The organism is Klebsiella pasteurii (assembly GCF_018139045.1).
Lineage (GTDB): Bacteria > Pseudomonadota > Gammaproteobacteria > Enterobacterales > Enterobacteriaceae > Klebsiella > Klebsiella grimontii.
This window is the reverse complement of the sequence record NZ_CP073236.1, coordinates 3,840,299-4,763,044: the sequence shown is the minus strand read 5'-3', so window position 1 is coordinate 4,763,044 and position 922,746 is coordinate 3,840,299. Positions and strand designations below refer to the sequence as shown.

At 55.0% G+C, this 922,746-nt stretch carries 826 protein-coding genes, 24 tRNA genes, 15 rRNA genes, 12 pseudogenes, 3 riboswitches and 1 other annotated feature (2 of these 881 only partly in view); of the genes and pseudogenes, 424 read left to right on the top strand and 453 right to left on the bottom strand.

What is annotated here, in order from left to right:
• From deoC to KCG39_RS22350, 10 genes are all read right to left on the bottom strand, one after another.
• Positions 1 to 558 carry the 5' portion of a deoxyribose-phosphate aldolase gene (deoC, locus tag KCG39_RS22395; protein ID WP_004128701.1) on the bottom strand. The gene continues 222 nt to the left of window position 1, outside the view, so the window shows 558 of its 780 coding nt (coding positions 1-558); its start codon is at positions 556 to 558; the stop codon falls past the left edge of the window.
• 414 nt (positions 559 to 972) lie between these two features.
• Complete coding sequence (locus KCG39_RS22390) at positions 973 to 2,250, bottom strand: NupC/NupG family nucleoside CNT transporter (protein ID WP_142467914.1); 1,278 nt, start codon at positions 2,248 to 2,250, stop codon at positions 973 to 975.
• Positions 2,251 to 2,395: 145 nt separating this feature from the next.
• Positions 2,396 to 3,175: a metal-dependent hydrolase gene (locus KCG39_RS22385; protein ID WP_142467915.1), complete on the bottom strand. Its 780-nt coding sequence runs from the start codon at positions 3,173 to 3,175 to the stop codon at positions 2,396 to 2,398.
• A complete protein-coding gene (locus KCG39_RS22380; RefSeq protein WP_004128693.1) occupies positions 3,172 to 4,245 on the bottom strand; it encodes a patatin-like phospholipase family protein in 1,074 nt (357 codons plus the stop codon). Before KCG39_RS22380 ends, KCG39_RS22385 begins: the two co-directional genes overlap by 4 nt.
• A 120-nt stretch (positions 4,246 to 4,365) precedes the next feature.
• Positions 4,366 to 4,527, bottom strand: a complete 162-nt coding sequence (locus KCG39_RS22375) for a DUF1328 domain-containing protein (RefSeq protein WP_003856556.1) — start codon at positions 4,525 to 4,527, stop codon at positions 4,366 to 4,368.
• A 123-nt stretch (positions 4,528 to 4,650) separates the two neighbouring features.
• The gene (osmY, locus tag KCG39_RS22370) at positions 4,651 to 5,262 is read right to left on the bottom strand and encodes a molecular chaperone OsmY (protein ID WP_004128691.1); all 612 of its coding nucleotides are present in this window, start codon (positions 5,260 to 5,262) and stop codon (positions 4,651 to 4,653) included.
• A gap of 217 nt (positions 5,263 to 5,479) precedes the next feature.
• Positions 5,480 to 7,069 (bottom strand): peptide chain release factor 3, encoded by a 1,590-nt coding sequence (gene prfC, locus KCG39_RS22365; protein ID WP_142467916.1) that lies wholly within the window; start codon positions 7,067 to 7,069, stop codon positions 5,480 to 5,482.
• Between the two features lie 92 nt (positions 7,070 to 7,161).
• Positions 7,162 to 7,839: a pyrimidine 5'-nucleotidase gene (gene yjjG / locus KCG39_RS22360; protein WP_004128688.1), complete on the bottom strand. Its 678-nt coding sequence runs from the start codon at positions 7,837 to 7,839 to the stop codon at positions 7,162 to 7,164.
• Between the two features lie 14 nt (positions 7,840 to 7,853).
• On the bottom strand, positions 7,854 to 8,300 hold the full coding sequence (gene rimI / locus KCG39_RS22355) for a ribosomal protein S18-alanine N-acetyltransferase (RefSeq protein ID WP_004128686.1): 447 nt from the start codon (positions 8,298 to 8,300) through the stop codon (positions 7,854 to 7,856).
• Positions 8,269 to 8,682, bottom strand: coding sequence for a DNA polymerase III subunit psi (locus KCG39_RS22350; protein ID WP_004128684.1), 414 nt, complete (start codon positions 8,680 to 8,682; stop codon positions 8,269 to 8,271). The genes rimI and KCG39_RS22350 overlap by 32 nt, the downstream gene beginning before the upstream one ends.
• Positions 8,683 to 8,840: 158 nt before the next feature.
• Between KCG39_RS22350 and rsmC the strand changes: the two genes are divergently transcribed.
• The 4 genes from rsmC (at position 8,841) to KCG39_RS22330 (ending at position 10,354) form a co-directional block, all read left to right on the top strand.
• On the top strand, positions 8,841 to 9,869 hold the full coding sequence (gene rsmC / locus KCG39_RS22345) for a 16S rRNA (guanine(1207)-N(2))-methyltransferase RsmC (protein ID WP_049114002.1): 1,029 nt from the start codon (positions 8,841 to 8,843) through the stop codon (positions 9,867 to 9,869).
• A gap of 165 nt (positions 9,870 to 10,034) precedes the next feature.
• Positions 10,035 to 10,121: transfer RNA gene (locus tag KCG39_RS22340), tRNA-Leu, on the top strand.
• 28 nt (positions 10,122 to 10,149) lie between these two features.
• Positions 10,150 to 10,236 (top strand) — tRNA-Leu (locus KCG39_RS22335).
• Between the two features lie 31 nt (positions 10,237 to 10,267).
• A tRNA-Leu gene (locus KCG39_RS22330) sits at positions 10,268 to 10,354 on the top strand.
• Positions 10,355 to 10,375: 21 nt separating this feature from the next.
• Here KCG39_RS22330 and KCG39_RS22325 read toward each other — a convergent pair.
• A complete protein-coding gene (locus KCG39_RS22325; RefSeq protein ID WP_004128679.1) occupies positions 10,376 to 10,615 on the bottom strand; it encodes a DUF1435 domain-containing protein in 240 nt (79 codons plus the stop codon).
• A gap of 104 nt (positions 10,616 to 10,719) precedes the next feature.
• Here KCG39_RS22325 and KCG39_RS28130 point away from each other — a divergent pair.
• The 3 genes and pseudogenes from KCG39_RS28130 to fhuF all read left to right on the top strand — a co-directional run.
• A pseudogene (locus KCG39_RS28130) lies at positions 10,720 to 10,785 on the top strand (hypothetical protein); the annotation flags it as partial.
• Positions 10,786 to 10,877: 92 nt separating this feature from the next.
• On the top strand, positions 10,878 to 11,924 hold the full coding sequence (locus KCG39_RS22320) for a GGDEF domain-containing protein (RefSeq protein WP_004128677.1): 1,047 nt from the start codon (positions 10,878 to 10,880) through the stop codon (positions 11,922 to 11,924).
• A 108-nt stretch (positions 11,925 to 12,032) separates the two neighbouring features.
• Complete coding sequence (gene fhuF / locus KCG39_RS22315; RefSeq protein WP_004128675.1) at positions 12,033 to 12,821, top strand: siderophore-iron reductase FhuF; 789 nt, start codon at positions 12,033 to 12,035, stop codon at positions 12,819 to 12,821.
• 47 nt (positions 12,822 to 12,868) lie between these two features.
• Here fhuF and KCG39_RS22310 read toward each other — a convergent pair whose 3' ends face one another.
• On the bottom strand, positions 12,869 to 14,212 hold the full coding sequence (locus KCG39_RS22310) for a PTS sugar transporter subunit IIC (RefSeq protein WP_142445038.1): 1,344 nt from the start codon (positions 14,210 to 14,212) through the stop codon (positions 12,869 to 12,871).
• 341 nt (positions 14,213 to 14,553) lie between these two features.
• On the opposite strand from KCG39_RS22310, the gene KCG39_RS22305 reads away from it, so the two are divergent.
• Positions 14,554 to 15,012 (top strand): YbaK/EbsC family protein, encoded by a 459-nt coding sequence (locus tag KCG39_RS22305; RefSeq protein ID WP_004128671.1) that lies wholly within the window; start codon positions 14,554 to 14,556, stop codon positions 15,010 to 15,012.
• 13 nt (positions 15,013 to 15,025) lie between these two features.
• On the opposite strand, the gene bglJ is transcribed toward KCG39_RS22305, so the two are convergent.
• From bglJ to pobA, 4 genes are all read right to left on the bottom strand, one after another.
• Positions 15,026 to 15,706, bottom strand: coding sequence for a DNA-binding transcriptional activator BglJ (gene bglJ / locus KCG39_RS22300; RefSeq protein WP_004128669.1), 681 nt, complete (start codon positions 15,704 to 15,706; stop codon positions 15,026 to 15,028).
• Positions 15,667 to 16,389 carry a helix-turn-helix transcriptional regulator gene (locus KCG39_RS22295; protein ID WP_087828597.1) on the bottom strand — a complete coding sequence of 241 codons (723 nt, stop codon included), beginning with the start codon at positions 16,387 to 16,389 and terminating at the stop codon, positions 15,667 to 15,669. Before KCG39_RS22295 ends, bglJ begins: the two co-directional genes overlap by 40 nt.
• Positions 16,390 to 16,668: 279 nt before the next feature.
• Positions 16,669 to 17,538 carry a helix-turn-helix domain-containing protein gene (locus tag KCG39_RS22290; protein WP_004128665.1) on the bottom strand — a complete coding sequence of 290 codons (870 nt, stop codon included), beginning with the start codon at positions 17,536 to 17,538 and terminating at the stop codon, positions 16,669 to 16,671.
• Positions 17,539 to 17,561: 23 nt separating this feature from the next.
• Entirely contained in the window at positions 17,562 to 18,746 is a 1,185-nt protein-coding gene (gene pobA, locus KCG39_RS22285; RefSeq protein ID WP_004128662.1) for a 4-hydroxybenzoate 3-monooxygenase, read from the bottom strand.
• Between the two features lie 284 nt (positions 18,747 to 19,030).
• Here pobA and KCG39_RS22280 point away from each other — a divergent pair, with 284 nt between their 5' ends.
• The 6 genes from KCG39_RS22280 to opgB all read left to right on the top strand — a co-directional run bounded on the left by KCG39_RS22280 (position 19,031) and on the right by opgB (position 24,768).
• A complete protein-coding gene (locus KCG39_RS22280) occupies positions 19,031 to 19,807 on the top strand; it encodes a threonine/serine exporter family protein (RefSeq protein ID WP_004128660.1) in 777 nt (258 codons plus the stop codon).
• Positions 19,798 to 20,271 (top strand): threonine/serine exporter, encoded by a 474-nt coding sequence (locus tag KCG39_RS22275; RefSeq protein ID WP_004134228.1) that lies wholly within the window; start codon positions 19,798 to 19,800, stop codon positions 20,269 to 20,271. The genes KCG39_RS22280 and KCG39_RS22275 overlap by 10 nt, the downstream gene beginning before the upstream one ends.
• A 108-nt stretch (positions 20,272 to 20,379) precedes the next feature.
• Positions 20,380 to 20,919, top strand: a complete 540-nt coding sequence (dnaT, locus tag KCG39_RS22270; RefSeq protein ID WP_142445036.1) for a primosomal protein DnaT — start codon at positions 20,380 to 20,382, stop codon at positions 20,917 to 20,919.
• Between the two features lie 2 nt (positions 20,920 to 20,921).
• Entirely contained in the window at positions 20,922 to 21,659 is a 738-nt protein-coding gene (dnaC, locus tag KCG39_RS22265; RefSeq protein WP_014227813.1) for a replicative helicase loader DnaC, read from the top strand.
• A 65-nt stretch (positions 21,660 to 21,724) separates the two neighbouring features.
• A complete protein-coding gene (locus KCG39_RS22260) occupies positions 21,725 to 22,219 on the top strand; it encodes a YjjA family protein (RefSeq protein ID WP_004128652.1) in 495 nt (164 codons plus the stop codon).
• Between the two features lie 257 nt (positions 22,220 to 22,476).
• A complete protein-coding gene (opgB, locus tag KCG39_RS22255; RefSeq protein WP_004128650.1) occupies positions 22,477 to 24,768 on the top strand; it encodes a phosphatidylglycerol--membrane-oligosaccharide glycerophosphotransferase in 2,292 nt (763 codons plus the stop codon).
• 53 nt (positions 24,769 to 24,821) lie between these two features.
• Here opgB and KCG39_RS22250 read toward each other — a convergent pair whose 3' ends face one another.
• The 10 genes from KCG39_RS22250 to KCG39_RS22205 form a co-directional block, all read right to left on the bottom strand.
• On the bottom strand, positions 24,822 to 25,760 hold the full coding sequence (locus KCG39_RS22250; protein WP_211811476.1) for an Rpn family recombination-promoting nuclease/putative transposase: 939 nt from the start codon (positions 25,758 to 25,760) through the stop codon (positions 24,822 to 24,824).
• A gap of 139 nt (positions 25,761 to 25,899) precedes the next feature.
• Complete coding sequence (locus KCG39_RS22245; RefSeq protein ID WP_004128647.1) at positions 25,900 to 26,910, bottom strand: SIS domain-containing protein; 1,011 nt, start codon at positions 26,908 to 26,910, stop codon at positions 25,900 to 25,902.
• 18 nt (positions 26,911 to 26,928) lie between these two features.
• A complete protein-coding gene (locus KCG39_RS22240) occupies positions 26,929 to 27,990 on the bottom strand; it encodes an SIS domain-containing protein (RefSeq protein ID WP_211811475.1) in 1,062 nt (353 codons plus the stop codon).
• A 12-nt stretch (positions 27,991 to 28,002) separates the two neighbouring features.
• Positions 28,003 to 28,854, bottom strand: a complete 852-nt coding sequence (locus KCG39_RS22235) for a PTS system mannose/fructose/sorbose family transporter subunit IID (protein WP_087828593.1) — start codon at positions 28,852 to 28,854, stop codon at positions 28,003 to 28,005.
• A complete protein-coding gene (locus tag KCG39_RS22230; RefSeq protein ID WP_004108505.1) occupies positions 28,832 to 29,611 on the bottom strand; it encodes a PTS mannose/fructose/sorbose/N-acetylgalactosamine transporter subunit IIC in 780 nt (259 codons plus the stop codon). Before KCG39_RS22230 ends, KCG39_RS22235 begins: the two co-directional genes overlap by 23 nt.
• 16 nt (positions 29,612 to 29,627) lie before the next feature.
• The gene (locus KCG39_RS22225; protein WP_024360411.1) at positions 29,628 to 30,098 is read right to left on the bottom strand and encodes a PTS sugar transporter subunit IIB; all 471 of its coding nucleotides are present in this window, start codon (positions 30,096 to 30,098) and stop codon (positions 29,628 to 29,630) included.
• Between the two features lie 14 nt (positions 30,099 to 30,112).
• A complete protein-coding gene (locus tag KCG39_RS22220) occupies positions 30,113 to 30,535 on the bottom strand; it encodes a PTS sugar transporter subunit IIA (protein WP_004128638.1) in 423 nt (140 codons plus the stop codon).
• A 99-nt stretch (positions 30,536 to 30,634) separates the two neighbouring features.
• On the bottom strand, positions 30,635 to 33,400 hold the full coding sequence (locus KCG39_RS22215; protein ID WP_142467919.1) for a sigma-54-dependent transcriptional regulator: 2,766 nt from the start codon (positions 33,398 to 33,400) through the stop codon (positions 30,635 to 30,637).
• A gap of 134 nt (positions 33,401 to 33,534) precedes the next feature.
• Entirely contained in the window at positions 33,535 to 34,980 is a 1,446-nt protein-coding gene (locus KCG39_RS22210) for a tagaturonate reductase (protein WP_142467920.1), read from the bottom strand.
• 11 nt (positions 34,981 to 34,991) lie between these two features.
• Complete coding sequence (locus tag KCG39_RS22205) at positions 34,992 to 36,014, bottom strand: zinc-binding alcohol dehydrogenase family protein (protein ID WP_004128635.1); 1,023 nt, start codon at positions 36,012 to 36,014, stop codon at positions 34,992 to 34,994.
• A 139-nt stretch (positions 36,015 to 36,153) separates the two neighbouring features.
• On the opposite strand from KCG39_RS22205, the gene KCG39_RS22200 reads away from it, so the two are divergent.
• Positions 36,154 to 37,068, top strand: a complete 915-nt coding sequence (locus KCG39_RS22200) for a GntR family transcriptional regulator (RefSeq protein WP_004128634.1) — start codon at positions 36,154 to 36,156, stop codon at positions 37,066 to 37,068.
• Between the two features lie 179 nt (positions 37,069 to 37,247).
• On the top strand, positions 37,248 to 38,609 hold the full coding sequence (locus KCG39_RS22195) for an MFS transporter (protein WP_004128633.1): 1,362 nt from the start codon (positions 37,248 to 37,250) through the stop codon (positions 38,607 to 38,609).
• 3 nt (positions 38,610 to 38,612) lie between these two features.
• Here the strand turns inward: KCG39_RS22195 and KCG39_RS22190 are convergent, their stop codons facing one another.
• Complete coding sequence (locus KCG39_RS22190; protein WP_142467921.1) at positions 38,613 to 39,449, bottom strand: GNAT family N-acetyltransferase; 837 nt, start codon at positions 39,447 to 39,449, stop codon at positions 38,613 to 38,615.
• A gap of 32 nt (positions 39,450 to 39,481) precedes the next feature.
• On the opposite strand from KCG39_RS22190, the gene KCG39_RS22185 reads away from it, so the two are divergent.
• Together KCG39_RS22185 and KCG39_RS22180 are read left to right on the top strand one after the other, a co-directional pair.
• Positions 39,482 to 40,015 (top strand): GNAT family N-acetyltransferase, encoded by a 534-nt coding sequence (locus KCG39_RS22185; protein WP_004128631.1) that lies wholly within the window; start codon positions 39,482 to 39,484, stop codon positions 40,013 to 40,015.
• A 70-nt stretch (positions 40,016 to 40,085) separates the two neighbouring features.
• The gene (locus KCG39_RS22180; RefSeq protein WP_004128630.1) at positions 40,086 to 40,949 is read left to right on the top strand and encodes a MurR/RpiR family transcriptional regulator; all 864 of its coding nucleotides are present in this window, start codon (positions 40,086 to 40,088) and stop codon (positions 40,947 to 40,949) included.
• On the opposite strand, the gene KCG39_RS22175 is transcribed toward KCG39_RS22180, so the two are convergent.
• The 5 genes from KCG39_RS22175 to KCG39_RS22155 form a co-directional block, all read right to left on the bottom strand.
• On the bottom strand, positions 40,946 to 41,548 hold the full coding sequence (locus KCG39_RS22175; RefSeq protein ID WP_004128629.1) for a 2-dehydro-3-deoxy-6-phosphogalactonate aldolase: 603 nt from the start codon (positions 41,546 to 41,548) through the stop codon (positions 40,946 to 40,948). The genes KCG39_RS22180 and KCG39_RS22175 overlap by 4 nt on opposite strands.
• Positions 41,535 to 42,407 (bottom strand): 2-dehydro-3-deoxygalactonokinase, encoded by an 873-nt coding sequence (locus KCG39_RS22170; RefSeq protein ID WP_142467922.1) that lies wholly within the window; start codon positions 42,405 to 42,407, stop codon positions 41,535 to 41,537. Before KCG39_RS22170 ends, KCG39_RS22175 begins: the two co-directional genes overlap by 14 nt.
• Positions 42,404 to 43,891, bottom strand: coding sequence for a sodium:solute symporter family protein (locus tag KCG39_RS22165; protein WP_087828588.1), 1,488 nt, complete (start codon positions 43,889 to 43,891; stop codon positions 42,404 to 42,406). The genes KCG39_RS22170 and KCG39_RS22165 overlap by 4 nt, the downstream gene beginning before the upstream one ends.
• Before the next feature lie 102 nt (positions 43,892 to 43,993).
• A complete protein-coding gene (locus KCG39_RS22160) occupies positions 43,994 to 44,386 on the bottom strand; it encodes a RidA family protein (protein WP_049114121.1) in 393 nt (130 codons plus the stop codon).
• Positions 44,387 to 44,396: 10 nt separating this feature from the next.
• Positions 44,397 to 45,836, bottom strand: a complete 1,440-nt coding sequence (locus KCG39_RS22155; RefSeq protein WP_211811474.1) for an N-acyl-D-amino-acid deacylase family protein — start codon at positions 45,834 to 45,836, stop codon at positions 44,397 to 44,399.
• Between the two features lie 200 nt (positions 45,837 to 46,036).
• Between KCG39_RS22155 and KCG39_RS22150 the strand changes: the two genes are divergently transcribed.
• Positions 46,037 to 47,251: an amino acid deaminase gene (locus KCG39_RS22150; RefSeq protein WP_087828586.1), complete on the top strand. Its 1,215-nt coding sequence runs from the start codon at positions 46,037 to 46,039 to the stop codon at positions 47,249 to 47,251.
• Positions 47,252 to 47,369: 118 nt separating this feature from the next.
• Here KCG39_RS22150 and hpaR read toward each other — a convergent pair whose 3' ends face one another.
• Positions 47,370 to 47,807 (bottom strand): homoprotocatechuate degradation operon regulator HpaR, encoded by a 438-nt coding sequence (gene hpaR, locus KCG39_RS22145; protein WP_004128621.1) that lies wholly within the window; start codon positions 47,805 to 47,807, stop codon positions 47,370 to 47,372.
• A 153-nt stretch (positions 47,808 to 47,960) separates the two neighbouring features.
• On the opposite strand from hpaR, the pseudogene KCG39_RS28125 reads away from it, so the two are divergent.
• The 12 genes and pseudogenes from KCG39_RS28125 to KCG39_RS22090 all read left to right on the top strand — a co-directional run.
• Positions 47,961 to 48,035: pseudogene (locus KCG39_RS28125) on the top strand (hypothetical protein); the annotation flags it as partial.
• Positions 48,036 to 48,090: 55 nt separating this feature from the next.
• Complete coding sequence (locus tag KCG39_RS22140; RefSeq protein ID WP_004128618.1) at positions 48,091 to 48,723, top strand: fumarylacetoacetate hydrolase family protein; 633 nt, start codon at positions 48,091 to 48,093, stop codon at positions 48,721 to 48,723.
• A complete protein-coding gene (locus KCG39_RS22135) occupies positions 48,720 to 49,484 on the top strand; it encodes a fumarylacetoacetate hydrolase family protein (RefSeq protein WP_004128617.1) in 765 nt (254 codons plus the stop codon). Before KCG39_RS22140 ends, KCG39_RS22135 begins: the two co-directional genes overlap by 4 nt.
• Positions 49,481 to 50,947: a 5-carboxymethyl-2-hydroxymuconate semialdehyde dehydrogenase gene (hpaE, locus tag KCG39_RS22130; protein ID WP_123828491.1), complete on the top strand. Its 1,467-nt coding sequence runs from the start codon at positions 49,481 to 49,483 to the stop codon at positions 50,945 to 50,947. Before KCG39_RS22135 ends, hpaE begins: the two co-directional genes overlap by 4 nt.
• Before the next feature lies 1 nt (position 50,948).
• Complete coding sequence (gene hpaD, locus KCG39_RS22125) at positions 50,949 to 51,806, top strand: 3,4-dihydroxyphenylacetate 2,3-dioxygenase (RefSeq protein WP_004128612.1); 858 nt, start codon at positions 50,949 to 50,951, stop codon at positions 51,804 to 51,806.
• Between the two features lie 12 nt (positions 51,807 to 51,818).
• The gene (locus KCG39_RS22120) at positions 51,819 to 52,199 is read left to right on the top strand and encodes a 5-carboxymethyl-2-hydroxymuconate Delta-isomerase (protein ID WP_004128611.1); all 381 of its coding nucleotides are present in this window, start codon (positions 51,819 to 51,821) and stop codon (positions 52,197 to 52,199) included.
• A 136-nt stretch (positions 52,200 to 52,335) separates the two neighbouring features.
• Positions 52,336 to 53,139, top strand: coding sequence for a 2-oxo-hept-4-ene-1,7-dioate hydratase (hpaH, locus tag KCG39_RS22115; RefSeq protein WP_049115400.1), 804 nt, complete (start codon positions 52,336 to 52,338; stop codon positions 53,137 to 53,139).
• A 10-nt stretch (positions 53,140 to 53,149) separates the two neighbouring features.
• Positions 53,150 to 53,941, top strand: coding sequence for a 4-hydroxy-2-oxoheptanedioate aldolase (gene hpaI, locus KCG39_RS22110; protein WP_049115401.1), 792 nt, complete (start codon positions 53,150 to 53,152; stop codon positions 53,939 to 53,941).
• Between the two features lie 69 nt (positions 53,942 to 54,010).
• Positions 54,011 to 55,387, top strand: a complete 1,377-nt coding sequence (gene hpaX, locus KCG39_RS22105) for a 4-hydroxyphenylacetate permease (RefSeq protein ID WP_049123204.1) — start codon at positions 54,011 to 54,013, stop codon at positions 55,385 to 55,387.
• A gap of 9 nt (positions 55,388 to 55,396) precedes the next feature.
• Entirely contained in the window at positions 55,397 to 56,287 is an 891-nt protein-coding gene (gene hpaA / locus KCG39_RS22100) for a 4-hydroxyphenylacetate catabolism regulatory protein HpaA (protein WP_142467926.1), read from the top strand.
• 361 nt (positions 56,288 to 56,648) lie between these two features.
• Positions 56,649 to 58,211 carry a 4-hydroxyphenylacetate 3-monooxygenase, oxygenase component gene (gene hpaB / locus KCG39_RS22095; protein ID WP_049112549.1) on the top strand — a complete coding sequence of 521 codons (1,563 nt, stop codon included), beginning with the start codon at positions 56,649 to 56,651 and terminating at the stop codon, positions 58,209 to 58,211.
• Between the two features lie 18 nt (positions 58,212 to 58,229).
• A complete protein-coding gene (locus tag KCG39_RS22090) occupies positions 58,230 to 58,742 on the top strand; it encodes a 4-hydroxyphenylacetate 3-monooxygenase reductase subunit (RefSeq protein ID WP_004128595.1) in 513 nt (170 codons plus the stop codon).
• A 78-nt stretch (positions 58,743 to 58,820) separates the two neighbouring features.
• Here the strand turns inward: KCG39_RS22090 and KCG39_RS22085 are convergent, their stop codons facing one another.
• Genes KCG39_RS22085 through KCG39_RS27815 form a run of 3 tightly spaced genes read right to left on the bottom strand, consistent with a single transcriptional unit; the run spans position 58,821 to position 59,884 of the window.
• Positions 58,821 to 58,985 carry a hypothetical protein gene (locus tag KCG39_RS22085; protein WP_185910491.1) on the bottom strand — a complete coding sequence of 55 codons (165 nt, stop codon included), beginning with the start codon at positions 58,983 to 58,985 and terminating at the stop codon, positions 58,821 to 58,823.
• A 54-nt stretch (positions 58,986 to 59,039) separates the two neighbouring features.
• Entirely contained in the window at positions 59,040 to 59,342 is a 303-nt protein-coding gene (locus KCG39_RS22080) for a hypothetical protein (RefSeq protein ID WP_142445031.1), read from the bottom strand.
• On the bottom strand, positions 59,339 to 59,884 hold the full coding sequence (locus tag KCG39_RS27815; RefSeq protein WP_228299424.1) for a hypothetical protein: 546 nt from the start codon (positions 59,882 to 59,884) through the stop codon (positions 59,339 to 59,341). The genes KCG39_RS22080 and KCG39_RS27815 overlap by 4 nt, the downstream gene beginning before the upstream one ends.
• A 158-nt stretch (positions 59,885 to 60,042) precedes the next feature.
• Between KCG39_RS27815 and KCG39_RS22070 the strand changes: the two genes are divergently transcribed.
• A protein-coding gene (locus KCG39_RS22070; protein ID WP_208431119.1) for an IS3 family transposase occupies positions 60,043 to 61,178 on the top strand; the annotation gives its coding sequence in 2 pieces (ribosomal slippage) (positions 60,043 to 60,289 and positions 60,289 to 61,178; 1,137 coding nt in all).
• Here the strand turns inward: KCG39_RS22070 and KCG39_RS22065 are convergent.
• From KCG39_RS22065 to KCG39_RS22050, 4 genes are all read right to left on the bottom strand, one after another.
• Positions 61,124 to 61,798 carry a ParB/RepB/Spo0J family partition protein gene (locus KCG39_RS22065; protein WP_185910490.1) on the bottom strand — a complete coding sequence of 225 codons (675 nt, stop codon included), beginning with the start codon at positions 61,796 to 61,798 and terminating at the stop codon, positions 61,124 to 61,126. The two genes, KCG39_RS22070 and KCG39_RS22065, sit on opposite strands and share 55 nt — an antisense overlap.
• Before the next feature lie 105 nt (positions 61,799 to 61,903).
• On the bottom strand, positions 61,904 to 62,122 hold the full coding sequence (locus KCG39_RS22060; protein ID WP_004128582.1) for a hypothetical protein: 219 nt from the start codon (positions 62,120 to 62,122) through the stop codon (positions 61,904 to 61,906).
• Positions 62,119 to 70,026: a two-partner secretion domain-containing protein gene (locus KCG39_RS22055; RefSeq protein WP_142467893.1), complete on the bottom strand. Its 7,908-nt coding sequence runs from the start codon at positions 70,024 to 70,026 to the stop codon at positions 62,119 to 62,121. The genes KCG39_RS22060 and KCG39_RS22055 overlap by 4 nt, the downstream gene beginning before the upstream one ends.
• Positions 70,027 to 70,114: 88 nt before the next feature.
• Positions 70,115 to 71,797: a ShlB/FhaC/HecB family hemolysin secretion/activation protein gene (locus tag KCG39_RS22050; protein WP_142445084.1), complete on the bottom strand. Its 1,683-nt coding sequence runs from the start codon at positions 71,795 to 71,797 to the stop codon at positions 70,115 to 70,117.
• Between the two features lie 502 nt (positions 71,798 to 72,299).
• Here KCG39_RS22050 and KCG39_RS22045 point away from each other — a divergent pair.
• The 5 genes from KCG39_RS22045 (at position 72,300) to KCG39_RS22025 (ending at position 76,945) form a co-directional block, all read left to right on the top strand.
• Positions 72,300 to 74,450, top strand: coding sequence for a carbon starvation CstA family protein (locus KCG39_RS22045; RefSeq protein WP_004128574.1), 2,151 nt, complete (start codon positions 72,300 to 72,302; stop codon positions 74,448 to 74,450).
• A 109-nt stretch (positions 74,451 to 74,559) separates the two neighbouring features.
• Complete coding sequence (locus tag KCG39_RS22040) at positions 74,560 to 74,763, top strand: YbdD/YjiX family protein (RefSeq protein ID WP_004108577.1); 204 nt, start codon at positions 74,560 to 74,562, stop codon at positions 74,761 to 74,763.
• An 11-nt stretch (positions 74,764 to 74,774) separates the two neighbouring features.
• Positions 74,775 to 75,731, top strand: a complete 957-nt coding sequence (gene yjiA / locus KCG39_RS22035) for a GTPase (RefSeq protein ID WP_004128572.1) — start codon at positions 74,775 to 74,777, stop codon at positions 75,729 to 75,731.
• Between the two features lie 348 nt (positions 75,732 to 76,079).
• Positions 76,080 to 76,625 (top strand): YfaZ family outer membrane protein, encoded by a 546-nt coding sequence (locus KCG39_RS22030; protein WP_004098290.1) that lies wholly within the window; start codon positions 76,080 to 76,082, stop codon positions 76,623 to 76,625.
• On the top strand, positions 76,625 to 76,945 hold the full coding sequence (locus KCG39_RS22025; protein ID WP_004128569.1) for a hypothetical protein: 321 nt from the start codon (positions 76,625 to 76,627) through the stop codon (positions 76,943 to 76,945). Before KCG39_RS22030 ends, KCG39_RS22025 begins: the two co-directional genes overlap by 1 nt.
• Positions 76,946 to 76,990: 45 nt before the next feature.
• Here KCG39_RS22025 and KCG39_RS22020 read toward each other — a convergent pair whose 3' ends face one another.
• Both KCG39_RS22020 and KCG39_RS28120 read right to left on the bottom strand, forming a co-directional pair.
• Positions 76,991 to 78,361: an NAD-dependent succinate-semialdehyde dehydrogenase gene (locus KCG39_RS22020; RefSeq protein WP_142467894.1), complete on the bottom strand. Its 1,371-nt coding sequence runs from the start codon at positions 78,359 to 78,361 to the stop codon at positions 76,991 to 76,993.
• 517 nt (positions 78,362 to 78,878) lie between these two features.
• Positions 78,879 to 78,956: pseudogene (locus tag KCG39_RS28120) on the bottom strand (Rpn family recombination-promoting nuclease/putative transposase); the annotation flags it as partial.
• A 29-nt stretch (positions 78,957 to 78,985) separates the two neighbouring features.
• Between KCG39_RS28120 and KCG39_RS22010 the strand changes: the two are divergent.
• From KCG39_RS22010 to mdtM, 4 genes are all read left to right on the top strand, one after another.
• Positions 78,986 to 79,801 (top strand): AraC family transcriptional regulator, encoded by an 816-nt coding sequence (locus tag KCG39_RS22010; RefSeq protein ID WP_049113054.1) that lies wholly within the window; start codon positions 78,986 to 78,988, stop codon positions 79,799 to 79,801.
• A gap of 46 nt (positions 79,802 to 79,847) precedes the next feature.
• Positions 79,848 to 80,510: a LysE family translocator gene (locus KCG39_RS22005; RefSeq protein WP_004128563.1), complete on the top strand. Its 663-nt coding sequence runs from the start codon at positions 79,848 to 79,850 to the stop codon at positions 80,508 to 80,510.
• Positions 80,503 to 81,792 carry a DUF445 domain-containing protein gene (locus tag KCG39_RS22000; RefSeq protein ID WP_004128562.1) on the top strand — a complete coding sequence of 430 codons (1,290 nt, stop codon included), beginning with the start codon at positions 80,503 to 80,505 and terminating at the stop codon, positions 81,790 to 81,792. Before KCG39_RS22005 ends, KCG39_RS22000 begins: the two co-directional genes overlap by 8 nt.
• Positions 81,793 to 81,955: 163 nt before the next feature.
• Positions 81,956 to 83,197, top strand: coding sequence for a multidrug efflux MFS transporter MdtM (mdtM, locus tag KCG39_RS21995; protein WP_004128560.1), 1,242 nt, complete (start codon positions 81,956 to 81,958; stop codon positions 83,195 to 83,197).
• Between the two features lie 10 nt (positions 83,198 to 83,207).
• On the opposite strand, the gene KCG39_RS21990 is transcribed toward mdtM, so the two are convergent.
• Together KCG39_RS21990 and KCG39_RS21985 are read right to left on the bottom strand one after the other, a co-directional pair.
• Entirely contained in the window at positions 83,208 to 83,834 is a 627-nt protein-coding gene (locus KCG39_RS21990) for an IbrB-like domain-containing protein (protein WP_004128557.1), read from the bottom strand.
• Complete coding sequence (locus KCG39_RS21985; RefSeq protein ID WP_004128554.1) at positions 83,834 to 85,045, bottom strand: phosphoadenosine phosphosulfate reductase; 1,212 nt, start codon at positions 85,043 to 85,045, stop codon at positions 83,834 to 83,836. Before KCG39_RS21985 ends, KCG39_RS21990 begins: the two co-directional genes overlap by 1 nt.
• Positions 85,046 to 85,418: 373 nt before the next feature.
• Here KCG39_RS21985 and KCG39_RS21980 point away from each other — a divergent pair, with 373 nt between their 5' ends.
• From KCG39_RS21980 to KCG39_RS21965, 4 genes are all read left to right on the top strand, one after another.
• Positions 85,419 to 85,658 (top strand): DUF2164 domain-containing protein, encoded by a 240-nt coding sequence (locus KCG39_RS21980; RefSeq protein ID WP_004128551.1) that lies wholly within the window; start codon positions 85,419 to 85,421, stop codon positions 85,656 to 85,658.
• An 82-nt stretch (positions 85,659 to 85,740) separates the two neighbouring features.
• Positions 85,741 to 86,892, top strand: a complete 1,152-nt coding sequence (locus KCG39_RS21975; protein WP_004128548.1) for a double-cubane-cluster-containing anaerobic reductase — start codon at positions 85,741 to 85,743, stop codon at positions 86,890 to 86,892.
• An 8-nt stretch (positions 86,893 to 86,900) separates the two neighbouring features.
• The gene (yjiL, locus tag KCG39_RS21970) at positions 86,901 to 87,668 is read left to right on the top strand and encodes a putative 2-hydroxyacyl-CoA dehydratase activator YjiL (RefSeq protein ID WP_142467895.1); all 768 of its coding nucleotides are present in this window, start codon (positions 86,901 to 86,903) and stop codon (positions 87,666 to 87,668) included.
• On the top strand, positions 87,665 to 87,919 hold the full coding sequence (locus KCG39_RS21965) for a putative Se/S carrier protein (RefSeq protein WP_004128543.1): 255 nt from the start codon (positions 87,665 to 87,667) through the stop codon (positions 87,917 to 87,919). The genes yjiL and KCG39_RS21965 overlap by 4 nt, the downstream gene beginning before the upstream one ends.
• A 59-nt stretch (positions 87,920 to 87,978) precedes the next feature.
• On the opposite strand, the gene KCG39_RS21960 is transcribed toward KCG39_RS21965, so the two are convergent.
• From KCG39_RS21960 to KCG39_RS21950, 3 genes are read right to left on the bottom strand one after another with little or no spacing between them, the layout of a single operon-like run.
• Positions 87,979 to 89,082, bottom strand: a complete 1,104-nt coding sequence (locus tag KCG39_RS21960) for a M20 peptidase aminoacylase family protein (protein WP_211811473.1) — start codon at positions 89,080 to 89,082, stop codon at positions 87,979 to 87,981.
• A 20-nt stretch (positions 89,083 to 89,102) separates the two neighbouring features.
• Positions 89,103 to 89,570: a YjiG family protein gene (locus KCG39_RS21955; protein ID WP_142467896.1), complete on the bottom strand. Its 468-nt coding sequence runs from the start codon at positions 89,568 to 89,570 to the stop codon at positions 89,103 to 89,105.
• Entirely contained in the window at positions 89,563 to 90,246 is a 684-nt protein-coding gene (locus KCG39_RS21950) for a nucleoside recognition domain-containing protein (RefSeq protein WP_004128538.1), read from the bottom strand. Before KCG39_RS21950 ends, KCG39_RS21955 begins: the two co-directional genes overlap by 8 nt.
• Positions 90,247 to 90,558: 312 nt before the next feature.
• Between KCG39_RS21950 and KCG39_RS21945 the strand changes: the two genes are divergently transcribed.
• The gene (locus KCG39_RS21945) at positions 90,559 to 91,473 is read left to right on the top strand and encodes a LysR family transcriptional regulator (protein ID WP_004098266.1); all 915 of its coding nucleotides are present in this window, start codon (positions 90,559 to 90,561) and stop codon (positions 91,471 to 91,473) included.
• Between the two features lie 2 nt (positions 91,474 to 91,475).
• On the opposite strand, the gene KCG39_RS21940 is transcribed toward KCG39_RS21945, so the two are convergent.
• From KCG39_RS21940 to KCG39_RS21925, 4 genes are all read right to left on the bottom strand, one after another.
• Positions 91,476 to 92,540: a DUF2955 domain-containing protein gene (locus tag KCG39_RS21940; protein WP_004128535.1), complete on the bottom strand. Its 1,065-nt coding sequence runs from the start codon at positions 92,538 to 92,540 to the stop codon at positions 91,476 to 91,478.
• Positions 92,530 to 93,597 (bottom strand): HlyD family secretion protein, encoded by a 1,068-nt coding sequence (locus KCG39_RS21935; RefSeq protein WP_142467898.1) that lies wholly within the window; start codon positions 93,595 to 93,597, stop codon positions 92,530 to 92,532. Before KCG39_RS21935 ends, KCG39_RS21940 begins: the two co-directional genes overlap by 11 nt.
• A gap of 6 nt (positions 93,598 to 93,603) precedes the next feature.
• Positions 93,604 to 94,068, bottom strand: coding sequence for a MarR family winged helix-turn-helix transcriptional regulator (locus tag KCG39_RS21930; RefSeq protein ID WP_004128530.1), 465 nt, complete (start codon positions 94,066 to 94,068; stop codon positions 93,604 to 93,606).
• Between the two features lie 217 nt (positions 94,069 to 94,285).
• Positions 94,286 to 94,450: a DUF1127 domain-containing protein gene (locus tag KCG39_RS21925; RefSeq protein WP_004098259.1), complete on the bottom strand. Its 165-nt coding sequence runs from the start codon at positions 94,448 to 94,450 to the stop codon at positions 94,286 to 94,288.
• A 177-nt stretch (positions 94,451 to 94,627) separates the two neighbouring features.
• Between KCG39_RS21925 and KCG39_RS21920 the strand changes: the two genes are divergently transcribed.
• The 8 genes from KCG39_RS21920 to KCG39_RS21885 all read left to right on the top strand — a co-directional run bounded on the left by KCG39_RS21920 (position 94,628) and on the right by KCG39_RS21885 (position 105,886).
• On the top strand, positions 94,628 to 96,040 hold the full coding sequence (locus tag KCG39_RS21920; RefSeq protein WP_087828879.1) for an aminotransferase-like domain-containing protein: 1,413 nt from the start codon (positions 94,628 to 94,630) through the stop codon (positions 96,038 to 96,040).
• A 27-nt stretch (positions 96,041 to 96,067) separates the two neighbouring features.
• On the top strand, positions 96,068 to 96,856 hold the full coding sequence (locus KCG39_RS27810; protein ID WP_224326212.1) for a hypothetical protein: 789 nt from the start codon (positions 96,068 to 96,070) through the stop codon (positions 96,854 to 96,856).
• A gap of 46 nt (positions 96,857 to 96,902) precedes the next feature.
• Complete coding sequence (hsdR, locus tag KCG39_RS21910) at positions 96,903 to 99,332, top strand: EcoAI/FtnUII family type I restriction enzme subunit R (RefSeq protein ID WP_087828880.1); 2,430 nt, start codon at positions 96,903 to 96,905, stop codon at positions 99,330 to 99,332.
• Positions 99,333 to 99,406: 74 nt separating this feature from the next.
• The gene (locus KCG39_RS21905) at positions 99,407 to 100,876 is read left to right on the top strand and encodes an N-6 DNA methylase (protein ID WP_004128518.1); all 1,470 of its coding nucleotides are present in this window, start codon (positions 99,407 to 99,409) and stop codon (positions 100,874 to 100,876) included.
• The gene (locus KCG39_RS21900) at positions 100,876 to 102,630 is read left to right on the top strand and encodes a restriction endonuclease subunit S (RefSeq protein ID WP_142467899.1); all 1,755 of its coding nucleotides are present in this window, start codon (positions 100,876 to 100,878) and stop codon (positions 102,628 to 102,630) included. Before KCG39_RS21905 ends, KCG39_RS21900 begins: the two co-directional genes overlap by 1 nt.
• A 215-nt stretch (positions 102,631 to 102,845) precedes the next feature.
• Positions 102,846 to 103,181 (top strand): endoribonuclease SymE, encoded by a 336-nt coding sequence (symE, locus tag KCG39_RS21895; RefSeq protein ID WP_032747749.1) that lies wholly within the window; start codon positions 102,846 to 102,848, stop codon positions 103,179 to 103,181.
• A 453-nt stretch (positions 103,182 to 103,634) separates the two neighbouring features.
• Positions 103,635 to 104,546 (top strand): acetamidase/formamidase family protein, encoded by a 912-nt coding sequence (locus KCG39_RS21890; protein WP_142467900.1) that lies wholly within the window; start codon positions 103,635 to 103,637, stop codon positions 104,544 to 104,546.
• Positions 104,543 to 105,886 (top strand): APC family permease, encoded by a 1,344-nt coding sequence (locus KCG39_RS21885; RefSeq protein WP_004128506.1) that lies wholly within the window; start codon positions 104,543 to 104,545, stop codon positions 105,884 to 105,886. The genes KCG39_RS21890 and KCG39_RS21885 overlap by 4 nt, the downstream gene beginning before the upstream one ends.
• A gap of 265 nt (positions 105,887 to 106,151) precedes the next feature.
• On the opposite strand, the gene KCG39_RS21880 is transcribed toward KCG39_RS21885, so the two are convergent.
• Both KCG39_RS21880 and KCG39_RS21875 read right to left on the bottom strand, forming a co-directional pair.
• Positions 106,152 to 106,595 (bottom strand): FosA family fosfomycin resistance glutathione transferase, encoded by a 444-nt coding sequence (locus KCG39_RS21880; RefSeq protein ID WP_049114456.1) that lies wholly within the window; start codon positions 106,593 to 106,595, stop codon positions 106,152 to 106,154.
• Positions 106,589 to 107,497, bottom strand: coding sequence for a LysR family transcriptional regulator (locus KCG39_RS21875; protein ID WP_142467901.1), 909 nt, complete (start codon positions 107,495 to 107,497; stop codon positions 106,589 to 106,591). The genes KCG39_RS21880 and KCG39_RS21875 overlap by 7 nt, the downstream gene beginning before the upstream one ends.
• 87 nt (positions 107,498 to 107,584) lie before the next feature.
• On the opposite strand from KCG39_RS21875, the gene KCG39_RS21870 reads away from it, so the two are divergent.
• The 21 genes from KCG39_RS21870 to trpS all read left to right on the top strand — a co-directional run bounded on the left by KCG39_RS21870 (position 107,585) and on the right by trpS (position 126,428).
• Positions 107,585 to 108,367, top strand: coding sequence for an NAD(P)H-dependent oxidoreductase (locus KCG39_RS21870; protein ID WP_142467902.1), 783 nt, complete (start codon positions 107,585 to 107,587; stop codon positions 108,365 to 108,367).
• A 147-nt stretch (positions 108,368 to 108,514) separates the two neighbouring features.
• A complete protein-coding gene (locus KCG39_RS21865; protein WP_049114454.1) occupies positions 108,515 to 109,099 on the top strand; it encodes a TetR/AcrR family transcriptional regulator in 585 nt (194 codons plus the stop codon).
• A 17-nt stretch (positions 109,100 to 109,116) separates the two neighbouring features.
• Positions 109,117 to 109,917, top strand: a complete 801-nt coding sequence (locus KCG39_RS21860) for a winged helix-turn-helix domain-containing protein (protein WP_049114453.1) — start codon at positions 109,117 to 109,119, stop codon at positions 109,915 to 109,917.
• Positions 109,914 to 110,432, top strand: coding sequence for a FidL-like protein (locus KCG39_RS21855; RefSeq protein WP_004098240.1), 519 nt, complete (start codon positions 109,914 to 109,916; stop codon positions 110,430 to 110,432). The genes KCG39_RS21860 and KCG39_RS21855 overlap by 4 nt, the downstream gene beginning before the upstream one ends.
• Positions 110,433 to 110,838: 406 nt before the next feature.
• Positions 110,839 to 111,117, top strand: coding sequence for a BMC domain-containing protein (locus KCG39_RS21850; RefSeq protein WP_004098239.1), 279 nt, complete (start codon positions 110,839 to 110,841; stop codon positions 111,115 to 111,117).
• Positions 111,118 to 111,134: 17 nt separating this feature from the next.
• Positions 111,135 to 111,419, top strand: coding sequence for a BMC domain-containing protein (locus KCG39_RS21845; RefSeq protein ID WP_004098238.1), 285 nt, complete (start codon positions 111,135 to 111,137; stop codon positions 111,417 to 111,419).
• 15 nt (positions 111,420 to 111,434) lie between these two features.
• Positions 111,435 to 111,713 carry a BMC domain-containing protein gene (locus tag KCG39_RS21840; protein WP_002442217.1) on the top strand — a complete coding sequence of 93 codons (279 nt, stop codon included), beginning with the start codon at positions 111,435 to 111,437 and terminating at the stop codon, positions 111,711 to 111,713.
• A gap of 53 nt (positions 111,714 to 111,766) precedes the next feature.
• Positions 111,767 to 113,368, top strand: a complete 1,602-nt coding sequence (locus KCG39_RS21835; protein WP_142467903.1) for an acetaldehyde dehydrogenase (acetylating) — start codon at positions 111,767 to 111,769, stop codon at positions 113,366 to 113,368.
• Between the two features lie 26 nt (positions 113,369 to 113,394).
• Positions 113,395 to 113,652, top strand: a complete 258-nt coding sequence (locus KCG39_RS21830) for a EutN/CcmL family microcompartment protein (protein WP_004098229.1) — start codon at positions 113,395 to 113,397, stop codon at positions 113,650 to 113,652.
• 15 nt (positions 113,653 to 113,667) lie between these two features.
• A complete protein-coding gene (locus KCG39_RS21825; RefSeq protein ID WP_004128484.1) occupies positions 113,668 to 114,822 on the top strand; it encodes a 1-propanol dehydrogenase PduQ in 1,155 nt (384 codons plus the stop codon).
• Between the two features lie 25 nt (positions 114,823 to 114,847).
• Positions 114,848 to 118,234: a choline trimethylamine-lyase gene (gene cutC, locus KCG39_RS21820; protein ID WP_142445096.1), complete on the top strand. Its 3,387-nt coding sequence runs from the start codon at positions 114,848 to 114,850 to the stop codon at positions 118,232 to 118,234.
• Positions 118,235 to 118,290: 56 nt separating this feature from the next.
• Entirely contained in the window at positions 118,291 to 119,238 is a 948-nt protein-coding gene (gene cutD / locus KCG39_RS21815) for a choline TMA-lyase-activating enzyme (protein ID WP_142467904.1), read from the top strand.
• A gap of 12 nt (positions 119,239 to 119,250) precedes the next feature.
• Entirely contained in the window at positions 119,251 to 119,679 is a 429-nt protein-coding gene (locus tag KCG39_RS21810; RefSeq protein ID WP_142467905.1) for a BMC domain-containing protein, read from the top strand.
• A complete protein-coding gene (locus KCG39_RS21805; RefSeq protein ID WP_014837302.1) occupies positions 119,676 to 120,296 on the top strand; it encodes a phosphate propanoyltransferase in 621 nt (206 codons plus the stop codon). The genes KCG39_RS21810 and KCG39_RS21805 overlap by 4 nt, the downstream gene beginning before the upstream one ends.
• 12 nt (positions 120,297 to 120,308) lie before the next feature.
• Positions 120,309 to 120,995: a hypothetical protein gene (locus KCG39_RS21800; protein WP_087828893.1), complete on the top strand. Its 687-nt coding sequence runs from the start codon at positions 120,309 to 120,311 to the stop codon at positions 120,993 to 120,995.
• Between the two features lie 19 nt (positions 120,996 to 121,014).
• A complete protein-coding gene (locus tag KCG39_RS21795) occupies positions 121,015 to 121,428 on the top strand; it encodes a DMT family transporter (protein ID WP_004128458.1) in 414 nt (137 codons plus the stop codon).
• A gap of 18 nt (positions 121,429 to 121,446) precedes the next feature.
• Positions 121,447 to 121,776, top strand: coding sequence for a DMT family transporter (locus tag KCG39_RS21790; protein ID WP_004108688.1), 330 nt, complete (start codon positions 121,447 to 121,449; stop codon positions 121,774 to 121,776).
• A gap of 241 nt (positions 121,777 to 122,017) precedes the next feature.
• Positions 122,018 to 122,113, top strand: a complete 96-nt coding sequence (tnaC, locus tag KCG39_RS21785) for a tryptophanase leader peptide (protein WP_004098218.1) — start codon at positions 122,018 to 122,020, stop codon at positions 122,111 to 122,113.
• A 122-nt stretch (positions 122,114 to 122,235) separates the two neighbouring features.
• Entirely contained in the window at positions 122,236 to 123,624 is a 1,389-nt protein-coding gene (tnaA, locus tag KCG39_RS21780) for a tryptophanase (protein ID WP_004128455.1), read from the top strand.
• Between the two features lie 333 nt (positions 123,625 to 123,957).
• On the top strand, positions 123,958 to 125,214 hold the full coding sequence (gene mtr, locus KCG39_RS21775) for a tryptophan permease (RefSeq protein ID WP_004128446.1): 1,257 nt from the start codon (positions 123,958 to 123,960) through the stop codon (positions 125,212 to 125,214).
• 206 nt (positions 125,215 to 125,420) lie between these two features.
• On the top strand, positions 125,421 to 126,428 hold the full coding sequence (gene trpS, locus KCG39_RS21770) for a tryptophan--tRNA ligase (RefSeq protein ID WP_004128443.1): 1,008 nt from the start codon (positions 125,421 to 125,423) through the stop codon (positions 126,426 to 126,428).
• Between the two features lie 151 nt (positions 126,429 to 126,579).
• On the opposite strand, the gene KCG39_RS21765 is transcribed toward trpS, so the two are convergent.
• Positions 126,580 to 127,977 (bottom strand): GGDEF domain-containing protein, encoded by a 1,398-nt coding sequence (locus tag KCG39_RS21765; protein ID WP_142467906.1) that lies wholly within the window; start codon positions 127,975 to 127,977, stop codon positions 126,580 to 126,582.
• 532 nt (positions 127,978 to 128,509) lie between these two features.
• Between KCG39_RS21765 and KCG39_RS21760 the strand changes: the two genes are divergently transcribed.
• From KCG39_RS21760 to KCG39_RS21750, 3 genes are read left to right on the top strand one after another with little or no spacing between them, the layout of a single operon-like run.
• Positions 128,510 to 129,577 (top strand): HlyD family secretion protein, encoded by a 1,068-nt coding sequence (locus KCG39_RS21760; protein WP_211811472.1) that lies wholly within the window; start codon positions 128,510 to 128,512, stop codon positions 129,575 to 129,577.
• Positions 129,574 to 132,303: a ribosome-associated ATPase/putative transporter RbbA gene (gene rbbA / locus KCG39_RS21755; RefSeq protein ID WP_004128431.1), complete on the top strand. Its 2,730-nt coding sequence runs from the start codon at positions 129,574 to 129,576 to the stop codon at positions 132,301 to 132,303. Before KCG39_RS21760 ends, rbbA begins: the two co-directional genes overlap by 4 nt.
• Positions 132,303 to 133,427 (top strand): ABC transporter permease, encoded by a 1,125-nt coding sequence (locus KCG39_RS21750; RefSeq protein ID WP_004128428.1) that lies wholly within the window; start codon positions 132,303 to 132,305, stop codon positions 133,425 to 133,427. Before rbbA ends, KCG39_RS21750 begins: the two co-directional genes overlap by 1 nt.
• 40 nt (positions 133,428 to 133,467) lie before the next feature.
• Here the strand turns inward: KCG39_RS21750 and KCG39_RS21745 are convergent, their stop codons facing one another.
• From KCG39_RS21745 to KCG39_RS21725, 5 genes are all read right to left on the bottom strand, one after another.
• Positions 133,468 to 133,785, bottom strand: a complete 318-nt coding sequence (locus KCG39_RS21745) for a hypothetical protein (RefSeq protein WP_004128418.1) — start codon at positions 133,783 to 133,785, stop codon at positions 133,468 to 133,470.
• A gap of 859 nt (positions 133,786 to 134,644) precedes the next feature.
• A 5S ribosomal RNA gene (rrf, locus tag KCG39_RS21740) occupies positions 134,645 to 134,760 on the bottom strand.
• Positions 134,761 to 134,961: 201 nt separating this feature from the next.
• Positions 134,962 to 137,868: ribosomal RNA gene (locus tag KCG39_RS21735) — 23S ribosomal RNA — on the bottom strand.
• A 190-nt stretch (positions 137,869 to 138,058) separates the two neighbouring features.
• Positions 138,059 to 138,133, bottom strand: a tRNA-Glu gene (locus KCG39_RS21730).
• Positions 138,134 to 138,220: 87 nt separating this feature from the next.
• Positions 138,221 to 139,760 (bottom strand): 16S ribosomal RNA (locus tag KCG39_RS21725).
• The 16S, 23S and 5S rRNA genes sit together here with 1 tRNA gene alongside, the layout of an rRNA operon.
• A 602-nt stretch (positions 139,761 to 140,362) precedes the next feature.
• Between KCG39_RS21725 and KCG39_RS21720 the strand changes: the two genes are divergently transcribed.
• On the top strand, positions 140,363 to 141,487 hold the full coding sequence (locus KCG39_RS21720; protein WP_004128415.1) for a ribosomal protein uL16 3-hydroxylase: 1,125 nt from the start codon (positions 140,363 to 140,365) through the stop codon (positions 141,485 to 141,487).
• A 68-nt stretch (positions 141,488 to 141,555) separates the two neighbouring features.
• On the opposite strand, the gene surE is transcribed toward KCG39_RS21720, so the two are convergent.
• Complete coding sequence (gene surE, locus KCG39_RS21715; protein WP_142468124.1) at positions 141,556 to 142,431, bottom strand: 5'/3'-nucleotidase SurE; 876 nt, start codon at positions 142,429 to 142,431, stop codon at positions 141,556 to 141,558.
• A 495-nt stretch (positions 142,432 to 142,926) separates the two neighbouring features.
• Between surE and KCG39_RS21710 the strand changes: the two genes are divergently transcribed.
• Together KCG39_RS21710 and KCG39_RS21705 are read left to right on the top strand one after the other, a co-directional pair.
• Entirely contained in the window at positions 142,927 to 143,706 is a 780-nt protein-coding gene (locus KCG39_RS21710; RefSeq protein WP_142468118.1) for a histidine phosphatase family protein, read from the top strand.
• 84 nt (positions 143,707 to 143,790) lie between these two features.
• A complete protein-coding gene (locus KCG39_RS21705) occupies positions 143,791 to 145,134 on the top strand; it encodes an OprD family outer membrane porin (RefSeq protein WP_142468119.1) in 1,344 nt (447 codons plus the stop codon).
• Positions 145,135 to 145,175: 41 nt separating this feature from the next.
• On the opposite strand, the gene KCG39_RS21700 is transcribed toward KCG39_RS21705, so the two are convergent.
• Positions 145,176 to 146,540 (bottom strand): MFS transporter, encoded by a 1,365-nt coding sequence (locus KCG39_RS21700; RefSeq protein WP_049113966.1) that lies wholly within the window; start codon positions 146,538 to 146,540, stop codon positions 145,176 to 145,178.
• A gap of 564 nt (positions 146,541 to 147,104) precedes the next feature.
• On the opposite strand from KCG39_RS21700, the gene KCG39_RS21695 reads away from it, so the two are divergent.
• The 6 genes from KCG39_RS21695 to KCG39_RS21670 all read left to right on the top strand — a co-directional run bounded on the left by KCG39_RS21695 (position 147,105) and on the right by KCG39_RS21670 (position 153,680).
• The gene (locus tag KCG39_RS21695; RefSeq protein ID WP_142468120.1) at positions 147,105 to 148,754 is read left to right on the top strand and encodes a signal transduction protein; all 1,650 of its coding nucleotides are present in this window, start codon (positions 147,105 to 147,107) and stop codon (positions 148,752 to 148,754) included.
• A gap of 144 nt (positions 148,755 to 148,898) precedes the next feature.
• Positions 148,899 to 150,350: an MFS transporter gene (locus KCG39_RS21690; protein ID WP_004117633.1), complete on the top strand. Its 1,452-nt coding sequence runs from the start codon at positions 148,899 to 148,901 to the stop codon at positions 150,348 to 150,350.
• Between the two features lie 52 nt (positions 150,351 to 150,402).
• Positions 150,403 to 151,506: a mandelate racemase/muconate lactonizing enzyme family protein gene (locus KCG39_RS21685; RefSeq protein ID WP_016809990.1), complete on the top strand. Its 1,104-nt coding sequence runs from the start codon at positions 150,403 to 150,405 to the stop codon at positions 151,504 to 151,506.
• A 23-nt stretch (positions 151,507 to 151,529) separates the two neighbouring features.
• On the top strand, positions 151,530 to 152,357 hold the full coding sequence (locus tag KCG39_RS21680) for an SDR family oxidoreductase (RefSeq protein WP_016809991.1): 828 nt from the start codon (positions 151,530 to 151,532) through the stop codon (positions 152,355 to 152,357).
• Positions 152,351 to 153,262: a dihydrodipicolinate synthase family protein gene (locus KCG39_RS21675; protein ID WP_004128393.1), complete on the top strand. Its 912-nt coding sequence runs from the start codon at positions 152,351 to 152,353 to the stop codon at positions 153,260 to 153,262. Before KCG39_RS21680 ends, KCG39_RS21675 begins: the two co-directional genes overlap by 7 nt.
• On the top strand, positions 153,249 to 153,680 hold the full coding sequence (locus tag KCG39_RS21670) for a GlcG/HbpS family heme-binding protein (protein ID WP_142468121.1): 432 nt from the start codon (positions 153,249 to 153,251) through the stop codon (positions 153,678 to 153,680). Before KCG39_RS21675 ends, KCG39_RS21670 begins: the two co-directional genes overlap by 14 nt.
• A 136-nt stretch (positions 153,681 to 153,816) precedes the next feature.
• Here the strand turns inward: KCG39_RS21670 and KCG39_RS21665 are convergent, their stop codons facing one another.
• Positions 153,817 to 154,830, bottom strand: coding sequence for a LacI family DNA-binding transcriptional regulator (locus KCG39_RS21665; RefSeq protein WP_004128387.1), 1,014 nt, complete (start codon positions 154,828 to 154,830; stop codon positions 153,817 to 153,819).
• Positions 154,831 to 155,040: 210 nt separating this feature from the next.
• Positions 155,041 to 156,072, bottom strand: a complete 1,032-nt coding sequence (locus KCG39_RS21660) for a DUF1176 domain-containing protein (RefSeq protein WP_142468122.1) — start codon at positions 156,070 to 156,072, stop codon at positions 155,041 to 155,043.
• Positions 156,073 to 156,545: 473 nt separating this feature from the next.
• Between KCG39_RS21660 and KCG39_RS21655 the strand changes: the two genes are divergently transcribed.
• The 3 genes from KCG39_RS21655 to KCG39_RS21645 all read left to right on the top strand — a co-directional run bounded on the left by KCG39_RS21655 (position 156,546) and on the right by KCG39_RS21645 (position 158,444).
• Entirely contained in the window at positions 156,546 to 157,250 is a 705-nt protein-coding gene (locus KCG39_RS21655) for a DNA/RNA non-specific endonuclease (protein ID WP_142468125.1), read from the top strand.
• Positions 157,251 to 157,539: 289 nt separating this feature from the next.
• Positions 157,540 to 157,863, top strand: a complete 324-nt coding sequence (symE, locus tag KCG39_RS21650) for an endoribonuclease SymE (protein WP_142468123.1) — start codon at positions 157,540 to 157,542, stop codon at positions 157,861 to 157,863.
• Positions 157,864 to 158,009: 146 nt separating this feature from the next.
• On the top strand, positions 158,010 to 158,444 hold the full coding sequence (locus KCG39_RS21645) for a VOC family protein (RefSeq protein WP_004128365.1): 435 nt from the start codon (positions 158,010 to 158,012) through the stop codon (positions 158,442 to 158,444).
• 341 nt (positions 158,445 to 158,785) lie between these two features.
• On the opposite strand, the gene KCG39_RS21640 is transcribed toward KCG39_RS21645, so the two are convergent.
• The 3 genes and pseudogenes from KCG39_RS21640 to KCG39_RS21630 form a co-directional block, all read right to left on the bottom strand.
• A protein-coding gene (locus tag KCG39_RS21640; protein ID WP_208431119.1) for an IS3 family transposase occupies positions 158,786 to 159,921 on the bottom strand; the annotation gives its coding sequence in 2 pieces (ribosomal slippage) (positions 158,786 to 159,675 and positions 159,675 to 159,921; 1,137 coding nt in all).
• A 100-nt stretch (positions 159,922 to 160,021) separates the two neighbouring features.
• Positions 160,022 to 160,372, bottom strand: a pseudogene (locus KCG39_RS21635) (Arm DNA-binding domain-containing protein); the annotation flags it as partial.
• 199 nt (positions 160,373 to 160,571) lie between these two features.
• A tRNA-Leu gene (locus tag KCG39_RS21630) sits at positions 160,572 to 160,656 on the bottom strand.
• Positions 160,657 to 160,890: 234 nt separating this feature from the next.
• Between KCG39_RS21630 and ahr the strand changes: the two genes are divergently transcribed.
• The 6 genes from ahr (at position 160,891) to KCG39_RS21600 (ending at position 167,067) form a co-directional block, all read left to right on the top strand.
• The gene (gene ahr, locus KCG39_RS21625) at positions 160,891 to 161,910 is read left to right on the top strand and encodes an NADPH-dependent aldehyde reductase Ahr (protein ID WP_142468504.1); all 1,020 of its coding nucleotides are present in this window, start codon (positions 160,891 to 160,893) and stop codon (positions 161,908 to 161,910) included.
• 190 nt (positions 161,911 to 162,100) lie between these two features.
• Positions 162,101 to 162,973: a carbohydrate ABC transporter permease gene (locus tag KCG39_RS21620; RefSeq protein ID WP_004128303.1), complete on the top strand. Its 873-nt coding sequence runs from the start codon at positions 162,101 to 162,103 to the stop codon at positions 162,971 to 162,973.
• A complete protein-coding gene (locus KCG39_RS21615) occupies positions 162,963 to 163,850 on the top strand; it encodes a carbohydrate ABC transporter permease (protein ID WP_032694864.1) in 888 nt (295 codons plus the stop codon). Before KCG39_RS21620 ends, KCG39_RS21615 begins: the two co-directional genes overlap by 11 nt.
• A 10-nt stretch (positions 163,851 to 163,860) precedes the next feature.
• The gene (locus KCG39_RS21610; protein WP_211811471.1) at positions 163,861 to 164,685 is read left to right on the top strand and encodes a phosphodiesterase; all 825 of its coding nucleotides are present in this window, start codon (positions 163,861 to 163,863) and stop codon (positions 164,683 to 164,685) included.
• Between the two features lie 5 nt (positions 164,686 to 164,690).
• The gene (locus KCG39_RS21605) at positions 164,691 to 165,764 is read left to right on the top strand and encodes an ABC transporter ATP-binding protein (RefSeq protein WP_112166587.1); all 1,074 of its coding nucleotides are present in this window, start codon (positions 164,691 to 164,693) and stop codon (positions 165,762 to 165,764) included.
• Positions 165,757 to 167,067, top strand: a complete 1,311-nt coding sequence (locus tag KCG39_RS21600; protein ID WP_142468503.1) for an ABC transporter substrate-binding protein — start codon at positions 165,757 to 165,759, stop codon at positions 167,065 to 167,067. The genes KCG39_RS21605 and KCG39_RS21600 overlap by 8 nt, the downstream gene beginning before the upstream one ends.
• Before the next feature lie 136 nt (positions 167,068 to 167,203).
• On the opposite strand, the gene iolE is transcribed toward KCG39_RS21600, so the two are convergent.
• The 4 genes from iolE to iolD are packed head-to-tail and all read right to left on the bottom strand — an operon-like array spanning position 167,204 to position 172,055.
• Positions 167,204 to 168,103: a myo-inosose-2 dehydratase gene (gene iolE, locus KCG39_RS21595; RefSeq protein ID WP_004098147.1), complete on the bottom strand. Its 900-nt coding sequence runs from the start codon at positions 168,101 to 168,103 to the stop codon at positions 167,204 to 167,206.
• A 24-nt stretch (positions 168,104 to 168,127) separates the two neighbouring features.
• Entirely contained in the window at positions 168,128 to 169,012 is an 885-nt protein-coding gene (locus tag KCG39_RS21590) for a sugar phosphate isomerase/epimerase family protein (protein ID WP_004098146.1), read from the bottom strand.
• A 41-nt stretch (positions 169,013 to 169,053) separates the two neighbouring features.
• Positions 169,054 to 170,067: a bifunctional inositol 2-dehydrogenase/D-chiro-inositol 1-dehydrogenase gene (gene iolG, locus KCG39_RS21585; RefSeq protein ID WP_004098145.1), complete on the bottom strand. Its 1,014-nt coding sequence runs from the start codon at positions 170,065 to 170,067 to the stop codon at positions 169,054 to 169,056.
• 47 nt (positions 170,068 to 170,114) lie between these two features.
• Positions 170,115 to 172,055, bottom strand: coding sequence for a 3D-(3,5/4)-trihydroxycyclohexane-1,2-dione acylhydrolase (decyclizing) (gene iolD / locus KCG39_RS21580; RefSeq protein WP_142468502.1), 1,941 nt, complete (start codon positions 172,053 to 172,055; stop codon positions 170,115 to 170,117).
• A gap of 525 nt (positions 172,056 to 172,580) precedes the next feature.
• Between iolD and KCG39_RS21575 the strand changes: the two genes are divergently transcribed.
• Entirely contained in the window at positions 172,581 to 174,494 is a 1,914-nt protein-coding gene (locus tag KCG39_RS21575; protein ID WP_004128291.1) for a bifunctional 5-dehydro-2-deoxygluconokinase/5-dehydro-2-deoxyphosphogluconate aldolase, read from the top strand.
• Between the two features lie 151 nt (positions 174,495 to 174,645).
• Positions 174,646 to 175,503, top strand: coding sequence for a MurR/RpiR family transcriptional regulator (locus KCG39_RS21570; protein ID WP_004098142.1), 858 nt, complete (start codon positions 174,646 to 174,648; stop codon positions 175,501 to 175,503).
• Positions 175,504 to 175,699: 196 nt separating this feature from the next.
• Here the strand turns inward: KCG39_RS21570 and iolB are convergent, their stop codons facing one another.
• Together iolB and KCG39_RS21560 are read right to left on the bottom strand one after the other, a co-directional pair.
• On the bottom strand, positions 175,700 to 176,509 hold the full coding sequence (iolB, locus tag KCG39_RS21565; RefSeq protein ID WP_123828531.1) for a 5-deoxy-glucuronate isomerase: 810 nt from the start codon (positions 176,507 to 176,509) through the stop codon (positions 175,700 to 175,702).
• Positions 176,510 to 176,527: 18 nt separating this feature from the next.
• Entirely contained in the window at positions 176,528 to 178,033 is a 1,506-nt protein-coding gene (locus KCG39_RS21560; protein ID WP_142468501.1) for a CoA-acylating methylmalonate-semialdehyde dehydrogenase, read from the bottom strand.
• 361 nt (positions 178,034 to 178,394) lie between these two features.
• Between KCG39_RS21560 and KCG39_RS21555 the strand changes: the two genes are divergently transcribed.
• A complete protein-coding gene (locus KCG39_RS21555; RefSeq protein ID WP_123828532.1) occupies positions 178,395 to 179,216 on the top strand; it encodes a TIM barrel protein in 822 nt (273 codons plus the stop codon).
• An 86-nt stretch (positions 179,217 to 179,302) separates the two neighbouring features.
• Complete coding sequence (locus KCG39_RS21550) at positions 179,303 to 180,805, top strand: helicase HerA-like C-terminal domain-containing protein (RefSeq protein ID WP_123828533.1); 1,503 nt, start codon at positions 179,303 to 179,305, stop codon at positions 180,803 to 180,805.
• 42 nt (positions 180,806 to 180,847) lie between these two features.
• On the opposite strand, the gene lptG is transcribed toward KCG39_RS21550, so the two are convergent.
• Positions 180,848 to 181,930, bottom strand: a complete 1,083-nt coding sequence (lptG, locus tag KCG39_RS21545) for an LPS export ABC transporter permease LptG (RefSeq protein ID WP_004128285.1) — start codon at positions 181,928 to 181,930, stop codon at positions 180,848 to 180,850.
• Complete coding sequence (lptF, locus tag KCG39_RS21540) at positions 181,930 to 183,027, bottom strand: LPS export ABC transporter permease LptF (protein ID WP_004128284.1); 1,098 nt, start codon at positions 183,025 to 183,027, stop codon at positions 181,930 to 181,932. The genes lptG and lptF overlap by 1 nt, the downstream gene beginning before the upstream one ends.
• A 393-nt stretch (positions 183,028 to 183,420) precedes the next feature.
• Here lptF and pepA point away from each other — a divergent pair, with 393 nt between their 5' ends.
• The 5 genes from pepA (at position 183,421) to KCG39_RS21515 (ending at position 190,131) form a co-directional block, all read left to right on the top strand.
• Positions 183,421 to 184,932 (top strand): leucyl aminopeptidase, encoded by a 1,512-nt coding sequence (gene pepA / locus KCG39_RS21535; RefSeq protein ID WP_004128283.1) that lies wholly within the window; start codon positions 183,421 to 183,423, stop codon positions 184,930 to 184,932.
• Between the two features lie 98 nt (positions 184,933 to 185,030).
• Positions 185,031 to 185,474, top strand: a complete 444-nt coding sequence (holC, locus tag KCG39_RS21530; protein WP_004098129.1) for a DNA polymerase III subunit chi — start codon at positions 185,031 to 185,033, stop codon at positions 185,472 to 185,474.
• Positions 185,474 to 188,329, top strand: a complete 2,856-nt coding sequence (locus KCG39_RS21525) for a valine--tRNA ligase (protein ID WP_112166581.1) — start codon at positions 185,474 to 185,476, stop codon at positions 188,327 to 188,329. Before holC ends, KCG39_RS21525 begins: the two co-directional genes overlap by 1 nt.
• Positions 188,330 to 188,452: 123 nt before the next feature.
• Complete coding sequence (locus KCG39_RS21520; RefSeq protein ID WP_004128281.1) at positions 188,453 to 188,956, top strand: GNAT family N-acetyltransferase; 504 nt, start codon at positions 188,453 to 188,455, stop codon at positions 188,954 to 188,956.
• A gap of 152 nt (positions 188,957 to 189,108) precedes the next feature.
• Complete coding sequence (locus KCG39_RS21515; protein ID WP_112166579.1) at positions 189,109 to 190,131, top strand: alpha/beta hydrolase; 1,023 nt, start codon at positions 189,109 to 189,111, stop codon at positions 190,129 to 190,131.
• Between the two features lie 40 nt (positions 190,132 to 190,171).
• On the opposite strand, the gene miaE is transcribed toward KCG39_RS21515, so the two are convergent.
• Together miaE and rraB are read right to left on the bottom strand one after the other, a co-directional pair.
• On the bottom strand, positions 190,172 to 190,930 hold the full coding sequence (miaE, locus tag KCG39_RS21510; protein WP_004128278.1) for a tRNA isopentenyl-2-thiomethyl-A-37 hydroxylase MiaE: 759 nt from the start codon (positions 190,928 to 190,930) through the stop codon (positions 190,172 to 190,174).
• Positions 190,931 to 190,982: 52 nt separating this feature from the next.
• Positions 190,983 to 191,408 carry a ribonuclease E inhibitor RraB gene (rraB, locus tag KCG39_RS21505; protein ID WP_004098122.1) on the bottom strand — a complete coding sequence of 142 codons (426 nt, stop codon included), beginning with the start codon at positions 191,406 to 191,408 and terminating at the stop codon, positions 190,983 to 190,985.
• Positions 191,409 to 191,507: 99 nt separating this feature from the next.
• On the opposite strand from rraB, the gene argL reads away from it, so the two are divergent.
• Together argL and argF are read left to right on the top strand one after the other, a co-directional pair.
• The gene (gene argL, locus KCG39_RS28115) at positions 191,508 to 191,603 is read left to right on the top strand and encodes a putative translational regulatory protein ArgL (protein WP_371320544.1); all 96 of its coding nucleotides are present in this window, start codon (positions 191,508 to 191,510) and stop codon (positions 191,601 to 191,603) included.
• Positions 191,573 to 192,577 carry an ornithine carbamoyltransferase gene (gene argF, locus KCG39_RS21500; RefSeq protein ID WP_004128276.1) on the top strand — a complete coding sequence of 335 codons (1,005 nt, stop codon included), beginning with the start codon at positions 191,573 to 191,575 and terminating at the stop codon, positions 192,575 to 192,577. Before argL ends, argF begins: the two co-directional genes overlap by 31 nt.
• 2 nt (positions 192,578 to 192,579) lie before the next feature.
• Here argF and KCG39_RS21495 read toward each other — a convergent pair whose 3' ends face one another.
• The 6 genes from KCG39_RS21495 to KCG39_RS21470 all read right to left on the bottom strand — a co-directional run bounded on the left by KCG39_RS21495 (position 192,580) and on the right by KCG39_RS21470 (position 199,038).
• Positions 192,580 to 193,305, bottom strand: a complete 726-nt coding sequence (locus tag KCG39_RS21495) for a GntR family transcriptional regulator (RefSeq protein WP_004128274.1) — start codon at positions 193,303 to 193,305, stop codon at positions 192,580 to 192,582.
• A gap of 84 nt (positions 193,306 to 193,389) precedes the next feature.
• On the bottom strand, positions 193,390 to 194,808 hold the full coding sequence (locus KCG39_RS21490; RefSeq protein ID WP_004128272.1) for a YfcC family protein: 1,419 nt from the start codon (positions 194,806 to 194,808) through the stop codon (positions 193,390 to 193,392).
• Between the two features lie 56 nt (positions 194,809 to 194,864).
• Positions 194,865 to 196,430 (bottom strand): amidohydrolase, encoded by a 1,566-nt coding sequence (locus KCG39_RS21485; protein WP_004128269.1) that lies wholly within the window; start codon positions 196,428 to 196,430, stop codon positions 194,865 to 194,867.
• 94 nt (positions 196,431 to 196,524) lie between these two features.
• On the bottom strand, positions 196,525 to 197,355 hold the full coding sequence (locus KCG39_RS21480; RefSeq protein ID WP_032742019.1) for a PfkB family carbohydrate kinase: 831 nt from the start codon (positions 197,353 to 197,355) through the stop codon (positions 196,525 to 196,527).
• An 11-nt stretch (positions 197,356 to 197,366) separates the two neighbouring features.
• The gene (locus KCG39_RS21475; protein WP_004128265.1) at positions 197,367 to 198,341 is read right to left on the bottom strand and encodes an SIS domain-containing protein; all 975 of its coding nucleotides are present in this window, start codon (positions 198,339 to 198,341) and stop codon (positions 197,367 to 197,369) included.
• 244 nt (positions 198,342 to 198,585) lie between these two features.
• Complete coding sequence (locus KCG39_RS21470; protein WP_004128263.1) at positions 198,586 to 199,038, bottom strand: YhcH/YjgK/YiaL family protein; 453 nt, start codon at positions 199,036 to 199,038, stop codon at positions 198,586 to 198,588.
• A 192-nt stretch (positions 199,039 to 199,230) separates the two neighbouring features.
• Between KCG39_RS21470 and KCG39_RS21465 the strand changes: the two genes are divergently transcribed.
• From KCG39_RS21465 to ridA, 5 genes are all read left to right on the top strand, one after another.
• Positions 199,231 to 199,335, top strand: coding sequence for a pyrBI operon leader peptide (locus KCG39_RS21465; RefSeq protein WP_009652331.1), 105 nt, complete (start codon positions 199,231 to 199,233; stop codon positions 199,333 to 199,335).
• Between the two features lie 36 nt (positions 199,336 to 199,371).
• Positions 199,372 to 200,307 (top strand): aspartate carbamoyltransferase, encoded by a 936-nt coding sequence (gene pyrB / locus KCG39_RS21455; protein WP_004098118.1) that lies wholly within the window; start codon positions 199,372 to 199,374, stop codon positions 200,305 to 200,307.
• A 12-nt stretch (positions 200,308 to 200,319) separates the two neighbouring features.
• Positions 200,320 to 200,781, top strand: coding sequence for an aspartate carbamoyltransferase regulatory subunit (gene pyrI / locus KCG39_RS21450; protein WP_004128261.1), 462 nt, complete (start codon positions 200,320 to 200,322; stop codon positions 200,779 to 200,781).
• 259 nt (positions 200,782 to 201,040) lie between these two features.
• Positions 201,041 to 202,495 (top strand): N-acetylglucosamine-binding protein GbpA, encoded by a 1,455-nt coding sequence (gene gbpA, locus KCG39_RS21445; protein WP_211811470.1) that lies wholly within the window; start codon positions 201,041 to 201,043, stop codon positions 202,493 to 202,495.
• A 154-nt stretch (positions 202,496 to 202,649) separates the two neighbouring features.
• On the top strand, positions 202,650 to 203,036 hold the full coding sequence (ridA, locus tag KCG39_RS21440) for a 2-iminobutanoate/2-iminopropanoate deaminase (protein WP_049114569.1): 387 nt from the start codon (positions 202,650 to 202,652) through the stop codon (positions 203,034 to 203,036).
• A gap of 67 nt (positions 203,037 to 203,103) precedes the next feature.
• Here the strand turns inward: ridA and mgtA are convergent, their stop codons facing one another.
• Together mgtA and mgtL are read right to left on the bottom strand one after the other, a co-directional pair.
• Positions 203,104 to 205,812, bottom strand: coding sequence for a magnesium-translocating P-type ATPase (mgtA, locus tag KCG39_RS21435; protein ID WP_004128253.1), 2,709 nt, complete (start codon positions 205,810 to 205,812; stop codon positions 203,104 to 203,106).
• 145 nt (positions 205,813 to 205,957) lie between these two features.
• Positions 205,958 to 206,011, bottom strand: coding sequence for a mgtA regulatory leader peptide MgtL (gene mgtL, locus KCG39_RS28110; RefSeq protein WP_219192905.1), 54 nt, complete (start codon positions 206,009 to 206,011; stop codon positions 205,958 to 205,960).
• 180 nt (positions 206,012 to 206,191) lie between these two features.
• Between mgtL and treR the strand changes: the two genes are divergently transcribed.
• The 3 genes from treR to treC all read left to right on the top strand — a co-directional run bounded on the left by treR (position 206,192) and on the right by treC (position 210,394).
• Positions 206,192 to 207,139, top strand: a complete 948-nt coding sequence (gene treR / locus KCG39_RS21430; RefSeq protein ID WP_004128250.1) for a trehalose operon repressor TreR — start codon at positions 206,192 to 206,194, stop codon at positions 207,137 to 207,139.
• A 128-nt stretch (positions 207,140 to 207,267) separates the two neighbouring features.
• Positions 207,268 to 208,686, top strand: a complete 1,419-nt coding sequence (treB, locus tag KCG39_RS21425; RefSeq protein ID WP_004128239.1) for a PTS trehalose transporter subunit IIBC — start codon at positions 207,268 to 207,270, stop codon at positions 208,684 to 208,686.
• 52 nt (positions 208,687 to 208,738) lie between these two features.
• Positions 208,739 to 210,394, top strand: coding sequence for an alpha,alpha-phosphotrehalase (treC, locus tag KCG39_RS21420; RefSeq protein WP_004128236.1), 1,656 nt, complete (start codon positions 208,739 to 208,741; stop codon positions 210,392 to 210,394).
• A gap of 123 nt (positions 210,395 to 210,517) precedes the next feature.
• Here the strand turns inward: treC and celB are convergent, their stop codons facing one another.
• The 3 genes from celB to KCG39_RS21405 form a co-directional block, all read right to left on the bottom strand.
• Complete coding sequence (gene celB / locus KCG39_RS21415; RefSeq protein ID WP_004128234.1) at positions 210,518 to 211,873, bottom strand: PTS cellobiose transporter subunit IIC; 1,356 nt, start codon at positions 211,871 to 211,873, stop codon at positions 210,518 to 210,520.
• A 26-nt stretch (positions 211,874 to 211,899) separates the two neighbouring features.
• Positions 211,900 to 213,207 carry a 6-phospho-beta-glucosidase gene (locus KCG39_RS21410; RefSeq protein ID WP_142468500.1) on the bottom strand — a complete coding sequence of 436 codons (1,308 nt, stop codon included), beginning with the start codon at positions 213,205 to 213,207 and terminating at the stop codon, positions 211,900 to 211,902.
• Positions 213,208 to 213,286: 79 nt separating this feature from the next.
• Complete coding sequence (locus KCG39_RS21405; protein WP_232391401.1) at positions 213,287 to 213,550, bottom strand: PTS sugar transporter subunit IIB; 264 nt, start codon at positions 213,548 to 213,550, stop codon at positions 213,287 to 213,289.
• Positions 213,551 to 213,855: 305 nt separating this feature from the next.
• Here KCG39_RS21405 and KCG39_RS21400 point away from each other — a divergent pair, with 305 nt between their 5' ends.
• The 3 genes from KCG39_RS21400 to nrdG all read left to right on the top strand — a co-directional run bounded on the left by KCG39_RS21400 (position 213,856) and on the right by nrdG (position 217,890).
• Positions 213,856 to 214,599, top strand: coding sequence for a MurR/RpiR family transcriptional regulator (locus tag KCG39_RS21400; protein ID WP_049113515.1), 744 nt, complete (start codon positions 213,856 to 213,858; stop codon positions 214,597 to 214,599).
• Between the two features lie 369 nt (positions 214,600 to 214,968).
• Positions 214,969 to 217,107 (top strand): anaerobic ribonucleoside-triphosphate reductase, encoded by a 2,139-nt coding sequence (nrdD, locus tag KCG39_RS21395; protein WP_004128226.1) that lies wholly within the window; start codon positions 214,969 to 214,971, stop codon positions 217,105 to 217,107.
• 318 nt (positions 217,108 to 217,425) lie between these two features.
• Positions 217,426 to 217,890, top strand: coding sequence for an anaerobic ribonucleoside-triphosphate reductase-activating protein (gene nrdG, locus KCG39_RS21390; protein ID WP_004128223.1), 465 nt, complete (start codon positions 217,426 to 217,428; stop codon positions 217,888 to 217,890).
• Positions 217,891 to 218,042: 152 nt separating this feature from the next.
• On the opposite strand, the gene KCG39_RS21385 is transcribed toward nrdG, so the two are convergent.
• The 12 genes from KCG39_RS21385 to pmbA all read right to left on the bottom strand — a co-directional run bounded on the left by KCG39_RS21385 (position 218,043) and on the right by pmbA (position 229,029).
• Positions 218,043 to 219,953, bottom strand: a complete 1,911-nt coding sequence (locus KCG39_RS21385; RefSeq protein WP_004128221.1) for a BglG family transcription antiterminator — start codon at positions 219,951 to 219,953, stop codon at positions 218,043 to 218,045.
• A 22-nt stretch (positions 219,954 to 219,975) separates the two neighbouring features.
• The gene (locus tag KCG39_RS21380; RefSeq protein WP_123828538.1) at positions 219,976 to 221,127 is read right to left on the bottom strand and encodes a lactonase family protein; all 1,152 of its coding nucleotides are present in this window, start codon (positions 221,125 to 221,127) and stop codon (positions 219,976 to 219,978) included.
• 154 nt (positions 221,128 to 221,281) lie between these two features.
• Positions 221,282 to 222,022 carry a 2-dehydro-3-deoxy-phosphogluconate aldolase gene (gene dagF, locus KCG39_RS21375; protein WP_049113511.1) on the bottom strand — a complete coding sequence of 247 codons (741 nt, stop codon included), beginning with the start codon at positions 222,020 to 222,022 and terminating at the stop codon, positions 221,282 to 221,284.
• A complete protein-coding gene (locus tag KCG39_RS21370) occupies positions 222,019 to 223,137 on the bottom strand; it encodes a DgaE family pyridoxal phosphate-dependent ammonia lyase (protein WP_087829733.1) in 1,119 nt (372 codons plus the stop codon). Before KCG39_RS21370 ends, dagF begins: the two co-directional genes overlap by 4 nt.
• Positions 223,121 to 224,254, bottom strand: a complete 1,134-nt coding sequence (locus tag KCG39_RS21365; protein WP_004128211.1) for an amidohydrolase/deacetylase family metallohydrolase — start codon at positions 224,252 to 224,254, stop codon at positions 223,121 to 223,123. Before KCG39_RS21365 ends, KCG39_RS21370 begins: the two co-directional genes overlap by 17 nt.
• 42 nt (positions 224,255 to 224,296) lie before the next feature.
• Positions 224,297 to 224,941: a DUF4310 family protein gene (locus KCG39_RS21360; RefSeq protein ID WP_004128208.1), complete on the bottom strand. Its 645-nt coding sequence runs from the start codon at positions 224,939 to 224,941 to the stop codon at positions 224,297 to 224,299.
• A gap of 12 nt (positions 224,942 to 224,953) precedes the next feature.
• Positions 224,954 to 225,730 (bottom strand): DUF4311 domain-containing protein, encoded by a 777-nt coding sequence (locus tag KCG39_RS21355; RefSeq protein ID WP_004098075.1) that lies wholly within the window; start codon positions 225,728 to 225,730, stop codon positions 224,954 to 224,956.
• A 21-nt stretch (positions 225,731 to 225,751) separates the two neighbouring features.
• Positions 225,752 to 226,051 carry a DUF4312 family protein gene (locus tag KCG39_RS21350; RefSeq protein ID WP_112166565.1) on the bottom strand — a complete coding sequence of 100 codons (300 nt, stop codon included), beginning with the start codon at positions 226,049 to 226,051 and terminating at the stop codon, positions 225,752 to 225,754.
• Between the two features lie 2 nt (positions 226,052 to 226,053).
• Positions 226,054 to 226,416, bottom strand: a complete 363-nt coding sequence (locus tag KCG39_RS21345; protein WP_004098072.1) for an SFCGS family glycine-rich protein — start codon at positions 226,414 to 226,416, stop codon at positions 226,054 to 226,056.
• 11 nt (positions 226,417 to 226,427) lie between these two features.
• Positions 226,428 to 226,766 carry a PRD domain-containing protein gene (locus tag KCG39_RS21340; protein WP_004128203.1) on the bottom strand — a complete coding sequence of 113 codons (339 nt, stop codon included), beginning with the start codon at positions 226,764 to 226,766 and terminating at the stop codon, positions 226,428 to 226,430.
• A 488-nt stretch (positions 226,767 to 227,254) separates the two neighbouring features.
• Entirely contained in the window at positions 227,255 to 227,641 is a 387-nt protein-coding gene (cybC, locus tag KCG39_RS21335; RefSeq protein ID WP_004128201.1) for a cytochrome b562, read from the bottom strand.
• 35 nt (positions 227,642 to 227,676) lie between these two features.
• Complete coding sequence (gene pmbA / locus KCG39_RS21330; protein WP_004128199.1) at positions 227,677 to 229,029, bottom strand: metalloprotease PmbA; 1,353 nt, start codon at positions 229,027 to 229,029, stop codon at positions 227,677 to 227,679.
• A gap of 94 nt (positions 229,030 to 229,123) precedes the next feature.
• Between pmbA and yjgA the strand changes: the two genes are divergently transcribed.
• From yjgA to KCG39_RS21310, 4 genes are all read left to right on the top strand, one after another.
• Positions 229,124 to 229,675, top strand: coding sequence for a ribosome biogenesis factor YjgA (yjgA, locus tag KCG39_RS21325; RefSeq protein ID WP_004128196.1), 552 nt, complete (start codon positions 229,124 to 229,126; stop codon positions 229,673 to 229,675).
• A gap of 616 nt (positions 229,676 to 230,291) precedes the next feature.
• Positions 230,292 to 231,803, top strand: a complete 1,512-nt coding sequence (locus KCG39_RS21320; protein ID WP_004128193.1) for a CoA-acylating methylmalonate-semialdehyde dehydrogenase — start codon at positions 230,292 to 230,294, stop codon at positions 231,801 to 231,803.
• A 204-nt stretch (positions 231,804 to 232,007) separates the two neighbouring features.
• The gene (locus KCG39_RS21315; RefSeq protein WP_004128190.1) at positions 232,008 to 233,150 is read left to right on the top strand and encodes an iron-containing alcohol dehydrogenase; all 1,143 of its coding nucleotides are present in this window, start codon (positions 232,008 to 232,010) and stop codon (positions 233,148 to 233,150) included.
• 325 nt (positions 233,151 to 233,475) lie between these two features.
• The gene (locus KCG39_RS21310) at positions 233,476 to 234,684 is read left to right on the top strand and encodes an aldose 1-epimerase family protein (protein ID WP_004128187.1); all 1,209 of its coding nucleotides are present in this window, start codon (positions 233,476 to 233,478) and stop codon (positions 234,682 to 234,684) included.
• Positions 234,685 to 234,847: 163 nt separating this feature from the next.
• Here KCG39_RS21310 and KCG39_RS21305 read toward each other — a convergent pair whose 3' ends face one another.
• Both KCG39_RS21305 and mpl read right to left on the bottom strand, forming a co-directional pair.
• Positions 234,848 to 235,393, bottom strand: a complete 546-nt coding sequence (locus KCG39_RS21305) for a GNAT family N-acetyltransferase (protein WP_004128185.1) — start codon at positions 235,391 to 235,393, stop codon at positions 234,848 to 234,850.
• 64 nt (positions 235,394 to 235,457) lie between these two features.
• Entirely contained in the window at positions 235,458 to 236,831 is a 1,374-nt protein-coding gene (mpl, locus tag KCG39_RS21300) for a UDP-N-acetylmuramate:L-alanyl-gamma-D-glutamyl-meso-diaminopimelate ligase (protein WP_004128184.1), read from the bottom strand.
• Between the two features lie 175 nt (positions 236,832 to 237,006).
• On the opposite strand from mpl, the gene fbp reads away from it, so the two are divergent.
• Positions 237,007 to 238,005 carry a class 1 fructose-bisphosphatase gene (gene fbp / locus KCG39_RS21295; RefSeq protein WP_004128183.1) on the top strand — a complete coding sequence of 333 codons (999 nt, stop codon included), beginning with the start codon at positions 237,007 to 237,009 and terminating at the stop codon, positions 238,003 to 238,005.
• A gap of 44 nt (positions 238,006 to 238,049) precedes the next feature.
• Here fbp and yjfF read toward each other — a convergent pair whose 3' ends face one another.
• The 4 genes from yjfF to ytfQ all read right to left on the bottom strand — a co-directional run bounded on the left by yjfF (position 238,050) and on the right by ytfQ (position 242,698).
• Entirely contained in the window at positions 238,050 to 239,036 is a 987-nt protein-coding gene (yjfF, locus tag KCG39_RS21290; protein WP_004128182.1) for a galactofuranose ABC transporter, permease protein YjfF, read from the bottom strand.
• A complete protein-coding gene (ytfT, locus tag KCG39_RS21285; protein ID WP_032742013.1) occupies positions 239,023 to 240,048 on the bottom strand; it encodes a galactofuranose ABC transporter, ATP-binding protein YtfT in 1,026 nt (341 codons plus the stop codon). Before ytfT ends, yjfF begins: the two co-directional genes overlap by 14 nt.
• Before the next feature lie 10 nt (positions 240,049 to 240,058).
• A complete protein-coding gene (ytfR, locus tag KCG39_RS21280; RefSeq protein ID WP_004098046.1) occupies positions 240,059 to 241,561 on the bottom strand; it encodes a galactofuranose ABC transporter, ATP-binding protein YtfR in 1,503 nt (500 codons plus the stop codon).
• A 180-nt stretch (positions 241,562 to 241,741) separates the two neighbouring features.
• Positions 241,742 to 242,698 carry a galactofuranose ABC transporter, galactofuranose-binding protein YtfQ gene (gene ytfQ, locus KCG39_RS21275; protein WP_004098043.1) on the bottom strand — a complete coding sequence of 319 codons (957 nt, stop codon included), beginning with the start codon at positions 242,696 to 242,698 and terminating at the stop codon, positions 241,742 to 241,744.
• A gap of 403 nt (positions 242,699 to 243,101) precedes the next feature.
• On the opposite strand from ytfQ, the gene ppa reads away from it, so the two are divergent.
• Positions 243,102 to 243,629, top strand: coding sequence for an inorganic diphosphatase (gene ppa / locus KCG39_RS21270; RefSeq protein ID WP_038636623.1), 528 nt, complete (start codon positions 243,102 to 243,104; stop codon positions 243,627 to 243,629).
• A 156-nt stretch (positions 243,630 to 243,785) separates the two neighbouring features.
• Here the strand turns inward: ppa and KCG39_RS21265 are convergent, their stop codons facing one another.
• From KCG39_RS21265 to tamA, 3 genes are read right to left on the bottom strand one after another with little or no spacing between them, the layout of a single operon-like run.
• Positions 243,786 to 244,130, bottom strand: coding sequence for a gamma-glutamylcyclotransferase family protein (locus KCG39_RS21265; protein WP_004098039.1), 345 nt, complete (start codon positions 244,128 to 244,130; stop codon positions 243,786 to 243,788).
• Positions 244,131 to 244,132: 2 nt separating this feature from the next.
• Positions 244,133 to 247,909, bottom strand: coding sequence for an autotransporter assembly complex protein TamB (tamB, locus tag KCG39_RS21260; protein WP_211811469.1), 3,777 nt, complete (start codon positions 247,907 to 247,909; stop codon positions 244,133 to 244,135).
• Entirely contained in the window at positions 247,906 to 249,639 is a 1,734-nt protein-coding gene (gene tamA / locus KCG39_RS21255; protein WP_211811468.1) for an autotransporter assembly complex protein TamA, read from the bottom strand. Before tamA ends, tamB begins: the two co-directional genes overlap by 4 nt.
• 209 nt (positions 249,640 to 249,848) lie before the next feature.
• On the opposite strand from tamA, the gene msrA reads away from it, so the two are divergent.
• The 5 genes from msrA to araC all read left to right on the top strand — a co-directional run bounded on the left by msrA (position 249,849) and on the right by araC (position 256,376).
• Positions 249,849 to 250,487 (top strand): peptide-methionine (S)-S-oxide reductase MsrA, encoded by a 639-nt coding sequence (gene msrA / locus KCG39_RS21250; protein ID WP_004128176.1) that lies wholly within the window; start codon positions 249,849 to 249,851, stop codon positions 250,485 to 250,487.
• 185 nt (positions 250,488 to 250,672) lie between these two features.
• A complete protein-coding gene (paeA, locus tag KCG39_RS21245; protein WP_004128175.1) occupies positions 250,673 to 252,016 on the top strand; it encodes a polyamine export protein PaeA in 1,344 nt (447 codons plus the stop codon).
• Positions 252,017 to 252,212: 196 nt separating this feature from the next.
• The gene (locus KCG39_RS21240; RefSeq protein WP_211811467.1) at positions 252,213 to 253,445 is read left to right on the top strand and encodes an oligosaccharide MFS transporter; all 1,233 of its coding nucleotides are present in this window, start codon (positions 252,213 to 252,215) and stop codon (positions 253,443 to 253,445) included.
• A gap of 18 nt (positions 253,446 to 253,463) precedes the next feature.
• Entirely contained in the window at positions 253,464 to 255,473 is a 2,010-nt protein-coding gene (locus KCG39_RS21235) for a beta-galactosidase (RefSeq protein ID WP_142468498.1), read from the top strand.
• 30 nt (positions 255,474 to 255,503) lie between these two features.
• Positions 255,504 to 256,376, top strand: a complete 873-nt coding sequence (araC, locus tag KCG39_RS21230) for an arabinose operon transcriptional regulator AraC (protein ID WP_142468497.1) — start codon at positions 255,504 to 255,506, stop codon at positions 256,374 to 256,376.
• A gap of 67 nt (positions 256,377 to 256,443) precedes the next feature.
• On the opposite strand, the gene KCG39_RS21225 is transcribed toward araC, so the two are convergent.
• Positions 256,444 to 256,650, bottom strand: a complete 207-nt coding sequence (locus tag KCG39_RS21225; protein ID WP_004128166.1) for a DUF1107 domain-containing protein — start codon at positions 256,648 to 256,650, stop codon at positions 256,444 to 256,446.
• Positions 256,651 to 256,972: 322 nt separating this feature from the next.
• Here KCG39_RS21225 and KCG39_RS21220 point away from each other — a divergent pair, with 322 nt between their 5' ends.
• Positions 256,973 to 257,530, top strand: a complete 558-nt coding sequence (locus tag KCG39_RS21220) for a YtfJ family protein (protein ID WP_004128163.1) — start codon at positions 256,973 to 256,975, stop codon at positions 257,528 to 257,530.
• Here the strand turns inward: KCG39_RS21220 and cysQ are convergent.
• A complete protein-coding gene (gene cysQ / locus KCG39_RS21215; RefSeq protein WP_004098019.1) occupies positions 257,520 to 258,263 on the bottom strand; it encodes a 3'(2'),5'-bisphosphate nucleotidase CysQ in 744 nt (247 codons plus the stop codon). The two genes, KCG39_RS21220 and cysQ, sit on opposite strands and share 11 nt — an antisense overlap.
• Before the next feature lie 191 nt (positions 258,264 to 258,454).
• On the opposite strand from cysQ, the gene KCG39_RS21210 reads away from it, so the two are divergent.
• On the top strand, positions 258,455 to 260,398 hold the full coding sequence (locus tag KCG39_RS21210; protein WP_004128158.1) for a bifunctional 2',3'-cyclic-nucleotide 2'-phosphodiesterase/3'-nucleotidase: 1,944 nt from the start codon (positions 258,455 to 258,457) through the stop codon (positions 260,396 to 260,398).
• Positions 260,399 to 260,450: 52 nt separating this feature from the next.
• Here the strand turns inward: KCG39_RS21210 and KCG39_RS21205 are convergent, their stop codons facing one another.
• Positions 260,451 to 260,828: a winged helix-turn-helix transcriptional regulator gene (locus KCG39_RS21205; protein WP_004098015.1), complete on the bottom strand. Its 378-nt coding sequence runs from the start codon at positions 260,826 to 260,828 to the stop codon at positions 260,451 to 260,453.
• Positions 260,829 to 260,918: 90 nt separating this feature from the next.
• On the opposite strand from KCG39_RS21205, the gene KCG39_RS21200 reads away from it, so the two are divergent.
• The 4 genes from KCG39_RS21200 to ytfE all read left to right on the top strand — a co-directional run bounded on the left by KCG39_RS21200 (position 260,919) and on the right by ytfE (position 264,464).
• Positions 260,919 to 261,767, top strand: a complete 849-nt coding sequence (locus tag KCG39_RS21200) for an SDR family oxidoreductase (RefSeq protein WP_142468496.1) — start codon at positions 260,919 to 260,921, stop codon at positions 261,765 to 261,767.
• 80 nt (positions 261,768 to 261,847) lie between these two features.
• Positions 261,848 to 262,672: an AraC family transcriptional regulator gene (locus tag KCG39_RS21195; RefSeq protein ID WP_004128154.1), complete on the top strand. Its 825-nt coding sequence runs from the start codon at positions 261,848 to 261,850 to the stop codon at positions 262,670 to 262,672.
• A gap of 75 nt (positions 262,673 to 262,747) precedes the next feature.
• Positions 262,748 to 263,719 (top strand): DMT family transporter, encoded by a 972-nt coding sequence (locus KCG39_RS21190; protein ID WP_004128153.1) that lies wholly within the window; start codon positions 262,748 to 262,750, stop codon positions 263,717 to 263,719.
• An 82-nt stretch (positions 263,720 to 263,801) separates the two neighbouring features.
• A complete protein-coding gene (gene ytfE / locus KCG39_RS21185) occupies positions 263,802 to 264,464 on the top strand; it encodes an iron-sulfur cluster repair protein YtfE (protein WP_142447056.1) in 663 nt (220 codons plus the stop codon).
• Positions 264,465 to 264,578: 114 nt separating this feature from the next.
• On the opposite strand, the gene cycA is transcribed toward ytfE, so the two are convergent.
• Positions 264,579 to 265,982, bottom strand: coding sequence for a D-serine/D-alanine/glycine transporter (gene cycA / locus KCG39_RS21180; RefSeq protein ID WP_004128150.1), 1,404 nt, complete (start codon positions 265,980 to 265,982; stop codon positions 264,579 to 264,581).
• 306 nt (positions 265,983 to 266,288) lie between these two features.
• Entirely contained in the window at positions 266,289 to 266,909 is a 621-nt protein-coding gene (fklB, locus tag KCG39_RS21175; RefSeq protein ID WP_004098007.1) for a BamJ family beta-barrel-assembly machinery protein, read from the bottom strand.
• 451 nt (positions 266,910 to 267,360) lie between these two features.
• On the opposite strand from fklB, the gene KCG39_RS21170 reads away from it, so the two are divergent.
• Positions 267,361 to 268,020 carry a LysM-like peptidoglycan-binding domain-containing protein gene (locus KCG39_RS21170; RefSeq protein ID WP_004128148.1) on the top strand — a complete coding sequence of 220 codons (660 nt, stop codon included), beginning with the start codon at positions 267,361 to 267,363 and terminating at the stop codon, positions 268,018 to 268,020.
• A 4-nt stretch (positions 268,021 to 268,024) separates the two neighbouring features.
• On the opposite strand, the gene KCG39_RS21165 is transcribed toward KCG39_RS21170, so the two are convergent.
• The 5 genes from KCG39_RS21165 to rpsF form a co-directional block, all read right to left on the bottom strand.
• Positions 268,025 to 268,978 (bottom strand): DMT family transporter, encoded by a 954-nt coding sequence (locus KCG39_RS21165; protein ID WP_004128146.1) that lies wholly within the window; start codon positions 268,976 to 268,978, stop codon positions 268,025 to 268,027.
• Between the two features lie 146 nt (positions 268,979 to 269,124).
• Positions 269,125 to 269,574: a 50S ribosomal protein L9 gene (gene rplI / locus KCG39_RS21160; RefSeq protein ID WP_004109068.1), complete on the bottom strand. Its 450-nt coding sequence runs from the start codon at positions 269,572 to 269,574 to the stop codon at positions 269,125 to 269,127.
• Between the two features lie 41 nt (positions 269,575 to 269,615).
• Complete coding sequence (gene rpsR, locus KCG39_RS21155; RefSeq protein ID WP_000135199.1) at positions 269,616 to 269,843, bottom strand: 30S ribosomal protein S18; 228 nt, start codon at positions 269,841 to 269,843, stop codon at positions 269,616 to 269,618.
• 4 nt (positions 269,844 to 269,847) lie between these two features.
• Positions 269,848 to 270,162, bottom strand: coding sequence for a primosomal replication protein N (gene priB, locus KCG39_RS21150; protein ID WP_004128142.1), 315 nt, complete (start codon positions 270,160 to 270,162; stop codon positions 269,848 to 269,850).
• 5 nt (positions 270,163 to 270,167) lie between these two features.
• Positions 270,168 to 270,563, bottom strand: coding sequence for a 30S ribosomal protein S6 (gene rpsF, locus KCG39_RS21145; protein WP_004098001.1), 396 nt, complete (start codon positions 270,561 to 270,563; stop codon positions 270,168 to 270,170).
• 337 nt (positions 270,564 to 270,900) lie between these two features.
• Between rpsF and KCG39_RS21140 the strand changes: the two genes are divergently transcribed.
• Both KCG39_RS21140 and KCG39_RS21135 read left to right on the top strand, forming a co-directional pair.
• The gene (locus KCG39_RS21140; protein WP_049115791.1) at positions 270,901 to 271,176 is read left to right on the top strand and encodes a YdgH/BhsA/McbA family protein; all 276 of its coding nucleotides are present in this window, start codon (positions 270,901 to 270,903) and stop codon (positions 271,174 to 271,176) included.
• 180 nt (positions 271,177 to 271,356) lie between these two features.
• Positions 271,357 to 272,550 (top strand): MFS transporter, encoded by a 1,194-nt coding sequence (locus KCG39_RS21135; protein WP_004128136.1) that lies wholly within the window; start codon positions 271,357 to 271,359, stop codon positions 272,548 to 272,550.
• Between the two features lie 60 nt (positions 272,551 to 272,610).
• On the opposite strand, the gene KCG39_RS21130 is transcribed toward KCG39_RS21135, so the two are convergent.
• From KCG39_RS21130 to ulaA, 6 genes are read right to left on the bottom strand one after another with little or no spacing between them, the layout of a single operon-like run.
• Positions 272,611 to 273,297 (bottom strand): L-ribulose-5-phosphate 4-epimerase, encoded by a 687-nt coding sequence (locus tag KCG39_RS21130; protein WP_142445972.1) that lies wholly within the window; start codon positions 273,295 to 273,297, stop codon positions 272,611 to 272,613.
• Entirely contained in the window at positions 273,297 to 274,151 is an 855-nt protein-coding gene (gene ulaE, locus KCG39_RS21125; RefSeq protein ID WP_049115772.1) for an L-ribulose-5-phosphate 3-epimerase UlaE, read from the bottom strand. The genes KCG39_RS21130 and ulaE overlap by 1 nt, the downstream gene beginning before the upstream one ends.
• A gap of 9 nt (positions 274,152 to 274,160) precedes the next feature.
• Positions 274,161 to 274,811: a 3-keto-L-gulonate-6-phosphate decarboxylase UlaD gene (gene ulaD / locus KCG39_RS21120; RefSeq protein ID WP_004128129.1), complete on the bottom strand. Its 651-nt coding sequence runs from the start codon at positions 274,809 to 274,811 to the stop codon at positions 274,161 to 274,163.
• Positions 274,812 to 274,824: 13 nt separating this feature from the next.
• The gene (gene ulaC, locus KCG39_RS21115; RefSeq protein ID WP_004128126.1) at positions 274,825 to 275,292 is read right to left on the bottom strand and encodes a PTS ascorbate transporter subunit IIA; all 468 of its coding nucleotides are present in this window, start codon (positions 275,290 to 275,292) and stop codon (positions 274,825 to 274,827) included.
• Positions 275,293 to 275,301: 9 nt separating this feature from the next.
• The gene (gene ulaB / locus KCG39_RS21110) at positions 275,302 to 275,607 is read right to left on the bottom strand and encodes a PTS ascorbate transporter subunit IIB (RefSeq protein WP_004109091.1); all 306 of its coding nucleotides are present in this window, start codon (positions 275,605 to 275,607) and stop codon (positions 275,302 to 275,304) included.
• A gap of 12 nt (positions 275,608 to 275,619) precedes the next feature.
• Entirely contained in the window at positions 275,620 to 277,020 is a 1,401-nt protein-coding gene (ulaA, locus tag KCG39_RS21105; protein ID WP_004128123.1) for a PTS ascorbate transporter subunit IIC, read from the bottom strand.
• A gap of 364 nt (positions 277,021 to 277,384) precedes the next feature.
• Between ulaA and ulaG the strand changes: the two genes are divergently transcribed.
• Positions 277,385 to 278,449: an L-ascorbate 6-phosphate lactonase gene (gene ulaG, locus KCG39_RS21100; protein ID WP_004128112.1), complete on the top strand. Its 1,065-nt coding sequence runs from the start codon at positions 277,385 to 277,387 to the stop codon at positions 278,447 to 278,449.
• Between the two features lie 106 nt (positions 278,450 to 278,555).
• Positions 278,556 to 279,311: an HTH-type transcriptional regulator UlaR gene (gene ulaR, locus KCG39_RS21095; RefSeq protein ID WP_004128109.1), complete on the top strand. Its 756-nt coding sequence runs from the start codon at positions 278,556 to 278,558 to the stop codon at positions 279,309 to 279,311.
• On the opposite strand, the gene yjfP is transcribed toward ulaR, so the two are convergent.
• On the bottom strand, positions 279,308 to 280,024 hold the full coding sequence (gene yjfP, locus KCG39_RS21090; protein ID WP_049115776.1) for an esterase: 717 nt from the start codon (positions 280,022 to 280,024) through the stop codon (positions 279,308 to 279,310). The genes ulaR and yjfP overlap by 4 nt on opposite strands.
• Before the next feature lie 197 nt (positions 280,025 to 280,221).
• Between yjfP and bsmA the strand changes: the two genes are divergently transcribed.
• Positions 280,222 to 280,530 (top strand): biofilm peroxide resistance protein BsmA, encoded by a 309-nt coding sequence (bsmA, locus tag KCG39_RS21085; RefSeq protein WP_004128104.1) that lies wholly within the window; start codon positions 280,222 to 280,224, stop codon positions 280,528 to 280,530.
• 137 nt (positions 280,531 to 280,667) lie between these two features.
• Positions 280,668 to 280,943, top strand: coding sequence for a DUF1471 family protease activator YjfN (yjfN, locus tag KCG39_RS21080; protein ID WP_014227626.1), 276 nt, complete (start codon positions 280,668 to 280,670; stop codon positions 280,941 to 280,943).
• On the opposite strand, the gene KCG39_RS21075 is transcribed toward yjfN, so the two are convergent.
• Positions 280,934 to 282,571: an isovaleryl-CoA dehydrogenase gene (locus tag KCG39_RS21075; protein ID WP_049115778.1), complete on the bottom strand. Its 1,638-nt coding sequence runs from the start codon at positions 282,569 to 282,571 to the stop codon at positions 280,934 to 280,936. The genes yjfN and KCG39_RS21075 overlap by 10 nt on opposite strands.
• A 105-nt stretch (positions 282,572 to 282,676) precedes the next feature.
• Here KCG39_RS21075 and KCG39_RS21070 point away from each other — a divergent pair, with 105 nt between their 5' ends.
• Positions 282,677 to 283,030: a hypothetical protein gene (locus tag KCG39_RS21070; protein WP_049115780.1), complete on the top strand. Its 354-nt coding sequence runs from the start codon at positions 282,677 to 282,679 to the stop codon at positions 283,028 to 283,030.
• 45 nt (positions 283,031 to 283,075) lie between these two features.
• Here the strand turns inward: KCG39_RS21070 and rlmB are convergent, their stop codons facing one another.
• The 5 genes from rlmB to KCG39_RS21045 form a co-directional block, all read right to left on the bottom strand.
• Positions 283,076 to 283,807 carry a 23S rRNA (guanosine(2251)-2'-O)-methyltransferase RlmB gene (gene rlmB, locus KCG39_RS21065; RefSeq protein WP_004109129.1) on the bottom strand — a complete coding sequence of 244 codons (732 nt, stop codon included), beginning with the start codon at positions 283,805 to 283,807 and terminating at the stop codon, positions 283,076 to 283,078.
• Positions 283,808 to 283,892: 85 nt separating this feature from the next.
• Entirely contained in the window at positions 283,893 to 286,340 is a 2,448-nt protein-coding gene (gene rnr / locus KCG39_RS21060) for a ribonuclease R (RefSeq protein WP_049115782.1), read from the bottom strand.
• A gap of 37 nt (positions 286,341 to 286,377) precedes the next feature.
• Positions 286,378 to 286,803, bottom strand: a complete 426-nt coding sequence (nsrR, locus tag KCG39_RS21055; RefSeq protein WP_004097980.1) for a nitric oxide-sensing transcriptional repressor NsrR — start codon at positions 286,801 to 286,803, stop codon at positions 286,378 to 286,380.
• A 151-nt stretch (positions 286,804 to 286,954) separates the two neighbouring features.
• Complete coding sequence (locus KCG39_RS21050) at positions 286,955 to 288,253, bottom strand: adenylosuccinate synthase (protein WP_123828550.1); 1,299 nt, start codon at positions 288,251 to 288,253, stop codon at positions 286,955 to 286,957.
• Between the two features lie 102 nt (positions 288,254 to 288,355).
• The gene (locus KCG39_RS21045) at positions 288,356 to 288,553 is read right to left on the bottom strand and encodes a DUF2065 domain-containing protein (RefSeq protein WP_004097978.1); all 198 of its coding nucleotides are present in this window, start codon (positions 288,551 to 288,553) and stop codon (positions 288,356 to 288,358) included.
• Positions 288,554 to 288,770: 217 nt separating this feature from the next.
• On the opposite strand from KCG39_RS21045, the gene KCG39_RS21040 reads away from it, so the two are divergent.
• Positions 288,771 to 289,058 (top strand): hypothetical protein, encoded by a 288-nt coding sequence (locus KCG39_RS21040; RefSeq protein ID WP_004128090.1) that lies wholly within the window; start codon positions 288,771 to 288,773, stop codon positions 289,056 to 289,058.
• Between the two features lie 67 nt (positions 289,059 to 289,125).
• Here the strand turns inward: KCG39_RS21040 and hflC are convergent, their stop codons facing one another.
• From hflC to nnr, 9 genes are all read right to left on the bottom strand, one after another.
• The gene (gene hflC, locus KCG39_RS21035) at positions 289,126 to 290,130 is read right to left on the bottom strand and encodes a protease modulator HflC (protein WP_004128087.1); all 1,005 of its coding nucleotides are present in this window, start codon (positions 290,128 to 290,130) and stop codon (positions 289,126 to 289,128) included.
• A 2-nt stretch (positions 290,131 to 290,132) separates the two neighbouring features.
• On the bottom strand, positions 290,133 to 291,389 hold the full coding sequence (hflK, locus tag KCG39_RS21030) for an FtsH protease activity modulator HflK (protein ID WP_004128085.1): 1,257 nt from the start codon (positions 291,387 to 291,389) through the stop codon (positions 290,133 to 290,135).
• 65 nt (positions 291,390 to 291,454) lie between these two features.
• The gene (gene hflX, locus KCG39_RS21025; protein WP_004128082.1) at positions 291,455 to 292,735 is read right to left on the bottom strand and encodes a ribosome rescue GTPase HflX; all 1,281 of its coding nucleotides are present in this window, start codon (positions 292,733 to 292,735) and stop codon (positions 291,455 to 291,457) included.
• 75 nt (positions 292,736 to 292,810) lie between these two features.
• The gene (gene hfq / locus KCG39_RS21020; protein ID WP_004097968.1) at positions 292,811 to 293,119 is read right to left on the bottom strand and encodes an RNA chaperone Hfq; all 309 of its coding nucleotides are present in this window, start codon (positions 293,117 to 293,119) and stop codon (positions 292,811 to 292,813) included.
• Between the two features lie 92 nt (positions 293,120 to 293,211).
• Positions 293,212 to 294,162, bottom strand: coding sequence for a tRNA (adenosine(37)-N6)-dimethylallyltransferase MiaA (gene miaA / locus KCG39_RS21015; RefSeq protein ID WP_049115784.1), 951 nt, complete (start codon positions 294,160 to 294,162; stop codon positions 293,212 to 293,214).
• Entirely contained in the window at positions 294,155 to 296,035 is a 1,881-nt protein-coding gene (gene mutL, locus KCG39_RS21010) for a DNA mismatch repair endonuclease MutL (RefSeq protein WP_049115785.1), read from the bottom strand. Before mutL ends, miaA begins: the two co-directional genes overlap by 8 nt.
• Before the next feature lie 10 nt (positions 296,036 to 296,045).
• On the bottom strand, positions 296,046 to 297,377 hold the full coding sequence (gene amiB, locus KCG39_RS21005) for an N-acetylmuramoyl-L-alanine amidase AmiB (protein ID WP_049115787.1): 1,332 nt from the start codon (positions 297,375 to 297,377) through the stop codon (positions 296,046 to 296,048).
• Positions 297,378 to 297,393: 16 nt separating this feature from the next.
• Positions 297,394 to 297,855, bottom strand: coding sequence for a tRNA (adenosine(37)-N6)-threonylcarbamoyltransferase complex ATPase subunit type 1 TsaE (gene tsaE / locus KCG39_RS21000; protein WP_004128070.1), 462 nt, complete (start codon positions 297,853 to 297,855; stop codon positions 297,394 to 297,396).
• Positions 297,848 to 299,359, bottom strand: coding sequence for a bifunctional ADP-dependent NAD(P)H-hydrate dehydratase/NAD(P)H-hydrate epimerase (nnr, locus tag KCG39_RS20995; RefSeq protein ID WP_176690202.1), 1,512 nt, complete (start codon positions 299,357 to 299,359; stop codon positions 297,848 to 297,850). Before nnr ends, tsaE begins: the two co-directional genes overlap by 8 nt.
• 13 nt (positions 299,360 to 299,372) lie before the next feature.
• Here nnr and queG point away from each other — a divergent pair, with 13 nt between their 5' ends.
• Positions 299,373 to 300,512: a tRNA epoxyqueuosine(34) reductase QueG gene (queG, locus tag KCG39_RS20990; protein ID WP_024360250.1), complete on the top strand. Its 1,140-nt coding sequence runs from the start codon at positions 299,373 to 299,375 to the stop codon at positions 300,510 to 300,512.
• 269 nt (positions 300,513 to 300,781) lie between these two features.
• On the opposite strand, the gene KCG39_RS20985 is transcribed toward queG, so the two are convergent.
• The 3 genes from KCG39_RS20985 to KCG39_RS20975 form a co-directional block, all read right to left on the bottom strand.
• A tRNA-Gly gene (locus tag KCG39_RS20985) sits at positions 300,782 to 300,857 on the bottom strand.
• 24 nt (positions 300,858 to 300,881) lie between these two features.
• Positions 300,882 to 300,957, bottom strand: a tRNA-Gly gene (locus KCG39_RS20980).
• Positions 300,958 to 301,042: 85 nt separating this feature from the next.
• Positions 301,043 to 301,118, bottom strand: a tRNA-Gly gene (locus KCG39_RS20975).
• Positions 301,119 to 301,404: 286 nt separating this feature from the next.
• Between KCG39_RS20975 and KCG39_RS20970 the strand changes: the two genes are divergently transcribed.
• Entirely contained in the window at positions 301,405 to 302,136 is a 732-nt protein-coding gene (locus tag KCG39_RS20970; protein WP_049112901.1) for an arginine ABC transporter substrate-binding protein, read from the top strand.
• 41 nt (positions 302,137 to 302,177) lie between these two features.
• Here the strand turns inward: KCG39_RS20970 and orn are convergent, their stop codons facing one another.
• On the bottom strand, positions 302,178 to 302,723 hold the full coding sequence (gene orn / locus KCG39_RS20965; protein ID WP_004128059.1) for an oligoribonuclease: 546 nt from the start codon (positions 302,721 to 302,723) through the stop codon (positions 302,178 to 302,180).
• Between the two features lie 94 nt (positions 302,724 to 302,817).
• On the opposite strand from orn, the gene rsgA reads away from it, so the two are divergent.
• From rsgA to mscM, 3 genes are all read left to right on the top strand, one after another.
• Positions 302,818 to 303,879 carry a small ribosomal subunit biogenesis GTPase RsgA gene (gene rsgA, locus KCG39_RS20960; RefSeq protein ID WP_004128058.1) on the top strand — a complete coding sequence of 354 codons (1,062 nt, stop codon included), beginning with the start codon at positions 302,818 to 302,820 and terminating at the stop codon, positions 303,877 to 303,879.
• 94 nt (positions 303,880 to 303,973) lie between these two features.
• Positions 303,974 to 304,936, top strand: a complete 963-nt coding sequence (asd, locus tag KCG39_RS20955; protein WP_004128055.1) for an archaetidylserine decarboxylase — start codon at positions 303,974 to 303,976, stop codon at positions 304,934 to 304,936.
• Between the two features lie 23 nt (positions 304,937 to 304,959).
• Positions 304,960 to 308,286 (top strand): miniconductance mechanosensitive channel MscM, encoded by a 3,327-nt coding sequence (mscM, locus tag KCG39_RS20950; RefSeq protein ID WP_004128051.1) that lies wholly within the window; start codon positions 304,960 to 304,962, stop codon positions 308,284 to 308,286.
• 119 nt (positions 308,287 to 308,405) lie between these two features.
• On the opposite strand, the gene epmA is transcribed toward mscM, so the two are convergent.
• Positions 308,406 to 309,383, bottom strand: a complete 978-nt coding sequence (gene epmA / locus KCG39_RS20945) for an elongation factor P--(R)-beta-lysine ligase (RefSeq protein WP_004128048.1) — start codon at positions 309,381 to 309,383, stop codon at positions 308,406 to 308,408.
• A gap of 275 nt (positions 309,384 to 309,658) precedes the next feature.
• On the opposite strand from epmA, the gene frdA reads away from it, so the two are divergent.
• From frdA to KCG39_RS20920, 5 genes are all read left to right on the top strand, one after another.
• Positions 309,659 to 311,449 (top strand): fumarate reductase (quinol) flavoprotein subunit, encoded by a 1,791-nt coding sequence (frdA, locus tag KCG39_RS20940; RefSeq protein WP_087829763.1) that lies wholly within the window; start codon positions 309,659 to 309,661, stop codon positions 311,447 to 311,449.
• Positions 311,442 to 312,176, top strand: coding sequence for a succinate dehydrogenase/fumarate reductase iron-sulfur subunit (locus tag KCG39_RS20935; RefSeq protein WP_004128039.1), 735 nt, complete (start codon positions 311,442 to 311,444; stop codon positions 312,174 to 312,176). The genes frdA and KCG39_RS20935 overlap by 8 nt, the downstream gene beginning before the upstream one ends.
• Positions 312,177 to 312,186: 10 nt before the next feature.
• Positions 312,187 to 312,582, top strand: coding sequence for a fumarate reductase subunit FrdC (gene frdC / locus KCG39_RS20930; protein WP_004128037.1), 396 nt, complete (start codon positions 312,187 to 312,189; stop codon positions 312,580 to 312,582).
• Between the two features lie 10 nt (positions 312,583 to 312,592).
• Positions 312,593 to 312,952 (top strand): fumarate reductase subunit FrdD, encoded by a 360-nt coding sequence (gene frdD / locus KCG39_RS20925; protein WP_004128035.1) that lies wholly within the window; start codon positions 312,593 to 312,595, stop codon positions 312,950 to 312,952.
• 140 nt (positions 312,953 to 313,092) lie between these two features.
• Positions 313,093 to 313,623 carry a lipocalin family protein gene (locus tag KCG39_RS20920; RefSeq protein ID WP_004128032.1) on the top strand — a complete coding sequence of 177 codons (531 nt, stop codon included), beginning with the start codon at positions 313,093 to 313,095 and terminating at the stop codon, positions 313,621 to 313,623.
• On the opposite strand, the gene sugE is transcribed toward KCG39_RS20920, so the two are convergent.
• The 4 genes from sugE to efp form a co-directional block, all read right to left on the bottom strand.
• A complete protein-coding gene (sugE, locus tag KCG39_RS20915; RefSeq protein ID WP_004128029.1) occupies positions 313,620 to 313,937 on the bottom strand; it encodes a quaternary ammonium compound efflux SMR transporter SugE in 318 nt (105 codons plus the stop codon). The genes KCG39_RS20920 and sugE overlap by 4 nt on opposite strands.
• Before the next feature lie 140 nt (positions 313,938 to 314,077).
• On the bottom strand, positions 314,078 to 314,224 hold the full coding sequence (ecnB, locus tag KCG39_RS20910; protein ID WP_004097935.1) for a lipoprotein toxin entericidin B: 147 nt from the start codon (positions 314,222 to 314,224) through the stop codon (positions 314,078 to 314,080).
• 163 nt (positions 314,225 to 314,387) lie between these two features.
• Positions 314,388 to 314,519, bottom strand: coding sequence for an entericidin A/B family lipoprotein (locus KCG39_RS20905; protein ID WP_004128026.1), 132 nt, complete (start codon positions 314,517 to 314,519; stop codon positions 314,388 to 314,390).
• Positions 314,520 to 314,591: 72 nt separating this feature from the next.
• Positions 314,592 to 315,158 (bottom strand): elongation factor P, encoded by a 567-nt coding sequence (efp, locus tag KCG39_RS20900; protein ID WP_004097931.1) that lies wholly within the window; start codon positions 315,156 to 315,158, stop codon positions 314,592 to 314,594.
• Positions 315,159 to 315,200: 42 nt separating this feature from the next.
• Here efp and epmB point away from each other — a divergent pair, with 42 nt between their 5' ends.
• The gene (gene epmB / locus KCG39_RS20895) at positions 315,201 to 316,229 is read left to right on the top strand and encodes an EF-P beta-lysylation protein EpmB (RefSeq protein ID WP_049112910.1); all 1,029 of its coding nucleotides are present in this window, start codon (positions 315,201 to 315,203) and stop codon (positions 316,227 to 316,229) included.
• Between the two features lie 155 nt (positions 316,230 to 316,384).
• Here the strand turns inward: epmB and KCG39_RS20890 are convergent, their stop codons facing one another.
• Complete coding sequence (locus KCG39_RS20890) at positions 316,385 to 316,942, bottom strand: winged helix-turn-helix domain-containing protein (protein ID WP_004128019.1); 558 nt, start codon at positions 316,940 to 316,942, stop codon at positions 316,385 to 316,387.
• 491 nt (positions 316,943 to 317,433) lie between these two features.
• Between KCG39_RS20890 and KCG39_RS20885 the strand changes: the two genes are divergently transcribed.
• The 8 genes from KCG39_RS20885 to yjeJ all read left to right on the top strand — a co-directional run bounded on the left by KCG39_RS20885 (position 317,434) and on the right by yjeJ (position 327,463).
• On the top strand, positions 317,434 to 317,994 hold the full coding sequence (locus KCG39_RS20885; protein ID WP_004128016.1) for a fimbrial protein: 561 nt from the start codon (positions 317,434 to 317,436) through the stop codon (positions 317,992 to 317,994).
• A 53-nt stretch (positions 317,995 to 318,047) separates the two neighbouring features.
• Entirely contained in the window at positions 318,048 to 318,740 is a 693-nt protein-coding gene (locus tag KCG39_RS20880) for a fimbrial biogenesis chaperone (protein WP_049112912.1), read from the top strand.
• Positions 318,741 to 318,777: 37 nt separating this feature from the next.
• Positions 318,778 to 321,321: a fimbria/pilus outer membrane usher protein gene (locus KCG39_RS20875; RefSeq protein WP_142468495.1), complete on the top strand. Its 2,544-nt coding sequence runs from the start codon at positions 318,778 to 318,780 to the stop codon at positions 321,319 to 321,321.
• Positions 321,322 to 321,337: 16 nt separating this feature from the next.
• Positions 321,338 to 322,351 (top strand): fimbrial protein, encoded by a 1,014-nt coding sequence (locus KCG39_RS20870; RefSeq protein ID WP_075208564.1) that lies wholly within the window; start codon positions 321,338 to 321,340, stop codon positions 322,349 to 322,351.
• Positions 322,352 to 322,687: 336 nt separating this feature from the next.
• A complete protein-coding gene (locus KCG39_RS20865; RefSeq protein ID WP_032742011.1) occupies positions 322,688 to 323,053 on the top strand; it encodes a hypothetical protein in 366 nt (121 codons plus the stop codon).
• Between the two features lie 118 nt (positions 323,054 to 323,171).
• Positions 323,172 to 324,458: an HlyD family secretion protein gene (locus KCG39_RS20860; RefSeq protein WP_142468494.1), complete on the top strand. Its 1,287-nt coding sequence runs from the start codon at positions 323,172 to 323,174 to the stop codon at positions 324,456 to 324,458.
• A complete protein-coding gene (locus KCG39_RS20855; protein ID WP_004128007.1) occupies positions 324,451 to 326,574 on the top strand; it encodes a peptidase domain-containing ABC transporter in 2,124 nt (707 codons plus the stop codon). The genes KCG39_RS20860 and KCG39_RS20855 overlap by 8 nt, the downstream gene beginning before the upstream one ends.
• A gap of 22 nt (positions 326,575 to 326,596) precedes the next feature.
• Positions 326,597 to 327,463, top strand: coding sequence for a YjeJ family protein (gene yjeJ / locus KCG39_RS20850; RefSeq protein ID WP_087829693.1), 867 nt, complete (start codon positions 326,597 to 326,599; stop codon positions 327,461 to 327,463).
• Positions 327,464 to 327,512: 49 nt separating this feature from the next.
• On the opposite strand, the gene KCG39_RS20845 is transcribed toward yjeJ, so the two are convergent.
• The 3 genes from KCG39_RS20845 to KCG39_RS20835 form a co-directional block, all read right to left on the bottom strand.
• On the bottom strand, positions 327,513 to 327,866 hold the full coding sequence (locus tag KCG39_RS20845; RefSeq protein WP_004097909.1) for a DUF4156 domain-containing protein: 354 nt from the start codon (positions 327,864 to 327,866) through the stop codon (positions 327,513 to 327,515).
• 131 nt (positions 327,867 to 327,997) lie between these two features.
• Positions 327,998 to 329,644: a chaperonin GroEL gene (gene groL, locus KCG39_RS20840; RefSeq protein ID WP_004128001.1), complete on the bottom strand. Its 1,647-nt coding sequence runs from the start codon at positions 329,642 to 329,644 to the stop codon at positions 327,998 to 328,000.
• Between the two features lie 42 nt (positions 329,645 to 329,686).
• The gene (locus KCG39_RS20835; RefSeq protein WP_003855929.1) at positions 329,687 to 329,980 is read right to left on the bottom strand and encodes a co-chaperone GroES; all 294 of its coding nucleotides are present in this window, start codon (positions 329,978 to 329,980) and stop codon (positions 329,687 to 329,689) included.
• A 234-nt stretch (positions 329,981 to 330,214) separates the two neighbouring features.
• Here KCG39_RS20835 and yjeH point away from each other — a divergent pair, with 234 nt between their 5' ends.
• Positions 330,215 to 331,453, top strand: coding sequence for an L-methionine/branched-chain amino acid transporter (yjeH, locus tag KCG39_RS20830; protein ID WP_049112919.1), 1,239 nt, complete (start codon positions 330,215 to 330,217; stop codon positions 331,451 to 331,453).
• A 40-nt stretch (positions 331,454 to 331,493) separates the two neighbouring features.
• On the opposite strand, the gene KCG39_RS20825 is transcribed toward yjeH, so the two are convergent.
• Entirely contained in the window at positions 331,494 to 331,970 is a 477-nt protein-coding gene (locus tag KCG39_RS20825) for an FxsA family protein (protein ID WP_004127994.1), read from the bottom strand.
• A 338-nt stretch (positions 331,971 to 332,308) separates the two neighbouring features.
• Between KCG39_RS20825 and aspA the strand changes: the two genes are divergently transcribed.
• From aspA to KCG39_RS20785, 8 genes are all read left to right on the top strand, one after another.
• A complete protein-coding gene (gene aspA / locus KCG39_RS20820; protein WP_004097898.1) occupies positions 332,309 to 333,745 on the top strand; it encodes an aspartate ammonia-lyase in 1,437 nt (478 codons plus the stop codon).
• A 118-nt stretch (positions 333,746 to 333,863) separates the two neighbouring features.
• Positions 333,864 to 335,165 (top strand): anaerobic C4-dicarboxylate transporter, encoded by a 1,302-nt coding sequence (locus KCG39_RS20815; RefSeq protein WP_004127992.1) that lies wholly within the window; start codon positions 333,864 to 333,866, stop codon positions 335,163 to 335,165.
• 94 nt (positions 335,166 to 335,259) lie between these two features.
• Complete coding sequence (gene cutA, locus KCG39_RS20810; RefSeq protein ID WP_004109254.1) at positions 335,260 to 335,583, top strand: divalent cation tolerance protein CutA; 324 nt, start codon at positions 335,260 to 335,262, stop codon at positions 335,581 to 335,583.
• Positions 335,559 to 337,328 (top strand): protein-disulfide reductase DsbD, encoded by a 1,770-nt coding sequence (locus KCG39_RS20805; RefSeq protein ID WP_142468492.1) that lies wholly within the window; start codon positions 335,559 to 335,561, stop codon positions 337,326 to 337,328. The genes cutA and KCG39_RS20805 overlap by 25 nt, the downstream gene beginning before the upstream one ends.
• 35 nt (positions 337,329 to 337,363) lie before the next feature.
• Entirely contained in the window at positions 337,364 to 337,939 is a 576-nt protein-coding gene (locus tag KCG39_RS20800; protein WP_004871181.1) for a transcriptional regulator, read from the top strand.
• A gap of 67 nt (positions 337,940 to 338,006) precedes the next feature.
• Entirely contained in the window at positions 338,007 to 340,094 is a 2,088-nt protein-coding gene (locus tag KCG39_RS20795) for a DUF1176 domain-containing protein (protein ID WP_004127983.1), read from the top strand.
• 115 nt (positions 340,095 to 340,209) lie between these two features.
• A tRNA-Phe gene (locus KCG39_RS20790) sits at positions 340,210 to 340,285 on the top strand.
• 195 nt (positions 340,286 to 340,480) lie between these two features.
• Positions 340,481 to 341,737, top strand: coding sequence for a tyrosine-type recombinase/integrase (locus KCG39_RS20785; RefSeq protein ID WP_211811466.1), 1,257 nt, complete (start codon positions 340,481 to 340,483; stop codon positions 341,735 to 341,737).
• Positions 341,738 to 341,873: 136 nt separating this feature from the next.
• On the opposite strand, the gene KCG39_RS20780 is transcribed toward KCG39_RS20785, so the two are convergent.
• Together KCG39_RS20780 and KCG39_RS20775 are read right to left on the bottom strand one after the other, a co-directional pair.
• Complete coding sequence (locus KCG39_RS20780; protein ID WP_211811465.1) at positions 341,874 to 342,380, bottom strand: DUF4431 domain-containing protein; 507 nt, start codon at positions 342,378 to 342,380, stop codon at positions 341,874 to 341,876.
• 138 nt (positions 342,381 to 342,518) lie between these two features.
• Complete coding sequence (locus KCG39_RS20775) at positions 342,519 to 343,328, bottom strand: BRO-N domain-containing protein (RefSeq protein ID WP_211811464.1); 810 nt, start codon at positions 343,326 to 343,328, stop codon at positions 342,519 to 342,521.
• An 853-nt stretch (positions 343,329 to 344,181) separates the two neighbouring features.
• On the opposite strand from KCG39_RS20775, the gene KCG39_RS20770 reads away from it, so the two are divergent.
• The 6 genes from KCG39_RS20770 to KCG39_RS20745 all read left to right on the top strand — a co-directional run bounded on the left by KCG39_RS20770 (position 344,182) and on the right by KCG39_RS20745 (position 349,180).
• On the top strand, positions 344,182 to 345,072 hold the full coding sequence (locus KCG39_RS20770) for a GTPase family protein (protein ID WP_211811463.1): 891 nt from the start codon (positions 344,182 to 344,184) through the stop codon (positions 345,070 to 345,072).
• A gap of 54 nt (positions 345,073 to 345,126) precedes the next feature.
• Positions 345,127 to 345,627: a hypothetical protein gene (locus tag KCG39_RS20765; RefSeq protein ID WP_211811462.1), complete on the top strand. Its 501-nt coding sequence runs from the start codon at positions 345,127 to 345,129 to the stop codon at positions 345,625 to 345,627.
• 33 nt (positions 345,628 to 345,660) lie between these two features.
• Positions 345,661 to 346,110, top strand: a complete 450-nt coding sequence (locus KCG39_RS20760) for a hypothetical protein (RefSeq protein ID WP_211811461.1) — start codon at positions 345,661 to 345,663, stop codon at positions 346,108 to 346,110.
• Positions 346,111 to 346,140: 30 nt separating this feature from the next.
• Positions 346,141 to 346,557: a hypothetical protein gene (locus tag KCG39_RS20755; protein ID WP_211811460.1), complete on the top strand. Its 417-nt coding sequence runs from the start codon at positions 346,141 to 346,143 to the stop codon at positions 346,555 to 346,557.
• 363 nt (positions 346,558 to 346,920) lie between these two features.
• A complete protein-coding gene (locus KCG39_RS20750) occupies positions 346,921 to 347,295 on the top strand; it encodes a GNAT family N-acetyltransferase (protein ID WP_228299423.1) in 375 nt (124 codons plus the stop codon).
• Between the two features lie 202 nt (positions 347,296 to 347,497).
• Positions 347,498 to 349,180 (top strand): YfjI family protein, encoded by a 1,683-nt coding sequence (locus tag KCG39_RS20745; protein WP_228299422.1) that lies wholly within the window; start codon positions 347,498 to 347,500, stop codon positions 349,178 to 349,180.
• A gap of 381 nt (positions 349,181 to 349,561) precedes the next feature.
• On the opposite strand, the gene KCG39_RS20740 is transcribed toward KCG39_RS20745, so the two are convergent.
• Together KCG39_RS20740 and KCG39_RS20735 are read right to left on the bottom strand one after the other, a co-directional pair.
• Positions 349,562 to 349,777 (bottom strand): helix-turn-helix transcriptional regulator, encoded by a 216-nt coding sequence (locus KCG39_RS20740; protein WP_211811459.1) that lies wholly within the window; start codon positions 349,775 to 349,777, stop codon positions 349,562 to 349,564.
• A 118-nt stretch (positions 349,778 to 349,895) separates the two neighbouring features.
• Entirely contained in the window at positions 349,896 to 350,519 is a 624-nt protein-coding gene (locus KCG39_RS20735) for an inovirus Gp2 family protein (protein WP_211811458.1), read from the bottom strand.
• A gap of 464 nt (positions 350,520 to 350,983) precedes the next feature.
• Between KCG39_RS20735 and KCG39_RS20730 the strand changes: the two genes are divergently transcribed.
• The 6 genes and pseudogenes from KCG39_RS20730 to KCG39_RS20705 all read left to right on the top strand — a co-directional run bounded on the left by KCG39_RS20730 (position 350,984) and on the right by KCG39_RS20705 (position 355,278).
• Positions 350,984 to 351,802, top strand: a complete 819-nt coding sequence (locus KCG39_RS20730; RefSeq protein WP_211811457.1) for a DUF932 domain-containing protein — start codon at positions 350,984 to 350,986, stop codon at positions 351,800 to 351,802.
• Between the two features lie 60 nt (positions 351,803 to 351,862).
• Positions 351,863 to 352,327, top strand: coding sequence for an antirestriction protein (locus KCG39_RS20725; protein WP_211811456.1), 465 nt, complete (start codon positions 351,863 to 351,865; stop codon positions 352,325 to 352,327).
• A gap of 21 nt (positions 352,328 to 352,348) precedes the next feature.
• A pseudogene (gene radC / locus KCG39_RS20720) lies at positions 352,349 to 352,819 on the top strand (RadC family protein).
• A gap of 42 nt (positions 352,820 to 352,861) precedes the next feature.
• Positions 352,862 to 353,188 carry a type IV toxin-antitoxin system YeeU family antitoxin gene (locus KCG39_RS20715; protein ID WP_211811455.1) on the top strand — a complete coding sequence of 109 codons (327 nt, stop codon included), beginning with the start codon at positions 352,862 to 352,864 and terminating at the stop codon, positions 353,186 to 353,188.
• Positions 353,189 to 353,212: 24 nt separating this feature from the next.
• The gene (locus KCG39_RS20710; RefSeq protein WP_211811454.1) at positions 353,213 to 353,539 is read left to right on the top strand and encodes a TA system toxin CbtA family protein; all 327 of its coding nucleotides are present in this window, start codon (positions 353,213 to 353,215) and stop codon (positions 353,537 to 353,539) included.
• Between the two features lie 695 nt (positions 353,540 to 354,234).
• Entirely contained in the window at positions 354,235 to 355,278 is a 1,044-nt protein-coding gene (locus KCG39_RS20705) for a DNA methyltransferase (RefSeq protein ID WP_211811453.1), read from the top strand.
• A 1-nt stretch (position 355,279) separates the two neighbouring features.
• On the opposite strand, the gene KCG39_RS20700 is transcribed toward KCG39_RS20705, so the two are convergent.
• Both KCG39_RS20700 and KCG39_RS20695 read right to left on the bottom strand, forming a co-directional pair.
• Positions 355,280 to 356,197 (bottom strand): hypothetical protein, encoded by a 918-nt coding sequence (locus KCG39_RS20700; protein ID WP_211811452.1) that lies wholly within the window; start codon positions 356,195 to 356,197, stop codon positions 355,280 to 355,282.
• 1,226 nt (positions 356,198 to 357,423) lie between these two features.
• Positions 357,424 to 359,646, bottom strand: a complete 2,223-nt coding sequence (locus KCG39_RS20695; RefSeq protein ID WP_049114396.1) for a glycosyltransferase — start codon at positions 359,644 to 359,646, stop codon at positions 357,424 to 357,426.
• A 99-nt stretch (positions 359,647 to 359,745) separates the two neighbouring features.
• On the opposite strand from KCG39_RS20695, the gene KCG39_RS20690 reads away from it, so the two are divergent.
• Positions 359,746 to 360,555 (top strand): polysaccharide pyruvyl transferase family protein, encoded by an 810-nt coding sequence (locus KCG39_RS20690; protein ID WP_004127977.1) that lies wholly within the window; start codon positions 359,746 to 359,748, stop codon positions 360,553 to 360,555.
• Positions 360,556 to 360,589: 34 nt separating this feature from the next.
• On the opposite strand, the gene KCG39_RS27805 is transcribed toward KCG39_RS20690, so the two are convergent.
• Both KCG39_RS27805 and KCG39_RS20680 read right to left on the bottom strand, forming a co-directional pair.
• Complete coding sequence (locus KCG39_RS27805; RefSeq protein WP_227631543.1) at positions 360,590 to 361,225, bottom strand: hypothetical protein; 636 nt, start codon at positions 361,223 to 361,225, stop codon at positions 360,590 to 360,592.
• Positions 361,226 to 361,478: 253 nt separating this feature from the next.
• The gene (locus tag KCG39_RS20680; protein ID WP_004127972.1) at positions 361,479 to 362,066 is read right to left on the bottom strand and encodes an NAD(P)H-dependent oxidoreductase; all 588 of its coding nucleotides are present in this window, start codon (positions 362,064 to 362,066) and stop codon (positions 361,479 to 361,481) included.
• Between the two features lie 115 nt (positions 362,067 to 362,181).
• On the opposite strand from KCG39_RS20680, the gene KCG39_RS20675 reads away from it, so the two are divergent.
• On the top strand, positions 362,182 to 362,778 hold the full coding sequence (locus tag KCG39_RS20675; protein WP_004127969.1) for a TetR/AcrR family transcriptional regulator: 597 nt from the start codon (positions 362,182 to 362,184) through the stop codon (positions 362,776 to 362,778).
• 33 nt (positions 362,779 to 362,811) lie between these two features.
• On the opposite strand, the gene KCG39_RS20670 is transcribed toward KCG39_RS20675, so the two are convergent.
• Positions 362,812 to 363,594 carry a DsbA family protein gene (locus KCG39_RS20670; protein ID WP_049114401.1) on the bottom strand — a complete coding sequence of 261 codons (783 nt, stop codon included), beginning with the start codon at positions 363,592 to 363,594 and terminating at the stop codon, positions 362,812 to 362,814.
• Positions 363,595 to 363,817: 223 nt separating this feature from the next.
• Here KCG39_RS20670 and KCG39_RS20665 point away from each other — a divergent pair, with 223 nt between their 5' ends.
• The 3 genes from KCG39_RS20665 to cbpM all read left to right on the top strand — a co-directional run bounded on the left by KCG39_RS20665 (position 363,818) and on the right by cbpM (position 365,871).
• On the top strand, positions 363,818 to 364,498 hold the full coding sequence (locus tag KCG39_RS20665) for a TerC family protein (protein ID WP_004127964.1): 681 nt from the start codon (positions 363,818 to 363,820) through the stop codon (positions 364,496 to 364,498).
• Between the two features lie 150 nt (positions 364,499 to 364,648).
• Entirely contained in the window at positions 364,649 to 365,566 is a 918-nt protein-coding gene (gene cbpA / locus KCG39_RS20660; RefSeq protein WP_004127961.1) for a curved DNA-binding protein, read from the top strand.
• The gene (cbpM, locus tag KCG39_RS20655; protein WP_004127958.1) at positions 365,566 to 365,871 is read left to right on the top strand and encodes a chaperone modulator CbpM; all 306 of its coding nucleotides are present in this window, start codon (positions 365,566 to 365,568) and stop codon (positions 365,869 to 365,871) included. Before cbpA ends, cbpM begins: the two co-directional genes overlap by 1 nt.
• A 145-nt stretch (positions 365,872 to 366,016) precedes the next feature.
• Here cbpM and proP read toward each other — a convergent pair whose 3' ends face one another.
• The gene (gene proP / locus KCG39_RS20650; RefSeq protein WP_004127952.1) at positions 366,017 to 367,519 is read right to left on the bottom strand and encodes a glycine betaine/L-proline transporter ProP; all 1,503 of its coding nucleotides are present in this window, start codon (positions 367,517 to 367,519) and stop codon (positions 366,017 to 366,019) included.
• 540 nt (positions 367,520 to 368,059) lie between these two features.
• Here proP and KCG39_RS20645 point away from each other — a divergent pair.
• The 13 genes from KCG39_RS20645 (at position 368,060) to cbrB (ending at position 377,381) form a co-directional block, all read left to right on the top strand.
• Positions 368,060 to 368,395, top strand: coding sequence for a zinc ribbon domain-containing protein YjdM (locus KCG39_RS20645; protein ID WP_004127949.1), 336 nt, complete (start codon positions 368,060 to 368,062; stop codon positions 368,393 to 368,395).
• Positions 368,396 to 368,567: 172 nt separating this feature from the next.
• Complete coding sequence (gene yjdN, locus KCG39_RS20640; RefSeq protein ID WP_123828559.1) at positions 368,568 to 369,011, top strand: VOC family metalloprotein YjdN; 444 nt, start codon at positions 368,568 to 368,570, stop codon at positions 369,009 to 369,011.
• A 204-nt stretch (positions 369,012 to 369,215) separates the two neighbouring features.
• Positions 369,216 to 369,941, top strand: a complete 726-nt coding sequence (gene phnF, locus KCG39_RS20635; protein WP_049114407.1) for a phosphonate metabolism transcriptional regulator PhnF — start codon at positions 369,216 to 369,218, stop codon at positions 369,939 to 369,941.
• Positions 369,942 to 370,394 (top strand): phosphonate C-P lyase system protein PhnG, encoded by a 453-nt coding sequence (gene phnG, locus KCG39_RS20630; protein WP_004097867.1) that lies wholly within the window; start codon positions 369,942 to 369,944, stop codon positions 370,392 to 370,394.
• Positions 370,391 to 370,975 (top strand): phosphonate C-P lyase system protein PhnH, encoded by a 585-nt coding sequence (phnH, locus tag KCG39_RS20625; protein ID WP_004127938.1) that lies wholly within the window; start codon positions 370,391 to 370,393, stop codon positions 370,973 to 370,975. Before phnG ends, phnH begins: the two co-directional genes overlap by 4 nt.
• A complete protein-coding gene (locus KCG39_RS20620) occupies positions 370,975 to 372,039 on the top strand; it encodes a carbon-phosphorus lyase complex subunit (RefSeq protein ID WP_004127936.1) in 1,065 nt (354 codons plus the stop codon). The genes phnH and KCG39_RS20620 overlap by 1 nt, the downstream gene beginning before the upstream one ends.
• Complete coding sequence (locus tag KCG39_RS20615; protein ID WP_004127934.1) at positions 372,032 to 372,880, top strand: alpha-D-ribose 1-methylphosphonate 5-phosphate C-P-lyase PhnJ; 849 nt, start codon at positions 372,032 to 372,034, stop codon at positions 372,878 to 372,880. The genes KCG39_RS20620 and KCG39_RS20615 overlap by 8 nt, the downstream gene beginning before the upstream one ends.
• Positions 372,877 to 373,635, top strand: coding sequence for a phosphonate C-P lyase system protein PhnK (phnK, locus tag KCG39_RS20610; protein WP_211811451.1), 759 nt, complete (start codon positions 372,877 to 372,879; stop codon positions 373,633 to 373,635). Before KCG39_RS20615 ends, phnK begins: the two co-directional genes overlap by 4 nt.
• Before the next feature lie 106 nt (positions 373,636 to 373,741).
• The gene (gene phnL, locus KCG39_RS20605; protein ID WP_049114409.1) at positions 373,742 to 374,428 is read left to right on the top strand and encodes a phosphonate C-P lyase system protein PhnL; all 687 of its coding nucleotides are present in this window, start codon (positions 373,742 to 373,744) and stop codon (positions 374,426 to 374,428) included.
• On the top strand, positions 374,425 to 375,561 hold the full coding sequence (phnM, locus tag KCG39_RS20600; protein ID WP_049114411.1) for an alpha-D-ribose 1-methylphosphonate 5-triphosphate diphosphatase: 1,137 nt from the start codon (positions 374,425 to 374,427) through the stop codon (positions 375,559 to 375,561). Before phnL ends, phnM begins: the two co-directional genes overlap by 4 nt.
• Positions 375,561 to 376,124 (top strand): ribose 1,5-bisphosphokinase, encoded by a 564-nt coding sequence (phnN, locus tag KCG39_RS20595; RefSeq protein ID WP_004127921.1) that lies wholly within the window; start codon positions 375,561 to 375,563, stop codon positions 376,122 to 376,124. Before phnM ends, phnN begins: the two co-directional genes overlap by 1 nt.
• 14 nt (positions 376,125 to 376,138) lie before the next feature.
• Complete coding sequence (phnP, locus tag KCG39_RS20590) at positions 376,139 to 376,897, top strand: phosphonate metabolism protein PhnP (protein WP_004127918.1); 759 nt, start codon at positions 376,139 to 376,141, stop codon at positions 376,895 to 376,897.
• 70 nt (positions 376,898 to 376,967) lie between these two features.
• A complete protein-coding gene (cbrB, locus tag KCG39_RS28160) occupies positions 376,968 to 377,381 on the top strand; it encodes an inner membrane protein CbrB (RefSeq protein WP_004127914.1) in 414 nt (137 codons plus the stop codon).
• Here cbrB and yjdP read toward each other — a convergent pair.
• Both yjdP and rpiB read right to left on the bottom strand, forming a co-directional pair.
• Positions 377,375 to 377,707, bottom strand: a complete 333-nt coding sequence (gene yjdP / locus KCG39_RS20580) for a DDRRRQL repeat protein YjdP (RefSeq protein WP_004127911.1) — start codon at positions 377,705 to 377,707, stop codon at positions 377,375 to 377,377. The genes cbrB and yjdP overlap by 7 nt on opposite strands.
• A 69-nt stretch (positions 377,708 to 377,776) precedes the next feature.
• Positions 377,777 to 378,226, bottom strand: a complete 450-nt coding sequence (gene rpiB, locus KCG39_RS20575; RefSeq protein WP_004127907.1) for a bifunctional allose-6-phosphate isomerase/ribose-5-phosphate isomerase RpiB — start codon at positions 378,224 to 378,226, stop codon at positions 377,777 to 377,779.
• Positions 378,227 to 378,590: 364 nt separating this feature from the next.
• Between rpiB and KCG39_RS20570 the strand changes: the two genes are divergently transcribed.
• The 6 genes from KCG39_RS20570 to alsK all read left to right on the top strand — a co-directional run bounded on the left by KCG39_RS20570 (position 378,591) and on the right by alsK (position 384,629).
• Entirely contained in the window at positions 378,591 to 379,478 is an 888-nt protein-coding gene (locus KCG39_RS20570; protein ID WP_004127904.1) for a MurR/RpiR family transcriptional regulator, read from the top strand.
• A gap of 60 nt (positions 379,479 to 379,538) precedes the next feature.
• Positions 379,539 to 380,474, top strand: a complete 936-nt coding sequence (gene alsB / locus KCG39_RS20565) for a D-allose transporter substrate-binding protein (protein ID WP_004127900.1) — start codon at positions 379,539 to 379,541, stop codon at positions 380,472 to 380,474.
• A 62-nt stretch (positions 380,475 to 380,536) separates the two neighbouring features.
• Positions 380,537 to 382,069 (top strand): D-allose ABC transporter ATP-binding protein AlsA, encoded by a 1,533-nt coding sequence (gene alsA, locus KCG39_RS20560; RefSeq protein ID WP_004127889.1) that lies wholly within the window; start codon positions 380,537 to 380,539, stop codon positions 382,067 to 382,069.
• Positions 382,048 to 383,028 (top strand): D-allose ABC transporter permease, encoded by a 981-nt coding sequence (gene alsC, locus KCG39_RS20555; RefSeq protein WP_004127887.1) that lies wholly within the window; start codon positions 382,048 to 382,050, stop codon positions 383,026 to 383,028. The genes alsA and alsC overlap by 22 nt, the downstream gene beginning before the upstream one ends.
• A gap of 10 nt (positions 383,029 to 383,038) precedes the next feature.
• Entirely contained in the window at positions 383,039 to 383,734 is a 696-nt protein-coding gene (gene alsE / locus KCG39_RS20550; protein ID WP_004127884.1) for a D-allulose 6-phosphate 3-epimerase, read from the top strand.
• Positions 383,718 to 384,629 carry an allose kinase gene (gene alsK, locus KCG39_RS20545; protein ID WP_004127881.1) on the top strand — a complete coding sequence of 304 codons (912 nt, stop codon included), beginning with the start codon at positions 383,718 to 383,720 and terminating at the stop codon, positions 384,627 to 384,629. The genes alsE and alsK overlap by 17 nt, the downstream gene beginning before the upstream one ends.
• Here the strand turns inward: alsK and KCG39_RS20540 are convergent.
• Positions 384,626 to 384,793, bottom strand: coding sequence for a hypothetical protein (locus tag KCG39_RS20540; RefSeq protein WP_157262004.1), 168 nt, complete (start codon positions 384,791 to 384,793; stop codon positions 384,626 to 384,628). The genes alsK and KCG39_RS20540 overlap by 4 nt on opposite strands.
• A gap of 93 nt (positions 384,794 to 384,886) precedes the next feature.
• On the opposite strand from KCG39_RS20540, the gene fdhF reads away from it, so the two are divergent.
• Together fdhF and KCG39_RS20530 are read left to right on the top strand one after the other, a co-directional pair.
• The gene (gene fdhF, locus KCG39_RS20535) at positions 384,887 to 387,034 is read left to right on the top strand and encodes a formate dehydrogenase subunit alpha (RefSeq protein ID WP_077598887.1); all 2,148 of its coding nucleotides are present in this window, start codon (positions 384,887 to 384,889) and stop codon (positions 387,032 to 387,034) included.
• Positions 387,035 to 387,238: 204 nt separating this feature from the next.
• Complete coding sequence (locus KCG39_RS20530; protein ID WP_004127875.1) at positions 387,239 to 387,922, top strand: tetratricopeptide repeat protein; 684 nt, start codon at positions 387,239 to 387,241, stop codon at positions 387,920 to 387,922.
• A gap of 36 nt (positions 387,923 to 387,958) precedes the next feature.
• Here KCG39_RS20530 and gltP read toward each other — a convergent pair whose 3' ends face one another.
• Entirely contained in the window at positions 387,959 to 389,272 is a 1,314-nt protein-coding gene (gene gltP / locus KCG39_RS20525; protein ID WP_004109428.1) for a glutamate/aspartate:proton symporter GltP, read from the bottom strand.
• Positions 389,273 to 389,683: 411 nt separating this feature from the next.
• On the opposite strand from gltP, the gene acs reads away from it, so the two are divergent.
• The 3 genes from acs to actP all read left to right on the top strand — a co-directional run bounded on the left by acs (position 389,684) and on the right by actP (position 393,785).
• The gene (acs, locus tag KCG39_RS20520; RefSeq protein WP_004127873.1) at positions 389,684 to 391,642 is read left to right on the top strand and encodes an acetate--CoA ligase; all 1,959 of its coding nucleotides are present in this window, start codon (positions 389,684 to 389,686) and stop codon (positions 391,640 to 391,642) included.
• A gap of 182 nt (positions 391,643 to 391,824) precedes the next feature.
• Positions 391,825 to 392,139 (top strand): DUF485 domain-containing protein, encoded by a 315-nt coding sequence (locus KCG39_RS20515; protein ID WP_004127871.1) that lies wholly within the window; start codon positions 391,825 to 391,827, stop codon positions 392,137 to 392,139.
• Entirely contained in the window at positions 392,136 to 393,785 is a 1,650-nt protein-coding gene (gene actP, locus KCG39_RS20510) for a cation/acetate symporter ActP (protein ID WP_004127868.1), read from the top strand. The genes KCG39_RS20515 and actP overlap by 4 nt, the downstream gene beginning before the upstream one ends.
• Positions 393,786 to 393,823: 38 nt before the next feature.
• Here actP and KCG39_RS20505 read toward each other — a convergent pair whose 3' ends face one another.
• The 7 genes from KCG39_RS20505 to KCG39_RS20475 form a co-directional block, all read right to left on the bottom strand.
• On the bottom strand, positions 393,824 to 394,921 hold the full coding sequence (locus KCG39_RS20505; RefSeq protein ID WP_004127865.1) for a type 1 fimbrial protein: 1,098 nt from the start codon (positions 394,919 to 394,921) through the stop codon (positions 393,824 to 393,826).
• A 22-nt stretch (positions 394,922 to 394,943) separates the two neighbouring features.
• Positions 394,944 to 395,510 carry a fimbrial protein gene (locus KCG39_RS20500; protein ID WP_004127861.1) on the bottom strand — a complete coding sequence of 189 codons (567 nt, stop codon included), beginning with the start codon at positions 395,508 to 395,510 and terminating at the stop codon, positions 394,944 to 394,946.
• A gap of 44 nt (positions 395,511 to 395,554) precedes the next feature.
• On the bottom strand, positions 395,555 to 398,143 hold the full coding sequence (locus KCG39_RS20495) for a fimbria/pilus outer membrane usher protein (protein WP_139528971.1): 2,589 nt from the start codon (positions 398,141 to 398,143) through the stop codon (positions 395,555 to 395,557).
• Positions 398,097 to 398,783 carry a fimbrial assembly chaperone gene (locus KCG39_RS20490; RefSeq protein ID WP_004127856.1) on the bottom strand — a complete coding sequence of 229 codons (687 nt, stop codon included), beginning with the start codon at positions 398,781 to 398,783 and terminating at the stop codon, positions 398,097 to 398,099. Before KCG39_RS20490 ends, KCG39_RS20495 begins: the two co-directional genes overlap by 47 nt.
• Before the next feature lie 60 nt (positions 398,784 to 398,843).
• The gene (locus tag KCG39_RS20485; protein ID WP_004127854.1) at positions 398,844 to 399,383 is read right to left on the bottom strand and encodes a fimbrial protein; all 540 of its coding nucleotides are present in this window, start codon (positions 399,381 to 399,383) and stop codon (positions 398,844 to 398,846) included.
• A 590-nt stretch (positions 399,384 to 399,973) separates the two neighbouring features.
• Entirely contained in the window at positions 399,974 to 400,663 is a 690-nt protein-coding gene (locus KCG39_RS20480) for an LrgB family protein (RefSeq protein ID WP_004127853.1), read from the bottom strand.
• Positions 400,656 to 401,066 (bottom strand): CidA/LrgA family protein, encoded by a 411-nt coding sequence (locus tag KCG39_RS20475; protein WP_004127852.1) that lies wholly within the window; start codon positions 401,064 to 401,066, stop codon positions 400,656 to 400,658. Before KCG39_RS20475 ends, KCG39_RS20480 begins: the two co-directional genes overlap by 8 nt.
• Positions 401,067 to 401,169: 103 nt before the next feature.
• Here KCG39_RS20475 and KCG39_RS20470 point away from each other — a divergent pair, with 103 nt between their 5' ends.
• Complete coding sequence (locus KCG39_RS20470) at positions 401,170 to 402,051, top strand: LysR family transcriptional regulator (protein WP_004127851.1); 882 nt, start codon at positions 401,170 to 401,172, stop codon at positions 402,049 to 402,051.
• Between the two features lie 45 nt (positions 402,052 to 402,096).
• Here KCG39_RS20470 and KCG39_RS20465 read toward each other — a convergent pair whose 3' ends face one another.
• The 4 genes from KCG39_RS20465 to soxR form a co-directional block, all read right to left on the bottom strand.
• On the bottom strand, positions 402,097 to 403,743 hold the full coding sequence (locus KCG39_RS20465; RefSeq protein ID WP_004127849.1) for a Na+/H+ antiporter: 1,647 nt from the start codon (positions 403,741 to 403,743) through the stop codon (positions 402,097 to 402,099).
• 146 nt (positions 403,744 to 403,889) lie between these two features.
• Positions 403,890 to 405,239 carry an NCS2 family permease gene (locus tag KCG39_RS20460; protein WP_004127847.1) on the bottom strand — a complete coding sequence of 450 codons (1,350 nt, stop codon included), beginning with the start codon at positions 405,237 to 405,239 and terminating at the stop codon, positions 403,890 to 403,892.
• A 388-nt stretch (positions 405,240 to 405,627) separates the two neighbouring features.
• The gene (locus KCG39_RS20455; protein WP_142468480.1) at positions 405,628 to 406,296 is read right to left on the bottom strand and encodes a glutathione S-transferase family protein; all 669 of its coding nucleotides are present in this window, start codon (positions 406,294 to 406,296) and stop codon (positions 405,628 to 405,630) included.
• Positions 406,297 to 406,554: 258 nt separating this feature from the next.
• Entirely contained in the window at positions 406,555 to 407,013 is a 459-nt protein-coding gene (soxR, locus tag KCG39_RS20450) for a redox-sensitive transcriptional activator SoxR (protein WP_004097815.1), read from the bottom strand.
• Between the two features lie 84 nt (positions 407,014 to 407,097).
• Between soxR and soxS the strand changes: the two genes are divergently transcribed.
• Positions 407,098 to 407,427 (top strand): superoxide response transcriptional regulator SoxS, encoded by a 330-nt coding sequence (gene soxS / locus KCG39_RS20445; protein ID WP_004097813.1) that lies wholly within the window; start codon positions 407,098 to 407,100, stop codon positions 407,425 to 407,427.
• On the opposite strand, the gene KCG39_RS20440 is transcribed toward soxS, so the two are convergent.
• Positions 407,412 to 409,016, bottom strand: a complete 1,605-nt coding sequence (locus KCG39_RS20440; protein ID WP_004127839.1) for an EAL domain-containing protein — start codon at positions 409,014 to 409,016, stop codon at positions 407,412 to 407,414. The two genes, soxS and KCG39_RS20440, sit on opposite strands and share 16 nt — an antisense overlap.
• A 544-nt stretch (positions 409,017 to 409,560) precedes the next feature.
• Between KCG39_RS20440 and KCG39_RS20435 the strand changes: the two genes are divergently transcribed.
• Positions 409,561 to 409,842: a YjcB family protein gene (locus tag KCG39_RS20435; protein ID WP_004097808.1), complete on the top strand. Its 282-nt coding sequence runs from the start codon at positions 409,561 to 409,563 to the stop codon at positions 409,840 to 409,842.
• 146 nt (positions 409,843 to 409,988) lie between these two features.
• Here the strand turns inward: KCG39_RS20435 and iraM are convergent, their stop codons facing one another.
• The 3 genes and pseudogenes from iraM to KCG39_RS20420 form a co-directional block, all read right to left on the bottom strand.
• A complete protein-coding gene (iraM, locus tag KCG39_RS20430) occupies positions 409,989 to 410,378 on the bottom strand; it encodes an anti-adapter protein IraM (protein WP_211811450.1) in 390 nt (129 codons plus the stop codon).
• A gap of 319 nt (positions 410,379 to 410,697) precedes the next feature.
• A pseudogene (locus KCG39_RS20425) lies at positions 410,698 to 411,426 on the bottom strand (BamA/TamA family outer membrane protein); the annotation flags it as partial.
• Positions 411,324 to 411,587: a hypothetical protein gene (locus tag KCG39_RS20420; protein WP_004127830.1), complete on the bottom strand. Its 264-nt coding sequence runs from the start codon at positions 411,585 to 411,587 to the stop codon at positions 411,324 to 411,326. The gene KCG39_RS20420 and the pseudogene KCG39_RS20425, both read right to left, overlap by 103 nt.
• A gap of 595 nt (positions 411,588 to 412,182) precedes the next feature.
• Between KCG39_RS20420 and KCG39_RS20415 the strand changes: the two genes are divergently transcribed.
• Positions 412,183 to 413,754: an MltF family protein gene (locus KCG39_RS20415; protein WP_142468479.1), complete on the top strand. Its 1,572-nt coding sequence runs from the start codon at positions 412,183 to 412,185 to the stop codon at positions 413,752 to 413,754.
• An 86-nt stretch (positions 413,755 to 413,840) separates the two neighbouring features.
• On the opposite strand, the gene ssb1 is transcribed toward KCG39_RS20415, so the two are convergent.
• A complete protein-coding gene (gene ssb1 / locus KCG39_RS20410) occupies positions 413,841 to 414,368 on the bottom strand; it encodes a single-stranded DNA-binding protein SSB1 (RefSeq protein ID WP_004097799.1) in 528 nt (175 codons plus the stop codon).
• Positions 414,369 to 414,614: 246 nt separating this feature from the next.
• Here ssb1 and uvrA point away from each other — a divergent pair, with 246 nt between their 5' ends.
• From uvrA to KCG39_RS20395, 3 genes are all read left to right on the top strand, one after another.
• A complete protein-coding gene (gene uvrA / locus KCG39_RS20405; protein WP_004097797.1) occupies positions 414,615 to 417,440 on the top strand; it encodes an excinuclease ABC subunit UvrA in 2,826 nt (941 codons plus the stop codon).
• Positions 417,441 to 417,572: 132 nt separating this feature from the next.
• The gene (locus KCG39_RS20400) at positions 417,573 to 417,983 is read left to right on the top strand and encodes a hypothetical protein (RefSeq protein WP_004127825.1); all 411 of its coding nucleotides are present in this window, start codon (positions 417,573 to 417,575) and stop codon (positions 417,981 to 417,983) included.
• 2 nt (positions 417,984 to 417,985) lie between these two features.
• Positions 417,986 to 418,297, top strand: a complete 312-nt coding sequence (locus tag KCG39_RS20395) for a hypothetical protein (protein WP_049115955.1) — start codon at positions 417,986 to 417,988, stop codon at positions 418,295 to 418,297.
• A gap of 8 nt (positions 418,298 to 418,305) precedes the next feature.
• On the opposite strand, the gene KCG39_RS20390 is transcribed toward KCG39_RS20395, so the two are convergent.
• The 6 genes from KCG39_RS20390 to dnaB all read right to left on the bottom strand — a co-directional run bounded on the left by KCG39_RS20390 (position 418,306) and on the right by dnaB (position 424,179).
• Positions 418,306 to 418,659 carry an MmcQ/YjbR family DNA-binding protein gene (locus tag KCG39_RS20390; protein WP_004127822.1) on the bottom strand — a complete coding sequence of 118 codons (354 nt, stop codon included), beginning with the start codon at positions 418,657 to 418,659 and terminating at the stop codon, positions 418,306 to 418,308.
• A 2-nt stretch (positions 418,660 to 418,661) separates the two neighbouring features.
• The gene (locus KCG39_RS20385) at positions 418,662 to 419,078 is read right to left on the bottom strand and encodes a secondary thiamine-phosphate synthase enzyme YjbQ (protein ID WP_004127820.1); all 417 of its coding nucleotides are present in this window, start codon (positions 419,076 to 419,078) and stop codon (positions 418,662 to 418,664) included.
• Between the two features lie 141 nt (positions 419,079 to 419,219).
• Positions 419,220 to 419,933, bottom strand: coding sequence for an acid phosphatase AphA (gene aphA, locus KCG39_RS20380; RefSeq protein WP_004127818.1), 714 nt, complete (start codon positions 419,931 to 419,933; stop codon positions 419,220 to 419,222).
• A 197-nt stretch (positions 419,934 to 420,130) separates the two neighbouring features.
• Positions 420,131 to 421,324, bottom strand: coding sequence for an aromatic amino acid transaminase (tyrB, locus tag KCG39_RS20375; protein WP_004127815.1), 1,194 nt, complete (start codon positions 421,322 to 421,324; stop codon positions 420,131 to 420,133).
• Positions 421,325 to 421,539: 215 nt separating this feature from the next.
• Complete coding sequence (alr, locus tag KCG39_RS20370; RefSeq protein WP_004127814.1) at positions 421,540 to 422,619, bottom strand: alanine racemase; 1,080 nt, start codon at positions 422,617 to 422,619, stop codon at positions 421,540 to 421,542.
• 144 nt (positions 422,620 to 422,763) lie between these two features.
• Positions 422,764 to 424,179 carry a replicative DNA helicase gene (gene dnaB / locus KCG39_RS20365; RefSeq protein ID WP_004097788.1) on the bottom strand — a complete coding sequence of 472 codons (1,416 nt, stop codon included), beginning with the start codon at positions 424,177 to 424,179 and terminating at the stop codon, positions 422,764 to 422,766.
• Positions 424,180 to 424,240: 61 nt separating this feature from the next.
• Between dnaB and KCG39_RS20360 the strand changes: the two genes are divergently transcribed.
• Complete coding sequence (locus KCG39_RS20360; RefSeq protein ID WP_112167064.1) at positions 424,241 to 425,224, top strand: quinone oxidoreductase; 984 nt, start codon at positions 424,241 to 424,243, stop codon at positions 425,222 to 425,224.
• A 304-nt stretch (positions 425,225 to 425,528) separates the two neighbouring features.
• Here KCG39_RS20360 and pspG read toward each other — a convergent pair whose 3' ends face one another.
• The 3 genes from pspG to KCG39_RS20345 all read right to left on the bottom strand — a co-directional run bounded on the left by pspG (position 425,529) and on the right by KCG39_RS20345 (position 427,502).
• Positions 425,529 to 425,771 carry an envelope stress response protein PspG gene (gene pspG / locus KCG39_RS20355; protein WP_004127810.1) on the bottom strand — a complete coding sequence of 81 codons (243 nt, stop codon included), beginning with the start codon at positions 425,769 to 425,771 and terminating at the stop codon, positions 425,529 to 425,531.
• 139 nt (positions 425,772 to 425,910) lie between these two features.
• Positions 425,911 to 426,909, bottom strand: a complete 999-nt coding sequence (gene dusA, locus KCG39_RS20350; protein ID WP_123828569.1) for a tRNA dihydrouridine(20/20a) synthase DusA — start codon at positions 426,907 to 426,909, stop codon at positions 425,911 to 425,913.
• A 104-nt stretch (positions 426,910 to 427,013) separates the two neighbouring features.
• Entirely contained in the window at positions 427,014 to 427,502 is a 489-nt protein-coding gene (locus tag KCG39_RS20345; protein ID WP_004127806.1) for a cupin domain-containing protein, read from the bottom strand.
• A gap of 192 nt (positions 427,503 to 427,694) precedes the next feature.
• On the opposite strand from KCG39_RS20345, the gene zur reads away from it, so the two are divergent.
• Complete coding sequence (gene zur / locus KCG39_RS20340; protein ID WP_004127803.1) at positions 427,695 to 428,210, top strand: zinc uptake transcriptional repressor Zur; 516 nt, start codon at positions 427,695 to 427,697, stop codon at positions 428,208 to 428,210.
• A 214-nt stretch (positions 428,211 to 428,424) separates the two neighbouring features.
• Here zur and KCG39_RS20335 read toward each other — a convergent pair whose 3' ends face one another.
• From KCG39_RS20335 to KCG39_RS20320, 4 genes are all read right to left on the bottom strand, one after another.
• Positions 428,425 to 428,634 carry a CsbD family protein gene (locus KCG39_RS20335; RefSeq protein WP_004137568.1) on the bottom strand — a complete coding sequence of 70 codons (210 nt, stop codon included), beginning with the start codon at positions 428,632 to 428,634 and terminating at the stop codon, positions 428,425 to 428,427.
• Positions 428,635 to 428,770: 136 nt separating this feature from the next.
• Positions 428,771 to 430,087, bottom strand: a complete 1,317-nt coding sequence (dinF, locus tag KCG39_RS20330) for an MATE family efflux transporter DinF (RefSeq protein WP_123828570.1) — start codon at positions 430,085 to 430,087, stop codon at positions 428,771 to 428,773.
• A gap of 72 nt (positions 430,088 to 430,159) precedes the next feature.
• Entirely contained in the window at positions 430,160 to 430,768 is a 609-nt protein-coding gene (gene lexA / locus KCG39_RS20325; protein ID WP_004097774.1) for a transcriptional repressor LexA, read from the bottom strand.
• Positions 430,769 to 430,890: 122 nt separating this feature from the next.
• On the bottom strand, positions 430,891 to 431,259 hold the full coding sequence (locus KCG39_RS20320) for a diacylglycerol kinase (protein ID WP_004127797.1): 369 nt from the start codon (positions 431,257 to 431,259) through the stop codon (positions 430,891 to 430,893).
• Positions 431,260 to 431,388: 129 nt separating this feature from the next.
• Here KCG39_RS20320 and plsB point away from each other — a divergent pair, with 129 nt between their 5' ends.
• Positions 431,389 to 433,812, top strand: a complete 2,424-nt coding sequence (gene plsB, locus KCG39_RS20315; RefSeq protein ID WP_004127795.1) for a glycerol-3-phosphate 1-O-acyltransferase PlsB — start codon at positions 431,389 to 431,391, stop codon at positions 433,810 to 433,812.
• A 91-nt stretch (positions 433,813 to 433,903) separates the two neighbouring features.
• Here the strand turns inward: plsB and ubiA are convergent, their stop codons facing one another.
• From ubiA to malK, 5 genes are all read right to left on the bottom strand, one after another.
• On the bottom strand, positions 433,904 to 434,773 hold the full coding sequence (ubiA, locus tag KCG39_RS20310) for a 4-hydroxybenzoate octaprenyltransferase (protein WP_004127792.1): 870 nt from the start codon (positions 434,771 to 434,773) through the stop codon (positions 433,904 to 433,906).
• A 12-nt stretch (positions 434,774 to 434,785) separates the two neighbouring features.
• The gene (ubiC, locus tag KCG39_RS20305) at positions 434,786 to 435,283 is read right to left on the bottom strand and encodes a chorismate lyase (RefSeq protein ID WP_142468477.1); all 498 of its coding nucleotides are present in this window, start codon (positions 435,281 to 435,283) and stop codon (positions 434,786 to 434,788) included.
• Between the two features lie 188 nt (positions 435,284 to 435,471).
• Entirely contained in the window at positions 435,472 to 436,404 is a 933-nt protein-coding gene (gene malM, locus KCG39_RS20300) for a maltose operon protein MalM (RefSeq protein WP_004097766.1), read from the bottom strand.
• A gap of 107 nt (positions 436,405 to 436,511) precedes the next feature.
• Entirely contained in the window at positions 436,512 to 437,798 is a 1,287-nt protein-coding gene (locus tag KCG39_RS20295) for a maltoporin (RefSeq protein WP_004097765.1), read from the bottom strand.
• Positions 437,799 to 437,969: 171 nt separating this feature from the next.
• On the bottom strand, positions 437,970 to 439,079 hold the full coding sequence (gene malK, locus KCG39_RS20290) for a maltose/maltodextrin ABC transporter ATP-binding protein MalK (protein WP_004097762.1): 1,110 nt from the start codon (positions 439,077 to 439,079) through the stop codon (positions 437,970 to 437,972).
• A gap of 370 nt (positions 439,080 to 439,449) precedes the next feature.
• On the opposite strand from malK, the gene malE reads away from it, so the two are divergent.
• The 3 genes from malE (at position 439,450) to malG (ending at position 443,276) form a co-directional block, all read left to right on the top strand.
• Complete coding sequence (gene malE, locus KCG39_RS20285; protein ID WP_004127785.1) at positions 439,450 to 440,640, top strand: maltose/maltodextrin ABC transporter substrate-binding protein MalE; 1,191 nt, start codon at positions 439,450 to 439,452, stop codon at positions 440,638 to 440,640.
• A gap of 186 nt (positions 440,641 to 440,826) precedes the next feature.
• Positions 440,827 to 442,371, top strand: a complete 1,545-nt coding sequence (gene malF, locus KCG39_RS20280) for a maltose ABC transporter permease MalF (protein WP_087829647.1) — start codon at positions 440,827 to 440,829, stop codon at positions 442,369 to 442,371.
• 14 nt (positions 442,372 to 442,385) lie between these two features.
• Positions 442,386 to 443,276, top strand: coding sequence for a maltose ABC transporter permease MalG (malG, locus tag KCG39_RS20275; RefSeq protein WP_004097756.1), 891 nt, complete (start codon positions 442,386 to 442,388; stop codon positions 443,274 to 443,276).
• A gap of 191 nt (positions 443,277 to 443,467) precedes the next feature.
• Here malG and psiE read toward each other — a convergent pair whose 3' ends face one another.
• On the bottom strand, positions 443,468 to 443,878 hold the full coding sequence (gene psiE / locus KCG39_RS20270) for a phosphate-starvation-inducible protein PsiE (protein ID WP_004097754.1): 411 nt from the start codon (positions 443,876 to 443,878) through the stop codon (positions 443,468 to 443,470).
• A 377-nt stretch (positions 443,879 to 444,255) separates the two neighbouring features.
• On the opposite strand from psiE, the gene KCG39_RS20265 reads away from it, so the two are divergent.
• From KCG39_RS20265 to KCG39_RS20240, 6 genes are all read left to right on the top strand, one after another.
• Positions 444,256 to 445,533 (top strand): L-cysteine desulfidase family protein, encoded by a 1,278-nt coding sequence (locus KCG39_RS20265; RefSeq protein ID WP_004127779.1) that lies wholly within the window; start codon positions 444,256 to 444,258, stop codon positions 445,531 to 445,533.
• A gap of 67 nt (positions 445,534 to 445,600) precedes the next feature.
• Positions 445,601 to 446,338: an AzlC family ABC transporter permease gene (locus tag KCG39_RS20260; RefSeq protein WP_004127776.1), complete on the top strand. Its 738-nt coding sequence runs from the start codon at positions 445,601 to 445,603 to the stop codon at positions 446,336 to 446,338.
• Complete coding sequence (locus tag KCG39_RS20255) at positions 446,331 to 446,651, top strand: AzlD domain-containing protein (RefSeq protein ID WP_112167074.1); 321 nt, start codon at positions 446,331 to 446,333, stop codon at positions 446,649 to 446,651. The genes KCG39_RS20260 and KCG39_RS20255 overlap by 8 nt, the downstream gene beginning before the upstream one ends.
• 25 nt (positions 446,652 to 446,676) lie before the next feature.
• Entirely contained in the window at positions 446,677 to 447,054 is a 378-nt protein-coding gene (locus KCG39_RS20250; protein WP_004127773.1) for a Rid family detoxifying hydrolase, read from the top strand.
• 110 nt (positions 447,055 to 447,164) lie between these two features.
• Complete coding sequence (locus KCG39_RS20245; RefSeq protein WP_004127761.1) at positions 447,165 to 447,674, top strand: GNAT family N-acetyltransferase; 510 nt, start codon at positions 447,165 to 447,167, stop codon at positions 447,672 to 447,674.
• A gap of 8 nt (positions 447,675 to 447,682) precedes the next feature.
• Positions 447,683 to 448,138 (top strand): acyltransferase, encoded by a 456-nt coding sequence (locus KCG39_RS20240; protein ID WP_123828573.1) that lies wholly within the window; start codon positions 447,683 to 447,685, stop codon positions 448,136 to 448,138.
• Positions 448,139 to 448,183: 45 nt separating this feature from the next.
• Here KCG39_RS20240 and pgi read toward each other — a convergent pair whose 3' ends face one another.
• Positions 448,184 to 449,833: a glucose-6-phosphate isomerase gene (gene pgi, locus KCG39_RS20235; RefSeq protein WP_004127757.1), complete on the bottom strand. Its 1,650-nt coding sequence runs from the start codon at positions 449,831 to 449,833 to the stop codon at positions 448,184 to 448,186.
• Positions 449,834 to 450,185: 352 nt separating this feature from the next.
• Positions 450,186 to 450,419: riboswitch (Lysine riboswitch) on the top strand.
• 180 nt (positions 450,420 to 450,599) lie between these two features.
• On the opposite strand from pgi, the gene lysC reads away from it, so the two are divergent.
• Positions 450,600 to 451,949 carry a lysine-sensitive aspartokinase 3 gene (gene lysC / locus KCG39_RS20230; protein WP_004127755.1) on the top strand — a complete coding sequence of 450 codons (1,350 nt, stop codon included), beginning with the start codon at positions 450,600 to 450,602 and terminating at the stop codon, positions 451,947 to 451,949.
• A gap of 39 nt (positions 451,950 to 451,988) precedes the next feature.
• Here lysC and KCG39_RS20225 read toward each other — a convergent pair whose 3' ends face one another.
• Complete coding sequence (locus KCG39_RS20225) at positions 451,989 to 452,777, bottom strand: nucleotidyltransferase domain-containing protein (protein ID WP_142468476.1); 789 nt, start codon at positions 452,775 to 452,777, stop codon at positions 451,989 to 451,991.
• Between the two features lie 5 nt (positions 452,778 to 452,782).
• On the bottom strand, positions 452,783 to 453,910 hold the full coding sequence (locus tag KCG39_RS20220; protein WP_142468475.1) for a slipin family protein: 1,128 nt from the start codon (positions 453,908 to 453,910) through the stop codon (positions 452,783 to 452,785).
• A 138-nt stretch (positions 453,911 to 454,048) separates the two neighbouring features.
• On the opposite strand from KCG39_RS20220, the gene KCG39_RS20215 reads away from it, so the two are divergent.
• The 4 genes from KCG39_RS20215 to KCG39_RS20200 all read left to right on the top strand — a co-directional run bounded on the left by KCG39_RS20215 (position 454,049) and on the right by KCG39_RS20200 (position 457,449).
• On the top strand, positions 454,049 to 454,252 hold the full coding sequence (locus KCG39_RS20215) for a hypothetical protein (protein WP_075208534.1): 204 nt from the start codon (positions 454,049 to 454,051) through the stop codon (positions 454,250 to 454,252).
• 105 nt (positions 454,253 to 454,357) lie between these two features.
• Positions 454,358 to 455,938: an RNA repair transcriptional activator RtcR gene (gene rtcR, locus KCG39_RS20210; RefSeq protein ID WP_142468474.1), complete on the top strand. Its 1,581-nt coding sequence runs from the start codon at positions 454,358 to 454,360 to the stop codon at positions 455,936 to 455,938.
• 111 nt (positions 455,939 to 456,049) lie between these two features.
• Positions 456,050 to 456,994 (top strand): ketopantoate/pantoate/pantothenate transporter PanS, encoded by a 945-nt coding sequence (gene panS, locus KCG39_RS20205; protein ID WP_004127747.1) that lies wholly within the window; start codon positions 456,050 to 456,052, stop codon positions 456,992 to 456,994.
• 182 nt (positions 456,995 to 457,176) lie between these two features.
• A complete protein-coding gene (locus tag KCG39_RS20200; RefSeq protein ID WP_004127746.1) occupies positions 457,177 to 457,449 on the top strand; it encodes a YjbD family protein in 273 nt (90 codons plus the stop codon).
• Here the strand turns inward: KCG39_RS20200 and rluF are convergent.
• Complete coding sequence (gene rluF, locus KCG39_RS20195; RefSeq protein ID WP_142468473.1) at positions 457,446 to 458,318, bottom strand: 23S rRNA pseudouridine(2604) synthase RluF; 873 nt, start codon at positions 458,316 to 458,318, stop codon at positions 457,446 to 457,448. The two genes, KCG39_RS20200 and rluF, sit on opposite strands and share 4 nt — an antisense overlap.
• 348 nt (positions 458,319 to 458,666) lie before the next feature.
• On the opposite strand from rluF, the gene KCG39_RS20190 reads away from it, so the two are divergent.
• The 8 genes from KCG39_RS20190 (at position 458,667) to KCG39_RS20155 (ending at position 465,427) form a co-directional block, all read left to right on the top strand.
• Positions 458,667 to 459,614, top strand: a complete 948-nt coding sequence (locus tag KCG39_RS20190) for a sugar-binding transcriptional regulator (RefSeq protein WP_004127741.1) — start codon at positions 458,667 to 458,669, stop codon at positions 459,612 to 459,614.
• Positions 459,615 to 459,684: 70 nt separating this feature from the next.
• Positions 459,685 to 460,488, top strand: coding sequence for an SDR family oxidoreductase (locus tag KCG39_RS20185; protein ID WP_142468472.1), 804 nt, complete (start codon positions 459,685 to 459,687; stop codon positions 460,486 to 460,488).
• A 9-nt stretch (positions 460,489 to 460,497) separates the two neighbouring features.
• Positions 460,498 to 460,905: a mannose/fructose/sorbose PTS transporter subunit IIA gene (locus KCG39_RS20180; protein ID WP_014227521.1), complete on the top strand. Its 408-nt coding sequence runs from the start codon at positions 460,498 to 460,500 to the stop codon at positions 460,903 to 460,905.
• Positions 460,905 to 461,399 carry a PTS sugar transporter subunit IIB gene (locus tag KCG39_RS20175; protein WP_004127734.1) on the top strand — a complete coding sequence of 165 codons (495 nt, stop codon included), beginning with the start codon at positions 460,905 to 460,907 and terminating at the stop codon, positions 461,397 to 461,399. The genes KCG39_RS20180 and KCG39_RS20175 overlap by 1 nt, the downstream gene beginning before the upstream one ends.
• 186 nt (positions 461,400 to 461,585) lie before the next feature.
• Positions 461,586 to 462,383 carry a PTS mannose/fructose/sorbose transporter subunit IIC gene (locus KCG39_RS20170; protein WP_087829627.1) on the top strand — a complete coding sequence of 266 codons (798 nt, stop codon included), beginning with the start codon at positions 461,586 to 461,588 and terminating at the stop codon, positions 462,381 to 462,383.
• A gap of 11 nt (positions 462,384 to 462,394) precedes the next feature.
• A complete protein-coding gene (locus KCG39_RS20165; protein WP_004127729.1) occupies positions 462,395 to 463,219 on the top strand; it encodes a PTS system mannose/fructose/sorbose family transporter subunit IID in 825 nt (274 codons plus the stop codon).
• 176 nt (positions 463,220 to 463,395) lie between these two features.
• Positions 463,396 to 464,625 carry an L-sorbose 1-phosphate reductase gene (sorE, locus tag KCG39_RS20160; RefSeq protein WP_004127726.1) on the top strand — a complete coding sequence of 410 codons (1,230 nt, stop codon included), beginning with the start codon at positions 463,396 to 463,398 and terminating at the stop codon, positions 464,623 to 464,625.
• Positions 464,618 to 465,427, top strand: coding sequence for a shikimate 5-dehydrogenase (locus KCG39_RS20155; RefSeq protein ID WP_004127723.1), 810 nt, complete (start codon positions 464,618 to 464,620; stop codon positions 465,425 to 465,427). The genes sorE and KCG39_RS20155 overlap by 8 nt, the downstream gene beginning before the upstream one ends.
• Before the next feature lie 31 nt (positions 465,428 to 465,458).
• Here KCG39_RS20155 and KCG39_RS20150 read toward each other — a convergent pair whose 3' ends face one another.
• Positions 465,459 to 465,776: a CcdB family protein gene (locus KCG39_RS20150; RefSeq protein WP_014837118.1), complete on the bottom strand. Its 318-nt coding sequence runs from the start codon at positions 465,774 to 465,776 to the stop codon at positions 465,459 to 465,461.
• The gene (locus tag KCG39_RS20145) at positions 465,776 to 466,069 is read right to left on the bottom strand and encodes a type II toxin-antitoxin system CcdA family antitoxin (RefSeq protein ID WP_004127718.1); all 294 of its coding nucleotides are present in this window, start codon (positions 466,067 to 466,069) and stop codon (positions 465,776 to 465,778) included. Before KCG39_RS20145 ends, KCG39_RS20150 begins: the two co-directional genes overlap by 1 nt.
• Positions 466,070 to 466,305: 236 nt before the next feature.
• Between KCG39_RS20145 and pepE the strand changes: the two genes are divergently transcribed.
• The gene (pepE, locus tag KCG39_RS20140; RefSeq protein ID WP_112167081.1) at positions 466,306 to 466,995 is read left to right on the top strand and encodes a dipeptidase PepE; all 690 of its coding nucleotides are present in this window, start codon (positions 466,306 to 466,308) and stop codon (positions 466,993 to 466,995) included.
• 194 nt (positions 466,996 to 467,189) lie between these two features.
• On the opposite strand, the gene KCG39_RS20135 is transcribed toward pepE, so the two are convergent.
• On the bottom strand, positions 467,190 to 468,821 hold the full coding sequence (locus KCG39_RS20135; RefSeq protein WP_004127714.1) for a Na/Pi cotransporter family protein: 1,632 nt from the start codon (positions 468,819 to 468,821) through the stop codon (positions 467,190 to 467,192).
• Positions 468,822 to 469,008: 187 nt separating this feature from the next.
• Entirely contained in the window at positions 469,009 to 472,692 is a 3,684-nt protein-coding gene (gene metH, locus KCG39_RS20130; protein WP_004127713.1) for a methionine synthase, read from the bottom strand.
• Positions 472,693 to 472,887: 195 nt separating this feature from the next.
• Between metH and iclR the strand changes: the two genes are divergently transcribed.
• Positions 472,888 to 473,715, top strand: coding sequence for a glyoxylate bypass operon transcriptional repressor IclR (iclR, locus tag KCG39_RS20125; protein ID WP_004127712.1), 828 nt, complete (start codon positions 472,888 to 472,890; stop codon positions 473,713 to 473,715).
• Positions 473,716 to 473,724: 9 nt separating this feature from the next.
• Complete coding sequence (locus KCG39_RS20120) at positions 473,725 to 474,129, top strand: ASCH domain-containing protein (protein WP_087829759.1); 405 nt, start codon at positions 473,725 to 473,727, stop codon at positions 474,127 to 474,129.
• A 13-nt stretch (positions 474,130 to 474,142) separates the two neighbouring features.
• Here KCG39_RS20120 and aceK read toward each other — a convergent pair whose 3' ends face one another.
• From aceK to metA, 4 genes are all read right to left on the bottom strand, one after another.
• Positions 474,143 to 475,885, bottom strand: a complete 1,743-nt coding sequence (gene aceK, locus KCG39_RS20115) for a bifunctional isocitrate dehydrogenase kinase/phosphatase (RefSeq protein ID WP_032742235.1) — start codon at positions 475,883 to 475,885, stop codon at positions 474,143 to 474,145.
• 53 nt (positions 475,886 to 475,938) lie between these two features.
• A complete protein-coding gene (gene aceA / locus KCG39_RS20110) occupies positions 475,939 to 477,243 on the bottom strand; it encodes an isocitrate lyase (protein ID WP_004127709.1) in 1,305 nt (434 codons plus the stop codon).
• 31 nt (positions 477,244 to 477,274) lie between these two features.
• Positions 477,275 to 478,876 (bottom strand): malate synthase A, encoded by a 1,602-nt coding sequence (gene aceB / locus KCG39_RS20105; RefSeq protein WP_142468471.1) that lies wholly within the window; start codon positions 478,874 to 478,876, stop codon positions 477,275 to 477,277.
• A gap of 259 nt (positions 478,877 to 479,135) precedes the next feature.
• Positions 479,136 to 480,065, bottom strand: coding sequence for a homoserine O-acetyltransferase MetA (metA, locus tag KCG39_RS20100; RefSeq protein ID WP_004109666.1), 930 nt, complete (start codon positions 480,063 to 480,065; stop codon positions 479,136 to 479,138).
• A 156-nt stretch (positions 480,066 to 480,221) separates the two neighbouring features.
• Here metA and KCG39_RS20095 point away from each other — a divergent pair, with 156 nt between their 5' ends.
• Positions 480,222 to 480,659, top strand: a complete 438-nt coding sequence (locus tag KCG39_RS20095; protein ID WP_142447077.1) for an acetyltransferase — start codon at positions 480,222 to 480,224, stop codon at positions 480,657 to 480,659.
• A 99-nt stretch (positions 480,660 to 480,758) separates the two neighbouring features.
• Here the strand turns inward: KCG39_RS20095 and rrf (KCG39_RS20090) are convergent.
• The 4 genes from rrf (KCG39_RS20090) to KCG39_RS20075 form a co-directional block, all read right to left on the bottom strand.
• Positions 480,759 to 480,874, bottom strand: a 5S ribosomal RNA gene (gene rrf / locus KCG39_RS20090).
• 201 nt (positions 480,875 to 481,075) lie between these two features.
• Positions 481,076 to 483,982 (bottom strand): 23S ribosomal RNA (locus KCG39_RS20085).
• A gap of 190 nt (positions 483,983 to 484,172) precedes the next feature.
• Positions 484,173 to 484,247: transfer RNA gene (locus KCG39_RS20080), tRNA-Glu, on the bottom strand.
• Between the two features lie 87 nt (positions 484,248 to 484,334).
• Positions 484,335 to 485,874 (bottom strand): 16S ribosomal RNA (locus KCG39_RS20075).
• 636 nt (positions 485,875 to 486,510) lie between these two features.
• Here KCG39_RS20075 and purH point away from each other — a divergent pair.
• Together purH and purD are read left to right on the top strand one after the other, a co-directional pair.
• Complete coding sequence (gene purH, locus KCG39_RS20070) at positions 486,511 to 488,100, top strand: bifunctional phosphoribosylaminoimidazolecarboxamide formyltransferase/IMP cyclohydrolase (protein WP_004127706.1); 1,590 nt, start codon at positions 486,511 to 486,513, stop codon at positions 488,098 to 488,100.
• Between the two features lie 15 nt (positions 488,101 to 488,115).
• Entirely contained in the window at positions 488,116 to 489,408 is a 1,293-nt protein-coding gene (purD, locus tag KCG39_RS20065) for a phosphoribosylamine--glycine ligase (protein ID WP_087828918.1), read from the top strand.
• Positions 489,409 to 489,558: 150 nt separating this feature from the next.
• On the opposite strand, the gene KCG39_RS20060 is transcribed toward purD, so the two are convergent.
• The 24 genes from KCG39_RS20060 to nudC form a co-directional block, all read right to left on the bottom strand.
• A complete protein-coding gene (locus KCG39_RS20060) occupies positions 489,559 to 490,212 on the bottom strand; it encodes a helix-turn-helix transcriptional regulator (protein WP_004127701.1) in 654 nt (217 codons plus the stop codon).
• Positions 490,213 to 490,288: 76 nt separating this feature from the next.
• Positions 490,289 to 490,987 (bottom strand): LuxR C-terminal-related transcriptional regulator, encoded by a 699-nt coding sequence (locus tag KCG39_RS20055; protein ID WP_224326587.1) that lies wholly within the window; start codon positions 490,985 to 490,987, stop codon positions 490,289 to 490,291.
• Positions 490,988 to 491,079: 92 nt separating this feature from the next.
• A complete protein-coding gene (locus KCG39_RS20050; RefSeq protein ID WP_077252540.1) occupies positions 491,080 to 491,622 on the bottom strand; it encodes a fimbrial protein in 543 nt (180 codons plus the stop codon).
• Positions 491,623 to 491,647: 25 nt separating this feature from the next.
• A complete protein-coding gene (locus KCG39_RS20045; protein ID WP_032742233.1) occupies positions 491,648 to 492,619 on the bottom strand; it encodes a fimbrial protein in 972 nt (323 codons plus the stop codon).
• 128 nt (positions 492,620 to 492,747) lie between these two features.
• The gene (locus KCG39_RS20040; RefSeq protein ID WP_004127687.1) at positions 492,748 to 495,303 is read right to left on the bottom strand and encodes a fimbria/pilus outer membrane usher protein; all 2,556 of its coding nucleotides are present in this window, start codon (positions 495,301 to 495,303) and stop codon (positions 492,748 to 492,750) included.
• Positions 495,304 to 495,391: 88 nt separating this feature from the next.
• The gene (locus KCG39_RS20035; protein ID WP_004127684.1) at positions 495,392 to 496,078 is read right to left on the bottom strand and encodes a fimbrial biogenesis chaperone; all 687 of its coding nucleotides are present in this window, start codon (positions 496,076 to 496,078) and stop codon (positions 495,392 to 495,394) included.
• A gap of 78 nt (positions 496,079 to 496,156) precedes the next feature.
• Positions 496,157 to 496,678, bottom strand: a complete 522-nt coding sequence (locus KCG39_RS20030; protein WP_004127681.1) for a fimbrial protein — start codon at positions 496,676 to 496,678, stop codon at positions 496,157 to 496,159.
• A gap of 1,589 nt (positions 496,679 to 498,267) precedes the next feature.
• On the bottom strand, positions 498,268 to 499,002 hold the full coding sequence (locus KCG39_RS20025; protein ID WP_049123130.1) for an SDR family NAD(P)-dependent oxidoreductase: 735 nt from the start codon (positions 499,000 to 499,002) through the stop codon (positions 498,268 to 498,270).
• Between the two features lie 3 nt (positions 499,003 to 499,005).
• Entirely contained in the window at positions 499,006 to 499,254 is a 249-nt protein-coding gene (locus KCG39_RS20020; protein ID WP_004127675.1) for an acyl carrier protein, read from the bottom strand.
• A 59-nt stretch (positions 499,255 to 499,313) separates the two neighbouring features.
• Entirely contained in the window at positions 499,314 to 500,129 is an 816-nt protein-coding gene (locus KCG39_RS20015; protein ID WP_004127672.1) for a MaoC/PaaZ C-terminal domain-containing protein, read from the bottom strand.
• A complete protein-coding gene (locus tag KCG39_RS20010; protein ID WP_004127669.1) occupies positions 500,126 to 501,388 on the bottom strand; it encodes a beta-ketoacyl-[acyl-carrier-protein] synthase family protein in 1,263 nt (420 codons plus the stop codon). Before KCG39_RS20010 ends, KCG39_RS20015 begins: the two co-directional genes overlap by 4 nt.
• A 15-nt stretch (positions 501,389 to 501,403) precedes the next feature.
• Positions 501,404 to 502,792 carry an efflux transporter outer membrane subunit gene (locus tag KCG39_RS20005; RefSeq protein WP_004127644.1) on the bottom strand — a complete coding sequence of 463 codons (1,389 nt, stop codon included), beginning with the start codon at positions 502,790 to 502,792 and terminating at the stop codon, positions 501,404 to 501,406.
• Entirely contained in the window at positions 502,789 to 504,735 is a 1,947-nt protein-coding gene (locus KCG39_RS20000; protein ID WP_049115703.1) for a MacB family efflux pump subunit, read from the bottom strand. The genes KCG39_RS20005 and KCG39_RS20000 overlap by 4 nt, the downstream gene beginning before the upstream one ends.
• Positions 504,728 to 505,888, bottom strand: a complete 1,161-nt coding sequence (locus KCG39_RS19995; protein ID WP_032742230.1) for an efflux RND transporter periplasmic adaptor subunit — start codon at positions 505,886 to 505,888, stop codon at positions 504,728 to 504,730. The genes KCG39_RS20000 and KCG39_RS19995 overlap by 8 nt, the downstream gene beginning before the upstream one ends.
• Before the next feature lie 26 nt (positions 505,889 to 505,914).
• On the bottom strand, positions 505,915 to 508,053 hold the full coding sequence (locus tag KCG39_RS19990; RefSeq protein ID WP_049115701.1) for a peptidase domain-containing ABC transporter: 2,139 nt from the start codon (positions 508,051 to 508,053) through the stop codon (positions 505,915 to 505,917).
• Positions 508,054 to 508,118: 65 nt separating this feature from the next.
• Positions 508,119 to 509,066 (bottom strand): lysophospholipid acyltransferase family protein, encoded by a 948-nt coding sequence (locus KCG39_RS19985; RefSeq protein ID WP_142445107.1) that lies wholly within the window; start codon positions 509,064 to 509,066, stop codon positions 508,119 to 508,121.
• On the bottom strand, positions 509,066 to 509,740 hold the full coding sequence (locus tag KCG39_RS19980; RefSeq protein WP_004127620.1) for a DsbA family protein: 675 nt from the start codon (positions 509,738 to 509,740) through the stop codon (positions 509,066 to 509,068). Before KCG39_RS19980 ends, KCG39_RS19985 begins: the two co-directional genes overlap by 1 nt.
• A 123-nt stretch (positions 509,741 to 509,863) precedes the next feature.
• Complete coding sequence (locus tag KCG39_RS19975; RefSeq protein WP_004127617.1) at positions 509,864 to 510,058, bottom strand: DUF4762 family protein; 195 nt, start codon at positions 510,056 to 510,058, stop codon at positions 509,864 to 509,866.
• Between the two features lie 830 nt (positions 510,059 to 510,888).
• The gene (locus KCG39_RS19970) at positions 510,889 to 511,581 is read right to left on the bottom strand and encodes a DUF1481 domain-containing protein (RefSeq protein ID WP_112167354.1); all 693 of its coding nucleotides are present in this window, start codon (positions 511,579 to 511,581) and stop codon (positions 510,889 to 510,891) included.
• 12 nt (positions 511,582 to 511,593) lie between these two features.
• Positions 511,594 to 511,866: a nucleoid-associated protein HU-alpha gene (gene hupA / locus KCG39_RS19965; protein WP_004097675.1), complete on the bottom strand. Its 273-nt coding sequence runs from the start codon at positions 511,864 to 511,866 to the stop codon at positions 511,594 to 511,596.
• Between the two features lie 186 nt (positions 511,867 to 512,052).
• Positions 512,053 to 512,643 (bottom strand): YjaG family protein, encoded by a 591-nt coding sequence (locus KCG39_RS19960; RefSeq protein WP_004097673.1) that lies wholly within the window; start codon positions 512,641 to 512,643, stop codon positions 512,053 to 512,055.
• Between the two features lie 42 nt (positions 512,644 to 512,685).
• Positions 512,686 to 513,357: a deoxyribonuclease V gene (nfi, locus tag KCG39_RS19955; RefSeq protein ID WP_004127613.1), complete on the bottom strand. Its 672-nt coding sequence runs from the start codon at positions 513,355 to 513,357 to the stop codon at positions 512,686 to 512,688.
• Positions 513,358 to 513,366: 9 nt separating this feature from the next.
• Positions 513,367 to 514,431, bottom strand: coding sequence for a uroporphyrinogen decarboxylase (gene hemE, locus KCG39_RS19950; protein ID WP_004127611.1), 1,065 nt, complete (start codon positions 514,429 to 514,431; stop codon positions 513,367 to 513,369).
• 166 nt (positions 514,432 to 514,597) lie between these two features.
• Positions 514,598 to 515,371, bottom strand: a complete 774-nt coding sequence (gene nudC / locus KCG39_RS19945) for an NAD(+) diphosphatase (RefSeq protein ID WP_004127606.1) — start codon at positions 515,369 to 515,371, stop codon at positions 514,598 to 514,600.
• Between the two features lie 95 nt (positions 515,372 to 515,466).
• Here nudC and KCG39_RS19940 point away from each other — a divergent pair, with 95 nt between their 5' ends.
• The 10 genes from KCG39_RS19940 (at position 515,467) to KCG39_RS19895 (ending at position 524,232) form a co-directional block, all read left to right on the top strand.
• Positions 515,467 to 515,964, top strand: coding sequence for an Rsd/AlgQ family anti-sigma factor (locus KCG39_RS19940; RefSeq protein ID WP_004127603.1), 498 nt, complete (start codon positions 515,467 to 515,469; stop codon positions 515,962 to 515,964).
• A gap of 54 nt (positions 515,965 to 516,018) precedes the next feature.
• A riboswitch (TPP riboswitch) is annotated at positions 516,019 to 516,132 on the top strand.
• A gap of 85 nt (positions 516,133 to 516,217) precedes the next feature.
• On the top strand, positions 516,218 to 518,113 hold the full coding sequence (gene thiC, locus KCG39_RS19935; protein ID WP_087828927.1) for a phosphomethylpyrimidine synthase ThiC: 1,896 nt from the start codon (positions 516,218 to 516,220) through the stop codon (positions 518,111 to 518,113).
• On the top strand, positions 518,113 to 518,748 hold the full coding sequence (gene thiE / locus KCG39_RS19930) for a thiamine phosphate synthase (protein ID WP_049115698.1): 636 nt from the start codon (positions 518,113 to 518,115) through the stop codon (positions 518,746 to 518,748). The genes thiC and thiE overlap by 1 nt, the downstream gene beginning before the upstream one ends.
• Entirely contained in the window at positions 518,741 to 519,496 is a 756-nt protein-coding gene (thiF, locus tag KCG39_RS19925) for a thiazole biosynthesis adenylyltransferase ThiF (protein ID WP_087828928.1), read from the top strand. Before thiE ends, thiF begins: the two co-directional genes overlap by 8 nt.
• On the top strand, positions 519,480 to 519,680 hold the full coding sequence (thiS, locus tag KCG39_RS19920; protein WP_004127593.1) for a sulfur carrier protein ThiS: 201 nt from the start codon (positions 519,480 to 519,482) through the stop codon (positions 519,678 to 519,680). The genes thiF and thiS overlap by 17 nt, the downstream gene beginning before the upstream one ends.
• Position 519,681: 1 nt before the next feature.
• Positions 519,682 to 520,452 carry a thiazole synthase gene (gene thiG, locus KCG39_RS19915; protein WP_004127590.1) on the top strand — a complete coding sequence of 257 codons (771 nt, stop codon included), beginning with the start codon at positions 519,682 to 519,684 and terminating at the stop codon, positions 520,450 to 520,452.
• The gene (gene thiH, locus KCG39_RS19910) at positions 520,449 to 521,582 is read left to right on the top strand and encodes a 2-iminoacetate synthase ThiH (protein ID WP_087828929.1); all 1,134 of its coding nucleotides are present in this window, start codon (positions 520,449 to 520,451) and stop codon (positions 521,580 to 521,582) included. Before thiG ends, thiH begins: the two co-directional genes overlap by 4 nt.
• A 318-nt stretch (positions 521,583 to 521,900) precedes the next feature.
• The gene (locus KCG39_RS19905; RefSeq protein WP_087828930.1) at positions 521,901 to 523,433 is read left to right on the top strand and encodes a sensor domain-containing diguanylate cyclase; all 1,533 of its coding nucleotides are present in this window, start codon (positions 521,901 to 521,903) and stop codon (positions 523,431 to 523,433) included.
• A gap of 217 nt (positions 523,434 to 523,650) precedes the next feature.
• Positions 523,651 to 523,911 (top strand): PTS sugar transporter subunit IIB, encoded by a 261-nt coding sequence (locus KCG39_RS19900; protein ID WP_009652762.1) that lies wholly within the window; start codon positions 523,651 to 523,653, stop codon positions 523,909 to 523,911.
• A gap of 3 nt (positions 523,912 to 523,914) precedes the next feature.
• Complete coding sequence (locus KCG39_RS19895; protein ID WP_004097651.1) at positions 523,915 to 524,232, top strand: PTS lactose/cellobiose transporter subunit IIA; 318 nt, start codon at positions 523,915 to 523,917, stop codon at positions 524,230 to 524,232.
• A 35-nt stretch (positions 524,233 to 524,267) separates the two neighbouring features.
• On the opposite strand, the gene dcuB is transcribed toward KCG39_RS19895, so the two are convergent.
• From dcuB to KCG39_RS19825, 14 genes are all read right to left on the bottom strand, one after another.
• Positions 524,268 to 525,608: an anaerobic C4-dicarboxylate transporter DcuB gene (gene dcuB, locus KCG39_RS19890; RefSeq protein ID WP_004127583.1), complete on the bottom strand. Its 1,341-nt coding sequence runs from the start codon at positions 525,606 to 525,608 to the stop codon at positions 524,268 to 524,270.
• Between the two features lie 407 nt (positions 525,609 to 526,015).
• The gene (gene rpoC / locus KCG39_RS19885) at positions 526,016 to 530,239 is read right to left on the bottom strand and encodes a DNA-directed RNA polymerase subunit beta' (RefSeq protein WP_004127580.1); all 4,224 of its coding nucleotides are present in this window, start codon (positions 530,237 to 530,239) and stop codon (positions 526,016 to 526,018) included.
• A 76-nt stretch (positions 530,240 to 530,315) separates the two neighbouring features.
• Positions 530,316 to 534,344: a DNA-directed RNA polymerase subunit beta gene (gene rpoB / locus KCG39_RS19880; RefSeq protein ID WP_004127579.1), complete on the bottom strand. Its 4,029-nt coding sequence runs from the start codon at positions 534,342 to 534,344 to the stop codon at positions 530,316 to 530,318.
• Positions 534,345 to 534,669: 325 nt separating this feature from the next.
• Positions 534,670 to 535,035: a 50S ribosomal protein L7/L12 gene (gene rplL / locus KCG39_RS19875; RefSeq protein ID WP_004097645.1), complete on the bottom strand. Its 366-nt coding sequence runs from the start codon at positions 535,033 to 535,035 to the stop codon at positions 534,670 to 534,672.
• Between the two features lie 66 nt (positions 535,036 to 535,101).
• Positions 535,102 to 535,599: a 50S ribosomal protein L10 gene (gene rplJ, locus KCG39_RS19870; RefSeq protein ID WP_004097644.1), complete on the bottom strand. Its 498-nt coding sequence runs from the start codon at positions 535,597 to 535,599 to the stop codon at positions 535,102 to 535,104.
• Positions 535,600 to 536,014: 415 nt separating this feature from the next.
• Positions 536,015 to 536,719 carry a 50S ribosomal protein L1 gene (gene rplA / locus KCG39_RS19865; protein WP_004097642.1) on the bottom strand — a complete coding sequence of 235 codons (705 nt, stop codon included), beginning with the start codon at positions 536,717 to 536,719 and terminating at the stop codon, positions 536,015 to 536,017.
• 3 nt (positions 536,720 to 536,722) lie between these two features.
• Positions 536,723 to 537,151 carry a 50S ribosomal protein L11 gene (gene rplK / locus KCG39_RS19860; RefSeq protein WP_004097640.1) on the bottom strand — a complete coding sequence of 143 codons (429 nt, stop codon included), beginning with the start codon at positions 537,149 to 537,151 and terminating at the stop codon, positions 536,723 to 536,725.
• Between the two features lie 153 nt (positions 537,152 to 537,304).
• Positions 537,305 to 537,850: a transcription termination/antitermination protein NusG gene (gene nusG / locus KCG39_RS19855; protein WP_002438628.1), complete on the bottom strand. Its 546-nt coding sequence runs from the start codon at positions 537,848 to 537,850 to the stop codon at positions 537,305 to 537,307.
• A gap of 1 nt (position 537,851) precedes the next feature.
• Positions 537,852 to 538,235: a preprotein translocase subunit SecE gene (gene secE / locus KCG39_RS19850; RefSeq protein ID WP_004097638.1), complete on the bottom strand. Its 384-nt coding sequence runs from the start codon at positions 538,233 to 538,235 to the stop codon at positions 537,852 to 537,854.
• A 232-nt stretch (positions 538,236 to 538,467) separates the two neighbouring features.
• Positions 538,468 to 539,652: an elongation factor Tu gene (gene tuf, locus KCG39_RS19845; RefSeq protein ID WP_004097636.1), complete on the bottom strand. Its 1,185-nt coding sequence runs from the start codon at positions 539,650 to 539,652 to the stop codon at positions 538,468 to 538,470.
• A gap of 116 nt (positions 539,653 to 539,768) precedes the next feature.
• Positions 539,769 to 539,844, bottom strand: a tRNA-Thr gene (locus KCG39_RS19840).
• A 5-nt stretch (positions 539,845 to 539,849) separates the two neighbouring features.
• A tRNA-Gly gene (locus KCG39_RS19835) sits at positions 539,850 to 539,924 on the bottom strand.
• A gap of 119 nt (positions 539,925 to 540,043) precedes the next feature.
• Positions 540,044 to 540,128 (bottom strand) — tRNA-Tyr (locus KCG39_RS19830).
• A 10-nt stretch (positions 540,129 to 540,138) separates the two neighbouring features.
• Positions 540,139 to 540,214 (bottom strand) — tRNA-Thr (locus tag KCG39_RS19825).
• Between the two features lie 438 nt (positions 540,215 to 540,652).
• Between KCG39_RS19825 and coaA the strand changes: the two genes are divergently transcribed.
• Complete coding sequence (coaA, locus tag KCG39_RS19820) at positions 540,653 to 541,603, top strand: type I pantothenate kinase (RefSeq protein WP_004127574.1); 951 nt, start codon at positions 540,653 to 540,655, stop codon at positions 541,601 to 541,603.
• Between the two features lie 25 nt (positions 541,604 to 541,628).
• On the opposite strand, the gene birA is transcribed toward coaA, so the two are convergent.
• The 11 genes from birA to pepQ all read right to left on the bottom strand — a co-directional run bounded on the left by birA (position 541,629) and on the right by pepQ (position 553,437).
• Complete coding sequence (gene birA, locus KCG39_RS19815) at positions 541,629 to 542,591, bottom strand: bifunctional biotin--[acetyl-CoA-carboxylase] ligase/biotin operon repressor BirA (RefSeq protein ID WP_004127571.1); 963 nt, start codon at positions 542,589 to 542,591, stop codon at positions 541,629 to 541,631.
• Positions 542,588 to 543,616 carry a UDP-N-acetylmuramate dehydrogenase gene (gene murB, locus KCG39_RS19810; RefSeq protein WP_142467960.1) on the bottom strand — a complete coding sequence of 343 codons (1,029 nt, stop codon included), beginning with the start codon at positions 543,614 to 543,616 and terminating at the stop codon, positions 542,588 to 542,590. The genes birA and murB overlap by 4 nt, the downstream gene beginning before the upstream one ends.
• 169 nt (positions 543,617 to 543,785) lie before the next feature.
• Positions 543,786 to 543,901: ribosomal RNA gene (rrf, locus tag KCG39_RS19805) — 5S ribosomal RNA — on the bottom strand.
• 201 nt (positions 543,902 to 544,102) lie between these two features.
• Positions 544,103 to 547,010 (bottom strand): 23S ribosomal RNA (locus KCG39_RS19800).
• Between the two features lie 178 nt (positions 547,011 to 547,188).
• Positions 547,189 to 547,264: transfer RNA gene (locus KCG39_RS19795), tRNA-Ala, on the bottom strand.
• Positions 547,265 to 547,372: 108 nt separating this feature from the next.
• Positions 547,373 to 547,449: transfer RNA gene (locus KCG39_RS19790), tRNA-Ile, on the bottom strand.
• Between the two features lie 72 nt (positions 547,450 to 547,521).
• A 16S ribosomal RNA gene (locus tag KCG39_RS19785) occupies positions 547,522 to 549,061 on the bottom strand.
• Positions 549,062 to 549,453: 392 nt separating this feature from the next.
• Positions 549,454 to 549,987, bottom strand: coding sequence for a menaquinone-dependent protoporphyrinogen IX dehydrogenase (gene hemG / locus KCG39_RS19780; protein ID WP_004127566.1), 534 nt, complete (start codon positions 549,985 to 549,987; stop codon positions 549,454 to 549,456).
• Positions 549,988 to 549,998: 11 nt separating this feature from the next.
• On the bottom strand, positions 549,999 to 551,450 hold the full coding sequence (gene trkH / locus KCG39_RS19775; protein ID WP_004097624.1) for a Trk system potassium transporter TrkH: 1,452 nt from the start codon (positions 551,448 to 551,450) through the stop codon (positions 549,999 to 550,001).
• A gap of 41 nt (positions 551,451 to 551,491) precedes the next feature.
• A complete protein-coding gene (locus tag KCG39_RS19770; RefSeq protein ID WP_004127563.1) occupies positions 551,492 to 552,106 on the bottom strand; it encodes an IMPACT family protein in 615 nt (204 codons plus the stop codon).
• Entirely contained in the window at positions 552,106 to 553,437 is a 1,332-nt protein-coding gene (gene pepQ, locus KCG39_RS19765; protein ID WP_004127559.1) for a Xaa-Pro dipeptidase, read from the bottom strand. Before pepQ ends, KCG39_RS19770 begins: the two co-directional genes overlap by 1 nt.
• A gap of 191 nt (positions 553,438 to 553,628) precedes the next feature.
• Here pepQ and fadB point away from each other — a divergent pair, with 191 nt between their 5' ends.
• The 3 genes from fadB (at position 553,629) to KCG39_RS19750 (ending at position 557,428) form a co-directional block, all read left to right on the top strand.
• The gene (gene fadB, locus KCG39_RS19760) at positions 553,629 to 555,818 is read left to right on the top strand and encodes a fatty acid oxidation complex subunit alpha FadB (protein WP_087828770.1); all 2,190 of its coding nucleotides are present in this window, start codon (positions 553,629 to 553,631) and stop codon (positions 555,816 to 555,818) included.
• 9 nt (positions 555,819 to 555,827) lie between these two features.
• Positions 555,828 to 556,991 carry an acetyl-CoA C-acyltransferase FadA gene (gene fadA, locus KCG39_RS19755; protein ID WP_004127553.1) on the top strand — a complete coding sequence of 388 codons (1,164 nt, stop codon included), beginning with the start codon at positions 555,828 to 555,830 and terminating at the stop codon, positions 556,989 to 556,991.
• A gap of 125 nt (positions 556,992 to 557,116) precedes the next feature.
• Complete coding sequence (locus KCG39_RS19750) at positions 557,117 to 557,428, top strand: hypothetical protein (RefSeq protein ID WP_004127550.1); 312 nt, start codon at positions 557,117 to 557,119, stop codon at positions 557,426 to 557,428.
• A 44-nt stretch (positions 557,429 to 557,472) separates the two neighbouring features.
• On the opposite strand, the gene fre is transcribed toward KCG39_RS19750, so the two are convergent.
• Together fre and ubiD are read right to left on the bottom strand one after the other, a co-directional pair.
• Entirely contained in the window at positions 557,473 to 558,174 is a 702-nt protein-coding gene (fre, locus tag KCG39_RS19745; protein WP_004127546.1) for an NAD(P)H-flavin reductase, read from the bottom strand.
• A 54-nt stretch (positions 558,175 to 558,228) separates the two neighbouring features.
• Entirely contained in the window at positions 558,229 to 559,698 is a 1,470-nt protein-coding gene (ubiD, locus tag KCG39_RS19740) for a 4-hydroxy-3-polyprenylbenzoate decarboxylase (protein WP_004127544.1), read from the bottom strand.
• A gap of 177 nt (positions 559,699 to 559,875) precedes the next feature.
• Between ubiD and rfaH the strand changes: the two genes are divergently transcribed.
• Positions 559,876 to 560,364, top strand: coding sequence for a transcription/translation regulatory transformer protein RfaH (gene rfaH / locus KCG39_RS19735; protein WP_004097595.1), 489 nt, complete (start codon positions 559,876 to 559,878; stop codon positions 560,362 to 560,364).
• Between the two features lie 6 nt (positions 560,365 to 560,370).
• On the opposite strand, the gene tatD is transcribed toward rfaH, so the two are convergent.
• The 9 genes from tatD to udp form a co-directional block, all read right to left on the bottom strand.
• Positions 560,371 to 561,165 carry a 3'-5' ssDNA/RNA exonuclease TatD gene (gene tatD / locus KCG39_RS19730; protein ID WP_177447649.1) on the bottom strand — a complete coding sequence of 265 codons (795 nt, stop codon included), beginning with the start codon at positions 561,163 to 561,165 and terminating at the stop codon, positions 560,371 to 560,373.
• A 30-nt stretch (positions 561,166 to 561,195) separates the two neighbouring features.
• Entirely contained in the window at positions 561,196 to 561,969 is a 774-nt protein-coding gene (tatC, locus tag KCG39_RS19725) for a Sec-independent protein translocase subunit TatC (protein ID WP_004107787.1), read from the bottom strand.
• Positions 561,970 to 561,971: 2 nt separating this feature from the next.
• Entirely contained in the window at positions 561,972 to 562,511 is a 540-nt protein-coding gene (tatB, locus tag KCG39_RS19720) for a Sec-independent protein translocase protein TatB (protein WP_142467943.1), read from the bottom strand.
• 3 nt (positions 562,512 to 562,514) lie between these two features.
• Positions 562,515 to 562,766, bottom strand: a complete 252-nt coding sequence (tatA, locus tag KCG39_RS19715) for a Sec-independent protein translocase subunit TatA (RefSeq protein ID WP_004127537.1) — start codon at positions 562,764 to 562,766, stop codon at positions 562,515 to 562,517.
• A 77-nt stretch (positions 562,767 to 562,843) separates the two neighbouring features.
• Entirely contained in the window at positions 562,844 to 564,484 is a 1,641-nt protein-coding gene (gene ubiB, locus KCG39_RS19710; protein ID WP_004127535.1) for a ubiquinone biosynthesis regulatory protein kinase UbiB, read from the bottom strand.
• A complete protein-coding gene (gene ubiJ / locus KCG39_RS19705; RefSeq protein ID WP_004127533.1) occupies positions 564,481 to 565,086 on the bottom strand; it encodes a ubiquinone biosynthesis protein UbiJ in 606 nt (201 codons plus the stop codon). Before ubiJ ends, ubiB begins: the two co-directional genes overlap by 4 nt.
• A gap of 13 nt (positions 565,087 to 565,099) precedes the next feature.
• Entirely contained in the window at positions 565,100 to 565,855 is a 756-nt protein-coding gene (gene ubiE / locus KCG39_RS19700; RefSeq protein WP_004127530.1) for a bifunctional demethylmenaquinone methyltransferase/2-methoxy-6-polyprenyl-1,4-benzoquinol methylase UbiE, read from the bottom strand.
• A gap of 70 nt (positions 565,856 to 565,925) precedes the next feature.
• Entirely contained in the window at positions 565,926 to 567,374 is a 1,449-nt protein-coding gene (gene rmuC / locus KCG39_RS19695) for a DNA recombination protein RmuC (protein WP_004127527.1), read from the bottom strand.
• A 138-nt stretch (positions 567,375 to 567,512) separates the two neighbouring features.
• Positions 567,513 to 568,274: a uridine phosphorylase gene (gene udp / locus KCG39_RS19690; protein WP_004127525.1), complete on the bottom strand. Its 762-nt coding sequence runs from the start codon at positions 568,272 to 568,274 to the stop codon at positions 567,513 to 567,515.
• Between the two features lie 267 nt (positions 568,275 to 568,541).
• On the opposite strand from udp, the gene KCG39_RS19685 reads away from it, so the two are divergent.
• Positions 568,542 to 569,354 carry a dienelactone hydrolase family protein gene (locus tag KCG39_RS19685; RefSeq protein ID WP_123828586.1) on the top strand — a complete coding sequence of 271 codons (813 nt, stop codon included), beginning with the start codon at positions 568,542 to 568,544 and terminating at the stop codon, positions 569,352 to 569,354.
• Between the two features lie 3 nt (positions 569,355 to 569,357).
• Here the strand turns inward: KCG39_RS19685 and KCG39_RS19680 are convergent, their stop codons facing one another.
• The 6 genes from KCG39_RS19680 to metE form a co-directional block, all read right to left on the bottom strand.
• Positions 569,358 to 570,047: a transporter substrate-binding domain-containing protein gene (locus KCG39_RS19680; protein ID WP_004127518.1), complete on the bottom strand. Its 690-nt coding sequence runs from the start codon at positions 570,045 to 570,047 to the stop codon at positions 569,358 to 569,360.
• A gap of 116 nt (positions 570,048 to 570,163) precedes the next feature.
• On the bottom strand, positions 570,164 to 571,459 hold the full coding sequence (locus KCG39_RS19675) for an anaerobic sulfatase maturase (protein ID WP_139529209.1): 1,296 nt from the start codon (positions 571,457 to 571,459) through the stop codon (positions 570,164 to 570,166).
• A 40-nt stretch (positions 571,460 to 571,499) separates the two neighbouring features.
• On the bottom strand, positions 571,500 to 572,222 hold the full coding sequence (locus tag KCG39_RS19670; RefSeq protein WP_004127511.1) for a GntR family transcriptional regulator: 723 nt from the start codon (positions 572,220 to 572,222) through the stop codon (positions 571,500 to 571,502).
• Positions 572,223 to 572,265: 43 nt separating this feature from the next.
• Positions 572,266 to 574,011, bottom strand: coding sequence for a sulfatase (locus KCG39_RS19665; protein WP_049114615.1), 1,746 nt, complete (start codon positions 574,009 to 574,011; stop codon positions 572,266 to 572,268).
• A 22-nt stretch (positions 574,012 to 574,033) separates the two neighbouring features.
• Positions 574,034 to 575,449 (bottom strand): PTS transporter subunit EIIC, encoded by a 1,416-nt coding sequence (locus tag KCG39_RS19660; protein ID WP_004127504.1) that lies wholly within the window; start codon positions 575,447 to 575,449, stop codon positions 574,034 to 574,036.
• 318 nt (positions 575,450 to 575,767) lie between these two features.
• On the bottom strand, positions 575,768 to 578,029 hold the full coding sequence (gene metE / locus KCG39_RS19655) for a 5-methyltetrahydropteroyltriglutamate--homocysteine S-methyltransferase (RefSeq protein ID WP_142445073.1): 2,262 nt from the start codon (positions 578,027 to 578,029) through the stop codon (positions 575,768 to 575,770).
• Positions 578,030 to 578,260: 231 nt separating this feature from the next.
• Between metE and metR the strand changes: the two genes are divergently transcribed.
• A complete protein-coding gene (gene metR / locus KCG39_RS19650; RefSeq protein ID WP_004127498.1) occupies positions 578,261 to 579,214 on the top strand; it encodes an HTH-type transcriptional regulator MetR in 954 nt (317 codons plus the stop codon).
• Here metR and KCG39_RS19645 read toward each other — a convergent pair.
• The 3 genes from KCG39_RS19645 to pldB all read right to left on the bottom strand — a co-directional run bounded on the left by KCG39_RS19645 (position 579,102) and on the right by pldB (position 581,926).
• Entirely contained in the window at positions 579,102 to 580,001 is a 900-nt protein-coding gene (locus tag KCG39_RS19645; protein WP_004127495.1) for a carboxylate/amino acid/amine transporter, read from the bottom strand. The two genes, metR and KCG39_RS19645, sit on opposite strands and share 113 nt — an antisense overlap.
• A gap of 88 nt (positions 580,002 to 580,089) precedes the next feature.
• The gene (gene yigL / locus KCG39_RS19640) at positions 580,090 to 580,890 is read right to left on the bottom strand and encodes a sugar/pyridoxal phosphate phosphatase YigL (RefSeq protein ID WP_004127491.1); all 801 of its coding nucleotides are present in this window, start codon (positions 580,888 to 580,890) and stop codon (positions 580,090 to 580,092) included.
• A 43-nt stretch (positions 580,891 to 580,933) separates the two neighbouring features.
• Complete coding sequence (pldB, locus tag KCG39_RS19635; protein WP_004127488.1) at positions 580,934 to 581,926, bottom strand: lysophospholipase L2; 993 nt, start codon at positions 581,924 to 581,926, stop codon at positions 580,934 to 580,936.
• Between the two features lie 109 nt (positions 581,927 to 582,035).
• Between pldB and rhtB the strand changes: the two genes are divergently transcribed.
• Positions 582,036 to 582,656: a homoserine/homoserine lactone efflux protein gene (gene rhtB, locus KCG39_RS19630; RefSeq protein ID WP_004127485.1), complete on the top strand. Its 621-nt coding sequence runs from the start codon at positions 582,036 to 582,038 to the stop codon at positions 582,654 to 582,656.
• A 24-nt stretch (positions 582,657 to 582,680) separates the two neighbouring features.
• Positions 582,681 to 582,873: pseudogene (locus KCG39_RS28005) on the top strand (ISNCY family transposase); the annotation flags it as partial.
• A 42-nt stretch (positions 582,874 to 582,915) separates the two neighbouring features.
• Here KCG39_RS28005 and rhtC read toward each other — a convergent pair.
• The 3 genes from rhtC to pldA form a co-directional block, all read right to left on the bottom strand.
• The gene (gene rhtC / locus KCG39_RS19625; protein WP_004127480.1) at positions 582,916 to 583,539 is read right to left on the bottom strand and encodes a threonine export protein RhtC; all 624 of its coding nucleotides are present in this window, start codon (positions 583,537 to 583,539) and stop codon (positions 582,916 to 582,918) included.
• 61 nt (positions 583,540 to 583,600) lie between these two features.
• Positions 583,601 to 585,427, bottom strand: coding sequence for an ATP-dependent DNA helicase RecQ (gene recQ / locus KCG39_RS19620; protein WP_142467944.1), 1,827 nt, complete (start codon positions 585,425 to 585,427; stop codon positions 583,601 to 583,603).
• A 67-nt stretch (positions 585,428 to 585,494) separates the two neighbouring features.
• Positions 585,495 to 586,367, bottom strand: coding sequence for a phospholipase A (gene pldA / locus KCG39_RS19615; RefSeq protein ID WP_049114613.1), 873 nt, complete (start codon positions 586,365 to 586,367; stop codon positions 585,495 to 585,497).
• Between the two features lie 155 nt (positions 586,368 to 586,522).
• Here pldA and yigI point away from each other — a divergent pair, with 155 nt between their 5' ends.
• Entirely contained in the window at positions 586,523 to 586,987 is a 465-nt protein-coding gene (gene yigI, locus KCG39_RS19610; RefSeq protein WP_142467945.1) for an acyl-CoA thioesterase YigI, read from the top strand.
• A 49-nt stretch (positions 586,988 to 587,036) separates the two neighbouring features.
• Positions 587,037 to 587,930, top strand: a complete 894-nt coding sequence (gene rarD / locus KCG39_RS19605; RefSeq protein ID WP_142467946.1) for an EamA family transporter RarD — start codon at positions 587,037 to 587,039, stop codon at positions 587,928 to 587,930.
• Positions 587,931 to 587,971: 41 nt separating this feature from the next.
• Here the strand turns inward: rarD and corA are convergent, their stop codons facing one another.
• The 9 genes from corA to pdxR form a co-directional block, all read right to left on the bottom strand.
• A complete protein-coding gene (gene corA / locus KCG39_RS19600) occupies positions 587,972 to 588,922 on the bottom strand; it encodes a magnesium/cobalt transporter CorA (RefSeq protein WP_004097564.1) in 951 nt (316 codons plus the stop codon).
• Positions 588,923 to 589,071: 149 nt separating this feature from the next.
• Positions 589,072 to 589,128, bottom strand: a complete 57-nt coding sequence (ysgD, locus tag KCG39_RS28105; RefSeq protein ID WP_349817343.1) for a YsgD/CorL family protein — start codon at positions 589,126 to 589,128, stop codon at positions 589,072 to 589,074.
• Positions 589,129 to 589,276: 148 nt separating this feature from the next.
• The gene (uvrD, locus tag KCG39_RS19595) at positions 589,277 to 591,439 is read right to left on the bottom strand and encodes a DNA helicase II (RefSeq protein ID WP_004127467.1); all 2,163 of its coding nucleotides are present in this window, start codon (positions 591,437 to 591,439) and stop codon (positions 589,277 to 589,279) included.
• Between the two features lie 77 nt (positions 591,440 to 591,516).
• A complete protein-coding gene (gene yigB / locus KCG39_RS19590; protein ID WP_004127464.1) occupies positions 591,517 to 592,233 on the bottom strand; it encodes a 5-amino-6-(5-phospho-D-ribitylamino)uracil phosphatase YigB in 717 nt (238 codons plus the stop codon).
• On the bottom strand, positions 592,233 to 593,135 hold the full coding sequence (gene xerC / locus KCG39_RS19585; RefSeq protein WP_004127462.1) for a tyrosine recombinase XerC: 903 nt from the start codon (positions 593,133 to 593,135) through the stop codon (positions 592,233 to 592,235). Before xerC ends, yigB begins: the two co-directional genes overlap by 1 nt.
• Positions 593,132 to 593,839, bottom strand: coding sequence for a DUF484 domain-containing protein (locus KCG39_RS19580; protein ID WP_004127460.1), 708 nt, complete (start codon positions 593,837 to 593,839; stop codon positions 593,132 to 593,134). Before KCG39_RS19580 ends, xerC begins: the two co-directional genes overlap by 4 nt.
• Positions 593,836 to 594,660 (bottom strand): diaminopimelate epimerase, encoded by an 825-nt coding sequence (gene dapF / locus KCG39_RS19575; RefSeq protein ID WP_004127458.1) that lies wholly within the window; start codon positions 594,658 to 594,660, stop codon positions 593,836 to 593,838. The genes KCG39_RS19580 and dapF overlap by 4 nt, the downstream gene beginning before the upstream one ends.
• 25 nt (positions 594,661 to 594,685) lie before the next feature.
• Complete coding sequence (gene lptM, locus KCG39_RS19570; protein ID WP_024360622.1) at positions 594,686 to 594,889, bottom strand: LPS translocon maturation chaperone LptM; 204 nt, start codon at positions 594,887 to 594,889, stop codon at positions 594,686 to 594,688.
• 149 nt (positions 594,890 to 595,038) lie between these two features.
• Entirely contained in the window at positions 595,039 to 596,514 is a 1,476-nt protein-coding gene (gene pdxR, locus KCG39_RS19565; RefSeq protein ID WP_032741999.1) for a MocR-like pyridoxine biosynthesis transcription factor PdxR, read from the bottom strand.
• 132 nt (positions 596,515 to 596,646) lie between these two features.
• Between pdxR and KCG39_RS19560 the strand changes: the two genes are divergently transcribed.
• From KCG39_RS19560 to cyaY, 4 genes are all read left to right on the top strand, one after another.
• A complete protein-coding gene (locus tag KCG39_RS19560) occupies positions 596,647 to 598,293 on the top strand; it encodes an amidohydrolase (protein WP_004127450.1) in 1,647 nt (548 codons plus the stop codon).
• A gap of 203 nt (positions 598,294 to 598,496) precedes the next feature.
• Positions 598,497 to 600,173: an MFS transporter gene (locus tag KCG39_RS19555; RefSeq protein WP_004127447.1), complete on the top strand. Its 1,677-nt coding sequence runs from the start codon at positions 598,497 to 598,499 to the stop codon at positions 600,171 to 600,173.
• An 86-nt stretch (positions 600,174 to 600,259) separates the two neighbouring features.
• Entirely contained in the window at positions 600,260 to 601,843 is a 1,584-nt protein-coding gene (locus KCG39_RS19550; RefSeq protein ID WP_142467947.1) for an MFS transporter, read from the top strand.
• A gap of 44 nt (positions 601,844 to 601,887) precedes the next feature.
• Entirely contained in the window at positions 601,888 to 602,208 is a 321-nt protein-coding gene (gene cyaY / locus KCG39_RS19545; RefSeq protein WP_142467948.1) for an iron donor protein CyaY, read from the top strand.
• A gap of 80 nt (positions 602,209 to 602,288) precedes the next feature.
• Here the strand turns inward: cyaY and cyaA are convergent, their stop codons facing one another.
• Complete coding sequence (gene cyaA, locus KCG39_RS19540; protein WP_211811449.1) at positions 602,289 to 604,838, bottom strand: class I adenylate cyclase; 2,550 nt, start codon at positions 604,836 to 604,838, stop codon at positions 602,289 to 602,291.
• 346 nt (positions 604,839 to 605,184) lie between these two features.
• Here cyaA and hemC point away from each other — a divergent pair, with 346 nt between their 5' ends.
• From hemC to hemY, 4 genes are read left to right on the top strand one after another with little or no spacing between them, the layout of a single operon-like run.
• Positions 605,185 to 606,126, top strand: a complete 942-nt coding sequence (hemC, locus tag KCG39_RS19535) for a hydroxymethylbilane synthase (protein ID WP_032741995.1) — start codon at positions 605,185 to 605,187, stop codon at positions 606,124 to 606,126.
• Entirely contained in the window at positions 606,123 to 606,863 is a 741-nt protein-coding gene (hemD, locus tag KCG39_RS19530; protein WP_049114611.1) for a uroporphyrinogen-III synthase, read from the top strand. Before hemC ends, hemD begins: the two co-directional genes overlap by 4 nt.
• Before the next feature lie 21 nt (positions 606,864 to 606,884).
• Positions 606,885 to 608,075 (top strand): uroporphyrinogen-III C-methyltransferase, encoded by a 1,191-nt coding sequence (gene hemX / locus KCG39_RS19525; protein ID WP_049114610.1) that lies wholly within the window; start codon positions 606,885 to 606,887, stop codon positions 608,073 to 608,075.
• A 3-nt stretch (positions 608,076 to 608,078) separates the two neighbouring features.
• Positions 608,079 to 609,275 carry a protoheme IX biogenesis protein HemY gene (gene hemY / locus KCG39_RS19520; RefSeq protein ID WP_004127430.1) on the top strand — a complete coding sequence of 399 codons (1,197 nt, stop codon included), beginning with the start codon at positions 608,079 to 608,081 and terminating at the stop codon, positions 609,273 to 609,275.
• Positions 609,276 to 609,867: 592 nt separating this feature from the next.
• Here the strand turns inward: hemY and KCG39_RS19515 are convergent.
• From KCG39_RS19515 to trxA, 17 genes are all read right to left on the bottom strand, one after another.
• A tRNA-Pro gene (locus KCG39_RS19515) sits at positions 609,868 to 609,944 on the bottom strand.
• 45 nt (positions 609,945 to 609,989) lie between these two features.
• Positions 609,990 to 610,076, bottom strand: a tRNA-Leu gene (locus KCG39_RS19510).
• A gap of 22 nt (positions 610,077 to 610,098) precedes the next feature.
• Positions 610,099 to 610,174: transfer RNA gene (locus KCG39_RS19505), tRNA-His, on the bottom strand.
• 55 nt (positions 610,175 to 610,229) lie between these two features.
• Positions 610,230 to 610,306: transfer RNA gene (locus tag KCG39_RS19500), tRNA-Arg, on the bottom strand.
• Positions 610,307 to 610,408: 102 nt separating this feature from the next.
• On the bottom strand, positions 610,409 to 611,794 hold the full coding sequence (gene thrP, locus KCG39_RS19495; RefSeq protein WP_004127426.1) for a bifunctional threonine/serine APC transporter ThrP: 1,386 nt from the start codon (positions 611,792 to 611,794) through the stop codon (positions 610,409 to 610,411).
• A gap of 240 nt (positions 611,795 to 612,034) precedes the next feature.
• Entirely contained in the window at positions 612,035 to 612,775 is a 741-nt protein-coding gene (wecG, locus tag KCG39_RS19490) for a lipopolysaccharide N-acetylmannosaminouronosyltransferase (protein WP_004127424.1), read from the bottom strand.
• 11 nt (positions 612,776 to 612,786) lie between these two features.
• Positions 612,787 to 614,133, bottom strand: a complete 1,347-nt coding sequence (wzyE, locus tag KCG39_RS19485) for an ECA oligosaccharide polymerase (RefSeq protein WP_004127421.1) — start codon at positions 614,131 to 614,133, stop codon at positions 612,787 to 612,789.
• Positions 614,114 to 615,208, bottom strand: a complete 1,095-nt coding sequence (locus tag KCG39_RS19480) for a TDP-N-acetylfucosamine:lipid II N-acetylfucosaminyltransferase (RefSeq protein ID WP_123828597.1) — start codon at positions 615,206 to 615,208, stop codon at positions 614,114 to 614,116. The genes wzyE and KCG39_RS19480 overlap by 20 nt, the downstream gene beginning before the upstream one ends.
• Complete coding sequence (gene wzxE / locus KCG39_RS19475) at positions 615,205 to 616,455, bottom strand: lipid III flippase WzxE (protein ID WP_142467949.1); 1,251 nt, start codon at positions 616,453 to 616,455, stop codon at positions 615,205 to 615,207. Before wzxE ends, KCG39_RS19480 begins: the two co-directional genes overlap by 4 nt.
• 1 nt (position 616,456) lies before the next feature.
• On the bottom strand, positions 616,457 to 617,587 hold the full coding sequence (rffA, locus tag KCG39_RS19470) for a dTDP-4-amino-4,6-dideoxygalactose transaminase (RefSeq protein ID WP_049115424.1): 1,131 nt from the start codon (positions 617,585 to 617,587) through the stop codon (positions 616,457 to 616,459).
• 4 nt (positions 617,588 to 617,591) lie between these two features.
• Complete coding sequence (gene rffC / locus KCG39_RS19465; protein ID WP_142467950.1) at positions 617,592 to 618,266, bottom strand: dTDP-4-amino-4,6-dideoxy-D-galactose acyltransferase; 675 nt, start codon at positions 618,264 to 618,266, stop codon at positions 617,592 to 617,594.
• A gap of 78 nt (positions 618,267 to 618,344) precedes the next feature.
• Entirely contained in the window at positions 618,345 to 619,607 is a 1,263-nt protein-coding gene (gene wecC / locus KCG39_RS19460) for a UDP-N-acetyl-D-mannosamine dehydrogenase (protein WP_004127406.1), read from the bottom strand.
• Positions 619,604 to 620,734, bottom strand: a complete 1,131-nt coding sequence (gene wecB / locus KCG39_RS19455) for a non-hydrolyzing UDP-N-acetylglucosamine 2-epimerase (RefSeq protein WP_004127395.1) — start codon at positions 620,732 to 620,734, stop codon at positions 619,604 to 619,606. Before wecB ends, wecC begins: the two co-directional genes overlap by 4 nt.
• 56 nt (positions 620,735 to 620,790) lie before the next feature.
• Positions 620,791 to 621,837, bottom strand: a complete 1,047-nt coding sequence (gene wzzE, locus KCG39_RS19450) for an ECA polysaccharide chain length modulation protein (RefSeq protein WP_032741993.1) — start codon at positions 621,835 to 621,837, stop codon at positions 620,791 to 620,793.
• Between the two features lie 21 nt (positions 621,838 to 621,858).
• The gene (wecA, locus tag KCG39_RS19445) at positions 621,859 to 622,953 is read right to left on the bottom strand and encodes a UDP-N-acetylglucosamine--undecaprenyl-phosphate N-acetylglucosaminephosphotransferase (protein WP_004127391.1); all 1,095 of its coding nucleotides are present in this window, start codon (positions 622,951 to 622,953) and stop codon (positions 621,859 to 621,861) included.
• 242 nt (positions 622,954 to 623,195) lie between these two features.
• Entirely contained in the window at positions 623,196 to 624,455 is a 1,260-nt protein-coding gene (gene rho / locus KCG39_RS19440; protein ID WP_002883293.1) for a transcription termination factor Rho, read from the bottom strand.
• 329 nt (positions 624,456 to 624,784) lie between these two features.
• Positions 624,785 to 625,114 (bottom strand): thioredoxin TrxA, encoded by a 330-nt coding sequence (gene trxA, locus KCG39_RS19435; RefSeq protein ID WP_004097507.1) that lies wholly within the window; start codon positions 625,112 to 625,114, stop codon positions 624,785 to 624,787.
• 341 nt (positions 625,115 to 625,455) lie between these two features.
• Here trxA and rhlB point away from each other — a divergent pair, with 341 nt between their 5' ends.
• Positions 625,456 to 626,721: an ATP-dependent RNA helicase RhlB gene (gene rhlB / locus KCG39_RS19430; protein WP_004127388.1), complete on the top strand. Its 1,266-nt coding sequence runs from the start codon at positions 625,456 to 625,458 to the stop codon at positions 626,719 to 626,721.
• A gap of 114 nt (positions 626,722 to 626,835) precedes the next feature.
• On the top strand, positions 626,836 to 628,332 hold the full coding sequence (gene gppA, locus KCG39_RS19425; RefSeq protein ID WP_162626108.1) for a guanosine-5'-triphosphate,3'-diphosphate diphosphatase: 1,497 nt from the start codon (positions 626,836 to 626,838) through the stop codon (positions 628,330 to 628,332).
• Positions 628,333 to 628,426: 94 nt separating this feature from the next.
• On the opposite strand, the gene KCG39_RS19420 is transcribed toward gppA, so the two are convergent.
• Positions 628,427 to 629,167 carry a GntR family transcriptional regulator gene (locus KCG39_RS19420; RefSeq protein WP_004127377.1) on the bottom strand — a complete coding sequence of 247 codons (741 nt, stop codon included), beginning with the start codon at positions 629,165 to 629,167 and terminating at the stop codon, positions 628,427 to 628,429.
• 220 nt (positions 629,168 to 629,387) lie between these two features.
• On the opposite strand from KCG39_RS19420, the gene KCG39_RS19415 reads away from it, so the two are divergent.
• From KCG39_RS19415 to KCG39_RS19405, 3 genes are read left to right on the top strand one after another with little or no spacing between them, the layout of a single operon-like run.
• The gene (locus tag KCG39_RS19415) at positions 629,388 to 630,404 is read left to right on the top strand and encodes an ADP-ribosylglycohydrolase family protein (RefSeq protein ID WP_142445060.1); all 1,017 of its coding nucleotides are present in this window, start codon (positions 629,388 to 629,390) and stop codon (positions 630,402 to 630,404) included.
• 18 nt (positions 630,405 to 630,422) lie between these two features.
• Positions 630,423 to 631,838 carry a purine-cytosine permease family protein gene (locus KCG39_RS19410; protein ID WP_049112506.1) on the top strand — a complete coding sequence of 472 codons (1,416 nt, stop codon included), beginning with the start codon at positions 630,423 to 630,425 and terminating at the stop codon, positions 631,836 to 631,838.
• The gene (locus KCG39_RS19405; protein WP_004127369.1) at positions 631,822 to 632,784 is read left to right on the top strand and encodes a PfkB family carbohydrate kinase; all 963 of its coding nucleotides are present in this window, start codon (positions 631,822 to 631,824) and stop codon (positions 632,782 to 632,784) included. Before KCG39_RS19410 ends, KCG39_RS19405 begins: the two co-directional genes overlap by 17 nt.
• 3 nt (positions 632,785 to 632,787) lie before the next feature.
• Here the strand turns inward: KCG39_RS19405 and rep are convergent, their stop codons facing one another.
• From rep to KCG39_RS19385, 4 genes are all read right to left on the bottom strand, one after another.
• Entirely contained in the window at positions 632,788 to 634,806 is a 2,019-nt protein-coding gene (gene rep, locus KCG39_RS19400; protein ID WP_049112508.1) for a DNA helicase Rep, read from the bottom strand.
• A 102-nt stretch (positions 634,807 to 634,908) separates the two neighbouring features.
• Positions 634,909 to 635,637 carry a nicotinamide riboside transporter PnuC gene (gene pnuC / locus KCG39_RS19395; protein WP_004127360.1) on the bottom strand — a complete coding sequence of 243 codons (729 nt, stop codon included), beginning with the start codon at positions 635,635 to 635,637 and terminating at the stop codon, positions 634,909 to 634,911.
• Complete coding sequence (locus KCG39_RS19390; RefSeq protein ID WP_049112509.1) at positions 635,637 to 636,386, bottom strand: nucleoside phosphorylase; 750 nt, start codon at positions 636,384 to 636,386, stop codon at positions 635,637 to 635,639. Before KCG39_RS19390 ends, pnuC begins: the two co-directional genes overlap by 1 nt.
• Positions 636,387 to 636,410: 24 nt before the next feature.
• Positions 636,411 to 637,115 carry a Crp/Fnr family transcriptional regulator gene (locus KCG39_RS19385; protein WP_004127355.1) on the bottom strand — a complete coding sequence of 235 codons (705 nt, stop codon included), beginning with the start codon at positions 637,113 to 637,115 and terminating at the stop codon, positions 636,411 to 636,413.
• 194 nt (positions 637,116 to 637,309) lie between these two features.
• On the opposite strand from KCG39_RS19385, the gene ppiC (KCG39_RS19380) reads away from it, so the two are divergent.
• Both ppiC (KCG39_RS19380) and ppiC (KCG39_RS19375) read left to right on the top strand, forming a co-directional pair.
• On the top strand, positions 637,310 to 637,591 hold the full coding sequence (gene ppiC, locus KCG39_RS19380) for a peptidylprolyl isomerase PpiC (RefSeq protein ID WP_004127352.1): 282 nt from the start codon (positions 637,310 to 637,312) through the stop codon (positions 637,589 to 637,591).
• 52 nt (positions 637,592 to 637,643) lie between these two features.
• Positions 637,644 to 637,925, top strand: a complete 282-nt coding sequence (gene ppiC, locus KCG39_RS19375) for a peptidylprolyl isomerase PpiC (RefSeq protein ID WP_004127351.1) — start codon at positions 637,644 to 637,646, stop codon at positions 637,923 to 637,925.
• 167 nt (positions 637,926 to 638,092) lie between these two features.
• On the opposite strand, the gene ilvC is transcribed toward ppiC (KCG39_RS19375), so the two are convergent.
• Positions 638,093 to 639,568: a ketol-acid reductoisomerase gene (gene ilvC / locus KCG39_RS19370; protein WP_142467951.1), complete on the bottom strand. Its 1,476-nt coding sequence runs from the start codon at positions 639,566 to 639,568 to the stop codon at positions 638,093 to 638,095.
• A 162-nt stretch (positions 639,569 to 639,730) separates the two neighbouring features.
• On the opposite strand from ilvC, the gene ilvY reads away from it, so the two are divergent.
• Positions 639,731 to 640,621: an HTH-type transcriptional activator IlvY gene (gene ilvY / locus KCG39_RS19365; protein WP_004127349.1), complete on the top strand. Its 891-nt coding sequence runs from the start codon at positions 639,731 to 639,733 to the stop codon at positions 640,619 to 640,621.
• A gap of 58 nt (positions 640,622 to 640,679) precedes the next feature.
• Here ilvY and ilvA read toward each other — a convergent pair whose 3' ends face one another.
• From ilvA to ilvL, 6 genes are all read right to left on the bottom strand, one after another.
• Positions 640,680 to 642,224 carry a threonine ammonia-lyase, biosynthetic gene (gene ilvA / locus KCG39_RS19360; RefSeq protein ID WP_087828788.1) on the bottom strand — a complete coding sequence of 515 codons (1,545 nt, stop codon included), beginning with the start codon at positions 642,222 to 642,224 and terminating at the stop codon, positions 640,680 to 640,682.
• A gap of 2 nt (positions 642,225 to 642,226) precedes the next feature.
• A complete protein-coding gene (gene ilvD, locus KCG39_RS19355; RefSeq protein ID WP_004097475.1) occupies positions 642,227 to 644,077 on the bottom strand; it encodes a dihydroxy-acid dehydratase in 1,851 nt (616 codons plus the stop codon).
• A gap of 61 nt (positions 644,078 to 644,138) precedes the next feature.
• Complete coding sequence (locus tag KCG39_RS19350) at positions 644,139 to 645,068, bottom strand: branched-chain amino acid transaminase (RefSeq protein ID WP_004097473.1); 930 nt, start codon at positions 645,066 to 645,068, stop codon at positions 644,139 to 644,141.
• A 16-nt stretch (positions 645,069 to 645,084) separates the two neighbouring features.
• Complete coding sequence (gene ilvM, locus KCG39_RS19345) at positions 645,085 to 645,342, bottom strand: acetolactate synthase 2 small subunit (RefSeq protein ID WP_004107599.1); 258 nt, start codon at positions 645,340 to 645,342, stop codon at positions 645,085 to 645,087.
• Positions 645,339 to 646,985 carry an acetolactate synthase 2 catalytic subunit gene (gene ilvG / locus KCG39_RS19340; protein ID WP_049112513.1) on the bottom strand — a complete coding sequence of 549 codons (1,647 nt, stop codon included), beginning with the start codon at positions 646,983 to 646,985 and terminating at the stop codon, positions 645,339 to 645,341. Before ilvG ends, ilvM begins: the two co-directional genes overlap by 4 nt.
• A gap of 139 nt (positions 646,986 to 647,124) precedes the next feature.
• Positions 647,125 to 647,223 carry an ilv operon leader peptide gene (gene ilvL / locus KCG39_RS19335; protein ID WP_001311244.1) on the bottom strand — a complete coding sequence of 33 codons (99 nt, stop codon included), beginning with the start codon at positions 647,221 to 647,223 and terminating at the stop codon, positions 647,125 to 647,127.
• 350 nt (positions 647,224 to 647,573) lie between these two features.
• On the opposite strand from ilvL, the gene KCG39_RS19330 reads away from it, so the two are divergent.
• Positions 647,574 to 649,094, top strand: coding sequence for a YifB family Mg chelatase-like AAA ATPase (locus KCG39_RS19330; RefSeq protein ID WP_004127345.1), 1,521 nt, complete (start codon positions 647,574 to 647,576; stop codon positions 649,092 to 649,094).
• 23 nt (positions 649,095 to 649,117) lie between these two features.
• On the opposite strand, the gene KCG39_RS19325 is transcribed toward KCG39_RS19330, so the two are convergent.
• Positions 649,118 to 649,456: a MaoP family protein gene (locus KCG39_RS19325; RefSeq protein ID WP_004097464.1), complete on the bottom strand. Its 339-nt coding sequence runs from the start codon at positions 649,454 to 649,456 to the stop codon at positions 649,118 to 649,120.
• A gap of 118 nt (positions 649,457 to 649,574) precedes the next feature.
• Between KCG39_RS19325 and hdfR the strand changes: the two genes are divergently transcribed.
• Positions 649,575 to 650,396, top strand: a complete 822-nt coding sequence (gene hdfR, locus KCG39_RS19320) for an HTH-type transcriptional regulator HdfR (RefSeq protein ID WP_004127343.1) — start codon at positions 649,575 to 649,577, stop codon at positions 650,394 to 650,396.
• Between the two features lie 81 nt (positions 650,397 to 650,477).
• Here the strand turns inward: hdfR and KCG39_RS19315 are convergent.
• From KCG39_RS19315 to btuB, 9 genes are all read right to left on the bottom strand, one after another.
• Positions 650,478 to 650,553: transfer RNA gene (locus KCG39_RS19315), tRNA-Trp, on the bottom strand.
• A gap of 53 nt (positions 650,554 to 650,606) precedes the next feature.
• A tRNA-Asp gene (locus KCG39_RS19310) sits at positions 650,607 to 650,683 on the bottom strand.
• A 55-nt stretch (positions 650,684 to 650,738) separates the two neighbouring features.
• Positions 650,739 to 650,854: ribosomal RNA gene (rrf, locus tag KCG39_RS19305) — 5S ribosomal RNA — on the bottom strand.
• Between the two features lie 201 nt (positions 650,855 to 651,055).
• A 23S ribosomal RNA gene (locus KCG39_RS19300) occupies positions 651,056 to 653,961 on the bottom strand.
• Positions 653,962 to 654,139: 178 nt separating this feature from the next.
• Positions 654,140 to 654,215 (bottom strand) — tRNA-Ala (locus tag KCG39_RS19295).
• A 108-nt stretch (positions 654,216 to 654,323) separates the two neighbouring features.
• A tRNA-Ile gene (locus tag KCG39_RS19290) sits at positions 654,324 to 654,400 on the bottom strand.
• 72 nt (positions 654,401 to 654,472) lie between these two features.
• Positions 654,473 to 656,012: ribosomal RNA gene (locus tag KCG39_RS19285) — 16S ribosomal RNA — on the bottom strand.
• Positions 656,013 to 656,391: 379 nt separating this feature from the next.
• On the bottom strand, positions 656,392 to 657,246 hold the full coding sequence (gene murI / locus KCG39_RS19280; RefSeq protein WP_087828809.1) for a glutamate racemase: 855 nt from the start codon (positions 657,244 to 657,246) through the stop codon (positions 656,392 to 656,394).
• Complete coding sequence (btuB, locus tag KCG39_RS19275) at positions 657,191 to 659,059, bottom strand: TonB-dependent vitamin B12 receptor BtuB (RefSeq protein ID WP_032742227.1); 1,869 nt, start codon at positions 659,057 to 659,059, stop codon at positions 657,191 to 657,193. Before btuB ends, murI begins: the two co-directional genes overlap by 56 nt.
• Positions 659,060 to 659,124: 65 nt before the next feature.
• A riboswitch (cobalamin riboswitch) is annotated at positions 659,125 to 659,306 on the bottom strand.
• Positions 659,307 to 659,423: 117 nt separating this feature from the next.
• Here btuB and trmA point away from each other — a divergent pair.
• Positions 659,424 to 660,524: a tRNA (uridine(54)-C5)-methyltransferase TrmA gene (gene trmA, locus KCG39_RS19270; protein WP_004127337.1), complete on the top strand. Its 1,101-nt coding sequence runs from the start codon at positions 659,424 to 659,426 to the stop codon at positions 660,522 to 660,524.
• 46 nt (positions 660,525 to 660,570) lie between these two features.
• On the opposite strand, the gene KCG39_RS19265 is transcribed toward trmA, so the two are convergent.
• Both KCG39_RS19265 and fabR read right to left on the bottom strand, forming a co-directional pair.
• On the bottom strand, positions 660,571 to 660,930 hold the full coding sequence (locus KCG39_RS19265; protein ID WP_004127333.1) for a YijD family membrane protein: 360 nt from the start codon (positions 660,928 to 660,930) through the stop codon (positions 660,571 to 660,573).
• A gap of 15 nt (positions 660,931 to 660,945) precedes the next feature.
• Positions 660,946 to 661,581 carry an HTH-type transcriptional repressor FabR gene (gene fabR / locus KCG39_RS19260; RefSeq protein WP_004107582.1) on the bottom strand — a complete coding sequence of 212 codons (636 nt, stop codon included), beginning with the start codon at positions 661,579 to 661,581 and terminating at the stop codon, positions 660,946 to 660,948.
• 196 nt (positions 661,582 to 661,777) lie between these two features.
• On the opposite strand from fabR, the gene sthA reads away from it, so the two are divergent.
• Positions 661,778 to 663,178, top strand: a complete 1,401-nt coding sequence (gene sthA, locus KCG39_RS19255) for a Si-specific NAD(P)(+) transhydrogenase (protein WP_004116922.1) — start codon at positions 661,778 to 661,780, stop codon at positions 663,176 to 663,178.
• Here the strand turns inward: sthA and oxyR are convergent.
• The 4 genes from oxyR to argC form a co-directional block, all read right to left on the bottom strand.
• Positions 663,161 to 664,078: a DNA-binding transcriptional regulator OxyR gene (gene oxyR / locus KCG39_RS19250; RefSeq protein ID WP_004127331.1), complete on the bottom strand. Its 918-nt coding sequence runs from the start codon at positions 664,076 to 664,078 to the stop codon at positions 663,161 to 663,163. The two genes, sthA and oxyR, sit on opposite strands and share 18 nt — an antisense overlap.
• Positions 664,079 to 664,345: 267 nt before the next feature.
• On the bottom strand, positions 664,346 to 665,719 hold the full coding sequence (gene argH / locus KCG39_RS19245; RefSeq protein WP_087828808.1) for an argininosuccinate lyase: 1,374 nt from the start codon (positions 665,717 to 665,719) through the stop codon (positions 664,346 to 664,348).
• Positions 665,720 to 665,796: 77 nt separating this feature from the next.
• Complete coding sequence (argB, locus tag KCG39_RS19240; RefSeq protein ID WP_109213033.1) at positions 665,797 to 666,573, bottom strand: acetylglutamate kinase; 777 nt, start codon at positions 666,571 to 666,573, stop codon at positions 665,797 to 665,799.
• A gap of 6 nt (positions 666,574 to 666,579) precedes the next feature.
• Positions 666,580 to 667,584: an N-acetyl-gamma-glutamyl-phosphate reductase gene (argC, locus tag KCG39_RS19235; protein WP_211811448.1), complete on the bottom strand. Its 1,005-nt coding sequence runs from the start codon at positions 667,582 to 667,584 to the stop codon at positions 666,580 to 666,582.
• A gap of 184 nt (positions 667,585 to 667,768) precedes the next feature.
• On the opposite strand from argC, the gene argE reads away from it, so the two are divergent.
• A complete protein-coding gene (gene argE, locus KCG39_RS19230) occupies positions 667,769 to 668,920 on the top strand; it encodes an acetylornithine deacetylase (RefSeq protein WP_004127321.1) in 1,152 nt (383 codons plus the stop codon).
• 254 nt (positions 668,921 to 669,174) lie between these two features.
• Positions 669,175 to 671,826: a phosphoenolpyruvate carboxylase gene (gene ppc, locus KCG39_RS19225; RefSeq protein ID WP_049113499.1), complete on the top strand. Its 2,652-nt coding sequence runs from the start codon at positions 669,175 to 669,177 to the stop codon at positions 671,824 to 671,826.
• A gap of 97 nt (positions 671,827 to 671,923) precedes the next feature.
• Here the strand turns inward: ppc and zinT are convergent, their stop codons facing one another.
• Positions 671,924 to 672,571: a metal-binding protein ZinT gene (zinT, locus tag KCG39_RS19220; protein ID WP_004127314.1), complete on the bottom strand. Its 648-nt coding sequence runs from the start codon at positions 672,569 to 672,571 to the stop codon at positions 671,924 to 671,926.
• A gap of 151 nt (positions 672,572 to 672,722) precedes the next feature.
• Here zinT and KCG39_RS19215 point away from each other — a divergent pair, with 151 nt between their 5' ends.
• The 9 genes from KCG39_RS19215 (at position 672,723) to nagE (ending at position 684,280) form a co-directional block, all read left to right on the top strand.
• On the top strand, positions 672,723 to 673,586 hold the full coding sequence (locus KCG39_RS19215; RefSeq protein ID WP_004127311.1) for an AraC family transcriptional regulator: 864 nt from the start codon (positions 672,723 to 672,725) through the stop codon (positions 673,584 to 673,586).
• Between the two features lie 205 nt (positions 673,587 to 673,791).
• Positions 673,792 to 674,454 (top strand): fructose-6-phosphate aldolase, encoded by a 663-nt coding sequence (gene fsa, locus KCG39_RS19210; RefSeq protein ID WP_142468534.1) that lies wholly within the window; start codon positions 673,792 to 673,794, stop codon positions 674,452 to 674,454.
• A 56-nt stretch (positions 674,455 to 674,510) separates the two neighbouring features.
• The gene (gldA, locus tag KCG39_RS19205) at positions 674,511 to 675,614 is read left to right on the top strand and encodes a bifunctional L-1,2-propanediol dehydrogenase/glycerol dehydrogenase (RefSeq protein WP_142468535.1); all 1,104 of its coding nucleotides are present in this window, start codon (positions 674,511 to 674,513) and stop codon (positions 675,612 to 675,614) included.
• Positions 675,615 to 675,748: 134 nt separating this feature from the next.
• Positions 675,749 to 676,498: a DeoR/GlpR family DNA-binding transcription regulator gene (locus KCG39_RS19200; RefSeq protein ID WP_004127304.1), complete on the top strand. Its 750-nt coding sequence runs from the start codon at positions 675,749 to 675,751 to the stop codon at positions 676,496 to 676,498.
• Between the two features lie 162 nt (positions 676,499 to 676,660).
• Positions 676,661 to 679,084 (top strand): glycyl radical protein, encoded by a 2,424-nt coding sequence (locus KCG39_RS19195; protein ID WP_142468536.1) that lies wholly within the window; start codon positions 676,661 to 676,663, stop codon positions 679,082 to 679,084.
• Between the two features lie 98 nt (positions 679,085 to 679,182).
• On the top strand, positions 679,183 to 680,097 hold the full coding sequence (locus KCG39_RS19190; protein ID WP_004127298.1) for a glycyl-radical enzyme activating protein: 915 nt from the start codon (positions 679,183 to 679,185) through the stop codon (positions 680,095 to 680,097).
• Positions 680,098 to 680,106: 9 nt separating this feature from the next.
• Positions 680,107 to 680,844: a glucosamine-6-phosphate deaminase gene (gene nagB / locus KCG39_RS19185; RefSeq protein ID WP_211811447.1), complete on the top strand. Its 738-nt coding sequence runs from the start codon at positions 680,107 to 680,109 to the stop codon at positions 680,842 to 680,844.
• 9 nt (positions 680,845 to 680,853) lie between these two features.
• A complete protein-coding gene (gene nagA, locus KCG39_RS19180) occupies positions 680,854 to 681,996 on the top strand; it encodes an N-acetylglucosamine-6-phosphate deacetylase (RefSeq protein ID WP_004127287.1) in 1,143 nt (380 codons plus the stop codon).
• Positions 681,997 to 682,264: 268 nt separating this feature from the next.
• Positions 682,265 to 684,280: an N-acetylglucosamine-specific PTS transporter subunit IIBC gene (gene nagE / locus KCG39_RS19175; RefSeq protein WP_004127285.1), complete on the top strand. Its 2,016-nt coding sequence runs from the start codon at positions 682,265 to 682,267 to the stop codon at positions 684,278 to 684,280.
• A 164-nt stretch (positions 684,281 to 684,444) separates the two neighbouring features.
• Here the strand turns inward: nagE and KCG39_RS19170 are convergent.
• The 3 genes and pseudogenes from KCG39_RS19170 to KCG39_RS19160 form a co-directional block, all read right to left on the bottom strand.
• Positions 684,445 to 684,748, bottom strand: a pseudogene (locus KCG39_RS19170) (EamA family transporter); the annotation flags it as partial.
• 107 nt (positions 684,749 to 684,855) lie between these two features.
• On the bottom strand, positions 684,856 to 685,743 hold the full coding sequence (gene metF / locus KCG39_RS19165) for a methylenetetrahydrofolate reductase (protein ID WP_004127280.1): 888 nt from the start codon (positions 685,741 to 685,743) through the stop codon (positions 684,856 to 684,858).
• Positions 685,744 to 685,909: 166 nt separating this feature from the next.
• Entirely contained in the window at positions 685,910 to 686,815 is a 906-nt protein-coding gene (locus KCG39_RS19160) for a LysR family transcriptional regulator (RefSeq protein ID WP_142468537.1), read from the bottom strand.
• A gap of 91 nt (positions 686,816 to 686,906) precedes the next feature.
• Between KCG39_RS19160 and KCG39_RS19155 the strand changes: the two genes are divergently transcribed.
• A complete protein-coding gene (locus KCG39_RS19155; protein WP_123828602.1) occupies positions 686,907 to 687,278 on the top strand; it encodes a carboxymuconolactone decarboxylase family protein in 372 nt (123 codons plus the stop codon).
• Positions 687,279 to 687,317: 39 nt separating this feature from the next.
• On the opposite strand, the gene KCG39_RS19150 is transcribed toward KCG39_RS19155, so the two are convergent.
• Positions 687,318 to 689,750, bottom strand: a complete 2,433-nt coding sequence (locus tag KCG39_RS19150; protein ID WP_004127269.1) for a bifunctional aspartate kinase/homoserine dehydrogenase II — start codon at positions 689,748 to 689,750, stop codon at positions 687,318 to 687,320.
• Positions 689,751 to 689,752: 2 nt separating this feature from the next.
• Complete coding sequence (metB, locus tag KCG39_RS19145) at positions 689,753 to 690,913, bottom strand: cystathionine gamma-synthase (RefSeq protein WP_004127265.1); 1,161 nt, start codon at positions 690,911 to 690,913, stop codon at positions 689,753 to 689,755.
• A 266-nt stretch (positions 690,914 to 691,179) separates the two neighbouring features.
• Between metB and metJ the strand changes: the two genes are divergently transcribed.
• Positions 691,180 to 691,497, top strand: coding sequence for a met regulon transcriptional regulator MetJ (gene metJ / locus KCG39_RS19140; RefSeq protein WP_004107547.1), 318 nt, complete (start codon positions 691,180 to 691,182; stop codon positions 691,495 to 691,497).
• Between the two features lie 94 nt (positions 691,498 to 691,591).
• Here metJ and rpmE read toward each other — a convergent pair whose 3' ends face one another.
• Positions 691,592 to 691,807, bottom strand: coding sequence for a 50S ribosomal protein L31 (rpmE, locus tag KCG39_RS19135; RefSeq protein ID WP_004107543.1), 216 nt, complete (start codon positions 691,805 to 691,807; stop codon positions 691,592 to 691,594).
• 241 nt (positions 691,808 to 692,048) lie between these two features.
• On the opposite strand from rpmE, the gene priA reads away from it, so the two are divergent.
• The 7 genes from priA (at position 692,049) to rraA (ending at position 700,203) form a co-directional block, all read left to right on the top strand.
• Positions 692,049 to 694,244: a primosomal protein N' gene (priA, locus tag KCG39_RS19130; RefSeq protein WP_142468538.1), complete on the top strand. Its 2,196-nt coding sequence runs from the start codon at positions 692,049 to 692,051 to the stop codon at positions 694,242 to 694,244.
• A 150-nt stretch (positions 694,245 to 694,394) separates the two neighbouring features.
• Entirely contained in the window at positions 694,395 to 695,423 is a 1,029-nt protein-coding gene (gene cytR / locus KCG39_RS19125; protein WP_004127258.1) for a DNA-binding transcriptional regulator CytR, read from the top strand.
• Positions 695,424 to 695,514: 91 nt separating this feature from the next.
• A complete protein-coding gene (ftsN, locus tag KCG39_RS19120; protein WP_071830616.1) occupies positions 695,515 to 696,489 on the top strand; it encodes a cell division protein FtsN in 975 nt (324 codons plus the stop codon).
• Between the two features lie 91 nt (positions 696,490 to 696,580).
• On the top strand, positions 696,581 to 697,111 hold the full coding sequence (hslV, locus tag KCG39_RS19115) for an ATP-dependent protease subunit HslV (RefSeq protein WP_004127251.1): 531 nt from the start codon (positions 696,581 to 696,583) through the stop codon (positions 697,109 to 697,111).
• A gap of 9 nt (positions 697,112 to 697,120) precedes the next feature.
• The gene (gene hslU, locus KCG39_RS19110) at positions 697,121 to 698,455 is read left to right on the top strand and encodes an HslU--HslV peptidase ATPase subunit (protein ID WP_004127247.1); all 1,335 of its coding nucleotides are present in this window, start codon (positions 697,121 to 697,123) and stop codon (positions 698,453 to 698,455) included.
• 243 nt (positions 698,456 to 698,698) lie between these two features.
• A complete protein-coding gene (gene menA, locus KCG39_RS19105; RefSeq protein WP_004127244.1) occupies positions 698,699 to 699,625 on the top strand; it encodes a 1,4-dihydroxy-2-naphthoate polyprenyltransferase in 927 nt (308 codons plus the stop codon).
• A 92-nt stretch (positions 699,626 to 699,717) separates the two neighbouring features.
• Complete coding sequence (rraA, locus tag KCG39_RS19100) at positions 699,718 to 700,203, top strand: ribonuclease E activity regulator RraA (RefSeq protein WP_004127241.1); 486 nt, start codon at positions 699,718 to 699,720, stop codon at positions 700,201 to 700,203.
• A 59-nt stretch (positions 700,204 to 700,262) separates the two neighbouring features.
• Here the strand turns inward: rraA and pfkA are convergent, their stop codons facing one another.
• From pfkA to cpxP, 3 genes are all read right to left on the bottom strand, one after another.
• Complete coding sequence (gene pfkA, locus KCG39_RS19095; RefSeq protein ID WP_004127238.1) at positions 700,263 to 701,225, bottom strand: 6-phosphofructokinase; 963 nt, start codon at positions 701,223 to 701,225, stop codon at positions 700,263 to 700,265.
• A 202-nt stretch (positions 701,226 to 701,427) separates the two neighbouring features.
• A complete protein-coding gene (gene fieF, locus KCG39_RS19090; RefSeq protein ID WP_142468539.1) occupies positions 701,428 to 702,324 on the bottom strand; it encodes a CDF family cation-efflux transporter FieF in 897 nt (298 codons plus the stop codon).
• A gap of 149 nt (positions 702,325 to 702,473) precedes the next feature.
• Positions 702,474 to 702,977 carry a cell-envelope stress modulator CpxP gene (gene cpxP / locus KCG39_RS19085; RefSeq protein ID WP_004127232.1) on the bottom strand — a complete coding sequence of 168 codons (504 nt, stop codon included), beginning with the start codon at positions 702,975 to 702,977 and terminating at the stop codon, positions 702,474 to 702,476.
• A 149-nt stretch (positions 702,978 to 703,126) separates the two neighbouring features.
• Between cpxP and cpxR the strand changes: the two genes are divergently transcribed.
• Entirely contained in the window at positions 703,127 to 703,825 is a 699-nt protein-coding gene (cpxR, locus tag KCG39_RS19080) for an envelope stress response regulator transcription factor CpxR (protein WP_004127228.1), read from the top strand.
• Complete coding sequence (gene cpxA / locus KCG39_RS19075; RefSeq protein ID WP_004107505.1) at positions 703,822 to 705,195, top strand: envelope stress sensor histidine kinase CpxA; 1,374 nt, start codon at positions 703,822 to 703,824, stop codon at positions 705,193 to 705,195. The genes cpxR and cpxA overlap by 4 nt, the downstream gene beginning before the upstream one ends.
• Positions 705,196 to 705,287: 92 nt before the next feature.
• On the opposite strand, the gene yiiM is transcribed toward cpxA, so the two are convergent.
• A complete protein-coding gene (gene yiiM, locus KCG39_RS19070) occupies positions 705,288 to 705,962 on the bottom strand; it encodes a 6-hydroxyaminopurine reductase (protein WP_139529983.1) in 675 nt (224 codons plus the stop codon).
• A gap of 71 nt (positions 705,963 to 706,033) precedes the next feature.
• Positions 706,034 to 706,654, bottom strand: a complete 621-nt coding sequence (gene sodA / locus KCG39_RS19065; protein WP_004127220.1) for a superoxide dismutase [Mn] — start codon at positions 706,652 to 706,654, stop codon at positions 706,034 to 706,036.
• A gap of 290 nt (positions 706,655 to 706,944) precedes the next feature.
• On the opposite strand from sodA, the gene rhaT reads away from it, so the two are divergent.
• Positions 706,945 to 707,979, top strand: a complete 1,035-nt coding sequence (rhaT, locus tag KCG39_RS19060) for an L-rhamnose/proton symporter RhaT (protein WP_004127216.1) — start codon at positions 706,945 to 706,947, stop codon at positions 707,977 to 707,979.
• 5 nt (positions 707,980 to 707,984) lie between these two features.
• On the opposite strand, the gene rhaR is transcribed toward rhaT, so the two are convergent.
• Together rhaR and rhaS (KCG39_RS19050) are read right to left on the bottom strand one after the other, a co-directional pair.
• Entirely contained in the window at positions 707,985 to 708,833 is an 849-nt protein-coding gene (rhaR, locus tag KCG39_RS19055; protein ID WP_004127212.1) for an HTH-type transcriptional activator RhaR, read from the bottom strand.
• Between the two features lie 74 nt (positions 708,834 to 708,907).
• Positions 708,908 to 709,744 (bottom strand): HTH-type transcriptional activator RhaS, encoded by an 837-nt coding sequence (rhaS, locus tag KCG39_RS19050; protein ID WP_004127210.1) that lies wholly within the window; start codon positions 709,742 to 709,744, stop codon positions 708,908 to 708,910.
• Positions 709,745 to 710,055: 311 nt separating this feature from the next.
• Between rhaS (KCG39_RS19050) and rhaB the strand changes: the two genes are divergently transcribed.
• The 9 genes from rhaB to rhaM all read left to right on the top strand — a co-directional run bounded on the left by rhaB (position 710,056) and on the right by rhaM (position 720,005).
• Positions 710,056 to 711,522 (top strand): rhamnulokinase, encoded by a 1,467-nt coding sequence (rhaB, locus tag KCG39_RS19045; protein WP_049113473.1) that lies wholly within the window; start codon positions 710,056 to 710,058, stop codon positions 711,520 to 711,522.
• Positions 711,519 to 712,778 (top strand): L-rhamnose isomerase, encoded by a 1,260-nt coding sequence (gene rhaA, locus KCG39_RS19040; RefSeq protein ID WP_004127202.1) that lies wholly within the window; start codon positions 711,519 to 711,521, stop codon positions 712,776 to 712,778. The genes rhaB and rhaA overlap by 4 nt, the downstream gene beginning before the upstream one ends.
• A gap of 136 nt (positions 712,779 to 712,914) precedes the next feature.
• Complete coding sequence (rhaD, locus tag KCG39_RS19035) at positions 712,915 to 713,745, top strand: rhamnulose-1-phosphate aldolase (protein WP_004127198.1); 831 nt, start codon at positions 712,915 to 712,917, stop codon at positions 713,743 to 713,745.
• An 85-nt stretch (positions 713,746 to 713,830) separates the two neighbouring features.
• Positions 713,831 to 714,817 (top strand): rhamnose ABC transporter substrate-binding protein, encoded by a 987-nt coding sequence (gene rhaS, locus KCG39_RS19030; protein ID WP_004127197.1) that lies wholly within the window; start codon positions 713,831 to 713,833, stop codon positions 714,815 to 714,817.
• A 96-nt stretch (positions 714,818 to 714,913) separates the two neighbouring features.
• A complete protein-coding gene (locus KCG39_RS19025) occupies positions 714,914 to 716,425 on the top strand; it encodes a sugar ABC transporter ATP-binding protein (protein WP_004127195.1) in 1,512 nt (503 codons plus the stop codon).
• Positions 716,425 to 717,429, top strand: a complete 1,005-nt coding sequence (locus KCG39_RS19020) for an ABC transporter permease (protein WP_087828799.1) — start codon at positions 716,425 to 716,427, stop codon at positions 717,427 to 717,429. The genes KCG39_RS19025 and KCG39_RS19020 overlap by 1 nt, the downstream gene beginning before the upstream one ends.
• Entirely contained in the window at positions 717,426 to 718,430 is a 1,005-nt protein-coding gene (locus tag KCG39_RS19015) for an ABC transporter permease (RefSeq protein WP_142468540.1), read from the top strand. Before KCG39_RS19020 ends, KCG39_RS19015 begins: the two co-directional genes overlap by 4 nt.
• Before the next feature lie 115 nt (positions 718,431 to 718,545).
• Positions 718,546 to 719,694 (top strand): lactaldehyde reductase, encoded by a 1,149-nt coding sequence (fucO, locus tag KCG39_RS19010; RefSeq protein ID WP_004127190.1) that lies wholly within the window; start codon positions 718,546 to 718,548, stop codon positions 719,692 to 719,694.
• A complete protein-coding gene (gene rhaM / locus KCG39_RS19005) occupies positions 719,691 to 720,005 on the top strand; it encodes an L-rhamnose mutarotase (protein WP_142447086.1) in 315 nt (104 codons plus the stop codon). Before fucO ends, rhaM begins: the two co-directional genes overlap by 4 nt.
• Positions 720,006 to 720,059: 54 nt before the next feature.
• Here rhaM and KCG39_RS19000 read toward each other — a convergent pair whose 3' ends face one another.
• From KCG39_RS19000 to KCG39_RS18950, 11 genes and pseudogenes are all read right to left on the bottom strand, one after another.
• Positions 720,060 to 721,424: a NosD domain-containing protein gene (locus KCG39_RS19000; RefSeq protein ID WP_004127187.1), complete on the bottom strand. Its 1,365-nt coding sequence runs from the start codon at positions 721,422 to 721,424 to the stop codon at positions 720,060 to 720,062.
• A gap of 97 nt (positions 721,425 to 721,521) precedes the next feature.
• Positions 721,522 to 722,910 (bottom strand): glycoside-pentoside-hexuronide (GPH):cation symporter, encoded by a 1,389-nt coding sequence (locus tag KCG39_RS18995; RefSeq protein WP_004127186.1) that lies wholly within the window; start codon positions 722,908 to 722,910, stop codon positions 721,522 to 721,524.
• A gap of 69 nt (positions 722,911 to 722,979) precedes the next feature.
• Complete coding sequence (locus KCG39_RS18990) at positions 722,980 to 723,990, bottom strand: LacI family DNA-binding transcriptional regulator (protein WP_004127185.1); 1,011 nt, start codon at positions 723,988 to 723,990, stop codon at positions 722,980 to 722,982.
• A 471-nt stretch (positions 723,991 to 724,461) separates the two neighbouring features.
• A pseudogene (locus KCG39_RS18985) lies at positions 724,462 to 725,250 on the bottom strand (carbohydrate porin); the annotation flags it as partial.
• A gap of 94 nt (positions 725,251 to 725,344) precedes the next feature.
• Positions 725,345 to 725,935, bottom strand: coding sequence for a DapH/DapD/GlmU-related protein (locus tag KCG39_RS18980; RefSeq protein ID WP_049113468.1), 591 nt, complete (start codon positions 725,933 to 725,935; stop codon positions 725,345 to 725,347).
• A 55-nt stretch (positions 725,936 to 725,990) separates the two neighbouring features.
• A complete protein-coding gene (locus KCG39_RS18975) occupies positions 725,991 to 727,256 on the bottom strand; it encodes an MFS transporter (protein ID WP_139529967.1) in 1,266 nt (421 codons plus the stop codon).
• 41 nt (positions 727,257 to 727,297) lie between these two features.
• Entirely contained in the window at positions 727,298 to 729,421 is a 2,124-nt protein-coding gene (locus KCG39_RS18970; RefSeq protein ID WP_211811446.1) for an alpha-galactosidase, read from the bottom strand.
• A 114-nt stretch (positions 729,422 to 729,535) separates the two neighbouring features.
• Complete coding sequence (locus KCG39_RS18965) at positions 729,536 to 730,531, bottom strand: substrate-binding domain-containing protein (RefSeq protein WP_004127172.1); 996 nt, start codon at positions 730,529 to 730,531, stop codon at positions 729,536 to 729,538.
• A gap of 106 nt (positions 730,532 to 730,637) precedes the next feature.
• Positions 730,638 to 730,832, bottom strand: a pseudogene (locus KCG39_RS18960) (MFS transporter); the annotation flags it as partial.
• Positions 730,828 to 731,241: pseudogene (locus KCG39_RS18955) on the bottom strand (DeoR family transcriptional regulator); the annotation flags it as partial. The pseudogenes KCG39_RS18960 and KCG39_RS18955, both read right to left, overlap by 5 nt.
• A 229-nt stretch (positions 731,242 to 731,470) precedes the next feature.
• Positions 731,471 to 732,019, bottom strand: a complete 549-nt coding sequence (locus KCG39_RS18950) for a helix-turn-helix domain-containing protein (protein WP_004127167.1) — start codon at positions 732,017 to 732,019, stop codon at positions 731,471 to 731,473.
• Positions 732,020 to 732,119: 100 nt separating this feature from the next.
• Between KCG39_RS18950 and KCG39_RS18945 the strand changes: the two genes are divergently transcribed.
• Both KCG39_RS18945 and KCG39_RS18940 read left to right on the top strand, forming a co-directional pair.
• On the top strand, positions 732,120 to 732,779 hold the full coding sequence (locus KCG39_RS18945; protein WP_004127164.1) for an AzlC family ABC transporter permease: 660 nt from the start codon (positions 732,120 to 732,122) through the stop codon (positions 732,777 to 732,779).
• Entirely contained in the window at positions 732,779 to 733,102 is a 324-nt protein-coding gene (locus KCG39_RS18940) for an AzlD domain-containing protein (protein ID WP_004127163.1), read from the top strand. The genes KCG39_RS18945 and KCG39_RS18940 overlap by 1 nt, the downstream gene beginning before the upstream one ends.
• A 90-nt stretch (positions 733,103 to 733,192) precedes the next feature.
• Here the strand turns inward: KCG39_RS18940 and KCG39_RS18935 are convergent, their stop codons facing one another.
• The 7 genes from KCG39_RS18935 to KCG39_RS18905 are packed head-to-tail and all read right to left on the bottom strand — an operon-like array spanning position 733,193 to position 738,012.
• Positions 733,193 to 733,747: a P-loop nucleotide/nucleoside kinase family protein gene (locus tag KCG39_RS18935; RefSeq protein ID WP_004127162.1), complete on the bottom strand. Its 555-nt coding sequence runs from the start codon at positions 733,745 to 733,747 to the stop codon at positions 733,193 to 733,195.
• Positions 733,744 to 734,181: a PTS sugar transporter subunit IIA gene (locus KCG39_RS18930; protein ID WP_004127161.1), complete on the bottom strand. Its 438-nt coding sequence runs from the start codon at positions 734,179 to 734,181 to the stop codon at positions 733,744 to 733,746. Before KCG39_RS18930 ends, KCG39_RS18935 begins: the two co-directional genes overlap by 4 nt.
• A gap of 9 nt (positions 734,182 to 734,190) precedes the next feature.
• Positions 734,191 to 734,460, bottom strand: coding sequence for a hypothetical protein (locus KCG39_RS18925; protein WP_004127160.1), 270 nt, complete (start codon positions 734,458 to 734,460; stop codon positions 734,191 to 734,193).
• 56 nt (positions 734,461 to 734,516) lie between these two features.
• Positions 734,517 to 735,359, bottom strand: coding sequence for a class II fructose-bisphosphate aldolase (locus tag KCG39_RS18920; protein ID WP_142444988.1), 843 nt, complete (start codon positions 735,357 to 735,359; stop codon positions 734,517 to 734,519).
• Positions 735,346 to 736,713, bottom strand: a complete 1,368-nt coding sequence (locus tag KCG39_RS18915) for a PTS sugar transporter subunit IIC (protein ID WP_004127157.1) — start codon at positions 736,711 to 736,713, stop codon at positions 735,346 to 735,348. Before KCG39_RS18915 ends, KCG39_RS18920 begins: the two co-directional genes overlap by 14 nt.
• Positions 736,706 to 737,020, bottom strand: coding sequence for a PTS sugar transporter subunit IIB (locus KCG39_RS18910; protein ID WP_004127154.1), 315 nt, complete (start codon positions 737,018 to 737,020; stop codon positions 736,706 to 736,708). The genes KCG39_RS18915 and KCG39_RS18910 overlap by 8 nt, the downstream gene beginning before the upstream one ends.
• Positions 737,021 to 737,031: 11 nt before the next feature.
• Positions 737,032 to 738,012 carry a 6-phosphofructokinase gene (locus KCG39_RS18905; RefSeq protein ID WP_049113461.1) on the bottom strand — a complete coding sequence of 327 codons (981 nt, stop codon included), beginning with the start codon at positions 738,010 to 738,012 and terminating at the stop codon, positions 737,032 to 737,034.
• A gap of 548 nt (positions 738,013 to 738,560) precedes the next feature.
• Between KCG39_RS18905 and KCG39_RS18900 the strand changes: the two genes are divergently transcribed.
• The 8 genes from KCG39_RS18900 (at position 738,561) to KCG39_RS18865 (ending at position 747,070) form a co-directional block, all read left to right on the top strand.
• On the top strand, positions 738,561 to 741,164 hold the full coding sequence (locus KCG39_RS18900; RefSeq protein WP_049123190.1) for a sigma 54-interacting transcriptional regulator: 2,604 nt from the start codon (positions 738,561 to 738,563) through the stop codon (positions 741,162 to 741,164).
• Positions 741,165 to 741,337: 173 nt separating this feature from the next.
• Positions 741,338 to 741,820, top strand: a complete 483-nt coding sequence (locus KCG39_RS18895; RefSeq protein WP_004127145.1) for a PTS sugar transporter subunit IIA — start codon at positions 741,338 to 741,340, stop codon at positions 741,818 to 741,820.
• Positions 741,817 to 742,995 (top strand): glycoside hydrolase family 88 protein, encoded by a 1,179-nt coding sequence (locus KCG39_RS18890; protein WP_004127142.1) that lies wholly within the window; start codon positions 741,817 to 741,819, stop codon positions 742,993 to 742,995. Before KCG39_RS18895 ends, KCG39_RS18890 begins: the two co-directional genes overlap by 4 nt.
• A 13-nt stretch (positions 742,996 to 743,008) precedes the next feature.
• On the top strand, positions 743,009 to 743,506 hold the full coding sequence (locus KCG39_RS18885) for a PTS sugar transporter subunit IIB (protein WP_004127139.1): 498 nt from the start codon (positions 743,009 to 743,011) through the stop codon (positions 743,504 to 743,506).
• Between the two features lie 11 nt (positions 743,507 to 743,517).
• A complete protein-coding gene (locus tag KCG39_RS18880) occupies positions 743,518 to 744,321 on the top strand; it encodes a PTS mannose/fructose/sorbose/N-acetylgalactosamine transporter subunit IIC (protein ID WP_004127136.1) in 804 nt (267 codons plus the stop codon).
• Complete coding sequence (locus KCG39_RS18875; RefSeq protein ID WP_049114736.1) at positions 744,314 to 745,156, top strand: PTS system mannose/fructose/sorbose family transporter subunit IID; 843 nt, start codon at positions 744,314 to 744,316, stop codon at positions 745,154 to 745,156. The genes KCG39_RS18880 and KCG39_RS18875 overlap by 8 nt, the downstream gene beginning before the upstream one ends.
• A gap of 52 nt (positions 745,157 to 745,208) precedes the next feature.
• Entirely contained in the window at positions 745,209 to 746,174 is a 966-nt protein-coding gene (locus KCG39_RS18870; protein ID WP_004127131.1) for a hydroxyacid dehydrogenase, read from the top strand.
• Between the two features lie 197 nt (positions 746,175 to 746,371).
• A complete protein-coding gene (locus KCG39_RS18865; RefSeq protein WP_049114737.1) occupies positions 746,372 to 747,070 on the top strand; it encodes an oligogalacturonate-specific porin KdgM family protein in 699 nt (232 codons plus the stop codon).
• A 48-nt stretch (positions 747,071 to 747,118) separates the two neighbouring features.
• On the opposite strand, the gene KCG39_RS18860 is transcribed toward KCG39_RS18865, so the two are convergent.
• The 3 genes from KCG39_RS18860 to fdhD form a co-directional block, all read right to left on the bottom strand.
• Positions 747,119 to 748,630 (bottom strand): glycoside hydrolase family 43 protein, encoded by a 1,512-nt coding sequence (locus tag KCG39_RS18860; protein WP_142468542.1) that lies wholly within the window; start codon positions 748,628 to 748,630, stop codon positions 747,119 to 747,121.
• A gap of 144 nt (positions 748,631 to 748,774) precedes the next feature.
• Positions 748,775 to 748,987 carry a YdgH/BhsA/McbA-like domain containing protein gene (locus KCG39_RS18855; protein ID WP_009653655.1) on the bottom strand — a complete coding sequence of 71 codons (213 nt, stop codon included), beginning with the start codon at positions 748,985 to 748,987 and terminating at the stop codon, positions 748,775 to 748,777.
• A gap of 128 nt (positions 748,988 to 749,115) precedes the next feature.
• Positions 749,116 to 749,952: a formate dehydrogenase accessory sulfurtransferase FdhD gene (fdhD, locus tag KCG39_RS18850; RefSeq protein ID WP_142468543.1), complete on the bottom strand. Its 837-nt coding sequence runs from the start codon at positions 749,950 to 749,952 to the stop codon at positions 749,116 to 749,118.
• A 156-nt stretch (positions 749,953 to 750,108) separates the two neighbouring features.
• Here fdhD and fdnG point away from each other — a divergent pair, with 156 nt between their 5' ends.
• The 5 genes from fdnG to KCG39_RS18825 all read left to right on the top strand — a co-directional run bounded on the left by fdnG (position 750,109) and on the right by KCG39_RS18825 (position 757,091).
• On the top strand, positions 750,109 to 753,159 hold the full coding sequence (gene fdnG, locus KCG39_RS18845; protein ID WP_087828789.1) for a formate dehydrogenase-N subunit alpha: 3,051 nt from the start codon (positions 750,109 to 750,111) through the stop codon (positions 753,157 to 753,159).
• Positions 753,160 to 753,171: 12 nt separating this feature from the next.
• Complete coding sequence (gene fdxH, locus KCG39_RS18840; RefSeq protein WP_004122548.1) at positions 753,172 to 754,074, top strand: formate dehydrogenase subunit beta; 903 nt, start codon at positions 753,172 to 753,174, stop codon at positions 754,072 to 754,074.
• Complete coding sequence (gene fdoI, locus KCG39_RS18835; RefSeq protein WP_004127119.1) at positions 754,071 to 754,706, top strand: formate dehydrogenase cytochrome b556 subunit; 636 nt, start codon at positions 754,071 to 754,073, stop codon at positions 754,704 to 754,706. Before fdxH ends, fdoI begins: the two co-directional genes overlap by 4 nt.
• Positions 754,707 to 755,048: 342 nt before the next feature.
• On the top strand, positions 755,049 to 755,978 hold the full coding sequence (gene fdhE, locus KCG39_RS18830) for a formate dehydrogenase accessory protein FdhE (protein WP_004127117.1): 930 nt from the start codon (positions 755,049 to 755,051) through the stop codon (positions 755,976 to 755,978).
• 195 nt (positions 755,979 to 756,173) lie between these two features.
• Positions 756,174 to 757,091 carry an alpha/beta hydrolase gene (locus KCG39_RS18825; protein ID WP_142468117.1) on the top strand — a complete coding sequence of 306 codons (918 nt, stop codon included), beginning with the start codon at positions 756,174 to 756,176 and terminating at the stop codon, positions 757,089 to 757,091.
• 17 nt (positions 757,092 to 757,108) lie between these two features.
• Here KCG39_RS18825 and fabY read toward each other — a convergent pair whose 3' ends face one another.
• The 5 genes from fabY to typA all read right to left on the bottom strand — a co-directional run bounded on the left by fabY (position 757,109) and on the right by typA (position 761,939).
• Entirely contained in the window at positions 757,109 to 758,050 is a 942-nt protein-coding gene (fabY, locus tag KCG39_RS18820) for a fatty acid biosynthesis protein FabY (protein WP_004127112.1), read from the bottom strand.
• A gap of 44 nt (positions 758,051 to 758,094) precedes the next feature.
• Positions 758,095 to 758,532: a D-aminoacyl-tRNA deacylase gene (gene dtd / locus KCG39_RS18815; RefSeq protein WP_004127110.1), complete on the bottom strand. Its 438-nt coding sequence runs from the start codon at positions 758,530 to 758,532 to the stop codon at positions 758,095 to 758,097.
• The gene (locus KCG39_RS18810) at positions 758,529 to 759,389 is read right to left on the bottom strand and encodes a virulence factor BrkB family protein (RefSeq protein ID WP_004127107.1); all 861 of its coding nucleotides are present in this window, start codon (positions 759,387 to 759,389) and stop codon (positions 758,529 to 758,531) included. Before KCG39_RS18810 ends, dtd begins: the two co-directional genes overlap by 4 nt.
• Entirely contained in the window at positions 759,383 to 759,982 is a 600-nt protein-coding gene (gene yihX / locus KCG39_RS18805) for a glucose-1-phosphatase (protein WP_004127106.1), read from the bottom strand. The genes KCG39_RS18810 and yihX overlap by 7 nt, the downstream gene beginning before the upstream one ends.
• Positions 759,983 to 760,115: 133 nt before the next feature.
• Positions 760,116 to 761,939, bottom strand: coding sequence for a ribosome-dependent GTPase TypA (gene typA / locus KCG39_RS18800; RefSeq protein WP_004127103.1), 1,824 nt, complete (start codon positions 761,937 to 761,939; stop codon positions 760,116 to 760,118).
• Between the two features lie 378 nt (positions 761,940 to 762,317).
• Here typA and glnA point away from each other — a divergent pair, with 378 nt between their 5' ends.
• The 4 genes from glnA to KCG39_RS18780 all read left to right on the top strand — a co-directional run bounded on the left by glnA (position 762,318) and on the right by KCG39_RS18780 (position 766,605).
• The gene (glnA, locus tag KCG39_RS18795; protein WP_004127100.1) at positions 762,318 to 763,727 is read left to right on the top strand and encodes a glutamate--ammonia ligase; all 1,410 of its coding nucleotides are present in this window, start codon (positions 762,318 to 762,320) and stop codon (positions 763,725 to 763,727) included.
• Between the two features lie 188 nt (positions 763,728 to 763,915).
• On the top strand, positions 763,916 to 764,965 hold the full coding sequence (gene glnL, locus KCG39_RS18790; RefSeq protein ID WP_004127098.1) for a nitrogen regulation protein NR(II): 1,050 nt from the start codon (positions 763,916 to 763,918) through the stop codon (positions 764,963 to 764,965).
• Positions 764,966 to 764,973: 8 nt separating this feature from the next.
• The gene (glnG, locus tag KCG39_RS18785; RefSeq protein ID WP_004107350.1) at positions 764,974 to 766,383 is read left to right on the top strand and encodes a nitrogen regulation protein NR(I); all 1,410 of its coding nucleotides are present in this window, start codon (positions 764,974 to 764,976) and stop codon (positions 766,381 to 766,383) included.
• A gap of 111 nt (positions 766,384 to 766,494) precedes the next feature.
• Entirely contained in the window at positions 766,495 to 766,605 is a 111-nt protein-coding gene (locus tag KCG39_RS18780; protein ID WP_004127096.1) for a YshB family small membrane protein, read from the top strand.
• Between the two features lie 36 nt (positions 766,606 to 766,641).
• On the opposite strand, the gene hemN is transcribed toward KCG39_RS18780, so the two are convergent.
• Positions 766,642 to 768,015, bottom strand: coding sequence for an oxygen-independent coproporphyrinogen III oxidase (gene hemN / locus KCG39_RS18775; protein ID WP_142468116.1), 1,374 nt, complete (start codon positions 768,013 to 768,015; stop codon positions 766,642 to 766,644).
• 188 nt (positions 768,016 to 768,203) lie between these two features.
• Positions 768,204 to 768,710, bottom strand: a complete 507-nt coding sequence (yihI, locus tag KCG39_RS18770; protein WP_142445133.1) for a Der GTPase-activating protein YihI — start codon at positions 768,708 to 768,710, stop codon at positions 768,204 to 768,206.
• 583 nt (positions 768,711 to 769,293) lie between these two features.
• Between yihI and yihA the strand changes: the two genes are divergently transcribed.
• A complete protein-coding gene (yihA, locus tag KCG39_RS18765; RefSeq protein WP_004127091.1) occupies positions 769,294 to 769,926 on the top strand; it encodes a ribosome biogenesis GTP-binding protein YihA/YsxC in 633 nt (210 codons plus the stop codon).
• 135 nt (positions 769,927 to 770,061) lie between these two features.
• Here the strand turns inward: yihA and spfP are convergent, their stop codons facing one another.
• Both spfP and polA read right to left on the bottom strand, forming a co-directional pair.
• Complete coding sequence (spfP, locus tag KCG39_RS28155; RefSeq protein ID WP_071892919.1) at positions 770,062 to 770,109, bottom strand: small protein SpfP; 48 nt, start codon at positions 770,107 to 770,109, stop codon at positions 770,062 to 770,064.
• Between the two features lie 165 nt (positions 770,110 to 770,274).
• Complete coding sequence (polA, locus tag KCG39_RS18760) at positions 770,275 to 773,064, bottom strand: DNA polymerase I (protein WP_049113225.1); 2,790 nt, start codon at positions 773,062 to 773,064, stop codon at positions 770,275 to 770,277.
• A 396-nt stretch (positions 773,065 to 773,460) separates the two neighbouring features.
• Between polA and KCG39_RS18755 the strand changes: the two genes are divergently transcribed.
• On the top strand, positions 773,461 to 774,360 hold the full coding sequence (locus KCG39_RS18755) for an acyltransferase (protein ID WP_142468115.1): 900 nt from the start codon (positions 773,461 to 773,463) through the stop codon (positions 774,358 to 774,360).
• A 49-nt stretch (positions 774,361 to 774,409) separates the two neighbouring features.
• On the opposite strand, the gene dsbA is transcribed toward KCG39_RS18755, so the two are convergent.
• From dsbA to KCG39_RS18740, 3 genes are all read right to left on the bottom strand, one after another.
• Positions 774,410 to 775,033, bottom strand: a complete 624-nt coding sequence (gene dsbA, locus KCG39_RS18750) for a thiol:disulfide interchange protein DsbA (protein ID WP_004127082.1) — start codon at positions 775,031 to 775,033, stop codon at positions 774,410 to 774,412.
• Between the two features lie 27 nt (positions 775,034 to 775,060).
• Positions 775,061 to 776,047, bottom strand: coding sequence for a serine/threonine protein kinase (locus KCG39_RS18745; RefSeq protein ID WP_004127079.1), 987 nt, complete (start codon positions 776,045 to 776,047; stop codon positions 775,061 to 775,063).
• 75 nt (positions 776,048 to 776,122) lie between these two features.
• Positions 776,123 to 776,392, bottom strand: a complete 270-nt coding sequence (locus KCG39_RS18740; RefSeq protein WP_004127077.1) for a YihD family protein — start codon at positions 776,390 to 776,392, stop codon at positions 776,123 to 776,125.
• 71 nt (positions 776,393 to 776,463) lie between these two features.
• Between KCG39_RS18740 and mobA the strand changes: the two genes are divergently transcribed.
• On the top strand, positions 776,464 to 777,045 hold the full coding sequence (mobA, locus tag KCG39_RS18735) for a molybdenum cofactor guanylyltransferase MobA (protein ID WP_211811445.1): 582 nt from the start codon (positions 776,464 to 776,466) through the stop codon (positions 777,043 to 777,045).
• The gene (gene mobB / locus KCG39_RS18730; protein ID WP_004127071.1) at positions 777,042 to 777,548 is read left to right on the top strand and encodes a molybdopterin-guanine dinucleotide biosynthesis protein MobB; all 507 of its coding nucleotides are present in this window, start codon (positions 777,042 to 777,044) and stop codon (positions 777,546 to 777,548) included. Before mobA ends, mobB begins: the two co-directional genes overlap by 4 nt.
• 124 nt (positions 777,549 to 777,672) lie before the next feature.
• On the opposite strand, the gene rrf (KCG39_RS18725) is transcribed toward mobB, so the two are convergent.
• The 3 genes from rrf (KCG39_RS18725) to KCG39_RS18715 all read right to left on the bottom strand — a co-directional run bounded on the left by rrf (KCG39_RS18725) (position 777,673) and on the right by KCG39_RS18715 (position 782,641).
• A 5S ribosomal RNA gene (gene rrf, locus KCG39_RS18725) occupies positions 777,673 to 777,788 on the bottom strand.
• 200 nt (positions 777,789 to 777,988) lie between these two features.
• Positions 777,989 to 780,895, bottom strand: a 23S ribosomal RNA gene (locus tag KCG39_RS18720).
• 206 nt (positions 780,896 to 781,101) lie between these two features.
• Positions 781,102 to 782,641 (bottom strand): 16S ribosomal RNA (locus tag KCG39_RS18715).
• A 482-nt stretch (positions 782,642 to 783,123) separates the two neighbouring features.
• Here KCG39_RS18715 and KCG39_RS18710 point away from each other — a divergent pair.
• Together KCG39_RS18710 and mdtD are read left to right on the top strand one after the other, a co-directional pair.
• Positions 783,124 to 783,834, top strand: a complete 711-nt coding sequence (locus tag KCG39_RS18710) for a FadR/GntR family transcriptional regulator (protein WP_004127068.1) — start codon at positions 783,124 to 783,126, stop codon at positions 783,832 to 783,834.
• A 3-nt stretch (positions 783,835 to 783,837) separates the two neighbouring features.
• The gene (gene mdtD / locus KCG39_RS18705) at positions 783,838 to 785,235 is read left to right on the top strand and encodes a multidrug transporter subunit MdtD (RefSeq protein ID WP_087828634.1); all 1,398 of its coding nucleotides are present in this window, start codon (positions 783,838 to 783,840) and stop codon (positions 785,233 to 785,235) included.
• Here mdtD and rbsR read toward each other — a convergent pair.
• The 7 genes from rbsR to kup form a co-directional block, all read right to left on the bottom strand.
• Positions 785,232 to 786,215, bottom strand: coding sequence for a ribose operon transcriptional repressor RbsR (rbsR, locus tag KCG39_RS18700; protein WP_185910500.1), 984 nt, complete (start codon positions 786,213 to 786,215; stop codon positions 785,232 to 785,234). The genes mdtD and rbsR overlap by 4 nt on opposite strands.
• Positions 786,216 to 786,227: 12 nt before the next feature.
• Positions 786,228 to 787,160: a ribokinase gene (gene rbsK, locus KCG39_RS18695; RefSeq protein WP_170100868.1), complete on the bottom strand. Its 933-nt coding sequence runs from the start codon at positions 787,158 to 787,160 to the stop codon at positions 786,228 to 786,230.
• Positions 787,161 to 787,258: 98 nt separating this feature from the next.
• A complete protein-coding gene (rbsB, locus tag KCG39_RS18690) occupies positions 787,259 to 788,149 on the bottom strand; it encodes a ribose ABC transporter substrate-binding protein RbsB (protein WP_004127061.1) in 891 nt (296 codons plus the stop codon).
• Between the two features lie 27 nt (positions 788,150 to 788,176).
• Entirely contained in the window at positions 788,177 to 789,142 is a 966-nt protein-coding gene (gene rbsC / locus KCG39_RS18685; RefSeq protein ID WP_004127059.1) for a ribose ABC transporter permease, read from the bottom strand.
• Positions 789,143 to 789,147: 5 nt separating this feature from the next.
• Positions 789,148 to 790,653 carry a ribose ABC transporter ATP-binding protein RbsA gene (gene rbsA / locus KCG39_RS18680; RefSeq protein ID WP_004127057.1) on the bottom strand — a complete coding sequence of 502 codons (1,506 nt, stop codon included), beginning with the start codon at positions 790,651 to 790,653 and terminating at the stop codon, positions 789,148 to 789,150.
• Positions 790,654 to 790,663: 10 nt separating this feature from the next.
• Positions 790,664 to 791,083, bottom strand: coding sequence for a D-ribose pyranase (gene rbsD / locus KCG39_RS18675; RefSeq protein ID WP_004127055.1), 420 nt, complete (start codon positions 791,081 to 791,083; stop codon positions 790,664 to 790,666).
• 184 nt (positions 791,084 to 791,267) lie between these two features.
• Positions 791,268 to 793,136, bottom strand: a complete 1,869-nt coding sequence (kup, locus tag KCG39_RS18670; protein WP_004127053.1) for a low affinity potassium transporter Kup — start codon at positions 793,134 to 793,136, stop codon at positions 791,268 to 791,270.
• Positions 793,137 to 793,353: 217 nt separating this feature from the next.
• On the opposite strand from kup, the gene ravA reads away from it, so the two are divergent.
• Both ravA and viaA read left to right on the top strand, forming a co-directional pair.
• Positions 793,354 to 794,853, top strand: a complete 1,500-nt coding sequence (gene ravA / locus KCG39_RS18665; protein ID WP_004127051.1) for an ATPase RavA — start codon at positions 793,354 to 793,356, stop codon at positions 794,851 to 794,853.
• Positions 794,850 to 796,298: an ATPase RavA stimulator ViaA gene (gene viaA, locus KCG39_RS18660; protein WP_049131988.1), complete on the top strand. Its 1,449-nt coding sequence runs from the start codon at positions 794,850 to 794,852 to the stop codon at positions 796,296 to 796,298. Before ravA ends, viaA begins: the two co-directional genes overlap by 4 nt.
• A 7-nt stretch (positions 796,299 to 796,305) precedes the next feature.
• Here viaA and asnA read toward each other — a convergent pair whose 3' ends face one another.
• The gene (gene asnA / locus KCG39_RS18655) at positions 796,306 to 797,298 is read right to left on the bottom strand and encodes an aspartate--ammonia ligase (protein ID WP_004127047.1); all 993 of its coding nucleotides are present in this window, start codon (positions 797,296 to 797,298) and stop codon (positions 796,306 to 796,308) included.
• A 152-nt stretch (positions 797,299 to 797,450) separates the two neighbouring features.
• Here asnA and asnC point away from each other — a divergent pair, with 152 nt between their 5' ends.
• The 13 genes from asnC (at position 797,451) to KCG39_RS18590 (ending at position 808,948) form a co-directional block, all read left to right on the top strand.
• Positions 797,451 to 797,909, top strand: coding sequence for a transcriptional regulator AsnC (gene asnC, locus KCG39_RS18650; RefSeq protein ID WP_004107306.1), 459 nt, complete (start codon positions 797,451 to 797,453; stop codon positions 797,907 to 797,909).
• Between the two features lie 91 nt (positions 797,910 to 798,000).
• Positions 798,001 to 798,441, top strand: coding sequence for an FMN-binding protein MioC (gene mioC, locus KCG39_RS18645; RefSeq protein WP_004127045.1), 441 nt, complete (start codon positions 798,001 to 798,003; stop codon positions 798,439 to 798,441).
• 381 nt (positions 798,442 to 798,822) lie between these two features.
• On the top strand, positions 798,823 to 800,712 hold the full coding sequence (mnmG, locus tag KCG39_RS18640; protein ID WP_049112496.1) for a tRNA uridine-5-carboxymethylaminomethyl(34) synthesis enzyme MnmG: 1,890 nt from the start codon (positions 798,823 to 798,825) through the stop codon (positions 800,710 to 800,712).
• A 112-nt stretch (positions 800,713 to 800,824) separates the two neighbouring features.
• Positions 800,825 to 801,448, top strand: a complete 624-nt coding sequence (gene rsmG, locus KCG39_RS18635; RefSeq protein ID WP_004127042.1) for a 16S rRNA (guanine(527)-N(7))-methyltransferase RsmG — start codon at positions 800,825 to 800,827, stop codon at positions 801,446 to 801,448.
• Positions 801,449 to 802,064: 616 nt separating this feature from the next.
• A complete protein-coding gene (atpI, locus tag KCG39_RS18630; protein WP_004127040.1) occupies positions 802,065 to 802,445 on the top strand; it encodes a F0F1 ATP synthase subunit I in 381 nt (126 codons plus the stop codon).
• A gap of 8 nt (positions 802,446 to 802,453) precedes the next feature.
• Complete coding sequence (atpB, locus tag KCG39_RS18625) at positions 802,454 to 803,269, top strand: F0F1 ATP synthase subunit A (protein ID WP_004127037.1); 816 nt, start codon at positions 802,454 to 802,456, stop codon at positions 803,267 to 803,269.
• Positions 803,270 to 803,316: 47 nt separating this feature from the next.
• Positions 803,317 to 803,556: a F0F1 ATP synthase subunit C gene (gene atpE, locus KCG39_RS18620; RefSeq protein WP_000429386.1), complete on the top strand. Its 240-nt coding sequence runs from the start codon at positions 803,317 to 803,319 to the stop codon at positions 803,554 to 803,556.
• Between the two features lie 56 nt (positions 803,557 to 803,612).
• A complete protein-coding gene (atpF, locus tag KCG39_RS18615) occupies positions 803,613 to 804,083 on the top strand; it encodes a F0F1 ATP synthase subunit B (RefSeq protein ID WP_004107293.1) in 471 nt (156 codons plus the stop codon).
• Between the two features lie 14 nt (positions 804,084 to 804,097).
• Positions 804,098 to 804,631, top strand: coding sequence for a F0F1 ATP synthase subunit delta (gene atpH, locus KCG39_RS18610; RefSeq protein ID WP_004127031.1), 534 nt, complete (start codon positions 804,098 to 804,100; stop codon positions 804,629 to 804,631).
• 12 nt (positions 804,632 to 804,643) lie between these two features.
• Positions 804,644 to 806,185, top strand: a complete 1,542-nt coding sequence (gene atpA, locus KCG39_RS18605; protein ID WP_004127029.1) for a F0F1 ATP synthase subunit alpha — start codon at positions 804,644 to 804,646, stop codon at positions 806,183 to 806,185.
• Positions 806,186 to 806,235: 50 nt separating this feature from the next.
• Positions 806,236 to 807,099 (top strand): F0F1 ATP synthase subunit gamma, encoded by an 864-nt coding sequence (atpG, locus tag KCG39_RS18600; protein WP_004127027.1) that lies wholly within the window; start codon positions 806,236 to 806,238, stop codon positions 807,097 to 807,099.
• A gap of 26 nt (positions 807,100 to 807,125) precedes the next feature.
• Positions 807,126 to 808,508: a F0F1 ATP synthase subunit beta gene (gene atpD, locus KCG39_RS18595; RefSeq protein ID WP_004127025.1), complete on the top strand. Its 1,383-nt coding sequence runs from the start codon at positions 807,126 to 807,128 to the stop codon at positions 808,506 to 808,508.
• 20 nt (positions 808,509 to 808,528) lie between these two features.
• Complete coding sequence (locus tag KCG39_RS18590) at positions 808,529 to 808,948, top strand: F0F1 ATP synthase subunit epsilon (protein WP_004107274.1); 420 nt, start codon at positions 808,529 to 808,531, stop codon at positions 808,946 to 808,948.
• 412 nt (positions 808,949 to 809,360) lie between these two features.
• On the opposite strand, the gene KCG39_RS18585 is transcribed toward KCG39_RS18590, so the two are convergent.
• Positions 809,361 to 811,532, bottom strand: coding sequence for a right-handed parallel beta-helix repeat-containing protein (locus tag KCG39_RS18585; protein ID WP_087828631.1), 2,172 nt, complete (start codon positions 811,530 to 811,532; stop codon positions 809,361 to 809,363).
• A gap of 345 nt (positions 811,533 to 811,877) precedes the next feature.
• On the opposite strand from KCG39_RS18585, the gene glmU reads away from it, so the two are divergent.
• The 10 genes from glmU to KCG39_RS18535 all read left to right on the top strand — a co-directional run bounded on the left by glmU (position 811,878) and on the right by KCG39_RS18535 (position 824,297).
• Positions 811,878 to 813,248 (top strand): bifunctional UDP-N-acetylglucosamine diphosphorylase/glucosamine-1-phosphate N-acetyltransferase GlmU, encoded by a 1,371-nt coding sequence (gene glmU / locus KCG39_RS18580; protein ID WP_049113666.1) that lies wholly within the window; start codon positions 811,878 to 811,880, stop codon positions 813,246 to 813,248.
• A 180-nt stretch (positions 813,249 to 813,428) separates the two neighbouring features.
• Positions 813,429 to 815,258: a glutamine--fructose-6-phosphate transaminase (isomerizing) gene (gene glmS / locus KCG39_RS18575; protein ID WP_142447105.1), complete on the top strand. Its 1,830-nt coding sequence runs from the start codon at positions 813,429 to 813,431 to the stop codon at positions 815,256 to 815,258.
• Between the two features lie 316 nt (positions 815,259 to 815,574).
• Positions 815,575 to 816,615: a phosphate ABC transporter substrate-binding protein PstS gene (gene pstS / locus KCG39_RS18570; protein WP_004127017.1), complete on the top strand. Its 1,041-nt coding sequence runs from the start codon at positions 815,575 to 815,577 to the stop codon at positions 816,613 to 816,615.
• A 135-nt stretch (positions 816,616 to 816,750) separates the two neighbouring features.
• Entirely contained in the window at positions 816,751 to 817,710 is a 960-nt protein-coding gene (pstC, locus tag KCG39_RS18565; RefSeq protein WP_004107261.1) for a phosphate ABC transporter permease PstC, read from the top strand.
• A complete protein-coding gene (gene pstA / locus KCG39_RS18560) occupies positions 817,710 to 818,600 on the top strand; it encodes a phosphate ABC transporter permease PstA (protein ID WP_004107257.1) in 891 nt (296 codons plus the stop codon). The genes pstC and pstA overlap by 1 nt, the downstream gene beginning before the upstream one ends.
• Positions 818,601 to 818,647: 47 nt before the next feature.
• Positions 818,648 to 819,421 (top strand): phosphate ABC transporter ATP-binding protein PstB, encoded by a 774-nt coding sequence (gene pstB / locus KCG39_RS18555; protein WP_004107254.1) that lies wholly within the window; start codon positions 818,648 to 818,650, stop codon positions 819,419 to 819,421.
• Between the two features lie 49 nt (positions 819,422 to 819,470).
• Positions 819,471 to 820,196, top strand: a complete 726-nt coding sequence (gene phoU, locus KCG39_RS18550) for a phosphate signaling complex protein PhoU (RefSeq protein ID WP_004107251.1) — start codon at positions 819,471 to 819,473, stop codon at positions 820,194 to 820,196.
• A gap of 469 nt (positions 820,197 to 820,665) precedes the next feature.
• Positions 820,666 to 822,312, top strand: a complete 1,647-nt coding sequence (locus tag KCG39_RS18545) for a carbohydrate porin (RefSeq protein WP_139529828.1) — start codon at positions 820,666 to 820,668, stop codon at positions 822,310 to 822,312.
• A gap of 41 nt (positions 822,313 to 822,353) precedes the next feature.
• Positions 822,354 to 823,520: an esterase gene (locus tag KCG39_RS18540; RefSeq protein WP_049113664.1), complete on the top strand. Its 1,167-nt coding sequence runs from the start codon at positions 822,354 to 822,356 to the stop codon at positions 823,518 to 823,520.
• Between the two features lie 54 nt (positions 823,521 to 823,574).
• On the top strand, positions 823,575 to 824,297 hold the full coding sequence (locus KCG39_RS18535; protein WP_004127007.1) for a glucosamine-6-phosphate deaminase: 723 nt from the start codon (positions 823,575 to 823,577) through the stop codon (positions 824,295 to 824,297).
• A gap of 56 nt (positions 824,298 to 824,353) precedes the next feature.
• Here the strand turns inward: KCG39_RS18535 and yieH are convergent, their stop codons facing one another.
• Entirely contained in the window at positions 824,354 to 825,019 is a 666-nt protein-coding gene (gene yieH, locus KCG39_RS18530; protein ID WP_004127005.1) for a 6-phosphogluconate phosphatase, read from the bottom strand.
• A gap of 167 nt (positions 825,020 to 825,186) precedes the next feature.
• On the opposite strand from yieH, the gene adeP reads away from it, so the two are divergent.
• The gene (gene adeP, locus KCG39_RS18525; protein ID WP_004127003.1) at positions 825,187 to 826,524 is read left to right on the top strand and encodes an adenine permease AdeP; all 1,338 of its coding nucleotides are present in this window, start codon (positions 825,187 to 825,189) and stop codon (positions 826,522 to 826,524) included.
• Positions 826,525 to 826,572: 48 nt separating this feature from the next.
• Here the strand turns inward: adeP and KCG39_RS18520 are convergent, their stop codons facing one another.
• The 8 genes from KCG39_RS18520 to KCG39_RS18485 all read right to left on the bottom strand — a co-directional run bounded on the left by KCG39_RS18520 (position 826,573) and on the right by KCG39_RS18485 (position 833,904).
• Entirely contained in the window at positions 826,573 to 827,139 is a 567-nt protein-coding gene (locus KCG39_RS18520; protein ID WP_004126998.1) for an NADPH-dependent FMN reductase, read from the bottom strand.
• 37 nt (positions 827,140 to 827,176) lie between these two features.
• A complete protein-coding gene (locus KCG39_RS18515; RefSeq protein ID WP_142447100.1) occupies positions 827,177 to 827,914 on the bottom strand; it encodes a 4'-phosphopantetheinyl transferase family protein in 738 nt (245 codons plus the stop codon).
• A gap of 147 nt (positions 827,915 to 828,061) precedes the next feature.
• Positions 828,062 to 829,021, bottom strand: coding sequence for an HTH-type transcriptional regulator YidZ (yidZ, locus tag KCG39_RS18510; protein ID WP_004126988.1), 960 nt, complete (start codon positions 829,019 to 829,021; stop codon positions 828,062 to 828,064).
• The gene (locus KCG39_RS18505; protein WP_123828624.1) at positions 828,990 to 830,171 is read right to left on the bottom strand and encodes an MFS transporter; all 1,182 of its coding nucleotides are present in this window, start codon (positions 830,169 to 830,171) and stop codon (positions 828,990 to 828,992) included. Before KCG39_RS18505 ends, yidZ begins: the two co-directional genes overlap by 32 nt.
• Positions 830,172 to 830,340: 169 nt before the next feature.
• A complete protein-coding gene (gene nanQ, locus KCG39_RS18500) occupies positions 830,341 to 830,805 on the bottom strand; it encodes an N-acetylneuraminate anomerase (RefSeq protein WP_004126981.1) in 465 nt (154 codons plus the stop codon).
• Positions 830,802 to 831,677: an N-acetylmannosamine kinase gene (gene nanK, locus KCG39_RS18495; protein ID WP_142468039.1), complete on the bottom strand. Its 876-nt coding sequence runs from the start codon at positions 831,675 to 831,677 to the stop codon at positions 830,802 to 830,804. The genes nanQ and nanK overlap by 4 nt, the downstream gene beginning before the upstream one ends.
• Positions 831,674 to 832,363 (bottom strand): N-acetylmannosamine-6-phosphate 2-epimerase, encoded by a 690-nt coding sequence (locus KCG39_RS18490; protein ID WP_004126973.1) that lies wholly within the window; start codon positions 832,361 to 832,363, stop codon positions 831,674 to 831,676. The genes nanK and KCG39_RS18490 overlap by 4 nt, the downstream gene beginning before the upstream one ends.
• Positions 832,364 to 832,413: 50 nt before the next feature.
• Complete coding sequence (locus KCG39_RS18485; RefSeq protein ID WP_004126970.1) at positions 832,414 to 833,904, bottom strand: MFS transporter; 1,491 nt, start codon at positions 833,902 to 833,904, stop codon at positions 832,414 to 832,416.
• A gap of 326 nt (positions 833,905 to 834,230) precedes the next feature.
• On the opposite strand from KCG39_RS18485, the gene KCG39_RS18480 reads away from it, so the two are divergent.
• On the top strand, positions 834,231 to 835,112 hold the full coding sequence (locus tag KCG39_RS18480) for a MurR/RpiR family transcriptional regulator (protein WP_004126967.1): 882 nt from the start codon (positions 834,231 to 834,233) through the stop codon (positions 835,110 to 835,112).
• A 147-nt stretch (positions 835,113 to 835,259) separates the two neighbouring features.
• Positions 835,260 to 836,150, top strand: coding sequence for a dihydrodipicolinate synthase family protein (locus KCG39_RS18475; protein WP_004126964.1), 891 nt, complete (start codon positions 835,260 to 835,262; stop codon positions 836,148 to 836,150).
• Between the two features lie 103 nt (positions 836,151 to 836,253).
• On the opposite strand, the gene KCG39_RS18470 is transcribed toward KCG39_RS18475, so the two are convergent.
• The 7 genes from KCG39_RS18470 to KCG39_RS28100 all read right to left on the bottom strand — a co-directional run bounded on the left by KCG39_RS18470 (position 836,254) and on the right by KCG39_RS28100 (position 841,048).
• Entirely contained in the window at positions 836,254 to 836,661 is a 408-nt protein-coding gene (locus tag KCG39_RS18470) for a GNAT family N-acetyltransferase (protein ID WP_004126960.1), read from the bottom strand.
• A gap of 143 nt (positions 836,662 to 836,804) precedes the next feature.
• Positions 836,805 to 838,169 (bottom strand): tRNA uridine-5-carboxymethylaminomethyl(34) synthesis GTPase MnmE, encoded by a 1,365-nt coding sequence (gene mnmE, locus KCG39_RS18465; RefSeq protein ID WP_142468041.1) that lies wholly within the window; start codon positions 838,167 to 838,169, stop codon positions 836,805 to 836,807.
• A gap of 194 nt (positions 838,170 to 838,363) precedes the next feature.
• Positions 838,364 to 840,010: a membrane protein insertase YidC gene (gene yidC, locus KCG39_RS18460; protein WP_004126953.1), complete on the bottom strand. Its 1,647-nt coding sequence runs from the start codon at positions 840,008 to 840,010 to the stop codon at positions 838,364 to 838,366.
• A 2-nt stretch (positions 840,011 to 840,012) separates the two neighbouring features.
• Complete coding sequence (gene yidD / locus KCG39_RS18455; protein ID WP_004871831.1) at positions 840,013 to 840,270, bottom strand: membrane protein insertion efficiency factor YidD; 258 nt, start codon at positions 840,268 to 840,270, stop codon at positions 840,013 to 840,015.
• A complete protein-coding gene (rnpA, locus tag KCG39_RS18450) occupies positions 840,234 to 840,593 on the bottom strand; it encodes a ribonuclease P protein component (RefSeq protein WP_004871829.1) in 360 nt (119 codons plus the stop codon). Before rnpA ends, yidD begins: the two co-directional genes overlap by 37 nt.
• Before the next feature lie 15 nt (positions 840,594 to 840,608).
• Positions 840,609 to 840,749 (bottom strand): 50S ribosomal protein L34, encoded by a 141-nt coding sequence (gene rpmH, locus KCG39_RS18445; protein WP_004871828.1) that lies wholly within the window; start codon positions 840,747 to 840,749, stop codon positions 840,609 to 840,611.
• Positions 840,750 to 840,967: 218 nt separating this feature from the next.
• The gene (locus KCG39_RS28100; RefSeq protein WP_418271147.1) at positions 840,968 to 841,048 is read right to left on the bottom strand and encodes a hypothetical protein; all 81 of its coding nucleotides are present in this window, start codon (positions 841,046 to 841,048) and stop codon (positions 840,968 to 840,970) included.
• Between the two features lie 323 nt (positions 841,049 to 841,371).
• Between KCG39_RS28100 and dnaA the strand changes: the two genes are divergently transcribed.
• The 4 genes from dnaA to gyrB all read left to right on the top strand — a co-directional run bounded on the left by dnaA (position 841,372) and on the right by gyrB (position 847,542).
• Entirely contained in the window at positions 841,372 to 842,772 is a 1,401-nt protein-coding gene (gene dnaA / locus KCG39_RS18440) for a chromosomal replication initiator protein DnaA (RefSeq protein WP_004126950.1), read from the top strand.
• Positions 842,773 to 842,776: 4 nt separating this feature from the next.
• On the top strand, positions 842,777 to 843,877 hold the full coding sequence (gene dnaN / locus KCG39_RS18435; RefSeq protein ID WP_004107206.1) for a DNA polymerase III subunit beta: 1,101 nt from the start codon (positions 842,777 to 842,779) through the stop codon (positions 843,875 to 843,877).
• A gap of 148 nt (positions 843,878 to 844,025) precedes the next feature.
• The gene (gene recF, locus KCG39_RS18430; protein WP_004126948.1) at positions 844,026 to 845,099 is read left to right on the top strand and encodes a DNA replication/repair protein RecF; all 1,074 of its coding nucleotides are present in this window, start codon (positions 844,026 to 844,028) and stop codon (positions 845,097 to 845,099) included.
• 28 nt (positions 845,100 to 845,127) lie between these two features.
• Positions 845,128 to 847,542 carry a DNA topoisomerase (ATP-hydrolyzing) subunit B gene (gyrB, locus tag KCG39_RS18425; RefSeq protein ID WP_004126944.1) on the top strand — a complete coding sequence of 805 codons (2,415 nt, stop codon included), beginning with the start codon at positions 845,128 to 845,130 and terminating at the stop codon, positions 847,540 to 847,542.
• Positions 847,543 to 847,574: 32 nt separating this feature from the next.
• On the opposite strand, the gene KCG39_RS18420 is transcribed toward gyrB, so the two are convergent.
• The gene (locus KCG39_RS18420) at positions 847,575 to 848,510 is read right to left on the bottom strand and encodes a LysR family transcriptional regulator (RefSeq protein WP_211811444.1); all 936 of its coding nucleotides are present in this window, start codon (positions 848,508 to 848,510) and stop codon (positions 847,575 to 847,577) included.
• Between the two features lie 110 nt (positions 848,511 to 848,620).
• Here KCG39_RS18420 and KCG39_RS18415 point away from each other — a divergent pair, with 110 nt between their 5' ends.
• From KCG39_RS18415 to KCG39_RS18380, 8 genes are all read left to right on the top strand, one after another.
• Positions 848,621 to 849,646 (top strand): zinc-dependent alcohol dehydrogenase family protein, encoded by a 1,026-nt coding sequence (locus KCG39_RS18415; RefSeq protein ID WP_087828625.1) that lies wholly within the window; start codon positions 848,621 to 848,623, stop codon positions 849,644 to 849,646.
• 115 nt (positions 849,647 to 849,761) lie between these two features.
• Positions 849,762 to 850,574: a sugar-phosphatase gene (yidA, locus tag KCG39_RS18410; RefSeq protein WP_142468042.1), complete on the top strand. Its 813-nt coding sequence runs from the start codon at positions 849,762 to 849,764 to the stop codon at positions 850,572 to 850,574.
• 243 nt (positions 850,575 to 850,817) lie between these two features.
• On the top strand, positions 850,818 to 851,507 hold the full coding sequence (gene dgoR / locus KCG39_RS18405; protein WP_004126932.1) for a D-galactonate utilization transcriptional regulator DgoR: 690 nt from the start codon (positions 850,818 to 850,820) through the stop codon (positions 851,505 to 851,507).
• Complete coding sequence (locus KCG39_RS18400) at positions 851,504 to 852,379, top strand: 2-dehydro-3-deoxygalactonokinase (protein WP_112167110.1); 876 nt, start codon at positions 851,504 to 851,506, stop codon at positions 852,377 to 852,379. Before dgoR ends, KCG39_RS18400 begins: the two co-directional genes overlap by 4 nt.
• Positions 852,363 to 852,980, top strand: a complete 618-nt coding sequence (locus KCG39_RS18395; protein WP_087828623.1) for a 2-dehydro-3-deoxy-6-phosphogalactonate aldolase — start codon at positions 852,363 to 852,365, stop codon at positions 852,978 to 852,980. The genes KCG39_RS18400 and KCG39_RS18395 overlap by 17 nt, the downstream gene beginning before the upstream one ends.
• Positions 852,977 to 854,125 (top strand): galactonate dehydratase, encoded by a 1,149-nt coding sequence (gene dgoD / locus KCG39_RS18390; protein WP_004126926.1) that lies wholly within the window; start codon positions 852,977 to 852,979, stop codon positions 854,123 to 854,125. The genes KCG39_RS18395 and dgoD overlap by 4 nt, the downstream gene beginning before the upstream one ends.
• A 179-nt stretch (positions 854,126 to 854,304) precedes the next feature.
• On the top strand, positions 854,305 to 855,642 hold the full coding sequence (locus KCG39_RS18385; protein WP_071846050.1) for an MFS transporter: 1,338 nt from the start codon (positions 854,305 to 854,307) through the stop codon (positions 855,640 to 855,642).
• 51 nt (positions 855,643 to 855,693) lie between these two features.
• On the top strand, positions 855,694 to 856,920 hold the full coding sequence (locus tag KCG39_RS18380) for a YidR family protein (RefSeq protein WP_142468043.1): 1,227 nt from the start codon (positions 855,694 to 855,696) through the stop codon (positions 856,918 to 856,920).
• A 1-nt stretch (position 856,921) separates the two neighbouring features.
• Here the strand turns inward: KCG39_RS18380 and KCG39_RS18375 are convergent, their stop codons facing one another.
• Positions 856,922 to 857,254 carry a YceK/YidQ family lipoprotein gene (locus KCG39_RS18375; protein WP_032742222.1) on the bottom strand — a complete coding sequence of 111 codons (333 nt, stop codon included), beginning with the start codon at positions 857,252 to 857,254 and terminating at the stop codon, positions 856,922 to 856,924.
• Positions 857,255 to 857,552: 298 nt separating this feature from the next.
• Positions 857,553 to 857,628 (top strand) — a sequence feature (ROSE (Repression Of Heat Shock gene Expression) occurs in the 5'-region of heat shock genes and acts as an RNA thermometer to modulate expression.).
• On the opposite strand from KCG39_RS18375, the gene ibpA reads away from it, so the two are divergent.
• The 4 genes from ibpA to KCG39_RS18355 all read left to right on the top strand — a co-directional run bounded on the left by ibpA (position 857,622) and on the right by KCG39_RS18355 (position 861,308).
• The gene (gene ibpA / locus KCG39_RS18370; protein ID WP_004126917.1) at positions 857,622 to 858,035 is read left to right on the top strand and encodes a small heat shock chaperone IbpA; all 414 of its coding nucleotides are present in this window, start codon (positions 857,622 to 857,624) and stop codon (positions 858,033 to 858,035) included. It overlaps the preceding feature by 7 nt.
• 118 nt (positions 858,036 to 858,153) lie before the next feature.
• On the top strand, positions 858,154 to 858,582 hold the full coding sequence (gene ibpB, locus KCG39_RS18365) for a small heat shock chaperone IbpB (RefSeq protein WP_004126915.1): 429 nt from the start codon (positions 858,154 to 858,156) through the stop codon (positions 858,580 to 858,582).
• 165 nt (positions 858,583 to 858,747) lie between these two features.
• Complete coding sequence (gene dinD / locus KCG39_RS18360) at positions 858,748 to 859,548, top strand: DNA damage-inducible protein D (RefSeq protein WP_228299438.1); 801 nt, start codon at positions 858,748 to 858,750, stop codon at positions 859,546 to 859,548.
• Between the two features lie 98 nt (positions 859,549 to 859,646).
• Positions 859,647 to 861,308 carry a putative transporter gene (locus KCG39_RS18355; protein ID WP_004126911.1) on the top strand — a complete coding sequence of 554 codons (1,662 nt, stop codon included), beginning with the start codon at positions 859,647 to 859,649 and terminating at the stop codon, positions 861,306 to 861,308.
• Here the strand turns inward: KCG39_RS18355 and KCG39_RS18350 are convergent.
• Positions 861,276 to 862,022 carry a GntR family transcriptional regulator gene (locus KCG39_RS18350; protein ID WP_004126909.1) on the bottom strand — a complete coding sequence of 249 codons (747 nt, stop codon included), beginning with the start codon at positions 862,020 to 862,022 and terminating at the stop codon, positions 861,276 to 861,278. The genes KCG39_RS18355 and KCG39_RS18350 overlap by 33 nt on opposite strands.
• 341 nt (positions 862,023 to 862,363) lie before the next feature.
• Between KCG39_RS18350 and KCG39_RS18345 the strand changes: the two genes are divergently transcribed.
• Positions 862,364 to 863,986, top strand: a complete 1,623-nt coding sequence (locus KCG39_RS18345) for an alpha-glucoside-specific PTS transporter subunit IIBC (protein ID WP_004126906.1) — start codon at positions 862,364 to 862,366, stop codon at positions 863,984 to 863,986.
• Entirely contained in the window at positions 863,983 to 865,305 is a 1,323-nt protein-coding gene (locus KCG39_RS18340; RefSeq protein WP_004126903.1) for a 6-phospho-alpha-glucosidase, read from the top strand. Before KCG39_RS18345 ends, KCG39_RS18340 begins: the two co-directional genes overlap by 4 nt.
• On the opposite strand, the gene KCG39_RS18335 is transcribed toward KCG39_RS18340, so the two are convergent.
• A complete protein-coding gene (locus KCG39_RS18335) occupies positions 865,302 to 866,195 on the bottom strand; it encodes a helix-turn-helix transcriptional regulator (RefSeq protein WP_004126900.1) in 894 nt (297 codons plus the stop codon). The genes KCG39_RS18340 and KCG39_RS18335 overlap by 4 nt on opposite strands.
• A gap of 175 nt (positions 866,196 to 866,370) precedes the next feature.
• Here KCG39_RS18335 and KCG39_RS18330 point away from each other — a divergent pair, with 175 nt between their 5' ends.
• The 5 genes from KCG39_RS18330 (at position 866,371) to KCG39_RS18310 (ending at position 871,039) form a co-directional block, all read left to right on the top strand.
• A complete protein-coding gene (locus KCG39_RS18330) occupies positions 866,371 to 868,086 on the top strand; it encodes a solute:sodium symporter family transporter (protein WP_004126885.1) in 1,716 nt (571 codons plus the stop codon).
• Positions 868,083 to 869,576, top strand: a complete 1,494-nt coding sequence (locus KCG39_RS18325) for a sulfatase-like hydrolase/transferase (RefSeq protein WP_142468044.1) — start codon at positions 868,083 to 868,085, stop codon at positions 869,574 to 869,576. The genes KCG39_RS18330 and KCG39_RS18325 overlap by 4 nt, the downstream gene beginning before the upstream one ends.
• A 236-nt stretch (positions 869,577 to 869,812) precedes the next feature.
• Positions 869,813 to 870,160, top strand: coding sequence for a YidH family protein (locus KCG39_RS18320; protein ID WP_004126880.1), 348 nt, complete (start codon positions 869,813 to 869,815; stop codon positions 870,158 to 870,160).
• Complete coding sequence (locus KCG39_RS18315; protein ID WP_004126877.1) at positions 870,150 to 870,512, top strand: DUF202 domain-containing protein; 363 nt, start codon at positions 870,150 to 870,152, stop codon at positions 870,510 to 870,512. The genes KCG39_RS18320 and KCG39_RS18315 overlap by 11 nt, the downstream gene beginning before the upstream one ends.
• The gene (locus KCG39_RS18310; RefSeq protein WP_049115575.1) at positions 870,509 to 871,039 is read left to right on the top strand and encodes a radical SAM protein; all 531 of its coding nucleotides are present in this window, start codon (positions 870,509 to 870,511) and stop codon (positions 871,037 to 871,039) included. Before KCG39_RS18315 ends, KCG39_RS18310 begins: the two co-directional genes overlap by 4 nt.
• A 53-nt stretch (positions 871,040 to 871,092) precedes the next feature.
• Here KCG39_RS18310 and dsdA read toward each other — a convergent pair whose 3' ends face one another.
• A complete protein-coding gene (gene dsdA / locus KCG39_RS18305; RefSeq protein WP_142468045.1) occupies positions 871,093 to 872,421 on the bottom strand; it encodes a D-serine ammonia-lyase in 1,329 nt (442 codons plus the stop codon).
• A 17-nt stretch (positions 872,422 to 872,438) separates the two neighbouring features.
• On the bottom strand, positions 872,439 to 873,776 hold the full coding sequence (gene dsdX / locus KCG39_RS18300; protein ID WP_004126868.1) for a D-serine transporter DsdX: 1,338 nt from the start codon (positions 873,774 to 873,776) through the stop codon (positions 872,439 to 872,441).
• A 223-nt stretch (positions 873,777 to 873,999) separates the two neighbouring features.
• Between dsdX and dsdC the strand changes: the two genes are divergently transcribed.
• Positions 874,000 to 874,929, top strand: coding sequence for a DNA-binding transcriptional regulator DsdC (gene dsdC, locus KCG39_RS18295; protein WP_004126866.1), 930 nt, complete (start codon positions 874,000 to 874,002; stop codon positions 874,927 to 874,929).
• Positions 874,930 to 875,054: 125 nt separating this feature from the next.
• On the opposite strand, the gene emrD is transcribed toward dsdC, so the two are convergent.
• The 4 genes from emrD to tisB form a co-directional block, all read right to left on the bottom strand.
• Entirely contained in the window at positions 875,055 to 876,239 is a 1,185-nt protein-coding gene (emrD, locus tag KCG39_RS18290) for a multidrug efflux MFS transporter EmrD (RefSeq protein ID WP_139529817.1), read from the bottom strand.
• Between the two features lie 314 nt (positions 876,240 to 876,553).
• Complete coding sequence (locus tag KCG39_RS18285) at positions 876,554 to 877,387, bottom strand: DMT family transporter (protein WP_004126860.1); 834 nt, start codon at positions 877,385 to 877,387, stop codon at positions 876,554 to 876,556.
• A 70-nt stretch (positions 877,388 to 877,457) separates the two neighbouring features.
• Positions 877,458 to 877,904, bottom strand: a complete 447-nt coding sequence (locus tag KCG39_RS18280) for a GNAT family N-acetyltransferase (RefSeq protein ID WP_087828618.1) — start codon at positions 877,902 to 877,904, stop codon at positions 877,458 to 877,460.
• Positions 877,905 to 877,974: 70 nt separating this feature from the next.
• Complete coding sequence (tisB, locus tag KCG39_RS18275; protein ID WP_004107126.1) at positions 877,975 to 878,064, bottom strand: type I toxin-antitoxin system toxin TisB; 90 nt, start codon at positions 878,062 to 878,064, stop codon at positions 877,975 to 877,977.
• A gap of 586 nt (positions 878,065 to 878,650) precedes the next feature.
• Between tisB and ivbL the strand changes: the two genes are divergently transcribed.
• From ivbL to ilvN, 3 genes are all read left to right on the top strand, one after another.
• Positions 878,651 to 878,746 carry an ilvB operon leader peptide IvbL gene (gene ivbL / locus KCG39_RS18270; protein ID WP_004107123.1) on the top strand — a complete coding sequence of 32 codons (96 nt, stop codon included), beginning with the start codon at positions 878,651 to 878,653 and terminating at the stop codon, positions 878,744 to 878,746.
• 102 nt (positions 878,747 to 878,848) lie between these two features.
• Complete coding sequence (ilvB, locus tag KCG39_RS18265; RefSeq protein ID WP_049113098.1) at positions 878,849 to 880,537, top strand: acetolactate synthase large subunit; 1,689 nt, start codon at positions 878,849 to 878,851, stop codon at positions 880,535 to 880,537.
• A gap of 3 nt (positions 880,538 to 880,540) precedes the next feature.
• Positions 880,541 to 880,831 (top strand): acetolactate synthase small subunit, encoded by a 291-nt coding sequence (ilvN, locus tag KCG39_RS18260; RefSeq protein ID WP_004107116.1) that lies wholly within the window; start codon positions 880,541 to 880,543, stop codon positions 880,829 to 880,831.
• A 51-nt stretch (positions 880,832 to 880,882) separates the two neighbouring features.
• On the opposite strand, the gene KCG39_RS18255 is transcribed toward ilvN, so the two are convergent.
• Complete coding sequence (locus tag KCG39_RS18255; RefSeq protein WP_049113099.1) at positions 880,883 to 881,755, bottom strand: DUF6708 domain-containing protein; 873 nt, start codon at positions 881,753 to 881,755, stop codon at positions 880,883 to 880,885.
• 327 nt (positions 881,756 to 882,082) lie between these two features.
• Between KCG39_RS18255 and uhpA the strand changes: the two genes are divergently transcribed.
• The 5 genes from uhpA (at position 882,083) to KCG39_RS18230 (ending at position 887,671) form a co-directional block, all read left to right on the top strand.
• Positions 882,083 to 882,676: a response regulator transcription factor UhpA gene (gene uhpA / locus KCG39_RS18250; RefSeq protein ID WP_004126848.1), complete on the top strand. Its 594-nt coding sequence runs from the start codon at positions 882,083 to 882,085 to the stop codon at positions 882,674 to 882,676.
• 17 nt (positions 882,677 to 882,693) lie between these two features.
• Positions 882,694 to 884,175 carry a signal transduction histidine-protein kinase/phosphatase UhpB gene (uhpB, locus tag KCG39_RS18245; protein ID WP_162626104.1) on the top strand — a complete coding sequence of 494 codons (1,482 nt, stop codon included), beginning with the start codon at positions 882,694 to 882,696 and terminating at the stop codon, positions 884,173 to 884,175.
• 9 nt (positions 884,176 to 884,184) lie between these two features.
• Positions 884,185 to 885,504: an MFS transporter gene (gene uhpC, locus KCG39_RS18240; RefSeq protein WP_004126845.1), complete on the top strand. Its 1,320-nt coding sequence runs from the start codon at positions 884,185 to 884,187 to the stop codon at positions 885,502 to 885,504.
• Between the two features lie 145 nt (positions 885,505 to 885,649).
• Positions 885,650 to 887,041 (top strand): hexose-6-phosphate:phosphate antiporter, encoded by a 1,392-nt coding sequence (gene uhpT, locus KCG39_RS18235; protein WP_004126843.1) that lies wholly within the window; start codon positions 885,650 to 885,652, stop codon positions 887,039 to 887,041.
• Between the two features lie 177 nt (positions 887,042 to 887,218).
• The gene (locus KCG39_RS18230; RefSeq protein ID WP_004126841.1) at positions 887,219 to 887,671 is read left to right on the top strand and encodes a DUF1198 domain-containing protein; all 453 of its coding nucleotides are present in this window, start codon (positions 887,219 to 887,221) and stop codon (positions 887,669 to 887,671) included.
• Between the two features lie 82 nt (positions 887,672 to 887,753).
• Here KCG39_RS18230 and KCG39_RS18225 read toward each other — a convergent pair whose 3' ends face one another.
• Positions 887,754 to 888,077 (bottom strand): helix-turn-helix domain-containing protein, encoded by a 324-nt coding sequence (locus KCG39_RS18225; RefSeq protein WP_004126838.1) that lies wholly within the window; start codon positions 888,075 to 888,077, stop codon positions 887,754 to 887,756.
• Positions 888,061 to 888,420 carry a type II toxin-antitoxin system RelE/ParE family toxin gene (locus tag KCG39_RS18220; RefSeq protein ID WP_004126836.1) on the bottom strand — a complete coding sequence of 120 codons (360 nt, stop codon included), beginning with the start codon at positions 888,418 to 888,420 and terminating at the stop codon, positions 888,061 to 888,063. Before KCG39_RS18220 ends, KCG39_RS18225 begins: the two co-directional genes overlap by 17 nt.
• 213 nt (positions 888,421 to 888,633) lie before the next feature.
• On the opposite strand from KCG39_RS18220, the gene nepI reads away from it, so the two are divergent.
• On the top strand, positions 888,634 to 889,815 hold the full coding sequence (gene nepI, locus KCG39_RS18215; RefSeq protein WP_004126834.1) for a purine ribonucleoside efflux pump NepI: 1,182 nt from the start codon (positions 888,634 to 888,636) through the stop codon (positions 889,813 to 889,815).
• A 120-nt stretch (positions 889,816 to 889,935) separates the two neighbouring features.
• On the opposite strand, the gene KCG39_RS18210 is transcribed toward nepI, so the two are convergent.
• The 4 genes from KCG39_RS18210 to KCG39_RS18195 form a co-directional block, all read right to left on the bottom strand.
• Positions 889,936 to 891,315: a carbohydrate porin gene (locus KCG39_RS18210; protein ID WP_142471540.1), complete on the bottom strand. Its 1,380-nt coding sequence runs from the start codon at positions 891,313 to 891,315 to the stop codon at positions 889,936 to 889,938.
• 102 nt (positions 891,316 to 891,417) lie between these two features.
• Entirely contained in the window at positions 891,418 to 891,720 is a 303-nt protein-coding gene (locus KCG39_RS18205) for a PTS lactose/cellobiose transporter subunit IIA (protein WP_004126831.1), read from the bottom strand.
• 108 nt (positions 891,721 to 891,828) lie between these two features.
• Positions 891,829 to 893,154, bottom strand: a complete 1,326-nt coding sequence (locus KCG39_RS18200) for a PTS sugar transporter subunit IIC (protein ID WP_087828375.1) — start codon at positions 893,152 to 893,154, stop codon at positions 891,829 to 891,831.
• Between the two features lie 11 nt (positions 893,155 to 893,165).
• Entirely contained in the window at positions 893,166 to 893,477 is a 312-nt protein-coding gene (locus tag KCG39_RS18195) for a PTS sugar transporter subunit IIB (protein ID WP_004126827.1), read from the bottom strand.
• 294 nt (positions 893,478 to 893,771) lie between these two features.
• On the opposite strand from KCG39_RS18195, the gene KCG39_RS18190 reads away from it, so the two are divergent.
• Positions 893,772 to 894,713: a LacI family DNA-binding transcriptional regulator gene (locus tag KCG39_RS18190; RefSeq protein ID WP_049115969.1), complete on the top strand. Its 942-nt coding sequence runs from the start codon at positions 893,772 to 893,774 to the stop codon at positions 894,711 to 894,713.
• Positions 894,714 to 894,735: 22 nt separating this feature from the next.
• Here KCG39_RS18190 and KCG39_RS18185 read toward each other — a convergent pair whose 3' ends face one another.
• On the bottom strand, positions 894,736 to 895,029 hold the full coding sequence (locus KCG39_RS18185; protein ID WP_004126821.1) for a YicS family protein: 294 nt from the start codon (positions 895,027 to 895,029) through the stop codon (positions 894,736 to 894,738).
• 210 nt (positions 895,030 to 895,239) lie between these two features.
• Here KCG39_RS18185 and KCG39_RS18180 point away from each other — a divergent pair, with 210 nt between their 5' ends.
• Together KCG39_RS18180 and KCG39_RS18175 are read left to right on the top strand one after the other, a co-directional pair.
• Positions 895,240 to 896,205 (top strand): Rpn family recombination-promoting nuclease/putative transposase, encoded by a 966-nt coding sequence (locus tag KCG39_RS18180; protein WP_004126818.1) that lies wholly within the window; start codon positions 895,240 to 895,242, stop codon positions 896,203 to 896,205.
• Positions 896,205 to 896,462: a hypothetical protein gene (locus KCG39_RS18175; protein ID WP_004126815.1), complete on the top strand. Its 258-nt coding sequence runs from the start codon at positions 896,205 to 896,207 to the stop codon at positions 896,460 to 896,462. The genes KCG39_RS18180 and KCG39_RS18175 overlap by 1 nt, the downstream gene beginning before the upstream one ends.
• A gap of 3 nt (positions 896,463 to 896,465) precedes the next feature.
• On the opposite strand, the gene KCG39_RS18170 is transcribed toward KCG39_RS18175, so the two are convergent.
• The 7 genes from KCG39_RS18170 to KCG39_RS18140 form a co-directional block, all read right to left on the bottom strand.
• Entirely contained in the window at positions 896,466 to 897,368 is a 903-nt protein-coding gene (locus KCG39_RS18170) for an EamA family transporter (RefSeq protein ID WP_004126812.1), read from the bottom strand.
• A gap of 251 nt (positions 897,369 to 897,619) precedes the next feature.
• Positions 897,620 to 899,053: a PTS N-acetylmuramic acid transporter subunit IIBC gene (murP, locus tag KCG39_RS18165; protein ID WP_142468048.1), complete on the bottom strand. Its 1,434-nt coding sequence runs from the start codon at positions 899,051 to 899,053 to the stop codon at positions 897,620 to 897,622.
• 24 nt (positions 899,054 to 899,077) lie between these two features.
• Complete coding sequence (gene murQ, locus KCG39_RS18160) at positions 899,078 to 899,980, bottom strand: N-acetylmuramic acid 6-phosphate etherase (RefSeq protein WP_004126810.1); 903 nt, start codon at positions 899,978 to 899,980, stop codon at positions 899,078 to 899,080.
• A gap of 161 nt (positions 899,981 to 900,141) precedes the next feature.
• A complete protein-coding gene (locus KCG39_RS18155) occupies positions 900,142 to 901,308 on the bottom strand; it encodes a multidrug effflux MFS transporter (RefSeq protein ID WP_004126800.1) in 1,167 nt (388 codons plus the stop codon).
• A gap of 50 nt (positions 901,309 to 901,358) precedes the next feature.
• A complete protein-coding gene (locus tag KCG39_RS18150) occupies positions 901,359 to 902,723 on the bottom strand; it encodes an efflux transporter outer membrane subunit (RefSeq protein WP_004126797.1) in 1,365 nt (454 codons plus the stop codon).
• 3 nt (positions 902,724 to 902,726) lie between these two features.
• Positions 902,727 to 905,834: a multidrug efflux RND transporter permease subunit EefB gene (eefB, locus tag KCG39_RS18145; RefSeq protein ID WP_123828635.1), complete on the bottom strand. Its 3,108-nt coding sequence runs from the start codon at positions 905,832 to 905,834 to the stop codon at positions 902,727 to 902,729.
• Positions 905,834 to 906,958 carry an efflux RND transporter periplasmic adaptor subunit gene (locus KCG39_RS18140; RefSeq protein WP_004126787.1) on the bottom strand — a complete coding sequence of 375 codons (1,125 nt, stop codon included), beginning with the start codon at positions 906,956 to 906,958 and terminating at the stop codon, positions 905,834 to 905,836. The genes eefB and KCG39_RS18140 overlap by 1 nt, the downstream gene beginning before the upstream one ends.
• A gap of 451 nt (positions 906,959 to 907,409) precedes the next feature.
• On the opposite strand from KCG39_RS18140, the gene KCG39_RS18135 reads away from it, so the two are divergent.
• Entirely contained in the window at positions 907,410 to 907,826 is a 417-nt protein-coding gene (locus KCG39_RS18135; protein WP_123828636.1) for a GNAT family N-acetyltransferase, read from the top strand.
• Between the two features lie 216 nt (positions 907,827 to 908,042).
• Here KCG39_RS18135 and KCG39_RS18130 read toward each other — a convergent pair whose 3' ends face one another.
• Entirely contained in the window at positions 908,043 to 908,690 is a 648-nt protein-coding gene (locus KCG39_RS18130) for a TetR/AcrR family transcriptional regulator (protein WP_004126785.1), read from the bottom strand.
• Positions 908,691 to 908,770: 80 nt separating this feature from the next.
• Here KCG39_RS18130 and KCG39_RS18125 point away from each other — a divergent pair, with 80 nt between their 5' ends.
• Positions 908,771 to 910,267 carry an MDR family MFS transporter gene (locus tag KCG39_RS18125; protein WP_004126784.1) on the top strand — a complete coding sequence of 499 codons (1,497 nt, stop codon included), beginning with the start codon at positions 908,771 to 908,773 and terminating at the stop codon, positions 910,265 to 910,267.
• Here KCG39_RS18125 and KCG39_RS18120 read toward each other — a convergent pair.
• The gene (locus KCG39_RS18120; protein WP_112166077.1) at positions 910,264 to 911,178 is read right to left on the bottom strand and encodes a LysR family transcriptional regulator; all 915 of its coding nucleotides are present in this window, start codon (positions 911,176 to 911,178) and stop codon (positions 910,264 to 910,266) included. The two genes, KCG39_RS18125 and KCG39_RS18120, sit on opposite strands and share 4 nt — an antisense overlap.
• Positions 911,179 to 911,280: 102 nt before the next feature.
• On the opposite strand from KCG39_RS18120, the gene KCG39_RS18115 reads away from it, so the two are divergent.
• The 4 genes from KCG39_RS18115 to KCG39_RS18100 all read left to right on the top strand — a co-directional run bounded on the left by KCG39_RS18115 (position 911,281) and on the right by KCG39_RS18100 (position 914,503).
• Positions 911,281 to 911,901, top strand: a complete 621-nt coding sequence (locus KCG39_RS18115) for a pyridoxamine 5'-phosphate oxidase family protein (RefSeq protein WP_087828382.1) — start codon at positions 911,281 to 911,283, stop codon at positions 911,899 to 911,901.
• A gap of 275 nt (positions 911,902 to 912,176) precedes the next feature.
• Positions 912,177 to 912,647 (top strand): nuclear transport factor 2 family protein, encoded by a 471-nt coding sequence (locus KCG39_RS18110; RefSeq protein WP_049113163.1) that lies wholly within the window; start codon positions 912,177 to 912,179, stop codon positions 912,645 to 912,647.
• 161 nt (positions 912,648 to 912,808) lie between these two features.
• The gene (nlpA, locus tag KCG39_RS18105; protein ID WP_032741986.1) at positions 912,809 to 913,618 is read left to right on the top strand and encodes a lipoprotein NlpA; all 810 of its coding nucleotides are present in this window, start codon (positions 912,809 to 912,811) and stop codon (positions 913,616 to 913,618) included.
• 24 nt (positions 913,619 to 913,642) lie between these two features.
• Entirely contained in the window at positions 913,643 to 914,503 is an 861-nt protein-coding gene (locus KCG39_RS18100) for a DMT family transporter (RefSeq protein WP_142468050.1), read from the top strand.
• Here KCG39_RS18100 and KCG39_RS18095 read toward each other — a convergent pair.
• The gene (locus KCG39_RS18095) at positions 914,495 to 915,049 is read right to left on the bottom strand and encodes an NUDIX hydrolase (RefSeq protein WP_112166073.1); all 555 of its coding nucleotides are present in this window, start codon (positions 915,047 to 915,049) and stop codon (positions 914,495 to 914,497) included. The genes KCG39_RS18100 and KCG39_RS18095 overlap by 9 nt on opposite strands.
• 169 nt (positions 915,050 to 915,218) lie before the next feature.
• Here KCG39_RS18095 and KCG39_RS18090 point away from each other — a divergent pair, with 169 nt between their 5' ends.
• Both KCG39_RS18090 and KCG39_RS18085 read left to right on the top strand, forming a co-directional pair.
• Positions 915,219 to 915,998: an MBL fold metallo-hydrolase gene (locus KCG39_RS18090; RefSeq protein WP_049113161.1), complete on the top strand. Its 780-nt coding sequence runs from the start codon at positions 915,219 to 915,221 to the stop codon at positions 915,996 to 915,998.
• A gap of 14 nt (positions 915,999 to 916,012) precedes the next feature.
• Positions 916,013 to 916,966 carry a GlxA family transcriptional regulator gene (locus KCG39_RS18085; protein ID WP_049113160.1) on the top strand — a complete coding sequence of 318 codons (954 nt, stop codon included), beginning with the start codon at positions 916,013 to 916,015 and terminating at the stop codon, positions 916,964 to 916,966.
• Here the strand turns inward: KCG39_RS18085 and KCG39_RS18080 are convergent.
• The 4 genes and pseudogenes from KCG39_RS18080 to KCG39_RS18065 form a co-directional block, all read right to left on the bottom strand.
• The gene (locus tag KCG39_RS18080) at positions 916,963 to 918,012 is read right to left on the bottom strand and encodes an NAD(P)-dependent alcohol dehydrogenase (RefSeq protein ID WP_142468051.1); all 1,050 of its coding nucleotides are present in this window, start codon (positions 918,010 to 918,012) and stop codon (positions 916,963 to 916,965) included. The genes KCG39_RS18085 and KCG39_RS18080 overlap by 4 nt on opposite strands.
• A 160-nt stretch (positions 918,013 to 918,172) precedes the next feature.
• Positions 918,173 to 918,475, bottom strand: coding sequence for a putative quinol monooxygenase (locus KCG39_RS18075; RefSeq protein ID WP_004126750.1), 303 nt, complete (start codon positions 918,473 to 918,475; stop codon positions 918,173 to 918,175).
• A 1-nt stretch (position 918,476) separates the two neighbouring features.
• A complete protein-coding gene (locus KCG39_RS18070; RefSeq protein ID WP_112166071.1) occupies positions 918,477 to 919,484 on the bottom strand; it encodes a zinc-binding alcohol dehydrogenase family protein in 1,008 nt (335 codons plus the stop codon).
• A gap of 112 nt (positions 919,485 to 919,596) precedes the next feature.
• Positions 919,597 to 919,683 (bottom strand): annotated as a pseudogene (locus KCG39_RS18065) (DUF3237 domain-containing protein); the annotation flags it as partial.
• 57 nt (positions 919,684 to 919,740) lie between these two features.
• On the opposite strand from KCG39_RS18065, the gene KCG39_RS18060 reads away from it, so the two are divergent.
• The 3 genes from KCG39_RS18060 to KCG39_RS18050 form a co-directional block, all read left to right on the top strand.
• Positions 919,741 to 920,346: a shikimate kinase gene (locus tag KCG39_RS18060; RefSeq protein WP_004126748.1), complete on the top strand. Its 606-nt coding sequence runs from the start codon at positions 919,741 to 919,743 to the stop codon at positions 920,344 to 920,346.
• Between the two features lie 963 nt (positions 920,347 to 921,309).
• A complete protein-coding gene (locus tag KCG39_RS18055; RefSeq protein ID WP_142468052.1) occupies positions 921,310 to 921,951 on the top strand; it encodes a hypothetical protein in 642 nt (213 codons plus the stop codon).
• A gap of 179 nt (positions 921,952 to 922,130) precedes the next feature.
• Positions 922,131 to 922,746, top strand: partial view of a hypothetical protein gene (locus tag KCG39_RS18050; RefSeq protein ID WP_228299421.1) — the 5' portion only. It continues 176 nt past the right edge of the window; only the first 616 of its 792 coding nucleotides appear in the window; it begins with the start codon at positions 922,131 to 922,133; its stop codon lies off the right edge, out of view.

Below are 922,746 nucleotides of genomic sequence, written 5' to 3'. Positions count from 1 at the left end.
CAGCATGATGCGCGCGCTTTCCGGGGTCGCGTTCACCGGAACTTTACCGGTAGAGGTTTTGATGAAGTCGGCGCCGGCTTTGATGGCGATTTCAGACGCTTTACGAATCAGCGCTTCTTCTTTCAATTCGCCGGTTTCGATAATCACTTTCAGCAGCACGTTTGCTGCCGCGCAGGCTTCTTTACAGGCTTTCACCAGGTCAAAACCGACCTGTTCATTGCCCGCAATTAGCGCACGGTAAGGGAACACGACGTCAACTTCGTCAGCGCCGTAAGCGATCGCCGCGCGGGTTTCCGCCAGCGCGATATCAATATCATCGTTACCGTGCGGGAAGTTGGTCACCGTCGCGATACGAATATCCGGGGTACCTTGCTCGTTCAGCGTTTTACGCGCGATCGGGATAAAGCGCGGGTAGATGCATACTGCAGCAGTATTCCCTACCGGTGTTTTGGCCTGGTGACACAGCGCGATCACTTTTTCATTGGTGTCGTCATCATTCAGGGTGGTCAGGTCCATCAGTTTCAACGCGCGCAGGCTGCTTGCCGTTAAATCAGTCATTTCATACTCCGACGGCGTAGTGCCGTTTTAAAGTTTGTTCACCTTGCGAGTCTGTTACTATTGTAACATTCCCTCGCCGCTACACTTCGATACACATCACAGTTAATGAAAACTAATTACTAATTTGCATTACTGCATAGTGATACAAATCACATAACAAAGACTAATCCGTGCTCTTCCAATGCCAGACTCTCTTTAAGCATAATCAGGAATCGCCACTCCGAATCAATGTTATTATTATAACACCGTCACGCAACAAGCCACGATACCGACACGGGCATTTTGTGCGAAAAAAGGCCATAAAGATCATTACATTTTGATAAATAAAGAATTATATAATGATAGGATTTTAACACTCTGAAGTGAGAACCCCACGACGGCAATGCCGCGGGGTTCTTAGCGTGCAAGAGGGCGTTACAGCGCGAGGAATACGCCCGCTATCGTGGCGCTCATCAGGTTAGACAGCGTCCCCGCCGCCACGGCCCGCATACCCAGCTGGGCAATTTCCTGACGGCGATTAGGCGCCATGCCGCCCAGTCCGCCAATCAGGATCGCAATGGATGACAGATTGGCAAAACCGCACAGGGCAAACGAGATGATGGCCTTGGTGTGAGTTGAAATCACCTGCAAACCGGCGGCAGCGACCTCGGCGTCGGCTTTCAGGTATTCACCGAAATTCATATAGGCCACAAACTCGTTGATAATCAGCTTCTGGCCGATAAACGAGCCGGCAACGGTGGCTTCATTCCACGGCACGCCAATCACCCACGCCAGCGGCGAGAAGACCCAGCCGAGGATCATTTGCAGCGACAGGTCCGGATGGTTAAACCAGCCGCCCACGCCGGAGAGAATACCGTTAACCAGGGCAATCAGCGCGATAAACGCCAGCAGCATCGCCCCGACGTTCAGCGCCAGCTGCATCCCGGAAGCCGCGCCAGATGCAGCGGCATCCAACACGTTCGCTGGCGCCTGCGGATCGGCGTCATTTTTATCCATCGCCGGGTTGTCCCGGGGCTGCTCGGTTTCCGGCACGATAATCTTCGCGAACAGCAGGCCGCCCGGGGCCGCCATAAACGAAGCGGCAATCAGGTATTCCAGCGGTACGCCCATCTGCGCGTAACCGGCCAGAACGGAGCCCGCAACCGAGGCCAGGCCCCCGCACATCACCGCAAAGAGCTCGGAACGGGTCATGGTGGCGATATATGGACGCACCACCAGCGGCGCTTCGGTCTGGCCAACAAAGATGTTCGCCGTGGCAGAGAGCGATTCCGTGCGCGAGGTTTTCAGTACCGCCCGCAGCGCCCCGCCGAGAATGCGGATAACAAATTGCATGATGCCGAGGTAATAAAGCACGGCGATCAGCGACGAGAAGAAGACAATGACTGGCAGGACGCGCAGGGCAAAAATAAACCCGCCACCGCCGAAGACTTCAAACATCTTGTCGGAAACCAGCCCACCAAAGATAAAGCCGATCCCTTCATTGCCGTAAGCAATCACGTTAGCAACGCCATTCGACATGGCCAGCAGCGCCGTGCGCCCGGCCGGCACGTAGAGAATTAACGCGCCGATCCCCACCTGGAGAATCCAGGCGCCGAGGACGGTACGCAGGTTGATGGCTTTTCGATTACTGGAGAGGAGCACAGCGATGGCTAACAACACCACCATGCCGATAAGTCCCATGATAATTTGCATACAGAGTCCCTGTGTATTGAGAGTTCAGCCTAAAACCCCGCGATTATAACGGCATGAAACCATCATGCTCATTTCAGCTCACACATTTTAAGCAAAACAATGAGATAAAAAGGCAGGAATGAGACACAGGTCACTCAACAAAGCGTTATGGGAGCGCAAAAATCGCCTTTGTATTATCAATCAGGGTATTAGCTATCTCTTCCGCGGGCTCCGGGCGTAGCTCACATAAGGTGGAGAAGACGCGAGCCGCCCGTTCTGGCCTGTTCGGCTGCCCCTGGAAACCGTTCAATGGCATATCCGGCGCATCGGTCTCCAGCAGCAGCGCCGAAAGCGGCAGCTGCGCCATCACATCGCGGGTCTTACTGGCGCGCGGATAGGTAATTGTGCCACCAACGCCAATCTTGTAGCCCAGTTGCACAAACCGCTCCGCCTGCTGAAGGCTACCGGCAAAACCGTGCACTACGCCGGTTCGCGGTAAAGCGTGCTTTTTCAGCAGCATCGCCAGCTTGTCGTGAGTGCGTCTGGAGTGGAGGATCGCCGGCAAATCGTAGCGTTTCGCCAGCCGCATCTGCGCCTCAAATACAGAAACCTGACGCTCAAACTGCGGATCTTCGCGATAGAGATCGAGACCGATTTCCCCAACCGCGACCAGCTTAGCATCGCGTTTCGCCAGGCAGGCTTCAAGCCGTTCAAGACTCTCTGCGCTATGCCGTTCAATCGCTATAGGGTGGAGGCCTAAGGCGGCGTAGAGCTCATCATATTTCCCCGCCAGCGCTAACACGCGGGCAAAGTTATCCGCTTCTGTCGCAGGTACCACGATCTGCGTCACGCCAGCCTCCGCCGCCCGGGCAATGCTGGCGCTTTCGTCGCCGGTGAAAGGGGGAAAATCGAAATGGCAGTGAGTATCAATAAATCGTAGGGTCACGCCAGGTCCTCATTTTCAAAGCTGGCATCATTGGCCTGCACCGCCGCGATGACCGGCGCCTGAGGGATCTCATTGGCCACCGGCGCTGGCGGAATAACGACCGTTTTCGGTACCGCAATACGCGGCGCGTGGCGCAGCAGCGGCGGTCTGTCGGCCAGCAGTTTACCGACGGTAGCGAGAAAGTAGCGCCCGCACTGGCGCCCGGTCTTGTAGTCCTCCAGCAACGCCGGAAGACGGCTGCCTAACGCCATACTCTTCAACGGCTTCTGCGGATAAATTTCCAGAATTCTCAGCTTACCCGGCGGTTTTTCAATGAACTCTTGCGTGGAGCGATAGGTAGTTTCGTGATGCTGCACCAGATTCACAAACGGCTGCAGACTACTTTCGCCAAGCCAGCGCTCCATCCGTTTAAACCACTGCGGGGTGTAGTACATCTGGGACGGAACGGTACGGATCACCACGATGGTTTGCGCCCCTCGACGGGCTGCCTCCTGGACGGGGATCGCATCGCTGACGCCGCCGTCAAGATAGCTCACGCCATCCAGCAGCACGCCGCTGCGGTAAAAACCGGGAATGGCGCTGGAGGCGCGAATCAGGTCAAGCCAGGTCTGCTGAGTGGGGGAAAAGTAGTTTGGCGTGTAATCATCGCCGCGACAGGCGCACATCCAGAACTCTTTGCCCTGGGCAAAACAATCTTCAGCATAGGCCATCGCCAGCGGCATCTTTTTCGAGGTGGTGTCGACCAGCCAGTCAAGATCGATAAGATTTCCGCCGCGCACAAAACGCATCGGGTCGAAAAACTCGCGGGCGGTGGTGTAGCGGGTGATCACTTTGCGGGCATAGCCGGGCTGGTTGCACAGATAGGCCGAGAGATTTTGCGCCCCGGCAGAGGTACCGAACATCATGTCGAACGGGTTGAATCCCGCGCGCATAAATTCGTCCAGCACCCCGGCGGTAAAAATCCCTCTCTGCCCCCCGCCTTCGCACACCAGTGCGAGCCTGCCCGGCTGGAAGGGTTTAACAGATAACGGCGTAATGTTGCCCAACGTAACGGGAATTCGCTGCCCCACCCTGCTTTCCTGTCTGGCTTATTATAAAAACAAAGGTAACGCAATTTTTAACGCCCTGAAACTGAGAAAGCCAGTCACATTGACTGGCTTTATGTAAGACGGTATTTCACGCGTTAACGTCTAGGGACGCCGACGGCCGGTAAACAGGCTGACCAGGAACAGGATAATACCGACAACGAAGACAATTTTCGCAGCCCAGGCAGCGGTACCCGCCAGGCCACCAAAGCCCAGAGCGGCGGCAATTAACGCGATCACCAGAAAAATAATGCCCCATCTAAACATACGTCTCTCCTTACCATAGTTAATGACGGTCGATTTTCTGCGCACTCAGGCCGCGCATACACAACCCTGTGGTGCTACACATCCTGCGGAAAGACCGCAGAATAAATTTTTTAGTGAATAGATTTATTTGACGCTAAGGTCATTCTTCACGCTTTTGACGCCGGAAACGGCTTTCGCAATACCTTCCGCCCGCTCCGACTGCTTACTGGACTCGACCGTACCGGATAAATGTACAACGCCATCGGTGGTCTCAACCTTCACGTTACGCGACGGAACGATATCGTCAGCCAGCAATTTCGCTTTGATCTCGCTGGTCACCGCCGTGTCGCCGGCATAGCCCTTCAGCGAAGCAGATTTTTCGTTCTGTACGCTAAGCTTGTCGTTAACGGAGGTCACGCCTTCAACCGCTTTCGCAACGCTAAGCGCCTGCTTATGCTGCTCTGAACTGTCAACCGTACCGCTTAAGGTGACGACTTTATTTTCAGTTTTCACAGAGATATCGGTGCTGCGAATATCTTTATGATCGATCAGCGCCGCTTTCACCCTGGCGGTGATGGTGCTGTCGTCCATAAAATTCCCGACTTTGTTCATCGAATTATCAACGGCTTGCCCGGCATTGCTTGCTGCGGATTTCGCGCTGTCTACGGTCGAGTTTTCCGCATACGCCGAAGCGCTGATTATTGCTGAGCCCAGGAAGAGGGCCAGGAGTGTCTTGCCGCTCTTAAGTCTTGTCATCGTTGTTCCTCGTTATATCTAAGCAGGTAAAGCAAAATAAGTAGACTATTAAGCCAGGATTCCAAAAATTACTTATTAAATGTAGTAGATACGCAGAAGAGTGCGGCATGATCGGGTAAAAAAGCGCGCAAAACGGTAAGAATTAAGAACTTTCCAGAAAGGGCAAACCGAGGGGAAAATGACGTGGAGCGCGGCGAAAACCGCGCTCCGGAGAGGATTAGTGCTCGCGGGTTTTACGGAACTGGACGTCAGGGTACCGTTCCTGCGTCAGGTTCAGGTTAACCATGGTCGGGGCGATATAAGTCAGGTTATCGCCACCATCCAGCGCCAGCTGAATTTCGTTCTTACGCTTAAACTCTTCGAATTTCTTCGCGTCGCTACATTCCACCCAGCGTGCGGTCGCGACGTTGACGGACTCGTAAATCGCCTCAACGTTGTATTCGCTCTTCAGGCGAGCAACAACCACATCAAACTGCAGCACACCCACCGCGCCAACGATCAGATCGTTATTGGCGATCGGACGGAACACCTGCACCGCCCCCTCTTCAGAGAGCTGAACCAGCCCTTTCAGCAGCTGTTTCTGCTTGAGCGGATCTTTCAGGCGAATGCGGCGGAACAGTTCCGGGGCGAAGTTCGGGATACCGGTGAACTTCATCATTTCACCCTGGGTGAAGGTATCGCCAATCTGAATGGTGCCGTGGTTATGCAGACCCAGGATATCGCCCGGATACGCTTCTTCCACGTGCGAACGGTCGCCGGCCATAAAGGTCAGCGCGTCGGAGATCACCACGTCCTTGCCGATACGCACCTGGCGCATCTTCATGCCTTTCTCGTATTTACCGGAAACCACGCGCATAAAGGCCACGCGGTCGCGGTGTTTCGGGTCCATGTTGGCCTGAATTTTAAACACGAAGCCAGTGAACTTATCTTCCGAGGCTTCCACCGTGCGGGTGTCGGTTTTACGCGGCATTGGCGCAGGCGCCCACTCCACTAAACCGTCCAGCATATGGTCAACGCCAAAGTTGCCCAGCGCGGTACCGAAGAATACCGGCGTAATTTCGCCCGCCAGGAACAGCTCTTTATCGAATTCGTTAGACGCGCCCTGCACCAGCTCCAGCTCATCGCGCAGCTGCTGCGCCAGATCTTCACCCACCGCGGCATCAAGCTCCGGGTTATCCAACCCTTTCACAATGCGTACTTCCTGGATGGTGTGGCCTTTACCGGTCTGATACAGGTAGGTTTCATCTTTATAAAGATGGTAAACGCCCTTGAACAGTTTGCCGCAGCCAATCGGCCAGGTGATCGGCGCGCAGCCGATTTTCAGCTCGTTTTCCACTTCATCCAGCAGCTCCATCGGGTCACGGATGTCGCGGTCAAGTTTGTTCATAAAAGTCAGGATCGGCGTATCGCGCAGACGGGTGACTTCCATCAGCTTACGGGTACGATCCTCGACGCCTTTCGCGGCATCGATAACCATCAGGCAGCAGTCAACCGCCGTCAGGGTACGGTAGGTATCTTCGGAGAAGTCTTCGTGCCCCGGGGTATCCAGCAGGTTAACCAGGCAGTCTTGATAGGGGAACTGCATCACGGACGTGGTGATGGAGATACCGCGCTGCTTTTCCATCTCCATCCAGTCAGATTTCGCATGCTGGCTGGAGCCGCGACCTTTTACCGTACCGGCAGTCTGAATAGCCTGTCCGAATAACAGAACCTTTTCAGTAATGGTCGTTTTACCGGCATCCGGGTGAGAAATAATGGCAAAAGTGCGGCGCTTAGCCACCTCCTGCAAATAAGGAGACAACGTCATAATTCAATCTTCTTAGTAAACGCGGCAACGCGCCGCGCATGTTGAATACGAAAAAATTGCGGCTATTTTACCCATCAATGGGGGGGAGGCAATCAGTGTTTACACAGGAGTTGCTCCAGTTCGCTTAAAGAGGTGACCGTCCAGTCCGGGCGGAGGTCCGCGGGCAGCTCGCGCTGATGGGGGTTGAACCAGCAGGTCGCCAGGCCGGCATTTACGCCACCGCGAATATCAGACTCAGCGGTATCGCCAACCATCAGCACCCGCGAACGATCGGGGTTGCCCGCCTGCGCCAGCGCATAGTCAAAAATACGCGCATCCGGCTTAGCCACCCCAACCTCTTCGGAGATAATCAACAAATCAAAGTGATCGCGTAAACCTGTACGTTCAAGACGCGTCTGCTGTAGCGAGGTAAAACCGTTGGTGATAATGCCCATTTTCACCTTCCCCTGCAGCGAATCGAGCAGCGATACGGCCCCCGGCAGCGGCGAACAGATCTCCGCCATCGCGTTCATAAATGCGGCGTTCAGCTCGCCGGGAGGGACGTTCAGGCGCTCCGCCCAACCGTCAAAGCGCTGATGCTGCAGCTGAAGCGAAGTAATGGCGCCGTTTTGATAATCCACCCACAGCGGCTTATTCACGGCCTGGTAGTCCTGAAAATCCTCTGCGGAGAACGTCACGCTATAGTCGAGAAACATCCGCTGTAGGCCGCTAAATGAGTCAAACGTAAATAACGTTTCATCGGCATCAAAGAAAATCCAGTCCCACTTCATCGTATCACCTTGTCTTACATACTGATTGGCAGTGCCATAATGATTGCGTCCTCACGTCCGTCGACCGTGGGGTAATAGTTGCGGCGAATCGTCGCCTCGTTAAAGCCTAAGCTTTCATAGAGCGCGATGGCGGCGACGTTAGACGCGCGCACCTCCAGCCACAGCGTGACGACGCCGCGTTTTTCGACCTCATCAATCACCTGTTCCAGCAGTTCCCTGCCCAGACCACGACGCTGAAAGGCAGGGTCGACGGCAATATTGAACAGCGTCGCCTCGTCGAGGATGATTTGCGTAATGGCAAAAGCCGCCATCACGCCGTCCACGGACAGTTGAAGATTCAGATAGCGCTCGCCCTGATTACTGGCAAACGTCTGTTCGCTCCACGGAAAAGCGTGGGCGCGCGTTTCAATTTGCCAGGCGCGGGGCAAATCAGCCGGGTTGAGGGTAGAAATCGTGTTCATGTGCGCAAATCTGTTGCCAGAGCGCCATGCGAGCAGGCGTGCTGGTCTGAAGTTCATCGAAAGCAGGCGTGGCGATCTGTGCGCCCGCCAGCGGTAGCGCCGCGTCGGTGCCCAGCCGCCAGCTATTACAGCGTGCGTCCTGAGGCAGCATCGCAACGCGCTCAGGCGTCAGCTGCATCACCTGCCCCGGCGTCAGGGCCAGCGCGCGCAGAATATCGCTGATAAGCGGTTCGCTCAGCGATGGCGGTTCTTCCGCTACCATCACCAGGCGAATGTGTCCAGGAAGCGAGATAGCGATTTCACCCTGTAACGCCCCAGGACGACGCAGCGACCACTGGGTAATGCCCAGCTGCTGTAATTGCCAGTCTCGTCGGGATGTCATAGCGAAACACTCCTGTTAATCAAGCGCGCAATATAGCAAATCCGTCGTATCTGCGCCAACAAACTACGCGGCGCTCGAAGCGCGTCCCACCGCCAACAAAGAGGCAGCCTGAAAGATAACGTGTATAATCGGCGCCAGTCTCAATGAAGGAGTGTTTCATGTCCGCTTTTACCCCGGCAAGTGAAGTCTTGCTGCGCCACAGTGATGATTTCGAGTCCGCCCGCGTTCTGTTTGCCGGTGACCTGCAGGATGACCTGCCCGCACGTCTGGACACGGCTGCCAGCCGCGCCCATACCCAGCAGTTCCACCACTGGCAGGTACTGAGCCGCCAGATGGGCGAAAATGCCCGCTATAGCCTGGTCGCAGAGGCTGGCGATGTCGCCGATTGCGATACGCTGATCTACTACTGGCCAAAGAATAAACCGGAAGCGCAGTTTCAGCTGATGAACCTGCTTTCGCTGCTGCCGACCGGTGTTGATATTTTCGTGGTTGGCGAGAACCGCAGCGGCGTACGCAGCGCCGAGCAGATGCTGGCGGAGTATGCGCCGCTGAGCAAAATCGACAGCGCGCGCCGCTGTGGGCTGTATCACGGTCGTCTGGAGAAACAGCCCGCGTTCGATCCCGAACAGTACTGGGGCGAGTATCCGCTGGAAAATTTGACGATTAAAACGCTTCCCGGCGTCTTCAGCCGCGACGGGCTGGATATTGGTAGCCAGTTGCTGCTTTCCACGCTCACCCCGCATACCAAAGGTAAAGTTCTGGACGTCGGCTGCGGCGCTGGCGTGCTGGCAACCGTACTGGCCAGCCACTCGCCTAAAGTTCGCTTAACGTTATGCGACGTCAGCGCGCCGGCAGTAGAAGCCAGCCGCGCTACGCTCGCCGCTAACGGCATCGAAGGGGAAGTGTTCGCCAGCAACGTCTTCTCTGAAGTGAACGGCCGCTTCGACATGATTATCTCCAACCCGCCTTTCCACGATGGTCTGCAGACCAGCCTGGAGGCCGCGCAAACCCTGATCCGCGGCGCAGTTCGTCATCTCAACAGCGGCGGAGAGCTACGCATTGTCGCCAACGCCTTCCTGCCCTATCCGAACGTGCTGGATGAGATCTTCGGCTTCCATGAAGTGATTGCCCAAACGGGCCGCTTTAAGGTCTACCGAACGGTGATGACCCGTCAGGCGAAGAAATAACCCCATTTTTCGGCGCCAGCAGCCGCTGGTCGCCGATGTTTCCCCTACCTGACCGCCCATTTTTGCAACAATCAATCCAACTGATACAATTAACTATTGACGAATAGCTGAAAACCACTAGAATGCGCCTCCGTGGTAACGATACTTTCATAGTGTCGATGGTATGCGAAGGTGGCGGAATTGGTAGACGCGCTAGCTTCAGGTGTTAGTGTCCTTACGGACGTGGGGGTTCAAGTCCCCCCCCTCGCACCATAATCCACATTGATATTGCTCGCACTGGGCGAAGGTGGCGGAATTGGTAGACGCGCTAGCTTCAGGTGTTAGTGTTCTTACGGACGTGGGGGTTCAAGTCCCCCCCCTCGCACCAACGAGGCGATATCAAAAATTAAGAATACTGTGCGAAGGTGGCGGAATTGGTAGACGCGCTAGCTTCAGGTGTTAGTGTCCTTACGGACGTGGGGGTTCAAGTCCCCCCCCTCGCACCAATATTCTTAACTCCTTCTGTTTTATCCCATCAGCTTTATATTCATTACAATCAGCATCATTCCACTGACTAACGCCACGCATGACGGCAGCAAAACAAAATGTCGTAGCTGACGGTGCCAAATCATGATCGCTGACATGAGCATTCCCAGCGCCACCAATGCGCGCCAGGCATCGACCGACAAATCGGCAAACCCGAGTGCGGCAATCAGTACGCCAGGGATCACCGCGCCCCATCCACTCCCTAAAGTTCGCTGCAACATGTTTTTGCCTCTAATAGCGATAATGATAACCAATATCATATGATAATTTTTATCATTTGTCATGTCAGGGAAACGGGAAGTCTTTATTCTTTACGTTTGCGGTAATGACATACATTCATGAAGGTGATAAATTAAGCAAAAGAAATTATATATTAAATAATCTGATTATTTCGTAAAAACCTTATTTTGCGCACTGTTTTTTATTATTCACTTCAAACTAATATCACATTGAATTTTAACGATTAATAATGACAACTCCGACATGACTGCACAATCCTGGCGCTCCCATTACGAACAGAAATATCAGTATTCCTTACGGCTATTTTTACTGCTTAATTTAGTTTCATCCGTCTTATCCCTTGTCAGCCCGCTCTTTACCGTCATCACTTTTACATTACCCTGTTTTCTGATAGTTGCCTGCAGCACGGTTCTGCTGCTATGGCACTGTAAATTCTCTCAGCACAAAATAAATATTCCGATTATTTCTCTGATATTTGGCCTGCTTTGGGCATGGCACGTTGCGCTAAAAGCATTGATGATGGGTCCGCCGCATTTTAACTACCTGGTAATCGCCTTATTAAGCGTGTTATTTATTGGCACTATTGCTTTTTCCAGCAATATCATTGGCTTTACTTTGCACTCTATACCAACCTACTTTACCTGCCTGATTCTGGGCGGCGGAGAACAGTGGTTGCGCATGTCCTGGTGCTTCTTGTTGCCTATTGCGGGCATCACCCTGCAAAGCTTAATTCAGAAACGCAGCGATATATTCACCCAGGGACTTATGGATAAGCTGCTGGAGGAACGTAATACCCTTAACGATCTCAGTATGTTGGATCCGCTTACCGGTTTGTATAACCGTCGGGGTTTGCAAAATCGTCTCGACACCGTCCTCTCTCTGGACAGCGCCGGACATTACGTCCTGCTGCTGGATATTGACCATTTTAAAGCCTACAACGACCACTATGGGCATATGATGGGCGACCAGGCATTGATTCAGGTTTCCGCCGCCATTCGTAACGCTGTGCGCTCACGCGATATCGTAGCCCGCTTTGGCGGCGAAGAGTTCATGGTGCTGTTGACCAGCAGCAGCGCAGAAAATGCTCTTCAGGCCGCAGAGCGGATTCGTCAGCGGGTCTATGATCTGAAAATCCCGCATATGTTTAACGAAAGCGTCGCGACCAATGTGACTATCAGTGTCGGTATGACGCCGCTGGTGGATGCTGATATTGACAGCGCCCTGAAACGGGCGGATAACGCGCTCTACGAAGCCAAAAATATGGGAAGAAACGTCATTCTCGCCAGCTAATCCTTTACCGCGCGGCAGAAGTCGCCGCGCGGACAAATCGCTTGCCAAGCCGGGACCACGGCATTAGTATCAGAAATCATTATCATTTAGATTTGTATCTGGCACTCGATGGCTTACCGTTCACTCGCATTCAACACTGAGATCATCTGGCGGGCACCGCTCCCTTCGGCTGACCGTGAACTGGCAAATTCAATACGCGACAAAATTACCGTGTTACGCCCCCATCTGCTGGATTTTCTCCGTCTGAATGAAGAAGCCCCTCCCCATGCGCTAACCCTGGCTGAATGGTCACAACCCTCGACGCTGAGTTCGTTCATCGCAACCTGGTCCGACCATATTTATCGTCACCAGCCCAGTCAACCCCGTGAGCAAAAACCGCTGCTGTCCCTCTGGGCGCAATGGTACATCGGTTTACTGGTGCCCCCTTTAATGTTGGCGCTGTTGAGCGAAGATCGAGCCATTAGCCTGGCGCCGGAACATGTGCGCGTCGAGTTTCATGAGTCAGGCCGCGCCGCCTGTTTCTGGATTGATATTCATTCAGCAGGTACTTCCCCGACAGAGCCCGCGCAGTCCCGGATAGAAAAGCTGGTCATCACGGCTTTACAACCCGTCGTGCAGGCGCTTGAAGCCACCGGCGATATTAATGGCAAGCTTATCTGGAACAATACTGGCTACCTGATTAACTGGTATCTGGGAGAAATGAAAACGTTGCTGGGAGATGAAAAAGTGGCCGCTCTACGCCAGCACTGCTTCTTCGAAAAACAGCTATCCAACGGCGAAGATAACCCGCTGTGGCGAACCGTGGTTTTACGTGAAGGGCAGCTGGTGCGCCGCACCTGCTGCCAGCGCTATCGCCTGCCGGATGTGCAGCAGTGCGGGGACTGCACGTTGAAATGATCTTTTGATAACGTCAACGGGCGGCTATTTCAGCCGCCCGTTTGCTTTTATGCCGTCTGCTGGCTCTCTTCCGCGATGCGCTGCGCCTCTTCGGCCTCTTGCGCTAACAGCTGTTTCTCATAAACCTTGAAGAACGGGAAGTAGATAATCGCGGAAACGCACGCGAGGACAACCACCAGAATCGCCGCCCGAAAATCCCAACCCAGCGCCCATGCGCCGCCAATCGGTGCCGGGGCGGTCCACGGCACAACCGAAATCACCCGGCCAATGAGATCCATCTTCATGGCGGCCCAGGCCAGCACGGCATTGACCATCGGCGCCAGCAGGAAGGGAATAAAGAACACCGGGTTCATCACGATAGGCGTGCCAAAAATGACCGGCTCGTTGATGTTAAACAGGCTTGGCACCACGCTCAGGCGGCCAATTGACCGCAGATGCGCGGAGCGGCTACGCAGATAGCAGAACACAAGCCCCATCGTCGCTCCAGAACCGCCAATCACAATAAAGAATGTCCAGAACGCTTCCATAAAGATATGCGGCAGTGGAGCACCCTGCGCCAGAGCCTGTTGGTTCATGCCGAGGTTAGTGAGCCAGAACATCTGCAGCATGCCAGAAACAATAGCCGCACCGTGGATACCCGCAAACCACAGCAGGTGGCCCACCAGGACCGCCAGTAAAATTGCGGGCAGCGAGTCGGCTGCGGAAACCAGCGGTTTAAAGATAGCCATAATGGCCTGAGGGATCAGCATATCAAAATGATGCTGAATAAGCAGGCTCAGGGGATACAGCGTCAGGACGACAACCAGAACCGGGATCAGCAGGTCAAACGAGTTTTTGATCATCGGCGGCACCTGATCCGGCAGGCGAATACCAATATTATGCGCTTTCAGGAAACGCATCATTTCAACGCAATAGACCGCCACAAGAATCGCCGTAAATATCCCGGTTCCTCCCAGGCTATCTACCGGCAGGTTGCCGTTCGTTTTTGGCGCCGCCACCAGCAGGAAGGCCATAATCGACAGCATGGCGCACATAAAGGGGTCGAGCTGATTGATTTTTTCGTAATGCTTACCGAGGTTATAGGCGATCGCGGCGCAAATATAGATCGACATAATACCCATCGTCATATCGAACGGCGTCAGAATTCGCCCTTCAAACTCTTTTGCCAGATCCAGCCAGGCGCGGGCAAATCCCCATGTGGTATCCGGTGAAAACGGCGGATAAGCGAATACCAATAGAAAAGAGCCGACAATCATAAACGGCATGGCGGAGATAAAACCGTCGCGGATAGCCATCACGTGGCGCTGAGACGAGATGCGCCCGGCGACAGGGCTGATGTAATTTTCTACGAAGCGAAATATCAGATTAAATGCAGCATGGTTAGCAGACATAGCAGCCCTCCTGACAGGCTAGATGAACAGGCCCAACAACGATTATCTTGCCGCTGTGATGAATCCGCTTCTGCGAGTGAGCGACCAGATTTGATAGCCCGCAGGCTTTAGTGCTCAGGTACGTTCGATTCATCTTCGGCTCTTTTGTTATAGGTGACGCAGGGAAGTTACCTTGTCAGTATTCATGTCTCTATGAATAACCGCAACCGGTTACAGTAACCGGTTGCGGCGAATGTGAAGGAGATCCAGAAATTAGAAAGAATCTTGATTATCAACGAGAGATATTTACACTTTGCGAAGCTTGTGACAGATTTTTAACAAGCCTTAATCAGGAGATTCCAATGAGTCTGCAGTCCGTGCGGCAGTTTTTTGCTGACCACGCCCCCGATATCGAAATCATCGAACTTACTCAGAGCACGGCCACGGTAGCATTAGCCGCAGCGGCGCATAACGTTGAACCCGGGCAAATAGCCAAGACCCTGTCTTTAAAAATAAAAGACAGGGTTGTGCTCGTTGTCGCAAAAGGCGATGCGCGCCTGGATAATAAAAAACTAAAGGAAGCCTTCGGCGCCAAAGCGCGCATGCTCAGCAGCGATGAGGTCATTACGCTAACGGGACACCCTATTGGCGGCGTCTGCCCCTTTGGCCTGGAAGTTCCGCTGGCGGTGTACTGCGATATTTCACTGAGGCAGTACCCGGAAGTGCTGCCAGCAGCAGGATCAATTCATAGCGCCGTTCGCATTTCACCCGAGCGGATGGCGCAGTTGACTGATGCTAAGTGGATTGACGTTTGTCTTTAATAGATCGTTGGCACTACTGAGCAAGGCGCATAACTCTGGCATCGTCATTATTCGCCGACAGGCGCATTAAAATGTCTGCCGCGCTCAGTAGTCCCATATCAGAACTGACGCCAAGCTTGGTCATGGCATTGAACTTATGGGCCCGAATCGTTTTAATATTTCTTTCCAGCTGTGTCGCTATTTCAGGTAAAGAGTAGCCATAAGACATATATCGTAGGATGGTATGCTCCGTTGGGCTCAAAATTTGGCCAGAAATGCTCTGCTTTTGACATACCGAGCCCTCATTGGTCTGATAGCTATGATCGAGAAGCTGAAGCAAATATTCCTGCAGCTGGATCCGACAGGCAGATTTATTCAGAATGCCGTGTAAGCGGGAGGGCGTCAGATGGCTAACCAAACGCATTTCCGCTTCATCATTCGCTAAGACAATTCTTTGCATTTCTGGGCAATAACGCGCGATCTCATGGAGAAAGAGCAAGCTTTCAAGACGGGACCTGCGATTACCTGAAAGTGAAAAAATAATCGCAGAAAAATCTTTAGACTGAAACTCTCGTTTTAATGCTTTAGTATCTTGAAAGAATTGAATACGATAATTCTTACCACTTTCATTAATTAAGATGTGGCGAAGAGCTACTTCCGTCATCGCACATTTCTCTACGATAGCGATATATCGTGTTGTGAAGTCTTTTTCCATTCCGTTTGATCTCCATAGGCTGAATAAATATTCAGCTCCTTCATTCCCTGTGCACTATTAATCCAGGCATACATCTCTGCATTACTACGTAGAGATAAGCGGCGCATAGCACTATTTTTCTGCGCACTTATGGTTTTATTGCTCTTCTTCAATAAAGCAGCAATTTGATTAATTCCCCATCCTTTTGCAAGAAGCCTCAATACTTTACGCTCGGAAAGAGTCAAAATGACCATTTTTTGCTGTTCTTCACCGATGCGTTCGACTTCAGGGGAGAACAACGTCTGGCTAATACGTTCGGCGGCAAGACCACCAGCGCGAACTACTTCGATAAGGCGTTTTACCGGTTCGCTGTCTGAAATTAACGTACTTTCAGGACGCATTAATAATTGAACGGCTAACGGAAAACAGGTGTTTCCTACCATAAAGACCCAGTGTATATCCCTGTATTGGGTCATTAAAGAGTAGTAGTGTTCACAAATGTTTCTAGGATGCTCTATTTCACCGGACAAGTCAGCGATAACCAGCACTGCGCGACGCAATTGCAGCAGGGTTAGCTCATCCTGAGAACGACAAAAATTCAATTCATAATCAGGGAGATGCTCCCCCACGATGGCCTTCAAACCGGACTGCATCACCGGTATTCTGCTGATAATAATGCCGAACTTACCCTGTCCTGGTAACATAAACCCTCCGCTTCCTGTCGAAGACTCACCGCCGGCGCAAAAACAATCGGATGAATAATTTAATAACCATCATAATTATTTTGCCAAAATGAATCTTTATCGTCCCTGGCGGGTACGCTATATCGTACCCTAAAACCAACTTATATTGTGAGGAGTAACATATTGCTGTTATCCATGCCAATGATTAACATTAACACAGGTGGTTGTCATCAATAAATTAGAAATGGTTAACATCGTCGTTAGATACGCTAACTTAAGATAAATTAAATAAAGATTTCTTTATTTAATTTTTTTCCTAAATGCTTTTGGGGATTCGCCGCTATAGCGACGAAAGAAACGAGAAAAATAGGCAGCATCATTAAACCCCAAGTAATCAGAAAGTTGCGCAATAGTCATGCTGGTATACAGCAGGTTGCGACGCGCCTCAAGCATCACCCTTTGATGTAAAACTCCCAGCGCACTGCAGCCATAAAATTCATGACACAAATAATTTAAATGGGTCGCGGACACACCCACCCGCCTGGCATATTCGGCTAAGGGCAGATGTTCGCGATAATGGCTTTCAATGAGACGAGAGAAATGGCGCATCACGCTACGCTTGCGTTCCGCTTTGTCCTCCGCTATCGGCTGTGGGCGATATTGCCGATTCAGCCAGACCAGCAGCGCTCCCAGCAGCGAATGCAGCATCATTTCACGCGCATCATACTCCTCACGGTACTCTTCTCGCAAAGCGGTAAACAGCGCCCGAATATGGCCCCGAGAGGCTTTTACCGGCACACACTGCGGCTGGCCGAGGAGATCCAATTGGCGGCCAAACTGATTCTCAACCCTCCTGAGCAGGGGTAATGCCAGGGATAAAACGTATCCTTCCGTGCCCGGCGAAAATCGAAATCCATGAATACAAAGCGCCGGAACAACCTGAATACAGGATTCCACCATCACGGTCGTTGTTCCTTCGATTTCAATTTCCGCCCGCCCTTTATGCAGGTACAACAGCTGCACCAGCTCAGCATGCTGATGCACGCGGATATGCCATTCATAAAGATGGCTGCGCTGGAGTATCGACTCACAGTGCAGAAGTTCGGGCGTTGGCCAGCCCTGCTCTTCGCCATACAGTTTGAAAACGGGAATGGTGCTCACTGCCTGCATCACGCCTCCGGATATTTTTGGTGTTACGCCACGCGCTCCATCGGCAGACCAACATAGTTTTCAGCGATAGTGGTTAAGCCGGCGCGTGATTGCAGATAATAACGACGATCCGCCGCCTGCATTTTTCTATCGAACTCGCTTTGCTGCGGAAAATCATGCAGCAGACGCGTCATAAACCAGCTGAAACGCTCCCCCTTCCACACCCGATCCAACGCCAAACGCGAGTAGCTGGCTAAGAGGTCAACGCGGCCATGGTGATAATACTCGCGCAGGATCCGCCATAAATAGTTCACGTCGGACGCTGCGAGATTCAACCCTTTTGCCCCGGTTGGCGGTACGATATGCGCCGCATCTCCCACCAGAAATAGCTTCCCGTACTGCATCGGCTCCACCACATAGCTGCGCAGCGGCGCGATGCTCTTCTCCAGTGAGTGACCCGTCACTAACTTGCCGGATAACTCATCAGGGAGACGCCGTTTAAGTTCATTCCAAAAGCGCTCATCAGACCAGGCCTCCACCTTTTCGCTAAGCGGTACCTGCAGATAATAGCGACTTCTGGTTAGTGAGCGCTGACTACACAGCACAAACCCGCGTTCGTGGTGAGCGTAAATAAGCTCCGGATTTACCGGCGGCGTGTCGGCAAGCAGTCCCAGCCAGCCAAACGGCCAGACGCTCTCGTACTCTTTCAGAACCCCTGCCGGAATACTCTGCCGGGACACGCCGTGAAAGCCGTCGCAACCGGCGATAAAGTCGCACTCCAGGAGGAGGTTTTCTCCGTTACAGGTAAAAGAGACCGATGGTCTATCGCTTTTGGCATCATTAATTGTGACGTCGCTAACCCCATAAATCGTCGGGGCGCCACATTCCGCCCGCGCCGCCATTAAATCCCGCGTCACCTCAGTCTGGCCGTATACCATCACGCTTTTGCCTTCCGTCAACTCCGTCAGCGCAACCGGTACGCGCTTGCCTTCAAACAGAAACTCGACCCCATGATGGATCAGGCCTTCAGCATCCATTCGCCGGGCCGCCCCGGCTTCGCGCAGCAGCTCTACCGTTCCGCTTTCCAGAATGCCCGCACGGATCCTCCCCAGCACATACTCGGGCGTCTGTCGCTCAAGTATCACCGTCTGAATCCCGGCGTTATGTAAGAGCTGCCCCAACAGGAGTCCGGACGGACCCGCGCCGATAATCGCCACTTGTGTTTTCATAGGATCGCCTCAGCAAGGTTAATTATTTGTTTGTTTTTTGTTTATTAAAAGTTTGAATTTGCATTTTTGATAAGTCTGCCGGGAAAAAGAAGGGAGAAAATGGCGCAAAAATTGTACTTTTCACCAATCTTGCGGAAGTGTGGCTGAGTTCAAATTTTCACAGAGCCCGCAGAGCGGGTGTTTTTTTACACATTGTTTGATCCTGACCGCTCAGAGAAAGCACGACTTCAGGTAAAAGTATCGCCAGACACTACGGCATCGGGCATCACGGACAGCAGGTATTTATGCAAGCAGATCGGGCAACCCAGCGCGCAATCACGCGCTTGTGCATTCAATGTGGTCTTTTCTTATTACAGCATGGCGCGGAAAGCGCGCTGGTTGAGGAGCTTTCAACTCGTCTGGGCCTGGCGTTGGGGATGGATAGCGTTGAAAGCGCCATCTCTTCCAATGCGATTGTGCTCACAACCATCAAAGATGGCGAATGCCTGACTTCAACGCGAAAAAACACCGATCGCGGCATCAACATGCACGTCGTCACGGAAGTTCAGCATATTGTGATTATGGCAGAGCATAAACTGCTGGATTATAAGGATGTCGAAAAACGATTCGCGCAAATTAAACCGCTGCGCTACCCACGCTGGCTACTGGTGTTAATGGTCGGCCTCTCCTGCGCCTGCTTTTGCAAACTTAACAACGGCGGCTGGGATGGCGCGCTGGTCACCTTCTGCGCCAGTACGATAGCCATGTATATTCGTCAGGTACTCACCCATCGCTCTATGCATCCGCAAATCAATTTCTGCCTCACCGCCTTCGTCGCAACGACCATCTCCGGACTGATGCTGCGCCTGCCCGCTTTCGCCAGCACGCCGACGATAGCGATGGCCGCCAGCGTACTGCTGCTGGTACCCGGCTTTCCGCTGATCAACGCCGTTGCCGACATGTTTAAAGGGCATATCAATACCGGCCTGGCGCGCTGGGCCATTGCCAGTCTGCTCACGCTCGCCACCTGTATTGGCGTGGTGATGGCGATGACGATGTGGGGGCTACGCGGATGGGCATAATTATGTATCTCTACGCGCTGGCGCAGGATATGGCTCTGGCAGCCATCCCCGCCGTTGGGTTCGCCATGGTATTCAACGTCCCACAGCGAGCGCTGCGCTGGTGCGCGCTGCTGGGGGCTATCGGCCACGGCTCGCGCATGGTCATGATGACGGCAGGTTTTAATATCGAGTGGGCAACGTTCATGGCCGCCCTGCTGGTTGGCAGCATTGGGATCCAGTGGTCCCGTTGGTATCTGGCGCACCCGAAGATTTTCACCGTAGCGGCGGTGATCCCGATGTTCCCCGGTATCTCTGCCTATACCGCGATGATTTCAGCGGTCAAAATCAGCCATTTCGGCTACTCGGAAGAGATGATGATTATGCTGCTGAGTAACTTTCTCAAGGCTTCATCCATCGTTGGCGCATTATCGATCGGTCTTTCTATCCCGGGGCTTTGGCTGTATCGCAAGCGTCCGCGCGTTTAATTCACCGCGCCGCCGGGTTACCTGCGGCGCTCCTTCCTGAGCGACCTCTATGCTACTATGTGTGCAGCTACCCCTCTCCTTTTAGTTGTTCAGAGTTGAGATTGATTTATGTCTTCACGAATATTAACTACCGATTTTAGCGGTCTGGATGACTTCATGCAGGATCACGCAGCGGTACTGGCAAAATCGGCCAGCGGCGCCGTCGCCGTATTTACCAACAATGCCCCCGCCTTCTATGCGCTGACGCCGGAGCGTCTGGCGCAGCTGCTGGAGCTGGAAGCCAAACTGGCGCGCCCCAATAGCGATATCGCCCTCGACGCGCAGTTTTTTGACGAGCCGACGGCGGTTCCCGTTGCAGTACCGATGGGCAAATTCCCGATGTACGCTGACTGGCAGCCGGATGCCGATTTTCAGCGTCTGGCTGCGCTGTGGGGCATCGCCCTAAGCCAGCCCGTTACGCCGGAAGAGCTGGCCGCATTTGTCGCCTACTGGCAGGCGGAAGGTAAAGTCTTTCATCATGTCCAGTGGCAGCAGAAGCTAGCACGCAGCGTACAGATTGGCCGGGCCAGCAACGGCGGCCAGCCGCGGCGTGACGTCAACGCGATTAGCGAACCCGAAAATCATATTCCACGAGGATTCCGCGGATGAGCATGAAAAATGTCGGCGATTTAATGAAGCGCCTGCAAAAGATGATGCCAGCCCATGTCGAACCCGCGTTTAAGACAGGTGAGGAGCTGCTGGCATGGCAAAAAGAACAGGGCAAGCTGCGGTCTGAAGCGCTGGAACGCGAAAACCGCGCCATGAAAATGCAGCGTACCTTTAACCGTTCCGGTATCCGACCGCTGCACCAGAACTGCTCGCTGGATAACTACCGGGTTGAGTGTGAAGGCCAGATGATTGCGCTTTCCCGAGCGCGCCAGTACGTCGAGGAGTTCGACGGCAATATCGCCAGCTTTATCTTTTCCGGCAAACCGGGCACCGGAAAAAACCACCTCGCCGCCGCTATCTGCAACGAACTGCTGCTGCGGGGCAAGTCGGTGTTGATTATTACCGTCGCCGATATCATGTCAGCGATGAAAGATACCTTCGGCAACCGGGAAACCAGCGAAGAGCAGCTTCTCACCGACCTGAGCAAAGTCGACCTGCTGGTGATTGACGAAATCGGGATGCAAACGGAATCACGCTACGAAAAGGTTATCATTAACCAGATCGTCGATCGTCGCTCTTCGTCAAAACGTCCCACCGGTATGCTGACTAACAGCACCATGGACGAGATGAACAAGCTTCTTGGCGAGCGCGTCATGGACCGCATGCGGCTGGGCAATAGCCTGTGGGTCAACTTCAACTGGGACAGCTACCGCGATCGCGTGACCGGCAAAGAGTATTAAGATATTTCTGAACACTGCCGGCGTTATAATCAGGATATTGTTCAGTCACGGCGAAGAGTATGTCTATGAAATCTGTAAAAACGTTATTCCGCACGGCGATGGTGGCCAGCGCTTTATTGACCTTCGGCGCTCACGCCACCTCCTGGCAGGACTCTCTCTCCAGCGCTGCGAACCAGCTCAGCAGCCAGAGCGGTAGCCAGCAAAGCGGCGGCATGTCCCTCTCTTCGCTGACCGGTTTGCTCAACGGCGGCAGTCAGTCGTTGACTTCCAGCAGCATGAATAATGCCGCCGGGATTATGTCTTATTGCGCGAAACAGAAACTGACGTCGGTAACCAATACCGAAAACATTAAAAACCAGGTTCTGGATAAGCTGGGTCTCAGCGCGCCGGAAAAACAAAAAGAAGATACCAATTATCTTGATGGCCTTCAGGGCTTGCTGAGTAGCAAAGACGGTCAGCAGCTGAATCTGAATAGCCTCGGCAGTAGCCCGCTGGCAGAAAAAGTGAAAACCAAAGCCTGCGACCTGGTATTAAAACAGGGCGTTAGCTTCCTCTCCTGATCCTGGCCGCATAATGCCGCGTTTGGCGCTTTACCCTGGCCAGCGCGGCCGCAACCTCTGTTTTTTAACATCTCTCCTTCTGAACCCCTGGCAGACAAGATGTGAAGCGGGTCAAAAATGGCGATTTATAAACCAATTCTGAACCACAGCACAAATTCATGACGATACAATTGCGGCAATATTGCGCTGCAATTACAGTGTAGCGTGGAAAAAGATCTATCTGGCCAGCCGACAGCTGGCGTGAATGAGGATGAGCTGTGTCAGAGTTGTTATCCATCGCCCTGTTTGTTGCTTCGGTGATGATTTATGCGTTAAAAGCCGGTCGTAATACCTGGTGGTTCGCCGCCACGCTCACGGTGCTGGGCCTGTTCGTTATTCTGAATATTACCCTCTACGCCAGCAATTACTTCACCGGCGACGGTATCAATGACGCGGTACTTTATACGTTGACCAACAGCCTGACGGGCGCTGGCGTGGGCAAATATATTCTGCCGGGCGTTGGGCTGGTCGTGGCGCTGGTCGCGGTATTTGGCGCACTCGGCTGGGTACTGCGCCGCCGCCGGCATCATCCTCATCACTTTGGTTACAGCCTGGTGGCGCTAGTCCTGGCGCTGGCGTCCGTGGACGCCAGTCCGGCCTTCCGCCAGATTAGCGAGTTGGTCAAATCCCAGTCCCGCGATGGCGATCCTGACTTTGTGGCTTACTACAAAGAACCGTCAAAAAGCATCGCGGACCCGAAACTGAACCTGGTGTACATCTACGGCGAAAGCCTTGAGCGCACTTATTTTGATAACGACGCCTTCCCGAACCTGACCCCGGAGCTCGGCAAGCTAAAAAGCGAGGGCCTGGATTTCAGCAACACCGCCCAGCTCCCCGGTACTGACTACACGATTGCCGGAATGGTCGCTTCCCAGTGCGGGATACCGCTGTTTGCGCCGTTTGAAGGCAACGCATCGGCTTCGGTTTCCAGTTTTTTCCCGCAGAATATCTGCCTCGGCGATATCCTGAAAAACTCGGGTTATGAGAACTACTTCGTACAGGGCGCTAACCTGCGCTTTGCCGGAAAAGACGTTTTCCTGAAATCGCACGGCTTCGATCATCTGTACGGCGCGGAAGAGCTAAAAACCACGGTCGCCGACCCAACCTACCGTAACGATTGGGGCTTCTACGATGATACGGTGCTTGATGAAACCTGGAAAAAATTCGAAGCGCTTTCACAATCGGGAAAACGCTTCTCGCTGTTTGCGCTGACGGTCGACACCCATCATCCGGATGGTTTTATTTCCCGTACCTGCCAGCGCAAAAGCTACGATATGGACGGTAAAAAGAACCTCTCTTTCAGCGCCGTTTCCTGTAGTCAGGAGCATATCGCGGCGTTAATTGAGAAGATTAAAGCGTCGCCGTGGTTCAAAAATACGGTCATTGTGGTCTCATCCGATCACCTGGCGATGAAAAACACCGCCTGGGAGTATCTGAATAAACAGGATCGCAGCAACCTGTTTTTCATTCTGCGCGGCGATAAGCCCCAGCAGGATACGCTGGCCGTTAAACGTAATACTATGGACAACGGCGCGACGGTGCTGGATATTCTCGGCGGCGATAACTTTATTGGTCTTGGCCGCAGCAGTCTATCCGGGGAGTCGCTTTCAAGCGTTTTCCTCAATATGAAAGAGAAGGTGCTGGCGTGGAAGCCGGATATCATCCGCCTGTGGAATTTCCCCAAAGAGATGAAGAATTTCACCGTTGATTCGCAGAAGAATATGATCTCCTTCTCCGGCAGCCATTTCCGCCTGCCGCTGCTGCTGCGCATCTCCGATAAGCGCGTTGAGCCGCTGCCGGAGAGCGAATACTCCGCGCCGCTGCGCTTCCAGCTAGCCGACTTCGCGCCACGCGATAACTTCGTCTGGGTCGACCGCTGCTACAAAATGGGTCAGCTATGGTCGCCGGAGCTGGCGCTCTCCACCGACTGGTGCGTATCCCAGGGTCAACTAGGCGGCGAACAGCAGGTCCAGCGCGTTGACAAAGCCCAGTGGCAGGGTAAAACCGCCTTTAAAGATACCCTTATCGATATGGAACGTTATAAGGGCAACGTCGATACTCTGAAGATTGTCGATAACGATATTCGCTATAAAGCCGACAGCTTCCTGTTCAACGTGGCCGGCGCGCCGGAAGAGGTGAAGCAATTCAGCGGCATATCTCGCCCGGAATCATGGGGGCGCTGGTCGAACGCGCAGCTCGGCAGTGAAGTGAAAATTGAATATAAAGAGCCGCTGCCGGAGAAATTCGACCTGGTGATTACCGCCAAAGCCTACGGGCCAAACGCCAATAAACCGATTCCGGTACGCGTGGGCAACAGCGAACAAACGCTAACGCTGGCCAATGATGTCACCACCACGACCCTGCATTTCGATAATCCGTCGCGCAGCAACACGTTGACGATTGCGCCGCCGGACCCGCAGTCCACGAACGAGGGTAATATTCTCGGCCATTCCCCGCGCCAACTGGGCATCGGCATGGTTGAAATCAAAGTGGTGAAAAGCGAAGGTTAAGTCATCGCGCCCGGCGACTTTTTGCGCCGGGCCATGGTTGTGGAGGCCGGGTATTAACAATGCAGCGGCTTGAGTTCATCCGCCGAAAGTCCGGTAATTCGCTGGACCGTTTCCTTATCCAAACCGTTCTGCAGCATACTGCCGGCAATGCGCAGCGCTTCCCGTCGGCTCCCTTCCTGCAGCCCTTCTTGCCGGCCCTCTAACCGCCCTTCCTGTCTTCCCTCTTGCCGACCTTCCTGCTTGAGCTTTTGAGCGATGGACATTAATCTCTCCTCATATTGTGGCAGACGGCAGGCCAACCGGCGGAGAAACACGCCTGGATCGGCGGAATTGCCGTACTGCAGCATATAATGAAACAGCACTCTCAACTGCCTGCGGTTAGTGTATCCCAGCATCACGAGGGTCGCCAACGACTCCGTAATCCCGCTGAGATCGCGCTGACGAATATGCTTTTGCATCAGCTCCAGCAAAGCGACCCGCCGATGCTGAACGATTTCATCATCCGGCATCACCGTTACGTCAACCGGCGGAAACGGGCAGGCATACAGCTTCTTCGCCATCTGCGGGTCGGCAAATTCATCCAGCCAGTTCAGGGAAAAGGGATAGGGACTGGCCGCACCATGATAAAAAAGCATCGGCACGACCAGCGGCAGCGCTTTATGCCCAGCGTCGAGATGCCGCTGCATCGCGGCAATCGCATAGCGCATCAGGCGAAAAGCCATATGGTTATCCGGCGAGCTCTGGTGTTCTATGACCACATAAACATACCCCGGGCCGGAGCGGGTTTGTACTGACCACAGCACGTCCGAATACCAGGCGCGCAAATCCTCATCAATAAAGCTCGCTGGCTCCAGCCGCAGCGTCGCAAAATCACACCGCTGGCGGATCGCCTGGGGAAGGTAGAGCGTGAGGAAATCATGCGCCGTCTCCGGGTGGCGAAGAAATCGTTTGAATACCGCATCGTGCGGCGTCGACGTCATCCGTTTTTTCATGGCCGTCCGCTTGCCTGAAAGTGAAGGAAAGCCGGACTCTACCACCGCTTTTTACCCGGTTGGTTTTGGCGATGATTTTCTGGGAAGCGCCTCGGAGAATAGCGCGGCGGCCAGCCAGGCTGGCCGCCGCAAGCAAGGCTTAGTAATCAAACTGACGGTAATAACGGCGAATATTGAGATCGTGCCCGGTGTGATGTTCAAAATGGGCCGCCAGCCTGTCCACCAGCAGGGTGGAAACCACGCACGGCGCCATAATCCAGCGGAAAGCATCATCGATGCCGTTCAGCGGGTAGTCGCGCGGGTCAATCACCACCAGATGGTCGGTGATCTTCTCAGCGAAGCGTTCAACGCGCTCATCCAGCCCCCGGCATTTACCCTCGCCTTTGACCAGAAACAGCGGAACCTCTTTCTCCAGCAACTCCAGCGTGCCGTGGAAAAATTCGGCGGAACTCACCGACTTGGTCCGCTTCCACTGCATCTCTTCAAGAATACACATCGAGAACAGATAGACCTCGCCCCACATTTCCGCGCCGCCAATCCACATCATATAGTCGCAGCCATGATATTGAGCGGCTATTTTATCCGCCTGCGGATCGAACCGGCGTTTGGCCTGCAGAAGATTTTCCGGCAGCAGTTCCAGCTGGCTGGCAAAACGATCGTAATCGGCAAAGTCGCCGTGACGATAAATAACACGGAAGAATAACCAGTACAGCAGCATATATTCATATTCCACGCCGTTTTTGTGGCACATCGGAATATGCCAGCTCGCCGCCTCAGCTAATGGCGAATCAGCGTTACGGGTAATGGCCACCACGCGAATCCCCTGCGCTTTGCACCATTCGGCAATGGCGACCGACTCTTTGGTATCGCCGGACTTGGATAACGTCACCACCACCGCATCTTTATTTAATTTTTTGTGCCCACGATGAATTAATTCCGCCGCCTGCTCAAGGTAAACAGGTACGCTGGTTAATTCTTTTGCAAACTCATTTATTGCCATCATCGGCGCCAAAGAACCGCCTACCGAGGCGAAAAATAACGCGCTACAGCCGCTGTGATAAATATCGTCGGCGACGGCTTCTGCCTGCTGACGCGCAGCGATGATCTCGCGAGCACTGGTCAGGTACTCGTCCTGATTAAAACCCAACATAGTTATTCTCCTGAATAATCAGATTTTACTTTTTAATACGCGGTCAAAATCGTCAAAAATACGTTTTGCCAGATCGATCCCTTTTAGTCGGGCGGTATGCCATGCCAGCATCTGGACCGGAACGATTAGCAGCAGCGGCGCCAGGTGATGGTCACACGGATAGTTCAGCGCCAGCGCCTGCTCATCCTCTTTATCGCTGAGCGTCAGCGTAAAGGCCCGGGCAATGGACGGCGCCATATAGTCCCGCAGCGCCCCGGTACGCGCATCCGGCGCATCTTCAATAAACAGCATCACGTGACGGGCGTTCGCCTCCAGATAGGGGCCGTGCATATAGGCCTCAAGTTCAAATCCACTAGAAGGGACCCGCACCGTCTCGGTAAATTTGGTTTCGAACTCCTTCGCCACGCCAACCAGCGCGCCATAGCCGATGGCGATAAATCGTTCGCCGCCCCGCAGCGCTTCGCCGTGCCTGTCGATAAAGCGCGAGGTGCGGGCGATAACATCCGGGATAGCCGCCGCCAGCCGCTGCAGCTCGTCAAGATAGCGCTGCTCCTCGGCCTCGCTGACTCTTCCCTGGACACGGGCAATCATCAGCGCCATCAGCAGCAAATTCAGTACCGTCGCGCTAAATCCGCGGGTGACAAACCCTACGCTCTCAATACCGGTATTGATATCCAGTACCCCGTCGCAATCGCGGGCTATCGGGCTTTGCGGGTCGGAGGTCAAGGCAAAAACCGGCAGATTCGCCGCCTGGACCTTGCGCATCGCCTCCAGCGTCGAGGCGCTTTTTCCGCTCTGCGAAATCGCCACCACCAGATCGGTATGCGGATCGACAGCCTCGTAATGCGTAAAGTTATACGGCTCTTTAATTTCAACCAACACGCCGAAGCGCTGTTCAAAGAAATAGCGCGCGCACAGTGCGGCGTTTAGCGACGATCCGGTCGCCAGCAGCAAAATACGGCGTACCGGATGCTGGCGGGCGAAATCCTCAATCGCCGCCAGCTTTTGCCGATAGTCGCGCAGGATCTGCGCCAGACAGGCCGGCTCTTCGCTGATATACGTCATCATTGTTGGTACCATTTTCGACTCCCGTTAAAACAAGCCAATCCACGAACCCAGAATGCCCACCAGCGCCATCCCGCCAATAATAGAAAGCGGTTTGACCTTACGCCCCAGCAGCCAGTAAACGATGCCAAAGCTCAGCAACGGCAGCATGCAGGGCAGAATGTCGTTGATAATGTCCTGTACCTGGGTTTTCGCCTCCCCGGCACCGAAAGAGACAGGGATAGTGATATCAATCATTGAGGCGGTCATCGCGCCCACCACCATCAGGCCGATAATCGACGCCCCGTAGGTCAGGCTCTCCATCATTCCGCTCTTCTGGATCCGCTGCAGCACCCCGGTGCCCAGCACGTAGCCCCAGCGGGTAAAGAACCAGCGCACCAGAATATGCGGTACGTTAAACACCAGCAGAAACAGAATGGGTCCGAGAACGTTGCCCTTTAGCGCAAGGCTGGTGCCGATGCCGGTGGCGATCAGCCGCAGCGTCCCCCAGAAAAAGGAGTCCCCCAACCCGGCCAGCGGCCCCATCAGCGACGCTTTAACGTTATCAATCGCGTTGGCGTCCATGTTTTTCTGCTGGCTATTTTTCTCCTCCATCGCCGTGGTGATCCCCAGCAGCAATGTGACGATATGCGGCGTGGTATTGAAGAACACCAGATGTCGTTTCAACGCTCCGGCCAGCTCCTCTTTGCGCGGATAGAGCTTTTTCAGCACCGGAATCAGCGCGTAAACAAAGGCGAGATTCATCTGCCGCTCATAGTTCCACGAGAACTCCATCTGGAAGGAGCGCCAGAACACCCGGCGTAAATCGCGCGGCGTAATACGGGTCTCTTCTTGCTCCTGCGGGCGCAGGGTCTCTTCAGAAATCATCTTCGTCGTCATCGCTGACTCCTTGTTCTGTCGTCGTACGAGGTGAGCTCAACGCGGTGACGTTAACCATGACCACCGCCACGATTGCGCCAAGAATGGCGATGCCGGTCACCGGGATTTTCAGGTAGGCCATCAGCACGAAGCCGAGGAAAAAGTACGGCGCGACTTTCTTGTTAATCAGCAGCCTGGCGAGCATCGCGAAGCCGAGAGCCGGAATGATGCCGGTAGCGACGCTGAGCCCGTGTTTGATAAATTCCGGGATGGTATCGAGCAGGGATTTCACCGCGTTGCTGCCGACCAGGAATGAAACGGTCACCACCGTGGCCAGCATCAGCGACAGCCCGAAGCCGGCAATCAGATGCATCCGCTCAATGCCCCGCGTATCCGCCCGTTCCGCGTAGCCGTCAGCCTTCTGGCTGAGCATCGGGATAAACATCCCCAGATAAACGTTTTTCAGGATTAGCGTCAGGGTGGCGATAGGCAGGCCAAGCAGCAGCGCCGTTTCCGTTCCCGCGCCGGAGGTAATGGCGAACGCCACCCCGAGAATGCCGCCGGTTACCACGTCAGGCGGTATCGACGCGCCGACGGAGAAAGATCCAATAAACGCCAGCTCGAGCGTTGCCCCCATGATGACGCCGGTCTGCACATCCCCCAGCACCAGTCCGGTCAGCAGCCCGGTGACGATAGGCCGCGAAATCAGCGACGTCCCTAATGCATATTCCGATTGCGCGATAAACGCCACCAGACCCAGTAAGAGAGCCTCTACCATAATCTGTCCTCCGGAATTAAACGCATTCCGCAAAAAGCTGTTTGCGATCGTTAGGGACCTGGCGGATCTCAACCTCGACGCCTTTCCCGACCAGTTGCTGCAGTTGCTCTATTTCTTCCGGGAGTAAATTAATCGCCTTAGAGATATTTTTGCTGCCCTCTTTAGCCTTAATCCCACCGAGATTAATACTTTTTATTTCCGCGACGGCGCTGGCAATACGCCAGGCGTCATTCACCGACTCCACAACGATAAAGAGATTATATTTATCCGTAACGCCGCTTTTTATCGCTTCTATAGCGTCGTCAATATTTTTAATCACCAGTTTTACCGAAGGCGGCTTGGCGAGCTTAATCGTGGTTTTCCGCAGCTCATCAGTGGGGACATTATCGTTGGCAATTAAAATGCAATCGGCCCCGACATACTGGGTCCAGGAAAAAGCGACCTGGCCGTGGAGTAATCGATGGTCTACCCTTAATAGCGTAATCATGGTGTTCCCTCATTTCAGAAGTCTTTATCAACGGTCATCGCACTGGCAATCGTCTGATTGCAGTACTGGATGCTCTCTTTGGCGCTTGTTAATGCTTCAGAAATTAATTTCTCGGTATTTTCTTCCCCTGCGGAAATAAGCAAATCAATAATCAGCGGCAAGTTTAAACCGGACAATAAATGAAAATTAGGACGCGATAAAAAACGCACAAACTCATTATTGACGCTACCGGCGAAAATATCCGTAATGACAATCAGCTCATCCTCAGCGGGAAAACGCGCCAGCAGCGTCTCCACCTGCTGCGTTAGATCGGCCTCCTCTTCGATATAGGCGCAGAGGGTATGAATATCCGGCTGCTTGCCGAGGATCAGCTCCACGGAGTTCAGCAGACCGTTAGCAAAGGTGCCATGGCTGGCAAAAATATAGTGTCGTTTCATCCTTACCTCGAAAGCGCATTCCACTGCTTTCTTAATTGCAACCGGCGTGCCAGAAACAGTGGCGCGCCGGTTAGCGCAAGGACCAACGGATGAAGGGAATTAAAACTCTTGATCTTCCTGAATAAATTCCGTTTCCCGAGTCAGGATATCGTGAATGTAATACAGCTCTACGGCGGGGATTTTGACACTATATCCGCTCTCAATGACACTAAAGGCCTCGCGGAGAATAACCAGCTCGCTCTCCGGACACTGCCTTCCGGAATAATGGGATGGCGACGCGTTGCGGATCAGTCGCTCAATCAGACAGCTGATATGTACGTACAGCGCCACCTTGCGATCGTTGGGCACGTCGCTGCCGGCCAGATGCTCATAGCGCAGTAAAAACTGCTCGACCTGATTGATGACCTTTGCGGTATCGAGGATTGTCACCGACTCGATCACCCGGCGCAGCGAGAAATTTTTCAGGAGCAGGTTATTAATTTCGCTGACCTGTTCAGAGGTGGCCAGCTCGCCGAAAATACGCATCAGCGGGCGGCTGCCCTGGCCGGAAATCAGCGAATCCAGCGAGATCCACGGCAGATCGGCAAGATGCGGGTCGAGTGTACCGACGATCGCTAACACCTCGTAGCGGCTGAGCATCGGCTCCCGCCGCGCGGGATCGGCGAGCGTTTCCACATCGCAGGCCACAATATCGATGCCGAGCGCTTCGGGAATACTGGCTTTTAACAGCGCCGACAGATTCGCCGCCGCCCCCAGGCCGGTGGCGCAGGTCGTGAGAATCGCCCGCGGTTTGTCCGCCTGCGGATAATAGAGCTGATGCTCAACCGCGAGGTCATCGCCAATCTCACGGACAATATCTTCCAGCATATCGCCCTGCAAAATCCGCTCTCCGACGTACATCGCCATCCCGGTCGAGACGTTATTAATAATCGCCACCGGCGTGGTCAGACGGCGGTTAAAGTGGCTGTGAATAGCGTTCAGCGATCCCATATCGACCAGGATGATCAGCCCGGAAGCCAGCGAGTGGCTCTCGATATAGGCCATCACCTGGTCGGCGATAGCCTCCGGCGTCACGTCGAGCGGCATATCGAATGACTCAAACAGCTGGCTTTTCAGCAACCGGTTCGCCACGTTGGCGATGCTGCTGGCGGTGGCGTAACCGTGGGCGAGAACGATCGCCCGGGTGACCTTCTGCTGGCTGATGGCGCCGTTTTTCTGTAACCACAACACCAGCAACAGCAGGTCAATGCGTCGGGGTTCAATATCCAACTTCAGCGCCAGCGCGGCGAGGATCTCTTCACAAAAGCGATACAGCAGCGGAAACTTTTGCGCCAGGAAATCCTCCAGCTGGCGGCTTTTCTCGTTGCTCATGGTGGAGTGCGCCTGGCGAGAACGATGTATCAGGTAGTGGCTGAGGGCGTAAATACAGTTGCCGTTAAACTGGATATTGAAGCGCTTTTCAAGGCGATAAAACTCTTCCCGCGCCTGATGGGTCAGCAGCAGTAGCAGATGCGAACTGCTGGCATCGTGATTATCGAAAATAAGCCGATCGAAGAGGGTTTCAATCTCTTCGCCCATTTTTTTTTGCGCCTCTTCCCAAACCGTTTTTTTACTCAATACCGCTTCATATAGCGCCAGAACGCGGCACTGAATATCGTAGATCAGCCCCTGAAGCGGATCGCGCGCGCGCAGCAGCCAAACCAGACTGGTCTGCGGTTCGATAAGCAGCGGCTCCTGCTGGCCCATCGGTTCGCTGAGCGCTGGCGTCGCGGCTATGATATTTTCCGGCAGATCGTGCAGCGTGACGTTAAGCCTCTCGCTGCCCGGGCACCTCGCCCAGGCCGACGCAACGGCGTACTTCACCACATTCTTCAGCTCACCGACGTTACCCCGATAAACATAGTGCGTCAGCACCTGTAGCAGCCGGGGCGTCAGCTGCAGCCGGGCGGCCAACGTGCGCGCCTCCTGCCAGAAAAACTGCAGCGTTAACGCTTCTTTTTCGTGGCGGCTGCGGTTTTGTAAATCAGGCAGGCTAACGAGGATCGGAATACGGCGAATAAAGGTGGTCAGAAAAGTGCTGTGAATATCTTCGGTGGTGGCAAACACCAGCCGCAGAGAAATCGGCATCCCCTGCGCCGTTTCCCCCACCCGATAAATCTCCTTGCGATCCAGCCAGGTGAAGAGCTTCTCCTGGCCCTGCGCATCCAGACGATGGACTTCATCGAGAAACAGCACGCCGCCGTTTGCCGCCTCAAACGCCCCGGCTTTATCCCCCTGCGCGCCGGTAAACGCGCCTTTAACGTAGCCAAACAGGTTGGCGGCCAACAGCTCCGGGTTACTGGCGTACTGGGCGCAGTTGAAGCTGACAAAGGGCGCATCGGGCGCCAGCAGTCCCTGGGCGATAGCAAACTCGTGCATCAACTCCGCCATATAGCTCTTGCCGGTACCGCTGTCGCCGGTGATCAGCAGCGGTAGCCCGCCGTTAGGATAAAACAGCGCGGTTTTCATCTGTTCGATAGGCTTGCGCAGGCTGCCGTCATGACCGGTCAGCAATGAGAAATGATCCGCCTGCTCCGGCTGTCGGTCGCTCTCCGCCAGCAGCTCCGCCATGCTGGCGTACTCGCTGCGGGAAAGGGGGAAAAACTGCTGGCAGAAGGCGGCCTTATGCAGGAAATAGACCGGACGGGTAATGATCTTCACCAGCACATCCTGGGCCACCAGCTGATTCAGATAGTGGCTGGCGGTGTTTCTTTGCATGGCAAAACGCCGGGCAAGGTAGCCGGCGGTGAAGACCTCGCTCAGGTTATCCGGATCAAAAAAATCGGTCTGATTTTGCAGAAAAGCCAACAGTTCCGTTTTACGCATCGCATCCCCCTCTCCGCCTGTCAGGGGCTTATGATGCGGGAAATCCGCCAGGCGTTGGCGCTTAATTCATTTTTTGCGGTTCAGAGCACAAAAAAAACGACGCCCAAATCCGCGGGCGCCGCACAACAAACCGGCTATAACCGTATCAGGGCCTCCCGCATCCCTTCGCTCAAAATCACTTCCAGATACCGCGTGACCTGTTCGGCAAGTCCGGGAATCGCCGTCAGATCCTCGCCCCAATGCGCGTTATCCTGCAAAATCTCCGTCACCAGCTCACCCAGCGGGCGGCCCTGGGCCACCTGCGCCCACCCTTCGGCAAAACGAGTTAACCAGACGTCATCATCCTGTAACGGATACGCTTGCCCGTCACGCTGGCCGCGGTAGAAGGCGATAAGCGCCGCCAGGGCAAAGGTTAAGCGCGGCGGAATGACGCCATGCTGGCGGATATTCGTCAGCAGCTGCGGCAGGATCCGGGTGCGAAACTTGGTCATCCCGTTCAGGGCGATGGAGAGCAGCTGATGGTGGATAAACGGGTTGAGAAAGCGTCCGGTAACGGCATCAGCAAACTGGCGTAGCTCATCGGCGGGCAAATCCAGCGCCGGGATAATCTCCTCGCCGATGGTCTGCTGCACATAATGGCGAATGGCTTCGTCGCGCATCGCTTCGCCGACGGTATCCACGCCGCACAGCCACGCCACCGGGACCAACGCGGTGTGCGCGCCGTTAAGAATGGCGACTTTGCGCTCTTTGTAGGGCCGGATATCCTCTACGATATGAATATTAAGCGGGCAGCGGTCAAGCCGTAGCTTTTCCGCCAGCGCCCGCGGTCCCTGGATAACAAACAGCCAGAAATATTCGGCGGTATCGAGGAAAGCATCATGGTAGCCCAGCTCCGCCTCCAGCTTTTCTGCTTCATCATGCGGGTAGCCGGTAACGATGCGGTCAACCAGCGTTGAACAAAACGTATTGGCCGTTTCAACCCAGTCGTGAAAAGCCGCGGGCAATCGCCACTCTTCGGCGTAGCGCAGCACCAGCGCCTTCAGCGCCTCGCCGTTATAATCAATTAGCTCACACGGGATAATCGTCCAGCCCTTATCCGCTGCGCCGTTGAAATGGCGGAACCGTTCGAGCAGCAGTTGGGCCAGCTTCGCCGGGAAGCTAACCGGCGGCTTATCGTCAGGCCGGTCTCCGGCGTGATAGCTGATGCCCGCTTCGGTGGTATTTGAAAATACGAATGCAATATCCGGGTTACGGGCCAGCGCCAGATAGCCGGCAAAATCCTGCCAGGGGTTAATTTCATTGTTTACGGAGCGAATAATCCGCGCCTCGCTCACCGCCTCCCCGTGTTCGTCCAGTCCGCGGATCACCGTGGTGTAGAGTCCGTCCTGGGTATTGAGCGACGGTGGAAACTCGGTGTTGATCGGGCGAACGATGGTGACTCCCGCCGCCAGATCGGTTTTCTCATTCAACAGATCCAGCTGCCAGTCGATAAACGCCCGCAGAAAGTTGCCCTCGCCGAACTGAATCGCGCGCGTCGGGTACTGCGGCCCGGGAAAATCTTGTCTGTTTAACGATTTCATGAGCTTACCTGCTAAAAATGAATGACGCCTTTGATCAGCTGGCGATTATTAATCACTTCGCTTTCGTAAATGTCCGCCAGCGACCTGAAATCGTAACGGTGGGTCAGCATCATCCTGGCGGTAATTTCCCCCTCGGCCATCAGCCGCCCGACTTTGGCAAAATCCTCTTCCGTCGCATTGCGGCTGCCCATCATGGTGGTCTCTTTCTTATGAAATTCTGGATCTGAGAACTGCAGTTCACCTTTAAACAGGCCAACGAATATGATGCTGCCGCCGTGGCGAATTAAATTCACCGTGTTGTTCATCGCATGCTGATTCCCGGTGGCGTCGATCACTTTTTGCGCCAGAGAACCGCCGAAGGCGGCGCACAGCTGTTCGATAAACTGCGGGTCGGAAGGATCGAGGGTGCTCAGACCGAGATGCTGCGCCACATGTTCGCGCCGTGCCGGACTGGTGTCCGCCACCACCACCTGCGCCCCGTCGGCTTTGGCGATAGCCGCCGCCCCAAGGCCGATGGGGCCCGCGCCAACTACCAACACCTGCTCTCCCGCCCGGATAGCGGCGCGACGCACCGCGTGGGCGCTGATGGCAAAAGGCTCAATTAGCGCTGCGGCTTCAGGATCGACGTCATCCACCACCAGCAGATTTTTAACCGGAACGCTGAGGTACTCGCTAAACCCGCCGTCCCGATGCACGCCGATAACCGAAATCTTCTCGCAGCAGTTTGTCCGGCCGCTCAGGCAGGCCGGACACTGGCGGCAGGCGACGTAAGGAATGACGGCAACCTGCTGGCCGCTTTTCAGATTAAGAATATTTTTACCAAGACCGATTATCTCGCCGCATATTTCATGACCAAGAACGCGCGGATAGCTAAAAAAAGGTTGATTGCCGCCCCATGCGTGAATATCGGTGCCACAAATCCCCACCGTTTTTATTTTAATGAGAACCTCATCGTCCCCGGGAATAGGAATCTGGCGTTTTTCCCAGTGAAATCTTTTGGGTTCCTGGCACACTAGTGTATTCATCGACGTCATAATAATTGCCTCCGTATTTGTTGGCTTAGATATCGATGAAAAACAGAATTGAGGTTAAAGTCATTGCGAAAATTGTGAAAGCTCGCGCACAAAAATGTTTTAAATCTGGTTTTAATAACGAAATAACAGGAGAACCATGATGAGCCGTTCACAAAACCTTCGTCACAACGTCATTAACCAGGTCATTAACGATATGGCGCGCGGCTTTCTTCCCTCGCCGCTGCCCTCTCAAAGCGCGCTGGCGGAGATGTACAACATCAGCCGCACCACCGTGCGCCACATCCTCAGCCACTTATGCGAGCGCGGCGTGCTGCATCAGGTCAAGCAGGATTACCAGATCCTCCGCCAGCCGGAGGTGCAGGACGGCTTCGATGGTTCCAGCGCCTCGCTGGCCGAACAGAATCGTCTCTTCGAACAGGCGTTTTTCACCATGATCAACCAGCGCCAGCTGCGCGCCGGGGAGATGTTCTCCGAGCTACAGCTGGCGCGTGCTGCCGGCGTCAGTCCGGTGGTGGTCAGAGAATTTTTGTTGAAATTCAGCCGCTACAACCTGATTGAAAGCGAAAAGCGCGGCCAGTGGAACATGAAGAAGTTTGAGCAATCCTGGGCGGAGCAGCTGTTCGAACTGCGGGAAATGCTGGAAACCCACGCGCTCCAGCACTTCCTCAACCTGCCGGATAACGACGCCCGCTGGCTGCAGGCCAGAACCCTGCTTGAGCGCCATCGCGCCCTGCGGGACAGCATCGGCGACAGCTTTCGTATGTTTTCGCAGCTCGATCGCGACTTTCATACGCTGCTGCTGTCCGCTGCGGAAAATATATTTTTTAATCAATCACTTGAAATCATTTCCGTGATCTTCCACTTTCACTATCAGTGGGATGAAAGCGACCTTAAACAGCGCAATATCATCGCCATTGATGAACATATGACCATCCTCAGCGCGCTCATCTGCCGCAGCGATCTGGATGCCAACCTGGCGCTGCGTAACCACCTGAACTCGGCGAAGCAGTCGATGATTAACTCGCTCAAACAGAGCGAATCCCTGGCTCATTAAGTACCGATTAAAAACAGAAAATGATTATCAGCAGCACAAATCTCAAAACATAAACTAATGCCGTAAAAAAGGTTATTTATGCTGAAAACAAGTCGACTTACTTTACTGTGAAATAGGTGGGTGGTGTTTAAACCATTCGGTGTCACTTGTCGTTCAAATAGAATAACCAGGAGTCAGGCGTGGAACAACGAAATATCACTATCGACCCGCAGACAACCTTTAAAAAAGGGAAAGCGGAGACGATTTCAGTTCCGTTAGATAATACGTTAACGCGTAGTACTCGCATTAAAAAAATTCAGACAACGGCAATGATCCTGTTATTTCTGGCGGCGGTGATTAACTACCTCGACAGAAGTTCATTGTCCGTCGCGAACTTAACGATTCGCGAAGAGTTGGGGCTGAGCGCCACCGAAATCGGGGCGCTGCTGTCCGTTTTCTCGCTGGCCTACGGCATCGCCCAGCTCCCCTGCGGGCCGCTGCTGGACCGTAAAGGTCCGCGCATCATGCTGGGGCTGGGCATGTTTTTCTGGTCGCTGTTTCAGGCGGTCTCCGGAATGGTGCACAGCTTTACCCAGTTCGTTCTGGTGCGTATCGGCATGGGGATCGGCGAAGCGCCGATGAACCCCTGCGGCGTCAAGGTGATCAACGACTGGTTTAATATTAAAGAGCGCGGCCGCCCGATGGGTTTCTTCAACGCCGCGTCGACTATTGGCGTCGCCATCAGCCCGCCGATCCTGGCCGCCATGATGCTGATGATGGGCTGGCGCGGGATGTTTATCACCATCGGCTTGCTGGGGATCTTCGTCGCTATCGGCTGGTATATGCTCTATCGCAACCGGGAGGATATCGCTCTCACCGCCGACGAGCAGGCCTACCTTAACGCCGGGAGCGTCAACGTTCGCCGCGACCCGCTAAGCTTTGCCGAATGGCGCAGCCTGTTTAAAAACAAAACCATGTGGGGAATGATGCTGGGCTTCAGCGGCATCAACTATACCGCATGGCTGTATCTGGCCTGGCTGCCGGGCTACCTGCAAACGGCATATAGCCTTGATCTGAAAAGTACCGGTTTTATGGCCGCCATTCCTTTCCTGTTCGGCGCCGCCGGTATGCTCATCAACGGCTACGTCACGGACTGGCTGGTTAAAGGCGGCATGGCGCCAATCAAAAGCCGTAAAATTTGCATTATTGCCGGGATGTTCTGCTCCGCCGCATTTACGCTTATCGTGCCGCAGGCCACTACCTCAATCGCCGCGGTGCTGTTAATCGGTATGGCGCTGTTCTGCATCCACTTTGCCGGCACCTCCTGCTGGGGATTGATTCACGTCGCGGTGGCCTCAAGGATGACTGCGTCCGTCGGCAGCATCCAGAACTTCGCCAGCTTTATCTGCGCCTCCTTCGCGCCGCTGGTGACCGGGTTTATCGTCGATACCACCCATTCATTCCAGCTGGCGCTGATTATCTGCGGCTGCGTGACCGCCCTCGGCGCGCTGGCCTATATTTTCCTGGTCCGACAGCCGATTAGCGACCCGCGTAACGGCTGAATCTTAACGCCCTGCTGGCGGCAGGGCGCTCAAGGTCGCGCTCATCTCATACTGTTTTAATGCCATGGGCGTATAGCCGGCGGCGTGAAACAGCGGCGTAAAGCGCTCCGGGATAGTCACCGACGTACCGAGGCCGGGAAACCGACGGGCGAGCGCCATCAGCATTTCCTGTCCCAGTCCGCGCCCGCGGGCGGCGGGATCGACCCATAAAAACTGCAGCTGCGGCCTGCTGGTTAAGGTCGCCAGCACGGCGAAAGCCTGCTGATGAAGGCTCAACGCCCGGCACGGGAGGGTGCTGAAGGTGAGCGGGTCCATCAGCCACGGCAGCTGACCGTTAATCTCGGCGCCGGCCCTGCGCGTCAGCGACAGCACGTTATACTCCTGCAATATGGATGACTCCTCGCTCGCGGCCTGCGCGCTCAGATAGCCGCACAGCCCGTGCCGCACCTCGAAGCCCAGCGATTGATACAGCGCCACCGCGGCATGGTTATCGCGGATAACCTCCAGCCACATCCGCCGTACGCCCTGTTCGCGCAGCGCGTCGATAAGCGGCGTCATCAGCCGGCGGCCAACGCCCTTTCCGCGATACGCAGGCCGCACCGCGAACGCCGCCAGTCGGGCTTCATCGCCGCGTCGGGCGACGACCGCCATCGCGGCGGGGACATCTCCATCCAGCCAGACGCGAGAATCCAGCAGGCTCAGCCCTTCGGCGCTAAAACGCTGGACAAAAACCTCCACCGACAGCGTGACGGGAACGAGGTAATCTTCGAAACAGTCGCTGAGGATCGTTGTCAGTTGCTCAATGCTGAACTGAGTGGCGGGAACGGCGGTAAGCTCCATACATTTCTCCCGGAGGCTGCTATGCTGAGGTGATGAAAACTAACACTATAACCGCCGCCGCGACGTTACGCCTGACTGAGGAGAACGATATTCCCCTCCTGCCCGCGATTGAGCGCTCGGCGGCCCAGGCTTTCCGCCAGATCCCGGCGCTGGCCTGGCTGGCGGAAAGCGATGTGATAAGCCCCGAGCGCCACCGGCTGTTTCTCGAAACGGACCACAGCCTGCTGGCCGTGGCCGATGACCAACCGATCGGCTTCGTGCTGACCGAACCGCTGGACGATGCGCTGTTTATCGTTGAGATCGCCGTCCATCAGGCGTGGCAGGGGCGAGGCGTTGGCCGCATGATGCTGGAACAGGTTATAAAGTCAGCCCGCCAGGCGGCGTATCCGGCGGTCACGCTCACCACCTTCCGCGACGTGCCGTGGAACGCGCCGTTCTACACGCGCCTCGGATTTTCAATGCTGAACGAGCTAAGGCTACCGGCAGGGCTGGCGGCGAAAAGAGATCTGGAGACGGAACACGGGCTGGCGCCGGAAACGCGCTGCGCCATGCGCTTAGCGCTGTAGCCTTCGGCGCTGCTTTCAGCGCCTGAATATGGTACAAAGTATCATTCCAAATTAACCCGTTGATACCCGTATGTCCTGGTCAATCGATATCATTTCCTGCATTACCGATCGCTTTGTTGAACTGACGGCGACCGAAAAGCGCATCGCGCAGTTTATTCTTGATGATGTCGCGGCGGCGGCGGAGCTGCCCATCGCCGAGATGGCGCGTCTGACCCATACCAGCCAGGCCTCGGTCACCCGCTTTGCCCGGGCGCTGGGCTGCAAAGACGTCCGCGAGCTGAAGATGAAGCTCGCGCAATCCCTCGCGGTCGGGCAGCGATTTATCCTCGATGTGCCGGACCTTGAAGGCGTACAGGGGATCTACGAGTCGATCATCGGCGTGCTGGAGACCAACCGGCGGGCGCTGGATCTTGAGGCGCTGAAACGCGCGGTCGGCTGGCTGAGCGACGCGCGGCAGATTCTGGCCCTCGGCATGGGCGGCGGCTCCACCATCTGCGCTCAGGAAATCCAGTATCGCCTGTTTCGCCTCGGCCTGCCGGTGGTCAGTCAGAACGACGGCCTGCTGGTGCGCATGATGAGCTCGGCGGTCACGCCAAAGGATGTGGTTATCGTGCTGTCCTTAGGCGGCTATACCCAGGAAATCATTGAAAGCGCGGCGATTGCCAGCCAGTACGGCGCGAAGGTGATTGCGATTACCCCTGCCGGGACGCCGCTGGCGGAGCAGGCAGATCTGGTTCTGCCGCTGCTGGTGCGCGAAAACGACTATATCTTCAAGCCCAGCACTTCGCGCTATGCGATGCTGGCGATGGTTGACGTGCTGGCCACCGAACTGGCGATGGCCAACAAGACCCAGGCAAAAGGCAGACTACGCCGCATTAAGCTGGCGCTCGACAGCCACCGCGGCGGCGTTGACCGCCAGCCGCTGGGCGATTAAGCGCAGCGGGCGGCGGCGATAAACCTCTCCGCCTGCTGACGGGTACGCTCCACGGCCTGCCCGGCGCGATAAAGATCGCTTCCCAGACCAGCGCCAGCGCATCCCGCTCGCACCCAGCTCGCCAGATTCTCCGGCGTCACGCCGCCGACCGCCAGCACCGGTACCTCCGGCGGCAGTACCGCTTTCAGCGCCCGAATGTAGTCCGGGCCGAATGCGGAAGACGGGAAAATTTTCAGCCACTGCGCACCGGCGTCCAGCGCGCTAAACGCCTCGGTCGCCGTGGCGCATCCGGCGCAGACCCGCATTCCGCGCGCCACCGCCCGGCGAATCACCTCCGGCTGAGTATTCGGCGTCACGATAAGCTTCGCCCCGGCGTCGGCCAGAAAATCGACCTGTTCAACCTTAAGCACCGTTCCCGCGCCAATCACCGCTTGTTCGCCAAAACGTGCGACCATCTGCGGAATGCTCTGCCGCCAGTCCGGTGAATTAAGCGGGATTTCAATATAGCGGAAGCCCTCGCCCACCAGCGTCGCAATATGCTCCGCCGCCTCAGCGGGGCGGATGCCGCGTAAAATCGCCACCAGTTTAATCTTGTCCATGCATTATCCTCGCCATGCCGTTCAGCAATGCCTCATCGCCGCTGCAGCTGTTAACCGTCATTCCACGCGCTATCATCGCCCGGCGATAGCGAGCGTTCAGCGCCGGGTCGCCAACCAGCGTGACGGCGGAGGTACGGTAACGCTGGCCCATGACGGCCACCTCCGCGCCAATCAGCAGACCGGAGAGATAGTCGCTGACCGAGGTCGCCGCCAGCGCCCCGAGTACCCTGGCCGCCCTGGCGACAAACAGTTCGCTCACCAACGACGGCTGCGCCAGCCCTTTTTCCAGCCCTCGCTCAAACACCGCCTCGTCCGTCTGCTGGGCCGGTAGCCCTTTGCCGAGCAGCGACTGCGCCATCAGCAGATGATGCAGTTCTCCGGTCATCGCCGTGGCAAAATGGCGCACCGCGCCGTCCTCCACCTGCACCCATTTACAGTGGGTGCCCGGCAGCACGTAACACTCCGCCGGCGCCAGCTGCCAGGCCCCCAGCAGCTGCGTCTCTTCGCCGCGCATCACGTTGTAATCCCCGGCCTGATCCATCTTGAGGCCGGGAATAATCCACACGCCTTCCGCCACGGCGCAAAGCTGCTGCCCCGGCGCGTCAATCGCCGCCGGGCAGGCAAGATAGGGCACCGATTGCCAGCCCGCATCGCTGCCGATCATCCCGGCCATCAGCACCGGCAGCGTCGCCGCGCCGCGCCAGGGCGCCAAATGCTCCTCGAATACGTCGGCGGGCGCCCGCCCGTTCAGGCGGGTGATGCCCAGCGGCAGCTGCTTCGTTTCGATGCACTGACCGTTGCGAATCAGCCAGCCGCGCAGCTGGGTGGACCCCCAGTCGACGGCAATATAGTCCCTCATTGCGCGTCTCCTGAGGCCGGCACCACCGTCGTTTTCGCCGGCGCCGCCTGCCCTTCCCGCTCCTGGGTAATCATCTCCAGCGCTTGCTGACGGCTGATTTTGCTGGCAGGCGTCATTAACGTGACAAAAACAGCGGAAACGAAGCTGCCGACGACGGACGGTATACACGGGTTGCCCCAGTAAGCCAGCCAGTCGGCCTTAATCAGAACCACAATAGAGACCAGCATGCCGCTCAGCAGCGCCGTTAACGCGCCCTGCCAGTTAAAGCGCAGCCAGAAGCGGCCCAGAATCGAACAGACGAACAGCCCGGACATCAGCATGGAGATCATTTTGGTGATATAGCTGATGATATCGTTCGAGGTCAGGGCGAAAATCATCGCCAGGCCAATCACGAACGCCAGCATCCAGCGGGAGAGGGTAATCGCCCTGTTCTCCGGCGGCATCTTGCCGGTAACGAGGGTATAGACATCGCGCATCATGATGGCCACGGCGGCTATCGCATCGGAGCTGGCCGAAGACATGGTGGCGGAAAGTCCGGCAATCAGCACCACCAGCCCCAGCGTCGCCGGCAGGAAACTGGTGGCGAACAGGAAGGCGTAATTGCTGTTCTCCAGATGGGGGTTCATCGTCCATGCCGCCATGCCGATAATCGCCGGCAGTACCGAGAAAAACAGATACAACACGCCGGTATAGACAAACGAGCGGCGTACCGAAGAGACATCTTTCCCCGAGTAGATACGCTGACGATAGGAAGGGGTCGCCAATACGCCGACGCCGATGACCATGGCCAGCGATAGCGCCGGTATCACCCCGAGCTTGTCGACGGCAAACAGGCTCATCGCCTTAGGATCCATCGCCTGAACAATGGCATCCCATCCCCCCACATGAACCACGGCCAGAATCGCCATCAGGATAAAACCGAAAAACAGAATTAATGCCTGAATGGTATCCGTCCACACCACCGCAGAATACCCGCCAATAATCACGTAAATCGCAAACGCCAGAGCGATAATAATTTTTGCCAGCGTCAGATTTATTCCTGTGGCCCAGGATAAATACATGCTGCCGCCGAGAATATGGGCCCCCAGCCAGCCAATCGAGGCAATAAATATCATTATACCGACGATATTTTTAATTAAATGGCTGCCGCCGGTATAATATGAGAGCTCTTCGCTCATGGTCATAAAACGGAGTTTACGCACCGGCGCGAAAAGCCAGGCCACCAGCAGAATACCGATGGCCCCGCCCACGCCGTACAGCATACCGGCCCAGCCGTTGCTGTAGCCGAAGCCTACGGCGCCCATGCTTGAACCGGTTCCCACCATGGTCGCCACGGTGGAACCCAGCGTCAGAAACAGCGGTAAGGAACGGCCGCCGAGTAAAAAATCTTCACCGCTTTTTTGATTACGCGACACGTACCAGCCAAGCCAAATCATGGCCAACGCGTAAATAATAAAGCCGACTAAAAAGACATGACTATTCATGATTCACATCCTGCCAGTTGAGTATGTAAAAGGTAAAAGGCTACGGAGCGCTGAATGAATTCAGCGCTCAAAATCCTGTTTATATTTCTGATGAATAAATTTTTATACGCGAGCCGCGTTATAACAGGTCACATCCACTTCGACTTTACAATCCACCACCAGGTCCGCTACGCAGCAGATACGGGCAGGCGGGTTGTCGCCAAAAAACTCGCGGAACACTTTGTTGAAAGACTGAAAATAGCGTGAATCGGTGAGGATCACTTTAACATGCACCACGTCGGCCAGGCTGTAGCCCGCTTCGCTCATGATATCCACGCAGTTCTGAATCGCCAGGCGCGACTGGTCGACAATCCCGCCTTCCACCACTTCACCGTCCTTCATCGGCGTCTGGCCGGATACATACAGCCAGCCCCCCGCCTCCACCGCGCGCGCGAACGGTAGATGCTGCCCGCCAGTCCCGGTACCGCCTTCCACGCCATAACGTTTAATACTCATCTTTCACTCCTCAGTTCATTTGGCGACGCAGGAAACGCCCCGCGCGCCCGATAATCTTTTTATCGCTGCCGTAGCTCATCACGCCGTTGACCATCACCGCCTCAATACCGTCCGCCGGTTGTTTCGGGTCGGAGAAGCTGGCGACATCGCGCACCGTCTGCGGATCGAACAGCACCAGATCGGCGAAGTAGCCCACTTTCACCAGCCCGCGATCCGCCAGCTGGAAACGCGCCGCCGACAGCCCGGTCATTTTGTGAATAGCGGTGGTCAGCGGAAACAGCCGTTCATCGCGGCTGTAGTGGCCCAGGACCCGCGGGAAAGCGCCCCACAGCCGCGGGTGCGGCATCGGATCGTTCGGCAGACCATCGGAGCCAATCATGGTCACCGGATAACTAAGTACCCGCCGTACGTCCTGCTCATCCATGTTGTAGTAAATGGCCCCGGCGGGCATCAGCCGCGCCGCCGCCTCATGCAGGCTAACCTGCCAACCGTCGGCAATTTGCTGCAGGGTTTTCCCGGCCTGTTCCGGTTGCGCTTCCGACCAGGTGATGACGATGTCGAACTCATCGGTCACCTGCTTCATATCCAGCGTCGATGAGCTGGCAGAGTACGGGTAGCAGTCGCAGGCGATCTCCTGGCGCTGGCGCATCTCATCGAAGAAAGCCAGCGTCTCCTTCGTGCGACCCCAGTTTTTCGCGCCGGCGCACTTATGGTGCGATACCACCACCGATACGTTACCGTGGCGGCCAATGCGGAACGCCTCGTCGAGCGCCTCGAGAATCGGTTCGAACTCCGAACGCAGGTGGGTGGTATAAATTCCCCCCTCTGTCGCCAGCTCCTCGGCCAGCGCCATCACCTCTTCGGTAGTGGATTGAAACGCGCTGGCATAGGCCAGCCCGCTGCTCAGGCCAAGCGCGCCCTGGCGCAGCGCGTCGCGCAGCTGCACCCGCATTCCGGCAATCTCGGTTTCCGTCGCAGGACGAAATAGATCGTCCATATGGTTATTACGCAGCGCGGTATGGCCAATCAGCGTGCCAACGTTTAATGAAGGCTTCGCCGCCTCCACCGCGTGGGCGTAAGCGTCCACGGTGGGATAAATAAAGTGCTCCTGCTCGCCCAGCAGATTCATCGGGTCAGGCACACCGTCGCGCAGGGTCGCCGTCGCCGCGCTGATCCCGCAGTTGCCGACAATCACCGTTGTCACCCCCTGGCTCAGCTTCGGCAAATACGCCGGCATACGGATGACGTTAATATCGTCATGGGTATGCACATCGATAAATCCAGGCGCCAGCACGCGCCCCTGCCCGTCAATCACCTGCTCCGCCGGCAGGTTTAGCGCCGGGGCCATATCCACAATCCGATCGCCCTTCACCGCCACGTCGCCGCGAAACTGCGGTCCGCCGCTGCCGTCAATGACCGTGACGTTTTTGAAAAGCCAATTAACTTTCATCGCAATTACTCCCTCTCAACTCTGTCGACAAGTTAACCATTTACAAGGCGGAAAAACAGTGGAAAACTACGCAAAAACCAGATCAAATTATGATACTTTTATTCATTAACGATAAAAACAAACAATAAAATTATTATTTTTCAACAAATTAACATTGATACTTAACTTAATCCGATCATAAACCCTAAAAGGATAGTGTTATGAAATACCATTCCGATACGCTTATTCCGCACAAAGCCGCCGTGATGTCCGAACCGGCAAATCTGCTGGCGGAAGATATTTGCCTGCCCGCCGCGTTGCTGAAAAAAACGGCGCTGGAAAATAACATCGCCTGGATGCAACGCTATGCCGACGCGCGCGGCGTCTCGCTGGCGCCGCACGGCAAAACGACGATGACGCCGTGGATTTTTCAGGCGCAGCAGCGGGCGGGGGCATGGGGGATCGGCGTAGGCAGCGCCTGGCAGGCCGGCGCGGCGATGGCCAGCGGCGTTGAGCGCGTGTTAATGGTTAATCAGTTGGTCGGTAGGGCGAATATGCAGGCGGTTTCGCGGCTGAAGGCGCATTACCGGGCAGCGGATTTTATCTGCTGCATCGATAGCCTCGCCAACGCCCGCGCGCTGTCGGCCTTTTTCAGCGAACGGCAACAAACGCTGGACGTGCTGATTGAGCTGGGCGTAGCCGGCGGGCGCTGCGGCTGCCGCAGCGTGGAGGATGCGCTGGCCCTGGCGCAGGCCGTCGCGGACCTTCCGGGGCTGAAGCTGCGCGGGCTAGAGCTGTATGAAGGGGTGCTGCACGGCGACGATCCGCAGCCGCAGGTGGAGGCTCTGCTGCGCCAGGCCGCCGATTTGGCCTGTCGGATGGCGCCGCTGGTGGAGGGCGAGTTTGTCCTTACCGGCGCGGGCACCGTCTGGTATGACGTGGTGTGCAATATCTGGCTGGCGGCGAAGAAACCGGCGCAGTGTCGAATCGTTATCCGCCCCGGCTGCTATATCACCCACGATCGGGGGATCTACGATGCCGCACAGAAAGCGCTGGTGGCGCGCGATCCGATCGCCTGCGATCTGGGCGGCGATTTAACCTCGGCGCTGGAGCTGATGGCGATGGTCCAGTCGGTGCCGGAAGCGGATCGCGCGGTGGTCAACTTCGGTAAACGCGACTGCGCCTTCGACGCCGGGCTGCCGCAGCCGATCGCCAGGTATCGCCACGGTGAGCAGCTGTCCGCGCAGGGGATCGAAAGCGTCGGGATCATGGATCAGCACTGCATGCTGCGCCTTGAACCGGGCAGCGACGTGCAGGTCGGCGATATTCTGGTGTTCGGCACCTCGCACCCGTGCCTGACGTTTGATAAATGGAAAACCCTGCTGCTGGTGGATGAGCAGTATAACGTGCTGGAAGAGCTCGATACCTTGTTCTGAAGGACGCTTTCTCCCGGAGGCGGCGCGCTGCGCCTGTCCGGGCTACCAGACTGTGAACCCGTAGCCCGGACAGGTGCGCCAGCACCGCCTCCGGGATGTTTTTCGCGCGGACAACGCATTACGCCTCTTCCTCTCCCTGCGCTCCATTCCCCAGGGCGATAAACTCCTCCAGCAGCGCGGTAAGCTGGCGCATTTTTTCGACGGTAAACTCGGCTTCTATCTGGCGATAGGCTTCTTCGACCTGGGCCTGGGCGCTTTCATACAGCTTCAGGCCCGCCGGAGTCAGCGAAACGTAGAGCTTGCGCTGATCGTTAACCGGCTTTAAGCGCAGCACCAGGCCGTCGCGTTCCATACGGGTCAGGATGCCGGTCAGGCTCGGGCGTAAAATACAGGCGCGAAAGGCCAGGTCGTGAAAATCCATCGACGGATTTTCGGCGAGGATCCGCACGATACGCCACTGCTGCTCGGTCAGATTGTGGCGTTTAACGATGGGCCGAAAGTGGGCCATCGCCGCTTCCCGCGCCTGCAGCAGCGCGATAGTTAACGAATCATGCATCACATACCTCTGAATGAAATCCCTCATCTGTTAATAAGTTAATAATTAGCCTTAATTGCCGCAGAAGGCAACCGGTTTCTGCCAGTGAAAAGTACCAGATGGTACAACTAAATTTCATTACCAATTGATTTAAAACGGATAAATTAAAAACCTGTAAATATATTGTTAATCCGATCACAAAACATTCACTTCTGTTTGCCAAACCTTCCCGCAAAGCATAAAAGATGATCATTAACATATTAATGAAATTTGTATTCCCAAATCTGTAGCAGAGGAGTGGTCAATGAAAGGCACCATCTTCGCCGTGGCGCTTAACCACCGCAGCCAGCTCGACGCCTGGCGCGAAGCGTTCCAACAGGCTCCCTATAAAACCCCGCCGAAGACCGCGGTCTGGTTTATCAAACCGCGCAACACCGTGATCGGCGACGGCGAGAGTATCCCCTATCCGGACGGTGAAACCGTGCAGAGCGGCGCTACCGTCGCCCTGATCGTCGGGAAAACCGCGCGTAAAGTCGCCGCGGAAGAAGCTGCCAATTATATTGCCGGATACGCGCTGGCCAACGACGTCAGTCTGCCGGAAGAGAGCTTCTATCGCCCGGCCATCAAAGCTAAATGCCGCGACGGCTTCTGCCCGCTGGGCGCCCTCGCGCCGCTCAGCAACGTCGATAACCTGACCATCATCACCGAAATCAACGGTCGCGAAGCGGACAGCTGGAATACCGCCGATCTTCAGCGCTCCGCCGCCGAGTTGCTGAGCGCCCTGAGCGAATTCGCCACCCTCAATCCCGGCGATGCGATTCTGATCGGTACGCCCCACACCCGCGTTACGCTGCGCCCCGGCGATCGCGTACGCCTTCTCGCCGAGGGTTTCCCGGCGCTGGAAAACCCGGTGGTTGCTGAAGGAGAGCTGGCATGAAACAGGCACGTATTGAGTGGCAGGGACAGCGGCACGATGTCCAGGTTAATGAACGCGGTCAGGTCAAGCTCGCTAACGGCAGTCTGCTTCAGGAAGGCGAGTTTCGCTGGCTGCCGCCCGCCGACGGCACCCTGTTCGCACTGGGCCTGAACTACGCCGATCACGCCAGCGAGCTGGCGTTTACGCCGCCAACGGAGCCGCTGGTATTTATCAAAGCGCCCAACACCTTTATCGGCCACCGCCAGGATTCGGTGCGCCCGGATAACGTCGAGTACATGCATTACGAGGCGGAACTGGTGGTGGTGATCGGCAAAACCGCGCGTAAGGTCGCCGAAGCCGACGCCATGGCGTACGTAGCTGGCTACACCGTCTGCAACGACTACGCCATCCGCGACTACCTGGAAAACTACTATCGCCCCAACCTGCGGGTCAAAAGCCGCGACACCCTGACGCCGATCGGCCCGTGGATCGTCAGTAAAGAGGCGATCCCGGATCCGCATAACCTGGCGCTGTGCACCTGGGTCAACGGCGAACTGCGCCAACAGGGCACCACCGCCGATCTGATCTTCAGCATTCCGTTCCTGATCGCTTACCTCAGCGAATTTATGACCCTGCAGCCGGGCGACATGATCGCCACCGGCACGCCTAAAGGGCTATCGGACGTAGTGCCGGGCGATGAAGTGATCGTCGAAGTGGAGGGCGTCGGCCGCCTGGTCAACCGCATCATCAGCCAGCAGGAATATGAGGAGAAGCTGTCATGAAAAAAATTAACCATTGGATCAACGGCAAAAACGTCGCCGCCGCGGAGTATTTCCATACCACCAACCCGGCGACCGGCGAAGTGCTGGCGGAAGTCGCCTCCGGCGGCGCCGACGAGGTGAATCAGGCGGTGGCCGCGGCGAAAGAGGCGTTTCCGAAATGGGCCAATCTGCCGATGAAAGAGCGCGCGCGCCTGATGCGTCGGCTGGGGGATCTGATCGACCAGAACGTCCCGGAGATCGCCGCCATGGAGACCGCCGATACCGGCCTGCCGATCCACCAGACCAAAAACGTGCTGATCCCGCGCGCCTCGCACAACTTCGAATTCTTCGCCGAGGTTTGCCAGCAGATGAACGGCAAGACCTACCCGGTTGACGACAAGATGCTCAACTACACCCTCGTGCAGCCGGTCGGCGTTTGCGCGCTGGTGTCGCCGTGGAACGTGCCGTTTATGACCGCCACCTGGAAGGTAGCGCCATGCCTCGCGCTAGGCAATACCGCGGTGCTGAAGATGTCCGAGCTGTCGCCGTTAACCGCCGACCGCCTGGGCGAGCTGGCGCTGGAAGCCGGGATCCCGGCTGGCGTGCTCAACGTGGTGCAGGGCTATGGCGCCACCGCTGGCGATGCGCTAGTCCGCCACCATGACGTGCGCGCGGTATCGTTTACCGGCGGTACCGCCACCGGCCGCAACATCATGAAAAACGCCGGCCTGAAAAAGTACTCCATGGAGCTGGGCGGCAAATCGCCGGTGCTGATTTTCGAAGACGCCGATATTGAGCGCGCCCTGGACGCCGCGCTGTTCACCATTTTCTCAATCAACGGCGAACGCTGCACAGCCGGTTCGCGTATTTTCATTCAGCAGAGCATCTACCCCGAGTTCGTTAAACGCTTCGCCGAGCGGGCGAACCGCCTGCGCGTCGGCGACCCGACCGACCCGAACACCCAGGTGGGCGCGCTGATTAGCCAGCAGCACTGGGAGAAAGTCTCCGGCTATATCCGCCTCGGCATTGAAGAAGGGGCGACCCTGCTGGCCGGCGGCGCGGATAAACCGACCGATCTGCCCGCCCATCTGAGAAACGGCAACTTCCTGCGGCCAACGGTGCTGGCGGACGTCGATAACCGCATGCGCGTAGCGCAGGAAGAGATTTTTGGCCCGGTAGCCTGCCTGTTGCCGTTTAAAGACGAGGCGGAAGGTCTGCGCCTGGCCAACGATGTGGAGTATGGCCTCGCCTCTTATATCTGGACCCAGGACGTCAGCAAGGTGCTGCGTCTGGCGCGCGGCATCGAAGCCGGAATGGTGTTCGTCAACACCCAGAACGTCCGCGACCTGCGTCAGCCTTTCGGCGGCGTGAAGGCCTCCGGCACCGGCCGCGAAGGCGGCGAATATAGCTTTGAAGTGTTCGCTGAAATGAAAAACGTCTGCATCTCGATGGGCGACCATCCGATCCCAAAATGGGGAGTCTGATATGGGAAAGTTAGCGTTAGCAGCAAAAATCACTCACGTGCCGTCGATGTATCTTTCTGAGCTGCCGGGTAAAAACCACGGCTGCCGCCAGGGAGCCATCGATGGGCATAAAGAAATCGGCAAGCGGTGCCGCGAACTGGGCGTGGATACCATCATCGTCTTTGATACCCACTGGCTGGTCAACAGCGCCTACCACATCAACTGCGCTGACCATTTCCAGGGCGTCTATACCAGCAACGAGTTGCCGCATTTTATTCGCGACATGACCTACGACTACGACGGTAATCCGGCGCTCGGCCACCTGATCGCCGACGAAGCGGTCAAGCTCGGCGTCCGCGCTAAAGCGCACAACATTCCGAGCCTGAAGCTGGAGTACGGCACCCTGGTGCCGATGCGCTATATGAACAGCGATAAGCATTTCAAAGTGGTCTCTATCTCGGCGTTCTGTACCGTTCATGATTTTGCCGACAGCCGCAGGCTGGGCGAAGCCATTCTTAAGGCGATCGAGAAATATGACGGCACCGTGGCGGTCTTTGCCAGCGGCTCGCTGTCGCACCGTTTTATCGACGACCAGCGCGCCGAAGAGGGGATGAACAGCTATACCCGCGAGTTCGATCACCAGATGGACGAACGGGTCGTGAAGCTGTGGCGCGAAGGCAAATTCAAAGAGTTCTGCACCATGCTGCCGGAGTACGCCGACTACTGCTACGGCGAAGGCAATATGCACGACACGGTGATGCTGCTGGGCCTGCTGGGCTGGGATAAATACGACGGCAAAGTGGAATTTATCACCGAGCTGTTCGCCAGCTCCGGCACCGGTCAGGTCAACGCCGTCTTCCCGCTGCCGGAAACGGCTTAAGGAGAGCGCAGAATGCCGCATTTTATCGCTGAATGTACCGACAACATCCGCGAACAGGCTGATTTATCAGGTCTGTTCAGCAAAGTGAACGACGCGCTGGCGGCGACCGGCATCTTTCCCATCGGCGGCATTCGCAGCCGCGCCATCTGGCTGGATACCTGGCAGATGGCCGACGGCCAGCACGATTACGCCTTTGTGCATATGACGCTAAAGATTGGCGCCGGGCGCAGCCTGGAGAGCCGCCAGGACGTGGGCGATATGCTGTTCACGCTGATCAAAGCCCATTTCGCCGCGCTGATGGAGAGCCGCTACCTGGCGCTGTCGTTTGAGCTCGATGAACTGCACCCGACGCTGAACTACAAGCAGAACAACGTGCACGCCTTGTTTACATAGCGTGCGCCCGGCCAGTCCCCCTCTCCTCTTTAGGGAGAGGGAGAAAACAAGCACTGCCACAAACCACAGGCCGGGTAAGACGCGCCAGCGTCGCCCCCCGGCGCAGCAGCACCGAATGACGTAACAGGAAGCGACTATGCTCGATAAACATACCCATACCCTGATCGCCCAGCGGCTAAACCAGGCGGAAAAACAGCGCGAACAGATCCGCGCCATCTCGCTGGATCACCCGACGATCACCATCGAAGACGCCTACGCCGTACAGCGCGAATGGGTAAATATGAAAATCGCCGAAGGCCGCGTGCTGAAAGGGCATAAAATCGGCCTGACCTCAAAAGCGATGCAGGCCAGCTCGCAGATAAGCGAACCGGACTACGGCGCGCTGCTGGACGATATGTTTTTCCACGACGGCGGCGACATCCCCACCGACCGCTTTATCGTCCCGCGTATCGAAGTGGAGTTGGCCTTCGTGCTGGCCAAACCGTTACGCGGCCCCAACTGCACCCTGTTCGACGTCTATAACGCCACCGACTACGTGATCCCGGCGCTGGAGCTGATTGACGCCCGCTGCCACAACATCGACCCGGAAACCCAGCGTCCGCGTAAAGTCTTCGACACCATCTCCGATAACGCCGCCAACGCCGGAGTGATCCTCGGCGGTCGCCCGATTAAACCTGACGAGCTGGATCTACGCTGGATCGCCGCCCTGCTCTATCGCAACGGCGTGATTGAAGAGACCGGCGTCGCCGCGGGGGTACTGAATCACCCGGCCAACGGCGTAGCCTGGCTGGCGAACAAGCTGGCGCCGTACGACGTCCAGCTGGAGGCCGGGCAGATTATTCTCGGCGGCTCCTTTACGCGCCCGGTACCGGCGCGCAAGGGCGACACCTTCCACGTCGACTACGGCAACATGGGCGCGATCAGCTGCCGGTTTGTCTAGGAGAAACATGATGAATAACGCCTTTAAAGACGCCTTAAAAGCGGGTCGTCCGCAGATTGGCCTGTGGCTGGGGCTGACCAGCAGCTACAGCGCCGAGCTGCTGGCCGGGGCCGGATTCGACTGGCTGCTGATCGACGGCGAGCATGCGCCAAACAGCGTGCAGACGATACTGACCCAGCTGCAGGCGATCGCTCCTTACCCCAGCCAGCCGGTGGTACGCCCCTCGTGGAACGACCCGGTGCAGATTAAACAGCTGCTGGATATCGGCGCGCAAACCCTGCTGGTACCCATGGTGCAGAACGCCGACGAAGCGCGGCTGGCGGTGAAAGCCACCCGCTATCCGCCCGCGGGTATTCGCGGCGTCGGCAGCGCGCTGGCCCGCGCCTCGCGCTGGAACCGCGTCCCGGATTATCTCCATCAGGCCAACGACGCGATGTGCGTGCTGGTGCAGATCGAAACTCGCGAAGCGCTCAACAATCTGCCGCAGATCCTCGATGTCGAGGGCGTGGACGGCGTGTTTATCGGCCCGGCGGATCTGAGCGCCGATATGGGCTTCAGCGGCAACCCGCAGCATCCGGAAGTGCAGGCCGCCATTGAGCGCGCCATCGCGCAAATTCGCGCGGCGGGCAAAGCGCCGGGGATCCTGATGGCCAGCGAACCGCTGGCGAAGCGCTACCTGCAGCTCGGCGCGCTGTTCGTCGCCGTCGGCGTCGATACCACCCTGCTGGCCCGCGGGGCGGAAGCGCTGGCGGCCCGATTTGGCGCGGAAAAAACCGCCGAGGGTTCGTCAGGCGTCTATTAACGCCAGGTGGCGCAGCGCCACCCGGCAACCCGCAGTACCCTACAAAATTCCCATTAGAGGAAAATGATAATGAGCGATACATCATCTGCCATCCCGGAAAAGTTCGATCCGGCTAATCAGCACAAACAGCTGACGGCGCAGCAGCAGTCGGTTATCAACAAGCTCTTTCGCCGCCTGATCGTGTTTTTGTTCGTGCTGTTTATCTTTTCGTTTTTAGATCGCATCAATATCGGCTTTGCCGGGCTGACCATGGGGCAGGATCTGGGCCTTAATGCCACCATGTTCGGCCTTGCCACTACCCTTTTTTACGCGACCTACGTGATTTTCGGCATTCCCAGCAACGTGATGCTCAGCATCGTCGGCGCACGACGCTGGATCGCCACCATCATGGTGCTGTGGGGCATCGCCTCCACCGCCACCATGTTTGCGACCGGGCCGAATAGCCTCTATATCCTGCGCATGCTGGTGGGGATCACCGAGGCCGGTTTCCTGCCCGGTATTCTGCTATATCTGACCTACTGGTTCCCGGCCTTTTTCCGCGCCCGCGCCAACGCGCTGTTTATGATCGCGATGCCGGTGACCACCGCGCTGGGGTCGATTGTTTCAGGCTATATCTTGTCGATGGACGGCCTGTTGAACCTGCACGGCTGGCAGTGGCTGTTCCTGCTGGAAGGCTTCCCGTCGGTGCTGCTCGGAATTATGGTCTGGTTCTGGCTGGACGATTCGCCGTCGAAGGCCAAATGGCTGACCGCAGAAGATAAAAAATGCCTGCAGGAGATGATGGACAACGACCGCCTGACGCTGGTCCAGCCGGAAGGGGCGATCAGCCATCACGCCATGCAGCAGCGCAGCCTGTGGCGGGAAGTGTTCACGCCGATCGTGCTGATGTACACCCTGGCCTACTTCTGCCTGACCAATACGCTCAGCGCGATCAGCATCTGGACGCCGCAGATCCTCAAAAGCTTTAACGAAAGCAGCAGCAATATCACCATCGGCCTGCTGGCGGCGATCCCGCAGATTTGTACCATTCTCGGGATGATCTACTGGAGCCGCCACTCCGATAAACACCAGGAGCGTAAGCACCACACCGCCCTGCCGTTCCTGTTCGCCGCGGCGGGCTGGCTGCTGGCGTCGGCCACCGATCACAACCTGATCCAGCTGCTCGGGATCGTGATGGCCTCCACCGGATCGTTTAGCGCGATGGCCATTTTCTGGACCACGCCGGATCAGTCGATCAGCCTGCGCGCCAGAGCGATCGGCATCGCGGTGATCAACGCGACCGGCAATATCGGATCGGCGCTCAGCCCCTTTATGATTGGCTGGCTGAAGGATGTTACCGGCAGCTTCAGCAGCGGTCTGTGGTTCGTCGCCGCCCTGCTGGTCATCGGCGCGGTAATTATCTGGGCGATTCCGATGAAAGGATCGCGTCCGCGCGCGACGCCGTAGGGAGCCGCTATGTGCCAGAGCCCTGTTACCAATATCGATATGAATAAAGAGTACGATGAGAGTCTGGGGACGGAAGAGGTGCATTATCAATCCTTTGCCCGGATGGCGGAGTTCTTTGGCCGTAATATGCAGGCGCACCGCCACGACCAGTATTTTCAGATGCACTTTCTCGATACCGGGCAGATTGAGCTACAGCTCGACGATCATCGCTATTCGGTGCAGGCGCCGCTGTTTGTCCTGACGCCGCCCTCGGTGCCGCACGCTTTTATCACCGAGTCCGATAGCGATGGTCACGTGCTGACGGTGCACGAGGATCTGGTCTGGCCGCTGCTGGAGGTGCTGTACCCCGGCACCCGGGAGGCCTTCGGCCTGCCGGGCATCTGCCTGTCGCTGGCCGATAAGCCCGAGGAGTTGGCGGCGCTGGCGCACTACTGGCGGCTGATTGAACGGGAATCGACCTCGCAGCTGCCGGGGCGGGAACACACCCTGACGCTGCTGGCGCAGGCGGTATTCACCCTGCTACTGCGCAACGCGAAGCTTGACGATCATGCGGCCAGCGGGATACGCGGCGAGCTCAAGCTGTTCCAGCGTTTTAACCAGCTGATCGATAGCCACTACCACCAGCACTGGACGGTACCAGATTACGCCTGCGAGCTGCATCTGACCGAATCCCGGTTAACCGATATTTGCCGCCGCTTCGCCAACCGACCGCCCAAGCGGCTGATTTTCGACAGGCAGTTGCGCGAGGCCAGGCGATTACTGCTCTTCTCCGACAGTACGATCGGTGAAATAGCCTGGCAGCTGGGCTTTAAAGATCCGGCCTATTTCGCCCGCTTTTTTAACCGCCTGACGGGCTGTTCGCCGAGCGCGTTCAGAATGCAAAAAGTACCGGTGTCTTAGGATCGTTCCCTGGACGGCGCGGCGAGTCGGCAGCCGTCTGAAAGGCGGTAGCCCGGGCAAGGCGCGCCAGGCGCCACCCCCGGGAGCAGAGCGCAGAGTCGCTGAATTTCCCGGAGACGAGGCCGCGCATCTGTCCGGGGTACAAATTCAAAACCCGCCCCGGCTTGTTGTCGGTTCACCGGGGAGCCAGGCAGGAAAATAGAAAAACCAACCCCGATCACATAACCCAACCCCGCCTGAAAAGTACCGACCGTTGACCTAAAAGTCTCTTCACGAAAGCCGCGTTAACCGCTTCAATTGAACAACAAAAACAAAACATAAATTTAACATCACATTCCGATTAATACTGAAGAGGTCACCTATGAAACCTGAAAATTTCCGTGCAGACGCTAAACGCCCGTTAACCAGTGAAGAGTACCTGAAGAGCCTGCAGGACGGTCGCGAAATCTATATCTACGGTGAACGCGTTAAAGACGTGACCACCCACCCGGCGTTCCGCAACGCCGCTGCCTCCGTCGCCCAGATGTACGATGCGCTGCATAAACCCGAGCTGCAGGATACCCTGTGCTGGGGCACCGATACCGGCAGCGGCGGCTATACCCACAAGTTCTTCCGCGTCGCGAAAAGCGCCGACGATCTGCGCCAGCAGCGCGACGCCATCGCTGAATGGTCGCGCCTGAGCTACGGCTGGATGGGCCGCACCCCCGACTACAAAGCCGCCTTCGGCTGCGCGCTCGGCGCCAACCCGGCGTTTTACGGCCAGTTTGAACAGAACGCCCGCAACTGGTACACCCGCATCCAGGAAACCGGTCTGTACTTTAACCACGCCATCGTCAACCCGCCGATCGATCGCCATAAGCCGGCGGACGAAGTGAAAGATGTTTATATCAAGCTGGAAAAAGAGACCGACGCAGGAATCATCGTCAGCGGCGCGAAAGTGGTCGCCACCAACTCGGCGCTGACCCACTACAACATGATCGGCTTCGGCTCGGCACAGGTGATGGGCGAGAACCCGGACTTCGCACTGATGTTCGTCGCGCCGATGGATGCCGAAGGCGTTAAGCTTATCTCCCGCGCCTCCTATGAACTGGTCGCCGGAGCAACCGGATCGCCGTACGACTATCCGCTCTCCAGCCGCTTCGACGAAAACGATGCGATCCTGGTGATGGATAATGTACTGATCCCATGGGAAAACGTGCTGATTTATCGCGATTTCGATCGCTGCCGTCGCTGGACGATGGAAGGCGGTTTCGCCCGCATGTATCCGCTCCAGGCCTGCGTACGTCTGGCCGTGAAGCTCGATTTCATCACCGCCCTGCTGAAGCGCTCGCTGGAGTGCACCGGCACCCTGGAGTTCCGCGGCGTACAGGCGGATCTCGGCGAAGTGGTAGCCTGGCGCAATATGTTCTGGGCGTTGAGCGACTCGATGTGCGCCGAAGCGACGCCGTGGGTTAACGGTGCGTATCTTCCGGATCACGCCGCGCTGCAAACCTATCGCGTGATGGCGCCGATGGCCTACGCCAAAATCAAAAACATTATTGAACGCAACGTCACCAGCGGCCTGATCTATCTGCCGTCCAGCGCCCGCGATCTCAACAACCCGCAGATCAACGAATATCTGGCGAAATACGTGCGCGGATCGAACGGCATGGATCACGTCGAGCGTATCAAGATCCTCAAACTGATGTGGGATGCGATCGGCAGCGAGTTTGGTGGTCGCCACGAACTGTACGAAATCAACTACTCAGGTAGCCAGGATGAAATTCGCCTGCAGTGCCTACGTCAGGCGCAGAGCTCCGGCAACATGGACAAAATGATGGCGATGGTGGATCGCTGCCTGTCCGAGTACGACCAGAACGGCTGGACGGTGCCGCATCTGCACAACAATACCGATATCAACATGCTGGATAAGCTGCTGAAATAACGGCAGCGGGAGGTCACAATGCAATTAGATGAACAACGTCTGCGTTTTCGCGATGCCATGGCCAGCCTATCGGCCGCCGTTAACGTCATCACCACCGAAGGCGAGGCGGGCCGCTGCGGAATCACCGCCACCGCGGTCTGTTCGGTGACCGATACGCCGCCGTCGGTGATGGTTTGTATCAACGCCAACAGCGCGATGAACCCGGTATTTCAGGGCAACGGCAAGTTGTGCATCAACGTGCTAAACCACCAGCAAGAGGAGATGGCGCGCCACTTCGCCGGCATGACCGGGATGACGATGGACGACCGTTTCGGCCTCAGCTGCTGGCAAAAAGGCGAGCTCGGCCAGCCGGTGCTAAAAGGCTCACTGGCGAGTCTCGAAGGCGAGATTAGCCAGGTGCAAACCATTGGTACCCACCTGGTGTATCTGGCGGAGATCCGCAATATTACCCTGAGCCCGCAAGGGCACGGCCTGGTTTACTTTAAACGCCGTTTCCACCCGGTGATGATGGAAATGGAAGTCGCGGTGTAATGGCTTCGCCTGCCTCTCCCCGGATAACGGGGAGGGGCAAAACAGATTCGCGTTAGCGTTCCTGCTGTGCAAACTGTGTCAGCGCTGCACCGCCTGCGCCATCGCATTGGCTTCCACATTCACCTTACCCGTCGCGCTGTCCGAGGCGTCAACAGGCCGAAGATGATCCAGTGGATCAAGGCATTTCCGGGGGCACTCAACGATACTGGCGATCTGCCAGTGATCAAGCGAGGCAAGGGACATTTTGGGTAAGGCTGATAGCGCGATCCCGGCGCGGTGGCCGGGATCTTTCTACGGTTAAAGAAAGTTTGGATCTATCCGACCTTCTGCTTTAAGGATTTCAATAAAACGCCTGTAAGTTTCTGGATCTCCCTCAACCAAGTCATCTAATATTTTTTCCGCTATGAGGGGCTTAAAAAAGATACCGTCTTCAAAAAAAATAAAGTCACCAGACATTGTAGGATCAGTGATTTCCACTTTATCTGCATTAAATACAGACAAGCCATAATCTTTGACTAGGCCATAAAAATATGTTTTCCCTTTTATCCAGTAAATAGCGTAGACATCTATTAGTGTTCCATCATTTTCTTTTATTTTCATTTAACAACGTACTTAATAGAATCAATCACCTTAGCTGGGTCACTGACATTTCTCTGCGGTGTGGTAATTTTCATATCATAAGCCTTAACAGTAAATGAATTATATTGATAATGTATTGTTATTGTTGAGCCATCAGATAATTTTTGCTTCGCTTCCATCTTCTGGAACCCCGCAGATGTTGGGAAGCGGGGAGCTTTGTTCATTCCCTTAAGTGGTTCTCCAGCAGAAGCCGGATTTGTCCGAACCTGATTCCACACGATTTTTTCATTCAGATCGCGCGGGAACGGGTTCTGTATTCCCTTAGCTGTCGTTATATATTCAGCATTCTTGATTAACTGCTGCTGTTCTCTTGTCAGACGCGATACTGGGCTGCTTGATGATGACCCGCCACCGACCAGCTCCATAATCATGCCAACCAGTGCACCTTTAGTATTATTGTACTGGTGCAGTTCCGTATTATTTGCTACCGGTTCAAGCTCGGATATTGAGTAAGCCACTAACTGCTGACATTGCGCATTACAGCCCGGTGACGCTTGCAGCACTTTCAGATTCGCAAGTTCCGCTTTCTGGTCGTTAACCGAAATCCCTGTTGCTAGCGCCTTGGACTGACCCCGCCCCGGTAGACGATCCTGCCCTATAGTTGGACTGACCCCGCCCCGGTAGACGATCCTGCCCTATAGTTTGAGCATAGGAGGAGCGTATGGGCACACCACGATTTACACCTGAATTTAAGGAAGAAGCCGTCCGTCAGATAACGGAACGCGGTTATTCCGTCGCCGAAGTTTCTGACCGGCTGGGCGTTTCAGCACACAGTCTCTATAAGTGGTTACGGGCTATTAAACCCGATAACAGCGAGCAGCATGCCCGTGATTTACTGGAAGCGAAAAGCGAGATCCTGAAGCTCAGGGCCCAACTGAAGCGCACTGAGGAAGAACGGGACATACTGAAAAAGGCCGCGCGGTACTTTGCAAGGGAGCCCGACTGAAGTACCGCTTTATCAATGAGCACCGCTCTGTATGGGGTGTCATGACGATGTGTCGGGTGTTGTGCGTTGCCCGGGCCGGGTTTTATGCGTGGCTGCATAACCCGGTCTCCGCGCGGGATAAAGATAACCAGCGTCTGCTGACGCTTATCCGTGACTCCTATTCACTGAGCGGAGGCGTATACGGTTACCGCCGGGTTCATGGCGACCTGAACGAAATCGGGGAAATCTGCGGTAAAAACCGGGTGGGCCGCATTATGCAACTGAACCGGATTAAAGCCGTGCGCGGCTATAAAGCTCCGCGTCGTATCGCTGGCCGACCTTCAGTGGTTGCGCCTAATCGTGTGCAGCGGCAGTTTACCGTTGTCCGGGCCAATCAGGTCTGGGTCACCGATATTACTTATATCCGCACCTGGCAGGGCTGGCTGTATCTGGCGGTGGTTATCGATCTCTTCGCCCGTAATGTGGTCGGTTGGTCGATGAAACCCACTCTCTCACGCGAACTGGCGCTCGACGCGCTGATGATGGCCGTGTGGCGTCGAAAACCGGACGGCGAGGTTATCGTACATAGCGATCAGGGCAGCCAGTACGGTAGTGACGACTGGCAGCGCTTCTGCCGGGCCAATAACCTGGCGCCGAGCATGAGCAGGCGTGGCAACTGCTGGGATAATGCGGTGGCCGAATCGTTCTTCAGTTCGCTGAAAAAAGAACGGATCAGAAAACGCATATATAAAACCAGGGATCTGGCCCGGGCGGATATCTTCGATTACATTGAAGTGTTCTACAACCGGACCCGGCGTCACAGCCACCTCGGCGGCGTCAGTCCGGAGGCCTTTGAACAGGCCTCGTCGTGAGGACAGGAAATGTCTACTGTTGTGGGGTCAGTCCACTTTTGTAACAGGGTGAACTCTGACGGGATATCTTTAATACCTGCCTTTCTTGCGACCTCGGCTCTATGATGACCATCGATAATGATCATTTTGCCGTTTACAATAGCGACATCAACGGGCTTATCAACTTTATAGCCATTTGCTTTCATATCCTTTGCAATGCGTTTTACCTGAGAACCTGACATTTCATTACTATTCTGTCGGCTTATTAATGAGCCAGGATTAACATTCTTAGTAACTACTTGTGTTGTTGATGCTTTAGCTCCTTTCGTTCCACTCATAGCTAATGGGAGAGTTGCCGCCATCGCCGTTGCGAATTCCTCCCTGATTCCCATCGCCTCAAAGCGTTTTTTCCAGCCCTCGCTCGCCTTGATGCCACCGGCTTCCTGACTCAGCGTATAAACTGGTGCCATCGCATACCTGAAATCATTCGGCAGCGTACCATCAGCAGCCATGCGCCTGATTGTGGCATCAAACACTTCCCACTGCTCAACCAAATAACCATACTTCTGTTGACATTGCTGAGGGTTGATTGAACACAGAGTTGCTATTTCTTGCTGCTGCTCTATGTTGAGGTTGATCATATCCCTGACAACGTTCTCGCAGCTGGCTGCCCTCGCAGTTTCTGGCTCTTTGCGCAAAACCATCAAGCTGATTCACACTCAGCGCATTATTCTCCACAACAACTATTAAAATCCTTTAACTTCAAAATGGCGAAGCAGAGCAAGTCCTATTCCCATTATCCCCCCTCCACCGGCCCCTACTTTCAGATAGTGCCATGCTGATGCCAGTTCAAAGTTAAAATTGCCAAGCATTACGTATTCAACGATAAGTAAAAAAATATATGCAATTTCAGCTAAAAGTATCCCTGCCAAAATTGAAAATAAAGCGAAAAGGATATTGATCATTTTTCATCTCCATTACTACCTGGAGATGAAATTTTCTCGATTCCTTTACCTGTTATTTCAGAGAAAATAGAACCGCCTAAGTCACCAAAAGAACTGGGTACCTTACTTGGTTTCATTTCTTTTGAAAGGCCATAATCTCCTTTCACTTCAGTAAACTGTCTCAGATCAGCATTAAACTTCGGATCCCAACCACCTTTCCACCAGTTTGCTCCAGCATTAACGCCCCATGAGAGCCCTTTACCAATACCATAGCCAATGCCCGAACCGACACCATTGATAAGTGCACCAGACAGTGGATCTTTATTGTCAATCCAGTTCCCCAGCGCGCCACCTGCCGCATTCCATCCAACAGTACCCACCAGACCATTTCCCATGCTGATAACGTTTACCCATCCAGCAATAGCCGCATTTGCCGGATCTATCGTACCATCCGCCAGATAACTGATGCCTGCATTCGCACCGGCTCCAAGACCCCACATAGCCTGAGCTCCGCCCGGTAACAGGGCAACACTACCTGTAGCCAGCGCCAACCCTATGGCATCTCGTTCATTCATTGCTTTCTGACATGCAGCCCCACTCGGATTGTCTGAACAGCTCGCCATATCGACGCCGTGCTGGCGTATCCATGCAGCCTGAGCATCTTCACTACCGCCGAGTAAATTATTCTCAACCGCGTTCTTCCCGGCCTGCGCCCCCGCCACCGCATCCCCGCTGCTGCCTCCGCTCAGCCCCCCCATCAGTCCCGCCGCCAGCGTACTCAGCGCGCTTATCGTCGACTTCTGCTCATCCGACAGCTCTTCTGTCTTAACATCCGGATAATATTCCGCCGCTATCCAGCGGCCCAGCAGCTCGCCGCTCACCGCGCCTGCCGCTCCCGCCAGCGCGCTGTTATTTCCCGATGCCGCCGCTATCGCTCCCCACACCGCGTGCGCCATCGCATTGGCTTCCACATTCACCTTACCCGTCGCGCTGTCCGTCGTCTGGCTGTGAATGATTTCCGCCACATACGGACTCACTGCACCGCTCGCCGCCTGCGCCAGGTTGCCCCCCGCCAGACCCTGCATCGCCGCCGTTACCGCCTGCGCCACCTTCTGGTACTTTCCGCCCGTATCGTAGTCCGCCGTCGCCGTCCGGCTCACCTGCGCGCTGATTTGCTCCTCGCTCGGGCTGGCATTCCCTCCCGCTACCAGCTTCTCCCGCGCCGCTGCCCGCGCAGCCGGGTCGCCCTGCGCCGCCTGCGCGTTCAGCTTGCCCTGCGTCACCAGCACATCACTCACCTGGCGCCCGATTTCACCTATCTTCTGCGCTACCGCCAGCCGGTTCTGCTCTTTCTCCTTATCAAATATCGGACTCAGCGTCTGGTTCGCATGCGCCGCATCCCGGCTTAACTCCGTCACGTCCTGCTGCTGACTCGTGCCGTCGCGAATTACAATACTGCCCTCGCTCACCGCCGCCCGCGTCAGCGAACTGTCGCTGCCGCTGCCGTTCGCCCCCATCAGCAGACCACTGGCCGCATTCCCCAGGAACTGCCCCGCCACGCTACCGCTCGTGCTCGCCCCCGCGCTCTGCTGCTCCACGCTATACTCGGCAGAGTTTTTAATATCCCGGAAACCCAGCGTCCCGGTATCCAGCCGGTTCAGCTCCGCCGCCGCCGTGCTCGCCAGCACGCTGCCATTCAGCTGCGTATGCCCGCCCACCTTCACATCAAAACCGCCCTCGCCGGCAAAAATCCCCGTCTGCGCCTCCACCGACGCCCAGGTGCTGTGCATTTTGCTCTGGCTCAGGTTGAGAGAACCCGAACCGCCGCCCATGCTGCCGCTCGCCCCCACGCTGCCGCTACGCTGCTTCGAATCGTAGTTATCGCTGTCCTGCTCGCTGCTCAGCGTCAGGTTACGCCCGACGTCCATTGTCACCTGATGGCCGCTCACCTGCGCCCCGGTCAGCGTCGTATCGCGACCGCTGACGATAGTCATCCGCTCACCGGCGCTGAGGGTCGTTTCGTTATGGGTCAGGCTGTTGCCCCTCTCGTGGCCCTTCGCGGTGTTGGCGCTGGCGCTGACCGTCAGCCCATTCGCGCCCTGACCGAAGTTAATACCGACGCCAAACGAACTCCCATGGCTCTCATTTTTACCGCTCAGGGTGCTGGCGTTCTCCGCAGAGAATAAATTCACATCGCGCGCGGCATTGAGTAACGCGCTGCCGCCGGCCTGCAGATGGCTGCCCTCAACGTTGATATCCGTCTCAGTGGCGATAATGCTGAGATTGGTGCCGGCCATCAGGCTACTGCCGCGGCTGGTGTTCTGCGTTTGTCGCTGAGTGGATTTCGATGACTGGCTACCCCAGGAAAGGTTGACCCCTATCATGCTCTCCGGACTGGAATCCGCAGTCTGCATCTGCGATGCCTGATACGCCTGTACGCCCGATAATGCCGACTGCAGCCCGCTCAGCGCGGCGAGACGACCATTGCTCTCGGTGCTGGCCTGGTTGGCGCTGGAAACCGCGGTATTAATGGCGCTGCCCACCATCCCGGATAACGCCAGCGTCAGGCCGCTGGTTTTCTGCTCCACGGTATGGGTCTGGGTGCTCTGGTGTTCCGCTGCCAGAATATTCACGGTTTTACCGGTCAACGCCATATTGTTGCCGGCCACCAGGTCAGATCCCTGAACCGTCAACACATTACCGGCGCTCAGGCTAAGGTTGCCCTGTGAGCTTCCGACGGTACTGGCGGCGCTACTCAGCGTTGTCGTCACGTCGGTGGCTTTCAGCGACGAACTGCCGACGCTGAAGCCAACACCGCCGGTGCCGGAAAAGCCGCTATGTTTCTCTTTACGTAGATGGTTTTCCTGGCGACTCTCCTCGGCGGTGGCGATGGTCAGGTTACGCCCCGCCACAAGGTTGACCTCCTGGGTACCGGCAACACCGCTGCCGGATACCAGCAGGTCGCGCCCGGCCTGCATCACAATACTGTCACCGCTAAAATTGCTGCCGATGGCGTTCTGCGCCCACACTTCATCGTGAGTGGTGAGCGAGCGGCGAGCCAGCAGGCCGCTGCTGCTTTGATGGCTGTTTTCCATCAGATGCCATGAGGACTCGCCGCTGCTGAGGTTTATGTCATTGCCGGCGGCAACCGTCAGGCTGCTGGTTGCCGTCACGCTGGCGGCGCGGGCATTCATATCGTGGCCGGCGGACAGCGCCACCGCGCCGCCGTTAATTTGCGTGCCGATATCGCTACGCTGGGTCAAAGAACGATCGTTGCCTTTCCCCCAATTTCCGCTTTCGCTGTGGGTGGTAGCGAGCGTCTGCAGGTTGAGATCGTTGCCGGCGATAATCTGCGTCTGGCTGCCCGCCGCGCTGTTACTCACCATGCTTGCCGTCAGATTAATGTTATGTAACGCCTGCAGCCCCAGCTGGCCGTTTTCATTCTGGACATAAATCCCCGCAGGCCGATCGAGGCTGACATTACCTGGGCCGCCGCCGAGGGTGCTGGCGCTGTTGATATCACGCCCGGCTTGCGCGTTCAGGCTATCGCCGCCCTGCAGCGTTCCGCCAATATTGTTGATATCAGTACGCGCGTTTAGCGTAAGCTGGTTGCCGCCGATATAGCCGCTGTTATGAATGTTTTCCGCGGTTAGCTGCGTCACGCCGCGGCTGTGGATGTGCCCGCTGTTGGTCACATCACGGCTCACACTGAACGCCACGTTTTCACCGCCGAGCAACGCGCCGCTGCCATCAAGATCGCCCGCTTTAAGCCGCGCATAAACCTGCGGCACCAGCACCTGCTGCACAGAACCATCCGTTAGCGTGACCTCTCTGGCAACCAGCCAGACCATATCGCTGGTCAGCAGCGCCATCTGCGCTGGCGTCAGCGCTACCCCGACCGTCAGGTTGTACTGTTTGGCGAAGGCGACGCCCGCGTCCATCAGCGCCCGGTACTGCTCTTCATCGTTACTGTAGCCCTGCAGGTAGCGCCCGCCGCTCAGTTTAACGATCTGCTCACGCACCAGCCGCTGTTCGTAATAGCCGTCGCCAAGCCGCTTCATCGCCTGATCAACGCCCAGCTGATTTTGCATGTAGTCGCTGGCGAGCCACGCTTTACCGTTGGTAAAACGCGGATCGGTTTCCACCAGATAGCCCGCAGTAGCCTGCGGATCGATCTGATACAGGCTGCTGACAGGAAGACGGGTATCCGGCGTGACGACGCGAATAACCGTTCCGTCAGCGTTAACCGGCGTCACTTCCACCAATCGTCCGGCGGGTAGTTCACCTGTTTCATCGGCGCGATCGCGCGGGGTAATCACACCGCTATGGCCATCAATTGGGGTATTGCCCTGCCACTTCATGGTTTGCAGATCGATAGTCTGAACCGTTGGCGTCGGTTCATATTCGCTGCTTTTTTTCCCCTGGCTGGTTTTGGTGCCGCCAAACGGGCGGCTGGTCTTTTTTTCATACCAACGAGTCTGGGTGCCGACGTCGGTGGTCACCCGTTTACCGGTCGTGGCGACATTGTTTAGTTCGCCAATCACGCCACCAAGCGCTCCTCCGGCGATAATCTGGCTGTCGTAGTTATTCAGCTTATCGCTGTTGATGATGAGCCGGCCGCCGGAGAGGATTTTGCTGGGATCGCTTTCCACCACCTGCGTTTCCACAACGGTACGCTGGTACTGATATTCATAGAACTCATCGCCGCGGCTACCGTCCGGCATGATGGCGTCGTGAACGCCGTATTTGTTTTTATAGCTGGTATCGACCAGCGACCAGTCGAAGCGCTGTACCGATCCTTTCAGCGCCGCTTCATGGCGCCATGACTGCTCGACCATCACATCTTTCGTCACCAGATGGTCGTTGTAGTTATTGATTTGTTGGATATCGAGCGCCATATCACCGGCGGACTCAAGCGTTGCGCTGTGGTTATTAAAGACTCCCGCCCGGCCGCTGAGCGAACCGTCTTCGGCAAGTAGGCCGCCAATGGCGAGCGTACCGTCGCTGAAGATCAGCGCGTGATCCTGGTTATTGAGCGTGCCGACGCCCATTGCCAGCGATGCTCGTGCAGCAATCGTCGCCGCCACGCCGTTCTCCGCGGCGTTAGTCAGCGTTGCCGCCTGCAGCGCGACGGCGTCGCCGTACAGGCGCCCGCTACCGATATTGGTTAACGTCGTGGCGACAATATGGGTTAAACCACCGTCAATCAGCCCCCGATTGACTAACTCGCCATTAACCGTCGAATGGTTCTCGCCAGCGCTGATTTCACCTTCCTGACGGTTATCCAGCTTCGCCACATAGAGATTGAGCGCCTGGCCAACGCTGATAACCCCCTGATTAATCAGCGCCAATCCGGAGAGATTCCACTGCAGGTTGCCGTTGGCGATGATCATCCCGGCGTGATGAAACGCCTGACGCAACGTTAGTGACATATCGCCTTGAGAGAGCACCTCGCCATCGCCGCTGAGGGAATCGGCATCGAGAATAAGTTTGCTCGCGGCAAGTAGCGTCCCGCCCGTATTAGCCAGCGCCAGGTTGACGCCTGCTATATCCAGAGCGGCGGCGGAGACGATCTGCCCCTGCCGGTTATCCAGCCCCCGATTGTGGATGGTGATGTTCAGGTTACCGCCGGACTGCAGTTCTCCCTGACGGTTATCAACGGTAGCGCTGTGAATACGCAAGACATCAACGGCGGTAATTGTGCCCTGCTGATTATCCAGTAAACCGCTCGTCTTCAGGTTGACGCTGCCCCGCTGCGCCGAGCCAACCTGCCCGTGACGATTGTTAAGATTTTCAGCCTGTAGCCGGATGTCGCCGCTGGCGATGATATTCCCCTGCGAGTTATCCACCCCATGGCGCGCAGTGAGCTGAACGTCGCCCTGCGCCGCGCTGATTTTTCCGCCATGGTTGGTCAGATTGTCGGCGTCAAGCTTGATATTGCCATTTGCGGCAAGAACGCCTTCGCGGTTATCCAGCCCCCCTTCAGCACTCATGGCCAGGTCTCCCTGCGCCGCAATCAATTGCCCCTGCTGGTTCCGAAGGCTTGCTACTTGTAGAGAAAGGCTACCGCCAGCAACGATATTCCCTTGTGAATTTTCCAGCTCATGACGCGTAGTGAGCTGGGCATTGCCTTGCGTCGTACTGATTTTACCGCTGCGATTATTAATGTTATCGGAGTACAAAACGATATTGCCGTTAGCGGCAATAGTGCCTTGGCCGTTGTCCAGCACGCCATCGCTGGTAATAGACATGCCGCCGCTGCCGGTATGCAACAGCGTTCCGTTTTGATTGAGCAACTGGCTGGTGCTGAGCGTCAATGCATGGCTGTTGCTGGCAATCTCTCCGCCGTGGTTATCCAATCCCGCGCGAAAATCAAGGCGTAGATCGTCCCCGCCCGTGTGCTGGATTACGCCCTGCTGGTTATCCAGCGCCATTGCTTTCAGCTCAAGCTGGCTGGCCGTCAACAGGCCACTGTGGTTTTTGAGTTTACCGCTGGCGGCCAACTGGAGTTTTTCGCTGGCCGCCACCACCGCATCTCGGGTTGTGATATCGCCGGACGCGGCGCTGACCACGATCCGCGCCCCCGAGGTTCGACTATTATCAAGATCCACCGCCCTGCCCTGCGCCGTCAGCGTCCCTGCCGCCATATTGCGGCCATTCAGCGCCAGCGAAGTCTGGCTATTCAGCGTCAGCGCGCCGCTGCTGGCGGAAGAACCATCGCTATTTAATCCGGCGGCGAGCGTGCTGTTTTGCACGCTACGCAAAGCGTTGGCGGCAATCCGCGTATCACCTTGCGCGGCGATAATGCCGTCATTGGTTAGCGTCGCGCTGGCCGTCACCAGGCTATCTTTTCCGGCGTACAGCTGGCCCTGGTTGTGAAGATCGCCCTTAACGGACAGTTGCAGATTCTGCGCGGACTGAATCATGCCGCTGTTACTGAGCGCGCCATCAGCGCTGATTGCTACGTCCCCCGTCGCCGCGCCGATATTGCCGGCATTGTGAACGCCTACGCCGCGCTCGGTACCGACAAGACGAATTTTATGGGCGTACATCCCGCCCAGCGCGCTGACGTCTATCGCCACCGCTGGCGCCGCACTGCCGTCGGTTGATTTTGCCGTCGTCCGACTGTGCGCCGCATCGATCTGATTACGCCCTGCTGTGACCTTTAGCTCCTGCGCCCAAACCCCGGCGTTGATTTTCACCGCGCGGGCGAGCAGGTCGGTGCTGTCTACCGAGCTCGCATCAAGCCCGCCGCCCTGTACGATAATTTCGCCGCGATTGACATCGTAACCGCTAATCTGCCCGTTGCTGTACTGCACCTGACCTGTCGTCAGCGTCGCGCGGCTGGCATTGATAAACCCGCAGCCGTCGCAGCTAATTCCGCCAGGGTTAGCGATCACCACCTGCGCTTTCTGCCCGGCAACCTCGATATAGCCATTCAGCCGGCTCGGATCACGGGTATTCACCTCGTTGAGGATCACTCTGGCTTCCCCCTTCGCCAGATTCGGGTTACCGGCGACCATCCCGGCCAGTTGGGTTGAAGTGCTGGCGTGGCTGTTATTCAGCACCACGCCGCGCCCATCGACGTCAAACTGGCTGTAGACGTTGCGCGAAACGCCTGCGCCGCTCGGTGTCTGAATATTGACCTGCGGCGTGCCATTGGCGCTATTGACGATCTGCGGTTGCTGGCCGCCAGGCGCAGGGTTATCGGCGACAATCGCTGCCTGAGCCGGGGTGAGACAGGAAAACGCGAGCAGAAAGCCAAAGGCCAGCGGTGCCAGGGTGGACGTCAGCGTCGACCCGGTTCGCGCGTCGGCGCCGGATTGCGGCGACACGCCCGCCCGATGAGAGCGGGTCGTTTCCGCCACTACCATCAGCATCCCGCGAGCCTTATTAAACACGATTCGATAAAAGCGTTTATTCATTGCCGTTACTCGTCATCCGTTGTCCACCGCGGCGCGGAAAATCATCCCTGTGCGCAGCACGCGCCGCCGGACGGCGCGTGAGTAAAAGTCAGTAGCTCCAGCTGACGCTGAAACCAAAAGTTGCCGGTTCGGTTTTAAAACCATCGGGTTTGTCTAAAGTGATACCGGCGAACAGGTCGTAGCTGGCGCGTAGGTACTGGCCGCGCAGCCCTGCCACGCCTCCGGCGAGGTGTTTGCCCACCAGCGTTTCACTGCCTGCGCCGCCGACTTCGCCGTAATCTGCTCCCAGATAAAACTCCTGCCCCGGTAACGGGGTCGACCAGGCGATATCGTTACGTACGTACCAGCCGTGGCTGGCGGTCAGGGTGCGCTCGCCGTCAAAGCCGCGAACCGTCCAGCGATTGCCGATGGAAAACATATCCGGCGAAGTCAGCGCCGTGCTACTCATCTGCCGCTGATAGCGACTGGTAAAGCGAAAACGTTGCCCGCCCAAGGCAAAAGGCAAATTGAGCTGAGCATTAAATTGCAGGATCTTGCTGAGGGCGGTTGCTTCCCCCCACTGCTCTTCCGGCGCGGGTTGAGCGCCGAACCAGCGGGTACCGCGCTGGTAGCTCACTCCGCCATCGAGAGTGGCGTTGCCAAGGTAATGGCGATGCTGCAGACCAAGCTTCCAGGCCGCCGTTTGCCGCCGCTGGACGGCAATCTCAGTGTCGTTAATAAAGTTCTGCTGCTCGCGGGCTAACACATCGGCGCTAAGAGTGGTCTTCTGACTACCGCTACGGTGCAGTACGCGGCTAAGCTGGAAATCAACGTTCTTGCTTTTACCGCTGTACTGGTAATCGCCGTTAGCCCCCGCCACGGTTTGCACGTAATCGTACTGGCTGGCGGTTAACAGGAACTGCCAGTAGCCCAGCGGGACCGAATAGTGGCCGGTCAGGTTCTTCGAGGATTTACCGCCGTTGCCATCGAGGTTATGTGAACCGGAAAGGTAAAAAAGATCGCTTAAGGCTAGCGGGTTATCCAGTGACAGCGTCAGGTTCCCCTGATAACGGCCGGTGGCATTAGAGCCGGAATCATCGAGCGAGGCGTCGACGCGCCAGAAGCGCTCCTGTTGGCGGTTAATGACAATATCGCTTTGCCCCGGCATCTCGCCCGGAACAATTTCCATGCTGGCCTGTACCGTCGGCAGGCGCTGCAGATTTTCCAGCCCCTGTTCAATATCGCGCAAATCCAACAGTTTCCCATCAGTCGCCGGAAATGCGCTCGCCAGCCACAGATAATCATCGCTCTGCGCCGTAAGCCTGGCTTCACGGATATATCCCGGCATCACTACCAGGCGTAAAACACCGCTTTTTAAGTCCTGCTGCGGAGCAAGGATCCGGCTGGTGATATAACCGCGGTCGATTAATATATTTTGCAATTGGGCCATCAGTAGATTTATTCCCTTTCCTCCCAGACAACGCCCAATCACTTTATTTTTCTGGCGCTGGAGCGGAAGCCAATGCGGTAAGGCTTCGGCGCCCTGCAAAATAACCTGAGAAATAGCAAAGCAAGGTTGTTCTACGGGAAATAGCCCATCATCGACATTTATTCCTTCCGCGGATAAATGAATATCCGGTGACGGCGGCGCGATCTGACTTTCCAGGGCATGCTGGCGCTGCTGCTGGTTGATGAACTGCTGCTCACGTACGGTATCCGCAGGCGCGGCGTACCCCCACACTGGCAGCGCAGAGATAATAAAAACCTTATGAATTAAACTCCATTTATTCATTATTTTTTAAGCCAGGGCTATCCATGTCGATGACAAGCATTCAATAATGGCAATTAAATACATGCGAACGCACACAAATATCAACTCATATTAATAAGGCAATCACCGCAATAATAATTCAACGGCGAATTCATCAATTGCGGGATATTTTTATTGGATCGGTGAATATATTTCAGTAATAAAGGTGAAATGTGAATTCATTACGAAATGAGAATAATGAGTTTGAATTGATATAATCTGCCGCTGGTATGACTCGTGCCACACCACAAACCCCTGTGATCTCAATCACATATTTTCCTCCTGCTCACTTCATAGCCAACCGCTTACCCCGGCTAGCGACCGCTTAACCCCGCATATAACCACTCACCGATTTACCCAACTTTACGCACACGGCGTTCTGGCAAGATCGGAGCCAGCATAGCTAATCAATACCTCCACCAACCCAAACACAAAACCAGACGGCTTCGGCCAATTATTAATCTAATTAACGCCAGGTTTTACTATGGATACCAAAAAACTACTCAAGCACATACCTTGGGTGATTCTCGGAATCATCGGGGCATTTTGCCTCTCAGTCGTCGCTCTGCGCCGCGGTGAGCACGTCAGTGCGCTGTGGATCGTGGTGGCGTCGGTTTCCGTCTACCTCGTCGCCTACCGTTATTACAGCCTGTACATCGCGCAAAAGGTGATGAAGCTCGACCCTACGCGCTCTACGCCAGCGGTCATAAACAACGATGGCCTGAACTACGTCCCGACCAACCGCTACGTGCTGTTCGGCCACCACTTTGCCGCTATCGCTGGCGCCGGTCCGCTGGTAGGGCCGGTGCTCGCCGCGCAGATGGGCTACCTGCCGGGTACCCTGTGGCTGCTGGCGGGCGTCGTGCTGGCCGGGGCGGTGCAGGACTTTATGGTGCTGTTTATCTCCTCGCGGCGTAACGGCGCCTCGCTGGGAGAAATGATCAAGCAGGAGATGGGTCCGGTGCCGGGTTCCATCGCGCTGTTCGGCTGCTTCCTGATAATGATCATCATCCTCGCAGTGCTGGCGTTAATCGTGGTGAAAGCGCTGGCGGAAAGCCCGTGGGGCGTATTCACCGTCTGCTCGACCGTGCCGATTGCCCTGTTTATGGGTATCTATATGCGCTTCCTGCGCCCTGGCCGCGTGGGTGAAGTTTCAGTTATCGGTATCGTGCTGCTGGTGGCATCCATCTGGTTCGGCGGCATCATTGCCCACGACCCGTACTGGGGCCCAGCGCTGACCTTTAAAGACACCACCATTACCTTTACCCTGATTGGCTACGCGTTCATCTCCGCGCTGCTGCCGGTATGGCTGATTCTGGCGCCGCGCGATTATCTGGCCACCTTCCTGAAAATCGGCGTGATCGTCGGCCTGGCGCTGGGGATCGTTATCCTCAACCCGGACCTGAAAATGCCGGCAGTGACCCAGTACATTGATGGTACCGGCCCGCTGTGGAAAGGCGCCCTGTTCCCGTTCCTGTTTATCACCATCGCCTGCGGCGCGGTCTCTGGCTTCCACGCCCTGATCGCCTCTGGTACGACGCCGAAGCTACTGGCCAACGAAACCGATGCCCGTTTTATCGGCTACGGCGCGATGCTGATGGAATCTTTCGTCGCTATCATGGCGCTGGTTGCGGCATCGATTATCGAACCGGGCCTCTACTTTGCCATGAACACCCCACCGGCTGGCCTCGGCATCACCATGCCGAATCTGCATGAAATGGGCGGTGAAAACGCCGCACTGATTGCCGCGCAGCTGAGGGATGTCACCGCGCACGCGGCGGCGACCGTTAGCTCCTGGGGCTTTGTGATCTCTCCTGAGCAAATCCTGCAAACCGCGAAAGATATCGGCGAACCGTCGGTACTGAACCGCGCGGGCGGCGCGCCGACGCTGGCCGTGGGTATCGCTCACGTATTCCACAAAATCATCCCGATGGCGGATATGGGCTTCTGGTACCACTTCGGTATTCTGTTTGAAGCGCTGTTTATCCTCACCGCGCTGGATGCCGGTACCCGTGCAGGCCGCTTTATGCTGCAGGATCTGCTGGGCAACTTCGTGCCGTTCCTAAAGAAAACCGACTCGCTGGTGGCCGGTGTTATCGGTACCGCGGGCTGCGTCGGCCTGTGGGGCTACCTGCTGTATCAGGGTGTGGTCGACCCGCTGGGCGGCGTGAAGAGCCTGTGGCCGCTGTTCGGCATCTCTAACCAGATGCTGGCCGCCGTGGCGCTGGTGCTCGGCACCGTGGTGCTGGTCAAAATGCAGCGCACCAAATATATCTGGGTCACCGTGATCCCGGCCGCTTGGCTGCTACTGTGCACCACCTGGGCGCTAGGTCTGAAACTGTTCAGCACCAACCCGCAGATGGAAGGCTTCTTCTTCATGGCGCAGCAGTACAAAGAGAAGATCGCTTCCGGCGGCGAACTGACCGCGCAGCAGATTGCCAACATGAACCATATCGTGGTGAACAACTACACCAACGCGGGTCTGAGCATTCTGTTCCTGGTGGTGGTTTACAGCATCATTTTCTACGGCATCAAAACCTGGCTCAACGTGCGCAACAATAAAGTGCGTACCGATAAGGAGACCCCGTACGTGCCGGTACCGGAAGGCGGCGTGAAGACCTCTTCCCATCACTAAACCTTAATGCCGGATAGCGCTACGCTTATCCGGTCTACACAAACGAATGTTTGTAGGCCGGATAAGGCGCTAGCCGCCATCCGGCTTTATTCGTTCTCTGGGACTCACAATGTTTGGTAACTTAGGTCAGGCAAAAAAATACCTCGGTCAGGCAGCGAAAATGCTGATCGGCATTCCGGATTACGATAATTACGTCGAGCATATGCAGACTAACCATCCGGACCAGCCGTACATGACCTACGACGAATTCTTTCGCGAACGCCAGCAGGCCCGCTACGGCGGCGACGGAAAAGGCGGCGTACGCTGCTGCTAATGGAGGCAAACATGGCACCGATTGCAGTTACCCTGTTAACCGGTTTTCTTGGCGCCGGTAAAACCACCCTGCTGCGCCATATCCTGAACGAACGGCACGGCTTTAAAATTGCCGTTATTGAAAACGAATTTGGCGAAGTCGCCATCGATAACCAGCTTATCGGCGATCGCGCCACGCAGATTAAAACTCTGACCAACGGCTGTATCTGCTGTACCCGCTCCAACGAGCTGGAAGACGCCCTGCTCGATCTGCTCGACAGCCTCGATCGCGGAGACATCGCGTTTGACCGGCTGGTGATCGAATGCACCGGCATGGCCGACCCCGGCCCGATCATCCAGACCTTTTTCTCTCACGATGTGCTGTGTGAACGCTACCTGCTGGATGGGGTGATTGCGCTGGTTGACGCGGTTCATGCCGACCAGCAGATGAATCAGTTCACCATCGCCCAGTCGCAGGTGGGCTATGCCGATCGCATCCTGCTCAGCAAAACTGACGTGGCGGGCGACAGCGACAAGCTCCGCGAACGGCTGATACGAATTAACGCCCGCGCGCCGATTTACAACGTCACCCACGGCGATATCGACCTGAACCTGCTGTTTAACACCAGCGGCTTTATGCTGGAAGAGAACGTGGTCAGCAGCAAACCGCGCTTCCACTTTATGGCCGATAAGCAGAACGACGTGTCGTCTATCGTAGTGGAGCTGGATTATCCGGTGGATATCAGTGAGGTGTCGCGGGTGATGGAAAACCTGCTGCTCACCTTTGCAGAACAGCTGATGCGCTATAAAGGGATGCTGTGGATCGATGGCGAGCCCAACCGCCTGCTGTTCCAGGGCGTTCAACGGCTATACAGCGCCGACTGGGATCGGCCGTGGGGCGATGAGCGGCCGCACAGCACTCTGGTATTTATTGGAATACAGCTTCCGGAAGATGAGATTCGCACCGCATTTGCGAGCCTTCGCAAGTAGCCACGCAGCTTATCCCCCTCTTCGGGAGGGGGAGTGCGCGAATGAAATGTAAAACTCTGTTCTTATATGTAACAACAGAAATGTTTTTGGAAATAATTAGAAAGGCAATTATTGCGTCAACAACCGATTTTTCTCGCCCGTTCAGCGAATATTTAGCCAAAAGATTCAACTCACGCTCAACGGCTAAAGATTAGCAATTGACTCCGCAGTAAAAACAACTAACAAACAACACAAATAAATATATCTAATAACAAAATTAGCATAAAACAGTCATCGCTAGCTGATTTGCAGTCATAAAAATCGATTGTTAAGGTGCCCTCCGCGTAATGTAATGATGAGGCATAAAACATGAAAAAGCTGAATATCCTTCTTCTCTCGGCGTTGACTGCCGTCTCGGGATCCGCGCTCGCGATGGGCGGCACCGTTGAGCAGGGCAAGAACTTCACCAACCTGAATCTGGAAATGGGGAAATCCTCCTCTGGCCTGTATGTGGAAAGCAACTGGCTCAAAAATACCGATGACGGTACCCAGACAGGCGGCGTCGGCGCGGGTTATAACCTGGAACTCGGCCCGGTGATGTTCAACGCCGGCGCGAAAGCCATCTACCTCGGCCCAAAAAAAGGCGATAACGGCGTAGCCTTTCCCATTGGCGGCGGCGTCAATGTGGCCCTGACCGACAGCATTCATCTCTATGGTGAGGGCTATGCCGCACCGGAGGGCCTGAACAACAGCGTCAAAAACTACGTTGAAGCCAACGGCGGCGTAAGCTGGACGCCCATCACCCCGGTGACGCTGAAAGTGGGCTATCGTCATGTCAGCGTCGACGGCAAAGATGGCCGCCCGGGCCACACGCTGATCGACGGCGCCTATGTCGGCGGTGGGGTTACCTTCTGATGAACAGCCGCTTCGCCGCGCTTTGCGTTTTGAGCTTCACCATGCTGCTGTCAGGCTGCGTCCAGTACAAATGGGTGAAGCCGGGCGTCAGCGATACGGAGATGAATAAAAAGCTCACGGAATGCGAAGCGCAGGCGCTGATCGATCTCCCCCCGGATAACGTCGTTACCGGTTCAAGCTCGGAAAAAACGGACAAAAAGAACAAGAAAAAGGATATTTCCACCAGCTATACGGTTGAGGATGCCAATGAGGGGCGCAGAGATACGCTCGTCGACAGCTGCATGTTTAAGAGCGGCTGGGATAAGATTGAAGTTCAGTGAACACAAAAAAACCTGCCGGATGGCAGGTTTTTGTCTTTCACGCCGTTATTTATGCACGACCACCAGCTTCTGATTCACAAACTCTTTAATCCCGAGATCGGAAAGCTCGCGGCCAAACCCGGAACGCTTAACGCCGCCAAACGGCAGCTCCGGCGCGGTATCGGTTAGCCAGTTGATATAGACCATCCCGGTTTCAATCCGCGAGGCCATGCGTTTCGCTCTTTCGATATCCTGGCTGAATACGGCTCCGCCAAGGCCATAGTGCGAATCGTTAGCCAGCTTCACCACCTCATCGTCATCTTTCACCACGTAGATTTGCGCAACCGGGCCGAAGAACTCTTCGAAGTAGGCCGGGTTATCGCGGGTAATACCGGTGAGTATGGTGGGCTCGAAAAAGCTGCCCTCCCGCTGCGCGGGTTTACCGCCCATGTGCAGCTTCGCGCCGTTTTTCACCGCGTCATTCACCTGCCTGGTCAGTGTCTCCAGCGCATCTTTTGAGGAGAGCGGCCCCAGCGTCGTGCTCTCATCCAGCGGATCGCCGATTTTCACCTGACGGAAGGCCTCGGTAAACTGGTTCAGGAACGAGTCGGCAATTTTTTCATGCAGGATAAAGCGCTTCGCCGCGGTGCACACCTGGCCTGCGTTGTTGAGCCGCGCCTGCACGCCGATCTTCACCGCCTTCGCCAGATCGGCATCGTCCAGGACCACAAAGACATCGTTTCCGCCCAGTTCAAGCGTCGCTTTCTTGATGTGTTTAGCCGCCTGCGCCGCCACCACGCCACCGGCTTTTTCCGACCCGGTCAGGGCCGCACCCTGTACGCGATCGTCGGCGATAATCTTCGCCACCTGATCCTGAGAAATAAACAGGTTAGTCCACGCCCCTTCCGGCGCGCCGGCTTCACGTACCAGGTGGGCGAAGGTTTCCGCACAGTGCGGGACGATGCTGGCATGTTTAGCGATAACCGGGTTCCCCGCCGCCAGGTTCGGCGCCAGTACGCGCATAAGCTGGTAATAAGGGAAGTTCCACGGTTCTACAGCCATCAACACGCCGATAGGATGGTGTTCAACCCAGGCTTCGCCCAAATCTGACGGATACTTCACCGGCGCCAAAAACTGTTTGGCGTTGTCGGCATAGTAACGAGCTATTTGCGCGCACAGCTTCACTTCACCGCGGCTTTGCTCAATCAGTTTGCCCATCTCCTGGCTGGCGATTTTAGCCAACTCTTCAACCCGGCTGTCGATCAAGTCCGCCAGTTTATGCAGTACCGGCAGACGCTGGTCAATATCCCCTTTCGCCCACGGCGAATGATATAGCGCATCCGCCTTCTGCAGAGCCGCTTCTACGTCCGCGTCACTGTGTGCCGGAAACTCTTTAATAAGCTGGTTATTGGCAGGATTCACCGTCTGATAAGCCATATCGTATGTCTCCTTGTTATCGCTGTTAACGCAGTCATAAATACCGCACAGGATATTAAGGGTAGTCGAGATAGCTGAGGATGCGGCCAAACTCAGAGAGATACAGAATTTTCCAGAAATGAAACGGATCGCCCTATCGGCATAAATCGCTCAGAAATAAAAACATAATATCAATGAGTTAGTGAATAACGGCCCGAATGTCCGCCTCAGACAAACCGGTAATTCTCAGCACCGTTTCCAGGGCCATACCTTCGGCGAGCATCGTTTAAGCATACGCAGCGCTTCGGCCCGCTGCCCCTCCTCAACGCCCTCAAGTCGACCTTCCCGCTTCCCCTGCCTGCGCCCCACTTCGCGGATAAATTTCCCCAACCGAAGCGCTTTGCCCGAGTGAATCAGGTAATTAAACAGCATGTTAGCTGCCTGTCATTAGCGTATCCGCTAAGCAAAATGGCCGTCAGAGGTTCCACAAAACCCAGCCAATCGCGCTGATAAATATGTTTTGCATCAGCTCCAGTCAGGCGACTCTTCGATGTTGGACAATTTCGTCATCAGGCACAGCGGTAATATCCACCAGCGGAAACGGCATGGTATAAACAGCTATCCCTCTCAGCTAAGGAGCCCATCGTGAGCCATACGCGCGATATTCAGCAAACCTTCTGGCGCGACGAACAGCTGCCCTGGCTGGAGCTGCGCAGTACCTGGAACAGCCGCCAGGCCTATAAACGTCACCGCCATCCGCAGCTCTCCGTGGGGGCGATTATCGAGGGGGAAACGCGCTGTATCTGCAACGGGCAGGAGTATCTGCTGCGGCCGGGCGATCTGATTACTATCCCCGCCCAGGCTCCCCACAGCTGCAATCCGCGCGACGGCCAGCCGCGCAGCTACCATATGCTCTATCTCGAGCTAAGCTGGTGCCGGCGACAGCTGGCCAACGATATGCATCAAGAGCGGTTAATAGCCTCCCAGCCGGTAATACGCGATGCCGAACTGTTTGCCCGGTATTTGCAAATCGTGGAATTGATGAGCCAGCAGAACACCGCCACGTTACCCGAAAGCGTCGCCCGATTGCTGCGCGGCCTGCCGCTGCGCCCGCTCGCGCCTGCAGCGCTAAGCCAAACCAGCGCGCGTTTGTTCAGTCGTCTGGCAACCAATCTGCAGGCGCCGCCGACGCTGGATAGCCTCGCCGATGAGTTTTCGCTGCGTAAAGAGACGCTGATCCGCGCCTTCAAGCAGGATACCGGCCTGACGCCCGCCAGCTTTATCAATATCGCGCGGATTGAATTCGCCAAAACGCGTCTGCGCGCCGGGGATAATATCGCCGATGTGGGCTACCAGGCCGGGTTTGCCGACCAGAGCCACTTTCATAAAACCTTTGTCAGCTATACCGCCGCCACGCCGCGCCAGTATGCGCAATCCCGATCAATAACAGACAATAATTAGCGTTCGCGCTGGCGTAGGGTGACCTCAGGTTATTACTGAGGTTGCTATGGACATACTCGCTACGCTCTTTCCCTCCGCCTTCCCCGCGCTGGCGCTCTCCCATTTTGTCGCCCTGCTGAGCCCCGGACCGGATTTTTTTCTGCTGGTGGGCTACGCCATCCGCTATCGCCTGCGCGGCAGCGTTGGCCTGTGTCTCGGCATCGCCGCCGGAAACGGCCTGTATATTCTTCTGGCGATTATCGGCTGGGGGATCCTGCGCCAGGCGCCGCTGCTGTTTACGGCGATTGAGCTGCTGGGTGCGGCGTATTTGCTGTGGATTGGCAGCCTGCTGCTCAGAAGCCGCCCGGCCACGCTGGCGCTGCACGGCGCCTCGGCTTCGCGCCCGCCGCTGGTGAAGCAGCTTTTTCTCGGGCTGGGTTCTTCGCTGCTCAATCCGAAAAACGCGCTGTTCTACCTCGCGCTGATGACCTCCCTGCTGGGACCGAACGTCACGCTGGTGCAGCAGGCCGTCAGCGGGGCCTGGATGACCAGCGTGGTGTTGATATGGGATCTGTTGCTGGTCACGCTGATTGCGCTACCGTCGGTGCAGCGCCGCCTTTCTGCCGTCGTCTGGCGAGTCGAGCGCACGGCCGGCGGCGTATTGATGGCTTTTGGTTGTTGGATTGTGTGGCAGTTTTTGCACGAGTTCGCCGTCAGGCTATATGCTTAAGCTTATGGAAAAACTCGCTGAACTGAAACGCGCCAAGCTGCTGGCGCTCTCGCTGCTGCTGATTGCAGCCGCCATTTTTATCACTACCCTCGTGCTGCCGCCAACGCCATGGGTCGGTGCGCTAAAGGCTATTTCCGAAGCGGCAATGGTCGGCGCGCTGGCGGACTGGTTTGCGGTAGTCGCGCTGTTTCGCCGTATTCCGCTGCCGTTCGTTTCGCGACATACGGCGATTATTCCGCGTAATAAGGATCGGATTGCCGATAATCTCGGCTATTTCGTGCAGGAAAAATTTCTTGATACGCCGTCGCTGGTGGCACTGATCCGCCGCTATGAACCGGCGCTGATGCTCGGTAACTGGTTCAGCCAGCCGGAAAACGCGCGGCGGGTCGGCCAGCATCTGCTGCAAGTGATGAGCGGGTTTCTCGAGCTTACCGACGACGCGCGCATTCAGCGGCTGCTGCGTCGGGCGGTGCATAAAGCGATTGATAAGGTCGATTTAACCCAAACCAGCGCCATGATGCTGGAGGGGCTGACGCGCGATAACCGTCACCAGAAGCTGCTCGATTCGCTGATTAGCCAGCTGATCGCCCTGCTCCAGCGTGACAGCTCGCGGGCGTTTATTGCCCGCGGAATCGTACACTGGCTGGAGACCGAGCATCCGCTAAAAGCCAGGCTGCTGCCTACCGAATGGCTTGGCGAGCACAGCGCTGAAATGGTTACCGATGCGGTTAACACGCTGCTCGACGAAGTGAGTCAGGATCGCGCCCATCAGATCCGCCAGGCCTTCGATCGCGCGGCGCTGAAGCTGATCGACAACCTGAAGTCCGATCCGCTAATGGCGGAAAAAGCGGACAATATCAAAGCCTATCTGAAAAACGATGAGACCTTTAACCGCTATCTGGGCGAGGTATGGGCCGATCTGCGCGGCTGGGTTAAAAACGATGTTAATAGCGACGATTCACGCATTAAGCAGCGCATTGCCGAAGCCGGGCAGTGGTTTGGCGAAACGCTGCTCCACGATGAGGCGCTGCGAGAATCGCTGAACGAACACCTTGAGCAGGCGGCGCACCGGGTGGCCCCGGAGTTTGCCACCTTCCTGACGCGCCATATCAGCGATACGGTCAAAAGCTGGGACTCCCGCGATATGTCCCGACAAATCGAGCTGAACATTGGTAAGGACCTGCAGTTTATCCGCATCAACGGCACGCTGGTTGGCGGCACTATCGGTCTGCTGCTGTGGCTGTTTTCACAAATCCCGGCGCTGCTGCATTTACATATTTAATTCAACTGTTTGTTTTTAAAGTATTCCTTACGCCAATATATATTGGCCACTAAAAGAACATGGATATTTAGGTTGACCCTAAATTTATTGCAGTGTGAAGTGCTGAAATAGTGCGCGCATAAACGGCTATTTATGGCGTAGAGACTCAACAAGGAGCCCACCGATGTTGCAATGGATGACCCGCTTTTTTGCCCGCCATTCCGCCACCCTGTTCTTCCCGGCAGCGCTGATCCTCTATGACTTTGCCGCCTATCTGACCACCGATCTTATCCAGCCGGGTATTATCCACGTGGTCCGCGACTTTGACGCCGACGTGGCGCTGGCGCCCGCCTCCGTTAGCCTGTATATGGCCGGCGGCATGGCGCTACAGTGGCTGCTCGGGCCGCTCTCCGATCGTATCGGCCGCCGCCCGGTGCTGCTCACCGGCGCGCTGATCTTTACCCTGGCCTGCTTCGCGACCCTGTTCACCACCTCAATGGAGCAGTTCCTCGCCGCGCGCTTTGTTCAGGGCACCAGCATCTGTTTTATCGCCACGGTCGGCTACGTCACCGTGCAGGAGGCGTTCGGCCAGACAAAAGCCATTAAGCTGATGGCGATTATTACCTCGATCGTGCTGATCGCGCCAATAATTGGCCCGCTCTCCGGCGCGGCGCTGATGCACTTCGTGCACTGGAAAGCGCTGTTCGGGATTATTGCCGTTATGGGGTTTATCGCCTGGCTGGGGCTGCTGCTGAATATGCCGGAGACCGTCCGGCGCGGCGACGTCCCCTTCAGCGCCAGCGGCGTGCTGCGCGATTTCCGCGATGTTTTCCACAACCGCGTTTTTCTGTTCGGCGCCGCCACGCTCTCGCTCAGCTATATTCCACTGATGAGCTGGGTTGCGGTCTCGCCGGTTATCCTGATTGACGACGGCGGGCTGACTACCGCCGAGTTCGCCTGGACCCAGGTACCGGTCTTCAGCGCGGTGATTATTGCCAACCTGTCGGTGGCGCGCTGGGTAAAAGATCCCACCCGCCCGCGCTTTATCTGGCGCGCGGTGCCCATCCAGATGACCGGGCTGGCGATCCTGATCCTCGGCAACCTGCTGTGGCCGCACGTCTGGCTGTGGTCGGTGCTCGGCACCTGCTTCTATGCTTTCGGCATCGGGCTGATCTTCCCGACGCTGTTCCGCTTTACCCTGTTTTCAAACGATCTGCCAAAAGGCACGGTTTCCGCGTCGCTGAACATCGTGATCCTCAGCGTCAGCGCGCTCTCTATCGAAGCGGCGCGCTGGCTGTGGTTTAACGGCGGCAGGCTGCCTTTTCATCTGCTGGGGGTGGCAGCGGGGATCGCGGCCGCGTGCTGTCTGGCGGGTTTATTAAGCCGGATACGCCAGCAGCCGGAAGCCACGCTGGCGCAGGAGTAGCGCGCATTGGCTACTCCACGGTCCAGGCTTCACTAAAGCTTTCGTCGGCGAACAGCTCCGTCAGGCCGCTGATCTGTTTCAGGCGCAGCACCTCATCCGCATCCATACCGAGCTCTTCGCCGATGCGTCGGTCGTCCCACCCCTGGCGATGTAAATCGCGGACGATGTCGGACATCGCCGCGATCTGATGTTTGCCCCTGGCGCGATTATGGCGAATGGTGGCGGCGATACGCTCTTTCTGCCCCTCCCGCTCGGCATTGATGAGCGTCACCGGAAGATACCCATGCAGGCGGCGGCTCAGCTCCGGGCGACTCTTACCAATCAGATGGCGATGAAAGCCGTCGACAACCAGGTGGCGTCGCTGCTGGCGGGCTACCACTACCGGTTGGGTAAAACCATCCAGTTCGATAGAGCGCTCCAGCAGCTTTTTTTCCACCGTCGCCATCACGTTCGGGTTGTAGTCATTCGCCTCAACCGTGTTGGCTTCGACCCACAGCACGCAGTCCACCGGCTCGCGGCAGAAGGGACTGTGCTGGTGGATCAGGCTCTTCAGCTCGTTAATCGCTTTGATTTTCAGGTCAATATCGTCAAACGACTCGAGATACTCAATCACTGTCTTAGCCACATCCGGTGACATCAAAGCGTCCTCCACTCTTTACGTTTGTTACTCACCAGCCGACAGTAACGCTCATAGTGCTTAGGCTGCGTCGGGCTGAACGACAGCATCCGGCACCAGAAATCGTTTTTCAGCAGCGTCTTGCAGATGCGACGCCATGAGGGAATATCGCGATAGCCGAGATCTTTTTCCTGCTCATCGGGGATATCGTCAGGGAAACCGCGGGTCTGGTACCAGTGCAGATAAATAGCGATTTTATTGCGGTAATGCTCGGCGGTTTTTTCCGGCATGCTGTCGAGCAGAAAGAGCGCATACTCACGCCAGCTAAAATGCGCCGGTTTGCGGATTTTGGTCTTCAGCGCAAAATAGTCGCCGCTGGCGTTGGCGTAAATCGCGCCGCTGTGCGCGCCGCAGACCCGACGGCACATCCGCTCCCAGGTCTCCGGCTCAAGAATGTGATAAAGCCACAGCCCGCGCCGCTGCTCGGGGCCGAAGGGCTCGCAGACGCGCATATTTTTCAGCGGTACGCCGGCGCGGTGCATCAGGTCATAGAGCGGGTTGTAGGGGAGCCGCGACTTGTGATTAAAGATCCAGATGTCGCGGGTCCGCCAGTCATAGAGGGGATAGCAGGTGTAGCTGAACCCTTCCGGCGAGGCGGTGGTCCATGGCTTATCGTCCTCAAAGCGCAGTTTGGTCGGCGAAGTGAGCGCCATGTAGCGATGTAGCGACTCGTCGGTGCGGATACCGATCAGCGAAGCGAGGCTTCTCCCGGCAGCCAGCCAGTGCGAAAAGGCCGGAACAAAGGCTTCAAACGTCATTTCCGGCTGATAAAAAGGGAAAAAATCGATATCGGTGATGGCGTCATCCGGCGGTTGCCTTACCCATTCAACACCGGCCCGCCAGGCGACCCATTCCGGCTCATGCTGCGATACGCCGCTCACCGTGGTCATCGGCAGCGCCACCCAGTAGAAGCGGCTCACCACGTCCTGATAGCGCTCTTTCATATTTTGCACGTGCTGGATAGTTAATAAATACTGTGCTTCCCAGTCCACGAACAATACCGCAAACTTTTTCCCTTTTTTACGCGCAACGGCCGCCGCCAGATGAAATAATACCGTTGAGTCTTTGCCACCCGAAAAAGATAAACAGACCTGCTCGAAAGTATCAAATACCCAATCCAGGCGCATCAGAGCAGCGTCAAAAACATTCATATCCAGTTTTACGCGTTTCATCCTTCACCCCTGATAAATGAATCGCCGTCAGAATGTACTTATAGAAAAATCCCGTAAGCCAGATAACCTGAAATCAGGTTCATAGATTATTCATCCAGATACCGACATGCTGAAAAAAGGCGAGCGCAACTAAATGTTATTCACATCATAAAAATCATAATATCTCATTTAAATTCATAAAGTTATGAGAATATCTCTTATAGTCTCCATTACACAGGGAATACCGTGACCTCTGTCACAATTATCTCCTGAACTATTTATTCATTCTCCTTCACTGCGACCAAAAACATCACGCTATAACCCCACGGGAGCGTCGCTATCGGATATAATCAGCGGCCCTGATTCACCGTAACAATATTGATTAAGGAACGCCATGAGCGATATCGATCTCAGCCCGCCGCAACGCGATCTGCTGCGCGAGAAGCTGTGTAAATACTGCGAAGAGAATTTTGAGCTGGAGCTGGAGCAATTTGACGCGGAATTCTTTGTCGACTTTATTGCGAAAGAGCTGGGTCCAATGTTTTATAACGCCGGGATTGATGCGGCCATCGCCACCCACCTTGCGTGGAGCGATCGGATTCAGGAAGAGATGGACCTGAAAAAAGTCTATTAGCGGGAGATCAATAAATCCATGCAATAAACAGGGGTATAATGCGACCTCTTTCATCATCTCCCGTGTACGGGGAAGGAAAACCATGTCGCTTATCACCGATCTACCCGCCATCTTTGACCACTTCTCCGCAGCCCGCCAGCAGGGTTTCCTCACGGTCATGGAGCTTAAAGAGCAAAACATACCGCTGGTTGGCACCTACTGCACCTTTATGCCGCAGGAAATTCCGCTGGCCGCCGGCGCAGTGGTGGTGTCGCTGTGCTCCACCTCCGACGAGACGATTGAAGAGGCGGAAAAGGATCTGCCGCGCAACCTCTGTCCGCTGATAAAAAGCAGCTACGGCTTTGGCAAGACCGACAAATGCCCCTACTTCTACTTTTCCGACCTCGTGGTGGGCGAAACCACCTGCGACGGCAAAAAGAAAATGTACGAATACATGGCCGAATTCAAAGCCGTACACGTGATGCAGTTGCCGAACAGCGCCAGCGATGATGCCTCGCGAGCGTTATGGAAAGCGGAAATTTTGCGCCTGCAGAAGGCAGTGGAAGATCGCTTTGGTACGCCGATCACCGAAGCCGCCCTGCGCGAGGCGATTATCCTCAAGAACCGCGAACGGCGGGCGCTGGCGAACTTTTATCGCGTCGGGCAGCTCAACCCGCCCGCGCTCAGCGGCAGCGATATTTTAAAAGTGGTCTACGGCGCGACCTTCCGCTTCGATAAAGCGGCGCTGATCGATGAGCTCAACGACATGGCCGATCGGGTACGCCTGCAGTGGCAAGAGGGCAAACGGCTGGCGGCGCGGCCGCGTATTCTGATCACCGGTTGCCCGATCGGCGGCGCGGCGGAAAAAGTGGTGAAGGCCATTGAGGACAACGGCGGCTGGGTGGTCGGTTTTGAAAACTGCACCGGCGCGAAAGCCACCGAGCGCTGCGTGGAGGAGACGGGCGACGTTTACGACGCCCTGACCGATAAATATCTCGCCATCGGCTGCTCCTGCATCTCGCCGAACGACCAGCGACTCTCCCTGCTTAGCCAGATGGTGGATGAATATCAGGCGGACGGCGTGGTAGACGTCATTCTGCAGGCCTGCCATACCTACGCGGTGGAGTCGCTGGCGATAAAACGCCACGTGCGCCAGCAGCACGACATCCCCTATATCGCCATTGAGACCGACTATTCGACGGCGGATATCGGCCAGCTCAGCACCCGCGTGGCGGCCTTTATTGAGATGCTTTAGGAGCGCACGTGACCGTTACCGTAGGGATTGATTCCGGATCCACCGCCACCAAAGGCATCCTGCTTGAAGACGGCGTGATTCAGCGCCGCTTTCTCTGCCCGACGCCGTTTCGCCCCGCCGACGCCATCGTTGAGACGTGGGAAACGCTCCGCGCTGGCCTGAGCGAACGCCCCTTTTTAACCTTAACCGGCTACGGACGCCAGCTGGTGCATTTCGCCGATAAGCAGGTCACCGAGATCTCGTGCCACGGGCTCGGCGCGCGGCTGCTGGCCCCGCAGACCCGGACGGTCATCGACATCGGCGGCCAGGACAGTAAGGTTATCCAACTGGACGAGGCGGGTAATCTCACCGATTTCCTGATGAATGATAAATGCGCGGCGGGCACCGGGCGCTTTCTGGAGGTGATCTCGCGTACGCTGGGGGCCAGCGTCGAACAGCTCGACAGCATCACCGAAGGCGTTGAGCCCCATGCGATTACCAGCATGTGTACGGTATTCGCCGAATCCGAGGTCATCAGCCTGCGTTCGGCCGGGGTGCCGCCGGAGGCGATCCTCGCCGGGGTGATCAACGCCATGGCCCGACGCAGCGCCAATTTTATCGGTCGTCTTTCGGCACAGGGGCCGCTGCTGTTTACCGGCGGCGTCAGCCACTGCGCCGCCTTCGCGCGGAGGCTGCAGGGGCACATGGGTATGGCGGTGCAGACGCATCCCGACGCGCAGTTTGCCGGGGCGATCGGCGCAGCGCTGATCGGCTTACGTCAGAGGAGCCGCCGGTGACGGAATATCTGTTTTTATTTCACTCAACGGTGGGGGTAGTGCGGATGCGCAAAGCCCTGCAGGCGGCGGGGGCGTCCTTCCGGGTGAAGGACATTCCGCGCCAGCTGCGCGGCGGCTGCGGGCTGTGCATTTATCTGAGCTGTGCGCCGGGCGAAGAACAGAAGTGGATTCTCCCCGGCCAAACGGCAGCCCTGTTTCGCGTCGCCGGGGATGATTATCAGCTGCTGGCTCAGTTTCCGCCGCAGGCGTAACCCAGGCGCGAATCATCGCCCGGCGGCGTACAGCGAGCACAATATCCGGGTTTGTTCCCTCAGCCCAGCAACTGGCGAATGCAGGATTTAAACACCCGCACGCCATCCGCCAGCGCGGCGCGGTCGAAGCGCATCTCCGGATGATGTAGCCCCGGGAGCAGGTCGCAGCCCAGCCCCCAGAACCCGCCCTTCACCTGTGGACGCAGGCGCAGATAGTGGAAAAAGTCCTCACTGCCCGGCGTACTCTTCGCTGCCGTTAAGCCGGCTTCGCCAAACGTTTCGCGAATCGCCTGGCTGACGATAGCCGTAGCCTGTTCGTCGATAATCGCGGCGGGCATCTCCTTGACGATCTGGATATCGACGGTGGCGCCGTAAGCCGCCGCGCTGCTCTCTATCGCCCGCACCACCCGCTCTTTCAACGTCGCCATGCCGTCATTTTCCGCGCTGCGCAGATCCCAGCACACGTGCGCTTTTGCCGGCACCGAGTTGGTCACTCCCGCATCGCACAGAAAGCGCGTCGCTTTAGCGCTCCAGGTCAGCGAAGGCGCCAGATGAATCCCGTTTACCGCCTGCACCGCGTGCGACGCAGCATCCAGCGCGTTAACGCCCAGATGAGGCCGGGCGGCATGCGCGGCTTTGCCGTGGAAATCGACCATCACCGTCGCCGAGGCGGAGTAGTACATCGCCGGGACCGCCTTGCCCTTCGGACACTCCTCCAGCGGCCTGAGGTGGAAGCCGAACAGCATCTCTACGTCGTCCAGCACGCCCGCTTCCGTCAGCGCGATCGCCCCGGTGCCCAGCTCTTCAGCGGGCTGAAAGAGTATTTTCAGCTTCCCGCGCTTTACCAGCCCTTCGGCGAGGATCTCTTCCGCGGCGGTCAACACCACCGAAGAGTGACCGTCATGACCACAGGTATGGCGAGCCTCTAAGCGGCCATCAATGATATGGCCCAGCGCATCCATATCCGCCCGCAGCGCCACGACCGGCCCCGGCTTACCGCTATCCAGCAGCGCAACAATGCCGGTGGTGTCGCCGACGTTGCGCTGAACCTGAAACCCCGCGGCTTCTAATGCATCGCCGATGTATGCCGACGTTTTGTGCTCCTCAAAGCCCAGTTCAGGGATTTGGTGCAGATAATTGAAATGCTCTAAAGTTCGCGACACGTCTTACTCCTTGCCTTCTATTATGCAATCACGCGCATGACCAGCATGGCGATGACGGCATTGATAATGCTCACCGCCATCAGCAGCGGCCAATATTTTTTCGGGACATCCGCCACGCCGAGCAGGCGCCCCATGTACTGAAGCTGCGAACCCATGAGGAAAATCGCCGGGATCAGAATCGTGATATCCGCCACGTTGAGGGTGCCTTTGCTCAACAGGCTCACCGCCACGCCGGTTCCCGCAGAGGCGGAAAGCCAGGAGGTCAGCAATACGGTAATGGCTTCGCCTGGCAGGCCAAACAGGTCCATCAGCGGCGCGCAGACGTGGCCGATGATCTGCATCACGCCGAGCAAATTGAGCATTTCAGCGATCACGTAGGCCATTAATACATTCGGCATCAGATTGTTGATGGCGATATTAAATCCTTTGCGCGCGCCGATAACGAAAATATCGAACGGGTTACTGCCGACTTTTGCCGAATTATTCATTTTCAAAATCCCTTCTATAAGCGGTATTCAGAACCAGACGCGTGATTGCCGCGCCGACAAATTTCAGCACAAACATTAAAAGCAGCGGAATAATGATAGGAATGGTTAACGAAGCGAACAGCGCTGAGCCAATCGAGAAGTAGTTATTAATCAGACCGGCGCCAGAATATTGCCAGGCGCCCATAATAACCAGATCCTTACGATTTATTTTGTCGCTGTCATACAGCTCTTTAGTCAGCGCCGCGCCGGCATCGGTACTCTGTAAATCGGTAATCAGCGCCAGGCCGGTATAACCCGGGATCCCGAGCAGCGGGCGAAGCAGCGGGGTCAGCAGCTTATGCGCCGCGCGGATCGCCCCGTAGTGGGTAAATATCTCCAGCAGCCCCAGCGCCAGCATCACCGTCGGCACCAGCGACAGGGCAAACAGGAAGCCGGCCTTGGCGCTGATGCCGCCGCTGCCGATAAAGGTGTTGGTTTCCGGCGTTTTCATGGTGCCGAACGCGCCGCCGAGGGTGGTAAAGTCAAACGCCCCCAGCCAGGCCATGCCTTCAACCTTAAACAGTAATCCGGAAAAAACTAACAATACGATGATCAGTGAAATCCAGGCGCCGGGCCCGACTTTCCACTCATTTGCCGTTTCGTCGGAGGAACATTCCAACGTTTTATTTTCACTCATACCCTGTCCTCTCACATAATGAAATGTTAGTGCGATTGTTTGCAATTTGAAATTATGTCAATTTATTGTTATTCGAATTTATTATTTTCACTGATAGGCTTTTCCATATTCCCTTACTCAGCATCATCACCATTTCTTATTCTTCACCTTCCCGAGCATTGCCACCTTAATAGCACGCCGGAAATAAGCGATGAGAATTTTCCTCCCTGTCAGTTTTTGTCCGAATTACGATTATCTATAACTTGCCGGGATGATAAATACCTGTGAAAGGGTGTTATTGTTGACTACAGGTCAACAAAGGAGCGAGAAACGATGTTGCATGAGAGGCCAATGAGCTATCTGTATGAAGTCGGGATTCAGGGAGGCATTCGCCGGGCCGCCGATATGCTGGGCATCAACCCGTCAGTCATCAGCCGCCAGATAGCACAGCTGGAACGGGCGCTGGAGCTGCCGCTGCTGGAACGGCAGGGGCGAAACGTGGTGCTCACCGAAGCAGGGCGCCTGCTGGCGGAGGACTACTTCGAAAGCCGCCAGCGCCGGGAAAAGCTGGAAAGTCACCTGAAGGATTTACGCCATATGCGCGGCGGGACAATTTCAGTGAGGATTGGCGGCGGGCTGGTCACCACCTTTATTGAATCGGTGATGAGCACCTTTGCGCAGTCCTGGCCTAACGTATTCGTGGATATTATTGTCGGCAGCATGCAGGAGATGCTCAACGATATCGCCAGCGGCGAAGCGGATATGGCGGTCGCCTTTGGCCCCATCGGCAACCCGGAGCTTAAACGCCACAGCTTCCAGTGGGGCCCTATCTGCGCCGTGGTCTCGCCACAGCACCCCATCGCTGCCCTGCCCGCCGTCACCATCGATGAGCTTACGCAATATCGCCTGATCGCGCTCACCGACAGCTTTGGCCTGCAGCGTCATATGAACGCCATGTTCAAAACCGCTGGACGGCAGTTTCATCCGGCCTATCGCTGCAACCTCTTTTCCACCGCCATGAGCCTGAGCCAGGCGGGATTGGGGATCTCTTTTATGACCGCATACGCCGCCCGGGAAGCGATCGCCCACGGTATTCTGACCGCAGTCCCCATCGACCATCCTATCGCCAGCAGCGCCCAGTGCCACCTGCTACGCAACTCCGACCGCCGCTTTTCCCCGGCGGCGCATCATATGTGGCGGCTGCTGCACAACGCTTTTCGCGACGCGCAGCGGGCGCTGGCGGCCTGAGCTTATTCGGTCACCACAAACCGCGTTGGCGCAAAACAGTTCAGCAGCCGATGCATAAGGAAGACCATGGTCAGCGTGACGATCAGCGCCACGGTGACGGAAGTGATGCGGTACAGATCGCTGAACACCAGGTCCTGGTCCGGATGCAGGTTCTGACCGAACATGATGCCGATGGTGGTGATGCTGGCGAAGCCAACGCCAGCCCCCACTTTCTCCATCACGTGCAGACGGGCGCTAAACGCCAGGCCGAGACCAATCAGCGGCATCATCAGCAACATATGGTTGCTGAAGTCGTAGATAATCAGCTGCACCACCAGAATATAAAGGCAGGCCAGCACTACCCCCACCACACGCCAGATCGAGCTGATCACCGCGCCGCGATAGTGCATCGGGAACAGAATTAAAATCCCCGCCATCAGCGCCGACAGCGAGTCGCTCAGATCGCAGACCTGAAAGATCACAAAGATCATTGTCGCCACGCTGCCGGAGAGCAGCGATTCGTGGCGAATACGGGCGGCGTCTTTTTCAATGCGCGGCGGCGGCTTGCGCGGTTCAACGTCCGGGATGAAGTAGTTGAGCAATGCGCTCAGCGCTACCGCCATCACGCAGGCCTCCATATTGGAGAACATCAGGGTGTGCCAGTTACTGGTGGGATAGCTCATAAAGTTGAGCATCGTGCTTTGACACACCACGCCCATCGATCCCAGCAAAAAAAGCGGCCCCTGGCTCATAAAGCGAAAGCGCATCACGTACAGGCCAAACACCACCAGCGTCATGATCACCGGCCACTGCGACAGATAGCCGACGATCAGCACCATTTCGACGCAGTTTACCGCCGCGCTGAACACAAACTGCCGCGCCACGTGGCGGTTAAATACCGGCACCAGCGACAGCAGCATCAGCGGATAAACCACGAAAAAGACGCCGTACTGTACGTCGTAGAAGGTCGAAATGCTCAGTGCGATAGTGCCGGCCACGGCGATACGCAGCGTCTGGCGAAAATCGTTGGCCGTATAGACGATGTTGCCGTGCGGGGTGAAAACCCGCGCCAGGGTATTAATAGACATAGTGCAGCAGACTCACCAGATGGATCTGCGCGCCGGCAAAGGTGCGGGCAAACGGGCCATCGCTGTTATAAAGCTGTACCGTCGCGCGGGCGCCGGTGGGCAGCGGCTTATCCAGCGGCTCGTCCAGGGCAACGTGAATACGCATGCGCTGCGCGTCGCGCACCCAGCGGGTAGACTGCTCCGGCTGCGACAGCTGGCCATTGACCTCTTCCTGGCCGGCCAGAATACCGGCATCGCTGCTGGTGACGTGCGCCGGGAAGACTTTCCCCGGCAGCGCATCAAACACCACCGCGGCATCGGTATTGACGCCGGTGTGGCGCAGGCTCTTTTCACGGATATCGGCGACGATATCGGTCTGATTGCTCACCAGCGCCAGCAGCGGCGTGGCGGCGGTGGCGTACAGACCGGGGTTAAGCTGCAGGTTGCTCACCATGCCGTCAGTCTCCGCGCGGACCTTCGTCCAGCCGAGGTTAAGCTGCGCTTCTTCCAGCGCGTTGCGGTACTTCTGCAGCGTGACGTTGCGCTCATCGTCGCGCTCGCCGCGCTGGATCAGCAGATTCTGGATACTGGCGTTGAGCGCGCTGACCGACTGCTCGCTGGTCTGCCAGGTGGTACGCACTTTATCCAGATCCGACTGAGAGACGTTCTGCATGGTGCTCAGGCGCTGGTAACGATCGAAGGTCACCTTATCGTTGCGCGCGGTGTACTGGGCGGTGCGCAGGTTGGCGCGGGCAGAGGCGATCTGCGCGTCCAGCTGCTGGTTGCTGAGTTTCGCCTGTTCAAGGGCGATCTGCGCCGCTTCCACTTTATTGATAAACGGCGTCGGATCCAGTTCATAGAGCAGGTCGCCCTTCTTCACCTGGCTGTTGTTGTGCACATAGACATGGGAGACATAGCCGGAGACGCGCGACGAGACCGGCGTGACCACGCGCATCACGGTGGAGTCCGGCGTGAGCGGGATCCAGATATCGGCAACGATAAACCAGGCGAATATGGCCAGGAAGGCGGCAATACTCACCCTTACCCAGCGGGCAAATTTCTGTTCAGGGGTCATCATAGTGTTTTAGATCTTGTTATCTTCTTCGCGGATAGTCCGCAGATTGCAGGCGATTTGATTTAACGTGGCGCTAAAGGCGGCGAGCTGCGCTTCAGGGAGGGTTTCGGTGACGCGCTGTTGATAGGTCTCAATCACGCGGTTCAGCTTCTCCAGAATAGCGCGGCCTTCCGCCGTCAGCGTCAGCAGGCGTATGCGTTTGTCATAAGGCGATGTAGAACGCAGCAGATAGCCCTGCTTTTCCAGCTGCGTGAGGGTGCGCATCAGCGGCGGCAGTTCAATGCCCTGCACCTCCGCCAGCTCGCTGACCGAGACGTTATCCCCCAACTGATGCAGCTGCATCAGCACCGTCCAGCTTGACTGGGTCAGGCCGGTGTCGGTAATGGCAGAATCAATAATCGCGCGCCACTGGCGCACCACCATCGCCATGCGCATGCCCATCGGGCGGCGGGCAAACAGGTCGTCTTCGGTCATCTTTTTTCCTCACTTAACGCTAAGGAAAATAATACTTATCACGATAAGTATCAAGAAACGAAGAGTGGATAAGCATGAATTGATAAATTTTATGAATGTATTATCCCCGGTCGCGCTCGCGCTTACCGGGGCTACAGAACTGCGCGGTTTGGTAGCCCCCCGGACAGGCGCTTCAAGCGCCGCCTCCGGGGAAATGCCAGGGAATAAATCGCATTTTTTAATTGATCTGATCCCGACGCAGCCCGACATCTTTTAGCTGTTCGTCGCTCATACGCTGCAATGTCCTGCGCGTTTGTTCACGAAGCCACCATTTTTTGATTATCCGCGCCAGAAATACGAAGCCGATAAACGGCTGTCTTGCCCGATTCTCGTGAAATTCCATCCTCTACCTCCTCACCTTGCCAGAGGCTTTATCTTCACGGATCCGGGGCTAAACAATACAGATTCACAAAATACTTTTCTTTAACATACAGATTCGCTAAAACGTACAGCAGACCTCATTTTTACCGCCAATCTGTACTGGTTTATTGATCTGTATGGCGACGATCAAGGATACAGCATGACCCGCTATCAACATCTGGCCAGCCTGCTGGCAGAACGCATCGAACAGGGGCTGTATCGCCCCGGCGAAAAGCTGCCGTCGGTACGCAGCCTGAGCCAGGAACACGGTGTCAGCATCAGTACCGTTCAGCAGGCCTACCAGATGCTGGAACAGCAGCAGCTGATCGTGCCGCAGCCGCGATCCGGCTATTTCGTGGCCCCGCGTAAAGCCCAGCCGCCGGTACCGCCGATGTCGCGTCCGGTCCAGCGCCCCGTCGAGATCACCCAGTGGGATCAGGTACTGACCATGCTCGACGCCCGCCACGACAAATCGATTATCCCCTTCGGCGGCGGCTCGCCGGACGTCACTCAGCCGAGCCTGAAGCCTATCTGGCGCGAGCTGAGCCGGGCAATCCAGCACAACCTTAGCGAAGTGCTGAACTACGACGAGCTGGCCGGGCGTCGCGAGCTGCGCGAACAGATCGCCCGCCTGATGCTCGACGGCGGATCGGTGGTCACCGCCAACGATCTGGTGCTCACCAGCGGCTGCCACAGCGCGCTGTCGCTGGCGCTGCTGTCGGTGTGCCAGCCCGGCGATATCGTCGCCGTCGAATCCCCTTGCTACTACGGCACCATGCAGATGCTGCGCGGATTAGGGTTAAAAACCATCGAGATCCCCACCGATCCGGAAACCGGGATCAGCATCGAGGCGTTAGAGCTGGCGCTCGATCAATGGCCGATCAAAGGGGTGATCCTGGTCCCTAACTGCAATAATCCGCTGGGATTTATCATGCCGGATGCCCGCAAGCGGGCGGCGCTGTGCCTCGCCCAGCGCCACGATATCGTTATTTTTGAGGATGATATCTACGGCGAACTGGCGACCGAATACCCGCGCCCGCGCACCATCCATTCCTGGGATATCGACGGACGGGTGATGCTCTGCAGTTCGTTTACCAAAACCATCGCTCCCGGCCTGCGCATCGGCTGGATTGCCCCCGGCCGTTATTACGATCGTCTGCTGCAGATGAAATATGCCGCCAGCGGCACCAACGTCCCCTCCACCCAACTGGCGGCCTGTAACTTTATTCGCGAAGGCCACTATCACCGCCACGTGCGGCGGATGCGGCAGATCTACCAGCGTAATATGGAGATCTACACCTGCTGGCTGCGGGAGTTTTTCCCCTGCGGGATCTGCGTTACCCGCCCGAAAGGCGGCTTTATGCTGTGGGTCGAGCTGCCGGAGCAGGTGGATATGGTCTGCGTCGCGAAGCAGCTGTGCCGGCTTAAGATCCAGGTCGCGCCGGGATCGCTGTTTTCAGCATCCGGGAAATACCGCAACTGCTTAAGGATCAACTGCGCCCTGCCGCCGATCGAGAAGCATAAAGAGGTGATGGTGCAGCTGGGGGAAGCGGTGAAAGTGGCGATGGAGTGATTAATCATCTTAACTAATGGAAAATATATGGAAAGCAACTTAAAAAAATTTTCGACCAATGCATTAAAAATTATTCCAGGATATGATTTCCTCTCGGAAATGTATATATTCATTAAACACCCGGAAATATATGACGGCACCCATGAATATGCTCCCTTGGTAAATTCTGGCGCTAATTTATTAAAATCAATACTAATTGTAGGCTCATTGATAGCTGCATTCAGTTTTCTTTCAATAAAATTAGCTCCCATAACTAGCTTTAAATTAATATTCAATCAACTATATTGGTACATTCTTTTGTTAATCCAACCTATAAAGTTTGGAGTCTTTTTCTGGCTGTGCATGTCTACAGCAACTCGATTTAAAAAAAATGTGTGTCATAGTGTTTATTTTTTTCAGGTGCTTCAAACCTACGCGGTTATTAATGTAATAACATTCTTCTTGTTTTGCATAGCAATCAACAGAATTTTCCTTACTGGAGATTTTAACAGACCATCTGGCAACATTGATCTAATGATAGGTTTTATATTGGCATTGCTTGTTCTTACACTTACATTCAGACTATTAATAGCTCCATCATTTCGTTACTTGTCGATGTATTACAAAAAACCATCCAGTGCAATTATCCTTCTCTTATCAATTAGCATCTCTTATTATTCAGCTAATCAAATAAAATTAGTAGACGGAAGTGGAATGGTGAACAAGAAAGAATTCTGCGAATTATCTTATGATTTAAAAATAAATCCCTCACACATTAATAAAATCGATAAAAACCTATACCTGAATGAGTGTATAAATATCTTCTCCCAGAATTGATAATTATGTAAAATCAGAAGGTTCCTGTTCACGTAAAGAGAGAACTATGGCTGACCTGAACCTGAGTACCCTGACGGAAGCAGACATCATCACCAAACGCGTTATGCCCGCCATCCTTGATGCTGGCTGGAGCGACACAACGCAAATCCGACAGGAGGTCAAACTCCGGGATGGTAAGGTCATCGTGCGCGGTAAGGTTGCAGCGCGCAGAACGGTGAAATCCGCCGATATCGTGCTGTATCACAAGCCGGGTATTCCGCTGGCGGTCATTGAAGCCAAAGCCAACAAACATGAAATCGGCAAGGGGATGCAGCAGGGCATCGAGTACGCGCGACTGCTGGACGTTCCGTTCGTCTTCGCCACCAATGGCGACGGTTTTATTTTCCGCGATGCCACGGCAGCCGAAGGCGAGTTGCTCGAAAAAAGTATTACCCTTGACGAATTTCCATCCCCAGCCGAACTTTGGCACAAGCTCTGCGTCTGGAAAGGTTACACCGAAGCCCAGCTTCCGGTGATTACTCAGGACTACTACGACTACGGCAGCGGCAAAGCGCCGCGCTACTACCAGCTACAGGCCATCAATAAAACGATTGAAGCCGTTTCCGCCGGGCAGAACCGCGTTCTGCTGGTGATGGCAACCGGCACCGGCAAAACCTATACCGCCTTCCAGATCATCTGGCGCTTATGGAAAGCGAAAAGTAAGAAGCGGATCCTGTTCCTCGCCGATCGCAATATCCTGGTCGATCAGACCAAAAACAACGACTTCCTGCCGTTTGGCACGGCGATGACCAAGGTCACCGGGCGCACCATCGACCCGGCCTTTGAAATCCACCTCGCGCTGTACCAGGCCATCACCGGCCCGGAAGAAGATCAAAAAGCCTTTAAACAGGTAGCGCCGGATTTCTTTGACCTGATTGTCATCGACGAATGTCATCGCGGCAGCGCTTCGGAAGACAGCGCGTGGCGCGAAATCCTCGACTATTTCAGCGCCGCCACGCAGGTTGGCTTAACCGCCACGCCGAAAGAGACTCATGAAGTCTCCAGCACCGATTACTTCGGCGACCCGGTGTATATCTACTCGCTGAAAGAAGGTATCGAAGACGGCTTCCTTGCTCCCTATAAAGTGGTGCGCGTCGACATCGACGTCGATCTCCAGGGCTGGCGCCCGACCAAAGGCCAGACGGATAAAAACGGTGAGCTGATCGACGATCGTATCTACAACCAGAAAGATTTTGACCGCACGATGGTGATCGATGAGCGCACCGAACTGGTAGCGAAAACCATTACCGATTACCTCAAACGCACCGACCCGATGGATAAAACCATCATCTTCTGTAACGACATCGATCACGCGGAGCGGATGCGCCGCGCGCTGGTCAATCTCAACCCGGAACAGGTCAAAAAGAACGACAAGTACGTGATGAAAATCACCGGCGATGACGACATTGGCAAAGCCCAGCTGGATAACTTTATTAATCCCAAAAAAGAGTATCCGGTTATCGCCACCACCTCCGAGCTGATGACCACCGGCGTCGACGCCAAAACCTGCAAACTGGTGGTGCTGGACCAAAACATTCAGTCGATGACCAAATTCAAGCAGATCATCGGTCGCGGTACCCGCATCGATGAACGCTACGGCAAGCTATGGTTCACCATCCTCGATTTTAAAAAGGCTACCGAACTGTTCGCCGATGAGCGCTTTGACGGCATCCCGGAAAAGGTGATGGACACCACGCCGGAAGATATCGCCGACCCGGAGTCTGATTTTGAAGAGCAGTTCGACGAGCACGAAGAAGAGACCGAAGACGACATCACCGGTGTCGATGAAGATCCCGCCCCGTATACCGTCACCGAATCCGGCGATGTCGGCCCGCTGCCGGAAGAGGGCGAGAACAAAGTGCGCAAGTTTCACGTCAACGGCGTGGCTGTCGGCGTGATTGCCCAGCGCGTGCAGTATTACGATGCCGACGGCAAGCTGGTCACCGAATCCTTCAAAGATTACACCCGCAAAACGCTGCTCAAAGAGTACGCCTCGCTGGATGATTTCACCCGCAAATGGCAGGGCGCCGAGCGCAAAGAAGCCATCATCAAGGAACTGGAGCAGCAGGGGATTATCTGGGAAGTGCTGGCGGAAGAGGTCGGTAAAGAGCTCGACCCGTTCGACATGCTGTGCCACGTGGTGTATGGTCAGCCGCCGTTAACCCGCAAAGAGCGGGCGGAGAACGTGCGCAAGCGCAACTACTTCACCAAATACTCCGACGCCGCGCAGGCGGTGCTGAACACGCTGCTGGATAAATACGCCGACGCGGGCGTGCAGGAAATAGAGAGTATTCAGGTGCTGAAGCTCAAGCCGTTCGACAGCATGGGTACGCTGCCGGAGATCATTAAAAGCGGATTCGGCGACCGTAACGGGTATAATCAGGCCATCAGTGAGCTGGAGAGCGAAATCTACCACTTACCGCCCCGCTCCGCGTAACCACTCCCCTTTTGCGCCTTCTGCTGCCACCGCGTAGCAGAAGGCCTTATTGTTAATGAAACATGGAACACATCATGTCAATCAGCTCGGTTATCAAATCATTACAGGACATTATGCGCAAAGACGCCGGCGTGGACGGCGATGCGCAGCGCCTCGGCCAGCTCTCCTGGCTGCTGTTTCTGAAAATCTTCGACGCCCAGGAAGAGGCGCTGGAACTGGAGCAGGATAACTATCAGTACCCGATCCCGCAGCGCTACCTGTGGCGCACCTGGGCGGCGAACGCCGAGGGCATTACCGGTGATTCCCTGCTGGAATTCGTCAATGACGACCTGTTCCCAACGCTGAAAAACCTCACCGCGCCTATCGACAAGAACCCGCGCGGCTTTGTGGTCAGGCAGGCGTTCAGCGATGCCTATAACTACATGAAAAACGGCACCCTGCTGCGTCAGGTGATCAACAAGCTCAATGAAATCGACTTTACCAGCGCCAGCGAGCGCCACCTGTTCGGCGACATTTACGAACAGATCCTCAAAGATCTGCAATCGGCGGGCAATGCTGGTGAGTTCTACACCCCGCGAGCGGTGACCCGCTTTATGGTCGATCGCGTCGATCCGAAGCTCGGCGAGTCAATTATGGATCCGGCCTGCGGCACCGGCGGCTTCCTCGCCTGCGCGTTCGATCACGTAAAAAACAACTACGTGAAGAGCGTGGCCGATCACCAGACGCTGCAACAGCAGATCCACGGCGTGGAGAAAAAACAGCTCCCGCACCTGCTGGCGACTACCAATATGCTGCTGCACGGTATCGAAGTGCCGGTGCAAATTCGTCACGACAACACCCTCAACAAGCCGCTGTCGTCGTGGGATGAACAGTTGGATGTGATTGTCACCAACCCGCCGTTCGGCGGCACCGAAGAAGACGGTATCGAGAAGAACTTCCCGGCAGAGATGCAGACCCGCGAAACGGCGGATCTGTTCCTGCAACTGATCGTTGAAGTGCTGGCGAAAAACGGCCGCGCGGCGGTGGTGCTGCCGGACGGCACGCTGTTTGGCGAAGGTGTGAAAACCAAGATCAAAAAGCTGCTCACCGAGGAGTGCAACCTGCACACCATCGTGCGTCTGCCGAACGGCGTGTTTAACCCGTACACCGGGATCAAAACCAACCTGCTGTTCTTTACCAAAGGCCAGCCGACCAAAGACATCTGGTTCTACGAGCACCCGTACCCGGCGGGCGTGAAGAACTACAGCAAAACCAAGCCGATGAAGTTTGAGGAGTTCCAGGCCGAGATCGACTGGTGGGGCAACGAGGCCGACGGCTTCGCCAGCCGCGTCGAGAACGAGCAGGCGTGGAAGGTCAGCATCGACGAGGTGATTGCCCGCAACTTTAACCTCGATATCAAAAACCCGCACCAGGCGGAAACCGTCAGCCACGATCCGGACGAACTGCTGGCGCAGTACGCCAAACAGCAGGAAGAAATCCAGATCCTGCGCCACCAGCTGCGCGATATCCTCGGCGCGGCGCTCTCCGGTAAGGAGGCCAACTGATGGCAGTGGAAAAACTGATTGTCGACCATATCGACACCTGGACCACGGCGCTGCAAACCCGCTCCACGGCGGGGCGCGGCAGCTCGGGTAAGATCGACCTGTACGGCATTAAGAAGCTGCGCGAGCTGATTCTGGAGCTGGCGGTGCGCGGCAAGCTGGTGCCGCAGGATCCGAACGACGAACCGGCGTCGGAGCTGCTGAAACGCATTGCGGCGGAAAAGGCCGAGTTGGTGAAGCAGGGAAAAATTAAAAAGCAGAAGCCGCTGCCGGAGATTAGCGAGGATGATGAACATTTTGACCTACCTAAAGGGTGGGAATGGATACGCTTTGGTGATATATGTGAAATAGAAAGGGGCGGTTCACCAAGACCAATAAAAGATTACTTAACCAGCGAAAAAGATGGCCTTAACTGGATTAAAATTGGTGATACTGACATCGGCGGAAAATATATTACTTCGGCTGAAGAAAAAATAAAACCTTCTGGCCTTCATAAAACACGCATGGTGTACCCGGGTGATTTCCTTCTGACTAATTCAATGAGTTTTGGAAGGCCATACATTACACTGATTGAAGGTTGTATTCATGATGGATGGCTGAGAATATCGCCACCATCATTATTAGATAAAGATTTTTTATATCAGTTACTATCTTCACCTTTTATTGCAAAAGCGTTTAAAGAAAAAGCATCTGGTGCAGTAGTATTAAACCTCAATGCAGATAAAGTACGAGAAACATTTATTCTTGTACCTCCATTTTCTGAACAGCAGAGAATTGTTACAAAGGCAAATGAACTCATATCCCTCTGCGACCAACTGGAACAGCACTCACTGTCCAGTCTAGACGCCCATCAACAGCTGGTTGAAACCCTGTTAACCACGCTAACCGACAGCCAGAACGCCGATGAACTGGCCGAAAACTGGGCGCGTATCAGCGAGTATTTCGACACGCTGTTTACCACCGAAGCCAGCATTGACGCCTTAAAACAGACCATTCTGCAACTGGCGGTGATGGGTAAACTGGTGCCGCAGGATCCGAACGACGAACCAGCCTCTGAACTGCTCAAACGTATTGCGCAGGAGAAAGCGCAATTGGTAAAAGACGGGAAAATTAAAAAGCAAAAACAGTTGCCACCGATTAGTGATGGGGAAAAACCGTTTGCTATCCCAAATAATTGGGAATGGGTAAGATTCGGAGAGATTGGTGAAATAAAGGGTGGTGGAACACCAAGCAAGAATAATTCTGAATTTTGGGAAGGTGATATACCTTGGGTTTCACCAAAAGATATGAAAGTAGACTACATATCAAAAAGTGAACTCTCTATATCTCAAGACGCAGTACAAAACAGTTCAGTAACTCTCATCTCTGAAGAGAGCCTTTTGTTTGTTGTCCGGGGTATGATCCTTGCGCATACATTCCCTGTTGCTATTGCTAAAAAAGAAGTAACCATAAATCAAGATATGAAAGCTATATCAACAGATTTGTATCTTCCTGATTTTTTAATTAAAATGATGCAAGCCTGTTCAATCCGGGTGTTATCTTTAGTAGATCGCTCCTCTCATGGAACATGTAAACTTGTTTCTGATAAGCTTTTTAGCTTAGCCCTACCTCTACCGCCATTGAAAGAACAGCTACGTATTTCATCTGAAGTGGATAGCTTTATTAATAATTGTGAAAAGTTGAAGAAAACTATTAAAGCAACCCAACAAACCCAGCTCCACCTGGCCGACGCCCTCACCGACGCCGCCATCAATTAACCCGTTCCCATAAACCAATAAAGCGGCTAAATAGCCGCTTTATTCCCATCATCAGAAATAATCCTTCCCTTTATCCCCGCCATTATTTTCATTCATTTTCAGCTGGACTTTCCGTCTATTCCCTGATGATATATCCAGGTATTTTTCGCAAGACGCCCGTGCTGCAACACGAGCGCCTCGCTAATCACAATCCCTATTAACAAGGAATAGAGACCATGACTACCCCGCATTCTATTGCAGAATTCACCGATCCAGAAGTCTCCCCGCAAAATAACCGTAAAGGCACCGTCAGTTACGCGAGCCGCTTTGAAGATCGCCAGCATATCCCGGCAATTATCATGAAGGGCCAGTGGCTGGAAGCTGCCGGTTTTGCCACCGGCACCAAAATTGATATCAAAGTAATGGAAGGTTGCATCGTGCTGACGGCAAAGCAGCCGGAGCCGGAACTGGTGGAATCGCTGCGCCAGCTGCATAAGCTGTCGGCGCGCAAGCAGAAGCAGGTGCAGGCGTTAATCGGCGCGATCGCCGGGCAGAAACGTAAGCTGGCCTAAGCTAAATTCCCCGGCGGCGCTGCGCTGACCGGGGCTACCGGTTCCCCGTCGTCTGCGGGCCGGTAGCCCGGACAAGGCGCGTCAAGCACCGCCTCCGGGATTTCTCTTCTCCCTACACCTAAGACCTTATAATGCGCTCATATCACCGCATATATAAATAATCCTACTGCCGCACGCAGCAGCGTAATATGCTGGATAATAACCCCAGGGCAGTAAACAATTAGCGAATGACCACTAAAGCCAAAATAACAAAAAGTTTTTTGCTAAATAACCAGCATATAAGAAAACCCCACCAATATAGCTAACCGCATGATTCACCAGCAAATATATACCATTTATTTTTGAAAAAACTGACCTGATTGCCTTCCCATAATAATCCCGATACATTCACTCATTCCCTATACGGGAAACTCTAAATATAAAAATCACAACAATATAACCGGGATGAATGTCATGAAAATAACCAAAGATCGGGTGGTTTACGCCATGTCGCGGGATAACGCTCCTGTCGCTACCGTCAGCAGCGGCAGTGAAGTGCTGTTCGAAACCTGCGACTGCTTCTCCGACCAAATCACCTCCGCCGATGCCGTGTTCAACGAGCTGGACTGGCAGCGAATTAACCCGGCGACCGGGCCGGTTTACGTCGAGGGCGCCGAGCCGGGCGATGCGCTCAAGGTGACCATCAAACGCATTACCCTGACGAGCAATCAGGCGGTGATGGTCACCGCGCCGCAGCTGGGGGTGATAGGCGACGAGCTTGATGCCCCGAAGGTCACCATCGTGCCCATTGAAAACGACCATGCCATACTGCCCGGCAACGTGCGCGTCCCGCTTAATCCGATGGTCGGCGTGATCGGCGTCGCGCCTGCCGGGGAAGCCATCTCCTGCGGCACGCCGGATAGCCACGGCGGCAATATGGACTGCAAAATGATTACCGCCGGCAGCACCCTGTGGCTGCCGGTCAACGTTCCCGGCGCGCTGTTCGGGCTGGGGGATTTACACGCCGCGATGGGCGATGGCGAAGTCTCGGTTTGCGGTCTGGAAATCCCCGGCGAAGTGCTGGTCGAACTGACGGTGGTCAAAAACCGCAAGCTGCCGCTGCCGATGCTCGAAAACAGCGAGACCCTGTTTACCCTCGCCTCGGCGCTGACCCTCGATGATGCCGCCGCCATGGCTACCCGCAATATGGCGCATTTTATCGCCGACAATACCTCCCTGACGCTGGCGGACGCCATCAGCATCCTGAGCATTGCGGGCGACCTGCAAATCTGTCAGGTAGTCGACCCGCTGAAAACCTGCCGCTATGCCTTACCGAAATCAGTGGCTGAACAGCTCTCCTTGCGAATTGAAGGGGAGCAGGCATGAGCGTTGAACAATTTGGCTATAAGCAGGAGCTGCACCGGGCGCTGACGTTCCGCGACCTGCTGGTCTACGGCATGATTTTTATGGTGCCCATCGCACCGTTTGGCGTATTTGGCTACGTCTGGGACGGCGCGCAGGGCATGGTGGCGCTGGCCTATCTTATCGGTATGGTGGCGATGTTCTTTACCGCCATGAGCTACTGGTCGATGTCGCGCGCGTTTCCGGTTTCCGGCTCGGTATATGCCTATGCCCAGCGCGGTATTCATCCCATTGTCGGCTTTTTTGCCGGCTGGCTGATCCTGCTGGACTATATTCTGGTACCGTCGCTGCTCTATATCGTCAGCGCGGCGGCGCTGGCGCCCATGCTGCCGGGCGTGCCGGGCTGGCTGTGGATTGTCGGCTTTATCGCGATTAACAGCCTGATTAACCTACGCGGCATTACCTTTACCGCGCGCGCCAATAACACGATTCTGATCGCGGAGATCGTGGTGCTATCCGTGTTCGTCGTGCTGGGGCTGATTGCGCTCTACTCCGGCGCCGGGGCGGGCCATCTGACCCTCGACCCGCTCTATAACGCCGATAAGTTCAGCCTGCCGCTGGTGATGGGCGCAGTCTCCATCGCCGTGCTCTCGTTCCTCGGCTTCGACGGGATCTCCACGCTGTCAGAGGAAACGAAAGGCGGCGTAGATACAGTGGGTAAGGCGTCGCTGGGCGCGCTGATGCTGGTCGGTTCGCTGTTTATCCTGCAAACGTGGATTGCCGCCGATCTGGCGCAGGGCATGACGTTCAGCAGCCTCGATACCGCCTTCTACGATACCGCGAATCTGGCGGGCGGCGGCTGGCTGAAGTATGTCACCATGTGGTCGACGGTGATCTCCTGGGGGATTGCTAACGCCCTGGTGGCGCAGGCCGCCGTGTCGCGCATTCTGTTTGCGATGGCGCGCGACAAGCAGCTGCCGCAGCTGCTGGCGAAAGTGCACCCGCGGCTGAAAACGCCTTACGTTAGCACCCTGTTTGTGGCGCTGATTTCGCTGGCTTCCGGCCTGTGGTTCTATGGCGATATCGATAACCTCAGCCGTCTGGTGAACTTCGGGGCGCTGATGGGCTTCCTGGTGCTGCATATCGCCGTGATAAACCATTACATCATTCGCCAGAAATCGCGCAATCTGGTGGTACACCTGCTGTTCCCGGTGGTGGGCCTGTGCATTATCGGCTTTGTTATTTATGAAATGGACGCGCAGGCCAAGGTGCTGGGGCTAAGCTGGCTGGCGGTTGGCGTGGTCTATTACCTGCTGATGCGCCTGGTGCTCAAGCGCAATGTGGAACTGAAGTTGGAAGGCTAGCGCGATTTATCTCCCCGGCTCGCGCTACGCTTAGCCGGGCTACCCGATCGCACGGGCCGGTAGCCCGGACAAGGCGCGTCAAGCGCCGCCTCCGGGGAAACAACGCGCAATACAGCCTCCACTTTTCCCCGGCTCGCGCTGCGCTTAGCCGGGCTACCCGATTGCACGGGCCGGTAGCCCGGACAAGGCGCGTCAAGCGCCGCCTCCGGGAACAACGCGCAATACAGCCTCCACTTTTCCCCGGCTCGCGCTACGCTTAGCCGGGCTACGGGTTCCCGGCCGTCGGTTCGTCCTCGCCAAAAAACACCATACCTTTATAGGGCTTCGCCCGGCACGCCGCCAGGCGCTGGGCGAGGCTGCCGACGTGCAGCTCCAGCTTGTGGCCGTCCGGGTCGAGAAAATAGTGCGATGCGCCTTCGCTTTTGTTGGTTTTCCAAACCGGAACGCCAGCCGCATTCAGGCGCCCGGCAAAAAGCGCGAAATCCGCCTCCGCAATGCTGAAAGCATAGTGGGTGTAGTCGCTCTCCTCCGGCGGGGTAACGCGCCGCTGAGGGTCCAGCGACAGGCACAGCCAGAGGTCGCCGCAGGAAAAATATGCGCCGTTATCCCAGCGGGCGCGCAGCGTCATCCCCGGAAGCTGCTGATAAAACGCCACGCTCGGCGCCAGCTGGCTGACCGCCAGGGTCAGATGGTTTAATCCGCTTAACATGGCTTTTCCTCTAATGACGTTACGATTTGCTGGCGCAGCCACCGATGCGCCGGATCGCGGTGCCAGCGCTCGTGCCACAGCATCAGCATCTCAAACCCGGCGACCGCCAGCGGCGGTTCAACCACCGTCAGCCCCTCAGCTCCGCGCACCAGCCGCTCCGGCAGCACCGCCACCAGCTCGCTATTACGCAGCGTCTCCAGCATAAACAGGAAATGTGGCACGGAAAGGACAACCCGCCGCGCCAGCCCGAGATTCGTCAGCGCGCTATCGGTCGCGGCGCTGAATCCTCCGCCATCCGGCGAGACAATCACCTGCTCCAGCTCGCAGAACTGCGCCAGGCTTAACGCCGACCGCAACGCCGGGTGCCCCGCTCTACCCGCCAGCACGTAGCGTTCGCGGAACAGCAAACGCTGATGCAGCCCGGGCGGCGCGCCGTCGCGCGTGTGAAAAAACAGATCGACCTCATCACGATCCGCCTGCTGAACCAGCCGCGCGGGCTGTAGCTCAAACAGCGCCAGGCGGCTGGCTGGAGAGGCGATGCGCAGGGTATTGAGTACCGGCAGCAAAATCGCCGACGCCATATAGTCCGTCGCCGCCACCCGCCAGGTCTGCGCCGCCGTGGCCGGGTCGAAAGGCTGAACCGGCGCTACCGCCAGCTCCAGCGCCAGCAGTGCATCGCGCAGCGGCCCGCGCAGTTCATCAGCGCGGGCGGTGGGCTGCATTCCGCGCGGCCCCGGTAGCAGCAGCGGGTCGGCGAAAATCTCCCGTAGTCTTGCCAACTGCACGCTGACCGACGGCTGCGACAGGCTGAGGCGCTGCGCCGCGCGGGTGACGTTATTTTCGCTGAGCAGGACGTTCAGCGTGCGCAGCAAATTGAGATCCAGCCCCTGGAGATTAATCATTACTATACCTGTCATTGAAGCAATTCATTTCTACTATAGCGTCGTCGACTCTACTCTGCAGCTCTCCATTGCTCAGAGGTGATTTCAATGAAAATATTACTGGTTTACGCCCATCCCGAACCGCGTTCGCTTAACGGCGCGCTGAAAGATTTTACCGTGCAGCATCTGCAAAACGCCGGTCATGACGTGCAGGTGTCCGATCTCTACGCCATGCGCTGGAAGGCGGGATTTGATGCCGATGACAGCAGCGCCCCGCCGGTCGGTGAAAGCTGGCGGGCAACGCGGGATTCGCAGTATGCCTTCGCTAACGGCACGCAAAGCGCGGATATCATGGGCGAACAGGAGAAGCTGCTGTGGGCCGATACGGTGATTTTTCAGTTCCCGCTGTGGTGGTTTTCGCTGCCCGCCATCATGAAGGGCTGGATTGACCGGGTCTACGCTTACGGGTTTGCCTACGGCGTCGGCGAGCACAGCGAAACCCACTGGGGCGATCGCTACGGCGAAGGCACGTTCGCGGGGAAACGGGCGATGCTGATCGTTACCGCCGGCGGATGGGCGGAGCACTACGCGCCGCGCGGAATTAACGGGTCTATCGACGATATCCTGTTCCCTATTCAGCACGGGATGCTGTTCTATCCCGGCTTTGACGTCCTGCCGCCGGTGGTGTTCTACCGCACCGACAAACTCGATGCACAGCGCTTCGCCGCGCTGCGCGAGGCGCTGGCCCGGCGACTGGATACCCTCTCTGAAACGCCGCCCATTCCCTTCCGTCGTCAGAACTACGGCGACTATCTGATCCCCTCTCTGAACCTGCGTCCGGATCTGGCGCCGGGCGAAAACGGCCTCGCTATCCACGTGAAGCCGATGTGAATCTCGGTGGGTGATATTCGCGGCTCGGCGAATATCACCACAATTCATAAGGTGAACTGTGAGCCTCCACGCAATAACGGCATCGCGCCCCGCTACGCCCCTTCGCATATTGATAGCGATCAAGAATAATCATACCGTCTGGTCGGTATGATTCGGGCCATGAATATGGAAGCCCAACATCGTAAAAAAGATCCCGTCCGCCTGTATAAGCAGCTGCTGGAGTCCGCGGCCACCATCGCCGGCCGGGACGGCATCGCCTCTCTGTCGCTGAACGCCGTCGCGCGCGAAGCGGGCGTCAGCAAAGGCGGCTTACTGCACCATTTCCCCAACAAGCAGGCGCTGATTTTCGCTCTCTTTGCCCGCCTGCTGGCGATTATGGAAGAGGCGATTTCAGAGCTTATGGCCGCGGATAACATCTCTTATGGCCGCTTTACCCGCGCCTATCTGCGCTATCTGTCGGCGCCGGAACTCACGGATACCCAGGAGAGCCGCCAGCTGATGGTGCTGTCGCTGGCCATGCCGGATGAACCGGTGCTGCGAAAATGCTGGCGCGACTGGATGCTCGACCATCTGGCGCAAGGCGATGAACTGGACAATAGCCATACCGGCACGCTGGTGCGCTATGCGGCGGACGGCATCTGGCTATCGGAATTAACCGAGGGGCGCACCATGAGCCCCGGGCACCGGCAGTCGCTGGTCAGCGATCTGACGAAGATGACGCTTCCTGCGTGAAGCATGTTGAGGCCACGATGCGCTATAACATCCATGGCCGTCTGATTTATGATGCAATGGACGGCACGCTAACGTTACCAGGAAGCGATGAGGCGGACAGCCAGCTGTCGATCACCGCCAACGCGCTGCTGTGGTTCTTCCTGCGCCACACCGAGGTGGTCAGCCGCGATGAGGTGCTTAAAAAAGTGTGGGATGACAACGGGTTAACCTCATCCAACAGCAATCTCAATCAGTACCTGAGCATGCTGCGCAAAACCTTTCGCCACTACGATATCGACAACATTATCGTCACCGTGTCGCGCGGACTGCTGCAGCTCAATCCGGATCTCACCATTGAGAGGCTCGACGCCAGCCCGGAGCCGGAACCGCTGTTAACGGCGGAAGTTGAGCAAGACGAAACCGCCGCCCCGGAAGCGCAGAAGGCCGTTCCCAGCCGCCACGCGCGCGGCACCTGCTGGTATCTCGCCGGCGGCTGCCTGCTCACCATCGCCCTGCTGCTGGTGATATGCAGTTTTCTCGGCGGCAACACCTCGCACCCCATCACCCTGACGCAAATGCGCCACAGCCAGTGCGAGCTGCTGGCCAGCGATGAGATGCTGCGCTCCGTTGCCGGAACCGCCTATGGCAAGAATTTTGATGCCGTGCGCCAGCGCCTGAAGCTGGAGTGCAAGCCCGGCGAACGCTTCGTCTTCTTCTATGGCGACCGGCTGGAAACCAACGGCCTGGGTCGGGTATTCCTCGCCCACTGCGCGATGCATGAAGATAACCCGTTCAGCTACTGCGATAACTATTTTTACTATTCATGGAAGCCGCAATGAGACTCGCCCCGCGCCCCTTTTTCGCCCTCTCCAGCCTGGTGTTTATTGCCGCCGCCGGGTTCTGCGCCTGGAAGCTGCTGCCGGTCGAAAACGGCGGGGTGATGAGCTGCTCGACCAAAGCGATTATGCGCTTTGAGAACATGGAGAAAGAGAACGTCAACGGCAATATCCATTTCAACTTTGCCGCCAACGGAAAAGGGTCGATGGTCGTCGAAGGCTATACCGATTCCGCCGCCGGTTGGCTCTATCTCCAGCGCTACGTCAAGTTTAGCTACACCAGCAAACGCATATCCACCACCGAGCGCCACTATCGCATCAGCAAGTGGGAATCCAGCGCCTCGTCCATCGATGAGTCGCCGGACGTGATCTTCGACTACTTTATGCGTGAGATGTCCGATAGCCACGACGGCCTGTTCCTGAACGCGCAGAAGCTCAATGAGAAAGCCATTCTTCTCAGCTCTATCAACTCACCGCTCTACGTCTGCACGCTGAAGTCCGGCAGCAAGCTTGATTAAGCTCACACCCGCTTTTCCTTCATCGCTTTCGCTTTAGTAAAACCGCACGTTTTGTATTTAGCCTGCCGAATAAAACACGATCCTCTCCACACTTCATACATCGTCAAATTACCCCCGATCTGCAATAAATTAGCAACTTGTTAACATCAGTTCGCCTCCGGCTAAATGGTGAAAAAAACGCCGCAATCGTCACTCAATTCGCCCCACCACCGCAGCACAAACGCATAAATCACCGGCTTATAAAATCTAATTTATAGAACAAAAAACTAAAAATTCACCTTGTGCAGATTTAAATTTCACTTCATTCGCCATTCCCTATAGTGAACCCCGAACGCCGCTTCCGCGTCCTGACGTCGTTACGCGGACGGTTTTCCCGAATCACAAAACCTGTTCTGAAGGAGAAACCATGGGTGATGCATTAGGGCTTATCGAAACCAAAGGTCTGGTGGCCTGCATTGAAGCAGCGGATGCGATGTGTAAAGCCGCCAACGTCGAGCTGATTAGCTATGAAAACATCGGCTCGGGGCTGGTGACCGTCATGGTGAAGGGCGACGTCGGCGCGGTGAAAGCGGCGGTCGATTCCGGCGTCGAGTCCGCGCAGCGCATCGGTGAAGTGGTGACCTCGCTGGTTATCGCTCGTCCGCATAACGACATCAACAAAATCGTCATTAAACACAAGGCCTGATGGCCAGGAGAACGCAAATGGGTGATGCATTAGGTCTGATTGAAACCAAAGGTCTGGTGGCTTGTATCGAAGCGGCAGATGCGATGTGTAAAGCCGCCAACGTTGAACTGATTGGCTATGAAAACGTCGGTTCCGGCCTCGTCACCGCGATGGTGAAAGGCGACGTCGGCGCGGTGAAAGCGGCGGTGGATTCCGGCGTCGAATCCGCGCAGCGCATCGGTGAAGTGGTGACTTCGCTGGTTATCGCCCGCCCGCATAACGACATCAACAAAATCGTCTCGCATTACAAAATCATGGATTAACCGGAGAAAAACCTGATGAAAGAAGCGCTTGGTCTGATCGAAACCAAAGGTCTGGTGGCCTGTATCGAAGCCGCGGATGCGATGTGTAAAGCCGCCAACGTGGAGCTGATTGGCTATGAAAACGTCGGCTCCGGCCTCGTTACCGCGATGGTGAAAGGCGACGTCGGCGCGGTGAATGCCGCGGTGGATTCCGGCGTGGAAGCGGCAAAACGCATCGGCGAAGTCGTCACCTCTCGCGTCATCGCGCGTCCGCATAACGACATCGAAAAAATCGCGGCACAGCACAAAGCATGACCTGACAGGGCGCGCCCCGTCTCCACTCTTTTAGTCTGATGAAGGATAGACTCATGATTGAACTGGATAACGATTTGCAGTCCCGGCAGAACGCCCGGGAGCTGGTGCGCAATGCCAAAAAGGCGCAGGCGATTCTGGCCACCTTTTCGCAGCAGCAAATCGACGCCATCGTGAAGAACGTGGCCCAGGAAGCGGCGCATCATGCCGAAGCGCTGGCGAAAATGGCCGCGGAAGAAACCGGTTTTGGCAACTGGCAGGACAAAGTGCTGAAGAACCGCTTCGCCTCGCTGCGCGTCTACGACGCCATCAAAGATATGAAGACCGTCGGCATCATTCATGACGATCCGCAACAAAAAGTGATGGACGTGGGCGTGCCGCTGGGGGTGATTTGTGCGCTGGTGCCGTCGACCAACCCGACCTCCACCGTCATCTACAAAACGCTGATTGCGCTGAAGGCCGGCAACGCGATTATCTTCTCCCCGCATCCCGGCGCCCGCCAGTGCAGCTGGAAAGCGATTGAAATCGTGAAGCGCGCGGCGGAAGCGGCAGGGGCGCCTGCCGGTAGCGTCGACGCCATTAGCCAACTGACCCTCGAAGCCACCTCAGAACTGATGCACAGCAAAGACGTGTCGCTGATCCTGGCGACCGGCGGCGAAGGCATGGTGCGCGCCGCCTACGCGTCCGGCACGCCGACCATCAGCGGCGGTCCGGGTAACGGCCCGGCGTTTATCGAACGCAGCGCCGATATCCCCCACGCGGTGAAAGATATCATCACCAGTAAAACCTTCGATAACGGCGTGATCTGCGCCTCCGAGCAGTCGATTATCGTCGAACGCTGTATCTACGACGAAGTGCACCGCGAACTGGAAGCCCAGGGCGCGTACTTCATGAACGAAAGCGAAGCGGCGAAAATGGCAGCCCTGCTGCTGCGCCCCAACGGCACCATCAACCCCAAAGTGGTGGGTAAAACCGCGCTCTATCTGAGCCAGATGGCCGGCTTCTGCGTCCCTGCCAGCACCCGGGTGCTGATTGCCGCGCAGACCACGGTATCGCATTCCAACCCCTACTCGCGGGAAAAACTGTGCCCGGTACTCGGCCTGTACGTTGAAGAGGACTGGAAAGCCGCCTGCCACCGCGTCGTGGAGCTGCTGACCAACGAAGGCCTCGGCCACACGCTGGTGATCCACACCCGCAACCAGGATGTCATCCGCCAGTTCTGCCTCGAAAAACCGGTTAACCGCATTCTGATTAACACCCCGGCGGCGCTGGGCGGCATCGGCGCGACCACCAACATCACCCCGGCCCTGACCCTCGGCTGCGGTGCGGTCGGCGGCGGCTCCAGCTCGGACAACGTCGGGCCGATGAACCTGCTCAACATCCGCAAAGTGGGCTACGGCGTTCGCTCCATCGATGAGCTGCGTGCGCCGGGCAGCCGCCCGGAACCGCAGCCGACCATCGTCAGCCAGGCAGCCGGCCCAAACCGCAGCATCTTTGACGATGAACGTTTTAACGCCCCGGCTGCCGCCACCGCAGCCCATCCGGCCAGCGCCGACGATCGCTTTGCGACTGCCGCCGCCGTCGGCGCGGACGGCGAGATTAATGAGCAAAACGTGGAACGCGTCATCCGCCAGGTGCTGGAACGCCTTGGTAAGTAACACATTGATATAAGGCGATAAAAACAATGATTCTCGCAAAGGTAGTCGGACATGTCGTCGCCACGCAGAAGTGCGATGAGCTACGGGGCAGCAACCTGCTGCTGATCGTCAAATTAGATGATGACCAGCAGCCGATGAAAGACCAGACCTGGGTTGCCGTTGATAGCGTCGGCGCCGGTATGCACGACATCGTGCTGGCCGAAGAATATCTGGCGCTCAACAAAGAGCGCTACAAGGCCATGTCGGTGGTCGCCATTGTCGAGAACGTGTTTCGGGACGCTTAAGGAGTCAATAACCCAATGAGTGAATTTTTGCTGAAACCCCGGATTCGCTTTGGTCAGGATGCGCTTGCCATCCTGAACGAGCTGCCCGCCCGCAACGTACTGCTGGTCACTGACCAGGCGATGGTTAAGTTTGGCCTCGCCGATCGCGTCACGCAGATCCTCAATGCGCGCGGCATCGCTTTCCAGGTCTGGGACGACGTGGTGGCCGACCCGGATATCGCCACCGTAGTGCGCGGTATGAAGCGGATGGATAACAGCTATCCGGATCTGGTTATCGCGCTGGGCGGCGGTTCGGTGATTGATGCAGCCAAAGCGGTTATTTTCGCCCTGGCGCAAACCCGTCCGGACGCTCACCGCGAGCCGCCCTGCTTTGTGGCGATCCCCACCACCAGCGGCACCGGCTCTGAGGTCACCGCCTTTTCGGTGGTAAAAGCCCACGCCGAGAAGCTGGTGCTGGTGGACCCGTCGCTGCTGCCGGATATCGCCATTCTTGACCCGGCGCTGGTGGCCTCGGTGCCGCCGGCGATCACCGCCGATACCGGGATGGACGTGCTGTGTCACGCACTGGAAGCCTATGTCTCCCTCGCCGCCAGCGACTTTTCCGATGCGCTGGCGGAGAAAGTAGTGCAGCAGGTATTTCGCTTTCTGCCGACCTGCTGGCGCAACGGTGGCGATCTGCTGGCGCGAGAAAAGATGCACAACGCTTCCTGCATGGCGGGCATGGCGTTCACCAACGCGTCGCTGGGCATCACCCACAGCCTTGCCCACGCGCTCGGCGGCGTGTTTCGCGTCCCCCACGGTCGCGCCAACGCCCTGTTGATGGCGGATGTGGTGGCCTGGAATGCCGATTATCACGGGCAGTGCGATACCGATGCCGCCCGCAAATACGCCCGATTAGCCCATCTGCTGGATCTGCCTGCGGCCACTACCCGCCAGGGCGTCGCCAGTCTGTTGGTCGCCATTCAGGCGCTAAAAGACGAAATGAGCATGCCGGCCGGCATCCGCGATACCGGCGTCCTTGTAGACGCGTTTGAACAGCGGCTGGCGGAGATGGTCGGCCAGGCGCTACGCGACAGCTGTACCCCGACGAACCCACGCGCGCCGGACGCTCACGCACTGACCGAACTCTATCGCCGGGCATGGACCGGCAACGCCATTCAGGGCCACTGATAACAAGATTTGGAGAACCTTACCCATGGCACACTACAGCTTAACGCCGCGCGTCAAAGTGTTGGCAGAACGTTTACTCTCACAAAAAAGCACCCTGTGCACCGAACACGCCACCACGCTGAACGCCCTTGATGGCGATATCGCCGGGGTTCCCGCCGCCGTCAAACCGGCGCGCCGTTTCTATGAACTGATGCGCCAGCTGCCGCTGTGCATCAGCGCCGACGAACTGATCGTCGGCAACCAGACCCGCAAACCGCACGGGGCGATTTTCCACGACGAGAGCGCCGTCCGTCGCCCGTCCGCGTTCCAGTTCCTCAACCTGAATAGCGACCTCGACTCCCCGGATTACAAGCTGGTGATCGAAAAAGGCGTACTGGCGATAAAACATCAGTTGGAAGAGAAAACCCGCGCGCTGGGCAGCGCCGTCAGCCGCAGCGGCATGGACGAAGTCAACGGCTGCCGCGCGGCCATCTACGCCTGCGATGCCCTGATGGCGCTGGCGCAAAACCTGGCCAACAGCGCCGAACAGCTGGCCGCCGCGGAAACCAATGCTTACCGCCGGGCGGAATTGCTGGACAGCGCCGCCATTCTGCACCACGTTCCGGCACATCCGGCGCGCAGCTTCAAAGAGGCGTGCCAGGCCTTTTATCTGTTCCAGCTGGCGCTCCAGCTCGATAACGGCAGCTACGCCGTCAACCCGGAAGGCGCCGACAAAGCCCTGCTGCCGTACTACCAGCACGATATCAACAGCGGCGCGCTCTCCCCGCAGCAGGCATATGAAATCGTCGAATCCCTGTGGTTCAAGCTGGCGGAACTGTGCGAAGTGCGCGCCGCCTGCGCGATCGACGGTTATCCGATGTTCGACGCCCTTCTGCACGGCGCAAGCCTTGAGAACGCGCGCATCAACGAACTCTCCGACATGTTCCTCAGCGCGCAGCACAACCTGAGCGCCCTGCATCTGCCGGTGCGTCTGTTCAAGGGCGTCCAGCACGTTTCCGCCGCCCCGTTTGCCGCCGCCGGCGAAACGCCGGCAGCAGAAGGGCTGACCCCGCGCATGCAGCGCCTGCGTAACCACTACCTGACCGTGCGCCCGAGCGTCTCTATCTACCGCGCGCTGGCCTTTACCGAAGTGGTCAAAGCCAACCCCGGCATGCCGACGATTCTGCTGCGCGCCAAAGCCTTCCGCCACGCCTGCGAAACCGCGCCGATTCTGATTCAGGACGATGAGCTGATCGTCGGTCATCCATGCGGCAAGCCGCGCGCGGGCGCCTTCTCGCCGGATATCGCCTGGCGCTGGGTGCGCGACGAACTCGATACTATGAGCACCCGTCCGCAGGATCCGTTTGAGATCAGCGAAGAAGATAAGAAAACCATTCGCGAAGAGATCGTGCCGTTCTGGGAAGGCCGCTCGCTGGACGAAATCTGCGAAGCCCAGTACCGCGAAGCCGGCGTATGGGCGTTCAGCGGCGAAACCTTCGTCAGCGACCTCTCCTACCACCAGATCAACGGCGGCGGCGACACCTGCCCGGGCTACGACGTACTGCTATTTACCAAAGGGATGAACGGCATTAAAGCCGACGCCGAGGCGCACCTTGCCAGCCTGAGCATGGAAAACCCGGAAGATATCGACCGCATCTACTACTACAAAGCAGCGATTGAAACCTGCGAAGGGGTGATTAACTACGCGCACCGCATCGCCGCCCGCGCCCGCGAACTGGCAGCGATTGAGCAGAACGCCCAGCGCCGCGCCGAGCTGCTGACCATCGCCGAGGTGAACCAGAACGTGCCGGCGAATCCGCCGAAAACCCTGCAGGAAGCGCTGCAAAGCATCTGGACCGTGGAGTCGCTGTTTGAAATCGAAGAGAACCAGACCGGGCTATCGCTGGGCCGCGTAGACCAGTACTGCTACCCGATGTTTGAAGCCGATATCCGCGAAGGCCGCCTGACGCACGACACCGCGCTGGAGCTGCTACAGGCGTTTATCATCAAATGCGCCGAGCTGATGTGGATGTCCAGCGAGCTGGGAGCGAAATATTTCGCTGGCTATCAGCCATTTATCAACCTGACCGTCGGCGGTCAGAAGCGCTCCGGCGGCGATGCCTGTAACGACCTGACCTACCTGATCATGGACGCCGTGCGCTTCGTGAAGGTTTACCAGCCGTCGCTAGCCTGCCGTATTCACAACCAGTCGCCGCAGAAGTATATGGAAAAAATCGTCGACGTCGTCAAAGCGGGGATGGGCTTCCCGGCCTGCCACTTCGACGACTCCCATATCAAGATGATGCTGCGTAAAGGCTTCGATTTCGAAGATGCCCGCGATTACTGCCTGATGGGCTGCGTCGAACCGCAGAAATCCGGCCGCATCTATCAGTGGACCTCCACCGGCTACACCCAGTGGCCCATCGCCATTGAGTTCGTTTTAAACCGCGGTCGGATGGTGCTGTTTGACAGCTATCAGGGGCTGGATACCGGCGACCTGCGCGACCTGCGCACTTTCGAAGAATTCGACGCGGCGGTAAAACAGCAGATTGCCCATATCGTGCGCCTGTCGGCGATCGGCACCGTCATCAGCCAGCGCGTGCACCGCGACGTGGCGCCGAAGCCGCTGATGTCGCTGCTGGTGGAAGGCTGCATGGAAAAAGGCAAAGACGTTGCCGCCGGCGGCGCGATGATCAACCACGGCCCGGGGCTGATCTTCTCCGGTCTGGCGACCTACGTCGACTCCATGGCGGCGATTCGTAAGCTGGTGTTTGAAGATAAGAAATACACCCTCGAGCAGGTACGCGATGCGCTGCTGGCGAACTTCGAAGGCTTTGAAGGCCTGCGCCGCGACTGCCTCAACGCGCCGAAATACGGCAACGATGATAACTACGTCGATCGGTATGCGCTGGATATCACCGAGTGGACCGAGCGCGAGTGCCGTAAGTACAAGATGCTCTACTCCACCCTGAGCCACGGCACCCTGTCCATCTCCAACAACACGCCGATCGGCGAGCTGACCAACGCCACGCCGAACGGTCGCCTGGCGTGGATGCCGCTCTCCGACGGCATCAGCCCGACTCAGGGCGCGGATAAGCAGGGCCCGACGGCGATCATCAAGTCGGTGAGCAAGATGAACGTTGAAACCATGAACATCGGCATGGTGCACAACTTCAAGTTCCTCAAAGGGCTGCTGGATACCCCGGAAGGTCGTCACGGCCTGATTACCCTGCTGCGCACCGCGTCGATTCTCGGCAACGGCCAAATGCAGTTCAGCTATGTCGATAACGACGTGCTGAAAAAAGCCCAGCAGGAGCCGGAAAAATATCGCGACCTGATCGTCCGCGTCGCGGGCTACAGCGCCTACTTCGTTGAGCTGTGTAAAGAAGTTCAGGACGAGATCATCAGCCGTACGGTCATCGAGAAGTTCTGATAAAGACACGGACGTTTTTGGACACGGATGTCCCGATCGTTTTTCTGGAGGTATGTGTGAGCGCAAAACAAGAATTAACCGGGCGAATATTCAATATTCAGAAATATTCGATCTATGACGGCGATGGGATCCGCACGCTGGTTTTTTTCAAAGGCTGCAATATTCGCTGCCCGTGGTGCGCTAACCCGGAAGGGCTGAATAGCCAGTTTCAGGTGATGTTCTCACAGGATAAATGCATTAACTGCGGCGACTGCGTCAACGTCTGCCCGGCGGGAATTCATTATCGGGCGGAAGAAAACGGCGAAATGAAGCATTTCGTCAACCGCAACAAAGACTGTATCGGCTGCCGCAAGTGCGAAGAGATCTGCACCCAGAACGCGCTGGATATTATGGGTAAAGATGTCACCGTCAGCGAGCTGATGGAGATCATCATGCAGGACTACGACTTTTATATCTCCTCCGGCGGCGGCGTCACCATCGGCGGCGGGGAAATGAGCCTGCAGACCGACTTTGCCGTCGCGCTATTTAGCGAATGCAAAAAGATGATGCTCAATACCGCCGTGGAAACGCAGGGCACCACGCCGCTGGCCAATTATCAAAAGCTGGCGCCGGTGACCGACACCTTCTTATTCGATATTAAGCAAATTAACAGCGAGCACCATAAAGCGTTATTTGGCATCGGTAACGAAGGCATTCGCCGCAACCTGGAGTGGCTGGTGGATTCCGGCGCTAACGTCATTATCCGCATGCCGCTGGTTCGCGGCTATAACGACTCGTTCGATGCCATTACCGGGGCCATTGATTATGTACAAAAGCTGGCGAAGCGCGGAAATATCCGCCGCATCGATATGCTGCCGTACCACCAGCTCGGGCGCAAAAAATATGAGCGCCTCGATATGCCCTATCCCATTACCCAGGACCCAACGTATTCCGCCGAGGAGTTAGACCGGCTGGAAATGTTCTTCACGCAGTTTGATTTTGATATTCGCTTAGTCCGCCATTAACAGGAGCCGACAATGAAAAGTTTAGGCGTAATTGAAACGCGAGGGTTAGTTGCCGCCGTTCAGGCCTTGGATGCCGCCTGTAAAAGCGCAGGCGTGTCCTGCATTGGCTACCGCAAAGTCGGTTCGGGGCTAGTGAGCGTCTGCTTTGAAGGGGAGATCAGCGCGATTCACACCGCTATCGAACGCGGCGTGGCCGTCGCCGCGCTCATCGACCCGCAGGTGAAATCCCTGACGATCGCCCGTCCGGAGCGCAGCGTCGTGGACGCCCTCGGCACCCTTAAAGGCCGTCCGCCGCGCGCGGAAGCTGCCGCTGCCGCGCCGCTTGAGGCTGAAGCCGTCGCGCCCGCAGCGGCGGAAACAAGGGAACCCACTGAACCCGCCGCCGCGCCTGCGCCGACGGAAGATAAAAACGCGGCGATGAGGAAAGGGAAGAAGGCATGATCGACACCCTGCTCCATGAAAAAATCGCCGCCCGCCTGAGCCACGTTGCTCCGGCTATCCCGGTCGGCATCTCTAACCGCCACGTCCATCTGGCGCAGCAGGACGTCGAAGCGCTGTTTGGCAAGGGCTACGTCCTGACGCCGTTTAAGCCGCTGCGCCAGCCGGGGCAGTTCGCGGCCCAGGAGTGCGTCACCGTGGTCGGTCCAAAGGGCTCGCTCACCCAGGTGCGCGTCCTCGGCCCAACCCGCCCGGTATCGCAGCTGGAAATCTCCCGCGCCGACTGCTTTACCCTCGGCATCAAAGCGCCGGTTCGCGAATCCGGCCAGTTGGAGAACGCGGGCAGCGCGCTGCTGATCGGCCCGGCAGGCCACGTTGAGCTGCGATCTCAGGTGATCTGCGCCTGGCGGCATATCCATATGTCGCCGCAGGACGCCCGCCAGCTGAACGTCGCCAACGGCCAGAAGGTTAGCGTCCGCAGCGACGGCGAACGCCAGTTGACCTTCGATGAAGTGGTGGTGCGGGTGCGCGAAGACTTCGCGCTGGAGTTTCATATTGATACCGAAGAGGCCAACGCCGCCGGCTTGAAAAACGGCGCGCAGGTCACGCTCATCGGCTAAAGGAGGCTCGCCATGACCGACCAACAGATGGAAGACCTGGTTGAACGCATTATCCAGCGTCTGCGGCCGCCGGTACTGGTGATGGTGACCGCCGCGGCGGGCTACCGGCACGCTATTCGCCAGCGGCTGGCCGGCTGCGGCGAGAGCCTGCACCTGGCGCTGGATAGCGGGATTGGCGACGGCGAGCAGTGGCGGGCTATTGGTAAAACGCTGGCGGCGGCCGACTGGCAACAGGAGCTGCCTTCTGCCTCGTATAAGGCGCTGTTGCTGCCGTTTCTCGACTACCCGCTGGCGGCGGATCTGCTGAAGGGTTCCCTGCACAGTCCCGTTGCCCGCCGCGTGCACGATGCCCTGCTGAGCGGCCTGCCGGTACTGGCGCTGCGCTATCACTGCGATCCCGCCAGCGAGCTTAATCAGCTGCGCGGGGCGCAGCCTGATACCGCTTACGCCGGGCATATGCAGGCCACGCTGGCCCGCCTGGCCGAATGCGGCATCGCGCTGTGCACCATGAACGAATTGCTGGAGAAGCTGGCGTCGGGTCGCGAAGCGGCGGCGCCGTCGGCGAGCAGCCCGCGGCGTTATCTCACTGTCACAGACGTGGTGAATAATCCGGCGCTGGCCTGTGCTCCTGAAGCGCAGTTGACCGATGCCGCTATCGATTTTTTAAAAAACAGAAAAAAAGAACCTTACCTTAAATAGTAAACCCGGAGTTTAACTTATGTCTTCAAAAACAAAGTGTTGGCTATGGATGCTGCTGGTTATCGTTTCCGAAACCTCAGCCACCTCCACCCTCAAAATGTTCGGCAGCAGTGAAGGGATGACCAAAATGCTGCTGCTCGGGCTGCTGGTGCTGCTGTACTGCACCTGCTACTACTCGCTGTCCCGCGCGGTGAAGGATATTCCCGTCGGTCTGGCCTACGCCACCTGGTCCGGTACCGGCATCCTCGTGGTGTCGACCCTGGGAATGGCGTTTTACGGCCAGCACCCGGACACCGCCGCCATTATCGGTATGGCGGTTATCGCCAGCGGGATCGTGATCATGAACCTGTTTTCCAAAATGGGTAGCGAAGAGAGCGAGGAAGCGCCCGCGCAACCAGTCGCTGCATCTCTGGACAAAAAAGTCGCCAACTAACAAAAAAAGGAATTACCTATGTTTAACCTCGGATTTTTATGGCTGGCGCTGTCTATCGGCTCCGAAATCACCGGCACATCGATGATCAAAAAGACCAACGGCTTCAGCAAGCTGGCGCCGTCGGTGCTGGTGGTCTGCGCCTACGGCCTGTGCTACTTCGCCCTCACCCGCGCGATGAGCACTATTCCGGTCGGCGTCGCCTACTCGCTGTGGTGCGGTTTTGGCATCGTCGGCGTCACGATTTGCTCAATGATCCTTTATAAGCAAAAACCGGATATCCCGGCCATTCTCGCCATGGTGCTGATCATCTCCGGCGGCATCATTATGAACGTCTTCTCCAGCATGTAAGTCCCGCCTGCGCCTTCATTGATTGCGGTGAAGGCGCTAATAACCTCACTCAATAAGCCATTATTGGCGTAATAAAAAAACAAAAAACCATCGCCTGCTAATCAATAACGCTAAAAAGACGACGAGCGTCAAATTTTTATACTCCGCTTATCGATAAATAATTTTTTGTGATTTTAATCGTGGTTATTTTCTCATTTTACCTTATTTTTATGGCATCCCTTCACCCACAGAGGACGATGTCATGACGCAAAAATCGATTTATCGCCTCATTGCCCAGGGCGGCCTGGACGACTGGTATAATTTAGATCACCGCATCTCCAACGACTTCCCTCGTTAATTCTCCGCTGCTGTTCATTCCCTAAAAAATTAATTCAGCACTGCGTTTAGTCGCTATTTGTTGCGTCTGTTATTTGTCGCCAAATAGCCAAACGCGGCACAGCATTCCCATGGAGAAAATAAATGAAACGTATTCCTGAGCCGTTCCGCATTAAAATGGTCGAAAACATTCGTATGACTACCTTTGACGATCGCGTCAAAGCGCTGGAAGAGGCGGGCTATAACCCGTTTTTGCTCAACAGCCAGGACGTGTATATCGACCTGCTGACCGACTCCGGCACCGGCGCGATGAGCGACCATCAGTGGGCCGGGCTGATGATGGGCGACGAAGCCTACGCCGGGTCGCGTAACTATCAGCATCTGTGCGAAAAGGTCAAAGAGATTATCGGCTATCCATATACCATTCCTACCCATCAGGGGCGCGGCGCGGAGCAGATTCTGTTCCCGAGCCTGATTGCTCGCCGCAAGTCGGCGCATCCGGTGTTTATTTCCAACTTCCACTTCGATACCACCGCCGCGCACGTGGAGCTCAACGGCGCGAAAGCCATTAACGTGGTGACGCCGAAAGCCTTCGACACTACCTCGTGGTACGACTGGAAAGGCAACTTTGATATTGATTTGCTCAAAGCGACCATCGCCGAACACGGCGCGGAAAACGTGGCGGCGATTATTACCACCGTCACCTGTAACAGCTCCGGCGGCCAACCGGTATCGCTGGCGAATATGCGCGAGGTGTATCAGATTGCCCGCCAGAATAATATTCCGGTGGTGATCGACTCCGCCCGCTTCTGCGAAAACGCCTGGTTTATTAAACAGCGCGAAGAGGGCTACGCCGATAAATCGGTGAAAGAGATTATTCTTGAGATGTACCAGTACGGCGATATGCTGACCATGTCCGCCAAGAAAGACCCGATGGTGAATATCGGCGGACTCTGCTGCTTCCGCGATGACGAAGATCTCTTCAACGAAGTGCGCATCCGCTGCGTGCCGATGGAGGGCTTTGTCACCTACGGCGGCCTGGCGGGGCGCGATATGGAGGCGTTGGCTATCGGCCTGGAAGAAGGGACCAACGAGGATTACCTCGCTTATCGCATCAATCAGGTGGAATACCTCGGCGAACGCCTGCGCGAAGGCGGCATTCCGATTCAGTATCCGACCGGCGGCCATGCGGTGTTCGTCGATGCTAAGCTGCTGCTGCCGCATATCCCACCGGAGCAGTTCCCGGCGCACGCGCTAAACAACGAGCTGTATCTGGAAGCGGGCATCCGCAGCGTGGAAATCGGCTCCCTGCTGCTGGGCCGCGACCCGCAAACCGGCAAACAGAAGGCGTCGCCGATGGAGCTGCTGCGCCTGACCATTCCGCGCCGGGTTTATACCAACGATCATATGGACTATATCGCTGATGCGCTGATCGCCGTTAAGGCCCGCGCCGCCACGATTAAGGGTCTGACCTTTACCTATGAGCCGCCGGTACTGCGCCACTTTGTCGCCAGACTGAAACCGGTGAAATAAATAACGTCCTGGCGCTCTCGCAACGGGAGCGCCATTAATTTAAATCCATCTCTTTAAGCTCAATCATTCGGGTTGCGCCGGGTAGCCGTTTGCCCGCAGCCGTTATCTGTACCCTAAATAATTCGAGTTGCAGAAAGGCGGCAAGAGAGGGACAAATTCGTCGGGAACGAATTTGACCAGCCGAAGGCTGGCCTCCGGTGAGAGGCAGGAGCCTCTCATTAATCCCCAGGAGCTTACTGAGGTAAGTGACTGGGGTGAGTGAACGCAGCCAACACATCTGCAACTTGAAGTATGACGGGTATAATAATTATAGCCACGTGAGGAATGCACCTTATGGCTACACTATCAGTCTCAAAAGCGGTCTCAACAAATACGCCATCGCTGATTGGCGGAGCGATGATTATCGGCGGCACGATTATTGGCGCCGGCATGTTTTCTTTACCGGTGGTGATGTCCGGTGCCTGGTTTTTCTGGTCGCTGTTGGCGCTCATTTTTACCTGGTTTTGCATGCTGCACTCCGGGTTAATGATCCTCGAAGCCAATCTCAATTATCATATTGGCGCCAGCTTCGACACGATTACCAAGGATTTACTCGGAAACGGCTGGAATATTATTAACGGCCTGACCGTCGCCTTTGTTTTATATATCCTGACCTACGCCTATATTTCCGCCAGCGGTTCTGTTATTCAGCATACTTTTGCGCAGATGAACCTCGCGGTTCCCGCACGCCTGGGCGGACTGGCGTTCGCGCTGGTGGTCGCCTTTATCGTCTGGCTGAGTACGAAAGCGGTAAGCCGGATGACGACTATTGTGCTGGGCGCCAAAATCCTCACCTTCTTTATGACCTTCGGCGGCCTGATGTGGCACGTGGAACCCGCGATTCTGTTTAACCGCTCAGAAGCCAACGCGTCATATTTGCCCTACGTGCTGATGACGCTACCGTTCTGTCTCGCCTCATTTGGCTATCACGGTAACGTCCCCAGCCTGATGAAGTATTACGGTAAAGATCCGCTAATCATTCGTCGCTGCCTGCTGCTTGGCACGCTGATGGCGCTGGTGCTATATATCATCTGGCTGGTCGGCACCATGGGTAATATCCCGCGCCCGGCGTTTATTGCTATCGCCGAAAAAGGCGGCAATATCGACGTGCTGGTACAGACCTTAAGCGGCCTGCTGAACAGTTCGACCCTGGACTTACTGCTGACGGTCTTTTCCAACTTCGCCGTCGCCAGCTCGTTCCTGGGCGTCACGCTCGGCCTGTTTGATTATCTGGCGGATCTGTTTAAGTTTGACGATAGCCGGCTGGGGCGGTTTAAAACCGCGCTGGTGACCTTTCTGCCGCCGATCGCCGGCGGGCTGCTGTGGCCTAACGGTTTTATCTACGCCATTGGTTTCGCCGGTCTCGCCGCCACCGTCTGGGCCGCTATCGTCCCCGCCCTGCTGGCGCGCGCCTCGCGCAGGCGTTTCGGCAGCCCGAACTATCGGGTCTGGGGCGGCAATGCCATGATTATCCTGATTTTGTGCTTCGGCGGCGCCAACGCAATAATTCATATTTTATCCAGCTTTAACCTGCTGCCGGTTTATCGCTGAATGAAAAAGGGCTTTTACTGCCGCGGCTTTTCGTGGCAGGATAAAAAGATGAACAGAAACGTTGTCATCTCTCACCTCCGCCGTTGGTGGCTGCCTGCATAACAGGCGGCAAGATTTGACGTTTCCTCTATTCAAAGCCGCCGGAAGGCGGCTTTGTTGTTTCTGAGTGTCGCCCTTCGGCCTGATAGCATCCTAAGGAGTCACTCATGAACACCAGCCAAACGATCCTGACCGGCGACCGTCCTACCGGCCAGCTGCACCTCGGCCACTACGTCGGTTCCCTGCGCCAGCGCGTGCTGCTCCAGCACGACCACCAGCAGTTTATCCTCGTCGCGGATCTCCAGGGTCTGACCGACAACGGCAGCAACCCGCAAAAAATCAGCAGCAATATCCTTGAGGTGATGGCTGATTATCTCGCCGTAGGCATCGATCCGCAGAAGACCACCATTTGCCTGCAATCCGCCCTGCCGGCGCTGGCCGAACTCAGCGCGCTGTATATGAATATTGTCACCGTCGCCCGGGTTGAACGTAATCCGACGGTAAAAAATGAAATCGCCCAGAAGGGGTTTTCCCGCTCGCTGCCGGTGGGCTTTTTAGCCTATCCCATAAGCCAGGCCGCCGATATCACCGCCTTTAAGGCCGAACTGGTGCCGGTCGGCGACGATCAGCTACCGATGATTGAACAGACCAATGAGATCGTGCACAAAATGAATAGCCTGACCACGACGCCGATCTTACAGCACTGCAAAGCGCTGCTCAGCGACGTCAGCCGCCTGCCGGGCATCGATGGCAATGCCAAAATGTCGAAATCGCTGGGGAACACCCTCACCCTTTCGGCCAGTGAAGAGGAGATCCATCGTGCGGTCAGCGCCATGTATACCGACCCAAATCACCTGCGGGTCGCCGACCCGGGTCAGGTAGAAGGCAACGTGGTCTTCACTTATCTCGACGCCTTTCATGCTGATAAGGCTTTCGTTGCCGATATGAAAGCCCACTATCGGCGCGGAGGACTGGGAGACAGGCAGTGTAAAAACGCGCTGGAGACCTGCTTACAGGAGCTGCTGGCGCCAATACGCGAACGCCGGGCGACCTATATTCAGGATAAAGGCATGCTGCTGACGCTGCTGCGCCGGGGAAGCGAGCGAGCGCACGAACTGACACAACGGACGCTGCATGAAGTGAAGCGTGGCCTGGGGCTGCCGGTGCTGTTTTGAGGCGCGGAGATCTCGCCGCATTGAAATCCGCTGCCACATCTCTCCCGGGGGCGGCGCTTGGCGCGCCTTGCCCGGGCTACATGTTCACAGCCGTCTGCGATCCGGTAGCCCGGACAGGCGCAGCGCGCCGCCTCCGGGATGGGCCGTCAGCTTAATTTCCGTCGCTTTCATGCATTTTCACGCAGTTGCGCCCATCGCGCTTGGCGACGTACAGCGCGCTGTCGGCATCGCGCAGCAGCAGATTGTAATCCGGATGACCGGTGTGGACGGCGTAGCCGATGCTGGCGGTAATCGAAATCTCATTGTCAGCGCCAACGCTAAACGCCAGTTGGCTGATTTTTTTACGCAGCCGTTCAAGGATAGTAAAAGCTTCCGCCGCGCCGGTCTCCACCAGCACCAGCAGAAACTCCTCGCCGCCGTAGCGGAAGATATAATCGCTGGAACGAATGTTATCGCTGAGCAACTCCGCAACATGCTTGATGGCCCGATCACCGACCATATGACCCCAGCTATCATTGATCTCTTTAAAGTGGTCGATATCGATAATCGCCACCGTCATCGGCAGCTCATACTCCATCGCCAGCGTCACTTCATGCTTGAGGACAACCGGCAGATAGCGACGGTTCAGCAGGCTGGTCAGCGAATCCTTACCGCTTTGCATCTGCGACAGGCTGCTAAAGAGTACCCCCAGCTGGCTGCCGATCTGCTGGCAATGGATATGAATCCCCTGCAGCAGAGCCTGCGTATTTTTATACTCAGAACCGTCAGAGGAGGATTTCCAGGCGGATAACAGCGCATCCACCTTGCTAATTAAATCGGCGATCTCCTCCATTTGCGGATTTTTGTTAAAATAACGCACGCATTTATGGCGGAACCACAGACCAAATTCCGAATCAGATAATAACGCGCCGTTAATATCTGTCTTATTATCGCTAACGATATTAAAAATAGCGGTATTTTCCCAACCGGAGAGCGAGGCCTGCTGCTTGCCATATTCCAGCGGAACGTTATCCATCAGGCTATACAGGCGGTAGGCTTCTTCATTTTTTGTCGCCCGATAGTGCGACAAAGTATAGGCATGACACATCATCTCTACCGCCATGTTAATGGCCATGATGGCGTAGTAGATGGCGGCGACGCTGGTTTCGCGATCGAGGTGACTATCGCGGATATTTTCAATCAGCCCGGCTTTCAGCTGGCGCGCGCCGCGAAGCACGGCCTCTGCCGGGATACCGATACGCGAATGGATGCTGCCGATCAGGTACTGCCGCTCCGCCATCGCCTGCAAATTCTCTTTCTCACACATCAGGATATCTTTCACCCACCCGGCCAGCGAGCTACTGAGCCGCTCCTGGACTAAATCATAGGTAAGATGCCTGGCGATATCCGGGTCCTGAAAAATAAAGTCATAGAAACGGGTCGCTAACGCCTCCGCCTGCTGCCCGGCGATATTTTTAAGTACCGCCTTCACCTCCGGCGTCAGGCTGTCGTACAGCGGCAACCATTCCTTAAAAATAATTGAGATATATTTTTGGCTTTCATCTTTCATTGAATAAAGCGCTCGCCTGGCGTGAGTGTATTTTCAGGGCCGGAGATCATACAACAGTTCTCCTGGAGCAACCAGATTAAAAATGCGCCAGTTCCCTACCAATAATATCCTCAGGTTATTAGCGTTGTGCGATAGCTTATAAGTATGATGATTTAATGAAGCACTATGAGATTGTACGAGCGAGTGCCCGAAGCATTAAACCCAAATAGTATTATGGGTAATATTGGCATATCGGTTCGCGGCTGTTTTTATGTTAACCCTGCGACAAGTCCATGTTTTCCATATGGACATAATTAGTGCGGGTGTTAGTATTGCATTGACGGTAGCAATAAATATGCGTGTTTCATTTAAGGCGAGGATTGCTGATGATGACCACATTAATCGCACCTCTTTCCGACCGGTTCGCCGCGCAGCAGGATTCACGCGCCGGTTGGCCTTGCCCCCCCATTCCTCCCTTTCCTGAAGAGACGATACTTCGCCACGCGGAGGAGAAGCGCGCACCACTCAGCCTATGGAACAAAGCGAGTCGCATATGGACAAAATCAAACGACGTTGGGTTGGATACGTTATTGGTTTACTGGTGGTGATTGCCGCAGCGGCATGGTGGATGCTGCGCCCGCCGGGAATTCCGGCGGGCTTTGCCAGCAGTAACGGCAGAATTGAAGCTACGGAAGTCGATATCGCCACCAAAACCGCCGGGCGTATCGAGACGATACTGGTCAAGGAGGGGCAGTTTGTTCACCAGGGTGACGTTCTGGCCCGCATGGATACCCGCGTGCTCAACGAACAACGGCTGGAAGCCACCGCGCAAATCAAGGAAGCAGAGAGCGCGATTGCCGCCGCGAAAGCCCTGCTCGACCAGCGCCAAAGCGAAATGCGCGCTACGGAAGCGGTAGTGAAGCAGCGGCAGGCGGAGCTGAACTCCTCGGCTAAACGACACGTCCGCTCCAGCACGCTCTCGCAGCGCGGCGCGGTCTCCGCGCAGCAGCTGGATGACGACCAGGCGGCGGCAGAAAGCGCCAGAGCGGCGCTGGAATCCGCCAAAGCGCAGGTCTCTGCCGCCAGGGCCGCAATTGAGGCGGCGCGAACCAGCATCATTCAGGCGCAAACCCGGGTCGAGGCCGCCCAGGCGACCGAACGGCGGATTATCGCCGATATCGACGATAGCGAGCTGAAAGCCCCGCGCGATGGCCGCATTCAGTACCGCGTCGCCGAACCGGGAGAGGTGCTGGCGGCGGGCGGCCGGGTGCTGAATATGGTCGACTTATCCGATGTCTATATGACCTTCTTCCTGCCTACCGAGCAGGCGGGTCTGCTGGCGCTGGGCAGCGAAGCGCGAATTATCCTTGATGCCGCGCCGAATCTGGTGATCCCCGCCAATATCAGTTTTGTCGCCAGCGTGGCGCAGTTTACGCCTAAAACGGTGGAAACCAGCGACGAAAGGCTGAAACTGATGTTCCGCGTGAAAGCCCGCATTCCGCCAGCGCTGCTGGCGGAGCATCTGGAGTATGTGAAGACCGGCCTGCCCGGGATGGCCTGGGTTCGTCTGGATAACCAGCTGGCGTGGCCTGAAGCGCTGACGGTGAGGCTACCGCAATGAAAACCGTCGCCCGCCTGGAAAACGTTAGCCAGCGCTTTGGCGCAACCGTCGCGCTGAAGGACATTACGCTGAGCATTCCCGCCCGCCGTATGGTAGGGCTGATCGGGCCCGATGGCGTGGGCAAGTCCAGCCTGCTCTCGCTGATTTCCGGCGCGCGCGTGATTGAGCGCGGTAACGTCATGGTGCTCGGCGGCGATATGAGCGATGTGCGCCATCGCCAGGATGTCTGCCCGAAAATCGCCTGGATGCCCCAGGGGCTGGGGAAGAACCTCTACCACACTCTGTCGGTCTATGAAAACGTCGATTTCTTCGCCCGTCTGTTCGGCCATGATAAAGCCGAACGCGACATCCGCATCAATGAGCTGCTCCAGAGTACCGGCCTGGCGCCGTTTCGCGATCGTCCGGCAGGAAAACTCTCCGGGGGGATGAAACAAAAGCTCGGCCTGTGCTGCGCGCTTATTCACGACCCGCAGCTGCTGATCCTCGATGAACCCACCACCGGCGTCGATCCCCTCTCGCGGGCGCAGTTTTGGGATCTGATCGACAACATCCGCCAGCGTCAGCCGGAGATGAGCGTCCTGGTCGCCACCGCTTACATGGAGGAGGCGGAGCGCTTTGACTGGCTGGTAGCCATGAACGCGGGGGAAGTTCTGGCGACCGGCAGCGCCGATGAGCTTAAAGCGCACACGGCGAGTCAGACGCTGGAGCAGGCATTTATCGCCCTGCTACCCGAAGCTCAGCGCCTGGCGCATAAAGAGGTGATCATCCCGCCGCGCCAGGCCGATGAAAGCGAAATTGCGATTGAAGCGCGCGGGCTCACCATGCGCTTCGGTAATTTTGTCGCCGTTGACCACGTGAACTTTCGTATCGCCCGCGGCGAGATTTTCGGCTTCCTCGGCTCTAACGGCTGCGGCAAATCAACGACCATGAAAATGCTGACCGGGTTGCTACCGGCCAGCGAAGGCGAGGCGTGGCTGTTTGGCCAACCGGTCGACCCCAGGGACATCGAAACCCGCCGCCGCGTCGGCTATATGTCGCAGGCCTTTTCCCTCTATAGCGAACTGACCGTGCGGCAAAACCTCGAACTGCATGCCCGCCTGTTCCATATACCGGATGCGGAGATCCCCGGACGGATCGCCGAAATGAGCCAGCGCTTTATGCTGGAAGAGGTTGAGGACACCCTGCCCGCTTCGCTGCCGCTAGGTATCCGCCAGCGGCTCTCGCTGGCGGTCGCGGTGATCCACCGCCCGGAAATGTTAATCCTTGATGAACCCACCTCCGGCGTCGATCCGGTGGCCCGGGATATGTTCTGGCAGCTAATGGTCGATCTGGCCCGTCAGGACCGGGTGACGATTTTTATCTCCACCCATTTTATGAATGAAGCGGAGCGTTGCGATCGCATTTCGCTGATGCATGCCGGAAAAGTGCTGGCCAGCGATACGCCGCAGGCGCTGGTCGAACAGCGCGGATCGGCCAACCTTGAAGAGGCGTTTATTGCCTGGCTACAGGAAGCAGCGGATACCGCCCAGCCGCCTGATGCGCAGGCTGCACCGGTTCCCGCGATAGAACACAAAGCCGAAAGCGTGGCGCCGCGCCAGGGGTTTAGCCTGCAGCGCCTGTTTAGCTACAGTCGCCGCGAAGCGCTTGAGCTGCGCCGCGATCCGGTGCGATCGACCCTGGCCCTGCTCGGCACCGTGATCCTGATGTTTATCATGGGCTACGGGATCAGTATGGACGTCGAAGATCTGCGGTTTGCGGTGCTCGACCGCGACCAGACCGTCAGCAGCCAGGCCTGGTCGCAAAATATCGCCGGTTCGCGCTACTTCATCGAACAACCGCCGCTGCAAAGCTATAGCGAACTGGACAGAAGAATGCGTAACGGCGAGCTGGCGGTGGCTATCGAAATTCCGCCTAATTTTGGCCGTGATATCGCCAGGGGAACGCCGGTGCAAATTGGCGTATGGGTGGACGGCGCGATGCCGAACCGCGCGGAAACGGTGCGCGGCTACGTGCAGGCCATGCATCTGGCCTGGCTGCAGGAGATGGCCGGTCGCCAGGCCAGCCCCAATCGCGATACATCACTGATTTCCATCGAGACCCGCTACCGCTATAACCCGGATGTGAAGAGCCTGCCGGCAATCGTCCCGGCGGTAATTCCGCTGCTGTTGATGATGATCCCGGCGATGCTCAGCGCGCTTAGCGTGGTCCGCGAGAAAGAGCTCGGCTCAATTATCAATTTGTACGTGACGCCAACCACCCGCAGCGAATTTCTGCTGGGTAAACAGGTGCCGTATATCGTGCTGGGGATGTTCAACTTCTTCCTGCTCTGCGCGCTGTCGGTCTTTGTTTTTGGCGTACCGCACAAAGGGAGTTTTCTGACGCTCACCCTCGCCGCGCTGCTCTACGTCACTATCGCCACCGGGCTTGGCCTGCTGATCTCCACCTTTATGAAAAGCCAGATTGCGGCGATTTTCGGCACCGCGATCATTACGCTTATCCCGGCGACGCAGTTCTCGGGAATGATCGATCCCGTTGCCTCGCTGGAAGGGCCCGGCCGCTGGATTGGCCAGATTTATCCAACCAGCCACTTTCTGACCATCGCGCGCGGAACGTTCTCCAAAGCGCTGAATCTGACGGATTTGTGGGGATCCTTTATTCCGCTGCTTATCGCAGTTCCGCTGGTGCTGGGCCTGAGCGTGTGGCTGTTGAAAAAACAGGAGGGATAATGCGCGGATTACGCAATATTTATAATTTGGGGATGAAAGAGCTACGCAGCCTGCTGGGCGATAAAGCGATGCTGACGTTAATTGTCTTTGCTTTTACCGTCTCGGTGTACTCCTCCGCGACCGTCATGCCGGGTTCGCTGCATCTGGCGCCCATCGCTATTGCCGACATGGATAAGTCGCAGCTCTCATCGCGCATTATCAATGGGTTTTACCGGCCCTGGTTTTTGCCGCCGGCGCTGATCACCGCTGATGAGATGGATGCCGGGCTGGATGCGGGACGCTATACTTTCGCCATCAATATTCCGCCGGGTTTCCAGCACGACGTTCTGGCCGGACGCCAGCCCGAGCTGCAGGTTAACGTCGACGCGACGCGAATGAGCCAGGCGTTTACCGGCAATAGCTATATCCAGAATATCGTCACCGGCGAGGTGAACAGCTTTGTCGCCCGCTACCGGGACAACGGCACGCTGCCGGTTGAGCTGGCCGTCAGAATGCGTTTTAACCCGAACCTGGAACAGGAGCGTTTTGGCGCCGTCATGGCAATTATCAATAATATCACCATGCTGGCGATCGTGCTGACCGGTTCGGCGCTGATACGTGAGCGGGAACATGGCACCATAGAGCACCTGCTGGTTATGCCGGTCACGCCGTTTGAGATCATGATGGCGAAGATATGGTCAATGGGGCTGGTGGTGCTGGTGGTTTCCGGACTCTCCCTGATCTTGATGGTTCAGGGTGTATTGCAAGTACCGATAGAGGGCTCGATATCGCTCTTTATGCTTGGGGTGGCCCTGAGCCTGTTTGCCACCACCTCGATCGGCATTTTTATGGGTACGGTGGCGCGTTCCATGCCGCAGCTGGGGCTGCTGATGATTCTGGTGCTGTTGCCGCTGCAGATGCTTTCCGGCGGCTCGACGCCACGGGAAAGTATGCCGCAGGCTGTACAGGATATTATGCTCACCATGCCGACAACCCACTTTGTCAGTCTGGCGCAGGCCATTCTTTATCGCGGCGCGGATTTCTCGATCGTCTGGCCGCAGTTTCTGACGCTGCTAGCTATCGGTGGGGTGTTTTTTACTGTCGCGCTACTGCGTTTTCGTAAAACGATCGGTGAGATGGCCTGAGTCAATGCCGGTGCCGCTCCCTGTGGTCGCAGCATCGGCGTTATTTATTTCGATTCATAAAGCGCCGCAGAGCCCAGGTGAACCCCATCGCCATGCTGAACAGGATAAACAGCAGCAGCACCCAGCTGACGGAAATTCTCAGTAGCGCGCTTAGCGTCATAAGTGGCTGAAGATAGACGGTAAAGGAGTGTTCGGTAGGCTTTCCGAGCAGAACCATCAGCCCATCTGTTAACCAGACAAGCGCCCGACATACCAGCCAGATGATCGCCGGCCAGCAGAGCAAGACCAGAAAGGTAAAACGCTCCCGGATATAATTTATTGGTTGGCGCAGAGGAGGCCAGTTAATCAGAAATTTCATTTATATTCTCATATTGCCAGCCGGTAACATGCACTATTCGTCAAAAGACGTTACCGGGTTAGCTTCCATACAGGCAATGCACCCTATGTTTTTAGCAAATTTGAATTAACTTAAACCAGATCGAGTTAACAAAGTGTTAAGGACACTAAGTCATTTCGCAGAAAAAGTCCAGCTGTTATGCCTGCTTCCCGGCATGATAAGGGGGTTTCGTATCTATTTGTTAACCTGATTACATTAGAGTAACTTAAGAATTAAACCGGAAATATTCTTAATATAATTCACATTAAATATTAAGAGACGAGTTTATATATATTTTTATTTTCATATAAAACATACATCCTAAGAAACACCTCCTTCATAAGGTTATTTTATTGAGAAAATAAATCCTTTGCAGGTTATTTCTCAATAAAAAAACAGGCTTAAAAGGGCACTATTTTCTCCTTCACCGCAGCTGATAATCATTTCCTCTAACGACTCGCCTCAATATTCAGCGTTCTTGTTCCAAGTCCAGATCAGACAGGAAAACCACTTCAATTTCATTGCGATATAAATCAATATTGTTTTAATACGGCGGATACCTCATCACAATAGCCGTTCGGCTGACACGTTCAGTAATGTTAGGTATTGCTGTATCAGCTGCTGAAACGGCCGAACTCATCCTATAAGGTAAACTAAAGGAACAGCCCGCTGCGTCACTTTCATGCGTTAGCGACGCTTTAACCGGAGGGAGGGCGTATGACAGGCTTCAGGCTGGAAAACATGAATGCTGTCGGTAACGTGATACAACTCTGGCGTTAGTTCTCAGGCCACAAAAACGCAAAAAGCCCATCCGTCAGGATGGGCTCTTCACGTGTTTGATGCCTGGCAGTTCCCTACTCTCACATGGGGAGACCCCACACTACCATCGGCGCTACGGCGTTTCACTTCTGAGTTCGGCATGGGGTCAGGTGGGACCACCGCGCTATCGCCGCCAGGCAAATTCTGTTGTCAGAAACGAATCTTTTACACCGATGCTGCGTTGGCTGCATTCGTAAAGTCAGTCACATACCTCAGTATGCTCCTTCCTTTACTTCATTTGCCGCCTTGCCTCAGCGTAAAATCTTTCGTTCCCGAAAATCTGTAATCAATGCTGAAATTGTTGTCTTCTCAAATCCGCCAAAACATCTTCGGCGTTGTAAGGTTAAGCCTCACGGTTCATTAGTACCGGTTAGCTCAACGCATCGCTGCGCTTACACACCCGGCCTATCAACGTCGTCGTCTTCAACGTTCCTTCAGGACCCTTAAAGGGTCAGGGAGAACTCATCTCGGGGCAAGTTTCGTACTTAGATGCTTTCAGCACTTATCTCTTCCGCATTTAGCTACCGGGCAATGCCATTGGCATGACAACCCGAACACCAGTGATGCGTCCACTCCGGTCCTCTCGTACTAGGAGCAGCCCCCCTCAATTCTCCAGCGCCCACGGCAGATAGGGACCGAACTGTCTCACGACGTTCTAAACCCAGCTCGCGTACCACTTTAAATGGCGAACAGCCATACCCTTGGGACCTACTTCAGCCCCAGGATGTGATGAGCCGACATCGAGGTGCCAAACACCGCCGTCGATATGAACTCTTGGGCGGTATCAGCCTGTTATCCCCGGAGTACCTTTTATCCGTTGAGCGATGGCCCTTCCATTCAGAACCACCGGATCACTATGACCTGCTTTCGCACCTGCTCGCGCCGTCACGCTCGCAGTCAAGCCAGCTTATGCCATTGCACTAACCTCCTGATGTCCGACCAGGATTAGCTGACCTTCGTGCTCCTCCGTTACTCTTTAGGAGGAGACCGCCCCAGTCAAACTACCCACCAGACACTGTCCGCAACCCGGATTACGGGCCCACGTTAGAACACCAGCCATTAAAGGGTGGTATTTCAAGGATGGCTCCATGCAGACTGGCGTCCACACTTCAAAGCCTCCCACCTATCCTACACATCAAGGACCAGTGTTCAGTGTCAAGCTATAGTAAAGGTTCACGGGGTCTTTCCGTCTTGCCGCGGGTACACTGCATCTTCACAGCGAGTTCAATTTCACTGAGTCTCGGGTGGAGACAGCCTGGCCATCATTACGCCATTCGTGCAGGTCGGAACTTACCCGACAAGGAATTTCGCTACCTTAGGACCGTTATAGTTACGGCCGCCGTTTACCGGGGCTTCGATCAAGAGCTTCTCCTTACGGATAACCCCATCAATTAACCTTCCGGCACCGGGCAGGCGTCACACCGTATACGTCCACTTTCGTGTTTGCACAGTGCTGTGTTTTTAATAAACAGTTGCAGCCAGCTGGTATCTTCGACTGATTTCAGCTCCATGAGTAAATCACTTCACCTACATATCAGCGTGCCTTCTCCCGAAGTTACGGCACCATTTTGCCTAGTTCCTTCACCCGAGTTCTCTCAAGCGCCTTGGTATTCTCTACCTGACCACCTGTGTCGGTTTGGGGTACGATTTGATGTTACCTGATGCTTAGAGGCTTTTCCTGGAAGCAGGGCATTTGTCACTTCAGCACCGTAGTGCCTCGTCATCACACCTCAGCGTTAGTAAGGTTCCGGATTTACCTGGAATCTCCGCCTACATGCTTAAACCGGGACAACCGTCGCCCGGCCAACATAGCCTTCTCCGTCCCCCCTTCGCAGTAACACCAAGTACAGGAATATTAACCTGTTTCCCATCGACTACGCCTTTCGGCCTCGCCTTAGGGGTCGACTCACCCTGCCCCGATTAACGTTGGACAGGAACCCTTGGTCTTCCGGCGTGCGGGTTTTTCACCCGCATTATCGTTACTTATGTCAGCATTCGCACTTCTGATACCTCCAGCAACCCTCACAGGCCACCTTCAACGGCTTACAGAACGCTCCCCTACCCAACAACACATAGTGTCGCTGCCGCAGCTTCGGTGCATGGTTTAGCCCCGTTACATCTTCCGCGCAGGCCGACTCGACCAGTGAGCTATTACGCTTTCTTTAAATGATGGCTGCTTCTAAGCCAACATCCTGGCTGTCTGGGCCTTCCCACATCGTTTCCCACTTAACCATGACTTTGGGACCTTAGCTGGCGGTCTGGGTTGTTTCCCTCTTCACGACGGACGTTAGCACCCGCCGTGTGTCTCCCGTGATAACATTCTTCGGTATTCGTAGTTTGCATCGGGTTGGTAAGTCGGGATGACCCCCTAGCCGAAACAGTGCTCTACCCCCGAAGATGAGTTCACGAGGCGCTACCTAAATAGCTTTCGGGGAGAACCAGCTATCTCCCGGTTTGATTGGCCTTTCACCCCCAGCCACAAGTCATCCGCTAATTTTTCAACATTAGTCGGTTCGGTCCTCCAGTTAGTGTTACCCAACCTTCAACCTGCCCATGGCTAGATCACCGGGTTTCGGGTCTATACCCTGCAACTTAACGCCCAGTTAAGACTCGGTTTCCCTGCGGCTCCCCTATACGGTTAACCTTGCTACAGAATATAAGTCGCTGACCCATTATACAAAAGGTACGCAGTCACCCAACAAGTGGGCTCCTACTGCTTGTACGTACACGGTTTCAGGTTCTTTTTCACTCCCCTCGCCGGGGTTCTTTTCGCCTTTCCCTCACGGTACTGGTTCACTATCGGTCAGTCAGGAGTATTTAGCCTTGGAGGATGGTCCCCCCATATTCAGACAGGATACCACGTGTCCCGCCCTACTCTTCGAGTTCACAACCTGTGCGTTTTAGTGTACGGGAGTATCACCCTGTACCCTGCGACTTTCCAGACGCTTCCACTAACACACAAGCTGATTCAGACTCCGGGCTGCTCCCCGTTCGCTCGCCGCTACTGGGGGAATCTCGGTTGATTTCTTTTCCTCGGGGTACTTAGATGTTTCAGTTCCCCCGGTTCGCCTCGTTTGACTATGTATTCATCAAACGATAGTGCAACGAATTGCACTGGGTTTCCCCATTCGGACATCGCCGGCTGTAACGGTTCATATCACCTTACCGACGCTTTTCGCAGATTAGCACGTCCTTCATCGCCTCTGACTGCCAGGGCATCCACCGTGTACGCTTAGTCGCTTAACCTCACAACCCGAAGATGTTTCGTAAAACATCATCGTGTCGCGAAAATTTGAGAGACTCGAACACACATAACATGTGTGTCGTTTCAATTTTCAGCTTGATCCAGATTTTTAAAGAGCAAATATCTCAAACGTCACCCGAAGATGAGTTTTGAGATATCGGTTGGTTGTGCCTTTCACTCACAGCCAGCAAGTGGCGTCCCCTAGGGGATTCGAACCCCTGTTGCCGCCGTGAAAGGGCGGAGTCCTAACCGCTAGACGAAGGGGACACGAGGTGTCGCGACTTCGCAGCCGTCTTGCTTCTTTACATCTATCAGACAATCTGTGTGGACACTACAAAGGCAGGTTCTTTAAGGTAAGGAGGTGATCCAACCGCAGGTTCCCCTACGGTTACCTTGTTACGACTTCACCCCAGTCATGAATCACAAAGTGGTAAGCGCCCTCCCGAAGGTTAAGCTACCTACTTCTTTTGCAACCCACTCCCATGGTGTGACGGGCGGTGTGTACAAGGCCCGGGAACGTATTCACCGTGGCATTCTGATCCACGATTACTAGCGATTCCGACTTCATGGAGTCGAGTTGCAGACTCCAATCCGGACTACGACATACTTTATGAGGTCCGCTTGCTCTCGCGAGGTCGCTTCTCTTTGTATATGCCATTGTAGCACGTGTGTAGCCCTACTCGTAAGGGCCATGATGACTTGACGTCATCCCCACCTTCCTCCAGTTTATCACTGGCAGTCTCCTTTGAGTTCCCGGCCGGACCGCTGGCAACAAAGGATAAGGGTTGCGCTCGTTGCGGGACTTAACCCAACATTTCACAACACGAGCTGACGACAGCCATGCAGCACCTGTCTCAGAGTTCCCGAAGGCACCAAAGCATCTCTGCTAAGTTCTCTGGATGTCAAGAGTAGGTAAGGTTCTTCGCGTTGCATCGAATTAAACCACATGCTCCACCGCTTGTGCGGGCCCCCGTCAATTCATTTGAGTTTTAACCTTGCGGCCGTACTCCCCAGGCGGTCGACTTAACGCGTTAGCTCCGGAAGCCACTCCTCAAGGGAACAACCTCCAAGTCGACATCGTTTACAGCGTGGACTACCAGGGTATCTAATCCTGTTTGCTCCCCACGCTTTCGCACCTGAGCGTCAGTCTTTGTCCAGGGGGCCGCCTTCGCCACCGGTATTCCTCCAGATCTCTACGCATTTCACCGCTACACCTGGAATTCTACCCCCCTCTACAAGACTCCAGCCTGCCAGTTTCGAATGCAGTTCCCAGGTTGAGCCCGGGGATTTCACATCCGACTTGACAGACCGCCTGCGTGCGCTTTACGCCCAGTAATTCCGATTAACGCTTGCACCCTCCGTATTACCGCGGCTGCTGGCACGGAGTTAGCCGGTGCTTCTTCTGCGGGTAACGTCAATCGACAAGGTTATTAACCTTATCGCCTTCCTCCCCGCTGAAAGTACTTTACAACCCGAAGGCCTTCTTCATACACGCGGCATGGCTGCATCAGGCTTGCGCCCATTGTGCAATATTCCCCACTGCTGCCTCCCGTAGGAGTCTGGACCGTGTCTCAGTTCCAGTGTGGCTGGTCATCCTCTCAGACCAGCTAGGGATCGTCGCCTAGGTGAGCCGTTACCCCACCTACTAGCTAATCCCATCTGGGCACATCTGATGGCAAGAGGCCCGAAGGTCCCCCTCTTTGGTCTTGCGACGTTATGCGGTATTAGCTACCGTTTCCAGTAGTTATCCCCCTCCATCAGGCAGTTTCCCAGACATTACTCACCCGTCCGCCACTCGTCACCCGAGAGCAAGCTCTCTGTGCTACCGTTCGACTTGCATGTGTTAGGCCTGCCGCCAGCGTTCAATCTGAGCCATGATCAAACTCTTCAATTTAAGTTTGATGCTCGTGAATTAAACTTCGTAATGAATTACGTATGTTCACTCAGAGACTTGGTATTCATTTTTCGTCTTGCGACGTTAAGAATCCATGTCACTTTGAGTGCCCACACAGATTGTCTGATAAATTGTTAAAGAGCAGTGCAACGCGGCTTTCGCTCACCGTTGCGAGGTGGCGTATATTACGCTTTCCTCTTTCAGAGTCAACCCGTTATTTCAGGATTTTTTCTCTTCAACCGACCGGGTTGTTTGTGAAGTGATTCACATCTGCCGTGTCAGTGGGAGCGCATTATAGGGAGCTGCCGGGATATAGCAACCCTTAAAATACAAAAAACTTATCAAACGCTCATAATTTAAACTTCCCACGCCCCATCCACGCCAGAAAAAATGAGGAAAATCCAGACGCCACGCGGGCTGTAGCGAATTCAGGCAAAAGCGACATTTTGCAAAAATCAACGTTATCCGCTTTACGTTTCCCCCTCTCTTACCGCGTCGTGACTTCAGATGATGAATTAAGCACCAGCCTTGACCCATGACAAAGCGGCTTGAGGGTGCCTATTTCTATAATCAGGCCCGTTTCTTCTTATTGGTATAAACCTATGGCTTATCAACTCAACATTAACTGGCCCGAGTTTTTAGAAAAGTACTGGCAAAAGCAGCCAGTCGTATTAAAGAAGGCTTTCGCGAATTTCGTCGATCCGATTACGCCGGATGAGCTGGCCGGGCTGGCCATGGAACCGGAAGTCGATAGTCGACTGGTGAGCCTCAAGAACGGTCAATGGCAGGCCAGCAACGGGCCGTTTGAACATTTTGATGGCCTGGGCGAAACCGGCTGGTCGTTACTGGCTCAGGCGGTAAACCACTGGCATATGCCCGCAGCTGAACTGGTGCGCCCCTTCCGCGTGCTGCCGGACTGGCGTTTGGACGATCTGATGATCTCCTTTTCCGTACCGGGCGGCGGCGTGGGCCCGCATATCGACCAGTACGACGTCTTTATTATTCAGGGCATGGGCAGCCGCCGCTGGCGCGTGGGCGATAAGCTACCGATGCGTCAGTTCTGCCCGCATCCCGCGCTGCTGCACGTCGACCCGTTCCCGCCCATTATTGATGAGGATCTGGAACCTGGCGACATCCTCTATATTCCACCGGGATTCCCGCATGACGGGATCACTCACGAAACGGCGCTGAATTACTCCGTCGGCTTCCGCGGGCCAAACGGCCGCGATTTGATCAGCAGCTTTGCCGATTACGCGCTGGAAAACGATCTCGGCGGCGAGCACTACAGCGATCCGGATTTAACCTGTCGCGAACACCCGGGACGGGTAGAAGAGTACGAACTGGAACGCCTGCGCGGCATGATGATCGAGATGATTAGCCAGCCAGAAGATTTCCGCCGCTGGTTTGGGCGCTTTGCCACCACGCCGCGCCACGAGCTGGATATTGCGCCCGCTGAACCGCCTTTTGAAGAAGAGGAGATTGTCGACGCGCTGATGGGCGGTGAAATGCTGACCCGCCTGAGCGGCCTGCGCGTACTGCACATCGGCGACAGCTTCTTTGTGAATAGCGAACAGCTGGAGCCAACCGACCCCGCGGCTCTGGATGCGCTGTGCCGCTATACCCTGCTGGGTAAAGAGGAGCTAGGCGAGGCAGCGCTGCGCAATCCGGCGTTTATCGCCGATCTGACCCGTTTGATTAACCAGGGCTACTGGTTCTTCGACGAATAGCACTTCATCATCGGTTCATATAAAGAAGGCGCGGAGCCCGCGCCTTCTTCTTTACTATCGCTACAGCATCATTTACCGAGCAGCGCCTCAAACTGCGCCTGGTAGTGCGGCGCGTTCCATGAACCATCAAACAGGGTGTAAGTAATATATCCTTTGTTGAGCCAGCCCGAGTCATTATCCCCTTCCGCCGGTTTCATCGCCTGCGGATTCATCGTCTGTTTGGCGGTCCCGTCCGCCAGAAGTTCATAACCAATCTGCGGCACAGGAAATTGTTCATTCTCAATATAATGAACGCCCTTAATTTCAGCCGACGCTAGCGGCGGATAGTTAATGCTCAACCCGACCCCCTTCGGCATAATCGGGCTTCCCGGTTTATGCGCGGCGTTAAGTTTATCCACCAGCGAGACGACATAATCCACCGAATCAGGCCAGTACTTATGCGTGCTCGGCCATTTGTTCTTCATCTCTTCTTCCGTGAATCGGTAGCCAATGCTGGCGGCAATCGCCGGGAAACCGTAGCGTACGGCGCGGGCCGCGGCGCTCACGGTGCCGGAGTTAACCTGCGCCATACCGGTATTGGGGCCATCGTTAACCCCCGAAATCACCAGATCCGGCGGCGCGTCTTTCAGGACGCCCCACAGGCCAAAATCCAGCGCATCGGCGGGGGTTCCGGGGAAGCAATAGCGTTTGTCAGCGGCTTTTTTGACATCAAAAACTTTACCCGTCTTAAAAGTAATTGCCGATCCGATACCGCTCTGATTCGTTGCCGGTGCCACCATCCAGACGTCATACCCTTTGGCCGCCAGTTTTTCCTGTAGCGAAGTGGTCCCCACCGACTGGCAGCCATCATCGTTAACTAGCAGTATTTTCAGCGGTTTTTCAGCAGCCTGTACGCCAGCGGCAGATAACGCCAGAATGGCGGCAGTCAGGATTTTCGTTCTCATCATCACTCCTTGTTGGGTAGCAGAAGTATTTCTTAGGCGCAAAAAAAAACCTAAGACTCCTGCCGCACGCCTCATTGGCGGACAGGAGTCTTAGGTTTTGCCTGTGGTCAGTAACAATCCCAGAGTGTTGCGAAAATAACGCCAGAGCGTAAAAGAGTCCAGCCCAGACATCATTATTCTGTGATGGAGATCAATCCTCTAAAATTATTCAAGCCGAAAACCGCCAATTAATCTGAAAATTAAACTTAAGATACAACTCAATCAGCAAAATTACCTCCATGAAGACGATCACATTTATTGACATTAATAATAAATAGAGGGTGTCTTTTTTCATAATTAGTGCTAACGTCGCCCATGTTGGATTGTTACTGTTTAGAACAGGCGAAACCTACGTCATAGACGTTCGAGCGAACATAACCTTATTTATGCTTCGCGTCGAATATCTGACGTAGGTTTTTTTTTGCTTATAAAAAGACCATTCAGGTGGAGCGTTATATGAAGAAGTGGCTAATAGCATTAATGATGGCGGCAGGTGCGGCAACCTGCTCTGCGGCGGAAGTTAAAAACGATGACGGCGTGAATATCTATTTCGCCCGTCACGGTAAAACGCTGCTGAATACGTTTGACCGGGTGCAGGGTTGGGCGGACTCACCGCTTACCGAAGACGGCATTCGCGTCGCTCGTTATCTCGGCGAGGGGCTTAAAGGTATTCCGTTTGATAGCTTCTATTCCAGCGATGCCGGACGTCAGCGTGAAACCATGCAGGTGATCCTTAAGCAAGTCGGAGTAAGTAATTACAAACTTACCGAGTTAAGCGGCCTGCGAGAAGCCTTCTTCGGCGGTTTTGAAGGCGGCTATAACAAAGATATGGCCGACGCCGGCGCCAGACAGCTGGGGCTTAAAGACGGCGCTGCGCTGTTCAGCCAAATGAAAGCGGGCACTCTGGCCGTCGATACCAACCAGAACGCGCTGGCAGCGGCCGATCCCAAGGGCATGGCGGAAAACTATCAGCAGGTAAAAACCCGCACCCAGGCAGCGCTGCACACTATCGTTGAAAACGCGCAGGCCCGGGGCGATAAAAACGTGCTGGCGATTTCATCCGGTACCGCAATGCAGATCATGATCTCCGATTTAACCGACGATAACGCGAAAAACAAACCGCTTGCCAATGCCGCGGTGGTGAAAATTGTTTATAAAGACGGCAAATATACCGTTCCAGAAATTGGCACCATGAAATATGTTGAAGCCGGAAAACAGGCTCTCGATAAAAAATAATACCCACGCTTAATTATTTATTACGGCAGACTTCAGGCGAAAACACCTCGCCTGGATCGCTGCGTCCCTACTCTGGGGTTTATTATGAAAATCAATACTACAACAGTCGCCATTATGCTGCTGGCTATTCCCGCCAGCGCCTGGTCAGCTTCGACCACTAACAGCCTGAAGGAGCGCGATAATATCGATACCGTGCTCGACGATCCATTATTTAGCCAGTCCCATATGAATTTGTCGTTTAAAAACTACTGGAAATATCTTAAGGAAGAAGAGACCGAGCCAAAGAAAGTCCATAATGCCTGGGGTCAGGGCGTCGCCGTCGATTATCAGTCCGGCTATTTTGCCGATATTATTGGCTTTGATGCCACTTACTACGGAGCGGTAAAGCTCGGCGCCAGCGATTATTTTAACTCCCGCGGCGTGCTTTATAACAACGGCAGCGGGAATAAAAAGAGCAACGCTGAAGGCTTTTCCAAATTTGGTCAACGCAACGTCAAACTGCAGTATCGCCTGGCGGACACTCATCTGAACGCCCGCTGGGGCTGGCAGACGATGAAAAACTTTGGCGTCATCTCCAACTCGACCCGCCTCTCCCCGACCACCTATTTGGGCTGGACCGGCGCGGTGAACTACGGCCCCTTCACGCTGCGCGGCGCGTACATCGAAAGCGCGATGGATCGTAACTCGCCGGATAAGAAACGCTTCCAGACCAACAGCGGACAGTACATTAACCATATCGCCAGCGGCGATATTCTGTGGCAAAGCGAGCACCTGAACATGCAGTACGGCTATGGTGAAAGCGATAACTATCTGCGCCGCCATATTCTGTTTACCAATATTAAGCCGATAAAAGCGCTGAACATCGGTACTCAGGTCTACGCCACTCACGCGCTGGACGAGTATAAAGCGATGCCGGCGAATAAGCGTGACTTTGACGACGACGCCTGGCACATCGCCATGGATGTGAAGTGGCAGGCGGACAACTGGAGCACCAAGTGGGGTCTGGGCTATACCGATGCGAACAAGGCCAATGAAGTGGGCTTCTACCCGCGCCATATGAGTAAAAACTCGCGCGGGACCTTTACCTCGATGGCCTATGCCGGCAACGACTATATGCGCGACGGTGAACTGGTTCTCTCCAATATGTCGGACTATAACCTGACGCCGGAACTGGCGATCGGTCTGGCCGGCAACATCGCCCAGTTTAACTACCGCGGCAACCACGTCCGTACGGGGGAAATTAACGCCTTCAGCCGCTGGGTGCCGACGCACCCAAGACTGAAAAATCTCACCGTCTGGGCGATGTTCGGGCCGGGCTGGTCCTATAAGATGAATGGTAAAACGCCGGTGCTCACCGACGGCCATTACAGCCGGGCCAACTCGCTCTCTTCGGAAGTGATTATCGAATATAAATTTAACCTGTTCTGATTCGCCCGCCCCGCCGGTCATGGCGGGGCAACCCTTCCCGGCTACTTCTTCACCTCATTAAGCTCATCGTTATAGCTTTCCCGCGTCACGCAGACGCACAGGATGGTAATCAGCGCCATGCAGGCGAGAAACAGCGAGATGGGCCACGATGCGCCGCCGGACCACACCAGCAGCAAGGTACCGATCATCGGCGTTAAGCCGCCGACGATATTCGCCAGCTGGAAGCCGAGCGACACGCCGGTATAGCGCACGCTGGTGTCAAAAAGCTCCGAAAAGAAGGCCGGCTGAACGCTGAACATCATGCCCAGCCCCACGGAATAGCAGAAGGTGGTGGCGAACATAAACATCTTCACCGAGCCGGAGTCGATCATCCAGAACAGCGGGAAAGCAAAGATCAGCGTGATGGCGGCGCCGGCCAGATAGACCGGTCGGCGGCCAATTTTATCGGAAAGCCAGCCGAAGAACGGAAAGGTAAAAATGCCGACAAAGCTGGCCAGCAGCAGCCCGTTCAGCGCCGTTTCGCGGGTAAAGTTGAGTTCCCTTGTCACATAGGACATAAAGAACGCCACCGTCAACCAACCCAGAACAATCTCCCCCATGCGCATACCCATCGCCAGGAATACCGCTTTACGGTGATGTTTGAGCACGGTGAGAATGGGAAATTTCTGCTCGGCCGCTTTCGCCGCGTTCTGCTGCTGTTTCTGATTCTCCTGGAACACCGGCGTCTCTTCGATCCTTGAGCGGATAAACATCCCGACGAACAGCAGCGCGATACTTAACAGGAAAGGCACGCGCCAGCCCCAGGACATCAGGTCATCCTCCGGCAGCATCACCACCAGCGCAAAAACGCCGGTGGCGATAAACAGGCCAAGCACGTTGCCCAACTGAACAAAGGTGCCGAAAAAGCCCCGGCGATGGCGCGGCGCATACTCGGTGATCAGCGTCGTCGCCCCGCCCCATTCGCCGCCGATGGCAAAGCCCTGGCAGAGGCGCAAAAAGATAAGTATCAACGGCGCGGCGTTGCCTATGGTGTCGTAGCTAGGGATTAAGCCTATGAAAAACGTCGAAATACCCATAATCATCAGCGACAGAACCAGCGATTTCTTGCGGCCGATCTTATCGCCATAGTGACCAAATACGATGGCCCCGATGGGTCGGCTGACGAAGGTAATCGACAGCGTCAGGAAGGATACCAGCAGCGCCATCAGCGGCGAGAGGTTAGGAAAAAACAGCGATGGAAACACCAGCGCGGCGGCGGTGCCGTAGATAAAAAAGTCATAGAACTCAATCGTTGTACCAGAAAGACCAGAGCCCAGCACGGTGATCAGCTTTCTTCTTTCATGGGTTTGTTGCGATGTTTGTTCGTCTTTTGCAGGGGTCATGGCGGGCGAGGTAAGCATAGTCATCATTAAATCCTCTGTCCTGAATCATTATTGTTAAGTCGGGCAGCGCCTGGTTAACAGCGGTGGCGAGGGAAAATCGCCGGCAAGCTAACTCGAATTAGCTAATTATAACAAGATACGGAGATTCACAACGTAAATGCTAAAAGAGTGTGACCAGGATCGGTTATATTTTGACACCGTCACCAGCGCCGCGAGGCAAATCGCTCAAAATAAGGCGTAAATAATTTATTAAATTCAATCAATTAAATATTAAACACTGATTTACCGTCCCCGCTGCGCTTCCCGCCCGCTTTTCTGCCCGCCTTGATGCCGCCTCAGCAAGCGTTGCTGAACACCAGACCTGCCGTTTAAAATAAATATTTTAATATCAATAAGTTAATAATTACGCATTGATAGCCATCACAAATCCCCGGTAAAGAGTTTGTTCCTGTCTTTTTTTTGACCTAATTTGCTAATTCGAGTTAGCCAAAGAAATTAGCCAAAAATAAAACGATTGATGCCGCGCTTACCCCGGCGCAGCACGCTCAACGATAACTAAGCGACCTATCCCCTACAGGAGAAATTCACATGTTGAATTTAACGTTACCCGCGGAAGCCGAACTTATTACCCCGCAGCCAGGCGAAGTGTTGATGGTGACCAATGCGGATCTCCGCGAACCGGCTAACGTCACCTGCTGGCCCACGCAGAAGCTGTTTGAACAGCGTCTGGAAACGGCGCTGGAAACATTAGGCTATCGCCTGCGCCGCGCCCATCCGGTCAACGAGCAGCGCGGCCACGGGTTTATCAGTAGCCAGAAAGAGGGTAGCGAGCTGTTCGCCGGGATCGATCCGGATGCGCCGATTATTGTCCTGCTTACCGCCTGGCAATACTCCCATCACCTTGCGCCTTCGCTGGTACATCATCGCGGCCCTATTTTGCTGCTCGCCAATTTTGACGGTACCTGGCCGGGCCTCGTCGGCATGCTCTGTATGGCAGGCTGCCTCACCAGCCTGGAGCGCAACTACTCGCGGCTGTGGTCGGAAACCTTCGCCGACGAGGCGTTTATTCGCGGCTTAGACACCTGGCTGCGCGACGGCCATCTCAGCCATAAGCTCGGCTATCTGCATCCGGTCGCGCCCAGCGCGCCGCTGCTGGCCAGCGAAGCCGGACAGATTGGCGTGAAGGTTGGGCAGTCGATCCTCAAACACAAGGCCATTATCGGCCTGTTCGATACCTTCTGTATGGGGATGATCAACGGCGTGTTCCCGCAAAAAGCGATGATCGACGTAGGGATGCCGGTGGAGTCGCTGTCGCAATCGGCGCTGCTGGTTGAGATGAACAAGGTGCCGACCGCCCTGCGCGAAGCCTGTCTCGACTGGTATGAGACCCGCGGCATGCGCTTCCTGTTCGGCACCGACGGGGCGAAGGATCTGACCCGGGAGCAGGTGCTGGAACAGTGCGCGATGATGATCGCCATGGCGCGCTTCGTGAAGCGCTTCGGCCTGACGGCGGTGGGCGTGCAGTATCAGCAGGGGCTCAAAGACAGCTGCGCCGCCTCAGATTTTGCCGAAGGCGCCATCGGCAACGCGGAGCGTTTCCCGATCCCGGATGAGAACGGCGAGATCGTCTGTCCGGACGCGCCGATCCCCTGCATCAACGAGGTGGATATGGGCAGCGCCATCCCGCAGGTGATGCTGGCGAAGCTGCTCGGCGCGCTGGGCATGGCGAGCGAAACCACCCTTCACGATATCCGCTGGGGTAGCGAATACAACGGCACGTTCTACTGGGATCTGGAGATCTCCGGCGCGGTGCCGTTCGCCCATCTGAAGGGCGGGATCGCCGGGGCCACCGGCTATCGCCAGCCGGCGATGTTCTTCCCCTATGGCGGCTCGACCATCGCCGGTCAGGGCAAAGCCGGACGCTTTATCTGGGCGCGCGCGCACTACGAAGGCACTCAGGTGATCCTGCATATCGGCACCGGCACCGCCGTCGAACTGCCGCATGACGAATTCGAACGCCGCCGCCGGGCGACCAACTACGAGTGGCCATTACTCAACGCCGTTCTCGACGGGGTTTCGCGCGACGATTTGATGGCGGGCCACCAGAGCAACCATCTCAGTCTGGCTTATGTAGAAGAGGAGGTATTATCCGAAGTGCTGAACGCCTTTATTGCTCAGGCGCTGACGCAAAATATGAAAGTCTTTATCGCAGGCGATGCGCATTTATTAATGAAATAACAACTGATTCGCTTATGTAATTTTTACGTTGTTAGCGATCCTGGCAAACATCCGCTTCATTCGTCTCTTTATCACCCATAAAGAGCGGATTAACGCGCATCTGTCCGGGCGGGCCCTCCGCCTGCCCGGATAAGAGAGGATTATATGTATCAGCAGCAACATATTGAATTTATTATCCAGAAGGCAAAGAAACGGCTCGACCAGCAGGAGGCCCCCGGCTGCACCAAAGCGGGATGGCTGATGATCACCGCATTATTAATTGAGTCATGGGATATTTATTCCATGGCGTTTATTTTATTCGCCCTGAAAGATATTTATGAGCCCAGCAGCTGGCTGCTTGGTTTTACCGCCGCTGGCACCCAGCTTGGCGCGGTGGTCGGCGCGCTGCTCGGCGGCTGGCTGACCGATAAGCTCGGACGGCGTAAAATTTTCCTCTGGTCGATGATCCTGTTCGCGATCTTCGCCGTTCTTCAGGGCCTGGCGCCCAATATGTACTGGCTGGCGATTATTCGCTGCCTCGCCGGGATCCCGGTGGGCGCGGACGTGGCTAACGGCTTTACCTACATCATGGAGGTGATGCCGAAGGGCAAGCGCGAAGTGATGGCTAACCGCTGGCAGTTTATGTTCGCGCTGGGGATTATCGCCGCCATTCTGCTGGTCACCACGCTGGTGGCGCTTGATGTTCACCCGGATATGATCTGGCGCATCGTGCTGGCGGTCCCGGCGATCCCGGCCTGCCTGCTGCTGTTTATGCGTCGGGAGCTGCCGGAGACGCCGGCGTGGTTCGTCGAACGCGGCCGCTTTATCGAAGCGAAACAAGCCTCCCGTGACTATTACGGCGAACAGGATGGCCGTCTGCTGGACGACATTCTGCCCAACGAAAATGTCACCATCGCCGACCCGACGCTCAAAGAGACGCTGCACGATCTGTTCCGCCGTCCGTTTACCCGCCGCACCACCCTGTTCGGCTGGTTCTCCTGCGCCGTACAGTCGTTTGAAAACTACGCCTTCTCCTTCTTCCTGCCGCTGATCCTCGTGACCATCGGGATTTCCGGACAGATCCAGAATAACCTCGCCCTGCTGGCGGTGAACTGTATCGCCGCGCTCTCGGCGTTTGTCGGCCCGCTGCTGTTGCCGAAGCTCGGGCATAAGGGGCTGAGCAAATACGGCTTCCTGCTGGTCACCATCGGCATCTCAATTTCGGCGTGGGGCGTCTACAGCAGCAGCTTTGGTTTTATCATTTTTGGCGCGGCGCTGATGCTGTGGGGCCACTACTGGGATTCCGAAAGCGGCATGACGGTGATTTCGCTGGTGGCAAAACCGCGCTATCGCGGCGTGGCCTCCGGCATCGGCTACACCATCGTCAAGGTCACCGCCTTCGTTACCACCCTGGTCTTCCCGGCCCTGTTTGAAGCGGTCGGCGTACCGGTCGCCTCAATGATTATCGCTATCGCGCCGTTCTGCGCCTTCCTCGCCTCTATCTTCCTGCTACCGGAAGTCTTCGGCCATGCGGTGGGCGACGAGAACGATCGAGAACATGACGCCAGCCCGGCAATCGCCCTGGAGGGGCATGAATCCCCGGCCTCCAAACATTAACCGCCCGGGCCGCAGGGGCGGCCCCCGCTGAACCCATAAAGGAAGGAATCAGATGAACAGCACAAAAATGCCCGTAATTGAAAATATCGAACTGATGACCGCCCGCGTTCCGCTGCCGGAAGGCCCGTGGGGGGATCAGATTCACCACGTCACCGATATCGAAGTGGCGATTGTTGACGTCTACGGTTCTAACGGCCACGTCGGCACCGGCTTTAGCCACACTTCCGGCTGGTGCGGGAAAACCATCTCCGCGCTGATTGCCGAGATTATCCCGGACGTTATTGGCCAGCCGCTCTCCCCACGCGGCCTGTGGCATCGCTCGTATAAACACGTACACGACGTCGGCGGCGCGGGCGTCACCACCCATGCCCTGGCGGCGCTGGATATTGCCTACTGGGATCTGTTAGGTAAAACCCTCAATGCGCCGATTATCGACATTCTTGGCCGCGTGCGCGATCGCGTTCCGCTGTACGGCAGCGGCATCAACCTGCATCTGTCCATTGAGGAAGTGATTGACCAGGTCAAACGCTGGAAAAGCACCGGCTACCTGGCGGCGAAAGTGAAAGTGGGCAAACCGACGCTGGAAGAGGACGTAGAGCGGCTGCGTAAGATTCAGGAGGCGGTGCCGGGCTTCCCGCTGGCGGTGGACGCCAACCAGGGCTGGAACTTCCCGCAGGCGCTGCGCGCATTCAAGCTGTTCGAGCCGCTTAACCTGCTGTGGATTGAGGAGCCGCTGCCCTCCGACGATATCTCCGGCCACCTGCGGCTGCGCGAACGCAGCGCCACGCCTATCGCGCTGGGAGAAAACGTCTATAACTTAAACCAGTTTACGCAGTACATCGAGAGCGGCAGCGCGGATTATATCCAGGCGGATCTCGGCCGCGTCGGCGGGATCACCGGCTATCTGGATATCGCCGCCGTCGCCCGCGCGCACAACCTGCCGATGACGCCGCATTTTGTCATGGAGCTCAGCGCCAGCCTGCTGGCTACGGTGCCGAATATCTCATACGCCGAGATGACCGACGGCGGGCGCTGGAAAGATCTGCGCATCATCGCCGAAGCGGGCGAAGAGGTGGACGGCTACTACGTACCGAGCGAACGGCCGGGCCACGGCATTATTCTCGATCGTGATTACCTCGCAACCCACAAAATCTAACCACGCAGTGAGGGGAAAGGACAATGGAAGACACGTTATTCTCGGTTAAAGACAAGGTCATCATTGTGACCGGCGGCCTGGGACAGCTGGGGGCGCAGTACGTGAAGACATTACACGACCGCGGCGCGAAGGTGGCGGCGCTGGCCACCCGCGTCGATGCCGCCCGCGTCGACCGCGTGCTGGGGGCGATTAAGGACTCCGATCGCCTGCTGTGCGCGGAAGTGAATATTACCGATAAAGCCAGCATTAACCGGGTGCTGGATAGCATTGAAGCGAAGTGGGGCGTGCCGGATGGCCTGGTCAACAATGCGGGCGTCGACACCCAGCCCAGCGCGCCGCCGGAAGTCTCCGGGCCGTTTGAGGAGTTCCCGGAAGAGGTGTTCCGCGAGGTGGTGGAAGTGAACCTGGTTGGCACCTTCCTGATGACCCAACAGGTCGGCAAGCGCATGAAGCAGGCCGGCAAAGGCGGCTCGATCATCAACGTCGGTTCGATCTACGGCGTGGTCTCTCCGGTGCAGGATATCTACAGCTATAAAAAAGAGGACACCGGCATTCCGTTCGTCAAACCGGTGGCCTATTCGGCGGCAAAGTCCGGGCTGTATAACTTTACCCGCTACTGCGCCACCTACTGGGGGCGCGACGGCATTCGCGTCAATACCCTGACCCTCTCCGGCGTCGAGCGCAGCGATCAGGACCCGCGCTTTCAGAAAAACTACACCAACCGTATCCCCATCGGGCGGATGGCGAAAGCCCACGAGTACAACGGCGCGGTGGTGTTTTTGCTCTCCGACGCCTCGGTCTATATGACCGGTTCCAACGTGGTGGTGGATGGAGGCTGGACCGCATGGTAAGCGATAAATGGCAGGTTTTTCGCGGCATTATCTCCGCCGTGGTGACGCCGATGCATGCCGATGAGTCGGTGAACTACGCGGCGCTGGACGCGCTCGCCCGCGCCCAGCTGGCGCGCGGGGTTGAGGGCTTTTACTGCTGCGGCTCCTCCGGGGAGGGGCCGTTGCTGCGTTTCGATGAGCGCCGGCAGGTACTGGCAACGCTGGTGCAGTCGGCGGGCGGTCGCGTGCCGGTGATCGCCCACGTCGGGACGCCGCGCACCCGGGATGCCGTCGAGCTGGCGAAGCACGCCGAGCAGGACGGCGCCAGCGCGGTGTCGCTGGTGCCGCCCTACTACTACAAATATAGCCGCGAGGAGATTATCGCCTACTACCGTCGAGTGCTGGACGCCATTTCGATTCCGGTGATTTTGTATAACATTCCGCAGTTTACCGGCGTCGAGCTGGACGCCCAGAGCGCCGACGCGCTGCTCGGCGATGAGCAGGTTCTGGGGGTGAAGCATACTTCGCATAACCTCTATTCGCTGGAACGGATGATCGCCCGCTACCCGGAGAAAGTCTTTTTTAACGGTTTCGATGAGATCTTCCTTTCCAGCCTCGCGGCGGGCGCGACGGCCACGGTTGGCACCACGGTTAACCTACAGCCGGAGTTGTTTCTCGCCCTGCGCAGCGCTTTTCAGCAGGGCGACATTGCCCGGGCGCAGCGCCTGCAGCAGCAGATCAACGAGGTGGTGGAGCAGCTGGTCGCGCGCGGCGTGTTCCAGTCGGCGAAGTATCTTGCCGCGAAAGAGACCGTCGAGACCGGCCCCACCCGCGAGCCGTTTGTGGCGCTGACGGCGGCGCAGAAAGGCGAGCTGGATGACCTCTATCTGCGCTTACGGAGGTATATCGCCGATGCCGGACAATGACGTGTTCTGTCCCCAGGTCCGTCTGAACGATAGCGTCGTGTGCCAGCAGGTCGCGTGGTTTTTACAGGAGACGGAAAGCGATGCGCGAACCCGGGGGCTGGCGGTGGCGGTTGTCGGGCCGGAGGGCGAGCTCATCGCCTTTGGCGCGCACGCTCGCTGCCCGCCGCTACCGCGCCAGCTGGCGCAGCGCAAGGCCTGGAGCGCCCTGCGCTTTCGCCGTCCGACGGCAACGCTGGCGCAAGAGGTCAGCGCCGGCGCCCTGCAGCTGGCGGTATTTAACGACCCGCAGCTGCTGGCGATGCCGGGCGGCGAGCCGGTGATCGTCGACGGGCTGGCCATTGGCGGCGTCGGGATCAGCGGCCTGCCGCCGGAGCTGGACACCGGGCTGGCGGCGCGGTTTGTTCAGCGATTGACTTGATGAGGGATCGTTAAGGGTTCCCGGATTGCGGCGCCCGCGCCTTATCCGGGCTACCAGCGCGCGCAGGATGCGGTATTTGTAGCCCCGGCCAGCATAGCGCAGCCGGGGATTGACGTGTTCACACAAGCCGTGTCATTTACTGGCTCCGCTGCTTCTCCACCGACAGCGGACGATGAATCAGGGTCATCGGCACGGTGATCTTCACATCGGCATTTTCCCCCTGCAGCTTCTGCTGCATCAGATGAAACGCGTGCTGCGCCCAGGCGTCCTCATCCTGGCGCATCGACCACACCGCGTTCGGCAGAAATCCCAGCATTTGATGTTCATCGAAGGTGCCGATGGGAATATCCCACGGAATAAAGCCGTAGGTTTCCCGCAGCGCGCTCAGCGTTCCTTCCAGAATAGGCAGAGAGGAGGCGATAAACGCCTTCGGCGGCTCGTGGTGCTGACGGAGGAAATCGAGCATCAGCTGTTTGCCCTCTTCCTGACGGTTATGGCTGGCGGACAATATCCACTCCTTCCCCGCGGGCAGCTCGCTCAGGTAGCCCTGCAGACGACGCTGGATAGACGGCTGCTGGGTATCCCCGGCGATAAAAAAAATCGGCGAGACATCCACCGCCTGGGTCATCGCCTGCACCAGCTTTTTGCTGCCGTTGTAGTTATCGCTCACCACCAGCGACACGTCGCTCTCGCCAAAATCGCGGTCGAGCAGCACCAGCGGCCGCTTGCGCGCTACCTTCTGGTGATGCAGCTGCGTTTCCCGGGTAGAGGGCACCACGAAGAGCCCGTCAACGTTGCGCGCCAGCAGTCCTTCAACCAGACTGTTTTCATGCTCGCTGTCACTATAGGTGCAGGCAATCATTAGCTGATACCCCGCCTGACGGCAGCAGGCTTCGAGCTTTTCCGCCAGGGTGGAGAAAAACAGGTTGGATAAACGCGGGATCACCAGCCCTAAGGTCTCGGTTTTATTGAGCTTCAGGCTGCGGGCGATATGGTTAACGACCAGCCCATTCTCGGCGATGTAATCATTAATACGCTGCTGCGTTTTGGCGCTGATGCGATACTGCTCAGCTTTGCCACCCAGCACCAGGCGCACGGTGGTAATCGAGATTTCCAGCGCCCTGGCGACTTGCTCAACGGTTTTGGCCATAAACTCATTTTCCATAACGAACAGAACGGCTTAATCATAAACTAATTCGAGTTAGCAATACATTAGCCGCGCTGTTATTTTGAACAAGGCGTCAGTTTTCTGACGCCACTGGCGCTGTCGATCGCGATCCCGCTACGCGGACGATCGTTAAGATCCTTCCCTGTCCTCTCTGTCGGCGTGTGTGCCGGGAGAGATTCTGGCCGCGTGATTTCACTTTGCCGGTTTAACCTCGGTCACCCAGGTGGGGAGATCCCATGTTCCGCCGAGGCGAAGATAGCGGCACATCCCGGTGGTCGCTTCACGGCTTTTGCGGAACGTTGTGCCATCCCAGAGCCAGCTCGCCGTCCCCCAGCAATCGCCAAGCCCTCGCCCTTTCTGGCTCATAAAAATCTCGCCGTCACCATACTCAGAACCGGAAACCGTAATAAGCGTTGGATTACTCTCAAGTTTGCTATCCACAACCCAATAGCCGTATCCCTCGTTATAGGCCGCCCGCCAGCACAAGGCCGAAATCAGGGAATGCGCGTTATCCAGCGGCGTCAGGCTGATGGTTTCAGCCTCCTCCCCCTCCTCTGGCTGGAGGCGATCGCACCAATCATCGTTATTTAGCGTGGCCAGAAGCTTCGGCTTGAGCACCGCCAGCTCAGGCGCGGTTAACGCTCTCTCCTGCGCCTTATCAGGCATGACCCGGTGAATGACCGGGGCAGGAATCGCCGCCCGGACGCTGCTTTCCGGCCTGTCGCCTTTTTTGGTCAACGCGCCCGGCGTGCCGATTCGCCCCTGAACATCGTCCATTTTCAGCAGTACCGCGTAAGCACCTTCGCCGGAAAGCTCAAACGGCGCCTCCCCGCCTGTAAATTCGACCTTCCCGCTGCCTTTGATGGCGTTAACGATCGCCCGGGCCTGTTTCTCCGACAGCGGCCAGCTCTCTTTTGCGGGCTTCACATCGCCTGCCGGCTGGCCGTTGATCCACAGCGTCAGTTTGCCCGGCAGAACGTCGCTGTCGGTCACCTCCACCAGCATCAGCTCTCCCGAGAGGGCGGTACCCGCTCCGGCCTGGCGGGTCAGCAGCACCGAACCTCCGCTTCCTTCTTCAGCGCTGTATCCCGCCGCCCGGCAGGTCAGCGTATTATCGCACACCACTTCCCAGTCTTTGTGGCTGAATGAAACGCCTGTTTTCGCCAGCGCGGGGAGGCTAAGTACGGCCAGTGCCAGCACGCCTCTCCAGAGTTCCTTTTTCATACCTTCCCTCCTTAATCGGTCATCCGCGTAGTCTGAGTAATCCCCCGCTCAGAGAGAAGCGTTTTCCCCTGCCGCGATATTTTTTCAGACAACGACATGGATGCAGTACGGCTTTACGCGTCGTCAGGCATATTCCCGCCCGTTCAGCCCGGCTGAAAATAGCGGGCTGAGAGTCTGATTACCTCATTCAACATCATTTCCGGGATCACAAAATAACATCCGCCGTGATGTTAAATCATCTTGTGATATTCCGCGCGGCTGCGACCGGCTAACTCTTTTTACGCTCTCACTTCATCTTTGCGATTCATAGCTGAATTCCGCTCTGGTTATTCAGGGGGTTCTTTTATGCATCGGTTCATCTTTTCTTTGACGTCATCAATAATATGAAGCTATCCCGAGTATTCAGCGTACTGCCGTCGCTATTTTTTGCCGTCGCGTGCGCTGCCGCATCATCCGGCGTGGATCATTGTGAAGTGGGCTGCCCGACCGGCGGAAGCGCGCAGACGCTGGTTCGCGAAGCCTATACGCTCAATAACAACAGCCAGCGCAAATTCGCTAATTGGGTGGCGTATAAAATCACCAAAGCCAGCCTGGCCAGCGGGCGTTCGCGCAGCTGGAAGCGCGATCCGGATTTACCCGCTGCGGATACCCTTGCCCCCGCGGCATACAAAGGGGCCAGCGCAGCATTGGCGGTCGATCGCGGGCATCAGGCGCCGCTCGCCGGACTGGGTGCCAGCGCAGACTGGCAGGCGTTAAACTATCTTTCCAATATCACCCCGCAGGCCTCCGACCTGAATCAGGGGGCGTGGGCGCGGCTGGAGGATAAGGAGCGCGCCCTCGCCGAGCGCCGCGACGTGGCGGCGGTGTGGTCCGTTACCGGGCCGCTGTTCGAACGGCATATCGCCACCCTGCCCGCCGCGCCCGAGGTGGAGCTTCCCAGCGGCTACTGGAAGATTATTTTTATCGGCTCCAGTCCGGATAAAGGCGAACACGCGGCGTTTTTGCTGGATCAGGCGACGCCCAAAAGCGCCAGTTTTTGTGATTATCAAGTGACGGTGGAGGAGATTGAGCGGCGGACTCATCCGGCGCTCTCGTTCTGGTCCGCCCTGCCGGCAGGTATCGCCCGCCGCCTGAAGTTCCGGAAGGGGATGCTGGCAAAAGAGATGGGGTGCCCGTAATTGGGCATGGGCATCCTGTTGCGCGCATTATCTCGCTTTTATTTTTTGAATCTGCTTTGCGGTTATTTCAGCAATATCAGGAAAAACATTTTCAACAGGTGCTAATTAATAGATGCACGCATTCTGTTAATTCTTAATTCGCAGTTAAAGGCGTTTATTTTGTCCGATTAAAGTCTGGACTTTATTTTTATTACTGGTTAGGTTTACAGGTGTTATTTAGCGCGGTGCGAATGTGCGCCAACACACCCGCACCGCTGATCACAATTACTATTTACCAGGAATAGCAACCATGACTAATGCTGATTGTATTGTAGATTCGTTTGATCCAGAAGTGTCGCCGAAAAATAAGCGTCAGTTGACGGTGAGTTATGTGAGACGTTTGCCAGATCGTCGTCTTGTTCCGGCGCTGATCATGAAGGGCGAGTGGCTGGCGGCGGCAGGGTTTTCGACCAGCACCCGGGTGGAGGTGCGGGTGATGGATGGCTGTATTGTGCTGACGGCAGTTGAGCCGGAACCGGAGCTGGAAGCCGCGATGCGCAGGGTGGAGAAGCTGTCGGCCAGGAAGCAGAAGCAGGTCAGAGAGTTTATCGGGGTGATTGGGGGACGGGGTTGAGGGGTCAGGATTGCGGTGACAGACAGGATTTTAATGTCATGCTCTATATCGCCACTCCGGACCTGTACTTATCCATCAAATCCGTACAATGTTCCTTTTAGATAACGGATAAGCACCTGTTAATACGACTGAATGAGGAAACCATCATGGAGACTTACCTTTTACATCGCGGCAGGCTTATCGACCATATCCAGCTTGTGGTAAATGATTTCGAGGCCAGCAAAGCGTTTTATACAGCCGTGCTGGCGGTCCTTGAGATCCCTGTTGTGAATACCTACGACGATTATTTTTGGGCTGATGAGCTTGTTGTTTCATCGATTAATAGCCCCGGTTCCGCAGGTAAGCCGACAGGACGGCATCACCTGGCTTTCCAGGCCAGGGATCGTGAGACGGTGGATACTTTTTACCAGGCAGCGCTGGCACACGGCGGCAGTGATAACGGCGCACCCGGTGAGCGAACTTATCACCCGGGATACTACGCGGCCTTTGTACTCGATCCCGATGGTAACAACATCGAAGCGGTTTACCATGGCGAGGGGGAACGCAGTGCGGCATCGGTGGAGATTGGCTTCAGTCTTTAAGTATAACGGCCTCCGGGCAGGGGCCGTATTGGGCGGTTGGCATTAAGTCAGACCAGGAGCCAGCCCAGGAATTAGCCATATCGAAGCCCTCATAATAATGAGGGCTACATAAAATAAATTCAGTGCTGTAAATTCATTGCGTATTCATTTTATAAAGGAATAACGATGGGAGCCATTAACGAGATAGATATTGCAAAGCTGGTTTTGCTACCCGCGATTTTATATGTGGCTAAAAAGATCATCGACTGGGCGGGAAAAGTGATGTCCTGAATCGCCACGGATAATCTAGACACTTCCGAGCCGTTGTGGACTGACCCCACAACAGTAGACATTTCCTGTCCTCACGACGAGGCCTGTTCAAAGGCCTCCGGACTGACGCCGCCGAGGTGGCTGTGACGCCGGGTCCGGTTGTAGAACACTTCAATGTAATCGAAGATATCCGCCCGGGCCAGATCCCTGGTTTTATATATGCGTTTTCTGATCCGTTCTTTTTTCAGCGAACTGAAGAACGATTCGGCCACCGCATTATCCCAGCAGTTGCCACGCCTGCTCATGCTCGGCGCCAGGTTATTGGCCCGGCAGAAGCGCTGCCAGTCGTCACTACCGTACTGGCTGCCCTGATCGCTATGTACGATAACCTCGCCGTCCGGTTTTCGACGCCACACGGCCATCATCAGCGCGTCGAGCGCCAGTTCGCGTGAGAGAGTGGGTTTCATCGACCAACCGACCACATTACGGGCGAAGAGATCGATAACCACCGCCAGATACAGCCAGCCCTGCCAGGTGCGGATATAAGTAATATCGGTGACCCAGACCTGATTGGCCCGGACAACGGTAAACTGCCGCTGCACACGATTAGGCGCAACCACTGAAGGTCGGCCAGCGATACGACGCGGAGCTTTATAGCCGCGCACGGCTTTAATCCGGTTCAGTTGCATAATGCGGCCCACCCGGTTTTTACCGCAGATTTCCCCGATTTCGTTCAGGTCGCCATGAACCCGGCGGTAACCGTATACGCCTCCGCTCAGTGAATAGGAGTCACGGATAAGCGTCAGCAGACGCTGGTTATCTTTATCCCGCGCGGAGACCGGGTTATGCAGCCACGCATAAAACCCGGCCCGGGCAACGCACAACACCCGACACATCGTCATGACACCCCATACAGAGCGGTGCTCATTGATAAAGCGGTACTTCAGTCGGGCTCCCTTGCAAAGTACCGCGCGGCCTTTTTCAGTATGTCCCGTTCTTCCTCAGTGCGCTTCAGTTGGGCCCTGAGCTTCAGGATCTCGCTTTTCGCTTCCAGTAAATCACGGGCATGCTGCTCGCTGTTATCGGGTTTAATAGCCCGTAACCACTTATAGAGACTGTGTGCTGAAACGCCCAGCCGGTCAGAAACTTCGGCGACGGAATAACCGCGTTCCGTTATCTGACGGACGGCTTCTTCCTTAAATTCAGGTGTAAATCGTGGTGTGCCCATACGCTCCTCCTATGCTCAAACTATAGGGCAGGATCGTCTACCGGGGCGGGGTCAGTCCAAACTATAGGGCAGGATCGTCTACCGGGGCGGGGTCAGTCCAGTGTTCCTCTGACCACTTCTTGTTAGTGGCATGCCACTCTCTGGCAACTGACTCAAAGGTAATATTTTCTTTCGCCTGTTCTTCTTTCACAGCACGTTTGTGTTCGCGAGGATCGATACCAGCAGCAACAAGCTTTCTGGCCTCTTCCCTCTTCTGCCTCGCATCGGCTAGTGATGTTTCAGGATAAACACCAAACGCCATTAGGTGCTGCTTACCACCAAAGCGAAAGCGGAACCGCCAGTATTTTGAGCCGTTGGGGTGAATCAGCAAAAACATGCCATCCCCATCGACAAGGGTGTACTCCTTTTCCTGCGGTTTTGCAGAACGCACTTTGATATCTGTCAGAGCCATAAAAGTTCTCCTTCCATGTGCTGCCGTGAGTATATAAGCATTATCGAACCAGCATATATACTCGGTTCTATACTCACAAGCGACTTGATGTGGGTTGACTCAGATTGACTTCTGTTGAAAGGAAAATCGCGGAAAGCCTTGTGTGGCATGGATTTCAGGCACAAAAAAAGACGTCCGTTGACGTCTATTGATGTTCCGATGGTGCCGAAGGCCGGACTCGAACCGGCACGTATTTCTACGGTTGATTTTGAATCAACTGCGTCTACCGATTTCGCCACTCCGGCACGGAAAGGATACGGAAAACGTTCTGGATTATACCTGTCGCACGCTGCCATGCAAGCAACGTTGCATTCACCTGCCACCAAGTGATGAATTTTTCATCGGCTCAGTGTGTTAGCCTCTTCAGGGTACATTTTGCCCTCCTCTATAACCCCCCATCCCCCCTCCTTCTGCCAAGCGTCCCCTCGCCCCATGCTCTACACTTCCTTCTTAACTACGCCAAACCCAAGGAAACTGTCATGAGCACTATTAAAAGTTACGCCGCCAAAGAAGCGGGCGCCGATCTGTCGCTGTGGGAGTACGATGCCGGCGACCTTAAGCCGGAAGATGTCGAAGTGCAGGTGGAGTACTGCGGGATCTGCCACTCCGACCTGTCGATGATCGACAACGAATGGGGCATGTCGAGCTATCCGCTGGTGGCCGGTCACGAGGTGATTGGCCGGGTGGCGGCGCTGGGCAGCGCGGCGCAGGATAAAGGGATGAAGGTTGGCCAGAAGGTCGGTATTGGCTGGACGGCGCGCAGCTGCGGCCACTGCGACGCCTGTATCAGCGGCAACCACGTGAACTGTCTGGAAGGCTCGGTGCCCACCATCATCAACCGCGGCGGCTTCGCCGATAAGCTGCGCGCCGACTGGCAATGGGTGATCCCGCTGCCGGAAAACGTCGATCTCGAATCCGCCGGGCCGATGCTCTGCGGCGGCATTACCGTCTTCAAACCGCTGCTGATGCATCACGTCACGGCGAACAGCCGCGTCGGCGTCATCGGCATTGGCGGCCTCGGCCATATCGCCATCAAGCTGCTGCACGCGATGGGCGCGGAAGTCACCGCCTTTAGCTCCAATCCGGCGAAAGAGCAGGAAGTGCTGGCAATGGGCGCCGATCGCGTGGTGAACAGCCGCGATCCCGAAGCCTTAAAGGCGCTGGCCGGCCAGTTCGACCTGATTATCAACACCGTCGCCGTCGACCTCGACTGGCAGCCGTACTTTGAAGCGCTGGCGTACGGCGGCAACTTCCACACCGTCGGCGCGGTAATGAAGCCGTTCCCGGTCCCCGCTTTTACCCTGATTGGCGGCGACCGCAGCATCTCCGGTTCGGCCACCGGCAACCCGGCCGAGCTGCGCAAGCTGATGAAATTTGCCGGACGCAGCAAAGTCGCGCCGACCACCGAGCTGTTCCCGATGTCGCAGATCAACGAGGCGCTGAAGCACGTTCGCGAGGGCAAGGCCCGCTACCGCGTGGTGCTGAAAGCCGACTTCTGATCGTTCCTCGTCATGCTTCAGGCCGCAGCCGCGCGGCCTGAACGCCACTGACCGGGGTGATGCCGGGCGGCCCGTCTGCCCGGCGCTTGTTTCCCTGGTCATTAAACCGTCATCTCCCCGCCATACGTTTGCAGTCAATCCTTCTCACAATCCGGGCTTCTACAAACGCCTGAATGAGACGTCCGCCACCATGAGAAAAACCTGGCTCCCCTGGCTGATACTGTCGCCTTCCCTGCTGTTTTTATTACTGTTTACCTGGTTCCCGCTCGGGCGATCGGTCTATGACAGCCTGTTCGATACCCGCATGGTCAGCGACGGCGGCCAGTATGTCGGGCTGGAGAACTTTAGTCGTCTGTTCGCCGACAGCGTCTTCTGGCAGTCGCTGGTGAATAACCTGCTTTATATCCTGCTGACGGTGGTACCGGGCGTGACCCTCGCCCTGCTGCTGGCGGTCGCCCTGACCGAGAATCACCGCGTCAACCGCTGGCTGCGCACCGCCTTCTTCTTCCCGATGATTATCCCGATGGTCAGCGCCGCCGCGCTGTGGCTGTTTATCTTTATGCCCGGCCTGGGCCTGCTCGACCACTATCTGGCGAAGCTGTTCGGCCCGATGAACAACAACTGGCTGGGGCGCAGCAATAGCGCGCTGCTGGCGCTGGCGCTGATTGGCGTGTGGAAGTTCGCCGGTTACTACATGCTGTTTTTCCTCGCCGGGTTGCAAAGCATTCCGGCCTCCACGCGCGAAGCGGCGATCATGGAAGGCGCCACCCGCACGCAGGTGTTCTTTAAGGTCACGCTGCCGCTGCTGCGCCCGACCCTGAGCTTCGTGATAACCACGGCGCTGATCTACTCTATCACCCAGATCGACCACGTGGCGGTGATGACCCGCGGCGGGCCGGATAACGCCACGACCGTGCTGCTCTACTACATCCAGAACCTCGCCTGGGACACCCATGATTTAGGTAAAGCTTCCGCCGCCACCTTCCTGACGCTGGCCGGGCTGTTTGCCTTCTCGCTGATTAACCTCAAACTGCTGGAGAAAGGAGCGCACTATGAGCGCTGAAATCTCGCCGCTGGCGCTGCGATCGCACAGCGCATCGCGCCCGCTCTGGCTGCGCCTGCGCCGCTCGCAGCCCTTTACGCTCACGGTATTAATGTGCTGCCTGGCGCTGCTGTGGATGAGTCCGTTTTTATGGATGCTGGCGACCTCGTTCAGCGCCACGACCTTCGGCGAGGATATGGCCTCGCTGCTGCCCCGTATGCCGCTGACGCTGGATAACTTCCGTGATGCCTGGGCCAGCGCCGACTGGCTGAGCCTCTACGCCAACACCCTTATCTTCACCTTCGGCACCTTCTTCGTGCAGCTGTTAACCATCACCACCGCCGGCTACGTCTTCGCCTGCCACGAGTTCCGCGGCAAGAAGACGCTGTTCCTGATGTTCCTCGTCCAGTTGATGATCATGCCGGTGGTGATGATGGTGCCGAACATGCTGACCCTGAAAACCTTCGGCCTGCTCAACACCCTCACCGGGGTGATGATGCCCTACTTCACCTCGGCGTTCGGCGTGTTCCTGATGCGTCAGGCGTTTCTGTCTATCCCCAAAGAGCTGGAAGAGGCGGCGCTGATGGAGGGCTGTCGCTGGTGGCAGGTGCTGTTCCGCGTGCTGCTGCCGATGTCCTGGCCGTCGGTGCTGGCCTTCGCCACCGTCAGCATTACCTACCACTGGAACGAGTATCTGTGGCCGCTGATGATGCTGAACGACCCGGACAAACAGGTGCTCACCGTGGGACTGGTCTCGTTCGCCATGGGCGCAGAATCCGGCGGTCAGTGGGGCATCATTGGCGCCGGCACGCTGATGGTCTGCCTGCCGCTGATGCTAGCCTTCATCCTCTTCCAGAAACAGTTCCTGCGAAGCTTCGGCTTCTCCGGGATCAAATAAGGAGCTCTTCATGCTGTTAGCGCAAATTTCCGATACCCATTTCCGCAGCCGCGGCCAGAAGCTGTACGGCTTTATTGACGTCAACGCCGCCAATGCCGACGTCGTCTCCCTGTTGAACGCCCTGCAGGAGCGTCCGGACGCGGTGGTGGTGAGCGGCGATATCGTCAACTGCGGCCGCCCGGAAGAGTATGAGGTCGCCCGCCAGATCCTCGGCAGCCTGAACTATCCGCTGTATCTCATTCCCGGCAACCACGACGATAAAGCGCTGTTTCTGGAATATCTGCATCCGCTGTGCCCGCAGCTCGGCCGCGACGCGCAAAATATGCACTACGCGGTAGACGATTTTGCCACTCGCCTGCTGTTTATCGACTCCAGCCGGGCGGGTACGTCGAAAGGCTGGCTGACCGAGGAAACCATCAAGTGGCTTGAGGCTCAACTGTTTGATGGCGGCGATAAACCGACGGCGGTGTTTATGCATCATCCGCCGCTGCCGCTGGGCAACGCGCAGATGGACCCTATCGCCTGCGAAAACGGCCATCGTCTGCTGGCGCTGATTGAACGTTTCCCGTCGCTGACGCGCATTTTCTGCGGCCATAACCACAGCCTGACCATGACCCAGTATCGCCAGGCCATCATCTCCACCATCCCGGGAACCGTCCACCAGGTGCCCTATTTTCATGAAGATACCCGTCCGTATTACGACCTCTCTCCGGCGTCGTGCCTGATGCATCGCCAGGTCGACGAGCAGTGGGTGAGCTATCAGCATCCTCTAACCCACTACGCCGGACCGTGGATGTACGACGAAAATATCAGCTGCCCAACGGAAGATTGCTAAACGCCATGCTTAGTCTGCAAAACATCAGTAAACAGTTTGATGGTAAACCTGCTCTCAGCGCCCTGTCGCTGGATATTCGCGAAGGGGAATTCGTGGTGCTGGTGGGCCCGTCCGGCTGCGGTAAAAGCACCCTGCTGCGCCTGCTCGCCGGGCTGGAGCCGGTCAGCGAGGGGGAGATCTGGCTGCACGATGAGAACATCACCGACATGTCGCCCAGAGAGCGTAATTTCGCGATGATCTTCCAGAACTATGCGCTGTTTCCGCACCTGTCGGTGCGCGACAACATCACCTTCGGCATGAAGGTACGCAAGGAAGAAAAAAGCGGTTGGCAGCCGCGGGTAGATAAAGTCGCGCAGATGCTGCAGCTGGAGACGCTGCTCGATCGCAAACCGGCGAAGCTCTCCGGCGGCCAGCGGCAGCGGGTGGCGATGGCGCGGGCGATTGTGCGCAATCCGCGCCTGTTCCTGATGGATGAGCCGCTCTCCAACCTCGACGCCCGCCTGCGTAGCGAAGTACGCGACAGCATTATGGACCTCCACCAGCAGCTCAGAACCAGCACCGTCTACGTCACCCATGACCAGACGGAAGCGATGTCGATGGCCGACCGCATCGTGGTGATGAACGGCGGCCACGTACAGCAGGTCGGGCGACCGGAGTATCTGTACGCCAACCCGGCCAACCTGTTTGTCGCCGGATTTATCGGATCTCCGGCGATGAATCTGCTCTCACTGCCCTGCGCTGATGGTGAGGTATTACTGGGTGAGCTGCGCTATCCGCTGCCGCCGCGCTACCGTGATGAACCCCGGGTGTGGTTAGGCATTCGCCCGGAACATATCAGCGACCGCGTGGAAGAGAACCATCTGCGCTTGCCCGCCACCGTGCTGCAACGAGAACTGATGGGAGCCGATTATTTGCTCCACGTCAGCACCCCCATCGGCACCTTACGCTTTAGCCGTCGCCATCGCGGCGCGGTGCCGGAGAAAGGCGATTCGCTGATCCTCGGCTTTTCACCTGCCGATGTGCATCTTTTTCATGCTGAGAAACAGCATAATTTACTGATGGAGACAGACCATGTTTAAACCTCTCACCGCTCTCGCGGTTGGGCTCAGCCTTGCCCTGAGCGGCGCGGCGCTGGCGAAAGAGAAGATCGACTTCATGTTTCCGGCGCCGGTGGACGGCAAGCTGACCATGGAGATGACCCGCGTCATTAAGCAATTCAACGAGTCGCAGCAGGATGTCGAAGTGCGCGGGATCTTTACCGGCAACTACGACACCACCAAGATCAAAGCCGAATCGGCGCAGAAGGCTGGGCAGCCGCCCGCGCTGGTGATTATGTCCGCCAACTTCACCACCGATCTGGCGCTGAAGGATGAGATCCTGCCGATGGACGAGCTGTTCCAGTATGGCGATCAAAAAGCCGGGGATTTCCTGGTGAAGGCGTTCTGGCCCGCAATGCATAAAAACGCCCAGGTGATGGGCACCACCTATGCGATCCCGTTCCATAACTCGACGCCGATCCTCTACTACAACAAAACGATGTTCGATCGGGCCGGGATCAAGCAGCCGCCGCAAACCTGGGCCGAGCTGCTGGCGGACGCCAGAAAGCTGACCGACGAAAGCAAAGGCCAGTGGGGGATCATGCTGCCGTCGACCAACGATGATTACGGCGGCTGGATCTTCTCGGCGCTGGTGCGCGCCAACGGCGGGAAATACTTTAACGAGGACTATCCCGGCGAAGTCTATTACAACACGCCAACCACCATCGGCGCCCTGCGCTTCTGGCAGAACCTGGTCTATAAAGACAAAGTCATGCCTTCCGGCGTGCTGAATTCGAAACAGATTGGCGCCAGCTTCTTCTCCGGCAAAGTTGGAATGGCGATGCTGAGCACCGGCGCACTGGGCTTTATGCGCGAGAACAGCAAAGATTTTGAGCTGGGCGTGGCGATGCTGCCGGCCAAAGAGCAGCGGGCGGTACCGATCGGCGGCGCCAGCCTGGTGAGCTTCAAGGGCATCAACGACGCGCAGAAAAAAGCGGCGTACCAGTTCCTGACATATCTGGTGAGCCCGCAGGTCAACGGCGCCTGGAGCCGCTTTACCGGCTACTTCTCCCCGCGTAAGGCCGCCTACGATACGCCGGAAATGAAGACGTATCTGCAGCAGGATCCGCGCGCGGCTATCGCCCTCGAACAGCTGAAGTATGCCCATCCGTGGTACTCCACCTGGGAGACCGTTGCCGTGCGTAAAGCGATGGAAAACCAGCTGGCCGCGGTGGTCAACGATGCCAGCGTTACCCCGGAAGCCGCGGTGCAGGCGGCGCAGAAGGAAGCCGATGCGCTGATGAAGCCCTACGTCGATAAGACCGCGCTGGCGGAAGTGAAGTAAAACTTTTCCCTCTCCCTGCACCTCTCCCAAAAGGAGAGGGAAACGCGTACAGCGTCGCTTATTCGCCACCAGGCAATGTCACGACAGAGGAAAAAAAGCAGGCCATACGACGTATGGCCTGAAAATAAAACAACGATTAGATTCCTGCCGTCTCGCGGATATATTTGCGCGCTTTTACGGCGTATTCGAATGGGTTGGCCAGCGCCGGATCCTGCTCGGCCTCAACCACCATCCAGCCTTTATAGCCATGTTCGTCCAGCAGTTTAAACACCGGACGGAAATCAATGACGCCGTCTCCCGGCACGGTGAAGGTCCCCTTCTTCACGCCGTCAAGGAAGGAGAGCCCTTCGCGACGCACCTGCTCGATCACCGGCGGACGCACGTCTTTCAGGTGGACATGGTTAATGCGTGGCAGATATTTTTTCAGAATCGCCAGCATCGGCTCTTCGCCGCCTTCGGAATACCAGGCGTGCCCGGTATCGTAGAGCAGGAAGACTTTGTCATCCACCAGCGACATAAACTTGTCGATCTCTGCCGTCGTCTGGATACCTGTGCCCATATGGTGATGCAGACAGACCTGCATGCCCTTTTCCGCCGCCAGACGACCGAGGGTGTTATAGCCTTCCGCCACCCGCTGCCACTCTTCTTCGCTAAAGCACGGTTTCGCATTCTCCAGGATGGGCTTTTCCAGCCCCTGGATGCTGCCGCTCTGCTCCGAGCAGCCGATCACTTTTGCGCCCATAGCATGCAGGAAATTCATGTGGTTAACGAATTCATCAATGGTCTTTTCCCGCTGGCCGTTAGCAAAAAAGGTGCTGAACCAGGCGTTGCAAATCTGAATGCCGCGGATATCCAGCATCGGCTTGAGAACCGCCGGATCGCGTGGATATTTGCTGCCGACTTCGCTGCCGGTAAAGCCCGCCAGCGCCATTTCGCTGACGATTTGCTGGAAAGTATTTTCGCTGCCCAGCTCCGGCATATCGTCGTTAGTCCAGCCAATCGGGGCGATAGCCAGTTTTACGTTATCTTTGTTCATAGTAGGGGCTCCTGCCGCTGCGCCTTACCGGCGCAGCAATTCACGTTCGATGAGTTCACGGGTTTCCACTGCCTGGTATTTCATTTTTTCCGGGTAACCGAACAGCGAGGTGGCCACAATAGGCTCACCGCCGACCTTGAAGGTCTGCTCGGCAAATTTCATATCGCGCAGAGTGCGGAACAGCGCGTCGAAATCAACATCCCCTTCCCCGACGCCCACGTGCTGGTGAACGACGGCATCTACGCCCGGCGGGTTAACGATATAGCGGCAATGTTTTGTATGGTTGCGGGTATCCGCGATCAGCACATGGGAGAGATCGCTTCCCGCGTAGCGCAGCATCTTCTCAACATCACCCACGCCTTTGTCATAGAAGAAGGTGTGCGGGACGCTGTAAACGTACTTAACGTTATCGCTGCGAAACGACTTCACAATATCGACGGTTTCGTTGTTCTCTTCGCAGAAGTCCCACGGATGTGCCTGAATTTCAACGCGGATGCCTTCGCGCTCAAAAATCGGCAGCAGCTCTTCCATGGAGCGATAGAACATCTCATCGCAAATCTCCGGCTGGTTAGGATCGCCGGAAAACTCGGTGTTGATCACCTGTACACCCATTTCAACCGCGATTTCGATCAGCCGTTTCCAGTTTTTCACTGCCGCCTGACGGCGCAGCTCATCCGGACCGGACCAGCGGTAGACGCAGATAAACGAAGAGAGCTCCACGCCGGTATCGCGCAGCGCCTGCTTGTACTCAGCCATAATTTCCCGGCTGGCCCGCGGGTGCTTGTAGAACGGGTTGATCTGCGGGTGCGGCGATTGCTCAATGTACTTGTAGCCCCACTCCGCCACCTGATGGACCATTCGGGTTACCCCGAGGTCTTTAATGACATCAACGTCAAAAGCAATTTTCATCGTCGTTACCTGTGCAAAGAAGTTCCGTCAGCAAAGCGGGATTAGCGTTTGTAGAATGCCGGGCATTCCGGCAGCGTCACCTCAACCGGCTCGCTGGTTTCCTGGGCTTTGATACAGGCGTCGGCAGCAACGGACGCCGCATAGCCATCCCACGCCGATGGGCCGTGCAGCTGGCCGGCCTGAACATCATTGATAAAGGCCTGCAGCTCAACGTCATACGCTTTGATAAAGCGATCCTTCCAGTCGGTCAGGATAGCGGTCGACAGATTAGCGGCTTTGCGCATCTGCACGGCCGACGGCTCAGGCAGGCGGGCAATCCCGGTTTCCCCTACCACTTCACACTGGATGTCGTAGCCGTACTGGCAGTTCACGAAGACTTCCACGTCGATCAGTGTGCCTTTTTTGGTTTCAAACGATACGATCTGCGGGTCTTTCAGGCGCGCGTGGGTGTGGGACGTGGAGCGCGGGAAGCGCACCTGCACGGAAACATAGTCGTCATTCAGCAGCCAGCGCAGCACATCCAGTTCGTGAATCAGGGTGTTAGTGATCGCCATGTTGGTGATGTAATCCTCGCCCACCGACTGGTTGCGGTGCGCGCAGCGCAGCATCAGCGGCGCGCCGATGTCGCCGTCATCGATCACTTTTTTCAGCGCCAGATAGCCTTCGTCGTAAGGGCGCATAAATCCAACCTGCACCAGGCGGCGACCAGCTTTCATTTCCGCATCAACGATGCGGCGGCAGCCTTCCGCGCTCATCGCCAGCGGCTTCTCGCAGAACACCGGCTTCCCGGCGGCGATAGCGGCCAGGGTGTACTCTTCGTGGGTGGGGTCCCATGAGGTGACCAGAATGGCATCGACATCGCTGGCTTTAATCACGTCATGACCGTCGGCATAAACTTCGGCATGCACGCCCGGCAGCGCTACCGCGGCGCGGGCGTTCTCTTCGTTGATGTCCGAAACCGCAACGACCGTGGCTCCCTGCAGTACCTGAGTGCAACGACGGATATGCTCTTTACCGATAGCGCCGGCACCGATGACACCTAATTTGAGTGACATAGTTGGTTTTCTCCCGAGATTTGTAGGGTTCAGGGTTTATGTTCTGTTTAGTAATCCCGCGCCTGAGCGCGTTTTTCATTGATCATTTGCGCCACCTTGCGGATCCGCTCGGAGAGCGCAGACTGCGCGACGCCGACGTTCCACCAGCTGCCGTATTTGTGCACCATGGTTTTCGGCAGCACTTTAATGTCTATCAGGGTACTGACGGCTTCGCGGCGCGCGGCGTCCAGCGCGTGGCGCAGTTCTTCTAGCGTCGTGACGCGCCAGGTTTTGCAGCCGTAGCCGGCAGCGACGGTGGCGAAATCTACCGGCACCAGGCCGCCCTGCAGCTGGCCCGATTCGGCGCAGCGGAAGCGGAACTCGGTGCCGAAGCTGTCCATACCGTGCTCCATCTGCAGGTTGTTAATGCAACCGTTGGCCATGTTGTCGAGCAGCACGATGTTGATCTTCGCGCGCTCCTGCAGGGAGGTGACCAGCTCGGAGTGCAGCATCATGAACGAGCCGTCGCCGACCAGCGAATAGACCTCGCTTTGCGGTTGGGCTAACTTCACGCCCAGCGCGGCGCTGACTTCATACCCCATGCAGGAGTAGCCGTATTCCACGTGATAGGTGTTGGTGGCCCGGTTGCGCCAGACGCGCTGCAGGTCTCCCGGCAGGCTACCCGCCGCCGCCACAATTACCGCATCCGCCGGCAGCGTTTCGTTGAGTACGCCGAGAACGCTGCTTTGCGTCAGGGTGGAGTCGGTTATCTGGCGAAATTCGCGATACACCGATTCCCGATCCAGGTGGTCGTCTATTTCCGGGACGAAAGCGGTTTCCTGCCACACCGCCTGGTAAACGCGCTGGGTCTCTTTCAGCTGGCGGCTCTGTACGCTTTCAATCTGCTCTCCCCAGCCAGCCTGCCAGGATTCGCCGGACAGGGCGCCGTCCAGAGCGGTGAGGGCTTCGCGAGCATCCGCCAGCATCGGGATGCCATCCAGCTTCCAGGCGTCGAAGTTGCTGACGTTGATATTGAGGAAGCGCACGCCCGGGTGCTGGAAAATCCATTTTGATGAGGTGGTGAAATCGCTGAAACGCGTGCCAAGACCGATGACTAAGTCCGCCTCTTTCGCCAGCAGGTTCGCCGCCAGGCAGCCGGTTTCGCCGACGCCGCCTACGTTATAAGGATGCGAAGAGACAACGCTGCCTTTACCCGCCTGGGTTTCGGCAAACGGCACGCCGTAGCGCTCGGCAAAACGGGTCAACGCCTCGCCTGCGCCGGAGTATTTCACCCCGCCGCCGCAAACGATCAGCGGCTTACGGCTGGCTTTAATCGCCGCCACGGCATCCGCCAGCTGCGCGGGGCTGGCCGGACGGCGATCAAGGCGGTGTACCCGGCGGGTAAAGAAGGATTCCGGATAATCCCAGGCTTCACCCTGGACATCCTGCGGCAGACAGAGCGTGACCGCACCGGTTTCCGCTGGGTCGGTCAACACGCGCATGGCGTTGATACAGGCGCTCATCAGCTGTTCCGGACGGGTGATGCGATCCCAATATTTACTCACCGCGCGAAACGCGTCGTTAGTGGTAATGCTGAGATCGTGGCTCTGTTCGATTTGCTGCAGCACCGGATCAGGCTGGCGGGTCGCAAACACATCGCCCGGCAGCAGCAGCAGCGGGATGCGGTTGGCGGTCGCGGTCGCGGCGGCGGTAATCATATTCGCCGCGCCGGGGCCAATGGAGGAAGTACAGGCAATAATCTGACGACGCAAAGACTGTCTGGCAAAACCGGTGGCGACATGCGCCATCCCTTGCTCGTTACGCCCCTGATAGACCCGCATTTCACCGCTATCTTGTTCAAGGGCCTGGCCCATTCCCAGCACGTTGCCGTGGCCAAAGATAGCAAAGATGCCTTTGACGAACTTATGCTCTTCGCCATCGACTTCCAGGTACTGGTTATCCAGGAACTTCACCAGCGCCTGCGCCATTGTCAGTCTCAGTTTGCCCATGTTGCCCAATCCTTATTGTCAGTATTTGCGTGTGGGTTAGCGTTTTGCCCTGCGCAGCGATACAAGCGATGAGTCAGGGAAACCGTTAACGCCACTGGAATACTTCTGGATTATAGGCAAACATTTTTTTCATTAAATAGAAATACAGAAGAAATATTTCATTTTGCGAGAGGGATCAAACTCTCTATGCATTTCACCCGTTTCATTCGCATCCTGTATACGGGATAACGCGCAAATTACGCGGCCCACCTCTTAATATCCCCTTAAAAATCATAGGTAAAGACCACATCCAAACGGGCTCCAGTTCAACTTTCAGCCGCAGCCCAGGATCCGAGGCAGAATGAGGCTCAGCGCGGCATAGTGGTATATCCCTCACATTTTTGGTTTTTTAATTTCGATCTAGTTTGCAAATGAAATATTTATTTCTCAAACTAAGGGTAACCAATAACCCTCAGGCTGTTTTCGGAGACGCTGTCGGCATTCCGACTCTTCCGTACAGCAGAAATGCAAAAGGAAACCCTAGCTATGAATGCAGCAGTAAAGCGACTCGACGTCATCTGTATTGGCCGGGTGGCAGTCGATCTCTATGCCCAGCAGATTGGCGCGAGGCTGGAAGATGTCGCCAGTTTTTCTAAATACCTGGGTGGATCTTCCGGCAACGTCGCCTTCGGCACCGCCATTCAGGGATTAAAATCGGCAATGCTCGCTCGCGTGGGCGATGAGCATAATGGCCGTTTTCTACGCGAAACTCTGAGCCGCGCCGGCGTCGATACCGAATATCTGATCACCGATAAGCAGCGCCTGACAGCGTTAGTGATGCTGGGGATTAAAGATCAGGAGACGTTTCCGCTGATTTTTTACCGCGATAACTGCGCCGATATGGCCCTTTCGCCAGAAGATATTAAGGAAGAGTACATCGCCTCTTCCCGGGCACTGGCGGTAACCGGCACCCACCTTTCGCACGCCAACACGCGCGAAGCGGTGCTGAAGGCGCTGGAGTACGCCCGCCGCCACGGCCTGCGTACCGCGCTGGATATCGACTATCGTCCGGTGCTTTGGGGGTTAACGTCTTTAGGCGACGGTGAAACGCGTTTCATTGAATCCGGCCAGGTAACCAGCCAGCTGCAGGAGGTCCTGCATCTGTTCGATTTGGTGGTGGGGACTGAAGAGGAGTTTCATATTGCCGGCGGCAGCACCGATACCCTGACCGCGCTGAAAAACGTGCGTAACGCCACAAAAGCGACGCTGGTTTGCAAGCGCGGTCCGATGGGCTGCGTGGTGCTGGAAGGCGCCATTCCCGACAGCTGGGATAGCGTGCCGCTGCAGCAGGGCGTACGTGTAGACGTGCTTAACGTCCTGGGCGCGGGCGATGCCTTTATGTCCGGCCTGTTGCGCGGCTGGCTTAACGATGAAGGCTGGGAGCAGGCCTGTCGCTACGCTAACGCCTGCGGCGCGCTGGTGGTTTCACGCCACGGCTGCGCGCCCGCGATGCCGACCAAAGCCGAGCTTGACGACTATCTGTCGCGGGCAGAATCGGTGCCGCGTCCGGATATCGACGCTCGCCTCAACCATCTCCATCGCGTCACCAGCCGCCGCCAGGCGTGGCCGGAGCTGTGCATTTTCGCCTTTGACCACCGTAAGCAGCTGGCAGACCTGGCGCTGGAAACCGGGCGTGATGAATCCTGTATTCCGCAGCTGAAGCTGCTGCTGCTGGCTGCCGCGGAAGCCGCTGCAGATGAAGCCGGTCTTGACGGTCGCAGCGGCATCCTCGCCGATGGCACCTACGGCCAGCGTTCGCTCAATGCCATCACCGGCAAGGGTTGGTGGATTGGTCGGCCGATTGAAATGCCGAGCTCACGCCCGCTGCGCCTGGAACATGGCAACATCGGTTCCCAGCTGATCGACTGGCCGCTGGAACACGTGGTGAAATGCCTGGTCTTCTATCATCCGGCCGATCCCGCCGAGCTGCGCGCCGAACAGGATGCGCTGCTGCTAGAGGTCTGGCAGGCGTGCAACAAGTCCGGGCATGAACTGCTGCTGGAAATCATCCTGCCGGAAAACGGCCCGGATAAAGATGAACGCCACTACCACGACATGCTGGAGCATTTCTATCAGCTGGGCATCCAGCCGGACTGGTGGAAGCTGCCGCCGCTGTCGAGCGCGGAATGGGAAAGGATCGGCAAACTGATCGCGCGCGAAGATAGCTGGTGCCGCGGGATCTTAATCCTCGGCCTCGACGCTCCTTCGGACCGACTGCGCGCCGGTTTTGCTGAAGCGGCGAAGCATCCGATGATCAAAGGTTTTGCCGTCGGGCGCACCATTTTTGGCCAACCTTCACGGCGCTGGATGCAGGGAGAGCTCAGCGACGAGGCGCTGATTAACGAAGTGAAACGCAACTACCTCACGCTCATCGGCTACTGGCGAGAAGCCCGCGGCTGATTCAGCCCAGGCCCGCATCCTCTTCAGAAGATGCGGGCTTTTTTCTGGATCTTCGTGAAATGAATCGCGTATTTCATCGTAGTAAATGAAAAATTCGCTTCATTTGATACACTGGAAATTATATTCCTTTCATTTTCTCAGAGCGCAATCTATGGCCAATAATCCGACCCAACTTACCATCTTGCAGGATGAAATCAGGCGTCGCTACGACACGTTAAGCAAACGCCTGAAACAGGTAGCCCGCTATATTCTCGATAACAGCAATAGCGTGGCTTTCGACACCGTGGCCTCTATCGCGCAACAAGCTGACGTCCCCCCTTCCACGCTGATCCGCTTCGCTAACGCCTTTGGTTTTAGCGGCTTCAACGAAATGAAGCAGATGTTCAAGCAGCACCTGATGGAAGAGACGGCTAACTATACCGAGCGCGCGCGTCTGTTCCGCCAGACCACCACGGATGACGCAACCCCGCCGGAAACGCCGACCGAAATCCTGAATATGTTCACCATGGTCAATACCCAGGCGCTGCAGCAGCTGGCGATGCAGACCTCTGGCGACGATCTGCAGCGCGCGGTCGCGCTGCTGGCGGAAGCGGAGAATATCTACGTTATCGGCCTGCGCCGCTCCTTTAGCGTCGCCTCCTATCTGACCTACGCCCTGCGCCATCTGGACCGTAAAGCGTTCCTGATTGACGGTCTGGGCGGCATGTTTACCGAGCAGCTCAGCCTGGTCGGGCCGAAAGATGTCGTGGTGGCGGTGAGCTTCTCTCCGTATGCGCGGGAAGTGGTTGAACTGGTGGAGCTCGGCGCGCAGCGTAAAGCACGGCAGATAGCGATTACCGACAGCCAGGTCAGCCCGCTCGCGGCCTTCAGCGACGTCTGCTTCGTGGTGCGCGAGGCGCAGGTTGATGGTTTCCGTTCACAGGTGGCCTCGCTGTGCCTGGCCCAGACTCTGGCGGTCTCGCTGGCGCTGAACAGCAGCAAGGATGCAGAGACGAAGCAGCTGGCTTAAATTTTTCATGCCTCCCGGATGGCGACGTAAACGTCTTATCCGGTCTACTAGTCCGCAGACGACGGTAAACCCGTAGCCCGGCTAAGCGCAGCGCGAGCCGGGGATGTGGCAGGATTGCGACGACGATCTTATTCGGGTTACAGGATCAAAAAGGCCGGCTAGCAACGCTAACCGGCCTTTTTATCCTCAACCGACGTTAATCGTGGCGAGGATAATCAGGGCTATTGATCCACGCGTGATCCTCTTCCCAGGTAAACATCCATTTGCGATCCGGGCCGGCCATCACGTTCAGATAGTAACTATCATATCCGGCAATCGCCGCCACCGGATGGTAGCCGCGCGGCACCATGACCACATCGTGGTTGTAGGGAGCCATGCAGGCATCGAGGCTGCGGTCATCGGTGTAGACGCGCTGGAAGGCAAAACCCTGCGGCGGATCGAAACGGTGATAGTAGGTCTCTTCCAGCTGGGTTTCCTGGCCCGGCAGCGCCGTATCGTGCTTATGCGACGGCCATGAGCTGGTCGCCCCTTCCTCGGTGTAAACCTCCACCACCAGCAGGCAGTCCGCCTGCACGTTGTCCGGAAGAATATTGTGCACCAGGCGCTGGTTGCGCCCCTTACCGCGATGCTCTACGCCAACGTCCTGCGGGGAGATGACCCGTGCAGGGAAGGTTCCTTTACCCGGCGCGCTGCATATGGCCAGCTCGAGGTCTGAATCCGCCGTCACTTCGACTTTATCCTGCGGCGGCACGTAGACTGACCAGGGCGGCGTACGCTCAAATGGCGACATACGCTGGCCAAGGTTGGGGAAATCCGCCCGAGTGGTTTTTACCGAAGCCAGCCCGGCGACCAGCACCAGGCACAGTTCGCGATCGCCGCTTTCCAGGGTGACGGTTTGCCCTTTCTTTAACATCCAGACGTCAAAACCAATGTACTTCCACCCCGCGCTCTGCGGGGTGATGTGCTGAATCTGCCCTTCTTTTTTTGCTTTAGCCAGTAAAGACATGGCGCTCTCCTTCGCCGATTAGCCTAACGTCGGCATACTGAATTCAGATACGGTTTGCTGACCCTGCGGCCAGCGGACGGTGGCGGTTTTCATACGCGTATAGAAGCGCACACCATCCGGGCCATGCACGTTCAGGGCGCCGAATACGGAGCGTTTCCAGCCGCCAAAGCTATGGAAGGCCATGGGAACGGGTACCGGTACGTTGACCCCAACCATTCCGGCCTGGACATCATGTACAAATTCACGCGCGGTGTGGCCGTTGCTGGTAAAGACGGCGCTACCGTTGCCGAACTCATGGCTGTTCACCAGCTCCAGCGCGCTGTGGTAATCCGCCACGCGGACAATACCCAGCACCGGGCCAAAAATCTCTTCGCGCCAGATAGTCATCTCCGGCGTAACGTTGTCGAACAGCGTTCCGCCGACGTAGTACCCCTCTTCAAACCCGGGAACCTGCGGCTTACGGCCGTCAACCACCAGCGTCGCCCCCTCGCAGATCCCTTTATCAATATATCCCAGCACTTTTTTCTGATGGGTATCGGAAACGACCGGCCCCATTTCGTTCTCTTCTTTTCCGCGCATACAGCCCGGCCCAACCTTCAGGGATTCCACCAGTGGCTTCAGGCGCGCAATCAGTTTATCCGCCGTTTCATCGCCGACGGCGACCACTACCGGCAGCGCCATGCAGCGCTCGCCCGCCGAGCCGAACGCGCCGCCCATAATGGCGTTCACGGTGGCATCCAGATCGGCATCCGGCATCACAATCGCGTGGTTTTTCGCCGCGCCAAACGCCTGTACTCGCTTGCCATAAGCGCTGGCGGTTTTATAAATATGCTCCGCCACGCCGGACGAACCCACAAAGCTTACCGCCGCGATACGCGGGTCCCGGTAGAGCTGCTCAGCGTCTTCATTGCTGCAGTGCACCACGTTAAAGACGCCATCCGGCAGCCCCGCTTCTTTCAGCAATTCCGCCAGACGCACCGCGGCGGTCGGCGCCAGCGCTGGTGGCTTCAGGACAAAGCTGTTGCCGCAGGCCAGCGCTAGCGGGAACATCCACATCGGTACCATCGCCGGGAAGTTGAACGGTGTAATGCCCGCCACCACGCCCAGCGGCTGCATCAGAGAATAGCTGTCAACGCCGGTACCGACATCCGATGAGAACTCCCCTTTGATCAGATGCGGAATGCCGCAGGCAAACTCGACGACTTCCATGCCGCGCGTCAGCTCACCCATCGCGTCGGAAAACACTTTACCGTGCTCGCTGACGATAATCCCCGCCAGCTCTTCAGCGTGCTGTTCCAGTAACATTTTAAAATTGAACATCACGCGCGCGCGGCGCAGCGGCGTGGTGCGCGACCAGCTCTCAAAAGCATCACGCGCCACCTGAATGGCGTCAGAGACTTCCTGCGCGGTCGATAACGTGACTTCGCGGACCACTTTGCCCGTCGCGGGGTCGAATACCGGCATTGTGTTGTTGCTGCCGCTGGTAACGGTTTTCCCGCCAATAAAGTTTCCTGTGATAGTCATGCTCTCGCCTCATCTGTATGGGGTATCGGGGGCCAACGCAGTACGGCCCATTGCTGGATCTGCTGTGCTATAACCGTAGTAAAATGAAATTAATATTTCAATATTGATAGCTAATGAAATTCAATTTTGGTGACGATGGTCGCAATTTATTGTAAGGAAACGCCGCCTTGCGCGCTAAAGCCCGACAAAAAGAGATTAGACGTAGCGCCTTCTGGAACCGGCAGCAATGAAAGCACAACAGAAAAATATTTTGCGAGTCGGCTCAAAAAATCGCCATTTCATACATTGCTAATTTTGGAATAAATGTTTTGACTATGAGGCATTCGAACGAATTCGATCCCTACGTTTCTGGAGAGTCAAAATGGCTATTGCATCGCAACGTTTCTGCATCAACCGCAAGATCGCCCCGTCATTCAGCATTGAGGCCTTTTTCCGGCTGGTGAACAGCCTCGGGCTGAACAAAGTCGAGCTACGTAACGACCTCCCCAGCGGAAAAGTAACCGACGACCTGAGCCACCAGCAGGTTCGCGAGCTGGCTGACCGCTACCATATTGAGATCCTCACGATCAACGCGGTCTACCCTTTCAACTGCCGCACCGCAGAGGTTCGTAGCCTGACGGAGTCATTGTTAAAAGAAGCCAAAGCCGTTGGCGCCAAATCGCTGGTGCTGTGCCCGCTGAACGATGGTACCGAGGTTCCGGCGAGCGAAACCCTTAACGCCCTGCGTGACCTGGCGCCGTTATTCGCCTTCTACGGCATTCAGGGACTGGTGGAACCGCTCGGTTTCCCGCAGAGCTCGCTGCGCTCCTCGGCGCAGGCGCAAACGCTGATCCACGACGCGCGGGTGCCGTTTAAGCTGCTGATCGATACCTTCCATCATCATCTTTATCCGCAGGCGGAGCAGGAGTTTAACCAGGTGGATATCGGCGAAATCGGTCTGGTCCATCTTTCCGGCGTAGAGGATACCCGCCCACGCGAAGCCCTTACCGACAATGAGCGCATCATGCTGAGCGCAAAAGACCAGCTGCACAGCTGCGAGCAGGCCAAAAACCTGGAGGCGCGCGGCTATCAGGGCGTGTATGCGTTCGAGCCCTTCGCGCCGGAGCTGGCAAACTGGAGCGAAGACGATATCCGCCGCGAAATTGAGCAGAGCATCGCGTTAATTCAGCGCCACTGCGCCTGAAGCGAATAAGCGAAGGCGCACGTGATTTCCCTGCTTTTGTCATCAAGTTGCCTATACTCGCAGCAGGATAAATGGAGAAATCGATCATGAGCGCACCTCTGCTAATTGCCCGCACGCTGGATAAACAGCTGCATTTACTGCCCGCTATGGCCAACCGCCACGGCTTAATTACCGGCGCCACGGGGACCGGTAAAACCGTCACCCTGCAAAAGCTGGCGGAGTCGTTCTCGGAGATCGGCGTTCCGGTATTTATGGCCGATGTGAAAGGCGACCTCACCGGTATCGCCGAGTCGGGCCAAAGTTCGGAAAAGCTGCAGGCGCGGCTGGAGAAAATTGGCGCAACGGATTGGCAGCCGCACGCCAATCCGGTGGTGCTATGGGATATTTTCGGCGAAAAAGGCCACCCGGTGCGCGCCACGGTTTCCGATCTCGGGCCCCTGCTGCTGGCTCGCCTGCTCAACCTCAATGAGGTTCAGTCAGGGGTGCTGAATATCATTTTCCGTATCGCCGACGATCGCGGGCTGCTGCTGCTCGACTTTAAAGACCTGCGCGCCATTACCCAATACATTGGCGACAACGCCAAAGCGTTTCAGAACCAGTACGGCAATATCAGCAGCGCCTCCGTAGGGGCGATTCAGCGCGGGTTACTCACCCTTGAGCAGCAGGGCGCGGAGCACTTTTTTGGCGAACCTATGCTCGATATTCAGGACTGGATGCGCGTCGACGCTGAGGGTAAAGGGGTGATTAATATCCTGAGCGCCGAGAAGCTCTACCAGATGCCGAAGCTGTACGCCGCCAGCCTGCTATGGATGCTCTCCGAGCTTTACGAACGGCTGCCGGAAGCCGGCGACCTGGAGAAGCCAAAGCTGGTCTTTTTCTTTGATGAAGCGCATCTGCTGTTTAACGATGCGCCGCAGGTGCTGCTGGATAAAATCGAGCAGGTCATTCGTCTGATTCGTTCTAAAGCCGTCGGGGTCTATTTTGTTTCACAAAACCCGTCGGACATTCCCGATGCGGTTCTCGGCCAACTGGGTAATCGCGTGCAGCACGCCCTGCGCGCCTTCACGCCGAAAGACCAAAAAGCGGTAAAAACTGCCGCGCAGACCATGCGCGCGAATCCGGCGTTCAGTACCGAACAGGCGATTCAGGAGCTGGGCACCGGCGAAGCGCTGATCTCCTTTCTTGATGAGAAAGGCAGCCCTTCGATAGTGGAACGCGCGATGGTTATCGCCCCCTGCTCGCGTATGGGGCCGGTCACCGATGACGAACGCAACGGGCTACTTAACCACTCGCCGCTGTACGGAAAATATGAAGAAGAGATCGACCGTGAATCGGCCTTTGAAATGCTGCAACAGGGCGTTCAGAGCACAACGGAGCAGCAGCAGTCACCGCCCGCAAAAGGCCAGCAAAACGGCGATGACGACGGCCTGCTGGGCGGATTAAAAGACATTCTGTTCGGCACCACCGGTCCGCGCGGCGGCAAACGCGACGGTATCGTACAAACGGCAGCCAGGAGCGCGGTGCGTCAGGTCACCAATCAGATAGTCAGGGGAATGCTGGGAAGCTTGCTTGGCGGGCGGAAACGCTAAAAAAACGCCCCCTTTCTGAATTCAGGAAGGGGGCGCGTGACGTCAGGATTTACGCATCATCAGCCAGAGGCTCAGCAAGAAGAAGCTGGCGCTCGGCAACAGCGCGCCGATAATCGGCGGGATGCCGTACACCAGGGTGAGCGGGCCGAAAATCTGGTCCAGCACGTAGAAGATGAAGCCGAAGCTGATCCCGGTCACCACTCTGACGCCCATCGGCACGCTACGTAGCGGGCCAAAGATAAACGACAGCGCCATCAGCATCATCACCGCCACCGACAGCGGCTGGAAGATTTTGCTCCACATATTGAGCTGATAGCGGCCCGGATCCTGACCGCTGGACTTCAGATAGGTAACATAGTTGTGCAGGCCGCTGATAGACAGCGCGTCGGGGTCCAGCGCCACCACGCCGAGCTTGTCCGGCGTCAGGTTGGTCTTCCAGGTCCCGCTGACCGTCTGCGTTCCGGTGACCTGTTTCGGGTCAGTCAGGTTGGATTCATCCACCTGCGACAGCCGCCAGAGCTTATTCTCGGTGTCAAACTTTGCCGAAGCGGCATAGCGAACGGACTGCAGGCGGCGCTGGTCGTTAAAGGCGTAGATGCTCACTCCGCCCAGCTCATCGCTGCCTTTTACCCGCTCGATATACACAAAGTTATGGCCGTCTTTCGCCCACAGCCCCTGCTGCGTTGAAAGCAGCGATCCGCCGTACATCTGCTGAGCACGATAGTTACGCGCCATCTGCTCGCCCTGCGGGGCAACCCACTCGCCCATCGCCATGGTCAGCAGCACCAGCGGAATCGCGGTTTTCATCACCGACAGCGCCACCTGCAGACGGGTAAAGCCGGAAGCCTGCATCACCACCAGTTCGCTGCGCTGCGCCAGCATCCCCAGCCCCAGCAGCGCGCCGAGCAGCGCCGCCATCGGGAAGAAGATTTGGATATCTTTCGGCACGCTGAGAATCGTGTAGATTCCTGCTCCCAGCGCATCATAGTTGCCCTGCCCGGCCTTTTTCAGCTGGTCGACAAACTTGATAATGCCCGAGAGGGAAACCAGCATGAACAGGGTCATCATGATGGTATTGAAAATCGTCTTACCGATATAACGGTCAAGTACCCCAAACGCCTGCATCACGCCGCTCCTTTGTTAAAACGGGCACGGAAGCGGCGCATCGGCACCGTATCCCACAGGTTCAACAGCACGGCCAACGCGAAATAGAGCAGGTTTACCGCCCACATCCAGATCATCGGATCCATTTTGCCTTTACCGCCGCTCGATTTAATCGACGTTTGCAGCAGGAAGAACACCAGATAGAGCAGCATCGCCGGCAGCATCGACAGCACGCGGCCCTGGCGCGGGTTTACCACGCTAAGCGGCACCACCATCAGCGCCATGATGAATACCGTCGCGACCAGCGTGAAGCGCCAGTGCAGCTCCGCCCGGGCGCGATCGGTATCGGTACGCCACAGGGTACGCATATCCATCTGCTCGGTATCGTTCGGATCGGATGCCACCGCCTGATGGCCGACTATCGCCTGATAGTTTTTGAAGTCAGTAATGCGGAAGTCGCGCAGCATCGCGGTGCCTTCAAAGCGGGTGCCCTGATTCATGGTCACCACCTGCGAGCCGTCTTTACGCAGCGAGAGCTCGCCGGTATCCGCGACAACCACCGACGGGCGTGCGTTGCCTCGCGGCCGCAGCTGAGCAAGGAAAACATCGCTGAAGCGGTTGCCGTTGACGTTCTCAATAAACAGCACCGCGCTGCCATCGCTGGCCTGCTGGAACTGGCCCTGAGCCAGCGCCGCCATGCCGGGGTTCGCTTTCGCTTCCGCCAGCACTTCATCCTGGTGACGAGAAGACCAGGGCCCGGCCCACATCACGTTGACCGCCGCGACGATGCCCGTAAAGAGCGCCAGGATCATGGCGGCTTTCACCAGCACGGCCTTGCTCAGGCCGCAGGCGTGCATCACCGTGATTTCGCTTTCGGTATACAGTTTACCCAGCGTCATCAGCAGCCCGAGGAATAAACTCAGGGGCAGAATAAGCTGCGCCATTTCAGGTACGCCCAGCCCTAGCAGCGAGAGCACCAGATTTGTCGGGATATCGCCATCAACAGCGGCGCCGAGGATCCTAACCAGTTTCTGACAAAAGAAAATGAGCAGCAGGATGAATAGGATCGCCAACTGGCTTTTCAGCGTCTCACGAACCAGATATCTTATGATTATCACTATAAATACGCCCGTAAAAACCCGTTTTATTGCAGGAAAATTGCTTGTTTCATGGCTTAAACGTCATTTATTCTCTTTGGTCGTCGAAAACATCGCTAAGATTAAATGACTCGCTGGTTCTGCGTATCAGGATCTTTTCTGACGAACCAAGGCCGTAATAACGTTAAGATTAACACGAAGTCACCACAACAGCGGACATGAGTTACGAAAGCTTTCAATTTCTATACTCTATGGATTTCGAGTTGCAGGCAGGCGGCAAGACTGTGAAGCCCCGGAGCTTACATCAGGTAAGTGACAGGGGTGAGCAGGCGCAGCCAACGCATCTGCAACTTGAAAGACGACGAGTATATCTGTAGCCACCACTGTTGTCTTTAAGATTCAGGAGCATAGTGCATGGAGTTCAGTGTAAAAAGCGGTAGCCCGGAGAAGCAGCGGAGCGCCTGTATCGTGGTCGGCGTCTTTGAACCACGGCGCCTCTCCCCCATCGCCGAACAGCTTGATAAAATTAGCGACGGTTATATCAGCGCCCTGCTGCGTCGCGGCGAGCTGGAAGGCAAACCTGGCCAGACTTTATTGCTGCACCATGTGCCGAATATTCTGTCGGAGCGCATTCTGCTTATTGGCTGTGGTAAAGAGCGCGAGCTGGATGAACGTCAGTACAAGCAGGTCATTCAGAAAACTATCAATACGCTGAATGATACCGGTTCAATGGAGGCCGTCTGCTTCCTGACCGAGCTGCACGTCAAAGGCCGCAATAACTACTGGAAAGTGCGTCAGGCGGTCGAGACCGCTAAAGAAACGCTGTACAGCTTTGACCAGTTGAAAACCAACAAAAGCGAGCCGCGCCGCCCGCTGCGTAAAATGGTTTTCAACGTCCCGACCCGTCGCGAGCTGACCAGCGGCGAACGCGCCATTCAGCACGGTCTGGCGATTGCTGCCGGCATCAAAGCGGCGAAAGATCTCGGCAATATGCCGCCAAACATCTGTAATGCCGCCTATCTGGCCTCTCAGGCGCGCCAGCTGGCCGATACCTACAGCAAGAACGTCATTACCCGCGTTATCGGCGAACAGCAGATGAAAGAGCTGGGAATGAACTCTTATCTGGCGGTCGGCAACGGTTCGCAGAACGAATCGCTGATGTCGGTTATCGAATACAAAGGCAACCCGGCGGAGGATGCGCGTCCTATCGTGCTGGTCGGTAAAGGCCTGACCTTTGACTCCGGCGGCATCTCCATCAAGCCTGCCGAAGGCATGGACGAGATGAAATACGATATGTGCGGCGCGGCGGCAGTGTACGGCGTGATGCGCATGGTGGCAGAACTTCAGCTGCCACTGAACGTTGTCGGCGTGCTTGCTGGATGTGAAAACATGCCGGGTGGTCGCGCCTACCGCCCAGGCGACGTGTTGACCACGATGTCCGGGCAAACGGTTGAAGTGCTGAACACCGATGCCGAAGGGCGCCTGGTGCTGTGCGATGTGCTGACCTACGTCGAGCGCTTCGAGCCGGAGACGGTAATCGACGTGGCGACGCTGACCGGCGCCTGCGTGATAGCGCTGGGCCATCACATCACCGGCCTGATGTCGAACCACAATCCGCTGGCCCACGAGCTGATCGGCGCCTCCGAACTGGCAGGCGATCGCGCATGGCGTCTGCCGCTTGCCGACGAGTTCCAGGAACAGCTGGAATCTAACTTCGCCGATATGGCGAACATCGGCGGCCGTCCCGGCGGAGCGATTACCGCGGGCTGCTTCCTGGCGCGCTTTACCCGTAAGTACAACTGGGCGCACCTGGATATCGCCGGTACCGCGTGGCGTTCCGGTAAAGCCAAAGGCGCGACCGGTCGTCCGGTGGCGATGCTGTCGCAGTTCCTGCTCAACCGCGCTGGGTTTACCGGCGAAGAGTGATGCAACGTGCCGGGTGGACCCGGCCTACTAACGACAGTACACCGTAGGCCGGGTCCGCCCGGCTTAAGCATTTAAAGTCATCACAAGAAGCCCCATATATGAAAAACGCAACGTTCTACCTTCTGGACAACGACACGCAACAAGACGGTCTGAGCGCCGTTGAACAACTGGTGTGTGACATTGCCGCAGAACGTTGGCGCAGCGGCAAGCGAGTGCTCATCGCCTGCGAAGATGAGCAACAGGCCATTCGTCTGGACGAGGCGCTGTGGGCACGGCCAGCGGAAAGTTTTGTTCCGCATAATCTGGCGGGAGAAGGTCCGCGCGGCGGCGCGCCGGTGGAGATCGCCTGGCCGCAAAAACGCAACAGCAGCCCGCGGGATATTCTGATTAGCCTGCGGCTAAATTTTGCAGATTTTGCCACCGCTTTCACAGAAGTGATAGACTTCGTCCCTTATGAAGATTCTTTGAAACAACTGGCGCGCGAACGCTATAAAGCGTACCGCATGGCTGGTTTCAACCTGAACACGGCAACCTGGAAATAATGGAAAAGACATACAACCCCCAAGATATCGAACAGCCGCTTTACGAGCACTGGGAAAAGCAGGGCTATTTCAAGCCTAACGGCGATGAAAGCAAAGAGCCCTTCTGCATCATGATCCCGCCGCCGAACGTCACCGGCAGTTTGCATATGGGTCATGCCTTCCAGCAAACCATCATGGATACCATGATTCGCTACCAGCGCATGCAGGGTAAAAACACTCTGTGGCAGGCCGGTACCGACCACGCGGGTATCGCTACCCAGATGGTGGTTGAGCGTAAGATTGCCGCCGAAGAAGGTAAAACCCGCCACGACTATGGTCGCGACGCCTTTATCGATAAAATCTGGCAGTGGAAAGCGGAGTCCGGCGGCACCATTACCCGCCAGATGCGCCGCCTGGGCAACTCCGTGGACTGGGAGCGCGAGCGCTTCACCATGGACGAAGGCCTGTCCAACGCCGTCAAAGAAGTCTTTGTCCGCCTGTACAAAGAAGATCTGATCTACCGCGGCAAGCGCCTGGTCAACTGGGACCCGAAACTGCGCACCGCCATCTCCGATCTGGAAGTGGAAAACCGCGAGTCTAAAGGCTCAATGTGGCATATCCGCTATCCGCTGGCCGACGGCGCGAAAACCGCTGACGGTAAAGATTACCTGGTCGTCGCCACCACCCGTCCGGAGACCGTGCTGGGCGATACCGGCGTGGCCGTTAACCCGGAAGATCCGCGCTATAAAGACCTTATCGGCAAATTCGTGATCCTGCCGCTGGTTGACCGCCGCATTCCGATTGTAGGCGACGAACACGCCGATATGGAAAAAGGCACCGGCTGCGTGAAGATCACCCCGGCGCACGATTTTAACGACTATGAAGTGGGCAAGCGTCATGCCCTGCCGATGATCAATATCCTGACCTTTGACGGCGACATCCGCGAAACCGCGGAAGTTTATGACACCAAAGGCAACGAGTCTGACGTTTACTCAAACGCTATCCCGGCGGAGTTCCAGAAGCTGGAGCGCTTTGCCGCGCGTAAAGCGGTAGTTGCCGCTATCGACGCGCTGGGCCTGCTGGAAGAGATTAAACCGCACGACCTGACCGTTCCGTACGGCGACCGCGGCGGCGTGGTGATCGAACCGATGCTGACCGACCAGTGGTACGTCCGCGCCGACGTGCTGGCTAAACCCGCTGTTGAAGCGGTTGAGAACGGCGACATCCAGTTCGTGCCGAAGCAGTACGAAAACATGTACTTCTCCTGGATGCGCGACATTCAGGACTGGTGTATCTCCCGCCAGCTGTGGTGGGGTCACCGCATCCCGGCATGGTACGACAACGACGGCAACGTCTACGTTGGCCGCACCGAAGACGAAGTGCGTCAGGAAAATAACCTGGGCGCCGGCGTAGCGCTGCGCCAGGACGAAGACGTTCTCGATACCTGGTTCTCCTCCGCGCTGTGGACCTTCTCCACCCTCGGCTGGCCGGAAAACACCGATGCCCTGCGCCAGTTCCATCCGACCAGCGTGATGGTTTCCGGCTTCGACATCATCTTCTTCTGGATTGCGCGCATGATCATGATGACCATGCACTTCATCAAAGATGAAAACGGCAAGCCGCAGGTGCCGTTTAAAACCGTCTATATGACCGGCCTGATCCGCGATGACGAAGGCCAGAAGATGTCCAAATCGAAGGGCAACGTTATCGACCCGCTGGATATGGTCGACGGCATTTCCCTGCCGGAGCTGCTGGAAAAACGCACCGGTAACATGATGCAGCCGCAGCTGGCGGAAAAAATCGCCAAACGCACCGAGAAACAGTTCCCGAACGGCATTGAGCCGCACGGTACCGACGCCCTGCGCTTTACCCTGGCGGCGTTGGCCTCGACCGGCCGCGATATCAACTGGGATATGAAGCGTCTGGAAGGTTATCGTAACTTCTGCAACAAGCTGTGGAACGCCAGCCGCTTTGTGCTGATGAACACCGAAGATCAGGATTGCGGCTTTAACGGCGGTGAAATGACCCTGTCGCTGGCGGACCGCTGGATCCTGGCGGAATTCAACCAGACCGTCAAAGCCTACCGCGAGGCGCTGGACGGCTTCCGCTTCGATATCGCCGCGGGCATTCTGTATGAGTTCACCTGGAACCAGTTCTGCGACTGGTATCTGGAGCTGACCAAGCCGGTGATGACCGGCGGTTCCGAGTCTGAGCTGCGCGGCACCCGCCACACGCTGGTGACCGTTCTGGAAGGTCTGCTGCGCCTGGCGCACCCGATTATCCCGTTCATCACCGAGACCATCTGGCAGCGCGTGAAGGTGATTTGCGGTATTACTGCCGATACCATCATGCTGCAGCCGTTCCCGCAGTACGATGCGTCTCAGGTTGACGAAGCGGCGCTGGCCGATACCGAATGGCTGAAGCAGGCGATCGTCGCCGTGCGTAACATCCGTGCGGAAATGAACATCGCCCCAGGTAAGCCGCTGGAGCTGCTGCTGCGCGGTTGCAGCGAAGCCGCGATGCGTCGCGTGAACGACAACCGTAGCTTCCTGCTGAACCTGGCTCGTCTGGAAAGCATCACCGTGCTGCCCGCCGATGATAAAGGTCCGGTTTCCGTGACCAAAATTATCGACGGCGCCGAGCTGCTGATCCCGATGGCCGGCCTCATCAATAAAGAAGATGAACTGGCGCGCCTCGCGAAAGAGGTGACAAAAATCGAAGGTGAGATTGGCCGCATCGAGAGCAAACTCTCCAACGAAGGCTTTGTGGCACGCGCGCCGGAAGCGGTGATCGCCAAAGAGCGTGAGAAGCTGGAAGGTTACGCGGAAGCGAAAGCGAAGCTGATTGAGCAGCAGGCGGTTATCGCCGCGCTGTAATTCACTCGCCCCTTATCCCATCCGGGTAAGGGGCGTTTTCTGTGAAAGATCCTCGCTTGCACTCTCCCCTCCCGCAGTGTTATTAACAACATCATCCGTCATCATTTTGTAACGAGTCTTCACATGAATACGAGCGCAACCCTACCGCTAACCCTGCGCCGCATCACGGCTAATGATAATCAGGCGATAGCCAACGTTATCCGCCAGGTTTCCGCCGAATATGGCCTGACCGCCGATAAAGGCTATACGGTCGCCGATCCGAATCTGGATCAGCTCTATGAGCTTTATAGCCAACCGGGTTCCGCCTATTGGGTCGTTGAGCAGAATGGTGAAGTGGTCGGCGGCGGCGGCGTGGCGCCGCTCTCCTGCAGCGAGCCCGATATCTGCGAACTACAAAAAATGTATTTTATGACCTCCGCGCGCGGTCGGGGACTGGCGAAAAAACTGGCGCTGATGGCCATGGATTACGCCCGTGAACAGGGTTTCAAACGCTGCTATCTCGAAACCACCGCCTTCCTTAAAGAAGCGGTCGGTTTATATGAGCATCTCGGCTTCGAGCATATCGATGGGCCGCTGGGCTGCACTGGCCACGTTGACTGCGAGGTCACGATGCTGAAAGTGCTGTAGCGCCCGCAAAACGACGACGTTAATTAATCGAAAAAATGCATGGTTTTCATGCAAAAAGAGCGTTATTCACCGCACGTTTTCGCTAATACACTCTTCGAGCATTGGATCTTTTCGCCTGCTACTGCGGCAGGCTTTGCTCAGGATAGAACATCATGAAAAAACTCCCCCTCCTGCTCACCGGCGGCCTGATGCTTGCCGGCATGGCTTCCTGCGTTAACGCCGGCGAACTTGCTGGCAATACCGAAGGCGCTCAGGTCATTCGCGTGGAAAAAAACCGGGGCCGTATCGATGCGCTCAACGATATCGTTTATAGCCAGGTAAAAAGCACCGTCGCCGTTCGTCAGCTGCATATGTCTTTACTGGTACCGCGTAACGGCGATCTGAAACCGGCAATCATCTATTTCCCCGGCGGCGGTTTCACCAGCGCGGCCTGGAATAAGTTTATCGAGATGCGTATGGCGCTGGCGACGGCGGGATTCGTCGTCGCGGCGGCGGAATACCGTACGGTTCCCGACACCTTCCCGGCCCCGGTTATCGATGGTAAAGCTGCCGTTCGCTATCTCCGCGAACATGCCGCGGAATACGGTATAGACCCGTCGCGTATTGGCGTGCTGGGGGATTCCGCAGGCGGCTATATGGCGCAGATGCTGGCGCTCACCAACGGCGACAAAACGTTCGATCGTGGCGATAACCTGGCGCAATCCTCGGACGTGCAGGCCGCCGCCACGCTGTACGGTATTTCAAACCTGTTGAATATCGGCGAAGGTTTTCCGCAGGCGATTCAAAAGGTACACCAGTCGCCGGCGGTCACTGAAGCGCTGCTGGTACACGGTAGCGCTTTTCGCGACTGGCCGGGAGCGACCATTGACAGCGATCCGCAAAAAGCCCTGGCGGCCAGCCCGATGGGCCATATCAGCGGTAAAAAGCCGCCGTTTTTAATTATGCACGGCAGCGCCGATACCCTGGTTTCACCGGTACAAAGTCAACAGCTCTATCGCGCGCTGAAGAAGGAGGGCAACCCGGCTGATTACGTGTTGCTGGCGGGTGCGGAGCACGGCGATGACAGCTGGTATCAGAAGCCGGTTATTGAACGGGTAGTGAACTGGTTTAAAGCGACCCTCGGCGCGCCAAAAGCCGCCGCGACAGCAGAGAAAGACAAAAACGCCAATCTGTAATAGATCGTCAGGCCGCTGCGACGAAGCGGCGGCCTGGCACTCAGACCGGCACGCCGCTGTGAAAACGAAACTCCGCTTCAGGCGCGTTAATTAACGCCGCTTCCGCCTCGCCAAGCTGGCGCACGCGTTCGCTGATATTTTCCGCGGAAATCCTCTGCGCTAAGTCCAGATAGTCCTGATAGTGGCGCGCTTCGGAACGCAGCAGCGACAGATAAAACTTCTGCAGATCGTCATCCAGCCATGGCGCCAGCGCGGCAAAACGCTCGCAGGAACGGGCTTCAATGTAGGCGCCGCAAATCAGTTTATCGATCAGCATCACCGGTTCGTGAGAACGCACTTCCCGGCGCAGCCCGCGGGCATAGTTGCTGGCGGTGATTTTGACGTACGGGATTTCGCGGGAAAGCATGATTTCCCTCACCTGCCAGAAGTGATGCAGCTCCTCTTTGATCAGCAAAATCATGCTGTCGAGCAGCTGACGTCCCCAGGGATCGTCGGTCTGCGGCATGGCGCTTTTGTTTATCTGCTTATGTAGCGCGACGAAATCCGGCTCCGGGCCCCAGCGGTAGGTGAAGTCCTCGTAGGGCTTCAGGCAGGCCAGCAGCTCATCGGCGCCTTCTTTATCCGCAACGTATCGACGCACCAGCAGCATGGCGTTTTGCGCCGCTTTCAGCTCGCACACCATATGGTCGGTCAATAGCAGTGGAAGATTTTCCGGTTTACGGGCTTCATCAATCCACGCCTGAGGAGTTGGGCAATGCAGAAAGCTTAAAATCGGGGCGAGTATTTGCGGGTAATCCATTGAAATTCCTTGCTATACGGCGGCATAACGCACCGCCGTATACCTCTGCTACCTAGTGGCGAACGCCGTCGTCGTCTTCATCAACGAGATCTTCGTCGTCGTCACCTTCTTCGTCTTCCCCGTTAGGATCTTCGTAGTAGGTGCCCCAGCCGTCGTATTCAACGTCGTATTTTTCCGCCAGCGTCATCAGCTGCTCAACCTGGGCATCGATCAGCTCGGCATTCAGCGCGGATTCGCTGAGGATATCGCAGCAAATCACGGTATCGCCCTCTTCCACTTCCAGCTCTTCTGGCTCAGTCACTTCATAGCCCAGCTTGAAAGCTTCTACCGCCACTTTCTCCAGCGTTTCGAAATCATCGGCGGAGAGATGGTGCTCAATGGTGTACAGCGCGTCCGGATCGCTGCCGTCTTCGAGCAACTCTTCAATAATCAGACGCGTTTCTTCACGCTGTTCTTCCAGTAATTCCGGGTTGGCCATGGCTCGTTCCTCATAATGTGTCGCAGATGCTTCTATTGTCACATACCGCCGTGATTGCCTCCACCTTCTAAGAGAAAGATTTATGACACGGGGTTGCAAATGAATATTCATACATATAAAGTGAATTTTAATTCAACAAATGGTCTAAGCCATGTGAGGGAACCATGTCCGCGTTATATCAGAAGCATTTTTTAAAGTTGCTTGATTTTACTCCTGCAGAAATTACCGCCCTGCTTGAACTGGCGGCCAGGCTCAAAGCTGATAAGAAAAACAATATCGAAATTCAGCATCTCACCGGCAAAAACATCGCGCTCATCTTCGAAAAAGACTCTACTCGTACCCGATGCTCTTTCGAAGTTGCCGCATTTGACCAGGGCGCTCGCGTCACCTATCTCGGACCAAGCGGCAGCCAGATTGGCCACAAAGAGTCGATTAAAGACACCGCCCGCGTGCTGGGACGCATGTACGACGGTATTCAATATCGCGGTCATGGCCAGGAAGTGGTGGAAACCCTTGCCGAATATGCCGGCGTTCCGGTATGGAACGGCCTGACCAATGAATTCCACCCTACCCAGCTGCTAGCGGACCTTCTGACCATGCAGGAGCACCTGCCGGGCAAAGCCTTTAACCAGATGACCCTGGTCTACGCCGGCGACGCGCGGAATAATATGGGCAACTCCATGCTCGAAGCCGCCGCGCTAACCGGCCTGGATCTGCGCCTGGTCGCGCCAACGGCCTGCTGGCCGGAAGAGAAGCTGGTCGAGCAGTGCCGGGCGCTGGCGCAGAAAAACGGCGGCAATATTACGCTGACCGAAGATATCGCCGCGGGCGTGAAGGGAGCGGACTTTATCTATACCGACGTCTGGGTATCAATGGGCGAAGCTAAAGAGAAGTGGGCGGAGCGTATCGCGCTGCTGCGCGGGTATCAGGTGAATAGCGAGATGATGGCGCTGACCGGCAATCCGCAGGTGAAATTCCTCCACTGCCTGCCCGCGTTCCACGACGACCAGACCACGCTCGGCAAACAGATGGCGGCGGAGTACGGCCTGCACGGCGGTATGGAAGTCACCGACGAGGTATTTGAATCCGCGGCGAGCGTCGTTTTCGACCAGGCGGAAAACCGCATGCATACTATCAAAGCGGTGATGGTGGCGACGCTTTCCCACTGAAATCAAAAACTAAACGTGTAACGCTCGGCGACAATATACTGTTCTCCATAGTGAATAGGCTGATGCTGGCTATCCAGAATCAGCGTTTTCATCAGGAATAACGGTTCGCCGGGCGGTTGCTGCAGCAGCGGTGCGTTGTCAGAATGCGCGCGCACCATCTCTACCGTCGTTTCACCCGCATAGGTAGGCACGATCGCGTATTTATCACTCAATAGCTGATAAAGCGACCCGCTGAGATCTTCCTGCTGTAAAAATCCTAATCGTTTCAGAGAGTAGTAATTATTCTCTAACATTAACGGCGCATCGCCAGCGATCCTGAGGCGTTGGATATAAAGCACGGAATCATCCCTCTCAAGCTCAAGAAGCTGACGCGCATTACGATAGTCCGGCAGAATCTCACGACGAGTCACTACGCTGTGGGTTGGTAGATGGTTAGCATCGCATGCGGCAGTAAAGCTAAGCAGGTGCACAACTTTACGCTCAATTTTAGGCAGACAGACAAAAGTCCCCTTCCCCTGCTTTTTCACCAAATAGCCTTCGGCTACCAGCTCTTTCACTGCGTTGCGCACCGTAATGCGGCTGATATTGTAAAGTTCGCTGAGCTCAATCTCGGTGGGGATTTTCTCTCCTTCAGCGAGTTTCCCGGACGAGATATCGCTGAGGATTTTATCTTTAAGCTGCCTGTATAACGGTACGGAAGTATTCTGTTGCAGTCCAAAATTCGACATAAAAGAGGTACCAGCACGGCCATTAATGCGAAGCAGGATTATAATCGAAGCGCGCCCATCAAACTACGACGGCGCGCATATCCCTTAGACCCAGGCCGAAATCGCAGCAAACACGGCGCTGACTATCCACAGCACCGGAAACAGCGGCGCAATCGCCTTTAACCACTGACCAAATCCAATACGCGCAATAGACAGCCCGGCCAGCAATACACCACCGGTAGGAGAGACCAGGTTCGTCAGGCCATTGCCAAATTGGTAAGCCATTACCATCGCCTCTTTATTGATACCCACTAAATCGCCTAATGGCGCCAGCACGGGCATCGTGAGCGCAGCCTCGCCCGAAGAGGAAGGGACAAAAAAGGTGATGACGTTATGCCCTAATAGCATCAAAGTGGTGAATGCGTACTGCGGCAACCCTTCCAGCATTTCCGACAAGCCAAAGAGCAGCGTGTCGATAATTCGTCCGTTCTCTGCCACCACCAAAATACCGCGCGCGAGTCCTATCACTACGGCGGCGTAAACAAACTCTTTACACCCTTCGACAAAGCTGTCGGCCATCCCGCTAATACCCATGCGCCCGACGATCCCAGAAAACAGCCCCAGAGCCAGGAACACAGAGCCGATCTCAACCATGTACCAGCCACGCGTGATTAACCCCCATGAAATGATGGCCAGCGCCAGCACAAAAGCGATGATAATCACTCGATCGGCGATGGAAAAATGGACCGACGTATCCTGTATCGACAAAAACTGCTCACGGTTGCGGCAATCATTCTCATATACCGGCGACTTTTGTGGAGTGCGTTTAACACGATGTGCGTACCACATGGTGTAAGTAATCGCCAGTAATGTGAAGACCAGCCATGCGATGGCACGCAGCCAAAGCTGCGGATTTCCCTGAATACCCGCTACGCCCTGGGCAATGAGTACAGAGAACGGATTGGTCATTGCGCCAACATAGCCAATCTGGGTTCCCAGAAAAAGAATCAGGATCGCGGTCATTGAGTCATAACCCAGCGCGAACATGAGGGATATAAAGATCGCATAAAGAGGGATCACCTCCTCGCTCATACCAAAAGTTGCGCCCCCCAGGCTAAACAAAGTCATTGCGATAGGGATAACCAGAATCCCTTTACCAGCCAGACGTTCAGCCAGCGCCACCAGCCCCCGCTCAATAGCGCCAGTACGTAAAATAACGCCAAAAGCACCACCAACAATGAGTACAAACGCCACTACGTCGGCGGCCTTGATAATTCCCTCCATCGGCGCGGCCAGTACGGCGGCAATACCCTGACGTAAATCGCCCTCGCTGCTGACTTTTTCCAGCAGATGATAAGACCCTGGGATCACTAATGTTTTCGTTTCACCGCCGGGTAAAGTCACTGAGTGATAATCAAAACTGCCGCTGGGAATACACCATGTCAGCAGCGCTACTAATATAATAATGAAGAAAATCAGAGCGTAGCAGTGTGGCATCGCCCACTTTATTTTTGCAATACGCATAATCCGCCTCGGTAAGATGTTTATATAATGTTCGCCGTCATTCGGCATTTTTAGAGTCACAGAAGGTCATGGGTAATACGGCCATCCACCAGGGTCAGTACAACGGTGGAGGTCCGTAACTCATCATTCGGGCAGCTCAACAAATTACGGTCAAAAACCGCGATATCCGCACGTTTTCCCGGCTCAAGGCTACCGGTCATATCTTCCATGCCGTGATGTCGAGCACTATTCAGCGTCCAGGCCGTTAAGAGCTGCTGTCGTGTCATTCCGCGTTCGCGGTACCAGCCATTCACGGGTGAACCATCAGGGAACTGACGACAGCAGGCGGCATACATCGCGTCAGGAACAGAAGGAATAAACAGGGGCAGATCGGTACCAATAGTGACCGTCACACCAGCCCCGAATAGTGCGGCATAATCGTAGAATTGCGCTTCGCGCTCTTCTCCATAGCGTTCGCGCATATAGGCTTCGGCTTCGCAGGGGTTAAGGAGCAGAATTTGTGCATAAACTTCGGCAAAGAGGCCGAGCTCAGCCATTCTGGGAATATCGTTTGGATGCGGGCATTCCAGATCGCTCAGAGAATGTCTAACCACACTCTGCGGGTGACGCTGACGGCATTCGGCAAAAATATCTATACAGCGGCGAATTGCGGCATCGCCCTCCGCATTCATACAGCAGTTGAATCCACGAGCATCAGCCAGCAAAACCTGCTGGCGCAGGGCATCATAATCAACGGGCCTTTCATTGTTCGTGCCGGGACGATCGGCATAGGGGTAAATCATATCGCCGGTATGATCGGCAATAACGCCATCGACCATAAATTTAAAACCATGAAACCGCAGCCATGGCGAATGAAAGCGGCGTCGGGCCTGTTCACCGAAAGCAAGATCGACAGGCGCAGATACGGGCTGAGAAACAATGCTCACCCTCAGCGACAGCGCATCCTCTTTTTCCAGTTCATCCCAGGCATTCATCAACCGCGGCGCATCGTTGAAACAAACGTCTTTTATCGCCGTGATTCCCTGCCCGGCAAGTCGGGTCATAAATGCCCGCATTTCTTTTTTTAACTGTGCGGTATCAGCCAGCATCTCATTCAATAATGCGATTCTCGCCTCCGCGCTGCACTCTTCAGCGGTAAAGCCATAAAGCTCCACGGCGGCACGGTTCATCCAGCAATAGCTTTTGTCATCGTTAATAGCAACAACCGGCCTCTGCGGGAAAGCGTCATCCAATAAGCTGGCATCAGGCACCGCTCCCCAACGGGCAACAGACCAGCCCCAGCCATAGAGGCTTTTCCCCTCAGGGAGAAGATTCACTGCAGCCTGTAGTAGTTCAAGGGCATGATTACTGTCGCGGGCGCCATGGAGATCGACGCCACGCCGCATGCTCATATAGCCGGTAAAAAACGTGTGATTATCGCAAAATCCCGGACAAATCAGGCGATCGCCAAGTTCGATAAAGCGAGTACTTTCACCTCTCCAGGGTTGAATATCTTCCCCATTTGCTATCATCGCCGCGATAGCGCCATTTTTAATGACGACATATCCGCTAAATAGCTCATTTCTGGCAGCAGTAAAAATAGCATCAGAACGTAAAATCAAATCAGCAGCTTCACTATGCATAATTCTTTCCTCACGGAAAAAGCGCACGAATCCCCGTTTCCGCCCGGCAAGCGGACGGAAATCAGTATGGAAAAATGAGAGAAGGCGTTATAGGTTAGTAGTGAGTCCCGTAGCCAAACGCCCCTTCTTTCAGGCAAATTTGTGCCGAGAAAGCTGCTGCTTTTTGCAGGCTATGGGTAATCGCTTCGCGCTTGTTACCCGTAGGTTGGGCCAGAAAATGGCAAACGAAAGCGGTAATAAAAGCATCACCTGCGCCCATTGTATCGACTGGAGTGACGTAATCGGGCGCCTGCTGATACCAATCCTGCCCGTCAAATAAAATCGCGCCTTCATCCCCACGCGTCGCGCAGACAATGCGACTCCCGCTGGCCTGCGCCTGTTGCACAATTTCACGCGTTTGCGCCAGGCTATAGTCAGCGCATGAGAAGAATGCGAAGTCGACGTAACGGCACAACGGCAGCGCCAGCTCCAGTACAAAGTCATCTGAAAAATCGAAAGAGACAGGAATGTTGAGCTTGCGTAACTGAGGTAATTGCGTCTCCATGTAGCTATAACAACCGCTATGGATCAGATCAAACTCACGCAGGTATTGCTCATGCTGAAAAATAAAATCCATCGAAGTTGTCTTACGAATACCCCCGGCGTTCGAACCAAGAAATATCCGTTCTCCCTCTTCGATTTTCAGCTGCGCACAGCCGTTCTCCCCGGCCACCTGCAGACAGTGGGGCCACTTGACGCCAACTTTATCCAGCACCTGCATAACGTGCTCCGCAGCGGCATCATTACCAAAAATCCCCAGATAGGCCGCATTGTGTCCCAACATGGCCGCATAAGCGGCAAAGTTCAACGCATTTCCACCGGGATACATGGTCTGAGTATGGGCGTATTTATCGACGACGTTATCGCCAATTCCAATCACATTCATCATAATTCCCCTTAGTATTCCACCTGCCCCATATAGCGGCGGGTATCCAATGGATGCTGACGAATGTCGGCAAGCGCAGAACGATATTCACACATGATGCTGTAAAACAGCACGGGGTTGAAAAACTCCACGACTGACGGAGGGAGAACCCCGATGCCCAGTTCTTTAGCATCAACGACTTCCACTTTCTCTGCATACTTGGTGAGGAAGACCAAAGCTCGCTCATCCATCGCCCGCGTACGGCCTTCGTTCATTAATAAAATAAACGGCGTCTCTTTATCCGTAACTTCGAAAGGCCCGTGGAAGTACTCACCGGAGTGAATAGGTGCGGCATGTAGCCATTGCATTTCCATTAGTGAGCAGATAGCAAAACCATAAGCATGGCCGTAAGAAGCTCCGCTGGAGAGGATATAGAAGAGTTTTTCATCCTGATATTTTTGGGCAAAACGCTGGCAGCGATCCGCAACCTGCTGACGGCCATGAGCAATGACGCCATTAATTTGGGCCATTCCCTGTTGGAAATCAGCGTAATTATCGAAACCTTCAACCTGCTGCAGCGTATCAACGCACAGATTGAGGATAATCGCCATCGGATTATCGACCACATTGGTATCGTTACCCCAGGCATAGAGTATGTTGTGGTTGGCGTATTCGATCAGCTGTGCCTGAGCGTTGTGAGTCAGCGTAATAGTATGCGCTTGATGGTGCTGTGCAAGCTTAGCCGCAGCGACGGATTCTGGCGTGTTGCCCCCGTGCGAACAGACGATAACCAGCGAATTCTCCCCCAACGTTTTTGGCGTCGCGTAGACAAACTCATTGGCGGTATACATGCCGACATGAAGCGTTGTCGCCTCGCTATCAAGAAAGTATTTAGCCGGATACATATCCACTAATGACCCGCCGCAGGCCACAAGGAACACCTGGCGGATTCCGCCTTTATCTTCTATCTCTTTCGCAACGGCATTAATTATTTCTTTAGTATTCATATAGTAAAAACTCCACATCTCATTATTGATTGTTCAAATTAACGGAAACAACATTAATACGTTATATAACGTATTAATGAGATCGCCATCAAAATTTGCACAATGCGCGCGGTATGAGCGTTTGGCTGAAGCATCAAATGAGAGGGAATAAGAAGTAAAAAATCGCGAATAGCTAGAAAAAACAAAGGCTAGCAATTGTCACAATATGACAATTGCTAGCCTTCGGTAAAAATACGCTCGTCAACTAAACCATCAGCATCTTCACAACCGCTTTGCGCACCTTCGCTGGCGTGCCGACGGCGCACAGCGGCTTATGTACTTCGCCGGGATAGAACACTACAAAATCGCCTTCGCTGAGGATAACGGTTTTTTCCTGCGCCCCCTCCGCCAGGAAAGCGATGTCTTTATCAGCCAGCCAATCGGTATCCGGCGCACCGGCGGGAAGAACGCTAAAGGTCATGCTCTCCTGGCCTTTGAGTACAATCTGGATGTCGAGGTAGCGGGCGTGATACTCGGCGCGGCGGTCGGCCATCGGCTCGGTGGTATCTTCGGAAATGAGATAAAACAGGTTGTTGCCGTCAATATCATGTTTACCCAGCGGCGTCGCGTCGGTGACGTGGGCCTTAACGTGTTCGATAGCCTCGCGTAGAGACGCCGGCAGCCAGCTCTGCAGATGGTGAATGTTCCCAACGATCATAATAACCCCTAATTATAAAACAGCTTTTCATTTTCCGTTTTATACCCCCCTTCGCACTGCCATACCACCTCTTTTTCAGGGTTTTTTGCGTTACCGCACTCTTCTCCAGGCAAACGTTTACCTTTTGTGGATTAATCGCTTGATCCGAAATATGAGCTGCGTATAATGCCACCCGTTTTGCCGGGAGGAATTATGGTTCAGTGTGTACGACATCGCGTCTTACCGCGTCTGAAAACAGGCGCTGGCCTGCCGTTTTTTCTTTCCGTTGCATCCGTATTCGTAAAGCCCCTTATTTAAGGGGCTTTTTTTTTGCCCAGGCGTCAGGAGATAAACATGGCTAATCCGCTGTATCAAAAACATATCATTTCTATAAACGATCTCAGCCGCGAAGACCTTGAACTGGTACTGGCAACCGCAGCAAAGCTCAAAGCCCATCCACAGCCTGAGCTGCTGAAGCATAAAGTGATTGCCAGCTGCTTTTTTGAAGCGTCGACTCGCACCCGCCTGTCGTTTGAAACCTCGATGCATCGCCTGGGCGCCAGCGTGGTCGGTTTCTCGGACAGCAGCAACACCTCGCTGGGCAAGAAAGGCGAAACCCTGGCCGATACCATCTCGGTCATCAGCACCTATGTCGATGCCATCGTCATGCGCCACCCGCAGGAAGGCGCGGCGCGTCTGGCGACCGAATTCTCCGGCGGTATTCCGGTACTCAACGCCGGCGACGGCGCGAACCAGCATCCGACGCAGACCCTGCTGGATCTGTTCACCATTCAGGAGACCCAGGGCCGTCTGGAAAATCTTAACGTGGCGATGGTCGGCGACCTGAAATACGGCCGCACCGTTCACTCCCTGACCCAGGCGCTGGCGAAATTTAACGGCAACCGCTTCTACTTTATCGCGCCGGACGCGCTGGCCATGCCGCAGTACATCCTCGACATGCTCGACGAAAAAGGCATTGCCTGGAGCCTGCATAGCGCCATTGAAGAGGTGATGGAAGAGGTGGACATTCTGTATATGACCCGGGTACAGAAAGAGCGCCTCGACCCATCGGAATATGCCAACGTGAAGGCGCAGTTTGTCCTGCGCGCCGCCGATCTGGAAGGCGCCCGCGCCAATATGAAGGTGCTGCATCCGCTGCCGCGCATTGATGAAATCACCACCGATGTCGATAAAACGCCGCACGCCTGGTACTTCCAGCAGGCAGGCAACGGCATCTTCGCGCGCCAGGCCTTACTGGCACTGGTACTGAATAGCGATCTGGCACTGTAAGGGGAAAAAGAGATGACACACGACAATAAATTACAGGTAGAAGCCATCAAACGTGGCACCGTTATCGACCATATCCCGGCGCAGGTCGGCTTTAAGCTGCTGACCCTGTTCAAACTGACCGAAACGGATCAGCGCATCACCATCGGCCTGAACCTGCCGTCAGGCGAAATGGGCCGCAAAGATTTAATCAAAATCGAAAACACCTTCCTGACCGACGAGCAGGTCAACCAGCTCTCCCTGTACGCGCCGCAGGCTACGGTGAACCGCATTGATGATTATGAAGTGGTCGGTAAATCCCGCCCGCATCTACCGGACCGCATTAACAACGTACTGGTTTGCCCCAACAGCAACTGTATCAGCCACGCCGAGCCGGTGTCCTCCAGCTTTGCGGTGAAGAAACGTGAAAACGATATCGCGCTGAAGTGCAAATATTGTGAAAAAGAATTTTCACATCATGTCGTTCTGGCAAACTAAATGCTTCAGCAGCAGACCCAGAAATGGGTCTGCTAATAAAACGATGCGTTAAATAATCCGCGCAAAGTCAACTCACAGACCGTTTGCAAGATAATCAATATCTCTCACTATACCATCATTTATTATCCAGGTGCCTGACGGTTATATATAATGATTATTGATATTGCTCATTAAATATCACCCGTATTGCTCTCGTTTTTTTCTCTTCATACACTCCAGAACGCTTTCCATTATTTATTAATTAATCACTGGATGAATTATGAAACTGAAGAAAATATCGCTCTATACGGCAACATTATTATTTACCTCCTCAGCATTGGCTCATGGCTATGTAGAATCTCCGCCAAGTCGGGCCTACCAATGTAATACAGGGAAAAACACGGACTGCGGTCCGGTGCAGTGGGAACCGCAAAGCGTTGAGCAAGCAAGCGGTTTTCCTGAAGGCCCGATGCCGCCTGACGGGCAACTGGCCAGCGCGGGTAAAACCAACTTCTCGCAGCTGGATAGCCAGAGCCCGACCCGCTGGTCGAAAACCAGGATAAAGAGCGGTAAAAATAATTTTGTCTGGCACCATTCTGCGCCCCACAGAACCGCTAACTGGCGTTATTACATTACCAAACAAAACTGGGTTCAAAATAAGCCGCTGACGCGCAGCGATTTTGAAAGCAAGCCCTTTTGTCAAATCGCCGGTAACGGCGTAGCGCCGGCAATACAGGTCACCCATTCCTGTAATGTCCCCGAGCGTACCGGCTATCAGGTTATTTATGCCGTGTGGGAAATTGCCGATACGGCAAATAGTTTCTATCAGGCCATTGATGTCGATTTTGGCAGCACCGGCGATGACAGCGCAGACGAATCACTCTGGACAACGCAGCTGTCAGGCCAGCTTACTGGGAAGGATCTCCATGCTGGTGATAAAGTCGTTGCCCATTTCTTTAACGCGAGCGGCGAAGTTTATTCGTTACAAACGGAATTAACGATCGCCAGCGATGCGCAGGGGCAAAACAGCCAATGGTTTTACGATCTGGCGGAAGCCATTAATACCGCGCACGAAGGCAAGCTGCGCGCCGGGGTAAAGGAGGGCGATGGCAATATTAACCCGATCCATGGCGTTAACCAGGTCTATGTGCCGCAAGACAGCGCGGTACAAAGCGTCACGCTGACCTATGCCGAATCGCAGTCAGACGATAGCGCGAAAGAATCTCTGAGCATTACCAACGTCAGCGCAACCAAAATCGAAAACGGGAAAGCGACGGTGACCTTTAACGCCACGGCCAACGGTAAAATGCACCTTACCGCCGCCGTCAGCAATCATGCGGGCACGGAGAAAGGGAGCATTCAGCAAACGGTAGATAATCGCACCCTGACGTTAACTATTCCTCTAAGTCACGTTCAGGCTGGCCATCATATGCTGCGCTACAATGCCAGCAATGAGCAAGGCGCCATCATCGGCCAGGGGGTCATTAACCTGATGCTGGAAGAGAGTGCGCAACCGACGCCAGCGCCTGCGGGCAAGTATGACTACACCTTTCCGGAGCAGCTGAAAAGCTATACGGCAGGCACCCGGGTTTTACAGCCTAAAGACGGCAAAGTGTACCAATGTCGCCCACTCCCCTACAGCGGCTACTGCGTGCAGTGGAGCCAACACGCCAACCAGTACGAACCGGGCGTCGGATCGGCCTGGACGGCGGCATGGACTGAAGTCACCCGCTAATTTCGTTCTGCAGATTCATGCCTTAAGCGGATAGCGCCCTGCGTTATCCGCTGCTCTGCTTCGCAAAATGCGGCCTGTATAATGATAAAGCAGTCAGCACTCTTTATAATGGCCAACGCCAGTCAGATTACCTTTAAATATTTCAGGAGAACTCATGTCTAAAACTATCGCGACGGAAAATGCACCCGCAGCCATCGGCCCGTACGTTCAGGGTGTTGATCTGGGTAATATGATCATCACTTCCGGGCAGATCCCGGTAGACCCGAAAACCGGCAGCGTGCCGGAAGATGTCGCCGCTCAGGCACGTCAGTCGCTGGATAACGTGAAAGCTATCGTAGAAGCCGCGGGCCTGAAAGTTGGCGATATCATTAAAACCACCGTTTTCGTGAAAGATCTGAACGATTTCGCCACCGTTAACGCCGCCTATGAAGCCTTCTTCACCGAGCACAACGCCACCTTCCCGGCGCGCTCCTGCGTAGAAGTGGCGCGTCTGCCGAAAGACGTGAAGATTGAAATTGAAGCGATCGCCATTCGTCGCTAATCGTAGACAGTATGAACAAAGGCAGCCCGTGGCTGCCTTTGTTGTTTCTGCACGTAAAGCGCCTCGCTCACTGCCAGCCGTAGCGACGGCTGTAGAAGCCTTTGACCATCTGCGTCAGCGTCATATAGCCCGCAAGGATCGCAATCAGCCACGGGAAGTAGCTGAGCGGCAGCGCCTGAAGCTGCAGGTAGCCCGCCAGCGGCGAGAACGGCAGCGCAATTCCCACCACCATCACCAGCAGCGTCATCACGATCAGCGGCCAGGCCGCGCGGCTCTGGATAAACGGGATCCGCCGCGTACGGATCATATGCACAATCAGCGTCTGCGACAGCAGGCCAACCACGAACCAGCCGGACTGGAACAGGGTCTGATGTTCTGGCGTGTTGGCGTGGAATACCCACCACATCAGGCAGAACGTCAGAATATCGAATATGGAACTGATCGGCCCAAAGAAGACCATAAAGCGGCCGAGATCCGCCGGGTTCCAGCGCTGCGGTTTACGAATCTGCTCATCGTCCACGTTATCGAACGGGATCGCGACCTGGGATACGTCGTACAGCAGGTTCTGGATCAGCAGATGCAGCGGCAGCATCGGCAGGAACGGCAGGAAGGCGCTGGCCACCAGCACGCTAAAAACGTTACCGAAATTGGAGCTGGCGGTCATTTTGATGTACTTGAGCATATTGGCGAAGGTCCGGCGGCCTTCAATAACCCCCTCCTCCAGCACCATCAGGCTCTTCTCCAGCAGGATGATATCCGCCGCCTCGCGGGCGATATCCACCGCACCGTCGACGGAAATACCGATATCCGCCGCGCGCAGCGCCGGGGCGTCGTTAATGCCGTCGCCCATAAAACCCACCACGTGTCCTTCGCGTTTCAGTAGGGTCACGATACGCTCTTTGTGCAGCGGCGCCAGGCGAGCAAACAGGGTGGTACGTTTTGCCAGTTCGGCCAACTCATCATCGTTCAGCGCTTCAACCTGGCTGCCGATAACCACGTCCCCCGCATCCAGCCCCACTTCGTGGCAGACTTTGGCCGCCACCAGTTCACTGTCGCCAGTGAGGATTTTGACCGTAATGCCGCTGGCCTTCAGCGCCTTGAGCGCCGGGGCGGTAGTCTCTTTCGGCGGGTCAAGGAAGGCGATATAACCTTCGAGGATCAGATCTGACTCATCCGCGCGCTGGTAGTCGCCTTCGCGTGCGGGCAGGTACTTCGTCGCCACCGCCACCACGCGCAATCCCTGGCGGTTGAGGGTGTCGGTGACGCGACGGATGCGCCGTAGCATGGTCTCGTCCAGCGGTACGATGTCGCCGTTATAGCGCACTTGGGTCGAGACGTTGAGGATCTCCTGCAAAGCGCCTTTGCAGATCAGCTGGTGAACGTTGTCCTGCTCCTGCACCACCACCGACATACGGCGACGCTCAAAATCGAACGGGATCTCATCCACTTTTTGCCAGCGTTCCGCCAGCCCGCGCGCTGACTCCAGCTCTACGCCCTCCAGCACCGCGGTATCGAGCAGATTCTTCAGCCCGGTCTGATAGTGGCTATTCAGCCAGGCGGTATGCAGCACCCGTTCGCTCACTTTGCCGGAGACATCGGTGTGATTCTCCAGCACGATTTTATCCTGCGTCAGGGTACCGGTTTTATCGGTGCACAGAATGTCCATCGCGCCAAAGTTCTGTATCGCGTCGAGGTGCTTGACGATCACTTTCTGTTTCGACAGCTTCACCGCCCCGCGCGCCAGGGTCGAGGTGACGATCATCGGCAGCATTTCCGGGGTCAGACCCACCGCGACGGAGAGCGCGAACAGCGCCGCCTCCCACCAGTCGCCTTTGGTGTAGCCGTTAATCAGCAGCACGATCGGCGTCATCACCAGCATAAAGCGGATCAACAGCATGCTGACCCGGCTGATGCCTTTCTGAAAGGCGTTCGGCTCGCTTTCCTGTTCGCTGACGCGACCGGCCAGCTGGCCAAACCAGGTGCCGCCGCCGGTGGCGAAAACGATGGCCTGCGCCGATCCGCTCACTACGTTGGTACCCATAAAGCACAGGGTGTCGCACTCCAGCGGGTTCGTCTGTAGCGGGTCGCGGGTGCGGGTCACCTTTTCGACCGGCAGCGATTCCCCGGTCAGCGAGGCCTGGGCGACAAACAGGTCGCGCGCCTGAATGACGCGCAGATCTGCCGGAATCATGTCTCCCGCCGATAGCTTGACGATATCTCCCGGCACCAGCTGGTCGATGGGCAGCTCGCACCAGCGGCTTTCACCCTGCTCATTCACCACCCGCAGGACCGTCGCGGTGTTGCTGACCATCGCCTTCAGTGCGTCCGCGGCTTTGGTCGAGCGGGCTTCCTGGATAAAGTTCAGCAGCGTGGAGATCCCCACCATCAGGGCGATAACCGCCGCGGCAAACAGATCCTCCGTCGAGTAGGAGACGATACCCAGAACGGTCAGCAGCAGATTGAAAGGATTGCGGTAGCAGCTCCACAGATGCACCCACCACGGCGACGGCTTCTGCGCCGGGATCTGGTTTTCGCCATACTGTGCGATTTTCTGCGCCACTTCGCCTTCGTTTAGCCCTTCTGGATGACTGGCGAAAGCGCGCCAGATTTCATTCTCATCCATTGCCGCCACGTTCAGGCACTGCTTGCCGAGAGAATCCGGGATCGGCGCGCTCGCCAAATTGCGAGCATCGGGTAGCGGATCGCGTTGCACTAAACGATGCGGTAAATGGCGGCCAAGCTGGGCAAACAGCTGGCGGGTAAAATTTTTCAACATAAACAGTCCCTCCGCGCTCGCGCGAGCGAACGCAGCGCAACCGACAGGCGCGAGTAAACCTTACCTGTCAGGCATATTATTTTTATGGCAGGGACATCAAGGACGTCGCTGCTTTACGCTTCCGGTAAAGCAACGCTAAGCGGGATTACCGGAAAAAAAGATGGCTCCATCGAGGATCGGGAGTGGGTTCGGGGTCCATAAAATCTCCGGTAAATGAATACAAACGGCGCGAATTATATCGTCACCGATACTCTATTTGTGGCTATTATGGCGATGATACCCCCGGGTAGCTAAACCAGACGTAAACCAGACTTTGCTCATTGTGGTTTCCTTGAGTAGCATTAGGCTCACTTTAATCGGACCACAACGAGAACCCTGCATGCAAAACCGGCTGACCATCAAAGATATCGCGCGCTTAAGCGGCGTCGGGAAATCGACGGTATCCCGCGTGCTTAATAACGAAAGCGGCGTTAGCGAACGCACCCGCGAACGGGTCGAAGCGGTGATGCAACAGCATGGATTTTCGCCTTCGCGCTCCGCCAGGGCGATGCGTGGTCAAAGCGACAAAGTCGTGGCGATTATCGTCACCCGCCTGGATTCACTCTCAGAAAATCTTGCCGTGCAAACCATGCTTCCGGCTTTTTACGAGCAGGGCTACGATCCGATTATGATGGAGAGCCAATTCTCTCCGGCGCTGGTCGAGGAGCATCTCGGCATGCTCGCCCGGCGCAATATCGATGGCGTGGTGCTGTTTGGTTTTACCGGCATTCATGAAGAGATGCTCACCCCGTGGCGGGAGACGCTGGTGCTGCTGGCCCGCGACGCGCCCGGAATCGCCTCCGTCTGCTATGACGATGAAGGGTCGATCAGGATGCTGATGCAGCGCCTTTACGAGCGTGGACATCGCCATATCAGCTTCCTCGGCGTGCCGCATAGCGACGTGACCACCGGGCAGCGCCGCCACCAGGCCTACCTCGATTTCTGTCAGAAAAAACGCCTCACTCCCCTCGCCGCGCTGCCGGGTCTGGGCATGAAACAGGGCTACGAAAGCGTCGCTGAGGTGCTGTCGGCAGAGACCAGCGCGCTGGTCTGCGCAACCGATACTCTCGCGCTGGGGGCCAGCAAGTATCTCCAGCAGCAGGGAATCGATCGTCTCCAGCTTGCCAGCGTTGGCAGCACGCCGCTGATGAAGTTTCTCCACCCGGAGATCCTGACGGTCGATCCCGGCTATGCCGAATCCGGACGCCAGGCGGCACAGCAGCTGATCGAGCAGATCGCCGGCAACCGTGAGCCCCGTCAAATCGTGATTCCCGCCGTACTGAATTAACCCCGCAGGAACGATTTATGTGATCTTCACTGCGTTTCGGGAACGTTCCCATTTTGCAATTTAAGCGGAGCGAGTAGGATCCGTCTCAAGTTAAATGCAACCTCTCCCCTCGGTCATGAGGCCTCATCATGAGTAAAGTGAATCAGCAGGACATCGATAAACTTATCGAACTGGTGGGCGGGCGCGACAATATCGCCACCGTCAGCCACTGTATTACCCGTTTGCGCTTTGTGCTGAATAATCCGGCCATCGCCAAACCGAAAGACATTGAACAGCTACGCATGGTGAAGGGCTGCTTTACCAACGCCGGACAGTTCCAGGTGGTGATCGGCACCGAGGTTGGCGACTACTATAAAGCGCTTCTGGCGACTACCGGCCAGGCCAGCGCCGACAAAGAGCAGGCCAAAAAAGCCGCGCGGCAGAATATGAAATGGCATGAACAGCTCATTTCACACTTCGCGGAGATCTTCTTCCCGCTGCTGCCTGCGCTGATCAGCGGCGGCCTGATCTTAGGCTTCCGCAACGTGATCGGCGATCTGCCGATGAGCAACGGCCAGACGCTGGCGCAAATGCACCCGTCGCTGAAAACTATTTATGACTTCCTGTGGCTGATTGGCGAGGCGATCTTCTTCTACCTGCCGGTGGGTATCTGCTGGTCCGCGGTCAAGAAAATGGGCGGCACGCCGATCCTCGGCATCGTGCTGGGCGTCACGCTGGTCTCTCCGCAGCTGATGAACGCCTACCTGCTGGGCCAGCAGGTGCCGGAAGTCTGGAACTTTGGTCTGTTCACCATTGAGAAGGTCGGCTACCAGGCGCAGGTTATCCCGGCCCTGCTGGCGGGACTGGCGCTTGGCTTTATCGAAACGCGGCTGAAACGCATCGTGCCTGACTATCTCTATCTGGTGATCGTACCAGTCTGTTCGCTGATTCTGGCAGTCTTCCTCGCGCACGCTTTTATCGGCCCGTTTGGCCGCATGATTGGCGACGGCGTGGCCTGGGCCGTGCGTCATCTGCTAACCGGCAGCTTCGCGCCGATTGGCGCCGCGCTGTTCGGCTTCCTGTACGCGCCGCTGGTGATTACCGGGGTTCATCAGACCACGCTCGCCATCGATATGCAGATGATACAGAGCATGGGCGGGACGCCGGTATGGCCGCTGATTGCGCTGTCCAACATTGCCCAGGCGTCGGCGGTCGTGGGAATCATCATCGCCAGCCGTAAACAGAACGAACGTGAAATCTCCGTTCCGGCCGCCATTTCCGCCTACCTCGGCGTCACGGAACCGGCCATGTACGGTATCAACCTGAAGTACCGCTTCCCGATGCTGTGCGCGATGGTCGGTTCCGGTCTTGCCGGGCTGCTGTGCGGCCTGAACGGCGTGATGGCCAACGGTATCGGCGTCGGCGGCCTGCCGGGCATCCTCTCTATCCAGCCAACCTACTGGCAGGTTTACGCGCTGGCGATGGCCATCGCCGTAGTGGTACCGATTGTCCTGACGACGGTCGTTTACCAGCGCAAATTCCGCCAGGGCACCTTACAGATTGTCTGACTTCTTATTTTCGGGGCGCCCAGGCGCTCCCTTGCTGTAGCAGGAACGTGATATGAATACCCTTCCCCTCTGGTGGCAAAACGGCGTTATTTATCAAATCTATCCGAAGAGTTTCCAGGACACCACCGGTACCGGAACCGGCGATCTGCGCGGCGTCACCTCCCGCCTCGACTATCTGCAAAAGCTCGGCGTGGACGCCATATGGCTGACGCCGTTCTACGTCTCGCCACAGGTGGATAATGGTTACGACGTCGCCAACTATACCGCTATCGACCCAACCTACGGCACGCTGGACGATTTCGACGAACTGGTCACTCAGGCGCACGATCGCGGGATCCGCATCGTGCTGGATATGGTGCTGAACCACACTTCGACCGAACACGCGTGGTTCCGCGAAGCGCTCAATAAAGAGAGTCCGTATCGCCAGTTCTATATCTGGCGCGACGGCGAACCCACCACGCCGCCCAACAACTGGCGCTCAAAATTTGGCGGTAACGCCTGGCAGTGGCACGCCGAAAGCGAGCAGTACTATCTGCATCTGTTCGCCATTGAGCAGGCGGACCTGAACTGGGAAAACCCGGCGGTACGCGCGGAGCTGAAAAAAGTGTGCGAGTTCTGGGCCGATCGCGGCGTCGACGGCCTGCGCCTCGATGTGGTCAATTTGATCTCCAAAGACCAGACCTTTCCGTCCGATACGGATGGCGACGGCCGCCGCTTCTATACCGACGGTCCGCGAGCGCACGAATTTTTGCAGGAGATGAGCCGCGATGTCTTCACCCCGCGCAACCTGATGACGGTCGGCGAAATGTCCTCCACCACGCTTGAGCATTGCCAGAAGTACGCGGCGCTCGACGGCGGTGAGCTATCGATGACCTTTAACTTCCACCATCTGAAGGTGGACTATCCCGGCGGCGAGAAGTGGACGCTGGCGCGCCCGGATTTTGTGGCCTTGAAAGCGCTGTTCAGGCACTGGCAGCAGGGGATGCACAATCGCGCGTGGAACGCGCTGTTCTGGTGTAACCACGACCAGCCGCGCATCGTCTCCCGCTTCGGGGACGAGGGTGAATACCGCGTCCCGGCGGCGAAAATGCTGGCGATGGTGCTCCACGGTATGCAGGGCACGCCCTATATCTATCAGGGCGAAGAGATCGGCATGACGAATCCGCACTTTACGCGCATTACCGATTATCGCGACGTTGAGAGCCACAACATGTTCATCGAACGCGCGGCGCAGGGCCAGGATCCGGATGAACTTCTGGCGATTCTGGCCAGTAAATCGCGCGATAACAGCCGTACGCCAATGCAGTGGAACAGCGCCGATAACGGCGGTTTTAGCGCAGGCGAGCCGTGGATTGCGCTGTGCGATAACTATCGCGAGATCAACGCCGAAGCGGCGCTGGCGGACCCGGAATCGGTGTTTTATACCTATCAGCAGCTGATTGCGTTGCGCAAGAGCGCGCCAGTGCTGACCTGGGGCGACTATCAGGACCTGCTGCCGGAACATCCGTCCCTGTGGTGCTATCGCCGTCAGTGGCAAGGGCAAACGCTGGTGGTCGTGGCGAACCTGAGCCGCGAGTTCCAGCGCTGGCAGCCGGAAGCGATGAGCGGCGAATGGGGGATGCTGATGAGCAACTACGCGGAAGCGGCAAACCGTCCTGCCGATATGACCCTACGTCCGTTTGAAGCGGTATGGTGGCTGCAGGAGTAACCCCTCCCCGGCTTGCGCTGAGAGTCCCGGGTCGCGCTGCGCTTACCCGGGCTACAGGTTCACCATCGTCTGCGAGCCAGTAGCCCGGACAGGCGCGTCAAGCGCCGCCTCCGGGAATATGCTTTAAATACGATCGGCCGCAGACAGCGTCGCGCTGGCTTCCGGCTGCGCTGACGCCTGCTCTTCTTTTGCCTTCAGGCGATCCCATGCCCGGAAGAACGGATAGTAGATCACCAGCGAGATCGCCAGGTTCACCACCTGCAGCACCGCACCGGAAACGTGCCCTCCGGTCGCCAGATAGCCACTCATAAAAATAGGCGTGGTAAACGGCAGCGCAATCCCCGCCGGCTTCATCACCAGCCCGGTGGCCATCGCGGTATACGAGACAATCACCAACAGGACTGGCGTCAAAATAAACGGCAGGAAGAAGTACGGGTTCATCACCAGCGGAATGCCGAATACCATCGGCTCGCTGATATTGAACAGCGCCCCCGGCGCGGCAATTTTCCCTAGCTGTTTCATCTGCTGGCTACGGCTGCGCAGCAGCATAAAAATCACCAGCCCCAGCAGCGCCCCGGTACCGCCGGGCGCAATCCACAGGTCATAAAACTGCTGGGTGATGATATGCGGGATCGGCAGCCCATTCTGAAACGCTTCCAGGTTCTCCGACATATTCGACAGCCAGACCGGGCGAATAAACACCAGCACAATGGTGTCGCCGTGCAGCCCCAGGGTCCACAGGATGCCAATCAGGATCACTGAGATAATCATCCCCGGCAGCGAACCGCCGACGTGCGACATCGGAATACCAATCAGCGTGGTGATCATGCTATTGATATCACCGAACGGCGAGGCTTCGACGATCAGGCGCAGCGCCAGCACCACGGCCAGCACGCAGAAGCCGGGGATCAGGGCGAGAAAAGATTTCGCCACCGCGGGCGGTACGCCATCTGGCATGCGGATCACCAGATTACGGCTGGCCACCAGGCGGTAGATCTCCGTGGAAAGCAGCGAAATCACAATCGCCACAAACAGTCCCTGGCTGCCAATCATCCCTACCGGCAGCACGCCTTTGACGATTTGCGCCGCCGAGCCATCTGCCGGTGTAAAAAGCGTCACCTGCGGGATCGTCATCACAAACGCCACCAGCGACATCGCCCCGGCGCTGAGCGGGTCCAGGGTGCGATATTTTTCCGCCAGCCGGTAGGCAATGCCGAAGGCCGAAAGCAGCGCCATGATGTCATAGGTCGCTTTGACCGGGTACAGCATTTTGTCGCGCCAGGCATCGCCAAATACGCTGGCCATCATCTCACCGTAGCCTGGAATCGGCAGGTAGGCGAATATCAGGAAAAACGAACCAATCAGCATAAACGGCATATTGAGAATAATGCCGTCGCGTACCGACAGGACATGCTTCTGACCGCCGATTTTCAGCGCGGCGGGCATGACATAGCGTTCAATAAATGAAGTACGAGACATAGTGATATCCCCGAAGGCGGAAAAGTTTAGTTAAACTGCGTTAACCAGGGGCGGTTGATGGTTAACACCTCATCAAGCAGCGCCCGGGCATCGGTCACATTCCCAACCAGCGGGTTACTTACCAGCGCCAGCAGCGCGCTATCCCGGCAGCCGTGAACCGCGGCCTCAATCGTCAAGCGCTCGAAGGCTTTCACCTGTTGCGTCAGTCCGTTCATGATCGGCGACAGCGCGCCAAAGGCCAGCGGTCGTGCGCCCTGCGCGTCAATAATGCTGTTAATTTCCACCACCGCATCATCATCGAAGCCGTGGATCGCGCCGTTGTTGCGGGTGTTGACGACCATCTCTTTGCCAAGATTGTTGTAAATGGCGTTAATCAGCTCCACCGCCACTTCGGAGTAGTAGGCCCCACCGCGAAAGCTCAGCTGTTCGGGCTTTTCATCCAGCTCAGGCCGGGCATAAATATCAAACAGCTCCTGTTCCACCTTCATCACCTGTTCCGCGCGGGTGCCTTTGGTTTTCGCCGCCTCAATCTCTTCCGCCAGCATGGCTGGCGTCAGCCAGAAATAGCGGTGATAGGGACAGGGAATCGCCTTCAGGGCCCGCAGAAACTCCGCCGGCCACGGCAACGATTTAATATTGTTCATCGACAGTGATTGACCGTCGCACAGCATGTCGAGAACCTTACCGGTGACATCCTCCCGCCCCTGCATCACCTTGTGTACCCAGACCATATGATTTAACCCGGCGAAGCTCAGCCTGACCTCCTCTGCCTTTGCCTCCAGCATGCCGGCGATCATATGCTGCATGTTGATGGGCACGTTGCACAGGCCGATGATTTTAGCGCTGCTGTAGCGGCTCACCGCCTCCGTCACGATCCCCGCTGGATTGGTAAAGTTGAGGATAAAGGCGTCGGGTGCCAGCGCCTCAACTTTGCGCGCGACCTGCAAGATCACCGGAATGGTGCGCAGCGCCTTAGCAAAGCCGCCGATGCCGGTGGTTTCCTGGCCCAGGAGGTTATATTTCAGCCCCAAACGCTCATCCGCCGCCCGCGCCGCCAGCTGACCCACCCGCAGCTGGGTCAGGACGAATTTAGCACCGCGAATGGCCTCATCCAGGCTGAAATGCACGCTAACCTTAACCTGTTCGAGACCATGGCGCTTTAGCATACGCTGGGCCAGCCCGGCGATAATCGCCACTTTCTCACGCCCGGCTTCGACATCGACCAGCGCCAGTTCCGTGACCGGAATCTGCTGATGGCGAAGGATAATGCCTTCGATAAGTTCCGGCGTATAGCTGCTGCCGCCGCCGATGACGGCAATTTTCAATGTTTGCATAGTGGCCTCATTTTTGGCGTACAGATCCCCGCGCAAGGCCGCAGCGGCTTTGCGAAATGAACGCGTTGATGGGAAAGCGTTAGTGGTTCAGCAGAGCGAGCGCTTTATCAAGGACGGCGGCCCCGCGCATCATGCCGTAATCTGCCATATCGATTACCGCAACGGCTTTCCCGTGCGGGGCAGCAAGCTCAGTCAATCGGGCCGCTTCGTACTTCACCTGCGGCCCCAGTAAAATCACGTCGGCATTCGGCAACTCGCGTTCAAACTCGGCGACGGGCACGGCATAAATTTCCAGCGCCAGCGCGCGCTGCTGCGCCTCGGTTTTCATTTTGTTAACCAGCATGCTGGTGGACATTCCGGCGGCGCAGCACAGGACGATACGTGGCATAATTCCTCCCAATGGGTTTTGCTTGAGCGAGTGCTAAATAAGCACCATCGACTATAGGGCGAGGTGCGGGTATCGGTGAAGGCTATATGAAAATTTTTTTCACGTACGTGATCGAGGCGTTATTTTTCGCCTCTTTACCCCGGCATAAAAGCGAAACCGGTCATAATCTCAGGCATTGCGGGTGATTAAGTGGTATAAAAAGCCATCATTATTTGAAAAACATTTTCAATCAGGCGGTGGCGGAGAAAGAGGCTGAAAGCATGGATATCGTAGGGCAGTTACAGGAAGGCATGACGCGCTTTAGCGCTCAGGAATCAAGAGTCGCGGCATTTATTCTGCAGAATTTAAGCTTTACCGCCAGCGCTTCGATTGATGAACTGGCGGTGCGCGCTGGCGTGAGCGCAGCCACAATTACCCGCTTTGCCCGCTCCGTCGGCTGCGAGGATATTCGTGATTTGCGCAAGCAGCTGGCGCAGGCCTGCGAACGTCGCACCAGTTGGCTAAACGAGGAGAGCGCCGCGCTGCCGGCCGCGTGGCGCGACAAGTTAAGCCTGATTAGCGCAAATCTGGAGCAGCAGCTGGTCAGCACGCCCGAATCGACGCTGCAAAAGCTACGCACGCGCCTACAAAATGCCCGCGCCGTGCACTGTTTCGCCCTCGGCGCGCAGGATATCGCGCTGGCGACGCTGCTTCAGCACCAGCTGCTCTCCATCGGTATCGTGATTAATCTCTGCCAGGACAGCGCCCTGATGCGGATGGTAGCCAGTACCCTCAGCGACGATCATCTCCTGCTGGTGCTGGCAACCGGCGAGGCCGACGCGATTTTGCAGGGCGCTACCCTGCTGGCCCGGGTACAGGAAGCGACGATTTTCGCTCTCACTCCGGCCAACCACGCGTTGAGCAATATGGCCTCCGCGCTGTTGCCTCTGCCTGAGAATGCGCAGGCCGCGCGTTACGCCCTGCTGCTGCTGGTCGACCTGCTTAACGACGCGCTGCTCGCCTGACGTTATCCCTTTCAGGCCTGAATTTACTGCGTTCAGGCCCCATTTCTGCTTATTTTATAAGCGGATAAATTTACATTAAGCGCAAGTGCCCATCATTCCTGCTCTCCTCTTTTTACTTTGTTCTGCATCAATAAAATTGCAAACATCTTTGATGCAAAGCACTACATATAGAACTTAAAATGCGCCCCGGCCCCACATATTGTATTAATAGTCTATTATGTCACCACGCCCATCGTACTCAGGCGGTGATGGGATGTGGATAAAAAGGGCCGGGATCGGAGGGAAACGGCGGCAGCTATAGCGCCTCGTGGCTTCGATTGACCTTCCGCCTCTGTGGATAACCTGTTCTGTAAAAATTATGGAGTGATCATGACACCGCATGTGATGAAACGCGATGGCTGTAAAGTGCCGTTCAAGTCAGAGCGCATAAATGAAGCAATTCTACGTGCAGCTAAAGCAGCGGGAGTCGATGACGCAGACTATTGCGCCACCGTCGCAGAAGTCGTTAGCCAGCAAATGCAGGGCCGCGCCCAGGTGGATATCAGCGAGATCCAGACCGCGGTTGAGAACCAACTGATGTCCGGTCCGTACAAGCAGCTGGCGCGCGCCTACATTGAATATCGCCACGACCGCGATAGCCAACGTGAAAAGCGCGGTCGTCTGAACCAGGAAATTCGCGGCCTGGTTGAGCAGACCAACTCGGCGTTACTCAACGAGAACGCCAACAAAGACAGCAAAGTCATCCCTACCCAGCGCGATCTGCTGGCAGGTATCGTCGCCAAGCACTACGCGCGCCAGCACCTGCTGCCGCATGACGTGGTGATGGCCCACGAGCGCGGCGTGATCCACTATCACGATCTCGACTACTCTCCGTTCTTCCCGATGTTCAACTGTATGCTGATCGATCTTAAAGGCATGCTGACCCAGGGATTTAAAATGGGTAACGCCGAGATTGAGCCGCCGAAGTCAATCTCTACCGCTACCGCGGTGACGGCGCAGATTATCGCTCAGGTCGCCAGCCATATTTATGGCGGTACGACCATCAACCGCATCGATGAAGTACTGGCGCCGTTTGTTACCGAAAGCTTCAATAAGCACCGTAAAATTGCCGAAGAGTGGCACATCCCCGATGCCGAAGGCTACGCCCGTTCCCGCACCGAGAAAGAGTGCTACGACGCCTTCCAGTCGCTGGAATATGAAGTGAACACCCTGCATACCGCCAACGGTCAGACGCCGTTCGTGACCTTCGGTTTTGGCCTTGGCACCAGTTGGGAATCGCGCCTGATTCAGCAGTCCATTCTGCGCAACCGCATCGCGGGCCTCGGTAAAAATCGCAAAACGGCGGTGTTCCCGAAGCTGGTCTTCGCCATTCGCGACGGCCTGAACCACAAGTTCGGCGATGCGAACTACGACATTAAACAGCTGGCGCTGGAGTGCGCGAGCAAGCGTATGTACCCGGACATCCTCAACTACGATCAGGTAGTGAAGGTGACCGGCTCGTTCAAAACGCCGATGGGCTGCCGCAGCTTCCTCGGCGTGTGGGAAAACGAGGACGGCGAACAGGTGCACGATGGCCGCAATAACCTCGGCGTTATCAGCCTCAACCTGCCGCGCATCGCGCTGGAAGCGAAGGGCGACGAAACCGAGTTCTGGAAACTGCTCGACGAACGCCTGCAGCTGGCGCGTAAAGCGCTAATGACCCGTATCGCCCGCCTGGAAGGGGTGAAGGCTCGCGTGGCGCCGATTCTGTATATGGAAGGGGCCTGCGGCGTGCGTCTGAAAGCGGACGACGACGTTTCAGAGATTTTCAAAAACGGCCGCGCGTCAATTTCGCTGGGCTATATCGGCATCCATGAAACCATCAACGCGCTGTTCGGCAACAAGCATATGTACGATAGCGCAGCGCTGCGTGAGAAAGGCGTCGCCATCGTTCAGCGCCTGCGCGAAGCGGTAGATCAGTGGAAAGACGAGACGGGCTATGGATTTAGCCTGTACAGCACGCCGAGCGAAAACCTCTGCGACCGCTTCTGCCGTCTCGATACCGCTGAGTTCGGCGTCATTGAAGGCGTGACCGATAAAGGGTATTACACCAACAGCTTCCACCTTGACGTGGAGAAGAAGGTGAACCCTTACGACAAAATCGATTTTGAAGCGCCTTATCCGCCGCTGGCTAACGGGGGCTTTATTTGCTACGGCGAGTACCCGAATATTCAGCACAACCTGAGAGCGCTGGAAGACGTCTGGGATTACAGCTATCAGCACGTACCCTATTACGGAACCAATACGCCCATCGATGAGTGCTATGAGTGCGGCTTTACCGGCGAGTTCGAGTGCACCAGCAAAGGCTTCACCTGTCCGAAATGCGGCAACCACGATGCTTCTCGCGTATCGGTAACCCGCCGCGTGTGCGGCTATCTCGGGAGCCCGGACGCGCGTCCGTTCAACGCCGGCAAGCAGGAAGAAGTGAAGCGCCGCGTGAAGCATCTGGGTAACGGGCAGATCGGTTAATTCCGCGCGATTTAGCCCCTAACCTTCTCCCCAACGGGGAGAGGGTACCGACCAGTCGCCGTTTGGCCATTCCCGGATCGCGGCGCAAAGCGCCTTATCCGGGCTACAACCGCGTATGCGGCTTTTCGTAGCCCGGCCGAGCGCAGCGACGCCGGGAGCCGTTCCCTTTACAAATGCAAAGCCCCTCCGTTTTCGCAAAGCAATTAGCGTCAGAGCAAGGCGGCAAACGAGGGAATCCCCGGGAGCGTACATTAAGTACGTGACTGGGGTGAGCGAGCGCAGCCAACGCGGCTATGGCGTTAATTGAGAAGCGAAAAAATGAATTACCATCAGTACTACCCGGTAGATATTGTTAACGGTCCGGGCACCCGCTGCACCCTGTTTGTCTCCGGCTGCGTTCACGAATGCCCCGGCTGCTACAACAAAAGCACCTGGCGGCTAAATTCCGGCATGCCGTTTACCCCCGAGATGGCCGACCGCATCATTGCCGACCTCAACGACACGCGCGTTAAGCGCCAGGGGATCACCCTCTCCGGCGGCGACCCGCTGCATCCGCAGAACGTCCCGGAGATCCTTAAGCTGGTGCAGCGCGTTCGCGCCGAGTGCCCCGGTAAAGACATCTGGGTATGGACCGGCTACACGCTTTCCGAACTTAACGATGCGCAGATGCAGGTGGTGGATCTCATCAACGTGCTGGTTGATGGCAAATTTGTGCAGGATCTCAAAGACCCGGCGCTAATCTGGCGCGGCAGCAGCAACCAGGTGGTGCATCACCTGAGATAGCCTCCCGCTACAGCCGTTTATTGACTTTCCGGTAGACGGCTAATTTGTCTCGTTTCCCACAGCAATCGCATAAACCATCACCCCCTCATCCCGAACCTGATATACCAGACGGTATTCCGAAGCGCGCACGGCTCGAACTCTGACAGCGCCTCTCAAAACCGGCTGACGCACTCCATCGCCACCGCTTTAAACTCATCAAAGCTGCGGGTGACGGCGAGGCGGGCCATAGCGCGTTCGCGCAGGAAGGTAACGAAAATATCGTAGATCGCCATCGCTTCTTCATACTCGCTTTTGCTGATGGCAAGCAGGAAGATGATATGCGCGGTTTCATCGCCCCAGGCGATGCCGTGCGGCGCAATCACGGTATAAACCACGGTCTTTTTCGCCAGCAGGCCGAGGGCGTGGGGCAGCGCGATGCCGTCGCCGAGCATGGTGCTGACGATAGCCTCACGCTCCACCACCGAATCATGGAACTCCGCGCCGACAAACCCCTCCCGCTGCAGCTGCTGGCACAGCGTGGCAAACAGCGTCTGCCGATCCATCGGGGCATCAATTACCTGAAAGTGAGTCTCATCAAAATACTTATTCAGCATCCAGGGACGCGTGCGGTCCACCAGCACAAGCTTGCCGATTTGGTCGAGCTGATAGTCGGTAGGAAACGGCGCAATGGTCACCACCGGCTTATCTTTCTCGCTGATGCGCACGGTGGAGATGACAAAATCTTCCGCGATCTCTTGCCGCTGTTCATATTCGCGCTGCGAGAGGGTGGCGGCAATTTCCAGCTGCGGATACTTTCGCTGAAGAATAGCTTCAATCATCCGCACCATCGCGTTGCTGGTATCGCACACCAGCAACACCTGCGGCTGACGCTGGTAGCCGATATTGTAATGGCGCTCCAGCCCGACGCCGATATGCAGCACCAGAAAGCCAATCTCATTTTCGCTGATGGCGTAGGGGGTATATTTTCCCCAGCTGGATACCGCCGCCAGGGTCATGTCCCACGCCATCGGATAGTGCTGCTTGATGTTATCGAGCAGTGGATTTGGGATCATTATCTGGTAGCGCACGCGGGTGATCATGGTCTTAATATGGGTCAGTAAATCCGCATGCAGCTGGGCGTCGTCCAGCAGATTGTAGTTATATTGCTGATTGATATAGCGCAGGATGTAGTTCACCAGCGCTTCGTCGTCGTCGGCGCTGATGGTGCCCGGATCGACGTCCTGCACCTGGCGGGCGGCAAGATGGACGCACAGCCACTCCTCTTCCGCCGCAGCAAGCGGTTTACCCGCCAGCTGTTGCAGGGTATTCGCCAGCTCGCGGGCGGCGTCGCGCACGTTCTGCGCCACATCCTCGGCGCTAAAGTCGGCCAGCGGATACCCTTCACTCACGCGGCGCACGGCAACCGCACCGTACAGGCAGACAAAGCGTTCTCCCGCGTCAGTCAGGCGCACGTGATGACGGGTCAATGTCTCCTGCAGCACGCCTGCCAGCAGCGCCGGTACGCTGGCGTCAAACGCCTCTTCGCCGATAAGCGGGTTCAGCGGCCCTTGCTGGCTCAGCTCCCACAGCAGATCGGTCAGGCAGGCGCGAATGGAGACCTCGCTGCCGAACAGCTTCATACCGTGGCGCGGACGCGTCTCGAGGGTGAGTTGATAACGCTGAAAACGTTCGCGTACGTCGACCATGTCGCCCTGTAAGGTGGCGCGGCTGACGAACCACGCATCGGCCAGATCCTCCAGCTTGATAGAAAACGCGGAGGTTAAAAAGCGCACCAGCAAAAAGTGGCTGCGATCCGCCGCGGTTCGCGGGATGTGCTGCGCTTTCGGCGCGCTCTCTTCCAGCGTCTGATAGCGCGACGGATCGTGAATCACCAGTTGATAACCGCTGCCGCGAGTAAGGGTGAACTGCGCGCCGTAGTGCAGCAGCAGCGCGTTCAGCGCGGTGATGTCCGCGCGCACCGTGCGAGTAGAAACCGACAGCCGCTGCGCCAGCTCCTCCTGCGGCAGCGTTTCGTTTTGCAACAGAGTAAACAGCTGCGCTAAACGTTGATTGGGAAATCGCATGTCAGTTCCTTTTTCTTACGGCTCAGGGTTGAGCGGATATCACCATCTGCGACGGGGCGCCGACCGGAGTGTAGTCCGGGGAGAACGTCAACCTGCCATCCTTCGGCGCGACGCGGAAACGGGTAATGTTGTCGCTACGCTGGTTCATGACGTACAGCCACTGCCCCTGACTGTCCAGGGTCAGCGTGCGCGGGTAGTCGCCGCGGGTCCAGATATCTTCCTGGTGGCTCAGGCTGCCGTCGGCCAGCACCGTAAAGTGGGCGATGCTGTTATGCAGCCGGTTGGCGACGTACAGCTGCTTGCCGTCGCGGCTCAGGACCAGGCCGGCGGCAAAGCTGGTGCCCTTATATTCTTTAGGCAGCGTCGAGACCGTTTTCCCCGCGCGCAGAAGGCCGGTTTGCTTATCAAGATGATAGAAGGTAAGCGTCGATGCCTCTTCGTTAATCAGCCATAGTCCGTCGCCCTGCGGCGTAAAAACAAAGTGGCGCGGCCCGGCGCCGGGAGATGAGGCGTCAATAAATGGCGGATCGTTCGGCGTCAGCTTGCCGCTGGCGTTATCCAGCCGGTACTGATAGATCCGGTCCAGCCCCAGATCGGTGGAATAAACGAACTTACCGCTGGGATCGGCGGCAATCATATGGGCGTGCGGGCCGTTATGATCGCTAATGGCAAAACTGCCTTCGACGGCCGCCGCCGGGCGTTCCGCGCCAGCAGGGCCTTGATCCTGATGTATATCCACCGCTTCACCCAGGTTACCCTCTTCGTTCACCGGGAGCACCGCGATACTGCCGCTGACATAGTTTGCCACCAGCAGATGGCGGCCATCGGGGGTCAGGGAGAGATAAACCGGACCGGCGCCGCCGGAAGCGACCTGATTGAGCTCGCTCAGTTCGCCGTTGCTGCCGATGCGCCATGCCTGAACCACACCCTTGTCCACTTCGCTGGCGGCGTACAGGGTTTTGCCGTCCGCCGAGACGGTGAGCTGGGCAAGATGAGGCAGCTTAGCAACCAGCGCTTTATCTCGCAGCGCTCCGGTCTGGCTATCGATGGTAAAGCGGTACAGTCCTTCACCATTGGGGTTGTAGGTGCCGACCCAGGCGTATTGGGTTTGCGCAGCGGCGCTGGCGGCGAGTAGAGAGAGTGAAGCAACAAGCAGATGACGAGCGGTTGGCATGGTGGCTCCTTGATGGTTCGCTGAGGGTTCCCCTCACCCTTTCCCCAGAGGGGCGAGGGAACAGTTCGGTATTCTCCCGCCCGATCGGCGCAAAAGGCACCGTCTGGTTATCTCCCTCTCCCTTTGGTAGAGGGCCGGGGTGAGGGCAACGGCGCTATTTGACTAACTGTTTGGTGATCGAAAGCAGCTGACGCACATCCGCCGGGCGGGTGTTACCGCTGGCTTTATCAATAATCGAACTGTAGATATGCGGGATAATTTTACTCACGCCGGCATCCAGCGCGATCTGCAGGATCTCGCCATAATTTTCCAGATCGATCCCGCCGGTCGGCTCCAGCCAGAAATCATAACGGGCGCAGGCCTCGGCCACCGCGATAAACTCGTCGCGATGCTTCAGCCCACCCATCGGGAAATATTTAATCGAACTGCCGCCCATATCTTTCAACAGCGCAATCGCGGTTTCCAGCGGTACGATGCCGTCCGGCGCGCCGCTGCTAAGCGGACCGGTGGAGATCTTCACCATGCCCGGCGTACCGGTTGGCGACACCAGACCGTTGACCACGGTTTCGTCCTGCCCCAGCAGCGCGCGGCTGGTCGCCACGCCGGTAAATACCTGATTAACGTGCTGCGGCTGCACCTGGCGCGAAATTTCGCTGACCATCGCCGACTGGTTCGGGTCACCGGCACCCAGTCCCACGGAGAGCGCGTTATCGATCCGCAGCGCGTATTCCCGCATATCGGCCACCGCGCTGGCGACGTCCGGGTAATTTTTGGAGAGCACGCCCACCAGTACATGACCTTCCGCCGCCTCATAAATCTCGCTGGCGTTATCTTTGCTCCCCGCCAGCACGTTCAGGCAGACGCGGTCACGATAAAAATTAGGGGTCAGTTTCATGCGTTTTTCTCCTTGTTCAAAACTTCTGCGATGCGACGGGAGACAATCTCCAGCTGCTGCGCGTTCACGCTGCGGACATCGGCTTCAATAATGCCTTCATTAGCTTTATAGCCACGGAAGTAGATGGCGTATTCGCCCTGCTTCAGCGCATTGACCAGATCGCCGGTATTGACGCCGGTCACCGCTTCATCAAACTTAATCTCTGCCCGCGCGATATCGCGGCCGGCGCTGTCCCAGACCACGCGCGCCGTCACGCCATTAAGCGTATTAAGCTGCTGAATAAACGGCGTCATCTTGGCCACCATCTGCTCACCGCTCTCTTTGCTCGCCGTCAGGTAATGTTCGATGGCGCAGGTCAGCCCGAGAATCCCCTCTTTGCCCACCTTCATCGCCCGACCAATGCCGTTCGACTGGCGTTTGACCCACTCAACGTATTGGGTTTTGCCAATCACCAGCCCGCTGGTCGGCCCTTCGATCGCCTTCGCGCCGCTATAAATCACCAGATCGGCGCCGGCACGATAGTAGGCCTGGAGATCTTCCTCCGCCGCCGCGTCGACAATCAGCGGCAGATTATGGCGCTGCGCCACCTCGGCCGCTTGCGCCACGTTGAGCATGCTTTTCTGCACGCAGTGATGGGATTTGATATACAGAATGGCCGCGGTGCGTGGGGTAATCGCCGCCGCCAGCTGCCCGGCGGAACATTCGTTGGCGTAACCCGCTTCCACCAGCCTGCCGCCGCCCAGCGCCACCATGGTGCCCACCGGCGCGCCAAAGTTGACGTTATGACCCTTAGGCAGCACGATTTCGTTGTTTTCGATCGGCGCCACGTGCAGGTTTTCCAGTAGCCAGTCGCTGTCTTTTACTAGCACCGCCGCCACCGACTGGGCAATGCCCGCCGAGGCGCAGGAGACGACGGTCGCTCCTTCCACGTCCAGCAGCTTCGCAATATACGCGCCGGTTTTGTTGACCAGATCTTTCATCTCGAAATACTGGTTCATGCCCGCCATCGCGGCCTCCACCACTTCCGGCCGCGGCGTGGAGACGCCGAGAATGGTCATACGGCCGGAGGTATTAATAACCTGTTTTAAATCATATTTCTCAAAAATCGAAGGCATTTTCCGCGCTCCCTTGTTCGGTCATATAGCCCTTGCCCGCGCGAACGGCGGCAAGCGGCTGCAGAATCGTGTCGGTCTGAAGGCTCTCTTTTTCCGCATCCACCAGCACCGTCGGCGTCTGCGCGAGGGTAAACAACGTAAGATCGGCGTCGTAGCCCACCTCCAACCGCCCTTTATGAGAAAGACGCAGGCCGTCTGCGGCGTGAGCGGTCACGCAGTCGATGACCTGCGGCAGCGACATCCCGATGGCGAGGAATTTCGACATCACCAGCGCCAGCGAGCGCACCGGGCCGTCGATACGGTTGCGGCAGTAGATATCGGAGCTGATGGTGTGCGGCAGAATGCCCATAGCAATCGCCCGCCGCGCCACTTCAAAGCTGAAGCTGGCGGTACCGTGGCCGATATCAAGGCGCACGCCGCGCTGTAGCGCGCGGGAAATCGAGCTTTTCAGTTCGCCGGACGGCGTCAGAATACGATTGGGTTTACCGTTGTAGCAGTGGGTAATGATGTCGCCGGAGGTCAGCAGGTCGGCGATTTCATCCAGGTCGGGCGGATTGTTGCCAATATGCACCATCAGCGGCAGGCCGCCGTTTTCCTGCTGCATCGCCTTCGCGCGCGCCAGCGGCGTAATGCCGTTTTCGCCCACCACGCTGCTGCTCATCCGCGCCTTCAGGCCAACGATAAAGTTCGGATAGCGGTTGACCGCCTGCTTCACCACATCCGCGTCGATATTCGCCATATTGGCCAGTTCATTCTGGGCAATCAGCCCGACGCGGGAGATATTAAGCAGGGCATAAACCTCAGTCGCGGCTTTGCGGGTCAACTGGTAGAAATCATCCACGTCGTCCGCACCGGTGCTGCCCGCGTCAATCACGGTGGTCACGCCGGTAGCAATCCCCACGCTGTCCGGCTCATCATGGTAAATCGGCGAGTTCGGATAGCAGTGAACATGGGAGTCAATCCAGCCCGCGCTGACATAACAGCTGCCGTCCAGCGCAATAGTTTTGCGCGCAGGGGCGCTAATCTCGCCAAGCGCCGCGATTTTACCGTCCCGGATGGCGATATCGGTCAGGGTATCGTCGACGAGGCGCGCACGGCGCAGGAGTAAATCAAACATATCTCTCTCCTGTTAACGCGGGCGCCGATGCGCCCGCAGAACTTAACTAATCGCCACCGGGAAGATTGACCCAAGCAGCATCGCGCCAAGGATCGCGCCGCCGGTGATCGGCTTCTGCCAGATGTAGAACAGCAGCGCGCCCGCCAAGGAGCCGATGCCGATAGGAATAGAAGCGGCCATGGCGCTGAGAATAATCAACGGCCCGAGGAAGCGGCCGGAGGCGTTACCGGCCCCCATCATGACGTCCGCGCCGTAGGTGGAGTCGCTCTGGTTGATGGTGAATTTACGCGCCAGGATGATGATGTAGCCAATGGCGAGGCCAAGCACCAGACCGGTGGCCAGAGAGGCGGCAAAGTTGGCGACCGGGAAAACAAAGCCCGCGCCGAGCAGCAGCGCCGGAACGCCCAGGCCGACGCCGGTCTGAATCGCCCCGCCGATATCCAGAATCCCCACCAGCGAGCCTTCGATAATACGCGCGAACAGGAAGCTGGCGCCGAACGCCGCTACCGCGCCGTAGGCCCCGGTATCGATTCCCGCTTTCAGCATCGCCACGAAAGCGACTTCGTTAAACGCGCCGATACCGTAGAGGTAGTACATATGCGTCCCGGCAAAGACGCCGGAGGAGAGCAGGCCAACAAAGATCGGGAACGACCAGTCGGCATACCAAAAACCTTTATTTTGTTCCATGAGAGGCTCCTGTTATTTACCGCTGAGCGAGTTGTGGATCAGTTCCAGCCAGTTCGGCACGGTCAGATGGAAGGATTCAATCATCTTCATATCGAAACCGCGGAAGAAGCCGCTCAGGACGAACAGCGCGACAATGGCCACCATCATCACTTTAGTGACGCGGTGCCAGCCGCTCTCTTCTACGCCTTTACCAATCAGGATACCCAGCACCAGGCCCGGTACGGCGTTACCCATAATCAGCTGCGCCGCGCCGCCGAAAATCGTCGCCCAGAAGCCCGATTTTTTACCGGCATCAATCGCCGCCAGCCAGAAGATAACCGGCATCACCGTGTTCACCAGCAGGTTCGCCGCCGGAACCAGGACTTTGACCGCCGTCACCTGCAGCGCTTCCGGTACTGAAGAAGCGGTCAGGTTGAGGAAAGCGACCACGATCATGCCGATAATGCCACAGGCGATGGCCATCTTTTTCGGATCGTGCAGCGTCTCGCCAACGTTGCGGTTTTTGATCATCAGGGCCGCCGCCCCCCAGTTGGGGATGATGCGGTGGTCAACGTCCTGAGTGAAGGAGCCTGCCGCGACGGAAGAGGCCCAGGCGTTGAAGAAGAAGCCCAGGCCAAAAGAGAAGTGGGAAGCCGGATCGCCTTCACATGAATTCAGCTCGCCCAACGTACGAAACGCCCCCATCCCCTGCGTGGTGGGCGCATGAAACATGCGTGCCGCTCCGGCGCCAACGCCGACGCCAACCAGGCCGCCAATGATGAGCGATTTTATTAAAATTATCAGGAACATAGTCTGACCCTTTGGTGAAAATCAGGTTTGCGCGACGAAATCCACTTTATCGAGATTAATGGCGGTCACGTTGACGGTGACCTTCAGCTCCACGCTGTAGCTCCGTCGCTCGCGGCGCAGAAAGAAGAATAAAAACGCCTCTTTTCGTACCGCTTCACGCGCATGAACAACCTCCACATCCTGTGGTTCAATACGCAGTAGAATGTGCGGCGACGTTTTCATCACCGCCGCCTGAACATGATTCAGCGCATCAGCGAAAGCGCGCGCTTTGCTCTCGCCTTTGCCGGCAACGCTCACCGTGGTGGTGAATTGCTCTTTCATACTCACGCGCCGTACTTCTTCTTCCAGGCCTCAACCAGGCGTTCGCCCAGCTCTTCTTTATCCATAAAGCCGAAGCCCAGAACGTTGTAGCCTTCGTTGATCGCGGTGACGCCTTCATCAACGGAACGCATACCATATTTTGCTTTGTAGCCGTGCTTATTCTGCGCGGTGATCGCCCCTGCGCCGCCGCTGCCGCAGAAAGAGATACCGAAGGTGGCGTTTTCGGCTTTCATCATATCGCCCAGCTTCATATCCGCGGCGACGCCCGGGACGACAACGGCGCGAGCGCCGGCTTTTTCCGCACCTGCGGCAACTTTTTGTCCTTTACCCAGGCGATCGCCAATAACAACAGTGATTTGTTCCATTTGAGTGCTCCTTACAGGTTATCTTTCGCGACTTCGAAGTGGACAGACAGCAGCCAGGCTTCTTCATCTGGCAGATTGCCGAACTGTGCGACCACTTCGCGGGCCAGCATCATTGAATCTTCCGAGATCTCTTCGAACAGGCTGGCATCCACTTCCGGCAGCGGCTCGCCGCTGATTGAGCGATGGGCCATCGCCCGAACGTGGGAGGTCAGCATTTGCTCCTGCACGTCGTTGGGGACGATGTTGCGGCGGCTCAATAGCGCGAAAACCTGCTGCAGCATCTTGTTGGCCAGCTGTTCGGTTAGCGTGGCCTGCTCCTCTGGGACGTGTGTTACCGCTCCGTTATTCACTTGAATTACCCCGTTGATGTCTCTGGGGATAACACTAATGCCGGGAAGGATGAGTTTGTAGCGAGTTGTTTTCCACTTCGAAGTGGAAAGAACGGCGGCAGGCGTGATTCATTTCACATAACCATAAGGAATGTGTTCACTTAGTCAAATTCACGTGATGAACATCACAAAAACGCCAGCGATTCTGAAGCGAAACCCGCTGAGTAGAAAAGAGAAAAATGTGATGAAGGTGGTTTTTATGTCAGCTTACCTACCTGCAAAGGCCTGCGGAACGGTTTGGGGTTTGGGGTTTGGGGTTTGGGGTTTGGGGTTTGGGGTTTGGGGTTTGGGGTTTGGGGTTTGGGGTTTGGGGTTTGGGGTTTGGGGTTTGGGGTTTGGGGTTTGGGGTTTGGGGTTTGGGGTTTGGGGTTTGGGAGTATTTTTCATTTTTCCATGCCGGGCGAGGCGTCAGCCGCCGCCCGGCAGAAATACCTAACATCTAAAAACGATTAACGATACTTCTTGTGATAGGCGTTGCGGGTGGTTTTGAACTCTTCCGCAGCGGCCTGGGCCTCTTTAACTTTACCTTCGTCGGCCAGCTTCAGCGCGCCGTCGATCTGGCCGATCAGCACATCAAAACCGTGACGATAGTCTTTCATTTCGGCACTGTCCGCCGCTTTACCTTCCAGCTTCGGCGGCGTCTCTTTCTGGGCATCCACCGCCGCCGTACGCATCTTATTCAGCGCCGCTTTCAGCTCGCCGGCGTCGGAGGTTTTCTGCACCACTTGCAGGTTCTCGGCAAGGGTATCCATGTCTTCGCCCAGATCGGCGAAGGCCGATGCCGAACCAAGCGCAAAAGCCGATACGGCCAGCATCGCTAACAGTTTTTTACGCATTGCTCACTTCCTTTTTTATTATTTAGCACACAGGTTTATTGCCCGGCGATTTTCATCTCCGGCAGCAGCACGGAACCGCACTGAATGTTGCTGCGCGTTTCGATATCGTCGCCGATGGTCACGATATTACGCCACATATCTTTCAGATTTCCTGCAATGGTTATCTCACTGACTGGATACTGAATTTCGCCATTCTCTACCCAAAAGCCGGATGCGCCGCGTGAGTAGTCGCCGGTGACGCCGCTTACACCCTGCCCCATCAGTTCCGTTACGACAAGACCGGTTCCCATCTCTTTAAGCAACTTTGCAAAACTGAGGCCGCGGCCGTTGATCCGCCAATTGTGAATGCCGCCCGCGTGGCCGGTGCTCTTCAGCCCCAGCTTGCGCGCCGAGTAGTTGGTCAGTAGCCATTGGGTCAGCACGCCATCTTTAATGATATCGCGGCGTTCCGTACGGACGCCTTCGCTATCGAACGGGGTTGAAGCCAGCCCTTTCAGCAGGTGCGGATGCTCTTCAATGGTCAGCCACTCCGGCAGGATCTGGCTACCCAGCGCATCAAGCAGGAAGGTAGATTTACGGTAAACCGACCCGCCGGCGATCGCTCCGACCAGATGCCCGAACAGGCCGGTAGCGACTTCGTTGGCGAAAATCACCGGCGCTTTCATCGTCGATAGCTTACGCGGAGCCAGGCGCGACAGGGTACGGCGGGCACACTCCTCGCCAACCCACTCCGGCGATTGCAGATCGTCTATCGCCCGCCCGATGGTATAAGCGTAATCTCGCTCCATATCACCATTCTCTTCGGCAATCACGCAGCTCGATAGCGAATGGCGGGTCGAACAGTAGCTCTGCAGCATACCGTGGCTGTTGCCGAATACTTTAATGCCGTAGTGGCTGTTAAAGCTGCCGCCTTCAGTATTGCTGATGCGCTTATCGGCTTTCAGAGCCGCCTGCTCAGCGCGGGAGGCCAGCTCAATGGCTTCGTCCGGCGACACTTCCGCAGGATGGAACAGATCAAGATCCGGGGCCTCAAAGGCCAGCAGCTCTTTATCCGCCACGCCCGCGCACGGGTCCGGCGAGGTGTAGCGGGCAATATCCAGCGCCGCCTGCACCGTGCGGGCGATAGCCTGCGGGCTAAGATCGGTCGAAGACGCGCTGCCTTTACGGTTTTGGTGATAAACGGTGATGCCCAGGGCACCATCGCTATTGAATTCTACGTTCTCCACTTCGCCGTAGCGGGTGCTAACGCCGATACCGGTAGTTTTGCTGACGGAGACTTCCGCGCCGTCGGATTTGCCTGCCGCCAGTTCCAGCGCCGTGGTCACGGCCTCTTCCAGCGTCTTACGCTGTTGTGCAACTTGAGAGATGACTTTCATCGCTAATGCCATAATGTAAGAAGGAGTTAACTGAAGTCTAACAGAGAACCGTTTTTCAGTGCGCGCCTTAACTGGTAACATTAGTCTCTTTTTTAAGGAGCCTGAGATGACAAAGCAGCCCGAAGACTGGCTCGACGACGTCCCTGGTGATGACGTCGAAGATGAAGACGATGAAATTATCTGGGTCAGTAAAAGTGAAATTAAGCGCGACGCCGAAGAACTGAAGCGTCTTGGCGCGGAAATGGTCGAGCTGGGTAAAAACGCGCTTGATAAAATCCCGCTGGATACCGACCTGCGCGACGCGATTGAACTCGCCCAGCGTATCAAGAAAGAAGGCCGCCGCCGCCAAATGCAGCTGATTGGTAAAATGCTGCGCAGCCGCGACGTCGAGCCGATTCGTCAGGCGCTGGACAAGCTCAAGAACCGCCACAACCAGCAGGTTGCGCTGTTCCATAAGCTTGAGCAGATCCGCGATCGTCTGATTGATAATGGTGATGAGGCCGTTGCTGAAGTGCTGAACCTGTGGCCTGACGCCGATCGTCAGCAGCTGCGTTCGCTGATCCGCAACGCCAAAAAAGAGAAAGAAGGCAACAAGCCGCCGAAGTCCGCGCGTCTTATCTTCCAGTACCTGCGTGAACTGGCCGAAAGCGAAGGCTAATTCTGAACGACTCCCCCGGATACGGCCCTAGCCCGATCCGGGCGACCCACCTCCTCTTACAGATCACTTGATCGATAGCCAGTCGTCGTTACCGTGGCTTAAAATCGGTTTTAATTTTTCATTTTAATTCCATTCTGCGTTTAAATTTAACTTTTATTTCACAAAAAAACCGTTCCATTCTAGCCTGCCTGGACACCCCACCTTTTCGGCAATGCTGCCAGAATAATACTAATACATTGATTTTATTAAATTAAAAAACAGAATCCCGCCTTTAAAACGCTGACTTTATCAGCAGTTTGTTTATCTTTGATCCATCTCTCAAAACGGTCTCGTTATTTCATACATTATTATAATGAAAAAATAATTTCATTAAGTCACGAGAAACGAAACGGTGCGAGCGTGTATTTTGGCCAGTCAGTTCTGTTAATTAAAACCGAGCGTCTGCAGGCTTTCTTCAGGAGAAAGTCGACCAAATCTTCCGCGCCACCGCAGGTGAATCGCCGGTAATCATCGGGAATTCACTATTCACGAGAGTGGCTGACCCGGCGCTAAGCCGTTTGCCGCCGGTCAGAGCCAGATTTTTAGAGAGTCGACAGCTATCATCATGGAGAAAAATATGACTACTGTACCAAGACTGAAATATTTCGTTGATGGTCAATGGCGCGTATCGCAGACCGAACGCTATATGGACGTCTATAACCCAAGTACCGGGGAAGTGATGGCTCAGGCCCCCTGCTGCACCGAGCAAGAAGTGCTGGATGCCGTTGCCGCGGCGCGCAAAGCCTTTCCGGCATGGTCAGATACGCCAGCCATTAAACGCTCGCAAATTATGTTCCGCGTTCGCGAATTATTAATCCAGCATCAGGACCGCTTAACCGAGCTGGTGGCAAAAGAAAACGGTAAAGCCTGGGGCGACGCCCAGGGCGATGTCTTAAAAGCGAAAGAAGGCACCGAGCTTGCCTGCTCGATTCCCACTCTCATGGCCGGTGAAAACCTGATGGACGCCTCTGCCGGGATCGACACCAACCTTTACCGTGAGCCAATTGGCGTGTTCGCCGGTATTGTGCCGTTTAACTTCCCGGCGATGATCCCGATGGGATGGATGGCGCCATTATGCGTCGCTTCCGGTAATACCATGGTGATAAAAGCGGCCAGTATGACGCCGATGACCTGTATGGAAATCACCAAGCTCTACCAGGAAGCAGGCGTGCCGGATGGGGTTATCAACGTGGTGACCTGCTCACGTAACGAAGCCGATATCTTGCTAACCCATCCGGACGTCAACGGCGTCTCCTTCGTCGGCTCTACCTCCGTGGGCCTGCACGTTTACTCCAAAGCCGCCGCTCATGGCAAACGCGTCCAGGCGCTGTGCGAAGCGAAAAACCATGCCCTGGTGCTGGCCGATGCGCCGATTAACCGCACCGCAGCGGGGATTATCAACGCCGCGTTTGGCTGCGCGGGCGAACGCTGTATGGCGTTGCCGGTCGTCGTGGTGCAGGAAGAGATCGCCGATAAGCTGATTGCCGCCGTCGTCGAAAAAGCCAAACAGCTGAAAATCGGCCCCGGCTATCTGCGCGATACCGATATGGGTCCGGTGATTTCTAAAGACCATAAACGGTCGGTGGTCGACTGGATTAATAAAGGCATTGAGGAGGGGGCGAAGCTGGTGCTCGATGGTCGCGATATTAAGGTTCCGGGCCAGGAAAACGGCTTTTACGTCGGGCCGACCATACTGGATCGCGTAACCGAAGAGATGAGCGTCGGAACACAGGAAATTTTCGGGCCGGTGCTGTGCTTTAAGCGGGTGAAAACCTTCGAAGAAGGTCTGCAATTAATGAACAATAACCCGTTTGCCAACGGCTCGGTTATTTTCACCCAAAGCGGCTATTACGCCCGTGAATTCCAGAAACGCACGCACGGCGGTATGGTCGGTATCAACGTCGGTATCCCGGTACCGGTCGGCGTATTCCCGTTCTCTGGCCATAAGCAGTCCTTCTTCGGTGATCTGCACTGCCTGGGCAAAGACGGCGTACGTTTCTACACCGAATCAAAATGCGTGACCTCGCGCTGGTTTGATGAAGAGGAAGCGAAACGCGAAAAAGTCGACTCCTGGGACGGTACGATTTAATCGCAGCTTATTTCTCCAATTAATTCGAGTTGCCGCCATCGCCTCCCCCTGGAAATATGGCGGATTTAAAAGAAACAGCTCCCTCCAGATATTGCTCCGGCAATATCTGGAGCATTAATTCGATTTTTTTACTCTGCACGTGTCGCTGAATCGTAAATGACGAATGCACACTAAAAAAATCCTTAATATTAAATGGAGTTTCCTATGACCCAGGCCTTCTCAATTCCTCGTAGTATTATTTATGGCGAAAACGCCTTAGAACATCTTTCCACGCTAAGCGGTAAAAAAGCCGCATTAGTCACCGGCGGAAGTTCAATGAAGCGTTTTGGCTTTCTGGATAAAGCCGTCAGCGAACTTAATAAAGCGGGGATGGAATGCATTATTATCGATAATGTGGAACCCAACCCATCCATTAAAACCGTCTGGCGCGGCGCAAAAGCGATGCTGGCCTTTGAACCAGACTGGATAGTGGCGATTGGCGGCGGCTCTGCGCTTGATGCCGCCAAAGTCATGTGGTGTTTTTACGAGCATCCGCAACTGAAGTTTGAAGATATTCTCCCAGTCGGCTCCATGCCAGCGCTGCGCAATAAAGCCCGGTTTGTGGCGATTCCTTCCACCAGCGGCAGCGCCTCTGAGATCACCGCGTTCTCGGTGATCACCGATACGGCAAATCATATCAAGCACCCGATTGTTGCCGCCGATCTGGTGCCGGATATCGCTATTCTCGACCCGACAATTCCGGCAAAAATGCCGCCGCACGTAACCGTTCACACCGGTATGGACGTTCTGACCCATGCGATTGAAGCCTATGTGTCCACCGCGGCCAACTCCTTTACCGATCCCTATGCGGTAGAAGCGATTCGGCTGGTGTTTAAGTATCTGGAAACCGCCTGGCGCTCACCTGATGATATAAACGCCCGCATGCATATGCATAACGCCTCTGCGCTGGCGGGAATCGCCTTCACGAATGCTTCGCTGGGATTAGTCCACGCGATGGCGCATAAAATTGGCGGCGAGTTTGGTATTACCCACGGGCTGGCGAACGCGATTATGTTGCCTTATATCATTCGATATAACGCGAAGTTCACCAAAAAATATCGTCAGCTGGAAGCGGCTTTAGACATCAATAACCTAAGTGAAGCGATCAACGCGCTGAATCAACGTCTGGGCGTGCCGAAAACCCTAAGCCAGTGCGATGAAGTTGAAATCAATGAAGTGACCTTTGTGAATGTTCTCGACAGAATGAGCCGCCATGCCGTCGACGATCCATGCACCTTAACTAACCCTAACTATCCGTCTGTTCAGGATGTCAAAGGGCTCTATACCCAGGCATTCTACGGCGCTTAATCGCCTCCCCACTGTTTTTTTTAAACGCTAAAGCAGCGTCAACCAGGGCCGCATGGATAACTAAAACCCGGCGGCCTTATCGGTTCTACAGACGTCATCATAGCCATGGCCAGTAATAGCTGAATCGTTAAAGCTTTCTTCGTTTTAAATCACAAATTTTTAGCAACTATTTTTATAATTACCTAAAAAACGCGATTTAAATCTCATTTAAAAATATAAAAATGGCCATTTTCTCACCAGGTGAGACACTTCACATTTTAATAATCCACTTGCAACTAAATTCCCTCCATCAGCAACACAATCGATTCAGCAAAAGGAATGAAAAATGAAAAAAACATTAGCTTTAACCGCAATCGCTATGCTTGTTTCTGGGCCAGTAGTAGCAAAAACGTGGGTGCTGACAAGTGCTGAAAGCGGCATGGATAAAGGAAACTGGCAGATAACAAGCGACCAGCTGAAGATTAAAGATCATAATTTCAGCATTGAGCAAAAAGTCCTTCACGGCGGTAAACAAGAAGGCAGCAAAATCCTCGTCATCCACAGCAAAGACGGCCTGACAATTACCCTGAGCCCGACACGCGGCATGAACCTGCTAAAAATCGAAGGGTTTGGTTCGCGGATGGGCTGGGACTCGCCGGTTAAAGAGGTCGTCAACCCGGCGTTCATAAACCTTGAAAGCCGCAACGGGCTGGGGTGGCTGGAAGGCTTCAATGAGATGATGGTGCGCTGCGGCTATGAATGGACCGGCCATCCGGTAACCGCAGACGGTCAGATTTATACCCTGCACGGCAAAGTTGGCAACACGCCGGCTTCACAGGTGGAAGTGGAAGTCGCTGACGCCGCGCCGTATGAAATTCGCGTTCGCGGACTGGTGAAGGAGAGCACGTTTAAGAAAGCGGATCTGCAGACCATGACCGAGTTGCGCTATGTACCCGGCAGCAACAGCTTCAGCCTGCACGATGTCTTAACCAACCATGCCGACTATCCGCATGACTATCAAATTATCTATCACAGCAACTTTGGCCAGCCGATCCTCGAAGAGGGGGCCCGCTTCCTGGCGCCGATCTCAAGCATCAGCCCGTTCAATGACTACGCCAAGGCCGGCCTAAAAACCTGGCAAACCTACGCCGGTCCAACCAAAGGTTTCGATGAAATGGTGTTTAATATGCAGCCGCTGGCGGATGAAAATCATCAAACCCTGGCCGCCGTGGTCAACAAAGCCGGCGATAAAGGGGCATCGATTCAGTTTGATACCCGCCAGTTGCCGGTACTGACGCTGTGGAAAAACACCGATACCGAGAAACAGGGCTACGTAACCGGTATTGAGCCGGGCACCAGCTACGCCTATCCGGTGACCATCGAGCGCGAGCAAAAACGCGTTAAGCAACTTCAGCCTGGGGCAAGCACCCAGTTTGATCTGACCTATACGCTGCTGCACAGCAGCGAGCAGGTTGCCGACGTGGAGAAGAAAATCGCGGCTATTCAGGGCGATACCAAAGTAACGGAAAACGAAACACCTATCGCGAAGGAGTAGCGCTGTTTCCAGGAGGCGGCGCTGCGCACCTGTCCGGACTACCGGACCGCAGACGGCAGTAAACCTGTAGCCCCGGTAAGGCGTCAGCCGCCACCGGGGAATGGTTCAGAGTCCAGGATGGATATACTTTCCTGCAGGCGGCGCTTGGCGCGCCTTATACGGGTTACAAAACCTTGGCCGCACCAGCCCGATCCATGACCACCAAACGCAAATCCTGTGCAAAACGCTGGTACTGCACTTCATTAATCGGCTGCGGGTAGCTCAACACGATCAATTCATGATCGGCGATCCCCTGATGATAGCTCGGGTGACGATGCGTCCAGGGATTCGCGCAAAACCCCATGGTTTCATAAAAGCGCAGGCGCTTATGGGCAATCTCGCTGGTCAGCGGATCGATTTCCAGGATGGTCAGCGGCGCCCGCTGAAGTATTTCAGCTAACAACTGCTTGCCGTAGCCGCGCGATCGTAACCTGTCGTCAACGGCCAGATGCTCAATGTAGACATAGTCGATAAACCGCCAGCCGCCGCTCAGGCCAATAAACAGGCCATCATCGAACCAGGCTTCGAGTTCATAATGCGGATTATCAAGCGCCTGCTGTTTAGCCCCGGCTTCACGCTGTTCATGCCACGGGAAGGCCCTGCCGTACAGCGCGTCAAGCGCGGGAAAATGCGCGGAATCGGTAGAGGTCACTCTTTGTGAAATCAACATGAACCGTCCTGGTCACAAAAACCATCCGCCCTCGCGCGGAGGGCGGATAAACGAGGAGAATAGCTTACTCGACCGCCTCGGCTTTTTTCGCCAGCTTATCGAGCAGCTTCTGATGAATGCCGCCAAACCCGCCGTTGCTCATCACCAGAATGTGGTCGCCCGGATGCGCGGTTTTAACAATCATATCCACCAGCGCATCGACATCGGCGCTCCAGTGCGCGGGCTGTACGCAAGCGTCAGCCACTTCAGCAACCTGCCACGGAATATGCTGCGGCTGCAGCAGGAAGACTTCGTCCGCTCGGCCAAGGGACGGCGCCAGGTCGTCTTTGCAGATACCCATTTTCATGGTGTTGGAACGAGGTTCAAGCACGGCAAGAATACGCGCGGTACCGCCAACCTTGCCGCGTAGTGCCTGCAGGGTCGCCAGAATCGCCGTCGGGTGGTGGGCAAAATCGTCGTACACGGTCACGCCGTTGGCTTCGCCGCGCAGCTCCAGACGCCGGCGGGCGTTGATAAAGCTGCCCAGCGCGTTAGCCGCATCGGCAGGCTGCACGCCGACATGACGGGCGGCGGCAATGGCCATCAGACCATTATGCATATTATGTTCGCCAACCAGCGCCCACTTCACCTCACCGACTTTCTCGCCGTCCAGCCACACTTCCCATGAGGAAGCATCTGTGGTGAGCTTTTTCGCCTGCCAGTGGCCCTGTTCGCCGACCAGCTCCTGTTCGCTCCAGCAGCCCATCGCCATCGTCTGTTTCAGATTGATGTCGTTCTCCGGCAGGATAATCTTGCCTTTGCCCGGCACAATGCGCACCAGATGATGGAACTGTTTCTGGATCGCTTTCAGATCGTCAAAGATGTCCGCGTGGTCAAACTCAAGGTTATTGAGAATCAACGTGCGCGGGCAGTAGTGAACGAACTTAGAGCGCTTATCGAAGAAAGCGCAGTCGTATTCATCGGCTTCAATCACGAAGAACGGGCTATCGCCGAGGCGTGCGGAAACATCGAAGTTGCCCGGAACGCCGCCGATAACAAAGCCCGGCTTGTAGCCGCAGGCTTCGAGGATCCAGGTCGCCATGCCGGCGGTGGTGGTTTTCCCGTGCGTACCGGCAACCGCCAGCACCCAGCGATCGCGCAGAACGAAGTCGTGCAGCCACTGCGGACCGGACATGTAAGGGATATTATTTTCCAGCACCGCTTCCACGCACGGGTTACCACGCGTCATCGCGTTACCGATAATCACCAGATCCGGCTGCGGATCCAACTGACTGGCATCATATCCTTGAATTAACTCAATTCCCTGGTTTTCCAACAGGGTACTCATTGGCGGATAGACGTTCGCATCCGACCCCGTTACCTCATGACCGAGGGAACGCGCCAGCATCGCCAGCCCCCCCATAAACGTGCCACAGATTCCTAAAATATGAATGCGCATTCGTCACTTCCTTCTCTTATCTGAAGCACAGTTTACCGGGATGTTGGGGGTGAAAGAAATGCATTTAAGGCGAATCCGTATTTTGCTGGCGCGATTCACCTGTGCGAACTTTTTTTATTCTTTGTTAAGATTGTTATGTTCGTTTTACTTCACATAAACATGCAGGGAACGGGTTATGAAAACGTTAGGTGAATTTATTGTCGAAAAGCAGCACGAGTTCTCTCACGCAACCGGCGAGCTTACTGCTTTGTTGTCGGCGATAAAGTTAGGCGCCAAGATCATCCACCGCGATATCAACAAGGCCGGTCTGGTCGATATCCTGGGTGCCAGCGGTGCTGAAAACGTTCAGGGCGAGGTTCAGCAAAAACTCGACCTGTTTGCCAATGAAAAGTTGAAAGCCGCACTGCGAGCACGCGATATTGTTGCCGGGATCGCCTCTGAAGAAGAAGATGAAATTGTCGTCTTTGAAGGATGTGAACACGCCAAATACGTGGTGCTGATGGACCCGCTGGATGGATCTTCTAACATCGACGTTAACGTCTCCGTTGGAACGATTTTCTCTATCTATCGCCGCGTCACGCCGGTGGGAACCCCCGTTACTGAAGAAGATTTCCTGCAACCGGGCAACCGACAGGTCGCCGCGGGCTATGTGGTTTACGGCTCCTCGACGATGCTGGTTTATACCACCGGCTGCGGCGTCCACGCCTTTACCTACGACCCGTCCCTTGGCGTCTTCTGCTTGTGCCAGGAGCGCATGCGCTTCCCGGAAAAGGGCAACACCTACTCGATTAACGAAGGTAACTACATCAAGTTCCCGATGGGTGTGAAGAAGTACATCAAGCATTGCCAGGAAGAAGATAGAGAGACCCAGCGCCCGTACACCTCGCGCTACATCGGCTCCCTGGTGGCGGATTTCCACCGCAACCTGCTAAAAGGCGGCATCTATCTCTACCCGAGCACCGCCAGCCACCCGGACGGTAAACTGCGCCTGCTGTACGAATGCAACCCGATGGCGTTCCTCGCGGAACAGGCGGGCGGTAAGGCCAGCGATGGTAAAGAGCGTATTCTGGATATCATTCCGGAAAGCCTGCACCAGCGCCGTTCTTTCTTCGTCGGCAATAACCATATGGTTGAAGACGTCGAGAACTTTATTAAAGAGTTCCCGGACGCATAAAGCGCCTCTTCCCCTCGCGCCGTACGGGAGGGGAAATTCTCCAATCAGTGTCCCACCCTTGTCACCGGCGAGCTCTGCCGATTCTCCCACAGCACCGTCAGGCCGCGCTGCAGCGCAATAAAGATAAACAGCAGGATACCGATGGCGATCTTGGTCCACCATGAACTGAGGGTACCGTCGAAGTTGATATAGGTTTGAATCAGCCCCTGAATCCCTACGCCAAACAGCGTGCCGAGCACCGTCCCTACCCCACCGCTTAACAGCGTGCCGCCGATAACCACTGAAGCAATCGCGTCCAGCTCGACGCCGACGCCCGCCAGCGCATAGCCCGCCTGGGTATAAATAGAGAAGACGATCCCCGCCAGCGTCGCCAGTCCGGTGGAGAGCATATAGATGCGGATCGTCGTGCTCCGCGTGGAGATCCCCATCAGGTTCGCCGACGTCGCGTTGCCGCCGATGGCATAAACCTGATTGCCGAAGCGGGTGCGGTGGGCCATAAAAATTCCGCCGATCACCACCAGCAGCATCAGCAGCCCCATCGCGCTCAGACGCCCGCCGCCGGGGATGGTCCATGCCAGTCCTGACAGCGCGTCATATACCGGGTGATTAATGGGAATCGACTCTTCCGAAACCAGGTAGCTGACGCCGCGCAGGAAAAACATCCCGGCGAGGGTGATGATAAACGCCGGGATCTTCAGCGCATCAATAAGCAGGCCCATAAACGCGCCAAAGGCGCAGCCCATCACCAGTACCAGCGGAAACGCCACCAGTGGCGAGATCCCCCAGAAACCAATCGCTTTAGCGAGAAAGACCCCGGTAAAGGCGATCACCGACCCGACCGACAGATCGATCCCGCCGGAGAGGATCACGAAGGTCATACCGACGGCGATAATCCCGAGAAAAGCATTGTCGGTCAGGATATTACAGATCACCCGCGTCGAGGCAAAGCCGGGAAACTGGGTCAGGCAGTAAAGGTACCCCAGCACAAATACCGCGAGGGTGATCATTAACGGTAAATTACGTTTTATCATGGCCGCGCATCCCCTTCAGTATGCTGATAAAGCGCGGCGACTGGACGATCAGTACGCACAGCACCACCACCGCTTTAACTACCTGATTAAGCTCCGGCGGGAAGCCTGACAGCAGGATCCCGGTATTCATACCCTGGATAATCAGCGCCCCGACGACCGAGAGCAGCAGGTTAAAGCGCCCGCCCATCAGCGAGCCGCCGCCGATAACCACCGCCAGGATGGCGTCCAGCTCCAGCCACAGCCCGGCGTTATTGGCATCCGCGCCGCGAATATCCGCCGCAACGATAATCCCGGCGATTGCCGCGCAAACGCCGCTAAGTACATAGGCTAACATCACGACGACGCGGGTATTTACGCCGGCGTTTTTCGCCGCGCGAATGTTAATCCCCACCGCTTCGATAAACATTCCCAGCGCGGTTTTGCGGGTAAACAGCCAGAACAGCGCCAGCGTGACGATGGCGATAATCACCGGCGTCGGGAACAGCAGCAGCGAACCGCTGCCCAGCCACGCCAGATGCGGTGAGTCAAAGGTCACGATCTGCCCGGAGGTGATCAGCTGCGCCACTCCGCGCCCGGCGACCATCAGGATCAGCGTGGCGACGAACGGCTGGATCTTCAGCACCGCCACCAGGATCCCGTTCCACAGACCGGCCAGCGCGCCGGCCGCCAGCGAAGCCAGCAGCACAATCGGCAGGCTGTGCCCTGCCACGGTCATCGACGCTGCCGTTGCGCCGGCAATCGCCATCACCGCCCCGACGGAGAGGTCAATCCCGCCGGTGGCGATAACCAGCGTCATGCCAATCGCCAGCAGCGCCACCGGGGCGGCGCGGTTTAAAATGTCTATCGGGCTGCCGAACAGCCGCCCGTCCTGGAGCACGACCTGATAAAAATGCGGCGCGACCAGGCTGTCAACGACCAGCACCAGCAGCAGCGCAATAATTTGCGGCATCCCTTTTGGCCAGTTAAAGCGCCGTTTCGGCTGGCCGCTTTTCGGAACAGATTGAGGCATCATCGGTTACTCCTTATGCCGCAATAGCGTTCATGATCGCCGGTACGGAGAGCTCGCTCAGCGACAGCTCCGCCACCTGCTGGCGATCGCGCATGATAATCACCCGATCGGCGTAACCCACCAGCTCTTCCAGCTCAGAAGAGATGACCAGCAGCGCCAGGCCATCGGCACACAGAGTTTCTATCAGGCGAATGATTTCGGCGTGGGCGCCAACGTCAATACCGCGAGTCGGTTCATCGAGGATCAGGAACTGCGGCTTCGTCAGCAGCCAGCGGGAGAGCAGCACCTTCTGCTGATTACCGCCGGAGAGAAATTCGATCGGCTGTTCAGCGCTGGGGGTACGAATACCGAGCTGACGAATAAAACGTTCGGCAATCTCATTTTGTTCGCGGCGACTAATCGGCCGCAGCCAGCCGCGCTGCGCCTGTAGCGCGAGAACGATATTTTCCCGCACCGAGGCGGCGGCGATAATGCCGTCGGTTTTACGATCTTCCGGACAGAAGCCAATCCCGAGGCACGATGCCTGATGCGGCGAGCGCAGGGTTTGCGGCTTGCCTTTGATCCACGCTTTGCCGCTGTCGGCGGGTTTAATGCCGAAAATGACTTCCGCGGTTTCCGTGCGTCCGGAGCCTAGCAGACCCGCCAGGCCGACGATCTCACCGGGACGGACCTGCAGACTAAACGGTGCGATGGTGCCTTTTTTGCCAAAATCTTCGAAGGCGGCCACCGGTTTATCACTCAGCAGGGTGCGGCCCGCACGCTGCAGGGCGTTATGCTCCAGCTCGCGGCCCAGCATCATTTTCACCAGTTCAATTTGCGGTAGCTCGCGGGTTTCCCGGCAGCCGACAAAACCGCCGTTACGCAGAACGGTGATGCGGTCGCTGACGGCGTAAACCTGGTCGAGGAAGTGGGTGACGAAAATCAGGCTGACGCCGCTATCGCGCAGCTGGCGCATCAGGGTGAAGAGCATTTCCACCTCCTGGGTATCCAGGCTGGCGGTCGGTTCATCAAGAATTAACACTTTTGCTGACAGGTCAATTGCCCGGCAGATCGCGACAATCTGCTGCATGGCGACCGAAAAGCGGTTCAGCGGTTCACGGACATCGAGAGAAAAACCGTAGGACGCCATCAGCGCGGTGGCGCGTTTTTCCATCTCTTTGCGCTGCAGGAGGCCAAAGCGCCGGGGCTCGCGGCCAATAAACAGATTATCCGCCACCGACATGTTAGGCAGCAGGTTTACTTCCTGATAGACGGTGCCGATCCCCAGCTGCTGGGCGTGGGCGGTGTTTTTTGGCGAGATCTCCCGGCCTTCCAGCCATATTGCCCCGCGATCAGCGTGGTAGACGCCGGTAAGCGCTTTAATCAGGGTGGACTTACCCGCGCCGTTTTCGCCTAACAGAGCCATGATTTCGCCCCGGCGCAGGCTGAAATTAACGTTATCCAGCGCCTTCACGCCGGGGAAAAATTTGCTTAGCCCTTCAGTTCGAAGGATTTCCTGATGTTGTTCGCCGTTCATGCTCTCCCCTCACCTTAACCCGCTCCCCGACCGGGAGAGGGTGTTCAGCCGCGCCTTAGCGACCGGGAAAATCCCGGAGGCGGCGCCGCGCGCCTGTCCGGGCTACTCAATCCGCAGACGGCGATGAACCTGTCGCCCGGTGCGCATAGCGTCACCGGGAGCGTGCGTGTTTTTCGCTACTCAATAGCCCATATTTTTCTTCTTCTCTAACTCTTCTTTCGCCGTATCCGGCAGGTAGAGGGTCGATTTGGTGATGGTGACTTTTTCAGGCAGGGTGCCGTCTTTTTTGTATTTCTCCAGCGCATCGAACGCCGGGCCGGCCATATTCGGCGTCAGCTCGACGCTGGCGTTAGCCTCGCCGGCCATCATCGCTTTATAGATATCCGGCACGCCGTCGATAGAGCCGGTGAGGATATCTTTGCCCGGCTTCAGCCCGGCCTCTTTAATCGCCTGAATCGCGCCAATCACCATGTCGTCGTTATGGGCGTAAACCATGCAGATGTTCTTGCCGTTGTTCTCCGCTTTGATAAAGCTCTCCATCACTTCTTTACCCTTACTGCGGGTAAAGTCGCCGGACTGGGAGCGGATAATCTTGATATTGGAGGCTTTAGAAATGGCTTCAGCAAAGCCTTTCTTGCGGTCAATCGCCACGCTGGCCCCTACGGTGCCCTGCAGTTCAACAACGTTACACGGCTTGCCGTCGACGGTTTTCACCAGCCACTCACCGATCAGTTGGCCTTCCAGCACGTTGTTCGCGGTGACGGTGGTCATATAGAGATCTTTGTCTTTGACATCAATAGAGCGGTCGAGCAGGAATACCGGGATTTTGGCTTCTTTCGCTTCCTTCAGTACCGGCTCCCAGCCGGTCGCCACTACCGGAGCGATGAAGATGGCATCGACGCCCTGAGCGATGAAGGAGCGTACGGCTTTAATCTGGTTTTCCTGTTTTTGTTGGGCGTCGGCAATCTTCAGCGTAATGCCGCGCTTCGCGGCCTCTTCCTTCGCGACGTTGGTTTCGGCCGCACGCCAGCCGGATTCAGAACCGACCTGCGAAAAACCTACGGTAAGAGGGGCAGCCATGACCATAGACGACATAGCTGCGGAAACTGCTGTGACAAGAAGTAAGCGCTTCCACATAAGAGGATCCTCGTAGGGTTATTGTTGGTTAAAGCCTCACCTGCGGACAAACTATAGACAATCGGAGATGTAACTGAATGCGTTACATCACACTTCAAAAAAGTTAATTAGATGTTAATCAGCACCCATCTCATCAGCGGAGAGCCGATGAGGCTTCGCGAGCCGTGCGAGCTTCACCGTTTATGACGAAATTTTTCACACTTTGAGATATCAAGCATATGCAATGAAAACGGTTACATAATTTTATTCAGTATGCGGCTATGTTTATGGATTTTCAGGCTGTATGACGGGGAAAATTTCAGACTCCCCCCACCCGTTCTGGAGAAAAAGAAGCGAAGACATTCGATGCGAGTTGGCTATAATACCGGGCACTTGTTTGCCATACATTTTAAAGGAAACAGACATGAGCTTACTCAACGTACCTGCGGGCAAAGATCTGCCGGAAGACATCTACGTCGTGATCGAGATCCCGGCGAACGCAGATCCTATCAAATACGAAGTCGACAAAGAGAGCGGTGCACTGTTCGTTGACCGTTTCATGTCCACGGCAATGTTCTATCCGTGCAACTACGGCTACATCAACCACACTCTCTCCCTGGACGGCGACCCGGTTGACGTACTGGTCCCGACCCCGTATCCGCTGGAGCCAGGTTCAGTTATCCGCTGCCGTCCGGTTGGCGTACTGAAAATGACCGACGAATCCGGTGAAGATGCGAAGCTGGTTGCGGTACCGCACACCAAACTGAGCAAAGAGTACGATCACATCAAAGATGTGAGCGACCTGCCGGAACTGTTGAAAGCGCAGATCACCCACTTCTTCGAGCACTATAAAGACCTCGAAGCGGGCAAATGGGTTAAGGTTGACGGCTGGGACAACGCTGAAGCGGCGAAAGCTGAAATCGTAGCTTCCTTCGAGCGCGCGAAGAAGTAATTCTTCCGCACTCAGGTTAGCGAAAACACCGCCTCCGGGCGGTGTTTTTATTTGGCATATTGAGCCATTTCCCGGTTAGCGACTAATGCGCCTTAGCCGGGCGACAACACCCAACTTCACAAAAAACAACGCCACCTAAGGGTGGCGTTATCATTATTAATACTGGTCTTTATCCAACCAGTTGCCGCTTTCTATCAGCGTGAAGCCCTCAACGGGGCGCTGATAGACATACATCCAGGCGCTACCGTAAGGCGTCTGGATCAGGTGACGAGCATACTCGCCGCCTTTGGTACGCAGCGCATCCAATTCAGCCAGCGTCGATGCGTCAATACGATAGACTTCACCATGTACCGTGCCATCGCCGGGCACCGCGCCTGGATAGTGGCCCAGGCTGTACAGTTGATAATCATTGACACTATGATCGCCCAGCCACTGAGCGTTGGTCATCCAGTGGCTGTTGCCTTGTTTGCGTCGTAAACTGCCGTAAACAAATATTCGCATTGCTAAAACTCAAACTGATAGAGCAAATCGAGAGCCTGGTCTACACCAGACACGGCTTCCATATATAGCTTAGGCATCAGGCGATAACGTAACGTCAATGTCGCCAGGGAATCAAAGATCCCTACCCCATATTTTACCTGCAGACCGGGCAGCACATAGCCGCTGACCACCACCTGGGAGGAGTCGCCCACTCCCTCGGTATCCAGCGCCAGATTGCTTACGCCAAACGTCTCGCCGATTTTACCCACAACCTGACCACTTTGTGCAACCCCCATACCAATAAGCATGGAGGTCATTGCCGCACTATCGCTCTGTCCGCTGCCTAAACCCTGCCCGCGGAGCAGGTAAGAGAGCGCTTCCTGCTGCGACATCGCCGGATCGGAGAAAATCTCCGCTTTCGGCTGATCGGCCGAGCCGGTGACGCGAACGCCGGCGATAACGTCGTCCTCGGTGGCGTCCGGATTACGAATGGCTTCGATATTCAGCAGCGGCTGATCCGGAGGACCGGAGAACAGCAGCTCACCTTTACGCACGATCAGATCCTGCCCGTAGGCATGGAAGCGCCCCTCCGGGATGTTGATCTGCCCGTTGAGCCCCAGCCCCTGTTTGTCCTGAGCGACTTTCAAATCACCGGTCAAACGCGCTTTCAGACCGAAGGCATCCAGACGAACGTTGTTGCCTACGTGAATAGTCAGGTTGCTGTTGATAGGGATACCGGCGCTCTGCTGCTTAATCGGCTGCAGATTTTTATCCAGCATCACTTCGTCAGATGAGACCCCAACGGCGCTTTCCGGCACTTCGTTGACCACGATACGCGCCCAGGGCACATCAACGCTGCCATCCAGGTTAAACAGGCTTGGCGTGGCGGTAAACACCACGTCCGGCGAGACATCCAGGCGCACCATCGGCGGCACGGTTATCCGCACCCGGCTGCCCTTCGCCGCAATCTGCGCGCGCCAGTTATCAATCTGCGTCCAGTCGGCGTTGCCGCTGAGCGCGATGTGGCCCTGGCTGGTATTCACCGTTCCCTGTAGGGTCGAGCGGGTACCGGTGAAATTCATCGCCAGCTGGCTCGGCTGCATATCGAACGGCATAAAGTTACCGTCAATATCAACGCCATTCAGCTGCATTTGACCGAACAGCTGCGGACTCTGAAGGTTGCCGCCAAGCGTCAGGCGTGCATTCAGTCTCCCTTCCGCCTTTTCGCCGCGCGAGAAGATTGGGTTAATCATCGCCAGCGAGAAGTTGTTGATATTGACGTTACCGCCCAGATTACGTCGGCCCTGCGGATCGGTGACCTGCACCTGCCCGTCCAACTGGCCATTGTTGGTCAGACGAATTAGCCAGCCCAACTGGGCGCGATTATTATGCAGATCGGCGGTGAGGTTGAGAGTATCGAAAGCCACCGGCAACGGCGCGTCGTTGACCGTCTGCGTCACCTTCACGTTACGCCCGCTCAGGGTGACCTTACCCTGCGGCAGCCCCTCTTTGGTAGTGTCCCAACTCACATCGGCATTACCGCTAAACACGCCGCTGGCCTGGGTCGCTTCCGGCATAAAGGGCTTCAGCATCGCGAGATCGAAACGGTTGAGGTTCACCACCGCGCGCCCGCTTGCCCCGGCGTCGATGGTCTGCGGTACGCACAGCTCGGCGTTCGGGTTAGTCCAGCAGTGCGGCCCGATGCTGATTTTCTGTTCGAGGTTACGATAATCCAGCGCGATATCGCGCGTCAGCGCAACCGGCCCCACCGGGGTCTGGAAACGGGTATTGCTCAGCGAGCCTTTCCAGCGCTCCGCTTTGCGGTCAAAGCTCCCCGCCAGCGACAGCTGCCCGGAGACCGGATCGCCCTGCACCCGCAGCTGCAGGTCGTGCTGCTTCTCGTTGCCCTTGGCATTGAGCTGCACCAGACTGATATTGACGCCCGGCTGGCTAATGCGGTCCACGCGTACGTCAAGATTACCGCCAATCTGGTCGGTGGATTTCACATCGCCCTTCACGTTCACCTGGGCCACCGACAGCTCCTGCCAGCGCAGCGCCCGGGCGGTAATATCCGCCAGCAGCTGCGGCGCGTCGACGGTGCCGCGAACCTTCACCAGCCCCTTCGCTGTGCCGCCCAGGCCCGGCAGGGCGTTGTCGAGATGCGGCGCGTCAATGGTGGCGTCAAGGTTAAGGTCTTTGACCCCCAGCTCGCCTTTCACATCAGCGCTGTTGGGGCCTAACGCCAGATGCAGACCGGGGATTTTCCACTGCATATAGCTGTTGCCCTGCAGCGAACCGCTCACATCGACTTTATTTTGCTTCACGTTACCGGTGATTTTCAGCTCCGGCACCGACATCTGCCAGCTGCCGCCGTACAGGCTGCCCTGAGTCTTAATCAGGCCGTTGAGCTTCGACGGCCAGTCCGGGACCTCTTTAGCGGTATTGATACCGTCAAGCGTCAGTTCGCCGCGCCAGCTGATCGCCTGCTGCCAGTCGAGCAGCGCCTTCAGTTCGGTTTTCCCTTCGAGGGCGGCGACGGTCAGCTTATCAAGATTGACCTGCTGCTCGTTGCCCTTGGCGTTGAGGTTAATCTTCGCCGGCGGCAGCGACTGCCCTTTGACCGCGGTGCTGAAGGCCAGGGTGTAGTCGGTCATTTTGCCGTTAAATTTCAGCAGGAGATCGTCAGCCTGATACGCTTTCTCGCCGGTGAACGGCCAGTAGAGCTGCTTACTTTTAATCTCCATATCCAACGGTAGCCCCGCCTCCGCCAGCTGCGCTTCGGCGCGCAGGGTCATCGCCACGGGACCGTTTAAATCCACGCCGAGCGCAAGCTTTTTACGCACTTCACCGCCCACTTTCAGCTGCACTTTCTCGCCCTTGAGGGGATTAATATTCAGCGTACTGTTGAGGGTAATATCGACCGGCCAGTTATCCTGCAGCTGGGCGTTGCCGGAAGCCGTGACTTTGCCCTGGTCGGAGTCCACATCCAGCGCGTCCAGCTTCATCTGTCCATCAATACTGCTGACTTTAAGCAGCAGATTATAGATGGTGATATCGGTGTCGCCGGTGAGACGCAGCTGCTCGCCGCGGAACGCCTGAATATTGAGATTCAACGGCAGATGGACGTCGGTCATCTCCGGCAGCACCGGCTTCGAGAACAGATCTTTCATCGTCTCGCCGAGCGGCTTTTCTTCCGGCTGCGGATTGTCAATTTTCGGCTCGACCACCTGCTCCTGGGCCACCTTCGCCACCTTCGGCAGCGCGATGAGCAACCCCTGCAGGGAGGTCGGCGTCAGGGTCAGGTTTTTCTCCTGCCAGTTCAGACCGCTGGTAAAGTCGCGCAGCGAGACGGCGGTATCGTCAATTTTTACGTTGACGTTATGCAGCGCCACCCGGCTCAGCGTGATGGGATAAGGTGTGGAGAGATTCAGCGGGCCGCTATCTTCTTCTTCAACCGGCGCCGCCGGCGGCATCTTGCTGGTATCGATCGCCACATAGATATCGCGCAGAGAAAGATCGTTGACGCACAGGCTGCTGTCCCACAGGCAGCGCAGCTTGACGCCGAGGTGGAACTGACCAGCGGTGACCGCCACGCCCGGCTGCTCAAAGCGCACGTTCTCCAGCGTCAAATCGCGCCAGCCGCCGGTCGCTTTGCCAATCTCCAGCCCCGGAACCCAGCGGTCGGCAGCTTTGATCACCAGATGCAGGCCGGTGGTGGTCCCCACCAGGAATCCTACCGTCCCCAGCAGCAGCACAAGAAAAATCAGTACGCCGAGGCTTATCTTCTTCCATAAACTCATAATTCAGGCCCCAGACCGATATAAAACTGTAAACCGTGCTCTTCTTTGTCGCCGATCGGTCTGGCGATATCCAGCTTGATTGGTCCGACCGGAGACTGCCAGCGTACGCCGAGGCCGGCGCCGGTTTTAAAGTCGCTCTCGCGGATATCGCTCACCGCTTCGCCGCTATCGACGAACACCGCGCCCCACCATTTGCCGCTCACGTTGTACTGATACTCCAGCGAACCGGTAGCCAGCTTCGAGGCCCCCATCAGCTTGCCGTCGTCATCTTTTGGCGAGATAGATTTGTATTTATACCCGCGAATGCTGCGGTCGCCACCGGCGAAGAAACGCAGATCCGGCGGGACCTTGCTGAAGTTATCGGCCTCAATCCAGCCGAGATTGCCGCGTACTACGAAGCGGTGGCGGTCATACAGGGTGCGGATCCAGACGTCCTGCGCCTGCATCACGATAAAGTTGATGTCCGAGCCCCACATGGTATTGGAGTAGTCCACCGAATAGCGCTGCGAATCACCCCAGGTCGGCATCAGGCCGCCGCGCGAACGTGTGCGGTTCACCGACACGCCGGGGTAGATCAGCATGGTGGTGTTAGTGACGTTGGCCTGGGTAAAGTGGTCGAGGCTCCAGCGCAGGTTCAGCGCGCGCTGCCAGCCGCTCGACATCTCCCAAAAACGTGATACCCCGAGAGTCGTAGAGTCAGCTTTGGTATCGTTAAGGTCGGTACGCTTAAAGCCGCCCTGCATCAGGTAGTACTGCTCCAGCGGACTTTTTAACAGCGGCACCTTATAGCTGAAATCAAGCTGCTGTTCAGGGGCGGAAAGGCTGAGGCTAGAGGTCAGGCTGTGGCCGTAGGAGTTCATCCACGGCTTTCTCCAGGTGCCTTTGACGCGCGGCCCGACGTCGGTTGAGTAGCCGACCCCGGTTTCAACGGTATTCTCTTTACGCGGAGAGACGACGCCCTGCAAAGGCAGAACTTTGGTCTGGCGGGATTTTTCAAACTGCGGCGCCACCACGACGGAGCTAAACCAGCCGGTTGCCGCCAGGCGGCGGTTCAGTTCAGCGAGATCCTGCGAAGTGTAGTAGTAGCCCTGCTTAAACGGCACCAGGTTTTGCAGATATTCGTCGCGAATTTGCGAGCCTTCAAAAGTGACCGGGCCAAAGCGGTAGCGCTCGCCGCTGTTGTAGTCGATATCCCAGAAGGCCTGATGTCGGTCGAGAGAGACGCCGAGCTGGCTTTTATTAAACTCGCTATCAAAATAGCCTTTACGTAGCGCAACGCGGGTCAGGGAGCTTTTGAAGCCATCATAGTCGCCGTGGTTTAGCACGGTGCCGATCGCCGGGCGCGTTTTCAACAAATCCAGATAGTCGCGATCGGTTCGGGCGCCGCCGCGTAAAATCACTTCAGTGCCGCCAATACGCACCGGTTCGCCGGGCGTAACTTTGGCGATCAGGACCTGGCGGCCCCTCGCCGGCGGCGGACGTAAATCAAAATCGATCGTCGGTTCGTAGTAGCCGAGCGCTTTCAGGCCTTCGCGGATAGCATCATCAACGCGCGCGCGAAAGCGCCGGTCCGGCGTGACTTCATCGCTCTGGATCGTAGATAGTTGGGCGCGGACGTTTTTTTCCAGTTCCCCGGATAGCCCCTCAACCTGCAAACGCACGCTCGCTGCGCTGGCGACCCCGCTGACCAGCAAAAGGCTGGTGATACATAACTGGCGGATTTGTAGCACGTTTTCTCCTGAATATCCTTGTTTCCCCCCGAAGGAAACGAAAGCGCCGCTCCACGGCTTAACAAAACCCTAACAATCAAGGGTTGAAAAATAGACGTTATCCCAAATAATTCTTATGTTTAAATCTAGACGTATTAAGCGCGTTTATTGTGTTAAAAGACGCGCTTGGTTACAACCTTAACCACATTTTCTGTTTTGAGAGGCCCACCGTGAGTCTATTTGATAAAACGCATCTTGTCGCCCAAGCGGACGCGCTGCCGGGACGCAACACGCCGATGCCGGTGGCTACGCTCCACGCCGTCAATGGTCACTCGATGACCAACGTTCCCGCAGGAATGGAAATCGCCCTGTTCGCCATGGGCTGCTTCTGGGGCGTCGAACGCCTGTTCTGGCAGCTGCCCGGCGTCTACAGTACCGCCGCCGGCTACACCGGCGGCTATACGCCAAACCCGACCTACCGCGAAGTGTGCAGCGGCGAGACCGGTCACGCCGAAGCGGTGCGCGTGGTCTACGATCCGCAGGTTATCAGCTATGAGCAGCTGCTCCAGGTGTTCTGGGAAAACCACGACCCGGCGCAGGGTATGCAGCAGGGTAACGATCGCGGTACCCAGTATCGTTCCGCGATTTATCCGCTGACGCCGGAGCAGAGCGAGGCGGCACAGGCCAGCCTGGCGCGTTTCCAGGCGGCAATGAAGGAAGCTAACGACTCGCGCACTATCACTACCGAGATCGCGACGGCGAAACCGTTCTACTATGCGGAAGACGATCATCAGCAGTATCTGCATAAAAACCCGTACGGATACTGCGGTATCGGCGGAATCGGCGTTTGTTTGCCGCCGCAGGCCTGATGCCGCCGCGTGGTTCCCGCAGGCCGCCGGATTGAATAATTTACGCTCTGGCGGCTTTACAGTACCTTACGCTATACTACGCCGTGCTATCGCCGGTCCAGGGCCTTCGGACCGGCTTTTTGTGAATTCCACTTAGCGTTATCCACTTCCCTTCCGAGGATCTGATCTCAACGGTCAGATAAGATATGTTAAACAGTATTTTAGTAATACTCTGTCTGATAGCCGTCAGTGCGTTCTTTTCGATATCGGAAATCTCGCTGGCCGCATCACGTAAAATCAAACTCAAGCTGCTGGCCGATGATGGCAACATCAACGCTCAACGCGTGCTGAAGATGCAGGAAAACCCCGGTATGTTCTTTACCGTGGTGCAAATCGGCCTCAACGCGGTGGCGATTCTCGGCGGTATCGTCGGCGACGCTGCGTTTTCACCGGCTTTCTACGGCCTGCTGAACCGCTATCTGTCGCCGGAGCTCTCCGAGCAGCTGAGCTTTATTATTTCCTTTACCCTGGTCACCAGCCTGTTCATTCTGTTTGCTGACCTGACTCCGAAACGCATCGGTATGATCGCGCCTGAAGCCGTCGCTTTACGCATCATCAACCCGATGCGCTTCTGCTTGTTTATCTTCCGCCCGCTGGTGTGGTTGTTTAACGGCATGGCCAACAACATCTTCCGCCTGTTCAAAATTCCGATGGTGCGTAAAGACGACATTACCTCTGATGATATCTACGCCGTGGTGGAAGCCGGCGCGCTGGCCGGGGTGCTGCGTAAGCAGGAGCATGAGCTGATTGAAAACGTGTTCGAGCTGGAATCGCGCACCGTGCCTTCATCTATGACCTCGCGTGAAAACGTCATCTGGTTCGATCTTCATGAAGATGAGCAGAGCCTGAAGAATAAGGTCGCGGAGCATCCACACTCCAAATTCCTGGTGTGTAACGAAGATATCGACCACATCATCGGCTACGTTGACTCTAAAGACCTGCTGAACCGCGTGCTGGCGAACCAGAGCCTGGTACTGACCGGCGGCGTGCAGATCCGCAATACCCTGATTGTCCCGGACACCCTGACGCTCTCTGAAGCGCTGGAAAGCTTTAAAACCGCCGGTGAAGACTTCGCCGTGATCATGAACGAGTATGCGCTGGTGGTTGGGATTATCACCCTTAACGACGTGATGACCACCCTGATGGGCGACCTCGTCGGCCAGGGTCTGGAAGAGCAGATCGTCGCGCGCGATGAAAACTCCTGGCTCATCGACGGCGGGACGCCGATTGACGACGTGATGCGGGTGCTGGATATCGATGATTTCCCGCAGTCTGGCAATTACGAGACCATTGGCGGCTTTATGATGTTTATGCTGCGTAAAATTCCCAAGCGGACCGATGCGGTGAAATTCTCCGGCTATAAGTTCGAAGTGGTGGATATCGATAACTACCGTATCGATCAGCTGCTGGTGACCCGTATCGACAATAAGCCGACGGTGCTGGTGCCCAAGCTGCCGGACGCGGCGAATAGCGATAAAGAGTCGGCGTAAAGCGTTTGACGAACCGACAAGGCGGATGAAAATCCGCCTTTTTTATTGCCCGAATGTGAGGCGGCTCACGCCCCTCGGGCGATAGCAGATTTTTACTGCTCCATAGCGAAACGTTCATGACTCCCCTCTGCACAAAAAGGTAACTTTGCTCGCGACTACACGATCATATTCCTGAATAAAGGAAGCGAGGGTTACCATGATAGAATCAAATAAAAACTACTATATAAGCTGTCTGTTCTTCCTGTTCTTCTTTATTGGCTGGGGATGCTGCTATCCTTATTTATCATTGTGGTTAACGGAAATCATCGGTATTAATTATACTGATGTCGGTCTGGTTTATTCCTTTACTGCGGTTATTGCCGTTTGCGTTCAGCCGCTATTCGGTTTTATATCCGACAGGCTGGTTTATCGTAAAAACCTGATGTGGATGCTGGCCATCATTATTACCCTTTTTGCCCCCTACTGGATCTACGTCTTTGCGCCATTATTAAAAGTTAACGTTTTTCTCGGGGCGCTGGCCGGCGGCATTTATATTGGCATGGCCTACGGCGCAGGCTGCGGTATTTGCGAAGCTTACATTGATAAAGTCAGCCGCGCTTCCGGCTTTGAGTTTGGTCGCGCAAGAATGTTTGGCGGCATTGGCGCGGCTATCGGCACCTTCGCGGCAGGCAAGCTCTACGGGATCGACCAGAACATGATTTTCTGGCTGGCCAGTTGCGCAGGCTTATGCCTGCTGGTCATTGTCTGGAAAATGCAGATCAGCGCGCATAAACAAGGCGCGATGCAGAGTCGTAAAGCCTCTCCGGTCACCCTGAGCGACGCCACCTCGCTGCTGAAAATGAAGAAATTCTGGTTCTTCGCGATCTACACGATCGGTGTCGGCGCGGTATATGAAACCTACGACCAGCAGTTCGCCATCTATTACAGCCACTTCTTTGAGAGCAAAGCGCGCGGCGTGGAAGTGTTCGGCTATTTAACCACAGGTCAGATTTTCCTTGATGCGGTGGTGATGTTCTTCGCCCCATGGTTCGTGAATAAAATCGGCCCAAAAAATGCTCTGCTGTACTGCGGAATGATTATGAGTCTGCGCATTATCGGCTCGGCCTGGGCTATTGGCCCGGTGTCCATTAGCCTGATTAAACTGCTGCACGGTTTTGAAAGTTCGGTATTACTCGTTGCCGCGCTGAAATATATCACCGCCAACTTCAACCCGCTGCTATCAGCCACGGTTTATTTAATCGGCTTCCAGTTTTCGAAAAGCTTTAGCTCTATTTTCCTTTCTACTGGCATCGGTCATATGTACCAGAGCATGGGCTTTACCAGCAGCTATATCGTGCTCGGCGGTATCGCCCTGTGCTTTACGCTGATTTCATTTATTACGCTGGATAAAGCGCGCGCTTTTGCCCCGCAGCCGGCGCCCGCGCATTAATTTAAGGAGGTAACCTGTATGTCTGATTTATTTTATGGCGTGGCCTATTACGATGAATATATGCCGGAAGAGCGGCTGGCAAAAGATATCGCCTTAATGCAGGAAACGGGCATTAACGTGGTGCGCATTGCCGAATCGACCTGGAGTACGCTCGAGCCCCGGGAGGGTGAATATAACTTCTATCATATCGACCGGGTGCTGAATGCCATGCATGAGGCGGGGATCGCGGTGATTATCGGTACGCCGACCTACGCCGTCCCGGCCTGGCTGGCGGCTAAACATCCGGACATACTGGTCACCACGGTCGATGGCCAGCAAAAATATGGCCCGCGCCAGATTATGGATATCGTCAACCCGACCTTTCGCCGCTATGCCGAAAAGATTATCTGTACGCTAATGACGCACGTGCAGCACCATCCGGCGATTATTGGCTGGCAGCTGGATAACGAAACCAAGCATTACGATAATATCGGCCGCTATATGCAAGAGGGTTTTGTGCGCAGCCTGCGGGAAAAATACCCCCATCTCGACCGGTTGAATAACGATTTTGGTCTGGACTACTGGAGCAACCGTATTGATAGCTGGCAGGATTTTCCGCCGGTCGAGAATACCATTAACGCCAGCCTCGCCTGCGCGTTCTCTCGCTACCAGCGCCAGCAGGTGACGGAGTATCTCGCCTGGCAGGCGGAGATCGTGCGCGAATATGCCCAGCCGCATCAGTTCGTCACCCACAACTTCGATTTTGAATGGCGCGGCTACTCCTACGGCGTGCAGCCGCGAGTCGACCATTTTGCGGCGGCGCAGGCGCTGGATATTGCCGGTGTCGATATCTATCACCCGGGCCAGAAGCACCTGACCGGGCGGGAAATCGCGTTTGGCGGCGCCATTACGCGCTCGCTCAAGCAGGGTAAGAATTACTTCGTGCTGGAAACCCAGGCGCAGGGCTTTGCCCAATGGACTCCTTATCCGGGCCAGCTGCGCCTGCAGGCCTTTAGCCACGTGGCCTCGGGGGCGGCGATGGTCTCTTACTGGCATTGGCATTCGATTCATAACGCGTTCGAAACTTACTGGAAAGGGCTGTTAAGCCATGACTTTTCACGCAACGCGACCTGGCAGGAGGCCACCACTATCGGGGCTGACTTCGCCCGCCTGTCGCCGCAGCTGGCGGAGCTGAAGGCAGAAAACGACGTCGCGCTGCTGATCAGCAATGAGGCGATGGACGCCCTTAACCAGTTCCGCCCCGGCGACGCGCAGGGCAATATTTATAACGATATTTTCCGCCGCTTCCACGATGCGCTGTACGACCACAATATCAGCCTCGATATTATCCACGACGTTAACGAGGAAACCTCGCGCTATCGCGTGCTGATCGTACCCGGACTCTACGCCGCGGATGATGGCCTGCTTACGCGCATTAACCGCTATATTGAACAGGGCGGCAGAGCGCTGATCGGCTTTAAATCGGGCTTTAGCGATGAAAACGTAAAGGTGCGCAGCGGCGCGCAGCCGGGAGTTTTGTGCGAAAGCTGCGGCGTGAGCTACAGCCAGTTCACCCTGCCGGAAGAGACGACGGTAAGCGCGTGCAGCTCGGACATTGATTGCAGCAAAGATAACCAGGCCGAGCTGTGGATGGAGCTGCTGACGCCGGACGCCGGTACCCGTACGCTACTGCGCTATCAGCATCCGGCATGGGGCGACTATGCCGCCGCCACCGAGGCGGATTACGGCCAGGGCCGGGCGATTTACGTTGGCTTCCTGCCGCAAAAAACGCTGATTAGCCAACTGTTCGACCGGCTGACAGTGGGTCTGGAGCTGCGTTCACGCACCTCGGCCTACCGCTATCCTCTGGTGGTCAAAAAGATGCGCAACCGCGACGGTAATAGCATCCACTTCCTGTTTAACTACTCCGGCGATCCGCTGGCGTTTATCAGCGAGACATCGGGCAACGCGCTGCTGAGCGGGGAAAAAGTTCACTGCGGCCAGCCGTTGCGTCTCAGGGCATGGGAATTTAGTATCATCGAAAGTTAAGCGAGCGGCGCCGCTCGGGCGGGGGAAACGATGCAACTGGATATCAATGAGCTACTGAACTTCTCGCCATTGATGAAGACCTTTACCTTCAACGCCTGGGTCGTCGCCGGCTTTACTCCCATCACCCGCGGCTCAAAGCTGGACTACTACATTAACCGCCCGCAGGGAATGAAAGGTTACATCATCAATCTGACCCTGCGCGGCCAGGCGCGCGCGAAAGCGGGCGACGGCTCTCTTCTGTTTCGTGAAAACGATCTGCTGCTCTTCCCGCCCGGCGTTCCCCACCATTATGGACGGGACGAACACAGCGACTACTGGGATCACCTATGGATCTACTTTATCCCCCGGCCCTACTGGATAGACTGGCTAAAATGGGATCAAACGACCCACGGCATTGGTAAAACCACGGTCAACGATCCTGAGCAGTTGCAAAGCCTGCGCGATCTGTTCTATGAGGTCATCCGCCATCACTCCGCTTCCGCCCCGCTGTCGGAGGCGCTGGCGATGAACGCGCTGGAGCGCCTGATCCTGAGCTGCTTTCAGCGACAGCCGATCAGCAACCGCCACGCCCACGATCCGCGGATTAACGCCGTATGCGACTATCTTAACGAACATATTGCCCAGGAGATTAAGATTGAGAACCTGGCGGCGATGGTTTTTATCTCCCCCTCCCGGCTGGCGCATCTGTTCAAAAATGAACTGGGGCAAACGGTTTACGCCTGGCGCGAGGCGCAGCGCATTAACCGCGCAAAGTGGCTGATCCAAACCACGTCGCTGCCGCTTAACAAAATCGCCCTGTCGGTAGGTTATGGAGACCCGGTCTATTTCACGCGCATTTTCCGCAAGCATAACGGCATTCCGCCGGGCGAGTACCGCAAACGCTATGCGCAAATGAAGGAATAGGTCCAGAAACATCAACGGCTCCCGTTGGGAGCCGCCTTTTTACCGTGTAGCCATACCACTTTTCAGATTATGCCATCTCTGTTTGCAGACGGATAACCTGACGATTGACTTCGGACATCACCGACAAATGCAGCTTGTCCTTCACCTTCGGGATAAGGATTTTGCCCTTATCAAACTCAAAAGCGCCAACGTCCTTGATATACAAACGTCCACGGAACAGGATCTTCACGTACTTCGCTACTTGTAGCGGATTGTAGCGTTGGAAAATTTTCATTGTTGTCTCCTGCCAGGGTTACGCTCCTGTGGTGCCACAGTTAGCCCACGTACCGGAAGCGCAAATTTTAGTGCCCTGAAACTATAGTCCAGAATCTGAGTGATACCCAGTATGTATAAGTTTATTTACCTTATGATGACAATAATTCAGAGTTTTCGTTTCAGGCATCCGATGAAGGTAGTATAAGTCGCCGATTTTGGACGAATTTGTGCGTTAACACGCAAACTGGCACCATCATTGCGGGTAATGCCCATAAATCGCATTTATGATTAAAGCAGACCAAGTGGTCGGATCACCTGCACAAATAATAAAAGGAAACACCATGACCCTACATAGATTACTGGCCGTTTCATGTCTCCTGTTCCCGCTGATGGCGTCGGCGCATAACTTTGTCGATGGTCAGCGCGTTGCGCCGGTCGGCGTCGCGGATCGGGGGGAGCTGGTACTGAACAACGATAAGTTTAGCTATAAAAGCTGGAATAGCGCGCAGCTGGTGGGGAAAGTGCGCGTCGTGCAACATATTGCCGGGCGCTCGTCGGCAAAAGAAAAAAACGCGACCCTGATTGAAGCGATTAAAAGTGCGAAGCTGCCGCACGATCGCTATCAAACCACCACTATCGTCAATACCGATGACGCTATCCCGGGTTCAGGCATGTTTGTCCGCAGCAGTATTGAGAGCAACAAGCAGCTTTACCCCTGGTCGCAGTTTATCGTCGACAGCAACGGTGTGGTCCGCAAAGCGTGGCAGCTTAATGAGGAGAGTTCAGCCATCGTGGTTCTGGATAAAGACGGCCGCGTACAGTGGGCTAAAGACGGCGCGCTTAGTCAGGAAGAGGTGCAGCAGGTGGTGGCCCTGCTGCACAAGCTGCTCAATAAATAGAGACCCGGAAGCCGGGGTTGAGGAACGATTCACGCGGCGTGTAATCAAGGGTACGCCCCTGCCAGTCGTGAACGTGCGCCCCGGCGGCGCTGGCCACCGCATGACCGGCCGCGGTATCCCAGGTGGAGGTCGGCCCGAAGCGCGGATAAAGCTGGGCCTGCCCTTCGGCGACCAGACAGAACTTCAGCGATGAACCGATTGAGGTGGTCTGGTGTTCGCCAAGCTGCTCCAGATACTCCTGCAGTTCCGGGTCATTGCCGTGGGATCGGCTAATCACCACCAGCGGCGGACGCGCATCGCGGACTTGAATCTGCTTGCGAACGCCGCACTCCTCTTTCCATGCTTTGCCCTTTTCCGCGCTGTACATCACCTTCATCACCGGCGCGTAGACTACGCCAAGGATCGGCTTCCCGTTCTCAATCAAGGCGATATTGACCGTGAACTCGCCGTTGCGCTTGATAAACTCTTTGGTGCCGTCCAGCGGGTCCACCAGCCAGTAGCGCTGCCAGTGCTGGCGCACCTCCCAGGCCGGCGGGTCCTCTTCCGACAGAACCGGAATATCGGGCGTCAGCGCCAGCAGGCCGCTGATAATCACCTTGTGCGCCGCAATATCCGCGGCCGTGACCGGAGAATCGTCCTTCTTGCTGGCAACGTCCATCGGCTGTTTTCCATCGTAAACTTCCATGATGGCATCGCCCGCGTTCCGTGCAAGCTGACATACTTGTTCTAACATTCTCCACCTCGTCTGGTTACAGTGGCGTTAACTCGTTGTTTTATTTATATCGCATCATTGTGAGTTCCGCTATCTGTGATAACGATGCCGGTTTCATTGATCCCTTTTCTGGCATGATTCACATTTCTGTAAGCAACAGAATGTAAATACATTTTCTTCTGTGCTATTGCTCATAAAAAAGGACGCCACTGATGATTAAGTTTAGCGCAACGCTGCTGGCCACGCTGATCGCCGCCAGCGTAAATGCGGCGACGGTCGATTTGCGGATCATGGAAACCACCGATCTGCACAGTAATATGATGGACTTTGACTATTACAAAGACAGCGCCACGGAAAAATTTGGCCTGGTGCGCACCGCAACCCTGATTGAGAAATCACGCCAGGAAGCCAAAAACAGCGTGCTGGTCGATAACGGCGACGTCATTCAGGGCAGCCCGCTGGGCGACTATATGGCGGCGAAGGGGCTGAAAGAGGGCGATGTTCACCCGGTCTATAAGGCAATGAATACCCTGGACTATACGGTGGGCAACCTCGGTAACCACGAGTTTAACTACGGACTCGACTTCCTGCACAAAGCGCTGGCCGGCGCGAAATTCCCCTACGTAAACGCCAATATCATCGATGCTAAAACCGGCAAACCGATGTTTACGCCTTATCTGATTCAGGATACCCAGGTACAGGATAGCGACGGCAAAACGCAGACGCTGCGCATTGGCTATATCGGCTTCGTACCGCCGCAGATTATGACCTGGGATAAAGCCAATCTCAGCGGCAAAGTCACCGTCAACGACATTACCGCAACCGCGCGCAAGTTTGTCCCGGAAATGCGTGAAAAAGGCGCGGATGTGGTGGTGGTCATTGCCCACTCCGGCCTCTCCGCCGACCCGTATCAGGCGATGGCGGAGAACTCCGTTTACTATTTAAGCCAGGTGCCCGGCGTCGATGCCATTATGTTCGGCCACGCGCATGCCGTCTTCCCGAGCAAAGATTTTGCCGGTATTAAAGGCGCAGATATCGCGAAAGGTACGCTGAACGGCGTACCGGCGGTGATGCCGGGCATGTGGGGCGATCATCTTGGGGTGGTCGATCTGGTTCTGAACAACGACAGCGGCAAATGGCAGGTCAGCGCAGCGAAAGCCGAAGCGCGCCCGATCTACGATGCGGCGGCGAAGAAATCGCTGGCGGCAGAAGACAGCAATATGGTGGCGGTATTAAAAGCCGACCATGACGCCACCCGCGAGTTTGTCGGCAAACCGATCGGTAAATCCTCGGACAATATGTACAGCTACCTGGCGCTGGTGCAGGATGACCCGACCGTACAGGTGGTCAACATGGCCCAGAAAGCCTATGTGGAGCACTATATTCAGGGCGACCCGGATTTGGCGAAGCTGCCGGTACTCTCCGCCGCCGCGCCGTTTAAAGTCGGCGGACGGAAAAACGATCCGGCCAGCTTTGTGGAAGTGGAAAAAGGTCAGCTCACCTTCCGCAACGCCGCCGATCTCTACCTGTATCCCAACACCCTGGTGGTGATGAAAGTGAGTGGTAAAGAGGTGAAAGAGTGGCTGGAGTGTTCCGCCGGGCAGTTCAATCAGATTGACCCCGCCAGCAGCAAGCCGCAGTCGCTGATTAACTGGGACAGCTTCCGCACCTACAACTTCGACGTGATTGACGGCGTGAACTACCAGATCGATATCACCCAGCCGGCGCGCTATGACGGCGAATGTCAGCCCGTTAATCCGCAGGCCGAGCGAATTAAAAACCTGACCTTTAACGGCAAGCCAATCGATCAGAACGCCACTTTCCTCGTCGCGACCAATAACTACCGCGCTTACGGCGGTAAATTCCAGGGCACCGGCGAGGATCATATCGCGTTCGCCTCGCCGGATGAAAACCGCTCGGTGCTGGCGGCGTGGATTGGCGCGGAGTCGAAGAAAAACGGCGAGATCCATCCGGCGGCGGATAACAACTGGCGACTGGCGCCGATCCATAGCAGCGTACCGCTGGATATTCGCTTTGAAACCTCACCGGGCGATAAGGCCGCGGCGTTTATCAAAGAGAAAGCGCAATACCCGATGCGCCAGGTCGCAACCGACGATATCGGTTTTGCCATTTATCAGCTGGATTTGAGTCAGTAATTGCCCGTTCCCCGGTTGCGCTACGCCTACCGGGGCTACCCAGGCATCACCCTCATGCTACCTGTTCGTGGTTCGCCAGAACCGCGGGCAGGTTCAGCTCAATCCAGTCCGCCAGCGCCGCCACCTTCTCGCTTACCTGCTCACCGAGCGGAGTCAGACTATATTCAACGTGCGGCGGTACCACCGGGTACGACACGCGGTTAAGAAAGCCATCCTGCTCCAGCGCCTGCAACGACTGGGCCAGCATCTTTTCGCTGACGCCGCCGATCTTACGCCGCAGATCGCTAAACCGATGGGTGCCATCGCGCAGGGACACCAAAATCAGTACGCCCCAGCGGCTGGTCACGTGCTTGAGCACTTCCCGCGAGGGGCACTGTTCGGCAAACAGGTTGCCGTTGCGTAGCTGCTCGCTTAGCGTCAGATTCGCCATATTCACACTTACCTTTTTGTACGTACTTACTAAAAGTTAGTTAAGGTGTTAGCTTACCACAACTGCCAATGAACACGAAGGAGAAGACTTATGATCGCCATTACCGGCGCCACTGGCCAGCTTGGCCAGCACGTCCTGGAAAATCTGTTAACTACCGTCCCCGCAGGCCAGGTTGTGGCTATCGTGCGCAACCCGGCGAAGGCCGAATCGCTGAGTCAACAGGGCGTGGTGGTTCGTCAGGCCGACTACAGCGATGAAGCCGCGTTGACCGCCGCCCTGCAGGGCATAGACAAACTGCTGCTGATCTCGTCCAGCGAAGTCGGCCAGCGTGCCGTCCAGCACCGTAACGTAATTAACGCGGCGAAAGCCGCCGGCGTAAAATTTATCGCCTACACCAGCCTGCTGCACGCCGATACCTCCCCGCTGGGGCTGGCCGATGAGCATATCGCCACCGAGAAAATGCTCGCCGACTCCGGCATTGCGTATGCTCTGCTGCGCAACGGCTGGTACACCGAAAACTATCTCGCCAGCGCGCCGCCGTCGATTGAGCACGGCGTGTTTATCGGCGCGGCCGGTAACGGCAAAATCGCCTCCGCGACCCGCGCAGACTACGCCGCCGCCGCCGCTCGCGTTATCGCCGAAGAGGGCCACGCCGGAAAAGTGTATGAACTGGCGGGCGATGAGGCGTGGACGCTGAGCGAACTGGCCGCTGAGCTGAGCAAACAAAGCGGTAAAAACGTGGTGTATCAAAACCTCAGCGAAGCCGACTTCGCCGCCGCGCTGAAGGGCGTCGGGCTACCTGCCGGTCTGGCGGATATGCTGGCGGATTCTGATACCGGCGCGTCCAAAGGCGGTCTGTTCGACGATAGCTGCACCCTGAGTAAGCTCATCGGTCGCCCAACCACGACGCTGGCAGAGAGCGTCAAAGGCATTCTGTAACTGTTACATAGTGGTTAATTTTTGTAGCATCCCGGCGGACCATCCTCAATAATAAAAGGATGTCCGTCGGGAGTTATCGCATGCAAGGCGTACCAGAACAGTTCAGTGATGAAAGAGACAGCGCGCGCTTTCGCCATCTGGCGCAGCTGCCCGGCGTTGAGCTGTACCATGCCCATATCTCCCGCTACGCCTTTGAACCGCACACCCATGAAGCCTTTGGTATCGGCGCGATCGAGCTCGGCGCCGAGCGTTTTCGCTATCGCGGCAGCCAGCACGTGGCTTCGGTTAACTCGATCGTCACCATGAACCCCGATGAGCTGCACACCGGCGAGGCAGAGACCGCCGACGGCTGGCGCTATCGAATGATTTATCTCGACCCGGATACGCTGGAAGAGGTGACCGGCGAACGCCACTGGTGGTTCAGCGAGGTGGTTCGCCAGGATCCGCTGCGCTCCCGGCAAATCGGCAATCTTATCTATGGCCTGTGGCATACCGACGATCCGCTGGCGCAGCAGGGCCTGCTGCTGGATCTCATCGATACCTTCCGTCCGTTTGCCCATCACGCCGCTGCGCTGCCCGAGGCCCGCCACCGCTTCGAGCGGGTACGCGACTATCTGCACGACAATTATATGCGTACGGTCACCCTCGATGAGCTGGCGCAGGTGGCGGCGCTCAGCCCATACCATTTTCAACGCCAGTTCAAAGCGCACTTTCACGTCACGCCGCACCAGATGCTGATGGCGATTCGCCTGTGGCGCGCCAAAGCGTTTCTTACCCACGGCATGCCCGCCGCCGACGTTGCTCTCGCCGCCGGGCTGACCGACCAGTCGCACCTGACGCGCGCCTTCACTCGCCGCTACGGCATTACGCCGGTGCGTTATCAAAAGCAGGTTCTCCCGCGCTAATGCGCAACCTCATACAATATTCCCGCTTTTGCCTCGCCTACACTGTCGCCAACGAAAAGAGTAATGGAAGGCGTGATGATTAGTGGTGTGCTGTACGCCCTGCTGGCAGGGCTGATGTGGGGATTGATATTCGTGGGTCCTTTACTGGTGCCGGAATACCCGGCTGTTTTACAGTCGATGGGGCGCTATCTGGCGCTGGGGCTGATCGCTCTGCCGCTGGCCTGGCTGGGCCGCGCGCGGCTGCGCCAGCTCACCGGGAAAGACTGGTGGACAGCGCTGGGGCTGACCATGATGGGCAACTTAATCTATTACGTCTGCCTGGCCAGCGCCATTCAGCGTACCGGCGCGCCGGTATCGACCATGATTATCGGCACCCTGCCGGTCGTGCTGCCGGTTTTCGCTAACCTGCTCTATAGCCAGCGCGACGGCAAGCTGCCGTGGCGACGCCTGTTCCCGGCGCTGGTCTGTATTGCCCTCGGCCTGGCGTGCGTCAATATCGCCGAGCTGCATCAGGGCTTACCTGATTTCAGCCCGTGGCGCTACGGTTCCGGTATCGCGCTGGCACTGATCTCGGTGGTGTGCTGGGCCTGGTACGCGCTGCGCAACGCCCGCTGGCTGCGGGAAAATCCGGATAAGCCACCGATGATGTGGGCCACCGCGCAGGCGCTGGTGACCCTGCCGGTATCCCTGGCCGGATACCTTATCGCCTGCGGGTGGCTGCACGGCCAGCACGCGGACTTTCCGCTCCCCTTCGGCCCGCGCCCGGCGGTATTTGTCACCCTAATGCTGGCGATCGCCATTTTCTGCTCATGGGTCGGCGCGTGGTGCTGGAACGTTGCCAGCCAGCGCCTGCCAACGGTGATCCTCGGGCCGCTGATCGTCTTCGAAACCCTTGCCGGACTGCTGTATACCTTTATTCTGCGCCAGAGCCTGCCCCCGTTTCTCACCTTCAGCGGTATCCTGCTGCTGGTGCTCGGCGTGGTGTCCGCCGTGCGTGCCCGCCCGGAAAAGCCCGCGCTGCAGGAGCTGGTCAGCGAGAAAAAATAGCCTGGTATCCTAAAGGGGTATTCCCAGGAACATAAGATGCATTTAAAATACAACTTATATTCTTGATGACGAGGTAACTGCTATGGCTTTCCGTGACCAACCTTTAGGCGAGCTGGCGCTGACGATTCCGCGCGCCTCCGCGCTGTTCCGTCAATACGATATGGACTACTGCTGCGGCGGCAAACAGACGCTGGAGCGCGCGGCGTCGCGCAAAGAGCTGGACGTCGCGGTGATTGAAGCCGAGCTGGCCAAACTGGCGGAAGAGCCGGTAGAGCACGACTGGCGGGCTGCCCCCTATGCGGAAATCATCGATCACATTATCGTTCGCTATCACGACCGGCATCGTGAGCAGCTGCCGGAGCTGATTTTACAGGCCACTAAAGTCGAGCGCGTTCACGCCGACAAGCCCAACGTTCCGAAAGGCTTAACCAAGTACCTGACCATGCTGCACCAGGAGCTTTCCAGCCATATGATGAAAGAGGAGCAGATTCTGTTCCCGATGATCAAACAGGGCATGGGAACGCAGGCCGGCGGCCCTATCAGCGTGATGGAAAGCGAACATGATGACGCGGGCGAGCTGCTGGAGGTGATTAAGCACATCACGCAGAACGTGACGCCACCGGCAGAAGCCTGCACTACCTGGAAAGCGATGTACAACGGCATCAACGAGCTGATTGATGACCTGATGGAGCACATCAGCCTTGAAAATAACGTCCTGTTCCCGCGCGCCCTCGCCGGAAAGTAAATAAAAAGGCGCCCGCAGGCGCCCTCGACATTGTCAGTCTTATTGGCCACCCCGGGTGGCCTTTTTTATGACGGACCGTTGCAAGCAACGTTAAAAACCGCTGCCGAAGATTTTTTATTTCGCCAGGCGCTTCTTGCCGGCAAACAGCCAGCCCGCGCCGAGCAGCACAAACCACAGCGGGGTCACCATCAGCGCTTCGCGGGTATCGGCTTCCAGCGTCAGCAGGACCAGCACAAAGACGAAGAATGCCATGCACACCCAGCACATCAGTTTGCCCAGCGGCATCTTATATTTGGACTGCTCATGCAGCTGCGGACGCTTTCTGCGATAGGCCAGATACGAGCACAGGATAATCGTCCAGACGAACATAAACAGGATCGCCGACACCGTGGTAATCATGGTAAACGCCGCGATCACGCTTGGATTGACCATCAGCATCACCACGCCGCCCAGCAGACACATACAGGAGAAGGTCAGGCCTTTCGCCGGTACCGCGCGCTTCGACAGCTTGGCGAACATTTTCGGCGCCTGTCCGTCCTGCGCCAGACCGAACAGCATACGGCTGGTGGAGAACACGCCGCTGTTAGCGGAAGAGGCCGCCGAGGTCAGCACCACGAAGTTGATCAGGCTTGCCGCCGCCGGCAGCCCGACCAGCACAAACAGTTCAACGAACGGGCTCTTTGACGGCACGACGGAGCTCCACGGCGTCACTGACATAATCACGATCAGCGCAAAGACGTAGAACATAATGATACGGATTGGAATTGAGTTAATCGCCCGCGGCAGGGATTTCTCAGGATCTTTCGTTTCCGCCGCCGTGGTTCCCACCAGTTCGATGCCCACAAAGGCGAAGACCGCTATCTGGAAGCCGGCAAAGAATCCGCTGATGCCTTTCGGGAACCAGCCGCCGTCATTCCACAGATGGGCGAAAGAAGCTTCTACCCCGGTCGGTGACTGGAAGTGCATCATCACCATCACCAGGCCGACGACGATCAGCGCCACGATAGCGACGATTTTGATCATCGCAAACCAGAACTCCATCTCGCCGAACATCTTCACGGTGGCGAGGTTAAGGCCCAGCAGCAGCAGGATGACCGCCAGCGAGGCGACCCAGTCGGAGAGTCCCGGGAACCAGAACTGCGCGTAGGCGGTGATCGCCACCACGTCCGCCATCCCGGTTACTACCCAGCAGAACCAGTAGGTCCAGCCGGTAAAATAGCCTGCCCAAGGGCCCAGCAGGTCGGCGGCAAAATCGCTGAACGACTTGTATTCGAGATTCGACAGCAGCAGTTCGCCCATGGCGCGCATGACGAAAAACAGCATAAAGCCGATGATCATATAAACAAAAATAATTGACGGCCCGGCAAGGCTGATGGTTTTGCCTGAGCCCATAAACAGCCCGGTGCCGATCGCACCACCGATAGCAATAAGCTGAATATGCCGGTTAGTGAGATTTCGCCGCAGCGATTGTTCAGTCGGAGCCTGTTCGTCGGCAGCGACTTTTACCTGATCTACCATGTGATTTTTTCCTGTTGTACCTGTCTGTGTTGTTCGGGCTCTGCTGGCCCTTCATTCGTCTTAACCCTGGAACGAGGGTTTATCGATATTAGGTAAGAATCGGAGGGATGAATACTATGATTTAGATATAATGTTAATTTTATGTTTAAAGTGAGTGTTATATCACTCAGGTTACGCGAAACAGCTCACAAAAATACACCCATTAAGCAGATATGCAATATAAAGCTCCGGAAAACGCTCAACTTAAGGGTTTTACACTATTTAAAGCGGCCTCCTCCCCCGTACGGGAGAGGAAGCACCTGCTGTTTAGATAATATCCAGCAGTTCAACTTCAAAAATCAGGGTACTGAACGGAGGAATGGATGCGCCCGCGCCGCGCTCGCCGTAGGCCAGGCTGTGCGGAATGGTCAGTTCCCATTTGGAACCCACTGGCATCAGGGTCAGCGCTTCAATCCAGCCGCCGATTACGCCTGTCACCGGGAACTCAGCCGGTTCGCCGCGTGCGACGGAGCTATCGAAGACGGTACCGTCGATCAGTTTGCCGGTGTAGTGGACGCGAACGCGGTCAGTACGCGCCGGGATCGGGCCTTCGCCCTGGGTCAGAACGCGGAACTGCAGACCAGATTCGGTGCTGTTCACGCCTTCGCGCTCGCGGTTCTCTTCCAGGTATTTCTCGCCATCCGCGGCCATTTCCTGGAAACGCTCGCGACGCACGGCGTCAGCGCGTTCGTGGATTTCACGCAGCGCGCGGTGAACGGCTTCCACCGGCACCTGCGGCTGTTTACCTTCCAGCGCGTCAGCAATACCGGCGACCAACGCTTCCGGCAGCAGCCCCTGCAGGCCAGATTCGCTCAGCTGTTGTCCAACCTGCAAGCCGATACCGTAACTTGCCTGTGCTTCGATCGTGTCAAAAGTTGGGGTTGCCATCTTTGTTCCTTTTTTCGTGGGAGCTCTCATGCTCTCTGGCTTCCAAAATGCAAAAGACGATGAGCAGAGAAAAGAGGTGGGAAGCATATCAGCCATAGCACGACGGGTAAAACTTTGTCGCCTGGATGATGACAAATCTAAGGGAAACAGAAACAATAGAGAGATAAGGTTAACCTCACGAAACATAGCTTTGTCTCGTCCTTCAGGAAGTTAGCCATTTATACCCGTCATACTTTAAGTTGCAGGAGCGTTGGCTTCGCCAGCGCGCCCCAGTCACATAGTTATCTATGCTCCTGGGAACTTACTGGCTTGCCGCGTTACTCGGCCTGCGGCCCCGCCCCTACGGGGCCAGCGCAAGCGCTGTTCAAGGCAAACCTTGTCCTGCGACTTAAATTATTTAGGGTATATACTTTATTTACAGGATAAAAATATGCGGAGCAGGAGGAAAGCCATGCCCGGGCGCTTTGAACTGACATCTACCCTGGCGAAGATCTGGCACGCCCCGGATCATTTTCGCCTCATGGATCCGCTACCGCCGATGCACCGCCGGGGCATCATTGCCGGAGCGCTGCTGGTGATTATCGGCGTTCTGCTCCCTTCCGAGGATAACAGCAGCGAGGTTCAGGCCAGCCGCGAGGCGAACCTCAACCTGCAATCCCAGTCACAGCCCTCTTCCGGCAATCAGGCTGTCCCGCTGCCGCCCATCACCAATACGCCGCCCGTAAACGATGCCGATCAGGTGGCGCCGGTCGCGCCGGAGCCGATTCAGGATGAGCAGCCGGACCAGCCGCAGCAGCAGACCGCTTCCCAGCCTTATCAGGAGCCGCAGTCGACTCCCGGCATTGAGCAGCAGTGGCGGACCTACCGCATTGAATCCGGCAAAACCCTCGCACAGCTGTTCCGCGACCACAACCTGCCGCCGACCGACGTTTACGCCATGGCCCAGGTGGAAGGCGCAGGAAAACCGCTAAGCTCACTGCAAACCGGGCAGACGGTACAGATCCGTCAGAACGCCAATGGCGTAGTCACCGGGCTGACTATCGATACCGGCGGCGGGCAGCAGGTGCTATTTACCCGCCAGTCGAACGGTAGCTTTATTCGCGTCCGATAAGGTCTCACGGCCGGGTAATTGACCCGGCCTGCGGTGAAGCTTTGCCGGGCTTATTCACCCACCAGATCCCGGCGCACACCAGCGCCAGCGCAACCGCATATTTCAGCTCGAGAATATTCTCGCCGAGGAAGATGGCCGACAGCACGGTGCCGGCTACCGGAACCACAAAGTTGAACGGCGCGATCGTACTCACCCGGTTATGCTTGAGCAGCACGCTCCATAGAGCAAAAGCAATGGAAGAGAGCAGCGTCAAATAAGCCAGAACCAGCGCAGCAGCTGCGCTGTGAACCTCAAGGGTGCCGCCGGTCAGATAGCCGCCGCCGACCAGTACCAGGCCGCCAAACGCCAGTTGCCAGCCGGTCATCACCGTCGGGTCAACCGTCTGCGAAATGCGCTTACCGTACAGCGTCGCCGCCGACAGGATAAACGCCGCCAGCACTACAAAGCCGTCGCCCTGCCAGATAAAGCTAAAATCGCTCAATGAATGATTAACGTTCACCAGCATCACGCCGGCAAAGCCGACAATACAGCCGATGGCTTTGTTGTAGCTCAGCCTGTCATTCTGATAGATAAAGTGCGCCAGCAGAACGCTGAAGAAGGTACCTGTGGCGTTCATAATCGATCCCTTCACGCCGGTGGTAAACGCGAGGCCAACGTAGAAGAAAACGTACTGGATAGACGTTTGCGTGATGCCCAGTATCGCCAGCTGGCCGCACTGACGGGGATTTAAGCGAGCGATTGGCTTACGCTGCGCCAGCGCGAAGAGCAGCAGCAGCGCGCCGGCAAACAGGAAGCGATAGCCAGCAAAGACGATTTTAGACGGCACATCATCAGTGGCAATCTGAAACAGTTCATAGCCGCTTTTAATCGCCGGGTAGGAGCTTCCCCACAGCAGACAGCAGAGGGTTGCGCAGGCATAAGCCACTTTCTTGCGGGAAAAAATCGAGGGTGCGTCCATTCACTTCACCAGAAATAAAATAGTGTTTTATTTTATTATCCAGAAAGTTGCTAAGAATAGCCACCATACCAGGAAAAGATTCGACAAATACAGAAAAGCAAAACGCCGGCACAAGGCCGGCGTCTCGACGTGAGTTGAGTAATTAATTACTCAGCTACAACGTTAACAACCAGTTTAGCGAAAACTTCGCTGTGAACCTGGAAGTCCACTTCGTGCTCACCGGTGGTGCGCAGAACGCCGTTCGGCAGACGAACTTCGCTCTTAGCAACGGCAACGCCAGCTGCAGTTACAGCGTCAGCGATGTCGCGAGTACCGATGGAACCGAACAGTTTACCTTCGTCGCCAGATTTAGACGCGATGGTAACGGTGCCCAGTGCGTTGATTGCTTCAGCACGTGCGTTAGCAGCGCTCAGAACTTCTGCCAGTTTGGCTTCCAGTTCAGCACGGCGTGCTTCGAAGAATTCAACGTTTTTCTTGGTAGCAGGAACAGCTTTACCCTGTGGTACCAGGAAGTTACGAGCATAGCCCGCTTTAACGTTAACCTGATCACCCAGGCTACCCAGGTTTGCTACTTTATCAAGCAGAATAACTTGCATTACCTTATCCTCTCAAAGTCGTATTAATGGACCGTGACCGATTACTGATGACGATCAGTGTACGGCAGCAGGGACAGGTAGCGAGCGCGTTTGATTGCGCGTGCCAGCTGACGCTGATATTTTGCACGGGTACCGGTGATACGGCTCGGGACAATCTTACCGCTTTCGGTGATGTAGTTTTTCAGCGTAGCGATATCTTTATAGTCGATCTCTTGAACGCCTTCCGCGGTGAAACGGCAGAACTTGCGACGACGGAAATAACGTGCCATATGGCTAGTCTCCAGAATCTATCAATTCAATCTGCTCGGCATGCAGAACCATTTTGCTCAAGCCGTTCTTTGCCTTGTGGCAAGAGATGAACCCTCGAACGATTACTGCGCTACCGACCGTTATACTGTGAGTAATGGCCTGGTTCTCGTGTCCGCTGATTATCACGGGCATTTGGCACCATGCCTGCCGGTGAAAACCGGCTTCCTCCTGCACTGAACGATGCTCAAGCACGAACTGGCAGTGTGGAATTCCTGACGGGCTGACCTTACGAAGTGGAGTCCTGCATACTATGCCGGACAGCTCCAGACGGTTGGTCATCAGGATTACTCTTCAGAATCCCCAGCTTCAGAATCATCTGCGGTTTCGTTGGCGAAATCTTCGCGACGCTCGCGGCGCTCGTCTTTCGCTTTAACCATCGGAGATGCTTCGGTAACAGCGTGCTTAGTACGCATTACCATGCTGCGGATAACGGCGTCGTTGAAGCGGAAGTTAGTTTCCAGCTCATCGATCGCTTCCTGCGGCGCTTCAACGTTCAGCAGAACGTAGTGAGCTTTGTGCAGTTTGTTGATCGGATAAGCCAGCTGACGGCGGCCCCAGTCTTCCAGACGGTGGATCGTACCTTCTGCTGCAGTGATTGCACCAGTGTAACGTTCGATCATGCCCGGAACCTGTTCGCTCTGGTCAGGATGGACCATAAAAACGATTTCGTAATGACGCATCGAATTGCTCCTTACGGATTATTCAGCCTCCTGTCTGGGTCAGCCGCGGCCCATGGAGGCAAGGAACGTGTTAAAGGGCGGCTGAAAAATTGACGCGTCATAATACGGGCGAGCGGGGTTTAAGACAAGTGAATTGTGCAAATAATTCGCACTAAGCGCGAAGTGGCCTTAAGCCAGTGATTTAAAATTAATCAACGGCGGAAGCGACAATTTTTTGAACAACTGCATCAGAAATGGTCGCGATACGCCAGCGAGGCAGCGATTACACTTAGATCAGAAGCAATCCATACCCCAGGGAAGCGGGTTAACGTCAGGATTGTCATAAGGAGCGTAGATGATGAAATACATCCTCATAACCGTAATGGCAGTGCTTTTATTGAGCGCCAACGCGCTGGCTGCTATTAAAATCGATGCCCGCCAGGCCCGCAACATGGACGATGTGCAGAGCCTCGGCGTTATCTATATTAACCACAACATCGCCACCGAGCAGGAAGCCGACCAGGCGCTTAGTCAGCAGAGCGATGCTCAGGGAGCGAAGTATTTCCAGCCGATCCTCATCCATGAACCGGGAAGCGACGGTCCGATTCACGCCAGTGCCGCCATTTACCGCTAGTTTTCCCGGATCGTTGGCTTCTTACCGTTGCAGGGGGAAGCCAACGATGGCATTGCCCGGCGGGCATATCCGCACAATTGCGCCTTAATGCAATTGAGAATTATTTTTTCTCGTGACTTATCAGCGCCAGCGTAACCTGATTTAATCACTTTTTAACCGCATGATTTTCCGGAGTGCTTCATGGTTCCGCGTTTTGCCACGCTAAGCCGTATCCCAAAAGGAGTTTGGGTTCTTGGCGGTGTTAGCCTGCTGATGGATGTTTCCTCGGAAATGATCCACAGCCTGCTCCCTTTATTTATGGCCACTACGTTGGGGGCCAGCGTCATTATTATCGGCATTATCGAAGGCGTTGCCGAAGCTACCGCGCTGATGCTGAAGGTTTTCTCTGGCGTCTTCAGCGATTATGTCGGCAAACGCAAAGGCCTTGCGCTGCTCGGCTATGGCCTGGGTGCGCTGAGCAAGCCTCTTTTCGCCATCGCGCCCACCTCAGGCGTGGTGTTTAGCGCGCGAATGATCGACCGCGTGGGCAAAGGAATACGCGGCGCGCCGAGGGATGCGCTGGTCGCCGACGTCACCCCGCCGGAAATCCGCGGCGCCGCCTACGGGCTGCGCCAGGCGCTGGACACTATCGGCGCTTTTCTGGGGCCGCTGCTTGCCGTCGCGCTGATGTTTCTCTGGGATAACGACTTCCAGTCTATTTTCTGGATCGCGGTCATTCCTGCCGCGTTCTCCATCGCTTTATTAGGCTTTGGGCTAAAAGAGCCAAAAACGCCGGTCACCCGGAAACGAACCAATCCCCTGCGCAGCGAGAACCTAAAAAAGCTTTCAGCCGCCTACTGGTGGGTTGTGGTTATCGGCTCGATATTTACTCTCGCCCGCTTCAGCGAAGCGTTTCTGGTGCTGCGTGCCCAGCAGATGGCGATCCCGCTGTTCGCGATTCCGCTGGTGATGGTCGCGATGAATCTGGTGTACAGCCTGACGGCTTATCCGTTCGGTAAACTATCGGACAGCATGAGCCACAGCAAAATGCTGCAGTGGGGTCTGCTGGTGCTGATCGCCGCCGATATCGTGCTGGCGCTGAGCAGCCACTGGAGCACGCTTCTGGCCGGCGTCGCGCTGTGGGGTATTCATATGGGCATGACGCAGGGTCTACTGGCGGCGATGGTGGCGCAAACCGCCCCGCCGGAGCTGCGCGGAACGGCGTTCGGGATGTTCAACCTGGTGAGCGGCGTTGCGCTGCTGCTGGCCAGCGCAGGTGCGGGGGGGCTGTGGGAGGTATTCGGTGCTGCCTCGACGTTTTACGCCGGAGCGGTAATCTGCGTGCTGACGCTTATTGGTATGCGCTGTATGCCATCGGCTTATCAGCAAAACTAAAATGGCTCCGGAGCAGACCGGTTGATTCATCATAAAGATGAATGCTCCGGAGCACGTGTTTCACTTTTGCCCGTAATAGGCATTTGGCCCATGCTTGCGCATAAAGTGCTTGTCCATCAGCCAGCTATCGATGGGCTTCAGCTGCGGATTGATCCCGCGAGCAATCCACGCCATCCGCGCCACCTCTTCCATCACCACCGCGTTATGCACCGCATCGTGCGCATCTTTGCCCCAGGCAAAAGGCCCGTGCTGATAAACCACGATGCCCGGCGTATGCAGCGGCTCAACGTCTCCCAGCGTTTCGATAATCACGTGGCCGGTGTTCAGCTCATAAGCCTCCGCCACTTCCTGCGCGCTTAACGCCCGGGAGCAGGGAATATCGCCAAAGAAGTAGTCCGCGTGGGTCGTCCCCAGCGCGGGAATAGCCAGGCCCGCCTGCGCCCAGGCCGTCGCGTGCGTTGAGTGGGTATGCACCACGCCGCCGAGGCTCGGATAGCGACGATATAGCGCCAGGTGCGTGGCGGTATCGGAAGAAGGGCGATAGCGCCCTTCCACCACCTTACCCTCGAGATCGACTACCACCATATCATCCGCTTTCATGATCTCGTAGGCGACGCCGCTGGGCTTAATCGCTACCAGCCCGCGTTCGCGGTCAATGGCGCTGACGTTACCCCAGGTAAAAGTGACCAGTCCGTAACGCGGCAAATCCATATTGGCGTCAAAGACCTGCTGTTTTAACGTGTGCATTATGCCGCCTCCACCAGACCGGCGCGGGCCATCCGCGCCCTCACCCAATCGCGTGCTTTCGCAACTTCAGCGGCCGGATCGTCGGTCGTTTCGCTCCACATTTCAATCAGATACGGGCCGCAGTAGCCCGTCTGCTTGAGCGTTTCGAAACAACGTTCAAAATCGACGACGCCTTCACCGAACGGCACGTTTTTAAACACGCCGGGCTTCGTATCTTTGACGTGCACCGCCACGATATGACCCATTCCGGCCTGAAGCTCCATCTGCACGTCGTTATCCCAGGCGGACAGGTTGCCGATATCCGGATAGAGCTGGAACCACGGATTATTCAGGTAGTGGGCATAGCCCAGCGCCTTGCTGATCGAGTTCATCAGCGGGTAGTCCATGATTTCCATCGCCAGCGTCACCTGCGCGCGGCTCGCCATTTCGACGCTCTCTTTTAGCCCGTCGCGGAAACGACGGCGCGTCTCGTTATTGGCTTCCTGGTAGTACACGTCGTAACCCGCCAGTTGGATAACGCGAATCCCCACATCCTGCGCCAGCCGAATCGCTTTGCGCATAATCTCCAGGCCCTGTGCACGAACCGCGTCGTCTTCACTACCGAGCGGAAAGCGGCGATGGGCGCTCAGGCACATAGAGGGTACCCGCACCCCGGTTTCAGCAATCGCGTTGACCAGCGCAAGGCGCTGCTCCCGGCTCCAGTCTAGTCGCGCCAGACGGGCGTCCGTTTCATCTACCGACATTTCGACGAAATCAAAGCCGAGTTCTTTCGCCAGCCGCAGGCGTTCTTGCCAGCACTCCCCCGCGGGGAGCGCTTTTTCATAGATACCGAGCGGAATTTGTTTTGACAGCATGACCGCTCCTTAGCCCCACAGCTGGGCGATAGAACGTTTAAACTGCCGGGCGGCCTCTACCGGAGAGGCAGCGTCGCGAATGCTGCGACCGGCGATAAAGACGTGAATGGGAATACCTTTAAACAGCGGTAAATCTTCCAGCGCCAGGCCGCCGGTGACGGTGACTTTAAAGCCCATTTCAGACAAGCGTTTGATCGCGCTGATATCCGCCTCGCCCCACGCCACGCCGGCCGCCTGGGCATCGCGGCTACGGTGATAGACCACCTGCTGAATACCCGCTTCGCGCCACTCCTGCGCCTGCTCCCAGGTCCAGTAGCCGGTCAGTTCGATCTGGACATCGCCGTTGAACTCTTTCGCGACATCCAACGCGCCTTTGGTGGTGTTGATGTCCGCGCAACAGATCACGGTGACCCAATCGGCGTTGGCTTCAAAGCACATGCGGGAGAGAATTTTACCGGCATCGGCGATTTTGGCGTCCGCCAGCACGATTTTATTGGGATAGAGCGCCTTCAGGTCGCGAACGGCGCGTACGCCTTCAGCCACACAAAGAATGGTGCCGACTTCAATAATGTCCACTTCATCGGCTATCAGGCGCGTCGTTTCATACGCGGAAGACATGGATTGGTTATCAAGCGCAACCTGCAACATAGGTAATGACATTGTAGTGTTCCTTTTAAACGGCCGCCGCCGTGGCGTTATCAATTAATTCCAGCACTTCCTGCGCGGTGCGGCAGGCGCGTAAACGGTCAAAGTTGGCTTCATCTTCAAACAGATTAACGATTTGCATGATGCCGACTTCCTGATGGGTATTGGCATCCACGGCCGCCATGGTGATCAGAATATCGACCGGGTCGTTATCCTCGTGATTAAAAACCAGCGGCGTTTTCAGCGTGACCAGCGCAAAGCCGGTTTTCTTAACCCCCTCTTCTGGTCGGCCATGCGGCATCGCCAGACCGGGAGCAATCACAAAATAGGGGCCATGCTGGGCTACGCCATCCAGAATGGCCTGGTAGTAGCGCGGCTCAACGACATCCGCCTTTACCAGTAAATCAACGCTCAGCTTGACGGCTTCCTGCCAGGTGCTGGCGTCGGCTTGTAAAAGGATGGAGTTGTTATCCACCAGCGAGTCACGTAATTTCATTTAGCCTCCTTACTTCACATCCTGCGGAAAGTGCGCTTTGATCACTTCCAGCAGTTTTGGGCCGAAATCCGCAGGCGATAGCATGTTGCGCACCCCAACCACATACTTGTTGCCGGAGACGCTAATCTCACCGGCGATATGGGTGGAGGCGATGATGATATCCGCGCCGTTTAGTTCACTTTTGTATTCACCCACCGCGCAGCTGTTTACCGTGTGATCGATATTTGACTGGGTCAAAAACTGGTCCACCTTCATCTTCATGATCATGGAACTTCCTTGCCCGTTGCCACATACAGCCAGAATACGTACGGTCATAGTCAAAACTCCTTATTGAGCAGAAGCATCTGCCAGTTGTTTTTCCGCGTCCTCTTCAGCACGCAGCGTGCGCCCTGCGAAGAACATATAAGCCAGTGCGATAATGATGATGACGGCTATAAACGCGATACCGATGGAGGCGAAGCCCTGCATCATCGGCGGCGCCAGAATTGACCAGTCCGCCATGCCCATCCAGGCGCTCATGCCGGTCAGCTTCACCGCCCAGACGCAGCCAAAGATTTCGATCATCCCCATCACCAGACAAATCTTGAGCGCCGCGCGCCAGCCGCCAAAATGGTTAGCAAACACGCCGATGGTGGCGTTAGAGAAGAACATCGGGATAAAACCCGGAATAATCAGAATGGAAGAGCCGAAGCCGACCAGAATACCGACGGCGATCAGCTGGCCGATGGTGCCCCACATAAAGCCCCAGACGACGGCGTTTGGCGCAAAGCTATAAATCGCGGCGCAGTCAATCGCCAGCACGGCGCCGGGAATCAGGCGCTGGGAGATACCGTTGAACGCTTCCGAAAGTTCGGCGACGAACATGCGCACGCCTTGGGTGATAATGAAAATAGCGACGGCGAACGAGAAGCCGGTTTGCAGGATATAGATTGTCCAGTGGGTTTTACCCGCCATCGCCTGTACGGTGTCGATGCCGAAGGAGAGCAAAATCGCGCCGAAGAAAATGGTCATCACGATAGCCGTGGAGACAATGTTGTCGTGAAAGATGTTCAGCCAGCCAGGCAGCTTGAGATCCTCAACGCTCTCCTCTTTTTTACCCAGATACGGGGCGATCTTGTAAGCAATCCATGAAGCGAACTGCTGCTGGTGTCCGATGGAGAAGCCGCAGCCGTCGGTCACTTCCTGCGTCGGCTTATACATCATATTTGAGGTAATGCCCCAATAGAGTGACACCAGCACCGCCGTGCAGATAATCGTCGTCCACATCGTGTAGCCGAAGATATAAAAAGAGACGGCAATCAGCCCCGCCTGCTGGAACATGATGTGCCCGGTAAGCATGATGGTACGAATACCGGTAATACGCCGCAGCAGGACATAACAAATATTCAGCGCCAGGGCTAACAGCACGGCATAGCCCACCCAGCTGTAAGCATCGCCCATCCTCTCAATGGTCGCCATCATGGAGGCATAGGTATCAGAGATAGCGCCGTTGATGCCGTAAACTTCAGACATTTTCGCCACCACCGGTTTAAACGTGCTGGTCAGAATGCCGGAGCCGGCCTGCAGCAGCATAAAACCGATAATGGTTTTAATTGTCCCTTTAACGATAACGCTGGCGCTTTTGCGCAGCAGGATATAGCCCAGGCAGGTCACAATACCCAGCAGCAGCGGGGCGTTGGTCATAACCTGGTTAAAGAACACGGTAAAGATGTGGTAGAGAATCTCCATAACACACTCCAGAAAGTGGACGCTCTGAACGCACGCTACGCCCAGGTTGGTTGTTGCGATCACTCTAATAATCAAAAATAATCACAACAAGATTATATTTGATTAAATGTGACGCACGCCGCAAATAATCATACAATCCATCATGGTATTAATTCTCATTTTCAGAAATTGAAAAATAATATATTAAAATCAATAAAATAAGATAAACCACATATCATAAAGTATACATTCATCTCTTTTTAACTCCCACAACTACTCTCATGAAGGGCAAAATTCAGGATTGCAATCCTGAACAAACGATGCCAGTATTCGTCAAAACAAATCACATCGTGATTACTTTTGATAATATGTGAGGGAAAAACAAATGAGTAAAGTGCAAACCATCACCCGCGAATCATGGATCCTGAACACTTTTCCGGAATGGGGTAGCTGGCTGAATGAAGAAATTGAACAAGAGCAGGTTGCGCCGGGCACCTTTGCGATGTGGTGGTTGGGTTGTACGGGCATCTGGCTGAAATCCGAAGGCGGGGCCAATATCTGCGTCGATTTCTGGTGCGGTACCGGCAAGCAAAGCCACGGGAATCCGCTGATGAAAACCGGCCACCAGATGCAACGTATGGCCGGCGTGAAGAAGCTCCAGCCCAACCTGCGCACCACCCCGTTTGTTCTCGATCCGTTCGCTATTCGCCAGATCGACGCCGTACTGTCCACCCACGATCATAACGATCACATTGATGTGAACGTGGCCGCCGCGGTTATGCAAAACTGCGCCGATGACGTGCCGTTTATCGGTCCGCAAACCTGCGTCGATCTGTGGATTGGCTGGGGCGTACCGAAAGAGCGCTGCATCGTGATGAAGCCGGGCGATGTGGTCAAAATAAAAGACGTCGAAATTCACGCGCTCGACGCTTTTGACCGTACGGCTCTGATTACCTTGCCCGCGGATCAGAAAGCGGCAGGCGTACTGCCGGACGGAATGGATCAGCGCGCGGTGAACTACCTGTTCAAAACGCCGGGCGGCAACCTTTACCATAGCGGCGATTCTCACTACTCCAACTACTACGCGAAGCACGGTAACGAACACCAGATAGACGTGGCTCTCGGTTCCTATGGCGAGAACCCGCGCGGTATCACCGACAAAATGACCAGCGCCGATATCCTGCGCATGGCCGAGTCTCTGAATGCCAAAGTGGTGATCCCGTTTCATCACGATATCTGGTCAAACTTCCAGGCCGATCCGCAGGAAATCCGCGTTCTGTGGGAGATGAAAAAAGACCGCCTGAAGTATGGCTTTAAGCCTTTTATCTGGCAGGTGGGTGGGAAATTCACCTGGCCGCTGGATAAAGACAGCTTTGAATACCACTATCCGCGCGGATTCGACGATTGCTTCACCATGGAACCGGACCTGCCCTTTAAGTCTTTCCTGTAAGGCTTCTCCGGCGGGACCGCCCGCCGGAAATTATCCCCGTCAGCATTAGTATTTTCACCTGATTTCAAATATCATCTTTGCTTATCACTTTTAATCGGATTTGCTCATGACGGAAGCGCAAAGACATCAAATTTTACTGGATTTGCTGGCACAAACGGGATTTGTCACCGTGGAGCAGGTGATTTCCCGGCTGGGAATTTCTCCGGCGACGGCACGACGCGATATCAACAAACTCGATGAAAGCGGCAAGCTGAAAAAGGTCCGCAACGGCGCGGAAGCCATCAGCGAGCAGCGCCCGCGCTGGTCACCAATGAATATTCACCAGGCGCAAAACCACGATGAGAAGGTGCGGATTGCACGCGCGGCTTCGCAGCTGGTGAACCCGGGCGAAAGCATCGTCATAAATTGCGGCTCTACCGCATTCCTGCTTGGGCAAGAACTGTGCGGTAAACCGGTGCAGATCATCACCAACTATTTGCCGCTGGCCAACTACCTGATCGATCAGGAACACGACAGCGTCATTATTATGGGCGGGCAGTATAACCGCAGCCACTCCATCACGCTGAGCCCGCAGGGCAGCGAAAACAGCCTGTACGCCGGGCACTGGATGTTTACCAGCGGCAAAGGGTTGACCGCCGAAGGGTTGTACAAAACCGATATGCTGACGGCGATGGCGGAGCAAAAAATGCTTAACGTTGTCGGCAAACTCGCGGTTCTGGTCGACAGCAGCAAAGTAGGCGAACGCGCCGGAATGCTCTTTAGCCAGGCCGGGCAAATCGACCTGGTTATTACCGGTAAACAGGCCGATGAGGCGATCCTCAAGCAGCTTGAAGATCAGGGCGTTCAGGTGATTCGCGTTTAAAGGTGACGTTGAAAAAATGCCACCGTCGCGGCTAACGCTTCCGGCGTAATGCGGTGACGGACGCCTTTCTGCCAAATGCAGGTTAAGTTGTCGGCCAGTGCGTTTTGCTGCAGCGCCTGCTGCAGGCGGAAGGTCTCCCCCGGCGGCACCACATCATCCTCATCGCCGTGCCAGAGCAGCAGCGGTCGGCTGGCAAGGGTCGCCAGCAGCTGGCTGACGTCCCACTCAGCCAGCTGCCCTGCCTCCCACGAAGGAGAAGGAAAAAGCGTCTGCGAGAGCGTACTGAAATAGCCTGACCCCATCAGGCAGGCGACGCTTTTCAGCTCCGGGTGGTGGGTCATAATCCCTAAGGCCGTCATTCCGCCCATCGATGCGCCGGCCACCGCCAGCCTGTCGTCAGCAAGCCATCCCCGCTCCCGAATCGCCTCCTGTAGCGCCGGAAATTCAATAAAATTGTTCATCAGAATCGGCCAGAAGCGCTGCATCCGCCCCTGTTCGTCTCCCCGGTAGCGCGCGCCGTGTTCCGCTGCATCGGGCATAATCACCCGAAAGCCCGCCTCTGCAAGCGCAACGGCAAAATAGCTGTAGACCAGCTTAGAAGAGGTAAAACCATGGTAAAAGACAATGCAAGGCAGCGCCGTATCCGCGGCGCCCTGCGGGTACGCATGGAGAATCTCCCCACCCGCAAGGTTACGCATTTCTAGTGCAATCATTTACCGTCTCCTTTCTCTCAAGTGATGTTATGTTATTACTCAAGTCACTCGCTCGCACATGATTCATAATCTTGAGAACCAGATTACGCTTTCACGATATTTTCATTCGAAAATCGCGTACGGGATAACAATTTGGGAACATTCCCCGGAAATGACATTCAGGCTACCACTACACTATGACTAACAGGAAACGAGATATGGTTATGCGTAGGTTTGCACCGTGGTTAATGGCAATCGCTTTAACCGGCTGTAGCGCCCTACAAGGGACGCCAAAGGCGCCGCCGCCAGCAACCGACCATCCACAAGAGATCCAGCGTAACCAGACGGCGGGTCTGCAGAAGATGGGGACGGTGAGCGTATTAATGTACGGCTCGCCGATGGATGTAGAGGCTGCGCTGAAGCTCAAAGCAGAGGCGGCTAAAGCTGATTACTACGTCATCATAATGATTGATGACACCATGGTTCCGGGCCAGTGGTATTCGCAGGCAATTTTGTACCGTAAATAGCGGTCAACCTTTAAGCCAGCTTTACACTGTTTTGCATCCATTCACGTTCTCCTGTGCATAATAACGTTCAGCCAGCTGTAACCTGGCAGAACGTTAGCAACGGACTGCCCTCAGGACTATGTGAAATGGAGCTGACGATGAAACGAACTTTTACCCTACCCAGCCTGATGTTGACCACCGTCACGGCCAATACTTCCGCGCAGTCAGCGGAATTTGCCAGCGCTGACTGCGTAACGGGCCTGAACGAAATTGGCCTGATTTGCGTTAACAACATCTCCGGCAGCCAGCAGGATGTTGAGCACGCCATCGCCGTGCAGGCCGACGAACAGGGCGCGTCCTGGTATCGCATTGTCCAGATGTACGAGGAGCAGCAGCCGGATAACTGGCGGGTACAGGCCATTCTCTATGCCTGAGGCGCCAGGCGTCCGCGTCCCGTTGCCCGTAACAGCAAGTCATCCAGCGTCTGCTCATCCAGCCGCATGCCGCCGCGCGTGTCGAGCATCATACGACACCAGGCCTCTGCCAACGGCGGTGAAGCGAAGCGTAATACCTGCGCGCCAACGCCAAGCAGATAAACCAGCCGGGTAATCTCCCGTCCCTGTTCTTCGTGAGGGCGCCGTAGCCACTGCTGCAGCTGCCGCCACGCCCGATCGAAATGACGATTTTGCCCTTTCACTTCCGCGCACTCCGCCGCCAGAAGCTCAAGCGCCGCCGGCTGCTTGATCAGAACACGCATCACGTCCAGGCACATAATATTCCCTGAACCTTCCCAGATACTGTTTACCGGCATTTCACGATACAAACGCGGCAGTTCACTTTCTTCACAGTAGCCGGAGCCGCCCAGCACCTCCATCGCCTCGGCGACGAAGGCGATACCGGATTTGCAGATAGCAAATTTCGCCGCGGGCGTGAACAACCTTGCCCATAGCGCTTCCTGCACATCATTGCGCCTGTCCCAGGCCCTCGCCAGGCGGAACAGAAAGACGGTTTGCCCTTCCAGCCGCAGCGCCATCTGCCCCAGAACCTGACGCATCATCGGCTGATCGACCAGATTTTTACCAAATGCCTGACGCTGCAGAGCATGGTATAACGCTACCGAATAGGCCCGGCGCATCAGCGCATGGCTACCCAGCGCACAGTCAAAACGGGTCAAACCGCCCATTTTGAGAATTTGCCGGACGCCATCACCCTCTTCCCCGACCAGCCAGCCGCAGGCATTGAAAAACTCGGCTTCGCTGCTGGCATTCGCGCGGTTGCCCAATTTATCTTTCAGCCTTTCCAGATGTACGCCGTTACGCTGGCCATCCGGCAACAGGCGCGGAACAAAAAAGCAGGAGAGGCCCGCCGGCGCCTGAGCCAGCACCAGATGAGCATCGCTCTGCGGTACGGAGAAAAACCATTTATGCCCAATCAGATGATAAAAGCCTTCGGCTGTCTTCTCCGCACGGGTCGTATTGCTCAGGACATCAGATCCCCCCTGCTTTTCCGTCATCCCCATGCCGATAAGCAGCCCGCGTTTCTGATTTCCCGGTACCAAATGCGGATCGTAGCGATCGCTTAATAGCGGTGATAACCAGTCGCTAAAGGGCCTGGGTAAGGAACGCTGCAGCAATGGAATAGCGGCAAAGGTCATGGTGGTGGGACACAGGGTTCCCGCTTCTACCTGCGCATGCAGCATAAAGCGGGCAGCGCGGGCAACGAAAGAACCTCCGCGAGCATCCTCCTGCCAGGCGAGGTTATGTACCCGGTTAGCGCATAGTCCCTGCATCAGGAGATGCCAGGCGGGATGGAAACGCACATCGTCAAGCCGCGATCCCGTGGCGTCATAGCGCAGCAGTTCCGGCGGGTTGCTGTTGGCCAGGCGCCCCAGCTCCAGAGATTCGGCCGTCCCCAGCTGTTGACCAATGCTCGCCAGCAGATCGCCATCCCAGCCCGCGCCTTCGCGGACGACGGCTTCACGCAGGGCGGTATCGGACAAGAATAAGTTGCTGTTGCACAGCGGCGAGGGTTGGTTAAATACGGTATGAGTTTGCCAGTGCATTATGTTTCCCTCCTTCAATGGCTCTATTCATAAGTATGGACAACGGCGCACTTTCCGTCAGAGAACTCTGTTATAAAGTTCTCTCACAATCAGAAAGGGAATTTCATGATTCATTTAATTATTGAAGCTCGAGAAAATGCGCCGAGCTATATTCCGCTTATCCACCGCCATCTTCCTCATCTCGCGATGAGCGCTATCAAGCAGAACCTGAACGCTTACGGTTACGTCACCTCATTTGATGAAAACAAAATCTGCGATGACATTCTGGAAGAGCAGAACCCCATTGGAAATTTTCTGAATCTCGTCAAAGTATTAAAGCATCGAGGCGCGCAGCTTAAATTCATTAAGCAAACGGGAGATGAACCGGGAGAGGAATTACCCTTGAGCCAGGTCCTGGACTATGTTGAAAAAGGTCTCGACATTGCCCGTCGGATAGAGCGAGAGGATGAACAGGACTGATGAAGATAAGCCATTCCGGAGAATGGCTTATTCAGAAAGAAGAGATTAGCTGCGCTGGCGTACCGCTTCAAACAGGCAAATACCGGTGGCGACCGATACGTTCAGCGACGACACACTACCGGCCATCGGGATGCTGATTAACTCGTCGCAGTGCTCCCGGGTCAGGCGGCGCATGCCTTCACCTTCCGCTCCCATGACCAGCGCCAGCGATCCGGTCATTTTGCTCTGGAACAGCGTATGATCGGCCTCACCGGCAGTACCGACGATCCAGACGTTCTCTTCCTGCAGCAAACGCATGGTACGCGCCAGGTTGGTGACGCGGATCAGCGGGACGTTTTCCGCCGCACCGCAGGCCACTTTTTTCGCCGTGGCATTCAGCTGCGCAGAACGGTCTTTGGGGACAATCACCGCATGCACGCCAGCGGCGTCAGCGCTACGTAAACAGGCGCCGAGGTTGTGCGGATCGGTCACGCCGTCAAGGATCAAAAAGAACGGCTGATCGAGAGAGGCGATCAGATCCGGCAGATCGTTCTCCTGATACTGACGTCCGGGCTTCACGCGGGCAATAATTCCCTGATGAACGGCGCCTTCGCTTTTCTCATCCAGAAACTGGCGGCTGGCGACCTGAATCACCACACCCTGCGCTTCCAGAGCATGGATCAGCGGCATAAGGCGCTTATCCTCGCGGCCTTTCAGAATAAAGACTTCCTGGAAACGCTCAGGAGCACGCTCCAGCAGCGCCTGCACCGCGTGGATGCCGTAAATCATTTCACTCATTTATCTACTCGTTTAGGTTCTGTTTTCAGTCCCTTCACCCCGGTCCCATTACGATTCCGGGAGTCGCCGGGGTAAAGGGATATCATTACTCAGCTATTTTCTTTTTCGCCGCGCGCTTGGCCTTGGTCGCTGCGGCGATCTTCTGGGTTTTCTCCGACGGCTTCTTCGCTTTCTTCTCGCCTTTTGGCTGAGCGGACTTTGCCTGAGGCTGACCTTTCTGTTTGCGGAATGCGCTATCCGGCTCGAAGTTTACCTGCTTGCCCGCCTGACGGCGACGTCCGGAAGATTTACCTGCGCCACCTTTCTTCGCTTTTTCTCGCTCGGTCTTACCGACGTTGCGCGGCGCGCGCTCGCTGGAGATAAGCGAGAAGTCAATTTTACGCTCGTCCATGTTGACCGCTTCAACGCGCACTTCCACGCGATCGCCCAGTCGATAGGTCTGGCCGCCGGATTCACCAATCAGACGCTGCCCGACCTGATCGAAGCGGTAGTAGTCGTTATCGAGAGAAGAGACGTGCACCAGGCCATCAATAAACAGCTCATCCAGACGGACGAAGAAACCAAAGCCGGTCACGCTGGCAATCACGCCCTTAAAGACGTTACCCACCTGATCCAACATGAAGTCACACTTCAGCCAGTCCGAAACATCGCGCGTCGCTTCATCAGCACGACGCTCGGTCATCGAACAGTGCGCTCCCAGCTGCAGCATCTCGTCCATGCTGTAGTGCCAGCCGCCGGTCTCGGTGCTATTGCCTTTATGTCCCTGCTCTTTCGCCAGTAAATACTTGATCGCGCGATGCAGCGAAAGGTCAGGATAGCGGCGAATCGGCGAGGTGAAGTGGGCATAGGATTGCAGCGCCAGACCAAAGTGGCCACGGTTTTCCGGGTCGTATATTGCCTGTTTCATCGACCGCAGCAGCATGGTTTGCAGCATCTCTGCATCCGGACGATCGGCGATAGAGGTCAGTAATTCCGCATAGTCGCGCGGCTCCGGCTTGTTGCCGCCAGGCAGTTCAAGCCCTAGCTCCGCGAGCACCGAACGGAATGCGGTAATCGCTTCCGTACTCGGTTTGTCATGGATACGGAACAGCGCCGGTTCCTCGGCCTTCTCAACGAAGCGCGCAGCGGAGATGTTCGCCAGGATCATGCACTCTTCAATCAGCTTGTGCGCGTCGTTACGCTGAGTCTGCTCAATACGTTCAATGCGGCGTTCAGCATTAAAGATGAATTTAGCTTCTTCACTCTCAAATGAGATACCGCCGCGCTCTTCACGCGCGCCGTCCAGCACTTTGTAGAGGTTATGCAGCTCTTCAATATGCTTAACCAGCGGCGCGTACTGCTCGCGCAGATCCTGGTCGCCCTGCAGCATATGCCAGACTTTGGTATAGGTCAGACGGGCATGGGAGCTCATCACCGCTTCGTAGAATTTGAAGCCGGTCAGACGCCCCTTGGCCGAAATCGTCATTTCACAAACCATACAGAGCCTGTCGACCTGAGGATTCAGTGAACACAGGCCGTTAGAGAGCACTTCAGGCAGCATCGGAACCACCTGAGACGGGAAGTAGACCGACGTGCCGCGGCTACGCGCCTCGCCATCCAGCGGCGTACCCGGGCGCACGTAGTAGCTCACATCGGCGATCGCCACCCACAGACGCCAGCCACCGCCGCGTTTCTTCTCGCAGTACACGGCATCATCAAAGTCACGGGCGTCTTCGCCATCAATGGTGACCAGCGGCAGGCTGCGTAAATCAACGCGCCCTTTTTTCGCCTCTTCAGGTACCTGTTCTTTCAGGCCGGCAACCTGTTTTTCGACCGCTGGCGGCCAGACGTAGGGAATTTCATGGGTGCGCAGGGCCATATCGACCGCCATACCGGTACCCATATTGTCGCCAAGTACCTCAACGATCTTGCCGACCGCTTTGGTGCGGCGGGTTGGACGCTGGGTCAGCTCAACCACCACGACAAATCCCATCCGCGCGCCCATGATCTGTTCCGGGGGGATCAGGATATCGAAGCTCAAGCGGCTGTCATCCGGCACCACGAAGCCAACGCCCGCATCGGTAAAGTAGCGGCCCACAATCTGACCCGTTTTGGGCACCAGTACGCGGACAATACGCGCTTCCCGACGGCCTTTACGGTCGGCGCCCAGCGGCTGCGCCAGCACCTGATCGCCGTGAATGCAGGTTTTCATCTGCTCGGACGACAGATACAGGTCATCTTTACGGCCTTCAACGCGCAGGAAGCCATAACCATCACGATGACCGATAACGGTCCCTTTCAGCAGATCAAGACGTTCCGGCAGCGCATAGCACTGACGACGTGTAAAGACCAGTTGACCATCGCGTTCCATTGCACGCAATCTGCGGCGCAATGCTTCTTGTTGTTCTTCGCCTTCAATATTCAGCTCTATTGCCAGCTCATCTCGGCTAGCCGGTTTTTCGCGTTTTGCTAAATGATCGAGGATAAATTCCCGGCTCGGGATTGGATTAGCGTATTTTTCAGATTCGCGGTCCAGGAAAGGATCTTGTGACATGTCGGTTCCTCCGTTGTCATCTCCAGTGAAGTTTACGTCACTCCACCAGTAATAATTTATAAAGCGGTTGATTCTTTTCAACCAAATCGGCCAGCGTGTAGTTATCCAGTTCCTTGAGAAAACTTTGCGCGGCTTCAGCAAGCGCCTGTTTAAGACGACAGGCGGGCGTAATATGGCAAAATTCGCTGCTGCAGTTGACCAACGAGAGCGGCTCAAGATCGCGAACAACATCCCCCACGCGAATCATATTTGCCGGTTTCCCCAGACGAATGCCCCCATTTTTTCCCCGTACCGCGGTCACGTACCCCACGCGACTTAGCTGATTGATTATTTTAACCATATGATTACGGGAAACGCCGTAAACCTCCGTCACTTCGGAGATGCTGGTCATTCTTCCATCCGGTAGCGACGCCATATAAATCAGCGCGCGTAATCCGTAATCAGTGAAACTCGTTAACTGCACAATCAACCTCAGGGAAAAGAAAAACAGAGTGCGTCGGTAGACGTAATTACTATTGATGATAAACCAGCCAGCGCTCAGGCCGCTAATTTATTTAAATGGGGCGGGCGAACAGCAAAAACAAGAGGCGCCTTAACGGCGCCCCTGGAGATAATTACGCGTCGAACGGATCGCGCAAAATCATCGTCTCGGTACGGTCAGGACCGGTAGAGATAATATCAACCGGTACACCGGTCAGCTCTTCAATGCGTGCGATGTAGTTCAGCGCTGCCTGCGGCAGGCCGCTGCGCTCTTTCACACCAAAGGTGGTTTCAGACCAGCCCGGCATGGTTTCATAAATCGGCTCGATGCCTTCCCAGTTGTCAGCAGCCAGCGGAGTGGTTGTCACTTCGCGGCCATCCGGCATACGGTAGGCAACGCAGATTTTAACTTCTTTCAGGCCGTCCAGGACGTCCAGCTTAGTCAGGCAGAAACCCGACAGGGAGTTAATCTGCACCGCGCGGCGTACCGCCACGGCATCCAGCCAACCGGTACGACGACGACGGCCGGTGGTGGCGCCAAACTCGTTACCCTGCTTGCACAGGAACTCGCCGGTTTCATCAAACAGCTCAGTCGGGAACGGACCTGCGCCTACGCGAGTGGAGTAGGCTTTAATGATACCCAGCACGTAGTCTACATAACGCGGACCCAGACCGGAGCCGGTCGCAACGCCACCAGCGGTGGTGTTGGAGGAGGTCACGTACGGGTAGGTGCCGTGGTCGATATCCAGCAGCGTACCCTGCGCGCCTTCAAACATGACGAAATCGCCACGCTTACGCGCCTGGTCGAGCAGATCGGAAACGTCAACAACCATCGCGGTCAGGATGTCGGCAATCGCCATCACGTCATCCAGAACTTTCTGGTAATCAACCGCTTCGGCTTTATAGAAATTCACCAACTGGAAGTTGTGATATTCCATCACTTCTTTCAGTTTCTCAGAGAAGGTGGCTTTATCAAACAGATCGCCAACGCGCAGACCGCGGCGAGCCACTTTATCTTCGTAAGCCGGGCCGATACCGCGACCGGTCGTACCGATAGCTTTCGCGCCACGCGCTTTTTCACGGGCGACATCCAGCGCGACGTGATATTCGAGGATAAGCGGGCAAGCTTCAGAAAGCAGCAGACGCTCGCGAACAGGGATACCACGGTCTTCCAGACCTTTCATCTCTTTCATCAGCGCAGCCGGAGACAGTACAACACCGTTACCGATGATGCTGGTGACATTCTCGCGAAGAATACCTGATGGAATGAGATGGAGGACGGTTTTTTCACCGTTGATTACGAGAGTATGGCCGGCGTTGTGACCACCCTGGTAGCGCACAACATATTTAGCCCGTTCAGTCAGGAGATCGACGATCTTCCCTTTACCTTCGTCACCCCATTGGGTGCCCAGTACGACGACGTTGTTACCCATTTTTCAAAATCACCGTTTGCTTAAAAATGGATTCTACCATCGCTTTTTCAGAGTTACAGCACTTTTTGCACTCGAAAGACGGGAAATTAGTCTACTTTACGCTCAGCCAATCGTTTTCCTCAACATGTAGTAGATGACGATGCCAGCAACCACAAGACCACCGCCAAACCGGCGTAATAAATTATCCGGTAATTGACTCATCGTGGCGACCATTCGACGCCAGGCTCGCGGGTAAAGCAGCGGCCCGAGTCCTTCGAGTACTAAAACCAGCGCCAGCGCCAGCCAGATTGTTGAGTTCATTATTTACCCTTATTTATACGCCGCCCGATACAGCACCCGATGCTAGTCAATGCTGTGTTTATCCTCATTTCACATTGTCAGTTATTTCATCATCATTATGAACTAATTTTATGAAACAAAATTCATAACCCATTGTATTGAAGGTTGTTTTTTAAATTGCAAGTATGCATAGCGTATCAAGATTCGATACGAGCATAAGATAATCAGGAGGATTATTATGAGAGAATTAACCGCAACTGAAATCAACGCTGTAAGCGGCGCGGGCTGGCTGCAAGATGGGCTGGCTTCACTGGGTGGTAAGACAGGCTCTGCAGTATGGTCACTCGGCAGTACTCTGAGCGTTGACTTACCTATCCTTGGCACAATCAATCTGTCGACCATCGCGCCAGGGCTTGGAGAAACTATCGGTAGTACGATAGGTTCAACAATCGGCGGTGTGATTGAAAGCACGCTAGCAAGCGTACCGTTATTCGGTGGGCTGATAAATAAATTGCTTGGCAACTAATTTAGCTCAGTTGTAAAAAAGGCGCCTTACAAGGCGCCTTTTCACTTATTCCATCTACGAACGCTTATTAGCGAGCAGCCGCCGTAGGTGATTTCATATAGCGGAAGAAATCGCTGTCCGGGCTGAGAACCATCACATCCTGATTGCTCTGGAAGCTGTTCTCGTACGCACGCAGGCTACGGATAAAGGCATAGAAGCCCGGATCCTGACTGAATGCGTCAGCAAACAGTTTCGCCGACTCAGCGTCGCCTTCACCGCGCAGGATACGTCCCTGACGCTCGGCTTCCGCCAGCGTTTTGGTCACTTCATAATCCGCGGTCGCGCGCAGTTTTTCAGCTTCTTCCTGCCCTTGCGAACGATGGCGACGGGCAACCGCTTCACGCTCGGCGCGCATACGGTTGTAGATCGCTTCAGACACTTCAGCCGGCAGGTTGATCTGTTTGATTCGCACGTCGACGACTTCAATACCCAGCGCCGCCATACTGTTCGGGTTGATCACCTGAACCTTACCGTTGGTTTCTGCTTCAATACGCTCTGCCGCTTTGGCAATCGCGTCATCGGCAGCCGGCGTGCTGACTTCATCTTCCGTGCCCGCAGAGCCTGAGTTCAGGGCATCGCGCACTTCCAGGGTCAGACGACCGCGGGAGTCGGTCACGATGTCTTTCACATCGAGACGGCCAATTTCAGAACGCAGACGGTCAGAGAATTTACGTTTCAGCAGCACCTCGGCCTGGGAGATATCACCGCCGCCGGTTGCCAGGTAGTAACGGCTAAAGTCGCTGATGCGCCACTTGATGTAGGAGTCAACGATCAGGTCTTTCTTCTCTTTGGTGACGAAGCGGTCAGCCTGATTGTCCATCGTCTGGATACGCGCATCGAGCATCTTCACAGACTCAATAAACGGAATCTTGAAGTGCAGTCCTGGCGCGTACACCAGAGGTTTGTTTTCATCGTCGCGCAGAACTTTACCAAAACGCAGCGTGATCCCGCGCTCGCCCTCTTTAACAACAAAGATGGACATGTAGAGCACCACCAGCACGATGACAATTATCGCGATAACAGATTTACGCATCGTTATTCCCCCTGACGCTGGTAGTCGTTACGCTGCGCGTTGGCGCGGCGTTGGTCCATAATAGTGCCTCCCGTAGAGGTAGAAGCGTTGCTGGCGCTGTTTGAGCTGGATGCAGGCGGCAGACGCAGCAGATCGCTTGCGCCACTGCTATCGCTCTTTGCCGCCGGCGCGCCGGCGCCTTTAAGCATCTGATCCAGAGGCAGAACCATCAGGTTGCTCCCCTTATCGTTAACCAGCACTTTGCGCGTATGGCTCAGCACTTTTTCCATGGTTTCGATATACAGACGCTCGCGGGTAATTTCCGGAGCCGCTTTATACTCAGGCAGGATTTTCGCAAAGCGAGCCACTTCACCCTGAGCTTCAAGAACGGTCTGGGTCTTGTATGCGCGAGCTTCTTCCAGAATACGCTGCGCCTGACCGTTAGCCCGCGGCTGAACTTCGTTGGTGTAAGCTTCCGCTTCACGAATGTACTGCTGTTCGTTTTCACGTGCGGCAATCGCATCATCAAACGCGGCTTTTACTTCTTCCGGCGGACGAGCCGTCTGGAAGTTGACGTCCAGCAGGGTAATCCCCATGTTGTACGGACGAATGGTCTCTTCCAGCTCACGCTGAGTATCGCTACGAATGACGGTACGTCCTTCAGTCAGGATACGGTCCATGGTGTATTTACCGATCACGCCGCGCAGGGCGCTGTCGGTAGCCTGACGCAGGCTATCGTCCGCGCTGGTGACGCTGAACAGATAGCGTTCCGGATCGGTCACGCGGTACTGCACGTTCATCTCAACGCGCACGACGTTTTCGTCAGACGTCAGCATGACGCCGGAAGCCGCCAGTTCACGGACCGACTCAACGTTAACCGCCTGAACGCTATCAATGAAGGTCGGTTTCCAGTTAAGGCCAGGCTCAACCAGATGGCTAAATTTACCAAAGCGAGTGACGACGCCACGTTCAGCTTCTTTAATGGTATAAAAACCGCTGGCTGCCCAGATAATAACCGCAGCGGCGGCAACGATGCCGACGATACGCCCGCCCATTGGCCCACGAGGTCCCTGAGAGCCGCTACCGCCGCCCAGTCCACCTTTTCCGCCACCCAGGCCGCCAAGTTTTTTGCTTAGCTTACGGAAGATATCATCCAGATCGGGAGGTCCCTGATCGCGACCGCCTTTATTGCCATTTCCCCCAGAGTTGCCGCCTTGGTTATTGCTGCTTCCCCACGGGTCGCGGTCCTGTCCGTTATTACCGGGCTGATTCCACGCCATGTATATGCTCCATATTTGTTTTTGATATCCCCACAGGGGTTAATATCTTCAGGCAAGCTGCAAGGTCAAATCACGTATTCAACCAGCGCTGGCTCTTGTTTACAGAGGCGACGCCAGTCAACGATCGGCATGCGCACCTGCAGACCAACGCTACCGTCATCCTCCATCCACTCTTTCTCTATCGCCTGAAGCTGATAGAACCGGCTTCTCAACCGGCCTTCCTGCGGCGGCAGGCGCAGCGTGTGCTGCGCCACTTCACCAGAAAGCCGTTCCGTCAAAGCCTGAAAAAGCAGCGGTACACCAACCCCGGTCTGGGCGGAAAGCCAGACCCGAATCGGTTTATTTTCTTCATCCCGATCGATACGCGGCTCAAAATCATCCAGCATGTCGATTTTATTCATAACCAGCAGCGTCGGGATCTCATCGGCCTCGATTTCCGCGAGCACCGTATTTACCGCGTCAATGTTTTCCTGCACGCGCACATCGGCCGCATCAATGATATGCAGCAGCAGCGTCGCCTGGCGCGTCTCCTGGAGCGTCGCTTTAAACGCGGCCACCAGGTCGTGCGGCAGGTGGCGGATAAAACCTACGGTATCCGCCAGTACGGTTTCGCCAACATCAGGGACGTCAATGCGGCGCAGCGTTGGATCCAGAGTAGCGAACAGCTGGTTCGCAGCATAGACCTCGGCTTCAGTTATCTGGTTGAACAACGTGGATTTACCGGCGTTGGTATAACCGACCAGCGACACGGTTGGAATATCGGCTTTAGCGCGTGACCGCCGTCCCTGCTCGCGCTGTTTTTCAACTTTTTCCAGCCGCGCCAGGATCTGCATAATGCGGTTACGCAGCAAACGGCGGTCAGTTTCGAGCTGGGTTTCACCCGGGCCGCGCAAACCAATCCCGCCTTTCTGTCTTTCAAGGTGGGTCCAGCCGCGAACGAGGCGAGTCGCCATGTGGCGCAGCTGCGCCAGCTCGACCTGTAGTTTCCCTTCGTGGGTACGCGCTCGCTGGGCAAAAATATCTAAAATCAGGCCGGTACGATCGATAACCCGACATTCGCATAAGCGCTCCAGGTTTCGTTCCTGTGCCGGACTCAGGGCATGATCGAAGAGCACGACCGATGCTCCGGTCGCTTTTACGGCTTCCGCAATTTCGACAGCTTTACCTTCACCAACAAAATACTTCGGGTGCGGTGCTTTACGGCTACCGGTAATCACCTGCATTGCTTCGACACCGGCGGAAGAGGCCAGAGTTTCAAACTCCTGGAGATCTTCCATATCTTTGTCTTGCGAAAAATAGATGTGTACCAGTACCGCCTGCTCACCGGCATCATAACGGTCAAACAAGCGTAAACCCCTTATAAAATACCAGCGGGGAACGCAGAAAACCTGGCTCCCCGACGTGGAAAAACAGCATCTGCCTTATTCGGCGTCTTCGCTGTCTTGCTGCGGCGCAGAAGAACCCTGCGCACCACCACCGTGGTGATAGTTGTTTGTACCGCCACCAGCATTGTTGCTGTGGTGTGACACCGGGCGAGACGGGACAACAGTAGAAATTGCGTGCTTATAGACCATCTGGCTGACCGTGTTTTTCAACAGGATCACGAACTGATCGAAAGACTCAATTTGCCCTTGCAGCTTAATACCATTCACCAAATAAATAGAAACCGGAACACGTTCCCGACGCAAAGCGTTCAGGAACGGATCTTGTAAAGATTGCCCCTTAGCCATTCTCTCTTTTCCTTATATGTATGCTTGTTTTGTACTCAGAACCTTACGATTCTTAAAAAAATTACGCACGATACCTGTTCAATTGTACACGTTCAGTCCAGGCTAGCACCAACAACCTGTAATACTTTGTTGAACGCTTGTTCAGGTTGTTCACTGTCTAACCAGTGAATACCTTCCCAACCGCGCAGCCAGGTAACCTGACGTTTAGCCAACTGTCTCGTGGCGCAAACACCTCGATAAACCATTTCATCATACGGGATCTCGCCATTTAGGTACGACCACATCTGGCGATATCCGACACAACGAATGGAAGGCATATCCGTATGCAAATCTCCCCGGGCAAAAAGCGCCCGCACTTCTGCTTCAAAACCTGAAGCCAACATCTGATGAAAACGCTGTTCTATGCGCTGATGGAGCAGTTCACGGCTCGCCGGGGCGATGGCGAACTGGTGCACCTTATACGGCAGAGCATCACCTGACGTTTGCGTCAGCTCCGTTAAAGTTTTACCCGAAATGAAAAAAACTTCCAGTGCTCGGGAAAGTCTTTGCGGATCATTTGGATGAATACGCGCGGCGGCAACCGGATCAATTTCCTGTAGCTGCTGGTGCAACGCGTTCCATCCTTGCTCTGCGGCCTGTTGCTCGATCCTGGCCCTGACCTCAGGGTCAGCCGAGGGTAGAGGCGACAACCCTTCCAACAACGCCTTGAAATACAACATCGTTCCGCCAACCAGTAGCGGAATACGCCCCGCGGCAACAATATCAGCCATCTCAGCCAGCGCAGCACGACGAAAATCCGCTGCGGAATAAGCCTCAGCCGGATCAAGAATATCCAGCAGCCGATGCGGCGCAGCGCTTAGCTCCGCGGCATCCGGCTTGGCCGTGCCGATGTCCATTCCTCGATAAATGAGGGCTGAATCAACGCTAATCAACTCTACTGGCAAAACTTTACGTAAGGCGATCGCCAATGCGGTTTTACCAGAGGCCGTCGGGCCCATTAAAAATATTGCCTTAGGCAGGCTTGCCTCGGTTACATCACTCATCTTTCAGGGCATTCATCGCCGAATGTAAATCAACAGGTTGTAACAGACCACCCGGCGGCGCTTTAACCAGCTGCGGACATAAGCGCTCAATATCCGCCAGGACGGCAATCGCCTGCGCCATATTCCACTGCGCATGCTCGCTCGCCAGGTTACGCGCCATCCACTGGGCAATATTGCCGACGTCGACGGTTTTTTGCTGCGCCAGGTAGCCTATCAGTTCAGGAATCAAGATTTGTAAATTTTGTTGTCTTAAGGGTAAAGGCACTGCGCGGATCGTCACGTGGTGCGCATCGGACTGGAGTTCAATCCCGACCTCTGCCAGCGCAGACTGCGCCTGCTTGAGCGCGTCTTTTTCCTCTTCGGACACTTTTATCCGCAGCGGGATAAGCAACGGTTGGGCGCAAACCGCCTCTGCGCCCGGCGTCAGCTGTGCCTGGCGCAGCCAGCGCTCAGCGACCGGCAGGGCCAGCAGCGCTAACTTACCGTCGCGCTCCAGCAGCGCGCAGTCGCTATCGATAATCGTCAGCACGCGGCCAAAGCTTTGGCTATGACCTGACAGGCCTTCCGCCGTCGGTGTGGGAGATTTGGGTTTGCGCTCCGCGACAGGAGTATCCAGCAGTTGGCGGTAGAGCGCACCCTGCTGTTTTTGATAGCCTGGCTGCGCATGCGGCCAGCCGGCTCCACCAGTTGAAGATGGCCCCGACGAACCGCTGGCGTTAAAGCGCGGCGCGGCGGGCTCATCACGATACCGGGGAGCCGCGTTTTCACGCGCGACCGCCGGCTGGGCAAAATGATTGCCGCCTGCCGCAATGCGGTTTTCCGGCACCTGCCGCGGTGCGGACTCATCGCCCTCTTCCGCCAACGGTACATCCAGCTGCTGCTGCAGGACGCTCAGCACGCCCTGATAGATAAAATCGTGCACCAGGCGCGACTGATGAAAACGCACTTCATGTTTGGCCGGGTGAACGTTCACATCCACCTGATGCGGATCTATCTTCAGGTACAGCACAAAAGCAGGCTGCTGATCGGCCCCCAGTTTATCTTCACAAGCCTGACGGATCGCGTGATTAATCAGGCGATCGCGCATCATCCGCCCATTGACGTAGCAATATTGAATCTCCGCCAGCGTCGGATTGGTATGCAGAGGATCGGCCACCCAGCCGCTGAGGGTAAGATCGCCATGCTGCCACTCAATTGCCAGGGCATGTTCGAGAAAGGGTATACCGCAGATCGCGCCCAGACGCCGCTCACGCTGGCCGTCCTGCGATACCGCCCGGTACTGACGCACGACTTTACCATTGTGGCTGAGGTTGATAGTGACGTCGAAACGCGCCAGCGCGATGCGCCGGACGATTTCGTCAATATGGCCAAATTCGGTTTTCTCGGTGCGCATAAACTTGCGCCGGGCGGGGGTGTTATAAAACAGGTCCAGCACTTCAAGCGTTGTCCCCACCGGGTGCGCCGCTGGCTTCACGGTGACCGCCTGATCGCGCCCTTCGGCATAGGCCTGCCAGGCCTCCTGCTGATCCTCGGTACGCGAGGTCAAGGTCAGGCGAGCCACTGAGCTAATACTGGCCAGAGCTTCGCCGCGAAAGCCGAGGCTAATGATCGCCTCAAGGTCGTCCAGCGAAGCAATTTTACTGGTGGCGTGACGGGCCAGCGCTAGCGCCAGCTCGTCTTTTTTAATGCCGCAGCCGTTATCGCGAATGCGGATTAACTTCGCCCCGCCGCGCTCAATATCAATGTCGATGCGCGTCGCCCCGGCATCGAGGCTATTTTCCACCAGCTCTTTGACCACCGAAGCCGGTCGTTCCACCACTTCACCTGCGGCAATCTGGTTGGCGAGCTGCGGCGGTAGAACCTGAATCGGCATGGCCGTCTCCTTAATTTAACAACGTCCCATCAGACGAACCTGCGCTGGCGGTCTGCGCGGCTGCTCCGCGCGGCGCGGATTGCAGAGGATGCTGCATAAAGTAGTTACGCAGACCGTTATAAATCGCCTCTGCGACCTGTTGCTGATAGGCATCGCTGCCCAACAGCCGCTCCTCGCCTGTATTACTAATAAAACCTGTTTCGACAAGGATCGACGGGATATCCGGCGAGCGCAGTACACCCAGGCTGGCATGCTCGGGGCGGCGCTTATGTAAATCGCCGATCCGCTGCAGTTGGCTCAGCACATTGGTCGCCACATCATACCCGACGCGCTGGGAATGGCCGAACTGTAAATCCAGCACCGCCTGGCTCAGGTAAGGGTCAGACTGGCTGTTGGCCAGTACATCGCCCGCGCCGCCCAGCAGCTCGGACTGCTTCTCATGCTGTTCGAGCCAGCCGGCCATCTCGCTGTTCGCGCGGCGGTTGGAAAGCACCCAAACCGAGGCTCCGGTGGCATCGCGATTCGGCGCGGCGTCGGCGTGAATTGAGACAAGGAAATTGGCGTTTTGCTTACGCGCGACGTCAGATCTCCCCATGACTGAAATAAAGTAATCGCCGTCGCGCGTCAGCACCGGCCTGAACTGAGGGTCGGCATTCAATAGCGCGCGGAGCTTACGCGCAATGGCAATAGTCACATTCTTCTCTTTCGTGCCATTCGGGCCAATAGCGCCCGGATCCTGGCCGCCGTGACCGGCATCAATGGCGATAATCACTTTATCATCGGAGGACACGGGACGCGCAGCGGGACGCGTTACGCTACTCGTGCTGGTCACCGCAGTAAGCCGGTCGTTATCGGCTTTAAACGGGTTACGTGCGGGTTCGCTCGGACGCACGGGCTGCGCCACGGGCCTTTCCGCCTGTCTAACCACCACCGGCTGCGGCGGTGGCGGAGGCGGCTCGTCGGCGTTAATCGTAAACACCACGGTGTAGTTAGAGCCGTTCTGCTGTTTCACCGCGCGGGTTTTGCCATCGGCAGTTAAATCCACCAACAAGCGCAGCGACTGCGTATCCTGCGGCGTCCCGGAACGAATGCTTTTTACCAGATTATTGCCGCTAAACTGCAGCGGTAGCCCCTGGAGTACGCCGGTCTGTTTGATATCCAGCGCCACGATGCGTTTGCCCTGGGGGCTAAACGAATATTCAGGCTCGCCGATAAAACTAATGGTAATACGGGCCTGCCGATCTCCATTTGAGACCTGGATATCGGATAAACTTGCCGCAGTAGCCTGAATGCTAAACAGCATCAGTGCGGCAGCCAGCCAACTGGTTATGCGATACATCATCCCGTCGTCCTTCAGGCTAATTAGCCAAACGCGCCAATAAAGACTTACCCAATGAGGAGACCGCGGTTACGCGCGCCTCACGCCCTTGTGCCTGATACTCAAGGTGAATTTCAACATCCGGGTCCGGCAGTACTCCCGTGCCCTGCTGCGGCCATTCCACCAGGCAGATAGCATCGTCAGTAAAATAATCGCGGATCCCCATAAACTCGAGTTCCTCAGGATCCGCCAGGCGATACAGATCGAAGTGATAGACCATCAAATTATCGAGACTGTAAGGCTCTACGAGGGTGTAGGTTGGGCTTTTAACGTTGCCACGGTGACCGAGAGCCTGAAGGAAACCGCGGCTAAAGGTGGTCTTACCCGCCCCTAAATCGCCATACAAATAGATGACCGTCGCGCCAGTGCATGCCTGCGCGACGCGGTTGCCAAGGCTTAAAGTCGCCTGCTCATCGGGTAAAGGAATCACTCGGTTAATCATGGTCTACGTCAATCACATCCGGGTTAACAACACGCCTGAGCGTGGAAAAAAGATCGGTCGCCAGCATTCCGCGGGTGCCATGTCTCGCCGCCAGCCGATCGGCAGCTTCGCCATGAGCAACGCATCCGGCGCAGGCAGCATCATACGGCGTCAGGCGCTGGCCTAACAACGCGGCGATAATACCGGTCAGCACATCGCCCATCCCGCCGCTGGCCATCCCAGCGTTACCGGCGTAGATAATAGCCATTTCGCCCGTTTCGCTCGCCACGATCGTTCCTGCACCTTTTAGCACCACAACGCCACCATAACGTTTTACCAGACGTTGTGCAGAATGTAAGCGATCGCTTTCAATTTCTGCCACACTCACGTTCAGCAGACGGGCGGCTTCGCCGGGATGCGGCGTCAGCACGCGATTGTGACGTTTATCGGGATTGATTGCCAGCAGGTTCAGCGCATCCGCATCCCAGACCATCGGTTTGCGAAAATTCTCCGCCTGGCGCAGCGCATTCTTACCCCACTCGCTCTGACCAAGACCCGGCCCAATCGCGACGACATCCGCCCATTGCAGGCTTTCCTCAAGCGCGCAGGATGTCAGTTCATGGACCATCAGCTCCGGCCTGGCGGTCAGAACGGGGGCGATATTATCCTTATGAGTCAGGACGCGCACCAGCCCTGCGCCCGCACGCAGCGCCGCTTCCCCGCTCATCCGAATGGCTCCCGCCGTACCCGGTTCGCCGCCAATAATCACCAGCTTACCGTGGTCGCCTTTGTGCGAGGTTGGGCGTCGTGGCGGCAGCCAGTCGGAAAGCTGCGACGCATCGAATCGACTGATTGCCGTCTTCTGGCCTGCCAGCCAGCGGTCAAGCCCTAAAGCGTGATGATGCAGGCGGCCCACGACATCGCGAGCTTTGCCGGTCAGCAGCCCCGGCTTAAGCGCAATAAACGTGATGGTATGAGCGGCATGGATAACCGCGCCTGGCGTCGTACCTGTCTGCGCGTTCAGACCTGAGGGGATATCGAGCGCGACAACCGGCACCGGATAAGCGTTAGCATGCGCGATAAGCTCAGCGACGTTTTCCCGGGGCGCGCTCTGTAGCCCGGTACCGAGCAGACCGTCAATAATCAATGTGATATCTTCAGGCCAGACGATGTTCGCGGCGTGAATCGTCCCGCCGGCATTGAGCCACTCTTCACGCGCCAGGCTGGCCTCTTCCGGCAGCGGCTTCTCGCTCTCCAGCGCCAGCAGCGTGACCTGAATCCCGCGCGCCTGCGCCAGGCGCGCCACCACGTAGCCGTCTCCGCCGTTATTACCGTGGCCGCAAAGAATCAGCCAGTGCTGGCTTCCTGGATACTGTTCGCAGGCAAGTTCAAAAGCCGCTTCGCCCGCACGGCGCATCAGCTCATATAACGTCAGCCCAAGGGCATCCGCCGCCTCTTTTTCCGCCCGCCGTAGCGCCTCCGCCGGCCAGATGATATGTGGTATACTGTCGGTGTTTTTCGTCATCGTATGGTCCATCATGTCACAGCCCCTCGATCTCAATCATTTAGCGCAGCAAATCAAACAGTGGGGCACAGAGCTGGGGTTCCAGCAGGTCGGTATTACCGATACCGATCTCAGCGCCAGCGAACCTAAACTGCAGGCGTGGCTGGATAAACAATACCACGGCGAAATGGAGTGGATGGCGCGCCATGGCATGATGCGCGCGCGCCCTCATGAACTCCAGCCAGGTACCTTACGCGTGATTAGCGTGAGGATGAACTATCTGCCTGCTAATGCCGCTTTCGCCCGCACCCTGAAAGATCCCGCGCGGGGTTACGTTAGCCGTTACGCCCTCGGACGGGACTATCATAAGCTGTTACGTCATCGCCTGAAAAAATTAGGTGAGATGATTCAGGCGCAGTGTGCTTCGCTCAATTTTAGACCTTTTGTCGATTCCGCGCCGATTCTTGAACGCCCTTTAGCCGAAAAAGCAGGGCTGGGATGGACAGGTAAGCACTCACTCATCCTCAGCCGCGATGCCGGCTCGTTCTTTTTCCTCGGCGAGCTACTAATCGACCTCCCTCTCCCCATCGACCAACCCGTCGAGGAAGAGTGCGGGCGCTGCGTGGCCTGCATGACTATCTGCCCAACCGGCGCCATCGTCGAGCCCTATACCGTCGATGCCCGACGCTGTATCTCCTATCTGACGATTGAACTGGAAGGCGCCATCCCGGAAGAGTTCCGCCCGCTGATCGGTAACCGCATCTACGGCTGCGATGATTGCCAGCTGATTTGCCCGTGGAACCGCTTCGCGCAGCTGACTGATGAAGACGATTTCAGCCCGCGCAAAGCGTTGCATGCCCCAGAGCTACTGGAGCTTTTCACCTGGAGCGAGTCATATTTTCTAAAAGTGACGGAGGGATCGGCTATTCGCCGTATTGGCCATCTGCGCTGGCTACGTAATATTGCCGTCGCGCTGGGCAATGCGCCCTGGGATGAAGCCAACCTCAAGGCGCTGGAGAGCCGCCGGGGTGAGCACCCACTTCTCGATGAACACATCGAGTGGGCGATGACGCAGCAAATGGCAAAACGAAATGCCAATGTGGTTGAGGTGCAATTGCCCAAGAAGCTACGGCTGGTCAGGGTGGTTGAAAAAGGGCTACCGCGCGACGCCTGATTCATTCACAGGGTGTGAATAAAAATAAAAACACATTGCGTTTCAACGGGCAGACGTTCGTCAAGTGATCGGATTAACACTTTGAAATGAAATTTAACCCTTACGTTTCAGGCACATATAAGAATACTATTTACATAGTGAAGTGTTTTCCTGAGAAAAGACGAAAGACTAACCTGTGGATAACTCTGTTCACAGTATTTTCAGGACATCGCGAAAAGCATCCATGACGCGTAGTTGCGCTGTGGATAAACTGAATATGAGAAGAAATTTGGAGCGGGAAACGAGACTCGAACTCGCGACCCCGACCTTGGCAAGGTCGTGCTCTACCAACTGAGCTATTCCCGCTTGGGTGTGGTAACTTTCAAATTTTGGAGCGGGAAACGAGACTCGAACTCGCGACCCCGACCTTGGCAAGGTCGTGCTCTACCAACTGAGCTATTCCCGCTTAATCTTTGTCTTTCAAGTCGCTTCTGCGTTAGCTGCTTTATCGCAACTCGAAATCCTGTGATTAGGATGGTACTTTCAAATTTTGGAGCGGGAAACGAGACTCGAACTCGCGACCCCGACCTTGGCAAGGTCGTGCTCTACCAACTGAGCTATTCCCGCATACTTCTGGCCATATTTCTATGGCGTCGTGATTTGCATTTCTGCTTCGTCACGGGAGGCGCATTATACGAGAATTCGATTTACCTGCAACCCCCCTGAGCGCAATTTTTTTCGTTTTTGGTTTAAGTGACCACTTTATCACCACACACCGGCCTGAATTGTCTAAATAACCAGCAAATGCGGCAAAATCACTTTTTCCGGGCCCGCTAAAGGCGCAAAATCGCTCAAGTTTATAGGCGGATATCGCCCGCTGACGGTCAACAACGATGACAACCAGGGAAATAAAATGAAAAAAGCGCTTACCGTCCTGCTGCTGGCCACGCTTGCCACAGGAACAGCATCGGCAACAACGCTACATTTTGGGACAACGACGGCCAATCCGCCGTATGAAACCGTCAATGGTAAAAATCAGCCCACGGGTTTTGATATCGACCTGGCCAACGCGCTGTGCAGACAGATGCAGGTCGAATGCAAATTCACTCCCCAGGGGTTCGATACCCTCATCCCGGCGCTGCGCTTTAAGAAATTCGACGCCGTGATTGCCGGTATCGAAGTGATTCCAATGCGAGAAAAGCAGGTTGCGTTCAGCCATCCCTATCGTCAGGCGCTGTCCGGCGTAGTTGTCACAGCGAAAGACGCCGCCCACACCTTTGCCGATCTGAAGGATAAAAAAATCGGCGTCGTAAAAGGCACCCTTCATCAGCGCTATCTGCGGGACAAACAAAAAGCCGTGCATGCGGTGCCTTACGACAGCGACGAAAGCGCTCTGAGCGCGCTGAAAGAAGGCGTCATTAGCGGCGTGATGGGCGATCAGGAGACGTTAACGAAATGGCTCCAGGATAACCCCGACTACGCCATGATGGACGAACGCGCCACGGATCCCGGCTACTACGGTAAGCAGTACGCCATTGCGGTACGTAAAGACGATCCTGAGCTGCTGAATAACATTAATGCCGCTCTGGAAGTCGTAAAAGCCTCACCGGAGTTTCAGGCCATGGAACAGAAGTGGTTTAAATAGGCAGGGGAATGTCCGGGGCGTTCTTGGCCCCGGCACGGGCGTTAAAGCTTAATAAAGTGTTCGCGATAGTAGGCCAGTTCCGCGACCGATTCGCGAATATCGTCCATCGCCTGGTGCGTACCTTGTTTCTTAAAGCCGTCGAGAATTTCCGGCTTCCAGCGACGAGCCAGCTCTTTCAGCGTACTGACGTCCAGGTAACGGTAATGGAAATATGCTTCCAGCTCCGGCATATATTTAAACAGGAAGCGACGATCCTGGCCGATGCTATTGCCGCAGATTGGCGACTTACCTGCCGGTACCCACTTTTTGAGGAATTCGATAGTCGCCAGTTCGGCTTCACGATCGCCCTGGGTACTCGCCTTCACCCGTTCCACCAGCCCGCTGCCGGTATGGGTACGCACGTTCCACTCGTCCATCAGCGCCAGCTGCTCGTCTGACTGGTGTACCGCAATCGTCGGCCCTTCCGCCAGAATGTTCAGATTCGCGTCGGTCACCAGGGTGGCGATTTCGATGATGCGATCGCGCTCCGGATCCAGCCCCGTCATTTCAAGATCGATCCAAATCAGGTTGTTTTCATCTGCACTCATGTTATTTTCCACCCTTCTTACGTCACTATATTCATCTAAAATAGCGTGTATCATAGAGGTTTTGCCCGTACAGGGCGACCAGGAGCCAGTTCGATTGAGTAAAAATAAACTCTCCAAAGGCCAACAGCGCCGCGTGAAGGCCAACCACCAGCGCCGCCTGAAAACGACTTCGGAGAAGGCCGATTTTGACGACAACCTGTTCGGTGAAAAATCTGAAGGGACAGTCATTAGCCGCTTTGGCATGCATGCCGATGTCGAATCCGCCGACGGTAGCGTCCACCGTTGCAACATACGCCGCACTATCCGTTCGCTGGTCACCGGCGATCGCGTGGTCTGGCGGCCTGGCAAAAGCGAAGCTGACGGCGTCAACGTTAAGGGCATCGTCGAGGCCGTCCATGAACGAACTTCCGTACTGACGCGTCCGGATTTCTATGACGGCGTCAAACCCATCGCCGCCAATATCAATCAGATTGTCATTGTTTCCGCGATTTTGCCTGAGCTTTCTCCGAATATTATCGACCGCTATCTCGTGGCCTGCGAAGCGCTAAACGTCGAGCCGTTGATCGTACTCAACAAGATCGATCTGCTGGATCAGGAGAGCATGGCCTTCGTCAACGAGCAAATGGACATTTATCGCCATATTGGTTACCGCGTACTGATGGTCTCCAGCCGCACGCAGGATGGCCTGAAGCCGCTTGAAGAGGCGCTCACCGATCGTATCAGTATCTTTGCCGGGCAGTCAGGGGTAGGCAAATCCAGCCTGCTGAACGCGCTGCTGGGCCTGCATGATGACCAAATCCTCACCAATGACGTTTCGGACGTCTCAGGACTGGGGCAGCACACCACCACGGCCGCGCGCCTGTACCACTTCCCGCACGGCGGCGATGTGATTGATTCGCCGGGCGTACGCGAGTTTGGTTTGTGGCATCTCGACGCGGAACAAATCACCCACGGCTTTGTCGAATTCCATGATTATTTAGGCCGGTGCAAATACCGCGACTGCAAGCACGACAATGACCCGGGCTGCGCCATTCGCGAAGCGGTTGAGAAGGGTGAAATCGCCGAAAGCCGGTTTGAAAACTACCATCGCATTCTGGAAAGCATGGCGCAGGTACAGGTAAAAACGCGTAAAAGCTTTTCATCAACCGATGACTGACATTTAAGCTGAGCATCGTTAGAATCGTCCCCCTTTTTTCAGGCTCCGCTGCTCCGCGGGGCCAGGAACGACAAATAATGGCCTGGAGGCTACCTTGTTAAACGATCTTAAACTTTCACTGCAATACATTCTGCCTAAACTGTGGCTCACCCGCCTCGCAGGCTGGGGTGCACGCAAACGAGCAGGCTGGCTGACAAAACTGGTCATCGATCTGTTCGTGAAATATTACAAGGTCGATATGAAAGAGGCGCAAAAGCCTGACACCGCCAGCTACCGTACCTTTAACGACTTCTTCGTTCGTCCGCTGCGCGACGACGTGCGTCCGTTAAATACCGACCCGAGCGTGCTGGTGATGCCCGCCGACGGCGTCATCAGCCAACTGGGCGCCATTGAAGACGACAAAATTTTGCAGGCTAAGGGCCATAACTACAGCCTGGAAGCGCTGCTGGCCGGTAACTACCAGATGGCGGACCTGTTCCGTAACGGCAGCTTCGTCACCACCTATCTTTCGCCGCGCGATTACCACCGCGTGCATATGCCATGCAACGGTATTCTGCGCGAAATGATCTACGTGCCGGGGGATCTGTTCTCCGTAAACCACCTGACCGCACAAAACGTGCCGAATCTTTTTGCTCGCAACGAGCGCGTCATCTGCCTGTTCGATACTGAGTTTGGTCCTATGGTGCAAATCCTCGTCGGTGCCACCATCGTCGGCAGCATCGAAACCGTGTGGTCCGGTACCGTCACGCCGCCGCGCGAAGGCATCATTAAGCGCTGGACCTGGCCTGCTGGTGATAGCGAAGGCTCTGTCGCCCTGCTGAAAGGCCAGGAAATGGGCCGCTTTAAACTGGGCTCCACGGTGATCAACCTATTTTCGCCAGGCAAGGTGACGCTGATTGAGCAGTTACACAGCCTGTCGGTCACTAAAATAGGCCAGCCGCTGGCAACCGCGCCTGAAGCCGTAGCGCCGGCCGAGCCCGCGCCGCTGGCAGAAGAAGAAGTCCGCGCGGAACACGCCGCCAGTCCGCTGGTTGACGATAAACAAGACAAAGGTTAATTCCTGAAAGAAAAGGTCACGCCGTGCGCCTGATATACACTTTCCTGCTGGCCTGGTGCCTCAGTTTTGGGGCGTACGCAGCGACAGCCCCGGATGCTAAACAGATAGCTCAGGAACTGGAACAGGCGAAGGCGGCGAAGCCCGCCCAGCCTGAGACCGTCGAAGTCCTGCAATCTGCCCTCAACGCCCTTGAGGAGCGTAATGCTTCCCTTGAGCGCGTCCGTCAGTACCAGGACGTTATCGATAACTTCCCCAAACTGTCGCAAAACCTGCGCGCGCAGCTCAATAATCTGAGCGATGAGCCGCGCCAGGTCTCCACTACTCTCTCCTCCGATGCGCTGAACCAGGAGATTCTCCAGGTCAGCAGCCAGCTGCTGGAAGCCAGCCGTAAAGCTCAGCAGGAGCAGGATCGCGCCCGCGATATCGCCGATTCGCTTAACCAGCTGCCGCAGCAGCAGAGCGATGCCCGCCGCCAACTGAACGAGGTTGAGCGCCGGGTTGGCGCACAAAACAGCAATACGCCGCTGGCGCAGGCGCAGAATCTTGGCCTGCAGGCGGAGTCCGCGCGGCTGAAAGCGCTGGTCGATGAGCTGGATCTGGCCCAGCTCTCCGCCAATAACCGCCAGGAACTTTCGCGGTTGCGCTCCGAGCTGGCGCAGAAAGAGAGCGAACAGCTCGACGCCTGGCTACAAGCGCTGCGTAATCAGCTAAACAACCAACGGCAGCGCGAGGCGGAGAAAGCGCTGGAAAGCACCGAACTACTGGCGGAAAACAGCGAAAACCTGCCGCCGGATATCGTGGCGCAGTTTAAAGTTAACCGCGAGCTGTCGCAGGCGCTCAACCAGCAGGCGCAGCGCATGGATCTGATCGCCTCGCAGCAGCGCCAGGCGACCAATCAAACTCTCCAGGTGCGTCAGGCGCTAAACACCCTGCGCGAGCAGTCTCAGTGGCTGGGTTCTTCCAATCTGCTTGGCGAAGCCCTGCGCGCGCAGGTTGCGCGGCTGCCGGAAATCCCGCGACCGCAGCAGTTGGATACCGAAATGGCTCAGCTGCGCGTGCAGCGCCTGCGCTATGAAGATCAGCTCGGCAAGCAGCCTCAGCTAAGACAAATTCGTCAGGCGGATGGGGAGCCGCTCACCAGCGAGCAGAACCGTATTCTGCAGGCTCAGATGCGTACGCAGACTGAGTTGCTCAACTCCCTGCTACGCGGCGGCGATACGCTTATGCTCGAACTGACCAAGCTGAAAGTCGCCAACGGCCAGCTTGAAGATGCGCTTAAAGAGATCAACGAAGCGACCCACCGCTATCTGTTCTGGACCTCCGACGTCAGCCCAATCGGCTTCTCATGGCCGCTGGAGATCGTTCAGGACCTACGCCGTCTGATCTCGCTCGATACCATGAGCCAGCTCGGCAAAGCCAGCATGATGATGCTGACCAGCAAAGAGACCCTGCTGCCGCTCTTCGTCGCGCTCATTCTGGTGGGGTTCAGTATTAGCTCACGACGCCATTTCACCAGCTTCCTTGAGCGCTCCAGCGCGCGCGTCGGTAAGGTGACGCAGGATCACTTCTGGCTCACGCTGCGCACGGTGTTCTGGTCAATACTGGTGGCCTCGCCGCTGCCGGTACTGTGGATGACGCTGGGCTATGGCCTGCAGGCCGCCTGGCCTTTCCCGCTGGCGGTCGCCATTGGCGATAGCGTTACCGCTACGGTGCCGCTGCTGTGGGTGGTGATGATTTGCGCTACATTCGCCCGCCCAAACGGCCTGTTCATCGCCCACTTCGGCTGGCCGCGTAGCCGCGTCAGCAAAGCGATGCGCTACTACCTGATGAGCATCGGGCTGATCGTGCCGCTGATTATGGCGCTGATTACCTTCGATAACCTCAACGATCGCGAATTCTCCGCCTCGCTGGGCCGCCTCTGCTTTATGCTGATTTGCGGCGCGCTGGCGATGGTGACCCTGAGCCTGAAACGCGCCGGCATCCCGCTGTATCTCGACAAAGAAGGCAGCGGCGACAATATGCTGAACCGGCTGCTGTGGAATATGCTGCTCGGCGCGCCGCTGGTGGCGATGCTGGCGGCGGCGATCGGCTATCTCGCCACGGCGCAGGCGCTGCTCGCCAGGCTCGAAACCTCGGTCGCCATCTGGTTCCTGCTGCTGGTGGTCTATCACATCATTCGCCGCTGGATGTTGATCCAGCGCCGCCGCCTGGCGTTCGATCGCGCCAAGCATCGACGGGCGGAGATCCTCGCCCAGCGCGCGCGTGGTGAAGAAGAGGCTCAGCATACCAGCAGCCCGGAAGGTTCAATGGAAGCCGAGGTCAGCGAGGTCGATCTGGATGCCATCAGTACCCAGTCGTTACGTCTGGTGCGCTCCCTGCTGATGCTGATTGCGCTAGTGTCGGTTATCGTGCTGTGGTCAGAAATCCACTCCGCGTTTGGCTTCCTGGAGAATATCTCGCTGTGGGACGTCACCTCTACGGTGCAGGGCGTTGAGAGCCTGGAGCCGATTACCCTCGGCGCGGTGCTGATTGCCATCCTGGTGTTGATTATTACCACCCAACTGGTGCGCAACCTGCCCGCGCTGCTGGAACTGGCGATCCTCCAGCATCTGGAACTGACGCCGGGCACCGGCTATGCCATCACCACCATCACTAAATATCTGCTGATGCTGATTGGCGGTCTGGTCGGCTTCTCGATGATTGGCATCGAGTGGGCCAAGCTGCAGTGGCTCATTGCCGCCCTCGGCGTCGGTCTCGGTTTTGGTCTGCAGGAGATCTTCGCCAACTTTATCTCCGGCCTGATTATTCTGTTTGAGAAACCAATACGGATTGGCGATACGGTCACTATTCGCGATCTCACCGGCAGCGTGACGCGTATTAATACCCGCGCCACGACCATCAGCGACTGGGACCGTAAAGAGATTATCGTGCCGAACAAGGCGTTCATCACCGAACAGTTCATCAACTGGTCGTTGTCGGATTCCGTGACCCGCGTAGTGTTGACGGTGCCTGCGCCGGTGGATGCCAATACCGAAGAGGTTGCGCAGATCCTGTTAAATGCCGCGCACCGCTGTTCGTTAGTTATCGATACCCCGGCGCCGGAAGCGTTCCTCGTTGACCTGCAGCAGGGGATCCAGATTTTCGAGCTGCGTATCTACGCCGCCGAAATGGGTCACCGTATGCCGCTGCGCCACGAGATGCATCAGCTGATTCTGGCCGGATTCCGCGAGCACGGGATCGATATGCCGTTCCCGCCGTTCCAGATGCGTCTGGAGAGCATTGATGGCAGAAAAAGCAGCAGAGCGCTGACTTCGGCAGGGAAAACCAGCCGCGCCCCCGGCAGTCTGTAAGAACGGCCTTGCCTGAACGCAGGCAAGGCCAGAACGGTCGCACGACCGGACAATCAACCATACCGCCATACATCGGCGGTCATCTCCGTCAATATCCGGCAGGAAAGCGGAAAGGAAGATCAGGCACGGTCGACGGTAAACGAAATGACCTCACCGATGCTTTCAGCCCCCAGGGCCAGCATCACAACGCGGTCAACGCCCAGCGCTACGCCGGAACAATCCGGCAGCCCGGCTTCCAGAGCGGCCAGCAGATGACGATCGATTGGCTGCTGCGGCAGGCCGCGAGCAGCACGCTTGCGGTTATCCTGCTCAAAACGCTGCTGCTGTTCGCGCGCGTCGGTCAGCTCATGAAAACCGTTCGCCAGCTCAATGCCTTTGTAATAGACCTCGAAGCGCTCCGCCACGCGGTGATCTTCGGTGCTAATTTGCGCCAGCGACGCCTGGCTTGCCGGGAAGTGATAAATAAACGTTGGCCGATCTTTACCGATGTGCGGCTCGACGCCCATGGCGAAGAGTAGCTGAAGCAGCGTATCCCGGTCCTCTTCCGTATCGGCGATATTGCTCAGATCCAGCTTCGCCGCCGCTTCGCGCAGCTGGGTTTTATCCGCCGACAGCGGGTCGATTTCCAGATGACGCTGAAAGGCTTGCTGGTAAGAGAGGCTTTCGGCCGGCTGGCAGTCGAGCACCTGCTGGAGCAGATCGTCGACTTCATTAATCAGGCGGTACATGTCGTAGCATGGACGATACCACTCCAGCATGGTGAATTCCGGATTATGGTGACGCCCCATCTCTTCATTGCGGAAGCTACGGCATAGCTGAAACACCGGGCCGCAGCCGGCCGCCAGCAGGCGTTTCATGTGATACTCCGGGCTGGTCATCAGGTACAGGTTCAGCCCCTGAGAGTGGCCAGGACCAACGAAACGCGTCTCAAACGGGACCATATGAATATCCGTCACCGTCGCCTGACTCATGCAGGGCGTCTCCACCTCCAGCACGCCGCGGTCGGTAAAGAAACGGCGAATTTCCGCCATCACCGCTGCACGTTTTAACAGATTTGGAATGGATGCGCTCGGCTGCCAGGTTGCCGTTTCGCTCATGGTACTTTCTCCGATTTGAAACAAGGGCACGAAGTCTACTCGTAACTGGCAGATGAAACAAATTTTGTGCGAATACGTAAACGCGTTACATACACTTAATTTGTTGATAACCCAAAAACATAAAGCAAGCAGATAAACAACCGCACAGAACGATAAAAAAATCGAACACGTCAATTTTCCCTTATGACCCTACGGCTATACTCCTTACCTATAAAGGAGCAGTGATACGTTTTCGCCAGCCCGGCGGCGAAATAAACAAAAACTGGAGGAATGTCGTGCAAACTTTTCAAGCCGATCTTGCCGTAATAGGCGCAGGCGGAGCAGGTCTTCGCGCCGCAATAGCCGCCGCGCAAGCTAATCCAAATGCTAAAATCGCTCTAATTTCAAAAGTCTATCCTATGCGCAGCCATACCGTTGCTGCTGAAGGGGGTTCCGCTGCCGTCGCGCAGGATCATGATAGCTTCGAGTACCATTTCCACGACACCGTTGCAGGAGGCGACTGGCTGTGCGAACAGGACGTCGTTGACTACTTCGTTCATCACTGCCCGACGGAAATGACCCAGCTCGAACATTGGGGATGCCCGTGGAGTCGCCGCCCGGACGGCAGCGTCAACGTCCGGCGATTCGGCGGTATGAAGATCGAACGAACCTGGTTCGCTGCCGATAAAACCGGCTTTCATATGCTGCACACCCTTTTTCAGACCTCGCTTCAATTCCCGCAAATCCAGCGCTTCGATGAACATTTTGTTCTGGATATTCTGGTGGATGATGGCCAGGCTCGCGGTCTGGTCGCGATGAATATGATGGAAGGTACGCTGGTGCAGATCCGCGCCAACGCGGTCATTCTGGCGACCGGCGGCGCAGGACGCGTGTATCGCTACAATACCAACGGCGGTATCGTCACCGGTGACGGTATGGGTATGGCGCTCAGCCACGGCGTACCGCTGCGCGATATGGAGTTCGTGCAATATCACCCCACCGGTCTGCCGGGTTCCGGCATTCTGATGACGGAAGGCTGCCGCGGCGAAGGCGGAATTCTGGTCAACAAGAACGGCTACCGCTATCTGCAGGATTACGGCATGGGTCCGGAAACCCCGTTGGGCGAACCGAAAAATAAATATATGGAGCTGGGTCCGCGCGATAAAGTCTCCCAGGCTTTCTGGCACGAATGGCGTAAGGGCAACACGATCCCTACCCCGCGAGGCGATGTGGTCTATCTCGATCTGCGCCATTTGGGCGAGAAAAAGCTGCTTGAACGTCTGCCGTTTATCTGCGAACTCTCGAAAGCCTACGTTGGCGTCGATCCGGTGAAAGATCCTATTCCGGTACGTCCGACCGCGCACTATACCATGGGCGGGATCGAAACCGACCAGCAGTGTGAAACCCGCATCAAAGGGCTGTTTGCCGTGGGTGAATGTTCTTCTGTCGGCCTGCATGGCGCCAACCGCCTTGGCTCCAACTCCCTGGCGGAGCTGGTGGTGTTTGGTCGTCTGGCCGGTGAGCAGGCCATGCAGCGCGCAACCGAAGCGGGCGAAGCCAATAGCGCTGCGCTGGACGCCCAGGTCGTCGATATCGAGAACCGCCTGAAAGAACTCGTTAATCAAGAAGGTAACGAGAACTGGGCGAAGATTCGTGACGAAATGGGGCTGTCAATGGAAGAAGGCTGCGGCATCTACCGTACGCCGGAGCTTATGCAGAAAACGGTTGATAAGCTGGCCGAGCTGCAGGAGCGCTTCAAGCGCGTGCGTATCACCGACACCTCGAGCGTGTTCAATACCGACCTGCTGTACACCATCGAACTGGGTCATGGCCTGAACGTCGCCGAATGTATGGCGCACTCCGCCCTCGCGCGTAAAGAGTCCCGCGGCGCGCATCAGCGTCTGGACGAAGGCTGCACCGAGCGTGACGACGTCAACTTCCTCAAGCATACCCTCGCCTTCCGCGATGCCGACGGTAATACCAGCCTGGAGTACAGTGATGTGAAAATCACCACTCTGCCGCCGGCAAAACGCGTGTACGGTGCGGAAGCGGAAGCAGCCGAGAAGAAGGAGACGACGAATGGCTGAGATGAAAAATATGAAAGTCGAAGTGGTGCGCTACAACCCGGAAGTGGACATTGCACCGCACAGCGCTTTCTATGAAGTTCCCTACGATGAGCAAACCTCTCTGCTTGATGCTCTGGGCTATATCAAAGACAACCTCGCGCCGGACCTCAGCTACCGCTGGTCCTGCCGTATGGCGATTTGCGGTTCCTGCGGCATGATGGTGAACAAGGTGCCAAAGCTGGCCTGTAAAACCTTCCTGCGTGAATACACCAAAGGCATTAAAGTCGAGGCGCTGGCTAACTTCCCGATTGAGCGCGATCTGGTGGTCGATATGACTCACTTTATTGAAAGCCTGGAAGCCATTAAGCCGTACATCATTGGCAACCCACGCACGCCCGATCAGGGGCCTAACACGCAGACGCCGGCGCAAATGGCCAAGTACCACCAGTTCTCTGGCTGCATCAACTGCGGCCTGTGCTATGCGGCCTGTCCGCAGTTTGGTCTTAATCCGGAGTTTATCGGTCCGGCGGCGATCACCCTCGCCCATCGCTACAACGAAGACAGCCGCGATCGCGGTAAAAAGGAACGTATGGCGCAGCTTAACGGCCAGAATGGCGTCTGGACATGTACTTTCGTGGGCTACTGCTCCGAAGTCTGCCCGAAACACGTCGACCCGGCGGCCGCGATCCAGCAGGGCAAGGTAGAAAGCTCGAAAGACTTTCTTATCGCCACCCTGAAACCACGCTAAGGAGTGCTGTATGACGACTAAACGCAAACCCTACGTGCGGCCGATGCCGTCCACCTGGTGGAAAAAGCTGCCGTTTTATCGCTTCTATATGCTGCGTGAAGGAACGGCGGTACCCACGGTCTGGTTCAGCATCGTGCTGATTTACGGGCTGTTCGCACTGAAGCATGGCGCGGAGAGCTGGGCGGGCTATGTCGGTTTCCTGCAAAACCCGATTGTCGTGATCCTAAACCTGATCACGCTTGCAGCCGCGCTACTGCATACCAAAACCTGGTTTGAGCTGGCGCCGAAAGCCGCCAATATTATCCTTAAAGGCGAGAAAATGGGACCTGAGCCAATTATTAAAGGGCTTTGGGTCGTCACTGCGGTCGTCACCGTGGTGATCCTGTTTGTCGCACTGTTCTGGTAAGGAGGCTGGAATGATTAATCCCAACCCAAAACGTTCTGATGAGCCGGTATTCTGGGGGCTGTTTGGCGCTGGCGGCATGTGGGGAGCGATTATCGCCCCCGTCATTGTGCTGCTGGTAGGTATTATGCTGCCGCTTGGCCTCGCGCCTGCCGACGCCTTCAGCTATGAACGCGTGCTGGCTTTTGCCCATAGCTTTATTGGCCGTGCATTCATTTTCCTGATGATTGTTCTGCCGCTATGGTGCGGGCTTCACCGTATTCACCATGCAATGCACGATTTAAAAATTCACGTACCCAACGGTAAATGGGTCTTCTACGGCCTTGCGGCGATTCTGACCATCGTCACCCTGGTCGGCATATTGTTCATCTAAACGAATAGCCGTACGCGGCTTTTACTTCAGCCGCAATAAGCCCGGTAGCATTCTGTTACCGGGCTCGCTTCTCAAGAAAATTCTGCCACATTTTTCCTGCCTGGCTCTACACTTAGCTTAAAACTGGCAAGGAAAAAATTATGCGTCTGCTACCCGTTCTTGCGGTTGTTGCCGCTTCATTTCTGCTTGTAGCCTGTAGTACTCCGGCGCCGCCTTCTGGCGTAACCGTGGTTAGCCCCTTCGACGCTCAACGCTATCTTGGCACCTGGTATGAGATTGCCCGCTTCGATCACCGTTTTGAAAGCGGCTTAGAAAAGGTCACCGCAACGTATAGCCTGCGCGATGATGGCGGACTGAACGTGGTAAATAAAGGCTACAACCCAGACCGGGGTATGTGGCAAAAAACCGATGGCGTCGCCTACTTTACCGGAGAGCCCACGCGAGCCGCGCTGAAAGTCTCGTTTTTCGGCCCCTTCTATGGCAGCTATAACGTGATGGCGCTGGATAAGGATTATCGCTACGCGCTGGTTTGTGGACCCGATCGCGACTATCTCTGGCTACTGGCGCGCACGCCGAAAATCCCGCCGGAAGTGAAGCAGCAGATGCTGGATATCGCTACCCGGCAAGGATTCGACGTGAGCAAACTGCTATGGGTCAATCAGCAGTATTAATGCGCGCTCATTTTCAGGCCAATGATGCCAATCACAATACACGCCAGGCTGGCAATGCGCATCGGGCTGGCGGATTCACCCAGCAGGATAATACCCGTCACGGCTGCGCCGACCGCGCCTATTCCGGTCCAAACGGCGTAAGCCGTCCCTACGGGCAACGTTTTCATCGCCCATGACAACAGCGCCATGCTGATGACCATAGCGGCAATCGTTATCACGCTTGGCACCAGACGGCTAAAACCGTGGGTATATTTCAGACCGACTGCCCAGACAACTTCCAGCAGACCAGCGATAAACAGAACTAACCAGGACATATGGCTCCTTTAATGGGGCCGTCCCCAGATGTGAAACGCTTACAGGTCGTCCCGTAAGGTAGATGATATTCCGCAGGAATTATACACGACGTGGGTAAGGTGAGGAAGAACGGTACGACCAGCGGCCGTACCGCCATGGTCTATTGCTGAGCTTTGGTCGCGGCGCCCGAAATCGCGCTGCCGCCTTCTGAAATATCCTGACCAACACCGCGCGTGGTGTTACATGCAGTCAGTACAGAGGAAAGAGCCAAAACCGTAAAGAACGCTGCAATCGCTTTTTTTACCATAATGTCATCCTTATTAACCAGTTTTAGTTATCGTGCTCTATAAGCATAGACAAACTGCTCCAGGATGAGGGAAACGCGGCGATTTTTAAGAGAAAAAGAAATTACGCGAGCGAATAGGATTGCGCGTGGGGAGTGTGAATAAGAATTCCCTGATGAAATAAGATTAACTGACAGCGTGAGAAATAGCATGACCCAGGCTCTGGATATCCTCGCCAACGCCACGAGCCGTGTTGCACCCGGTAAGCAGCGACCCGCCCAGAACTAACAGTAACAAAAGTTTCAGCGTAGCGTTCATCTTCCTTGCCTGCAGTTTCGACATTATAGAGGGCGCAGCATTGCGGCTGCGCCAACCATCTCATCGCCCAGATTACTTCACGCGGGATACGTATTCGCCAGAGCGGGTATCCACTTTGATGACTTCGCCAATCTGTACGAACAGAGGAACTTTAACTACTGCGCCAGTGGATAGCGTTGCAGGTTTGCCGCCAGTACCGGCAGTATCGCCCTTCAGGCCAGGATCGGTTTCAACGATTTCCAGCTCAACAAAGTTTGGTGGGGTGACGGAAATTGGCTGACCGTTCCACAGGGTCACGATGCATTCAGCCTGATCCAGCAGCCATTTCGCGTTATCGCCAACGGCTTTAGCGTCAGCAGCCAGCTGTTCGAAAGTAGAGTTATTCATAAAGTGCCAGAACTCACCGTCGTTATACAGGTAAGTCAGGTTCATATCGACAACGTCCGCGCCTTCAGCAGAATCAGTAGACTTAAAAGTTTTCTCAACGCGAGTACCGGTCAGCAGGCGGCGCAGCTTAACGCGTGCAAAAGCCTGGCCTTTGCCGGGTTTAACGAATTCACTGGCTTCAACTGCATAAGGTTCGCCGTCCATCATGATTTTAAGACCGGCACGAAAATCGTTGCTATAGTAAGTCGCCATAAGGCCCTCTGAAATTTTGTTAATTGGTAGCTAAGCCACAAAATGGCGCATATTGTAACCCTAAATACCCCATCCAGAGAAGATTGGTTAACGCAACTTGCCGATGTTGTGACCAGTCCTGATGAACTGCTGCATCTTTTAAATGTAGACGCTGATGCGAATCTATTGGCAGGGCGCGATGCTAAGCGCCTGTTCGCATTGCGTGTTCCACGAGCGTTTATTGCCCGTATGGAACCAGGCAACCCTAATGATCCTCTTCTTCGTCAGGTACTTACCTCTCAGGAAGAGTTTACTAATGTTCCAGGATTCTCTACCGATCCGTTGGAAGAACAGCATAGCGTTGTGCCGGGCCTGCTGCATAAATACAGCAACCGCGCGTTGCTGCTGGTTAAAGGCGGCTGTGCGGTAAATTGTCGTTATTGTTTCCGTCGTCACTTCCCCTATGCTGAAAATCAGGGCAATAAACGTAACTGGCAGATGGCCCTCGAGTATATTGCGGCGCATCCCCGACTCGATGAGATCATCTTTTCCGGTGGCGATCCGCTCATGGCGAAGGATCATGAGCTCGACTGGCTCTTGACGCAGCTGGAAGCTATTCCGCACATCAAACGCCTACGTATCCACAGCCGGTTGCCCGTTGTGATTCCTGCGCGTATTACCGATACGCTGGTTGCCCGTATTTCTGCATCATCGCTACAGGTACTGCTGGTAAACCATGTTAACCACGCTAACGAGATTGATGCGGCATTTCGTTCGTCCATGAAAAAGCTGCGTATGGCTGGCGTAACCTTATTGAACCAAAGCGTGCTGCTGCGCGGTGTAAACGATAACGCGCATACGCTCGCCGATTTGAGCAATGCGCTCTTCGACGCTGGCGTCATGCCCTACTATCTCCACGTTCTGGACAAAGTGCAGGGGGCGGCCCATTTTATGGTCAGTGACGAAGAGGCCAGAACCATCATGCGCGAACTGCTCACCCTGATATCCGGCTATTTAGTACCAAAACTTGCACGGGAAATCGGCGGAGAACCAAGTAAGACTCCCCTGGACTTAGGATTAAAGCAGCGATAACCAATCCGTCTGCCGGGCACTGCCTGGCAGACTACCTACTTGCCATTACTCACTGTGTATAAATACTAACGACTTATAATTTTCGTAAAACGAGTATTCTCCAGAAGAAAGTAAAAGCAAATATAAAAGTAAGCTGTAACTTCATTCATTAATAGTTACAAAAAAAGAGAAAGAATGTTTGCTGCGGTCATCGCCAATAACAGGGGTAAGATCCACCCAGGTAATTTGAATTCTGTTGCTTTATTGCCACTGAAACTTTTTGAGGCGTCATCCTGAATGGCTAAATTATGAATCACATTTTTCTCAACCGGGGGCGAGGATGTGCTCGCGGTGATCTGTAGATTTTCAGGCTGTTTCTCCTCCGTTCGGAAGAATGAGGCTATATGTGAACCAGCCGCAAGAACAAACCCCCTCTGCCTTACAGTAACAATAATATCCTGCGACAACCCTGCTTTTACTAACGATTTTCTTAGCAAGGAAATATTTTGATAGAAAGTATTCTGGGAAACGACAACACCTCTGGTTTTCCATACTATATCCAGAAACTCTTCTCTGGATATAATCTTCCCATTGCTTTCCAGTAAAAGTTGAAGGCAGCGTGCAGTTGGCGCATTCAGGGTCACGCTATCCCCATTTTCCCCAACGGGCTGCAACTCATTCATATTTACATTAAATATAACTTCATTATTAATGATATATTCATTGAATATCATAATTCCAATCCCCCTTCACCATTCCATATGAAATAAAGATGAATTAAATTCAAATTCACCTTTAGCAAACACGGTACATCCCTTTAAGCCTGCCAGATTAGATAATTTTACGGATAAGCTCCCGCTCTTCCCAGAGCAAAGATAATATTATCATGATATTTGAACCAAAGGGAAGACTGATTTACAACTATACGTTCCAGACACGCTCATTATTATCCACGAAATCTCTTTGTGAATTTGCAACCTTCAATAAACGAGGTTTAAATTCAAGCAGAATTCACATGCATTTTGTCTACCCTACACTTAGATTTGTTCCCGCTCCGGTACAGTACGCTTTATGTATACTAGCTATACGCAATAGCGGCAGCAGGAGTAAGAAAACGATAGAGCTCAGGCATAGATACGGGGTGTTAGTTATTACTAATATCATTAATTAACAACCGGGCCGAGTATCTATTCAGGACTTTAGTATCTATAAATGGATTAAATAAATGAAAAAAACAATCGTAGCTGTAATGGTCGCTGCTTCCGCAGTTCTGAGCGCTCAGGCTTTCGCGGCAGGGAACAGTTCTCAACTAACAATTCTGGGCAACGTCACTGATACCGGTGAGTCCTGTAACGTTACTCCTTCAGCGCAGATCCAGGGAGGTTCTTTAACTCTGGATGATGTTAAAGCCTCTACCCTGGAAGGCCAGGCCGTAAACTCGCCGTATATGTCTCTTGCAAAAGATATTGAATACAAAATTGAAGATTGCCAGAAAGGCGCAACCGATTACACTGGTAACCTCAACGTGACCGTAACCGGCGACTATATCAGCGGCCAGGATAACGTGCTGACTAACACCGCTGTAAACCCAGCAACCAACGCAGCAGTAACTGTTGTTAACACCGATGGTTCTCGCGTGAGCTTCACAGGCACAACACCTAAAGTTGTCGCTTATACTGCGGGTACCCCATCTTACCTGCGCTACAAAGCAGCATATGTTAAAACCGCTGCCGGCGTTACCGATGGCGCAGTTAAAGGTGTAGCTACCTTTACCATCACCTACTAATACTCAATAGGGCCTGCCTCAGGCAAGCCCTATTTTTATTCAGGGAATGAATTATGTTGAAGTCATTATTAAAGATAGTGGCAGTTTTTGCGTTTTCAGTAAGTTTTGCCGCCTATAGCGGTGTAGTTGTGGACTCCACACGGCATCTTTATAAAGAGGGGGCGCGTGAAATTAACGCTAACCTGGAAAACAAAGATAATATTCCGTATTTAATAAAGTCATGGGTTGAGCCTCGCGAAGGCAGCCAAATGTCTTTTTTTATGGTAACCCCTCCTCTTTTTCGTCTGGAAGCAAAACAGAAAAATACTGTGCGTATATTTCCTAATGCGAACATAACTAACGCGCCTAAAGATAGGGAAACTGTTTATTATTTCAACGTAATGTCAATCCCACCGACCAGTGACGCAGATACGGATAAAAACAAAATCCAACTGGCTGTGCGTCATAGAATGCGTCTTATCTATCGCCCAAAATCCTTACAGGATCTTTCGATTAACCAAGAAGCAAAGAAATTAGAATGGCGGAGAAGTGGTAATAAAATCACGCTAAAAAACACGACACCATTTTTTATCTATTTTAAGTCAATCAAAATTAATAACACAGAAGTGAGTGGTTCCATTAACAATATCGATGCATTCGCAACCAAAGAATTTACATTACCAGCGGGTGTAAATGGCTCAGAAATAGTATGGAAAGTCGCAACTGACAACGGAGGCATGGGTTCTGCCTACTCGTCATCAATTTAATTTTTTTGTTCTTTTTTGACCGACCAGGGTGAAAAGTATGTCTATTTTAATAAAAAAAAGGGATGGTATTCTTTCTGGTGTGTCCCACCCATTTTTCGTTCTTGTTCCTGCGTTAGCCCTCGGTTTTTGTAACAATGCCCTGGCGCGTGATTTTTTTGATCCTGATTTTATTAAATCAGTGGGTCAAAGCGACCCTTCCTCAATACCGGACTTATCGCTGTACGCAACGAAAGATGCTCAGGCACCGGGTGAGTATCGTATTGATGTAGTTTTAAACAACAATCTGCAGGAAACCACTGATATTCAATTTGTCGAAAAAAAAGATCCGACTACTGGTGCTCTGAAACTAGTTCCCTGCCTGAGTATCGCTAAATTAACCAGCTATGGTTTACGCTCAGAAGCATTCCCTCACTTAAAAGAAGATACTAACGGGTGCGCTGATGTCAGTGGGATACCTAACTTCACGACAGATTTTAACTTCAATACTCAGCAACTGCTGATATCCATACCACAGGCTGCATTATCAACTATTGCTCAAGGGTTTGTCCCGCCTGAAGAATTTGATGATGGAATTAACGCACTGCTGACCAATTACCAATTCAGCTCAGGGAAGGATTATGAGGCGAATAATGAATACTACAACCTCAACCTACAATCTGGCCTAAACATTGGACCATGGCGTCTACGTAATCTCAGCACATGGAATAAATCGGCTGGTATCCAGAGCGATTGGGATTCAGTATATCTTTATGCTCAACGGAGTATTATCCCCCTAAAAAGCACGCTGGTAATGGGGGAAAGCAGTTCACTATCAAGTATTTTTGATAGCGTGCCGTTTACTGGTATTCAGCTTGCTACTGATACTGATATGATTCCAGAAAGCCTGCGCGGCTTCGCCCCTATCGTGCGTGGTATTGCCAGAACTAACGCCCGCGTAGTTATCAAACAGAACGGCTACCAGATCTATCAAGCCTTTGTTGCACCTGGCGCCTTTGAAATTACCGACCTCTACTCAACCGGCGGTAACGGTGATCTGTATGTCACTGTCGAAGAAGCCGATGGCTCCCGACAAAACTTCGTTGTTCCTTACGCCTCTTTGCCGCTGATGCTCAGAGAAGGCCAGATGGAATACGAAATCACCAGCGGTAAATATCGTCCCTATGATGGTGATGTTGACGAAAAACCATTTACCCAAGCGACCATCAGCTACGGCGTATTAAGCAATACGACTTTTTACACCGGCTTGCAGGCTGCATCGAGTTATCAGGCGCTGGCTTTAGGTGTCGGGCAAAATCTGGGTGATATCGGTGCAGTTTCAGCCGACGTCACCGAAGCCTGGTCGAAAAAGAAAGATATGGATAAAACGACGGGTCAGTCCTGGCGTATCCGCTATGGTAAAAATATTCTTGAAACCGGTACGAATATCACCGTCGCAGGCTACCGCTACTCCACCTCTGGGTTCAATACGCTTACTGATGTAATGAACACTTATAATAATCGCTACGGTAGTTATACTTCTCGTTCTTTACGAAACAGAACCAATATTACCGTAAATCAAAGTCTGGGTTCAGGGCTCGGAAGTCTGTCCGTCTCCGGTATATTTGAAGACTACTGGGATAGCAATCGCCGTAACAACTCATTCAATATTGGCTATAATGGTGGGTTCCGTCGCTTTAACTATTATGCAGGCTATAGCTACAGTCGCTATTCCTGGGGCGATAGCGGCTCGAATCGTACCGTCGAAGACGACCACGTCGTTTCATTCAACATCACAGTGCCATTAGGTGACTGGATACCCAATACCTATGCAACCTATAACGTCACTAATAGCAGCCCAGGTTCTACCGACCAATATGTTTCTCTCAGCGGTGTAGCGCTGGAAAATCATAATCTGGAGTGGAACGTACAGCAGGGTTATAGCAATCGGGAAGATGCCAGCGGTGGGGTATATAGCAACTATCGTGGTTCAATGGGTTCCGTTAACGGTGGTTACAGCTATAGCAAACATAGCCAGCTCATTAACTATGGTATGAGCGGTGGAGTCCTGCTCCACGCTGACGGGATTACCCTGGGTCAGGAAATGTCTGAAACAGCGGTGTTAGTTAAAGCCCCGGGGTTAGATAATGTTCGACTGGAAAATGATGTCAGTATTACAACAGATTATCGTGGTTACGCAATTATCCCATACGTTACACCATACCATCGAACCAGTGTGACTTTAGATAACACCACCCTGAGTGACAATATGGAATTACCGAATACCACTCAGAAAGTGGTGCCTACTCGTGCCGCAATTGTACGGGCAAACTTTGAAGGCAATATTGGCCGTCGCGCTTTCCTGGTATTGAAAAGAACGTCGGGTGACTATGTTCCTTATGGTGCGACGGTAACCTTAACCACGGATAAAAATGCTCAGGCCAGCATCGTATCCGACGGTGGCATGGTTTATATGTCCGGGCTGAAAGATAACGGTGAAATTTATGCCCGGTGGGGAACTAAAAGCGGCCAGCAGTGTAAGGCAACTTATAGCTTAGCTGCGACAACCGAAGGCATTGCGCAGGCCACTGCGGTTTGCCGTTAACAGGGATAGTAATACTATGAAAAGTCTTTTTTTTATTATTAGCTTACTCTGCATAAGCTCGCATGCAGTAGCTACCTGCACGTATGGTAAAACTGGTGGCGGTGCAATTAGCGTTAACTTCAGTGGCTCTGTAATCGCTGATTCAACATTACCTAATGGAAGCATATTAGCGTCAGCAAGGCGCGGAGGTGTTGATCCCAAAACATTTTCGTCATGTAGCGCTAGTGACGTTTTTGTTGTTAGAACCGTTCCTACAGTTAGTCCATCTAGCATTTCAAAAATTGGTGGCAAAGTCGTATATGAGACAGGTATCCCTGGTATTGGCTTTCAGATCTCCGATATTACGTTACCATCTGCAAACTATTTTTCACCAGCAAATATAGATCAGCCAGAAGCAGCCAATACTCATTATTTCTCTAACTCATCTGGCCAAGTCATGGTTTGGTTAGTTAAAACAGGCCCCATAACTAAAACGACGGGAATAAAAACCTCTGTTTACTTTATGGCTGGCCCGCCAAATCAGACTAGTACTGGTTCGTCAAATGCAACTGAATTATTCAGAATCATTATTGACTTAACTAACATAAAATTCAAAGAAACCACATGTGAAATTTCCCCCCGAAACGGAAATATAGTAAGACTATCAAACATTGATATTTCAGAGCTGAACTCAGTGTCAGTTGGAAGTGCCGTTGGAAAAGCAAAAAGCATCACACTTGATATTAGCTGCCCAGACTCCGAAGTTAACAAGAAATATATTTACTGGTTTAGCCCTATATCTATAGCATCAACTAGCACCGATGGATTATTACTAAATTCATTATCAGATGGTGCTCAAAATGTAGGCATAATTTTAAAAAAAGGAAGCTCTGCGATAAAATTTAACAATCTGGAAGCCTATCCCTTCACCAGCTCGAAGAGTCAAGATATAACGTTAACGGCTGATTACTATAAAATCGCCCAAAATGTTTCAACAGGAACTACTGGGGAGATCAAAACAGACCTAGAGATTGTCCTTCAGGAAGAATAACCTTAACCTACATGAAGATAAATGTCATACCGTCAAGCCTAAGCCAGGCTGGCGGCATATTGACCATATGAGATATAACTTATTTCGGAGTTTCAATGATAGTTAAGAGAGTAATTATATAAATCCATAAAAATTGATACATGAACAACTAAAAATTCATCATTTAATCATGACAAATGGCATTGAAAAATAAAAAGCGCATACTAAAATCATCGTCGAAATGTCACATAACGCATTAGTGACCTTTCGTAGACTAAATGTAACAAAATATGTTAACCTACTTATTATTAACATATTGTTATCGTAGAATAATCTTAGTATAAAAGGGAATATGTAATGAAACAATTGACTGTATTCGAAATGGAAACTATCTCCGGTGGATATTCTTGGGACTTCTCTTCTATCAGCTCAGCTATCACAAGTGTAGTAAGTAACGGTGCTGAAGCAGTAGCCTCTGCCATAATTTCTGGTGCAGCACATGCGATGATAGGTTCGACTATTGGGGGATCACAGGGTGGTGACGGCGGTGGTCTACTTGGTATTGGTGCTATCGGGCAAGCTGTTGGAATGGTTTGGGGTCTGGCTGTTGGTGCTATTGGTGGTGCAGTTTACGGCGCTATGGGTGGCTGGGAATTTGCCAGCAAGGAAGCTCAAGCAGCTATGAATGGTCTCTATAACGGCACCCTTGCTCCTTGGGCTTAAAATTCAACAATCGAATATATTATAGTATCATGAATAGATAATATTCTTTATATTCATTGAATTAAAGGTCTGGATATCCAGACCTTTTTTACTAGAAGCAGAGTAAAATTGGTAAAATATGCTAAAAAATATCTATCGCAAGGAAGCGATTGAGTACAAAAAAACGCACTGGAAAGGGAAAGCTCTATTGTTGGCAGGAATTCCTGCATGGCTTATAACCTTACTGGCATTCATTTTCCTTATTGCCCTGGTACTTTCGCTTATATATTGCACCTTTACCCAGCGTATTGATGTACGTGGTGAAGTTATTACCCTTCCCCACTCCGTTAACGTTTTCGCTCCCCAGCAGGGTTTTGTTGTTAACCAGCATGTAAAAGTGGGTGATATAGTTAAAAAAGGTCAATCACTCTATGAACTGGATATTTCACGCAATACAGTGAATGGCAATGTCAGCACTGCACAGATTGAAGTCATCAATGAGAAAATCGCTAATGCCCAGGATATCATCAGCAAACTTTCACATAATAAGTCTGAAACGCTAAGCGCCCTGGATAAACAAATAAAAACTACCCGTGACTCCCTGGCAGAAACCAATCGTATGCTGGTAAACACTCAGGCAGGCTTAAAAAAGATGCATAATAACTTAGCCAGCTATGATAAATATCTGAAAGACGGGATGATTACTAAAGATCAGTATAACTATCAGCATTCATTATATTTCCAACAGCAAAGTGCTTACCAGTCTCTGGTGAGCCAAAAGATGCAACTCGAGTCCCAGCTCACACAAACAAATAGTGATAAAGTCACTAAAGCGGCAGATTTTGACAATCAGATATCGAGCCAGCATAACCAAATTAATGACTATAAAAACCAGCTAGTGGAATCAAATGCCAATAGCAATATAATTATTAAAGCCACTACCGACGGAAAAATAGAGTCTTTAGCCGTTACCAAAGGTCAGATGGTGGAAAACGGCAGCAGCCTTGCTCAGATTAAGCCCACCGGCAATGTTGAGTATTATCTCATCCTCTGGTTACCCAATAACACCATCCCCTACGTGAAACCCGGGGACACCATTAATATTCGCTATGATGCTTTCCCTGCCGATAAATTTGGCCAATTTCCAGGTAAGGTTTTTTCTATTTCCTCGGTCCCGGCGTCACGTCAGGAAATGGCAGAATATACCAATGTAAGTAACGGCACTAATCAGCAGGAATTAGCGCTCTATAAAGCAATTATAAAAATAAAGGACAAGACCTTTAGCTACAATGGAAAAACGCTCACGCTCTCTAACGGCCTGAAGGCTCAGGCGGTAGTTTTCCTTGAAGAACGCCCGCTTTACATGTGGATGTTTACTCCTTTCTATAAGATGACGCAAAGCGTGAGTGGCCCGATCGATGAATAAAGAACTATTTAAAACCATTACCGATAAGCTTAATTTTTCATTCCGCCATAAAACGCCGGTTATTTTACAGTCAGAGGCTGCCGAATGCGGCATCGCCTGCCTGGCAATGGTATGCGGCTTTTACGGTCTCAATATCGATCTGTTTAACTTCCGCCATCGCTACGGCAGCCCCTCTCAGGGCGTCACGCTGATGTCATTAAGTAAAACGGCGGAACATGCCGGGCTAAAAAGCCGGGCACTTTCTCTCGACCTCGATGAAATAAAGCAGCTAAAGCTCCCCTGCATTATCCACTGGGGTATGAACCACTACGTTGTACTGACTAAAGCACGTAAAAGTAGCTTTATCGTTCATGACCCGGCGCTGGGAAAAAGAGTTATTGGTATCCAGGAGATGTCGAATAACTTTACCGGCGTTGCCCTGGAGCTATGGCCAGATCAAAACTTCCAGCAGGAGCAGGCAAAGTCTCGCCTGCGCCTGCTGGATCTGATGCGCAACATTGTTGGCCTCAAATCCGTCCTGCTGAAGATCTTTGCCTTTTCGGTTGTCGTTGAAGCCATCGGTTTGTTATTACCTATCGGTACGCAGCTGGTAACCGACCATGTCATCATGGCCCACGACCAGAGCCTGCTTTCTGTCATCTGTATTGGCCTGGTGTTTTTTACGCTCTTTCGCACCTTTATCAGTATGCTGAGAGCATGGACCTCATTAACGTTAAACACCTTAACCAACATTCAGTGGAAGACAACGCTGTTCGATCATCTGACGAGCCTACCATTATCCTTTTTTGAGAAGCGCCATTTAGGCGATATTCAGTCTCGCTTCTCATCACTGGATACCATTCGCTCGACGTTTACCAATAGCATTGTTACCGGCATTATCGACTCAATCATGACGATTGGCCTGCTGGTTATGTTAACCCTGTACGGCGGCTGGCTGGTCTGGGTCGTGGTAGGCTTTACGTTATGCTACGCCATCATGCGTTTTGCCACCTACAGCTTCTATCGTCGCGTTGCCGAAGAGCAGGTTATCAAGGGCGCGCGCTCCAGCTCGCACTTCATGGAGTCGCTGTATGGCATTTCAACCATTAAAGCGCTCAACTTAAAAGAGCGTCGTTCGCAGCACTGGTTAAATATCAATATCGATGCCTGTAATGCCGGCATCAAACAGACTCGTTTCGATATGATGTTTGGCGGTATTAATACTTTTATTACCTCTATCGATCAAGTCGCCGTACTCTGGCTGGGTGCTATTATGGTTATTGATAACAATATGACCCTCGGTATGTTTATGGCTTTTAACGCCTATCGCGGGCAATTCTCGCAGCGAGCATCAAGCTTGATCGACCTGGTCATGCAACTGCGCATGCTGTCGTTACATAATGAGCGTCTTTCAGAGATCGTCTTCAGCGAGCCAGAAAAAGAGCTGCCTTCGCGACGCGTTTTTGCTGAAAATACGGGCGTTAAGCTGGAAGTGAAAAATCTCAGCTATCAGTACGATCCGTTCTCACAGCCTATTTTTTCTAATTTAAATATTACCGTTGAACCAGGTGAGTCAATAGCTCTGGTGGGCCCTTCCGGGGTCGGTAAAACCACCCTACTGAAAGTCATGTGCGGCCTGTTAGCCCCCACCAGCGGCGACGTGATAGCGGATAATCTCGATATTCAAAAAATTGGCCTTAACAACTTCCGCCATGGAACGGCCTGCGTTCTTCAGGAGGACCGTCTTTTCTCTGGCTCACTTATCGATAATATCAGCGGTTTTGAAGATAACGCCGATATGGATTTCATCATCGAATGTGCGCGCAGGTGTAATATTCATGACGAAATTATGAAAATGCCTATGGGTTACGAAACCATTGTCGGTGAGCTTGGTTTAGGCATCTCTGGCGGGCAAAAACAGCGAATCTTAATCGCCCGTGCGCTCTACCGCAAACCCAGCATTCTGTTTATGGATGAAGCCACCAGCCATCTCGACCTGAAAAATGAATCGGCCATTAACCAGTCTATCTCTGGTTTAAGCATTACCCGAATCATTGTTGCCCATCGACCATCCACCATTGCCTCAGCCGATCGCATCATTGATATGTCACAGCTCCATATGCAGGCACCAGCGTAACCACCAGGAAAAGGAGATCCGTATGCAAGGAACATTTATTGGTTTTAATACTGCATCTATTAAATATGAGGACAAATTTTTGGCTTTGATGCTCAAAGTCAAACAGAGTAATCAACTCTGTCAGTCTTATTATCTTCAGGCGCCGATTCTTGCGGATCTCCTGTTAGTTCTGCAGCACAGAATGGCCATCGTCCTGCAGCGCTTAAATGCTGAAGGCGAAAGTTATAAGAATGAACTGGTGGCCTTTAATGAACGCCTTATAGAAAATACACCGACGATCGATATTCCGGAAGTACAGCAGCCCAATCCGGAAAAGCGTATCATGTCGATAACGTTAAAACCCGGCCACACCTGGTCAACGCTCATACTGGTGCTGCAAAATGAACAAATTGCTACGTTGCGCATTGATGATATGCAAGTTGAAGCGCTGCTGGTGGGCATTCAGCAGTCGCTTAAACACACTGGTGATAGCGATCTAATTAATTATTTAACTTCCTCGCTGGAAGGCCTGATGCTATACGCGGTGGATTTAAAGAATACCAGCAGCGTTGATTATCAGCAGTATCTTCAGGATGAATGGAAGCTCAATCTGTTTTCCCATTATCTCGGCGTGTTGTACTGTTGTGACACGGAGGAAGGCCGAAAAATCATCTCCGGCGCAGTGATTAAAACCAACGCCGCTCATCCATCAGAGCAGGAAAATATCGTTGTAATGCGCTTAATTGAGAGAAGCCCAAAGCTGAAAGAAGTGCATACCCAGCGCCAGCCCAGCCAGATTTTTAGCCAAATAATTCCTTCTCAGCCAGGAAAAATGATGACGCTGGAGGAGTGCCTACGTCCTTTGCATGCGTTCTACCAGCAAACTCAGGCGCAAATCAGCAAGCAATAAAAGAGATCAAGCGGGTGCCTCAATTTATGCAAGAGAGGCACCTGTTAACTCAATTCGGGCACTTATAAACCTGGCCGTTCATTTGGCTATCGGTCGGCACAAAGCTCGACAGCAGATTCTGCGTCGGGCTGCTGACGCCGTAAATCACGTTGCCGCCCATTTCTGCCGCATGGTTACGCAGAGCATTTGCCGCGCCGCGCATAGAGCCGCCTTCATCACCATTCTGCCCGGACAGCCAGTTGCTCTGCGTTCCGGTCGCGGTCCCTAACAGCTGGCATTCAGAACCCGGCTTATCTTCAACAAAGCGTACGTTCTGGCCGCCAGAGGTCAATTCGTTGCTGGAGCTGCAACCTGCTAACAACAATGCTGCGCCGACAATCCCTGCTAAATATTTTACCTGCATGTTATTCCCCACGATCAATGAGCTGGACGCACTGGCCCGGATGTACAACCTTATACTAAAAAGACGACAAAAAGAAAAACCCCCGAGCATTTCTGCCCGAGGGTTCTTTATTTAAGGGGTATAGAGCACGATTACATCATGCCGCCCATACCACCCATGCCACCCATACCGCCAGCAGCACCTAAATCAGGCGCATCGCTTTTCGGCAGGTCGGTGACCATGCACTCGGTGGTAATCATCAGACCAGCAACGGATGCTGCGTATTGCAGAGCAGAACGAGTCACTTTAGTTGGGTCCAGGATACCGAAGTCGATCATGTTGCCGTATTCTTCAGTTGCTGCGTTGTAACCGTAGTTACCTTCACCGGCTTTTACGTTGTTAGCAACAACAGATGGCTCTTCACCAGCGTTGGATACGATCTGACGCAGCGGAGCCTCCATTGCGCGCAGCGCAACTTTGATACCGACGTTCTGATCTTCGTTCTGAGCAGTCAGGCCAGCCAGTTTAGCGGCAACGCGAACCAGCGCTACGCCACCACCGGCAACTACGCCTTCTTCAACCGCGGCACGAGTTGCGTGCAGGGCATCGTCAACGCGTGCTTTTTTCTCTTTCATTTCAACTTCTGTCGCTGCGCCAACTTTGATTACCGCGACGCCGCCAGCCAGTTTAGCTACGCGCTCCTGCAGTTTTTCACGGTCATAGTCAGAAGTTGCTTCTTCAATCTGCTTACGGATCTGAGCAACGCGGCCCTGAATCGCAGCTTCTTCACCCACGCCATCAATGATGGTGGTGGTGTCTTTGTTGATAACAACGCGTTTCGCCTGACCCAGGTCTTCCAGAGTCGCTTTTTCCAGCTCCATACCGATCTCTTCAGAGATAACGGTACCGCCGGTCAGGGTTGCGATATCCTGCAGCATAGCTTTACGACGGTCGCCGAAGCCCGGAGCTTTAACCGCAGCCACTTTAACGATGCCGCGCATGGTGTTCACCACCAGGGTCGCCAGCGCTTCGCCTTCTACGTCTTCAGCGATGATAACCAGCGGTTTGCCAGCTTTCGCTACGGCTTCCAGAACCGGCAGCATTTCGCGGATGTTGGAGATTTTTTTGTCAGCCAGCAGGATGAACGGGCTTTCCAGCTCAACAGCACCGGTTTCCGGCTTGTTGATGAAGTACGGAGACAGGTAGCCGCGGTCAAACTGCATACCTTCAACCACGTCCAGTTCGTCTTCCAGACCGGTACCGTCTTCTACGGTGATCACGCCTTCTTTACCAACTTTATCCATCGCTTCAGCGATCAATTTACCTACGGTTTCGTCGGAGTTAGCGGAGATAGTACCAACCTGAGCAATGGCTTTAGAATCAGAGCACGGTACGGACAGCGTTTTCAGTTCTTCAACAGCGGCTACGACAGCTTTGTCGATACCACGTTTCAGATCCATCGGATTCATACCCGCAGCAACGGCTTTCAGGCCTTCAGCGATGATAGCCTGAGCCAGTACGGTTGCGGTAGTGGTACCGTCGCCTGCAGCGTCGTTCGCTTTAGAGGCAACTTCTTTTACCATCTGCGCGCCCATATTTTCGAACTTGTCTTCCAGCTCGATTTCACGCGCTACGGACACGCCATCTTTAGTGATGGTCGGCGCCCCGAAGGATTTGTCCAGAACCACGTTACGGCCTTTCGGGCCCAGGGTGACTTTAACTGCGTCTGCCAGTACGTTTACGCCGCGCAGCATTTTCACACGAGCGTCGTTACCGAATTTTACGTCTTTAGCTGCCATTTTATCTTCCCTTAAATTCGTATGTTCAGTGTCGTTCGCGGATTACGCTTCAACAATTGCCAGAATGTCGCTCTCGGACATGATCAACACTTCTTCATTGTCGATCTTCTCGGATTTTACGCCGTAGCCATCGTTGAAAATGACGATGTCACCAACTTTAACGTCCAGAGGCTGCACGGTTCCGTTTTCCAGGATGCGGCCCTTACCGACAGCGATGATTTCGCCACGAGTTGATTTTGCTGCCGCAGAACCGGTCAGAACGATGCCGCCAGCAGACTTCGTTTCAACTTCTTTACGTTTGACGATCACACGATCATGTAACGGACGAATACTCATTTTGATAGCTCTCCTTTGAGAAAGTCATTATCAGTTATGGATGACGCCGGTCCGCACACGGTTTTCCGGCTAGTGCCCTGAGAGATGGGGATGGGGTTTTCCCGCTTCAAGGGGAAAAGCAAAAAAAAATTTGTCCACGTGCTCAGACGCACACTAATTTGCTGTCCTCACCTGACGTCATAAGCAAAAGCGATTGTGATACCATCCCTTTTTTGCCGGGCGCAAGGTTGAATCATGAGTGGTTTAAAACAGGAGTTGGGGCTTGCTCAAGGAGTGGGGCTACTTTCCACATCATTACTGGGAACCGGCGTTTTCGCCGTTCCGGCACTGGCGGCATTAGTCGCCGGCGATAACAGCCTCTGGGCCTGGCCGGCGCTGATTTTACTGGTGTTTCCCATCGCTATCGTCTTCGCCACGCTGGGCCGCCACTTTCCCAGTGCAGGCGGCGTTGCGCATTTTGTGCATATGGCTTTTGGCCCGCGCCTGGCGCGCGTCACCGGCTGGCTCTTTTTATCGGTGATCCCGGTCGGGTTACCCGCCGCCCTGCATATCGCCACCGGCTTTGGTCAGGCGCTCTTTGGCTGGCACGATAGCCAGCTGCTGCTGGCCGAGCTGGGAACGTTGGCGATTATCTGGTGGGTCGGTTCCCGCGGGGCCAGCTCCAGCGCCAATCTACAAACGCTGGTTGCCGTGCTGATTGTCGCCCTGATTGTCGCCATTTGGTGGCGCGGGGGGATAAACCCAGCGCAGATCCCCTTCCCGGCGCCTTCTGATATCGACAGTTCGCAGCTTTTTTCTGCCCTTTCGGTGATGTTCTGGTGTTTTGTCGGTCTTGAGGCCTTCGCGCACCTGGCCTCTGAATTTAAGCAGCCGGAACGCGATTTCCCCCGCGCGCTGATGATCGGCTTATTACTGGCGGGTTCAGTCTATTGGGCCTGTACGGTACTGGTTCTGCATTTTCACGCCTTTAGCGAAGAGATGGCCGCCGCCGCGTCGCTGCCCAATATCGTGGTGCGCCTGTTTGGCGTGCAGGCGCTGTGGATTGCCTGCGTTATCGGCTATCTCGCCTGCTTCGCCAGCCTCAATATCTATATTCAGAGTTTTGCTCGCCTGGTCTGGTCGCAGGCGCAGTACAAGCCCGAGAGCTATCTGGCCCGGCTGTCGCCGCGACAGATTCCGCGCAACGCGCTGAATGCGGTGCTCGGCTGCTGCGTCATTAGCGCGTTAGGCATTTATGCACTCAATATCAATCTTGATGCGCTGATCGTATACGCCAACGGCATTTTTATTATGATCTATCTGCTGTGCATGCTGGCGGGCTGCCGTTTGCTTGAGGGACGTTATCGCCTGTTAGCGGCGTTTGGCAGCCTGCTGTGCCTGCTGCTGCTGGCAATGGTGGGCTGGAAGAGCCTTTACGCGTTTATCATGCTGGCGGTACTGTGGTTGTTTTTACCGAAGCGCAGGCTGGCGTAGAGGGGTTCCGGGCCGGAGTAACCGGCCTGGACAATGCAGGTTAGTCGCGGCGATCGTCTTTATGATCGAGACGGTCGCGTTCGTCGTCTTTACGCTGGTATTCGCCTTCAAAGGTATCGCCGCCGCCCGTTCCGGCACTAAACCCGCCGCCCGGCATCCGGCTAAAACGCAGATGCGGCATCAGTTTTAAGGTCAGATGCTTCTGTACCGGAGGTAGCAGCAGCAGCAGTCCCAGGAAATCGGTAAAGAACCCCGGCAGCAGTAACAGCAGACCGGCGATAATCAGCGACACGCTTTTGATCATCTCAGCGGCCGGGCTCTCCCCCGCCGCCATCTTCTGCTGCATCAGCACAAGGTTTTTAAAGCCCTGGTTTTTTACCAGCGATATCCCCACCACCGAGCTGAAGATCACCAGAATCAGCGTCAGCAAGACGCCAAGCACATGGGCGACCTGGATAAAGATCGAGATTTCAATGTAAACGTATAAAAAAACGGCAATTAATGGAATCCAACGCACCGGCGTCTCCTTCATAAACAGACGCCCGCATCGGCGCCCGTAGTCATTGATGTGCTATTCGCATCAGAAAGATGTTGGGCCAAAACGTCACTTTTCAATCGTAAAAAAAGCTTATTTTTTTCAAGATTAGAAAACCGGTGACTCATTTCACAGATTAATAATTCTTATAAGATTCACTACATAATAAGTGATCAGGGCGGCTGATATTCGCTATCATCAGCATATGATCGTGGGCACCGGGCCGATTAAGGAAATAATCTGCGGCCAGAAAATGCGCTAGATCCGATAAATTCTGCGTATTTGGTGAATTCATAGGCAGCTTGAAAGAGAAGGTTCACATGTTAAACAACATTCGTATCGAAGAAGATCTGTTGGGCACCAGGGAAGTTCCAGCCGACGCTTACTACGGCGTCCATACTCTGAGAGCGATTGAAAACTTCTACATCAGCAACAACAAAATCAGCGATATCCCTGAATTTGTCCGCGGAATGGTAATGGTGAAGAAGGCCGCTGCGCAGGCTAACAAAGAGCTGCAAACTATCCCAAAAAGCGTTGCCAATGCCATTATCGCCGCCTGCGATGAGGTCCTGAATAATGGCAAATGCATGGACCAGTTCCCGGTCGATGTGTTCCAGGGTGGCGCGGGCACTTCCGTTAACATGAACACCAACGAAGTACTGGCCAACATCGGCCTTGAGCTGATGGGCCACCAGAAAGGCGAATATCAGTACCTCAACCCTAACGACCACGTTAACAAATGCCAGTCCACCAACGATGCGTACCCGACCGGTTTCCGCATCGCGGTCTACGCGTCCATCCTCAAGTTGATCGATGCGATTAACCAGCTGGGCGAAGGCTTCCAGCAGAAGGCGGTTGAGTTCCAGGACATTCTGAAAATGGGCCGGACTCAGCTACAGGATGCGGTGCCGATGACCCTCGGCCAGGAGTTCCACGCGTTTAATGTTCTGCTTAACGAAGAGACCAAATGCATTCTGCGCACTGCGGAGCTGCTGCTGGAAGTGAACCTTGGCGCGACCGCTATCGGCACCCGCTTGAACACCCCGGATGGTTATCAGCAGTTAGCGGTACAAAAACTGGCGGAAGTCAGCAACCTGCCGGTCGTACCCGCGGAAGATCTGATCGAAGCGACCTCCGACTGCGGCGCCTACGTAATGGTCCACAGTTCCCTGAAGCGTCTGGCGGTAAAACTGTCCAAAATCTGTAACGACCTGCGCCTGCTCTCTTCCGGCCCGCGCGCTGGCCTGAACGAAATCAATCTGCCTGAACTACAGGCGGGATCCTCCATCATGCCAGCTAAGGTAAACCCGGTAGTCCCGGAAGTCGTCAACCAGGTATGCTTCAAAGTGATCGGCAACGACACCACCGTCACCATGGCTTCCGAGGCTGGCCAACTGCAGCTGAACGTGATGGAACCGGTGATTGGCCAGGCGATGTTTGAATCTATCCATATTCTGACCAACGCCTGCTACAACCTGCTGGAAAAATGCGTCAGCGGCATCACCGCCAACAAAGCGGTATGTGAAAGCTACGTCTATAACTCGATTGGTATTGTCACCTACCTCAACCCGTATATCGGCCACCACAATGGCGATATCGTCGGCAAGATTTGCGCCGAAACGGGCAAGAGCGTCAGGGACGTGGTGCTTGAACGCGGGCTACTGACCGCAGCGGAGCTGGATGACATCTTCTCTGCGCAGAACCTGATGCACCCGGCCTATAAAGCGAAGCGTTATACCGATGAAAGCGAACAATAGATCTTCAGAGTAGACTTACCACAGGCATGTCAGCGATGACATGCCTTTTTTGTTCTTATTGATTTACTAAATCACAACAACCCAATATCAACTTGTTAATAAAACAAGGAAGGAAAATATGTTTGGTGCAGAACTCGTTATTGTCCTGCTGGCTATTTATCTGGGAGCCAGACTGGGGGGCATCGGCATCGGTTTCGCCGGTGGCCTGGGTGTCCTCGTCCTGACTCTCGTTTTTCAAATTAAACCCGGCGCGATCCCCTTCGACGTTATTGAAATCATTATGGCGGTTATCGCCGCTATCGCCGCCATGCAGGTCGCCGGAGGGATGGACTATCTGGTCAGCCTCGCCGAACGTATGCTCCGGCGTCACCCCAAATACATCACCTTTCTAGCCCCGCTGGTCACCTGGTTTATGACCGTACTTGCCGGAACCGGGCATACCGCATTCTCGACCCTACCGGTGATCACCGAAGTGGCAAAAGAACAGGGCATCCGCCCCTCGCGTCCTCTCTCCATCGCGGTGGTCGCTTCGCAGATTGCGATTACCGCCTCGCCGATTTCGGCAGCGGTGGTCTTTTTTGCCGGCATTCTTGAGCCGCTGGGCGTCAGCTACCTGACCCTGCTGGCGATCTGTATTCCGGTAACCCTGATTGCCGTCATGCTTACCGCCATCGTCTGTAACTTCCTCGGTTGCGAGCTGAAAGACGATCCGATTTATCAGGAGCGACTGGCAAAAGGGGAAGTCAAACTGCGCGGCAGCCAGGTTTTTGAACTGAAGCCGCACGCCAGACGCTCGGTATTACTGTTTCTGATTGGTATCGTCGCGGTGATGTTCTACGCCACCGCCATTAGCGATACCGTAGGCCTGATCCAGAACCCGGTCCTGCCGCGTAACGAAGCGATCGTCGTATTTATGCTGACTATCGCAACGCTGATAAGCATTACCTGTAAAATCGACACCGGTGAAGTTCTCAACGCCAGCACCTTTAAATCCGGCATGAGCGCCTGCGTCTGCGTTCTCGGCGTCGCCTGGCTGGGGGATACGTTCGTCAAAGCCCATATCAGCGATATCCAGACCGTGGCGGGCGACCTGCTGCACAACTACCCGTGGCTGCTGGCGGTGGTGTTGTTCTTCGCTGCGACCCTGCTATATTCCCAGGCCGCGACCACTAAGGCGCTGATGCCCGCAGCGCTGATGCTGGGCGTGAGCCCGCTGACCGCCATCGCTTCATTTGCCGCCGTCTCCGCCCTTTTCGTTCTGCCGACCTACCCAACGCTGCTGGCGGCGGTCGAAATGGATGACACCGGCTCAACCCGCATCGGCAAATATGTCTTTAACCATGCCTTCCTGATCCCCGGCGTCATCGCCATTACGCTATGCGTGATCCTCGGGTTTATTTTCGGCGGTATCATGCTGTAAATCTCTTCAAATTCGGGCCAGATCCTGGCCCGTTTCGTTAATCCTCCCCACCTTGCGTGCTATAGTGCCTCTTTTCGCTGATACGAGGTTCACGATGACTACGCCTGATGCTGTTGTTGTACTCTGTACCGCGCCGGATGAAGCGACCGCCCAGGACCTGGCGGCCAAAGCGCTGGCGGAAAAACTCGCCGCCTGCGCCACTCTCCTCCCGGGAGCGACATCGCTCTACTATTGGGAAGGAAAACTGGAGCAGGAGTATGAAGTGCAAATGCTGCTGAAAACCGACCTTGCCCATCAGCAGGCGCTACTGGACTGCCTGAAGTCTCATCACCCGTATCAAACCCCTGAACTTCTGGTTCTGCCCGTTATTCACGGAGACAACGATTACCTCTCATGGCTCAACGCATCATTACGCTGATCCTGCTGCTTTGCAGCACTTCGGCCATTGCCGGCCTGTTCGACGCCCCTGGCCGTTCGAACTTTGTTCCTGCTGACCAGGCTTTTGCCTTCGATTTTCAGCAGAATCAACACGATCTTAATCTGACCTGGCAAATCAAAGATGGTTACTATCTTTACCGTAAACAGATAAAGCTGACGTCCGCCGATGCGTCGTTTACCGCCCCCTCGCTGCCTGCAGGCGAGTGGCATGAGGACGAGTTTTACGGTAAAAGCGAAATTTACCGCCAGCGCCTGACCGTGCCGGTCACGCTGACTCACGCCGCCGCCGGCGCGACTCTTACCGTGACTTATCAGGGATGCGCGGATGCCGGTTTCTGCTATCCGCCGGAAACCAAAATCGTGCCGCTCGGCAATGCGCTGGCGCGCTCCGACAGCGGCGCTACGGCCGAACAACCAAAGCTCAACCCGCCTCTGCCGCTGGAAACGCGCCCGGCGCTGCCGGTAGAGTCGCCATCTGCTCTTCCTCCCTTAGTCCAGGATAACAAAGGCTCAGATCTCCCTTTTAGCGCGCTGTGGGCGCTATTAATTGGTATCGGCATCGCGTTTACCCCCTGCGTTCTGCCGATGTATCCACTCATTTCCGGTATCGTGCTGGGCGGCCAGCAACGTCTCTCCACCGCCCGCGCGCTGCTGCTGGCCTTTATCTACGTTCAGGGTATGGCCTTAACCTACACCGCGCTGGGGCTGGTTGTTGCCGCTGCGGGCTTGCAGTTCCAGGCGGCGCTGCAGCACCCTTATGTGCTGATCGGCCTGTCGGTGGTGTTTATCCTGCTGGCGCTGTCGATGTTTGGTCTGTTTACGCTCCAGCTGCCTTCGTCGCTGCAAACGCGTCTGACGCTGATGAGCAACAAACGTCAGGGCGGTTCACCCGGCGGCGTATTCGCCATGGGGGCGATCGCCGGATTAATCTGCTCGCCCTGCACCACCGCGCCGCTGAGCGCCATTCTGCTCTATATCGCCCAGAGCGGTAATCTGTGGCTGGGCGGCGGTACCCTGTATCTCTATGCGCTCGGTATGGGGCTGCCGCTGATCCTGGTGACCGTATTCGGTAACCGTCTGCTGCCGAAAAGCGGCCCATGGATGGCCCACGTCAAAACCGCCTTTGGCTTTGTGATCCTCGCGCTGCCGGTCTTTTTACTGGAGCGTATCGTGGGCGAACCGTGGGGCCTGCGGCTGTGGTCGCTGCTGGGCGTCGCCTTTTTTAGCTGGGCGTTTATTACCTCGCTGGGCGGCACGCGCCCCTGGCTGCGTATCGTGCAAATAGCAATGTTCGGCGCTGCGTTGGTCAGCGCCCGTCCGCTGCAGGACTGGGCTTTCGATGCGCCGCTCGCCCAACGGCAGGCCCATCTCCAGTTTACCCGTATCCATAGCGTCGATGAGCTCAATCAGGCGCTGGCGCAGGCGAAAGGTAAACCGGTGATGCTCGACCTGTACGCCGACTGGTGCGTGGCCTGCAAGGAGTTCGAGAAATACACCTTCACCTCACCTGAGGTTCAACAGGCCCTGAAAGAGACCGTTCTGCTGCAGGTTGATGTCACCAAAAATAGCGCGCGGGACGCGGCGCTGCTGAAGCATCTCCAGGTGCTCGGCTTGCCCACCATTCTGTTCTTCAATGAACAGGGCGAGGAGCTGCCCGCGCAGCGAGTCACCGGATTTATGGATGCCGCGGCATTCAGCGCCCATTTGCGCGATCGACAACCGTGAGCGACACTGTAGGAGGAAAAATGGAGGAAAAGACCGTGCAACGTGAAGATGTCCTGGGTGAAGCCATCCAAATCCTCGAAATCGAGGGTATCGCTAACACCACGCTGGAAATGGTCGCCGAGCGCGTGGCTTACCCGCTCAATGACCTCAAACGTTTCTGGCCTGACCAGGAAGCGCTGCTGTACGACGCGCTTCGCTATCTCAGCCATCAGGTCGATGCCTGGCGCCGCCAGCTTTTACTGGACGAGTCGCTAAGCGCAGAGCAGAAGCTGCTGGCCCGCTACGCCGCACTGACCACCTGCGTAAGCAACCATCGTTATCCCGGCTGCCTGTTTATTGCCGCCTGTACTTTTTATCCGGACCCTCAGCATCCAATCCATCAGCTGGCCGAACAGCAAAAGCAGGCTTCACTGGCCTATACCCACGAACTGCTTAGCCAGCTGGAAGTTGACGATCCGGCAATGGTCGCGAAGCAGATGGAGCTGATCATCGAAGGCTGCCTGAGCCGGCTGCTGATCAAACGCAGTCAGACGGACGTCGATACCGCGCGTCGCCTGGCTGAAGACATTTTACGTTTTGCCCAGTGCCGTATGGGCGGCGCCCTGACCTGATTCCGATATCTTAACTGATTCATCGCGCATATAATTCCCCTTCATCGATATGCTGACAGGGTTTGATATGCGCTCTCTTCTTTGGCTTGCCACCATGGGGCTGTGTTCGACGCCGCTCCTGGCAGCCTCTCCGCAAGGCTTTTCTTTCGCGCATAAAGACTGGGAGCTCGCCTGCGACAACACCGGTACCTGTAGGGCCGCCGGCTATGGCGCCACCATGGGCGAAGTCAGCGTTCTGCTGACCCGCAATGCGGGCGCGGCGCAGCACGTCATCGCTGTCGCGACCTTCGCGCAAACCGAACGCGATATTCCTCCCGACGCCGCGGTAAACCTGTTTATTGACGATCGGGATCACGGTCCACTTGACGTCGCCGACGAGAGCCACTTTCGCTTCGATGATACCCAGACGGCGGCCCTGATTCAGGCCCTTGAGCACAACGGAAAAATTGAGCTGGCGCTTAACGGCGAGCGTAAGACGCTTTCCGACGCAGGCAGCAGCGCCGTATTTTTGAAGATGGATGAGTTCCAGCGGCGCCTGGGCACTGCCGATGCGCTGTTACGCCAGGGCGACGCCGGTGATGACAATATTTTATCGGCAGCGCCCGCGCCGGAAATCATCGCCGCGCCGGTGGTTCACGATGCCGCTACCGCGCCGCTGCCGGCAAAGCAGCGGCAGAAACTCCTTCCCCAGCTTGTCCCGCTCCTGAACAGTCATTGTGACGACTGGCAAAACGCGGATATCCCGGCGTCTGAGCGCCAGCTCACCGCAATCCCGCTGGACAAAAACCACACGCTGATTCAGGCCCTGTGCTGGCGCGCGGCCTATAACGACGGCTATGCAATGTGGGTTGTGGACAAAGGGTTCATGACCCCGCCTCAGTTGGTCACTACTGACGCCTCCAGCTATGCCGATGGCGTACTCACCTTTTTCAATAAAGGCCGCGGTATCGCCGACTGCATCAGCGGCGAAGAGCGCGTCTGGGACGGCAAAACGTTTGTCCAGAGCCTAAAGTACACCACCGGTGACTGCCGGGAAATCGCTCCCGGCGGCGCGTGGATGCTGCCCACCTTTGTGAGCCAGGTTATCCCAAAGCAGCAGAAAGATGCCGATAACAACGCGCTGAAAGCGTTATACAACGCGGTGTTAAAAGAGCAGAAGGTCAATCCTGAACTGGATCTGAATAAGATCGCCGAGCAGTTTCCTCTCAGCGGCAACGTCAGCCATTTTACGCTAACCTACGCGGACGACTCTCTGGTCTCGACGACGAAACCTTCCGCCGATATCAGCGATGATGAGTGGCAGACGTTTCTCCAGTCCGATATCAGCGCCGACTCCGAAAACGGCAAAGTCAGCTTTACCCTGGTCGACCTCGACGGAGACGGTAAGCGTGATTTAATCATCGACAGCTACGTCGGCGGTACCGGACTCTTTAGCTATACCGGAATATTAAAACGCAGCGACGATGCTTTTGCTGCGGTCAACAGCGATGATAGCGGCAACGGCGATGATTTTGACGCAGGCGTTCCCGGCGCGCTCTACTCTCTCAACGGCCGCGGCGCCAACCAGTGGAGCCATTGGGTACGCATTAATGGCCAGGTTTATGCGCTCTGGTACAACGGCCAGTTTGGCGAAGATAATCTCTATCTCTTGCGCCCGTTTGGTCCCTCAGGCAGTACGCCGGCAGTGACGATCCGCTACCGCTACACCCTTAACGACATTCGCTCGCCGGAAAAAGACCAGCCCCTGACGCCCGCGCTGAATGAGCGGGAAAAATCAGACCTGCTGAAGTCACTGGAAGTGATGCAGAGCAGCCTGCTCAAGGATAAGCCGCAGAGCGACAATGACGCGCCGATTTGCCCTATTCCTCCGGGCACGTCGTCCGATGACGCGGAAAACTACTACAGCGGCGTACCATCGAACTATATCTATGAAACCGTGGCGTATATCCCGGTTTGGCTGAACGATAAATGTTTTATCGGCACCATCTTTAGCCACCACGGCGCCTATCGCCACGGCGTCGACGCGGAAATCACGCTCAGCTCGCCGCGTGATGATGAAGATATCGTTGGCGACTACACGATCTCCGGATTGCGCCGCGCTATCTCGGTGACCAGCGGCTGGAAAATCCGCGAAGGCGACAACGGTATGATGTAATTTTCAGCAAAAAAGCGCCTTTGGGCGCAGAATTGCCGCAAAGTTAAGCAACCGATAGATAAAACGAGAAATTTGATTGACGGGGCGTACGGATTACGGTTTAATGCGCCCCGTTGCCCGGATAGCTCAGTCGGTAGAGCAGGGGATTGAAAATCCCCGTGTCCTTGGTTCGATTCCGAGTCCGGGCACCAAATTCATATCAACGGACCTCTACGGAGGTCCGTTTTTGTTTGTATATCCCTAGTAAAATCAACACACCCCAGCCAGTCCACTTCAACTGAACTCAATCAGCTTCTACCCACATCTACCTCCTTGCGAGGGTACAATTGAGGGTATAGTCTGATTCGATAATATTTGTACCCTCAACATAATGCAGGAAACCCGTCATGGCATTAACCGATGCAAAGATCCGGGCTGCTAAACCGGATGAAAAACCCTACAAACTGGCAGATACTGGCAACATGCATCTGCTGGTTCACCCTAACGGCTCGCGCTACTGGCGGCTACGCTATCGCCATCAGGGAAAAGAGAAAACGCTGGCGCTTGGCCTCTATCCTGATATCTCACTGTCTGAAGCTCGCTCATTGCGCGATGACGCCAGAAAGCTCATCGCACAGGGTATCGATCCCTGTGAACAAAAACGGGCTAAAAAATCGGATTCGGAGGCATCGGATACTTTTGAAACAATCGCCCGTCGGTGGCACGCCAGCAACAAGAAGTGGTCTGAAGCACACCGGGCCAAAGTGCTGACCAGCCTGGAGACACATGTATTTCCTTCTATCGGTTCGCGGGATATCAAAACGCTGAAAACCCCCGATCTTCTTGTCCCGGTAAAAGAGGCGGAATCAAAGGAAATTTATGAAACGGCATCGCGCCTGCAACAACGTATCTCAGCCGTTATGCGATATGCGGCGCAGTCGGGAATCATTGACTATAACCCGGCGATTGATATGGCCGGAGCACTGGCATCCGTCGAACGTGAGCATCGCCCTGCCCTGCCGCTTCATCGCCTGTCAGAACTGATTACCCGCATTGATGTTTACAAAGGACAGCCTCTTACCCGGCTGGCTGTAGAACTCACTCTGTTGATATTCATTCGTTCCAGTGAGTTACGCTTCGCCCGCTGGTCTGAGATTGATTTTAAGAAATCCATGTGGGTGATACCGCCTAAGCGTGAGCTAATCCCCGGCGTGAAGTTTTCTGAACGTGGTTCAAAGATGAAAACACCGCACATGGTTCCGCTTTCCAGTCAGGCGCTGGAGATCCTGAAGCAGATAAAACAGATCAGCGGTGAATATGACCTGATATTCACTGGCGACCGCGATCCGTATAAACCGATGAGTGAAAACACGGTCAATACGGCCTTACGGGTGATGGGATATAACACGAAAGTTGAGGTCTGCGGCCACGGATTTCGCACGATGGCCTGTAGTTCTTTGATTGAATCGGGACTGTGGTCGAAAGATGCCGTAGAGCGCCAGATGAGCCATCAGGAGCGTAACGGTGTGCGTGCTGCATATATCCATAAAGCGGAGTTTATTGACGAGCGTAAACTGATGCTGCAATGGTGGGCCGACTTTCTTGATGCTAACCGGGAGGAAACAATTAGTCCGTTTGATTTTGCGAAGGTTCAGGGGCGGTAGTATGGTTGCGTATTCTACAAATTAATTGCAAATCAAATTTGACTTGACGGTACTCTGTTAGAGGGATTAAAAGCGGAGAATTTTCCGCTTAATGACTTTAGTTCCTTAGTTAACAATTCTAAACGTTGCTAAGGAACTATTTCAAAATTTTGATTGAACTAACATTTAATAGAGCTTTGGTCTTATGGTGACCAGTGTGCCCGAAGAAGACTTCTCCTTCCACCTTTACGTATTTTCCGAGTATATCTAGACGGTTATCATACATATCTGTAGGTACGCATAATTGAAACATACACGATGAGCCATTCTCATATAACTCACCATTTTCCATGCTTCGCCCTATCAATGTAATTGATGCATTAGTATAGAGAATCCAGTAGAACTGTGGTTCGTCACCATTATTTATTGATTCATAATTTGGTGGTCCGGGGAACACTTCATCTCGAACTTTTCCATACAGGGTAGTTATCTGCCCATCTAACAACTCTTTAGGAAGACTTGATTTCTTTTCAAATCTTGAGTTTTTTGATCTGAACAATCGACGTCGAGTATTTTGAGATAGTAGAAAACTCACAACAGCAATGATGATTGAGCTTATAACTCCAATCCCCTGCCAAGTTGCGCTGGATAAAAATTCAATCAAAATAAACTCCTTTTTAACCAGATCTCATTTCTGGTACAAGATATAAAATAAAATTAGGTCTTTGCCAGATCCACATCCGTGTAAGATTGGATCTGAACTAATACGCATCATACTAATTAATCAACTTATAGTATCATGTTAATTATTTATAGATGAATCAATGTGATATAGTGCAGATTTATTTTTCATTATAGTGATTGCTTCATCGATAGTTTGCACATCGAATCGTGTAGTTTCTCGTTTATCCCCACGGACTACTTTTCGTGCTTTGGAACAGGAAATATTTTCACACCAAGCTAATGCCTCAATGAGATCATTATCATTCATTTTTATATCGAGAAAGACGAGTCTTTCTTCAAGAGTTTGGAATTCATTAGTGTTACGTTGATTGTTCGATTCGAGATTTGTTAAACGTGTTTCAACATTAGCAACTTTTCCCTTTACTTGTAAAACATCTTCGGCCAACTTTTCGTGTTTTACGATAGTATCTGCAAGCATACGAGAGTTTTGAGCTAATATTTCGGCCATTTGTGCAAATGCAGACCCTTTTGCTTCAGGAGGCGCAGGATAAACACCATGCCTTGTTAGAGAAGGGATTACTTCATGGAAAAGCCATTTTTGGAATCGCTTACCAGCAGCACTTCTATCGCTGGACATAACTCTATAAAGTCCGGGTTGTGTAACAAAGATTTCCTTCTCACCTTCGAATACTCCATTATTTACATCCAGCGCTTTATACTCATCAACATCCAATGCTTCCAGTTGTGCTTTAATAAGTCCGAGCATTGACTTTGTTGCGTAGCGTGAATTTATTTCTCTATTTTCTTTATTTAAAGTGATTAATATATCTTTTAAAGAAATATATAAAATATCGGAAATAATCGTAGTTCTAATGTCACTTTCACCAGTTTCACCTTTGTAACATATATTCATCAGATTATTATTCATAAATTCCCTTAAAAATATTTCAGCAGTAGAACAAGTATAAATTCTCAACAGTATACTCTCCACTGTTCAGGCACGGAAGTATGTAGTGCATACAAATGCCAGAAAAAAACCTTTAAGTTCAATGTAGTTGGTTACCTACTCTCAACCAGGCAATGTTTGAAGCCTTTTTGCTTTTTAACAAACTGAAATCAGGAGAATTATAAAATGACTACAATATGCCCGGAATGCGGCTCTGACCGCGTAAGTGAACGTCATATTGGCAGGAAGACGGGAAGTATTGCCGGAGGTGTGGCTGGCGCTCTCAGTGGTGCGGGAACGGGGGCAGCGATTGGTTCTGTTGTGCCTGTAGTGGGGACTGCGACAGGGGCGGTCATTGGTGCTCTGCTGGGACGGTTTGTCGCCGGGGCAACGGCTGGAGCTGTTACCGGTTCAGCTATGGATGGCGTACTGTTTGACAGGTATGTATGTAGAGACTGTGAGCATACATTCGATTGATTGTATTGATGTTTATTGTTATTCCTTGCCCCTGTAATTTTCTCTCCTCCCCTTTTCACTTCTTCTATCCCTTCTCATTGATTGATCAGCGCCGTCGATCAGTTCGACATCTTTAATCGGTATCAGTGATGAATAAATTGATATTGATCGTTTTTATCAATAGATAAAACAGATCGATTTCGAAATTTCGATCGGTATTAACAATTTTACACACTTCAACCTTCCTGAAAAGATCACAAAAATTTGCCTTCAATCAGGTAATTGCCTGTCGGAAATTTTGGAAGTCGTTCAGTGGCTTTCGCAGCACGATTTTGGTCTGGAGTGGTTAGTAAAGAGAGGGAGTAAGAAAAATATGTGGATGGACAATAATGATAAGACAGGTAGCAACCCGATAAAGGATGCAGTGGACATTTTACCTGAGGGGATCAGAAAAATTGTTCTCGGCAGGCTAAATGAGATCGTCGGTTATGAACCCCGAATTGGCATTATGGGTAAAACCGGCTCAGGTAAATCGAGCCTGTGTAATGCCATTTTCAAAGGGGAAGAATGCCCGGTCAGTGATGTGGGGGCCTGTACCCGCGAAGTAAAGGAAGTGCGTATCCAGTTTGGGAAACGTTCTCTTTATCTGGTGGATATCCCCGGTGTGGGCGAAAGCGCCGAACGTGATAGTGAGTACGAAAATCTCTATAGCGGATTGATGCCAAAACTCGACCTGATTCTGTGGGTTATCAAAGGGGATGATCGCGTTCTGGCACCCGATGAGCGGTTTTACAAAGAAGTGCTTATCCCCGCCGGGGGTAAATCAAAAACGCTGTTTGTTCTTAATCAGGTGGACAAAATCGAGCCGTTCCGGGAATGGGATGAGCAGAATTGTTGTCCCTCCCCCCGTCAGATGAACAATATCGCTGAGAAGAAAGAGTACATCAGTCAGTACCTTGGTTTTCCTGAACATCCGATTGTCGCTGTATCAGCCAATGAGGGCTACAACGTGACTCATCTGGTGGAAGAGATGGTCCGGGCGCTCCCAAAGTACGCACAAAGTTCAGTAGTGGCTCAGGTCAAAGAGGAGCACAAAACAGAAAAGGTCATCGAAGAAGCCACCGACGGTTTCGGAGACACCGTAGATCGGGTTATTGATGAAATCATTGATATGGCTCCTATTCCTAAACCCGTTGCAACTCTGGCAAAAGCGGCAAAAAAAGTGGTTGTGGATGTATGTAAAAAAATATGGAGTTCAATCTTTGGGTAATGTTATTCCGCCTCCTGAGTTCAGGGGGCTTAATTATTTAATAAGGTAGTAGAAATGAAGAAACTAGGTATTTGCTTTCTGTTTATCTCTGGTTTTTTATTCGCAGGTTATTCATTCGCAGATGAACAGTACGATTTGAAATGTACGCTGGATGATGGTGATCAAATGACGGTTAGTCATGTCAGCGATACGGTTTACATCGCATTTTTGGCTCCCGGAGATGATCCCGATGAAGGTGGTTCAGTCATCAAACTCGATATCCCCTCTGGAGAAGTAAAACAAGTAGTGAGATATAACGATGGCAAAATAAATTTATTTGGTATTCGGGGGGATAGTTCTGATGCTGAAAGTACCGTTGTTGTTTCATACCATTATGAAATGAAAACATTTCTTGAAAATAAAGGAGCAAAACACGTTTATACGGATGTAATGACATTCAGCAGTCAGGATAAAAATACCGGACGAAGTACAGAAAACAGATGTATCGCTGACACAATTAAGATCGGCAATACTTTAACTAAGAATGGCATTCCTGGCGTTAGTAGTATTCAGTAATTGCATTTCTTTAAATTACCCGAGGATAATAAAATGGAACAACCAACAGAAATAAATAACAATATCATTAAAAATGCTATTGCTGCATGGAAAGACAGATACAAATCTAAAGACAAGAAAGGTAAAATATTGATGGTTATTGCCCTCATATTTTTCTTCTTCTGTGTTCTGCGGATACTTGCGTTTATATTTGGTGCATTTGGCGATGGTCTACCCGGTTGCAACGACCGGGATCTTATTAACAAAAAACTTCCCACTTTAGTACTATCACATTTACAGAAACTTGGAGCACAAACTTATGGTGCAAGTATTACTATCAGCAAACCTGAAGAGTCATACTACGATGGAAAAGCAGGCATTCGACAGTGTACCGCTGTAATGACGCTAAAGAAGGGTAATAATGTTGAGCCTATCGACATAGAGTATCAGATTGCCTGGATTGACAAAAAGGCAGGAAAATATCAGTACAAGATTCTGGATTGATTTAATATTTAAGGAAAAGGGAAATACCTCATGAAAAAATTAGTCAGCGTTGCAGTTCTTACTGTAGTTACTCTGTTCTCTGCCTCTTCTTTTGCGAAATGGCATGGCTGTCAGGAACAGAACCTTGTGTTCTTTGCCTATAACATGAAGCACACTAAAGCAGTAGAAGTCTGTCAGTCAATGGAAGGTTATAGCTATACCTTTGGCCCTATTGGTAAACCTGAGATTGTTGTCGATCTTGACCCAAGTCTGGTACGTTTCAGTTTGAGCGCTCGCGGTGATGAGTCAGTGACTTTCACTAACGGTAATACTCAATACGTCGTTACTGAAGCGTCAATGGGGGATTCTGCCATTTCGGTTTATCAGGGAGCTAAAACCTTAGCCGATATTAAACTGGATGTGGTTGATAAAAGCTTTGTTAATAACATCAGTGCATATCGCCATTGATTTTTAAATATTACGTTTACACCTGCCTTACTGGCAGGTGATTCCTTAATTAATTTTTTACCATAAGTCACTTTTTTATTTTCAAAAAAACACGTATATTCATCTAATATTAAATAGATGACTCGGTAAATTACCTTGACCACAAATATATTATTAGCATCACTAAGTTTGTTGTTTACCTTATTCTGATATTTTTACATCAAGCTGTCTTCGATCTGGTGTATAATTTAAATTGATAGTTTCAATTCTACTGTGTGAAAAGGAATTTCTATGATTATTCGTCCAGTCGAGCCTTCTGATGTAGAACTATTACTCGATATATTACAGGAAAGTGGTCTGTTTGATAATTAGTGGTTATTAAATGTGCGGGGCACTCTCAAAAATTATTTCTCAGGTGAATCAGATGAGTTATGGTTTAGTGCTGAACAAGAAGGCTTCGTGGGCATTGCGTATTGCGCCCCTGAAGTTATGACCAATAACGTCTGGAACTTATTGATGCTATGGATCAGTCCTTCTCATCAGCGCCAGGGGGTCGGCCAGGCCTTGATTAATCAGGTCGAAAAAGAATTGAGAAATAAACATGCCAGACTACTGTTAGTCGAGACATCGAGCCTTATCGATTTTAGCGCGGCTCGTGCGTTCTATAGCAAGCAAGGTTTCATCAATGAGGCAAGAATACGTAATTACTATGCTATCAATGAAGACAAAGTGATCTTCATAAAAGATATGCAGGAATAATCACATTCCTGCCTCTAATCAAACTTGATGGAACTGGTTGATAGATGAGCTTACCGTACGTTTTCCTACGGTTGGGCTTTTTCCTCAATAAAGGCATACAACACTCTTTGTCTGACAGATCCATACCTGCAACATAGTTTCTCGCTTCCTTTTTGTTTATCCTGTCTGGAAGGTAATCAGGCTTAATGAAAGGGAGTAACGAATGATGTTCAGGGAAAATATAGATTATCCATGGTGGGCAACTCAATGGGCGGAACGCCCAGAAGGAGATCCAAAGAAACTACACAGTGCTAATGATATCTATGAATCAACGAAATATCCGGCGCATTTACTACCAGAAGTATTGCGAAATGTTGTTGTTGCTCTTACCAAAGATGTTGATGCTCCTATCGAACTGATATCTGGCACAGTCTTATCTGCTGTATCTCTGGCATGTCAGGGATTTGTTGATGTCCAGTTTCCAGATGGCAGGACAAAGCCATGCTCTCTCTATAATCTTGTTCTTGCTGATTCTGGTGAAAGAAAATCAACAATTCATGCACTGGTAATGAAACCCTTCCTGGATTTTGAAAAAAAAGATAAAACTGCATGGGATAGAGCATATGCAAATTACAATGCCGATATGTTGATTTGGGATGCGCAAAATAAAACTCTTCTGCGAAAAATAAATCAAAAAATAAATAAAAGTGAGAGTATTCAGACCGAAAGAAATCAATTAGCTCATCTCAGTACACAAAAGCCAAAACCACCTAAAAGAATAAAATTTATATACACAGATACCACACCTGAAGCTATGCAACGTGGTCTGTATGATAATATACCGTCAGCAGGATACATATCGGCTGAGGCCAGTATGTTTTTTGAGGGACGAGCAAAGAACAATCTTGGTTTTCTGAATGAGTTATGGGATGGTGCTCCGGTTGATGTTGAACGACGTAGTAAAGAAAGTTTTTCAGTTTTGAATGCTCGATTCTCTATGCTACTTCTTGTTCAGAATGATATATTTATTCAGTATTTTAAGAAATATGGTAGAAAAGCTACCGGCTCTGGCTTTTTATCCCGATTTTTAATATCGGCAGTTGAACGGGGACAATTTCGACGTTTATCATCAAATTATGACATTAATAGTCAGGAACTTGCTATCTTTTACAAGAGAATAAATGAATTATTATTACCAATGAAAGAGCAATATGAATATAAACCATCAAAAATAAATGAGTGTATATTTAAAAACGATGAAGAAGATGAAGAAGATGAAGATGAAATATATGAAGAAGATAATATATCAGATGATATAAACACAAGAGAGTTAAAACCAAAGATCCTTACTTTATCACGGCACTCCCAACGGGAACTTGAACGTTTCTATGGTGAGATTGAAAAGGCAGCTTATTATTTTAGTAACAATCAGACCATTAAAGCCTGGATTCTAAAACTTGCTGAGAATACAATTCGTATTGCTGGTTTGTTGCAATATTTTACCGATAGCAATAAAAATGAAATATCTGATGATATGTTTGAATGCGCGCTCAAGATCGCCAAGTATTATGCTAATAACACAATTCATTTATTTCTTACCACTTTTGCTTCATCTGAACAGGATGCTGAAAATGTATATACTTGGCTAAAAAATATATTACCTCCCCCTGACTTGTTTGAAGGTATGTTTGATGATGTAAAACAAAAATTATCTGATGAAGAGCCGAAAATACAATATATAAAAAGAGTCGATATTCAAAGGCGGATAAATAAAATTTATTTGAGAAAAGATGGGGCTCGCTTAAATGCAGCTCTAAAACGCCTTGAAGAAGAGGATAAAATATGGATAGACAAGCAACGAAACGCTAACGGTAGTGTGACTGAGAAGATATATTTAAAGCAGTAAATCATGCATACATGCACTTGCTACTCATGCTACGTAGCATGAGTAGCAGCACTATTATGAGATAATTAATCAATTTATTGTATTTTTATAACAAATTAAATCACATCAGTAACATAAACCAAGCACTTACTAATGGTTGCTTTTCGAGCAACACATGGATGATACTGCTGGCTTAATAATATGTTTTATAGCTACCTATTTCACTGGACAATCAGGCTTCTTTTATTCATGCCCCTTAAACGAACTGCACGTCATCCTGAGATATTTGTAATAGCAAGGTGATAACTTTGCCTTCCCTGTACATTTAAAACATCTGAGATGATTACAGGATGTTTATTATTTTTGTGTTCTTTATGGGCGTGTATATCATTGTAGAAAATATTACTGCCGTGAAGCATCAATGCGTTCCTGAACCCATTTTTCCACTTCGCTTTGCAGCCACCGGGAACTCCGCCCTAATTTAATTGGCTCAGGGAACCTCCCTTCGCTTATCAGCTTATAGAACCACTTGTCCGTTAATCCGGTAAATTCAGTGATAAATTTCATATCAACCATTTTATCGTCAAGCAAACGAGTGTTGTTATTCCTGGTGTCCATGAGGCTGTCTCCATATGGATTATTGAGAGGTATGGAGAAGCGTTGGCTGTAATGATTAACCGTTGACGCATTCTCCTTCTCAACATCCACATGTCAGTAATAAAATAATTTATTCCTGTTACCCTATAGAACAACCAAAGTTACGTTTGCCGTCCGAATAGTCTTTACTGTATTCTTTAGCCAGATAACTTAGCCTGTTCATAATGACTGCATAATCATTCTGGTAAGATAAGCCATACATGTTCAGACGAGCATGACAGTTATCAGGAAACTGAATAAGTCGATAATACTGTTGATAGCTCTCCTCTTGATCGAGATGTAATACCCTTACCCAAGCCTCCATAATCATATATGCAAGGTTGTGACGATATTTTCCTTTATGGTCAGGTTTATATGTTCCGGGATAGGCATAAGCTTCTTGATTGAAAAATAAAGCCAGATGATAATGCTTCTTGCCTTTTTTGTTAAATTCTCTTACCCACACATATCTTATCCGACAATGATGAGTTCTTTTCCTGAGAGATATTTTATTTAGCCTATCTGCATTCTTCTGGGATTTCAGTGATTCCATAAAACGCGTTATTAATGTCGAGTCATTTTCATACGGGCTATTTTCTGGCAATCTCAGGTCAATTCTAAGTATCATCGTTCGGTGATATTCTCTGAGTGACTTGTTTAAAGTATCTTTGATTCTTTTTATGTGTTTTATATTTAATGGACCATTACTGCTTAAATTAATCATGCTCTTTCCCTTTTGTTATTACATGTCAATATTATTAGAGATTGAGTAATGTTTTATTGCAAGAAACTGGCAATAACATTTAAGATATTGCATAAGTGCTATTTATCCATACTTATTAAGCACTAATTATTGGTTGTACTATATTATTATATTACCAACCCGACATGGAGGCAGAAGTAAGAATCAAAACTGCAATAGAAGAAGGAAACGTCTAAAACAATTAATTTATTGCGCAATTATACATAATATTAACTCTGAAGTTAATTAATGGACTTTTATGTAGATTACCGTTCTTTAACACACATAAAAACACAGCTAAATATTATTAAGGTGAATAATCAGGAACGCTTTTTATTTATCGAATTCAACGCCAAGCTTAACATCCTGCATTAATTACAGACAGACCATGCTCCTTTGCCGGGGCATGGTCTTTTTCTTTTATGTCGTTTAATAAGGAATTATCCATGAGATTAGCCAGTCGCTTTGGTCGGGTAAACCAGATCCGCCGTGACCGCCCATTAACCCATGAAGAACTGATGCGCCATGTTCCCAGCGTTTTCAGTGAAGATAAACACGAATCCCGCAGTGACCGTTATACCTACATCCCCACCATTACTTTACTTGATAATCTTCAGCGGGAAGGCTTCCGGCCTTTTTTTGCCTGTCAGACTCGCGTTCGTGACGCATCAAAACGTGAACATACGAAACACATGTTGCGCTTGCGCCGCGAGGGGCAAATTACGGGTAAACAGGTGCCGGAAATTATTCTGCTGAACAGCCATGATGGTTCCAGTAGCTATCAGATGCTGCCGGGCATGTTCAGAGCTATTTGTTGCAACGGATTAGTTTGCGGTGAGTCTTTTGGCGAGGTTCGCGTACCTCATAAAGGCAACGTTGTTGAAAGGGTAATTGAAGGGGCTTATGAGGTACTTGGCATTTTCGATAAGGTTGAAGAAAAGCACGATGCCATGCAGTCGCTAATGTTACCGCCACCAGCACAACAGGCACTGGCTAAAGCTGCGCTGATGTACCGTTTTGGTGAAGATCATCAACCTGTTACCGAAACACAGCTACTGGCTCCCAGACGCTGGCAGGATGAATCCGGGGATCTCTGGACAACCTATCAGCGTATTCAGGAAAACCTGATTAAAGGTGGCTTATCCGGTCGCTCTGCACAAGGTAAACGCGCCAGAACCCGCGCCATTAGCGGTATCGATGGGGACGTGAAGCTCAATCGTGCGTTATGGGTAATGGCTGAAAATATGCTGCAACTGGCTTCCTGATAAACCTGCCGTATCAACATTTCCTCCGACTTAATAAACCCTTTTTCAAGGATATTCATCATGACCGCAACCATGAGCACGACACCTGCCCGTTTCCCGGCAAATACCCCCAACTCACCCGCGAGCATTACCGTCACCACACTTCCCGATGAGCAACGAATAAACTTCTGGCCTCGTTATTTTGGCAACGTGCGCCAGTGGGTATTTCTTGAACCGCAGGTATTTTCCTGGCTGGATTTATGGAGCGCCGATTACCAGGGCGGCGTATGGGAATTTCACACCCTGTCTAACGGTGGTGCTTTTCTTACGCCACCTGACTGCGACCACTATCACCTGTTCAATGAAAGCAATGGCAACGAAGCGATACTCAGCACCGAAGCCACAGGAATTGCAGTATGCCTGATGGCATGGAGTCATCACGCCTGTAGAACGCACTGCGAGTCCATGAGTGAACATTATTACCGTCTGCGGGATTATGCGCTTTCACACCCGGAAAGCCGCTCCATCATGCATCTTATCGACTGAAGGATATTGCCTGTGACTCACATGCTGTTACTGCCACCGCCTGGATTGCCCCCTACAGTTCAACGCGCTATTTAACGGGCACAAAATCATCTGGAGAAATATCTGCGCAAACCCGGAATACTGCTGACGAATCCAGTACTGGCCCACGAATGGCTGAAGCTGAAGTTATCCGGGCTGGAGCGTGAAGTCTTTATGGTCTTATATCTCGACAGCCAGTTATGCCTGCTTGAGCATGAAACGCTGTTTCTCGGCACCATAAACCATATCGAAGTTCATCCCCGCGAAATTATTAAATCGGCGCTGCGCTGCAATGCCGCAAGAGTAATTCTGGTACATAACCATCCATCAGGCGTTACCGATGCCAGTAAAAGTGACCGTGTTCTGACCAGCCGGATTGTTAAAACGCTTGATCTGGTAGACGTACAAGTGGTGGACCATCTCATCATTGGTCATGGCAACTGTCTCTCTTTTGCCGAACGGGGCTGGCTGTAACGCTGACTCCACATACTTATCTGCTCTGAACAGGAACCGACTATGGAAAAACACGATAACCCTGAATGGGGACTTCGTTGTGATGTAATGCCTCGCTTTAGTGCAAGGCTGGTACAGGAAGGCAACCGCCTGCATTATTTAGCTGACCGCGCCGGGATAACTGGCGCTTTCGAAGAAGAAGAGTGTCACCAACTAAATAGCGCATTTCCGCACTTTACAGAGCAGATGGAATTGATGCTGCTTTCTGGTGAGCTTAACCCCCGCCATGCACACCGTGTCACTCTGTACCATGACGAACTGACCTGTGAAGCGGATACGCTCGGTTCGCACGGCTACGTTTATATCGCTATCTATCCCACTCAACGCTAACTCAATTTCCCAACGAGAAAACTTATGAAAATCCTTTCTGAAAATCAGCGGGGAGCGAAGCCATGCCCGCCGCCTGTGCTTGTCTGGCAAACGCTGCTTACACGTCTGCTGGAGCAACACTATGGCCTGACGCTGAACGACACGCCATTCAGTGATGAAACTGTTATTCAGGAGCATATCGACGCCGGTATCACGCTGGCGGATGCCGTTAACTTTCTGGTGGAAAAGTACGAACTGGTTCGTATCGATCGCAGGGGGTTTAACTGTCAGGAGCAGTCACCTTATCTTCGGGCGGTAGATATTTTACGGGCGCGGCAGGCAACTGGGTTATTGAAACGCAATCGGAGGTGAACGATGGCGCTGTTTCAGTAGCAACGAACCAGCATTACCTCGCGTAAGACATAGCTGGCATTGCGTCGGGATGTAACGCAAGTACACAGTCTGATACGAGACAGTGCGATGTTTGTTGTGTGCGAGCTTTCAGTTAATGCCCCACCACGTTGCGGCAATAGCATAGATAAGTTTGGGCGTTATCGTTTTCAACGGTAACAGAGTCAACAATCTGGCAGGTGATGCCTTTTTTGCTAGACAGTTCACCGCCGCCGGGTAGTCCCGTCGCTACAACACGCGGGTCCATCCGTATGGTTTTCTGGGATAGGCTGCACTAATGCTGGCGGAATATCACTGTCTCAGCGTATGACACGTAGCATAAGAATGGCAGCAAACAGCCGCATAGCTAACCATCCGACTAAATCTTGCAAGCAAGCTTCCTGATTTCTCTTCGGAAGCTTCCCTTATCTTTAGTCTTTGTATAATAATAGTTCTACCCATTCCGATCAGGTTTATTTTATATAAACCCTATAAAACAAATTAATTAAAAAGATGAATTTATTACCATATAACTTCCTAACTATAAATTTTGCAGTCACAATAATTATATTAAACATCATTTATGATGAAACTCCCTTTTAATAAACAACCATACATTGTTTTATTTGGAAAAGAAATAGTGTATAATCGGAATAAGATAATCCATGAGGTGCGTTATGACTTTTAATAAAATAATCCCTGGAAGCACAGTGGGTAGAGGTAGAAGCATTACTTTGGACTCAGTCCCAGAAGTTAATGAGTGGAGTGATGGATTATCAACAATTCAGCACGGTAATAGCCTTGAGCTTTGTAACAACTGGGAAGATCCCACTGTTATTGTTTCTGATGGAGCTTATGGATTATTAGGTTTTGAAGGTGATACATCCGATCATTTGGCTATATCAGATTGGTATGAACCACATATTAAAGAATGGAGTCGTAAAGCAACTAGTCAAACAACTTTATGGTTCTGGAATTCAGAGATCGGTTGGGCCTCCGTTCATCCCACACTAGAGAAATATGGTTGGCGTTACGTAAATGCGAACATCTGGAATAAAGGGAAAGGGCATATTGCTGGTAATGTTAATACAGCAAAAATTAGAAGATTCCCTGTTGTAACAGAGTTGTGTGTTCAATATGTTTTTGAACCTAAAATTGATGAATTGACATTACAACACTGGCTTTACCGTGAATGGAAAAGATCAAAACTTCCATTGAAAAAAGCGAATGAAGCTTGTGAAGTTAAGAATGTAGCAACAAGGAAATACCTCGATCAAGGCCATTTATGGTATATACCACCGCCTGATATGTTCGAAAAGATGGCCAAGTATGCCAATGAACATGGAGATCCATCGGGTAAACCTTACTTCTCGCAAGATGGTAAAAAACCTATGACTATACTTGATTGGGAAAAAATGAGAGCCAAGTTTTATTGTCCAATGGGTTACACTAACGTTTGGGAAAGAAATACATTAAAAGGAAATGAAAGAATTAGCGTTCCGGGACAAACCGCAAAATCAGCTCATTTGAATCAAAAACCCCTAGATCTGATGTCACTTATAATTGAAGCATCAAGCGATACAGGGGATGTTATCTGGGAACCATTTGGTGGACTATTTTCAGCGTCAATAGCCGCTAACAAGTTGGGAAGAAAATCCTTCGCAGGAGAGATTGACGCCACATACTTTCAATTAGGTATGCAGCGCTTCCTCTCATTATGAATTACTCGACGACGGTTTCTCCGTCGTCAGTTATTCCAAATGTATTTTTTAAAGCAATCAGTATTTCAGATTCACTTCCCTTGGATAAAAGTTTATTCCATTCCCCAATAGTTTTCCCATGAAATAAGGTATTATGGACACGAGTTTTGAATGCTTCTATTTGTGGATGAACAATTCTGTCCATTTTTGCAAAATTTGTATCTAGCCGATAAGGATATTGTGATATTAATATTCTAAGCAATTCTTGATAATCGCTAGAAGGGCTATAGGACATGCCACCTTCGGGCCATGATTTAACTAATTCTTCTGCCTCAGCAAATTGTTTCGGTGTGCCTTGAAATTTATATCCATTAGTATTCGTCTGTTGAAGATTTCCTGTTCGAGCGGAGGTATCTCCAGGTTCAATAACAAGATAATCAGGTGGCCTGTGATAGTGCAAGTCTCTTGCCTTTGCAACGGACATTGCAGACACAATTACTGTATCAATTATTTTAGGCTTACCAAATATTAAATTATCAGGCAACCAAGCAAGCATTGCAACATAAGTCTGATTTTCTGAGAAATGATTCTGACTATCTTTAAATCTTGCTGTTATTTCTGTTGCCAAAGGAAACCAAGCTTTTATTTCAAAACCAGGAACCGGTTTAATTAGCTCACTAACAAATATTGTATCAGGGAAGCCAGGATCTTGTCTTACCCACTCACCTAAATTTGAATAGGTGTCTTGAGAATTCAGAAAATCACATGTATGAAATTCAATTAAATTACCGACCATTGGAGACAATTTAGATATTATTTTAGCAAGGTTTACTGCCGCCTCAGGAGATATAGGCTTCGATACATTTAATACATCAAATTCTTTACTTTCTAAACTTAGAAGCTGCTCTGTTGCGGCTTCAATTATATCCGCTGTTTTCATCTATCGATTAGCCCTTTTAAAGTATGTCACTTGAAACCAAATCACGATATAAAACGCCCCATCATCATGATTAGTATGGCATTTATAAGAGTGCTTTTCTACCACAACAGTACCTAACATAGCCTTTGCGGCTCATACCGTAAATGCTACTGGACTATCGGCGTTTCACTGATGACGTAGAGCATAAAGGTATCTCCTATGTCTCCTTTCGTCAGATACCGTTAACCATTCTGGATAACCACTGAATAACGTCGTTGCTTGAACCTAAATGAACAACCCCGTAGCTTGCTTGCTACGGAGTATCAATAGCGAAAAGTAACTACTGGGTAGTTTGCCCTAAGGAACGGGAAATATAGTCCTCAGAGATTAACATGGAGATATGATACATATCCTGATTACTGTAAAATCAAACCAAGTATGGGATTATCTATAATTGGAAGTTTTGTTCGATTCCCATCAACTTTCCGAATCAGGCCTTCAACACTCTACAAAGCAGCAATGAGGGTATAACGGAGGGTATAAAAATAATCGAATTAAATAAATTGATTACATTACAATAAGTTAAATTATAATTTCGATTCCGAGTCCGGCACCACTTATTCAGAGAACCCAGCCTATGGCTGGGTTTTTGCTTTTCTACGACCGGACTCTCCATCGAACTGCGTTCGATTATTCGCCGCTCGGCGGCTCACCCCTTCGGGGCCAGCGCGACAAGCGCGCTGTTCAACGCCTGCGGCGTTAGTCCGAGTCCGGGCACCACTTATTCAGAGAACCCAGCCTATGGCTGGGTTTTTGCTTTTCTACGACCGGACTCTCCATCGAACTACGTTCGATTATTCGCCGCACAGCGGCTCACCCCTTCGGGGCCAGCGCGACAAGCGCGCTGTTCAACGCCTGCGGCGTTAGTCCGAGTCCGGGCACCACTTATTCAGAGAACCCAGCCTATGGCTGGGTTTTTGCTTTTCTACGACCGGACTCTCCATCGAACTTCGTTCGATTTTTCGCCGCACAGCGGCTCACCCCTTCGGGGCCAGCGCGACAAGCGCGCTGTTCAACGCCTGCGGCGTTAGTCCGAGTCCGGGCACCACTATTCAGAGAACCCGCCTAAAAGCAGCCTAATCGCGGAATAAGCAGACGTTGGTATTCGGGGGGAGTTGAGTACGTCGGACAATTAAACTTCATTAAAACTATTTTTTGCGGAGCTCTTTCGAGCTCCGCGGACGCTGCTATTTCAACAGGGATTTAACTTTCCTGCCTACCCGACGAACCAGACTTCTGCCTCTGTTTGCCCCCTGAACATGAATCGCTTCATAAAGAGCATTAAAGCGATCGTGGGCCCAGCCGTCCCTTTGCTGAGAAATCAGACCATCAATCTTATTATTTAAAAGCTGTAGTTCATTACTGACTGAGTGGCCGCCATTGATGCTGCGCAGTCGGCTCACTTCATTCTCCAGCTCATGAATTTTTTCGAGGTAAGCAGGAATCAACCCCATCGCATAGTTATATTTCACATTCTCATCCATAAATGGACGGAAACTGCGATAGTTGTTTTTGCTCTTATTTCCGCTTAACAACATTCCGGAGTTTGCTACTCTGTACCAAAATAGCGGCTCAGGAACGATTTGCAGTTTATAACCATTTAAAGATATTTTTGCAAAAAACTCCCAATCTTCATGACCTAAACCGTAATCTTCAGTAAAGCCACCGATGTGGTCGAAAGCTTCTTTCCTGATCAGGGCATTAGCATCGCCAAAGCAGTTACTAAAGCTGGCAATATTTAAATCAGGTCCTAACGGAAGCCAGCAGTGCGTCATTTTACGGAATGGCGAAGGGAACTCCTCACCAAAAATGAGATCGCTTGGAGTGGTTAACACATCGGCACCGGAGTTTAAAGCTGCCGTGACAAATGTCTCAACCTCAAAAGGTTTAGCGACATTATCATCATCCATAAACATCAGATATTCACCGGAAGCATGTCGCGCAGCCAAATTTCGTGCTGCACCGAGGTAGTTATTAGAACTGCGGATGATTTTCCAACCTCGGGCGTTAAAGTCGTTCTCGATTAGATTCAAATAACGATGAGATTCTTCTTTTGTGCTTCCATCATCAACTAAAATAACTTCAATATTTTGGTACGTTTGCGTTTTTATTGAGGCCAGCGCCTGCTGGAGCAGATGGTGACGATCGAAATGAGTAATACATACGCTCACTAACGGGCGATTGGATTCATCAATTTTCTTGAAGACACAGTTATCTTTTCTTTCAATCGCGGCAAACCACGCTGCCTGGATATTTTCTTGTGAGTCAACCAGTCCGGGTTTGATGTTTATATTTTTTAAGCGATAGTGAATTTTACCGTATAAATCAACCGGCGTTGGGGTAAACAAAACTTCGGCATGATGCTCCTGCGGAATAAGCTCAGGAATCCCTCCGACGTTTGAAGCGAGGAAGTTAACGTTATTAATCAAGCATTCATAAACGGTATACGGAGAGTTTTCAACGAGCGATGGGATGATCACTAATACATTTTTTCTTTTTATATATTCGTTCGCATTGGTACGGTCATAATCGCTGATGATATTGACTGCCAGACCCAGATTTTTGGTCTGATTCATGATATAGGTAAATGAATCAATTTTACCCAGCGTGACGTTTTTCCCGAGGAAAGTTACACCAGAGATCGTTTCTTTATCTTCGTCAGAGAGTTTTCTTAATGCGCGCAGGAAGATATCGAGCCCTTTACGGGTTTCAAGGCGGCCGAAAAATACAAGCTCAACGCCTGAGGCGGTTTTTTCATTGGTTTTAACGACAACGTCACTTCTCTTTTCAAACCCTTGAAATGGCTCGCAATTTAAAATAACGTGGCGTTCTTCAGGAACATTCCAGTGTTTACTCAACATCCAGTCAATTAAATACTGAGAAGGACTAACGACTTCATCAGCCATCTCAACAACCATTTTTTCCATATAATAGAGTTCAAGGTGATTCTGATCATATGGGAGCTGGTAGTTACCTTCATCAGCCCATAACGTTGAGCTATGGGTATTGACAATGAATTTGGTATGTTCAAAATCAGTGCCATTCTTTTTACTTAATAAAGCGTAATAAAGATCTGCCTGCCATTCACAAGAAATAATCGTGTCATAGACATTATTTTCTTTCAGCCAGAGCAAAATTGAGTAACTTTTTCTTCTAAAATAGGGGGCGTCGATATTAATTTCTTTAACCAGCCCGGTACTCAGCAGATTAATACCAAAGGTGCTATAAATACGTGACCAATCGCTAAAAGTTGATGCAGATGACTCCGAATAGTCACCACATGTATACAATACATCGACATCATACCCCTTTTTTGCCAAAGTAGTGGCAAGGGCAGTGAAAGCAGTACCAATGCCGCCGTTACGGACAGGCCCCTCTATGTCCGGCGTCATTATAAGAACTTTTTTCATTGTGATCTTTCCTTAGTAACCTAGACTTTTCTATAATAATGAGTGAGTTGAAGTAATATTAAGATAGCAATCAATAGCTTCTGTTAAACAGGATAAAAAATGACCAGTGCAGAGTTAAAATTTGATTTATTTCTAAAATCCTATCATCCATCTCATCGATTTGTCTATAAGGCAAACCCCGGTAACGCGGGTGATGGCGTGATTGCATCGGCAACGTACGATTTTTTCGAACGAAATGCGCTTACTTATGTTCCTTATAGGGCCGATGAGCACTACAGCCCCGATACCGATATTTTAATTTTTGGCGGCGGAGGAAACCTCATCGAAGGGTTATATGCTGAAGGCCGTGATTTCATCCAAAATAATATTCATAAATTTCATAAAGCAATCATTATGCCTTCGACAATCAGAGGGTACAGCGATTTATTCACCAGCAACATCGATAAATTAGTGGTATTTTGCCGTGAAAATACCACTTTCGATTATATTAGATCTCTTAACTACGAGGCAAACAAAAACGTATTCATTGCTGATGACATGGCGTTTTATCTCGATCTTAGCAAATATCTGTCCCTTAAGCCTGCCTATAAACAACAGGCAAATTGTTTCAGAACAGATTCAGAATCGCTGACAGGAGATTATAAAGAAAACAATCATGATATTTCGCTCACATGGAATGGCGACTATTGGGACAATGAATTTCTGGCACGAAATTCTACCCGCTGCATGATTAACTTTCTTGAAGAGTATAAAGTCGTTAATACCGACAGACTGCATGTAGCAATTTTAGCGTCTCTGCTCGGGAAAGAAGTCAACTTCTACCCTAACTCGTACTATAAAAATGAAGCCGTTTACAATTACTCACTGTTGAATCATTACCCAAAAACGTGCTTTATCACTACCAGCTAAAAAATGCAGCGTATATTAATACGCTGCTAAAAAGTCACATAACCTTTACAGCATTATCAATTATTGCCTGCCAGCCTTCACGTGAGTATTCATTTGCACGACTATAGTCGGCGAATCTATCAATGGCCCCAACAAAGAGATTATCCGTTAATTTCGTTATTTCACCTGGCGTTGAATTTCCCGCATCGCTTTTAACATAGAGTATTTTACTGTTGCCGTGCTTCTTGAACTCGTTTGCTAAAGCCAGTACAACATCATCAAGGTTATTGCCATTGCTTTTTACGACAAAAATTTTATTCTCATCAGCAAGGCTGTTCTTAAATTTATTTATCAAGTAATTAATCTTATCCATTTCCCTCGTATAAATAAGATCATTTTCCTCTTCGCTATAACGCCAGACCCAGCCATCATCTTTATTATCGCTATACATTTCAGTATGAAAACAAATATCATGCCGTTGATCAAGTACCATATCCTGCCAGGAGGGCGTCAGATTTTCATAAACATACAAATCAGCAAAATCAGATTCGATTAACTTTAGAAGTGCATGATAGTTTTTTATTAAAGTCCAACGAAATAAGCTGCCTTCATCACAACCTGACTCTCTTAGAAAGAAAGCAAACTCACAATTATCACCGAGACTTTCGAAACGCTGTAAATTATTCATCATTGTTTTCCAGAGGGGGAATGGAAGGATTATACAATAAGGCATCTCTCGCTAACACCAAAATGTCGGCAGATCCAGTCTGATCAGGGCCACATAACTCGATGAATACACGGCATATCAGCATTAGGTGCCCTCGCAGGATTAGCACCCATTCTGTCCCGACATGGCGAACATAAGCCATTGATAATATATTTTTTCAGGCCGGGCTCGGATAAAGACGCCCGGCGGAAACCCCGGCTCGGGAGCGAAACGAACCTCAGGCAAACATCTTTCTTCCCAGTTGGCGCCCCGCCTCCAGATGCGCCTCCGCCGTTTTCAGGTCCGGCAACAGCAGCATCTGCGAACTGGCTACCGTAGCCCCGCAGTAATCAAAAATGCCGTGGACAATTTGCGCATTAAAAGCATCGGTAAACCCGTGCTTGTCATACGTTTGTCGACTCGCTGCGCCTAATGCCACCAGATGTACCCGCAGGCGCCCCAGCTTCTTCACGACGTTGCCGTCGGCGGTCTCCTCATACGCCCAGCCGTTTGAAAACACGCGGTCAATCCAGCCTTTCAGCAGCCCCGGCATCGACCACCAGTAAATGGGAAACACCAGCACCAGCGCATCGGCGTTATCGATTCTGGCCTGTTCAGCGGTCGTATCGGACGGCGTAGCGCCGGTTTGCAGAAAGGCGGCAATATCCGGTTCGGCAAAAACCGGGCTAAAGCCTTCCTGGGTTAAATCGGCAATTTCAGCGCTGTGATGCGAACCGGATTCGGCAACCCCCTGCGCAATCGCCGTCGCAACGCTGTGAGTCAGAGAAGTATTAAGAGGATGAGAAACCACGATTAATGCATGCATGACGGATACTCCAGTTGCTATACAACGATATTGGACGTAGTCTTATATACTAACAGTAACCTACCAATAGTAAGTTACCTTTGGTATATAAGCATGTCAACGGGAGAATGCTTCTATGTCTGAACCACTCGTACGGCAGCGTTTAACGCGAGAAGAGCGGCACAAACAGCTGATTGATGTTGCCTGGCAGATTATTCGCCAAGAAGGGACCGATGCCCTGACGCTGGGTTACCTGGCGACGCAGGCGGGGGTCACTAAACCGGTGGTATACGATCATTTTGACAGCCGTTCGGGACTTTTCGCGACGCTGTATACGGAATACGACCAGCGCCAGACGGCGCGAATGGATGAAATTCTGCGCAATACTCAACCTGACGCGGATAAACTGGCCGCGGCGATCGCCAACGCCTATATCGAGTGCGTGCTGCTTCAGGGGCGCGAGATGCCGAGCGTCATGGCCGCGCTGGCCGGGACGCCTGAGCTGGAGAAGATCAAACAAGAGTGCATCGCCACCTTTACCGGAAAATGCCGGGACTATTTTTCTCCGCTTTGTGAGAGCGAGAATCTCAGCGAGGCGGCCATTCTCGCCATGCTCGGCTCCGCCGACGGATTATCGGCCGCGGTCGTGAACGGCGTCATCACCGAGCAGCAGGCTAAAGATGAGCTCTTTCAGGTTATTATGTCGATGCTGCAGCGCTGCTGTCATCGCTAAATCGCGCCCGCCATCCGGCGGACGCGTGGATTATCAGCCGCCCGCTTTCTTGATCGCCGCATCCAGCGAGGCTTTATCCGCTAGCCCCGGGAACACGGTGATCGTCGCTTCCGTGGCGCCGGTAGTCGGCATCACGATAACTCCCGGCGTCCCACTCAGACCAATTTCCTGCGCCAGCTGATTGGTGCTTTCCAGTGCCGGCTCAACGTCCGCCGCTTTCCCGGCATCGAAATTCACTTTCTTCGCCTGCTGCTGGATGTCGGCAGCCGTCAGCTTGCCTTCGTTATGCCCGGTGGAATAGATCCCGTTATGGTAGGTGAGATAAGCCTCTGCGCCCTTCTGCTGATAAATCTGCAGGCCGGTTTTCGCCGCCTCAAGCGAGGTTTCCCAGCGGCTGCCAAAAATCGGCCACTCTTTAAATGCAAAGCGGGTCTGCGGGTTCTCTTTAATCACCTGTTCCATTACCGGCGCCAGACGACTGCAGTAAACACACTGATAATCGAAGAATTCAATGACCGTAACTTTGCCCTCTTTCGGACCGTAGGTTGGCGTATTTTTATCCTGGGTCAGCGCAGCCGCATTCTTCAGTACCGCCTGGGTCGCGGCGCTGGCCTGCTGCTGTTGTTGAATTTGCTGTAGCTTCTGGCTAGCCTGCAGCAGCACTTCCGGGTGCGCGACTAAGTAATCCGCGGCGATTTTGCCAATACGGGCTTCTTGTTCAGGCGTAAAAGTCGGCGCATCAGCAGCGGTCGCCATAAGCGGAAACAGGGTAGCGCTAATAAAGGCAAATGTGAGTAAATTCTTATGGCCGGGCATGTAGTTAGTCCTTGCGATAGGTGAACGGCAGATGTATTTCTGCGAACAAAATATCATCCTTTGCCTGCGAATCATTGCCGGACCATGCAATGATTGGTAACGATATTTTTCAATAACTCGCTGCGCGCGGTCTCTCTGGAAGGTGGTCAGGGTGCCCGAACGAGAGTACGCTTCGCCCCTGCGTTTTTCTGTAGGTTTTCTTTTTTGGTTCGATGAGTTGGGTATGAATGAGTTTTTCAGTCAGTGGGACGTGGCGGTTATTCTGCTACAAATTATTGCTATCGATCTGTTATTGGGCGGCGACAACGCGGTGGTGATTGCGATGGCCTGCCGTAAACTACCACCTCAGCAGCGTACCAAAGCGATTATCATCGGTACCGTCGGCGCAATAGCGGCACGCGTGCTGCTTTTAGCCATCGCGATCTATTTACTCTCATTGCCGTGGCTTAAAGTGGTCGGCGCGCTGATGCTACTGTGGATTGGCATCAAGCTGGTGACCAATCAGGAAGAAGAGAGCGACGTCAGTAGTTCCAGCAGCCTGTGGCGTACCGCAGTCACCATTACCGTTGCCGACGTCATTATGTCGCTGGATAACGTACTGGCGGTTGCCGCCGCCGGGAAAGGCCATCTGCTGCTGGTCGCGCTGGGCGTATTAATCAGCATTCCGATTATCGTCCTCGGCAGCAAACTGGTGCTGGCAATCCTTAACCGCTTCCCGTCCGTGGTGATGCTGGGCGGTGCGCTCATCGGCTGGATAGCCGGTTCAATGATGGTGACCGATGTGACCATCATTCATCTGTTCCCCAACGCACCCGCCGCTCTCCCACTGATGGGCGGAACCATTGGCGCAGCGCTGGTGCTACTCGAAGGGCTACGCAGAAACCGCAGGCGCTCCAGCGAATAGCTGGCGTTCACAACTGGCCGCCGTCAATCCCGACGGCGTCAAGTTTGCGCCACTTTTCCGCCCAATCCGTCTTCATTTGCCCTACGCTTAATAGAGACACCTGATCCAGGGATCTGTAACCGTAATATTGCGCATAAATGAGATAACGCCATGGAATTAAAGGATTATTATGCCATTTTAGGGGTTCAGCCAACGGACGATCTGAAAACCATTAAGACCGCCTATCGCCGTCTGGCACGTAAATATCACCCCGATGTCAGCAAAGAAAACGATGCCGAAGCCAAATTCAAAGATCTCGCCGAAGCCTGGGAAGTGCTTAAAGATGACCAGCGCCGCGCCGAATACGACCAGCTCTGGCAGCACCGCAACGATCCGCAGTTTGGCCGGCAGCAGCATTCTCACGAGCAGAGCTATAGCCAGCAGGACTTCGACGACATCTTCTCCACTATGTTTGGCCAGCAGGCGCACCATAGCCGCCGCCAGCACGGCGTCCGCGGTCATGACCTGGAGATAGAAGTCGCGGTATTCCTTGAAGAGACCCTGGCGGAGCAGACGCGCACTATCAGCTATAAGCTGCCGGTTTATAACGTCTTCGGCATGGTCGAAAGCGAAACGCCGAAAACCCTGAACGTGAAAATTCCCGCGGGCGTCGTCGACGGCCAGCGCATCCGTCTGAAAGGCCAGGGCACTCCCGGTGAAAATGGCGGCCCCAACGGCGATCTGTGGCTGGTGATCCATATCGCACCGCATCCGCTGTTTGATGTCGTCGGCCATAACCTTGAAATCGTCCTGCCGCTGGCACCGTGGGAAGCCGCATTGGGCGCTAAAGTTACCATCCCGACGCTGAAAGAGAGCATCCTGTTGACCATTCCGCCGGGCAGCCAGGCCGGTCAGCGGTTGCGCGTGAAGGGCAAAGGGCTGACCAGCAAAACCACCACCGGCGACCTGTATGCGGTGATTAAAATCGTCATGCCGCCAAAACCAGATGAGAAGAGCCGCGCGCTCTGGCAACAGCTGGCGGATGCGCAATCCAGCTTCGAGCCGCGTAAGACATGGGGGAAAGCCTGATGGCTAAGATAACAGTGACGTTCACGATTACCGAGTTTTGTCTCCACACCGGCCTTTCCGAAGAGGAGCTTGACGAGATTGTCGGCCTTGGCATGATTGAGCCCCGCCAGCCGCAGCGGGAAAGCTGGCTGTTTGACGATAGCGCAGTGACCATAGTGCACCGCGCCGTACGCCTGCGCAAAGAGCTGGAGCTGGACTGGCCGGGTATCGCTGTCGCCTTAACGCTGCTGGACGAGAACGCGCGCCTGAGCCGTGAAAATCAAATCCTGCAGCAGCGGCTGGCGCGCTTTCTGACGCATAGCTAAGCCCTCGCCGCCGCAACGCCCGGTGGCGGCTAATGCCTTACCGGGCATACGCATTTCGCGAACGACATCACGTCCGTAGTCAGTCAGGACATAAAAAATGCCGCCGGGGGAAGCCCGCGGCGGCATGCGTTACCAGCAAAACGATTTAGTCGTTGATGCGCGGATGCTGCTGCACCAGACGAGAACGTTTTTCCTGCAGGTCGGCGATTTCCTGATCGATATCTTCGATTTTATGTTCGATATTATCGTAGTGCTCGCCGAGAATTTCTTTCGCTTCCTGAATATCCGAAGCCGCTGGCGTCGCCCCTTTCAGCGGACGGTTAGCGGTCTCTTTCATCGACAGGCCGGTAATCAGACCAATCAATGCCACCACCATCAGATAGTAAGCCGGCATCATCAGGTTCTGCGTGCTTTCCACCAGCCACGCCGCCAGCGTCGGCGTCAGACCGGCAATCAGCACCGAGATGTTAAAGGCACTGGCCAGGGCGCTAAAGCGGATGTGGGTCGGGAACATCGCCGGCAGCGACGAGGCCATCACCCCGATAAAGCAGTTCAGCACTACCGCCAACACCAGCAGACCGGCGAAAATCAGGCCGAGAACGTTACTGTTAATCATGATAAAGGCCGGAATCGACAGCGCGAACAGCGCCACGCTACCAATCAGAATAAACGGGCGACGGCCAAAACGGTCGCTGAGCATACCGATAACCGGCTGAACGAACAGCATCCCGACCATGATGGCGATGATGATCAGCACCCCGTGGTCTTCTGAATAGTGCAGGTTATGCGATAGGTAGCTCGGCATATAGGTCAGCAACATGTAGTAGGTCACGTTGGTGGAAATCACCAGACCGATACAGGTCAGCAGGCTACGCCAGTGTTTGGTCGCAATCTCTTTAAACGAGACTTTCGGTCCTTCCTGCAGGCCTTCACGATCGCCCTGCTCCATTTTATCAACGTGCTGCTGGAACGCTGGCGTCTCTTCCAGCGCATGGCGCAGATAAAGACCAATAATCCCTAACGGCAGCGCCAGGAAGAACGGAATACGCCAGCCCCAGTCGAGGAAGTTCTCTTCACCCACCACGCTGGAAATCAGTACCACCACGCCCGCGCCCATCACAAAACCGGCTATCGAACCGAAGTCCAGCCAGCTACCCATAAAGCCGCGTTTCCGGTCAGGGGAGTATTCCGCAACAAAGATCGATGCGCCGGTATATTCTCCGCCCACCGAGAAGCCCTGCGCCATTTTACACAGCAGCAGCAGTATTGGCGCCCAGATACCAATCGTGGCATACGACGGAATAAGACCGATACAGAATGTACTTATCGACATGATGACAATGGTTATCGCCAGAATCTTTTGTCGACCGTATTTATCGCCCAGCATCCCGAAGAACAGGCCGCCTAATGGACGAATTAAGAAGGGAACCGAGAAGGTACCGAGGGCGGCGATCATCTGCACGCTGGGGTTAGCATCGGGGAAAAAGACTTTACCCAGGGCATACGCAACAAAACCATAAACCCCAAAATCGAACCATTCCATCGCGTTACCCAGCGATGCTGCGGTAATCGCTTTCTTCAGTTTGCTGTCATCAATGATGGTCACATCCCGAAGCGTGATGGGTTTTACTTTTTTCCTTTTAAGCATAATTATCCTCTTTTGCTCTCGCCTTGAGCGCACGAATCTCCGCCGAATGACAAAGTCATTCGCGTCATGCGTTGGGAGCGGCGAATTGCTGTGCTCCACATTTCAAGCGTAGCAGGTTTGCCTGCACTGTCTGCTGACAGTCCGTACAACCGAACCTGTTGACGCCTGCTCTGGCCATAATCAAATAAGCGGTGCCGCTAATAAGTGTAGTGAATTTGCGTTCTCGCTTTTTTACCCTAACAGCGTTTAAATTTGGGATCAACTTCACAAAAATTTACCTACCCTTAAACAGAGTCGTCCCAAACCAATAAGTTCAATGAATATTGGAACTTAGCGATATATTTCCGGAAATAACTGGCGGTTTTTAAGGAATTAATCCCGCCAATCCTCACAATATAAATTCTCTTACTCCGCTGCGAAGCCGCATAAAAAAGGCCCGACAAAAGTGCGGGATTGCGCTATAATCAGCATCACTTTCGGCTATCAGCCGCCATTTAAAGGACCAACGTCCTGTTTTACCCAGTAATCGCGAGGAACGTCATGCAACTGCCACACTGCCCAAAATGCCATTCTGAATACACTTATGAAGACAACGGCATGTTTGTTTGCCCGGAATGCGCCCACGAATGGAACAATGCCGAGCCTGCGGACGATAACGACGCGCTGATTGTCAAAGACGCCAACGGCAATTTACTGGCCGACGGCGATAGCGTCACCGTGGTAAAAGATCTGAAGGTTAAAGGCAGCTCTTCGATGCTAAAAATTGGTACTAAAGTTAAAAATATCCGCCTGGTAGAAGGCGATCATAATATTGACTGTAAAATTGATGGTTTTGGACCGATGAAGCTAAAATCCGAATTTGTTAAAAAGAACTGATTTTATTCCCCCGGCGCCCATCGTCGGGGGGAAAAGATTTTTCCGCGCCCTGATCAGCCTTCCCTCATTCGCACTCGCCTTACCCGAGCCTGGCATCCGTCGCTGCCGCCTGGCTTAATTCTGCAATCCCCTTCTACGCTTAATGGAATATTCGTTACCTGAGGTAATGGTTATGCCCTTAAGTCCCTATATCGCTTTTAGCGGCAACTGCGCTGCCGCCATCGCCTTCTACCAGCAGGCGCTGGGCGCTGAGCTGATCCACAAAATCACCTGGGGTGAAATGCCGCAGAATACCCAGGACGCCGAAGATGGCTGCCCTTCTGGCCAACATCTGGCTGCTGACGGTATCGCACACGCCAGCCTGCGCATCGCGTACAGCATCCTGATGCTCAGCGACAGCCCCTCCAGCAAAATGGAGCGCTACGCCGGATTTACCATCGTGCTCGACCCAAAAGACGTGATCGAGGGTAAACGCTGGTTTGACGGCCTCGCCGACGGCGGCCAGATAGAGATGGCCTGGCAGGAAACGTTCTGGGCGCACGGCTTCGGTAAAGTCATCGACCGCTTTGGCGTCCCGTGGATGGTCAACGTGGTGAAAGAGCCTCAAGAGCCTTAACGCTTACCTTCCTCCCCTCACCCTCCGGTAGAGAGCCAGGGTGAGGGCATCCGTGCGTTCATTCCCCCTCTCCCTGTCATCCCATCGGCATTAACTCTTCATCCCCCGGTCATCATGAGTTAACCGAAATGTAACAAAAAACCGTCAGGATCGGCCCACGCTCAGAGGGAAACTCCTTCATGTCTATAGTGAGGTTCGATTGACATGTACTTATCCAGACATCCGACCAGTTACCCGACACGATATCAGGAAATTGCCGCCAAACTTGAGCAAGAGCTTCGCCATCACTACCGCTGCGGCGACTATCTTCCCGCCGAGCAGCAGCTGGCAACCCGCTTTGAAGTTAACCGCCATACCCTGCGCCGGGCCATCGATCAGCTCGTCGAACGCGGCTGGGTCCAGCGCCGCCAGGGCGTCGGCGTGCTGGTTCTGATGCGTCCGATAGATTATCCACTCAATGCTCAGGCCCGCTTTAGCCAGAATCTTCTCGAACAGGGTAGCCATCCGACCAGCGAGAAGTTGCTGTCGGTGTTACGCCCGGCCAGTAGCCACGTTGCTGAGGCGTTTGCCATTAATGAAGGCGATAACGTCATCCACCTGCGCACCCTGCGCCGCGTTAACGGCGTCGCGCTGTGCCTGATAGACCACTACTTTACCGACCTGCGACTGTGGCCGGTTCTGCAAACCTTTACCCACGGCTCTCTCCATGACCTGCTGCGCGACCGGCTTGATATCGAACTGACCCGCGTACGCACCAAAATCAGCGCCCGCCGCGCGCAGGCCAAAGAGAGCAACATTCTCGGCATTCCCAACATGGCGCCGCTGCTGTGCGTGCGCACCCTGAATCATCGCCAGGACGAGCAGAACGCGACGGAGTACTCCGTCAGCCTGACCCGCGCCGACATGATTGAATTCACCATGGAGCACTGAATGCACTTTGATACCGCTACCCGCCAGCGCTGGATGTCCGTGCTGGCCCACAGTGAACCACAAGAACTGGCGGCACGGATGCAGACCCTGCAGCTCGCGCCGCAGTATGAGCTGATTCGCGCCCCGGAAACCGGACTGGTTCAGCTGCAGGCGCGTATGGGCGGCATCGGCGACCGATTCTTTGCCGGAGACGCCACCTTAACCCGCGCCGCCATTCGCCTGGCCGACGGAACGCTCGGCTATAGCTGGATTTTGGGCCGCGACCGCCCGCACGCTGAACGCTGCGCGGCTATCGATGCCCTGATGCAGTCGCCACACCATTTTCACACCCTGATGGAAACCCTGATAACCCCGCTGGAAGAACAACGTAGCGCGCGCATTGAAGCCCGACGCGCCGAAGTCAACGCCAGCCGGGTCGACTTCTTTACTCTGGTTCGCGGAGATAACGCATGACACTACAACCCGCCTTTACCCTGGCTGTGCAAGATGCCCAGCACAGTTTCCGCCGCCTGCTGAAGGCGATGAGCGAGCCGGGAGTGATTGTCTCCCTGCAACAGCTTCAGCACGGCTGGCAGCCGCTGAACGTCGCCTCTACCAGCCTGTTGCTGACGCTGGTGGATCACGAGACGCCGGTCTGGCTGGCTCCGGGGCTGCATAACGATCTCGTCGGCCAGAATCTGCGCTTTCATACCGGCGCGCCGCTGGTTGAGCAGCCGCAGCAGGCGATCTTCGCCGTCGCCAGTGACACCATCAGCGCCGAGCAGTTGAACGTGCTTTCCGCCGGAACCGTCGTCGCCCCTGAAACCGGCGTCACGCTGGTGGTCCAGCTTGCTAGCCTGAGCGGCGGCCGGATGCTGCGGCTGACCGGCGCGGGGATCGCCGAAGAGCGGATGATCGCCCCGCAGCTGCCGGAATGCATTATTGAAGAATTGACCGAGCGCCCGCATCCGTTCCCGCTGGGCATCGATCTGATCCTCACCTGCGGTGAACGCCTGCTGGCTATCCCGCGCACTACCCATGTCGAGGTCTGCTAATGTACGTAGCCGTCAAAGGCGGCGAGAAGGCGATCGTCGCCGCTCACGCCCTACAGGAACAGAAACGCCGAGGCGATGGACGGCTTCCTGAAATCAGCGTTGACCAGATTAGCCAGCAGCTTAATCTGGCGGTGGACCGGGTAATGACCGAAGGCGGTATCGCCGACCGGGAACTGGCGGCGCTGGCGCTTAAGCAGGCCAGCGGTGATAGCGTTGAAGCGATTTTTCTGCTGCGCGCTTACCGTACCACGCTGCAAAGGCTGGCGGTCAGCGAGCCCGTCGACACCGCCGGTATGCGCCTTGAGCGCCGTATTTCGGCGGTCTATAAAGATATTCCCGGCGGCCAGCTGCTCGGCCCAACCTACGATTACAGCCACCGCCTGCTCGATTTTACCCTGCTGGCCAACGGCGAAACCCCGCCGCTGGCGACCGATAGCGCGCCGCAGGAAGCCGCGCCGCACGTTTTTAATCTGCTGGTTCAGCAAGAACTGGCGAAAGCCGAACGAGATACCGACGCGCAGCCCGACGATATCACCCGCCATCCGCCGGTCTATCCCTGCTCGCGCTCTTCGCGCCTGCAGCAGCTGGCGCGCGGCGACGAGGGTTACCTGCTGGCGCTGGCCTACTCCACCCAGCGCGGCTACGGGCGCAACCACCCGTTTGCCGGTGAAATTCGCAGCGGCTACGTCGCGGTGGAGATCGCTCCCGAAGAGCTGGGATTCACCGTCAATATCGGTGAACTGCTGATGACCGAATGCGAAATGGTTAACGGCTTTGTCGCCCCTGAGGATGAACCGCCGCACTTTACCCGCGGCTACGGCCTGACGTTCGGCATGAGCGAGCGTAAAGCGATGGCGATGGCGCTGGTGGACCGTGCGCTCCAGGCGCCGGAGTACGGCGAAGAGCTAGCGGGCCCCGCTCAGGACGAAGAGTTTGTGCTGGCCCATGCCGATAACGTCGAGGCGGCCGGTTTCGTTTCACACCTTAAACTTCCCCACTATGTCGATTTCCAGGCCGAACTGGCGCTGCTTAAACGCCTGCAACGGGAGAATCAACGTGGCTAACGCATTGACCGGCTACAACTTTGCTTATCTTGACGAGCAAACCAAACGCATGATCCGCCGCGCCATCCTGAAAGCGGTGGCCATCCCTGGCTACCAGGTGCCCTTCGGCGGTCGCGAGATGCCGATGCCTTACGGCTGGGGCACCGGCGGTATCCAGCTTACCGCCAGCGTCATCGGCGAAAATGACGTGCTGAAGGTGATTGACCAGGGCGCCGACGACACCACCAACGCGGTGTCGATTCGCCAGTTTTTCCAACGCGTCACCGGCGTCGCGACCACCGAACGCACCGAAGACGCGACGCTGATCCAGACCCGCCACCGGATCCCGGAAACGCCGCTGACCGAAGATCAGATCCTGATCTTCCAGGTGCCGATCCCAGAGCCGCTGCGCTTTATTGAACCGCGAGAAACCGAAACCCGCACCATGCACGCGCTGGAGGAGTACGGCGTGATGCAGGTGAAGCTGTACGAAGATATCGCCCGCTTCGGCCATATCGCCACCACCTACGCCTATCCGGTGAAGGTCAACGGCCGCTACGTGATGGACCCGTCGCCGATTCCGAAATTCGATAACCCGAAGATGCATATGATGCCCGCACTTCAGCTGTTCGGCGCCGGACGCGAAAAACGCATCTACGCGGTACCGCCGTATACCCCGGTTGAGAGCCTCGATTTCGACGATCATCCGTTTACCGTTCAGGAATGGGATGAACCCTGCGCCATCTGCGGATCTCGCCATAGCTATCTTGATGAAGTGGTGCTCGACGACAGCGGCAAAAGGATGTTTGTTTGTTCAGATACCGATTATTGCCGCCAGCAGAGCGAGGAGCAGGAAAAATGAGTCATCCGTTACTGGCGGTCAATAATCTGACCCACCTCTACGCGCCAGGCAAAGGCTTCAGCGACGTGTCGTTTGAGCTGTGGCCGGGAGAAGTGCTGGGTATCGTCGGCGAGTCCGGCTCCGGGAAAACCACCCTGCTACAGGCGCTTTCCGCCCGCCTGACGCCGCAACAGGGCGACGTGCGCTATCAGAACCGTTCGCTGTACGCGATGAGCGAAGCGGATCGCCGCCGCCTGCTGCGCACCGAATGGGGCGTGGTACATCAGCATCCGATGGACGGCCTGCGCCGTCAGGTGTCGGCTGGGGGGAATATCGGCGAGCGCCTGATGGCCACCGGGGCCCGCCACTACGGCAATATTCGCGCGACCGCCGAAAGGTGGTTGCAGGAGGTGGAGATCCCGCCTTCGCGCATTGACGACCTGCCCACCACCTTTTCCGGCGGTATGCAGCAGCGTCTACAAATCGCCCGCAATCTGGTGACCCAGCCGAAGCTGGTGTTTATGGATGAACCCACCGGCGGGCTGGACGTGTCGGTGCAGGCGCGCCTGCTCGATCTGCTGCGCGGCCTGGTGGTGGAGCTGAACCTGGCGGTGGTGATTGTGACCCACGACCTCGGCGTTGCCCGCCTGCTGGCTAACCGTCTGCTGGTGATGAAGCAGGGTCAGGTAGTGGAAAGCGGCTTAACCGACCGGGTGCTCGACGATCCCCATCACCCCTACACCCAGCTGCTGGTGTCGTCGGTATTGCAGGACTGAGCGTATGTCCACTCCCTGGTGGCGCTTCGTGAATTAATGCATCAGGTAGCCCGGATAAGGCGTTTACGCCGCGATCCGGGGAAATTCAGGCACGATGAGGCTAAAAATGAACGCCATCCGCGTTGAAAATATTCATAAAACCTTTGTTCTGCACCAGCAGCACGGCGCGCGTCTGCCGGTCCTCGCCGACGCCTCGCTGACCGTGAATGCCGGCGAATGCGTGGTGCTGCACGGCCACTCCGGCAGCGGCAAATCGACCCTGCTGCGCTCGCTGTACGCCAACTATCTCCCCGATAGCGGCCACATTCATATTCGCCACGGCGACGAATGGGTCGACCTGGTTACCGCAACGCCGCGCAAAGTGCTGGAAGTGCGCAAAACCACTATCGGCTGGGTTAGTCAGTTTCTACGGGTGATCCCGCGTATCTCCGCCCTCGACGTGGTGATGCAACCGCTGCTCGAACTGGGCGCCCCGCGCGAAGAGAGTGCCGCGAAAGCCGCCCGCCTGCTGACGCGCCTGAACGTCCCCGAACGCCTGTGGCACCTCGCCCCCTCAACCTTTTCCGGCGGTGAACAGCAGCGGGTTAACATCGCCCGCGGCTTCGCGGTCGACTACCCGATTTTGCTTCTCGACGAACCCACCGCCTCGCTGGACGCTAATAACAGCGCCGCGGTGGTGGCGTTGATTCTCGAAGCTAAAGCCCGCGGCGCGGCGATCGTCGGTATTTTCCACGACGAGGCCACACGCAACCAGGTCGCCGACCGTCTGCACCCGATGGGGATTTCAGCATGATTATTAATAACGTAAAGCTGGTCCTCGAAGACGAGGTGGTTAACGGTTCGCTGGAAGTCCAGGACGGCAGAATTTCGGCCTTTGCCGAAAGCCAGAGCCGACTGGCGGAGGCCATCGATGGAGAGGGCGGCTGGCTTCTGCCGGGGCTTATCGAGCTGCATACCGACAACCTGGACAAGTTTTTCACCCCGCGACCGAAAGTGAACTGGCCCGCCCACTCGGCGATGAGCAGCCACGACGCGCTGATGGTCGCCAGCGGCATCACCACCGTGCTGGATGCCGTGGCTATTGGCGATGTGCGCGACGGCGGCGATCGCCTGGAAAATCTCGAAAAAATGATCAACGCCGTGGAAGAGACGCAGAAGCGCGGCCTCAACCGCGCTGAGCATCGGCTGCATCTTCGCTGCGAACTGCCGCATCACACCACCCTGCCGCTGTTTGAGAAGCTGGTTGGCCGCGAGCCGGTGAGCATGGTCTCCCTGATGGATCACTCCCCTGGCCAGCGCCAGTATGCCGACCGCAGCAAATACCGCGACTATTATCAGGGCAAATATCACCTGACCAACGAAGAGATGGACAAATTCGAAGAGGAACAGATGGCGCTGGCGGCGGCCTGGTCTCAGCCTAACCGGCAGCGCATCGCCGCCATCTGTCGCGAGCGAAATATCGCGCTGGCCAGCCACGATGACGCCACCTGCGAACATGTGCTCGAATCGCGCCAGCTTGGCAGCGTCATCGCCGAATTTCCCACCACGATCGCCGCAGCTCAGGCGTCGCGCCAGCACGGGATGAACGTTCTGATGGGCGCGCCGAATATCGTACGCGGCGGTTCGCACTCGGGGAACGTCGCCGCCCACCATCTGGCGGCCAGCGGCCTGCTGGACATTCTCTCCTCCGACTATTATCCCGCCAGCCTGCTGGATGCCGCTTTTCGCATCGCCGACGACGAGGGCAACGCCTTTACCCTCGCGCAGGCCATTCGTCTGGTGAGCAAAAACCCGGCCCAGGCGCTGGGGCTGCACGACCGCGGGGAGATTGCCGAAGGTAAGCGGGCGGACCTGGTGCTGGCGCGCCGTCACGGCGAGCATATCCATATTGACCACGTCTGGCGGCAAGGCAAGAGGGTCTTCTGATGACAGGGAAACTGATTTGGCTGGTCGGTCCGTCCGGCTCCGGCAAAGACAGCCTGCTGGCGGCGCTGCGCCAGCGAGAACATCCCCAGCTGCTGGTGGCGCACCGCTACATTACCCGCCCGCACAACGCGGGCTGTGAAAACCATATCGCCCTCAGCGAGCATGAGTTTTTTACCCGCGCCGAGCAGCATCTGTTTGCCCTTAGCTGGCACGCTAACAATAATTACTATGGCATCGGTATCGAGATTGACCTGTGGCTGCACGCCGGGTTTAACGTGGTCGCTAACGGCTCCCGCGCCCACCTGGCGCAGGCGCAGACGCGCTATGCCGACGCCCTACTGCCCATCTGTTTGCAGGTCTCGCCGGAGGTGCTGCGACAGCGCCTGGAGCAGCGCGGAAGGGAGAACGAGACGGAAATCGCCCAGCGGCTGGAGCGCGCGGCGCGCTATACGCCGAGCGCATGTTTGACCCTGAATAACGATGGCCGCCTGAGCCAGTCGGTGGATGCGCTGGTCTCGCTGATTCGCGTTCACGGCAACCGACACGAGCAGCAAATTGCCTGAGACGAGGAAAAAATATGAGCCTGACGATCCGCTTGACCGGCACCGGCGGCGCGCAGCTGGTGCCGGTTTTCGGCTGCGCCTGCCGCGCCTGCCGCCGCGCCCGCGCCGACGACGCGCATCGCCGTCGCCCCTGTAGCGCGGCGGTGAAGTTCAACAACGCGGTGACGCTGCTCGATGCCGGGCTGCCGGATCTGCTGGAGCGGTGGCCCGCCGGCAGCTTTCAGCAGTTTCTGCTCACCCATTATCATATGGATCACGTGCAGGGCCTGTTCCCCCTGCGCTGGGGCGTAGGCGAAGCGATTGCGGTTTACGGCCCGCCCGATGAACAGGGCTGCGATGATCTGTTCAGGCATCCGGGCCTGCTTGATTTCAGCCATACCGTTGAGCCGTTCGTGATGTTTGAACTTCAGGGATTGCGCGTTACGCCGCTGCCGCTGAATCACTCAAAGCTCACTTTCGGCTACCTGCTGGAATCGGCCCATAGCCGGGTCGCCTGGCTGTCCGACACCGCCGCCCTGCCGGAAAAAACCCTCAAGTTCCTGCTTAACAACCGACCGCAGCTTATCATCATCGACTGCAGCCACGAGCCGCGCCCGCAGCCCCCACGCAATCACTGCGATCTCAACACCGTGCGAGCTATTAACGAGGTCATCGGCTGCCCGCGGGTGATACTTACCCATATCAGCCACCAGTTCGATGCATGGATGATGGAAAATTCTCTGCCTGCGGGATTTGAAGCGGGATTTGACGGCATGGAGATTGTGCTGGATTAACCAAACTTCATCGTCTCTTCACTTAACCTCACTATCTTCCCTGCGGACTTAACTATCTGAAGGGAATCCTGTGACCACAACACGACGAGTTCTACATCATGCCGGCTGGTTTGCCGGCTTTGGGCCGTTTATACCGCTGCCGATACTTCTTTTTTTCCCTAAGGGAAGCTCGTTTTTCAGCATCTTCAGGCATCTTCCGGAGATCGTATCTCTTACCTGGATTGTCGGCTTTCTGCCCGCATTGTTAACCGGTATTTTTATGGCCGTTCTGTCTGGTAACGTTTATCGCCACTGGTTTTGGCGTTTATTAACAGGGGGAATCGCGGCCGTTGTGATAACGGCCATCTGCTGCGGCACAATCGGCGCCTTTATGCCGATGTTTTTCTATTTAATCCCGCTGTTACTTCTCTCGGCGCTGCTGTCCGGCATGATTATGGGGCTGATAATTCCCCGACTTCCGCCGCGGGTCGCGCCGCATCAATAATCATCATCCAGCCTGCGCTGGTCGCTTTCCAACTGACGGCGGTCCCGGTCCAGCTGGCGCTGACGCTCATCAAGTTCGCGGCGACGATCTTCCAGCTGTCGCCGTTGATCGTCATACTGCCGCTGGCGATCGGCGTTTTGCTGACGGCTGCCCTGATAGCGCCCATCATCATAATCCTCATCATCGGAACGGTTGCCGTTGGGTTGATAAGCGTCATTAATGGCCTGCTGAATATTGCCGATCGCATCGTCAATAATATCAGCGTGCGCCAGCTGGCTGGCGAAGGAAAGAGCGCAGAAAAGCAAAGTAGTAGAGTAACGTTTCATAAAGCCAGTCTCATCAGGGGGCTGGCTCTACGTTAATCAAGGGCTATCGCGGCGAGTAGCGGAGGAATCTCAAATCCGCTGCTGTTCAATCGCGCCGATGGCGTCCACCCGCCCCTGATGGCGTCCGCCCTCGAATTCGGCGCTCAGCCAGGCATCAACGATCATTTTCGCCAGTTCAAGGCCGATCACCCTGGCGCCAAAGGCCAGAACGTTGGTGTCATTATGCTGGCGTGATAGCTGAGCCGAGTAGGGCTCGCTGCAAACCACCGCGCGAATCCCGGGGTACTTATTGGCGGCAATGGAGATGCCGACGCCGGTGCCGCAGATCAGAATCCCGCCGTCAACTTCGCCGGCGGCAACCGCCTGCGCGACGGCGCTGGCATAGCGCGGATAATCGGTGCGTTCCGTTGACCATGCGCCTTTATCCACCACCTCCATTCCGCGCTGACGCAGATGCAACACAATATCGTCTTTTAGGATAAACCCAACATGATCGCAGCCAATTGCAATCCTTTTCATACCTAGCCTCGCCTGTTAGTCACTTTACGAAAATGCTTTATGTTGTGATTTAAACGGCATTTATCGGCCAAATAAGCGTCAAAAACACCGCAGCCAGGGCCTGTTCTACACGCTGTAATTTCACAAATCAAGCGTCATCGTTCTTTCCCCTCAAATTACCACCCCATTAAAACCAACAGGGAAAACAACATAATTCATTGATAATTAAAAAATAATAAATAATTCAACAAAAAACCAACCACCCTTAAACTTCACAATGGACAATACTTTATAAAAATATAAAATTTGTGAAGTTGATAGTATCTTTTCTGTTTTGCCTGTGGTGATATAGTGACTTCTTCATTTTATGGACAATGAGAAAGCGATGAATCAGTCAGAATCCAGTTCGCTCCCCAACGGTATCGGCCTTGCCCCCTGGCTTCGCATGAAGCAGGAAGGGATGACCGAAAATGAAAGCCGCATCGTCGAATGGTTGCTTACCCCCGGCAATCTGAGCGATGCGCCGGCCATTAAGGACGTCGCAGAGGCGCTGTCGGTGTCAGAGGCCATGATCGTTAAGGTCTCTAAACTGCTCGGTTTTAGCGGTTTTCGTAATCTGCGCAGCGCGCTGGAAGCCTATTTTTCGCAGTCTGAGCAGGTCCTGCCGACTGAGCTCTCTTTTGATGAAGCGCCGCAGGATGTGGTGAATAAGGTGTTCAACATCACCCTGCGCACCATTATGGAAGGCCAGTCGATCGTGAACGTCGACGAAATTCATCGCGCGGCGCGCTTTTTCGCCCAGGCCAACCAGCGCGACCTGTACGGCGCGGGCGGTTCAAACGCCATCTGCGCGGACGTGCAGCATAAGTTTTTACGCATCGGCGTGCGCTGCCAGGCCTACCCGGACGCGCATATCATGATGATGTCCGCCTCGCTGCTGAAGGAAGGCGATGTGGTACTGGTGGTCTCGCACTCCGGGCGCACCAGCGATATCAAATCAGCGGTGGAGCTGGCGAAAAAGAATGGCGCAAAAATTATTTGTATCACCCATAGCTATCATTCACCGATTGCCAAATTAGCTGATTTTATTATTTGTTCGCCAGCACCAGAGACGCCTTTATTAGGCCGTAACGCCTCAGCGCGTATATTACAACTCACATTATTAGATGCGTTTTTTGTTTCCGTTGCCCAGCTGAATATTGAACAAGCGAATTTAAATATGCGAAAAACCGGCGCGATTGTTAATTTCTTTTCACCCGGCGCGCTTAAATAAAAAAACCGATCCCACGTTGGTGGGATCAATATAACTGTATCCTACACTGAGAATACTGCCATGAATAAATATCTGAAACTTTTCAGCGGCACGCTCATGGGCGTAATGTTATCCACCAGCGCCTTTGCCGCCGCCGATTATGCTGTGGTTTTAAAAACTTTATCCAATCCGTTTTGGGTGGATATGAAAAAAGGGATTGAAGACGAAGCCAAAACGCTGGGCGTGAGCGTCGATATTTTTGCTTCTCCTTCTGAAGGGGATTTTCAGTCGCAGCTGCAGCTGTTTGAAGACCTGAGCAACAAAAACTACAAAGGTATCGCCTTTGCGCCGCTCTCCTCGGTAAACCTGGTGATGCCGGTGGCCAAAGCCTGGAAAAAAGGCATCTATCTGGTCAACCTCGATGAAAAAATCGATATGGATAACCTGAAGAAAGCCGGCGGCAACGTTGAAGGTTTTGTCACCACCGATAACGTGGCTGTCGGGGCAAAAGGCGCGGAGTTTATTATCGACAAGCTGGGTGCGGAAGGCGGCGAAGTGGCGATTATCGAAGGTAAAGCCGGTAACGCCTCCGGTGAAGCTCGCCGCAATGGCGCCACCGAGGCCTTCAAAAAAGCGAGCCAGATCAAGCTAGTGGCCAGCCAGCCCGCCGACTGGGACCGTATTAAAGCGCTGGACGTCGCCACGAACGTGCTGCAGCGTAACCCGAACGTTAAAGCGATTTACTGCGCCAACGACACCATGGCGATGGGCGTCGCCCAGGCCGTCGCCAACGCCGGCAAAACCGGCAAGGTGCTGGTGGTCGGTACCGACGGTATTCCGGAAGCGCGCAAAATGGTCGAAGCCGGACAGATGACCGCCACTATCGCGCAGAACCCGGCAGATATTGGCGCGACGGGCCTGAAGCTGATGGTCGATGCCGAGAAGAGCGGCAAGGTGATCCCGCTGGATAAAGCCCCTCAGTTTACGCTGGTGGATTCCATTCTGGTGACGAAATAGGTCTGCCCCCCTCTTCCTTTGGGAGAGGGGCATTCATGCAGAGGTAATGAAGGAAATTTTCTATGCTCACGCCATATATTTCAATGGCGGGGATCGGCAAATCCTTTGGCCCGGTTCACGCATTAAAATCGGTTGATTTAACTATTTACCCGCACGAAATACATGCGTTATTAGGGGAAAATGGTGCCGGTAAATCAACGCTGATGAAAGTATTGTCGGGAATCCATGAACCGACCAAAGGCACCATTACCATTAATAACGTGAACTACGACAAGCTGGACCATAAATTAGCGGCCCAGCTCGGCATCGGCATTATTTATCAGGAGCTCAGCGTCATTGATGAATTAACGGTGCTGGAGAATTTATATATTGGCCGCCATCTGACGAAAAAAGTCTGTGGCGTCAACGTGATCGACTGGAAAGAAATGCGCGTGCGGGCGGCGATGATGCTGCTGCGCGTCGGGCTGAAGATCGACTTAGACGAAAAGGTGGCCAATCTCTCCATCAGCCACAAGCAGATGCTGGAAATCGCCAAAACGCTGATGCTCGACGCCAAAGTGCTGATCATGGATGAACCGACCTCCTCGCTGACCAATAAAGAGGTGGACTATCTGTTCCTGATCATGAACCAGCTGCGTAAAGAGGGCACCGCCATTGTCTATATCTCGCACAAGCTAGCGGAAATACGCCGCATCTGCGACCGCTATACGGTGATGAAAGACGGCAGCAGCGTCTGCAGCGGAATGGTCAGCGAAGTGAATAACGACGACATCGTACGCCTGATGGTCGGCCGCGAGCTGCAAAACCGCTTTAACGCCATGAAAGAGAGCACCGGCAATATCGTCCGCGAGACGGTATTCGAAGTGAAAAACGTCACCAGCCATGACAAGAAAAAGGTACGCGATATCTCGTTCAGCGTGAATCGCGGCGAAATTCTCGGCTTCGCCGGGCTGGTCGGCTCCGGGCGCACGGAGCTCATGGACTGCCTGTTTGGGGTTGATAAGCGTAGCGGCGGTGAAATTTATCTCAACGGCAAAGCGATCTCCCCCCGCTCGCCGCTGGACGCCTTAAAAAAAGGGATGGGCTACATCACCGAAAGCCGCCGGGAAAACGGCTTTTTCCCCAATTTTTCCATCGCTCAGAACATGGCGGTCAGCCAGAGCCTGAAGCGTGGCGGCTACAAAGGGGCCATGGGGCTGTTCCGCGAAGGCGACGAACGCAAAACGGCGGAAGAGCAGCGCAAACTGCTGGCGCTGAAGTGCCATTCGGTCGATCAGAACATCACCGAGCTTTCCGGCGGCAACCAGCAGAAGGTGCTGATTTCCAAATGGCTGTGCTGCAGCCCCGAAGTGATCATTTTTGACGAGCCGACGCGCGGTATCGACGTCGGTGCGAAAGCCGAAATTTATAAAGTGATGCGCCAGCTGGCCGATGACGGAAAAGTCATCCTGATGGTGTCATCCGAACTACCTGAAATTATCGCCGTCTGCGACCGCATTGCCGTGTTCTGCGAAGGGCGACTGACGCAAATCCTGACCAATCGCGACGACTTGAGCGAAGAGGAGATTATGGCATGGGCACTACCACAAGAGTGAAAGGCGATATGGACGAGAAAAAACCGTTTAACTTCGCGCTGTTCTGGGATAAATATGGCACCTTTTTTATCCTCGCCATTATTGTCGCCATCTTCGGCACCCTATCGTCAGAGTACTTCCTGACGACCAACAACATTACACAGATCTTCGTCCAAAGTTCGGTCACCGTCCTGATCGGCATGGGCGAATTCTTCGCGATCCTCGTCGCCGGGATCGATCTGTCGGTAGGGGCGATCCTCGCGCTCTCCGGGATGGTCACCGCTAAGTTAATGCTGGCGGGCGTCGATCCGTTCCTCGCGGCGCTGATTGGCGGCGTGCTGGTCGGCGGCGCGCTGGGCGCCATCAACGGCTGTCTGGTCAACTGGACCGGCCTGCACCCGTTCATTATTACCCTCGGCACCAACGCTATCTTTCGCGGTATCACCCTGGTGATTTCCGATGCCAACTCGGTATACGGCTTCTCGTTTGATTTCGTTAACTTCTTCGCCGCCACGCCGCTGGGTATACCGGTTCCGGTGATTTTCTCGCTGATTGTGGCGGTGATCCTCTGGTTCCTGACCACCCGCATGCGCGTGGGCCGCAACATCTACGCGCTGGGCGGCAACAAGAACTCCGCTTTCTACTCCGGTATCGACGTCAAATTCCACATGCTGCTGGTGTTCATTATTTCCGGCGTTTGCGCCGGGCTGGCGGGCGTGGTCTCCACCGCGCGTCTCGGCGCGGCGGAACCGCTGGCGGGGATGGGCTTTGAAACCTACGCCATCGCCAGCGCCATCATCGGCGGCACCAGCTTCTTCGGCGGTAAAGGACGCATCTTCTCGGTGGTCATCGGCGGCCTGATTATCGGCACCATCAATAACGGACTGAACATTCTGCAAGTACAAACCTACTACCAGCTGGTGGTAATGGGCGGGTTAATCATCGCGGCTGTCGCCCTCGACCGTCTTATCAGTAAGTAAGGAATTTATAATGAAAATTGCTCCCTCTTTAATGTGTATGGATCTGCTGAAATTCAAAGAACAGATCGAGTTTATCGACCAGCACGCAGACTATTTCCACATCGACATTATGGACGGTCATTTTGTACCGAACCTGACCCTGTCGCCGTTTTTCGTCGGCCAGGTGAAAAAGCTGGCCAGCAAGCCGCTGGACTGCCACCTGATGGTCACCCGCCCGCAGGACTACATTAGCCAACTGGCGCAGGCAGGGGCGGATTTTATCACCCTGCATCCGGAAACGATTAACGGCCAGGCCTTCCGCCTGATCGAAGAGATCCGCCGCCACGGCATGAAGGTCGGGCTGATCCTCAACCCGGAAACCCCGGTCGAAGCCATGAAGTACTACATTCATAAAGCCGACAAAATCACGGTGATGACCGTCGATCCGGGCTTCGCCGGGCAGCCGTTTATCCCGGAGATGCTGGAAAAAATCGCCGAACTGAAAGCCTGGCGCGAGCGCGAGGGGCTGAGCTACGAGATCGAAATCGACGGTTCCTGCAATAAAGCCACCTATCAAAAGCTGATGGCGGCGGGCGCGGACGTGTTTATCGTCGGCACCTCAGGCCTCTTTAACCATGCTGATAAGATTGAAGACGCGTGGCAGATCATGGCAGAGCAGATCCTGGCGGCGAAACACGAGGTACTGCCTCATGCAAAAACAGCGTAACGTCGTCGCGGGCGTGGATATGGGCGCGACCCATATCCGCCTTTGCCTGCAAACCGCGCAGGGCGAAGCGCTGCACTGCGAAAAGCGGCGCACCGCTGATGTAATTAGCGCCGACGGCCTGGTCAATGGCATTAAAAACCTGTTGCAGCAGCAGCTGACCCTGCACGACGCCCATTGCTGCGGGCTGGTGATGGGGTTCCCGGCGCTGGTGGCAAAAGACAAGCGGACGATTATCTCCACGCCTAATCTGCCTCTCGCCGCCGACGACCTCTATAATCTGGCCGACCGGCTGGAAGCGGCGCTATGCTGCCCGGTGGAGTTTTCCCGCGATGTGAATCTGCAGCTCTCTTTTGATGTGCAGGAGAATGGCCTGCAGGAGCAGGAGGTACTAGCGGCCTATCTCGGCACCGGCATGGGCTTCGCGGTCTGGCTCAACGGCGGGCCGTGGACCGGCGCGCACGGCGTGGCGGGCGAGCTGGGGCATATTCCGCAGGGCGATGACGCCCTCACCTGCGCCTGCGGCAACCCCGCCTGTCTGGAAACCGTTTGCTCCGGCATTGCGCTCAAGCGCTGGTATGAACAGCAACCTCGAGCGTACGAACTGGGCGAGCTGTTCGTCCACGCTGCGCGGGAGCCGTTTGTCCAGACGTTGCTAAACCACGCCGCTCGCGCCATCGCCACCAGCATCAACCTGTTCGATCCCGATGCGGTGATCCTCGGCGGCGGGGTGATGGATATGCCCGCCTTCCCGCGCGACACCTTAATCGCGATGGTCAAAACCTACGTTCGCCGTCCGCTGCCGTATCAGGCCGTTCGCTTTATCGCCGCCTCCTCTTCAGCGTTTAACGGCGCCCAGGGCGCGGCGGCGCTGGCGAGAAGCCGGTATTTAAACTAGCCCAGCAATACCTGTAAGCGCGCTGCCCCGCGATCTTCTCCGGGGGCGGTGCTGCGCGCCTGTCCGGGCTGCCCGACCCGCGTCACATCCTCTCGCGTCGACACGTCAAAACTGACGATAGGCTGTTTTTCGTCAGCATTTCGCCCAAAAAAACAACGTATCATCAGTCAATACCCACAATGAAAACATGGCATAGAAGATGCATAGTGACGGCGCGATAGCGCGTATGCGCCAATTGATTAACTGGAGCAAGACCGATGAAAAAAGTCGTCACGGTTTGCCCGTATTGCGCATCAGGTTGCAAAATCAACCTGGTGGTCGATAACGGCAAAATCGTTCGGGCGGAGGCGGCACAGGGGAAAACCAACCAGGGAACCCTGTGTCTGAAAGGCTATTATGGCTGGGACTTCATTAACGATACCCAGATCCTTACCCCGCGCCTGAAAACCCCGATGATCCGTCGCCAGCGCGGCGGCAAGCTGGAATCCGTCTCCTGGGATGAGGCGCTCGATTACGTCGCCACTCGCCTTAGCGCCATTAAAGAGAAGTATGGCCCGGACGCGATTCAGACTACCGGTTCGTCCCGCGGAACGGGTAACGAAACCAACTATGTGATGCAAAAATTCGCGCGCGCCGTTATTGGTACCAATAACGTCGACTGCTGCGCTCGCGTCTGACACGGCCCATCGGTTGCAGGTCTGCACCAATCGGTCGGTAACGGCGCTATGAGTAATGCCATCACCGAGATCGACAACACCGATCTCGTGTTTATCTTCGGGTATAACCCGGCAGATTCACACCCTATTGTGGCGAATCACGTGATTAACGCCAAACGCAATGGGGCGAAAATCATCGTCTGCGATCCGCGTAAAATCGAAACCGCGCGCATCGCCGATATGCACATTGCGCTGAAAAACGGCTCGAACATCGCGCTGCTCAACGCCATCGGGCATGTCATTATCGAAGAGGATCTTTACGATAAATCCTTCGTCGCCAGCCGTTCCGAGGGCTTCGAAGAGTATCGCAAAATCGTCGAAGGCTATACGCCGGAGTCGGTGGAAGCGATTACCGGCGTCAGCGCCCAGGAAATCCGCGCCTGCGCCCGGATGTACGCCAGCGCGAAATCCGCCGCTATCCTGTGGGGCATGGGCGTGACCCAGTTCTACCAGGGCGTGGAGACCGTACGTTCGTTGACCAGCCTGGCGATCCTCACCGGCAACCTCGGCAAGCCGAGCGTCGGCGTCAACCCGGTGCGCGGCCAGAACAACGTTCAGGGCGCCTGTGATATGGGCGCGCTGCCGGATACCTATCCAGGCTATCAGTACGTTAAGTTCCCGGAAAACCGCGAGAAGTTCGCCAAAGCCTGGGGCGTCGACAGCCTGCCGGCGCACACCGGCTACCGCATCAGCGAGCTGCCGCACCGCGCGGCGCATGGCGAAGTACGGGCTGCGTACATCATGGGGGAAGATCCGCTGCAGACCGATGCCGAGCTGTCCGCCGTACGTAAGGCTTTCGACGATCTGGAACTGGTTATCGTCCAGGATATTTTCATGACCAAAACCGCCTCAGCGGCCGACGTTATCCTGCCTTCCACTTCATGGGGCGAGCACGAAGGCGTTTATACCGCAGCGGACCGCGGCTTCCAGCGCTTCTTTAAAGCGGTAGAGCCGAAGTGGGACCTGAAAACCGACTGGCAGATCATCAGCGAAATCGCCACCCGGATGGGTTATAAGATGCACTACAACAACACCCAGGAAATCTGGGACGAGTTGCGTCATCTGTGCCCGGATTTCTATGGCGCCACCTACGAGAAAATGGGCGAGCTGGGCTACGTCATGTGGCCGTGCCGCGATGAGTCCGACGCTGACCAGGGGACCTCTTATCTGTTTAAAGAGAAGTTCGATACCCCGAACGGTCTGGCGCAGTTCTTCACCTGCGACTGGGTCGCGCCGATTGACAAGCTTACCGACGAGTATCCGATGGTGCTGTCGACGGTGCGTGAAGTCGGCCACTACTCGTGCCGTTCGATGACCGGCAACTGTGCGGCGCTGGCCGCGTTAGCAGATGAACCGGGCTATGCGCAGATCAATACCGCCGATGCCGAACGTCTGGGCATTGAGGATGAGGCGCTGGTGTGGGTGAATTCGCGTAAAGGCCGCATCATCACCCGCGCGCAGGTTAGCGACCGTCCGAACAAAGGGGCGGTCTATATGACCTACCAGTGGTGGATTGGCGCCTGTAACGAGCTGGTTTCCGAGAACCTGAGCCCGATAACCAAAACGCCGGAGTACAAGTACTGCGCCGTCAACGTTGAGCCGATTGCCGACCAACGGGCCGCCGAGCAGTACGTGATTGACGAGTACAACAAGCTGAAAACCCGCCTGCGCGAAAGCGCAATGGGCTAATCAGGCCGCCTCCCCGGAGGCGGTGCTTCACACCTGTCCGGGCTACATAATCCGTAGCCCGGGTAAGGCGTTTACGCCGCAACCCAGGAAACAGATCGCTCGATTATTCGGGTAAAGCATGAGTCTCCCCCACTCGTTCCCGTCGTTTTCTTCTCCTTCACCTGCCTTTATACTGCTCACTATGTCCTCTACCGATAATAAAAAATGAAATACCTCTCTTTACTGCTGGTGATAGCAAGCGTCGCCGCAGGTGCCATGGAACCCGGCAGCCAGTACAAAGCGCAGGCCGAAGCGGGCGACCCGCGCGCTCAGTATTACCTGGCGGATACCTACGTTAGCTTCGGCGATTTTCCGCAGGCCGAATACTGGGCGCAAAAAGCCGCGGACAACGGCGACGGCGATGCTCTGGCGCTGCTGGCCCAGCTCAAAATCCGCAACCCGCAGCAGGCCGACTATCTCCAGGCGAAAGCGCTGGCTGAAAAATCGGTGAAAACCGGCAGCAGGGCGGGAGAAATTGTCCTCGCCCGGGTGCTGGTGAATCAGCAGGCCGGTACGCCGAACTATTCGCACGCCATCTCCCTGTTACAGCATGCCGCACAGGATCCGGAGAGCGACTCCGCCGTCGACGCCCAGATGCTGCTGGGGCTCATCTACGCCAGCGGCGTTCATCCGCCGGAGGATGACGTAAAAGCGACGCAGTATTTCAAAGAGAGCTCCGCCCTCTCCCGCACCGGCTACGCCGAGTACTGGGCCGGGATGCTTTTCCAGCAGGGAGAAAAAGGCTTTATCGAACCAAACAAGCAAAAAGCGCTGCACTGGCTCAACGTGAGCTGTCAGGAGGGGTTTGATACCGGCTGTGAAGAGTTCGACAGGATCAGTAAAAGATAAGAAAAAGCCCGGAGCGATGTCACCGGGCTTTCTGTTTTATTGCGCCGTTTTATCAAATTTACCCAGCACTTCACGCTCGTACGCCAGCGCTTTTTTGCGGTCAAATTTGTGTTCCCACTTGGCGATAACCAGCACCGCCAGCGCGTTACCCACCACGTTCAGCGCGGTACGCGCCATATCGAGGATACGGTCAACGCCGGCGATAAAGGCCAGACCTTCCAGCGGAATACCCACGCTGCCCAGCGTCGCCAGCAGCACCACGAAGGAGACGCCCGGCACGCCGGCAATCCCTTTCGACGTCACCATCAGCGTCAGCACGAGGGTAATTTCCTGCCAGATGGAAAGGTCGATACCGTACAACTGGGCAATAAAGATCGCCGCAATGCTCTGATACAGCGTTGAGCCATCGAGGTTAAACGAGTAGCCGGTAGGCACCACGAAGCTGGTGATCGACGCCGGCGCGCCATAGGCTTCCATCTTCTCAATAATACGCGGCAGCACGCTCTCGGAGCTGGCGGTAGAGTAAGCCAGAATCAGCTCATCCTTCAGAATGCGAATCAGAGTCCAGATGCTCAGCCCGCAAACCCGCGCCACGATGCCTAATACCACCAGCGCGAAGAACAGGATCGCGAAGTAAACCAGAATCACCAGCTTCGCCAGCGGCCACAGCGAGGCGAAGCCGAAGGTCGCCACGGTCACCGAGATCAGCGCGAACACGCCAACCGGAGCATAACGCATCACCATATGCGTCACTTTGAACATGGTTTCAGAGATAGAGCGGAACACCGTAACCAGCGGTTCGCGGTGGGTAGCGGGCAGCGAGGAGAGGCCGAGACCAAACAGCACCGAGAAGAAGATAATCGGCAGCATGTCGCCTTTCGCCATCGAGGCCACGATATTGGTCGGCACCAGCGAGAGGATGGTGCCCATCAGGCCATGCGCGTGGCTCTGCACTTCCGCCGTGGTGTTTTGATACTTCGAAATATCCACCGCCGCCAGCTGCGACATATCGATTCCGCTCCCCGGCTGGAAGACGTTCGCCAGGGTAATCCCCAGCACGATAGCCACCGTGGTGATCACTTCAAAATAGATAATGGTTTTCGCGCCGATACGGCCCAACTGCTTCGCGTCGCCCACGCCCGCAATACCGACCACCAGGGTCGAAATAACGATCGGTACGACGATCATTTTAATCAGATGGATAAAGATATCGCCCGCCGGGGTCAGCAGATTCGAGATCAGCCAATCACGGCTTTCGGCGTGGTAATGCAGGTAACTGCCCAGAAGTATGCCCAGCACCAGCGCCAGCAAAATTTGCCAGGCCAGGCTGACTTTTGTTTTTTTCTTCACTACAGACTTCCTCGATGAAAGGCACCATTCCAGGAGGTAATGGCGCCCACTGAAAGGGGTATGAATTGTGTTGCGTTGCTTTATAGGGTTATTTAACGCGCAATATCAGTATCATTTGCACGGCATGCTGCGCAAGTCTTTAAGAACAGCGGTTTACTCTGATTTTATGCATAAACCCGCTGATATTCCCACCTTATATTGCATAAGTATTTGTTATAAAAAATATTTAATATATTCAATTTCTATTAATCCATTTCTGAAATTATTTCACATAAAAGTTTCATTTGATTGCTTTTCATTCAATTTATTTATTGCGTGATCTGCCCCCCAAATAGCAAACAAAGCCACCAAAGCCCCTACTATTAACGTTTATTTGACATATATTTAACAACCTACAGGAGAAAAAAAGCCATGAGCCAAATACATAAACACCCTATTCCCGCTACTATTGCGGAACGTTGCCTGATTAACCCGGAACAGTACCAGGCGCAGTATCAACAGTCCGTCACCGACCCTGATGCCTTCTGGGGCGAACAGGGCAAAATCCTTGACTGGATGAAACCCTACACGCGCGTGAAAAATACCTCATTCGCGCCAGGCAATATTTCGATTAAATGGTACGAAGACGGCACGCTGAACCTCGCCGCTAACTGCCTCGATCGCCATCTGGCGGAGCGCGGCGACCAGACGGCCATCATCTGGGAGGGCGATGACGCCAGCCAGAGCAAAAACATCACTTATCGCGAGCTACACCGCGATGTCTGCCGCTTCGCCAACGTCCTGCTCGATCTCGGCATCAAAAAGGGCGATGTGGTCGCTATCTATATGCCGATGGTGCCGGAAGCGGCGGTGGCCATGCTGGCCTGTGCCCGCATCGGCGCTATCCATTCGGTGATTTTCGGTGGCTTCTCGCCGGAAGCGGTCGCCGGACGAATCATCGATTCAAACTCCCGTCTGGTGATCACCGCTGATGAAGGATTGCGCGCCGGTCGCGCGATCCCCCTTAAGAAGAACGTCGATGACGCGTTGAAGAATCCGAACGTCAAAAGTATCGAAAACGTGGTGGTGCTCAAGCGTACCGGCGGCAAAATCGACTGGCAGGAGGGGCGCGACCAGTGGTGGAGCGATCTGATTGAGAAAGCCAGCGTGGAACACCAGCCTGAAGAGATGAACGCCGAAGATCCGCTGTTCATCCTTTATACCTCCGGTTCCACCGGTAAGCCAAAAGGCGTGCTGCACACCACCGGCGGCTACCTGGTCTATGCGGCTTCGACCTTTAAATACGTGTTCGACTACCATCCGGGCGACATCTACTGGTGCACCGCCGACGTCGGCTGGGTCACCGGCCACAGCTACCTGCTGTACGGCCCGCTGGCCTGCGGCGCAACGACGCTGATGTTCGAAGGCGTACCGAACTGGCCGACCCCGGCGCGCATGTGCCAGGTGGTGGATAAGCATCAGGTCAACATTCTCTATACCGCTCCTACGGCGATCCGCGCGCTGATGGCGGAAGGCGATAAGGCCATCGAAGGCACCGACCGCTCTTCCCTGCGCATACTCGGCTCCGTCGGCGAACCGATTAACCCGGAAGCCTGGGAGTGGTACTGGAAGAAAATCGGCAACGAGAAGTGCCCTGTGATGGACACCTGGTGGCAGACCGAAACTGGCGGCTTTATGATCACCCCGCTGCCCGGCGCCATCGAGCTGAAGGCCGGCTCGGCCACGCGTCCCTTCTTCGGTGTCCAGCCGGTGCTGGTCGATAACGAAGGCACACCGCTGGAAGGCGCGACCGAGGGTAACCTGGCGATCGCCGACTCCTGGCCGGGCCAGGCGCGCACGCTGTTTGGCGACCACGAACGCTTCGAACAGACCTACTTCTCCACCTTTAAAAATATGTACTTCAGCGGCGACGGTGCGCGCCGTGACGAAGATGGCTACTACTGGATCACCGGCCGCGTCGATGACGTGCTCAACGTTTCCGGCCACCGTCTGGGGACCGCTGAAATTGAATCGGCGCTGGTGTCGCATCCGAAAATCGCCGAAGCGGCGGTGGTCGGCATTCCGCATAATATTAAGGGCCAGGCCATCTACGCCTACGTGACCCTCAACCATGGCGAGGAACCAACGCCGGAGCTCTACGCCGAGGTACGCAACTGGGTTCGTAAAGAGATTGGTCCGCTGGCGACGCCGGACGTGCTGCACTGGACCGATTCCTTGCCGAAAACCCGTTCGGGCAAAATCATGCGCCGTATTCTGCGCAAAATTGCCGCGGGCGATACCAGTAACCTCGGCGATACCTCAACGCTTGCCGATCCGGGCGTGGTGGAGAAACTGCTCGAAGAGAAGCAGGCCATCACGATGCCATCGTAAACCAACCGATCCCCTACACCCTCTCCTCTTCGGGGGAGAGGATATAAATACCTACTCCCGAAGGATTTCAGGTAGCAGGAAAGCGGTAAACAGGCGGATTCCCGACAGTTAACTGCCGGGCGGATGAGTGTTGCCGACGACCGGCGCGTGAATGACAAAAGGGAACCTCTGGAGACGCTACGATGAACGATCAGATTTGTCAGCGGATAGAAAATAGTGCGCATTTTAAGGAACTTGTTGCAGCCCGGCAAAGGTTTGCCGCCATCCTGTCACTGATTATGCTGGTGATTTATGTGGGCTTTATTCTGCTTATCGCCTTCGCCCCCGGCTGGCTGGGCACGCCGCTGCATGCGGGCACCAGCGTCACCCGGGGTATTCCGATTGGTATCGGCGTGATCGTTATCTCTTTCGTATTAACCGGAATATACGTCTGGCGGGCAAATGGTGAATTTGATCGGCTGACGAAGAGCATTCTCAGCGAGGTTAAAGCATCATGAAGAAAGTCCTGACGGCGCTCGCCGCCACGCTCCCTTTTACCGCCAATGCCGCGGATGCTATTACCGGCGCGGTACAGCGCCAGCCGACTAACTGGCAGGCGATTATCATGTTCCTGATATTCGTCGCCCTGACGCTCTATATCACCTGGTGGGCGTCAAAACGCGTACGTTCGCGCAGCGATTACTACACCGCGGGCGGCAATATCACCGGTTTCCAGAACGGGCTGGCGATTGCCGGCGACTTTATGTCTGCGGCCTCGTTCCTCGGCATTTCCGCGCTGGTTTACACCTCCGGCTACGATGGGTTGATCTACTCGCTCGGCTTCCTCGTCGGCTGGCCGATTATTTTATTCCTGATCGCCGAACGCCTGCGTAACCTCGGGCGCTATACGTTTGCCGACGTGGCGTCCTATCGTCTTAAACAGGGGCCGATTCGCACCCTCTCCGCCTGCGGTTCGCTAGTAGTAGTGGCGCTCTATCTGATCGCCCAGATGGTCGGCGCAGGTAAGCTTATCCAACTGCTGTTTGGCCTCAACTACCACATTGCGGTCGTCCTGGTCGGCGTGCTGATGGTGCTTTACGTCCTCTTCGGCGGCATGCTCGCCACTACCTGGGTGCAGATTATCAAAGCGGTCCTGCTGCTGTTCGGCGCCAGCTTTATGGCCTTTATGGTGATGAAGCACGTCGGCTTCAGCTTCAATAATCTGTTCACCGAAGCGATGGCGGTCCACCCGAAAGGCGCGGCGATTATGAGCCCAGGCGGGCTGGTGAAAGACCCGATATCAGCGCTATCGCTCGGTCTCGGGCTGATGTTCGGTACTGCGGGCCTGCCGCATATTCTGATGCGTTTCTTCACCGTGAGCGACGCCAAAGAAGCGCGTAAGAGCGTGTTTTACGCCACCGGCTTTATGGGCTACTTCTATATTCTGACCTTTATCATCGGTTTCGGCGCCATCATGCTGGTGGGGGCGAATCCGGCGTTCAAAGATGCGGCCGGGCAGCTTATCGGCGGCAACAACATGGCAGCGGTGCATCTGGCGGACGCGGTCGGCGGCAATCTGTTCCTCGGCTTTATCTCGGCCGTCGCCTTCGCTACCATTCTGGCGGTGGTGGCCGGTTTGACGCTGGCGGGCGCTTCGGCGGTCTCTCACGACCTGTACGCGAACGTGTTCCGTAAAGGCGCGACCGAACGTCAGGAACTGAAGGTGTCGAAGATTACCGTGCTGATCCTTGGCGTAGTGGCGATTCTACTTGGCATCCTGTTCGAGAATCAGAACATCGCCTTTATGGTCGGTCTCGCATTCTCCATCGCCGCCAGCTGTAACTTCCCGATTATCCTGCTGTCGATGTACTGGTCGAAGCTGACCACCCGCGGGGCGATGATTGGCGGCTGGCTGGGTCTGCTGACCGCGGTGATTCTGATGATCCTCGGCCCGACTATCTGGGTACAGATCCTCGGCCACGAAAAGGCGGTATTCCCATATGAATATCCGGCGCTGTTCTCTATCGCCATTGCCTTTGTCGGTATCTGGTTCTTCTCCGCCACCGATAGCTCAGAAGAAGGATTGCGCGAGCGCGAGCGGTTCCGCGCCCAGTTTATCCGTTCGCAGACCGGTATCGGTATTGAGAAGGGTCAGGCGCATTAATTATCATTCGTACCCCGGCCTGGCGACCGGGGTATATTTTATTGATAAATAAAGGTTATCGTGCCACTTGCATTTGCATTTCCTGGTGTTACTTTCGATCCGGTTTTGTAATAGTTCGTCGTAAACGTCAACGCATTGGATGCCGCCGCCCCGCCGGGGTTATCGGGATCGGTGAATATCAGATAGCTGGCATCCGCGCCGGGATTAGTTACCGTTGTTCTGTTGTAAGGATAGACCCGGTAGTTGGTATTCAGGGATAACGGAGCGCCGTCGATATTCAATTGGACGCCAACGCCGGTCGCCACGTTGTTACCAGGGGTGAGCGCTATCACGCTATTGTCCGGGCTATCGCCATCTGTTTCAGTCGCGTTAATACGCATCGTTACTCTTGTACCGGGTTCACAGGACAAGATAAGCGTTTGCTCAGCAAACCCAGCCTTGTTCGAGAGATTAAAGACGTTTGTGCTGATTGAGCCCATGGGGAAATTGAGGGCGGTAGAACCTACCGTGCACCCCATCGGGGTTAGCTGAATTTTTGTCGAACCCGTCACGTGCAACTGCGAAAGAACCATCGTTCCGTCAAGGTCGAGAATCGAAACCCTGGAAATCGGATCGGCTAGCGTCAGCGTGCTATTACTGGCGATAGTCCCTCCCGTAGCGACAAGCTGCACCTGGTACGTTGGCGCATAATGTGTGCTCGCCTTGTCATCGCCATAGCCGTTTGGTTTTCCCAGATACAGGTCCGCATCACCGATATAGTGAACATTGTAGTCAGCATTAAAATCATCTTTATCACCAGCATATTCACCTGTGATGTTTAACCAGACTTTAACTCTGATACCGACGCCCTGTACTGAAGTTGAGTAGATATTATCGCCAACTAACGTGCCCGCATTCTCCGAATTCCATACAAACTGTGCATATAACCACCCGCGACAATCTGTAACAGATGTATCTGGATGAGTGAGCTGCCCGGAATCATACAGAATGGTGCCCGCCGAATAGCTTCCGGCATTAACCAGTATCTGCGGGGGTAAATTGGTCAACGCGATATCACCCAAATTTGCGCCAGATTGACATGCCCAGCTGTAAGCCGGTAACAAACAGGTCAGCAATAATAAAATAAACGTCTTCATTCCTCTCCCTCGCGTGAATAGTTCACCTATAGGCCACATTAAAAGTGACCGTATAAGCGACACTTCCCCTCGTAGCTCGTCCATTCGGCGTATACATTCTGGCGTTCATATTAAAAACATGCTCAGAACCCTCAATGAAAGCATAGGTATAGCTGTCATTTGGCCCCAGGACCTTTTGATCCCCCGCGCTTAACAGCTGAAGCCCGACGTCCTTAGCGCCATAAATGTTCTCACTCTCATAAATATCGGTATAGGTACTGCTAAATGAGGTACCGCTAAACGTTAGCGTTACGGAAGCCGTTCCAAGAGAGCAATTATCAAAGGCAATGGCAACGATCTTCGCAGCGCTACTCGCACCTGGTTTTCCGCTCAGACTTTGATAGGACACTGTTCCCAGATCGATAGTACTGGAGGGCTTTATCGACACCTCGCATACGGGCTCTTCAATCTTACCGGTGACATTGAAATTAACAGTACTATTCGCATCATAGGCCCCGGCAGGTCTTGCGAAAATAGATACAAACCCAATGCTAATAATGAATAACAAGCGCGATTTCATTAATGACCGGCAATTATTTCCTTCCATCATTTCCATCCTGGGTATATGAATTAAAGCCATTATCCTGTTATTCATCATTGGCAATCCGCTGCATAAAAAACGATATCATCCACTGACTGATTAGAGGACAAATCATAATTGAGATAACACTGGCTATTTTTCGTATCACCCCATTTCACAAATAGCCGGCCTTTTTTGGGTAACCCGGTCAAATAGGCTTGCCCGGCATCGCCCACAATTGAACTACGGCGCTCTTTATCATTCAGATTTTCATCATCTAGCGTCACCACAGCGCCAAAAGGCACCGCTTTGTTTTTGTAGCTTATGGTGATCATGGCCTTATAGCCGATCCAGGTATCGTATTTGACTTTAACAACCGCATTACGCGTCGGTACTACTGTTTTGACAATATTATCAATTTCCGCACCAGAGACCTGCTGCTCATCAAGAGAGAGATTGTTTTCATGGTAAGGTCGTACAAAAGGCACAACGGCGTATCCGAAAGCATCGGTCGTAATATTCGTCTGCCCGCGCACTGCCACATCGCTAACGCCAGGCGCTTCGACCAGCGCCACGCTCTCACCCAGATAGCGAGAAAGGGTTACCCCGCCGGAATGGGCAACCATCCCACCGCGCAACGAGTAGTTGTAGTGCGAGCTATAGCTGTCATATCCGTATCCGGCGGCGACTTCGCCTCGTGAACCCTGATAGTTCAGATTGACATTTCCCGAGGTGCCTTTGTCGCTGGCGTTGTAGCCTTCCTGCACGTTCCAGCTCAGGGAACGGTCCGCAAAAGCAGAACCGCTCAGCCCCAGATTATGGGTCGTGTCGCCCGTCCGGCTGCTGTTCAGGTTGTAGTTAGCCGATATATCCGCGCCAAAAGGCATGCTCACCGTAAGCGAAATCATATTATCACTGGTCGGAGAGCTATCGCTGTTCTGGCTTGCGCTCTGCACATTTCGGCTATAGGAGTAGTTAATGAAATAGGAAACGCGGCCCAGAGTATTGCTATAGCTCACCCCCAGCGACTCCATACGTGAATTATCCCAATAAGATTCACTGACCAGCGAGAGGGAGAGAGAACCGAACCCGGAGAAAATCTGGGAAGCCGAAGCATCAAAACGATCTTTAGTCCGCCCCGTTGATGAACAGCACCCGCTATGAGCATTCGCCCTATCAATGAAATTCTGCAGAGAATAATAGCCATGGGTCGAATAACGATATCCGGCAACGGAGAAGTTGGTACCCGTCTGCGGAATATCTTTACTAAAGCGCACGCGATAAGATTGCCCTTCGCTGGATGACGTTCGATCCGCTGTGGAATTGTCTTTGATATCCGCCCAGGACTGAGATGCATCCAGAGAGAGCGCGCCGATAGTGCCAAGGTTAAGTCCGGCGCCCAGCAAAACATTACTGTATTTGTCTTCAAGCTGCTGAAAACCGCCATATAGCGTGACGTTGCTCGATGCCCCCCAGGCAAGGTTATATTGCAGGAAGTTGTATTCCTTTCCACCGGAGCTCCCCGAGCGGGTTTTACCGCCGCTAAGAGCGTAATCTACCTGGCCCTCGCGCTGCAAAATCGCCAGCGAAGCGAAAGGCACCACAAAGCTCTGTTCACTGCCATCGGACTCTTTCACCGTCACATACAGATCGCCCGCGCTGCCGGTTGGATAAAGATCGTTTATCTCAAACGCGCCGGGAGAGACCGTGGTTTTATAGATGCTGTATCCATTCTGATAAACCGTCACATCGGCGGTCGAGCGGGCGATGCCTTTAATGACCGGCGCAAAGCCATTCATACTGTCCGGCAGCATCTCTTTATCTGAATTCAGCTGTAGCCCGGTGAAGCTAATGCTGTCGAACACGCTTGATGAAGTATAGGTTTGACCTACGATCAGCTGGCCTTTCAGGGCGTGGATGTCTCGCGCAATATAGCTGTAGACCGAGTCCCACTGGTTGCCGTTATCATCATGGTTAAGAGTGCTGTAATTACGTAAGCGCCACGGCCCGATGTTTAAGCCTGGCTGCAGGCTAACAAACTGGCTCGACGTCGCTTCCCCGCCGTGCCGCGGGTCGGTTTTTTGCCCGGAGAGATTATAGTTAAGCAGCCCCGCGGTAATGCCCTGCTGCCATCGGTTTTCAGGAACATATCCCCGCGGGTGATGCATCACCGCGACCTGAGGCACGTTAAAATCAACGCGCTGTTGCGAAAGTAATACCGTGGTTCCCCATCCGGGGATCGCGGATAGCCTGGCGCAGCTGGAGCCCGCGACCGCGAGCTCGGGGTAATTTTCCGTTTTAATTGACCACTCTTTCAGATGCGCGACGCTGATACAAGGTGAAGAATCGTCATGATTTTCATCCTGTTGCTTGAAACTGACCGATTCGGAAGTGACAAATTCGTTGTTAATATAAACATCAAGATTATATTCGCCTGGAGGTACGGTTTCCTGGGAGATATAGCTTAAGTCGACCGACGTTGTACCGGTTTCATTGACCTCCAGCAGGTGAGGATTGAAATACTCACCGGCGAGAGTAGATAGCGGAACTGTGGCAAAGCAGGAAATAATGGCAACATAGCCACTCTTCAACAGGAATGTAAAATTCTGTCCAACGTTATTGAATGATGGCGGTGTATTTTGGTCCCGGCATTCCATAATCATTGATCACGCTCCATGTGATTTTCTTTTTCCCTGGTGAAGATGTATTTGCAAGCGGTATTTTTATTGTTGAGAACGGAGCTACAAACCATGCTTCAGGGACTGACTTACCATTAACTGTTATTTCTGAAAAATTCATATATAGCGGCGAGGCGTTTTTTACTTTAATTTCTCGACCTTCAGTAGACCACTGCAGCTTTTCGGCAAAATTTTCCGGAATGGCATTTTTTAATGCCGCCGGGCGAAAAATAAGTTTAATCCGCGAGTTAATGGCAAACTGCACCATATTTTTGTCCGGGGCGCTATCCATAGCGGGAATGCCTTTAATATTTAGCCAAAACATTGACTCTCGCTCCTCGGGCAGCGGTTTACCTGAGCGAAGAATGCGCACAAACCCTTTTTCTCCCGCCTTCAGGCGAAATAGCGGAGGGGTTGTAATAAAGGAATCTTTTGCCGGTGATGCTTCATCCACAACAGCGATCCACGACTGGACAATATTTGTAACGTTATCCTTATTTTGCACAGATACCGTCGCCGCCTTTTGCGTACCGTCGAATATCACTCGCGTCCCGCCAACCACCACACTGGCCTGCGCGACGGATATGCAGGAAAAAAAACACATCAAATAAGCTAATTTATTCATGGTAGAGTCCAGTGAGGGAAAGCTCAAGGCTTTCCCTATATCTATTTATATAATGCTTAATTAATAATAGGTGACATTATAAGTTACTGTTGTCTGCACCGGCCCTTTTGTTGGATCAGCGGCACCCGACTTAGCCATTTTAACGATAAACGGAATGGTAGCCTCGCCAGAAGAAATATCGACATCTGAACCTTCAGTATTGTTCTTCTGTACGACCCCGGCATTATCAAAAATAGCTATTGCGACATTAGCGGCTGGAGACACTGGAGCCTGGTTTTTAAAATAATCGCTATTAAATGTATCTGCTTCACCACCAAAAGTAATTCTGGCTTTTGTCAGAGCCCCCTCTTCACCGGTAGGGCAATTGCTCAAAGTGAAAGAGAAGTTCTTGGCCGCGCTATAGGTATTATCTTTTAAATCTGCTACCGAAACAGTGCCCATTTCAATGGAGTTGGCGCCATTGTTGATATTGGCTGTACAAGTGGTATCTGAGACCGTACCGGTAAAAGTAATTGTATTCGCTGCTTGAGCCATGGTCACCAGAGAGCAGCCAGCAGATAAGGTTAATATTTTGGCAAGTGTTTTGGCTTTTAATTTCATTGGTATTCCCCTGTATATTAAGATTAACAATCAATCCATCAATTGTTTTATGGCATTTATTAGAGATTGAAATTAAATATCAACTTAAGATTTAAGCTGACTTGCAGCATGGGGAGTGAGTTGCCTGTATTTAATAATATCAGATCATAAATACAAGAGCTTTAATTCCACATGAATCCATTCAATAATAAAAGCTCACGTAACTAAGGTAACTAAAATCGAGATTATTCTCAACCACAGTTTATGAATTATCTTAATTAAGAAGTCACATTATATAAAACATTAAAGCATACACATGAAAAATATTTAAATAAAATCATAGCATTAAAAACAAAACATATTCACACCATCTATTGCTTCACACATTTATATTGATATTAAAAATTAAAAACACTAAAATCAGAAATAATTACTTACAATTAAGCGCGAATAAATAAGGACATTCTCTAATAAATTCGTCGCATTGCCCTTTCAATTCTGATAATTAACGCCTACTCATATATATAAAATGACTAATTATATGAATATTAAGAGGAGTTAGATATATACTTCCGCACTAATAAAAAAACGCATTGTGTAAAAAGCAATATTTAGAACATCACCCAACGCACCAGCGGCGCGGCCAGCACCATCACCACCCCGGATAGCATCATTACCAGGCTGGCGACCACGCCCTCCTGCGGGCCAAGCTCGTAGGATCGTGCGGTACCGGCGCCGTGCGATGCGGCGCCAAACCCGGCCCCCTTTGCCATTCCTTCGCGAATAGAAAGGCGCAGAAACAGTACATCACCTACCGCCATACCGAATACCCCGGTCACCACCACAAACAGGGCGACTAAGTCTGGCTGACCGCCCAGCGGTTTGGCTGCCGCCAGCGCAAAGGGCGTGGTCACCGAGCGTACCGCCAGGCTGCGCTGGATCTCATCAGGTAAAGTCAGTAATCGCGCCAGCCACACCGAGCTGGTCACTGCGACAACCGACGCGGTAGTGACGCCGGCAGTCAGCGACATCCAGTGGCGCTTAATGATCGCCAGGTTGTCATACACCGGCACGGCAAAAGCGATCGTCGCCGGACCCAGCAGCCACAGTAGCCAGTGGGTCTCCCCCATGTAGCGTTGATAGGATATATGGCCAACCACCAGAATCATGACCAACAGAATCGGGGTAAATACTAGCGGCATCAGCGGAAGTTTATGGAAGCGACGGTAAAGCCGCTTGTTGGCAAAATAGAGTCCCAGCGTGACCAGAAGGCACAGAACGCTTAGCTGAAAATCACTCATGTTTCATCCTGCTGACTTCATAGTGATACACTTTATCAACCACCCACGCCGTTGCGCCCAGTACCATGGTGGTACTCAGGCCAATGACCAGAAAGATGCGCCAGCCATCGACCATTAGCAGCTGCGCGTAGTTGACGACCGCCACCACCGCCGGCACGAAAAATAGCAGCATCTCTGCCAGCAGCCAGCGGGCGCCGGCCCGTACCCAGTTTAGGGGGATAATGCGGCAAACAATCAGCGCCAGCAGCAGCAGCATGCCGACCAGATTCGCCGGAAGCGGCAGGTGCAGCCAATTGACTAAATATTCAGAGCAGACGAACAGTCCGGCGTAAATCAGTACCTGAACCGGTACCTGAAGACGTTGCATGACGAAGGGCGTCACGCGTGCTGGCGCGAAGGCCATGAGCGGTATTCCTGAAAAAGAAGACAGGCGTGCAGTATAGAGAGCCGCCCGGCCTGGCAGAAATGAATTAAAATCATCGCAGGTATAGTCTCAGGGAATAATCATGGATATCCGAACGCTGCGTTATTTTGTCGAAGTGGTTCGCCAACAAAGCTTTACCCGCGCGGCGGAGAAACTGTTCGTCACGCAGCCCACCATCAGCAAAATGCTTAAAAATCTGGAAGATGAGCTGAACTGTACGCTGCTGATCCGCGATGGGCGCAAGCTGCTGCTGACCGATACCGGACGCGTGGTTTTCGAGCGCGGGCAGGCCATTCTTGGCGAATTTCATCAACTGGAGTCGGAGCTGAGCGATATTAATCATCTGCACAAAGGCGTACTGCGCCTCGGGATCCCGCCGATGGTCGGCATGCTGATGGCCGAGCCGATTAGCCGCTTCCGCCAGCGCTATGCGGGCATTGAGCTGAAAATCGCCGAGTTTGGCGGGTTGACCGTGCAGCAGGCGGTAAGCAATGGCGAACTGGATCTGGCCATGACGGCGCTTCCCGTTGATGAGGCCAGCGGCCTGACGACGCTATCTCTGTTCAGCCATCCGCTCTGCGTACTGACGCCGAGAACGGCGCAGTGGGAGAGCATCGCGTCATTATCGCCGCGGGCGCTCGCAGCGTATCCGCTGGTAATTTACAACGAGGATTTCGCCCTCAGCCAGCAGCTGATGCGGCTTTTTGCTCAGCATGAGGTTAAGCCGCGCATCGCCGTACGCAGCGGACAGTGGGATTTTCTGGCCGCCATGGTGCAGGCAGGAATTGGCGTCGCGATTTTGCCGGAACCGATTTGCCAGCGTCTCGACCCACAGAGCTTTTGCTGGATCCCCTTGCAGAGCGACCTGCGCTGGGAGCTGGGGATGATTTGGCGGGAAGGGGTGTATATGTCGCACAGCGCGCGCGCGTGGCTGGCGTGCAGTAAGGCGTTCTGGCTGAAGTAAGTCCCCGGGTCGCGGCGTAAACGCCTGACCCGGGGAACAACCGCGTTACTGGTCTTCGATAAGCAGCGCTTCCAGCAGGTCGAGGTCATGCAGCAGCTTCTGCAGCGTCTCGTTACTAATCTGCCGGGTGGCGCGCAGGTGGTACAGCTCACCGCGTTCTGAGCGCAGCGCCGCCAGACGGAACCGCCGTTCGAGGCTCTCTTCCAGCATTGAGGTCTCAACATCGTTGCGCCCATCGACGCGACGACGCAGGTTACCGATGACCCGCGAACTGACCTCGGTCAGCAGCTGATTATCGATATTCTCTTTGGTATCCGCAGCCAGGCGCTCCTCCATTTTCTGAATCGCGACAATCGCCACATCCGCGGTTGCCGCCCGCGCCAGACGCTCCTCTTTGCGCTGCTGGACATGATCGCTCGACTCGATATGCCGCAGCAGAATCGGCAGCACAATCACGCCGACGAACAGCGAGAACAGAATTACCCCTGCGGCCAGGAACACCAGCTCATAGCGCGCCGGGAAGACGTTGCCGTCCGGCAGCAGTAGAGGAATCGACAGTACACCGGCAAGGGTAATCGCCCCGCGGACACCAGCGACGGAGGAGATCAGCAGCTCGCGCGTGGTCCAGGAGCCAAACTCCATCGGTTTCTTTTTCAGGAAACGCTGGCTGAGTTTGCGCATCGTCCACAGCCAGCCAAAACGCACCAGCATCAGGGCGGCATAAATCAGGATGATATCGGTAAACAGCATCCAGGTTTCGACGTTGGGATCCGCTTCCGCGGCCACCAGAGAAGTTGAGAGAATATCCGGTAGCTGCAGGCCCAACAGCAGGAAGACCATGCCGTTAAACACAAACTCCAGCATCGCCCAGGTGCTGTTGGCGCGCAGGCGCATCGCCAGCGGCGCGCTGCGCATCACCCCGGAACGCGTGATAGTCATCCCCGCCGCGACCGCCGCCAGGATCCCGGAAAAGCCGATATGCTCGGCGATCAGGTAAGAAGCGAATGGCAGCAGGAACAGCAGCACAATTTGCGTTGCCGGTTCATCGCCGCCCCAGCGGCTGAGGAAGCGCATCGAGCGCCCGTACAGCCAGCTGACCACGAAGCCCGCGAGAATACCGCCGACCGCCACCTTGAAAAACTCCACCGTCGCGCCGCCTACGGTAAAGACCATGGTGCCCATCGCCACCGCAACGGCAAACTTCAGGGAGACCAGGCCGGAGGCATCGTTCATCAGCGCCTCGCCCTGCAAAATCCCCATAATTTTTTTCGGGATGCGCCCTTCGCCAACAATCCCGGATAGCGCCACGGCATCCGTTGGCGACAGGACCGCCGCCAGAGCAAAAGCCGGAATCAGTGGAATACCCGGAACGATCCAGTAGATGAGGTAGCCAATACCAACCACCGTCACCACCACCAGCGCTAGCGCCAGACCAAAAATTTCTCGCCCATGCTCAATGAATTCGCGGGTCGGCGTCTTCCAGCCGTCGGCAAAAAGCAGCGGCGGAATGAACAGAACCAGAAAGAGTTCAGGGTCGAATTCAACGTGCAGTCCGAAAGTAGGCCAGGCCAACAGCGCGCCGATGCCGATTTGGATTAAGGGGAGTGGAACCTGAAAGGGCAGTACGCGTGTAACCACCCCGGAGAGAGAGACCACGAGGGTCATGATGAGTATGGTAAAAAATATTTCCATGTGTTCCCTGTTTGCTGCGTTTCTTTTTTTACATCTGAGGCGTCATGTCTCGGCATAATACGCTACTCAGATTAACGCAAAAGGAAACAGGATGTGGCTTAAAAATTAAGCGGGCGGCCAAAGCCGCCCGTTGTTAGCAGAAAAAGTTAAATCGCCCAACCGCCGGCATAGAAGATAACCAGCGCCGCGGCGATGATCACCGTACCCAGGTTAAGCTTACGCCATTCACCAGACACCAGACGTCCAATCACCAGCGTCGCAAAGCCGATCATGATACCGGTCACGATGTTGCAGGTCAGCACGATAAAGACCGCGGTAATCAGGCCCGCCATCGCGTCGACGAAGTCGTTGAAATCGATTTTCGCCACGTTGCTCAGCATCAGCAGGCCGACGTACATCAGCGCCGGAGCGGTGGCATATGCCGGAACCAGATAGGAGAGCGGCGAGAGGAACAGGATCAGCAGGAACAGCACGCCGACGGTCACTGCTGTCAGGCCGGTTTTACCACCCGCCGCCGTACCGGCAGCCGATTCGATATACACCGCCGCCGGCGCCGCGCCCACCAGGCCGGAGAAAACGCTGCTCAGGGAGTCGGTGGTCAGCGCTTTGCCGCCGTTAATAATCTGCCCGTCTTTATCCAGCAGGTTCGCCTGACCGGCCACCGCGCGGATGGTACCGGTGGCGTCAAACACCGCGGTCATCACCAGCGCAAGCACGCTTGGCAACACGACCGGATTCAGCGCCCCCACGATATCCAGACTACCGATCAGCGAGTTGCCTTTATCGTCGCTCAGCGACGGCATGGCGAAAATCCCGGAGAAGTGGACGTTAGGATCGAAAATCAGGCCGATAATCGAGACGCCGATAATCGTCAGCAGGATACCGCCCGGCACTTTCAGTTTTTCAAGGCCGATAATCACCGCCAGCCCGACCAGCGACATAATCACCGGGAAGCTGTCAAAATGCCCCAGCGCCACCGGCAGACCATCCAGCGGGTTTTTGATCACCAGGCCTACGCCATTGGCGGCAATCAGCAGCAGGAACAGGCCGATACCAATCCCGGTGCCGTGCGCCACGCCCTGCGGCAGGTTACGCAGGATCCAGCTACGAATACCGGTTGCGGAAATCACCGTAAACAACACGCCCATCAGAAAGACCGCGCCCAGCGCGACCGGAATGCTGATCTGCTGACCCAGCACCAGGCTGAAGGCGGTAAACGCGGTCAGCGAGATGGCGCAGCCAATCGCCAGCGGCAGGTTCGCCCACAGGCCCATCACCAGAGAGCCGACGCCGGCAACCAGGCAGGTGGAGACAAATACCGCTGCCGGCGGGAAACCCGCTTTACCAAGCATACCTGGCACCACGATGACGGAATAGACCATCGCCAGAAAGGTGGTAAGACCGGCAACGATTTCCTGACGCACGGTGCTGCCGCGAGCAGAAATTTTAAACCAGGCGTCTAATGAACCGCCGTTACGCGCAGAAGGCGTAGACATAGAAAACTTCCCCTGAGAATTTTTATCGTTCGTCTGGATGCGTGGTGGACCATCCACTGCCAGTTAAACGCGATCTCCTTGTGCTACATCGCAGCGCCAGGGGCTGTGAAAAGCAAACGTTTAACTCCGCGCATCCAATACGGTGTGAAGAATGACTTTGCTCCCCCCTGTCAGCAGAGGAAATGATGAGCAAAATAAAAAGGCAAACGATTATCCAGCCTTTAGACGGGCCTTTTCAACTGAAGTTTGTCGTATTTCGCTAAATTTCGCTTATGACGTTCAGGAAATAACCAGCCGATGCGCAAACGTTATCGTCCATGCGCAATCCGGTAACATTTTTGTATTGCGCTGATAGCAATTTTCGCTGGTCATCGGCTTTAGTAATAGTTTACTCGCCGGGTAAGGTAAATGGTCCCCCGCGCGCAATCGCCTTCTGCCAGGCCGGACGCTGCTCTACGCGCTGAACCCACTGCGTCAGATGCGGTAAATCATCCACGCCGCCGCGCGCCAGCAGCGCCATCGCCGGAAAGCTCATCTGAATATCGGCCATACTTAAATCCGCGCCGGCAAACCAGCGCTGGCGGGAAAGATGCGCCTCAATAAAACGGGCATGGGTTTCCACCTGGCGGTTAAGCCACGCCTTTTGCACCCCTTTGCCCAACGCATTGCCCAGCGTGCGCATGCCAAACGGCACTGGGGGTTTACCCAGGCTGGCAAATACCAGCTTCATCAGCAGCAGGGGCATTAGCGAACCCTCGGCGTAGTGCAGCCAAAAACGATATTGCAGCTTATCTTCCACCGACTCAGGCTTTAAGCGCCGGGCGCTATCATAGGTTTCCTGTAAATACTCCAGAATGGCGCCGGATTCCGCCAAAATATGGCTGTTATCCTCTACAACTGGTGATTTGCCCAGCGGATGAACGCTTTTTAATTCCGCCGGGGCGAGCATATTCTTTCCCCGCTGATAAGAGACAACCTGATAAGGCAGCTGCAGCTCTTCCAGCGCCCATAATACGCGCTGCGATCGTGACTGATTGAGATGATGTACCGTTAACATGGGCCTCTCCCGCTGTTTGTTCAAATTAACTATAGGAACAGGCGGCGAATGACGGGAATTTTTCGGCAAACGGAAGAGGCAAATTCAGAGAAAAGAGCCACACTTAAAGTGTCGGCGCAAACCGGAACCTCCATCAAAGATTGCGCAATACTGAGGTGAGCCGACGTCGGGGGAAACCCTCCTGCGTACCAGCGGGATAGTGCGAAAGACCAAGACCGGAAAACAACTAAAGCGCCCTGTTGTGGCGCTTTAGTTTTTTTAGTCATCTTCCAGCAATCGCGCGCCGGTCCCCTCTTCACCCAGCTTATCGCCGGGGTTACGTAACGGGCAATCGCGGCGCGAAAGACAGCCGCAGCCAATGCAACCATCGAGCTGATCGCGCAGCGCGGTCAGGGTATGGATGCGTCGGTCTAGCTCTTCCCGCCACTGGGACGACAGCATCTTCCACTCTTTGGCGCTGAGGTTATGCCCTTCCGGCAGCACGCCGAACGCGTCGCCGATGGTTGCCAGCGGAATACCAATACGTTGCGCAATCTTAATGATCGCCACCGCGCGCAGGACGTCGCGCCGGTAGCGCCGCTGATTACCCGCGTTGCGCTGGCTGTGGATCAGCCCTTTGCTTTCATAAAAGTGCAGCGCGGAGACGGCCACGCCGGTTCGTTTTGCCACTTCGCCGGGCGTCAGCAGCATTTTGATGCGGGGTGATTTCTTTTCCATAAAGCGCTTTACCTCAAGTTAACTTGAGGAATTATACTCGCCCGCAGACAAAACGACGAATCGAGAATTGAGAGAGGCCGCTTTATGTCCCATCAGGATATTATCCAAACGCTTATTGAATGGATTGATGAACATATCGATCAACCACTTAACATTGATATAGTCGCCAGAAAATCGGGATACTCGAAATGGTATCTGCAGCGGATGTTCCGCGCCGTGATGCATCAAACGCTGGGAGATTACATTCGCCAGCGCCGCCTGCTGCTCGCCGCGGAAGCGCTAAGAACCACCCAGCGTCCTATTTTTGATATCGCGATGGATCTCGGCTACGTGTCGCAGCAGACTTTCTCGCGGGTGTTCCGCCGCGAATTTGACCGTACGCCTACCGCCTATCGCCATCAAATTTCGGCCTGATAAGGCTGCTGATAAGGGCAGAGGCTGATGCGGTCATTCGCCAGCCACTGCATGAACTCCTGCGGTGGCATCGCTTTCGCAAAGTGCCATCCCTGGCAGTATTGCACGCCGCGCTTTTGGAGCCATGCGACCTGCCCTGCCGTTTCGACGCCTTCAGCCACGATTTTTAAGCGCAGGCTGTTCGCCATCTGGATAATATGCTCAGCAATCATGTGGCTGGTGCTGTTGCTCGTCAGCATGTCGACAAAAGATTTATCAATCTTGAGGACATCGACGTTGAGCGCATGGAGGTTGTTCAGGTTGGAGTACCCGGTACCGAAATCATCAATGGCGATTTCATATCCCGCCTCGCGGAACGCCTGAATCACCGGCGTCGTTTTCGCCACGTCGATAAACCCGCGTTCGGTCACTTCAATTTTAATTTGTTCCGCCTTGACCGCGTAGCGGCGGAGCTTCTCGTTGATGTTCTCAATCAGGCGAGCGGAATGGAAATCGGAAGCGGAAAGGTTAATCGCTACGTACAGATGCGGCTGCCGTGCCAGAAACTCGCCAAGATCGGCAAAAACCTCTTCTATCACATAATCGGTGACCTGCGCGATCATCCCTTCGTTTTCCGCCAGTGGAATAAACTCCGCCGGGCTCATCACCGGGCCATCAAAGCCCGGCCAGCGCAATAATGCTTCGGTGCCGACGCAGCGGTTATTTTTAATATCGATAACCGGCTGATAGTGCAGGCACAGCTGGCGCCGGCTCAACGCCCGCTGCAGCATCTTGCGCGGAGAGTGGTACTGCTGCCGGGTGCGCGACCACACCAGTAAAAGCAATACGCTGCAAATCAGCCCCAGCGGTAACGTCAACGTGACTTGGTTATAAAAATTCTGAAAATAGCTGACGCGCGAGGTCGACATAATAACGGCTATCGGGCGAACGCTGGAATGAGCGATGGTATAAACGCGACCATCCTGATGAAATAAAGCCTCTTCAGCACGAATCAGACGATGCAGCTCAGCGGGATCGGCATTCTTGCTGACGGAAAAAAACTGCCGGGTTTTAGTGTCGAAAACGCCCCAGGCGAGGTTGCGGTCGCTGGTTATCAACGCGCTATATGAAAGCGGATTCACCACCACCACATAGTTACCGCGCTGCATATAGTTCATCGCGTAGTCTGGGTAGAAAGGCGTTTCGCGGTAGTAGTAAATCGCGATATCCGGCTTTTTGGTATAGGTTGCGGCCGGAATCCGCCACCCCGTCGGGCGGCGTACCGAGGTGGAGCAGAAAAAATGGGTGCCGTTGGCGTAGATTAAATCGTCGATATAGAGCAGACCGCGAACAATCCCGAGCAGATATTGCTGATGTTGCGGTGAACATATCTCTCCCTGATACAAACGGGCTTTATCCCGCGCTTCGTCGGCCTCATGAATCACTAACTCCGTTTTTTGCAACGCCAGCCGAGAAAACAACCGCAGCTGATCGCCGGTTTCCGCTTTGGCGCGTATCTGCGCAAACCACAACGCCAGCAGCACCGGTAGCAGAATGACTAACACGATGCCAAATATTCTCAACGCCTTACGTGGCGCGCTATGATTCATTTCCGCTTCTTATCCATGCGATACGCCTTAATCAAGGTGAGCTGCCCCGACGACTCTGCTTACTGTGATATGAATTAGGGCATCTCAGCAACACATGCTTTGACGTAAAAACCTCATGACGATGAATTATGAATAATACTGGCTTATAGAAGTCTGGAGAAACATTCTCAACAGAATGAGATTAGCTCCACTATGTTATTCGGTTTATCCGTATAATTAGCCGGAATAAGTAATAAAATCCGTAGAACATAAACCTATATAAAAAAGAAAAGTCGCCGGGAATCACTTATAATCGGCCTTCACGCTGAAAGAACAATCCTCCCCCTCGCCATTAACCACATCATTAGAATGGTTATAAGGCGCAATAAAAGACCTTTTTTAGGCTGGTCAATAAAAGAACAAGTGTGATATAGTTCACATTAGTTAATGAAACAAAAACGTTGTTTCATTACATTCTTGTTTGCCTGAAGATGACCAGAAGACCGTACCATCGTCAGTCTCACCCGGTTGTCAAAGGCTGCCAAATTTCGTTGAGGATAGGTTGATGGCTTCCATTACTACCAGTGTCGTACTTTTGCGCTGGCCGCTCGTGAGCGCAGTGCTGATGTTTCTGGCCAGCTCGTTAAACATTCAGCTACGTAAAAGCGATTATGCCGGTTTAGCGGTGATTTGTAGCTGTATGGGCCTGGCTGCGGCCTGCTGGTTCGCCACCGGTCTGTTAGGTATCACGCTGCTGGACGTGGCGAAAATCTGGGGTAATATCAAGGACGTGATGATTGAAGTCATGAGTCAGACCCCGCCGGAATGGCCGATGATGATGACCTGATGTCCGCCCGCCCTGGCCGGGCGCCGGTGCACCTGACCGGGCAGTCACTCCCTGGCCTGGACAGGTGCGCAGCAATTTCCCCCTCTGCGACAGCATAAATATATCACCGGCATAAACCGCAGCCATGGCAACATAGCCGCCAGGTTTTAGCGCATCCGCTGACCGACGTCGCGCCGTCCGGAAGCCTGCTCTGGCGCTCCGCGAGAAAAATCGTTCGGGCAGCGCTTTATCGCGCAGTGCGCCTGGTAAGCACAGGACGTCGCCGCCGTGGCGGTAGACTGGTAGGGACAGGAGGGCCGCTCACGTAATTTATCCCATTGCGTCTCGTCGTATCGCGTAACGTTATAAACCCTTATCGCGTGATACTGCTCGTTAATTAACACGCCAGACGAATAGAGCTTCATCGACTCTCCCGGCAGCAACAAAATGTCAGCTTCATACCAAAGAATAAATTTTAAAAAACGCAGGCTGGAAATCGAAGAGAAAGCCACGCCGGAATACGGGCACACAAGCGTATTATGAATAGTCCATTTCATTTTTTATCCTTGCAGGCATTGCTGATAAATGACTCTATATATTGATAGCATCCATCATTGCTACCCGCAAGGTTGTCGCCGAATAATTTGATATTAGACAATTCTCAACATTACTGATACTCAATAAGGCTTACCATGAATATGGCGATCTAATAATGAATGATTAGCCATAATAGCCAAAAACAATGCGCGCAGGCCTATACATAAATTAAAACATACTGACAATAAATTACAGGCCATCAGAATCGATAGCCTGTAGTGTTATTTTTGCATTATGCAGAAAGAGACTGAACGACTCGAAAAATAATCACCTGGGGGATTACCAGGTTTTACCGATATTAAACTGAAACTGCTCGGCTTTATCCCCATCGTATTTTTTAAACGGCTCGGCCCAGGAGAATACCAGCGGGCCTGGCGGCGACATCCACTGCACTGCAATCCCGGCGGACATCCGGATATGCGACGGATCGCCATAGTCTGGGATCCCGGCCGCCAGCGTCTGGCCGGTATTTTGCCAGGAGGTGCTCCATACCGTACCGGCATCGAGGAATAGCGACGTCCGCAGGCTGTCGGCGTATTTGTCATTCACAAACGGCGTCGGCACAATAAACTCGCTGTTCAGCACCGCCATCGCGTTACCGCCAACCGCATCGGATGATGAGTCCAGCTGACAGGCGCTGTAGCTGCTTTCAGAGCCATTACAACGATAATAAGCCGCTTTTGGGCCAATCGTATTCGACGAAAAACCGCGAACCGACGACGATCCGCCGGCATAAAAATTATCATAAAACGGTACCGATTTGCCGTTTAGCCCATCGGCATAGCCCGCGCGCAGGTGCTCCATCCACACCCAGCTTTTGCTCTCGGTCAGCGGTATATATTGGGTGGTATCGAAAGTGACTTTGTAATAGCTGTTATCCGAACCGGGCACGGTAACCTTGGCGGTCAGGCTGCTTTTATTCCCCGCGCGCGGGAAGAAGCCGCGATCGAGGTTGTTATAGCTCCAGCCAACGCTGGCAAAATAGTCATTGGCGCTATAGGTGGCGCCGCCGCGGTAACCACCATCGTTTCATCATCATTTCCCGCAGCCGTTTCAGATTTCTTCATATCGTCTGGCGTGCTGCCATCAGCGGCCTGAACCGGCAGCGTCCCTCCCCAGATGACCATCGGGATCAGCACGGCCAGCGAGTAGTATGAATCGTGTTTCATGGAATATGCCCTGTTTTTCTTTTTAGCTGTCGGGGCGCGTCTTCTTCATCAGCCAGATAAACAACGGCAATGACTTTCATGCAAGCGCAGTATCTCTGCTTTTGGCGTAGCCGGGCCCTCCAGCTTAAATAGCGGAACAGCAATAAATAATGATCGGCCAAAATAGATTTTTTACTTTGGCAAAATGAAGAAATAAACGCACCGTGCTATTCTTTGATAGCATTTGCCCAACAGCAGTAATAGGAGTATTGTGCCACACAACGTTATTAGAAATGAGATGTATTATCAAGTAGATAACTATGCATCACACCAATAAATTTAAATAATCCAATAAAAACAAAAAGATGAAATAATTATTTGCGCTTATTTCTTATTAGCACTTTAAATAATTAAAATATATCCACACCAAAAAAACATAATCTGATCATATTATCTCCATAATTACTGACATCTATTTCTTTATTACTCCACTATAAATACTGAGCCTGTTAATTAATAAAATAGCTGATTAACCGACCGACATTCTCGATCGCCGGGCATGCTAACGGCGTGGAATTGACTAAAATAAGAAAATCCCCCTGCGGAGCACCGCACCATGAACACTTCATCGTTCTATCGATACCTTGTCGGTGGGCTCGCATGCCTTGCCGCCCTGCTATGCTTCACCTCCGTTTACGCCGCCACTGAGAACAAACTGTCAGAGCCAGAAGAACGCGAGGCTCTGGAGGTCAACGTTGACGATATGCTACAACCATGGAAGGGAGATTTACCCGGCATGCTCGACCGGCGAACTATTCGCGTATTAACCACCTTCAGCAAAACCTTTTTCTTTATTAACAAAGGCACTCAGCGCGGCGCCACGCACGATATTTTTATGGAGTTTGAGCGTAGCCTTAACCAAAGCCTGGCGAAGGAGAAAAAGCTCAAACATCGTCATCTTAAGGTCCGTATCATCTTTGTGCCGGTTGCCCGCGACCAGCTCATCAGCGCGCTTAACGCTGGTAAGGGGGATATTATCGCCGCCAACCTGACGATTACCCCCGCTCGCCAGCAGGAGATGACCTTTACCGCGCCGATATACTCTCACGTTCAGGAGCTGCTCCTTTCCGGCCCGGGTTCCCCCAAAGTGGACAATCTGCAGCAGCTTTCCGGTAAAACGGTCTTTGTGCGTACCTCATCGAGCTATTACGAGAGCCTGGTCGCGCTCAACGCGCGCTTTGCGCAGCAATCTTTGCCCCCTATCACCATCACACCGGCGCCTGAAGCGCTGGAGGATGAAGATTTGATAGAGATGCTCAGCGCGGGCCTGATTCCCTTGACCGTCGTCGACCGCCACAAGGCCCTGTTCTGGAAGCAGGTCTTCCCCAGAATTCAGGTTCATCAAAACATCATTCTGCGCAACGAAGGCAATATCGGCTGGGCAGTACGCAACAACAGCTCGCAGCTGCTGGCCTTGCTTAATGAATTCATCAACAAAAATCGTCAGGGCAGCAAGCTGGGTAATACGATTCTGCTGCGCTACCTGAAGGATGCCCGATACGTTAAAAACGCGGCAGCACAAAAAGAGCGGCGTAAATTTCTGACCATGGTGGAGATCTTCCGCAAATATGGCGATCGCTACGACGTTGACTGGCTGCTGATGGCGGCGCAGGGCTATCAGGAGTCGCGGCTAAATCAGTCGGTTCGTAGCCACGTCGGCGCAATTGGCGTTATGCAGGTGATGCCGGGCACCGGCAGGGAGCTGAACGTCGGCGATATTAAGCAGCTCGATCCCAATATTCATGCTGGGGTGAAATATATGCGCTGGATGATAGACCGCTACTATGGCGATGAACCGATGACCCAGCTTGATAAGGCGCTGTTCTCATTCGCTTCTTATAATGCGGGCCCCGCGCGCATCGCCCGACTGCGGGCGGATACCAAAAAGCGCGGTTTTGACCCAAACATCTGGTTTGGCAACGTGGAATATCTGGCCGCCGAGAAGATCGGTTCCGAGACCGTAAGCTATGTCAGCAATATCTATAAATATTACATCGCTTACCGGCTGATTGTGGATGAAATGGCGCGCAAGCAGCTGGCGACAGCTGCCGCCAAAAATCCGGCCTTGCCGCCCGCGACAGCGACGCCAGCCGTACCAGCCGCTGCGGCCACGCCCGCTTCGCAGTGAAATAGCGCTGATAACCTGCGTTTTAAAATAGAAAAAGCCCCGGTCAGGGGCTTTTTCGGAACTGACTTCACAACGTCTAATCGCGATTAGAACGGGATATCGTCGTCAAAGTCCATCGGCGGCTCATTGGAAGGGGCTGCCGGAGCCTGCTGCTGCGGACGAGACTGCGCACCGCCGCTGAACTGGTTTCCGCCCTGCGGCTGCTGAGGCTGACCCCAACCGCCCTGCTGCTGACCGCCGCCCGCCGGGGCGCCCGCGCCCTGCTGACGACCGCCGAGCATTTGCATCGTGCCGCCAACGTTAACCACAACTTCAGTGGTGTATTTTTCCTGACCGGATTGATCAGTCCATTTACGCGTACGCAACTGGCCTTCAATGTAGACCTGAGAACCTTTACGCAGATACTCGCCGGCCACTTCCGCCAGTTTGCCGAACAGCACAACGCGGTGCCATTCGGTCTGCTCTTTCATCTCACCGGTCGCTTTATCACGCCAGGATTCGGAAGTAGCCAGCGTAATGTTGGCAACTGCGCCACCACTCGGCATGTAGCGTACTTCCGGGTCCTGGCCCAGATTACCGACGAGAATCACCTTGTTTACGCCTCTGCTGGCCATGTTTGTGTCTCCTGAATGCGTTTCTTAATAGTGTAAACGCGCGAGTGTACCATTTCCAGGTGCTATGTTGATAGCTGGGAAGTAGGTTCCAGATAACTCTCGCGGTGCGACATTTTTACACATCCCACCGGAAAATGCATTCCAATACTGTATATTCAAACAGGTTAAATTGTGTCATAATTAGCCGTTTCTGCCGTTTGTCCTTCTAACAAACCAGGCAATCCGCGTATCTACCGGGAAAGGTGAATGGATAAGATCGAAGTTCGGGGCGCCCGCACCCATAATCTCAAAAATATCAACCTCGTCATCCCGCGCGACAAACTCATTGTCGTCACCGGGCTTTCGGGTTCAGGCAAATCCTCACTGGCTTTCGACACGTTGTATGCCGAAGGGCAGCGTCGCTACGTTGAGTCGCTCTCCGCCTACGCGCGGCAGTTCCTGTCGCTGATGGAGAAGCCCGACGTCGACCATATTGAAGGGCTGTCGCCGGCGATTTCCATTGAACAGAAATCAACGTCCCACAACCCCCGTTCAACGGTAGGCACCATTACCGAAATTCACGACTACCTGCGCCTGCTGTACGCGCGCGTCGGCGAGCCGCGCTGCCCGGATCACGACGTCCCGCTGGCGGCGCAAACCGTGAGCCAGATGGTCGATAACGTGCTCTCCCAGCCAGAAGGACAGCGCCTGATGCTGCTGGCGCCGATCATTAAAGAGCGCAAAGGCGAGCATAACAAAACCCTGGAAAATCTCGCCGGGCAGGGCTACATCCGCGCGAGGATCGACGGCGAGGTCTGCGATCTCTCCGATCCGCCAAAGCTGGAACTGCAGAAGAAACACACTATTGAAGTGGTGATTGACCGCTTTAAGGTACGCGACGATCTCAGCACGCGCCTGGCCGAGTCTTTTGAAACCGCGCTGGAGCTGTCGGGCGGCACCGCTATCGTCGCCAATATGGACGATCCGAAAGCCGAAGAGCTGTTGTTTTCCGCCAACTTCGCCTGCCCGATTTGCGGCTACAGCATGCGCGAACTGGAACCGCGCCTGTTCTCCTTCAACAACCCGGCTGGCGCTTGCCCGACCTGCGATGGTCTCGGCGTACAGCAGTATTTCGATCCGGAACGCGTCATTCAGAACCCAGAGCTGTCGCTGGCGGGCGGGGCGATTCGCGGCTGGGATCGGCGCAATTTTTACTACTTCCAGATGCTGAAGTCGCTGGCGGAACACTATGAATTCGATGTTGAAGCCCCCTGGGGCACGCTGAATAGCAGCGTACAAAAAGTGGTCCTGTATGGCTCAGGCAAAGAGAATATTGAATTCAAATATATGAACGATCGCGGCGACACCTCGGTGCGCCGCCATCCGTTCGAAGGTGTGCTGCATAATATGGAGCGCCGTTATAAAGAGACGGAATCCAGCGCGGTACGTGAAGAGTTAGCGAAATTCATCAGCAACCGTCCCTGCACCAGCTGTGAAGGGACCCGCCTGAAGCGTGAAGCGCGGCACGTTTTCGTGGAAAATACCCCGCTGCCGACCATCTCGGACATGAGCATCGGCCACGCGATGGACTTCTTCAACAACCTGAAGCTCTCCGGCCAGCGTGCGCAAATCGCTGAAAAAGTCCTGAAAGAGATTGGCGATCGCCTGAAGTTCCTCGTTAACGTCGGTCTGAACTACCTGACGCTCTCCCGTTCGGCGGAAACCCTCTCAGGCGGCGAAGCGCAGCGTATCCGCCTCGCCAGCCAGATCGGCGCGGGCCTGGTGGGCGTGATGTACGTACTGGATGAGCCCTCTATCGGCCTGCATCAGCGCGATAACGAACGCCTACTGGGCACCCTGATCCATCTGCGAAATCTCGGCAATACCGTGATCGTCGTTGAGCACGATGAAGACGCTATTCGCGCCGCCGACCACGTTATCGATATCGGCCCGGGTGCCGGGGTACACGGTGGTCAGGTCGTGGCTGAAGGCAAGCTGGAAGATATTATGGCGGTGCCGGAATCGCTGACCGGCCAGTTCATGAGCGGCAAGCGTAAAATCGAAGTACCGAAACAGCGCGTGCCCGCCAATCCGGAGAAAGTGCTGAAGTTGTCCGGCGCGCGCGGAAACAACCTGAAAGACGTGACGCTGACGCTGCCGGTGGGCCTCTTCACCTGCATTACCGGCGTTTCCGGATCGGGTAAATCCACGCTGATCAACGACACGCTGTTTCCGATTGCCCAGCGTCAGCTCAACGGCGCCACCATCGCCGAGCCGGCGCCGTACCGCGACGTGCAGGGGCTGGAACATTTCGACAAAGTCATTGATATCGACCAGAGCCCCATCGGCCGTACGCCGCGTTCTAACCCGGCCACCTACACCGGCGTCTTTACGCCAGTCCGTGAACTGTTTGCCGGCGTACCTGAATCACGTTCGCGCGGTTACACGCCGGGCCGCTTCAGTTTTAACGTGCGCGGCGGTCGCTGTGAAGCATGTCAGGGCGACGGCGTGATCAAAGTCGAGATGCACTTCCTGCCGGATATCTACGTGCCGTGCGACCAGTGCAAAGGCAAGCGCTATAACCGCGAAACGCTGGAGATTAAGTACAAAGGCAAAACGATTCATGAAGTGCTGGATATGACCATCGAAGAAGCGCGTGAGTTCTTCGATGCGGTACCGGCGCTGGCGCGTAAGCTGCAAACGCTGATGGACGTCGGCCTGACCTATATTCGTCTGGGTCAGTCAGCGACCACCCTCTCCGGCGGCGAGGCCCAGCGCGTCAAGCTGGCGCGCGAGCTGTCCAAACGCGGTACCGGGCAAACGCTGTATATCCTTGATGAACCGACTACCGGCCTGCACTTTGCCGATATTCAACAGTTGCTGGAAGTTCTGCATCAGCTCCGCGACCAGGGCAATACCATTGTGGTGATTGAGCACAACCTGGACGTCATCAAGACGGCTGACTGGATCGTTGACCTTGGGCCGGAAGGCGGAAGCGGCGGCGGAGAGATCCTCGTTTCCGGTACGCCGGAAACGGTCGCCGAGTGCGAGGCCTCCTATACGGCTCGCTTCCTCAAGCCCATGTTGAAGTAATCTCATCTGCCTCTTTCCGTCCCGGGAAGAGGCACCATTTCCTCTCATTTTTTCCCACTGATATTTTGTGATTTGCAGCCGGACGGCATCTGTCATCAGATAGCACCACAGCCATAAATTGCAGGATGGATCATGTATTTACAGCCCGGAGTTTATCGCCTGGCCCTCGCCGCAGCGTTGTTTTTGATAGCCGCCTGCAGCTGGGTAGACGGCTACAGCAGCACGGCTCATCAGCAACTGCTGATGCTGGAACAGCTTCATCTGCAGTTCATCAGCGATGCGGCCGCCGCGCCGGTCAACCGACAATTACTCAGGCAAGAGGATCGCCAGATTCGTCAGCAATTTAGCCTGGCGTTAAGCGATAGCGATGCGCTACGGCAGAATAATCTGCTCGTGCTGGAGAAAAATTATCAGCGGCTGTACCGGCACGTAGCCAGCCAGGATACTGCGCTAACGCCCTTCGAGGCCGGGATTCTGACGCAACAAACGGAAAATCTTTACCAGCAGGCCATCAGCGGCGAACAGCGGCGTTCAGGAAGGTGAGCATGTCCACCATAGAAGAGTTAAGTACCCAGTTAACCGACTCCGGCGTGAATGCGGCAGAGTGGTTACAGCTTATGCACGCGATCGTTCATGATGACGACAGCGACATTCGCGACGCCGGAACGCTTATGCTCCAGGCATTACAGGAGAAAGCGCGCGGCTGGTTAACCCATGACGACCTGGTTCTGCTTCTACAAGGGCAGCGCGATATTGCCCGCATTCGCGCCAACAACGCGCATATCGCCATGCAGAGGCATCTTCAGTCCACGCTGCTTCGTCTGCTTGATATGACGCTACTGGCGCTGCTGGGTTGAATATCGCTTTATGACAACAGCTTACGCTTGTTTTCAGTAAGAGAATCAAGCGCCTGCTGATATGACGCATCCACCAGATAGTAAATTTGTGAATCAGGCAGGGAGCCGTCAAGAAACACCGTGCTCCAGTGGGCTTTATTAAGATGTTTGCTGGGTCGCACATCGCGATGCTGCTGCCTCAGCAGCTCTGCAAGCTCGGGGCTGGTTTTTAACGATACCGCAGGCCGGTTGTCCTCTACCTCTTTTATCATCGCAAACAGTACGTCAGCCGCTTTGATTTGCGTCGCTTTCCAGTCGCTATGTACGCTTTGTTCCGCGCCCGGCTTGGCCATGCAGTACTGCAATAAATCCGAAATTGTCATTTTTATTCCCCCATCAGCGTCGCGATGATATGGCGCGATCCGCCATGAATACGATGCTCCCCGAGCCAGATCCCCTGCCAGGTCCCTAGCCTGACGCGCCCATCCCGGACGGGCAGCATCAGCGATACGCCCAGCATCGACGACTTAATGTGCGAGGGCATATCATCAGGACCTTCATAATCGTGTTCATACGGCGCGTTATCCGGTACGGCAGTAAGAAAATGCTGCTCCATATCGTAACGGACGGTCGGATCGCAGTTTTCATTAAGCGTCAGGGAAGCAGATGTATGCTGGAGCAGTATATGCAGCAGGCCCGTTTTCACCCGCGATAGTTCGCGGATTTGACCGAGAATTTCATCAGTGACCAGATGGAAGCCCCGTGATTTTGGGCCTAACGTCAGGGTTTGCTGATGCCACATAGGCGACTCCTTCTACTAATGAACCTTCCTAAGTGTGCAGCAATAAGCGAAAAGGTAAAACCTTTGGCACGCTATTTTGCACAAAAAAATGGCAGCGCGCTGGCTGCCGTTTTAGCAATTCATAATTAAGCCGTCGTCAGCTTAATATTCTGAATTCACAATCACCTCTTCACCCTGAGCGCCTGCCATGGGCAGCGGCTTATAGGAAGAGTTGGATGCCCGCAGGATGCGGATACCGCGGGCACCAACCTCACGGGCGGCAGAAATATCGTTATCTGAATCGCCGTAGAAGACTTTAATGCCCTTCTCCTGCAGCCACTGCGTTTTGGTGTTCTGACCAGGCTTATCGCCGGCAAAAATAACCGGGTTCATGTTCGCTGCCGGGATGAGAAAATCGTCCTGCAGAGTTTTTGATACCGTTTCGGTTTTGGTCTGGCTGCGTCCGGTAACAAAATAGATGCTATCGCCGCGCTTCACGTGCATCGCAATCAGCTGGCGCGCCACCTCTTTCGGCATGCTGAATTCATCCCAGCCGTTGTTCATTTTTTCCCAGAACTCCGGATTTTTCAGGTAATCATCGCTGCCGGGGGAATAGGTTTTCTGCCCGCGCCAGAAGCCCGGACTGGAGAACAGGACGGTATCATCAATATCAAAGCCGACGGCCATCGGCTGGCGTCCCAGCAGGCTATTTTCAATCTGAGCCACGGAAACCCAATGGATCGGCGCCTGTTCGGCGAGTTTCGCCATATTGGTGCCCGTCCACAGCGGCTGCGGCGTGGAGGCGCGAGCAACGACGGAGCTATTTAGCGTGAACAGTAAGCAGATGGCCCCAAAGGCCAGGGTGATCTTGCGCATATTTTTCCCTAAATAATCGAATCGTTATAGTTTTCAATAATGTGTACGCTTATTAATGCACCCAGACCTTACCCCCCGCTGAGGCGGATAGGAAGGTTTTTCTGCTCAGATGTCATATAAAAAGAGAATGATCACACTTCAGGAAGGGAATGACCCTCACCAAAATGTTGGCGAGGGCAAAAGCGGTCTGTAAGGATTTATATCACCGCGGCAAAGGCCTGGGCCACGCGCTGAACGTTGCGTGAATTCAGTCCCGCGACGCACATGCGTCCGCTGGCAATCAGGTAGACGCCAAACTCATCGCGCAGGCGGTCGACCTGGGCCGGGCTGAACCCGGTATAGCTAAACATTCCGCGCTGCTTCAGAAGATAGTCAAAATTACCGCCCGGCACCGTATCTTTAAGCACATTAACCAGCTCCTGACGCATGGCCAGAATACGGGTACGCATCCCTTCCACTTCCGCCAACCATGAGGCTTTCAGCTCGCTGTCGCTCAGTACCGCCGCAACCACCTGCGCGCCAAAGTTCGGTGGGCTGGAGTAGTTGCGACGTACGGTCGCTTTTAATTGCCCCAGCACGCGAATCGCGGTTTCAGCGTCCTCACAGACGATTGACAGCCCGCCAACGCGCTCACCGTACAGGGAGAAGATTTTTGAGAACGAGTTGCTGACCAGCATTGGCATGCCGGCGTTCGCAATGGCGCGGATTGCGTAAGCATCCTCTTCCATTCCTGCGCCAAAGCCCTGATAGGCGATATCGAGGAAAGGAATCAAATTACGCGCTTTCAGTACCTCAACCACCCGATCCCACTGGGCGTTGCTGAGATCGGCTCCCGTTGGGTTATGGCAGCACGGATGCAGCAGCACAATATCTCGCTCCGCTAGCGAATTGAGTTTTTCCAGGAACGCCGCGAAACGTACGCCATTGGTCTTCTCATCAAACCAAGGGTAAGTACTTACTTCGAATCCTGCCCCTTCAAATATTGCGATGTGGTTTTCCCATGTCGGGTCGCTCACCCAAACACGCGACTCCGGGAAGTAGCGTTTCAGAAAATCAGCGCCCACCTTCAGGGCGCCGGAACCGCCCAGCGTTTGAATGGAGGCCACGCGATTTTGCGCCAGCACCTGATGATCGGCACCGAACAGCAGCGGCGCGATAGCGTGACGATAGGTGTTCAGCCCTTCCATCGGTAAATAGACTGAGGCGCCATGCGGCTGGGCATTGAGGCGCGCCTCAGCTGCGGCAACCGACTGCAGCTGCGGAATAATGCCGTCTTCGTTGTAATAAAGACCGATGCTGAGATTTACTTTGTCACTACGCGGATCGTCTTTGAAACGCTCCATCAGGGAGAGAATGGGGTCGCCAGCGTAGGCGTCAACTTTCTGAAACACGGGATGTTTCTCCAGGTTTACATGGGCTCGTCATAACACAATAAACCGGATGTGAAAGAAGGTCGAGAGGATGTTGGCGGATGGCTGGGTTTGCCAGCCATCCCGGATGGCGGCTTAAAACGCCTTATCCTGGCTACCGACCCGCAGCCGGTAGCGAATACGTAGCCCCCCGGTAAGCCGTCAGCCGCCACCGGGGGAAAGAGCGCTGGCTGAAATCAATCCACGTACTTCATTGATACCCGTGAAGTCAGGCGGGTAATAAGTTCGTAAGCACTTACTTTTGTGATTTCGGCAATACGCTCGACGGGCAGGCCTTCGCCCCACAGCACCACCGGGTCGCCCGATTTATCCTGCGCTTCGGGCCCGAGATCGACGCAAATCATATCCATCGCCACGCGACCCACAATCGGCACTTCGCGGCCGTTGACCAGCACCGGGGTCCCGGACGGCGCAGCGCGCGGATAGCCGTCACCGTAGCCCATCGCCACCACCCCTAAACGCGTATCACGCTCGCTGATCCAGGTTCCGCCGTAGCCCACCGGCTCCCCGGCTTTATGCTCGCGGACCGCAATCAGGCTCGAGGTCAGAGACATCACCGGCTGGCAGCCAAAGTCCGCGCCGGTAGAGCTACCGTCGAGCGGCGACACGCCGTAGAGAATGATCCCCGGACGCGCCCAGTCGAAATGCGACTGGGGCCACAGCAATATACCGCCGGATGCGGCGATAGAGCGCAGTCCCGGTTTCCCTTCCGTGAAGGTGGTAAAGATATCCAGCTGACGTTCGGTCGCGCCGCACTCAGGCTCATCCGCACGGGCAAAATGGCTGACCACGTTGACCGGCTGGCGGACGTTTTTACACTGGCTAAGACGCTGATAAAACGCTTCGGCCTGCTCAGGCAGAACGCCTAATCGATGCATTCCGGTATCCAGCTTCATCCATACGGTGACCGGCTCGGGTAAATCCGCTTCCTCCAGCGCCGCCAGCTGTTCCGGGCTGTGTACCGCCGTGTGCAGGCGCTGGGCGGAAATCACCGCCAGGTCGGCAGCCTCAAAGAACCCCTCCAGCAGCAGAATCGGCTGGCCGATACCGCCCGCGCGCAGGCGCAGAGCTTCTTCAAGACGGGCGACGCCAAAAGCATCGGCGTCAGGGAGCGTTCGCGCGGTCTCAAGAAGACCGTGTCCGTAGGCGTTCGCTTTCACCACCGCAACTAGTTTGCTGGCGGGCGCCAGTTCACGCAGACGTTGCAGGTTGTGTCGCAGAGCGCGGCGGTTAATGACTACAGTTGCCGCTTGCATTTGAATTCCTTAATAAAAGAATCTCCTAAATCCTTCGTGTTGCAGGAAGGCGACAAGCCTGAGAATCCCCGGAAGCTTAGTAAACTAAGTGACCGGGTGAACAGGCGTAGTCAACGCATCTGCGGCATGAAGGATGACGGAGATTTATTCGTCGTCGTATTGTGGCCCAGCATAATTATCAAAACGCGACCACTGGCCGTTAAACGTCAGGCGCACCGTCCCGATAGGGCCGTTACGCTGTTTACCAATAATAATTTCGGCGATGCCTTTTAAATCACTGTTCTCGTGATAAACCTCGTCACGGTAGATAAACATGATTAAGTCGGCGTCCTGCTCAATGGATCCGGATTCACGCAGGTCGGAGTTCACCGGGCGCTTGTCCGCACGCTGTTCCAGCGAGCGGTTAAGCTGCGACAGCGCCACCACCGGCACCTGTAGCTCCTTCGCCAGCGCCTTGAGCGAGCGCGAAATTTCGGCGATTTCCAGCGTACGGTTATCGGAGAGCGACGGCACGCGCATCAGCTGCAGGTAGTCGATCATGATAAGTCCGATCCCCCCGTGCTCGCGGGCAATACGCCGCGCGCGGGAGCGCACTTCCGTCGGCGTCAGGCCGGAGGAGTCATCAATATAAATATTGCGCTTTTCCAGCAGGATCCCCATGGTGCCGGAAATGCGCGCCCAGTCTTCGTCATCCAGTTGGCCGGTTCGAATGCGGGTCTGGTCAACGCGCGACAGTGAGGCCAGAGAACGCATCATAATCTGCTCCGAAGGCATCTCGAGACTGAAGATGAGTACCGGTTTATCCTGCAGCATCGCCGCGTTTTCCACGAGGTTCATCGCAAAGGTCGTTTTACCCATAGACGGACGCGCGGCAACGATAATCAGGTCCGACGGCTGAAGACCGGCGGTCTTTTTGTTGAGATCGTCATAGCCGGTATTTACCCCGGTGACGCCGTCATGCGGCTGCTGGAACAGCTGCTCAATACGCGCCACGGTGGCGTCGAGCACGTCGGCGATATTCTTCGGCCCTTCGTCTTTATTCGCGCGGCTTTCGGCGATTTTAAAGACTCGGGATTCGGCGAGGTCGAGCAGATCTTCGCTGGTGCGGCCCTGGGGGTCAAAGCCGGCTTCGGCGATTTCATTCGCCACAGAGATCATTTCGCGTACGACCGCGCGTTCGCGAACGATATCGGCATAGGCGCTAATATTCGCCGCGCTTGGCGTATTTTTCGATAATTCGGCCAGATAGGCGAAGCCGCCGACGCTGTCCAACTGACCCTGACGCTCCAGCGATTCCGCGAGCGTAATCAGGTCAATCGGGCTTCCCGACTCCTGCAGACGCGCCATTTCGGTGAAAATATGGCGATGCGGACGGGTATAAAAATCTTCCGAAACAACGCGCTCGGCAACATCGTCCCAACGTTCGTTATCCAGCATTAAACCGCCCAACACCGACTGTTCCGCTTCAATCGAGTGCGGCGGGACCTTCAACCCATCAAGTTGATAATCACGCTCGCGGGGTTCAGTCTGTGGTTTGTTGAAGGGTTTATTTCCTGCCATAGTGAATGGAGTTACCGAGATAGTGAATGGGTCGAAAGATTACCACATTTCTGGAGGAAGCATGGCAACACGAATTGAATTTCACCAGCACGGAGGGCCTGAAGTTCTGCAAGCGGTAGAGTTCACGCCGAAAGATCCCGCAGAGCACGAAATTCAGGTAGAGAATAAGGCCATCGGCATCAACTACATTGATACCTATATCCGCAGCGGCCTCTACCCACCACCATCATTGCCGAGCGGTCTGGGCACCGAAGCCGCTGGCGTGGTGAGCAAAGTTGGCAGCGGCGTGAAGCATATTAAAGCCGGCGATCGGGTGGTCTACGCACAATCGGCGCTGGGAGCCTATAGCACTATCCACAATGTCCCCGCCGATAAGGCCGCTATTTTGCCGGACGCGATCTCTTTCGAGCAGGCGGCGGCCTCATTCCTGAAAGGGCTCACGGTCTATTACCTGCTGCGGAAAACCTACGAGATCAAAGCGGGCGAGCCGTTCCTGTTTCATGCAGCGGCCGGCGGCGTCGGGCTCATCGCCTGCCAGTGGGCCAAAGCGCTGGGCGCGAAGCTAATCGGTACCGTCGGCAGCGCGCAAAAAGCTGAACGCGCTAAACAGGCCGGCGCCTGGCAGATCATTAACTATCGCGAAGAGAATATCGTCGAGCGCCTGAAAGAGATCACCGACGGTAAGAAAGTCCACGTGGTGTATGATTCAGTCGGTAAAGATACCTGGGAAGCCTCACTTGACTGCCTGCAGCGTCGGGGGCTGATGGTGAGCTTTGGCAATTCTTCCGGCCCGGTGACCGGCGTCAACCTCGGGATCCTCAATCAAAAGGGTTCGCTGTACGTCACCCGCCCTTCTCTGCAGGGCTATATCACCACGCGTGACGAGCTGACGGAAGCCAGCAACGAGCTGTTCTCGCTGATCGCCAGCGGCGTGATAAAAGTGGATGTCGCGGAGAGTCAAAAATATGCGTTAACCGACGCCATGCGCGCGCATGAGGTGCTGGAAAGCCGGGCGACGCAGGGTTCAAGTTTGCTCTTGCCATAGTTATGGCTTTTCCCTAAATAATTCGGGCTACAGGAAGATGGTAAGTGAATGAATCCCCAGGAGCTTACAACAGTAAGTGATTGGGGTGAATGCAAGCAACCAACGCCCCTGTAGCCTGAAGTATGACGGGAAAAGAAGAAAAGTTTAGGGCTTCCACATGGGAAGCCCTTACTTTTTTTTGTTCGGCTGTATGTAGGGTACAGCGCGATGAATTCGTTAACCCGCTAATAGTGACAGATTTAATAAGCAAAGCCTACGCTGTTTTATGCAAAAATCTTCAGGTTGTGACATACCGCTCAATACCTTAGTAACGCCAGCGGTTATTACCGCGATAGCGGTTCGCGGCTGGCGATTTTATCGCCCGAATCAGCCAAACCACGATAACGGCCAGCAGCAGCCACGGCAGCAGTTTAATCATTAATGCAAACAGACCGCCGACAAACATCAGCGCGGTCGCGACCACAATCGCGGCAATTATGCCCAGCAGCGACACGCCGGTGACCAACAGCATGACAAAAAAGCCAATAACAAATAAGAGTTCCAGCATCGTCTTTCCCCTAAAGAAATTTATCTACCTTGCCGGATATTACAAAAATCGTGCCAAATATAAGTTATTGAATAAAAACAAAAACGCCCAACACGAGACGTGCAGGGCGTGGTGAATTTGACCAAGTTTTAGCGAAAAACTAACGCTTATCGGCAACCAGCTTCAGCGCCTGTTCCAACACGTTGATATCCGCCCCGGCTTTATGCGCATTTTCGCTCAGATAGCGACGCCACTGGCGCGCGCCAGGTATCCCCTGAAACAGCCCCAGCATATGACGCGTCACATGTCCGAGATAAGTCCCGTTGCTAAGCTCGCGCTCGATGTAGGGATACATCGCCCGGACCACGGAGACCGGATCGGCATCGACGCCTTCCACGCCGAAAATCTCCCGATCCACCGAGGCCAGAATACCCGGATTCTGATAAGCTTCGCGGCCGACCATCACGCCGTCCATATGCGCAAGATGCAGCTTTGCCTCTTCCAGCGACTTAATGCCGCCGTTAATCGCCATGGTCAGATGCGGGAAATCACGTTTAAGCTGGTAGACGCGCGGATAATCCAGCGGCGGGATCTCGCGGTTTTCCTTTGGACTCAGACCTGAAAGCCAGGCTTTGCGCGCGTGGATGATAAACATCTCGCATTCGCCTTTCCCGGATACCGTTTCGATAAAATCACACAGAAACGCGTAGCTGTCCTGGTCATCAATGCCGATACGGGTTTTTACCGTGACCGGGATCGACACGACATCGCGCATCGCTTTAATGCAGTCGGCAACCAGCTGCGCGTTCCCCATCAGGCATGCGCCAAACATGCCGTTCTGCACACGATCGGACGGGCAGCCAACGTTGAGGTTAATTTCATCATAACCGCGCGCCTGCGCCAGCTTCGCGCAGTGCGCCAGCGCAGCCGGATCGCTGCCGCCGAGCTGCAGGGCGACCGGATGTTCTTCTTCGCTGTAGGCCAGATAATCGCCCTTGCCGTGAATAATCGCACCGGTGGTCACCATTTCGGTATACAGCAGCGTATGGCGCGACAGCTGACGCAGAAAATAACGGCAGTGTCTATCGGTCCAGTCGAGCATCGGCGCGATGGAAAAACGGTGAGCGGCGAAAGCAGTAGGCGTTGATTCTGACATCATGGCGAATAAATAAGCATCCGGGTAAAAAGGGGCGCTACTATAGCATAAAGATAAACCACTGACGCATAGCGTCAGCGCTCACCTTTTTTATCCCGCAATAAACGCTATATTTTCCGCGGCTTCCCGTCGTGAGGGCCAAAAAACTGCGGCGGATGGTCAACCCAGCGATCCTGACGCGTGGCGGCATAGCCTGGGTTCAGCGGGTAGTAGATGCGATTGAATTTCTTGTTTGCCTCGCCAACGACTAACAGCCGCACCTCCTGCTCGGTGTTATTGAGGAAGGTATGGCAAATGCCGGTTCCAGCAGGAAAACCGACGCTATCCCCCGGCTCCAACTTCCAGAGGTAGCCGTTAATCCACACCTCAGGATAGCCGTCCAGCACGTAGATGAACTCTTCTTCATCGCTTTCCGCATGCGGGTAGGAGGTACGACGCCCGGGCGGCAGACGTTCATGGTGGATCCCCAGACGATTCAGTCGCAGGCCGCGCGCCAGCGGCGCGCCGATGGAGAAAAGCTCAGTACTGTCGGGATAGGTGGAATCATCCGCACCTTCCAGTTCACGCCAGTGTCGTATGCAATCAGGTCGTTTCATCGTTTTCTCCCGAAAATGAGATGCTTCAGGTATAGCATAAGGCGGCAAGATAGCGCGTCCCGAGAGCGCATGACCGGGGCGACCAACGCACATGTCACATGAAGTGTGACGGCTATATCCCGCCGGGTCTCGGCGTTTTACCGGTATCGTGATAAAGTAACAGTTTCAGATTCACGCAACCAGAGGACGCTCATGGATAAGACCACTTCGCAACAAATGTTAGCGCATGCTGAAAAGCTGTGCGCGCAGCGTGGCGTGCGCCTGACCCCGCAGCGCCTCGAAGTATTGCGTTTGATGAGCCTACAGCAAGGGGCAATCAGCGCCTACGATCTGCTCGATCTCCTTCGTGATAAAGAACCTCAGGCGAAACCACCAACGGTATACCGGGCGCTGGAGTTTTTACTGGAGCAAGGGTTCGTACATAAGGTGGAATCCACCAATAGCTACGTACTGTGTCACCTTTTCGATCAGCCTACCCACAGCTCGGCGATGTTTATCTGCGACCGCTGCGGTGGCGTCAAAGAAGAGTGTGCGGAAGGCGTCGAAGATATTATGCATACGCTGGCGGCAAGAATGGGATTCGCCCTGCGCCACAACGTCATTGAGGCTCACGGCCTGTGCGCCGCCTGCGTCGAGGTTGAGTCCTGCAGTACGCCGGGCCATTGCCACCACGACCATACCATTCAGATCAAAAAGAAAGCCCGCTGAGGCGGTAGCCGCAGCGGGAATCAAGGGTGTATACCCGTCATACTTCAAGTTGCATGTGCGTTGGCTTTGGTACTCGGCTCATCCATGAGCTTCGCCCTTCGGGGCCAGCGCAAGCGCTGTTCAAAGCACGAGTGCCTTGTCCTGCAACTCGCATTATTTAGGGTATAAATCGTTAGGGCAGACAATAGTAAGGGGTTAAAACACGGCGTTTTCGCTACCAGCGATAGTCGTTTTTAGTTTCCCAGTCGGTCACTTCTTTCTCTGCCTGGTCTTTTGCGTAACCGTAACGTTCCTGAATTCTGCCCACCAGTTGGTCGCGTTTGCCTTCAATGACGGTCATGTCATCGTCGGTCAGCTTGCCCCATTTTTCTTTCGCTTTACCTTTGAACTGTTTCCAGTTACCGCCGATTTCGTCTTTATTCATCATGCATTCCTCATCGTTCGGTGATCGTTCGGTGAATGAACAGCCCGCTGTGTGCCGGACATGACTTAACTATAGATGAGTATTCTGAGTAAGATTTATTATTCGGAATCTTTAACCATCAGATGAGCCAAAGGCATTACGAAAACCAGGTTCCGCGCTGCCAGTGGCGCCGCCAGATAACCGCCAGGGAAGCGCCGCGCAGGGCGAGAAATATCGTCAGCGCCAGCCACAGCCCGTGGTTACCGAGCACCGGTACGGTAAACAGCGTCAGGGCAAACCCTGCTGCTGCGACCGCCATGCTGTTGCGCATCTCCGCGCCGCGCGTCGCGCCGATAAACATGCCGTCCAGCAGGTAACACCAGACGCCGATGACCGGCAGGATCATCTGCCAGACCAGATAGCGGTCGGCCAACTGCTGCAGCGAAGGCAGCGAGGTCAGCAACGCGATAATCTGTTCACCGGCAAGGCCGTAAATCAGCGCAAACCCCAGCGCCACCATCCCCGACTGGCGGCAGGCCGCATGCCAGACCGCAAGCAGCTGGCTGTCGTCGCGCGCGCCGTAGGCCTGCCCGGAGTGCGCCTCAACGGCATAGGCAAAACCGTCCAGCGCATAGGCGGTAAAGGTCAGCATCGTCATGAGGACCGCATTGACCGCGACGACATCGGCGCCGAGGCGGGCGCCAAATACCGTCACCGCCCCGAAGCAGAGCTGTAGCAGCAGCGAGCGCAGCATGATGTCGCGATTCAGCGCCAGCAGGCGGCGTATATCGCCGCGCCAGGCATTTTTCAGCATCGACAGGGAAACGCCGCGCAGCGCCAGCACGCGTCTCGCCATCAGCAGACCAATAAAGAAAGTGACGTATTCTGCGGTGACCGTCGCCAGTGCAGCCCCCTGCACGTTCATATGCAGGCCCATCACCAGCCATAAATCGAGCACAATGTTGAGGACGTTGCCGACCACCAGCAGGATCACCGGCGCTCTGGCGTACTGCACGCCCAGCAGCCAGCCCAGCAGGACCAGGTTCGCCAGCGAGGCCGGTGCGCTTAGCCAGCGGATCTCAAGGAAACGCCTGGCCTGTTCAAGCACGGCTTCGCTGCCGCCCACAATGTGCAGCGCCAGGTTTATCAACGGGATCCTGAAAAGCACAATCGCCAGCCCGGCGGCCAGCGCCAGGCCCAGCGGCTGCACCAGCGCGCGCGCCAGCCGCTGCGGATCCCTGGCACCAAACGCCTGTGCCGTTAGCCCGGTGGTACTCATGCGCAGGAAAAGGAGCAGCATAAAGAGGAAGCTGGTCGCCGTTGCGCCAACCGCCACGCCGCCCAGATAAACCGGGCTGTCGAGATGGCCAATAACGGCGGTATCCACCAGCCCCAGCAGCGGAACGGTGATATTGGAGAAGATCATGGGCAGCGCTAAGCGCCACAGGGCTTTGTCGGCGGCGTTAAAAAGCATGGAGAAAGCGCCTAAATGAGGAAAAACGACGCAGCATCATGCTTCAGATGATGATGCCGCGAGATGAAGAGATTATTGCCAGTTGCCGTTGCGGATAACGCCGACGGCCAGGCCTTCAATAGTAAAACTTTGTTCGCGAAGGTCGACCACAATCGGCGAGAATTCGCTGTTTTCCGGCAGCAGTTCCACGACGTTACCCTGTTTTTTCAGACGCTTCACGGTCACTTCTTCGTCGATGCGCGCTACAACCACCTGACCATTGCGTACATCCTGCGTTTTATGGACGGCCAGCAGGTCGCCATCAAGAATACCGATGTCTTTCATCGACATACCGCTAACGCGCAGCAGAAAATCAGCATTCGGCTTAAACATAGCCGGATCGACCTGATAGTGACCTTCGATATGCTGCTGGGCCAGCAGCGGCTCACCCGCCGCGACGCGGCCAATAAGCGGCAAACCCGTTTCTTCTTCCGTCAGCAGACGAATACCGCGGGAGGCACCGGAAACGATCTCGATTGCGCCTTTACGCGCCAGCGCTTTCAGGTGCTCTTCCGCCGCGTTTGGGGAGCGAAACCCCAAGCGCTGAGCAATCTCCGCACGCGTCGGCGGCATGCCCGTCTGGCTGATATGATCCCGAATGAGATCAAACACCTCTTGCTGCCTGGTCGTTAACGCTTTCATTCCGCCCCCTGGGTGTATATACAGTTATGCTGTGAGTATATACAGCTAACGGTGATTTTGGAACCACATTTCACACAAAAATCAGGAGTTTCTTTCCGTTTTGCGAGCAGCTACGACAAGACTTAGCGGTAGTTCGCCCACAGCAGCGTTCCCCATGCGATCAGCGCGATGATAATCGCCAGCAGAACTGCCGCCGATCCCATATCTTTCGCTCGCCCCGAAAGCTCATGATGTTCGGGACCGATACGGTCAACCACCGCCTCAATCGCGCTATTGATAATTTCAACTATCATCACTAGCAAGACCGAGCTAATGAGCAGCACCCGCGTGATAGCATCGACGTCCAACCAGCATGCGATCGCCACGGCAATGACGGCCGCGATGCCTTCCTGACGAAATGCGGCCTCATTGACCCACGCTGCACGGAATCCTTTCCAGGAATACCCGGCAGCTTTAATAATTCGGGTTAACCCAGTGGTATTATTGGCCATCAAACAAACCTTTTTATGTAAATGACGTCAATGAGTGTACGCGTTTGCCGCGTTACAACGGAAATTTTGCGCACTTTCTGTTATTCTTGCGGCGCATTTGCATGATTAACCAGAGGCTTCACATCGTCTATGTCTGGCTGGCAACGAATTTACTATAAATTACTGAATTTACCATTAAGGGCGCTGGTAAAAAGCAAGTCGATTCCGGCGCAACCTGCGCAGGAATTAGGCCTGGATACCTCGCGTCCTATTATGTACGTCCTGCCCTACAATTCGAAGGCGGACCTGCTGACGCTGCGCGCGCAATGCCTGGAACATGAGTTACCGGACCCGCTGGAGCCGCTCGAGATCGACGGCGCCCTGCTTCCGCGCTACGTATTTATCCACGGCGGGCCGCGCGTGTTCACCTATTACACGCCGAAAGAAGAGTCTATCAAGCTCTTTCACGACTATCTGGATTTGCACCGCAATCATCCCGATCTTGACGTGCAGATGGTGCCGGTTTCGGTGATGTTCGGTCGCGCGCCGGGGCGTGAAAAAGGCGAGGTTAACCCGCCGCTGCGTATGCTCAACGGCATTCAAAAATTCTTCGCCGTTCTGTGGCTGGGCCGCGATAGCTTCGTCCGTTTCTCGCCTTCGGTCTCGCTGCGTAAGATGGCGGACGAACACGGTACCGATAAAACCATCGCCCAGAAGCTGGCCCGCGTGGCGCGCATGCACTTCGCCCGTCAGCGTCTGGCGGCGGTCGGCCCGCGCCTCCCCGCGCGCCAGGATCTGTTTAATAAACTGCTGGCGTCGAAAGCCATTGCCCGTGCGGTAGAAGACGAAGCGCGCAGCAAGAAGATTTCTCATGAAAAGGCGCAGCAAAACGCTATCGCTCTGATGGAAGAGATCGCGGCAAACTTCTCCTACGAGATGATTCGCCTGACAGACCGCGTGCTGGGCTTTACCTGGAACCGGTTGTATCAGGGCATCAACGTCCATAACGCCGAGCGTGTCCGTCAGCTGGCGCACGAAGGCCACGAGATAGTCTACGTCCCATGCCACCGCAGCCATATGGACTATCTGCTGCTCTCTTACGTCATTTATCATCAGGGCCTGGTGCCGCCGCATATCGCTGCCGGCATCAACCTGAACTTCTGGCCCGCCGGGCCGATCTTCCGTCGCGGCGGCGCGTTCTTTATTCGTCGCACGTTCAAGGGCAATAAGCTCTACTCAACCGTATTTCGCGAATATCTTGGCGAGCTGTTCAGCCGCGGCTATTCGGTGGAGTACTTCGTGGAGGGCGGGCGTTCACGTACTGGTCGTCTGCTGGATCCGAAAACCGGCACTCTGTCGATGACCATCCAGGCAATGCTGCGCGGCGGTAATCGCCCTATCACCCTGGTGCCGATTTACATCGGCTACGAGCACGTGATGGAGGTCGGCACCTACGCCAAAGAGCTGCGCGGCGCGACAAAAGAGAAAGAGAGTCTGCCGCAGATGCTGCGCGGCTTGAGCAAGCTGCGCAATCTCGGCCAGGGCTACGTTAACTTCGGCGAACCGCTGCCGCTGATGACCTATCTGAACCAGCATGTGCCGGACTGGCGCGAGTCTATCGACCCTATCGAAGCGGTCCGTCCTTCCTGGCTGACGCCGACGGTGAATAACATCGCCTCGGATCTGATGGTACGCATCAACAATGCCGGCGCGGCTAACGCCATGAACCTGTGCTGTACCGCGCTGCTGGCATCGCGTCAACGCTCACTGACCCGCGAGCAGCTCACCGAGCAGCTGGAGTGCTATCTCGCCCTGCTGCGCAACGTGCCATATTCAGCGGATGCGACCACGCCTGCGGCTTCGGCCAGCGAGCTGATTGACCACGCGCTGCAGATGAACAAGTTCGAAGTCGAGAAAGACACCATTGGCGATATCATCATTCTGCCGCGCGAGCAGGCCGTCCTGATGACTTATTACCGCAACAACATCGCCCATATGCTGGTGATGCCGTCGCTGTTAGCCGCCATCGTCACTCAGCATCGTCGCATTACCCGCGCCGAAATTCTGCGTCACGTTGAGATGTTCTATCCGTTCCTCAAGGCCGAGCTATTCCTGCGTTGGGAAAAAGCGGAGCTGGCGGGCGTCGTCGATGCGCTGATCGCCGAGATGCAGCGTCAGGGTCTGATCGCCCTGAACAACGATGAGGTGAGCGTTAATCCGTCTCACGCCCGTTCTCTGCAGCTGCTGGCCGCAGGCGCGCGCGAAACGCTGCAGCGCTACGCCATTACCTTCTGGCTGCTGAGCGCTAACCCGTCAATCAACCGCAGTTCGCTGGAGAAAGAGAGCCGCACCGTGGCGCAGCGCCTGTCCGTTCTGCACGGCATCAACGCGCCGGAGTTCTTCGATAAGGCGGTGTTCAGCACGCTGGTGCTGACCCTGCGTGACGAAGGCTATATCAGCGATACCGGGGACGCCGAGCCGGAAGAGACGTTGAAGATCTACCGCATGCTGGCGGATCTGATTACTTCGGATGTGCGGTTAACGATTGAAAGCGTTACCCAGGATGAAGCGTAACGTTTAAAGAGATGTCCCGGCTTGCGCCGGGCTACCGGCCCATGCGGTTTTGTAGCCCGGCTAAGGCGTTTATGCCGCAAGCCGGGAAGAACTACTGCATATATCCCATCGCCAGACCAAGAAACAGCACCAGCCCAACGTAGTTATTGTTCATAAACGCCTTAAAGCAGGCATCGCGTTCGCGTTTAAATATTAGCTTCTGCTGCCAGGCGAACAGCGCCGCGGCGATAAACAACGACCAGTAATACTCCCAGCCCAGCCCGCTCAGCCAGCCTACCGCCGCCATCAGTGCCAGCACCGCCACCTGTAAAATGCCGATGATTAAGCGATCGTTGTCGCCAAAGAGAATCGCCGTCGATTTAATACCGATTTTGACGTCATCATCACGATCGACCATCGCATACTGGGTATCGTAGGCCACCGCCCACAGGATATTGGCGAGGAACATCAGCCAGCAGCTCAGCGGCAGCGATTCGCTGACCGCCGAAAAGGCCATCGGGATCGACCAGCCGAACGCCGCACCCAGTACTACCTGCGGCAGGTGGGTATAGCGCTTCATAAACGGATATACCCATGCCAGCGCCAGCGCCGCTACTGACAGCAAAATGGTCATGGTGTTCAGGGTCAACACCAGCAGGAACGAAAGCAGCACCAGCACGACAAACAGCGTCCGCGCCTCCTTTTCGCTCACGTCGCCGCTCGGCAACGGGCGGTGGGCCGTCCGTTTGACGTGGCCGTCAAACTTGCGATCGGCATAATCGTTGACCACGCAGCCTGCGGCGCGCATCAGCCAGACGCCGGCGACGAAAACGGCGAGGATCCATAGCGGCGGTATCCCCGGCGTCGCCACCCACAGCGCCCACAGCGTCGGCCACAGCAGCAGCAGCGCGCCAATCGGTTTGTCAGTACGCATCAGGCGGTGAAACGCCAGCAGCTTGTTCTGCGTCAGACTCCACTCCATTTCATTTTCCTCTTAATACAACGGCGATGCAGGCAAAAACAGTTCCGTCAGCAGCAGCGGTTTGCCGCTCAACCGGAGACGGGAACGACGCCCCCACAGCTCTGCATGACGACCAATTTCAATAAAATCGCGGGTTAGCGTCGATGACGTGAAGAGATAGCGGCCCAACGGCGTTTGCCCCAGCTGTTGCAGCGCCAGTTCGGGGCCGCTCAGCGTTGATTCGGGCACTATCGTGCGCCCGGCCAGCCAGGGTTCACCGTTGGCGCAAAGAATGATTTCCCGCAGCCAGTAGCGGGGTTCGCTCGGTAACAGGGGCGCCTCACCGGCCAGCGCCTCGCGTCCAACAAAACCTTCGTTAACCATGATGACGCTGACTTTCTTCCCCTGCTGCTCAAAGCGTTTGGTCATTGAGTCTTCCAGCAATAACCAGTCGCGCAGATGCGCATCCAGCGGGGGCATAGCGGCAAAATAATGCAGCGCACGCAGTTGCGTAAGCGCAGGATGTGGCATGCCTGAATCTCCGGTACATAACGTGAAGGTATTGTATCGCAGAATGGGGCATCGGGGGCGGGCAAACGTCAATATACGATCATCCGCGCAACAGCCGTGCAACAGAGGCTGCGGCGCGCTAAAAAAAAGTGCGCCCTGACGGACGCACCTAAAGGCTGTGCCTAAACATCAGCATTGCGGGGAGACGGTCACCCCTTGCCTTTTACACTGCTGATAAAGGTGGAACGAGCAGATTTCGAGCCAAGACGTTCAGCTTCGTTCATCAATTTCAGGGCTTTATCGATATCGCCTTTCGCAACCGCCTGCTTAATGCCGTTGTTGAAATAGGTTTCGGTGTCATCAAGCATCGGTTCGCTTTTCGCCGCCGGAGCCGGGGCCGGCGCGACAACCGGCGCGCTATAGGCAGGAGCAGCGGTATTACCGACGGTAACGGGCCCCGGACCTGACGAACCAAACAACGGGCCAACCAGCACGCTGGAGCCGGTAGAGGTTTTCACCTTCAGGCTAATGGTGCCGTCTGTAACGTGTTTCGCGATGGGATCAGGAATATCCGGCACCGCATTGCCGGTACCTTTGGCGTAAGCCTTCGCCGGATCGATTAATTTAGTGGTCTGCTGCAAATCCTGCGGCGTGGTAAAAACCAGCACATAAATTTTCTGCTGTCCCAGCGCCGGAGTCAGGCGCATTACGCCTTCCAGACGATCTGAACTCATCACTCCCGGTTCAAGATAAGTGAAGTAGCTGCTGGGGAAAAACGCGGATGGCGTCATATTTTGGTCAAGAATCAGCACGTTCGGCGCATATACCGCAGTTTGTTTTTCCACTTCGCTGGTTAACGTAATATTGAGCTCGCCAATATTCGCCGGAACGCTGTATGCGGCGACCGGGCCGCTGATACCGGGGACACTGAGCGTCTGTCCGGCCACGGCGAGCTTTGTCGTCTGCGTTTTGGATTGATCGACCGGAGTCCAGGTCAACTGCTGCAACGCGGAGGCCGGAATCGACGGCGCGGCAGAGGTGTTCTGCGGCACGAAATTAACATCAGCAAAACTGACTGCGGGTACGCAGGCCATCAGGCCGACGGACAGGCAGAGGGCAACGAGACTTTTCTTCATTTTCATTGTTATCACCTCAATTCCGATGGCCGAGCGGTAGCCAGGCAATAGCGCGCTGGGCCTAAGATAGAGGGGCTTGCGCCCCTCTTTTAGTTACGAACGGTCAGGCTCGATTACCACCAGATTTCCATCTGGGCACCGAAGGTCCACTCGTCGCTATCGCCACGGCTAAAGGTTTTAGCGCTGGTGTCGTTATACGCTACGCCGCTATCGTTATAGCCCCATTTCTCATCCCATTTAGCGTACGTTGCGAATACGCGGATTGCCGGACGGGACCAGATGCTGTCACCAGCCTGCCACTGCTGTGCCAGAGTCACTTTATACTGGCTGTTACGATCGCTGGTGCGTTGAGATTTGACGTTGTCGTAGCCGATTTCCATCAGGGTGCTCATGATAGGCGTCCACTTGTACATTGGACGAACGCCGACGGTCCACCACTGGGTACCATTGTTGTTGTCGCGGTCGATATCCTGGTACATACCGACGTACATCAGATCCCAGCTATCGCCCAGAGAGATCGCACCGTGGTCCAACACGCGCCACATAGATCCATCGTTATTAATGCTGCCACCTTGCGGAACGCCTTTACCGCTGGAAGTCATAGAGTCAGTTGCATACTGCAGAACAAATTTGTTAAAGCCTTTCAGCATGCTCTGAGTATGCTCAGCGGTAAGCATCCAGCCGTCTTTGGAAGCGCCCGGCTGCAGAGAATAATCATCAGGGATGTTAGTGTGGCCGTAGTCAACGCCCAGTTCCAGCGTACCGCCCGGGTTAGTTTCCAGACCGGCCAAACGCACGTCGAATACATCGTTCGGCACGATATTGTCATAGACGCGATTACCGAACTCGTCGCGATCGGCGAAGGTGCCGGAGCCGCCGGATTCAGAAGAACGCGTTGCTGCCAGAGAGAGTTTACCGAAGCCCAGATCGATGTTTTCAATACCCGCACCAGGACCAGAAATATCCCAGTAGTAGAAGTCGATCATATGAACGTCATGACGCTGGTAGAAGCGCTTACCGGCCCAGATGGTGGAACCTGGCAACCATTCGATCAGGTTTTTACCCTGCACGTTAGCTTCACGGAATGCCGGACTGGTGGATTCCCAGTCGTTCTGCTGTGACACAGAGTAGGCGACGTTGGTATCGAAGTAGAAGCTCTTATCACCTTCTTTCCATACTTCCTGGCCCAGCTTCAGTTCCGCATAGGTTTCACATTCGTTACCCAGACGGTATTTACTTTGAGCGCCGGTTGCCTGGAAGCACTGTTGCTCACCGCCGCTGCCGGTCCAGCCGATACCAGAACGGGCATAACCGTGGAAATCAACGGCCAGCGCCTGAGCAGACATAACGCCTGCCGCAACGGCGACCGCCAGTGGAAGTTTGCGCAGAGTAATCATCATTCTATCTCCTGAGATCATTGCTTTTCTTTGAACACTTCACCCTTCGGGCTGCCTCTTTGTTGGCTGCGCTCACTCACCCTGGTCACGTACTTTTGTACGCTCCCAGGGATTCATTCCCTTGCCGCCTCGATGCAGCGCGAATGGTTTTGTGTTTTTTTTTAGTTAGAAGCCCTACACGCCCGGCTCTTTATGCAGCCGACGACAAGCGGTGCCATCCTCACGGAATAAATGGCAGCGCTCCGGCGGCAAACCGATGGCGAATGTGGCTCCCTCTTCTACCAGCACCACGTCGTTCTGGCGGTAAACCAGGTTTTGACGGATGGATGGGATCTGGATATGAATTTGCGTTTCGTGGCCGAGCTGTTCGACCACCTGAACTTCACCTTCAAGGGTGACGTCGGCGATATCGCTGGGCAGCAGATGTTCCGGGCGAATACCTAAAGACATATTGGCGCCGACCTGAACGCGGGCGCTGTCCACCGGCAGCCAGACCTGCTGACGGTTCGGTAGCTCCACCTGCACCTGCTCAATGGCGGTAGCGGTGACTTTGACCGGCAGGAAGTTCATCTTCGGCGAGCCGATAAAGCCCGCGACGAAGCGATCCGCCGGGTAGTGATAGAGTTCGAGAGGCTTGCCGACCTGCGCGACGCGACCGGCGTCCAGCACCACAATCTTGTCGGCGAGGGTCATCGCTTCGACCTGGTCGTGGGTCACGTAAATCATTGTGCGGCCAAGACGCTTATGCAGACGGGAAATCTCAATACGCATCTGTACGCGCAGCGCGGCATCGAGGTTAGAGAGCGGTTCATCCAGCAGGAAAACGCGCGGTTCAGCCACCAGGGTACGACCAATCGCCACGCGCTGGCGCTGACCGCCGGAAAGCGCTTTCGGTTTACGCTCCAGCAGGTGAGCCAGCTGCAGCACTTCCGCCACCTGAGTCACGCGTTGGTTAATCAGCTCTTTTTTGGCGCCGGCCAGCTTCAGGCCAAAAGACATGTTTTCCGCGACGGAAAGATGGGGGTAAAGCGCATAAGACTGAAACACCATCCCGATACCGCGCTCGGCGGGCGGAACATCATTCATTCGGGTATCGCCAATCAGCAGATCGCCGCTGGTCACCGTTTCCAGCCCGGCAATCATTCGCAGCAGGGTGGATTTGCCGCAGCCTGATGGCCCAACAAACACGACGAACTCCCCATCCTGGATCTCGAGATTGATATCTTTTGATACCACCACGTCACCCCAGGCTTTCGTTACATTTCGCAGCTGTACGCTCGCCATGCCCTTCTCCCTTCGTTACAACCTGTCACTTAACGACACATTCAAGATGGGCTGACTATGCGGCATTCATTAGTCTGGTAAATCCTCCACCCCCCGGCTTTTTCATGGGGGAGGAGACGGGAGGATGAGAGATGACGTCTCGCCGCTGGGGGGGGCGGGCCGATACCCATTTCGTGATGCAGCCTGCAAAATTGGCCTCCTTTTTATGTGCTCCAGGACTCATAACCGGCATTTCTGCTATGGAGATCACACAATCGGGGGATGGGGCGTAGACATGGGGAGGATGGAAAGAGGTTGTTAAAAAAGGAAACTCATCACCGTTAAGCCACTCAAGTGTATCCACGAGCACATCACCAAATAGGACGGGTATATGAAAATCAAAACTGGCGCTCGCATCCTCGCGCTGTCTGCATTGACCACGATGATGTTTTCCGCCTCTGCCCTCGCAAAAATCGAAGAAGGTAAGCTGGTTATCTGGATTAACGGCGACAAAGGCTACAACGGCCTCGCTGAAGTGGGTAAAAAGTTTGAAAAAGACACCGGCATTAAAGTATCCGTAGAACATCCGGATAAGCTGGAGGAGAAATTCCCGCAGGTTGCCGCGACCGGTGACGGCCCTGACATCATTTTCTGGGCCCACGACCGTTTTGGCGGCTACGCCCAGTCCGGCCTGTTGGCGGAAATCACCCCGGACAAAGCTTTCCAGGACAAACTCTATCCGTTCACCTGGGACGCGGTTCGCTATAACGGCAAGCTGATTGCCTACCCGGTTGCCGTCGAAGCGCTGTCGCTGATCTATAACAAAGACCTGGTGCCAAATCCGCCGAAAACCTGGGAAGAGATCCCGGCGCTGGATAAAGAACTGAAGGCGAAAGGTAAGAGCGCGCTGATGTTCAACCTGCAAGAACCGTACTTCACCTGGCCGCTGATTGCCGCCGACGGCGGTTATGCGTTCAAGTTTGAAAACGGCAAGTACGACGTGAAAGACGTAGGCGTGGATAGCGCTGGCGCGAAAGCAGGCCTGACCTTCCTGGTCGACCTTATTAAGAACAAGCATATGAACGCCGACACCGACTACTCCATCGCGGAAGCGGCATTCAACAAAGGCGAAACCGCGATGACCATCAACGGTCCGTGGGCGTGGTCTAACATCGATAAGAGCAAGGTTAACTACGGCGTTACCCTGCTGCCGACCTTCAAAGGCAACCCGTCTAAACCGTTCGTTGGCGTACTGAGCGCCGGTATTAACGCCGCCAGCCCGAACAAAGAACTGGCGAAAGAGTTCCTCGAAAACTACCTGATGACCGATCAGGGTCTGGATGAAGTGAACAAGGACAAACCGCTGGGCGCGGTCGCGCTGAAATCCTTCCAGGAAAAACTGGAAAAAGATCCGCGTATCGCCGCCACCATGGCTAACGCCAAGAATGGTGAAATCATGCCGAATATTCCGCAGATGTCCGCCTTCTGGTATGCCGTTCGTACCGCAGTGATCAACGCCGCTAGCGGTCGCCAGACCGTTGAAGAGGCGCTGAAAGACGCACAGGCTCGTATCACCAAGTAATACGGTTTCCCTTATTTCTTAGGGAATAAGGTTTGTTGAATACGTTGTTACACGAAATCATTCGCGCTACATCGAGGCGGCAAGGATGCAAATCCCCAGGCGCTTACATCAGTAAGTGACTGGGGTACGCATCCGCAGCCAACAAAGAGGTAGCGCGAAGGATAAAGTGTAAAGAGGATGATCCCCATGGATGTCGTGAAAAAGAAACACTGGTGGCAAAGCCCGCAGCTCACATGGTCTGTGATCGGCTTGCTGTGCCTGCTGGTGGGTTACCTTGTTGTTTTGATGTACGCCCAGGGGGAGTACCTGTTTGCCATCATGACGCTGATTTTGAGCTCGGTTGGCCTGTATATTTTTTCCAATCGCAAAGCCTACGCCTGGCGCTATGTGTATCCGGGTCTCGCCGGGATGGGGCTGTTCGTCCTGTTCCCGCTGATCTGCACGATCGCAATCGCTTTTACCAACTACAGCAGCACTAACCAGTTGACCTTCGAACGCGCCCAACAGGTGCTGATGGACCGCTCCTTCCAGGCGGGTAAATCCTACAACTTCGCGCTCTATCCGGCGGGAGATGAATGGAAGCTGGCGCTGACCGACGGCGAAAGCGGCAAAAACTATCTTTCCGACGCCTTTAAATTCGGCGGCGAGCAGAAGCTGGCCTTAAAAGAGGCTGACGCCCTGCCGGAAGGCGAGCGCGCCACGCTGCGCGTGATTACGCAAAACCGTACCGCCCTGAACCAGCTGACCGCCGTGCTGCCGGATGAAAGCAAAGTCATCATGAGCTCCCTGCGTCAGTTCTCCGGTACTCAACCGCTGTACGCGCTGGCCAATGACGGTACGCTGACCAACAACCAGAGCGGCGTGAAATATCGTCCGAACGCCGAGGTCGGTTTCTATCAGGCGATCAACGCCGACGGCAGCTGGGGCAGCGAAAAGCTCAGCCCGGGCTACACCGTAACCATCGGCTGGGATAACTTCACCCGCGTGTTCCAGGATGAAGGGATCCAGAAACCGTTCTTCGCGATTTTCGTCTGGACGGTGGTGTTCTCCGTTCTGACCGTGATTCTCACCGTTGCGGTCGGCATGGTGCTCGCCTGTCTCGTCCAGTGGGAAGCCCTGAAGGGCAAAGCGATTTACCGCGTACTGCTGATTCTGCCGTATGCCGTACCGTCATTTATCTCGATTCTGATTTTCAAAGGCTTGTTCAACCAGAGCTTTGGCGAGATCAACATGATGCTCAGTGCGATGTTCGGCATCAAGCCAGCCTGGTTCAGCGACCCGACCACCGCGCGCACGATGATTATCATCGTCAACACCTGGCTGGGCTATCCGTACATGATGATCCTGTGCATGGGCCTGCTGAAAGCGATTCCTGACGATTTATATGAAGCCTCGGCAATGGATGGCGCTACGCCGTTCCAGAACTTCTTCAAAATTACGCTGCCGCTGCTGATCAAGCCGCTGACGCCGCTGATGATCGCCAGCTTCGCCTTTAACTTTAACAACTTCGTGCTGATTCAGCTGTTGACCAACGGCGGGCCGGACCGGCTCGGCACCACCACGCCGGCGGGCTACACCGACCTGCTGGTGAGCTATACCTACCGTATCGCCTTTGAAGGCGGCGGCGGTCAGGACTTCGGCCTCGCGGCGGCTATCGCCACGCTGATCTTCCTGCTGGTAGGCGCGCTGGCGATTGTTAACCTGAAAGCCACACGTATGAAGTTTGATTAAGGGAGATAACGATTATGGCTATGGTTCAACCCAAATCTCAGAAGCTGCGCCTGTTCACGACGCATCTCCTGCTGCTGATTTTTATCGCGGCGATTATGTTCCCGCTGCTGATGGTTATCGCTATCTCTCTGCGCGAAGGTAACTTCGCCACCGGTAGCCTGATCCCTGAAAGTATCTCCTGGGAGCACTGGCGGCTGGCGTTAGGTTTCAGCGTCGAACACGCTGACGGTCGCGTCACGCCGCCGCCCTTCCCGGTGCTGCTGTGGCTGTGGAACTCCATCAAGGTGGCCGGCATTACCGCTATTGGCATCGTCGCGCTCTCTACCACCTGCGCTTACGCTTTTGCCCGCATGCGCTTCCCAGGTAAAGCAACGCTGCTGAAAGGGATGCTGATTTTCCAGATGTTCCCCGCAGTGCTGTCGCTGGTCGCGCTGTATGCCCTGTTTGACCGTCTCGGCCAGTACGTGCCGTTCGTCGGCCTGAATACCCACGGCGGCGTCATCTTCGCCTATATGGGCGGTATCGCGCTGCACGTCTGGACGATTAAAGGTTACTTCGAAACCATCGACGGCTCGCTGGAAGAAGCGGCGGCGCTGGACGGCGCCACCCCATGGCAGGCTTTCCGCCTGGTGCTGCTCCCGCTGTCAGTGCCGATTCTGGCGGTGGTGTTTATTCTGTCGTTCATCGCTGCGATTACCGAAGTACCGGTGGCCTCCCTGCTGCTGCGCGATGTGAACAGCTATACCCTGGCGGTCGGAATGCAGCAGTATCTCAACCCGCAGAACTATCTGTGGGGCGACTTTGCCGCCGCGGCGGTGCTCTCCGCCATCCCGATTACCGTAGTGTTCCTGCTGGCCCAGCGCTGGTTGGTCAACGGCCTGACGGCTGGCGGAGTGAAAGGTTAATTTTTTTGTAACACCCGCCCCAAATTTCAGATGAGGGCCGGCGGTTTAGCGGCAATACACGTCCCCAACCGGGTATTGCCGCCGCCGCCCTCAGCTGAAAAAGTAAGGCAAATGCCACTGCTATCCTCAACTGGACCCTACATAAATTTAATTTGTGACTGTTGGTCAGCGGCCCTGGAGGCCGCTTTTTTTTATTCGCGTTTCAGGCGGTTGGAGTTACACAGCCAGAGCGTAATCACCAAAATCAGGATCGCCGCGGAGTAAATCAGTACCGCCATAGGCGACTCATGATCGATAATGATCAGGCGGACGATGGCGGTGATGCCGATATAGACAAAGTAGCGCAGCGGGAAGTGAAATCCCGACTCAAAGTACTTCACTATCAGCGCGATAAATTCGAAATAGAGGAAGTAGACCACCAGCCCTTCCACCAGCTTGTACTTACTGACAGGTTCAGGGGTGAACAGGACGTGCGCCAGATGCAACGTCTCTTTCCCGAGAAAAACGATCAGTATGACTCCCAGACACAATAGCCCGAGATTCAAAACGGTTTGCATGGCGGTTGCAATAAAACTCACCAACGGACGATAAACCGGCGGCATAGGTACACCTCATCATCATGATTTCCTGTGACCTGTATAACGCAAAAATGTGATCCAGATCTACATTTATGAGTCCCTTCTTGTGACTACAGCGCTCTCGCCTATCCGACGAAATACGTAAAAAAAGAAATTTTTACTTTCGGCGAGGCTGTGAGGCAGTTAACTAAATCCCTTTTTATGTTCAAAAAACAGAATATAAATACCTATCAAATCAGCTAATTAACCATAATAAGATCACAATTTTACAATATTTTAATAAGCGAATATTTTTCTCTTTCAGGCATAAATAACGGGGGTATTAGAGTAAGTTTTTTCTTAAGAATTGACATAGCATATTCGCATATTAATAAGCCCTCGTTAGCGGATAGATATAAAATATGACTACTGAACACGCATCTCTATTTATAAACTGGCTGAAAAAAGAAGTTGCCCCGGCATTAGGCTGTACAGAGCCTGTCGCTATTTCTTTTACCGCGGCTTACGCCGCGAAACATTTGGATACTGCTTGTCAAAGTATTAGCGGTTTTATTTCCGCAAATCTGTATAAGAATGCAATGGGCGTAACTATTCCCGGAACATCCGTCAGTGGCGTGGCGCTTGCGGCCGCAATTGGCGCATTTGGCGGCGACGCTGATAAGGGATTAAAAACACTGGAGGGGATTAGCGAACGGCATGTTGAACTAGCCCAAAAATTAATCGCCGATGGTCAGGTCAATATTAGCGTGCAAGACACCCCTGATTTTATTCATCTGGATCTGACGCTGACGGGCGGCGAAAAGAGCTGCCGCGTGGTGGTCAAGGGCACGCATACCAATATCGTTGAGCTGTATATTAATGGCGAAGCGCAGGTGCTGGCGGACAAACAGAGTACGGTAACGCAGCAGGAAACATTAGCAACCTTTTCGCTTGCCGAGGCCTTTGATTTTATTAGCGAGGTCGAATTCGCCGACATCGCATTTATTCTCGAAGCCGCCCGGCTCAATTCGGCGCTGGCGGAGGAAGGTAAAAGCAAAAAATACGGTTTGAACATCAACGGCACCTTCTCTGATGCGGTAAAAAATGGCCTGCTCAGCAACGACCTGCTGAGTAAAGTCATCATCAATACCGTCGCCGCATCCGACGCGCGAATGGGCGGAGCCCCCGTCGTCGCGATGTCAAACTTTGGTTCCGGTAACCAGGGTATCGCCGCCACCATGCCGGTAGTGACGGTCGCGGAGCATCTTAACGCCGATGAAGAGACCCTCGCGCGGGCGCTGGCGCTCTCCCACCTGACCGCCATATCGATCCACTCCCGCTATACGCGTCTGTCCGCGCTATGCGCAGCGTCCACGGCAGCGATGGGCGCCGCGGCAGGTATGGCGTGGTTATTTACCCGTGACCTGCAAACAATTAATACCGCTATTATTAATATGATCAGCGATATTACCGGCATGATTTGCGATGGCGCCTCTAATAGCTGCGCAATGAAAGTATCGTCCGTGGTTTCCAGCGCCTTTAAGGCCGTACTGATGGCGATGCAAAATAGCTGCGCAGGCTCTAATGACGGCATTGTTTGCGCTGATGTAGAGCAGACCATTAATAATCTCTGCCGTCTGGTGATTAAGCCCATGGCCTATACCGATAAAGAAATCATCAACATTATGGTAGCAAAGTAATCATTAATTCGCGTTTTAATGTACCTTACACAAATAATTAATCTCCTGAATACAACAGGTATTGCTTATGAACAAAAAAGTTATTCTACGGGGTATGAGCGCCATACTTCCCTTGTGCATCGGCGACTTTCCGTTTTCATTTATTGTCGGCGCGCTAAGCGTTAGCGCCGGGATGAGTATCTGGCAAAGTACGGCATGGTCGACGATTGTCATCGCCGGTTCGGCACAAATGCTGGCGTTAAATATGCTAAAAACCGGAGCGAGCCTTGGGGTGATTATATTCACCACGATGATAATTAATCTTCGCCATGTGCTTTATAGCGCCTCTATTTCCAGTACGGTACGCGAAGCCTCCTTCTTTAAAAAATGCTTTATGGCATATGCCCTGACCGATGAAGTGTACGCCACGACGGTGAAAGAGATGGAGGAGAATAAAAAAGATAAATATCTTTTCTATTTTTCAGCAATGCTGACGTTTTGGTTCGCCTGGGTACTGGCCGATTTCCTTGGCGCTCTGGTTGGCGCGTCTTTTCCGCACATTGAAAAATATGGTCTGGACTTCGCGATGGTCGCCGCATTTATCGCCATCGTGGTCCCGCAAATCAAAAGCCAGGCCTGTACCGTCGCCGCCGTTGTTGCTGCCGTATCCGGGGTACTTTTGGTCGTACTGCCCTACTCGTTAGGTATCGTCGTCGCGTCCGTACTGGGCGTAATGGCGGGCCTGAGCGTCGATCTCGCCGAAGAGCGTAAACAGGCGCAGGCCGCTGACAAACTCTCTCTCGAAGGAGCGCTGGAAAATGAGTAATAGCTTTTTTATCGCCCTGACGCTGGGCATGGCCGCCGTGACCTTTCTTATTCGCTTCTCGTTCATTGGCCTCGCCGGGAAGGTTCAGATGTCGAGCCGGGTCAGCAAAACGCTGCGTTTTGTGCCGGTGACCGTGCTGCCGGCCATCATCACGATTCAGATCCTGAGCGTAAATTCCAGCATGGAGTTCGATTTGAAAAACCCGAAGGTGATCGCCGCGATTATCTGCACGCTCGCCAGCTTCCGCCTGGGCCTGGTCTGGGTCGTCGTCAGCGGCGTCGGTTCACTCGTTTTGCTCAACTATTTCATGTAACCACCTATCAGAAGGAATCAACAGAATGATAATTACCACTGCCGCTGCGCCTGCCGCCATTGGTCCGTATGTTCAGGGGGTAAACCTGGGTACCATGACGATGACCTCGGGGCAGCTGCCGGTCAATCCGCAAGACGGCACCATGTCTGACGACATCGCTCAGCAGACGCGACAGTCGCTGGATAACGTTAAGGCTATCGTTGAAGCGGCGGGTTTGCAGGTGAAAAACATCGTTAAGACGATGGTCTTCGTCAAGGATCTGAATGACTTCGCCACCATCAACGCGGTTTATGAAGCGTTCTTCGCCGAACACAACGCGGACTTTCCAGCCCGCTCTTGCGTTGAAGTCGCCAGACTGCCTAAAGATGCGGGCATTGAGATCGAAGCCATCGCCGTCGCCTAATCCCCCTGCCGGAGGTCCTCCTCCGGCAACGTCTTACCCCCCACTTTTGAGGTTTACCCGCAGCGAAGTTTACGGGCAAAATATCGCCACTTCTTTGCGAGGAACGCAGAATGCTAAAGATTCGTATTGGACGTCCGGAAGATGCGGCTTTACTCAACGAAATGGCCAACGTCAGTTACCGCCACCACTTTACCCATCTCTGGCACAACGCCGAGGAAATGGAGCACTACCTGCAGCAAGAGTATTCCATGGCCGCGTTGGCGCCCAGCCTGGCCGATCCGCAGTGCTGCTGGTTGATTGCGGAAGCCGCGCGCCCTGTCGGCTTTGCTAAATACGCCTGTGGTCAGAATATTGATCCCGGGGGTCCATCCGGCGCGCTGCTACATAAGCTCTATCTACTGCCTGACGCCACCGGGCATCGTTACGGCGAGCAGATTTTCCGCGCCGTCGAGACGCGAGCGAAAGAGACGGGTGAAAGCTGGCTATGGCTGGAAGTGCTCGCCGCGAATACCCGCGCCCGCCGTTTTTATGAACGCCAGGGGATGCAGCACGTGAAGGATGTGGCATTTCATTCTGCAACCCAGCAAAGCACACTCCATATTCTGGCTAAACCAATCTGAGAGGCAGCATGCATACCCTTCGTGAAACCGCCATTCGCAACGTCGCCAGCGGCGAAAACGTGGTGATTTACCAACCCACCAACCTCTACGACTGCACGCTTGGCGATAACGTCTTCGTCGGGCCATTTGTGGAGATTCAGGGTCATACCCGCATCGGCAACGACAGCAAAATTCAGTCCCACACCTTTATCTGCGAGTACGTGACCATCGGCGAGCGCTGCTTTATCGGCCACGGCGTGATGTTCGCCAACGATATGTTCCGCGAAGGCAAACCCAACGCCGACCGCGAGAGCTGGGGAAGAATTGTGATTGGCAACGATGTGTCTATCGGCAGCGGCGCAACCATTCTGGCGGTCAGCATCTGCGATGGGGTCGTGATCGGCGCGGGCAGCGTGGTGACAAAATCCATTACTGAGAAAGGCGTGTGGGCCGGGAACCCGGCAAAGCTGCTGCGCCGGCTATAACAAAAATGCCGACCACATGGGCCAGCATTGCGAACGTTTTAGCGATTATGCGCGCCAGGATTTATAGCGGTTAATCAGACCGTTAGTGGAGCTGTCGTGGCTGCTCACTTCGGAACCATCTTTCAGCTCCGGCAGGATGCGGTTAGCCAGCTGTTTGCCCAGCTCAACGCCCCACTGATCGAAGGTGAAGATGTTCATAATCACGCCCTGGGTGAAGATTTTGTGCTCATACAGGGCAATCAGCGCGCCCAGGCTGAACGGCGTAATTTCACGCAGCAGGATGGAGTTGGTTGGGCGGTTGCCTTCAAACACTTTGAACGGCACAACGTGTTCCAGGGTCGCCGGATCTTTACCCTGATCGCGATATTCCTGCTCGACCACTTCGCGGGATTTACCAAACGCCAGCGCTTCGGTCTGCGCAAAGAAGTTAGACAGCAGCTTCGGATGGTGGTCGGACAGCGGGTTGTGGGTAACCGCCGGGGCGATAAAGTCGCAAGGCACCATTTTGGTCCCCTGGTGAATCAGCTGGTAGAACGCGTGCTGACCGTTAGTGCCCGGCTCGCCCCAGATGATTGGGCCAGTCTGGTAATCCACGGCGTTGCCGTTACGGTCAACGTATTTACCGTTGGATTCCATGTTGCCCTGCTGGAAGTAGGCGGCAAAGCGGTGCATATACTGGTCGTACGGCAGAATCGCTTCGGTTTCAGCGCCGAAGAAGTTGTTGTACCAGATACCAATCAGCGCCAGCAGCACCGGCAGGTTTTTCTCAGGCGCGGTCGTGGAGAAGTGTTTGTCCATCGCATGCGCGCCGGAGAGCAGTTCAACAAAATTGTCGAAGCCCACGGACAGGATGATGGACAGGCCGATGGCTGACCACAGAGAGTAACGGCCGCCAACCCAGTCCCAGAACTCAAACATATTAGCGGTATCAATACCGAACTCGCCCACCGCTTTACCATTGGTGGAGAGCGCGGCGAAGTGTTTCGCTACGTGTTTCTCATCGCCGGCGGTCGCCAGGAACCAGTCGCGCGCGCTGTGGGCGTTGGTCATCGTTTCCTGAGTGGTAAAGGTTTTCGACGCCACCAGGAACAGCGTGGTTTCCGGGTTCACCGTTTTCAGCACTTCGGCGATGTGGGTCCCATCGACGTTGGAAACAAAGTGCATATTCAGGTGATTTTTATACGGGCGCAGCGCTTCGGTCACCATGAACGGGCCGAGGTCGGAGCCGCCGATACCGATGTTGACGACGTCGGTAATCGCTTTACCGGTGTAGCCTTTCCAGCTGCCGGAGATAATGGCTTCGGAGAAGGTTTTCATCTTCTCAAGCACGGCGTTCACTTCCGGCATCACGTCTTTGCCATCAACCAGAATCGGAGTATTGCTGCGGTTACGCAGCGCAACGTGCAGCACCGCGCGATCTTCCGTACGGTTAATCTTCTCGCCGGAGAACATGGATTTAATGGCGTCTGCCAGGAAGGTCTCTTTGGCCAGGTCCTGCAGTTTTGCCAGCGTCTCTTCGGTGATGCGGTTTTTGGAAAAATCCACCAGCATCAGATCGTCGAACGTGGCGGAGAATTTAGAGAAACGATCGCTATCCTTCGCGAACAGATCCGCGATGGTAACGTCTTTCATTTCATCAAAGTGTTTCTGTAATGCCTGCCAGGCAGAGGTCTGCGTTGGGTTGATGTTTTTCATTAGCAATACTCTTCTGATTTGAGAATTGTGACTGCGGTCGATTGTAGCGCCGGTGACGAAAAATTGTGATGATTTTTATGTTATGCCGATGATACGCGTCAGAAATTGGGCCGATTTGGCGCAAAATGCCCCTGATAGTATAGACATCATAAGGCTTTTTTCTGTCAGCGACCCGCGCATGAAAAATCCGCATAACCCTGACGTTGACATACTTCGCCTGAAGCCTTTATATAACGGCAGTACCTACGTATACGTAGATATGTATGGATCGCGCATTTCACGCTACAGCGAAAGGGTATTGTAGGGGGGTATAATGTCCCGCGTCCCCCAGGCAAAGTGAAAGACGTCGGTAATTGCCAGAAGAGGTGCGTTGCCCAGGTAACCGTATTGGAGGAGCCAGTCCGGGGAAAATACGTGAGGGGGAGCAACGCCGAGGTGAATAAGCGTCTGGTTACGCTCATCACCGGCCACAGGGGCTGAATCCCCTGGGTTGTCACCAGAAACGTTCGCAGTCGGGCGTTTCATACTCGCCATCTGATGCACAGCATCGGCAAGCGGGTCTACAAGGTGGAGCACTTCTGGGTGACATCGTAGTTTGTTTATCGCTCTGCGCCCACCCTGTTTTTCGCTCTTCCCTTGTGCCATGGCTGAATAATTTGGCCTGGCTTATTAAGACATTTTATTGCAATCCGGCTGCGTCCAGCCCCGCCAGGATTGGTTTTCTGGAATCGTTTTAATAAGTCAGGCCCCCTGACACGAGGTTGTTATGACAGATTTAGTTGTAGCCAAATTCGGCGGCACCAGCGTTGCCGATTTTGATGCCATGAACCGCAGCGTAGACGTCGCGCTGCTGGATGCCAATACCCGCGTGGTGGTGCTTTCCGCCTCAGCGGGCGTGACCAACCTGCTGGTCGCATTAGCGGAAGGGCTGGAACCCGGCGAACGTTTCGCGAAGCTCGATGCCATGCGTCAAATCCAGTTCAATATTCTGGAGCGTCTGCGCTATCCCAACGTTATTCGCGATGAAATTGAGCGCCTGCTGGAAAATATCACCACCCTGGCGGAAGCCGCCTCCCTGGCCAGCTCAACCGCGTTAACCGACGAGCTGGTCAGCCACGGCGAACTGATGTCTACCCTGCTGTTTGTCGAGATCCTGCGCGAGCGCGGTATCGCCGCCCAGTGGTTCGATGTACGCAAAATTATGCGCACCAACGACCGCTTTGGCCGTGCGGAACCGGATATCGCCGCCTTATCTGAATTAACCCAGCAGCAGCTGACCCCGCGCCTTGCGGAAGGGCTGGTGATCACCCAGGGCTTTATCGGCAGCGAAGCCAAAGGCCGTACCACCACCCTGGGCCGCGGCGGCAGCGACTATACCGCCGCGCTGCTCGGCGAAGCGCTAAACGCCACCCGCGTCGATATCTGGACCGATGTTCCGGGTATCTATACCACCGACCCGCGCGTCGCCCCGGCGGCCAAACGCATTGACGTTATCGCTTTTGAAGAAGCGGCGGAAATGGCGACCTTTGGCGCGAAGGTCCTGCATCCGGCCACCCTGCTCCCCGCCGTGCGCAGCGATATTCCGGTATTCGTCGGCTCCAGCAAAGAGCCGAAAGCCGGCGGCACGCTGGTGTGCAAAAACACCGAAAACCCGCCGCTGTTCCGCGCGCTGGCGCTGCGCCGCAAGCAGACGCTGCTAACCCTGCACAGCCTGAATATGCTGCACTCACGCGGTTTTCTGGCCGAGGTATTCAGTATTCTGGCGCGTCACAGTATCTCCGTCGATCTGATCACCACGTCGGAAGTGAGCGTGGCGCTGACCATGGATACCACCGGTTCGACGTCGGCTGGCGATACCCTGCTCACCCAGGGGTTGCTGACCGAACTTTCCTCTCTGTGCCGCGTTGAGGTCGAGCAGGATCTGGCGCTGGTCGCCATCATTGGTAATGAGCTGTCGAAGGCGTGCGGCGTCGGTAAAGAGGTGTTTGGCGTACTGGACCCGTTTAATATTCGTATGATTTGCTACGGCGCATCCAGCCATAACCTGTGCTTCCTGGTACCGGGAGCGGATGCCGAAAAAGTGGTGCAGAAGCTGCATCATAATCTGTTCGAGTAATAGCGAATAAAATGGCCCGCCATTTCTGCCGGGCCATTTTTAGTTTCCCATCACCGTGGTGATCAGCAATCTGTCCAACTCCCTGACATCACCGCTCCGGCTCTCCGGCAGCGCTGGCGGGATTGCGCCCCTGAGCAGCTCGGACTGAATAAACGCATGCAGCAGCGGTCGACGCGGGCCGTTTTCCGCCTCTCCCGCACGCTGTTTACGCTCCAGCAGCTCGCCTATTTCCGCACGTAGACCCGTTTCCAGCTCGCTTCCCGCCAGCAGTTCATCAAAGCGCATCGGCGGCACGCCTTTTCCCGCCTCAACCCAGCGGACGGCCAGCGGCGGGCGCAATACGTAAAAGTACTTTTTCAGCCGCACCTGTTCGCCTTGCAGATAGCCGCGAAAATTTTTCCTGGCCATCGAGTAGTAATGCCAGCGGGCGCGAACCGGAGAAAACCAATGCGGGATGAGTTTTTTAAGCGCCTGAACCGTCGCATCATCCTGCCGATACACCACCGGTGAATCCAGCCATTCGATCAGCGTCGGGTTCGCCCCTTTCAACAGACCCAGCGCTTTGCGCCACTCCCAGCCGCAAACGTCCAGCTCATCGTCGATGGGCAGCTCAATAACATCGCGCTGCGCGTCCACCCGCAGATACCACTCCAGCGAATGAACGTAGAGAAACCGCACATCATAATCGCTGTCCGGCGAAGCAAAGCCCCAGCCCCGGCTGCCGGACTCGCAGGCGTAGAGCACCCTGACGCCGTAGCGCCGCTCCACGTCGTTTAACTGCCGCTGCACCTTATGGCGCATGGCGGCGTTCACACCGTGATACGTCATTTTCATTATCCTTTTAGATTCACCAGGCCATGCAGCACCTGGTCCAGACCGCCAAAGACCGAGATTTTATCGATACGCTCCGCCACTCTTTCCAGCGTTTCCAGCTCTTTTAAACGCAACGCCACCGGATTGTTTTCCATCACCTTCGCGGTGTTGAGCAACGAGCGCGTCGCCGCGGTCTCTTCACGCCGGCGGATCACGTTCGCCTGCGCCGATTTCTCCGCCTCCACCAGCTGCGACAAAATGGCTTTCATGTCGCCGGGCAGCACAATATCCTTCACGCCCAGCGACGCGACGTCGATACCAAATGCCGCCATGCGCTCGGTGACCTGCGCGCTTACCACCTCATCAATGATTTTCTTATCTTCCAGCAGCTCATCCAGCGTTCGTGTTCCGACGGCTTCACGCAGCGCAAACTGCAGCTCGCGATACAGATGGTCCAGCGGCTTCGTCAGCTGTCCAAAAGCCTGCAGCACATCGCTGTAGCGCCAGTTCGCCGCCAGATTTAAACGCAGGTTCACTTTATCTTTGGTCAGAATCTCCTGGCCGCCAACCTCCAGCACCTGCAGGCGGGTATCGACCACTTCCGCTTCCACCAGGTGATTGACCTTCCAGTACGCGCTCAGGCCAGGCTGCAGCAGCGATTGTGTCTCGCCGTCGATTTTCAGCACCCCGACGTGCCACGCCGGCACCGATACGGTGAGGATCGCTTCGCGGCCTTTTACCGCCCCGTGACGTCGCGGCTGCAGCACCGCATTCATGATGTCAGCCGGAACCGCAACCTGCCGGGTATCGATACGTAGCAGCCGCATCTCGTCACCGGCGGACCAGTACAGCCGGCGCGTCGAAGGCGGTAAAATTTCCTGCAGCACACCGTTGGCATACAGCGCCCCGGTTTCGATATCCGTCAAATCCGCCGCCAGGCAGTAGCGTTCAACCCATTCAGGCTGAAAGCGCCGTAAATACTCCGCCAGCGCTTCCGGCACCTCGCTGCCGTCCCGGTTTACGATCAGCACGTCAGGAACGTTGAACCACGGCAGGCGGTGCTCGCCCGCTTCCAGAACCTGATAGTAGTCGCCCTGGCGGGATAAAAGGCCAAGCTGACCTTTACGTACCGTAATTTTTTTCGTCATTTTTTATTCCTTAACAATTAATCAGGCGCGGGTGCAGGGGCGAAGCCGCAGGGGAACTCCCTTTTACCTGCGGCACGGCGCCTTTACCGGCGGCCTGCTTTGGGGAGTGCCGACTGCGCACAACCCCGGTGTATTTTTATGATTAACAACCAGTTTTCATTGGAGATGAAATCGGGAATCGAACCCATTGGTGGTCATCGGCTGACGGAACGCGCCCGAAAAACGGTCTGTACCGTTCCTGGCGTGCCGGCGGGGTTTAACCCCCTGCGTCTTCAGCGTCGTGACGAAAGGACTATTGCCAGATGCGTGCCAAAAACAACAATGGCGAAAGTTGTTTTTTAAAAAATTGATTAATAAGGTTTTTATTTTCAAAGCACACCGTAGCGCTTGCTCCCGCCGACAGGTTTTTTTATCTTTAAATATCAACAATTATCTTTTGGGATAAACATGAAAAAGCGGCGAGTGGTGATTGGCGTCCTCGGAACGGTACTGGATAAACGCGGCAAGCGAGCGAACCGTTTTAAAAAATGGCGGCCCACCGTGGGGCTATGCCAGCAGGCCGATTTTCCTGTCGACAGGCTGGAGCTTCTCCACCAGCCGCGTGATGAAAATATGGCGCAAAAGCTGATTGACGATATCGCACAGCTTTCGCCGCATACCGAAGTCCATCCGCATACGGTTGAAATCAACGATCCCTGGGATTTTGAAGAGGTCTACGCGGCGTTTCTCGACTTCGCCAACCGCTATCGCTTTGATACCGAAAACGAAGAGTATCTGGTGCATATCACCACCGGGACCCACGTGGCGCAGATCTGCTGGTTCCTGCTGACCGAAGCGCGCTACCTTCCCGCCAGCCTGCTGCAGACCAGCCCTGCGCCGAAAGGCGCAGCGGATGAAGCCGTCGCCGCCGGTATTTACTCGGTGATCGATCTGGACTTAAGCCGCTATGCTGCGCTCACCAGCCGCTTTCAGCGCGAGCAGCAGCAGTCCGTCTCCTTCCTGAAGGCAGGTATCGAGACGCGGAACGCGACGTTCAACGCACTTATCGATCGTATTGAGCGCGTGGCGATCCGATCGACCGATCCGATCCTGCTTACCGGCCCAACGGGCGCCGGTAAATCCGTCCTCGCCAAACGTATTTTTCAGCTTCGTCAGTCGCGGCATCGGGTGGCGGGAAAATTCACGGCGGTGAACTGCGCCACGCTGCGCGGCGATAACGCCATGTCCACGCTGTTTGGTCATGTCAAAGGCGCGTTTACCGGCGCGGTGACGCCTCGCGCCGGGCTATTACGCGAAGCCGACGGCGGCGTACTGTTTCTCGATGAAATAGCCGAGCTGGGGCTGGATGAGCAGGCCATGCTGCTGAAGGCCATCGAAGAAAAAACCTTTTTCCCGTTTGGTTCGGATAAAGAGGTGCACAGCGACTTCCAGCTGATCGCCGGCACGCATCGCGATATGCAGCAGTGGGTGGCGGAGGGGCGCTTTCGCGAAGATCTTTATGCGCGCATCAATATGTGGCGCTTTGCCCTCCCCGGCCTGGCGCAGCGGCGGGAAGATATTGCGCCGAACGTGGAGTATGAATTACGGCGACTGGCCAACGAGCGGCAGACGCAGATCCGCTTCGATAAAGACGCCCGCGAACGCTATCTGGCCTTTGCCTGTTCGCCGCAGGCGCAATGGCGCGGCAATTTTCGCGAGCTCAGCTCGTCCGTGGCGCGCATGGCGACCCTGGCCGAGCAGGGGCGCATTACGCTAGCCGTTGCGGAAGAGGAGATAATGCTGCTGAAAGAGAGCTGGCAGCTCACGACATCTTCTCCTGATATTGCGCTGGAAATCGATCTGTTCGATCGCCGCCAGCTGGAAACGGTGCTGGAGGTCTGCCAACGCAGCGCTTCGCTCTCCGAAGCCGGACGCGAGCTGTTCGCCGTCTCCCGGCAAAAAAAGGCCAACCCTAACGATGCCGACCGCTTGCGCAAATATTTAGCGCGCTTCGGACTCAGCTGGGAGCTTATCCGCAGCGGAACATGAGCATAATTTGTTTGAATAATATGTCTTAGCACGATAAACAATAGCGATGGCCGGGCTCGATCCCGGCCGGTCTATAACAAGCAAACACAACTTACGTGCAAGGAAAACAACATGCTCGCCACGCTTACGCGGCTGTTCCCATTATGGGCGCTGCTGCTCTCGGTTATCGCCTATTACACGCCATCCACTTTTACCCCCGTTGGCCCGTGGGTCCCGACGCTGCTGATGCTGATTATGTTCGGCATGGGCGTGCATCTGAAAGTCGACGATTTTAAGCGCGTGCTTTCCCGCCCCGCGCCGGTCGCCGCCGGCATTTTTCTCCACTACCTGGTGATGCCGCTCGCCGCCTGGCTGCTGGCGCTGATTTTTCACATGCCGCCCGAGCTCTCCGCCGGGATGGTGCTGGTCGGCAGCGTCGCCAGCGGTACGGCATCCAACGTGATGATCTTTCTGGCAAAAGGCGACGTCGCGCTCTCAGTCACCATCTCATCGGTTTCCACGCTGGTTGGGGTGGTCGCCACCCCGCTGCTGACGCGTCTGTACGTGGATGCGCATATTCAGGTGGACGTGATGGGGATGCTGCTCAGCATTCTGCAAATCGTGGTGATCCCGATTGCGCTGGGGCTGGTAGTGCACCATCTGCTGCCGAAAGTGGTGAAGGCGGTGGAGCCGTTTCTGCCGGCCTTTTCGATGGTCTGCATTCTGGCGATTATCTGCGCCGTGGTGGCCGGTTCCGCATCGCATATCGCTTCCGTAGGCTTTGTGGTGATTATCGCCGTCATCCTGCATAACACCATCGGCCTGCTCGGCGGCTACTGGGGCGGACGGCTGTTTGGCTTTGACGAATCCACCTGCCGCACGCTGGCGATCGAGGTGGGAATGCAGAACTCTGGCCTTGCCGCCGCGCTGGGGAAAATCTACTTTGGCCCGCTGGCCGCGCTGCCCGGCGCGCTGTTCTCGGTCTGGCACAACCTGTCCGGCTCGCTGCTGGCCGGTTACTGGTCAGGGAAGCCTATTGTTGATAAATCGCGTAAAACGGTAAAAGAGCGCGAATAACCCGTAATTTTCCCGGCTTGCGCTGTGCTTAGCCGGGCTACGGTCCGTGCAGCTTGCGGGTTTTGTCGCCGGACAGGCGCGCAGCGCCGCCTCCGGGATTTTCTGCGAGGCACAACAATATACCGTGAGACGTCAGCCCCAATACCGTACACTGAAACCACAGGCTAATTGAGGGCACCACTATGGCACTCCCCCGCATCACGCAAAAAGAGATGACCGAGCGCGAACAGCGCGAACTGAAAACCCTGCTCGACCGCGCGCGCATCGCCCATGGCCGTCCGCTGACTAACGCGGAAGCCAATAGCGTGAAAAAAGAGTACATCGATAAGCTGATGCTTCAGCGGGAAACCGAGGCAAAAAAAGCTCGCCAGCTGAAGAAAAAGCAGGCGTATAAACCGGATGCAGAGGCCTCGTTTTCCTGGTCGGCAAATACCCCGACGCGCGGCAGACGTTAACGCCCTTTCTTCTTGCGCCCCGGCGCGGTAAAGCGTTTGCCGTTCGACGCCGGGCGGGAGGACTTGTCGCTGGTTTTTTCAATCGCCACCACCGGGCGCTTGATGCTGGCCGTTTTCGGCTTCGCTTTTGCCTTCGGTTTCGCTTCTGAAGACGAGTTTTCAATCAGTTTGAAAAGATCGATCAGCTCATCGTCGGTCAGATCGCGCCACTCTCCCAGCGGGATCCCCGTCAGGCTGACGTTCATGATCCGCGTCCGCTCAAGCTTCGTCACTTCATAGCCAAAGTGTTCGCACATCCGGCGGATCTGGCGATTCAGCCCCTGTACCAGGGTAATGCGGAACACAAACGGCGCTTCTTTTTTCACTTTGCACTTCTTCGTCACCGTGCCGAGAATCGGTACGCCCGCCCCCATGCCGCGGATAAACTCATCGGTCACCGGCTTATCAACGGTGACCAGATACTCTTTTTCGTGATCGTTACCGGCGCGCAGGATTTTATTCACCAGATCGCCATGGTTGGTCAGAAAGATCAGCCCCTGGGAGTCTTTATCCAGGCGACCGATGGGGAATACGCGTTTACTGTGGTTAACGAAATCCACGATGTTGTCGCGCTCGCCGTCTTCGGTGGTGCTGACGATGCCAACCGGTTTATTCAGCGCAATCAGGACCAGATCGTCCGCTTCGCGCGGCTCAATCAACCGGCCATTGACCTTTACCACGTCGCCAGCTTTAACCTGGTCGCCGATGGTGGCGCGCTTGCCGTTGATAAAAACGTTGCCTTGTTCGATAAAGCGATCGGCTTCACGACGCGAGCAAATTCCGCTTTCGCTGATGTATTTATTAAGTCGGGTTGATGAGTCGGGCAGCATAAAATCTCCTGTAAAAGCGAAATATACCCTACCTTACGGGCGATAAAAAAGAATCGCGCTCTCGTCGCCTGACACTAAGTGTGATCTGCTCCGCCTTTCAACACAAAAGTGTGCCCATGAAAGCCCGGCAACTTTGCCCGGCGAAACAAAGCAGAATCAGGCTCTTATCACGTCTGGCACAAAGGTGCCATAAACCACCGGTAAGCAACGCAAATGTGCAACAGAAATGGTCGGAATATCTTCATGAAATAGAGGAAAATTTCTTTGAAGCGGGTCGCTGATGGGGTTATATCAGATCATGACAGCAACTCTCCCATTTGCACAAATGTGCAGGAGCCGACAGTGACGATGGAAAACAGCGACGATATTCGTCTGATCGTGAAAATCGCCCAGCTCTACTATGAGCAGGATATGACCCAGGCGCAGATTGCCCGCGAGCTGGGGATATACCGCACCACTATCAGCCGTCTGCTGAAGCGCGGCCGCGAGCAGGGCATCGTCACTATCGCCATCAACTACGACTACAACGAAAATCTGTGGCTTGAGCAGCAGCTAAAACAAAAATTCGGTCTCAAAGAGGCGGTAGTGGCGGCCTGCAACTCACTGCTGGAGGAGGATCAGCTCAATCTAATCGGCCTGCATGGCGCGCAATTGGTCGACAGGCTGCTAGAGCCGGGCGATATCGTCGGCTTCTCCTGGGGTCGAGCGGTGCGCGCGCTGGTGGAGAATCTGCCACAGGCCAGCCAGTCCCGTCAGGTTATCTGCGTGCCGATTATCGGCGGCCCCTCCGGCAAGCTGGAGAGCCGCTACCACGTGAATACGCTGACCTACGGCGCCGCGGCGAAGCTGAAAGCGGAATCGCATCTCGCCGATTTCCCGGCACTGCTGGATAACACATTAATTCGCAACGGTATTATGCAGTCCCGGCATTTTAAAACGATTGCCTCCTACTGGGATAACCTGGACGTCGCGCTGGTGGGCATTGGTTCTCCGGCGATCCGCGACGGCGCCAACTGGCATGCATTTTACGGCAGTGAAGAGAGCGACGATCTCAACGCTCGCCAGGTCGCCGGCGATATCTGTTCGCGTTTTTACAACATTGATGGCGCGCTGGTCGAAACCGCCATGAGCGAAAAAACGCTCTCTATCGAGATGGCGAAACTCAAGCAGGCGCGCTACTCGGTGGGTATCGCCATGGGCGAGGAGAAATACGCCGGGATTCTTGGCGCCTTAAACGGTCATTACATTAATTGTCTGGTGACGAATCGAGAAACCGCTGAGTCATTACTGAAGTAAATGTCAAGAATATGATTTCACGCAGCGCTGCTGCGGGGGATCCCTTTATCTAAAGAAACAGGAGTCGATAATGAATACATGGTTAAATTTAAAAGACAAAATAATTATCGTGACCGGCGGCGCATCAGGAATCGGCCTGGCGATTGTCGATGAGTTATTAGCCCAGGACGCCAACGTGCAGATGAGCGATATTCACGGCGGCGACAAACATCAGAATCGCGATAATTATAATTTCTGGCCAACCGATATTTCCAGCGCCAGCGAAGTGAATAAAACCGTCGAGAGTATTATTCAGCGCTTTGGCCGCATTGATGGTTTAGTCAATAACGCCGGCGTCAATTTCCCGCGTTTATTAGTGGATGAGAAAGCGCCGTCCGGTCGCTATGAATTAAATGAAGCGGCATTCGAAAAAATGGTCAATATCAACCAGAAAGGCGTTTTCCTGATGTCGCAGGCGGTGGCGCGCCAGATGGTGAAACAGCGCAGCGGCGTGATTGTTAACGTCTCGTCGGAAAGCGGTCTCGAAGGCTCTGAAGGCCAGAGCTGCTACGCCGCGACCAAGGCCGCGCTGAACAGCTTTACCCGCTCCTGGTCGAAAGAGCTGGGCAAGCACGGTATTCGCGTCGTAGGCGTCGCGCCGGGCATTCTGGAAAAAACCGGGCTGCGTACCCCGGAATATGAAGAGGCGCTGGCCTGGACCCGCAATATCACTGTAGAACAGCTGCGCGAAGGCTATAGCAAAAATGCGATCCCTGTTGGTCGCTCCGGCCGTCTCAGTGAAGTTGCTGATTTTGTTTGCTATCTGCTCTCAGAGCGCGCCAGCTACATTACCGGAGTAACCACTAACATTGCGGGCGGCAAAACGCGCGGCTAAGGGGGAAACATGGTTAACGTCATCTTCTGCGCTCACGGTCAGCTGGCCTGCGCCATGCTCGACTCGGTGCGCATGGTTTACGGCGATGTCCACGTCAGCGCCGTGGCGTTTGTACCGGGGGAAAACGCGGGCGATATCGCCGATAAGCTTGAAAAGTTGGTAAGTACTCACAAAGAGGAGGAGTGGCTCATCGCCGTCGATCTACAGTGCGGCAGCCCGTGGAACGCCGCCGCCGGCCTGGCGATGCGCAACCCGCAGCTTCGGGTCATCAGCGGCCTGTCGCTACCGCTGGCTCTGGAGCTGGTCGATAACCAGCAAACGATGAATGCAGAAGCACTGTGCCAACATCTTGAGACTATCGCCAGCCAGTGCTGCGTCACCTGGCGACAGCCGGAAACCGTTGAGGAGGATTTCTGATGAACATTACGCTCGCACGCATTGATGACCGCCTGATTCACGGCCAGGTCACCACCGTTTGGTCAAAAGTGGCCAACGCCCAGCGTATCATTATCTGTAATGACGACGTGTATAACGACGACGTTCGCCGCACGCTGCTTCGCCAGGCCGCGCCGCCGGGCATGAAGGTCAATGTGGTGAATATCGAGAAAGCCGTCGCCGTTTATCACAACCCGCAATATCAGGACGAAACGGTTTTTTATTTATTCACTAATCCGCAGGACGTATTAACCATGGTGCAGCAAGGCGTCAAAATAGCCACCCTGAATATTGGCGGCATGGCCTGGCGACCGGGTAAAAAACAGTTAACCAAAGCGGTCTCATTAGACGCAGCGGATATTAATGCCTTTCAGCAGTTAGATAAGCTGGGCGTTAAGCTTGATTTACGCGTCGTAGCCTCGGATCCGTCGGTTAATATTCTCGAAAAAATAGCAGAGCAGTCCGTTACAGAATAATAAAACGCGCCTTTTATTACACACTGTCATTCTGAATGCATTTCGGCGGCAAATGAGCGAGTCACCAGCAGCATAGCTAACTATGTGACTGGGGCGAGAGAATGCAGTCAACAAAGAGGCAGCCTGAAGAACATCGTGTAAATGCCGTAAAAGGCAGGGATTTCTATACCCTCAAGGTGACAAATTATGGAAATAAGTACCCTACAAATCATCGCCATATTTATTTTTTCCTGTATTGCCGGGATGGGCAGCGTGCTGGATGAATTCCAGACTCACCGCCCATTAATCGCCTGTACCGTGATTGGCTTAATTCTCGGTGATTTAAAAACCGGGATTATGCTCGGCGGGACGCTGGAGCTGATCGCGCTCGGCTGGATGAACGTCGGCGCGGCGCAGTCTCCGGATTCGGCGTTAGCCAGCATTATCTCCGCCATCCTGGTGATCGTGGGCCAGCAAAGCATCGCTACCGGAATAGCGATTGCGCTGCCGGTCGCCGCGGCGGGTCAGGTGCTCACCGTGTTCGCCCGCACCATTACCGTGGTGTTCCAGCACGCGGCGGATAAGGCAGCAGAAGAAGCGCGCTTCGGGACAATCGATCTGCTGCACGTATCGGCGTTGGGTGTACAGGCGCTGCGCGTTGCTATCCCCGCGCTGGTGGTTTCGCTGTTCGTCAGCGCGGATATGGTCAGCAATATGCTCAACGCCATCCCGGAATTCGTCACCCGCGGTCTGCAAATCGCCGGCGGTTTTATCGTGGTGGTCGGCTACGCCATGGTGCTACGCATGATGGGCGTGAAGTATCTGATGCCCTTCTTCTTCCTCGGCTTCCTCGCAGGGGGATATCTCGACTTTAGCCTGCTGGCCTTCGGCGGCGTGGGGGTCATCATCGCGCTGATTTATATCCAGCTTAATCCGCAGTGGCGTAAACCTGAAGCGCAGGCAGCCGCCACCTCTTCCACTGCCCTTGACCAGCTTGACGACTGATGGAGCCCAACATGGAACAGAGAAAAATTACCCAAGGCGACCTGGTGAGCATGTTTCTGCGCTCCAACCTGCAGCAGGCGTCATTCAACTTCGAACGTATTCACGGGCTTGGCTTCTGCTACGACATGATCCCGGCCATCAAGCGCCTCTACCCGCTGAAGGAGGATCAGGTCGCCGCGCTGAAGCGCCATCTGGTGTTCTTTAACACCACCCCGGCGGTGTGCGGGCCGGTGATTGGCGTGACCGCCGCGATGGAGGAAGCGCGGGCTAACGGCGCCGCTATTGACGATGGCGCCATCAACGGGATCAAAGTGGGTCTGATGGGGCCGCTGGCCGGCGTGGGCGACCCGCTGGTATGGGGCACGCTGCGGCCAATTACCGCCGCCCTCGGCGCCTCGCTGGCGCTCTCCGGGAATATTCTTGGCCCCCTGCTATTCTTCTTCATTTTCAACGCAGTACGTCTGGCGATGAAGTGGTACGGGCTGCAGCTTGGCTTCCGTAAAGGGGTCAATATCGTCAGCGATATGGGCGGCAACCTGCTGCAAAAACTGACCGAAGGCGCCTCCATTCTTGGCCTGTTTGTGATGGGCGTGTTGGTCACCAAGTGGACCACTATCAACGTACCGCTGGTGGTCTCGCAAACGCCGGGCGCCGATGGCTCGACCGTCACCATGACCGTACAGAACATCCTCGATCAGCTCTGCCCCGGGCTGCTGGCTTTGGGCCTGACGCTGCTGATGGTGCGTCTGCTTAATAAGAAAGTGAACCCAGTATGGCTGATTTTCGCCCTCTTCGGTTTGGGGATTATCGGTAACGCGCTGGGCTTCCTGTCCTGATTATTCCGCCCCGGCGATGCCGGGGCTACTTCAACAAGTTAGCCCCAACAGATTGCGCAGTACGGCAAAGCGGCAACCGAACGTATCCCTGGGAGCGTAGATTCACTGCGTGACCAGGGCGTGAAGAAAGCCAACACAGCCGTAATGCGAAAGATGAAGGGGATGAGGTGGTAAATATGCAAACAACAGCCCTGCGCCTGTACGGCAAACGCGACCTGCGCCTGGAAACCTTCGAACTACCGGCGATGCAGGATGATGAAATCCTCGCCCGGGTGGTCACCGACAGCCTGTGCCTCTCCTCATGGAAAGAGGCGAATCAGGGTGAGGACCACAAAAAGGTGCCGGACGATGTGGCGACCAACCCGATTATCATCGGCCATGAGTTTTGCGGGGAAATTATCGCCGTCGGTAAAAAGTGGCAGCACAAGTTTCACGCTGGTCAACGCTATGTTATTCAGGCCAACCTGCAGTTGCCGGATCGCCCGGACTGCCCCGGCTATTCCTTCCCGTGGATCGGTGGCGAAGCCACCCACGTGGTGATCCCCAACGAGGTGATGGAACAGGATTGTTTGCTTTCCTGGGAAGGCGATACCTGGTTTGAAGGTTCGCTGGTGGAGCCGCTTTCCTGCGTGATTGGCGCCTTCAACGCCAACTACCATTTGCAGGAAGGCAGCTATAACCATGTGATGGGCATTCGCCCGCAGGGGCGCACGCTGATCCTCGGCGGCACCGGCCCGATGGGCCTGCTGGCTATCGACTACGCGCTGCATGGCCCGATCAATCCGGCGCTGCTGGTGGTCACCGACACCAATAAGCCAAAGCTCAGCTATGCGCGCCAGCACTATCCCTCCGAGCCGCAAACGCTGATCCACTATCTTGATGGGCGTGACGCCAGCCGCGAAACGCTGATGGCGCTCTCCGGCGGCCACGGTTTTGACGATATCTTCGTCTTCGTCCCTAACGAACAGCTCATCACTCTGGCATCCTCGCTGCTGGCCGCAGACGGCTGCCTGAACTTCTTCGCCGGTCCGCAGGATAAGCAGTTCAGCGCGCCGATCAATTTTTACGATGTGCATTACGCATTTACCCACTACGTCGGCACCTCCGGCGGTAATACCGACGATATGCGCGCCGCCGTAGCGCTGATGCAGGCGAAAAAAGTCCAGACCGCGAAGGTGGTGACCCATATTCTGGGGCTGAACGCGGCGGGCGAGACGACCCTGGATTTACCGGCGGTGGGAGGCGGTAAAAAGCTGGTCTATACCGGGAAAAATATCCCGCTGACGCCGCTGGGAGAAATCAGCGATCCGCAGCTGGCGGCGATTATGGAGCGCCATCACGGTATCTGGTCAAAAGAGGCGGAGGTGTATCTGCTGGCCCACGCGGAGGATATTGTTCATGATTAATCGTGATACGCAGCTGTGCATGTCGTTGGCCGGTCGTCCGGGCAACTTCGGCACCCGCTTTCACAACTATCTGTATGAAAAGCTGGGGCTGAACTATATCTATAAAGCGTTTACGACCCAGGATATTGCCGCGGCGGTAAACGGCGTGCGCGCATTAGGCGTTCGCGGCTGCGCGGTCTCGATGCCGTTTAAAGAGAGCTGCATACCGTTTCTCGACGCTCTTGACCCTTCGGCAAAGGTGATTGATTCGGTCAATACCATCGTCAACGACGACGGCAGGCTGACCGGGCTGAATACCGACTATATCGCGGTAAAAAGCCTGATTGACAGCCATCGGCTCGACGCCTCTGCCAAAGTGATGATCCAGGGCAGCGGCGGAATGGGCAAAGCGGTCATCGCCGCCTTCCGCGATGCCGGTTTCCGCGATGTGATTATCGCCGCCCGCCATCGCGAGCGCGGCCTGGCGCTGGCGAAGCAGTACGGTTTCCAGTGGCAGCCCAAGCCAGAGGGAATCGCAGCGGATATTCTGGTTAACGTCACGCCGCTCGGCATGGCGGGCGGTGCGGAAAGCGAAACCCTGGCCTTTAGCCAGACAATGGTGGAACGGGCCGCCGTGATATTTGACGTGGTCGCGCTACCGCCGGAAACCCCGCTCATCAAGCTGGCGCAGAGGCTGGACAAGCACGTTATCAGCGGCGCGGAGGTGATTGCCCTGCAGGCGGTGGAGCAATTTGCGCTCTACACCGGCGTGCGCCCGGACGCGGCGCTGGTCGCTGAAGCCGCGGCCTTTGCCAGAGGATAAGGGCAAAACGGAGAGCGCCAGGGAGGGCGCCCTAATAACCGTTGATCAGGAAGTCGATTGCATCGCGCAGCGCAGCCCTGTCCGCCGTCAAATCAGCGACGCGCTTGCCCAGTTCTTTTTGCGGCAAACCCGCCATCATATGCGTCATCACAATATAAGTTTGACCGGCAATCGTAATCACGGGACAAATTTTGGTCGGGGGCTGGGTATCGGGTAGTTGGTTTTGTTCTATCACAGGGGCAACCAGGATATGCTTCAGGACATTCGCGACCGGATGCTGCAGGTTGATTAAATAAGGGAAAACCTTTTTACCGCTTCCCGTATTCTCATAAGCGCAATATTGTTCCATCAGAACGGCCTTTGAAAATCACTAAACGAACCGTTTTCTTCTACCCATTGGTTAATCGTATCGATCGATTTCTTATTGTCTCGTAACCACTCTTCACGTTTGTGCTCACGAAGTTTTTCAAGCAAAGCTTCCGTTAAAACCGCCGAAATGTTGATTTTAAGTTTACGCGCCTCTTCCAGTATTTCAGGCGAAAGCGAGACATTGACTGATTTTTTAACGTTCGACGTAGTGCGCATGATAGCCCCCATGATAATGCGCATGACATGCCTCAGATTAGCGTAATAAACGAGCATTTTCTATTCCTTTGCCTGTGAATCATCAACGTAAAACTAAGCGGTTCCCGCTAACCTGTCACGCCCGGTAGAGTCAGTCTGCGAGGCACTTTCCAGATTAATTCAGAGAATCCCTGCGCCAGAAATCGCCGTTCCGCTATGTTCAGCACGTCTCAGCGTGAGCCACGTCAGCAAGCGGTAAGATATCCTGTGATAACATCCCTGCCCGAATAATCATCTGGCCAAATGGAGAAATGATGGAACTGCTGCTATTAAGTAACTCAACGCTACCGGGCAAAGCCTGGCTGGAACATGCGCTGCCGACCATTGCCGGGCAGCTAAACGGCCGCCGTTCTGCGGTATTTATTCCTTTCGCCGGGGTAACGCAAACCTGGGACGATTACACCGCGAAAACCGCCGCCGTCTTCAGTCCAATGGGCGTCACGGTCACAGGTATTCACGGCGTCGCGGATCCGGTGTCGGCGATTGCGAATGCGGAGATAGTTATCGTCGGCGGCGGCAACACCTTTCAGTTGCTGAAAGAGTGCCGCGAACGCGGCCTGCTGGCGCCGATAGTAGATGTGGTGAAGCGCGGGGCGCTGTATATCGGCTGGAGCGCGGGCGCTAACCTGGCCTGTCCGACGATTCGCACCACTAACGATATGCCGATTGTCGACCCTAACGGTTTTACTGCGCTGGGGTTGTTCCCGCTGCAAATTAACCCGCACTTCACCAACGCACTGCCGGAAGGCCATAAAGGCGAGACCCGCGAACAGCGGATCCGCGAGCTGCTGGTGGTTGCGCCAGAGCTGACGATTATCGGCCTGCCGGAAGGCAACTGGATTCAGGTGACGCAGGGCCACGCCACTCTCGGCGGCCCGAATCCGACGCTGGTGTTCAGAGCCGGAGAAGAAGCAGTGACCCTGAACGCCGGCCATCGTTTCTGACCCCTGCTTGCTCTTGTCCCGGAGGAGGCGCGTTGCGCCTTTCCGGGCTACCGTTCCGCAGACGGCGGTGGGCCAGCGCAGTCTCCGGGTTGCGGCGTAAACGCCTCAGCCGAGCTACCGGCCGCAGGCGGCGGTAATCCTGTAGCCCGGTTAAGCACAGCGCGAGCCGGGGATGTCAGGCGGCTCAACAGCGCTTAATAATCATCGCGCTCATCGTCCTCATCCGGCTGCTCCATCACGCTATAGGCTACCGAGCAGAACAACGAGTTAAGACGCTTCATATCGCCAAGCAGCGCCAGGTGCAGCGTACTGGTTTCAATGCTCTGCACGTTTTGCTGATGCAGGCGGTCAACGTGCGCGTGCGAGTAACGACGGTTCATAATGCGAAAACGATGTTTGCTGCGGCGCAGGCGGCGGGCGCTCGGCACGTCGCCGGAGAAGAAGACCGACATCGCCAGCTGCAGATTGCTGAGCAGCTGATCGTAGAGTGCGTCCAGCTCTTTCAGCCCCTCCATAGAGAACGCGCGGCGCGCGGCCAGCGATTTATCGGCGATTTCGCTGCCCATTCTTTCGACGATATCCGAAGCCTGCTCGAGGTTGAGCGCCATTTCGATAATTTCCGCCCAGCGGCGGGACTCTTCATCCGCCAGCTCCTCTTTCGGCATCCGCGCCAGATAGAGCTTAATGGCGGTGTAAAGCACGTTGATATCATCCGCCATCCGCCGCAGCTCTTTCTCTTCACGCGGCTCACCGTGCATTACTTTACGCAGGCTTTCCAGCATCTGCTCCATGGCATCGCCAATACGCAGGGTTTCGCGGGCGGCATTGGCCAGCGCCAGCGCGGGCGTATCCAGCGCCGAAGTATCCAGATGCTTCGGCTTCAGACGCGCATCCAGCTCGGGCTCATCGCGAATCAGACGCTTACAGAGGTTCGCCATCGGCCCGGCAAACGGCACCATGGCGATACAGCGGATCAGGTTGTAGAAAACGTGGAAATAGATGACCAGCTCGGATTTTTGCAGCGGGAGTTCATCCATGACGTTTGCCAACAGATGTACAAACGGCAGGATAATCAGGCTGCCCACCAGCTTAAACAGCAGGCTGCCGAGCGCAACGCGGCGCGCGGCGGCATTGGCGCCGCTGTTATTTAGCATGGCCAACAGCCCGGAGCCGAGGTTAGCGCCGATCACCAGGCACAGCGCCACCGGAAACGAAATCACGCCGGTGGCGGTTAACGTCGCGGTCAGCAGCACCGCCGCCAGACTTGAATAGCTGATGATGGCGAACACCGCGCCGATCAGCGCATCCAGCATAATATCGCCGGTCAAAGAGGCGAAAATCACCTGTACGCCGTTGGCCTGGGTGATGGGATGCACCGCCTGCACGATCAGCTCCAGCGCCAGCAGAATCAAGCCCAGACCAATCCCCACGCGCCCGAGCTGGCCCGCGCGCGTTTGCTTGCGCCCGAGGAAGAAAATCACGCCGATAAAAATCAGCAGCGGCGAAAGCCACGACAGGTCGAAGGTCAGCACCCTCGCCATCAGCGCGGTACCGACGTCAGCGCCCAGCACCATCACCAGCGCGGGGGCCAGCGCCACCAGATCCTGGGCGACAAAAGAAGTCACCAGCATAGTGGTGGCATTGCTGCTCTGGACCAGCGCGGTAACGCCGATCCCCGCGCAGAAAGCGAGCGGTTTTTTCTCCACGCTGCTGCTGAGCACGCTGCGCAGGCGAGCGCCGTAGACACGCATCACGCCGGTACGGACGATATGGGTGCCCCACACCAGTAGAGCGACGGCGGACAACAGGTGTAGCAGAGTTAACACGGAATCAGCTTCTCCTTATATTTATTTGTTCCAGAAACTCATCAACCGTTACAGGCCGGATAGCGCTTTGCTTATCCGACGGCAACGATCGCAAGTTCCCTTCAGTATAAGGGTTTACGCACAATAAAGAGACAGGGCGCTCATTGAGCGCCCTGTTAGTTGTAAGAAAAGATAACGGTTTGGTGGATCAGTCGGCATCGTAACCGAGGTTCGGCGCCAGCCAGCGCTCCACTTCCGCCACGCTCATCCCCTTACGCAACGCATAGTCTTCCACCTGGTCGCGCTGAATTTGCGCCACCGCGAAGTACTTGCTGTCAGGATGGCTGAAGTACCAGCCGGAAACCGACGCGCCGGGCCACATGGCAAAGGACTCCGTCAGCTTCATGCCGGTGTGCTTTTCCACCTCCAGCAGCTCCCAGATCGTCGCCTTTTCGGTGTGTTCCGGGCAGGCCGGATAGCCCGGCGCCGGGCGAATTCCCTGATAGTTCTCGCGGATCAGCTCTTCGTTACTGAGGTTCTCGTTCGCCGCATAGCCCCAATAGACCTTGCGCACCCGCTCATGCAGATATTCGGCAAAGGCTTCCGCCAGACGGTCGGCAATCGCCTTCACCATAATCTTGTTGTAATCATCGTGCTGCGCTTCGTAGGCGTCGGCCAGCGCGTCTTCCTCAAGGCCGCCGGTCACCGCAAAGGCGCCGATATAATCCGCTTTTCCTGACAGTTTCGGCGCGACAAAGTCCGCCAGGCAGTAGTTGGCAAAACCGACTTTCTCGGTCTGCTGGCGCAAATGATGCCCCACGGTCAGCACGTGCGTGCGGGTTTCATCGCGATAGATTTCGACGTCGTCGCCGACGCGGTTAGCCGGGAACAGCCCCACCACGCCGCGCGGGTTCAGTGTCTTCCCGGCGCTGAGCTTATCCAGCAGCTCATTGGCGTCTTTGAACAGGCGCTGCGCCTCTTCGCCGACCACTTCATCTTCCAGAATGCGCGGATATTTCCCGGCCAGCGACCAGGTCATAAAGAACGGCGTCCAGTCGATATAGTTACGCAGGGTTTCGATACTGGCTTCCACTTCCTGTACGCCCAGACGATGGGCCACTGGCGGCGTATAGCTTTCCCAGTCAAAGGCCAGATCGTTATCGCGCGCGGCTTCCAGCGTGACCGGCGGGGTACGCGGCTTTTTACGTCCGTGCTGAATACGTACCGTTTCGTACTCTTTGCGGGTACGGGCGACAAAATCATCACGCTGGGTCGCGGACAGCAGCGCAGCGACCACGCCGACGGTGCGCGAGGCGTTCTGCACGTAAACCGTCGGGCCGCTGTAGTTCTGCTCGATTTTCACCGCCGTATGCGCTTTCGAGGTGGTGGCGCCGCCGATCAGCAGCGGAATAGTAAAGCCCTGACGCTCCATCTCCTTCGCCACGTTGACCATCTCATCCAGCGACGGCGTTATCAGCCCGGAGAGGCCAATCAGGTCGGCGTTAACCTCGCGGGCGGTTTTCAGGATTTTATCCGCAGGCACCATCACGCCAAGGTCGACAATTTCGTAGTTATTACACTGCAGCACCACGCCGACAATATTCTTGCCGATGTCGTGCACGTCGCCTTTCACGGTGGCAATGACCATCTTGCCGTTGCTGGAACCTTTCTCTTTGCTGGCTTCGATATAGGGTTCGAGATAGGCCACCGCCTGCTTCATGACGCGGGCGGATTTCACCACCTGCGGCAGGAACATTTTCCCCTCGCCGAACAGGTCGCCGACCACGTTCATGCCGTCCATCAGCGGGCCTTCGATAACCTCAATCGGCCGCGCGGCCTGCTGGCGGGCTTCTTCGGTATCGAGCTCGATAAATTCGGTAATGCCTTTAACCAGCGAGTATTCGAGGCGTTTTTTGACGTCCCAGCTGCGCCACTCCGCCTGCTGAGCATTGGCGGTATCGTCGGTTTTGCTGCCGCGATATTTTTCCGCCAAATCGAGCAGGCGTTCGGTGCCGTCATCGCGGCGGTTCAGAATCACATCTTCAACCGCGTCGCGCAGCTCGGCGGGAAGGTCGTCGTAAATCGCCAGCTGGCCAGCGTTGACGATGCCCATATCCATGCCGTTGCGGATGGCGTAGTAGAGGAATACCGCGTGAATCGCCTCGCGCACCGGGTCGTTGCCGCGAAAGGAGAACGACACGTTAGACACGCCGCCGGAAATGAGCGCGTGCGGCAGTTCGCGTTTGATATCTTCGCAGGCGCCGATAAAGTCCTGGGCGTAGTTGTTGTGCTCTTCAATCCCGGTCGCCACGGCGAAAATATTCGGGTCAAAGATGATATCTTCCGGCGGGAAGCCCACCTCTTCGGTGAGAATGTTGTACGCCCGGCGGCAAATTTCAATTTTCCGCTCGCGGGTATCGGCCTGGCCCACTTCATCAAAGGCCATCACCACGACGGCGGCCCCGTAGCGGCGCACCTTTTTCGCATGCTGGATAAACGGCTCAACGCCCTCTTTCATCGAGATGGAGTTAACGATGCCTTTACCCTGAATACACTTCAGGCCTTTTTCGATAACTTCCCATTTGGAGGAGTCAATCATAATCGGCACGCGGGCGATATCCGGCTCACCGGCGATCAGGTTGAGGAAGCGCGTCATCGCCGCTTCGGCGTCGAGCATTCCCTCATCCATATTGATATCGATAATCTGCGCGCCGCTTTCGACTTGCTGGCGAGCCACATCCAGCGCTTCGTTATATTTCTCTTCTTTAATCAGGCGCTTGAATTTCGCTGAGCCGGTGACGTTGGTGCGTTCGCCGACGTTCACAAACAGGCTGTCATCGCCGATATTCAGCGGCTCAAGGCCGGAAAGACGGCAGGCGACGGGGATTTCCGGCAGCTGGCGCGGCGGCAGGCCGGCCACCGCGCGGCTCATGGCGGCGATATGTTCCGGCGTGGTGCCGCAGCAGCCGCCGACAATATTCAGGAATCCGGCTTCAGCCCATTCGCGAATTTGCGCCGCCATCGTGTCGGCGTCGAGGTCGTATTCGCCAAAGGCGTTTGGCAAACCGGCATTCGGGTGGGCGGTAACGTAGCATTCGGCGATACGCGACAGCTCCTGCACGTACTGGCGCAGCTCATCCGGCCCGAGTGCGCAGTTGAGGCCGAACGTCAGCGCATCGGCGTGGCGCAGCGAGTTATAGAAAGCTTCGGTGGTCTGGCCGGACAGCGTGCGCCCGGAGGCGTCGGTGATGGTGCCGGAGATCATAATCGGCAGATCGACCCCCAGCGCTTCGAACTCCTCTTTAACCGCAAAGATCGCCGCTTTAGCGTTGAGGGTATCGAACACCGTCTCAATCAGAATCAGATCCGCCCCGCCTTCAACCAGCGCTTTGGTGGATTCACGATAGGCTTCCACTAGCCCGTCAAAGGTGATGTTGCGGTAGGCCGGGTCGTTGACGTCGGGAGAAATAGACGCGGTGCGGTTAGTCGGGCCGAGGACCCCTGCGACGTAGCGCGGTTTTTCCGGCGTGCGGGCGGTCCAGGCATCGGCGCTGGCGCGGGCCAGTTTCGCCGCCGTAAAGTTGATCTCCGCCGACAGGGATTCCATCTGGTAATCCGCCATCGCGATGGTCGTCGAATTAAAGGTGTTGGTTTCAATGATATCCGCCCCGGCCTCGAAATAGGCATCGTGGATAGCGGTTATCACTTCCGGCTTGCTGAGAACCAGCAGGTCGTTGTTGCCCTTCAGGTCGCACGGCCAGTCGGCAAAGCGTGCGCCGCGAAAGTCCTGCTCACTCAGACGATAGCTCTGGATCATGGTGCCCATGCCCCCATCCAGAACCAAAATACGTGCTTTTAACTGCTGATGCAGTTGCTCAACTTTGCTGCTCACACTCGCTCCCGACAACGCTCAACCAGACCGAAAAACTCAACAGACCATACTGGCACAAACCGAAGGGGTGGAAAAGAGAACAGCGGGCAAGATGAGACATGTTCAGCTTCACTCATCCGATCAGTCGGGTAGTGATTGCATTATCGCCAAATAAAACGAAAATCATTTCCACGATACAGAAAAAAGGAGTCCGCGATGGCGACCCCCGCTCCCGCAAAACGCGGCAGAAAACCTGCCTCTCCCGCCGCCGCTCCGGCTGGCGGACAAGTTCAGTCCCTGACTCGCGGACTGAAACTGCTCGAATGGATTGCTGAATCCCACGGTAGCGTGGCGCTGACCGAACTGGCCCAGCAGGCCGGTTTGCCTAACTCCACGACGCACCGCCTGCTGACGACCATGCAGCAGTTGGGTTTTGTTCGTCAGGTCGGTGAGCTGGGACACTGGTCGGTAGGCGCGCATGCTTTCGTCGTCGGCAGCAGCTTCCTGCAAAGCCGTAACCTGTTGGCGATCGTCCATCCGATTTTGCGTCAGCTGATGGAAGACTCCGGCGAAACGGTTAACCTCGCGGTACTTGACCAGGGCGACCACCAGGCGATTATTATCGATCAGGTGCAGTGTACCCAACTGATGCGTATGTCGGCGCCGATTGGCGGTAAGCTGCCGATGCACGCTTCCGGCGCCGGAAAGGCTTTTCTGTCGCAGCTAAGCGAAGAGCAGGTTACCGGCCTGCTGCACCGAAAAGGTCTGCACGCCTATACCCACGCCACTCTGGTGTCGCCGGTGCATCTGAAAGAAGATCTGGCCCAGACGCGTAAGCGTGGCTACTCGTTTGATGACGAGGAACACGCGCTTGGCCTGCGCTGCGTAGCGTCGTGCATTTATGATGAACATCGTGAGCCGTTCGCCGCTATCTCAATCTCCGGACCCATTTCCCGCATTACCGATGACCGCGTGACCGAGTTCGGCGCGATGGTGATCAAGGCGGCGAAAGAAGTCACGCTGGCCTACGGCGGAGTGCGCTAAATGAGCGATCTGAAATCCTACTGGCAAGATAAATACCCTTCAGCTTTTTGCTGGTCTTTCGGCGACTCCGCGGCGCTGGCCGACGAGCTGGCGGCACTGGTCGTCGCGGGGAAAAAGCGCGGTACCTGCGGCTCGCTTGTCAGCTATCAGCAGGAGCAGCCACCCGTGACGCCAGGGGCATATCACATTGTACTGGACGGCAAAGGGAAAGCCGTCTGCGTGATACGCACCCTGACGCTCAGGCTCATCCGTTTTAACGAAATGAGCCCGGAGCTCGCCGCGCTGGAAGGCGAAGGCGATTTGAGCCTCGCCTACTGGCAATCGGCGCATCAGGCCTTCTTTGAACGAGAGGGCACCTGGGCTCCGGATATGGAGCTGGTATACGAAGAATTTGCCGTTATCGAAGCGGCCTGAGCCAGGCCGCCTGTTATCCCGCCTGCTGCAGATTGCCGTAACGCACGCAAAAGCGCTGACGGCGGCGATAGGCGTAGACATCCTCCACGTGGCCGTTGCGGATGCGCGTTTGCAGCTCCCGCCAGTAGTCGGCGCGCAGCAGGTCCGAATGCATCTCTTCAAATAGCGGCCCGATGCGCGGATCGGCGCACAGCCAGTGGCGAAACTCTTCCGGGAAAACATCGCCCGGCGAGACGCTATACCAGGGCTCGCTGGCGAGTTCATCTTCCGGGTAGCGCGCCGGCGGGATCTCACGGAAGTTCACTTCCGTCATATAGCAAATTTCATCATAATCGTAGAACACCACCCGGCCGTGACGCGTGACGCCAAAGTTTTTAAATAGCATATCGCCGGGGAAAATGTTGGCGGCGGCCAGCTGTCGAATGGCGTTCCCGTACTCCTCCACCGCATCGCGCAGCGCCTGACCGTCGACCTGCTCCAGCCAGATATTGAGCGGCACCATCCGCCGCTCGATATAAAGATGGCTGATGGCGATTCGATCGCCGAGATCGGTAATTTTCGCTCCGGCCTCGGTTTGCAGCAGGGTCATCAATTCGGGCGCAATTTGCCGTTTCTCCAGCACGAAGTTCTCAAACTCCTGGGTATCGGCCATCCGTCCCACGCGGTCGTGCTCTTTGACCAGCTGATAGCAGGCGCGCACGTGTGCGGCTGTCATCTCTTTCTGCGGCGCGAAGCGGTCCTTGATGATCTTAAATACCCGGTCAAATCCCGGCAAAGTAAACACCAGCATCACCATGCCGCGAATCCCCGGCGCTTCAATAAATTGCTCATCACTTTGGGAAATGTAGTGCAGGTATTCCCGATAGCTCTCGGTTTTCGCATGCTTCTGGCAGCCAATTGCCATATACAGTTCGGCGGTGGTTTTACCCGGGAGAATCTCACGCAGCCACTCAACCAGCGCGCCGGGCAGCGGCGCGTAAACCATAAAATAGGAGCGGGCGAAGCCAAAAACGATGCTAGCTTCGGCGTGCGTTGTCAGACAGGCATCGACAAACAGTTCACCTTCATCAGAACGATGGATAGGGAGAAGAAAAGGCAGCGTCGCTATTGGCGTGACGAGTTTACCCACCAGCCAGGCCGCCTTATTGCGATAAAACAGTTCGTTCGCCACCTGCAGATGTGAGCGGGAAAGTAGCTCGCTGCCAAGCGCTTCCTGCAGGCAAGCGGTGATATATCCGATATCGCGCGCGCTGTTTTGCCACGGCAGGCGGAGAGGAAGATCGGATAACACTTTGCGTAATAACGTGTCCCAGCCCCGGTTAGGGAAGAAATCTTTAGCCAGCGGCCGCGGGATGGAACGTAAGCGCCGCTCCGGCTGCGAGCTGAAAATAAAAAGCCGCTCGGGAGTCAGCGAGCGGTGGTCAAACAACCGGCAATAGACGGAATTAAAAAAGCTCTCCGCAATTTCGAAGCGAGGGTAATCCGGCAGCAGGCGGGTATAGTGCTCTTTCACCCGCAGCAAAAAATCGGTATCGGTATTTTTACCATCAGTAATGCAGCGCAGCTGTTCGACGACCAGGCCGACATGGTGATCGTAAAGGTGAATACGCTGCTTCATCGCCTGCTGGACGGTATGCCAGTCAGCCTGTTCAAAGCGCTGCTGGGCGCCGGAAGTCACTTCAAGAAAACGACCATACTGGGCGTCAAAACCCTGCAAAATAGTTTGAGCAATCAATAGTTCCAGGCCACGCGTCATCGCTTCCCCCTCACCCATCCCTCTCCCCCGGAGAGAGGGAGAGGGGGAAATTATCAGAACTGATCTTCTTCTGTAGAGCCGGTTAACGCCGTGACTGACGAGGCTCCGCCCTGGATAATGGTGGTCACCTTATCGAAGTAGCCGGTGCCCACTTCCTGCTGATGAGAGACAAAGGTGTAGCCATCTTTAGCCGCCGCGAACTCCGGCTGCTGGACTTTCTCAACATAATGCTTCATGCCCTCGCCCTGGGCGTAAGCGTGCGCCAGATCAAACATGTTGAACCACATACTGTGGATACCCGCCAGGGTGATGAACTGATACTTGTAACCCATATCCGACAGCTGCTGCTGGAAGCTGGCGATGGTTTTATCATCCAGCTTTTTCTGCCAGTTAAACGACGGCGAGCAGTTGTAGGCCAGCAGTTTACCCGGATATTTCGCGTGAATCGCATCGGCAAAGCGCTTCGCCAGCTCAAGGTCCGGGGTGGAAGTTTCACACCACACCAGGTCGGCATAGGGCGCGTAGGCCAGCCCGCGGCTGATCGCCTGTTCGATACCGGCATGGGTGCGGAAGAAACCTTCGCTGGTACGGTCTCCGGTGATGAACTGACGATCGTAAGGATCGCAGTCTGAGGTAATTAAATCCGCCGCATCGGCGTCAGTACGGGCAATCACCAGGGTTGGCACGCCCATCACATCCGCCGCCAGGCGCGCGGCAACCAGTTTCTGAATCGCCTCTTGCGTGGGGACCAGCACTTTGCCGCCCATATGGCCGCACTTCTTCACCGATGCCAGCTGGTCTTCGAAGTGTACGGCCGCTGCACCGGCCTCAATCATCGATTTCATCAGCTCAAACGCATTAAGCACGCCGCCAAATCCCGCTTCCGCGTCGGCGACGATCGGCAGGAAATAATCGGTATAACGCGGATCGTTCGGCTCAATGCCCGCAGACCACTGGATCTGATCTGCGCGGCGGAAGGTGTTGTTGATCCGATCGACAACCGCCGGTACCGAGTTTGCCGGATAGAGCGATTGATCCGGATACATGCTGGAGGCCAGGTTGGCATCCGCCGCGACCTGCCAGCCGGAAAGATAAATCGCTTCAATGCCCGCTTTCGCCTGCTGCAGCGCCTGCCCGCCGGTCAGCGCGCCCAGGCTGTTGACGTAGCCTTTTTTCGCTTCGCCGTGCAGGAGTCGCCACATCTTTGCCGCGCCCAGTTGCGCCAGCGTACACTCCGGGTTGACCGAGCCGCGTAGCTTCACCACGTCCTCGGCGCTGTATGGGCGGGTAATCCCTTCCCAGCGCGGTTTCGTCCACTCTTTGTTTAATTCTTCGATTTGTTGGGTACGAGTCTTCATGTGCAGATGCTCCATATTGTTGTGTGGTGAATTAGGCCAGAAGGCGATAGCCCGGCAGGGTTAAGAAATCGATCAGCTCGTCGGAGGTGGTGATCTGTTCCATCAGACGAGCGGCTTCATCAAAACGCCCGCTGCTGTAGCGGTGCTCGCCCAGTTCGTCCTGAATCACCCGCATCTCTTCGGCCAGCCACTGGCGGAACAGCGCTTTGGTAACAGGTGTGCCGTTACTGAGGGTTTTCTCATGATGGATCCACTGCCAAATCGAGGTACGGGAGATTTCGGCCGTTGCCGCATCTTCCATCAGGCCATAGATCGGTACGCAGCCGTTGCCGGAGATCCACGCTTCGATGTACTGCACCGCCACGCGAATATTGGCGCGCATGCCCTCTTCGGTCCGTTCGCCTTCACAGGGGGCCAGCAGTTGTTCAGCAGTGATCGGCGCGTCGTCTTCGCGGGTAACGGATAGCTGATTTTTGTTCTCGCCCAGTACGCCGTTAAAAACGGCCATCGCGGTATCAGCCAGCCCGGGATGCGCGATCCAGGTACCATCATGGCCGTTATTTGCCTCCAGCGATTTGTCTGCTTTTACCTTGTTCAGCACCTGGTTGTTTCGCTCGGCATCTTTGCTCGGAATAAAGGCCGCCATGCCGCCCATCGCAAACGCGCCGCGCTTGTGGCAGGTCCTAATCAGCAATCGCGAGTAGGCGCTGAGGAAAGGTTTGTCCATCGTCACCACCTGACGATCCGGCAAAACGCGGTCAGGGTGGTTCTTCAGCGTTTTGATATAGCTGAAGATGTAGTCCCAGCGCCCGCAGTTCAGGCCAACAATATGGTCGCGCAGGGCGTGCAGAATTTCGTCCATCTGGAATACGGCGGGCAGCGTTTCAATCAGCAACGTGGCTTTAACGGTGCCGCGCGGCAGCTCAAAACGGTCTTCCGTAAAGCTAAAGACTTCACTCCACCACGCCGCTTCCTGCCAGGCCTGAGTCTTCGGCAGATAGAAATAGGGCCCGCTACCTTTTTCCAGTAACGCTTTGTAGTTGTGGAAGAAATAGAGTGCGAAGTCGAACAGGCTGCCGGGAATGGCTTCACCGCGCCAGGTCACATGTTTTTCCGGCAGGTGCAGACCGCGAACGCGGCAGATCAGTAGCGCCGGGTTCGGCTTGAGCTGATAAATCTTGCCGGCTTCATTGGTGTAGCTGATGGTGCCGTTAACCGCATCACGCAGGTTAATTTGTCCATCAATGACTTTGTTCCATTCGGGCGCCAGCGAGTCTTCGAAATCCGCCATAAAGACTTTCACATTCGCATTGAGCGCATTGATCACCATCTTGCGCTCAACCGGTCCGGTGATTTCCACCCGCCGATCCTGCAAATCCTCCGGAATACCGCGGATCTTCCACTCACTATGACGAATGGAAGCAGTTTCCGAAATAAAGTCAGGAAGCTTTCCGTCGTCAATTGCCTGCTGCTGCTGGATACGCGCCGCCAGGAGTTTGTTGCGTTCTGGCGTAAAGCGGCTCACCAGCTCGGTCAGAAACTCCACTGCCTCAGGCGTTAAGATTTGCTTCTCCTGGTCGCCATATGGCTGGCTAAAAGCCAGTTCGTCAGTAATTGTCGCCTGCTGCGTCATGTGCTGCTCCTCTTGGTTGATCCAGTTGGCGCGAACGTAAGATCGTTGTGTAGTTTTCGTTCAGCACAATTAAGACTACGCATTTATTTTTCAAAATCAAAAACAATTTCCATTTTTAATTTAATTCTTAATTAACCTATTGATAACAATATAAATAAAGTTTAATTACAATATGAGCCGCGTTTCGGAAATAAAAAAGGCACCCGAAGGTGCCAGAGGCAAAATGCTGAAACGCTTTAGGATCGCGTTGTGTAGGACATTAATCCAGAGTCGGATTCATATGGCGTAGATCGTATGGTGTAATCTGGTAGACGTAATAATTCAGCCAGTTGATAAACAGCAGATTGCCATGACTTCGCCAGGTGGCACGCGGTTTGTTCTGCGGATCGTTTTGCGGGAAATAATTGTGCGGAACCTGTGGATCGAGGCCCGCTTCTACATCGCGGAAAAATTCGCTGGCCAGAGTATTGGCGTCATATTCCGGGTGACCGGTCACGAAGGCGATGCGCTTATCTTTGCTGGCGAACAGGTAGGCGTCCCCTTCTTCCGTCTCCGCCAGAATCTCAAGATCGGTATAGTCGCGAATCAGCGCCGCCGGGAAATCGGCATAGCGCGAGTGCGGGGCCAAAAAGCTATCGTCAAAGCCGCGGGTTAATAAGGCATGAGGTTGCAGGATATGGTGTTCATATACGCCGGAAATTTTTTCAGAGCGGGTCTGTTTAGGAATACCGTAGAGAATATTAAGGGCAGCCTGTACCGCCCAACAGACAAACAGCGTGGAGGTGACATGATCTTTTGCCCACTCCAGTACCTGCTTGATCTGCGGCCAATAGGCAACGTCATTAAACTCAACCAGCCCTAAAGGCGCGCCGGTCACAATCAGGCCATCAAAGTTCTGATCGCAAATATCTTCAAAGTTGCAGTAAAAGTTGTTCAGGTGTTCCGCCGGGGTATTACGCGATTCGCGGGCATCGATGCGCAGCAGCTGGATATCAAGCTGCAGGGGAGAGTTGGAAAGTAGTCGCAGAAACTGATTTTCAGTCTCGATTTTCTTCGGCATCAGATTAAGGATGAGCACCTTCAGCGGGCGGATTTCCTGAGTCGTCGCGCGAGTAGTCGTCATCACAAAGACGTTTTCATTACGCAAGAAATTGACGGCCGGTAGCTCGTCCTGCACCCGAATTGGCATAACTTTATTACCTCATAGCATACGTATAAACGTTTAGACATCCAGACAGCTGAAGATACCCAGGAATAAGGTGAATGTCGAGCCTGCAGGTGCAGGGTGAGAAAATTTCACGGAGATTTTTACGTTAGAATATAAGAACAAATAAAAGGAGCAATTATGGTTATTAGTATCCGCCGTTCACGGCATGATGAAGGGGAAAAACTGGTTGCGATCTGGCGTCGCTCGGTTGATTCCACTCACGATTTCCTGTCAAAAGAGTATAGAGTGGAACTCGAAACGCTGGTGAGTTCATTTCTACCCGAAGCGCCGCTGTGGGTGGCGGTAACGGAGAAAGATGAGCCTATCGCCTTTATGCTTCTTACGGGTGAACATATGGATGCGCTATTCGTTGATCCTATGGTCCGCGGCTGCGGCGTCGGTAAGTTACTGATTGAACACGCGCTAACGCTGGCGCCAAAGTTGACGACCAACGTTAATGAGCAGAATGAGCAAGCGGTCGGATTTTATCAGAAGATGGGCTTTAAGGTGACGGGGCGTTCAGAGACGGACGATCTCGGTAAACCTTACCCGTTATTGAATCTGGTACACGAATAAGATACGGAGCCGGATAAGAATAAACTTCTATCCGGTAGTTCTCAGGCCACAAAAACGCAAAAAGCCCATCCGTCAGGATGGGCTCTTCACGTGTTTGATGCCTGGCAGTTCCCTACTCTCACATGGGGAGACCCCACACTACCATCGGCGCTACGGCGTTTCACTTCTGAGTTCGGCATGGGGTCAGGTGGGACCACCGCGCTATCGCCGCCAGGCAAATTCTTTGTGCTCAGTACGCAATTCTTTATCGCATCTGCCGCGTTGCCCGCGCTCGTAAAGTCAGTCACATACCTCAGTATGCTCCTTCCTTTCCTTCGCTTGTCGCCTTGCTGCTGCGCAAATTATTGCGTACTCAACTCTGAATCAATGCTGAAATTGTTGTCTTCTCAAATCCGCCAAAACATCTTCGGCGTTGTAAGGTTAAGCCTCACGGTTCATTAGTACCGGTTAGCTCAACGCATCGCTGCGCTTACACACCCGGCCTATCAACGTCGTCGTCTTCAACGTTCCTTCAGGACTCTCAAGGAGTCAGGGAGAACTCATCTCGGGGCAAGTTTCGTACTTAGATGCTTTCAGCACTTATCTCTTCCGCATTTAGCTACCGGGCAATGCCATTGGCATGACAACCCGAACACCAGTGATGCGTCCACTCCGGTCCTCTCGTACTAGGAGCAGCCCCCCTCAATTCTCCAGCGCCCACGGCAGATAGGGACCGAACTGTCTCACGACGTTCTAAACCCAGCTCGCGTACCACTTTAAATGGCGAACAGCCATACCCTTGGGACCTACTTCAGCCCCAGGATGTGATGAGCCGACATCGAGGTGCCAAACACCGCCGTCGATATGAACTCTTGGGCGGTATCAGCCTGTTATCCCCGGAGTACCTTTTATCCGTTGAGCGATGGCCCTTCCATTCAGAACCACCGGATCACTATGACCTGCTTTCGCACCTGCTCGCGCCGTCACGCTCGCAGTCAAGCCAGCTTATGCCATTGCACTAACCTCCTGATGTCCGACCAGGATTAGCTGACCTTCGTGCTCCTCCGTTACTCTTTAGGAGGAGACCGCCCCAGTCAAACTACCCACCAGACACTGTCCGCAACCCGGATTACGGGCCCACGTTAGAACACCAGCCATTAAAGGGTGGTATTTCAAGGATGGCTCCATGCAGACTGGCGTCCACACTTCAAAGCCTCCCACCTATCCTACACATCAAGGACCAGTGTTCAGTGTCAAGCTATAGTAAAGGTTCACGGGGTCTTTCCGTCTTGCCGCGGGTACACTGCATCTTCACAGCGAGTTCAATTTCACTGAGTCTCGGGTGGAGACAGCCTGGCCATCATTACGCCATTCGTGCAGGTCGGAACTTACCCGACAAGGAATTTCGCTACCTTAGGACCGTTATAGTTACGGCCGCCGTTTACCGGGGCTTCGATCAAGAGCTTCTCCTTACGGATAACCCCATCAATTAACCTTCCGGCACCGGGCAGGCGTCACACCGTATACGTCCACTTTCGTGTTTGCACAGTGCTGTGTTTTTAATAAACAGTTGCAGCCAGCTGGTATCTTCGACTGATTTCAGCTCCATGGGTAAACCACTTCACCTACATATCAGCGTGCCTTCTCCCGAAGTTACGGCACCATTTTGCCTAGTTCCTTCACCCGAGTTCTCTCAAGCGCCTTGGTATTCTCTACCTGACCACCTGTGTCGGTTTGGGGTACGATTTGATGTTACCTGATGCTTAGAGGCTTTTCCTGGAAGCAGGGCATTTGTCACTTCAGCACCGTAGTGCCTCGTCATCACACCTCAGCGTTAATAACGTTCCGGATTTACCTGGAACATCCGCCTACATGCTTAAACCGGGACAACCGTCGCCCGGCCAACATAGCCTTCTCCGTCCCCCCTTCGCAGTAACACCAAGTACAGGAATATTAACCTGTTTCCCATCGACTACGCCTTTCGGCCTCGCCTTAGGGGTCGACTCACCCTGCCCCGATTAACGTTGGACAGGAACCCTTGGTCTTCCGGCGTGCGGGTTTTTCACCCGCATTATCGTTACTTATGTCAGCATTCGCACTTCTGATACCTCCAGCAACCCTCACAGGCCACCTTCAACGGCTTACAGAACGCTCCCCTACCCAACAACACATAGTGTCGCTGCCGCAGCTTCGGTGCATGGTTTAGCCCCGTTACATCTTCCGCGCAGGCCGACTCGACCAGTGAGCTATTACGCTTTCTTTAAATGATGGCTGCTTCTAAGCCAACATCCTGGCTGTCTGGGCCTTCCCACATCGTTTCCCACTTAACCATGACTTTGGGACCTTAGCTGGCGGTCTGGGTTGTTTCCCTCTTCACGACGGACGTTAGCACCCGCCGTGTGTCTCCCGTGATAACATTCTTCGGTATTCGTAGTTTGCATCGGGTTGGTAAGTCGGGATGACCCCCTAGCCGAAACAGTGCTCTACCCCCGAAGATGAATTCACGAGGCGCTACCTAAATAGCTTTCGGGGAGAACCAGCTATCTCCCGGTTTGATTGGCCTTTCACCCCCAGCCACAAGTCATCCGCTAATTTTTCAACATTAGTCGGTTCGGTCCTCCAGTTAGTGTTACCCAACCTTCAACCTGCCCATGGCTAGATCACCGGGTTTCGGGTCTATACCCTGCAACTTAACGCCCAGTTAAGACTCGGTTTCCCTGCGGCTCCCCTATACGGTTAACCTTGCTACAGAATATAAGTCGCTGACCCATTATACAAAAGGTACGCAGTCACCCAACAAGTGGGCTCCTACTGCTTGTACGTACACGGTTTCAGGTTCTTTTTCACTCCCCTCGCCGGGGTTCTTTTCGCCTTTCCCTCACGGTACTGGTTCACTATCGGTCAGTCAGGAGTATTTAGCCTTGGAGGATGGTCCCCCCATATTCAGACAGGATACCACGTGTCCCGCCCTACTCTTCGAGTTCACAGCCTGTGTGTTTTAGTGTACGGGAGTATCACCCTGTACCCTGCGACTTTCCAGACGCTTCCACTAACACACAAGCTGATTCAGACTCCGGGCTGCTCCCCGTTCGCTCGCCGCTACTGGGGGAATCTCGGTTGATTTCTTTTCCTCGGGGTACTTAGATGTTTCAGTTCCCCCGGTTCGCCTCGTTTGACTATGTATTCATCAAACGATAGTGCAACGAATTGCACTGGGTTTCCCCATTCGGACATCGCCGGCTGTAACGGTTCATATCACCTTACCGACGCTTTTCGCAGATTAGCACGTCCTTCATCGCCTCTGACTGCCAGGGCATCCACCGTGTACGCTTAGTCGCTTAACCTCACAACCCGAAGATGTTTCGTAAAACATCATCGTGTCGCGAAAATTTGAGAGACTCGAACACACATAACATGTGTGTCGTTTCAATTTTCAGCTTGATCCAGATTTTTAAAGAGCAAATATCTCAAACGTCACCCGAAGATGAGTTTTGAGATATTAAGGCAGGTGACTTTCACTCACGAACCAGCAAGTGGCGTCCCCTAGGGGATTCGAACCCCTGTTGCCGCCGTGAAAGGGCGGAGTCCTAACCGCTAGACGAAGGGGACACGAGGTGTCGCGACTTCGCAGCCGTCTTGCTTCTTTACATCTATCAGACAATCTGTGTGAGCACTACAAAGGCAGGTTCTTTAAGGTAAGGAGGTGATCCAACCGCAGGTTCCCCTACGGTTACCTTGTTACGACTTCACCCCAGTCATGAATCACAAAGTGGTAAGCGCCCTCCCGAAGGTTAAGCTACCTACTTCTTTTGCAACCCACTCCCATGGTGTGACGGGCGGTGTGTACAAGGCCCGGGAACGTATTCACCGTGGCATTCTGATCCACGATTACTAGCGATTCCGACTTCATGGAGTCGAGTTGCAGACTCCAATCCGGACTACGACATACTTTATGAGGTCCGCTTGCTCTCGCGAGGTCGCTTCTCTTTGTATATGCCATTGTAGCACGTGTGTAGCCCTACTCGTAAGGGCCATGATGACTTGACGTCATCCCCACCTTCCTCCAGTTTATCACTGGCAGTCTCCTTTGAGTTCCCGGCCGGACCGCTGGCAACAAAGGATAAGGGTTGCGCTCGTTGCGGGACTTAACCCAACATTTCACAACACGAGCTGACGACAGCCATGCAGCACCTGTCTCAGAGTTCCCGAAGGCACCAAAGCATCTCTGCTAAGTTCTCTGGATGTCAAGAGTAGGTAAGGTTCTTCGCGTTGCATCGAATTAAACCACATGCTCCACCGCTTGTGCGGGCCCCCGTCAATTCATTTGAGTTTTAACCTTGCGGCCGTACTCCCCAGGCGGTCGACTTAACGCGTTAGCTCCGGAAGCCACTCCTCAAGGGAACAACCTCCAAGTCGACATCGTTTACAGCGTGGACTACCAGGGTATCTAATCCTGTTTGCTCCCCACGCTTTCGCACCTGAGCGTCAGTCTTTGTCCAGGGGGCCGCCTTCGCCACCGGTATTCCTCCAGATCTCTACGCATTTCACCGCTACACCTGGAATTCTACCCCCCTCTACAAGACTCCAGCCTGCCAGTTTCGAATGCAGTTCCCAGGTTGAGCCCGGGGATTTCACATCCGACTTGACAGACCGCCTGCGTGCGCTTTACGCCCAGTAATTCCGATTAACGCTTGCACCCTCCGTATTACCGCGGCTGCTGGCACGGAGTTAGCCGGTGCTTCTTCTGCGGGTAACGTCAATTGCTGAGGTTATTAACCTCAACACCTTCCTCCCCGCTGAAAGTACTTTACAACCCGAAGGCCTTCTTCATACACGCGGCATGGCTGCATCAGGCTTGCGCCCATTGTGCAATATTCCCCACTGCTGCCTCCCGTAGGAGTCTGGACCGTGTCTCAGTTCCAGTGTGGCTGGTCATCCTCTCAGACCAGCTAGGGATCGTCGCCTAGGTGAGCCGTTACCCCACCTACTAGCTAATCCCATCTGGGCACATCTGATGGCAAGAGGCCCGAAGGTCCCCCTCTTTGGTCTTGCGACGTTATGCGGTATTAGCTACCGTTTCCAGTAGTTATCCCCCTCCATCAGGCAGTTTCCCAGACATTACTCACCCGTCCGCCACTCGTCACCCGAGAGCAAGCTCTCTGTGCTACCGTTCGACTTGCATGTGTTAGGCCTGCCGCCAGCGTTCAATCTGAGCCATGATCAAACTCTTCAATTTAAGTTTGATGCTCGTGAATTAAACTTCGTAATGAATTACGTATGTTCACTCAGAGACTTGGTATTCATTTTTCGTCTTGCGACGTTAAGAATCCATGTTACTTTGAGTGCCCACACAGATTGTCTGATAAATTGTTAAAGAGCAGTGCAACGCGGCTTTCGCTCACCGTTGCGAGGTGGCGTATATTACGCTTTCCTCTTTCAGAGTCAACCCGTTATTTCAGGATTTTTTCTCTTCAACCGACCGGGCTGTTTGTGAAGTGATTCACATCTGCCGTGTCGATGGAGGCGCATTATAGGGAGTTCCCGAGCATCCGCAATAGATAAATTGCAGAAAAATGACTGACTGCTGCATTCCCCAGCAAAACCCCGCTTTATACCCTGTTACACACAGAATTATCCACAGATGATGAAAGATGCCCCCTTATAAAGGCCATCTCTCTTCTCTATATAAGGTCTATCCAGGCGGCATCCGGGGCTAAAAAGAGAAAGATAAAAATTCGCGAGCGTTGCGCAAACGTTTTCGTTACAATGCCGCGCTATAACAAGGATGCCCGGTTGGGTGCGTTAGGTGAGTTTTTAGACAAAAACTCACCTAACGCTCTCTGTAATATTCAAATCCTGGGGATTTAATACTATGCAACAACGTCGTCCAGTCCGCCGCGCACTGCTCAGTGTTTCTGACAAGGCCGGTATCGTCGAATTCGCGCAGGCGCTTTCCGCTCGTGGTGTCGAGCTACTCTCTACGGGTGGTACCGCACGCCTGCTGGCTGAGAAAGGTCTGCCGGTGACCGAAGTCTCTGACTACACCGGTTTCCCGGAAATGATGGACGGACGCGTGAAGACCCTGCATCCGAAAGTTCACGGCGGCATTCTCGGCCGTCGCGGCCAGGATGATGGCATTATGCAACAGCACGGTATCGCCCCTATCGATATGGTGGTTGTTAACCTGTATCCGTTTGCTCAAACCGTGGCTCGCGAGGGGTGCTCGCTGGAAGACGCGGTTGAGAACATTGATATCGGCGGTCCAACCATGGTTCGCTCAGCGGCGAAGAACCATAAAGACGTCGCCATTGTGGTAAAGAGCAGCGACTACGATGCCATTATTAAAGAGATGGAAGCCAACGAAGGTTCCTTAACCCTCGACACCCGCTTCGACCTCGCCATTAAAGCATTTGAACATACCGCAGCCTACGACAGCATGATTGCCAACTACTTTGGCAGCATGGTCCCGGCTTATCACGGCGAGAGCAAAGAAGCCGCCGGCCGCTTCCCGCGTACGCTGAACCTGAACTTCATTAAGAAGCAGGATATGCGTTATGGTGAAAATAGCCACCAGCAGGCTGCCTTCTATATAGAAGAAGAAATCAAAGAAGCTTCCGTGGCGACCGCGCAGCAGGTTCAGGGCAAAGCCCTCTCTTATAACAACATCGCCGATACCGACGCGGCGCTGGAGTGCGTGAAAGAGTTTAGCGAGCCGGCATGCGTTATCGTGAAGCACGCCAACCCGTGCGGTGTGGCGGTAAGCACCTCCCTTCTTGACGCCTACGACCGCGCGTATAAAACCGACCCGACCTCGGCCTTTGGCGGCATTATCGCCTTTAACCGCGAACTGGATGCTGAAACCGCGCAAGCGATCATCTCCCGCCAGTTTGTTGAAGTGATCATCGCACCGTCCGCGACAGAAGAAGCGCTGAAAATCACGGCGGCTAAACAGAACGTCCGCGTCCTGACCTGCGGTCAGTGGACGCAGCGCGTGCCGGGTCTGGACTTCAAACGCGTTAACGGCGGCCTGCTGGTTCAGGACCGCGACCTGGGCATGGTGACGGAAGGCGAACTGCGAGTGGTTTCCAAACGTCAGCCAACCGAACAGGAGTTGCGTGACGCCCTGTTCTGCTGGAAAGTGGCGAAATTCGTGAAATCCAACGCCATCGTCTACGCCAAAGAGAACATGACCATCGGGATAGGCGCAGGCCAGATGAGCCGCGTTTACTCGGCCAAAATCGCCGGGATTAAAGCCGGTGATGAAGGTCTGGAAGTGAAAGGTTCGGCTATGGCCTCCGACGCCTTCTTCCCGTTCCGCGACGGTATTGACGCCGCTGCTGCCGTTGGCGTGAGCTGCGTCATTCAGCCTGGCGGTTCTATTCGCGACGAAGAGGTGATTGCCGCCGCCGATGAGCACGGCATCGCGATGATCTTCACCGATATGCGCCACTTCCGCCATTAATTTACGGAGCAGACGATGAAAGTATTAGTTATTGGCAACGGCGGGCGCGAACACGCGCTGGCCTGGAAGGCCGCACAGTCACCGCTGGTTGATACCGTTTTTGTCGCCCCGGGTAACGCGGGTACCGCCCTGGAACCGACGCTGCAGAACGTAGCTATCGGCGTCACCGATATTCCGGCCCTGCTGAGCTTTGCCCAGAACGAGAAGATTGATCTGACCATCGTTGGTCCGGAAGCGCCGCTGGTGATTGGCGTGGTAGATGCATTCCGCGCCGCTGGCCTGAAAATCTTCGGTCCAACCGAAGGCGCCGCGCAGCTGGAAGGTTCCAAAGCCTTCACTAAAGATTTCCTCGCCCGTCATCAAATCCCGACGGCGGAGTATCAGAACTTCACCGACATCGAGCCCGCGCTGGCCTATCTGCGTGAGAAAGGCGCGCCGATCGTTATCAAGGCCGACGGCCTGGCCGCCGGCAAAGGCGTAATTGTCGCCATGACGCTGGAAGAAGCGGAAGCCGCCGTTCACGACATGCTGGCAGGTAACGCCTTTGGCGACGCCGGACACCGCATCGTCATCGAAGAATTTCTCGACGGCGAAGAGGCGAGCTTTATCGTGATGGTCGACGGCGAGCACGTCCTGCCGATGGCGACCAGCCAGGATCACAAACGCGTGGGCAATGGCGATACCGGCCCGAACACTGGCGGCATGGGCGCTTATTCACCGGCACCGGTAGTAACCGATGAAGTTCACCAGCGCACTATGGAACGCATTATCTGGCCAACCGTAAAAGGTATGGCCGCGGAAGGGAATACCTATACCGGTTTCCTTTACGCGGGCCTGATGATCGACAAACAGGGCAATCCAAAGGTTATCGAGTTCAACTGCCGTTTTGGCGATCCGGAAACCCAGCCGATCATGCTGCGCATGAAATCCGATCTGGTCGATCTCTGCCTGGCTGCGTGTGAAGGCCAGTTGGACAAGAAAACCTCCGAGTGGGACGAACGCGCTTCTCTGGGCGTGGTGATTGCTGCCGGCGGCTATCCGGGCAACTACACTACCGGTGATGAGATCCACGGCCTGCCGCTGGAAGAGATTGAGGACGGTAAAGTGTTCCACGCCGGTACGAAGCTCTCTGATGACGATCGGGTGCTGACCAACGGCGGTCGCGTGCTGTGTGCGACTGCGCTGGGCAATACCGTCGCACAAGCGCAGAAGCGTGCCTATGCGCTAATGGCGGATATTCGCTGGAACGGCAGCTTCAGCCGCCAGGATATTGGTTATCGCGCAATCGCGCGCGAGCAAGACGCGTAACAGAGTCCTCGGTTCCCCTTCGCCGCGGGCCGGTGAGGGGGCCACTTTGTGACCACCACACTCACCGTGGCGCTCATCAGCGCATAGCGCATGCGCTTCTGTTCCTGTCTATGCATTGGATTCAGATGCCTCACGCCGCCGCATCAGCTGCTAATCGAATGTATTTTTCAGTAAAACAAACAATTCAGAATCCGATTGCACCCCGAGTTTGCGCATCGCATTACATTTATGCGCGCTGATCGTTTTGATACTTAACTGCTTCATACCCGCAATTTGCTGTAAATCCATACCGTTAAACAGATGCTTCAGCACATCAATTTCACTGCGCGTCAATCTGGAGGTGACGCTCTCATGGTTGTGATTAATCCGCGCGAGGTTGCTGCAAATTTTCGGACTGAGTATACGCTTTTGCACAAACGCCCTTTTAAAGAAGTCCTCAGTGTCCGTCATCGACTCCCCGCGCGCTATCACGCTGAAGTTATGCTGATTGAGTAACTTCCGCAGCTCGTTGCTGTCATGGCAAAACGTATACACCACCACATTCAGCTCAGGGAACTGAGCTCCCAGGCGCAGTAAAATATCCAGCCCTTCGTGCGGGTTTTCTTCTGCGCTTTGCAAATCGGTAACAAGAATATCGACGGACTGGTACATCAGCGCTTCTGAGATTTTGCCCAGGCTCGACTCGGTGATCCGAATATCGCATGTTGCGTCAACGGATTTAATCAGTGTCGAAAGCCCGGAAAGCGTCAGGGGATGGCTATCCATCAAAGCGATCGTTCGAGACGATGGAGACGATAAATTCATCACGCAGCTGCTCCTTGCTTGCTGGCCGAGATGTCCCCGGCCCTTCGTTGTGTACAACACAATTCATGGTTAGCTCTTAAAGACAGGCAACGGGGCCAACTTTTGCCATCCAGGTCCCCTGAGAAAAGAGTTCACTGTCGTTGTGAAAACCCAGCTTTACCATCGCATTGCGCTTATGCGTACTTACCGTACGGATATTACGATGTAACGTCTGCGCGACACGAGAAACATTTTGCCCTGAAAACAGATGCACGAGTACATCCAGTTCCCGAGCGGTCAGCGGGCTATTTGTCCGAGTTGTCTTAGAAAGCAGCTGTTTTGTTTTCGGGCTCAACCACTGTCGTCCGCCTGACATGACTTCGGAAACACATTGTGCCAGCGCCAGAACCGGCTCGTGTTTTAATAGGATGCCGCGGGCATTCGACAAGGCCAACAGCTCAAGCACGCGGGGATCGCGAAAATCGGTACAGATTATAATTTTTATCGCTGGATGTGATTCATACAGGTGGGCCAGCAAGCGCAGCCCATCAAGCATTAGCTCTTTTTCGCCACAGATATCCATGACAATCAGCGCGGGTGGTGCGCTGGCAACGATCGGCGAAATACTGGCAAGATTTCTTACATCGTTTATAGGCTCGGTGATCCCGCAGGCCTGGATCAACACCCGTTTGATACCCAGCGCGGTAATGGGGCATGCATCCATTATCAGCACGCCTCGACCAGGCGATCCTGCAAGAGAGGCACACGATGAGTTTGAGCTATTAATATTATTCATAATACTTTCCTTGTATTATTAGTCACGCTCCCAAACGAAAGGGATATTCTGATTAAAGCACGGACTCTTCCTGAGTCCGCGCTTATTTGTCATTACTGGTATACGAAGGTTAATTGCACCGCGCCGACGATAGTACCTGGCGTCGCTTTACCCTTCGAGCTGTATGCTCGCGCCTGCATATTAAAGGTCGTACTCTGGGTCGCGGCATTAATATCCTGAATCATCGTTGAGGCATTACCCAACGCGGCTCCCGCCGTATTTTGCAGCTCAATTTGTACCCCAGTTGCCGTTCCAGCATTCGAGTACATGGCACTCTCCGTGGCATCCGGCGTGCCGTTCAGGATCATAGTGGCCGATGAAGTCGTCGCCGGGCAACTTATTATTTCAATAGCGATAGGCTTCCACTCTGTGGCTGAGCCGGCACCCGATAATGTCGCAGCCATAATATTCTGCCCCAGATCCACATTAACCCCTCCGGTCGGCACATTAACTTTACACGGAGAAGCTTTAATATTACCAGTGATATTCAGCTGTGTGTCAGCAGCGCTCGCTGACTGCGAGAGTACAGCGGCGGCCAAACATAGCAGTAATGCCGGAGCTTGTTTGCTCAATAAAGATATTGATCCCTTCATCATTTTCCCTTACCGGTTTCCCCCGGAATTATTGTATTTCAGCACGAATAGTGGCCGTTGCGGTGAAGTCACCTGTCTCAGGCTCTTTACCTGTCGTGTTAATTGGAAATAGGCTAATCGACGATGTCCCCACCTGGGAGCTGTAGTCCATCGTCAGCGGTAATTCTCCACCCTGCGGAACGATTGTGTTTCCTGATGGGTTCTGGATTCTGACGCCCACGTCATTGTTGGTCGTCGAGAACGCGGTCGGGTCGTTCGCATCCGGGGTTCCCTGGAAGGAGAGACTCACCTTCACGCCTTCGGAGATATTGGTACAGGCCACGTCAAAGTTGACGTTTTTTGGCGTGAAGTTTTTAGCCATTTCGCCTTTAGTGGCAATATCGCCAGACATGATGCTGCCTAAAGGCACGGTAATAACGCCGCCGCCATTAATCATGCAGGATTGCGGGACGGTGACCGTTCCGCTCATCCAGACGGTTGAAACCGGCGTGCTGGCCTGAGTCGTTGCATCGGATGCGATATACACATCGACGACTTTGGTCAGAGGGATGCTCTGAACCCCCACAAACGGCCGGCGGAAGTACAGGGAAATCGTTCCACGCGCACCGGTTCCGTAAGGGTATTTGTCGCAGCTTACCGAAATGTTCTGGTTGCTGACGCTGGTGAACGGCGTTGCCTTTAAAGCCTGATAGTTGCCGCCAATAAAGACCTCGCTGGCTACGGCCAGGTACTCGTTAATCGCGTAATAGTTGAGGTTGCCATCGCTGTATACCTGGCCGGTATCCGGCACTTTTGCGGTAATATAAGCCCCGGTATAGCTGCCTGAGCAAGAACAGGTCACGTTATAGTTGCCGCTGAGGTTCCACTGATAGGCATTGTTGATCACCCTTCCTGCCGAGTTTTGCGACGGATCGGCTAACAAATAATTCATATCGAAGTTATAGGACTTCTGCCCGGCAGTCGCATAACACTCTGCCGCGCTGGCGGCAGTACTCAGCATCCCCCCCGCCAGAGCCAGACAAAGCAACGCCGCGTTTTTTACACTAGCGAAACAGCATAATAGGTTTCGGCGCGGTATCACGTCGGTGAAAATTTTATTCGTGCGCTCGGTCATTTCCATATTCCGCCTTACCGGCAGTCTCCATTCATAAGTTGAATACCCGATGTCGCCGTTTGTTCAGGCAGACGGTAATTCACCTGACAGGTCTGATCCGCTGAGGATCCCCATTTCAGCGTGAGCGTTCCAGAATCGGCCATGCCCGACAGGTAAACCTGGCCACCGTCGCCAACGATGCTGGCGCCGCTATTTTTGCCATCGCTACCCGCGGTGGCGCCGAAAGGTACCGGCTCGCCGTTGGCGCGAGTCAGCGTCATCAGTACACGCTGGCCGACGTTCGGATCAAAGTCCGCGCGTACCACGGCCCCACGAGTTGGGATCACCGAGGTACTGGTCAGCGTCATATCCACGTTGTCCGGTAAGGTTGATGTGTCGAGTGCGATCTGGTTGCGTCGGTATGCCGTGACGTAAGGCACTACCGCATAGCCGCGCCAGTCAGTTTTCACACCGGTGTTGTTGGCAATGCTCACGTCACCCGCGCCTGGCGCTTTTACCAGCGCCATGGTTTCACTCAGCGGCTGGGAAAGCGTGACCCCGTTTTCATGCACCAGGATACCGCCCTGCAGGCCGTAATCCACGCGGCTCTGGCTATGGTCATAGCCATAACCGACATTCACCTCACCGTAACCGCCTTTGTAGTCGGCGCTGGCGTAGCCGTTCGCCTCTTCACCCTGAGAAGCGAAACCCTGGCTGATACTGTAATTCAGGTTGTCGTCAGGCAGCGCGGTACCACTAAGGCCAACGCTTTGTGAGGTATTACCGTTTTTACTGCTATTAAGGTTGTAGGTGGCGTAGCTTCCCGGCAACCATTTGCTTAATGGGACGCTGACATTCACAGCGACAATCCGATCGGTGTAATAGGTCCGATTTTGATGGCTGTCGACGCCATTGCGGCTATAGGTATAGTTGAGACCATAAGAGATTCCGTTCCAGGTGTTGTTGTAGCCCACGCTGGCCGATTCGGTAGAACGGTTGTTATTCCAGTACTCTTCTTTCACCACGCTTACCGACAGCGAACCTGCCTTTTGCCACAAGTTCTGGCTCAGCGTCAGTTCCGCACGGCTTTTCTTATGATCGTTATAATATCCGTTTTCTCCGGCATAGCTTTCCAGCGCCTCCTGCAATGTATAAAAGCCTGAAGTGGAATAGCGGTAGCTGGCCAGGCTGAAGTTAGTACCGGTTTGCACAAAGCTTTTGCCGTAGCGCAGCCTGTACGATTGGCCGTTGTCTTTATCCTGATGTTCCTGCCTGGACCACGCCTGGGTGATGTCGGCAGATAGCGCACCGATAGCGCCAAGGTTCTGACCAAGGCCGATGGCCAACGACTGATATTTGCTCGCTGCCTGTACCCCGCCATAGATCGTTGCGCCATGTGGCAAACCAAAAATCGCGGTTCCCTGAGTGAACAGCGTTTTTTCAACATCGTTGTTATATGAACGGTACTGGCCGCTAGTGATGCTGTATTTCAGACGTCCTTCGCGCTGAAGAACCGGAACGGAGGCAAAAGGCACGACCATCGTTTGCTCGCTACCATCGGCTTCTTTAATGGTCACGTTCAGGTCGCCACTGCCCGCCGTCGGGTAGAGGTCAGAAATGGCAAACGATCCGGCCGGTACATAACTTTGATAGATGACGTATCCGTTCTGGCGGATGGTGACCTGCGCATTACTCCGCGCAATACCACGCACCACTGGTGAATAGCCTTTGAGGCTGTCCGGCAGCATGTCATCGTCGGAAGAGAGCTGTGCCCCACGAAACGGTACGGAATCAAAAATATCCGCTGGCGAGTTACTGTCACCCAGCGTCAGCTGGCTTCTCAGTACGTGAATGTCACGCTGCAAATAGGTATTGATGGAATCCCAGTGCTCATTGCCGCGGCTGTCACGGTTCCAGGTAGAGTAGTTACGTAAACGCCATGCCCCCAGGTTTGCCCCTGAACGCAAGTTCAGGTAGTACGTATCAGAGCCTTTGCTGTCGTTATTCCGTGCTTCAGTGTTCGCCCCGCTAAAGCTGTAGTTCATCAGTAGCGCAGGTATACCCGCGTCCCATTTATCCGGAGAAACATAACCGCGCGCCTGTGAGTTCAGCGCGGCCTGCGGGATGCTCAGGTTCAAACGCTGCTGGTCAAAGCGGAAGCTGGCAGAGGACTGGTCTATGGCACCGGTGAAATTGGCACATTCATCTGCGGCTGCTATGCCGGGATACATGCCGATTTTAACCCCCATATCGCGGAGCTGCTCACCGCTCAGGCAGGGCTGGAGGCTTTGCTTACCGGAGGCGTCCGTCGCCAGGAAAAATTTCACGTCCCGGGTATCGACCTCTGAACCGTTGAGATAAATATCGACGCGATAGGTTCCCGGCGGCTGTAGCTCACCCTCTTCGAAAACGGATAAATCCGCGCTTCCCTGATCAGGATTATCTATTTCAAGTAACGCCGGGTTGAAGTAGCCCGCCGCATTAGCCAGTTCAGCCCCGCCCATTAACATGGCTATCTGACATGTCACTAGCAAGGCAAGGCGGGAGCGTGAAAACCGCCCCGAAGTATGACTCTTCGTTATAGTGTCCATTTAATTTTTCCATGTATAAACGTAGTTTGGATGACTAACGTTTTTTACTTCCCTGTTTAAGCAACAAAACAGAGCACAGAAGAGGCGCTTAGAGGCTGGCAGTCAGAGCGTTACTGGCGCCGCCATAATCGTTGATAAACTGCCAACTCAGCGAGCCGCCTGCGACGTTGGCAGGCAAATCGAAACGGGCTTCCGATCGCGGTGCAACCATCGTGACGTTTTTCATCGCGGTGCCATTGATGTTGACGTTGAAAAAAGTGATGTAGTGCGAGGATGGGTTGGTCACCTGAATCTGGCTACCCGCCCGCTTCCAGGCCAGCGTTTTCGCCGCCTCTTCAAGCGTACTCTTAACCCCAGAAGGACGGAAAATGAGCTTGATACGTGTTTTCACCGCAATTTGCAGGGTGTTTTCTTTCTTCTCGGCAGAGGGGATGGATTTGATATTCAGCCAAAACAAAGATTCTTTGTCTTCTGGCAGATTGCCGCCTGCGCGCACTATGCGCAATATGTTTTGCTGATTGCTATCCAGTCGGAATAATGGCGGCGTAACGATAAACGGGGCTTTTTCAGCCTGTGCGTTTTTACCCTTGCCTTCACTATCTACCCATGACTGGATGAGATAAATATTTTTATCGGGATTGCTGAGGTTAATGGATGCCTCTTTCTTCCCGCCGTCATAGATCAGGCGTGTACCGCCGACCACAACCCCAGCCTGCGAAGTCGCACTAAGGGCCATTAATAATGTTGCCGCCACTCCGGCGCGCCATGTTTTCATGCTGTCCCTGCCTGTCTGGATATTCAAAAAAGACCAGAGGCATGGATTGCCCCCTGGTCTGATTTAATTCATTCGAACTTACTGATAAACAACGGTGAACTGGGTTACTGCATTTGCATCACCCACGGTGACGGCATCGGTCAAAGAGATGTAACGCGCGCTGAAGCTCAGCTTATTATCGGCGGTGCTAACCAGAGGGTAAACTGAAGAGTCTTCGTACAGCGGAACAACTTTGTTCTGATCGTCAGAAATCTGAACGCCCACACCTTTAGCAGTGGTGCTACCCGCAGTCAGTGCCAGAACAGAGTTGTCGCCAGAAACCTGGGCGCCATCAAAACGTACGGTTGCGCCGGTCACGGTATCCGGGCAGTTTTTCAGGACCAGAGTGAATTTCTTAGCTGCAGCCAGAGAACCCGCTACCGGGAACGCTGTACGAGCGATGTTGCCCAGGAATACGTCCTGGTTTTGCGACGCAGTGTCAACAGTACATGCTGCGTCAGTGATGCTACCAGTGAAGTTAACTGCGCCGTCAGAAGCGAAAGCAGAAGAAGCAAATACAGAAGTAGCCATCAGAGCAACAGCAAGAAGATTCTTTTTCATTAAATGTATCCCTATTAACAATGTAAATCGATTTACCTGGATAGAACCGGAGATCGAATCAGTTTTGACAAAACCATGTCATTTCCCTTTTATTTAGTCCATGAAGTCTCCGACCCCAATTAATAAAACGCCGTACGGTTTACCCGAAAGACAAACGATTCATTTGAACTAAATTAGGGCTCAATGTAATTAGCTGGTAATTTGAAGTCAATATTGATTTTGACACCCTGCACCAAATTATTTTTATGTTATTTATTTCAATCAGTTACGATTATATCCTCCGTTTAACCTCCGTTTAACTCACTCGGTTTTTTCTTATATTCACGCACTTTATTTAAATAGAAGAATCTAATCAATAAAAAATACATTCGAATATTATGTTGCGTTGTCATGATGATGCAGATTTTTATTCCGAGATTAAGGCTATATTTAATCCCAAAAACCCAAAATAGGTGCATCAGTTCAACGCCCCCTTTGAAATACCCTGTTACATGCGCTCTACTAAACCCAGCTGAATAGTTAGTTAATGCTTCTTGTATATAAACCGCATCATGAATATTGCGAAGGCACACAATTAATCTTGAATTAACAGTGCTTCCGCACCTCGGTTAGTCAACGCAATGCTTCAGCCATGCATTAATTTAGGGAATAAGATTTAGTCGGCAAGTTTGCTGCCAGGCTATATTTTTTGCCAGATAAAAACATCGTTCCAGGAGACTGCCCACCTTGCTGCAACGAAACCACCAACCGGTATCAGGCCCGATACGGATTTATTTTATTTAGCCCGGGCATTAACCATTTCCGCCCATAATGATAAAGTGTAAAAAGATTGATAAAAAATTATTCAACCGAGGGATGTAGGTGTCAGCCAATTATCAGTTAGCGTTCTCATCAACCCGACATATGCAGTTAAAACGCTTAAAAATCAAACACTCTGGGTGACTTTCTTAAGCAACCAGCCATCTTCACATGGGGGTGGTTGTTTACGTTTTATTAAACCTACTCCTATAAAGATAGCTTAAGCATTTTTTAATCTCGCTAAAATCCTTCCTGGCGTTCTTTTTTAATAACCATGAATATATTATCGCAGAGCCTTTTTATCTTTACCTGCCATTTTATTCACCCCTTTTAAATTACAGTTATAATATAACATTTAGATTAATATCTTTCCTGAGCGATCATTCGGCCGGTAGACGATATTGAAAGATTTTCCTCAAGGTTGTTCAACCCAGGTTCACAAAAGGCTTCATAAAAAAACACGCGCTGGCTATTTAAATTCACATAGGTTGACAAACCTGTCGGAATAGCATTTTGGCTCTCTGCAGACATCACGCAATGCATACAGTAACAATATAATTGGCCATTGCTCCCGCCTGTTTACAGTATGCCGGGGGGATTTCTACCAACTTGAGATAGATTTTAGCGTAAGGAAAATTCTTAGTCTGTTCCGGCATTTTTGCGCTGCAGCGGGTCGTATTTTTCAGATATGCGAAGTTATTCGCCAGCAACGAGGGAGATTTGTCGTTCAGGCAAAAAAAAACGGGACGCAATGCGTCCCGTTTGAGTCGAACCGAGTAGTGTGAGACAGGTCAGGCGGAAAGGCCGCCGTCCAGGACGAGCGTTTGTCCCGTCATATAGGTACTATCATCGCTAACCAGCCATGCCACTGCGCCTGACACCTCTTCTGCTTTTCCGAAGCGCTTCATAGGAATGCTTCGACGCAGCGCCGTCCGCTTCTCTTTCGGTATATTGGCCATAATATCTGTATCGATATAGCCGGGCAGCAGGCAATTAACCCGCACGCCAAAGCGTCCTAGCTCTATTGACAGAGTCCGCGCCAGACCAATCATCGCCGCTTTACTCGCGCCATAAGCGCTCTGCCCGCTGTTGCCCTTCACTCCAGTGACTGACGACATCAACACCACGGAACCGCTCCCCTGCATCATCATTGGCTCTATCAGGATCTGATTCCAGTAGAAGATGGCGTTAACGTTGGTATCCATCACCTGTCGCCAGTTCTCCGGTCGTTGGTGAATGTGCAGCGCATCAAGCGTGATACCCGCATTGTGAACCACGGCGTGAGGAGCGCCGTAGCGTGCCAGCAGCTCGGTAGCAACACGTTTCACCGCCGGTTCATCGCTTCCGTCGCACTGAAAACTCTCGACTTTGCCCGGAAGCCCCTCGCCGGCCCGTTCCACCTCCTGTGCCGCGGCCTCATTCTGGCACCAGGTAAACACCACGTTCCACTCTTTCGCCAGACGAAGCACCGTAGCGCGTCCGATACCCCGGCTTCCACCGGTCACTAATATCCATTTACTCTGCATGGTTTAATGGCTTTTTTCGCTGAGGTATTGGCATAAATCACGAAGCGTCATGTTCGGATGATCAATAAACAGATCGGCGCCAACGGAGACAGCAAACTCTTTCTTTGCCAGTACCATCAATTCCACGTAGTCCAGGCTGTCGAGCTTCAGCTTATGTAGCGGCATATCTGGTTCCAGCTCGTCCATCTCCAGATCCTTCGCATCACACAGCATCTCGCCAACTTTGCGGTAAACTTCATCAAATTGCGTCATGTTTTATTCCTTTAATTCAGACTCTAAAATGGATGTATTTCGTTAACAAAAATTGTCGCCTACGCCGCCAGCGGCCCGGTTTTCAACGTCACCGTAACGGAAATCAGCGGTTCATTGAGGCGCCACGCCTGAATGCCAGCCACTAAAATCAGCCCGGCATGCTTGTCTCCCATCACCAGCGTCGGCTGGATGGAATAATAAAGCGATGTAATGCGCTGGCTTTCCTCCCATTGACTCAGCAGCTGAGGCGAAAAATGCACCTCATGGTGAGTTTGCACGACCTGCACCAGACGAAATACGTCGCGCAGGCTGGCAACCTCAGGCTGAGGAATAAGGCTATGTACGGTTGCAAGCGTTTCTGGCGCATTGATCAGTTCACGGAACAACGCCGCATCCAGAAAGCTCCACAGCGGTGCCGCCGGGCTTTTCACGGCGAGGAATCGATCGTACAACGCCGTTAATGCATCCTCGCCAAGCGTATACGACTGCACGACGGGCGATAACTCTAGCGCTTTAGAACTAACCAGCTTACTGCTGATGCCGGTACGTTGCGTCTGAACGTTTAACAAACTCCCGCTGAGCTGCATCTGCTCATGACGACGCGTTTCGCGGACCGACAGCTGATAGGGTATTCCACACGCTACCGGTTCGCGCAGGCGGCAGCTGAACACCAGGCCACCTGATGCCAGAGCATCTTTTTCCAGAGAAGCGCCGATCGCCGACTTTACATCCAGCATCGCGCGCATACCGTGTACGCATAATCCTTCCAGACCAAAACGCTTCGCTTCGGCAACGTCAAAGTGAATCGGATTATCGTCGCCGGAAAATGCCGCCCAGCGTTCTGCATCACGCAGGCTATAGCACAGGGTCATCATTTCCCCCGTCCGATAACCAACGCTGCATTCGCGCCGCCAAAACCGAAGCTCAGATTAAGCGTTGTGCTCAGGGCTGCCGGGCGATGCGTATTGGGGACATAATCCAGATCGCACGCGGGATCGGACGAATCAAGATGACAAGTGGCAGGCGCTATCTGATGCGCTATTGCCTGAAGGCAGATAATCGATTCAAAACTGCCGGCGGCGGCGATCAGATGCCCGCTGTAGGATTTGGTGCTCGAGCACGGTATGGCATATGCCGCCTCGCCCAGCGCCATTTTTATCGCTTCGGTTTCATTGAGGTCGTTAAGCGGAGTAGAGGTACCGTGCGTATTGATATAGTCCAGATCGCAGGCGGAGATCCCCGCCTGTTCAAGCGCATGGCGGATAGTTTGCACCCGCGCAATTTTATCCTCGGCCGGCGCGGTAAAATCATAGGCGTCAGAGAAGTTGCCGTAGCCGAGGATCTCGCCGAGAATATTCGCCCCGCGCGCAATCGCGGATTCCCGCTCTTCCAGGCACACTACCGCCGCGCCTTCACTCAGCACGAAGCCATTGCGATGCAGGCTAAACGGACAGCAGGCGCGGGTGATATCTTCCTGTTCGCTGGCCAGCGCTCCCAGTACGTCGATATTCCACACCGCGCAGTCAGAACGCAGAGACTCTCCCGCCCCCGCCAGCATCATGTTGGCGCGGCCATTGCGGATCAGCTCAAATGCATCACCAATCGCGATCGTTCCGGTCGCACAGGCTGCGACTGGCGTATTCTGATAACCACGTAATCCCCACAGCAGGCTGACCGCCGCGGTAGATACGTTAGGCATCGAGAAAAAACAGCCGAAAGGAGAACCCACGCCAGTGCGCTGATAATCATCGTAATAGAGTTGAGTTTCGTCCTGACCCGCCCAGCCAGTCCCCATAATGACGCCGCAGTCACGCAGATCGTAATGCTGTTCCGGCGCGTCATCGCCAAACGCCATCTGCATCGCTTCCCGCGCTGCGGCGAGCGTCAGCCGCGCGTAGCGAGGCAGGCGACGGCGAATCGCGGCGGGCACGCCTTTGAGCGAAGGTTCCTCATCGATCAAACCATAAAAGCGGGACTTAATCCCGGCAGCCGATTTATCGCAGTAACGGTAGCCGAGTTTGTACGCCATGATAGCAGCCCAGCTTTCAGCGGAATTCATCCCGAGCGGTGTTACCGCGCCATAACCGGTAACCACGACACGGCGCGGTGTGCTCATCGTCTGTAAAACGTCCATGTCTATGACCTATCCTTAGTGATTCATCGAACTGTTTTCCCCGCCCCCCAGCGCCAGCCAGAGTTTCATCGTGGAATACAGGTATTGGTATTGGCTCTGCACCAATGTATTTTCACTGTTCAACAGCGAATTCTGCGCATCAAGCAGCGTTTGATACGCCACGGATCCGTGGCGATACTGGCTCTCCACCAGCGTCAAACGTTGCTGGCTCAATGCCAGATCTTTCAGCTGCAGCCGTTTTTCCTGCTGGTACGTGAGGCGCTGCGCCATGGCGTTATCAATATCCTGCAGCGCGCTGTAAGCGGCGCTTCGGAACTGTATCGCCGCGGTTTGTACATCCAGATCGGACTTTTCAATGGTCAAGCGCACTTTGTTCCACTGGATAAAAGGCAGATCGAGCGCAGATCCGAGCGTTCGGGCGGGATTACTGAACCACTGCTGAAACACCGCTGCGCCCGCGTTCAGTGACGCATTCAGCGTCAGTGACGGATAAAAACTCAATCGGGCAACGTCAGAACCCGCCAGCGCAGCGCGTAAGTTCATTTCTGCCGACTGCACGTCCGGTCGCCTGGCAATCACATCTAACGGCAAACGCTGCGCCACCGGTACGCTCTGCTGAATATCCAGAGAGCCCCGTTCCGCAGGAAATTGCCCCGGCGCGCGACTGAGTAAAATCGCCAGCGCGTTACGGTTCTCATCACGCTGCTGACGTAAGTCGCGGAGGGTCGTTTCACGGCTCAGCACCGTTTGCTGCGCCTGGAGATAATCCAGTTGCCCCAGGTCTCCTGCTTTCCAGCGGGAAGTCACCATCGCCAGCGTTTCCTCAGCAATATTGAGGCTTTGCTGCAAATTGCCTATCCGCTGGTTCAGGCTGGCTATCTGCCAGTAAAGCTGAGAGGTGGTACCAATCAGCGTCAGCGCGGTCGCTCGTAAATCTTGCTCCGACGCCTGCGCCAGCCAGTCGGACTGCTCTCGAGTGCGCGCTAATTTACCCCACAGGTCAAGTTCATAAGAAGCCGAAAGCGATTGGCTATAGCCTTCCGTTGACGTTGTGCTGTGGCGCAGATTCTTGCTGTTGCTGGCCGTTGCGCCAACGGCAAAGTCAGGCGTCAGATTCAGGTCCGATAACCCCGCCGCCAGGCGCGCCTGTCGAAGTCTTATTCCCGCCAGAGCGAGATCGTTATTGCTTTGCAGCGTTGCAACGATCAGCCGTGACAGCTGCGGGTCGCCAAAATTATCCCACCAGTGTGGGGAAAATTGCGCTACGCCCTCGCCGGTATCCTCCACCCGCCAGGTATCGGGTATCGACAGCATGGGCCTTTGATAGTCGCTTTTCAGCGCCTGGCCGCAGCCGGTCAATACCAGCGCCACAGCGATCGTTGAAAGTAGGTGCAGTTTTTTCATTCGCGGGCCAGCGCCTCCGTCGGATGCAGACGGGCAGCATTGCGCGCCGGGAAAAAGCCAAATCCAAGGCCAATCAGCGCGGAAAATCCGCAGGCCAGAAGGACCGGTGGCCAGGTGAACACCATGGTGAATTCCTGAGTCATCAGCGAGAAAATCAGCCCGGCCCCGCCGGAACCGATAACGCCGATCAGACCGCCGAGAGTACAAATCACCATGGCTTCAATCAGGAACTGACGCATGATATCCGCGGGGCGGGCGCCGACCGAAAGGCGAATACCAATTTCATGCGTCCTCTCCGTCACCGACACCAGCATGATATTCATCACGCCCACCCCGCCTACCAGCAGGGAAATCCCAGCAATTGCCGTAATCAGCAGCGTCATCGACTGCGAGGTTTTGCGGATAGTCTTCGTCAGCTGATCGTTGGTCATGGTGAAGAAATCGCGCTTACCGTGCATGGAATCCAGCAGTTGCTCCACATTTCGCTGCGCAACTTCTATCGAATAGCCGTCGACGATGCGCAGAGTGATGGACTGTAGCGGCGAATCACCTGACATACGCTCTCGCAGCGAGGTGTAGGGGATCCACGCGCCGGGCTGCTCGCCGATATACTTCGGTCCTTTTTTCGCGGCCACGCCGATCACCCGGTAGGGCACGCCGGAAAGCTGAATAATTTCGCCCAACGGATCCTGACCGCCGGGAAACAGGGAGCTCTGTACGTTCGGATCGATGATGACCACCGGCTCACGCTCGTCCAAATCGCGCGACGTAAAACGGTTTCCAGCGATAAAATTCAGCCCCTGCACTCGGAAGAAGCCGTTACTGACGCCCGACAGCGATGCAAGAAGCTGCTTACCCCCGCGGATCATCATCACGGTTTTACTGACCACTGGCGAAATGCTATCGATATACGGCTGTTTGCTGAGTAATTCCACATCGTCCAGGGTCAGGGACCGTTCAAAATCCGGGCGCGGTCTGTCCCAGCCAAGACCTGGCTGAATTTCGATGGTGCTGGTGCCCAGCTGGCTTATCTGGCTGAGAATATTTTGCCGCGCGCCCTCTCCCACCGCCATAGAAGAGACCACGGAGGAGATGCCGATGATAATCCCCAGCATGGAAAGGAAGGCGCGGATCCGATGCCCGAGCAGAGAGCGCCACGCCATGCGTACCGCCTCTTTGATGCTCTGCCAGACGGACGTTCGCCCTGTGGCCGCAATAGCCGGTAATCCCTGCGAAACCACCTGCGATATAACCGGATTGGCCCGGTCCGCAATAATTCTGCCGTCGCGGATTTCGACAATACGCTGGCACTGTTCAGCGATGCTGCGGTCGTGGGTCACGATAATAAGCGTATGCCCGGCCTGGTGCAGGCCATGTAAAATGGCCATCAGCTCCTGACCGCTGGTGCTGTCGAGCGCCCCGGTGGGCTCATCCGCCAGGATCACCGGCGCACCGTTCATCAGGGCGCGTGCGATACTCACCCGTTGCTGCTGGCCACCGGACAACTGCGCGGGACGGTAGTTTATGCGGTCACCAAGACCTAACCGAGTCAGCAGATATTTTGCTCGCGTCTGGCGTTCAGCGACCGGCATGTCGGTGTAGAGCGCCGGGATGGTGACGTTTTCGAGAGCCGTCAGATACGGCATCAGATGATAACGCTGAAAGATAAAGCCCAGATACTGGCTACGCAGCTGCGCCAGCTGTTCGCTGCTGGCCGCCTGCGCAGGCACATCCATAATGCGCATTTCACCTTCCGATGGTTTATCCAGACACCCTAGAATGTTCATCAATGTGGACTTACCGGAACCCGACGCACCGATAATCGCCACCATTTCTCCGGCATGGACGCGCAGAGAAACATCCTTCAGTACGGTAACGCTGGCGTTACCTGCGCCAAAATGACGGGAGATGTGCGAAAGTTCGATGATCGGAGAGTCAGCCATTTGCCACCCCTGCATCATTTTGCGCCATCACCACGCGATCGCCTGCTTTCAGCCCCTCTTTTACTTCAACAAACTGACGGTCGTTGATACCTACCTGAATCAGACGCTGTTCAACCTTATCGCCTTTTAGCACCTGTACATGATAGCTATTGGCTCCCTGCGGTTGCCCCAGCGCCATCACCGGCAGGCGTAGTACATTTTTAGCCTGCTCGGTGATGATAAATACCTGCGCCGTCATCGCGGTTCTCAACCGATGATCGGGGTTCGGCACGCTGAACACACCGTTATAATAAACGGCAGAGGCCTGTTGCCCCTGCGGACGAGCGCTATCATCCTGTAGGGCATCGTTCGGCGCGTCCTGCAGCCCCCCCATCACGCTCTGATAGCGGCGTTTGGGTTCGGCGACGACGTAAAACCACAGCGGCTGGCCGGGACGGACTTTCAAAATATCCGTTTCTGAAATACGGGTTTGCACCGTCATGGTATCGACATTCGCCAGAACCAGAATGGTCGGCGCTGTCTGTGAAGAGACCACGGTTTGTCCCTCTTTGGTGACGATGCCCAATACCTGCCCGTCCACCGGCGCGATGATCCGCGTATAGCCAAGATTGGCTTTCGCCGTTTCCAGCGCCATCTGCGCCTGCACAATTTGCGCCATATTGACTCTCACCTGCGCCTTCTGGGTATCGACCCTGGCCTGCGCTTCCTCGAGATTGCTTTTCGTTCCTGACCCGTCACGATCCATCCGCAGCTGGCGTTTCAGCTCGAGCTGGTACTGAGTGAGCGTGAACTGTGACGCCTGTTTCTGCGCTACCGCGCTCTCCAGCGCCGCTTCAGACTTACGCAATTCGCTCTGCTGCAGCGTTGGATCGATTTCGGCTAGCAGCTGGCCCTGGGTAACCCGATCGCCGGCACGCACGTACAATTTCTTTAACTGACCGTTGACCTGCGCCCCGACATTCACCTGCACTGACGGTTTGAGGATCCCGGTGGCCAGCACGGTTTTTTCGATATCGCCGCGATCGACAACATAAGCCGCCACCGGCTCAGCACGCCCAGAAAGCTGACTGGACGCGCCCAGCACGCCGCCAATCAGCAGGATCGCCAACAGGGCCGCCAGCCCATAAAGTGACTTGCGGTGTCCGGCCATCATGGCGGGCCATCGACTGCTTGCGAAACTCATGCCGGCTCTCCTTCAGGGGTGAGCGCGTAACTATCAGCGCTCGGCAGCGCTTGTATGCGGCCATTTTTCATCGAACAGAGGCGGTCAAACAGCCCCAGCGTTGTCTCGCTGTGGGTCACGGTAATCAGCGTTTTTCCGTATTCACGACAGTGGTCAATCAGCGCGCGCATCACCTGCTGCGCGGTCTGTTCGTCCAAATTGGCGGTCGGCTCATCCAGCACCATCACAGGACAATCGCTGTACATTGCACGCGCCAGCATCAGACGCTGGCGTTGCCCAAGCGAGAGCGCGGGGTGGCTTTCGCGAATCAGCGCGTTTTGTTTTCCCGGCAAGCTATCAATCACTTCTGTCAGATTCAGCCCGCGCAATGATTTATCGATACGCAGTTGCTTTTTCTCATCATATTCGCGATCGAACAGCGTGATGTTTTGCAGCACGCTGGTATTGAACAGGATATCTTCCTGGCTTTGCAGGAAGAACAGCTTCTGCGCCTGGCGGCTGCTGACAGGCAGTCCGTCGGCAAGAATATCTCCCGCCTGAGGTTCGATAAGCCCGGTGATAACTTTCAGCAAGGTACTTTTCCCCGCGCCCGACTCACCGACAATCGCCAGCGTCTCCCCCTGTTTCAGCATCAATGACGTCCGATCGAGCACCGGTTTGCCGGGATCGTAAGCATACTGAAGCTCACGATAGTGGAGCCGCTGAGTGAACCTCGCAGGCGGCAGTAGCCCATCATGTCTCTCTTCTTTGACCTGCGGGAACAGATCGGCAGCACGGGTATCGATCACGTGTAGCTGGTTCTTACGCAGTACAGAGAAGAAAATCTGCGTAATGTAGGCCGTAAAAATCTGCCGCACGAAGCTGTAGGCAAAAAACTCACCCAGCGAGATGCGGTTGTCCTTCAGCAGCGGCAGTGCCAGCAGCATGAAAAAAACCATCTCAAGGCTACCAATCAGTTGATACAGGCTGCTCTTCACCTGTTCATAGACTCTCTGCTTCTGACGACAGTCAAATAGGGATAACGCGTATCGGGCGAACGCCGCCTGGCGCTGGCCATGCAGTCCGGCAGCTTTCAGCGTGGCAAAGCCCTGAATGGTTTCCAGCAGAAAATCGCTTTGCTCGGCGCTCTTCGCCTGAATTTGCTGAGTGAAATAGCGGTCGCGGAAAATCGCCCAGACGCTCACCAGCCCCATGAGCGTTACGCCAACGGCGGAGATGGCCGCCAGCATCGGGCTGATGAAACACATCACGCCCAGCGCGATGACGCCAACCACCCAGTCCACGCGTAGACCGTTATCCAGCTCAATTTTTTGCGCCGCCGCCAGCTGCCAGTTGGAGAAGCGGCTGTAGATTTCACCCGGACTGCGCTTTTCAAAGTAAGAGAGCGAATGTGTCAAAAGGCGGGTAAAACCGCTGAGGCTTTGCATCACCACAAAACGTTTGATAAACCGCTCGGTTACGCTGCGCACAAGGAACGCCAGCAGGGTCGAGACCATGAAGGCCAGTAGATAGTAGAAATACGGAAATTCAGTCTGGCCGCCGGAAGAGAAAACGTTATTGATAGCCGAGCTGACCATCACCGGCATGATGAACAGAGTCAGAGAAACCAGAAACGCCAGCACCATCAACCGATAGATTCCGGGAATCGCCGCGGTCTGCTTCAGGCTCATGCACGCCAGCGCGCGAAAACGTCGCGTGCGTTTATGCTGCTCCACAGGTTGAGCGGCGTTTTCCGCTTCCCGGTCGAGCACCAGCGCATAACCGCTAATTTCCGATTTAAGGGCAGCAACAGGCAAAAGCTGCTCACCAATCGCCGGGTTCATCACGCACACGTAGCTGCCCTGGCGATATGCCAGCAGCACATAGTGACTCGCGCCATAGTGCAAAATAGCCGGTAAAGGGAGTTCGGCAATCTCATCCAGATCGAAAGCCACCGGATAGGCCGGGATCGCCAGCTCAGCAAGGATGTCGCACATGGTTGAAAGCGCGGTACCATGGGCGGATGCCGGGAAGCGCTCGCGGAGCTCTTCAAGCGGCGCATTAAGCCCCTGAGTTTCTGCCAGCATGGAGAGACATGCCAGCGCGCACTCGTTCGTTTCTGCCTGATAAACCATTTGCGGAATAATATTGTCCATAATCGATCCCCTGGAACGTCCTGTTCTCTTCACTAATATTGCCGGGCTGTACTCTGTTCACATCCTTAATCATTGATGAAAAACAGCGAGTGAGAATGCCACAACATCCAGTCGGTAGAATGCTCACGAATACTTTGTTCAATAATGAGTGGCATTTCCTGCTTAAGTTTTTTTGCCGGAACGGGCTCATGAATAATAACTTTCAGCCCCTGCTCATAATAAAGATGATAAAAAACCACCTTCGCTGACATCATTCTCGCCATGCGGATAATGCCGCTGTGCAGATTGGCCTGGCGACCGAATAACTGACAATGCAGTTTCTCGGTTTTGTCCTTGCTGGCAAACTGCGTGAAGTCAGGTGTAATATCGGGAAACAGAATAATATTCCTTTTATTTTCAGCCGCCTCCATCACCGACATCATCAGATTGCCGGCAATATTTTTATTATCCTCATGAATTGAGCAATACGTGAGATTCACGCCACCGAGCTGACGCTCGGCTTCAGAGTGAGCATTAGCGCTGCGGGAGGTAATGACCGTCGCTTTCCCTGGAAATACCGCCGCGCCAACCATCGTACTTAGTACGTCTGAAACCATATGCAGCGGCGCGAGAATGACCGGCTGGCGCGCACGTTGTAACGGTTCAACAACGGCATTAAGCTGCGCGGAACACGCAGCGAGCTCCTGCATTATTCGGCGATTTTGTCCGTAGGTGACCGCCTGAACCAGTAGCTGCCGGCGCTGGGTCAGCCAGATGTAGTCAAATTTCTGCTTATCGTTGAGCAGACAGCGACGGTTTGATTGGGCAACGGCTGCCCGTAGCTTCAGATCGCGTCGTGTCAGCCCTAAACAGCGGCTGACATGCGAGAAGGCAAAAACAACGCGATAATTCAGGCGCCGGAACAGTAAACAATGCGCCCGGTAGGCGATAAGCTGGAGTTTATACAAAACCCATTGATATTTCACAATGAGGTTTTTCCAAAACAACGCACACCACAGGGCAAAGAATTTCATTATTTCTCCGGCGCTTGTTCGGTTTCTAATAGTGAGATTAATTTATCAGAGAATACCGGAAAATCACTGTCCTGGAATGCCACCCACTTTTTGGCCACAATAAAGGCCGGCGTTGCATTAATGTTATAATAACGGGTCACCTGGGTCATATAATCCATCAGTTCTTTGACTTTCACGGACTGGCTGACTCTATTGTATTGCGCAACGCTAATCTTATTCTCTGCCAGCCACGCGTCGCGTTGGGCTGCATCACTTAAATCAATTTTACGCTTTATGACCGCGTCGTAAGCGCTTTTGCGGTGCGCCTCTTCAATGCCCATAACCTGCAGGGTAGCAAACACCGTTGCGTAGCGCGCCAGTCCGCCCTGGCCATCCAGGTTGAAGTGAAGACGCGCCAGCTTCTTGCCCGCTGGCATACGCTTTTCCAGCATATCCACGTTCTCTTCGTTCACTTCACAGTAATGGCAACCGTATGAAAAAATTTCAATAATATCTTCCCCGCCGACCAGCGGACTGTTTGCGACTTTTTCCGCCGCCAGCGATACCAGCGCCTGCTGCTCAACATCACCTTTTTGATTGAATACAAAGGCATGGAACCAAGCGGTGGTAATCAACGCTGAAACTATCGCAACAAAAACGGTATAAGCAAAAAGGGGAAGAATTCTTTTTTTCACGGGGGCTTTTCATCCTGAAAATAATATTTAACAGAGTCAGGTGAGCGTTGTATAAAAATACAACGCCCTGGCAGAATAAATACGAATCCTATTTACTCTGTTTTAATGAGAAACAGCTGTTTCTCAGCCTGCATTACCGCAGTTTGACATGGCTGCTGGGGTATAAGACTTAGTCACAACACCGTTCTTGTCAGTGCAGGTGTTTACTGCGTTACATACAGTTTCATCACCGACCAGGGTCAGTTCGAAGGTGTTAACGCAGGTAGTGCAAGTACCGCCAACAATTACGCTAGCTTCAGTCATGGTCATCTTTTTCATCTGTGATATCCTTATTTAAAATGAATACTAGGTTGAACATAGCGTTCACTGGCATATTTCCAGTCTATGCCCATTATTAAGAAGTTATTATTAAACATCCTCTTTATGTACCCGAAACAATACCCTGGAAGATTGAACATTCAGGTTTTCATTAGCGGATACGGCGCATTGTAGCCGTGGTTTTTTCATTGAGCAATACGCTGACAACAGCCTTGAACGATGATTATCAGATAAAGCACAACGCGCTGTGTGGGATTTTTCTTATGAAATCTTAAGAAAATAGAATAGCAAAAACTATATTCGCTCCAGATACCAGATCCCGTCCTCCACAGGAGCAGGATTTTTCTTATGAAAAACTGAGATGGCAAGATCATGTAATAAAAAATTTTTATAAAAAAATAATGACGAAACTTGCTTGAGGAAAATCGTGACTCATCTATTTCAATTCACATTTCATTAATATCTATTCATCGCACCGTTGCGGATAGACATATAGTTTCACATAGTTAAACCATTGCAAACGAAGACGCAAAATTTCATTTCTCATCTTTTTGGAGGAGCACCCTGTCGTAAAAGAACATAACAATGGGCTTCACTGCGGCGCCCTCATGTCGTTTGAAGTGACAAACCGTAAGCACTAAGCCACCATGCGCAATCCAACATACGCGTTCACGATCCAGACGCGTTAAAACTGAATGAGACGCTCAAGGGGAAAACCAGGGCCTGAAAGAATTGCAGCGCGCGAGGCGCAGGCGGGGGATTATCTACGACTGGGCGGCTTTCGGCTTGAAGAATACCGCGGTGGAGCGAATGGAGATAGCGAGCTGAGTTCAGAAACTTTTTTCGGTCGGCTGCCAGGTACAAAAGTCTTCGTTTGCTACCAGCAGCAGCTGAGAGCCTTCCGGCGCTTCCAGCCACGCTACGCTCACCTCAACGGATGAGTGATTCTGGCGACGCTCAATATGCGCCAGCGCCAGCGTATCGAGGTCAGGTTTCACGGTCTGACCTTCACAGGTCGTCACCGTCCTGTTGGCGTGCCAGCGCCCCTGGCGCAGCATAACGCGTCCCTGACGCAAAGCATCGCTGGTCTGGCGTATTTGCTCAGCGCGATAGCGGTATAAGGCGACCTGATCGCTGGAAAGCTGCTGCTTCTGCCCATCGATTTCACGCTGCATAAAGCTGAGTTCGCCTTGCGCATCAAAACGAGCGCGAATATGTTCCGGGGGTTTGCCGTAGACGTTGATTTCAATCAGCGCGAGCTGGCCATCCTGCCAGCGGTACTCGCTGGTCGAGGTATTACCATGACGCCATGGACTGAAGGCCGCAAGGAGACGGACCTCGCTGTCGGAATCTTTGCGCCAGATACGCATCGCCCCCTGGTTATCCGCATATCCGCTGGCGGTAAACGGCGGGAGAGAGGAATCATGGCTGCAGGCAGTGAGCAGCAATACGCCTACCAGCGCCAACGTGCGGCACCAGGTAGACAAAAGGGGCCGACAAGCCCCTTCGATAAAACTGTACACTGCCACGCGGTCTTACTTAACTGCGTCTTTCAGAGCTTTACCTGAAACAAATGCCGGTACGTTTGCTGCGGCGATTTTGATTTCATTACCGGTCTGCGGGTTGCGGCCAGTACGCTCAGCGCGGTGGTTCACTTTGAAGGTACCGAAACCAACCAGTTGAACAGCATCACCTTCTTTCAGAGACTCGGTAATTGCAGCCAGGGTAGATTCCAGGGCAGCTTTCGCCTGTGCTTTGGACAGGTCAGCTTTGTCCGCAATTACATCAATCAGTTGAGTCTTGTTCATAAGTTATCCTTACAATGTGTTTATCGCTTGCTAAGCATCGAGTGCGACGGAAATGCCTGAAAAGCACTCTCCTGCATACACGCACCGATAGCCACGTTTTTTCGCCCCCCAAATGTAGACCAGACGGGGGGCGGAATGGAAGCCTTCAGACGCTACAATTCAGGCGGTAAATCACGTTTTCTGGTCTCATTGCTGAAAATTTATACCAATATTGCTCTCGCCGGCCTCGCGAAGGTCTGCCCGTAGCCCTTTGATCAGTTCAATATCGCGTTCTTCGCAGTCGGCCAGAAGACGGAAAATCTCCCACTGAATATCCCATTCTTGTTCAACGGCCGGGTTTTCTTTGAGCTCTTCGTCGGTCATTTCGCGACCAGCCTGGGTCATTTCCAGCATCGCGACGGTGGTAATCGAACTCTTGCTGACTTCAATGGCATGTTCGAGCGTTTCGCCGCTCAGCCGCGAATGAATCAGTTCACTCAGTGCGACGCAGGCATCGATCGCCGGATAAACGCCGTACAGGTCGTAATCATCTGCGGCAGGAATCGCCTCCTCCAGTTTTTCCAGCTGGCTGTCGAAATTCACCTTGGCATCTTTTACCGTCAGCGTTTCCCAGATCAGATCGAGGATACGGCGATAGAGCTGGCCATCAGCGAACTCAGTTTGCTGGCAAAACATGGCGTAGTTGGGGTACATCCGCTCGCACAGGCAGGCCATAAAGGTCACGTGCTGCCAGCTTTCCAGCTTCTCCAGACGCAGATGAATCGGGTTTTGTAACATGATGAAATCTCGAAGTCAGAAATTAGCCGCAGTGTACCTGAATCAGCCGCGATTTGCTTGCCAACGCACAAACGCCGGGCGTCGGGACGCCACCGCATCAGCCCAGCGCGTCGGCTCAGGCAGGCGATAGCCTTTCAGGCAGCGTTCGACCCACATCAGCGCGCTATCCAGGCCCACGCGGTGCCCGGTACTCACAAATAGGGGATTACAGCGCGTTTTACTGCGCAAAACCCACGCCAGCTGGTCGCCTTTATCCAGCAGTGGCGCCAGCGCGCCGGGTTCATCGCCCAGCGCCTCGAACTTACCGCACAGCCTTTTTTTCGCCACGCCGATAGTCGGCACATCCACCAGCAGACCAAAGTGGCTGGCGACGCCGAGGCGGCGCGGGTGGGAAATACCGTGACCATCGACGAATAAGAGATTTGGCTTCTGCGAAAGCTGCTCCCAGGCCGCCAGCAGCGCGGGGGTTTCGCGAAAGGAGAGGAAGCCGGGGATATAAGGCATCGTGGTCGCGACGCGCGCGACCTGATACTCCACCAGCTCCAGGGAGGGATAGCTCAGCAGCACCATCGCCGCCCGGGTCACCTCTCCCTCTTGCTCAAATCCAACATCCGCTCCGCCGATCAGCGTCGGCAGATCCTGGTCCAGCCGATCGCCTCGTTCAACCGATGCCGCCAGGCTGATCTGCTGGGTGCGTAGCGATGATAAATCCATAATCACTCCTTAGCGGTGGTATGGCGCCGACAACCGATGCACAGCCTCCACAAATACGCCCGCATGTTCCGGGTCGACGTCCTGATGAATTCCGTGCCCAAGGTTAAAGACATGGCCTTCGCCCTGGCCAAACCCGGCGAGAATGGTCGCCACCTCTTCTTCGATGCGCGCCGGAGGGGCATACAGCATCGAGGGATCCATATTGCCCTGCAGGGCGACTTTATGGCCGACGCGACGCCGCGCATCGGCGATATCGGTAGTCCAGTCGAGCCCCAGCGCATCGCAGCCGGTTTCCGCCATCGCTTCTAGCCACTGCCCGCCGCCTTTGGTAAACAGCGTCACCGGCACGCGGCGGCCATCGTTTTCACGCAGTAGACCATCAACGATTTTATGCATGTAATAGAGCGAGAACTGCTGGTAATCCCGGCCAGTCAGCGCGCCGCCCCAGGTATCAAAAATCATCACCGACTGCGCGCCCGCTTTGATTTGCGCATTCAGGTACAGCGTGACGCTTTTCGCCAGCTTATCGAGCAGTGCATGCAGGGCCTGCGGCTCGGCGTACATCATCTTTTTGATCACCGTAAACGCTTTGCTGCTGCCGCCTTCAACCATATAGGTCGCCAGCGTCCACGGGCTGCCGGAAAAGCCAATCAGCGGCACTTCCCCCTTCAGCTCACGACGAATCGTGCGCACGGCGTTCATCACGTAGCCAAGTTCATCTTCCGGGTCGGGAACCGGTAATTTATCAACATCTGCTTTACAGGTGACAGGTGAGGTAAAACGCGGCCCTTCCCCGGCTTCGAAATAGAGCCCCAGCCCCATGGCATCCGGAATAGTGAGAATGTCCGAGAAGAGGATAGCCGCGTCCAGCTTATAGCGGCGCAGCGGCTGCAGCGTCACTTCACAGGCCAGCTCGGCGTTTTTACACAGCGACATAAAATCGCCCGCCTCGGCGCGGGTGGCTTTATATTCCGGTAAATAGCGGCCCGCCTGACGCATCATCCACACCGGGGTGACATCAACCGGCTGGCGTAGCAGCGCGCGCAGGTAACGATCGTTCTTCAGTTCGGTCATTTTTACATTCCTTTAGCGTTGATGCGCCAAGTTTATACACAAAATCATTCAATGTGGATCGAGGCGGCAATTGAATGAACCCCAGAAGCTTACTCAAGTAAGTGACTGGGGTAAGTGAAAGCAGCCAACAAAGAGGCAATTTGAAGGATAAAGTGTATGTAACATGTCACTCATACTCTGCCCGACACATCGCCACGGTATCTTCAATCAGGCGGCGCGCCACGGTGCCCGGCGGCGGCAAAAGCGGTAAATTGTCATAGCGATACCACCCCGCCTCCAGCAGCTCTTTCTTGTCGATGACAATCTCGCCGCTATCGTACTCGGCCATAAACGCGGTCATCAGCGATTGCGGGAACGGCCAGGGCTGAGAGGTCACGTAGCGCAGGTTTTTCACCTTAATGCCGCTCTCTTCCATCACCTCGCGGGCAACGGTCTGCTCCAGGGTCTCACCCACTTCGACAAAACCGGCCAGTACCGTGTGCACGCCGTTGCGATGGCGAGTATGCTGCGCCAGCAAAATAGCGTCATCCCGGCGGATGGCGACGATGATGCAGGGGGCGATTTGCGGGTAATAACGTTCGCGGCAGTGGCTGCAAAGCATCGCCCATTCGGTTTTGCTGGGATGCATCGGATGCCCGCAGTAGCCGCAGAATTTGTGCGATCGATAAAACTCCGCCAGCTGGATCCCTCGCCCCGCGAGTTGAAAAAGGCCGGCATCCTGATCGAGCACCTGGCGTAGCGATCCCATCTCATGCCGGCGATCCTGGCGCACCAGCCACACCGGATCGCCCTGCCATTCTCCGATTCGCAGCGCGGGCTGCCCCGCAAGATTAAAATTTACCGCTTCGCCGTAGGGCAATTCTCCGCCGGGCAACCATAATTTCTGTTCGTGGCTGACGATCCACCAGCCGCGATCTAATTTTTCAATAATACGATCCATATCTATTGCACTACCTTTATTTTACTGGCACTTTTAACATTAAATTTACATTTTGGTGAGCAACGTATTTCTCTTAAATCCTTGCGGAGTCAACCATGTTAAACCAGCTGGAAAACCTGACGGAACGTGTTGGAGGCAGCAATAAACTGGTCGATCGCTGGCTACAAGTACGTAAGCATTTGCTTGTGGCTTACTACAACCTGGTTGGCCTGAAGCCTGGCAAAGAATCATTTATGCGACTTAATGAGAAAGCGCTGGATGATTTTTGTCAAAGCCTGGTGGACTACCTCTCCTCCGGCCATTTTAATATTTATGAACGCTTTATCGGCGAATTGGAAGGCGATACGCCACTTTTAGCCGCCACGAAGATTTATCCACAGCTCCAGGCCAATACCCAGCAGATCATGGATTATTACGACTCCTGCCTCGAAAATGCCATCGATCACGATAACTACCTTGAGTTCCAGCAGGCGCTGTCGGATATCGGCGAAGCGCTGGAAGCGCGCTTTGCGCTGGAAGATAGCCTGATCGCCCTCGCCGTCGCCCACAGTCAAAAAGATAACGTCAGCGACAATATCGCGCCGACCGCTTGAGTTGTGAACCATTAACGCGTAGTTTACATACATTCCCCCTCGCTGAGAGGGGATGTCATCTTGTCGGAGTGCCCATTTTCCACACCGGAAAAGGCTGAGACCGTTTATTCGGGATCCGCGGAACCTGATCAGGCTAATACCTGCGAAGGGAACAAGAGTAAACTGCGTTTAGCGTCAGCCTCTTCAGGGCCGATCGCATCTGTTACTCCATCCGTCGTCTGGCAAGCCATATCCTGTTTAACTGGAATGAGCTATGTCTACAACAAAACTCACGCGTCGAGAGCAACGCGAACACGCCCAGCGCTTTATCGACACGCTGGAAGGTACCGCATTTCCCAATTCACAGCGCATCTATATCCACGGTTCGCGGGAAGATATTCGCGTCCCGATGCGCGAAATTCAGCTTAGCCCGACCCTTATCGGCGGCAGCAAAGATAATCCGCAATATGAAGCGAATGAAGCGATTCCGGTCTATGACACCTCTGGCCCCTACGGCGATCCGAACATCGCGATTAACGTTGAGCAGGGTCTGAAAAAACTGCGTCAGCCGTGGATTGATGCGCGTCACGATTGCGATGAACTCAACGACCGCAGCTCGGCGTATACCAGAAAACGGCTGGCGGATGATGGACTCAACGAGCTGCGTTTTACCGGCCTGCTCACACCCAGGCGCGCCATGGTCGGGAAATGCGTGACTCAGCTGCACTACGCCCGGCAGGGGATTATCACCCCGGAGATGGAGTTCATCGCCATTCGCGAAAATATGGGCCGCGAGCGTATTCGTAGCGAAGTGTTGCGCCGGCAGCATCCGGGCGTTGGGTTTGGCGCGCGGCTGCCGGAGAATATCACCCCGGAGTTTGTGCGCGCTGAAGTCGCCGCCGGGCGCGCGATTATCCCGGCCAATATAAATCATCCAGAATCCGAACCGATGATTATTGGCCGCAACTTCCTCGTGAAGGTTAACGCCAATATCGGCAACTCAGCGGTTACCTCATCGATTGAAGAAGAGGTCGAGAAGCTGGTGTGGTCGACGCGCTGGGGAGCGGATACGGTGATGGACCTTTCCACCGGCCGCTATATTCACGAGACCCGCGAATGGATCTTGCGTAATAGCCCGGTACCGATCGGTACGGTGCCGATCTACCAGGCGCTGGAGAAGGTCAACGGGATCGCCGAAGATCTTACCTGGGAAGCCTTTCGCGATACGCTGCTCGAGCAGGCTGAACAAGGGGTGGACTACTTTACCATCCACGCGGGCGTACTGCTGCGCTACGTGCCGATGACTGCCAGGCGCCTGACCGGCATCGTCTCCCGCGGCGGCTCAATCATGGCGAAATGGTGCTTATCCCATCATCAAGAGAACTTTCTCTATCAGCATTTCCGCGAAATCTGCGAAATCTGCGCCGCCTATGACGTCTCGCTGTCATTGGGTGATGGCCTGCGTCCCGGTTCGATTCAGGATGCCAACGATGAAGCGCAGTTCGCCGAGCTGCACACCCTGGGCGAACTGACCCAAATCGCCTGGGAGTATGACGTACAGGTGATGATCGAAGGCCCGGGTCATGTGCCGATGCAGATGATTCAGCGCAATATGACCGAAGAGCTGGAGCACTGCCACGAAGCGCCTTTCTACACCTTAGGGCCGCTCACCACCGATATCGCGCCGGGCTACGACCACTTCACTTCGGGTATTGGCGCCGCCATGATCGGCTGGTTCGGCTGCGCGATGCTCTGCTACGTGACGCCAAAAGAGCACCTCGGCCTGCCGAATAAAGAAGACGTTAAGCAGGGCCTGATTACCTACAAAATTGCCGCCCACGCAGCCGACCTCGCCAAAGGCCATCCCGGCGCGCAGATCCGCGATAACGCCATGTCGAAAGCGCGCTTTGAGTTCCGCTGGGAAGATCAGTTCAACCTGGCGCTCGACCCGTTCACCGCTCGCGCTTACCACGACGAAACCCTGCCGCAGGAGTCCGGCAAAGTAGCCCACTTCTGCTCCATGTGCGGCCCTAAATTCTGTTCAATGAAGATAAGCCAGGAAGTTCGCGACTATGCCGCCGCGCAAACCATCGAAGTGGGGATGGCCGATATGTCGGATAACTTTCGCGCCCGCGGCGGTGAAATCTATCTACGTAAGGAGGAAGCCTGATGTATCAACCCGATTTTCCATCCGTCCCTTTCCGCCTGGGGCTTTATCCGGTCGTTGATAGCGTTGCGTGGATCGAACGCTTGCTGGATGCGGGCGTTCGCACTGTCCAGCTGCGTATCAAGGATAAACACGATAGCGAAGTCGAAGACGATGTGGTTGCCGCGATCGCGCTGGGGCGCAAGTATGATGCGCGCCTGTTTATTAATGATTACTGGCGTCTGGCCATCAAACATCAGGCCTACGGGGTGCATTTAGGCCAGGAAGATCTGGAAACCACCGATCTCCGCGCCATCCGCAACGCCGGGCTGCGTCTGGGAGTTTCCACGCACGACGATATGGAAATTGATATCGCGCTGGCGGCTCGTCCCTCTTACATCGCCCTCGGGCACGTTTTTCCAACGCAAACCAAGCAGATGCCCTCCGCCCCGCAGGGACTGGAGCAGCTCGCGCAGCACATTCAGCGTCTGGACGATTATCCGACCGTGGCGATTGGTGGCATCAGCCTTGAGCGTGCCGCGGGGGTACTGGCGACCGGCGTCGGCAGCGTTGCGGTGGTCAGCGCCATTACTCAGGCGGCCGACTGGCGACAGGCAACGGCTCGGCTGCTCGAGATAGCGGGAGCCGGTGATGAATGACAGCGATTTTATGCGCTATAGCCGCCAGCTGCTGCTGGAGGATATCGCCATTGAAGGCCAGCAAAAACTGTTGGCCAGCCGGGTGTTGATCGTGGGTCTTGGCGGGCTGGGCTCTCCCGCCGCGCTCTACCTGGCCGGGGCCGGCGTCGGCACGCTGGTACTGGTCGACGACGACGACGTGCATGTGAGTAACCTGCAGCGACAAATTTTGTTCACCAGCGAGGATATCTCGCGGTCCAAAGCCGCTGCCGCCAGGGCCCGGCTGGCTCAGCTAAATCCGCAGATTGCGCTGATTGCGCTTAAGCAGCGTTTAGGCGGAGAGGCCCTACAGGATGAAGTGTCGAAGGCCGATGTGGTACTGGATTGCACCGATAACATGGCAACCCGACAGGCGATCAATGCCGCCTGCATCGCGCTTCAAACCCCGCTGATTACCGCCAGCGCCGTCGGGCTGGGGGGCCAGCTGATGGTACTGACGCCGCCGTGGGACCAGGGCTGCTATCGCTGCCTGTGGCCGGACGCTAACGAGCCTGAGCGCAACTGCCGTACGGCGGGCATCATCGGCCCGGTGGTCGGCATGATGGGCACGTTACAGGCGCTGGAGGCCATTAAGCTGCTCGCCGGCATGGCCACGCCGCGTAACGCGCTGCGCCTGTTTGATGCCCGCACCAGTAGCTGGCGCACTCTCGCGCTCCAGCGGGCTCAGGGTTGTCCGGTCTGTGGAGGGCAGCATGAAGGTGTGGTTTAACGATGAACCGCTGCAGTGCGCCGAAGCGACCTCCGTCGCCGCTCTGCTCACTCAGTTGGGTCAGCAGCAGCCGGGCGTCGCGCTGGCGCTCAATCAATGCATCCTGCCGCGTGAACGGTGGGAAGATCATCTTTTGCAGGAAGGCGACCAAATCCTGCTTTTTCAGGTTATCGCTGGAGGCTGATATGTTACGTATTGCGGATAAAACGTTTGAGTCCCATCTTTTCACCGGCACCGGTAAATTCGCCGCCCCCGACGTCATGGTGGAGGCCATTCGCGCCTCCGGCAGCCAGCTGGTGACGCTGGCGATGAAGCGCGTCGATCTTCGTCAGCATAATGACGCGATCCTCGCGCCGCTGTTGGCGGCTGGCGTTTGCCTGCTGCCCAACACCTCCGGCGCCAAAACGGCGGAAGAAGCCGTCTTTGCCGCCCGTCTGGCGCGTGAAGCGCTGGGTACCCACTGGCTGAAACTGGAAATTCACCCGGACGCCCGCTGGCTGCTCCCCGACCCGATTGAAACGCTGAAAGCGGCAGAAATTCTGGTACGGGAAGGTTTCGTGGTGCTGCCCTACTGCGGAGCCGATCCGGTGCTGTGCAAACGTCTGGAAGAGGCGGGCTGCGCGGCGGTGATGCCGCTCGGCGCACCAATCGGCTCTAATCAGGGACTGGAAACCAAAGCGATGCTGGAAATTATTATCGAACAGGCCACGGTCCCGGTGGTCGTTGATGCGGGTATAGGTGTACCGAGCCACGCGGCGCAGGCGCTGGAAATGGGCGCTGACGCGGTACTGGTGAATACCGCTATCGCCGTGGCCGACGATCCGGTAACCATGGCCCGCGCCTTCCGCTTAGCGATTGATGCCGGATTGCTGGCGCGGCAGGCTGGTCCGGGCGCGCGCAGCGCGCAGGCGCAGGCCACCAGCCCGCTGACCGGCTTTCTGGAGGCGCGGGTATGAACACCTTCACTGACCGTTGGCGGCAGCTGGACTGGGACGACATTCGCCTGCGTATCAACGGGAAAACGCCTGCCGACGTTGAACGCGCCCTGGCGGCCAAACAACTTAGCCGCGATGATATGATGGCCCTGCTCTCGCCCGCCGCCGCGGATTATCTGGAGCCTCTGGCCCAGCGCGCCCAGCGCCTGACTCGCCAGCGTTTTGGCAATACCGTCAGCTTTTATGTCCCGCTGTATCTCTCGAATCTCTGCGCCAACGACTGTACCTACTGCGGTTTCTCCATGAGTAACCGCATCAAGCGCAAGACCCTGGATGAGGCGGAAATTGCCCGCGAATGCACGGCGATCCGCGCAATGGGCTTTGAGCATCTGCTGCTGGTCACCGGCGAACATCAGGGCAAAGTCGGTATGGACTATTTTCGTCAACATCTGCCCACGATTCGCCGCCAGTTCGCCTCGCTGCAGATGGAGGTCCAGCCGCTGGCGATGAAAGAGTACGCCGAGCTGAAAACCCTCGGCCTGGACGGGGTAATGGTCTATCAGGAGACCTATCATGAAAGTATGTATGCGAAACATCATCTGAAAGGGAAAAAGCAGGACTTCTTCTGGCGGCTGGATACGCCGGACAGGCTCGGACAGGCGGGGATTGATAAAATTGGCCTTGGCGCATTAATTGGCCTCTCCGACAGCTGGCGGGTGGATTGCTTTATGGTGGCGGAACATCTGCTGTGGCTCCAGCAACACTACTGGCGAAGCCGCTACTCCATCTCCTTTCCGCGGCTGCGTCCTTGCGCCGGGGGAATCGAGCCCGCCTCGTTAATGGATGAACGACAGCTGGTGCAGACCATCTGCGCTTTCCGCCTGCTGGCCCCGGAAGTGGAGCTCTCGCTCTCCACCCGCGAATCTCCCTGGTTCCGCGATCGGGTGATCCCGCTGGCCATCAACAACGTCAGCGCATTTTCGAAAACCCAGCCAGGCGGGTATGCCGATAACCATCCTGAGCTGGAGCAGTTTGCGCCTCATGATGACCGTCGCCCGGAAGAGGTCGCCCGCGCGCTGGTGGGCAGCGGGCTGCAGCCGGTATGGAAGGATTGGGATAGCTGGCTGGGACGCGCTTCCCACTCGTCATGATGAAGAATGTCATTTCTTAAATGTTCTTCATGCACGATCGTAATAAGAGAAACGGAAGATTGTGGTTATATTTCCGTTTCTCTATTCTGCCCTCGTCAGCAACGGATGCTGTCCAGGGCGAATAATAGCTTTTCCTCATTTCGCCCTGCTCCATCTCTGCGCCGCAAGGGTAATTCCATTAATATCGAATATTAATCAGTCCATATCACAACGTCAGAGTTATAATTACCAGTGTTTTATCTGATTCGCTCAGCAGGCATGCTGGCTAAACCTGCGTCTTCACCCACGGTTTAACGCTTCTGGAACGATTTACGACTCATGGCTCGTCATAATAGAAAGCTCTCTTTCACCACGCCGATCGTCATCGGGTTTGCGGGTATTTTAATCAGCTTCTTGCTCATCGCGGTGTTTGCCACAATGACGCAGAGGAAAGATTTTCTCGAAGATTATCATCATATTAACCGCAATTTTACCCACAATATGGCGACCAACTACACGGAGACGCTGCTGCAGGGCAACGACTTTATCCTCACCCGTGCCGCCACTTTCTTTGCCCGCAATGATGCGCTGAATGAGGCGGTTAACGTCAATCCTGAAAAAGGGTTGATGCAGCTCATGCAGTTGCAAAATATGATGCAGACCGTTTCGTCCATCTCGCTGGCGGATACCAATGGGCACTATCTGCGCGCGCCCGAGGTTCTGAAAACCGAAGACAGCCAGTCCTTCGATGCCAAAACAAGGCCGTGGTTTATTAAGCAAGCGGAAGCCAGTACCTTTAGTCTGTATACCAGCCCGTACAACGACTACTTCACACATCATCCGACCATTACCCTCTATAAACCCATTATTTCCCCGGAAGGGCGACTGAAGGGCAGCCTCGCTTTTCATCTCGATCTCACTTCAATGGGCTATGCGTTACGACAAATGGTTGCTCCGGTCCAGGGGGAGTTTTTTGTGGTGCAACGCGATGGTAAAGTCGTTCTCCATCCCGATCCTGGCGCTTTGTTTAAACCTTACGTCAGTGAAGCCTTGATGGACAGAATGACCAGCGGCGAAGGCCAGCTTTACGATACCGATACGGACACCTGGTACTATTATTACTCCTTTACCAACCCCGACTGGTTTGTTATTTATCGGGTCGATAACGCGACGCTGGTCAACTTAACGCGCCATGAAACCGATATCGTCGCCTGGAGCTTTGCCCTGGCCGCGATCGTCATTGTGCTGTTTGGCCTGTATTTACGCCATGCTTCACGTACGGTGTTGATGAACATCATCAATGCGATTAAAACCGGGGATGTTCAGCGTGCCCCGCGGTTGGAAGCGATGCTCAGCAAAGCCATCGAGAGCAATAAGCAGCGCGAGTTAACCTACGTTCGCCAGGCGACCATCGACGCGCTAACCGGCTGCAAGAACCGACGCGCCTTCGACAGCGATATCGCCGCGCTGATGAACGATCATCATCCCTTCTCTCTTGCGCTGGTTGATATTGATAACTTCAAAACGATAAACGACACCTGGGGCCACCTCAACGGCGATATCGTGCTGCGCAACGTCGCCCGGGAAGGACTGCAAATCCTTCAGCCCCTGCAAATTTCACTTTACCGCTACGGCGGCGAAGAGTTTGCGGTGATATTTTCCGGCGGACATATCGATAACGCTCTGATGTTGCTGGAAAGCTGGCGAGCCAGCGTCGCGCAGCGCTCCTGGCGTGAAGAAGGATTGACGGTCACCTTTAGCGCGGGCCTGGGCGAATGGAATATGGAGCCCCTGGAGCAGCTTGTCGTGCGCGTTGATGAAGCGCTTTATAAAGCCAAGCAGCAGGGCAAGAATCGTATCGTCCGCACCTAAGAGAGCACGCTGCTATAGGCCCGGAGGAGCGGGCTTTTATCGTTTTCAACCCTAAATCCGAAACCGGTTTCATTATTTTGTGATGACTTACACACAATCACCGTAAAGCGGTTGTCCCACCCGCCAGCCCGCGATAAAGATGGTACATCAAGGAACATAAGGGCCATCAACTATGAAGAATATCGTTTTATGCTGTGCCGCAGGTATGTCCACCAGCATGCTGGTTCAACGAATGCAGGCCGCTGCGCAACAAAAAGGCGTGGAAGTCTCGATCAAAGCCGTACCGGTTGCCGAATTTAAAGATAATCTTGCGGCTGCCGATATTATCCTGCTCGGTCCTCAGGTGAAATATGAGCAAGCCAAGCTACAGGCTATGGCCGACCCTTTTGGGAAAAAAGTCGCCGTTATCGATATGATGGATTACGGTATGATGAAAGGCGATGCCGTGCTTGATAAAGCCCTGAAGTTGATGGAGTAAGAAATGGAAGATTTAGAAACGATCATCATGGAGCTTCTGGTTAACGCCGGTTCAGCGCGCAGCTCGGCTTTAACCGCTCTGCAGCTGGCGCGTAAAGGCGATTTTGCCGCCGCCGAACAGGCGATGGCGGAATCCCACGAATTCGTCAAGCATGCGCATAAAATCCAGACCCAGCTTATCGGCATGGACGAAGGCAGCGGTAAGCTTCCGGTTAACCTGATCACCGTGCACTCCCAGGATCACCTGATGAACGCGATGGTCATTCAGGATCTGGCAACCGACATGATTGAACTCTATCGCCGAATTCCGCTCGCACAATAACGTCATCAGGCGCCGCTATCGGCGCCTGAATCCTCTTAAAGAAATCCGTACATTGCCGCAAACACCCAGCCAAAGACGCAAGAAACGCTGACGCCAATAAGTCCGGGGAGAATAAAACTATGGTTAATCACAAAGCGGCCGATATGCGTGGTACCTGAGCGATCGAATTGAATCGCCGCCAAATCGCTTGGGTAGGTCGGCAGAATATAATAACCGTAGCAGGCGGGCGCGGAAGCGACGATGTAGGCCGGGTCGACGCCAATCGCCAACGCCACCGGGACGATCGCCGCCAGCGCAGCCGCCTGGGAGTTAACAAACTTCGATACCAGCAGCAAAACGATAGCGTAGGCCCACGGGTACTCCTTCACCATCTCACCGAGCACGCCTTTAATCTCGGTCATGTGCGCGCCGAACATCGTTTCCGCCATCCACGCGATGCCGTATACGGCAACGATAGCGATCATCCCGGAACGAAACACCTCATTTTTTGAGATCGAAGCCGGATTGGTTTTCGTAATAATGATGATGAGCGCCCCGGAGAGCAGCATAAACATCTGGATTACCAGTACCATCGACAGCGGCTTACCGTCGAATGCCGGACGCAGTTCGGAGAAGGCGCCGAGCAGGGCGACAACCGCGATGGAGGCCAGAAAAATCCACATCGCGATCCAGTTACTGGTCGGAAGCTTCTTATCCAGCAAAGTGGCCGTGTCGCCATAAACGTAGTGGCGGTTTTCCGGCACCGCGATAAAGGCCTGGAACTCCGGGTCTTTATCGAGATCTTTGCCGCGAAACCAACTAAAGATACCAATGGCCAAAATCCCCAGCAGCGTAGACGGAATGGTTATTGCCAGCAGATCGAGAAACTCAAGGTGCTTACCGTTAAAGGTAAAATTGCCAAGCATCGCCACCAGCGAGACGACTGCCACGGAAACCGGGCTGGCGATAATCCCCATCTGCGCGCCGATCGAGCTGGCGGCCATAGGTCGCTCCGGACGGATGTTATTTTTGATGGCGACATCATAAATAATCGGCAGGATGGTATATACCACGTGCCCCGTGCCGCAAAGAATCGTCAGCGTACAGGTGACGAATGGCGCGACGATCGAGACATATTTCGGGTTTCGCCGCAGGAGCTTCTCGGCAATCTGCAGCATCACGTCTAACCCACCGGAAGCCTGCAGCGTCGCCGATGCGGCCACGACGGCGATAATCACCAGCATGACATCGACGGGCGGTTTTCCAGGCTTCAGGTGAAAAACAAAGACCAGGATGACTAACCCAATTCCGCCTAAAAGGCCGAGCGCAATGCCGCCCTTTTTCGCGCCATAGAACAGACAAATTAAGATAATGATAAGTTGTATAGCAAATTCCATACATCCCCCAGAAGCTATCCATTAAATAACGACAATACTCTCCGCTTTTTTATTTTTTCACCTCCTCCATCGCCTTTTTGACGGGCGTAACAATCCCCTCGGCTGCGGTAAACCGAAAAGAACAGGGAAAGTAATCACATGATTATTTTAGTTTTTTGACTATATAGCGTTTGCGGCGCTTATTTTTTGATACGTGTAGAATTTTCACCCATTAATGAATGATGAAAATCAGAAAAGAAAATAAATAATTACGGCAGATGCTTACATTTGCTAATTAATTGCAGCAAATATATCAATAAAATGTAATCAAAAAGTAGATGACAGAAATAACGATAATAAACTGACAGGCAATAAAAAAGCCAGTCAGGTAACCTGACTGGCTTTTTGAGCGCTTAGCGAATCAACGATTAATCGTTGTCAGAACCGCCCAGACCGGCGTTCAGCAGTTCTGCCAGGTTGGCAGACGCTTCTTCCACGCTTACCTGCGGCGCTGCAGGCAGCTCGCCCGCTGCGCGACGGCGCATACGATCCTGGTGGTACGCATAACCGGTACCGGCTGGGATCAGACGACCCACGATAACGTTCTCTTTCAGGCCGCGCAGTTCGTCGCGTTTACCCGCAACGGCTGCTTCGGTCAGGACACGCGTGGTCTCCTGGAACGATGCGGCAGAGATGAACGATTCGGTTGCCAGAGACGCTTTGGTGATACCCAGCAGATCGCGGGCGAATGTTGCCCCCACTTTGCCGTTCGCTTCCAGATCGCGGTTTGCAATCTTAACGCGAGAGTATTCAACCTGTTCGCCTTCCAGGAAGTCTGAGCTACCGGCGCTTTCGATGGTCGCTTTACGCAGCATCTGACGAACGATAACTTCGATGTGCTTATCGTTAATCTTAACGCCCTGCAGACGGTATACGTCCTGGACTTCGTTAACAATGTAACGCGTCACAGCATGCACACCACGCAGACGCAGAATGTCGTGCGGCGCTTCCGGACCGTCGGAAACCACGTCACCACGTTCTACACGTTCACCTTCGAACACGTTGAGCTGACGCCACTTAGGTATCATCTCTTCGTACGGATCGCTACCGTCTACCGGGGTGATAACCAGACGACGTTTCCCTTTGGTTTCTTTACCGAAGGAAATGATGCCGCTGATTTCAGCCAGGATTGCCGGCTCTTTCGGACGACGTGCTTCGAACAGGTCGGCAACGCGCGGCAGACCACCGGTGATGTCCTTGGTACCGCCGGATTCCTGCGGTACACGCGCCAGGGTGTCACCAGAGCTGATCTGTACGCCATCTTCCAGCTGAACAATCGCTTTACCCGGCAGGAAGTACTGCGCAGGCATATCGGTGCCAGGGATCAGAACGTCATTGCCCTGAGCATCAACGATTTTCAACGCCGGACGCAGGTCTTTACCGCCAGTGGTACGCTCTGCAGAGTCCAGAACCACCAGAGAAGACAGACCGGTCAGCTCGTCGGTTTGACGAGTAATGGTCTGGCCGTCAATCATGTCAGTGAAGCGGACGAAACCACTCACTTCCGTGATAACCGGCATGGTGTGCGGATCCCAGTTTGCTACGGTTTCACCGCCGGCAACCTGCTCGCCATCACCTTTCGCCATAACGGAGCCGTAAGGCACTTTATAGCTCTCTTTGGTACGACCGAATTCGTCGATCAGCTTCAGCTCGGTATTACGGGAAGTAATAACCAGTTTGCCGCTGGAGTTCACAACCGACTTCGCATTGCTCAGACGGATGCTACCTTTGTTTTTCACCTGAATGCTGGATTCAGCAGCCGCACGAGATGCCGCACCACCGATGTGGAACGTACGCATCGTCAGCTGTGTACCCGGCTCACCGATGGACTGTGCCGCGATAACGCCGATAGCCTCACCTTTGTTGATGATGTGGCCACGCGCCAGGTCACGACCGTAGCAGTGTGCACATACACCAAAGTCGGTGTCGCAGGATACAACGGAACGTACCTTGACGGAGTCAACGGAGTTCTCTTCCAGCAGATCGCACCAGTGCTCGTGCAGCAGCGTATTGCGTGGAACCAGAATGTCCGCCGTACCCGGCTTCAGAACGTCTTCAGCGGTCACACGACCCAGAACGCGATCGCGCAGCGGCTCTTTAACATCGCCACCCTCGATAACCGGGGTCATGGTGATGCCTTCCAGAGTGCCGCAGTCATCTTCAGTCACCACCAGGTCCTGCGCGACGTCAACCAGACGACGAGTCAGGTAACCGGAGTTCGCCGTTTTCAGTGCGGTATCCGCCAGACCTTTACGCGCACCGTGCGTGGAGATGAAGTACTGGAGTACGTTCAGACCTTCACGGAAGTTCGCGGTGATTGGCGTTTCGATGATGGAGCCATCCGGCTTCGCCATCAGACCACGCATACCGGCAAGCTGACGAATCTGAGCAGCAGAACCACGCGCACCGGAGTCGGCCATCATGTAAATGCTGTTGAAGGAGACCTGCTGCTCTTCTTCGCCGTTACGGTTAATAACGGTTTCAGTTTGCAGGTTGTCCATCATCGCTTTGGATACACGATCGTTCGCCGCGGCCCAGATATCGATAACTTTGTTGTAGCGTTCGCCAGCGGTCACCAGACCAGACTGGAACTGCTCCTGAATCTCAGCAACTTCCGCTTCTGCTTCGCTGATGATCTCGTATTTTTTCTCCGGGATGACCATGTCATCGATACCAACGGATGCACCTGAGCGCGCTGCATAAGCAAAGCCGGTGTACATCGTCTGGTCCGCAAAAATAACGGTCGGTTTCAGGCCCAGAATACGGTAGCAGGTGTTCAGCATCTTGGAGATGGCTTTCTTACCCAGCGCCTGGTTGACGATGGAGAAAGGCAGACCTTTCGGTACGATCATCCACAGAATGGCACGACCAACGGTCGTATCTTTCAGGCTGGTTTTCGCAACGAATTCGCCGTTTTCATCTTTTTCGTATTCGGTAATACGCACTTTAACGCGCGCATGCAGAGAGGCCAGGCCAGCGCGGTAAATACGCTCAGCTTCTTTCGGGCCAGTCAGCACCATGCCTTCGCCTTTGGCGTTAACACAGTCACGGGTCATGTAGTACAGACCCAGAACAACGTCCTGAGACGGAACGATGATAGGCTCGCCGTTCGCCGGAGACAGGATGTTGTTAGTAGACATCATCAGCGCACGCGCTTCGAGCTGGGCTTCCAGCGTCAGCGGTACGTGAACAGCCATCTGGTCACCATCGAAGTCGGCGTTGTATGCCGCACAAACCAGCGGGTGCAGCTGGATAGCTTTACCTTCGATCAGCACCGGTTCAAATGCCTGGATACCCAGACGGTGCAGGGTTGGTGCACGGTTCAGCAGTACCGGGTGTTCGCGGATGACTTCGTCCAGGATATCCCAAACGACAGCTTCTTCGCGCTCAACCATTTTCTTAGCGGCTTTGATGGTGGTGGCGAGGCCACGCAGTTCCAGCTTGCCGTAAATAAACGGTTTGAACAGCTCCAGCGCCATTTTCTTCGGCAGACCGCACTGATGCAGACGCAGGTATGGACCTACGGTGATTACAGAACGACCGGAGTAGTCAACGCGCTTACCGAGCAGGTTCTGACGGAAACGACCCTGCTTACCTTTGATCATATCGGCCAAAGATTTCAGAGGACGTTTGTTAGAACCGGTGATCGCACGACCGCGACGACCATTATCCAGCAGGGCGTCAACCGCTTCCTGCAGCATACGTTTTTCGTTGCGTACGATGATGTCCGGCGCGGCCAGATCCAGCAGACGTTTCAGACGGTTGTTACGGTTAATGACGCGACGATACAGATCGTTCAGGTCAGAAGTCGCAAAACGACCGCCATCCAGCGGAACCAGCGGACGCAGATCTGGCGGCAGTACCGGCAGAACGGTCAGGATCATCCACTCCGGCTTGTTGCCAGACTGGACGAACGCTTCCAGCAGCTTGATACGCTTGGTCAGCTTCTTACGCTTGGTTTCGGAGTTGGTTTCGTTCAGCTCTTCGCGCAGAGTTTCACACTCTTGCTCCAGATCCATGCTCTTCAGCAGGGCCTGAATTGCTTCCGCACCCATCTTCGCGTCGAATTCGTCACCGAACTCTTCCAGCGCATCCAGATACTGCTCTTCAGTCAGGATCTGCTGGCGTTCCAGGTTGGTCATACCGCCTTCGATAACCACATAGGATTCGAAGTACAGCACGCGTTCGATATCGCGCAGCGGCATATCGAGCAGCAGGCCGATACGGGACGGCAGAGACTTCAGGAACCAAATGTGGGCGGTCGGAGACGCCAGCTCGATGTGGCCCATACGCTCACGGCGCACTTTAGTCTGGGTCACTTCAACGCCGCACTTCTCACAGATCACACCGCGGTGTTTCAGGCGCTTGTACTTACCGCACAGGCACTCGTAATCTTTTACTGGCCCGAAAATACGCGCACAGAAAAGGCCGTCACGTTCAGGTTTGAACGTACGGTAGTTAATGGTTTCCGGCTTTTTAACTTCACCAAAAGACCATGAACGGATCATGTCTGGCGATGCCAGAGCAATTTTGATCGCATCAAACTCTTCGGTTTTAGTTTGCGCTTTCAGAAACTTTAATAAGTCTTTCACGGATTTGCTCCCGTCGGAGTTAGCACAATCTGGCGCCGGGTCTTACCCCGGCACCAGTGACCTGTTTGAGCGAGAGTTACTCGTCTTCCAGTTCGATGTTGATGCCCAGCGAGCGAATCTCTTTCAACAGAACGTTGAAGGATTCCGGCATGCCCGGTTCCATCTGATGGTTGCCGTCTACGATGTTTTTATACATCTTAGTACGGCCGTTCACGTCATCAGACTTAACGGTGAGCATTTCCTGCAGGGTGTATGCTGCGCCATATGCTTCCAGCGCCCACACTTCCATCTCCCCGAAGCGCTGACCACCGAACTGCGCCTTACCACCCAGCGGCTGCTGAGTAACCAGGCTGTAAGAACCGGTAGAACGCGCATGCATTTTGTCATCAACCAGGTGGTTCAGTTTCAGCATATACATGTAGCCAACGGTAACCTGGCGCTCGAATTGCTCACCGGTACGACCGTCGAACAGGGTGATCTGGCCGGAAGTCGGCAGGCCACCAAGCTGTAACAGTTCCTTGATTTCAGACTCTTTCGCACCGTCGAAGACCGGCGTTGCGATCGGCATACCTTTTTTCAGGTTTTCAGCGAGACGCATAACTTCTTCGTCAGTGAAGGTATTCAGATCTACCTTCTGACGAACGTCGGTACCCAGATCGTAGGCACGCTGGATGAACTCGCGCAGTTTGGCGACTTCCTGCTGCTGTTTCAGCATGGCGTTGATTTTCTCGCCAATGCCTTTCGCAGCCATACCCAGGTGAGTTTCCAGGATCTGACCGATGTTCATACGAGACGGTACGCCCAGCGGGTTCAGTACGATGTCTACCGGCGTGCCGTTTTCATCGTAAGGCATATCTTCGATCGGGTTGATCTTAGAGATAACACCCTTGTTACCGTGACGACCTGCCATTTTGTCACCAGGCTGAATCTGACGTTTAACGGCCAGATACACTTTAACAATCTTCAGCACGCCCGGTGCCAGATCGTCGCCCTGAGTGATTTTGCGGCGTTTCGCTTCGAGTTTTTTCTCGAACTCGTGTTTCAGTTCGTCGTACTGCTCAGCCAGCTGTTCCAGCTGATTCTGTTTCTCTTCGTCGGTCAGGCCCAGTTCCAGCCAGCGATCGCGCGGCAGCTTGTCGAGCTTCTCAGCTTCGATACCGCCGGAAACCAGCACCGCGTAGATACGACCAAACAGGCCAGCTTCGAGGATCTGCAGTTCTTCAGACAGGTCTTTTTTAGCCTGTTTGAGCTGCATCTCTTCGATTTCCAGCGCACGCTTGTCTTTTTCTACGCCGTCACGGGTAAAGACCTGAACGTCGATAATGGTACCGGAGACACCGTTAGGCACGCGCAGGGAAGAGTCTTTAACGTCAGACGCTTTCTCACCGAAGATCGCACGCAGCAGTTTCTCTTCCGGCGTCAGCTGGGTTTCACCCTTCGGCGTCACCTTACCAACCAGAATATCGCCGCCGGTTACTTCCGCGCCGATATAAACGATACCGGATTCATCCAGTTTGGAGAGCGCAGCTTCACCCACGTTCGGGATGTCGGCAGTGATCTCTTCCGGCCCCAGCTTGGTGTCACGAGACACGCACGCCAGTTCCTGAATGTGGATGGTGGTAAAACGGTCTTCCTGGACAACACGCTCGGAAACGAGGATGGAGTCTTCGAAGTTGTAACCGTTCCACGGCATGAACGCTACGCGCATGTTCTGACCGAGTGCCAGCTCACCGAGGTCGGTGGACGGGCCGTCAGCCAGCACGTCGCCGCGCTCAATTGGCTCACCCAGAGACACGCACGGCATCTGGTTGATGCAGGTGTTCTGGTTAGAACGGGTGTACTTGGTCAGGTTATAGATGTCGATACCTGCTTCGCCCGGGTACATCTCGTCTTCGTTAACTTTGATAACGATACGGGATGCATCCACGTACTGAACGGTACCGCCACGCTTAGCAACCGCAGTTACACCGGAGTCAACGGCAACAGCACGTTCCATACCGGTACCAACCAGCGGCTTATCAGCGCGCAGAGTTGGAACGGCCTGACGTTGCATGTTCGCACCCATCAATGCACGGTTGGCGTCATCGTGTTCCAGGAACGGGATCAGGGACGCACCGACAGAAACCACCTGCTGGGTGGAAACGTCCATGTAGTCAACCTGATCGCGGCTGAACAAGCTGGATTCGCCTTTACTACGGCAGGTAACCAGATCTTCTACAAAGTGGCCTTCGTCATCGAGGTTGGAGTTCGCCTGAGCGATAACGTAGTTGCCTTCTTCGATAGCAGACAGGTAATGAATTTCGTCGGTTACAACACCGTCAGTCACTTTACGATACGGCGTCTCAAGGAAGCCATATTCGTTAGTCTGTGCGTACACGGACAGGGAGTTGATCAGACCGATGTTCGGACCTTCAGGGGTTTCGATTGGACATACGCGACCATAGTGAGTCGGGTGTACGTCTCGAACTTCAAAGCCTGCGCGTTCACGGGTCAGACCGCCAGGGCCGAGTGCGGAGATACGGCGTTTGTGCGTAATCTCAGACAGCGGGTTGTTCTGGTCCATAAACTGAGACAGCTGGCTGGAACCAAAGAACTCTTTCACTGCCGCAGAAATCGGCTTGGCGTTGATCATATCCTGAGGCATCAGGGTATCCAGATCGCCCAGAGACAGACGCTCTTTCACCGCACGCTCTACACGTACCAGGCCAACGCGGAACTGGTTTTCCGCCATTTCACCCACGGAACGAATACGACGGTTTCCGAGGTGGTCGATATCATCGACTTCGCCTTTACCGTTACGGATATCGATGAGCTTCTTCATCACTTCGATGATGTCTTCTTTGCTCAGGATACCGGAACCTTCGATTTCGTCGCGCAGCAGAGAACGGTTGAACTTCATACGACCTACCGCGGACAGATCGTAGCGGTCTTCAGAGAAGAACAGGTTCTCGAACAGGCTTTCAGCCGCTTCGCGAGTCGGCGGCTCACCAGGACGCATCATGCGGTAGATTTCTACCAGCGCGCTCAGACGATCGTTGGTCGGGTCGACACGTACAGTCTCGGACATGTACGGACCGTGATCCAGATCGTTGGTGAACAGCGTTTCGATACGCTTATGGCCAGACTGGCTCAGCTTGGCCAGCAGATCCAGGCTCAGCTCCATGTTCGCCGGGCAGATCAGCTCGCCAGTAGATTCGTCGATATAGTCTTTAGAGGCAACCTTGCCCGCAATGTACTCAACCGGAACTTCGATATGTTTGATATCGTCTTTTTCCAGCTGGCGAATGTGACGTGCGGTGATGCGACGCCCTTTCTCAACGTACACTTTACCGTTAGCTTCGATGTCGAAGGAGGCGGTTTCGCCGCGCAGACGCTCCGGAACCAGCTCCATCTGCAGCTTATTATCGCGAATTTCAAAAACCACTTTCTCGAAGAACAGGTCAAGGATCTGCTCAGTGGTGTAATTCAGCGCGCGCAGGATGATGGTAGCCGGCAGCTTACGACGACGGTCAATACGGACAAACAGGTTGTCTTTCGGGTCGAACTCGAAGTCCAGCCAGGAGCCGCGGTAAGGAATGATACGTGCGTTATACAGGACCTTACCGGAAGAGTGGGTCTTACCTTTGTCACTGTCAAAGAAGACGCCCGGGCTACGGTGCAGCTGAGAAACGATAACGCGCTCGGTACCGTTAATAACGAAGGTACCGTTGTCGGTCATGAGCGGAATTTCGCCCATGTAGACTTCTTGTTCTTTAATGTCTTTAACGGTGCCTTCCGGCGCTTCGCGCTCGTAGATCACCAGACGCAGTTTGACGCGCAGCGGTGCCGAGTAGGTCACGCCACGGATCTGACATTCTTTAACGTCAAAAACCGGTTCGCCCAGACGGTAGCTGACGTACTGCAGCTCGGAGTTACCGCTGTAGCTTTTAATCGGGAATACGGAACGGAAAGCTGCTTCCAGACCATACTGCCCTTCAGGATCTTGCTCGATGAACTTCTGAAACGAGTCAAGCTGGATAGAAAGGAGATAAGGTATGTCCAGAACCTGCGGACGTTTACCAAAATCCTTACGAATACGTTTTTTCTCGGTATAGGAGTAAACCATAGGGTTCCTCAGCTCGCTGACAAGTCGACCCATCTGCCCACATAAGGCAGTTTTTTATGCAACACTATTTTGTTGACCGGAAAATGGAACACTTTCCGCAATACCTGTTTCTATCACGCTTAAACCATTTCATTGCGATTTACACAGCTCAGGAGCCCTAACCTGTCGCAGTATATTAAGTCGTCTATAGAAACAAGCATTGTCAGGACAACCAGCAGTCAAACAGTGTGAAATTCTACTGGCGCCTTACAGCGCAAAAAGGCTGGTGACTAAAAAGTCACCAGCCATCAGCCTGATTTCTCAGGCTGCAACCGGAAAGGTTGGCTTATTTAACTTCAACTTCAGCGCCAGCTTCTTCCAGAGATTTTTTCAGTGCTTCAGCGTCATCTTTGCTCACGCCTTCTTTCAGAGCGGCCGGAGCAGATTCTACCAGGTCTTTAGCTTCTTTCAGACCCAGACCAGTTGCGCCACGTACTGCTTTGATAACGGCAACTTTGTTAGCGCCGATACCTTTCAGAATTACGTCGAATTCAGTTTTTTCTTCAGCAGCTTCAACCGGGCCAGCAGCTACAGCTACAGCAGCAGCAGCGGAAACACCGAATTTTTCTTCCATTGCAGAGATCAGCTCAACAACGTCCATTACGGACATAGCGGATACTGCTTCAATGATTTGATCTTTAGTGATAGACATTTAAATTGTTCCTGAATATCAGAATAAGTTTATACGTAAGCGAATGCTTTACAAAGACAACTGCGATTAAGCAGCTTCTTTCGCATCGCGTACAGCAGCCAGAGTGCGAACCAGTTTGCCAGCCGAAGCTTCTTTCATGGTTGCCATCAGGCGTGCAATTGCTTCTTCGTAGGTCGGCAGAGTTGCCAGGCGGTCGATTTGCGACGCCGGGATCAGCTCACCTTCAAAGGCTGCGGCTTTGACCTCAAATTTTGCATTCGCTTTCGCGAACTCTTTAAACAGACGAGCGGCAGCGCCCGGGTGTTCCATAGAGTATGCAATCAGGGTCGGACCAACAAACGTGTCTTTCAGGCACTCGAAAGGAGTACCTTCAACGACGCGGCGCAGCAGGGTGTTACGAACAACACGCATGTATACGCCAGCTTCACGACCTGCTTTACGCAGTTCAGTCATTTTGTCTACAGTCACGCCACGGGAATCCGCAACTACTGCAGACAGCGCGCCTTTGGCTACTTCGCTGACTTCAGCAACAATCGCTTGTTTGTCTTGAAGATTTAAAGCCATTAGCTTTGCTCCTGGATGTTTGCCAGAGCTCATGCTCCGGAACTCACTTCACTCGACTCAAAGAGAAGAGCGTCTTAATACGGTGAGCAGAAACAAGCCAGAGTATCCAAAAATAATCTTAGCGTTCTGTCACCGTCTACGCAGGGCATTAAGTCTCTTACGAGACACCTGCGGTCTTCGACGGAGGCCTGGATAGGCCAGGCTCCAACGAACAAATCTTGTCTATCCGTCGCTATTCAATCTGTGGCGGCGTTGACTGCCTTCGTTCACACCGGTCACATAGTTAACTATGCTCCAGGCGATTCACTCAGTTGTCGCTTTGCCACAGCCTGAATATGTCGGCTATACGTCTGCTATAAGCAGAATACGTGGGGGTAAGATTGTAGACAAATTCACCGCCCACGTAAAGCTAATCTTAGTTCGCAGAAGCGCTCAGACCAGCCTGATCAACGGCAACGCCAGCACCCATGGTGGTGGAGATGCTGATTTTCTTGATGTACACACCTTTAGCCTGAGTCGGTTTCGCTTTTTTCAGCGCAACCAGCAGAGCTTCCAGGTTTTCTTTCAGTTTATCAGCGTCAAAATCCACTTTACCGATGGTGGTGTGAATGATGCCGTTTTTGTCGTTACGGTAACGAACCTGACCTGCTTTAGCGTTCTTAACCGCTTCAGCAACGTTCGGCGTTACAGTACCAACTTTCGGGTTTGGCATCAGGCCGCGCGGACCCAGAACCTGGCCCAGCTGGCCAACAACGCGCATTGCATCCGGGGAAGCAATAACAACGTCAAAGTTCATTTCGCCTTTTTTGATCTGGTCAGCCAGATCTTCCATACCTACCAGCTCTGCGCCAGCAGCTTTAGCTGCTTCAGCGTTCGGGCCCTGGGCAAATACGGCTACGCGAACTGAACGGCCAGTACCGTGCGGCAGTACGGTCGCGCCACGGACGTTCTGGTCAGATTTACGAGCGTCGATGCCGAGGTTAACGGCAACATCAACGCTTTCAACGAACTTAGCAGTAGCCAGTTCTTTCAGCAGAGAGATGGCTTCGTTGATGTCGTACTGCTTGGTCGCATCAACTTTGTCACGAATCACGGACATGCGCTTGGTCAGTTTAGCCATTTCTTAGTCCTCCACTACCAGGCCCATGGAACGTGCAGTACCTTCAATGGAGCGAGTCATCGCTTCAATGTCGGAACCAGTCATGTCGGCAGCTTTGGTCTGCGCGATTTCCTGCAGCTGAGCGCGGGAAATTTTACCTACTTTGTCTTTGTTCGGTTTACCGGAACCAGACTTGATACCAGCCGCTTTTTTCAGCAGAACTGCTGCCGGCGGAGTTTTGGTAACGAAGGTGAAAGAACGGTCAGCGTAAACGGTGATAACAACCGGGATTGGCAGACCTTTTTCCAGGGATTCAGTTTTTGCGTTGAACGCTTTGCAGAATTCCATGATGTTCACACCCTGCTGACCCAGTGCTGGACCAACCGGCGGACTCGGGTTTGCCATACCAGCTGCAACCTGCAGCTTGACATAGGCTTGTACTTTCTTAGCCATGTAAATTTCCTCGTTTGGGTGTAGCGCCTGAAAAGGCTCCCCGTGATAAATATCGCTTTATGGGAATCAGACCCATAAAAACAAAAGGCGCGAAATTGTATGCCAATTTCGCGCCTCATGCAACGATTAAATCGTTGCTTTTTTGATCGGCTGTTAGGCTTTTTCTACCTGAGCAAAGTCCAGCTCAACCGGCGTCGCACGACCGAAGATAGAAACGGACACTTTCAGACGAGACTTCTCGTAGTCCACTTCTTCAACAACGCCGTTAAAGTCGGCAAACGGACCGTCGCTAACGCGAACCATTTCACCCGGCTCAAACAGCGTCTTCGGCCGCGGCTTATCGCCAACCTGCTGCAGGCGGTTCATGATCGCGTCGACTTCTTTGTCGCTGATCGGTGCCGGACGGTCAGACGTACCGCCGATGAAACCCATTACACGCGGTACGCTGCGCACCAGGTGCCAGCTCGCGTCATTCATCACCATCTGGACCAGCACGTAGCCCGGGAAGAATTTGCGTTCGCTTTTACGACGCTGGCCGCCGCGGATTTCGACCACTTCTTCGGTCGGCACCATGACTTCGCCAAACAGCTCTTCCATGTTATGTAATTTGATGTGCTCACGTAGCGAAGTCGCTACGCGGCCTTCAAAACCGGAAAACGCCTGAACGACGTACCAACGCTTTTTAGGTGCTTCAGACATCTCAGAACCTCAGGCCAGTGATAAAGGATACCAGGCGAACCAGAATACCATCCAGTCCCCACAGGATCAGTGACATTACGGCAGTCACTGCGGCAACAATCAGCGTGGTATGCAACGTTTCCTGCCGAGTCGGCCAGATCACCTTGCGGACTTCGGTTCTCGCTTCACGAGCGAAGGCGACTGTCGCCTTACCTTTTGTCGTTAACAACGCGACACCGCCCGCTGCAGCGATCAGAATCACTACAGCCAGCGCACGCACTGCCAGCATAATGTCACGATAAAGGAAGTTGCCGACGATGGCCACAACCAGCAGCACGACTACGATTGTCCACTTCATCGCTTCGAGGCCGCGCCCGCTCCCTTGAGCTTCGGTATTCGCACTCATAAACCAACCTGTCACAAGAATTCAGACAAATAACTTCACCCCGCATGAAATGCGAGGCGACCAAACCGAAATGCTCTGCTGCGTTTCGGACTTAACGCCCTCTTCAGAGCCTGTCTCAGCAATGATTATGACCCAAAAAATCACTGATGAGCCAGGTTCTGGTGTGAAAGCGTGCAAAAAGGGCATCAAATGATGCCCTTTTATTGCGCATTGCGTCAAATGTTATCAGCAATTAGCCGAGAACTTTAGCAACCACGCCTGCGCCAACGGTACGGCCACCTTCACGGATTGCGAAACGCAGACCGTCGTCCATCGCGATCGGGTGGATCAGGGTAACAACCATTTTGATGTTGTCGCCCGGCATTACCATCTCTACGCCTTCCGGCAGTTCGATGGTGCCAGTCACGTCAGTTGTACGGAAGTAGAACTGCGGACGGTAGCCTTTGAAGAACGGAGTATGACGGCCGCCTTCGTCTTTGGACAGAATGTACACTTCAGATTCGAACTTGGTGTGCGGCTTGATGGAACCCGGCTTAGCCAGTACCTGACCACGTTCGATTTCTTCACGTTTGATACCACGCAGCAGAACACCAACGTTCTCACCAGCACGGCCTTCGTCCAGCAGTTTGCGGAACATTTCAACGCCAGTACAGGTAGACTTCGCAGTCTCTTTGATACCAACGATTTCAACTTCTTCGCCAACTTTGATGATACCGCGCTCTACACGACCGGTAACAACGGTACCACGACCGGAGATGGAGAATACGTCTTCGATCGGCAGCAGGAACGGCTTGTCAATCGCACGCTCTGGTTCCGGGATGTAAGAATCCAGGTAGCCAGCCAGTTCGATGATTTTCGCTTCCCAGTCTGCGTCGCCTTCCAGCGCTTTCAGAGCGGAACCGCGAACGATCGGAGTGTCGTCGCCCGGGAAATCGTACTGAGACAGAAGTTCACGAACTTCCATTTCAACCAGTTCCAGCAGCTCTTCGTCATCAACCATGTCGCATTTGTTCAGGAACACGATGATGTACGGAACGCCTACCTGACGACCCAGCAGGATGTGCTCACGAGTCTGCGGCATCGGGCCGTCAGTCGCAGCAACAACCAGGATCGCGCCGTCCATCTGTGCAGCACCGGTGATCATGTTTTTAACATAGTCGGCGTGGCCCGGGCAGTCTACGTGCGCGTAGTGGCGAGTCGGGGTGTCATATTCAACGTGAGAAGTGTTGATGGTGATACCACGAGCTTTTTCTTCCGGCGCGTTATCGATCTGATCGAATGCGCGAGCAGAACCACCGTAGGTTTTAGCCAGAACGGTAGTGATTGCAGCGGTCAGCGTTGTTTTACCATGGTCAACGTGGCCGATAGTACCGACGTTAACGTGCGGTTTTGTACGTTCAAACTTTTCTTTAGACATCGATTGTCCCTCTAAGACACGGATAAATCGGTGATATCACCACATCAACCGGGCAACATGCCCGACTTGTTGAATGCAATAAACCAGAGAGAAACAGGGGAGGAGAGATAAAGAAGTGGTGCTGATACCCAGAGTCGAACTGGGGACCTCACCCTTACCAAGGGTGCGCTCTACCAACTGAGCCATATCAGCACGTTTGGAGCGGGCAGCGGGAATCGAACCCGCATCATCAGCTTGGAAGGCTGAGGTAATAGCCATTATACGATGCCCGCATCCTGAAACTCGGCTACCCAGTTCTTTCTATAACAAAAAAAAGAGAAGCGTCTCTTTTTCTGTTTGAGCTGACCAGTTTAACCAATCAACTCTGGCTCCGCAAAGCGTTGCCGAAAGATGGTGGTGGGGGAAGGATTCGAACCTTCGAAGTCGATGACGGCAGATTTACAGTCTGCTCCCTTTGGCCGCTCGGGAACCCCACCAGGCACTTGATGGTGCCGACTACCGGAATCGAACTGGTGACCTACTGATTACAAGTCAGTTGCTCTACCTACTGAGCTAAGTCGGCATCAAGTAGCGCGCATTCTAGGGAGACCTGCGAGTTCATGCAACTAAAAAATTGCAGAAAATGTTCTATTGCTCACATTTTGTGCTCAAACGAGAAAAAACGGTGTAATTTCAAACAGTGCAGAACAAAAATACGCCAACTTTCTTCACAGATACGGTTACGAGGAAGGCAAAAGGCATATTCAAACCGCGCAAGTAATATCGATACCTCGCAACCTCTCCCTTAAGATGTCACGAAAACTCGCTGGCCTCTATCGAGGACTTTATACCCCCTTACCAAACCATTCATCTCTGTGATGCTACCTTTAGAAAGCATCATTCAATGAGTTTTTTTCTTATTATTCCGCGCAATCTGGTGTTACCCTCCTGCCCATTGTCCTGATTAACTAGTGTGAAGCACCCCGCCTTCATGTAATTCGGCGGTTGCAAGAGCATGCTTATGAGCCTAAAAGAGCAAACGTTAATGACACCGTATCTACAATTTAACCGTGACCAATGGGCTGCACTGCGTGATTCCGTTCCGATGACGCTAACAGAAGAAGAAATCACGCGGTTAAAAGGCATCAACGAAGATCTTTCCCTGGAAGAAGTTGCAGAGATTTATTTGCCGCTGTCGCGTTTACTCAATTTCTATATCAGTTCTAATTTGCGCCGCCAGGCTGTACTGGAACAATTCCTTGGCACCAATGGCCAACGTATTCCTTATATCATTAGCATTGCGGGTAGCGTGGCGGTCGGGAAGAGCACCACCGCACGCGTACTACAGGCTTTACTTAGCCGCTGGCCTGAGCATCGACATGTAGAATTGATTACGACAGATGGTTTTCTCCACCCTAACGCAGTATTGAAAGAACGTGGACTGATGAAGAAGAAGGGCTTCCCACAGTCATACGATATGCATCGACTGGTTAAATTCGTCTCCGATCTGAAATCCGGCGTACCTGATGCTACGGCACCGGTCTATTCACATCTCATTTATGATGTGATTCCGGATGGGGATAAAACGGTCACTCAGCCTGATATATTAATTCTTGAAGGATTAAATGTTTTGCAGAGTGGAATGGATTACCCTCACGATCCACATCATGTATTTGTTTCCGACTTCGTTGATTTTTCAATTTATGTGGATGCACCAGAAGAGTTGCTCAAAACCTGGTATATCAATCGTTTTCTGAAATTTCGCGAAGGGGCTTTTACCGACCCGGACTCTTATTTCCATAACTATGCTCAGCTGTCTAAAGACGAAGCTATTAATATTGCCACATCGCTTTGGAATGAAATTAATCTTTTGAATTTAAAAGAAAATATCTTACCAACACGTGAGCGAGCCAGTCTTATCATGACAAAAAGCGCAAACCACTCAGTCAATCAGGTGCGGTTAAGGAAATAAAAAGGGGAGCGCTGGCTCCCCTTTTTCATTCAGCGCCTCTCAATGAGATCTCACCGCCAATCCAGGGTTTTATCACCCCTTCTTGTTCCAGTAATAATGCGCCTTGAGCATCAATACCTCGAGAAATCCCAAAGATCTCTTTATCGCCAATAATAAGTTTAACAGGACGGTTAATAAAATTATCGAGCTTTTCCCAGCGGCCCAGATAGGGCGCCAGACCTTCATTCTCAAAAAGTTTAAAACCTGCCCGCAGCTCTTTAATCAGACAAGCGGCTAACTGATTACGATCGATAGAGATCCCTGCCTCCTGCAGGCTGATCCAGCCCTGATTGACAACATCAGACTCCACGCGGCGCATCATGAGATTAATCCCCGCGCCGCTGACTATCTGTGCCGCATCGCCGGTTTTCCCCGTCAGTTCAACCAGGATCCCGGATAATTTGCGATCCTGCAAATAGAGGTCGTTCGGCCATTTAACCCGTACTTTATCCGCCCCCAGACTCTGCAGCACCTCGGCAATCACAATCCCGATGACCAGACTCAAACCTATCGCCGCAGCAGGCCCCTGCTCCAGCCGCCAGTACATTGAAAGATAAAGGTTAGACCCAAACGGCGAGAACCACTTGCGCCCGCGGCGGCCGCGGCCAGCCTGCTGATACTCAGCTACGCAGGCATCACCAGATTGCAGTTCGCTGAGCCGGTCCAGAAGATACTGGTTCGTAGAATCAATCACCGGTAGCACGGTTACCCGGCCATGCTCGATCTGCCTGGCGATCTGCTCTTCATCCAGAAGTTGAATAGGCTCAGGGAGACTGTAGCCTTTACCCGGGACGGTAAATACGTCGACTCCCCAATCGCGTAACGTTTGAATATGCTTGTTGATTGCTGCCCGACTCATCCCTAAGCGCTCGCCAAGCTGTTCACCTGAGTGAAATTCAGCATCAGCCAGTATCGATATCAGTGTCAAAGGAACCGTGTAGTCTTTCATGCAATGGTCTCCTCGGCATTGACTTCACCCGTTTCGCCAATAAAGCGCACCTCCGGCTGTAGCCAAATATCAAACTTCTCACCAACCTGTTGGCGTACATAGTGAGCCAGTCCAACCACATCTTCACTGGTTGCCTGATTATGATTGATTAATACCAATGCCTGTTGGCTATGTACCGCTGCGCCGCCAATTACTTTGCCTTTAAGCTGACATTGATCGATAAGCCAGCCGGCGGCCAGCTTCATACTGCCCTCAGGCTGAGGATAGTGGGGAATGTGCGGATAGGCAGCCAACAATGCTTGAGCCTTGTCTGCGCTAACGACCGGATTCTTAAAGAAGCTCCCCGCATTTCCATTCACTTTGGGATCGGGAAGTTTGGTCATGCGCATATGACATACGGCATCAAACACCTGCCTGGGGGTAACGGTTTGCGGATCAAGCCGGGTTAAATCGCCGTAGGTCAAAACGGGTTGCCACTCTTTTGGTAACATCAAACCAACGGCCACAATCGCGTAGCAATCCTGATATTCATGCTTAAAAATACTGTCCCGGTAGCCAAAACGGCATTCCGCAGCGGAAAGGCGCTGTTTCTCGCCGGTTGCTAACTCAACGCAATCGACGTACTGGCAAACCTTTTGTAATTCAACGCCGTAAGCTCCAATATTTTGAATCGGCGAGGAGCCGGCGCAGCCAGGAATCAGGGCAAGATTTTCCAGGCCAGGCATACCGTTATTCAACGCAAACTGCACTAGCTGATGCCAGTTCTCTCCTGCACCAACATGTAAATGCCACGCGTCTGGTGTTTCACTCACTTCGATACCCATAATACGATTAATAATCACCGTACCGGCATAATCCTTCAGGAACAGAACATTGCTTCCTTCACCAAGAATCAGGGTTGGCTGACGCTGTGCAGCGGCATTTTGCCAGGCATCCAGTAGCTGTTTTTCAGTTTCGGCGCGAACAATCGTTTTAGCAGAACGGTCAATACCGAAGGTATTCCAGGGCTTAAGTGAGTGGCTCATAATGGCTTCCAGATGCAAAATCTGCATTAGTTTACCGTATATAGCGAGGGAAGGCTTGCCTGATTGTCAGGGGAGACCTGGTACCATGACGTTACCAAAGTCTGGTAGTTCTCAGGCCACAAAAACGCAAAAAGCCCATCCGTCAGGATGGGCTCTTCACGTGTTTGATGCCTGGCAGTTCCCTACTCTCACATGGGGAGACCCCACACTACCATCGGCGCTACGGCGTTTCACTTCTGAGTTCGGCATGGGGTCAGGTGGGACCACCGCGCTATCGCCGCCAGGCAAATTCTTTGTGCTCAGTACGCAATTCTTTATCGCATCTGCCGCGTTGCCCGCGCTCGTAAAGTCAGTCACATACCTCAGTATGCTCCTTCCTTTCCTTCGCTTGTCGCCTTGCTGCTGCGCAAATTATTGCGTACTCAACTCTGAATCAATGCTGAAATTGTTGTCTTCTCAAATCCGCCAAAACATCTTCGGCGTTGTAAGGTTAAGCCTCACGGTTCATTAGTACCGGTTAGCTCAACGCATCGCTGCGCTTACACACCCGGCCTATCAACGTCGTCGTCTTCAACGTTCCTTCAGGACTCTCAAGGAGTCAGGGAGAACTCATCTCGGGGCAAGTTTCGTACTTAGATGCTTTCAGCACTTATCTCTTCCGCATTTAGCTACCGGGCAATGCCATTGGCATGACAACCCGAACACCAGTGATGCGTCCACTCCGGTCCTCTCGTACTAGGAGCAGCCCCCCTCAATTCTCCAGCGCCCACGGCAGATAGGGACCGAACTGTCTCACGACGTTCTAAACCCAGCTCGCGTACCACTTTAAATGGCGAACAGCCATACCCTTGGGACCTACTTCAGCCCCAGGATGTGATGAGCCGACATCGAGGTGCCAAACACCGCCGTCGATATGAACTCTTGGGCGGTATCAGCCTGTTATCCCCGGAGTACCTTTTATCCGTTGAGCGATGGCCCTTCCATTCAGAACCACCGGATCACTATGACCTGCTTTCGCACCTGCTCGCGCCGTCACGCTCGCAGTCAAGCCAGCTTATGCCATTGCACTAACCTCCTGATGTCCGACCAGGATTAGCTGACCTTCGTGCTCCTCCGTTACTCTTTAGGAGGAGACCGCCCCAGTCAAACTACCCACCAGACACTGTCCGCAACCCGGATTACGGGCCCACGTTAGAACACCAGCCATTAAAGGGTGGTATTTCAAGGATGGCTCCATGCAGACTGGCGTCCACACTTCAAAGCCTCCCACCTATCCTACACATCAAGGACCAGTGTTCAGTGTCAAGCTATAGTAAAGGTTCACGGGGTCTTTCCGTCTTGCCGCGGGTACACTGCATCTTCACAGCGAGTTCAATTTCACTGAGTCTCGGGTGGAGACAGCCTGGCCATCATTACGCCATTCGTGCAGGTCGGAACTTACCCGACAAGGAATTTCGCTACCTTAGGACCGTTATAGTTACGGCCGCCGTTTACCGGGGCTTCGATCAAGAGCTTCTCCTTACGGATAACCCCATCAATTAACCTTCCGGCACCGGGCAGGCGTCACACCGTATACGTCCACTTTCGTGTTTGCACAGTGCTGTGTTTTTAATAAACAGTTGCAGCCAGCTGGTATCTTCGACTGATTTCAGCTCCATGAGTAAATCACTTCACCTACATATCAGCGTGCCTTCTCCCGAAGTTACGGCACCATTTTGCCTAGTTCCTTCACCCGAGTTCTCTCAAGCGCCTTGGTATTCTCTACCTGACCACCTGTGTCGGTTTGGGGTACGATTTGATGTTACCTGATGCTTAGAGGCTTTTCCTGGAAGCAGGGCATTTGTCACTTCAGCACCGTAGTGCCTCGTCATCACACCTCAGCGTTAATAACGTTCCGGATTTACCTGGAACATCCGCCTACATGCTTAAACCGGGACAACCGTCGCCCGGCCAACATAGCCTTCTCCGTCCCCCCTTCGCAGTAACACCAAGTACAGGAATATTAACCTGTTTCCCATCGACTACGCCTTTCGGCCTCGCCTTAGGGGTCGACTCACCCTGCCCCGATTAACGTTGGACAGGAACCCTTGGTCTTCCGGCGTGCGGGTTTTTCACCCGCATTATCGTTACTTATGTCAGCATTCGCACTTCTGATACCTCCAGCAACCCTCACAGGCCACCTTCAACGGCTTACAGAACGCTCCCCTACCCAACAACGCATAAGCGTCGCTGCCGCAGCTTCGGTGCATGGTTTAGCCCCGTTACATCTTCCGCGCAGGCCGACTCGACCAGTGAGCTATTACGCTTTCTTTAAATGATGGCTGCTTCTAAGCCAACATCCTGGCTGTCTGGGCCTTCCCACATCGTTTCCCACTTAACCATGACTTTGGGACCTTAGCTGGCGGTCTGGGTTGTTTCCCTCTTCACGACGGACGTTAGCACCCGCCGTGTGTCTCCCGTGATAACATTCTTCGGTATTCGTAGTTTGCATCGGGTTGGTAAGTCGGGATGACCCCCTAGCCGAAACAGTGCTCTACCCCCGAAGATGAATTCACGAGGCGCTACCTAAATAGCTTTCGGGGAGAACCAGCTATCTCCCGGTTTGATTGGCCTTTCACCCCCAGCCACAAGTCATCCGCTAATTTTTCAACATTAGTCGGTTCGGTCCTCCAGTTAGTGTTACCCAACCTTCAACCTGCCCATGGCTAGATCACCGGGTTTCGGGTCTATACCCTGCAACTTAACGCCCAGTTAAGACTCGGTTTCCCTGCGGCTCCCCTATACGGTTAACCTTGCTACAGAATATAAGTCGCTGACCCATTATACAAAAGGTACGCAGTCACCCAACAAGTGGGCTCCTACTGCTTGTACGTACACGGTTTCAGGTTCTTTTTCACTCCCCTCGCCGGGGTTCTTTTCGCCTTTCCCTCACGGTACTGGTTCACTATCGGTCAGTCAGGAGTATTTAGCCTTGGAGGATGGTCCCCCCATATTCAGACAGGATACCACGTGTCCCGCCCTACTCTTCGAGTTCACAACCTGTGTGTTTTAGTGTACGGGAGTATCACCCTGTACCCTGCGACTTTCCAGACGCTTCCACTAACACACAAGCTGATTCAGACTCCGGGCTGCTCCCCGTTCGCTCGCCGCTACTGGGGGAATCTCGGTTGATTTCTTTTCCTCGGGGTACTTAGATGTTTCAGTTCCCCCGGTTCGCCTCGTTTGACTATGTATTCATCAAACGATAGTGCAACGAATTGCACTGGGTTTCCCCATTCGGACATCGCCGGCTGTAACGGTTCATATCACCTTACCGACGCTTTTCGCAGATTAGCACGTCCTTCATCGCCTCTGACTGCCAGGGCATCCACCGTGTACGCTTAGTCGCTTAACCTCACAACCCGAAGATGTTTCGTAAAACATCATCGTGTCGCGAAAATTTGAGAGACTCGAACACACATTAACTGTGTGTCTTTTCAATTTTCAGCTTGATCCAGATTTTTAAAGAGCAAAACTTCGCAGTGAACCTTTTCAGGTACACTCTGAAGTTTTCTTGTGGTGTGCAGTAAAGATGGTGGAGCTATGCGGGATCGAACCGCAGACCTCCTGCGTGCAAAGCAGGCGCTCTCCCAGCTGAGCTATAGCCCCATCGTAGTTAAATCTCATCAACCTTAATTTCTGTTGAGGCAAAGCGGGGTGACACGAAGCATACTTAAAGTATGTGAGTGTCGCCGCAACGCAGCATCAGCAGAAATTTGGTAGGCCTGAGTGGACTTGAACCACCGACCTCACCCTTATCAGGGGTGCGCTCTAACCACCTGAGCTACAAGCCTGCAGAGATTTTCTTACTGCTTATTTTTCATCAGACAATCTGTGTGAGCACTACAAAGGCAGGTTCTTTAAGGTAAGGAGGTGATCCAACCGCAGGTTCCCCTACGGTTACCTTGTTACGACTTCACCCCAGTCATGAATCACAAAGTGGTAAGCGCCCTCCCGAAGGTTAAGCTACCTACTTCTTTTGCAACCCACTCCCATGGTGTGACGGGCGGTGTGTACAAGGCCCGGGAACGTATTCACCGTGGCATTCTGATCCACGATTACTAGCGATTCCGACTTCATGGAGTCGAGTTGCAGACTCCAATCCGGACTACGACATACTTTATGAGGTCCGCTTGCTCTCGCGAGGTCGCTTCTCTTTGTATATGCCATTGTAGCACGTGTGTAGCCCTACTCGTAAGGGCCATGATGACTTGACGTCATCCCCACCTTCCTCCAGTTTATCACTGGCAGTCTCCTTTGAGTTCCCGACCGAATCGCTGGCAACAAAGGATAAGGGTTGCGCTCGTTGCGGGACTTAACCCAACATTTCACAACACGAGCTGACGACAGCCATGCAGCACCTGTCTCAGAGTTCCCGAAGGCACCAAAGCATCTCTGCTAAGTTCTCTGGATGTCAAGAGTAGGTAAGGTTCTTCGCGTTGCATCGAATTAAACCACATGCTCCACCGCTTGTGCGGGCCCCCGTCAATTCATTTGAGTTTTAACCTTGCGGCCGTACTCCCCAGGCGGTCGACTTAACGCGTTAGCTCCGGAAGCCACTCCTCAAGGGAACAACCTCCAAGTCGACATCGTTTACAGCGTGGACTACCAGGGTATCTAATCCTGTTTGCTCCCCACGCTTTCGCACCTGAGCGTCAGTCTTTGTCCAGGGGGCCGCCTTCGCCACCGGTATTCCTCCAGATCTCTACGCATTTCACCGCTACACCTGGAATTCTACCCCCCTCTACAAGACTCCAGCCTGCCAGTTTCGAATGCAGTTCCCAGGTTGAGCCCGGGGATTTCACATCCGACTTGACAGACCGCCTGCGTGCGCTTTACGCCCAGTAATTCCGATTAACGCTTGCACCCTCCGTATTACCGCGGCTGCTGGCACGGAGTTAGCCGGTGCTTCTTCTGCGGGTAACGTCAATTGCTGAGGTTATTAACCTCAACACCTTCCTCCCCGCTGAAAGTACTTTACAACCCGAAGGCCTTCTTCATACACGCGGCATGGCTGCATCAGGCTTGCGCCCATTGTGCAATATTCCCCACTGCTGCCTCCCGTAGGAGTCTGGACCGTGTCTCAGTTCCAGTGTGGCTGGTCATCCTCTCAGACCAGCTAGGGATCGTCGCCTAGGTGAGCCGTTACCCCACCTACTAGCTAATCCCATCTGGGCACATCTGATGGCAAGAGGCCCGAAGGTCCCCCTCTTTGGTCTTGCGACGTTATGCGGTATTAGCTACCGTTTCCAGTAGTTATCCCCCTCCATCAGGCAGTTTCCCAGACATTACTCACCCGTCCGCCACTCGTCACCCGAGAGCAAGCTCTCTGTGCTACCGTTCGACTTGCATGTGTTAGGCCTGCCGCCAGCGTTCAATCTGAGCCATGATCAAACTCTTCAATTTAAGTTTGATGCTCGTAGAATTAAACTTCGTAATGAATTACGTGTTCACTCTTTGAGACTTGGTATTCATTTTTCGTCTTGCGACGTTAAGAATCCATGTCACTTTGAGTGCCCACACAGATTGTCTGATAAATTGTTAAAGAGCAGTGCAACGCGGCTTTCGCTCACCGTTGCGAGGTCCCGTATAATACGTTTTCCTCATTCAGAGTCAAGCGTTTAATTTCGCTTTTCTCTGCCGGCATTCATCGCTGAATCCCGCTGACCCGGCGGCTTGCGTGCCGTTGTTCCGTGTCAGTGGGAGCGCATTATAGGGAGTTATTCCGAAGTGACAAGGGGAAATTTCAAAAAAAATTTCGTTCGCTCAACTTTCCATCACCAGGGTGATTTAACGCGCTATTTGCTGGTCATTTGCGCAATTTCCCGCGCAAACCTGCCCACCTGCTGCCAGTCGGTATACACCACTTCTTTACTGACATCCGTTTCGCCGCCGGTCATCTTCATAATTAGGCGAATCATAAACCGATCGTACCAACGATAGCGTGGATAACGAAGCGCTCCGGCAAATACCGCGCACTGCTGAGGCTGCCAGGGCGAGTTGAGCAGAAACTTTCGCGTGTAGCTGTTGGTCTGCGGCGTTCGTTTTTCTGGCTTACGCGCGACGAGGTTAACCGAGAAAAATGCTCCCGGCAGCGCCTGCAGCGACTGAAGATGCGTTTTGACAAACCGCTCCAGCGCGGGATGAAAGTGACCATAGCGGATTGATGCGCCAATCACGACACGATCGTATAAAGGCCACTCCACCTCATTGGTACGGTTGAGGTCAATCGTATCCGCATCAATCCCCTGCTCTTTTAATTCAGATGCCAGATAGGAGGCGATTTCACGCGTCTGTCCGTCGCGGGTAGAAAATAGAATCAAAGTTTTCACAGGCACTCCTGTTATTCGCGCCAGAAAGTCGGAGTAAATAGCACCAGCAAGGTGAACACTTCCAGACGACCAAACAGCATATTAGCAATCAAGATCCATTTTGCGACAGGGTTCATCGTCGCAAAGTTATCCGCCACCACGCCCAGCCCCGGGCCAAGGTTATTCAGCGTCGCGACGACCGAAGCAAAGGCTGAGAAATCATCCACGCCGGTGGCGATAATCGCCAGCATACTGATGATAAACACCAGCGCATAGGCGGAGAAAAATCCCCAAACGGCTTCAAGGATACGTTCCGGCAACGCACGGTTCCCCAGTTTAATACTGTATACCGCGTTAGGGTGTACCAGCCGTTTAAGCTCACGGTTACCCTGCTTGAAAAGTAGAAGAATACGGATAACCTTCAAACCACCGCCCGTCGACCCGGCGCAGCCGCCGATAAAAGCCGAGCAGAGTAGAAGGACCGGCAAGAATAGCGGCCAGCGCGCGATACTGTCGGTAGTGAATCCTGCCGTTGTCGCCATCGAAACAACCTGGAAGAACGCCTGGTTCACCGTCATGAGTGCAGAACTGTAGACGTCATGCAGCCACAGCACCAGAGTACATACCACCACCAGCGTGAGCTGCACGCCGATAAACATGCGGAATTCGGGATCGCGCCAGTACACTTTCAGGCTACGCCCGCTAAGTAATGAAAAGTGCAGGCCGTAGTTACAGCCAGATATCAGCAAGAAAATCGCAATAATGGAGTTAATCGTTGGGCTATTAAAGTAGCCCACGCTAGCGTCATGGGTAGAGAACCCGCCAATCGCAATCGTCGAGAAGCTATGCCCAATGGCGTCGAACGCCGGCATACCGGCAAACCACAGCGCCAGCGCGCAGGCCACCGTCAGTAAGACATAGATAAGCCATAGCGTTTTCGCCGTCTCAGCAATGCGCGGCCGCATCTTGTTATCTTTCAGCGGCCCGGGCATTTCCGCCCGATACAGCTGCATCCCCCCGACGCCCAGTATCGGCAGTATCGCTACCGCCAGCACGATGATCCCCATCCCACCAAACCATTGCAGCATCTGACGATAGAAAAGAATGGCGTGGGGTAACGAATCTAGCCCAACCAGCGTGGTTGCCCCGGTCGTTGTCAAACCTGAGAAAGATTCAAAGAAGGCATCCGTAATGCTCAGGTTGGGCTGTTCAGAGAAGATAAAGGGCAGCGAGCCGACGCTTCCGAGTACCGTCCAGAACAGCACGACGATAAGAAATCCTTCGCGGGATTTCAGTTCGCCCTTCTCACGACGGTTAGGCCACCACAGCAGCGAGCCGATCGCCAGAGCGACAAAAAAGGTCTGGGTAAACGCTCGCCCCGCACCATCGCGATATATCAGAGCTATTAATCCCGGGAGGATCATTGTCCCCGAAAACAAAATGACCAGCAGTCCAACGATTCGGGTTATCGCGCGAAAATGCATCTCTGGCGCTTCCTTTGATATGCAAAAAAATCAGGTGGGGATTATTCGTCAATCTTCAGTAATTGCAACGAACCGCGACTAAAATCAGCCAGTTTTGCTGAAAATAGCGCCACTTCAGCCTGAGGAAGCGCCACGCGCAGCTGAACAGACGCTTGATATTCGCTTTCGACAATTTTCCCTGAGAATTGAGCCAACAGCGTTTCAATCCCGGCCAACTGCCCGTATTCACACTGCAAAGTATATGCGGTCAACGGCGTCTTGCGCTGTGTTGCGAGCTGCGCAAGCGCCTGATGCACGCCGCCCCCGTACGCTTTGACCAGACCGCCGGTGCCGAGCAGAATACCACCGTAGTAGCGCACGACGACAGCGGTTATCTCGCCGACGCCGCTGCCCATAAGCTGCGCCAGCATCGGCTTACCCGCCGTCCCCGCCGGTTCGCCATCATCGGAAAATCCCAGCTGCTGCGAGTCATTTGGCGGCCCGGCGACCCACGCCACGCAGTGGTGACGGGCATCCGGATGTTCAGCCCTGACTGATTCGACAAACGCTTTTGCCGCCGCTACGCCGTCGGTATGCGCCAATAGCGTGATAAAGCGGCTCCTTTTGATCTCTTCCACAAAAGTGACCGGCGCGGCCGGTATCAACCAGCTTTCCATTACGCCAGTTTCAGATCGCGCGTCATGTTTTCAATACTGTTTTCGTGGATCACGACGTTGTCTTCGATACGAATACCGCCAAACGGTTTCAGCGCTTCAATTTTCTGCCAGTTGAAGTGTTTGCTGAACTGTCCCTCGCGCCACGGCGCCAGCAGCGATTCGATAAAGTAGATGCCCGGTTCAATCGTCAACACCATGCGCGGCTGCAGCACGCGCGTGCAGCGCAGGTAAGGATATTTTGCCGGCGCGGCCAGATGGGTACCGGTATCATCCTGCATAAAGCCGGCGACATCATGAACCTGCAGACCCAGAGGATGGCCAATACCGTGCGGCATAAACGGTCCGGTCAGGTCGTTTTCCACCATCGCTTCTTCACTCATCTCTTTGACGATCTGATGTTTACGCAGCAGTTTGGCAATACGCTGATGGAACTGGACATGATAATCCACGTAGCTCACGCCCGCCTTCATGGTGCTAATCAGCGCCAGCTGTTCGTCATTAACATCTTTAATCAGTTGAGCATAGTCACTATCACCATGCGCCGCCCAGGTACGCGTCAGGTCCGCCGCATAGCCGTTATATTCCGCACCCGCATCCAGCAGGAAGCTGCGCAATTCCGCCGGTGCGCGATGATCCAGCTTCGTGTAATGCAGCACGGAGGCATGTTCGTTCAGCGCCACAATGTTGCTGTACGGTACATCGGTGTCGCGATGGCCGGTCGCGGTCAGATAGGCCTGATTGATATCAAACTCGCTCATCCCGGAGAGGAACGCTTCATGAGCGGCCTGATGACCGTTAACCGCCGACTTCTGCGCTTCGCGCATGCAGGCCAGCTCATAGTCAGTTTTATAAGAGCGGTAGTAGTGCAGATAATCAATCACCCCTTTCGGGTTGATTTTATCCGCCGCGAGTTCTAACCCCAGTGCGCGTTCCGGTACCGGCCCGATATACGCGATATTGCCGCGCGCGGCAGGCAGCTGGCTGCCGATACCGTCCGCTTTCGGCAGGGCAATCACATCCACCTCTTCGGTCCAGAACGAAGTCGGTAGCGGTTCCACGTTATGCCAGTAGTCGACCGGCAGGTAGAACCACAGTTTCGGTTTGTTGACGCCGTCCACCAGCAGCCAGCAGTTAGGGACCTGGGTAACCGGCACCCAGGCTTTGAACTGGGGATTGACCTTGAACGGATACGGATGATCGTCAAGGAAGACGTTGAACAGTTCACCGGAGTGAATCAGCAGGGCATCCAGCTTAAAGCGGGCCAGTACGTCACGGGTGCGTTCTTGTAGGGTAACAATATGATTTTTATAGAGACCGGCAAGGGATTCCATCTTTTATCCTTTGATTTTATGAGATCGTGATGCTTCGCATCTTAGCACAATGACCTCAAACGAGGTGATCTCTACCGGGTGTGATCCGACCAGCATTTATTTAAAGTATTATTTGCAATTTCTTAACATAAAATCCACACTCCGTCTCATCTGGTACGACCAGATCATATTGCTGGATTCAGGAGACTGACATGCTCTACAAAGGCGACACCCTGTACCTCGACTGGCGGGAAGACGGCATTGCCGAACTGGTGTTCGATGCCCCCGGCTCGGTCAACAAGCTCGATACCGCAACCGTAGCCAGCCTCGGTGAAGCGCTGGACGTACTGGAAAAACAAAAAGATCTTAAAGGGCTGCTGCTACGCTCCGAGAAAGCCGCTTTTATCGTCGGCGCGGATATCACCGAATTTCTTTCTCTGTTCCTGGTTCCCGAAGAACAGCTCAGTCAGTGGCTACATTTCGCTAATAGCGTATTTAACCGCCTGGAAGATTTGCCGGTTCCGACCATTTCCGCCGTCAACGGCTATGCGCTGGGCGGCGGCTGCGAATGCGTCCTGGCGACCGATTACCGTCTGGCGACGCCGGACCTGCGTATTGGCCTGCCGGAAACGAAGCTGGGCATCATGCCGGGCTTTGGCGGCTCGGTGCGGATGCCGCGTATGCTTGGCGCGGACAGCGCGCTGGAAATCATTGCCGCGGGTAAAGACGTTGGTGCCGAACAGGCCTTAAAAATCGGCCTCGTCGACGGCGTGGTTAAACATGAAAAACTGATTGAGGGCGCGATAGCCATTCTGCGTCAGGCCATTAACGGCGACCTGGACTGGAAAGCGAAGCGCCAGCCGAAGCTGGAGCCTCTTCACCTGAGTAAAATTGAAGCTGCAATGAGTTTTACCATCGCCAAAGGCATGGTGGCGCAAACCGCCGGGAAACACTACCCGGCCCCGATTACCGCCGTTAAAACCATTGAAGCCGCCGCCCGCTTTGGCCGCGAAGAAGCGCTGAATCTGGAAAACAAAAGTTTCGTCCCGCTGGCGCATACCAACGAGGCGCGTGCACTGGTCGGTATCTTCCTCAACGATCAGTACGTCAAAGCGAAAGCGAAGAAGCTGACTAAAGATATCGACACGCCAAAACACGCGGCCGTGCTGGGCGCGGGAATTATGGGCGGCGGTATTGCATACCAGTCGGCCTGGAAAGGCGTGCCGGTGGTCATGAAGGATATCAACGACAAATCGCTGACGCTTGGCATGACCGAAGCGGCCAAGCTGCTCAATAAACAGCTTGAGCGCGGCAAAATCGATGGGCTCAGGATGGCCGGCGTTATTTCCACTATACAGCCAACCCTGGATTACGCCGGCTTTGAACGCGTTGACGTTGTGGTCGAAGCCGTCGTTGAGAACCCAAAAGTGAAAAAAGCGGTGCTGGCGGAAACCGAAGAGAAGGTACGCCCGGATACCGTGCTAGCCTCGAACACCTCGACCATTCCTATCAGCGAGCTGGCCAGCGTTCTGCAGCGCCCGGAAAACTTCTGCGGCATGCACTTCTTTAACCCGGTGCATCGCATGCCGCTGGTTGAAGTGATCCGCGGCAATAAAACCTCGGATAAGACCATTGCCAAAGTCGTCGCCTGGGCCAGCAAAATGGGCAAAACGCCAATTGTGGTCAACGACTGCCCCGGCTTCTTCGTCAACCGCGTACTGTTCCCCTACTTCGCCGGTTTCAGCCAGCTACTGCGCGATGGCGCGGACTTCCGCAAGGTCGACAAAGTAATGGAAAAACAGTTTGGCTGGCCGATGGGGCCCGCCTATCTGCTGGACGTCGTGGGCATTGATACCGCGCATCACGCGCAGGCGGTCATGGCGACGGGCTTCCCGCAGCGAATGCAGAAAGAGTATCGCGATGCGATCGATGCTCTATTCGACGCTAACCGTTTCGGCCAGAAAAACGGCCTTGGCTTCTGGCGCTACAAAGAAGACAGCAAAGGTAAGCCGAAGAAGGAAGAGGATGCTGCCGTCGATAGCCTGCTGGCGGAAGTCAGCCAGCCGAAGCGCGATTTCAGCGATGAAGAGATTATCGCCCGTATGATGATCCCTATGGTCAACGAAGTGGTGCGCTGTCTCGAAGAGGGCATTATTGCCAGCCCGGCGGAAGCCGATATGGCGCTGGTTTATGGCCTGGGCTTCCCTCCGTTCCACGGCGGCGCGTTCCGCTGGCTCGATACGCTCGGTAGCGCAAAATATCTCGATATGGCGCAGCAGTACCAGCACCTCGGCCCGCTATACGACGTGCCGGAAGGATTGCGCAGCAAAGCGCGTCATAACGAACCGTACTATCCCCCGGTTGAGCCTGCCCGTGCGCCAGGCGACCTGAAAACGGCTTAAGGAGTCACAATGGAACAGGTTGTCATTGTCGATGCAGTTCGTACCCCGATGGGCCGTTCGAAGGGCGGCGCCTTTCGCCACGTACGTGCGGAAGATCTCTCCGCGCACTTGATGCGTAGCCTGCTTTCGCGTAATCCGTCTCTTGAGGCAAGCGCGATCGACGATATTTACTGGGGCTGCGTCCAGCAGACCCTGGAACAGGGCTTCAACATTGCCCGCAACGCGGCACTGCTGGCGGAGATCCCACATTCAGTACCCGCCACCACGGTCAATCGGCTGTGTGGTTCTTCTATGCAGGCACTTCACGACGCAGCGCGTATGATCATGACCGGCGATGCCAGCGTCTGCCTGATTGGCGGCGTAGAGCATATGGGCCACGTCCCGATGAGCCACGGCGTGGATTTCCATCCCGGGCTGAGCCGTAACGTCGCCAAAGCCGCCGGAATGATGGGTCTGACGGCAGAAATGCTGGCGCGCTTGCACGGCATCAGCCGGGAAATGCAGGACCAGTTCGCCGCCCGGTCCCACGCTCGCGCCTGGGCCGCGACGCAGTCCGGCGCATTCAAGACGGAGATTATCCCGACCGGCGGTCACGACGCCGACGGCGTACTGAAGTCTTACCGCTACGATGAAGTTATTCGCCCGGAGACAACGGTAGAAGCACTGGCCGCGCTGAGACCCGCGTTCGATCCGGTCACCGGCACCGTGACGGCCGGAACCTCTTCCGCTCTCTCCGATGGCGCCGCAGCGATGTTATTAATGAGCGAAAGCCGCGCCCGCGAACTGGGCCTGAGGCCTCGCGCTCGCGTGCGCTCGATGGCTGTCGTCGGCTGCGACCCGTCCATCATGGGCTATGGCCCGGTTCCCGCGTCAAAACTGGCGCTGAAAAAGGCCGGGCTCAGCACCAGCGATATCGATGTGTTCGAGATGAACGAAGCTTTTGCCGCCCAGATCCTTCCGTGCATTAAAGATCTGGGGCTAATGGAACAGATAGACGAGAAGATCAACCTCAACGGCGGCGCGATCGCCCTGGGCCATCCGCTCGGCTGTTCCGGCGCACGCATTAGCACCACCTTGATCAACCAGATGGAGCGTAAAGACGCGCAGTTCGGCCTGGCGACGATGTGTATTGGCTTAGGTCAGGGTATCGCGACGGTATTCGAGCGAGTTTAATCGAAGAGTTAATCCCTAAAGAGTTTAGTTGCCGTTCTTCCCGCCTGTCAGGGGCGGGTTTTTTATTTCTACCGATCGGTTATTATCGCCATGTACCTAATGATTATTAAGGATAATGAAGAGTGATGAAAACACTCCCAATCATTTTTCTGCTATCGACGTTCTCTGCCGCAGCGCTCGCCAGCGAACAGGATAGCGCTCAGGCATGTCTCTCCTGGGGAATCAGTAAAATGGCGCAGGATCCTGGCAGCGATCGGCTAAAGCATCTGGTCATCACCGACATTAATACCGAACGTTATGATGAGAAGGTAGGCAGCCAGCATATCGCGACGCAGCTAACCGCCACGCTGAAAAAAGAAGGGAACCCGGTAGGGAAAATGCTCTGTTTGCTGGAAAACGATCGGCCGCTATACGTTTACTTCAGCGATGACCGGTAAAAATAGCACCCAGGCTAAAAGCCCGGATGCTTTCAGAGCAGCTATCAGATAAACGCAAAGGCATCGCCAAACAGGCGATCTTCACGCGCGCCGCGCTCGTTGCAGAACAGGTCACGGGCAATTTTTGCCATCTCGAAACGGCCAGCGATATAGATATCATGCTCGCCCAGCGTACCGTAATCCTGCAGGACCGCTGTAAGCACGGTTCCGGTGCGGCCACGCCACTCGGCTTCAGGCTGCTCAACAACGGGTTCAACGCGCAGGCCCGGATGCCGCAGGCTTAACGCTTCCAGCTCGGCCAGATCGTAGAGATGCTTCGCTTCGCGTCCGCCCCAGTAGATGGCGATATCGCGGTTCGGATTGCGCGCCAGCGCGGTGAGCAGAATCGAACGCACGTAAGAGAAGCCCGTCCCCCCGGCGATCAAAATCAGCGGGCGTTCTTCATCATCGCGCAGCCAGGCTTCGCCATGCGGCATATCGACCTCAATTTCACGCTCTTTCAGAATACGATCCATCACCGCCATCGCATACAGGTTAAGTTCAGATGCACCGATATGCAGCTCGATAAACTCCTGTTCCGACGGCGTAGAAGCCATGGAGAATGGGCGCTTATCGCGTTCGTCCATCACGACCATCAGATACTGACCAGCCCGGAAGGCAAACGCCGCTTCCGGCACTAATCGAACGCGATACACAGTATCGGTAATCGCCTCCACCGAGGTCACTTTACAGCTTAAGGTTGTCATGCGTCCCCTCTGTCGGGTCTATTGTGCAAAACAGCGGCGTAGCCCCGCTTACTGTTATTTGAAGATAGCCAGTTCGTCCCAGATGGCGTCGACGCGCGCCGTCACTTCAGGATCTTTCTTGATAGGACGACCCCACTCGCGCTGGGTCTCTCCAGGCCATTTGTTTGTGGCATCCAGCCCCATTTTTGAACCCAAACCGGAAACCGGTGAGGCAAAATCCAGATAATCAATTGGCGTATTTTCTACCAGTACCGTATCACGCGCCGGGTCCATACGGGTAGTAATCGCCCAAATCACATCATTCCAGTCGCGCGCGTTGACATCGTCATCGCAGACGATAACAAACTTGGTATACATGAACTGACGGAGGAATGACCAGACGCCCATCATGACGCGTTTCGCGTGACCGGCGTACTGCTTCTTCATCGTGACCACCGCCAGGCGATAAGAACAGCCTTCAGGCGGTAAATAGAAATCCACGATTTCAGGAAACTGCTTTTGCAGGATGGGGACGAACACTTCATTCAGCGCAACGCCCAGCACCGCGGGTTCGTCCGGCGGACGCCCGGTGTAGGTCGAATGGTAGATGGCGTCTTCACGCTGAGTAATATGGGTAACGGTAAAGACCGGGAAGTTATCCACTTCATTGTAGTAGCCCGTATGATCGCCATACGGGCCTTCCGGCGCCATCTCTCCGGCCTCAATATATCCTTCCAGCACGATCTCCGCGCTGGCGGGCACTTCCAGTTCGTTAGAGATGCACTTCACGACTTCGGTTTTCGTTCCGCGCAGCAGCCCGGCAAACGCATACTCGGAGAGGGTATCCGGAACCGGGGTCACCGCCCCGAGAATGGTCGCCGGATCGGCACCCAGCGCGACGGATACCGGGAAACGCTCGCCAGGACGCGCTGCGCACCACTCCTGGAAGTCCAGCGCGCCGCCGCGATGCGATAGCCAGCGCATAATCAGCTTGTTCTTACCAATCAGCTGCTGGCGATAAATGCCCAAATTTTGCCGCTCTTTATGCGGACCGCGGGTCACCGTCAGCCCCCAGGTGATCAGCGGCGCGGCATCTTCCGGCCAGCAGGTCATGATCGGGATGCGGGTCAAATCCACCTCATCGCCCTGGAGGATTTTTTGCTGGCACGGGGCCCCGCGCAGCCGCTTAGTCGGCATATTCAGCACCTGCTTGAACTGCGGCAGCTTATCAAACAGGTCGCGGAAGCCTTTTGGTGGCTCCGGCTCTTTCAGAAATGCCAGAAGCTTACCCACTTCCCGCAGCGAACTGACATCCTCCTGCCCCATCCCCAGCGCGACTCGCCGCGGCGTGCCGAAAAGATTACACAGCACCGGCATGGCGTAGCCTGTAGGATTTTCGAATAGCAGGGCCGGACCGCCGGCGCGCAACGTGCGGTCGGCAATTTCGGTGATTTCCAGGTGAGGATCGACCGGCAGGGAGATTCGTTTCAATTCCCCCTGCTGCTCCAGTAATGTCAGAAATTCGCGTAGATCGTGGTATTTCATGGAGTTGTTATTGACCTCTATACAGGCGGCTGATTATACGGCGTTCGCCGGAGCTATGCTGTATTTTTGTTAAATTAGCGTGAAAGACCGCTGAAATTTAGTTTTCACCCGCAATGATTTCGCGATCGTACCGGGCTTTTGTTATGCTTGCTGCTAGTAGCATTGGAAAGAGTCATTATGCAAGCCTGGTATTTACTTTATTGCAAACGTGGGCAACTTGAACGCGCCCAGGAACACCTTGAGCGGCAGGCCGTGAATTGCCTGATGCCAACGATCGAGCTGGAAAAAATCGTCCGCGGTAAACGCACGACGGTCAGCGAGCCACTGTTCCCAAATTATCTGTTTATCGAGTTCGATCCGGAAGTGATTCATACCACCACCATCAGCGCAACGCGCGGTGTGAACAGCTTTGTGCGTTTCGGCGCGCTGCCCGCCATCGTGCCGTCTGCCGTCATTCATCAGCTTTCCATCTACAAACCGGAAGGGATCACCGATCCGGAAACGCCGCACGAAGGCGATAGCGTGCTGATTACCGATGGCGCCTTTGAGGGTCTGCAGGCTATTTTTACCGAACCGGACGGTGAAGCCCGTTCAATGCTGCTGCTGAATTTACTTAACAAGCAGGTGCTACAGAGCGTTAAAAACACTGATTTTTATAAAATCTGACGGCGTCTAAAAGCGCACGCCAAAGAGTCTTCTGACGTTAGCATCGGTAATCTCTTCCAGCCACTGCGCCTCTTCCCCACGCCATCCCGCGATGCTGGTCAGAATATGCGGCAGGTAGGCGGGCTCATTACGGCGGGAAGAGGGTTTTGGCCGCATATCGCGGGGCAACAAATAGGGCGCATCAGACTCAACCAGCAGGCGATCTGCCGGAATATCGGCCAGCAAGGATCGCAGATCCAGCCCCCGACGCTCATCGCATACCCAGCCGGTGATACCAATAAATAAACCGTGCTCAAGGCATTCGCGCATCTCTTCACGGCTACCCGTAAAGCAATGCACAACGGCCCCCGGGAGCTTATCAAGCCAGGGAACCAGCAGGGCCAGAAAGCGCTCGTGCGCATCGCGACAGTGCAGAAATACCGGCATCGACAGCTCCGCTGCCAGCGCCAGCTGGGCGCTAAACGCCGCTTCTTGCTCCTGAGGCGCCGAAAAGTTGCGGTTGAAGTCGAGGCCGCATTCGCCAACCGCAACGACTTCCGGCTCGCGAGCCAGCGCATAGACCGCAGCCGCTACCGATTCCGTCCAGCAGCGACTATCGTGGGGATGAACGCCGGCCGTTGACCAGCATCCCGAATAACGGCGCGCCATCTGTTGCGCCTGCGCGCTTTCATGTAGGTTGGTTCCCGTCAACAGCATCCCGGTGACACCCGCCTCCCGAGCCCGGGAAACCACCTCATCGCGATCGCGGGAAAACTGCGAACTGGTCAGGTTTACGCCGATATCAAACATCATCGCTCCCATATGGCAACCGCCCTGGCGGGCGGTTGAGCGTTATTCTTCTTTACCCTGCGCCTCTTCGGCAGCGGCATCCTCGTCACGCGTAAGGCGTTTACCGGTGTAGAACCGCGCGAAGAAGACCCCAACCTCAAACAGACAGTACATCGGAATCGCCAGCAGAGTTTGCGAAAACACGTCCGGCGGAGTCAGCAGCATCCCCACAACGAATGCGCCAACCAGGACATAGGGACGTTTCTTACGCAGGTCTTCCGGCGTGGTGACGCCCATCCAGCACAGCAGCACGATGGCCACCGGAACCTCGAACGAGACGCCAAACGCGATAAACAGCGCCATCACAAAGTCGAGATAGCTGCGAATATCGGTAGAGACCTGTACGCCTTCAGGCGCCGCGTGGGTCAGAAAACCAAACGCCAGCGGGAAAACGACGAAGTAGGCGAAAGCCATACCGATATAGAACAGCAGCGTACTGGAGACCAGCAGCGGCATAACCAACCGACGCTCATGCTTATACAGCGCTGGCGCCACAAAGGCCCAGACCTGATACAGAATGACCGGTACCGATAAAATTATCGATACCATAAAGGTCAGCTTGATCGGCGTGAAGAAAGGCGAGGCCACATCCGTCGCGATCATGGTCGCGCCAACCGGCATCTGCCGAATAAGCGGCGCGGAAACCAGCTGATAGATATCGTTGGCGAAATAGACTAACGCCAGGAAAATGACCAGAATCGCAAGAATGCTGTTGATCAAGCGCTTGCGCAGCTCGATCAGATGCGTAATTAGCGGTTGAGTATCGTCTACGCCCATTTTTACTGTTTATCACTCGGTACAGGGGAGGAGGAATCGGAAGCCGCCACGGCAGTTTTTACTTTCACTACCGGGATTTCACTCTGCGAAGCGGGAAGCTCTTCAGCCACGGGGTCAGGCGCATGCTCCGGCGCACTGACCTGGTGTTCAGCCGTCGCCGGCGTCACGTCCTTGCGCTGCTCTTCACTCCCTTTAACGACTGGGTTGTGAATGGTGTTGGCTTCGTCGCTGGCTTTTTCAGGATCGTGGGCGGAGTAGGATCGCTTCATAGATTCAGCCGCTTCACGCAGCTCATCCATTGAAGCTTTTAGCTCGGGCGTCAGGTTGTCCAGGCTGGCCTTTTCCACCTTTTTAAGGCTTTCCTGAAACTCCTGCAGTTTTAATTCCTGCGTTATTTCATTTTGTACGGTAGCCGCAAGCGACCGCAGCGTGCGGATCCAGCTAACCACCGTCTTTACCGCTACCGGCAGTCGCTGCGGCCCCAAAACGATGAGGCCAATCACGAATACCAGCAGCAGCTCACTAAAACCGATATCGAACACGAATTACACCTGCTCTTTGTCGTGGCGTTTAGTCTCGTCTTTCTTTACATCATCCGGTTTATCAGCAAGGGTTTTCGCCGCAAAATCGGCATCGGGTGCGGATTTTTCCGGTTTATCTTCGTCGCTCATGGCCTTTTTAAAGCCTTTGATCGACGCCCCTAGATCTGAACCGAGCGAGCTCAGCTTTTTTGTCCCAAAAAGCAGAACCACGATGACGACAACAATGAGTAACTGCCAAATACTGATACCACCCATACACATTCCCCTATGACAGATGATGAATTATTAGGACGCATTATACACATTATGCGCAGTGATAAAGGCGGCCGCCGTCAGTTCGTCTTTCGCCAGCCGATAAGCCAGGTTACGACGCCAGCGGCCATCAGCCAGCCGGGCATCATGCCCCACTCGGGACGATGAATGAATAGCAGCGTACCACTCAGTAATAAAACCGCGCCTATACCAAACAGATAGCGGGATTGACCCTGGCGCACGTGCCGCACCTGGATGTCGCGCACGATGGTATCGACGCTATTCTGCAGCTGCTTGCTTTGCTGCAGGCTCTGGTACACCAGTTCCGGTATTTCCGGCATTCTTTCGATCCAGAACGGCGCTTTTTCTTTAAACGCCCGAACCAGAGCTGGAATGCCCACCTGATCTTTGATCCATGACTCAAGGAACGGTTTCGCCGTTTTCCACAAGTCTAACTGAGGATAGAGCTGGCGACCTACACCTTCTACGTAAAGTAATGTCTTCTGCAGCAGAACCAGCTGCGGCTGCACTTCCATATTGAAACGTCGCGCCGTATTAAACAGGTTCAACAACACGTGGCCAAACGAGATTTCCGCCAGCGGTTTTTCAAAAATAGGCTCGCAGACGGTACGAATAGCAAACTCGAACTCTTCAACGTTGGTATCCGCGGGAACCCAGCCGGAATCAACGTGCAGCTCCGCAACTTTGCGGTAATCCCGATTAAAGAAGGCAATGAAGTTCTCCGCCAGATAGCGCTTATCTTCTTTGTTCAGCGAACCGACGATACCGCAGTCAATACCAATATACTGCGGATCTTCCGGATGATTACGGCTGACAAAAATATTGCCCGGATGCATGTCAGCATGGAAGAAGCTGTCGCGGAAAACCTGGGTAAAGAAGACCTGCACGCCACGCTCGGCCAGCAGCTTCATGTTAGTCCCCTGCGCTTCCAACGCGGCGACGTCGGACACCGGGATCCCGTAAATCCGCTCCATCACCATCATGCCTTCGCTGCAGTAGTCCGAATAAACTTCCGGGACATAAAGCATTGGGCTCTCGTCGAAGTTGCGGCGAAGCTGGATAGCGTTCGCCGATTCACGCAGCAGGTTGAGCTCATCCAACAGCGTTTTTTCGTATTCGCGAACCACTTCCTGCGGGCGAAGGCGACGGCCGTCCGGTAACAGACGCGGCACCCAGCGGGCAAGACGGTAGATGAGCTTCATATCCGCTTTAATAACCGGAACGATATCCGGGCGGATCACCTTAATGACCACCTCTTTGCCGTTCTCTTTCAGACGCGCGGTATGCACCTGGGCAATAGAAGCGGAAGCGAGCGGTTCAATCGAGAAGTCATCAAACCAGGCTTCTACCGGCAGGCCGCCCATGGCTTGCTCAATCTGCTTTTTGGCCTGCAGACCGTCAAAAGGCGCGACGCGATCCTGCAGCATGGCCAACTGATCGGCAATGTGCGGCGGAAACAGGTCGCGACGGGTCGAGAGCATCTGGCCAAACTTGATCCACACTGGCCCCAGTTCCTGTAATGCGAGACGCAGTCGCTCGCCAAGAGGACGATCTTTGTGGCGATTGGGCATCCAGAAGAGCATCCGCCTCCAGATTCGCAGCGGCAGCGTGATACGCATTTTGGGAATGAGCTCATCCAGCCCGTAGCTCAAAAAGGTGTGGACGATAAAATACAGGCGCCGTATTTCTCCTGGCGTCATTTGCCCTCCAGCGTTTCCAGCCGTTTTTCCAGCGCGGCCAGGGTTCGTTCCACCGCAGCGGTTTCCTCTGCAAACCAGGCCAGCTCCAGCGGCCCAGGCGCCAGACGCCACTCTTCGGTAATCACTTCCGCGACATAGCGCTGCTGGCGCTGAGCGCCATGCAGAAGAAAACGAGCGCCGCCGCGTAATACTTTACTGAAGCCTTCCGCAACAACATCACCGGTATACGGGGCGAGCAGTTCAGCCGGATCGAACTCCGCCAGATCGCAGAGCGTGACGGTATTTTGCACCACCTGCAGATCGCCCTCTACTTCGAGATCGCCGCTACGAATCAGCGCGGTAAGCTGCTGACGATTGCGCAGCTGCGGAAGCACGCTCAGGCGGGTACGCACGGTGCAGTCAGCCTCGCCTTCCCATGCGCCCAGCACGTCTACCTGACGCTCGCTAAAAACCAGCACCACAGGTGCGGAAAGCTCTTGCAGCTCGACGCGCAGCACTTTCCCCAGCAGACGCTGGCGGGCGGGTTTCAGCGCCCGATCGCGCCAGAGGAAAGCATTGAGGACCGTCTCAAGACCGGCGGTAACCAGTGGTTTGAAAGGCATATCGTCTCTCCTGTCAGAACTTATAACCGCGGTGTAGCGCAACGATACCTGCCGTGAGGTTGTAGTAGTCGACGCTTTCAAACCCTGCGTCCTGCATCATGCCTTTCAGCGTCTCCTGATCGGGGTGCATTCGAATAGATTCAGCAAGATAACGATAGCTTTCGGCATCTTTAGCAACCAGCTCACCCACGCGCGGCAGAATATGGAAGGAATAAGCGTCGTAGGCTTTGCTGAGCGGCTCAATAATCGGTTTCGAGAATTCCAGCACCAGCAGACGACCGCCCGGTTTTAGCACGCGATACATGGAGCGCAGCGCTTTTTCTTTATCGGTCACATTTCGCAGGCCGAAGGAAATCGTAATACAATCAAAGGTATTGTCCGCAAAAGGCAGCGCTTCAGCGTTTGCCTGGACGTATTCCACGTTGCCGACGATGCCGATGTTGCGCAGCTTCTCACGGCCCATTTTCAGCATTGAGTCGTTGATATCCGCTAGCATCACGCGGCCGGTTTCTCCCACCAGACGAGAGAATTTCGCCGTCAGATCGCCGGTACCACCCGCCAGATCCAATACGGTTTGCCCGCGGCGGACGCCGCTGCAGTCGATGGTGAAACGCTTCCACAAACGATGAATACCGAACGACATCAGGTCGTTCATGACGTCATATTTTGCGGCCACAGAATGAAATACATGCGCCACCATGTCAGCTTTCTGCTCTTTGGCGACAGTCTGAAAGCCAAAATGCGTCGTTTCTTGTGAATCCTCAACCATCTCAATGCCTGCTTACTTATCAAGAAAATGTTCGTTGAGTGTAACAGGTTTAGCGCACTTCCCATACGCTTCAACGCGGCTGAGGGCGGTTATCATATGCGGCGGCAGCGGCCGTATCGGAAGAAAAATTGTTATCTTCCTGAACGTTACCGTCATCTGTAAGGAAGTATTCCTCATCCTGTGTGATTGCCTGTTCGACTAAGTCAGGATTAATCCCACGTTTAACCTCCACGCCCAGCTCGCGAAATGATTCCGCCTGCACCAGCAGGTTGCCTCGCCCGGAAGCGAGCTTTTTCATCGCCTGGCGGTAGTTATCCTGGGCTTTATCCAGGCTCTGGCCGATAGCGGACATATCGTCAACAAATAGGCGCATTTTGTCGTACAGCCGCCCCGCTCTTTCGGCAATTTTCTGCGCGTTACGGCTCTGATGCTCATAGCGCCAGAGATTGGCGATAGTCCGCAGCGCCACCAGCAGCGTGGTCGGGCTCACCAGCATAATGTTGTTTTTCAGCGCTTCGCTAATGAGTTCCGGCTGGCGATCGATCGCCAGCAGGAAGGCTGGCTCCACCGGGATAAACATCAGAACGTAGTCGAGCGAGCGCAATCCCGGCAGTTGCTGGTAGTCTTTACGCCCCAGCAGGCGCATATGGTTGCGTACGGAAGCGATATGCTCCTGCAGCGCCGCTTCACGGGTGTAATCATCTTCGGCATTGAAATAGCGTTCGTAGGCCACCAGGGTCATCTTGGCATCGATAACCACGTCTTTCCCCTGCGGCAAACGGACAATCACATCGGGCTGCATCCGCGAGCGGTTGTCCGTTTCGATGCTCACCTGGGTCTGATATTCATGACCCTCCCGCAGCCCGGACGCTTCCAGCACGCGGGTCAATACCACCTCGCCCCAGTTGCCCTGGGTTTTGTTATCGCCCTTAAGCGCGCGAGTCAGGTTCAGCGCCTCTTGGGCCATTTGCGCATTAAGCTGCTGGAGATTACGGATTTCATGAGCCAGGGTGTGGCGCTCCCGCGCTTCCTGGCCAAAGCTATCCTGCACCTGACGGCGAAAACCATCCAGCTGCTCGCGAAGCGGCGTCAGCAGGCCGTGCAGGCTCTGGCGATTCTGCTCATCCACCCGTCGGTTGCTGTGCTCAAAGATGCGGTTCGCCAGATTCTCAAACTGCTCGCTAAGCCGCTGCTCGCTGTTGACCATCTGGCGGATTTTATCTTCGGCATGCAGCTGAGTGGATTCAAGGCGGGTTGTCACTTCACGGAGATCGGCCTCCAGCGAGGCGTTGATATCGCGCAGGCTGCGCAGCTCGTTATTGAGCAGCTCGCACTCTTCTCGCCAGTGGGACTCCTGCACCAGCTGCTGGCGGGCCGCGCTCAGTTCAATATCCAGCTCGCGCCGCTCTTCAATAAGATCGGCGCGAATTTGATCGGCGTGCGCTTTCGTCGCCAGCCAGCCAACAATCAGGCCCACGGCTAGCGCCGCAACGGCACTCATAATAATCGAAATATCCACAACGCCCCCTGCGGCAACCACTTACGGCACAAAATAGAATTGTGCTGTACAAACGTCCAGTTGGAAAGGGTTTTCCTGCGAGGCGCTACGCAAAAAAGAAGAGCCGGAGAGTCCGGCCCTTTTCGGAAAGGAGAAGAACTACAGCAGGCGACGCGCCGCTTCCACGACAATTTTCACCGCATGGCTTTCGGTTTGCTTCATGGTTTCCGCGTTCGGAATTTCCTGCTGGGTACGGTTGACGATAACCCCGGCAACCATCCCGGCGCGCAGGCCCTGGCTGGCGCACATCGTCAGCAGCGTGGCGGATTCCATTTCATAGTTCATCACGCCCATCGACTGCCACTCTTCCATCGAGCCTTTAAAGCGGCTCACAACGCGGCCGGAGAAGGTGTCGTAACGTTCCTGTCCCGGATAGAAGGTGTCGGAGGAGGCAGTCACGCCGATATGGGTGGTCGCGCCGATAGATTTCGCCGCCTCAACCAGCGCGGTAGTGCATTCAAAATCAGCCACCGCCGGGAACTCCATGGGCGCAAAGTGCAGACTTGCACCGTCCAGGCGCACAGAAGCGGTAGTCACCAGAACATCGCCTACGTTGATGTGCGGCTGGATGGCGCCGGTGGTGCCAATGCGCAGGAAGGTACGGATGCCGAGCTGGGCCAGTTCTTCCACGGCGATAGAGGTCGATGGGCCGCCGATACCGGTGGAGCAGACAATCACTGCTTTACCGTCCAGCTCCGCGCGCCAGGTGGTGAATTCACGGTGAGATGCCAGCTTAACCGGCTTATCCATCAGCGCGGCGATCTTTTCCACACGCTCTGGATCGCCAGGGACGATAGCCAGCGTAGCCCCTTGTAAATCGTTTTTGGTGAGGCCGAGATGAAAAACATCAGACTTGGACATAAAAAACTCCTCTGTGGGTCGAATTATCAGCAGAAGCAAAACGGTACTTTACAGAAGCTGTCGGTTCAATTTTGTGACAACAATCACCATGAATGAAATTCATTGCAATAACTTTCCATAAAATAGTGATATACATCACATTAACAAGCGAAATCGCGGAAGCCTGAACAAAAGATAGCCTGTTTCGGGCACTGTGTTTGGTTAACGTCCTGTCCAGAGCAGCTATAGTTATTGCTGCGCTAATAAATTAAGGGTACGGAGAATACCATGACGACAATTAAGCAAACCGGCTTTGCACCTGCAGCCACGCCGCACGCCTCAACTGCCGTTCACACATCAGATGAGAACATCGTCTGCGGAGAGACATCAATCCCTTCGCAGGGGGATAACATGCCGGCATTCCACGCCCGCCCGGGGAACGTCGACGGCCCGCTGCCGGTCGTTATTGTGGTTCAGGAAATTTTCGGCGTGCATGAACATATCCGCGATATTTGCCGCCGTCTGGCGAAGGAGGGGTATCTGGCTATCGCACCAGAGCTGTACTTCCGCCAGGGCGACCCTAATGATTACAGCGACATCCCTTCTCTGTTCCAGGGGCTGGTTAAAAAAGTGCCGGACTCTCAAGTGCTGGCCGACCTCGATCACGTGGCCAGTTGGGCCTCCCGCCACGGCGGCGATGCCCATCGCCTGCTGATTACCGGCTTCTGCTGGGGCGGGCGCATTACCTGGCTGTACGCTGCGCATAACCCTCAGCTAAAAGCCGCCGTCGCCTGGTACGGCAAACTGGTCGGAGAGAAAACGTTGAATTCGCCGAAGCATCCGGTCGATATTGCCGTCGATCTCAACGCGCCGGTTTTAGGGCTCTATGGCGCGAAAGATGACAGCATTCCGCAGGATACGGTGGAAACCATGCGCCAGGCGCTGCGGGCGGCCAACGCCACGGCGGAGATCGTGGTTTACCCGCACGCTGACCACGCCTTTAATGCCGACTATCGCGCCAGCTATCATGAAGAGTCGGCGAAGGACGGCTGGCAACGGATGCTGGCCTGGTTTGCCCAGCATGGCAGTAAGCGCGGTTAAAGTTCAGCTATTGCCGATATGGCGCTTCACCATCCCGGCAATAGTACCGTCCGCTATCCATGAAGAAAGGCAGCGGCAAATAAATTCATAATGCTGCGGCGCATTGCGCGGTACGCATATCGCCTGGCGTATCTGGCTAAAGCTGTCGGGCAGAACGCGCAACGCCGGGTTTTCCTGCGCGGCTTGCTCCAGAGGCTGGCGAATACCGGCCGCCATATCGCCTTCGCCGTGGATGAACGCCTGAATAGCCTCCTGAGAAGTGGCGTACTGGCGCATCGTCGCGTGTTTTAGCGTGCGAATCAGATACAGCTCGTAGGCCGCACCTTTGCCCACGTTTATCACCACACCTTCTCGGTCCATCTCCTGAACCGACCCTATTTCACTCTCTTTTTTAACCATCGCCGAGCTTTCGATGGTGACGTAGGGCGGCGTGAAGCGAAGCTTATCTTCCCGCGCCGGGTCGATAGCCAGAAAGGCGATATCCCATTGATCCTGCAGCGCAGCATCCACGACCTGCCCGGCCGTCGGCCAGGTCACAAACCGCGCTTCGCGCTGGCTCTCTGCCGCCAGCCTCTTTGCCAGCTCAACGGTTATCCCCCCCGGGGCACCTCCCGGCAACAGTGTCGTAAGAACCGGGTTACCCAGGTTTATGGCAAAACGCAAAAAGTCTTTTCGATCGTGGTGTTCACTCACTTTTCACCTCCGGACAGTCGCAACAGCCTCGTTTCAGAAAACGTTAAACGGTAGTCAAAGAGATCCGCCCTGAACAACCTCCAGCCATTGGACGCTACCTTGCTGGTTCAGCATTCTCAATGCTGCGCGCCGCAGCATTTTTTATATTTACGCCCGCTGCCGCAGGGGCAAGGGTCGTTGCGGGAAGCCATCATCGGCGCCTGCTGCGCCTCTTGCGCCAGCCACTGCATTATCGCCGGAAGCGGATAACCGTTGTCCAGGAGCTGCCGCCAGACGTTCATATATGGCGTCACGTGTTTGAAAAAGTGCTGATAGCCCGCGCACAGATAGCTGTGGCCGGGACGGCCGCTCGGGGAAACGGCGAAACGATGCTTCGGGCAGCCGCCGTGGCAAACAAAACGAAACTCGCAGCGGCGGCAATCTGCCGTTAGCGTCTCTTGCTTCGCCTGACCAAAGGCGATGGCCTGCGCGCTATTGTTCAGCTCCCGGATGCTCTGCTGATGAATATTGCCCAGCCTGTGCTCCGGGTAAACATAGTGATCGCAGTTATACAGATCGCCATTCGATTCCAGCGCAAAAGCGTGGCCGCAGGTGGCCGAATGTACGCACAGCACCGGCGGCTGGCCGGTCCACGCCGCCAGGGCGACGTCAAACATCTGCACATAGACGCGATCGACGTCGCGACGCACCCAGATATCGAAAATTTGGTTAAGAAACTCGCCGAACTGCCAGGAGGGTACCGTCCAGGGCGCCAGCCGCGCCGCGCTCTCCCCCGGCAGTACCAGCTGTAGCGGAGCCGAGGCGTCGCTGCTCATCCGTTCGACCAGCGGGATAAACTGCATATAGCGCGAACCGGCCGCCAGCAGGAAATCGTACACTTCGCGGGCGTGATCAACGTTATGCTTGCCGACCACGGTCAGGGTGTTGAACTCAACGTTATGGGACTTCAATAGCGCCATCGCCGCAACGACCTTCTCGTGGGTTCCCTTTCCCGCGCGGTTGACGCGGTACTGGTTATGTAGATGCGCCGGACCGTCTATCGACAAGCCCACCAGAAAACCCTGCTCGGCAAAAAAACGCGCCCACTCATCGTCCACCAGTACGCCGTTAGTTTGCAGCGCATGTTCTATCTTCTTACCGTTGGCGTACTTGTCACACAGCTCAACGACTCGGCGAAAGAACGGCAGCCCCATCATCGTCGGCTCGCCGCCCTGCCAGGCAAAGGTCACCGCATCGCCGGACTGGGCGGCAATATGCTGGCGAATATAGTTTTCCAGCGTCTCATCGGACATGCGCCAGTTTTTATTCCGTTCCGGATAAAGCGCTTCTTTTTCCAGATAAAAGCAGTAGGTGCAATCGATGTTACACACCGAGCCGCTCGGCTTTGCCATCACGTGGCAGCCATGAATCATGCTAATTTCCCCTGCTTTGATGGCCCGGTAAATTCTGCCATTAACTGTTCTCTACAATGTACTGATAGCAGCTGGCGATATGGCGGGCGATGGTATATTCCACCAGCTCACCGCGATCGTTAAATCCCTGGCGAGTCTTCACCAGCAGCGGCTCGCCTGCGGCAACCTGCAAAATATCGCAGTCCTGGGTCGTCGGCAGCTCGGCGGTAATGGTGTCTTTATAGCTATCGATATTCTCGCCGCGCTGTTCCAGCGCGCTGTACAATCCTTCTTTAAATGCGTCTAACGTCAGTTCGCCCAGACGCGGCGTCAGCCAGATATAGTTTACCTGCGCGGGAAGTTCGTTTTGTCGATAGATCGTACGGGTGAGACGCTGAATTTTCTGCTCCGCCGGGAGCACGAACGCCTGCGCCACTTCCGGCGGCGGTAAGAGCAGCTCAAGTGTCAGATTATGTCGCGAAATAGAGTGCTGCTGCTGGCCGTCAATCAGTCGAATGCGGGTTTTTACACCCTGTTTCTCGGAGGTGCTGATGACCATTGTGCCAATACCGGCCTGGCGTTTGACCAGCCCTTTTGCGGCAAGCTCGGCCAGCGCGCGCCGGGCCGTGATGCGGCTAACGCCGAACAGCTCTTCAAATTCGGCTTCGGTAGGCAGGACATCATTCTTCTTGTAGGTTCCGGACCTCAGCTTTTCCAGCAGGATGTCGTATAGCTGGGCGTACAAAGGCTTCGCCCCGCGAGAATAGTCCAGTTCTTCTTTCATTAACTTCGCACTCCTGTTCCCCGGCCGTGGCCGGGGGTACCCCTTAATCAAGTCGCATTTCTAACGCCATCTTATAGTACACGCTCTGATGCTGCTCCTCCGGAACCTCGTTCTGCACGAACGCCCACAAATTTTGCCGATCCCAGTTCGGCTGACAGGCGGCCCGCAGCTTTTCAGCCAGAGCGTTCTGTCCGCCCCCCTCCAGATGCTGCAGCAACGCATACAGCCCGTAGCGCACCTGCGGCGCAAAAGCGGACAGCTCCGGCAGCAGATGCGGATCCCGCCCGAGCAGCGGGCCTTGCGTATCGTCCAGCCCGTAGCGCGCGTACAGTTCGCCGGGCGCATCGTTTTCCTGCATCATGAAAATCATCTGCTCCCGCAGTCGCCGCGCCGCTTGTTGATCCCGACACTGGGTTTGCTGCGTCGGATCGCTCTGTAAATCATACAAGCGATGACCAAAGCGATCGGCGCCGCGGGTCATTACCGACTCGGCGGGAACTTTCATTACCGGGCAGCCCTTGGTAAAGCGAAACGGCGGATGCAGCGTCGTTGCGCGTAGCTCCTGCGGCGTAAAGCGGCGGTTGATCCGCGTTGGCATCAGGGTGTATTCGTACAGGCCATCAACGCCGCGCTCAACGGGCGAACGCATATAAACATAGCGACCATCAGTAATATTGATATGGCAGCCGTGATAACCAAACAGGGCATAGTCGCGTACCGGCGTATCGTCGCGCAACGCGGGCAACAGCGAGACGCCCTGCATATCCGCCGGTTTATTCAGGCCAAAACAGTCCAACAGCGTCGCGGGAAGATCGATGGTCTGCACCAGCGCCTGACGAGACTCGCCCGCGCCGCCGTACTGCGGATGCCAGATAAATAAGGGAACATTCGCCACTTCGTTATACAGCGGCATGATATTTTTCCCCCACCACTCATGCTCGCCGAGCAGAAAACCGTGGTCGGTGTTGACGATCAGCAGCGTGTCGCGCCACAGATCGTAACGATCCATATAGTCCAGCACCTTCCCGACGTACGCATCCACCATCGTCAGCAGCGCCATGTAGTACCGTTGGATCACGCTCTTGCGTTCGGCGCTTTCGGTGACGAAGTAGTACGGCGGCCAGCCGTCGAACTGCGCGGGATCGTCAATGCCGTACATCTTCAGGTATTTTTCCGGCACAAAAAACGGCTCATGCGGATCGAAACACTCCAGCTGCAGAAACCAGCTGTCGCTGGCGTGGTTGGCGTCGATAAACGCCAGCCCTTTGCCAATCGTCCGCGCCAGATGATGATCCTCTTCGTTCTGCATAAACTGCGCGTTGATCTGATGCTGAACCCGGCTGGCGATGCGCCGCTGTTTGATCTCCTCCGGCTCGCCGGATTCGTAGCGGTATTTCGGCTTATTTACCACGCCTTTCCAGGCATCGCCCTCCTGACCGCGCACAAACTCGTAGGTACTGTAGCGAGAGTGATAGGTCGCCCCGCCGTCGCGCCAGTAGTGTTTATGGTCCGTCACCAGATGGGTGTGAATGCCGTTCTTCTTCAGCAGCTCCGGAACCGAATCATCGAACGGCTCGATCGGTGACCAGCCGCGATGTAAAAAGTTATAGCGTCCGGTATGCAGCTCCCGGCGCGCGGGCATGCAGGGCATGCTGCCGACATAGGCGTTATCAAAACGAACCGTACGCTCCTTCAGCCGCTGAAAATTCGGCGTGATCGCCCTGTCGCTGCCGTAGGCCGACAGCAGGCGCTTATTCAGCGAATCAAACATCAACATAATCGCTTTCATGCTTTACTCCTTCACTCTTCCTTCACGCCGTTTCTTTATCGTAACCGCGTACTTTGCCGACGATATAGGTCAGCACGAAGGCTGCGGCGCAGCCGGTTAACCATGAGAGGATGTACTGTAAATATTTACCGTCGGCGATGAGCGGCAGCGCGGAGAGCCCGGCGGCGCCCACGCCGTTGGTCGAAACCCCCAGCAGCACCACCATCATTCCGCCAAAGCCGGCGCCGATAGAACCGGTAATAAAGGCGAAACCGGCCGGGATATTGACGCCGAAAATCGTCGGCTCTCCCACCGCCAGGATGGAGGTCGGGATCGCCCCTTTGGCGATTTTCTTCATCATCGGATCGCGCGTCAGCAGCAGAACCGCCGTCGCCGCGCCAACCATTCCGGCGTTGGACATAATCTGAATGGCGAACAACGGAGCGTGCCCGGTCGCGTTGATCATCTCCAGGTGAATAGGGAACAAGCCATGGTGCAGGCCGAGCGAGATCAGGAACGGGAACAGCGCCGAGAGCGCAAAGCCCGCCGCAATGCCGCCGGTAGAGAGCAGGCCGTTTAGCCCGTGGAGGATACCGTTAGAAATAACGCCCGCCACCGGCATAATCACCAGCAGCAGCGCCGCTGCCATCACCACCAGTACGATGGTCGGCGTGACCACCACATCAACAATATCCGGGACAAAGCGCCGAACCTGCTTTTCCAACAGGCACATCAGCCAGGCGCAAAGAATGACGCCGATCAGCCCGCCCTGCCCCGGAATCAGCCCCAGCGCAGTAATCTGCGGCACGATGGTGATCGCCCCCAGCAGGCCGCCCATCACCGCGTTGCCGTCAAACTCTTTCGCCGCCGTCACGCCGGTATAGATGGCGAGGAAGCCGAACAGCGCTTTAGAGACGATATCAAGGAACTGGCTGATGCCGAGCAGGTGCCGTTGATCGAGCACCACCTGGGTTGGCGACAGATCCCCCAGCGCCGCCACCTGATGCGCCAGCGCCCAGGAGGCGGCGGAGTTCACCAGCAAGTTGTTAATCCCCATCAGAATACCGGCGGCGATCAACGACGGTAGGATCGGTACAAAAATATTGGCGATATGTTTAAGGATAATTTTGCTACGGGTCTGCTTTTTCGCCTTTTCCCGCGCCAGCTTTGCTTTTTGCTCAACATCGCTTAACGGGGTAGCATCCGCAGGCTGCCCCTTAAGCAGATCGTTAATCACGTTTGCGACCTTGGTCGATTTGCCCGGCCCGACGATCGCCTGCAGGGTATCGTCCTCCACCACGCCGAGTACGCCTTCGATGCTTTTGAGCGCGGCGATATCGACCCGCGATGGATCGCTTATGGTCATCCGTACGCGAGTCATACAGTTCGTCACGTGCAGCAAATTCGCCAGGCCGCCGCAGTGTTTCACAATCGCGTGTCCCACCTTGTTGTAGTCCATACAGAGGTTCCTTTATTATTTTTGTGTGCAATTGTTATAACAATATAATGTTATTATATTTGTGAGGAGCGTCATAAAGGCGAATTAACGATCGTTTTGCCGGCAGCAGAAACGAAAAAAGAGGCCGAAGCCTCCTTGAGCAGATAGTGGTCAGGATGAGCACATTTCCCGGGTTGCGCTGCATTTATTCGGGCTACCTGCCCACAGACGGCGGTAACCCCGTAGACCCGGTAAGGCGTCAGCCGCCACCGGGGGAAGAGCACTGAATAGCGCTGTGGTTATTATGCTGCCATCCGGGAGCCGGAAAGCGTGGCTACACTATGCCTGGCGCAGGTTCTGCGCGGCCTTGACCATGTTGGTCAGCGCGCTCAGGGTTTCCGGCCAGCCGCGGGTTTTCAGGCCGCAGTCCGGATTTACCCACAGGCGCTCGGCCGGGATACGCTGCGCGGCTTTCTTCAGCAGCGCTTCGATCCACTCCACGCTCGGCACGTTCGGAGAGTGAATGTCGTACACGCCCGGCCCGATTTCATTCGGATAGTCGAACGCTTCGAACGACTCCAGCAGCTCCATATCGGAGCGCGAAGTTTCGATGGTAATGACGTCCGCATCCAGCGCGGCGATAGAATCCATGATGTCGTTGAACTCGCAGTAACACATGTGGGTGTGGATTTGCGTGTCGTCTTGCGCTACCGCCGCGTTGATGCGGAAAGCTTCCACGCCCCACGCCAGATACGTATCCCAGTCGCTACGCTTCAGAGGCAGACCTTCGCGTAGCGCCGGTTCGTCGATCTGGATGATACCGATACCAGCGGCTTCCAGGTCCGCCACTTCGTCGCGCAGCGCAAGGGCAATCTGCTTCGCAATCGTTTCACGGGTGACGTCCTCACGCGGGAAGGACCAGCAAAGAATGGTCACCGGGCCGGTCAGCATGCCTTTTACCGGTTTATCGGTCAGCGACTGAGCGTATTTAGCCCACTCAACGGTAATCGCCTCCGGACGGCTGACATCGCCGATCACCACCGGGGGTTTGACGCAGCGGGAACCATAGCTCTGTACCCAGCCGTTCTGAGTGAAGATAAACCCATCCAGGTGTTCGCCGAAGTATTCCACCATGTCGTTACGCTCGGCTTCACCGTGTACCAGCACGTCCAGACCCAGGCGCTCCTGCTCCATAATCGCCTGACGGATGTGTTCGGCGATGCCGGTGCGGTAGTTGTTCGCATCCAGGTTGCCCTTTTTAAAGTCCAGACGCAGGCCGCGGATCTCGGTGGTCTGCGGGAAAGAACCGATCGTGGTGGTCGGCCAGGCAGGTAGCTTAAAGCGGGCGCGCTGCGCTGCGGCGCGAACTTGATAGGCGCTTTGGCGCTGGCTGTCCTGAGCGGTGATGGTCGCCAGACGCTTCTCCACCGCCGCGTTATGCACGCGGGTTGAGTGGCGACGGGCCTGAATCGGCGCGCTCCATTCAGCAATCGCGGTGGTATCGCCACTGTTCAGCGCATCTCGCAGCAGCGCCAGCTCCTCACATTTTTGCAGGGCGAAGGCAAACCAGCTCTTCACTTCAGCATCGAGCCGCGTTTCCACGCTCAAATCAATTGGGCAGTGTAGCAGGGAGCAGGAAGAGGCGACCCACAGTTCGCGTTGACCGACGATAGCTTTAATTTTCGCGTATTTCTCGCTCAGATCGGCGCGCCAGACGTTGCGGCCATTGATCAGTCCGGCGGAGAGCAGCCAGTCGGCAGGCAGGCGTTTATGCAGTTCGGCGACATCATCCTGGCCGTGCACCAGGTCCACGTGCAGACCCTGTACCGGCAGCGCGGCGATGGTATCGAAGTTATCGGTAATGCCTTCAAAGTAGGTGGTCAGCAGCAGCTTAACCTCGCCGCTAAGCGCCTCGTAAGCCGGTTTGAAGGCATCCAGCCACGCCTGCGGCAGTTCCAGTACCAGCGCCGGCTCATCAATCTGCACCCATTCAATGCCGCGTTTTGCCAGTTCAGCCAACACCTGCTGGTAAACCGGCAGAATATCGTTCAGCAGGCTCAGGCGGTCGAACGGCTCGCCTTTAACCTTACCGAGCCACAGGTAAGTAACCGGCCCGAGCAGGACGGGTTTCGCCTTGTGACCCAGCGCCAGTGCTTCATCCACTTCATCCAGCAGCTGGGTCCAGGTCAGTTTGAACCGCTGGCCCTTTACGAATTCCGGCACCATGTAGTGGTAGTTGGTATTAAACCATTTGGTCATTTCCGCCGCCGCCGCCGGTTCGCCGGTCGGCGCGCGGCCACGGCCAATGCGGAACAAGGTATCGATATCAACGGAGCCGTCTTTGTTCTGATGACGAGCCGGCACGTTACCAAGCAGCAGGCTGGTGGTCAGAACATGGTCGTACCAGGCGAAATCGCCTACCGGCAGCAGGTCAACGCCGGCCTGCTTCTGTTGAGCCCAGTGACGAGCGCGCAGCTCGCGGCCGACAGCCAGCAGTTCTTCGCGGCCGGTATTGCCCGCCCAGTAGCTTTCTTGCGCTTTCTTCAGCTCGCGACGCAGGCCAACGCGAGGGAAACCGAGGGTGTGGTTAATAATTGTCATTTTTTGAGCCTCATAATTGCAATCCGAAAGATTTCGGATTTAGGGAAGGCGGCAAACTTGCTCATCCCCAGGAGCTTACTGAAGTAAGTGACTGGGGTGAGGAAGTGCAGCCAACGCACCATAAATTCGAAAGATAAAGGATTTAGACGTCCAGATGTTTACACATCCATAATTGGCAGTTACTGTATATTCCTCAAGCGCAAATTATTCATGCCGAAGTGAAGGACTTTCATGATCGAAATTAAACACCTGAAAACGCTCCAGGCGTTGCGGAATAGCGGTTCTCTGGCAGGGGCGGCGGCGGCCCTGCACCAGACCCAATCCGCATTGTCCCACCAGTTCAGCGATCTGGAACAGCGCCTCGGCTTCCGTCTGTTTGTGCGTAAAAGCCAGCCGCTACGCTTTACGCCGCAGGGAGAGATCCTGCTGCAGCTGGCAAATCAGGTACTGCCGCAAATCAGCCGCGCCCTGCAGGATTGCAATGAGCCGCAGCAAACCCGGCTGCGTATCGCTATCGAATGCCATAGCTGTATCCAGTGGCTGACCCCGGCGCTGGAGAGTTTTCGCGCCCGTTGGCCGCATGTGGAAGTGGATTTCCAGTCCGGGGTGATCTTCGATCCGCAGCCGGGCCTGCAGCAGGGCGAGCTGGATCTGGTGATGACCTCAGATATCCTGCCGCGCAGCGGCCTGCACTATTCACCGATGTTTGATTTCGAAGTGCGCCTGGTGATGGCGCCGGACCATCCGCTGGCGGCAAAGATGCGCATTGCGCCTGAGGATTTAGCGACCGAAATGCTGCTGATTTACCCGGTGCAGCGCGCGCGCCTGGATATCTGGCGTCACTTTTTACAGCCAGCAGGAATCAGCCCGCAGTTGAAAAGCGTCGACAATACGCTGCTGTTAATTCAGATGGTGGCGGCGCGGATGGGGATCGCCGCCCTGCCGCACTGGGTAGTGGAAAGCTTTGAGCGCCAGGGTCTGGTGGTCACCAAAACCCTGGGCGAAGGACTGTGGAGCCGACTGTACGCCGCGGTGCGCGACGGCGAGCAACGTCAGCCGGTCACCGAAGCGTTTATTCGCTCAGCGCGGAATCACGCTTGCGACCATTTGCCGTTTGTGCGGAGTGCGGAGCGACCCAGCGTCGATGAACCCATAGCGAGGCCAGGATCACCAGAGCGCCAATAATAAAGCTCGGCCAGCGTGGCTGCGTCTGCCAGATGGCCAGGTTCACCAGCAACCCGGCGGGCACGTGCATATTGTTCATGATGCCGAGCGTACCGGCATCGACCTGGGTGGCGCCGTAGTTCCACATAAAGTAGCCAATTCCCGATGCCGCCACGCCAAGAAACACCAGAATGCTCCACTGTAGCGAGGTTTCCGGCATTTTCTGCGCGTTACCCAGCATCGTCCAGGCAACCACCGCCACCAGAAACGCCCCGATGTAGAACCAGGCGAAGGCATTATGCTGCGGCATCGGACGCGTTTCCATCAGCCGCTTGTAGCCCACCATGCCAATCGCGAAGCTGATGTTGGAGAGCTGCACCAGGATCAGACCGGTCCAGAAATGATTGGTCACCTGGTCATAACGGATGATGCCCGCGCCGATAACCGCCAGCAGCGCGCTGCAGGCGTAGCCCCAGCGCAGGCGACGGCGGCTCATCACATCGTAAATCAGCGTGATGTAGAGCGGCGTCAGGACGGTAAACAGCAGAAGCTCAGATACCGTCAGGTACAGATAGGCCTGGAAACTCAGCATATACATAATGCCGAGCTGCATCGCTCCTACCAGCATATACAGGCCGATAGTGGTCAGGCTCTGCCCGCGGGTGCGCAGGAAGGGCAAAAACACCAGTGCCGCCAGGCCAACGCGCGCCAGCACCGCAAAATAGCTGTCAACGTGGCCTGCCAGGTATTCGCCATAGAGGCTAAAGGAAAAGGCCCACAGAATGGTGGTGATAATCAGTAGCGCCACAATGAATGTCTCGTAGAGTAAAGAACACCCATTGTAGCGAAGTGACAGGTTGACAACTGCTCATTAAAAAAACAATCGTCAATCTTTTTTAGTCAAGATAGAGTTTACGCAGGTAGTGGGGAACGGCATCATCAACATTGCTGCCAATCACTTCCAGCTCAGGGTGAAGATCTTTCAGCCGCTGGTGCGCGTTGGCCATAATGCAGCCCTTGCCCGCCATTGACAGCATCTCCGCATCGTTCATACCGTCGCCGAAGGCGATACACTCTTTCAGGCTATAGCCAAGCATTTTCGCCACCGCCTCCAGCGCATGCCCTTTCGACACGCCGCCCGCCATCACTTCAAGGCAGGTGACGGTAGAGAAGCTCACGTTCACGCGATCGCCCCAGCGGGCGTTGATCGCCTGCTCCAGCGGCAGCAAATGCTCATGCTTATCGCAGGTGAAAAAGACTTTGCTGATGCCTTCCGGGTCCAGCTCGCCCGGCTCGTACAGCTTGTAGTTAAACACCGCTTCTTTGAAGAAGCGCATCTCTTCCGGACGATGGCGATTCATATACCACTCATCTTCACGATAGACGTTGGTCACAATCGCCCGATCGTTACGCATCATTTCGAACAGGTCGGCGGCGATATCGCGGTCAAGGTTGTGGGCGAAGATCTGCTTTCCTTCGCTATCGTGCACGCGAGCGCCGTTCGAGGTGATCATATAGGATTTAATGCCGAGATTATCGCGAATTTGCCCAACATCGATGTAGTGGCGGCCGGTCGCGAACACGAAGTTGATACCGCGTGCGGTAAGCAGCTTCAGCGTCTCTTTGGCGTAGGGGGTTAGGCAGTGATCGGGAGAAAGCAGCGTGCCATCTAAATCAGACGCAACAACCTGGTACATAAAAATTTTAACCTCTAAGCAGGGCGACGAGCGTTTCGCCGGATTAAGTGTGTCGACCAAAAAAATCGACGATAGCGTTTAGCGCGACCGAGCGCATGGCGTCCTTTTCAAAAAGGATCTCATGGTATGCCCCTTCTATGACAAACGGCTTATCCCCTTCACAGGGGTGACCGCCAGCGGCGCGAAGTTCACAGTAGCGATCGTGCATACGATTATCGACCACCCGCTCTTCTTCCGCCTGGAGCAATAATGTTGGCGTGACGTCTTTCTCCGCACCGGCCAGCACCTCTTCGCCGGCAAGAATCCCCTCGCGCACCCAGTGGAACGTAGGCCCGCCGACCCGTAGCTGCGGCTCATCGGCGTAAAAACGCAGGTTGCGGCGATAGCGTTGGCGGCTGTGCGTCAGTACGTTGACCGCAAAGGGCAGCGCGCGCCAGCGGCCGGTACCGAGGGCATACTCTTCACGAATGCGCTGATGGCCCTCAGCCCAATCGAGAATATGGCGCACCATCCAGTCAGGCAGGCGCATAACGATACCGAACATCGGCGCGCAGAGCGCCATCGCATCGCAATGCTGTTGGTAGCGCTGCAAAAATAGCGTCGCAATGGCACCGCCCATGGAGTGGGCGAGTATAAACCGCTTTCGCCAGCGTCCGGGCGCCACTTGCTGCTGCCAGAACGCGGCGAGATCGTCGACGTAATCGCTGAAATTAACGACGTGCCCGCGGTGGGTGTCTGAAAGCATTCGCCCGGAGCGCCCCTGGCCGCGATGATCGATAATCATCACGTCAAAGCCGCTGCGGAAAAGATCGTAAGCCACTTCGGCGTACTTAACGTAGCTTTCAATGCGACCCGGGCAGATAACCACGACCCGATCATGACTGTTGGCGCAGAAACGAACAAAGCGCACCGGAACGTTATCCACGCCCGTAAATTCAGCCTCTTCCCGCTGACGCCAGAAATCGGTCAGTGGCCCCATGGTAAAGGCCGCAAACGCGTTTTCTCGTGTTTCCCAGTCCTTTTGCTGCAAAAACATCGGGCTTACACCCCTGATAACCGCTGAAAATCGTTTTTTTGTCGTGCATCACACAATGCTTACACAATAGCGTATTGTGGCATAAAAACAGACAATCAGGGAGTTTCTCATGACGTTCGAGTGGTGGTTTGCCTATCTGCTGACATCGATTATTCTCAGCCTGTCACCCGGCTCCGGGGCGATAAATACCATGACCACCTCAATCAACCATGGCTATCGCGGCGCGGCGGCCTCTATTGCCGGTCTGCAGACCGGGCTCGGCATCCATATTGTGCTGGTGGGTATTGGCCTGGGCACGCTGTTTTCCCGTTCGCTGTTGGCCTTTGAAATTCTTAAATGGGCGGGTGCCGCTTATCTTATCTGGCTCGGCATTCAGCAATGGCGAGCTGCCGGCTCTATCGATCTTAACACCCTGGCGAAAGCGCAGACCCGCGGCAAACTCTTTAAACGCGCGGTCTTCGTAAATCTGACCAACCCGAAAAGCATCGTGTTCCTCGCCGCGCTGTTCCCGCAGTTTATCGTGCCGAATGAGCCCCAGGTGATGCAGTACCTCGTGCTCGGCATCACCACCATCGTGGTCGATATTATCGTGATGATTGGCTACGCCACGCTGGCGCAGCGTATTGCCGCGTGGATTAAGGGACCGAAGCAGATGAAAGCGCTAAACAAGGTCTTTGGCTCCCTGTTTATGCTGGTCGGCGCCCTGCTGGCTTCCGCCCGCCACGCCTGATGTATAGATAAACAACAAATTACCGTACTGATGACTCTGGCAGAAAAGTGGCTTGAGGAAGGTATGCAGAAGGGCAATTAAGGAAGGCATAAAAGAGGGCGAACGTGCTGCGCTTCTTAACGTCGCAAAGGCCATGCTCGAGCCGGGCATTGATACTATTGCGGTTATGGAAATGACCGGCCTCACGTCCGACGATTTGCAGCAGCTCCGTCATTAATACCCGGCCCGCCCATAATCTCCTGGGCGGGACGCTGAAGGGTTAACGCGAAATAATCAGATGAATACCGAAGCCAGCGAATAGCGTACCGGCGATGCCGTCGATCCACTTCGCCATCCGCTGGTAGCCGCGGCGCATGCCCGGAAGGGCGAACAGGCTGGCAACCACCATAAACCAGGCCAGCGTCTCCAGTACGATCAGCAGGAAAATCCCCCAGCGCGCGCCGGAACTGACGCTGTCACCGACAAACAGCGAGAACACGGAGCCAAAATAGATAATCGCTTTTGGGTTAGCCAGATTAGTCAGCAGCCCTTTAAGGAAGCTCCGGCCGCTGCGCGCCAGTTCGACCTGAGGCTCAACCGCCGCTGCCGCTTCGCTTTTTTTCAGCGCGCCGCGCAGCATCTGGAAGCCCATCCAGCACAGATACAGTCCGCCGCCGACCATAATAATGGTATGCAGCCAGGCCATCTTCTCGATAATCAGGTTCAGGCCGAGCAGGGCTACGCCCGCCCATACCATCACCCCGCAGGTGATCCCCAGCACGCCCATCATCGCCTCTTTGCGGGAGCGGCTAACAGCGGTTTGTGAGACAAAGAAAAAGTCCGGGCCAGGACTCATCAGCGCAATGATATGCACCAGCGCCACGGTGAAGAAAAGCGTCAACATGATTAACTCGCAGGAAAATAGTCAGGACGAAAACTATATTTGCACTTTTTCGTCTGGCTGACTACTCATCATCGCCATCCACGTGCGCCCGGATCAGGGCCATAAACTCTTTACCAAAGCGCTCAAGCTTACGCGTACCGACACCGTTGACGCTGAGCATCTCACCGGCCGTCAGCGGCGTTTGCTCGGCCATTTCAATTAGCGTCGCATCGTTAAACACCACGTAGGGCGGGATATTCTCTTCGTCGGCAATCGCTTTACGCAGTTTGCGCAGCTTAGCGAACAACTTACGATCGTAATTACCGCCGAAGGATTTCTGCATCGCTTTCGGCTTCAGCGCCACAATACGCGGTACGGCAAGCTGTAGCGTTACGTCGCCGCGCAGGACCGGACGCGCGGCCTCGGTAAGCTGTAGCGCAGAGTGCTGGGCAATATTCTGCGTCACCAGCCCTAAATGAATAAGTTGACGGATAACGCTGACCCAATGCTCATGGCTCTGTTCGCGCCCGATACCGTAGACCGGCAGCTTATCGTGCCCCATATCGCGAATACGCTGGTTATTAGCGCCGCGCAGCACTTCCACGACATAGCCCATACCAAAACGTTGGTTGACGCGGTAAATCGTCGACAGCGCCTTACGCGCATCCATTAAGCCGTCGTACTGTTTCGGCGGGTCGAGGCAGATATCGCAGTTGCCGCAGGGCTCCTGGCGCCCCTCACCAAAGTAGTTGAGCAGCACCAGACGGCGGCAGGTTTGCGCTTCGGCAAAGGCCCCCATCGCGTTGAGCTTATGGCGTTCAATGTCCTGCAGCGGCCCGGCAGGCTTCTCTTCAAGGCAGCGTCTGAGCCACGCCATATCCGCCGGATCGTAAAACAGCATCGCTTCGGCAGGCAGCCCATCGCGCCCGGCGCGCCCGGTCTCCTGGTAATAAGACTCAATATTGCGGGGAATATCGAAATGCACCACAAAGCGGACGTTCGGTTTGTTGATACCCATACCGAAGGCCACCGTTGCCACTACGATTTGCAGGTCGTCGCGCTGGAATTTCTCCTGCACGTCGGCGCGGATATGGTTTTCCAGCCCGGCGTGGTAGGCCGCGGCGCTGATGCCGCGGCTTTGCAGGCGAGCGGCGGTATCTTCCACTTTTGACCGGCTATTGCAGTAGATAATGCCCGACTTACCGCGCTGGTCCTGCACGTAGCGCATCAGCTGATCCAGCGGCTTAAACTTCTCCATCAGCATATAGCGGATGTTGGGACGGTCGAAGCTGCTGACCTGAATGAGCGGGTCGTTCAGGTCCAGAAGGCGGACAATGTCGCGACGCGTAGTGTCATCGGCCGTGGCGGTCAGCGCCATAAACGGGATGTGCGGTATCCGCTGGCGCAGCTGCCCTAACGCGGCATATTCCGGACGGAAATCGTGTCCCCACTGGGATATACAGTGCGCCTCGTCTACCGCCACCATCGACAGATTCCAGTGCGTAAGATGCTCAAGGAAGTTGTCCAGCATCAGGCGCTCCGGGGCGATATACAGCAGGCGAATCTGCCCACTGCGGCAGCCGGCCATCACGTCCAGCTGCTGCTCCCGGCTCTGCGTTGAGTTCAGGCACGCCGCCGCCACGCCGTTAGCCAGCAGTTGATCGACCTGGTCCTTCATCAAGGAAATAAGCGGCGATACCACGACGGTGAGACCGCCCAGTACCAGCGCCGGAACCTGATAACACAGCGACTTGCCGCCGCCGGTTGGCATCACCACCAGGCAATCGCGCCCGGCCAACGCCGTATCAATGATGGTTTCCTGGCCCGGGCGAAATTGCTGGTAGCCGAAGGTCTCTTGTAAAACCTGCTTAGCCAGCGATTCCTGATTCAATACTTCCGCCTGCGCCACGTTGACCCCATATGCCTGAAAAGAAAACAGGCGCTATTTTCAGCGCCTGAGAGCCAGAGTGCAACGATTAAAACAGATCGTTGAGCATCAGCCCGACGCCGACGCGGGTCTGATTGAAGTTATAATCGATGAGTGACTCGCCATAACCGCTATAGACCTGAGTATAGACGCGCACGTGTTTGGTGATCGGATAGCTCACCCCGAGCTCGGCACCGCCGTAGCCGGTATTCCAGTTATATTGCCCCTGGGCGCTGAGAATGGCGTCGCCCAGTTGATAGCCCACTTTCAGGCGGTAATAACCCATATATTTGGTGATATCCGGATTATCGTCGGTGCTGCCAATCACGTACCAGGGCTTCACCTCGACCAGCCAGTTGCCGTTTTGCGCCATCAGCCGGGTATAGAGGCGGTTCCAACTGCGGGAGGTGGGATCGGAACGGCCGTTAGAGTCGTGGTTATAACCCATCTCAACGTCGCGCAGCGTCCAGCCAGCGAACGAGTAATCGGTCGCGAAACCGAGGAACAGCTGCGGCTCATAGTTGGTTTCGCGAAACGGCGCGGACTCTTTGCTGTTGGAGAGCTGCCACCAGGATTTTTGCGTATACGAAGCGCCCAGCAGCGAGTTTTCGCCGAGTATCCCCCGCCACAGCGGAAACGCCAGGCTGAGCTGGAATTTCACTTCATCTTTACGCGCGTTCTCGGCCCAGTCGTAGCTACGAATCGCTTCTTTGTTAAGATCGCTGGTCCACGTATAGAGCAAATAGTTGCTCTCATAGGGATAGAGCAGGAACGGATTATCATGATCCTGTAACAGGTTGGCGATAATACTCCCGCGAACGGCAGGGGTGTCGTGGACCTGTTTATTCACCGGCGCGTCCTGCGCCAGAACGCCGGCCGGAAGCGCAATAAGCGCCAGCAGGCAGGCCAAAGAGATACGCATTGCTGTTCTCCTGGATGGATATTTATTATTTCTGTTTAACCCAGGCAGCATTCTACCTATTTATGCGGCATCTGACCTGTTATCCGTTCTTAAAGTAGAAATCAATATTTTAGAAGCATAAAATCAACATTTCATTAACCTTTGGAAATGCTGTTATGTCTGAACTGACCGCCGCCGCCGCCCTGAAGCTGGTGGGAGAGATCTTCGTCTACCATATGCCGTTTAATCGTGCCTTAGGACTGGAGCTGGAGCACTATGAAAAGGAATTTGCCCAGCTGAGTTTCAACAACCAGCCGATGATGGTCGGCAACTGGGCGCAGAGCATCTTACATGGCGGCGTGATCGCCTCAGCGCTGGACGTCGCTGCGGGACTAGTATGCGTCGGCAGTACGCTCACCCGGCACGACACCATCAATGAAGAGGAGCTGCGCCAGCGCCTGTCGCGGATGGGTACCATCGATCTGCGCGTCGACTACCTGCGTCCAGGCCGCGGGGAACGCTTTACCGCCACCAGCAGCCTGCTGCGCGCCGGTAACAAAGTGGCGGTAGCCCGCGTCGAGTTGCATAACGAAGAGCAGGTGTATATCGCCAGCGCCACAGCGACGTATATGGTGGGTTGATCGGCCTAAATCGAGTAACATCACTCTCTTTGGCAATGGATTTGTACCGATGGACGCTAAACAAACGCGGGTAGGGGTTCTCCTGGCCCTGGCCGCCTATTTTATCTGGGGTATCGCGCCAGCGTACTTCAAGCTTATCTACTATGTTCCCGCCGATGAAATCCTGACTCACCGCGTGATCTGGTCCTTCTTCTTCATGGTGGCGCTGATTAGCGTCAGCCGCCAGTGGCCGCAGGTCAAAAGGCTGCTGAAGACGCCAAAAAAAGTGTTGCTGCTGGCGCTCTCTGCGGTGCTGGTGGGCGGTAACTGGCTGCTGTTTATCTGGGCGGTGAATAACCATCATATGCTGGAAGCCAGCCTGGGCTACTTTATCAACCCGCTGGTGAACATTCTGCTGGGGATGATCTTCCTCGGGGAGCGTTTCCGTCGGATGCAGTGGCTGGCGGTGCTGCTGGCCGCCTGCGGCGTGCTGGTACAGCTCTGGACCTTCGGCTCGCTGCCGATTATCGCCCTGGGCCTGGCGTTTAGCTTCGCTTTTTACGGCCTGCTGCGTAAAAAGATCGCCGTGGATGCGCAAACCGGGATGCTGTTTGAAACGCTCTGGCTGCTGCCGGTCGCCGCGATATATCTGTTTGGCATCGCCGATAGCCCGACCAGCCATATGGGGCAGAACCCGTGGTCGCTGAACCTGCTGCTGATGGCGGCGGGCGTGGTGACCACCATCCCGCTGCTGTGCTTTACCGGCGCGGCGACGCGTCTGCGCCTCTCCACGCTGGGCTTTTTCCAGTATATCGGCCCGACGCTGATGTTCCTGCTGGCGGTAACCTTCTACGGCGAAGTGCCGGGTGCGGATAAAATGGTGACCTTCGCCTTTATCTGGGTGGCGCTGGCGATTTTCGTGATGGATGCGGTTTACACAATACGCCGGACGCGTAGGGCATAGAGCCAAACTGATACGCAAAAAAGGAGCCGAAGCTCCTTTTTTTACAGCCAGTTTTTGCGTTTAAAGTACAGATAGGGCGCCAGACCGGCGAGCATCATAAAGACAATCGCCCCGGGATAGCCAAAGCTCCAGTGCAGCTCGGGCATAAACTCAAAGTTCATCCCATAGCTGGATGCCACCAGCGTCGGCGGCAGGAACACCACGGAGACCACCGAGAAGATTTTGATGATGCGGTTCTGCTCGATGTTGATAAAGCCCATCGCCGCCTGCATCAGGAAGTTAACCTTCTGGAACAGCGATTCGTTGTGCGGCAGCAGAGATTCGATATCGCGCAGGATCTCACGCGCCTGCTCAAGCTGGCCTGCCGGCAGACGGGCTTTACGCACGAGGAAGTTCAGCGCGCGCTGGGTATCCATCAGACACAGGCGAACTTTCCAGCCGATATCTTCCTGCTCCGCCAGCGTCGAGAGCGCCTCGTCATAGTCGTCGCCCTGACGGCCTTCCATGATCACCCGGCTGAGCTTTTCCAGGTCGCTGTAGATGTTTTCGATTTCATCCGCCAGCTGCTCAATTTTGGTTTCGAACAGGTCCAGCAGCAGCTCGTAGGCGTTGCCGTCCACCATAGACTGGCTGCGGGCGCGCATGCGATACAGGCGGAAAGCGGGCAGCTCCCGTTCGCGCAGGGTGAACAGACGCCCTTCGCGGATAGTGAACGCCACGGTAGAGTTACCGGCGTGATCCTCAGCATCTTCAAAAAAGAAAAATGAGTGGATATGCAGGCCGTCTTCATCCTCAAAGAAACGCGCTGACGCTTCGATGTCCTCCAGCTCCGGGCGCGTCGCCAGGTTCTGGCCCAATTCCGTTTGCACGCGGCTTCGTTCATCGTCGTCAGGCTCGACCAGATCGACCCACACCGAACTGGCGAGGTGCTTGATCTCGTCGGCTTCAAGACGCGTTAAACGATTGTTTTCCAGTTGAAATGCGCTCAGCATGACCGGGACTCCCAATGCAAAAAATTATCGGACAGTTCGGTGGGCACACAGAAACAATTTGGGTTTCAGACCATTCAGCCTGACTCAGAGCGACGGGAATAGAACGGGTCGCCGACAACCGCTAAGGCTATCAGCATAAGAGGATAGCCTTAGGAGTTGTTCCTGATGGGCAGGAAATTGAGCCAGCATCTACTGGGTGTGTCCAAGGCGAATGTCCTCTTAGCGTAATCGTGCGCGCATGTTACGCCAGCGCAAAAACGGCGTCAACACGCAACGGAACGCTAAAGAGCAAATCAAGCTCCTTAACGTATAAAGGTAGCAGAATATTACAAAATTATTATATTTTTCTTACTGTTACACTGTTTCCAACCGGGCGTAGGCCGCGACAAGCCATTTGATGCCCTGCCCCTGAAACGCAACCTGTAGGCGGCTGTGTTCACCGCTACCTTCGAGGTTAACGATCGTCCCTTCACCAAACTTGGCATGGCGCACGCGCTGGCCAAGCTTATAGCCGGTGTCGTTTTCCGCCATCGGCGTCCCCATCCGCTGATGGCTGACCGGACGGCTCACCGTCGCCCGCAGCCGTACCTCTTCTACGCACGACTCCGGCAGCTCGCCGATAAAGCGCGACGGACGGTGATACACCTCTTTGCCATACAGGCGGCGAGTTTCCGCGTAGGTCAACGTGAGCTTCTGCATCGCGCGGGTGACACCGACGTAGGCCAGCCGGCGTTCTTCTTCCAGGCGGCCGCCCTCATCCAGCGCCATCTGGCTCGGGAACATCCCCTCTTCCACCCCAACGATAAAGACCTGAGGGAACTCCAGCCCTTTCGCCGAGTGCAGGGTCATCAGCTGTACCGCGTCCTGCCAGGTATCCGCCTGTCCTTCTCCAGCCTCCAGCGCCGCGTGCGAGAGGAACGCCTGCAGCGGCATGAGATCTTCATCTTCTTCGTTGTAGCTGAACTGGCGCGTTGCCGTCACCAGCTCCTCTAAGTTTTCAATACGCGTCTGGCCTTTCTCGCCTTTCTCCTGCTCGTACATCATGCGCAGGCCGGAGTCTTTAATCACCCGGTCGGTCTGCACGTGCAGCGGCATATCGGCGGTTTCCTGCGCCAACGCGTCAATAAGCTCCATAAAACGCTGCAGGGCGCTGGCGGCGCGTCCGGCGAGGACTTTATCTTTTAACAGTTCGCGACAGGCCTGCCACAGCGTCAGCTGACGGTCGCGCGAGGTCTGACGCACCACGTCCAGCGTGCGATCGCCAATGCCGCGCGTCGGGGTATTCACCACGCGCTCAAACGCCGCGTCGTCATTACGGTTGGCGATCAGACGCAGATAGGAGAGCGCATCTTTAATCTCCTGACGTTCGAAGAAGCGCATGCCGCCATAAATACGATACGGCATGCTGGCCTGCAGCAGCGCCTCTTCCAGCACGCGCGACTGGGCGTTGCTGCGATACAGAATCGCGCACTGCTCCAGCGCCCCGCCGTTTTCTTGCCAGGTTTTGATACGGTTGACGACAAAACGCGCCTCATCAAGATCGTTAAACGCGCAGTAAAGCGAAATCGGCTCGCCGTCGGCGCCGTCGGTCCACAATTTTTTACCCAGCCGCCCGCTGTTGTTCTCAATCAGGGCGTTGGCCGCGCTGAGGATATTGCTGGTCGAACGATAGTTCTGCTCGAGGCGAATAGTTTCCGCACCGGGGAAATCGTTGAGGAAGCGCTGGATGTTCTCTACCTGCGCGCCGCGCCAGCCGTAGATCGACTGATCGTCATCGCCGACGATCATCACCTTGCCGGTATCCCCCGCCAGCAGGCGGATCCACGCGTACTGAATGTTGTTGGTATCCTGGAATTCGTCGACCAGGATATTGGTAAAGCGCTCGCGGTAGTGCTGCAGGATATGCGGCTTATTCAGCCACAGTTCGTGCGCGCGCAGCAGCAGCTCGGCGAAATCCACCAGCCCCGCGCGATCGCAGGCTTCCTGATAGGCCTGATACACCTTCTGCCAGGTCTGCTCCACCGGGTTACCGTAGCTCTGAATATGGTGCGGGCGCAGGCCTTCGTCTTTCTGGCCGTTGATGTACCACATCGCCTGACGCGGCGGCCACTGCTTCTCATCGAGGTTCATTGCCTTAATCAAACGCTTAAGCAGACGCAGCTGGTCTTCGCTGTCGAGGATCTGGAAGTCCTGCGGCAGGTTGGCGTCAAGGTGATGGGCGCGTAGCAGCCGGTGCGCCAGGCCGTGGAAAGTACCGACCCACATACCGCCCTGGGTGGTGCCCATCAGTTGGCCAATACGATGGCGCATCTCCGCCGCCGCTTTGTTGGTAAAGGTCACCGCCATAATGGAGTAAGGGGAACAGTTCTCAACGCTCAGTAGCCAGGCGATGCGGTGTACCAGCACGCGCGTCTTACCGCTGCCCGCTCCTGCCAGAACCAGCATATTCGTACGTGATGCCGCAACGGCTTCACGCTGTTTGTCATTAAGGCTGTCGAGCAGGTAAGAAACGTCCATTGGCACCGCCGGAAATGAGACGCCCGGCAACGTTCAGTTCACCGGGCTACTGTTAATTTATACAGAACTACTGACGATTATATCAGCGAGGTCAGAGATGCCAACCGTGAAATTTCGATGTGCGGCAGCAGACGGCTGTCGGCGGTGCGCATCAGGTCTGCGCCCTGCGGTTTGATCCAACAGGCCTGCATGCCGCAGCGAATGGAGCCCGCCACGTCGGTCGTCAGATCGTCACCAACGTGCAGAATCTGCGCCAGCGGCAGCGCCAACCGCTCTGCCGCCAGATGATACATATCGGCAAAAGGTTTAGAACGCCCGTCCGGACCGGCGCGCAGCACGAAACGGAAGTAGTCGCTCAGGCCAAAAAGTTCCGGCCGGGCATTGCCGTTGGTAATGGCCACCAGCGGCCATTTTTCCGCCAGCTTCGCCAGCGTATCGTGCGTCTCTTGCGGGACGTCGATCAGGCTGCGCCAGTGGGCGAAGTTGGCCATCGCTTCATCCGCCCCCGTTTTCGCCAGCGCCGCAGAAAGCCCGGCGTTGATCATCCCCAGCTCCAGCGCGCGGCGGCGCCACTCGGTGACATCGTGGTAAATTTCCGGCTCAGAGGCCAGCAGCGTCTGGCGCAGCCGGTTGAGTTCGCTGGCGTCAAATTGACTCAGCGACGGATGGTAGCTGCGCACAAAACTCAGCGACTCATGCAGCGTTCGGTCAATCACCGGGCGGTTGTCATAAAGGGTATCGTCCAGGTCAAATGTCAGTGCTGAAATCTGGCCAAGAGGTCGGTAAAAACGCATTATTTCCCCCGTTTGGCGCGCGGATGCGCCGCATCGTACACCGACGCAAGGTGTTGAAAATCAAGATGGGTATAAATTTGAGTGGTGGACAGATTCGCATGACCCAGCAGCTCCTGCACCCCGCGCAGATCGCCGCTCGACTCCAGCATATGGGTCGCGAAGGAGTGGCGCAGCTTATGCGGATGCACGTGGCTGTTGAGGCCCTGCTTAATGCCCCATTCGGCAAAGCGCTTTTGCACGTTACGCGCGGAAATTCGCTTGCCCAGTTTCGATAAGAACAGGGCGTCTTCATCAGCGCCGAACAGGCCGCGCAGGTCGAGCCAGTGCTCAATCCACACCACCGCGTTGCGGCCAATCGGCAGGCGGCGCTCTTTGCTGCCTTTGCCCATCACCCACACCTCGCCGGATTCCAGATCGAGGTGCTTAATGTCGAGATTCACCAGCTCCGAGAGACGCAGCCCCGCGCCGTACATCACTTCCAGCATCGCCCTGTCGCGTACCGCCAGCGGATCGTTGAGATCGATATCCAGCAGTCGGTTAACGTCGTCGACGTCGATATTTTTCGGTAAATGGCGCGGTGTTTTCGGCGCCGAAATCCCCTTTGCCGGATTGGCCGCCAGTTCGCCCTGGCTCACCAGCCAGTCAAAGAAGCTGCGTAAGGCGGAGAGGCGTAAAGCCAGGCTGGCTGGACCCAGTCCCTGACGACGGCTGCGTACCGCCAGGTTACGGACCTGGGCGGCATCGCATTGCTGCCAGCTTTTCAGCCCGGCGTTTTCCGCCAGCGCGATAAGCGTCTCCAGCTGACGGCGGTAGTTCAGCAGCGTTATTGGACTCAACTGACGCTCGACGCCGAGATAGCGTAAAAAGCGCTCTACGGAAGGCAACAGCGGTGAGGCGGTCATGCGCGCTCGATCCAGCGCTCCAGCAATCCCGGGAGCATCGACGCAATTTCCTGCAAAAGCTGCGTTCCCTGGCCTTGTTGATAGTGCTGAGGGTCGCGACTGCTGAACAGCATCACGCCGGGCGCTTCATCTCCCCCCAGCAGCGACATCGCCACCGAACCCACGGCTTTTGCTTCCGGCAGCACCACCAGCAGTTCCGGACCGTTCAATGGGCCAAGATAGTGGCGCTGCTGGCCAAGCCGCTGGATGCGTATGGGCTCAAACGCCTGACGGCTTATCGCCAGATGGGTGAATTTAGAGGGCGCGCCGAGCCGCCAGCTGTCGGGAAACAGGCGCACCGTCGCGCCCGCCAGCCCCAGCTCGCGCGCCCAGCGATGAAAGCGGTTGAGCATTTCATCAAGGCTATCGGCCGCCGCCAGCCGCGTTTGGAGATCAAACAGGCGCTGAAACAGGCTTTCGTTCGCCGTCGCCTGGGCCATCAGCAGCGACATATTCTCTTCCAGCACGTTGATATGATTCCGCGCCCGCGCCATATGCCATTCCACCAGCGAGACCGAACCACGTACCGGATGCGGAACCGACATGTGCTCCACCAGCGCCGCATTACGAATAAAGAATTCAGGATGTTGCAACAGATAGTCCACCACTGCGCGATCGTTCAGCTCGCTGGCGAGTTCCTGCTGTTCTTCCCCGACTTGTTTCATAAATGAATAAATCCGTCATAGACATGTGCCGCCGGGCCAGTCATATACAGCGGTTGGCCCGGACCTTTCCAGGCGATATCAAGACGCCCGCCGGGTAATTCCACGCGGACCTCCTCGCCCAGTAAACCCTGCTGGATACCTACTGCCGCCGCCGCACAGGCGCCGCTGCCGCAGGCCTGCGTTTCACCCGCGCCGCGTTCATACACGCGCAGACGAATATGGGAGCGGCTGACCACCTGCATAAAGCCGATGTTCGCTCGCTCCGGGAAGCGCTCGTGGTTTTCCATCACCGGACCGAGCGTTTCCACCGTCGCGGTTTCCACATCATCGACCTGAATAACGCAGTGCGGATTACCCATCGATACCACGCCGCACAATACTGTCTGTTCGGCGGCGCGCATGATATAGGTCTTTTCCGCTTTGTTCGCGCGAAACGGCACCTGCGACGGTTCGAAGTTCGGCTCGCCCATATTCACGCGCACCAAATCGTCTTCCGTCACGCTTAATACCATACGGCCATTTGACGTACTCACGCGAATGTCACGTTTATTGGTCAGGCCTTTCAGGCGCACAAAGCGGGCGAAACAGCGCGCGCCATTGCCGCATTGCGCCACTTCGCTACCGTCTGCATTGAAGATGCGATAGTGGAAATCGAGCTCTGGATCGTAGGGCGGCTCAACCACCAGCAGCTGATCGAAGCCCACACCAAGATGCCGATCCGCCAGACGGCGAATCAGTTCCGGGGAGAAAAAAACATTCTGAGTTACCGCGTCAACGACCATAAAGTCATTGCCAAGGCCATGCATCTTAGAGAACTGCATCATCTACTCCAGCAGCGCGGAACTGTCAGTAATTCACCTGGGTCGGACCACCGCTATCGCCGCGATCGTTACGATCCGGCGTAGAGCTCTGGATACCGCTATCAACCGGTTTAGTCGGCGGAGGCGCCGTTTTATCCGCTGGCGGGAAATAAAGCGGCCCTTTCAGACCACAGCCGGTCAGGCTGAGGACCGCTAATAAAACGGCAAGCGCTGGGAAAACGTTTTTCATGGATAGTTGCCCGTAATTCATTCTTTCTGCTTTCTATCATCGCAGGAGAAGGCGTAAAAGCAAGCGTTTAGGACAGCTTTATGAAATCAGAAAAGCGCCGTTCCACCAGAGTTACCGCGCAAAAGCGTTGATGGATATGCTCTGGTGATTCATTTTAGCGGAGCTCGCTTCCAGCATTTCTTTAACACCTGTATCGACTGCACAATATCCGCTTCCATTACGCCGGCAAATCCCAGCACCACGCCGTAATGATGGCGGCTTTCAGGCGTACCGGGGATCCACAGCGCGCTCAGCGGGGTAATTTCAACACCTGCCGCCAGGGCCTGGCTAACGAGACGGTTTTCGGTTTCAGCATCCTCCAGCGTAATCGCCGCATGTAGTCCCGAGGCGACTTCCGGCATCACGCCAATATGGCTCAGATGCTGATTCCACTCGGCCAGCAGCAGGTCGCGGCGGCTTTTACTGATTCTGCGCATTCGGCGGATATGGGGCTGGAAATGGCCTTCCGAAATAAAGCTCGCCATCACCTGCTGGTCGTTCATTGGCGGCTGGCGGGTGGATAGCGTGCGCAGCAGGTTCAGCGGTTCCACCAGCGGTTGCGGAACCACCATGTAGCCCAGGCGTAGCGCGGGATACATCACTTTGGAAAACGAACCGATATAAATCACCCGATGGCGGTTATCCAGCGCGGCGAGCGGCATCAGCGGCGTACCGTTATAGCGATACTCGCCGTCGTAATCATCCTCCATAATCCACGCCTGATGCTTTCTGGCCCACTCCAGCAGCGCCATTCGCCGCGATAGCGACAGCGTCGCGCCCGTCGGGTACTGGCATGACGGGCTTACGTAGACCATCCTGGCGTCGGGATAATCCGTCAACTGCGCCGCCTGAAGCCCCTCATCATCAACGTTAATCGCTTTAATATTCAAACCAAGGCAGGAGAATACGCCCGCCGCTGCCCAGTGGCAGGGGTTTTCCATAATGACGTCCTGCCCGGCGCGCAGCAGCAGCGCGGAACACAGCATAATCGCCTGCTGTGCGCCAAGGGTAATAATCACCTGGGCCGGGTCGCACTTCAGGCCGCGCGAGGTGTGCAGATAGCTGGCGATAAGCTCGCGCAGCTGTAGATCTCCCGCCGGTACGCCGTAGCCCATTTGCGCGATGGGTCGCCGCCGCCAGAAGCGGTTTTGCAAACGCGACCAGGTATCAAACGGGAAATGGTCAATCGCGGGCATACCGATGCGAAAAGCCTTCGGCGGGCCGTCGTGAACAAAATGGCGATTAAACCGCGCCGTCAGCGGCAGGCGCGAGTCTACGCGTAAGGCAGGAAATTCAGGCACTTCAGGGCCTTCTTCAACCTCCTGCCCGCGGTAACGTATATAGGTGCCGTCGCCCTGGCGGGTTTCAATCAAATCGTCGGCATATAAGCGCTCGTAGACCGAAACTACCGTATTGCGAGACACCCCCAGCAGCCGCGCCAGCTCACGGGTCGCGGGTAGCTTTGCCCCGTGAAGACCGGGCGTATTCATCATCTTCTCTCTCAGGGCGCGATAAAGCTGCTCGCTACGCTTTCTGCCAGCATCCAGCTTTATTCCCGTTAAATCAAAAGGCAGAGCAACCGACAAATTGGCACCTTAATATCGTGGGTTTTTGGTCCTGTTATACATCCAATATGACAATTAGCATAGGCGCATTAATACTCATGATGAAAGCGATGCCTTTCATCGCTCTCTGAACCCTGAATGATTGAGCCTACTATGTCAGCATCAGAAATCACGATTTTTGCCGCAAAAAAAATCATTACGATGTGTCCGAACCGCCCGGAAACCACCCATGTCGCGGTGCGCGGCGACCGTATTTTAGGTACCGGCACGCTTGAAGAACTCACCGGCTTCGGCGAATACCAGCTGGACGAGACCTTTGCCGACAAAGTGTTAATGCCCGGCCTGATTGAAGCCCACTCCCACGTCACCGGCGGCGGCATGTGGCAGTTCCCCTATGTGGGTTACTACGATCGCCCGGACCATACCGGTAAAATCTGGCAAGGCTGCCGCTCATTCGACGACGTCGTCAGCGCGCTGCAGGCGGTTGAACGTGAGATGACCGATCCACACGCGCCGCTGATCGCATGGGGCGTCGATCCTATTTATTTCGGCAGCGAAAAGCTGGGACGCGAACATCTGGACCGTGTCTCAACCACCCGTCCGGTCGCCGTTATCCATATGAGCATTCACCTGATGGGCGCCAATACCGCTGCGCTGCACGACTGCGGAATATTTGACGACTGCCAGATTGAAGGGGTGGTGAAAAATCAGGACGGTACGCTGCACGGTGAGCTGGTGGAATTCGCCGCCATGGGGCCAATCCTGAATAAATATGGTTTCTGGGACGAGCTCACCACCGAAATCGCCATCGCCAATTTTGGCCAGGAAGCGTTTCGCGCAGGCTGCACCAGCGCTGCCGATATGGGCCTGACCGACTTCAGCAACCCCGAGCTGATGACCAACTATATCCGCATGACCCGTGAAGAGGATTTCCCGATTCGCCTGCTGGTAGCCTACGGTCCTCCGTTCGTGAAGAAACCCTTCCAGGAAGCGCTGGATTTCGCGCCGGACGTGATGCGTCACGGGCACGAAAAAATGCACTTCGGCCCGATGAAAATCTTCCTCGATGGTTCTATCCAGGGCGGTTCAGGAAGAATGCTGGAGCCCTTCTATTATCTCGATGGTCACAACGGCGCGTGGAACGCTACACCGGAAGAGGTGGAGCAGCAGGTCTACGACATTATGTCCCGCGGCTACCAGGTTCACTGCCACTGTAACGGCGACGAGGCTTCGGAAGCGTTCATTAAAGCCGTCGAGAAAACCCTGAATCGTATTCCGGCAGTTAACCACCGCGCGGTAATGCAGCACGCGCAAATGCTGCGTGAAGACCAGTTCAAACGCATCAAAGAAATGGGGATGTGCGTGAACTTTTTCAGCAATCACGTCTATTACTGGGGCGATCAGCACTACAGCAAAACCATGGGCCCGGAGCGCGCGATGCGTATGGATGCCTGCGGCAGCGCAGTGCGTCACGGTATTCCTTTCGCCTTCCACAGCGATTGCGGTATCACCCCCATCAACCCGCTGTTCACCGGCTGGTGCGCGGTTAACCGTCTGACGGCATCCGGGCGCGTGCTGGGCGAAGCGGAGAAAATCTCCGTCGATCAAGCACTGCACGCGATGACACTCGGCGCAGCGTGGACCATGAAAATGGATCATCTGATCGGCAGCATCGAATGCGGTAAATACGCCGACTTCACCGTGCTGGAAGAGGATCCGCAGGCCATCGAGCCGATTCAGCTCAAAGATGTGAAGGTCTGGGGCACCGTGCTGGGCGGTAAGAAACAGCAAATCCAGTAATCCTGTTGCGAACATTATCCACCCGGCGTCGTCGTCGGGCGGATAGCTATTACACAAAATCATTCACGTTGCATCAAGGCGGCAACTAAGAGAGTCCCCTGCGCTTACGACAGTAAGTGACTGGGGTAAACGCAGGCAGCCAACACAGAGGCAGCTTGAAGGATGATGTGTAGATTGCCTGAAATTAACTACAGAACACTATCATGACGACAAATTCAGTAATTAACTCTCCCGGCATGTCGCGCAACGCGGCCGCCGATACGGCGATGAAATGGTTGCCGCTTCTGGTACTGTGCCTCGCCCAGCTCTCGACATCCGGCGATAATGCCACGCTGAGCATCGCTACCGGCGCGTTGGTCAGCGACCTGCACGCCTCAATGGATCTCATCAGCATCGCCAACGCGATGTACTCGCTGGCCGCGGGGTCTCTGATGGTCGCCGCCGGAATGGCCGGGCTTATCGTGGGCTGGAAGAAAACCTTCCGCATCGGCTGCGCGCTGCTGTTTCTCGCCGAACTGACCGCTTATTTCTCACCGAACATGCTGGTCTTCACCTACGGCGCCCGTCTGCTTTCCGGTATTGGCGGAAGCTTTATGATCCCGTCGGTGCTGGGGCTTATCGCCAGTAACTACAAAGGCCGCCAGCAGGCGATCGCCTTTGGCGCTATCGGCGCAGCTAGCGGCGTCTCCTTCGCCGCCGGCCCGTTGATTTGCGGCCTGCTGGTTGACCACCTCGGCTGGCGCGCCGCGTTTGCCGCTATCGCCGGCCTGTGCATCGTCATCTTCAGCGGCTCCTTCCTGGTCCCTACGCCGGCAAAACCTGAACGCAAAGTGGTGTTCGATCTGCCCGGCGTCGTCCTGACCGTCATCGGCTTGTTCAGCGTGATCCTCGGCTTCCTGAAAGTATCAAGCTGGGGTCTGTTTACGCCGTTTAACGCGCCGTTCACCGTTATGGGCCTTAGCCCGGCGCCGTTCCTCGTCCTGTTTGGTCTGATCGTGCTGGCGATTATGCTGAAGTGGGAGCGCCATCGCGAAGCCACCACCGGCAGCGCGCTGATCCCGCTGTCGTTCCTCGCAACGCCGCAGGTGCGTAACGGTCTCTATCTGACGGCGTTTATCTTCCTCGCCTACGGTTCCGGTATTTTCGTGACCGTGAGCTTCGTGCAGGTAGTTGCCGGACTGAACGGTATTGAAACCGGCCTGCTCATTCTGCCGTTTGCGCTGGGCGTCGTGGTCTTTTCGCTGGGGCTGCCGATCGTCTGGAAAAACGCGAATCCGAAACGGATGTGCCAGAGCGCGCTGCTCATCGGCACGCTGGGCTCCGTGTTGTGCATCTTCGGCTTCGGCCCGTCTGATTTCAGCATGATCGTGCCGGTAGGGATGTGTCTGATTGGCGTCAGTATGGGCATCGTTTCCGCCTATTCCAGCTATATTGTTACCAGCGCCCTGCCGGCGCGCGATGCACAGCAGTCGGGCGGCGTGCAGGCGACTTCGCGTAACGTCGGCCAGGCAATCGGCGTGGCGGTTTGCGGTATGGTGATGCTGACGGCGATCACCATGACAGTGCAGGATATGGCGAGCCACGACGCTTCGCTGAGCCAGGATACACAGCAAAAAGTGGCGAATATCTCCGTCATTCCTTATCTCAGCGATACCGGCTTCTCAAAGCTAATGCTGGATCAAGGCGTGAATCAAAAGGATGTGACGGAACTCAACCAGGTCTATAAAACCGCCCGCCTGAAAGCTACGCGAGCGGGCATGGTCGCCACCGCGGTCATGACGCTGCTGTTTTTATTCGGGACGCGCAATCTCCCCGTCCGCGCCAAAGGGTCTGACGACGCAGCAGGAGAAGAACCGCGTGCTAAGAAGTCGAAAATCTGAGTTAAGATCAAAAGATAACTAACAATAACGCGCCCCTCCCGCGAGGAAGGGCGCGTTTTGTCGTTTCTATCAAAAAGGAACAATCTGTGACCACCAACCCTACACCGACAAACTGGTTACCTTTGATTGTCTTGTGCTGCGCACAGTTTCTGGCCTCCGCCGATAACGTGACGTTGAGTATCGCCACGCAGGCGCTAATGAACGACCTGCACGCGACGCTTGGACAGGTCAGTACGGCGAATACCATGTATCCGTTGATTGCGGGCACGTTTATGGTGGCGGGCGGAATGCTGGGGTGCATCTGGGGTTGGCGGATGCTGTTTCGCATCGGATGCCTGATTTTTATCCTCGCCGAAATCTGCGCCTTTTTTTCGCCATCGATCACGCTCTTCACCTGGGGCGCGCGTCTGACCGCCGGGATAGGCGGTAGCCTGATGATCCCCGCCGTTTTTGGCCTGATCTCTGCCCTGTATCAGCAGCGACGACGGGTTGCCGCTTTTGGCGCGCTTGGCGCCTCCAGCGGCATTTCATTCGCCTGCGGGCCCATTCTATGCGGATATTTACTGGACCACGTCGGCTGGCGCATCGCGTTTGCCTCGCTGGGCCTGCTGGCGCTGCTTATTCTCATCTGTTCTGTCATCATCCCGGCATCAGAAAACAAACGCGCCGCTATCCCCTTCGATACCCCGGGTTTCCTGTTAGGCACCCTGGGGCTGTTTCTGACCATTTTCGGCATTCTGCGCATCCCGGTCTGGGGACTGATTATGCCTTTCGACGCCGCAGTGAGCATTCTCGGCCTGAGCCCCGCCCCTTTCGTCATCCTGTGCGGCCTGATTGTGCTGGTGATGATGCTGCGCTGGGAACGTCATTTTGAAGCCGCCACCGGCCACGCTCTGCTGCCCGCGGTTTTCCTGAAAACCCGCCTGGTGCGCCACGGGCTCTATCTCACGGGTTGGATATTTTTTGCCTACAGTTCGGCTATTTTTACCGTGGTGAGTTTTGTGCAGATTGTTAAAAGCGTATCGGCGATGGAAACAGGGCTGCTGATACTCCCTTTTGCGATCTGTCTCGCCGCCTGTTCTCTGGGTTTACCGCTGCTCATTCAGCAGCGAAACCCTCGCCGCCAGTGCCAGATGGGGCTGGCTGCGGGAATCGCCGGCGCTCTGGTTGCCGCCGCGGCGCTGCACGTGACGGGATTTACCCCTGTACTGATGGCGTCAGGGCTCTGTTTAATCGGCGCGGGGATGGGCACCATCGCGACCAATGCCCCGATACTGGTCACCACGGGCGCAGGGAATCGGCACGCCGAACAGTCCGGCGGCGTTCAGGCCGCCTCGCGCGATATCGGGCAAGCATTAGGAATGGCGTTAATCAGTACCGTCATGCTAACGGTATTGACCTTCATGATGAAATATCAGGTACAGCACGATGTGGCAATCAGCCTGGCCGCCCGACAGGCCATCGGCCATCTCACGTTTATCCCGTGGACGAGCGATCGAACTTTTCATCAGCTTATCCAGACACAAAGCCTGGCGACCGATGATATTTATAGCATTCTGCAGCATTATCAACAGAGCCGGATGGAAAGCGCGCGCTATGGGCTGCTGGCGATGGCCATCGTGACGTCTCTACTGCTTATCCGCCTTCGCCATCTGCCGAAGTCATCGTAGATTGCGCTATACTGCCGCCACGATCAAAAAAGCGGGAAAGAACCATGAACGACAGTGAATTCCATCGCCTGGCCGATACCCTGTGGATGACCATCGAAGAGCGTCTCGACGACTGGGATGGCGACAGCGATATCGACTGTGAAATCAACGGCGGCGTGCTGACTATCAGCTTTGAAAACGGCAGCAAAATTATTATCAACCGCCAGGAGCCGCTGCACCAGGTATGGCTGGCGACAAAACAAGGCGGCTACCATTTCGACTTGAAAGGCGACGAGTGGGTATGCGACCGCAGCGGCGAAACGTTCTGGGATCTGCTGGAACAGGCGGCGACCGCGCAGGCCGGTGAAGTGGTGAGTTTTCGCTAAGCGCACGTGATTCGAGTTCCCCGGATTGCGGCTGGCGCCTTATCCGGGCTACATAACCCTATGCCGCACGCTACCCTTTCTCAGGAGTAGTGCTGCAGCATTGGCGACGTTGCGGCATCCTGACCGGCTGAAGCGGTGGCGGCGGCAATCACCTGGCTGCGGAACGGGATCACCTGTTCGCGACCGTCGACGTCGACGATTTGATAAAACTGCGGCAGGTTAAAGTTGATAAAGCTGGAGCCGTAGGTAAAGCGGTCATGCGATGAAGAGTAGAAGCGGCTGACGTCGCGCACCAGCTCCTCTTTGCTGCCCTCACAGTGGTGATACACCTCGGCGCGGTTGCTCTCATCAAGAATATAGATGTTAAATCCGTTATCGTTATCCGCATCTTCAAAGAAGAACTGAATGATCCCTTCGCTGGCAAAACCATCCACCACCTGCGGCAGCCTGACGTGGTTGGTCTCCACCTGCACCGACAGGCCGTGCAGTTTGTTATGCGAAATCGCGCCGTAGAATTCGATGGCGTTTTCCAGCTTCTGTACCGAGACGTTAAGGCGCTCGAAAAACAACCCCCAGGTCTGCCCGGATACGCGCAGCGCTTTAAAGCGGCCGGTATCCTGACGGGTGCTGGAGAGGCGTAGCTCAACGCATTCAGAAACCAGCTGCTGCACGCGAGTGCGGATCAGGCCGCGCAAATGCTGGCTATAGCAGAAGACCTCCACGCTATCCGGCGGCGCGGCGTCCTGATGCATCTTGCCGAGAATGGTTTTCAGCGCTTCGATCATCGCCTGCTCGCCGTTAAAATGCAGCGTTCGCACCTCGTTCCACGAGTTGCGGTACAGCAGATCGATGCTGCCAATCAGGCATTTTTGCTCTTCGCCGAAGCTAAAAACATCGAGCTTACGGAAGTCAAAATGCACCACCTGATTGCGGAAGGCCGCCGTCGGATCATATTCGAGGTTGACGATAATCGCCAGGTGGCGAATTTCGCACGGGCTATACAGCGCTTTCGGCGTCGGGGACGGCAGGCGCAACGGGAAGTGGTGCGCCACATCGGCCACCATCTCCTGCAGTTTAGCCAGATCGACGATGCCGTTGCCCTTAATAAACAGGCGAGTGCGTGACGTCAGCAGGCCGTTAAACCAGGCCCAGGCCACCAGCTTATTAAGATAACGGTTATATTCCAGCGGCTGGTGGCTGATGATCGACTCCATATCCGGCGCGCGGTTATAGACATACCAGCCGGTACGGTTGGCACGGCCGGGCGGCACATGGATAAAGGTCAGATTCGGCTCAGACAGATCCGGCGAAATTTGCGGGTTAACCAGGGTCACTTTCCCCGGCAGCGCTTCAAAGGCGGCGTACAGCTTACGCGTCAGCACGCCAATATCCTGCGGACTGGCGGAAACGCTCAGGTTGTTGCGACGCGCAAAGCGAATCAGGTTGCGATAGCTCTGCATCATCGCATCAAGCAGCTCGTTATGCGCTTTACGGACTTCGTCAATCTTCCAGTTGGCCCGGTTATCGAGCATCATCAGACGCTTTTCATCCCAGCCCCACTCTTTAACCAGGTGGCTGACGACTTCACGGCGCCAGCCGACGCAGGCACGCTCGCGGCTCAGCTTCTCGCACACTTTTAAATAGAAACATCGACGCACCAGATCGAGGCGCGTTTCATCCTCGATAGCCTGCAGATAGAGCGTGACGCGCTCCAGCATCATGCAGTAAGGGTCGAGGCCAAACGATACGATTTCACCGTCATGCAAGCGCTGCTTGATATCTTTCGCCAGCAGACGGTTGTTGGGGTACTCCCAGGAGTACGCTTCCAGCAGCAGCGTCTTCAGCACCGCTTTATAGGGCGAGTCGATGCTTTTATACAGCTGCCACAGGCTGGCGCCGAAGTACTCTTCCGCCGAGAGGGAGCTCAGGCCGCCGAGATCCAGCCATTCGTTCGGCGTCAGCACGCCCTGCGCGTAGAGGCTCATCACGTAATCATCGTAATGCTCTTCTTCCTCGCACGGCACCATATTCCACAGAATACGCTTCCCGGCAAGGCGCACCGCGGTGCGGTAAAACTCATCCAGTAGCAGGATATGTTGGGTCGAACCGCAGTCTTCACCGCCCAGGCTGCCGCTTTCGTTATGGCGGAAGCGGTTTTCGTCGATCAGGAAGAAGCTCACTTCAACACCCAGCGACGCAGCCCAGATTTCCAGCAGGCTGCATTTTCGCTGCAGCAGCTGGCGCTCTTCGCTATCCAGCCACGACTGATGGCAAACCCAGATATCAAGGTCGGAAGAACAGCTTTGCCCAACGGAAGAAGTACTGCCCATGGAGTAAAGGCCAGTGATGGGCAGCTCGCCTTTCGGCGGTTCCTGGGTCAGCATTCCACGATTGAGTTCAAGCTCGTCAAGGTAGTGGCGTTGGGTTTCATCAGGCGTGTAGAGGCAAATGCCACGGGGAACGTTACCGTCAAGGTAACCCGGCATCAGCGGGTGATGATAATGTAGTAATGTCGGCAGTAGACTGTAAACCTGCTGGAAAGCGGGTCCCATGGCAGCAAGGGCGCGATCCACGCGCAATTGGTTGATGGCATCCAGTCTCTGTTTCAGTGTCTCAATATAGAGGTACAAGACATATCGCCTGATGTTCAAAAACCCGACGTACAATAGTACGGAGAGTTTCAGTATTTCAACAAAAACCGTCACCATTCGTCGTCGGTGTGGTTGTGATGAGCTGCTGACTGACAAATGGTTTAAAACGTGATCAATCTAACACCTTGCGGATTGACCGTAAAGAAAGATGCGCTACATACAAGTGTAGCACCCTTTACTACGTGTAAATTCTTCACTACGTTTGCGGCAACCCGCAAACGCATGAAAGGCTAAAATGATGGCCGCGACCCTTACCCCCACAAAACTAACATCCCTAAGACAACAATGTTAGGATGGTTAGTGGTCGACTATGACGGTAACAAGCATGTTAGACAAAGTTTTGAGAATTGCCACACGGCAAAGCCCGCTTGCGCTATGGCAGGCACATTATGTGAAAGAGCGTCTGGAAGACTGTCATCCGGGGCTTTCTGTTGAACTGGTGCCGATGGTCACCCGCGGCGACGTGATCCTTGATACGCCCCTTGCAAAAGTGGGCGGCAAGGGTCTCTTTGTGAAAGAGTTAGAGCTGGCCATGCTGGAAGGCCGCGCCGATATTGCCGTCCATTCCATGAAAGACGTGCCGGTGGAATTTCCCGCTGGACTAGGGCTGGTGACCATTTGTGAACGAGAAGATCCGCGCGATGCGTTTGTCTCGAACCACTACGCTTCCATTGATGAACTGCCGCACGGCAGCGTCGTTGGCACATCAAGTTTACGTCGCCAGTGTCAGCTGGCCGCAGCGCGGCCGGATCTCACCATCCGCTCCCTGCGCGGCAACGTTGGCACTCGTTTAAGCAAGCTCGATAGCGGCGAGTACGACGCGATCATTCTTGCCGCCGCGGGGCTTAAGCGCCTGAACCTTGAAGCACGTATTCGTCAACCGCTGACGCCGGAGCAATCTCTGCCCGCCGTCGGCCAGGGCGCGGTCGGCATTGAGTGTCGCCTTGACGACGAATGGACCAAAGCGCTGCTGGCCCCACTGAACCATACGGAAACGGCCATACGCGTACGCGCTGAACGGGCGATGAACACCCGGCTTGAAGGCGGTTGCCAGGTGCCTATCGGTAGCTATGCCGAACTGATCGACGGTGAGCTATGGCTGCGCGCGCTGGTTGGCGCACCGGATGGCTCGCACACGGTACGCGGCGAGCGGCGCGGTCGTCCGGAAGATGCCGAAACGCTGGGTGTCTCCCTTGCCGAAGAACTTCTGGATAACGGCGCGCGCGACATTCTCGCCGTCGTTTACGCAGGAGAAGCGCCACGATGAGCATTCTGGTTACCCGTCCGCTGCCGCAAGGCGAAGAGTTAGTCAGCCGCCTGCGCGCGCTGGGACGCGTGGCCTGGAGCTTTCCGCTCATCGAGTTTACCCCGGGTCGACAGCTCCCTGAGCTGAGCGCCCAGTTGGCAAGCCTGGCGGCGGGCGATTTACTCTTCGCGCTATCACAGCATGCCGTTGAGTTTGCCCACGCTCGCCTCCAGCAGCAGGGGCTGCGCTGGCCCACGGCGCCCGACTATTTTGCCATTGGCCGCACCACCGCGCTGGCCCTGCATAAAGTCAGCAATCGACAAGTTCGCTACCCGTTAGATCGGGAAATCAGCGAAGTCTTGCTACAATTACCTGAATTACAAAACATTGCGGGGAAAAAAGCGCTCATCCTGCGCGGCAACGGCGGGCGAGAATTACTCGGCGACATGCTTCGCGAACGCGGTGCCGATGTCACTTTTTGTGAATGTTATCAACGTAGTGCGAGGCACTATGATGGCGCAGAAGAAGCAATGCGCTGGCAGTCCCGCGGGGTTTCAACGCTGGTCATTACCAGCGGCGAGATGCTGCAGCAGCTCTGGACGCTAATACCACAGTGGTATCGCGAACGTTGGCTCCTGAGCTGTCGCATTTTAGTTGTCAGTGAACGTCTGGCCGAACAGGCCAGGGAATTGGGCTGGCAGGATATCCAGGTTGCCGATAGCGCCGACAACGATGCGCTGCTACGCGCATTACAATAACTCTCAACATTGGAAGCCATAATGACGGAACAACAGAATCAATCCGCCGTGGTTGAAGAGACCAGGGAGGCCGTGGACACAACGCCACAGCCAGAAAATAACGTAGAAAAGAAAAACGGCGGCAGTAAAACCAGCCTCGCTCTGAGCGCCATAGCTATCGCTATCGCCCTCGCCGCTGGCATAGGTCTTTATGGCCTGACGAAGACCCAGGCGACCCGCCAGAGCGAAGCCAGCGCCGGGCTATCCAGCCAGATCGCCGCGCTGCAAAAAGCGCAGGAAAATCAAAAAAGCGAGCTTGAAAGCATCATTAAGCAGCAGACCGAGCAGCTGACGCAAGCGCAGCGTCAGCAGGATGCTCTGGCGAAGAAGCTGGAAGAAGTGCAGGAGAAGGTCGCGGTCATTTCCGGCAGCGACGCAAAAACCTGGCTGCTCGCGCAGGCTGATTTCCTCGTGAAACTGGCCGGACGTAAGCTGTGGGGCGATCAGGATGTGACGACCGCCGCCGCGCTGCTGAAAAGCGCCGACGCCAGCCTCGCCGACATGAACGATCCAAGCCTGATTAGCGCCCGTCGCGCCATCACCGACGATATCGCCTCGCTCTCCGCCGTAAGTCAGGTGGACTATGACGGTATCATTCTGAAGGTTAACCAGCTCGCCAACCAGATCGATAATTTACGCCTGGCGGACAATAACGACGATGACACCCCGATGGATTCCGATAGCGATGAGCTATCCAGCTCCATTAGCGAGTGGCGGGTAAACCTGCAAAAAAGCTGGCAGAACTTTATGGACAGCTTTATTACCGTTCGCCGCCGCGATGAGACCGCCGTACCGCTGCTGGCGCCAAACCAGGACGTCTACCTGCGCGAAAACATTCGCTCGCGTCTGCTGGTCGCGGCGCAGGCCGTTCCGCGCCATCAAGAAGAAACCTACAAACAGGCGCTGGATAACGTCTCAACCTGGGTTCGCGCCTACTACGATACTGAAGACGCCACCACTAAAGCCTTCCTTGAGGATGTGGATAAGCTCAGCCAGCAAAGCATCACCATGAACGTACCAGAGAGCCTGCAGAGCCAGGCGCTGCTTGAGAAACTGATGCAAACGCGGGTACGTAATCTGATGGCGCAGCCGGCTGAAACCCAGACCAGCGTCCCGGCTCCCGCGCCGGCACCTGCTGCCCACGCGCCAACGCCTGCGCCACAAGGAGAGTAACGCATGTTGAAAATTCTCTTACTCTTCGCGCTGCTGCTTGCCGGAATCGTTGTTGGCCCGATGATCGCCGGTCATCAGGGCTACGTCCTGATCCAGACCGATAACTACAACATTGAAACCAGCGTCACCGGGCTAGCGATCATCATGATCCTCACCATGGTGGTGCTGTTTGCCATTGAGTGGCTGCTGCGGCGCATTTTCCGCACCGGCGCCCATACCCGCGGCTGGTTCGTGGGCCGTAAACGTCGTCGCGCCCGTAAGCAAACTGAGCAGGCGCTGCTGAAGCTGGCGGAAGGCGACTATCAGCAGGTTGAGAAGCTGATGGCGAAAAATGCCGATCACGCTGAGCAGCCGGTTGTGAATTACCTGCTGGCGGCGGAAGCCGCGCAGCAGCGAGGGGATGAAGCCCGCGCCAACCAGCATCTGGAGCGCGCAACTGAGCTCGCCGGCGATGACCTGATTCCTGTCGAAATTACCCGCGTACGCCTGCAGTTGGCGCGTAATGAAAACCACGCCGCCCGCCACGGTATCGACAAGCTGCTGGAGATCACGCCACGTCATCCGGAGGTTCTGCGCCTAGCCGAGCAGGCCTACATTCGTACCGGAGCCTGGAATTCGCTGCTGGATATCATTCCGTCAATGGCGAAAGCCAACGTCAGCGATGAAGAGCACCGCGCCGAACTGGAACAGCTGGCGTGGATTGGTCTGATGGATAAAACCCTGGCCGACGGCGGCAGCGAAGGTTTGCGCGAATGGTGGAAAAACCAGAACCGTAAAACCCGCAGCCAGGTGGCGCTACAGGTGGCAATGGCGAATCGCCTTATCGAAAGCGACGACCATGATACCGCACAGCAGATTATTATTGATGGTCTGAAAAAGCACTACGACGACCGTCTGGTCATGCCGATCCCGCGGCTGAAAACCAATAATCCGGAACAGCTGGAAAAAGTGCTACGTCAGCAGATTAAAACGGTCGGCGACCGCCCGCTGCTGTGGAGTACGCTGGGACAATCGCTCATGCGCCACGGCGAGTGGCAGGAAGCCAGCATTGCGTTCCGCGCTGCGCTCAAGCAGCGCCCGGATGCGTTTGATTACGCGTGGCTGGCCGATACCCTCGACCGCCTGCATCAGCCGGAAGAAGCGGCGACGATGCGTCGCGACGGCCTGCTGTTAACCCTGCAAAACAACCCGCAGCAATAATGCGATTCTCGCCTCCGCCGGGGGCGAGAATATCTTCCCTTCCCGCCTGAACGCTTTCCGAGCCCTGAAAAGAAAAAAACGCCTGCTCTGAAACCAGGGCAGGCGTTAAAACAGGTCTGTTTGACAACAAATTGGGTGCTTCACTCAACGTAGTGTCCATGGTGTTTGATGAGGCTATATGCTTCATCCTTCACGCTGTCTCTTCGTTGGCTGCACACTCTCCCTAAATCACTTACCTTTGTAAGCGCCTGGGGATTCCCGTGCTGGCCGTCTCGACACATCATGAATGATTTAGCATATAAAATGCGACATCTGTCAGTGGACGATAAGCACCGTAAAACGGCTCTGCATCATTCCTGAGTTTATGAGGCGCTAAGGCGAACATAAGAGATGGAATGAGCATCTACCCGGTTATTATCGCACAGGATCTGTAGAATCTGTAGAAAATGCATCTACCCGAACAGGGAATTGGGACTATTCTGGAGAATAAATTGTAATGTGATTAGCGGAATATTGTTTTCGATATCAGGAAGATAAGATTTTTTTTGCAAAATCAAAAAACAAAAAACCCCGCCGAAGCGGGGTTCAAAATTGGTCGGCGAGAGAGGATTCGAACCTCCGACCCACTGGTCCCAAACCAGTTGCGCTACCAAGCTGCGCTACTCGCCGATGTACTGCTTTTTTGAATTTTTAGTTCAATTCTTTATAAAGTCGTGGTGCGAGGGGGGGGACTTGAACCCCCACGTCCGTAAGAACACTAACACCTGAAGCTAGCGCGTCTACCAATTCCGCCACCTTCGCAATATCACAACTTTCTAAATAATGGGGTGGCTAATGGGATTCGAACCCACGACAACTGGAATCACAATCCAGGGCTCTACCAACTGAGCTATAGCCACCACTGCAAATCTTTTACGCGGTATTGAAACCACCGCAGCTCCAGCACCGGGTAAATGGTGCGCCCGACAGGATTCGAACCTGAGACCTCTGCCTCCGGAGGGCAGCGCTCTATCCAGCTGAGCTACGGGCGCTTAGCGCCGTTGCGGGGTCGGATAATACGGACTTCCTACCCCGCTGTCTAGTGCCTTTTTAAAGAAAATTATCGTTTGCTCATGCTTTGTGCGTTTTGTTGCTTATTGCGCCACATTATCAACATTCCCGCGTCGACCAAGGCCAAATACCTTATAAATAAGCGTCACGGCGGCAAGGAAAATCATTCCGACAAAGAGCGACATACGCGTATCGTCGTTAAATCCCATCCCTATCAGTACGCAAACCAGGAACGCCATAGTCAAATAGTTTGCCCACGGGAACAGCAGCGAGCGAAACGGATGGCTGGCCATGGCTTCTTTATGCACAAGACGAAAACGCAGCTGGCTAATCAGAATCACAAACCACGGTACCATCCCCGGCAGCACGCTGGCGCTGTAGACGTAGACGAAAACCCGCTGTGGATTAGGGATAATGTAGTTCAGGCACGAACCGACCAGCAGAATCAGGATCGACAGCGCCACGCCCGCCGAGGGTACGCCGTTGCGCGAGACTTTGGCGATGGCCGCGGGCAGCTGGCGATTCCTTGCCAGCGCGTAGAGCATGCGTCCGCAGCTGTACATTCCGCTGTTACAGCCGGAAAGCGCCGCCGTGAGCACCACAAAGTTAATAATACCTGCCGCCGCGGTGATGCCGATTTTGGCAAAGGTCAGCACGAACGGACTGCCGTTGGAGCCAATCTGATCCCACGGGAAAATAGTGACGATAACGAAAATCGCCCCCACGTAGAAAATCAGGATTCGCCACAGCACTTTTCCTACCGCGCTGCGCAGCGTGACCTGCGGATTCTTCGCTTCACCGGCGGTAATGCCGATAAGCTCGACGCCCTGGTAGGAAGCGACCACGATACACAGCGCCGTCAGGAAGCCCTTCCAGCCGCCGGCGAAGAAGCCACCGTGCTCGGTGAGATTGCCAAAGCCAATAGCGTGCCCGCCGTTGCCAAAACCAAAGAAAATAACGCCCAGCCCCACCACAATCATCACAATAATGGTGGTGACCTTAATCATAGCGAACCAGAATTCAATTTCACCGTAGAGCCGTACCGCCGCCAGGTTCGCCAGCGCCACCAGCCCGACCGCAATCAGCGCCGGTATCCACTGGACCATATCCGGGAACCAGAACTGGACATAGACCCCAATAGCCGTAATTTCCGATATCCCGACCGCCATCCACATAAACCAGTAAGACCATGCGGTGAGATAGCCGAAAAACGGGCTCATATAGCGGTGGGCATAAACGGCGAACGAGCCGGTTACCGGTTCGAGGAACAACATTTCGCCCATCGAACGCATGATAAAGAAGACAAAGAGCCCGGCGATAATATACGCCAGCAGAACCGAAGGTCCGGCCCACTTAAGCGTACTTGCCGCGCCCATAAATAACCCCACGCCAATCGTGCCGCCAAGAGCGATTAGCTCAATGTGTCGCGCCTCCAGTCCCCGCTGAAGTTCCGCTTTTTTCTCAGTCATATAACCTCTTGTGTTTGCCCTGCTCCGGGTTTAAGCGCATCCCAACCAGGATGTGTCTATACCGGTTATTTTTATGAATGAATAAAATGGAATAGCCCTGCCTGCGCGACGGTCAACTGACCGTCGCGTTTTAAGCATGCGAATGGTTAATGAATTTGAGGGAAATGGCAAATAAAGTATCAGACGAGTGAATACATTACACAGAATACCCAGGTAAACCCGCCCGCTTGCAGTGGAATGTCACAGCTTATCGGTGTAATACCAGCGTAAATAACGCAGCAGGCGCGCCTGCCTTTTTATTCGGCTCGGCTGCGAAACCAGGCGATAGAACCACTCCAGACCCAGATCCTGCCAGAACTTCGGCGCCCGCTGCACGTGGCCGGTAAAGACATCGTAGGTGCCGCCCACGCCCATATACAGCGCCTGCGGATAAACGTCCCGACAGTCGCGCATCAGGATCTCCTGACGCGGCGAACCCATCGCCACCGTGACGATCTTCGCCCCGCTATCGCGGATTCGCTCAAAGAGTGCCTGACGCTGGTCAGCGGCAAAATAGCCATCCTGGCTTCCAACGATATTCACGTTCCAGCGCTGGCGAAGCTGCTGCTCCGTTTGCGCCAGCACCTCGGGCTTACCGCCGATCAGAAATACCGGCGTTCCCTGAGCGCCTGCGCGCGCCATTAGAGCTTCCCATAAATCAGCGCCGGCGACGCGCGACACCTGCGACTGAGGGTATTTTTTACGTAGTGAGCGTACTACGCTGATGCCGTCAGCATATTTGAATTCTGCGGCTTCAATCAGCGCCCGAACCTCGGGGCTGTCTTCTACCGCCAGCATCTTCTCTGCATTAATCGCCACCAGCGTCCCCGTACGGATCTCGCCGTCGGCGTACAGATAATCCAGAGCGTGTTGCATATCGCGCCAACCAATGAGTTGTAGCCCTCTCAGCAGATACAACGGCGCGGATGTGGTCTCAGTCATGTACACCCTTATCAGACTTGAGGTTGCGTCAGCGGTTTAGCCCGCTTATGAATCAGCCCCACGCTATCCAGGAACCAGTACAGCAGTTTTGCCGCCAGCAGGCAGATCCCAAAGATGACGAGGAAAAAAACCACGCGGGAACCGAATGAATCCAGCCCTTCACGCGCCAGCACGATCATGTTGAAGATAGCGCCAAAACAGAAACTGTGCAGGATCGCCGCTTTATAGCGGTTCGTCTCCCGGTTGCCAAGCTCGTACAGCCAGTCAAACCATTTAATGATCAGCCCAACCGCCACCGCGCCCAGCGGGACGAACCAGACGCCGCCCATCACCACCAGCGAGCCAATCAGGGTCGGCGAAATCGCCAGGCCAGAATGGTTATTCAGCACGTCCCAGGTGAAATAGTTCGCGGTATTGAGCACCATTGTCGGACGACCGTGCCACAACCAGCTGGGGATAAAGACGTAAAAATCCCGGATGATGGGCGCCAGCCCCTGGAACTCGATCTTGTCGTAGTTTTGCAGCAGCAGGGCCAGGTTTTCCCACGGCGAGAAAGTATCGCGGGTCAGATAGAGGAAAGTATAAAACGCCTCATCGCCGCTGACGTTCATGCCATAGCGCTTGAGGGCCAGCCAGAACATACCGACGATACCCAGCACGCCCGCCGCCGCCAGCATCCACAGGCTGATCCAGCCGCGAATGATGCCGATAAACAGGAAAATGGCAAAAGCGATGATAATGTTCGCCCGAGTGCCGCCAACGATGGCGTAGGTCAGCAGGCCAAAGGCGACGGTGCTAACGAGGAAGAATATCCACGCTTTATAATCCTGACGCAGAAAATAGACCACCAGCATTGCCGGGATGAAAAAGTAGAAGAAACGCTTTAGCGCCACGCCGGAGACTTCGCTGGAGAATATCTGGCTATAGGAGTTGAGTTTGAATAACAGGAATCCGTTATGCGCAAAGAAGATGCCGACGCAAAGCAGCGCCAGCCCGAGTAAAATGCCCCAGGTCAGATGGGTCTCCACGCGATTCATCGTAAACAGCGGACGATGCGGATGGCCGTGCGCCGCCGAGCGTAGCCGCGTTTTGTAGGTGGCGTAGTAAACCGCATAAAAACAGACGGAAACCAACAGAGTTTGCAGCAGAATTTCCGGCGGGGCGACCGCGACGTCAAAGCGGAACACCAGAATACTGGTCAGCGGGAAGCCAAAGAAAAAGGTCAGCAGAAACAACAGCGAGAAAAAGACGTTGAAGTTGAAGCGTACGCGACGAAATTCAAAGTACGTGGCGGTGGCGATAAAGAGCGTCGACAGCAGCCAGACCAGCAGCAGCCCGCTAAATTGCATTAATGTCATGCATCCCCCCCGCGGCAATCCGCAACGCGCGTCGCCAGCCCGTCAGATAATTCGGACGGAAGAAGGCGATCTGATTTTTATCCACACCGGCCAGCTGGCGCTGTGCTTCACGCACAACGCTCACGTCCAGCGCATCGCGGGTAAAGAGTACCGGAATATGCTGCTCCGACATATCCTGCCAGAAGGGATTATCCCGATTCAGCACGCAAGGGATGCCCGCCTGAATCAGCAGGCACAGCGTGCCGATACCCTGCTGACGGGCAAACAGGAAGTAGCCAAGATCGCAACGACGCAGCAGGGCCAGATAGTCATCAAACGCCAGCTTATCGCCCAGTACCTGAAGATGCTGCGGGCTGAACAGCGCCGCGCCGGCCGCGCGAACTTCATCGATATAGTCACTATTGTTGGCCGGATAGCCCATCGGCACGACGACATTGACCGTATCGCCGAACTGCTGATGAATCGCACGCAGCGCGGCGATGTGCTCATTGCTACGATCGCCGGAATTCCCCACCAGAATAGTCAGCGTGTCACCGCGCGGGGCGCTATCGGCGAGCGAATTCAGCGCCGGATCCATACGGGTCGGGAAGTAGAGCAGCTCACCCGGCACGCCCGAATGGCGGGCGGCGAACCAGCTCAGATCGCCGCGGGTAGCAAACACGCGCCCTACCCGGCCCTGCGCCATGCGCCGCAGGGGATAGAACAGACGAAACTTCAGGCTGGCGGAGTTCTCATACAGGTCCGCCCCCCAGATATGCCAGTTAAACTGCGCCGGGCGGATCCCGCCGCTGAGCAGCGCCAGCCACAGGCCGGTATTGAACTGGCCGTGAAAGAAAAAGCGCTGCTGCCGGTTCGCTTTTGCCAGCGCGATAACCGCCTGCGCCAGCGACTTTTTCCCCGGATAACAGCTGATGGAGAGCGCGGGATAGGCTGCGCGGATCCCTGTCTCCTCACCGACGACCATAAATATACGCGCCTGCTCGTCATCGACGGCCAGCTCATCATTAAAGAACCGCAGCACGGTCTGGTTGTGGTGCGGGATATCCGATCCCAGTACATGTATCAGTGCTGTCATGCCCGTTTACGCCAAAGTAAAAACACGCCGCTACAGAGAGCGAAATAAACAATATAGGTAGCCATATACGCCTGCGCCGCGCCGATTGCGCCATGCGCCGGGATAAGCCAGTGCGAGAATGCGGTCAACAGCGTGAACTGGCTGATTTCCGTCAGAATATAAAAACGTAGCGAGGCTTTGGCGATCACCAGATAGCCATAAACATAAGCCCCGACCTTTAACACATCGCCCACCAGCTGCCAGGCAAACAGATCGCGCATCGCCGTAAAACGGTCGGAAAAAAGTAGCCAGATAGCGAAATCACGCAGCAGCCACACTGTTAAGCTTGCTGCCGCCACCGCCGGGAGAACAAATTTTAACGATTTGCTAATCTCGCGGGTGATATCCGCTTTCGCCGTTAGCCGGGACAATGTCGGTAACAGATAAACGCTAAATGACGCGGTAATAAACTGCAGATAGGCGTCGGAGATGCTGCTCACCCCTTGCCAGATCCCCACCGCGTCCCAGCCATAGTCGGCCGCCAGCAGGTTACGCATCATCACATAGGCAACCGGCAGCGTCACCGAGGTAATCAGCGCCATCAGGGTAAATTTCGATAGTTGCCCCGCCAGGCCGTTGTCCCAGCGCGGGCACAGCGCGCTCAGCGGAATATTGCCGCGTCGCCACAGTACGAAGGCCGCCGGCACAACCACCAGCGCGGGCACCAGCGCCAGCCCCAACAATGCGCCCTGATAGCCGCCGAAACGGTAGCAGGCATAGTACGCCGCCACGCCAATCAGGCTCCCGGCGATAAGCGACAGCGCATTACCCGCCGCATCGCGAAAACCTTTCATCAGCGCTAACAAGAAATTCGCCCAGGCGATCCCCATCTGTACCAGGGCCACCAGCCGCACCAGGTTCTGGTAATGCTGATGGCCGAACAGCCCCTGGCTGATTGGCGCGGCCGCCAGCAGGAAGATCAGCGCCAACAGTGTAGAGAAACCCAGTACCATCGCCGAAGAGGTGCCAACGACGTTGTACAACTGCCGGCGATCGTCATGATGCTGGGCTACCAGCTTAGTGACGCCGTTAAATATCCCGGCCCCCGCCAGTACGCCAAGTACGGTCACCAGTTGGCGGAAGTTACCCGCCTGCCCCACCCCTGCCGGGCCGAACGACACGGCCAGCAGCTTAACCACCAGCAGACCGGCGCCGATTTTGACCAGCGTGGACGCCGCGGTCCACAGAGACGCTTTTGCCAGCGACATATCAGGAGAAATAGCTCAGCAGCGAGTTAATTACCGTGCGCTGGTTGACGTTCGACAGGTTGTAGAATAACGGCAGACGCAGCAGGCGTTCGCTCTCCTGAGTGGTGTAGCGATCCGTCCCGTGGAACTCGCCGAAGGTTTCCCCGGCCGGGCAGCTGTGCAGTGGGATATAGTGGAACACCGCCAGAATTTCCGCCTCTTTCAGCCAGGCGATCAGCTTGCTGCGATCGTCAATATCGCGCAGCTTGATATAGAACATGTGCGCATTTTGCCCGCAATCGGCAGGAACGATCGGCAGATCGATACGTCCAGCCCGCGCCAGCGGCAGCAGGGCATCATAGTAGTTCTGCCACAGCGCCAGGCGCTGCTGGTTAATCCGCTCCGCCGCTTCCAGCTGCGCCCACAGATAGGCGGCCTGTAAATCGGACATCAGATAGCTGGAGCCGATATCGCGCCAGGTATATTTATCCACCAGACCACGGAAAAACTGGCTGCGGTTGGTGCCTTTTTCACGAATAATCTCCGCGCGCTCGACCAGCTTGCGATCGTTAATCAGCGTCGCGCCACCTTCACCACCCGCGGTATAGTTTTTGGTTTCATGAAAGCTGAAGCAGCCAATATGGCCGATAGTACCGAGCGCCCGGCCTTTATAAGTCGACATCACGCCCTGCGCGGCATCCTCCACCACAAACAGATTATGCTTGCTGGCGATAGCCATAATAGTGTCCATCTCGCAGGCCACGCCGGCGTAGTGAACCGGCACAATCGCGCGGGTTTTCTCGGTAATGGCCGCTTCAATCAGCGTCTCATCGATATTCATGGTATCGCGACGAATATCAACGAAGACGATTTTCGCGCCGCGCAGCACAAAGGCGTTGGCGGTGGAGACGAAGGTGTAGCTCGGCATAATCACTTCATCGCCCGGCTGGATATCCAGCAGCAGCGCCGCCATCTCCAGCGAAGCGGTGCAGGACGGCGTCAGCAGCGCTTTCACGGTGCCGAAACGCTGCTCCATCCACTGCTGGCAGCGGCGGGTAAAACCGCCATCGCCGCACAGCTTGCCACTGCCCATCGCGGACTGCATATAATCAAGTTCGGTTCCCACCACCGGCGGCGCGTTAAATGGAATCATCATGTCACCTGTATAACCAGTACGCGGTGCTTTCGATATTCGCACCGCTAAGAATGTAACGTTTAAGCGCGGCGGTGTTACCTATCTGAGTCGCCACCCGCAGTGTCGTCAGCCCACGCAGCGCGGCCCAGCGCTGGGCTGCTTGCATTAATTCCGCTCCTGCGCCGCGTCCGGCCAGCAGGCCAATTCTCGCCTCGCGCTCGCTGAGCTGGCGCAGGGAGACAAACGCGCGAATATCACCATCAGGGGCGCGAAACACCAGACACTGATGATCGAAAGTCCCACGCACCGCATTTTCAATCCACTGGGCATAGAAGCGGGCGCTGGCATCGGCTGCGTACCAGGGCGCGCGAAAACGGCTCTGCGCAAAGGCCAACGCCGCCAGTTCTCGCAGCCGGGGAATATCCACCTCGGTCGCCAGCTCGGCACCGCTATCATCTGAAGCCGCAGGCGAAAGCGCGAGATCGACCTCGCCCTCCACCAGCCGGAAGCCCAATGCCTGCAGCGCGTCCAGACGCGCAATATCATCCGCCGCGACTTTCGCCTGCACCCGCGACCATCCGGCCAGCGCTTGCGCCGTCAGCGGCGGCGCATCGTCGCCAAAACGTACGATGGCGCTATTGACGCCGAAGAAGCGGTTTTCCCATTCAAGGGGTTCAATACTGGCGCGGGCGGGCATAAAACAGGTCTGTTAAGTTTTGATCGTGATGAAAGCGCGCGAAACTCCGGGCACCTTCGTCTTTGACCAGACGCTTTCTCACCGCCACACCCCTTTGGTATCGACGATAAACTGCTGGCTCACGCTGTCACCGCTCATCGCTTTAAATTCTTTATGATCGACCAGCATCACCAGCACATCGGCGCTCGCCAGCGCTTCGTCAAGCGTCGCCAGAGCGCACAGTCCGTCGAGCTTTTTCGGCAGCTGATGAATATTTGGCTCAACGACCAGGGTTTCGCCGCCGTGCCAGCGGGCGATTTGCGCGGCAATAGCCATTGCCGGGCTTTCGCGCAGGTCATCAATATTCGGCTTAAACGCGAGGCCAAAACAGGCGATTTTTAGCTCGCTGGCGCGTTTGTTGCTCACCGCGAGACAGTCGGCGACTCGCGCTTTCACCTGGTCGATTACCCATTCTGGTTTGTGGTCGTTGACTTCACGCGCGGTCCGGATAAGTCGAGCTTGCTGCGGGTTCTGCGCCACGATAAACCACGGGTCGACCGCGATACAGTGGCCGCCAACGCCCGGGCCCGGCTGAAGAATATTGACGCGCGGATGACGATTCGCCAGGCGAATCAGCTCCCAGACGTTAATCCCCTGATCGGCGCAAATTAGCGAAAGTTCATTGGCAAAAGCGATATTAACGTCACGGAAGCTGTTTTCAGTCAGCTTACACATCTCGGCAGTGCGCGAGTTGGTCACCACGCATTCGCCTTCAAGGAAGATTTTATACAGCTCGCTAGCGCGGGCCGAGCACACCGGCGACATGCCGCCAATCACGCGATCGTTTTTAATCAGCTCAACCATCACCTGCCCCGGCAAAACGCGCTCCGGACAGTAGGCAATATTGACGTCAGCCGCTTCGCCAGCCTGCTGTGGGAAACTCAGATCGGGGCGCATTTCCGCCAGCCAGCCAGCCATCTGCTCGGTTGCCCCCACCGGCGATGTGGACTCAAGGATAACCAGCGAGCCTTTCTTCAGCGTCGGCGCGATAGATTTAGCCGCCGATTCGACGAAAACCATATCCGGTTCGTGCAGATCTTTAAACGGCGTCGGCACCGCAATAAGATAGGCGTCGGCTTCTACCGGCGCGGTAGTGGCGCTCAGGTAGCCCTGTTCGACCGCCGTTTTGACGACGCTCGCCAGATCCGGCTCCACGATATGAATTTCTCCACGGTTAATGGTCTCCACGGCGTGTTGATTAATATCAACGCCGACCACCCGCTTTTGCCGGGAGGCGAACGCGGCAGCGGTTGGCAGGCCAATATATCCAAGGCCAATCACTGAAATGGTAGAAAAATTCATAGCGTTACCTGATTATTTTTAAGTGCAGACAAAATACGATGACACGCTTGTCCATCGCCGTACGGGTTATGCGCCCGGCTCATGGCCTGATACGCGGACTCATCTTGCAGCAAGCGCGTGACTTCATTGACGATGCGTTGGCTATCGGTTCCCACCAGGCACACGGTGCCCGCGCTAACCGCTTCCGGACGCTCGGTCATGTCACGCATCACCAGCACCGGCTTACCGAGCGATGGCGCTTCTTCCTGGATACCGCCGGAATCGGTCAGGATCAACCATGCGCGATTCATCAGCCAGACGAACGGTAGATAATCCTGCGGCTCAATAAGCATGACGTTCTCAACGTGGCCGAGAATACGCTTAACCGGCTCGCTGACGTTCGGGTTCAGATGAACCGGATAGACAATTTGTACGTCCGGGTTGTTAGCGGCGATCTCCGCCAGCGCATGGCAGATTTGCTCAAAACCACGGCCAAAGCTTTCCCGACGGTGCCCGGTGACCAGAATCATCTTTTTGCCGTTGGCGAGGAAGGGATAGCGCTGAGTCAGCTCGTTGCGCAGGACTTCATCGCTCAACACCCGGTCGCGCACCCAGAACAGCGCGTCAATAACCGTATTGCCGGTTACCGCGATCCGATTGTCGGCGATGTTTTCCCGCAGCAGGTTCTGCCGCGAGGTTTCCGTCGGCGCAAAGTGGTACGTTGCCAGATGCCCGGTCAACGTACGATTCCCCTCTTCCGGCCACGGCGAGCTCAGATCGCCCGTACGCAGCCCGGCTTCCACGTGCCCTACCGGAATGCGCTGATAAAAAGCGGCCAGGCTTGCCGCCATCGTCGTGGTGGTATCGCCATGCACTAGCACCACGTCCGGCTTAAACGACTCCAGCACCGGCTTTAAGCCCTCAAGGATACGGCAGGTAATCTCCGTCAACCCCTGGCCCGGCTGCATAATGTTAAGGTCGTATTCCGGAACAATAGAAAAAAGTTTCAACACCTGATCGAGCATCTCCCGATGCTGCGCGGTCACGCAAACTTTCGCCTCAAAATGAGGATCCTTTGCCAGCGCATGAACCAGAGGCGCCATTTTGATAGCTTCTGGTCTCGTGCCAAATACCGTTAGTACTTTCACATCGATTCTCTTCGATTAGGTGATAAAGGCTGAATGTCCTTCACCACGGGCCGCATTCACTGGACACGGCGACGCGATAACGCAACGCCTGCGCCGATGAGCGCGCCCACAATCCCCCACATCACCATCAGAAACACGCGGCGCGGGCTATCGCGTTTTACCGGTTCTTCAGGCGTTCGCAAATACCTGTAAGTCTGAAAACGCGGATCCAGGGTCGGCCCAACGTTTAATGTCGTTAGCATGGCGCGGCTTTGGTCATAATCAAGATCGTACTCCGGCCCCACCGCCTGCAGGTTTTCCAGTCGGGCCTGCAGCATCGGCCGTCCCAGTAAAAACAGCTCTGAATCCGGCAACTGGTCTGGTGGAATATCGGTTTCGCTGCGGGAGATATTGTGCTGCTGGGCGACTTTCAGCGCCTGTTCCACGCTATGCATGCGACGATTGAAAATCTCTCGCGCCACCTCTTCCTGACGCTTCACCTGCGCTTTCATCTGGATGGTACGCGCGGCCCAGGCGCCTTTAAGCTCGTCATTCAGATGCCCTGCCGCACGCTGGCTGGCGAAAGCCACATACTGGCGCAGCAGATTATTGGCATCCGGCGCGGTTTCTGCCGTCAGCTTCACGCTATCGTTGATGCTTTTTAGCGCATCGCCGGGCATAAACTGGATATCGTTAATCAGGTCATCCAGCAGAGCGGCATCGGCGCGAGCGTTACCCGACTGGCGCTGCTTGTAGTAGTCCGTTTGCAGCCAGAAGTCGCGGCGGGTATCCCATGACGCCTGCTGCATGATGAACTCTTTATAAGCTTCATCCATTACCGAAGGCTGATCGACCGAGACGAGATTGGCCTTGATATCGAGATTGCGTAAAAACTGCTGTTGCGAATAGTATCCCCCCAGCATGTTTACCGTTGGCCGATCGGTAATCGCCGTCGCGCTCCACTCCTGGCGAGCAAAAAAGGTATAAACCAGAACAACCAGTGCAAAGAGCACTGCGATACCTGCTATCCAGCTTTTTCCTGCCCATAAGGCGCGAAACAGCCCGCGAATATCCAGCTCATTCTCAACGTTCACTGTTTGTGCTCCCGGTAATGGTTGAGTCATCACGTCCCCAGATTGATTTGGTTAATTTGGATTATTGCCGCTGTGTCGCCGAATTCTGCGTCTAATACGTTTAACCATGCGCGCCACTTTCCAGGCGCGTTTAATGCAGTAGCCATAAAGAAAGAAGGCTACCAAAAAGAGTATTAACATCACCCATTCCGGCACAATGCGGGTGTATTCCGCCACCACGCCAACCAGAGCCAGCAGCGCGGCGGCCAGAGTGATCAGGACAAACGCCTGGCGGGAAGTAAACCCGGCGCGCATGATTAAGTGATGAATATGCTGACGGTCCGGGGAGAATGGACTCATCCCTTTACGCAAGCGACGGTACATAATCGCCACCATATCCATCAATGGGATAGCAATAATCCACAGCGCCGTGACCGGGCTAATAGGATGCGTCTTTCCCTGCGTGGTCTCCAGCAGGATCCAGATGATAGTGAAGCCAATCATGGTGCTGCCGGCATCACCCATAAAGACCTTATAGCGACGGCCAAGCGCACCGAGGTTAAGTAAAATATAGGGCAAAATGGCGGCAATCATCGCAAAACACCACATCGCCAGGCTGTACTGGCCATCAAACCACAGGATGATGCCCGTTGCCGCGAAAGAGACGGAGGACAGGCCGCCAAGCAGCCCATCAATACCATCTACCATATTGAAAGCATTGATCGCCGCCCAAACGGCGAACAGCGTGAGGAAGAAACCAAAGGGGCCGAGCACCAGCTCCCATGAGCCGAATATAAAACCGAGGCTACTAAGATGAAGATTTCCCACCATCATCATAATGACGGCGATAGCGGCCTGAATAACCGCGCGAATTTTTACGCTGATATCAAAGCGGTCGTCCAGCGCGCCGACCAGCACAAGCACCCCGGCACACCCCAGGTATAACCTTGCGTGGGGAATGTAATAGTCGGCGATGGCAAACGTAAAACAAATACCTGCGAAAACTGAAATACCACCAACTAACGGAATCAAACCCTGATGCCGTTTGCGATAGTTAGGTTTATCCACCAGCCCAACTCTTTTTGCCGCCTTGCGAGCGATAAATATAAACAGGGTAGTGAATAAGAAAATACTGATTAATTCAGTAATAGCAGTGAGTAAATTCACAACGCATGTGCTCTCAGCATAGTTAATCCGGGAAGTATAACGATGATGCCTCAACTCCAGAAGGGGCAAAGCAGAACATTACAAATTTATTGTAGAAATTTTAGACTGTTAAAGCTGTCTCTGCCTGCCATCATCCTGCACACATCATACGTTAACACCCATTTTGTTTTCCCTTGCTGGATCATACAAACCCGGAAAACAAAACGCCACGCAATAGCGTGGCGTTTTCTGGCATTTTTAACTTACGAGCGCTTCATCATATCGAAGAAGTCATCGTTAGTTTTGGTCATCGCCAGTTTATTGATGAGGAATTCCATCGCGTCGATTTCACCCATCGGGTGAATGATTTTACGCAGGATCCACATCTTCTGCAGCTCTTCCTGAGTGGTGAGCAGCTCTTCTTTACGGGTACCGGAACGGTTGTAATCGATAGCCGGGAAGACGCGTTTTTCTGCGATCTTACGAGAGAGATGAAGCTCCATGTTACCGGTGCCTTTAAACTCTTCGTAGATAACTTCGTCCATTTTAGAACCGGTATCGATCAGCGCCGTAGCGATGATGGTCAGGCTACCGCCCTCTTCCACGTTACGCGCGGCGCCGAAGAAACGCTTCGGACGATGCAGGGCGTTGGCGTCCACACCACCGGTCAACACTTTACCGGAGGCCGGGACCACGGTGTTGTAGGCACGCGCCAGACGGGTAATGGAGTCGAGCAGGATGATAACGTCTTTCTTATGCTCAACCAGACGCTTCGCCTTCTCGATAACCATCTCGGCAACCTGAACGTGGCGGGATGCCGGCTCGTCAAAGGTCGAAGCGACAACTTCACCTTTAACCAGACGCTGCATCTCGGTCACTTCTTCCGGACGTTCGTCGATCAGCAATACCATCAGTACGCAATCAGGATGGTTGTAAGCAATGCTCTGCGCGATGTTCTGCAGCAGCATGGTTTTACCGGCCTTCGGCGGCGCGACAATCAGACCACGCTGGCCGCGACCGATCGGCGATGCCAGATCCAGTACGCGGGCGGTTAAGTCTTCCGTCGAGCCGTTACCACGTTCCATACGCAGACGTGAATTTGCGTGCAGCGGGGTTAAGTTCTCGAACAGAATCTTGTTACGCGCGTTTTCCGGCTTATCGTAGTTAACTTCGTTAACTTTCAACAACGCAAAGTAACGCTCACCCTCTTTAGGAGGACGAATCTTACCGGAAATGGTGTCACCAGTGCGGAGGTTGAAGCGGCGGATTTGGCTGGGGGATACGTAGATGTCGTCGGGACCGGCGAGGTAGGAGCTGTCTGCTGAACGGAGGAAACCAAATCCATCCTGCAGTATCTCCAGTACGCCATCGCCAAAGATATCCTCGCCACTCTTCGAATGCTGCTTGAGGATGGCAAAAATAATATCCTGCTTACGCATACGGGCCAGGTTTTCCAGCCCCATATTTTCGCCGAGAGTAATCAGCTCAGAAACCGGCGTATTCTTTAATTCGGTAAGATTCATAATGGTGTGGGTTCTTAAACTCGGGGTGATTCTCGAACTTAATGTTGTGAATGGTATGGCAGGAACATCCATGCCTGTTAACGGCCTTCATCTCGTGTCTGTACGTTGCCTGGTCACAGGAAAGAACGCAGAACTGAAACGACTAAACGGAATGAGTGATAAGCCCGGATTATAAGCCTCACGCGCATTTTTGCGGGACGCTTTGGGTAAAACAAGATTCAAACAAAGGTATGTTTAAAACGAAGTCTGAGATTAACTTAGCACGACTCTCGCCGGGCGTCCAGAGATCCGCAAAAAATTGGACGCTGGACGCCGGCAGAGCAAGCCGCTTACGCCAGGTTGGCGTCGAGGAACTCTTTTAACTGGCCTTTAGACAGCGCGCCAACTTTGGTCGCTGCAACTTCGCCATTTTTGAACAGCAGCAGGGTCGGAATGCCGCGAATGCCGTATTTCGGCGCGGTACCCGGGTTCTGATCGATGTTCAGTTTCGCAATGGTCAGTTTGCCCTGATACTCTTCAGCGATCTCATCCAGAATCGGGGCGATCATTTTGCACGGACCACACCACTCTGCCCAGAAATCGACGAGGGTTAGCCCGTCAGCCTTGAGTACGTCCGTGTCAAAACTGTCGTCAGTCAGGTGAATAATTTTATCGCTCATATTTAACTCCACAGGAATAAGCCTGGTGTGTTGGTGTCGCGGCCATCAACGACGTGTCGATGCTACGTTATGCACGCTGTTCTTCAGAATGCCCCTTTTATCGATCTGCGTCACAATGTCCATCATGAACTTTGCCCCACAAAAGATAAAGCAACCCGCGTTCAAACCGGCTTATCGCAGATTTGTCACCCTCGCCTCGCTTAGTAGTCTAAGCTTTCGAAGATTCGTTCAGTTGCCGCAGACGCACCTTGAATAATTTCATACATAGCCAACGAAAGGTTGACGTTATTTCACCGGATACGCTTTCTTAATGCAATAGTTAGCTGATATTCTACCACACTATGAGCAAAACACATTTAACAGAACAGAAGTTTTCCGACTTCGCCCTGCACCCGGCAGTGATTGAAGCCCTTGAAAAAAAAGGGTTTCATAATTGCACACCCATCCAGGCACTCGCCCTCCCGCTTACGCTGGAAGGTCGCGATGTCGCCGGGCAGGCGCAAACCGGTACCGGTAAAACGATGGCGTTTCTGACGTCAACGTTTCATTATCTTCTCACTCACCCGGCGATCGCTGACCGCCAGGTCAACCAGCCGCGCGCGCTGATCATGGCGCCGACGCGTGAACTGGCGGTACAGATTCATGCTGACGCCGAACCGCTGGCGCAGGCTACCGGTCTGAAACTGGGCCTTGCTTACGGCGGCGACGGCTACGATAAGCAGCTGAAAGTGCTGGAAAGCGGCGTGGATATTTTGATCGGCACCACCGGTCGCCTTATCGACTACGCCAAACAGAACCATATTAACCTCGGCGCCATTCAGGTTGTCGTACTTGACGAAGCCGATCGCATGTACGATCTCGGCTTTATTAAAGATATCCGTTGGCTGTTCCGCCGTATGCCGCCGGCGAATCAGCGCCTGAACATGCTGTTCTCTGCCACCCTTTCTTATCGCGTCCGTGAACTGGCGTTCGAACAAATGAACAACGCCGAGTACGTCGAAGTTGAGCCTGAGCAGAAAACGGGCCACCGTATTAAAGAAGAGCTGTTCTATCCTTCCAACGAAGAAAAAATGCGCCTCCTGCAGACCTTGCTTGAAGAAGAGTGGCCGGATCGCGCGATTATTTTCGCCAACACCAAGCATCGTTGTGAAGATATCTGGGGTCACCTGGCGGCGGACGGCCATCGCGTTGGTCTGTTGACCGGCGACGTCGCGCAGAAAAAACGCCTGCGCATTCTCGATGAATTTACCCGCGGCGATATCGACATTCTGGTCGCAACCGACGTTGCCGCCCGCGGTCTGCATATTCCGGCCGTTACGCACGTCTTTAACTACGACCTGCCGGACGATTGCGAAGACTACGTTCACCGTATTGGCCGTACCGGCCGCGCTGGCGCCAGCGGTCACTCCATCAGCCTGGCCTGTGAAGAGTACGCGCTGAACCTGCCGGCGATTGAAACCTATATTGGCCATTCAATTCCAGTCAGCAAATACAATTCTGACGCACTCATGACCGAACTGCCCAGACCGCTGCGCCTCACGCGCCCGCGTCCTGGCAACGGCCCGCGTCGTAACGGCCCACCACGTAATCGTCGTCGTTCAGGTTAAAGCAATATGTCATACACAAAATCATGCAAGTTGCATCAAGGCGGCAAGAGAACGAATCCCGAGGAGCCGCGCTCCGGGAAAAAGCATGCAGCCAACGCAGAGGCAGCTTGAAGGATGAAGTGTATGAGTTCCACCTCGCTCTATGCAGCTATCGATCTTGGCTCCAATAGCTTTCATATGTTGGTTGTACGCGAGGTCGCCGGGAGCATCCAGACCCTCAGCCGTATCAAACGCAAAGTCCGTCTGGCCGCTGGCCTCAACGGCGACAACACGCTCTCTGCCGAAGCCATGGAGCGCGGCTGGCAATGCTTGCGCCTGTTCGCCGAGCGTTTGCAGGATATCCCCCCGACGCAAATCCGCGTGGTCGCCACAGCGACGCTGCGCCTGGCGGTTAACGCCGGTGAGTTTCTGGAAAAAGCGCGGGAAATCCTCGGCTGCGCGGTGCAGGTTATCAGCGGCGAAGAGGAAGCACGCCTGATTTATCAGGGCGTCGCGCATACCACTGGCGGCGCGGATCAGCGTCTGGTCGTGGATATTGGCGGCGCCAGCACCGAACTGGTTACCGGTACCGGCGCGCAAACCACCTCGCTTTTTAGCCTGTCGATGGGCTGCGTGACCTGGCTGGAACGATACTTCGCCGATCGCAGCCTGACCAAAGAAAACTTTGACCAGGCCGAAACCGCCGCGCGTGAAGTTTTGCGTCCTGTCGCCGATGTTCTGCGCTATCACGGCTGGAAAGTGTGCGTCGGGGCTTCCGGTACGGTCCAGGCGTTACAGGAAATCATGATGGCGCAGGGGATGGATGAACGCATCACCTTAGCCAAACTACAGCAGCTCAAACAGCGCGCGATTCAGTGCGGTCGGCTGGAGGAGCTGGAGATCGAAGGTCTGACCCTTGAACGGGCGCTCGTCTTTCCTAGCGGGCTGGCGATTCTTATGGCCATCTTCAGCGAGCTGAATATTCAGTGTATGACGCTCGCCGGCGGCGCACTGCGTGAAGGTTTGGTATACGGCATGCTGCACCTGTCGATCGATCAGGATATTCGCAGTCGTACCTTACGCAATATTCAGCGCCGGTTTCTGGTTGATACCGAACAGGCACAGCGCGTTGCCCAACTGGCCGCCCATTTCGTTCATCAGGTGGAAAACAGCTGGGAAATTGAGCCGCTATGCTTCGATTTGCTGCAAAGCGCCTGCCAGCTGCATGAAATCGGTCTGAGCGTGGAATACAAGCAGGCGCCTCTGCATGCCGCCTGGCTGGTGCGCAATCTCGACCTGCCAGGATTTACCCCCGCGCAGAAGAAGCTGCTGGCGACCCTGCTGTTAAACCAAACCAGCACCGTCGACCTTTCTTCCCTTCATCAACAAAACGCGGTTCCGCCGAGAGTCGCGGAGCATATGTGTCGTCTGCTGCGTCTGGCTATTCTGTTTGCCAGCCGCCGACGCGACGATCTGCTGCCGATGATTACGCTGGCTGCCGTCGATGAAAGTTTGACGCTAACGCTACCGCAGGGCTGGCTGGAGAATCATCCGCTGGGTCGGGAAATGGTCGAACAGGAGTGCCAGTGGCAGAGCTACGTTCACTGGCCGCTTCGGCTTAACGAGCAGTAAGTCGTCGGATATTATCCGCTCTTACATAAAGCGATTGCGGGTTTCATACACCGACCATGCCAAACGGTAATGAACGATAACTGGCCGACTGCGCTTATTGCAGCTTCACTCTGAAATCAAAATTAAAGTAATTGCTCAGGCAGAAAGCGGTACCGTACTCAAGCACCTCGCCCTGGGCATTACGACTTTTCAGCGTAATTTTCATCAATGGCACACCCTGCGGCAGGTCGAGCAAATTCAGCTCTTCCGCCGATGGAATATGCACCGTCAGCGAGTAATCCTGAAGATCGGGATAAATAGCATTTTCCGCCCAGTGCGCGTACAGCGACCCTTCGAGTAAATCCGGGCGGGGTAAGAAACGCTCGGGAATAAACATGGTTTCGATAGACACCGGAAGGGCATCGACCAGACGTACGCGTTTGATTTTCGCCACTCGATCGCCGACGGCGATCTCCAGCTGACGAGCCAGAAAATCATCCGCCGCCAGCTTTTCCCGCACCAGCCATCGATTGGACACCGTTCCTGAATTTTGTAGCTGGGCAGAAAATCCGCCGCTGGCAAGGTTATAGCTTACCGGCAGATTCACCTCGGTACCTTTTCCATGGCGCTTAATCACCAGCCCAGCTTCCAGCAGCGCATCAAGGGCCTTAACCACCGTCACGCGCGACAATTCCAGGGTCTGAGACATTTTGCGCTCGGAGGGCAGAATGCTGCCGTGCGTCAATAAACGCTCGGTCATCGCAGCTTCAATAGCTTGTTTAAGCTGAATATAAAGCGGCGCGGGAGCCTCTGCATTCAGACGCCCTTTTATATACTCAAGCAATGGTTGCGACATAATTTCGTGGCCTTGCGGAATTCAGTGACAGTGGATTTATCATAGTGGATCCATACTGGAATCAATAGCCCCATCATAACGTCGCCCCATTCATTTTTACGTCGCTTTTTTCTCTCAGAATGCGCCTGCGATCACAGCATAACTATAAAGGACTTTAACTGGACTTAATCTGGATCTATTTTTAGATTAACTTTTATTCATTTCTTCCAGGGAGTCGACGATGTCTGATATTCGCCCTACCTATATTGCCGAAAGCCGCATCCTTGGCTGTCTTTATGGGCAAGCCATCGGTGATGCGATGGGCATGCCCTCTGAACTGTGGCCTAAACGTCGAATCATTAACCATTTTGGCTGGATTGAACGCTTTCTTCCCGGGCCGAAAGAGAATATTGCGGCCTGCGAATTTCGCGCCGCCGAGTTCACGGATGACACCCATCAGTGTATCGCGCTGATGGATGCGCTCGATGAACACAACGGCGTGACCGATCCCCTGACTATCGCCAGACACATTCTGCTGTGGGCCCGACGCTGCAAGGCATTCGAGAAAAATATTCTCGGCCCAACCTCAAAAGCTTCTCTGATCGCGCTCGAACAGGGGCAACCGCTGGATGAGATCGCGGCCAACGGCGTGACCAACGGCGCGGCAATGCGCGTGGCGCCGATGGGTTGTCGACTACCAACCGGGGACAGGGCCTTTTTCATTGAGCAAGTGCGGCTATCCTGCCTGCCGACGCACAAATCAGACATCGCCATCGCCGGCGCGGTGGTCGTTGCCTGGGCTATCAGCCGCGCCATTGAAGGAGCCGGGTGGCCGTTAATCAAAACCGAGTTGTCGTCACTGGCAAATGAAACCCAGCGCCATTACGAGTCCACTTTTAGTCCACTTCTTGGGAACCGTATCCACCTGGCGCTGGAAACGATTGCCGGGGAGAATGACCACCTGACAGGTATTGAACGTATTTATGAGGATATCGGCGCCGGTATGGATATTATCGAGTCCGTCCCCGCAGCGATTGCGCTGGTCGAGCTGGCAAAAACGCAGCCCATGAAATGCGCTATGCTGGCAGCCAATTTAGGCGGCGACACCGACACTATTGGCGCGATGGCAACCGCCATTTGCGGCGCGCTTCATGGCATAGAGGCTTTTCCTGAAGAACCTGTACAACAGATTAAGCAGGCCAACAGCATCGACTTCGCGCCTTACGCACGACGACTTGCAGGATACCGCTTCGCATAATTCACAGAGGGCATCACTATGGACAGCAAAGCTTCATACGATGGAAATATCCAGACGGCAGATCCCGGAATGGCGGAATTAGGGATCGGTCTCGTTCCCCCGGTCCACCAGACCCAACAACCGATCCAGCTGTTTTTCGTCTGGTGCGCCGCGAATATTGGCATTCTTGGGGTCGTTTACGGCGCGGTGATTGTGTCGTTTGGCCTCTCATTCTGGCAGGCGATTCTTGCCGCCGTGGCGGGCGTCGCCTCTTTTGCGCTGGTCGGCGTCACCAGCATCGCCGGCAAAATCGGCCGCACCACGACGCTCACTCTCTCCCGGGTCATTTTTGGCAAACGCGGTAATATCGCCCCCACCAGCTTCTGTTGGGTGAATCTGATGGGCTGGGAGGCGGTCAATATCATTACCGGCACGCTCACCCTCGTCGCGCTGTTTGCCGCCATGGGTTTTGAAGAGAGTCTCACCACCACCGCGCTGTCGCTTTTCTTGTTTGGCGGGTTGACCGTACTGGTCAGCGTGCTCGGACAAAATGCCGTGTTGATGATGCAAAAATGGATCACCCGGATCTTTGGCGCCATGACGCTGCTGGTAGTGATCTATTTACTCTTCACCGCAGACTGGCAGGCCATCCTCGCGCTGCCTTCAGGCAGCTGGCTCACCGGTTTTCTGCCGGCGGTATCAATTATTGCCGCCGGTACCGGCATCAGCTGGGCTATCGCTGGCGCCGACTATAGCCGGGATCAGCGTCCCGACGCCGGTGAAAAGCCTATTTTTCTCGCCGTTGTCAGCGGCGCCGCGCTCCCCCTATTGCTGCTGATGCTCACCGGGATACTGCTTACCGCCCAGATCCCCGATCTGGCGTCCAGCGAGAACCCCATTTCAGCGATTGGCAAACTGCTGCCTTCCTGGATGGCAATCCCCTATCTGGCCGCGGCGACCGCCGGGGTCGTGACCATCGCCGTATTGAGCCTCTATTCCGCCAGTCTTAATCTGTTAAGCATGGGGATTAAGCTCCAGCAGCGTTCCGCCGTGGCCCTCGATGCCGTACTGGTGCTGGGGATCGCGCTCTATGTGCTATTTGTCTCGAAAGATTTTCTTGGGCCCTTCATCGCGTTTCTGATTTTCTGCGGCGTATTTCTGGCCGCCTGGGCCGCCATTTTTATGGTCGATTTTTATCGGATTCGCCGCCGAGCCGGATATGCTGAAGCTGATTTATTCAGGGAAAGCGGAGCAAACCGCACCGCGCTGGGCTGCTGGATTGTCGGCGCGCTGGCGGGATTGATGGTATCCAAAACCGGGTTTATCGACGGTCCTTTCGCCGTCGGCATTTTCGCGGACTCCAGCCTGGGTCTGTTTGTCTCTTTTATTCTGAGCCTGGCGCTGTATCTGGCGTTCGGCGCAAGAAAGGAGGCCAGCCGTGACAATAACAGCTGACCTGCTGTCGCCGCGGCGGCCGATCGTGGTTATCGGCGCCGCTTTTAGCGACATGATCCTCCATCTCGATGCACTACCGCATAGCGGTAGCGATGTTTCCGCCCGCGACGGCGGACGGCAGATTGGCGGCTGCGCGTTCAATGTCGCCCGCGCGCTCTCACGCCTTGAACTCCCTGTGATAAACGCGATACCGGTGGGAAATGGCGAGTGGGGGCAGGCCGTTGCACAGAAAATGGCACAGGAAAACCTACCCGTCCTCTTGCGCCACCCCACTCACGATAACGGCTGGTGTCTGGCCCTCGTCGAGGCTAACAAAGAGCGGACGTTTATCACCGTTGAGGGCTGCGAGCAGCACTGGAACAACGAGCTACTCGCACAAATTCCGCAGCCGAAGGACGCCATAATTTATGTCTCTGGCTACGAGCTGGCCAGCGAAGCCCTGCGCAAGTGGATTCTGGACCTTACGGAAGATAAAACGCTGTTTGTCGATTTTGGTCCGCGTCTGGGTGAACTGGATATTCACTTTATCCAGGCGTTGTTGGGCAAAGGTCCCGTGCTCACCCTGAATCGCGATGAACTGAGCTTGCTGTGCGCACGTTTATACGATACGGATAGCGCGACCCTTCACGCCGCTTCGCGGCTCGCCAGCGACTGGCATTTACGGGCGATCTGTCGGTTTGATAAAGATGGCGCGTGGGTGGTTGAACCCGACGCGGAACCGCAACACATTCCTGCCTGCCGCGTGAAGGTCTATGACACGATTGCCGCAGGAGACAGCCACTGCGCCGGTACGATCGCCGGGCTGGCCTGCGGGATGGATCTACGCCAGGCCGCGCTGCTGGGCAATGAAGTAGCGGCTATTGTCGTCACCCGGCCGGGTTCAGACGGTGCTCCGGGTCGCGAAGAGCTACGTCAGTTCCAGCTTCAGCAGCAAAACGGCCGCTAGCCGCTATTTACGCGCTTTCGCCAGCATCGCCCGGATGTTGGCGACATTCGCCTGGCCTTTATGCATGCGTTCTTCCGGCGAAATAACTTTGCGCTCCTGCTCCCAAATCAGATCATCCTGCGGCAGCTCCAGCAGGAAACGGCTCGGCTCCGGTCGCACCAGCTCGCCGTACTGCCGGCGCTCTTTGCACAGGGTAAAAGTGAGCTCTTTCTGCGCGCGGGTGATACCCACGTAGGCAAGACGGCGTTCTTCATCGACGTTGTCTTCATCAATACTACTCTGGTGCGGCAACAGCCCTTCCTCCATGCCAACCAGATAGACGTAGGGGAACTCCAGTCCCTTTGAAGCATGAAGCGTCATCAGCTGAACCTGATCCGTCTCCTCATCCGACTCGCCGCGCTCCATCATGTCTCGTAGCGTGAAACGGGTCACGACCTGGGTGAGCGTCATCGGTTCATCGATATCGCTGCCCTCCAGCATTTCGGTCATCCACGTGAAGAGCGTATTGACGTTTTTCATCCGCATTTCGGCGGCTTTCGGGCTGGGCGAAGTCTCATAGAGCCATGATTCATAATCCACGCCGCGGATCAGATCGCGGACGGCGGCAATCGGCTCGCGCTCTGAAAGCTGCTGGATCTCCCGCAGCCAGTGGGTGAAGCGGGTCAGAGACTCGTAGCCGCGTCCGTTCAGCGTCTGGGTCAGACCCATATCGAAGCTGGCGGTAAACATGCTTTTATTGCGCCCCATCGCCCATTCGCCCAGCTTTTGCAACGTCGCCGAACCGATTTCACGCTTCGGCGTATTGACGATGCGCAGAAAGGCGCTGTCGTCATCAGGGTTAGTCAGCACGCGCAGATAGGCCAGCAGATCTTTAATTTCCGGGCGGGAAAAGAACGACGTGCCGCCAGAAATTTTGTACGGAATGCGGTTTTGCATCAGCATCTTTTCGAAAACCCGTGACTGATGGTTGCCGCGATACAGGATCGCGTAATCCTTATAGGCAGTTTTATTAATAAAGTGATGAGCGATGAGTTCACCGGCAACGCGTTCCGCCTCATGATCTTCATTGTTGGCGGAGAGCACCTTCAGCTCTACGCCATAGCCCAGCTCGGAAAACAGGCGCTTTTCGAAGACGTGCGGGTTATTGGCAATCAGGATGTTGGCCGCCTTCAGAATACGCCCGGAAGAGCGGTAGTTTTGCTCCAGCTTGATCACCTGCAGCGCCGGGAAATCCTGGCTTAGCAGCACCAGGTTCTGCGGCCGCGCGCCGCGCCAGGAGTAGATCGACTGATCGTCATCGCCGACCACGGTAAAGCGCGCCCGCTGCCCCACCAGCAGTTTCACCAGCTCGTACTGGCTGGTGTTGGTATCCTGGTATTCATCCACCAGCAGATAGCGAATCTTGTTCTGCCAGCGCTCCCGCACCTCTTCGTTACGCTGCAGCAGCAGGGTCGGCAGCAGGATCAGATCATCGAAGTCGAGTACGTTACAGGCTTTCATATGCGCGTCGTACAGCCCGTAGCAGTGAGCAAAGATCCGATCCCGCTCCCCTTTCGCGCCAGCGGCGGCCTGGACAGGGGTTTTCAGATCGTTTTTCCAGTTGGAGATCGTGGAGATCAGCTGCTGAAGTACCACTTTGTCTTCTTCGATCAGCCCTTCGGTGAGCTCTTTTAACAGCGCCACCTGGTCGGTATCGTCGAACAGCGAGAAGTTGGATTTCATCCCTAACGCAGCGTATTCGCGTTTGATGATATCCAGCCCCAGCGTGTGGAAGGTGGAAATCATCAGGCCGCGCGCTTCTTTACGCCCCAGCGTTTGCCCGACGCGCTCTTTCATTTCGCGCGCCGCCTTATTGGTAAAGGTGACCGCCGCGATATGGCGCGCCTGATAGCCGCAGCCGCGGATCAGGTGGGCTATTTTATTGGTAATAACGCGGGTCTTACCGGAACCGGCACCCGCCAGCACCAGGCACGGTCCGGTAACGAATTCGACGGCTTGTTGTTGGCCAGGATTTAAACGCATGGGAGTCTTTTGCTCAATCTTCGAACGGGGTGGGGATTGTAGCAGAAAGAGGGGCGGTGAGAGCAACAGGCTGCCCATTCAGGCAGCCTGGCAATAGGTCAATCAGGATGCGGCGGCAGCAAGCGGCGTATAGCCGTTGCGCTGCGCGCTCTTGATCCAGCTGTACGAGCCCATCACCGCGATCGCCGTCAGCAGGACATATTCAAGCGACATGGCGTAAACGCCCTGTACCGCATAGATAACCACGCTAATCACGTCGATAACCACCCACAGCAGCCAGTTTTCGACGAACTTACGCGTCATCAGCACCATGGCCGCAATCGACAACACCAGCATGGTGGAATCCCAGAACGGGAAGGCGTCGGGCTGGAGGTCGGGCATCGCGACCTGCATACCGAACGTTTGCAGTAGGGCAATCATGATACGGGTGAGCGTCGCGAACACCGGGTCAATAAATAGCGTCATCAGCACAATCGCCACCGCGCAGATGCCGCCCAGCGCCAGCGTTTGCTGACGGGAAAGCCAACGTACCTTGAGCGCGGCCTCCTGCGCCTCGTTTTGCCGGCTCCACGCGTACCAGCCGTAAATATTGGCAGCGAAGAAAAACACCTGCAGCAGCAGGCTGGCATAGAGCTGGATCTGGAAAAAAATGGCCGCAAACAGCGTGACGTTGATCAGGCCAAACAGATAATTGATGATTTTTTCCCGGCTGGCGCACCAGATACACAACAGGCCGAACACGGTACCGATAGCTTCAATCCACGATAGCGCATAGCCGCCTTCGCCGAGGGGAATGTTGACCATCACATTGTTGATGCTAAAAAAGTCCATCACAAACCTCCTTGCTGGCTAGCGGAATAAATGGCGCGTAGCGCCAGGGTAATTTGCCGTTCTTCGCCCTGCTGGCACAGCGTTTCCTGCTGGACATAATCATTGATGCTGCTATCCAGACAACCGTTATGGGCAACAACCACATTGAGTAATGAAGCCGTACGTAACCCGCGCAGCGCGCCGATAGTCATCAGGGCGGCACTCTCCATATCCGCCCCCAGAATGCCGCGCGCCGACCACTGCGCATCCAGTTCCGCCTCACGATCGGTATAGAAACTGTCATGGCTGCGCACCAGACCGCACGCGACCGGGATGTTCATCTGCCGCGCCTGCGCCACCAGTTCCCAGGTCAGCTGCGGGTCGGCGCAGGCCGGATAGCCCGCTGGCGCATAGGTTCGGCTGGTACCGTCATCCATCACCGCGGCGTGAGCGATAATCACATCGCCGAGCGCAAGATTATCCTGCAGTGCCCCGCAGCTGCCGATACGAATCAGAGTGGTTACGCCGATCTGGCGCAGCTCTTCAATGGCAATCGCCGTAGATGGCCCGCCGATGCCGGTAGAGAGCACTAAAATCTCGACGCCCTGATACCAGCCGCGCGCGGCGCGAAACTCCCGGTTCTGACCGAGTGGCTGTGGATTATCAAGAAAATTGGCGATGCGGTCGACCCGCTGCGGGTCGCCCGGCAGCAGCGCGTACCGCGCGCCGGTCATCTCTTTGCTTAACTGGATATGGGGTTGCAGCGACATTCTCCCGCCTCCTTACTCTTGCGGTTATCCGATATCAGCCTCCTGCTTCAGTTTTTCAGGAGCTAACAACACAATGCGTTCACCATCGGTATCAATAATCTGTAGCGCTTTCAGGTCATGCAAAATACGGTTAATACTGCGGGTCGTCGCCGCGAATTCCTGGCTGAGATTCTGCTTATCCAGCAAGATTTCATCGGCACCATCCTGTTGATAACGCAGCCATAACGCCTGACACACCCGCTGATGCAGCGAGTAAAGATTGTCGCTGCTGGCCTTCTTCGACAGCTGGTAATACTGCTGGCTAAAGAAGCGCAGCATCCGCTGGTTAAAATGGTTATCTAACGCCAGCCAGCGGCAGAAATGTTCCTGCGACAGGCTCAGAAGCTGCACATGACCCACCGCCACCACCGAGCAGATGTAATGACGCGATTCAAAGATCTCGAGCTCGCCCAGCATGTCGCCTTTACGGTAGCGGGCCTGACGGTAGCGGCGCCCGTCCTCAGCCTCATAGAAAACGTCCACCTCACCGGCGATAATCAGCGAAAACCGCTGACACACTTCACCCTGTCGGCAGATAAAATCACCGCGCGGGATCTCTTCGAAACGCCAGCGCCGCATGATCTCCAGAGGACAATATTTCAGTAATTCATAGAGCAGCGGATCGCTCACAATCTCGCTCAGCCCGGAAAGCCAGCCGACTGAAAATTCAGGTTTTTTCATTGTGTCCATGTTATCTCGCTCCACGACGTTAAGGACAGGACGGCTGTCCCTGGCAGGGGGGAATACGCCGGATAAAAGTGTTGCTCATCTCCCGCTTCCATCTATCAGGCGAGACATCTGTCCCGCGATGGCGAAGAGTATATGTCCGCGACCAAAGCGGGTGGTAAAGTAACGGGATATCTTTGAGACGTGAGAACAAAATAATGGCAAAGAGCGCAGCAGCCCTGCACATCCTGGTTAAAGAAGAGAAGCTGGCGCAAGAGATCCTCGCCAAACTGGAACGTGGCGTGAGCTTCGATCATCTGGCAAAACGCTATTCAAAGTGCCCCTCCGGGCGCAACGGCGGCGATCTCGGGGAGTTTAATCAAGGAGTCATGGTCGGGCCGTTCGATAAGGCAGTCTTTAGCTGCCCGCTGCTCAAACCTTACGGGCCGGTCAAAACCAAGTTTGGCTACCACATCATTAAGGTGCTGTATCGCCGCTAGCCCATGCTACTATTGCGCCCTGATTCATCCCCTATTCAATCAAGGTACGATCATGGCAAAAACGGCAGCAGCACTGCATATCCTGGTTAAAGAAGAGCAGCTGGCACTGGATCTTCTGGAGCAAATTAAAAACGGCGCCGATTTCGGTAAACTGGCGAAGAAGCACTCGATCTGCCCGTCAGGCAAACGCGGCGGCGACTTAGGTGAATTCCGCCAGGGCCAGATGGTGCCGGCGTTTGATAAAGTTGTCTTCTCCTGCCCGGAGCTGGAGCCCACCGGCCCGCTGCACACCCAATTCGGTTATCACATCATCAAAGTGCTGTACCGCAAATAAAAAAACCGGTGTCTTATTGCACCGGTTTTTTATCTCACAGCTTTCCCCTAAGGATTTCAGCTTGCAGGAAGGCGGCAAGTGAGTACAACCCCAGGAGCATAGATAACTATGTGACTGGGGTGTACCAACGCAGCCAACGCATCTGCAAGTTGAAAGACGACGGGGAATTAGCCCGCTACCGCAATACGCTTCATATCGGTCATGTAACCGCGCAGTTTCTTACCAACCTGCTCGATAGCGTGGCTGCGAATGGCTTCGTTCACGTCGCGCAGCTGAGCGTTGTCTACCGCGCCTTCGGCAATCGCTTTACCCAGGTCGCCGGTCTGCAGGGGGGTCATGAACTCTTTCAGCAGCGGTACGCAGGCGTAAGAGAACAGGTAGTTACCGTATTCAGCGGTATCGGAGATAACCACGTTCATTTCGTACAGACGCTTACGAGCGATGGTGTTGGCAATCAGCGGCAGCTCGTGCAGTGATTCGTAGTAAGCAGACTCTTCGATGATGCCGGAATCCACCATGGTTTCAAACGCCAGCTCAACGCCCGCTTTCACCATTGCGATCATCAGAACGCCTTTATCGAAGTACTCCTGCTCGCCGATTTTACCTTCAAACTGCGGTGCGGTCTCGAACGCGGTCTTACCGGTTTCTTCACGCCAGGTCAGCAGTTTCTTATCGTCGTTGGCCCAGTCAGCCATCATGCCTGAGGAGAATTCACCGGAGATGATGTCATCCATATGTTTCTGGAACAACGGCGCCATGATCGTTTTCAGCTGTTCGGACAGCGCATAAGCACGCAGCTTAGCCGGGTTAGACAGGCGATCCATCATCAGGGTGATACCACCCTGTTTCAGCGCTTCGGTGATGGTTTCCCAGCCGAACTGAATCAGTTTTTCGGCGTATGCCGGGTCGGTACCCTCTTCCACCAGCTTATCGAAGCACAGCAGAGAACCGGCCTGCAGCATACCGCAGAGGATGGTCTGCTCGCCCATCAGATCGGATTTCACTTCGGCAACGAAGGAAGATTCCAGAACGCCCGCACGGTGACCGCCGGTCGCCGCAGCCCAGGCTTTAGCAATCGCCATGCCTTCGCCTTTCGGATCGTTTTCCGGGTGAACCGCGATCAAGGTCGGTACGCCGAAGCCGCGCTTGTACTCTTCACGCACTTCGGTACCCGGGCACTTCGGCGCCACCATCACGACAGTGATATCTTTACGGATCTGCTCGCCAACTTCCACGATGTTGAAACCATGTGAGTAGCCCAGCGCCGCGCCATCTTTCATCAACGGCTGAACGGAACGTACAACGTCAGAGTGCTGTTTGTCCGGAGTCAGGTTAACCACCAGATCGGCCTGCGGGATCAGCTCTTCGTAGGTCCCTACTTTGAAGCCGTTTTCGGTCGCTTTACGCCATGACGCGCGCTTTTCGGCAATCGCTTCTTTACGCAGGGCGTAGGAAATATCCAGACCGGAGTCACGCATGTTCAGACCCTGGTTCAGGCCCTGAGCGCCACAGCCGACGATGACCACTTTTTTACCCTGAAGGTAGCTTGCGCCATCGGCGAATTCGTCGCGACCCATAAAGCGACATTTGCCCAGCTGCGCCAGCTGCTGGCGCAGGTTCAGTGTATTAAAGTAGTTAGCCATGGTGATACCTCGTGATGTTGTGCGTCTTATTGTTCGGTTCGCTTGCCGTGTCTGTGCAAGAGAGAATGAACTTACTATATGACAGGAAATTTATTGCGGAAATTGATATATTCACAACGTCACGTTGCAATTTCTGCAATGTAAAATCGTGGAGTGCCGCCGGTGGATTTACGCGATCTAAAAACCTTCCTGCATCTGGCGGAAAGCCGCCATTTTGGCCGCAGCGCGCGGGCGATGCACGTCAGCCCCTCCACGCTTTCCCGGCAGATTCAGCGCCTGGAAGAAGACCTTGGGCAGCCGCTGTTTGTCCGCGATAACCGCACGGTAACGCTTACCGAAGCAGGAGAAGAACTCCGCACCTTTGCCCAGCAAACGCTGTTGCAGTACCAGCAGCTGCGCCACGCGATCGATCAGCAAGGTCCGTCGCTGTCGGGCGAACTGCATATCTTCTGTTCGGTGACCGCCGCCTACAGTCATCTTCCGCCGATTCTCGATCGTTTCCGCGCCGAACATCCCTCGGTGGAAATAAAACTCACCACCGGCGATGCCGCCGATGCGATGGAGAAAGTAGTCACGGGTGAGGCCGATCTGGCGATTGCCGGGAAACCCGAGACGCTGCCTGGCGCAGTGGTGTTTTCCATGCTGGAGAATTTGGCGGTAGTGCTGATCGCCCCGGCGCTGCCTTGTCCGGTTCGCAATCAGGTCTCGGTGGAGAAACCCGACTGGGCAACGGTACCCTTCATTATGGCCGATCAGGGGCCCGTGCGCCGCCGCATTGAGCTATGGTTTCGCCGCCATAAAATCAGTAATCCGTCGATTTACGCTACGGTGGGCGGACATGAAGCCATGGTTTCTATGGTGGCGCTGGGCTGCGGCGTCGCGCTGCTGCCGGAAGTGGTGTTGGAAAATAGCCCGGAGCCCGTTCGCAATCGCGTCATGATTCTGGAGCGTAGCGACGAGAAAACCCCTTTTGAACTGGGCGTCTGCGCGCCAAAAAAGCGGCTGCATGAGCCGCTGATTAATGCATTCTGGAATTTGCTGCCTGGTCACTAGTGCCGGATGCCTGAACCGGCCTACAACCCGATCGTAGGCCAGATAAGCGCTGCGCAGCTTAACCTGCGAGGAAGAACCTGAACGCTGGATTATTGCTCTCGTCGTGGCAATCGTAGCCCAGCTCATGCAAGCGGGTTTCGAAATCAGGCTCATGATCGCCCAGTTCGAATGCCGCCAGCACGCGGCCATAATCGGTACCGTGGCTGCGATAATGGAACAGAGAGATGTTCCAGTGGGTGCCCAGGGTATGCAGGAACTTCAGCAGGGCGCCGGGCGATTCCGGAAACTCGAAGCTGAACAAACGCTCCTGCAGCGGCTGCGACGGACGCCCGCCGACCATATAGCGCACGTGCAGCTTGGCCATTTCATCGTCGGAGAGATCCACTACGCTGTAGCCCCCCTCGTGCAGCAGGTTGAGGATCTCTTTCCGCTCTTCCAGTCCCCGGCTCAGGCGCACGCCGACAAAAATGCAGGCATTTTTCGCATCCGCGAAGCGGTAGTTGAACTCCGTCACCGAACGACCGCCCAGCAGCTGGCAGAACTTGAGGAAGCTGCCCTTCTCTTCCGGAATGGTGACCGCCAGTAGCGCTTCGCGCTGTTCCCCAAGCTCGCAGCGTTCGGAAACGTAGCGCAGGCCGTGGAAGTTGACGTTCGCGCCGGAAAGCACGTGAGCCAGGCGTTCGCCGCGAATATTATGCTGAGCGATATATTTTTTCATCCCCGCCAGCGCCAGCGCCCCGGAAGGTTCTGCTACCGCACGCACATCTTCAAACAGGTCTTTCATCGCCGCGCAGATGGCATCGCTATCGACAGTAACGATGTCGTCGAGATACTCCTGACACAGACGGAAAGTCTCATCGCCGATACGTTTAACCGCTACGCCTTCGGCAAAGAGCCCAACGCGGGGTAAATCAACCGGATGACCCGCATCCAGCGCGGCTTTCAAACAGGCAGAATCCTCGGCCTCAACCGCAATGACTTTGATCTGCGGCATCAGCTGTTTGATCAGCACCGCCACGCCCGCCGCGAGACCGCCGCCGCCGACCGGGACAAACACGCGATCGATATGGGCATCCTGCTGCAGCAGCTCCAGCGCCAGCGTCCCCTGCCCGGCAATCACCATCGGATGGTCGAAAGGCGGAACCCAGGTGAACCCCTGCTGCTGCGCCAGATCGATGGCTTTGGCTTTGGCTTCATCGAAATTTGCGCCGTGCAGCAGCACTTCACCGCCGAAGCCGCGCACCGCATCAACTTTGATATCCGCAGTGGCGGTTGGCATGACGATGAGCGCCTTCACGCCCAGGCGAGATGCCGAGAAAGCCACGCCCTGCGCATGATTACCCGCCGAAGCGGTAATCACGCCATGCGATTTTTGTTCTTCCGTCAGACCCGCCATCATCGCGTACGCCCCGCGCAGCTTAAAGCTGTGCACCGGCTGACGGTCTTCACGCTTCACCAGCACAACGTTATCGAGGCGCGACGAGAGCTTTTCCATTTTTTGCAGCGGCGTGATCTGCGCGGCTTCGTATACCGGCGCGCGCAGTACCGCTCTGAGGTATTCCGCCCCCTCAGGGGCGGCGGACAGGGGTTGCGACTCGGCCATCATTAACCCCCAAGTTTCGATTTATCGCGCACCGCGCCTTTATCGGCGCTGGTTGCCAGACTGGCATAGGCGCGAAGGGCAAAGGAAACCTGACGCTCGCGATCTTTCGGCGTCCATGCTTTATCACCGCGGGCTTCCTGAGCTTCGCGTCGCGCCGCAATCTCGGCATCGCTCAGCTGCAGCTGAATACCGCGGTTCGGGATATCGATAGCAATCATGTCGCCATCTTCAATGATCGCGATATTGCCACCGCTGGCTGCTTCCGGAGAAACGTGGCCAATAGAGAGACCCGAGGTACCGCCGGAGAAGCGTCCATCGGTAATCAGCGCACAGGCTTTACCCAGGCCCATTGATTTCAGGAAGGTCGTCGGGTAGAGCATCTCCTGCATCCCCGGCCCACCTTTCGGCCCTTCATAGCGGATGACGACTACGTCACCGGCGACCACCTTGCCGCCGAGGATCGCATCCACAGCCGCGTCCTGGCTTTCGTATACCTTCGCCGGGCCGGTAAATTTGAGGATGCTGTCGTCAACGCCGGCGGTTTTCACGATGCATCCGTTCTCGGCAAAGTTGCCGTACAGAACCGCCAGACCGCCATCCTTGCTGTAAGCATGTTCCAGCGAGCGGATACAGCCTTCTGCGCGATCGTCATCCAGGGTGTCCCAACGGCAGTTCTGAGAGAAAGCCTGCGTTGTGCGGATACCCGCAGGGCCAGCGCGGAACATCTTCTTAACCGCTTCATCCTGCGTGACGGTGATATCATACTGCTCCAGCGTCTGCGGCAGGGACAAACCAAGCACGTTTTTCACATCGCGGTTCAGCAGCCCGGCACGATCCAGTTCACCTAAAATACCCAACACGCCGCCCGCGCGATGCACGTCTTCCATATGATATTTCTGCGTACTTGGCGCGACCTTACACAGCTGCGGCACTTTGCGGGAAAGTTTATCGATATCGCTCATGGTGAAGTCGATTTCCGCTTCCTGCGCCGCCGCCAGCAGATGCAGTACGGTATTGGTGGAACCGCCCATGGCGATATCCAGCGTCATGGCGTTTTCAAACGCCGCCTTATTGGCGATATTACGCGGCAGCGCAGAGGCATCGTCCTGCTCGTAATAGCGTTTAGTCAGCTCAACGATACGTGAGCCCGCATTGAGGAACAGCTGTTTACGATCGGCGTGAGTCGCCAGCAGCGAGCCGTTGCCCGGCTGCGACAGGCCCAGCGCTTCGGTCAGGCAGTTCATGGAGTTCGCGGTGAACATTCCCGAACAAGAGCCGCACGTCGGACAGGCGGAACGCTCAACCTGATTACTCTGATCGTCGGAGACTTTCGGGTCAGCGCCCTGAATCATCGCGTCAACGAGGTCGAGTTTAATGATTTGATCGGACAGTTTGGTTTTCCCGGCTTCCATCGGGCCGCCGGAAACAAAAATGACCGGAATATTCAGGCGCAGAGACGCCATTAACATCCCCGGGGTGATTTTGTCGCAGTTAGAGATACAGACCATCGCATCAGCACAGTGGGCGTTAACCATGTACTCTACCGAGTCGGCGATCAGTTCGCGGGATGGCAGTGAATAAAGCATACCCCCGTGGCCCATCGCGATCCCATCATCAACCGCAATAGTGTTGAATTCTTTGGCGACGCCGCCAGCGGCTTCGATTTGCTCAGCAACCAGCTTACCGAGATCGCGCAGGTGAACGTGACCCGGCACGAACTGGGTGAAAGAGTTCACCACGGCGATAATCGGCTTACCGAAATCATCGTCGGTCATTCCAGTGGCGCGCCACAGCGCGCGGGCACCCGCCATATTACGGCCGTGAGTGGTTGTGGCGGAACGGTACTTAGGCATGCTTTAGTTACTCCCAGTTTCGGTGAAATGGGGCGTTGCGTGTCGCCCCATTTTTTTATGCTTATTGATTAACCTGATCCAACCAGCCCCATTTATCCTCGGTTTCACCGGTGAAGAGGCCAAAGAATGCTTGCTGAATGCGCTTGGTGATCGGGCCGCAGCGGCCTTCGCCCACCTGAATACCATCAACGCTGCGTACCGGCGTGATCTCCGCGGCAGTACCGGACATAAAGACTTCGTCGGCCAGGTACAGGGACTCGCGGGACAATACCTGCTCGCGGACTTCCAGGCCCAGGTCTTTCGCCAGCTTGATGATAGCGTCGCGGGTGATGCCCGGCAGCGCGGAAGAGGTGAACGGCGGAGTAAACAACACGCCATCTTTGACTTCAAACAGATTTTCACCGGCGCCTTCAGAGATATAGCCGTTCACGTCCAGCGCGATACCTTCCTGATAGCCATGGCGACGCGCTTCGCTGCCGACCAGCAGAGAAGAGAGGTAGTTACCGCCCGCTTTAGCTGCGGTTGGGATCGTGTTTGGCGCCGCGCGATTCCAGGAAGAAACCATCGCATCGATCCCCTGATCCAGCGCTTCGGCACCCAGGTAGGCGCCCCACGGGAACGCCGCGATGATCACGTCAGTGTTATAGCCCGGAGGCGGGTTGACGCCCATGCCCACATCGCCGACAAAGACTAACGGACGGATATAGGCGCTGGTCAGGCTGTTTTTACGAATAACTTCGCGGCAGGCTTCCATCAGTTCATCAACGCTCTGAGAAACCGGGAAGCGATAGATTTTGGCTGAGTCATGCAGACGCTGCATATGTTCGCGGTGACGAAACACCACCGGTCCCTTGTGAGAATCGTAGCAACGAATGCCTTCAAATACGGAAGTCCCGTAGTGCAGCGCATGGGACATTACGTGAACCTTCGCCTCGCCCCACGGAACCATCTCACCATTGAACCAAATGTAGTCAGCTTTTTTCGTCGTCATTATTCTTCCTTTGCGCTCAGGCGCGAATTTGTTGTGATGTTGGTTGCTGGATCTCGACGCAGGCGACGTCCACCAGTTTGCTTAATTGACTAAACAGTAATTCGACGGGCCGCTGGCTGGCAACGGTCAGTTCAATATTAATATTCCGGGCATCGGCGGCGGTTTCCATATTCATCGCGCAAATCTGGAACCCGCGATGGCGCACGACGCGCAGCACGCGTTCTAACGTTTCAGGGTTAAAGCGAGCCTGCAAGGCGACCTGATGTTGCATCATGATAATTTCTCCAGCATTTCTGCATTACTGGCACCGGGCGGCACCAACGGCCAGACGTTCTCAAGTTCATCGATTGAGACATGAAGCAGGTAAGGCCCCTGGCTCGAAAGCATGGTGTCGAGTGCCGCTTCAACCTGGTCTTTACGGGTGATGTGTTGACCAGGGATGCCGAAGGCGCTGGCCAGAGTAAGAAAATCGGGGTTATCGGTAAGAGTGGTTTCGCTATAACGTTCCTGAAAAAACAGCTGCTGCCATTGTCGAACCATTCCTAAACGCTGGTTGTCCAGTAAGACGATCTTCAGCGGCAGCTGCTTGCGTTTTACGGTGCCCAGCTCCTGCACGTTCATCATGAAGGAACCGTCACCGGAGATACAGATAACCGTATCATCGGGGCGGGCCACCTGCGCGCCTACCGCTGCGGGCAAGCCGAAACCCATAGTGCCTAATCCACTGGAAGTGATGAAATTCTCCGGGCGCGTATAGGTCATATGCTGCGCTGACCACATCTGATGCTGGCCCACATCGGTTGTCACGACGCAGTCTGCGGGTTTGCGATCGGAAAGCTGCTTCAGCAGCAGCGGGGCATAGATAGCGTCTCCCGGATGGTCATAGCGCCAGGCATGCTCGGCGCGCAGCTGCGCATTACGTTGGCGCCAGGCGTCAATAGACAGCGGCTGCTGCAGTGCGGGCAGCATTACGTTCAAATCGCCGATCAGGCCGATATGCGCCTGACGGAGCTTGTTCAGTTCAGCCGGATCGATATCCATATGGATAACTTTGGCGTGCGGGGCAAACGTATTCAGCTTACCGGTGACGCGATCGTCAAAGCGAGCGCCTACCGCGATCAGCAGGTCACATTCCTGTACCGCCAGGTTGGCCGCCTTGGTGCCGTGCATCCCCAGCATCCCCAGATAATAAGGATAATCCGCCGCAACAACCCCCAGCCCTTTCAGGGTGGCGGTCGCTGGCATTTGCGTGACGGCAAGAAATTCGCGCAGCGCCGGTACCGCCTGCGCCATCCCCACGCCGCCGCCTACGTATAACATCGGCTTCTGCGACTGAATCAGCATCTGCAAAGCGTATTCGATATCCGCATATGGAAAATCAACGTCGTCGGCTACCATGGAAAAATGCGGATCGAGATCGCCTTGAGCCAGCTGGATGTCTTTTGGGATATCGACCAACACGGGACCGGGACGCCCGGAGTTTGCTACGTGGAAAGCTTCGGCAATGATGCGCGGCAGTTCTTCCAGCGACTGCACCAGGAAACTGTGCTTGGTGCATGCCAGCGATAAACCGAGGACATCAACTTCCTGGAATGCGTCGGTGCCAATGAACGGGGCAGCAACCTGGCCAGTGATAGCAACAACGGGAACGGAATCAAGCAGTGCGTCGGCGAGGCCGGTGATCAGGTTGGTTGCGCCAGGCCCCGAAGTGGCAATACACACGCCGGTTTTGCCGGTAGCCCTGGCATAGCCGATAGCCGCCATAGCCGCGCCCTGTTCATGCCGGCAAAGTAAGTGTTCCACGCCGCCGTCATACAATGCATCGTAAACCGGCATAATTGCTCCACCCGGATAGCCAAAAACGGTATCGACTCCCTGTGCTCGCAAAGCATGTACTACCCACCGCGCCCCATTCATAGTTACTTCCCCGTCGTAGATCGAGAGAAACAGAATTTTATGCTACCAGCCATCGTCTGCTCCTCTTTTCTGTTTTTAAGTTATAAAAAAACCCCCGGACCTTTCGGTGCGGGGGTCTTAGTTCGTTAAGGCTTGTTTTTTAAGCCTTTCCTCGTCCAAGTGCAGCCCCGCACGGTGGGATAATAATCACCACCACGCTAATCACGACCAGGCTAATCACTCGTAGAAGGGCTGTCATTTTATGTTCTTTCTGGCTTCATGTTCGAAGGAATACCTAAAGAGGTACCACAGACTTCGCGTTAAACACAAGATTTTTTTATGACGTCATTTCTTACCTTGCTAACCATTTACGAAAAAACAATTGTTTTTAATGGAAAAAACATGAAATGAAAATATTTCAATTTGTGGCTTACTCCACAGCACTTTCTCATCTTGTTGCCTGATGACAGCATTTTACGAGGCAGTATCCAACACCAGTGCAAAGCGGAAATTGCCGGGAAATTGGCAGGGAGCAAGCATGCAGAATTTAATATTGTCGAATTACTCAACAACAAATCCCCGACATAATCCCGGTTCTCAGGAGGTTTTATGTCACTCGCCATTGTTTACACCCGCGCCGCTCTCGGGATCGGCGCCCCGCTTATCACCGTTGAAGTTCATATCAGCAACGGGCTCCCAGGCCTGACAATGGTAGGACTGCCTGAAACAACGGTTAGAGAAGCGCGTGACCGGGTACGTAGTGCGATTATCAACAGCGGCTACGCTTATCCGGCGAAAAAAATCACTATTAATCTGGCCCCGGCCGATCTGCCAAAAGAAGGTGGAAGATATGATTTACCTATCGCTCTCGCGCTTCTGGTGGCCTCTGAGCAGCTTAAAGCTCCCAGGATAAATCAATATGAGTTTGTCGGCGAGCTGGCGCTTACAGGCGCTCTGCGTGGCGTTCCTGGTGCTATATCCAGCGCCATGGAGGCCATAAAAGCGGGGCGGAAGATTGTTATCTCTAATGAGAATTCTCCAGAGGTTGGGTTAATCGGCGGCAGTGACTGTCTTATCGCCACCGATCTCCAGGAAGTCTGCGCTTTTCTCGAAGGTCAACATACCCTGGCTAACCCCCTTCCCGAAGGGGAATATTCGGATGAAACATCGGTTGATTTGCGTGATGTTATTGGCCAGCGGCAGGGGAAACGAGCGCTGGAAATCATTGCAGCAGGTGGTCACAACCTGCTGATGATAGGCCCGCCCGGCACAGGAAAAACGATGCTCGCCAGTCGATTACCGGGACTAATGCCGCCGCTGAGTAACCAGGAAGCGCTAGAAAGCGCAGCAATACTTAGCCTGGTCGATTCCAGGCATGCCATGAAAAATTGGCGCCGCAGGCCCTTTCGCGCCCCGCATCATAGCGCCTCCCTCGCGGCCATGGTCGGCGGAGGCTCAATTCCGGCACCGGGAGAGATCTCCCTTGCCCATAACGGCGTCCTGTTCCTGGATGAGTTGCCTGAATTCGAACGCAGGGTTCTGGATGCGTTACGCGAACCCATTGAGTCAGGGGTTATCCATATCTCGCGCACCCGCGCCAAAATCGATTATCCAGCCCGTTTCCAGCTTATTGCAGCGATGAATCCCAGCCCGACAGGGCACTATCAGGGCCAGCATAATCGCGCTTCACCGGAACAGACGCTACGCTACCTTGGTCGTTTATCCGGCCCGTTTCTTGACCGGTTCGATCTCTCCCTGGAGATCCCACTTCCCCCGCCGGGGGTGCTCAGCCAGGGAACAAACGAAGAGGAAAGTAGCGCCTGCGTACGCCAACGTGTTCTGGCCGCACGCGAAAGGCAGCTATCGCGGCAGAAAAAACTTAATGCGCATCTGGGAAATGATGAGATGAAAATCTGCTGCCAGCTTCATCAAGATGACGCTATCTGGCTGGAGCAGACGCTAACGCAGCTTGGACTTTCAATCCGTGCCTGGCAGCGCCTGCTTAAAGTTTCCCGGACTATTGCCGATATTGAAGCCGTCGAACGCATCGAACGTCATCATCTGCAGGAGGCTCTTGGCTATCGGGCAATAGACAGAATGTTGGGCCATCTACAAAAAATGATGGCGTAAAAAAAGGGCTTACGCCCTTTTTCTTAATCATCGCTTTCTGTGTAATCTTCCGTACCTTCCACCTGCGGCTTGCCGCCGGACAAAGTATGGAAACGCTTCGGACGCTTAATCCGCGCCATGTACTTAATCCAGACGCGTTCTGCTTCCGTCGCGGGCTCACGTTCACCGCGACATACCGAAACAAACTGTTTTTCATCGTCGGTGACAGGCTCGCGTTTACCTAGTTCGAGTTCATTAAAGGCATAACCATGACGTTCCAGCAGTTGCGCCTCTTTGATGGTGAAATCTCCATGACGGGAAAACCCGCGCGGATAATTTTTATTGTCGAAAAAACGATTAGTTGTCGTAAAGCTTTCCGCCATCCTACACGCTCCTGATTCTTTGGCCGAGCTAATTATGGCGCGGAGTATTAGTTACGCTTGACAGAGCGTCAAACAAAACATTTAAATCATCACGACAAATAATTTTGCGGAGAAGAGTGTGGATACGGAATTGCTCAAGACTTTCCTTGAGGTGAGCAGAACTCGCCACTTTGGCCGAGCCGCAGAGGCGCTTTATCTGACGCAGTCAGCAGTTAGCTTTCGTATTCGTCAACTGGAGAACCAGCTGGGGGTAAATCTTTTTACCCGCCATCGTAATAATATCCGTCTGACCTCAGCCGGAGAGAAACTGCTGCCCTACGCCGAAACGCTGATGAATACCTGGCAAGCTGCGCGCAAGGAGGTCGCGAATGCTTCCCGACATAATGAATTTTCGATCGGTGCCAGCGCTTCTCTGTGGGAATGTCTGCTTAACGGATGGCTGGGCAAGCTCTATACGGAGCCCTATAACCTCCAGTTTGAGGCGCGGATTGCGCAGCGCCAATCGCTGGTCAAACAGCTGCACGAACGTCAACTTGATCTCTTGATCACGACAGAATCGCCGAAGATGGATGAATTAAGCAGCCAGTTATTGGGTAATTTTACCCTAGCGCTTTATTGTGCCTCTCCGGCTAAATACACAAATGAATTGAATTATTTACGCCTGGAGTGGGGGCCCGATTTCCAACAAAACGAAGCTGGATTGATCGGAAATGATGATATTCCTCTGCTGACCACCAGTTCTGCCGAATTAGCTTACCAACAACTCAGCGCCCTTAAAGGATGTACATGGTTGCCTGTACTCTGGGCTCAGGGGAAAAATAATCTGCACACGGTGACCGACAGTGCGACGCTCTCAAGGCCTCTCTATGCAATTTGGCTACAAAACAGCGATAAACAGGCGCAGATTCGGGAGATCCTGAAGCACAATATATTGGAATAGACGCACTCCTCCAGGGATGGAGGACGATCGGCGGGAAATTTAAAGCAAAAAAAATCCTTTGCCTGAGCAAAGGATTATATATGGCAGGGGCGGAGAGACTCGAACTCGCGACACCCGGTTTTGGAGACCGGTGCTCTACCAACTGAGCTACGCCCCTAAAGTTTCTTATCATTAAGCCTGCTTAATCAGCAGGCTTAATTTTTTAATAAGTGGCGGAACGGACGGGACTCGAACCCGCGACCCCCTGCGTGACAGGCAGGTATTCTAACCGACTGAACTACCGCTCCACCGAATACTTCTGTAACCACCGGATTAATACACCGGCTTACTACTTAATTTGATGCCTGGCAGTTCCCTACTCTCACATGGGGAGACCCCACACTACCATCGGCGCTACGGCGTTTCACTTCTGAGTTCGGCATGGGGTCAGGTGGGACCACCGCGCTATCGCCGCCAGGCAAATTCTTTGTGCTCAGTACGCAATTCTTTATCGCATCTGCCGCGTTGCCCGCGCTCGTAAAGTCAGTCACATACCTCAGTATGCTCCTTCCTTTCCTTCGCTTGTCGCCTTGCTGCTGCGCAAATTATTGCGTACTCAACTCTGAATCAATGCTGAAATTGTTGTCTTCTCAAATCCGCCAAAACATCTTCGGCGTTGTAAGGTTAAGCCTCACGGTTCATTAGTACCGGTTAGCTCAACGCATCGCTGCGCTTACACACCCGGCCTATCAACGTCGTCGTCTTCAACGTTCCTTCAGGACTCTCAAGGAGTCAGGGAGAACTCATCTCGGGGCAAGTTTCGTACTTAGATGCTTTCAGCACTTATCTCTTCCGCATTTAGCTACCGGGCAATGCCATTGGCATGACAACCCGAACACCAGTGATGCGTCCACTCCGGTCCTCTCGTACTAGGAGCAGCCCCCCTCAATTCTCCAGCGCCCACGGCAGATAGGGACCGAACTGTCTCACGACGTTCTAAACCCAGCTCGCGTACCACTTTAAATGGCGAACAGCCATACCCTTGGGACCTACTTCAGCCCCAGGATGTGATGAGCCGACATCGAGGTGCCAAACACCGCCGTCGATATGAACTCTTGGGCGGTATCAGCCTGTTATCCCCGGAGTACCTTTTATCCGTTGAGCGATGGCCCTTCCATTCAGAACCACCGGATCACTATGACCTGCTTTCGCACCTGCTCGCGCCGTCACGCTCGCAGTCAAGCCAGCTTATGCCATTGCACTAACCTCCTGATGTCCGACCAGGATTAGCTGACCTTCGTGCTCCTCCGTTACTCTTTAGGAGGAGACCGCCCCAGTCAAACTACCCACCAGACACTGTCCGCAACCCGGATTACGGGCCCACGTTAGAACACCAGCCATTAAAGGGTGGTATTTCAAGGATGGCTCCATGCAGACTGGCGTCCACACTTCAAAGCCTCCCACCTATCCTACACATCAAGGACCAGTGTTCAGTGTCAAGCTATAGTAAAGGTTCACGGGGTCTTTCCGTCTTGCCGCGGGTACACTGCATCTTCACAGCGAGTTCAATTTCACTGAGTCTCGGGTGGAGACAGCCTGGCCATCATTACGCCATTCGTGCAGGTCGGAACTTACCCGACAAGGAATTTCGCTACCTTAGGACCGTTATAGTTACGGCCGCCGTTTACCGGGGCTTCGATCAAGAGCTTCTCCTTACGGATAACCCCATCAATTAACCTTCCGGCACCGGGCAGGCGTCACACCGTATACGTCCACTTTCGTGTTTGCACAGTGCTGTGTTTTTAATAAACAGTTGCAGCCAGCTGGTATCTTCGACTGATTTCAGCTCCATGGGTAAACCACTTCACCTACATATCAGCGTGCCTTCTCCCGAAGTTACGGCACCATTTTGCCTAGTTCCTTCACCCGAGTTCTCTCAAGCGCCTTGGTATTCTCTACCTGACCACCTGTGTCGGTTTGGGGTACGATTTGATGTTACCTGATGCTTAGAGGCTTTCCTGGAAGCAGGGCATTTGTCACTTCAGCACCGTAGTGCCTCGTCATCACACCTCAGCGTTAATAACGTTCCGGATTTACCTGGAACATCCGCCTACATGCTTAAACCGGGACAACCGTCGCCCGGCCAACATAGCCTTCTCCGTCCCCCCTTCGCAGTAACACCAAGTACAGGAATATTAACCTGTTTCCCATCGACTACGCCTTTCGGCCTCGCCTTAGGGGTCGACTCACCCTGCCCCGATTAACGTTGGACAGGAACCCTTGGTCTTCCGGCGTGCGGGTTTTTCACCCGCATTATCGTTACTTATGTCAGCATTCGCACTTCTGATACCTCCAGCAACCCTCACAGGCCACCTTCAACGGCTTACAGAACGCTCCCCTACCCAACAACACATAGTGTCGCTGCCGCAGCTTCGGTGCATGGTTTAGCCCCGTTACATCTTCCGCGCAGGCCGACTCGACCAGTGAGCTATTACGCTTTCTTTAAATGATGGCTGCTTCTAAGCCAACATCCTGGCTGTCTGGGCCTTCCCACATCGTTTCCCACTTAACCATGACTTTGGGACCTTAGCTGGCGGTCTGGGTTGTTTCCCTCTTCACGACGGACGTTAGCACCCGCCGTGTGTCTCCCGTGATAACATTCTTCGGTATTCGTAGTTTGCATCGGGTTGGTAAGTCGGGATGACCCCCTAGCCGAAACAGTGCTCTACCCCCGAAGATGAATTCACGAGGCGCTACCTAAATAGCTTTCGGGGAGAACCAGCTATCTCCCGGTTTGATTGGCCTTTCACCCCCAGCCACAAGTCATCCGCTAATTTTTCAACATTAGTCGGTTCGGTCCTCCAGTTAGTGTTACCCAACCTTCAACCTGCCCATGGCTAGATCACCGGGTTTCGGGTCTATACCCTGCAACTTAACGCCCAGTTAAGACTCGGTTTCCCTGCGGCTCCCCTATACGGTTAACCTTGCTACAGAATATAAGTCGCTGACCCATTATACAAAAGGTACGCAGTCACCCAACAAGTGGGCTCCTACTGCTTGTACGTACACGGTTTCAGGTTCTTTTTCACTCCCCTCGCCGGGGTTCTTTTCGCCTTTCCCTCACGGTACTGGTTCACTATCGGTCAGTCAGGAGTATTTAGCCTTGGAGGATGGTCCCCCCATATTCAGACAGGATACCACGTGTCCCGCCCTACTCTTCGAGTTCACAGCCTGTGCGTTTTAGTGTACGGGAGTATCACCCTGTACCCTGCGACTTTCCAGACGCTTCCACTAACACACAAGCTGATTCAGACTCCGGGCTGCTCCCCGTTCGCTCGCCGCTACTGGGGGAATCTCGGTTGATTTCTTTTCCTCGGGGTACTTAGATGTTTCAGTTCCCCCGGTTCGCCTCGTTTGACTATGTATTCATCAAACGATAGTGCAACGAATTGCACTGGGTTTCCCCATTCGGACATCGCCGGCTGTAACGGTTCATATCACCTTACCGACGCTTTTCGCAGATTAGCACGTCCTTCATCGCCTCTGACTGCCAGGGCATCCACCGTGTACGCTTAGTCGCTTAACCTCACAACCCGAAGATGTTTCGTAAAACATCGTCGTGTCGCGAAAATTTGAGAGACTCGAACACACATTAACTGTGTGTCTTTTCAATTTTCAGCTTGATCCAGATTTTTAAAGAGCAAAACTTCGCAGTGAACCTTTTCAGGTACACTCTGAAGTTTTCTTGTGGTGTGCAGTAAAGATGGTGGAGCTATGCGGGATCGAACCGCAGACCTCCTGCGTGCAAAGCAGGCGCTCTCCCAGCTGAGCTATAGCCCCATCGTAGTTAAATCTCATCAACCTTAATTTCTGTTGAGGCAAGGCGGGGTGACACGAAGCATACTTAAAGTATGTGAGTGTCGCCGCAACGCAGCATCAGCAGAAATTTGGTAGGCCTGAGTGGACTTGAACCACCGACCTCACCCTTATCAGGGGTGCGCTCTAACCACCTGAGCTACAAGCCTGCAGAGATTTTCTTACTGCTTATTTTTCATCAGACAATCTGTGTGGACACTACAAAGGCAGGTTCTTTAAGGTAAGGAGGTGATCCAACCGCAGGTTCCCCTACGGTTACCTTGTTACGACTTCACCCCAGTCATGAATCACAAAGTGGTAAGCGCCCTCCCGAAGGTTAAGCTACCTACTTCTTTTGCAACCCACTCCCATGGTGTGACGGGCGGTGTGTACAAGGCCCGGGAACGTATTCACCGTGGCATTCTGATCCACGATTACTAGCGATTCCGACTTCATGGAGTCGAGTTGCAGACTCCAATCCGGACTACGACATACTTTATGAGGTCCGCTTGCTCTCGCGAGGTCGCTTCTCTTTGTATATGCCATTGTAGCACGTGTGTAGCCCTACTCGTAAGGGCCATGATGACTTGACGTCATCCCCACCTTCCTCCAGTTTATCACTGGCAGTCTCCTTTGAGTTCCCGGCCGGACCGCTGGCAACAAAGGATAAGGGTTGCGCTCGTTGCGGGACTTAACCCAACATTTCACAACACGAGCTGACGACAGCCATGCAGCACCTGTCTCAGAGTTCCCGAAGGCACCAAAGCATCTCTGCTAAGTTCTCTGGATGTCAAGAGTAGGTAAGGTTCTTCGCGTTGCATCGAATTAAACCACATGCTCCACCGCTTGTGCGGGCCCCCGTCAATTCATTTGAGTTTTAACCTTGCGGCCGTACTCCCCAGGCGGTCGACTTAACGCGTTAGCTCCGGAAGCCACTCCTCAAGGGAACAACCTCCAAGTCGACATCGTTTACAGCGTGGACTACCAGGGTATCTAATCCTGTTTGCTCCCCACGCTTTCGCACCTGAGCGTCAGTCTTTGTCCAGGGGGCCGCCTTCGCCACCGGTATTCCTCCAGATCTCTACGCATTTCACCGCTACACCTGGAATTCTACCCCCCTCTACAAGACTCCAGCCTGCCAGTTTCGAATGCAGTTCCCAGGTTGAGCCCGGGGATTTCACATCCGACTTGACAGACCGCCTGCGTGCGCTTTACGCCCAGTAATTCCGATTAACGCTTGCACCCTCCGTATTACCGCGGCTGCTGGCACGGAGTTAGCCGGTGCTTCTTCTGCGGGTAACGTCAATCGACAAGGTTATTAACCTTATCGCCTTCCTCCCCGCTGAAAGTACTTTACAACCCGAAGGCCTTCTTCATACACGCGGCATGGCTGCATCAGGCTTGCGCCCATTGTGCAATATTCCCCACTGCTGCCTCCCGTAGGAGTCTGGACCGTGTCTCAGTTCCAGTGTGGCTGGTCATCCTCTCAGACCAGCTAGGGATCGTCGCCTAGGTGAGCCGTTACCCCACCTACTAGCTAATCCCATCTGGGCACATCTGATGGCAAGAGGCCCGAAGGTCCCCCTCTTTGGTCTTGCGACGTTATGCGGTATTAGCTACCGTTTCCAGTAGTTATCCCCCTCCATCAGGCAGTTTCCCAGACATTACTCACCCGTCCGCCACTCGTCACCCGAGAGCAAGCTCTCTGTGCTACCGTTCGACTTGCATGTGTTAGGCCTGCCGCCAGCGTTCAATCTGAGCCATGATCAAACTCTTCAATTTAAGTTTGATGCTCGTAGAATTAAACTTCGTAATGAATTACGTGTTCACTCTTTGAGACTTGGTATTCATTTTTCGTCTTGCGACGTTAAGAATCCATGTCACTTTGAGTGCCCACACAGATTGTCTGATAAATTGTTAAAGAGCAGTGCAACGCGGCTTTCGCTCACCGTTGCGAGGTCCCGTATAATACGTTTTCCTCATTCAGAGTCAAGCGTTTAATTTTGCTTTTCTCTGCCGGCATTCATCGCTGAATCCCGCTGACCCGGCGGCTTGCGCGCCGTTGTTCCGTGTCAGTGGAGGCGCATTATAGGGAGTTCTGAGACGTTGACAAGCCCTGTTTTCAAAAAATCTTTCAACCGTCTCTTTTTTGTGCAAAACGCTATGAAAGCGGTAATTTTTCCAGCGATTCGAAGCCATAGCGCCGCAAAACGCTCAAAAGCTGCTCAGTTTCAGGCGTCAACGCCATACAGTACGCAATATTGGCATCACTCGATTTAGCGTCAGGCGCTTCGTGCTCTAATAGCCAGGCTGTGCGACGCGCAATTGCCGCCCCGGAGTCGATCATTCTCGTCCCTTCCGGCAGAACCTGCTGCAGCTCTTCTTGTATTAGAGGGAAATGCGTACACCCCAGCACAACCGTATCAGGCGGTTCCTGCATTCTCAGCCAGGGACGCAGGATACGTCGCAGTTCATCCAGCGGGACCGGTTCACCGTGGAGCTTAGCCTCCGCCAGCTCCACCAGCTCTGCCGACCCCAGCATTTCAATTTTGCATTCATTCGCAAAGCGGGAGATCAGTTCGCGCGTATAAGGACGTTTTACCGTTCCGCGCGTTGCCAGCAGGCCAACAACGCCATTCGCCGTTAAGCGTGCCGCGGGTTTTATCGCCGGAACGACGCCGACAACCGGAAAGGCGAATTTATCGCGTAATGCGGGGAGGGAAACGGTACTTGCGGTGTTACAGGCAATAACGGCCAGCGCCAGCGGATAGCGCTGCTGAACCGCAGTCACAATCTCCAGAACGCGTTCAACAATAAACGCTTCGCTCTTCTCGCCGTAGGGGAAAGCAACGTTGTCGAAAGCGTAAATATAATGCAGATCCGGCAGAAGCTGCCGAATCTCGTTGTAAACCGACAGCCCACCGACGCCGGAATCAAACACCAGCACGGTGGGACGTGATTTAGAAGGTGTAGCTGCCAGACAAGTAGTATTCTCGTCCTGCAGTTTGGTAGCCATAAGCTGTCTCGTAATCTTTATCGAACAGGTTAGCTATTTTACCACGAACTGTCAGGCGATCGGTGATCGGATACGATGCAGAAACGTCTACAGTGCTGTAGCTCGGCAAAATCCTTTGCGTATTGTTGTACTGGGAGGTGTTGTTATCGTAGCGCTTCCCATAATACTGCCAGGACACATCCATATCGACATCAAACACGGACCAGTCTAGCTGATACTTTGCCTGTCGTTTAGAACGTCGGGCCAGCACTTCACCGTTATCATCGTTACGCGGATCGACATACTGCAACGTTACGCGATGGCTGAAAATACCGGTATCGACACTTCCCGTCCACTCCACGCCTTTAATCGTCGCGGCATTAATATTGTCGTACTCCCCTTCATAGGTGACAGGATCGGAGTAATAGGTAATCAGGTTAGTAATCTTGTAATGGTATGCGGACAAGCGCCAGTCCACGGGACCTGTGAGCCCTTCCAGCCCCGCTTCCCACTGCTTCGACTCTTCAGGCTTCAGGTTGGGATTCGCGTTGATACCAAATCGGGTCGAACCAAACTGTTGTCCTAAAGAAGGTGCAAGGAAGCCGGTACCGTAGCCGAGGGTCAAGCGATAGTTTTCAACAAACTCCCAGCCTGCGGTCGTCTGCCAAGTACCATGCCAGCCAAACTGCTCATCGTGGTCTTCACGCCCGGAAGCTTCGAGGGTCACATCGCCAAACTGCTGCTGGCCCGTCAGATACAGTCCCGTATTGTCACGTTTATAGGTATCCGACATCGTCGTGTCTGATGACGTTAATCGCTGCTGCTGCCAGTCCACCCCTGCGCTGACAGAACCATGACCCACAATAACGTTATTACCCCACTGCAGGTTACGCTGCGTCATCCTGTCGAGCGTCGTACCATCGTTGTAACGGCCATAGATACTGCTGTAGTTGTAGTCCTTTACCTTCTGGTAGCTGGCGATAAGCTGAGAGGAGTAGATACCGGAATTAAAGTTCAGCCCCGCATCCCAGCTTTGGTTGTAGAGCTGGTTTTCATCGGCGCTGTAGGCCGGGCTATACGGCGGGCTTCCAAGATCGTAATCAGAGTTATTGGTATAGCTGTGTCCGCGGAAGAAACCGTCAAAATTCTCGTTAAATGTATGCTCGAGGCTGCCCCAAAATGTTTTATTACGAAAACCGTCGCGATCGCCGTCGTGCTCCCAGGTTGAACCAGGCTGAACGTTGAAGCCTTTATTACCCTCATAGGAGCCCGCAACCGTCGCCACCGTATCGCCAAAGCGATGGCGCAGGGTACCGTCATATTGTTGGTAACCTTTAGAACCTACCCCAGCGGTAATTTTGGATTGTTCTTTATCAGAGTGCGTAATGACGTTAATCACCCCGCCCATAGCCCCGGATCCATAAATCGCCGAACGCGGGCCGCGGATATATTCGACGCGCTGTACCAGCGATAAAGGGATCTGATTCAAATCAGGGTTATTTGTAATTCCCGGTCGGGCCATGGGAACGCCGTCAACCAGCACCAGCACCTGTTTGGCTTCAGTACCACGGATAAACAGAGAGGAGGATTGCCCCATGCCACCATTTTGCGCGACATCCACGCCAGGCAATCGGCGCATCACATCGTTCAAATCTTTCGCCTGCCAGCGCTCGATATCTTCCCGGGTAACCACATCGGTCGGCGCAAGGACCGTATTGACCGGCTGTTGAAAACGGTTTGCTGTGACCACTAACGTATCTGAATTGCTGTCCTGCGCCCAGCCGGAAAATGCCGTGACGGAGAGCGCCGTCATCAGCGAAGCTTTTTTAATCATTTTAAAGCATCCGTAATAAATAAAGGATGCCGCCGGCTCTATCAGTAGCACGCGATGATAGAAACCAAATGCGACGTATTCCGGCAGGTCTTCGGGCTTGGAGTGTTTGATGGATGAGGACTTCCCGCTAAATAACCGCAGTGTCTGCATAATGCGCTCATCCCACTTTTCCTTACCGCTGCGCGTCAGCTCCAGATTTACACTGGATTCCCTATTAACTCATAGGACCGGTAGCACGATGCTATAATCAGAAACATATAGATGTCCAGACTTCTACCGTTATATTTCCTTATATTATCAGGGCTGGACATCCCCGGCGCTTTCCCTACAATCCCCCGCGTACTTATTTTATTCAGGATGCATCATGACCCCCGAACACCTTCCTACCGAACAATATGAAGCGCAGCTGGCAGAAAAAGTCGTCCGTTTGCAGAAAATGATGGCGCCTTTCAGCGCCCCGGTTCCGGAAGTGTTTCGTTCGCCGGTCAGCCACTATCGCATGCGCGCAGAGTTCCGCCTGTGGCACGATGGCGATGACCTGTACCACATTATGTTTGATCAGCAGACCAAATCCCGCATTCGCGTCGATACCTTCCCGGCCGCCAGCGAGCTGATTAATCAGCTGATGACCGCGGTGATTGAAGGCGTACGCGATAACCCGGTACTGCGCCATAAACTGTTTCAGGTGGATTATCTGACCACCCTGAGCAATCAGGCCGTGATATCGCTGCTGTATCATAAGAAGCTCGACGATGAATGGCGTCAGCAGGCAGAGCGCTTCCGCGATGCGCTGCGAGCGCAAAATCTGAATGTGCATCTGATTGGCCGCGCTACGAAAACTAAAATCGAGCTGGATCAAGACTATATCGATGAACGTCTGCCAGTTGGCGGGCGTGAAATGATCTATCGTCAGGTTGAGAATAGCTTCACCCAGCCAAACGCGGTAATGAACGTCCAGATGCTGGAGTGGGCTATCGATGCCACCAAAGGCGCAACTGGCGACCTGCTTGAGCTGTATTGCGGTAACGGTAACTTTTCGCTGGCGTTGGCGCGTAATTTCGAACGCGTGCTGGCAACGGAAATAGCTAAACCGTCCGTCGCGGCGGCGCAATATAATATTGCAGCGAACCACATTGATAATGTGCAGATTATCCGCATGTCGGCGGAAGAGTTTACCCAGGCGATGAACGGCGTGCGGGAGTTTAACCGCCTGCAGGGCATTGATCTGAAGAGCTATCAGTGTGAGACGATTTTCGTTGATCCGCCGCGCAGTGGGCTGGATAGCGAAACGGAGAAAATGGTGCAGGCGTATCCGCGTATTCTGTATATCTCCTGCAATCCGGAGACCCTATGCCAGAACCTGGAAACGCTCAGTGAGACCCACGCGGTCACGCGCCTGGCGCTATTCGACCAGTTCCCGTATACCCATCATATGGAATGCGGCGTACTGCTAACGAAGAAGTAAAGCTGCGCGAGAAAACCCGGCAACAGCGCTGCTGCCGGGTGAGAGATTATTCCGCGACCGCGTTCTTGCGGTTGCGCAATTTGTAGCCAATCCAGAACACCATAATCACTGACAGAACTGCCGGGAAGAAGTTAGAGCCGATGTCCGGATACTCCGCGCGCACAACGGTGCTGTAAACCAACACGCCGAGAATAAAGCAAGCAGCGGCAAGCCCCGGCAAACCCACGGGCATACTACGATTCTGATAGCGCTGATGCAGGCAGTATACCGTCAGCACCAACGACAAGATGGGGAAGATGGAAAAAGGGACAATGGAGCTGAACAGCGCGGCGAAGGTACCATTAATGGATAAACCTGCGATCAGCGCCAGCAGCAGCGTACCTCTATCTTGTACTGAGTGTTTCATTGCTCGTCCTTCACGTTATTCGGAATGATTTGATATTTTTTCTTGTTCACGGCGATACCAGTAATACGCGCCTTTCGAGATCATTCTGAGCTGCAGCACCAGGCGTTCTTCCAGCTGTCGACGCTGCTCCGGGCCTACATCGAGAGCCTCAGCGCCAGCGCTAAATACGATGGTGACCATAGCTTCAGCCTGCGCTTCGGTAAAGGCGCGCGGCATATGGTTTTCGATTTCTAAATAGTCGGCAAGTTCCGCGATAAAATGCTGAATTTCACGCGCCACGGCGGCGCGAAACGCCGCAGACGTACCGGAGCGTTCCCGCAGCAGCAGGCGGAAGGCGTTCGGATTGTTGCCAATAAATTCCATAAAGGTGGAAACAGAGGTGCGAATGACGCTGCCGCCTTTCGCGATACGCTGGCGCGCCTGACGCATCAGCTGGCGCAGCATAAGCCCGCTTTCATCCACCATGGTCAGACCAAGCTCATCGACATCACGAAAATGGCGATAGAAGGACGTCGGGGCGATCCCCGCTTCCCGCGCAACTTCGCGCAGGCTTAAGCTGGCAAAACTGCGTTCAGCACTTAGCTGGCTAAATGCCGCTTCCACCAGCGAACGCCGGGTTTTTTCTTTTTGTTGCGCTCTTACGCCCATCACGTTGTCTGAATCCTTCCATAAGCCCTTCCGGCACTATACCAGAGATCAGAACCAATCGGTTTACACTGGATTGTGAATGATTGTTTACGAGCTGTTTCTGCTTTTATGCCGCAAAAAAGCACAACGATAATTGGGTTAAAGCGCGGCAAATGTTATCATCGTGTTTATTTTATGTATAAAACAGGTGAGTAATGCCATGTCACACTCTTGGGATTATGATGCAATTGTGATTGGTTCCGGTCCTGGCGGAGAAGGTGCCGCCATGGGGCTGGTGAAACAGGGAGCACGCGTTGCCGTCATTGAGCGCTACCATAACGTTGGCGGCGGTTGTACCCACTGGGGTACCATCCCGTCCAAAGCCCTCCGCCATGCCGTCAGCCGTATTATCGAGTTTAACCAAAATCCCCTCTACAGCGACCATTCCCGTCTTCTTCGTTCTTCCTTCGCCGACATCCTGAACCATGCCGACAGCGTCATTAACCAGCAAACCCATATGCGTCAGGGTTTCTATGAGCGTAACCACTGTGAAATCCTGCAGGGTAATGCCCATTTTGTTGATGAACACACTATCGCGCTGGAATGCCACGACGGTACCGTGGAAACGGTGACGGCGGAAAAGTTCGTGATTGCCTGCGGTTCACGCCCGTACCATCCGGCAGACGTTGACTTCCATCACCCGCGCATTTATGACAGCGACTCGATCCTTAGCCTGCACCACGAACCGCGCCATGTGATCATTTATGGGGCCGGGGTGATCGGCTGCGAATATGCGTCGATCTTCCGCGGAATGGAAGTGAAGGTGGATCTGATCAACACCCGCGATCGCCTGCTGGCGTTTCTCGATCAGGAGATGTCCGACTCCCTCTCCTATCACTTCTGGAATAGCGGCGTGGTCATTCGCCACAATGAAGAGTACGAAAAGATTGAGGGCGTGGATGACGGCGTCATCATGCACCTGAAATCCGGCAAAAAGCTAAAAGCGGACTGCCTGCTGTACGCTAACGGCCGCACCGGGAATACCGACTCTCTGGCGCTGGAAAATATCGGCCTGCAAACCGATAGCCGCGGTCAGTTGAAGGTCAACAGCATGTATCAAACCGCCCTGCCGCATATTTATGCCGTCGGCGATGTGATTGGCTACCCGAGCCTGGCCTCGGCCGCCTACGACCAGGGGCGCATCGCTGCCCAGGCGCTGGTGAAAGGCGAAGCCTCGGCGCATCTGATTGAAGATATCCCTACCGGTATTTACACCATTCCGGAAATCAGCTCCGTTGGCAAAACCGAGCAGCAATTGACGGCCATGAAAGTGCCTTACGAGGTCGGGCGCGCGCAGTTCAAGCATCTGGCGCGTGCGCAGATTGTCGGCATGAGCGTCGGTACGCTGAAGATCCTGTTTCATCGCGAAACGAAAGAGATCCTTGGGATTCATTGCTTTGGCGAGCGCGCGGCCGAAATTATTCACATCGGCCAGGCGATAATGGAGCAGAAAGGCGGTGGTAACACCATTGAGTACTTCGTTAACACCACCTTTAACTACCCGACGATGGCGGAAGCCTATCGGGTAGCCGCGTTAAATGGCTTAAACCGCCTGTTTTAACGCGGTGTCGAAATGGCCATCCATCTTCCCGCGGATGGCCTCTGCCAGATGTTCATAGCGGCTACGCAGCGGCGAACCCGGGCGATAAACCAGCCCCACGGTACGTCTCGGTTCCGGCTTGATACAGGGCACATAGACCACGCCATCGCGCTTTCTCTCCTGCGGCACGGCTAAGGCTGGCAGCAGCGTGATGCCGCTACCGGCAGCCACCATGTTACGCAACGTTTCGAGGCTGGTCGCCCGGAAATGCGTATCCTCGTCGGCGCCCGCTTCAAAGCAAAAGCCCATCGCCTGATCGCGCAGGCAGTGGCCGTCTTCCAGCATCAGCAGCTTTTCACCGGCCAGGTCCGACATCGGCACGCACTCGCGGTTAGCCCACGGGTGATCTTCGTAGATAGCCAGCATCATGGGCTCATCAAACAGCGGCACCTCAATAAACGCTTCGCTCTCTTTGACCAGCGCCAGAATCGCGCAGTCGAGCTTACCGCTATCAAGCTGCGCTAAAAGCTGATGGGTTTGTGCTTCATGCAGATACATTTCCAGCTTGGGAAAGGTCTGATGCAGCATCGGGATAATCAACGGCAGCAGATAAGGGCCAATCGTCGGGATCAGTCCAATATGCAGCGGCCCGGACATGGTCTCTCCCTGCTGGCTTGCCATTTCCTTCAGCACTTTGACTTCGCGTAGCACGGTACGCGCCTGATCCACCAGCAGCAGCCCTGCCTGGGTGAACAGAACCTTACGGCTGGTGCGTTCCAGCAACATCACACCGAGCTCATCCTCCAGCTTACGGATTTGTCCGCTAAGCGTAGGTTGGCTGACGTGACAAGAATCCGCCGCGCGGCGGAAGTGGCGGTGTTCGGCTAGCGCTACCAGATATTCAAGATCGCGAATATTCATTATTCATCCTCCATCGCCACGATAGTCCATGGCGATAGATAGAATAGCAACGAACGATTATCCCTATCAAGGTTTCTGTTCAATAATAAACCCATAAATGAGGAAAACTGCAGAAAATCATCGCGCTTCCTCACAGTTTTCTACCCGGATAACTAAAGCCAACGTGAACTTTTGCGGACCTTGCGTCCGCTTTTTTTTGTATAAAAAAAGCCCGGGGTTACCCGAGCTTCGTTTATTTACCGCCTTAAAAGCAGCCCCGCAGGCGAATCACACCAGGCGCTGTTTAGCGTCGGCAATCGCCTGAGCCACCTGCTGAGGAGAAACGCCGCCTTTAGCCGCACGCTTATCCAGACACGACTGCAGCGCCAGAATCGGATAGACGTCATCCGCAATCACGGAGCTAAATTTCTGCAAATCGGCCAGAGGCAGATCCTCCAGCGGCTTGCCCTGGGCAATGGCTTCCACTACCGCTTCACCGACAATATGGTGCGCTTCACGGAACGGCACACCTTTAGCAACCAGATAATCCGCCAGTTCGGTGGCATTCGCATAGCCCTGCTGCGCCGCTTCTTCACAGCGCGGGCGTTTTACCTGAATACCGTCAAGCACCAGTGCCGCCATATGCATGCAGTCGAGCCAGGTATCAAGCGCGTCAAACAGCCCTTCTTTATCTTCCTGCATATCTTTGTTGTAGGCCAGCGGCAGCCCCTTGAGGGTCATCATCATGCCGGTCAGCGCGCCCTGCACGCGGCCGCATTTTCCACGGATCAGCTCCAGCGCATCCGGGTTTTTCTTCTGCGGCATCAGGGATGAGCCAGAAGTCACGCGGTCAGAAAGCTCAACAAAACCCGCTTCGCCGGTATTGAAGAAGATCAGATCTTCGGCAAAACGCGACAGGTGGACCATACCGATTGAGGCATCGGACAGCAGTTCCAGTACGTGATCGCGATCGGACACGCTGTCCAGGCTATTGCGGGTCGCCGATGCGAAGCCCAGCCAGCCGGCAAGCTGTTCACGATCGATTTCATAGGCAGTACCCGCCAGCGCTCCGCAGCCCAGCGGGCTGACGTCCAGACGTTTAAGCGCATCCTGCAGACGGCTTTCATCTCGTGCCAGCATTTCAACATAGGCCAGACACCAGTGGGCAAACGTCACCGGCTGCGCGCGCTGCAGGTGGGTATAGCCCGGCATGACGGCGTCCTGGTTATTCTCAGCCGTCTCGACCAGCGCGCTTTGTAGCTGACGATTCGCCGACAGCAGTTCCACAACGGTATCTTTGCACCACAGCTTCAGGTCTGTCGCCACCTGGTCATTACGGCTACGCCCGGTGTGCAACTTTTTGCCCAGTTGGCCGACCTTGTCGATCAGCTTACCTTCTACCCAGCTATGAATATCTTCCGCATCGCTTTCGAGGATCTGCTGCGGGTTAGCCCGCACGTCTTCCAGCAGAATGTTCAGCGCCTCTTCCAGCTGCTGTTGTTCATCAGCGGTCAAAACGCCAACCGTCACCAGCGCTTTGGACCAGGCAACAGAGCCAACGATATCCTGCTCCGCCAGGCGATAGTCAAAGCGCAAAGAGTCGTTGAACTGTTTGAACCGCTGATCCGCTGCCTGAGTAAAACGCCCACCCCAAAGTGCCATAACATGCTTCCTTAATATCTTTGAATTTTATTGCCCGGCGGCGCTACGCTTACCGGGCCGACAAAATGATAAATTGATTATGCGAGAATACGCGTGCCGATCGGCGTGCCGTTAAACAACGCAGGGAGCTGCTCCGCGTGACGCCAGGAGGCGATATCGACCGGGCGGCCTAATGTCCGCGCCGCGTCCAGGGCCGCATTCACTTTGACGATCATGCCGTCGGTGATAATGCCCTGCTCGATCAGCTGTTCAGCCTTCTCGGCGGTCATTTCCGCAATGCGCTGCCCTTTGCCATCTAGAATGCCGCTTACATCAGACAGCAGAATCAAGTCTGCGCCGAGCGTTGCCGCCAGCGCGGTCGCCGCCTGGTCGGCGTTGACGTTCATCAACTCGCCTTCATCGGTGACGCCGATGGAGCTAACGACCGGCATATAACCGCCCGCCAGCAGCGAGTTAATCAGCGCCGGAGAACCCGGCTGAGCGTATCCGACATGACCAAGCTCTTCATCAAGCTGCGTCACTTTGACGCTATCGCCGTCACCGAGGAATAGCCCAACGGCAGCCAGTCCATGCTTCTTCGCCCACGCCAGCAGCGTTTTGTTGGCGGTTCCCGCCAGCGCGCCGGTAATAATGTCGATCTGATCCGCCGGCGTGACCCGCAGACCGTTTTTCTTGTTCACCGGCAGGTTGAGCTGCTTCATGAGTTCATCCACCACGCAGCCGCCGCCGTGCACAATAATCAGCGGGCGCTGATGGGATTCGCGGTAGTTCACCAGTGCCGTAAACAAGCGCTCAAGCGCTTCTTCGCTGTCCAGCAGGACGCCGCCAAGTTTGATAATTAAAGGATTCATCATCACACCTTAAATAAGAGACTGCGTCTCAGCGAAGCCGAAACGAATATTTGCGCACTGCACGGCCTGCGCGGCCGCGCCTTTCAGCAGGTTATCTTCCGCCGCCACCACGATGATATGTTCATCCTGGACCGCAAAACCGATATCACAGAATGGCAGACCCACGACATTTTTCAATGCAGGGACACCTTTATCGTATAAACGCACCAGCGGTTTTTCCGCATAGGCCTGCTGGAACACCGCCGCCACCTGCTCTTTGCTCACGCCGGGTTTTAGACGGCAGGTGATGGTCTCCAGAATTCCGCGCTTAAAATTGCCCAGATGCGGAGTAAAAATCACGTCCGCGCCCAGGTGGGTTGAAATTTCCGGGTGATGACGGTGGTTGAAAACGCCGTAGGGTTGCAGGCTGACTTCGCAGAAGCTATTGCCGATAGAGGCTTTACGCCCGGCGCCGCTGACCCCGCTGGTCGCGTTGATCACCGGCCACTGGTTAAGATCCAGCAGCCCCGCCTCGATCAGCGGTTTTAACGATAGCTGAGCCGCCGTCGGGTAGCAGCCCGGTATGGCGATCAGATTGGCTTCTTTTAGCTTTTCGACGCTCCACTCGGCCAGGCCGTAAACCGCCTGCTCCAACAGTTCAGGGAACTGATGAGTGAAACCGTAATATTTTTCATAGAAGGCGCCGTCATTCACGCGGAACGCCCCGGAGAGATCGAACACGACGCAGCCTGCGGCGAGGAACTGCGGCGCCAGGTCATGGCTCACCTCGTGCGCGGTGGCGAGGAAAACCACATCCACTCCGGCGCTAAACTCGCTGATATCGGACATCGGCTGCAGCGGCAGATCGACAATGCCTTTCAGCTGCGGATGCAAATCGGAAACTAATTTTCCCGCATCATTGCTTTGCGCGGAGACCGTCAATGCGGTTATGGTCATATGAGGATGGCGATTTACATAGGCCACTAGCTCTGCGCCGGCATAACCGCTGGCGCCCACAATCAGCGTGTTCAACATTGGGGCTCTTCACCTTCTTGCTTACGTATATTTGCCCTGGAAGACCGTTGCCTTCCCCACCCTGTTGAGCCGTAAGAGCATCATCCTTATATTCGATGGGTTTTCTTACGCTCAACGATAATGTATTTTTATTCACAAATAATGCATGAATATTGATACTATCACGACCCGAGGTGTGTCAACAATGAAAAACAAATTACCGCCCTTTATCGAGATTTACCGCGCGCTGATCGCCACACCTTCCATCAGCGCAACCGAAGAGGCGCTGGATCAGAGCAATGAGTCTTTAATCAATTTACTGGCTGGCTGGTTCCGTGATATCGGCTTTAATGTTGAAGTTCAGCCGGTACCGGACACGCGCAATAAATTCAACCTGCTGGCCAGCAGCGGCCACGGCGCTGGCGGCCTGCTGCTTGCCGGGCACACCGATACCGTCCCGTTTGATGATGGCCGCTGGACCCGCGACCCTTTTACCCTGACCGAGCACGACAATAAGCTGTACGGTCTCGGCACCGCGGATATGAAAGGCTTCTTCGCTTTTATTCTCGACGCCCTGCGCGACGTTGACGTCACTCAGCTGAAAAAGCCGCTCTATATTCTGGCGACGGCCGATGAAGAGACCAGCATGGCCGGCGCCCGCTACTTCGCCGAGACGACCCAACTGCGACCGGACTGCGCCATTATCGGTGAGCCCACGTCGCTGCAGCCGATACGCGCGCACAAAGGCCACATGTCCAACGCGGTTCGCATTCAGGGGCAGTCGGGCCACTCCAGCGACCCGGCACGCGGCGTCAACGCGATTGAACTGATGCACGACGCCATTGGCCGCATTATGCAGCTGCGCGACGACTTAAAAGAGCGTTATCACTATGCCGCCTTTACCGTTCCCTGGCCGACGCTCAACCTCGGCGCCATCCACGGCGGCGATGCCTCCAACCGCATTTGCGCCTGCTGCGAGCTGCACATGGATATTCGTCCGCTGCCCGGAATGACGCTCAACGATCTCAACGGGCTGCTGAACGAGGCGCTGGCGCCGGTGAGCGAGCGCTGGCCTGGCCGCCTGACCGTTTCTGAACTGCATCCGCCGATCCCCGGTTACGAATGTCCGCCGGACCATAAGCTGGTTGAGGTCGTAGAAAAACTCCTCGGCGCGCAAACCGACGTGGTGAACTACTGTACCGAAGCGCCGTTTATTCAGACTCTCTGCCCGACGCTGGTGTTAGGCCCGGGCTCTATCAACCAGGCCCATCAGCCGGATGAGTACCTGGAAACGCGCTTTATTAAGCCGACCCGCGAGCTCATCACTCAGGTGGTCCACCATTTTTGCTGGCATTAAATACGCATTCTCTCGGGCGATTTCATCCGCGCGAGAGGGTGACAATTATCACATTTTCATAAGCAACACTTATCAAGCGACCTCCGAGTTAAATTTCGCAAATTGCCGCCATTTATTCGTTTGCTGAAGCGATTTCGCAACAATTGACGTGGGGGTTTTTACGTGGCTTTATAAAAGACGGTTGCTTATCCACTGCTCAAATTATCGAGCGCCGGATATAACAAAATAAAATGAGATGGGGTGTCTGGGGTAACATGAACGAACAATATTCCGCTTTGCGTAGTAATGTCAGTATGCTCGGTAAGGTGCTGGGCGACACCATCAAGGATGCGCTAGGAGAAAACATTCTTGATCGTGTCGAAACTATCCGTAAGTTGTCCAAATCTTCTCGCGCTGGCAATGAAGCCAACCGCCAGGAACTGCTCACCACGTTGCAAAACTTGTCCAACGACGAGCTACTGCCGGTGGCGCGCGCCTTTAGCCAGTTTCTGAACCTGGCGAATACCGCTGAGCAATACCACAGCATTTCGCCAAAAGGCGAAGCGGCCAGTAATCCGGAAGTGATTGCCCGCACCCTGAGAAAGCTTAAAGAGCAACCCAACCTCAACGAAACCATTATTAAGCAAGCCGTTGAATCCCTGTCGCTGGAACTGGTGCTGACCGCGCACCCGACCGAAATCACGCGTCGTACGCTGATCCATAAGATGGGTGAAATCAACAGTTGCCTGAAGCAGCTCGATAACAACGACATTGCGGACTATGAACGTCATCAGGTCATGCGCCGTTTGCGCCAGCTGATTGCCCAGTCGTGGCACACCGATGAAATCCGCAAACATCGCCCGACCCCGGTGGATGAAGCGAAATGGGGCTTCGCAGTTGTTGAAAATAGCCTGTGGGAAGGCGTACCGAACTACCTGCGCGAGCTGAATGAACAGCTGGAAGACAACCTGAACTATCGGCTGCCGGTCGACTTTGTTCCGGTTCGCTTTACTTCCTGGATGGGCGGCGACCGCGACGGCAACCCGAACGTGACTGCCGACATTACCCGCCACGTCCTGCTACTCAGCCGCTGGAAAGCAACCGATCTGTTCCTGAAAGACGTCCAGGTGCTGATTTCCGAGCTATCAATGGTCGAGTGCACCGATGAGCTGCGCGATCTGGCAGGCGCGGAAGGCGCGCAGGAACCCTATCGTTACCTGATGAAAAAGCTGCGCACGCAGCTGATGGAGACGCAGGCCTGGCTGGAAGCGCGCCTGAAAGGGCAGAAACTGCCGAAACCAGCGGGTCTTATCACGCAAAACGAGCAGTTGTGGGAACCGCTTTACGCCTGTTACCAATCGCTGCAAGCCTGCGGCATGGGCATTATCGCCAATGGCGAGCTGCTCGACACCCTGCGCCGCGTAAAAGCCTTTGGCGTACCGCTGGTGCGTATCGATATCCGTCAGGAAAGCACCCGCCACACCGAAGCGCTGGGCGAAATGACCCGCTATCTCGGCATCGGCGACTATGAAAGCTGGTCAGAAGCCGATAAGCAGGCCTTCCTGATCCGCGAACTGAACTCTAAACGCCCTCTGCTGCCGCGCCAGTGGGAGCCAAGCGAAGAAACTCGCGAAGTGCTTGAGACGTGCAAAGTCATCTCCGAGGCGCCGCGCGGCTCGATTGCGGCCTACGTGATTTCAATGGCCAAAACGCCGTCAGACGTCCTGGCAGTACATCTGCTGCTGAAAGAGGCTGGCATCGGCTTCGCGCTGCCGGTCGCCCCGCTGTTCGAAACCCTGGACGACCTGAATAACGCCGACGACGTCATGACCCAACTGCTGAATATCGACTGGTATCGCGGCTTTATCCAGGGCAAACAGATGGTCATGATTGGCTATTCCGACTCGGCGAAAGATGCGGGCGTGATGGCCGCCTCCTGGGCGCAGTACCAGGCGCAGGACGCCTTAATTAAGACCTGTGAAAAAGCCGGTATTGAGCTGACCCTGTTCCACGGTCGCGGTGGTTCTATCGGTCGCGGCGGCGCGCCGGCGCACGCGGCCCTGCTCTCTCAGCCTCCGGGAAGCCTGAAAGGCGGCCTGCGCGTCACCGAACAGGGCGAGATGATCCGCTTTAAATACGGCCTGCCGGAAGTCACCATCAGCAGCCTATCGCTTTATACTAGCGCGATTCTGGAAGCCAACCTGCTGCCGCCGCCGGAGCCCAAAGCGCAATGGCGCGATATCATGGCCGAGCTATCAGATGTCTCCTGCGAGATGTACCGCGGCTACGTGCGTGAAAATAAAGATTTTGTTCCTTACTTCCGTTCCGCAACGCCGGAGCAGGAGCTGGGTAAACTGCCGCTGGGCTCGCGTCCGGCAAAACGTCGCCCGACCGGCGGCGTCGAGTCGCTGCGCGCCATTCCGTGGATCTTCGCGTGGACGCAAAACCGCCTGATGCTGCCAGCCTGGCTGGGCGCCGGCGCCGCGCTGCAAAAAGTCGTTGAAGGCGGCAAGCAGAGCGAGCTGGAAAGCATGTGCCGCGACTGGCCGTTCTTCTCTACCCGCCTCGGCATGCTGGAGATGGTCTACTCAAAAGCCGACCTGTGGCTGGCGGAATATTACGATCAGCGTCTGGTGAAACCGGAACTATGGAAGCTCGGTGAAGAGCTGCGCCAACTGCTGTCCGCCGATATCAACGTGGTGCTGGCAATCGCCAACGACTCCCACCTGATGGCCGACCTGCCGTGGATCGCGGAGTCCATCCAGCTGCGTAATATCTATACCGACCCGTTAAACGTGCTCCAGGCCGAGCTGCTCCATCGTTCACGCCTGGCGGAAGAGAAAGGTGAAAAACCGGATCCGCGCGTTGAACAAGCGCTGATGGTCACTATCGCCGGCGTTGCGGCAGGCATGCGTAACACCGGCTAGTTCGCCTTGCGGAACCTGTAGCCCGGCTAAGCGTAGCGCGAGCCGGGTTAAAAACCGTAGCTCCGGTAAGCATCACGTTTACCGGAGCTATTTTTTATTAGTGGTGCAGCATTTCGTCGACAATCTGCTCTTTGTGCAGCGCATAAGGATAGTAGGTTGGCCAGTTATCCATCTCTTTCAGCAGCGCGTCCTGGGACTCATCGCCCATGAAGATGTGGAAATGCTGGGACTTGCGCGGCGCGATAGTATGATCGCTAAACTGAACAAACTTCGGCGCTTTTGAATCCGCCTGCTGGCATTCGAACAGGTAGCGCACGCCTTTTTTACCGGATGCGTAGGTCAGAATTTTGTAACCGGAATAGCTGTACTTACAGGCGTTGACGGTTTTCCCGACGTGAAACTCCATGACGTTATCCTCGATACCAATTTGGTCGACATCGGTAGCGTAGCCCTTCTTATAATATTCCCGATATTCCGCCACGCTTTTACCGGCCTTTTTGGCCTTCTGCTCCAGAACCGGATCTAAATCCCCGTTCAGCAGATAGGGGTTAACCGACTGCCAGATCCCCTCCCAGTCGCTCAGCGCCCTGTCCTTTACGTCCTGGTCGGCAAAAATACCTTCGCTCGCCTTTTGTTCCGCTTCGGTCAGCGCCGGGCCATGGCCAGGGTGACCGTGGGCAAAAGCCTGGCTGCTCGCCATTACCATGCCAATGCCAAACGCCAGCGCGGAAATCTTTTTGGTCATCACTCTCTCCTGAGTTTAGGTTTGCAATAATATGTTACGATATAACATATCAATCAAATCTTACAATACTCTTCGCAGAAAAACCGCGCGGCTTTTCCCTCTGTCAGTTTGTTAGGTATGATGAAAAGAGATCGCATTACGCGGAGAGAGAATGAATAGCGATATTAATCAGGCCATTGATTCTTTTATTAAAGGCCCAGCGGTAATCGGCAAAATCCGCTTTTCCACAGAGACCAGACCGGCTTCTGAGAATGCGCTATGCGTCGATTTTCCGCGCCTCGAAATCATGCTTGCAGGCCAGCTTCACGATCCAGCGATTAATGCCGAACGCACCCAGCTCATGCCGCACGATGTGCTGTATATTCCCGCTGGCGGATGGAATGACCCGCAATGGATGACGCCCTCCACTCTGCTCACTATTTTATTTGGTAAACAGCAGCTGGAATTCGTCCTGCGCCACTGGGACGGCAGCGCGCTTAACGTGCTGGATAAACAGCAGGTTCCGCGCCGCGGTCCCCGGGTCGGCTCTTTTCTGCTGCAGGCATTGAATGAAATGCAGATGCAGCCGCGGGAGCAGTACACGGCCCGCTTTATCGTCACCAGCCTGCTCAGCCACTGTGCCGATCTGCTGGGCAGCCAGGTACAAACCTCATCGCGCAGCCAGGCGCTTTTTGAAGCGATTCGTAAGCATATTGACGCCCACTTTGCCGACCCATTAACCCGGGAGTCGGTGGCGCAGGCGTTTTATCTCTCGCCAAACTATCTATCCCATCTGTTCCAGAAATGCGGGCCAATGGGCTTTAACGAGTATCTGAATCACATCCGCCTGGAGCAGGCCCGAATGCTGTTAAAAGGTCACGATATGAAAGTAAAAGATATCGCCCACGCGTGCGGTTTCGCCGACAGCAACTACTTCTGCCGCCTGTTCCGCAAAAACACCGAACGCTCGCCGTCAGAGTATCGCCGTCAATATCATAGCCAGCTGACGGAAAAAACGGCCTCAGCAAAAAACTAGATTTTTGTGTGTTAAACCTGATTTTTGTGCGCACTTTTACTTCCGCTTTAATCCGTATTACGGGATAAACGTGATCTAAATCATTCTTACTCATAATGCGTACATTTATCCAGTTTTTGGCAAATTTGTCATCTGGCGACCCTTCGAGTGAAAGCCGTATTCTTACCTCAACGACACTACCGAATTATGTACTGAGGAAAGAATCATGGAACTCTATCTGGACACCGCAAACGTAGCAGAAGTTGAACGCCTGGCGCGTATCTACCCGCTGGCCGGCGTGACCACCAACCCGAGCATTATCGCTGCCGGTAAAACGCCGGTTTGGGATGTTCTGCCGCGCCTGCAAAAAGCCGTCGGCCCGGAAGGTATTTTGTTCGCCCAGACCATGGGCCGCGACGCGCAGGGCATGGTGGAAGAAGCCAAACGCCTGAGCAACGCCGTCCCCGGTATCGTGGTAAAAATCCCGGTCACTGCCGAAGGCCTTGCCGCTATCAAATTGTTGAAAAAAGAAGGCATCCCTACACTTGGCACGGCGGTCTACAGCGCCTCTCAGGGCCTGTTGGCCGCGCTGGCCGGGGCAAAATATGTTGCCCCTTACGTAAACCGCGTCGATGCCCAGGGCGGTGACGGCATCCGCATGGTCCAGGAGCTGCAGTCCCTGCTGGAACTGCATGCGCCGGAAAGCAAAGTGCTGGCCGCCAGCTTCAAAACTCCACGCCAGGCGCTGGATTGCCTGTTAGCCGGTTGCGAAGCTATCACCCTTCCGTTAGATGTAGCGCAACAAATGCTCGGTACCCCTGCGGTAGAGTCAGCCATTGAGAAGTTTGAGCAGGACTGGAATAACGCCTTTGGAACTCTGAACCTGTAACCCGATCGGCGAGCCGCCCAGGGGGGTGGCATCACGGTCATCCAGGAGGAATAGAAATGGATCGCATTATTCAATCACCCGGTAAGTATATTCAGGGCGCAGACGCAATGACTCGCTTTGGCGGCTACCTCAAACCGCTGGCTGAACGCTGGCTCATCGTTGGCGATAAATTCGTACTCGGTTTTGCCGAAGAAAAACTGCGTAAAAGCCTGGCGGATGCTGGGCTGGTCGGTGAAATCGCTCCGTTTGGCGGTGAATGCTCACACAATGAAATCAATCGCTTGCGTGGTATCGCCGATTCTGTCCAATGCACAGCCGTGCTCGGTATCGGCGGCGGCAAGACGCTGGATACCGCAAAAGCATTAGCACATTTTATGAATCTTCCGGTGGTTATTGCGCCGACGATTGCTTCCACCGATGCGCCGTGCAGTGCGCTCTCGGTCATTTATTCCGATGATGGCGAGTTTGATAGCTATCTGATGCTGCCGCGCAACCCGAACATGGTTATTGTTGACTCGCAAATCGTAGCTGGGGCCCCGGCACGCCTGCTGGCAGCCGGTATCGGCGACGCGCTGGCGACCTGGTTTGAAGCGCGTGCCTGCTCCCGCAGCGGCGCGACCACCATGGCTGGCGGTAAATGCACCCAGGCGGCGCTGGCGCAGGCTGAACTGTGCTACAACACGCTGATTGAAGAGGGTGAAAAAGCAATGCTGGCGGCAGAGCAGCACGTTGTGACGCCTGCGCTGGAACGGGTGATTGAAGCTAACACCTACCTGAGCGGCGTCGGGTTTGAAAGCGGCGGCCTGGCGGCTGCGCACGCTATTCACAACGGTCTGACCGCTATTCCGGACGCTCACCACTACTATCATGGTGAAAAAGTGGCTTTCGGTACGCTTACGCAGCTGGTACTGGAAAACGCGCCGGTGGAAGAGATCGAAACCGTAGCGGCGCTGTGCCATAGCGTCGGGCTGCCTATCACCCTGGCGCAGTTGGATATTAAAACCGATATCCCGGGCAAAATGCGTACCGTCGCGGAAGCCGCCTGCGCGGAAGGTGAGACCATCCACAATATGCCCGGCGGCGCGACGCCGGATCAGGTCTATGCGGCGCTTCTGGTCGCCGACCAATACGGTCAACGCTTCCTGCAAGAGTGGGAATAACCTCTGCACACACCTGCTTCGGTGGGTGTGTTCTTTCATGTTCTTTTCATCCCCCATTGTCAGCCTGAATGATGTGTTTTATAGTGCGATTTTCCTCCGGGTGTATCGTAGACATGCAATCATCAGATCGAAGAATGAGTATTTATGCCATTCTGCAACAGGACAAAAAAGTCGTCGTCAATGAACTCGCCGAAAAGTTCGGCGTCACCAAAATGACCATCCGTCGCGACCTGTCTTTCTTTGAAAAACAAGGTATTGTAAAAACAACCTACGGCGGGGCCTATTTGACAAGCGGTGCCAGCGTCGAGCCCAGTTTCCAGCTCAAATCAATACAGATGGTCGATGACAAGCATCTGATTGGCCAGAAAGCCGCCGAACTGGTTGAGGATGGCGATACGATTATTATCGATTGCGGTACCACGCCACTGGCCCTGGCACAGTTTATTTTTGATAAAAAAATCATGGTGATAACGAATTCCGTTCCAGTAGTTAATCTATTGAAAGGGAGAAAAAATATTAAATTAATCGTGGCACCAGGTGAGTACGAGGACGATACCCAAGGGATGATCTCCTTCAGCACCGCTGATTTCTTTCGTAATATCCATGCCGATAAGGTCTTCCTCAGTACTCAGGGTATTAACGAACTGGGAGAACTGACGGTACCCAAAATGACCGATGCCCACGTCAAGCAAGCGCTGATGCGTGCTGGAAGGCAAAAAATACTACTGGCAGACAGAAGCAAGTTTGGCCAAACATTTCTTGCTGGCCATGCTCGTCTGGCTGACCTCGACCTCGTTATCAGCCAGACCGACCTCCCCAACGACACCCTCTCTCTGATTAAAACGCAAAACGTACAGCTATTGCTGGCAGATACTCACTCCTGATCGCACAGACGTCTGACAACAGGCGTCTGTGTTTTTTTGCACCCTTAGAATGTTTCATTTGGATTCATTAAAGTCAAAAGAAACAAAATAGATCATTTTTTTATTGACAAAAGAACACCTCAGGCGTGGAATAGGGATACCCACTCCAGAATTGAGGTCTTTATGAACGGATTACTGAGCTTCAAACCCACCAACAACGATTGTGATTTCAATCGTATCGCCAAAAAACAAGATCAGATGTTCCACCGCGTGGCGACCATTTGCCCGGAACGCGCGGAGATCATCACCGAATCCTTCAAACGTTCTGAGGGTAAATCCATTGTGATTCGCCGGGCGTTAGCGATGGCCGATATTCTGGAAAAGATGACTATCTATATCGAACCGGACATGCTGATCGTCGGTAATCAGGCAAGCGCCAATTTTGCCGCCCCGGTGTTCCCGGAATACTCGTTTAACTGGGTCATTGACGAGCTGGACGAGTTCGATAAACGTTCAGGCGACAGCTTTCAGGTTGCTGAAGAAACCAAAGCACGCTTGCGTGTGCTGCAGGATTATTGGCAGGGGAAAACACACCAGGATGAAGTGTTGACTAACCTACCGCAAATAAACCGCCTGGCAGAAAAACAGGGGGTACTACACCGCGGCGGTATCAGTATGTCTGGCGATGGCCATATCATTCCGAACCATGACTTTGTACTGGAAGTCGGCTACGGTGGGATGCGTGATATCGCAAAACAACATCTGGCGGAAGACCAGGACCTGACTGAAGAACAGACGGATTTCTACCAGGCGGTCATCATCACCATGGATGCGGCGCTGCATTACTGCAAACGCTTCTCTCTGTTGGCAAAAGAAGAGGCGGAAAAAACCGCCGATGCTAAACGCCGTAACGAACTACTGACGATGAGCGAAATGTTCGCTCACCTGATGGAAGGCAAAGCACAAAGCTTCTACGAAGCGGTAGAAACCGTCTACCTGACTCACCTGCTAATGATGATCGAAAGTAACGGCCATTCCTTCTCTTTCGGCCGTTTTGACCAGTACGTCTGGCCGTTCTACGAGGCGGATATCAATTCCGGAAAAATCAGCAAAGAAAAAGCGCTGGAGATCCTGACCCACTTCTTCATCATGACCAACAGTCTGAATAAAGTGCGCCCGTGGGGCCACACGCAGTACAGCGGCGGCTACCCGCTCTACTCCAACCTGATGGTTGGCGGTATGAAGCCGGACGGCACCGACGGTACCAACGACCTCTCTTATTTATCGCTGGAAGCCATGGCATTGACCGGCCTGCCAGAGCCAAACCTGAGCGTACGTTTCTCTAAAGATACCCCGCACTCGCTGATGCAGGATTCAGCAAAACTGATCCGTAAAGGATTCGGCATGCCGTCCATCTTCTGCGACGAAGTGGTTATCCCGGCGATGATGACTCTCGGCCTGACGGAAGAAGTCGCGCGTGAATATGCCTCAATGGGTTGTGTCGAAACCGCGATTCCGGGGCGCTGGGGCCATCGAGCCACCGGGATGACCTACGTAAACTTCGGCAAAATTCTTGAACTGGTGATGAACAACGGCTGCGACCCGGCAACTGGCGTACAGCTGGTCAAAGTCAACGGTAAGGAAGGTCGTGAGATTAATTATGAATCTTATGATGAAGTCTGGGCCGCGTGGAATCAGCTGCTGGAATTCTACTCCGATCTGGCTGTTGATTGTGACCTGGTCTGCGACCGTGCGCTGAAATATCACGATGCCGACGCCTTTGCTTCTGCCACCATCAACTGCTCGCTGGAACGCGGCAAAACCCTGAAAAATGGCGGCGCTGAATATGACTTCGTTAGCTCATCCAATATCGGTCCATCAGTGGTTGGCGACAGTCTGGCAGCGGTGAAAAAGCTGGTCTTTGATGACAAGGTGTTGACACTGAAGCAGCTTCGCGAGGCGATGGACTGCAACTTTGAAGGCATCGAAGGCGCCCGCGTGCGTAAACTGTGCCGTAACGCGCCGAAGTTCGGTAACGATATCGACTACGTTGATCACATCGTCGCCGACGTATTCGAGTCCTACCTGAAGCTGCTGCCGAAATACAAAACCGACCGTTACGGTAAGGGACCGAAGGGCTGTGGGTACACCATGTCCACCTCTAATATCACTTCATATGTACCAAACGGTTTTGACGTTGGCGCAACTCCGGATGGCCGCCTGGCCACTCTACCGCTGAACGAAGGCGCATCACCATGCCTTGGCGCGGACAAAGAAGGCCCGACTGCGGTGATCAACTCCGTCGCGAAACTGCCTAACCAGAAAATCGCCGGTGGCCAGCTGCTGAACATGAAATTTACACCGAGCGCGCTGGAAGGCGACGATAATCTGGAGAAATTCACTCATTTCATGGAAGCCAGTCGCGAGAAAAATATCTTCCATAACCAGTTCAACATCATCGATTCGAATCTTTTACGCGCGGCTAAAGAGCGCCCGGAAGATTATCCGAATCTGATGGTCCGCGTTGCGGGTTACTGCGCTCTGTTCTCGACGCTGATGCCGGAAGCGCAGGACGCGATTATTGCCCGCACAGAACTGGCCTGGTAGATATCCCGACATACTTCGAGTTGCAGTTACGTTGTTAAGGACGCTTATAGCGTCCTTATCCTGCCACCCGAATTATTTAGGGTATATATGGAGGTAATATGAGAACTGGCCTGATTTCACGCATTCAGCGTTACTCGACCAAAGACGGTCCAGGAATACGTAGTACCGTATTTATGCAGCAATGTAATTTACGCTGCCAGTGGTGTGCGAATCCGGAGACTATCAGACCAGGTTTCAACGTTTTCTGGTTTAAGGAACGCTGCCGCCAGTGTGGCACCTGCGCTAAGGCCGCAGTCAATAACACCATTACCATGGCGACACCGGGTAACGGCGTGAATATCGATCGAAAAAACTGTACCAACCTGCTGGATATGGTCGATATGTGCCCCTATGACGGTTACGAAAAAGTGGGTAAGGAGATGTCCTCCCACGAGTTGGCCAATCTGCTGCTGCGCGATAAATCATTTTACGACTCCAGCCACGGTGGCGTTACTTTTTCCGGCGGCGAGCCTGCACTGCAGGCTGAGTTCGTCAGGGAGACGGCTCTACTGTTAAAAGAGGCGGATGTGCACGTTTGCCTTGATACTGCCGGGCATATTCGCTGGGAGAAACTGCGCCCGCTGATTGAAGCGGTCGATCTGGTCTCTTACGATTTTAAGGCCTTTGATGCCGAGACGCATCTCGCCTGTACCGGCGTAGATAATCGGTTGATCCTTGAAAATGCCAAAGCGATCGCGGCGATGGGAACCCCCATGCTTGCGCGCATGGTCATTGTCCCCACACGTAATGACGATCCGGAAGATATCCGTCAACGCCTGGATTTTATCCGCAAGCTGGGCGCTGCGGTTCAGCAGGTCGATATTCTGGAATATCACATCTACGGTGTTGGAAAGTATCAAAAACTTGGCATGCCCTATCTTCTGAATAATATTCCTGGCTGCCAGCGAGAAATGACAGAGCAAATAAAACATTACGCCGAAGAAATTGGTCTGAAAGCAACCATAGGCGGCTAAAGGATAAACATGTTAAATTTTATCATTACTGAAACCTACAAAGAAATGAGTGAGCTGGCGGCTAGTCGGGTAGCGATTGCGCTAGCGAAAAAACCGAATTTGGTGATGGCATTACCTACCGGAGGAACTCCTGTGGGCCTTCTTGCAGAAATGAGTCGAATGGCTAAAAGCGCAGAGGCTAATTTCGCACACGCCAGATCATTTAACATTGATGAATATATCCCGCTAAAGAAGGACGATCCGCAAAGCTATTACTGGTTTTTAGAGCACTATTTTTATCAGCACGCTAATATCCCTTGTGAAAATACCTTTGCACCCAAAGTTCTGGCTGAAGATTTAAACGCAGAATGCGCACGCTATGAGCGTGAAATTCAGGCGCAAGGTGATTTTGATATCACTATCCTTGGCATTGGTCACGATGGGCATATTGGTTTTAACGAACCTCATCCCACTCATAGCCCTGTCTGCCATATTATTGATCTTAATGAAGAAACCATAGAGGCCAACGCTCGATTCTTCTCACGTAAAGAAGATGTGCCGCTACGGGCGATAACGCTCGGTATGGGAACTATTCTAAGAAGTAAAGAAATTGTCCTGATTGCTAACGGTAAATCAAAAGCGGCGGTCATTAAACAGCTTCATGAGTGCACTCGTGTCGACCCATTATTCCCCGCCTCGTTCTTACTGATGCATCCAGACGTAACCATTATTTGCGACCGCGAGGCAGCATCGCTCATCAACGCATAAGGTGGATATATGAAAATCCAGAGTGAACGTGTTTGGCTAGCGGGTGGTTTCTATCCGGCGCAGCTGACCCTGGAAAATGGTGTTATCAGCGATATCACGCTGGGGCTCAGCCCAAATGTTGACCAGGACTATGGCTCACGGCGCATAATACCAGGGTTGATTGACACTCATGCCCACGGCGCCTGGGACTATGATACTAACGAAGACGATCCTGAGGGGCTTCGACGCTGGACGTATCGTCTGCCGGAAGAAGGCGTCACCGCGTTTTGTCCCACGACCGTGACCGATGAAGATACCACTCTGTTTGCTGCGCTGGAAAATATCTCGCGCGTTATGGATGAAGGTTACCAGGGTGCGGAAATTCTCGGCATCCATCTGGAAGGGCCATTTCTTAGCCAGCTTTACCGCGGCGCACAGCCGGAAAAACAGATTCGGCCGGCCAGCGTCAGCGCGTTTCAAGCCTTTGAACGTGCAGCTCATGGACGAATCATCGCCATCAGCCTTGCGCCAGAAGAAGATGCCGAATTGGCGTTAACACGCTATTGCACTCAGCAAGGTATCGTGGTCAATCTGGGTCATTCGGATGCCTCCTTCGAACAGGCTTTGGAAGCGGTCGCTAATGGCGCAAAAAATGTCACCCATGTTTTCAACGGGATGGCGAAATACGTCAACCGTGAACCGGGCCTTTTGGGCGCCGCGCTCCGACTCGACGGTCTTTACGGCGAATTGATCGCCGACGGCATTTTTGTGAGCCTGGTTTCTGCCGCTAATCTCTATCGTATTAAGAATGATGATGACGTCATTATGATTAGCGATTCAATGAAATCAAAAGGTTGCCCTCCTGGCCGCTATATGTTTGGTGGTGAACCAATGATTTTAGGTCCGGATGGTGCAACCCGACGTGAAAATGGTGTACTGGTGGGCAGTACTCTACAGCTGAATCGCGGGCTCTATAATATGGTTGAGGGTGCGACAGTACCCTTTGCCTCAGCATTAAAATCCTGCACCATCAACCCCGCCAGATTGTTAGGGTTAGAGAACCGGAAAGGTAAATTACAGCGCGGATTCGATGCTGACATCGTTATATTAGAAGATGACTATCAGGTTAATACAACATACTGCAAAGGAGTCATCGCCTATTCAGTAAATTAACCTTTTTAATTACCGAGCATAAAACAAATAAGCGGACATTGAAAAATGGCTGCTATTTTCTTACGCCTTTAAATTATTAAAAATATTACCTTGCAAAGTATTTAATAAAATGCGACAGAGATAACATTAACCTTTCTCTTATTCCCTTAAAAATAAAACCACAAAAACAAAGCGGTTATACCACCGCAATACCCATCGCAGGGTCAGCCAGTATAAATGCCCTCACGGTCACGCTGGCTTCAGGATTTTATTTTCTAAGAGAACGATAATGAATATATTGGGTTATCTCCAGAAGGTGGGGCGTGCGCTAATGGTGCCAGTCGCCACATTGCCCGCAGCAGCAATTTTAATGGGTATCGGATATTGGATTGATCCCAATGGTTGGGGAAGTTCTAATGCTCTTGCAGCGTTATGTATTCAGTCCGGTGCCGCCATTATCGATAATATGGGCGTACTTTTTGCCGTAGGAGTCGCATACGGCATGTCAAAAGATAAAGACGGCGCGGCCGCGCTGGCAGGATTTGTGGGTTTCCTGGTATTAACCACACTTTGCTCGCCAGCCGCCGTTGCAATGATCCAAAAAATACCGGCAGATCAGGTACCTGCCGCCTTTAGCAAAATTAAAAACCAGTTTATCGGTATCATGGTGGGAATTATCGCCGCCGAGCTTTACAATCGTTTCAGCAGCGTCGAGTTACCAAAAGCGCTCTCCTTTTTCAGCGGCCGCCGTCTGGTACCGATCATCACCTCTTTCGCCATGATTATCGTTGCCTTCATCCTGATGTTTATCTGGCCAGTGGTGTTCAGCGGCCTGGTGAGCTTTGGCGAACATATCCAGAAGCTAGGTTCACTGGGAGCTGGAGTCTACGCCTTCTTCAACCGCCTTTTGATACCCGTTGGTCTGCATCACGCTCTCAACTCGGTGTTCTGGTTTGATGTAGCCGGTATTAACGATATCCCCAATTTCCTCGGCGGCGCACAGTCGCTTGCTTCAGGCAAAGCGGTACTCGGCATTACCGGCCGCTACCAGGCTGGTTTCTTCCCGATCATGATGTTTGGCCTGCCGGGAGCTGCACTGGCGATTTATCAATGCGCACGCCCGGAAAACAGAGCCAAAGTCATGGGTATTATGATGGCCGGCGCCTTTGCCGCCTTCTTTACCGGGATCACCGAGCCACTGGAATTCTCCTTTATGTTTGTAGCGCCCGTGCTGTACGTCATTCACGCGGCCCTGACTGGCCTCTCGGTCTTCATTGCTGCCAGCATGCACTGGATTGCCGGTTTTGGCTTCAGCGCCGGTTTGGTTGACATGGTGCTGGCCTCGCGTAACCCGCTGGCGACGCAGTGGTACTTGCTGATCCCAATGGGGGTGGTGTTCTTCGCTATCTACTATCTGGTCTTCCGTTTCACCATCACTAAATTTAATCTGATGACCCCAGGTCGTGAACTCGCCGTTGCCGGAAGCGCTGCTGATGGTGAAGATATAAATGTTAGCGACAATAAAGAGCAAAGTGTAACCGCGCTGGCCCGCCAGTACATTGCGACGATTGGCGGCTCCGATAATCTGACCTCTATTGATGCCTGCATTACCCGCCTGCGCCTGGGAGTTAAAGACGCTACACTGGTCAACGAAGCGCTGGCAAGACGCCTGGGAGCCAGTGGCGTGATCCGCCTGAACAATACAAATGTGCAGATTATCGTCGGATTTATTGCAGAGAAAATTGCCAATGAGATGAAAACCGCTGGTCATGTTGATGCTGCTGAAGCTCTACCAGTTGCCACCACGCCTGTTGTTAACAAACCCCGCACTACGGCTGGCGCCATTGTTATCGCCGAACTACTCTCTCCGGTAAGCGGTGAGGTGGTGGAACTGCAACAAGTGCCGGACGAAGCTTTTGCCAGCAAAGCTGTCGGTGACGGCATCGCCATCAAGCCCACCAGCAATATCGTCCTCTCTCCCGCCGCGGGGACAATCGTCAAAATCTTCAATACCAATCACGCGTTTTGCCTCGAAACGGAAAAAGGGGCTGAGATCGTAGTCCACATGGGGCTGGATACCGTCGCGCTTGACGGCCAGGGATTTAAGCGGTTGATTGAAGAAGGTAGCGAAGTGGCTGCGGGGCAGCCAGTGCTTGAGATGGACCTTGATTTTCTCAACGCAAACGTGCGATCGATGATAAGTCCAGTGGTGTGTAGCAACGTTGAGGACTTTGGCTGCCTGGAAATTAAGGCTAAAGGCCAGGTTATCGCCGGACAAACCCTGCTTTATGAGATTAAGGGATAAGAGAAAGCATTGAAGGAAAACGGCCGTCGCGCTGGCGGCCGAAGAGGGCTGGCAACGTATGCCACTGGACGAGAATCTCAATGGGGTGCAGACCGCCTCATGCGCTCTGCACCCGCGCCACACGTTTTTTCATGCTGATAGCAGTCAGCGCCTCACAATGACCAAAATACCAATGCCCAGAAAACCCAGGCTGATACTGCGGAACCAGCCACGCCACCGCACTCATCACCAACGCGCCGTACACCATTTCCCAGGTCGTCAGAGCGAGTAAATCAACGCCTGGATAGCGAGCATACCTTCGCTTCACAACGATGGCGCTGGCTCCCCAGTTGATGCCGGAAAGAATCGCCAGCAGAGCGCTTTCATCAAGGAGAAGTCGAGCTGCCATGGCTGCAGCACCAGCAATAAACCGAATGCCGTCAGTCCAATAGCGGCATACTGTATTCGCCGCATGCGTTCGCCTAAAATACTCGCTTTGCCGACGTGGTGATAAACCAAAAGAAGCGGCGCCGAATGAATTTTTTCGTCGCCGCGTAAAAAAGGGAAGGATAAGATAGAGGAAAACGGAATGGGAGTTAAGCCGGTCGCACGCCCAGAGTGTGGCAAATTGCGTAACTCATTTCCGCGCGGTTAAGCGTGTAAAAGTGGAAATCTTTCACCCCTTCACGGCTTAAAATCTTCACCATATCCATCGCAATGTTCGCCCCCACCAGCTGACGAGTTTCGGCGTCATTATCCAGGCCCTCAAACATTTTCGCCATCCACGTCGGGATACGCACGTTGGTCATATCGGCAAACTTTTTCGCCTGCTTAAAGTTAGAGACCGGCAGAATACCCGGAATGATTTCGACATCGATACCGGCCGAGACGCAACGATCGCGAAAACGCAGGTAACTTTCAACGTCGAAGAAGAACTGGGTAATCGCGCGATTTGCCCCGGCATCAACTTTACGCTTCAGGTTAAGCAGGTCAGCCTGCGCGCTTTTAGCTTCAGGATGGACTTCCGGATAAGCCGCGACGGAAATATCAAAGTCTCCGACCTCTTTCAGCAGCGTGACCAGGTCTGCCGCATACATATCCGGCTTACCGCTGCCCGGCGGCAGGTCGCCACGCAGCGCAACGATATGGCGAATCCCGCTATTCCAGTAATCCTGGGCAATGGCGCGCAGCTCATCACGGCTGGCGTCAATACAGGTCAGATGCGGCGCGGCTTCAAGACCGGTACGCTCTTTTATACCTTTGATGATGCTATGGGTGCGGTCACGTTCACCGGAGTTAGCACCGTAAGTCACGGAGACAAACTTCGGCTTCAGGCTACTCAGGCGATCGATGGATTTCCAGAGGGTTTGCTCCATTTCACTGGTGCGCGGCGGAAAGAATTCAAAAGAAACATTAATCTGGCCCTGCACTTCCGCCAGGCTCTGATTCAGGGCTTCCCGCTGATTGGCGTGAAAAAAGCTCATACCTTACCTCATCAATCGCATTTTATTGTTTGTTGTGTTGCGAACTTCTATACGTTTAGACGTCCAGATGTAAAAATGACGGAAAAGAGCACCGGCGTCAATAGAAAAATCAGCGTAAACAGTGAGGAATATTCAGACAAGATGAAATTAATTCATGGCGCATTCGCTAAGGTAATGATTTTTCAAGAACTGCTATCACCCTTTCCCGTACCCCCTCATTTGCGGGCATCGTGACCACACCCAGCCTAAGAGGAAGCTGCTGGCTGGCGTCCCGAAGAGGACAAAAGACCACCCCTTGCCGCTGAATCGCGGAAAAAGAGGCCGGCAGGAGGATCATGCCTTCTCCGCGCGCAATGCGCGCCAGCAGAACATCATGCTCGGCGGGCTCCTCCACGTAAGCGGGCGAATAGCCTGCCCGATCAAAAATACGCCGCGTATAGTCAAAAAAATCGGGATTACGCTCGCGTGGAAACCAGAACAGCGGCCGGTGATTGAGCGCGCTTAACGTCAGGTCCGCCGTGACGGCCTCCGGCCAGGATGCGGGTAACGCTACGATGAGCGGCTCCTGGTAAGACAAAGGATGCAGGTGAAGCCCCTCGGTATTCAGCGGCAGCGCCACCAGCGCCGCATCCAGCTTGCCCTTTCGCACCAGCCGGGCCAACGCCGGTGATGACTGACGAGTGATATGTAAAGCGCCGGTCTGTTCCCCCAGAGCGGATTCCGCGGCGGCGAAAACGCCCTGTTCAAAGGCCGTCGTCAGCCCGATCCGCAGAAGCTGCTGAGCAGGCGCCGAGAGCTGGCTCAGCGCCGACAGGGTGCGCTCCTGAAGACACAACAGCGGCCGAACGATGTCCAGCACCCGTTTTCCCTCATCGGTCAGAATCAAGCCTTTGGTGTGGCGCAAAAATAGCGCCACCCCCAGTTGAGATTCCAGATGACGAATATGACGGCTCAGCGGCGGCTGCGAAATAAAGAGCCGCTGAGCCGCTCGGCTGATGTTACTTTCCTCCGCAACCACTGCGAAATAGCGCAGCAGGCGGACATCCAGATTCTGTAAGCGTGAATTTGTCATACTGAAAAGGTATCACGAAAAGGGTATTACTCAAGTCCGGTAAACCTCCCTAACCTTCCTCGTAACGCATAATCACACTGAGGAATAGGCTATGAGCAGCGAACGTTATACCACCGGACAAGAAATGCTACAGCGCGTGGACGGCAAAGGCGGCGATGCCGTCGTCAACAGCCTGAAGGATATCGCCCCCGATTTTGCCCGCTATCTGATTGAGTTCCCCTTCGGCGATATTTACGCCAGACCAGGGCTCGATTTGCGCAGCCGTGAAGTTGCCACCATCGCCGCGCTCACGTCCCTCGGCAATGCCGCACCGCAGCTAAAAGTGCATATCGCCGCCGGGTTAAATGTCGGCCTGACACAGGAAGAGATTACCGAAGTTATCATGCAGATGGCGGTCTATGCCGGATTCCCGGCGGCCCTGAATGGCCTGTTTGCCGCCAAAGAAGTTTTCGCTGCGCACTAAGGCGAAAAGACCAGGCGTTGCCTGGTCTTTTATTTATGACTACAGCAGCTGCGCCAGGCGGTTGATATCCGACTGAATCGCCCCGGCGGTCACATCACGACCGGCGCCCGGACCACGGATGACCAGCGGGTTATCGCGATACCAGCGGCTCTCAATGGCGAAGACGTTGTCGCACGGCAGTAGCGCCGCCAGCGGATGCTCTTCGCGCACCGCTTCAACGCCGACGCGGGCTTTACCATTGGCATCAAAACGCGCCACGTAGCGCAATACCAGACCCATTTCACGCGCCGCCTCCAGGCGCTGCAGCATCTGTTCGTTCAGCTCTTCACCGTTCTCGAAGAAGTGATCAACAGAACCCTCTTCGCAATGAGCGGGCACCAGCGACTCTACGCGCACCTGATCCGGCTCGATATCGTAACCCGCCTCACGGGCCAGGATCACCAGCTTACGCATCACGTCTTTCCCGGAGAGATCGACACGCGGGTCCGGCTCCGTCAGCCCCTGCTGCCATGCCTGATCGACGAGGTCAGTAAACGGCACGGTACCGTCAAACTGCAGGAACAGCCAGGAGAGGGTGCCGGAGAAAATACCGCTTAGCGCGAGAATGGTATCGCCGCTATCAATCAAGTCACGTACCGTGTGGTTGACCGGTAAACCGGCTCCGACGGTAGCGTTGTACAGCCAATGTCGCCCGGTTTTCTCGAACGCATCGTGGATCTGGCGATATTTGCTGCTGCTGCTGGCACCAGCCAGCTTATTCGCGCTAATAACGTGGAAGCCATGGCTGGCGAAATCAAGATACTGATCGGCCAACTGCTCGCTGGCGGTCACATCAAGCACAACTAAATCATCATACGGATGCGCACGCATCCACAGGAACAACGACTCTTCATCCTGTTCAATCGCTTCATCATTAAAGAAAGCCAGCGCACGACTGGCGTCGAGGCCTTCATAATTGAGCAGGCTGCGGCGGCTATCCACGACGCCGGCAAGAATAAATTCAAAACCGGTACGGGCGGAAAGTGTCGTTTGCTCACGGGCGAACAACTCCAGCCAGCGTGAACCGATATTGCCTTTACCAAACAGTACCAGCCCAATACGCTTTTCCGCGCGGAACAACGACTGATGCAGGCCCTGAATAAGGCTTTCCGTCGGCCCGGCGCGCAGTACCGCGACCAGGCTGATGCCCTCTTCTGATTGCCAGGTAAACTCTACCGGCTGGCCTTTCAGCTGCTGCCAGAAACGGTGGCAGTGCAGCGGATTACGGGTCACGCCGGCGCCGACCATCGCCACCAGCGCCAGCTTCTGACGCAGACGCAGCTCGCCCGGCAGCCCCGCTTCGTCCAGCAGCTTCAGCGCGCTGTCGGCCACTTCAGAGGTGTAGCAGAACTGCAGCAGCTTACGGTCGGCATGTACGCCAACCGCCAGCGGCCGCAGCTGGGCGCGTTTTAAAATAGCGTCCAGCTCTTTATGCGCCAGTTTGAAATCCTGACCACCAGGCACCTGAAACTCAATCAGGCAGACATCATCGTGGCTGGTGACGATACGCGCCCCGGTGCCGGAAGCCAGCACGCGTTCGATGCGCGTAGAGCCCTGATCCGGGGTGTAGCTACAGCGTAATTGTAAATCGATATCGCTGCCGGAGACCGGCTGCAGCGTACGGGCATGTAGCACCGGCGCCGCCAGGCGGGCCAGCTCGCTGGCTTCATCAAGGCGCAGCAGCGGTAGCAGGCATGCATCTTTCACTTTCCGCGGATCCGCGCTGTAGACCCCGGCCACGTCGCTCCAGATAGTGACGCGAGACGCCCCGGCCAGCGCGCCGATTTGGGTGGCGGAATAATCGGAACCATTACGCCCCAGCAGAACGGTTTCTCCGGCGTTGTTACGCGAGATAAAGCCGGTCACCACCAGACGTTTGTTCGGGTGCTGAGCCATCAGCTGCTGCAAAAGCGGATAGGAGAGGCCTTCATCCACCTGCGGCTGCGGGGAGCGCTCGGCGCGTAAGAAGCTACGCGCATCCAGCCAGGCGGCCTCTACGCCCAGATGGTTCAGCACCGCCGCCATAAGGCGGGCCGACCAGACTTCGCCATGACCAACGACTTCGGCATATACCGCGTCAGTAACGCCGCCATCCAGCAGCCCGGCAAGACGCTCAAGATCCTGAATAAACGTGGCGATCAGCGTGTCGGCAGCGTCTGGCGACAGCAATCCGGAAATGAGATCCATCTGATAACGACGGAGCGATTGTTGCACCTGATGCGCAGAGAGGCGATCGGTCTGGCTGAGCTTCAGCCAGCTGATCAACTGGTTGGTGGTACTGCCGGCGGCAGAGACGACCATCATATCGCCCGCCTGCGAATACTCCGTCATGATACCCGCGACGCGCAGGTAACATTTCGCATCCGCTAAACTACTCCCACCAAATTTGTGCAGCTGACGACCCTTCGCCCCTGCCTGCGCAATCACACTCATGTTTATTCCTCGTTTGCTGCCCGGAAGCCATTTTCCAGGTCGGCAATTAAATCTTCACCATCTTCAATACCGGTCGAAATCCGCAGAAGCGTTTCTGAGATCCCGGCGGCCGCACGCGCTTCAGGCGCCATGCCCGCATGGGTCATCGTCGCTGCGTGGGAAATCAGACTTTCCACGCCGCCCAGCGATTCCGCCAGCGTAAACAGCGATAGCCCGCTCAGGAAACGACGCAGCGTCTGCTCATCGCCATCCAGTTCGAAGCTTAACATCGCCCCAAAACCTTTTTGCTGACGCGCCGCAATCTCATGCCCCTGGTTTTCCGGCAGGGACGGATGGTACAGTTTTTTCACCAGCGGCTGGGTTTTCAGATAGTCGACAATCGCCAGCGCGTTGCGCTGCGCCACTTCCATACGCGGAGAAAGCGTACGTAAGCCGCGCAGCAGCAGATAGCTATCAAACGCTCCGCCGGTGACGCCGATATTATTCGCCCACCATGCCAGTTCGGTGACGGTCGCCGGATCTTTGGCGATAACCACCCCGGCCACCACGTCAGAGTGGCCGTTCAGATATTTGGTGCATGAATGCAACACCAGATCGGCGCCCAGCGCCAGCGGATTCTGCAAAGCCGGGCTCAGGAAGGTGTTATCCACCACGCTGACCGCTCCGGCCTCACGCGCCAGACCGCAGATTTTCGCAATATCCACAACTCTCAGCAATGGATTACTTGGGCTTTCGACCAGAACCAGCTTCGGTTTTTCCGCCAGCGCGGCGCTCAGCGCCTGCTCGTCGTTCTGATCGACAAACAGCACGCGATAGCAGCCGCGCTTCGCCAGGCTATCAAACAGGCGGTAGCTGCCGCCGTAGCAGTCGTGCGGTGCCACCAGCAGATCACCCGGTTTCAGGAATACGGTGGTGACCAGCAAAATAGCCGACATGCCGGTATTGGTCAGAACCGCCCCCGCGCCGCCCTCCAGCTCCGCCAGCGCACGCTGCACCACATCACGGGTCGGGTTACCGCGACGAGAGTAGTCGTGGGCGCGAGGTTCGTTAAATCCGGTGAAGTTATAGGTGCTGGAGAGATGAATGGGCGGGACAACGCAACCGTACTGCTCGTCGTCATTTAAACCGCTACGCACTGCGATGGTGGCCTGTTTACGCGTCATGTTGGGGAGTTCCTGGGCTGAGTCGGTGAAAAGTCAGGCACCAGAGTAATCATTGTTATAATAGACGTCAATACATCTGGACATCTAAACTTCTTTGCGTATAGATTGAGCAAACTGGAAATAGCCGTTAAAATTATATGCATTAGCGCACATCCGTAGCGGCTTGTTTGGTGTCAGATGCGCCCCTCTACGGTAAACTACGCGCAATTATGGCCAGAACTCGCGTTCAGGCCCTTAACTAATGAATAGAGGATTAAAGGTAACTCATGGCTGAATGGAGCGGCGAATATATCAGCCCATACGCTGAGCACGGTAAGAAGAGTGAGCAAGTAAAAAAAATTACGGTTTCCATTCCTCTGAAGGTGTTAAAAATCCTCACCGATGAACGCACGCGTCGTCAGGTGAATAACCTGCGTCACGCGACCAACAGCGAACTGCTGTGCGAAGCGTTCCTGCATGCCTTTACCGGTCAACCGTTGCCTAACGATGAAGACCTGCGTAAAGAGCGCAGCGATGAAATCCCGGAAGCGGCGAAAGAGATTATGCGCGAGCTGGGAATCGACCCGGATACGTGGGAATACTAAAACCATAAAAAAAAGCAGAAGGAATCTTCTGCTTTTTTTGCGCGGTTGCGCGCGAGAGACAAAAAAGCCGCCCTGAGGCGGCTTCTTCAGCAAATTACTTGCTGGTACCCGGTACGCTGAAGCGCTTGTTGAAGCGGTCAACACGGCCACCGGTAGCAACATCACGCTGTTTGCCGGTGTAGAACGGGTGGCATTTACCGCACACGTCGAGGTTCAGGTCGTGACCTACGGTAGAACGGATTTTCATGACGTTACCGCAAGAGCAGGAAGCAGTAACTTCTTCGTATTTCGGATGAATATCTTTTTTCATGGGAGAACCTCAGTTAAGGCCGCGTCGCTCTTCCAGCCCTAACGCCAGACACCACGCGATGTTAATAATTTCCCGGTGCGATTGCGCAAAGCGAAATTGCCGGGTAATAGATTTTGATACCGCATAAAGCGCATCAAAGGCGGCGAATCATACAGAATTTGACCAGCATATGCAAACTGATCCGCGAGCCCTTATCACAATGTGTATACTAACCCGCCAGATTTCAAGTCAGGAAGATTAAATGCCCGTCGCTCACGTTGCCCTGCCCGTTCCGCTGCCCCGCACTTTTGACTATTTGCTGCCTGACGGCATGCCGGTCAAAGCGGGCTGTCGCGTGCGCGTCCCGTTCGGCAAACAGGAGCGGATAGGTATCGTAACGGCGGTCAGTGAGCGCAGCGAACTGCCGCTCAACGAACTCAAGCCGGTGGCTGAAGTCCTCGACGCCGGGCCGGTCTTCTCCGCTTCGGTCTGGCGGCTGCTGCTGTGGGCGGCGGACTACTACCATCATCCCATCGGCGATGTGCTGTTTCACGCGCTACCGATCGTGCTGCGCCAGGGAAAGCCCGCCAGCGCGACGCCAATGTGGTACTGGTTTGCCACCGAACAGGGGCAAGCGGTTGATATCAACAGCCTTAAGCGCTCACCGAAACAACAGCAGGCGCTGGCGGCGCTGCGTCAGGGGAAGATCTGGCGCCATCAGGTTGCCGAACTGGAATTTAACGACGCCGCCCTGCAGGCGCTGAGGGGTAAAGGCCTGGCGGAGCTGGCCAGCGAAGCGCCGGCTATCGCCGACTGGCGCGCAGGCTTCTCGGTACCCGGCGAACGCCTGCGTCTTAATACCGAACAGGCCACCGCCGTGGGCGCGATCCACAGCGCCTCGGACAGCTTTTCCGCCTGGCTGCTGGCCGGGATCACCGGCTCGGGCAAAACGGAAGTGTATCTGAGCGTCCTTGAAAACGTGCTGGCGCAGGGTCGCCAGGCGCTGGTGATGGTGCCAGAAATCGGCCTGACGCCGCAGACTATCGCCCGTTTCCGCCACCGTTTTAACGCCCCGGTGGAAGTGCTGCACTCCGGGCTGAACGACAGCGAACGCCTCTCCGCGTGGCTAAAAGCTAAAAACGGCGAAGCAGCGATTGTGATCGGTACTCGCTCGTCGCTATTCACTCCTTTTAAAGACCTCGGGGTGATCGTCATCGATGAAGAGCACGACAGCTCTTACAAACAGCAGGAGGGCTGGCGCTATCACGCCCGCGATCTGGCGGTCTGGCGCGCCCACAGCGAGCAAATCCCGATTATTCTCGGCTCGGCGACTCCGGCGCTGGAGACGCTTTATAACGTTCGCCAGGGCAAGTATCGCCAGCTGAAGCTCACCAAACGAGCGGGCAATGCGCGCCCGGCTCAGCAGCACGTTCTGGATTTAAAGGGCCAGCAGCTGCAGGCCGGACTGTCTCCGGCGCTGATAGGCCGCATGCGCCAGCATCTGCAGGCCGATAACCAGGTGATTCTGTTTTTGAACCGCCGTGGCTTCGCGCCGGCGCTGCTGTGTCACGACTGCGGCTGGATAGCGGAGTGTCCGCGCTGCGACAGCTACTACACGCTGCACCAGGCCCAGCATCATCTGCGCTGCCACCACTGCGACAGCCAGCGCCCGATTCCGCGCCAGTGCCCCTCCTGCGGTTCGACGCATCTGGTACCGGTCGGTTTGGGAACTGAACAACTTGAACAGGCCCTGGGGCCGCTGTTTCCCGATATCCCGATTTCCCGTATCGACCGGGATACCACCAGCCGCAAAGGCGCGCTTGAGCAATATCTTGCCGACGTCAACCGCGGCGGCGCGCGCATTCTTATCGGCACCCAAATGCTGGCGAAGGGGCACCACTTCCCGGATGTCACCCTGGTTTCCCTGCTGGACGTTGACGGCGCGCTGTTTTCCGCCGATTTCCGCTCGGCGGAGCGCTTCGCTCAGCTCTACACGCAGGTTTCAGGCCGCGCAGGCCGGGCGGGCAAACAGGGCGAGGTGATCCTGCAGACCCACCACCCGGAGCACCCGCTGCTGCAAACGCTGCTTTATAAAGGATACGACGCGTTTGCCGAGCAGGCGCTGGCGGAACGGCAAAGCATGCAGCTGCCGCCGTGGACCAGCCACGTGCTGATTCGCGCCGAAGATCATAACAACCAGCAGGCGCCGCTTTTTTTACAGCAGCTGCGCAATCTGCTGCAGGCCAGCCCGCTGGCCGATAAGAAACTGTGGGTGCTCGGGCCGGTTCCGGCGCTGGCGCCAAAGCGCGGCGGCCGCTGGCGCTGGCAAATTCTCCTTCAGCATCCGTCGCGCGTTCAGCTGCAGCATATCGTCGGCGGAACGCTGGCGTTGATTAACACGCTACCCGAAGCGCGAAAAGTGAAATGGGTACTGGACGTCGATCCTATTGAAGGTTAAGGCTTCTCTTGCGAGGCGGATCGAAAAATTCAACCGTCATCACGTTTTTCATGAAAATTCTGTAACTCTCTGGATGTACTATCTGTTAAAAATGTTGCTGATGTCAGAACGCCAGGGATGTGTCTGCGCCAGTCAGCGAGGAGAAATCAGGTGAAGCCCAAAAAACAGGTCGTTGCCGCCACTATGAAAGACGTTGCCCAAAAGGCAAACGTTTCCACGGCAACCGTATCCCGAGCGTTAATGAACCCCGATAAGGTTTCGCAGAGCACCCGTAACCGGGTCGAGCAGGCCGCGCTTGAAGTCGGCTATTTACCGCAATCGCTCGGGCGCAATATGAAGCGCAACGAGTCGCGCACCATCCTGGTGATTGTGCCGGATATCTGCGACCCCTTCTTCAGCGAGATCATTCGCGGTATTGAAGTCACCGCCGCGGAGCAAGAGTACCTGGTGTTGATCGGCGATTGCGCCCACCAGAACCGTCAGGAAAAGACCTTTATCGACCTGATCATTACCAAGCAGATCGATGGCATGCTGCTGCTGGGCTCCCGTTTACCCTTCGATGCGGGCGTGGAAGAGCAGCGCAATCTGCCGCCAATGGTGATGGCCAATGAATTCGCTCCCGAGCTGGAGTTGCCGACGGTGCATATCGATAACCTCACCGCCGCGTTTAACGCTGTGAACTATCTGCACGAGCTGGGGCACCGCCGCATCGGCTGTATCGCCGGCCCGGAAGAGATGCCGCTGTGCCATTACCGCCTGCAGGGCTATGTCCAGGCGCTCCGTCGCAGCGGGATAACCGTCGATCCGCACTATATCGCCCGCGGCAACTTTACCTATGAAGCCGGCGCCAGCGCGCTGGAACAGCTGCTGGCGCTGCCGGTACCGCCAACGGCTATTTTCTGCCATAGCGATATTATGGCGCTGGGGGCGCTATCGCTGGCGAAACGTCGCGGCCTGAAAGTTCCTGAAGATCTGTCTATTATTGGTTTTGATAACATCTCTTTGTCTGAATTTTGCGATCCGCCATTGACGACCGTCGCGCAACCACGTTTTGATATTGGCCGCGAAGCGATGCTGCTTTTGCTGGATCAACTGCACGGTCATAACGTCAGCAGCGGATCACGATTACTTGACTGCGAGCTTATCGTTCGCGGCAGTACGCGCAAAATCCGAACATAACCACCAGGCTTTCGGGCCTGCTCTTCTGGTCAAAGCCCCGCCGCTTAAGTAACATGGCGGGCTGAAAAACGAATAAGACAGCGAAACGATAGTGGCACAACGAGATTATGTACGCCGCAGCCAACCGGCTTCTTCGCGGCGCAAAAAGAGCAATACGCGAAGCTCAAGGAACAAACAAGGCGGCCTTTCGGCGGTTTCACCGACTATGGTGGCCATCGCTGCGGCAGTGCTGGTGGCCTTTATCGGTGGACTGTACTTCATCACTCACCATAAGAAAGAAGAAGCTGAAGCGCTGCAGAACCGCCAGGCCGCGGGCAACGGCCTGCCGCCGAAGCCGGAAGAGCGTTGGCGCTATATTAAAGAGCTGGAAAGCCGTCAGCCCGGGGTACGCGCGCCTACGGAACCCACCGCGGGCGGAGAAGTCATGAAGCCGGAGCAGTTGACGGATGAGCAGCGCCAGCTACTGGCGCAGATGCAGGCCGATATGCGTCAGCAGCCCACGCAGCTGACCGAAGTGCCGTGGAATGAACAAACTCCGGCACAGCGTCAGCAAACCTTGCAGCGTCAGCGTTTAGCTCAGCAGCAGGTACAGCAACAGCAGCTCGCGCAGGCCCAACAGCAGACGCAGGTACAGCAACCGCGAACCCAGCCGCGGGTTGTCGAGCAGCCGAAGCCGGTACAACAGCAGCCGAGGCAGACGGCGTCGAATCAGCAGCCGTATCAGGACCTGCTGCAAACGCCAGCGCATACCAGTACCGCGCAGCCTAAAGCCCAGGCCGCCGCGCCGGTAACCCGTGTAGAAGAAGCGCCGAAAACCGCCGCGACGGAGAAAAAAGACGATCGCAGCTGGATGATCCAGTGCGGGTCCTTTAAAGGCGCTGAGCAGGCGGAAACCGTGCGCGCGCAGCTGGCGTTTGAAGGCTTCGCCTCGCACATCACCACCAATAACGGCTGGAACCGCGTGGTGATTGGCCCGCTGAAAGGCAAAGAAAACGCCAGCAATATGATTGAACGGCTGAAAATGGCCGGACACGCAAACTGCATTCGTCTCGCCGCCAGGGGTTGAAACCCTCAAAATCCCCCCCATCTATAATTGCATTCTGCCCCGCGTAAACCGCGGGGCCCCTATTCCGCTTTTGCAACCAAGGGGTCTGCTCGTGACTACAATTGTAAGTGTTCGCCGTAACGGCCATGTCGTTATTGCCGGTGATGGCCAGGCCACGCTGGGCAACACCGTAATGAAAGGCAACGTGAAAAAAGTGCGCCGCCTGTATAACGACAAAGTGATTGCCGGCTTTGCGGGCGGCACCGCTGACGCCTTCACGCTGTTCGAACTGTTTGAACGTAAGCTGGAAATGCATCAGGGCCACCTGGTGAAAGCCGCCGTTGAGCTGGCGAAAGACTGGCGTACCGACCGGATGCTGCGCAAGCTCGAAGCGCTGCTGGCGGTGGCTGACGAAAACGCCTCGCTCATCATCACCGGTAACGGTGACGTGGTGCAGCCAGAAAACGATTTGATTGCTATCGGCTCCGGCGGTCCCTACGCCCAGGCCGCGGCTCGCGCCCTGCTGGAAAATACCGATATGGGCGCACGCGATATCGCAGAGAAAGCGTTGAGTATTGCAGGTGATATCTGCATTTATACCAACCACTTCCATACCATCGAAGAATTGACCTCCAAAGCGTAAGGATCTCCCATGTCTGAAATGACCCCACGCGAAATTGTCAGCGAACTGGACAAACACATTATCGGCCAGGACGCAGCCAAGCGCTCCGTCGCCATCGCTCTGCGTAACCGCTGGCGTCGTATGCAGCTCAACGAAGAGCTGCGTCACGAAGTCACGCCCAAAAACATTCTGATGATCGGCCCGACCGGCGTCGGTAAAACGGAAATCGCCCGTCGTCTGGCAAAGCTTGCCAACGCGCCATTTATCAAGGTTGAAGCGACTAAATTCACCGAAGTCGGCTATGTTGGTAAGGAAGTGGACTCCATCATCCGCGATCTGACCGATGCGGCGATCAAAATGGTGCGCATGCAGTCCATCGACAAAAACCGCTATCGTGCGGAAGAGCTGGCGGAAGAGCGCATCCTCGACGTGCTGATCCCGCCGGCGAAAAACAACTGGGGCCAGGCCGAACAGCCTCAGGAACCTTCCGCCGCGCGCCAGTCTTTCCGTAAAAAACTGCGCGAAGGTCAGCTTGATGATAAAGAGATTGAAATCGATCTCGCGGCTGCGCCGATGGGCGTTGAAATCATGTCCCCTCCGGGCATGGAAGAGATGACCAGCCAGCTGCAGTCCATGTTCCAGAACCTGGGCGGCCAGAAGCAAAAACCGCGTAAGCTGAAAATTAAAGACGCGATGAAGCTGCTGATTGAAGAAGAAGCGGCGAAGCTGGTCAACCCGGAAGAGCTGAAGCAGGATGCCATCGACGCCGTTGAGCAGCACGGTATCGTGTTTATCGACGAAATCGACAAAATCTGTAAGCGCGGCGGCAACTCTTCCGGCCCTGACGTATCTCGTGAAGGCGTACAGCGCGACCTGCTGCCGCTGGTTGAAGGCTGCACCGTCTCCACTAAGCACGGTATGGTGAAAACCGATCACATTCTGTTTATCGCCTCCGGCGCGTTCCAGGTCGCCAGCCCGTCTGACTTAATCCCGGAACTGCAGGGTCGTCTGCCGATTCGCGTTGAGCTGAAAGCGCTGACCACCCACGACTTCGAGCGTATTTTGACCGAGCCGAACGCGTCTATCACCGTGCAGTATAAAGCGCTGATGGCGACCGAGGGCGTCAATATCGAATTCACGGAAGATGGCATCAAGCGTATCGCTCAGGCCGCATGGCAGGTCAACGAAACTACCGAGAACATCGGTGCACGTCGTCTGCATACCGTACTGGAGCGTCTGATCGAAGACATCTCCTACGATGCCAGCGAAATGAATGGCCAAACCGTCACCATCGATGCGGAATATGTCGGTAAGCATCTGGATGTTCTGGTGGCAGATGAAGATCTGAGCCGTTTTATCTTATAATCCGGTTCAATATATTTTCATCACACTAGATGGGGCTATAGATACCCTACTCATTCGAGTTGCGGGACAAAACGGTTAACCGTTTGAACAGACCTTACGCTGGCCCCGAAGGCCAAATTACGCGGCAAGGGAATTCATCCCCAGGAGTGTGCATAAGTACATGACTGGGGTGAATGAGCGTAGCCTACGTATCTGCAGCCTGAAGTATGAAGGGTAGGGCCCCATTTTTATTGGCCGGGACTTATGACCGAACACGCAATCACTCGCACCCAGGCCTGGCTGGAAAGCCTGCGCCCCAAAACGTTACCTCTGGCCTTTGCTGCCATTATTGTTGGCTCCGCGCTTGCCTGGCATCAGGGCAGTTTCGATCCCTGGGTTGCGCTGCTGGCCATCATTACCGCCGGTTTATTACAAATCCTCTCCAATCTGGCCAACGATTATGGCGACGCGATAAAAGGCAGCGATAAACCTGACCGTATCGGCCCGCTGCGCGGTATGCAGAAAGGCGCCATCACCCAGGCGCAGATGAAACGCGCGTTGATTCTTACCGTGGCGCTGATTTGTCTCTCCGGCCTGACGTTGCTATTCCTGGCCTGGCAAACCATGGCCGATTTTATCGGTTTTATGGTCCTCGGCGGTCTCGCGATCGTTGCCGCCATTACCTATACCGTCGGCACTCGCCCTTACGGCTACATCGGCCTTGGCGATATCTCCGTGCTGGTGTTCTTCGGCTGGCTTAGCGTCGTCGGGAGCTGGTATCTGCAGGCGCACAGCGTTGAAGCGGCCATTTTCTTACCCGCCACCGCCTGCGGTCTGCTGGCGACGGCGGTGCTGAATATTAACAATCTGCGCGATATCGACAGCGATCGTGAAAACGGTAAAAACACCCTCGCCGTGCGCCTGGGGCCGGTTAACGCTCGCCGCTATCACGCTTGCCTGCTGTTTGGCGCGCTGCTGTGCCTGGCGCTGTTTAACCTGATCTCGCTGCATAATCCGTGGGGCTGGCTGTTCCTGCTGGCGACGCCGCTGCTGGTTAAGCAGGCGCGTTATGTGATGCGGGAGCGCGACCCCGTCGCCATGCGTCCAATGCTCGAAAGAACCGTTAAAGGGGCACTGCTGACCAACCTGCTGTTTGTTATCGGAATTATTTGCAGCAGGCTTGCGGCTTAACTGACAAATATCAATTAACAATTGATGATTTTGCCAACAGCGTGATTCACGAGATATACTGAAAATTCTCGCAGCAACTGAACGTTAAGCCTATGAAATACGATACTTCCGAGCTTTGTGACATCTACCAGGAGGATGTCAACGTCGTGGAACCTCTGTTCTCCAACTTTGGGGGGCGCTCGTCGTTTGGTGGACAAATCATCACGGTAAAATGTTTCGAGGATAACGGGTTGCTCTACGATATGCTCGAACAGAACGGCCGTGGTCATGTCCTGTTGGTTGACGGTGGTGGTTCTGTTCGACGCGCATTGATTGACGCTGACCTGGCGCGTCTGGCCGTACAAAACGAGTGGGAAGGGCTGGTCGTGTATGGCGCGGTGCGTCAGGTTGACGATCTGGAAGAGCTGGATATCGGTATCCAGGCGCTGGCCGCCATCCCCGTCGGAGCCGCAGGTGAAGGGATCGGCGAAAGCGACGTGCGCGTCAACTTCGGCGGCGTCACCTTCTTTTCCGGCGACCATCTCTACGCCGATAATACCGGGATTATCCTTTCCGAGGATGCCCTGGATATCGAGTAGCTTCCCGCCCATAAAAAAGGCCTTCTCTCTGAGAAGGCCTTTTTGTTTCCGTTGGAAGCTTAGTACAGCTTCTTAGCGCAATCCAGCCAGTCGCTTTTGAACGGACGCTTCATGTTCTCAATAGCGTCGATAATGTCGTGGTGCACCAGCTTCTCGTTCTGAATACCGACGCAGCGGCCGCCGAAGCCCTGCAGCAGCAGGTCAATCGCGTACGCGCCCATGCGGGATGCCAGAATACGGTCATAAGGAACCGGAGAGCCGCCGCGCTGAATGTGGCCCAGTACGGTTGCGCGAGTTTCACGGCCGGTCTCTTTCTCGATGTAGTGAGCCAGCTCGTCGACGTCGCACATATGCTCGGTGATCGCCACAATCGCGTGCTTTTTGCCTTTGGCGATGCCCGCCTTAATTTCTGATACCAGGTCGTCGCGAGTGTATTCAACCTCAGGCACCATGATGAACTCACAGCCGCCGGAGATAGCTGCCGCCAGGGTCAGGTCGCCGCAGTAACGGCCCATCACTTCCACAACGGAAATACGCTGGTGGGAGGAAGAGGTGTCCCGCAGGCGGTCAATAGCCTCTACCACGGTGCTCAATGCGGTGAAGAAGCCAATGGTATAGTCGGTGCCTTTGATATCGTTGTCGATAGTGCCCGGCAGGCCGATGCAGGGGAAGCCCATCTCAGTCAGACGCACGGCACCCATATAGGAACCGTCACCACCGATAACCACCAGCGCATCCAGGCCGCGCTTTCTCATATTTTCAATGGCGACTGCGCGAATATGTTCTTCGCGGAATTCTGGAAAACGCGCCGACCCCAGGAAGGTGCCGCCGCGGTTGATCATGTCGGAAACGCTGTAGCGGTCGAGCTGAACCATACGATCTTCATACAGGCCGAGGTAACCGTCATAGATTCCAAAAACTTCCAGACCTTCCGTTAATGCCGCACGCACAACGCCACGAATTGCTGCGTTCATGCCCGGGGCATCACCGCCACTTGTCAACACACCGATTTTCTTAATCATGACTACCTCTGAACTTAGGAAGCAAAAAATAATCCTGTTGCCTGAAGCGCCCCTCACCAGGAGTGCACAACGATAATTGCAATAGTATATCAAACGCTTCTGGCTGAATTGATTCAGGTCAGACCAAATGGCGGTAATTTATACAAAAAATGCCGATCCGCCCCACACTTTTACATCGAGTTTACAGACTATAACCTAAAGATCATAAAACACCCTGCTGCCCTAACGGCACCACAGAGCAGGGGTCCTGGTGGATAATGACATCGGACCCGGGAAAACGGAGCAACAACGCCTGCTCCACCTGGTCGGCAATTACGTGTGCCTGAACCAGCGGGAGGTTATCTTCCATTTCCAAATGAATCTGAATAAAGCGAGTCGGCCCTGACTGCCGCGTTCGTAGATCGTGCGCCCCGCTGACGCCTGGCCACGCGGTCACGATATTGATAATTTCCTGGCGTTCCTCATCAGGAAGCGCGCGGTCTAACAACGACTGAACGGCGTCATAAGCCATGCGCAGCGCGCTATATAAAATATAGACGCCTATACCTAATGCAAACAGCGCATCAGCACGGTGCCAGCCGTACCAGGAGAGGGCCAGCGCCACCAGAATTGCGCCGTTCATCATAACATCAGACTGATAATGAAGCATATCCGCCCGTACCGCCTGACTTTGTGTTTTTCTTACGACCCAGCGCTGGAACGTGACCAGCAGCAGCGTGCTGACCAGCGCAATCAGCGTCACCACCATCCCAACGCCCGCCGCATTCATCGGCTCAGGACGAACGAGATGATCAATACCGGTCAAGAACAGAAACAGCGCCGAGCCGGAGATAAACATACTTTGCGCCAGCGCGGCCAGCGATTCCGCTTTACCATGGCCAAAGGTATGTTCTTCATCGGCAGGCTGCAGCGAATAACGCACCACCAGCAGGTTGGTCAACGAGGCGGCGATATCCACCAGTGAATCAACCAGCGCCGCCAGAATACTCACAGACCCGGTATACCACCATGCAAAAATCTTGATCAAAAGTAACGCAGAGGCCATCACCGTCGCCGCAATCGCCGCGCGGCTCACCAGCTGCCCATAAGATTGATTCATAAACGCTCCTTACTTCGCGATGCGCTTAGTATAACCCGATCTTTTACCGGGACGGGGAGGCAGGAGGGCGCTGAATAACGGGCAAAAAAAACCCCCACATCATGTGGGGGAAGACAGGGATGGTGTCTATGGCAAGGAAAACAGGGTTGTTACTGGGGTTGCAGGGTATTGCTACTACTCGAAAGCATCATCGCTGAGCCTTTATGCATCCGTGCAACCTCACGCAACTGATCCATTCGTTGCTGGTGCTTAGCGTTTAAAACCGCTTGCTGCTCTGGCGTTAGCAGGTGATACATCTGGTTGCGAACTTTTGCCATTTCAACCTGGCGGGCAACCTGTTCCTGCGCCATCTTATCTGCCTGAGCGCGTACAGCGTTTTCATCAAAATTTTCTGCGGTGACAAGGCGATGCATTGTCTCCATTTCGCTAACATTAACGGGTGGCCTGTCGTGGCGTGCCCGCTGCATAAGATCTCGTAACTGTTGCCGTTGGTGTTCAGTTAAACTTATGCCGTCAAACATATGGCTCTGGCTGCTGCGCTGGACCCCTTCGTCTCCGGGAAGCCAGTTAACGCTGGTGACGACTTCAGCGGCTTGGCTATATGCACTTAGCGCCAGCGTTGAGGCCATGACGGCAGCGATAACATTGCGCATCACATACTCCCAAAACGTTTGTGTCGCGATTCAACGAGAGAGAGTTTACGATGCAGGCTGCAAACATGCGTCAGGGGGTGTAAAACAACGTAAAGTCATGGATTAGCGAGCCTTGATGACGTAATTTCTGCCTCGGAGGTATTTAAACAATGAATAAAATCCTGTTAGTAGATGATGACCGGGAGCTCACCTCCCTGTTAAAAGAGCTGCTCGATATGGAAGGTTTTAATGTGCTCGTCGCCCATGATGGGGAACAGGCGCTGGCCCTTCTGGACGACAGCATCGATTTACTTTTGCTTGATGTGATGATGCCGAAGAAAAACGGTATCGACACGCTCAAAGAGTTGCGTCAGACACACCAGACCCCGGTTATCATGCTAACGGCCCGCGGGAGCGAGCTGGATCGCGTTCTCGGCCTCGAGCTGGGCGCGGACGATTATTTGCCTAAGCCGTTCAACGATCGTGAGCTGGTGGCGCGTATACGCGCGATTCTGCGCCGGTCGCACTGGAGCGAGCAGCAGCAGACAACCGAAGCCGGGTCACCGACGCTGGAAGTGGATGCGCTAAGCCTTAACCCCGGTCGCCAGGAAGCCAGCTTCGATGGTCTGACCCTGGAACTGACCGGCACCGAGTTCACCCTGCTCTATCTTCTGGCGCAGCATCTTGGCCAGGTGGTATCGCGTGAGCATCTTAGCCAGGAAGTGCTGGGTAAACGCCTGACGCCATTCGATCGCGCGATCGACATGCACATCTCCAACCTGCGGCGCAAGCTGCCGGAGCGCAAAGACGGCCATCCGTGGTTTAAAACCCTGCGCGGACGCGGCTATCTGATGGTATCGGCTTCATGATTGGAAGTTTAACCGCACGCATCTTCGCTATTTTCTGGCTCACGCTGGCGCTGGTGTTGATGCTGGTTCTGATGCTGCCCAAGCTGGACTCGCGCCAGATGACCGAGCTGCTGGAGAGCGAGCAACGTCAGGGCATCATGATTGAACAGCACGTCGAGGCCGAACTGGCGAACGATCCGCCAAACGACCTGATGTGGTGGCGTCGTCTGTTTCGCGCCATCGATAAGTGGGCTCCGCCGGGCCAGCGTTTGCTGCTGGTTACCAGCGAAGGTCGCGTTATCGGCGCCGAGCGCAACGAAATGCAGATTATCCGCAACTTTATCGGCCAGGCGGATAACGCCGACCATCCGCAGAAAAAGCGCTATGGTCGTCTGGAAATGGTCGGGCCTTTTTCCGTCAGGGATGGAGAAGATAACTACCAGCTCTATCTGATTCGCCCTGCCAATACATCACAATCAGACTTCATCAATCTGCTGTTCGATCGGCCGTTACTGCTGCTGATCGTCACCATGTTAGTCAGCGCCCCGCTGCTGCTGTGGCTGGCGTGGAGCCTGGCGAAACCCGCACGTAAGCTGAAAAATGCCGCCGATGAAGTCGCCCAGGGCAACCTGCGTCAGCATCCGGAGCTGGAAGCCGGTCCGCAGGAGTTTTTAGCCGCCGGGACCAGTTTTAACCAGATGGTGACCGCGCTGGAGCGCATGATGTCCAGCCAGCATCGTCTGCTGTCCGATATCTCGCACGAACTGCGCACGCCGCTGACCCGCCTGCAGTTAGGCACCGCATTGCTGCGCCGCCGCAGCGGGGAAAGCAAAGAGCTGGAGCGCATTGAGATGGAAGCGCACCGGCTGGATAGCATGATCAACGACCTGCTGGTGATGTCGCGCAATCAGGCGAAAACCGCGCTGGTCAGCGAAACGGTGAAAGCCAACCAGCTGTGGGGCGAGGTGCTGGATAACGCCGCCTTTGAAGCCGAACAGATGGGGAAATCGTTCACCGTCGAGTATCCGCCGGGGCCCTGGCCGCTGTACGGTAACCCCAATGCGCTGGAGAGCGCGCTGGAAAATATCGTACGTAACGCGCTGCGCTATTCGCATACCAAAATTTCAGTGAGCTTCTCGGTGGATAAAGACGGAATTACGGTTAACGTCGATGATGACGGGCCGGGCGTGAGTCCGGAGGATCGCGAGCAGATTTTCCGTCCGTTCTACCGTACCGATGAGGCGCGCGACCGCGAGTCTGGCGGTACCGGCCTGGGTCTGGCGATTGTCGAAGCGGCGATTCAACAGCACCGCGGTTGGGTAAAAGCCGACGACAGCCCGCTGGGCGGCCTGCGTTTAACCCTCTGGCTGCCGCTGTATAAGCGCACCTGATGCCCCCGGCCTGCGCTTCGCCAGGCCGGGTTCGAAACGGGGAGCCCGGATAAAGCGCAAAGCGCCGCCATCCGGGAACGCGCACGGAAGCGCTATTTTCCCCACAATCTCCGCGAATTATTCTCGATCTGCCCGCTTAAACGCCGCTTCTGCATCGTTCTGCTCCAGCTTACCGACAGCCCCGCCGCGGAAAGTAAACGTCGGTACTGGTCATCATCGAACGGCATCTGCCAGGCGATGGTGCCCGCTTCGTGAACGCTGACGTCGCTGAGCCGGGATACCAGCGCCAGCGGCGCATCGCTGGAGACTTGCCCACCCGCCACCACCCGATACAACCAGCCGGTTTTACCGCTGTTCTGCATAAGCTGGGCCATATCGCTGACGGCAAAATGATAGTTGAGCTTGAAGCAGGGAGAGCGCGGCTGCGTCACCTGGATCAGCGCCTCTCCCCAGCGGAAGATATCGCCGATGTAGACATTTTTTTCCGTCAGCCCTTCGGTCGAGAGATTCTCGCCAAACGCCGGGGCGCAGAAAAGATCCGCCTGCTGCGGAAGTTCAAGCGCCCAATGGGCATAGTGTTCTCGGGGATAGTGGCACAGCGCGCGGTCCGGTCCGCCGTGAATTTTCTTCTCGGCCTGCTCATCGCCCTCCAGCCCCAAATCGCCGAGGATCAGTTCACCATCGACCTGGACTTTCCCGATGGCGCTTGGACGGCTGCCGTCGTAATCCCTTACCTTGCCCACAAAGACATTCACCGGATAGTGCATCGCTGCTCCTTTGCTGCGGATATAAAAAAAGCGAGTCATCAGACTCGCTTCTCGCTCAGCACAATGCAACCTTATTTTTTGGCGGCAAAACGCGCTGCGGCTTCGTCCCAGTTCACGACGTCCCAGAACGCTTTGATGTAGTCCGGGCGACGGTTCTGGAATTTCAGGTAGTAAGCGTGTTCCCACACGTCCAGGCCGATAATCGGAAAGCCGGAAGCGCCGGAGATAGCTTCACCCATCAGCGGGGAGTCCTGGTTAGCGGTAGAAACCACCGCCAGCTTGTCGCCTTTCAGCACCAGCCACGCCCAGCCGGAGCCGAAACGGGTCGCAGCCGCTTTTTCAAATTCCGCTTTGAAGTTGTCAACGGAACCGAAATCGCGCTCGATAGCCGCTTTCAGGTCGCCCTGCAGGGTGGTACCGGTTTTCAGGCCTTTCCAGAACAGGCTGTGGTTAGCGTGGCCGCCGGCGTTGTTACGCAGAACGGTTTTTTTGTCTGCCGGCAGCTGATCCAGTTTGGTAATCAGCTCTTCTGCGGACAGGCTCGCGAATTCAGGCAGGCTTTCCAGCGCCGCGTTGGCGTTGTTCACGTAGGTCTGGTGGTGTTTAGTGTGATGGATTTCCATCGTCTGCTTGTCAAAATGCGGTTCCAGGGCGTCATAAGCGTACGGCAGGGCAGGCAGTGTGTAACTCATAATCATCTCCATTATTGTCGAGCGGCGGAAAGTGTTAATGCCGCGTAAGCAGTTGGTTCATTATAGTTAATTAAATGATATTGAAAACGCTTATCAATGCCGTATTTTTAATAAGGTTATAACAGGGGGGATTGATGTCGTTTTGTGATACAGAACAACTAATTAAGTTTTTGGTTGCCAGGTTCAGGCTTCCGGTGGCAACAGCTTAAAGGCGGAAAAACTGACCGATTTTTACACTCACCGGGTCGGAAGAAGATTTATCCGATAAAAAATAGATGAGGATAAAATCAATGAATCACGCGATTACGATGGGTATTTTTTGGCATTTGATAGGTGCGGCCAGTGCAGCCTGTTTCTATGCCCCGTTCAAGAAAGTTAAACATTGGTCCTGGGAAACCATGTGGTCTATCGGCGGTATTGTCTCCTGGCTGATCCTCCCCTGGGCCATCAGCGCCATGCTGCTGCCCGATTTCTGGGCCTATTACGGCTCTTTTAACGCCTCCACGCTGCTGCCCGTTTTCCTGTTCGGCGCCATGTGGGGTATCGGTAATATCAACTACGGCCTGACGATGCGCTACCTCGGCATGTCGATGGGGATCGGCATCGCCATTGGTATCACGCTGATTGTTGGCACCTTAATGACGCCGATTCTTAACGGTCAGTTTGCTGTTCTCATTAACACCAAAGGCGGCCAGATGACGCTGCTCGGCGTGCTGGTCGCGGTGATTGGCGTGGGGATCGTCACCCGCGCCGGCCAGTTGAAAGAGCGCAAAATGGGCATCAAAGCCGAAGACTTCAACCTGAAAAAGGGGCTGGTCCTGGCGGTGATGTGCGGCATCTTCTCGGCCGGTATGTCGTTCGCCATGAACGCCGCCAAGCCGATGCATGAAGCGGCCGCCGCGCTCGGCGTTGACCCACTCTATACCGCGCTGCCAAGCTATGTGGTGATCATGGGCGGCGGCGCGCTGGTTAACCTCGGCTTCTGCTTTATTCGTCTGGCAAAAGTGAAAAACCTGTCGATAAAAGCCGACTTCTCGCTGGCAAAACCGCTCATCGTCAGCAATATCCTGCTTTCGGCGTTAGGCGGCCTGATGTGGTATCTCCAGTTCTTCTTCTATGCCTGGGGCCACGCCAGTATTCCGGCGCAGTACGACTACATGAGCTGGATGCTGCATATGAGCTTCTATGTGCTGTGCGGCGGCCTGGTGGGTCTGATACTGAAAGAGTGGAACAACGCCGGTCGTCGTCCGGTGGGCGTCCTCAGCCTCGGCTGCGTGGTGATTATTATCGCCGCCAATATCGTTGGTCTGGGAATGGCGAACTAGCGTCGTCAGGCGGCGGTGCGACTGCGCTGCCGCCACTGCCCTGGCGTCATGCCTATCTCGCGGTTAAACACCACCGAAAAGTAGTTGCTGTCTTCAAACCCGCACTGCATCGCCACTTCGCCAATCAGCCGTTCGGTATGCTGCAGCAGATACTGTGCGTGACAGATGCGCAGCTGGCGCAGGTAGTGGTTGATGGTCATCCCCGTCTGCTGACGAAACTGCTGACGCAGCGCGCGTTCGCTGCACCCTTCGCGCTCGCAAAAACGGTCAAGAAAGAAGGGACGATTGAGGCTGCCCGCCAGCTCGGTGAGCAGCTTATCGAGCAGCGCTTCGCTTTGGGTTGCCGCCAGATTATCGGTGGCGTAGCGATAGCGCTGAAGAATAAGCGCCAGCTGCGCAAACAGCAGTTCGGCCATATTATTGGCCTGCGCATCGCTGCGGCTGCTTTCATGCTCCAGCTGGGTAATCACCTGCCTGACCTGGGCCATGCCGCTGCTGCCAATCCGCCAGTGCGGAACCCACGGAGTGCCGAACAGACCGGGAATGTGCGCCGCCCAGTCAAAGTTAAGCCGCAGCCGGTCCGGGCAGTAAATGACGTTTTGCAGGACGAGATCGTTCACCGAGGCGTAGGAGTGTTTGTCTTCCGCGCGGATATAGAACAGATCGCCGCGGGTAATCCGCCACGGGCGATCGTTAAGGACGTGCAGGCCGTTCCCCCGCCACACCAGCACCAGTTCGCAGAACTCGTGGGTATGCTCGGCGAAGACGTTTTGCGGATAGCGATCCGCTACCGCCACCGCCTGAGCGGGGGAGGCGAAAAATTCATCTTTGCGAAGAATCAGCTGACCTGCCACGACATCAACTCCGGACGCGAAAAAACGAGTCATTATTCGCGTTTATGCCTGCTAAAACGTTGACTGCTCTCGCGTTACTGAAGAATGGCGTCGCGTCCCTGGCGAATATCACGCGGAGACCAGGCAAACTCCCGGCGAAAAAGCGTCGAAAAGTGGTTACTGTCGCCGAATCCACAGCGATAGGCGATATCGGTCACACTATCATCGCTATGGCGCAGCAGATGGCGCGCCTTCATCAACCGCACCCGATTCAGATAGCGCTGCGGCGTCAGTCCGGTTTGCTGTTTTAACTGGCGATGCAGGGTTCGCAGGGAGAGTGAAAACCGCGCCGCGACCTCTTCCCAGCAGATATCTTCGGCAAAATGGTCTTCCAGCCAGGCCATTAAATGGTTCAGCCGCGCCTCGTTGTCCGACGCCCCTTCGGCCAGACTGCTTTTACGCAGGTGCACCAGCAGCTGCATAAATAAAATCTCGCGGCTGGCGATAGCGTGCATATCCGCATCCGCGCCGACCTCCTCCATCTGATCCACAATCTGGCGCACCTGCTGCAAAGCGCTCTGATTAACCCGCCAGTGCGAAAGGTAATTTCCCTCTTGCTCCTGCGGCAGCAGCGCGTTCAGGCCGGACAAAAAGCGAAACGCGTCCGGCGCGCGATAGAGCACATTGGTCAGGCACAAATTATCGGTATGTTCGTAGAGATGGCGGTCGTGATCGCGAATAAAGCAGACCGAACCGCCGCTGATGGTGTAGGGCTGGCCGTTGAAAACGTGAATTCCCGTACCGTGTTCCACAATAACAATCTCATGAAAATCATGGTGATGTTCAGGAAAAGCGGATTGCGGGAGCCGCGGCTCAATGGCGACAGCTGAAACGCCGGACTTAAAGAAATCCACACTGTGCAACATGGTCATAGCAGCTCCTCGAAATGAGAAATGTTATCAATCAGTGGAGCAAATAGTAATTAAGGGGCGGCGATCCGGCCTTCAATTTTTGACCGTAAAATTCGTAAAGCCTGCCGCTTTTTCAAGAAATGACGGGAAAGATCGGGAACTGCGGACAACATCACATCCCGCACGCCACCGCAGAGAAAACGAAACTGTGACCTCTCTCACGGTCACCTTTGCTTTCTTGCCAGCGGCCAATTTTCCCTGTCAGTAACAAGAAGGTGAGCCTGACGCGACTTTTTTAGACTGCATGCAATGATTTTCACAAGGATCTTCCCATGAGTCTTCGTCATTGTGTCGCCGTTGATTTAGGCGCCTCCAGCGGGCGGGTGATGCTAGCCAGCTATCAACCCGGTCAGCAAACCCTGGCCCTGCGCGAAATTCACCGCTTTACCAATAGTCTGCAGAAGGTCGATGGCTTCGACTGCTGGGATCTCGATAGCCTCGAAGAGGAAATTCGCCGCGGTCTGGAGAAGGTCTGCGAACAGGGCATCCTGATCGACAGCATCGGCATTGATACCTGGGGCGTGGATTATGTCCTGCTGGATAAACAGGGCCAGCGTGTCGGCCTGCCGGTTTCCTATCGCGACTCCCGCACCCAGGGCCTGATGCGCCACGCCGAAGCCCAACTGGGCCGCGCGGAAATCTACCGCCGCAGCGGCATTCAGTTTCTGCCGTTTAACACCCTTTATCAGCTGCGCGCGCTGGTTGAACAGCAGCCGGAGCTGGTCAGCCAGGCCGCGCACGCGCTGCTGATCCCGGACTACTTTAGCTTCCGCCTGACCGGCAACATGAACTGGGAATATACCAACACCACCACCACGCAGTTGGTCAACATCAACAGCGATAGCTGGGATGAAGACCTGCTGAACTGGAGCGGCGCGCCGCGCGAATGGTTCGGTACGCCGACCCATCCCGGCAACGTCATCGGCCACTGGATTTGCCCGCAGGGCAATCACATCCCGGTGGTCGCCGTCGCCAGCCACGATACCGCCAGCGCGGTTATCGCCTCGCCGCTGGCCAGCAAAAACGCCGCCTACCTCTCTTCCGGCACCTGGTCGCTGATGGGCTTTGAAAGCAAAACCCCCTGCACCAGCGATGCGGCGCTAAGAGCCAATATCACCAACGAAGGTGGCGCCGAAGGCCGCTATCGGGTGCTGAAAAATATTATGGGCCTGTGGCTGCTGCAGCGGGTGCTCAAGGAGCAAAACGTCGGCGACCTGCCAGCGCTGATCGCGCGTACTGCTGCGCTTCCGGCCTGCCGCTTCGTCATCGACTGCAACGATGACCGCTTTATCAACCCGGACCACATGAGCGCGGAAATCCAGGCCGCCTGCCGCGAATCCGGGCAGCCGGTTCCTGATACCGACGCCGAACTGGCGCGCTGCATTTTCGACAGCCTGGCGCTGCTCTACGCCCGGGTGCTCAACGAGCTGGCGGCGCTGCGCGGTCAGCCGTTCAGCCAGCTGCATATCGTCGGCGGCGGCTGCCAGAACGAACTGCTTAACCAGCTGTGCGCCGACGCCTGCGGCATCACCGTGGTTGCCGGCCCGGTTGAGGCCTCCACGCTTGGCAATATCGGTATCCAGCTGATGACCCTGGATGAGTTGAACAACGTCGATGAATTCCGTCAGGTGGTACGACAAAACTACGCTCTCACTACCTTTACCCCTAATCCTGAAAATGAAATTGCCCGCTTCGTCGCGCAGTTTCAGCCACAACAGAACAAGGAGCTTTGCGCATGACCACTCAACTTGAACAAGCCTGGGAAATTGCCAAACAGCGCTACGCCAGCGTCGGCGTGGACGTCGAGGAGGCCTTGCGCCAGCTGGATCGCCTGCCCGTGTCCATGCACTGCTGGCAGGGCGATGACGTCGTCGGTTTCGAAAACCCGGAAGGAAGCCTGACCGGCGGTATTCAGGCCACCGGCAACTACCCGGGTAAAGCGCGTAACGCCAGCGAGCTGCGCGCCGACCTTGAGCAGGCGATGAGCCTGATCCCCGGGCCAAAACGCCTGAACCTGCACGCGCTCTATCTGGAATCCGATACGCCGGTATCGCGCAATGAAATTAAGCCGGAGCACTTTAAAAACTGGGTGACGTGGGCGAAAGCCAACAAGCTGGGGCTGGATTTTAACCCCTCCTGCTTCTCGCATCCGCTGAGCGCCGACGGCTTTACGCTGTCGCACGCCAACGATGAAATCCGTCAGTTCTGGATCGATCACTGCAAGGCCAGCCGCCGTATTTCCGCTTACTTCGGCGAGCAGCTGGGCACGCCGTCAGTGATGAATATCTGGATCCCGGACGGCATGAAGGATATTACCGTCGACCGCTTCGCGCCGCGCCAGCGTCTGCTGAACGCGCTCGATGAAGTGATTAGCGAAAAGCTCGACCCGGCGCACCACATTGACGCCGTGGAGAGCAAGCTGTTCGGTATCGGCGCGGAAAGCTACACCGTCGGCTCCAACGAGTTCTACATGGGTTACGCCACCAGCCGCCAGACCGCCCTGTGCCTGGATGCAGGCCACTTCCATCCGACGGAAGTCATCTCCGACAAGATCTCCGCCGCGATGCTCTATATCCCGCGCCTGCTGCTGCACGTTAGCCGCCCGGTACGCTGGGACAGCGACCACGTGGTACTGCTGGATGACGAAACCCAGGCCATCGCCAGCGAAATCATCCGTCACGATCTGTTCGACCGCGTGCATATCGGCCTCGATTTCTTCGACGCTTCGATTAACCGCATCGCGGCGTGGGTGATTGGCACGCGCAATATGAAGAAAGCGCTGCTGCGCGCCCTGCTGGAACCGACCGCCCAGCTGCGTCAGCTGGAAGTCGACGGCGACTACACCGCCCGTCTGGCGCTGCTGGAAGAGCAGAAGTGCCTGCCGTGGCAGGCCATCTGGGAGATGTACTGTCAGCGTCACGATACGCCGGCGGGCAGCCAGTGGCTGGATAACGTACGCGCTTATGAAAATGCGGTTCTGAGCCAGCGCGGGTAATGCCTGGACGTTCCCCGGGTCGCGGCCGGGCTACGAACCGGTAGCCCGGATAAGCCGTTTACGGCGCAATCCGGGGCTCGCACATATTCAGGGCGAGGGGCCAACCCCGCGCCGAATCAACAGGAAAGACAAGACTATGCAGACCATTATCGACGCCTGGTTCGTCCAGGGCATGATTAAAGCCACTTCCGACGCCTGGCTGAAAGGCTGGGACGAGCGCAACGGCGGCAACCTGACGCTGCGCCTGGACGAAGCGGATATTGAACCCTACGCGGCGGATTTTCACGCCAAACCGCGCTATATCGCCCTGAGCCAGCCCATGCCGACGCTGGCTAACCAGCCGTTTATCGTCACCGGTTCCGGTAAATTCTTCCGTAACGTCCAGCTCGACCCGGCAGCGAACCTCGGGGTGGTGAAAGTCGACAGCGACGGCGCGGGATACCATATTCTTTGGGGCCTGACCAACGACGCGGTGCCCACTTCCGAGCTGCCGGCGCACTTCCTGTCGCACAGCGAGCGCATCCGGCTGACCAACGGCAAAGACCGGGTGATCATGCACTGTCACGCCACCAACCTGATCGCCCTGACCTACGTGCTGGAGAACACCAGCGATCTGTTCACCCGCAAGCTGTGGGAAGGAAGTACCGAATGTCTGGTGGTCTTCCCGGACGGCGTCGGCATCCTGCCGTGGATGGTGCCGGGTACCGACGAAATCGGCCAGGCCACCGCCGAGGCGATGCAGAAACATTCGCTGGTGCTGTGGCCGTTCCACGGCGTTTTCGGCAGCGGCCCCAATCTGGACGAAACCTTCGGCCTGATCGATACCGCCGAGAAATCCGCCGAGGTGCTGGTGAAAGTCTATTCAATGGGCGGGATGAAACAAACTATCACCCGCGAAGAGCTGATAGCCCTTGGCAAACGCTTCAACGTTCAACCCCTGCAGTCCGCATTAGACCTTTATCAATAACAACATCGCGCCCCGCTCACCGAGACGGGGCGAAAAAAACACCTGCAAACCCTACAAACTAACTCGATTATGTGGAGTAAAAGCAATGAAAACAAACACAAGCTTGATCCTCACCGTTGCCATCCTGGCGTTGTCCGGTTCCGCTTTAGCCGAAGTCAAAATCGCCCTCGTGGCGAAATCATTGGGAAATGGATTCTTCGAAGCAGCGAACGTCGGCGCGCAGGAAGCAGCCAAAGAGTTAGGCGATGTCAAAGTGATCTATACCGGCCCGACCACCACCACCGCCGAAGCGCAGATCGAAGTGCTGAATGGTTTGATCGCCCAGGGGGTGGATGCGATCGCCATTTCCGCTAACGATCCCGACGCCGTGGTGCCGGTGCTGAAAAAAGCGATGCAGCGCGGTATTAAGGTGGTCTCCTGGGACTCCGGCGTCGCGCCGGCGGGCCGCCAGATCCATCTTAATCCGTCCAATAACGCGCTGATTGGCGAAACCAACGTTAAGCTCGCCGCAGATGCGCTGAAGGCGCTGAACGTGGAAAAAGGCGATGTGGCGATTTTAAGCGCCACCCCAACCTCCACCAACCAGAACATCTGGATTGAGGAGATGAAAAAGGTGCTGCCGCAGTACCCGTCCGTCAATCTGGTGACCGTCGCCTACGGGGACGATCTGTCGGATAAAAGCTACCGCGAAGCGGTGGGCCTGCTGAAGTCATACCCTGACCTGAAAGTGATTGTTTCGCCTTCGTCGGTGGGGATCGTGGCCGCCGCGCAGGCGGTAAAAGATCAGGGCAAAATCGGCAAGGTCTACGTTACCGGGCTGGGGCTACCGTCGGAAATGGCTGGGGCGATTAAATCCGGCGCCAGCAAAAGCTTCGCCATCTGGAACCCGATTGACCTCGGCTACGCCGCCACGTATCTGGCCGACGATTTAGTCAAAGGCACGGCGACCAAAACCGAAGCCAATATGGGCAAACTGGGCAAAGTGAAGCTGGACGCCGACGGTAGCGGCGCGATGGCCGAACCGTTCGTCTACGATGCGAGCAACATCGATAAGTTCTCAAAAATCTTCTAATCCCCCTTACCCGACCCTCTCTCCTCAAGGGAGAGGGAACAAACCACTCTCTCGCTCTTTGGGGGAGGGTAAAGGGTAATTTGACGGAGAACTATCATGTCAGCATCCACCCCACTGCTGTCGCTGAAGGGCATCACCAAGGTTTTTCCCGGTGTCCGCGCCCTTGAAAACGTGCAGCTCGATCTCTGGCCCGGTAAAGTGACCGCTTTAATCGGCGAAAACGGCGCGGGGAAATCTACGCTGGTCAAAGTGATGACCGGCATTTATCAGCCCGAAGAGGGCGAGATTCTCTATAAAGCGATCCCTATCCAACTGCCGAACCCGGAGTCGGCGCACAAGGTCGGGATCACCGCGATTCATCAGGAAACCGTGTTGTTCGACGAACTCTCGGTGACCGAAAATATCTTCGTCGGCCAGTATCTGCATCGCGGCCTGCTGAAGAAGCTCGACTGGCCCGCCATGCACCGCAAAGCCAGCGAAATTCTCACCCGCCTCGAGGTACAGATTGACCCGCGCGCGACGCTGAAAACCCTCAGCATCGCCCAACGCCATATGGTAGCCATCGCCCGGGCGCTCTCCTTTGAAGCCCAGGTGGTGATCCTCGATGAGCCGACGGCGGCGCTCTCGCAGCATGAAATTCTGGAGTTTTATCAAATCGTTGAGCGCCTGAAGCAGGACGGTAAAGCGATTCTGTTTATCTCGCATAAGTTCGATGAGATTTTCGAGCTGGCGGACTACTACACCATTCTGCGCGACGGCGTGTACGTCAGCTCCGGCGCGATTAACGATATCACCGAAGAGCGGATGGTGGCGATGATGGTGGGCCGCGCGATTACCCAAACCTACCCGAAAGTCGACTGTATTCCGGGAGAAACGGTGCTGGAGGTGAAAGACCTTTGCCACCCCACCGAGTTCGCCCATATCAGCTTCAGCCTGCGCAAAGGGGAGATTCTTGGCTTTTACGGCCTGGTGGGCGCCGGGCGCACCGAGCTGATGCAGGCGCTCTCCGGAGTCTCACATCCCTCTTCCGGCGATATTGTGCTGAAGGGGAAACCGATGCGCTTTCGCCAGCCGGCCGACGCGATCGGCGCCGGTATCGTCTGCGTGCCGGAAGAGCGGCAGAAGCAGGGAGCGATTATCGCCCTGCCGATCGCCCAGAACATCAGCCTGCCGCAGCTCAGCAAACTGAACCCCGGCGGCGTGCTTAACGACGCCCGCGAATGGCGGCTGGCGGACGAGTACGCTTCGCGCCTGCAGGTTAAGGCCTTTAGCTGGCGGCAGGCGGTGGAAACCCTTTCCGGCGGCAATCAGCAAAAAGTGGTGATCGGCAAATGGCTGGCGACCCATCCCGAGGTGATTATCCTCGACGAACCGACCAAAGGCATCGATATCGGCTCCAAAGCGGCGGTGCACCAGTTTATGTCCGAGCTGGTCAGCCAGGGGCTGGCGGTGATTATGGTCTCTTCGGAGCTGCCGGAAGTGATGGGTATGGCCGACCGGATTATCGTGATGCATGAAGGGCTGATGGTCGCCGAGTACCGCGCCGGTGAAGCGACGGCGGAAACCATCGTTAGCGCCGCCAGCGGCATTGGTCAGGAGGCAGCGTAATGGGCCGACAACTGCTTAAACACCGTGAAGCGCTGCTGGCGGTGGTCGTCATTTTGATGATCGGCGCGATCGGCAGCCGGGCGCCGTCGTTCGTCTCGCCGGGCAATCTGGTGGAGATGTTTAACGACACCGCCATCCTCATCATCCTCGCCCTCGGCCAGATGATGGTACTGCTGACCAAAGGCATCGATCTGTCGATGGCCGCCAACCTGGCGCTGACCGGGATGATCGTCGCCCTGCTCAACGCCCACTATCCGGGTATTCCGGTGGCGGCGCTGCTGGCGCTGGCGACCCTGCTGGGCCTGCTGATGGGGATAATTAACGGCCTGCTGGTCTGGCGGCTCGGCATCCCGGCCATCGTGGTCACGCTGGGCACCATGAGTATTTATCGCGGGATTATCTTCCTGCTCTCCGACGGCGGCTGGGTGAACTCGCACCAGATGAGCGCCGATTTTCTCGGCCTGCCGCGCGCCTCGCTGCTGGGGCTGCCGCTGCTGAGCTGGTGCGCCATCGCCGCACTGCTGCTGGTGGGCTATTTCCTGCGCTACAGCCGCACCGGTCGGGCTTTGTACACCGCGGGCGGCAACGCGACGGCGGCGTACTACACCGGGATTAACGCCGGGAAAATGCAGTTTGTCAGCTTCTGCCTCTCCGGCGCGCTGGCCGGGTTCTGCGGCTATCTGTGGATCTCGCGCTTCGCCGTCGCCTATGTCGATGTCGCCAACGGTTTTGAACTGCAGGTAGTCGCCGCCTGCGTCATCGGCGGCATCAGCACCATGGGCGGAACCGGTCGCGTGCTCGGCTGTCTGTGCGGCGCGCTGTTCCTTGGGGTGATTAATAACGCGCTGCCGGTGATTGGCATTTCGCCGTTCTGGCAAATGGCCATTTCCGGCGCGGTGATCGTCATTGCGGTGCTGCTTAACGAACGCGGTAATAAAGGTAGCGGGCGATTAATCCTGCGCAACGCGGCGCTGGCGCGGCAGAAACAGGCGGTGAAATCATGAGCAAAATAATGATGTCTGAAGAGATGAAAAGCGCCCCGGCCGCGCCGTCGCCGCTGCGCCGTCTGCTGTGCTGGGAAGGGTTTCTGCTGGCGGTAACCCTGGCGGTATTCGTGGTTAACGCCCTGGCGTCGCCCTACTTCCTTAATATCTGGAACCTGTCGGACGCCACGTTTAACTTCACCGAAAAAGCGATCATCGTGTTGCCGATGGCGATGCTGATTATCGCCAGAGAGATCGACCTTTCGGTGGCGTCGACGATGGCGCTGAGCTCAACGGCGATGGGCTTCTGCGCGGCGGCGGGTATGGATACGCCGCTGCTGGTGGCCGTCGGGCTGGGCGTGGGGCTGCTGTGCGGCCTGTTCAACGGTATCCTGGTGACGCGCTTTAACCTATCGTCGATCGTCATCACCATCGGCACCATGAGCCTGTATCGCGGGATAACCTACATTCTGCTCGGCGACAAGGCGCTCAATCAATACCCGGAGAGCTTCGCCTGGTTCGGCCAGGGCTACGTGTGGGGGGCGCTCTCTTTTGAGTTCGCACTGTTTATCCTCCTCGCCGCCGCCTTTACCTTCCTGCTGCATAAAACCAACTTTGGCCGCCGGACCTACGCCATCGGCAATAACCCAACCGGGGCCTGGTTCTCCGGCATCAACGTCAAGCGTCACAATCTGGTGCTGTTCGCGCTGGTCGGGCTGATGGCCGGGCTGGCGGCGGTCCTGCTGACCTCGAGGCTCGGCAGCACCCGCCCGACGCTGGCGATGGGCTGGGAGCTGGCGGTCGTCACGATGGCGGTGCTCGGAGGCATCAATATTCTCGGCGGCTCCGGCAGCATGGTGGGGGTGATTATCGCCGCTTTCCTGATGGGGCTGGTGACGTTTGGCCTGAGCCTGCTCAACGTGCCGGGGATCGTGATGTCGATCATCATCGGCGCGATGCTGATCGTGGTGATCTCGCTGCCGATTATTACCCGGCGGATGATGCAGCGAAGACGAATTTAATTTCCCCTTCACCCTAATCTGACCGGTACGTGTAGCCCGGGTAAGGCGCCAGCCGCGACCCGGGGGCGGATGAAGGGAAACGGATTACCCAAAATCAACATTAAGGAGAATTATCATGAGTTTTATGTTGGCACTGCCCAAAATCAGCCTCCACGGCGCGGGCGCAATCGGCGATATGGTCAAGCTGGTGGCGGGCAAACAGTGGGGTAAAGCGCTGATCGTCACCGACGGTCATCTGGTCAAAATGGGCCTGCTCGATAGCCTGTTCACCGCCCTGGACGCCCAGCAGATGTCTTACCATCTGTTTGACGAGGTGTTCCCTAACCCAACGGAAGCGCTGGTGCAACAAGGCTACGCGGCGTATCAGGAAGCAAACTGCGACTTTATTATCGCCTTCGGCGGCGGCAGCCCAATTGATACCGCCAAAGCGGTCAAAATCCTCACCGCCAATCCGGGACCGTCCACCGCCTACTCCGGCGTCGGCAAGGTGAAAAACGCCGGCGTGCCGCTGGTGGCGATCAACACCACCGCCGGAACAGCGGCGGAGATGACCAGCAACGCGGTGATCATCGACGCCGAGCGCAAGGTGAAAGAGGTGATTATCGACCCCAATATCATCCCGGATATTGCCGTCGATGACGCCAGCGTGATGCTGGATATCCCGCCATCCATTACCGCCGCCACCGGCATGGACGCGCTGACCCACGCCATTGAAGCCTTCGTGTCCGTTGGCGCGCATCCGCTGACCGACGCCAACGCCCTGGAGGCGATTCGCCTGATCAACCTGTGGCTGCCGAAAGCCGTGGACGACGGACATAACCTTGAAGCCCGCGAGCAGATGGCGTTTGGCCAGTATCTGGCGGGCATGGCGTTTAACAGCGCCGGTCTCGGCCTGGTGCACGCGCTGGCCCATCAGCCGGGCGCCACCCACAACCTGCCGCACGGCGTGTGCAACGCCATCCTGCTACCGATCATCGAAAACTTTAACCGCCCGAACGCCGTCTCCCGTTTCGCCCGCGTGGCGCAGGCGATGGACGTTGATACCCGCGGCATGAGCGATGAGGCGGCCAGCATGGAGGCAATCAACGCCATCCGCGCGCTGAGCAAACGCGTCGGCATTCCGCAAGGCTTCAGCCAGCTTGGCGTTAGCAAAGCCGATATCGAAGGCTGGCTGGACAAAGCGCTGGCCGACCCGTGCGCGCCGTGCAACCCGCGCGCCGCCAGCCGCGATGAAGTCCGCGAACTCTATCTGGAGGCCTTATGATCCGCAAAGCTTTCGTTATGCAGGTCAACCCGGACGCGCATGAAGAGTATCAGCGCCGCCATAACCCCATTTGGCCGGAGCTGGAAGCGGTGCTGAAAGCCCACGGCGCGCACCATTACGCGATATATCTCGATAAAGCGCGCCATCTGCTGTTCGCCACGGTGGAGATTGAGTCCGAAGCGCGCTGGGACGCCGTCGCCGGGACCGAGGTGTGCCAGCGCTGGTGGCGGCATATGCGCGACGTGATGCCCGCCAACCCGGACAACAGTCCGGTAAGCGCGGAGCTCAAAGAGGTGTTTTATCTCGATTAAATCCCTGACGGCCCCGCTGCGTTTAGCGGGGCCACCGCTTGAGGTTGAAGAGCGTTACATCGTTCCGGGAACGGGCGTGGCCCTGAAGGCGTTTACCGCCCTGTCCATCAGCACCTGATTGTCACTTCCGCTATCCAGGATCGTGTTTTGCGCAGAGCGCTTTTCTACCAGCACGGCGACCGCATCGAGGGCTTTTAATCTGTCCGTGGTGAGCAAGGCGCTGACCTGCGCCGCAAAGCAGGCATCCTCTTCCAAAGTTTGCGCCTGCGCCGCCGACGCCTCAGTCGTCGCCACGATATGGTTATTGGCAAGGTAGTTCCCCTTGCCGGCAACAAGACGGATGACGATCGGCTTTATTCCCTGCGGCTTGAGATACTGGACATCGACGGTTTCGGAAATATGATTGGCAATAATCGAGTTATTACTCCCGTCAATATACAGCAGACCATAGGTATCATCTCGCCCATTGTCATAAGCCTGCATCGGCGGCCAGGGCTCACGATCGCGCAAGAAGTGGTTTGCCGAGATCAGATTCTCCGCGCAGTTGTTCTCCATTATCAGCATACCAGGATAAAACGAATGGAATCGGTTGCTGGTGACGCAGGAGCGTACAACGCCGGATAAGTGGACGCTGCTGGCGCCGCGCGGGAAAATATTGTTGGTAGAAATTAATAACCCGCCGAAGTTTTGCGCGTAAATGGAATAGCCTTTATAACCTGCGCCAATCAAGTTATCGGTTATTTTTGACGCCTGCCCGGCGCCGCGGAGTTCAATACAGTTACCGCATTCGGCAATAAAGTTATTATGGATCGCCATCGCATCGCTGTTGTACGCGGTGAGGCCATGCTCGAGGTAGATGAACCCCATCCCGGTGATCCGAAAGGCGTCCTGCGCGCTGGCGATATAAATTCCGGTTTTACCGTTGGTGTAGGTATTTTCCGGATCGTTGTTTCCCAGCCCATCATCCACAAAGTGCAGGCCATCAATACAGAAGTTTTCGAACGCCACCGAACTGATACGCGGCGCCCCGCTGCGCTTTACATAAAACGCGGCGCCGGCGTGCTCTTCATCGCCGTCCTGCGGACAAAGATCGACCAGGATACGGCTCCCGCCCGGCCACAGATCGTGCAGGTTCGGCCATTCATCCGCTGGGGTATTAAAGCGAATGCTTGAGGAGACAAAACCATGCCCGGCGCCCATTATTTTTAAATAGCTTATATCAATCAAGACCTGCGTCGTCAGATGATAATCGCCGGGCGGGATAAAGATAGCGGCGCCCGGTTTTCCGCCGTCGTTGATATCGGTTTCGGTTTGCCGGGATTTAATATCGGCGATAATACTATTAATTACTTCACCAATATCCTGATAGGGATTACCCACCGGCCACCGCGTGACATCATAATAATTTTCAGGCACCATAAAAACCTCCTTTTATATTAAATAGAAATTAATAAGCAATATTTAAACGGTAGTTATTTCATTGTTGAATAAAACCGATACTCTGCGCTCCAGGTCATTAACCGTGGCCTTTTTCCAGCTCGCGCTTTGCCAGATCCGTTTTAATTCTTTCAAGGAAAGCGTTATTCAGCTTAAAATAGCGCACCAGATACGCGCTGATGAAATAACTCACCATCGGCAGCAGTGAAAACATCATGATAATACCTTGAATGGTCTGCGAATTTTGCTGCGGCTCATTCGCGACATAGCCGGTAAACGCCAGAATCCAGGCGACGATCGCGCCGGCGACCGCCAGACCCATTTTGAGCATAAACAGGTTTCCCGCGAAGGAGATGCCGGTCAGGCGTTTACCAAATTTCCAGTCGCCGTAATCGTCGACGTCGGACATCATCGCCCACAGAATAGGGCCAGACTGTATTAAATGCAGAACGTTAATAATGATGAACAGCGTCATCAGCGGGGTCAGGGATTGCGGATCAACAAACCACAGCGCAAATGAGAGAATGCCGAGAATAATATTAATAACGCGGAACAGCGCCAGCTTATCAAAGCGATCGGTTAGCGGTTTGGCAAGCACGCTGCCCAGCATATTACAGGCCACGCCCAGCGCCATAAAGAAGGTAATAAATCCAACCGACTCTTTCATGACGTAAGTAGCATAATAGATAGTGACGCCACCGCGGATAAATGCCGGGAAAACGTTCAGGAAGGTAATAGCGATCATCAGGAGCCACTGATCGTTTTTGATAATATCGCGCAGGTCTTTCTTCAACGACTCGTTTTGCTTCACCGACACCACCCGCTCTTTAATGCTGGAAAAGCAGAACAGGAACATCAGCGTTGCCGCGCCGCCCATAATGATCATGGTCAGTTGGAAACCGGAGGCGCGATCGCCGTTACCCAGCCAGTCCGTTAACGGCAGAATAGAGGAGGAAATAATTAATGTCGCCAGGCCATTAAGGAAAAAACGCCAGGACAGACAGCCCATACGCTCTTTCTGATTGAGGGTAATCACGCCGCCGACCGAGCAATAGGGAATATTAATCGCGGTGTAAATCAGCGACATGACAAGATAGGTGACCCAGGCATAGATAATCTTGCCGTTCATGCTGAGATCGGGGGTAGTAAACATCAGTACCGCGCCCAGGCCAAACGGAAGCGCCATCCATAATAACCATGGACGGAATTTACCCCAGCGCGAGATGGTGCGGTCGCAGATTGCCCCCATTAGCGGATCGCTAAAAGCGTCAAAGATACGGATAACCAGGAATAATGTGCCAACCACCCCGGCATTCAGGCCATAAACATCGGTATAAAACCACGTCAGATATAGCGCCAGGACGCTCCATATCATTCCCGACCCGGCGTCACCCATGCCGTAGCCTATCTTCTCCCTGAGCCCGAGCTTTTCATAAGCGCCTGGCTTTTCCATTGCGGTAGCAGACATAAATACACCTATTTTTGGTTAAAAGGAGCCCATGGCGCAAACGTTGCGCCATTACTAAATACCTATCCTTTACAGGGAGGTAATATTAATCTTTACGCTGCTCTCGCGGATAATTAACCGGGAGACGATTTCATGCATTTCAATACTGTCTGGTTGCTGTTGATGCTTCACCATCTGGAACGCGAGGTGGGCAATCTCATTGACCGGCTGCGCCACGCTGGTGATTTTTTTTGTTTGCGCCAGCAGGGTATTATCAAAACTAGCAATAGCAATATCTTCTGGAACGGAGATACCTTTTTCTTTAAGTCCATCGATAATATAGTTAGCGGCAATATCGTTATACACCAACAGGCATGAACAGGTACGCTCAGGCTCGCTGAGCTTCTCGATAATGACATCAAGAATTTGAATATGCCCGGAAACTCTCTCGCCTTCACCTTTGGCTATCCAGAACAAATTATCTTTGGCGAGGGTTAAGCCGTGGCTCGCTATTTTTTTGCTATACGATGATACCTTGCGATTATCAACACCTTCCTGGGCAACAAAGCCAAATGAAAGATGACCCGTGTGGATAAAATGTTCCGCAATACTTTCCGCCCCGCGATCCTGATTAATCGAAACGGAATTAAAGAACCGGGACACCTGGGTAACAACGGCGACCGGGATTCGGGTAATGGCTAACCATTCGGAAAGGTCGGCCTCCGCTTCCGTCGGTACCCATAACAAACTGTCAATGCCCATCCCCACCAGCGTATGAATAATATGTTTATCCTGCTGCGGCTGATTCTGATGCGTTTTAACGATCACCGATTTTCCAATATACCGGGCCTCTTCCTCCACTGTCGCTAATAGTTCACAGAAGTGAGGATTTACCAGGTTAGGCAACACCACGCCAATTAGCCCTGAACATTTACCGCTAAGCTGAAACGAACTCTTACTGGGGACGTAGCAGAGATAATCCATCGCATCGCGTACCGCCTGCCGGGTTTCCGGCACCACGCTGGGATGATTGTTAAGGACTCGTGATACGGTCGCCGTCGAGACCCCCGCTCTTTTCGCTACGTCTTTGATCGATGCCATGATGATTGAGTACGCCCCCTAACATTGGTGCTCACTATAAATTGTGATCGCGATCGAAAATGTAAGCCAGTTCACATGTTGCTTTGTTACATGGAATCACGTTTAGCCTTCGCATTTTTATTATTCTTTCCATGGCTTAAAGACGGGCCTATACAAAAGCATAAATCAGCGAAAAAGGATAATATATTATGTCAAAAAAATATTGCTGGCGATCGTGTGGGGTTTCACTAAAAGATACATAACGCATGAAGGTCCCTCATCCTTTTTTCGTGTAAACAACAGAATGTCAGATTGCTCCTTCACTCAGGATGAAGCATGAGAAATACTGGCTTAATTATTTATAGCGGCCATCATTCATTAAAATAATGTTCAATTAAAGAGAATACACTCTGCGTATAACTACAATTATTAGAAGAAATACTTAAAACGCACCCGCGCGCCGTAGCGATTGTCATCATCACCCTGGCTCAGCTTCTCGTTGCTGGCATCCATATAAGCGGTGTTTAGATTCATCACGACCCCGTTATCCGTATCGTTCTTCAGGCCGTTCCAGGTCATAGTCAGGCCATCGCCGGCGCGGTCGTATAGATTTAGCCATGACCGTCGCTATATAGGTCGTTGGCGGTATTGCCGGAGTGCTCGACGAAGGTATCCTGATTCAGTGGGAACATATCTTACGCCTCAAAACACCCTACTTTCACCTGCCAGTCGTTCTCCTGACTAAAGAAGAAAACCGCGTTGTCGAGGTTCATCGAACCGGTTATGTCCGCTAGCGGCTGGACAGAGAACCCGGCTAAATAGCTGTTGTCCGTTTTATGGATACCGTCAAAACCGAGCAGAATACGGCCGTTTAAATCCCACTTATCGTAGGTGGGATCGCTGCCGACGTCGGCATTGGTCATGGCCAGCAGGCCACGTTTGCTTTCCGCATCCATATTGAATTCCACGTCACCGTAGATTTTCAGATCGCCATAGCCGGATAATTTCAGCTCAGGGACTGAAATATTCTTTTTACTCTCAGCAACCGGAGCCACGCTTTTAACCAGCGATGCTGGTTTGCGCCGTCTGCATAGCGGCATTCTGCTTCGCCTGTAAATTCCGCACCTGACCTTCGGCCAACGCCGCCCGGCGTTCAGCGGCGGCAAGCCGCGCTTCAAGCAGCTCCATACGTTGTTCCAGCATCAGGTGATTATTTTTCGCTACCGCTGAACCAGTTATTAAACATAAACCTATGGCTATCGATAATGCTGTTTTATTCATTTTTATTATTCGGAGGTAAAAGAGGGCCAGGTGAGTCATAAACTCACCCGTATATTTTTTATATCACGCACATTTTCTGTTTTATTTTGGATATTCATCCCGCGAACAGCTGATATTTATTTTTATCCTCATCGGTAATTTCTCTTAATACCCGACAGGGGACCCCAACGGCCACCACGTTCGCCGGTATGGAACGGTTCACCACGCTGCCGGCTCCAATGACCGAGTTTTTACCAATTGTGACGCCAGGGTTGATAATTACCCCGGTACCAAGCCATACGCCATCCTCGATGATAACCGGCTGAGAGAACTGCTGCTGGGTGTGGCGCAGATCCGGATGAACCGGATGGCCCGCGGTGGAAATGGTCACATTGGGCGCAAACATCACGTTATTGCCGATGATAATGTCGGCATCATCAACCAGCGTCAGGTTAAAGTTCGCGTAAAAATTATCGCCAATGGTGGTGTGGGTGCCGTAGGCTACGTGAATCGGCGGTTCTATCCAGCACTGCTCGCCCACGGCGGCGAACATCCGCTGAATAATGTCGTTTCTTAATTCCTGATTAAAGGGGTGCGAGTGGTTGTATTCATAAGCTCGCGCCTTGCCCATCAGCCGCTGTTCCGGTAAACCATATCCTGAATCAAGATAGAGTTCGCCGCTGTTCATTCTTGCTTTCATATCCATAGTGCAAATTTTCCTCATCTCGCCAGCACATCCCAGTGCATTATCGACCTGTTTTCTAAACCGTCATCGCGTTATCGCGCATCTTTTCCGACGCGGCTTTGCCCGATAAGGTAAAGGCGGATATCAAGGTGACGGTCAGGGCAATGCCGCCAAGGATCATATAAGTATCCTGGAAGCCGATACGGTCATACATATTTCCGGCAAAAGCGGAGAGAAAAATCGCCGCCACCTGTTTGGAAAACTGGAAGCCGACCAGGTAAATCGTCGCCGACAGGCGAACGTCAAACACGCCGGTAATATATTTAAACGCGCCTACCAGCAAGAACGGGACCTCCAGCGCATGGAGCATTTTCAGCGCCACCACTTCAGCGGCCGTCGTGGCGAACGATGAACCGATCATCCTCGCCGCCATCACCATCCCGGCAATCAGCAGCGTATTCTTCGCCCCGATGCGGTTAATAATCCACGGCGAACTGAACATAATAATCGCGTTGCATATTTCCCCGGCAGTGGTCGCAAAACCAAAGGCGCGGGTGCCCGATTCCGGCGTGGCGAAGAAAGATTTGAAGAAGGTGGCAAACTGCTGGTCAAAGACGTCATATACGCAGGCGACGCCGATAACGTAGAGAATGAACATCCACATTTTGCGCTGACGAAACATGCGCACGGCGGTTTTTAAATCGACCGACGAACGGTTAGCGCCCAGCGAATCCATCACCTGCGCGGTCTGGCTGGCCTGCGGTTTCGCGATAGCCACCAGTACGACCAGCACTAGCGCGGCGGCCGACCCCATCCAGAACACCCACTCGGGATTAACGCTGAACAGCATCCCCGCCGTGGTGGCGCACAGCGCCCAGCCGAGGCAGCCAAAAGTCCGTGCCTTGCCGTATTCAAACCCGCTGTTGCGGCTCACGCGCTCAATATAGGCTTCCATCGCCCCGGCGCCGGCGGAGAAAACAAAACCGATATAGGCCCCGCCGCTCAGCGCCCCGAGCCAGATATTGCTTTTCAGCAGCGGCGCAAAGACATAGAGGAAAAAGGGGGCGATCAGCACCAGCAGCACCGTCACAATCCACATAAGATGCTTTTTCAGCCCCAGCTTATCGGAGATCACGCCCAGTATCGGCTGAAAGCAGATAGCGAACAGCGACAGGCTGGAGAAAACAATACCGGTCTCGGTTTTATTCAGGCCGATGACGTCCGATAGCCAGATTGGCAAAAACGGAAAGCAGGTGGCCATAATGAAAAAGTAGAGAAAGAAGAACAGCCCGAAAATCCAGAAATTGGGGTTGTTTTTATGGGTACAGGCGGTCGGGTTCATTGTGTACTCCTCAAAAAGGGCCGACGCGCGGCCCGTTACCATCACACGCGTTGCAGGCCAATCAAAATGGCGCTTTCCGGGTCGAGGATTGGCAGCGCCAGCCCCGCCAGTTGTAACCACTCGCCGCTGACGGTCTGCGGCGTCGTCATCCATTCCGGCAGCTTACGCATCGTATGGCCGCCCTCTCCCGTAATCTGGATATCAGGATGGTCGAGCAGCGTCACCCGGTAGCGGGCTCCCGCTTCCAGTCCCGCCACGCGCAGCGGCGCCATCAGGGTGTAGTCCGGCATCGCCAGTTGACTGACGAGGAAGATTGCCCGGCTCCGATCTTCACTCACCACACCGTGCGCGAGGGTTGTGGCGTCCGGCATATCGATACGCCACTGCAGGCCATGATGAATGACATCGCGCCACTGCTTATGCAGCGCCGCGTATTTACGGTAGCCCGCGCGCTCCTGCTCATCGGCGGTCACCGGATCCAGCTCAAGCCCCATATGGCCAAACAGCGCCGTCAGGCCGCGAAACGCAATGCTGTGCTGGCGGAAGGTGGCGTGGCAGTGGCGGTTGCCGATGTGCGCGCCCATCACTTCCGGCGGGAAGAAGTAGCTCATACCGCGCTGGATGGTGTTGCGCTCGAGGGCATCATTATTGTCGGAAGCCCAGAAGCGATGGCTGCGCTTCAGCACTTCATAATCGATACGCCCGCCGCCGGAGGAGCAGGATTCAAATTCAATATGCGGGAAGCGGGCCACCAGCGTATCCAGCAGGCGATAGAACTGGCGAGTTTGCGCATCGGCGGCGGCTTTACCATTATGGGCAGGCTGCACCAGTTCACGGTTCATATCCCACTTCACATAGTCCACGGCGTGCTCGCCCAGCAGCCAGCTCATTCGTTCCAGCAGATAATCAAAGGCTTCCGGGATATTCAGGTTCAGGACAAACTGATGACGTCCGGGGATCGGCGTATAGCCCGGCAGCGCCAGCAACCAGTCAGGATGTGCGCGGTATAAATCGGAGTTCGGATTGATCATCTCTGGCTCAACCCAGATGCCGAACTCCATCCCCAGCGACTTCACATGGTCGATAACCGGGGTCAAACCGTCAGGATATTTTTCCTCATCAAGATACCAGTCGCCGAGCGCCGCCCAGTCGTCATTGCGCCCTTTAAACCAGCCATCATCAATAATAAAGCGCTCCACGCCCAGCCCCGCCGCCTCATCCGCCATGCGCATGATGTACTGCGGGTCGTGGTCGAAATAGATCCCTTCCCAGGTGTTGAGATGCACCGGGCGCGGTTTGTTGTCCGGGAAGCGAATAATCTGTTCGCGCAAATAGCGGTGGAACTGCTGGCTCATGCCGTTCAGCCCTTGTGCTGAATAGCTGGCGTAGAGGTTCGGCGTCCACAGCGTTTCCCCTTCCGCCAGCGCCATTTCGCCCGCCAGATAGAGCGCTTCCGCCTGCAGGTAGCGCCGTCCGTCGGTTTTCACTTCCGCCCGCAGGCGGTGGTTACCGCTCCAGCCCAGATGCACGCCCCACACTTCGCCCTGCATCTCGCTAAAGGCGCGGCTGCCGGTAATCAGCGCCGGGAAATGTTCGTGAGAGGTGCGTCCGCGGCGGTTTTCCAGCACGAAGCTGTCGTGTTCAAGGATCAAACGATGAGGCTGGAATTCGCGGATCCAGCGGCCATGAAAAGCCATCACTTCGCGGGCGCGTTCGGCGACCGGCAGCGTGACTGCCAGACGTTCCACCTGCCACGGCTGCGGGCGCAGGTTGGTTAAGCCATGGCGCACGCTCAGCACGCCGCTGCTATCAAGCTGGATTTCACTGCATAACCGCAGGCCAGCCTGCGCGTCTTCGCTGAAAAGAGTAACCTTCCGCCCGTCCTGCACCACCTCGGTGGTGGTGAAAATAGGCGAGGCATCAAGCCCCTGGCGGTGACCCTCAATGCCCGGCGCGCCAAATAGACCGTGCCCCAATTCAGCCATCAAGGTCACCGGTGAATCCACGTCGAGGCGGCCGTTGGCCACCGGACGGGCGATACTGGCGGCATCCTGAGGCGAAAAGTGGCTTAAATGCGGTCCCCAGTAGATAATTTCGGCGAACGGATGGGTTTTGATCATCACGTCGGCCGCTGCGCTTTGCAGGTGTAAAATCGAATCAGACATTAGACATCTCCACAACAAGGAATGTCTTACTGTTGATCCGAAACGTTTCGGGTGCCAACCAAAACGTTTCGGATCCGTGATCGAGTTCAGGAAATTAATCTGAGGTGCGGGAAATCAGGCGGTTTCGCCGGGGATGAATTCAGGCTGCCAAAGTACCTGGAGCGAGGCCAGATCGTCGCCGGCGATTAAGCGGCGGACCATGCTGGCTATCTGGCGGCCAACGCCCTGACGAGTGGACTGAACCACCGCGCCCACCGGGGTCTCGATGATGCTGTCCTGCGGTAGGCCATCGTAAACCACCAGTGAGACGCGATCGGAACCGGTAAGACGTCCAAGCTGCGACAGGGCCATCGCTGCGCCGTCGCCGTGAGTGTTGCAATCGGTGACAATCGCCGTTGGCGGTTCGGGCAAGCGCAGCAGTTCCATGGTTGCCTGAAACCCGCCGCGGCGGGTGGGCGGCACGCTGCGCAGCCAGGTTTCAGTAAGGCCCGCCTCGCGCAGCGCCTGTAGATAACCGTTGCGGCGCTGGGTAATAAACGCCTGATTGTTATTTTCGCTCAGCAGCGCGATGCGCCGGTGCCCCTGGCTAATCAGGTGGCGGGTGGCGCGATACGTTCCCGCCTGGTTATCGAAATCAAACCAGGCGTAGGGCTGCGGCAGGCGGCTGCGGCCCAGCGCCAGAAAAGGAAAGCCGGCGGAGAGGAGTTGAATCAGACGCGGGTCGTCATCCAGCGTATGCGCGACGATAAGCGCATCGACGCGACGGCTCTGCACCATACGCATATAGCCGTGCTTATCGGCCTGTTCATCATCGGCAATCAGCAATAAATCAATCTCGTAGCGCGCCAGTTCGTGGCTGATTTCGCCCACCATTTCAAGAAAGACGTTGTTATTCAGCGGCGCGGGACGCACGGGGAAAACGAGGCCGACGGCGTCGATTTTGCCCATCTTCAGGCGACGCGCGAAAGTGTTGGGGCGATATCCGCGGCGCTGGGCTTCCGCTTCCACGCGGGCGCGCGTCTCCTGCGACACGTCGTCATAGCCGTTTAACGCGCGGCTGACGGTCGTTACCGAGATCCCAAGTTCTTTAGCAATGGCTTTCAGCGACATATGTATGCCTGTCTTCGCGGAAGAATGCGGTTAGTGTCCCGCAATACGGGCATGGCGTCCAGCAACAGCGACAAAGCGCCGTTCGGCGCTTTGTTCTGAGGAAAAACTACTGCGTCAGCGGCTTACGCACAAAGAAGCCATAGAGACAGGCGCCAAGAAACAGCAGGCAGCCGCCGAGAATAAAGACATTGGTGAACTGACCGGTAGCATCAAGGATAATCCCGGTGATCACCGGCGCCAGCGCTGCTCCCAGAAAACCGCCAAAGTTCTGGATAGCACCGAGAGAAGCGACCTGCTCTTCCCCCCGGCCCCAGACTGCTACCCAGCGCCATCAGCGACTCACCGCCTCGCGGGAAGCGTTCAACCTTAGCCACAATGTCAACGTTGCACGAGCCAAATACACCTACCTTTCCCTGCATAACTTTTCCTTTTTGTCGCTCATCGCCTGGTGATTTACGGTGATTAAGAGGTTGCAGCAGCACCTCGAAACTATCGCCGGTTTCAGAAATAAGTTCCGCCTGCAAACTACGGCGCGAAATAATTGCTCCGCCATAACAGCGCTGCACCAAACCCATCGCTGCAAGAGTATTTAAATCACTGCGAATCGTTTCTTTTGTAACATTCAAATGAGCAGAAAAATAATTAACACAACCACGCTCATGTTTATCTAAATATCGTAAAATAGACATCCTACGTTCTTCAAGAAACATAATTAACCCCAATATCACCGTTGCAGTATACAAACCACTTAAGGGTGGAAGAGTGACATCAATCCCATGTTTCCAGACGAAACAGAAGCAAACAAAAATGAAGAAAAAGAATAAACGGAAAAGCGATATTCCCGGCTCTATAAGGAGTAAAATAATATATGAGTCATTAATATATATAACGGTATAACATTCTGCGTATTACGAATAAATGCGCAGAATGTTATTAAATTTAGTTTTGCTCGGCAATCAGCAGCGCCTGGGTGTCCGGCTCCAGCGCCTGGAAAACGTGCTGCCTATCGGCGGGATAGCAGATGTAATCGCCTTCCCCCAGTTCTTCCGGCGCTTCCGTCAGGCCGACCCGCGCGCGCCCCTGGGTGACAATAATATGCTCCACCGAACCCGGCGGATGGGGATGGGAAATGCGGTCTGCGCCCGGCTGGGTCAGCAGAAGATAGATATCGCGCCGAGCGCCTGGCGGGCAGGCGGCCAGCAAAATCGCCTGATAGTTTGCCTGCTCGGCGACCACCTTCGTCCCCTCACCGCGGCGGATCACCTGCGTGGTGTTGGCCTGTGGCTCCAGCAGCCGGGCAAAGGGAATATCAAGGGCCACGCACAGCGCCCAGAGGGTTTCCAGGCTCGGGTTGCCGTTGCCGGACTCCAACTGCGATAACGTTGATTTGGCAATTCCCGCCCGCCGCGCAACTTCAGCAAGGGAAAGGCCAGTGCGCGCGCGTTCACGTACCAGGCTTTTGGCAATCAGGCTAATTGGCTGAGTCATCCAGCCCTCCGTGTTTTTTATAACGAACGTTTCGTTCGTCTTGAAATGCGATTCGGTTGCGTTCATTATAATGGAAAATCGTTCGATATGGCTAAAGAGTATGAAACAGCACTTCGCCAGTCTTAAAGGCGACACCCTCAGAGCAATTGTTTTAGTCTGCCTCGCGGTAGGTATCGTCGGGATGTCCTACGGCTCGCTGGCCGTCGCCTATGGTTTCCCGATTTGGGTCCCCTTTGTGCTTTCGGTTTGCGTCCTGGCGGGGGCTTCAGAGTTTATGTTTATCGGCATTGTCGCCAGCGGCGGCAACCCGCTGGCTGCGGCGGCGGCCGGGCTGCTGGTCAACGCACGGCATATTCCCTTCGGCGTGACGGTTCGCGACCTGGTCGGCCAGCGCGCCGCCAGCTTCCTCGGCTGCCATATTATGAACGATGAAAGCGTAGTGTTTGGTCTGTCGCAGAAAACCCCCGAGCAGCGGCGGGCCGCCTACTGGCTGTGCGGTCTGGGCGTGGCGCTGATCTGGCCGTTGGGGGCGCTCCTGGGCGCGGGGGTCGGCAAACTGCTCCCGGCCCCGGAAACCATTGGCCTCGATGCGGTATTCCCGGCGATTCTGCTGGCGCTGGTTGTGCCAGCCTTTAAAAACCGCACCACGCTGATCCGCGCCTGCAGCGGAGCGGCCCTGTCGCTGGCCGCCGTGCCTTTCGCACCGGTTGGCCTGCCGGTTTTGCTGTCGCTGTTTGGCCTGCTGACGAGGAAAAAATAATGGGCAATATGACGCTATTTATCGCCGGTATTGCGATTCTATCGCTGGGCACCTACTTAATGCGTTTAGGCGGAGCGAAGCTCGGCAGCCGGCTGGCGTTTTCCGAGCGCTCCCAGGCCCTGCTCTCCGATGCGGCAACGGTGCTGCTCTTTTCCGTAGCGCTGGCGACCACCTTTTACGAGGGCGAACATTTTGCCGGGATGGCGCGGGTACTGGGCGTTGGCCTGGCCGTGTTCCTCGCCTGGCGCAAGATGCCGCTGATCGTGGTGATTATCGCCGCCGCCGTGGCGACGGCGCTGCTGCGGATGGCGGGTATCGCCTGACCCGGCCTACGAAACCCGAAATATCAAATAACTACGCAATTCCTGTAGGCCGCGAAAACGAAGCGCCGCCGGGCAGCTGCAGTTAAGGACCTACTGCATTTGTACTTCGAGCCAACGGATAACCGGCGCCATATCCAGCGGTTTTTGCTGATCGACGGTAAACACCGGCCCCAGCCGCATGGGTTCCGCCCGCTGCGCCAGCTGGGCCAGCTCAGGGAGATACTCTTCGCCCGGGTGCCCCGGCCTGCGATCCTGCAACCGGCTGGCATAACGCGACACCGCAAGCTCGGGCGAGATGCGGTTCCAGATCTCCAGAACCTTTTCAACGCCTGCTAGCTGCAGCTGCCGCTGCAACGTTTCGCGCGGCTGAAAACCAAACCAGGCGTCAATTAACCAGATACAGCCTGCCGGAGCGTGGCCGACGATCGACCAGATGACTTCATAAGCGGCGCAGCCCAGCTGCCGGTTGAAAGATCTGTCGATTTCGCTAAAGCACGCCATAAACGGCTCTTTAATACCGTCGATAGTCAGCTGCGGCAGATTGAAGGTTGCCGATAGCTGCCTGGTGACGGTGCTTTTGCCCGAGGCGGGAATGCCGTTAATTAAAATCACCGTTTTGCAGCCGGGTGTGAGATGTCTGTTCATAACAACGCGACGACCTCCTCTCTGCTGCTGGCGGCGCGCAGCTTCGCCATGGTCTCGTTATTATCGAGCAGGGCGATAATCGCCCGAATGCCCTCCTCAATATGGGCATTGCTGTCCCGCGCGCCGAACATAATGACAATATCCGCCTTCTCGCTATTGGCAAAATGAATCGGCTTATCTAACACGACCAGGCTAAAACAGTTGCGCCTGACGCCGCATTCCGGCCTGGCGTGGGGGATGGCGACGCCTTCATCGAAAACGTAATAGGCGCCATGGTTCAGGGTATTATCGATTACCGCCTGACCGTAATCCGCCGAGATATACCCTTTCGCGACCAGCGGGCTGGCCGCCAGATGGATCACTTTCTGCCAGTCGGACTCGGTGACGCCGACCTGAATCGCATCGGCCTCAATAAGCAGTTCTTTTATCGTCATTATCACTTCCTATATATTACGGCGAATAATGTTACGTAACTCATCAATGCGTATAAAAAGCGCATCGATTTCCTCGCGATGCGTATGACTTTTGGCATAGACCGACAACGCCCGGTTATACATCAGCATTAAGGCTTTCTGTATTTCACCATTAGCCGGGTTGCCCTGTAGTTCCGCTTCCAGTCTGGCTATTTCCCCCGCCAGCTGACGGGACTGTTCGTCATAATCCTGCGGGGGTTGATTCTCTTTTTTCCACAACGTTTTCAAAGATTCAAACATAGCGAGCTCCTCCCTGACGGACAGCAGGGCAACAAAATAAGGTTTAAAATAAGCTTTTATTTAAACAGAGCGATTTTTTCCATTAATACATTGGTGACCGCGTTATTCGCCGGAATTAAAAATTTGCGTACGCTGTCGTTCACTTTGCCTTTTTCAAAGGTGGTTTTACAGCGATCGACCCACTGGACGTTCATTTCAGTGCCGACATTCACTTTGTTAATGCCTTCAGTGACGGCCTGGCGCATATCTTCATCGCTGACGCCGGTACCGCCGTGCAGCACTAACGGCACGCCGGTACCGGCGCTAATCTCTTTTAGCCGCTGATGCTGGATTTGCGCCTTGCCGGTATACAGGCCGTGCACCGTGCCCACGGAGACCGCCAGCATATCCACCCGGGTCTCCTCCACAAAGCGTTTGGCGTCCTCCACCGTGGTGAAGCAGATATCCTCCGCGGCCACGGCTTTGCCGTCTTCCGATCCGCCGATCGCCCCCAGCTCGCCTTCTACCGTGATATTCCGCGGGCGCGCCATCTCCACCACGATGCGGGTGTTGCCGATATTCTCCTCCAGATCCAGATGGGAGCCGTCGTACATCACTGATGTAAATCCGGCATCCATGGCCGTTTCAATGGCGCTAATATCAGAGCAGTGATCCAGGTGCAGGCAGGTCGGCACGTCTTCACTTTCCGCTAATGAACGAACCGCATCCACCAGTAAACGATAGCCGAGATATTCCGCAGTCCCGGTAGAGATTTGAATCATTAATGGGCTATCGCTTTGTTGCGCCGCTTTAAAAAAGGCGGGCAGCATTTCAATACAGTGCAAATTAAATGAGCCAATGGCTTTAAAATCTCTTTCCTGCGCAATTTTCAGAATAGCGTTGAAGTTATACAGACTCATGAACATTTTCCCCTTTCGGCTTAGCTGATTTACCGTTTACGAACCATGCCAGTGCGGCAACAAAAACAATGAACAGGGCGACAAATAGCCAGTTATTCTGGAAGGCGTGGCCTAATACCAGACCGGAACTAATGACGTCCGAATCGCTGAAGGTGACGCCGGTAAAACCGTAGCTTTCCAGCATCGGTACCAAAATGGCGGGCAGGAAGGTGATAAACAGGCCGTGGATCACGCCGCCAATCATCGCCCCGCGGCGGCCGCCCAGCGCGTTGCCGAAGACGCCCGCCGTCCCCCCGGCAAAGAAGTTGGTTAACAGGCCGGGCAGGATCATCGCCAGGCCAAACATGGGAAACACCAGCATGCCGATGATGGAACCGACGGTGGTCGCCAGGAAGCCGACGATCACCGCGTTAGGCGCATAGGGGAACAGCACTGGGCAATCCAGCGCAGGCTTAGCGTCCGGGACAATGCGCATCGCAATCCCGCGAAATGCCGGCACCAGCTCGTTGAGCAACAGACGCACGCCGCTGTAGAGAACGAATACCCCCGCCACAAACTGAATGGACTGCATAAAGGCGTACATCAGGTAGTTAATGCCGTTGGAGAACTGCGCGATATATTCCGGACCCGCCGCAACCGCGGGAATGAGGTACATCGGCACCATCACTACCGCCATCGCGAGATAGGTATCCTGAAGAAACTTAAAGTTATCTGGTAATTCAAGATCTTCCGTTGAGCGGGATCCTTTACCCACCACTTTAGCAACCGCCGCCTGCACCAGATAGCCGATAGTGCAGAAGTGCCCCAGCGCCACGTCATCGGAACCGGTGATGCGCCTGACCACCGGTTGCGCCAGGGCAGGCATCAGTACCGCCATCACGCCGCCGAAAATACCGCCAGTTAAAATCAGCGGAAGCCCGGTCAGCCCGGCTTTATAGCCAATCACCGCGCCGATAGTCGCCATCCACAGCAGCGCCTGGCCGGTCAGAAAAATATATTTAAGCGGCGTCAGGCGGGCGATAATGATATTGACGGCAAAAATCACCATCAGGGTCAACGCAACTTCGGAACCTAATTCACGGTTGGCTAATCCGGCAATAGCGGCGACATCGGTAATGTAGCCTTTCATGCCAAATCCCTGCGTGAAAATATCGTTAAGGAACGTTAGCGTGGCGACAATAATGTTGATCCCGGCCATCATAATTAAGAAACCGAGCAGCGTTTTAAACGTTCCTTCCGCCGTTTTACCCGCTGATTTTTTTTGCAAAATTAGGCCCAACATCGCAATAAATGCAATTAATATCGATGCCTGGCCGAGTAAATCTTTGACAATAAACTCTACAAAGCTATTCATAGTCCGCTACCTTCAGATTACGTTCTTTTAAGAATGCGACGATCTTTGCCTCAATTTCGTCTTTATCCGTCAGCTTATGCAGTACCACTACGCGTTTAATTTCCTCCTCACTGGCATCCGCCGTTAATATATCGGCAAAGGTTTTTTGCGTCAGAATCATATCTGATTTAAACGCCCCGGCTTCAGAAATAGTGGTATGTTCAATCTGTGCTGGAATCTCCAGCTTCTTTAAAACCGCCTTCGCCGTCATTTCAATGGCAAAGCTTGAACCGAGGCCGCAGCCACATACGCATAGAATTTTCAGCATGTAGGGTCTCCTCAAATTATATTGAGTTGTTTGGCAAGTTTATAATGATGTCCTTCAGTATCGACCAGACGTTTTTTCATACTAATTAAATCAATCGGAATAGGTTTGTTACTTGAATTAATTATAATGGCTTTATTTTTCATCCCTGACTGAATGCAACGAACCACTTCACTGGCCATAATCGTGCCCTGGTAAATCTCTTCGCAGGTCGGATCGCCATTGCGCAAACCGTAGCCAACGATAGTTTTACGAATACGCACGCCAATTTGCGGTTCGAGCTGCTTAATCATGGTATCAATGGCTCCCTGAAATCCGGGAGAGTATTCCCTGGTGTAGCCTTCAGAGCACAGGATCACCACGCTGTTCTGCTGTGTCAGCTTATGCTTCACCCGCTCGGCCAGCGTTTCCAACGGCAGCTGCGATTCCGGGATCAGGGCGACATCGGCGTTACTTTTTATCGCGGATTGCAACGTTAGCTCTCCACAATACCCGCCCAGAATTTCAACCATAAAAACGCGGCCCGGTAATGCTCTTCCGGTATTTCTTAAGCGGGAAACCTCTTTAATAATCTGCTCGCAGGCGGTGGAGAAACCAATCGTATAATCACTGCCGTATACATCATTATCGATAGTCATCCCGACGCCAAAGCAATTAATATCAAATTCACTCAGCGTATTGAGAAACTGCAGGCTACCGTCGCCGCCAGCCATAATCAGCACATCAATGCGCAGTGATTTAATTTTTTTGGCTATTGTTTCATATTCACTACGCAGCAATCGACGGCTGGTGCGCCCGGAGGTAATGATCGGAATTGAGGCAATGGAGAAATCGACCAGATCCCGCCAGGCCACCTCCTGATGGTTTTTATCCAACAGCCCGGGAATTCCACCATTAAAAATAGTGATATCGGCATTCGCCAGTCTGGCGATCTGGAATATAAAATTATTAATTCCTGAAACATCGCCGCCGCTAATAACAATGCCAATTTTCATTGCCCATCTCCGCTGTTTTGCTTGCCCACATTTTTCCCTGAGTTCAAGGGCATTATTTGCAAGGGAGATCACAATATGCTGATAAATCTCTGCCAGCCTAATATTGACAGTGGTTTTATTTGCCTGACTTTTGTGATCAAAATCTCTTTTATAAAATGAGATCGCCTTAACAGTTCTCTTTTTATTTTCTTTTAGATCATCAGGTTACTTGAGGAGATAATTTCGCCGGCGGGCTGCCCCTTTTCACCTTTAAGCCCAGCGATAATGAAAAGGCGGAAATGTGATAAATAGCGCATTTTTTTGCGTCAGGAAGGTTCACGGCGCGTTTATCGCCCCGCTCAGGCAGTCCGGTTCTTCGGCCGCTTGCGCGCGGGGCGCCAGCTTCTACACCCCATCAAATCGGTGGCGATCTTCATCACAATCTAATCAAAACGTAGTTTCATTTTTATCTAATAGCGTAGAAAGTACTCAGTGTCTAATAAAAATAGTAGTGTCTAGTGTCTAAATAGAATCGACGCTATTTTCTACTCTACCCGGGACATTGAAAAATGGCGCTGTCGGCAAAAGAAAAGTTATTCCAGAAAATAGTTACTCATTATGCGCAGAAACCCGCGGGGTTCACGGCTCAGGACTGTGCGGACTTTATGCAGGTTAACCGCAGCGTTATCAGCCATTACCTTAACAGGCTGTGCGATGACGGCCATCTGAGTAAAGAAAATACCCGGCCGGTGCGCTTCTTTGTACAGACCAACGGTAAGGAAAGCGTTCAGGCATCACTCATAGTGTCGAAAAAGCACGACGCCTTTCAGCCGTTGATTGGCGCGCACGGCAGCCTGGCCGAAGCCGTCGCGCTGTGCCGCTCGGCGGTAGATTATCCCGGTGACGGTTTGCCTATCCTGCTCTCCGGGGAGAGCGGCGTCGGCAAAAGCCATCTGGCGACGCTGATTTATCAGTATGCCCTCGATCGCGGCGTTATCGCAGCAGACAAACCCTTCGTTGAGCTTAACTGCGCCGACTATGCCAATAACCCGGAGCTGCTTTCGGCGACCCTTTTCGGCTATATCCGGGGCGCTTTCACCGGAGCCGACCGCGAAAAACGCGGCGCTTTTGATGATGCCGATGGTGGGTTTCTATTTCTCGACGAAGTTCATCGCCTCTCGGCAGAGAACCAGGAAAAGTTATTTCTGTTTATGGACAAGGGGTATTTCTACCGCCTTGGCGATAACCGTACGCGCCATCCGGCGTCGCTGCGCTTTATCTTCGCCACTACGGAAAATATCGATACCGTCCTGCTCAACACCTTCCGTCGCCGTATTCCGGTGCGCGTTACGCTGCCAAACTATATTTCTCGCCCTCTTACCGAGCGCGTCGCGCAGGTCAGCCACTTTTTGCATCAAGAAGCGCGCAGCCTGCGTCGGGATATCCATCTCGATAATCAGCTGATGCATCAGCTGGTTACCTGCCCCGTGCGCGGCAATATCGGGGAGTTAAAAAACCAGATCAAAGTGATGTGCGCCAGCGCCTGGAGCGATAATCGCGAAGCCGAGGTTATTACGCTACGCGGCCCAGCGTCCGGCGGCGAAATAATCCGTATTGCCGCTAATGCGGATAATGGCGCGCTGAGCGCCAGCCAGCTTCTGCCAAAGGCGATGCGCGATGAGGTGATTTTTCGCGACTTTTGCCACAGCGGTAATGTTCTGCTGCTGAATCGCAAAATGGAACAGCTGCTGACCACCGTCAGCGGCGCGATTGCCGCCGAGGCACTGTACCGCGGCTATATCTGGCAGAACACCGTTCACGCTCTCGACGAACTGGAGAGTTTGACCGGTATCTCCTGTAGCCAGGAGATCCGCAAGGCTGTCTGGCTCTGCGTTAGTTATGCGCTACATGACACTGAGGAGACGGTCAACGCAGGCGAACTGCAAACCATTTCCGACTATGTTTCCGCGAAGGCGCGGCTGCTGGCCGAGGAGTGTCTCGCTTTGCTGAGCAAACATGTCACCCAGCAGCCGCTGCCCCTGCTGCTGCCGCTGCTAAGCTGCGCTTTTCATACTCTCGCCGGCGAAGACGATCCGATTCAGGGGATTATCGTTTCCCACGGCCGCGCCACCGCGTCGAGCATTGCCGGTATCGCCAACCAGCTGACCGGGGGTTACTACTTTAAAGCCTTCGACATGGCGAACGCGACGTCGACCAGGGAGATTATCGACCTGCTGATCGCCCATGTTTCCCGTCTCAGGCAGGGGGCGGGGCTGATTATTCTGGTGGATATGGGGTCGCTAAAAGAGATTTACGAAGAGATTAAGCTCCATCTTCATGGTGAGCTGTTGGTTATCAACAACGTCAGCACGGCCATGGCGCTGGATATTGCGGCCAAAATCCAGGACAAGCTGCCGATGGAGGCGATTATTGAGAGCGCAAAAGGGGCGTATGAGGTGGAAACGCGCTACTACGCGGGCGTGTTGCCGGGCAATAAAATCATTATCTCCTGCATCTCCGGCGAAGGGATCTCCCGCAAGCTGAAAGATATCGTCCAGCGTTTCCTGGCCCAGGAGGAGATCGATATCATTACGATGGAGTATGACGATTTGAAATGGAAAATAGCCCACGCCGATCCGGCGCTTAATGGTACACGGCTGATCATTACGACTACCGATCTGGAAGCCGGGTATATTCCGCTACTTAGCGTAGAGCAGCTGATAAAAGAAAAGACACAGGTGTTAAAACGCGATTATTTCAACGGGTTGCTAATGGAAGGCGGTCTGGAGCCCATGATTGAAGAAGTGGTCAAGCTGTTTACCGTCGAAGGCGTCGCCAGCCGCCTCAACTTCCTCAATCCGGTGGTGATTATTGATGAAGTCGAAGCGGTCATTAAGCAGTATGAAGCCTTCTATAAAATCCATTTTGAAAGCTATCTGCGCATCAATCTGTTTATGCATATCGCCCTGATGATCGAGCGGGTAATGGTCAACAACGGCGTGCGCCACCGGGAAGAGGCGGAGCTTACGCTGGCGCAGCAGACGTTTGTCGCCGTCCACGACACCTTTTTCCAGGCCCTGAACCGCAAATACAATATCACCCTGCCGCTTACCGAAGTGCTGATGATTTATGAAATCATGGAGCCGTGGATCGGCTTTAACCCCGACCATTAACCCCCGTTGCCAGCGTCGGCTGGCAAACCTGTCGACACTGAATAAATTGCCCATTCAACACTGCAAAAAGCGTCCAAAAAACCTTTTTTATCCTTTAAAAACATACAAATAAAAATCTGGCACGCTGATTGCTTTTTCTTTTTCAGATACCTGAAAAGATGAAGGAATAAGCAATGCGAGAGATGTACATCGCAACCCATGGCCGCTACGCAGAAGGGATAGTGTCGGCATTAAATCTGCTGATTGGCGACGACCATGGCGTCACGCCCGTCTGCGCCTACTGCGGTGAAATTGAGTCAACGGCTGAACTGGCCATCCGCTTTGACGCTATCGCCCGGCAGGCGGCCGGTCGCGGCAATGAGCTGGTGCTCTTTACCGATATGCCCGGCGGGAGCGTCAACAATACCGCCGTACAGATGATGGTCAAATATCCCCACGCGCACGTCATCAGCGGCGCCAGCCTGATTATGTTGATGGAGTTTTGCATGTCGGGACACACCGATACCGCCCTGCGGCTCCAGGACGCATTTGCCGCCGCCAGCGGAGCAATGCAGTACATGAATCTGCTGCCGGAAATTATGGCGGCGCGCCAGGCGACACAGCATAAAACGCAGGACAATATTGATGATTTCTTTGCCGGGGAGGACACCCTGTGACTATCGCACTTGAAGCGCTTGATAGCCGCTACTTCTTACCGCAGCCGGGGCTGGATCGCGCCTGGCTTGACGGGGCCATCGGCGACGTTCTGACCCGGCTCGACGCCATTCTGCCGCGCTTTACGGCAACCTTTCCTGCGGCCAGCGCCAGCTATGGCCGCTACGAAAGCGTGGAAAGAGTCGACTGGACCGAGGGATTCTGGACCGGCATGCTGTGGCTCGCCTGGGAGGTTACCGGCGATGATAAATATCGGGCGGTGGCGGAAAGCCTGCTCGATAGCTTTGAAGAACGTCTCGATAAGCAGATTAAAGTGGATACCCACGACCTGGGCTTTCTCTATCTCCTCTCCTGCGTTAACGCCTGGAAGCTCACCGGCAACCTGCGCGCACGCGAACTCGCCCTGCGCGCGGCCGAGCTGCTCTATCGCCGCTTTAACGCCACGGCGGGCGTCATTCAGGCGTGGGGAGATTTAAATGACCCGGCGCGTCAGGGGCGAATGATCATCGACTGCAACCTCAATGTTCCGCTGCTTTTTTGGGCCGCCAACGAAACCGGTAACCAACGGTGGCGCGATGCGGCCTGCTGTCATCTGGCGCAGGCCGCACGCTATCTGGTGCGTGGAGACGCCTCTACTTTTCATACATTCTATATGGATGTTCATAATGGCAAGCCGCTACGCGGGGATACGCACCAGGGGTTCAGCGATAGCTCCTGCTGGTCGCGCGGTCAGGCATGGGGAATTTACGGTTTTGCGCTGGGATATGCCCACACCGGCGATGCCTGGCAGCCCGAGCTCTCTCGCCGCCTGACGCACTATTTTCTTAACCGCCTGCCGGAAGACTTTGTCTGCTATTGGGATCTGATTTTTACTGCCGAAAATAACCAGTATCGGGACACTTCCGCCGCGGCGATAGCCGTCTGCGGTCTGGCGGAACTGCTGAAGCTGTTACCGCTCACCGACCCGCTGCGCCCGGCCTACGGCAACGCCATCGAACTGATAATGCGCAATTTACGCGAGCATTACTTTGCCCACGCGCAGGACGGCCTGCTGCGCGAAGGCGTGTATAACTTTGGCCGCAATATGGGCATTAACGAACCTAACCTCTGGGGCGATTACTTCTATTTCGAAGCCCTGGTTCGCCTTTCCCGCGTCTGGACACCCTACTTTTGCTAACTGGAGCTACACCATGATTTCTTTAGTACGTATTGACGATCGTTTAATCCACGGACAGGTTGCCGTGGTCTGGACCAAGCATCTGGGCGTGAACCGCATCCTGGTCGCCAATGACCAGATCGTGAATAACGAAGTGCAGAAAATGTCGCTGCGCATGGCGGCTCCCGATACTGCAAAGTGCGCCATCATGGCGGTAAAGGATGCAGGCGATGTGCTTAACGACCCGCGTTCGGAAGCTATGAAAATTATGGTGATCGTTAACAACGCCACCGACGCCCGTCGGCTGGTCGAGCAGGTGCCGGGAATTAAAACGCTAAACGTCGCTAACTTCGGGCGCATTACCGACAATCTGGCGGCAAAAAAGCGCATTAGCGATACCGTCTATGTGACGCCGGAAGATGTGGCGGATTTCCACGCCATCGCCAACCGCGGCGTTGCCGTTGAATACCAGGTCCTGCCTTCTCATCCGGTAAAAAACCTGATTGAGATGCTGGGCAACGCCGCCAGCTAAACGAGGTCGCTATGTTAACTTCCGCAATTCTTGTTGCTGTCATTATGTTTCTGGTGAAAACCGCCGACCATACTCTGGGGCAACCGCTGATCGAACGCCCGCTCATTTGCGGCGCGCTGGTGGGTCTGGTGCTGGGAGATTTGCAGCAGGGGATTATCATCGGCGCCACGCTGGAGCTGATTTTCCTTGGCACCATCACCATCGGCGGCTCGGTTCCTGCCGATCTGGCGGTGGGTTCAGTGCTGGCAACCGCTTTTACGATCCTGACCCACGCCGAACCGCCGGTGGCCGTTGCGCTGGCGCTGCCGATCAGCCTGCTGGCGGTGTTTGTTTATCAGGTGCTGAAGCTGGTCTATACCGCCCTGGTTGAAAAATACGATGCGCTACTGGAACAGGGACGTGACCGCGCGGCGCTGGGTCTGACACTCGGTATGACCTTTTTTTACGGCGTCCCCTTCGCCCTGATCGCCTTTTTTGGCGTGCTCTTTGGCACCGAGGTCATCCGCAGCCTGGTCGAGAGCATTCCGGGTACGGTCATGCGCGGCATGACGGCGGTTGGCGGCATTCTCCCGGCTCTCGGGTTCGCCATTCTGCTGAAGGCGTTGTGGAACCGTAATATTGCCGCCTTCTTTTTTATCGGTTTTGCGATGGCGGCTTATTTGCAGCTGCCGATTATGGGGATCGCAATTATCGCGGCCTCGGTAGCGGTCTATCTGTGCTTTAACGAATTCAATCAACTTAAAGCGAATAAACAAACGGCAACGGCGGCTGCGCCCGCTTCAGTCGACGATAAGGATGGGTTCTTCAATGACTGATATCCAGACACCAGGCGTTAGCGCTTACGCCGATGATAAAAGCGAGAAAAAGCTTTTCCGTCAGCTTTTTATCCGCCAGTTTCCGCTGCTGGGGTCGATGAACTTCACCCGTATGGAGGGATTAAGCTACGGCTGGGCGCTGGCGCCGATGCTGAAGAAAATCTACGCCAACGACCCGCACCGTTATCTTGAATCGCTTAAGCGAAACAGCCAGTTCTTCAATACCAACCAGCATCTGGCGCCATTTATTATGGGCCTGACGCTGTCTATGGAAAAAGAGAACGCCGCCAACCCGAACTTTGATACCTCGAGTATTAACGGCATCAAAGTGGCCTTAATGGGGCCATTTGCCGGGGTAGGCGATTCATTTTTCTACGGCGTGCTGCGTATTATCGCCACCGGGATCGCTATTGGCCTGGCGTCGCAGGGCAATCCGCTTGGACCGCTGCTGTTCCTGCTGATTTACAATATTCCCAGCTATCTGCTGCGCTATTACGGCGGCGTGATGGGCTACCGCTTAGGCTCGAAATATATCGCCGAAGCGACGCAGTCGGGACTGCTGAGCTGTATAACGAAAGCGTCGTCGATTATGGGATTGATGATGGTGGGGGCGATGAGCGCCAGCATGGTGAAGTTCACCACTACCTTTAAAACCACCATCGCCGGGCAGCCCTTTGTGCTGCAGGAGATCCTCGACAAAATTTGCGTTGGCTTAATTCCTCTGCTTTTAGTCCTGGGCTGCCTGAAACTACTGAATAAAAAGGTTAGCCCGAATAAGGTATTAATTATGCTGATTGTCTTTGGCTTTGCGGCCGCAGGCGTTGGGATTATTTAATGCTTCACCCGGCTCCCTTTAATGAAAGGGAGCCATTTTTTCCGGAGTCTCTATGACCTGGCACGCCGCTCTATTCTCTGGTCACCCGGAGAAGTTTCATCAGGTTTATCAGCCGCTCTTTGTTGCCGACATATCGTCACGCATCAGCCTTTACCCTGAATTAATTACGCCAGACAATATCGACGCCCATCTTGCACACTTAAAAAACATCGAGGTTATATTTTCCACATGGGGAATGTTCACCCTGACTGAAACACAGCTTGATAAGCTCCCTAACTTAAAGGTTATCTTTTATGCGGCCGGAGCGACTGAGTATTTTTCCACGCCGTTACTCGCACGCGGGATAAAAGTGGTCAGCGCCTGGCAGGCAAACGCCATTCCCGTCGCGGAGTTTTGCCTCGCACAGATCCTGCTGGGCTGTAAAGGCTATTTCCGTAATCAGCGAGAATATACTGGCCCAGAATTTTTTTCAGCATTGGCAAATAATCATACGGCGCCGGGAAACTATCAGGAGCGCGTAGCACTCATCGGTGCTGGTGCAATATCGCAGACCCTACAGCGATTATTGCAGCCATTTTATCTTGAAGTCCTGATGATTCCATCACGGCCTGAAAAGCGGGTTTGCTCCCTTGAGCAGGCCTTTTCCAGCGCAATGGTCATCAGCAACCACCTTCCCAATCGGGAAGATAATATTGGCGTACTTAACGGTGATCTCTTCTCCCTTATGCGCCCTGGCGCCGTATTTATCAATACCGGCCGCGGACTTCAGGTTAACGAACAGGAGCTGATTAGCGTTTTGCAGCAACGGCCTGACCTGACGGCTTTGCTGGACGTCACCAAACCGGAACCGCCGCAAGCAGGTTCTCTCCTCTATTCGCTACCGAATGTGCAATTAACCAGCCATATTGCCGGAGCATTAAATAATGAAACTCGCCGTCTGGTTCAGTGTGTACTGGATGAATTTCAACGCTGGCTACAGCATCAGCCACTCCGGTACGCTATTACAAAACCGTTATGATAAGTACCTAGTTTACTATATTAGATCCTCGACGCAAATACACAAACAGAGTCAGTGTCGAATAGCGGTTAAACACATTAAACTCAACACCATGTATTTTAAGAACTTTATTTTATGGCACAGCAATTGCTATTTAATAAATGTCTTTTATTGTTTCATCGAAATAACGAAATTCTATAAATCCTACAGGAATAAAAATGAAAACATTAAACACGCTTTTAATCGGCATACCGCTATCTTGCTTTACGCTAAATACGTTTGCCGCGGCAACCTGGGTTGATAATCGCTACGCACATACTACAGCTTCGGAGAAAAATCAGTATAAAATTGGCCTTGGTCATATATTTGATAATGGCGCAGGCGTGCTGGCCTCAGCAATGTACGACCTCGGACAAGATTTTAATCAAATGAAAAGCTCGTTCCAGGAGTTTGAAGGCTGGTATCCGATCCCGCTTAATGAAAAATGGACGCTGACGCCGGGCGGATTAACCGATATTGATAATAAAGGAACAAAACTGGCTCCTTATATCAGTCTCGATTATAAAATCAGTAAAACCTTAAGTTTTAGCAGCCGCTATCGCTATAACCATATGACCCATAAAGACCGAGATTACAACGGCTATATGGATTATAACGACAGCCATCAGTTTGACCTGTACCTTAATTACCAGGCGACCGAGAAACTGTGGCTCCAGCTGAACCCGGAGTTCTTCGTCAACACAAACGACTTCAATGCCTCAAATGGGCAGAAAACCCACTGGGAGCCAAGTATTGTGGCGCGCTACCGGGTCGATAAACACTGGCTCCCCTATGCGGAAGTCGCCTGGCTCGATCAGGATCAGAATCACGACGATCAGGTGCGATTCCGCCTCGGCATTCGCTATTACTTCGATTAAACGCCGTAAAGGGCAGCTTCGCTGCCCTTCTGGTGTCGCCCGCAGGGCTTACTGCAAACGCACGATAAACGGTGAGAATATGGCGCTGCCTTTGACGTTTTCACGCTCACTACGGGCATAAATACCCATACGCGCGCCGATCCATTTTCCCGCTCCGGCGGAAAACTGCGGTGTCACCTGCCGCCATTCACGCTGCGCAAGCCGATAACGAAAATGGACCACCCCGTCATAGTCCACCTGAAACCCTAGCTCAATCTCCTTGCAACCGGTGACCTCCTCAAGTCCAATGGATTGTTGATGCGTTTCACCGCGATCGTCTATCCATCCGTGGCATAGCGCGAGCTGCAAATTCGCCGTGCGGTACGTCACGCACAGTGCGGCAAAGCGCTGACCGTAAATCGCGATCCCCGCTTCATCGCCATCCTGAAAAAACATCGGTTCAACCGCGGTCTGCGCATCAAAACGTTCAGCGGGAAACTTTTGCAGCAGCAGTTGAGGTAAGCGATAGAGGCTGATATCGCCAGAGGTTAGCGCGCAGTGCAAGCGTAACCCTTGCTGATGAGGCGTGAGCCAGTGGCGCTGGGGGTTTGCCTGCCATTGCCACTGAAGACCGGGTTGGCCGTGCCGGAAATCGTCGCTGGTCTGTAAACAGCACGGCGCAACGGGCAATGCGGGTAAACGATGCAGGCTGACGGGCTGACCTTTACCGGTGTCATTAAGCCCCTGGCCAATTTGCGGCCAACCGTCAGCACCCCAGCAAAGCGGCTGAAGATGCACTATCCGGCCATACACGCCTTTGTCCTGAAAGTGGAAAAACCAGTTTTCACCGTTCTCCAGTTCAACCCATGCCCCCTGATGAGGACCATTTATCGGCGAATTCCCCTGATGCAGGACATCGCGACTTTGCCATGGACCACATAGCGTCGGGGCACGCATGACCGTTTGCCAGCCTCGCTTGACGCCGCCGGCCGGGGCGAATATCCAGTATTCGCCATTGCGCTTATATAATTTGGGGCCTTCCAGAGTGGGATGCGAGGGCGTTCCGTCAACAACGATCCGGCCGTTATCCAGCAACCGGGATGCATCCGGCGCCATTTCAAAAAGCTGGAGCTTATTTTTCACCCCGCTGCGGCTAAAAGCAAAAGCGTGAATCAGCCAGGCTCGTCCATCATCGTCCCAGAACGGGCAAGGGTCTATCCAGCCGGGGGAAGCTTTCAGACAATAGGGTTCGCTCCACTCGCCTAACGGATCCCGGGCGTGGGAAACAAAAATACCCTCGTCGGGCAAACTGTAGAAAACCCAGAACAGGCCCCCATGAAAACGTATGGAAGGCGCCCAAATCCCCTTTCCCGGCTGAACGCTGTCATATTCCGGCGATGGCAGACGTTTAACAATATGATTAACGATTTGCCAGTGGATGAGATCGCGTGAGTGGAGAAGCGGTAAGCCGGGTAATTGATGGAAACTGGAAGCCACCATCCAGAAATCATCGCCTGTGCGAATAACATCGGGATCGGCGTAATCGGCATGAATCACGGGGTTTTTATAGAACAGCGGCATAGCGGGAACCTTTTATTGTCGACTGTTCATCGTGTTGCAATAAGCGGACCACCGAATAAAAAGACTTAATTAACAATAAAATAAACATGCCTTCAGACACAAAAAAAGCGCCCCTTGGGCGCTCTTTCGACAGTAGCTTTACGCTTATTTATTCAGTTCCGCAGTCATGTGCACGCGGTTACCGGTAAACGCTTCGGTAATTTTGTAAGACGATGCGCCTGCGGCCTGGGCCTGAGCGGCGATTTTCGCTTCCGCACCGTCCATCGTTGCGGCGGTTGCGGTCACGGTTTCCGCAGCGAAGGAACCAAAAGAAGCGGCCAGAGCGATAACTGCGACAAAATTTTTGATGCTTTTCATGATATAAACCCTTTACGTTAGTTGTTTGAATAAGGCGCCGTGCCTTGATGTGATAAATAGTAGCTCGCACATCGTCAAACAAAAAGCGGAAGGATTTGTTGTCATTATTCAAAAAAATTGACTTAAATTTAACCCGCGATTAACCGCTGCGGATGCGTGTAAACGGTCGCCCTGCCCGGCTTGCAGAATCCCACCAGCGTCAGGTTACAGCGCTCGGCAACGTCAACCGCCAGCGTGGTCGCGGCAGAGACCGCAAAGAGGATTTCCACCCCGCACATAGCTGCCTTCTGCACCATCTCATAGCTGGCGCGGCTGGAGACCAGTGCCGCGCCGTTCTGCCAGGCGCCTTCTGACTCCGCGCGGTGTCCCAGGAGTTTGTCCAGCGCCACGTGGCGACCAACATCTTCATGGCCGCCCGCGAGCTCGCCGGAAGGACTAACCCAGGCCGCGGCATGAGTACAGCCGGTAAGGCGGCCTATCGGCTGAAAATCATGCAGGTGCGCCAACGCGAGATCGAGATTCGCCAGATCGAACGCTTGGGTAAAGGGTAGCGGCTGTACGGGCTTGCCGATATCGTTGAGCTGCTCAACGCCGCATACGCCACAGCCGGTGCGCCCGGCTAGCGCGCGACGGCGCTCTTTCAGCCCCATAAAGCGGCGGCTGGAAAGCTCGATTTGCACTTCCAGGCCGTTACAGGCCTGAATGACGTCCATACCATAAATCTCGCCCCGGTTTTCGATAATCCCTTCGGATAAGGAAAAGCCGACGGCGAACTGCGCCAGGTCTTTCGGCGTCGCCATCATCACCACGTGCGAGATGCCGTTATAGACCAGCGCAACGGGTACCTCTTCAGCTAACTCGTCTGGCTGAGGATGTTGCAAATTTTGGCGCTTCCAGAGCGATACCTGGCGATAACCTGTGATATCAATCACATTTTCGATTTGTTCAAGAGGCTTCTTGTTCACTTTGTCTTAACCGTATTGGAACAGGCATACACACAATGTGGTATTCTGTTTATATCCCTTCGGGAACGAGGGAAATTACCCCTAATTCTGAACCTTTGCGGCTCTTACCGCAAAGCAAATAACTATACGTGACAATGTCGAAACAAGGAGCGAACCATGCAGGTCAGCAGAAGGCAGTTCTTTAAGATCTGCGCTGGCGGTATGGCAGGAACCACGGCGGCGGCGCTGGGCTTTGCGCCCGGTTTAGCGCTCGCGGAAACACGGCAGTACAAGCTGCTGCGCACCCGCGAAACCCGTAACACCTGCACTTACTGTTCCGTTGGCTGTGGGCTGTTAATGTACAGCCTCGGCGACGGCGCAAAAAATGCCAAAGCGTCTATCTTCCATATCGAAGGTGACCCGGACCATCCGGTCAACCGTGGCGCGCTCTGCCCTAAAGGGGCCGGACTGGTGGACTTTATCCACTCCGAAAGTCGCCTGAAATTTCCAGAATACCGTGCGCCAGGCTCCGATAAATGGCAGCAAATCAGCTGGGATGAAGCGTTCGACCGCATCGCTAAGCTGATGAAAGAGGACCGAGACGCCAACTTTGTCGCGCAGAATAGCGAAGGCACCACCGTCAACCGCTGGCTGACCACCGGTATGCTGTGCGCCTCCGCTTCCAGTAACGAAACCGGTTATTTAACCCAGAAATTTACCCGCGCGCTCGGTATGCTCGCGGTCGACAACCAGGCGCGCGTCTGACACGGACCAACGGTAGCAAGTCTTGCTCCAACATTTGGTCGCGGTGCGATGACCAACCACTGGGTCGACATCAAAAACGCCAATCTCGTGGTGGTGATGGGCGGCAACGCCGCTGAAGCACACCCGGTTGGATTCCGCTGGGCGATGGAAGCCAAGATTCACAACGGCGCGAAGCTGATTGTGATCGATCCGCGCTTTACGCGTACCGCGGCGGTGGCTGATTTCTATACCCCAATTCGTTCCGGTACTGACATTACCTTCCTGTCAGGCGTCATCCTGTACCTGCTGAACAATGAAAAAATCAACCGTGAATATACCGAAGCCTATACCAACGCCAGCCTGATCGTGCGTGAAGATTACAGCTTTGAAGACGGTTTGTTCAGCGGCTACGACGCCGAAGCCCGCAAGTACGATAAAACGTCCTGGAACTATGAGCTGGATGAAAACGGCTTTGCCAAACGCGATACCACGCTGCAGCATCCGCGCTGCGTATGGAACCTGCTGAAGCAGCACGTTTCCCGCTATACGCCGGAAGTTGTCGAAAACATCTGCGGAACGCCAAAAGCTGACTTCCTCAAAGTCTGCGAGTACATCGCGGAAACCAGCGCGCACGATAAAACCGCGTCATTCCTGTACGCGCTGGGCTGGACGCAGCACTCCATCGGCGCGCAGAACATTCGCACCATGGCGATGATCCAGCTGCTGCTCGGCAATATGGGCATGGCGGGCGGTGGCGTAAACGCCCTGCGCGGCCACTCCAATATTCAGGGCCTCACCGACCTGGGGCTGCTGTCGCAGAGCCTGCCTGGCTATATGACGCTGCCGAGCGAGAAACAGACTGACCTGCAAACCTACCTCGCCGCCAACACGCCGAAACCGCTGTTGAAGGACCAGGTGAACTACTGGGGTAATTACCCGAAATTCTTCGTCTCCATGATGAAGGCCTTCTTTGGCGATAAAGCCACGGCGGAAAACAGCTGGGGCTTTGACTGGCTGCCGAAGTGGGATAAGGGCTACGACGTCCTGCAATACTTCGAGATGATGAACCAGGGCAAAGTGAACGGCTATATCTGCCAGGGCTTTAACCCGGTAGCCTCGTTCCCGAACAAAAACAAGGTTGTCGCGTCGCTGTCGAAGCTGAAGTTCCTGGTGACCATCGACCCGCTCAATACCGAAACATCCACCTTCTGGCAAAACCACGGGGAGTCGAACGACGTCGATCCGACGAAAATCCAGACCGAAGTGTTCCGCCTGCCGTCCACCTGCTTCGCCGAAGAGAACGGTTCTATCGTCAACTCCGGCCGCTGGCTGCAGTGGCACTGGAAAGGCGCGGACGCCCCGGGGATTGCGACCACCGACGGTGAGATCCTCGCCGGTATCTTCTTACGGCTGCGCAAGATGTACGTCGAACAGGGCGGACCGGCGCCGGAACCGGTGCTGAACATGACGTGGAACTATGCCACGCCGCATGAACCAGCGTCGGAAGAAGTGGCGATGGAGAGCAACGGCAAGGCGCTGGCAGACATTATCGACCCGGCAACCGGGGCGGTGATCGTCAAGAAAGGCCAGCAGCTCAGCTCGTTTGCGCAGCTGCGCGATGACGGCACCACCTCCAGCGGCTGCTGGATCTTCGCCGGTAGCTGGACGCCTGACGGCAACCAGATGGCGCGTCGCGATAACGCCGATCCGTCTGGCCTCGGCAATACGCTGGGCTGGGCATGGGCGTGGCCGCTCAACCGCCGCATTCTGTATAACCGCGCCTCCGCGGACCCGCAGGGTAAACCGTGGGATCCGAAGCGCCAGCTCCTGAAATGGGACGGCGCGAAGTGGGGCGGCGTGGACATTCCAGACTACAGCGCCGCAGCGCCGGACAGCGATGTCGGACCGTTCATCATGCAGCCGGAAGGGATGGGGCGTCTGTTCGCTATCGATAAGATGGCGGAAGGGCCGTTCCCGGAACACTACGAGCCGTTTGAAACGCCGCTGGGCACTAACCCGCTGCACCCGAACGTGGTCTCGAACCCGGCCGCGCGCGTCTTTAAAGGCGACCTTGAGCAGATGGGCAAAGCGGATAAATTCCCTTACGTCGGCACCACTTACCGCCTGACCGAGCACTTCCACTACTGGACCAAGCACGCGCTGCTTAACGCCATCGCGCAGCCGGAACAATTCGTGGAGATCGGAGAGAAGCTGGCGAACAAGCTCGGCATCGCTCATGGCGATACCGTGAAGGTCTCCTCTAACCGCGGCTATATCAAAGCCAAGGCGGTGGTGACCAAGCGTATTCGCACGCTGAAAGCGGACGGTAAGGATATCGATACTATCGGTATTCCGATTCACTGGGGCTACGAAGGCGTGGCGAAGAAAGGGTTTATCGCCAATACCCTGACGCCGTTTGTCGGTGATGCGAACACGCAGACGCCGGAGTTCAAGGCTTTCCTCGTGAACGTGGAAAAGGCGTAACGGAGACGAATTATGGCTTATCAATCGCAAGACATTATCCGTCGTTCCGCGACTAACGGCTTCACCCCCGCGCCCCGCGCGCGGGACCACCAGGAAGAGGTGGCGAAGCTTATCGACGTCACCACCTGTATCGGCTGTAAAGCCTGCCAGGTGGCCTGTTCCGAGTGGAACGACATCCGGGATGAAGTCGGTCACAACGTCGGGGTGTACGATAACCCCGCCGACCTGACCGCCAAATCCTGGACCGTGATGCGCTTCTCGGAAGTGGAGCAGAACGACAAACTGGAGTGGCTCATCCGCAAGGATGGCTGTATGCACTGCGCCGACCCGGGTTGCCTGAAGGCCTGCCCGGCGGAAGGGGCGATCATTCAGTACGCCAACGGCATCGTCGACTTCCAGTCCGAGCAGTGCATCGGCTGCGGTTACTGCATCGCCGGCTGCCCGTTCAACGTGCCGCGCCTGAATCCGGAAGACAACCGCGTCTACAAATGCACGCTGTGCGTCGACCGCGTTAACGTTGGCCAGGAGCCGGCGTGCGTGAAAACCTGCCCGACCGGCGCTATCCACTTTGGCTCCAAAGAGGAGATGAAAACGCTGGCGGGCGAGCGCGTCGCCGAGCTGAAAACCCGCGGCTACGACAATGCGGGGCTGTACGATCCGGCCGGCGTTGGCGGCACGCACGTGATGTACGTGCTGCACCACGCCGACAAGCCGAACCTGTACCACGGCCTGCCGGAGAACCCGGAAATCAGCGCCACGGTTAAGTTCTGGAAAGGGATCTGGAAGCCTCTCGCGGCGGTCGGCTTTGCGGCCACCTTCGCCGCCAGCATCTTCCACTACGTCGGCGTCGGTCCGAACCGCGCGGAAGAGGAAGAGGACAATCTGGATGAAGAGAAAGACGAGGTGCGCAAATGAAAAGACGTGACACCATCGTGCGCTACACCGCGCCGGAGCGAATCAACCACTGGGTCACCGCCTTCTGCTTCGTGCTGGCGGCAGTGAGCGGACTGGGCTTTTTCTTCCCGTCCTTCAACTGGCTGATGCACATCATGGGCACCCCGCAGCTGGCGCGTATTCTGCACCCGTTCGTGGGCGTGATTATGTTTGCTTCGTTCATCATCATGTTCTTCCGCTACTGGCACCACAACCTGATCAACCGGGACGATATTTTCTGGGCGAAAAATATTCGCAAGATTGTCGTCAACGAGGAAGTGGGCGACACCGGGCGCTATAACTTCGGCCAGAAATGCGTGTTCTGGGCGGCGATTATCTTCCTGGTGCTGCTGCTGGTGAGCGGCGTGATCATCTGGCGTCCGTACTTTGCGCCGGCCTTCTCCATCCCGGTTATCCGCTTCGCGCTGATGCTGCACTCCTTCTCTGCGGTGGCGCTGATTGTGGTGATCATGGTGCATATTTACGCTGCGCTGTGGGTGAAGGGCACGATAACCGCGATGGTGGAAGGCTGGGTGACGAAGACCTGGGCGAAGAAACATCACCCGCGCTGGTATCGTGAAGTCCGCGAAAAGCAGGATAAGCGCCAGTCGTAGACCCGAGCGCGTTGTTCGTCTCTGAAATGGCGTCGTATATCGACGCCATTTTTTTGCGGATAACGTGCTGTTTTGACAACGTTAACCATAGTGCGCCGCAGGCCGGAGCGGCACGTTTCCCGGTTCGCTCAAGCCATGGCGCAGGGTGGCTAACCCTAACGGTGCATAGTCGGGGTTATCGATATCAGGTATCGTAACGCACACATTGCGATGTCGTGGGTATATCCCGTATACCAATTGCGGTTATCATTAATGACATCACCAGAGCGGGCGCGTGATGCCCGCCAAATCGCAGAGCGGACGCGACCATCGCCGAATCTGCTGAAACCAGGAAGTGACTGAATGAGCATTCGTATCATCCCGCAAGATGAGCTGGAAAAGAGCGAGAAACGCGCGACGGATATGATCCCGCCGTTGTTGTTTCCCCGGCTCAAAAATTTATATAACCGTCGCGCCGAACGCCTGCGCGAACTGGCTGAAAATAACCCGCTGGGCGATTACCTGCGCTTTGCCGCGCTTATCGCCCACGCGCAGGAAGTGGTGCTGTACGACCATCCGCTGCAGATGGATCTCACCGCGCGCATCAAAGAAGCGAACGACCAGGGTAAACCGCCGCTGGATATCCACGTTTTGCCGCGCGATAAGCACTGGCACAAGCTGCTGCATTCGCTGATTGCCGAACTGAAGCCGGAGATGAGCGGCCCGGCGCTGGCGGTCATTGAGAATCTGGAAAAAGCCTCCGAACAGGAGCTGGAACTGATGGCAAGCGCGCTATTTGCGTCCGATTTTGCCTCTGTCAGCAGCGATAAAGCGCCGTTTATCTGGGCCGCGCTCTCGCTCTATTGGGCGCAGATGGCCAGCTTGATCCCCGGAAAAGCCCGCGCTGAATATGGTGAACAGCGTCAGTTCTGCCCGGTTTGCGGCTCGATGCCGGTCTCCAGCATAGTGCAAATTGGTACCACACAGGGGCTGCGTTATCTGCACTGCAACCTGTGCGAAACCGAGTGGCACGTGGTGCGCGTGAAGTGCAGCAACTGCGAACAGACGCGCGATCTGCACTACTGGTCATTAGATAACGAGCAGTCGGCGATTAAGGCCGAAACCTGCGGCGACTGCGGTACCTACCTGAAGATTCTCTATCAGGAAAAAGACCCTAAAGTGGAAGCCGTCGCCGACGACCTCGCCTCGCTGGTACTGGACGCACGAATGGAACAAGAGGGCTTCGCCCGCAGCTCCATCAACCCGTTCCTGTTCCCTGGCGAAGGGGAATAACGACAGGCATCATGCCGGGTGGCGCCTGTCGCCCGGCTTACCATTGACAAGGCGTAATCGCTCCCGGTATGCCGGCAAACTTTTTGAGTTTGCGAGCCGCTTTCCAGAATCACTTCTCAACGAAAATCCCCGGTTTTCTTTTGCTCACAATCAGGCTATAACCCTGTATATCCAAACAGGTTAAGGGAATAAAAAATGGCGCTTGAAAAGGGTATCGCAGAGCTGGTGCGGGAATTTATCGATGCGGGCCGCCCCTCATCACGCGAACAGAATATTGATGACCGGAGACGCGGCTATATCGCCAGCACAGTACTGGCTGGGGAACAGGAAAAGCGCGTTCAGGTAGAAGAGATCGAGCTTGAGGGCATGATATTTCGCGTTGTCTCTCCCCTTAACGCTTCTGGCGCACTACCTGCCGTTATCTATTTCCACGGTGGCTGCTTTATCAGCGGCGGTTTCGCCACGCATGACCATCAGCTCCGCCAGCTGGCATATCACAGCGGCTGCCGCGTTATCGCCATGCAATACCGGCTGGCGCCGGAGCATACTTTCCCTGCCGCTCATGACGATGCGGAGAGAGGCGCGCTGATTATTCACCGCCACGCCGGGCAGCTGGGCATCGACGCTTCCCGTATTACGCTGGCTGGCGACAGCGCCGGGGGACATCTGGCATTAGTGACCGCACTGCGGCTCAAAACCGCGCAGGTCTGGCAGCCCGCGCAGCTGGTTTTGATTTACCCGATGCTGGACGCCACCGCCAGCATGAAGAGCTATATCGATAACGGTAAAGATTACATCATCACCGAAGATACGCTGCTCAGTGGCTATGAAATGTACCTTTCAGCGACGGAGCTCCATCACCCGGAAGCCAGCCCGCTGTGGCGTAAAGACTTTCACGGCTTACCGCCAGTGCATATTCTGACGGCGGAATACGACCCTTTGCGTGATGAAGGCGAAACGCTTTACCAGCGCCTGCTTGAGCAGGGCGTTAACTGTACCTGTCAGCGTTATCTCGGGGTGATCCACGGCTTCTTTCAGCTGGGCGGCATCAGCCCGGCGGCCGGAAGCGCGATGAGGGATATCGCCTGGCGGGTGAAGTCACCAGAGCAATAGACCGGTATAAACGGAGACTACTCCTCTTCGTTACCGCCCTCTTCATAGGGGCCGAACGGCTTCGCAGGAAGAACAATATAGATACCCTCAAAAACCGCGCCGAGCCGATCGTCGCCAAACAGTTCAACCTGCAGTTGAACGCGCGCTTTGCGGCCTCGCGCCAGCCGGTCAAGATCGCCGCTTAACGAACCGAGATCGGCAACGGCGCTGGGGCGTCCGCTAATGGGCTGGCTGTAGCGGATATGCGCATCGGCAAGGATAATCGTGCCGCCAAGATGCCGCTCGCGCAGCATCAGCCAGATAAGCCCCCAGCCGGTTAACGTTGCCTGAGAAAACAGGCTGCCGGCAAACAGCGTATGGTGTGGGTTCTGGTTACCGGCTTCCGGCATGGTGGTTATGAATTTTTGCCCGGTATACTGCTGGATGCGCACGCCCATTTTCTCGCTGAGAGGGATGTGCTGATACCAGGCCTGCTGCAGCTGAGCGCACCAGTCGCCGCGATGTAAAATATCGTCCAGCGAGGCTATCGGCTTAATCATCAGAAAATGACGGATCGGCGTGGTCGTCGGCGTGGTGATTTCGCCCTGATTCACAAAACCGAGCTTAGCGAAGAACTCCACCGCATCTTCGCGGGCGCTACAGGTCACGCGCTTAACGCCTTCCTGACGGGCGACGGACTCCAGCGTCATCGCCATCAGGGTTCCCAGCCCTTTATCCTGTACTGACGGATGCACGGCCATAAAACGAATAGAAGCTTCGTTTTCCGCATTCACATATAGCCGCCCGACGGCAACCAGATTGCCCTCTTCATCGACCACCATTTGATGGTGCGCCATCGCATCCCACGCATCGCGCTCGGACCCTTTCGGCTGATGCAGCGGCTTACGCAGCATCTCCCAGCGGAACTGGTAGTAGCTCTCTAACTCTTCTTCTGTTTGCGGTACACGAAGGTGATACATAGCTGTACTCTCTTTTGTTACCCGCAGCCTGCCCGGAAGCTGGCTCATACCTGCAACCAAAAGGTCACGGGACCATCATTCACCAGAGAAACCTGCATATCGGCAGCAAATCTCCCGGTCTGCGTATTCATTTGCTGCTGGCGGCAGCGCTCAACGAAATACTGGTACAGCGCTTCCGCTTTATCCGGCGCGGCCCCTTTAGAAAATCCAGGGCGCATCCCGCGCTCGGTATCCGCTGCCAGCGTAAACTGTGAAACCACCAGCACGCTGCCGCCAGCCTGCTGCACGTTAAGATTCATTTTGCCTTCAGCATCGCTAAAAATACGGTATCCCAGCACGCGCTCGCACAGGCGGTTCGCCTTTTGCTCATCATCGTCTCTCTCGACACCTAACAGCACCAGAAGCCCGGGGCCGATTTCGCCCGTCACTTCACCCTCCACGGTAACGCTAGCTCGGGATACGCGTTGAATTAATGCAATCATGATTGTTCTGTTTCTTCTTTTTTCAGTTTGCGGTATTCACCGAGAGTGACAGTAATTTCAGCGCCAAGCAAGACGATACACCACGTCCAGTACACCCAGACAAACAAAATAGGCACCACGGCGAGCACGCCATATATCAGCTGATATGACGGGAACGCGGTGATATATAAAGCAAAAGCTTTCTTACCCGCTTCAAAGAGCAGCGCAGCGACCAGGGAGCCGATTATCGCATCGCGGTTACGCACCTCGGCCGTCGGCACAATGCTGTAAAGCAGCCAGAATGCCACCCAGGATAAAATGAGCGGAAAAATACGCAGCACATCGTCAATTACGCTATTCAGGTCGCTGGCCCAGCGTAACGACAGAAGATAGGAGCTGATCGCAAGGCTGGCGCCCGCCAGCAGCGGCCCCAGGGTGAGGATCATCCAGTAAACGGCAAAGGAGTAGGTTTTGGGCCGGGTTCGGGTACTGCGCCAGATGGTGTTCAACGCGCTATCAATGGAGTACATCAACAGCAGCGATGTCACAATCAAACCGAAAGCGCCCACGGCGGTCATTCGGCTGGAGTTAGCGACAAACTGCTCAATGTAGCCCTGAATGACATCCCCGGTTGCCGGAATGAAATTGGCGAAAATAAAGTGGCGAATCTGGATACTGACATCAGAAAACATCGGAAATGCCGCGAACAGCGCGAAAACGACGGCAATAAGCGGCACAAGGGAGAGTAACGACACATAGGCAAGATTCCCCGCCAGTGTCGTCATATTATCTTCATCAATACGCCGCCATAGCAGCTTGAGCCAAGCCACCAGCGGTCGCAGATGGCGCGTGGTTTTTTGATGAACGGTTTTTAGCATAGCTGTTTAGCAAAATAGTTGGGGATGGTTTCCTTCCCGGTCACCAGAATGCTGGTTATGCCCAGCTGGTTAGCCCCGGCGATATTGTCCGCGTTATCATCGAAGAAGACCGTATCGTCAGCGGCGAAACCTTCAGCGTCGAGGACGCTCTGATAGATCCGCGCTTCCGGTTTACGCATCCCCATCTCTTGAGAAAGATAGATATGATCAGCAACGGCGCGTATCTCAGGGTACTCATCCGGCCAGAAAGTCGTATGCAAACGGTTCGTGTTGGACAGAACCACAACGCGATGCCCCTGCTCACGTAATTTTTGCATAATCGCGATAACCTCCGGGCGCAGGGCAACAAAAACCGCCTGCCAGCCGTGGGAGAACTGCTCGTAGCTTAGCGACATGTTCATTTCATGGCACATCGCCGCCGCAAAATCTTCGTCGCTGATTTCACCGCGCTCATGCTGGTGGAACGCTTCGCCCATGGTGAAATGCTGCTGCAGCGTCGCAAGGGGAATTCGCGTTAAATCGCTCCACGTCCCGAGCACCCGGTTGAAGTCAATATCGACAATCACATTACCTAAATCAAAGATATAGAGCATGGTCCTCTCCTTTTGCACCGTGGAAAATTAACTGTAGCGGGAAAGGGGGAGTTTGACTATGGGCGGCAGGGCTTTGTACAAAAAAGAAACCCTGCCATTGAGGCAGGGTTCAGATAGCAGAAAGAAGCGTTAATTAATCTTCTTTCGCACCGCGCATCGCGCGTTTACGGTCGTTCTCGGTCAGGTGACGTTTACGGATACGGACAGAAGTCGGGGTGACTTCTACCAGTTCGTCGTCATCGATGAACTCAAGAGCCTGCTCCAGGGTCATCTTAACCGGCGGAACCAGAACCGTTGCTTCGTCAGTGCCGGACGCACGCATGTTGGTCAGTTTCTTACCGGTCAGGCAGTTTACCGTCAGGTCGTTAGAACGACTGTGAATACCGATAATCTGGCCTTCGTAAACTTCTGCGCCGTGGCCCAGGAACAGCTTACCGCGATCCTGCAGGCTGAACAGTGCGAACGCAACCGCTTTACCCTGGCCGTTGGAGATCAGAACACCATTCTGACGCTGACCTACATCACCCGCACGAACGTCGTCGTAGTGGCTGAAGGTGGAGTACAGCAGACCGGTACCGGAGGTCATGGTCATGAATTCTGAACGGAAGCCGATCAGACCACGGCTTGGGATCACGTAGTCGAGACGTACGCGGCCTTTGCCATCTGGATTCATGTTTTTCAGATCGCCTTTACGCTCACCCAGCGCCTGCATCACAGAACCCTGGTGCTGTTCTTCAACGTCCAGCGTGACGTTTTCGAACGGCTCTTGCTTACGGCCATCGATTTCGCGGAAGATAACTTTCGGACGGGAAACCGCCATTTCGAAACCTTCACGACGCATGTTCTCGATAAGAACGGACAGGTGCAGTTCGCCACGGCCAGAAACGCGGAATGCGTCTGCATCCGGCGTTTCTTCAACGCGCAGCGCCACGTTATGCACCAGCTCTTTGTTCAGGCGGTCAAGGATCTGACGAGAGGTAACGTACTTACCTTCTTTACCGCAGAACGGCGAGGTGTTAACGCAGAAGAACATAGAGACGGTCGGCTCATCAACAGACAGCGCCGGCAGCGCTTCAACATTCTGCGTATCACAGATGGTGTCAGAGATGTTCAGTTCGCCCAGGCCGGTGATCGCGATGATATCGCCCGCTTCTGCAACGTCGCTCTCGATACGCTCAAGGCCCAGATGGGTCAGAACTTTACCGACTTTACCGTTACGAGTTTTGCCTTCGCTATCAATGATAGTGACCTGCTGGTTCGGCTTCACTTTACCGCGCTTGATGCGGCCGATGCCGATGACGCCAACGTAGTTGTTGTAGTCCAGCTGGGAGATTTGCATCTGCAGCGGGCCATCCAGGTCAACGTTCGGCGCCGGTACGCGATCGACGATGGTCTGATACAGCGGAGTCATGTCTTCAGCCATATCTTCGTGATCCAGACCCGCAATACCATTCAGCGCAGAAGCGTAAACGATAGGGAAGTCCAGCTGTTCGTCGGTAGCGTCGAGGTTAACGAACAGGTCGAATACCTGATCGACAACCCAGTCAGGGCGCGCGCCCGGACGGTCAACTTTGTTGATAACAACAATTGGCTTCAGGCCATGAGCAAAGGCTTTTTTGGTCACGAAGCGCGTCTGCGGCATCGGACCATCCATTGCATCAACGACCAACAGAACGGAATCAACCATGGACATGACACGTTCAACTTCACCACCGAAGTCGGCGTGCCCCGGGGTATCAACGATGTTGATACGGTAGTCATTCCATTTGATAGCGGTGTTTTTAGCCAGGATGGTAATCCCGCGCTCTTTCTCCAAATCGTTGGAGTCCATCACTCGCTCTTGAGTTTCGGCACGCGCGTCGAACGTACCGGATTGCTGTAGCAGCTTATCAACCAGGGTAGTTTTACCATGGTCAACGTGCGCGATGATGGCGATATTACGCAAATTTTCGATCACAACTTTGCCTCAGGCATTAGAAATAGCGCGTTATTGTACACGGATTAATCGCAGTACAAAACAGGATCACAAACATCCTCCGCAAACAAGTATTGCAGAGATTCTTTGTGATCGCTTTCACGGAGCGTTAAAAGGGTTATTCAAGGTCAATTGCACCAAATAAGTGCCCAATGTTCACACAAATGCACTATATTGGTGCAATGCATTCATTTTGGTGCAGCCCTTTTGCACGATGATGTGCATGATAACGCCTTTTGGGGGCAATTTAAAAGTTGGCACAGATTTCGCTTTATATTTTTTAAGGCAACAACGCCACTTTACGTAGTTAAAAAGTTTTCGTTTCCACGACGACAATGACCAATCCGGGAGAGTTTAAGTATGTCCGCTGAACACGTTTTGACGATGCTGAACGAGCATGAAGTGAAGTTTGTCGATCTGCGCTTCACCGATACCAAAGGTAAAGAACAGCACGTTACTATTCCTTCTCATCAGGTAAATGCCGAATTCTTCGAAGAAGGCAAAATGTTTGATGGCTCCTCGATTGGCGGCTGGAAAGGTATTAACGAATCCGACATGGTTCTGATGCCGGATGCAACCACCGCGCTGATCGACCCGTTCTATGAAGAACCGACGCTGATCATCCGCTGCGACATCCTGGAACCAGGCACCCTGCAGGGCTATGATCGCGACCCGCGTTCCATTGCTAAGCGCGCTGAAGAGTATCTGCGCTCTACCGGTCTGGCTGACACCGTGCTGTTCGGGCCAGAACCAGAATTCTTCCTGTTCGACGACATCCGTTTTGGTGCCTCCATCTCCGGTTCCCACGTTGCTATCGACGATATCGAAGGCGCATGGAACTCTTCCACCAAATACGAAGGCGGCAACAAGGGCCACCGTCCGGGTGTGAAAGGCGGTTACTTCCCGGTTCCGCCAGTAGACTCCTCACAGGATATCCGCTCCACCATGTGTATGATCATGGAAGAGATGGGTCTGGTTGTTGAAGCTCACCACCACGAAGTGGCGACTGCGGGCCAGAACGAAATCGCGACCCGCTTTAACACCATGACCAAAAAAGCGGACGAAATTCAGATTTACAAATACGTTGTGCACAACGTTGCACACCGTTTCGGCAAAACCGCGACCTTTATGCCAAAACCGATGTTTGGCGATAACGGTTCCGGTATGCACTGCCACATGTCCCTGTCCAAGAACGGCGTAAACCTGTTCTCCGGCGACAAATACGCAGGCCTGTCTGAACAAGCGCTGTACTATATCGGCGGCGTAATCAAACACGCTAAAGCGATTAACGCCCTGGCTAACCCGACCACCAACTCCTACAAGCGTCTGGTCCCGGGTTACGAAGCGCCGGTTATGCTGGCTTACTCTGCCCGTAACCGTTCCGCGTCTATCCGTATTCCGGTTGTCACCTCTCCGAAAGCGCGCCGTATCGAAGTTCGCTTCCCGGACCCGGCTGCTAACCCGTACCTGTGCTTCGCGGCGCTGCTGATGGCTGGCCTTGACGGTATCAAGAACAAAATCCATCCGGGCGAAGCCATGGATAAAAACCTGTACGATCTGCCGCCGGAAGAAGCGAAAGAGATCCCACAGGTTGCAGGCTCTCTGGAAGAAGCACTGAACGCGCTGGACGCGGACCGTGAATTCCTGACCGCCGGCGGCGTATTCACCAACGACGCTATCGATGCTTACATCGCCCTGCGTATTGAAGAAAACGACCGCGTACGCATGACTCCGCACCCGGTTGAGTTTGAGCTGTACTACAGCGTCTAATTTTGCTGTAAATCCGCGGTATTCCGTGTTGTGGCGTGGGGTACCAAGGATGTTTTGTTGCCGTGGAAACTTTCAGCCCATCTCAGGATGGGCTTTTTTCTCCACCAACGCGCTGATCCCATGAGCTTTTTATTCATAAAAAGCTATACTGCACTAAAATGGTGCACTCTTTTTCAGGAGACTGTCGAATGGCAACAGGCACACTGCCCGATGCTGGGCAGATCCTTAACTCTTTAATCAACAGTATCTTACTGGTCGATGACGACCTGGCGGTACATTACGCGAACCCGGCGGCGCAGCAGCTGTTGGCGCAAAGCTCGCGTAAATTATTCGGCACGCCGCTGCCGGAGCTGTTGAGCTATTTCTCGCTGAATATCGGCCTCATGCAAGAGAGCCTCGCCGCAGGTCAGGGTTTTACCGATAACGAAGTGACGCTGGTTATTGATGGCCGCTCGCATATCCTTTCCCTAACGGCGCAACGCCTACCGGAAGGCTATATCCTGCTGGAAATGGCGCCGATGGATAATCAGCGTCGCCTGAGCCAGGAGCAGCTACAGCACGCACAACAGATTGCCGCGCGTGACTTAGTGCGTGGTCTGGCCCACGAGATTAAAAATCCGCTGGGCGGCCTGCGCGGCGCGGCGCAGCTGCTGAGCAAAGCGCTGCCCGACCCTGCGCTAATGGAATATACCAAAGTCATTATTGAACAGGCCGACCGGTTAAGAAATCTGGTCGACCGTCTACTGGGACCACAGCATCCCGGAATGCATGTAACAGAAAGCATCCACAAGGTCGCTGAGCGGGTGGTGAAGCTGGTGTCGATGGAACTACCGGATAACGTTAAGCTGGTGCGCGACTATGACCCCAGCCTGCCAGAACTCCCGCACGACCCAGACCAAATTGAACAAGTGCTGCTGAACATCGTACGCAACGCGCTGCAGGCGCTGGGACCGGAGGGCGGAGAGATCACTCTGCGCACCCGGACGGCCTTCCAGTTAACCCTGCACGGCGTGCGCTACCGCCTCGCAGCGCGTATCGACGTTGAAGATAACGGCCCGGGAATCCCATCTCACTTACAGGATACGCTGTTTTATCCCATGGTGAGCGGACGCGAAGGCGGTACCGGACTCGGTCTGTCTATCGCCCGCAGCCTTATCGATCAGCACTCCGGCAAAATTGAATTTACCAGTTGGCCAGGGCATACCGAATTCTCGGTGTACCTGCCTATTCGGAAGTAGAGGTGTTTATGCAACGAGGGATAGCATGGATCGTTGACGACGATAGCTCCATCCGTTGGGTGCTTGAACGCGCGCTCACCGGGGCAGGCTTGAGTTGTACAACGTTTGAAAGCGGCAATGAGGTGCTTGATGCCCTCACGACCAAAACCCCGGATGTGCTGCTGTCGGATATCCGCATGCCGGGGATGGATGGGCTGGCGCTGCTAAAGCAAATTAAACAGCGTCATCCGATGCTCCCGGTCATCATAATGACGGCGCATTCGGATCTTGACGCGGCGGTCAGCGCCTATCAGCAGGGCGCCTTTGATTATCTGCCGAAACCGTTTGATATCGATGAAGCGGTGGCGCTGGTCGACCGTGCGATTAGCCATTACCAGGAACAGCAGCAGCCGCGTAATGCGCCGATTAACAGCCCGACGGCCGATATCATCGGCGAAGCGCCGGCCATGCAGGACGTTTTTCGCATTATCGGCCGCCTGTCGCGTTCATCAATCAGCGTACTGATCAACGGGGAATCCGGTACCGGTAAAGAGCTGGTTGCCCATGCTCTCCATCGGCACAGTCCGCGCGCCAAGGCGCCGTTTATCGCGCTAAATATGGCGGCAATACCTAAAGATTTAATCGAATCAGAACTATTTGGCCACGAGAAAGGGGCCTTTACCGGCGCTAATACTGTGCGTCAGGGACGCTTTGAGCAGGCAGACGGCGGCACGCTGTTCCTCGACGAGATCGGCGATATGCCGCTGGACGTACAGACTCGCCTGCTGCGCGTCCTCGCTGATGGCCAGTTTTATCGCGTCGGCGGCTATGCGCCGGTGAAAGTGGATGTGCGCATCATTGCCGCAACCCACCAGAACCTTGAGCTGCGCGTCCAGGAAGGAAAATTCCGCGAGGATTTATTCCACCGCCTTAACGTGATTCGCGTCCATCTGCCGCCGCTGCGCGAACGTCGGGAAGATATCCCCCGTCTGGCGCGACATTTCCTGCAAATCGCCGCCCGTGAGCTAGGCGTAGAGGCCAAACAGCTGCATCCGGAGACGGAGATGGCGTTAACCCGACTGGCATGGCCGGGTAACGTACGTCAGCTGGAAAATACCTGTCGATGGCTGACGGTAATGGCCGCAGGTCAGGAGGTTCTGACGCAGGATCTTCCCAGCGAGCTTTTTGAAACCGCGATACCGGATAACCCAACGCAAATGCTGCCGGATAGCTGGGCCACGCTGCTGGGACAGTGGGCCGATCGCGCTTTGCGTTCCGGTCATCAAAACCTGCTATCGGAAGCGCAACCTGAGATGGAGCGCACGCTGCTGACCACCGCCTTACGCCACACTCAGGGGCATAAACAAGAGGCGGCCCGGCTGCTGGGATGGGGTCGTAATACCCTGACGCGTAAGCTGAAAGAGTTGGGGATGGAGTAGCTGCGCACTGGCGAGTAAAAAATAGTCACCCAGCGCAAACTGCTGCTATTTTGTACTTTACTGTTGCCATGCGTTGAGTATGATCTTGCCCGGAAAGACGGGGGAGAAATCATGCTTGAGTCACTCATTAATATTATATCGAGCGGTGTTGCAGCGGGTCATACGCCGCAGACGGCGGTCGCTGCCGTTCTGTGCGCGGCAATGGTTGGCCTGTTTAGCTGATAATATCCCCTCTCCTGCCAGGAGAGGGGATATTGCTTATATGACGCGGGAAAACTGCTGCATCCGCGCTTTCTGGCGCAGATATGCATCAAAACACATGCAGATATTGCGAATCAGCAGCCGGCCTTTCGGCGTTACCTGAATGCCTTTCCCATCCATATCCACCAGCCCGTCTTTGGCCAGCGGCGCCAGCAATTTCATATCGTCGGCAAAGTAGCTATCGAAGGTAAGATCCCACTGCGCTTCTACCGCAGCGAAGTCGAGACGGAAGTTACAAATCAGCGCCTTAATCACGTCACGGCGGATACAGTCATCGCGAGTCAACGCGATACCGCGCCACAGCGCAGTTCCGGTTTCATCAACCTGCTGATAATACTGCTTCAACTCTTTCTGGTTCTGCGCGTAGCAATCGCCAATCATGCTGATCGCCGACACGCCCATCCCCAGCAGGTCGGTGTCTCCCTGGGTGGTATATCCCTGGAAGTTCCGATGCAGGATACCTTCACGTTGGGCTATCGCCAGTTCATCATCCGGACGGGCAAAGTGGTCCATGCCGATAAACTGATATCCCGCGGCCGTCAGTGAATTGATGGTTTCCTGAAGAATGTCCAGCTTCTGCTCCGCTGAGGGCAAATCGGCATCTTTGATTTTGCGCTGCGCGGCGAAGAGCGTGGGCAGATGCGCGTAATTGAACACGCTCAGACGATCGGGATTAAGCTCCGCCACTTTCTGTAGCGTATAAGCGAAGCTCTGCGGCGTCTGCTTCGGCAGGCCGTAAATCAGGTCGATATTAGTCGAGGTAAAGCCAATGTCGCGCGCATGGTTGAGTAGCGCGAAGATAAAGGCCTCATCCTGCTCGCGATTCACCAGGCGCTGTACTTCTTTGTTGAAGTCCTGCACGCCCATACTCAGGCGATTAAAGCCTTCGCCGCGTAAATGATCCAGCACATCGAGTTCGATTTCGCGCGGATCAACCTCAATGGAGATCTCTGCATCCGCGTTAAAATTGAAATGGGTACGCAGCAGACCCATCAGACGACTAATTTGCGCCTTGTTTAAATACGTTGGCGTACCGCCGCCCCAGTGCAGCTGATTAACTTTGCGGCCAGCAAAAAGCGGCGCGCGATGAATAATCTCCTGCTCAAGCACATCCAGATACTGGTCGGCCTTATGCTGTTGGCGGGTGACGATTTTATTGCAGCCGCAGAAATAGCAGAGCTTATGGCAAAACGGGATATGCACGTACAGCGACAAGGGACGCTGCGGATAACGGGCAACCGCCGCATCAAATTCAGCGGCGCCGAATTCTGGAGAAAACTCCAGCGCGGTGGGATACGAAGTATAACGCGGCCCGGAATAGTTATATTTCTGGATCAGGGCCAGATCCCAGTCGATTAACTGCACAGACATGCTCACTCCTTCCGATGGTACCGTCGGCGGGTACGCCGCCCCGGCCCAACCGCACCTCGGGTAATGAGCCGGTTGCGCAGCCATTTTTGACGCCGCGACAACCGTCGTAGTTTAACGAATAACCACAGCAGATAACATATAACCAGAAGGGTTATAAGCAGGACCGGGAATCCGATGGGGTGCAAACGTTAGTTTCCACCCTTCAGCAGACGCATCATATCTTCTTTGCGCTCTTCCTCTTCTTCATCTTCGTCATCATCGTATGAGAGGCCCAGCTGCTGCATCAGCTCATCAATACGATCCAGCTTGGCGTCAACCCAGGCCTGCTCTTCGGCATTCAGGGTGCCGCCCTCTTCCAGACGTTCCAGCAGCGCGTCCAGGCGCTCATCGTTCTCCAGCAAATCCAGCTCAGCCTGCGGTGAAAGCATAGGTTTCTCGCTCTTTGGTTTATGCTGCTTAATCGCCGGAGCATTTTCAGTTACGCCCAGCGGGATTGGTTTTTTACTGCCAATTCGGGGATCTTGCTGCTGGCCTTGTTTTTTACCTGCCGAAGCGGTCTCGCCACCGGTCGCACGACTTCCTGCCGCGTGGCCACGATGCTTCTTCTGATGCTTACGCTCGCGGGCTTCCTGGTTCAATTCTTCACGGGTTTTGCGATTTTTTTTGCCGCGAGGTACGGATGTCGGTTTTTTCATGTTGTGTAATCTTCAGGCCGTTTTCTTCAGTATAGAATTGAGGCGGAATCTAGCAGAAAGCAAGCAAAGAAAAAAGGCGACAGATTACTCTGTCGCCTTTTTCCGCACTAACAACCCTTAATGGGCTTCTACTTTCCATGTTCGCTAACGACACACCCTGTCTTTCCTTTAGCGACCAACGGTCCCTGTTACATCCATTTCCTTTTAAAACGTCTCCAGACGTTTGTCATCCTGACAATCCGTAGTCCTCGCCTCCTGGCGCTTCCTGACTCCTCATCCTGAGTCATAATCCTGTCAGCATCCTCGCCTTTGACCGCTACTTTACTGTTTTGAGAAAAACCTACAACCGACTGTACGGAAAAAAAACGAGTTTCAGAATTTTCTTTCAGCCCAACACGATGATTTATCAGAATTTGTATTATGTTTACTCAGTTTTTCCTCATGTATTTCTCATATAATCAATAGCCAATGTCTTACAAAGACTGTGGTTTTAGCTTACAGCGATGAGGTGCGGTAAAAACAGCCTTTTTCTGCTGTTCAGGTATAATCCCCGTCAAAGCCTGATTTAACGGAGACGACCGTCTTGACCAACTGGAATTATCAACTGACGCATTTTGTCACTAGCGCGCCAGATATCCGCCATCTTCCTGCCGATACCGGTATTGAAGTGGCCTTTGCTGGCCGCTCTAACGCCGGGAAATCCAGCGCTCTGAACACGCTGACTAACCAGAAAAGCCTGGCGCGTACTTCGAAGACGCCCGGCCGTACGCAGCTGATTAACTTGTTTGAAGTCGCTGAGGGCAAACGCCTGGTCGACCTGCCGGGCTATGGTTATGCCCAGGTTCCCGAAGAGATGAAAATCAAGTGGCAGCGCGCACTGGGTGAATATCTCGAGAAACGCCTTTGCCTGAAAGGCCTGGTTGTGCTGATGGATATCCGTCATCCGCTTAAAGATCTCGATCAGCAGATGATCCAATGGGCGGTTGAAAGCGATATTCCGGTTCTGGTGCTGCTGACCAAAGCCGATAAGCTGGCCAGCGGCGCGCGGAAAGCGCAGATCGCTATGGTCCGTGAAGCGGTAACCGCCTTTAACGGAGATGTGCAGGTGGAAGGATTTTCTTCCCTGAAGAAGCAAGGCGTGGATAAACTACGGCAGAAACTGGATAGCTGGTATAACGATATCCCACCACAGGAAGAACCTGAAGACGGCGAATAGTCTCGCTAATTACCCCGGGTAGCGGCGCTTGACGCCCTGTCCGGGTAGCCCGCCTCATCAGCATCGATACGCAAAAATTTTCTTTCGCGCAATAAAAAACGCCCCGGTCATAAATGACCGGGGCGGCTAAAATATTCAGCCAAATCCGATTACGTGAAGTAAAAGGTCTGAAAGATAGAACATCTTACCTCTGTACCCTACGTCTTTAACTCTACTCTTCTTTCGATTACGGATAAAGCATTTTTTGTAGTTTTTTTTCACTCTTTACATAGCAAATTCAAATGATCATCACAAAATACGATAAGTTATGTTACTCACTTACAAGAAATGACCATACCTGCCGAATACTTAGTGCGCTTGATCCCAGTTTTCTCCGCTTCCAACTTCCACCAGTAGCGGAACCGCCAGCGTCGTACTGCTTTCCATCAGTTCATGGATCTTTTTCGCAACCGCCGCAAGATCGTCCTTATGCACTTCAAAGACCAATTCATCGTGCACCTGCATGATCATCCGCACGCGTGGTTTTTCACTTAGCAGCCAGCTGTCGACGGCGATCATCGCACGCTTAATAATATCGGCGGCGGTTCCCTGCATCGGCGCGTTGATCGCCGCACGCTCGGCACCGGCACGACGCGCTCCGTTGCTGGATTTGATGTCCGGCAAATAGAGGCGACGACCATCGAGCGTTTCAACATACCCCTGCTCTTTTGCCTGGGCGCGGGTGCGCTCCATATACTCCAGCACGCCCGGATAGCGCTCAAAGTAGAGATCCATATACTTTTGCGCTTCTTTGCGTGGAATATTGAGCTGGCGCGCAAGTCCGAACGCGCTCATGCCATAAATAAGGCCGAAGTTGATTGCCTTCGCGCTGCGGCGCTGCTCGCTGCTGACGCTCTCCAGCGGCAAACCGAAAACCTCGGCCGCCGTCGCGCGGTGGATATCCTTCCCCTCCGCAAACGCGGTCAACAGGCCCTTGTCGCGAGACAGATGCGCCATGATGCGCAGTTCAATTTGCGAGTAGTCGGCAGAGACAATGAGATAATCTTCCGGTGCAATAAACGCCTGGCGGATACGGCGCCCTTCATCATTGCGCACCGGAATATTCTGCAGGTTCGGATCGGTAGACGACAAACGTCCCGTTGCCGTAACCGCCTGGTGATAAGAGGTGTGAACCCGGCCCGTTTTCGGGCTGATCATCAGCGGCAGCTTATCGGTATAGGTGGACTTGAGTTTGGCCAGACCACGATATTCGAGGATGACTTTCGGCAGCGGATAGTCCAACGCCAGCTCTTCCAGCACCTCTTCCGAGGTCGAGGGCGCGCCGCCCGGGGTTTTCTTCAGCGGCTTAATACCTTGTTTTTCAAACAAGATCGTTTGCAGCTGCTTCGGAGAAGAAAGGTTAAACTCTTCACCCGCGATATCGTACGCTTTTTTCTCCAGCTCAACCAGGCGCTTGGCTATCTCCTGAGAATGCGCATGCAGTACGGCCGGATCGATCTTCACGCCATTGCGCTCAATGCGGGATAGTACCGGCACCAGCGGCATTTCAATATTTTTAAAGACGTTCAGCGGGCCTTCATTTTGCTGAAGTTTAGGCCACATTTTCAGGTGCAGCTGTAGCGTGACGTCGGCATCTTCCGCCGCGTAGCGGCCCGCTTCTTCCAGCGCGATTTGGTTGAATGTAAGCTGGTTTTTACCTTTACCCGCAATCTCTTCAAAAGTAATGGTTTTGTGCTTCAGCCAGCGATCGGAGAGGCTATCCATATCATGGCGGCCCGCCACGCTGTCAAGAATGTAAGATTCCAGCATAGTATCAAAGGCAATACCGCGCAATTCAATGTCGTAGTTAGCCAGGATACCGCGGTCATATTTGAGGTTTTGCCCAACCTTCAGAATCTTGTCATCTTCCAGTAGCGGTTTCAGTAGCTCAAGGACACGGTCACGCGGGATCTGATCCGGTGCATCCAGATAATCATGGGCAACCGGTACATAGGCCGCAACGCCAGGCTCAATAGCGAAGGATAAACCGACCATATTGGCTGAAACGTTATCCAGGCTGTCAGTTTCGGTATCAAAGGCAAAAAGCGGCGCTTTCTTCAGGTTTTCAATCCAGGTCAGCAGCGTTTCTTCATCAAGAATCGTGACATAGTTTTCAGAAGAGAGCGCCGTGGCGGTTTCCTCTTCGGCATCAGCCACTGCTGCCACCGCTGCTACCGGGTTCGCCGCAGGCTTCGCGCCTTTTGCCTGCATCCACTTGCCGGACTCGACATCGGTGATCCAGCGTTTGAACTCATACTTTTTAAATAGCGTCAGCAGTTCATCAGCGATGGGCTGTGCAACCAGCAGATCTTCGCAGCCCAGATCCAGCTCGACGTCGGTTTTGATTGTCGCCAGCTGATAAGAGAGATAGGCCACCTCTTTATTCTGCTCCAGCTTCGCTGCCATTGTTTTTGCACCGCGGAAGGTCAGTCCGGCGATTTTTTCAGGTTCCGCATATAGCGTATCAAGGCCGCCCAGCCCCTGTAACAACGCCTGCGCCGTCTTCTCACCCACGCCTGGTACGCCAGGGATGTTGTCCGATGAGTCCCCCATCAGGGCCAGAAAATCGATGATCAGCTCCGGCGGCACGCCATATTTGGTCACCACTTCATCCGGGCCAAGGATGGTGTTGGTCATGGTGTTAATCAGCGTAATACCCGGCGTAACCAGCTGAGCCATGTCTTTATCGCCGGTGCTAATCAGTACCGGACGCCCGACCTTTTCAGCTTCACGCGCCAGGGTACCGATGACATCGTCAGCTTCTACGCCAGGGACGGCCATCAGCGGCAGGCCCATCGCCTTGACCATTGCATGCAGCGGCTCGATCTGCGCCCGAAGATCGTCCGGCATCGGCGGGCGATGAGATTTATAGTGCTCAAACAGTTCATCACGGAAAGTCTTCCCCTTGGCATCAAACACGACGACGGCATGGGTCGGTTGATACTGCAGGATCAGGCTTCGCAGCATATTCAGTACGCCATACATTGCGCCTGTCGGCTCGCCAGCGCTATTCGTCAGCGGAGGGAACGCGTGATATGCCCGATAAAGGTAAGAGGAGCCGTCAACGAGGATGAGAGGGTTTTCTGGGATCTGAACCATAATTTCCGTGCCTGTTTATCAGATTATCGGTAAAGGATGCCACAGACGGGCATTAAATCCTGAATTTTTCCCGCATTTCGTCGAAAAGATTCCGCGATCCCGTCGATCGTATGATGTGTCAGCCTGTGGATAACTTTGTGAATAGTTTTATAACGATGACTAAACCATCATTAATAAAATAATCTATTGATAAATTATTCTATATTTATCATGACATTATGAATTAATGACTTGCGTTAATAACATCATGATGACTCAATGTTCCATGTGGATATAAGATCCGGAAATTTTTCTATCCAGGTAAAACCCGTCATTTGCTCTATTTTCTGGTAAAATCAGCCGCTTGCGCTGTTTAAACGCGTTCTTTGTCAGCCTAACTTTCTGAATAAATTAACTATGTCGAGATTACTCGCTGCGATAACGCTCCCGCTGAGTATCGCCCTGACTATCGTAGTCACCATTATATGTTCCGTGCCAATAATCATCGCGGGGCTGATTAAACTGCTTGTGCCTGTTACTGCGGTCTGGCGCTCGATATCCATTTTCTGCAATTTCATGATGTACTGCTGGTGTGAAGGGTTGGCCCTGCTGCTGCGCCTTAATCCCTGGCTTAAGTGGGATGTTGAGGGCCTGGAAGGCTTGAACAAGAAAAACTGGTATCTGCTTATCAGCAACCACCATAGCTGGGCCGATATCGTGGTGCTTTGCGTACTGTTCCGCAAACATATCCCGATGAATAAATATTTCCTGAAGCAACAGCTCGCCTGGGTGCCGTTTATTGGCCTGGCCTGCTGGGCGTTGGATATGCCTTTTATGCGCCGTTATTCCCGGGGTTATTTAATCCGCCATCCAGAACGCCGCGGCAAAGATGTGGAAACCACCCGTCGCTCCTGCGAGAAATTCCGCTCGCATCCCACCACTATCGTTAACTTTGTCGAAGGCTCACGTTTTACTGAAGAGAAGCGGCTGCAGACCCGCTCGCCTTATAATAATTTATTAGCACCAAAAGCTGCCGGTACTGCCATGGCATTAAGCGTCCTGGGCTCGCAGTTTGATAAGCTGATGAACGTTACACTGTGTTATCCAGAGAATCATCACCGACCGTTTTACGACATGCTGAGCGGCCGATTAACGCGGATTGTGGTACGCATCCGCCTTGAACCCGTGACAGAAGAGCTGCGCGGCGATTATGTGAATGATAAAAACTTTAAGCGGCGGTTTCAGCGCTGGCTAAATACGCTTTGGGAAGATAAAGATCGTCAGTTAACGGAAATAATGCAGCAGAAAGGAAAATGATGCTGGGCGCTGAAAAGCGTAACGCCGGTCAGTAACCGGCGTTTATTTTTTATTTCTTCTCAACTAACTGCTTAACGGTATCGGCATACTGGGCAACAAATGCGTCCATATTGCTGGTATCCATACCCTGCGGGTTAAGCTGATATTTGCCGTTAACGTACATAGCGGGTACGCCCTGCAGCTGGAAATCAGCGGCGGCTTTCTCTTGCTGAGCCACCAGGGATTTCACTACAAAACTGTTCCAGGCTGCATCGTAATCTTCACCTTTAACGCCAGCGTCAACGAAGACCTTACGAATATCGGCTACGGTCTGAACGGTCTGTGTTTTCTGTACCGCTTCAAACATCGGGACAGTGATCTTGTCTTCCACACCCAGCGCCATCGCGACGGCCCACGCCTGAGTCAGATCCTTGCCCAACGGGCCCAGGAACTCAACGTGGTATTTCGTCATTTTGACGCCTTCAGGCAGCTTTTTCTTCACGTTATCTGACACATGAAGCACTTCTTCAAACTGATAGCAGTGCGGGCAGTAGAACGAGAAAAACTCCAGCACCTGAGGCTCGCCAGCAACGGGCTTATCGAGGGTAATATACTGCTTACCGTCGGTGATCTGGGCAGCGGATGCACTAAAAGCCAGAATCATACCAGCCAGCGCCAGCCAAATTTTTTTCATGATTAACTCTCTCCTGGATATATCACATTAATACATTGGCGTTAACTGAAGAGGCGGTTCCTGTAGAACCTTTACCTGCTCAAGAAAAGTTGTTGTCTGCCCACGCCAGTAATCTTCCCCTGTTAACCACGGGAAGTTCTTAGGAAAAGCAGGATCTTCCCAGCGCCTTAACAACCACGCCAGATAATAAACTAAGCGCATTGCACGTAAAGGTTCAATGAGGGCAATTTCATCCGTATTAAAAGAGCTAAACTCTTCATACGCTTCAATGATCATCTCAAGCTGCATCCGTTGCTCGGCCTTATCACCGTTCAACAGCATCCACAGATCCTGGATAGCAGGTCCATTACGTGAATCATCTAAATCAACAAACAAAGGGCCATCGCGCCAGAGGATGTTTCCTGCATGGCAATCACCGTGTAAACGTAAGATATTGGCGCGTCCGTGCCATTGCGCCATTACCGCATCTATCAGCTTATCGGTGGCGCTAAGAAAAGCCTCTTTCAGCCCTGCTGGTATCAGCGGGGAGAGCTCAAAGACCTGCCGGGGCTCAAGAAGGTACTCATTGGTGCCAATCTCCGGGCGCGCGACAAAACGCTGTTTGCGTCCCGTTTGATGCAGACGGCCAAGGTAGCGCCCAACCCATTCCATCTGATCGAGGTTATCCGCCTCAAACTGACGTCCCCCCAGGCTTGGGAACACGGCGAAAAAGAACCCCTGATGCTGATGAAGGGTACTTCCGTTAAATGACAATGGCGCCGCTACAGGGACTTCGTCCTGAACGAGCTGAAGGGAAAACTGGTGTTCTTCGAGGATTTGTTCGGCGGACCAGCGCTCAGGACGATAGAACTTCACCACATAGCGGCGACGGTCTTCGTCCTGAAACTGGTAAACTCGGTTCTCATAGCTATTAAGCGGGGTAAGACCTGAGTCCACCCGCATTCCCAGATCAAATAAACCATCAATGATGGTATCCGGGTGAAGCGTCTGAAAAGTGAAAGCCTTATCGTGCATCCTGACATCCGATAATCGTACGAATGATACAGGATATCATCTCATTGCCGATTCCGCGGCAGCGCTTACAACCTTTTACTCTTTAATCACTCCGCGAGCGCGTAGCAGCGCAGTTTTAAAATCTTCTTCATAATCTTTCTGGATACCGGGGATAACGGCCTCTTTTGCCGAGTCGCGCATCTTCAGGTGATAAATCAGAATATCGTCGGAAAGATCGCTCAGTTCACCGGCATAACCAGCCTCTTTCGCCAGTTTTTGCAAAAATTGAATCAAATTCAGCTCGGGTTCTTTCTGCCAGGCCGGCTGGAGGAGTTCAATGACTTCATTCAGGCGTTTACATTTCATAGCAATGCTCCTTACTCTTGATAGGTGTACGTTAGCAGGGACAATCCCACAATGAAAGAGGCGATATTAATATGCAGGGTAAGGTAATAACCGGCGTTGTACTGGCAGGTGGGAGAGGTACGCGTATGGGAGGTGTTGATAAAGGATTGCAGTTGCTGAAGGGGAAAGCGCTGTGGCGTCATGTCGCCGATACGCTGCAACCCCAGGTCACAAAGCTGGTGATTAGCGCTAACCGCAATCTTGATTGCTGGCGAAGCAGCGGCTACCCGATTATTACCGACTCTCTGAACGACTTTCCCGGGCCGCTAGCTGGCATGCTTTCCGTTATGCATCAGGTTGAGGGTGAGTGGTTTCTGTTTTGTCCGTGCGATACGCCTTTTATTCCATCATTTCTGGCTGAGCGCTTAATACTGCAAAAAAAGTCATCCCCGGTCGTTTGGGTACACGACGGTGAACGCGACCATCCGGCGATTGCTCTGGTGAATCGAGAGGTGATTAGCGAGCTGGAAAGCTATCTGGCGGTAGGCGAGCGGCGGGTTATGGTGTTTATGCGCAAAATGGGGGGGCATAGCGTCGATTTTAGCGATGTAAAATCAGCCTTTATTAACGTCAACACTCTCAGCGATTTACAAAGTATGCAGGCGTCATCATGATCCCTCTTTTAGCCATCGCCGCCTGGAGCGGCACGGGTAAAACAACCTTATTGAAAGCGCTGATTCCAGCGCTACGCGCGGAAGGCATACGTCCTGGGCTCATTAAACATACCCATCATGTTATGGACGTGGATAAACCCGGTAAAGATAGCTATGAGCTACGTAAAGCAGGAGCGGCTCAGACGATTGTCGCCAGCTCGCAGCGTTGGGCATTAATGACGGAAACACCCGAAGAGCCTCCGCTGGATCTAGCATGGCTGGTTAGCCGAATGGACACATCAACGTTAGATCTCGTACTGGTTGAAGGTTTTAAACATGAAGCTGTGCCAAAAATTCTGCTTTTTCGGAAAAACAGCGGACATTGCAAAGAAGAATTAGTATTTGATGATGACGTGATTGCCGTAGCTAGCGATACGCCTGTCGAGACGTCGCTTCCCTTTTTAGATTTAAATAATATTCCGCAGATAGCCGCTTTTATTATGCAATGGTCAAAAAGGGCTTAATCGCAACCTTAATTGAGATTGCAGAGATGTCGCTACGCGTCATCTTGCTAATTCATCACTGATTTCTCAGGCTATAAAAACGCAAAAAGCCCATCCGTCAGGATGGGCTCTTCACGTGTTTGATGCCTGGCAGTTCCCTACTCTCACATGGGGAGACCCCACACTACCATCGGCGCTACGGCGTTTCACTTCTGAGTTCGGCATGGGGTCAGGTGGGACCACCGCGCTATCGCCGCCAGGCAAATTCTTTGTGCTCAGTACGCAATTCTTTATCGCATCTGCCGCGTTGCCCGCGCTCGCAAAGTCAGTCACATACCTCAGTATGCTCCTTCCTTTCCTTCGCTTGTCGCCTTGCTGCTGCGCAAATTATTGCGTACTCAACTCTGAATCAATGCTGAAATTGTTCTCTTCTCAATCCGCCAAAACATCTTCGGCGTTGTAAGGTTAAGCCTCACGGTTCATTAGTACCGGTTAGCTCAACGCATCGCTGCGCTTACACACCCGGCCTATCAACGTCGTCGTCTTCAACGTTCCTTCAGGACTCTCAAGGAGTCAGGGAGAACTCATCTCGGGGCAAGTTTCGTACTTAGATGCTTTCAGCACTTATCTCTTCCGCATTTAGCTACCGGGCAATGCCATTGGCATGACAACCCGAACACCAGTGATGCGTCCACTCCGGTCCTCTCGTACTAGGAGCAGCCCCCCTCAATTCTCCAGCGCCCACGGCAGATAGGGACCGAACTGTCTCACGACGTTCTAAACCCAGCTCGCGTACCACTTTAAATGGCGAACAGCCATACCCTTGGGACCTACTTCAGCCCCAGGATGTGATGAGCCGACATCGAGGTGCCAAACACCGCCGTCGATATGAACTCTTGGGCGGTATCAGCCTGTTATCCCCGGAGTACCTTTTATCCGTTGAGCGATGGCCCTTCCATTCAGAACCACCGGATCACTATGACCTGCTTTCGCACCTGCTCGCGCCGTCACGCTCGCAGTCAAGCCAGCTTATGCCATTGCACTAACCTCCTGATGTCCGACCAGGATTAGCTGACCTTCGTGCTCCTCCGTTACTCTTTAGGAGGAGACCGCCCCAGTCAAACTACCCACCAGACACTGTCCGCAACCCGGATTACGGGCCCACGTTAGAACACCAGCCATTAAAGGGTGGTATTTCAAGGATGGCTCCATGCAGACTGGCGTCCACACTTCAAAGCCTCCCACCTATCCTACACATCAAGGACCAGTGTTCAGTGTCAAGCTATAGTAAAGGTTCACGGGGTCTTTCCGTCTTGCCGCGGGTACACTGCATCTTCACAGCGAGTTCAATTTCACTGAGTCTCGGGTGGAGACAGCCTGGCCATCATTACGCCATTCGTGCAGGTCGGAACTTACCCGACAAGGAATTTCGCTACCTTAGGACCGTTATAGTTACGGCCGCCGTTTACCGGGGCTTCGATCAAGAGCTTCTCCTTACGGATAACCCCATCAATTAACCTTCCGGCACCGGGCAGGCGTCACACCGTATACGTCCACTTTCGTGTTTGCACAGTGCTGTGTTTTTAATAAACAGTTGCAGCCAGCTGGTATCTTCGACTGATTTCAGCTCCATGAGTAAATCACTTCACCTACATATCAGCGTGCCTTCTCCCGAAGTTACGGCACCATTTTGCCTAGTTCCTTCACCCGAGTTCTCTCAAGCGCCTTGGTATTCTCTACCTGACCACCTGTGTCGGTTTGGGGTACGATTTGATGTTACCTGATGCTTAGAGGCTTTTCCTGGAAGCAGGGCATTTGTCACTTCAGCACCGTAGTGCCTCGTCATCACGCCTCAGTGTTAAAGTGAACCGGATTTACCTGGAACACACACCTACACGCTTAAACCGGGACAACCGTCGCCCGGCCAACATAGCCTTCTCCGTCCCCCCTTCGCAGTAACACCAAGTACAGGAATATTAACCTGTTTCCCATCGACTACGCCTTTCGGCCTCGCCTTAGGGGTCGACTCACCCTGCCCCGATTAACGTTGGACAGGAACCCTTGGTCTTCCGGCGTGCGGGTTTTTCACCCGCATTATCGTTACTTATGTCAGCATTCGCACTTCTGATACCTCCAGCAACCCTCACAGGCCACCTTCAACGGCTTACAGAACGCTCCCCTACCCAACAACGCCTAAGCGTCGCTGCCGCAGCTTCGGTGCATGGTTTAGCCCCGTTACATCTTCCGCGCAGGCCGACTCGACCAGTGAGCTATTACGCTTTCTTTAAATGATGGCTGCTTCTAAGCCAACATCCTGGCTGTCTGGGCCTTCCCACATCGTTTCCCACTTAACCATGACTTTGGGACCTTAGCTGGCGGTCTGGGTTGTTTCCCTCTTCACGACGGACGTTAGCACCCGCCGTGTGTCTCCCGTGATAACATTCTTCGGTATTCGTAGTTTGCATCGGGTTGGTAAGTCGGGATGACCCCCTAGCCGAAACAGTGCTCTACCCCCGAAGATGAATTCACGAGGCGCTACCTAAATAGCTTTCGGGGAGAACCAGCTATCTCCCGGTTTGATTGGCCTTTCACCCCCAGCCACAAATCATCCGCTAATTTTTCAACATTAGTCGGTTCGGTCCTCCAGTTAGTGTTACCCAACCTTCAACCTGCCCATGGCTAGATCACCGGGTTTCGGGTCTATACCCTGCAACTTAACGCCCAGTTAAGACTCGGTTTCCCTGCGGCTCCCCTATACGGTTAACCTTGCTACAGAATATAAGTCGCTGACCCATTATACAAAAGGTACGCAGTCACCCAACAAGTGGGCTCCTACTGCTTGTACGTACACGGTTTCAGGTTCTTTTTCACTCCCCTCGCCGGGGTTCTTTTCGCCTTTCCCTCACGGTACTGGTTCACTATCGGTCAGTCAGGAGTATTTAGCCTTGGAGGATGGTCCCCCCATATTCAGACAGGATACCACGTGTCCCGCCCTACTCTTCGAGTTCACAACCTGTGTGTTTTAGTGTACGGGAGTATCACCCTGTACCCTGCGACTTTCCAGACGCTTCCACTAACACACAAGCTGATTCAGACTCCGGGCTGCTCCCCGTTCGCTCGCCGCTACTGGGGGAATCTCGGTTGATTTCTTTTCCTCGGGGTACTTAGATGTTTCAGTTCCCCCGGTTCGCCTCGTTTGACTATGTATTCATCAAACGATAGTGCAACGAATTGCACTGGGTTTCCCCATTCGGACATCGCCGGCTGTAACGGTTCATATCACCTTACCGACGCTTTTCGCAGATTAGCACGTCCTTCATCGCCTCTGACTGCCAGGGCATCCACCGTGTACGCTTAGTCGCTTAACCTCACAACCCGAAGATGTTTCGTAAAACATCGTCGTGTCGCGAAAATTTGAGAGACTCGAACACACATTAACTGTGTGTCGTTTCAATTTTCAGCTTGATCCAGATTTTTAAAGAGCAAAATTTCACAATGCACTTCACAGTACATTTTGAAATTTATCATTCATCAGACAATCTGTGTGAGCACTACAAAGGCAGGTTCTTTAAGGTAAGGAGGTGATCCAACCGCAGGTTCCCCTACGGTTACCTTGTTACGACTTCACCCCAGTCATGAATCACAAAGTGGTAAGCGCCCTCCCGAAGGTTAAGCTACCTACTTCTTTTGCAACCCACTCCCATGGTGTGACGGGCGGTGTGTACAAGGCCCGGGAACGTATTCACCGTGGCATTCTGATCCACGATTACTAGCGATTCCGACTTCATGGAGTCGAGTTGCAGACTCCAATCCGGACTACGACATACTTTATGAGGTCCGCTTGCTCTCGCGAGGTCGCTTCTCTTTGTATATGCCATTGTAGCACGTGTGTAGCCCTACTCGTAAGGGCCATGATGACTTGACGTCATCCCCACCTTCCTCCAGTTTATCACTGGCAGTCTCCTTTGAGTTCCCGGCCGGACCGCTGGCAACAAAGGATAAGGGTTGCGCTCGTTGCGGGACTTAACCCAACATTTCACAACACGAGCTGACGACAGCCATGCAGCACCTGTCTCAGAGTTCCCGAAGGCACCAAAGCATCTCTGCTAAGTTCTCTGGATGTCAAGAGTAGGTAAGGTTCTTCGCGTTGCATCGAATTAAACCACATGCTCCACCGCTTGTGCGGGCCCCCGTCAATTCATTTGAGTTTTAACCTTGCGGCCGTACTCCCCAGGCGGTCGACTTAACGCGTTAGCTCCGGAAGCCACTCCTCAAGGGAACAACCTCCAAGTCGACATCGTTTACAGCGTGGACTACCAGGGTATCTAATCCTGTTTGCTCCCCACGCTTTCGCACCTGAGCGTCAGTCTTTGTCCAGGGGGCCGCCTTCGCCACCGGTATTCCTCCAGATCTCTACGCATTTCACCGCTACACCTGGAATTCTACCCCCCTCTACAAGACTCCAGCCTGCCAGTTTCGAATGCAGTTCCCAGGTTGAGCCCGGGGATTTCACATCCGACTTGACAGACCGCCTGCGTGCGCTTTACGCCCAGTAATTCCGATTAACGCTTGCACCCTCCGTATTACCGCGGCTGCTGGCACGGAGTTAGCCGGTGCTTCTTCTGCGGGTAACGTCAATCGACAAGGTTATTAACCTTATCGCCTTCCTCCCCGCTGAAAGTACTTTACAACCCGAAGGCCTTCTTCATACACGCGGCATGGCTGCATCAGGCTTGCGCCCATTGTGCAATATTCCCCACTGCTGCCTCCCGTAGGAGTCTGGACCGTGTCTCAGTTCCAGTGTGGCTGGTCATCCTCTCAGACCAGCTAGGGATCGTCGCCTAGGTGAGCCGTTACCCCACCTACTAGCTAATCCCATCTGGGCACATCTGATGGCAAGAGGCCCGAAGGTCCCCCTCTTTGGTCTTGCGACGTTATGCGGTATTAGCTACCGTTTCCAGTAGTTATCCCCCTCCATCAGGCAGTTTCCCAGACATTACTCACCCGTCCGCCACTCGTCACCCGAGAGCAAGCTCTCTGTGCTACCGTTCGACTTGCATGTGTTAGGCCTGCCGCCAGCGTTCAATCTGAGCCATGATCAAACTCTTCAATTTAAGTTTGATGCTCGTAGAATTAAACTTCGTAATGAATTACGTGTTCACTCTTTGAGACTTGGTATTCATTTTTCGTCTTGCGACGTTAAGAATCCATGTCACTTTGAGTGCCCACACAGATTGTCTGATAAATTGTTAAAGAGCAGTGCAACGCGGCTTTCGCTCACCGTTGCGAGGTGGCGTATATTACGCTTTCCTCTTTCAGAGTCAAGCGTTTAATTTCGCTTTTCTCTGCCGGCATTCATCGCTGAATCCCGTTGACCCGGCGGCTTACGTGCCGTTGTTCCGTGTCAGTGGAGGCGCATTATAGGGGGTAATTCTGAAGTGACAAGGGCTAAATGCAAAAAACTTTTCAACCGCCTCTTTTTTCATCATTACGGCGCGTGATGTAGCAAAAAACCGGCGTTTTGCCGTTTTAACCAACGAAGCAAGCCGTCAGATGGCATACTGGTAAGGTAAAAAAGAGAAAGGAACGGCATTGTATGTCTTTAAGCGCACAGCAGTTGGCGGCACAAAAGAATATATCCTGGGTATTAGCGGAGAAGCTGGCTCAAAAAATTTTGACCGGTGAATATCAGCCAGAAAGTATCCTTCCTGGCGAGATGGAGCTGGGCGAACAATTCGGCGTGAGCCGCACCGCCGTGCGTGAAGCGGTTAAGACGCTAACGGCAAAAGGTATGCTTTTACCACGGCCACGCATCGGTACGCGGGTGATGCCGCGCAGCAGCTGGAACTTTCTCGATAAAGAACTCCTGGCCTGGTGGTTAACAGAAGATAACTTCTCTGATGTTGTCAGCCATTTCCTCGTTATGCGCGGTAGCCTGGAACCTCAAGCCTGTTTTCTGGCGTCAACGTCAGGCACGCCGGAGCAAAAAGCCCAGCTTAACGCCTTGATGGAGGAGATGATTGAGCTAAAGAGGAACTTTCAGCGCGAGCGCTGGATTGAAGTCGATATGGCCTGGCATGAACATATATATGAAATGAGCGGCAACCCTTTCCTGATCTCTTTCGCCTCTTTATTTCATTCGGTCTATCACACCTACTTCACATCAATTACTCAAAATGAAGTGGTGAAACTGGATCTGCATCAGGCAATCGTTGATGCCATTCTGGATAGCGACGGCTCGCGAGCGCTTAACGCCTGCCAGGCGTTGCTGAGTGCCCCCAATCATTCCGACAAATCGCAAGGGTAACGAATGACCAAAAAGAAAGGCCGCAGTATGGCCGGGCTGCCATGGATCGCAGCGATGGCTTTTTTTATGCAGGCGCTCGACGCCACCATTCTGAATACAGCCCTTCCCGCTATCGCCCATAGTCTCAACCGTTCACCGCTAGCGATGCAATCGGCCATCATCAGCTATACGCTGACGGTGGCTATGCTTATTCCGGTCAGTGGTTGGCTGGCCGACCGTTTCGGCACGCGGAAAGTATTTATCATCGCCGTCAGCCTGTTCACACTCGGTTCTCTTGCCTGCGCCCTGTCAAACTCGCTGATGGAACTGGTTATTTTCCGCGTCATTCAGGGAATCGGCGGGGCAATGATGATGCCAGTAGCGAGGCTGGCGTTACTGCGTGCCTATCCGCGCAGCGAACTGCTGCCGGTACTCAACTTCGTCACGATGCCTGGGCTGGTTGGCCCCATTCTTGGCCCCGTACTCGGCGGCGTTTTGGTCACCTGGGCTAGCTGGCATTGGATTTTCCTGATTAATATTCCCATCGGCATTATCGGGATCGTGTATGCCCGCAAATATATGCCGGATTTCACCACGCCCCGTCGCCGCTTCGACACGCTCGGTTTTATACTGTTTGGCCTGAGCCTGGTGCTGTTCTCCAGCGGAATCGAGCTGTTTGGCGAGAAAATTGTCGCCACATGGATGGCTTTGGCCGTTATCGCTCTGAGCATCATTTTACTGTGGGCCTATATTCGCCACGCTCGCCGTCATCCCACCCCGCTCATTTCACTTTCTTTATTTAAGACGCATACCTTTTCTGTCGGGATCGCGGGGAACCTCGCCACGCGCCTGGGTACCGGTTGCGTTCCGTTCCTGATGCCGCTGATGTTACAGGTTGGCTTCGGTTATCCGGCGATTATCGCCGGATGCATGATAGCGCCTACGGCTATTGGTTCGATTATTGCGAAATCAACCGTCACCCAGATACTTCGCTGGTTTGGTTATCGTAAAACGCTGGTCGGGGTCACGATATTTATCGGCCTGATGATCGCTCAGTTTTCGCTGCAAACTCCGGATATGTCAATCTGGATGCTGCTGCTGCCGCTATTCGTTTTGGGAATGGCGATGTCCACTCAGTTCACCTCAATGAACACCATCACGCTCGCCGATTTAACGGATGACAATGCCAGCAGCGGCAACAGCATGCTGGCTGTTACTCAGCAGCTTTCTATTAGTCTTGGGGTCGCCGTTAGCGCGGCGGTGCTGCGGTTTTATGAAGGATTCGATAGCGCAAATACCATTGAGCAGTTCCACTACACCTTTATTACCATGGGGGCAATCACCGTGGTATCGGCGCTGGTATTTACCTTATTAAGAGCAAAAGATGGCCGCAACCTGATTAAGGAGCGGCACAAGCGTTAAGCTGAACCGCGAACCACTAGCTCGGGGGTTAACTGTATGCGTTGCTGTTTTTGCCCAGGATCGGCCATGCGGTGAATCAGCACATCGATGGCCAGCTCGCCCAGTTCATCTTTCGGTTGATGAATTGTGGTTAACGGCGGCGTCATATAGCGCGCCAGTTCAATATCGTCATAACCCACCAGCGCCATATCCTGAGGGATGCGCAGACCGCCCTGATAAAGGGCCTGGTAGGCGCCCACCGCCATCGCATCGTTACCGATAAACACCGCCTGCGGCAGCGTTGATAGGGTCAGCAGCTTCTGCATGGCGCTAAATCCGCCGCCAAACTCAAAATCGCTGCTAATCACATAGCCTTCAGGTATCGTGAGTCCGGCCCGAGCCATCGCTGACTGATACCCCTCCAGGCGCAGCCGGGCAGGCGTTTTATCCAACGGACCCGCAATACAGGCAATTCGCGTGTAGCCCTGGTCGATCAGATACTTCGTCGCCATATCGCCACCCAGCAGAGAGTTATCCTGAATCAGATCGCTATCGCCGTCGAACGGCGCCCAGTCCATCATCACCGTCGGAACAGAAGGGTAACGCTGCATGATCTCCGGCGAAGGTTGATGCGTTTCAGTGCACAGCAACAGTAAACCATCGACGCGCTTTTGCATCAGCGTCTCCAGATTACGGTTCATGCGCTGCTCATCGCCTTCGGTATTACACAGCACCAGGCTATAACCCCGCTCGAAGCAGCTGCGCTCCACGCCGCGTACCAGCTCCGAATAAAACGGATTGGTACTGGCGGTAATGAGCATACCTATAGTGCGGGTTTGATTTAATTTGAGACTACGCGCCAGCGCGGACGGCGCGTAGTTCAGGCTTTTAATCGCAGCGTCGACTTTAGCGGTAATCGCTTCGCTAACGAAACGGTCTTTGTTAATGACATGAGAAACCGTCGAAGTGGAAACGCCCGCGATGCGGGCTACATCCTTCATGGTGGCCAAGCGTTACCCCTGTTGACGTAAAAATTCGTCTATTTCTTTTCGCCAGGGCACGGAGGGCTGAGCCCCTTTTCGGGTGACGGCGATAGCCGCAGCTGCATGGGCAAAACGAATTGCCTCCGCCAGTTCGCGACCTTCAAGCAGCGCGGTGACCAGCGCGCCATTAAAGGTATCGCCAGCGGCAATGGTGTCAACCGCCTGCACTTTAAATCCCGGAACCCGACGACCGTTACCTTCGCTGCTGGCCCATACACCACGGCTGCCAAGCGTAATGATCACCGTACCAATACCTTTATCATGGAGCACTTTAGCGGCTTTTGCCGCATCCTCGTCGTTTTCCACGCGCACGCCGGTGAGCTTTTCCGCTTCGGTCTCGTTAGGGGTAATGATATCCACCAGCGTTAACAGTTCATCCGGCAATTCACGCGCCGGAGCAGGATTGAGTATGACCGAGGTTTGATTTTGGTGAGCAATTTTCGCCGCCGCCAGTACGCTTTCCAGCGGTGATTCCAGCTGCATCAGCAGCGCCTGCGCGCTGGCAATACGCTCTTTTTCCGCATCAACCTGCGCAACGCAGAGCGCGGCATTAGCACCGGCGTGAATACCGATGGTGTTTTCACCTTCAGCGTTGACAAAAATCAGCGCCACGCCAGTTGATTCTCCGGAAACGGCCCTGACCGGCGCGACGTCGATATTATCGCTGTCCAGCTGACGACGAACGCGTTCGCCAATATCGTCATCGCCGGTACAGGCGATAAAGGAGATATTTGCCCCGCTGCGTCCGGCGGCAACCGCCTGGTTTGCCCCCTTACCGCCGAAAGCGACCTGATAATGATGACCGGTGACAGTTTCACCGGGCGTAGGGAAGGCGTCGAGATTAAGGATGTGATCGGCGTTGATACTGCCAAGGACGACAAGTTTGCCTGCGGTTTTCATAATCAATATTCCCGGAAAGCGCGCCACCGGAATCCGGTGGCGCATGCCCTGCTTTTCTTTATTATGTTGTCCCTCGGACCGTCGCCGATCCGAATCGCACATTATTGCTTAATGACCAGTTTCAACTCAACCGGATAGCTGGTTTCCACTTTTTCGCCCTTCAGCACTTTATCGGCTGTCTCAACGCCTTTCACGCCGATCTGCTCCGGTAACTGGGCGATGGTCGCTGCCAGTTTGCCACTATTTACCGCTTTTTCGCCATCCGGAGTGCCATCAAATCCAACAACCATCACATCAGATTTGCCCGCCGTTTGCAGCGCACGCAGCGCGCCCAGCGCCATTTCATCATTCTGGGCAAATACCGCCTGTACATCCGGATGTGCGGTCAGCAGGTTCTGCATGACGTTCAGGCCCTTAGTGCGGTCAAAATCTGCCGGTTGGCTGGCCAACACGTTAAACTTATGTGCAGCCACGGCCTGCTGAAAACCTTCGCCACGCTCGCGCGCCGCGGATGTCCCCGCAATGCCCTGTAGTTCAATGATCTTCGCGCTTTCGCCGACTTTTTTGGCGATAAAGTCACCGGCCATTTTTCCGCCCAGCACGTTATCAGACGCGATATGACTAACTACGTCACCTTTTGATGCCTGACGATCAAGGGTGATAACCGGAATTTTCGCCTGGTTAGCCAGCTTCACGGCATTACCAACCGCATCGGAATCCGTTGGGTTGATCAGCAGCAGTTTGGTGCCACGGACGGTTAAATCCTGAACGTTAGCCAGCTCTTTTGCCGGGTTGTTCTGTGAATCCAGAACCACCAGGTTATAGCCAAGTTTATCCGCTTCTTTTTGCGCCCCCTCTTTCAGAGAGACAAAGAACGGGTTGTTAAGGGTTGAGATAACCAGAGCGATAGTGTCTTTTGCCATCGCGTTTGCACTTACGGTCGCACTTAGCGCTACAGCAGAGACCAGGGTCGCCAGTTTTTTCATATTCATAGTTAAGATGTCCTGTAGAGTTCTCAGTTACTGCTTCTTGTTATCTACCAGTACCGCCAGCAAAATAACCACCGCTTTCACGATCATCTGGTAATAGGATGAAACACCTAATAAATTCAGTCCGTTGTTCAGAAAGCCAAGGATCAACGCACCAATCAACGTGCCGACAATACGCCCTTTACCGCCCGCGAGGCTGGTACCACCCAGCACCACCGCCGCAATTGCATCCAGTTCATATCCGGTGCCCGCCGTCGGCTGCGCGGAGGAGAGACGCGCAACCTCAATAATACCGGCTAGCGAGGCCAGCATGCCGCACAAAGAATAGACGATGATCTTAACTTTATTCACGCTGATGCCGGAAAGACGCGTTGCCGCCTCGTTACCGCCGAGGGCGTAGATATAACGGCCCAGACGGGTATGGTGCAGCATGTACCAGGCGGCCAGGAAGACAAACGCCATAATCCACACCGGCGTTGGGATCCCCAGCGGACGACCAATCCCGAACCAGCCAAACAGATCGGCATTATCGGTAAAACCGGTATTCACCGGGCTACCGTTGGTATACACCATCGTCACGCCGCGCAGCAGCAGCATCATCACCAGCGTAGCGATAAATGCCTGGACGCGCCCTTTCGCCACAATCACGCCGGTAACGGCGCCAATTGCCGCCCCTAACGCCAGCGCAGCGGCTACGGCCACCAGCGCGTTAACCTCAATTCCGACAATCGACGCAGCGACCGCGCCGGTCAGCGCCAGCAGGGAACCGACGGACAGGTCGATGCCCGACGTCAGGATAACCAGCGTCATCCCTACCGCCATAATGGCGTTAACTGAAGTTTGTTGCAGGATATTGAACAAGTTATTCACGGTAAAAAAGTTGGGGCTCATGGTCGAAACAATCGCAATCAGCACCAGCAGGGCTATCAGCGATTTTTGCTCCATCAGCCACGCTTTTGTGAAGTAGCGACGACCAGAAACAGCCGGGTTATTCATCTTTTTTACTCCTGATTCACACGGTTAAGCTTGCCCACAGCGGCAGCCATCAATACTTCCTGGGTGGCCTGCTCGCGTGTGAATTCACCGCCGAGATGCCCTTCATGCATCACCATGATGCGATCGCTCATGCCCAGCACTTCCGGCATCTCCGAAGAGACCAGAATGATGCTCAGGCCTTCGGCTTTAAACTGGTTAATCAGCTGGTAGATCTCTTTCTTCGCACCAACGTCGACGCCGCGGGTCGGTTCATCAAGGATCAACACTTTCGGACGAGTCATTAACCCGCGGGCGATCGCCACCTTCTGCTGGTTACCGCCCGAAAGCAGCCCAATAGCCTGCTCCATCGACGGCGTTTTCACATTAAACAGGCGGATAAAATCACCTACCGCCTGCTGTTCATCTTTATGCTTTAGGCTACCGCCGCCGCGGCTGAAGTAACGCAGCGCGGTTAGCGACATATTCTCTTTAACCGACATGCCGAGCACTAAACCATCGCGCTTGCGGTCTTCAGAGATGTAAACAATGCCGTTGGCCAGGCCATCCTGCGGAGAACGAGCGACAACTTCGCGCCCATCAAGAGTCACCGAGCCGCTGCTGCGCGGCAGCGCACCGTACAGCACCTTCATCAGTTCGGTGCGACCGGCGCCCATCAGCCCGGCGACGCCGAGAATTTCACCCTGGCGCAGAATAAAGGAGATATTCTCCACGCCTGAGCCGCACAGGTTGTCGACCTTAAGGCGAACCTCACCCGGGGCTTTGTCCAGACGCGGATACTGATCCTCCAGCTTGCGGCCGACCATCATCTCAATAAGCAGATCTTCATCCAGGCTGGCCACTTCGCGCTCGGCGATAAACTGCCCATCGCGAAATACCGTGACGTCATCGCAAATCTCGAAGATCTCTTTCATACGGTGAGAGATATAGACAATACCGCGCCCCTGCGATTTCAGTTCGCGGATCACGCGGAACAGGGATTCGGTCTCAGTATCGGTTAGCGCGTCGGTGGGTTCATCCATAATGATGACCTTCGACTCAAAGCTCAGTACTTTAGCGATCTCGACCATCTGCTGATCGCCGATCGACAAATCGCCCACCAGCTTCTGGCTGTTAAAACGTAGATTCAGCTTTGCCAGCAGCTTATCGGCTTCGGCGTACATCATCTTCCAGTCAATTTTGCCAAAGCGATTCACAAACTCACGACCAAGGAAAATGTTCTCGGCGATCGTCAGTTGCGGGATCAGGTTGAGCTCCTGGTGGATGATGCCGATTCCGGCTTCCTGAGAAGATTTGGGTCCGTTGAAGGTGGTTTCTTTCCCCAGCCACAGCAGCGAACCGGCATCGCGGGAGTAAATACCGGTCAGCACCTTCATCATGGTGGACTTGCCGGCACCGTTCTCGCCGACCAGCGCCATCACGCGGCCCGGATAGACATTTAGCGAGGCGCCGGAGAGCGCCTTGACGCCAGGGAACGCTTTATCGATCCCTTTTAATTGCAATAACGCTTCCATATCGGCGACCTCAGAACGTCACGCCGGCACAGAGAATAACGTTCGCATACGGGGAACACTCCCCGCTGCGAATCACCGCCTGACTGTCTGCGGTTTCTTTTTTAAACTGCTCATGACTGGTGTAACGAATTTCAATAGTGTTTCCCTGGTGCTGCTGCAGCTGCTCAAGGTGATTGAGCAACGTCGCGTGGAGCTGCGGATTAAGAGTTTTAATCTCTTCCGCGAGGATAGCCGCTTCAACCTGCATTTCGCTCGTCACCACCTCCAGAACCTGCATAAAGGAGGGCACCCCGTGGGTTAACGCCATATCAATACGCGCGCTGCTGCGGGGAACCGGTAAACCAGCGTCGCAAACCACCAGCGTATCGGTATGACCCAGACGGGAGATAACTGACGAAATATCAGCATTGAGGACGGTACCTTTTTTCATTTTCTCTTTTGCTCCACTAGCGAAACGTTTCGCTGGTATTAGTATTAGCAATAAGAGAACAGAAAACCATCACCAGATGTGAGAATTGTGATCGTCATCGAAACGTTTCGCAACGCAGAAGCGAGAAAGTCCGAAGTGAGTAGATAAAACAAAAAAGCCCTTCGTCAAGAAGGGCCTTAGCGAATCAGATCTCAACCTGAGTGCCGAGCTCAATAACCCGGTTAGGCGGGATTTCGAACTGGTCCGGCGCTCTCAGGGCGTTGCGCTGCAGCAGCAGATACAGCTTGCCGCGCAGGCGCAGATACCATGGCCGCTTGCCGATGATCAACGACTCATGCGACATAAAGAAGGAGGTCTCCATCATCCGGCAGCTCAGACCTTCCAGCCCGCAGCGGTGGAAAACCTCTTCGACATTCGGCGTTTCGCGCCAGCCGTAGCTGGCAACGACGCGCCAGAACGATGGCGATATCTGTTCAATCTGCACGCGACGAACGTTATGTACGTACGGCGCGTCTTCGGTACGCAGCGTGAGCAAAATCACCCGCTCGTGCAGCACCTTGTTATGCTTCAGGTTGTGCAACAGCGCGAAAGGAATCACGTTCAGCGCCCGAGACATATAAACAGCGGTACCCGGCACACGAACCGGCGGCGATTTTTCAAGAGAAGAGATCATCGCCTCCAGAGAGTTACCGTGCTCATGCATCCGACGCAGAAGGCGGAAACGCTCGCTCTTCCAGGTCGTCATGATGGTAAACATCACCAGACCGAGGGTCAGAGGCAGCCAGCCGCCGGAGACGATTTTATCGAGGTTCGCAGAGAAGAGCGGGATATCAATGCACATAAAGGCAACCAGCAGCAGGGCCACTACGAACTTATTCCAGTGCCAGTTTTGACGCGCCACGGTCGTGAACAGAATAGTGGTCAGCACCATCGTTCCCGTCACCGCAATACCGTATGCCGCCGCCAGATTCGAAGAGTGCTCAAAGTTAACAATCACGATAACCACCGAGATATACAGCAGCCAGTTGATGAACGGGATGTAAATCTGCCCGGACTCCATTTCCGAGGTATGAATAATACGCATTGGCGACAGGTATCCCAGACGCACCGCCTGACGAGTCAGGGAGAAGACGCCGGAGATAACCGCCTGGGAAGCGATAACCGTCGCCAGGGCGGCAATAATCAGCATCGGAATCAGCGCCCACTCCGGGGCCAGCAGAAAGAACGGGTTTTTAATTGCTTCCGGGTGTTTGAGCAGCAGCGCCCCCTGGCCAAAGTAGTTCAGCACCAGCGAAGGCAATACCACCGAAAACCAGGCCAGACGAATAGGTAATTTACCGAAATGCCCCATATCGGCATACAGCGCTTCCACGCCGGTGATTGACAGCACCACCGCCCCCAGCGCCACAAACGAAACGGTTTTATATTCAAGGAAGAAATGAACCGCCCAATACGGGTTCAGCGCCTGCAGCACCTCCGGATTAGCGAAGATACTGCGTGCCCCCAGCACCGCCAGTAGCAAGAACCAGATCAGCATAATTGGCGCGAACAGCTTGCCCACCATGCTGGTACCGTGCTTTTGAATGGCGAATAATAGCGTCAGAACAATAATGGAGATGGGCACAACCCAAGTATCCAGGTCGGGAGCGATAATTTCCAGCCCCTCTATCGCCGACATCACCGAGATGGCAGGCGTAATCACCACCTCGCCATAAAAGAAGCTGCCGCCGATAAGCCCAAGGATCACCAGTACGGATGTCGCACGTGCGGAGGTATTACGCCCCGCCAGCGACATTAACGTCAGGATGCCACCTTCACCGGCGTTATCTGCCCGCATCACGAATGTGATGTACTTGAGCGATACGGTAAAAATTAATAGCCAGAAAATGAGCGACAGGAAGCCAAAAACAGCATCACGCTCAACGCCAAAGCCAAACTGGCCTGACAGACATTCACGAAGTGTATACAGTGGGCTGGTGCCGATATCGCCGTATACCACGCCGATTGCCGCCAGCGTTATTGCCGGCAGCGATTGCTTATTATCAGTGCTCATAGACTAGTCTTTTCGTTTATAAAACAAATGTGTGCCTAGTCCCTTGGCCCACAAAAAGCGCACAGTATGCACGATTATTTGCTGAATCGTACCCCTAACTGACATCATCTTAACCTGACTCAAAGAAAATAAATCGATTCTTCAGGCTATTACCACCCCTAATCAAACATCTATACTCGACCTAACAACGACATTCTAAAAAGCACGCAACTCTATTATGGCTCAATCACATTTACTGGCAGAAAGAATTTCCCGGCTCAGCGCCGCGCTGGAAAAAGGACTCTTCGAACGCAGCCACGCAATACGCCTTTGCCTGCTTGCCGCCCTCAGCGGCGAGAGCGTTTTTCTGCTGGGCCCGCCGGGGATCGCCAAAAGCCTGATTGCCCGTCGCCTCAAGTTCGCCTTTCAGCAGGCTCGCGCATTTGAATACCTGATGACCCGTTTCTCCACGCCGGAAGAGGTCTTTGGCCCACTCTCCATTCAGGCGCTGAAAGATGAAGGGCGCTATGAGCGTTTGACCGCCGGCTATCTTCCGGAAGCCGAAATTGTTTTTCTCGATGAGATCTGGAAAGCGGGCCCGGCGATTCTCAATACGCTACTGACGGCGATAAACGAACGCCATTTCCGTAACGGGGCGACCGAAGAGAAAATCCCCATGCGCCTGCTGGTGGCGGCGTCAAACGAACTCCCGGAGGCGGACAACAGCCTGGAAGCCTTATACGACCGTATGCTTATCCGGTTATGGCTGGACAAGGTACAGGATAAAACTAACTTCCGCTCAATGCTGGTAAGCCAGCAGGACGAGAACAGTAATCCAGTCCCGGCGAATTTGCAGGTCAGCGACGAGGAGTTCCTGCAATGGCAGCAGGATATCGGCAACGTGAAGCTACCGGACAGCGTGTTTGAACTCATATTCCAGCTGCGCCAGCAGCTAGATACGCTGCCGAACGCGCCCTACGTCTCAGATCGTCGCTGGAAAAAAGCGATTCGTCTGCTGCAGGCCAGCGCCTTTTTCAGCGGTCGCGACACCATTGCGCCAATAGACCTGATCCTGCTGAAGGATTGCCTGTGGCACAACGTTGAGACAATGAACCTGATGTCCGCGCAACTGGAGACCTTAATGACCAGCCACGCCTGGCAGCAGCAGGCGATGCTCACTCGACTGGGGTCGATAGTCCAGCGGCGCATTCAGCTTCAACAGCAGCAAAGCGATAAGACCGCGCTAAAAGTCACCCGTCTCGGCGGGATGTTCAGCCGGAAACCTCATTATGAACTGCCTGCTGAAGTGCAGGACCCCACGCTAACGCTGCTTCTCCAGCAGCCGCTCAAACTGCACGATCTGGAAGTCATTCATATTACGTTCGTTCGTGAAGAGCTCGCTCATTGGCTGGAGAAAGGCGGTGAGATCCGCGGCAAGCTCAACGGTATTGGTTTTGCCCAGCAGCTGAATATGGATGTCGATACCAGCCAGCACCTTGTCGTGCGCGACGTCAGCTTACAGGGATCGCGGCTCTCCCTGCCCGGTAGCGAATCACGGGAAAATATGCCGGCCGAAATCCGGCAACAGCTGGAGGCGCTGGACGACGAATGGCATCAGCAACATAACCGCTTTAGCGAACAGCAAAAATGTCTGTTTATCCCCGGCGAGTGGCTGGGGCGTATTGAAGCCAGTCTTCAGGACGTCGGCGCGCAGATTAAACAGGCCCGCCAGTCATGACCCTGGACATGCTGAATGTCATGCTGGCAGTCGGCGAAGAGGGCATGATCGATGAGATGCTGCTGGCGCTGCTGGCGGCGCCTCAGCTCGCGGTATTCTTTGAAAAATTCCCGCGGCTCAAAAATATTATCGCCGCCGACATCCCTCGCTGGCGGGAAGCGGTGAGATCGCGGCTAAAAGAGACCAACGTCCCGCCCGAGCTGGATGCGGAAGTTCAGTGCTATCAGCAGTCACAACGGCTTTCCACCTCGCAGTTTATCGTCCAGCTTCCGCAAATTCTGAGCCAGCTGCATAAGCTCCACTCCCCGTTCGCCAGTCAGGCGCAGCAGCTGGTGGATGACAACAGTACCTTTACGCCAGCGCTGCACACATTATTCCTCCAGCGCTGGCGCCTGAGCCTGGTGGTGCAGGCTACCTCTCTTAATCAGCAGCTGCTGGATGAAGAGCGCGATCAGCTGCTGAGCGAAGTTCAGGAGCGCATGACCCTTAGCGGCCAGCTGGAGCCGGTACTGGTGGAAAATGACAATGCGGCTGGGCATCTGTGGGACATGAGTGCCGGAGAGCTGAAGCGCGGCGATTATCAGCTGATCGTTCGCTACGGGGATTTTTTAACTCAACAACCTGAGCTCATGCAGCTAGCCGAACAGCTGGGACGCTCGCGTGAAGCGAAAGCGGTGCCGAAAAAAGACGCGCCGATGGAGACCTTTCGCAGCCTGGTGCGCGAACCGGCCACCGTGCCGGAGCAGGTCGACGGGCTTCAGCAGAGCGACGATATTCTGCGTCTGCTGCCGCCAGAGCTGGCCACCCTCGGCATTACCGAGCTGGAGTTTGAGTTCTACCGCAAGCTGGTTGAAAAGCAGCTGCTGACCTATCGGCTACACGGCGATGCGTGGAAGGAAAAGATCACCGAACGGCCAGTCACGCGCCAGGACGTTGACGAACAGCCGCGCGGGCCGTTTATTGTCTGCGTCGATACTTCCGGCTCAATGGGGGGGTTCAATGAACAGTGCGCCAAGGCGTTTTGTCTGGCGTTGATGCGGGTCGCTCTGGCGGATAACCGCCGCTGCTTCATTATGCTGTTTTCCAGCGAAGTGGTGCACTACGAACTCACCGGCCCGCAGGGGCTGGAGCAGGCGATTCGTTTCTTAAGTCAGCGCTTTCGCGGCGGCACCGATCTGGCCAGCTGCTTCCGGGCGGTGATTGAGCGTATGCAGAATCCGCAGTGGGTCGATGCTGATGCGGTGGTGATTTCCGATTTTATCGCCCAGCGCCTGCCGGATGAGGTGATCAATAAGGTGGGAGAGCTACAGCATAAACATCAACATCGTTTTCATGCGGTGGCGATGTCGGTACACGGTAAGCCCGGCATTATGCGCGTTTTCGATCATATCTGGCGCTTTGATACCGGGTTGCGTAGCCGCCTGCTGCGACGCTGGCGGCGTTAATCACTGATTAAAGAAGAGCAGCAACGCTTTGACGAACCTGCGTTGGCCACACGCCGCACTGCACCTGGCCGATGTGATCCAACTGCAGAAGCAGCATCGTCAGGCGTGACTGGCCAATGCCGCCGCCGATAGTCTGCGGCATCTCCCCGCGTAGCAGCGCCTGGTGCCATTCCAGCTTCAGGCGATCTTCATCACCGGTTATCGCCAGCTGACGCTTCAGCGCTTCGGCATCCACGCGGATCCCCATTGAAGAGAGTTCGAATGCATCTTCCAGAACCGGGTTCCATACCAGAATGTCGCCGTTCAGGCCCGCATAGCCTTCAGCGGCAAGCGTACTCCAGTCATCGTAATCAGGCGCGCGAACGTCGTGGCGCTGGCCATCAGAAAGCTTACCGCCGATACCGATCAGAAATACCGCGCCCAGCTCTTTTGCGATTGCCCTCTCGCGGCCCTTGGCATCGAGATCCGGATAACGGCTTAAAAGCTCCTGGCTGTGAACAAAGTGGATCTTCTCCGGCAAGAACGGCGTGAGGCCAAACTCTTTACTGACTGCATCCTCGGTGGCTTTGATCCCAGCATAGATCGCTTCAACGGTTGCTTTCAGCGTGCCGCAATGGCGTTCTTCATCCCCCATTACGCGCTCCCAGTCCCACTGGTCAACGTAGACGGAATGGATGGCGGTTAACCGGTCTTCATCGGGGCGAAGGGCCTTCATGTGCGTGTACAGCCCTTCGCCCGCGCTGAAGTCGTGTTGTCCCAGGGTTTGACGCTTCCACTTCGCCAGCGAGTGAACCACTTCGAACTGGGCGTCAGGCAGTGTTTTCACTTTGACCTGAACCGCTTTTTCGCAACCAGAGAGGTTATCCTGCGTCCCATCGCCCACGCGGCTTAAGATCGGCGCCTGGACTTCTATCAGGCCGAGCTTCTCTTCAAGCTGGCGGGAAAAGTGTGACTTAACGAAACTAATCTGGCGTTGTTTTGCGATGTATGCGGTTTTCATTTTTTATAACTCCTGCGTCCTGTTGCCATTGATTAAGCAACAAAACAGCGCTGCAATTCAATAATCCAACAACAAAAAGCCTACATCGATTTTGATTCATTAAAATTTGAGGCTAAAATAGAAATATTCGTCAAACTTCATAAGAAAAACCTATGGAAAATTATCAGATCGACAATCTGGACCGCGGCATCCTTGAGGCTCTCATGGCCAACGCGCGTACCGCCTATGCTGAGCTGGCAAAACAGTTTGGCGTCAGCCCGGGGACCATCCACGTTCGCGTAGAGAAAATGAAGCAGGCCGGAATTATTACCGGCGCGCGTATAGACGTGAGCCCCAAGCAGCTGGGTTACGATGTGGGATGCTTTATCGGCATTATTCTGAAGAGCGCGAAAGACTACCCCTCGGCGCTGGCCAGGCTAAACAGCCTGGATGAAGTTACCGAGGCGTATTACACCACCGGGCACTACAGCATCTTTATAAAAGTGATGTGCCGATCGATTGACGCTCTCCAGCATGTACTTATCAACAAGATCCAAACAATTGATGAAATTCAGTCCACTGAAACGCTGATCGTCCTGCAAAACCCGATTATGCGCACCATCCGCCCATGATCGGGCTTTTTAATCCCACATTTTTCCACAGGTAGATCCCAGCTCGCTCACAGCGTACAATACGCCACTCTGAATAGTGGAGCGGGCGATCATGGCAGAGATAACTCTAATCAGCGGCAGTACGCTGGGTAGCGCAGAATATGTATCAGAACATCTGGCGGAAAAGCTGGAAGAGGCTGGTCACAGCACGACTATCCTGCACGGACCGCTGATCGAAGATCTGCAGCCGCAGGGGATCTGGCTGGTTATCTCTTCGACGCATGGCGCCGGGGACATTCCCGATAATCTTCTGCCTTTCTATGAAGCGCTTCAGGAGAAGCAGGTCGATCTTTCTGCAGTCCATTTTGGCGCAATCGGCATTGGTAGCCGCGAATACGATACCTTCTGCGGAGCGATTGATAAGCTCGAGGCTGCGCTCAAAGCCTGCGGGGCAAAACAGATCGGTGAAACGCTCAAAATTAACGTCCTCGAACATGAAATTCCGGAAGATCCGGCCGAGATTTGGCTGGGATCCTGGAAAAACTTGCTCTGAGAATTGTAAAGATCATACTTTCTTCTGTGGATAACTATGCTTAAAAGCTTGGATCAACCGGTAGTTATCCAAAGTATAACCGTTGTCTGATTTTTGTGCTGTGTATAACCCTTCATTTTGATCCCAGCTTATACGGACCAGGATCACCGATCATTCACAGAAAGCGATCCTTCTTAAACGGTTGATCCTAAACCGCGGATCTGACTTATCCACAAGACAAGCCGATCCTAATAAGAGATCACAATAAAACAGATCTCTAAATAAAAGATCTTTTTTTTAATACTCAGGATCCCGGCGCTTTCTCGAAAGGCTAAAGTTGAGTAGAATCCACGGCCCGGGCTTCAATCTATTTTCAAACCGCTTTATGCGAGGCATACCACCATGTTTTATCAGGATCCTTTTGACGTCATCATCATTGGCGGGGGTCATGCAGGCACTGAGGCCGCGATGGCCGCAGCGCGAATGGGTCAACAGACTCTGCTTTTGACACACAATATCGACACGCTGGGGCAGATGAGCTGCAACCCGGCGATTGGCGGCATTGGGAAAGGACACCTGGTAAAAGAAGTGGATGCGCTTGGCGGCCTGATGGCGAAGGCCATTGACCACGCAGGCATCCAGTTTAGGATACTAAACGCCAGCAAAGGCCCTGCCGTACGGGCGACTCGCGCTCAGGCAGACCGAGTGCTGTACCGGCAGGCCGTACGGACCGCGCTAGAAAACCAGCCCAACTTAATGATCTTCCAGCAGGCGGTGGAAGATCTGATTGTTGAGAACGATCGTGTTGTCGGTGCCGTCACCCAGATGGGGCTTAAATTCCGCGCCAAAGCGGTAGTACTGACCGTCGGAACCTTTCTCGACGGTAAGATCCATATTGGCCTCGATAACTACAGCGGCGGCCGTGCAGGGGATCCTCCTTCGATCCCGCTGTCCCGCCGTTTGCGTGAACTGCCGCTGCGCGTCAGCCGCCTGAAAACCGGTACCCCGCCGCGTATCGACGCAAGGACGATTGATTTTAGCGTTCTGGCACAGCAGCACGGCGATAATCCGATGCCGGTCTTCTCGTTTATGGGGGATGCTTCTCAACATCCGCGTCAGGTGCCGTGCTTCGTCACGCATACCAACGAGAAAACTCATGACGTGATCCGTAATAACCTCGATCGTAGCCCGATGTATGCCGGCGTAATCGAAGGGATCGGCCCCCGCTACTGTCCTTCGATCGAAGACAAGGTCATGCGCTTTGCCGATCGCAACCAGCACCAGATCTTCCTCGAGCCGGAAGGACTGACGTCCAACGAGGTTTATCCAAACGGTATCTCCACCAGCCTGCCGTTCGATGTCCAGATGCAAATCGTCCGCTCAATGCAGGGGATGGAAAATGCAAAAATCGTTCGTCCTGGCTACGCTATTGAGTACGATTTCTTTGACCCGCGTGACCTGAAACCGACGCTGGAAAGTAAATTTATCCATGGCCTGTTCTTTGCCGGCCAGATTAATGGCACGACCGGTTATGAAGAAGCTGCCGCTCAGGGCCTGCTTGCCGGCCTGAACGCCGCCCGTTTCTCCTCCGAGAAAGAGGGATGGGCGCCCGGCCGCTCTCAGGCATACCTTGGCGTCCTGGTGGACGATCTCTGTACTCTTGGCACCAAAGAACCGTACCGCATGTTTACTTCACGCGCGGAATACCGCCTGATGCTGCGTGAAGACAACGCCGATTTGCGCCTGACCGAACAAGGCCGTGAACTGGGTCTGGTGGATGACGAACGCTGGGCGCGCTTCAACCAGAAGCTTGAAAGCATTGAACGTGAACGCCAGCGCCTCAAAGCCAGCTGGGTTAATCCGCTGGCGGAAAGCGCTGCGGAAGTGAATGCTCAGTTGACTGCGCCTTTATCCCGTGAAGCTAACGGTGAAGATTTGCTCCGTCGTCCGGAAATGACCTACGAACAGCTGGTGCAGATGACGCCGTTCTCGCCGGGTCTTGAGGATAAGCAAGCGGCTGAACAGGTTGAAATTCAGGTAAAATACGAAGGCTACATCGCGCGCCAGCAGGATGAAATCGAGAAACAACAGCGCAACGAGAATACGTTGCTGCCCGCTACGCTTGATTATCGCCAGGTGAATGGGTTGTCGAACGAGGTCATTGCCAAGTTGAACGACCATAAGCCGTCTTCGATAGGACAGGCATCGCGTATTTCCGGCATTACGCCTGCGGCAATCTCGATTTTGCTTGTGTGGTTGAAGAAGCAGGGAATGCTGCGCCGTAGCGCCTGATTTTCCACTGAACAATACATTGGCGGATAACGCATCTGACGTCCGCCAGGTTAATTTCTCAGCCCGGTTAGCGAATCGCCTCCGGGCTCATTGTTTTAAACAGGTACCGATCGTGCTCAACAAACTTTCTCGTCTGCTTGATGAAGCAGGTATTTCACTTACCGATCACCAGAAAAACCAGCTTGTCGGCTACGTTGGCATGCTGGATAAGTGGAATAAGGCCTATAACCTGACCTCGGTTCGCGATCCTGCCGAGATGCTGGTACGCCACATCCTCGATAGCATTGTTGTTGCGCCATTCCTTAAAGGAACGCGTTTTATTGATGTCGGTACGGGCCCTGGCCTGCCGGGGATCCCGCTGGCTATCGTGCGTCCTGAATCCCACTTCACCCTGTTAGACAGCCTTGGCAAGCGTGTTCGTTTCCTCCGCCAGGTCCAGCATGAGCTAAAACTGGATAACGTCACCCCGGTACAAAGCCGTGTGGAAGAGTTCCCGGCAGAGCCGCCGTTTGACGGCGTCATTAGCCGCGCATTTGCGTCGCTGAATGACATGGTGAGCTGGTGCCATCATTTACCCGCCGAGAACGGTCACTTCTATGCGCTCAAAGGGTTAGCGCAGGAAGATGAAATGGCAAATTTACCGGAAGGGTTCGTCATTAAAGATGTTGTTGAACTGCATGTGCCTCAGCTGGAAGGGGAGCGTCACCTTGTGGTGATTCAGCCAAAAATGATTTAATTTTTATCAAAAAATGTGAAAAAAAGACGGGCCGTGCATGTTACAAAAATAGAAGTCACGGCAGGGTATTATCGGACGGTCTTTAACCATGAAGTTACCATGGTTTTTCTTTCCGTTAACTTTTCCCGATTGCTTTACCAACAGAATAGTCAACATTGAAAATATCAGTACGCTAAAAATCTCGCTGCTTGCCGTTCATACTGATGTTAAATATTTATTATGAATGTCAATAAAAGGTTTTTATTGTATATGGGATTGTTTTAGAAAGAATGCCTGCTTTTTATGTTGAATATCAAACGGATAAAAAATTGGGTTTTATGTACAGAATTAATTCGATTTCGCGAAAAATGTTTATTATGTGATCTGATGCACGCTTTAATTGCCGATTTTACGCGGTATTTGCAGTTTTGCATGACTGCTCACAGATTGGTGAAATGCATGAAAAGTTGTCTGTCGGAAAATAATTAAACATTTATTCACTATTTTGCTACTTATTGTTTGAAATCACGAGGCGTCACCGTATAATTTGTCCGCTTTTTGATGCTTGACTCTTCGTCTTAAAGGACGTTTTATACGACACGCGACATACCTCGAAGGGAGCAGGAGTAAAAACGTGATGTCAGTGTCGCTCTTGAGTCGAAACGTTGCTCGTAAGCTTCTGTTTATTCAGTTACTGGCAGTAATAGCAAGTGGACTGCTGTTCAGCCTCAAAGACCCTTTCTGGGGCATCTCCGCGGTGAGTGGAGGTTTGGCGGTTCTTTTGCCAAACATGATATTTATGATTTTTGCCTGGCGTCATCAGGCGCATACACCAGCTAAAGGCCGAGTGGCCTGGTCCTTCGCCATCGGTGAAGCCTTCAAGGTGTTGCTGACCTTCGCCTTTCTGGCGGTGGCGCTGGCGGTTTTGAAAGTGGTATTTTTGCCGCTGATAGTGACGTGGGTTTTGGTGCTGGTGGTACAAGTTCTGGCGCCAGCTGTAATTAACAACAAAGGGTAAAAGGCATCATGGCTTCAGAAAATATGACGCCGCAGGATTACATAGGCCACCATCTGAACAACCTTCAGCTGGACCTGCGTACATTCTCGCTGGTGGATCCGCACAACCCCCCGGCCACCTTCTGGACGCTCAACATTGACTCCATGTTTTTCTCAGTGGTGCTCGGTCTGTTATTCCTGTTTATGTTCCGCAGCGTGGCTAAAAAGGCGACAACCGGCGTACCTGGTAAATTCCAGACCTTCATTGAGATGATCATCGGCTTCGTCCATGGCAGCGTCAAAGATATGTATCATGGCAAGAGCAAGGTCATTGCTCCGCTGGCCCTCACCGTGTTCGTCTGGGTATTCCTGATGAACCTGATGGATCTGCTGCCTATCGACTTTATCCCTTGGATCGGCGAACACGTTCTCGGTCTGCCTGCTCTGCGCGTGGTGCCGTCAGCTGACGTTAACATCACCCTGTCGATGGCGCTTGGCGTATTTATCCTGATTCTTTTCTACAGCATCAAAATGAAAGGCGTGGGCGGGTTCGTTAAAGAACTGACCCTGCAGCCGTTCAATCACTGGGCGTTCATTCCTGTCAACTTAATCCTTGAAGGGGTAAGCCTGCTGTCAAAACCTGTATCACTGGGTCTGCGACTGTTCGGCAACATGTATGCCGGTGAGCTGATTTTCATTCTGATTGCTGGCCTGTTGCCGTGGTGGTCACAGTGGATTCTGAATGTGCCATGGGCCATTTTCCACATCCTGATTATTACGCTGCAAGCCTTCATCTTCATGGTTCTGACGATCGTCTATCTGTCGATGGCATCTGAAGAGCATTGATTTTTACCAACATACTACGTTTTAACTGAAACAAACTGGAGACTGTCATGGAAAACCTGAATATGGATCTGCTGTACATGGCTGCCGCTGTGATGATGGGTCTGGCGGCAATCGGTGCTGCGATCGGTATCGGCATCCTCGGGGGTAAATTCCTGGAAGGCGCAGCGCGTCAACCGGATCTGATTCCTCTGCTGCGTACTCAGTTCTTTATCGTTATGGGTCTGGTGGATGCTATCCCGATGATCGCTGTAGGTCTGGGTCTGTACGTGATGTTCGCCGTCGCGTAGTAAGTTGTTCGAAAGAAACCTAAGCCACAGAGTTATTTTTTAAGAGGTATTGTGCTGTGAACATGAACGCAACAATCCTCGGCCAGGCCATCGCGTTTGTTATCTTCGTATGGTTCTGCATGAAGTATGTATGGCCGCCGTTAATGGCTGCCATCGAAAAGCGCCAGAAAGAAATTTCTGACGGTTTAGCTTCTGCAGAACGCGCTAAGAAAGATTTGGACCTTGCACAGGCCAACGCGACCGACCAGCTGAAAAAAGCGAAAGCGGAAGCCCAGGTAATCATCGAGCAGGCGAACAAGCGTCGCTCTCAGATCCTGGATGAAGCAAAAGCGGAAGCAGAACAGGAACGCACCAAAATCGTCGCACAGGCGCAGGCTGAAATCGATGCCGAACGTAAACGTGCTCGTGAGGAGCTGCGTAAGCAGGTTGCTATCCTGGCTGTTGCTGGCGCCGAGAAGATCATCGAACGTTCCGTGGATGAAGCTGCTAACAGCGACATCGTGGATAAACTTGTCGCTGAACTGTAAGGAGGGAGGGGCTGATGTCTGAATTTGTAACGGTAGCTCGCCCCTACGCCAAAGCAGCTTTTGACTTTGCCGTCGAACACAACAGCGTTGAACGCTGGCAGGATATGCTGGCGTTTGTTGCTGAAGTGACTAAAAACGAAGAAATGGCAGAGCTACTCTCTGGCGCACTGGCGCCGGAAACGCTCTCTGATGTGTTTATCGCGGTTTGTGGTGAGCAACTGGACGAGAATGGTCAAAACCTGATTCGGGTAATGGCTGAGAATGGTCGTCTGAATGCGCTCCCTGATGTTCTCGAGCAGTTCATTCACCTGCGCGCTGCCAGTGAGGCAACCGCAGAGGTAGAAGTTATTTCTGCCGCTCAAATGAGTGACGAACAGCTTGCGAAAATTACCGCCGCGATGGAAAAACGTCTGTCACGCAAAGTTAAGCTGAATTGCAAAATCGATAAGTCTGTAATGGCAGGCGTAATCATCCGTTCGGGTGATATGGTCATTGATGGTAGCGTACGCGGCCGTCTTGAACGCCTTGCAGACGTCTTGCAGTCTTAAGGGGACTGGAGCATGCAACTGAATTCCACCGAAATCAGCGAACTGATCAAGCAGCGCATTGCTCAGTTCAATGTTGTGAGCGAGGCTCATAACGAAGGTACTATCGTTTCTGTAAGTGACGGTGTTATCCGCATTCACGGCCTGGCCGATTGTATGCAGGGTGAGATGATCGCTCTGCCGGGTAACCGTTACGCTATCGCACTGAACCTGGAGCGCGACTCCGTAGGGGCAGTTGTGATGGGTCCGTACGCTGACCTCGCCGAAGGTATGAAGGTTAAATGTACTGGCCGTATCCTTGAAGTTCCGGTTGGCCGCGGCCTGCTGGGACGTGTGGTTAACACCCTGGGTGCACCGATTGATGGTAAAGGTCCGCTGGAGCACGACGGCTTCTCCGCTGTTGAAGCTATCGCGCCGGGCGTAATCGAACGTCAGTCCGTCGATCAGCCGGTGCAGACCGGTTATAAATCCGTTGATGCCATGATCCCAATCGGTCGTGGACAGCGTGAACTGATTATCGGCGACCGTCAGACCGGTAAAACCGCGCTGGCTATCGACGCCATCATCAACCAGCGTGATTCCGGCATCAAGTGTGTCTACGTAGCCATCGGCCAGAAAGCGTCCACCATTTCTAACGTGGTACGTAAACTGGAAGAACACGGCGCGCTGGCTAACACCATCGTTGTGGTTGCAACCGCATCTGAATCTGCCGCACTGCAATACCTGGCGCCATACGCTGGTTGCGCAATGGGCGAATACTTCCGCGACCGCGGTGAAGATGCGCTGATCATTTATGATGACCTGTCTAAACAGGCCGTTGCTTATCGTCAGATCTCCCTGCTGCTCCGCCGTCCGCCTGGACGTGAAGCATTCCCGGGCGACGTATTCTACCTCCACTCTCGTCTGCTGGAGCGTGCTGCACGTGTTAACGTCGAATACGTTGAAGCTTTCACCAAAGGTGAAGTGAAAGGTAAAACAGGTTCACTGACCGCGCTGCCGATTATCGAAACCCAGGCGGGTGACGTTTCTGCGTTCGTTCCGACCAACGTAATTTCCATTACCGATGGTCAGATCTTCCTGGAAACCAACCTGTTCAACTCCGGTATTCGTCCTGCGGTTAACCCGGGTATCTCCGTATCCCGTGTTGGTGGTGCAGCTCAGACCAAGATCATGAAGAAACTGTCCGGTGGTATTCGTACCGCTCTGGCGCAGTATCGTGAACTGGCGGCGTTCTCCCAGTTTGCCTCTGACCTTGATGATGCAACCCGTAAGCAGCTGGACCACGGTCAGAAAGTGACCGAACTGCTGAAACAGAAACAGTATGCGCCGATGTCCGTTGCGCAGCAGTCTCTGGTTCTGTTCGCGGCAGAACGTGGTTATCTGGCGGATGTCGAGCTGTCGAAAATCGGTAGCTTTGAAGCCGCTCTGCTGGCTTACGTCGACCGTGATCACGCTCCGTTGATGCAAGAGATCAACCAGTCCGGTGGCTATAACGACGAAATCGAAGGCAAGCTGAAAGGCATCCTCGATTCCTTCAAAGCAACCCAATCCTGGTAAAGTCTGGCGGCTTGCTTTAGGGCAGGCCGCAAGGCATTGAGGAGAAGCTCATGGCCGGCGCAAAAGAGATACGTAGTAAGATCGCAAGCGTCCAGAACACGCAAAAGATCACTAAAGCGATGGAAATGGTCGCCGCTTCCAAAATGCGTAAATCGCAGGAGCGCATGGCGGCCAGCCGTCCTTATGCAGATACCATGCGCAAAGTGATCGGTCACCTTGCGAACGGTAATCTGGAATATAAGCACCCTTACCTGGAAGAACGCGACGTTAAACGCGTGGGCTACCTGGTGGTGTCTACCGACCGTGGTCTGTGCGGTGGCTTGAACATTAACCTGTTCAAAAAGCTGCTGGCGGAAATGAAAGCATGGTCCGATAAAGGCATTCAGTGCGAACTCGCAATGATCGGCTCTAAGGGCGTGTCGTTCTTTAATTCCGTTAGCGGCAACGTTGTCGCCCAGGTGACGGGTATGGGTGATAACCCATCCCTGTCCGAACTGATCGGTCCGGTAAAAGTGATGTTGCAGGCCTACGATGAAGGCCGTCTGGACAAGCTGTATATTGTCAGCAACAAATTTATTAACACCATGTCTCAGGTTCCAACCATCACTCAGCTGTTGCCGTTACCGGCTTCAGAAGATGGTGAGTTGAAGCGTAAATCCTGGGATTACCTGTATGAACCCGATCCGAAAGCGCTGCTGGATACCCTGCTGCGCCGTTATGTGGAATCTCAGGTTTATCAGGGTGTGGTAGAAAACCTGGCCAGCGAGCAGGCCGCACGTATGGTGGCGATGAAAGCCGCGACCGACAATGGCGGCAGCCTGATTAAAGAGCTGCAGTTGGTATACAACAAAGCTCGTCAGGCCAGCATTACTCAGGAACTCACCGAGATCGTCGGTGGAGCATCCGCGGTATAACCAGGTTAATTCGTAGAGGATTCAAGATGGCTACTGGAAAAATTGTCCAGGTAATCGGCGCCGTGGTCGACGTCGAATTCCCTCAGGATGCCGTACCGCGCGTGTACGAGGCTCTTGAGGTGCAAAATGGTAGTGAGAAGCTGGTGCTGGAAGTTCAGCAGCAGCTCGGCGGCGGTATTGTTCGTACCATCGCCATGGGTTCTTCCGACGGTCTGCGTCGCGGTCTGGAAGTAAAAGACCTCGAGCATCCGATCGAAGTCCCGGTAGGTAAAGCAACGCTGGGTCGTATCATGAACGTACTGGGCCAACCGGTAGACATGAAAGGCGACATCGGCGAAGAAGAGCGTTGGGCTATCCACCGCGCAGCGCCTTCCTACGAAGAGTTGTCAAACTCTCAGGAACTGCTGGAAACCGGCATTAAAGTTATCGACCTGATGTGTCCGTTTGCGAAGGGCGGTAAAGTTGGTCTGTTCGGTGGTGCGGGCGTAGGTAAAACCGTAAACATGATGGAGCTGATCCGTAACATCGCGATCGAGCACTCCGGTTACTCCGTGTTTGCGGGTGTAGGTGAACGTACTCGTGAGGGTAACGACTTCTACCACGAAATGACCGACTCCAACGTTATCGATAAAGTATCCTTGGTGTATGGCCAGATGAACGAGCCGCCGGGAAACCGTCTGCGCGTTGCGCTGACCGGCCTGACCATGGCTGAGAAGTTCCGTGACGAAGGTCGTGACGTTCTGCTGTTCGTCGATAACATCTACCGTTACACCCTGGCCGGTACTGAAGTATCCGCACTGCTGGGCCGTATGCCTTCAGCGGTAGGTTACCAGCCGACCCTGGCGGAAGAGATGGGCGTTCTGCAGGAACGTATCACCTCTACCAAAACCGGTTCAATCACTTCCGTACAGGCGGTATACGTACCTGCGGATGACTTGACTGACCCGTCTCCAGCCACCACCTTTGCGCACCTTGACGCAACCGTGGTACTGAGCCGTCAGATCGCCTCTCTGGGTATCTACCCGGCAGTTGATCCGCTGGATTCCACCAGCCGTCAGCTGGATCCGCTGGTTGTTGGTCAGGAGCACTACGACACCGCTCGTGGCGTTCAGTCCATCCTGCAGCGTTATCAGGAACTGAAAGACATCATCGCCATCCTGGGTATGGATGAACTGTCTGAAGAAGATAAACTGGTGGTAGCTCGCGCGCGTAAGATTCAGCGCTTCCTGTCCCAGCCGTTCTTCGTGGCAGAAGTATTTACCGGTTCTCCGGGCAAATACGTCTCCCTGAAAGACACCATCCGTGGCTTTAAAGGCATCATGGAAGGCGAATACGATCACCTGCCGGAGCAGGCGTTCTACATGGTCGGTTCTATCGACGAAGCCGTGGAAAAAGCCAAAAAACTTTAACGCCTTAATCGGAGGGTGATATGGCAATGACTTACCACCTGGACGTCGTCAGCGCAGAGAAACAAATGTTCTCTGGTCTGGTCGAGAAAATCCAGGTAACGGGTAGTGAAGGTGAACTGGGTATTTACCCGGGGCACGCGCCGCTGCTCACCGCCATTAAGCCTGGTATGATTCGCATCGTTAAGCAGCACGGTCACGAAGAATTTATTTACCTGTCAGGCGGCATTCTTGAAGTGCAGCCGGGTAGCACGACCGTTCTGGCTGATACGGCAATTCGTGGCCAGGATCTCGACGAAGCGCGAGCCCTGGAAGCGAAACGTAAGGCTGAAGAGCACATTAAGAGCTCTCATGGTGACGTGGATTACGCTCAGGCGTCCGCGGAACTGGCCAAAGCGATCGCTAAACTGCGCGTTATCGAGTTGACCAAAAAAGCGATGTAACACCGGCTTGAACGTTAAAAGCCAGTCTGGTTTCCAGGCTGGCTTTTTTTATGGTTTCGTTTCAGAAAAAACAAAACTAAAAAGAGGGTTTAAAAATTTTGTGATGAATGTCTCATTTTTATTGATCGTTTAAAAGATGAAGCGTAGACTTGTTTTTGTGATGTAAATCACAAAAAAGAATTCATCAAAAACGTAATCGCTATCCAGGAAGAGATCATGAAACTGCTTAATAAAATCGTCGCTTTCTTCAGTGCTATGAACGTAACCTTCGGTACGTTCAATCACTAAGAAGTCCGCTCTCCAGACTGCTTATGCGCTGTACCGCTAACTAAAACGACAACACATGCGGTGTGAAGCAGGAAAGAAAGTAAAAAGGTCGCCCGAGGGCGACCTTTATGTTTTTAGCGTGTCCCTAGTTGCGACTAAGGAAGTTACCGGTGTTAAAGCTGCCGTCGGCCTCACGCATCAGCGGATCCGGCAGTGTCAGAGTCTGATAGTCGGCGCTGTGAATACTCTTTCCCTGGGCGTTGATGCTTCTGCCACCGTGGATAAAGTAGTTACTATCATCAATGTTCCCGACAACGGCATCGTTATATTTCCCCGGCTGGCTGCGCAGGGAAAGGTTATCGCTAAAGGTACCCTGCGTTTCCGGTGCGCCATATGGGCTTGGGCGGAATAGATAGTTAAAGCGCTGGTTATCCACCGCAACGTTATTGATCACTACCAGCTTGCCCGGGTTGAAGTTGTCGGTAAAACCGTCCAGATGATTGCCGATGGCGATGCTGTTACGGACCTCGTGGGCGACCGGCTGCCCTTCCCCACCGAGCTTAAAGCCGTTGCTGATATTATTGCGGGCAATTGAGTTCTCGATCACCACAACGCCGTTAGCGCCGTCCTCAATCTTATTGAACAGGTCGAAGCCGTCGTCGATGTTATCGTGTGAGTAACAGCCCTCCAGCCGGTTACCCTCCCCTACGCGCATTTTCACCGCAAAACCATCGGCGTTAATTTTACCCGGATCTTCGTTATTAAAGGATTCAGAATTCACCACCCGGTTATAGCTGGCCCACAGCGGGCGTCCGACATCCGCCGGAGAGGAAATTTGAATGCCGGTATCATCGTTTCGATACGCGGTGACGTTCTCAATCAGGTTATGGCTACCCTGTATGCGCAGACTCTTGTCCGTAATCTCTATTCCATTGATATGCCAGTAGCCGGCATCCAGCAGTAGCCCGTGAATCACGGCTTTTCCACCAGCTTTCAGGGTTTTAATTTTGTCTTTCAGGCCGCTGGCGCTAACCGGAATGGTAGTTTGCGGATAATTACCGGCGGCTAATATAATTTGCCCGCCAGGGGGAACGAGTTCGACGGCGGTGGCTAAATCCAGCGGCGACTCTGCCGTGCCTTTGGCCTGCGGTTGCCCCTCAGGTGAAACATAGAGCGTATTGCCTGTGATATTGGCACTCTGTTCCACCGTCAGCGTCTGAGTCAGCGAGTTTGCGCTGGTGGCCGGCGTAAAAATAACTTCGAATGTGCTTTTATCTTTCAGAACGGCAGGTTGGGTAAACATTTCACCGGCTTTCACGGCTTTCTCCTGCCCGATCACCACTTCATCCTGGCGAACGGTGATGCGCCCGTCGCTATTGGTACGCGCCTGTAGTATGTACGTTTTGTCCTGGCTTTTTGTTCCCGAGGCAATTTGCATGACCGGCGGCCAGCTTTTGGCAACATACGGGGCGGAGGGAACCGTATTTGCCGCGGAAGTCGTCAGGGAAGCATTGCTGACGGTTATTTTGGCATTACGTGAGGCGAAGAAACCGACGTAGTAATGTTCTTTATCCTGCTGGGTAACCAGATCGGCGTGAGGAACACGCTGGCTTACCCACTCATTACTGCCCGTTGCCGCCCATGAGGTAATAAATCCGTCGTTAGTGCGTTCCAGCTTAAGCTGAAACGTCGGGGTTTGCTGAATATCGATTTTCTCTTTGTAACTTTGACGCTTGATTATTGCGCCCGCATTTCCCCACGGCTGGGTTATCCCTTCCCGGCTGATAGCCTGCAGCTTAATATGCGAGTGATCTTTTTTATCCTGGGTCATAATGGCGTTCATCACCATATTGGACGCCGCCGGGAACTCTTCGTAGCCGACCTTGAGGGGCTCTTGGCGCGGGTTGCCAATGACGTCGCGGACCAGCAGTCCAGCGCCTTCCTGCGCCGCAGGACGCGCGCCATTTTCCGGGCCAAACTGATTGACGGTCACCGTAGCCTGCAGGATAAAATTCTGACTGGTTGGGAGTTGGGTATAAAAGAAGGTCAGTCCGTCGTGGGCGTTGGCAATTTTACCTCCCCGGCTCTCGATGGTAATGGGCTGGCTGAGATCGGCGGAATCCTGCGGCGTCAGTTTTTTACCGGCGATAGTGACATCATTGACGCCAATCTTTTCAGGCAGAACATTCGAGGAAAAATTGCTGTCGGTGGATTGCCCAAAGGCGATTGCCCGCCACTGATGGCCTCCGTTGGCCTGCAGCGGTAGCGCGATCATCGTACTGCAAAGGGTTAATGCCAAAGGTATTTTGTTTTTCATTTTTTTCTCCTGGGTAATTATTAAGCGGCATTATCAGGAAAATGAAATGGTGTTTCTATTTATTGCGTCACAATTAATGAATATTAAAACTGCGTTTTATTTTATGGGTTTTCTTTATTTATCCATCAAAAAAACAGCAAAAGCAGAGGGATAGCCGGTATCCCTCTCCCCTAAAATGCTTTTTTTGCGCTAAACGGGTTTGCGCTGGCTAAAAATACCCACCTAAAATGGTCTATAGCGTTACGCTTGTGCGTTTTATATTCGTCTCGTTTCATGATGAAAAATATGTAGATATTTCAACGTGAAAGGCTTTTACTTTTCGTTCTAACAGCAGTCAGGATGCGTATGTCAAACAGTCCGATGAGCGTGGTTATTCTTGCCGCAGGCAAAGGTACCCGCATGTATTCCGATCTTCCTAAGGTGTTGCATTCGCTGGCCGGAAAGCCGATGGTGCAGCATGTTATTGATGCAGCTAAAGAATTAGGGGCATCCGCCGTACATCTGGTGTACGGGCACGGCGGCGACCTGCTTCGCCAGACGCTGCGCGAAGACAATCTTAACTGGGTCCTACAGGCCGAACAGCTTGGTACCGGCCACGCCATGCAGCAGGCGGCACCGTTCTTCAGCGACGATGAAGATATCCTGATGCTGTACGGCGACGTGCCGCTTATTTCGGTCGAAACATTACAGCGCTTGCGGGACGCAAAACCGCAGGGCGGTATCGGCCTGTTGACGGTGAAGCTGGACGATCCGACCGGCTATGGCCGCATTACGCGCGATAACGGCGCGGTGACGGGAATTGTTGAGCATAAAGACGCCAGTGAAGAGCAGCGCCGGATTCAGGAAATTAACACCGGGATTCTGGTCGCCAACGGGGCGGATCTTAAACGCTGGTTGGCTAAGCTCACCAACAACAACGTTCAGGGCGAATACTACATCACCGACATTATCGCCATGGCCTATCAAGAAGGCCGTGAAATTGCCGCTGTACATCCGCAACGGTTAAGCGAAGTGGAAGGCGTGAATAACCGCCTGCAGCTCTCCCGTCTTGAACGCGTCTGGCAGTCGGAACAGGCTGAAAAACTGCTGCTCGCGGGCGTTATGCTGCGCGATCCGGCGCGTTTTGATCTACGCGGCGTGCTGAAATACGGGCGCGATGTCGAAATTGATACTAACGTTATCCTCGAAGGTGACGTGGTGTTGGGGGATCGGGTCAAGATCGGCGCTGGCTGCGTGATCAAGAACAGTACCATTGGCGATGATTGCGAGATCAGCCCCTATACCGTGGTGGAGGATGCTCATCTGGAAGCCGCCTGTACCATTGGGCCGTTCGCGCGGCTGCGCCCAGGCGCTGAGCTTCTCGAAGGCGCGCACGTCGGCAACTTTGTCGAAATTAAAAAGGCGCGCCTGGGTAAAGGCACAAAAGCCGGGCATCTTTCTTACCTCGGCGACGCTGAGATTGGCGATAACGTTAATATCGGCGCGGGCACCATCACTTGTAACTATGATGGTGCAAATAAACATAAAACGGTGATCGGCGATGACGTGTTTGTTGGCTCTGACAGCCAGCTGGTCGCGCCGGTGACCGTCGGCAAAGGCGTCACCATTGCCGCAGGAACAACGGTAACGCGTGATGTTGCCGATAATGAATTAGTGTTAAGCCGCGTGCCGCAGGTTCATAAACAGGGATGGCAGCGCCCGGTGAAGAAGAAGTAAGGCTATTTCTCTTTCGCCCTTTTGGGGGAAAGAGCGGGGTGAGGGGATAATATAATCCTCCCCCCACGGCAGTACCATAAAAATAACCCCACTCTCTACAAGGCTCGGGGCGCCCGGAAAAACGGGTAAACAGGTTGACCGACAACGTATGGCATACAGCCAAAATCGGAATTAAAAACTATGTGTGGAATTGTTGGCGCAGTCGCGCAGCGTGATATTGCTGAAATCCTTCTCGAAGGTTTACGTCGTCTGGAATACCGCGGTTATGACTCCGCCGGTCTGGCAGTCGTCGATAACGAAGGTCATATGAACCGCGTTCGTCGCCTTGGGAAAGTCCAGATGCTGGCCCAGGCGCTGGAAGAACATCCGTTGCACGGTGGGACTGGAATTGCCCATACCCGCTGGGCGACGCACGGCGAACCGTCTGAAGGCAACGCGCATCCGCATGTTTCTGACCATATTGTGGTGGTGCATAACGGAATTATCGAAAACCATGAGCCGCTGCGCGAGCTGTTGCAGTCGCGAGGCTACGTTTTTGTCTCCGAGACTGACACGGAAGTGATTGCGCATCTGGTTCACTGGGAGCTGGAACAAGGCGGCACCCTGCGTGAAGCCGTTCTGCGAACCATCCCGCAGCTGCGTGGTGCTTACGGCACCGTGATCATGGATACCCGCGATCCGGGTACGCTACTGGCCGCTCGTTCAGGCAGCCCGCTGGTCATTGGCCTGGGGATGGGGGAAAACTTCATTGCCTCCGATCAACTGGCGCTATTGCCGGTTACCCGCCGCTTTATCTTCCTCGAAGAGGGCGATATTGCTGAGGTTACCCGCCGTTCGGTAACTATCTTTGATAAATCCGGCGCCGAAGTGCAGCGCCCGGACATCGAATCCAATCTGCAGTACGATGCAGGCGATAAAGGTATCTATCGCCACTACATGCAAAAAGAGATCTACGAGCAGCCGAACGCCATCAAAAATACCCTTTCCGGGCGCATTAGCCATGGTGAGGTTGATTTAAGCGAACTGGGCCCTCAGGCTAACGAGCTGCTGTCGCAGGTCGAGCATATTCAGATCATCGCCTGCGGCACCTCCTACAACTCAGGTATGGTTTCCCGCTACTGGTTTGAGTCGCTGGCAGGGGTACCGTGCGATGTCGAAATCGCCTCCGAGTTCCGCTACCGCAAATCGGCCGTGCGTCGCAACAGTCTGATGATCACCCTCTCTCAGTCAGGCGAAACGGCAGATACGCTGGCCGGTCTGCGCCTGTCGAAAGAGCTGGGCTATCTCGGCTCGCTGGCGATTTGTAATGTGCCCGGTTCTTCTCTGGTGCGTGAATCCGATCTGGCGATGATGACCAACGCCGGGACGGAAATCGGCGTCGCCTCGACCAAAGCCTTCACTACGCAGCTGACCGTTTTGCTGATGCTGGTGGCGAAACTGGCGCGCCTTAAAGGCCAGAACGCCGCTATCGAACACGAGATCGTGCATGGCCTGCAGGCGTTACCGAGCCGCATTGAGCAGGTGCTTTCGCAGGATAAGCGTATTGAAGCGCTGGCTGAGAATTTCTCTGACAAACACCATGCGCTGTTCCTTGGACGCGGCGATCAGTATCCCATCGCCCTCGAAGGGGCGCTGAAGCTGAAAGAGATCTCCTATATTCACGCAGAAGCCTATGCTGCCGGTGAGCTGAAGCATGGCCCGCTGGCGCTGATTGATGCTGAGATGCCGGTGGTGGTGGTGGCGCCGAACAACGAACTGCTGGAAAAACTGAAATCCAACATTGAAGAAGTTCGCGCTCGCGGCGGCCAGCTGTACGTCTTTGCTGACGGCGATGCGGGTTTCACCAGCAGCGACAATATGCACATCATCGAGATGCCGCACGTTGAAGAGGTTATCGCGCCAATCTTCTACACTGTACCGCTGCAGCTGTTGGCGTATCACGTCGCGCTGATCAAAGGGACTGACGTTGACCAGCCGCGTAACCTGGCGAAATCAGTTACCGTGGAATAACGGTTTTTACATCGTGACAGGGCTGCCATCCGGCAGCCCTTTTTATTTGCGGCGAACGGAGAGATCCCACCCGCTTTATGACAGTCTGTCATTTTTGAGACGCTTTTTTGCCGTCATAAAAATAAAATTTTTCGGCAATATTTTCTTCATTATCTTTATTAACAATATGATTTGTATTGTTTTTATTTAGCGTAAAATCCCGCCTTTTCGACTGTCATAAAACTGTAATAATTCGTACATTTTACTGTCACCTGTTTGTCCTATTTTGCTCACCATAGCTTCGAAACAATGGTTTACGAATCCAGCAGGAGACATTATGAACGTTATGCGTACCACCGTCGCAACAGTTGTCGCCGCGACCTTATCGATGAGCGCTTTCTCTGTTTTTGCAGCAGCAAGCCTGACTGGCGCAGGCGCAACTTTTCCCGCGCCGGTGTATGCCAAGTGGGCAGATACCTATAACAAAGAAACGGGTAATAAAGTCAATTACCAGGGTATCGGCTCCTCTGGCGGCGTAAAACAAATTACGGCCAACACCGTAGACTTTGGCGCTTCTGATGCCCCTCTGGCTGACGATAAACTGGCTCAGGAAGGTTTGTTCCAGTTCCCGACCGTTATCGGCGGCGTGGTGCTGGCGATTAACCTGCCTGGCGTGAAATCCGGTGAGCTGGTGCTTGACGGTAAAACGCTGGGTGACATCTACCTTGGCAAGATCAAAAAATGGGATGACGCAGCGATTGCTAAGCTCAACCCGGGCATGAAGCTGCCTTCTCAGAATATCGCAGTGGTTCGTCGTGCCGATGGTTCCGGTACTTCCTTCGTTTTCACCAGCTATCTGGCGAAGGTGAACGAAGAGTGGAAATCTAAAATCGGCGCGGGTTCAACCGTTAACTGGCCGACCGGTCTGGGCGGTAAGGGCAACGACGGCATCGCCGCGTTTGTTCAGCGTCTGCCGGGCTCTATCGGCTACGTAGAATATGCCTACGCAAAACAGAACAACCTCGCTTACACCAAACTGCTGTCTGCCGATGGCAAGCCGGTGAGCCCGACTGAAGATAACTTTGCTAACGCGGCAAAAGAAATCGACTGGAGCAAATCCTTTGCACAGGATCTGACTAACCAGAAAGGCGACAATGCATGGCCGATTACCTCGACTACCTTCATTCTGGTTCACAAGGCTTCCAATAAGCCAGAGCAGACCGCTGAAGTGCTGAAGTTCTTCGACTGGGCGTATAAAAACGGCGGTAAAGAGGCTAACGCGCTGGATTATGCAACCCTGCCGGAAAGCGTGGTTGAGCAGGTTCGCGCGGCATGGAAGACCAACGTCAAGGATAGCAGCGGTAAAGCGCTGTACTAATACCCGTCATACTTCGAGTTACAGGCGCGTTGGCAGCGCTTGCCTGTAGCTCGAATTATTTAGGGTATGGCATTACCTTTGCCAGAAAGATCAGTAAACTACGATTTTTTCTGGCCCGAAACTGAAGAGTAACGTATGGCTGCAACCAAGCCGGCATTTAACCCTCCGGGGAAAAAGGGTGACATAATTTTCAGCGTGCTGGTAAAACTGGCGGCGCTGATTGTGCTATTGATGCTTGGCGGCATCATCGTCTCCCTTATCATCTCGTCCTGGCCAAGCATTGAGAAATTCGGCTTTGCCTTCCTGTGGACCAAAGAGTGGGATGCGCCGAACCAGATTTTCGGTGCCCTGGTGCCTATTTACGGAACGCTGGTCACCTCATTTATCGCGCTGCTGATCGCCGTACCGGTGAGCTTCGGTATTGCGCTGTTCCTGACCGAACTTTCACCCGCCTGGCTCAAGCGCCCGCTGGGTATCGCTATTGAACTGCTGGCCGCAATCCCCAGTATCGTTTACGGCATGTGGGGCCTGTTTATTTTCGCCCCGCTGTTTGCGACTTACTTTCAGGAACCGGTTGGCAATGTATTGTCGACCATTCCGTTCGTTGGCGCGCTCTTTGCGGGCCCGGCATTTGGTATCGGTATCCTGGCGGCGGGCGTGATTCTGGCCATCATGATCATTCCTTATATCGCGGCCGTTATGCGTGACGTCTTTGAACAGACGCCGGTGATGATGAAAGAGTCGGCATACGGTATCGGATGTACAACGTGGGAAGTTATCTGGCGTATCGTTCTGCCCTTTACCAAAAACGGCGTGATTGGCGGAGTGATGCTCGGACTGGGGCGCGCGCTTGGGGAAACCATGGCGGTGACCTTTATTATCGGCAACACCTACCAGCTTGATAGCGCTTCGCTGTATATGCCAGGTAACAGCATCACCTCCGCGCTGGCCAACGAGTTTGCCGAAGCGGAAACCGGACTGCACGTTGCAGCCTTGATGGAGCTGGGTCTGATTCTGTTCGTTATCACCTTTATTGTTCTGGCCGCATCAAAGTTTATGATCATGCGCCTGGCTAAGAACGAGGGGGCACGCTAATGGCGACGATTGAACTACAAACCACCGCGGAGCTGGCGGAGTCTCGCCGAAAAATGCAGGCGAAACGCCGCATGAAAAACCGCCTCGCCCTGACGCTATCGATGGCGACCATGGCGTTTGGTCTGTTCTGGTTAATCTGGATCCTAATGTCCACCGTTACCCGCGGCATCGACGGCATGAGCCTGGCGCTGTTTACCGAAATGACCCCGCCGCCAAATACAGCGGGCGGCGGTCTGGCGAACGCCCTGGCAGGTAGCGGATTGTTGATTCTGTGGTCGACGGTTATCGGTACCCCACTGGGCATTCTGGCGGGGATTTATCTGGCGGAATATGGCCGTAAATCCTGGTTGGCTGAAGTCATTCGTTTTATTAACGACATCCTGCTTTCCGCGCCGTCGATTGTCGTCGGTCTGTTTGTGTACACCATCGTCGTTGCGCAAATGCAGCACTTTTCCGGCTGGGCGGGCGTGATTGCGCTGGCCTTGCTGCAGGTACCTATCGTTATTCGTACCACTGAAAACATGCTGAAGCTGGTTCCGGACAGCCTGCGCGAGGCGGCCTATGCGCTCGGTACGCCAAAGTGGCGAATGATTTCTGCGATCACCCTGAAGGCATCGGTATCGGGCATTATGACCGGTATCCTGCTGGCTATCGCCCGTATCGCCGGGGAAACGGCGCCGCTGCTGTTTACCGCGCTCTCCAATCAGTTCTGGAGCACCGATATGATGCAGCCGATCGCTAACTTGCCGGTGACGATTTTCAAATTTGCCATGAGTCCGTTTGCGGAGTGGCAGCAACTGGCATGGGCCGGGGTCTTGATTATCACCCTGTGCGTATTGCTGCTGAACATTCTGGCGCGCGTTATTTTCGCGAAGAATAAACACGGTTAATTTTTGCGGCGCGGCGAAACGCGGCGCCGAATGAGGAAGAGAACGAGATGAGTATGGTGAATACGACCCCGGGTAAACTTTCAGTACGTAATCTGAACTTCTACTACGGAAAATTCCATGCCCTGAAAAACATCAACCTGGATATCACCAAAAACCAGGTTACGGCATTTATCGGTCCGTCAGGCTGCGGTAAATCCACGCTGCTGCGTACGTTCAACAAAATGTTTGAGCTGTACCCGGAGCAGCGTGCGGAAGGTGAAATTCTGCTGGATGGCGATAATATCCTCACCAACACCCAGGATATTGCCCTGCTGCGCGCCAAAGTGGGGATGGTGTTCCAGAAGCCGACGCCGTTCCCGATGTCGATTTATGACAACATCGCCTTTGGCGTACGCCTGTTTGAGAAACTCTCCCGCGCGGATATGGACGAGCGAGTGCAGTGGGCTTTGACCAAAGCCGCATTGTGGAATGAAACCAAAGATAAACTGCATCAGAGCGGATATTCTCTCTCCGGTGGTCAGCAGCAGCGTCTGTGCATCGCGCGCGGTATCGCTATTCGTCCGGAAGTCTTACTGCTGGATGAGCCCTGCTCGGCGCTGGACCCGATCTCTACCGGGCGTATTGAAGAGCTGATTACCGAACTGAAACAGGATTACACCGTCGTTATCGTGACCCACAACATGCAGCAGGCCGCGCGTTGTTCCGACCATACGGCATTTATGTATCTTGGCGAGCTGATTGAATTCAGCAACACGGACGATCTGTTTACCAAGCCCGCTAAGAAGCAAACTGAAGATTATATTACTGGCCGCTACGGTTGATTGCCCTTCTGCTTTCAGGCTCTAACCTATTGGGCAATCAGGAGATACTATGGATAACCTAAACCTTAACAAACATATTTCCGGCCAGTTCAACGCTGAACTGGAGTACATCCGCACCCAGGTCATGACCATGGGTGGGCTGGTGGAACAGCAGCTTTCTGATGCGATCACCGCTATGCATAACCAGGACAGCGAGCTGGCGAAGCGCGTTATCGACGGCGATAAGCAGGTCAATATGATGGAAGTGGCGATCGATGAAGCCTGCGTACGCATCATCGCCAAGCGCCAGCCAACCGCCAGCGACCTGCGCCTGGTGATGGCGATTATCAAAACCATCGCCGAGCTGGAACGTATTGGCGACGTAGCGGATAAAATTTGCCGCACCGCGCTGGAAAAATTCTCCCAGCAGCATCAGCCGCTGCTGGTCAGCCTGGAATCGCTGGGGCGCCATACCGTGCAGATGCTGCACGATGTGCTGGATGCCTTTGCGCGTATGGACCTTGATGAAGCCGTGCGTATCTATCGCGAAGATAAGAAAGTTGACCAGGAATATGAAGGCATCGTGCGTCAACTGATGACCTATATGATGGAAGATTCGCGCACTATTCCAAGCGTATTGACCGCGCTGTTCTGCGCCCGCTCGATTGAGCGTATCGGCGACCGTTGCCAGAATATCTGCGAATATATTTTCTACTTCGTCAAAGGTCAGGATTTTCGTCATGTTGGCGGTGACGAGCTGGATAAACTGCTGGCGGGGAAAGACCCCAAAGAGTAATAAATCACAGAGACTAATTCTGATAAAAGGACATATCAGAATTAGTTATGATATATATTTCAGTTTTTTTTCATTAACAATAACGGTGCGATTGTCGTCACAAATAACAATTTCACCAATTGTGGTTTTATTTTTATAGCGTAACAATACGGTTTATCAATCGAGTGACTTGTCGTTACAAGGCTCGAATGGAAACGGCGGATTGTTACTGCGTAAGCAGGCAAAACCTGACATCACCTTTAATCTGGTGATGTCAGGTTTTTTTTTGCCAAATAATCCACTCGCAGTAGATGAATGGGGTTGTTACCGCCGTGCGGGCAAAACCTGAAGAAAATCGCCTCTGTTTTATGCAGAGAGTTTTCTTCAGGTTTTTTTATACGCTGCAAGGATGTCTGAGGGTAACCATGCCTCGCGCTGGTCGTTATTTTTCACGATGTTCAGCTGCACTCATTTTATATAAAGGGAATTTATGTTTAGAAGAAATCTGATTACATCTGCCATTATTATTATGGCGCCGCTCGCTTATTCTACCCATGCTATGGCGGCATCGTTGACGGTTGAGCAGCGCCTTGAACTTCTGGAAAAGGCGCTTAAGGATACGCAGTCCGAACTCAAAAAATATAAAGATGAAGAGAAAGCCAGAAATCAAATATGGGTCGCCAATACGCAGCCGGGCGAAAATAAAACGAGCGCGGCCCAGCAAGTTGTTAGCCCGCCAGCGCCGGCCCGCGCCGCCCAAAAACCGGCGGCAGTGCTGGTGAAAAATGAACAACCTGCGGCTAATGGCGAGTCTATCTATAGCTCCATGACGATGAAGGATTTCAGCAAGTTTGTGAAGGATGAAATTGGCTTCAGCTATAACGGCTATTACCGTTCCGGTTGGGGAACCGCCTCTCATGGATCGCCAAAATCGTGGGCGATTGGTTCGCTTGGCCGCTTTGGTAACGAATACTCTGGCTGGTTTGATTTACAGCTTAAGCAGCGGGTCTATCAGGAAGGCAATAGGCGTGTTGATGCGATCGTGATGTTAGACGGTAACGTCGGGCAGCAATATTCCAGCGGCTGGTTCGGGGATAATGCTGGCGGCGAGAACTATATGCAGTTCTCTGATATGTACGTCAATACCAAAGGTTTCCTGCCGTTTGCGCCGGAGGCGGATTTCTGGGTCGGCAAGCACGGCGCGCCGAAAATTGAAATCCAGATGCTGGACTGGAAAACGCAAAGAACCGATGCTGCAGCTGGCGTTGGTCTTGAAAACTGGAAGGTGGGCGCGGGTAAGTTTGATATTGCGCTGGTGCGCGAGGACGTTGATGACTACAACCGTACGTTGACCAAAAGCCAGCAAATTAACACCAATACTATTGATGTTCGTTATAAAGAGATCCCGCTTTGGGATAAAGCGTCATTGATGGTCAGCGGCCGGTATGTCGCGGCAAATCAGAGTTCATCCGAGAAATATAATGAAGGTAATAATGGGTATTATGAATGGAAAGATACCTGGATGGCGGGAACGTCGTTAACGCAGAAATTCGATAACGGCGGGTTTAACGAATTTTCATTCCTGCTGGCGAATAATTCCATCGCCAGCAGCTTCTCGCGCTACGCGGGATCCAGTCCGTATACCACATTCAACGGCAGATACTATGGCGATCATACTAACGGCACAGCCGTTCGTTTGACTTCCCAGGGAGAAACCTATCTGAGTGATGACATCATTATGGCTAACGCCATCGTTTACTCCTTTGGTAATGATGTCTACAGCTACGAGACCGGCGCACACTCCGATTTCGAATCTATTCGCGCCGTCGTTCGTCCCGCCTGGATCTGGGATAAATATAACCAAACCGGCGTCGAACTGGGCTATTTCAAACAGCAGAACAAAGATATCACCGGCAAGAAATATAACGAATCCGGCTACAAAACCACCTTGTTCCATACCTTTAAAGTGAATACCAGTATGCTGACCTCACGCCCGGAAATTCGTTTCTATGCGACTTATATTAAAGCGAAGGATATCGACCTGGATAAGGCCGCTAACAGCAACACCAGCAGCATTTTTGAAGATGGCAAGAACGATCAGTTTGCCGTTGGCGCCCAGGCTGAAATCTGGTGGTAAGGCTGGCAATGGCCAGGACAAAACTCTAAAGAGGAATAACGATGAAACGACATGCTATTTACTTCGCTCTGGCCCTGGCGGGCGCAGCGTTTACCGCTCATGCTGCGCCGTTTCCGGCCACGCCGAGCGCGGCGATCCCGGTCAGCCAGTATATTACGCAGGTTAACGGCGATAAGAGTATTACCTTCCGCCTGTTTGCCCCGGACGCAAAACGGGTATCCGTGGTGACGGGGGCAACGCCGGACACCTTCGTCTCCCACGATATGGCCAAAGATGAACAGGGGATCTGGACATGGAAAAGCGAAGCTCTGGCGCCCAACCTCTACGAATACTATTTTGATGTCGACGGATTCCGTTCAGTCGATACCGGTAGCCGCTATCAGAAGCCCCAGCGACAGGTGAATACCAGCCTGATTCTTGTCCCCGGCAGCATTCTTGACGATCGCGCGGTGGCTCATGGTGAACTACGCACCTTGACCTACCACTCAAAGGCGCTGAATTCTGAACGCCGTGTCTACGTGTGGACGCCGCCGGGCTATACCGGTACCGGCGAGCCGCTGCCGGTGCTCTATTTCTATCACGGTTTTGGCGACAGCGGCCTGTCGGCCATCGATCAGGGACGTATCCCGCAAATCATGGATAACCTATTGGCGGAAGGTAAAATCAAGCCAATGCTGGTGGTGGTGCCGGATACCGAAACCGATATCCCTGAAGCGGTTGCGGAAAACTTCCCGCCGCAGGAACGGCGTAAAACCTTCTATCCGTTGAATGCGAAAGCGGCGGATAAAGAGCTGATGAACGATATTATTCCGCTGATTGATGCCCGCTTTAATGTGCGTAAAGACGCGGATGGTCGGGCGCTTGCCGGGCTGTCGCAGGGCGGCTATCAGGCGCTGGTCTCCGGAATGAACCATCTGGAGAGCTTCGGCTGGCTGGCGACGTTCAGCGGCGTAACGACCACCACGGTACCGGATGCCGGCGTCGAGGCGCAGCTAAACAACCCGCAGGCGATCAATAAGCAGCTGCGTAACTTCACCGTCGTCGTAGGCGAGAAAGACGCGGTCACCGGAAAAGATATCGCCGGACTGAAAGCGGAGCTGGAGAAGCAGAACATTAAGTTTGACTACCACGAGTTCCCGGGCCTGAATCATGAAATGGACGTCTGGCGTCCCGCCTATGCCGAATTCGTACAGAAGTTGTTCAAATAACATGGAGGAGTCAGTTCGCTGGCTCCTTATCTTCATTATATTCAGGGAGATAACATGAAGTTAATCGTGACGGAAGATTATGCCGAGATGAGCCTGGTCGCCAGCCATCATGTCTTAGGCTACATCACTGCGCCGCGGAGGATGAATCTGGCGGTAACGGCAGGCAGTACGCCGAAGAAAATGTATGAACATCTGACGGCAGCGATTAAAGGCAAATCGTTCTATTCTCAAGTCCATTATTACAATTTTGACGAGATCCCGTTCCGCGGACAGGATCGCGAAGGCGTGACCATTTCCAATCTGCGCAACCTATTTTTCACTCCCGCTCAGATCCCTGAAGAGAACATTCACAAGCTCAGCCATGCAAACTTTATCCATCACGACCAGCGGTTACACGAAGAAGGGGGCCTCGATCTGATGGTGATGGGCCTCGGCGCTGACGGCCATTTTTGCGGTAACTTGCCGAATACCACGCGGTTCCACGATGCGACGGTGGAAGTTCCTATCATCGGGGGTTTGGTGGATCTCGTCGCGCACGGCGAAATGGGCGGCGACTTCTCCGCGGTGCCGGATAGCTACGTCACGATGGGGCCGAAAAGCGTCATGGCGGCGAAAAATTTGCTGCTGATCGTCAGCGGAGCGGCAAAAGCGCAGGCGCTAAAACAGGTGATTGAAGGCGAAGTCAGCGAGCGGGTTCCGGCATCTGTGCTGAAACTGCATCCATCCCTGGTGATAGTGGCTGATAAAGCGGCGGCTGCGGAATTGAGTCAACCGTAATCCACTTTCAGCGTAGCGCAGGCGGGACGCTCCCGGGTTGCGCTACGCTGCGGCTTTTATCGAGTAATATGCCAGCCGCGCGCTTTCCACAGTTCCGGCAGCGCTTCCAGACGGGTAAACGTCGTCACTTTCGGATGGTCGATGGGCTTGTTGTGCGGATCGGCGCAGAAGTAGAACACCTCCATGCCTGCCGCGATCCCCGACTGCGCGCCTGCGCTGGAGTCGTCGACCAGAATGCAGTTCTCGACGTTAACGTTCATCGCTTTTGCGGCATGCAGCATTAGCGCCGGATCGGGCTTCCAGCGCTGGATATCGTAGCCGCTATACAGACGCTCGGGGAAATGGCGCAGCATGCCTGTTTTACCGAGAGAGTGCTGCATTTTGCTGACCGGGCCGTTGGAGACCACGCACATCGGCACGTTGACCGCGTCCAGCAGCGCCTGGGCGCCAGAAATGACTTCCAGTTCAGTATCAAACAGGCGTGCGACTTCATCGCGGTAAACCGGTTCAAGGGTCGCCTTATCCAGATTAACGCTGTACTCCGCGTTAATAGTATCGATAATCTCGTACAGCTTTACGCCTTTGAAGCGCTTAAAAATCTCTTCTAAATCCAGCGTAATGCCGAATTCCCTGAACATGTGAACGTAGGCGCGGGAGCAGATCACCTCGCTGTCGACCAGCGTGCCGTCACAGTCGAAAAATACTGCTTCTGGTTGGGTCATGTCGTTTCCATTTTAATAAGTTAACGTTTTCGTCATGCTGATTGGTGAGACGCAATCGTTGCCGTATAAGCAAAATCGATGAAAAAAAGTATCTCACAACCGCCCTTATTGTCGCATTTTGGTATAGGATAGCGACGAATTTTCCCTCCTTTGTTCGGAAACCGATAATGAGTCAACAACAAACCAGCCAGTCATCTGGCCAGGGTCTGCTGGAGCGCGTGTTCAAATTACGTGAACACGGCACCACGGCACGCACCGAAGCGATTGCAGGTTTCACCACTTTTCTGACAATGGTGTACATCGTTTTTGTTAACCCACAGATTCTCGGCGTGGCGGGTATGGATACCAGCGCCGTTTTTGTCACAACCTGTCTGATTGCCGCATTCGGCAGCATTATGATGGGGCTGTTCGCTAACCTCCCGGTGGCGCTGGCGCCGGCAATGGGCCTGAACGCCTTCTTTGCTTTTGTCGTGGTACAGGCGATGGGCTTGCCCTGGCAGGTCGGGATGGGCGCGATTTTCTGGGGCGCCGTTGGCCTGCTGCTGCTGACGATTTTCCGCGTGCGCTACTGGATGATTGCCAATATCCCGGTTAGCCTGCGTATTGGCATCACCAGCGGTATCGGCCTGTTTATCGGTATGATGGGCCTGAAAAATGCGGGCGTTATCGTCGCCAACCCGGAAACCCTGGTGAGTATCGGCAACCTGACGTCCCACAGCGTGCTGCTGGGTATTCTTGGCTTCTTTATTATTGCAATTCTGGCTTCCCGCAACATCCACGCGGCGGTGTTGGTTTCTATCGTGGTTACCACGCTGCTGGGCTGGATGCTGGGTGACGTTCACTACACAGGCATCGTGTCCATGCCGCCGAGCGTGACTACGGTGATTGGTCATGTTGACCTGGCGGGCTCGCTGAATCTCGGCCTGGCGGGCGTGATCTTCTCGTTTATGCTGGTTAACCTGTTCGACTCCTCCGGCACGCTGATCGGTGTGACCGATAAGGCCGGTCTGGCCGATGCGCAGGGCAAGTTCCCGCGTATGAAGCAGGCGCTGTTTGTCGATAGCGTATCGTCCGTTGCGGGCTCCTTTATCGGCACCTCTTCCGTAACCGCCTATATTGAATCGTCCTCAGGCGTTTCCGTGGGCGGCCGTACCGGCTTAACCGCTGTGGTCGTTGGGCTCTTGTTCCTGCTGGTGATTTTCCTGTCGCCGCTGGCGGGTATGGTCCCGGCCTATGCCGCAGCCGGTGCGCTGATTTACGTTGGCGTCCTGATGACCTCCAGTCTTGCGCGGGTGAAGTGGGATGATTTAACCGAATCAGTGCCTGCGTTTATTACCGCCGTGATGATGCCGTTCAGCTTCTCCATTACGGAAGGTATTGCCTTAGGCTTTATCTCTTACTGCGTTATGAAGATTGGTACCGGCCGCCTGCGTGACCTCAGTCCGTGCGTGATTGTGGTTTCGCTGCTGTTTGTACTGAAGATTGTGTTTATCGACGCGCATTAATTCCTGCGCCGTCACACTCGCCCGTTCTGACGAGCGTGACGGCGTCTGTCAGGCCTTAACCCGCTGAATATACTCGGCAAAAGCGCTCAGCTGTCCGCTCAGATGATCGAGCGTACTCTGATCGACGACTTTCCCCTCCTGCGGATCCACTTTGTTCTGAATCACGCCGCCCATAAATTCGGGCTTATTCATCACCATTGCATCGAGGAATACCAGAATCTGACGCAGGTGATACTGACAGCGCGCACCGCCAATAGCCCCCATCGAACTGGTTTGAATCAGTACCGGCTTACCGGCCAGCGGCTGTTCCGGCAGACGAGATAGCCAGTCGATGGCGTTTTTCAGGCCGCCGGGAACCGAATAGTTATATTCTGGCGTCACGATGACCACACCGTCGGCCTCGCGAATTTGCTGCGCGATATCCTGAACGCTTTGTGGGAATCCCTCTTCCTGCTGGACATCGGCATCATAGAGTGGAATATCGCCAATGGACGGTAATGCGGAAACCGCCATACCTGCGGGCGCGATGCCGGGGAGGGTACGCGCGACCATGGCATTAAAAGAGCCTTTGCGCAGACTTCCGAGTAACGTAACAATTTTCAACGTATCAGACATAATTGCTCCTTTGCATCATGATGGCCGGGAAAACCGGTCAGTTGAGGGAGATGGCTTTTTCTAACGGTAAATGGGTAAAGCGCATAAGCCGGGCGGACGGTTCTTTGGCGCGAGCCTGCGCGTCGGGCAGGCTGCGCCAGCCCTCTTTACCATTATATTCCCAGACTTTCAGCTGACCGATATCCGGGCTGGCGGCGATGGACCAGACCAGCACCGTTTCGGCATCGCAGACGGCTTCGATTGCCTGCGTCCCACTTGTCCTTAACCGCCCGGAGCCCGGAAGAAGCTGTAGGTTAACGGCGGTTTCGCCGGTCAGTTTCATGACGCTTTTGCGCAGCGCGTCAAGCTGAGCGCGAGCTTCGTCAGGATCGTGCTGATTGCTAATCCATACACGCTCATTACTGTTGAAAACGTAGCGGTCGGCGTCGTGCGGGGAGTGTAAACCGCGGGTGGCGTGCGGTAATTCCATATCCAGGCCGCAATCGCCTTCGGTGGTTAACGCGACGCCAACGATATTTCCAGCATAGGAGATGGAGAAACGCGGGAGATGTTCGTCGCGAAATGCGGGTTTTCCATTTTCTTCATCAATGATTTCAGGTAGTTCGCTGATGCCGTACAACATAAAGAGGAGTTCTGCGAGGAGTGACCGGGAAGCGCGATAGCGGCTTTGTCGGTACTCAGGCAGGCGCCTGGCGGATTGATGGCAGGCCGCTGACAGGCGTGTTGATAGCGGTTCCCGGGTGTTGAGTATCCCTCTTGCAAAATGCGTTGCCATTCGTCGCTCCGTGATTAATGGTCAATGATAGAAATTGCGAATTATATTATCGCTCAGAATTGTCAGGTTTTAATGCGGAAATCATCCGTTGAAAAGAGAAATCGCATGAATTTTACAATTTATTGCGCAAGGCGGGCTAAACCAGCGCTATAGCGGTTCAGTGTAAAGCTGTCTCAGCGTTTCTCGTAGCCAGACGATCTTCGGGTTGTAGCTGTTGCGCTTATGCCACAGGAGGGTAAAGGGGACGCGTATTTTCTCCAGCTGCGACGGTTCCAGCGGCAGCGGCAGTGAGACCAGCGGCAGATGATGCTGCTGATTGTAGCGCTGGCAATAACGCGGGGCGGTGGCCAGCATCGTATGATGAGGCTGGGCTGCCATAAACAGCGACTGTTCAAAGCCCGGAACGGTTAACGCCACGGTGCGTTTATGCCCCAGGTCGTGCAGAACATCATCCAGCGCCCAGGTATCGCTTTGTTCCCAACAGATATTGATATGCGGGTAGCGCAGGAAAGCGTCCAGATTCCATTCATCGTTCAGCGCGGGATGGTCGGCGCGCAGCCATACCTGCGGTAGATCGGTGAACAGGATTTCAAAATCGATATACCAGGGCAGCAGGCTGAGCTGTTCACGGGAGCGAGGATGGGTTTCCCGGCCGCAAAAACCGATGTCGACTTCGCCGCGAATAATGGCATCCAGCGAATCGTAATCCCAGTTGCGCAGGCGGATCAGCGCCTGCGGATAGCGCTGGTAGATCCGCTGTGAAAGCGTATTCAACAGGATCATCAGCAGGGGCGACTCCGCCGCCAGCTCAAACTTTAGCCCGCTTGGCATAGTGTGATGGGGCTTGTCGAGGATCTGATTACCCATCTGCATCCAGTCCGCCAGATCCTGCTCCATACTGCTCATCAGCGGCGTGGGCGACAGCCCCAGAGGCGTTTTGACAAACAGCGGATCGTCAAACCAGGCTCGGAGTTTGGCCAGCGACTTGCTCACCGCCGATGGCGAAACGTTCATCCGCTTCGCCGTGCGGGTAACGCTGAGCTCCTGAGTTAAGAGCTGCAGGCACAGCAGTAAATTAAGATCGAGACTCGACAGGGGTTTCTTCATAGCGTTGCGCGGCCCGCGCCGGAGAGGCGACCATAATCAGAACAATACTCACTATGCTACAGGCAATAAGTATCCCGATCAGCATATTCATCGCGCTGAGCCCGATGATAGCCGCCAGCCAAATCCACAGTGAAGAGCCGCAAACCTGAGCAATCCCCAAAACTGAACTCGCCATGCCAGCGCGTAGAGTAAATGGCCCCAGGGCCTGGCTCATCGCCACGCCAAAGCCGGCGGAGAACCCGGCGCAAATCAGTCCCAGCCCCAGCATCGTTATCGTCTGGCTGGTGGCAAGGCTCAGCAGCACGCCCGCGATAAAAAAGAGCGCCTGCGAGGTCAGCATCAGGGTGCGGGGTTTAAAGAGCGACAGAGCAAACGGCGTCGAGAACGATACCACCATGCTCACTAGCGCCATGAGTGCCATCGCCATGGAATAAGTCCCGCGATCGAAGCCCATCACTTCCATCATGAGCACCGGGGAGACGTTAACGTAGGTCAGAATAGCCGTCACGCTGAGGGTAGTCATGATCATTCGGCTGAGGAAAAAGCGGTTAAGCAGCGATTCGAGGGCCACATTTTGCTGCGCCGCCTGCGGAACGGATGTTGGACGCGTTTCCCGCAAGATAAATATCGACAGCAGTCCCACCAGAACGCCCATGCCGGTCATGGTATAGAACAGGCTCTGCCAGGGGTATTTCAGCATAATCAGGTGGCCGAGTACCGGCGCCAGCACCGGAATAATGCAGGTGATGCCGTTAAGGAGGGAAAGCACCTTCGCCCGGCGGCGATCGTCGAGGGTATCGCGCAGCACCGCAAAGGCAACGACGTAGCAGCTGCCGGCGCCAATCCCCTGAATAAAACGCCCCGCCAGGAAGTGGGCGCTGACCTGCGCCTGCGAGCAGATAAGGGAGGCGAGTATGAAAACAACGGCGCCGAAAATCGCCACTGGCTTACGGCCTGACTTGTCGGCGATACGGCCAGCAAACAGCATGGCTGCGGCCATCCCCGCCAGATAAACCGAGAAGGCGATGTGCAGCTGCGCTTCACTAGCCCCCAGATCCTGCGCAATGCGCGGCAGGCCGACCAGATACATATCAATACCGGATGGATAAAGCAGAACCAGCGCAAAACTGCAGATAAGAAAGCGTGCCATAGAACCCTCGCATAAGATTGCCGTACAGCATAGAGGGGTTCGTGCGGTAGTACGAGTTGCCATTTGGACAACAATGATTTCCTGGGAGGAAAAGCGACGAAGCAAGCGCCGCTTTGGCGTCGGGAGGCCATCCCGCCAGGAGGCATACCTGGCGGGCGAAGGAAGCGACTCAGACAAGCAGCGCGCGGTTAACTTTAATTACTGCTTTTTTTATCTCCATGCTCGCTGCGCCCTGCACGCCCGGCTTATGCGGTTCGCCAGGAAAAAAAATGGCGAACATGCCAGGCTTCAGGGTCACCTGCTGCTGGTCGGCGATAGCTGCGCACAGCTGGTAGTCCTCTTCTTTATGCCAGACGTCGCACTCACGGGCGCTGTCGGCTACGCCGCAGTGGATTGTCTCCTCGCCTTGCAGCAGGATCTGAATATCAATAAATTTTTCGTGCAGCTCCGCTTTTTTACTTTCCGCCGACTGCGTGGCGAAGCGCATGACGTTCATATAAATATCATCGCCCTGCAACTCATAACGACCCGGCTCACACTGCTGCGGCTGAACTTTTACGGCCAGCCTCACGGCCTGAAGCAGAACGGGTAACAGTCCCGCGCGTTCCGGATGGTGGATATCGCCGATAATCATAATGCTTTGTCCTCCGCTAACAACGCCGCGCCAATCAGACCGGCATCATGCTGATAGTGTGCGGCTACAATCTTCGTCTGATAGACCGCAGGTTCCTGCGCCAGATAGGTCTCAACTAGCGGGAGATAGCCGGGCGCCAGCCCGATGCTGCCGCCCAGTACGGCACACTGGCAGTTAACGCTGGCCTTCATGTCGGCAATCAGCCGGGCGATGGTTTGCGCCGAACGGTGGACTAACGACGTTGCCTGCGGATGGCCGCTCTGCGCAAGAGTAAAAATGGATTTGGCCGTCATCCCCTGCAGATCGTCCGTCGCCAGCGCGGCGATCCCTCTGCCGGAGGCAATAGCCTCTACGCAGCCGGTGCGACCGCAGCCGCAGCGCGGACCGTGCGGATCGGCCAGCGTGTGCCCGATATGCCCGGCTAGCCCCTCGTTCCCGGACAGGAGCCGACCGTTGCAGATGATACCGCCGCCCACGCCCGTTGAGATGGTGATGAATACCATCTCGTCGGCATCGACAGACAGGGCGTGATATTCGGCCCAGGCCGCCGCCTGCGCATCGTTCACGACCAGGCACGGTCGCCCCGTCAGCTGCGCCAGCGTCTCCCGCAGAGGAAACTGCGCCAGCCCGCCAAGGTTATCCGGGTTTAACGCCGTCAGTACGCTGTGACGAATGATTCCCGTCGAGGCGACCGCTATCCGCCGGGCCTGCCCCGCGAAAGGCGCGACCAGCGCGCTCAACGCCTCCGTCAGTGCCGCCGGCGTTTTGCTGGCGGGCGTCGGCAGCGCTCGTTTCTCCAACAGACGATGCTGCGTATCAATTAGCGCGGCGGCCAGCTTGGTGCCGCCGATGTCTATCGCCAGCGTCGTCATAGCGCAACCTCAGCCAGCGCATCGCGGTACCACTGGCAGATGTGTTCAATACGCGTAATCGCGGAACCGACGGTCACCGCCCATGCGCCTTGCATTATGGCCTGCGCTGCCAGGGCCGGGGAGTTGAACCGCCCTTCGGCAATGACCCGGTATCCTTTGGCGCTCAGCGCCTGCACTAGCGGGAAATCCGGTTCGGTAGGTACCGCATCCGTGGTATACCCGGATAGCGTAGTGCCGATAATTTCTGCGCCCAGAGCGTGGCAGCGAGTACCGTCTTCAAGGTTCGAGCAGTCTGCCATCGCGACGCAGCCCTGCTGATGAATACGCTCGATAGTCGCCTTCACGCTGGCCGGACGCGGGCGATCCGTGCCGTCAAAGGCGATAATATCCGCACCCGCCTGCGCCAGCGCGTCCACATCCTCAAGGAACGGCGTGATGCGCACCGGCGAGTCCGGCAGGTCGCGCTTGATGATGCCGATAATGGGTACTGAAATAAGTTCGCGCGTGGCCTTCAGGTTATTAATGCCTTCAATACGTACCGCGACTGCTCCCGTCTTGACCGCCGCCAGCGCCATCGCCGCGACTATTTCAGGCTTATCTAACGGGCTGCCCGGCACCGGCTGGCACGAGACAATGAGTCCGCCCAATTCTTTAACCTTCACATCCAAAGTATCAAATAAAGACATAGCGCTATCCCTTACTTCCGTTTGCGCCCGACAGCGCCGGGCGCATGAATTTAATGTTTACTGCAAAGCGGAGCGTCCGCTTTGTCGTGACGAACCTTTGCCCCGCTAAACGGTTTGCCATCAATAGCGTCATGGGTTCGCAGCGCCTCCGGGCGAATCCAGCGCTGTACGCGAGACGGCATATCCAGGCCAATCAGCAGGATCACCACAAACGTCAATCCAAAAGAGAGCGACCCCAGCGCCGTACCCAGATGCATATGCTGTGCGACCAGCGCGCCGAGGACCGGCGCCGCCGCACCGCCCAGAGCGCCGACGTTGTAGGTGAAGCCCAGACCGGCAGCGCGCTGATCGGTGTCAAAGTAACCACCGATCAGTTTCGGCAGTATTCCCGCGATCCCCTGTCCCAGCATCTGCTGGAAGAAGAGCAGGAGGCCCAGACCCCAGAGGCTGGCGCCGCCGATGGCGAAGACAGGGATAATCAGTACCTGCGAGGCCAGCAGGCTGTAAACGTAGGCTTTACGCGTGCCCAACCAGTCGCCAAGGAATCCGCCGACGATGCAACCGACGGCCGCGCCGAATCCACTGAAGAAAAGTACCTTCGCAACCGTCGCCGGATCGTATGCCAACTCGGTTTTCAGATAGGTTGGCAGCAGCGCCTGGATAGGCCACGAATAGAGGAAGGCGAACAGAACGACAACCATCAGCATCACGCCGGTCGGCCAGCGTTTTCCGCTGCTCTGTACCATGAAGCTGATGAAAATAACGGTGCAAACGAGCGCCAGGGCAATCACCACAAGCGGGTTGTGCTGGTTACCTGCGAAGCAGAACCACAGCGCTGCCGTTGCGATCAGCGTCGTTGCTATATTCATGGCGCGATATTTACCGCGATAGAGGATATCCACCATCGTCCGCACCGGCGCTTTCTTCGTCTGCCGCTCTTTCCAGTCTTCCGTTTCCGGAATATTTTTACGCAGCCACAGCGCGAAAATAATCGGCAAAATGCCGAGGAAGAATAAGGCGCGCCAGCCCCAGAGGGGCACCACCAGGCTGTAAACCTGCGCCGCCACAACGGCGCCGACGGAAAAGCCTGAGATCAGGAAACCGCTGGCTTTGTTACGCAGATGTTTTGGCCAGCTTTCAATAACATAGGTGGCGCTGGAGCCGTACTCGCCAGCCATCCCCATTCCGATCACCATTCGGGCGATAAACATCGAGGTGTATCCCGGCGCAAAGCCGCAGGCCAGCGTACCGACGGAGAAAAGAATAATACTGCTGACCATCGCCAGGCGGCGGCCATAGCGGTCGCCCATTGCCCCCAGCAGCAGGCCGCCGAACCAACGGGAGATAAATGCCGCGGAGATAATACTCGCCGCCTGGACCGTGGTGAGCTGAAATTCGCTTTGTACTTCGGTGAGCACCAGAGCGATTAAAACGAAATCAAAACCATCCAGTAAATAGCCCAGCCAGGCTGCAGAGAAAGCCCGCCACTGGGACTTATTGAGATGCTTATACCATGGTTTGGTACTTATTATTTCACTCATATGCTCTCCTGTGATGAGCAGCGTTTTTATGCTATCGGGCCTAAAACAGCAGGGTGTCGCATAGCCAAATGAAGTTAAACTCCATTTAATGTATTTTTTAGAAGTTAAACACCACAAGAGCATTTTATTAAATGTGTGAACAAGATCATGGACACAGAATAGGAGAAACGAAAAAAGGCGATCTGACTCACGCCATGAGACGTAAAATGTTTTCGCCGCTCAGGATATAGACGCGGCGGCACGGCGTTTTTAAAAATCCATATTGCCTGGTGATGCGCTGTACTCCATCATTAGCGCCTGATAATCGCGTAAACAGTAGGGAAGAGATGACGACTCCGACTTCGCCGGTCAAAGCCGGGAAAATACTTGATACCCTGGGAGCGATGCAAAGCAGTATGACCCGCGTCGGGAAAAGCATTGCGCAGTTTGTGATGACTTCCCCCCACAAGGTGACGCAGCTTTCTATCGCCGACCTCTCAGAGGAAGTGAACGCGGGCGAAGCGTCGGTGATCCGTTTCTGTCGACAGCTGGGCTATAAAGGCTTTCAGAATTTCAAAATGGAGCTGGCTATTGAGCTGGCCATGACCGATACCGATGACAACAGCACGCTTCTGGAGGCTGAAATTCAGAAAGCCGACGATGCGCACACCATTGGTCTCAAGCTCCAGGGCGCTATCTCGACCGTGCTCTCGGAAACGCTCAATCTGCTGGATATGGAGCAGGTTGAACGGGTCGTTGAGGCGCTGCATAGCTGCAATAGCACCTTTATCTTCGGCGTTGGCGCCTCCGGGCTGACCGCCGAAGAGATGAAGCACAAGCTGATGCGAATCGGGATGCGCGTCGATGCCTTAACGAATAATCACTTTATGTATATGCAGGCCGCGCTGCTCAAGGCTGGCGATGTCGCTATCGGTATCAGCCACTCCGGGCATTCGCCGGAAACCACCCACGCCCTTAGTCTGGCAAAGCAGGCCGGAGCCATCACCGTCGCCTTAACGCATAACCTCGGGTCGCCATTGAGTAAAGTCGCGGATATTACGCTGATTAACGGCAACCGCCAGGGACGCCTGCAGGGCGACTCCATTGGCACCAAAACGGCGCAGCTTTTCGTACTGGATCTCATTTACACGCTGCTGGTGCAGAAAGATCCTGAAGCCGCCCGAGCCAATAAACTGCGCACGATGGATGCCCTGTCCACGCTCAAATAGAACGATTTTTGTGCGATTCGTCACAATCTTCTACTCCCGTTTTTCTCCCTGCCGGTATCCAGTTGCAACCGGCATGGTTACCTCTTAAAGTGGAGTAATACTTCAAAGTAAATTTATTTAAGAAGAAAAACACCATTAGAGGTTTACATGACAAAGCTAACCGGTCTTATTGCCGCTCCCCACACGCCTTTTGATGCCAACGGCGAAGTCAACTACCCCGTTATCGATCGGATTGCCGAGCACCTGATTCGCCAGGGCGTTAAAGGCGCTTACGTCTGTGGGACAACCGGAGAAGGTATCCACTGTTCTGTTGACGAGCGTAAAAAAATCGCCGAGCGCTGGGTCGCGGCAAGCCAGGGACAGCTCAGCATCACGCTGCACACGGGGGCGCTCAGCATCGCCGATGCGCTGGAGCTGAGCCGTCATGCTGAAACCCTGGATATTTTTGCCACCTCGGTCATCGGTCCGTGCTTCTTTAAACCGTCTACCGTCGACGATCTGGTGGAATATTGCCGCATTATCGCCGCCGCGGCGCCGTCAAAAGGCTTCTATTACTACCATTCCGGCATGTCGGGTCTGAGCCTCGATATGGAGCAGTTTCTGATCGCCGCGGCGGATAAAATTCCGAACCTGTCCGGTATGAAGTTTAACTCCGCGGATATGTATGAGTTCCAGCGCTGCCTGCGCGTCAACAATCGCCAGTTCGATATTCCGTTCGGCGTGGATGAGTTTTTACCCGCAGGCCTGGCCTGCGGCGCCATCGGCGCGGTGGGCAGTACCTATAACTACGCGGCGCCGCTCTATCATCGCCTGATCGAGAGCTTCAACCAGGGGGATCATCAGGACGTTGCCGCCTGTATGGATAAAGTCATCGCGATTATTCGCATCCTGGTTCAGTACGGCGGCGTGGCGGCCGGGAAGCTGGCCATGCAGCTGCACGACATTGACGTCGGCGATCCGCGCCGCCCGCTGCGCCCGATGACCAGCGAGCAAAAGCGCGTCGCGCTGGACGCTTTTCGCGCTGCCGACTTTATTTAATTCTGATAGCATCACCGGCATCCGGGAGATACCGCAGCCCCGGATGCCCCTCCGCCGTTACGGCGATTCTGGTTACATCTAAACAGGGCGTTAGTACTCGGGGCTATTTCCAGATCTTCGCCATACCTTCACTTTCCGGCCTGACGCTGGAAAAGCCGAATTTCGCGTACAGTTCGGGAACATCGGCCACCAGCGAGACGTATGCCCCTTTAAACGCGTTGTTATCAAGCCAGGTAACTATTTTTTGCACGATCTGGCGACCGAGACCTTTTCCCTGATGGGCCGGGTCCACGGCGACGTCGACAATTTCAAAGTTCAGCGCGCCGTCGCCGACGATACGCCCCATACCAACGGTCACGCCCTCATAGAGAATATGCACGCCGTAGCAGCTACGCGGCAGGCCAGCACGGGCGCCTTCCAGCGGGCGCGGCGACATACCTGATATGACGCGCAGGCGACAAAAATCTTCTGCAGAAGGGACGGTATCAATAAAGGTGTAATCGATAGTCATGGTTGCATCCGGCACGTTAAAAACAGCGATGCCGATAAGGGTAATAGATAAACCAATCTACGGTGAAGATGATAAATAAAAATAATAAAAAACCCGCTTTAACAGGACGTTAATGCGGGTTAGTCAATGCTCACATACTGAGCTTATTTACCAATACAGAAACTTGAGAAAATACGCCCCAGCAGGTCATCGGAGGTAAACTCGCCGGTGATTTCGCTCAAGTTCTGCTGAGCCAGGCGCAGCTCTTCCGCCAGCAGCTCGCCAGCCCACGCGCCCAGCAGCTGCGCTTTACCCTGCTGCAGATGCTCTGCGGCGTCGGACAGCGCCTGTAGATGGCGGCGGCGCGCCAGAAAACCGCCTTCCATATTGGTTTCAAAGCCCATGCTCTGCTTGAGATGATTACGCAGTACGTCTACGCCCTCGCCGGTACGCGCCGAAAGGCGTACAAGTGAGTGATCATTTACTTCGCTCATCCCCAGCGTTTCGCCGGTTATATCCGCTTTGTTGCGCACGACGGTAATCGGCAGGTTTTTCGGCAGACGGGCGATAAAATCTGGCCAGATATCCGCCGGATCGGTCGCGTCAGTGGTGGTGCCATCGACCATAAATAGCACGCGGTCGGCCTGTTCAATCTCCTGCCAGGCGCGCTCGATACCGATGCGCTCGACCTCATCGTTCGCATCGCGCAGGCCGGCGGTATCGATGATGTGCAGCGGCATACCATCGATATGGATATGTTCGCGCAGCACGTCGCGGGTGGTACCGGCAATATCGGTGACGATAGCCGCTTCCCGGCCCGCCAGCGCATTCAGCAGGCTTGATTTCCCGGCGTTCGGCCGCCCGGCAATGACGACCTTCATCCCTTCGCGCAGCAGGCTGCCCTGGCGCGCTTCGGCGCGAACGGCATCAAGATCGGCGATAACGTCGTTTAGCTGGGCTTCAATTTTGCCATCGGAGAGGAAGTCGATCTCTTCGTCCGGGAAATCAATGGCCGCCTCCACGTAGATGCGCAGGTGCGTCAGCGCTTCCACAAGATGGTTTACGCGGGTAGAGAATGCGCCCTGCAGCGAATTCAGCGCAGAACGTGCCGCCTGCTCGGAGCTGGCGTCGATTAGATCGGCAATGGCTTCTGCCTGTGCCAGGTCGAGCTTGTCGTTTAAAAACGCGCGCTCGGAGAACTCGCCGGGCCTGGCGATGCGCACGCCCGGCAGCGTCAGAATGCGTTTCAGAAGCAGGTCGAGGATAACCGGTCCGCCGTGGCCCTGAAGCTCCAGCACGTCTTCACCGGTAAAGGAGTTAGGGCCGGGGAACCACAGCGCAATCCCCTGATCCAGCGCACTGCCGTCGCTGTCTTTAAACGGCAGGTAGTCGGCATAGCGCGGTTTCGGCAGCTTGCCCAGCACCGCCTGCGCAACGTCGCGCGCCTTCAGGCCAGAGATGCGCAGAATGCCCACACCACCGCGTCCCGGTGGGGTTGCCTGGGCGACGATAGTGTCGTTATGGCTCATGGTGACTCTCTATGTAGATGTAAAAAAGGCGGTCTATTGACCGCCTTCTCTGGCATTAACGTTACCGTAGATACTCGAAATAATTCAAGTTGCAGAAAGGCGGCAAGTTAGTGAGGCCCCAGGAGCTTACTGTAGTAAGTGACTGGGGCGAACTAATGAAGCCAACGCATCTGCGGCTTGAAGAATGAAGAGTATCAGGATTTTTTCTTCTCGCGGCTATGAAGGCCACGCTTCTCCAGACCACGGTAAATCAGCTGCTGCTGAATAATGGTGACCAGGTTGCTGACGATATAGTAAACCACCAGACCGGACGGGAACCACAGGAAGAACACCGTGAAGATGACCGGCATAAAGGTCATGATCTTCTGCTGCATCGGGTCGGTCACGGTGGTCGGAGACATCTTCTGGATGAAGAACATCGTCGCGCCCATGATGATCGGCAGGATGTAGTACGGGTCTTGCGCAGACAGGTCGTGGATCCACAGGATAAACGGCGCATGACGCAGTTCAACCGAGGCGCTCAGCATGTAGTACAGCGCAAGGAAGATTGGCATCTGGATTATCAGCGGGAAGCAGCCACCCAGCGGGTTAACCTTCTCAGCTTTATACAGGGCCATCATTTCCTGGCTTTGACGCTGCTTGTCGTCGCCAAGACGCTCGCGCATCGCCTGAATCTTCGGCTGCAGCATACGCATCTTCGCCATGGAGGTGTACTGCGCTTTAGTCAGCGGGTACATGATGCCACGAACGATAAAGGTGATGACGATGATGGAGAAGCCCCAGTTGCCCAGGAAGCTATGGATCCATTTCAGCAGTTTGAACAGCGGCTGAGAGATAAACCACAGCCAGCCGTAGTCGACGGTCAGGTCAAGGTGTGGCGCAACGGCAGCCATTTTGTCCTGAATGGCCGGGCCGACCCACAGGGTGCTTTCCAGCTTATCGGTTTGACCCGGCTGCACCAGAACCGGCTGCGATTTGTAGCCGATCGCCACAATACCGTTGCCGAGATTCGCGGTGTAGAAGTTGTTAGTACCGTTGTTCTGCGGAACCCATGCGGTTGTGAAGTACTGCTGCAGCATGGCAACCCAACCATTTTTGGTGCTAACGTTCAGGTTTTCGTTATCGATAATAGTATCGAATTTATATTTTTCGTACTTCGTTTCAGACGTTGAGTACGCCGCGCCGCGGAAGGTGTGCATCGTTGTCAGACCGCCGGTCTGCGTATCGCGATGCGTCGGCAGGTTGGCCGTTTGCTTCAGCTGACCAAACGTCGACACTTCCAGCGGTTTTTCGCTGGCGTTCTGCACGCTATAGCCGACGTTTACCGCATATTCACCGCGCTTCAGGGTAAAGGTTTTGGTGAATACGTTGCCTGCTTTATCGGTGTACGTCAGAGGAATGACGATTTCGTTCTGGCCATCAGCCAGCACAAACGCATCTTTATCGACGTTATACAACGGACGCGGTCCGTTAGCCGGGTTGTCCGGGCCATCACGACCGGTCAGGCCGCTCTGCGCCTGATAGGTAAACTGCGGCGTGGTTTCCAGTAACTGGAACGGCTCAGTCGACTTCAGCTCTTTCGGATAATCCAGAAGCAGCGCTTGCTCAACATCACCACCGCTGGTGTTGATGGTCAGGTCAAGCACATCGGTTTTTACCGTAATCAGTTTCCCCTGGCCACTGGCCGGTACGCCCTGGTCGGCGGCGCTACCCGTTGCTGTGGTCGTTGTCTGCGTGGTCTGCTGCTGAGGTTGAGGATTGTTATCCTGCTCCCAGGCTTGCCAGATCATGAAAGACACGAACAACAAAGCGATGATAAGAAGATTGCGTTGCGAATCCATCGTTAGTGTTCTCTGGTATCAAATGGTCCAGGCGGGACGGGATCGTCACCACCAGGGTGTAAAGGGTGGCATTTTAATACGCGTTTCACCGTCAACCAACTGCCTTTTATCAATCCAAACCTGCGCAATGCCTCAATTCCGTATTGAGAACAGGTCGGCGTGAAACGGCAGTGCGGCCCGAGTAGCGGACTAATCAGGCGCTGATAGACCCGAATCAGGCCTATCAGGACCCGCGAGCCAGGCGACAGTGGCGGCGCCATAATTTTTCCAACGCTTCCGAGAGAGCACGGTTATCGAGGTCGGCAACCCCTTTCTTCGCCACCACCACGAAATCCATTGGCGGGAGTTCATGTTGACGTAAACGGAAGCTTTCACGCGTCAGACGTTTAATCCGATTGCGTTCATGCGCTCGCTTAACGTTTTTCTTGGCGACGGTAAGACCGATGCGGGGATGCCCCAGCGAATTTTGGCGGCCGAGGATGGTGATTTGCGGCGTGCCAGCCCGTAATGGCTGCTGGAAGACGAAAGTGAAATGACTGGGAGTTAACAAGCGTAACTCCCTGGGAAATGCGAGCTTAACCACTCAGGGTTAGCTTTATTACTTGGAAACGGTCAGACGAGCGCGGCTTTTAGCACGACGACGTGCCAGAACCTGACGACCATTTTTAGTAGCCATACGAGCACGGAAGCCGTGAGAACGGTTGCGCTTCAGTACAGACGGTTGAAAAGTGCGTTTCATGGCGATTTCTACCTAAACTTGAATAATTTCACTGACTTTCGCGTAAATCCGAACGAATTTCGAACGGCCTACGCCTCAGCGTGGGTGATTAAAGAGGCCGGATTGTAATAATTGTACACTCCGGAGTCAATTCTCTTTCCTTATTTCTCGCACCTTGCCGCACAAAAAACAGGCGATGGCACGTTACGGAAAACGGGCATTACGCGCCGGGTGGTGGATTATACGACCTGGTGGATAAAGCGCAAGGATCGCAAAGGATCTTTGTTAGATCGATTAAGCCCAAAACCAGGATAGTTCATTAATTTTTCCAATATGCGGCTGAAATCGTGCTCCACTCCAGCCAGGATCGATTACACTTACCCAGCTTCGATCCTTCCTGTGGATAAATCGGGAAGAATCTGTTGAGAAACACAAGATCTCTTTCTCAGTTTAGGCTATGATCCCCGGTCCCGATCGGGATCCAGAGATCCGCATCGGGTAATAACCGCAGATAGCGGTTCGCACGTCACCCCTTTAGTGCAGGGCTTTTCGGCTATGCAGGGTCTTGTCGACGTGTGCCAACAATCACGATTGTTTCAGTTTCTCTTTTTATATATCGATTTTTGTTCGAGTGGAGTCCGCCGTGTCACTTTCGCTTTGGCAGCAGTGTCTTGCCCGATTGCAGGATGAGTTACCAGCCACAGAATTCAGCATGTGGATACGCCCTTTGCAGGCGGAATTGAGCGATAACACGCTGGCACTGTATGCGCCAAACCGTTTTGTGCTCGATTGGGTAAGGGATAAATACCTCAATAATATCAATGGACTCCTCAATGATTTTTGCGGTGCGGATGCCCCACAGCTGCGGTTTGAGGTAGGCGCTAAGCCAGCCGTTCAGATGCAGAGAGGTACGGTTAGCGTTGCGGCCGCAGCGCCCGCGCAGCCGATCCAGACGGCGCGCGTCGCGCCGACGATCGTGCGTCCGGGTTGGGATAACGTTCCGGCGCCGGCAGAACCGACCTACCGCTCTAACGTCAATGTAAAACACACGTTTGATAACTTCGTCGAAGGTAAATCCAACCAGCTGGCTCGCGCGGCGGCGCGTCAGGTTGCGGATAACCCCGGCGGCGCGTACAACCCGCTGTTCCTTTATGGCGGTACCGGTTTGGGTAAAACCCACCTTTTACATGCGGTGGGTAACGGAATTGTGGCGCGTAAACCCAATGCGAAAGTGGTTTACATGCACTCAGAGCGTTTTGTACAGGACATGGTAAAAGCCCTGCAAAACAACGCTATTGAAGAATTTAAGCGCTATTACCGCTCCGTTGACGCCCTGTTGATCGATGACATTCAGTTTTTCGCTAATAAAGAGCGCTCGCAGGAAGAGTTTTTCCACACCTTTAACGCCCTGCTGGAAGGCAATCAGCAGATCATCCTGACGTCGGATCGCTATCCGAAGGAGATCAACGGGGTTGAGGATCGTCTGAAATCACGCTTCGGCTGGGGGCTGACGGTCGCGATCGAGCCGCCAGAGCTAGAAACCCGCGTGGCGATCCTGATGAAAAAAGCCGATGAAAACGACATTCGCCTGCCGGGCGAAGTCGCGTTCTTTATTGCTAAGCGCCTGCGCTCTAACGTACGTGAACTCGAAGGGGCACTGAACCGCGTTATTGCCAACGCCAACTTTACCGGCCGGGCGATCACCATCGATTTCGTGCGCGAAGCGCTGCGCGATCTGCTGGCTTTACAGGAAAAACTGGTCACCATCGACAATATTCAAAAGACGGTGGCGGAGTATTACAAAATTAAGGTAGCGGACCTGCTGTCTAAACGCCGCTCCCGTTCGGTGGCGCGCCCTCGGCAGATGGCGATGGCGCTGGCAAAAGAGCTGACCAACCACAGTCTGCCGGAAATCGGCGACGCGTTTGGCGGCCGCGACCATACCACCGTCCTGCACGCTTGCCGCAAGATTGAGCAACTGCGTGAAGAAAGCCACGATATCAAAGAAGATTTTTCCAATTTAATCAGAACATTATCCTCGTGACGCTATGAAATTTACCGTAGAACGTGAACATTTATTAAAACCGCTGCAACAGGTTAGCGGTCCTTTAGGTGGTCGTCCGACGCTACCGATTCTTGGCAACCTGCTCCTACAGGTTACCGATGGCGCGCTGTCGCTGACCGGTACCGATCTGGAAATGGAAATGGTCGCGCGCGTTGCGCTGATTCAGCCGCACGAAGCGGGAGCAACAACCGTTCCGGCGCGTAAATTTTTTGATATCTGCCGCGGCCTGCCTGAAGGCGCGGAGATCGCGGTCCAGCTGGAAGGCGAGCGCATGCTGGTGCGTTCCGGACGCAGCCGCTTTTCGCTGTCGACGCTGCCTGCGGCGGATTTCCCGAACCTCGATGACTGGCAGAGTGAAGTCGAATTCACCCTGCCGCAGGCGACCATGAAGCGTCTGATCGAAGCGACGCAGTTTTCAATGGCGCACCAGGACGTTCGCTATTACTTAAACGGTATGCTGTTTGAAACCGAGGGTAGCGAACTGCGCACCGTGGCGACCGACGGTCACCGCCTGGCGGTTTGCTCGATGCCGCTGGAAGAGTCGCTGCCCAATCATTCGGTGATCGTGCCGCGTAAAGGCGTGATTGAGCTGATGCGTATGCTCGACGGCGGCGATACCCCGCTGCGCGTGCAGATCGGCAGCAACAATATCCGCGCTCACGTTGGCGACTTTATCTTCACTTCTAAGCTGGTGGATGGACGTTTCCCTGACTATCGCCGCGTATTGCCGAAAAACCCGGATAAGCACCTGGATGCCGGCTGCGATATTCTCAAGCAGGCCTTTGCTCGCGCGGCGATTCTTTCTAACGAAAAATTCCGCGGCGTGCGACTGTACGTCAGTGAAAATCAGCTGAAAATCACCGCCAATAACCCGGAACAGGAAGAAGCGGAAGAAATTCTCGATGTCACCTATGCCGGGACCGAGATGGAAATCGGCTTTAACGTCAGCTATGTGCTGGACGTCCTGAACGCGCTGAAGTGTGAGAACGTGCGCATTCTGCTGACGGATTCCGTTTCGAGCGTGCAGATTGAGGATGCGGCCTCCCAATCCGCAGCCTACGTCGTCATGCCTATGCGATTGTAGAATCTGCAAAGGGGCTGGTTTACTTGCCATTTCGCCTTCCGGCAGTGCTCGAAATGCTCACGTACTTCGTGTACGCTCCGCTTTCTGCGCGCTGGCGGTAGACGAACTGGCTGCGACACCCACGCCCCTTGAATGATGACGAGCTGATATGTCGCTATCCCGACTCCTGATTAAAGATTTCCGCAATATTGAAAATGCGGATCTCGCCCTCTCTCCCGGCTTTAATTTCCTGGTTGGCGCCAACGGCAGCGGCAAAACCAGCGTACTTGAAGCTATCTACACGCTCGGCCACGGGCGGGCGTTTCGCAGTTTGCAGATTGGCCGCGTGATTCGTCACGAACAGGAGTCCTTTGTTCTGCACGGTCGCCTGCAGGGCGAAGAGCGAGAAGTATCTATCGGCCTGACGAAAGATAAGCAGGGCGACAGCAAGGTGCGTATCGACGGTACCGATGGGCATAAAGTGGCTGAGCTGGCTCATCTGATGCCGATGCAGCTGATTACGCCCGAGGGGTTTACTTTACTCAACGGCGGCCCCAAATACAGAAGAGCGTTCCTTGACTGGGGATGCTTCCACAACGAAGCCGGATTCTTTACCGCCTGGAGCAACCTGAAGCGTCTGGTGAAGCAGCGCAACGCCGCGCTGCGTCAGGTAAGCCGCTATGCCCAGCTGCGGCCATGGGATCTGGAGCTGATCCCGCTGGCGGAGCAAATCAGCCGCTGGCGGGCCGAATATAGCGCCGCTATCGTCGAAGACATGGCGGATACCTGTCGGCAGTTTTTGCCGGAGTTCGCTCTCACTTTTTCTTTCCAGCGCGGCTGGGAGAAAGAAACGGATTATGCCGAGGTGCTGGAGCGAAATTTCGAACGCGATCGCATGCTAACCTATACCGCCCACGGCCCGCACAAAGCGGATTTCCGCATTCGTGCCGATGGCGCGCCGGTAGAGGATACATTGTCACGCGGGCAGCTTAAGCTGCTGATGTGCGCCCTACGACTGGCGCAAGGCGAGTTTCTGACCCGCGAAAGCGGGCGGCGCTGCCTGTACCTGATAGATGATTTTGCCTCGGAACTTGACGACGCGCGGCGCGGGCTACTTGCCAGCCGCTTAAAAGCCACGCAGTCGCAGGTTTTCGTCAGCGCCATTAGCGCTGAACACGTTATGGACATGTCGGACGAAAATTCGAAGATGTTTACCGTGGAAAAGGGTAAAATAGCGGATTAACCTAAGATAAAATGAGCGAGAAACGTTGATGTCGAATTCTTATGACTCCTCCAGTATCAAAGTCCTGAAAGGGCTGGATGCGGTGCGTAAGCGCCCGGGTATGTATATCGGCGACACGGATGACGGCACCGGTCTGCACCACATGGTATTCGAGGTTGTGGATAACGCTATCGACGAAGCGCTCGCAGGTTACTGTAAAGACATCGTTGTTACTATCCACAGCGATAACTCCGTCTCCGTCCAGGATGACGGTCGCGGTATTCCGACTGGTATTCACCCCGAAGAGGGCGTGTCGGCGGCGGAAGTGATCATGACCGTTCTGCACGCGGGCGGTAAATTCGATGATAACTCCTATAAAGTTTCCGGTGGTCTGCACGGCGTAGGCGTTTCCGTGGTTAACGCCCTGTCGCAGAAACTGGAGCTGGTCATTCAGCGCGATAACAAAATTCACCGTCAGATTTACGCGCATGGCGTGCCGCAGGCGCCGCTCGCGGTTACCGGCGAAACCGAAAAAACCGGCACCATGGTGCGTTTCTGGCCGAGCTACGAAACCTTCACCAACGTGGTCGAATTCGAATACGAGATTCTGGCAAAACGCCTGCGCGAGCTGTCGTTCCTGAACTCCGGTGTGTCGATTCGCCTGCGCGATAAGCGCGACGGTAAAGAGGATCATTTCCACTACGAAGGCGGTATTAAAGCGTTCGTAGAATATCTGAATAAAAACAAAACGCCGATCCACCCGAATATCTTCTATTTCTCCACCGAAAAAGACGGCATCGGCGTTGAAGTTGCGCTGCAGTGGAACGATGGTTTCCAGGAAAACATCTACTGTTTTACCAACAACATTCCGCAGCGCGACGGCGGTACTCACCTTGCTGGCTTCCGTGCGGCGATGACCCGTACCCTGAACGCCTACATGGATAAAGAAGGCTACAGCAAAAAAGCGAAAGTCAGCGCCACCGGCGACGATGCCCGTGAAGGCCTGATCGCTGTGGTCTCCGTGAAGGTGCCGGATCCGAAGTTCTCCTCGCAGACCAAAGACAAGCTGGTCTCCTCTGAGGTGAAATCGGCGGTCGAACAGCAGATGAACGAACTGCTGAACGAATACCTGCTGGAAAATCCGTCTGACGCCAAAATCGTAGTCGGTAAAATCATCGACGCGGCGCGCGCGCGCGAAGCCGCACGTCGGGCGCGTGAAATGACCCGCCGTAAAGGCGCGCTGGACCTGGCGGGCCTGCCGGGCAAGCTGGCGGACTGTCAGGAACGCGACCCCGCGCACTCTGAATTGTACTTAGTGGAAGGGGACTCTGCGGGCGGCTCTGCGAAACAGGGGCGTAACCGTAAGAACCAGGCGATTCTGCCGCTGAAAGGTAAAATCCTTAACGTTGAGAAAGCGCGCTTTGACAAAATGCTCGCGTCTCAGGAAGTGGCGACGCTGATTACCGCGTTGGGCTGCGGCATTGGCCGTGATGAGTACAACCCGGACAAACTGCGCTACCACAGCATCATCATCATGACCGATGCGGACGTCGACGGCTCGCACATTCGTACGCTGCTGTTGACCTTCTTCTATCGTCAGATGCCGGAAATCGTTGAGCGCGGACACGTCTACATTGCCCAGCCGCCGCTGTACAAAGTGAAGAAAGGCAAGCAGGAACAGTACATTAAAGACGACGAAGCGATGGATCAGTACCAAATCTCCATCGCGCTGGATGGCGCAACTTTGCATACCAACGCCAACGCGCCGGCCTTAGCCGGCGAGCCGCTGGAGAGACTGGTTGCCGAGTATAACGCCACGCAGAAAATGATTACGCGTATGGAACGTCGTTATCCTAAAGCCCTGCTGAAAGAGCTTATCTATCAGCCGACGCTGGCAGAGGCCGACCTGGCGAACGAGCAGACCGTAACGCGCTGGATCAACGCCCTGGTGAGCGAGCTGAACGAGAAAGAGCAGCACGGCAGCCAGTGGAAATTTGATGTCCGCGAGAACGCCGAGCTGCAGCAGTTTGAGCCGATCGTTCGCGTCCGTACCCACGGCGTGGATACCGACTACCCGCTGGATCACGAGTTTGTCACCGGGCCGGAATACCACCGTATCTGCGCGCTGGGCGAAACGCTGCGCGGTCTGATTGAAGACGATGCCTTTATCGAGCGCGGCGAGCGTCGTCAGCCGGTGGCCAGCTTCGAACAGGCGCTGGACTGGCTGGTGAAAGAGTCCCGTCGCGGCCTTTCTATCCAGCGCTATAAAGGTCTTGGTGAGATGAACCCGGATCAGCTGTGGGAAACCACCATGGATCCGGACAGCCGCCGCATGCTGCGCGTGACCGTTAAGGACGCGATTGCCGCTGACCAGCTGTTCACGACCCTGATGGGGGACGCCGTTGAACCACGTCGCGCCTTTATCGAAGAGAACGCCCTCAAAGCGGCAAACATCGATATTTAATCGTCGTATACCGCCATACTCAGGCCGCGCATTTAGCGCGGCTTTTTTATGGGCGCAGGCCTATCCAGCAACATCACGGACGGTAAACTGCTGGCGAGCGTATCGACGGCAATTCTCACCCTCAGCGGCAGATGCGGCGTCTGTTGCCAGACCGCGTGAACGTCGAAGCGCACATCCGGTGCCTGCTTTAACAGCGGGATGAGTTTTCCCTCATGAATTTCTTTACTGACCATCCAGCAGGGCAGCCATGCAATACCGTGTCCGGCCAGCGCTGCGTCGCAGATCGCCTGCAAATCATCCATATTGAGCGATGAACGGGGAGTAAAGGTATGCGAGGCACCTTCACTGTCCATCAGCTGCCAGGATAGTACTCTGCCTGCCTGCAGATAGTTAATGGCCGCATGATGGGGTAAATCATCAACGCTTTGCGGCGTCCCCTTCTTCTGCAGATAATCCGGCGCGGCGCACAGTACCATGCGGTGTTCTCCCAGCCTTCTGGCGACCAGAACGCTGCTGTCCTGAAGCGTGCCGTTACGTACCGCCATATCAAACCCTTCCTCGACGAGATCCACAACGCGGTCGCTGAATGACATCTCCAGCTCAAGGTCTGGATGTTCCTGAGCCAGCGCGATCAGCAGCGGGGCGACGCACTGGCGGCCAAACAGCACCGGCATGGCAACGCGCAGGCGGCCACTGACCTGCTGTTTACCCGTTTCCAGTAGCGATTCTGCGCCCCGAATTTCCTCCAGCGCGCGCAGGCAGTGTTCATAAAATAGGGCGCCGCTGTCGGTCAGACTTTGGCTGCGGGTCGTACGTTGAAACAGACGTACCCCCAGTCGCTCCTCAAGGCGAGCGATGCTCTTTCCCACCGCCGAACGCGACAAATGCAAACGGATTGCGGCCTGCGCAAAACTGCCCGCCTCAACGGCGGCCACAAAAACGGGAATATCCTTCAGCGTATTGGACATAAATTGTTTCTTTTTTGGCGTCAATAGTGGGAAAAGTTATCGCCACTGGCGACTCAGAGTCAACGGTAGACTGTCGATACTGAAGCTTATTTGATTGCAGGAGAAAAAAGATGACAGAGACAATGCAACGCTGGTCGATGAACGCCCTAGGGCGCGAGAATCTCAAACTCACCCAGGCGCCCGTGCCGCAGCCCGGCCCGGGAGAAGTCCGCGTACGGGTGAATGCCGTTGCGCTCAACTACCGCGATAAAATGGTTATCGAAGGCTCCATGCCGATCGCGCTTTCCTTCCCGTTTACGCCGGCATCCGATATGGCGGGCGTGGTGGAAAGCACGGGAGAGGGCGTCACGCGTTTTAAACCCGGCGCTCGCGTCATCTCGACCTTTTTCCCGGAGTGGATCGACGGTAGGCCAACAGCGGACGCCCGCACTTTGCCCTATAAAACGACCGGCGGTTACTTTCAGGGGATGCTGGCTGAGTACGTGATTGTGAATGAAAACGGGTTGGTGGCCGCTCCGGAATCCCTGGATGACGCAGAGGCCAGCACGTTACCCTGCGCCGGGCTTACCGCATGGTTCGCGCTGGTGGAGCGCGGTCATTTGCGCGCCGGGCAATCGGTACTGGTGCAGGGCACGGGCGGTGTGGCGATATTCGCTTTGCAAATTGCCAAAGCGCAGGGGGCGGAGGTTTTTGTCACGTCGGGAAGCGATGAAAAACTGGTGCGGGCTAAGCAACTCGGCGCCGATTATGGCATCAACCGGCTTAAAGGTGACTGGGCTGAAGGGATATACGAACTGACGAGCGATCGCGGCATCGACCACATCATTGAAACCGTTGGCGGGGAGAACCTGAGGCATTCCCTGCGCGCCGTGGCGGTTCATGGGCGTATTTCGGTCATCGGCGTGCTGGCGGGCAGTGAAATCTCGCTGCCCGCGGGCGAACTGTTGCTGAAATCCCCGGTGATTCAGGGGATTGGCGTCGGGCACCGTCGTGCGCTGGAAGATTTCGTTCGCGCCGTTGACGTGACCGGGTTGAAGCCTGTGATTGAGCACCGTTACCGCTTTAACCAGCTTGAACAGGCGCTGGAACACCTCGATCGCGGGGCGTTTGGCAAAATTGTGCTCACCCGCGAGTAAGACTCCGTTCCCCGGATCTTGCCTAAAAGGGGGGATTCTGCTGCGCAATGTAGCTCTATTTTTGTGGGCTTAATCGCGTTAGCATGAGTAAGGACTCATCTTACCCGGGGATTTCATGGCTATTAAACTGATTGCAATCGATATGGACGGCACGCTCCTGCTGCCTGACCATACTATCTCTCCTGCGGTGAAAACCGCGATTGCCGCAGCCCGTGAACGCGGCGTTAACGTGGTGCTGACCACCGGCCGTCCTTACGCTGGCGTGCACAGTTATCTGAAAGAACTGCATATGGAGCAGCCTGGAGATTACTGCATCACCTATAACGGTGCTTTAGTGCAGAAGGCGAGCGACGGCAGTACCGTTGCACAAACCGCGCTGGGCTACGACGACTACCGCTATCTGGAACAGCTGGCCTGCGATGTCGGCTCCCACTTCCACGCGCTCGACCGCAATACCCTGTATACCGCGAACCGCGATGTGAGCTATTACACGGTACATGAATCCTACGTGGCGACGATCCCGTTGGTCTTCTGTGAAGCAGAAAATATGGATCCGAATATTCAGCTGCTGAAAGTGATGATGATCGATGAGCCGGCGATTCTGGATCAGGCTATCGCCCGCATTCCGGCTGAAGTGAAAGAGAAATACACCGTGCTGAAAAGCGCGCCGTACTTCCTTGAAATTCTTGATAAACGCGTCACCAAAGGCACTGGCGTGAAATCGCTGGCCGATGCGTTGGGTATCAAAGCGGAAGAGGTGATGGCGATTGGCGATCAGGAAAACGACATCGCGATGATTGAATACGCCGGTGTCGGCGTAGCAATGGACAATGCGATTCCGGCAGTCAAAGAAGCGGCAAACTTTATCACAAAATCTAACCTGGAAGACGGTGTAGCGTATGCTATTGAAAAATATGTCTTAAACTAAAGGTCTCTTTCTGAAAAACCCGCGTTTATCGCGGGTTTTTTTATGCTCTAAGTTTACCCCGCTGCAAGATCTCCAAACCGAATTGTCGTTTTTGTGATCTAAATTGTAGTACAACATGTTTGTGTTGTACTACATTGTGTCCATGGAGATGACGAGTGGTATCACGTTAGTACTACAAAGTTGCGGTTAAATCCGCCTGTCGCGGTAAAGTAGAGGGAGACATCCAGAGCACAAGGACTCTCCATGACTCTCAATAAAACCGATCGCATTGTTATCACGCTGGGCAAGCAGATTGTCAGCGGCAAATACGTTCCCGGCTCTGCGCTGCCCGCGGAAGCCGACCTGTGTGAGGAGTTCGCCACCTCGCGCAATATCATTCGCGAAGTGTTCCGTTCGTTGATGGCTAAGCGGCTGATTGAAATGAAGCGCTATCGCGGCGCGTTCGTTGCGCCGCGTAACCAGTGGAATTATCTCGACACTGACGTTTTACAGTGGGTGCTGGAGAGTGATTACGACCCGCGGCTGATTAGCGCGATGAGCGAGGTACGTAACCTGGTTGAACCCGCGATTGCCCGCTGGGCGGCAGAGCGCGCGACGTCGAGCGATCTGGCGCAAATAGAAGAAGCGCTCAATGACATGATCGCCAACAACCAGGACAGAGAGGCGTTTAACGAGGCGGATATTCGCTATCACGAGGCGGTGCTGCAGTCGGTGCATAACCCGGTACTGCAACAGCTCAACGTAGCGATCAGCTCGCTGCAGCGGGCGGTATTTGAAAGAACGTGGATGGGCGATGAGGCCAACATGCCGAAAACGCTCCAGGAACATAAGGCGCTGTTTGACGCCATCCGGCATCAGGACAGCGAAGCGGCGGAGCAGGCGGCGCTCACCATGATCGCCAGCTCGACACGAAGGCTGAAGGAAATCACATGACATCTCGCTACATCGCAATTGACTGGGGATCGACCAACCTGCGCGCCTGGCTTTATCAGGACGACCAGTGCCTGGAGAGCAGGCAATCGGAAGCTGGCGTCACGCGCCTGAACGGACATTCCCCCGCAGCGGTGTTTAGCGAAATAACCACGGGCTGGCGCGACAGCGCTACCCCGGTAGTGATGGCGGGAATGGTCGGCAGTAACGTCGGCTGGAAGGTGGCGCCCTATTTGCCCGTTCCCGTTGATTTCTCCGCCATTGGCCAACAATTGACGTCCGTTGGCGACAAAGTCTGGATTATCCCCGGGCTCTGCGTCTCTCGAGACGATAACCAGAATGTGATGCGCGGCGAAGAGACTCAGCTCCTCGGCGCGCGGATGATTGCCCCTTCTTCCGTCTACGTGATGCCCGGCACCCACTGCAAATGGGTGCAGGCCGACCGCCAACAAATTAACGACTTTCGCACGGTGATGACCGGCGAACTGCATCATCTTCTGCTGCGCCACTCGCTGGTCGGCGCCGGGTTACCGGAGCAGGTCTCCGCCCCCGGCGCGTTTAACGCCGGGCTTGAGCGCGGCCTTCATTCGCCAGACATTCTGCCGCGGCTTTTTGAGGTGCGCGCTTCGCACGTGCTGGGGTCGCTGCCGCGCGAGCAGGTCAGCGAGTTTCTGTCGGGGCTGCTGATTGGCGCGGAAGTCGCCACCCTGAGCCAACGCTTTCACGACTCGCAGGTCGCCATTGTCGGCGGCGAGGCGCTAGCGAACCGCTATCAGCAGGCCCTGAGCGCCATTGGCCGTCAGACCACCGTGGTGTCGGGTGACAACGCATTTCAGACAGGAATAAGGAGCATCATCCATGCAGTGGCAAACTAACTTACCGCTTATCGCTATCCTGCGCGGTATCAAGCCGGAAGAGGCGCTGGCGCATGTGGGGGCGGTGATTGACGCCGGATTTGACGCCGTAGAAATTCCGCTCAACTCACCGCAGTGGGAAAAGAGTATTCCCGCCGTTGTTGAGGCTTATGGCGATAAAGCCCTGATTGGCGCAGGCACTGTGCTTAATACAGAACGGGTGGATCAGCTTGCCCAAATGGGCTGCAGGCTTATCGTCACGCCCAATATTCAGCCCGAGGTCATTCGCCGTGCGGTGAGCTATGGCATGACGGTTTGCCCGGGATGCGCGACGGCGACAGAAGCGTTCGCCGCGCTGGACGCCGGGTCTCAGGCGTTGAAAGTCTTCCCTTCTTCGGCTTTTGGCCCTGACTACATCAAAGCGTTAAAAGCCGTTTTGCCGCCGGAGGTGCCCGTTTTTGCGGTGGGCGGCGTGACGCCGGAAAATCTGGCTCAGTGGATAAAAGCAGGCTGTACCGGCGCCGGGTTGGGCAGCGATCTTTATCGCGCAGGCCAATCCGTAGAGCGTACCCAACGGCAGGCGACAGCATTTGTTAAAGCGTATCGAGAGGCAGTGCAATGAAAATAACCAAACTCACCACGTATCGTTTACCCCCGCGCTGGATGTTTTTAAAAATTGAGACCGACGAAGGCGTGGTTGGCTGGGGCGAGCCCGTGATTGAAGGGCGCGCGCGCACCGTAGAGGCGGCGGTGCATGAGCTCGGCGATTATCTGATAGGCCAGGATCCGGCGCGGATTAACGACCTGTGGCAGGTGATGTACCGCGCGGGCTTTTACCGCGGCGGTCCGATTTTAATGAGCGCCATCGCCGGTATCGATCAGGCGCTGTGGGATATTAAAGGCAAAGTGCTGAACGCGCCGGTCTGGCAGTTGATGGGCGGCCTGGTGCGCGACAAAATCAAAGCCTACAGCTGGGTTGGCGGAGATCGTCCGGCGGAGGTGATTGACGGTATCAAAAAGCTGCGCGGAATTGGTTTTGATACCTTTAAATTAAACGGCTGCGAAGAGCTGGGGCTTATCGATAACTCGCGCGCGGTGGATGCCGCGGTGAATACCGTCGCGCAAATTCGCGAAGCGTTCGGCAATGAAATTGAGTTCGGCCTCGATTTCCACGGTCGCGTTAGCGCGCCAATGGCGAAGGTGCTGATTAAAGAGCTGGAGCAATATCGCCCGCTGTTTATTGAAGAGCCGGTTCTTGCCGAACAGGCGGAATATTATCCGCGGCTGGCGGCGCAAACCTCGATTCCTATCGCGGCGGGCGAACGCATGTTCTCGCGCTTCGAGTTTAAACGCGTGCTGGAAGCGGGTGGGCTGGCCATTCTCCAACCCGATCTGTCGCACGCCGGCGGTATTACCGAGTGCTATAAAATCGCCGGAATGGCCGAAGCCTACGACGTGGCGCTGGCGCCGCACTGCCCGCTGGGACCTGTTGCGCTTGCCGCCTGCCTGCACGTCGACTTTGTCTCATATAACGCCGTCTTCCAGGAGCAGAGTATGGGAATTCACTATAACAAGGGCGCGGAATTACTCGACTTTGTGAAAAATAAAGAGGACTTCAATATGGAAGGCGGTTTCTTTAAACCATTAATGAAGCCCGGGCTTGGCGTAGAAATAGATGAAGCGCGGGTCGTGGAATTAAGTCAGAACGCGCCGGACTGGCGTAATCCGTTGTGGCGGCATGAGGATGGTAGCGTCGCCGAATGGTAAATGCGCGTCATACTTTGCGCTGCTGATGCGTTGGCTGCATTTTCTTATCCCAGTCACATACTAATGTATGCTCCTGGGAATGCGAAAATTTGCCGCCTTTCCCCAGCACAAATTATTTAGCGCATTACGGTTAAGTTATTAATAAAAAATTTAAATAAACCCTCTGTAAATTACCGGGCATGGTGAGCGGCCTCGCTATGCCCAAAATCTGGAGACAGATTGCGATGGATATTTCAGTTACAGCTGCAAAACCCGGGCGTCGTCGCTATTTGACGCTGATAATGATCTTTATTACCGTGGTGATTTGTTATGTTGACCGCGCTAACCTTGCCGTGGCATCGGCGCATATTCAGGAAGAGTTTGGTATTACCAAAGCGGAAATGGGATATGTATTTTCCGCTTTCGCGTGGCTGTATACGCTTTGCCAGATTCCCGGCGGCTGGTTCCTTGACCGCGTGGGCTCAAGGCTAACCTACTTTATCGCTATTTTTGGCTGGTCGGTGGCGACGCTGCTTCAGGGATTTGCCACCGGGCTTATGTCGTTGATTGGCCTGCGCGCAATTACCGGGATATTTGAAGCGCCGGCGTTTCCAACCAATAATCGCATGGTGACCAGCTGGTTTCCGGAACACGAGCGCGCATCAGCCGTCGGTTTTTACACCTCAGGACAGTTTGTCGGGCTGGCATTTCTGACCCCACTGTTAATCTGGATTCAGGAAATGCTGAGCTGGCACTGGGTATTTATCGTTACCGGCGCTATCGGGATTGTATGGTCACTTATTTGGATAAAGGTCTATCAACCGCCGCGCCTGACGAAAAGCATCAGCAAAGCCGAACTGGATTATATTCGCGACGGCGGTGGCCTGGTGGACGGCGATGCGCCCGTTAAAAAAGAGGCGCGCCAGCCGCTGACCAAAGCCGACTGGAAGCTGGTATTCCATCGCAAACTGATAGGTGTTTACCTGGGACAGTTTGCCGTGACCTCGACACTGTGGTTCTTCCTGACCTGGTTCCCCAACTATCTGACACAGGAAAAGGGGATTACGGCGCTGAAAGCGGGCTTTATGACCACGGTTCCGTTCCTTGCCGCCTTTGTTGGCGTGCTGCTCTCCGGCTGGCTGGCGGACAGGCTGGTAAGAAAAGGCTTCTCGTTAGGCGCCGCGCGTAAAACCCCGATTATCTGCGGCCTGCTGATCTCGACCTGCATCATGGGCGCAAACTATACCAACGATCCGGTGTGGATTATGGTCCTGATGGCGTTAGCGTTTTTCGGTAACGGCTTCGCTTCGATTACCTGGTCGCTGGTCTCTTCGCTTGCGCCAATGCGGCTTATTGGGCTGACGGGGGGGATGTTTAATTTCGTCGGCGGGCTGGGCGGTATCACCGTTCCGCTGGTAGTGGGCTATCTGGCTCAGGACTATGGTTTTGCGCCTGCGCTGGTTTATATTTCCGTTATTGCGCTGGTTGGCGCACTCTCTTACATCCTGCTGGTGGGGGATGTTAAACGAGTAGGCTAATCCTTTCCGATACTATACCCTGATGCGAAAGTCTCGCATCAGGGTATCTTTATGAAACAAGTCACCTTTGCTCTCCGTCATCATCAGCTTACCAACACCCGCACCTGGACGGCGGACAGCCGGTGGCTGGTTTTTGACGTTCGTCCCTCAGGCGCCTCCTTTACTGGCGAAACGATTGAGCGGGTAAATGTCGATACGGGAGAAGTTGAGATCCTCTACCGAACCGGACAAGGTGCGTACGTTGGCGTGGTGACCGTTCATCCATCGGAAGATAAATATGTCTTCATCCACGGCCCGGAAAACCCTGACGAGCGCTGGCATTACGATTTCCATCATCGTCGCGGCGTGGTGACGTATCAGGGGGAAACGCGCAACCTTGATGCGATGGATATCACTCCGCCCTATACCCCCGGCGCGCTGCGCGGCGGCAGCCATGTGCATGTTTTTAGCCCGAACGGCGAGCTCGTCAGCTTTACCTATAACGACCACGTGTTGCATGAACGCGATCCGGCGCTGGATTTGCGCAACGTTGGCGTGGCGGTTCCCTATGGCCCGGTAGTACCGCGTGGGGATCATCCGCGGCAATACGGCGGTAGCCACTGGTGCGTGCTGGTCAGCCACACAACGTCATCCCCCGTGCCGGGCAGCGACGAGATTAATCGTGCCTATGAAGAAGGCTGGGTCGGCGACCGGGCGCTGGCGTTTATTGGCGATACGCGAGCGATAAACGGCGACAAAGTGCCGGAGCTGTTTATTGTCGCGTTGCCGCAGAGCGAGCAGGGCTGGAAGCAGTCTGGCGATGCGCCGCTGGCAGGAACGCAAACCACGATGCCGGCGCCTCCTGCCGGCGTGGTTCAGCGTCGCTTAACGTTTACCCATGAACGTCGTTATCCGGGGCTGGTGACTACGCCCCGTCATTGGGTACGCGCCAATCCGCAGGCAACGGAGATTGCTTTTCTGATGCGCGATGAGGCCGGCGTGGTGCAAATGTGGCTTATCTCGCCTCAGGGTGACGGGCTGCGGCAGTTGACCCACAACCGCTCCGATATCCAGTCGGCGTTTAACTGGCATCCGTCGGGGAAATGGTTGGGCTTTGTGCTGGAAAACCGAATCGCGCTTTGTGATGCGCTGAGCGGGGAAATCCTCTTTTTGACCGACGGACATGCCAATCCGCCATCGGCCGAAGCGATCGTCTTTTCGCCAGACGGCAAACAGCTTGCCTGGATGGAAGAGGTAGACGGTTACCGCCAGCTATGGGTAACCGCAACGGGGCGCTAAATTACTGATTAGTCATCCGCGCTGGCGGGATCACGGAGTTGGTCGCCAGCGTCTCTTTCTCACTCTTTTCGACGCGCGATTTGACCGAGCTGTCGGTGCGGAACATATCCCACGGCAGCAGCAGCGTGTCCATTACCGCCGTAAGGGGCATATCCAGCGCCACAAGGGATTTCGTTCCCCAGTTGGCATCGCTATCTCCCAGCATTTGCGCGCTGGCGCGCGTTCCCGGATAGGTTCCTTCCTTACCGCCGGTATGTGACATCACGCTGGAGCAACCGCCTACACTTATCATCCCGCTAAACAGGACCAGCTTTAACAGACCGTTTTTCATCATTTTTCCGTCATCGTTACGGGCGTTGATAGAACCTTCAATGTACAAAAAATTCAGAGCGCCGCCGGTAATGGCGCGGTCTGAAGAATGGCGTACATATCGGTTATATCGGGCCATTCCATGGATGCATAGTGCGATTACGCCGCACTGTGGCAGGCGTCGCACTTTGCCTTTTGTGCTGTCACTCCAGTCTAAGCAATAGACCGCAAACTGCAAAAAAAATTGCCCTCTTCACCTTGAAAAGGGCATGGATATACCCATTTTAGGAATGTGTCACTCAGAGAATACGCCGAATGGGTATTCCGCTTAATAACGACCTGTCCATGATGGAAGGTCAGATAATTCTCGCTGATTTCAGGAGCTATGTATTATGCGTAATTTCGATCTCTCCCCGCTGTATCGTTCTGCTATTGGTTTCGACCGCCTTTTCAATCTGTTAGAAAATAATCAAAGCCAGAGTAATGGCGGCTACCCTCCGTACAACGTTGAGTTAGTAGACGAGAACAACTACCGCATCGCGATTGCCGTGGCCGGTTTTGCCGAGAGCGAACTGGAAATTACCGCTCAGGATAATCTGCTTATCGTGAAAGGCGCCCATGCCGCCGAACAGAAAGAGCGTACTTATCTTTATCAGGGCATCGCTGAACGCAATTTTGAGCGTAAATTCCAGCTGGCGGAAAATATCCATATTCGCGGCGCCAACCTGGTAAACGGCCTGCTGTATATCGACCTCGAGCGAGTGATTCCCGAAGCGAATAAACCGCGCCGTATCGAGATCAACTAATTTCCTCGGGCCGCCAACGCGGCCCGGTATTAATGTAAAAATCTGCCTGCCGTCAGGGGGCAAATGCGAATCCGCAGGATTTGCAGCTATCCACTCGCTTCTTAGAAGGAGAAACACAATGCGTAACTACGATTTATCCCCGCTGCTGCGTCAATGGATCGGTTTTGACAAACTGGCCAACGCGCTGCAAACCGCCGGTGAAAGCCAGACCTTCCCGCCTTATAACATCGAAAAAAGCGACGACAACCACTATCGCATTACCCTTGCGCTGGCCGGTTTCCGTCAGGAAGATTTGGATATCCAGCTTGAAGGCACGCGCCTGACGGTAAAAGGCGCGCCGCAGCAGCCGGAAAAAGAGACCAAATGGCTGCACCAGGGGTTGGTTAACCAGGCCTTTAGCCTGAGCTTTACGCTTGCCGAAAATATGGAAGTCTCCGGGGCTACCTTTACCAACGGCCTGCTGCATATCGATCTGACCCGTAACGAGCCGGAACAGATCGCACCGCAGCGCATCGCCATCAGCGAGCGCCCCGCGTTAGATAGCTAATTAAGCTAACCACCCATAAGGCCCCGATTTTCGGGGCTTTTTTGTGCGCGAGAGCGCATTAAATCCCCTTGCTGCAATAGATGTTTCAGTTTAAAAAATAATCAGGTTTTATAGGCTCACTGAAACAAAGGATATGTAATGAACGAACAGTAGCCGTTTGAAGCGATTAAAAATAGGGATGAGGCGGGAAGAGAGTACTGGTCTGCCCGGGCGTTAGCAAAACTGCTTGAATACTCGGAATATCGACACTTTAATCCCGTGATAATTAAGGCAACTGAAGCCTGTGCGAATAGTGGTCATGCTATTAGCGACCATTTCGAAGAGATCCTCGCTATGGTCAAGACAGGTTCGGGAGCGCAAAGAGAACTTAAGGATATTAAGCTCTCACGCTATGCCTGCTATCTGGTTGTGCAAAATGGCGATCCATCGAAACCGGTGATTGCCGCAGGGCAAACCTACTTTGCTTTGCAAACTCGTCGCCAGGAGCTGGAAGACGATCAAACGTTTAAATCACTACGAGAGGATGAAAAGCGACTGTTTCTGCGCAATGAGCTTACTGAACATAATAAACATCTGGTTGAAACGGCCCAACAGGCAGGCGTGGAGACAACGCTGGATTTTGCCATCTTCCAGAACCATGGCTATAAAGGCCTCTATGGCGGACTGGATCAAAAAGCGATTCACGAGCGTAAGAAGCTGAAAAAAAGCCAAAAAATTCTCGACCATATGGGGTCTACTGAACTTGCAGCCAACCTGTTTCGCGCTACTCAAACGGAAGAAAAACTACGCCGGGATGAGGTTGATACGAAGCAGTTGGCCAATCAAACCCATTATGAAGTAGGTCAAAAAGTACGCCAGACTATCAAAGAACTTGTCGGCACGATGCCGGAAGCGCTTCCTTCCCCGGAGAAAAGTATTCAGCAGCTAAAAATCGCCGCGAAAAAGAAATGTTCCCCTGAGTCGTAAACCTGATCCCGTGATTATTGTGCGCCAGGCGGCATACAGCCTGGTGAGTACCGGTCATAATCCTCATTGTGAGTAATGTTATACACAGGGAAGAGACGATGAGTGATATAGCATTGACCGTTAGCGTATTGGCGCTGGTGGCGGTCGTCGGATTGTGGATCGGCAATGTAAAAGTGCGCGGTGTCGGCTTCGGTATCGGAGGCGTGCTGTTTGGCGGCATCATCGTCGGCCACTTTGTGGACCAGGCGGGCATTACGCTCAGTAGCCCAATGCTGCACTTTATTCAGGAATTCGGCCTGATTCTCTTTGTGTATACCATCGGTATCCAGGTTGGGCCGGGCTTCTTCGCCTCGCTGCGCGTCTCCGGCCTGCGGCTGAACCTCTTCGCCATTCTGATCGTCATTCTCGGCGGCCTGGTCACCGCGGTCCTGCATAAACTGTTCGATATCCCTCTTCCCGTGGTGCTCGGTATCTTCTCCGGCGCGGTAACCAACACGCCTGCGCTGGGCGCCGGGCAGCAGATCCTGCGCGACCTTGGCGTACCGCTTGATACCGTCGATCAGATGGGGATGAGCTACGCCATGGCCTATCCGTTTGGCATCTGCGGCATTTTGCTGACCATGTGGCTGGTGCGACTGTTTTTCCGCATCAACGTCGAGAAAGAAGCCCAGCAGTTTGACGAGATCAGCGGCAACGGCCATGCGCATCTCCAGACCATCAACGTGCGGGTCGAAAACCCGAACCTGAACAATATGGCGATTCAGGATGTGCCGATGCTTAACAGCGACAAGCTGATCTGCTCGCGCCTCAAGCGTGAGGAGATGCTAATGGTGCCCGCGCCGAATACCCTGATTCAGCTTGGGGACCTGCTGCACCTGGTCGGGCGACCGGAGGATTTACACAATGCCCAGCTGGTGATTGGCAAGGAGGTTTCCACTTCGCTCTCCACGCGCGGCACCGATCTGAAAGTCGAGCGCGTGGTGGTCACTAACGAAAAAGTGTTAGGTAAAAGAATTCGCGATCTGCACTTTAAACAGCGCTACGACGTGGTGATTTCGCGCCTCAATCGCGCCGGGGTTGAACTGGTGGCCAGCAGCCATGCTAGCCTGCAGTTCGGTGATATTCTCAACCTGGTCGGCCGTCCGGAGGCGATTGACGCGGTGGCCGCTGAGCTTGGCAACGCCCAGCAAAAACTGCAGCAGGTGCAGATGTTGCCGGTATTCATCGGCATTGGCTTAGGCGTGCTGCTGGGCTCTATTCCGCTGTTTATTCCGGGGTTCCCGGCGGCGTTGAAGCTGGGTCTGGCCGGAGGGCCGCTGATAATGGCGCTGATCCTCGGGCGTATCGGCAGCATCGGTAAGCTGTACTGGTTTATGCCGCCCAGCGCCAACCTCGCGCTGCGCGAGCTGGGTATTGTGCTGTTCCTGGCGGTGGTTGGGCTGAAATCCGGCGGCGACTTTGTGGCGACGCTGATTGAAGGTGACGGCATGAGCTGGATTGTCTACGGCATCTTTATCACCGCTATCCCACTGCTGGCTGTCGGTATTCTGGCGCGGATGCTGGCGAAGATGAACTACCTGACCCTATGCGGCATGCTGGCCGGTTCAATGACCGATCCGCCCGCGCTGGCCTTTGCCAACAACCTGCATGCCACCAGCGGCGCGGCGGCGCTCTCTTACGCGACCGTTTATCCGCTGGTCATGTTCTTACGTATTATTACGCCGCAGCTACTGGCGGTGCTGTTCTGGGGGATAGGTTAACGGATTCTCCGCCTGGACACGCCGCAGGTGGTAGTCCACCTGATACTCGCTGGCGTTACGGAACATCACCGAGTAGTTAAGAAACTCGCCGCTGTCGCTGTAGGAAAGAGAGGTTATACGCAGCAGCGGCGTCTGTTCCGGCACGTTCATCGACTGCGCCAGCTGCCTGTCCGCCAGCACCGGCGACAGCGTTTCATAGTTACCGCTAATGGTTATTCCACACTCCTTCTCGATGTAATCGAACTTCGACCCTTCCAGATGCACCAGCGATAGATTGCGAAACAGCTTCACCGGCATATAGCTGTCTTCCAGCATTAGCGGCTTGCCATCGACATAGCGCACCCGGCGCGAGAAGTAGATCCGTTCATCAATTTGTATCCGCAGCAGGCTGGCGATAGCCGGGGGGGCGGGCATCACCTCAAAAACCAATACCCGGCTGACCACCTCTTTACCCTGCTTGCGCAGCACCTCGGCCAGACCGGTCAGATTGCTGGTTTCATGATGCAGGTCTTTACGGGCGACGTAGGTGCCGGAGCCGTGTCGACGCACCACCAGCCCCCAGGCGACCAGCAGATCTATCGCCTTGCGGATGGTCATGCGCGCGACGCCAAACTCTTCCGCCAGCTTTTTTTCGCCGGGAAGCGGGCTGCCGACCTCGAAATCGGAGGAGTTCAGCCGCAGACGTAGTCTGTCGGCGATGGATTTGTAGATCACCTGTAGACCTCTATTCATTCAGTTGAAAACGATAGTGCATGAATTATCAACTATAAAAATACATTTAATACATGGGGATAAAGAGTATTCGTTATAGCGACTTAAACAGCGCAATTCATAATGTCTAATTTTTACTTAAAAAGTAGACAACATTGACGCAATTAAAACCATGAAAGCGATCACGAATCGCAACGGCGCCGCATGTTGTTGGAGGGGCAAATTTCTATTCTCATCTCAGGCCAGTACAAATAGTTACCCTGAATAATTCACCGCGGCAGGTGAAGCATGGCGGGTATGAATAAGGCCACTCACCCTATGAGTTGTTACATGAGGATTTTCAAATGCTCAGTCAAATACAACGCTTTGGCGGCGCCATGTTTACCCCGGTTTTACTCTTTCCTTTCGCCGGGATCGTGGTGGGTATCGCCATTATGTTGCGCAACCCGATGTTCGTCGGCGAAGCGCTCACAGCACCCGACAGTTTATTTGCTCAGATCGTTCACATTATTGAAGAGGGCGGCTGGACCGTCTTTCGTAATATGCCGCTGATTTTCGCCGTCGGTCTACCGATCGGCCTGGCGAAACAGGCCCAGGGCCGGGCCTGCCTGGCGGTGCTGGTTAGCTTCCTTACCTGGAACTACTTTATCAACGCCATGGGGATGACCTGGGGCCACTTCTTCGGCGTCGACTTTTCCGTTGAGCCAACGGCAGGCAGCGGCCTGACGATGATGGCCGGGATTAAAACGCTTGATACCAGCATTATCGGCGCGATCGTCATTTCCGGGCTGGTGACCGCCCTGCATAACCGCTATTTCGATAAACCGCTGCCGGTGTTTCTGGGGATCTTCCAGGGCTCCTCGTTTGTGGTCATTGTTGCCTTCCTGGCAATGATTCCCTGCGCCTGGCTGACCCTGCTTGGCTGGCCAAAGGTGCAGATGGGCATTGAATCGCTGCAGGCCTTTTTACGCTCCGCCGGAGCACTGGGCGTCTGGGTCTATATCTTCCTTGAACGTATCCTGATCCCGACCGGTTTACATCACTTCGTCTATGGACCGTTTATTTTCGGCCCGGCGGTAGTGGAAAGCGGTATTCAGGTTTACTGGGCGCAGCATTTACATGAGTTCAGCCAGAGTTCCGAGGCGCTGAAAACCCTGTTCCCGGAAGGCGGATTCGCGCTGCACGGTAACTCGAAGGTCTTTGGTTCCGTGGGTATCGCGCTGGCGCTCTACTACACCGCAGCACCGGAAAACCGCGTGAAAGTCGCCGGTCTGCTGATTCCCGCCACCTTAACCGCCGTACTGGTGGGAATAACCGAGCCGTTAGAGTTCACCTTCCTGTTTATCTCGCCGCTGCTGTTTGCCGTCCATGCGGTGCTGGCGGCCACTATGGCGACGGTGATGTATATCTGCGGCGTGGTAGGCAACTTTGGCGGCGGCCTGCTCGACCAGTTCCTGCCGCAAAACTGGATCCCGATGTTCCACAACCACGCGTCGATGATGTTTATCCAGATTGGCGTTGGCGTGTGCTTCACCGCACTCTACTTCGTCATTTTCCGCACGTTGATTCTGCGCCTGAACCTCAAAACGCCGGGCCGTGAAGAGAGTGAAATTAAGCTCTACAGCAAAGCGGATTACCAGGCCGCACGCGGTAAAACCAGCGCCGCCGGAGCAGCGGACACCAAACTGGGCCAGGCCGCCGGCTTCCTGCAGGCGCTGGGCGGAGCGGGCAATATCGAAAGCATCAATAACTGCGCCACCCGGCTGCGCATTGCGCTGGTCGATATGGCGAAGACCCAAAGCGACGACGTCTTTAAAGCGCTGGGCGCCCACGGCGTAGTCCGCCGCGGCAATGCAATTCAGGTCATCGTCGGCCTGCACGTTCCTCAGGTCCGCGACCAGCTGGAAACCCTGATAAAAGATTCTCTACAGACCGAACAAACCACCATGACGGAGGCAGTATCATGAAAAAATTCTCAGTTGTTATCGCAGGCGGCGGTAGTACCTTCACCCCGGGCATCGTGCTGATGCTGTTAGCGAACCAGGATCGCTTCCCGCTGCGGTCGCTGAAATTTTACGACAACGACGGCGCGCGTCAGGAGACCATCGCCGAGGCGTGCAAAGTCATTCTCAAAGAGCAGGCCCCGGAGATCGAGTTCAGCTACACCACCGACCCGCAGGCGGCGTTTACCGACGTCGATTTCGTGATGGCGCATATCCGCGTGGGCAAATACCCGATGCGTGAAAAAGATGAAAAAATTCCGCTGCGCCACGGCGTTCTGGGCCAGGAAACCTGCGGCCCAGGCGGGATCGCCTACGGTATGCGCTCCATCGGCGGCGTCCTGGAACTGGTGGACTATATGGAAAAATATTCACCAAACGCCTGGATGCTGAACTACTCTAACCCGGCGGCCATTGTGGCGGAAGCGACCCGCCGCCTGCGTCCGAACGCTAAAATTCTCAACATCTGTGATATGCCGATCGGTATTGAAGGTCGGATGGCGCAAATCGTCGGCCTTAAGGACCGTAAACAGATGCGCGTGCGCTACTACGGGCTGAACCACTTCGGCTGGTGGACCTCGATTGAAGATTTGCAGGGCAACGATCTGATGCCGAAACTACGCGAACATGTCGCGAAATTCGGCTATGTGCCGCCATCAAACGATCCGCATACCGAAGCCAGCTGGAACGACACTTTCGCCAAGGCGAAAGACGTGCAGGCGTTGGATCCTGATACGATGCCGAATACCTATCTCAAGTATTATCTGTTCCCGGACTATGTGGTGGCGCACTCCAACCCGGAACGCACCCGCGCCAATGAGGTGATGGATCATCGTGAGAAAAACGTCTTTAGCGCCTGTCGGGCAATTATTGAGGCGGGTAAATCCTCCGCCGGCGATCTGGAAATTGACGAACACGCTTCCTACATCGTCGATCTGGCGGCGGCGATTGCCTTTAATACCCAGGAACGGATGCTGCTGATTGTGCCGAACAACGGCGCGATTCATAACTTTGACGCCGATGCGATGGTGGAAATTCCGTGCCTGGTGGGCCACAACGGACCGGAGCCGCTGACGGTTGGCGATATTCCGCACTTCCAGAAAGGGATGATGAGCCAGCAGGTCGCGGTGGAAAAACTGGTGGTGGATGCCTGGGAACAGCGCTCGTACCATAAGCTGTGGCAGGCCATCGCACTGTCGAAAACCGTACCGAGCGCATCGGTCGCCAAAGCGATTCTTGATGACCTGATCGCGGCCAACAAAGAGTACTGGCCGGAACTGCATTAATCCTGCTGACCGGCATCCATGGGGTGCCGGTCATTCATTTTTAACACCGCTGAGGGCGCATAGCCGAACCGGCGTTTAAACGCCTTGCTAAAATGAAAGGAGTCAAAGAAGTTCAGCATTTCCGCCACCTTACCCACCGTATTCCCCTCCTGCTTTAATAGCGACTGCGCCAGCTCAAGCTGGGCGTTAAGGTAATACTCCTTTGGCGTTTTGCCGGTATAACGCAAAAAGAGGCGCCGCAGCCACGGTTCGCTGCACTGCATAGCATCAGCCATATCGGCTACGCTCCAGCGTTTTTGCGGATTAGCGTGTAGAGCGGCAATAAGATTCTCCAGCTTTTGCAGTTGACGATCTTTGTTGCCATTTTCGGCAATCAGGCAAATCCATTGATAAATGATTTTCGTGAGGTAGGCGACGGCCAGGTTATTCTTTAGCGGATCGCGGTCAGCAATCAGTAAGGCCACTTCATTGAGTTCCTTATTAAAAATATCGGCGTGATAAATAGTGCCGATTTGTAATACCGGAATAGGCATCAGCGTAGTAGGAATAAATTCCATCCAGTATTGTTCCCAGACCAATCCGGCGCAGTGATAGGATTTGATCTCTATGGGTTTTAGAAATATGACGCAGTTACCGTTTAACGTTATTTCAGTATGGTCTTTAAGATATATTTTCCCGCACCCCTGGAGGGTATATATCGCCACCCATGAGTTGGCGATAAGCGGTTTCTTTTTATCGCGCGGCCAGCTAACCCGGTAGCTTTCATCGGCCAGGGTATGCCACAGCGAGAGCAGGGAAATCCCGCTTGAGATCACATTTTCTTCCAGAACTAACGGAATGTTATACGTAGTTTCGTTTTTTACATGCGAAATTTGTATTTTTCCATTCATTTTAATTTCCCATCGGCCAATGATGCCTGCAACCTGATGAGGTGAATTTAGCAAGAAATAGCCTTGCAGGGATACATTGCATCTCGTTTTATATAAATCATCGCCTTACCTGGATAAAACGCTATACCTTTGTACCTAATAGCGCCGGGATATAATGACAAATAAGGGCTTAAAGATGAATACTATACAAATTTTGAGCTTTGTCGGTTTTACATTGCTGGTGGCTATCATTACCTGGTTCAAGGTAAGAAAAGCGGATACCGGTTCGCAGCAGGGCTATTTTCTTGCCGGCCGTTCGCTGAAAGCGCCAGTCATCGCCGCCTCGCTGATGTTAACCAACTTATCGACCGAACAGCTGGTAGGATTATCGGGCCAGGCTTACAAAAGCGGCATGTCGGTCATGGGCTGGGAAGTGACATCGGCGGTGACGCTAATCTTCCTGGCGCTGATCTTTCTTCCCCGTTATTTGCAGCGCGGTATCGCCACCATCCCGGACTTTCTGGAAGAGCGGTACGATAAAACGACCCGCATTATTATCGACTTCTGCTTTCTTATCGCCACCGGTATCTGCTTTTTACCCATCGTGCTTTACTCCGGCGCGCTGGCGCTAAATAGCCTGTTTCATATCGGTGAGTCGCTGGGGCTGACCCAGGGCGCCGCCATCTGGTTACTGGTCATTTTGCTCGGTCTGGCCGGGATTTTATACGCGGTGATCGGCGGTATGCGCGCAATGGCAATCGCTGATTCCATTAACGGAATTGGCCTGGTGATTGGCGGTCTGATGGTACCGATTTTTGGCCTGATGGCGATGGGGAAGGGGAGCTTTTTACAGGGCATAGAGCAGCTGACGACGGTACATGCGGAGAAGCTGAACTCCATTGGCGGCAGCACTGACCCCTTACCGATTGGCGCGGCGTTTACCGGCCTGATTCTGGTGAACACCTTCTACTGGTGTACTAATCAGGGGATAGTTCAGCGAACCCTGGCGTCAAAAAGCCTGGCGGAGGGGCAGAAAGGGGCGCTGCTGACGGCGGTTCTCAAGATGCTCGATCCGTTGATTCTGGTTCTTCCCGGTTTAATTGCCTTTCACCTCTACCAGGATCTGCCGAGCGCGGATATGGCCTATCCGACGCTGGTCAATAAGGTGATGCCGCTCCCGTTAGTTGGGTTCTTCGGCGCGGTACTGTTTGGCGCGGTTATTAGCACCTTTAACGGTTTTTTAAACAGCGCCAGTACCCTGTTCAGCATGGGGATTTACCGGCGCATCATTAATCAAAACGCACAGCCGGAACAGCTGGTGCGCATTGGGCGGAAATTTGGCCTTTTTATTGCGGTGATATCGGTGATTGTCGCGCCGTGGATCGCCAATGCGCCGCAGGGACTGTATAGCTGGATGAAGCAGCTCAACGGTATTTATAACGTGCCGCTGGTAACCATCATCATTATGGGCTTCTTCTTTCCGCGTATCCCGGCGATCGCCGCCAAAGTGGCGATGGGGCTGGGGATTGTTAGCTACATCACGATTAACTACCTGGTGAAGTTCGATTTCCATTTCCTCTACGTGCTTGCCTGCACGTTCTGCATCAACGTGGTGGTCATGCTGGTTATCGGCGTCATTAAGCCGCGGGCGACGCCGTTTAAATTCCATGATGCGTTTGCCGTTGATATGCAGCCGTACCGGCACGTGAAAATTGCTTCGGTGGGGATCTTGTTCGCGATGATCGGCGTTTACGCGGGCCTCGCCGAATTTGGCGGCTACGGCACTCGCTGGCTGGCGGCGGTGAGCTACGCCATTACCGCAGCGGTCGTTATCTATCTGATTTACAGCAGCTGGCGGGAACGCCGCTCCGCTCCAGCTTCCTATGCTATCGACGTTAAGGAAAAATCATGAGTCGTCCCAATTTCCTGTTTATTATGACCGATACCCAGGCGACCAATATGGTGGGCTGCTACAGCGGTAAACCGCTGAATACCCATAATATTGATCGTCTGGCCGCCGAAGGTATCCGCTTTAATTCCGCCTATACCTGCTCGCCGGTATGCACTCCGGCGCGTGCCGGACTGTTTACCGGAATCTACGCCAACCAGTCCGGCCCGTGGACCAATAACATCGCGCCGGGAAAAAACATCTCTACCATGGGGCGCTACTTTAAGGATGCAGGTTACCGCACCTGCTATATCGGCAAGTGGCATCTGGATGGTCACGACTACTTTGGTACCGGCGAGTGCCCGCCGGAGTGGGACGCTGACTACTGGTTCGACGGCGCAAATTACCTCGCGGAACTGACCAAGGAGGAGATCAGCCTGTGGCGCAATGGCCTGAACTCGGTTGAAGATTTACAGCGACACGGTATCGACGAAACCTTTACCTGGGCGCACCGCATCAGCAATCGGGCGGTAGACTTCCTGCATCAACCCGCGCGCGCCGACGAGCCGTTCCTGATCGTGGTGTCCTATGACGAGCCGCACCATCCGTTTACCTGCCCGGTGGAGTATCTGGAGAAGTATCAGGACTTTTATTACGACCTCGGGCCGAAGGCTCATGATTCGTTGAGCAATAAACCGGAACACCATCGGCTATGGTCGCAGGCGATGCCCTCACCGGTAGGCGAGGATGGGCGCTATCATCATCCGCTCTACTTTGCCTGCAACGACTTTGTTGATGACCAGATTGGTCGGGTGATCGATGCCTTGACCCCGGAACAGCGGGATAATACCTGGGTGATATACACCTCCGATCACGGTGAGATGATGGGCGCGCATAAGCTCATCAGCAAAGGCGCGGCGATGTATGACGACATTACCCGTATCCCGTTGATTATGCGCCCGCCGCAGGGCAAATCCGCGCAGGTCGACACACCGGTCAGCCATATCGACCTGCTGCCGACGATGATGGCGCTGGCGGGCATCGATAAGCCGGATATCCTGCCGGGAGAAAATATTCTCGATGCTGAAACGCCGCGTGGCGTGATGGTCGAGTTCAATCGCTATGAAATCGAACACGACAGCTTTGGCGGTTTTATTCCGGTGCGATGCTGGGTGACGGATGAGTACAAACTGGTACTCAATCTGTTTACCAGTGATGAACTGTATGATCGGAAAAATGACCAGGATGAGCTACATAATCTGATCGATGTCCATGAATTCGCCGACGTTCGCTACCGGATGCACGATGCGCTGCTGGACTATATGGATAAAATCCGCGACCCGTTCCGCACCTATCAATGGAGCCTGCGTCCGTGGCGGCCGGATGCCCAGCCGCGCTGGATGGGCGCTTTCCGCCCGCGTCCGCAGGATGGCTACTCGCCGGTCGTGCGCGACTATGACACCGGTCTGCCGACGCGGGGCGTGAAGGTAGAGGAGAAAAAACAGAAATTTTGACGAGTTCACAGCGTTGGCAAAGGGCGCTCGTCAGGCATTGCCCGGTAGAAAGGCGGACGCACTGGGCCATCACTCTGAACGATATAGCCGCCAATCATCAGCCTGATAACCTGACGCTAAATGGTTATCAGGCCTGAACTTTTTCTGCAACGGGGCGATTATTGATGCCTTCCGCATTGGCTCTCAGGTAGAATCGCCGGTATTTTACGCAATCGGCAACCCATCAAGGAGTTATGATGAAAATATCCCGCCTTGGCGAAGCGCCGGATTACCGCTTCTCGCTGGCGAATGAACGTACCTTTCTGGCGTGGATCCGCACTTCGCTTGGCTTTTTAGCTGGCGGCGTCGGCCTGGACCAGCTGGCGCCGGATTTCGCGACGCCGCTGATCCGCGAAATTCTTGCTCTGCTGCTGTGCCTGTTTGCCGGCGGCCTGGCGATTTACGGTTATATACGCTGGCTGAGCAACGAAAAGGCGATGCGGCTTAAACAGGATCTTCCCTATACCCGCACCCTGCTGCTGATCAGTATTCTGCTGACTATCGTTATCGTGGTGGTCATGGCGCTGGTGCTCTATGCCGGATAATCGCCGGGCGCGCCGCGAGAACGACCCGGGCCTGCAACCGGAGCGCACGTCGCTGGCCTGGTTTCGCACTCTTTTAGGCTATGGCGCGCTGCTGGCGCTGGCGATTAAGCACCACTGGCATCAGGCAGGGCTTCCGTTCTGGATTTCGCTGTGCATATTGCCGTTTGTCGCTGTCATCCTCTGGCGCTATACCCGCAGCCGCAATGTGATGGATGTTGAGCATAGTGATTTTGTCCAGCGGCAGGCGGTTCGTGACAAATTTTTGATCGCATTCGCAGTACTTTCCCTGTCATTGTTGTTTGCTGTAACCCATATACGACAGGTGATTTTGTTTATTAAGGATCTGATATGACAGGATGTCAGGCCGATTACAGTGACGATCGGCACTGCGGTAACTGCCAGTCTCTGGCGAGCGATATCCCGGTATGGGAAGTGATTATCCATCGTCAGGAGTGTGAACGCCCCGAGCATGTCTATCATCAGCTGAGCGCTCAGGGGGCAGCGGCTATCAAGTTCATTCCCCATTTGCAACCTTCCGACGCCCGCCTGTGGGGGGATTTTCTCTGCGCGGTGTTCGCTATTTGGATCAAAGAAGACGCTAATCGCATCGTCGTGCCGCTGTTTGAGGCAACGCTGCGCGCCTGGCGCGGTGAGGCAGTATGTTATGAGAATAATCCGCCTGGGCCGGCCTGCGCCGGCTGCGCCTGGCTAAGATTATGCGGTGGCGGCTGCCCGCAGCTGCGACTGGAGGATGGCTCCAATGCGCTATGCGAGGGATACCGGCAGTTTTATAGCTGGAGCGCCCCCTATATGCGCGTCCTGCGCGATTTACTCAACCAGCACCGCTCGCCGGTTGAGCTCATGCATCTGCTGCGCTAAAAAAATGGCGACGAGAGGATCTTCGTCGCCATTGCGTTTACCTGTCTTAAAGTTTACCGCCCTTTTGCCAGATACTGCGCCATCTCCTCTTTCGGCACCATGCCGCCGCCGGTCGCCCACACCAGATGGGTCGCATTCTGCATCTGCTCCGCGGTGAAGCCGTGCATCAGCTGATATGCCTCGCTGGCGCAGACCCGCTGCGGCCCGGCCATACCGGCCAGGGCGGATGGCTCGAGGCGAATACCTTCTTCTTCGGCTAACCAACCCAGCATATCGTACATAGTCTGGTCATCGAGAGAGTAGAACCCATCCAGCAGGCGCTCCATTGCCCGACCCACGAAACCGGAAGCGCGGCCTACCGCCAGACCGTCGGCGGCGGTCAGATTATCGATCCCCAGATCCTGAACTGAAATCTGGTCATGCAGGCCGGTATAGACCCCCAGCAGCATGCAAGGGGAGTGGGTCGGCTCGGCGAAGAGGCAGTGGACGTGGTCGCCAAACGCCAGCTTCAGGCCAAACGCCACCCCGCCGGGGCCGCCGCCCACGCCGCACGGCAGATAAACAAACAGCGGATGAGCGGCGTCTACCACGCGCCCTTCCCGGGCAAACTGCGCCTTTAGCCGCTCGCCGGCCACGGAATAACCGAGGAACAGGGTGCGCGAGTTCTCATCATCGATAAAGAAGCAGTTTGGGTCAGATTCGGCGGCTTTGCGCCCCTGCTCAACCGCCACGCCGTAATCCTCTTCGTACTCCACCACCGTTACGCCATGGCTGCGCAGTTTGGCTTTTTTCCACGCCCGGGCGTCGGCGGACATATGGACCGTTACTTTGAAGCCGATGCGCGCGCTCATTATGCCAATCGACATCCCCAGATTGCCGGTGGAGCCGACGGCGATGCTGTACTGGCTAAAGAACCCCCTGAACTCGGGCGTCAGCAGCTTACGGTAGTCGTCGGCAGTGTTTAACAATCCCGCGCCTATCGCCAGTTTCTCCGCGTGGGTAAGCACCTCATAAATGCCGCCGCGAGCTTTTATCGAACCCGAAATCGGCAGATGGCTGTCTTTTTTCAGCAGCAGATCGCCGCTAATTGGCTGGCTAAAAGTTTTTTCCAACCGGGCCTTCATTGCCGGAATAGCCACCAGCTTAGACTCGATGATGCCGCCGGTGGCGGCGGTTTCCGGAAAGGCCTCCGCCAGATAAGGCGCAAAGCGATCGAGCCGGGCATGGGCGTCCTGAACGTCTTCTGTCGTCAGGCCAACATAGGGTAACCCTTCCGCCAGCGACGTCGTTGACGGGTTAAACCAGGTGGTTTCTTTCAGGGTTATCAGCTCCTCCAGGAGAGGAAACTGCGCGAGTAAAGTGGTCATGTCAGCGTTTTTCATATTACGTCTCTTTGCGCTCAGATGATGAAAGAAAGCAGGAATGTACCGGCCAGTGCAAGCAGCGAAGCGATAAAGGTCGCGGTGGTATAGTATTTGAACGTCTCGTTGAGGCTTGCGCCGCAGTACTGTTTAACCAGCCAGAACAGGGAATCCGTTACGATAGTGCAGCCAATCGCGCCGGAGCCGATGGCGATAGCGATGATTTCCGGGCTCACGCCGGGATAGAGCGGCAGCATCGGCGCGACGATGGCGGTTGCGCCCATCATGGCGACGGTGGCGGAACCGACCGCGGCGTGCAGAATCAGCGCCACCAGCCAGGCCAGCAGAATCGGGTGCATATCGAGGTTCGACAGAATCACCGCCAGCGTATCGGCCAGGCCGCTGGTTTTCAGGATGGCGTTGAAGGCCCCGCCAGCGCCGATAATCAGCAGAATGTTGGCAATTGAACCGAAGCAGTTTTCCGTATGCGTCAGCAGGGTACTCATCCCCATATCCTGGCGGATACCCAGCACGTAGTAGGCCACGAAAACGGCGATAAACATGGCGGTGATCGGGTTGCCGATAAACTCCAGCAGCATATACAGCGTGCCGCCTTTGGTCATATTCAGTTCGGCGATGGTTTTGACCAGCATCAGGCCGATCGGCAGCAGCACCGTAAACAGGGTTGCGCCAAGCGACGGCAGGGTCTCTTCTTTGCGCACTTCGAGATTGGCAAATTCAGCCGGAACCGCTTTAAACGGCAGGCGGTTGCCGAGCAGCCGTAGGAACAGCGGGCCGCCGACCAGCGAAGCCAGCAGGCCCACCAGCAGACCGTATACGATCACCGTCCCGATATCCGCGCCCAGCTTGTTCGCGACAAACAGCGCCGCCGGATGCGGCGGCACCACGCAGTGCACCGCCATCAGCGCCGTACACAGCGGAATGGCCAGCTTGAGCAGCGACGTGTTGGTCTTCTTGGCAATGGAAAACGCCAGCGGGATCAGCAGCACCACGCCCACTTCAACGAATAGGGTGATCCCGCAAATCAGGCCCACCAGCACCATAATAACGTCGGCGGACAGCCAGCGGCAGCGCTGGAGCGTCAGGCCAATACGTTCCGCTGCGCCGGAGACCTCCATCATTTTGCCGAGAATCGTCCCCAGCCCAATCACCGCCGCCAGGAAGCCCAGCGTACCGCCAATCCCGCTCTCTATGGCGTTAACCATATCCAGCGGGCTCATTCCCATCATGGCGCCGACGAAAAAGCTGGCCAGCAGTAGCGCCAGAAACGGGTGAAACTTTAGTTTGACGATAGTTAACACAATCAACACGATGCTAATCAGCAGCGTGCTCACAACCCAGATCTGAGATTCCATACCCCACCTCGCCTGTGAATAATCTATGGGTATTGAACAGAAAAACGGCACGCGCTGACAAACGATATAAACGGCTCTTCAGGTGAATCAGATTGAATCAAAAAGGTGATTTCGCTCTAATATTGCCTGTTTATTGTGCTATGAATCACTTTTTTTCATCTTTAAGCGGTTAGCAGGGCGATAATTTTCTTACACTCGGCGGGGAAAATTAAAGGAGTAGGTGATGGAGACGCTAAAAGATCTGGGTAACAGGCTACTCAACGGCTGGCAGCTTTCGAAGCTGTATACTTTTGAAGTCGCCGCCCGCCATGAGTCGTTCGCCCTGGCGGCGGAGGAACTATCGCTGACGCCTAGCGCGGTGAGCCACCGTATCAATCAGCTTGAAGAAGAGCTGGGGATCCAGCTGTTTGTGCGCTCGCACCGCAAGGTGGAGCTGACGCATGAGGGCAAACGGGTGTTCTGGGCGCTGAAGTCCTCGCTGGACAGCCTGAACCAGGAGATTCTGGATATTAAAAACCAGGAGCTGTCGGGAACGTTAACGGTCTATTCGCGCCCGTCCATCGCCCAGTGCTGGCTGGTGCCCGCGCTCGGCGATTTTACCCGCCGCTATCCCTCGATCTCGCTTACCGTGCTGACCGGCAACGATAACGTCAACATGCAGCGTGCGGGCATCGACCTGGCGATCTACTTTGATGACGCGCCTTCCTCACAGCTTAGCCATCATTTTTTGATGGATGAGGCTATCGTGCCGGTTTGCACGGCGGAATACGCGCGCCAGCATCATCTGCGGCAGAATCCCGGCAACCTTCGTCACTGCACGCTGCTGCACGATCGTCAGGCCTGGAGCAACGATTCCGGTACCGACGAGTGGTTCAGTTGGGCGCAGAAATTTAGCATCGATTTGCCGCAATCGTCAGGAATTGGCTTCGATCGTTCGGATTTGGCGGTCATTGCGGCGATGAACCACGTCGGCGTGGCGATGGGGCGTAAGCGGCTGGTGCAAAAGCGCCTGGAGAGCGGCGAGCTGATCGCGCCGTTCGGCGAGATGACCCTGAAGTGCCATCAGCACTATTACGTAACGACCCTGCCGGGTCGTCAATGGCCGAAAATCGATGCCTTTATCAACTGGCTGCAGAGTCAGGCACAATTATGATGACCGGCTTAGTTTCATCCCGGCTTGCGCTGCGCTTAGCCGGGCTACGGGTTAATCGGCGTCCGTCATTTTGTAGCCCGGGTAAGACGCGCCGCGTCACGACCCGGGGAACCCGCAATGAAGCCTTAAACCGGCTGCTGGTGTTGATGAAAGCGCGACGCCAGCGGCAGCCAGCACAGCAGAATCAGTAACCCCATCAGCATCATCAGCAGGCCAAGACTACCCTGGCCTGTTTGCGGCATCATCGCCGACAGCCACGCCAGCACGCCGGAACCGATATTCTGCAGCCCACCCACCAGTGCCCCGGCGGTGCCGGCGAGGAACGGGAAGGGCTCCATCGCGCCGCTGGTCGCCAGCGGGAACAGCATCCCGGCGCCAAAAAAGAACAGCGCGGCAGGAGCCAGTAGGGTCCAGACGGTCATCACGCCCAGCAGGCCAGGGATCCACATCAGCACGCCCGCCAGCAGGCAGCAAATCACCGATTGCCACATCAGCGTCGGAAAGCGTTTGTTCGGCCGTCCGGCAAACCAGGCGCCGAAGAACGCCGCCGGGATCGGCAGAATAAACAGAATGCTGACCGACATGCTGCTCAGACCCAGCACTGCGCCCATCAGCACGCCGGAACAGGCTTCGAATACGGCAATGCCCGCCAGGCCGCCGATCAGCATCAACAGATAGCAGTTGAACGCGCCGGTACTGAACAGCGTTTTATAGTTGGTAATGAGCCGGGTACGCGGCGCGCCGGTGGGCCGGGTTTCCGGCATCCAGCGCGCCATGCTGAAGGTGACGCCGGCGCAAAGCACCAGCAGGAACACGAAGCAGGCCCGCCAGTTCCATAGAGTATCGAGAATACCGCCAATCAGCGGAGCTAGCAGCGGGCTGACCAGAATCCCCATATTCAGCAGACTATTGGCATGCCTGAGTTGCGCGCCTTCATACAAATCGCGCGGCAGGGTGCGCGCCATGACGCCGCCGACGCCGGTGCCCATTCCCTGCATCGCACTGGCGGCAATCAGCACCGGCAGGCTATGGGTGGTGATGGCAACCAGCGTCGCCAGCATAAAAATAGACATCCCAACGAGGATCACCGGGCGGCGGCCAACGCGATCGGAGAGCGGGCCGTAGAAAAGCTGTGAGACGCCGTAGGTCAGTAGATAAGCGGCCATCACGCTCTGCACCGCGCCTTCGCGAACGTTTAGCGATACCGCCATATCGGCAATCGCCGGAATATAAATGGTCTGCGCCATCTGGCCTACGGCCACCAGCAGTACCAGCATCAACAACAAATTGAAGTTCTTATGGCGTTTCATGTCGATGAATACTTTGTATAAAGTTGAGTATAGAGAATATGTGACTGGCACATCCGCAAAACGATGGAGGAATCTACCACATAATAATGACAGGACAACCACGTGACGGTGATTGTGGGAGGATTTTCAGGCAGGTTTTGTAAACAACAATCGGCAACTAATGTTGCCATGTATATACCCGTCATACTTCAAGTTGCAGATGCGTTGGCTGCGGATTACTCGGCCTAAGGCCTCGCCCCTTACGGGGCCAGCGCAAGCGCTGTTCAAAACGGTTAACCGTTTTGTCCTGCAACTCGAATTATTTAGGGTATAGATTAAGACAGCCGCAGCAAAATCGCCCCGGCGGCGATACCGCAGGCGGCAACGATACGCAATGGAACCATTTTCTCTTTCAACAGGATAAACGCGATAACCGCGCCGAAAAGAATCGAAGTTTCGCGCAGGGCGGCAACCACAGCCAGCGGCGCCTGAGTCATTGCCCACAGCGCCAGACCATAGGAGCCCATGGTGCCGACGCCACCCACCATGCCTTTCTTCCAGTGCTGGCGCAGATAGCGACTGGCCTGCGGGCGTCGGGCAATCATCGCCCAGCCCAGCAGGCAGAAGCCGTTCATAAAAAAGGTCCACAGGGTATAGCCCAGCGCGGTTTCTGAAAGCCGTACCCCGGTCCCGTCAACCAGCGTGTAGCCGGCAATGAAGCAGGCGTTGATTAGCGCCAGTACGATACCCTGGCTTGAACTGGCGCGGCCGTTAAAAGCCATCGCCAGAATCGCCAGGCAGATGACGCCGATGCCCAGCCATGCCAGCGGGGAGAGATGGTCGCCAAGGAAGATGACGCTGATTATCGCCACCAGTAGCGGCGCGGTCCCGCGCATCAGCGGATAGGTCTGGCTCATATCCGAGACCTGATAGGTTTTTGCCACCAGCACCGTATACACCACCTGCAGCGCGCAGGAGACGGCAAGAAACGGCACGCTGGCCAGCGTCGGCTGGGGGGAAAAGGGGAGCATAACCAGCGCGATGAGCGACGCTGAGCCGCTAACGCCGACCGCCGCGTACAGTTTATCACCGCTGGCTTTTACGATAGCGTTCCAGCTGGCGTGAAGCAGGGCGGCAAACAGCAAAATAGAGAATACGGTAATGGTCATTACGGCCTGGCGCTGAGGAAAAAATCGTCACTGGACTGTAACATGCGCGCTTGTCGTCAGCCAGCTGCGGCTAGAGCGAACAAAACAGGCGATGGGTGACCCGCGGTTCATCATGCACCGGGCGAAACCCCAGATTTTCATAAAACGACCAGGCAGTTGACGGCGCATGGGTGTTGAGAAAATCAAAGCTGGCGCCGGAGTGGGTGATAACCGAGACCAGCAGCTGATGCCCGATCCCCTGTCGACGGTGGCTTTCACCGATGTATAAATGGCGGATGCGCCCGGCCCGCACCTGCTGGCTAAAAGGGTCGATATTCAGTCCGCAAACGCCGACCAGCTGCCCATGCGCAAAGGCCCCCAGCAGCTTTTCTCCCGGTGCGTCAAAGCGGTTTTTCCCACTCTGCCAGTTCTCAGCCAGGCGGCCAAGCATATTCAGATTTTGCGCCAGGCTTTCGGCGCGCAACGCCGAAAAACCGGGTTCGTCCGGGGTGATGGCGGCAATCAACAAGGGTGCCATAATTTTCTCCGTCAGGTTAGCCTGTAGAGGGGCGGTTTCCCGCCCCTCCCAGGTGCGACTTGAACCTGAATCAGCGGAACTGTTTCAGGACTGCATCAAGTAGTTGCAACACGGCAACCATGAGTTTCAGGATGAGAACAACGATATCCACTCCGCCCATACGCGTCTCCTCTGGTTCAGGAGCACAACCGGCTGGCGTACCTTTCCGCCGCCTGTTGCCAGCCAGGGTATACCCGTCATATTCAGACGCCACCTGCCGGTGGCGGACTCAATAATTCGGGGTATTTGTTGACGTAACACAGTGTGCTCTTCTGGGGTTAAGGCGCTGACGGCACCACCCGTTTCAGCCAGGACTTTTTTTTGCGCCGGTAAAAGTGCGGCCCCAGATTCACCCTGCGTACCCCCTCAGTATAGAATGAATACTGTATGCATGAACAGTATTTTTTGGACAAATTTGCCTACGCGATCCATACTCTACATCAGCAAAAACCGTCGTGAAAATTGCGCCTTCTTCGCCGATCGCGTATACTTTTTTCGTTGACGTAATACAGTGTGCTTGCGGCTACCAACCGTAAAAACACCGAGCAAAAAACCTCGCCGCGGCGGGGTTTTTGTTTTTCATCTCTCCTCCGCAAATTAATGTGATCTTCCGCGCAGTTTTCCCTGGTTGAAAATAAATCCATTGTGAAATGACAAAAGCTGTGTTTGTATAAATTCATTCCCTTTTTTGAGACAACAGGTCCCTAATGAACGCTACCACGCTGACTTCGACCCTACTACTAACCGCGCCTGCCGCGGTGGTCGTCGTGTCTGTGGTGGTCGTCGTCGGCAACGCGCCGTAGGGTCCGGAACAACACGAATTCCAAACCCCGCCGGCGCAAACCGAGCGGGGTTTTTCGTTTCATGCCCCTCGGTAAGTCGGCTCAGAATAAAAGGACTGGAGCATGGCAAGTTCGGGCACAACATCAGAAAAAATGCGCTTCACTGGCGCGCAGTTAGTCGTTCATTTACTGGAGCGTCAGGGGATCACCACGGTCAGCGGCATTCCGGGCGGCTCCATCCTTCCCATTTACGATGCGTTAAGCCAAAGCACGCAGATCCGCCATATTCTGGCGCGTCACGAGCAGGGGGCGGGATTCATCGCCCAGGGCATGGCGCGTACCGAAGGCAAACCCGCCGTGTGTATGGCCTGTAGCGGCCCGGGAGCCACTAACTTGATCACCGCTATCGCCGACGCCCGTCTGGATTCGATTCCGCTGGTGTGCATTACCGGCCAGGTTCCGGCCTCAATGATCGGCACCGACGCTTTCCAGGAAGTCGACACCTACGGTATCTCTATCCCCATCACCAAACATAACTATCTGGTCCGCAACATTGCTGAGCTGCCGCAGGTGATAAGCGACGCGTTTCGCATCGCGCAGTCCGGGCGACCAGGGCCGGTGTGGATAGATATTCCTAAGGATGTTCAGGCGGCGACCATTGAGCTCGACGCCCTGCCGGAACCCGGCGCCCGCATGGCAGCCCCGGAATTCGATAGCGCCAGCGTGCGCGAAGCGGCGGCAATGATTAACGCGGCGCAGCGTCCGGTACTCTATTTGGGTGGTGGGGTCATCAACGCTCCTGAGCAGATTCGCCAGCTGGCGGAGAAAGCTAATCTGCCGACTACCCTGACCTTAATGGCGTTGGGGATGCTGCCGAAAGCGCACCCGCTGTCGCTGGGCATGCTGGGGATGCACGGTGCGCGCAGTACCAACTTTATTCTTCAAGAGGCTGATTTACTGATTGTTTTAGGTGCTCGTTTTGATGACCGGGCGATTGGTAAAACCGAGCAGTTCTGCCCGAACGCGAAAATTATCCACGTTGATATCGACCGCTCAGAGCTGGGTAAAATCAAGCAGCCGCACGTGGCGATTCAGGGCGACGTTGGCGAAGTGCTGGAGCAGCTGATCCCGCAGGTCGAGGCGCAGCCGCGCAGCGCATGGCTGCAGCTGGTGGCAGATTTGCAGCGCGAGTTCCCCAGCACCATTCCGCAGGAGAAAGACCCGCTCTCCCATTACGGCCTGATTAACGCCGTGGCCGCCTGCGTGGATGATGAAGCGATCATCACTACCGACGTTGGCCAGCATCAGATGTGGACCGCTCAGGCTTATCCGCTGAACCGTCCGCGCCAGTGGCTGACCTCCGGCGGGTTGGGTACGATGGGTTTTGGCTTACCTGCCGCGGTGGGTGCGGCGCTGGCGAACCCGCAGCGCAAGGTTATCTGCTTCTCCGGCGACGGCAGCCTGATGATGAATATTCAGGAGATGGCGACGGCGGCGGAAAATCAGCTGGATGTGAAAATCATCTTGATGAATAACGAAGCGCTGGGGCTGGTGCATCAACAGCAAAGCATGTTCTATAAGCAGGGCGTGTTTGCCGCCACCTATCCTGGCATGGTCAACTTTATGCAGATCGCCGCTGGTTTTGGTCTGCAAACCTGTGATTTAAATAACGAAGCCGACCCGCAGGCGGCGCTGCAGGCGATTATCGACCGCCCAGGCCCGGCGCTGATCCACGTGCGTATCGATGCCGAAGAAAAAGTGTATCCAATGGTACCGCCGGGTGCGGCCAATACTGAAATGGTGGGGGAATAAGCCATGCAACAAGCGACTCATGAAAACGTTATTCTACAGCTCACCGTGCGCAACCACCCTGGCGTGATGACCCACGTTTGCGGCCTTTTTGCCCGCCGCGCTTTCAACGTGGAAGGCATTCTTTGTCTGCCGATTCAGGACAGCAACCAGAGCCGCATCTGGCTGCTGGTCAACGACGATCAGCGCCTCGGGCAGATGATTAGCCAGATCGAAAAGCTGGAAGACGTTGAGAAGGTGGTACGCAACCAGTCAGACCCGTCCATGTTCAGCAAAATTGCGGTCTTTTTTGAGTAACTAATTTTTCCGCTGGACATATTCCTGCCGGGAAGAAAATCTGCTCTGGATTTATTCAGAGCAGATTCTTCTGTACTCATCTAAAGAGAACGCTTTCGATTTTTTATCTATATCATCAGGCCACTTTACTTCGCGGCCATAAATGCCAACTTGCGTATTAACGGATGTGTCTAATAACCGATCGTTGAAACTCATATAGTTACAGATCCATAGCCACAGCTTGTAGTTAGGCATTAATAGCGCGTCCGTACCTGCGTCGGTCGATATCAGGTTAAAGGCATCGATCATAGTGGTGCTAATACTGGAGTCATAAACGATACAGCGAATGGTGGAGTATGATGAGTGCTTATTGCGTGAATATATACTGATGGCTTGTATCTGACTCCAGTCATACTCTTTGCATTCAGGTCTTGTTCTCTTATAAAAAGGGTAATACCACCAGAAAGTATAAGTTAATTTATAAGTAATACTATACATAACGTGATCGTAAACATAAACCTTGCCTGTTTTCCGATTAAAACGAACGGGATAGTGACGAGGGGCGAAGATAAAGTAATTTACGACAGCTGCGAAAACAAAAGTCATAAAAAATATAATAACAACTGCGAAATGCATTAAAAGTTGATCGTCTGCTCTGGACTGCCAGGTTTCAACATATCGCGCATAATTAAATATCGCATCATAGAAAAAAAATAAAACAGCACCAAAGCATAAAATAGCAACAGGTAAGAAAAGCACCACGCCCAGGATGTTCATCCCATAAAATGAAGTGTAGTTACGCGTAATCTCACAGTAGTTATCATTGATATAAGCCAATTTACCGCTATGCGACAGCTTATCCGTTTTGCTCTGTGTTGTTTTATTTAGCTTATTGAGCTGGTGCTCATCGATCGTTTGCTTTGCTAAGTGAGGCCGTTGCTGCATATATTTTTCCTTGCTGATATCAAAGAGACAATATCACGCTGGTTACTCTCTGTACATAATGGCCGCATGGCATTCTGCCTGTCATAATATATAAATCATTCTCGGCATGAATAATTTATAGCGTTACACTGCGATTACTCAAATAAGACAAAAATTTTAAATTGTTCGTCTGCAGTCAAACGGCTTACCGACTGTCCAGCCCATTGCGTAACTGCTTACTACCCTGTTCAGCAAAATCGCGGTGTTGTTCGAATAATCGCTCGAGGCTTGAACCACTGCGCGCTTATCGTTAAGGTAAGCGCGTTTTTTAACCCGCCAGGAATCGCCATGACCACAATCGCCCTTATTGACGATCACCTTATCGTCCGATCCGGCTTTGCCCAACTGCTGGGGCTGGAAGCCGATTTTCAGGTCGTCGCCGAATTCGGTTCCGGGCGCGAGGCGCTGGCGGGGCTGCCCGGTCGCGGCGTGCAGGTCTGCATCTGCGATATCTCGATGCCGGATATCTCCGGGCTTGAATTATTAAACCAGCTGCCGAAAGGGATGGCGATCGTCATGCTGTCGGTGCATGACAGCCCGGCGCTGGTGGAGCAGGCGCTGAACGCCGGGGCGCGCGGTTTTCTCTCTAAGCGCTGCAGTCCGGATGAGCTGATCGCCGCCGTGCGCACCGTGGCGGCTGGCGGCTGTTATCTGACGCCGGATATCGCCATGAAGCTGGCGGCCGGACGACGGGACCCGCTGACCAGGCGCGAACGCGAGGTGGCGGAAAAGCTGGCGCAGGGGATGGCGGTAAAAGAGATTGCCGCCGAGCTGGGCTTGTCGCCGAAAACCGTCCACGTTCATCGCGCCAACCTGCTCGAAAAGCTGGGCGTCAGCAACGACGTCGAGCTGGCGCGCCGCATGTTCGATAGCTGGCAATGAAAGCCTTTTTCACGCGGCTGCTCTCAGTCGTCGGCTGTTGCTTTATCTTTTCCGCCGCGTGGTTTTGCCTGTGGAGCATCAGCCTGCACCTGGTGGAGCGCCCCGACCTTGCGGTGTTGCTTTTCCCCTTTGGCCTGCGGCTTGGCCTGATGCTGCAGTGCCCGCGCGGCTACTGGCCGGTTCTGCTGGGCGCGGAGTGGCTGCTGATCCTCTGGCTGGCGCAGGAAGTGGCGCTGGCGCACCCGATAATATTGATGACTGGAAGCCTGTTGACCCTGCTGCCGGTGGCGCTGATATCGCGCTATCGTCATCAGCGTGACTGGCTGACGTTGTTGCGCCAGGGCGCAGCGCTGATTGCCGCCGCGCTGCTGCAATCGCTACCCTGGCTGGCGGAAGGTAAAGAGGGGCTGAATGCGCTGCTGCTGACTCTGACCGGCGGCCTGACGCTGGCGCCCACCTGTCTGGTTATCTGGCACTACCTTACCAGCACCGTCTGGCGGCCGCTGGGGCCATCGCTGGTCTCGCAGCCGGTGAACTGGCGCGGGCGGCATCTTATCTGGTACCTGCTGCTGTTCAGCGTCAGCCTCTGGCTCCAACTGGGGCTGCCCGCCGAGCTCTCACGATTTACGCCCTTCTGCCTGGCGCTGCCGATTATCGCTCTGGCCTGGCATTACGGCTGGCAGGGGGCGCTGATCGCGACCCTGATGAACGCCATCGCGCTGATTGCCAGCCAGACCTGGCACGATCATCCGGTGGATTTACTGCTTTCGCTGCTGGCGCAAAGCTTGACCGGCCTGCTGCTGGGCGCCGGAATACAGCGGCTGCGCGAGCTGAATCAGTCGCTGCAAAAGGAGCTGGTGCGTAACCAGCGGCTGGCGGAGCGCCTGCTGGAAACCGAGGAGAGCGTGCGCCGCGAGGTGGCCCGCGAGCTGCACGATGATATCGGGCAGACCATCACCGCAATTCGTACCCAGGCGGGGATCGTTCAGCGGCTGGCGCCCAACAGCGCCAGCGTCAGGCAGAGCGGTCAGCTGATTGAGCAGCTCTCGCTCGGCGTCTACGATTCCGTGCGCCGTCTGCTGGGGCGCTTGCGTCCACGCCAGCTGGACGACCTGACGCTTGAACAGGCGGTACGTTCGCTGATGCGCGAAATGGAGCTGGAGGATCGCGGTATGGTCAGCCATCTGGCGTGGCGTATCGATGAGTCGCTGCTGAGCGAAAACCAGCGCGTCACCCTGTTCCGCGTCTGCCAGGAGGGGCTGAATAATATCGTCAAACATGCCAGCGCCAGCGCCGTCACGCTGCAAGGCTGGCAGCAGGAGCAGCGGCTGATGCTGGTGATCGAGGACGACGGCTGCGGCCTGCCGCCGGGCTCCGGTCAGCAGGGCTTTGGCCTCACCGGCATGCGCGAGCGCGTCACCGCCCTGGGCGGCACCCTGACCATCTCCTGCACCCACGGCACTCGCGTTTGCGTCAGCCTGCCGCTGCGTTACGCCTGAGGAACGATAATGTTTGCCTTTTTAAAATCCCCGCCCGATGCTCCGCCGATTACCGACAAACAGGCGCTGGACGAGCGCTACCGCTACTGGCGTCGGCATATTCTGCTGACCATCTGGCTGGGCTATGCGCTGTTTTACTTCACCCGTAAAAGCTTTAACGCTGCGGTGCCGGAAATTCTCGCCAGCAACGTTTTGACCCGCAGCGATATCGGTCTGCTGGCGACGCTGTTCTACATCACCTATGGGCTATCGAAATTTTTCTCCGGTATCGTCAGCGATCGCTCTAACGCCCGCTATTTTATGGGCATCGGCCTGGTCGCTACCGGCGTGGTGAATATTCTGTTTGGCTTTTCCACTTCCCTGTGGGCCTTCGCGCTGCTGTGGGCGCTGAACGCCTTCTTCCAGGGATGGGGTTCGCCGGTATGCGCCCGCCTGCTGACGGCCTGGTATTCGCGTACCGAGCGCGGCGGCTGGTGGGCGCTATGGAACACGGCGCATAACGTCGGCGGGGCGCTGATTCCGATGGTGGTTGGCGCGGCGGCGCTGCACTACGGCTGGCGAACGGGGATGATGATTGCCGGGATGCTGGCGATCCTCGCCGGGCTGTTTCTCTGCTGGCGGCTGCGCGACCGGCCGCAGGCGGTCGGCCTGCCCGCAGTGGGCGACTGGCGGCACGATGAGCTGGAGATTGCTCAGCAGCAGGAGGGCGCTGGCCTGACTCGCAAAGAGATCCTCACCAAATACGTGCTGCTGAATCCCTATATCTGGCTGCTCTCGCTGTGCTACGTGTTGGTATACGTGGTGCGCGCGGCAATTAACGATTGGGGCAACCTGTACATGTCGGAAACGCTCGGCGTCGATCTGGTCACGGCGAATTCGGCGGTCACCATGTTCGAAGTGGGCGGTTTTATCGGCGCGCTGGTGGCGGGCTGGGGCTCGGATAAGCTCTTCAACGGCAACCGCGGGCCGATGAACCTGATTTTCGCCGCCGGGATTTTGTTGTCGGTTGGCGGGCTGTGGCTGATGCCGTTCGCCAGCTACGTGATGCAGGCGGCCTGCTTCTTTACCGCCGGCTTTTTCGTTTTTGGCCCGCAGATGCTGATCGGCATGGCGGCGGCGGAGTGCTCGCACAAAGAGGCGGCTGGGGCGGCAACCGGCTTTGTTGGCCTGTTTGCCTATCTTGGCGCATCGCTCTCCGGCTGGCCGCTGGCGCAGGTGATGGAGATCTGGCACTGGAGCGGATTTTTCGTGGTTATTGCCATTGCCGCCGGTATTTCTGCCCTGCTGCTGCTGCCGTTTTTAAACGCCCAGGCGCCGCGAGAAGCGTGACCGACTTCACCTTTCTTCGCCGAATGGCGTAAAACTAAGAAATTTTCCCGGTTTCGCCTGGACGCTGTCTCAGGCGAGTCTCCCGGCTGATTTTTACAATGCCTGCCATTCGCAGGTACTAAATCAGCTCAGGAGTCACCCAATCATGCTGGCCTTCTTAAACCAGGTGCGCAAGCCAACCCTGGACCTGCCGCTCGAAGCGCGGCGCAAAATGTGGTTCAAACCGTTCATGCAGTCGTATCTGGTGGTTTTCATCGGCTATCTGACCATGTATCTGATCCGCAAAAACTTTAATATCGCGCAGAACGACATGATCTCTACCTACGGGTTGAGCATGACGCAGCTGGGGATGATCGGCCTCGGCTTTTCTATCACCTACGGCGTGGGGAAAACGCTGGTCTCCTACTACGCAGACGGTAAGAACACCAAGCAGTTTCTGCCGTTTATGCTGATTCTCTCGGCCATCTGTATGCTCGGCTTCAGCGCCAGCATGGGCGCGGGGTCGACCAGCCTGTTCCTGATGATCGCCTTCTACGCTCTGAGCGGCTTCTTCCAGAGCACCGGCGGCTCGTGCAGCTATTCGACCATTACCAAGTGGACGCCTCGCCGTAAGCGCGGCACCTTCCTCGGCTTCTGGAATATCTCTCACAACCTCGGCGGCGCCGGCGCGGCGGGCGTGGCGCTGTTTGGCGCCAACTACCTGTTTGACGGCCACGTGATCGGGATGTTTATCTTCCCGTCGATTATTGCGTTAATCGTCGGTTTTATCGGCCTGCGCTTCGGCAGCGACTCCCCGGAATCCTACGGTCTCGGTAACGCCGAAGAGCTGTTTGGCGAAGAGATCAGCGAAGAGGATAAAGAGACGGAAGAGAATGCCATGACCAAATGGCAGATCTTCGTCGAATACGTGCTGAAGAACAAAGTTATCTGGCTGCTGTGCTTCTCCAACATCTTCCTGTACGTGGTACGCATCGGCATCGATCAGTGGTCCACCGTTTACGCTTTCCAGGAGTTGAAGCTCTCCAAAGAGGTGGCGATTCAGGGCTTTACCCTGTTTGAAGTGGGCGCGCTGGTTGGCACGCTGCTGTGGGGATGGCTGTCGGATCTGGCAAACGGACGCCGCGCGCTGGTGGCCTGCGTTGCGCTGGCGCTGATTATCGCCACGCTAGGGGTTTATCAGCATGCCAGCAATCAATACGTTTATCTCGCATCGCTGTTTGCGCTGGGTTTCCTGGTGTTTGGCCCGCAGCTGCTGATCGGCGTCGCCGCGGTAGGCTTCGTGCCGAAAAAAGCGATTGGCGCTGCCGACGGGATCAAGGGCACCTTCGCCTATCTGATCGGCGACAGCTTTGCCAAGCTGGGACTCGGGATGATTGCCGACGGTACGCCAATTTTCGGCCTCACCGGCTGGGCGGGCACCTTTGCGGCGCTGGATGCGGCGGCAATTGGCTGCATCTGCCTGATGGCCATCGTCGCGGTCTTTGAGGAACGTAAAATCCGCCGCCAGAAAAAGACACAAACTTTGCAGACTGCCTGAGTCATTGGGTGTGAGTTACGTTGCCCGGCCTCTGCGCCGGGCTTTTTTATGCCTCTTGCCGGGCGGTTTGATGATAGCGATACGGGGCCGCGATAAGTCACATTATGGTACTTCCGGCAGTCGACAGCGGGCAATTTCCCATTATGATAGTGGGGCTGCGATTGAATGAGAGGATGCATGATCTGGTTAGGACTGGCCACGCTGATAGTGGTATTTGTTGTGGGATTTCGGGTGCTTACCTCTGATTCACGCCGTGCGATTCGCCGTCTGAGCGAACGGTTAGGCATTACGCCGGTACCGCTGGAATCGATGATCGATCAGCTGGGAAAAACCGCCGGCAACGAGTATCTGCGCTACCTGGAGCGGCCGAATGAAGCGCATTTGCAAAATGCCGCGCAGGTGCTGCTGGTCTGGCAGGTCGCTATCGTCGACGGCAGCGAGCAGAACCTGCACTACTGGTATCGGCTGATGAAAAAGTCCCGCCTCGCGGCGCCGATTACCGAAGCGCAAATCCGCCTGGCACAAGGTTTTCTTCGCGAGCTGGAGCCGGAAGTGAGTGAGCTGCACGCTTTGCAGGAGCGCTATAACGCGCTGTTTTTGCCGGAGGATGGCGTCCACTGGCTGCACTGATATCACTTCCCGGTGCACTGTTGGCTTCGTTAAACGTCACGCCGACGAGGCCACCGGTGCAAAAGTCATCGCAACAAAGCCATCATGCCAGTACCTCTAACCCATGTTTTTGCACGATGGTGAGTAATTTCAGTGCCAGCCCACCGGGGCGTTTTGCCCCGCTTTCCCATTTTTGGACCGTGGAAACGCTGGTGTTCAGATAGCGGGCAAAAACCGGCTGACTGACGTTGAGTTGGTCACGTAGAGCCTTAATTTCACCAGGTTGGAAATCGCTTACGCGGCTGATGCATGTTTCATCAAAGCTGCGCATTGTCTCCTGCGCGATCGCATCAACACTGTATAAACCTGCTGCAGCGCTATGGATAGCTTCAAAGGCGGGGCTTTTGAATTTAGTTTTTGCAGTCATGACAAATCTCCACCAATTCTTTTCTCTTAACCAATGCCGCCATTTTCTCCTCGCTGAGAAGGGAATAATGCCTGGCTAACTCACGGAACGCCGCGAGTTCTCGGTTATCGATATTGGCGATATCCTGTTTGGCGTATAAAAATGTGTAAAACCAATGCGCAGCGCCCTTTGCCAGAATAATTGCGCGATCGCGATTTTTATTGAGGCGTTTTTTGTAAACGCCGCCACCAAGGTTATCTGCTTTTCCCAGGAGAGTGGCTTCAATCGCTTTGCAGAGTTCGCCATCATCAATCGCATGGGCCCGGGCTTCCCTGGTAAACCATTTCGTTTTAAAAACACGCATTGGCTGACATCCTGTAACCATAAATATAGCACCAAGTGCTATGTTATTTCTTCCTCTTACTGTTCTGAAATACCTGAGAACGTGATTTTCCGGTTATGCGAGCAGCTACGCAGGAGCTTTGCAAGGCCTGAAAAGTTGTCAAAACGTTAAATTCGTCACATTTAAAATGTTACACTGCGCGGCTTCCCCGTCGTTCAACCATGCAGGTAACTTATGACCCCTTCGAATGCCACTTCGCCCCAGGCTAATCAGTCAGCGCGACCCAACTGGTCGGCTGTTTTTGCGGTGGCCTTCTGCGTTGCCTGCCTGATTACCGTTGAGTTCCTGCCGGTAAGCCTGCTCACGCCGATGGCGCAGGATTTGGGCATCTCCGAAGGCGTTGCCGGGCAGTCGGTTACCACTACGGCGTTCGTGGCGATGTTTGCCAGCCTGTTTATCACCTCAATTATCCGCAGTACCGATCGCCGCTACGTGGTGATCCTGTTTTCGGTTCTGCTGACCCTTTCCTGCCTGTTGGTCTCGTTTGCCAACAGCTTTTCGTTATTGCTGCTGGGCCGCGCGTGCCTTGGTCTGGCGCTGGGCGGCTTTTGGGCGATGTCGGCGTCGCTCACCATGCGGCTGGTGCCGATGCGCGTGGTGCCCAAAGCGCTATCGGTTATTTTCGGCGCGGTATCGATAGCGCTGGTGATCGCCGCGCCGCTGGGCAGCTTCCTTGGCGGTATTATCGGCTGGCGTAACGTCTTTAACGGCGCGGCAGTCATGGGCGTGATCTGTACGATTTGGGTGCTGAAGGCGCTGCCGTCTCTGCCGGGCGAGTCGACCTCGGCGCAGCAAAACATGTTCGGCCTGCTGAAGCGGCCCGGCGTGATGGCCGGGATGTGCGCCATCTTTATGGCCTTCGCTGGCCAGTTTGCTTTCTTTACCTATATCCGCCCGGTGTATATGACGCTGGCGGGCTTTGACGTCGACGGTTTGACGCTGGTACTGCTCAGCTTCGGCATCGCCAGCTTTGTCGGCACCTCGCTCTCCTCAATGCTGCTCAAGCGCTCGGTGAAAGCGGCGCTGGCGATTGCTCCAGTAGTGCTGGCTATCAGCGCCGCGGTGCTGGTGCTGTGGGGAGAGAGTAAAATCGTGGCGTCGACGGTGGCGGTAATCTGGGGCTTTGCCTTCGCGTTGATACCGGTAGGCTGGTCAACGTGGATCACCCGCTCCCTGTCCGATCAGGCGGAAAAAGCCGGGTCGATTCAGGTGGCGGTGATCCAGTTGGCTAACACCTGCGGCGCAGCGGTTGGCGGCGTGGCGCTGGATCACCTCGGTTTGCTCTCGCCGCTGGTCCTCTCCGGTACGTTGATGCTGATTACCGGCCTGCTGGTGGCGACGAAAGTGCGGGTGTAATGGGGCTACGGGTTCACCGCAGCCTGCGGTTAGGTCGCCCGGACAGGCGCGCAGCGCCGCCTCCGGGAATGCGCACCCGGGTCAGGCTCTTACACCGTGACCCCGGGCGATTTCACTCTCTTAGAACCACGCTTCAAACATGCCGCCGACGTTCAGCGAATCCAGCTGTTCGTCTTTGGTGCCGTTGACCTTCGCAGTGCGCTTGTTATCCACCTGGCCGCCGGTCACGTAGAAGCGCAGCATCGGACGGAACTCCGGCCCCATTCCGATGGCGATATTCTGCGACAGCGTCAGCTTCCAGCCGTGGTTATCGCCGCCCTGGTCGTAATCGACGCGCTGGTAGCCCGCTTCCAGCCAGGTGGAGTGCACGTCGTTCCAGAAGTACATCGGACGGACGATGGCGCCGTAGTTTTTGCGGTTATCGGTGTTGTCCTTGCCGTTGTCATAGTCGTGGAAGGCCAGCAGATATTCGATCTGCGCCTGCCGGGTAAATTTATGCAGCCCTTCAAAGCTGGCGTAGATAGCGGTCAGGTCATCGGTTTTGTTGTAGACGCTGTTATCCGAGTTATCGGAGTAGCGCAGGATCACTTTATTGACGCCGCTGTCGTTGGTGTGGCTCAGCACCAGCCCGCCCTGCCAGGCGTCGAGACGCTCGTCGCTGTCCACCGCTTTCGAATCAAAACCGTAGTTGGCGTATACCTCAACGTCGATCGGCCCGGCCTTGATGTTGTGGGTTTTGGTGGTCAGGGCGTAGTGGCCGTTATCGCCGGTACCGGAGCCGCCGGTACAGGTGATGCGCGACGGGTTGGCCTCATCGGCCATCACTTCCGGGCTACAGGACTCCACCTGCGACACCCCCGCCACGTCAAACTGCACGCCGCCGATCTCAAAGTTTTTCACCCCGGCGCCCTGGCCATCGTGGTTCATCCAGAAGTAGTCGTTGATCCCCTGCTGCGGACGCTGATGGAAGTCGCGGCCTGCCCAGATATAAGCGTTGGGGTTAGATTCCAGCACGTTGGTGACGCCGACGTAGGCTTTTTTCAGGTTAACTTCATCGCTCCAGTGGTCAAACATGACGTTGATATCCCAGATCGCGCCTTTATTGCTCTTAAAGGCTTTGGTTATCTGGAATTCGCCGCCGTTACCTTCGTTGCCTAAACGACCGATCGCCGAGGCGCCGTTATAGGAGCCATCCACGCCGACAAACTTCTGATCGCCGGTCTGGAACTGCGCGCCGTAGCGGGCGTAGCCGCTGAACTTGAGGCCGAAGGGGATCGCCATATCCGGCGTGGCCGCGGTGGTCTGCGGGTTGGTAATGACGTCCACTTTTTTATCGGCGGCGGCGTCGATTTTTGCCTGGCGCTCGGCCAGAGCTTTATCGACGGCTTTCGCCACAATGGCGTCGATCTGTTCTTGAGTAAATTCTTGCGCGAATACGGAAATTGGGCACAGCGCGGCGACGACCGCCATGGTTAATGGCAGCATTTTTACAGTTTTCATCATTATCTCGCTTTTAATAATTCATATATTCAGATAATAGCTATCCCGCCAGGATAAGCTGGTGTATTTATTCCAGGTACTGTTGTTAAATATTTATATAAATTAACGCTGATATAAATGAATTAACTCTTCCGAAAATTCACGGGCGAGCAGCGAATTCATTAAGTGATCCTGAGCATGGACCATAATTAACGTCATCGGCTGGCGCGCTTCGCCGGCATCCTGTTCGATAAGCTGGGTCTGCATCTGATGCGCCCGGCGGGCGTAGCCATCGGCTTCATTCAGAAGCAAGCGCGCTTCATCTATATTACCGTTGCGGGCGCAATGGAGTGCTTCAAAACACAATGAGCGTGACTGTCCCGCATTAACGATAATTTCCATTACCGCATCTTCTAATTCAATCATGATAGGTCCTGAGGTCATTAACTTTATTATTTAAAGTAATGCAGCAAAATCCCTTTTCCGCATTATTTATGCCGTCATCTAAAATATAATATTAAATATATTGATTCATTATTGGCTGACCGTTTCGGCAACCGGAACCGCGGCTTTTGCTTTTTCAACTTCAGTTTTCATTAACGAGCGTTCATAGGCGCGCAGGAATGGCAGATAGATTAGCGCCGACATCACCATACAAATCAGGCACATGACCAGTGGGCTTAGCGTCCAGTTTGCAGCCCATGATGCGCCGATAGGCGCCGGCGTCGTCCACGGCGTCAGCGAAACCACCTGGCTGAGCCAGCCGAGACGCGTCGCGCCATAAGCCAGAACGGCGTTGATCATCGGGACAAAGACGAACGGGATAAACATCATCGGGTTCATGATAATCGGCGCGCCGAACAGGATCGGTTCGTTGATATTAAAGAAGCTTGGCACAATGCCCATTTTACCGATGGTACGCAGATGGGTTACGCGGCTACGCAGCAGCAGGAACGCCAGCGGTAGCGTGGAACCGACGCCGCCTATGAGCAGATAGTGATCCCAGAAACCTTGCAGATAGACATGCGGCAGGGCCACACCGGCCGCCAGCGCGGCCTGGTTTGCCGACAGGTTGGCCATCCAGAAGGGGTTCATAATACCGGTCACGATCAGCGAACCGTGGATTCCGGCGAACCAGAAAATCTGGCACATCAGGACGGAAAGCAGAATCGCCGGCAGGGAGTCAGAGGCGGAAACCAGGGGCTCCAGCAGGTGCATAATCGCCTGCGGTAGAATCATACCGGTCTGCGCTTCGATAAACAGATTCAGCGGATGCAGGGTCGCGATCACCACCAGTACCGGGATAAGAATTTCAAACGAGCGGGCCACGCCGGTCGGCACCTCTTTTGGCAGGCGAATCGTAATATTGTTCTGCTTTAACCAGGCGTAAACGCGGGTGGAGTAGATGGCGGTGATCAAAGCGGTAAAAATGCCCTGACCGGAGAGGTACTGGGTGGAGATTTTGCCATCGGCGTACGGCGCGGCAACCAGTAAGAAGGCCATGAACGCCAGCAGACCGGACATTACCGGGTCGAGCTGGAACTGACGTCCGAGGCTGGCGCCGATTCCCACCGAAATAAAAAACGTCATTACGCCCATGCTGAGGTTAAACGGCAGCATCAGCTGTTCACGGTATTGCTGGGAGAAATCCAGCCAGCCGCGGGCGAAACCATTCGTGGTATCTGGGGAGAAAGGTGGAAAGATAAATACCAGCATGAATGAGCCGATGATCATAAACGGCAATGCGGCAGTGAAGCCATCGCGAATCGCGATAACGTATTTCTGCTGCCCAAGGCGTCCTGCCAGCGGGGTAATTGATTGCTCGATCACGGCAATCATGGACTGATACAGAGAACTCATTTGCACACCTCTTAATGCGCTGCAATCAGCGACAGGGCATAATCCAGGACGTTATCTCCCCGCTGCATTCCGTAATCCATGGTGTTAATCGCCTGGACCGGAATATTCAGGGGAGCGGCTTTCTCAGATAAGTTTTTCAGCATGTATTTCACCTGTGGCCCAAGAAGCACCACCTGGTATTGCGGAAACTGCATGTCAAATTCGGAAACTCCGTAGGCGTCAATCTGCACTGGCAGATTACGTTCCTTCGCGGCATCAACCATCTTTCTGACCAGCAGGCTGGTGGACATTCCGGCAGAGCAGCACAGCATAATCTTGTACATCGACATTCGTCCTCAAAATGTAAAAAGTTATTGCGTGGATGATTTGATATCAGACGGAAACCGGTTTCCATTTATAAAAAACAGAACTGTGATAACCATCAAGATCTGTCAGTCAAAGGGGCTGTTAATTAGATTTTGCTCACAAATTTTCCTGGTTTTTGCTACGATTTTCCATGAAACGGAAAATCGGTTTCCAAATAAAAAGGGAAACGGATATACTGCCGCTGGTGATTATTGAAGCGATTCAGGTTTAAGGATTTACAGGGATCGGATTGGCCCTGTCAGGGGAAAATAATGTCTACAATCAACGATGTATCGCGGTTAGCTGGGGTGTCTAAAGCCACAGTCTCTCGGGTGTTGAGCGGTTCGCGCGGCGTAAAGGAAGCCAGCCGACAGGCGGTACTGCAGGCGGCGGAAGAGCTTAACTACCGTCCGAATATGATAGCGCAATCTTTGCTGAGTCAGACCACTGGCTGCATCGGCGTCATTTGCGCCCAGGACAACATAAATCAAACCACCAGCTATCTCTACGCGCTGGAAAAACAGCTCAGCCAGCACCAGAAGCATCTGCTGCTGCGTTTTGCCAACAGCCGCGACAGAGTGCTGCATTCGCTGGAAGAGTTGACCTGCGGCCTTTGCGATAATGTGTTAATCATCGGCGCGCGGTTTCCGCTCAATATCGACCGGCCCGACGTGGTACTGATTGACTGCCTTGAAAGCGACGGAACGAATAGCATTCAGTTTGACCACGCCTTCGCGGCGGAAACGGCCTGCAACTATCTGATAAGCCAGGGGCGGCGCCAGATTGCGCTAATCCATCCCCAGGCCAGCGGCTTTGCTGACCAGGTTCTGCTGGGCTATAAGCACGCGCTGGAAAAGAATTTTCTGCCGTTCAATCGCAACCTGGTTTTTCTCGACAGCCATTCGCCATCCGTGGCGGTGCAGGAGCTGGTAAACAACGCAACTACCCTGAATTTTAATGCATTATTGGTGGCCAACGAGCAGCAGGCGCAACTGGTGGTGCCGCAGCTCCAGGCGTTTAATCGTGCGGTGCCGGAAAAAGTCATGGTGTTCAGCCTTGCGGGCTCGTTACAGCTGCCCGGTATTCCGACTATTCCGGCGATAGAATATTCAATGGACGCGATGGCCAGCCAGATCGTTAACTGGCTGACCGAGAAGACGCAAATGCTCGGCAGCAGCCCGCTGCGCGGGGATTTGATCATTCCGAACCGTTGATGGCGCTCCCCCGCAACCGGCGCTAGGGCATGGGGCAAGTAATGCCGCTAATGGCCTTCTGGTAAGCGGCGCTGTTGTTTTTATCCAGCGCCCGCGTCGCGCTTTGTACGGCAGTCTTATTTTCCGCTGATTCCAGTACGCGGTTAGCAAACTGCGTATCGTCCAGCGCGCTGCTGGCAGGGCAGTTTTTCCTCACATCCTTCACTATCTGCTGCTTTTGCTGTTCAAACTTCAGCCCGGAGAGCGGTGCGGCTGTCGCCACGCTGGGGAGCACCAGACAGACGGCCAGCGAAAGCGCAATTTTCATTCTCGTCATCACGGATATCCTTATTTTTATTAAAGCGTTCCTCTAACTATAGACGCATTCCTGAATCAACATTTTTGCGTGTCGCTTTCCGCAGGAATGTATCTGTTTCAGTCGCTGAAATTTATCTTCCGTAGCGGCAAGCAAAGCCGTTGATGCGCAGATGCCCGGCGTCGCGATGATGGATATATTCCAGCCATCGCGTTTCAGGGATGGCGGACCATGACGAAAAAAGGAACGACCTCGACGCCGCACGATGCGGTTTTTAAACAGTTTTTATCGCATCCCGAGTGCGCAAGGGATTTTATCGAGATTCATCTTCCCGCTTCGCTGCGCCAGCTGTGCGACCTGCAAACGCTTAAGCTGGAGTCCGGCAGCTTTATTGAGGCCGATTTGCGCGCAAGCTACTCCGACGTACTGTGGTCGCTGAAAACCCGCGACGGTGACGGCTATATCTACGTGGTAATTGAACATCAGAGCACGCCGGAAGCGCATATGGCATTCAGGCTGATGCGCTACGCGCTGGCGGCGATGCAGCGTCATCTGGACGCCGGGCACAAAACGCTGCCGCTGGTGGTGCCGATGCTGTTCTATCACGGCGCGAAAAGCCCCTATCCTTTCTCGCTGTGCTGGCTGGATGAGTTTGCCGATACGGAGGCCGCGCGGCGGATCTATGCCGCCGCTTTCCCGCTGGTGGATATTACGGTGGTGCCGGATGACGAGATCATGCAGCACCGGCGTGTGGCGCTGCTGGAGCTGATTCAAAAGCACATTCGCCAGCGCGATTTACTTGGCCTGGTGGAGCGATTAGCAGAGCTGTTGGTTAAAGGTTGCGCTAATGACAGCCAGTTGAAAGCGCTGTTTAATTACATGCTGCAGTGTGGCGATGCGCCTCATTTTGGTGAATTTCTTCACGAGGTCGAGCGGCGCGTTCCTCAACATAAGGAGGTATTCATGACGATTGCGGAAAGGCTACGGCAGGAAGGGAGACAAGAAGGCAAGTTGGAGGGCAAGTTGGAGGGCAAGTTAGAAGGTAAACAAGAGGGTAGACAAGAAGAAGCGTTGCGTATTGCCCGTTCACTTCTGGAGCAGGGGTTTGAGCGCGAGCTGGTACGGATGACTATTGGGCTCTCGGATGATGATCTGAATGCATTCCAGGATGCATCCCTCAAGATGGGGGAAAATTAATGACGATTGTAGAGAGACTACCGCTGGAAGAGATACCACAGGAGTTACAACCTGAGTATTTACTGGGATATCTGTTGGAATTATACCTGGAGTTTTATGAAGGATTTCAGGAAGGTAAACGAGAAGAGGCATTGCGTATTGCTCGTTCATGTCTGGAACAGGGATTTGAGCGCGAGCTGGTGCAGGTGGTTTGTGAGCTGTCGGATGACGACCTGAAGATGCTGCAAACGCAGGTCGCAGCATCTCCTGCCCGATAATCCTCAGGCCGTTTTAACCCGCCGCCGCGAATCCATGGCGATCAGCACCACCGACGAGAGAATCAGCAGCGTGCCCAGCCAGTCCGGGAGGGTAAAGGTGATGCCGAGCAGCAGCAGAGAGAGCAGAGCGCTGCTCAACGGCTCCGCGCAGCTGAGGATCCCCGCCTTCGCGCCGCCAATCTTCTGCGCGCCGTTCAGGTAGAGGCTAAAGGTCAGCGAGGTGCCGATGACCACCAGGTAGAAAAAGGCCAGCAGCAGGCCGCCGGTCACCACAAAATGGTTGCCCTGTCCGGCGTAGAACGGCAGCAGCATCGCGCCGCCGAGCAGCATGCTCCAGCCGACAATCGGCAGCGTACCGTAGCGGGCAATCAGCGTCGAAGGGTAAGTCGTATAAAAAGCAGCGGCAAACGCTGAAGCAATCCCCCAGAACAGCGCCGTGGGGGAAATCGACAGCGTCGTTGGGTTGCCGTGGGTCACCAGCAGAAAAGTGCCCGCCAGCGAGGTGCCGATGGCCGCGAGCACCAGCGGGCTGGGGCGCGTTTTGCGGGCGATGGCAAACCAGGCGACGATAATCGTCGGCGACAGAAACTGCAGCACCGTCGCGGTGGCGGCGTTGGATTGCTCGATAGTCATCAGAAAGGTGTACTGCACGGTGAGCGCGCCGAACAGCGAAAAGATCAGCAGACTGACGGCGTCTTTACGGTTTTGCAGGACGCGGAAGATCTTATCGCCGTGGAAGAACGAGAGCATCAGAAGGATCAGGCCGGCGAACAACAGGCGCGTCATGGTCAGAAACGGCGATGACATCTGGCTTTGCTGCATAATATATTGCGCGCAGACGCCGGAACTGCCCCACAGCACGGCGGCGATCAGTACGTTCAGCATCCCTTTTTTGCTGGAGCCCATCTTTCCCTCAGGTGAAAATAGTGCGAAAGCAGTATCATAGCATGAGCACGTGTGGGAAGCGGGGCAGGAAATGGTCGCTGGATCCTTTATCAGATGTGTACCCTGGCCGACGTTGCCCGGCGGCGGCTGGCGCCTGACCGGGCAGACAGAAACGCGACGCCACGTGCAAAAAATATTCAGCATGGGGCGTCATTGCCTCCCGCCATGTAGCGAATAAACTCACGTTCACCGCCGTGCGCCAGACGCGCCTCTTAACTCAAATCAACGTTTTTACTGCCGAACAGCCAGGTCAGGGCGAAGCCACACAGATAAGAGACCGCCAGCCCGGCGGCATACACCGCCATTCCGGCGTAGATCCCGCTGTTGGAGGTCATCAGCGGCAGTGCCACCAGCCCGGAAGGGCCAAATACCGTATTCAGGCCGACCGGTAGCCCCAGCCAGGCGATAAGCCCGAGAAAGAAACCGCCGCAGGCGCCGCCGAGGCAGGCGGTGATAAACGGCTTCATGCGCGGCAGCGTGACGCCATAAATCAGCGGTTCGCCGATGCCGAGGAAGCCGGGGATAATCGCCCCTTTAATCTGCGTACGCAGCAGAGAGCCGTGCTTCGCCCGCCAGAACAGCGCCAGCGCCGCGCCGACCTGTCCGGCCCCGGCCATCGCCAGAATCGGAAACAGCGAGTTAAACCCCTGCGCATCCACCAGCGCAAAATAGACCGGCACGAAGCCCTGATGGACGCCGAACATCACCGCCAGCAGGAACAGGCCGGCCAGCACCGCAGAGCCGAACGGGTTACCGTTAAGGTGCAGGAATAGCCATGACATTCCGGTAAACAGCCAGCCGCCGATAGGCATTATGACGGTAAAGGTGATCGCGCCCATGATCAGCAGCGTCACCGCCGAGGTGAGGATCATATCGAGGTTGGCAGGCATGATGCGGCGTACCTGTCGTTCCACCCATGCGCCGATAATCGCGGCGATAAGCACGCCGATAATATTGCCGCGCGGGTCGATACCGTGGCCGAAGAAGGTCGAAATTCCGGAATAGAAGCCGCTGGTAGCCTCCGGGTTATAGCCGAGGACAAACAGCGCAGCGATGATGGCCCCGTTGACCCCGGAGCCGCCGAAGGCTTTCTGGGCGTTATAGCCGATCAGGATGCTCAGGAAGGTAAACATCCCCTTGCTGAACACTTTCATGTAGCCGATCAGCGCCACCATCGTCGCGTTCGGATGCGCGTTTTCGAGGACAAATATCTGCTCCGCCAGGGTGGCGAACCCTAACAGCAGGCCGACGGCGATAAAACCGGGGATCAGCGGGGTGAAGATGGTGGCGAATTTAGCGAGGAATTTTTGGATGCCGCTGGTTTGCTTGTTCTTCAGCGCCTGCTTCTTCTCGGCGGCGACATCGGCCAGCGATGGCGCATCCGCCGGGGCATCGTCCAGTAACGCATTCATCATTTCAGCCGCGGTTTGCGCCTTGCCGGGGCCGAGCACGACCTGGAACTGCTCATCGCTGACGATAACCCCCATTACGCCCTCAATCTGACGGATGGCGGCGCTATCGGCCCGTGATTCATCGCGCAAAGTCAGGCGTAGCCGGGTCATACAGTTGCCCGCCTGCGCGACGTTACCGGCGCCGCCAACGTGTCGAAGGATCCGCGCTATCATCTCTTTATTTATTTTTGCCATTGCAGATTACCTGTTGGTCAGCGGTCAGGAGTGGCTCAGCGCCTTGCGAATGTAGCCGTTATTTTTTGCCAGCAGCGCCTGGGCCTCGGCGGCGCTTAAATCAGCCAGCACCATCACAATCGCCGTTTTGCAGTGGCGACCGCAGGCCTCCAGCGCGCTCTGGGCGGTTGCACGATCGCATTCGGTCGCTTCCATGACGATGGACACCTGGCGCTCGATAAGCTTGGCGTTGGTCGCTTCAACATCCACCATCAGGTTACTGTAGACCTTACCGATGCGGATCATCGCCCCGGTGGAGATCATATTCAGCACCAGCTTCTGCGCTGTGCCTGCCTTCAGCCGCGTTGAGCCGGTAACGACTTCCGGGCCGACCACCGGCGTAATGGCGACGTCCGCCAGCTGGGCCATTTCCCCGTGCGGGTTGCAGCTGACGATGGCGACGAAAGCGTTCTGGCTGTGGGCATACTCCATGGCGCCGATGACGAACGGCGTGCGTCCGCTGGCCGCGAGCCCCACCAGCACATCGCGGCTGCTAAAATTAATATTCTGCAGATCCATTGCCCCTTGCGCTTTGTTATCTTCAACGTTCTCTACGGCGCTCAGAATCGCTTTATGGCCGCCCGCGATGATGCCCACCACCTGTTCGGGGCGAGTGCCAAAGGTCGGCGGACACTCGCTGGCGTCAAGGATCCCCAGACGACCAGAGGTCCCCGCGCCGATATAAATCAGTCGACCGCCCGCCTGCAGTGCCGCCGCGACCTTATCCACCACCTGGGCAATTTGCGCCAGATAAGGGGTGATGGCGTGAGCCACCTGCTGGTCTTCCTGGTTAATCACCGTCAGCATCTCTTCGGTGGAAAGGGTGTCAATGTTGGCGCTATTGGCGTTGCGGCGCTCGGTCAGCAGTTTGCTCAGGTCGATACTCATAAGAACCTCTTCATTCACAGTGGCGGGCAGTATAAGGAATTAATTATTCCTTTCATGTGAAGGCTATCACGATTGGTGTTGAATGGATAATAGGAGATTTCAGCATTGGCGGGAAATATGGTGGTAATAAAATTGGAATATTTTATTACCACCGGAGGAGATTATGCGACAGAACGCGGTTTTTTCAGGCCAATCAGCAGCGCGGCCAGATAGCAAAGGGTCATCGCCAGGCTCATTTTGAGCATCGTTTCGCCGCCGAGTCCGGCCAGCGGCGCGGCAATCCCGCCGAACACAAACATCAGCGTGCCCATCAGGGCGGAAGCGGTGCCGGACTGGCTGGCGTTAATAGCATTCATCGCTTCCGAGCCGGCAATGGTACTGATGCCGCTCATCATGGAAACGGTAAAAAACAGGCCGACCAGCGCCAGCGTCGGCTGCGGTAGCCAGGCGAAGAGCAGGGTGATGGCGGCAAACGCCACCGCCAGCAATTGACCGCCGCGCAGCAGAGATTCGGCGCTGAAGCGGCGCGCCAGGCGGGAAAAGATCAGCGCCGCGATAATCAGCCCGATACCGTTAAGGCCGAACAGCAGGCTGAACTGCATCGCGCTCATGGCATATTCGCTCTGGATAACGAACGAAGACGAGCCGATATAGGAGAACAGCCCGGCCATCATAAACGCCTGAATCAGGCAGTAGCGCATAAAGCGGCGATTTTTCAGCACCGGAGTTTCATCCTGCCGCTGCGCAACCGATGCGGCGCTTTTTCCCGGCAGCGTTTCGTGCAGCACCGTCAGGCTGAGCAGCAGTAACACTACGCCGATCGCCGCCATCGCCCAGAACAGGATACGCCAGTCGAAGGCGGTAATGATCCAACCGCCAAGTACCGGTGAAAGCACCGGCGCGATGCCGTTTACGGTCATCAGCAGGGCGAAAAACTGGGTCAGCAGGGTGCCCTGATAGCGGTCTCGGGCGATGGATCGCGATAGCACCGAGCCGCCCGCGCCGGCGAAGCCCTGCAGAAATCGCCAGGCGATCAGCAGGTGAATGTCGTAGGTTATCGCGCACATCGCCGAGGAGAAGATAAACAGCAGCAGAGAGAGCGCCAGCGGCTTTTTACGACCAATGCGGTCGCTCAGCGGACCGAAAAACAGCTGCCCAAGGCCGAGGCCGATCAGCGCCGCGGTCAGCGAGAGCTGGGTCTGCGTGCCGGTAGCGCTAAGCTGCTGGGTAATTTCCGGCAGCGCGGGAAGATAGAAATCGGTACACAGCGGCCCAATGGCGCTGAGCAAACCGAGAACCACGACCCAGGAAAGGGAAATTCGGGACATACAAGCGAGCTCCTTGTCATCAAACCGGGCGCTGTCGCCCGGTAAAGGCGTTAGCTGGCGCCGCCTCCCAGCGACTGCCAGAGGGTGATGCGGTTTTCCAGGTCCGTTTGCTGGAGGGATATCAGGGTGGCCTGCGCCGACCACAGCGTTCGCTGGGCGGTCAGCACCGACAGATAATCTCCGACCCCGGCCTGATAGCTCTTCAGCGCGATATTCAGCGATTTCTGTTCCGCCGCGACGTATTTATTCTGCGCGTCCAGCTGTTCGCTGAGGGTTTCCCGCCGCGCCAGCGCGTCGGCGACATCTTTGAAAGCGCTCTGAATCGTTTTCTCATAGGTGGCGATCAGCCCCTTTTTCTCCGCTTCAGCGTAGCGTAGCTGCGCCAGGTTGCTACCGCCGGTAAACAGCGGCAGGCTGATGGACGGCGCGAATGACCATACCTGCATACCGTGGCTGAACAGCGACGAGAGCGAGTCGCTGCCGACCCCGGCGCTGGCGGTCAGCGAGATGGACGGGAAGAAATTGGCCCGCGCAGCGCCGATATCGGCGTTAGCGCTCTTCAGATTATGCTCCGCTTCCTGGATATCCGGGCGGCGCAGCAGTACCGATGAAGAGACGCCCGCCGGCACCAGGGTGATGCTGCGATCGCCAAGGCTTTCCAGCGTGCCGGGCAGCAAGCTATCCGGCACGGTTTCTCCGGCTAGCAGGTTGAGCGCATTTTTGTCCTGCGCCACCAGCGTGCGGTAGCTGGCGACGCTGGCGCGCGCCTGCTGGTACACGCTTTCGGCATCGCTCAGGTCGCCTGCCGAGGCGGTGCCGACTTCCATCTGGCGGGTGACGATGCGGCGCGAGTTCTCCGCGCTGGCCATGGTGTCCTGCGCCAGCGCCAGATTGCTGTTGTCCGCGGCGAGAGTTATCCATGCGGTGGTCAGATCGGCGATCATCGTCAGACGTGTATTCTGGGCGGTGAATTCGCTGGCAAGCCAGGTTTCCCGCGCGGCGCGCGTCAGGCTTTGATTCTTGCCAAACAGATCCAGTTCGAAGCTGGAGACCGCGCCGTCGGCTTCCGCTGCCGACGACAGGCCGCTGGCTACCGTTTTACTGCGGGTATGGCTCAGCTCGGCGTCGAGGGTCGGAAACAGCGAGGCGCGGGTTTCGCCAAACTGGGCGCGCGCGGCTTCGATATCGGCCAGCGCTTTCTGCACGTCGCGGTTGCTGGTCAACGCGATGTTCACCACTTTTTTGAGGCGGGCGTCATTCACCACCTGCTGCCAGTCGCTGACTACCGCAGTTGCCTCGCCGTGGCTGCCCGGCAGGGTCGCCGGGACCGGCGCGGCTGGACGTTCATAGTGCGGGTCGAGAGAGACGCAGCCCGCCGTCAGGAGCGCAACAAAAATTAAGGTAAAACGAAACATAACTTACTCCTGGGAAGAACGATGGCGGGTGAAGAAACGTTTCACCAGCACAAAGAACAGCGGCACGAAGAACACCGCCAGCAGCGTTGCGGTCAGGGTGCCGCCGATAATCCCGGTACCGATCGCCACGCGGCTGTTGGCCCCGGCTCCGGTGGCGATCGCCAGCGGCAGTACCCCGGCGATAAACGCCAGCGAGGTCATCACAATAGGGCGTAAACGGGTCTGCGCGGCGCGCATGGCGGCGCGCGAGAGGGAATAGCCCTCTTCCACCGCCGATTCGGCGAATTCAACGATCAGGATGGCGTTCTTTGACGACAGGCCTATGGTGGTTAATAGCGCCACCTGGAAGTAAACGTCATTGCTCAGACCGCGCATCCACGCCGCCAGCGCCGCGCCGAGCAGCCCAAGCGGGATCACCATGATCACCGAGAACGGCACCGACCAGCTCTCATACAGCGCCGCGAGGCACAGGAAGACCACCAGAATCGAGATAGCGTAGAGGCTCATCGCCTGGCCGCTGGCGAGTTTTTCCTGCAGCGACATGCCGCTCCACGCCCAGGTGGTGCCGGCGGGCAGGTTATTGGCTAAGGCCTCCATCTTGTCCATTGCCGCGCCGGAGCTGAAGCCGCTGGCGTTTTCGCCCTGGATTTCGAAGGCGGCGGAACCGTTGTAGCGCACCAGGCTTTCCGGGCCGTATTGCCAGCGGGTGGTGGCGAAGGCGGAGAACGGCGTCATGCTGTCGTCACTGCCGCGCACGAACCATTTACCGAGGTCAGACGGCACGGCGCGGGCGTCACTTTCGCCCTGGATATAGACCTTCTTCACGCGACCGCGATCGATAAAATCGTTAACGTAGGTTCCTCCCCAGGCGCTGGAGAGGGTATCGGTAACATCGCTTAGCGACAGCCCGAGCGACACGGCTTTGTTGTTATCGATATCCACCTGCAGCTGCGGCATTTGCGGCAGATCGTTGGCGCGAACTGACTGCAGCTCGGTACTTTGATTCGCCGCCGCCAGCAGCTGGCTGCGCATTTTCATCAGGCTATCGCGATCGGTACCGCCGCTGGCCATCAGTTCGAAGGTGAAACCGTTACTCTGCCCCAGGCCATCTACCGACGGCGGAGTCATGGCGAACAGGGTGGCGTCGCGAATGCTGCTGAGCTCTTTGGTGGCGCGCAGGGCGATGGCCTGAGCGGTATTTTCTTCGCCTTTACGTTCGGACCAGTTTTTCAGCGACACGAAGGCCATCCCGGCGTTTTGTCCGCTGCCGCTAAAGCTAAAGCCGTCGACGGTAAAGATCACGTCGGTATTGGCTTTCTCTTTCGTCAGGAACCAGTCGGTGACCTGGCGGCGAACCTCGGCGGTACGTACCGCCGTCGCCCCGGCGGGCAGCGTGTACTGGACCATGATTTCACCTTGATCTTCCGTCGGCAGGAAGCTGCCGGGTAGTTTCCACATTGCCAGCGCCATGCCGCCGCAAATCAGGACAAAAGCGCCCATCATCATTGCCGAGCGGCGCAGGCCGCCGACAACACGATGCTGATAGCCCTGCTCGGTGCGTCCCCACAGGCGGTTAAAGGCGCCGAAGAAGCCTTTGGTATGCGGTTTAGAATGGCTCAGCAGCGCGCCGCACAGCGCCGGGGTTAAGGTTAAGGCGACCACCACGGAGAGCATCATCGCCGAGATAATGGTCACCGAGAACTGGCGATAAATCACCCCGGTTGAGCCGCCGAAGAAGGCCATCGGCAGGAACACTGCCGAGAGCACCAGAGCAATGGCGATCAGCGCGCCGGAGATTTCGCCCATCGATTTTTCGGTGGCTTCCCGGGCGGGCAGCCCTTCGTCGCGCATGATACGCTCGACGTTTTCCACCACCACGATGGCGTCATCCACCAGCAAGCCTATTGCCAGCACCATCGCAAACAGCGTCAGGGTGTTAATGGAGTAGCCGAACAGCGCCAGCACGCCGAAGGTGCCCAGCAGCACGACCGGCACCGCCACCGCCGGGATCAGCGTGGCGCGGAAGTTTTGCAGGAACAGATACATCACGCAGACCACGAGGATAATCGCTTCGAACAGCGTCTGAATCACATCCTCCACCGAGATTTTGATGAATTCGGTGCTGTCTTTAGGGTAGGCGATATCGTAGCCCTGCGGCATCTGGCGCTGGAACTCGGCAATCTTGTTTTTCACCAGCGTCGCGGTATTCAGGGCGTTAGCGCCCGGCGCCATCATCACCGCGATCCCCGCAGCCGGGTGGCCGTTGAGATTGGCGGAGGCGGTGTAATCTTCGCTGCCCATCTCCACGCGGGCGACGTCGCTCAGGCGCACCACCGACCCGTCGCTCTTGCTCTTGACGATAATCTCTTTGAACTGGGCGACGGTTTGCAGTCGCGACTGGGCACGGACGGTGGCGGTCAGCTGCTGCGCATTGGCGGCGGGCAGGGCGCCGATTTTACCGGCGGACACCTGCACGTTCTGCGCCTCTATCGCCGATTGCACATCGGATGGCATCAGCGAATAGGAGGCCAGTTTGGTCGGGTCCATCCAGATGCGCATGGCGTACTCCGCGCCGAACACCTGCAGGCTGCCGACGCCTTCAATACGCGCCATCGGGTCCTGCATATTGCTGACCAGCCAGTCGGAGATATCGGAGCTGGTGGCTTTGTTGTTTTTGTCATACACCGCGAGGATCAGCAGGAAGCTGCTCTGCGATTTCTCCACCGTCACGCCGGATTGCTGAACTTCGCTCGGCAGGCGCGACTCCGCCTGCTGCACTTTGTTCTGCACCTGAACCTGGGCGGTATCCGGATCGGTACCCTGCTCAAAGGTGACGGTAATGCTGACTGAGCCGTCGGAGCTGCTGGTGGACGTAAAGTAGAGCAGGTTGTCCAGTCCGGTGAGCTGCTGCTCGATAACCTGGGTGACGCTGTTTTCCAGGGTTTCCGCAGAAGCCCCGGTGTAGGTAGCGGAGATTTTTATCGCCGGCGGGGCGACGTCAGGATACTGGGCGACCGGCAGGGTGCGGATAGCCAGAATCCCGGCGAGCATAATCAGAATGGCGATAACCCAGGCGAAGACCGGGCGGCGCACGAAGAAACGGGAAAACATCAGGCATTGCCTCCGTCATTTTTGACTTCGGCGGCTTTTACCTGCTGGCCGGGCGCGACTTTGCTGGTCCCTTCGACAATCAGCCGGTCGCCGCTCTTCAGGCCGTTGACGATAAGCCATTTGTCGCCGTAGGTTTCGCCGGTTTCCACGCTGCGCTGTTCAACCTTGTTATTAGCGTCAACCACCAGCGCGGTGGCATCGCCTTTGGCATCGCGGGTGATGCCCTGCTGCGGGGCGAGAATCGCACCGTTCATGATGCCTTCGTCTATGCGGGCGCGAACGAACATCCCCGGCAGCAGCACGTGCTGCGGATTGGGAAAGACCGCGCGCAGCGTGACCGAACCGGTCGATTCATCTACCGCCACTTCGGTCAGCGCCAGGCGACCTTTTTCGCTATAGGTGCTGCCATCTTCAAGAGTCAGGGTGACGTTAAGGGTATCGCTGTTGCTTGCCAGGCTTTGCTTACGCAGGCGCAGCAGATCGACGCTGGATCGGGTGAGATCGACGTACATCGTATCCAGTCCGCGGATCGTCGCCAGCGCGGTATCCTGATCGGCGGACACCAGCGCGCCCGGGGTGACGGAAGAGATGCCGATGCGCCCGGCAATCGGTGCGGTCACGGTGGTCCAGTTCAGGTTGATGCGCGCGCTTTCCAGCGCCGCTTTTTTCGACTCGACGCTGGCCTTATCCTGATTACAGGTCGCTATCGCGTCATCGGCGTCCTGACGGGAGACGCCGTTATCTTTGACCAGCACCGCGTAGCGCTGGGCTTTTTGGCAGTCGGCGATGACCAGCGCCTGGGCCTGTTTCAGCGAGGCGGCGGCTTCGTTAAACGTCGCGCGATAGCTTGACGGATCGATTTGGTATAGCGCCTGCCCGGCTTTGACCATGTCACCCTCGGTAAACAGGCGTTTTTGCACGATACCGCCCACCTGCGGGCGCACTTCGGCGCTAAGCGAGGCGGTGGTGCGTCCGGTCAGGCTGCTCACCACCGGGACAGGCTGGCTTTGCAGGGTCACGACGCCGACTTCCTGCGTCATCGGCTGCGGGGAAGCGTTTTGCGCATTATCGCACCCGCTAAGGAGAAATAATGCTGCTGCGATGGGGGCTAAAGTATATTTCATTATATTTTCTCAGGATGAACGACGTCCGCCCCGCAAATTTACTGGCGGGGTGATGGGCCGGGCGATGATGCATCTCCGGGCAAGCACAAATAACCAAATGGGAAGTAAATATTCCTGTTTGCAGTAAATGACCCTGCGAATACCGATATTAATTAAACGGTTTTTCCGACAGTTTCCCGTGCGGCGAATACGGTATCAGACGGCGGTTACAGGCTCTGAACCGAGGAGTGACGCCAGCTACAGGGCATTTTCATGGGATTCTCCATGGTTTGTGTTTTTGAGAATGATCGTTCTCATTTTTCCCATTATACGTCTGAACCGAATGATGGGAAGATTTTTTACACAAAATTTAGTGCAGGGAATTTAGTCAGGAAATAATGGAGAAAAAAAGGATATTTTGTGAAAGTAGGATGGTGAGTGGTCTATGAAAAATAAAAGATGGAGATAATCAATGACATTAATAATAACAGAGAAGATTAATCCCGCCGATCAGGAAGAGCTGCTGACGGGGCTGCGGGAATTCAATCTGCGCTTTCTGGACCCGGCCCAGTTCGGCGAGCTGGGCGTTTATTCACGCGATGCTGCTGGCGAGATGCGCGGGGGATTGATTGCCAAACGCAAGGGCAGCTGGCTGTGTATTGAATATCTGTGGGTCAGCGAAACGTCGCGCGGCAGCGGCCTTGGCAGCGAGCTGATGTATGAAGCGGAAAACCAGGCGCGGGAGCGCGGCTGCAGCCATATGCTGGTGGATACGTTCAGCTTCCAGGCGCTGCCGTTTTATCAGAAGCTGGGCTATCAGCTGCAGATGTCGCTGCCGGACTTCCCGCACGCGGGTATGCAGCGCCATTATTTATCGAAAGTATTGTAAAGCAGGCCCAGGAGATCCTCCCGGAGGCGGCGCTATGCGCCTATCCGGGCAATCTGAACGCAGGCGGCTGTGAAGCGGGTTGTATCTCCCGGATGGCGGCTGTCGCCTTATCCGGGCTACCCGAACGCAGGCGGTTGTGAACCGGATTGTATTCCCCGGATTGCAGACGGCTGTGCACCTGTAGCCCGGCTAAGCGCAGCGCGAGCCGGGGGGGATTCAGCCGCCGATCCCGCTGCTTATCAGCGCCAGGGCGTGGCTGACAATCATTTGCCTGTCCACCGATTGCAACCGCGGATCGGTGTGGGTGCGGGAAAAAGGTACCAGCACCAGGCTTATCAGGGTGGTAAACAGCAGCTCCGGGGAGAGTGCCGGATTAAGCTTGCCCTCCCGCTGCCAGCGGCGCACCGTCTCCAGCATCTTGTGGTACTTCTCATCGCCAAAACGCGCGTGCATATGCTGGCGCAGCACCGGCATCTCGCCGATGATCTCCTGCATCCACAGCGGCGCGAACCACGCGTTTTTCTCCGCCATCATCGCCAGGGATTCGATCAGCAGCGTAAAAGCGGTGACCGGATCGTCGCCGTGCGCGACAAAAATTTGTCCGATCTCGCTGCGTAGCGGCATAAAGCGCTCTTCGACCAGCTTTTCCACCAGCGCTTCGCGCGAGCTGAAGTAGTAGTGCAGCATCGCGGGCGTTACCCCCGCCTCTTTGGCAATGGCGTTCAGCGAAATGCGGGCGATCCCGTGGCGGGCAAACAGCGCCAGGGCAATATCCATCAGCTGTTCGCGGTTGGCGGGGCCGGATTTCTGCCCGCGAGGGCGACCGGGCCGACGCGGGGCTTCATTGTCTTTTTGTGCTGACATCGTGTGGCGATCCCTTGACCAGATTCATCATTTCCCTAAATATTAATTATGCATTTAATTAATTTCAAGCGAGTCATGCTATGACAACTGAAATCGCCAGCCAACCGGCGGTCCCCTCAATCCGCCTGCTCTTCAGCGCCTTGCTGCTGGTGATGCTGCTCTCGGCGCTGGATCAGACTATTGTCTCCACCGCGCTGCCGACCATCGTCGGCGAGCTCGGCGGACTGGATAAGCTCTCCTGGGTGGTCACCGCCTACATCCTGAGTTCGACCATCGCGGTGCCGCTGTACGGCAAATTCGGCGATCTCTTCGGGCGCAAAATCGTCTTGCAGGTAGCGATTGTGCTGTTTCTTGCCGGTTCCGCCCTCTGCGGGCTGGCGCAAAATATGACTCAACTGGTGCTGATGCGTGCTCTGCAGGGGCTCGGCGGCGGCGGCCTGATGGTGATCAGCATGGCGGCGGTGGCTGACGTCATCCCGCCGGCGCATCGCGGCCGCTATCAGGGCCTGTTCGGCGGCGTCTTTGGCCTGGCGACGGTAATTGGGCCGTTAATCGGCGGCTTCCTGGTGCAGCACGCCTCCTGGCGCTGGATTTTTTACATCAACCTGCCGCTGGGGCTGTTTGCGCTGCTGGTGATCGGCGCGGTCTTTCACAGCAGCAACAAACGCAGCCAGCATCAGATCGACTGGCTGGGGGCGATTTACCTCAGCATGGCGCTGCTGTGTATCATCCTGTTTACCTCCGAGGGCGGCAGCGTCCGCGCGTGGAGCGACCCGCAGCTGTGGTGCATCCTGGCGTTCGGCCTGGTCGGGATTATCGGCTTTATTCATGAAGAGCGGCTGGCCAGCGAGCCGATTATTCCGCTCTCCTTGTTCCGCAACCGCAGCTTTTTGCTATGCAGCCTGATTGGCTTTGTTATCGGCATGGCGCTGTTCGGCTCGGTGACCTTTCTGCCGCTCTATTTACAGGTGGTTAAAGAAGCGACGCCGACCGAGGCGGGCCTGCAGCTGATTCCGCTGATGGGCGGCCTGCTGCTGACGTCAATCATCAGCGGGCGCATTATCAGCCGTACCGGTAAGTATCGGGTGTTTCCGATTATCGGCACCCTGCTGGGGGTGGTCGGCATGGTGCTGCTGACGCGCATTACCATCCACTCCGCGATGTGGCAGCTCTATCTGTTTACCGGGGTACTAGGAGCGGGTTTGGGACTGGTGATGCAGGTGCTGGTGCTGGCAGTGCAGAACGCGATGCCCGCGCAGATGTACGGGGTGGCGACCTCCGGGGTCACGCTGTTTCGATCGATTGGCGGCTCCATCGGCGTGGCGCTGTTCGGGGCGGTATTTACCCACGTGCTGCAAAGCAATCTTCAGCGCCTGCTACCTGAGGGGGCACAGTTGCCGAGGGCGCTGAACCCGGCGGCGGTACAGAATCTCCCGGCGGAGATCCGCCTCGATTATCTGGACGCCTTCGGATCCGCTATCCATGCGGCGTTTCTGATGGCGGCCTGCATTATGGCGGTGGCGTTTGCCCTCTCCTGGCTACTGAAAGAAGCGCCGCTGAAAACCAGCGTGCGCTAGACGGCGGCGGCGATACGCAACAGCGCCTGACGCAGAGCCGGCGCGGCGAAATCGATGAATTTACGCAGCTTAAGCGGAGCCAGATCCCGGGAGGTGTACAGCAGGTGCACCGGCGCAGGTTCCGGTTCCATCGCCTGCAGGAAAAGCGTCAGTTCGCCGCAGGCCAGACCGTCAATCGCCTGGTAGTGCAGCAGGCGCGCCACGCCTGCCCCCAGACGGGCGGCGTCGGCGGCGCTCTCCGGCGTGGTCAGCGACAGGACCGGCTGCAGCGCCACCAGCCGGTCCTCCGCCTCTTCGGCGTTAAAGCGCCAGCCGCGATAAGGCATCGGTGATTCAATACGAATGATCGGTAGCGCGGCCAGTTCGCGCGGGCGTTCGGGTATGCCGTGTTTTTCCAGCAAAGCCGGGTGCGCACAGGTGACGATGCGCATCTCGCCCAGCCGGGTGGCCACCATCCCGCTGTCCGGCAGGGTGCCGATCCGTACCGCTAAATCAATATGATCGCCCACCAGATCGGCGTTGCGGTCGCTAAGCAGTAAACGGACGCGAATCTGCGGGTAACGGGCGAGAAAATCCGTCACCACCGGTAAAACATGCTGACGGCCAAACATGGTCGGCGCCGAGAGAACCAGCTCGCCTTTTGGCTCCTGATATTCGCCCGCCGCCTGGCGCTCTGCGTTCTCCACCTCTTCGAGAATGCGCCGCGCGGCGGCGACATAATCGACGCCGGCATCGGTCAGCGTCAGCTTGCGGGTGGTGCGGATCATCAGGCGCACGCCGAGGGTATTTTCCAGTTCGCCAACCTGGCGGCTAACGGTGGTCAGCGGCATATTCAACGCCCGCGCCGCCGCCGACATGCTGCCGAGCTCGGTAATTTTCACCAGCAGCGCCATCGCGCTGAGTCGGTCCATAATTATCCCGTTTTACGGAAAGATGATTGTCATATTCCCACTATTATCTTTTCTGCCAGCACAGTCCATGATGAGTTACGCCGCAACGCATCGGGAGGAACTATGCCAGCAGAATTTCTTGATATCGCCATGACGCCGGACGTGATGGCTGTCCAACATGAAATGGGCAGCGATGAGCTGTGGCAGTCGCCGCATCGCCAGCGCCGGGGTGAGCGCTTCGGCGCCAGCGAGGAGGCGATGATTGCCACCCGCGACAGCTTCTATCTGGCCACTCTTTCGCAAACCGGCTGGCCCTATATTCAGCATCGCGGCGGTCCGGTGGGCTTTCTGCATCTGCTGGATGAAACCACCCTGGCGATGGCGGATTTTTCCGGTAATCGCCAGTACATCACCACCGGCAACCTGCGCGGCAGCGATCGGGCCTGCCTGTTTTTGATGGATTACCCGCGCCGTGCCAGGCTGAAAATCTACGCCACCGTAGAGGTGACGGCGGCGGATGCCGACCCGCAGCTGCTGGCGCGGGTCGCGCCGGAGAACTATCGGGCACGGATTGAGCGTATTTACCGTTTTCATTTGCAGGCTTTTGACTGGAACTGCCCCCAGCATATTACTCCCCGCTACACCGCTCAGCAGGTGGCGGAGTATAGCCAGACGCTGCAACAGCGTATTGACGAACTGGAGCGGGAAAATCAGCGCCTGCAGCAGCTTATATACCCCAAATAATTCGAGTTGCTTAAAGGCGGCAAGGGAGTGACAAATTCGTCGGGAACGAATTTGACCAGCCGAAGGCTGGCCTCCGGTGAGAGGCAGGAGCCTTTTATTAATCCCCAGGAGCATAGATAACTATGTGACTGGGGGGAACGACAAATCTGCCGGGAGCAGATTTGAACGTCGCTTGCGACGGCCCGTGAGGGCGAGGCCCATGGATGGGCCGAGTAATCCATAGCCAACACATAAGCAACTTGAAGTATGAAGGGTATTCATACAGGAGATTCATGATGACCGAACAACGTCCGCCTCTGCCGCCGTTCACCCGCGAGAGCGCCGCGCAAAAAGTCCGTGCCGCAGAAGATGGCTGGAACAGCCGCGATGCCGCTAAGGTCGCCCTGGCCTATACCGTCGATAGCGAATGGCGTAACCGCAGCGAATTTGTTCACGGCAGAACGCAGATTATCGACTTCCTGCAGCGCAAATGGCGTAGAGAGCAGGAGTACCGGCTGATTAAGGAGCTGTGGGCATGGAGCGATAACCGTATTGCGGTACGCTTTGCCTATGAGTGGCAAGATGACAGCGGCAACTGGTTTCGCTCTTACGGCAACGAGAACTGGGAGTTTGATCGGCACGGACTGATGCATACGCGCTACGCCTGCATTAACGATCTGCCCATCACCGAGAGCGAGCGTCTGTTTCACTGGCCCCAGGGCCGCCGCCCGGACGATTACCCGGGATTGAGTGAGCTGGGGCTGTAAGGCGCGTCCCCGTTCTGCGCAGCGAGCCGCCCCCCGGGAGAAAGGGGGAAGATGATTTTATTTCCGGTTGCGGTTTTTGCGTTTAAAACCTCGCCATAAAGTCGTTATAGTTTCAGACGAAAAATAATAACGATTTTCTATGGACTGATGGGGTTATAACAATGAAATTGCGTTTACGGACAGCCGCCGCCGTGGTGCTGGCGGGCCTGCTGCTGGCGGGCTGCGACCAGAAGGGCAGCGATGCGAAGCACATTAAAGTCGGCGTCATTAACGGCGCGGAACAGGATGTGGCGGAAGTGGCGAAGAAAGTGGCCAAAGAGAAATATGGTCTCGACGTGGAGCTGGTGGGCTTTAGCGGCTCGCTGCTGCCGAATGAGTCCACCAACGCTGGCGATCTGGACGCCAACGTCTTTCAGCACCGCCCGTTCCTCGAACAGGATAATAAAGCCCACAACTATCGTCTGGTGGCGGTGGGCAACACCTTCGTCTTCCCGATGGCGGGCTACTCGCGCAAAATAAAATCCGTCGCCGAGCTGAAAGACGGCGCGACCATCGCTATTCCGAACGACCCGACCAACCTGGGCCGCGCGCTGCTTCTGCTGCAGCAGGAAAAGCTGATTACCCTTAAAGCGGGCACTGGCCTGCTGCCGACGGCGGTCGATATCACCGATAACCCGCATAACCTGAAAATTATGGAGCTGGAAGGGGCGCAGCTGCCGCGCGTCATCGACGACCCGAAAGTTGACGTGGCGATCATCAGCACCACCTACCTGCAGCAGACCGGCCTTTCACCGGTGCGCGACGGTATCTTTATTGAAGATAAAAACTCGCCCTATGTGAACATCATCGTGACCCGTGAAGACAACAAAGACGCGGAAAACGTCAAAGCGTTTATCCACTCCTACCAGTCGCCGGAAGTGGCGAAGGCGGCGGAGACCATCTTCAACGGCGGCGCGGTGCCCGGCTGGTAATGACTGACACAAGGAGACGTGGCGATGACCCGGCAACGCCAGGCTGATTTGCTGCTCATAGCCGCGACGGTTATCGCCGCCTGCGGATGGATTTTTTCCCGGGAAGCGATTGCCGGCATGCCGGTTTTCGCTTTCCTCGGCCTGCGTTTTTTCTTCGCCGCGCTGCTGCTGCTACCTTTCTGCCGCGGCCTGCGCGTCGAGAGGCAGCAGTGGCCGCGCATGATTATCAGCGGCCTGTGGTTTGCGCTAAACCTGTGCCTGTGGATCTATTCGGTATCGACGACCCCGTCGCTGGGCGAAGGGGCGTTTATCATGAGCCTGTCGATGCTGTTCGTGCCGCTTACCGCATGGGTGATGATGAAGGCGCGGCCGGCGTGGGCCTACTGGGAGTGCCTGCCGATTGCCATTGTCGGCCTCGGCTTACTCAGCCTGCATATGCCGATTGCGTTTCACCCCAGCCAGGGCTGGTTTCTGCTGACCGCGCTGGTGCAGTCGATCTGGTTTTGCTACACCAGCAAAAGCGCCCGCGAGGTGCCGCTGATCCCGCTGACTACCGTGCAGCTAGGCATCACCGGGATTGTCGGGCTGGGGATTTCCGCCGCCGTTGAAAGCTGGACTCAGCCGTTTACCCTGCCGACCTTCGGCTGGCTGCTCGCCAGCATCGTTATCGCCACCAGCCTGCGCTTCGGCCTGCAAATGAAGGGGCAGAAGTACGCGGCGGTCGCCAGCGCGGCGATTATAATGGTGCTGGAACCGCTGCTGACGGTGATTGCCGCCGCGCTGTGGTACGGCGAACAGCTGCCGTTGCAGAAGATTATCGGCGGTGTGCTGATCCTCGTCGCCCAGCTGTGGTTTCGCTGGCGGATGCTGAAACCGTTACGCTAAACCGGTGCGCCGTTGCGCCATCAGATGCAGCAGCGGCACCAGCGATAGCCCGTCCGGCATCTCGCCGCGGGCGATCAGCTGGCCAATCTCTTCGAGGGTAAACCAGCCCGTTTCCATCACCTCATCCTGATCTTCATCCATCCCCACCCAGGTTAAATCACTGGCAAGCCAGGTGATAAACAGCTGGTCGCTGCTGCCATAGGATGGGTTATAGCGGATGATTTCGTCGGCGCGCTGCGCCTGCCAGCCGGTCTCTTCCCGCAGCTCGCGCAGGGCCGCCTCGCGCGGGTCTTCCTCTTCATCAACGCCGCCTGAAGGAACGGCCCACACCACCCGATCGATCAGGTAACGGTAGTGGCGAATCAGCAGCACTTTGTCATCCTGCATCGCCACAATCCCCACCGCCGGGCGAGGATAGTGAATGGAGTAAAAATCCCGCCGATCGCCGGGCGCCATATCAATTCCGACCTTGCGCATGCTGAACCATGGGGTGTCTGCCAGAACTTCAACATCGTGCATATCGGCGGAGGTGAGTTTCTTTTTCATCGTAGCTACTGTTCCTCAACGTTGAGCGTTCAGCACATCATAGCCGGGAGCCAATGGCAACCGTCGCAGATTGGCCCGATTTCATCGTTCATTGCCCAAACGCCCATATTGCGCCAGGCTTGTGGGACGTACGATGTTCGCCAGATAACCGCGAAGAGGAATGAACATCATGAAAATCACCCATGTGCGTAATGCTACCCAGCTTATTGAATATGCGGGTAAAAAGTTTCTGATTGACCCGATGCTTTCAGCCAGGGGCGCCTGGGCGGGTTTCGCCGGTACCGCGCGCAGCGAGTTGCGTAACCCACTAGTGGAATTACCTTTTTCCATTGAAGCGATCGTTGACGTGGATGCCGTTATCGTCACCCACACCCATGATGATCACTGGGACGAGGCGGCGATCGCCGCGATCCCCAAAACCCTGCCGGTTTACGTCCAGCATGACGCCGACGCTCAGCTGCTGGGCGGCCAGGGCTTTCGCGATATTCGTCTGCTCTCTGAGGGCAGCGCGTTTGCTGACGTTGCGCTGGTGAAAACCACCTCGGGCCAGCACGGCAGCGATCGCACCTATGCGGTGCCGGCAATGGCCGAGCGCCTGGGCGAAGCCTGCGGCGTGGTGCTGCGCCATCCGCAGGAGAAAACCCTGTGGCTGGTGGGGGACACCATCTGGCGCGATGAAGTGGAAGCCGACATGCTCAGGCTGCGCCCTGACGTAGTGGTGTTGAATGCCGGGTATGCGCACGTCATCGGTTTTGGGCCGATCATCATGGGCAAAGAGGATGTGCTGAAGGCGCACTTCACCCTACCGGAAGCCAAAATCGTCGCCAGCCATCTGGAGGCGGTGAACCACTGTCTGCTCAGCCGCGATGAGCTACGCCAGTACGTGGCTGACAATCAGATTGCCGAGGCGGTAAGCATCCCGCAGGATGGGGAAAGTATGGTCTTTTAAAAGCGGAGCGGGCGATGAAACTCACGGAAGTGGCGATTGTAGCGGTGGACGGGTTTAGCCCGTTCCACTACTCGGTGCCCTGTATGCTGTTTGGCGATACGGTCTCGGAAACCAAACGCTTTAACCTGCATATTTGCGCCGAACGGCCCGGGCTGCTGAGCGCCCGCGACGGCTTCGCGCTGAACGCCAGCGGCAATTTTTCTCTTCTGGAGCAGGCGGATATCGTGGTAGTGCCTTACTGGGGGGCGGTAAATCAGCGTCCTCCGCAGTCGCTGCTGGACGGTCTGGTTCGCGCGCGCAATAACGGCGCGCAGATCGTCGGCCTGTGCCTCGGGGCGTTTGTACTCGGCTACGCCGGGCTGCTGGACAACAGGCGCGCGGCGACCCACTGGGAGTTCGAACAGGATTTTCAGCGCCTGTTTCCGCAGGTGCGGCTGGATATCAACGCGCTGTACGTTGACGATGAAGGGGTAATCACCTCGGCGGGTACCGCGGCGGCGCTCGACTGCTGCCTGTATCTCATTCGCCAGCGTTTTGGCAGCCTTGTCGCCAATCAGATCGCCCGGCGGATGATCGTCCCACCGCACCGTGAGGGCGGCCAGGCGCAGTTTATCGCCCAGCCGGTACCGAAAAACACCCGCGACGCGCGGATTAACGGCCTGCTTGAGTATCTCCAGCAGCACATCCGCGAACCGCATAATCTTGACTCCCTGGCGCAGGTGGCGGCGATGAGCCGCCGGACCCTGACCCGCCATTTCGCCAAAGCGACCGGGATGGGTATCGCCGACTGGCTGGCCGCCGAGCGCCTGCGGCGCAGCCAGATCCTGCTGGAGGCCGGGGATTTACCGGTCGGACAGGTGGCGGAGGAAGTGGGCTATCGCTCCGCCGTAACCTGGCGCCAGCAGTTTAAAGCGCGCTTTGGTGTCAGCCCGGCGGAGTGGCGGCGCACCTTTCGCCGCGGGGCTTAATCGCCGAGCGTGGCACTGTCGACGACGAAGCGGTATTTCACGTCGCCTTTAATCATCCGCTCCCAGGCCTCGTTAATCTGGTCGCCGCGAATCAGCTCTATATCGGCGACGATGCCGTGCTCGGCGCAGAAATCGAGCATCTCCTGGGTTTCCGGAATGCCGCCGATCATCGACCCGGCAATTGACCGGCGGCGGAAGATTAGATTAAACACTTCCGGCGAGGGATGCGGCGTGGCGGGCGCGCCCACCAGCGTCATGGTGCCGTCGCGCTTGAGCAGGGTGGTGAAGGCATCGAGGTTATGCGGCGCCGCCACGGTGTTGAGAATAAAGTCGAAGCTTTTCAGGTGGGCGGCCATTTCGTTTTCGTTGCGAGAGACCACCACTTCGTCCGCACCCAGCTCCCGCGCCGCGTCACGCTTGGATTCCGAGGTGGTGAAGGCCACCACGTGGGCGCCCATGGCGTGGGCCAACTTGATGCCCATATGCCCCAGTCCGCCGATGCCAACGATGCCGACTTTCTTACCCGGCCCGACGTTCCAGTGGCGCAGCGGCGAGTACGTCGTGATGCCCGCGCACAGCAGCGGCGCGACGGCGGCCAACTGCTCTTTGGGATGGCGGACGCGCAGCACGTAGCGCTGATGAACGACGATCTGCTGGGAGTAACCGCCTAAAGTGTGGCCGGGCGCGTCCTGCGTCGGGCCGTTATAGGTGAGCACCATATGGTCGCAATAGTTTTCCAGCCCATCCCGGCACTCCTCGCACTCTTTACAGCTGTCGACCATACAGCCGACGCCCACCAGATCGCCCACGGCGTGACCGGAGACCCGACTGCCCACGGCGGTCACCCGGCCGACGATTTCATGGCCCGGTACGCAAGGATAGAGCGTTCCGGCCCATTCGGCGCGGGCCTGATGTACATCCGAGTAGCAGACGCCGCAATAATCAATGGCGATCTGCACATCGTCCGGCCCCGGTTCGCGGCGGGTGATGGCCATTGACCCCAGCGGCTGGCTGGCCGAGTTCGTTCCAATAGCGTTGATCTGCATAGCAAAACCTCTTCTACATAACGGCGTTGAATAAAACGGAGGGGGGAGAGCGTTTTTTTGAGCGGCAGGATCAAGCCTGGCCTGGTTGAGGCGGGTTGGGAGGGGGAGAGCTCAAAGGGTCAAAGATGGGCTCACCCCCGTAAACGGAGTACAGAAAATATCAGGGCGCGACGGGCGTCAGGTAATCCAGCCGCAGCGGTTCGGCAAGCAGGTCATTCATCTGCGCGATAAAATTCTGGAAGTGCGGCAGGGCGACATGCGCTTCCAGCGCTTCCTGACTACGCCAGGATTCGCGCATATAGAACGTATCCGGCGCATCGCGCAGCTGAAACAGGGCGTAATCGAGGTTGCCTGGCTCCTGACGCGTCGGCAGCAGCAGCGCCTGCAGGGCTTGCCGCAGCGCATCTTTCTGCCCCGGCTTTGCCTTCAGCACCGCGATAATCGAGATCGCTTCGTGGCTCATCTTAAAAGCCCTCCAGCACGATTTTGCCCACCGAACGCCCGGTTTCCAGCTGCGCGTGCGCTTTTTGCAGGTTGGCGGCGGTGATGGCGCCGTAGTGCTCGCCGAGGGTGGTCTTAATGGTGTTGTCGTCTATCAACGCCGCCACGCGGGTCAGCAGCTGATGCTGGGCGATCATATCCGGCGTTGCGAACATCGAGCGGGTAAACATAAATTCCCAGTGCAGGGAGATGCTTTTCACCTTCAGCGGCACCACATCGAGGGTTTCCGGGTCGTCAATAAGCGCCAGTTTGCCCTGCGGTGCGAGAGCGGCGATCAGCTGCGGATAGTGCTGGTCGGTATTGGTCAGGCTGGCGACATGGGTCACCGCTTTAACGCCAATCCGCGCCAGCTCGTCGGCGAGCGGTTTGCTGTGATCGATAACATGATGCGCGCCCGCTTCCCGTACCCATTTCTGGCTTTCCGGACGCGAGGCGGTGCCAATGACCGTCATGCCGGTCAGCTTGCTGGCGAGCTGGGTCAGTATTGAACCGACGCCGCCCGCCGCGCCGACGATCAGCAGCGTGTCGCCCGCGTTGCCGCCTTCCTTTACGCCAAGGCGGTGGAACAGCAGCTCCCAGGCGGTTATGGCGGTGAGCGGTAGCGCGGCGGCGGAGGCGTTGTCCAGCGAACGGGGTTTGCGGGCGACGATGCGCTCATCCACTAACTGAAATTCGCTGTTGCTGCCCGGACGGCCCAGCGCGCCGGCGTACCATACTTCATCTCCCGCGGCGAACAGCGTCACCGCGCTGCCGACGGCTTTCACCACGCCGACCGCGTCCCAGCCCAGCACGCGCGGGGTATCGGCGTTAAACCCGGCGCGGACTTTGGTATCCACCGGGTTGACGGAAATGGCCTTCACTTCAACCAGCAGGTCATGCCCCTCGGCAACCGGCTGCGGCAGCTCAATGTCGGTTAAAAAAGGAATATTGCTGCCTTCGGTCGCTGCGCGAGTAATGGCGATCGCTTTCATACACTCTCCGGTTTTGAATAAGGTTCATCGTTTGACTGTACTGAGGATAGACCGCGGCAGGCGGGGGAAAAATGGCCCGACGGCGATAACAGTTATATTGAAAAAGTGAAAATCAGCGGACGCGATAAAAATCGAGCATCACGCCGTGCTGCGTGCGGCCACCGGAACAGATAAACAGCGAGGTGGTTATCCAGCACAGTGTTCTTTGCCATATTCTGATGAAATGACATTTTTACAAGGATGCGGGAAATCAAAGATGAATACGCTGTTTCTGATTGGCCCTGGCGGGGTGGGAAAAAGCACGGTTGGAGCGCTGCTGGCGCAGGCGATGAGCTACCGGCTTATCGATCTCGATAGCGAATTTTGCGAGCAGGTTTTAAATATTCGCCAATATATTCAGCGCGATGGATACGAGTGCTATGTGCGTGAGAACGCCGCGCTATGCTCTCGCCTGCTGGCGGAGAATCCGCATGAAAAACGAGTGGTGGTGCTCTCCTCGGGATTTCTTGCCACCGATGTCTGCCCGGAGATCGTTGCCAGCAACCGACTGCTTGTGCGGCAGGCCGGGTATTCCATACTGCTACTGCCGTCAGAGGATATTGATATCGCAACGCGCATCGTGGTCGCGCGCCAGCTGATGCGCGGCTTTGGTCTGGTCAGAGAAAAAGAAGAGATGAAGTTCCGCCAGCGCTTTAGGGAGTATTGTACGTTAGACGATTGCCGGGTGGTTTCGTCTGAGGAGCCGGAGAGGGTGGCGGAACGGGTGCGGGAGAAGGTGGCTGCGGAACAGCGGAAACAAAAAAGCCTGGAGGCGATGCGTGAGCTGAGTGAACTATCACAGAAGCTGGGGCTGTATAACTAAACGCCATGCAACGCAGCCCTGTGGGAATTACACAGGCCCAAAGATAATCCCGGATCGCGTAGGCCGGGCAAGGCGCCGCCCGGCAGAAAGGCGCGAAAAACACATAAAAAATGAAATATATCAGTTGCTTAATTTATAGCGCAATTTAGACGTTACTTAATGCTCTGCCTACACTTTGGGAGGATTGATGAAGTTGCAGTAATACGGCCTGATGTCAGGGATGCAAAATCTGCATAGAAAACAAAATCAACTCGTTGAAGGAATAGCTGGATACCGTGGCAGCGGAAGAAGGGGGGAATTTTACGAGCTGGTTTAAAGAACTGGCGAGAAGCGCGCTAAAAGCGAAAGGTATTGAACCGAAAGGCTGATTTTCTGGATAAGTTCACATGGATAAAAATGATTGAACTGGCGGAAGATCACAGGAGTAATATTGTTGTCGTATCTTATTGTTTTTATTTTATTTTATAAATATAAAATTATTTTTTATACATATACTTATACGCATTTGCTTGACTGACAAGCTATCTTATAGATAAAGCACCAGTGACCGTTCTTATCAAAAAACTTTTTTTTAGAAAAAACTGTTCACACTGTTCACTCCGTATTTTTATCTTTATTATTCATATGTTTAAGTGGTGAATAGTTGGTGAACAGTGAACACTTTACTGTTCACCTCCACAGGTTATAGGTACAAGCGCTATAGTCTGCTTTGAGCGAGGAACGGACATATCCTCCTATGTTGGTGTTGCGGTATATGAATCAACACGGATCAGAACGGCTCAAAAACGTGGTCGCGTGTCGCGTTCATTCGGATGGTACTTGGTATAGCCCCTTTGTTGATTTAAAGTCGATACTTACATAAGGTAAAATGGAATGTATTGTATTCTTGATGATTGATCGACGCCTAAGCGCTGCCCACGTTAGGCTTCCAAAATGACAGACTTGATTCTCATCGGAGGGGACATGAAAAAAGATTCTAAACGCGGTTCCGCATTGATAAGTGCTATCAAATCAGAATCAGTCGTCGATCTCAGCAAGGAGTACGCTGAGTATGGACTGGATATGTTGATTGACTCAGATGTTCTAAAAGATATTCCTTTTATTAATACTGCCGTTGGGGTATTTAGTGCAGTAGGTTCTGCAAGAGACTATATCTTCACCGAAAAACTCATTCGCTTCTTGACTACATTTTCTGATCTTTCAAAATCTGAGCGAGTAGCTATGGTCGATAAGTTGAATGAGGACGATAAATTTAGCGGGAAGGCTGGCGCAAGAATAATCGAAATAATAGACCGCATTGAGAGTGAAGATAAGCCAGAGTTGGCAGCAAAGTTTTTTAAGGCATTCGCCAGTGAGGAGATTAATTTTTCTGAGTTTCGTCGTGTGCTTGTCGCATTAGAACGTATTCCTGCGTTTGACATTCCTGCATTGGCTGCGTTTTCGATGTGTGATATTTCTGAATCCGTAAGAATGGAACAATCTCTTCTGCTTGCATTTGTTAATGCGGGACTTGGACAAAATAATGGCGGCCTCGATGGTGGTGCAATACTACCAACAGAACTTTGTGAAATATTCGTAAGAGCCGGAAAATTAAAATCAGACTAATTACTTACCTAACAAATATTATGCGTAACAACGGGAAACAGGGTATTCTCATTGTAGTTTTTCATCAAGTCAGTTTCTTTCACTAGACCGTCCAAAGAACATCGACAGATATGAGTGAAAACCGGACTTTGCAATAGTTCTCACAACTGTTTAAATTATTAAAAAATCGGGAGGTAAGCATGGTAATGCCTTTGAAACTTGACAATTCTTTCTTTAATAAAATTGATCCATTTTCACCTCCATTGGAAATTTGGGAAGAAAGGGAGCCAACAGCAGAAGAAACCGCGGAGGTATTATCGAGAGGAGAGTGGAGACCATGTTACCAAATAAAGGTAAAAATAGATTCAATATTAAATTCTGCATATGATGCTGCAAAGTTAATTGCAGGGAACAAAGATGAGAATAGGATTAATCATCATGTTATTAGTTATCTTGAAAAAAACATGGAATATAAAAAATGGCGTGACGGCATGCCTTACCCAACACCTAAACAACTAATTGATTATCAAGAAAATTACCCCCCCAAAGATTTGGAAGTTATAAATTCTTTGATTTCAAAGCATGGCATGATGATTCCAGAAGGTCAGACGCTATTTCACGGAGGAATATGGCCTCTAGACGAGATGGGATGTCAGGTGAAGTCATTTCTGACAAATCGCGTGTTATCAACATCGTTTTGCCCGAAAGTCGCTTTAAATAATGGAGATTGGAGGGGTAAGGCATATGATGCTGGTCGAATCGATCTTATGGTAATCACTATAAAAAATATAGATAAGAGAGCATTTGTGTTTTCAC

Excerpts from the sequence above, each read along its gene's own strand:
- KCG39_RS22390 (WP_142467914.1), bottom strand. The coding sequence starts at position 2,250 with ATGCAAATTATCATGGGACTTATCGGCATGGTGGTGTTGTTAGCCATC.
- KCG39_RS22375 (WP_003856556.1), bottom strand. The coding sequence starts at position 4,527 with ATGTTTAGATGGGGCATTATTTTTCTGGTGATCGCGTTAATTGCCGCC.
- osmY (WP_004128691.1), bottom strand. The coding sequence starts at position 5,262 with ATGACAAGACTTAAGAGCGGCAAGACACTCCTGGCCCTCTTCCTGGGC.
- prfC (WP_142467916.1), bottom strand. The coding sequence starts at position 7,069 with ATGACGTTGTCTCCTTATTTGCAGGAGGTGGCTAAGCGCCGCACTTTT.
- yjjG (WP_004128688.1), bottom strand. The coding sequence starts at position 7,839 with ATGAAGTGGGACTGGATTTTCTTTGATGCCGATGAAACGTTATTTACG.
- rimI (WP_004128686.1), bottom strand. The coding sequence starts at position 8,300 with ATGAACACGATTTCTACCCTCAACCCGGCTGATTTGCCCCGCGCCTGG.
- KCG39_RS22350 (WP_004128684.1), bottom strand. The coding sequence starts at position 8,682 with ATGACATCCCGACGAGACTGGCAATTACAGCAGCTGGGCATTACCCAG.
- rsmC (WP_049114002.1), top strand. The coding sequence starts at position 8,841 with ATGTCCGCTTTTACCCCGGCAAGTGAAGTCTTGCTGCGCCACAGTGAT.
- KCG39_RS22325 (WP_004128679.1), bottom strand. The coding sequence starts at position 10,615 with ATGTTGCAGCGAACTTTAGGGAGTGGATGGGGCGCGGTGATCCCTGGC.
- KCG39_RS22320 (WP_004128677.1), top strand. The coding sequence starts at position 10,878 with ATGACTGCACAATCCTGGCGCTCCCATTACGAACAGAAATATCAGTAT.
- fhuF (WP_004128675.1), top strand. The coding sequence starts at position 12,033 with ATGGCTTACCGTTCACTCGCATTCAACACTGAGATCATCTGGCGGGCA.
- KCG39_RS22310 (WP_142445038.1), bottom strand. The coding sequence starts at position 14,212 with ATGTCTGCTAACCATGCTGCATTTAATCTGATATTTCGCTTCGTAGAA.
- KCG39_RS22305 (WP_004128671.1), top strand. The coding sequence starts at position 14,554 with ATGAGTCTGCAGTCCGTGCGGCAGTTTTTTGCTGACCACGCCCCCGAT.
- bglJ (WP_004128669.1), bottom strand. The coding sequence starts at position 15,706 with ATGGAAAAAGACTTCACAACACGATATATCGCTATCGTAGAGAAATGT.
- KCG39_RS22295 (WP_087828597.1), bottom strand. The coding sequence starts at position 16,389 with ATGTTACCAGGACAGGGTAAGTTCGGCATTATTATCAGCAGAATACCG.
- KCG39_RS22290 (WP_004128665.1), bottom strand. The coding sequence starts at position 17,538 with ATGCAGGCAGTGAGCACCATTCCCGTTTTCAAACTGTATGGCGAAGAG.
- pobA (WP_004128662.1), bottom strand. The coding sequence starts at position 18,746 with ATGAAAACACAAGTGGCGATTATCGGCGCGGGTCCGTCCGGACTCCTG.
- KCG39_RS22280 (WP_004128660.1), top strand. The coding sequence starts at position 19,031 with ATGCAAGCAGATCGGGCAACCCAGCGCGCAATCACGCGCTTGTGCATT.
- KCG39_RS22275 (WP_004134228.1), top strand. The coding sequence starts at position 19,798 with ATGGGCATAATTATGTATCTCTACGCGCTGGCGCAGGATATGGCTCTG.
- dnaT (WP_142445036.1), top strand. The coding sequence starts at position 20,380 with ATGTCTTCACGAATATTAACTACCGATTTTAGCGGTCTGGATGACTTC.
- dnaC (WP_014227813.1), top strand. The coding sequence starts at position 20,922 with ATGAAAAATGTCGGCGATTTAATGAAGCGCCTGCAAAAGATGATGCCA.
- KCG39_RS22260 (WP_004128652.1), top strand. The coding sequence starts at position 21,725 with ATGAAATCTGTAAAAACGTTATTCCGCACGGCGATGGTGGCCAGCGCT.
- KCG39_RS22250 (WP_211811476.1), bottom strand. The coding sequence starts at position 25,760 with ATGAAAAAACGGATGACGTCGACGCCGCACGATGCGGTATTCAAACGA.
- KCG39_RS22245 (WP_004128647.1), bottom strand. The coding sequence starts at position 26,910 with ATGTTGGGTTTTAATCAGGACGAGTACCTGACCAGTGCTCGCGAGATC.
- KCG39_RS22240 (WP_211811475.1), bottom strand. The coding sequence starts at position 27,990 with ATGGTACCAACAATGATGACGTATATCAGCGAAGAGCCGGCCTGTCTG.
- KCG39_RS22235 (WP_087828593.1), bottom strand. The coding sequence starts at position 28,854 with ATGACGACGAAGATGATTTCTGAAGAGACCCTGCGCCCGCAGGAGCAA.
- KCG39_RS22230 (WP_004108505.1), bottom strand. The coding sequence starts at position 29,611 with ATGGTAGAGGCTCTCTTACTGGGTCTGGTGGCGTTTATCGCGCAATCG.
- KCG39_RS22225 (WP_024360411.1), bottom strand. The coding sequence starts at position 30,098 with ATGATTACGCTATTAAGGGTAGACCATCGATTACTCCACGGCCAGGTC.
- KCG39_RS22220 (WP_004128638.1), bottom strand. The coding sequence starts at position 30,535 with ATGAAACGACACTATATTTTTGCCAGCCATGGCACCTTTGCTAACGGT.
- KCG39_RS22215 (WP_142467919.1), bottom strand. The coding sequence starts at position 33,400 with ATGCGTAAAACGGAACTGTTGGCTTTTCTGCAAAATCAGACCGATTTT.
- KCG39_RS22210 (WP_142467920.1), bottom strand. The coding sequence starts at position 34,980 with ATGAAATCGTTAAACAGACAAGATTTTCCCGGGCCGCAGTACCCGACG.
- KCG39_RS22205 (WP_004128635.1), bottom strand. The coding sequence starts at position 36,014 with ATGACGTCGATGAATACACTAGTGTGCCAGGAACCCAAAAGATTTCAC.
- KCG39_RS22200 (WP_004128634.1), top strand. The coding sequence starts at position 36,154 with ATGAGCCGTTCACAAAACCTTCGTCACAACGTCATTAACCAGGTCATT.
- KCG39_RS22190 (WP_142467921.1), bottom strand. The coding sequence starts at position 39,449 with ATGGAGCTTACCGCCGTTCCCGCCACTCAGTTCAGCATTGAGCAACTG.
- KCG39_RS22185 (WP_004128631.1), top strand. The coding sequence starts at position 39,482 with ATGAAAACTAACACTATAACCGCCGCCGCGACGTTACGCCTGACTGAG.
- KCG39_RS22180 (WP_004128630.1), top strand. The coding sequence starts at position 40,086 with ATGTCCTGGTCAATCGATATCATTTCCTGCATTACCGATCGCTTTGTT.
- KCG39_RS22175 (WP_004128629.1), bottom strand. The coding sequence starts at position 41,548 with ATGGACAAGATTAAACTGGTGGCGATTTTACGCGGCATCCGCCCCGCT.
- KCG39_RS22170 (WP_142467922.1), bottom strand. The coding sequence starts at position 42,407 with ATGAGGGACTATATTGCCGTCGACTGGGGGTCCACCCAGCTGCGCGGC.
- KCG39_RS22165 (WP_087828588.1), bottom strand. The coding sequence starts at position 43,891 with ATGAATAGTCATGTCTTTTTAGTCGGCTTTATTATTTACGCGTTGGCC.
- KCG39_RS22160 (WP_049114121.1), bottom strand. The coding sequence starts at position 44,386 with ATGAGTATTAAACGTTATGGCGTGGAAGGCGGTACCGGGACTGGCGGG.
- KCG39_RS22155 (WP_211811474.1), bottom strand. The coding sequence starts at position 45,836 with ATGAAAGTTAATTGGCTTTTCAAAAACGTCACGGTCATTGACGGCAGC.
- KCG39_RS22150 (WP_087828586.1), top strand. The coding sequence starts at position 46,037 with ATGAAATACCATTCCGATACGCTTATTCCGCACAAAGCCGCCGTGATG.
- hpaR (WP_004128621.1), bottom strand. The coding sequence starts at position 47,807 with ATGCATGATTCGTTAACTATCGCGCTGCTGCAGGCGCGGGAAGCGGCG.
- KCG39_RS22140 (WP_004128618.1), top strand. The coding sequence starts at position 48,091 with ATGAAAGGCACCATCTTCGCCGTGGCGCTTAACCACCGCAGCCAGCTC.
- KCG39_RS22135 (WP_004128617.1), top strand. The coding sequence starts at position 48,720 with ATGAAACAGGCACGTATTGAGTGGCAGGGACAGCGGCACGATGTCCAG.
- hpaE (WP_123828491.1), top strand. The coding sequence starts at position 49,481 with ATGAAAAAAATTAACCATTGGATCAACGGCAAAAACGTCGCCGCCGCG.
- hpaD (WP_004128612.1), top strand. The coding sequence starts at position 50,949 with ATGGGAAAGTTAGCGTTAGCAGCAAAAATCACTCACGTGCCGTCGATG.
- KCG39_RS22120 (WP_004128611.1), top strand. The coding sequence starts at position 51,819 with ATGCCGCATTTTATCGCTGAATGTACCGACAACATCCGCGAACAGGCT.
- hpaH (WP_049115400.1), top strand. The coding sequence starts at position 52,336 with ATGCTCGATAAACATACCCATACCCTGATCGCCCAGCGGCTAAACCAG.
- hpaI (WP_049115401.1), top strand. The coding sequence starts at position 53,150 with ATGAATAACGCCTTTAAAGACGCCTTAAAAGCGGGTCGTCCGCAGATT.
- hpaX (WP_049123204.1), top strand. The coding sequence starts at position 54,011 with ATGAGCGATACATCATCTGCCATCCCGGAAAAGTTCGATCCGGCTAAT.
- hpaA (WP_142467926.1), top strand. The coding sequence starts at position 55,397 with ATGTGCCAGAGCCCTGTTACCAATATCGATATGAATAAAGAGTACGAT.
- hpaB (WP_049112549.1), top strand. The coding sequence starts at position 56,649 with ATGAAACCTGAAAATTTCCGTGCAGACGCTAAACGCCCGTTAACCAGT.
- KCG39_RS22090 (WP_004128595.1), top strand. The coding sequence starts at position 58,230 with ATGCAATTAGATGAACAACGTCTGCGTTTTCGCGATGCCATGGCCAGC.
- KCG39_RS22085 (WP_185910491.1), bottom strand. The coding sequence starts at position 58,985 with ATGTCCCTTGCCTCGCTTGATCACTGGCAGATCGCCAGTATCGTTGAG.
- KCG39_RS22080 (WP_142445031.1), bottom strand. The coding sequence starts at position 59,342 with ATGAAAATAAAAGAAAATGATGGAACACTAATAGATGTCTACGCTATT.
- KCG39_RS22065 (WP_185910490.1), bottom strand. The coding sequence starts at position 61,798 with ATGATCAACCTCAACATAGAGCAGCAGCAAGAAATAGCAACTCTGTGT.
- KCG39_RS22060 (WP_004128582.1), bottom strand. The coding sequence starts at position 62,122 with ATGATCAATATCCTTTTCGCTTTATTTTCAATTTTGGCAGGGATACTT.
- KCG39_RS22055 (WP_142467893.1), bottom strand. The coding sequence starts at position 70,026 with ATGAATAAACGCTTTTATCGAATCGTGTTTAATAAGGCTCGCGGGATG.
- KCG39_RS22050 (WP_142445084.1), bottom strand. The coding sequence starts at position 71,797 with ATGAATAAATGGAGTTTAATTCATAAGGTTTTTATTATCTCTGCGCTG.
- KCG39_RS22045 (WP_004128574.1), top strand. The coding sequence starts at position 72,300 with ATGGATACCAAAAAACTACTCAAGCACATACCTTGGGTGATTCTCGGA.
- KCG39_RS22040 (WP_004108577.1), top strand. The coding sequence starts at position 74,560 with ATGTTTGGTAACTTAGGTCAGGCAAAAAAATACCTCGGTCAGGCAGCG.
- yjiA (WP_004128572.1), top strand. The coding sequence starts at position 74,775 with ATGGCACCGATTGCAGTTACCCTGTTAACCGGTTTTCTTGGCGCCGGT.
- KCG39_RS22030 (WP_004098290.1), top strand. The coding sequence starts at position 76,080 with ATGAAAAAGCTGAATATCCTTCTTCTCTCGGCGTTGACTGCCGTCTCG.
- KCG39_RS22025 (WP_004128569.1), top strand. The coding sequence starts at position 76,625 with ATGAACAGCCGCTTCGCCGCGCTTTGCGTTTTGAGCTTCACCATGCTG.
- KCG39_RS22020 (WP_142467894.1), bottom strand. The coding sequence starts at position 78,361 with ATGGCTTATCAGACGGTGAATCCTGCCAATAACCAGCTTATTAAAGAG.
- KCG39_RS22005 (WP_004128563.1), top strand. The coding sequence starts at position 79,848 with ATGGACATACTCGCTACGCTCTTTCCCTCCGCCTTCCCCGCGCTGGCG.
- KCG39_RS22000 (WP_004128562.1), top strand. The coding sequence starts at position 80,503 with ATGCTTAAGCTTATGGAAAAACTCGCTGAACTGAAACGCGCCAAGCTG.
- mdtM (WP_004128560.1), top strand. The coding sequence starts at position 81,956 with ATGTTGCAATGGATGACCCGCTTTTTTGCCCGCCATTCCGCCACCCTG.
- KCG39_RS21990 (WP_004128557.1), bottom strand. The coding sequence starts at position 83,834 with ATGTCACCGGATGTGGCTAAGACAGTGATTGAGTATCTCGAGTCGTTT.
- KCG39_RS21985 (WP_004128554.1), bottom strand. The coding sequence starts at position 85,045 with ATGAAACGCGTAAAACTGGATATGAATGTTTTTGACGCTGCTCTGATG.
- KCG39_RS21980 (WP_004128551.1), top strand. The coding sequence starts at position 85,419 with ATGAGCGATATCGATCTCAGCCCGCCGCAACGCGATCTGCTGCGCGAG.
- KCG39_RS21975 (WP_004128548.1), top strand. The coding sequence starts at position 85,741 with ATGTCGCTTATCACCGATCTACCCGCCATCTTTGACCACTTCTCCGCA.
- KCG39_RS21955 (WP_142467896.1), bottom strand. The coding sequence starts at position 89,570 with ATGAATAATTCGGCAAAAGTCGGCAGTAACCCGTTCGATATTTTCGTT.
- KCG39_RS21950 (WP_004128538.1), bottom strand. The coding sequence starts at position 90,246 with ATGAGTGAAAATAAAACGTTGGAATGTTCCTCCGACGAAACGGCAAAT.
- KCG39_RS21945 (WP_004098266.1), top strand. The coding sequence starts at position 90,559 with ATGTTGCATGAGAGGCCAATGAGCTATCTGTATGAAGTCGGGATTCAG.
- KCG39_RS21940 (WP_004128535.1), bottom strand. The coding sequence starts at position 92,540 with ATGTCTATTAATACCCTGGCGCGGGTTTTCACCCCGCACGGCAACATC.
- KCG39_RS21935 (WP_142467898.1), bottom strand. The coding sequence starts at position 93,597 with ATGATGACCCCTGAACAGAAATTTGCCCGCTGGGTAAGGGTGAGTATT.
- KCG39_RS21930 (WP_004128530.1), bottom strand. The coding sequence starts at position 94,068 with ATGACCGAAGACGACCTGTTTGCCCGCCGCCCGATGGGCATGCGCATG.
- KCG39_RS21925 (WP_004098259.1), bottom strand. The coding sequence starts at position 94,450 with ATGGAATTTCACGAGAATCGGGCAAGACAGCCGTTTATCGGCTTCGTA.
- KCG39_RS21920 (WP_087828879.1), top strand. The coding sequence starts at position 94,628 with ATGACCCGCTATCAACATCTGGCCAGCCTGCTGGCAGAACGCATCGAA.
- KCG39_RS27810 (WP_224326212.1), top strand. The coding sequence starts at position 96,068 with ATGGAAAGCAACTTAAAAAAATTTTCGACCAATGCATTAAAAATTATT.
- hsdR (WP_087828880.1), top strand. The coding sequence starts at position 96,903 with ATGGCTGACCTGAACCTGAGTACCCTGACGGAAGCAGACATCATCACC.
- KCG39_RS21905 (WP_004128518.1), top strand. The coding sequence starts at position 99,407 with ATGTCAATCAGCTCGGTTATCAAATCATTACAGGACATTATGCGCAAA.
- KCG39_RS21900 (WP_142467899.1), top strand. The coding sequence starts at position 100,876 with ATGGCAGTGGAAAAACTGATTGTCGACCATATCGACACCTGGACCACG.
- symE (WP_032747749.1), top strand. The coding sequence starts at position 102,846 with ATGACTACCCCGCATTCTATTGCAGAATTCACCGATCCAGAAGTCTCC.
- KCG39_RS21890 (WP_142467900.1), top strand. The coding sequence starts at position 103,635 with ATGAAAATAACCAAAGATCGGGTGGTTTACGCCATGTCGCGGGATAAC.
- KCG39_RS21885 (WP_004128506.1), top strand. The coding sequence starts at position 104,543 with ATGAGCGTTGAACAATTTGGCTATAAGCAGGAGCTGCACCGGGCGCTG.
- KCG39_RS21880 (WP_049114456.1), bottom strand. The coding sequence starts at position 106,595 with ATGTTAAGCGGATTAAACCATCTGACCCTGGCGGTCAGCCAGCTGGCG.
- KCG39_RS21875 (WP_142467901.1), bottom strand. The coding sequence starts at position 107,497 with ATGATTAATCTCCAGGGGCTGGATCTCAATTTGCTGCGCACGCTGAAC.
- KCG39_RS21870 (WP_142467902.1), top strand. The coding sequence starts at position 107,585 with ATGAAAATATTACTGGTTTACGCCCATCCCGAACCGCGTTCGCTTAAC.
- KCG39_RS21865 (WP_049114454.1), top strand. The coding sequence starts at position 108,515 with ATGATTCGGGCCATGAATATGGAAGCCCAACATCGTAAAAAAGATCCC.
- KCG39_RS21860 (WP_049114453.1), top strand. The coding sequence starts at position 109,117 with ATGCGCTATAACATCCATGGCCGTCTGATTTATGATGCAATGGACGGC.
- KCG39_RS21855 (WP_004098240.1), top strand. The coding sequence starts at position 109,914 with ATGAGACTCGCCCCGCGCCCCTTTTTCGCCCTCTCCAGCCTGGTGTTT.
- KCG39_RS21850 (WP_004098239.1), top strand. The coding sequence starts at position 110,839 with ATGGGTGATGCATTAGGGCTTATCGAAACCAAAGGTCTGGTGGCCTGC.
- KCG39_RS21845 (WP_004098238.1), top strand. The coding sequence starts at position 111,135 with ATGGGTGATGCATTAGGTCTGATTGAAACCAAAGGTCTGGTGGCTTGT.
- KCG39_RS21840 (WP_002442217.1), top strand. The coding sequence starts at position 111,435 with ATGAAAGAAGCGCTTGGTCTGATCGAAACCAAAGGTCTGGTGGCCTGT.
- KCG39_RS21835 (WP_142467903.1), top strand. The coding sequence starts at position 111,767 with ATGATTGAACTGGATAACGATTTGCAGTCCCGGCAGAACGCCCGGGAG.
- KCG39_RS21830 (WP_004098229.1), top strand. The coding sequence starts at position 113,395 with ATGATTCTCGCAAAGGTAGTCGGACATGTCGTCGCCACGCAGAAGTGC.
- KCG39_RS21825 (WP_004128484.1), top strand. The coding sequence starts at position 113,668 with ATGAGTGAATTTTTGCTGAAACCCCGGATTCGCTTTGGTCAGGATGCG.
- cutC (WP_142445096.1), top strand. The coding sequence starts at position 114,848 with ATGGCACACTACAGCTTAACGCCGCGCGTCAAAGTGTTGGCAGAACGT.
- KCG39_RS21810 (WP_142467905.1), top strand. The coding sequence starts at position 119,251 with ATGAAAAGTTTAGGCGTAATTGAAACGCGAGGGTTAGTTGCCGCCGTT.
- KCG39_RS21805 (WP_014837302.1), top strand. The coding sequence starts at position 119,676 with ATGATCGACACCCTGCTCCATGAAAAAATCGCCGCCCGCCTGAGCCAC.
- KCG39_RS21800 (WP_087828893.1), top strand. The coding sequence starts at position 120,309 with ATGACCGACCAACAGATGGAAGACCTGGTTGAACGCATTATCCAGCGT.
- KCG39_RS21795 (WP_004128458.1), top strand. The coding sequence starts at position 121,015 with ATGTCTTCAAAAACAAAGTGTTGGCTATGGATGCTGCTGGTTATCGTT.
- KCG39_RS21790 (WP_004108688.1), top strand. The coding sequence starts at position 121,447 with ATGTTTAACCTCGGATTTTTATGGCTGGCGCTGTCTATCGGCTCCGAA.
- tnaC (WP_004098218.1), top strand. The coding sequence starts at position 122,018 with ATGACGCAAAAATCGATTTATCGCCTCATTGCCCAGGGCGGCCTGGAC.
- tnaA (WP_004128455.1), top strand. The coding sequence starts at position 122,236 with ATGAAACGTATTCCTGAGCCGTTCCGCATTAAAATGGTCGAAAACATT.
- mtr (WP_004128446.1), top strand. The coding sequence starts at position 123,958 with ATGGCTACACTATCAGTCTCAAAAGCGGTCTCAACAAATACGCCATCG.
- trpS (WP_004128443.1), top strand. The coding sequence starts at position 125,421 with ATGAACACCAGCCAAACGATCCTGACCGGCGACCGTCCTACCGGCCAG.
- KCG39_RS21765 (WP_142467906.1), bottom strand. The coding sequence starts at position 127,977 with ATGAAAGATGAAAGCCAAAAATATATCTCAATTATTTTTAAGGAATGG.
- KCG39_RS21760 (WP_211811472.1), top strand. The coding sequence starts at position 128,510 with ATGGACAAAATCAAACGACGTTGGGTTGGATACGTTATTGGTTTACTG.
- rbbA (WP_004128431.1), top strand. The coding sequence starts at position 129,574 with ATGAAAACCGTCGCCCGCCTGGAAAACGTTAGCCAGCGCTTTGGCGCA.
- KCG39_RS21750 (WP_004128428.1), top strand. The coding sequence starts at position 132,303 with ATGCGCGGATTACGCAATATTTATAATTTGGGGATGAAAGAGCTACGC.
- KCG39_RS21745 (WP_004128418.1), bottom strand. The coding sequence starts at position 133,785 with ATGAAATTTCTGATTAACTGGCCTCCTCTGCGCCAACCAATAAATTAT.
- KCG39_RS21720 (WP_004128415.1), top strand. The coding sequence starts at position 140,363 with ATGGCTTATCAACTCAACATTAACTGGCCCGAGTTTTTAGAAAAGTAC.
- surE (WP_142468124.1), bottom strand. The coding sequence starts at position 142,431 with ATGAGAACGAAAATCCTGACTGCCGCCATTCTGGCGTTATCTGCCGCT.
- KCG39_RS21710 (WP_142468118.1), top strand. The coding sequence starts at position 142,927 with ATGAAGAAGTGGCTAATAGCATTAATGATGGCGGCAGGTGCGGCAACC.
- KCG39_RS21705 (WP_142468119.1), top strand. The coding sequence starts at position 143,791 with ATGAAAATCAATACTACAACAGTCGCCATTATGCTGCTGGCTATTCCC.
- KCG39_RS21700 (WP_049113966.1), bottom strand. The coding sequence starts at position 146,540 with ATGACTATGCTTACCTCGCCCGCCATGACCCCTGCAAAAGACGAACAA.
- KCG39_RS21695 (WP_142468120.1), top strand. The coding sequence starts at position 147,105 with ATGTTGAATTTAACGTTACCCGCGGAAGCCGAACTTATTACCCCGCAG.
- KCG39_RS21690 (WP_004117633.1), top strand. The coding sequence starts at position 148,899 with ATGTATCAGCAGCAACATATTGAATTTATTATCCAGAAGGCAAAGAAA.
- KCG39_RS21685 (WP_016809990.1), top strand. The coding sequence starts at position 150,403 with ATGAACAGCACAAAAATGCCCGTAATTGAAAATATCGAACTGATGACC.
- KCG39_RS21680 (WP_016809991.1), top strand. The coding sequence starts at position 151,530 with ATGGAAGACACGTTATTCTCGGTTAAAGACAAGGTCATCATTGTGACC.
- KCG39_RS21675 (WP_004128393.1), top strand. The coding sequence starts at position 152,351 with ATGGTAAGCGATAAATGGCAGGTTTTTCGCGGCATTATCTCCGCCGTG.
- KCG39_RS21670 (WP_142468121.1), top strand. The coding sequence starts at position 153,249 with ATGCCGGACAATGACGTGTTCTGTCCCCAGGTCCGTCTGAACGATAGC.
- KCG39_RS21665 (WP_004128387.1), bottom strand. The coding sequence starts at position 154,830 with ATGGCCAAAACCGTTGAGCAAGTCGCCAGGGCGCTGGAAATCTCGATT.
- KCG39_RS21660 (WP_142468122.1), bottom strand. The coding sequence starts at position 156,072 with ATGAAAAAGGAACTCTGGAGAGGCGTGCTGGCACTGGCCGTACTTAGC.
- symE (WP_142468123.1), top strand. The coding sequence starts at position 157,540 with ATGACTAATGCTGATTGTATTGTAGATTCGTTTGATCCAGAAGTGTCG.
- KCG39_RS21645 (WP_004128365.1), top strand. The coding sequence starts at position 158,010 with ATGGAGACTTACCTTTTACATCGCGGCAGGCTTATCGACCATATCCAG.
- ahr (WP_142468504.1), top strand. The coding sequence starts at position 160,891 with ATGAGCACTATTAAAAGTTACGCCGCCAAAGAAGCGGGCGCCGATCTG.
- KCG39_RS21620 (WP_004128303.1), top strand. The coding sequence starts at position 162,101 with ATGAGAAAAACCTGGCTCCCCTGGCTGATACTGTCGCCTTCCCTGCTG.
- KCG39_RS21615 (WP_032694864.1), top strand. The coding sequence starts at position 162,963 with ATGAGCGCTGAAATCTCGCCGCTGGCGCTGCGATCGCACAGCGCATCG.
- KCG39_RS21610 (WP_211811471.1), top strand. The coding sequence starts at position 163,861 with ATGCTGTTAGCGCAAATTTCCGATACCCATTTCCGCAGCCGCGGCCAG.
- KCG39_RS21605 (WP_112166587.1), top strand. The coding sequence starts at position 164,691 with ATGCTTAGTCTGCAAAACATCAGTAAACAGTTTGATGGTAAACCTGCT.
- KCG39_RS21600 (WP_142468503.1), top strand. The coding sequence starts at position 165,757 with ATGTTTAAACCTCTCACCGCTCTCGCGGTTGGGCTCAGCCTTGCCCTG.
- iolE (WP_004098147.1), bottom strand. The coding sequence starts at position 168,103 with ATGAACAAAGATAACGTAAAACTGGCTATCGCCCCGATTGGCTGGACT.
- KCG39_RS21590 (WP_004098146.1), bottom strand. The coding sequence starts at position 169,012 with ATGAAAATTGCTTTTGACGTTGATGTCATTAAAGACCTCGGGGTAACC.
- iolG (WP_004098145.1), bottom strand. The coding sequence starts at position 170,067 with ATGTCACTCAAATTAGGTGTCATCGGTGCCGGCGCTATCGGTAAAGAG.
- iolD (WP_142468502.1), bottom strand. The coding sequence starts at position 172,055 with ATGGGCAAACTGAGACTGACAATGGCGCAGGCGCTGGTGAAGTTCCTG.
- KCG39_RS21575 (WP_004128291.1), top strand. The coding sequence starts at position 172,581 with ATGAATGCAGCAGTAAAGCGACTCGACGTCATCTGTATTGGCCGGGTG.
- KCG39_RS21570 (WP_004098142.1), top strand. The coding sequence starts at position 174,646 with ATGGCCAATAATCCGACCCAACTTACCATCTTGCAGGATGAAATCAGG.
- iolB (WP_123828531.1), bottom strand. The coding sequence starts at position 176,509 with ATGTCTTTACTGGCTAAAGCAAAAAAAGAAGGGCAGATTCAGCACATC.
- KCG39_RS21560 (WP_142468501.1), bottom strand. The coding sequence starts at position 178,033 with ATGACTATCACAGGAAACTTTATTGGCGGGAAAACCGTTACCAGCGGC.
- KCG39_RS21555 (WP_123828532.1), top strand. The coding sequence starts at position 178,395 with ATGGCTATTGCATCGCAACGTTTCTGCATCAACCGCAAGATCGCCCCG.
- KCG39_RS21550 (WP_123828533.1), top strand. The coding sequence starts at position 179,303 with ATGAGCGCACCTCTGCTAATTGCCCGCACGCTGGATAAACAGCTGCAT.
- lptG (WP_004128285.1), bottom strand. The coding sequence starts at position 181,930 with ATGCAGGCGTTTGGGGTACTTGACCGTTATATCGGTAAGACGATTTTC.
- pepA (WP_004128283.1), top strand. The coding sequence starts at position 183,421 with ATGGAGTTCAGTGTAAAAAGCGGTAGCCCGGAGAAGCAGCGGAGCGCC.
- holC (WP_004098129.1), top strand. The coding sequence starts at position 185,031 with ATGAAAAACGCAACGTTCTACCTTCTGGACAACGACACGCAACAAGAC.
- KCG39_RS21525 (WP_112166581.1), top strand. The coding sequence starts at position 185,474 with ATGGAAAAGACATACAACCCCCAAGATATCGAACAGCCGCTTTACGAG.
- KCG39_RS21520 (WP_004128281.1), top strand. The coding sequence starts at position 188,453 with ATGAATACGAGCGCAACCCTACCGCTAACCCTGCGCCGCATCACGGCT.
- KCG39_RS21515 (WP_112166579.1), top strand. The coding sequence starts at position 189,109 with ATGAAAAAACTCCCCCTCCTGCTCACCGGCGGCCTGATGCTTGCCGGC.
- miaE (WP_004128278.1), bottom strand. The coding sequence starts at position 190,930 with ATGGATTACCCGCAAATACTCGCCCCGATTTTAAGCTTTCTGCATTGC.
- rraB (WP_004098122.1), bottom strand. The coding sequence starts at position 191,408 with ATGGCCAACCCGGAATTACTGGAAGAACAGCGTGAAGAAACGCGTCTG.
- argL (WP_371320544.1), top strand. The coding sequence starts at position 191,508 with ATGAATATTCATACATATAAAGTGAATTTTAATTCAACAAATGGTCTA.
- argF (WP_004128276.1), top strand. The coding sequence starts at position 191,573 with ATGTCCGCGTTATATCAGAAGCATTTTTTAAAGTTGCTTGATTTTACT.
- KCG39_RS21495 (WP_004128274.1), bottom strand. The coding sequence starts at position 193,305 with ATGTCGAATTTTGGACTGCAACAGAATACTTCCGTACCGTTATACAGG.
- KCG39_RS21490 (WP_004128272.1), bottom strand. The coding sequence starts at position 194,808 with ATGCGTATTGCAAAAATAAAGTGGGCGATGCCACACTGCTACGCTCTG.
- KCG39_RS21485 (WP_004128269.1), bottom strand. The coding sequence starts at position 196,430 with ATGCATAGTGAAGCTGCTGATTTGATTTTACGTTCTGATGCTATTTTT.
- KCG39_RS21480 (WP_032742019.1), bottom strand. The coding sequence starts at position 197,355 with ATGAATGTGATTGGAATTGGCGATAACGTCGTCGATAAATACGCCCAT.
- KCG39_RS21475 (WP_004128265.1), bottom strand. The coding sequence starts at position 198,341 with ATGAATACTAAAGAAATAATTAATGCCGTTGCGAAAGAGATAGAAGAT.
- KCG39_RS21470 (WP_004128263.1), bottom strand. The coding sequence starts at position 199,038 with ATGATCGTTGGGAACATTCACCATCTGCAGAGCTGGCTGCCGGCGTCT.
- KCG39_RS21465 (WP_009652331.1), top strand. The coding sequence starts at position 199,231 with ATGGTTCAGTGTGTACGACATCGCGTCTTACCGCGTCTGAAAACAGGC.
- pyrB (WP_004098118.1), top strand. The coding sequence starts at position 199,372 with ATGGCTAATCCGCTGTATCAAAAACATATCATTTCTATAAACGATCTC.
- pyrI (WP_004128261.1), top strand. The coding sequence starts at position 200,320 with ATGACACACGACAATAAATTACAGGTAGAAGCCATCAAACGTGGCACC.
- gbpA (WP_211811470.1), top strand. The coding sequence starts at position 201,041 with ATGAAACTGAAGAAAATATCGCTCTATACGGCAACATTATTATTTACC.
- ridA (WP_049114569.1), top strand. The coding sequence starts at position 202,650 with ATGTCTAAAACTATCGCGACGGAAAATGCACCCGCAGCCATCGGCCCG.
- mgtA (WP_004128253.1), bottom strand. The coding sequence starts at position 205,812 with ATGTTGAAAAATTTTACCCGCCAGCTGTTTGCCCAGCTTGGCCGCCAT.
- treR (WP_004128250.1), top strand. The coding sequence starts at position 206,192 with ATGCAAAACCGGCTGACCATCAAAGATATCGCGCGCTTAAGCGGCGTC.
- treB (WP_004128239.1), top strand. The coding sequence starts at position 207,268 with ATGAGTAAAGTGAATCAGCAGGACATCGATAAACTTATCGAACTGGTG.
- treC (WP_004128236.1), top strand. The coding sequence starts at position 208,739 with ATGAATACCCTTCCCCTCTGGTGGCAAAACGGCGTTATTTATCAAATC.
- celB (WP_004128234.1), bottom strand. The coding sequence starts at position 211,873 with ATGTCTCGTACTTCATTTATTGAACGCTATGTCATGCCCGCCGCGCTG.
- KCG39_RS21410 (WP_142468500.1), bottom strand. The coding sequence starts at position 213,207 with ATGCAAACATTGAAAATTGCCGTCATCGGCGGCGGCAGCAGCTATACG.
- KCG39_RS21405 (WP_232391401.1), bottom strand. The coding sequence starts at position 213,550 with ATGCTGGTTAACAAAATGAAAACCGAGGCGCAGCAGCGCGCGCTGGCG.
- KCG39_RS21400 (WP_049113515.1), top strand. The coding sequence starts at position 213,856 with ATGGATATCGTAGGGCAGTTACAGGAAGGCATGACGCGCTTTAGCGCT.
- nrdD (WP_004128226.1), top strand. The coding sequence starts at position 214,969 with ATGACACCGCATGTGATGAAACGCGATGGCTGTAAAGTGCCGTTCAAG.
- nrdG (WP_004128223.1), top strand. The coding sequence starts at position 217,426 with ATGAATTACCATCAGTACTACCCGGTAGATATTGTTAACGGTCCGGGC.
- KCG39_RS21385 (WP_004128221.1), bottom strand. The coding sequence starts at position 219,953 with ATGCGATTTCCCAATCAACGTTTAGCGCAGCTGTTTACTCTGTTGCAA.
- KCG39_RS21380 (WP_123828538.1), bottom strand. The coding sequence starts at position 221,127 with ATGCCAACCGCTCGTCATCTGCTTGTTGCTTCACTCTCTCTACTCGCC.
- dagF (WP_049113511.1), bottom strand. The coding sequence starts at position 222,022 with ATGAAACTGACCCCTAATTTTTATCGTGACCGCGTCTGCCTGAACGTG.
- KCG39_RS21370 (WP_087829733.1), bottom strand. The coding sequence starts at position 223,137 with ATGCCTTCGATTTTTGAGAAATATGATTTAAAACAGGTTATTAATACC.
- KCG39_RS21365 (WP_004128211.1), bottom strand. The coding sequence starts at position 224,254 with ATGTTTGATTTACTCCTGCGCCGTGCGCGCCTCGTCGACGATACCCTG.
- KCG39_RS21360 (WP_004128208.1), bottom strand. The coding sequence starts at position 224,941 with ATGGAACAAAATAAAGGTTTTTGGTATGCCGACTGGTCGTTCCCGATC.
- KCG39_RS21355 (WP_004098075.1), bottom strand. The coding sequence starts at position 225,730 with ATGTTCCTGATAATTTTAATAAAATCGCTCATCATTGGCGGCCTGGTT.
- KCG39_RS21350 (WP_112166565.1), bottom strand. The coding sequence starts at position 226,051 with ATGAAAGAGCAATTCACCACCACGGTGAGCGTTGCCGGCAAAGGCGAG.
- KCG39_RS21345 (WP_004098072.1), bottom strand. The coding sequence starts at position 226,416 with ATGGAACAAATCACTGTTGTTATTGGCGATCGCCTGGGTAAAGGACAA.
- cybC (WP_004128201.1), bottom strand. The coding sequence starts at position 227,641 with ATGCGTAAAAAACTGTTAGCGATGCTGGCCGTATCGGCTTTTGCGCTT.
- pmbA (WP_004128199.1), bottom strand. The coding sequence starts at position 229,029 with ATGGCATTAGCGATGAAAGTCATCTCTCAAGTTGCACAACAGCGTAAG.
- yjgA (WP_004128196.1), top strand. The coding sequence starts at position 229,124 with ATGACAAAGCAGCCCGAAGACTGGCTCGACGACGTCCCTGGTGATGAC.
- KCG39_RS21320 (WP_004128193.1), top strand. The coding sequence starts at position 230,292 with ATGACTACTGTACCAAGACTGAAATATTTCGTTGATGGTCAATGGCGC.
- KCG39_RS21315 (WP_004128190.1), top strand. The coding sequence starts at position 232,008 with ATGACCCAGGCCTTCTCAATTCCTCGTAGTATTATTTATGGCGAAAAC.
- KCG39_RS21310 (WP_004128187.1), top strand. The coding sequence starts at position 233,476 with ATGAAAAAAACATTAGCTTTAACCGCAATCGCTATGCTTGTTTCTGGG.
- KCG39_RS21305 (WP_004128185.1), bottom strand. The coding sequence starts at position 235,393 with ATGTTGATTTCACAAAGAGTGACCTCTACCGATTCCGCGCATTTTCCC.
- mpl (WP_004128184.1), bottom strand. The coding sequence starts at position 236,831 with ATGCGCATTCATATTTTAGGAATCTGTGGCACGTTTATGGGGGGGCTG.
- fbp (WP_004128183.1), top strand. The coding sequence starts at position 237,007 with ATGAAAACGTTAGGTGAATTTATTGTCGAAAAGCAGCACGAGTTCTCT.
- yjfF (WP_004128182.1), bottom strand. The coding sequence starts at position 239,036 with ATGATAAAACGTAATTTACCGTTAATGATCACCCTCGCGGTATTTGTG.
- ytfT (WP_032742013.1), bottom strand. The coding sequence starts at position 240,048 with ATGATGCCTCAATCTGTTCCGAAAAGCGGCCAGCCGAAACGGCGCTTT.
- ytfR (WP_004098046.1), bottom strand. The coding sequence starts at position 241,561 with ATGAACGGCGAACAACATCAGGAAATCCTTCGAACTGAAGGGCTAAGC.
- ytfQ (WP_004098043.1), bottom strand. The coding sequence starts at position 242,698 with ATGTGGAAGCGCTTACTTCTTGTCACAGCAGTTTCCGCAGCTATGTCG.
- ppa (WP_038636623.1), top strand. The coding sequence starts at position 243,102 with ATGAGCTTACTCAACGTACCTGCGGGCAAAGATCTGCCGGAAGACATC.
- KCG39_RS21265 (WP_004098039.1), bottom strand. The coding sequence starts at position 244,130 with ATGCGAATATTTGTTTACGGCAGTTTACGACGCAAACAAGGCAACAGC.
- tamB (WP_211811469.1), bottom strand. The coding sequence starts at position 247,909 with ATGAGTTTATGGAAGAAGATAAGCCTCGGCGTACTGATTTTTCTTGTG.
- paeA (WP_004128175.1), top strand. The coding sequence starts at position 250,673 with ATGTTAAACAGTATTTTAGTAATACTCTGTCTGATAGCCGTCAGTGCG.
- KCG39_RS21240 (WP_211811467.1), top strand. The coding sequence starts at position 252,213 with ATGATAGAATCAAATAAAAACTACTATATAAGCTGTCTGTTCTTCCTG.
- KCG39_RS21235 (WP_142468498.1), top strand. The coding sequence starts at position 253,464 with ATGTCTGATTTATTTTATGGCGTGGCCTATTACGATGAATATATGCCG.
- araC (WP_142468497.1), top strand. The coding sequence starts at position 255,504 with ATGCAACTGGATATCAATGAGCTACTGAACTTCTCGCCATTGATGAAG.
- KCG39_RS21225 (WP_004128166.1), bottom strand. The coding sequence starts at position 256,650 with ATGAAAATTTTCCAACGCTACAATCCGCTACAAGTAGCGAAGTACGTG.
- KCG39_RS21220 (WP_004128163.1), top strand. The coding sequence starts at position 256,973 with ATGACCCTACATAGATTACTGGCCGTTTCATGTCTCCTGTTCCCGCTG.
- cysQ (WP_004098019.1), bottom strand. The coding sequence starts at position 258,263 with ATGTTAGAACAAGTATGTCAGCTTGCACGGAACGCGGGCGATGCCATC.
- KCG39_RS21210 (WP_004128158.1), top strand. The coding sequence starts at position 258,455 with ATGATTAAGTTTAGCGCAACGCTGCTGGCCACGCTGATCGCCGCCAGC.
- KCG39_RS21205 (WP_004098015.1), bottom strand. The coding sequence starts at position 260,828 with ATGGCGAATCTGACGCTAAGCGAGCAGCTACGCAACGGCAACCTGTTT.
- KCG39_RS21200 (WP_142468496.1), top strand. The coding sequence starts at position 260,919 with ATGATCGCCATTACCGGCGCCACTGGCCAGCTTGGCCAGCACGTCCTG.
- KCG39_RS21195 (WP_004128154.1), top strand. The coding sequence starts at position 261,848 with ATGCAAGGCGTACCAGAACAGTTCAGTGATGAAAGAGACAGCGCGCGC.
- KCG39_RS21190 (WP_004128153.1), top strand. The coding sequence starts at position 262,748 with ATGATTAGTGGTGTGCTGTACGCCCTGCTGGCAGGGCTGATGTGGGGA.
- ytfE (WP_142447056.1), top strand. The coding sequence starts at position 263,802 with ATGGCTTTCCGTGACCAACCTTTAGGCGAGCTGGCGCTGACGATTCCG.
- cycA (WP_004128150.1), bottom strand. The coding sequence starts at position 265,982 with ATGGTAGATCAGGTAAAAGTCGCTGCCGACGAACAGGCTCCGACTGAA.
- fklB (WP_004098007.1), bottom strand. The coding sequence starts at position 266,909 with ATGGCAACCCCAACTTTTGACACGATCGAAGCACAGGCAAGTTACGGT.
- KCG39_RS21170 (WP_004128148.1), top strand. The coding sequence starts at position 267,361 with ATGCCCGGGCGCTTTGAACTGACATCTACCCTGGCGAAGATCTGGCAC.
- KCG39_RS21165 (WP_004128146.1), bottom strand. The coding sequence starts at position 268,978 with ATGGACGCACCCTCGATTTTTTCCCGCAAGAAAGTGGCTTATGCCTGC.
- rplI (WP_004109068.1), bottom strand. The coding sequence starts at position 269,574 with ATGCAAGTTATTCTGCTTGATAAAGTAGCAAACCTGGGTAGCCTGGGT.
- rpsR (WP_000135199.1), bottom strand. The coding sequence starts at position 269,843 with ATGGCACGTTATTTCCGTCGTCGCAAGTTCTGCCGTTTCACCGCGGAA.
- priB (WP_004128142.1), bottom strand. The coding sequence starts at position 270,162 with ATGACCAACCGTCTGGAGCTGTCCGGCATAGTATGCAGGACTCCACTT.
- rpsF (WP_004098001.1), bottom strand. The coding sequence starts at position 270,563 with ATGCGTCATTACGAAATCGTTTTTATGGTCCATCCTGACCAGAGCGAA.
- KCG39_RS21140 (WP_049115791.1), top strand. The coding sequence starts at position 270,901 with ATGAAATACATCCTCATAACCGTAATGGCAGTGCTTTTATTGAGCGCC.
- KCG39_RS21135 (WP_004128136.1), top strand. The coding sequence starts at position 271,357 with ATGGTTCCGCGTTTTGCCACGCTAAGCCGTATCCCAAAAGGAGTTTGG.
- KCG39_RS21130 (WP_142445972.1), bottom strand. The coding sequence starts at position 273,297 with ATGCACACGTTAAAACAGCAGGTCTTTGACGCCAATATGGATTTGCCG.
- ulaE (WP_049115772.1), bottom strand. The coding sequence starts at position 274,151 with ATGCTGTCAAAACAAATTCCGCTCGGTATCTATGAAAAAGCGCTCCCC.
- ulaD (WP_004128129.1), bottom strand. The coding sequence starts at position 274,811 with ATGTCATTACCTATGTTGCAGGTTGCGCTTGATAACCAATCCATGTCT.
- ulaC (WP_004128126.1), bottom strand. The coding sequence starts at position 275,292 with ATGAAATTACGTGACTCGCTGGTGGATAACAACTCCATCCTTTTACAA.
- ulaB (WP_004109091.1), bottom strand. The coding sequence starts at position 275,607 with ATGACCGTACGTATTCTGGCTGTATGTGGCAACGGGCAAGGAAGTTCC.
- ulaA (WP_004128123.1), bottom strand. The coding sequence starts at position 277,020 with ATGGAGATTCTCTACCACATCTTTACCGTGTTCTTTAACCAGGTTATG.
- ulaG (WP_004128112.1), top strand. The coding sequence starts at position 277,385 with ATGAGTAAAGTGCAAACCATCACCCGCGAATCATGGATCCTGAACACT.
- ulaR (WP_004128109.1), top strand. The coding sequence starts at position 278,556 with ATGACGGAAGCGCAAAGACATCAAATTTTACTGGATTTGCTGGCACAA.
- yjfP (WP_049115776.1), bottom strand. The coding sequence starts at position 280,024 with ATGATTGCACTAGAAATGCGTAACCTTGCGGGTGGGGAGATTCTCCAT.
- bsmA (WP_004128104.1), top strand. The coding sequence starts at position 280,222 with ATGGTTATGCGTAGGTTTGCACCGTGGTTAATGGCAATCGCTTTAACC.
- yjfN (WP_014227626.1), top strand. The coding sequence starts at position 280,668 with ATGAAACGAACTTTTACCCTACCCAGCCTGATGTTGACCACCGTCACG.
- KCG39_RS21075 (WP_049115778.1), bottom strand. The coding sequence starts at position 282,571 with ATGCACTGGCAAACTCATACCGTATTTAACCAACCCTCGCCGCTGTGC.
- KCG39_RS21070 (WP_049115780.1), top strand. The coding sequence starts at position 282,677 with ATGATTCATTTAATTATTGAAGCTCGAGAAAATGCGCCGAGCTATATT.
- rlmB (WP_004109129.1), bottom strand. The coding sequence starts at position 283,807 with ATGAGTGAAATGATTTACGGCATCCACGCGGTGCAGGCGCTGCTGGAG.
- rnr (WP_049115782.1), bottom strand. The coding sequence starts at position 286,340 with ATGTCACAAGATCCTTTCCTGGACCGCGAATCTGAAAAATACGCTAAT.
- KCG39_RS21050 (WP_123828550.1), bottom strand. The coding sequence starts at position 288,253 with ATGGGTAACAACGTCGTCGTACTGGGCACCCAATGGGGTGACGAAGGT.
- KCG39_RS21045 (WP_004097978.1), bottom strand. The coding sequence starts at position 288,553 with ATGAACTCAACAATCTGGCTGGCGCTGGCGCTGGTTTTAGTACTCGAA.
- KCG39_RS21040 (WP_004128090.1), top strand. The coding sequence starts at position 288,771 with ATGAGAGAATTAACCGCAACTGAAATCAACGCTGTAAGCGGCGCGGGC.
- hflC (WP_004128087.1), bottom strand. The coding sequence starts at position 290,130 with ATGCGTAAATCTGTTATCGCGATAATTGTCATCGTGCTGGTGGTGCTC.
- hflK (WP_004128085.1), bottom strand. The coding sequence starts at position 291,389 with ATGGCGTGGAATCAGCCCGGTAATAACGGACAGGACCGCGACCCGTGG.
- hfq (WP_004097968.1), bottom strand. The coding sequence starts at position 293,119 with ATGGCTAAGGGGCAATCTTTACAAGATCCGTTCCTGAACGCTTTGCGT.
- miaA (WP_049115784.1), bottom strand. The coding sequence starts at position 294,162 with ATGAGTGATGTAACCGAGGCAAGCCTGCCTAAGGCAATATTTTTAATG.
- mutL (WP_049115785.1), bottom strand. The coding sequence starts at position 296,035 with ATGCCGATTCAGGTTCTACCGCCGCAGCTCGCCAACCAGATTGCCGCA.
- amiB (WP_049115787.1), bottom strand. The coding sequence starts at position 297,377 with ATGATGTATCGCATAACCAGTTGGCTGGCTGCCGCACTGATGCTGTTT.
- tsaE (WP_004128070.1), bottom strand. The coding sequence starts at position 297,855 with ATGATTAACCGAGTGATTCCTTTACCCGATGAGCAGGCGACTTTAAGC.
- nnr (WP_176690202.1), bottom strand. The coding sequence starts at position 299,359 with ATGACGAAAAACACCGACAGTATACCACATATCATCTGGCCGGCGGAG.
- queG (WP_024360250.1), top strand. The coding sequence starts at position 299,373 with ATGTCACAGCCCCTCGATCTCAATCATTTAGCGCAGCAAATCAAACAG.
- KCG39_RS20970 (WP_049112901.1), top strand. The coding sequence starts at position 301,405 with ATGAAAAAAGCGCTTACCGTCCTGCTGCTGGCCACGCTTGCCACAGGA.
- orn (WP_004128059.1), bottom strand. The coding sequence starts at position 302,723 with ATGAGTGCAGATGAAAACAACCTGATTTGGATCGATCTTGAAATGACG.
- epmA (WP_004128048.1), bottom strand. The coding sequence starts at position 309,383 with ATGAGCGAAACGGCAACCTGGCAGCCGAGCGCATCCATTCCAAATCTG.
- KCG39_RS20935 (WP_004128039.1), top strand. The coding sequence starts at position 311,442 with ATGGCTGAGATGAAAAATATGAAAGTCGAAGTGGTGCGCTACAACCCG.
- frdC (WP_004128037.1), top strand. The coding sequence starts at position 312,187 with ATGACGACTAAACGCAAACCCTACGTGCGGCCGATGCCGTCCACCTGG.
- frdD (WP_004128035.1), top strand. The coding sequence starts at position 312,593 with ATGATTAATCCCAACCCAAAACGTTCTGATGAGCCGGTATTCTGGGGG.
- KCG39_RS20920 (WP_004128032.1), top strand. The coding sequence starts at position 313,093 with ATGCGTCTGCTACCCGTTCTTGCGGTTGTTGCCGCTTCATTTCTGCTT.
- sugE (WP_004128029.1), bottom strand. The coding sequence starts at position 313,937 with ATGTCCTGGTTAGTTCTGTTTATCGCTGGTCTGCTGGAAGTTGTCTGG.
- ecnB (WP_004097935.1), bottom strand. The coding sequence starts at position 314,224 with ATGGTAAAAAAAGCGATTGCAGCGTTCTTTACGGTTTTGGCTCTTTCC.
- KCG39_RS20905 (WP_004128026.1), bottom strand. The coding sequence starts at position 314,519 with ATGAACGCTACGCTGAAACTTTTGTTACTGTTAGTTCTGGGCGGGTCG.
- efp (WP_004097931.1), bottom strand. The coding sequence starts at position 315,158 with ATGGCGACTTACTATAGCAACGATTTTCGTGCCGGTCTTAAAATCATG.
- epmB (WP_049112910.1), top strand. The coding sequence starts at position 315,201 with ATGGCGCATATTGTAACCCTAAATACCCCATCCAGAGAAGATTGGTTA.
- KCG39_RS20890 (WP_004128019.1), bottom strand. The coding sequence starts at position 316,942 with ATGATATTCAATGAATATATCATTAATAATGAAGTTATATTTAATGTA.
- KCG39_RS20885 (WP_004128016.1), top strand. The coding sequence starts at position 317,434 with ATGAAAAAAACAATCGTAGCTGTAATGGTCGCTGCTTCCGCAGTTCTG.
- KCG39_RS20880 (WP_049112912.1), top strand. The coding sequence starts at position 318,048 with ATGTTGAAGTCATTATTAAAGATAGTGGCAGTTTTTGCGTTTTCAGTA.
- KCG39_RS20875 (WP_142468495.1), top strand. The coding sequence starts at position 318,778 with ATGTCTATTTTAATAAAAAAAAGGGATGGTATTCTTTCTGGTGTGTCC.
- KCG39_RS20870 (WP_075208564.1), top strand. The coding sequence starts at position 321,338 with ATGAAAAGTCTTTTTTTTATTATTAGCTTACTCTGCATAAGCTCGCAT.
- KCG39_RS20865 (WP_032742011.1), top strand. The coding sequence starts at position 322,688 with ATGAAACAATTGACTGTATTCGAAATGGAAACTATCTCCGGTGGATAT.
- KCG39_RS20860 (WP_142468494.1), top strand. The coding sequence starts at position 323,172 with ATGCTAAAAAATATCTATCGCAAGGAAGCGATTGAGTACAAAAAAACG.
- KCG39_RS20855 (WP_004128007.1), top strand. The coding sequence starts at position 324,451 with ATGAATAAAGAACTATTTAAAACCATTACCGATAAGCTTAATTTTTCA.
- yjeJ (WP_087829693.1), top strand. The coding sequence starts at position 326,597 with ATGCAAGGAACATTTATTGGTTTTAATACTGCATCTATTAAATATGAG.
- KCG39_RS20845 (WP_004097909.1), bottom strand. The coding sequence starts at position 327,866 with ATGCAGGTAAAATATTTAGCAGGGATTGTCGGCGCAGCATTGTTGTTA.
- groL (WP_004128001.1), bottom strand. The coding sequence starts at position 329,644 with ATGGCAGCTAAAGACGTAAAATTCGGTAACGACGCTCGTGTGAAAATG.
- KCG39_RS20835 (WP_003855929.1), bottom strand. The coding sequence starts at position 329,980 with ATGAGTATTCGTCCGTTACATGATCGTGTGATCGTCAAACGTAAAGAA.
- yjeH (WP_049112919.1), top strand. The coding sequence starts at position 330,215 with ATGAGTGGTTTAAAACAGGAGTTGGGGCTTGCTCAAGGAGTGGGGCTA.
- aspA (WP_004097898.1), top strand. The coding sequence starts at position 332,309 with ATGTTAAACAACATTCGTATCGAAGAAGATCTGTTGGGCACCAGGGAA.
- KCG39_RS20815 (WP_004127992.1), top strand. The coding sequence starts at position 333,864 with ATGTTTGGTGCAGAACTCGTTATTGTCCTGCTGGCTATTTATCTGGGA.
- cutA (WP_004109254.1), top strand. The coding sequence starts at position 335,260 with ATGACTACGCCTGATGCTGTTGTTGTACTCTGTACCGCGCCGGATGAA.
- KCG39_RS20805 (WP_142468492.1), top strand. The coding sequence starts at position 335,559 with ATGGCTCAACGCATCATTACGCTGATCCTGCTGCTTTGCAGCACTTCG.
- KCG39_RS20795 (WP_004127983.1), top strand. The coding sequence starts at position 338,007 with ATGCGCTCTCTTCTTTGGCTTGCCACCATGGGGCTGTGTTCGACGCCG.
- KCG39_RS20785 (WP_211811466.1), top strand. The coding sequence starts at position 340,481 with ATGGCATTAACCGATGCAAAGATCCGGGCTGCTAAACCGGATGAAAAA.
- KCG39_RS20775 (WP_211811464.1), bottom strand. The coding sequence starts at position 343,328 with ATGAATAATAATCTGATGAATATATGTTACAAAGGTGAAACTGGTGAA.
- KCG39_RS20770 (WP_211811463.1), top strand. The coding sequence starts at position 344,182 with ATGGACAATAATGATAAGACAGGTAGCAACCCGATAAAGGATGCAGTG.
- KCG39_RS20765 (WP_211811462.1), top strand. The coding sequence starts at position 345,127 with ATGAAGAAACTAGGTATTTGCTTTCTGTTTATCTCTGGTTTTTTATTC.
- KCG39_RS20760 (WP_211811461.1), top strand. The coding sequence starts at position 345,661 with ATGGAACAACCAACAGAAATAAATAACAATATCATTAAAAATGCTATT.
- KCG39_RS20755 (WP_211811460.1), top strand. The coding sequence starts at position 346,141 with ATGAAAAAATTAGTCAGCGTTGCAGTTCTTACTGTAGTTACTCTGTTC.
- KCG39_RS20745 (WP_228299422.1), top strand. The coding sequence starts at position 347,498 with ATGATGTTCAGGGAAAATATAGATTATCCATGGTGGGCAACTCAATGG.
- KCG39_RS20740 (WP_211811459.1), bottom strand. The coding sequence starts at position 349,777 with ATGGACACCAGGAATAACAACACTCGTTTGCTTGACGATAAAATGGTT.
- KCG39_RS20735 (WP_211811458.1), bottom strand. The coding sequence starts at position 350,519 with ATGATTAATTTAAGCAGTAATGGTCCATTAAATATAAAACACATAAAA.
- KCG39_RS20730 (WP_211811457.1), top strand. The coding sequence starts at position 350,984 with ATGAGATTAGCCAGTCGCTTTGGTCGGGTAAACCAGATCCGCCGTGAC.
- KCG39_RS20725 (WP_211811456.1), top strand. The coding sequence starts at position 351,863 with ATGACCGCAACCATGAGCACGACACCTGCCCGTTTCCCGGCAAATACC.
- KCG39_RS20715 (WP_211811455.1), top strand. The coding sequence starts at position 352,862 with ATGGAAAAACACGATAACCCTGAATGGGGACTTCGTTGTGATGTAATG.
- KCG39_RS20710 (WP_211811454.1), top strand. The coding sequence starts at position 353,213 with ATGAAAATCCTTTCTGAAAATCAGCGGGGAGCGAAGCCATGCCCGCCG.
- KCG39_RS20705 (WP_211811453.1), top strand. The coding sequence starts at position 354,235 with ATGACTTTTAATAAAATAATCCCTGGAAGCACAGTGGGTAGAGGTAGA.
- KCG39_RS20700 (WP_211811452.1), bottom strand. The coding sequence starts at position 356,197 with ATGAAAACAGCGGATATAATTGAAGCCGCAACAGAGCAGCTTCTAAGT.
- KCG39_RS20695 (WP_049114396.1), bottom strand. The coding sequence starts at position 359,646 with ATGAAAAAAGTTCTTATAATGACGCCGGACATAGAGGGGCCTGTCCGT.
- KCG39_RS20690 (WP_004127977.1), top strand. The coding sequence starts at position 359,746 with ATGACCAGTGCAGAGTTAAAATTTGATTTATTTCTAAAATCCTATCAT.
- KCG39_RS27805 (WP_227631543.1), bottom strand. The coding sequence starts at position 361,225 with ATGATGAATAATTTACAGCGTTTCGAAAGTCTCGGTGATAATTGTGAG.
- KCG39_RS20680 (WP_004127972.1), bottom strand. The coding sequence starts at position 362,066 with ATGCATGCATTAATCGTGGTTTCTCATCCTCTTAATACTTCTCTGACT.
- KCG39_RS20675 (WP_004127969.1), top strand. The coding sequence starts at position 362,182 with ATGTCTGAACCACTCGTACGGCAGCGTTTAACGCGAGAAGAGCGGCAC.
- KCG39_RS20670 (WP_049114401.1), bottom strand. The coding sequence starts at position 363,594 with ATGCCCGGCCATAAGAATTTACTCACATTTGCCTTTATTAGCGCTACC.
- KCG39_RS20665 (WP_004127964.1), top strand. The coding sequence starts at position 363,818 with ATGAATGAGTTTTTCAGTCAGTGGGACGTGGCGGTTATTCTGCTACAA.
- cbpA (WP_004127961.1), top strand. The coding sequence starts at position 364,649 with ATGGAATTAAAGGATTATTATGCCATTTTAGGGGTTCAGCCAACGGAC.
- cbpM (WP_004127958.1), top strand. The coding sequence starts at position 365,566 with ATGGCTAAGATAACAGTGACGTTCACGATTACCGAGTTTTGTCTCCAC.
- proP (WP_004127952.1), bottom strand. The coding sequence starts at position 367,519 with ATGCTTAAAAGGAAAAAAGTAAAACCCATCACGCTTCGGGATGTGACC.
- KCG39_RS20645 (WP_004127949.1), top strand. The coding sequence starts at position 368,060 with ATGCAACTGCCACACTGCCCAAAATGCCATTCTGAATACACTTATGAA.
- yjdN (WP_123828559.1), top strand. The coding sequence starts at position 368,568 with ATGCCCTTAAGTCCCTATATCGCTTTTAGCGGCAACTGCGCTGCCGCC.
- phnF (WP_049114407.1), top strand. The coding sequence starts at position 369,216 with ATGTACTTATCCAGACATCCGACCAGTTACCCGACACGATATCAGGAA.
- phnG (WP_004097867.1), top strand. The coding sequence starts at position 369,942 with ATGCACTTTGATACCGCTACCCGCCAGCGCTGGATGTCCGTGCTGGCC.
- phnH (WP_004127938.1), top strand. The coding sequence starts at position 370,391 with ATGACACTACAACCCGCCTTTACCCTGGCTGTGCAAGATGCCCAGCAC.
- KCG39_RS20620 (WP_004127936.1), top strand. The coding sequence starts at position 370,975 with ATGTACGTAGCCGTCAAAGGCGGCGAGAAGGCGATCGTCGCCGCTCAC.
- phnK (WP_211811451.1), top strand. The coding sequence starts at position 372,877 with ATGAGTCATCCGTTACTGGCGGTCAATAATCTGACCCACCTCTACGCG.
- phnL (WP_049114409.1), top strand. The coding sequence starts at position 373,742 with ATGAACGCCATCCGCGTTGAAAATATTCATAAAACCTTTGTTCTGCAC.
- phnM (WP_049114411.1), top strand. The coding sequence starts at position 374,425 with ATGATTATTAATAACGTAAAGCTGGTCCTCGAAGACGAGGTGGTTAAC.
- phnN (WP_004127921.1), top strand. The coding sequence starts at position 375,561 with ATGACAGGGAAACTGATTTGGCTGGTCGGTCCGTCCGGCTCCGGCAAA.
- phnP (WP_004127918.1), top strand. The coding sequence starts at position 376,139 with ATGAGCCTGACGATCCGCTTGACCGGCACCGGCGGCGCGCAGCTGGTG.
- yjdP (WP_004127911.1), bottom strand. The coding sequence starts at position 377,707 with ATGAAACGTTACTCTACTACTTTGCTTTTCTGCGCTCTTTCCTTCGCC.
- rpiB (WP_004127907.1), bottom strand. The coding sequence starts at position 378,226 with ATGAAAAGGATTGCAATTGGCTGCGATCATGTTGGGTTTATCCTAAAA.
- KCG39_RS20570 (WP_004127904.1), top strand. The coding sequence starts at position 378,591 with ATGAATCAGTCAGAATCCAGTTCGCTCCCCAACGGTATCGGCCTTGCC.
- alsB (WP_004127900.1), top strand. The coding sequence starts at position 379,539 with ATGAATAAATATCTGAAACTTTTCAGCGGCACGCTCATGGGCGTAATG.
- alsA (WP_004127889.1), top strand. The coding sequence starts at position 380,537 with ATGCTCACGCCATATATTTCAATGGCGGGGATCGGCAAATCCTTTGGC.
- alsC (WP_004127887.1), top strand. The coding sequence starts at position 382,048 with ATGGGCACTACCACAAGAGTGAAAGGCGATATGGACGAGAAAAAACCG.
- alsE (WP_004127884.1), top strand. The coding sequence starts at position 383,039 with ATGAAAATTGCTCCCTCTTTAATGTGTATGGATCTGCTGAAATTCAAA.
- alsK (WP_004127881.1), top strand. The coding sequence starts at position 383,718 with ATGCAAAAACAGCGTAACGTCGTCGCGGGCGTGGATATGGGCGCGACC.
- KCG39_RS20540 (WP_157262004.1), bottom strand. The coding sequence starts at position 384,793 with ATGATACGTTGTTTTTTTGGGCGAAATGCTGACGAAAAACAGCCTATC.
- KCG39_RS20530 (WP_004127875.1), top strand. The coding sequence starts at position 387,239 with ATGAAATACCTCTCTTTACTGCTGGTGATAGCAAGCGTCGCCGCAGGT.
- acs (WP_004127873.1), top strand. The coding sequence starts at position 389,684 with ATGAGCCAAATACATAAACACCCTATTCCCGCTACTATTGCGGAACGT.
- KCG39_RS20515 (WP_004127871.1), top strand. The coding sequence starts at position 391,825 with ATGAACGATCAGATTTGTCAGCGGATAGAAAATAGTGCGCATTTTAAG.
- actP (WP_004127868.1), top strand. The coding sequence starts at position 392,136 with ATGAAGAAAGTCCTGACGGCGCTCGCCGCCACGCTCCCTTTTACCGCC.
- KCG39_RS20505 (WP_004127865.1), bottom strand. The coding sequence starts at position 394,921 with ATGAAGACGTTTATTTTATTATTGCTGACCTGTTTGTTACCGGCTTAC.
- KCG39_RS20500 (WP_004127861.1), bottom strand. The coding sequence starts at position 395,510 with ATGATGGAAGGAAATAATTGCCGGTCATTAATGAAATCGCGCTTGTTA.
- KCG39_RS20495 (WP_139528971.1), bottom strand. The coding sequence starts at position 398,143 with ATGATTATGGAATGCCGGGACCAAAATACACCGCCATCATTCAATAAC.
- KCG39_RS20490 (WP_004127856.1), bottom strand. The coding sequence starts at position 398,783 with ATGAATAAATTAGCTTATTTGATGTGTTTTTTTTCCTGCATATCCGTC.
- KCG39_RS20485 (WP_004127854.1), bottom strand. The coding sequence starts at position 399,383 with ATGAAATTAAAAGCCAAAACACTTGCCAAAATATTAACCTTATCTGCT.
- KCG39_RS20480 (WP_004127853.1), bottom strand. The coding sequence starts at position 400,663 with ATGAGTGATTTTCAGCTAAGCGTTCTGTGCCTTCTGGTCACGCTGGGA.
- KCG39_RS20475 (WP_004127852.1), bottom strand. The coding sequence starts at position 401,066 with ATGGCCTTCGCGCCAGCACGCGTGACGCCCTTCGTCATGCAACGTCTT.
- KCG39_RS20470 (WP_004127851.1), top strand. The coding sequence starts at position 401,170 with ATGGATATCCGAACGCTGCGTTATTTTGTCGAAGTGGTTCGCCAACAA.
- KCG39_RS20465 (WP_004127849.1), bottom strand. The coding sequence starts at position 403,743 with ATGGAAATATTTTTTACCATACTCATCATGACCCTCGTGGTCTCTCTC.
- KCG39_RS20460 (WP_004127847.1), bottom strand. The coding sequence starts at position 405,239 with ATGTCTACGCCTTCTGCGCGTAACGGCGGTTCATTAGACGCCTGGTTT.
- KCG39_RS20455 (WP_142468480.1), bottom strand. The coding sequence starts at position 406,296 with ATGTTAACGGTACATCATCTCAATCAGTCACGATCGCAGCGCGTATTA.
- soxR (WP_004097815.1), bottom strand. The coding sequence starts at position 407,013 with ATGGAAAAGAAATCACCCCGCATCAAAATGCTGCTGACGCCCGGCGAA.
- soxS (WP_004097813.1), top strand. The coding sequence starts at position 407,098 with ATGTCCCATCAGGATATTATCCAAACGCTTATTGAATGGATTGATGAA.
- KCG39_RS20440 (WP_004127839.1), bottom strand. The coding sequence starts at position 409,016 with ATGAATCATAGCGCGCCACGTAAGGCGTTGAGAATATTTGGCATCGTG.
- KCG39_RS20435 (WP_004097808.1), top strand. The coding sequence starts at position 409,561 with ATGGCTTCCATTACTACCAGTGTCGTACTTTTGCGCTGGCCGCTCGTG.
- iraM (WP_211811450.1), bottom strand. The coding sequence starts at position 410,378 with ATGAAATGGACTATTCATAATACGCTTGTGTGCCCGTATTCCGGCGTG.
- KCG39_RS20420 (WP_004127830.1), bottom strand. The coding sequence starts at position 411,587 with ATGAAACACGATTCATACTACTCGCTGGCCGTGCTGATCCCGATGGTC.
- KCG39_RS20415 (WP_142468479.1), top strand. The coding sequence starts at position 412,183 with ATGAACACTTCATCGTTCTATCGATACCTTGTCGGTGGGCTCGCATGC.
- ssb1 (WP_004097799.1), bottom strand. The coding sequence starts at position 414,368 with ATGGCCAGCAGAGGCGTAAACAAGGTGATTCTCGTCGGTAATCTGGGC.
- uvrA (WP_004097797.1), top strand. The coding sequence starts at position 414,615 with ATGGATAAGATCGAAGTTCGGGGCGCCCGCACCCATAATCTCAAAAAT.
- KCG39_RS20400 (WP_004127825.1), top strand. The coding sequence starts at position 417,573 with ATGTATTTACAGCCCGGAGTTTATCGCCTGGCCCTCGCCGCAGCGTTG.
- KCG39_RS20395 (WP_049115955.1), top strand. The coding sequence starts at position 417,986 with ATGTCCACCATAGAAGAGTTAAGTACCCAGTTAACCGACTCCGGCGTG.
- KCG39_RS20390 (WP_004127822.1), bottom strand. The coding sequence starts at position 418,659 with ATGACAATTTCGGATTTATTGCAGTACTGCATGGCCAAGCCGGGCGCG.
- KCG39_RS20385 (WP_004127820.1), bottom strand. The coding sequence starts at position 419,078 with ATGTGGCATCAGCAAACCCTGACGTTAGGCCCAAAATCACGGGGCTTC.
- aphA (WP_004127818.1), bottom strand. The coding sequence starts at position 419,933 with ATGCGCAAGATCACCCTGGCCTTTGGGGCCATCTGCTTACTGTTCACG.
- alr (WP_004127814.1), bottom strand. The coding sequence starts at position 422,619 with ATGCAAGCGGCAACTGTAGTCATTAACCGCCGCGCTCTGCGACACAAC.
- dnaB (WP_004097788.1), bottom strand. The coding sequence starts at position 424,179 with ATGGCAGGAAATAAACCCTTCAACAAACCACAGACTGAACCCCGCGAG.
- KCG39_RS20360 (WP_112167064.1), top strand. The coding sequence starts at position 424,241 with ATGGCAACACGAATTGAATTTCACCAGCACGGAGGGCCTGAAGTTCTG.
- pspG (WP_004127810.1), bottom strand. The coding sequence starts at position 425,771 with ATGCTGGAACTCTTATTTGTTATTGGCTTTTTTGTCATGCTGTTGGTC.
- dusA (WP_123828569.1), bottom strand. The coding sequence starts at position 426,909 with ATGATGTCAGAATCAACGCCTACTGCTTTCGCCGCTCACCGTTTTTCC.
- KCG39_RS20345 (WP_004127806.1), bottom strand. The coding sequence starts at position 427,502 with ATGAAACGACCTGATTGCATACGACACTGGCGTGAACTGGAAGGTGCG.
- zur (WP_004127803.1), top strand. The coding sequence starts at position 427,695 with ATGGATAAGACCACTTCGCAACAAATGTTAGCGCATGCTGAAAAGCTG.
- KCG39_RS20335 (WP_004137568.1), bottom strand. The coding sequence starts at position 428,634 with ATGAATAAAGACGAAATCGGCGGTAACTGGAAACAGTTCAAAGGTAAA.
- dinF (WP_123828570.1), bottom strand. The coding sequence starts at position 430,087 with ATGCTTTTTAACGCCGCCGACAAAGCCCTGTGGCGCTTAGCGCTGCCC.
- lexA (WP_004097774.1), bottom strand. The coding sequence starts at position 430,768 with ATGAAAGCGTTAACGACCAGGCAGCAAGAGGTGTTTGATCTCATTCGG.
- KCG39_RS20320 (WP_004127797.1), bottom strand. The coding sequence starts at position 431,259 with ATGGCCAATAATACCACTGGGTTAACCCGAATTATTAAAGCTGCCGGG.
- plsB (WP_004127795.1), top strand. The coding sequence starts at position 431,389 with ATGTCTGGCTGGCAACGAATTTACTATAAATTACTGAATTTACCATTA.
- ubiA (WP_004127792.1), bottom strand. The coding sequence starts at position 434,773 with ATGGAGTGGAGTCTGACGCAGAACAAGCTGCTGGCGTTTCACCGCCTG.
- ubiC (WP_142468477.1), bottom strand. The coding sequence starts at position 435,283 with ATGCCACATCCTGCGCTTACGCAACTGCGTGCGCTGCATTATTTTGCC.
- malM (WP_004097766.1), bottom strand. The coding sequence starts at position 436,404 with ATGAAAATGAAGAAAAGTCTCGTTGCCCTCTGCCTGTCCGTCGGCCTG.
- KCG39_RS20295 (WP_004097765.1), bottom strand. The coding sequence starts at position 437,798 with ATGATGATTACTCTGCGCAAACTTCCACTGGCGGTCGCCGTTGCGGCA.
- malK (WP_004097762.1), bottom strand. The coding sequence starts at position 439,079 with ATGGCGAGCGTACAGCTGCGAAATGTAACGAAAGCCTGGGGTGACGTG.
- malE (WP_004127785.1), top strand. The coding sequence starts at position 439,450 with ATGAAAATCAAAACTGGCGCTCGCATCCTCGCGCTGTCTGCATTGACC.
- malF (WP_087829647.1), top strand. The coding sequence starts at position 440,827 with ATGGATGTCGTGAAAAAGAAACACTGGTGGCAAAGCCCGCAGCTCACA.
- malG (WP_004097756.1), top strand. The coding sequence starts at position 442,386 with ATGGCTATGGTTCAACCCAAATCTCAGAAGCTGCGCCTGTTCACGACG.
- psiE (WP_004097754.1), bottom strand. The coding sequence starts at position 443,878 with ATGCCGCCGGTTTATCGTCCGTTGGTGAGTTTTATTGCAACCGCCATG.
- KCG39_RS20265 (WP_004127779.1), top strand. The coding sequence starts at position 444,256 with ATGACTACTGAACACGCATCTCTATTTATAAACTGGCTGAAAAAAGAA.
- KCG39_RS20260 (WP_004127776.1), top strand. The coding sequence starts at position 445,601 with ATGAACAAAAAAGTTATTCTACGGGGTATGAGCGCCATACTTCCCTTG.
- KCG39_RS20255 (WP_112167074.1), top strand. The coding sequence starts at position 446,331 with ATGAGTAATAGCTTTTTTATCGCCCTGACGCTGGGCATGGCCGCCGTG.
- KCG39_RS20250 (WP_004127773.1), top strand. The coding sequence starts at position 446,677 with ATGATAATTACCACTGCCGCTGCGCCTGCCGCCATTGGTCCGTATGTT.
- KCG39_RS20245 (WP_004127761.1), top strand. The coding sequence starts at position 447,165 with ATGCTAAAGATTCGTATTGGACGTCCGGAAGATGCGGCTTTACTCAAC.
- KCG39_RS20240 (WP_123828573.1), top strand. The coding sequence starts at position 447,683 with ATGCATACCCTTCGTGAAACCGCCATTCGCAACGTCGCCAGCGGCGAA.
- pgi (WP_004127757.1), bottom strand. The coding sequence starts at position 449,833 with ATGAAAAACATCAACCCAACGCAGACCTCTGCCTGGCAGGCATTACAG.
- lysC (WP_004127755.1), top strand. The coding sequence starts at position 450,600 with ATGACAGATTTAGTTGTAGCCAAATTCGGCGGCACCAGCGTTGCCGAT.
- KCG39_RS20225 (WP_142468476.1), bottom strand. The coding sequence starts at position 452,777 with ATGACGTATCACGGTGTGAACGCCGCCATGCGCCATAAGGTGCAGCGG.
- KCG39_RS20220 (WP_142468475.1), bottom strand. The coding sequence starts at position 453,910 with ATGACGAAAAAAATTACGGTACGTAAAGGTCAGCTTGGCCTTTTATCC.
- KCG39_RS20215 (WP_075208534.1), top strand. The coding sequence starts at position 454,049 with ATGATTAACAACCAGTTTTCATTGGAGATGAAATCGGGAATCGAACCC.
- rtcR (WP_142468474.1), top strand. The coding sequence starts at position 454,358 with ATGAAAAAGCGGCGAGTGGTGATTGGCGTCCTCGGAACGGTACTGGAT.
- panS (WP_004127747.1), top strand. The coding sequence starts at position 456,050 with ATGCTCGCCACGCTTACGCGGCTGTTCCCATTATGGGCGCTGCTGCTC.
- KCG39_RS20200 (WP_004127746.1), top strand. The coding sequence starts at position 457,177 with ATGGCACTCCCCCGCATCACGCAAAAAGAGATGACCGAGCGCGAACAG.
- rluF (WP_142468473.1), bottom strand. The coding sequence starts at position 458,318 with ATGCTGCCCGACTCATCAACCCGACTTAATAAATACATCAGCGAAAGC.
- KCG39_RS20190 (WP_004127741.1), top strand. The coding sequence starts at position 458,667 with ATGGAAAACAGCGACGATATTCGTCTGATCGTGAAAATCGCCCAGCTC.
- KCG39_RS20185 (WP_142468472.1), top strand. The coding sequence starts at position 459,685 with ATGAATACATGGTTAAATTTAAAAGACAAAATAATTATCGTGACCGGC.
- KCG39_RS20180 (WP_014227521.1), top strand. The coding sequence starts at position 460,498 with ATGGTTAACGTCATCTTCTGCGCTCACGGTCAGCTGGCCTGCGCCATG.
- KCG39_RS20175 (WP_004127734.1), top strand. The coding sequence starts at position 460,905 with ATGAACATTACGCTCGCACGCATTGATGACCGCCTGATTCACGGCCAG.
- KCG39_RS20170 (WP_087829627.1), top strand. The coding sequence starts at position 461,586 with ATGGAAATAAGTACCCTACAAATCATCGCCATATTTATTTTTTCCTGT.
- KCG39_RS20165 (WP_004127729.1), top strand. The coding sequence starts at position 462,395 with ATGGAACAGAGAAAAATTACCCAAGGCGACCTGGTGAGCATGTTTCTG.
- sorE (WP_004127726.1), top strand. The coding sequence starts at position 463,396 with ATGCAAACAACAGCCCTGCGCCTGTACGGCAAACGCGACCTGCGCCTG.
- KCG39_RS20155 (WP_004127723.1), top strand. The coding sequence starts at position 464,618 with ATGATTAATCGTGATACGCAGCTGTGCATGTCGTTGGCCGGTCGTCCG.
- KCG39_RS20150 (WP_014837118.1), bottom strand. The coding sequence starts at position 465,776 with ATGGAACAATATTGCGCTTATGAGAATACGGGAAGCGGTAAAAAGGTT.
- KCG39_RS20145 (WP_004127718.1), bottom strand. The coding sequence starts at position 466,069 with ATGCTCGTTTATTACGCTAATCTGAGGCATGTCATGCGCATTATCATG.
- pepE (WP_112167081.1), top strand. The coding sequence starts at position 466,306 with ATGGAACTGCTGCTATTAAGTAACTCAACGCTACCGGGCAAAGCCTGG.
- iclR (WP_004127712.1), top strand. The coding sequence starts at position 472,888 with ATGGCGACCCCCGCTCCCGCAAAACGCGGCAGAAAACCTGCCTCTCCC.
- aceK (WP_032742235.1), bottom strand. The coding sequence starts at position 475,885 with ATGACGCGTGGCCTGGAACTATTGATTGCTCAAACTATTTTGCAGGGT.
- aceA (WP_004127709.1), bottom strand. The coding sequence starts at position 477,243 with ATGAAGACTCGTACCCAACAAATCGAAGAATTAAACAAAGAGTGGACG.
- aceB (WP_142468471.1), bottom strand. The coding sequence starts at position 478,876 with ATGACGCAGCAGGCGACAATTACTGACGAACTGGCTTTTAGCCAGCCA.
- metA (WP_004109666.1), bottom strand. The coding sequence starts at position 480,065 with ATGCCAATTCGGGTGCAGGACGAGCTACCGGCCGTCAATTTCTTGCGT.
- KCG39_RS20095 (WP_142447077.1), top strand. The coding sequence starts at position 480,222 with ATGGTTATTAGTATCCGCCGTTCACGGCATGATGAAGGGGAAAAACTG.
- purH (WP_004127706.1), top strand. The coding sequence starts at position 486,511 with ATGCAACAACGTCGTCCAGTCCGCCGCGCACTGCTCAGTGTTTCTGAC.
- purD (WP_087828918.1), top strand. The coding sequence starts at position 488,116 with ATGAAAGTATTAGTTATTGGCAACGGCGGGCGCGAACACGCGCTGGCC.
- KCG39_RS20060 (WP_004127701.1), bottom strand. The coding sequence starts at position 490,212 with ATGAATTTATCGTCTCCATCGTCTCGAACGATCGCTTTGATGGATAGC.
- KCG39_RS20055 (WP_224326587.1), bottom strand. The coding sequence starts at position 490,987 with ATGAATAATATTAATAGCTCAAACTCATCGTGTGCCTCTCTTGCAGGA.
- KCG39_RS20050 (WP_077252540.1), bottom strand. The coding sequence starts at position 491,622 with ATGATGAAGGGATCAATATCTTTATTGAGCAAACAAGCTCCGGCATTA.
- KCG39_RS20045 (WP_032742233.1), bottom strand. The coding sequence starts at position 492,619 with ATGCTGAGTACTGCCGCCAGCGCGGCAGAGTGTTATGCGACTGCCGGG.
- KCG39_RS20040 (WP_004127687.1), bottom strand. The coding sequence starts at position 495,303 with ATGGACACTATAACGAAGAGTCATACTTCGGGGCGGTTTTCACGCTCC.
- KCG39_RS20035 (WP_004127684.1), bottom strand. The coding sequence starts at position 496,078 with ATGAAAACATGGCGCGCCGGAGTGGCGGCAACATTATTAATGGCCCTT.
- KCG39_RS20030 (WP_004127681.1), bottom strand. The coding sequence starts at position 496,678 with ATGAAAAAGAATCTTCTTGCTGTTGCTCTGATGGCTACTTCTGTATTT.
- KCG39_RS20025 (WP_049123130.1), bottom strand. The coding sequence starts at position 499,002 with ATGCAGAGTAAATGGATATTAGTGACCGGTGGAAGCCGGGGTATCGGA.
- KCG39_RS20020 (WP_004127675.1), bottom strand. The coding sequence starts at position 499,254 with ATGACGCAATTTGATGAAGTTTACCGCAAAGTTGGCGAGATGCTGTGT.
- KCG39_RS20015 (WP_004127672.1), bottom strand. The coding sequence starts at position 500,129 with ATGATGACCCTGTGCTATAGCCTGCGTGATGCAGAACGCTGGGCGGCA.
- KCG39_RS20010 (WP_004127669.1), bottom strand. The coding sequence starts at position 501,388 with ATGGACGTTTTACAGACGATGAGCACACCGCGCCGTGTCGTGGTTACC.
- KCG39_RS20005 (WP_004127644.1), bottom strand. The coding sequence starts at position 502,792 with ATGAAAAAACTGCACCTACTTTCAACGATCGCTGTGGCGCTGGTATTG.
- KCG39_RS20000 (WP_049115703.1), bottom strand. The coding sequence starts at position 504,735 with ATGGCTGACTCTCCGATCATCGAACTTTCGCACATCTCCCGTCATTTT.
- KCG39_RS19995 (WP_032742230.1), bottom strand. The coding sequence starts at position 505,888 with ATGATGGCCGGACACCGCAAGTCACTTTATGGGCTGGCGGCCCTGTTG.
- KCG39_RS19990 (WP_049115701.1), bottom strand. The coding sequence starts at position 508,053 with ATGGACAATATTATTCCGCAAATGGTTTATCAGGCAGAAACGAACGAG.
- KCG39_RS19985 (WP_142445107.1), bottom strand. The coding sequence starts at position 509,066 with ATGAAATTCTTTGCCCTGTGGTGTGCGTTGTTTTGGAAAAACCTCATT.
- KCG39_RS19975 (WP_004127617.1), bottom strand. The coding sequence starts at position 510,058 with ATGAAAAAGATGACCATGACTGAAGCTAGCGTAATTGTTGGCGGTACT.
- hupA (WP_004097675.1), bottom strand. The coding sequence starts at position 511,866 with ATGAACAAGACTCAACTGATTGATGTAATTGCGGACAAAGCTGACCTG.
- KCG39_RS19960 (WP_004097673.1), bottom strand. The coding sequence starts at position 512,643 with ATGTTACAAAACCCGATTCATCTGCGTCTGGAGAAGCTGGAAAGCTGG.
- nfi (WP_004127613.1), bottom strand. The coding sequence starts at position 513,357 with ATGGATTTATCATCGCTACGCACCCAGCAGATCAGCCTGGCGGCATCG.
- hemE (WP_004127611.1), bottom strand. The coding sequence starts at position 514,431 with ATGACCGAACTGAAGAACGATCGTTACCTGCGCGCGCTGCTACGCCAG.
- nudC (WP_004127606.1), bottom strand. The coding sequence starts at position 515,371 with ATGGATCGTATTATTGAAAAATTAGATCGCGGCTGGTGGATCGTCAGC.
- KCG39_RS19940 (WP_004127603.1), top strand. The coding sequence starts at position 515,467 with ATGTTAAACCAGCTGGAAAACCTGACGGAACGTGTTGGAGGCAGCAAT.
- thiC (WP_087828927.1), top strand. The coding sequence starts at position 516,218 with ATGTCTACAACAAAACTCACGCGTCGAGAGCAACGCGAACACGCCCAG.
- thiE (WP_049115698.1), top strand. The coding sequence starts at position 518,113 with ATGTATCAACCCGATTTTCCATCCGTCCCTTTCCGCCTGGGGCTTTAT.
- thiF (WP_087828928.1), top strand. The coding sequence starts at position 518,741 with ATGAATGACAGCGATTTTATGCGCTATAGCCGCCAGCTGCTGCTGGAG.
- thiS (WP_004127593.1), top strand. The coding sequence starts at position 519,480 with ATGAAGGTGTGGTTTAACGATGAACCGCTGCAGTGCGCCGAAGCGACC.
- thiG (WP_004127590.1), top strand. The coding sequence starts at position 519,682 with ATGTTACGTATTGCGGATAAAACGTTTGAGTCCCATCTTTTCACCGGC.
- thiH (WP_087828929.1), top strand. The coding sequence starts at position 520,449 with ATGAACACCTTCACTGACCGTTGGCGGCAGCTGGACTGGGACGACATT.
- KCG39_RS19905 (WP_087828930.1), top strand. The coding sequence starts at position 521,901 with ATGGCTCGTCATAATAGAAAGCTCTCTTTCACCACGCCGATCGTCATC.
- KCG39_RS19900 (WP_009652762.1), top strand. The coding sequence starts at position 523,651 with ATGCTGGTTCAACGAATGCAGGCCGCTGCGCAACAAAAAGGCGTGGAA.
- KCG39_RS19895 (WP_004097651.1), top strand. The coding sequence starts at position 523,915 with ATGGAAGATTTAGAAACGATCATCATGGAGCTTCTGGTTAACGCCGGT.
- dcuB (WP_004127583.1), bottom strand. The coding sequence starts at position 525,608 with ATGGAATTTGCTATACAACTTATCATTATCTTAATTTGTCTGTTCTAT.
- rpoB (WP_004127579.1), bottom strand. The coding sequence starts at position 534,344 with ATGGTTTACTCCTATACCGAGAAAAAACGTATTCGTAAGGATTTTGGT.
- rplL (WP_004097645.1), bottom strand. The coding sequence starts at position 535,035 with ATGTCTATCACTAAAGATCAAATCATTGAAGCAGTATCCGCTATGTCC.
- rplJ (WP_004097644.1), bottom strand. The coding sequence starts at position 535,599 with ATGGCTTTAAATCTTCAAGACAAACAAGCGATTGTTGCTGAAGTCAGC.
- rplA (WP_004097642.1), bottom strand. The coding sequence starts at position 536,719 with ATGGCTAAACTGACCAAGCGCATGTCCGTGATTCGTGACAAAGTTGAT.
- rplK (WP_004097640.1), bottom strand. The coding sequence starts at position 537,151 with ATGGCTAAGAAAGTACAAGCCTATGTCAAGCTGCAGGTTGCAGCTGGT.
- nusG (WP_002438628.1), bottom strand. The coding sequence starts at position 537,850 with ATGTCTGAAGCACCTAAAAAGCGTTGGTACGTCGTTCAGGCGTTTTCC.
- secE (WP_004097638.1), bottom strand. The coding sequence starts at position 538,235 with ATGAGTGCGAATACCGAAGCTCAAGGGAGCGGGCGCGGCCTCGAAGCG.
- tuf (WP_004097636.1), bottom strand. The coding sequence starts at position 539,652 with ATGTCTAAAGAAAAGTTTGAACGTACAAAACCGCACGTTAACGTCGGT.
- coaA (WP_004127574.1), top strand. The coding sequence starts at position 540,653 with ATGAGCCTAAAAGAGCAAACGTTAATGACACCGTATCTACAATTTAAC.
- birA (WP_004127571.1), bottom strand. The coding sequence starts at position 542,591 with ATGAAAGACTACACGGTTCCTTTGACACTGATATCGATACTGGCTGAT.
- murB (WP_142467960.1), bottom strand. The coding sequence starts at position 543,616 with ATGAGCCACTCACTTAAGCCCTGGAATACCTTCGGTATTGACCGTTCT.
- trkH (WP_004097624.1), bottom strand. The coding sequence starts at position 551,450 with ATGCATTTTCGCGCGATAACCCGAATCGTTGGACTGCTGGTCATTTTG.
- KCG39_RS19770 (WP_004127563.1), bottom strand. The coding sequence starts at position 552,106 with ATGGAAAGCTGGTTGATACCGGCCGCGCCGGTCACTTTTGTGGAAGAG.
- pepQ (WP_004127559.1), bottom strand. The coding sequence starts at position 553,437 with ATGGAATCCCTTGCCGGTCTCTATAAAAATCATATTGTTACCCTACAA.
- fadB (WP_087828770.1), top strand. The coding sequence starts at position 553,629 with ATGCTCTACAAAGGCGACACCCTGTACCTCGACTGGCGGGAAGACGGC.
- fadA (WP_004127553.1), top strand. The coding sequence starts at position 555,828 with ATGGAACAGGTTGTCATTGTCGATGCAGTTCGTACCCCGATGGGCCGT.
- KCG39_RS19750 (WP_004127550.1), top strand. The coding sequence starts at position 557,117 with ATGAAAACACTCCCAATCATTTTTCTGCTATCGACGTTCTCTGCCGCA.
- fre (WP_004127546.1), bottom strand. The coding sequence starts at position 558,174 with ATGACAACCTTAAGCTGTAAAGTGACCTCGGTGGAGGCGATTACCGAT.
- ubiD (WP_004127544.1), bottom strand. The coding sequence starts at position 559,698 with ATGAAATACCACGATCTACGCGAATTTCTGACATTACTGGAGCAGCAG.
- rfaH (WP_004097595.1), top strand. The coding sequence starts at position 559,876 with ATGCAAGCCTGGTATTTACTTTATTGCAAACGTGGGCAACTTGAACGC.
- tatD (WP_177447649.1), bottom strand. The coding sequence starts at position 561,165 with ATGGGAGCGATGATGTTTGATATCGGCGTAAACCTGACCAGTTCGCAG.
- tatC (WP_004107787.1), bottom strand. The coding sequence starts at position 561,969 with ATGGGCGTAGACGATACTCAACCGCTAATTACGCATCTGATCGAGCTG.
- tatA (WP_004127537.1), bottom strand. The coding sequence starts at position 562,766 with ATGGGTGGTATCAGTATTTGGCAGTTACTCATTGTTGTCGTCATCGTG.
- ubiB (WP_004127535.1), bottom strand. The coding sequence starts at position 564,484 with ATGACGCCAGGAGAAATACGGCGCCTGTATTTTATCGTCCACACCTTT.
- ubiJ (WP_004127533.1), bottom strand. The coding sequence starts at position 565,086 with ATGCCTTTCAAACCACTGGTTACCGCCGGTCTTGAGACGGTCCTCAAT.
- ubiE (WP_004127530.1), bottom strand. The coding sequence starts at position 565,855 with ATGGTTGAGGATTCACAAGAAACGACGCATTTTGGCTTTCAGACTGTC.
- udp (WP_004127525.1), bottom strand. The coding sequence starts at position 568,274 with ATGTCCAAGTCTGATGTTTTTCATCTCGGCCTCACCAAAAACGATTTA.
- KCG39_RS19685 (WP_123828586.1), top strand. The coding sequence starts at position 568,542 with ATGACGACAATTAAGCAAACCGGCTTTGCACCTGCAGCCACGCCGCAC.
- KCG39_RS19675 (WP_139529209.1), bottom strand. The coding sequence starts at position 571,459 with ATGATTCATGGCTGCCACGTGATGGCAAAGCCGAGCGGCTCGGTGTGT.
- KCG39_RS19670 (WP_004127511.1), bottom strand. The coding sequence starts at position 572,222 with ATGAAAGAAGAACTGGACTATTCTCGCGGGGCGAAGCCTTTGTACGCC.
- KCG39_RS19665 (WP_049114615.1), bottom strand. The coding sequence starts at position 574,011 with ATGAAAGCGATTATGTTGATGTTTGATTCGCTGAATAAGCGCCTGCTG.
- KCG39_RS19660 (WP_004127504.1), bottom strand. The coding sequence starts at position 575,449 with ATGGACTACAACAAGGTGGGACACGCGATTGTGAAACACTGCGGCGGC.
- metE (WP_142445073.1), bottom strand. The coding sequence starts at position 578,029 with ATGACAATTATTAACCACACCCTCGGTTTCCCTCGCGTTGGCCTGCGT.
- metR (WP_004127498.1), top strand. The coding sequence starts at position 578,261 with ATGATCGAAATTAAACACCTGAAAACGCTCCAGGCGTTGCGGAATAGC.
- yigL (WP_004127491.1), bottom strand. The coding sequence starts at position 580,890 with ATGTACCAGGTTGTTGCGTCTGATTTAGATGGCACGCTGCTTTCTCCC.
- pldB (WP_004127488.1), bottom strand. The coding sequence starts at position 581,926 with ATGTTTTTGCAGCAAAAGGACTGGGAAACACGAGAAAACGCGTTTGCG.
- rhtB (WP_004127485.1), top strand. The coding sequence starts at position 582,036 with ATGACGTTCGAGTGGTGGTTTGCCTATCTGCTGACATCGATTATTCTC.
- rhtC (WP_004127480.1), bottom strand. The coding sequence starts at position 583,539 with ATGTTGACGCTTTTCTTCACCGTGGCGCTGGTGCATATCATTGCGCTG.
- pldA (WP_049114613.1), bottom strand. The coding sequence starts at position 586,367 with ATGCGTATCTCTTTGGCCTGCCTGCTGGCGCTTATTGCGCTTCCGGCC.
- yigI (WP_142467945.1), top strand. The coding sequence starts at position 586,523 with ATGTCTGAACTGACCGCCGCCGCCGCCCTGAAGCTGGTGGGAGAGATC.
- rarD (WP_142467946.1), top strand. The coding sequence starts at position 587,037 with ATGGACGCTAAACAAACGCGGGTAGGGGTTCTCCTGGCCCTGGCCGCC.
- corA (WP_004097564.1), bottom strand. The coding sequence starts at position 588,922 with ATGCTGAGCGCATTTCAACTGGAAAACAATCGTTTAACGCGTCTTGAA.
- uvrD (WP_004127467.1), bottom strand. The coding sequence starts at position 591,439 with ATGGACGTTTCTTACCTGCTCGACAGCCTTAATGACAAACAGCGTGAA.
- yigB (WP_004127464.1), bottom strand. The coding sequence starts at position 592,233 with ATGCGTTTTTACCGACCTCTTGGCCAGATTTCAGCACTGACATTTGAC.
- xerC (WP_004127462.1), bottom strand. The coding sequence starts at position 593,135 with ATGACCGCCTCACCGCTGTTGCCTTCCGTAGAGCGCTTTTTACGCTAT.
- KCG39_RS19580 (WP_004127460.1), bottom strand. The coding sequence starts at position 593,839 with ATGAAACAAGTCGGGGAAGAACAGCAGGAACTCGCCAGCGAGCTGAAC.
- dapF (WP_004127458.1), bottom strand. The coding sequence starts at position 594,660 with ATGCAGTTCTCTAAGATGCATGGCCTTGGCAATGACTTTATGGTCGTT.
- lptM (WP_024360622.1), bottom strand. The coding sequence starts at position 594,889 with ATGAAAAACGTTTTCCCAGCGCTTGCCGTTTTATTAGCGGTCCTCAGC.
- KCG39_RS19560 (WP_004127450.1), top strand. The coding sequence starts at position 596,647 with ATGTCAGCATCAGAAATCACGATTTTTGCCGCAAAAAAAATCATTACG.
- KCG39_RS19555 (WP_004127447.1), top strand. The coding sequence starts at position 598,497 with ATGACGACAAATTCAGTAATTAACTCTCCCGGCATGTCGCGCAACGCG.
- cyaY (WP_142467948.1), top strand. The coding sequence starts at position 601,888 with ATGAACGACAGTGAATTCCATCGCCTGGCCGATACCCTGTGGATGACC.
- hemC (WP_032741995.1), top strand. The coding sequence starts at position 605,185 with ATGTTAGACAAAGTTTTGAGAATTGCCACACGGCAAAGCCCGCTTGCG.
- hemD (WP_049114611.1), top strand. The coding sequence starts at position 606,123 with ATGAGCATTCTGGTTACCCGTCCGCTGCCGCAAGGCGAAGAGTTAGTC.
- hemX (WP_049114610.1), top strand. The coding sequence starts at position 606,885 with ATGACGGAACAACAGAATCAATCCGCCGTGGTTGAAGAGACCAGGGAG.
- hemY (WP_004127430.1), top strand. The coding sequence starts at position 608,079 with ATGTTGAAAATTCTCTTACTCTTCGCGCTGCTGCTTGCCGGAATCGTT.
- thrP (WP_004127426.1), bottom strand. The coding sequence starts at position 611,794 with ATGACTGAGAAAAAAGCGGAACTTCAGCGGGGACTGGAGGCGCGACAC.
- wecG (WP_004127424.1), bottom strand. The coding sequence starts at position 612,775 with ATGACTGAGACCACATCCGCGCCGTTGTATCTGCTGAGAGGGCTACAA.
- wzyE (WP_004127421.1), bottom strand. The coding sequence starts at position 614,133 with ATGACATTAATGCAATTTAGCGGGCTGCTGCTGGTCTGGCTGCTGTCG.
- KCG39_RS19480 (WP_123828597.1), bottom strand. The coding sequence starts at position 615,208 with ATGACAGCACTGATACATGTACTGGGATCGGATATCCCGCACCACAAC.
- wzxE (WP_142467949.1), bottom strand. The coding sequence starts at position 616,455 with ATGTCGCTGGCAAAAGCGTCTCTGTGGACCGCGGCGTCCACGCTGGTC.
- rffA (WP_049115424.1), bottom strand. The coding sequence starts at position 617,587 with ATGATTCCATTTAACGCGCCGCCGGTGGTGGGAACCGAACTTGATTAT.
- rffC (WP_142467950.1), bottom strand. The coding sequence starts at position 618,266 with ATGCCCGCCCGCGCCAGTATTGAACCCCTTGAATGGGAAAACCGCTTC.
- wecC (WP_004127406.1), bottom strand. The coding sequence starts at position 619,607 with ATGAATTTTTCTACCATTTCAGTGATTGGCCTTGGATATATTGGCCTG.
- wzzE (WP_032741993.1), bottom strand. The coding sequence starts at position 621,837 with ATGACTCAACCATTACCGGGAGCACAAACAGTGAACGTTGAGAATGAG.
- rho (WP_002883293.1), bottom strand. The coding sequence starts at position 624,455 with ATGAATCTTACCGAATTAAAGAATACGCCGGTTTCTGAGCTGATTACT.
- trxA (WP_004097507.1), bottom strand. The coding sequence starts at position 625,114 with ATGAGCGATAAAATTATTCACCTGACTGACGACAGTTTTGACACGGAC.
- rhlB (WP_004127388.1), top strand. The coding sequence starts at position 625,456 with ATGAGCAAAACACATTTAACAGAACAGAAGTTTTCCGACTTCGCCCTG.
- gppA (WP_162626108.1), top strand. The coding sequence starts at position 626,836 with ATGAAGTGTATGAGTTCCACCTCGCTCTATGCAGCTATCGATCTTGGC.
- KCG39_RS19420 (WP_004127377.1), bottom strand. The coding sequence starts at position 629,167 with ATGTCGCAACCATTGCTTGAGTATATAAAAGGGCGTCTGAATGCAGAG.
- KCG39_RS19415 (WP_142445060.1), top strand. The coding sequence starts at position 629,388 with ATGTCTGATATTCGCCCTACCTATATTGCCGAAAGCCGCATCCTTGGC.
- KCG39_RS19410 (WP_049112506.1), top strand. The coding sequence starts at position 630,423 with ATGGACAGCAAAGCTTCATACGATGGAAATATCCAGACGGCAGATCCC.
- rep (WP_049112508.1), bottom strand. The coding sequence starts at position 634,806 with ATGCGTTTAAATCCTGGCCAACAACAAGCCGTCGAATTCGTTACCGGA.
- pnuC (WP_004127360.1), bottom strand. The coding sequence starts at position 635,637 with ATGGACTTTTTTAGCATCAACAATGTGATGGTCAACATTCCCCTCGGC.
- KCG39_RS19390 (WP_049112509.1), bottom strand. The coding sequence starts at position 636,386 with ATGTCGCTGCAACCCCATATCCAGTTAAGCAAAGAGATGACCGGCGCG.
- KCG39_RS19385 (WP_004127355.1), bottom strand. The coding sequence starts at position 637,115 with ATGGACACAATGAAAAAACCTGAATTTTCAGTCGGCTGGCTTTCCGGG.
- ppiC (WP_004127352.1), top strand. The coding sequence starts at position 637,310 with ATGGCAAAGAGCGCAGCAGCCCTGCACATCCTGGTTAAAGAAGAGAAG.
- ppiC (WP_004127351.1), top strand. The coding sequence starts at position 637,644 with ATGGCAAAAACGGCAGCAGCACTGCATATCCTGGTTAAAGAAGAGCAG.
- ilvC (WP_142467951.1), bottom strand. The coding sequence starts at position 639,568 with ATGGCTAACTACTTTAATACACTGAACCTGCGCCAGCAGCTGGCGCAG.
- ilvA (WP_087828788.1), bottom strand. The coding sequence starts at position 642,224 with ATGGCCGAGTCGCAACCCCTGTCCGCCGCCCCTGAGGGGGCGGAATAC.
- ilvD (WP_004097475.1), bottom strand. The coding sequence starts at position 644,077 with ATGCCTAAGTACCGTTCCGCCACAACCACTCACGGCCGTAATATGGCG.
- KCG39_RS19350 (WP_004097473.1), bottom strand. The coding sequence starts at position 645,068 with ATGACGACGAAAAAAGCTGACTACATTTGGTTCAATGGTGAGATGGTT.
- ilvM (WP_004107599.1), bottom strand. The coding sequence starts at position 645,342 with ATGATGCAACATCAGGTCGCCTTGCAGGCTCGCTTTAACCCTGAAACG.
- ilvG (WP_049112513.1), bottom strand. The coding sequence starts at position 646,985 with ATGAATGGGGCGCGGTGGGTAGTACATGCTTTGCGAGCACAGGGAGTC.
- ilvL (WP_001311244.1), bottom strand. The coding sequence starts at position 647,223 with ATGACAGCCCTTCTACGAGTGATTAGCCTGGTCGTGATTAGCGTGGTG.
- KCG39_RS19330 (WP_004127345.1), top strand. The coding sequence starts at position 647,574 with ATGTCACTCGCCATTGTTTACACCCGCGCCGCTCTCGGGATCGGCGCC.
- KCG39_RS19325 (WP_004097464.1), bottom strand. The coding sequence starts at position 649,456 with ATGGCGGAAAGCTTTACGACAACTAATCGTTTTTTCGACAATAAAAAT.
- murI (WP_087828809.1), bottom strand. The coding sequence starts at position 657,246 with ATGGCTACCAAACTGCAGGACGAGAATACTACTTGTCTGGCAGCTACA.
- btuB (WP_032742227.1), bottom strand. The coding sequence starts at position 659,059 with ATGATTAAAAAAGCTTCGCTGATGACGGCGCTCTCCGTCACGGCATTT.
- trmA (WP_004127337.1), top strand. The coding sequence starts at position 659,424 with ATGACCCCCGAACACCTTCCTACCGAACAATATGAAGCGCAGCTGGCA.
- KCG39_RS19265 (WP_004127333.1), bottom strand. The coding sequence starts at position 660,930 with ATGAAACACTCAGTACAAGATAGAGGTACGCTGCTGCTGGCGCTGATC.
- sthA (WP_004116922.1), top strand. The coding sequence starts at position 661,778 with ATGTCACACTCTTGGGATTATGATGCAATTGTGATTGGTTCCGGTCCT.
- oxyR (WP_004127331.1), bottom strand. The coding sequence starts at position 664,078 with ATGAATATTCGCGATCTTGAATATCTGGTAGCGCTAGCCGAACACCGC.
- argH (WP_087828808.1), bottom strand. The coding sequence starts at position 665,719 with ATGGCACTTTGGGGTGGGCGTTTTACTCAGGCAGCGGATCAGCGGTTC.
- argB (WP_109213033.1), bottom strand. The coding sequence starts at position 666,573 with ATGATGAATCCTTTAATTATCAAACTTGGCGGCGTCCTGCTGGACAGC.
- argC (WP_211811448.1), bottom strand. The coding sequence starts at position 667,584 with ATGTTGAACACGCTGATTGTGGGCGCCAGCGGTTATGCCGGCGCAGAG.
- argE (WP_004127321.1), top strand. The coding sequence starts at position 667,769 with ATGAAAAACAAATTACCGCCCTTTATCGAGATTTACCGCGCGCTGATC.
- ppc (WP_049113499.1), top strand. The coding sequence starts at position 669,175 with ATGAACGAACAATATTCCGCTTTGCGTAGTAATGTCAGTATGCTCGGT.
- zinT (WP_004127314.1), bottom strand. The coding sequence starts at position 672,571 with ATGACCAAAAAGATTTCCGCGCTGGCGTTTGGCATTGGCATGGTAATG.
- KCG39_RS19215 (WP_004127311.1), top strand. The coding sequence starts at position 672,723 with ATGAATAGCGATATTAATCAGGCCATTGATTCTTTTATTAAAGGCCCA.
- fsa (WP_142468534.1), top strand. The coding sequence starts at position 673,792 with ATGGAACTCTATCTGGACACCGCAAACGTAGCAGAAGTTGAACGCCTG.
- gldA (WP_142468535.1), top strand. The coding sequence starts at position 674,511 with ATGGATCGCATTATTCAATCACCCGGTAAGTATATTCAGGGCGCAGAC.
- KCG39_RS19200 (WP_004127304.1), top strand. The coding sequence starts at position 675,749 with ATGAGTATTTATGCCATTCTGCAACAGGACAAAAAAGTCGTCGTCAAT.
- KCG39_RS19195 (WP_142468536.1), top strand. The coding sequence starts at position 676,661 with ATGAACGGATTACTGAGCTTCAAACCCACCAACAACGATTGTGATTTC.
- KCG39_RS19190 (WP_004127298.1), top strand. The coding sequence starts at position 679,183 with ATGAGAACTGGCCTGATTTCACGCATTCAGCGTTACTCGACCAAAGAC.
- nagB (WP_211811447.1), top strand. The coding sequence starts at position 680,107 with ATGTTAAATTTTATCATTACTGAAACCTACAAAGAAATGAGTGAGCTG.
- nagA (WP_004127287.1), top strand. The coding sequence starts at position 680,854 with ATGAAAATCCAGAGTGAACGTGTTTGGCTAGCGGGTGGTTTCTATCCG.
- nagE (WP_004127285.1), top strand. The coding sequence starts at position 682,265 with ATGAATATATTGGGTTATCTCCAGAAGGTGGGGCGTGCGCTAATGGTG.
- metF (WP_004127280.1), bottom strand. The coding sequence starts at position 685,743 with ATGAGCTTTTTTCACGCCAATCAGCGGGAAGCCCTGAATCAGAGCCTG.
- KCG39_RS19160 (WP_142468537.1), bottom strand. The coding sequence starts at position 686,815 with ATGACAAATTCACGCTTACAGAATCTGGATGTCCGCCTGCTGCGCTAT.
- KCG39_RS19155 (WP_123828602.1), top strand. The coding sequence starts at position 686,907 with ATGAGCAGCGAACGTTATACCACCGGACAAGAAATGCTACAGCGCGTG.
- KCG39_RS19150 (WP_004127269.1), bottom strand. The coding sequence starts at position 689,750 with ATGAGTGTGATTGCGCAGGCAGGGGCGAAGGGTCGTCAGCTGCACAAA.
- metB (WP_004127265.1), bottom strand. The coding sequence starts at position 690,913 with ATGACGCGTAAACAGGCCACCATCGCAGTGCGTAGCGGTTTAAATGAC.
- metJ (WP_004107547.1), top strand. The coding sequence starts at position 691,180 with ATGGCTGAATGGAGCGGCGAATATATCAGCCCATACGCTGAGCACGGT.
- rpmE (WP_004107543.1), bottom strand. The coding sequence starts at position 691,807 with ATGAAAAAAGATATTCATCCGAAATACGAAGAAGTTACTGCTTCCTGC.
- priA (WP_142468538.1), top strand. The coding sequence starts at position 692,049 with ATGCCCGTCGCTCACGTTGCCCTGCCCGTTCCGCTGCCCCGCACTTTT.
- hslU (WP_004127247.1), top strand. The coding sequence starts at position 697,121 with ATGTCTGAAATGACCCCACGCGAAATTGTCAGCGAACTGGACAAACAC.
- menA (WP_004127244.1), top strand. The coding sequence starts at position 698,699 with ATGACCGAACACGCAATCACTCGCACCCAGGCCTGGCTGGAAAGCCTG.
- rraA (WP_004127241.1), top strand. The coding sequence starts at position 699,718 with ATGAAATACGATACTTCCGAGCTTTGTGACATCTACCAGGAGGATGTC.
- pfkA (WP_004127238.1), bottom strand. The coding sequence starts at position 701,225 with ATGATTAAGAAAATCGGTGTGTTGACAAGTGGCGGTGATGCCCCGGGC.
- fieF (WP_142468539.1), bottom strand. The coding sequence starts at position 702,324 with ATGAATCAATCTTATGGGCAGCTGGTGAGCCGCGCGGCGATTGCGGCG.
- cpxP (WP_004127232.1), bottom strand. The coding sequence starts at position 702,977 with ATGCGCAATGTTATCGCTGCCGTCATGGCCTCAACGCTGGCGCTAAGT.
- cpxR (WP_004127228.1), top strand. The coding sequence starts at position 703,127 with ATGAATAAAATCCTGTTAGTAGATGATGACCGGGAGCTCACCTCCCTG.
- cpxA (WP_004107505.1), top strand. The coding sequence starts at position 703,822 with ATGATTGGAAGTTTAACCGCACGCATCTTCGCTATTTTCTGGCTCACG.
- yiiM (WP_139529983.1), bottom strand. The coding sequence starts at position 705,962 with ATGCACTATCCGGTGAATGTCTTTGTGGGCAAGGTAAGGGATTACGAC.
- sodA (WP_004127220.1), bottom strand. The coding sequence starts at position 706,654 with ATGAGTTACACACTGCCTGCCCTGCCGTACGCTTATGACGCCCTGGAA.
- rhaT (WP_004127216.1), top strand. The coding sequence starts at position 706,945 with ATGAATCACGCGATTACGATGGGTATTTTTTGGCATTTGATAGGTGCG.
- rhaS (WP_004127210.1), bottom strand. The coding sequence starts at position 709,744 with ATGACCATGTTGCACAGTGTGGATTTCTTTAAGTCCGGCGTTTCAGCT.
- rhaB (WP_049113473.1), top strand. The coding sequence starts at position 710,056 with ATGAGTCTTCGTCATTGTGTCGCCGTTGATTTAGGCGCCTCCAGCGGG.
- rhaA (WP_004127202.1), top strand. The coding sequence starts at position 711,519 with ATGACCACTCAACTTGAACAAGCCTGGGAAATTGCCAAACAGCGCTAC.
- rhaD (WP_004127198.1), top strand. The coding sequence starts at position 712,915 with ATGCAGACCATTATCGACGCCTGGTTCGTCCAGGGCATGATTAAAGCC.
- rhaS (WP_004127197.1), top strand. The coding sequence starts at position 713,831 with ATGAAAACAAACACAAGCTTGATCCTCACCGTTGCCATCCTGGCGTTG.
- KCG39_RS19025 (WP_004127195.1), top strand. The coding sequence starts at position 714,914 with ATGTCAGCATCCACCCCACTGCTGTCGCTGAAGGGCATCACCAAGGTT.
- KCG39_RS19020 (WP_087828799.1), top strand. The coding sequence starts at position 716,425 with ATGGGCCGACAACTGCTTAAACACCGTGAAGCGCTGCTGGCGGTGGTC.
- KCG39_RS19015 (WP_142468540.1), top strand. The coding sequence starts at position 717,426 with ATGAGCAAAATAATGATGTCTGAAGAGATGAAAAGCGCCCCGGCCGCG.
- fucO (WP_004127190.1), top strand. The coding sequence starts at position 718,546 with ATGAGTTTTATGTTGGCACTGCCCAAAATCAGCCTCCACGGCGCGGGC.
- rhaM (WP_142447086.1), top strand. The coding sequence starts at position 719,691 with ATGATCCGCAAAGCTTTCGTTATGCAGGTCAACCCGGACGCGCATGAA.
- KCG39_RS19000 (WP_004127187.1), bottom strand. The coding sequence starts at position 721,424 with ATGGTGCCTGAAAATTATTATGATGTCACGCGGTGGCCGGTGGGTAAT.
- KCG39_RS18995 (WP_004127186.1), bottom strand. The coding sequence starts at position 722,910 with ATGTCTGCTACCGCAATGGAAAAGCCAGGCGCTTATGAAAAGCTCGGG.
- KCG39_RS18990 (WP_004127185.1), bottom strand. The coding sequence starts at position 723,990 with ATGGCATCGATCAAAGACGTAGCGAAAAGAGCGGGGGTCTCGACGGCG.
- KCG39_RS18980 (WP_049113468.1), bottom strand. The coding sequence starts at position 725,935 with ATGGATATGAAAGCAAGAATGAACAGCGGCGAACTCTATCTTGATTCA.
- KCG39_RS18975 (WP_139529967.1), bottom strand. The coding sequence starts at position 727,256 with ATGAACCCGACCGCCTGTACCCATAAAAACAACCCCAATTTCTGGATT.
- KCG39_RS18970 (WP_211811446.1), bottom strand. The coding sequence starts at position 729,421 with ATGTCTGATTCGATTTTACACCTGCAAAGCGCAGCGGCCGACGTGATG.
- KCG39_RS18965 (WP_004127172.1), bottom strand. The coding sequence starts at position 730,531 with ATGTCGCTGAAAGCCATTGCTAAAGAACTTGGGATCTCGGTAACGACC.
- KCG39_RS18950 (WP_004127167.1), bottom strand. The coding sequence starts at position 732,019 with ATGACTCAGCCAATTAGCCTGATTGCCAAAAGCCTGGTACGTGAACGC.
- KCG39_RS18945 (WP_004127164.1), top strand. The coding sequence starts at position 732,120 with ATGAAACAGCACTTCGCCAGTCTTAAAGGCGACACCCTCAGAGCAATT.
- KCG39_RS18940 (WP_004127163.1), top strand. The coding sequence starts at position 732,779 with ATGGGCAATATGACGCTATTTATCGCCGGTATTGCGATTCTATCGCTG.
- KCG39_RS18935 (WP_004127162.1), bottom strand. The coding sequence starts at position 733,747 with ATGAACAGACATCTCACACCCGGCTGCAAAACGGTGATTTTAATTAAC.
- KCG39_RS18930 (WP_004127161.1), bottom strand. The coding sequence starts at position 734,181 with ATGACGATAAAAGAACTGCTTATTGAGGCCGATGCGATTCAGGTCGGC.
- KCG39_RS18925 (WP_004127160.1), bottom strand. The coding sequence starts at position 734,460 with ATGTTTGAATCTTTGAAAACGTTGTGGAAAAAAGAGAATCAACCCCCG.
- KCG39_RS18920 (WP_142444988.1), bottom strand. The coding sequence starts at position 735,359 with ATGAGTCTGTATAACTTCAACGCTATTCTGAAAATTGCGCAGGAAAGA.
- KCG39_RS18915 (WP_004127157.1), bottom strand. The coding sequence starts at position 736,713 with ATGAATAGCTTTGTAGAGTTTATTGTCAAAGATTTACTCGGCCAGGCA.
- KCG39_RS18910 (WP_004127154.1), bottom strand. The coding sequence starts at position 737,020 with ATGCTGAAAATTCTATGCGTATGTGGCTGCGGCCTCGGTTCAAGCTTT.
- KCG39_RS18905 (WP_049113461.1), bottom strand. The coding sequence starts at position 738,012 with ATGAAAATTGGCATTGTTATTAGCGGCGGCGATGTTTCAGGAATTAAT.
- KCG39_RS18900 (WP_049123190.1), top strand. The coding sequence starts at position 738,561 with ATGGCGCTGTCGGCAAAAGAAAAGTTATTCCAGAAAATAGTTACTCAT.
- KCG39_RS18895 (WP_004127145.1), top strand. The coding sequence starts at position 741,338 with ATGCGAGAGATGTACATCGCAACCCATGGCCGCTACGCAGAAGGGATA.
- KCG39_RS18885 (WP_004127139.1), top strand. The coding sequence starts at position 743,009 with ATGATTTCTTTAGTACGTATTGACGATCGTTTAATCCACGGACAGGTT.
- KCG39_RS18880 (WP_004127136.1), top strand. The coding sequence starts at position 743,518 with ATGTTAACTTCCGCAATTCTTGTTGCTGTCATTATGTTTCTGGTGAAA.
- KCG39_RS18875 (WP_049114736.1), top strand. The coding sequence starts at position 744,314 with ATGACTGATATCCAGACACCAGGCGTTAGCGCTTACGCCGATGATAAA.
- KCG39_RS18870 (WP_004127131.1), top strand. The coding sequence starts at position 745,209 with ATGACCTGGCACGCCGCTCTATTCTCTGGTCACCCGGAGAAGTTTCAT.
- KCG39_RS18865 (WP_049114737.1), top strand. The coding sequence starts at position 746,372 with ATGAAAACATTAAACACGCTTTTAATCGGCATACCGCTATCTTGCTTT.
- KCG39_RS18860 (WP_142468542.1), bottom strand. The coding sequence starts at position 748,630 with ATGCCGCTGTTCTATAAAAACCCCGTGATTCATGCCGATTACGCCGAT.
- KCG39_RS18855 (WP_009653655.1), bottom strand. The coding sequence starts at position 748,987 with ATGAAAAGCATCAAAAATTTTGTCGCAGTTATCGCTCTGGCCGCTTCT.
- fdxH (WP_004122548.1), top strand. The coding sequence starts at position 753,172 with ATGGCTTATCAATCGCAAGACATTATCCGTCGTTCCGCGACTAACGGC.
- fdoI (WP_004127119.1), top strand. The coding sequence starts at position 754,071 with ATGAAAAGACGTGACACCATCGTGCGCTACACCGCGCCGGAGCGAATC.
- fdhE (WP_004127117.1), top strand. The coding sequence starts at position 755,049 with ATGAGCATTCGTATCATCCCGCAAGATGAGCTGGAAAAGAGCGAGAAA.
- KCG39_RS18825 (WP_142468117.1), top strand. The coding sequence starts at position 756,174 with ATGGCGCTTGAAAAGGGTATCGCAGAGCTGGTGCGGGAATTTATCGAT.
- fabY (WP_004127112.1), bottom strand. The coding sequence starts at position 758,050 with ATGTATCACCTTCGTGTACCGCAAACAGAAGAAGAGTTAGAGAGCTAC.
- dtd (WP_004127110.1), bottom strand. The coding sequence starts at position 758,532 with ATGATTGCATTAATTCAACGCGTATCCCGAGCTAGCGTTACCGTGGAG.
- KCG39_RS18810 (WP_004127107.1), bottom strand. The coding sequence starts at position 759,389 with ATGCTAAAAACCGTTCATCAAAAAACCACGCGCCATCTGCGACCGCTG.
- yihX (WP_004127106.1), bottom strand. The coding sequence starts at position 759,982 with ATGCTCTATATCTTTGATTTAGGTAATGTGATTGTCGATATTGACTTC.
- glnA (WP_004127100.1), top strand. The coding sequence starts at position 762,318 with ATGTCCGCTGAACACGTTTTGACGATGCTGAACGAGCATGAAGTGAAG.
- glnL (WP_004127098.1), top strand. The coding sequence starts at position 763,916 with ATGGCAACAGGCACACTGCCCGATGCTGGGCAGATCCTTAACTCTTTA.
- glnG (WP_004107350.1), top strand. The coding sequence starts at position 764,974 with ATGCAACGAGGGATAGCATGGATCGTTGACGACGATAGCTCCATCCGT.
- KCG39_RS18780 (WP_004127096.1), top strand. The coding sequence starts at position 766,495 with ATGCTTGAGTCACTCATTAATATTATATCGAGCGGTGTTGCAGCGGGT.
- hemN (WP_142468116.1), bottom strand. The coding sequence starts at position 768,015 with ATGTCTGTGCAGTTAATCGACTGGGATCTGGCCCTGATCCAGAAATAT.
- yihI (WP_142445133.1), bottom strand. The coding sequence starts at position 768,710 with ATGAAAAAACCGACATCCGTACCTCGCGGCAAAAAAAATCGCAAAACC.
- polA (WP_049113225.1), bottom strand. The coding sequence starts at position 773,064 with ATGGTTCAGATCCCAGAAAACCCTCTCATCCTCGTTGACGGCTCCTCT.
- KCG39_RS18755 (WP_142468115.1), top strand. The coding sequence starts at position 773,461 with ATGTCGAGATTACTCGCTGCGATAACGCTCCCGCTGAGTATCGCCCTG.
- dsbA (WP_004127082.1), bottom strand. The coding sequence starts at position 775,033 with ATGAAAAAAATTTGGCTGGCGCTGGCTGGTATGATTCTGGCTTTTAGT.
- KCG39_RS18745 (WP_004127079.1), bottom strand. The coding sequence starts at position 776,047 with ATGCACGATAAGGCTTTCACTTTTCAGACGCTTCACCCGGATACCATC.
- KCG39_RS18740 (WP_004127077.1), bottom strand. The coding sequence starts at position 776,392 with ATGAAATGTAAACGCCTGAATGAAGTCATTGAACTCCTCCAGCCGGCC.
- mobA (WP_211811445.1), top strand. The coding sequence starts at position 776,464 with ATGCAGGGTAAGGTAATAACCGGCGTTGTACTGGCAGGTGGGAGAGGT.
- mobB (WP_004127071.1), top strand. The coding sequence starts at position 777,042 with ATGATCCCTCTTTTAGCCATCGCCGCCTGGAGCGGCACGGGTAAAACA.
- KCG39_RS18710 (WP_004127068.1), top strand. The coding sequence starts at position 783,124 with ATGTCTTTAAGCGCACAGCAGTTGGCGGCACAAAAGAATATATCCTGG.
- mdtD (WP_087828634.1), top strand. The coding sequence starts at position 783,838 with ATGACCAAAAAGAAAGGCCGCAGTATGGCCGGGCTGCCATGGATCGCA.
- rbsR (WP_185910500.1), bottom strand. The coding sequence starts at position 786,215 with ATGAAGGATGTAGCCCGCATCGCGGGCGTTTCCACTTCGACGGTTTCT.
- rbsB (WP_004127061.1), bottom strand. The coding sequence starts at position 788,149 with ATGAATATGAAAAAACTGGCGACCCTGGTCTCTGCTGTAGCGCTAAGT.
- rbsC (WP_004127059.1), bottom strand. The coding sequence starts at position 789,142 with ATGAATAACCCGGCTGTTTCTGGTCGTCGCTACTTCACAAAAGCGTGG.
- rbsA (WP_004127057.1), bottom strand. The coding sequence starts at position 790,653 with ATGGAAGCGTTATTGCAATTAAAAGGGATCGATAAAGCGTTCCCTGGC.
- rbsD (WP_004127055.1), bottom strand. The coding sequence starts at position 791,083 with ATGAAAAAAGGTACCGTCCTCAATGCTGATATTTCGTCAGTTATCTCC.
- kup (WP_004127053.1), bottom strand. The coding sequence starts at position 793,136 with ATGAGCACTGATAATAAGCAATCGCTGCCGGCAATAACGCTGGCGGCA.
- ravA (WP_004127051.1), top strand. The coding sequence starts at position 793,354 with ATGGCTCAATCACATTTACTGGCAGAAAGAATTTCCCGGCTCAGCGCC.
- viaA (WP_049131988.1), top strand. The coding sequence starts at position 794,850 with ATGACCCTGGACATGCTGAATGTCATGCTGGCAGTCGGCGAAGAGGGC.
- asnA (WP_004127047.1), bottom strand. The coding sequence starts at position 797,298 with ATGAAAACCGCATACATCGCAAAACAACGCCAGATTAGTTTCGTTAAG.
- asnC (WP_004107306.1), top strand. The coding sequence starts at position 797,451 with ATGGAAAATTATCAGATCGACAATCTGGACCGCGGCATCCTTGAGGCT.
- mioC (WP_004127045.1), top strand. The coding sequence starts at position 798,001 with ATGGCAGAGATAACTCTAATCAGCGGCAGTACGCTGGGTAGCGCAGAA.
- mnmG (WP_049112496.1), top strand. The coding sequence starts at position 798,823 with ATGTTTTATCAGGATCCTTTTGACGTCATCATCATTGGCGGGGGTCAT.
- atpI (WP_004127040.1), top strand. The coding sequence starts at position 802,065 with ATGTCAGTGTCGCTCTTGAGTCGAAACGTTGCTCGTAAGCTTCTGTTT.
- atpB (WP_004127037.1), top strand. The coding sequence starts at position 802,454 with ATGGCTTCAGAAAATATGACGCCGCAGGATTACATAGGCCACCATCTG.
- atpE (WP_000429386.1), top strand. The coding sequence starts at position 803,317 with ATGGAAAACCTGAATATGGATCTGCTGTACATGGCTGCCGCTGTGATG.
- atpH (WP_004127031.1), top strand. The coding sequence starts at position 804,098 with ATGTCTGAATTTGTAACGGTAGCTCGCCCCTACGCCAAAGCAGCTTTT.
- atpA (WP_004127029.1), top strand. The coding sequence starts at position 804,644 with ATGCAACTGAATTCCACCGAAATCAGCGAACTGATCAAGCAGCGCATT.
- atpG (WP_004127027.1), top strand. The coding sequence starts at position 806,236 with ATGGCCGGCGCAAAAGAGATACGTAGTAAGATCGCAAGCGTCCAGAAC.
- atpD (WP_004127025.1), top strand. The coding sequence starts at position 807,126 with ATGGCTACTGGAAAAATTGTCCAGGTAATCGGCGCCGTGGTCGACGTC.
- KCG39_RS18590 (WP_004107274.1), top strand. The coding sequence starts at position 808,529 with ATGGCAATGACTTACCACCTGGACGTCGTCAGCGCAGAGAAACAAATG.
- KCG39_RS18585 (WP_087828631.1), bottom strand. The coding sequence starts at position 811,532 with ATGAAAAACAAAATACCTTTGGCATTAACCCTTTGCAGTACGATGATC.
- glmU (WP_049113666.1), top strand. The coding sequence starts at position 811,878 with ATGTCAAACAGTCCGATGAGCGTGGTTATTCTTGCCGCAGGCAAAGGT.
- glmS (WP_142447105.1), top strand. The coding sequence starts at position 813,429 with ATGTGTGGAATTGTTGGCGCAGTCGCGCAGCGTGATATTGCTGAAATC.
- pstS (WP_004127017.1), top strand. The coding sequence starts at position 815,575 with ATGAACGTTATGCGTACCACCGTCGCAACAGTTGTCGCCGCGACCTTA.
- pstC (WP_004107261.1), top strand. The coding sequence starts at position 816,751 with ATGGCTGCAACCAAGCCGGCATTTAACCCTCCGGGGAAAAAGGGTGAC.
- pstA (WP_004107257.1), top strand. The coding sequence starts at position 817,710 with ATGGCGACGATTGAACTACAAACCACCGCGGAGCTGGCGGAGTCTCGC.
- pstB (WP_004107254.1), top strand. The coding sequence starts at position 818,648 with ATGAGTATGGTGAATACGACCCCGGGTAAACTTTCAGTACGTAATCTG.
- phoU (WP_004107251.1), top strand. The coding sequence starts at position 819,471 with ATGGATAACCTAAACCTTAACAAACATATTTCCGGCCAGTTCAACGCT.
- KCG39_RS18545 (WP_139529828.1), top strand. The coding sequence starts at position 820,666 with ATGTTTAGAAGAAATCTGATTACATCTGCCATTATTATTATGGCGCCG.
- KCG39_RS18540 (WP_049113664.1), top strand. The coding sequence starts at position 822,354 with ATGAAACGACATGCTATTTACTTCGCTCTGGCCCTGGCGGGCGCAGCG.
- KCG39_RS18535 (WP_004127007.1), top strand. The coding sequence starts at position 823,575 with ATGAAGTTAATCGTGACGGAAGATTATGCCGAGATGAGCCTGGTCGCC.
- yieH (WP_004127005.1), bottom strand. The coding sequence starts at position 825,019 with ATGACCCAACCAGAAGCAGTATTTTTCGACTGTGACGGCACGCTGGTC.
- adeP (WP_004127003.1), top strand. The coding sequence starts at position 825,187 with ATGAGTCAACAACAAACCAGCCAGTCATCTGGCCAGGGTCTGCTGGAG.
- KCG39_RS18520 (WP_004126998.1), bottom strand. The coding sequence starts at position 827,139 with ATGTCTGATACGTTGAAAATTGTTACGTTACTCGGAAGTCTGCGCAAA.
- KCG39_RS18515 (WP_142447100.1), bottom strand. The coding sequence starts at position 827,914 with ATGGCAACGCATTTTGCAAGAGGGATACTCAACACCCGGGAACCGCTA.
- yidZ (WP_004126988.1), bottom strand. The coding sequence starts at position 829,021 with ATGAAGAAACCCCTGTCGAGTCTCGATCTTAATTTACTGCTGTGCCTG.
- KCG39_RS18505 (WP_123828624.1), bottom strand. The coding sequence starts at position 830,171 with ATGGCACGCTTTCTTATCTGCAGTTTTGCGCTGGTTCTGCTTTATCCA.
- nanQ (WP_004126981.1), bottom strand. The coding sequence starts at position 830,805 with ATGATTATCGGCGATATCCACCATCCGGAACGCGCGGGACTGTTACCC.
- nanK (WP_142468039.1), bottom strand. The coding sequence starts at position 831,677 with ATGACGACGCTGGCGATAGACATCGGCGGCACCAAGCTGGCCGCCGCG.
- KCG39_RS18490 (WP_004126973.1), bottom strand. The coding sequence starts at position 832,363 with ATGTCTTTATTTGATACTTTGGATGTGAAGGTTAAAGAATTGGGCGGA.
- KCG39_RS18485 (WP_004126970.1), bottom strand. The coding sequence starts at position 833,904 with ATGAGTGAAATAATAAGTACCAAACCATGGTATAAGCATCTCAATAAG.
- KCG39_RS18480 (WP_004126967.1), top strand. The coding sequence starts at position 834,231 with ATGACGACTCCGACTTCGCCGGTCAAAGCCGGGAAAATACTTGATACC.
- KCG39_RS18475 (WP_004126964.1), top strand. The coding sequence starts at position 835,260 with ATGACAAAGCTAACCGGTCTTATTGCCGCTCCCCACACGCCTTTTGAT.
- KCG39_RS18470 (WP_004126960.1), bottom strand. The coding sequence starts at position 836,661 with ATGACTATCGATTACACCTTTATTGATACCGTCCCTTCTGCAGAAGAT.
- mnmE (WP_142468041.1), bottom strand. The coding sequence starts at position 838,169 with ATGAGCCATAACGACACTATCGTCGCCCAGGCAACCCCACCGGGACGC.
- yidC (WP_004126953.1), bottom strand. The coding sequence starts at position 840,010 with ATGGATTCGCAACGCAATCTTCTTATCATCGCTTTGTTGTTCGTGTCT.
- yidD (WP_004871831.1), bottom strand. The coding sequence starts at position 840,270 with ATGGCGCCGCCACTGTCGCCTGGCTCGCGGGTCCTGATAGGCCTGATT.
- rpmH (WP_004871828.1), bottom strand. The coding sequence starts at position 840,749 with ATGAAACGCACTTTTCAACCGTCTGTACTGAAGCGCAACCGTTCTCAC.
- KCG39_RS28100 (WP_418271147.1), bottom strand. The coding sequence starts at position 841,048 with ATGAACTATCCTGGTTTTGGGCTTAATCGATCTAACAAAGATCCTTTG.
- dnaN (WP_004107206.1), top strand. The coding sequence starts at position 842,777 with ATGAAATTTACCGTAGAACGTGAACATTTATTAAAACCGCTGCAACAG.
- recF (WP_004126948.1), top strand. The coding sequence starts at position 844,026 with ATGTCGCTATCCCGACTCCTGATTAAAGATTTCCGCAATATTGAAAAT.
- gyrB (WP_004126944.1), top strand. The coding sequence starts at position 845,128 with ATGTCGAATTCTTATGACTCCTCCAGTATCAAAGTCCTGAAAGGGCTG.
- KCG39_RS18420 (WP_211811444.1), bottom strand. The coding sequence starts at position 848,510 with ATGTCCAATACGCTGAAGGATATTCCCGTTTTTGTGGCCGCCGTTGAG.
- KCG39_RS18415 (WP_087828625.1), top strand. The coding sequence starts at position 848,621 with ATGACAGAGACAATGCAACGCTGGTCGATGAACGCCCTAGGGCGCGAG.
- yidA (WP_142468042.1), top strand. The coding sequence starts at position 849,762 with ATGGCTATTAAACTGATTGCAATCGATATGGACGGCACGCTCCTGCTG.
- dgoR (WP_004126932.1), top strand. The coding sequence starts at position 850,818 with ATGACTCTCAATAAAACCGATCGCATTGTTATCACGCTGGGCAAGCAG.
- KCG39_RS18400 (WP_112167110.1), top strand. The coding sequence starts at position 851,504 with ATGACATCTCGCTACATCGCAATTGACTGGGGATCGACCAACCTGCGC.
- KCG39_RS18395 (WP_087828623.1), top strand. The coding sequence starts at position 852,363 with ATGCAGTGGCAAACTAACTTACCGCTTATCGCTATCCTGCGCGGTATC.
- dgoD (WP_004126926.1), top strand. The coding sequence starts at position 852,977 with ATGAAAATAACCAAACTCACCACGTATCGTTTACCCCCGCGCTGGATG.
- KCG39_RS18385 (WP_071846050.1), top strand. The coding sequence starts at position 854,305 with ATGGTGAGCGGCCTCGCTATGCCCAAAATCTGGAGACAGATTGCGATG.
- KCG39_RS18380 (WP_142468043.1), top strand. The coding sequence starts at position 855,694 with ATGAAACAAGTCACCTTTGCTCTCCGTCATCATCAGCTTACCAACACC.
- KCG39_RS18375 (WP_032742222.1), bottom strand. The coding sequence starts at position 857,254 with ATGATGAAAAACGGTCTGTTAAAGCTGGTCCTGTTTAGCGGGATGATA.
- ibpA (WP_004126917.1), top strand. The coding sequence starts at position 857,622 with ATGCGTAATTTCGATCTCTCCCCGCTGTATCGTTCTGCTATTGGTTTC.
- ibpB (WP_004126915.1), top strand. The coding sequence starts at position 858,154 with ATGCGTAACTACGATTTATCCCCGCTGCTGCGTCAATGGATCGGTTTT.
- KCG39_RS18355 (WP_004126911.1), top strand. The coding sequence starts at position 859,647 with ATGAGTGATATAGCATTGACCGTTAGCGTATTGGCGCTGGTGGCGGTC.
- KCG39_RS18345 (WP_004126906.1), top strand. The coding sequence starts at position 862,364 with ATGCTCAGTCAAATACAACGCTTTGGCGGCGCCATGTTTACCCCGGTT.
- KCG39_RS18340 (WP_004126903.1), top strand. The coding sequence starts at position 863,983 with ATGAAAAAATTCTCAGTTGTTATCGCAGGCGGCGGTAGTACCTTCACC.
- KCG39_RS18335 (WP_004126900.1), bottom strand. The coding sequence starts at position 866,195 with ATGAATGGAAAAATACAAATTTCGCATGTAAAAAACGAAACTACGTAT.
- KCG39_RS18330 (WP_004126885.1), top strand. The coding sequence starts at position 866,371 with ATGAATACTATACAAATTTTGAGCTTTGTCGGTTTTACATTGCTGGTG.
- KCG39_RS18325 (WP_142468044.1), top strand. The coding sequence starts at position 868,083 with ATGAGTCGTCCCAATTTCCTGTTTATTATGACCGATACCCAGGCGACC.
- KCG39_RS18320 (WP_004126880.1), top strand. The coding sequence starts at position 869,813 with ATGAAAATATCCCGCCTTGGCGAAGCGCCGGATTACCGCTTCTCGCTG.
- KCG39_RS18315 (WP_004126877.1), top strand. The coding sequence starts at position 870,150 with ATGCCGGATAATCGCCGGGCGCGCCGCGAGAACGACCCGGGCCTGCAA.
- KCG39_RS18310 (WP_049115575.1), top strand. The coding sequence starts at position 870,509 with ATGACAGGATGTCAGGCCGATTACAGTGACGATCGGCACTGCGGTAAC.
- dsdA (WP_142468045.1), bottom strand. The coding sequence starts at position 872,421 with ATGAAAAACGCTGACATGACCACTTTACTCGCGCAGTTTCCTCTCCTG.
- dsdX (WP_004126868.1), bottom strand. The coding sequence starts at position 873,776 with ATGGAATCTCAGATCTGGGTTGTGAGCACGCTGCTGATTAGCATCGTG.
- dsdC (WP_004126866.1), top strand. The coding sequence starts at position 874,000 with ATGGAGACGCTAAAAGATCTGGGTAACAGGCTACTCAACGGCTGGCAG.
- emrD (WP_139529817.1), bottom strand. The coding sequence starts at position 876,239 with ATGAAACGCCATAAGAACTTCAATTTGTTGTTGATGCTGGTACTGCTG.
- KCG39_RS18285 (WP_004126860.1), bottom strand. The coding sequence starts at position 877,387 with ATGACCATTACCGTATTCTCTATTTTGCTGTTTGCCGCCCTGCTTCAC.
- KCG39_RS18280 (WP_087828618.1), bottom strand. The coding sequence starts at position 877,904 with ATGGCACCCTTGTTGATTGCCGCCATCACCCCGGACGAACCCGGTTTT.
- tisB (WP_004107126.1), bottom strand. The coding sequence starts at position 878,064 with ATGGGCGGAGTGGATATCGTTGTTCTCATCCTGAAACTCATGGTTGCC.
- ivbL (WP_004107123.1), top strand. The coding sequence starts at position 878,651 with ATGAACGCTACCACGCTGACTTCGACCCTACTACTAACCGCGCCTGCC.
- ilvB (WP_049113098.1), top strand. The coding sequence starts at position 878,849 with ATGGCAAGTTCGGGCACAACATCAGAAAAAATGCGCTTCACTGGCGCG.
- ilvN (WP_004107116.1), top strand. The coding sequence starts at position 880,541 with ATGCAACAAGCGACTCATGAAAACGTTATTCTACAGCTCACCGTGCGC.
- KCG39_RS18255 (WP_049113099.1), bottom strand. The coding sequence starts at position 881,755 with ATGCAGCAACGGCCTCACTTAGCAAAGCAAACGATCGATGAGCACCAG.
- uhpA (WP_004126848.1), top strand. The coding sequence starts at position 882,083 with ATGACCACAATCGCCCTTATTGACGATCACCTTATCGTCCGATCCGGC.
- uhpC (WP_004126845.1), top strand. The coding sequence starts at position 884,185 with ATGTTTGCCTTTTTAAAATCCCCGCCCGATGCTCCGCCGATTACCGAC.
- uhpT (WP_004126843.1), top strand. The coding sequence starts at position 885,650 with ATGCTGGCCTTCTTAAACCAGGTGCGCAAGCCAACCCTGGACCTGCCG.
- KCG39_RS18230 (WP_004126841.1), top strand. The coding sequence starts at position 887,219 with ATGATCTGGTTAGGACTGGCCACGCTGATAGTGGTATTTGTTGTGGGA.
- KCG39_RS18225 (WP_004126838.1), bottom strand. The coding sequence starts at position 888,077 with ATGACTGCAAAAACTAAATTCAAAAGCCCCGCCTTTGAAGCTATCCAT.
- KCG39_RS18220 (WP_004126836.1), bottom strand. The coding sequence starts at position 888,420 with ATGCGTGTTTTTAAAACGAAATGGTTTACCAGGGAAGCCCGGGCCCAT.
- nepI (WP_004126834.1), top strand. The coding sequence starts at position 888,634 with ATGACCCCTTCGAATGCCACTTCGCCCCAGGCTAATCAGTCAGCGCGA.
- KCG39_RS18210 (WP_142471540.1), bottom strand. The coding sequence starts at position 891,315 with ATGAAAACTGTAAAAATGCTGCCATTAACCATGGCGGTCGTCGCCGCG.
- KCG39_RS18205 (WP_004126831.1), bottom strand. The coding sequence starts at position 891,720 with ATGATTGAATTAGAAGATGCGGTAATGGAAATTATCGTTAATGCGGGA.
- KCG39_RS18200 (WP_087828375.1), bottom strand. The coding sequence starts at position 893,154 with ATGAGTTCTCTGTATCAGTCCATGATTGCCGTGATCGAGCAATCAATT.
- KCG39_RS18195 (WP_004126827.1), bottom strand. The coding sequence starts at position 893,477 with ATGTACAAGATTATGCTGTGCTGCTCTGCCGGAATGTCCACCAGCCTG.
- KCG39_RS18190 (WP_049115969.1), top strand. The coding sequence starts at position 893,772 with ATGTCTACAATCAACGATGTATCGCGGTTAGCTGGGGTGTCTAAAGCC.
- KCG39_RS18185 (WP_004126821.1), bottom strand. The coding sequence starts at position 895,029 with ATGACGAGAATGAAAATTGCGCTTTCGCTGGCCGTCTGTCTGGTGCTC.
- KCG39_RS18180 (WP_004126818.1), top strand. The coding sequence starts at position 895,240 with ATGACGAAAAAAGGAACGACCTCGACGCCGCACGATGCGGTTTTTAAA.
- KCG39_RS18175 (WP_004126815.1), top strand. The coding sequence starts at position 896,205 with ATGACGATTGTAGAGAGACTACCGCTGGAAGAGATACCACAGGAGTTA.
- KCG39_RS18170 (WP_004126812.1), bottom strand. The coding sequence starts at position 897,368 with ATGGGCTCCAGCAAAAAAGGGATGCTGAACGTACTGATCGCCGCCGTG.
- murP (WP_142468048.1), bottom strand. The coding sequence starts at position 899,053 with ATGGCAAAAATAAATAAAGAGATGATAGCGCGGATCCTTCGACACGTT.
- murQ (WP_004126810.1), bottom strand. The coding sequence starts at position 899,980 with ATGAGTATCGACCTGAGCAAACTGCTGACCGAGCGCCGCAACGCCAAT.
- KCG39_RS18155 (WP_004126800.1), bottom strand. The coding sequence starts at position 901,308 with ATGTCCCGAATTTCCCTTTCCTGGGTCGTGGTTCTCGGTTTGCTCAGC.
- KCG39_RS18150 (WP_004126797.1), bottom strand. The coding sequence starts at position 902,723 with ATGTTTCGTTTTACCTTAATTTTTGTTGCGCTCCTGACGGCGGGCTGC.
- eefB (WP_123828635.1), bottom strand. The coding sequence starts at position 905,834 with ATGTTTTCCCGTTTCTTCGTGCGCCGCCCGGTCTTCGCCTGGGTTATC.
- KCG39_RS18140 (WP_004126787.1), bottom strand. The coding sequence starts at position 906,958 with ATGAAATATACTTTAGCCCCCATCGCAGCAGCATTATTTCTCCTTAGC.
- KCG39_RS18135 (WP_123828636.1), top strand. The coding sequence starts at position 907,410 with ATGACATTAATAATAACAGAGAAGATTAATCCCGCCGATCAGGAAGAG.
- KCG39_RS18130 (WP_004126785.1), bottom strand. The coding sequence starts at position 908,690 with ATGTCAGCACAAAAAGACAATGAAGCCCCGCGTCGGCCCGGTCGCCCT.
- KCG39_RS18125 (WP_004126784.1), top strand. The coding sequence starts at position 908,771 with ATGACAACTGAAATCGCCAGCCAACCGGCGGTCCCCTCAATCCGCCTG.
- KCG39_RS18120 (WP_112166077.1), bottom strand. The coding sequence starts at position 911,178 with ATGGACCGACTCAGCGCGATGGCGCTGCTGGTGAAAATTACCGAGCTC.
- KCG39_RS18115 (WP_087828382.1), top strand. The coding sequence starts at position 911,281 with ATGCCAGCAGAATTTCTTGATATCGCCATGACGCCGGACGTGATGGCT.
- KCG39_RS18110 (WP_049113163.1), top strand. The coding sequence starts at position 912,177 with ATGACCGAACAACGTCCGCCTCTGCCGCCGTTCACCCGCGAGAGCGCC.
- nlpA (WP_032741986.1), top strand. The coding sequence starts at position 912,809 with ATGAAATTGCGTTTACGGACAGCCGCCGCCGTGGTGCTGGCGGGCCTG.
- KCG39_RS18100 (WP_142468050.1), top strand. The coding sequence starts at position 913,643 with ATGACCCGGCAACGCCAGGCTGATTTGCTGCTCATAGCCGCGACGGTT.
- KCG39_RS18095 (WP_112166073.1), bottom strand. The coding sequence starts at position 915,049 with ATGAAAAAGAAACTCACCTCCGCCGATATGCACGATGTTGAAGTTCTG.
- KCG39_RS18090 (WP_049113161.1), top strand. The coding sequence starts at position 915,219 with ATGAAAATCACCCATGTGCGTAATGCTACCCAGCTTATTGAATATGCG.
- KCG39_RS18085 (WP_049113160.1), top strand. The coding sequence starts at position 916,013 with ATGAAACTCACGGAAGTGGCGATTGTAGCGGTGGACGGGTTTAGCCCG.
- KCG39_RS18080 (WP_142468051.1), bottom strand. The coding sequence starts at position 918,012 with ATGCAGATCAACGCTATTGGAACGAACTCGGCCAGCCAGCCGCTGGGG.
- KCG39_RS18075 (WP_004126750.1), bottom strand. The coding sequence starts at position 918,475 with ATGAGCCACGAAGCGATCTCGATTATCGCGGTGCTGAAGGCAAAGCCG.
- KCG39_RS18070 (WP_112166071.1), bottom strand. The coding sequence starts at position 919,484 with ATGAAAGCGATCGCCATTACTCGCGCAGCGACCGAAGGCAGCAATATT.
- KCG39_RS18060 (WP_004126748.1), top strand. The coding sequence starts at position 919,741 with ATGAATACGCTGTTTCTGATTGGCCCTGGCGGGGTGGGAAAAAGCACG.
- KCG39_RS18055 (WP_142468052.1), top strand. The coding sequence starts at position 921,310 with ATGAAAAAAGATTCTAAACGCGGTTCCGCATTGATAAGTGCTATCAAA.